This is a genomic window from Ancylobacter polymorphus, from assembly GCF_022836935.1.
Classification (GTDB): domain Bacteria; phylum Pseudomonadota; class Alphaproteobacteria; order Rhizobiales; family Xanthobacteraceae; genus Ancylobacter; species Ancylobacter polymorphus_A.
Genome location: NZ_CP083239.1, coordinates 3647676 through 4391718, shown reverse-complemented (window position 1 = coordinate 4391718; position 744043 = coordinate 3647676). Strand labels below are relative to the sequence as shown.

Annotated in this window: 694 protein-coding genes, 9 tRNA genes, 4 pseudogenes and 1 riboswitch (1 of these 708 running past the window's edge); of the genes and pseudogenes, 428 read left to right on the top strand and 279 right to left on the bottom strand. The window is 67.6% G+C overall.

The annotated features are described in order from the left end of the window. Positions 1–1012: 1012 nt before the first annotated feature. The 6 genes from rpsT to K9D25_RS20995 form a co-directional block, all read right to left on the bottom strand. On the bottom strand, positions 1013–1279 hold the full coding sequence (rpsT, locus tag K9D25_RS21020) for a 30S ribosomal protein S20 (protein WP_244378045.1): 267 nt from the start codon (positions 1277–1279) through the stop codon (positions 1013–1015). Positions 1280–1452: 173 nt separating this feature from the next. Next, positions 1453–2226: an enoyl-CoA hydratase gene (locus tag K9D25_RS21015; protein ID WP_244378042.1), complete on the bottom strand. Its 774-nt coding sequence runs from the start codon at positions 2224–2226 to the stop codon at positions 1453–1455. A 9-nt stretch (positions 2227–2235) separates the two neighbouring features. Then, entirely contained in the window at positions 2236–3150 is a 915-nt protein-coding gene (gene mutM / locus K9D25_RS21010) for a bifunctional DNA-formamidopyrimidine glycosylase/DNA-(apurinic or apyrimidinic site) lyase (protein WP_244378039.1), read from the bottom strand. 6 nt (positions 3151–3156) lie between these two features. After that, positions 3157–4119 (bottom strand): class I SAM-dependent methyltransferase, encoded by a 963-nt coding sequence (locus tag K9D25_RS21005; RefSeq protein ID WP_244378037.1) that lies wholly within the window; start codon positions 4117–4119, stop codon positions 3157–3159. After that, positions 4119–4760 (bottom strand): HAD family hydrolase, encoded by a 642-nt coding sequence (locus K9D25_RS21000; RefSeq protein WP_244378036.1) that lies wholly within the window; start codon positions 4758–4760, stop codon positions 4119–4121. The genes K9D25_RS21005 and K9D25_RS21000 overlap by 1 nt, the downstream gene beginning before the upstream one ends. Positions 4761–4771: 11 nt before the next feature. Continuing rightward, positions 4772–5293: an invasion associated locus B family protein gene (locus K9D25_RS20995; protein WP_244378035.1), complete on the bottom strand. Its 522-nt coding sequence runs from the start codon at positions 5291–5293 to the stop codon at positions 4772–4774. Positions 5294–5605: 312 nt separating this feature from the next. On the opposite strand from K9D25_RS20995, the gene coxB reads away from it, so the two are divergent. The 15 genes from coxB to K9D25_RS20920 all read left to right on the top strand — a co-directional run bounded on the left by coxB (position 5606) and on the right by K9D25_RS20920 (position 19975). Further along, positions 5606–6493: a cytochrome c oxidase subunit II gene (coxB, locus tag K9D25_RS20990; protein WP_244378033.1), complete on the top strand. Its 888-nt coding sequence runs from the start codon at positions 5606–5608 to the stop codon at positions 6491–6493. 65 nt (positions 6494–6558) lie between these two features. Continuing rightward, complete coding sequence (gene ctaD, locus K9D25_RS20985; RefSeq protein WP_244378032.1) at positions 6559–8151, top strand: cytochrome c oxidase subunit I; 1593 nt, start codon at positions 6559–6561, stop codon at positions 8149–8151. A gap of 123 nt (positions 8152–8274) precedes the next feature. Then, entirely contained in the window at positions 8275–9228 is a 954-nt protein-coding gene (locus K9D25_RS20980; protein WP_244378030.1) for a heme o synthase, read from the top strand. A gap of 22 nt (positions 9229–9250) precedes the next feature. Then, positions 9251–9433, top strand: a complete 183-nt coding sequence (locus K9D25_RS20975) for a hypothetical protein (RefSeq protein WP_244378028.1) — start codon at positions 9251–9253, stop codon at positions 9431–9433. 7 nt (positions 9434–9440) lie between these two features. After that, positions 9441–10058, top strand: a complete 618-nt coding sequence (locus tag K9D25_RS20970) for a cytochrome c oxidase assembly protein (RefSeq protein WP_244378026.1) — start codon at positions 9441–9443, stop codon at positions 10056–10058. 183 nt (positions 10059–10241) lie between these two features. Next, on the top strand, positions 10242–11078 hold the full coding sequence (locus K9D25_RS20965) for a cytochrome c oxidase subunit 3 (RefSeq protein WP_244378023.1): 837 nt from the start codon (positions 10242–10244) through the stop codon (positions 11076–11078). A 105-nt stretch (positions 11079–11183) separates the two neighbouring features. Further along, on the top strand, positions 11184–11570 hold the full coding sequence (locus K9D25_RS20960) for a DUF983 domain-containing protein (protein ID WP_244378021.1): 387 nt from the start codon (positions 11184–11186) through the stop codon (positions 11568–11570). After that, positions 11567–12313, top strand: a complete 747-nt coding sequence (locus K9D25_RS20955; protein ID WP_244378019.1) for an SURF1 family protein — start codon at positions 11567–11569, stop codon at positions 12311–12313. The genes K9D25_RS20960 and K9D25_RS20955 overlap by 4 nt, the downstream gene beginning before the upstream one ends. Before the next feature lie 78 nt (positions 12314–12391). Continuing rightward, positions 12392–13801 carry a threonine synthase gene (gene thrC / locus K9D25_RS20950; RefSeq protein WP_244378017.1) on the top strand — a complete coding sequence of 470 codons (1410 nt, stop codon included), beginning with the start codon at positions 12392–12394 and terminating at the stop codon, positions 13799–13801. Continuing rightward, positions 13798–15084, top strand: a complete 1287-nt coding sequence (locus tag K9D25_RS20945) for a M16 family metallopeptidase (RefSeq protein ID WP_279613764.1) — start codon at positions 13798–13800, stop codon at positions 15082–15084. Before thrC ends, K9D25_RS20945 begins: the two co-directional genes overlap by 4 nt. An 18-nt stretch (positions 15085–15102) precedes the next feature. Then, complete coding sequence (locus tag K9D25_RS20940) at positions 15103–15759, top strand: GNAT family N-acetyltransferase (protein ID WP_244378015.1); 657 nt, start codon at positions 15103–15105, stop codon at positions 15757–15759. A gap of 166 nt (positions 15760–15925) precedes the next feature. Continuing rightward, on the top strand, positions 15926–16321 hold the full coding sequence (locus K9D25_RS20935) for a (2Fe-2S)-binding protein (RefSeq protein WP_244378013.1): 396 nt from the start codon (positions 15926–15928) through the stop codon (positions 16319–16321). Between the two features lie 103 nt (positions 16322–16424). Further along, on the top strand, positions 16425–16901 hold the full coding sequence (gene bfr / locus K9D25_RS20930) for a bacterioferritin (RefSeq protein WP_244378011.1): 477 nt from the start codon (positions 16425–16427) through the stop codon (positions 16899–16901). A 279-nt stretch (positions 16902–17180) separates the two neighbouring features. Then, positions 17181–18221 carry a Fe(3+) ABC transporter substrate-binding protein gene (locus K9D25_RS20925; protein ID WP_244378008.1) on the top strand — a complete coding sequence of 347 codons (1041 nt, stop codon included), beginning with the start codon at positions 17181–17183 and terminating at the stop codon, positions 18219–18221. An 89-nt stretch (positions 18222–18310) separates the two neighbouring features. Further along, positions 18311–19975, top strand: a complete 1665-nt coding sequence (locus K9D25_RS20920) for an ABC transporter permease (protein ID WP_244378005.1) — start codon at positions 18311–18313, stop codon at positions 19973–19975. 446 nt (positions 19976–20421) lie between these two features. Here the strand turns inward: K9D25_RS20920 and groL are convergent, their stop codons facing one another. The 4 genes from groL to K9D25_RS20900 all read right to left on the bottom strand — a co-directional run bounded on the left by groL (position 20422) and on the right by K9D25_RS20900 (position 23823). Next, the gene (gene groL / locus K9D25_RS20915) at positions 20422–22062 is read right to left on the bottom strand and encodes a chaperonin GroEL (RefSeq protein WP_244378003.1); all 1641 of its coding nucleotides are present in this window, start codon (positions 22060–22062) and stop codon (positions 20422–20424) included. Positions 22063–22135: 73 nt separating this feature from the next. Continuing rightward, complete coding sequence (locus tag K9D25_RS20910) at positions 22136–22423, bottom strand: co-chaperone GroES (protein WP_026221330.1); 288 nt, start codon at positions 22421–22423, stop codon at positions 22136–22138. Positions 22424–22684: 261 nt separating this feature from the next. Then, on the bottom strand, positions 22685–23209 hold the full coding sequence (locus tag K9D25_RS20905) for a phasin (RefSeq protein ID WP_244377998.1): 525 nt from the start codon (positions 23207–23209) through the stop codon (positions 22685–22687). 239 nt (positions 23210–23448) lie between these two features. Next, positions 23449–23823, bottom strand: coding sequence for a phasin family protein (locus tag K9D25_RS20900; protein WP_244377996.1), 375 nt, complete (start codon positions 23821–23823; stop codon positions 23449–23451). 319 nt (positions 23824–24142) lie between these two features. On the opposite strand from K9D25_RS20900, the gene K9D25_RS20895 reads away from it, so the two are divergent. Next, positions 24143–26758 (top strand): histidine kinase dimerization/phospho-acceptor domain-containing protein, encoded by a 2616-nt coding sequence (locus K9D25_RS20895; RefSeq protein WP_244377994.1) that lies wholly within the window; start codon positions 24143–24145, stop codon positions 26756–26758. Between the two features lie 5 nt (positions 26759–26763). Here the strand turns inward: K9D25_RS20895 and K9D25_RS20890 are convergent, their stop codons facing one another. Then, positions 26764–28755 carry an AsmA family protein gene (locus K9D25_RS20890; RefSeq protein ID WP_244377992.1) on the bottom strand — a complete coding sequence of 664 codons (1992 nt, stop codon included), beginning with the start codon at positions 28753–28755 and terminating at the stop codon, positions 26764–26766. Positions 28756–28978: 223 nt separating this feature from the next. Here K9D25_RS20890 and K9D25_RS20885 point away from each other — a divergent pair, with 223 nt between their 5' ends. After that, entirely contained in the window at positions 28979–30976 is a 1998-nt protein-coding gene (locus K9D25_RS20885; protein ID WP_432207900.1) for an acetoacetate--CoA ligase, read from the top strand. Positions 30977–31027: 51 nt separating this feature from the next. Here the strand turns inward: K9D25_RS20885 and K9D25_RS20880 are convergent, their stop codons facing one another. Then, positions 31028–31651, bottom strand: coding sequence for a MarC family protein (locus tag K9D25_RS20880; RefSeq protein WP_244377990.1), 624 nt, complete (start codon positions 31649–31651; stop codon positions 31028–31030). Positions 31652–31782: 131 nt separating this feature from the next. Between K9D25_RS20880 and K9D25_RS20875 the strand changes: the two genes are divergently transcribed. Beyond that, positions 31783–32418 carry a ribonuclease HII gene (locus K9D25_RS20875; protein WP_244377988.1) on the top strand — a complete coding sequence of 212 codons (636 nt, stop codon included), beginning with the start codon at positions 31783–31785 and terminating at the stop codon, positions 32416–32418. 202 nt (positions 32419–32620) lie between these two features. Here K9D25_RS20875 and cydB read toward each other — a convergent pair whose 3' ends face one another. The 3 genes from cydB to K9D25_RS20860 all read right to left on the bottom strand — a co-directional run bounded on the left by cydB (position 32621) and on the right by K9D25_RS20860 (position 36089). Beyond that, on the bottom strand, positions 32621–33646 hold the full coding sequence (cydB, locus tag K9D25_RS20870; protein WP_244377986.1) for a cytochrome d ubiquinol oxidase subunit II: 1026 nt from the start codon (positions 33644–33646) through the stop codon (positions 32621–32623). After that, positions 33643–35052 carry a cytochrome ubiquinol oxidase subunit I gene (locus K9D25_RS20865; RefSeq protein WP_244377984.1) on the bottom strand — a complete coding sequence of 470 codons (1410 nt, stop codon included), beginning with the start codon at positions 35050–35052 and terminating at the stop codon, positions 33643–33645. The genes cydB and K9D25_RS20865 overlap by 4 nt, the downstream gene beginning before the upstream one ends. Positions 35053–35186: 134 nt before the next feature. After that, positions 35187–36089, bottom strand: a complete 903-nt coding sequence (locus K9D25_RS20860; RefSeq protein WP_244377981.1) for a uracil-DNA glycosylase — start codon at positions 36087–36089, stop codon at positions 35187–35189. A 114-nt stretch (positions 36090–36203) separates the two neighbouring features. On the opposite strand from K9D25_RS20860, the gene K9D25_RS20855 reads away from it, so the two are divergent. Beyond that, entirely contained in the window at positions 36204–37862 is a 1659-nt protein-coding gene (locus tag K9D25_RS20855; RefSeq protein ID WP_244377978.1) for an electron transfer flavoprotein-ubiquinone oxidoreductase, read from the top strand. A 9-nt stretch (positions 37863–37871) separates the two neighbouring features. Continuing rightward, entirely contained in the window at positions 37872–38903 is a 1032-nt protein-coding gene (locus K9D25_RS20850) for a hypothetical protein (protein ID WP_244377976.1), read from the top strand. 77 nt (positions 38904–38980) lie between these two features. Here K9D25_RS20850 and K9D25_RS20845 read toward each other — a convergent pair whose 3' ends face one another. After that, positions 38981–39442 carry a hypothetical protein gene (locus tag K9D25_RS20845; protein ID WP_244377974.1) on the bottom strand — a complete coding sequence of 154 codons (462 nt, stop codon included), beginning with the start codon at positions 39440–39442 and terminating at the stop codon, positions 38981–38983. A gap of 101 nt (positions 39443–39543) precedes the next feature. Further along, on the bottom strand, positions 39544–40962 hold the full coding sequence (locus K9D25_RS20840) for a DUF1254 domain-containing protein (RefSeq protein ID WP_244377972.1): 1419 nt from the start codon (positions 40960–40962) through the stop codon (positions 39544–39546). Positions 40963–41156: 194 nt separating this feature from the next. Between K9D25_RS20840 and phnC the strand changes: the two genes are divergently transcribed. The 4 genes from phnC to K9D25_RS20820 all read left to right on the top strand — a co-directional run bounded on the left by phnC (position 41157) and on the right by K9D25_RS20820 (position 46045). Beyond that, positions 41157–41999 (top strand): phosphonate ABC transporter ATP-binding protein, encoded by an 843-nt coding sequence (gene phnC, locus K9D25_RS20835; RefSeq protein ID WP_244377970.1) that lies wholly within the window; start codon positions 41157–41159, stop codon positions 41997–41999. A gap of 14 nt (positions 42000–42013) precedes the next feature. Beyond that, positions 42014–43018 carry a phosphonate ABC transporter substrate-binding protein gene (phnD, locus tag K9D25_RS20830; RefSeq protein WP_244377968.1) on the top strand — a complete coding sequence of 335 codons (1005 nt, stop codon included), beginning with the start codon at positions 42014–42016 and terminating at the stop codon, positions 43016–43018. Positions 43019–43155: 137 nt separating this feature from the next. Continuing rightward, positions 43156–43980, top strand: a complete 825-nt coding sequence (gene phnE, locus K9D25_RS20825) for a phosphonate ABC transporter, permease protein PhnE (protein WP_244377966.1) — start codon at positions 43156–43158, stop codon at positions 43978–43980. 310 nt (positions 43981–44290) lie between these two features. Continuing rightward, positions 44291–46045, top strand: a complete 1755-nt coding sequence (locus K9D25_RS20820) for an ABC transporter ATP-binding protein/permease (protein WP_244377964.1) — start codon at positions 44291–44293, stop codon at positions 46043–46045. A 4-nt stretch (positions 46046–46049) separates the two neighbouring features. Here K9D25_RS20820 and clcA read toward each other — a convergent pair whose 3' ends face one another. The 3 genes from clcA to K9D25_RS20805 form a co-directional block, all read right to left on the bottom strand. Beyond that, a complete protein-coding gene (clcA, locus tag K9D25_RS20815; protein WP_244377962.1) occupies positions 46050–47351 on the bottom strand; it encodes a H(+)/Cl(-) exchange transporter ClcA in 1302 nt (433 codons plus the stop codon). A gap of 122 nt (positions 47352–47473) precedes the next feature. Then, entirely contained in the window at positions 47474–48424 is a 951-nt protein-coding gene (locus tag K9D25_RS20810; protein ID WP_244377960.1) for an ABC transporter substrate-binding protein, read from the bottom strand. Between the two features lie 74 nt (positions 48425–48498). Beyond that, positions 48499–48615: riboswitch (TPP riboswitch) on the bottom strand. 224 nt (positions 48616–48839) lie between these two features. After that, the gene (locus tag K9D25_RS20805; RefSeq protein ID WP_244377958.1) at positions 48840–50042 is read right to left on the bottom strand and encodes a winged helix-turn-helix domain-containing protein; all 1203 of its coding nucleotides are present in this window, start codon (positions 50040–50042) and stop codon (positions 48840–48842) included. A 280-nt stretch (positions 50043–50322) separates the two neighbouring features. Here K9D25_RS20805 and K9D25_RS20800 point away from each other — a divergent pair, with 280 nt between their 5' ends. After that, positions 50323–51093 (top strand): siderophore-interacting protein, encoded by a 771-nt coding sequence (locus K9D25_RS20800; RefSeq protein ID WP_244377956.1) that lies wholly within the window; start codon positions 50323–50325, stop codon positions 51091–51093. 26 nt (positions 51094–51119) lie between these two features. Here the strand turns inward: K9D25_RS20800 and K9D25_RS20795 are convergent, their stop codons facing one another. Next, positions 51120–51884 (bottom strand): ABC transporter permease, encoded by a 765-nt coding sequence (locus K9D25_RS20795; protein WP_244377954.1) that lies wholly within the window; start codon positions 51882–51884, stop codon positions 51120–51122. Positions 51885–52064: 180 nt separating this feature from the next. Between K9D25_RS20795 and K9D25_RS20790 the strand changes: the two genes are divergently transcribed. The 3 genes from K9D25_RS20790 to K9D25_RS20780 all read left to right on the top strand — a co-directional run bounded on the left by K9D25_RS20790 (position 52065) and on the right by K9D25_RS20780 (position 54451). Further along, complete coding sequence (locus tag K9D25_RS20790; protein WP_244377952.1) at positions 52065–52910, top strand: universal stress protein; 846 nt, start codon at positions 52065–52067, stop codon at positions 52908–52910. Positions 52911–53071: 161 nt separating this feature from the next. Next, complete coding sequence (locus K9D25_RS20785) at positions 53072–54172, top strand: choloylglycine hydrolase family protein (protein ID WP_244377950.1); 1101 nt, start codon at positions 53072–53074, stop codon at positions 54170–54172. A gap of 75 nt (positions 54173–54247) precedes the next feature. Then, positions 54248–54451: a hypothetical protein gene (locus K9D25_RS20780; protein WP_244377948.1), complete on the top strand. Its 204-nt coding sequence runs from the start codon at positions 54248–54250 to the stop codon at positions 54449–54451. Between the two features lie 25 nt (positions 54452–54476). On the opposite strand, the gene K9D25_RS20775 is transcribed toward K9D25_RS20780, so the two are convergent. Together K9D25_RS20775 and K9D25_RS20770 are read right to left on the bottom strand one after the other, a co-directional pair. Continuing rightward, entirely contained in the window at positions 54477–54842 is a 366-nt protein-coding gene (locus K9D25_RS20775) for an A1S_2505 family phage non-structural protein (protein ID WP_244377946.1), read from the bottom strand. Between the two features lie 98 nt (positions 54843–54940). Next, positions 54941–55017: transfer RNA gene (locus K9D25_RS20770), tRNA-His, on the bottom strand. Positions 55018–55193: 176 nt separating this feature from the next. On the opposite strand from K9D25_RS20770, the gene K9D25_RS20765 reads away from it, so the two are divergent. Beyond that, positions 55194–55397 carry a DUF4089 domain-containing protein gene (locus K9D25_RS20765; RefSeq protein WP_244377944.1) on the top strand — a complete coding sequence of 68 codons (204 nt, stop codon included), beginning with the start codon at positions 55194–55196 and terminating at the stop codon, positions 55395–55397. Next, positions 55394–56809: an AtzE family amidohydrolase gene (locus K9D25_RS20760; RefSeq protein ID WP_244377942.1), complete on the top strand. Its 1416-nt coding sequence runs from the start codon at positions 55394–55396 to the stop codon at positions 56807–56809. The genes K9D25_RS20765 and K9D25_RS20760 overlap by 4 nt, the downstream gene beginning before the upstream one ends. 3 nt (positions 56810–56812) lie before the next feature. On the opposite strand, the gene K9D25_RS20755 is transcribed toward K9D25_RS20760, so the two are convergent. Both K9D25_RS20755 and K9D25_RS20750 read right to left on the bottom strand, forming a co-directional pair. Beyond that, positions 56813–57580 carry a TIGR02186 family protein gene (locus K9D25_RS20755; protein ID WP_244377940.1) on the bottom strand — a complete coding sequence of 256 codons (768 nt, stop codon included), beginning with the start codon at positions 57578–57580 and terminating at the stop codon, positions 56813–56815. Continuing rightward, complete coding sequence (locus K9D25_RS20750; protein WP_244377939.1) at positions 57577–58503, bottom strand: sulfite exporter TauE/SafE family protein; 927 nt, start codon at positions 58501–58503, stop codon at positions 57577–57579. The genes K9D25_RS20755 and K9D25_RS20750 overlap by 4 nt, the downstream gene beginning before the upstream one ends. A gap of 333 nt (positions 58504–58836) precedes the next feature. Between K9D25_RS20750 and K9D25_RS20745 the strand changes: the two genes are divergently transcribed. Together K9D25_RS20745 and K9D25_RS20740 are read left to right on the top strand one after the other, a co-directional pair. Beyond that, positions 58837–60117, top strand: coding sequence for a PQQ-dependent sugar dehydrogenase (locus tag K9D25_RS20745; RefSeq protein WP_244377938.1), 1281 nt, complete (start codon positions 58837–58839; stop codon positions 60115–60117). A gap of 65 nt (positions 60118–60182) precedes the next feature. Continuing rightward, on the top strand, positions 60183–60515 hold the full coding sequence (locus K9D25_RS20740) for a c-type cytochrome (RefSeq protein WP_432207899.1): 333 nt from the start codon (positions 60183–60185) through the stop codon (positions 60513–60515). A gap of 166 nt (positions 60516–60681) precedes the next feature. On the opposite strand, the gene K9D25_RS20735 is transcribed toward K9D25_RS20740, so the two are convergent. The 6 genes from K9D25_RS20735 to K9D25_RS20710 all read right to left on the bottom strand — a co-directional run bounded on the left by K9D25_RS20735 (position 60682) and on the right by K9D25_RS20710 (position 66742). Next, positions 60682–61332 carry a peptidase C15 gene (locus K9D25_RS20735; RefSeq protein WP_244377937.1) on the bottom strand — a complete coding sequence of 217 codons (651 nt, stop codon included), beginning with the start codon at positions 61330–61332 and terminating at the stop codon, positions 60682–60684. Continuing rightward, positions 61332–61718 (bottom strand): response regulator, encoded by a 387-nt coding sequence (locus K9D25_RS20730; protein ID WP_244377936.1) that lies wholly within the window; start codon positions 61716–61718, stop codon positions 61332–61334. The genes K9D25_RS20735 and K9D25_RS20730 overlap by 1 nt, the downstream gene beginning before the upstream one ends. A gap of 107 nt (positions 61719–61825) precedes the next feature. Further along, a complete protein-coding gene (gene meaB / locus K9D25_RS20725; RefSeq protein WP_244377935.1) occupies positions 61826–62827 on the bottom strand; it encodes a methylmalonyl Co-A mutase-associated GTPase MeaB in 1002 nt (333 codons plus the stop codon). A gap of 1 nt (position 62828) precedes the next feature. Next, on the bottom strand, positions 62829–63689 hold the full coding sequence (locus tag K9D25_RS20720) for a branched-chain amino acid aminotransferase (RefSeq protein ID WP_244377934.1): 861 nt from the start codon (positions 63687–63689) through the stop codon (positions 62829–62831). Positions 63690–63694: 5 nt separating this feature from the next. Beyond that, on the bottom strand, positions 63695–65092 hold the full coding sequence (locus tag K9D25_RS20715) for a dipeptidase (protein WP_244377933.1): 1398 nt from the start codon (positions 65090–65092) through the stop codon (positions 63695–63697). 135 nt (positions 65093–65227) lie between these two features. Then, positions 65228–66742 carry a helicase HerA-like domain-containing protein gene (locus tag K9D25_RS20710; RefSeq protein WP_244377931.1) on the bottom strand — a complete coding sequence of 505 codons (1515 nt, stop codon included), beginning with the start codon at positions 66740–66742 and terminating at the stop codon, positions 65228–65230. 171 nt (positions 66743–66913) lie between these two features. Here K9D25_RS20710 and folP point away from each other — a divergent pair, with 171 nt between their 5' ends. Together folP and folK are read left to right on the top strand one after the other, a co-directional pair. Beyond that, positions 66914–67756, top strand: a complete 843-nt coding sequence (gene folP / locus K9D25_RS20705; protein WP_244377930.1) for a dihydropteroate synthase — start codon at positions 66914–66916, stop codon at positions 67754–67756. Further along, the gene (gene folK / locus K9D25_RS20700) at positions 67746–68297 is read left to right on the top strand and encodes a 2-amino-4-hydroxy-6-hydroxymethyldihydropteridine diphosphokinase (RefSeq protein WP_244377928.1); all 552 of its coding nucleotides are present in this window, start codon (positions 67746–67748) and stop codon (positions 68295–68297) included. Before folP ends, folK begins: the two co-directional genes overlap by 11 nt. A gap of 86 nt (positions 68298–68383) precedes the next feature. Here the strand turns inward: folK and K9D25_RS20695 are convergent, their stop codons facing one another. Further along, positions 68384–68776 (bottom strand): hypothetical protein, encoded by a 393-nt coding sequence (locus K9D25_RS20695; protein ID WP_244377927.1) that lies wholly within the window; start codon positions 68774–68776, stop codon positions 68384–68386. 169 nt (positions 68777–68945) lie between these two features. Here K9D25_RS20695 and K9D25_RS20690 point away from each other — a divergent pair, with 169 nt between their 5' ends. Beyond that, a complete protein-coding gene (locus K9D25_RS20690) occupies positions 68946–69935 on the top strand; it encodes a zinc transporter ZntB (protein ID WP_244377926.1) in 990 nt (329 codons plus the stop codon). Between the two features lie 77 nt (positions 69936–70012). Continuing rightward, positions 70013–70387 (top strand): hypothetical protein, encoded by a 375-nt coding sequence (locus K9D25_RS20685; RefSeq protein WP_244377925.1) that lies wholly within the window; start codon positions 70013–70015, stop codon positions 70385–70387. A 68-nt stretch (positions 70388–70455) separates the two neighbouring features. Here the strand turns inward: K9D25_RS20685 and K9D25_RS20680 are convergent, their stop codons facing one another. Beyond that, positions 70456–71052, bottom strand: a complete 597-nt coding sequence (locus K9D25_RS20680; RefSeq protein ID WP_244377923.1) for a superoxide dismutase — start codon at positions 71050–71052, stop codon at positions 70456–70458. A 272-nt stretch (positions 71053–71324) separates the two neighbouring features. Here K9D25_RS20680 and K9D25_RS20675 point away from each other — a divergent pair, with 272 nt between their 5' ends. After that, positions 71325–72488 (top strand): hypothetical protein, encoded by a 1164-nt coding sequence (locus K9D25_RS20675; RefSeq protein WP_244377922.1) that lies wholly within the window; start codon positions 71325–71327, stop codon positions 72486–72488. 72 nt (positions 72489–72560) lie between these two features. Here the strand turns inward: K9D25_RS20675 and K9D25_RS20670 are convergent, their stop codons facing one another. Together K9D25_RS20670 and msrB are read right to left on the bottom strand one after the other, a co-directional pair. Further along, entirely contained in the window at positions 72561–74663 is a 2103-nt protein-coding gene (locus tag K9D25_RS20670; RefSeq protein ID WP_244377921.1) for a S9 family peptidase, read from the bottom strand. Continuing rightward, positions 74660–75097 carry a peptide-methionine (R)-S-oxide reductase MsrB gene (gene msrB, locus K9D25_RS20665; protein WP_244377919.1) on the bottom strand — a complete coding sequence of 146 codons (438 nt, stop codon included), beginning with the start codon at positions 75095–75097 and terminating at the stop codon, positions 74660–74662. The genes K9D25_RS20670 and msrB overlap by 4 nt, the downstream gene beginning before the upstream one ends. A gap of 366 nt (positions 75098–75463) precedes the next feature. On the opposite strand from msrB, the gene K9D25_RS20660 reads away from it, so the two are divergent. Next, positions 75464–75886 (top strand): MucR family transcriptional regulator, encoded by a 423-nt coding sequence (locus tag K9D25_RS20660; RefSeq protein WP_244377917.1) that lies wholly within the window; start codon positions 75464–75466, stop codon positions 75884–75886. A gap of 37 nt (positions 75887–75923) precedes the next feature. Here K9D25_RS20660 and K9D25_RS20655 read toward each other — a convergent pair whose 3' ends face one another. Then, on the bottom strand, positions 75924–76241 hold the full coding sequence (locus K9D25_RS20655; RefSeq protein ID WP_244377916.1) for a hypothetical protein: 318 nt from the start codon (positions 76239–76241) through the stop codon (positions 75924–75926). 193 nt (positions 76242–76434) lie between these two features. On the opposite strand from K9D25_RS20655, the gene K9D25_RS20650 reads away from it, so the two are divergent. Both K9D25_RS20650 and K9D25_RS20645 read left to right on the top strand, forming a co-directional pair. Beyond that, the gene (locus tag K9D25_RS20650; protein ID WP_244377915.1) at positions 76435–76812 is read left to right on the top strand and encodes a helix-turn-helix domain-containing protein; all 378 of its coding nucleotides are present in this window, start codon (positions 76435–76437) and stop codon (positions 76810–76812) included. Then, positions 76805–77350: a DUF6456 domain-containing protein gene (locus K9D25_RS20645; RefSeq protein ID WP_244377914.1), complete on the top strand. Its 546-nt coding sequence runs from the start codon at positions 76805–76807 to the stop codon at positions 77348–77350. The genes K9D25_RS20650 and K9D25_RS20645 overlap by 8 nt, the downstream gene beginning before the upstream one ends. On the opposite strand, the gene K9D25_RS20640 is transcribed toward K9D25_RS20645, so the two are convergent. Together K9D25_RS20640 and K9D25_RS20635 are read right to left on the bottom strand one after the other, a co-directional pair. Then, complete coding sequence (locus K9D25_RS20640) at positions 77347–77781, bottom strand: SufE family protein (RefSeq protein ID WP_244377912.1); 435 nt, start codon at positions 77779–77781, stop codon at positions 77347–77349. The two genes, K9D25_RS20645 and K9D25_RS20640, sit on opposite strands and share 4 nt — an antisense overlap. Before the next feature lie 71 nt (positions 77782–77852). Next, complete coding sequence (locus K9D25_RS20635) at positions 77853–78407, bottom strand: DUF5330 domain-containing protein (protein ID WP_244377910.1); 555 nt, start codon at positions 78405–78407, stop codon at positions 77853–77855. A 201-nt stretch (positions 78408–78608) separates the two neighbouring features. Between K9D25_RS20635 and K9D25_RS20630 the strand changes: the two genes are divergently transcribed. Both K9D25_RS20630 and K9D25_RS20625 read left to right on the top strand, forming a co-directional pair. Further along, positions 78609–79280, top strand: coding sequence for a peptidoglycan-binding domain-containing protein (locus K9D25_RS20630; protein WP_244377908.1), 672 nt, complete (start codon positions 78609–78611; stop codon positions 79278–79280). 6 nt (positions 79281–79286) lie between these two features. Next, positions 79287–79634, top strand: coding sequence for a DUF1491 family protein (locus tag K9D25_RS20625; protein WP_244377906.1), 348 nt, complete (start codon positions 79287–79289; stop codon positions 79632–79634). Positions 79635–79639: 5 nt separating this feature from the next. Here K9D25_RS20625 and K9D25_RS20620 read toward each other — a convergent pair whose 3' ends face one another. Next, positions 79640–80740 (bottom strand): DUF2336 domain-containing protein, encoded by a 1101-nt coding sequence (locus K9D25_RS20620; protein ID WP_244377904.1) that lies wholly within the window; start codon positions 80738–80740, stop codon positions 79640–79642. 143 nt (positions 80741–80883) lie between these two features. Here K9D25_RS20620 and K9D25_RS20615 point away from each other — a divergent pair, with 143 nt between their 5' ends. Further along, positions 80884–81045 carry a hypothetical protein gene (locus K9D25_RS20615; RefSeq protein WP_244377903.1) on the top strand — a complete coding sequence of 54 codons (162 nt, stop codon included), beginning with the start codon at positions 80884–80886 and terminating at the stop codon, positions 81043–81045. 11 nt (positions 81046–81056) lie between these two features. On the opposite strand, the gene K9D25_RS20610 is transcribed toward K9D25_RS20615, so the two are convergent. The 3 genes from K9D25_RS20610 to K9D25_RS20600 all read right to left on the bottom strand — a co-directional run bounded on the left by K9D25_RS20610 (position 81057) and on the right by K9D25_RS20600 (position 84498). Next, a complete protein-coding gene (locus K9D25_RS20610; protein ID WP_244377902.1) occupies positions 81057–81602 on the bottom strand; it encodes a DUF1254 domain-containing protein in 546 nt (181 codons plus the stop codon). Positions 81603–81612: 10 nt separating this feature from the next. Then, positions 81613–82203 carry a DUF1214 domain-containing protein gene (locus tag K9D25_RS20605; protein WP_244377901.1) on the bottom strand — a complete coding sequence of 197 codons (591 nt, stop codon included), beginning with the start codon at positions 82201–82203 and terminating at the stop codon, positions 81613–81615. Positions 82204–82275: 72 nt separating this feature from the next. Further along, positions 82276–84498 carry a transglycosylase domain-containing protein gene (locus tag K9D25_RS20600; RefSeq protein ID WP_244377899.1) on the bottom strand — a complete coding sequence of 741 codons (2223 nt, stop codon included), beginning with the start codon at positions 84496–84498 and terminating at the stop codon, positions 82276–82278. A 170-nt stretch (positions 84499–84668) separates the two neighbouring features. Here K9D25_RS20600 and K9D25_RS20595 point away from each other — a divergent pair, with 170 nt between their 5' ends. Beyond that, positions 84669–85175, top strand: a complete 507-nt coding sequence (locus K9D25_RS20595; protein WP_244377897.1) for a YcgN family cysteine cluster protein — start codon at positions 84669–84671, stop codon at positions 85173–85175. Between the two features lie 30 nt (positions 85176–85205). On the opposite strand, the gene K9D25_RS20590 is transcribed toward K9D25_RS20595, so the two are convergent. Together K9D25_RS20590 and K9D25_RS20585 are read right to left on the bottom strand one after the other, a co-directional pair. Then, a complete protein-coding gene (locus K9D25_RS20590) occupies positions 85206–86342 on the bottom strand; it encodes an alpha-hydroxy acid oxidase (protein ID WP_244377895.1) in 1137 nt (378 codons plus the stop codon). A 66-nt stretch (positions 86343–86408) separates the two neighbouring features. Continuing rightward, the gene (locus K9D25_RS20585; RefSeq protein ID WP_244377893.1) at positions 86409–88094 is read right to left on the bottom strand and encodes an L-lactate permease; all 1686 of its coding nucleotides are present in this window, start codon (positions 88092–88094) and stop codon (positions 86409–86411) included. Between the two features lie 220 nt (positions 88095–88314). On the opposite strand from K9D25_RS20585, the gene K9D25_RS20580 reads away from it, so the two are divergent. The 3 genes from K9D25_RS20580 (at position 88315) to K9D25_RS24970 (ending at position 98669) form a co-directional block, all read left to right on the top strand. Beyond that, positions 88315–89076 (top strand): FCD domain-containing protein, encoded by a 762-nt coding sequence (locus K9D25_RS20580; protein WP_244377891.1) that lies wholly within the window; start codon positions 88315–88317, stop codon positions 89074–89076. Positions 89077–89237: 161 nt separating this feature from the next. Further along, entirely contained in the window at positions 89238–89330 is a 93-nt protein-coding gene (locus K9D25_RS20575) for a superoxide dismutase family protein (protein ID WP_432207963.1), read from the top strand. A gap of 261 nt (positions 89331–89591) precedes the next feature. Next, positions 89592–98669: an autotransporter-associated beta strand repeat-containing protein gene (locus tag K9D25_RS24970; RefSeq protein WP_279613763.1), complete on the top strand. Its 9078-nt coding sequence runs from the start codon at positions 89592–89594 to the stop codon at positions 98667–98669. A gap of 24 nt (positions 98670–98693) precedes the next feature. Here the strand turns inward: K9D25_RS24970 and K9D25_RS20555 are convergent, their stop codons facing one another. Further along, positions 98694–99593 (bottom strand): DMT family transporter, encoded by a 900-nt coding sequence (locus tag K9D25_RS20555; protein ID WP_244377889.1) that lies wholly within the window; start codon positions 99591–99593, stop codon positions 98694–98696. A gap of 112 nt (positions 99594–99705) precedes the next feature. On the opposite strand from K9D25_RS20555, the gene K9D25_RS20550 reads away from it, so the two are divergent. Continuing rightward, on the top strand, positions 99706–100086 hold the full coding sequence (locus tag K9D25_RS20550; RefSeq protein WP_244377887.1) for a DUF6481 family protein: 381 nt from the start codon (positions 99706–99708) through the stop codon (positions 100084–100086). Between the two features lie 6 nt (positions 100087–100092). Here K9D25_RS20550 and dcd read toward each other — a convergent pair whose 3' ends face one another. Further along, positions 100093–100650 (bottom strand): dCTP deaminase, encoded by a 558-nt coding sequence (gene dcd / locus K9D25_RS20545; RefSeq protein WP_244377886.1) that lies wholly within the window; start codon positions 100648–100650, stop codon positions 100093–100095. 255 nt (positions 100651–100905) lie between these two features. Between dcd and K9D25_RS20540 the strand changes: the two genes are divergently transcribed. Then, the gene (locus K9D25_RS20540; protein WP_244377884.1) at positions 100906–101475 is read left to right on the top strand and encodes an NADPH-dependent FMN reductase; all 570 of its coding nucleotides are present in this window, start codon (positions 100906–100908) and stop codon (positions 101473–101475) included. A 576-nt stretch (positions 101476–102051) separates the two neighbouring features. On the opposite strand, the gene K9D25_RS20535 is transcribed toward K9D25_RS20540, so the two are convergent. Then, entirely contained in the window at positions 102052–102261 is a 210-nt protein-coding gene (locus K9D25_RS20535; RefSeq protein WP_244377882.1) for a TOBE domain-containing protein, read from the bottom strand. Beyond that, positions 102258–102788 carry a hypothetical protein gene (locus tag K9D25_RS20530; RefSeq protein ID WP_244377880.1) on the bottom strand — a complete coding sequence of 177 codons (531 nt, stop codon included), beginning with the start codon at positions 102786–102788 and terminating at the stop codon, positions 102258–102260. Before K9D25_RS20530 ends, K9D25_RS20535 begins: the two co-directional genes overlap by 4 nt. A 760-nt stretch (positions 102789–103548) precedes the next feature. Here K9D25_RS20530 and K9D25_RS20525 point away from each other — a divergent pair. The 7 genes from K9D25_RS20525 (at position 103549) to K9D25_RS20495 (ending at position 109650) form a co-directional block, all read left to right on the top strand. Then, positions 103549–104163, top strand: coding sequence for a hypothetical protein (locus tag K9D25_RS20525; protein ID WP_244377879.1), 615 nt, complete (start codon positions 103549–103551; stop codon positions 104161–104163). After that, positions 104129–105439, top strand: a complete 1311-nt coding sequence (locus K9D25_RS20520) for a DNA-packaging protein (protein ID WP_432207962.1) — start codon at positions 104129–104131, stop codon at positions 105437–105439. The genes K9D25_RS20525 and K9D25_RS20520 overlap by 35 nt, the downstream gene beginning before the upstream one ends. A 58-nt stretch (positions 105440–105497) precedes the next feature. Further along, positions 105498–106658 (top strand): phage portal protein, encoded by a 1161-nt coding sequence (locus K9D25_RS20515; RefSeq protein ID WP_244377876.1) that lies wholly within the window; start codon positions 105498–105500, stop codon positions 106656–106658. Positions 106659–106908: 250 nt separating this feature from the next. Then, positions 106909–107097, top strand: coding sequence for a hypothetical protein (locus K9D25_RS20510; protein ID WP_244377874.1), 189 nt, complete (start codon positions 106909–106911; stop codon positions 107095–107097). Continuing rightward, positions 107094–107276: a hypothetical protein gene (locus tag K9D25_RS20505; RefSeq protein WP_244377872.1), complete on the top strand. Its 183-nt coding sequence runs from the start codon at positions 107094–107096 to the stop codon at positions 107274–107276. Before K9D25_RS20510 ends, K9D25_RS20505 begins: the two co-directional genes overlap by 4 nt. Continuing rightward, positions 107273–107854 (top strand): HK97 family phage prohead protease, encoded by a 582-nt coding sequence (locus K9D25_RS20500; RefSeq protein WP_244377870.1) that lies wholly within the window; start codon positions 107273–107275, stop codon positions 107852–107854. Before K9D25_RS20505 ends, K9D25_RS20500 begins: the two co-directional genes overlap by 4 nt. A 551-nt stretch (positions 107855–108405) precedes the next feature. Beyond that, positions 108406–109650 (top strand): phage major capsid protein, encoded by a 1245-nt coding sequence (locus K9D25_RS20495; RefSeq protein ID WP_244377868.1) that lies wholly within the window; start codon positions 108406–108408, stop codon positions 109648–109650. A gap of 98 nt (positions 109651–109748) precedes the next feature. Here the strand turns inward: K9D25_RS20495 and K9D25_RS20490 are convergent, their stop codons facing one another. Together K9D25_RS20490 and K9D25_RS20485 are read right to left on the bottom strand one after the other, a co-directional pair. Then, positions 109749–109976: a hypothetical protein gene (locus tag K9D25_RS20490; RefSeq protein ID WP_244377866.1), complete on the bottom strand. Its 228-nt coding sequence runs from the start codon at positions 109974–109976 to the stop codon at positions 109749–109751. A 71-nt stretch (positions 109977–110047) separates the two neighbouring features. Next, positions 110048–110272 carry a hypothetical protein gene (locus K9D25_RS20485; RefSeq protein WP_244377865.1) on the bottom strand — a complete coding sequence of 75 codons (225 nt, stop codon included), beginning with the start codon at positions 110270–110272 and terminating at the stop codon, positions 110048–110050. A gap of 297 nt (positions 110273–110569) precedes the next feature. On the opposite strand from K9D25_RS20485, the gene K9D25_RS20480 reads away from it, so the two are divergent. Continuing rightward, positions 110570–110893 (top strand): low molecular weight protein tyrosine phosphatase family protein, encoded by a 324-nt coding sequence (locus K9D25_RS20480; RefSeq protein ID WP_244377864.1) that lies wholly within the window; start codon positions 110570–110572, stop codon positions 110891–110893. A 111-nt stretch (positions 110894–111004) separates the two neighbouring features. Here K9D25_RS20480 and K9D25_RS20475 read toward each other — a convergent pair whose 3' ends face one another. Next, positions 111005–111724 carry a S1 family peptidase gene (locus K9D25_RS20475; RefSeq protein ID WP_244377863.1) on the bottom strand — a complete coding sequence of 240 codons (720 nt, stop codon included), beginning with the start codon at positions 111722–111724 and terminating at the stop codon, positions 111005–111007. Between the two features lie 84 nt (positions 111725–111808). Here K9D25_RS20475 and K9D25_RS20470 point away from each other — a divergent pair, with 84 nt between their 5' ends. The 15 genes from K9D25_RS20470 (at position 111809) to K9D25_RS20400 (ending at position 123833) form a co-directional block, all read left to right on the top strand. Beyond that, complete coding sequence (locus K9D25_RS20470) at positions 111809–112375, top strand: head-tail connector protein (protein WP_244377862.1); 567 nt, start codon at positions 111809–111811, stop codon at positions 112373–112375. Beyond that, positions 112372–112692, top strand: a complete 321-nt coding sequence (locus tag K9D25_RS20465; protein WP_244377860.1) for a head-tail adaptor protein — start codon at positions 112372–112374, stop codon at positions 112690–112692. The genes K9D25_RS20470 and K9D25_RS20465 overlap by 4 nt, the downstream gene beginning before the upstream one ends. 85 nt (positions 112693–112777) lie before the next feature. Beyond that, on the top strand, positions 112778–113194 hold the full coding sequence (locus K9D25_RS20460; protein WP_244377858.1) for a DUF3168 domain-containing protein: 417 nt from the start codon (positions 112778–112780) through the stop codon (positions 113192–113194). Between the two features lie 357 nt (positions 113195–113551). Then, the gene (locus K9D25_RS20455) at positions 113552–113959 is read left to right on the top strand and encodes a phage major tail protein, TP901-1 family (protein WP_244377856.1); all 408 of its coding nucleotides are present in this window, start codon (positions 113552–113554) and stop codon (positions 113957–113959) included. Between the two features lie 334 nt (positions 113960–114293). Next, positions 114294–114659 (top strand): gene transfer agent family protein, encoded by a 366-nt coding sequence (locus K9D25_RS20450; RefSeq protein ID WP_244377854.1) that lies wholly within the window; start codon positions 114294–114296, stop codon positions 114657–114659. Further along, positions 114656–114898 carry a rcc01693 family protein gene (locus K9D25_RS20445; protein WP_279613820.1) on the top strand — a complete coding sequence of 81 codons (243 nt, stop codon included), beginning with the start codon at positions 114656–114658 and terminating at the stop codon, positions 114896–114898. Before K9D25_RS20450 ends, K9D25_RS20445 begins: the two co-directional genes overlap by 4 nt. Positions 114899–115014: 116 nt before the next feature. Further along, on the top strand, positions 115015–115614 hold the full coding sequence (locus K9D25_RS20440) for a phage tail tape measure protein (RefSeq protein WP_244377850.1): 600 nt from the start codon (positions 115015–115017) through the stop codon (positions 115612–115614). Beyond that, on the top strand, positions 115615–116256 hold the full coding sequence (locus tag K9D25_RS20435; RefSeq protein ID WP_244377848.1) for a DUF2460 domain-containing protein: 642 nt from the start codon (positions 115615–115617) through the stop codon (positions 116254–116256). Then, positions 116253–117119, top strand: a complete 867-nt coding sequence (locus K9D25_RS20430) for a DUF2163 domain-containing protein (protein ID WP_244377846.1) — start codon at positions 116253–116255, stop codon at positions 117117–117119. The genes K9D25_RS20435 and K9D25_RS20430 overlap by 4 nt, the downstream gene beginning before the upstream one ends. After that, positions 117119–117556: an NlpC/P60 family protein gene (locus K9D25_RS20425; RefSeq protein WP_244377844.1), complete on the top strand. Its 438-nt coding sequence runs from the start codon at positions 117119–117121 to the stop codon at positions 117554–117556. Before K9D25_RS20430 ends, K9D25_RS20425 begins: the two co-directional genes overlap by 1 nt. Positions 117557–117737: 181 nt before the next feature. Further along, positions 117738–121637, top strand: coding sequence for a baseplate multidomain protein megatron (locus K9D25_RS20420; RefSeq protein ID WP_244377843.1), 3900 nt, complete (start codon positions 117738–117740; stop codon positions 121635–121637). A gap of 26 nt (positions 121638–121663) precedes the next feature. Continuing rightward, the gene (locus tag K9D25_RS20415; protein WP_244377841.1) at positions 121664–122353 is read left to right on the top strand and encodes a DUF2793 domain-containing protein; all 690 of its coding nucleotides are present in this window, start codon (positions 121664–121666) and stop codon (positions 122351–122353) included. Positions 122354–122369: 16 nt separating this feature from the next. Further along, positions 122370–122675 (top strand): spike base protein, RCAP_Rcc01079 family, encoded by a 306-nt coding sequence (locus K9D25_RS20410; RefSeq protein ID WP_244377839.1) that lies wholly within the window; start codon positions 122370–122372, stop codon positions 122673–122675. A 1-nt stretch (position 122676) separates the two neighbouring features. Continuing rightward, entirely contained in the window at positions 122677–123561 is an 885-nt protein-coding gene (locus K9D25_RS20405) for an arabinofuranosidase catalytic domain-containing protein (RefSeq protein ID WP_244377838.1), read from the top strand. Then, on the top strand, positions 123558–123833 hold the full coding sequence (locus K9D25_RS20400) for a hypothetical protein (protein WP_244377837.1): 276 nt from the start codon (positions 123558–123560) through the stop codon (positions 123831–123833). Before K9D25_RS20405 ends, K9D25_RS20400 begins: the two co-directional genes overlap by 4 nt. A 3-nt stretch (positions 123834–123836) precedes the next feature. Here the strand turns inward: K9D25_RS20400 and K9D25_RS20395 are convergent, their stop codons facing one another. Continuing rightward, positions 123837–124310 (bottom strand): hypothetical protein, encoded by a 474-nt coding sequence (locus K9D25_RS20395; protein WP_244377836.1) that lies wholly within the window; start codon positions 124308–124310, stop codon positions 123837–123839. Between the two features lie 148 nt (positions 124311–124458). On the opposite strand from K9D25_RS20395, the gene K9D25_RS20390 reads away from it, so the two are divergent. The 13 genes from K9D25_RS20390 (at position 124459) to K9D25_RS20330 (ending at position 139901) form a co-directional block, all read left to right on the top strand. Further along, positions 124459–125250 (top strand): glycoside hydrolase family 108 protein, encoded by a 792-nt coding sequence (locus K9D25_RS20390; RefSeq protein WP_244377834.1) that lies wholly within the window; start codon positions 124459–124461, stop codon positions 125248–125250. Then, a complete protein-coding gene (locus tag K9D25_RS20385; protein ID WP_244377832.1) occupies positions 125247–125546 on the top strand; it encodes a hypothetical protein in 300 nt (99 codons plus the stop codon). Before K9D25_RS20390 ends, K9D25_RS20385 begins: the two co-directional genes overlap by 4 nt. A gap of 158 nt (positions 125547–125704) precedes the next feature. Then, on the top strand, positions 125705–126388 hold the full coding sequence (locus tag K9D25_RS20380; RefSeq protein ID WP_244377831.1) for a response regulator transcription factor: 684 nt from the start codon (positions 125705–125707) through the stop codon (positions 126386–126388). Further along, a complete protein-coding gene (locus K9D25_RS20375; RefSeq protein ID WP_244377830.1) occupies positions 126388–127767 on the top strand; it encodes an ATP-binding protein in 1380 nt (459 codons plus the stop codon). The genes K9D25_RS20380 and K9D25_RS20375 overlap by 1 nt, the downstream gene beginning before the upstream one ends. Before the next feature lie 93 nt (positions 127768–127860). Continuing rightward, on the top strand, positions 127861–128328 hold the full coding sequence (locus K9D25_RS20370) for a YMGG-like glycine zipper-containing protein (protein WP_244377829.1): 468 nt from the start codon (positions 127861–127863) through the stop codon (positions 128326–128328). A gap of 177 nt (positions 128329–128505) precedes the next feature. Then, positions 128506–129633 carry a c-type cytochrome biogenesis protein CcmI gene (gene ccmI / locus K9D25_RS20365; RefSeq protein ID WP_244377828.1) on the top strand — a complete coding sequence of 376 codons (1128 nt, stop codon included), beginning with the start codon at positions 128506–128508 and terminating at the stop codon, positions 129631–129633. Between the two features lie 4 nt (positions 129634–129637). Next, on the top strand, positions 129638–130084 hold the full coding sequence (ccmE, locus tag K9D25_RS20360) for a cytochrome c maturation protein CcmE (protein ID WP_244377827.1): 447 nt from the start codon (positions 129638–129640) through the stop codon (positions 130082–130084). 160 nt (positions 130085–130244) lie between these two features. Next, complete coding sequence (locus tag K9D25_RS20355; protein ID WP_244377826.1) at positions 130245–132245, top strand: heme lyase CcmF/NrfE family subunit; 2001 nt, start codon at positions 130245–130247, stop codon at positions 132243–132245. Positions 132246–132373: 128 nt separating this feature from the next. Further along, on the top strand, positions 132374–132874 hold the full coding sequence (locus K9D25_RS20350) for a cytochrome c-type biogenesis protein (protein ID WP_244450936.1): 501 nt from the start codon (positions 132374–132376) through the stop codon (positions 132872–132874). Positions 132875–132966: 92 nt separating this feature from the next. Further along, positions 132967–134529: a Do family serine endopeptidase gene (locus K9D25_RS20345; protein WP_244377825.1), complete on the top strand. Its 1563-nt coding sequence runs from the start codon at positions 132967–132969 to the stop codon at positions 134527–134529. Positions 134530–134797: 268 nt separating this feature from the next. Further along, entirely contained in the window at positions 134798–135478 is a 681-nt protein-coding gene (locus tag K9D25_RS20340; RefSeq protein WP_244377824.1) for a response regulator transcription factor, read from the top strand. Continuing rightward, the gene (locus K9D25_RS20335) at positions 135462–136871 is read left to right on the top strand and encodes a sensor histidine kinase (RefSeq protein ID WP_244377822.1); all 1410 of its coding nucleotides are present in this window, start codon (positions 135462–135464) and stop codon (positions 136869–136871) included. Before K9D25_RS20340 ends, K9D25_RS20335 begins: the two co-directional genes overlap by 17 nt. A 48-nt stretch (positions 136872–136919) precedes the next feature. Further along, a complete protein-coding gene (locus K9D25_RS20330; protein WP_432207898.1) occupies positions 136920–139901 on the top strand; it encodes a bifunctional [glutamine synthetase] adenylyltransferase/[glutamine synthetase]-adenylyl-L-tyrosine phosphorylase in 2982 nt (993 codons plus the stop codon). Here the strand turns inward: K9D25_RS20330 and K9D25_RS20325 are convergent. Then, positions 139898–141013, bottom strand: a complete 1116-nt coding sequence (locus K9D25_RS20325; protein WP_244377820.1) for an NAD(P)/FAD-dependent oxidoreductase — start codon at positions 141011–141013, stop codon at positions 139898–139900. The genes K9D25_RS20330 and K9D25_RS20325 overlap by 4 nt on opposite strands. 6 nt (positions 141014–141019) lie before the next feature. Beyond that, positions 141020–143224, bottom strand: coding sequence for a PAS domain-containing sensor histidine kinase (locus K9D25_RS20320; RefSeq protein ID WP_244377819.1), 2205 nt, complete (start codon positions 143222–143224; stop codon positions 141020–141022). A gap of 405 nt (positions 143225–143629) precedes the next feature. Between K9D25_RS20320 and fae (K9D25_RS20315) the strand changes: the two genes are divergently transcribed. Beyond that, positions 143630–144169, top strand: a complete 540-nt coding sequence (gene fae, locus K9D25_RS20315) for a formaldehyde-activating enzyme (RefSeq protein ID WP_244377817.1) — start codon at positions 143630–143632, stop codon at positions 144167–144169. Between the two features lie 57 nt (positions 144170–144226). On the opposite strand, the gene pepN is transcribed toward fae (K9D25_RS20315), so the two are convergent. Beyond that, positions 144227–146050: an aminopeptidase N gene (gene pepN / locus K9D25_RS20310; protein WP_244377815.1), complete on the bottom strand. Its 1824-nt coding sequence runs from the start codon at positions 146048–146050 to the stop codon at positions 144227–144229. A 93-nt stretch (positions 146051–146143) separates the two neighbouring features. Between pepN and K9D25_RS20305 the strand changes: the two genes are divergently transcribed. The 16 genes and pseudogenes from K9D25_RS20305 to K9D25_RS20230 all read left to right on the top strand — a co-directional run. After that, entirely contained in the window at positions 146144–147499 is a 1356-nt protein-coding gene (locus K9D25_RS20305; RefSeq protein WP_244375073.1) for an IS1380-like element ISPme1 family transposase, read from the top strand. Between the two features lie 409 nt (positions 147500–147908). Then, positions 147909–149396 (top strand): aromatic/alkene/methane monooxygenase hydroxylase/oxygenase subunit alpha, encoded by a 1488-nt coding sequence (locus K9D25_RS20300; RefSeq protein WP_244377812.1) that lies wholly within the window; start codon positions 147909–147911, stop codon positions 149394–149396. 96 nt (positions 149397–149492) lie between these two features. After that, on the top strand, positions 149493–149741 hold the full coding sequence (locus tag K9D25_RS20295; protein WP_244377810.1) for a toluene-4-monooxygenase system B family protein: 249 nt from the start codon (positions 149493–149495) through the stop codon (positions 149739–149741). Beyond that, positions 149731–150111, top strand: a complete 381-nt coding sequence (locus tag K9D25_RS20290) for a Rieske 2Fe-2S domain-containing protein (protein WP_244377808.1) — start codon at positions 149731–149733, stop codon at positions 150109–150111. Before K9D25_RS20295 ends, K9D25_RS20290 begins: the two co-directional genes overlap by 11 nt. Before the next feature lie 12 nt (positions 150112–150123). Continuing rightward, on the top strand, positions 150124–150420 hold the full coding sequence (locus K9D25_RS20285; protein ID WP_244377806.1) for an MmoB/DmpM family protein: 297 nt from the start codon (positions 150124–150126) through the stop codon (positions 150418–150420). A gap of 24 nt (positions 150421–150444) precedes the next feature. Continuing rightward, positions 150445–151467: a toluene hydroxylase gene (locus K9D25_RS20280; protein ID WP_244377804.1), complete on the top strand. Its 1023-nt coding sequence runs from the start codon at positions 150445–150447 to the stop codon at positions 151465–151467. 70 nt (positions 151468–151537) lie between these two features. Then, complete coding sequence (locus K9D25_RS20275) at positions 151538–152527, top strand: 2Fe-2S iron-sulfur cluster-binding protein (protein ID WP_203195508.1); 990 nt, start codon at positions 151538–151540, stop codon at positions 152525–152527. A 130-nt stretch (positions 152528–152657) separates the two neighbouring features. Further along, positions 152658–153059, top strand: a complete 402-nt coding sequence (locus K9D25_RS20270) for a hypothetical protein (RefSeq protein WP_203197009.1) — start codon at positions 152658–152660, stop codon at positions 153057–153059. Between the two features lie 29 nt (positions 153060–153088). Beyond that, positions 153089–154150 (top strand): alcohol dehydrogenase catalytic domain-containing protein, encoded by a 1062-nt coding sequence (locus K9D25_RS20265; protein WP_203195506.1) that lies wholly within the window; start codon positions 153089–153091, stop codon positions 154148–154150. Continuing rightward, entirely contained in the window at positions 154147–154551 is a 405-nt protein-coding gene (locus K9D25_RS20260) for a 2Fe-2S iron-sulfur cluster binding domain-containing protein (RefSeq protein ID WP_203195505.1), read from the top strand. The genes K9D25_RS20265 and K9D25_RS20260 overlap by 4 nt, the downstream gene beginning before the upstream one ends. A gap of 126 nt (positions 154552–154677) precedes the next feature. Then, positions 154678–155289 (top strand): OmpW/AlkL family protein, encoded by a 612-nt coding sequence (locus tag K9D25_RS20255; protein ID WP_347881459.1) that lies wholly within the window; start codon positions 154678–154680, stop codon positions 155287–155289. Between the two features lie 215 nt (positions 155290–155504). Next, a complete protein-coding gene (locus K9D25_RS20250; protein ID WP_203197006.1) occupies positions 155505–155906 on the top strand; it encodes a hypothetical protein in 402 nt (133 codons plus the stop codon). Continuing rightward, entirely contained in the window at positions 155903–156436 is a 534-nt protein-coding gene (locus tag K9D25_RS20245; protein ID WP_279613760.1) for an alpha/beta fold hydrolase, read from the top strand. The genes K9D25_RS20250 and K9D25_RS20245 overlap by 4 nt, the downstream gene beginning before the upstream one ends. Beyond that, positions 156435–157691: pseudogene (locus K9D25_RS20240) on the top strand (CoA-acylating methylmalonate-semialdehyde dehydrogenase); the annotation flags it as partial. The gene K9D25_RS20245 and the pseudogene K9D25_RS20240, both read left to right, overlap by 2 nt. 106 nt (positions 157692–157797) lie before the next feature. Next, positions 157798–158082 (top strand): annotated as a pseudogene (locus K9D25_RS20235) (acyl-CoA dehydrogenase family protein); the annotation flags it as partial. Between the two features lie 26 nt (positions 158083–158108). Beyond that, positions 158109–158369, top strand: a pseudogene (locus tag K9D25_RS20230) (aldehyde dehydrogenase family protein); the annotation flags it as partial. Here K9D25_RS20230 and K9D25_RS20225 read toward each other — a convergent pair. From K9D25_RS20225 to K9D25_RS20210, 4 genes and pseudogenes are all read right to left on the bottom strand, one after another. Beyond that, a pseudogene (locus tag K9D25_RS20225) lies at positions 158368–159198 on the bottom strand (M1 family aminopeptidase); the annotation flags it as partial. The pseudogenes K9D25_RS20230 and K9D25_RS20225 overlap by 2 nt on opposite strands. 84 nt (positions 159199–159282) lie before the next feature. Further along, positions 159283–159645, bottom strand: coding sequence for a dihydroneopterin aldolase (folB, locus tag K9D25_RS20220; protein ID WP_244377800.1), 363 nt, complete (start codon positions 159643–159645; stop codon positions 159283–159285). 30 nt (positions 159646–159675) lie between these two features. Next, positions 159676–160725: a hydantoinase/oxoprolinase family protein gene (locus K9D25_RS20215; RefSeq protein WP_347881458.1), complete on the bottom strand. Its 1050-nt coding sequence runs from the start codon at positions 160723–160725 to the stop codon at positions 159676–159678. Continuing rightward, positions 160722–161690 carry an ATP-grasp domain-containing protein gene (locus tag K9D25_RS20210; protein ID WP_244377796.1) on the bottom strand — a complete coding sequence of 323 codons (969 nt, stop codon included), beginning with the start codon at positions 161688–161690 and terminating at the stop codon, positions 160722–160724. Before K9D25_RS20210 ends, K9D25_RS20215 begins: the two co-directional genes overlap by 4 nt. A 30-nt stretch (positions 161691–161720) precedes the next feature. Between K9D25_RS20210 and K9D25_RS20205 the strand changes: the two genes are divergently transcribed. Continuing rightward, positions 161721–162419 (top strand): HisA/HisF-related TIM barrel protein, encoded by a 699-nt coding sequence (locus K9D25_RS20205; protein WP_244377794.1) that lies wholly within the window; start codon positions 161721–161723, stop codon positions 162417–162419. Here the strand turns inward: K9D25_RS20205 and K9D25_RS20200 are convergent. From K9D25_RS20200 to K9D25_RS20175, 6 genes are all read right to left on the bottom strand, one after another. Further along, complete coding sequence (locus K9D25_RS20200; protein ID WP_244377792.1) at positions 162409–163233, bottom strand: triphosphoribosyl-dephospho-CoA synthase; 825 nt, start codon at positions 163231–163233, stop codon at positions 162409–162411. The two genes, K9D25_RS20205 and K9D25_RS20200, sit on opposite strands and share 11 nt — an antisense overlap. After that, positions 163230–164138, bottom strand: coding sequence for an ATP-grasp domain-containing protein (locus K9D25_RS20195; protein ID WP_244377789.1), 909 nt, complete (start codon positions 164136–164138; stop codon positions 163230–163232). The genes K9D25_RS20200 and K9D25_RS20195 overlap by 4 nt, the downstream gene beginning before the upstream one ends. Continuing rightward, entirely contained in the window at positions 164135–165106 is a 972-nt protein-coding gene (mch, locus tag K9D25_RS20190) for a methenyltetrahydromethanopterin cyclohydrolase (protein ID WP_244377787.1), read from the bottom strand. The genes K9D25_RS20195 and mch overlap by 4 nt, the downstream gene beginning before the upstream one ends. 7 nt (positions 165107–165113) lie before the next feature. Beyond that, positions 165114–166274, bottom strand: coding sequence for an ATP-grasp domain-containing protein (locus tag K9D25_RS20185; RefSeq protein ID WP_244450934.1), 1161 nt, complete (start codon positions 166272–166274; stop codon positions 165114–165116). Further along, positions 166240–167136 (bottom strand): NAD(P)-dependent methylenetetrahydromethanopterin dehydrogenase, encoded by an 897-nt coding sequence (locus tag K9D25_RS20180; RefSeq protein WP_244377785.1) that lies wholly within the window; start codon positions 167134–167136, stop codon positions 166240–166242. The genes K9D25_RS20185 and K9D25_RS20180 overlap by 35 nt, the downstream gene beginning before the upstream one ends. Before the next feature lie 89 nt (positions 167137–167225). Next, a complete protein-coding gene (locus tag K9D25_RS20175) occupies positions 167226–168245 on the bottom strand; it encodes a beta-ribofuranosylaminobenzene 5'-phosphate synthase family protein (protein WP_244377783.1) in 1020 nt (339 codons plus the stop codon). 156 nt (positions 168246–168401) lie between these two features. On the opposite strand from K9D25_RS20175, the gene K9D25_RS20170 reads away from it, so the two are divergent. From K9D25_RS20170 to K9D25_RS20150, 5 genes are all read left to right on the top strand, one after another. Then, positions 168402–168782 carry a 4a-hydroxytetrahydrobiopterin dehydratase gene (locus K9D25_RS20170; protein WP_244377781.1) on the top strand — a complete coding sequence of 127 codons (381 nt, stop codon included), beginning with the start codon at positions 168402–168404 and terminating at the stop codon, positions 168780–168782. Between the two features lie 18 nt (positions 168783–168800). After that, entirely contained in the window at positions 168801–170036 is a 1236-nt protein-coding gene (locus K9D25_RS20165; protein ID WP_244377779.1) for a formylmethanofuran dehydrogenase, read from the top strand. Continuing rightward, entirely contained in the window at positions 170037–171704 is a 1668-nt protein-coding gene (locus K9D25_RS20160; RefSeq protein WP_244377777.1) for a formylmethanofuran dehydrogenase subunit A, read from the top strand. It abuts the gene before it with no gap. 184 nt (positions 171705–171888) lie between these two features. Next, positions 171889–172803 (top strand): formylmethanofuran--tetrahydromethanopterin N-formyltransferase, encoded by a 915-nt coding sequence (fhcD, locus tag K9D25_RS20155; RefSeq protein ID WP_244377775.1) that lies wholly within the window; start codon positions 171889–171891, stop codon positions 172801–172803. Continuing rightward, complete coding sequence (locus K9D25_RS20150) at positions 172800–173600, top strand: formylmethanofuran dehydrogenase subunit C (protein ID WP_244377773.1); 801 nt, start codon at positions 172800–172802, stop codon at positions 173598–173600. Before fhcD ends, K9D25_RS20150 begins: the two co-directional genes overlap by 4 nt. Before the next feature lie 112 nt (positions 173601–173712). Here the strand turns inward: K9D25_RS20150 and mgtE (K9D25_RS20145) are convergent, their stop codons facing one another. Further along, complete coding sequence (gene mgtE, locus K9D25_RS20145; RefSeq protein WP_244377771.1) at positions 173713–175092, bottom strand: magnesium transporter; 1380 nt, start codon at positions 175090–175092, stop codon at positions 173713–173715. Positions 175093–175550: 458 nt separating this feature from the next. On the opposite strand from mgtE (K9D25_RS20145), the gene K9D25_RS20140 reads away from it, so the two are divergent. After that, a tRNA-Phe gene (locus K9D25_RS20140) sits at positions 175551–175638 on the top strand. Between the two features lie 138 nt (positions 175639–175776). Here K9D25_RS20140 and K9D25_RS20135 read toward each other — a convergent pair. The 9 genes from K9D25_RS20135 to K9D25_RS20095 form a co-directional block, all read right to left on the bottom strand. After that, complete coding sequence (locus tag K9D25_RS20135) at positions 175777–176499, bottom strand: (5-formylfuran-3-yl)methyl phosphate synthase (protein ID WP_244377769.1); 723 nt, start codon at positions 176497–176499, stop codon at positions 175777–175779. Then, positions 176496–177062 carry a DUF447 domain-containing protein gene (locus K9D25_RS20130; protein ID WP_244377767.1) on the bottom strand — a complete coding sequence of 189 codons (567 nt, stop codon included), beginning with the start codon at positions 177060–177062 and terminating at the stop codon, positions 176496–176498. The genes K9D25_RS20135 and K9D25_RS20130 overlap by 4 nt, the downstream gene beginning before the upstream one ends. Next, positions 177059–178522: a DUF6513 domain-containing protein gene (locus K9D25_RS20125; RefSeq protein ID WP_244377765.1), complete on the bottom strand. Its 1464-nt coding sequence runs from the start codon at positions 178520–178522 to the stop codon at positions 177059–177061. Before K9D25_RS20125 ends, K9D25_RS20130 begins: the two co-directional genes overlap by 4 nt. 1 nt (position 178523) lies before the next feature. Continuing rightward, the gene (locus tag K9D25_RS20120; RefSeq protein ID WP_244377763.1) at positions 178524–179081 is read right to left on the bottom strand and encodes a flavoprotein; all 558 of its coding nucleotides are present in this window, start codon (positions 179079–179081) and stop codon (positions 178524–178526) included. Continuing rightward, positions 179078–179686 (bottom strand): aspartate kinase, encoded by a 609-nt coding sequence (locus K9D25_RS20115; RefSeq protein ID WP_244377761.1) that lies wholly within the window; start codon positions 179684–179686, stop codon positions 179078–179080. The genes K9D25_RS20120 and K9D25_RS20115 overlap by 4 nt, the downstream gene beginning before the upstream one ends. A 393-nt stretch (positions 179687–180079) precedes the next feature. After that, complete coding sequence (locus K9D25_RS20110) at positions 180080–180883, bottom strand: TrmH family RNA methyltransferase (RefSeq protein WP_244377759.1); 804 nt, start codon at positions 180881–180883, stop codon at positions 180080–180082. Positions 180884–181063: 180 nt separating this feature from the next. Continuing rightward, positions 181064–182878 (bottom strand): ABC-F family ATP-binding cassette domain-containing protein, encoded by a 1815-nt coding sequence (locus K9D25_RS20105; protein ID WP_244377757.1) that lies wholly within the window; start codon positions 182876–182878, stop codon positions 181064–181066. A 45-nt stretch (positions 182879–182923) separates the two neighbouring features. Continuing rightward, positions 182924–183229 carry a type II toxin-antitoxin system RelE/ParE family toxin gene (locus K9D25_RS20100; RefSeq protein WP_244377755.1) on the bottom strand — a complete coding sequence of 102 codons (306 nt, stop codon included), beginning with the start codon at positions 183227–183229 and terminating at the stop codon, positions 182924–182926. Beyond that, positions 183219–183503, bottom strand: a complete 285-nt coding sequence (locus K9D25_RS20095) for a type II toxin-antitoxin system ParD family antitoxin (RefSeq protein WP_244377753.1) — start codon at positions 183501–183503, stop codon at positions 183219–183221. Before K9D25_RS20095 ends, K9D25_RS20100 begins: the two co-directional genes overlap by 11 nt. 54 nt (positions 183504–183557) lie before the next feature. Here K9D25_RS20095 and K9D25_RS20090 point away from each other — a divergent pair, with 54 nt between their 5' ends. The 4 genes from K9D25_RS20090 (at position 183558) to K9D25_RS20075 (ending at position 187736) form a co-directional block, all read left to right on the top strand. Continuing rightward, positions 183558–184994 carry an FAD-binding oxidoreductase gene (locus K9D25_RS20090; RefSeq protein ID WP_244377751.1) on the top strand — a complete coding sequence of 479 codons (1437 nt, stop codon included), beginning with the start codon at positions 183558–183560 and terminating at the stop codon, positions 184992–184994. Positions 184995–185193: 199 nt separating this feature from the next. Further along, a complete protein-coding gene (exbB, locus tag K9D25_RS20085) occupies positions 185194–186297 on the top strand; it encodes a tonB-system energizer ExbB (RefSeq protein ID WP_244377749.1) in 1104 nt (367 codons plus the stop codon). Positions 186298–186303: 6 nt separating this feature from the next. After that, positions 186304–186867, top strand: a complete 564-nt coding sequence (gene exbD / locus K9D25_RS20080; RefSeq protein ID WP_244377748.1) for a TonB system transport protein ExbD — start codon at positions 186304–186306, stop codon at positions 186865–186867. Beyond that, positions 186864–187736, top strand: coding sequence for an energy transducer TonB family protein (locus K9D25_RS20075; protein ID WP_244377747.1), 873 nt, complete (start codon positions 186864–186866; stop codon positions 187734–187736). Before exbD ends, K9D25_RS20075 begins: the two co-directional genes overlap by 4 nt. Here K9D25_RS20075 and K9D25_RS20070 read toward each other — a convergent pair. The 5 genes from K9D25_RS20070 to K9D25_RS20050 form a co-directional block, all read right to left on the bottom strand. Next, positions 187729–188754, bottom strand: a complete 1026-nt coding sequence (locus K9D25_RS20070) for a dipeptide ABC transporter ATP-binding protein (protein WP_244377746.1) — start codon at positions 188752–188754, stop codon at positions 187729–187731. The genes K9D25_RS20075 and K9D25_RS20070 overlap by 8 nt on opposite strands. After that, positions 188751–189740 (bottom strand): ABC transporter ATP-binding protein, encoded by a 990-nt coding sequence (locus tag K9D25_RS20065; protein ID WP_244377745.1) that lies wholly within the window; start codon positions 189738–189740, stop codon positions 188751–188753. The genes K9D25_RS20070 and K9D25_RS20065 overlap by 4 nt, the downstream gene beginning before the upstream one ends. Further along, complete coding sequence (locus K9D25_RS20060; protein ID WP_244377743.1) at positions 189740–190720, bottom strand: ABC transporter permease subunit; 981 nt, start codon at positions 190718–190720, stop codon at positions 189740–189742. The genes K9D25_RS20065 and K9D25_RS20060 overlap by 1 nt, the downstream gene beginning before the upstream one ends. Beyond that, complete coding sequence (locus K9D25_RS20055; RefSeq protein WP_244377741.1) at positions 190713–191723, bottom strand: ABC transporter permease subunit; 1011 nt, start codon at positions 191721–191723, stop codon at positions 190713–190715. Before K9D25_RS20055 ends, K9D25_RS20060 begins: the two co-directional genes overlap by 8 nt. Before the next feature lie 181 nt (positions 191724–191904). Continuing rightward, positions 191905–193503 carry an ABC transporter substrate-binding protein gene (locus tag K9D25_RS20050; RefSeq protein WP_279613759.1) on the bottom strand — a complete coding sequence of 533 codons (1599 nt, stop codon included), beginning with the start codon at positions 193501–193503 and terminating at the stop codon, positions 191905–191907. Positions 193504–193763: 260 nt separating this feature from the next. On the opposite strand from K9D25_RS20050, the gene K9D25_RS20045 reads away from it, so the two are divergent. Beyond that, a complete protein-coding gene (locus K9D25_RS20045; RefSeq protein WP_244377739.1) occupies positions 193764–194963 on the top strand; it encodes an acyl-CoA dehydrogenase in 1200 nt (399 codons plus the stop codon). A gap of 174 nt (positions 194964–195137) precedes the next feature. Here K9D25_RS20045 and K9D25_RS20040 read toward each other — a convergent pair whose 3' ends face one another. The 8 genes from K9D25_RS20040 to K9D25_RS20005 form a co-directional block, all read right to left on the bottom strand. After that, the gene (locus K9D25_RS20040; RefSeq protein WP_244377737.1) at positions 195138–195587 is read right to left on the bottom strand and encodes an RrF2 family transcriptional regulator; all 450 of its coding nucleotides are present in this window, start codon (positions 195585–195587) and stop codon (positions 195138–195140) included. 119 nt (positions 195588–195706) lie between these two features. Next, entirely contained in the window at positions 195707–195865 is a 159-nt protein-coding gene (locus tag K9D25_RS20035) for a hypothetical protein (protein ID WP_244377736.1), read from the bottom strand. A 54-nt stretch (positions 195866–195919) separates the two neighbouring features. Further along, positions 195920–197266 (bottom strand): ATP-dependent DNA helicase, encoded by a 1347-nt coding sequence (locus tag K9D25_RS20030; RefSeq protein ID WP_244377735.1) that lies wholly within the window; start codon positions 197264–197266, stop codon positions 195920–195922. A 62-nt stretch (positions 197267–197328) separates the two neighbouring features. Further along, positions 197329–198171 (bottom strand): EamA family transporter, encoded by an 843-nt coding sequence (locus K9D25_RS20025; RefSeq protein ID WP_244377734.1) that lies wholly within the window; start codon positions 198169–198171, stop codon positions 197329–197331. Between the two features lie 454 nt (positions 198172–198625). Next, positions 198626–199462 (bottom strand): DMT family transporter, encoded by an 837-nt coding sequence (locus K9D25_RS20020; protein ID WP_244377732.1) that lies wholly within the window; start codon positions 199460–199462, stop codon positions 198626–198628. Positions 199463–199525: 63 nt separating this feature from the next. Next, entirely contained in the window at positions 199526–200986 is a 1461-nt protein-coding gene (locus tag K9D25_RS20015) for an NAD-dependent succinate-semialdehyde dehydrogenase (RefSeq protein ID WP_244377730.1), read from the bottom strand. A gap of 254 nt (positions 200987–201240) precedes the next feature. Further along, entirely contained in the window at positions 201241–204195 is a 2955-nt protein-coding gene (locus K9D25_RS20010) for a DNA translocase FtsK (RefSeq protein ID WP_244377728.1), read from the bottom strand. A 179-nt stretch (positions 204196–204374) separates the two neighbouring features. Next, positions 204375–204695, bottom strand: a complete 321-nt coding sequence (locus K9D25_RS20005) for a GNAT family N-acetyltransferase (RefSeq protein WP_244377726.1) — start codon at positions 204693–204695, stop codon at positions 204375–204377. A gap of 177 nt (positions 204696–204872) precedes the next feature. Here K9D25_RS20005 and K9D25_RS20000 point away from each other — a divergent pair, with 177 nt between their 5' ends. Then, entirely contained in the window at positions 204873–205487 is a 615-nt protein-coding gene (locus tag K9D25_RS20000) for a nitroreductase family protein (RefSeq protein WP_244377724.1), read from the top strand. Positions 205488–205564: 77 nt separating this feature from the next. Here K9D25_RS20000 and K9D25_RS19995 read toward each other — a convergent pair whose 3' ends face one another. The 3 genes from K9D25_RS19995 to K9D25_RS19985 all read right to left on the bottom strand — a co-directional run bounded on the left by K9D25_RS19995 (position 205565) and on the right by K9D25_RS19985 (position 209873). Further along, positions 205565–207751 carry a malate synthase G gene (locus K9D25_RS19995; protein WP_244377722.1) on the bottom strand — a complete coding sequence of 729 codons (2187 nt, stop codon included), beginning with the start codon at positions 207749–207751 and terminating at the stop codon, positions 205565–205567. 393 nt (positions 207752–208144) lie between these two features. Beyond that, complete coding sequence (gene aceA / locus K9D25_RS19990; protein WP_244377720.1) at positions 208145–209443, bottom strand: isocitrate lyase; 1299 nt, start codon at positions 209441–209443, stop codon at positions 208145–208147. Between the two features lie 178 nt (positions 209444–209621). Further along, entirely contained in the window at positions 209622–209873 is a 252-nt protein-coding gene (locus tag K9D25_RS19985; RefSeq protein WP_244377719.1) for a hypothetical protein, read from the bottom strand. Between the two features lie 142 nt (positions 209874–210015). Between K9D25_RS19985 and K9D25_RS19980 the strand changes: the two genes are divergently transcribed. Then, complete coding sequence (locus K9D25_RS19980; protein ID WP_244377717.1) at positions 210016–211437, top strand: helix-turn-helix domain-containing protein; 1422 nt, start codon at positions 210016–210018, stop codon at positions 211435–211437. Positions 211438–211440: 3 nt separating this feature from the next. Here K9D25_RS19980 and K9D25_RS19975 read toward each other — a convergent pair whose 3' ends face one another. Further along, the gene (locus K9D25_RS19975; protein ID WP_244377715.1) at positions 211441–213204 is read right to left on the bottom strand and encodes a chloride channel protein; all 1764 of its coding nucleotides are present in this window, start codon (positions 213202–213204) and stop codon (positions 211441–211443) included. A gap of 193 nt (positions 213205–213397) precedes the next feature. Between K9D25_RS19975 and yghU the strand changes: the two genes are divergently transcribed. After that, positions 213398–214264: a glutathione-dependent disulfide-bond oxidoreductase gene (gene yghU, locus K9D25_RS19970; protein WP_244377713.1), complete on the top strand. Its 867-nt coding sequence runs from the start codon at positions 213398–213400 to the stop codon at positions 214262–214264. 63 nt (positions 214265–214327) lie between these two features. Here yghU and K9D25_RS19965 read toward each other — a convergent pair whose 3' ends face one another. Both K9D25_RS19965 and K9D25_RS19960 read right to left on the bottom strand, forming a co-directional pair. Further along, on the bottom strand, positions 214328–215755 hold the full coding sequence (locus K9D25_RS19965) for an MmgE/PrpD family protein (RefSeq protein ID WP_244377711.1): 1428 nt from the start codon (positions 215753–215755) through the stop codon (positions 214328–214330). Between the two features lie 26 nt (positions 215756–215781). Beyond that, positions 215782–216867 carry a tartrate dehydrogenase gene (locus tag K9D25_RS19960; RefSeq protein ID WP_244377709.1) on the bottom strand — a complete coding sequence of 362 codons (1086 nt, stop codon included), beginning with the start codon at positions 216865–216867 and terminating at the stop codon, positions 215782–215784. 308 nt (positions 216868–217175) lie between these two features. Between K9D25_RS19960 and K9D25_RS19955 the strand changes: the two genes are divergently transcribed. Together K9D25_RS19955 and K9D25_RS19950 are read left to right on the top strand one after the other, a co-directional pair. Next, on the top strand, positions 217176–217913 hold the full coding sequence (locus K9D25_RS19955) for an FCD domain-containing protein (RefSeq protein WP_244377707.1): 738 nt from the start codon (positions 217176–217178) through the stop codon (positions 217911–217913). A gap of 4 nt (positions 217914–217917) precedes the next feature. Continuing rightward, on the top strand, positions 217918–218946 hold the full coding sequence (locus K9D25_RS19950) for a PdxA family dehydrogenase (RefSeq protein ID WP_244377705.1): 1029 nt from the start codon (positions 217918–217920) through the stop codon (positions 218944–218946). Positions 218947–219143: 197 nt separating this feature from the next. Here the strand turns inward: K9D25_RS19950 and K9D25_RS19945 are convergent, their stop codons facing one another. From K9D25_RS19945 to K9D25_RS19920, 6 genes are read right to left on the bottom strand one after another with little or no spacing between them, the layout of a single operon-like run. Then, positions 219144–219845 (bottom strand): FCD domain-containing protein, encoded by a 702-nt coding sequence (locus tag K9D25_RS19945; RefSeq protein ID WP_244377703.1) that lies wholly within the window; start codon positions 219843–219845, stop codon positions 219144–219146. Between the two features lie 42 nt (positions 219846–219887). Then, a complete protein-coding gene (locus tag K9D25_RS19940) occupies positions 219888–220994 on the bottom strand; it encodes a tartrate dehydrogenase (protein ID WP_244377701.1) in 1107 nt (368 codons plus the stop codon). Further along, complete coding sequence (locus K9D25_RS19935) at positions 220981–222078, bottom strand: isocitrate/isopropylmalate dehydrogenase family protein (protein WP_244377699.1); 1098 nt, start codon at positions 222076–222078, stop codon at positions 220981–220983. Before K9D25_RS19935 ends, K9D25_RS19940 begins: the two co-directional genes overlap by 14 nt. Before the next feature lie 5 nt (positions 222079–222083). Beyond that, positions 222084–223451, bottom strand: coding sequence for an MmgE/PrpD family protein (locus K9D25_RS19930; RefSeq protein ID WP_244377697.1), 1368 nt, complete (start codon positions 223449–223451; stop codon positions 222084–222086). An 11-nt stretch (positions 223452–223462) separates the two neighbouring features. Next, positions 223463–224257 (bottom strand): SDR family oxidoreductase, encoded by a 795-nt coding sequence (locus tag K9D25_RS19925; protein ID WP_244377695.1) that lies wholly within the window; start codon positions 224255–224257, stop codon positions 223463–223465. After that, on the bottom strand, positions 224241–225341 hold the full coding sequence (locus K9D25_RS19920; protein WP_244377693.1) for an AbrB family transcriptional regulator: 1101 nt from the start codon (positions 225339–225341) through the stop codon (positions 224241–224243). The genes K9D25_RS19925 and K9D25_RS19920 overlap by 17 nt, the downstream gene beginning before the upstream one ends. Positions 225342–225821: 480 nt before the next feature. Between K9D25_RS19920 and K9D25_RS24965 the strand changes: the two genes are divergently transcribed. The 4 genes from K9D25_RS24965 to K9D25_RS19905 all read left to right on the top strand — a co-directional run bounded on the left by K9D25_RS24965 (position 225822) and on the right by K9D25_RS19905 (position 228976). Beyond that, positions 225822–226214, top strand: coding sequence for a tripartite tricarboxylate transporter substrate-binding protein (locus K9D25_RS24965; RefSeq protein ID WP_279613758.1), 393 nt, complete (start codon positions 225822–225824; stop codon positions 226212–226214). Continuing rightward, on the top strand, positions 226102–226812 hold the full coding sequence (locus K9D25_RS19915) for a tripartite tricarboxylate transporter substrate-binding protein (protein WP_279613756.1): 711 nt from the start codon (positions 226102–226104) through the stop codon (positions 226810–226812). The genes K9D25_RS24965 and K9D25_RS19915 overlap by 113 nt, the downstream gene beginning before the upstream one ends. Before the next feature lie 78 nt (positions 226813–226890). After that, a complete protein-coding gene (locus tag K9D25_RS19910) occupies positions 226891–227391 on the top strand; it encodes a tripartite tricarboxylate transporter TctB family protein (protein ID WP_244377691.1) in 501 nt (166 codons plus the stop codon). Positions 227392–227401: 10 nt separating this feature from the next. Continuing rightward, positions 227402–228976, top strand: coding sequence for a tripartite tricarboxylate transporter permease (locus K9D25_RS19905; RefSeq protein WP_244377689.1), 1575 nt, complete (start codon positions 227402–227404; stop codon positions 228974–228976). A gap of 180 nt (positions 228977–229156) precedes the next feature. Here K9D25_RS19905 and K9D25_RS19900 read toward each other — a convergent pair whose 3' ends face one another. Both K9D25_RS19900 and K9D25_RS19895 read right to left on the bottom strand, forming a co-directional pair. Then, the gene (locus K9D25_RS19900) at positions 229157–230746 is read right to left on the bottom strand and encodes a rhodanese-like domain-containing protein (RefSeq protein ID WP_244377687.1); all 1590 of its coding nucleotides are present in this window, start codon (positions 230744–230746) and stop codon (positions 229157–229159) included. Then, the gene (locus K9D25_RS19895; protein ID WP_244377685.1) at positions 230743–231672 is read right to left on the bottom strand and encodes an alpha/beta fold hydrolase; all 930 of its coding nucleotides are present in this window, start codon (positions 231670–231672) and stop codon (positions 230743–230745) included. The genes K9D25_RS19900 and K9D25_RS19895 overlap by 4 nt, the downstream gene beginning before the upstream one ends. Positions 231673–232073: 401 nt before the next feature. Here K9D25_RS19895 and K9D25_RS19890 point away from each other — a divergent pair, with 401 nt between their 5' ends. The 18 genes from K9D25_RS19890 to K9D25_RS19805 all read left to right on the top strand — a co-directional run bounded on the left by K9D25_RS19890 (position 232074) and on the right by K9D25_RS19805 (position 246128). Then, on the top strand, positions 232074–232277 hold the full coding sequence (locus K9D25_RS19890; protein WP_244377682.1) for a YgaP family membrane protein: 204 nt from the start codon (positions 232074–232076) through the stop codon (positions 232275–232277). Positions 232278–232313: 36 nt separating this feature from the next. Then, the gene (locus K9D25_RS19885) at positions 232314–233195 is read left to right on the top strand and encodes an MBL fold metallo-hydrolase (RefSeq protein WP_244377680.1); all 882 of its coding nucleotides are present in this window, start codon (positions 232314–232316) and stop codon (positions 233193–233195) included. 20 nt (positions 233196–233215) lie between these two features. Continuing rightward, a complete protein-coding gene (locus K9D25_RS19880; RefSeq protein WP_244377678.1) occupies positions 233216–233566 on the top strand; it encodes an ArsR/SmtB family transcription factor in 351 nt (116 codons plus the stop codon). Beyond that, complete coding sequence (locus tag K9D25_RS19875) at positions 233563–233991, top strand: YeeE/YedE family protein (protein WP_244377676.1); 429 nt, start codon at positions 233563–233565, stop codon at positions 233989–233991. Before K9D25_RS19880 ends, K9D25_RS19875 begins: the two co-directional genes overlap by 4 nt. A 4-nt stretch (positions 233992–233995) precedes the next feature. Next, entirely contained in the window at positions 233996–234412 is a 417-nt protein-coding gene (locus K9D25_RS19870; RefSeq protein WP_244377674.1) for a DUF6691 family protein, read from the top strand. A gap of 31 nt (positions 234413–234443) precedes the next feature. After that, a complete protein-coding gene (gene tehA / locus K9D25_RS19865; RefSeq protein WP_244377672.1) occupies positions 234444–235406 on the top strand; it encodes a dicarboxylate transporter/tellurite-resistance protein TehA in 963 nt (320 codons plus the stop codon). 55 nt (positions 235407–235461) lie between these two features. After that, a complete protein-coding gene (locus tag K9D25_RS19860) occupies positions 235462–236160 on the top strand; it encodes an HAD-IA family hydrolase (protein ID WP_244377670.1) in 699 nt (232 codons plus the stop codon). Then, on the top strand, positions 236157–237110 hold the full coding sequence (locus K9D25_RS19855) for a sugar-binding transcriptional regulator (protein ID WP_244377668.1): 954 nt from the start codon (positions 236157–236159) through the stop codon (positions 237108–237110). Before K9D25_RS19860 ends, K9D25_RS19855 begins: the two co-directional genes overlap by 4 nt. Positions 237111–237365: 255 nt before the next feature. Next, on the top strand, positions 237366–238682 hold the full coding sequence (locus K9D25_RS19850) for an ABC transporter substrate-binding protein (RefSeq protein WP_432207961.1): 1317 nt from the start codon (positions 237366–237368) through the stop codon (positions 238680–238682). Positions 238683–238941: 259 nt separating this feature from the next. Next, complete coding sequence (locus tag K9D25_RS19845) at positions 238942–239814, top strand: carbohydrate ABC transporter permease (protein WP_244377664.1); 873 nt, start codon at positions 238942–238944, stop codon at positions 239812–239814. Position 239815: 1 nt separating this feature from the next. Beyond that, positions 239816–240646, top strand: a complete 831-nt coding sequence (locus K9D25_RS19840) for a carbohydrate ABC transporter permease (RefSeq protein ID WP_244377662.1) — start codon at positions 239816–239818, stop codon at positions 240644–240646. Between the two features lie 10 nt (positions 240647–240656). Then, a complete protein-coding gene (locus K9D25_RS19835) occupies positions 240657–241664 on the top strand; it encodes an ABC transporter ATP-binding protein (RefSeq protein WP_244377660.1) in 1008 nt (335 codons plus the stop codon). Between the two features lie 94 nt (positions 241665–241758). Then, positions 241759–243207: a mannitol dehydrogenase family protein gene (locus K9D25_RS19830; protein WP_244377658.1), complete on the top strand. Its 1449-nt coding sequence runs from the start codon at positions 241759–241761 to the stop codon at positions 243205–243207. A 24-nt stretch (positions 243208–243231) separates the two neighbouring features. Next, the gene (locus tag K9D25_RS19825; RefSeq protein WP_244377656.1) at positions 243232–244200 is read left to right on the top strand and encodes a carbohydrate kinase family protein; all 969 of its coding nucleotides are present in this window, start codon (positions 243232–243234) and stop codon (positions 244198–244200) included. 72 nt (positions 244201–244272) lie between these two features. Continuing rightward, positions 244273–244722, top strand: coding sequence for a hypothetical protein (locus tag K9D25_RS19820; protein WP_244377654.1), 450 nt, complete (start codon positions 244273–244275; stop codon positions 244720–244722). A 148-nt stretch (positions 244723–244870) separates the two neighbouring features. Then, a complete protein-coding gene (locus tag K9D25_RS19815; protein WP_244377652.1) occupies positions 244871–245377 on the top strand; it encodes a ferritin-like domain-containing protein in 507 nt (168 codons plus the stop codon). A 48-nt stretch (positions 245378–245425) separates the two neighbouring features. Next, positions 245426–245605, top strand: coding sequence for a DUF3008 family protein (locus K9D25_RS19810; RefSeq protein WP_244377650.1), 180 nt, complete (start codon positions 245426–245428; stop codon positions 245603–245605). A gap of 91 nt (positions 245606–245696) precedes the next feature. Then, a complete protein-coding gene (locus tag K9D25_RS19805) occupies positions 245697–246128 on the top strand; it encodes a low affinity iron permease family protein (RefSeq protein WP_244377648.1) in 432 nt (143 codons plus the stop codon). Positions 246129–246139: 11 nt separating this feature from the next. On the opposite strand, the gene K9D25_RS19800 is transcribed toward K9D25_RS19805, so the two are convergent. The 12 genes from K9D25_RS19800 to K9D25_RS19745 all read right to left on the bottom strand — a co-directional run bounded on the left by K9D25_RS19800 (position 246140) and on the right by K9D25_RS19745 (position 258442). After that, a complete protein-coding gene (locus K9D25_RS19800) occupies positions 246140–247249 on the bottom strand; it encodes an ROK family protein (RefSeq protein WP_244377646.1) in 1110 nt (369 codons plus the stop codon). 91 nt (positions 247250–247340) lie between these two features. Then, on the bottom strand, positions 247341–247718 hold the full coding sequence (locus tag K9D25_RS19795; RefSeq protein ID WP_244377644.1) for a DUF2934 domain-containing protein: 378 nt from the start codon (positions 247716–247718) through the stop codon (positions 247341–247343). A gap of 149 nt (positions 247719–247867) precedes the next feature. Then, complete coding sequence (locus tag K9D25_RS19790; RefSeq protein WP_244377642.1) at positions 247868–249472, bottom strand: FGGY-family carbohydrate kinase; 1605 nt, start codon at positions 249470–249472, stop codon at positions 247868–247870. A 3-nt stretch (positions 249473–249475) separates the two neighbouring features. After that, positions 249476–250204 carry an SDR family oxidoreductase gene (locus K9D25_RS19785; RefSeq protein ID WP_244377640.1) on the bottom strand — a complete coding sequence of 243 codons (729 nt, stop codon included), beginning with the start codon at positions 250202–250204 and terminating at the stop codon, positions 249476–249478. 165 nt (positions 250205–250369) lie between these two features. Further along, positions 250370–251404: an NAD(P)-dependent alcohol dehydrogenase gene (locus K9D25_RS19780; protein ID WP_244450932.1), complete on the bottom strand. Its 1035-nt coding sequence runs from the start codon at positions 251402–251404 to the stop codon at positions 250370–250372. A 41-nt stretch (positions 251405–251445) separates the two neighbouring features. Continuing rightward, the gene (locus K9D25_RS19775) at positions 251446–252528 is read right to left on the bottom strand and encodes an ABC transporter ATP-binding protein (RefSeq protein ID WP_244377638.1); all 1083 of its coding nucleotides are present in this window, start codon (positions 252526–252528) and stop codon (positions 251446–251448) included. Positions 252529–252575: 47 nt separating this feature from the next. After that, positions 252576–253550 carry a sugar-binding transcriptional regulator gene (locus tag K9D25_RS19770; RefSeq protein WP_244377636.1) on the bottom strand — a complete coding sequence of 325 codons (975 nt, stop codon included), beginning with the start codon at positions 253548–253550 and terminating at the stop codon, positions 252576–252578. 10 nt (positions 253551–253560) lie between these two features. After that, the gene (locus K9D25_RS19765) at positions 253561–254475 is read right to left on the bottom strand and encodes a sugar phosphate isomerase/epimerase family protein (RefSeq protein WP_244377634.1); all 915 of its coding nucleotides are present in this window, start codon (positions 254473–254475) and stop codon (positions 253561–253563) included. Further along, positions 254472–255290 (bottom strand): carbohydrate ABC transporter permease, encoded by an 819-nt coding sequence (locus K9D25_RS19760; RefSeq protein ID WP_244377632.1) that lies wholly within the window; start codon positions 255288–255290, stop codon positions 254472–254474. The genes K9D25_RS19765 and K9D25_RS19760 overlap by 4 nt, the downstream gene beginning before the upstream one ends. Further along, positions 255290–256207 carry a carbohydrate ABC transporter permease gene (locus K9D25_RS19755; protein ID WP_244377630.1) on the bottom strand — a complete coding sequence of 306 codons (918 nt, stop codon included), beginning with the start codon at positions 256205–256207 and terminating at the stop codon, positions 255290–255292. The genes K9D25_RS19760 and K9D25_RS19755 overlap by 1 nt, the downstream gene beginning before the upstream one ends. Before the next feature lie 43 nt (positions 256208–256250). Further along, positions 256251–256805, bottom strand: coding sequence for an SIS domain-containing protein (locus K9D25_RS19750; protein WP_244377628.1), 555 nt, complete (start codon positions 256803–256805; stop codon positions 256251–256253). Between the two features lie 287 nt (positions 256806–257092). After that, a complete protein-coding gene (locus K9D25_RS19745) occupies positions 257093–258442 on the bottom strand; it encodes an ABC transporter substrate-binding protein (protein WP_244377626.1) in 1350 nt (449 codons plus the stop codon). A gap of 323 nt (positions 258443–258765) precedes the next feature. Here K9D25_RS19745 and K9D25_RS19740 point away from each other — a divergent pair, with 323 nt between their 5' ends. Together K9D25_RS19740 and choX are read left to right on the top strand one after the other, a co-directional pair. After that, positions 258766–259542, top strand: a complete 777-nt coding sequence (locus K9D25_RS19740) for an inositol monophosphatase family protein (protein WP_432207960.1) — start codon at positions 258766–258768, stop codon at positions 259540–259542. 133 nt (positions 259543–259675) lie between these two features. Further along, on the top strand, positions 259676–260620 hold the full coding sequence (gene choX, locus K9D25_RS19735) for a choline ABC transporter substrate-binding protein (RefSeq protein ID WP_244377622.1): 945 nt from the start codon (positions 259676–259678) through the stop codon (positions 260618–260620). Here choX and K9D25_RS19730 read toward each other — a convergent pair whose 3' ends face one another. Beyond that, positions 260621–261586 (bottom strand): GlxA family transcriptional regulator, encoded by a 966-nt coding sequence (locus tag K9D25_RS19730; RefSeq protein WP_244377620.1) that lies wholly within the window; start codon positions 261584–261586, stop codon positions 260621–260623. It lies immediately after the preceding gene. 93 nt (positions 261587–261679) lie between these two features. On the opposite strand from K9D25_RS19730, the gene K9D25_RS19725 reads away from it, so the two are divergent. The 3 genes from K9D25_RS19725 (at position 261680) to K9D25_RS19715 (ending at position 264465) form a co-directional block, all read left to right on the top strand. Next, positions 261680–262582, top strand: a complete 903-nt coding sequence (locus K9D25_RS19725; RefSeq protein ID WP_244377618.1) for a 3-keto-5-aminohexanoate cleavage protein — start codon at positions 261680–261682, stop codon at positions 262580–262582. 10 nt (positions 262583–262592) lie between these two features. Beyond that, positions 262593–264110: a carnitine 3-dehydrogenase gene (locus K9D25_RS19720; RefSeq protein WP_244377616.1), complete on the top strand. Its 1518-nt coding sequence runs from the start codon at positions 262593–262595 to the stop codon at positions 264108–264110. Between the two features lie 103 nt (positions 264111–264213). Beyond that, a complete protein-coding gene (locus K9D25_RS19715; protein ID WP_244377614.1) occupies positions 264214–264465 on the top strand; it encodes a GlsB/YeaQ/YmgE family stress response membrane protein in 252 nt (83 codons plus the stop codon). A 59-nt stretch (positions 264466–264524) separates the two neighbouring features. Here the strand turns inward: K9D25_RS19715 and nikR are convergent, their stop codons facing one another. Next, the gene (nikR, locus tag K9D25_RS19710) at positions 264525–264998 is read right to left on the bottom strand and encodes a nickel-responsive transcriptional regulator NikR (RefSeq protein ID WP_244377612.1); all 474 of its coding nucleotides are present in this window, start codon (positions 264996–264998) and stop codon (positions 264525–264527) included. A 199-nt stretch (positions 264999–265197) separates the two neighbouring features. On the opposite strand from nikR, the gene K9D25_RS19705 reads away from it, so the two are divergent. The 8 genes from K9D25_RS19705 (at position 265198) to K9D25_RS19670 (ending at position 271085) form a co-directional block, all read left to right on the top strand. After that, a complete protein-coding gene (locus tag K9D25_RS19705; protein WP_244450931.1) occupies positions 265198–265923 on the top strand; it encodes a DUF4198 domain-containing protein in 726 nt (241 codons plus the stop codon). Positions 265924–265927: 4 nt separating this feature from the next. Beyond that, complete coding sequence (cbiM, locus tag K9D25_RS19700; RefSeq protein ID WP_244377610.1) at positions 265928–266542, top strand: cobalt transporter CbiM; 615 nt, start codon at positions 265928–265930, stop codon at positions 266540–266542. Continuing rightward, on the top strand, positions 266539–267090 hold the full coding sequence (locus tag K9D25_RS19695; protein WP_244377608.1) for a cobalamin biosynthesis protein CbiL: 552 nt from the start codon (positions 266539–266541) through the stop codon (positions 267088–267090). Before cbiM ends, K9D25_RS19695 begins: the two co-directional genes overlap by 4 nt. Next, the gene (cbiQ, locus tag K9D25_RS19690) at positions 267087–267812 is read left to right on the top strand and encodes a cobalt ECF transporter T component CbiQ (RefSeq protein ID WP_244377606.1); all 726 of its coding nucleotides are present in this window, start codon (positions 267087–267089) and stop codon (positions 267810–267812) included. The genes K9D25_RS19695 and cbiQ overlap by 4 nt, the downstream gene beginning before the upstream one ends. Next, a complete protein-coding gene (locus K9D25_RS19685; protein ID WP_244377603.1) occupies positions 267809–268525 on the top strand; it encodes an energy-coupling factor ABC transporter ATP-binding protein in 717 nt (238 codons plus the stop codon). The genes cbiQ and K9D25_RS19685 overlap by 4 nt, the downstream gene beginning before the upstream one ends. A 210-nt stretch (positions 268526–268735) precedes the next feature. Next, entirely contained in the window at positions 268736–270163 is a 1428-nt protein-coding gene (gene hydA, locus K9D25_RS19680) for a dihydropyrimidinase (protein WP_244377601.1), read from the top strand. 59 nt (positions 270164–270222) lie between these two features. Continuing rightward, positions 270223–270747 (top strand): ureidoglycolate lyase, encoded by a 525-nt coding sequence (locus K9D25_RS19675; protein ID WP_244377599.1) that lies wholly within the window; start codon positions 270223–270225, stop codon positions 270745–270747. 71 nt (positions 270748–270818) lie between these two features. Then, positions 270819–271085 carry a hypothetical protein gene (locus K9D25_RS19670; RefSeq protein ID WP_244377597.1) on the top strand — a complete coding sequence of 89 codons (267 nt, stop codon included), beginning with the start codon at positions 270819–270821 and terminating at the stop codon, positions 271083–271085. Positions 271086–271163: 78 nt separating this feature from the next. Here K9D25_RS19670 and K9D25_RS19665 read toward each other — a convergent pair whose 3' ends face one another. Next, complete coding sequence (locus K9D25_RS19665) at positions 271164–271718, bottom strand: AAA family ATPase (RefSeq protein WP_244377595.1); 555 nt, start codon at positions 271716–271718, stop codon at positions 271164–271166. Positions 271719–271732: 14 nt separating this feature from the next. After that, entirely contained in the window at positions 271733–273016 is a 1284-nt protein-coding gene (locus K9D25_RS25005; RefSeq protein ID WP_347881457.1) for a PAS domain S-box protein, read from the bottom strand. A gap of 69 nt (positions 273017–273085) precedes the next feature. Between K9D25_RS25005 and K9D25_RS19650 the strand changes: the two genes are divergently transcribed. From K9D25_RS19650 to K9D25_RS19640, 3 genes are all read left to right on the top strand, one after another. Then, positions 273086–273535 carry an RrF2 family transcriptional regulator gene (locus K9D25_RS19650; RefSeq protein WP_244377593.1) on the top strand — a complete coding sequence of 150 codons (450 nt, stop codon included), beginning with the start codon at positions 273086–273088 and terminating at the stop codon, positions 273533–273535. 119 nt (positions 273536–273654) lie between these two features. Then, a complete protein-coding gene (locus K9D25_RS19645) occupies positions 273655–274695 on the top strand; it encodes an HPP family protein (RefSeq protein ID WP_244377591.1) in 1041 nt (346 codons plus the stop codon). A 168-nt stretch (positions 274696–274863) separates the two neighbouring features. After that, a complete protein-coding gene (locus K9D25_RS19640; RefSeq protein WP_244377589.1) occupies positions 274864–276033 on the top strand; it encodes a zinc-dependent alcohol dehydrogenase in 1170 nt (389 codons plus the stop codon). A 130-nt stretch (positions 276034–276163) separates the two neighbouring features. On the opposite strand, the gene K9D25_RS19635 is transcribed toward K9D25_RS19640, so the two are convergent. Continuing rightward, positions 276164–276706 carry a DUF4142 domain-containing protein gene (locus tag K9D25_RS19635; protein ID WP_244377587.1) on the bottom strand — a complete coding sequence of 181 codons (543 nt, stop codon included), beginning with the start codon at positions 276704–276706 and terminating at the stop codon, positions 276164–276166. Between the two features lie 285 nt (positions 276707–276991). Continuing rightward, a complete protein-coding gene (locus K9D25_RS19630) occupies positions 276992–278086 on the bottom strand; it encodes a DNA topoisomerase IB (RefSeq protein WP_244377585.1) in 1095 nt (364 codons plus the stop codon). Between the two features lie 114 nt (positions 278087–278200). On the opposite strand from K9D25_RS19630, the gene K9D25_RS19625 reads away from it, so the two are divergent. Further along, the gene (locus tag K9D25_RS19625; RefSeq protein WP_244377583.1) at positions 278201–278527 is read left to right on the top strand and encodes a DUF2934 domain-containing protein; all 327 of its coding nucleotides are present in this window, start codon (positions 278201–278203) and stop codon (positions 278525–278527) included. Positions 278528–278660: 133 nt separating this feature from the next. Here the strand turns inward: K9D25_RS19625 and K9D25_RS19620 are convergent, their stop codons facing one another. The 8 genes from K9D25_RS19620 to bluB all read right to left on the bottom strand — a co-directional run bounded on the left by K9D25_RS19620 (position 278661) and on the right by bluB (position 288097). Then, positions 278661–279467, bottom strand: a complete 807-nt coding sequence (locus K9D25_RS19620; RefSeq protein ID WP_244377581.1) for a DeoR/GlpR family DNA-binding transcription regulator — start codon at positions 279465–279467, stop codon at positions 278661–278663. A 137-nt stretch (positions 279468–279604) separates the two neighbouring features. Next, on the bottom strand, positions 279605–283003 hold the full coding sequence (locus K9D25_RS19615; RefSeq protein WP_244377579.1) for an autotransporter domain-containing protein: 3399 nt from the start codon (positions 283001–283003) through the stop codon (positions 279605–279607). Between the two features lie 635 nt (positions 283004–283638). Beyond that, positions 283639–284475: a sulfite exporter TauE/SafE family protein gene (locus K9D25_RS19610; RefSeq protein WP_244377577.1), complete on the bottom strand. Its 837-nt coding sequence runs from the start codon at positions 284473–284475 to the stop codon at positions 283639–283641. 49 nt (positions 284476–284524) lie between these two features. Continuing rightward, positions 284525–285526, bottom strand: coding sequence for a tRNA dihydrouridine(20/20a) synthase DusA (gene dusA, locus K9D25_RS19605; RefSeq protein ID WP_279613755.1), 1002 nt, complete (start codon positions 285524–285526; stop codon positions 284525–284527). 109 nt (positions 285527–285635) lie between these two features. Further along, positions 285636–286358 carry a TIGR02281 family clan AA aspartic protease gene (locus tag K9D25_RS19600; RefSeq protein WP_244377573.1) on the bottom strand — a complete coding sequence of 241 codons (723 nt, stop codon included), beginning with the start codon at positions 286356–286358 and terminating at the stop codon, positions 285636–285638. Beyond that, the gene (locus K9D25_RS19595) at positions 286355–286534 is read right to left on the bottom strand and encodes a DUF1289 domain-containing protein (RefSeq protein ID WP_244377571.1); all 180 of its coding nucleotides are present in this window, start codon (positions 286532–286534) and stop codon (positions 286355–286357) included. Before K9D25_RS19595 ends, K9D25_RS19600 begins: the two co-directional genes overlap by 4 nt. A 77-nt stretch (positions 286535–286611) precedes the next feature. Next, positions 286612–287394, bottom strand: a complete 783-nt coding sequence (gene cobS, locus K9D25_RS19590; protein WP_244377569.1) for an adenosylcobinamide-GDP ribazoletransferase — start codon at positions 287392–287394, stop codon at positions 286612–286614. Positions 287395–287407: 13 nt separating this feature from the next. Then, positions 287408–288097 carry a 5,6-dimethylbenzimidazole synthase gene (gene bluB / locus K9D25_RS19585; RefSeq protein ID WP_244377567.1) on the bottom strand — a complete coding sequence of 230 codons (690 nt, stop codon included), beginning with the start codon at positions 288095–288097 and terminating at the stop codon, positions 287408–287410. A 183-nt stretch (positions 288098–288280) separates the two neighbouring features. On the opposite strand from bluB, the gene cobT reads away from it, so the two are divergent. The 3 genes from cobT (at position 288281) to K9D25_RS19570 (ending at position 290796) form a co-directional block, all read left to right on the top strand. Next, entirely contained in the window at positions 288281–289303 is a 1023-nt protein-coding gene (gene cobT / locus K9D25_RS19580; RefSeq protein ID WP_244377565.1) for a nicotinate-nucleotide--dimethylbenzimidazole phosphoribosyltransferase, read from the top strand. 195 nt (positions 289304–289498) lie between these two features. Beyond that, the gene (locus K9D25_RS19575; protein ID WP_244377563.1) at positions 289499–290056 is read left to right on the top strand and encodes a thermonuclease family protein; all 558 of its coding nucleotides are present in this window, start codon (positions 289499–289501) and stop codon (positions 290054–290056) included. 104 nt (positions 290057–290160) lie between these two features. Then, on the top strand, positions 290161–290796 hold the full coding sequence (locus K9D25_RS19570; RefSeq protein ID WP_244377561.1) for a uracil-DNA glycosylase family protein: 636 nt from the start codon (positions 290161–290163) through the stop codon (positions 290794–290796). Between the two features lie 163 nt (positions 290797–290959). Here the strand turns inward: K9D25_RS19570 and K9D25_RS19565 are convergent, their stop codons facing one another. The 3 genes from K9D25_RS19565 to K9D25_RS19555 form a co-directional block, all read right to left on the bottom strand. Further along, a complete protein-coding gene (locus K9D25_RS19565; protein ID WP_244377559.1) occupies positions 290960–291709 on the bottom strand; it encodes an ABC transporter permease in 750 nt (249 codons plus the stop codon). Then, positions 291709–292431: an ABC transporter permease gene (locus K9D25_RS19560; protein WP_244377557.1), complete on the bottom strand. Its 723-nt coding sequence runs from the start codon at positions 292429–292431 to the stop codon at positions 291709–291711. The genes K9D25_RS19565 and K9D25_RS19560 overlap by 1 nt, the downstream gene beginning before the upstream one ends. A gap of 74 nt (positions 292432–292505) precedes the next feature. Continuing rightward, positions 292506–293282, bottom strand: a complete 777-nt coding sequence (locus K9D25_RS19555; RefSeq protein WP_244377555.1) for an ABC transporter substrate-binding protein — start codon at positions 293280–293282, stop codon at positions 292506–292508. Positions 293283–293530: 248 nt separating this feature from the next. On the opposite strand from K9D25_RS19555, the gene K9D25_RS19550 reads away from it, so the two are divergent. After that, positions 293531–294745, top strand: a complete 1215-nt coding sequence (locus tag K9D25_RS19550) for an Mrp/NBP35 family ATP-binding protein (RefSeq protein ID WP_244377553.1) — start codon at positions 293531–293533, stop codon at positions 294743–294745. 48 nt (positions 294746–294793) lie between these two features. Here the strand turns inward: K9D25_RS19550 and K9D25_RS19545 are convergent, their stop codons facing one another. Beyond that, positions 294794–295624, bottom strand: a complete 831-nt coding sequence (locus K9D25_RS19545) for an isocitrate lyase/PEP mutase family protein (RefSeq protein ID WP_244377551.1) — start codon at positions 295622–295624, stop codon at positions 294794–294796. A gap of 156 nt (positions 295625–295780) precedes the next feature. Between K9D25_RS19545 and K9D25_RS19540 the strand changes: the two genes are divergently transcribed. Continuing rightward, on the top strand, positions 295781–296869 hold the full coding sequence (locus K9D25_RS19540) for a TRAP transporter substrate-binding protein (protein ID WP_244377549.1): 1089 nt from the start codon (positions 295781–295783) through the stop codon (positions 296867–296869). A 137-nt stretch (positions 296870–297006) separates the two neighbouring features. Then, positions 297007–298113 carry a TRAP transporter substrate-binding protein gene (locus K9D25_RS19535; RefSeq protein WP_244377547.1) on the top strand — a complete coding sequence of 369 codons (1107 nt, stop codon included), beginning with the start codon at positions 297007–297009 and terminating at the stop codon, positions 298111–298113. 3 nt (positions 298114–298116) lie between these two features. On the opposite strand, the gene K9D25_RS19530 is transcribed toward K9D25_RS19535, so the two are convergent. The 3 genes from K9D25_RS19530 to moaA form a co-directional block, all read right to left on the bottom strand. Beyond that, entirely contained in the window at positions 298117–299046 is a 930-nt protein-coding gene (locus K9D25_RS19530; RefSeq protein WP_244377545.1) for a DMT family transporter, read from the bottom strand. A gap of 115 nt (positions 299047–299161) precedes the next feature. Continuing rightward, on the bottom strand, positions 299162–300361 hold the full coding sequence (locus K9D25_RS19525; protein WP_244377543.1) for an MFS transporter: 1200 nt from the start codon (positions 300359–300361) through the stop codon (positions 299162–299164). A gap of 141 nt (positions 300362–300502) precedes the next feature. Next, positions 300503–301549, bottom strand: coding sequence for a GTP 3',8-cyclase MoaA (gene moaA, locus K9D25_RS19520; protein ID WP_244377541.1), 1047 nt, complete (start codon positions 301547–301549; stop codon positions 300503–300505). Positions 301550–301758: 209 nt separating this feature from the next. Here moaA and K9D25_RS19515 point away from each other — a divergent pair, with 209 nt between their 5' ends. Continuing rightward, complete coding sequence (locus K9D25_RS19515) at positions 301759–302145, top strand: gamma-butyrobetaine hydroxylase-like domain-containing protein (RefSeq protein WP_244377539.1); 387 nt, start codon at positions 301759–301761, stop codon at positions 302143–302145. Positions 302146–302217: 72 nt separating this feature from the next. Here K9D25_RS19515 and K9D25_RS19510 read toward each other — a convergent pair whose 3' ends face one another. The 6 genes from K9D25_RS19510 to K9D25_RS19485 all read right to left on the bottom strand — a co-directional run bounded on the left by K9D25_RS19510 (position 302218) and on the right by K9D25_RS19485 (position 309684). Further along, positions 302218–302823 carry a L,D-transpeptidase gene (locus K9D25_RS19510; protein WP_244377537.1) on the bottom strand — a complete coding sequence of 202 codons (606 nt, stop codon included), beginning with the start codon at positions 302821–302823 and terminating at the stop codon, positions 302218–302220. A gap of 168 nt (positions 302824–302991) precedes the next feature. Then, complete coding sequence (locus K9D25_RS19505; protein ID WP_244377535.1) at positions 302992–304872, bottom strand: acyltransferase family protein; 1881 nt, start codon at positions 304870–304872, stop codon at positions 302992–302994. Positions 304873–305032: 160 nt separating this feature from the next. Then, positions 305033–306946, bottom strand: coding sequence for an acyltransferase family protein (locus tag K9D25_RS19500; RefSeq protein WP_244377533.1), 1914 nt, complete (start codon positions 306944–306946; stop codon positions 305033–305035). A 1064-nt stretch (positions 306947–308010) separates the two neighbouring features. Further along, entirely contained in the window at positions 308011–308769 is a 759-nt protein-coding gene (locus tag K9D25_RS19495) for an SOS response-associated peptidase (RefSeq protein ID WP_244377531.1), read from the bottom strand. Positions 308770–308839: 70 nt separating this feature from the next. After that, positions 308840–308914 (bottom strand) — tRNA-Val (locus tag K9D25_RS19490). An 86-nt stretch (positions 308915–309000) separates the two neighbouring features. Beyond that, on the bottom strand, positions 309001–309684 hold the full coding sequence (locus tag K9D25_RS19485) for an HAD-IA family hydrolase (protein WP_244377529.1): 684 nt from the start codon (positions 309682–309684) through the stop codon (positions 309001–309003). A gap of 175 nt (positions 309685–309859) precedes the next feature. Between K9D25_RS19485 and K9D25_RS19480 the strand changes: the two genes are divergently transcribed. From K9D25_RS19480 to K9D25_RS19470, 3 genes are all read left to right on the top strand, one after another. Continuing rightward, positions 309860–310330, top strand: coding sequence for a hypothetical protein (locus tag K9D25_RS19480; RefSeq protein WP_244377527.1), 471 nt, complete (start codon positions 309860–309862; stop codon positions 310328–310330). A gap of 102 nt (positions 310331–310432) precedes the next feature. Then, complete coding sequence (rpiA, locus tag K9D25_RS19475; RefSeq protein WP_244377525.1) at positions 310433–311134, top strand: ribose-5-phosphate isomerase RpiA; 702 nt, start codon at positions 310433–310435, stop codon at positions 311132–311134. Between the two features lie 21 nt (positions 311135–311155). After that, complete coding sequence (locus K9D25_RS19470; RefSeq protein WP_244377523.1) at positions 311156–311743, top strand: DUF2059 domain-containing protein; 588 nt, start codon at positions 311156–311158, stop codon at positions 311741–311743. A 71-nt stretch (positions 311744–311814) separates the two neighbouring features. On the opposite strand, the gene K9D25_RS19465 is transcribed toward K9D25_RS19470, so the two are convergent. From K9D25_RS19465 to K9D25_RS19455, 3 genes are all read right to left on the bottom strand, one after another. Further along, complete coding sequence (locus K9D25_RS19465; protein ID WP_244377521.1) at positions 311815–313326, bottom strand: tripartite tricarboxylate transporter permease; 1512 nt, start codon at positions 313324–313326, stop codon at positions 311815–311817. A gap of 10 nt (positions 313327–313336) precedes the next feature. Continuing rightward, a complete protein-coding gene (locus tag K9D25_RS19460) occupies positions 313337–313822 on the bottom strand; it encodes a tripartite tricarboxylate transporter TctB family protein (protein ID WP_244377519.1) in 486 nt (161 codons plus the stop codon). Between the two features lie 87 nt (positions 313823–313909). Next, positions 313910–314875 (bottom strand): Bug family tripartite tricarboxylate transporter substrate binding protein, encoded by a 966-nt coding sequence (locus tag K9D25_RS19455; protein WP_244377517.1) that lies wholly within the window; start codon positions 314873–314875, stop codon positions 313910–313912. A gap of 215 nt (positions 314876–315090) precedes the next feature. Between K9D25_RS19455 and gor the strand changes: the two genes are divergently transcribed. From gor to K9D25_RS19430, 5 genes are all read left to right on the top strand, one after another. Continuing rightward, positions 315091–316497, top strand: a complete 1407-nt coding sequence (gene gor, locus K9D25_RS19450; protein ID WP_244377515.1) for a glutathione-disulfide reductase — start codon at positions 315091–315093, stop codon at positions 316495–316497. 288 nt (positions 316498–316785) lie between these two features. Further along, entirely contained in the window at positions 316786–318171 is a 1386-nt protein-coding gene (locus tag K9D25_RS19445) for a class II 3-deoxy-7-phosphoheptulonate synthase (protein WP_244377513.1), read from the top strand. Positions 318172–318249: 78 nt separating this feature from the next. Then, a complete protein-coding gene (locus tag K9D25_RS19440) occupies positions 318250–319035 on the top strand; it encodes an alpha/beta hydrolase (RefSeq protein WP_244377511.1) in 786 nt (261 codons plus the stop codon). A 131-nt stretch (positions 319036–319166) separates the two neighbouring features. Further along, entirely contained in the window at positions 319167–319985 is an 819-nt protein-coding gene (locus K9D25_RS19435; protein ID WP_244377509.1) for an alpha/beta hydrolase, read from the top strand. A gap of 10 nt (positions 319986–319995) precedes the next feature. Beyond that, positions 319996–320826 carry an alpha/beta hydrolase gene (locus K9D25_RS19430; RefSeq protein ID WP_244377507.1) on the top strand — a complete coding sequence of 277 codons (831 nt, stop codon included), beginning with the start codon at positions 319996–319998 and terminating at the stop codon, positions 320824–320826. Positions 320827–320829: 3 nt separating this feature from the next. On the opposite strand, the gene K9D25_RS19425 is transcribed toward K9D25_RS19430, so the two are convergent. Then, the gene (locus tag K9D25_RS19425) at positions 320830–321843 is read right to left on the bottom strand and encodes a zinc-binding alcohol dehydrogenase family protein (protein ID WP_244377505.1); all 1014 of its coding nucleotides are present in this window, start codon (positions 321841–321843) and stop codon (positions 320830–320832) included. A gap of 205 nt (positions 321844–322048) precedes the next feature. Here K9D25_RS19425 and K9D25_RS19420 point away from each other — a divergent pair, with 205 nt between their 5' ends. From K9D25_RS19420 to K9D25_RS19410, 3 genes are all read left to right on the top strand, one after another. Then, a complete protein-coding gene (locus K9D25_RS19420; protein WP_244377503.1) occupies positions 322049–322411 on the top strand; it encodes a winged helix-turn-helix transcriptional regulator in 363 nt (120 codons plus the stop codon). A gap of 131 nt (positions 322412–322542) precedes the next feature. Further along, positions 322543–324540 (top strand): rhamnan synthesis F family protein, encoded by a 1998-nt coding sequence (locus K9D25_RS19415; protein WP_244377501.1) that lies wholly within the window; start codon positions 322543–322545, stop codon positions 324538–324540. A 66-nt stretch (positions 324541–324606) separates the two neighbouring features. After that, the gene (locus K9D25_RS19410) at positions 324607–325980 is read left to right on the top strand and encodes a nitrilase-related carbon-nitrogen hydrolase (protein ID WP_244377499.1); all 1374 of its coding nucleotides are present in this window, start codon (positions 324607–324609) and stop codon (positions 325978–325980) included. 15 nt (positions 325981–325995) lie between these two features. Here the strand turns inward: K9D25_RS19410 and K9D25_RS19405 are convergent, their stop codons facing one another. Then, positions 325996–326916 carry an AEC family transporter gene (locus K9D25_RS19405; protein ID WP_244377497.1) on the bottom strand — a complete coding sequence of 307 codons (921 nt, stop codon included), beginning with the start codon at positions 326914–326916 and terminating at the stop codon, positions 325996–325998. Between the two features lie 148 nt (positions 326917–327064). Between K9D25_RS19405 and K9D25_RS19400 the strand changes: the two genes are divergently transcribed. Continuing rightward, complete coding sequence (locus K9D25_RS19400) at positions 327065–328426, top strand: glutamate--tRNA ligase (RefSeq protein WP_244377495.1); 1362 nt, start codon at positions 327065–327067, stop codon at positions 328424–328426. A gap of 30 nt (positions 328427–328456) precedes the next feature. Here the strand turns inward: K9D25_RS19400 and K9D25_RS19395 are convergent, their stop codons facing one another. Further along, a complete protein-coding gene (locus K9D25_RS19395) occupies positions 328457–329485 on the bottom strand; it encodes a DUF2865 domain-containing protein (RefSeq protein ID WP_244377493.1) in 1029 nt (342 codons plus the stop codon). A 201-nt stretch (positions 329486–329686) separates the two neighbouring features. Here K9D25_RS19395 and K9D25_RS19390 point away from each other — a divergent pair, with 201 nt between their 5' ends. Further along, positions 329687–330223 carry a CreA family protein gene (locus K9D25_RS19390; protein WP_244377491.1) on the top strand — a complete coding sequence of 179 codons (537 nt, stop codon included), beginning with the start codon at positions 329687–329689 and terminating at the stop codon, positions 330221–330223. Positions 330224–330262: 39 nt separating this feature from the next. On the opposite strand, the gene K9D25_RS19385 is transcribed toward K9D25_RS19390, so the two are convergent. Next, positions 330263–330595, bottom strand: coding sequence for a hypothetical protein (locus tag K9D25_RS19385; protein WP_244377489.1), 333 nt, complete (start codon positions 330593–330595; stop codon positions 330263–330265). Between the two features lie 282 nt (positions 330596–330877). Here K9D25_RS19385 and cysS point away from each other — a divergent pair, with 282 nt between their 5' ends. Together cysS and K9D25_RS19375 are read left to right on the top strand one after the other, a co-directional pair. After that, complete coding sequence (gene cysS / locus K9D25_RS19380; protein ID WP_244377487.1) at positions 330878–332266, top strand: cysteine--tRNA ligase; 1389 nt, start codon at positions 330878–330880, stop codon at positions 332264–332266. Then, positions 332248–332775 (top strand): GNAT family N-acetyltransferase, encoded by a 528-nt coding sequence (locus K9D25_RS19375; protein ID WP_432207959.1) that lies wholly within the window; start codon positions 332248–332250, stop codon positions 332773–332775. Before cysS ends, K9D25_RS19375 begins: the two co-directional genes overlap by 19 nt. A gap of 31 nt (positions 332776–332806) precedes the next feature. Here the strand turns inward: K9D25_RS19375 and K9D25_RS19370 are convergent, their stop codons facing one another. Next, entirely contained in the window at positions 332807–333427 is a 621-nt protein-coding gene (locus K9D25_RS19370; RefSeq protein ID WP_244450929.1) for a TIGR00730 family Rossman fold protein, read from the bottom strand. A 160-nt stretch (positions 333428–333587) separates the two neighbouring features. On the opposite strand from K9D25_RS19370, the gene K9D25_RS19365 reads away from it, so the two are divergent. From K9D25_RS19365 to pssA, 4 genes are all read left to right on the top strand, one after another. Next, positions 333588–333977 (top strand): ArsR/SmtB family transcription factor, encoded by a 390-nt coding sequence (locus K9D25_RS19365; RefSeq protein WP_244377483.1) that lies wholly within the window; start codon positions 333588–333590, stop codon positions 333975–333977. A 79-nt stretch (positions 333978–334056) separates the two neighbouring features. Further along, complete coding sequence (locus K9D25_RS19360; RefSeq protein ID WP_244377481.1) at positions 334057–335973, top strand: ABCB family ABC transporter ATP-binding protein/permease; 1917 nt, start codon at positions 334057–334059, stop codon at positions 335971–335973. A gap of 136 nt (positions 335974–336109) precedes the next feature. Further along, complete coding sequence (locus K9D25_RS19355) at positions 336110–336808, top strand: phosphatidylserine decarboxylase (RefSeq protein WP_244377479.1); 699 nt, start codon at positions 336110–336112, stop codon at positions 336806–336808. A 23-nt stretch (positions 336809–336831) separates the two neighbouring features. Next, positions 336832–337713, top strand: a complete 882-nt coding sequence (gene pssA, locus K9D25_RS19350; RefSeq protein WP_244377477.1) for a CDP-diacylglycerol--serine O-phosphatidyltransferase — start codon at positions 336832–336834, stop codon at positions 337711–337713. Between the two features lie 19 nt (positions 337714–337732). Here pssA and K9D25_RS19345 read toward each other — a convergent pair whose 3' ends face one another. Both K9D25_RS19345 and K9D25_RS19340 read right to left on the bottom strand, forming a co-directional pair. Next, complete coding sequence (locus tag K9D25_RS19345) at positions 337733–337969, bottom strand: transferase (protein WP_244377475.1); 237 nt, start codon at positions 337967–337969, stop codon at positions 337733–337735. Between the two features lie 263 nt (positions 337970–338232). Further along, positions 338233–338895, bottom strand: a complete 663-nt coding sequence (locus K9D25_RS19340) for a protease inhibitor Inh/omp19 family protein (RefSeq protein WP_244377473.1) — start codon at positions 338893–338895, stop codon at positions 338233–338235. 267 nt (positions 338896–339162) lie between these two features. Between K9D25_RS19340 and K9D25_RS19335 the strand changes: the two genes are divergently transcribed. Continuing rightward, entirely contained in the window at positions 339163–339933 is a 771-nt protein-coding gene (locus tag K9D25_RS19335; protein ID WP_244377471.1) for an SDR family NAD(P)-dependent oxidoreductase, read from the top strand. 44 nt (positions 339934–339977) lie between these two features. Here K9D25_RS19335 and chrA read toward each other — a convergent pair whose 3' ends face one another. Together chrA and K9D25_RS19325 are read right to left on the bottom strand one after the other, a co-directional pair. After that, positions 339978–341189, bottom strand: a complete 1212-nt coding sequence (gene chrA, locus K9D25_RS19330) for a chromate efflux transporter (RefSeq protein ID WP_244377469.1) — start codon at positions 341187–341189, stop codon at positions 339978–339980. Positions 341190–341265: 76 nt separating this feature from the next. After that, a complete protein-coding gene (locus K9D25_RS19325; protein ID WP_244377467.1) occupies positions 341266–342132 on the bottom strand; it encodes a LysR substrate-binding domain-containing protein in 867 nt (288 codons plus the stop codon). A 227-nt stretch (positions 342133–342359) separates the two neighbouring features. Between K9D25_RS19325 and K9D25_RS19320 the strand changes: the two genes are divergently transcribed. The 3 genes from K9D25_RS19320 to K9D25_RS19310 all read left to right on the top strand — a co-directional run bounded on the left by K9D25_RS19320 (position 342360) and on the right by K9D25_RS19310 (position 344915). Then, a complete protein-coding gene (locus K9D25_RS19320; RefSeq protein ID WP_244377465.1) occupies positions 342360–343367 on the top strand; it encodes a DMT family transporter in 1008 nt (335 codons plus the stop codon). A gap of 76 nt (positions 343368–343443) precedes the next feature. Continuing rightward, positions 343444–343782 carry a rhodanese-like domain-containing protein gene (locus K9D25_RS19315; protein WP_244377463.1) on the top strand — a complete coding sequence of 113 codons (339 nt, stop codon included), beginning with the start codon at positions 343444–343446 and terminating at the stop codon, positions 343780–343782. Between the two features lie 197 nt (positions 343783–343979). Beyond that, on the top strand, positions 343980–344915 hold the full coding sequence (locus K9D25_RS19310; RefSeq protein ID WP_244377461.1) for a hypothetical protein: 936 nt from the start codon (positions 343980–343982) through the stop codon (positions 344913–344915). Here K9D25_RS19310 and K9D25_RS19305 read toward each other — a convergent pair. Then, entirely contained in the window at positions 344912–346291 is a 1380-nt protein-coding gene (locus tag K9D25_RS19305) for a transaminase (RefSeq protein ID WP_244377459.1), read from the bottom strand. The two genes, K9D25_RS19310 and K9D25_RS19305, sit on opposite strands and share 4 nt — an antisense overlap. A 77-nt stretch (positions 346292–346368) precedes the next feature. Further along, the gene (locus K9D25_RS19300; protein ID WP_244377457.1) at positions 346369–347748 is read right to left on the bottom strand and encodes an aspartate aminotransferase family protein; all 1380 of its coding nucleotides are present in this window, start codon (positions 347746–347748) and stop codon (positions 346369–346371) included. Positions 347749–347943: 195 nt separating this feature from the next. On the opposite strand from K9D25_RS19300, the gene K9D25_RS19295 reads away from it, so the two are divergent. Further along, positions 347944–349353, top strand: coding sequence for a glutamine synthetase family protein (locus tag K9D25_RS19295; RefSeq protein ID WP_244377455.1), 1410 nt, complete (start codon positions 347944–347946; stop codon positions 349351–349353). 113 nt (positions 349354–349466) lie between these two features. Then, complete coding sequence (locus tag K9D25_RS19290) at positions 349467–350576, top strand: polyamine ABC transporter substrate-binding protein (protein ID WP_244377453.1); 1110 nt, start codon at positions 349467–349469, stop codon at positions 350574–350576. Between the two features lie 243 nt (positions 350577–350819). Here K9D25_RS19290 and K9D25_RS19285 read toward each other — a convergent pair whose 3' ends face one another. The 7 genes from K9D25_RS19285 to K9D25_RS19255 form a co-directional block, all read right to left on the bottom strand. Beyond that, positions 350820–351725 carry a lipid A biosynthesis lauroyl acyltransferase gene (locus K9D25_RS19285; protein ID WP_244377451.1) on the bottom strand — a complete coding sequence of 302 codons (906 nt, stop codon included), beginning with the start codon at positions 351723–351725 and terminating at the stop codon, positions 350820–350822. A gap of 28 nt (positions 351726–351753) precedes the next feature. Beyond that, entirely contained in the window at positions 351754–352776 is a 1023-nt protein-coding gene (locus tag K9D25_RS19280) for a zinc-binding dehydrogenase (RefSeq protein ID WP_244377449.1), read from the bottom strand. Positions 352777–352885: 109 nt separating this feature from the next. Further along, on the bottom strand, positions 352886–353665 hold the full coding sequence (locus K9D25_RS19275) for an SDR family oxidoreductase (RefSeq protein ID WP_244377447.1): 780 nt from the start codon (positions 353663–353665) through the stop codon (positions 352886–352888). Continuing rightward, on the bottom strand, positions 353635–354915 hold the full coding sequence (locus tag K9D25_RS19270; RefSeq protein WP_244377445.1) for a beta-ketoacyl-ACP synthase: 1281 nt from the start codon (positions 354913–354915) through the stop codon (positions 353635–353637). Before K9D25_RS19270 ends, K9D25_RS19275 begins: the two co-directional genes overlap by 31 nt. Positions 354916–354954: 39 nt before the next feature. Next, complete coding sequence (locus tag K9D25_RS19265) at positions 354955–356139, bottom strand: beta-ketoacyl-ACP synthase (protein ID WP_244377443.1); 1185 nt, start codon at positions 356137–356139, stop codon at positions 354955–354957. Continuing rightward, positions 356132–356638, bottom strand: a complete 507-nt coding sequence (locus K9D25_RS19260) for a 3-hydroxyacyl-ACP dehydratase FabZ family protein (RefSeq protein WP_244377441.1) — start codon at positions 356636–356638, stop codon at positions 356132–356134. The genes K9D25_RS19265 and K9D25_RS19260 overlap by 8 nt, the downstream gene beginning before the upstream one ends. A gap of 35 nt (positions 356639–356673) precedes the next feature. Beyond that, positions 356674–356955, bottom strand: coding sequence for an acyl carrier protein (locus tag K9D25_RS19255; protein WP_018390121.1), 282 nt, complete (start codon positions 356953–356955; stop codon positions 356674–356676). A gap of 278 nt (positions 356956–357233) precedes the next feature. On the opposite strand from K9D25_RS19255, the gene K9D25_RS19250 reads away from it, so the two are divergent. Both K9D25_RS19250 and pbpC read left to right on the top strand, forming a co-directional pair. Further along, positions 357234–362606, top strand: a complete 5373-nt coding sequence (locus K9D25_RS19250; RefSeq protein WP_244377439.1) for an alpha-2-macroglobulin family protein — start codon at positions 357234–357236, stop codon at positions 362604–362606. A 72-nt stretch (positions 362607–362678) separates the two neighbouring features. Further along, on the top strand, positions 362679–364754 hold the full coding sequence (gene pbpC, locus K9D25_RS19245; RefSeq protein ID WP_432207958.1) for a penicillin-binding protein 1C: 2076 nt from the start codon (positions 362679–362681) through the stop codon (positions 364752–364754). Here pbpC and K9D25_RS19240 read toward each other — a convergent pair. Then, positions 364741–364944, bottom strand: a complete 204-nt coding sequence (locus tag K9D25_RS19240) for a DUF1127 domain-containing protein (RefSeq protein WP_244377435.1) — start codon at positions 364942–364944, stop codon at positions 364741–364743. The two genes, pbpC and K9D25_RS19240, sit on opposite strands and share 14 nt — an antisense overlap. A 547-nt stretch (positions 364945–365491) precedes the next feature. On the opposite strand from K9D25_RS19240, the gene K9D25_RS19235 reads away from it, so the two are divergent. Both K9D25_RS19235 and K9D25_RS19230 read left to right on the top strand, forming a co-directional pair. Then, positions 365492–365565: transfer RNA gene (locus K9D25_RS19235), tRNA-Gln, on the top strand. Positions 365566–365786: 221 nt separating this feature from the next. After that, the gene (locus K9D25_RS19230) at positions 365787–366038 is read left to right on the top strand and encodes a hypothetical protein (protein ID WP_244377433.1); all 252 of its coding nucleotides are present in this window, start codon (positions 365787–365789) and stop codon (positions 366036–366038) included. 103 nt (positions 366039–366141) lie between these two features. Here the strand turns inward: K9D25_RS19230 and K9D25_RS19225 are convergent, their stop codons facing one another. After that, positions 366142–367101 carry a DUF2806 domain-containing protein gene (locus K9D25_RS19225; protein WP_244377431.1) on the bottom strand — a complete coding sequence of 320 codons (960 nt, stop codon included), beginning with the start codon at positions 367099–367101 and terminating at the stop codon, positions 366142–366144. A gap of 28 nt (positions 367102–367129) precedes the next feature. Here K9D25_RS19225 and K9D25_RS19220 point away from each other — a divergent pair, with 28 nt between their 5' ends. Further along, positions 367130–367612: a BRO-N domain-containing protein gene (locus tag K9D25_RS19220; RefSeq protein WP_244377429.1), complete on the top strand. Its 483-nt coding sequence runs from the start codon at positions 367130–367132 to the stop codon at positions 367610–367612. A 51-nt stretch (positions 367613–367663) separates the two neighbouring features. Here K9D25_RS19220 and K9D25_RS19215 read toward each other — a convergent pair whose 3' ends face one another. Beyond that, positions 367664–368026, bottom strand: a complete 363-nt coding sequence (locus K9D25_RS19215) for a hypothetical protein (protein ID WP_244377427.1) — start codon at positions 368024–368026, stop codon at positions 367664–367666. 220 nt (positions 368027–368246) lie between these two features. Here K9D25_RS19215 and K9D25_RS19210 point away from each other — a divergent pair, with 220 nt between their 5' ends. The 3 genes from K9D25_RS19210 to istB all read left to right on the top strand — a co-directional run bounded on the left by K9D25_RS19210 (position 368247) and on the right by istB (position 371615). Then, positions 368247–368966, top strand: a complete 720-nt coding sequence (locus K9D25_RS19210; RefSeq protein WP_244377425.1) for an LEM-3-like GIY-YIG domain-containing protein — start codon at positions 368247–368249, stop codon at positions 368964–368966. Between the two features lie 335 nt (positions 368967–369301). Further along, positions 369302–370831: an IS21 family transposase gene (gene istA, locus K9D25_RS19205; RefSeq protein ID WP_244450770.1), complete on the top strand. Its 1530-nt coding sequence runs from the start codon at positions 369302–369304 to the stop codon at positions 370829–370831. Continuing rightward, positions 370821–371615: an IS21-like element helper ATPase IstB gene (gene istB / locus K9D25_RS19200; RefSeq protein WP_244376040.1), complete on the top strand. Its 795-nt coding sequence runs from the start codon at positions 370821–370823 to the stop codon at positions 371613–371615. Before istA ends, istB begins: the two co-directional genes overlap by 11 nt. 545 nt (positions 371616–372160) lie before the next feature. On the opposite strand, the gene K9D25_RS19195 is transcribed toward istB, so the two are convergent. Continuing rightward, positions 372161–372574, bottom strand: a complete 414-nt coding sequence (locus K9D25_RS19195; protein ID WP_244377423.1) for a hypothetical protein — start codon at positions 372572–372574, stop codon at positions 372161–372163. Between the two features lie 16 nt (positions 372575–372590). Beyond that, entirely contained in the window at positions 372591–373937 is a 1347-nt protein-coding gene (locus tag K9D25_RS19190; protein WP_244377421.1) for a DUF6538 domain-containing protein, read from the bottom strand. Positions 373938–374172: 235 nt separating this feature from the next. Between K9D25_RS19190 and K9D25_RS19185 the strand changes: the two genes are divergently transcribed. Then, complete coding sequence (locus tag K9D25_RS19185) at positions 374173–374721, top strand: adenylate kinase (RefSeq protein WP_244377419.1); 549 nt, start codon at positions 374173–374175, stop codon at positions 374719–374721. A gap of 64 nt (positions 374722–374785) precedes the next feature. On the opposite strand, the gene K9D25_RS19180 is transcribed toward K9D25_RS19185, so the two are convergent. Beyond that, positions 374786–375463 carry a recombinase family protein gene (locus K9D25_RS19180; RefSeq protein ID WP_244377417.1) on the bottom strand — a complete coding sequence of 226 codons (678 nt, stop codon included), beginning with the start codon at positions 375461–375463 and terminating at the stop codon, positions 374786–374788. A gap of 440 nt (positions 375464–375903) precedes the next feature. Between K9D25_RS19180 and K9D25_RS19175 the strand changes: the two genes are divergently transcribed. From K9D25_RS19175 to K9D25_RS19160, 4 genes are all read left to right on the top strand, one after another. After that, positions 375904–381825, top strand: coding sequence for an autotransporter outer membrane beta-barrel domain-containing protein (locus K9D25_RS19175; protein ID WP_244377415.1), 5922 nt, complete (start codon positions 375904–375906; stop codon positions 381823–381825). Positions 381826–382060: 235 nt separating this feature from the next. Beyond that, positions 382061–382600 (top strand): invasion associated locus B family protein, encoded by a 540-nt coding sequence (locus K9D25_RS19170; RefSeq protein ID WP_244377413.1) that lies wholly within the window; start codon positions 382061–382063, stop codon positions 382598–382600. A gap of 281 nt (positions 382601–382881) precedes the next feature. Then, complete coding sequence (locus tag K9D25_RS19165) at positions 382882–384024, top strand: Ppx/GppA phosphatase family protein (protein WP_244377411.1); 1143 nt, start codon at positions 382882–382884, stop codon at positions 384022–384024. Beyond that, a complete protein-coding gene (locus tag K9D25_RS19160; RefSeq protein WP_244377409.1) occupies positions 384021–384743 on the top strand; it encodes an RlmE family RNA methyltransferase in 723 nt (240 codons plus the stop codon). The genes K9D25_RS19165 and K9D25_RS19160 overlap by 4 nt, the downstream gene beginning before the upstream one ends. Before the next feature lie 98 nt (positions 384744–384841). On the opposite strand, the gene K9D25_RS19155 is transcribed toward K9D25_RS19160, so the two are convergent. Beyond that, the gene (locus K9D25_RS19155) at positions 384842–386275 is read right to left on the bottom strand and encodes an MFS transporter (protein ID WP_244377407.1); all 1434 of its coding nucleotides are present in this window, start codon (positions 386273–386275) and stop codon (positions 384842–384844) included. 312 nt (positions 386276–386587) lie between these two features. On the opposite strand from K9D25_RS19155, the gene guaB reads away from it, so the two are divergent. The 4 genes from guaB to guaA are packed head-to-tail and all read left to right on the top strand — an operon-like array spanning position 386588 to position 391534. Beyond that, positions 386588–388078, top strand: coding sequence for an IMP dehydrogenase (gene guaB, locus K9D25_RS19150; protein WP_244377405.1), 1491 nt, complete (start codon positions 386588–386590; stop codon positions 388076–388078). A gap of 45 nt (positions 388079–388123) precedes the next feature. Next, positions 388124–388555: an MAPEG family protein gene (locus K9D25_RS19145; protein ID WP_244377403.1), complete on the top strand. Its 432-nt coding sequence runs from the start codon at positions 388124–388126 to the stop codon at positions 388553–388555. Positions 388556–388576: 21 nt separating this feature from the next. Continuing rightward, positions 388577–389899 (top strand): RsmB/NOP family class I SAM-dependent RNA methyltransferase, encoded by a 1323-nt coding sequence (locus tag K9D25_RS19140; RefSeq protein WP_244377401.1) that lies wholly within the window; start codon positions 388577–388579, stop codon positions 389897–389899. A gap of 54 nt (positions 389900–389953) precedes the next feature. Then, positions 389954–391534 (top strand): glutamine-hydrolyzing GMP synthase, encoded by a 1581-nt coding sequence (guaA, locus tag K9D25_RS19135; protein ID WP_244450928.1) that lies wholly within the window; start codon positions 389954–389956, stop codon positions 391532–391534. Here guaA and K9D25_RS19130 read toward each other — a convergent pair. Continuing rightward, on the bottom strand, positions 391489–393972 hold the full coding sequence (locus tag K9D25_RS19130) for a YbcC family protein (protein ID WP_244450927.1): 2484 nt from the start codon (positions 393970–393972) through the stop codon (positions 391489–391491). The two genes, guaA and K9D25_RS19130, sit on opposite strands and share 46 nt — an antisense overlap. A gap of 30 nt (positions 393973–394002) precedes the next feature. Continuing rightward, positions 394003–395574, bottom strand: a complete 1572-nt coding sequence (locus K9D25_RS19125; protein WP_244377399.1) for a proton-conducting transporter membrane subunit — start codon at positions 395572–395574, stop codon at positions 394003–394005. 105 nt (positions 395575–395679) lie between these two features. Between K9D25_RS19125 and K9D25_RS19120 the strand changes: the two genes are divergently transcribed. From K9D25_RS19120 to K9D25_RS19105, 4 genes are all read left to right on the top strand, one after another. Continuing rightward, positions 395680–396576, top strand: a complete 897-nt coding sequence (locus tag K9D25_RS19120; protein WP_244450926.1) for a LysR family transcriptional regulator — start codon at positions 395680–395682, stop codon at positions 396574–396576. A gap of 144 nt (positions 396577–396720) precedes the next feature. After that, positions 396721–400386, top strand: coding sequence for a PAS domain S-box protein (locus K9D25_RS19115; protein WP_432207897.1), 3666 nt, complete (start codon positions 396721–396723; stop codon positions 400384–400386). 212 nt (positions 400387–400598) lie between these two features. Beyond that, positions 400599–401777 carry an extracellular catalytic domain type 1 short-chain-length polyhydroxyalkanoate depolymerase gene (locus tag K9D25_RS19110; protein ID WP_432207896.1) on the top strand — a complete coding sequence of 393 codons (1179 nt, stop codon included), beginning with the start codon at positions 400599–400601 and terminating at the stop codon, positions 401775–401777. Positions 401778–401886: 109 nt separating this feature from the next. Beyond that, positions 401887–402192 (top strand): antibiotic biosynthesis monooxygenase family protein, encoded by a 306-nt coding sequence (locus K9D25_RS19105; RefSeq protein WP_244377395.1) that lies wholly within the window; start codon positions 401887–401889, stop codon positions 402190–402192. Between the two features lie 66 nt (positions 402193–402258). Here the strand turns inward: K9D25_RS19105 and K9D25_RS19100 are convergent, their stop codons facing one another. Continuing rightward, complete coding sequence (locus K9D25_RS19100) at positions 402259–402978, bottom strand: carbonic anhydrase (RefSeq protein WP_244377393.1); 720 nt, start codon at positions 402976–402978, stop codon at positions 402259–402261. Between the two features lie 152 nt (positions 402979–403130). On the opposite strand from K9D25_RS19100, the gene K9D25_RS19095 reads away from it, so the two are divergent. The 8 genes from K9D25_RS19095 to K9D25_RS19060 all read left to right on the top strand — a co-directional run bounded on the left by K9D25_RS19095 (position 403131) and on the right by K9D25_RS19060 (position 411805). Next, positions 403131–404066, top strand: coding sequence for a hypothetical protein (locus K9D25_RS19095; RefSeq protein ID WP_244377391.1), 936 nt, complete (start codon positions 403131–403133; stop codon positions 404064–404066). Between the two features lie 71 nt (positions 404067–404137). Next, entirely contained in the window at positions 404138–405766 is a 1629-nt protein-coding gene (locus K9D25_RS19090) for a carboxylesterase/lipase family protein (protein WP_244377389.1), read from the top strand. Between the two features lie 157 nt (positions 405767–405923). Beyond that, complete coding sequence (locus tag K9D25_RS19085) at positions 405924–406328, top strand: c-type cytochrome (RefSeq protein ID WP_244377387.1); 405 nt, start codon at positions 405924–405926, stop codon at positions 406326–406328. Positions 406329–406369: 41 nt separating this feature from the next. Continuing rightward, positions 406370–407335 (top strand): quinoprotein relay system zinc metallohydrolase 2, encoded by a 966-nt coding sequence (locus K9D25_RS19080; protein ID WP_244377385.1) that lies wholly within the window; start codon positions 406370–406372, stop codon positions 407333–407335. Positions 407336–407708: 373 nt separating this feature from the next. Further along, entirely contained in the window at positions 407709–409514 is a 1806-nt protein-coding gene (gene xoxF5 / locus K9D25_RS19075; RefSeq protein WP_244377383.1) for a lanthanide-dependent methanol dehydrogenase XoxF5, read from the top strand. A 209-nt stretch (positions 409515–409723) separates the two neighbouring features. After that, on the top strand, positions 409724–410314 hold the full coding sequence (locus tag K9D25_RS19070) for a c-type cytochrome, methanol metabolism-related (RefSeq protein ID WP_244377381.1): 591 nt from the start codon (positions 409724–409726) through the stop codon (positions 410312–410314). Positions 410315–410318: 4 nt separating this feature from the next. Further along, complete coding sequence (locus K9D25_RS19065) at positions 410319–411197, top strand: substrate-binding domain-containing protein (RefSeq protein ID WP_244377379.1); 879 nt, start codon at positions 410319–410321, stop codon at positions 411195–411197. Between the two features lie 17 nt (positions 411198–411214). Further along, a complete protein-coding gene (locus K9D25_RS19060; RefSeq protein WP_244377377.1) occupies positions 411215–411805 on the top strand; it encodes a PQQ-dependent catabolism-associated CXXCW motif protein in 591 nt (196 codons plus the stop codon). Positions 411806–411882: 77 nt separating this feature from the next. On the opposite strand, the gene K9D25_RS19055 is transcribed toward K9D25_RS19060, so the two are convergent. From K9D25_RS19055 to K9D25_RS19030, 6 genes are all read right to left on the bottom strand, one after another. Further along, positions 411883–412512, bottom strand: a complete 630-nt coding sequence (locus K9D25_RS19055) for a hypothetical protein (protein WP_244377375.1) — start codon at positions 412510–412512, stop codon at positions 411883–411885. 70 nt (positions 412513–412582) lie between these two features. Beyond that, complete coding sequence (locus tag K9D25_RS19050) at positions 412583–413419, bottom strand: ABC transporter permease (protein WP_244377373.1); 837 nt, start codon at positions 413417–413419, stop codon at positions 412583–412585. Continuing rightward, complete coding sequence (locus K9D25_RS19045; protein WP_244377371.1) at positions 413416–414207, bottom strand: ABC transporter ATP-binding protein; 792 nt, start codon at positions 414205–414207, stop codon at positions 413416–413418. The genes K9D25_RS19050 and K9D25_RS19045 overlap by 4 nt, the downstream gene beginning before the upstream one ends. Positions 414208–414290: 83 nt before the next feature. Beyond that, positions 414291–414728 carry a copper-binding protein gene (locus K9D25_RS19040; protein WP_244377369.1) on the bottom strand — a complete coding sequence of 146 codons (438 nt, stop codon included), beginning with the start codon at positions 414726–414728 and terminating at the stop codon, positions 414291–414293. A 47-nt stretch (positions 414729–414775) separates the two neighbouring features. Then, entirely contained in the window at positions 414776–415762 is a 987-nt protein-coding gene (locus K9D25_RS19035; RefSeq protein WP_244377367.1) for a PQQ-dependent catabolism-associated beta-propeller protein, read from the bottom strand. Positions 415763–415788: 26 nt separating this feature from the next. Continuing rightward, positions 415789–417033, bottom strand: coding sequence for an ABC transporter substrate-binding protein (locus K9D25_RS19030; protein WP_244377365.1), 1245 nt, complete (start codon positions 417031–417033; stop codon positions 415789–415791). Between the two features lie 224 nt (positions 417034–417257). On the opposite strand from K9D25_RS19030, the gene K9D25_RS19025 reads away from it, so the two are divergent. Genes K9D25_RS19025 through K9D25_RS19010 form a run of 4 tightly spaced genes read left to right on the top strand, consistent with a single transcriptional unit; the run spans position 417258 to position 420325 of the window. Continuing rightward, positions 417258–417857, top strand: coding sequence for a DUF3280 domain-containing protein (locus K9D25_RS19025; protein ID WP_244377363.1), 600 nt, complete (start codon positions 417258–417260; stop codon positions 417855–417857). Beyond that, on the top strand, positions 417854–418861 hold the full coding sequence (locus tag K9D25_RS19020; RefSeq protein ID WP_244377361.1) for an ABC transporter substrate-binding protein: 1008 nt from the start codon (positions 417854–417856) through the stop codon (positions 418859–418861). Before K9D25_RS19025 ends, K9D25_RS19020 begins: the two co-directional genes overlap by 4 nt. Positions 418862–418865: 4 nt before the next feature. Continuing rightward, positions 418866–419615, top strand: coding sequence for an ABC transporter permease (locus K9D25_RS19015; RefSeq protein WP_244377359.1), 750 nt, complete (start codon positions 418866–418868; stop codon positions 419613–419615). Beyond that, entirely contained in the window at positions 419612–420325 is a 714-nt protein-coding gene (locus tag K9D25_RS19010) for an ABC transporter ATP-binding protein (protein WP_244377357.1), read from the top strand. The genes K9D25_RS19015 and K9D25_RS19010 overlap by 4 nt, the downstream gene beginning before the upstream one ends. 399 nt (positions 420326–420724) lie before the next feature. On the opposite strand, the gene fae (K9D25_RS19005) is transcribed toward K9D25_RS19010, so the two are convergent. Then, positions 420725–421231, bottom strand: a complete 507-nt coding sequence (fae, locus tag K9D25_RS19005) for a formaldehyde-activating enzyme (RefSeq protein WP_244377355.1) — start codon at positions 421229–421231, stop codon at positions 420725–420727. 470 nt (positions 421232–421701) lie between these two features. Between fae (K9D25_RS19005) and K9D25_RS19000 the strand changes: the two genes are divergently transcribed. The 10 genes from K9D25_RS19000 (at position 421702) to K9D25_RS18955 (ending at position 428944) form a co-directional block, all read left to right on the top strand. Further along, positions 421702–421911 (top strand): hypothetical protein, encoded by a 210-nt coding sequence (locus tag K9D25_RS19000; RefSeq protein WP_244377353.1) that lies wholly within the window; start codon positions 421702–421704, stop codon positions 421909–421911. Between the two features lie 157 nt (positions 421912–422068). Continuing rightward, on the top strand, positions 422069–423664 hold the full coding sequence (locus K9D25_RS18995) for a sensor histidine kinase (RefSeq protein ID WP_244377351.1): 1596 nt from the start codon (positions 422069–422071) through the stop codon (positions 423662–423664). After that, positions 423661–424350, top strand: a complete 690-nt coding sequence (locus K9D25_RS18990; protein WP_244377349.1) for a response regulator transcription factor — start codon at positions 423661–423663, stop codon at positions 424348–424350. The genes K9D25_RS18995 and K9D25_RS18990 overlap by 4 nt, the downstream gene beginning before the upstream one ends. 186 nt (positions 424351–424536) lie before the next feature. Next, the gene (pqqA, locus tag K9D25_RS18985) at positions 424537–424614 is read left to right on the top strand and encodes a pyrroloquinoline quinone precursor peptide PqqA (protein ID WP_081620376.1); all 78 of its coding nucleotides are present in this window, start codon (positions 424537–424539) and stop codon (positions 424612–424614) included. Between the two features lie 38 nt (positions 424615–424652). After that, on the top strand, positions 424653–425591 hold the full coding sequence (gene pqqB / locus K9D25_RS18980; RefSeq protein WP_244377347.1) for a pyrroloquinoline quinone biosynthesis protein PqqB: 939 nt from the start codon (positions 424653–424655) through the stop codon (positions 425589–425591). Beyond that, positions 425588–426322, top strand: a complete 735-nt coding sequence (gene pqqC / locus K9D25_RS18975; protein ID WP_244377345.1) for a pyrroloquinoline-quinone synthase PqqC — start codon at positions 425588–425590, stop codon at positions 426320–426322. The genes pqqB and pqqC overlap by 4 nt, the downstream gene beginning before the upstream one ends. After that, positions 426322–426633: a pyrroloquinoline quinone biosynthesis peptide chaperone PqqD gene (pqqD, locus tag K9D25_RS18970; protein ID WP_244377343.1), complete on the top strand. Its 312-nt coding sequence runs from the start codon at positions 426322–426324 to the stop codon at positions 426631–426633. The genes pqqC and pqqD overlap by 1 nt, the downstream gene beginning before the upstream one ends. Next, positions 426630–427775, top strand: coding sequence for a pyrroloquinoline quinone biosynthesis protein PqqE (gene pqqE, locus K9D25_RS18965; RefSeq protein WP_279613754.1), 1146 nt, complete (start codon positions 426630–426632; stop codon positions 427773–427775). Before pqqD ends, pqqE begins: the two co-directional genes overlap by 4 nt. Before the next feature lie 12 nt (positions 427776–427787). Further along, on the top strand, positions 427788–428474 hold the full coding sequence (locus K9D25_RS18960; protein WP_244377341.1) for a hypothetical protein: 687 nt from the start codon (positions 427788–427790) through the stop codon (positions 428472–428474). An 83-nt stretch (positions 428475–428557) separates the two neighbouring features. Next, positions 428558–428944 (top strand): hypothetical protein, encoded by a 387-nt coding sequence (locus K9D25_RS18955; RefSeq protein ID WP_432207957.1) that lies wholly within the window; start codon positions 428558–428560, stop codon positions 428942–428944. Between the two features lie 61 nt (positions 428945–429005). Here the strand turns inward: K9D25_RS18955 and K9D25_RS18950 are convergent, their stop codons facing one another. After that, a complete protein-coding gene (locus tag K9D25_RS18950) occupies positions 429006–429836 on the bottom strand; it encodes a quinoprotein dehydrogenase-associated SoxYZ-like carrier (protein WP_244377337.1) in 831 nt (276 codons plus the stop codon). Positions 429837–430042: 206 nt separating this feature from the next. On the opposite strand from K9D25_RS18950, the gene K9D25_RS25105 reads away from it, so the two are divergent. From K9D25_RS25105 to K9D25_RS18930, 4 genes are all read left to right on the top strand, one after another. Beyond that, the gene (locus K9D25_RS25105; protein ID WP_244450923.1) at positions 430043–430366 is read left to right on the top strand and encodes a hypothetical protein; all 324 of its coding nucleotides are present in this window, start codon (positions 430043–430045) and stop codon (positions 430364–430366) included. 107 nt (positions 430367–430473) lie between these two features. Further along, on the top strand, positions 430474–430695 hold the full coding sequence (locus K9D25_RS18940) for a YMGG-like glycine zipper-containing protein (protein ID WP_244377335.1): 222 nt from the start codon (positions 430474–430476) through the stop codon (positions 430693–430695). Between the two features lie 72 nt (positions 430696–430767). After that, complete coding sequence (locus K9D25_RS18935; protein ID WP_244377333.1) at positions 430768–431115, top strand: ArsC family reductase; 348 nt, start codon at positions 430768–430770, stop codon at positions 431113–431115. 73 nt (positions 431116–431188) lie between these two features. After that, the gene (locus K9D25_RS18930; protein WP_244377331.1) at positions 431189–432796 is read left to right on the top strand and encodes a peptide chain release factor 3; all 1608 of its coding nucleotides are present in this window, start codon (positions 431189–431191) and stop codon (positions 432794–432796) included. Between the two features lie 24 nt (positions 432797–432820). Here the strand turns inward: K9D25_RS18930 and K9D25_RS25000 are convergent, their stop codons facing one another. After that, positions 432821–433471 (bottom strand): L,D-transpeptidase, encoded by a 651-nt coding sequence (locus K9D25_RS25000; protein ID WP_347881456.1) that lies wholly within the window; start codon positions 433469–433471, stop codon positions 432821–432823. Between the two features lie 195 nt (positions 433472–433666). Here K9D25_RS25000 and K9D25_RS18920 point away from each other — a divergent pair, with 195 nt between their 5' ends. From K9D25_RS18920 to der, 5 genes are all read left to right on the top strand, one after another. Next, complete coding sequence (locus K9D25_RS18920; RefSeq protein ID WP_244377329.1) at positions 433667–434236, top strand: NnrU family protein; 570 nt, start codon at positions 433667–433669, stop codon at positions 434234–434236. 36 nt (positions 434237–434272) lie between these two features. Further along, positions 434273–435094 carry a 3-methyl-2-oxobutanoate hydroxymethyltransferase gene (gene panB / locus K9D25_RS18915; protein WP_244377327.1) on the top strand — a complete coding sequence of 274 codons (822 nt, stop codon included), beginning with the start codon at positions 434273–434275 and terminating at the stop codon, positions 435092–435094. Between the two features lie 149 nt (positions 435095–435243). Next, complete coding sequence (locus K9D25_RS18910) at positions 435244–436008, top strand: tetratricopeptide repeat protein (protein WP_244377325.1); 765 nt, start codon at positions 435244–435246, stop codon at positions 436006–436008. 10 nt (positions 436009–436018) lie between these two features. Then, positions 436019–436309 carry a hypothetical protein gene (locus tag K9D25_RS18905; protein ID WP_244377323.1) on the top strand — a complete coding sequence of 97 codons (291 nt, stop codon included), beginning with the start codon at positions 436019–436021 and terminating at the stop codon, positions 436307–436309. A 30-nt stretch (positions 436310–436339) separates the two neighbouring features. Next, positions 436340–437686 (top strand): ribosome biogenesis GTPase Der, encoded by a 1347-nt coding sequence (gene der, locus K9D25_RS18900; protein WP_244377321.1) that lies wholly within the window; start codon positions 436340–436342, stop codon positions 437684–437686. Here the strand turns inward: der and K9D25_RS18895 are convergent. The 13 genes from K9D25_RS18895 to rpsF form a co-directional block, all read right to left on the bottom strand. After that, positions 437668–438834 (bottom strand): hypothetical protein, encoded by a 1167-nt coding sequence (locus K9D25_RS18895; protein WP_244377319.1) that lies wholly within the window; start codon positions 438832–438834, stop codon positions 437668–437670. The genes der and K9D25_RS18895 overlap by 19 nt on opposite strands. Positions 438835–438862: 28 nt before the next feature. Then, complete coding sequence (locus K9D25_RS18890; RefSeq protein WP_244377317.1) at positions 438863–439633, bottom strand: SDR family NAD(P)-dependent oxidoreductase; 771 nt, start codon at positions 439631–439633, stop codon at positions 438863–438865. Between the two features lie 17 nt (positions 439634–439650). Next, the gene (locus tag K9D25_RS18885; protein ID WP_244377315.1) at positions 439651–440067 is read right to left on the bottom strand and encodes a VOC family protein; all 417 of its coding nucleotides are present in this window, start codon (positions 440065–440067) and stop codon (positions 439651–439653) included. A 5-nt stretch (positions 440068–440072) separates the two neighbouring features. Further along, positions 440073–441572 carry an amidophosphoribosyltransferase gene (gene purF, locus K9D25_RS18880; RefSeq protein WP_432207895.1) on the bottom strand — a complete coding sequence of 500 codons (1500 nt, stop codon included), beginning with the start codon at positions 441570–441572 and terminating at the stop codon, positions 440073–440075. Positions 441573–441669: 97 nt separating this feature from the next. Beyond that, the gene (locus K9D25_RS18875; protein WP_432207894.1) at positions 441670–442269 is read right to left on the bottom strand and encodes a CvpA family protein; all 600 of its coding nucleotides are present in this window, start codon (positions 442267–442269) and stop codon (positions 441670–441672) included. Positions 442270–442377: 108 nt separating this feature from the next. After that, positions 442378–443799 (bottom strand): DNA repair protein RadA, encoded by a 1422-nt coding sequence (gene radA / locus K9D25_RS18870; protein ID WP_244377313.1) that lies wholly within the window; start codon positions 443797–443799, stop codon positions 442378–442380. Between the two features lie 58 nt (positions 443800–443857). Beyond that, on the bottom strand, positions 443858–444991 hold the full coding sequence (gene alr, locus K9D25_RS18865; RefSeq protein ID WP_244377311.1) for an alanine racemase: 1134 nt from the start codon (positions 444989–444991) through the stop codon (positions 443858–443860). Between the two features lie 9 nt (positions 444992–445000). Beyond that, entirely contained in the window at positions 445001–446485 is a 1485-nt protein-coding gene (locus K9D25_RS18860; RefSeq protein WP_244377309.1) for a replicative DNA helicase, read from the bottom strand. A 166-nt stretch (positions 446486–446651) separates the two neighbouring features. Next, entirely contained in the window at positions 446652–447911 is a 1260-nt protein-coding gene (locus tag K9D25_RS18855) for an SAM-dependent methyltransferase (RefSeq protein WP_244377307.1), read from the bottom strand. A gap of 221 nt (positions 447912–448132) precedes the next feature. Further along, on the bottom strand, positions 448133–448702 hold the full coding sequence (rplI, locus tag K9D25_RS18850; protein WP_244377305.1) for a 50S ribosomal protein L9: 570 nt from the start codon (positions 448700–448702) through the stop codon (positions 448133–448135). Between the two features lie 43 nt (positions 448703–448745). After that, positions 448746–449702 (bottom strand): DUF2232 domain-containing protein, encoded by a 957-nt coding sequence (locus tag K9D25_RS18845; RefSeq protein ID WP_244377303.1) that lies wholly within the window; start codon positions 449700–449702, stop codon positions 448746–448748. 139 nt (positions 449703–449841) lie between these two features. Then, positions 449842–450111: a 30S ribosomal protein S18 gene (gene rpsR / locus K9D25_RS18840; protein WP_244377301.1), complete on the bottom strand. Its 270-nt coding sequence runs from the start codon at positions 450109–450111 to the stop codon at positions 449842–449844. Further along, positions 450111–450587 carry a 30S ribosomal protein S6 gene (gene rpsF / locus K9D25_RS18835; RefSeq protein ID WP_244450919.1) on the bottom strand — a complete coding sequence of 159 codons (477 nt, stop codon included), beginning with the start codon at positions 450585–450587 and terminating at the stop codon, positions 450111–450113. Before rpsF ends, rpsR begins: the two co-directional genes overlap by 1 nt. A 479-nt stretch (positions 450588–451066) precedes the next feature. Here rpsF and fabD point away from each other — a divergent pair, with 479 nt between their 5' ends. The 7 genes from fabD (at position 451067) to gmk (ending at position 457506) form a co-directional block, all read left to right on the top strand. After that, positions 451067–452017 (top strand): ACP S-malonyltransferase, encoded by a 951-nt coding sequence (fabD, locus tag K9D25_RS18830; protein WP_244377299.1) that lies wholly within the window; start codon positions 451067–451069, stop codon positions 452015–452017. Between the two features lie 22 nt (positions 452018–452039). After that, entirely contained in the window at positions 452040–452777 is a 738-nt protein-coding gene (gene fabG / locus K9D25_RS18825; RefSeq protein WP_244377297.1) for a 3-oxoacyl-[acyl-carrier-protein] reductase, read from the top strand. Positions 452778–453003: 226 nt separating this feature from the next. Continuing rightward, the gene (locus K9D25_RS18820) at positions 453004–453240 is read left to right on the top strand and encodes an acyl carrier protein (protein ID WP_244377295.1); all 237 of its coding nucleotides are present in this window, start codon (positions 453004–453006) and stop codon (positions 453238–453240) included. A 72-nt stretch (positions 453241–453312) separates the two neighbouring features. After that, a complete protein-coding gene (gene fabF, locus K9D25_RS18815; RefSeq protein ID WP_244377293.1) occupies positions 453313–454575 on the top strand; it encodes a beta-ketoacyl-ACP synthase II in 1263 nt (420 codons plus the stop codon). 120 nt (positions 454576–454695) lie between these two features. Continuing rightward, positions 454696–455838: an endolytic transglycosylase MltG gene (gene mltG, locus K9D25_RS18810; RefSeq protein WP_244377290.1), complete on the top strand. Its 1143-nt coding sequence runs from the start codon at positions 454696–454698 to the stop codon at positions 455836–455838. 88 nt (positions 455839–455926) lie between these two features. Further along, the gene (locus K9D25_RS18805) at positions 455927–456814 is read left to right on the top strand and encodes a YicC/YloC family endoribonuclease (protein WP_244377288.1); all 888 of its coding nucleotides are present in this window, start codon (positions 455927–455929) and stop codon (positions 456812–456814) included. 71 nt (positions 456815–456885) lie between these two features. Beyond that, on the top strand, positions 456886–457506 hold the full coding sequence (gmk, locus tag K9D25_RS18800) for a guanylate kinase (RefSeq protein ID WP_244450918.1): 621 nt from the start codon (positions 456886–456888) through the stop codon (positions 457504–457506). 26 nt (positions 457507–457532) lie between these two features. On the opposite strand, the gene rsmA is transcribed toward gmk, so the two are convergent. The 6 genes from rsmA to lptF all read right to left on the bottom strand — a co-directional run bounded on the left by rsmA (position 457533) and on the right by lptF (position 465320). After that, a complete protein-coding gene (rsmA, locus tag K9D25_RS18795; protein WP_244377286.1) occupies positions 457533–458393 on the bottom strand; it encodes a 16S rRNA (adenine(1518)-N(6)/adenine(1519)-N(6))-dimethyltransferase RsmA in 861 nt (286 codons plus the stop codon). A gap of 9 nt (positions 458394–458402) precedes the next feature. Then, the gene (gene pdxA / locus K9D25_RS18790; protein ID WP_244377284.1) at positions 458403–459419 is read right to left on the bottom strand and encodes a 4-hydroxythreonine-4-phosphate dehydrogenase PdxA; all 1017 of its coding nucleotides are present in this window, start codon (positions 459417–459419) and stop codon (positions 458403–458405) included. Positions 459420–459426: 7 nt separating this feature from the next. After that, positions 459427–460260, bottom strand: a complete 834-nt coding sequence (locus tag K9D25_RS18785) for a SurA N-terminal domain-containing protein (RefSeq protein ID WP_244377282.1) — start codon at positions 460258–460260, stop codon at positions 459427–459429. 246 nt (positions 460261–460506) lie between these two features. Next, positions 460507–463092 (bottom strand): LPS-assembly protein LptD, encoded by a 2586-nt coding sequence (locus tag K9D25_RS18780; protein ID WP_244377280.1) that lies wholly within the window; start codon positions 463090–463092, stop codon positions 460507–460509. After that, on the bottom strand, positions 463026–464111 hold the full coding sequence (gene lptG, locus K9D25_RS18775) for an LPS export ABC transporter permease LptG (protein WP_244377278.1): 1086 nt from the start codon (positions 464109–464111) through the stop codon (positions 463026–463028). The genes K9D25_RS18780 and lptG overlap by 67 nt, the downstream gene beginning before the upstream one ends. Before the next feature lie 48 nt (positions 464112–464159). Further along, positions 464160–465320 carry an LPS export ABC transporter permease LptF gene (gene lptF, locus K9D25_RS18770; RefSeq protein WP_244377276.1) on the bottom strand — a complete coding sequence of 387 codons (1161 nt, stop codon included), beginning with the start codon at positions 465318–465320 and terminating at the stop codon, positions 464160–464162. A gap of 200 nt (positions 465321–465520) precedes the next feature. Between lptF and K9D25_RS18765 the strand changes: the two genes are divergently transcribed. The 3 genes from K9D25_RS18765 to K9D25_RS18755 all read left to right on the top strand — a co-directional run bounded on the left by K9D25_RS18765 (position 465521) and on the right by K9D25_RS18755 (position 469146). After that, entirely contained in the window at positions 465521–467029 is a 1509-nt protein-coding gene (locus K9D25_RS18765) for a leucyl aminopeptidase (RefSeq protein WP_244377274.1), read from the top strand. Positions 467030–467072: 43 nt separating this feature from the next. After that, the gene (locus K9D25_RS18760) at positions 467073–467519 is read left to right on the top strand and encodes a DNA polymerase III subunit chi (RefSeq protein WP_244377272.1); all 447 of its coding nucleotides are present in this window, start codon (positions 467073–467075) and stop codon (positions 467517–467519) included. Positions 467520–467829: 310 nt separating this feature from the next. Then, positions 467830–469146 carry a porin gene (locus tag K9D25_RS18755; protein WP_244377270.1) on the top strand — a complete coding sequence of 439 codons (1317 nt, stop codon included), beginning with the start codon at positions 467830–467832 and terminating at the stop codon, positions 469144–469146. 325 nt (positions 469147–469471) lie between these two features. Here K9D25_RS18755 and K9D25_RS18750 read toward each other — a convergent pair whose 3' ends face one another. From K9D25_RS18750 to K9D25_RS18735, 4 genes are all read right to left on the bottom strand, one after another. Next, on the bottom strand, positions 469472–471343 hold the full coding sequence (locus K9D25_RS18750) for an ABC-F family ATP-binding cassette domain-containing protein (protein ID WP_244377268.1): 1872 nt from the start codon (positions 471341–471343) through the stop codon (positions 469472–469474). A gap of 54 nt (positions 471344–471397) precedes the next feature. Continuing rightward, the gene (locus tag K9D25_RS18745) at positions 471398–471925 is read right to left on the bottom strand and encodes a DinB family protein (protein ID WP_244450917.1); all 528 of its coding nucleotides are present in this window, start codon (positions 471923–471925) and stop codon (positions 471398–471400) included. A gap of 522 nt (positions 471926–472447) precedes the next feature. After that, entirely contained in the window at positions 472448–472666 is a 219-nt protein-coding gene (locus K9D25_RS18740) for a hypothetical protein (protein ID WP_244377266.1), read from the bottom strand. Between the two features lie 251 nt (positions 472667–472917). Continuing rightward, positions 472918–473124: a hypothetical protein gene (locus K9D25_RS18735; protein ID WP_244377264.1), complete on the bottom strand. Its 207-nt coding sequence runs from the start codon at positions 473122–473124 to the stop codon at positions 472918–472920. Positions 473125–473347: 223 nt separating this feature from the next. On the opposite strand from K9D25_RS18735, the gene ndk reads away from it, so the two are divergent. The 4 genes from ndk to K9D25_RS18715 all read left to right on the top strand — a co-directional run bounded on the left by ndk (position 473348) and on the right by K9D25_RS18715 (position 477918). After that, the gene (ndk, locus tag K9D25_RS18730) at positions 473348–473770 is read left to right on the top strand and encodes a nucleoside-diphosphate kinase (protein ID WP_244377262.1); all 423 of its coding nucleotides are present in this window, start codon (positions 473348–473350) and stop codon (positions 473768–473770) included. A gap of 376 nt (positions 473771–474146) precedes the next feature. Then, entirely contained in the window at positions 474147–474851 is a 705-nt protein-coding gene (locus tag K9D25_RS18725) for a TerC family protein (RefSeq protein ID WP_244377260.1), read from the top strand. Positions 474852–475013: 162 nt separating this feature from the next. Next, complete coding sequence (locus K9D25_RS18720; protein ID WP_244450916.1) at positions 475014–475757, top strand: TerC family protein; 744 nt, start codon at positions 475014–475016, stop codon at positions 475755–475757. A 76-nt stretch (positions 475758–475833) separates the two neighbouring features. Then, positions 475834–477918 carry a molybdopterin-containing oxidoreductase family protein gene (locus tag K9D25_RS18715; protein WP_244377258.1) on the top strand — a complete coding sequence of 695 codons (2085 nt, stop codon included), beginning with the start codon at positions 475834–475836 and terminating at the stop codon, positions 477916–477918. Between the two features lie 122 nt (positions 477919–478040). On the opposite strand, the gene K9D25_RS18710 is transcribed toward K9D25_RS18715, so the two are convergent. Beyond that, entirely contained in the window at positions 478041–478706 is a 666-nt protein-coding gene (locus K9D25_RS18710) for a hypothetical protein (protein ID WP_244377256.1), read from the bottom strand. A 377-nt stretch (positions 478707–479083) separates the two neighbouring features. On the opposite strand from K9D25_RS18710, the gene K9D25_RS18705 reads away from it, so the two are divergent. Further along, entirely contained in the window at positions 479084–479911 is an 828-nt protein-coding gene (locus K9D25_RS18705) for a transglutaminase-like domain-containing protein (protein ID WP_244377254.1), read from the top strand. 40 nt (positions 479912–479951) lie between these two features. Here K9D25_RS18705 and K9D25_RS18700 read toward each other — a convergent pair whose 3' ends face one another. Genes K9D25_RS18700 through K9D25_RS18685 form a run of 4 tightly spaced genes read right to left on the bottom strand, consistent with a single transcriptional unit; the run spans position 479952 to position 486100 of the window. Then, on the bottom strand, positions 479952–481490 hold the full coding sequence (locus K9D25_RS18700; protein ID WP_244377252.1) for a hypothetical protein: 1539 nt from the start codon (positions 481488–481490) through the stop codon (positions 479952–479954). Continuing rightward, positions 481490–483985 (bottom strand): glycosyltransferase, encoded by a 2496-nt coding sequence (locus K9D25_RS18695; protein WP_244377250.1) that lies wholly within the window; start codon positions 483983–483985, stop codon positions 481490–481492. Before K9D25_RS18695 ends, K9D25_RS18700 begins: the two co-directional genes overlap by 1 nt. Next, the gene (locus tag K9D25_RS18690; protein ID WP_244377248.1) at positions 483978–485159 is read right to left on the bottom strand and encodes a glycosyltransferase; all 1182 of its coding nucleotides are present in this window, start codon (positions 485157–485159) and stop codon (positions 483978–483980) included. Before K9D25_RS18690 ends, K9D25_RS18695 begins: the two co-directional genes overlap by 8 nt. After that, positions 485156–486100, bottom strand: coding sequence for a glycosyltransferase (locus K9D25_RS18685; RefSeq protein ID WP_244377246.1), 945 nt, complete (start codon positions 486098–486100; stop codon positions 485156–485158). The genes K9D25_RS18690 and K9D25_RS18685 overlap by 4 nt, the downstream gene beginning before the upstream one ends. Positions 486101–486592: 492 nt before the next feature. Here K9D25_RS18685 and K9D25_RS18680 point away from each other — a divergent pair, with 492 nt between their 5' ends. Next, positions 486593–487906 (top strand): hypothetical protein, encoded by a 1314-nt coding sequence (locus K9D25_RS18680; protein WP_244377244.1) that lies wholly within the window; start codon positions 486593–486595, stop codon positions 487904–487906. Between the two features lie 58 nt (positions 487907–487964). On the opposite strand, the gene K9D25_RS18675 is transcribed toward K9D25_RS18680, so the two are convergent. From K9D25_RS18675 to K9D25_RS18665, 3 genes are read right to left on the bottom strand one after another with little or no spacing between them, the layout of a single operon-like run. Next, complete coding sequence (locus K9D25_RS18675) at positions 487965–489026, bottom strand: aldo/keto reductase (protein WP_244377241.1); 1062 nt, start codon at positions 489024–489026, stop codon at positions 487965–487967. Between the two features lie 29 nt (positions 489027–489055). Further along, complete coding sequence (locus K9D25_RS18670; RefSeq protein WP_244377239.1) at positions 489056–489712, bottom strand: aspartate/glutamate racemase family protein; 657 nt, start codon at positions 489710–489712, stop codon at positions 489056–489058. 11 nt (positions 489713–489723) lie between these two features. Then, positions 489724–490812 carry a LacI family DNA-binding transcriptional regulator gene (locus K9D25_RS18665; protein ID WP_244377237.1) on the bottom strand — a complete coding sequence of 363 codons (1089 nt, stop codon included), beginning with the start codon at positions 490810–490812 and terminating at the stop codon, positions 489724–489726. 480 nt (positions 490813–491292) lie between these two features. Between K9D25_RS18665 and K9D25_RS18660 the strand changes: the two genes are divergently transcribed. The 6 genes from K9D25_RS18660 (at position 491293) to K9D25_RS18635 (ending at position 497762) form a co-directional block, all read left to right on the top strand. Then, on the top strand, positions 491293–492288 hold the full coding sequence (locus K9D25_RS18660; RefSeq protein WP_244377235.1) for an ABC transporter permease: 996 nt from the start codon (positions 491293–491295) through the stop codon (positions 492286–492288). A gap of 59 nt (positions 492289–492347) precedes the next feature. Beyond that, positions 492348–493358: a substrate-binding domain-containing protein gene (locus tag K9D25_RS18655; protein WP_244377233.1), complete on the top strand. Its 1011-nt coding sequence runs from the start codon at positions 492348–492350 to the stop codon at positions 493356–493358. A 98-nt stretch (positions 493359–493456) separates the two neighbouring features. Continuing rightward, positions 493457–495049, top strand: coding sequence for a sugar ABC transporter ATP-binding protein (locus tag K9D25_RS18650; protein ID WP_244377231.1), 1593 nt, complete (start codon positions 493457–493459; stop codon positions 495047–495049). Continuing rightward, complete coding sequence (locus K9D25_RS18645; protein ID WP_244377229.1) at positions 495046–496077, top strand: ABC transporter permease; 1032 nt, start codon at positions 495046–495048, stop codon at positions 496075–496077. Before K9D25_RS18650 ends, K9D25_RS18645 begins: the two co-directional genes overlap by 4 nt. A gap of 35 nt (positions 496078–496112) precedes the next feature. Next, on the top strand, positions 496113–497114 hold the full coding sequence (locus K9D25_RS18640) for a dihydroxyacetone kinase subunit DhaK (RefSeq protein WP_244377227.1): 1002 nt from the start codon (positions 496113–496115) through the stop codon (positions 497112–497114). 9 nt (positions 497115–497123) lie between these two features. Beyond that, complete coding sequence (locus K9D25_RS18635) at positions 497124–497762, top strand: dihydroxyacetone kinase family protein (RefSeq protein WP_244377225.1); 639 nt, start codon at positions 497124–497126, stop codon at positions 497760–497762. Positions 497763–497784: 22 nt separating this feature from the next. Here K9D25_RS18635 and purN read toward each other — a convergent pair whose 3' ends face one another. The 4 genes from purN to K9D25_RS18615 all read right to left on the bottom strand — a co-directional run bounded on the left by purN (position 497785) and on the right by K9D25_RS18615 (position 501679). Beyond that, positions 497785–498438, bottom strand: coding sequence for a phosphoribosylglycinamide formyltransferase (gene purN, locus K9D25_RS18630; protein WP_244377223.1), 654 nt, complete (start codon positions 498436–498438; stop codon positions 497785–497787). Between the two features lie 123 nt (positions 498439–498561). After that, positions 498562–499641, bottom strand: coding sequence for a phosphoribosylformylglycinamidine cyclo-ligase (purM, locus tag K9D25_RS18625; protein ID WP_244377221.1), 1080 nt, complete (start codon positions 499639–499641; stop codon positions 498562–498564). 74 nt (positions 499642–499715) lie between these two features. After that, positions 499716–500864: a benzoate/H(+) symporter BenE family transporter gene (locus K9D25_RS18620; protein ID WP_244377219.1), complete on the bottom strand. Its 1149-nt coding sequence runs from the start codon at positions 500862–500864 to the stop codon at positions 499716–499718. Positions 500865–500932: 68 nt separating this feature from the next. Further along, positions 500933–501679 carry a class I SAM-dependent methyltransferase gene (locus K9D25_RS18615; protein WP_244377217.1) on the bottom strand — a complete coding sequence of 249 codons (747 nt, stop codon included), beginning with the start codon at positions 501677–501679 and terminating at the stop codon, positions 500933–500935. 200 nt (positions 501680–501879) lie between these two features. Between K9D25_RS18615 and K9D25_RS18610 the strand changes: the two genes are divergently transcribed. The 5 genes from K9D25_RS18610 (at position 501880) to K9D25_RS18590 (ending at position 508910) form a co-directional block, all read left to right on the top strand. After that, on the top strand, positions 501880–503007 hold the full coding sequence (locus K9D25_RS18610; RefSeq protein WP_244377215.1) for an AI-2E family transporter: 1128 nt from the start codon (positions 501880–501882) through the stop codon (positions 503005–503007). Between the two features lie 2 nt (positions 503008–503009). Further along, positions 503010–503747 carry a DnaA/Hda family protein gene (locus tag K9D25_RS18605; RefSeq protein WP_244377213.1) on the top strand — a complete coding sequence of 246 codons (738 nt, stop codon included), beginning with the start codon at positions 503010–503012 and terminating at the stop codon, positions 503745–503747. 136 nt (positions 503748–503883) lie between these two features. Continuing rightward, a complete protein-coding gene (locus tag K9D25_RS18600; RefSeq protein WP_244450915.1) occupies positions 503884–506055 on the top strand; it encodes an RNA degradosome polyphosphate kinase in 2172 nt (723 codons plus the stop codon). 4 nt (positions 506056–506059) lie between these two features. Next, positions 506060–507577, top strand: coding sequence for a Ppx/GppA phosphatase family protein (locus tag K9D25_RS18595; protein WP_244377211.1), 1518 nt, complete (start codon positions 506060–506062; stop codon positions 507575–507577). 91 nt (positions 507578–507668) lie between these two features. Continuing rightward, positions 507669–508910 (top strand): hypothetical protein, encoded by a 1242-nt coding sequence (locus K9D25_RS18590; protein WP_244377209.1) that lies wholly within the window; start codon positions 507669–507671, stop codon positions 508908–508910. Positions 508911–508917: 7 nt separating this feature from the next. Here K9D25_RS18590 and rnd read toward each other — a convergent pair whose 3' ends face one another. After that, a complete protein-coding gene (rnd, locus tag K9D25_RS18585) occupies positions 508918–510096 on the bottom strand; it encodes a ribonuclease D (protein ID WP_244377207.1) in 1179 nt (392 codons plus the stop codon). A 138-nt stretch (positions 510097–510234) separates the two neighbouring features. On the opposite strand from rnd, the gene K9D25_RS18580 reads away from it, so the two are divergent. Both K9D25_RS18580 and aspS read left to right on the top strand, forming a co-directional pair. After that, positions 510235–510705: a DUF992 domain-containing protein gene (locus K9D25_RS18580; RefSeq protein ID WP_244377205.1), complete on the top strand. Its 471-nt coding sequence runs from the start codon at positions 510235–510237 to the stop codon at positions 510703–510705. A 141-nt stretch (positions 510706–510846) separates the two neighbouring features. Next, positions 510847–512619, top strand: a complete 1773-nt coding sequence (gene aspS, locus K9D25_RS18575; protein ID WP_244377203.1) for an aspartate--tRNA ligase — start codon at positions 510847–510849, stop codon at positions 512617–512619. 236 nt (positions 512620–512855) lie between these two features. Here the strand turns inward: aspS and K9D25_RS18570 are convergent, their stop codons facing one another. Continuing rightward, positions 512856–514850 carry a hypothetical protein gene (locus tag K9D25_RS18570; protein WP_244377201.1) on the bottom strand — a complete coding sequence of 665 codons (1995 nt, stop codon included), beginning with the start codon at positions 514848–514850 and terminating at the stop codon, positions 512856–512858. A 172-nt stretch (positions 514851–515022) separates the two neighbouring features. Between K9D25_RS18570 and K9D25_RS18565 the strand changes: the two genes are divergently transcribed. The 5 genes from K9D25_RS18565 (at position 515023) to K9D25_RS18545 (ending at position 519839) form a co-directional block, all read left to right on the top strand. Next, on the top strand, positions 515023–517302 hold the full coding sequence (locus K9D25_RS18565) for an NADP-dependent malic enzyme (protein ID WP_244377199.1): 2280 nt from the start codon (positions 515023–515025) through the stop codon (positions 517300–517302). 167 nt (positions 517303–517469) lie between these two features. Beyond that, positions 517470–517790 carry a glycine zipper domain-containing protein gene (locus K9D25_RS18560; RefSeq protein WP_244377197.1) on the top strand — a complete coding sequence of 107 codons (321 nt, stop codon included), beginning with the start codon at positions 517470–517472 and terminating at the stop codon, positions 517788–517790. Positions 517791–517951: 161 nt separating this feature from the next. After that, positions 517952–518872, top strand: a complete 921-nt coding sequence (locus K9D25_RS18555; protein ID WP_244377195.1) for a PhzF family phenazine biosynthesis protein — start codon at positions 517952–517954, stop codon at positions 518870–518872. 264 nt (positions 518873–519136) lie between these two features. Further along, positions 519137–519349, top strand: a complete 213-nt coding sequence (locus K9D25_RS18550) for a cold-shock protein (protein ID WP_244377193.1) — start codon at positions 519137–519139, stop codon at positions 519347–519349. A gap of 274 nt (positions 519350–519623) precedes the next feature. Continuing rightward, positions 519624–519839 (top strand): cold-shock protein, encoded by a 216-nt coding sequence (locus K9D25_RS18545; RefSeq protein WP_013165949.1) that lies wholly within the window; start codon positions 519624–519626, stop codon positions 519837–519839. Positions 519840–520067: 228 nt separating this feature from the next. Here the strand turns inward: K9D25_RS18545 and K9D25_RS18540 are convergent, their stop codons facing one another. Genes K9D25_RS18540 through K9D25_RS18530 form a run of 3 tightly spaced genes read right to left on the bottom strand, consistent with a single transcriptional unit; the run spans position 520068 to position 523644 of the window. Then, positions 520068–520895, bottom strand: a complete 828-nt coding sequence (locus tag K9D25_RS18540; protein ID WP_244377191.1) for an alpha/beta hydrolase — start codon at positions 520893–520895, stop codon at positions 520068–520070. 14 nt (positions 520896–520909) lie between these two features. Continuing rightward, positions 520910–522397 carry an NAD-dependent succinate-semialdehyde dehydrogenase gene (locus K9D25_RS18535; protein WP_244377189.1) on the bottom strand — a complete coding sequence of 496 codons (1488 nt, stop codon included), beginning with the start codon at positions 522395–522397 and terminating at the stop codon, positions 520910–520912. Continuing rightward, positions 522394–523644, bottom strand: coding sequence for an iron-containing alcohol dehydrogenase (locus K9D25_RS18530; RefSeq protein ID WP_244450914.1), 1251 nt, complete (start codon positions 523642–523644; stop codon positions 522394–522396). The genes K9D25_RS18535 and K9D25_RS18530 overlap by 4 nt, the downstream gene beginning before the upstream one ends. 195 nt (positions 523645–523839) lie before the next feature. Between K9D25_RS18530 and K9D25_RS18525 the strand changes: the two genes are divergently transcribed. From K9D25_RS18525 to K9D25_RS18505, 5 genes are all read left to right on the top strand, one after another. Next, positions 523840–524490 carry a GntR family transcriptional regulator gene (locus K9D25_RS18525; RefSeq protein WP_279613819.1) on the top strand — a complete coding sequence of 217 codons (651 nt, stop codon included), beginning with the start codon at positions 523840–523842 and terminating at the stop codon, positions 524488–524490. Continuing rightward, positions 524487–526058, top strand: a complete 1572-nt coding sequence (locus tag K9D25_RS18520; protein WP_244377187.1) for a sugar ABC transporter ATP-binding protein — start codon at positions 524487–524489, stop codon at positions 526056–526058. The genes K9D25_RS18525 and K9D25_RS18520 overlap by 4 nt, the downstream gene beginning before the upstream one ends. Beyond that, positions 526059–527051, top strand: a complete 993-nt coding sequence (locus K9D25_RS18515) for an ABC transporter permease (protein WP_244377185.1) — start codon at positions 526059–526061, stop codon at positions 527049–527051. A gap of 79 nt (positions 527052–527130) precedes the next feature. Continuing rightward, positions 527131–528081: a substrate-binding domain-containing protein gene (locus K9D25_RS18510; protein WP_244377183.1), complete on the top strand. Its 951-nt coding sequence runs from the start codon at positions 527131–527133 to the stop codon at positions 528079–528081. Positions 528082–528135: 54 nt separating this feature from the next. Further along, positions 528136–528753, top strand: a complete 618-nt coding sequence (locus K9D25_RS18505) for a DJ-1/PfpI family protein (RefSeq protein ID WP_244377181.1) — start codon at positions 528136–528138, stop codon at positions 528751–528753. Between the two features lie 96 nt (positions 528754–528849). Here the strand turns inward: K9D25_RS18505 and K9D25_RS18500 are convergent, their stop codons facing one another. The 3 genes from K9D25_RS18500 to puuE are packed head-to-tail and all read right to left on the bottom strand — an operon-like array spanning position 528850 to position 532275. Further along, complete coding sequence (locus K9D25_RS18500; RefSeq protein ID WP_244377179.1) at positions 528850–530088, bottom strand: M20/M25/M40 family metallo-hydrolase; 1239 nt, start codon at positions 530086–530088, stop codon at positions 528850–528852. A 10-nt stretch (positions 530089–530098) separates the two neighbouring features. After that, on the bottom strand, positions 530099–531358 hold the full coding sequence (locus K9D25_RS18495; RefSeq protein WP_244377177.1) for an allantoate amidohydrolase: 1260 nt from the start codon (positions 531356–531358) through the stop codon (positions 530099–530101). Then, complete coding sequence (gene puuE / locus K9D25_RS18490; RefSeq protein WP_244377175.1) at positions 531355–532275, bottom strand: allantoinase PuuE; 921 nt, start codon at positions 532273–532275, stop codon at positions 531355–531357. Before puuE ends, K9D25_RS18495 begins: the two co-directional genes overlap by 4 nt. 234 nt (positions 532276–532509) lie before the next feature. Here puuE and K9D25_RS18485 point away from each other — a divergent pair, with 234 nt between their 5' ends. From K9D25_RS18485 to speB, 15 genes are all read left to right on the top strand, one after another. Next, complete coding sequence (locus K9D25_RS18485; RefSeq protein WP_244377173.1) at positions 532510–533706, top strand: ABC transporter substrate-binding protein; 1197 nt, start codon at positions 532510–532512, stop codon at positions 533704–533706. A gap of 68 nt (positions 533707–533774) precedes the next feature. After that, positions 533775–534641 (top strand): branched-chain amino acid ABC transporter permease, encoded by an 867-nt coding sequence (locus K9D25_RS18480; protein WP_244377171.1) that lies wholly within the window; start codon positions 533775–533777, stop codon positions 534639–534641. 4 nt (positions 534642–534645) lie between these two features. After that, complete coding sequence (locus K9D25_RS18475; protein WP_244377169.1) at positions 534646–535620, top strand: branched-chain amino acid ABC transporter permease; 975 nt, start codon at positions 534646–534648, stop codon at positions 535618–535620. 2 nt (positions 535621–535622) lie between these two features. Next, positions 535623–536402 (top strand): ABC transporter ATP-binding protein, encoded by a 780-nt coding sequence (locus tag K9D25_RS18470; RefSeq protein ID WP_244377167.1) that lies wholly within the window; start codon positions 535623–535625, stop codon positions 536400–536402. Between the two features lie 2 nt (positions 536403–536404). Beyond that, entirely contained in the window at positions 536405–537127 is a 723-nt protein-coding gene (locus K9D25_RS18465) for an ABC transporter ATP-binding protein (protein ID WP_244377165.1), read from the top strand. 9 nt (positions 537128–537136) lie between these two features. Next, positions 537137–537868 (top strand): aspartate/glutamate racemase family protein, encoded by a 732-nt coding sequence (locus tag K9D25_RS18460; RefSeq protein ID WP_244377163.1) that lies wholly within the window; start codon positions 537137–537139, stop codon positions 537866–537868. 90 nt (positions 537869–537958) lie between these two features. Next, complete coding sequence (locus tag K9D25_RS18455; protein WP_244377161.1) at positions 537959–538657, top strand: GntR family transcriptional regulator; 699 nt, start codon at positions 537959–537961, stop codon at positions 538655–538657. Positions 538658–538838: 181 nt separating this feature from the next. Beyond that, positions 538839–539510, top strand: coding sequence for a GntR family transcriptional regulator (locus K9D25_RS18450; RefSeq protein WP_244377159.1), 672 nt, complete (start codon positions 538839–538841; stop codon positions 539508–539510). A 50-nt stretch (positions 539511–539560) separates the two neighbouring features. Then, entirely contained in the window at positions 539561–540406 is an 846-nt protein-coding gene (locus K9D25_RS18445; protein WP_244377157.1) for a transporter substrate-binding domain-containing protein, read from the top strand. Between the two features lie 54 nt (positions 540407–540460). Further along, on the top strand, positions 540461–541180 hold the full coding sequence (locus K9D25_RS18440; protein WP_244377155.1) for an ABC transporter permease: 720 nt from the start codon (positions 540461–540463) through the stop codon (positions 541178–541180). Beyond that, entirely contained in the window at positions 541177–541908 is a 732-nt protein-coding gene (locus K9D25_RS18435; protein WP_279613818.1) for an ABC transporter permease, read from the top strand. The genes K9D25_RS18440 and K9D25_RS18435 overlap by 4 nt, the downstream gene beginning before the upstream one ends. Continuing rightward, positions 541905–542747 carry an ABC transporter ATP-binding protein gene (locus K9D25_RS18430; RefSeq protein ID WP_244377151.1) on the top strand — a complete coding sequence of 281 codons (843 nt, stop codon included), beginning with the start codon at positions 541905–541907 and terminating at the stop codon, positions 542745–542747. The genes K9D25_RS18435 and K9D25_RS18430 overlap by 4 nt, the downstream gene beginning before the upstream one ends. Positions 542748–542790: 43 nt before the next feature. Beyond that, positions 542791–544170 carry an aspartate aminotransferase family protein gene (locus K9D25_RS18425; protein ID WP_244377149.1) on the top strand — a complete coding sequence of 460 codons (1380 nt, stop codon included), beginning with the start codon at positions 542791–542793 and terminating at the stop codon, positions 544168–544170. A gap of 14 nt (positions 544171–544184) precedes the next feature. Next, positions 544185–545774 carry a gamma-glutamyltransferase gene (gene ggt, locus K9D25_RS18420; RefSeq protein ID WP_244377147.1) on the top strand — a complete coding sequence of 530 codons (1590 nt, stop codon included), beginning with the start codon at positions 544185–544187 and terminating at the stop codon, positions 545772–545774. A 16-nt stretch (positions 545775–545790) separates the two neighbouring features. Beyond that, the gene (gene speB, locus K9D25_RS18415) at positions 545791–546822 is read left to right on the top strand and encodes an agmatinase (RefSeq protein ID WP_244377145.1); all 1032 of its coding nucleotides are present in this window, start codon (positions 545791–545793) and stop codon (positions 546820–546822) included. A gap of 106 nt (positions 546823–546928) precedes the next feature. On the opposite strand, the gene K9D25_RS18410 is transcribed toward speB, so the two are convergent. From K9D25_RS18410 to K9D25_RS18390, 5 genes are read right to left on the bottom strand one after another with little or no spacing between them, the layout of a single operon-like run. Then, the gene (locus K9D25_RS18410) at positions 546929–548455 is read right to left on the bottom strand and encodes a cryptochrome/photolyase family protein (protein ID WP_244377143.1); all 1527 of its coding nucleotides are present in this window, start codon (positions 548453–548455) and stop codon (positions 546929–546931) included. Further along, entirely contained in the window at positions 548452–548622 is a 171-nt protein-coding gene (locus K9D25_RS18405; protein ID WP_244377141.1) for a DUF2256 domain-containing protein, read from the bottom strand. Before K9D25_RS18405 ends, K9D25_RS18410 begins: the two co-directional genes overlap by 4 nt. A 47-nt stretch (positions 548623–548669) precedes the next feature. Next, a complete protein-coding gene (locus K9D25_RS18400; RefSeq protein WP_244377139.1) occupies positions 548670–549353 on the bottom strand; it encodes an SDR family NAD(P)-dependent oxidoreductase in 684 nt (227 codons plus the stop codon). Beyond that, the gene (locus K9D25_RS18395) at positions 549350–549733 is read right to left on the bottom strand and encodes a thiol-disulfide oxidoreductase DCC family protein (RefSeq protein WP_244377137.1); all 384 of its coding nucleotides are present in this window, start codon (positions 549731–549733) and stop codon (positions 549350–549352) included. The genes K9D25_RS18400 and K9D25_RS18395 overlap by 4 nt, the downstream gene beginning before the upstream one ends. Beyond that, positions 549730–550179: a DUF3429 domain-containing protein gene (locus K9D25_RS18390; RefSeq protein ID WP_244377135.1), complete on the bottom strand. Its 450-nt coding sequence runs from the start codon at positions 550177–550179 to the stop codon at positions 549730–549732. The genes K9D25_RS18395 and K9D25_RS18390 overlap by 4 nt, the downstream gene beginning before the upstream one ends. A 491-nt stretch (positions 550180–550670) precedes the next feature. On the opposite strand from K9D25_RS18390, the gene K9D25_RS18385 reads away from it, so the two are divergent. Beyond that, positions 550671–554309, top strand: coding sequence for an autotransporter domain-containing protein (locus tag K9D25_RS18385; RefSeq protein ID WP_279613753.1), 3639 nt, complete (start codon positions 550671–550673; stop codon positions 554307–554309). A 32-nt stretch (positions 554310–554341) separates the two neighbouring features. Here K9D25_RS18385 and K9D25_RS18380 read toward each other — a convergent pair whose 3' ends face one another. After that, on the bottom strand, positions 554342–555619 hold the full coding sequence (locus K9D25_RS18380) for a DUF763 domain-containing protein (RefSeq protein WP_244377131.1): 1278 nt from the start codon (positions 555617–555619) through the stop codon (positions 554342–554344). A 61-nt stretch (positions 555620–555680) separates the two neighbouring features. Continuing rightward, complete coding sequence (gene htpG / locus K9D25_RS18375) at positions 555681–557573, bottom strand: molecular chaperone HtpG (RefSeq protein WP_244377129.1); 1893 nt, start codon at positions 557571–557573, stop codon at positions 555681–555683. Between the two features lie 230 nt (positions 557574–557803). Between htpG and K9D25_RS18370 the strand changes: the two genes are divergently transcribed. The 10 genes from K9D25_RS18370 (at position 557804) to K9D25_RS18325 (ending at position 567330) form a co-directional block, all read left to right on the top strand. Continuing rightward, the gene (locus tag K9D25_RS18370; RefSeq protein WP_244377127.1) at positions 557804–559270 is read left to right on the top strand and encodes a methyl-accepting chemotaxis protein; all 1467 of its coding nucleotides are present in this window, start codon (positions 557804–557806) and stop codon (positions 559268–559270) included. 226 nt (positions 559271–559496) lie between these two features. Continuing rightward, on the top strand, positions 559497–560132 hold the full coding sequence (locus K9D25_RS18365; RefSeq protein ID WP_244450912.1) for a response regulator: 636 nt from the start codon (positions 559497–559499) through the stop codon (positions 560130–560132). Next, positions 560132–561454: a histidine kinase gene (locus K9D25_RS18360; RefSeq protein ID WP_244377125.1), complete on the top strand. Its 1323-nt coding sequence runs from the start codon at positions 560132–560134 to the stop codon at positions 561452–561454. Before K9D25_RS18365 ends, K9D25_RS18360 begins: the two co-directional genes overlap by 1 nt. Positions 561455–561571: 117 nt before the next feature. After that, complete coding sequence (locus tag K9D25_RS18355; protein ID WP_244377123.1) at positions 561572–562522, top strand: AAA family ATPase; 951 nt, start codon at positions 561572–561574, stop codon at positions 562520–562522. Then, on the top strand, positions 562516–563355 hold the full coding sequence (locus tag K9D25_RS18350; RefSeq protein WP_244377121.1) for a DUF58 domain-containing protein: 840 nt from the start codon (positions 562516–562518) through the stop codon (positions 563353–563355). The genes K9D25_RS18355 and K9D25_RS18350 overlap by 7 nt, the downstream gene beginning before the upstream one ends. Beyond that, positions 563342–563683 (top strand): hypothetical protein, encoded by a 342-nt coding sequence (locus tag K9D25_RS18345; protein ID WP_244377119.1) that lies wholly within the window; start codon positions 563342–563344, stop codon positions 563681–563683. The genes K9D25_RS18350 and K9D25_RS18345 overlap by 14 nt, the downstream gene beginning before the upstream one ends. Further along, positions 563680–564633, top strand: coding sequence for a VWA domain-containing protein (locus K9D25_RS18340; protein ID WP_244377117.1), 954 nt, complete (start codon positions 563680–563682; stop codon positions 564631–564633). The genes K9D25_RS18345 and K9D25_RS18340 overlap by 4 nt, the downstream gene beginning before the upstream one ends. Next, on the top strand, positions 564630–565514 hold the full coding sequence (locus K9D25_RS18335) for a vWA domain-containing protein (RefSeq protein ID WP_244377115.1): 885 nt from the start codon (positions 564630–564632) through the stop codon (positions 565512–565514). Before K9D25_RS18340 ends, K9D25_RS18335 begins: the two co-directional genes overlap by 4 nt. Further along, on the top strand, positions 565511–566143 hold the full coding sequence (locus K9D25_RS18330; protein WP_244377113.1) for a hypothetical protein: 633 nt from the start codon (positions 565511–565513) through the stop codon (positions 566141–566143). The genes K9D25_RS18335 and K9D25_RS18330 overlap by 4 nt, the downstream gene beginning before the upstream one ends. Continuing rightward, complete coding sequence (locus K9D25_RS18325; protein WP_244377111.1) at positions 566137–567330, top strand: hypothetical protein; 1194 nt, start codon at positions 566137–566139, stop codon at positions 567328–567330. Before K9D25_RS18330 ends, K9D25_RS18325 begins: the two co-directional genes overlap by 7 nt. Before the next feature lie 41 nt (positions 567331–567371). On the opposite strand, the gene K9D25_RS18320 is transcribed toward K9D25_RS18325, so the two are convergent. Further along, on the bottom strand, positions 567372–568667 hold the full coding sequence (locus tag K9D25_RS18320; RefSeq protein WP_347881477.1) for a D-amino acid dehydrogenase: 1296 nt from the start codon (positions 568665–568667) through the stop codon (positions 567372–567374). Next, entirely contained in the window at positions 568664–569785 is a 1122-nt protein-coding gene (gene alr / locus K9D25_RS18315; RefSeq protein ID WP_244377107.1) for an alanine racemase, read from the bottom strand. Before alr (K9D25_RS18315) ends, K9D25_RS18320 begins: the two co-directional genes overlap by 4 nt. A 136-nt stretch (positions 569786–569921) precedes the next feature. On the opposite strand from alr (K9D25_RS18315), the gene K9D25_RS18310 reads away from it, so the two are divergent. Continuing rightward, positions 569922–570383, top strand: a complete 462-nt coding sequence (locus K9D25_RS18310) for an Lrp/AsnC family transcriptional regulator (RefSeq protein ID WP_244377105.1) — start codon at positions 569922–569924, stop codon at positions 570381–570383. 6 nt (positions 570384–570389) lie between these two features. Here K9D25_RS18310 and K9D25_RS18305 read toward each other — a convergent pair whose 3' ends face one another. Both K9D25_RS18305 and K9D25_RS18300 read right to left on the bottom strand, forming a co-directional pair. After that, a complete protein-coding gene (locus K9D25_RS18305; protein ID WP_244377103.1) occupies positions 570390–570941 on the bottom strand; it encodes a GNAT family N-acetyltransferase in 552 nt (183 codons plus the stop codon). A gap of 75 nt (positions 570942–571016) precedes the next feature. Next, entirely contained in the window at positions 571017–574733 is a 3717-nt protein-coding gene (locus K9D25_RS18300; RefSeq protein WP_244377101.1) for a vitamin B12-dependent ribonucleotide reductase, read from the bottom strand. A 583-nt stretch (positions 574734–575316) separates the two neighbouring features. On the opposite strand from K9D25_RS18300, the gene K9D25_RS18295 reads away from it, so the two are divergent. The 3 genes from K9D25_RS18295 (at position 575317) to K9D25_RS25100 (ending at position 577802) form a co-directional block, all read left to right on the top strand. After that, positions 575317–576507, top strand: a complete 1191-nt coding sequence (locus K9D25_RS18295) for an MFS transporter (RefSeq protein ID WP_244450911.1) — start codon at positions 575317–575319, stop codon at positions 576505–576507. Between the two features lie 96 nt (positions 576508–576603). After that, complete coding sequence (locus tag K9D25_RS18290) at positions 576604–577011, top strand: NADH:ubiquinone oxidoreductase subunit NDUFA12 (RefSeq protein WP_425104714.1); 408 nt, start codon at positions 576604–576606, stop codon at positions 577009–577011. A gap of 131 nt (positions 577012–577142) precedes the next feature. After that, positions 577143–577802 (top strand): DUF2155 domain-containing protein, encoded by a 660-nt coding sequence (locus K9D25_RS25100; RefSeq protein WP_432207893.1) that lies wholly within the window; start codon positions 577143–577145, stop codon positions 577800–577802. Here K9D25_RS25100 and aat read toward each other — a convergent pair. The 6 genes from aat to K9D25_RS18255 all read right to left on the bottom strand — a co-directional run bounded on the left by aat (position 577733) and on the right by K9D25_RS18255 (position 583337). Next, the gene (aat, locus tag K9D25_RS18280) at positions 577733–578413 is read right to left on the bottom strand and encodes a leucyl/phenylalanyl-tRNA--protein transferase (protein ID WP_244377099.1); all 681 of its coding nucleotides are present in this window, start codon (positions 578411–578413) and stop codon (positions 577733–577735) included. The two genes, K9D25_RS25100 and aat, sit on opposite strands and share 70 nt — an antisense overlap. Before the next feature lie 126 nt (positions 578414–578539). After that, positions 578540–579892, bottom strand: coding sequence for an acetyl-CoA carboxylase biotin carboxylase subunit (gene accC / locus K9D25_RS18275; protein WP_244377097.1), 1353 nt, complete (start codon positions 579890–579892; stop codon positions 578540–578542). Between the two features lie 10 nt (positions 579893–579902). Continuing rightward, positions 579903–580382 (bottom strand): acetyl-CoA carboxylase biotin carboxyl carrier protein, encoded by a 480-nt coding sequence (accB, locus tag K9D25_RS18270; RefSeq protein ID WP_432207892.1) that lies wholly within the window; start codon positions 580380–580382, stop codon positions 579903–579905. 33 nt (positions 580383–580415) lie between these two features. Further along, complete coding sequence (gene aroQ / locus K9D25_RS18265; RefSeq protein ID WP_244377093.1) at positions 580416–580859, bottom strand: type II 3-dehydroquinate dehydratase; 444 nt, start codon at positions 580857–580859, stop codon at positions 580416–580418. A gap of 190 nt (positions 580860–581049) precedes the next feature. Next, positions 581050–581835 carry a DsbA family protein gene (locus tag K9D25_RS18260; protein ID WP_244377091.1) on the bottom strand — a complete coding sequence of 262 codons (786 nt, stop codon included), beginning with the start codon at positions 581833–581835 and terminating at the stop codon, positions 581050–581052. A 35-nt stretch (positions 581836–581870) separates the two neighbouring features. Next, the gene (locus K9D25_RS18255) at positions 581871–583337 is read right to left on the bottom strand and encodes a M48 family metalloprotease (protein WP_244377089.1); all 1467 of its coding nucleotides are present in this window, start codon (positions 583335–583337) and stop codon (positions 581871–581873) included. A gap of 145 nt (positions 583338–583482) precedes the next feature. Between K9D25_RS18255 and K9D25_RS18250 the strand changes: the two genes are divergently transcribed. Next, positions 583483–584685 carry a pyridoxal phosphate-dependent aminotransferase gene (locus K9D25_RS18250; protein ID WP_244377087.1) on the top strand — a complete coding sequence of 401 codons (1203 nt, stop codon included), beginning with the start codon at positions 583483–583485 and terminating at the stop codon, positions 584683–584685. A gap of 102 nt (positions 584686–584787) precedes the next feature. Here the strand turns inward: K9D25_RS18250 and K9D25_RS18245 are convergent, their stop codons facing one another. After that, positions 584788–585159: a winged helix-turn-helix transcriptional regulator gene (locus K9D25_RS18245; RefSeq protein ID WP_244377085.1), complete on the bottom strand. Its 372-nt coding sequence runs from the start codon at positions 585157–585159 to the stop codon at positions 584788–584790. Positions 585160–585303: 144 nt separating this feature from the next. Between K9D25_RS18245 and K9D25_RS18240 the strand changes: the two genes are divergently transcribed. Beyond that, positions 585304–586146 (top strand): SDR family oxidoreductase, encoded by an 843-nt coding sequence (locus K9D25_RS18240; protein WP_244377084.1) that lies wholly within the window; start codon positions 585304–585306, stop codon positions 586144–586146. Between the two features lie 25 nt (positions 586147–586171). Here K9D25_RS18240 and K9D25_RS18235 read toward each other — a convergent pair whose 3' ends face one another. Beyond that, complete coding sequence (locus tag K9D25_RS18235) at positions 586172–586999, bottom strand: transglutaminase-like domain-containing protein (RefSeq protein ID WP_244377082.1); 828 nt, start codon at positions 586997–586999, stop codon at positions 586172–586174. A gap of 167 nt (positions 587000–587166) precedes the next feature. Continuing rightward, on the bottom strand, positions 587167–589962 hold the full coding sequence (locus K9D25_RS18230; RefSeq protein WP_244377081.1) for an Rne/Rng family ribonuclease: 2796 nt from the start codon (positions 589960–589962) through the stop codon (positions 587167–587169). A gap of 753 nt (positions 589963–590715) precedes the next feature. Between K9D25_RS18230 and K9D25_RS18225 the strand changes: the two genes are divergently transcribed. Together K9D25_RS18225 and K9D25_RS18220 are read left to right on the top strand one after the other, a co-directional pair. Beyond that, entirely contained in the window at positions 590716–592005 is a 1290-nt protein-coding gene (locus K9D25_RS18225) for an N-acetylmuramoyl-L-alanine amidase (protein WP_244377079.1), read from the top strand. A gap of 117 nt (positions 592006–592122) precedes the next feature. After that, positions 592123–594561, top strand: a complete 2439-nt coding sequence (locus K9D25_RS18220) for a penicillin-binding protein 1A (RefSeq protein WP_244377077.1) — start codon at positions 592123–592125, stop codon at positions 594559–594561. 18 nt (positions 594562–594579) lie between these two features. Here the strand turns inward: K9D25_RS18220 and K9D25_RS18215 are convergent, their stop codons facing one another. Beyond that, on the bottom strand, positions 594580–595197 hold the full coding sequence (locus K9D25_RS18215) for a glutathione S-transferase family protein (protein WP_244377075.1): 618 nt from the start codon (positions 595195–595197) through the stop codon (positions 594580–594582). 176 nt (positions 595198–595373) lie between these two features. Here K9D25_RS18215 and prfB point away from each other — a divergent pair, with 176 nt between their 5' ends. After that, positions 595374–596504, top strand: a complete 1131-nt coding sequence (gene prfB / locus K9D25_RS18210) for a peptide chain release factor 2 (RefSeq protein WP_244377073.1) — start codon at positions 595374–595376, stop codon at positions 596502–596504. Positions 596505–596541: 37 nt separating this feature from the next. Here the strand turns inward: prfB and K9D25_RS18205 are convergent, their stop codons facing one another. Next, positions 596542–597009 carry a peroxiredoxin gene (locus K9D25_RS18205; RefSeq protein WP_244377071.1) on the bottom strand — a complete coding sequence of 156 codons (468 nt, stop codon included), beginning with the start codon at positions 597007–597009 and terminating at the stop codon, positions 596542–596544. A 186-nt stretch (positions 597010–597195) separates the two neighbouring features. On the opposite strand from K9D25_RS18205, the gene K9D25_RS18200 reads away from it, so the two are divergent. Continuing rightward, positions 597196–600771 (top strand): AsmA-like C-terminal region-containing protein, encoded by a 3576-nt coding sequence (locus K9D25_RS18200; protein ID WP_244377069.1) that lies wholly within the window; start codon positions 597196–597198, stop codon positions 600769–600771. Between the two features lie 133 nt (positions 600772–600904). On the opposite strand, the gene tyrS is transcribed toward K9D25_RS18200, so the two are convergent. Continuing rightward, positions 600905–602164 carry a tyrosine--tRNA ligase gene (gene tyrS, locus K9D25_RS18195; RefSeq protein ID WP_244377067.1) on the bottom strand — a complete coding sequence of 420 codons (1260 nt, stop codon included), beginning with the start codon at positions 602162–602164 and terminating at the stop codon, positions 600905–600907. 107 nt (positions 602165–602271) lie between these two features. Here tyrS and K9D25_RS18190 point away from each other — a divergent pair, with 107 nt between their 5' ends. Next, complete coding sequence (locus tag K9D25_RS18190; RefSeq protein WP_244377065.1) at positions 602272–603435, top strand: anhydro-N-acetylmuramic acid kinase; 1164 nt, start codon at positions 602272–602274, stop codon at positions 603433–603435. A gap of 169 nt (positions 603436–603604) precedes the next feature. Further along, positions 603605–603973, top strand: a complete 369-nt coding sequence (locus tag K9D25_RS18185; RefSeq protein ID WP_244377063.1) for a hypothetical protein — start codon at positions 603605–603607, stop codon at positions 603971–603973. An 80-nt stretch (positions 603974–604053) separates the two neighbouring features. Here the strand turns inward: K9D25_RS18185 and K9D25_RS18180 are convergent, their stop codons facing one another. Next, positions 604054–604719: an alpha/beta hydrolase gene (locus K9D25_RS18180; protein ID WP_244377061.1), complete on the bottom strand. Its 666-nt coding sequence runs from the start codon at positions 604717–604719 to the stop codon at positions 604054–604056. A gap of 337 nt (positions 604720–605056) precedes the next feature. Here K9D25_RS18180 and K9D25_RS18175 point away from each other — a divergent pair, with 337 nt between their 5' ends. The 10 genes from K9D25_RS18175 (at position 605057) to K9D25_RS18130 (ending at position 614203) form a co-directional block, all read left to right on the top strand. Beyond that, positions 605057–606226, top strand: coding sequence for a cysteine desulfurase family protein (locus K9D25_RS18175; RefSeq protein WP_244377059.1), 1170 nt, complete (start codon positions 605057–605059; stop codon positions 606224–606226). Between the two features lie 114 nt (positions 606227–606340). Further along, on the top strand, positions 606341–607813 hold the full coding sequence (gene sufB, locus K9D25_RS18170; RefSeq protein WP_244377057.1) for a Fe-S cluster assembly protein SufB: 1473 nt from the start codon (positions 606341–606343) through the stop codon (positions 607811–607813). A gap of 122 nt (positions 607814–607935) precedes the next feature. Continuing rightward, a complete protein-coding gene (gene sufC / locus K9D25_RS18165) occupies positions 607936–608700 on the top strand; it encodes a Fe-S cluster assembly ATPase SufC (protein WP_244377055.1) in 765 nt (254 codons plus the stop codon). 10 nt (positions 608701–608710) lie between these two features. Beyond that, positions 608711–610024, top strand: coding sequence for a Fe-S cluster assembly protein SufD (gene sufD / locus K9D25_RS18160; RefSeq protein ID WP_244377053.1), 1314 nt, complete (start codon positions 608711–608713; stop codon positions 610022–610024). A gap of 150 nt (positions 610025–610174) precedes the next feature. Then, a complete protein-coding gene (locus K9D25_RS18155; protein ID WP_244377051.1) occupies positions 610175–611419 on the top strand; it encodes a cysteine desulfurase in 1245 nt (414 codons plus the stop codon). Next, entirely contained in the window at positions 611416–611790 is a 375-nt protein-coding gene (locus K9D25_RS18150) for an SUF system Fe-S cluster assembly protein (RefSeq protein WP_244377049.1), read from the top strand. The genes K9D25_RS18155 and K9D25_RS18150 overlap by 4 nt, the downstream gene beginning before the upstream one ends. After that, a complete protein-coding gene (locus K9D25_RS18145) occupies positions 611787–612218 on the top strand; it encodes a VOC family protein (RefSeq protein WP_244377047.1) in 432 nt (143 codons plus the stop codon). Before K9D25_RS18150 ends, K9D25_RS18145 begins: the two co-directional genes overlap by 4 nt. A 214-nt stretch (positions 612219–612432) precedes the next feature. After that, positions 612433–612819 (top strand): HesB/IscA family protein, encoded by a 387-nt coding sequence (locus tag K9D25_RS18140; protein WP_244377045.1) that lies wholly within the window; start codon positions 612433–612435, stop codon positions 612817–612819. Positions 612820–612835: 16 nt separating this feature from the next. After that, positions 612836–613186 carry a TfoX/Sxy family protein gene (locus K9D25_RS18135; RefSeq protein ID WP_244377043.1) on the top strand — a complete coding sequence of 117 codons (351 nt, stop codon included), beginning with the start codon at positions 612836–612838 and terminating at the stop codon, positions 613184–613186. A 93-nt stretch (positions 613187–613279) separates the two neighbouring features. Beyond that, complete coding sequence (locus K9D25_RS18130) at positions 613280–614203, top strand: mechanosensitive ion channel family protein (protein WP_244377041.1); 924 nt, start codon at positions 613280–613282, stop codon at positions 614201–614203. On the opposite strand, the gene K9D25_RS18125 is transcribed toward K9D25_RS18130, so the two are convergent. Beyond that, positions 614190–615797 carry a DEAD/DEAH box helicase gene (locus tag K9D25_RS18125; protein ID WP_244377039.1) on the bottom strand — a complete coding sequence of 536 codons (1608 nt, stop codon included), beginning with the start codon at positions 615795–615797 and terminating at the stop codon, positions 614190–614192. The two genes, K9D25_RS18130 and K9D25_RS18125, sit on opposite strands and share 14 nt — an antisense overlap. A 219-nt stretch (positions 615798–616016) precedes the next feature. Between K9D25_RS18125 and K9D25_RS18120 the strand changes: the two genes are divergently transcribed. Together K9D25_RS18120 and K9D25_RS18115 are read left to right on the top strand one after the other, a co-directional pair. Next, a complete protein-coding gene (locus K9D25_RS18120) occupies positions 616017–616499 on the top strand; it encodes a GreA/GreB family elongation factor (protein WP_244377037.1) in 483 nt (160 codons plus the stop codon). A 5-nt stretch (positions 616500–616504) separates the two neighbouring features. Next, entirely contained in the window at positions 616505–617134 is a 630-nt protein-coding gene (locus tag K9D25_RS18115) for a LysE family translocator (protein WP_244377035.1), read from the top strand. A 12-nt stretch (positions 617135–617146) separates the two neighbouring features. Here K9D25_RS18115 and parE read toward each other — a convergent pair whose 3' ends face one another. Both parE and K9D25_RS18105 read right to left on the bottom strand, forming a co-directional pair. Next, positions 617147–619180 (bottom strand): DNA topoisomerase IV subunit B, encoded by a 2034-nt coding sequence (gene parE, locus K9D25_RS18110; RefSeq protein ID WP_244377033.1) that lies wholly within the window; start codon positions 619178–619180, stop codon positions 617147–617149. 114 nt (positions 619181–619294) lie between these two features. Continuing rightward, a complete protein-coding gene (locus K9D25_RS18105; protein ID WP_244377031.1) occupies positions 619295–619579 on the bottom strand; it encodes a hypothetical protein in 285 nt (94 codons plus the stop codon). 202 nt (positions 619580–619781) lie between these two features. Between K9D25_RS18105 and argC the strand changes: the two genes are divergently transcribed. Further along, positions 619782–620837 (top strand): N-acetyl-gamma-glutamyl-phosphate reductase, encoded by a 1056-nt coding sequence (argC, locus tag K9D25_RS18100; protein ID WP_244377029.1) that lies wholly within the window; start codon positions 619782–619784, stop codon positions 620835–620837. Positions 620838–620948: 111 nt separating this feature from the next. Here argC and phaC read toward each other — a convergent pair whose 3' ends face one another. Then, entirely contained in the window at positions 620949–623126 is a 2178-nt protein-coding gene (phaC, locus tag K9D25_RS18095; RefSeq protein ID WP_432207891.1) for a class I poly(R)-hydroxyalkanoic acid synthase, read from the bottom strand. 256 nt (positions 623127–623382) lie between these two features. Here phaC and K9D25_RS18090 point away from each other — a divergent pair, with 256 nt between their 5' ends. From K9D25_RS18090 to K9D25_RS18070, 5 genes are all read left to right on the top strand, one after another. After that, positions 623383–623778: a hypothetical protein gene (locus K9D25_RS18090; RefSeq protein ID WP_244377027.1), complete on the top strand. Its 396-nt coding sequence runs from the start codon at positions 623383–623385 to the stop codon at positions 623776–623778. Positions 623779–623915: 137 nt separating this feature from the next. Further along, the gene (locus K9D25_RS18085) at positions 623916–625133 is read left to right on the top strand and encodes an LL-diaminopimelate aminotransferase (RefSeq protein ID WP_244377025.1); all 1218 of its coding nucleotides are present in this window, start codon (positions 623916–623918) and stop codon (positions 625131–625133) included. 58 nt (positions 625134–625191) lie between these two features. After that, a complete protein-coding gene (locus K9D25_RS18080; protein ID WP_244377023.1) occupies positions 625192–626511 on the top strand; it encodes a homoserine dehydrogenase in 1320 nt (439 codons plus the stop codon). A gap of 13 nt (positions 626512–626524) precedes the next feature. Next, a complete protein-coding gene (gene glpX, locus K9D25_RS18075) occupies positions 626525–627520 on the top strand; it encodes a class II fructose-bisphosphatase (protein ID WP_244377021.1) in 996 nt (331 codons plus the stop codon). A gap of 207 nt (positions 627521–627727) precedes the next feature. Then, the gene (locus K9D25_RS18070) at positions 627728–628069 is read left to right on the top strand and encodes a hypothetical protein (RefSeq protein ID WP_244377019.1); all 342 of its coding nucleotides are present in this window, start codon (positions 627728–627730) and stop codon (positions 628067–628069) included. Positions 628070–628331: 262 nt separating this feature from the next. Here K9D25_RS18070 and K9D25_RS18065 read toward each other — a convergent pair whose 3' ends face one another. Next, positions 628332–629027, bottom strand: coding sequence for an alpha/beta hydrolase (locus K9D25_RS18065; RefSeq protein WP_244377017.1), 696 nt, complete (start codon positions 629025–629027; stop codon positions 628332–628334). Positions 629028–629221: 194 nt separating this feature from the next. Here K9D25_RS18065 and K9D25_RS18060 point away from each other — a divergent pair, with 194 nt between their 5' ends. After that, positions 629222–630097 carry a DMT family transporter gene (locus K9D25_RS18060; RefSeq protein ID WP_244377015.1) on the top strand — a complete coding sequence of 292 codons (876 nt, stop codon included), beginning with the start codon at positions 629222–629224 and terminating at the stop codon, positions 630095–630097. Positions 630098–630148: 51 nt separating this feature from the next. Here K9D25_RS18060 and K9D25_RS18055 read toward each other — a convergent pair whose 3' ends face one another. Further along, positions 630149–631507 carry an esterase-like activity of phytase family protein gene (locus tag K9D25_RS18055; protein WP_244377013.1) on the bottom strand — a complete coding sequence of 453 codons (1359 nt, stop codon included), beginning with the start codon at positions 631505–631507 and terminating at the stop codon, positions 630149–630151. A 168-nt stretch (positions 631508–631675) separates the two neighbouring features. Here K9D25_RS18055 and recJ point away from each other — a divergent pair, with 168 nt between their 5' ends. From recJ to K9D25_RS17935, 24 genes are all read left to right on the top strand, one after another. Further along, entirely contained in the window at positions 631676–633496 is a 1821-nt protein-coding gene (gene recJ / locus K9D25_RS18050; protein WP_244450908.1) for a single-stranded-DNA-specific exonuclease RecJ, read from the top strand. A gap of 86 nt (positions 633497–633582) precedes the next feature. Next, positions 633583–634893, top strand: a complete 1311-nt coding sequence (locus K9D25_RS18045; RefSeq protein WP_244377011.1) for a TIGR03862 family flavoprotein — start codon at positions 633583–633585, stop codon at positions 634891–634893. Between the two features lie 315 nt (positions 634894–635208). Beyond that, positions 635209–635514 carry a hypothetical protein gene (locus tag K9D25_RS18040; RefSeq protein WP_244377009.1) on the top strand — a complete coding sequence of 102 codons (306 nt, stop codon included), beginning with the start codon at positions 635209–635211 and terminating at the stop codon, positions 635512–635514. A 154-nt stretch (positions 635515–635668) separates the two neighbouring features. Then, on the top strand, positions 635669–636961 hold the full coding sequence (locus tag K9D25_RS18035) for an imelysin family protein (RefSeq protein WP_244377007.1): 1293 nt from the start codon (positions 635669–635671) through the stop codon (positions 636959–636961). Positions 636962–636968: 7 nt separating this feature from the next. Further along, positions 636969–638438, top strand: coding sequence for a multicopper oxidase family protein (locus tag K9D25_RS18030; RefSeq protein ID WP_244377005.1), 1470 nt, complete (start codon positions 636969–636971; stop codon positions 638436–638438). Between the two features lie 224 nt (positions 638439–638662). Further along, positions 638663–639943: a di-heme oxidoredictase family protein gene (locus tag K9D25_RS18025; protein WP_244377003.1), complete on the top strand. Its 1281-nt coding sequence runs from the start codon at positions 638663–638665 to the stop codon at positions 639941–639943. Between the two features lie 15 nt (positions 639944–639958). Then, positions 639959–641083, top strand: a complete 1125-nt coding sequence (locus K9D25_RS18020; protein ID WP_244377001.1) for an imelysin family protein — start codon at positions 639959–639961, stop codon at positions 641081–641083. Between the two features lie 11 nt (positions 641084–641094). Further along, positions 641095–642207 carry a DUF1513 domain-containing protein gene (locus K9D25_RS18015; RefSeq protein WP_244377000.1) on the top strand — a complete coding sequence of 371 codons (1113 nt, stop codon included), beginning with the start codon at positions 641095–641097 and terminating at the stop codon, positions 642205–642207. A 93-nt stretch (positions 642208–642300) separates the two neighbouring features. Beyond that, complete coding sequence (locus K9D25_RS18010; RefSeq protein ID WP_244376998.1) at positions 642301–643452, top strand: aminotransferase; 1152 nt, start codon at positions 642301–642303, stop codon at positions 643450–643452. 220 nt (positions 643453–643672) lie between these two features. After that, a protein-coding gene (locus tag K9D25_RS18005) for an IS5 family transposase (RefSeq protein ID WP_244376945.1) occupies positions 643673–644427 on the top strand; the annotation gives its coding sequence in 2 pieces (ribosomal slippage) (positions 643673–644006 and positions 644006–644427; 756 coding nt in all). A 29-nt stretch (positions 644428–644456) separates the two neighbouring features. Then, positions 644457–644606 (top strand): hypothetical protein, encoded by a 150-nt coding sequence (locus tag K9D25_RS18000; protein ID WP_244376996.1) that lies wholly within the window; start codon positions 644457–644459, stop codon positions 644604–644606. Continuing rightward, on the top strand, positions 644607–645272 hold the full coding sequence (locus K9D25_RS17995; protein WP_244376994.1) for an outer membrane protein: 666 nt from the start codon (positions 644607–644609) through the stop codon (positions 645270–645272). A 479-nt stretch (positions 645273–645751) separates the two neighbouring features. Continuing rightward, a complete protein-coding gene (gene urtA, locus K9D25_RS17990; RefSeq protein ID WP_421697429.1) occupies positions 645752–647059 on the top strand; it encodes an urea ABC transporter substrate-binding protein in 1308 nt (435 codons plus the stop codon). 190 nt (positions 647060–647249) lie between these two features. Further along, complete coding sequence (gene urtB, locus K9D25_RS17985) at positions 647250–648884, top strand: urea ABC transporter permease subunit UrtB (protein WP_244376992.1); 1635 nt, start codon at positions 647250–647252, stop codon at positions 648882–648884. A 17-nt stretch (positions 648885–648901) separates the two neighbouring features. Beyond that, positions 648902–650044 (top strand): urea ABC transporter permease subunit UrtC, encoded by a 1143-nt coding sequence (gene urtC / locus K9D25_RS17980; RefSeq protein WP_244376990.1) that lies wholly within the window; start codon positions 648902–648904, stop codon positions 650042–650044. An 11-nt stretch (positions 650045–650055) separates the two neighbouring features. Beyond that, entirely contained in the window at positions 650056–650862 is an 807-nt protein-coding gene (urtD, locus tag K9D25_RS17975; protein WP_244376988.1) for an urea ABC transporter ATP-binding protein UrtD, read from the top strand. Between the two features lie 5 nt (positions 650863–650867). After that, positions 650868–651563: an urea ABC transporter ATP-binding subunit UrtE gene (gene urtE, locus K9D25_RS17970; RefSeq protein WP_244376986.1), complete on the top strand. Its 696-nt coding sequence runs from the start codon at positions 650868–650870 to the stop codon at positions 651561–651563. Continuing rightward, positions 651538–652428: an urease accessory protein UreD gene (locus K9D25_RS17965; protein WP_244376984.1), complete on the top strand. Its 891-nt coding sequence runs from the start codon at positions 651538–651540 to the stop codon at positions 652426–652428. Before urtE ends, K9D25_RS17965 begins: the two co-directional genes overlap by 26 nt. A 58-nt stretch (positions 652429–652486) precedes the next feature. Next, positions 652487–653107, top strand: coding sequence for an urease subunit gamma (locus K9D25_RS17960; RefSeq protein ID WP_244376982.1), 621 nt, complete (start codon positions 652487–652489; stop codon positions 653105–653107). A gap of 61 nt (positions 653108–653168) precedes the next feature. Beyond that, a complete protein-coding gene (gene ureC / locus K9D25_RS17955; RefSeq protein WP_244376980.1) occupies positions 653169–654881 on the top strand; it encodes an urease subunit alpha in 1713 nt (570 codons plus the stop codon). Positions 654882–654932: 51 nt separating this feature from the next. Then, the gene (locus K9D25_RS17950; RefSeq protein ID WP_347881454.1) at positions 654933–655742 is read left to right on the top strand and encodes an urease accessory protein UreE; all 810 of its coding nucleotides are present in this window, start codon (positions 654933–654935) and stop codon (positions 655740–655742) included. Between the two features lie 9 nt (positions 655743–655751). Next, complete coding sequence (locus K9D25_RS17945) at positions 655752–656459, top strand: urease accessory protein UreF (RefSeq protein ID WP_244376978.1); 708 nt, start codon at positions 655752–655754, stop codon at positions 656457–656459. Positions 656460–656475: 16 nt separating this feature from the next. Then, a complete protein-coding gene (gene ureG, locus K9D25_RS17940; protein ID WP_244376976.1) occupies positions 656476–657129 on the top strand; it encodes an urease accessory protein UreG in 654 nt (217 codons plus the stop codon). Positions 657130–657223: 94 nt separating this feature from the next. Continuing rightward, a complete protein-coding gene (locus K9D25_RS17935; RefSeq protein ID WP_244376974.1) occupies positions 657224–658996 on the top strand; it encodes a glycosyl transferase in 1773 nt (590 codons plus the stop codon). A 36-nt stretch (positions 658997–659032) separates the two neighbouring features. On the opposite strand, the gene metC is transcribed toward K9D25_RS17935, so the two are convergent. After that, complete coding sequence (gene metC / locus K9D25_RS17930; RefSeq protein WP_244376972.1) at positions 659033–660223, bottom strand: cystathionine beta-lyase; 1191 nt, start codon at positions 660221–660223, stop codon at positions 659033–659035. A 284-nt stretch (positions 660224–660507) separates the two neighbouring features. Here metC and K9D25_RS17925 point away from each other — a divergent pair, with 284 nt between their 5' ends. From K9D25_RS17925 to K9D25_RS17910, 4 genes are all read left to right on the top strand, one after another. Then, a complete protein-coding gene (locus K9D25_RS17925; protein ID WP_244376970.1) occupies positions 660508–661530 on the top strand; it encodes an amino acid ABC transporter substrate-binding protein in 1023 nt (340 codons plus the stop codon). Positions 661531–661640: 110 nt separating this feature from the next. Continuing rightward, positions 661641–662831 carry an amino acid ABC transporter permease gene (locus tag K9D25_RS17920; protein WP_244376968.1) on the top strand — a complete coding sequence of 397 codons (1191 nt, stop codon included), beginning with the start codon at positions 661641–661643 and terminating at the stop codon, positions 662829–662831. 7 nt (positions 662832–662838) lie between these two features. Further along, positions 662839–664215, top strand: a complete 1377-nt coding sequence (locus K9D25_RS17915; protein ID WP_244376966.1) for an amino acid ABC transporter permease — start codon at positions 662839–662841, stop codon at positions 664213–664215. Between the two features lie 17 nt (positions 664216–664232). Continuing rightward, a complete protein-coding gene (locus tag K9D25_RS17910; protein ID WP_244376964.1) occupies positions 664233–665030 on the top strand; it encodes an amino acid ABC transporter ATP-binding protein in 798 nt (265 codons plus the stop codon). Between the two features lie 86 nt (positions 665031–665116). On the opposite strand, the gene sseA is transcribed toward K9D25_RS17910, so the two are convergent. The 4 genes from sseA to K9D25_RS17890 all read right to left on the bottom strand — a co-directional run bounded on the left by sseA (position 665117) and on the right by K9D25_RS17890 (position 669276). Next, the gene (gene sseA, locus K9D25_RS17905; RefSeq protein ID WP_244376962.1) at positions 665117–665980 is read right to left on the bottom strand and encodes a 3-mercaptopyruvate sulfurtransferase; all 864 of its coding nucleotides are present in this window, start codon (positions 665978–665980) and stop codon (positions 665117–665119) included. A 27-nt stretch (positions 665981–666007) separates the two neighbouring features. Continuing rightward, positions 666008–666721 carry an alanyl-tRNA editing protein gene (locus K9D25_RS17900; RefSeq protein WP_244376960.1) on the bottom strand — a complete coding sequence of 238 codons (714 nt, stop codon included), beginning with the start codon at positions 666719–666721 and terminating at the stop codon, positions 666008–666010. Further along, positions 666721–667752: a cysteine synthase A gene (locus K9D25_RS17895; protein ID WP_244376959.1), complete on the bottom strand. Its 1032-nt coding sequence runs from the start codon at positions 667750–667752 to the stop codon at positions 666721–666723. Before K9D25_RS17895 ends, K9D25_RS17900 begins: the two co-directional genes overlap by 1 nt. A 75-nt stretch (positions 667753–667827) precedes the next feature. After that, positions 667828–669276 (bottom strand): cryptochrome/photolyase family protein, encoded by a 1449-nt coding sequence (locus tag K9D25_RS17890; RefSeq protein WP_244450906.1) that lies wholly within the window; start codon positions 669274–669276, stop codon positions 667828–667830. A gap of 142 nt (positions 669277–669418) precedes the next feature. Between K9D25_RS17890 and K9D25_RS17885 the strand changes: the two genes are divergently transcribed. Beyond that, positions 669419–670228, top strand: a complete 810-nt coding sequence (locus K9D25_RS17885) for an SDR family NAD(P)-dependent oxidoreductase (RefSeq protein WP_244376958.1) — start codon at positions 669419–669421, stop codon at positions 670226–670228. Between the two features lie 4 nt (positions 670229–670232). On the opposite strand, the gene K9D25_RS17880 is transcribed toward K9D25_RS17885, so the two are convergent. The 4 genes from K9D25_RS17880 to K9D25_RS17865 form a co-directional block, all read right to left on the bottom strand. Further along, entirely contained in the window at positions 670233–674495 is a 4263-nt protein-coding gene (locus tag K9D25_RS17880) for a translocation/assembly module TamB domain-containing protein (RefSeq protein WP_244376957.1), read from the bottom strand. Beyond that, entirely contained in the window at positions 674495–676495 is a 2001-nt protein-coding gene (locus K9D25_RS17875; RefSeq protein ID WP_244376956.1) for an autotransporter assembly complex protein TamA, read from the bottom strand. Before K9D25_RS17875 ends, K9D25_RS17880 begins: the two co-directional genes overlap by 1 nt. Before the next feature lie 1540 nt (positions 676496–678035). Further along, positions 678036–678692 (bottom strand): ParA family partition ATPase, encoded by a 657-nt coding sequence (gene parA, locus K9D25_RS17870; protein ID WP_244376955.1) that lies wholly within the window; start codon positions 678690–678692, stop codon positions 678036–678038. Positions 678693–678825: 133 nt separating this feature from the next. Beyond that, a complete protein-coding gene (locus K9D25_RS17865; RefSeq protein WP_244376954.1) occupies positions 678826–679524 on the bottom strand; it encodes a L,D-transpeptidase in 699 nt (232 codons plus the stop codon). A gap of 924 nt (positions 679525–680448) precedes the next feature. Between K9D25_RS17865 and K9D25_RS25095 the strand changes: the two genes are divergently transcribed. Further along, a complete protein-coding gene (locus tag K9D25_RS25095) occupies positions 680449–680982 on the top strand; it encodes a DUF7662 domain-containing protein (protein WP_432207890.1) in 534 nt (177 codons plus the stop codon). A gap of 2 nt (positions 680983–680984) precedes the next feature. Then, positions 680985–681401, top strand: coding sequence for a type II toxin-antitoxin system VapC family toxin (locus K9D25_RS17860; RefSeq protein ID WP_244376953.1), 417 nt, complete (start codon positions 680985–680987; stop codon positions 681399–681401). Between the two features lie 74 nt (positions 681402–681475). Here the strand turns inward: K9D25_RS17860 and K9D25_RS17855 are convergent, their stop codons facing one another. Both K9D25_RS17855 and K9D25_RS17850 read right to left on the bottom strand, forming a co-directional pair. Next, a complete protein-coding gene (locus K9D25_RS17855) occupies positions 681476–682075 on the bottom strand; it encodes a flavin reductase family protein (RefSeq protein ID WP_244376952.1) in 600 nt (199 codons plus the stop codon). Positions 682076–682078: 3 nt separating this feature from the next. Next, positions 682079–682651, bottom strand: coding sequence for a nitroreductase family protein (locus K9D25_RS17850; protein WP_244376951.1), 573 nt, complete (start codon positions 682649–682651; stop codon positions 682079–682081). A gap of 1806 nt (positions 682652–684457) precedes the next feature. Here K9D25_RS17850 and K9D25_RS17845 point away from each other — a divergent pair. Both K9D25_RS17845 and K9D25_RS17840 read left to right on the top strand, forming a co-directional pair. Next, positions 684458–685249, top strand: a complete 792-nt coding sequence (locus K9D25_RS17845; protein ID WP_244376950.1) for a hypothetical protein — start codon at positions 684458–684460, stop codon at positions 685247–685249. A 91-nt stretch (positions 685250–685340) separates the two neighbouring features. Next, on the top strand, positions 685341–686471 hold the full coding sequence (locus K9D25_RS17840) for a DUF2336 domain-containing protein (protein WP_244376949.1): 1131 nt from the start codon (positions 685341–685343) through the stop codon (positions 686469–686471). A 7-nt stretch (positions 686472–686478) separates the two neighbouring features. On the opposite strand, the gene K9D25_RS17835 is transcribed toward K9D25_RS17840, so the two are convergent. The 8 genes from K9D25_RS17835 to K9D25_RS17800 form a co-directional block, all read right to left on the bottom strand. Next, entirely contained in the window at positions 686479–687297 is an 819-nt protein-coding gene (locus K9D25_RS17835; RefSeq protein WP_244376948.1) for an NAD kinase, read from the bottom strand. Positions 687298–687388: 91 nt separating this feature from the next. Continuing rightward, positions 687389–687634 (bottom strand): DUF3297 family protein, encoded by a 246-nt coding sequence (locus tag K9D25_RS17830; RefSeq protein WP_244376947.1) that lies wholly within the window; start codon positions 687632–687634, stop codon positions 687389–687391. A gap of 82 nt (positions 687635–687716) precedes the next feature. Continuing rightward, the gene (locus K9D25_RS17825; protein WP_244376946.1) at positions 687717–688706 is read right to left on the bottom strand and encodes an MBL fold metallo-hydrolase; all 990 of its coding nucleotides are present in this window, start codon (positions 688704–688706) and stop codon (positions 687717–687719) included. Positions 688707–688870: 164 nt separating this feature from the next. Beyond that, positions 688871–689625 (bottom strand): IS5 family transposase gene (locus tag K9D25_RS17820; RefSeq protein ID WP_244376945.1). Its coding sequence is split into 2 segments (ribosomal slippage): positions 688871–689292 and positions 689292–689625, totalling 756 coding nucleotides; the frame shifts between segments, so codons are not numbered across the junction. Between the two features lie 60 nt (positions 689626–689685). Then, positions 689686–690483, bottom strand: coding sequence for an ABC transporter permease (locus tag K9D25_RS17815; protein ID WP_244376944.1), 798 nt, complete (start codon positions 690481–690483; stop codon positions 689686–689688). After that, on the bottom strand, positions 690480–691517 hold the full coding sequence (locus K9D25_RS17810; protein WP_244376943.1) for an ABC transporter permease: 1038 nt from the start codon (positions 691515–691517) through the stop codon (positions 690480–690482). The genes K9D25_RS17815 and K9D25_RS17810 overlap by 4 nt, the downstream gene beginning before the upstream one ends. Further along, on the bottom strand, positions 691510–692604 hold the full coding sequence (locus K9D25_RS17805) for an ABC transporter ATP-binding protein (protein WP_244376942.1): 1095 nt from the start codon (positions 692602–692604) through the stop codon (positions 691510–691512). Before K9D25_RS17805 ends, K9D25_RS17810 begins: the two co-directional genes overlap by 8 nt. Before the next feature lie 120 nt (positions 692605–692724). After that, a complete protein-coding gene (locus K9D25_RS17800) occupies positions 692725–693852 on the bottom strand; it encodes an extracellular solute-binding protein (RefSeq protein ID WP_244376941.1) in 1128 nt (375 codons plus the stop codon). A 446-nt stretch (positions 693853–694298) separates the two neighbouring features. Here K9D25_RS17800 and K9D25_RS17795 point away from each other — a divergent pair, with 446 nt between their 5' ends. Continuing rightward, complete coding sequence (locus tag K9D25_RS17795; RefSeq protein WP_244376940.1) at positions 694299–695111, top strand: TerC family protein; 813 nt, start codon at positions 694299–694301, stop codon at positions 695109–695111. 87 nt (positions 695112–695198) lie between these two features. After that, the gene (locus tag K9D25_RS17790) at positions 695199–695897 is read left to right on the top strand and encodes a sulfite oxidase-like oxidoreductase (RefSeq protein ID WP_244376939.1); all 699 of its coding nucleotides are present in this window, start codon (positions 695199–695201) and stop codon (positions 695895–695897) included. A 36-nt stretch (positions 695898–695933) separates the two neighbouring features. Here the strand turns inward: K9D25_RS17790 and K9D25_RS17785 are convergent. Both K9D25_RS17785 and K9D25_RS17780 read right to left on the bottom strand, forming a co-directional pair. Beyond that, positions 695934–696008: transfer RNA gene (locus tag K9D25_RS17785), tRNA-Thr, on the bottom strand. Between the two features lie 153 nt (positions 696009–696161). Beyond that, positions 696162–696677, bottom strand: a complete 516-nt coding sequence (locus K9D25_RS17780) for a hypothetical protein (RefSeq protein WP_244376938.1) — start codon at positions 696675–696677, stop codon at positions 696162–696164. A gap of 322 nt (positions 696678–696999) precedes the next feature. On the opposite strand from K9D25_RS17780, the gene K9D25_RS17775 reads away from it, so the two are divergent. The 3 genes from K9D25_RS17775 (at position 697000) to K9D25_RS17765 (ending at position 698534) form a co-directional block, all read left to right on the top strand. Next, a complete protein-coding gene (locus tag K9D25_RS17775) occupies positions 697000–697422 on the top strand; it encodes a cysteine rich repeat-containing protein (RefSeq protein ID WP_244376937.1) in 423 nt (140 codons plus the stop codon). Between the two features lie 34 nt (positions 697423–697456). Next, positions 697457–698086, top strand: a complete 630-nt coding sequence (locus K9D25_RS17770; protein WP_244376936.1) for an OmpA family protein — start codon at positions 697457–697459, stop codon at positions 698084–698086. 106 nt (positions 698087–698192) lie between these two features. Then, positions 698193–698534, top strand: coding sequence for a RidA family protein (locus tag K9D25_RS17765; RefSeq protein ID WP_244376935.1), 342 nt, complete (start codon positions 698193–698195; stop codon positions 698532–698534). Positions 698535–698650: 116 nt separating this feature from the next. On the opposite strand, the gene K9D25_RS17760 is transcribed toward K9D25_RS17765, so the two are convergent. Together K9D25_RS17760 and K9D25_RS17755 are read right to left on the bottom strand one after the other, a co-directional pair. After that, a complete protein-coding gene (locus K9D25_RS17760; protein WP_244376934.1) occupies positions 698651–700282 on the bottom strand; it encodes an MFS transporter in 1632 nt (543 codons plus the stop codon). 401 nt (positions 700283–700683) lie between these two features. Next, positions 700684–701505: a TrmH family RNA methyltransferase gene (locus K9D25_RS17755; protein ID WP_244376933.1), complete on the bottom strand. Its 822-nt coding sequence runs from the start codon at positions 701503–701505 to the stop codon at positions 700684–700686. A gap of 267 nt (positions 701506–701772) precedes the next feature. Here K9D25_RS17755 and K9D25_RS17750 point away from each other — a divergent pair. The 50 genes from K9D25_RS17750 (at position 701773) to K9D25_RS17505 (ending at position 741731) form a co-directional block, all read left to right on the top strand. Further along, positions 701773–701857: transfer RNA gene (locus K9D25_RS17750), tRNA-Tyr, on the top strand. Between the two features lie 30 nt (positions 701858–701887). Next, positions 701888–701961, top strand: a tRNA-Gly gene (locus K9D25_RS17745). Between the two features lie 178 nt (positions 701962–702139). Beyond that, entirely contained in the window at positions 702140–703330 is a 1191-nt protein-coding gene (tuf, locus tag K9D25_RS17740) for an elongation factor Tu (protein ID WP_244376921.1), read from the top strand. A 176-nt stretch (positions 703331–703506) separates the two neighbouring features. Further along, positions 703507–703583 (top strand) — tRNA-Trp (locus tag K9D25_RS17735). 199 nt (positions 703584–703782) lie between these two features. Continuing rightward, a complete protein-coding gene (gene secE / locus K9D25_RS17730; RefSeq protein WP_144344629.1) occupies positions 703783–703980 on the top strand; it encodes a preprotein translocase subunit SecE in 198 nt (65 codons plus the stop codon). Positions 703981–703991: 11 nt separating this feature from the next. Continuing rightward, positions 703992–704522 (top strand): transcription termination/antitermination protein NusG, encoded by a 531-nt coding sequence (gene nusG, locus K9D25_RS17725; protein WP_244376932.1) that lies wholly within the window; start codon positions 703992–703994, stop codon positions 704520–704522. Positions 704523–704694: 172 nt separating this feature from the next. After that, positions 704695–705309 carry a DJ-1/PfpI family protein gene (locus K9D25_RS17720; protein WP_244376931.1) on the top strand — a complete coding sequence of 205 codons (615 nt, stop codon included), beginning with the start codon at positions 704695–704697 and terminating at the stop codon, positions 705307–705309. Positions 705310–705401: 92 nt separating this feature from the next. After that, positions 705402–705773 (top strand): ribbon-helix-helix domain-containing protein, encoded by a 372-nt coding sequence (locus K9D25_RS17715; RefSeq protein WP_244376930.1) that lies wholly within the window; start codon positions 705402–705404, stop codon positions 705771–705773. 253 nt (positions 705774–706026) lie between these two features. After that, positions 706027–706476, top strand: coding sequence for a 50S ribosomal protein L11 (gene rplK, locus K9D25_RS17710; RefSeq protein WP_244376929.1), 450 nt, complete (start codon positions 706027–706029; stop codon positions 706474–706476). 4 nt (positions 706477–706480) lie between these two features. Next, the gene (rplA, locus tag K9D25_RS17705; RefSeq protein WP_244376928.1) at positions 706481–707182 is read left to right on the top strand and encodes a 50S ribosomal protein L1; all 702 of its coding nucleotides are present in this window, start codon (positions 706481–706483) and stop codon (positions 707180–707182) included. A gap of 470 nt (positions 707183–707652) precedes the next feature. Further along, on the top strand, positions 707653–708171 hold the full coding sequence (gene rplJ, locus K9D25_RS17700; protein ID WP_244376927.1) for a 50S ribosomal protein L10: 519 nt from the start codon (positions 707653–707655) through the stop codon (positions 708169–708171). Positions 708172–708220: 49 nt separating this feature from the next. Further along, positions 708221–708595 (top strand): 50S ribosomal protein L7/L12, encoded by a 375-nt coding sequence (gene rplL / locus K9D25_RS17695; protein WP_244376926.1) that lies wholly within the window; start codon positions 708221–708223, stop codon positions 708593–708595. Positions 708596–708862: 267 nt separating this feature from the next. Further along, entirely contained in the window at positions 708863–712993 is a 4131-nt protein-coding gene (gene rpoB, locus K9D25_RS17690; protein WP_244376925.1) for a DNA-directed RNA polymerase subunit beta, read from the top strand. A 125-nt stretch (positions 712994–713118) separates the two neighbouring features. After that, on the top strand, positions 713119–717309 hold the full coding sequence (gene rpoC, locus K9D25_RS17685) for a DNA-directed RNA polymerase subunit beta' (RefSeq protein WP_244376924.1): 4191 nt from the start codon (positions 713119–713121) through the stop codon (positions 717307–717309). Positions 717310–717905: 596 nt separating this feature from the next. Beyond that, the gene (gene rpsL / locus K9D25_RS17680; RefSeq protein ID WP_018390597.1) at positions 717906–718277 is read left to right on the top strand and encodes a 30S ribosomal protein S12; all 372 of its coding nucleotides are present in this window, start codon (positions 717906–717908) and stop codon (positions 718275–718277) included. Positions 718278–718288: 11 nt separating this feature from the next. After that, entirely contained in the window at positions 718289–718759 is a 471-nt protein-coding gene (gene rpsG / locus K9D25_RS17675) for a 30S ribosomal protein S7 (protein WP_244376923.1), read from the top strand. 27 nt (positions 718760–718786) lie between these two features. Next, on the top strand, positions 718787–720862 hold the full coding sequence (fusA, locus tag K9D25_RS17670; protein WP_244376922.1) for an elongation factor G: 2076 nt from the start codon (positions 718787–718789) through the stop codon (positions 720860–720862). Positions 720863–720924: 62 nt separating this feature from the next. Next, positions 720925–722115, top strand: coding sequence for an elongation factor Tu (tuf, locus tag K9D25_RS17665; protein WP_244376921.1), 1191 nt, complete (start codon positions 720925–720927; stop codon positions 722113–722115). Positions 722116–722212: 97 nt separating this feature from the next. Further along, on the top strand, positions 722213–722521 hold the full coding sequence (gene rpsJ / locus K9D25_RS17660) for a 30S ribosomal protein S10 (RefSeq protein ID WP_013166261.1): 309 nt from the start codon (positions 722213–722215) through the stop codon (positions 722519–722521). 22 nt (positions 722522–722543) lie between these two features. Next, positions 722544–723293, top strand: coding sequence for a 50S ribosomal protein L3 (rplC, locus tag K9D25_RS17655; protein WP_244376920.1), 750 nt, complete (start codon positions 722544–722546; stop codon positions 723291–723293). After that, the gene (gene rplD, locus K9D25_RS17650) at positions 723293–723913 is read left to right on the top strand and encodes a 50S ribosomal protein L4 (RefSeq protein ID WP_244376919.1); all 621 of its coding nucleotides are present in this window, start codon (positions 723293–723295) and stop codon (positions 723911–723913) included. Before rplC ends, rplD begins: the two co-directional genes overlap by 1 nt. Then, positions 723910–724206 (top strand): 50S ribosomal protein L23, encoded by a 297-nt coding sequence (locus K9D25_RS17645; protein ID WP_244376918.1) that lies wholly within the window; start codon positions 723910–723912, stop codon positions 724204–724206. Before rplD ends, K9D25_RS17645 begins: the two co-directional genes overlap by 4 nt. 23 nt (positions 724207–724229) lie before the next feature. Further along, the gene (gene rplB, locus K9D25_RS17640; protein ID WP_244376917.1) at positions 724230–725063 is read left to right on the top strand and encodes a 50S ribosomal protein L2; all 834 of its coding nucleotides are present in this window, start codon (positions 724230–724232) and stop codon (positions 725061–725063) included. Positions 725064–725080: 17 nt separating this feature from the next. Next, the gene (gene rpsS / locus K9D25_RS17635) at positions 725081–725359 is read left to right on the top strand and encodes a 30S ribosomal protein S19 (RefSeq protein ID WP_131835104.1); all 279 of its coding nucleotides are present in this window, start codon (positions 725081–725083) and stop codon (positions 725357–725359) included. 10 nt (positions 725360–725369) lie between these two features. After that, positions 725370–725750 carry a 50S ribosomal protein L22 gene (gene rplV, locus K9D25_RS17630; RefSeq protein ID WP_018390605.1) on the top strand — a complete coding sequence of 127 codons (381 nt, stop codon included), beginning with the start codon at positions 725370–725372 and terminating at the stop codon, positions 725748–725750. Further along, a complete protein-coding gene (rpsC, locus tag K9D25_RS17625) occupies positions 725750–726457 on the top strand; it encodes a 30S ribosomal protein S3 (RefSeq protein ID WP_244376916.1) in 708 nt (235 codons plus the stop codon). Before rplV ends, rpsC begins: the two co-directional genes overlap by 1 nt. Positions 726458–726487: 30 nt before the next feature. Continuing rightward, positions 726488–726901: a 50S ribosomal protein L16 gene (gene rplP / locus K9D25_RS17620; protein WP_244376915.1), complete on the top strand. Its 414-nt coding sequence runs from the start codon at positions 726488–726490 to the stop codon at positions 726899–726901. Positions 726902–726912: 11 nt separating this feature from the next. Continuing rightward, entirely contained in the window at positions 726913–727122 is a 210-nt protein-coding gene (gene rpmC / locus K9D25_RS17615; RefSeq protein WP_244376914.1) for a 50S ribosomal protein L29, read from the top strand. A 10-nt stretch (positions 727123–727132) separates the two neighbouring features. Continuing rightward, entirely contained in the window at positions 727133–727381 is a 249-nt protein-coding gene (gene rpsQ / locus K9D25_RS17610; RefSeq protein ID WP_244376913.1) for a 30S ribosomal protein S17, read from the top strand. A gap of 73 nt (positions 727382–727454) precedes the next feature. Beyond that, complete coding sequence (rplN, locus tag K9D25_RS17605) at positions 727455–727823, top strand: 50S ribosomal protein L14 (protein ID WP_018390610.1); 369 nt, start codon at positions 727455–727457, stop codon at positions 727821–727823. Next, positions 727823–728140, top strand: coding sequence for a 50S ribosomal protein L24 (rplX, locus tag K9D25_RS17600; RefSeq protein ID WP_244376912.1), 318 nt, complete (start codon positions 727823–727825; stop codon positions 728138–728140). The genes rplN and rplX overlap by 1 nt, the downstream gene beginning before the upstream one ends. Then, entirely contained in the window at positions 728133–728690 is a 558-nt protein-coding gene (gene rplE, locus K9D25_RS17595) for a 50S ribosomal protein L5 (RefSeq protein ID WP_279613749.1), read from the top strand. The genes rplX and rplE overlap by 8 nt, the downstream gene beginning before the upstream one ends. 58 nt (positions 728691–728748) lie before the next feature. Continuing rightward, entirely contained in the window at positions 728749–729054 is a 306-nt protein-coding gene (gene rpsN / locus K9D25_RS17590; RefSeq protein ID WP_244376911.1) for a 30S ribosomal protein S14, read from the top strand. Positions 729055–729067: 13 nt separating this feature from the next. Continuing rightward, positions 729068–729466 carry a 30S ribosomal protein S8 gene (gene rpsH, locus K9D25_RS17585; RefSeq protein ID WP_244376910.1) on the top strand — a complete coding sequence of 133 codons (399 nt, stop codon included), beginning with the start codon at positions 729068–729070 and terminating at the stop codon, positions 729464–729466. A gap of 20 nt (positions 729467–729486) precedes the next feature. Continuing rightward, positions 729487–730020, top strand: coding sequence for a 50S ribosomal protein L6 (gene rplF / locus K9D25_RS17580; RefSeq protein ID WP_244376909.1), 534 nt, complete (start codon positions 729487–729489; stop codon positions 730018–730020). A 12-nt stretch (positions 730021–730032) separates the two neighbouring features. Continuing rightward, positions 730033–730395, top strand: a complete 363-nt coding sequence (rplR, locus tag K9D25_RS17575; RefSeq protein ID WP_244376908.1) for a 50S ribosomal protein L18 — start codon at positions 730033–730035, stop codon at positions 730393–730395. A gap of 40 nt (positions 730396–730435) precedes the next feature. Next, positions 730436–730987 (top strand): 30S ribosomal protein S5, encoded by a 552-nt coding sequence (rpsE, locus tag K9D25_RS17570; protein WP_013166279.1) that lies wholly within the window; start codon positions 730436–730438, stop codon positions 730985–730987. A gap of 25 nt (positions 730988–731012) precedes the next feature. Continuing rightward, a complete protein-coding gene (gene rpmD / locus K9D25_RS17565; RefSeq protein ID WP_018390618.1) occupies positions 731013–731204 on the top strand; it encodes a 50S ribosomal protein L30 in 192 nt (63 codons plus the stop codon). 21 nt (positions 731205–731225) lie between these two features. After that, the gene (gene rplO, locus K9D25_RS17560; RefSeq protein WP_244376907.1) at positions 731226–731717 is read left to right on the top strand and encodes a 50S ribosomal protein L15; all 492 of its coding nucleotides are present in this window, start codon (positions 731226–731228) and stop codon (positions 731715–731717) included. A 55-nt stretch (positions 731718–731772) separates the two neighbouring features. Next, positions 731773–733104: a preprotein translocase subunit SecY gene (gene secY / locus K9D25_RS17555; protein WP_244376906.1), complete on the top strand. Its 1332-nt coding sequence runs from the start codon at positions 731773–731775 to the stop codon at positions 733102–733104. Further along, positions 733101–733685 (top strand): adenylate kinase, encoded by a 585-nt coding sequence (locus K9D25_RS17550; RefSeq protein ID WP_244376905.1) that lies wholly within the window; start codon positions 733101–733103, stop codon positions 733683–733685. Before secY ends, K9D25_RS17550 begins: the two co-directional genes overlap by 4 nt. Positions 733686–733872: 187 nt before the next feature. Then, positions 733873–734241: a 30S ribosomal protein S13 gene (gene rpsM / locus K9D25_RS17545; protein ID WP_244376904.1), complete on the top strand. Its 369-nt coding sequence runs from the start codon at positions 733873–733875 to the stop codon at positions 734239–734241. 117 nt (positions 734242–734358) lie between these two features. Further along, the gene (gene rpsK, locus K9D25_RS17540) at positions 734359–734748 is read left to right on the top strand and encodes a 30S ribosomal protein S11 (protein WP_018390623.1); all 390 of its coding nucleotides are present in this window, start codon (positions 734359–734361) and stop codon (positions 734746–734748) included. Positions 734749–734871: 123 nt separating this feature from the next. Further along, positions 734872–735888 carry a DNA-directed RNA polymerase subunit alpha gene (locus K9D25_RS17535; protein ID WP_244376903.1) on the top strand — a complete coding sequence of 339 codons (1017 nt, stop codon included), beginning with the start codon at positions 734872–734874 and terminating at the stop codon, positions 735886–735888. A gap of 72 nt (positions 735889–735960) precedes the next feature. Further along, positions 735961–736389: a 50S ribosomal protein L17 gene (rplQ, locus tag K9D25_RS17530; protein ID WP_244376902.1), complete on the top strand. Its 429-nt coding sequence runs from the start codon at positions 735961–735963 to the stop codon at positions 736387–736389. A 129-nt stretch (positions 736390–736518) separates the two neighbouring features. Further along, positions 736519–737946 carry a DegQ family serine endoprotease gene (locus K9D25_RS17525; RefSeq protein ID WP_244376901.1) on the top strand — a complete coding sequence of 476 codons (1428 nt, stop codon included), beginning with the start codon at positions 736519–736521 and terminating at the stop codon, positions 737944–737946. A gap of 7 nt (positions 737947–737953) precedes the next feature. After that, complete coding sequence (locus K9D25_RS17520; protein ID WP_244376900.1) at positions 737954–739273, top strand: replication-associated recombination protein A; 1320 nt, start codon at positions 737954–737956, stop codon at positions 739271–739273. 24 nt (positions 739274–739297) lie between these two features. Beyond that, the gene (gene crcB / locus K9D25_RS17515; RefSeq protein ID WP_244376899.1) at positions 739298–739681 is read left to right on the top strand and encodes a fluoride efflux transporter CrcB; all 384 of its coding nucleotides are present in this window, start codon (positions 739298–739300) and stop codon (positions 739679–739681) included. 48 nt (positions 739682–739729) lie between these two features. After that, the gene (locus K9D25_RS17510; RefSeq protein WP_244376898.1) at positions 739730–740824 is read left to right on the top strand and encodes an RluA family pseudouridine synthase; all 1095 of its coding nucleotides are present in this window, start codon (positions 739730–739732) and stop codon (positions 740822–740824) included. Between the two features lie 133 nt (positions 740825–740957). Continuing rightward, positions 740958–741731 (top strand): polysaccharide deacetylase family protein, encoded by a 774-nt coding sequence (locus K9D25_RS17505; protein WP_244376897.1) that lies wholly within the window; start codon positions 740958–740960, stop codon positions 741729–741731. A gap of 103 nt (positions 741732–741834) precedes the next feature. Here K9D25_RS17505 and K9D25_RS17500 read toward each other — a convergent pair. Then, positions 741835–741919, bottom strand: a tRNA-Leu gene (locus K9D25_RS17500). A 172-nt stretch (positions 741920–742091) separates the two neighbouring features. Between K9D25_RS17500 and lipB the strand changes: the two genes are divergently transcribed. Continuing rightward, positions 742092–742826, top strand: coding sequence for a lipoyl(octanoyl) transferase LipB (lipB, locus tag K9D25_RS17495; protein ID WP_432207956.1), 735 nt, complete (start codon positions 742092–742094; stop codon positions 742824–742826). On the opposite strand, the gene K9D25_RS17490 is transcribed toward lipB, so the two are convergent. After that, the gene (locus K9D25_RS17490) at positions 742823–743131 is read right to left on the bottom strand and encodes an acylphosphatase (RefSeq protein ID WP_244376895.1); all 309 of its coding nucleotides are present in this window, start codon (positions 743129–743131) and stop codon (positions 742823–742825) included. The two genes, lipB and K9D25_RS17490, sit on opposite strands and share 4 nt — an antisense overlap. Positions 743132–743276: 145 nt before the next feature. On the opposite strand from K9D25_RS17490, the gene mgtE (K9D25_RS17485) reads away from it, so the two are divergent. Then, a protein-coding gene (gene mgtE, locus K9D25_RS17485) for a magnesium transporter (protein WP_244376894.1) crosses the window boundary here: on the top strand, positions 743277–744043 show its 5' portion. Its footprint extends 628 nt past the window's final position; only the first 767 of its 1395 coding nucleotides appear in the window; the start codon lies at positions 743277–743279; the stop codon falls past the right edge of the window.

Here is a 744043-nt window from a genome sequence, read left to right as displayed (position 1 = left end):
GAATGAAGTGATCGACGTGGCCTCTCGGCCGTCGGGCGGGGGATGTCTTTAGACGACCCGCATCAGCGCCTCAACAGGCCAAAAGGCCAAGGCATGAGGCTCATGCAGAACGCACCTTATCCGAGGGATGGATATATCGTCGTCGCAGACGCCTTCCGCCGTGGAAGCGGCGGGGCGAACGGAACACGCACCCTCTTGTGCGTTCTTTCGCGTAGTCATAGCAGCCCCTTCACGGCAAGATCATTGCCGTCGTCAAATGTTAAATTGTTATGATTCAACTAAAATCGCCAACACTACGCATTACGCGGACAAGATCTTCCCTCTTGGAAGACCTGTCGATCAACGCCGGGCGACAACATTGTTGTGTAGGCAGGGTCATGAATACAGCACACGCCACCCTCCCCACGTCGCAAAGGACCGCTCCAAAACTCAACATTTCGCTGAGGTGCCCGGCCCAACCGGATGAAGACAACATACACAGCCCCCCCCTGCGGTGCAACGCCGTCAGTGCCGCAGGGGCTGTATCGGGGTGCCGCAGGGCGGTGATTCGAGCGCCCAAAAAAGAGCCATCAGTCGGCAAATCTCTGAGTCACTTGCAAGATTCAATGGGGGTCATTGGCGGGTCTTTCCGCAGCTAAATTTGTGCCGCGAGGGGTGTGGAGGGGGCATGAAGTGCCGATTCGGGGGGTGATGGTCGGCGTGGGTCATAAATAATTGAAATAACAGACAAATCTCTGCGCGGCGACGTCTCTTTTTGCTGTCGCTTTGGCAGGTTTTGCCGCTGCTTGGGAGTGGCGGCAGAGTCAAGAAACAACTGGTTCGTCGGAGCCTGATTTCAGCTGGCGCGTCCTTCCGTGACACTTTTGCAACGCGGTCCTGATGGCCACGGGGAACGGGTGCGGGACGGGGCGGAGCTCTGGCGAGGCCGCGCTCGCAAACGCAAAAAGCCCGGCGCGAGGCCGGGCTTTTACGTTGTTTTGTCTTTGGCGATCTGGTCGATCGTGCCGCCTGTTCAGGCGCCGAGCTTGGCCAGACGCTGCGCCAGACGCGAAACCTTGCGCGAGGCGGTGTTCTTGGGCAGGACGCCCTTCTGGGCGGCGCGCATGATCTCCGGCTCGGCGGACTTGAAGGCGGCGCCAGCCGCGTCCTTGTCGCCCGAGGCCAGCGCCTCTTCGACCTTGCGCACGAAAGTGCGCATCCGGGAACGGCGGTTCCGGTTGACTTCAGTCCGGCGCTCAATCTTGCGAGCCGCCTTTTTGGCGGAGGGCGTATTGGCCATCGGCCATCCTCTTCATCGTCGCAAGGACGCCACGTACCGCGCCTTGCCGAAATGTCGGTTGCAAATGTTGAAGCAGAGCCAACCCCGAAGGAGCTCCGCGCGAGTGGCGGGCTTATAGTCGGCGGGCGCCGCCGCGTCAACATCCATGGCACGGGCGCCCGCCCGCACAATGGTTAATTGTTGGTGAATGAGGCGCCGCGCTTGGCCGCGAAGGCGGCCATGCCTTCCTTCTGATCGGCCGTCGCAAACAGCGCCTGGAAGAGGCGGCGTTCGAATCGGATGCCTTCGGCCAGTGAGGATTCGAAGGCGCGATTCACGCTCTCCTTGGTCATCATCACGGAGGCCAGCGACAGGCCGGCGATGGTGTCGGCGACCTTCATCGCCTCCTCCTTCAGCGACGCCAGCGGCACCACCCGCGACACCAGCCCGTAGCGGTCGGCCTCCTCCGCCGTGAGGGTGCGGCCGGTGAGGCACATCTCCATCGCCTTCGCCTTGCCGACCGCGCGGGTCAGCCGCTGCGATCCGCCGGCGCCCGGCATGATGCCGAGCTGGATCTCCGGCTGGCCGAAACGGGCATTGTCGGCGGCTAGGATGATGTCGCACATCATGGCGATCTCGCAGCCGCCGCCGAGCGCGTAGCCGGCCACCGCCGCGACCACCGGCTTGCGGCAGCGCGAGAGCCGCTCCCAGGAGGTGATGAAGTCGTCGACATAGGTGGCGGGGAAGTTAAGTGCCTGCATCTCCTTGATATCCGCCCCCGCCGCGAAGGCGCGCTCGGAGCCGGTGAGGACGATGCAGCCAATGCCGGGGTCGCTCTCGAACCCGTCCAGCGCCTGGCTGAGCTCGTCGATCAGCGCGGCGTTGAGGGCGTTTAGGGCTTGGGGACGGTTCAGGGTGATGACGCCGACGCGTCCATTGGTTTCGACGAGGATGGTCTCGTAGGACATGCGCGTCTCCTATCGCTGGCAGGCGGCACAGTAGAAGGTGGAGCGCCCGCTTTGCACAAGCCGGGCGATGGTGCCGCGGCAGCCAAGTGTCTGGCAGGGCTCGCCTTCGCGATCATAGACGCGGAAGGTGTGCTGGAAATAACCCAGCGTGCCGTCGACCTTAGCATGGTCGCGCAGGGTCGAGCCGCCCGCCGCGATGGCCTCCTGCAGCACCTCGCGGATGGTCTCGACCAGGCGGACGGTGAGTTCGATGGGACCGCCAGTGAGACCGGCGAGCGTGAAGGCGCCGCGTTCCGGCGACAGGCCGGCGCGGTGCAGGGCCTCGCACACATAGATATTGCCGAGCCCGGCGACGACCTTCTGGTCGAGCAGCGCCGCCTTCAGCGGGGTGCGCCGCCCGGCGAGCGCGCGGGCCAGAGCCTCCGGGGTGAAGTCCTCCCCCAGCGGCTCCGGGCCGATGGCATTGAACAGCGGGTGCGTCGCCAGCTCCGCGCGCGGCAGCAGCAGCATGAAGCCGAAGCGGCGCGGGTCGTTATAGACCACCTCCGCCGCGCCCGTCGTCCCGTCGCCTTCCATCCGCAGCACGACATGATCGTGCGCGGCGAGGCGCGAGCGCGGCAGGTGGAAATCGCCGGGCATTTCCGGCGGGCCGGCGTCGGGCTCGATGCGGAAGGAGCCGGACATGCCGAGATGCATCACCAGCACCTCGTCCCTGCCGTCGGCGTCGGGGCCCATATCGGCCATGAGGTATTTCGCCCGCCGCTCCAGCCGGCGCAGCGTGCGCCCGGTCAGCCGCTCGGCGAAGCGCTCGGGCAGCGGCCAGCGCAGATCCGGCCGGCGGGCGACGGCGGCGAGGATGCGCCGGCCCTCCATGACCGGCGCGAGGCCGCGCCTTACGGTTTCGACTTCCGGCAGTTCGGGCATGAGGGCTTATTCCGAGGGGCGACGGCCGCCACCCGCCCACAGGGGCAGAAGCGACTTTCGCGCGGCGGCGAGCTCGCGGTCGAGCGACTGGGCCCAGGCGGTGCGGCTCGCCGCCATATCCGCGAAGAAAAACCAGCCAAGGCCCGACTGGGCCAGCAGGCTCGGGACAGAGGCGACGGCTTCGCCGCCGGAGAGAAAGCTGAGGTTCTCCGGCAGCGGATGATAGATGCGGTGCTCAAACGCCATGGAACGCGGCGCCTTCTCGACAAGGAACGCCCAGCTGCGGCCGGGCAGGGGCGAGGCCGTGAGCCCGACCGGCGCGGCAAGCCGCGCCATCGCCTCGACGGTCCAGATGGTGATGTGGCCGCGCCCCAGCGGGTCCAGATAGGCCGGGTCCTCGTTTTCCACGAAGGGCGTGAGGCCGGTGTTGAACAGGAAGCAACTGCCCTCGCTCGCCACCGAGGCGAGCGCCCGCAGCAGAGTCGCGACCATGCGCGGCGTCAGGTGCTCGATCACTTCCATGCACAGGCCGGCCTCGAACGTCATCGGGGCAAGGGAATCGAGCGTGCCGATATGGTAGTTGGGCGAGGTCGTCCGCCAGCGCTCCGGCGGCGGGAAAAGCTCCACGCCGTGAAGGGCGGGGGCGGCATGGGGCATCAGCCGCGCCATGTGATCGAGCAGCACGCCGGGGCCGGTGCCGATGTCCAGCACGGCGCGCACCGGGGTGGAGGCGAGAAAGATCGCCTCGCACAGCCGGGCCATGCCGGGCCCGGCCGCCCTTTGCCCGGCGGCGTGCATTTCCGCGTCCCAATACTCCACCTCATAGGTGCGGAGCGGTTTGCCGGCGTCGATGTCGCGCAGAATGTCGGGCGGCAAATGCAGGATGCCGCAGCCCGAGCACTTGAAATAGGCGAATCCCTCGACCACCCGGAAGGGAGCGGAAGCGGCCTCGCAGACGGGACACAGCATCAGAGGGTCTCCCCCAGCCCGGCCTCCGCCAGAAACGCCGCGAGAGCGCCCGCGCGGGTGAAACAATGGGCGCGCAGGCCGGCCTCTCTGGCGCCGGCGACGTTGACCGGCTTGTCGTCGATCATCACCGCCTCCTGCGGGGCGACGCCGTAGCGGGCCGCCACACCTTTATATACGGAGGGTGTCGGCTTCTTGGCGCCGAACTCGCAGGCGACATGCATGGCCGGGCCGAACAGGGCCCGCAATTCCGGCACCAGCGCGTCGAAATGCTCGCGCATGATGTGGCCGTTATTGGTGAGCAGGGCGATGGGAACGCGGGCGCTGACCTGAGGCACCAGCGCCAGCATGTCCGGGTCCAGCGTCATGGCGAGCGCGCGGGTGCGCAGCCATTCCGGCCGGCCGAACGGCGTGCCGAGCGCTTCAGCCACCGCGGCGAGATAGGCGTCTGGGGTCAGATGGCCGAGATCGGAGGCGTCCTCGATGCCGCTGTGCCAGACGCGGCGCTCGACCTCGGCGGCGGAAAGGCCGGCGGGGGCGCCCATGGCGGCGCGGCGGGCCTCGACATCATAGCGCAGCAGCACGTCATCCATATCGAAGATGACGAGGCGGGGAGGGGGGGCGACGGGGGTGGGGGGGCTCACGGTCCGCGCCTTCAGGGAAGCGCGTCGTAGCCCTGGCCGAACCCGTTGAGATTGAGCGGGATGCCGATGCCCTCATCCGGCTCGGGCGTCTCGCGAATGACGAAGATGGCCTTCTTGCCGTTGCGCAGCTTGTCCATCAGCGTCGCGTCCATCTCCACCTCGGCGACGCAGCCATTGGGCACGCAGCGGACGAAGCCGACGCTGCCAATCGGCTGGTCGTCGATGATGAGGCCGAGGCCGGAGGGCAGCAGCACGCCGAGCGGGGCCAGCACGCGCAGCAGGGTCTTGCCGTTGTCGCGCATCTTCAGCACGATTGCGGTGAGGCCGACATTGGGGCGGTCGTCGGCCTGCACGCTCTGCAGCAGCACGCATTGCTCGGATTGCGCCCCGGGCGGGGTGTCGCACCGGATCTGCCATTCGCCATGGACCGAGCGCACGACGCCCTGCGCCGAGGCCCCCCCGAGGGAGGCGAGCAGCGCCGCGCCGGCAAGCGCCGCGACTATGGCTGAACGGAGGGCCGCGAAGCCGGGCATGGCTGTCTCCCGAAAAGTGTCGTTCGCTATGTCTTCTAAAGAATCGGCGGCGGGGGACAAGGCGAATCGTGCGGCGTCCCCTTTTCGGCCGCTCCCCAGTGCAGGATGCGGTAGAAGCCCGAGGGTGATGTCAAGAATGCGGCAATCCATCGCTGCATGGAGATAGAACGCTTCCAGGCACCCGACGTCATGTCGCAGGAGCGGGATGCCCCAGGCGCGTTGCCCGCGTGTCCTTTTTGTGTTTGATGAAGATCAAATGCCGCTGTCCCGGAGAGCGATCATTATCGCTTGGGCTGGGCCGTGGGGAAGCTGATGGGAGTGACGTTCGCGATGAAATCGTGGATCCGCAATGCTGCGCGCACGGTCGCGGGCCTGGCCGGCGGGATGTTCGGCATGCTGGCGCTGGCTGGGGCCGCCCTGGCGGGGACCGGGCAGCCTTCGCCCTGGCAGATCAATCTTCAGGGGGCGGCTTCTCCGGTCATGGAGAGCATGCACTCCTTCCACTTCTTCCTTCTGGTGATCATCGTCGCCGTGGTGCTGCTGGTGCTGGCGCTGCTGGTCGTGGTGATGGTGAAGTTCAACGAGAAGGCCAATCCGGTCCCCTCGCGCACCACGCATCACACGATGATCGAGGTGGTGTGGACCGTGGTTCCGGTCCTCATCCTGGTGGCGATCGCCATTCCCTCCTTCCGCCTGCTGTTCCACCAGCTGGACCTGCCGCAGGCCGACCTCACCGTGAAGGTGACGGGGCACCAGTGGTACTGGTCCTATGAATACCCGGACAATGGCGCGTTCAGCTTCGACAGCCTGATGGTGCCGGAAGCCGACCTGAAGCCCGGCCAGCCCCGCCTGCTGGCGGTGGACAACGACGTGGTCGTGCCGGTGAACAAGATCGTCCGTATCCAGGTGACGGCGGCGGACGTGATCCATTCCTTCGCTCTTCCGTCCTTCGGCGTGAAGATCGACGCCCTGCCGGGCCGCCTGAACGAGAGCTGGTTCCAGGCGACCAAGGAAGGCATCTATTACGGCCAGTGCTCCGAGCTGTGCGGCAAGGACCACGCCTTCATGCCGATCGCCATCCGGGTGGTGAGCGAGCAGGAATTCGCGGCGTGGGTCGAGAAGGCCAAGCAGGAATTCGCGGCGGCCCCGGCGCCGGCGCGTGTCGCGCAGGGCGAAGTGGCGGGCGTCGCCGCCCGCTGAGAGTGCCGGTTCGGCGCATTGAAGTTTCTAAGTGCCCCTAAAGGGCGCGCATGAGGGACGGTTCCATGGCATACGCAGCCGGTCACGCGGGCGATCCGACGGGTTGGAAGCGCTGGGTCTATTCGACCAACAACAAGGACATCGGGCTGATGTACCTGATCTTCGCGATCGTCGCGGGGATCGTGGGCGGCGCCCTCTCCATCGGCATCCGCATGGAGCTGCAGGAGCCGGGGATGCAGATCTTCTCCGATCCGCAGACCTTCAACGTGTTCACCACCGGCCACGGCCTCATCATGATCTTCTTCATGGTGATGCCGGCGATGATCGGCGGCTATGGCAACTATTTCGTGCCGCTGATGATCGGCGCGCCCGACACCGCCTTCCCGCGCATCAACAACGTCGCCTTCTGGCTGCTGCCGCCCGCCTTCGCGCTGGCGCTGCTGTCGCTGTTCGTGGAAGGCGCGCCGGGCACCAACGGCTTCGGCGGCGGCTGGACCATCTATCCCCCGCTCTCCTCCAAGCTCGGCCATCCCGGCCCGGCGATGGACCTGCTGATCCTCTCGCTGCACATTGCGGGCGCTTCGTCGATCCTCGGCGCGATCAACCTGATCACGACGATCCTCAACATGCGCGCCCCGGGCATGACGCTGCACAAGATGCCGCTGTTCGCCTGGTCGCAGCTGGTGACCGCGTTCCTGCTGCTGCTGTCGCTGCCGGTGCTCGCCGGCGCCATCACCATGCTGCTGACGGACCGCAATTTCGGCACCACCTTCTTCGATCCCTCGGGCGGCGGTGACCCGATCCTGTTCCAGCACCTGTTCTGGTTCTTCGGCCACCCCGAAGTGTACATCCTGATCCTGCCGGGCTTCGGCATCATCTCGCACATCGTCTCCACCTTCTCGCGCAAGCCCGTGTTCGGCTATCTCGGCATGGCCTATGCGATGGTGGCGATCGGCGTGGTCGGCTTCGTGGTGTGGGCGCACCACATGTACACGGTCGGCCTGTCCTCCTCGACCCAGGCCTATTTCGTCGCCGCGACCATGATCATCGCGGTGCCGACGGGCGTGAAGATCTTCTCCTGGATCGCCACCATGTGGGGCGGTTCGATCTCCATGCGCGTGCCGATGCTGTGGGCGATCGGGTTCATCTTCCTGTTCACCGTCGGCGGCGTCACCGGCGTCGTGCTCTCCAATGCCGGCATCGACCGCGCGCTGCACGACACCTATTACGTGGTGGCCCACTTCCACTACGTGCTGTCGCTGGGCGCCGTGTTCGCCATCTTCGCCGGCTGGTACTACTGGGCCCCGAAGATGTTCGGCTACATGTACAGCGAAGGCATCGCCAAGGTGCACTTCTGGCTGACCTTCATCGGCGTCAACCTGGTGTTCTTTCCGCAGCACTTCCTCGGCCTCGCCGGCATGCCGCGCCGCTACGCGGACTATCCAGACGCGTTCGCCGGCTGGAACTTCGTCTCCTCGATCGGTTCCTACATCTCCGGCTTCGCGGTGCTGGTGTTCCTGTTCGGCATCTACCGGATGTTCGCCGCCAAGGTGCCGGCCGGCGCCAACCCCTGGGGCGAAGGCGCCACCACGCTGGAATGGACGCTGAGCTCGCCGCCGCCCTACCACCACTTCGACGTTCTGCCGAAGATCAAGTGAGCGGCCCGGCCGTTTGAGAGACGACCCGGCGCGGTTCTCCGCGCCGGTTCCACAAGAGGGGCGGCGCCCTGCGCGGCCCGACCCGAAGACAAGCGCCGCCCCCGGGCGCGCCGGAGTGAAGTGATGAGCGACGTCGCCTCGCGCGAATACGACCTGACCCCGAGCGAGCCCCGCGCGCTCGACATGCCGTCGCCCGCCTCGGTGGCCGACTATGTCGCGCTGCTGAAGCCCCGTGTCATGTCGCTGGTGATCTTCACCGCGCTGGTCGGCCTCGTGCGCGCGCCGGGCGAGGTCCACCCGGTGATCGCCTTCACCGCGCTGCTGTGCATCGCGATCGGTGCCGGCGCCTCCGGTGCGCTCAACATGTGGTGGGACGCCGACATCGACGCGGTGATGAGCCGCACCCGCCGCCGGCCCATTCCCGCCGGCCGCGTCACCCCGGGCGAGGCGCTCGCCTTCGGCATGACGCTCTCGGTCGGCTCGGTGATCGTGCTCGGCCTTCTCGTGAACATGGTCGCGGCGGCGCTGCTCGCCTTCACCATCTTCTTCTATGTCGTCATCTACACGATGTGGCTGAAGCGCTGGACGCCGCAGAACATCGTCATCGGCGGCGCTGCCGGCGCCTTCCCGCCCATGGTCGGCTGGGCGGCGGCCTCCGGCGGCATCGGGCTGGAAAGCCTGCTGCTGTTCCTCATCATCTTCTTCTGGACCCCGCCTCATTTCTGGGCGCTGGCGCTGTACAAGTCGGGTGACTATGCCCGCGCCGGCGTGCCGATGCTGCCCGTGGTCGCCGGACCGTCCGAGACCCGCCGCCAGATCCTGCTCTACACGCTGCTGCTGGTTCCGCTCGCCATGTCGCCCTTCTTCCTCGGCATGGCCGGCCTCGCCTATGGCGTCGTTTCCGGCGTCACCGGGGCGCTGATGCTGCTGCTGGCGGTGCAGGTCTATCGCCGGCGCGAGGGCGCCCCGGCGGAGATCGCGGCGCGGCGCCTGTTCGGCTTCTCGATCCTGTATCTTTTCCTGCTCTTCGCGGTCCTCCTCGTCGAGGCGGTCGCGCCGGCCGGTTTCGGGCTGTGAGCGCATGGCGGCGAGGGCTGGAATGAGCAACGACACGAAGCGACCCGGCGGCGAGCCCGAAGGCGTGGTGCTGACCGAGGAGCAGAAGCGGCGCCGGCGCGCCCGTTCCATCGCCATCGCGGCGGTGCTCGCGGCGCTCTGCGTGCTGTTCTATGTGGTGACCATCGTCAAGCTCGGCCCGGCCGTGCTGATCCGTCCGCTGTGAGGGTGCCATGGCATCAGACCGCGAAGACAACACTGCCACCGCCCCGGCCGCCCCGCGCCGGAAGGTGAGTCATCGCGGCGTGGCGCTGAGCTGCGTCGCTTTCGTCGTCGCCATGACCGGTGCCGCCTATGCCGCTGTGCCGCTCTACCAGATGTTCTGCCAGGTCACCGGCTTTGGCGGGGCCACCCGTGTCGCCGCCTCGGCACCGGGCGCGGCGCTGGAGCGGGTGGTGGAAGTGCGCTTCGACGCCAACACCGCGCCGGGCCTCGACTGGGAATTCGCTCCCGAGCAGCGCTCGGTGCAGGTGCGGGTGGGCGAGACCAAGCTCGCCTATTACCGGGTGAAGAACCGCAGCGACAAGCCGGTGACCGCCGCCGCGACCTATAATGTGACGCCGGCCCAGTCCGGTTACCACTTCGCCAAGATGCAGTGCTTCTGCTTCACCGACCAGACGCTGCAGCCGGGCGAGAGCCTCGACATGCCCGTGGTCTTCTTCGTCGATCCCGCCTTTGCCGAGGATCCGGAGATGCGCGGCGTCAAGACCATCACCCTTTCCTACACCTTCTTCCCCAAGGCGACGCCGCTGGCGGCCGGGGCGACGAAGGACGGAAAGGCGCCGCTCTAACAGGGCGGCAGGGAAAGTTGCGGCCGCACCTGCGGCATGCCCGTGCCTTTTCCGCGAGGGTCGAACGACCCTGGCGTCGAGAGGGGCGGGCGCAGTGAATACGGTGCCGTTTCCCGTCGCTTCGGTGGTTCCACCGGCGCGGAAAGGGCTCTAGAGAAGCAGACGGAACGGAGAGCGCGACCCATGGCCGAGGCCCACGCCAAACATCACGACTACCACCTCGTTGACCCGAGCCCGTGGCCGTTCGTCATTTCCATCTTCGCCTTCATCATGGCCGTGGGCGCGGTGTTCTGGATGCACGGCCAGCTGACCTCGCTGGTGTTCATCGCCGGCCTGCTCGGCGTGATCTACACCATGGTGGTGTGGTGGCGGGACGTGATCCGCGAAGGCGAGCACGAGCACGCCCACACGCCGGTGGTGCAGCTTCACCTGCGCTACGGCATGATCCTGTTCATCGCCTCCGAGGTGATGTTCTTCGTCGCCTGGTTCTGGGCCTTCTTCGACGCCTCGCTCTTCGTCGGCGAGGAGATCAACTATGCCCGCGCCACCGCGACCGGCGGCGTCTGGCCGCCGACGGGCATCGAGACCTTCGATCCCTGGCACCTGCCGCTGCTCAACACGCTGATCCTGCTGACCTCCGGCACCACGCTGACCTGGGCGCACCATGCGCTGGTGCATGGCGACCGCCAGAGCGCCAAATGGGGCCTCTGGCTCACCGTCGGCCTCGGCTTCATCTTCTCGCTGCTGCAGGGCTTCGAATACAGCCACGCCGAATTCGCCTTCTCCGGCAACATTTACGGCGCCACCTTCTTCATGGCGACCGGCTTCCACGGCTTCCACGTCATCGTCGGCACCATCTTCCTCGCCGTGTGCCTCGGGCGTATCTATGCTGGCCATTTCACCCCGACCCATCATTTCGGGTTCGAGGCGGCGGCCTGGTACTGGCACTTCGTCGACGTGGTGTGGCTGTTCCTCTTCACCTTCATCTATGTCTGGGGCAGCGCGGGCGCACCGCACTGAACCGGCGACAGCTTTCGGCAAGGGGCGGCTTCGGGCCGCCCCTTTTTCGTTTATGTGGCGAAATGCCCGTGCCACCCCGGCCCGGAATGGGAGTAGAAACCGGCCATGGACCTGCAACCTTACGATAGCGGGGTCTCGCCCTATACGGCCGGCCTCACCTGCCGCTGCCCGCGCTGCGGCCGTGGCAAGCTGTTCAACGGCTTCCTCACCGTGGCGCCGTCCTGCACAGCCTGCGGGCTCGACTACAGCTTCGACGATTCCGGCGACGGGCCGGTCGTGTTCATCATCCTCGCCGCTGGCGCGCTGGTGGTGGGGCTGGCGCTGTGGGTGGAACTCACCTGGCAGCCGCCCTTCTGGGTGCATGCGCTGCTGTGGACCCCGCTGGTGCTGATCGCCACGCTCGGCCTGTTGCGGCCGCTCAAAGCGACACTGATCGCCCTGCAATATGCCAAGCGCGCGCAGGAAGGCCGTCTCGACAAGGGGGATAAGTGAGCGCTCCGGCCGCCTCGCGGCACCGGCTGCTGCCGGTCGCGGCCGCCGCGCTGCTGGCCTTCGCCGTGCTGGTGGGGCTCGGCCTGTGGCAGTTGCAGCGGCTTGCCTGGAAGGAAACGCTGATCGCCCAGGTGGAGGCCCGCATCCATGAGGCGCCGGTGCCGCTGCCGCCGGAAGCTGAGTGGGGCAAGATCGACTTCGCCAATGACGAGTATCGCCGCGTCACCGTGCAGGGGCGCTTCCTCAACGATCTCGAAGTGCAGGTCTATGCGCTGATCGACCAGGCGCCGGATGGCTCCGGCGGGCCGGGCTATTGGGTGGTGACGCCGCTCAACCTGCCCGATGGTGCCGTCGTTCTGGTCAATCGCGGCTTCGTGCCGCTGGCGCAGAAGGCGCCGGCGACGCGGGCCGAGGGGCAGGTGGAAGGCCCGGTCACGGTCACCGGCCTGCTGCGCCTGCCGGAAGAGGCCGGGCCGTTCACCCCCGCCAACGACGCCGCCAAGGACCGCTGGTATGTGCGCGACCCCGAGGCGATCGCCAGCGCCAAGGGGCTGGTGCGGGTGGCGCCCTTCCTCATCGACGCGGATGCGACGGCGAACCCCGGCGGCCTGCCGCGCGGCGGGCTGACGCGGATCGTGTTCCCGAACCGGCATCTCGAATATGCGCTGACCTGGTTCGGCCTCGCCGCCTCGCTGCTCGGCGTGTTCGTCGCCTATGTCTGGAGCCGCCGGCGGCGGGTGTGAGCGCGGGAGGTGAGCGTTTGCTTGCCTCATCGGCTCCCCGCCACTAGGTTGCGGCCACTTTCTCCAGCGGAGGCGCGCGTGCGCTACATCTCGACCCGCGGCGAGGCTCCCGTGCTCGCCTTCTCCGACGCCCTGCTCGCCGGCCTTGCGCGCGACGGCGGGCTGTATGTGCCCGAGGTCTTCCCCGCGCTGGCCCCACCGGCGATTTCCAGCCTCGCCGGCCATTCCTATGCCGAGGTCGCCGGGCGGGTGATCGCGCCCTTCGTCGACTCCGCCTTCACGCCCGAGGTGCTGCGGCCGATGCTGGAGGAGGCCTATGCCAGCTTCCGGCATCCCGCCACAACGCCGCTGGTGCAGATCGCCCCCAACCGCTTCGTGCTGGAGCTGTTCCACGGCCCGACGCTCGCCTTCAAGGATGTGGCGATGCAGCTTCTCGGCCGGATGATGGACCATGTGCTGAGCGCGCGCGACCAGCACGCCACCATTGTCGGCGCCACCTCGGGTGACACGGGCAGCGCGGCGATCGAGGCGTTTCGCGGCTCCAAGCGCACCGATGTGTTCATCCTCTACCCCGCCGGCCGCGTCTCCGAGGTGCAGCGCCGGCAGATGACCACGGTGCCGGACGCCAATGTCCACGCCATCGCCATCGAGGGCACGTTCGACGACTGCCAGGCGCATGTGAAGGCGATGTTCAACCATCACGCCTTCCGCGACCGCCAGCGCCTCGCCGGGGTGAACTCGATCAACTGGGCGCGCATCGTCGCGCAGGTGGTGTATTATTTCGTCGCCGGCGTCGCGCTGGGGGCGCCGCAGCGCAAGACCTCCTTCGTGGTGCCGACCGGCAATTTCGGCGACGTGCTCGCCGGCTATGTCGCCAAGCGCATGGGCCTGCCGATCGAGCGGCTGGTGGTGGCGACCAATGTCAACGACATCCTCGCCCGCACGCTGGCGACCGGGCGCTATGAGGTGACCGGCGTGCACCCGTCCTCCTCGCCGTCGATGGACATCGAGGTGTCGTCGAATTTCGAGCGCGTGCTGTTCGAGGCGATGGACCGCGACGCCGGCGCGCTGCGCGGGCTGATGGCCTCGCTGGCGCAGTCCGGCGCCTTCGCGCCCTCCAGCGCCGCCATGGCGGCGCTACGCGCCGATTTCGACGCCGGCCGGGCGGACGAGGCGCAGACGCTGGACACCATCGCCCGGGTGCGGGCGGAGACGGGCTATCTGCTCGACCCGCACACGGCGGTAGCGGTGTCGGTGGCCGAGCGCGTGGCGCAGGATCCGCATGTGCCGCAGGTGGTGCTCGCCACCGCGCATCCCGCCAAATTCCCCGACGCGGTGGAGCGGGCCTGCGGCGAGCGCCCGGCGCTGCCGCCGCATCTCGCCGACCTCTTGGAGCGGCCCGAGCGCACGCCGACCCTGCCCAATGATGTCGCGGCGATCGAAGCCTATATCACCCGCCATGCGCGGGCCTCGGAGACCGCCGCGTGAGCAACCCCACCGCCCCGGGCCCCCGCATCACCACGCTCGCCAACGGTGTCACCGTCGTTTCCGAATCCATGCCGCATCTGGCCACGACTTCGCTCGGCATCTGGGTCGGGGCCGGGGCGCGCGACGAGGAGGCGGACGAGCACGGCATCTCGCATCTGCTCGAACATATGGCGTTCAAAGGCACCCGCCGCCGCTCCGCGCGCGGCATCGCCGAGGAGATCGAGGCGGTCGGCGGCGACATCAACGCCGCCACCAGCGTCGAGCACACCTCCTACAATGCGCGGGTGCTGGCCGAGGACATGCCGCTGGCGCTCGACGTGCTCTCCGACATTCTCGCCGAGCCGGCCTTCGACCCGGAGGAACTGGCGCGCGAGCACAATGTGATCGAGCAGGAGATCGGCGCGGCGCTGGATACGCCGGACGATCTGGTGTTCGACCTGTTCCAGGAGCGGGCCTTTCCCGGCCAACCCATCGGCCGCTCCATCCTCGGCACGCCGGACAGCGTGCGCTCCTTCGGGCCGGAAAAGCTGCGCACCTATCTCGGTCGCACCTACCGCGCGCCGAAGATGATCGTCTCCGCCGCCGGCGCGGTGTCGCATGAGGCGCTGGTGGCGGAAGCGGAAAAGCGCGTGGCGGGCTTTGCCGGCGCCGACAAGCCGGCGGTCGTTCCCGCCCGCTATGAGGGTGGGGTGGAGATCGGCGGCGGGCGCGAGCTGGAGCAGGCGCATCTCTTGATCGGCCTGCCCGGCCTTTCCTACCGCGACCCCGGCATCCATGCGCTGCAGGTGTTCACCAATGTGCTCGGCGGGGGCATGTCCTCGCGCCTGTTCCAGGAAGTGCGCGAGGCGCGCGGCCTGTGCTACGCGGTCTATTCCTTCCACTGGGGCTATGCCGATACCGGGCTGTTCGGCGTCTATGCCGGCACGGATGGCGGCGATGTCGGCGAATTGGTCGATGTGGCCGTCGACCAGATCCTCGCCACCATCGACAGCATGACCGAGGCGGAGCTGGCGCGTTCCAAGGCGCAGGCCAAGGTGGGGCTGCTGGCGGCGCTGGAGAGTTCCGGCGCGCGGGCGGACCAGCTGGCGCGGCAGATGCTGGCCTTCGGCCGGCCGATCCCGCTGGAAGAGATCGTCGCCAAGGTGGAAGCGGTGACGCTGGACGACGCCCGCGCCGCCGGCAAGGCGCTGATCGGGCGCGGCCGGCCGACCTTCACCGCGCTGGGGCCGGGAAAATCGCTTGAATCGGCGGCGCGCATCGCGGAACGTCTTAGCGCAGCATAACGCCCGCCGGCAGCGCACATGGCCCTGTTTCGCACCGTGTCCTGGTCTGAGCCCCCGATGCTCGTCGAGGGGGCGAGCGTGCTGCTGCGCCTGCCGAACATGTCGGACTTCGCCGCCTGGGCGGCCCTGCGCGAGCAGAGCCGGGAGTTCCTTTCCCCGTGGGAGCCGACCTGGCCGGCCTATGACCTCACGCGCGGCTCGTTCCGGCGACGCATGCGCCGCTATGCCCGCGATGTGCGCGAGGACGCGGCCTATCCCTTCCTGGTGATCCGCCGCGCCGACCGTGTGCTGCTGGGCGGGCTCTCGCTGTCCAATGTGCGGCGGGGCGTGACCCAGACCGCCAGCCTCGGCTACTGGATGGGCGCCCCTTTCGCCGGGCAGGGCTATATGAGCGCGGCGGTGCGCACCCTGCTGCCCTTCGCCCATGGCACGCTGGGCCTGCGCCGGATTGAGGCCGCCTGTCTGCCCAGCAACACCCCCTCCATGCGGCTGCTGGAGGGTGCCGGCTTCCGGCGTGAGGGCTATGGGCGCGAATATCTCTGCATCGACGGCCGGTGGCAGGACCATGTGCTCTATGCCCGGCTGGCCGGCGACCCGATCGCGCGCGTGCCGGGGTTCGAGGGCGCCAGTTTGGTGCCATTCAAAAGTGCAGATGAGTTGAGCTCCGACGCTTAATCTGGAACTTCTAAAATCTAAGCCTGCGAAGACTAGTCGATCACCTCACATGATCGGCAGATTGGCATTTGCCGATTGACGCTTGGCCGGAATAGCGCGAAAAGAGAAGAGAAAGGCGATATTTAGAATAATTCTAAACGCCTGAAAACTTCGGTTTCGCGTCGCGATGATCGTGTGTTCCTGCAATGTGCTTTCCGATCGTCAGATCCGCAGTGCGGTGTCGGAGACGACGGCGCCCGTGCGAACGGTGGGGCAGGTGTATCGCTGCCTCGGCTGCAGCGCGCAGTGCGGCCGCTGTGCCCGCACCATCCGCAAGCTGCTCGACGATGTGAACGCCAGCGCCTGTTCGGTGTGCCCGCGCGAGTGCCCGGCCGCTCTGCAGGGGGAGGGGGCGCCCGCCCCGCACGCGCACCCCGCGGCGCCGCACTACCACGCGCCCCATGGCCATGCGGCTCACACGCATGCGCCTCACGCACATGATCACAGCCATGCCCACGGCCATTCTCACGGCCACGCGCATCACGAGCCTGCGCTGGCTCTGCCGGCCATCGCGGCCGAGTGAAGCGCCGCGCGGACTCTCGCGCGTGACCTGTGGAAGAGTGGTTGCCTTCTCCTTAGAAGTTTTCTAAAAAGATGCCGCTACTCGCAACAGGAGAGGCGGCGCCATGAAGGGCGATTCAAAGGTCATCGAATATCTCAACCGCGGCGTCCGCTCGGAGCTTACCGCGATCAACCAATACTGGCTGCATTACCGCATGCTGGACAATTGGGGGTTCAAGAAGCTCGCCGCCAAGTGGCGCGCCGAGTCGATCGAGGAGATGCAGCACGCGGATCGCTTCATCGACCGCATCCTGTTCCTCGAAGGTCTGCCGAACCTGCAGGTGCTGGACCCGCTGCGCATCGGCCAGGACATCAAGGAAGTGATCGAGTGCGATCTCGCCGCCGAGATCGAGGCGCGCGCGCTCTACCAGGAAGCCGCGACCTATTGCGAGAGCGTGCAGGACTACCCCAGCCGCGATCTGTTCAAGGCGCTGATGACGGACGAGGAAGGCCATATCGACTTCCTCGAAACCCAGCTCGACCTGATCAAGACCCTGGGCCTGCAACTCTACGCCCAGCACCATATCGGCGAGCTGGAGTGAGCGTTTCGCCGCTCGTGCCAGAGGTTTAGCGGAGGGCCGGTCGCGAGACCGGCCCTTTTCGTTGGGCGTGGCCGCTGCAACCGGCGCGACCTCCGCCGGCTCCGCGCCGGCCCCGGAGGGCCGGCTTCCGCGCGTTCCTTTTGATTAGACTTATTCTAAGCTATTGACTTCACTTTGCTTTTCGTTGACCGGCGGGGCCACGTCGGCTACCGCCTCGGACAGACGTACCGTCCACCATGCAACCGCCCCTTGACGGTGGTGCGCACACAGGAGACGCCCATGCCTGCCCGCAGCTCGCTTTCCCGCTACGCGCTTTCCGGCTTCATTGCCGCGACGCTCGCCCTCGCGCCCTTCGCCGCTTCGGCGGAAGAGGTGGTGAACATCTACACCACCCGCGAGCCGGGTCTCGCCAAGCCGCTGTTCGACGCCTTCAGCGAGAAGACCGGGATCAAGGTCAACAGCGTGTTCGTCAAGGAAGGCCTCGCCGAGCGCGTGAAGGCCGAGGGCGACGCCTCCCCCGCCGACGTGCTGATGACGGTGGATGTCGGCGCGCTGCTCGACCTGGTGGATCAGGGCGTGACCCAGAAGGTCAGCTCCGACACGCTGGAAAAGGCCATTCCCGCGAACCTCCGCGGCAAGGAAGGCGAGTGGTTCGCCCTTTCCGCCCGCGCCCGCGTTGCCTACACCGCCAAGGACCGGGTGAAGGACACGGCCATCACCTATGAGAGCTTCGCCGACCCGAAGTGGAAGGGCGAGGTCTGCATCCGTTCGGGCAAGCACCCCTACAACACTGCGCTGATCGCCGCCTACATCGTCCATCACGGCGAGGCGAAGGCCGAGGAGTGGCTCAAGGGCGTGAAGGCGAACCTGGCCCGCAAGGCCGCCGGCGGCGACCGTGAAGTGGCGCGCGACATTCTCGGCGACATCTGCGACATCGGCCTCGCCAATTCCTACTATGTGGGCCTGATGCGCTCCGGCAAGGGCGGCCCCGAGCAGGAGGAATGGGGCAAGGCGATCAATGTCGTGCTGCCCACCTTCGAGAATGGCGGCACCCATGTGAACATTTCCGGCGCCAGCGTCGCCAAGAACGCCCCGAACAAGGGCAATGCGGTCAAGCTGCTGGAATATCTCGTCTCGCCGGAGGCGCAGGAAATCTACGCCAAGGCGAATTTCGAATATCCCGTGGTGCCCGGCGTGCCGGCGGACCCGATCATCGCCGCCTTCGGCCCGCTGAAGGTCGACAATATCGATCTCGTCCAGGTCGCCAAGGCGCGCAAGGCGGCGACCGATCTCGCCGACAAGGTCGGCTTCGACAACTGAACCGACCCGGCGGCGCCACCCGCGCCGCCCTTTTCCTCCTGACATGAACGGGTCCCGGGGTGGTTCGCCGCTCCGGGACATTTGCCGAGATGAGCCTGGTCCTCTCCCCCAGCCCGCGCCGCGCCCCCTTGACCGGCTCCCGCCTCGTGCGGGCGGCGGCGGGGGCGGTCGTGCTTCTGGTGCTGCTGCCGCTGCTGGCGCTGGCCTGGACCGCGCTGCAGGGCGCGCCCGATCTGTGGCCGCACCTCATCGCCAATGTGATTCCGCACGCGCTGTATGAGACCACGGTGCTGGTGCTCGGCGTCGGCCTGTTCGTCGCCATTATCGGCACCGGCACCGCCTGGCTGGTGGCGGTGTGCCGCTTTCCCGGGCGCGGCGTGTTCGAATGGGCGCTGCTGCTGCCGCTCGCCATCCCGACCTATATCCAGGCCTTCGTCTATGTCGACGCGGTGCACCCGCTGGGGCCGATCCCGACGCTGATCCGCACCAGCTTCGGCCTGCGGCCGCGCGATCTGTGGCTGCCGGAGGTGCGCACCCTGCCGGGCTGCATCATCCTGCTCGGGCTGGTGCTCTACCCCTATGTCTATCTCTCCGCCCGCGCCGCCTTCCTCGTCCAGACCGCTTCCGTGCTCGATGCCGCCCGCACGCTGGGGGCGGGAGCGGGGGAGGCGTTCTTCCGCATCGCCCTGCCGCTCGCCCGCCCGGCGATCGCGGTGGGGGTGACGCTGGCGCTGATGGAGACGGTGAACGACATCGGCGCCTCGGAATTCCTCGGCGTGCAGACGCTGACGCTCTCCATCTATTCCACCTGGCTCAACCGCTCCAGCCTGCCGGGCGCGGCGCAGATCGCGCTGTGCATGCTGGCGCTGATGTTCGCGCTGGTGCTGCTGGAGCGCTGGGGCCGGCGCCACCAGCGGACCGGCAGCATCGGCGACCGCGCCCGTCCGCCGGCGCGGCGCACGCTCTCCCCGGGGGCGTCGGTGCTCGCCTTCCTCGCCTGCCTCATTCCCATCCTGCTGGGCTTCGTGCTGCCGGCGGGGCATCTGGCGCTGGCGGCGTGGAAGCGCGTGGCGTTCCATGGCGTTTCGGAGACCATCCTGCACGAGGCGGCCAATACCGCGCTGTTCGCCGCGCTCGGCACCGCGCTGGCTCTGCTGCTCGGCTTTGCCGTGGTGGTGGCGCTGCGTACCGGGGCGCTGCGCTCCGGGCTGGCGCTGCGGCTCGCGAGTCTGGGCTATGCCGTGCCGGGCACGGTGCTGGCGGTGGGGCTTCTGGTGCCGCTGGCCGGCTTCGACAATCTGGTCTCGCACATGTCCGAGCGCCTGACCGGCGTTTCCACCGGCCTGCTGCTGTCGGGCTCCGGCGCGGCGCTGATCATCGCCTATGTCATCCGCTTTCTCGCCATCCCCATCGGCGGGGTGGAGGCGGGCTATGGCAAGGTGGGCGTCACGCTCGACATGGCGGCGCGCAGCCTCGGCGAGAAGCCCGGCGGCGTGGTGCGGCTGATCCATCTGCCGATGCTGCGGCCGGCGCTGGCCACCGCCGCGCTGCTGGTGTTCGTCGACTGCATGAAGGAACTGCCGGCGACGCTGATGCTGCGCCCGCTGAACTTCGAGACGCTGGCGAGCCATGTCTATTCCGAGGCGGCGCGTGGCACCTATGAGGACGGCGCGCTGGCGGCGCTGCTCATCGTGCTGGTCGGGCTGGTGCCGGTGATCCTGCTGGCGCGGCTCTCCCGCCCCCGGCAGGGTTGAGGGCACCGTCTCCTTAACCGATCCGAAGACGGCAGGGTTTCCGAAAACGGAATGCGGCGGCGGACCTTTCGTCCTTCGAGGCCCGGCTTTGCCGGTCACCTCGGGATGACCGGCGTTGCCGGTCACCTCAGTGTGACGACGGATGAGCTTTGCACCGACCCACCCGTGTGGCCGCGGTCCATACGGGCGCTAAGATATTCCGGGTCCCGTCCCAGCGGAGGAGCAGGGGGAGGCCGCGCCGGGACCCAGCGCAAAACGCGTCTTGGCCTTGCTGCGCGCGAATGGACCCGGCGCGCCCGGTCCCCCTAGGCCCCGGATCGGCGCCGCGCAGGCGCGGCTTGTCCGGGGAACGGCGCTCGGCTCTTGACCTCAATGGGTAGAGAACCAGCAAAAAGGGCGCTGCTCGCGCCGCGCCCTTCATGCATATCAGGAGCGTTCGGACTTCCTCAGAAGTCCATACCGCCCATGCCGCCGCCGCCCGGCATGGCGGGCGCGGCGGCGGCCGGCTTCGGCGCGTCGGCGATCATGGCTTCGGTGGTGATGAGCAGGCCGGCGACCGAGCCGGCGTCCTGCAGCGCGGTGCGCACGACCTTGGCCGGGTCGACGATGCCGGAGGCGATCATGTCGACGAACTGCTCGGTCTGGGCGTTGAAGCCGAAGTTCTGGTCCTTCGTTTCCAGCACCTTGCCGACCACGATCGAGCCTTCCACGCCAGCATTCTCGGCGATCTGGCGGATCGGGGCTTCAAGCGCGCGCAGCACGATCTTGATGCCGGCCTGGATGTCCGGGTTGTCGGAGGAGAGCTTCTCGACCGCCTTCTTGGCGCGCAGCAGGGCGATGCCGCCGCCGGGGACGATGCCTTCCTGCACCGCGGCGCGGGTGGCGTTCAGCGCGTCGTCGATGCGGTCCTTCTTTTCCTTCACTTCCACTTCGGTCGCGCCGCCGACGCGGATCACCGCGACGCCGCCGGCGAGCTTGGCCAGGCGCTCCTGCAGCTTCTCGCGGTCGTAGTCCGAGGTGGTTTCCTCGATCTGCGCCTTGATCTGCGCGACGCGGCCCTCGATGTCCTTCTTCTTGCCGACGCCGTCGACAATCGTGGTCTTTTCCTTCTCGATCACCACCTTCTTGGCGCGGCCGAGCATGGAGAGGTTGACGCTCTCAAGCTTGATGCCGAGCTCTTCGGAGATGACCTGGCCGCCGGTGAGGACGGCGATGTCTTCCAGCATGGCCTTGCGGCGGTCGCCGAAGCCGGGGGCCTTCACCGCCGCGACCTTGAGGCCGCCGCGCAGCTTGTTGACCACCAGCGTGGCCAGCGCCTCGCCTTCCACGTCCTCGGCGATGATGAGCAGCGGCTTGCCCGACTGCACCACGGCTTCGAGCACGGGCAGGATCGCCTGCAGGCCGGAGAGCTTCTTGTCGAAGATGAGCATGTAGGGATCTTCGAGATCCACCGTCATCTTCTCGGCATTGGTGATGAAATAGGGGGAGAGATAGCCACGGTCGAACTGCATGCCTTCGACCACGTCGAGCTCGGTCTCGGCGGTCTTGGCTTCCTCGACGGTGATGACACCCTCATTGCCCACGCGCTGCATGGCGCCGGCGATCATCTCGCCGATGGAGGCATCGCCATTGGCGGAGATGGTGCCGACCTGAGCGACTTCGTCGCTGTTCTTCACCTTCTTGGCGCGCTTCTCGATGTCCTTGATCGCCTCGGCGACGGCGATGTCGACGCCGCGCTTGAGGTCCATCGGGTTCATGCCGGCGGCGACGAACTTGGCGCCTTCGCGGACGATGGCCTGGGCGAGCACGGTGGCGGTGGTGGTGCCGTCGCCGGCGAGGTCGTTGGTCTTGGAGGCGACCTCACGCACCAGCTGGGCGCCGAGATTCTCGAACTTGTCTTCGAGCTCGATCTCCTTGGCGACGGTGACGCCGTCCTTGGTGATGCGCGGAGCGCCGAAGCTCTTCTCGATGACGACATTGCGGCCCTTGGGGCCGAGCGTGACCTTCACCGCATTGGCGAGGATGTCGACGCCGCGCAGCATCCGCTCGCGGGCATCGCCGGCAAATTTAACGTCCTTGGCAGCCATCTGGCCTACTCCTGAAAATCAGTGTGTCCGGGGAGCGAAAGTCGGCTCAGCCGACATTGCTCATCGCGTCGGCTCAGCCGACGATGCCCATCACGTCGGATTCCTTCATGATCAGGAGGTCCTGACCGTCGATCTTGACCTCGGTGCCCGACCACTTGCCGAACAGCACCTTGTCGCCCGCCTTCACGTCGAGCGGGACGAGCTTGCCGGCTTCGTCGCGGGCGCCCGGGCCCACGGAGAGGACTTCGCCCTGCGAGGGCTTTTCCTTGGCGCTGTCGGGGATGATGATGCCGCCCGCCGTCTTCTCTTCGGCGTCGAGGCGCTTCACCACGATGCGGTCATGCAGGGGGCGGAACTTCAGCTGGGCCATCGGTAGATCCTCGGTCTTCCTGTCGCGCGCCGGTGCGGCGCTGGTGAGAAGCGTATTAGCACTCTTCATAAGTGAGTGCCAAACCGTCGCCGAGATAGGAATGGTACCGGATTGAGTCAAGCGCGCGGCAAGGGCCGGCGCTGTCATAAATCGTCATGCGCGGGTGGCGGGGACGTGATGGCGCGCCAGACATGAAAAAACCCGGCCCGCGCGGGGCGCGGACCGGGTTTGATTTCTAAGGCGAAGCGACGATCAGGACGCCTTCTTGATCGTCTTCTCGACCGAGGCCTTGATCGGCTCGGCGGTGTCGGCGGCGACCTTCTGCGCCAGGGTGGAGAGTTCCTTGGCCTGGCTGGAAAGCACGTCGAACTGCTTGCGCAGATGGCCGGTGGAGAGTTCCACCGCTTCCGACACGCTCTTGGCGCCGAACAGCGCGCCCATATAGTCGAAGGCGGCGTTCACATTGGTGCGCAGGGATTCCAGCGCCGCCGTATTGTACTCGGCAAGGCCGCGCGACGCGGTGGAATAGGTGTCTTCCAGCAGGTCGGTTGTCTCTTCGGCGTTGGCCTTGAACTTCTCATAGGTCTCGCGCGCGTTCTGCACGCTCTTCTCGGCCATCTCGCGCACCACGGCGGGCACTTCGACGGCGGAAGCGACATCGAACTTCGGGACTTCGAACTTCGGCATCTCGAACTTCGGCATGGCAGACTCGAAAGCGGCAGTGGCCGCCTTGGCGGTCTTCTTCGGGGTGGGGGTGACGGGGGCAGCGTCGACCATGGGGGTTCTCCTCGCAGTCGCGGTGGATTGGGAACTGGCGACAACCGCTCCGCGCCTGCGGCCGCGCCCTGACCGGCAAAGGCCTGTCCGAGTGAAACCCGACCCTCTGCCTTGTCTTGTCCCCTAATATTGTGCAATGCAGCATCATATTGCAATGCACAATTTGCCCTGACGAGCGATTTTTTTGACTTTTTTCAGCCGGCGGGGCTCTGCCGTCGCGATTGGCGCGGCGGGAAGGCCTATTTGTCGGCCTTGCCGAAGGGCGAGGCGGCGCTGGCGTGCTGGCCGAGCGCCTTGGCCTGCTCGGCGAGGCGGGCGGCCTGTTCCTTCACATATTCGGCGTGCAGGCGCGCCCATTCGTCCACCGTGGTGGCGCTGGCGAGGCGGGAGGCAAAATCGAAGCCGGCGGCAATGTTGGCCTCGACGAAATCCAGCGTGGTGCGGCCGAACTCGCGGGCATTGCCCTGCGCCGTGTCGACATGGCGGCTGGCGTCGTCGAGCGCCTTGTGCGCGGCGCCCAGCAGGCCATCAATGGCCGCGCGCGCCTGCCCCACGCCCTGCTCGGCAATGGCGCGCAGTTCGGGGGGAACGTCGAGTTTCGGATTGTCGGCCATGGCGAAAACTCCTCCGGATGACGATGTGGGAGTGTAGACGCAACGTAAGGCACTGCTATCCGGCCGGATGCCTACATCTAAAGTAGTAGGGTGCAAGCAAAAGGCAATCGAATTCGCGCCGCTGCGGGCCGGCCGGTTGCACTTGGTTAACCGGGATCGGTGGCAACCAATTAACCGGAAAAGGTGAAGCTGGCGCGACAGGGCAGGCGGCGCATGGCAAGCGGCGCCGGCCCGCATTATTGTTGGATGCGGCGGCAGGTCCTTGCGGGGCCTCCGTTTGCGGCATCCGGTTCTCACCGGCGGGATCATTCGGGCGCACATGACCACCGACGACATCGGCACATTGGCGACGCAGGCCCTGCGTGCTCAGGCGGCGACCGCGCTCGCCGGGGCGGCGCCGGCGGTGCTCGCCCTCGCCGATGGCCGCGTGCTCGACGCCAATGACGCCGGCCGTGCCCTGCTCGACCCCGCGACGCTGGCCACGCTGGCGCCGCGCCTTGCCCCCACGCTGCGCCCGTCGCGTCCGGCGCGGCTGGAACGGCTGCGCGTGCCGGGCACGCTCACCCCCGTCACCTTCGCCTGCTCGCTCATTGCGGCCGGCGGTGTCCGCGCGCTGCTCCTCGTCGGGCTCGACGCCAAGCCCGCCCGTGCCCCGGCCGCGCCCGCCCCGGCAGGCGCATCGCCCGAAGCGCCGGCCGTGGCGGCGCCCGCCCGCTTCACCTGGAGCACCGGCCCGGATGCGCGGCTGAACCGTATCGACCCGCGCCTCGCCGCCGCATTGGAGCGCGCGCCGGACGAGCTCGCCGGCCGCGACTGGCGCGCGCTCGGTGCGCCGGACGCCCACCGCGCGGTGCTGGAGGGGCGCAGCTTCACCCATTTGTCGCTGCTTCTGCCGACGGCGCGCGGCGAGGGGCTCGCCATCGAGCTTGGCGGCGCCCCCATTCGCGGCGACGGCATGCGCGGCTTTGGCGTGATAAAGGGCCGCCGGAAGCTGGACGCGCGGGCCGAGATGCCCGCCCGCCCGGACCTTTCCCCGCCGGTGAGCCCGCCGGCGCCGCGCGTCCCCGAAATTGCGCCCCCGGCGCCCGAGCCCACCCCGCCGGTGCGGGTGACGCTGAGCCTGGTGCCGTCGCCGGCCAATGTCGTGCCGCTGCGCGCCGGGAGCGAACCCGGCCGTGACGCCGCCCGCTCCTCCTGGGAGGGGCTGTCGACCGGCGAGCGCAACGCGTTCCGCGATATCGCCCGCGCCCTCGGTGCGCGGCTGGAAGGCGTCGACGACCTTGGCGAGGCGCCCGCCGACCCCGTCATTGAGCCGCCCGCGCCGCCCCGCGCGACGCCGCCCGAAGCCCCGCGCCCTGTCGAGCCCGCTGCCGCCGAGGCGTCCCCGGAAAGCACCGGCCTGCGCCGCGTGCTCGCCGAGGGCGAGCGCCCGGTGCTGGACCGCCTGCCGCTCGGCCTGCTCGCCTTTCGCGGCGACCGGCTGCTCTATGCCAATCGCGCGCTGCTCGACTGGACCGGCCATGAAGACCTCGCCGCGCTGGAAGCGGCCGGCGGTCTCTCCGGCCTGTTCGACACCGCCCCGGCGGCGGGCGGCGGCGACGTGCCGCTGACCATCGTCGGCGCCGAGGGCGAGCCGATCCGAGTCGAGGCGCGGCTGATGTCCTCTCCCTGGGAGGGCGGGCCGGCGATGCTCTATGTGCTGCACCGCGCCACCGCGCCCGTTGCCGCGCCGGCCGACACCTCCGCCGAAACGGCGGCGGCCGAGGCGCTGGCCGATGAGCGCCTGCGCCAGGCCGAACTCGCGCTGCGCGAGGCGGAGCGTTCCAGCCGCGAATTGCGCGCCATTCTCGACACCGCCACCGATGGCGTGGTGCTGATCGACGCCGCCGGCACCATCCTGTCGATGAACCACCCGGCGGAGGCGCTGTTCGGCTTCCCGGCCGGCGAGGTGAAGGGCGAATCCTTCACCCTGCTGCTGGCGCCGGAAAGCCATCGCGCGGCGGTCGACTATCTCGACGGCCTCGCCGCCAATGGCGTCGCCAGCGTGCTCAATGACGGGCGCGAGGTCATCGGCCGCGTGCGCGAGGGCGGGCTGATCCCGCTGTTCATGACGGTCGGCCGGGTCGGCGACGACCCGACCAAGTTCTGCGCCGTGCTGCGCGACATCACCCAGTGGAAGCGCGCCGAGGAGGAACTGATCGAGGCCAAGCGGCTCGCCGAGCGCGCCAACCTCGCCAAATCCGACTTCCTCGCCAAGATCAGCCACGAGATCCGCACCCCGCTCAACGCCATTATCGGCTTCTCCGAAGTCATGATGGAGGAGCGTTTCGGGCAGGTGGAGAACCAGCGCTACCGCGACTATCTGCGCGATATCCACGCCTCCGGCGAGCACCTCGTCTCGCTGATCAACGATCTGCTCGATCTCTCCAAGATCGAGGCCGGCAAGCTCGACCTCGCCTTCACCAGCGTGTCGCTGAACGAGGTGGTGCAGCAGTGCATGGGCATCATGCAGCCGCAGGCCAATCGTGAGCGCATCATCATTCGCTCCTCGCTCGCCACCGACCTGCCGCCCGTGGTGGCCGATACGCGCTCCATCCGCCAGATCGTGCTCAACCTCGTGTCCAACTCGATCAAGTTCACCCAGCCAGGCGGGCAGGTGATCCTGTCGACGACGCTGACCGAGGAGGGCGAGGTGGTGCTGCGGGTGCGCGACACCGGGGTCGGCATGTCGGAATCCGACGTGATGGTGGCGATGGAACCGTTCCGCCAGATCACCACCTCGGCCCGCGCCGGTTCCGGTGGCACCGGCCTCGGCCTGCCGCTGACCAAGGCGCTGGCGGAAGCCAACCGCGCGTCGTTCAACATCCGCAGCGCGGTGGATGTGGGCACCATCGTCGAGATCATCTTCCCCTCGACAAGGGTGCTGGCGGAGTAGAGCCTTCAGGGCGCGGGGGCGGAGACTTCGAGCTTTTCCGAGGGGGCGAGCAACGCGCGGCCGGCGCCGGAGCGGCGGATCAGCGCCTGCGGGTCGGGCAGAAGGATCGGCCTCACCCAGTCGCCGCGCACGATGAAGGGTAGCTCGAACGCCACCGTGACCGCCGGCGCCGCAGCGCTCGCGGGGAGGGTCGACGTGTCGGCGGCGAGGCTCGCCGCCACGCCGGCCACGGGAGGGGGGGCGCTTTCCGCATTTGCCACGCTCGCGGCGGGCACGGGGCCCGACGCCGGCGCGGCATTCGGCACCGGCGCCGGATCTGGCGCGGGCGCTGCGGCCTTGGCCAGCTTGCCGGCCGGGGTGGCACGCACCAGCTGGGCGACGCCGGAAAGATCGAGGCCGCGCGAGGCGACCGCACTCTCGCCGGTGAGCGCCACATGCAGCGTGCTGCTCGACAGATCGAGCCGGTCGAGCTTGACGATGCCGTCGGCGATGCGGGCATCGACCACGATATCGGTGAAGGGCGTGCGCCCGCCGCGCAGATCGCCGCCGGACAGCGGCCGCTTTTCCAGACGGGTCAGGATGCGGCCGACATCGAGGCCCACCAGCGCGCCCTCGCTGCCGCTGAGGGTGAAGGCACCGCCGAGCCCCTCGGCGATCTCCATGATGCTGGCGCCGCCGCCAATGGCCGAGAGCCGGAACGAGCCGGTGCCCTCCAGACGCTGGACGCGGAACAGGTCGCTCAGCGCTGGGCCCAGCGCCACTTCGTCGGCGGAAAGATCGAGGCGCACATTCATTCCCGGACCCGACGGGCGAGGGGAAAGCTGGACGGCGGCGCGGAACAGGCCGCCCCAGGCCTCGGCCTCGCCGATGGTGAGCGACAGCCGCCCACCCTTGGCGGTGGCCGCGGCCGCCATGCGCTGGAAACGGGCGCCGCCGAGGTGCACCTGACCGGCGGAAAGCCGCAATTCCACGTCCAGTCCCCGGGCGGGGCCGAGATCGAGCGCCTCGCGGCTCCAGCTACCCTCATGCGGGTTGGACAGGCTGAGTTCGCCATAGGGCGAGAGGTCCATCGTCTCGCAGGCCAGCGAGCCCTGCAGCATCGGCCGGGGACCGTCGATGCGCAGATTGAAGGCGCCGATGCCGGTATTGCCGTCGAGATCGAGCTTGGCCTGGCTGAGCTGGACGCCCTGCGCCGAGAGCAGCGCCATGCCGCGCAGCGCGAACGGGCCGAAGCCGCGTTCGGTCGGCGCATCCATGCCGAGCCAGGCCAGCGCCTCACGCAGCTCTCCGGCGCCGATCTTGAGATCGCCCGACACCACCGGCCCGCCCGCCAGCCGGGCGCCGCCGGTGAAACTGGCCGTGGCCAGCGGCGCGGCGAGCGACAGGTTGAGCCCGCCGACCTCGCCCGCCGCCAGCGCGCGCAGATTGCTGAGCTTGCCGTCGATCGCCACCCGCTCGCCGCGCCAGACGGCGTTGCCGGCCACCGTGACATTCGCCCCGCCGCGCCAGCCAATGGCGAGGTTCGCGTCGGGAACCAGCATGTCCGTGCCGTCGCCACGGGCGAGGGCGACGCTGCCATTGGTGACAATGAGATCACCGCGCGAATCGGCCGTGCCGAGCGAGGCGATGAAACCGCCAAGCGCCGCCAGCCCATCGCCGGGATCGGCGAGAACCAGCCGGGCCTCGGGGAGTTCGATGGAATCGGCCCGCACATGGCCGGCAAGCAGCGGCAGCAGGTCCAGCACCACCCGCACGGCGGGGGCGTCGAGCCGGGCGCGGGGATCGTCAAGGCTCACCCGGTCAAGGGTGAAGGCGGGGCGGGGCAGGACGGTGAAGGAAACCGGGCCATCGATTCGCGGCGCGACGCCGGTGGCGGCGGCGATCATCGCTGCCGCCTGCGCCCGCAGCGTTTCCTCGGAGGCGAGCTTGGGCGCGAACAGGCCCGCCACCATCGCCAGTGCCACTGGCACGAGCAGGAATGGAATGTATTTCTTCATTGCGTCGTCAGGCTCCACGCCCTCGCTACCCCATCGCAGCCAGGCCGCGCAAGCAAGGGCGGCGCTCGGAGAGGTACGGGTCGCGCGCAGTGGCGTACCGAAAGTTGCCGCACCATGTCGGCGCTCTGTGTCTGTTTGATGGCCTGACAGGCGGCGTGGCCGGCGCTATGAGTGTTGCAGTGCAAAACGCCGAGCAAACGGCGCCTGAAACGGGAGGAAGGCCATGGGGGCAGACGGCAACGCAGGCATGGTGCAGGACGGGGTGGGGAGCGCGCCCTTGTGGACGCCGAGCCCGGAACGGGTGGCGCGCACGCAGATCGCCGCCTTCCTCGCGCGGGTGAATGCCCGTCACGGTACCGCGCTCACCTGTTATCGCGGGCTGCACGCCTGGTCGATCGCCCATCCCGCCGCCTTCTGGGAAGAAATCTGGGACCTCGGCGGGGTGATCGGCAGCCGCAGCGGGCCGTCGCTGGTCGATGGCGACCGCATGCCCGGCGCCCGCTTCTTTCCCGAGGCGCGGCTGAACTATGCTGAGAACCTCCTGCGCCCGCGCGCCCGCGACAGCATTGCGCTGGTGTTTCGCGGCGAGGACAAGGTGGAGCGCCACATCAGCTTCGGCGAACTCTCCGACCTCGTCTCGCGCCTGCAGCAGGCGCTGCGCGCGGCCGGGGTCGGCGTCGGCGACCGGGTGGCGGCAACGCTGCCGAACCTGCCGGAGACGATCGCGGTGATGCTGGCCGCGTCCTCGCTCGGCGCGGTGTTCTCCTCCTGCTCGCCGGATTTCGGCGAGCGCGGCATTCTCGACCGCTTCGGCCAGATCGAGCCGAAGGTCTATGTCGCCTGCGACGGCTATTGGTACAATGGTAAGCCGGTCTCCATCGCCGAGAAACTGAAAGCCGCGGTGCCGCAACTGCCGAGCGTGGTGGCGACAGTGATCGTGCCCTATCTCGGCCAGGCCGAGGAGGTGGCGGGCGCGCTGCCGAACGGGGTGACGCTCGACGCCTTCATCGCCCCCTTTGCGCCGGCGCCGCTGAGCTTCGAGCGGCTGCCCTTCAACCACCCGCTGTTCATCCTGTTCTCCTCCGGCACGACCGGCGCGCCGAAATGCATCGTGCACGGCGCCGGCGGCACGCTGCTCCAGCACATAAAGGAGCACCGGCTGCAGTGTGATCTCGCGCCGGGCGACCGGCTGTTCTACTTCACCACCTGCGGCTGGATGATGTGGAACTGGCTGGTGAGCGGCCTCGCCAGCGATCTCACCCTGTGCCTGTATGATGGCTCGCCCTTCGCGCCGAATGCTGCGGTGCTGTGGGACTATGCGGCACAGGAGCGTTTCGCCCTGTTCGGCACCTCGGCCAAATATATCGACCAGCTACGCAAGGAAGGCGTGCGGCCGGGCGCGACCCATGACCTCTCCGCGCTGAAGGCGGTGACCTCCACCGGCTCGCCGCTGGCGCCGGAAAGCTTCGCCTTCGTCTATGAGGCGATCAAGCCGGACTTGCACCTCGCCTCGATTTCCGGTGGCACCGACATCGTCTCCTGCTTCGTGCTCGGCGATCCCACCGCGCCGGTCTACCGGGGCGAAATACAGGCGCCCGGCCTCGGCATGGCGATCGAGGTGTGGTCGGACGAGGGGCGCCCCGTCACCGGCGAACGCGGCGAACTGGTCTGCGTGAAGCCCTTCCCCTGCATGCCGGTCATGTTCTGGAACGACCCGGAGGGCGCGAAGTACCACGCCGCCTATTTCGAGCGTTTCCCCAATGTGTGGTGCCATGGCGACTTCGCGGAATGGACGGCGCATGGCGGGCTGATCATCCATGGCCGCTCCGACGCGACGCTGAACCCGCAGGGCGTGCGCATCGGCACGGCGGAAATCTACGCCCAGGCCGAGCAGATCCCGGAAATCGTCGAGGCCATCGCCATCGGCCAGGAATGGGACAATGATGTGCGCGTGGTGCTGTTCGTGCGGCTGCGCGAGGGGGCGGTGCTCGACGCCGAACTCGACAAGCGCATCCGCACCCAGATCCGCACCGGCGCCAGCCCGCGCCATGTGCCGGCCCGCATTCTCGCGGTGGCGGACATTCCGCGCACCCGTTCCGGCAAGATCACCGAGCTGGCGGTGCGCGACGTGGTGCATGGCCGGCCGGTGAAGAACACCGAGGCGCTCGCCAATCCGGAATCGCTGGAACTGTTCCGCGACCGGCCCGAACTGGCGCAATAGGCCGGTGTAAAGGCGTGCGGCTCCCGGGGCGCGGCCCCGGGGGCGGCTTCGTCAGATCGGCGGCAGGTTCAGCCACTTCGCCGCCGCGCTGAGGATGAGGTCCACCGCCATCGCCGCGAGGATCATGCCCATCACCCGGCTGATGATGGAGGCGCCGCCACGGCCGATGAGGTTCACCAGCCGGCCCGCCGCCAGCATGATGCCGAGCGTCGCCAGCAGCACGAGGCTGAAGGTGGCGATGGTCATCATCCGGTCGGGGAAGTCGTGCCGGGCATTGTCGGAAAGCACCACGGCGGCCAGCATGGCCCCGGGGCTGGCGATGGAGGGGATGGCGAGCGGATAGACCGCGATCTCCATCGGGTTCAATTCCGCCGGCGCGTGCGGGTCGCCATGCGCCTTGCCCTGAATCATGGTGAGGGCGAACAGGAACAGCACGATGCCGCCGGCGATCTGGAAGGAGTCGATCGACACATCCATCGCCCGCAGCAGCCAGCTTCCGGCCAAGGCGAAGAACACCAGCACGCCGAAGGAGATGAGGGTCGCGAGGACCGCCGCCTTCTTGCGCTGGGCGGCGCTGAAGCCGGTGGTGACGGCGAGGAAGACGGGCAGCGTGCCCAGCGGATCGATCACCACCCACAGGGTGACGAACTCCTGAATGCGTTCCGCCCAATTCATGATCCGCCCACCCGTTCGCCGCCGCCTTATAGCGGGATCTGCGACGGCGCCAAGTTGCATCGCGGTCGGGCCGTGGGCATGGTGCCGGCCGGCGCGCCGGCGCCGACGAATCGTATGAGAGACCCTGCATCATGGCGGAGCCGCGACAGAAACCAGACTTTTCGCGGGAGCTCGACGCCCATCGCGCCGGCGAGGTGCCGGTGGCCGGTGTCGACGAAGTGGGACGCGGTCCCTGGGCCGGGCCGGTGGTGGCCTGCGCCGTCGTGCTCGATCCCGCGCGGGTGCCGGTGGGCCTCGACGATTCCAAGCGGCTGTCGGCGGGCCAGCGCGAGAAGCTGTTCGAGGAAATCTGCGCCACCGCCGATGTGTCGCTGGCCTTCGCGCCGCCGACGCGGATCGACGGCCACAATATCCGCCAGGCGACGCTGTGGGCGCTGGCCCGCGCGGTGGCCGGCCTTGCCTGCACCCCGCGCCTCGTGCTGGTGGACGGCAACGACCTGCCGCCCGTGCCCTGCGCCGCGCGCACCATCATCGGCGGCGACGGGCTGGTGGCGTCCATCGCCGCCGCCTCCATCGTCGCCAAGGTAACGCGCGACCGGCTGATGGGGGCGCTCGGCGCCGCCCATCCCGGCTATGGGTTCGAGCGGCATATGGGCTATGGCACGCCGGAGCATCAGCAGGCGCTGGCGGCGCTCGGCGTGTGCCGCCACCACCGCACCTCCTTCGCGCCGATCCGCCTGCGCCTCGGCGAAACCCCGGCGGCCTGAGCCGCGCGGCAAGAGGCGTCGGGGAGGGACTGCGGGCAAGGGCGTCGGGGCGGGCGGCGGGCCGGACCAGCCGCCCGCCGCGCGGGCGTTGGAGTGCGATCCGATCAGATTGAACCAATCTGATCGGTAAATCGCCCTCTAACTCTAAGATAGAGAACGCGTTATCCGATCAGCTTGCGATGCAAGCTGATCGGCGCGTGCTTTAGTGGTAACCCTCGCCCTCGCGCACCTTGCCGCGGAACAGCCAGTAGACGAAGGCGATGTAGCCGAGGATCACCGGCAGCATGAAGATGGTGCCGATGAGCATGAACACCTGGCTCGCCGGGGCGGCGGCGGTTTCCCACACGGTGAGCGAGGGCGGCACCAGATAGGGGAAGATCGACACGCCGATGCCGACATAGCCAAGAAGGAACAGGCCGATGACGCCGAAGAAGGGCAGATTGTCATGGCCCTTCTCCAGCCAGCGCCACACCGCATAGGCCAGCACCAGCGTGAGCAGCGGCACCGGTGCGAGGTAGAACAGGTTCGGCGTTGTGAACCAGCGCTCGGCGATGCGCGGGAAGGCGAGCGGCGTCCACAGGCTGACAATGCCCATGAAGACGAGCACCGCCGGCAGCAGCAGCTTGGCCCGGGCGCGCGCGCGGGCCGCGGCGGCGCCGTCGGTCTTCATGACCAGCCACACGCAGCCGATCAGCGCATAGCCGGCCACCACGCCGACGCCGCAGAGCAGGGCGAAGGGGGTGAGCCAGTCCAGCGGCCCGCCGGCGAAGGCGTTGTTCTCCACCTTGATGCCCTGCACGAAGCCGCCCAGCAGCACCCCCTGGAAGAAGGCGGCGAGCGTCGAGCCGCCGGCGAAGGCGATGTTCCAGAGGAAGCGGCTGGTGTCCGCGACATGGCGGAACTCGAAGGCGACGCCGCGAAACACCAGCGCCAGCAGCATGAAGATGACCGGCAGATACAGCGCCGGCATGACGATGGAATAGGCGAGGGGGAAGGCGACAAGCAGGCCGCCGCCGCCGAGGATGAGCCAGGTCTCGTTGCCGTCCCAGAACGGGGCGACGGAGCTCATCATCTGGTCCTTCTCGGTCTCGCTGGCCGCGAAGGGGAAGAGAATGCCCATGCCGAGGTCGAAGCCATCAAGCACCACATACATGGCGATGGCGACGGCCAGCAGCAGCGACCAGATCACGGGCAGATACCATTCCATACCAACGCCGGTCATGTTCATTCCCCCGGATGGTTGATGGCGGCGCGCGTCGCCTTGTGCGCCGAGGTGAGCGGACGGCTCGGCACGCCCTCGGGCGTCTCGACGGCGGAACCCTGCGGGCCGCGGGCGATCAGGCGGTTGATGTAGTAGATGCCGCCGGAGAACACGATGCCGTAGACGAAGACGAACAGCGCCAGCGTGGTGGCCACCGCCCAGCCCTCGACCGGCGAGATCGCGTCCGCCGTGCGCAGGATGCCATAGGCGACCCAGGGCTGGCGGCCGACCTCGGTGACGAACCAGCCGGACAGGATGGTGACGAAGCCGATGGGCCAGATGTGCTGCAGCGGGGCGAGATACCAGTCGGTTTCGAACAGCCGGTGCCGCCAGAGCAGGAACACGCCGAGCCAGCCGACGAGGATCATGACGATGCCGAGCCCGACCATGACGCGGAAGGCGAAGAACGGCACGGCGACCGGCGGGCGCTCGTCGCGCGGGTATTCCTTCAGCCCCTTGAAGGTGTCGTCCCAGCTATGGGTGAGGATGAGGCTGCCCAGATGCGGGATGGCGATCTGGTAGTCGTTGCGCTCTTCCGCCTCATTGGGCCAGGCGAACAGCACCAGCGGCACGCCGCTGGCGCCGGGCTCGTTCTGCCAGTGCGCCTCGATGGCGGCGATCTTGGCCGGCTGGTGCTTCAGCGTGTTCAGCCCGTGCGCATCGCCGATGAAGGCCTGCAGCGGCGCGAGAATGGCGATGAGGCCGAGCGCCATGCGCATCATGGTGCGCCCGTCCTCGGGGTAGCGGCCGGAATAGACATAGCGCGCGCCCACCGCCAGCACCACGAAGGCGGTGGTGAGGTAGCAGGCCGTGACCATATGGGCGAGGCGGTAGGGGAAGCTCGGGTTGAAGATCACCGCCAGCCAGTCCACGGGATGGGCGACGCCGTCGATGATCTCGTGCCCGGCCGGGGTCTGCATCCAGCTATTGGCGGAGAGAATCCAGAAGGCGGAAAGCGTGGTACCGACCGCCACCATGACGCAGGAGAACACGTGCAGGCCGCGCGGCACCCGGTTCCAGCCGAACAGCATGATGCCGAGGAAGGTCGCCTCCAGGAAGAAGGCGGTCAGCACCTCATAGCCGATGAGCGGGCCGATGACATTGCCGACCACGCGGGAGAAATGGCTCCAATTCGTGCCGAACTGGTAGGACAGCACGATGCCGGACACCACGCCCATGGCGAAGGAGACGGCGAAGATCTTGGTGAAGAAGCGGGCGATGCGGTGATAGCGCTCATGCCCGGTGCCGATCCACAGCAGCTCCAGCGTCGCGATATAGGCGGCGAGGCCGATGGTGAAGCTGGGAAAGATGATGTGGAAGGAGACAGTGAAGGCGAACTGAATGCGCGCCAACATTGTGGGATCTAGTTCCATCGCTCACACTCCGCCGTCACCACCAGCGAGGGTGACGGCGGCAGGGTAAGCCCCCGGGCGCGTCAATGGAATGACTCAAATCAGCCGCACTGTGGTCAAATTGTCTGGGGTGCACGCCCGAGCGGCCGCGAAACCTATGGTGCGCCTGGCTTTTCCGCCAGCTTCGCCTCGATGGCGAGCAGGTCGCGCCAGGCCATGCGCTTGCCCAGCGGCGTGCGCAGGAGATAGGCGGGGTGGAAGGTGGCGAGCGCGGGGATGACCCGGCTGCCGGTGTCGTACTCCATCCAGCGCCCCCGCGCCTTGGTGATTCCTTCGCGTATGCCGAGCAGGGTCTGCGCCGACGGGCCGCCGAGACAGACGAGGATGTCCGGCTTCGCCAGCTCGATCTGCCGGCGGATGAAGGGCAGGCAGATGGCGGTTTCCTGCGGGGTCGGCGTGCGGTTGCCCGGCGGGCGCCAGGGCACGACATTGGCGATATAGGCGCTCGTCCGGTCGATGCCGATCGCCGCCAGCATGCGGTCGAGCAGCTTGCCGGAGCGGCCGACAAAGGGCTTGCCCTCGATATCCTCCTCGCGCCCCGGCGCCTCACCCACCAGCATCAGCCGCGCCGCCGGGTTGCCATCGGCGAAGACGAGGCGGGTGGCGGTGTGCTTGAGCGGGCAGCCGTCGAAGCGCTCCAGCAGCGCCCGCAGCGCGTCGAGGTCCGGGGCGGAGGCGGCGGCTTCGCGGGCTTCCAGCGCGGCGACATCCGGCGGCGGCGGGGCGGCAGGGCTGAGCAAAGCAGGGGTGGGCGCGGCGGGGCGGCGCGCGGCCGGCTCGCCCACCGGGGGGGAGGCGGGCGCGCGGGCCAGCGCCGGGCGCGCGGCCTCGCGTGCCGGGGCGGTGGATGGGGCGGCGCGGCTCGCCTCGCTCTCGGCGAAGCGGTTCACCGGCTCTTCGCCCAGCGCGACATCGACCCCCGCCTCCAGATGGAAGGCGAGAATGTCGGCGAGGGCGTCGCGGTCGCCCGCCCAGTCGTCGCTAAGTGTCGAACTCATCAGGTGCATTCTATCCCGTCGGAAGGGTGATCCTATCCGTCGCGGGGAGAGTTGTCAGGCCGGGGCAAGCGTGGAAGAAGTCCAATCAGCACCCGGCGGGAGCGGAGAGACGGAATGAATGCGGCGGAACTGCCCGAACGCGAGGCGATGGAGTTCGACGTGGTGGTCGTCGGCGCGGGGCCGGCGGGGCTCGCGGCGGCGATCCGGCTCAAGCAGCTGGACGAAAACCTCTCGGTGGTGGTGGTCGAGAAGGGCTCGGAGGTCGGCGCGCACATCCTCTCCGGCGCGGTGGTGGATCCTTCCGGTCTCGACATGCTGTTCCCGCACTGGCGCGACGAGGCCGACGCGCCGCTGAAGACGCCGGTCACGGATGACCGCTTCTATTTCCTCGGCCCCGCCGGATCGCTGCGCCTGCCCAATGCGCTGATGCCGCCGCTGATGAACAATCACGGCGCCTATATCGGCTCGCTCGGCAATGTCTGCCGCTGGCTTGCGGCCAAGGCGGAGGGGCTGGGCGTCGAGATCTATCCCGGCTTCGCCGCCGCCGAGGTGCTTTATGAGGATGGCGCGGTCGTCGGCATCGCCACCGGCGACATGGGAATCGGCCGCGACGGCGCGATCACCGACCGCTTCACCCGCGGCATGGAGCTGCGGGCGAAATACACGCTGTTCGCGGAAGGCGCGCGCGGCCAGCTCTCCAAGCAGCTCATCGCCCATTACGGGCTCGATGCCGGGCGCGAGCCGCAGAAATACGGCATCGGCCTCAAGGAATTGTGGACCGTGCCGGCGGACAAGCACCGGCCGGGGCTGGTGCAGCATTCCTTCGGCTGGCCGCTCGACAACGCCACCGGCGGCGGCTCCTTCCTCTACCATATGGAGGACCGGCAGGTGATGGTGGGCTTCGTCGTCCACCTCAACTACGCCAACCCTTATCTGTCGCCCTTCGAGGAGTTCCAGCGCTTCAAGACGCATCCGCTGGTGCGCGAGACGCTGGAGGGCGGCAAGCGGATTTCCTATGGCGCCCGCGCCATCACCGAGGGCGGCTATCAGTCGGTGCCGAAGCTGGTGTTTCCCGGCGGGGCGCTGATCGGCTGCGCCGCCGGTTTCGTCAATGTGCCGCGCATCAAGGGCAGCCACAACGCGGTGCATTCCGGCATGCTCGCCGCCGCCGAGGTGGCGAAGGCGCTCGACGAGGGGCGCCAGCATGACGAACTCGCGGGCTATGAGGCCGGCTGGCGCCAATCCGCCATCGGGCGCGATCTGTGGAAGGTGCGCAACGCCAAGCCGCTGTGGTCGAAGCTCGGCACCGCCATCGGCATCGCGCTGGGCGGGGTCGATATGTGGCTGAACACGCTGCTGGGCGTCTCGCCCTTCGGCACGCTCGGCCATGGCAAGCCGGATTCGGCGACGCTGGTGCCGGCCGCGCAGGCCAAGCGGATCGACTACCCCAAGCCGGACGGCGTGGTTTCCTTCGACCGGCTGTCCTCGGTGTTCCTGTCCAACACCAATCATGAGGAAGACCAGCCGATCCACCTCAAAGTCGCCGACATGGCGGTGCAGAAGGCCTCCGAGCACGATGTCTATGCCGGGCCGTCGGCGCGCTACTGCCCGGCGGGCGTCTATGAATGGGTGGAGGAGGGCGCGGGGGCGCGCTACGTCATCAACGCGCAGAACTGCGTCCACTGCAAGACCTGCGATATCAAGGACCCGAACCGCAACATCACCTGGGTGGCGCCGGAAGGCGGTGGCGGGCCGAACTATCCCAATATGTGAGGAACGACCATGCGGAGCCGTGTTCTCGCCGCCCTGGCGATCGGGGCCAGCCTGTTGATGGGGGCCGGCCTGCCGGCGCGGGCGCAGGAGAAGCCCGACTACGCGCCCTACCGCGAAGGGCTGTTCCTGCGTTACCTCAACGCCGAGCCGGGCGAGATCGACGGTGTGCCGCGCATCGGCCTCTCCTTCGGCGGGCGGCCGCTGCGGGCGGTGATCGATTCCGGCTCCACCGGCATCGTGGTGGCGGCCGAATTCGTGCCCGGCTTCGAGACCATGCCCTCGCTGGGGCCGGCCAAGCTCACCTATTCCAGCTCCGGCCGGGTGATGCTGGGCCAGTGGGTGGTGATGCCGGTCACGCTTTCCGGCCGCGAGGGGGCGAGCGTCACCACCGATCCGCTACCGGTGCTCGTCGTCACCGAGGTGCAGTGCCTCGACTATGCCCGGGTCTGCCAGCCCACCACCTCGCCGCGCAACATCGCCATGGTCGGCGTCGGCTTCGCGCGCGAGGGCGACAGCCAGAGTCAGAGCACGCCGGACAAGAACCCGCTGCTGCATGTGACCGGGGCTGAGCGGCGGCAGGGCTATATTCTCTCGCCCGAGGGCGTGCATGTGGGGCTCACCGCCGCCAATACGCGCGGCGCCTTCCGCTATGTGAAGCTCGCCCGCCGGCCCGATGGCACGGACTGGGCGCCGCTGCCCGCCTGCATCTCGCTGAACGGCACCACGCCGCCGGCCTGCGGCACGGTGCTGGTCGATACCGGCGTCTCGGTGATGTACATGACCGTGCCGGAAGCGCAGGCGCAGGGCGCGCAAGGCACGCTGCCCCCGGGCACGCAGGTCGCCATCAGCATCGGCACGGAAGAGAGCGCCTTCCCGCTCTACAGCTTCAGCGCTGGCGATGGCGGGCCGGTGACGCCGAGCGCCATCCATCTGCGGGTGGCGGCGGACCGCACCTTCGTCAACACCAGCTACCACCTCCTGAACGGCTTCGACGTGCTGTTCGACGGCGAGGGCGGCTATGTCGGGTTCCGGCCGCGCTGAGGCGCGGCCTTTGTTGGCTTTTCCCGCGCTGAGGCGCGGCCTTGGTTCGCTCTTGCCGCGCGCAGGCGCGGCCTGCTTCAAAACAGGCTGAACAGGAACACGGCGAGCAGGATGGCGGCGGCCCAGAGGTCGGTCACCATGGCGACGTTCTCGTGCATGGTGCGGTGCGGGCGCATCAGGTGATTGATGCCGGCGAGGCCGAGGAACAGCCCGCCGATGAAGGCCACCGGCAGCGCCCAGATCGAGAACAGGATCGACAGCAGACCGGCGAGACCGAGCGAGACATTGGCGAAGCCGAGTTCCTGCACCACCACATGCGCGGCCGGCGCGTCGACGCCGAGAATGCCCTTGAGGGTGAAGCCGGGCTTGAGAATCTGCGACAGGCCCGCCAGCAGCAGCCGCACGCCCACCGCCCAGAAGGCGAACCATTTGGTGGCGATGACGATGAAGGCGCCGAGCCCGGTGATGTTGGGGTACTCGGCCGCGATGCTCATCAGCGGCGCCACAACCATCGTCACCGCGACCAACACGTAATACATGCGCCCATTCCCCCGTGCGGCGGAAGAGCCTTCTCCCGCATCCCCGTTCCCCGGCGGCAGTTGGAGCCGGGGAACGGGGCGCTGTCAATCGCGGGCGGCGTTCACGGCGTGCCGAGCGGCAGCACCGCGCCGGCGCGCGTGACGGCGGGCGGATTCCAGCGCCCGGTCAGCGCGTCGGTGCGCGGGGCGTAGAGGCGCATGGTGAGGTTGAACGGGCCCTTCGGCGCCGGCAGCCAGTTCGATTCGCGGTCCGCACCGGGGCTGTCGGGCTGGATGTAGAGCACCAGCGTGCCATCCGGCTCGGTCTTCAGCGGCATCCAGCTCGACAGGGCGAAACGGTCGAGCGGGTTGGCGACCTGATAGCCGGCCGCGTCATAGAGCGTGACCGACCAGAACGCATCCGCCGGCGGCTGCTGGCCGGGCGGGAAGCGCAGCGTGTAGCGGTGCGTTCCGTCGAGCGGGTGCCCGCCGGCATCGACGAAGTTGAGGGGATAGATGGCGTCTTCCGGCAGATTCGCGCCGAGGCCCTGCTGCGCGACGATGGCGCGCTTGAGGTAGTAATTGCCATACACGCCCATCGTGTCGACATTCATGCTCCAGCCGTTCACCACATCGGCGAGCGTCGGCACTTTCCACGCCATCAGTTCCTGCGCGCGGGCAGGGGCGGCGTCGATGGCGGCCTTCACCGAAGGCGACTGCGCACTCGCGTCGAAGGACGCGCCGGGCACGAGGCCGAGACGCCTCATCTGGGCGACGATCGGCTCATCGGTGAGGTGCGGCGGGTGCAGCTTCAAGAGTTCGGCCGCCTTGGCGAAGAAGACGGGGCCGCTCATGCCGTCCACCTGCAGCTTCGGCGGGGTCTTCACATCGATGGCGGGGTCGATCTTCTGCACCGGCGGCGGCTCCGGCGCGCGGCCCCAGGCGGCGAGCGGGGTGACGCGAAAGCCGGCCTGCACCTTGTGAACGGCGGCGTAGTCGGCCGGCCCGTCGGTCTTGGTGCGGCCGATGATCCAGACAATGGGCGTCGGCGCGGCGATGCGGGTGAGGCCGGCGGGCACGTTGCCGGTCCAGCCGGGCGGGGTGACGAGATAATCGGCCGCCGCCGTGCCGGTGGTGCGCCAGCCCGGCGAGGCAAACACGTCGGTCCACATGTCCAGCATCGGCAGCAGGTAATAGCGGCCCTGCGTGTCGGGGGCGGAGATCACCAGCGGCCCGGCGGAGAGGTCGAGCCAGGCGGAGGAATAGAGCGTGTCGAAATTCGGCCGCACCACCGTCTTCATCTCGGCGGTGGGAAAGCCCGGCACATTGACGAACACGTTCATCGGCCCGCCGAGGCCGGAGGACGGCGGCAGGTTGATGAGCTGCTGGCGCGTCACTTCCATGGTGACGAGGGGATAGAGATAGATATAGGCGTCGCGCGCTATCGTCGCTTCATCCGGGCCCTCGCTGGCGCGGGCCGGGGTGCCGGCCGCCAGAGCCACCGCCATCAGGGCGGCGGCGAGCCTTCCAATCGCTTTCATGCCTTCCTCCTCGCAGCGCCTTGCCGGCGCTTGGCGGCCTCATTGTACCGCAGAGGCTGCCCCTCGTTTTGAGGCGGCGCAAGGCCCTGCCGCAACGGGATGGGGGCTGTCATGAAACTGTAACCCCGGCTTCATCCACCCGTCACCGGGGGCGACTACCCCAAGCCGGTCTTCAACAGGCCGGCGGAGCTCCGATGGCGGCAGCCCTTCAACTCGACCGAGTGAGCAAGACCTACGGGCAGATGCGTGCGGTGGAGAATGTCTCGCTCACCATTCAGCCCGGCGAGCGCGTCGCCCTCATCGGCGCCTCGGGCTCCGGTAAGTCGACGCTGATCCGTCTCGCGTCCGGCCTCATCCTGGCCGACCGCAACGGCGCCGGTTCCGGTGCCGTGCACTCCTTCGGCGTCAAGGTGCAGGAAGGCGGCAAGCTCAGCAGCGAGGTGCGCAGCGCCCGCCGTCATATCGGCCTCGTCTTCCAGCAATTCGCGCTGTCCGGCCGGCTTTCCGTGCTGACCAATGTTCTGGTCGGCGCGCTCGGGCGGATGAGCGCGCTGCGCGGCACGCTCGGCCTGTTCAATGCCGATGAGCGCCGCACCGCCTATGCCGCGCTCGCCGAGGTTGGCATCGCCCAGCACGCCGCCAAGCGGGCCCGCGAGCTTTCCGGCGGCCAGCAGCAGCGCGTCGCCATCGCCCGCGCGCTGGTGCAGGGCGCCAGGCTGGTGCTCGCCGACGAGCCCATCGCCTCGCTCGACCCCAAGAGCGCCAAGCGGGTGATGGACACGCTGGTGACCATGAGCCGCGACCACGGCATCGCGCTGGTCGTCTCGCTGCATCAGGTGGATTACGCCACCGCCTATTTCGACCGCGTCGTGGCGATGAACGCCGGCAAGGTCGTGTTCGATGGGCCCGCCTCGCAGATCAACGCGGCCTTTTTGACCGAGCTCTACGGCGCCAGCGCCGAGGAGCTGATCCTGCCCAGCCAGTTCGTGGTGCCGGCGCCCGCCGACGCCGCCCCCCAAACCCAGACCGTTTCCTGACAGGAGCACCCCCCATGAAACGTCTCATCGCCGCCGGCCTCGCGCTGGCCGCTCTCGCGAGCACCCCGGTTCGCGCCGAAGAGATCAAGGAGCTGAACTTCGGCTTCATCTCCACCGAGTCCTCGGCCAACCTTGCCAAGAGCTTCGAGCCCCTGCTCAAGGACATGGAAAAGGCCATCGGCATTCCGGTGAAGCCCTTCTTCGTCGGTGACTATGCCGGCGTGATCGAGGGCATGCGCTTCAAGAAGGTGGATATCGGCTGGTTCGGCAACAAGTCGGCGATGGAAGCGGTGGACCGCGCCAATGGCGAAGTGTTCGTCAAGACCGCCAAGCCGGACGGTTCCTCGGGCTACTACTCGCTGATCGTCACCAATGTCGACCGCAACGACATCAACGATCTGAAGGACGTGATCGACTGCTCGAAGGGCTTCAACTTCGGCAATGGCGACCCGAACTCCACCTCGGGCTTCCTGGTCCCCAGCTACTACGTCTTCGCGCTCAACAATATCGACCCGAACAAGTGCTACAAGCGCGTCGTCGCCTCGAACCATGAGGGCAACCTGCTGGCGGTCGCCAACAAGCAGGTCGACTTCGCCACCAACAACACCGAAAACGTCTCGCGCCTGCAGCAGACCCGCCCGGCCGAAGCCGCCAAGATCAAGGAAATCTGGCGCTCGCCGCTGATCGCCGGCGACCCGATCGTGTGGCGCAAGGACCTGCCGGCCGATCTCAAGGCGAAGATCTACTACTTCTTCATGAGCTATGGCCGCCTCGGCACCGACGAGGAAGTCGCCCACGCCCGCGAAGTCCTCGCCAAGACCTCCGACGGCTGGGGCCCGTTCCTCGCCTCCTCCGACGCCCAGCTGCTGCCGATCCGCCAGCTTGAGCTGTTCAAGGCCAAGGTGAAGCTGCAGAACGACGACAAGCTCTCGGCCGACGAGAAGGCGAAGAAGATCAGCGAGATCGACGCCAAGCTCGCCGCGCTGGTGGAAGAGCAGAAGAAGTTCCCCGCCATGTGAGACGTGCGGGGCCGCTCGTCCGGTCCCGCCTTCTTGCCACGCATGCACGTATCCCGGACGGCCGAAAGGCCGATCCGGGATCGCTGTGACAGAGCCCGCCGATAATGCAGGCCGCACGACGTTCACGGGGATAGCCAATGTTTGCCGCCGCCGACGCCGCCCACCGCACCGCCACGCGCACCATGCCCGCCCCGCCGGTGACCCCGCTGGCCACCCGCCTGTTCCGTCTCGCGGTCGCGGCGCTCACCATCGTGGTGCTGGTCGCCGCCTGGTATGAGGCGGAGATGAACCCGGCGCAGCTCGTCCGCGACGCCGGCAACATGGCGACGCTCGGCGCCGACTTCCTGCGCCCCGATTTCACCGACTGGGATGTCTACGCCAACGCCATGCTGGAAACGCTGGCGATCGCCATCTGGGGCACGCTGCTCGCCGTCATCGCCGGCATTCCGCTCGGCATTCTCTCGGCGGAGAATGTCGCCCCGCACTGGCTGGCCTTCGTCATCCGCCGGCTGATGGACGCCTGCCGCGCCATCAACGAACTCGTCTTCGCGCTGATCTTCATCGCCGCCGTCGGCCTCGGCCCCTTCGCCGGCGTGCTGGCGCTGTTCATCCACACCACGGGCGTCGTCGCCAAGCTGTTCTCCGAGGCGGTGGAGGCCATCGACCCCGCGCCGGTGGAGGGCATTCGCGGCACGGGCGGCACCTGGCTGCAGGAGATCATCTATGGCGTGCTGCCGCAGGTGCTGCCGCTGTGGATTTCCTATGCGCTGTACCGCTTCGAATCCAATGTCCGCTCCGCCACCGTGCTCGGCATTGTCGGCGGCGGCGGCATCGGCATGACCTTCAACGAGACCATGCGCGGCTTTCTCTATTCGCAGGCCTCGGCGATCCTGATCATCGTCATCATCACCGTGACGGTGCTCGACATGGTGAGCCAGCGCATCCGCAAGAAATTCATCTGACCCCGCGCCTCCCGGTACTGGCACCCATCAGAAGCGCGGGCGCCCGGCGTCCGCGCTTTTGCCGTTTCGCACGCGAGAGTGCGATCCGATCAGACTGAATCGATCTGCTCGGTAAATCGCCCTCTAACTCCAAGATAGAGCACGCGTTATCCGATCAGCTTGCGATGCAAGCTGATCGGCGCGTGCTCTAGGGGCGGCGGTACCCCTGCATGGTGCGCAAGCTCTCCAATCGGTAATGTGGCGGACACGGTCCCGCCAGCTTCGCCCGGCGTAGATGAGCGGATCGCGACCTCTGCCCGGAGTAGCCCCCTTGCACGCCCTTCGTTCCCTGCTCGCCGATGTCTGGCGGCTGTCCATTCCCTATTTCCGCGGTGAGGATCGCTGGCGCGGCGGCGCGCTGCTGGCGGCGATCATCGCGCTGGAGGTCGGCTGGGTCTATGTGATCGTGCTGATCAACGAGTGGAACGCGGTGTTCTACAACGCGATCCAGGAAAAAAACTACCCCGCCTTCGTCCACCAGCTCTGGATCTTCGCGCTCTATGCGGCGGTGGCCATCGCGGTGGCGGTGTACCAGATCTATCTGCGCCAGTGGCTGCAAATACGCTGGCGTACCTGGATGACGGAGAAATACCTCACCGCCTGGCTGGCGGACGAGACCCATTACCGCATGCGGCTGAAGGGCGACGAGGCGGACAACCCCGACCAGCGTATCGCCGAAGACATCAGCTCCTATGTCACCCAGACGCTCAGCCTGTTCCTCGGCGTGCTGAACGCGGTGATGACGCTCGCCTCCTTCGCCGTCATCCTGTGGGGGCTGTCGGGCGATTTCAGCTTCAACCTGTTCGGCACCGACTGGAGAATCCCCGGCTATCTCGTCTGGGCCGCCTTTGCCTATGCGGCGCTCGGCACCTATCTCACCCATCTCATCGGCCGGGTGCTGATCAAGCTGAACTACGACCAGCAGCGTTTCGAGGCGAATTACCGTGTCGATCTGGTGCGGGTGCGCGAGAATGGCGAGCAGATCGCGCTGATGCAGGGCGGCCCGGTGGAGCGCACCCGCCTGCTCTCGCGCTTCGGCCATGTCGTGCACAATTATTGGGGCATCATGATCGCGCAGAAGCGGCTGACCTGGTTCACGGCCGGCTATGGCCAACTCTCGGTCATCTTCCCCTTCATCGTCGTCGCCCCGGCCTATTTCACCGGCGCGATCCAGCTCGGCCAGCTGATGCAGACCTCCTCGGCCTTCGGCCAGGTGCAGGGCGCGTTCTCCTTCTTCATCAACGCCTATACGACGCTGGCGGAGTGGAAATCGGTGGTCGACCGTCTGGTCGGCTTCGAGCGCTCGGTGCAGGAGACGCAGGCCGAGGCGCTGCGCAGCGAGTTCCGCCGCGTGCCGGCGCACGGGCCGGCGCCGCTGTCGGCACATTCCATGGAGGTGCGGCTGCCGGATGGGCGGGCGCTTTTGGAAGTGGCGGCGCTGGATCTCGCGCGTGGCGAGCGTGTGCTGCTCACCGGCCCTTCGGGCAGCGGCAAGAGCACGCTCTTGCGCGCCATCGCCGGCATCTGGCCGCATGGCCATGGCGAGGTGGGGATAGCGCCCGGCGCGCGGGTGCTGACCCTGCCGCAGCGGCCCTATCTGCCCTTCGGCACGCTGCGCGGCGCGCTCGCCTATCCCGACCCGCTGGAGAACTATGACGACGAGCGCCTGCGCGAGGCGCTGGAAGCGGTGGGCCTGCCGGCACTCGCCGCGCGGCTGGACGAGAGCGGGCCGTGGGCCTCCATCCTCTCCGGCGGCGAACAGCAGCGCCTCGCCGTGGCGCGCGCGCTGCTGGTGGAACCCGATGTGCTGCTGCTCGACGAGGCGACCTCCGCGCTCGACGAAGCAAGCGAGGCGGCGCTCTACCGCCTGCTGCGCGCACGGCTGCCGCAGACCGCGCTGCTCTCCATCGGCCATCGCTCGACGCTGATCGAGCAGCATGAGCGCCAGCTGGTGCTGACCCGCGAGGGCGAGGGGCCGGCGCGGCTGACCGATCTGCCGCCGGCGCCAGCGCCGGCGGCAGCGTGAGCGATCAGCGCGAGGCGGCGGCGCGGGCCTCCGCCTCGATGGCCAGCGTCCGCTCCAGCAGGATCTCGTAGATCGGCCGCCCGCCCAGTGACAGAAACACCATATGGGCGAAGATGGCGGTGATCATGACCGGCACCAGCACCGCATAGGCGCTGGTGAGTTCCAGCACAAGCACCATGCCGACCAGCGGCGCGCCGATGGTGGCGGCGAACAGCCCGCCCATGGCGGCGATAGCGAAGGTGGTGTGCGCGAGGTCCGGCAGGGTGAAAAACAGGTCCAGCGTGGTGCCGTAGCACAGGCCGATCGTGGTCGCGAGCGCGAGGATCGGCGCGAAGATGCCGCCGGCGACGCCGGTGGAATAGCTCGCCATGGTCATGACGAAGCGCAGCAGCACCACGAACACCAGCATGGCCAACGGCAGGTTCTCGCGCGTCAGCTGCACCGCCAGCAGCTCGCCGCCCTGCGTCGCCTCCGGCCGCACAAACATCAGCACGCCGACGGTGAGGCCGACAAAGGCCGGAAAGATGTAGAAGGAGCTGCGCTGGCCGAACCGGCGCACATGGTCGAGCGACCACACCAGCGTACGGTTGAACACGAAGCCGGCGCCGCCGAGGATCACGCCCAAGACGGCGAAGGCCGGTAGCCAGACATAGGGAATGGTGGCGGCTTCCAGCAGCATATAGGGCCGGCTGCCGGTGAGATATTCGGTGACGATGGCGCTGGCGATGGATGCCAGCACCACGGCGATATAGGTGCGCGAGGAATAGGGGAACTGCCGGCGCGTTTCCTCGATGACGAACAGCACGGCGGCGAGCGGGGCGTTGAAGGCGGCGGCAAGGCCAGCCGCGCCGCCGGCGGCGAGCAGGCCGCGCATGTCCTCGCCCGACCATTTCATTAGGTCGGAGGCCGCCTTGGCCACGGAGGCGCCGATATGGATGGTCGGTCCCTCGCGCCCCAGCACCATGCCGGAAGAAAGCGAGAGCAGGCCGGCGACGAACTTCACCGGCAGCACGCGATGCCAGCGCACCTCGCGCAGCCCCTCCATCGCGCCTTCGATCTCCGGCACGCCGGAGCCGCTGGCTTCCGGCGCGAAGGTGCGCACCAGCCAGAGCGAGACCAGCGTCATGGCGGCGGCGACCAGCGCGGCGGCGGCGTAGAGCGGGAGCCCGTCCAACCCCAGCCCGGTGTCGAGATAGGCCGGCCAGGCGGCGGTGAGTTTTTCGACGCCGACATGAAAGGCCGAGCCGAGAACGCCGACGACGGCGCCCACGCCGACCGCCACGAGGTGATACGCCAGATTGCCCATGCCTGCCCTTCCGCGTCCCAACGGCCCCCGCATCGGTTAGCACCCTCGGGCAGGGATCGGAAGGCATGATGCGACCGTCATGGCCGTGGCGCGCCCGGCCATGACGGCGTGACGCCTCCGGCTCAGGGCAGGGCGGGCGTATAGACGCTGGCCGGCTCGACCGTGTCGATCAGGCCATGGCTCTTCATGAATTCGCCGAAGCGGACATAGCGGCCCTCGTCCCGCGCCGCCGGAGCATGGGCGAAGCGGCGCAGCGTGTCGGTCCAGGCGGTGCGGTTCAGTTCGTCGTCGAGCTTCGGGTTGGCCTTGACGAACACGCCCCAGGCCTCCTCGGGGTGGTTGAGGATGTAGATCGTCGCTTCTTCCACGGCCGCCAGGAAGCGCGTGAGGCGCGGATCGGCGAGCTTGTCCTTGTGGGTGACATAGATCAGCTCGTCGAAGACCGGCACGCCGTGCTCCTCGGGGAAGAAGGCGACGCCTTCCTTGCCTTCCAGCCGGATCTGGGTGAGTTCGAAATTGCGGTAGGCGCCGATCACCGCGTCGACCTTGCCGGCGACCAGTGCGGGGGAGAGGGCGAAATTGACGTTGATCATGGTCACGTCGGTCGGCTTCAGCCCGGCGCTCGCCAGCATGGTGCCGAGCAGCGCGTCTTCCAGCCCGGCGACGGAATAGCCGACCGTCTTGCCCTTGAGATCGGCGAGCGACTTCACCGGGCCGTCCTTCAGCGCCACCAGCGCGGTGAGCGGGGTGGAGATGAGCGTGCCGAAGCGCACCAGCGGCAGGCCTTCCTTCACCTGCAGATAAAGGCTCGGCTGGTAGCTCACCGCGATATCCGCCTGACCGGCGGCGACGAGGCGCGGCGGGGCGGCGGGATCGGCCGGGGCGACCAGCTCGACATCGAGATCATGGGCTTTGAACAGCCCCTTTTCCTGCGCGATGATCAGCGGCGCATGGTCGGGGTTCACATACCAGTCGAGCAGCACGGTGAGCTTGTCCGCCGCCGCGGCCGGGGCCAGCGAGAGCGACAGGGCGAGGATGAGGCCGCCGGTGCGGGCGGCGAGGTTCTTGAACATGGATCTCCTCCCAGTTGGAGACCCGGCGCGAGCTTTCGGGGGAAATCCGGCGCGGGAGTCACGCGCCGCGTGAGGCCCCGCCGTCGCTCCGTCCCTTCGCCGGCATGACCCGGATCAGGTTCAAAGGGTCTGGCTTCTGCCATCTCAGCCCCTTGATCGGTGAGGATCGCGGGACACCCCTCGGACGCGCGCAGGCTAACAGAGCCGCCGGGCAGGGGCAAATGGGGGCTCTAACCGCGATCGTGTGTGGCCTTGGTATCAAACGCACACCGTCATCCTGAGGTGCCCGGCCGCAGGCCGGGCCTCGAAGGATGCCCATTGCGTGGGGGCATAACGAACCATCCTTCGAGGCTCGCTGCGCTCGCACCTCAGGATGACGGTGCGCTTGATTGTGTCCGGGAAAGAGGAGGGCTCCTCACTCCCCCCGCCAGCCCTCGGCATAGACGATGCGTTCCACCCCGGCGAAGCGGGCGTGGCGGGTGAGCTCGGTGTCGAGCGCGTCGAGCCGCCCCTTGGTGGCGCGCACGCCGGGCTCCAGCCACAGCCGGCGCACATCCAGCGTGCCGGCCTTGCGGTCCGCCTTCATGTCGAGGCGCCCGACCATGCGGTCGCCTTCCAGGATCGGGAAAACGTAATAGCCATAGACGCGCTTTTCCGCCGGCACGAACACCTCGATGCGGTAGGAGAAGCCGAACAGCCGCTCCGCCCGGGCGCGGTCGCGCAGCAGCGGGTCGAACGGGCTCAGCACCCGCAGTCGCGCCGGCGGGGCGGGCAGCGCGGCGAACAGGGCGGCGCTACCGGCGAAGGCGTGCGAGGCGCGGGGCTTTCCACTTTGTCCCTTGCCGTCCACCCCCTCGATCAGCACCGGCTCCAGCCGGTCGCGGTTGGCCTCCACCCATTCTTTCGCCTCGGTCGGGGTGACGAGGTCCCAGAAGGCGGCGATCTCGCCATGAGTGGCGAAGCCGAGCCGCTGCAGCGCCGACGCGCAGGCCCAGTCGATGAAGGCGGCCTCATCGACCTCGGCGTCGCGATGCCGGGCGGGAATGACCCGCTCGGTGAGGTCATAGACCTTCTGGAAGCCCTCGCGGCCGGCGATCGCCAGCGCGCCGGTGCGCCAGTGATATTCCAGCGCGGTCTTTTCCGGGTGCCAGTTCCACCAGCCGCCGGGCGGGCGCTTCTCGGCCTCGAAGTGCCGCGCCATCAGCGGCCCTTCGCGGCGCACCCGTTCCAGCACATGGTCGACATAGGTTTCGAAGCCGTTCTCGTGCCAGGAGCGCCAGCGTTCGGCGAGCGTTGCTTTCGCGCGGGCGAAGCGGTGCTTCCAATAGGGGAAGAAGGTCGAGGGGATGATCGCCGCGTCATGCGTCCAGTGCTCGAACAGCGCGTGGTCCTTTTCCAGCAGCGCAGTAAGATGCTCGCGCCTGTAGCTCGGGTTGCGGGCGAACAGGATGTGGTGATGCGCCCGCTCCACCGTGGCGATGCTGTCCACCTGCACGAAGCCGATGGCCTCGATCAGTTCCAGCAGCCCGGCCTTGCTCAGCGCCCCGCGCGGGCGGCTGAGCCCCTGGGTGGCGAGGAAGACGCGGCGGGCGTCGCTATTGGAGAGGCGAATCGTCATGGCCCGATCTTAGGACGCGGCGGGCGACGGGAACAGATGGAGTACGAAACGCGCGACCTCGTGAGCCGGCGGCCGTTGCGGGAGGCGGAGAAGGAAACTAGAAAGAAGGCACTGCACGCGGAGCGCGGTGCAGGCCGGGAGTGCCGACGGGCATCTCCGGTGAACCGCGCGCGTGCACGTAAGCGTTAACGTCACTCAACGCGCATGATCGAACGGCCTTCGGGACGTGATCGGCGCGGCTTTGTCCTACCGGTGCGTTCATGGCCGGAGAGGACCCGAAATGAACGTTGCCAGCCCTGTTTTTCCCGCCGCCCCCGCGCTGAACCGCCTGCGCTTCGAGCCGAAGCGGCGCCGCCTCACCGTGCTCTCGACCGAGCATGTCACACCCTCCATGCTGCGCCTTGTGCTCGGCGGCGAGGACCTCGCCGATTTCGTCAGCGCCGCGCCGGACGACCATGTGAAACTCGCCATCACCCGGCCGGATGGGACGGAGGAGCGGCGCGACTACACACCCCGGCGCTTCGATGCGGCGCGGCGCGCGCTCACCCTCGATTTCGCGCTGCACGAGGCCGGGCCCGCCACCCTCTGGGCGATGGCGGCCCGGCCGGGCGACCGGCTCGACGTGCTCGGCCCGCGCGGCTCTGCCGTGATCGAGGACGCCACGGTGGCGCACTGGCTCCTCATCGGCGATGAGACGGCGCTGCCGGCCATTGGCCGGCGCATCGAGGAGGCAGCTGCGGGCACGCGCCTCACCAGCCTTGTCGCGGTGACGGGCGCCGGCGAGGAGCAGCGTTTCGCCACGGCGGCGACGCTCGACTCGCGCTGGATCCATCGCCCGGCCAGCGCGCTCACCGAGGCCGCACCGTTCATCGCCGCACTTGAGACGATGGAACTGGCGCCGGCCACCTATGTCTGGCTCGCGGCCGAGGCGGCCGTGGCGCGGGCGGTGCGGGCCTATCTGACCGAGCGGCGCGGCGTCCCGCTCGGCTGGATCAAGGCCGCCGGCTACTGGGTGCTGGGCCAGGCCGACGCGCATGAGAAGATGGGGTGAAGTCGAAGGTGCGGGGAGGCGCCCGCTCAGGCGGGCGCGTTCGCCCCGGTGGTCTCCGGCGCCCAGGGCAGCAGTCGCGTGAGCCCGCGATCCACCAGCGTGAACAGGATCAGCGCCATGGCGAGCAGCACGGCGAGCGCAGCGAACACCATGTCGGTCTGCATGCGGGCATTGGAATAGATCATGAGATAGCCGAGCCCGGCGGAGGCGCCGACCCATTCGCCCACCACCGCGCCGATGGGGGCGACGGCGGTGGCGACCTTCAGCCCGGAGGCCAGCGCCGGCAGCGCGGCGGGAATGCGGATGAAGCGCAGCGTGGTGAGGATGCCGGCGCCGTTCAGCCGGGCGAGATCGACCAGCCCCGCCTCGGTTCGGGCCAGCCCGTCGTGAAAGGCCGAGGCGACGGGAAAGAAGATGATGAGGCTTGCCATCACGATCTTGGAGGCAAGGCCGAAGCCGAACCAGATGACCAGCAGCGGGGCGATGGCGAAGACCGGCAGCGCCTGCGCCACCAAGAGAACCGGGCGCATGGCGCGGCGGGCGAGCGGCGAGGCCGCCATGGCGAGCGCGCAGGCGATGCCGAGCAGCGAGCCGCAAATCAGGCCGAGCAGCATCTCGCCCAGCGTGATGCCGGCATTATGGGCGAGGATGCCGGCATTTTCCCACGCCGTCATGCCGATGCGAAGCGGGCCGGGCAGGATATAGGCGGGCACCGCGAGAAGACGCACCGCACCTTCCCACAGGCCCAGCAGAACGAGAGTGACGGCGAGCGCGCGCCCGATGGCGGCCATGAGGCAATTTCCTGCATTCGTTGCAGCCCTTATAGCCGCCGACGGCCAAATGCGCGACGTTTGCGCTTGCGGGGAGAACGCAAGCAGCGCCGGCCGGCGCGGAAAGACTTGACGGCCGTCAATGCGACGTCACTTCTTTGAATGCAAAAAAGTCATCACCGAAAGCGTGGAGGAAAGCAGATGATCAAGGATATTCTCGTCAGCCTGCGGGTGGCCGACGTTGGGGAAGATGTCGCCGGCGATTATGCGGTGTCTGCCGCCGCCGCGCTCGATGCCCATCTGACGGGCGTGGCCGTGAGCTACGAGATCGACGTGCCGCCGGTCTATACGGAAGCCTTCTCCACCGATTTCATCGAAGCGCAGCGGGCGGAAGCCCAGCGTCTGGCGCGCACCTCCGTGGAACGCTTCGGCGAGGCGGCGCGCTCGCTCGGCCTCACCGGCGAGGTCCGGCTGGTCGACGGCACGCCCGGCGGCGCGGCCGAGCAGATCGGCGTCATGGCGCGCCTCTATGACCTCACCATCGTCAATCAGGCCGACCCGGATAAGCTCGGCCCGGAAGACGTGGTGACCGAGGCGGTGCTGTTCGATTCCGGTCGGCCGGTGCTGGTGGTGCCGCGCAAGCAGCAGAAGCCGTTCTCGGCCAAGCGCATCATGGTCGCCTGGGACGGCAGCCGCACCTCGGCGCGCGCCGTGGCGGAGGCGAGGGCGCTGCTCGGCCATGCCCATCTGGTCGAGGCGGTGGTGGTCGATACCGGCAAGCCGCTGCGCAAGAAGGGCGTCGACCTGCCCGGCGCCGACCTCGCCCGCCATCTCGCGCGCCACGACAAGACGGTGGAACTGCGCACGCTGGTACCGAGCGGGGATGAGAGCATCGCCGACGTGCTGCTCAAGGAAGTGGCGGCGCGCGACATCGACATCGTGGTCATGGGTGGCTATGGCCATTCGCGGCTGCGCGAATTCGTGCTCGGCGGCGTCACCCGCGACATGCTGGAACGGATGACGGTGCCGCTGTTCCTCGCCCATTGAGGCCGGCTAGCGCCCCCGCGACATCAAGGCCCGGCGTCCGCGCCGGGCTTTTTGTTTCAGGGCCGTTCGCATGCCGTTTTCAACATGTGAAGGGACACGCCTGACGGATGACGTTACCTGTGCGCCATGGGGCCGACGAAACAGAGCCCGGAGGAAACACCATGAAAAGGCTGCTCGCGACCACGCTGGCATTGCTCGCCACTGTCAACCTGTCTCTCGCCTGCACGGCGGTCGATATCGTCGCCAAGGACGGCACGGTCATTGCCGGGCGCACCATGGAATGGGCGTTCGACATGAAATGGCAGCTGGTGAGCCAGCCCAAGGGCACCGAACTGACGCTGGTCGCCCCCGCCGCGCTCAATCTGCCCGCCCACAAGGTCGCGACCAAATATGCGGTGGTCGGGGTGAATGCCGGCATCATCCCTGGCGGGGCGCTGCTCGACGGGCAGAATTCGGAAGGCCTGTCGATGAGCGGCAATTTCCTGCCGGGCTTCACCCAGTACCAGACGGTGACGAAGGACGACACGCAGTACCAGACCGTGTTGACCTTCGGCTCCTGGGCGCTGGGCAGCTTCGCCAAGGTCGCCGAACTGCGCGCGGCGCTGCCGCAGATGAAGGTGTGGGCCGACGACACGCTGCCGAGCGGCCCGACGCCCCCGACCATCCATTTCGTCTTTGTCGACCGCAGCGGCGCGGGCATGGTGGTGGAATATGTCGGCGGCGAGCTGCGCATCCACGACAATGTCGCGCATGTGCTGACCAATGCGCCGACCTATGACTGGCACCTGACCAATGTCCGCAACTATCTCAACCTCTCGACCGTCGGCGTGCCGAGCCGGATGATCGGCAACGTCAACGTGACCGAAATCGGCCAGGGCGGCGGTCTGATCGGCCTTCCCGGCGACTACACCCCGCCCTCGCGTTTTGTCCGCGCCGCTCTGCTGCGCCACGGCGTGGTGCCGCCGCAGGATGCCGGCGAGGCGGCGCAGGCGGTCGCCCATATTCTCAACAATGTCGATATCCCGATCGGCATCGCCCAGTCCCGGCTTCCGGACGGGTCGACGGTCTCCGACTACACCCAGTGGGTGGTGGTGAAGGACCTGACCCATAACCGGCTGATGATCGCCGATTACGCCAACCGGCTGAACTATCTCACCATCGACCTCGCGCCGCTGTTCGCGCAGACGACGCCGGCGGCGCGGCTGGTGACCGAACTGCCCTATCCGAAGACGAGCGCCGGCGCCGAGGTGCTGACGCCCTGAGACCGGGGCGGCCGGTTCCCGCCCGGCTGGCCGGCGGCTTGCATGGCGCTTGTCCCCCGTGAGGAGACTGCGCCGATGCTCTCCATGCCGCCGCCCACGCCGTCGCGCCCGATTCCGTCGCCCCAGCCGCTGACCGCCGAGCGGGTGCGCGCTGCCGAAGCGTTCGCCCTCGCCTATGCCCGCAAAAGGGGCGGGCGGGTGCGGGTGCGCCCCGATGTGTGGCTGGAATTGCGGGCGGCCGGGGCGGACATGTCGCTCTATATCTGCGACACGCGCTGAACCGCCGGCGGGCGGCGCGCGCCGTTCAGCTGCGCCCGAGCGCGGCCTTGAACTCGTCCGGCAGAAGCACGTTTTCGGACGCCTGCGCAAACATCGGCGCGATGTCGGCCGGGGTGTAGCCGGCATGGCCGCAGCCGATGGGCGTAAGCTGAAAGCTGAGATCCGGCCGCGCGGCGGCGAATTTCAGAAAGCGGCGGACATATTTCTGGATGTCGGCCAGCGGCAGCGTCTCGATGTCCCAGTCCTTGGTGGGAATGGCAAAGGCGGTGCCGGTGAGCCCGAAGCCGACGCCCCATTCCGCGCCCCGGTTGTCATGCGCCCAGCGCGCCGCCCCGCCCGCATGGATGCCAGCGAGATTCGAGCCGAAGACGAAGATCGGGTTGCGCTCCATGAAGCCCTTCCTTGCCCTTGCCGCTGCTGCCGAGCGCAGGCCCGGCGCGCCAGGGCACCGGCGATAAGCGACGAAAATGACCGGGGCAAGGATGATTCTGGTACAGCTGGGTGGGCTCGAACCACCGACCTCCGGTTCCACAGACCGGCGCTCTAACCAACTGAGCTACAGCTGCGTGCCAGAACGGCGCGGAACCTACTTTGGTGGCCGGCGCTTTGCAAGGCCGCCGCGCATGCTTCCGCAAAGGAGGTGGACAACCTTTTTGCACCGCCCTTCCGCGACGCGCGCCAAAGGCCGTCGCGTGGCACGCTTCCTGTATCATCGGCGGCAGAAAACAGCGTGGAGGCAACGATGCGGACAGAGGCGGACGGTGAGGGCGGGACAGCCTGCGGGGCGCTGCTCGATGCGGGGCTCGCCGTGGCGCGCCTGCCGCTGGAGCCGGAATTGCGGCCGCGCGTGCTGATGCATCTGGAAACCGCCACGGCGATGGCGGCGCTGGTGATGGATTTCGCCCTGCCTGATGAGGCCGAGCCCGCGCCGGTGTACCGGCCATGAGCGCGTCCGTGACCGCCGACGCCACGACGCTTCTCGCCGGCCCCGCCACCGACCTCGCCGCCGCCGTGCGCGAGGGGCGGGTGAGCGCGCGCGCCGTCACCGAGGCGGCGCTGGCGCGGATCGACGCGGTCGATCCCGTGCTGAACGCCTTCACCGATGTGACGCGCGAGCGCGCGCTTGCCGAGGCCGACGCGCTCGACGCGGCTCGTGCCGCCGGGCAGGCGCTGGGGCCACTCGCCGGCGTGCCGTTCGCGGCGAAGAATCTGTTCGATCTCAAGGGCCTGCCGACGCGGGCGGGGGCGAAGATCAACCGCGACCGGGAGCCCGCCGCGCGCGACGCGACGCTGGTGGAGCGGATGAACGCCGCCGGGGCGGTGTGCCTCGGCGGGCTCAATATGGGCGAATATGCCTATGACTTCACCGGCGAGAATGTGCATGACGGGCGCTCCGCCAACCCGCACGACCCGGCGCATATGTCCGGCGGCTCCTCCGGCGGCTCGGGTTCGGCGGTGGGCGGCAAGCTGGTGCCGCTGGCGCTCGGCTCCGACACCAACGGCTCGATCCGGGTGCCGTCCTCCTTCTGCGGCATTTTCGGACTGAAGCCGACCTATGGGCGGCTGTCGCGGGCGCGCAGCTTTCCCTTTGTCGCCAGCCTCGACCATCTCGGCCCCTTCGCCCGCCATGTCGGCGATCTCGCCGCGACCTATGACGCGCTGCAGGGCCCGGATGCCGATGATCCAGCGCTGGCCGACGCGCCCGTCGCGCCGACGCTTGCCGCCCTCGATTCGCCCGGCGATCTCAAGGTGGCGGTGCTCGGGGGCTGGTTCGCCCGGCAGGGAACGCCGCAGGCCTATGCGGCGGTGGCCCGCGCGGCGAAGGCGCTGGGCGCGACGCGGACGGTGGAACTGCCGGAGGTGGAGCGGGCGCGGGCGGCGGCCTATCTCATCTCCATGGCGGAAGGGGCGGCGCTGCATGAGGGGCGGCTGCGCGAACGACCACTGGATTTCGACCCGGCCGTGCGCGAGCGCCTGCTGGCCGGGGCGGTGCTGCCGGCGATATGGATCGCCCGGGCGCAGATCTTCCGCCGCTGGTTCCGCGAGCGGGCGCTGGAACTGTTCGCCGATTGCGACGTGCTGATCGCGCCCTCGACCCCTGTGCCCGCGCCGCGCGGGGGGCAGACGACCTTCGTGCTCGACGGGCGGGAAATGCTGGTGCGGCCGAATATCGGCATCTACACCCAGCCCATCTCCTTCATCGGCCTGCCGGTGGCCGCCGCGCCGATCCCGACCGACGACCCGCTTCCCATCGGCGTGCAGCTCATCGCCGCCCCCTGGCGGGAGGACAAGGCGCTGAAGGCGGCGCGGGTGCTGGAGCGGGCGGGCGTCGCCGTCGCCCCGGAGCCGGTGCTGTGAAGCTCAATCCCGGCGGAAGGCGATATTGGCGATGAAGCCGACGGTGAGCGCCATCAGCGCGGTGGCGAGGCCGTAGAGCCAGGGATGATCCTGCGCGGTGGTGGCCACGGTCTGCTCGAAATCGACCTTCGCCACCTCCAGCGGCAGCGTCCCCTGACCAGTGAGGGCACCGCCGCTGAACGTCTTCACCACCACCTCATAGGCGCCGATGGGGGCGGTGCCGGGAATGGGGATGGTGGCGCGAAACACGTTCGGGGCGATGAACTCCACCCCGGCCGGGCGCTCGAAATACAGGCCCTGCGCCTGTTTCACCCGCAGAAACGCCTGCCGAAACGGGTCCTGCGGCACGACATCGGCATAGTCCGAACCGATGCGCTGCAGCAGCCGGTTATTGTCCAGCCCCGCCTGTTCCCAGCGCAGCGTCTCCGCATCGGCCATGTCCGCCGGCGGGCGGCTGGCGAGCACGGCGAGATAGGAAGGTGCGGCGAGGAAGCTGCGGCCGTCCACATTCACCCACAGGCCGAAGCGGCGCTCCTTGCGCCAGGTGGTGAAGCTCTCGCGGGGGCCGCGCACGGTGACGACGACATCGGGCGAAGCGGACGGCGCCACCGTGCCGGGGTCGATGACGCCGAACAGCACCAGCGTGTCGCCGGTGAAGTTCGAGGTGATGGTGACGCGGGCTTTCGACAGCGACAGCACCAGCTCCGCCCGCGCCGGCGTGCCGGCGACGAGCAGGAGGAGGGCGAGAAGCGCTGCGGCCACCCCCCTCATCGCGCCGCCTCGTCGATGGAGACGGCGTAGAGGTCCGCCGGGGTGACGATCTGGTCCACCGCCACGCGCAGGCCGACGGCGAGCACCAGCAGGCCGAGCAGCAGGCGCAGCTTTTCCGCCCGCATCGCCTGCCCGGCGCGGGCGCCGAACTGCGCGCCGATGGTGCCGCCGACCATCAGCACCAGCCCCAGCACCGCATCGACCGTCTGGTTCAGCACGGCGTGCATGAGGATGGCGGCGGTCATCGTCACCAGCGTCAGCATCAGCGCGGTGGCGATGGAGGTTAGCGTCGGCACGCGCAGGAGATAGATCAGCGCCGGCACGAGCAGGAAGCCGCCGCCAATGCCCATCAGCGCGCCGAGAAAGCCGATGGCGAAGCCGATCGTCACCACGGGAATGACCGAGACATAGATGCGCGACTGGCGGAAGCGCATTTTCAGCGGCATGCGCAAAAACCAGGGATGCGCCCCCGGCCGCTTCACCTGCGCCTTCTCGCCCCGCCATTCGCGCAGCAAGGCGCGCAGGCTTTCCGCCACCATGAGCGAGCCGATGGTGCCGAGCAGGACGATATAGGTGACGGCGATGACGAGATCGAGCTGGCCGAGCCGGCGCAGCAGCATGAAGCTGACGACGCCGGCGAGCGTGCCGGTGAGGCCGCCGGCCAGCAGCACAAGCCCCAGGCGGACATCCACCAGCCCCCGTCGCAAATAGGTGAGCGTGCCGGAAAAGGACGAGGCGGCCATGTGGGTGGACACGCTCGCCACCGCCACGGCCGGCGGCACGCCGAGGAAGATGAGCAGCGGCGTCATCAGGAAGCCGCCGCCGACGCCGAACATGCCGGAGATGAAGCCGACCGCGATCCCCAGCGCCAGAAGCGTGAAGATGTTCACCGGCAGTTCCGCTATCGGCAGATAGATCGTCACGGGCAGATCCGGCAGCGTCGGGGGCTCACCGAGCCCATGGACAGCCCATAGCAGGATTCGGCCGGCAAGGGTTTAACGCCCGTGCAAATCGGGCGGGCGGTCATGGGGGCGGGCGGGCGGCTCTGTAATACATTATGCGCGATAATGCTGGGTTTATTCTTGACGCAACTGTAGTAGCGGGCTGTTGAACTGGCTTGCTTGGTAAAAATTTTTGGCCGCGAAGTTCATTTCAGGCCAGATGAGCCAGTATTGCTGACTTAACGTTCAGGGAGGTCGTGCTAGCGTGCCGTCGCAACGGACCCGAACGAGGTCCGGCATCCTAGGAGGAACCCCATGTCTCTTTTCCGGCGCGGTTCGCGGACCGCGGCGCTGCTCGCCACCACCATGTTCGCGGGCGCGGTGATGCTGTCGGCTTCGGCTCAGGCCCAGTCGACCGACAACATGCAGAAGCTCTCGAATTTCCAGCAGACCGGCGCCTCCATGGAAATGGAGACGGTGCCGCAGACCGGCCCGCGCGTCGATGCGTTCAACAAGACGCTGGCCGGCATCAAGCTGCCGGACGGCTTCAAGATCGCGCTTTACGCCATCGTGCCGGACGCGCGCGAAATGGCGGTGGGGCCGACCACCGGCGCCGTCTTCGTCGGCACCCGCAAATCGAAAGTATGGGCGGTGACCGACCGCGACAAGGACCGTGTCGCCGACGAGGTGAAGGTCTTCGCGCCCTCCATCCAGTTCAAGTTGCCGAACGGCGTGTGCTTCTCCAAGGACGGCTTCCTGTTCGTCGCCGAGCAGAACCGCGTGCTGCTCTTCCCCGCCGCCGAGTTCTTCTATGAGGGGCCGGATGTCGCCGCCTTCGAGGTGGTGAAGCAGGGCGACCTCATTCCGGCCGCCGAGGAATCCTACAACCACACCGCCCGCGTCTGCCGCATCGGGCCGGACGACAAGCTGTACATCACGCTCGGCCAGCCCTTCAACGTCTTCGCGCCGGAGAAATACGACCTGTACAAGAAGACGGGCATTGGCGGCATCGTGCGGATGGACCGCGACGGCAAGAACCGTGAAGTCTATGCGTGGGGTATCCGCAATTCGGTGGGCATGGACTTCAACCCGAAGGACAAGACCCTCTGGTTCACCGACAACCAGGTCGACGGCATGGGTGATACCATTCCGCCGGGCGAACTGAACCGCGCCACCAAGCCCGGGCAGACCTTCGGCTTCCCCTATTTCGGCGGCGGCAGTGTCCGCACCGTCGAATATAAGGACCAGACGCCGCCGGCCGATTCCGTGCCGCCCCAAGTCGAGATGGAAGCGCATGCCGCCGATCTCGGCATGACCTTCTACACCGGCAAGCAGTTCCCGGCGAAGTACAGGGGCGGAATCTTCTCGGTGCAGCACGGCTCGTGGAACCGCACCGATCCGGTCGGTGCGCGGGTGATGTTCACCACGCTGAACGACGACGGCACCGCCGCCAAGACCGAGCCCTTCGCCGAGGGCTGGCTGGTCGATGGCGAATATCTCGGCCGTCCGGCCTCCGTGGCTCAGCTGAATGACGGCTCGCTGCTGGTGGCGGACGATACGTCGGGGGCGATCTACCGCATCTCCTACGAGAAGTAAGCGAGCCGCAGCCTCGCCCCTGCGCCTTCGGGCGCGGGGGCCCTTTCTCTTGCCGGGAATCGTCAATGAAACGCATGTTCTACGTGCCGCTGCTGATGGCGGCGGCACTCGGCGTCACCCCCACCTTCGCGCAGGACGCCAAAGCGGGGCGCGCCAAGGCTTCGGCCCAATGCGCCGTCTGCCACGGCACCGACGGCATTGCCCAATTGCCGACGGCGGCCAATCTGGCCGGCCAGCAGGAAGTCTATCTCGCCAAGGCGCTGGAGGATTTCCGCGCCGGCCGCCGCGTCAACGAGATGATGACGGTGGTGTCCAAGGACCTGACCGACGCCGACATCGCCAATCTCGCGGCGTGGTACGCCTCGATCAAGATCACCGTGCAGGTGCCGGCACGCTGAGCGCCGGGGTCGACCCGAGGGCGGATGCCGCGCGGGAGCGTTTTCGAGCGAAGTGGATACCGGTTCGCGTGAAGAAAACGCGAAGAACAAGAAATTCGATCATCTCACTGTTCCCGTGAAACAGTGAGATGATCTGAGCGGTGTCCGCCCTTTCTTTGCCCGTCGCTCAGGCGCGCAGCCGGCTCTGCCGGAACTGCGCCAGCAGCGCGGCCAGCAGTGCTTCCAGCCCTCGGGCCAGCTGCGGCAGAGCGAGCCGGCCGGGACGCGGCAGCGGCACATGTACCAACACCGCAAGCCGCGGTCCGCCATCGGTGCGACGGCCGGCGCGCGCCCAGCCATAGGCGCGGAAGGCCAGCGCGTTGCAGACATAGCGGCCGGCATGGCGGGAGAGATGGGCGGGGACACCGGCGGCGCGCAGCGCCGCCAGCAGCGGCGCCGGGCGGGCAGCCAGCGCCCGCTGCGCCGGTGCGCCGGGCTCCAGCACGCCCGAGGCCGGACGGTAGCCGGCGGCATCGGGAAACGCGCCGGTCGCATTGCGGCCGACGATTTCGATCGAGACACGCCGGCGCCGGGCGGCGACGCCCAGCATCAGCACGATGTCCGGCTGGGTTTGCGCGAGCAAAGCGGGGAAGCCGGCGGCCTCGTCCCAGCGCGTGGCGAGCAGGCGCTCTTCGGTCCGTGCGCCCCCGGCCGGGCGGCGGCGCGCGAGCTGGCGGGCAAGCTGGGCGGACGGATTGGCCGGCATACCGGGAAAATGGCCGAAGCCCGTGATGAGCAGGCGCGGCAGAGCCGATGCCTTTGCCGGCCCGGCGCGCATCAGGCCGCGCGCGCCTCCAGCGCCCGCGCCAGAGCGCCCTCGAGATCGGCCAGCTGAAACGGCTTGTTCAGCACCGGGCAGGTGCGCCAGGCCGCGTCGATGGCGCTGTCATTATAGCCGGTGGAGAAAACGATCGGGATGCCGTGACGGGCGATCGCCTCGGCGATGTCGTAGCTGTGGCGCGTGCCGAGATTGAGGTCGAGCATGGCGACATCGATCTCCTCATGACGGGTGGCGACGAAGTTCAGCGCGTCGTCGAAGCGCGATTCATTGCCGACGACGGTGGCGCCCAGTTCCTCAAGCATGCCCTCGATCATCATCGCGACGAGCGTCTCGTCCTCGACCACGAAGACGCGCTGGCCCGACAGCGTGGGCTGATCCTGCATGATGATGTGTCGCTCCCTCTGGTCGGGCTTGCCTGTCCGGTGCCGACCAGCAACCGTCGCCAATTTGGATATTCTTCCCTCATTTCGGCTTTTTTGCGAGTCCGGCCTCACAAATCTGGCCAGCCGAACAGATTGGCGATCTTCGCGGCGCCGAGCGTGGGGGAAAGCGCGCCCGCCGCCACCGCCTGCTCGATCGCCGGCAGTTGCGCCCGCAGCGCCGGGGCGCGGCGCAGCGCATCGCGCACCCGCTCGTCGAACAGGGTCCACATCCATTTCACCTGCTGGCCGCTGCGGCGCGCAGAAAAGGCCCCCGCCTGCGTCGCGCGGTCGCGATGCGACACCGCCGTCGCCCACAGGGCATCGATCCCCTCGCCGGTCAGGCCGGAATAGGTGAGCACCGGCACCGACCAGAATGGCTCGCGCCCGCCGAGCACATGCAGCGCGGCGCGGTACTCCCCCGCCGCCGCCTTGGCACGGGCGAGATTGGCGCCGTCCGCCTTGTTCACCGCGACGATGTCGGCCAGCTCGATGATGCCCTTCTTGATGCCCTGCAACTCGTCGCCGGCGCCGGGCAGCATGAGCACGAGGAAGGTGTCGGTCATGTCCGCCACCGCGGTTTCCGACTGGCCGACGCCGACCGTCTCCACCAGCACCACGTCATAACCCGCCGCCTCGCACAGCAGCAGGGTCTCGCGGGTACGCGCCGCGACCCCGCCAAGCGTGCCGCCGGCCGGGGAGGGGCGGATGAAAGCGCGCTCCTCCAGCGACAGGCGGGCCATGCGCGTCTTGTCGCCGAGAATCGAGCCGCCGGTGCGGGTGGAGGAGGGGTCGACCGCCAGCACCGCCACCCGGTGCCCCTGGGCGATGAGGTGGCTACCGAGCGCGTCGATGGTGGTCGACTTGCCCACTCCCGGCACGCCGGTGATGCCGAGGCGCAAGGCGCGCCCGGTCTGCGGCAGCAGCGCCTGCAATAGCTCGCCCGCCAGCGCGCGATGCGCCAGCTTGCGCGATTCCACAAGCGTGATCGCCCGGGCGAGCGTGGCGCGGTGGCCGGAGCGGACACCCTCGATGAGCGCGTCGAGGGCGGGCAGCGGGGCGGCGTGCGTCACTTCAGGAATGGGCGAACTCCCAGTAGAGGTCGCGCGCGCGGCGATAGACCGGGCCGGGCTGGAGATCGCGCTCTTCGATGCGCGTCACCGGCGTGACCTTGGAGTAATTGCCGGTGGAGAAGATCTCGTCCGCCTCCAGGAAGTCGCGCCAGGTGAGCGCACCCTCCACCACCTCGATGCCGGCCTCCCGCAGCAGGTTTGCCGTGCGGGTGCGGGTGATGCCGGCGAGGAAGGTGCCGTTCGGCGCCGGGGTGAAGGCGACGCCGTCCTTGGCGAGGAAGACATTGGCGGTGGCGAGCTCGGCGACATTGCCCAGCATGTCGCACAGCACCGCATTGTCGAAGCCGCGCGCATGCGCCTCGACGAGCGCCCGGGCGTTGTTGGGGTAGAGGCAGCCGGCCTTGGCGTCGGTGACGGCGCATTCGATCGTCGGCCGGCGGTAGCGCGACAGGGTGATCGCCGTGCCGTGGTCCGGGCTCGGCATGCCGGCCTCGTAGAGGCTGAGGCACCAGCGGGTGGATTCCGGGTCGGCGTCCACCGTGCGCGCGCCGGGATATTCCGCCCAGTACATCGGCCGGATATAGAGCGCAGCGCCGGGCGCGAAGCGCTTCACGCCCTGATGCGCCAGCTCTACCCATTTCTCCACCGAGACCAGCGGCTTCAGCCCCATTGCCAGCGCCGAGCGGTTCACCCGCGCGCAGTGCAGGTCGAGGTCCGGCGTCACCCCCTCAAAGGCGCGGGCGCCGTCGAACACCGAGGTGCCGAGCCAGGTGGCATGGCTGCGCACGCCGAGGATCGGGATGTTGCCCTCCTGCCAACTGCCGTTGAAGAAGGTCCAGGTCTGCGTCCAGTGATGCGACATGACAGCTACTCCGCCAGAGCCGCGAGGATGCGGACCCAGCTGCGAATGCCCTTGTGGAAGGAGGTGAGGTCGTATTTCTCGTTGGGCGAATGGATGCGGTCATCGTCCAGCGCGAAGCCGACCAGCAGCGTGTCCTGTCCCAGCACCTTCTTGAACTGGCCGACCACGGGGATGGAGCCGCCCTCGCCATAGGTGACGGCCGGCGCGCCCCATTCCTCGCTGAGCGCGCTCGCGGCCTTGGCGAGCAGCGGGTTGTCATGGGCGACGGCGACCGCGCGGTTGCCCTCGCCACCGAGGAATTCCACCGTGCAGTCCGCCGGCAGCTTGGAGCGGATATAAGCGCGCACGCAGTCGCGCACATGGACCGGGTCCTGGTCCGCCACCAGCCGGCAGGTAATCTTGGCCGTGGCGATGGAGGGGATGACGGTCTTGCCGCCCTCGCCGGTATAGCCGCCCCAGAGCCCGTTGACCTCGAAGGTCGGGCGGGTCGAGACCATCTCGATCAGCAGCCGGTCCTTCTCGCCGATGGGATGGGAGAGGCCGATGGGGCCGAGGAAATTCTCCGTCGTCAGGTCGAGCTTCGACCAAGCCTCGCGCATGTGCTCGGAGGGCTCGACCACGCCGTTATAGAAGCCGGGAATCGTGATGCGCCCGTCCTCGCCATGCACGCCGCCGATGATCTTTGCGATGACATGCAGCGGGTTGGCGGCGGCGCCGCCATAATAGCCGGAATGCAGGTCGCGATCGGCGGCGCGGACGACGAACTCGTCATGCATCAGCCCGCGCAGCGAGAGGATGATGGCGGGGGTGTTCGCATCCCACATGCCGGTGTCGCAGACGAGGGCAAGGTCGGCTTTCAGCTCGCTCTTATGCGCTTCCAGGAACGGGCCGATATTGGCCGAGCCGCTCTCCTCCTCGCCCTCGACCACGATGGCCACATCGACCGGCAGGCGGCCGATGGTGCTGACATAGGCGCGGCAGGCCTCGACGAAGGTCATCACCTGGCCCTTGTCGTCGGACGAACCACGGGCGACGATCCGCTTCACCCCGTCCGCCGCTTCGACGATGCGCGGCTCGAAGGGCGGGCTATCCCACAGTTCCAGCGGATCGACCGGCTGCACATCGTAATGGCCGTAGAACAGCACCCGACGTTCCGCACCCCCGGCCGAGGTGCCGGTGACGATGGGATGGCCGGGCGTGTCGTTCAGCTTGGCCGTGAGGCCGAGCGTGGCGAGGTCGTCCGCCAGCCACTGGCCGGCGCGGCGGCAATCGGCGGCATAGGCGCGGTCGGTGGAAATGGAGGGGATGCGCAGGAAGTCGAACAGACGCGCGAGCGATGCATCGAGATCGGCATCGACGGCCGCGAGCACGCGGTCGAGGTCTGTCCTGGAATGAGCGGCCATGGCCGGGAGTCCTTGTCGTTTCAAAGAGGCCTTTCCGCCTCATCTCCGGGCTTGACCCGGGGACCCAGACACCTTGCGCCTCCGTCAAGGACTGGGTGGCCGGGTCAAGCCCGGCCATGAGGGTCTCATTGCTGTCTACCGCCGGCGGGCGCCGCCGAGCACGTTGCGCAGAATGGCCTTGGTCACTTCATTGGTGACCTGCCGCGTCACCTGGTTGACCACCCGCTCGCCCATGCTCATGCCGCCGCGCGGGCCGCGCCGGAACAGGCCGCCAAGCGTGTCCGCCAGCCAGCCGCCGCTCTGCGCCTCCGCCTCGGCCGGCGTGGCTTCGGGCGCGGTGGCCTGCTCGGCGCGCTTGGCGAGGATTTCATAGGCGGATTCACGGTCGAGCGTTTCGTCATAGGCGTGGCGCACCGGGCTTTGCGCCATCGCGACCTTGCGAAGTTCCGGGGTGATGGGCCCGACGCGGGCGGCGGGCGGGGCGATGAGCGTGCGCTCGACCATGGACGGGGTGCCATTGCCCTCCAGCATCGAGACCAGCGCCTCGCCCTTGCCAAGCTGGGTGATGACCTCGGCGGTGTTCAGCGTCGGGTTGGGGCGAAAGGTGTCGGCCGCCGCCTTCACCGCCTTCTGGTCGCGCGGGGTGAAGGCGCGCAGCGCGTGCTGCACCCGGTTGCCGAGCTGGGCGAGCACGCTGTCGGGGATGTCGAGCGGGTTCTGGGTGACGAAATACACGCCCACCCCCTTGGAGCGGATGAGCCGCACCACCTGCTCCACCTTCTGCAGCAGCGCCTTGGGCGCTCCGTCGAACAGAAGATGCGCTTCATCGAAGAAGAACACCACGCGCGGCTTTTCGGGATCGCCGATCTCGGGCAGCTCCTCGAACAGTTCGGACAGCAGCCACAAAAGGAAGGAGGCGTAGAGCCGGGGCGAGGCCATCAGCTTGTCGGCGGCGAGCAGCGAGATGGTGCCGTAGCCCGAGCGCGGCTCGACCCGCATCAGATCGGTGATCTTCAGCGCCGGCTCGCCGAAGAATTTGTCGGCGCCCTGATTTTCCAGCACCAGCAGCGCCCGCTGGATGGCGCCGACGGTGGCGGGCGAGACATTGCCATAGGTGGTGGTGAGCTTGCCCGCATTCTCCGCGACGAAGGCCAGCATCGCCCGCAGATCCTTGAGGTCGAGCAGCAGCAGGCCCTGCTCGTCAGCGATGCGGAACACGACGTTCAGCACGCCTTCCTGCACCTCGTTGAGGTCCAGCAGCCGCGCCAGCAGCAGCGGCCCCATTTCCGAGACCGTGGCGCGGACCGGGTGGCCCTGCTCGCCGAACAGGTCCCAGAAGAGGACGGGAAATTCGTCCGGCACATAGTCGATGCCGATTTCGGCGCAGCGCTTGACGATCCAGTCCTGCCCCTCGCCGGGCATGCCGATGCCGGAGAGGTCGCCCTTGATGTCGGCGGCGAAGACCGGGACGCCGGCGCGGGAAAAGCCCTCCGCCAGCGTCTGCAGCGTTACCGTCTTGCCGGTGCCGGTGGCGCCGGTGGCGAGGCCGTGGCGGTTGGCGAGCTTCAGCGCGAGATATTCGGCCTTGCGGCCCGTTCCGCCGGTCGAGCTTCGCCCGACGAAGATCTGGCCCTCGGTGTCACCGGACATGGCTGCCTCCTGCGCACGCTCGCGTCCCCTCCTTTAGAGCGCAGCCGGGGGCGGTTCGGCAAGCCGGGCGAAAGCTCGGCGCGCGCGAATGAGGCGACCCTGCCGCGTCGGCGCTTGCCTTCGCGGCCCGCTCGCGCGATGTGAAAGCCAAACGCCAACCCTTGGGATGCCATGGCCGCTCTTGTTCCGCCCACCCAACGCCTGCTCGATGCGCGCGGCCGCCGGCTGGACTATGCCGGCCGCACGCTGGTGATGGGTATCCTCAATGTGACCCCCGATTCCTTCTCCGATGGCGGGCGCAGCGCGGCGCTCGACGACGCGGTGGCCAATGCCCGCCGGCTGGTGGCGGAGGGAGCGGATATTCTCGACATTGGCGGGGAATCGACCCGTCCCGGCCATACGCCGGTGCAGGCGGAGGAAGAGCTGCGCCGCGTGCTGCCGGCGGTTGAGGCGCTGGCCGGCCTGCCGGTGCCGCTCTCCATCGACACGCAGAAGGCGGCGGTCGCCGAAGCGGCGCTGAAGGCCGGCGCCAGCCTTCTCAACGACATTTGGGGACTGATGGGCGACCCGGACATGGCCCGTGTCGCCGCCGCCTATGATGCCGGCGTGGTGGCGATGCACAACCGCGCCACTGTCGACCCGGAAGTCGACATCGTCGCCGACATTCTCGGCTTTTTCGAACAGGCGCTGGAGCGGGCGGCACGCGCCGGCATCCGCCCGGACCGCATCGCCCTCGATCCCGGCATCGGCTTCGGCAAGACCTTCGAGCAGAACCTGAAGGCGCTCGCCTCGCTGGAGACGTTCGGCCGGCTCGGCTTTCCGCTGCTGCTCGGCACCTCGCGCAAGTCGCTGATCGGCAAGGTGATCGAAACCACGCCGGCCGAGCGCCTGCCGGGGACCATCGCCTCCAATGTGCTTGGCATCCGCGCTGGCTGCGCCATCATCCGCGTGCATGACGTGGCCGCGCATGTGCAGGCGGCGCGGGTGACGGAGGCGATCCTCCATGCCCGCTAAACCGACGCCCGATTTTTTCGTCCGCCGGCCGCGCAAGGTGGAGAAGGCGGTTGCCTATCTCTGCCTCGGCTCCAATCTCGGCGACCGCGCCGGCACCATGGCGAAGGCGGTCGGGCTCATCGCCCGCGCGGGGTTGAAGATCATCGCCCGCTCCTCGCTCTACGAGACCCCGCCCTGGGGGCCGGTGCCGCAGGGGCCTTATCTCAACATGGTGGTGGCGGTGGAGACAGAGCTTTCCGCGCGCGAGCTGCTCAACCTGCTGCTCGGTGTCGAGCACGCCTTCGGGCGCGACCGCACGCGCGAGGTGCGCTTCGGCCCGCGCAAGATCGACATCGACATCTTGCTCTATGGCGACGAGGTGATCGCCGAGCCCGACCTCGAAATTCCGCATCCGCGCATGATGGAGCGGGCCTTCGCGCTGATCCCGCTCAGCGAACTGGCGCCGGAGCTGAAGGTCGGCGGCGCGTCGGTGGCTGCGGCGCTTGCCGGGCTCGACCGCAGCGGCATCGTCAAGGTCGAGCCGCAGCCGGCGAGCGACTGACTGACCGCAGGGCCAGAACACGCGAAAGGCGGCGGATCGCTCCGCCGCCCGCTCGTCCGTCGCGCCTTGGGAAGAGAGGGCGCCGCTCAGCGGCAGACCTCGACATCGCGGTAATAGGGCTGGCCCCAGCTGTTGTAGAGCGTGCGGGTCTCGGTCCAGCAGCTCGGGCGGTAATAGTTGTTGGCGGCGCCGGCCGCGATGGCGCCGACGGCAAGGCCACCGATGATGCCGGCGGCAATGGCGGCACCGTTATTGTTGCGGCGCGGGCCATAGTAATAGCCGGGCGCACCCCAGCCGGGACCGCGCCAGCCGGGACCCGGACGGCCCCAGCCATGGCCGCCATGGCCGTGGCCACCCCAGCCCGGGCCGCGCCAGCCATCGGCGGCGGCGGGAACGGTGGCGAGGAGGGTGGTGCCGGCGAGGGCGAGGGCAACGAGCTTGCTTGTCTTGGTGATGCCAGTCTTGGTGATGCCGGTCATGGCGGTATCCTCGGGTGCTCAGCGGGCCGGTTCGGCCCTTGATGAACACACCCTAGCCAGTGTCGGCCGAACCCAAGCTGAACCCGCTGTTGCAATAGGTTCATCAAACTGAACGCATTCCACTGCGGGCGTTCATCTGCCATTCATTCGGGAAACGCAGGAGCCAGCATTGCCCGATTACGACAAGGAAGGCCTCGTTTCCGCCTGGACCTTCGACGGCAATGGCGGCGCGCGGCGCATCGGCTGGGAGGAGATCGCGCAGGGCGTTCCGTCCGGCGAACGCTTCCAGTGGATCAATCTCCAGCTTCTGGAGCATCGCCACGGCCGCAGCACCTGGCTCGACCTGCACAGCGGCGTCGATCCCTCCATCGTCGAATCCCTGGTGGCGGCGGAAACGCGGCCGCGCTGCGCCCTGTTCGACAATGGCGCCTTCCTCAACCTGCGCGGCATCAACCTGATGCCCTACTCACTGCCGGATGAGATGCACTCGATCCGCTTCTGGGTGGAGCCTCACCGCATCGTCTCGGTGCGGCGGCGGGCGCTGTCGGCGGTGGGCGATTTCGAGGACGCCATCCAGCGCGGGCGGGCTCCGCGCACCCCGGGCGAGTTCGTCGCCGATCTCTCCATGCGCCTCGTCGACCGCATGGACACGGTGATCACCGCGCTGGCCGAGCAGGCGGACGAGCTGGAAGAGCAGGTGCTGAGCGCGACGCTCTCCAATCTCAGCCCCAAGGTCTCCGAGGTGCGGCGCGTCGCCATCATCCTGCGCCGCTACATCGCCCCGCAACGCGAGGCGCTGAACCATTTCTCGCTGGAAGACGCCGAATGGCTCTCGCCGCGCGACCGCAACCGGCTGCGCGAGGCCGCCGACCGGGTGACGCGCTTCGCCGAGGAGCTGGATTCGGTGCGCGACCGTGCCGCCGTCATCTACGACCAGATGGTGGAACGGCGGGCCGAGCAGATGAACCGTTCCATGCTGGTGCTGGCGGCGGTGACGGTGATCTTCGCGCCGCTGACGCTGATCACCGGCCTGATGGGCATGAATGTGGAAGGCATTCCCGGCGCGCAGGACCCCAACGGCTTCTGGGCCGTGACCGTGCTGGCCGCCGGCCTCGGCGTCGGTCTGGTGGCGTGGCTGCGCACGATCCGCTGGCTGTAGCCCCTTCCCGTGGACCGGCGGGGGCATAGAATGATGAGAAGCGGGCCGCGATCGTCTGCGGCCGGGAGGAAAGTGCCATGAGCGGGAAATGGATTGCCTCGGTCGCGGTCGTCGCCGGGCTGACGTTGGGGGCGGCCGGCGGGCCGGCGGCGGCCTATGAATTCACCGGGACCTTTCCCGGCGGCGACTGCCGCAAGATGGCGGCCTCGACCCCCGCGGCGCAGCTCTGGTACGGCCATTTCACCGGCCGTCGGCAGGCGCCGTGGAATTTCGACTTCATCGAGGGCCGCACGGTCGATGGCTGCTTCCGCACCAAGGCGGAATGCGACAACTGGCTGTACCAGTGGCGTTCGGCCTGGCAGTTCAATTTCTGGAACGACTATTGCGTGAAGGGCTGGCCGCCCAAGGCGCGTCCGGCGGGCCCACGCACGGAAATTCCCTTCGGCCAGTGAGCGGCGCCAAGCCATGAAAAAGGGCGCCGTCGACCCGCGACGGCGCCCGATTTCGAGGTGAGGACCGCTCAGACGGCCTTGGAATACAGCTCGGCGACGTAGTCCCAGTTCACCAGGTTCTCGACGAACGCCTTGAGATAGTCGGGGCGGCGGTTGCGATAGTCGATGTAGTAGGAGTGCTCCCACACGTCGCAGCCGAGGATCGGGGTGGCGCCGTGGACCAGCGGGCTCTCGCCATTGGCGGTCTTCATCACGACGATCTTGCCGTCCTTGACCGCCAGCCAGTTCCAGCCCGAGCCGAACTGGGTCACGCCGGCCTGGATGAAGTCTTCCTTCATCTTGTCGACCGAACCGAGGTCCTCGACGATCTTCTTCTCAAGCTCGCCGGGGATCGCGCCGCCGCCATTCGGCTTCATCCAGTTCCAGAAGTGCAAGTGGTTGAAGTGCTGGCCGGCATTGTTGAACAGGCCGGCATTCTTGCCGAAGGAGCCCTTGACGATCTCTTCCAGCGACTTGCCTTCCCACTCGGTGCCCTTCAGCAGGTTGTTGCCGTTGTTCACATAGGCGAGGTGGTGCTTGTCGTGGTGATATTCGAGCGTCTCGCGCGACATATAGGGGGCGAGGGCGTCGTAGGAGTAGGGAAGCTCGGGAAGCGTGAAGGACATGGAATCTGTCTCCGCAGAAATGAAATCCGGCCGCGCCGCCTCGGCGCCCCTTGCGGGTGCGCAGGCACCGTGAAAGATCGGCACCGACTAGATAGGGCGCCGCAGGGCGGGCGACAACCAAAAGCATCGCGCGCGGCCGAATTCTTCCCCGTCGAAGCACCGCGACGCCGTAGCGGCGGACAAGTGTGCTCCCGGCTTTCGTTAAAGCTGTACTGGACGTAAGGTCTCGTACAAGAAGGGCCGACGGCGAATCGGTCCGGCGGAGTTTCTTCATGGGTGCAGCAGTCATCGGAATCGGCGCGGCTCTGTCCGTGCTCGGCCTCGTCTTCGGCCTAATCGGGTTCGGTTCGGCAGAGACGACTTCCGGCGCGGGCCTGATGATGGTCGGCAGCTCGGTTTTTGTCGGCGGTCTTCTGATGGTCGCCCTCGGCTTCATTCTGCGGATCTTGATCGACATCGCCAACAAGCTGGAAGGGGCGGTGCATTTCGAGGCGCTCGAAGACGAGCACCCGGCCGTCGCGGTCGAGACGGCGGCCGTCGCATTCGCCGCGGAGGCAATCGCCCCGCCCGCGCCGGCCTTTGATGAGGTGACGCCCGTGCGGGCGCCGGAGGATCTCGCGCCGCTCGACGAGACCCCCGCGCCGCCGGCCTGGTTCGGCCGCAAGCGTCCGACCGCACCACCGCGCGCGGAAGAGCCGGCGTTCGTGCCGGAGCCGGATTATGCGCCCGAGCCGGCCCTGGCGCCGCCGCGCGAGCCGGAATTCGAGCGCGAGGCCGAGCCCCTGCCGCCCTTCCGCTCGCCGCTGACCGCCGCCGCACGTCCGGAACCCTTCCATGCCGAGCCGGTTCGCCATGAACCTGCCCGCCACGAGCCTCCCCGCCACGAGCCGGCCGCGCATGAGCCGGTTCGGGTCGAGACGCCACGCGTCGAGGCTGCGCGTTCCACGCCGGTTCGCCCGGAGCCCCTGCGGACCGAGCCGCGCATCGAGCCCGTTCGGGCGGAGCTTCACCGTTCCGAACCTCATCGGTCCGAGCCTCACCGTTCCGAGCCGGAAGCGCCGGAGTCTGCGCCGGCGGAACCGCGCCGCGAACTTCCGGGCTTCCTGCGCGGCTCGGCCGGCGCGGCGCCGGTACCGGAGCGTCCGTCGCCCGCTCCCGCCATCGAGGAGCCCTTGCCCGCACCCGCGCCTGAGGCTTTCCCCGCCGAGCCGGCAGCGGCGCCGCCTGCCTTCCTCAGCGACACGGATCTGCTCACCGAGGAGCCCGCGCCGACGGAGCCTTCCGTCACCGTGCTGAAATCCGGCACGATCGGCGGCATGAGCTACACGCTTTATTCCGACGGTTCGATCGAGGCGGACCTGCCGGATGGCGTGCTGCGTTTCGCCTCGCTGCAGGATCTGCGCGACCACGTGTCCGGCAGCATCGCCCGCGAGTAAGCCGCCGCAGCGTCTTGAATGCGCAAAGGGCGCCCGCGGGCGCCCTTTCTATTTCCGCTATCGAGGACCGCGTCAGCGCCCGGCGGTAGCCAGGGCGAAGGCGTAGATCATCGCCGTTTCCTCCAGCCGGTCGAAGCGGCCGGCGGCGCCGCCATGGCCGGCTTCCATATTGGTGCGCAGCAGCAGCGGGCGCCGGTCGGTCTTGGTCGCCCGCAGCTTCGCCACCCATTTCGCCGGTTCCCAATAGGTCACGCGCGGGTCGGTGAGGCCGGCCAGGGCGAACAGGGCGGGGTAGTCCTGCGCCGTCACATTGTCATAGGGCGAATAGGCGCGGATGGTGGCGAAAGCCTCGGCATCCGTGATCGGGTTGCCCCATTCCGGCCATTCCGGCGGGGTGAGCGGCAGGGTGTCGTCGAGCATGGTGTTGAGCACGTCGACGAAAGGCACCTCGGCCACGATGCCGGCGAACAGGTCCGGCCGCCTATTCGCCACCGCCCCCATCAGCATGCCGCCGGCCGAGCCGCCATGGGCGACGATGCGGTCGGGCGCCACGATCTTCTCGGCGACCAGGTGTTCGCCGGCGGCGATGAAATCGGTGAAGCTGTTGGTCTTCTTCGCCAGCTTGCCCTCGCGGTACCAGCGCCAGCCCTTCTCCGTGCCGCCCCGTATATGGGCGATGGCGAAGACGAAGCCGCGATCCACCAGCGACAGCCGCGAGACGGAGAAGCTGGCGGGCATGGAGACGCCGTAAGCGCCATAGCCATAGAGCAGGCACGGGGCGCTGCCGTCGAGCGGCGTGTCGGCGGCGTAGAGCAGCGACACCGGCACAAGCTCGCCATCCGCCGCCGGCGCCATCAGCCGCCTTGTGACATAGCGCTTGGGATCGTGGCCGGAGGGCACCTCCTGGCGCTTGCGCAGCAAGCGGGCGTGGGTCGCCACATCGTAATCCCACACCTCGGAAGGGGTGGTCATGGAGGAATAGGTGAAGCGGATTTCGGTCTTGTCGAAGCCGAAGCCGGGATCGAAGCCGAGCGAATAGGCCTCCTCGGCGAAGGCGACGGCATGTTCGGCGCCGTCCGCCAGCGCGCGGATGACGAGGCGCGGCAGCCCGTCCTCCCGCTCCAGCCGGATGAGATGGCCGCGCAGCACGCACACCGACAGCAGCAGGCGGCCGGGCTTGTGCGGCACCAGATCGCGCCAGTGGGCGCGGCCGGGCGTGCCGAGCGGCGCGGCGACGATCTTGAAATCCTCGGCGCCGTCGGCATTGGTCTCGATGATCAGGCTCTCGACCCCATCGAGCGCGGGATGGTGCTCGACCCCATAGCGCAGGCCGGCTTCGCGCGGCTCGACAAGGACGGGGGCCTCAAGCGGGGCGTCGAGGTCGAGGAGCCAGACTTCGCTGGTGTCGTGGTCGCCGCAGGAAATGAGGCCGAAGCGGCGCGACTGGGTGTGGCCGAGCGAGACGAAGAAGCCCTTGTCCGGTTCCTCATAGACCAGCACGTCTTCGGCAGGGTCGGTGCCGAGCCGGTGGCGGTAGACGAAGCTCGGGCGATGCTCGGCGTCGCGGCGGATATAGAAGAGATAGGCGCCATCCGCGCTCCACAGCACGTCGCCGGTGGTCTCGGCGACAAGATCGGGCAGGTCGGTGCCGGCGTCGATGTCGCGGATGCGCAGCGTGTAATATTCCGAGCCCGCCTCGTCGGCGGTCCAGGCATAGAGGCGGTGGTCGGGCGACTGGCGCGCATCACCAAACTGGAAATAGGCCTTGCCTTCCGCCAGCGCGTCGCCGTCGAGCAGCACGGTTTCCCCGGCAATGGCGCCGGCCGGGCGGCGGCAGATGAGCGGATGCTGGCCGCCCTCGCGGAAGCGGGTGAAATAGGCGAAGGGACCATCGGTGGACGGCACCGAGGCGTCGTCCTCCTTGATGCGGCCGCGCATTTCCGCCACCAGCTGGCGCCGCAGCTCGGCATGGGGTGCGAGCCACGCCTCGGCGGCGGCGTTCTCGGCCTCCAGCCACTCGCGAATGTCGGGGGCGAGCAGAGCGGGGTCGCGCATCACCTCGCGCCAGTTCTCGGCCCGGAGCCAGGCATAGGGATCGCTCAGCGTCTGCCCGTGGAAGGAGCGGACCAGCGGCGCGTGGGTGGAAGCGGGCCGTGCGGCGGTGTCGGTGTTCACGCCTGCGTTCCCTCGCTCGCCGTGTCGTCGGCCTCGAAGGCAAGGGCGACACCGTTGATGCAGAAGCGCTGGCGGGTCGGGGGTGGGCCGTCGGGGAACACGTGGCCGAGATGGGCGTCGCAGCTGGCGCAGCGCACCTCGACCCGGTGCATGCCATAGGAATGGTCGTGATAGGCGCTGACCGCTTCGGCATCGACCGGCTGGAAGAAGCTCGGCCAGCCCGTGTCCGATTCGAACTTGGCGTTGGAGCGGAACAGTGGCGCCTCGCAGCACACGCAGCGGTAGAGGCCCGGCTCCTTCTGGGAGAGGTGCGGGCCGCTGAAAGCGCACTCGGTGCCGTGGCCGCGCGTGACGCGATACTGCTCCGGCGTGAGCTGGGCACGCCACTCCGCGTCCGACTTCACCACGCGGGGACGGCGAGAGATCTGGTCCATGGGAAAATCCTTGAGGTTTTCCGATGAGATAATCGCTGTGGCGAGCAGCGGCAAGTGTTCTCGCCGTTCACGAAGTTTTGCCCGCCCGAACGCCGGCGGGGTGGGCGCGTCGCCACGCGCTTACGCTTTGGCTGAGCTTGCGACAGGCGGGTGACAGCCTCCGTGGTGTTCCTTATTGCACGCGGCATTGCGCCCCGGCTGCTCGAAAAACCTTGTCGGCGAGCGTTTTCAAGTTTATCTGTGTCCTTGTGGTTGCCTTTCGCGCGAATACGTCAAAAAATGACGTATTTTGACGTACAACTATCGTCGGTGCGCTGCGATCGGGGACTGCACGAGAATTCTGCAACTTGTATTGAAGAATGTATCATGAGCGATATCAACGACGCCGACAGCTATATCGAACTCGCCGCCGATATCGTCTCGGCGTATGTGAGCAATAATGCGGTCTCGGCCAATGAACTTGTCACCCTCCTTGCGGAAGTGCACGGCGCTCTGCAGCGCGTGAACAAGGGCGAGGTGGAGACGGTGGTTGAGCCGCTGAAGCCCGCCGTGCCGCCGAAGAAGTCCGTGATGCCCGATTACATCGTGTGTCTGGAGGACGGCAAGAAGTTCAAGTCGCTCAAGCGGCATCTGCGCACGCAGTACAACCTCACCCCCGAGGCGTATCGCGAGAAGTGGGGCCTGCCGGCCGACTACCCCATGGTTGCACCCAATTACGCCGCCGCCCGTTCGGCGCTGGCGAAGGAAATGGGCCTCGGCCAGCAGCGCCGGCGTAGCACGGCGGGCTGACCCCCGCCGTCCGAGTCCGAATCGAAGCGAAAGGCCGTCACTCCGGGTGGCGGCCTTTTTCGTTGCGGGCGACGGCGGTGGGGCGGGGCGGCGTCTCCAGCTCCGCGAGCAACCGCGCCAAGGCGGCGTGGCGGGCGGCATCATAGCCGAGGCCCGAGCCAGCGGCGCGGCGCTCGGCGCGCAGCAGGCGCCGCAGCACCGTGCGGCATTCCTCGGTGGCACGCCCGATAAAGGGCCCCAGCGCGGCAGCCCGGCGGGCGATGACGACGTCGCGCTCCTCGCTGCGCACGGCGCGGATGCGGCGGCCAGCGGCGGGGCGGTTCGATTCAAGGGGCTGGGACGGTTGCGATCGCATGGTGAACCTCGCTCTACCAGGGCGAGTATGGCCGGCGGCGGAAGAGTGCGGATAAGAATCCTATTACCTTCCGCCGGGATCATGCGTGCATAACCGAGGTTTCACGGCGTGTCGCTGTCGCTGTGTTCATCTTTTGTTCTTGTCAGGCAGCGAGTCCGATAATAGGCTTTAATTCCTTTATCGGAGATGAACCATGCCTGTGCCCCCTGCCTCCCCGCCATCCCTGCGGCCGACCGCCGAGCCGTGCCTGCTCGCGGCCCGGCTCGCTGCGGATGCCACCGCCATTCCGCTGCCGCTCGTGCTGCATCCGCGCCGGCTGGATCGTCGCTGCGCCTCCGCTCGCGCGCTGGCCATGTATCTCGCCCATGTCGGGCTCGGCCTGTCGATGAGTCGCGTGGCGTCCGGCTTCGGCCGGCACCGCTCCACCGTCGCCCATGCCTGCCGCCGCATCGAGGAGCGGCGCGAGAGCGCCGGCTGGGACCGCTGGGTCGCAGCGCTGGAAGAGGATGCGCGCCGCCTGTCGTCCCCGGCCAGCGCCGGCGCGCAACCGGCGGGAGGCGCCCATGGCTGAGCGTCATATCGACCATATCGAGGTGGAGATTGAGGGCGTACGCCGCGCCGTCGCCGTCGATCTCGACGAAAGCCCGCTCGGCTGGCTGGCGCGGCGGCGCGGGCGCGACGGCCGCAGCTTCATCGCGCCGGTCCAGCTCATTGCCGGGGAGCGGCTGCGCGCCGACTTCACCCGTGCCGGCATGGCGCCGCGCCTCACCGCCAATTGGGACGCGGTGACGCGCACTGACCGCGCCGGCGGTGGCGCCGGGCTCAACGCCTCCGAGGCCATGCTCGCCGCCCGCCAGCGCGTGGGACGGGCGATGGAGGCGGTGGGGCCGGAATTCGCCGGCCTGCTGGTCGATGTCTGCTGCTTCCTGAAAGGTCTGGAACAGGTGGAACAAGAACGCCTATGGCCGGCGCGGACCGCCAAAGTGGTGCTGGCGCTGGGGCTCGACCGGCTGGCCCGGCACTATGGGCTCAGCGCGGCGGCGCAGGGGCCGGCGCGCGCCCGCACCCGCGCCTGGAAGGCACCGGAGCCACCGGCCGGCAAGGATTAGGCGACCGCGCCTTCCAGCGCCGCGCGGGCGTCGGCGCGGATTCGTTCGACCATGGAGCGCAGCCCGTTGGAGCGCTGGGGCGTCAGATGCTCCTTGAGGCCGATGCGCGCGAACACGGCACCGGGGTCCGCCGCGAGAATGTCGCGGGCCGTGCGGTCCGAATAGAAGGCGAGCAGGATGGCGACGAGGCCGCGCACGATATGGGCATCGGAATCGCCGTGAAAGGCGAGGCGGAGATCGTCCGCGCCGCCGGCGGGCTCGCTCACCAGCCACACCTGGCTGGCACAGCCCTGAACCTTGAACGTGTCGCTGCGCTGTTCCTCCGGAAAGGGCGGCAGAGCGCGCCCCAGCTCGATGAGGTAGCGGTAGCGGTCGTCCCAATTATCGAGGAGCTCGAAGTCCTCGATGATGCTGTCGATCTTGGATGTCATCACGCGCCTCTCCGGCCGCATATAGGAGCGCGGGGCGGCCGAGCGCAATGCGCACGGGACCTCTTTGCCGCTCAGGCGGGGCGTTTCGGCGGCAGCGGCACCCCGCCGGATGTCCCGCCAGATGCCGCAGGGGCGGCGGGGGCCGCGCTCGGCGGGGGCGCCCCTGGGGCCGGGCTGGCGGCGCCGGTCCGCTCCGCCGGGGCCATGCCGGCCGGGGGACGCGGGCCCTGCCAGGCGGGGCTGAGATCGTGGGTTGTCAGCGTATCGCCGGCCCGTCCGCCATTGGCGCGGGCCGCCGCCTTGCGCTTCTCCTCCACGATCTGGTCGGACAGATAGCTCAGGGCAAAGCGGGCGCCGGCCTCGGCCCGCTCGCCGATCAGCTCGATCAGGCTGGCGCCGATGGCGCAGGCCTGCGGCTGGCGGGCGCAGAAGCCGCCGGCATCCGCCGCCGCCGCGCTGGCCGCCGAGAGCGCGTCGAAGGCGTTGACCTTCGGGTCACCCGTGGTCGCCGCGCCACTTGCCGCCGGTCCATTGGCCGGCGTGTGCGAGGACGGCCCGCCGACCACGGCGGGCAGCAGCAGGAAAACGACGGTGAGCCAGAAACCGATGCGCAGCAGAAAAAACATGGGCGGTCTCGCGGGAGTCTCGTGCGGGAGGATAAAGGCTCCGGGTTGCCCAAGCTGTGTCGAAAAACCGCGAAATTGCGGCTTCGTGGAAAGCCGATGTTAAGCACGTGGCGGGCTTTTAGGGTTCGCTTAAGCCCCGCATGGCACTGTCTGCCGACAGCGCCGCGTGTCCTTCGATTCGGTTCTCACGATCACGGTTCCATGCCCCGTTCCTATGCCAGCGATCTTCTGGTGGACGATATCGACCTCCACGGCGAGCGCGTCGCGGGGCGCCCCTACCGGCAGGGGCGGCGGCGTTCCGACCTGTTCATGCTCGTTCTTGCCGCCGGTGCCAGTGCCGCCGTGCTGTTCAACGCGCTGGCGCTGCAGCAGGGCCGGCCGGGCACGGCCGCGCGAAGCGCCGCGCCCGCCGCGCCCGATATCCGACAGGTCAACACGCCGCGCGCGACCTCGACCTCGCCGGCCGTGACACCGGCCGCGCCGCCCGCCACCTCCGTCGCCGCTCCCGCCACGCCGTTGCCGCTTGACGCCGCGTCCGCCCCGGTGGCGACGCCGGTGCCTCCGGCCAAGCCGGCCGCCCCGCGCGCCGCACCGGCCGCCGCCCCCGCGGCGCCGGTGGCGGAGAAGGCAGCCGCATCCCCCGCCGACCTGCTGCCGCCGGGCGACGTGCCGGTATCGCCGCGCGTGATGGACATTCAGAAGGCGCTGGCGCGTCTTGGCTACGGCCCGATCCGCATTGACGGCATTTTCGGCGCCGCCACCGAGGAGGCGATCCAGCGCTTCGAGCGCGATCGCCGCCTGCCGGTGACGGGCCAGATGTCCGACCGGGTGATCCGCGAACTGACCGCCGTCTCCGGCTTCACCATCCGGTAAGGCGCCATGCGGCTGAAAAGCGGGATCTTCGTGTCCGCCCTGCTGCGCCGGGCCAATGGGGCCGGCGCCTTCGCCGCCGTGCGCCGGCGCGGGGCGGAAGAGGCGGGCGCTGTTTTCGTCATCGTCGCGACGCAGGACGGCAAGGCCGCGCTCTACGGCCCGGCGCTGCCCTCGCTCGACGCCGCGCCGTCCGAGGAGGGCGTGCGGCTTTTCACCCCGCTCGTGCCGCCCGGCAGCCCCGAGAGCGAGGCCGAGGCGCGGATGGCGCGCGAGGCGCGCTATGATTCGGATTTATGGCTGGTGGAGATCGAGGACCGCGCCGGGCGCTGCTTCCTCGATCTGGCTGCTGACTGAGCCGTTCAACTCTTGCGCTGGCGGCTTTCGGTCGAGGCGGTGGCCGCCGCCACGGCGTAAGGCGCGTTGAAGCTGCGCATGGACGGCGCCTCTTCCGACCTCTCGCGTAGCGGGCGCCTGCCGGGGCGCCAGGAGGCGACGAGATGCTGGGCGCTGGCGAGAGGCAGCTCGTCGAACATTTCCGCTAGCCGCGCCATCTCGCCGGCCGAGCGGCCGGCCACCGGGTGCAGCCGGAACAGCACGCGCGAGAGGATGGCGAAGGACAGGCCGAGAGCGCGCGCCACTACCGCCAGCGCCTGCCCGGTCTCGTCGGCGATGATGCGCGCGGCATTCTCCGGCGTGACATGGAGCGCGCGCTCCATGAGCGACGCGAGGGCGCGCGCATCCTTGGCCTTGGCAGCGTCGAGCAACTCGTCGATGAAGCCGGCCGCCGCCGGCGCCGGCCGTTCGGACAGGGCCAGCGGCGGCAGGGTGACGAGACGGGCGATGAGGCTGGCGCGCTCCTCCGGCCCGGCGAGGAAGAACTCCGGCACCGGCAGCGGGGCCGGCTCCGTGGCGGGCGCTTCCGCCGGCGCGGCCTGTGGGGGCATAGCGGGGCGTTCCTCGGCCAAGGGGGTGGGCATTTCCGCCGCCGCGGCTTCGGGGGCGCCCTCAGAACCGGAGACGTGGCTGCGGCGATGGGTCAGCTCGGCGAGGCGCTTGGCGAGGGCCGGCGTCACTTCGCGCCGCGCGGCCATGGCGGCGAGATGGGCGGGGCCGAGCTGCTCGGCCAGTTCGCTGAGGTCCTTTTCCCCCAGCACCGGCGACAGGCGCAGGATCGGCCCGGCCAGCGACAGCGGCCCGGCCGCGAGGTGGCGGGCGAGCGCGCGCGGCAGCGCGGGATGGGCAGCGAGTTCGCGCAAATGGCGCGCCGCCACCGCGAGATCGACGCCGTCGATCAGGCGGATGGCGAGGGTGGTGAAGCGGGCTTCCGCCGCTTCGCCGGGCACGGGCTGCCGCAGGAATTCGCGCACCAGCAGCCGCAACATCGCCGGCCGCGTGTCCTGGAACGGGCGGCGCGCCGTGTCGTGCGCAGGTGTGGGGCCGGAACCGGAAGGAGAGGGCATGGCAGGCGGACAGCTCGTATGTGGCACGTCGCGCCGCCCGAACGGCGGCGCGAAACCAAATTAGCCCGCGAACGTTAGAAAGCCGTTAACCATGCTTGTTCCGTACTGGGCCCATGCCGTTTGGCGGGACAGGGGAGGGCGCGATGGGTGCCTTAGTGCCGTTTCCGACAGTGCAGGCGCAGGGCGGACCGGTGGGGGCGAGACCGCCTTCCGACACCCCGGCCAAGGTGATCATTCTTCCCGTGGTGCAATATGTCCGGCCGCCCGCGCAGACGGCCGTCACCGCCGCCGGCGAGAAGCGCTGAAGCCACCCGCTTCAGGCCGCTGGCGCGCAATTGGCCAGCTGCATGCGCGCGCGCACCTCATCGCGGGCGCTGCGCTCGCGCACCATTGCCCGGATCAGCACGATGCCCTCTTCGCTCGGCGATTCGACGATCAGCCGGTCGGCGGCGGTCACTTCGTCGTCTTCCGGCAGCGCCGCGCGCTGCTTGGCGTTCATCAGATTCAGCTCGATGATGGAACGGCCCGCCGAGCGGTCATTGATGGCGTAAAAGGGCAGGCCGTGGCGGGTGTAGAACGACACCGAGGTGTAGTCCTCCGTGGTCGGCACCTGTACTTTCAGCGGTCCCCCGGCGAGATCATAAAGGCAGACCGCCGAGATGAAGGCGGGGTCGGTGGATGGCAGCACCGCGCCGAGATCGGAGGGATCCTCGATCGGCACCACCTCATTCGGCCCCGCGATCGCCGCCAGCCGGGCATAGGCGTCGCGCTCGGCGAGATAGGGCAGCACCAGCACGGCGCCGAGATGCACGATGAGGCCGAGCACGAGGCCGGCCAGGGCGGCGAGAATGAAACGGCTCATCGGCGCGGGCTCATGAGCTGCGCTCCCAGGGGCAGTGCTCGGTGACGATGCGGGGCATTTCGGGAGCGTCGCTGGTGCGGTTGGCGAGGCCCACCGCTGTGTCGTAGAGGCGGAAGGCGAGGGTGACGCGGTCGCGGGCGCCGGTGGGAAGCCAGTTGCCGGCGCGCGCCCGTGGCCCGAGCACCACATCGAGCGTGCCGTCGCGGTTCCACACCACTTCCGCGCTGGTGAAGCCGCTGCGCTCGGCGGCATTGTCGATCAGCCTTCCCTGCGCGTCGGTGAGCGTGAGAGTCCAGAACCGCGCCTGCGGCAGGCTGCCCGAGATGCGGATATCGCAGCGCCCGTCGAGCGCGCGGCCAGCGGAATCGGTGGCGGCGACAAAGGCGATGCCGTCCGCCAGTTCCAGCGGCAACTCGCCGGCGCGGGCGAGGGCGGCGCGGGCGTAGGGGTCGGCGGTCTCGGTGCCGGCGCGCGGCCAGGTCTCCCAGGGGCCCGAGCGCACCAGCCCCGGCCCATAGCCATTGACCGTGGTAACCCAGGTCAGGCCGAGCCCGACGACGGCACCGATGGCCAGGATCAGGAGGAACAGCAGGGAGCGCACAGGCGGAAGCTCTCCGGTGGAGCGGGGCGCCCATGGATGGGCGTTTGCGGCGGGAAGGTCAATCGCGACGGGTCAGTTGCTTCCCACCAGGCTGGTGCCGGGCGCGACGGCGGCGCTCGGCCGGGGCGGGGGCGCGGCCGCCGCCTCGCCGAGACGGGCCGAGAGGTCCATCAGCCGCGCCGCCGAGGCGGGCGACAGCGTCACCGGACGCTGCACGCCGTCGATCTGCAGCGCGGAGGCCTGCGCCGCGGCGCCATCGAGCACCGGCGCCGGCTGGTTGCCGAGGCCGGGCGTCGGTTTGAGCTCGATACCCTGATGGGCGAAGGCCATCACCTTCTGCCAGGTCATCGCCGGGAGCGAGCCGCCGGTCATTTTGCGGGTGGACTGATAGTCGTCATTGCCGAACCAGATGGCGCCGACATAATTGCCGGTGAAACCGACGAACCAGGCGTCGCGATAGGCATTGGTGGTGCCGGTCTTGCCCGAGACCTTGGTGCCGGGGATCATGGCGCGCCGGCCGGTGCCGTTCTCCACCACGCTGTTCAGCATCGGGTTGATCATGGCGATGATCTCCGGCGGGATCAGTTCCTTCGGCGCGGGGCCGTTCTGGGCGAAGCTCCAGACCGGATCGCCATTGGGCGTGCGCATCTCGACCACGGCATGGGCGTCGACGGAATAGCCGCCATTGGCGAAGACGGAATAGGCGGTCGCCATGTCCACCACCGTCACCTCGGCGGCGCCGAGCGGCAGGGCGCGCGTGACCTTGAGTTCGGTCTTGAGGCCCATGGAATGGGCGAGATCGACGATGCGCCCGCGGCCGATATTTTCGGCGAGCTTCACCGCCACCGTGTTCAGCGAGCGGGTGAGCGCGTTGATGAGGGTAATGGAGCCGGCATAGGAACGGCCGTAATTCTGCGGGCACCAATTGCCGATGCAGATCGGCCCGTCGACGACGATGGTGCTGGGCTTGTACTTCCCCGTCATCAGCGCCGCCGTGTAGACGAAGGGCTTGAAGGACGAACCGGGCTGGCGCAGCGCGTCGGTGGCGCGGTTGAACTGGCTTTCGCCATAGTCCCGCCCGCCGACCATCGCCCGCACCGCCCCGTTCGGCTCCATCACCACCATGGCCGACTGCTTGGCGCCATAGTCCTTGCCGAACTGGCGCAGGCTGTCGCGGATGGCGGTGTCGGCCGCCTTCTGGATGTTGGGATCGAGTGCCGTGCGGACGATGAAGGAGCGCTCGGCATAGGTCTTGGGCAGAGTCTCGACGATCTGCTTCACCTGGTCGAAGGCGTAGTCGAGGTAATATTCCGGCAGGTCGTCCTGCTTGCGGTCGACGGGCGTCGCCGGGTTGCGGCGGGCGCCGAACACCTGGCCCTCGGTCATGAAGCCGGCATCGACAAGATTGTCCAGCACCACGCTGGCGCGCCCGCGCGCCGCCGGCAGATTGATGTGGGGGGCGAATTTCGACGGCGCCTTGAACAGGCCGGCGAGCATCGCCGCCTCGGCCAAGTTCACGTCGCGCGCCGATTTGCCGAAGTAATACTGCGCCGCCGCGTCCACGCCGAAGGCGCCGCCGCCCATATAGGCGCGGTCGAGATAGAGCTTGAGGATCTGGTTCTTGGTGAGGTGGAACTCCAGCCACAGCGCCAGGAAGGCTTCCTTGATCTTGCGCTCCAGCGTGCGCTCGTTCGACAGGAACAGGTTCTTGGCCAGCTGCTGGGTCAGCGAGGAGCCGCCCTGCACCACGCCGCCGGCGCGCGCATTGGAGAGCACGGCGCGGAACGTGCCGGGAATGTCGATGCCGAAATGCTCGTAGAAGCGCCGGTCCTCGGTGGCGAGCACCGCCTTGATGAGGTGATCGGGGAATTCTTCCAGCGGCACCGTGTCGTTGTGGCGGATGCCGCGCTCGCCGATCGTGTTGCCGTAGCGGTCGAGGAAGGTGACGGACAGCTCGGCGCGCTTGAGCCAGTCGTCCGAGGTTTCCTGGAAGGCCGGCACCGCCAGCGCCAGCATCAGCACCGCGCCCACCGCGCCCCAGGTCATCGCCTCGGAGCCGAGCGAGATGGCGTAGCGGGCTGGGCCCTGCACATTGAAGCGTTCGGTGAAGGCGACAAAGCTGTCCCAGCCAGAGCGCAGATTCACGCCGCCGGAATAGATCGACGAATCGATCCAGGAATCGATGGCCAGCAGCACATGGCGCAACCGCCGGCGGAACGCCGAGGGCGGGCGCTGGCCGGAGGCGGGCGCCCGGGGCGTTTCCTGCGGGGGATGGTCGGACGGCGTGTCGTTCAAGCCCATGCTCCAGGGGGCCTGCGAGCCCCGCCTGCTCTTATAACCGACCCCATGCCGCGCGACGAGGGCAGCATCAAGGCTCGCCACGGCGCGGCCGCGAGGATATCTAAGGAGTGATTGCCGGTTCGTGAAGTGTGCCGGCGCCCGAGGCTGCGGGACCTTTCCGACCGATGCACGACGATCCGACCACCCTCGCGGCGGCCCCGTTCTGGCGCCGCAAGACCCTTGAGGAAATGACCGCCGAGGAGTGGGAAAGCCTGTGCGACGGCTGCGGCCGCTGCTGCCTCGTCAAGCTGCAGGACGAGGATACCGAGGCGATCGCCTATACCGATATTGGCTGCCAGCTCCTCGACGACTTCAACTGCCGCTGCCGCAATTATCCGGAGCGGCAGCAGCATGTGCCCGACTGCGTGCGGCTGACGCCGGAGACGGTGCGCGCGCTCGACTGGCTGCCGCCTTCCTGCGGCTATCGGCTGGTGGAGGAGGGGCGCGATCTCTACTGGTGGCACCATCTCGTTTCCGGCGACCGCGAGACGGTGCATGCGGCGGGTGTCTCCGTGCGCGGCAAGGTGGCGGCGCTGGAGGACGAATTGCCGCTGGAAGACTATGTCGACCACATGGTGCGCTGGCCGCTGCGCCTGCCGCGTGGCGCCGTGCGGCGCAAGGCGAAGGGGTAGGGCGCCCGGCAAGGCGCCCTCTCGCTTCCCTCACAGAGCGAGCACGCTCCGGTCGACCTGCTCGATGTCCTTGACGCCGGTGAGCGCCATCGACACGTCGAGTTCCTTGCGGATGATCTCGATCGCCTTGGCGACGCCCGCCTGGCCGCCGGCCGCCAGCGACCACAGGAAGGCCTTGCCCATCATGCAGCCCTGCGCGCCGAGCGCCCGGGCCTTGAGAATGTCCTGGCCAGACTGCACGCCGCCGTCGAACCAGATTTCGCTCCGGCCGCCGCCAATGGCGTCGACGATCTTCGGCAGCGCCTTGATCGAGGAGACGGCGCCGTCGAGCTGGCGCCCGCCATGGTTCGACACCACGATGGCGTCGGCCCCCGTGGCGGCGGCGATCTTTGCGTCCTCGACATCCAGCACGCCCTTGAGGATGAGCTTGCCCGGCCAGATGGAGCGCACCCATTCCACATCCTTCCACGACAGGGAGGGGTCGAACTGGCCGGCGATCCACTGCGAGAGGGTGGAAAGGCTGTCGCTTTCCTGCCGCACGGCGAGATTGCCGAAGGAATGGCGCTTGCCCATCAGCACGCTGGCGATCCAGCGCGGCTTGGTGGCGATGTCGAGCGCATTGGCCAGCGTCAGCTTCGGGGGAACGGCGAGGCCGTTCTTGATATCCATATGGCGCTGGCCCTGAATCTGCAGATCGAGGGTCAGCACCAGCGCCGAGCACTTCGCCGCCTTGGCGCGCTCGATCAGCGATTCCGAGAATTTGCGGTCGCGCATCACATAGAGCTGGAACCAGAATGGCTTGTCGACCGCGCCCGCCACATCCTCGATCGAGCAGATCGACATGGTGGAGAGAGTGAAGGGAATGCCCGCCGCCTGCGCCGCGCGGCAGCCATGGATTTCGCCGTCGCCATGGAACAGGCCGGTGAGGCCCGTGGGCGCGATGGCCAGCGGCAGCGCCACCTTCTCGCCGATCATGGTGGTGGCGGTGGAGCGGTCGGACACGTCGATCATCACCCGCTGGCGCAGCGGGATGGCGGCGAGGTCTGCCTTGTTGGCGCGCAGCGTCGTCTCGTCATAGGAGCCGCGGTCGGCATAGTGGAAGATGGCGCGGGGCACCTTGCGCATCGCGATGGCGCGCAGATCCTGGATGTTGGTCACGGTCGCCATGCGCGCGCTCCTTCTGCCCTTAGGTCATGATGTGAGGGGAGGCTGATACGCCTCCCCCCGCCGGCGTCAATGGTGAATGACGAGGTTGCTGAACGGCCAGACATAGGCCTGCAACGTCACCAGCATGCCGACCAGCACCGCCAGCGCGATGGAATGGAAGAACACATAGCGCAGGATCACGCCTTCCTTGTTCACCCAGCCGGTGGCGGTGGAGGCGACGACGATGGACTGCGCGTCGATCATCTTGCCCATGACGCCGCCCGAGGAATTCGCCGCCGCCATCAGGGTCGGCGACAGGCCGAGCTGCTCGGAGGTGATCTTCTGCAGGCCGCCGAACAGCACATTCGAGGCGGTGTCCGACCCCGTCAGCGCGACGCCCAGCCAGCCGAGCAGCGTGCCGAACAGCGGGTAGAACGGCCCGGTCGTGGCGAAGGCGAGGCCGAGCGTGGCGTCGAGGCCGGAGTAGCGGGTGAGGAAGCCCAGCGCCAGCATGATGGCGATGGTGGCGAGCGAGAAGCGCACCTTCCACAGCGTGCGGCCATAGATGCGCACCAGCCCCAGCGGCGAGAAGCCCATCAGCAGCCCGGCGATCACCGCCGACACGAAGATGCCGGAGCCGGTCATCGACAGGATGTTGAAGGTGAACACCGCCGCTTCGGGATGCGCGGTCGCCACCACCGGCGGCACCTTGAAGACGAGGTTGTGCAGGCCCTCGAACGGAATCTTCTGGATGAACATCCCGTCGAGCCAGCCCTTCATCTGCGGGACGCCCCAGGCGAAGACGAACACGGTGAGGATGGCCCAGGGCAGCCACGCCTTGACGAGATCGCCGGTCGAGGGGCGCTGGCTAAGGGTGGGGTCGATCTTGGCCTTGGCCGCCACCTCGTCCGAACCGTCATTGCCCTGCCGGCCCTTCAGCGCGGTCGAGGTCCAGATCGTCTTCGGCCGCCAGACACGCAGGAACAGCACGAGACTCACCATGGAGACGATGGCGGCGACCACGTCCACCAGCCACGGGCCGTGGAAGTTCGAGACCAGGAACTGCGGCACGGCGAAGGTGATGCCGCACACCAGGATCGCCGGCCATATTTCCAGCATGCCGCGCCAGCCCGCGAACGCCCAGATGAGCCAGAACGGCACGATGAGCGAGAAGAAGGGCAACTGGCGACCGATCATCGCCGAGAGATCGAGCAGGTCGAGCCCCGTCACCGCCGCCAGCGCGATGACCGGCGTGCCCAGCGCGCCATAGGCGACCGGCGCGGTGTTGGCGATGAGGGAGAGGCCGGAAGCGGCGAGCGGCGAGAAGCCGAGCCCGATCAGCAGCGCCGCCGTCACCGCCACCGGCGTGCCGAAGCCTGCCGCGCCCTCGAAAAAGGCGCCGAAGGAAAAGGCGATGAGCAGCAGCTGCAGGCGACGGTCGCCGGTGATGCCGGCAATGGAATGCTGCAGCGTGGTGAAGGAGCCATTGGCTTCGGTCAGCTGGTGCAGGAAGATGATGTTGAGCACGATCCAGCCGATCGGCATCAGCCCATAGGCTGCGCCGTAACCGGCGGCGAGCCCCGCCTTTTCGGCGGGCATGCCGAAGAAGAACACGGCGATGACGAAGGCGGCAACCAGCCCGGCAAAGGCAGCGACATGCGCCTTCATATGCAGGAAGCCGAGGCCGACGAGCATGACGACGATAGGCACAGCGGCGAACAGCGTCGACAGCGCCATGCTGCCGAACGGGTCGTAGACTTGATTCCAGGTCACGGGCGTTTCTCCGGGGATACGAGTGTGCGGTTTGGTCCGCTTTTTCCCGATTGGGCCCGGTCTTTGCCGTGCCGCCCTCCTTTGGTAAGGAGATTATCATGAAGTGTTGTTTGGTAAGTTTTATTTACCGAGCAAGTCAATTGGACAACGATTCGACTTTCGTGGCATTTACCGAAGGTCAAGCCGAAAGATCGTCGGCGACATGAGGGGGGACGCGCGCGTGGAGCGCCTGCACACACCGAAGCTGGCGGAGGCGATTGCCGAGCATATCGAGCGGCTGATCCTCGAAGGCGTGCTGCGCCCCGGCGAGAAGCTGGCCAGCGAGCGCGACCTCGCCGAGCGGCTGGAAGTCTCCCGTCCGTCCTTGCGGGACGCCCTCGCCCTGCTGGAACAGCGTGGCCTGCTGGCCACCAGCCGCGAGGGCACGCGCGTCACCGAGTTTCTTTCCGGCCTAACCGATCCGCTGGCGGGGTTGCTGCAATCCAACGAGCAGGTGACGGCGGATTACTTTGAATACCGCACGGCGGTGGAGCGCATGGCGGCCGGGCTGGCGGCGGTGCGTGCCACCGCGCCCGAGCGGCAGGCGATCCGCGAGTGCCTGGCCGAAATGCAGGCCGCGCACGCCGCCGGCGATCCCGACCGCGAGGCGGAGGCGGATATCGTGCTGCACCGGCTGATCTATGCCGCCTCGCACAATCTCGTCATCCTGCACGTCATGCGCGCCTTCTCGGAGATGCTGCGCCGGGACATTTTCTTCAACCGCACGAGCCTGTTCGCCGAAGCCACCTTCCGCGAGGCGCTGCTCGCCCAGCACAAGGCGATCGGCGAGGCGGTGGTGGCCGCCGACCCGGAGGCGGCGGAGAAGGCGATCCACCACCATCTCACCTTCACCGGCGATGCGGTTGCCCGCACACGGCGCGACGCGGCGCGGGTCGACCTCGCGGTCCGTCGGCTCAATCGGTCGACGCTGCTGTCGGGCTGAGCGCGGGGAAAGCGCGGGAAGGGCGGAACGGCCCGGTTGCCGTAACGTTAGTCTCCGACAAGGGGCGACGGCGCGCGGCCGCGGGCTGAAAGGCCGGGTGCGATGGCAAGCCGGCCCGGGCGCTCGTGCCGAAGTGATATTCTAACCCGCACGGTTCGGCACTGATGATCCATTCCGGCCCGGACGACTATTCGAGCCAGCCCGGCGGCAAGGCCGGCGACCGCGTCGCCTGCGGAGTGATCGAGCGTCCCTGACGCCGGCCCGGGGACGGTGGAGATCTCCAGACGGCGCCGCGTGGCGGGCCGGTCACGGTGCGGCACAAGATGGGGCCGAACGGTACGTCCGTGTTGATCGGTTTCCCTGTGTGTCTATGGTGTTTCCAAACTGCGCCGACGCGGAGTGGCCGGCCTTCGGAAGCTGCCGCGCCGCGCAGGAGTGTTCTGCCGGACCTCACGGGCTCAGCGTGGCGCATCCGGCAGGGCAGGATGTTGTTTGTGACCCTGCGGGCGAGTTGCATGACGGTTCGGGTTTCGCGTTCCCCGCGTTCGGTAGTGTCGCTCCGTGCCGCCCTGATGGCCTCCGCCGCCCTCCTCGTCGCCTCGCCGGCGCTCGGTCAATCCATGAATGGCGCCACCAACCCCACGGGTCCTGGCGGCAACGGCACGCCCTATCTCGAAGTGCCGCCCGGCGGCGGCGGCGGTGGCGGCGGTGGTGGTGTGACCGGCGGTTTTGGCGCGGCGGGCAATTCACCCGAATTCGTTGCCATCAATGGCGATGCCGGGATCGGCGGGTTCATTCCGGGCATGCCGGGTACCGATGGCGGCGAGGGTGATCTCGGCGGCAGCGGTGGCGGTGGCGGTGGCGGGGCGCACGGCTATTTCGGTACCGAGGCGCCGAGTGGGGACGCGATCGGCGGCCAAGGCGGCGACGGCGGCGAGGGCGGCGAGTTCAACGCCAAAGATATCCAGGGTATCGCCGGCGGTGGCGGCGGCCCGGGTGCTGGCGGTTATGGCGCCTCAATTCAAATCCAAGGGACCGGAACGACGCTGAACCTGCCGAACGCGATGATGGGCGGCGACGGCGGCGACGGTGGCAGCGGCGCTTCCATCATTTGGGAAAATGACGGTATTTTCTATCCGCTCCAGGGCGGCGCCGGGAATGGCGGCGATGGCGGCACCGGCCTTTACCTCTATGGCTCCGGCGGCGGCGCCGGCATTCTCGGTGAAGCCAAGGGCGGCGACGGCGGCATTGGCGGGCATGGACATCTCCCGACCTTCGGGGGCATCGGCGGCAGCGGGCTCGAAGTTGCCGGCACGGCCGCCAATGTGATCATCGAGGCCGGTGCGCAGGTCACCGGTGGTGATGGCGGCATCTCGCTGTCCGGTACCGGCGGGTCCGGCGGGGCCGGTATCCTCATTTCCGGCGATAACAACGTCGTCACACTCGCCGGCAGCGCCACCGGCGGCACGCAGGGCGGCAATCCTTCCGGCCAGGCGCTGGCGGTCTACATCACCGGGCAGGGCAACTGGCTCGTCCTCACCTCGACCTACAACCAGAGCGGCGGTATTTACGCCCAGGGTGGCGGCGCGCTGGCGCTTGGCGGCTCCTCGCCGGGAATCTTCGACGTCAGCGCGATCGGCTCTGCGATCACCAATTTCTCCTTCTACACCGTCATCGATGGGGCCTCCTGGACGCTGCTCAATGAGCCGGAAAGCCTGGTCAGCTGGGACATCCAGGACGGCGCCCTGTCGATCGCCGACCCGCTGTCGCTTGGCGGCTATGGCACGCTGACCATCAGCAATTCCGGCCAACTGACCACGACCGCCTCCATGTCGATAAACCAGCCGATCCAGTTGAGCGGCGGCAGCGGCCCGGGCGCGACCTTCGACGTCGAAAATGGCACGGTGCTCATCCTCGGCGGGGAAATCCAGGGGCCCGGCAATCTGATCCTCACCGGCGGCGGCATGCTCGCCCTGGGCGCCAGCAACACATACACGGGGACCACCACGGTCCAGCAGGGCACGCTCTCTGTCGGTGGCACCTTCCCATTGGGTGTGGTGCCGGGCACGCTGAACCTCGAAGATGGCACCACGCTCGAATTCGCTGTTGACGGGGATGGGCCGCCAACAAATCTCACGGGCGCTGTCACCCTCGCGGGCAGTGTGACCATTTTCTCCCCTTATGGCGTGAGCGGCACGATCAGCGGCAACATCAGCGATGGCAGCAGCAGCGGTGGTCTCACCCTTGCCGGGCCGGGCGCGGTGCTGTTGAGCGGCGCCAACAGCTTCACCGGCCCGGTGACGATCGCCGCCGGCACGCTGATCGCCGGTTCCGCCACGGCGCTGGGCTCCAACGGGACGGTGACGGTCCAGGAGGGCGCGACCCTCCAGATCAACACCTCCATTACGACCGGGAGCCTCGCGGGCACGGGCGCCATCATTATCGGCACCAATACGCTCACGGTCGGCGCTAACAACGCCTCGTCCACCTTCTACGGGAGTTTCGCCGGCACGGGCAACCTCACCAAGACCGGCTCGGGCACCTTGACCCTGCAAGGTGTCAATGCGGATGTGAGCGCGCTGACGATCGAGGGCGGCACGCTGGTGCTCGATTCCCAGTCGGTGCTTGGTTCGGGCACCATCGTCGCCTTCTCCGGCGGTGCGGGCTCCACCCTGCAACTCGGTTCGAACCAGACCGTGGCGGGCCTCAGCGGCGACGGCAGTCTGGTCCTCGGCAGTGCGTCCTTCACTGTCAACTCGTCTAGTGACTTCACCTTTTCCGGCGGTATTTCCGGCGTCGGTGGCAGCCTGGTGAAGGCGGGAACCGGCACGCTGACGCTCTCTGGTAGCAACAGCTTCACCGGGCCGACCTTCGTTACCGGGGGCGCGTTGGTTCTGGCCGGCGGCGCGGCGCTCAGCGATCAGACGGAGGTGACGGTGGCCGGCGGCGCGCAACTGCAGCTGCAGGCCAGCGAGACCATTGGCGGATTGGCGGGCAGCGGCGTGGTCTTGCTCGCGGGCAGCACGCTCAGCTTCGGTGGCAACGGCGCCAATACGGGCTTTGGCGGCTCGATCAGCAATGGCAGCCTCGTCAAGCAGGGCGCGGGCACGACGGTTCTCACCGGCAGCTACAACCTCTCGGCCCTTACCATCGCCGCCGGGACGCTGCAGATCGGCGACGGCGCCTCCGCCACCAGCTTCCAGGCCGCGCCCATCGAGAATAACGGCACGCTTGTTCTGAAGCCGGAGCAAGACCTCTTAATGTCGGAGGTGATCTCCGGCACGGGCGGGGTGACGGTCAATGCCGGCAACGCGCCGGTCACCTTCACCGCCGCCAACACCTATACCGGCGGCACCACCATCACGGCGGGCACGCTGAACCTCGGCAGCGGGGTTCTTGTGGGCTCGGTGGCCGGCGATGTGTTCAATAATGGCACGCTCGCCTTCAATGCCAGCACGTCGCAGAGCTTCGGCGGAGCGATCTCGGGCACGGGCGGCGTGAGCGCCGTGGGCGGCGCCACGGTGACCCTGTCCGGCGCCAACACCTATGCCGGCGGCACCGCGATCAGCAATGGCTCGATGGTGTCGGTCGGCAGCGACGGCAATCTCGGCGCGGCGAGTGGCGGCATCAGCCTCGCGAACGGCACGCTGGCCGTCACCGGCTCCTTCAGCAGTGTGCGCCAGGTCGTGCTCGCCGGAGCCGGCGGCATTGCGGTCTCGGCCGGCCAGACGCTGACCCTGACGGGCGCCATCAGCGAAAGTTCGCCCTCGCAACTGGTCAAGTCCGGCGATGGTGTGCTCGTTCTGGGCGGCGCCAACAGTTACACCGGCGGCACGCTTGTGTCCGCCGGCACGCTGCTGGTGTCGGCCGACAGCAATCTCGGCGCAGCCATCGGCGGGGTGACGCTCGACGGCGGCACGCTGGCGATTACGGCCAGCTTCACCTCCGCGCGGAATGTGACGCTGGGGGCCGGCAACGGCACGGTCGATGTCGCCACCGGCAGCGTGCTGACGCTGCAAGGCGTCATCGGCGGCAGCGGCAACCTGACCAAAAGCGGCGACGGCGAACTCGCCCTGTCGGGCGCCAGCAGCTTCGCCGGCAGCACGTCGGTGGCGGCCGGCACGCTGGGGCTCTATGGCGCCACTTTGGCGACCGGTTCGGTTAGTGTCGCCGATGGCGCGACGCTGCAAGGCTTCGGCACCATTGCCGGCACCGTGTCGGTTCTGGCCGGCGGCACGCTGGCCGGCGGGGTGATGGGACAACCCAACCCGCAGCATATCGCGCTCGTCACGGGCTCGCTCACCCTTGCCAACACGGCCAATGTGGCGCTGGCGCTGGGCGTTGGCGGGAATACCGGCGTGGCCGAGGTGAGCGGCGATCTCGCGCTTGGCGGCACGCTGAGCGTGTCCGGCGAGGCGGTGCATGGCGCCGGCATCTACCGCGTCTTCACCTATACCGGCAGCACTAGCGGCAGCTTCGCTTCGGTCGATCTCTCGGGTCTTGTCGATTCCGGTTCCTATACCGGCACGATCGAGACCGGCAATCCCGGCCATGTTAACCTGCTGCTGCGCGATACCAGCCCCCTGCAGATCTGGACCACGGACGGTGGAACCAGCTTCGGCGGCTCCGGCACCTGGTCGTCGACAGGGGACACCTGGTATCTCGCCTCGTCCGGCCAGACCATTCCGTGGGGTGGAGAGACCGGCATCTTCACCGGCACCGCCGGCACCGTCACCGTGCGTGGCGAACAGACCTTCCAGAAGCTGGAATTCGTTAGCGACGGCTATGTTCTGCAAGCCGATGGCACGGAGCCGACATCGAGCCTGCATGTGAATGGCGGCGGCGTGCTGTGGGTGGAGGGGCATGATGTCACCGCGACGATCAGCGCGCCCATCACCGGCACGGGCGGCATCGAGAAGGTCGGCACCGGCACGCTCGTCCTTACGGGCAGCAACAGCTATGTCGGCGGCACCAGGATTTCCGGCGGCTTTATCAGCGTCGCCAGCGCGGCGTCCCTCGGCGACGCCGGCAATGTACTGACCCTCTCCAGCGGCGGGTTGGAAACGACCGGCTCCTTCACCCTTGGCAGCGCGGTGGTAATCGAGGGCTTCGGCAGCCTGAAGCCGGGGGCGGGCGAAACGCTCGGTCTTTCCGGCACCGTCAGCGGCACGGGTGGCCTGCGCAAGGAAGGGCTCGGCACGCTGGTGCTGAGCGGCACCAACACCTATGCCGGGGAGACGGTAATCGCCGAGGGCACGCTGCAAGTGCAGGGTGGCGCCGCGATCTCCGACACATCCGCCGTGCGCATCGAGGCGGCCGGCACGCTGCAGCTGGGCGCCAATGAGGGCATCGGCTCGCTCGCGGGCAGCGGCACGGTCGACCTGCAGAACTACACGCTGCAACTGAACTACAGCGCCGCCAGCACCGTGTTTTCCGGAACCATCAGCGGAGCCGGTGGCGTGGTGATGCAGGGTCTGGGCACGCTGGTCCTCACCGGCGCCAACAGCTATTCCGGTGGCACCACTCTTTCCGGTGGCGGGCTCATCATCGGCAATGGCGGCACCTCGGGGAGCCTTGCCGGCAATGTCGTCAATAACGGCTTGCTCGCCTTCCATCGCTCGGACGCCATCACCTTTTCCGGCACCATCAGCGGCGCGGGCGGGGTCACGCAGATCGGCAGCGGCACGCTGACGCTCACCGGTACCAACAGCTATGCCGGCGGCACGCTGGTCTCGGCCGGCACGGTGCAGGTGAGCGCCGATGCCAATCTGGGCCAGGTCGACGGGGCGGTGACGCTGGAGGCGGGCACGCTCTCCACCACGGGCAGCTTCACCACCGCGCGCAGCCTTCTTGTGGTCGGCGGCGGCACGCTGCAGGTGGCCACCGGCACCACGCTGGCGCTCACCTCGGCGGTCGCCGGCACCGGCGGGCTGACGAAGCAGGGCGACGGCACGCTGATTCTCGCCGCCGACAACAGCTATACCGGCACGACGACCATCCGCGCCGGCGTGCTGCAGCTCGGCAATGGTGGCACCACGGGCTCGGTCGGCGGTGCCATCGTCAATGACGCGACGCTGGCCTTCAACCGCAGCGACAGCTTCATCTTCGCCAACAACGTCTCCGGCCAGGGCACCGTGGTGCAGGCCGGCACCGGCGCGCTGATCGTCACCGGCGACATTGACAGCCTGGGCGGCCTGCAAATCCAGCAGGGCGCGGTGCAGATCGGCAATGGCGGGACCACGGGGCAGGTGGCCGGTCCCATCGTCAATAACGGCATACTTGCCTTTGCACGCTCGGATCAGACGGTGGTCGCAAACACGATTTCCGGCAGCGGTGCCGTCGTGCAGATCGGCGCCGGCGACCTGTTCCTGACTGGAAGCAACAGCTATTCCGGCGGCACCGGCATCGGTCCCGGCAGCACGCTGCATGTAACCGCCGACGCGGCACTCGGCGCATCGACGGGCGGGCTCATCTTCGGCGGCGGTACGCTCTCCGCCGATCTCGGCTTCGCCAGCGCGCGCACGGTGACATTGATCGGCGGCGGCACGATCAGCGTCGCCAATGCGGCGGTGCTCACCTTGTCCGGTGCGATCAACGGCGCGGGGAGCTTCACCAAGAGCGGCCTTGGCACGCTGGTGCTGACGGGCAACAACAGCTACGCCGGCAACACAGTGGTGGAAGCCGGCACGTTGCAGATCGGCGACGGCGGCACCTCGGGAACGCTCGCCGGCAATGTCGCGACCGCCGGCACGCTGGCCTTCAACCGCTCCGACAACATCCTCTATGTCGGTGCCATTTCCGGAACCGGAGAACTCGTGCAGGCGGGTACGGGTGCGCTGGTGCTGACCGGCACCGGCAGTTACACCGGCGGCACGCGCATCACCGCCGGCACGCTGGTGCTCGGCAATGGCGGCACCTCAGGCGCCATCGCGGGCAATGTCGCCAATGACGGAACGCTTGTCTTTAACCGCAGCGACGCCGTGACCTTTGCCGGCGTCATCTCCGGCAGCGGCGCGGTGACGCAAATTGGTGCCGGCACGCTCGCCCTCGCCGGCGCCAATAGCTATGCCGGCGGCACGACCATCGGCGCCGGCGCCAGCTTGCAGGTCGCTTCCGACGCCAATCTCGGCGCGGCTGCCGGTTCGCTGACGCTGAGCGGCGGTATTCTGGCGCCGACCGCCTCCTTCACGAGCGCGCGTACGGTGACGCTCAACGCCAGCGGCGGGTTCAGCGTCGGCACGGGCGTCACGCTGACGCTCACCGGCACGGTCGGGGGCAATGGCGCGCTCTACGTCGCCGGTGGCGGAGCGCTCGAACTGGCCGGGATCAACAGCTATGCCGGCGGCACCTCCGTCTCCGGCGCGACCCTGGCGGTGCACGCGGATCACAGCCTTGGCAAGGCGGGCAGCGCGTTGGCGCTGAATGGTGCCACGCTCCAGGTGCTGCACAGCTTCTCCTCCGAGCGCGACGTGACCTTGAGCAGCGCGGGTGCGTCGATCGACGTGGGCGCGGACCTCTTCCTCAGCCTTTCCGGCACCGTCTCGGGACCGGGCGTGCTGGCCAAGACCGGCGCCGGCCGCCTGACCCTGACCGGCGACAACAGCTATGGCGCACTGGCCATTCTCGGCGGGACGGTGGTGGGCAATACCGCTTCGCTTAAGGGCAACATCCTCAACAATGGCGCCCTCGTTTTCGATCAGGCATCCACCGGCACCTTCGCCAATATCATCGGCGGCACGGGCACTTTGACGGTCAAGGGCGAGGGAACGCTGGTTCTGACCGGCAGCGCCGCGCCGGGGGGCGGCACCACCATCGATGGCGGCACGTTGCAGATCGGCGATGGCGGTACGGCTGGCTGGCTCAGTGGCCCCATCGTCAACAAGGGCACGCTGATCTACGATCTTGCCGGGCGCTACACCTTCCCGGTCGCGCTCAGCGGCACCGGCCGGGTCAAACTGGAAGGCGGCGGCACGGTCGATTTCACCGGTTCGGATTACAAGGGCGTCGTCGAGACCGACGATGCGCGTGTGCTGGTGCGGCGCGGAACCGACTCGCAGGTGAGCTTCCGCGTCGGCGCGCACGGCGTTCTCGGCGGCGTCGGCACGATCGGCTCGGTGGATGTGCTCGACGGCGGTGTCATCTCGCCCGGCTTCTCACCGGGCACTCTCAACATCAATGGCACGCTGACGCTGGCGGCAGGCACCACCTATCGGGTGGATATCTCGCCGGGTCGGGGCAGCGACCTGCTCGCCGTCACCGGCGCCGTCGGCATCAATCTCGACAGCACCCTGGAGCTGCATGCCGAGCGTGGCACCTATGCCAACTACAAGACCTATACCGTGCTGACCGGCAGCGACGGCGTGCATGGCCTCTTCGGAACGGTGACGAGCAATTTCGCCTTCCTCGACCCCCTGCTGTCCTACACCGACACGGAGGTGATCCTGAACCTCGTGCGGCGGGACATTCCGTTCTGGCGTGAGGCACACACGTGGAACCAGGTCGCCACCGCCAATGGCGTCGAGTCGCTCGGCGCGGGCAACGAGATTTACGACGCGGTCGCCTCGCAGCTTAAGTCCGAGGCCTACATCGCCTTCGATGCCCTCTCCGGCGAGATCTACGCCTCCACCGCATCGGTGATCCAGCAGCAATCCGTGTTCACCCGCGACGCGGTGGGCGCGCGGCTGCGGCAGGCCTCTTTCGAGGGCGCCGGTGCGCCGCTGGCCTATGCCGGCGACGGGCCGCAGACGGCGCGGCTCGGGGCCGATGGCGCGACGGTCATGTGGATGCAGGGCTTCGGCGCGCAGGGCTCCATCGGCTCCGACGGCAATGCGGCAGCGGTTGCCGATTCGATCGGCGGCTTTGTCGGCGGCTTCGACGCGGCCTTTGCCGCCGACTGGCGGCTCGGCGCCTATGGCAGCTATAGCCGCTCCTGGCTCGACGTGTCGGGCCGTGCCTCCTCCGGCTCCATGGACAATTACGAACTCGGCCTCTACGGCGCGACCCAGCAGGGCCCGTGGGCCCTGCGGCTCGGTGGCGGCTATGCCTGGCACGACATGTCGTTCTCCCGCAGCGTGGCCTTCCCTGGCTATCAGGCGTCCAACAGCAGCGACGCCAATACCGGCTCGGCCCAGCTCTTCGGCGAACTCGGCTATGACCTGCCGCTGGGGCCGGTCGATCTGGAGCCTTTCCTCGGCCTCGCCTATCTGCATGTCGAGGGCTGGAACACGGTCGAGCGCGGTTCCAACTCGGCGCTGAGTGTGAATGCCGGCGCCATGGACACGTTCTATTCGACCCTTGGCCTGCGCGGCGGGCAGGAGATCGACGTGAACGGTGTGCCGATCACCGCCAGCTTCACGCTGGGCTGGCAGCATGCCTTCGGCGACACCGTGCCGGCGGCGGTAATGAGCTTCGCCACCGGCTCGGCGCCGTTCAGCATCGAAGGAGCGCCCATCGCCACGGATACGTTCATCTTCGGCGGCGGGCTGGCCTATGAGCTGAACCCGAACACGCGGCTCAGCCTGCGCTATGACGGGCAGATCGCCACCAGCGCCCAGCAGAACGCCGTGAGCGGCGCGCTGCAGATCCGCTTCTGAGCGGGGCTGCAATGCGACCGACGCTCAGGCGCCGGGATGTTCCACCACCGCCTCGGCCCGGCCGAGGCGGATGACGCCGAGCACCAGCGCGCAGCCGATGCCGATCACCACGCCGCCGGCGACCTGCGGCAGGGTGAGCGGTTCGTCGAGCAGCAGCGTGCCGATGGTCACGGCGACGCCGGTGACGCCGAATTCCACGCTGATGGCTCGGGTGGGGCCGATGGAGGCGATCAGCCGGTAGAAGATCACATAGGTGATGGCGCTCATCAGCACGCCGGCGACCAGCAGGGAGGCGATATCCAGCAGCCCCGGCACGCCCGGCAGCGGCACGAAGGCGATCAGCGGCAGGATGAGCACGCCGCCGAAGAAGAACGCGCCGATGGTGATCTCCCATGAGCCGGTCTTCGCCAGTCGCCGCCCGGCATAGACACTGCCGAAGGCGGCGGAGAGGGTGGAGCCGAGCGTCGCGGCGCAGCCGATGATGAAGGATGGCGTCACCGGCTGGGCCGGAAAGCCCACCAGCAGCACAATTCCCGCCGCGCCGAGCCCGATGCCGACCAGCCCGCTGAGCCGGAAACGCTCGACCCCCCACGCCGCCGCGATCAGCATGGTGAAGAGCGGGATGGTGGCGACGAGGATCGCCGACATGGCGGTGCCGATGCGTGGCAGGCCATACGATATCAGCCCGAGCTGCAGGGCGACGGTGGCGAGACCGACCACGAACAGCGGAAACGCGCCGCAGGAGAAATCCAGCTTCCGCCCGGAGGCGCGGGCGGCGAGGTAGAGTGTTCCGGCCGCGAAGAAGGAGCGGAACGCCACCGAGCCAGCCCAGCCGAAGGCGTGAATATTGTGGTCCATGACCACGAAGGACGATCCCCAGACGAGCGCCAGGAACAGGTAGGAGGCCAGGTCTCTGGAACTCATCACGCGCACACCGCCCGCCAAGCGAGGCGGCTCGCATGGCCGGATCGCGCGCGGAAACTAGTTGCTCGCAGGCGGCTGTCAATTGGCGCAAAAAAGAGATAAGGGAAGCGGCATGAAATCAGTCGATTCCTTCAAAGACCGCCAGAAGAATGCCGCCGAAGCCCGCGCCCGGCTGGTGTCCCGCCTTGCCGAACGCCCGAGCCCGGACGACCCGGCGATGATCGCCCGCGCGGCCGAGCGCAAGGCGGCGGCTGAGGCGCGGCAGGCGGCGCAGGCGGCGAAGGCCGCCGAGAAGGCCGCCCGCAAGGAGGCCGAGGCCGAAGCCGCGCGGCTCGCCGCCGAAGCCGCGGCTGCCGAGGCTGCCGCCGCTGCGGAAGCCGAGATCGCGGCCAAGGCGGCCGCCATCGAGGAAGCCGCCGCCGCTGCCGCCGCCGCCAAGGCCCGTCGCGACGAGCGCTACGCCGCCCGCAAGCAGCGCGTCGGCCGCCGCTGAAGCCGTTCAGCCGGCCGCACGCTGGCCGGCGAACTGCCCGCCATAGCCGCGCTGGGGCACACCCAGCGTCTGCTCCAGGATCAGCTGGCACACCTTCATCCCCGCCCGCAGCCGGATGGGGCGCGGCCCGAGATTGATGATCTCGAGCTGGATCTGACCCGTCGATCCCGCGTGGATGGTGGGTGCGGTGAGGTGGACGATGAGGCCGATGCGGGCGAGCGAGCTCTTGCCCTCCACCCGCGCCGCCAGCCGCGCCCCCGGGCGCAGGTCGACCCGCTCCAGCGTCCAGCCCAGCACCAGTCGGCCGGGATCGAGCACGAAACCCTCCGTGCCGATGTCGATGTCGTCCGCCATGCGGGTGATCGCCTCGCGGAAGCTGTAGCCCGGCCCGGCGGGGTCGATGACCGGGTCTTCGCCCGGCGCGGGGTCGCGATACAGGGTGAGCCTTGCGTCGAGCCGCAGGTCGACGCCGTTGGGCGCGTAGAATTCCGGCGGCGGCGGCGGCTCGATCAGCACCGAGCCTTCGGCCATGGCGTCGAGAATGTCGCGGTCGGTCAGGATCACGGGCAAAGCTCTCGAAAGGGGGCCCTCACAAGGAGGTCCTGGAAGACGGGCGGTCTCCCGCACTGCGGGAGTGCTAACATGGCCTCACCCACCGGCAAATGCCATGCCTGATGCGGCTTCCCCGGCACCCTCACCACGGATTGCGCGGCGGCAGGACGGGTTTTGCACCGCATCGCAATAAAGAGCTTGAGCGCGGGCGCGCGCCGCCACAAGTTGGGCGCCCCGACCCAACCCTTCCCGTGGAGTTCCCCTGCAATGACCGACCGTCCGAAGCTTCTCGGCATTTCCGGCAGCCTGCGCTCCGGCGCCTATTCCACCGCCGTGCTGGAAGCGCTGAAAGCCGCGCTCGCCCCGACGGCGGACCTCACCGTGCTGACGCTGAACGACGTGCCGCTCTACAATCAGGACGAGGACGGCGCCACCCAGCCGGCGGGCGCGGCGGCGCTGCGCGCGGCGATCGCGGCGGCGGACGGGGTGATCTTCGCCTCGCCGGAATATAATTACGGCCCCTCGGGCGCGATGAAGAACGCGGTGGACTGGGGTTCGCGCCCCTATGCCAAGGGTTCGCTGCTCGGCAAGCCGGTGCTGGTGCTCACCTCCTCGCCCGGCTCCACCGGTGGCATCCGCGCCCAGGCCTCGCTGCGCGAATCGCTGAGCGCGGCGGGCGCGCGGGTGGTGGCCTATCCGCACCTCGCCATTCCCAATGTCGGCGACAAGCTCAAGGACGGCGCCTTCACCGACGAGAAGACGGTGAAGTTCCTGACCGGCGGCGTCGAGGCGCTGGTGAAGGAAATCCACCTGCTGGCGGCCCACGCCAAGGGCTGAGGCGGCTGACGCGACCTGCGGGCTCCCGGGTGGCCGGGCTTGACCCGGCCACCCAGGCTTTCCGCCATGTGCCGTTGGGAAGGCTGGATCCCCGGGTCAAGCCCGGGGATGAGGGGAGCATGGAGCCGGGCTTCGGCCGAAGAGCATCTCCTCGGTGCCGGATCGGCGCGGCGCTGTCCGCCGATCCGGGACACCGCCGCCGCTCGCGCGCCCTCATGGCCGGGCTTGACCCGGCCACCCAGGCTTTCCGCCATGTGCCGTTGCAAAGGCTGGGTCCCCGGGTCAAGCCCGGGGATGAGGGGGGGGAGGTTTCGACTGAAGAGTCTCCCTCGCGTTCCGATCGGCGCGGCGCGGTGCGCCGATCCGGGACACCGCCGCCGCTTGCACGCCCTCATGGCCGGGCTTGACCCGGCCACCCAGACGTTCCCCCATGTGCCGTTGCAAAGGCTGGGTCCCCGGGTCACGCCCGGGGATGAGGGGGGCGTGGGGGCGGTTGGACTGGCGTTAGACCGAAGACTCCCCCGTACGTCGCAGCCGGCGCGGCGCTGTCCGCCGCTGGTCCGGGACATCAGGAGTTCAATCCACCGCGATCATCACGTCGGAGGCCTTGACCACGGCATAGGCCTTGCCGCCCTCCTTCAGGCCCAGCTCGTCCACCGCCTCATTGGTGATGGAGGAGGTGAGCACCTGCCCGCCGCCAATATCGATGCGCACATGCGAGGTGGTGGCGCCCTTGGTGACCTTGACCACGGTGCCGGGGACGACGTTGCGCGCGCTGAGCTTCATGGGGTGTTCTCCTGTGTCGAAGCGGGTGGGGAAGGGGGCGCGTCGAGCACGCGGACCTCGATCCGCGCGACATCGAACATCTGCCGCGCGCCGCGCCGGTCTCCCGGCACCACGAGGCGCGGCGCACGGGCGGTGGCGAGCGGCTCGCCCTCACGCGTATGGGCGAGAAGAATGGGCGCATCGCCGAGATCGGGCGCCAGATCCGCCGCCGCCAGCACCAGCCTGTAGCCATCCCCCGCCGTGACGACGATGACGCTACGCAGCAGGGCGCGGTGGGGATCGGTGTCGACCAGGCCCCGCGCGACGAGCAGGTCCCACAGGCGCGGACCGGTGAAGCGCGCCCGCTCCGGCCCCTTGGCGGTGGCGTAGGTGACGGTGAGCGTTTCCGCCGGCAGCGCGCGCAGGGCCGCGACCGACAGCGCCTCCTCCTTGCCCGCGCCAGCCAGCGTCACCGGATCGGCCGCGTTGGCGGGCGAGGCACCGAGCAGCAGCAGAACAAGGCCGAGACGCAGAGGGCGTGGGAGCATGGGGAGAACCGGTGTGATATATTCTTATGGATATAGCACGGCTCCGCCCGGCGCAATCGCGGGCGGGCCTGAGCCCGCCACCCAGACGTTCCCCCATGTGCCGTTGGAAATGCTGGTCCCCGGGTCAAGCCCGGGGATGAGGGGGTGTGGAGCCGGGTCGGCCGAAGAGCTTCCCTCTCGTCCCGGATCGGCGCAAGCGCCGGCACCTCAGCATGACGGGGCCTTGGTGATGATGAGCCACGTCATCCTGAGGTGCGAGCACAGCGAGCCTCGAAGGATGTTGAGCCCGGGGGCGCGCTATCGTGCGGCCGGATGTGGCCGAAGAGCTTCCACTGGGTCCCGGATCGGCGCGGCAGGCTGTGCCGCTGGTCTGGGACACCGCTGCCGCTCGCGCGTCCTCAGGACCAGGCGTGACCCGGCCACCCAGACGTTCCCCGAAGTGCCGTTGGAAAGGCTGGGTCCCGGGGTCAAGCACGGGGATGAGGGGGCGTGGGGGCGGGTTTCGGCCGAAGAGCTGCCCCTTTTCCAGGATCGGCGGGGCACGCTGTGCCGCTGGTCCTGGACACGATCATTGGTCTCATAATTCCTAAACTAGGAAATTAATCCTTGACAGCGTCGCGCTGGCGGGGTAGCTTTCGCTCATGCTCCACAACTGCGTCGGAAGCGGCGGGGGTGAAACCCCAAGCCCCCGTGCGGTGTGCCTTTTCAGCCGGCCTTCGGGCCGGCTTTTTCGTTTCCGTGCTCAAGCGGCGGAGGTGGCATGTCGGTTCCCGGGCGGTCGGTTTCGCCGGAAGCGCTGGAAGAGGCGCGACGGCTCTATGAACGCACGAATGTGCCGGTGCAGCAGGTGGCGGACCTGCTCGGCATTTCCAAATCCACCTTCAATCTCCGCCGGCAGCGCTGGGGCTGGACGCCGCGCATGGCGCGCATTCCCGGCGCGCCCGCGCTGCTTGCCGACACGACCCCGCAAGACCCGACCTCGCAAGACCTTCTCACCGACGACCCGCCGGTCGCCGGCCCGCCTCCCGTCCCCGGGACTTTGGGCGCTGCGGCGCCGGCGGAAGCCGCGCCGGCCTCGCGCAGCGAGCTCATCAACCGGCTGGTGCGGCGCATCGAGCGCGAGATCGCCGCGCTGGAGCGGCTGGTCGCGCTGGCCGGTCTCGCCGTCGCGGCGCGGCCGGAGGCGAGCCAGGCCGACAGCGAACGCGCCGCGCGCACGCTGGCCATTCTCGTGCGCGCGCTGCGCGAACTCGCGGCACTGGACAGAGAACAGCCCGACGGGAGCGACGATGACGCCGACCGCGACGCCGACGCCTTCCGACGCGAGCTTGGCCGCACGCTTGAGCGCGTGCTGGCGGGCGGGCAGGCTGCCTGAGGCGCTGGAAGCGCTCGACGCGCCGACCCTCGACTGGCTGCGCCATCACTGGCCGCTGATCGGCCGGGCCTCGCAGCGCCCGCCCGACCGTGCGCAGGGCGGCGGCGACTGGCTGACCTGGCTGATGCTGGGCGGGCGCGGCGCCGGCAAGACACGGGCGGGGGCGGAATGGGTGCGCGCCCTCGTGCACGGCGGCGCCGGGCCGAAGGCCGGGCGGCTCGCTCTGGTGGCGGAAAGCCATGCCGATCTGCGCGATGTGATGGTGGAGGGTGTCTCCGGCCTGCTCGCTATCCATCCGCGCCATGAGCGCCCGAGCTGGGAGCCGACGCGCCGCCGGCTCGTCTGGCCGAACGGGGCGGTGGCGCAGGGCTTTTCCGCCGACGACCCCGAGAGTTTGCGCGGGCCGCAATTCGACGCCGCCTGGTGCGACGAGCTGGCGAAATGGCGCTACGCCCAAGCCGCTTTCGACATGCTGCAATTCGGCCTGCGGCTGGGGGAGCGGCCGCGCCAGATGGTGACAACCACGCCGCGCCCGACCGCGCTGATCCGCGCCCTGCTCGCCGACCCGCGCACGGCGGTGACGCGCATGGGGACAGCGGAGAACGCCGCGCATCTGGCGCCGGGCTTTCTCGACACCGTGGTTGGCCGCTATGCCGGCACGCGGCTCGGCCGGCAGGAACTCGGCGGCGAGCTGATCGAGGACCGGCCGGACGCGCTGTGGAACCGCGCAGGCCTGGAGGCGGGGCGGCTGGAGGCGGCACCGGCGCTGGCCCGTATCGTGGTGGCGGTCGACCCGCCGGCCTCGTCGGGCAGGCGGGCCGATGCCTGCGGCATTCTCGCGGCGGGGATCGACGCGGCGGGTGTCGTGCATGTGCTGGCGGATGAGAGCGCGCAGGGCCTCTCGCCGAATGGCTGGGGCGGGCGCGCCATCGGCCTGTTCCAGAAGCTGGAGGCCGACCGGGTGGTGGTGGAGGTCAACCAGGGCGGGGAGATGGTGCGGACCATCCTCGCCGGCATCGACCCCACCGTGCCGGTGAGCGAAGTGCGCGCCACGCGCGGAAAATGGCTGCGCGCCGAGCCGGTGGCCGCGCTCTACGAGCAGGGACGGGTGCGCCATGTCGGCCCGTTTCCGGCGCTGGAAGACGAGATGTGTGATTTCGGCCCGGACGGCCTCTCGAACGGCCGTTCGCCCGACCGGCTCGACGCGCTGGTCTGGGCGATCACCGCGCTGGCGCTCGGCCCCCGCGCGACGGAGCCCCGGGTGCGGCGGGTGTGAGGGGCCGGACCTGCGTGCCGGACCTGCGCGAAACTGAACCGATGACCGGAGCCCTTCGATGAAGCTCTTTCCCTTTTCCCTCGGCCGCCGGGCGGTGCCGCCCGAGGCGAAAGCCTCGCGCACCCAGGCGCTGGTGGCGCTGCTCGCCGGCCACCGGCCGCAATGGACGCCGCGCGACTATGGCGCGCTCGCCCGCGAGGGCTATCAGCGCAACGCCATCGCCTATCGCTGCGTGCGGCTGATCGCGCAGGGAATGGGCGAATTGCGCCCGCTGCTGAGCGAGGACGGGCGCGAGAGCGCGAGCCATCCGCTGCTCGACCTGCTGGCGCAGCCGAATGCGCGCCTTGCCGGGCCGGGGCTGATGGAGGCGCTCGCCGCGCATCTGCTGCTGGCCGGCAATGCCTATGTCGAGGCGGTGAGCCTCGGCGGCGCGCCGCGCGAACTCCATGTGCTGCGCCCGGACCGCATGCGCGTCGTGCCCGGTCCGGATGGCTGGGCGCAGGCCTATGACTACACGGCGGGCGGGCGCTCCGTGCGCTTCGTACAGGAGGGGGTGCCGCCGCCCATCCTGCATGTGGCGCTGTTCAACCCGCTCGACGACCATTATGGCGCCCCGCCGCTGGAGGCGGCGCAGATGGCGCTCGACCTGCACAACGCCGCCGGCGCCTGGAACAAGGCGCTGCTCGACAATGCCGCGCGCCCTTCCGGCGCGCTGATCTATGGCGGGGCGGGCAATCTCTCCGACGAGCAGTTCGACCGGCTGAAGGAGGAGCTGGAGGCGAATTTCGCCGGCAGCGGCAATGCCGGAAGGCCGCTGCTGCTGGAAGGCGGGCTCGACTGGCGCCCGCTCTCGCTCTCGCCGCACGACATGGATTTCCTGGAGGCGAAGAACGCCGCCGCGCGCGAGATCGCGCTCGCCTTCGGCGTGCCGCCGATGCTGCTCGGCATTCCCGGCGACGCCACCTATGCCAATTACGCCGAGGCCAGCCGGTTGCTGTGGCGCCAGACCATCCTGCCGCTCGGCCGCCGGCTGCTGCACGAGATCAGCCTCTGGCTCGGCCCCGCCTATGGGCCGGGCCGGCTGGTGCTGGAGCCCGACCTCGACGCCATCGAGGTGCTGCATGGCGAGCGCGAGGCGCTGTGGCGCCGGGTGAACGAGGCCACTTTCCTCACCGACGACGAAAAGCGCCAGGCGGTGGGCTACGGGGTGCGGGAGTGAGGGCCTCACCCTCTGCCCGCCACACCGCCCTCATGGCCGGGCTTGATCCGGCCACCCAGACTTTGGCCGCGCACCAGCGGAAGGGCTGGGTCCCCGGGTCAAGCCCGGGGATGAGGGGGCGCGCGGGGCGATCTTCGATGGCGCGCCTGCTGTGGCGCGCGATCCCGGCTCTGCGCTTCGCTTCGGCCGGGATGACGGCGCTCGGGCCGCATGACCGCGCTGGGCGCCAACGTGCCGAGGAGGACACCCCATGCAGCCGCTCATCACAGCTTTCGCTGCCAAGGCCGACATCGCCCATCTCGCCTTGCTGATGTGGGCGCTGGGAGCCTCGGCGCTGGCTGCCGTCGCGCTGCGCGAATTGGGCCGCGCGGTGCGCCGGTTCGATGATTTCGTGCGCGAGATCGCGCGCTTCAACGCCCAGTTCGGAGACGAGACATGAGTTCGACCCCGCGCATCCGGGCCTTCCTGCCCGGCCGCTTCAACGGGCTCGGCCCGCTTCTGCCAGCGCCGGACCGGGCCGGGCAGGCGCCGCAGGTGTTTCGCCAGTTCGGCCGCACGCTCGGCCGGCTGGAACGCGCAGCTGCCACCCGCCGGCCGGGCACGGGGGAGGCGGCATGAGCCTCGACGCCCGCGCCTTCCCCCGGCGCGAGACCAAGGCCGGGGCCGCGCCCTTTGCCGGCGCGCTCGCCCGCATCGCGCCCGATGGCCGCTTCGAGGGCTATGCGGCGCTGTTCGGCCGCGTCGATCTCGGCCGCGACCTGATCCTGCCCGGCGCCTTCGCCCACTCGCTGGCCGAGCGTGGCGCCGGCGGGGTGCGGCTGCTGTTCCAGCACGATCCGGCCGAGCCGATCGGTACCTGGCTCGGTCTCCACGAGGATTCCCTTGGGCTTTATGTGAAAGGCCAGCTCACCCTCGATGTCGCCCGCGCCCGCGAGGTGCTGGCGCTGATGCGCGCCGGGGCGATTGACGGGCTGTCCATCGGCTTTCGCGCGGTGGAAGGCCGCACCGACCCGCGCACACGGGTCCGCCGGCTCTCGCGCATCGATCTGTGGGAGGTGTCGGTCGTCACCTTTCCGATGCAGCCGGATGCGCGCATCGCGGCGGTGAAGCGGGCCGGCGACACGCTGGCCGGCGCGATCCGCCGCGGCGCCCGCCGCCTGCGCGCCTTGCCGGGGCGGCGGCCGGTTCTCGCCTGAGGGGCTGCGTGGCTCAATACCGGCGCGTGGCGCCGGCACCTCAGCATGACGGCAATCCCCCTTGGGCCCTCATGGCCGGGCTTGACCCGGCCACCCAGACTTTCGGCCGACAACTGGCGGAAAGACTGGGTCCCCGGGTCAAGCCCGGGGATGAGGAAGGGGGAGGGGCCCCGGATCGGCGCCGCCTGCGCGCTCTGCCGGGGCTGCGGCCGGTGCTGTGAGGGCCCACGTGGCTCAATGCCGGCGCGTGGCGCCGGCACCTCAGCATGACTGCAATCCCCTTGGGCTCTCATGGCCGGGCTTGACCCGGCCACCCAGACTTTGGCCGGCAGCTGGCGGAAGGGCTGGGTCCCCGGGTCAAGCCCGGGGATGAGGGGCGCGCGCCCGTGCCCCGGCCAGGCGACGCCGCCGCGCAGCGTTTTTCCTTCGCCGTCATCCCGGACGGTCCGCCCCACCGGTCCGGCATCGCGCATTCCGTCTCACTATCCCGGCTCTCCGGCGGCGCCGGCCGCCGGGATGACCTCACTTCTTGCAAACAGGACATCAACTCCATGCAGCCGAGCTCCATCGCCCCCGAATGCAAATCCGCCGGCCCGGAAGTCTCGGCCGCCTTCGAGGAGTTCATGAGCGCCTTCGAGGCGTTCAAGGACGCCAATGACCAGCGGCTCGGCGCGCTGGAGCGGCGCGGCGGCGATGTCGTCGCCGACGACAAGGTGACGCGGATCAATGCCGCGCTCGACGCGCAGAAGGCGCTGATCGACGAGCTGGTGCTGAAAGCCCGCCGGCCCCTGCTTGGCGGCGGCGATGCCGTCAGCGACCTCGCCGCGCGCGAGCACAAGGCGGCGTTCGACGCCTATGTCCGCACCGGCGAGGCGGCGGGCCTCAAGCGGCTGGAGGCCAAGGCGCTTTCGGCCGGGGTGGGCGCGGATGGCGGCTATACCGTGCCGAACGAGACCGAGCGCGAGATCGGCCGCCGGCTCACGGCGCTGTCGCCGATCCGCGCCCTCGCCGATGTCAGGGTGATCTCGGCCGGCACCTATAAGAAGCCGTTCATGACCTCCGGCCCGGCGGTCGGCTGGGTGGCGGAAACCGGCGCGCGCGGCCAGACCGCCAGCCCGGTGCTGGATGAGATCGCCTTTCCGGCGATGGAACTCTACGCCATGCCGGCGGCGACGCAGACGCTGCTGGACGATTCGGCGGTGAATATCGACGAATGGCTCGCCATCGAGGTGGAAGCCGCCTTCGCGAGCCAGGAAGGCACGGCGTTCGTCACCGGCGACGGGGTGGGCAAGCCCAAGGGCTTCCTCGCCTATGACACGGTGGCGGAAAGCGCCTGGGCGTGGGGCAAGCTCGGCTTCCTCGCCACTGGCGCCGCCGGCGATTTCCCCGCCGCCAGCCCCTCCGACCCGCTGGTCGACCTCGTCTACGCCGTGAAGGCCGGCTACCGGCAGAATGGCAGCTTCCTGATGAGCCGGCGCACGCAGGGCGCGGTGCGCAAGCTCAAAGACGAGAACGGCCAGTATCTGTGGGCGCCGCCCAGCGCGCCGGGCACGCCGCCGAGCCTGATGGGCTTTCCCGTGCATGAGGCGGAGGAGATGCCGGGCATCGCCGCGAACAGCCTCTCCATCGCCTTTGGCGATTTCCGCCGCGGCTATCTCGTGGTCGACCGCGCCGGGGTGCGGGTGCTGCGCGACCCCTATTCCGCCAAGCCCTATGTGCTGTTCTACACCACCAAGCGCGTCGGCGGCGGGGTGCAGGATTTCGACGCCATCAAGCTGCTGAAATTCGCCGCCTGAGGCGTCGGCCTCGCGAAAAAAATGGGGCGCCCGGTAAGGGGCGCCCCAGAAGACGGTCAGGTCTCGAAAGGTCCGTTCGGCTCAGTTGGCCGAGCGGGTCACTTGGTCGAGCGGGCATTCGCCTCGACGGCCTGGTTGATATAGGCGTCGGAGGTGCCGGGCACGGTCACGGTGGCGTTGCGGCCTTCCACGACCGGCTGCGCGGTCTGGCTCTGCACCTGCGGGGCCGGGTGGGTGCCATAGACGGTGGTGTCACGGCCGGCGGCCTGGGCGCCCACGGCGCCGAGGGTGGCGAAAGCGACAGCGGCGATGAGGATCTTGTTCATGGTCGATACTCCTTGAAAAGCGGCCGGCGCGCGCTCACCTGGGGGCGCCGGCCTTGGGGGGAAGTGGGAGATCAGTTGGTCGAGCGGGCGTTCGCCTCGACCGCCTGCTTGATGTAGGCGTCGGAGGTGGCGGGCACCGCGACCGCGGCGTTGCGGCCCTCGACGACGGGGGCGGCAGCTTCCGCCTGCACCGAAGCGGCGCGCTCATAGGTGCTGGCGTCGCGGCCATCGGCAGCCTGGGCGGCAACCGAACCGAAGGTGGCGAGGGCGACGGCGGCGATGAGGATCTTGTTCATTTTGATCTTCTCCGAAGAGTGGGTGGGCGGCCCGTGTCGGCCGCGCCGTTCATGAGGAGAAGCTAGTTCCGGCACCGGCGCATGGCCAGTTGCGAAATGGCGCCGATAGGATTGCGTAAATGCAATAACAACTGCGTGTTTGGCTCTGGCGCAGGCGCGTGGGCGTGCCTAAGGGCGTAAGCGATAAGGTCGTGCACGCTTTAAAATCGGGCCGAGACCGGCACTGCACCCGCGCAGGTGACGATTGCACGCGCCGCTTCTGGCCGCTACAGGGCAGGACCACTTGCGGAGCCGCCTTTGACACGTCTTCTGTTCGTGTGCAGCCGCAACAGGCTGCGCAGCCCGACTGCCGAGCAGGTCTTCGCCGGGCGGGAGGGGCTTGAGGTCGCGTCCGCCGGCACCAATCGCGATGCCGACACCCCCGTGACGGCCGACCTCGTGGCCTGGGCCGACATCATCTTCGTGATGGAGAAGGCGCAGCGGGAAAAGCTGCAGGCGCGCTACCGCGCCGCGCTCAAGGACAAGCGGCTGGTGTGCCTCGACATACCGGACCGCTTCGCCTTCATGGACCCGGCGCTGGTGGCGCTGCTGGAGCGCAAGGTGAGGCCGTTCCTGCGCTGAGGCTTCGCTCCAGAGCGTTTTCGAGCGAAGTGGATACCGGTTCGCGTGAAGAAAACGCGACAAAACAAAGAGTTAGATCATTTCTCTGTTTCTGTGAAACAGTGAAATGATCTAACGCCCGATCCCCCGCAGGGTGGCGTCGATCCAGGCGCGCTGCGGGCCGATGAGCGTGGCGCCGGTGACGCCGCCGCAGCCGCGCGCCCCGCCCGCCGCCGTCGACCAGCCGATGATGCCGGCGACCACGCCGTCGATCAGCACCGGGCCGCCGCTGTCGCCGGTGCAGCCGCCCTTGGCGGCGCCGTCGGACAGGCGGACCATGATGCCGCCCGTCGTGCCGATGCTGGGCAGGGTGACGGCACGCAGCGTGCCGGCGCTTTTGCCATCGCCGTCCTTGGTCACGCCATAGCCGGCGACGGTGAAGGCGGTGCGCTTGGGCGGCAGCGCCACCTCGCGGGTGAGCGCGGCGGGGCGGAAGCTGGCGGGCAGCGGCTCGCTGAGCCGCACGAGCGCCAGATCCGGCGTCGGGCGGCGCGTTTCGAACGAGTTCGGGTCGAAGGACGGATGCACCGCCTTCCGGTCGATCGGGATCAGCCGGGGCGTGCCCGCGTCGAACACCACCACCGCATAGTCCGCCGCCGGCTCGACGCAATGGGCGGCGGTGAGCAGCACGTTTGGCCCCAGCACCACGCCGGTGCAGGTGGCGCCGCGCGTCGACACGATCATCGTCGTCTCCGCCGCCAGCTCCGGCGCCGCCGGCCCTCCGCCGACAATGGCGCGGGCGGGAGTGGCGAGCGCGAGGGTGGTGAGGACGGCGGAGAGGAGGAGGCGCATCGGCTCGTTCCAGACAAGGGCGCGCCGTTGTGGCCGCGCCCGGCCGCAAGGTCAATCGCGAACCCCTTCACACAGAGAGGCACCATGCCCGCGATCCTTCTCGCCGGGCCTCTAGTCGAGCCGCTGACGCTCGCCGAGGCCAAGACCTATCTGCGCGTCGATCACGGCGCCGAGGACGCGCTGATCGCCTCGCTTATCACCGCCGCGCGGGCAACCGTGGAGGCGCTGACGCGCCGCGTGCTGATCGAGCAGAGCTGGCGGCTCGTGCGCGATGCCTGGCCCGCTTCCGGCCTGATCGCGGTGCCGGCGAACCCGCTGAAAGCGCTCACCGCCGCCCGCCTCATCGCCGCCGATGGCACGGAAACCGCGCTGCCGCTCGACGCCTTCACGCTCGACACGGCGCGGCTGCCGGGGCTGATCCGGGTTGCGCGGGGCGCCGTGCCCAACCCGACGCGCCCGCTCGCCGGCATCGCGCTCGACATCACCGCCGGCCATGGGCCGAACGCCGACCATGTGCCCTCGCCGCTGGTGGAGGCGGTGCGGGTGGTTCTTGCCCATTTCTACGAGCACCGCGATGTCGCCGGGGCCGGTGCGGCCTTCCCCGCCCGGCTCGACGCGCTGGTGGCGCCGTTCCGGGTGGCGCGGCTATGAGCGGCATCGGGGCCTTGAGGCACCGGCTGGTGCAGGAAACGCCGGTGGAGATGCCGGACGGCATGGGCGGCGTCACCCGCAGCTTCCTCGCCGTCGACAGCCTGTGGGGGGCGATCGCGACGCGCGGCGCGGCGGGGGACATCGCCGACCGGCCCGGCGCGGTGCTCGCCCACACCATCACGCTGCGCGCGCCCGCCACGGTGCAGCCGGGCGACCGGCTGCGGCTCGGCACCCGGCGCTTCCTCGTCGAGGCGGTGAGCGACCCGGACGGGCGCGGGCGCTTTCTCATCTGCGATTGCCGGGAGGAGACGCCATGAAATTCGCAACTCGTCTGCGCGGGCTGGAGGCGCTGCGTCGCCGGCTGGCGCAGCTGATGCCCGCCGCTGCGGTCGGGAGGCGGCGATGAGCGCCGCGACCGCGCCGGCGGTGGCGCTGCGCCGGGCAATCCACGCCGCACTCTCTACCGACGCGGCGCTGACCGCCGCGCTCGGCGAAGGCCGCATCCACGACCTGCCACCGATGAGCCCGGCCTTTCCCTATGTGACGCTGGGCGAGGCGCAGGTGAACGACTGGTCCACCGCCACCGAGGCGGGGGCCGAGCACCGGCTGAGCCTCGCCTGCTGGTCGCGCCAGGGCGGGCATGCCGAGGCGCACCAGCTGGCGCATCTGGTGCAGCAGGCGCTGCACGACGCGCCGCTTGCCCTCGACAGCCATCGGCTCATCAATCTGCGCTTCACCTCGGCGGAGATCCGCCGCGAGCCGGGCGGGCGCACCTATCGCGCCCTGCTGCGCTTCCGCGCGGTGACCGAGCCGGCGTGACGGCGCGCCGGCAGCATTTGTATGCAAGTGATTCTGCCGACTCAGGAATCTGCGCGGAGTTGAATCGGGATGTGAGCGGGCGTGCGGCATGGGCGCCGTCCCGGCCGCGCCCGGCGGGCAAAGCGGATTGTGGTTTTGGCAAAACCGCGAAGAAAGCCGCGCAAGCGATTCAGGCGACTCACGAATCCGCCTGAAGTTGATTCAGAACATGAAGTCACTTGGCGGCGTTTGCGGACTCGGAATGTGAAGTCGTCACGACTTCATCCGCTGTCCTGCGTGGGAGTGATTGTAATTCCCAAGGGTTAACCATCTCTGAATACCGTCAAAGACATATAATCGCAAGCAAAGGAGCGGCCGATGGCGGCGCAGAAGGGCAAGGACCTTCTCCTGAAGATCCATGACGGCACGGCCTTCGTCACCGTGGCGGGGCTGCGGTCGCGGCAGATCGCCTTCAATGCCGAGGCGGTGGACGTGACCCATGCCGAGAGCGCCGGGCGCTGGCGCGAGCTGCTCGCCGGCGCCGGGGTGAAGCGGGCCTCGGTGGTGGGCTCCGGCGTGTTCAAGGATGGCGCGTCGGATGCGCTGATCCGCCAGAGCTTCTTCGACGGCACGCTGCGCAACGCCCAGATCGTGGTGCCGGATTTCGGCACGCTGGCCGGGCCGTTCCAGATCACGAGCCTGGAATTCGCCGGCGAGCACGACCGCGAGGTGACGTTCGACATTGCGCTGGAAAGCGCAGGCGAGATCACCTTTGCCGCGCTGTGAGGGGGCGCGGTGCGGGGACGCCGGGTGAGGAACATGCCCCCAGGACCGGGCGTGACCCGGCCACCCCGTACATCGCCGGGCCAGCGGTGGGGAGGCTGGGTCCCCGGGTCAAGCCCGGGGATGAGGGGTTGCAGGTGGTACGAGCCGCGCTCCTGCACCAGCAAACCATCCATTCCTCCCTCATGCCCGGGCTTGACCCGGGCACCCAGAGACGGCTCCGCGTGCCAAGCCCTCGACCAAGCCATGCGGATGCGGAAGGCTGGGTCCCCGGGTCAAGCCCGGGGATGAGGGGCGGGTATTCGCGTCAGCTTCAGCCCTCGGGAAGGAACACATCATGGCCAACCGCCATCGCGGCGAGATTTCCGCCGAACTCGACGGGCGCCGGCGCACGCTGGTGCTCACCCTCGGCGCGCTGGCGGAGCTTGAGGACGCGTTCGGCGCCGAGGATCTGGTGGCGCTCACCGGGCGCTTCGCCCAGGGGCGGCTCGCGGCGCGCGACGCCATCCGCCTCATCGCCGCCGGGCTGCGCGGGGCGGGGGAGAGCGTCACCGAGGCGGAGGTGGCGCGCATGACCACGCCGGGCGGGGCGGCCGGTTTCGCGCGGATCGTCGGCGCGCTGATCGCCGCCACGTTTGGCGGGGAAGAGGCGGGCGAGGGCGCGGCCCGCCCTTTGCCCGATCCTCCGGAGGCGGCGGGATAGGCGGGCCGGCGCAGCTTGGCGGGGAGGGCGTTCCGCCCTTTCCCGGGGAGGGCGCTCCGCCCTTCCCCTGGCAGGCGGCGATGGCGTTCGGCTTCGGCCGGCTGCGCCTGTCGTCGCCTGCCTTCTGGCGGATGACGCCGCGCGAACTCGCCGCCGCGCTGCGCGCCTTTGCCGGGCCGGCGCGGGCGCCGCTCGACCGCGCCGGCCTCGCCGCGCTGATGGCGCGGTTCCCGGACTGAGGGAGCGCCGTCTCGCCCGCGCGTGCCTCATCCCCGGGCGTGACCCGGGGACCCAGCGCCGCCGCCTGCGCCTCCGCTGGGCCGGAACGCGGAACCAATTCAATCAGGAGAGCACGATGGCTGCGGACGACACGGATGCGTTCGACGAGGGGCTGACGGTCGATATCCGCGCCGACACCAGCGCTTTCCAGCGCGAGATCGCGGAAGCGGAGCGGCTGGCGCGCGGCTTCGGCCGGGCGGTGGGCGATGCGCTCACCGGGGCGACGCTGAAGGGCCGCGAGGCGGACGACGTGCTGCGCAGCCTGGCGGGCCGGCTGTCCTCGCTGGCGCTCGACATCGCCTTCAAGCCGCTGGAGCAGGGCGTTTCCGGCCTACTCCAGGGCGCCTTGGGCGGGCTCTCCGGCTTCGCCAAAGGCGGGGCGTTCGAGCACGGCCGCGTCACCCCCTTCGCGCGCGGCGGGGTGGTGGCGGCGCCGACCTATTTCCCCATGGCAGGGGCGCAACTCGGCCTGATGGGCGAGCGCGGGGCGGAGGCGATCCTGCCGCTGGCGCGCGGGGCCGATGGCCGGCTCGGCGTTGCCGCACAGGGCGGGGGACGCGCCACGCAGGTGACGGTGAATGTCGCCACCCCCGATCCGGGCGCCTTCCGCCGCTCCGACGCCTATCTCGCCGGCCTCATCGCCCGCGCCGTGGCGCGCGGGGAAAGGAGCCTGTAGATGCCCGGCTTTCACGAAGCGCTGTTTCCGCTCGACATCGCGCTCGGCGCGGCGGGCGGGCCGGAGCGGGCGACGGAGATCGTCACCACACTCACCGGCCGTGAGGAGCGCAACACGCGGCTCGCCCATTCGCGCCGGCGCTGGGATGCCGGCTATGGCGTCACCTCGCTGGCGCAGCTCTCCAGCGTCGTCGCCTTTTTCGAGGAGCGGCGCGGGCGGCTGTTCGGCTTTCGCTGGCGCGACCGGCTCGACCACGCCTCCGGCGCGCCGGGGGTGGCGGTGACGCCGCTCGACCAGGTGCTGGGCAGCGGCACCGGGGCGCGGGCACAATTTCCGCTGGTGAAGACCTATGGCGGCGCGCACGCGCCCTATTCTCGCCCCATCGCCAAGCCGGTCGCCGGCTCGGTGCGGGTGGCGGTGAACGGGGCGGAGCGGGTGGCGGGCACGCATTTCACCCTCGACGCGGCGACCGGGCTCATCACCTTCATGCCCGGCCATGTGCCGGCGCTGGGGGCCAGTGTCACCGCCGGCTTCCTGTTCGACGTGCCGGTGCGCTTCGACACCGACTTTCTCGAAGTGAACCTCTCCGCCTTCGAGGCGGGGGCGATCCCGCGCATTCCCATTGTGGAGATACGGCCGTGAGGGAACTGCCCGAAGGCCTCGCCGCGTCGCTCGCGGGCGGGGTGACGACCCTGGCGCGCTGCTGGCGGATCACCCGCCGCGACGGTGTGGTGATCGCGCTCACCGAACATGACGAGGACCTTGCCGTGGACGGCACGCTGTTCCGCGCCGCCGCCGGCGTTTCCGGCAGCGAGGACGCGGCGGCGCAGGGTTTCGCGGTCGGCGGCGGCGAGATGGCGGCGGCGCTGACCTCGGAGCTGATCGACGACGGCGATCTCGATGCCGGGCGCTATGACGGGGCGGGGATCGAGCTGATCCTCGCCGACTGGTCGGCGCCGGCGAACTTCGTGCTGCTGCGGCGGGCGACGCTCGGCGAGGTGCGGCGCAGCGAGGGTAGCTTCACCGCCGAACTGCGCGGCCTCTCATCCGCGCTGAATGTGGTGCGCGGGCGGCTGTTCACCGCCGGCTGCGATGCCGATCTCGGCGATGGCCGCTGCGGGATCGCGCTGGCCGCGCCGGCCTTCACCGGCCATGGCACGGTGGGCGCGGCGGAGGCGCCGGGGCTGATCGTGGCGGAAGGGCTCGGCGCCTATGCGGCGGGCTGGTTCACGCAGGGGCGGCTCGTCGTCACCAGCGGCGTCAATGAAGGCTTCGCTACCGAGGTGAAGGCGCACAGCGTGAGCGCCGGCACGGTGCGGCTGGAACTGTGGCAGCGGCCGCCGGCCGCGCTGGCGCCCGGGGATGCGTTCACCGTCACCGCCGGCTGCGACAAGAGCTTCGCCACCTGCCGCGACCGCTTTACCAACACGCTGAATTTTCGCGGCTTTCCGCACATGCCGGGCAATGACGCGGTGCTGCGGGTGGCGACGCCGGGGAGGCCGTGATGGGCGAGCGGGATCTGCGCGCGCAGGCGATCGCCGAGGCGCGGGAATGGATCGGCACGCCTTATCTCCACCGCGCCTCGCTGAAAGGCGAGGGCGCGGACTGCCTCGGCCTCATCCGTGGGGTGTGGCGGGCGGTTGTGGGGCCGGAGCCGCAGGACCTGCCGGCCTATGCGCCGGACTGGGCCGAGGCGACCAAGGCCGAACAGATGGCGCAGGCGGCGGGGCGCCACATGCGCGCCGTGGAAGTGGAGGCCATCGCCCCCGGCGATGTGCTGCTGTTCCGCTGGCGCGAGGGCTTTCCCGCCAAGCACGCGGCGCTGCTGGTGACGCCCGACCGCATGGTGCACGCCCATGACGGCGCGGCGGTGGCGGAAGTGTTCCTCGCCCCCTGGTGGCGCCGCCGCCTCGCCTTCGCCTTCGCCTTTCCCGGCGCGTGAGGGGCGAGCGATTAAGCGCTTCGTGTCCCGGCCCAGTGACGCCGCAGGCGGAGCGCCGCGCCGGGACCCAGCACAAAGCGCTTCGGCCGAAAAGTCTCCCCTGGGCCCCGGATCGGCGCCGCGCGGCGCGCGGCTGGTCCGGGGAGCAGGCCTTCCCCATGGCAGATGACGAGCGAAAAACATGGCCACACTCATTCTCGGCGCGCTGGGTGGGACGATTGGCGGGGCGCTGTTCGGGCCGGTGGGCGCGCTGGCCGGGCGGGCGCTGGGCGCGCTCGGCGGCTCGGCCATCGACAGCCTGGTGCTGAACCCCGGCCAGCGCACGGAAGGGCCGCGCCTCGCCGAGTTCGGCACCATGACCTCCACCGAGGGCGCGGCGCTGCCCCGGCTCTATGGGCGGGCGCGGCTTTCCGGCCAGGTGATCTGGGCGGCGCCGGTGCAGGAGGTGGTGTCCACCCAGACGCAGGCTTCCGGCGGCAAGGGGGGAATGGCCGGCGGCGCCAGCACCACGACCTACAGCTATTTCGGCAGCTTCGCCGTCGGCCTGTGCGAAGGCCCGGTGACGCGGATCGGCCGCATCTGGGCCGATGGAAGGCTGCTCGACACCCGCGCGCTGAATGTGCGGCTGCATCGCGGCGGCGAGGACCAGCTGCCCGATCCGCTGATCGAGGCGCGCGTGCCGGGGGCGCCGGCCTATCGCGGCCTCGCCTATCTGGTCTTCGAGCGCCTGCCGCTCGCCCGCTTCGGCAACCGGCTGCCGCAGATTTCCGTCGAGGTCGAGCGGGCGGTGGGGGCGCTGGAGAAGGCAGTGCGGGCGGTGACGCTGATCCCCGGCGCCACCGAGTTCGGCTATGAGCCGCGCGAGGTGCTGCGGGTGGACCGGCCGGGCGTCTACCAGCTGGAAAACCGGCATGTGAGCACCCATGCCAGCGATTTTGCCGCGAGCCTCGACCAGCTGCTTGCCGCCTGCCCGAATCTCGAACGGGTGGCGCTGGTCGTCACCTGGTTCGGCACCGATCTGCGCGCCGGTTCGTGCCAGATCCGCCCGGCGGTGGAGCGGCGCAGCAAGCCGACGCAGATCGGCGTCTTTCCCGTAAGCTGGCAGGTGGCGGGGCAGACCCGCAGCACGGCGGCGCTGGTGAGCCAGTTTGACGGCAAGCCCGCCTATGGCGGCACGCCTTCCGATTCCAGCGTGATCGCCGCGCTTCAGGCGCTAAAGGCGCGCGGGCTCAAGGTCACGCTGAACCCGTTCGTGATGATGGACATTCCCGCCGGCAACACGCTGCCGGACCCCTATGCGCCGGGGGCGATGCAGAAGGCGCATCCCTGGCGCGGGCGCATCACCTGCCATCCCGCCCCCGGTGTCGCCGGCTCGCCCGACGGCACGGCGGCGGCGGGGGCGCAGGTGGCGGCGCTGTTCGGCACCGCCACCGCCGCGCAGTTCGGCGCCGCCTCCGGCCAGGTCACCTATGCCGGCCCGGCCGAGTGGACGCTGCGCCGCATGGTGCTGCACTACGCCAAGCTGGCGCAGATCGCCGGCGGGGTGGAGGCGATCCTCATCGGTTCGGAAATGGCGGCGCTGACCCGCGTGCGCGCCGCGCCGGGCGTCTACCCCGCCGCTGGCGCCTTCGCCGCGCTGGCGGGCGAGGTGCGGGCGATGCTGGGGCCCGGCACGCAGATCGGCTATGCCGCCGACTGGACGGAATATGGCGCGCATGTGCGCGACGGCGGGGCGGAGGTGCGTTTTCCGCTCGACCCGCTCTGGGCCTCGTCGGCACTCGATTTCATCGGCATCGACTGGTACCCGCCGCTCGCCGACTGGCGCGAGGGCGACGCGCATCTCGACGCGGACGCGTATGAGAGTGGGCATGACCGCGCCTATCTCGCCGGCAACCTCACGGGCGGCGAAGCCTTCGACTGGTATTACCCGGATGAGGCCGCCCGTGCGGCGCAGATGCGGGCGCCGATCACCGATGGCGCCTATGGCGAGCCGTGGGTGTTTCGCCAGAAGGACCTCGCCGGCTGGTGGAGCCACGCGCATCACGAGCGCGTCGGCGGCGTGCGGCAGGCGAGCGCGACGGCCTGGGTGCCGGGTTCGAAGCCCGTGCGGCTGATGGAAATCGGCTGCCCGGCGGTGGACAAGGGCGCCAACCGGCCGAGCGCCTTTCCCGACCCGAAATCGACCGAGGGCGGGCTGCCGCCCTTTTCCTCCGGCGCGCGTGATGACCTGATCCAGCGCCGGCATCTGGAGGTGAGCCTCGCCGGCTTTTCCGGCTCCACCGCGCTGAACCCGCCGGCCCCGGCGCTGCCGGGCGGGCGGATGATCGACCCGGCGGCGATCCATCTCTGGACCTGGGACGCGCGGCCCTTCCCGGTGTTTCCTAACGCCACCCATGTGTGGGCGGACGGGGCCAACTGGCAGACCGGGCACTGGCTCACCGGCCGGCTCGGCGCCGCGCCGCTGGCCGAGCTGACGCAGGCGCTGGCGGCGGATTTCGGCGTGCCGGACCTTGCGACCGGCGAGCTGCGCGGCATCATCGACGGCTATGTCGTCGACCGGCCGATGACGGCGCGGGCGGCGCTGGAACCGCTGGCCCGGGCCTTCGCCTTCGACCTTGTCGAGCGCGGCGGCGCGCTCACCCTCGCCCCGCGCGGCGGGCGGGTGCGCGTGGTGCTGACCGATGATGACATCGCCACCGGCGAGGGTATCGCCGCCCCGTCGCTGGTGCGGGCGGCGGAAGGCGAATTGCCGCTCTCGGCCACGCTCGGTTTCATCGACGGCACGACGGACTACCGCCGCGCCACCGCCGCCTCGCGCCGGCTGGCGGGCGCGGCGCGGGCGGAAACCGGCATGGACACCGCCATGGTGGCGGATCCCGGTCTTGCCGCCGGCCTCGCCGACCAATGGCTGCAGGATGCGTGGGCCGGGCGCGACACTTTGAGCCTGACGCTGCCGCCCTCTCACCTCGCGCTGGAGCCGGGCGATTTGGTGCGGCTGGAGCGCGACGGACGGGCGCGGCTGATGGAGATCGTCTCCATCGAGGAGCGCGGCACCCGCCGTGTCGAGGCGCGCAGCATCGACCCGGCCGTGTTCGCCCTCGCGCTGCGCGAGGGGCGGGCGGGCGAGGTCGAACTGCCGGGCGGCGAGGGGCCGGCGCTGGTGCATCTCCTCAGCGTGCCGCTGGCGGGCAGCGAGGGCGCGCCGGTGCTGGCCTGGCTCGGTGCCTTCGTCACGCCGTGGCCGGGCAGCCTCACCGTCTGGCGGGCGGTGGACGGCGGCAGCTTCGAGCCGGTGGCGACACTTTCGGCGGCGGCGGTGACGGGGGAGACGCTGGAAGCGCTGCCCGCCGGCCCGCTCTGGCGCTGGCAGCGGGCGAGCCTTGAGGTCGAACTCGATGGCGGGCTGCTCGCCGGGGCCAGCGCGGAGGCGGTGCTCGGCGGGGCCAATGCGCTGGCGCTGATCGACCCCTCGGGCGCCGTCGAGGTGATCCAGTTCACCGAGGCCGAACTGATCGGCGCCACCCGCTGGCGGCTCTCCGGCCTGCTGCGCGGCCAGCTCGGCACCGAGGCGCGGGCGGCGCAGGACTGGCCGGCGGGAACGCGGTTGATGAAGATCGACGCCAATTTGGTGCCGGTAGCGAGCGGGCTCGACATGATCGGCCGCGCCGTCACCTACCGCATCGGCGGCGCTGACCGCGACCATGGCGACGACGCCGTGACCGAGATCGCCGCCACGCTCGGGCCGCAGGCGCTGCGCCCCTTCGCGCCGGTGCATGCCCGCGCCCGGCGCGGCCCCGCCGGGGTGACACTGAGCTGGACGCGACGCACGCGGGCGGGCGGCGATTCTTGGGATCTGGTCGAGGTGCCGCTCGGCGAGACCAGCGAGGCCTATGCGGTGGAGATTCTGAGCGGCGACGCCGTGAAGCGCCGCTTCACCGTTTCCGTGCCGGCCGTCCTCTATGCCAGCGCCGACGAGATCGCCGATTTCGGCGCCGCCCAGCCCTTTCTCGATGTCCGCATCGCCCAGCTCTCGGCCGAGGTCGGCGCGGGCGCGGCGCTGACCGCGCGGCTGCGCAGCTGATTTCGTTCTCCCGACAGGAGCCCTTCATGAGCGAGACGACGCCGCTCCTCGCGCTGCCGCTGCTGGCGGCGGCGCAGGCGCAGAAGCATGTGACCCATAACGAGGCGCTGATGCTGCTCGACGCGGCGACGCAGCTCGCCGTGCTCGACCGCACCCGCACCGCCCCGCCCGCCAGCCCGCTGCCGGGCGACCGGCATCTGGTGGCGCCCGGTGCCAGCGGCGCTTTCGCCGGCCATGAGGGCGAGATCGCGCTCTACGATTCCGGCTGGCGCTTCCTCGCCCCGCGTGCGGGCTGGCGCGCCTATGTGGTGGGCGAGGCGCGCAGCCTGCTGTTCGACGGCACCGCCTGGCGCGAGGCGCTGGCCTTCACCGTTTCCGGCGCCACCGCCACCCTGCGCATGGCGGAAGAGGAGGTGACGCTCGCTGGCGCTTTCGTTGCCTCCACCCTCCTCATTCACAGCCGGACGATCGTCCTTGCCGTGGCCAGCCGCACCGTGGCGGCGGTGACGGGAGCGACCGCCTATGAGGTCGGCGTCGCCGGCGAAACCGCGAAATTCGGCGGGCTGCTCGGCATCGCCGCCGGTGCCGGCAATATCGGCGTAATCGGCCCGCAGGCCTTCTATGCCGACACGCCGCTGCGCATCACCGCGCTGGGCGGCAGCTTTACCGGCGGGCGGGTGCGCCTCGTCCTCTCCTATCTCGCCTTCACCCTCTGATCTCCGGGAGCGACCCATGCCCTATGATTCCGCCAGGGACCCCTGGCACCGCCGCGCCCTCTCCCCCGCCGCGCTCGGCCGTGCCGGCGCGCTGGTGACGCCCAATGACGCCACCGACCTGTCGCGCTATGGGCGGCTGCGTGTGTTCGTGCCGGCGACGCTGGCGAGCGCGGACATCCGCATCCTGCCGGTCGATGCGGCGGATGATGCGCCGCTGACCCTGCCGCTGTCGCCGGGCCAGGTGAGCGTGCTGGAGTTTCTGGTGCGCCGCGTGCTGGCCTCCGGCACCACGGCCGGCCTCGTCATTCACCGGGTGGATTGAGATGGGGAGCCTTGGACTTGGCCTCGATCTGCGGCGGCGCGTGCTCGGCCGCGCGGCAGGCGCGCCGCTGGACCCGTTCGCCGGATCGCTCTACGCGGCTTTCGGGCTGTCCCGGCTGCTGCGGACCTATGCCGGCCCCTGCCTGCGGGTGCGGCGCAGCAGCGACGGTGGCGAGGCGGATATCGGCCTCACCCCCGCCGGTGGGCTCGATATGGCGGCGCTGCTGGGTTTTACCGGCACCAGCAGCGCCTATGCCACGCGGTGGTACGACCAGACTGGCAATGGTCGCCACGCGGCGCAGGCCACAGGTGCCGCGCAGCCACGGCTGGTGAATGCCGGCGCGCCGGACCTCGGGCCCACCGGACGACCGATGATGGTGTTCTCCGGCGCCCAATATCTCGACGTGCAGAATTCGCTCGGTTTTCTGCGCAATGCGGAGGCGGTGACGCTGGCCTCCCTCGCGCGATCGTCATCGAACGCGGTGCAGGTCGTCACCCAGCCCGCGCTGCCGGTGTCGCCGGTCGTGCATACGGTGCTGTACTACCCGAACGCGACGGCGCTAAGCATGCAGGCGCGTGGGAGCGCGAGCAATCCGGTCAATACAACCGCCACGGTCACCATCGCCGCAGGAGCCTGGGTGAGACATATCGGGCGGGCCCGGTTCCTCGCCGGGGCCGTCGATGTTTCCGCCAATGGTGTGACCGCAACCACGGCAATGACGCCGGCGCAGAACACGCCGGATATCGACGCGACGACCCTGCTCCGTTTCGGCACCAATTCCACCCTGTCGAGCTTCCTGACGGGGGTGGCGGGCGGCTTCGTCTGCGCCCGCGCGGCGCTCGACATCGCGTCGCTCGACACCGCGCTCGCACAGGTGATGCCATGAGCTATCTGGTCTTTCCCAGCGCCGCCGACGCGCAGGCGCGCAGCGCGGCGGCGTGGCAGGCGCTGGCCTATCCCACGGGAGCGACCACGTATTTGTGGGCATGGCAGCTTCACCCGACCGACGGGCGGGCAGCGCTGCGGATTCCACCGACGCCGCAGGACGCGCAGATCGACGTGCCGCAGGCGGAGTATGAGCGCTTGCTCACGGCGGAGGAGCACGCGGCAAAGGTCGAGACGCTGCCCGGCGAGGGCTGGCCTGCCGCGGAACTCTGAACGCTATTCGGCCGCCGGCGTGAAGCGATGGCCCAGCGCTTTCGGCGTGGCCGCCGGGGCGGGGGCCGGTGGGCCGAAGGGCACGCCCGCGGGGACGGGGCCGGCCTCGCCCAGGGCCGAAGCGCCGGCGGCGGCCTTCACCGCGGCGGTCGCGGTCGGCTTGGTGACGATGGTCGGCCGCGCGGTGATTCGGCGCTTGGCGCTCTCGACCACGCCGGCGATCTTCTCGAATCGCTTCAGCCGGTCGATCTCGGCATTGAGTCGGTCGAGCTCGTCGCCAATGGCGCGGCAGATGGCGCGGTAGCTCTCGGGGGTCAGCCGGTCGCGCATATAGGCGACGCCGCGCTCGGAATCGCTGGCCTTCAGCACCACCGGCGCGACCGCCAGCAACGCTTCCGCCTGCACCTGACCGGAGCTCCGGCGGGCTTCATCGAAAATGCCCCGCAGGTCTTCAACGAGTCGATCTTCTGTTGCCATGCCGTGCGGTGCCCCTTGCCGGTAGCCAGCCATTCTCAAAAAGGGTCTTGGAATCCGGGTATTTTTGCAACCGTGCTCCGGTAGTGAGATCGTTAACATAACGTTAATCCCCAGAAATCACCCCTAAAATTTTGCAGTGGAGTCATGCATGACCGCGTCGGGCTTCGACGGGGCGCTGAAACGCGTGCTCGTTCATGAGGATGGCTACGCCGACCACCCCGCCGATCCCGGCGGGGCGACCATGCAGGGCATCACCCAGCGCGTCTATGATGGCTGGCGTCGTCGCCATCAGCAGCCCGTGCGCCCTGTGCGGCGCATCGCGCCGGACGAGGTGGCGGCGATCTACCGGCGCCAGTACTGGGACGCGGTGCGCGCCGACGACCTGCCGGCCGGGCTCGACTATGCGCTGTTCGACGCGGCGGTGAATTCCGGGCCGGCGCAGGCGGCAAAATGGCTGCAGCGCACGCTCGGTGTCACGGCGGACGGTCAGGTGGGCGAGGCGACGCTGGCGGCGCTGGACGGCCGGCCACCCGCCCCGCTGATCGACGCGCTGTGCGACCGGCGGCTCGCCATGCTGCGCGGCCTGCGCACCTTCCCGACCTTCGGCGCTGGCTGGACCCGCCGCGTTGCCGAGGTGCGGGCGGCGGCCAAGGCGCTGGCCGGCGCGGCGACACCGAAGCCGGCGCGCGAGACCGGCGGCGCCGCCCGCGCCCGCCCCACCGATACGCGGCTCGCGCGCACCGCCGATGGCGCCGGCGGGCTCATCAGCGGTGCCGGCGTGCTCGGCGCCGTGGTGGCGGAGCAGGCGGACCGCCTCGCCCCGCTGGCTAGCTTCGCCGAACCGCTGAAATGGCTGTTCGCGGCACTGATGCTGGCCGGGGTGGCGCTGACGCTGCGTGGGGCGCTCACGCGCATCCGCGCCGGCGAGGTGACGCCGTGACGGCGCTCATCGGCCTGCTGGCGAGCCCGCTCGGGCGCGGCGCCGCGCTGCTGTTGGCCGCGCTCGCGCTGGCGGGCGCAATCTATCTCAAGGGCCACCGGGAAGGCCGGGCGGCCTGTCTCGCGCAAGGAGAACGGGATGTGCTGGAGACGATCGCGCGCGCGAATGGCGCGCGGGCTGCTGCTGATCGCCGCAACGCTGACGACGGCCGGCTGCGCGACGACGACACCTTCCGCCGCGACGAGGGGCGCGTGCGGGGCCTTCCGGCCGATCAGCTGGGCGATGGAGGACACTGACCCCACCCTCCGCCAGGTGAAGGCGCATAATGCGGTGGGCCGGGAACGGTGCGGCTGGCGGGGGAAGGGGTGACGCAACCCCACCCCTGACATCCGCCCCGCACGGTGGCATGCTCAGGCCGCCGCGTGCCCCCGCGCGGTGTGCGTGAGGAAATGCCGTGCGCCTGCTTGTCGTCGAGGACGATCCCGATCTGAACCGCCAGATGCATGAGGCGCTGGTCGAGGCCGGCTATGCCGTCGACCGTGCCTTTGACGGCGAGGAAGGCCATTTCCTTGGCGATACCGAGCCTTATGACGCCGTGGTGCTCGATATCGGCCTGCCGAAGATGGACGGGCTCTCGGTGCTGGAAGCCTGGCGGCGGGCGGGGCGGAAAATGCCGGTGCTGATTCTCACCGCGCGCGACCGCTGGAGCGACAAGGTGCAGGGCTTCGATGCCGGCGCCGACGATTACGTCGCCAAGCCCTTCCACATGGAGGAGGTGCTGGCACGCATCCGCGCGCTTCTGCGCCGTTCCGCCGGCCATGCCGCTAGCGAACTCACCTGCGGGCCGGTCATGCTCGACACGCGCTCCGGCCGCGTGACGGTGAATGGCCGTCAGGTGAAGCTGACCTCGCATGAGCACCGGCTGCTCGCCTATCTCATGCACCATACCGGTCGCGTCGTGTCGCGCACCGAACTGGTGGAGCATCTCTACGACCAGGATTTCGACCGTGATTCCAACACGATCGAGGTCTTCGTCGGCCGCCTGCGCAAGAAGCTGGAGGTGGATGTGATCCAGACCGTGCGCGGGCTCGGCTATCTCCTCGTCGCGCCCGAGGCCATGCGCGAGGCGCCGCGCTGATGCGCACCGGCTCGCTGGCACTGCGCCTGTTCGTTTCGGCGACGGTGATCAGCGCCGCCGTGCTGGCCGTCACCGGCTTCGCGCTGCATCAGGTCTACCGCGCGGCGGTGGAACGCTCCTTCGATCAGCGGCTCGATGTCTATCTCAAGACCATCGTCGCCGACGTCGCCAATTCGCCCTCCGGCACCATGCCGGAGCCGACGACATTGGGCGACCCGCTGTTCAACTTCCCCATTTCCGGCTGGTACTGGCAGATCACCCGCACCGACGGGCCGGCGGCGCAGGTGAAGACCTCGCGCTCGCTGCCTGAGGGCAAGCTGCCGCTGCTGTTCCAGCGCGAAGGCGAGACCGATGTCTCCGGCATGCGCGAGGCCTATGCCGACGGGCCTTCCGGCCAGAGGCTGCGCATTGTCGAGCGCGTGGTCGATCTCGGCGAGGATGGGCGCTATGCGGTGGCAGTGGCGGCGGATGCCGGCGAGATCGAGGAGGAGGTCGCCGCCTTCGACCAGGCGCTGGCGGCGACGCTGGCGATTCTCGGGGGCGCCTTCCTGCTGACGCTGGTGTTTCAGGTGCTGTTCGGCCTGCGCCCGCTCAAGCGCATGCTGGGCGCGCTGCACGAGGTGCGCACCGGCCGCGCCGACCGCATCGAGGGCGACTACCCCATCGAGATCGCCCCCCTGGCGGCGGAGGTCAACGCGCTGATCGACACCAATCGCGAGATTGTCGAGCGCGCCCGCACCCATGTCGGCAATCTCGCCCATGCGCTGAAGACGCCGATTTCCGTGCTGCAGAACGAGGCGGCGCGCGGTTCTGGCGCGGAGGCCGGGCTCGCCGCCAAGGTGACCGAACAGGCGCAGATCATGAAGGACCAGGTGGCGCACCATCTGGAACGCGCCCGCATGGCGGCGCGCGCCTCCGTCGTCACCACGGTGGAGGAGGTCGAGCCCATTGTCGCGCGCATCGCCGCGACGCTGGCCAAGGTCTACCGCGCCAAGGGCGTGGCGGTGGAGGCCGAGGTGGCGGACGGGCTGCGCTTTCGCGGCGAACGGCAGGACCTTGAGGAGATCCTCGGCAATCTCGTGGACAATGGCTGCAAATGGGCGCGCACGCTGGTGGAGATCGCGGTGGCGGCGGTGCCGGGCGCGGCAGGTGAGCGGGACTATTTCGACATCACCATCGACGATGACGGGCCCGGCCTGACGCCGGAGCAGCAGACCGAGGCGCTCAAACGCGGCAAGCGGCTTGACGAGACGCAGCCCGGTTCCGGGCTCGGCCTGTCCATCGTCGCCGAGCTTGTCGGGCTCTATGGCGGGCGGCTCACGCTCGGCCGTTCGCCTTTCGGGGGTCTGCGCTGCGTGGTGCGGCTGCCGGCGGCGTGACGGGGCGAAAGGGGTGACGGGGCCGCGCTTTCGCCCTATTCCTCTCATCCTTGGTGCGACAGGCGCCGTGCCGAAGCTGGAGGATGTAATTTCATGCGCGCATACCAATTCGTCGCCGTGGGCCTTGTCGCCGGCGCCCTCGCGGGCTGCAGCACCGCGCAGGAAAACCCGAACACCGTGGGCGGCGCGGCCGTTGGCGCGGTGGCGGGCGGCATTATCGGCCAGGTGGTCGGCCACAGCACCGCCAGCACGCTGGTCGGCGCGGCGGTGGGTGGCCTGATCGGCGGCTCGATCGGCAATGCGCTCGACCAGGCGGACCGGCAGCGGGCGCAGCAGGCGGAAATGCAGGCACTGGAATATGGCAATCCCGGCGCGCCGGTGAGCTGGCGCGGCGACAGCGGCGCCTATGGCACCATCGTGCCCGGCCCCGCCTATGCGCGCGGCGGCTCGCCCAAGTGCCGCGAGTTCACCCACACCATCTATATCAACGGCCAGCCGCAGACCGCGCGCGGCACCGCCTGCCGCAACCCGGACGGCACCTGGTCGCCCGTGGCGGGCTGATCCGCGCGGCGGGGTGACGCAGGCGGGGGCCTCGGGGGTCCGCATCCTCGCGGCCAAAGCGGGCCCGCACAGGCCCGCACCCTCGCGGGACTGTGAGCCTGCGGCGATCCGACTGAGGGTGTTACGGATTGGCGCCGGGCGTCGGGTCGGCTACCTCAGCGCATTAGAGGAACGCTAATGTTGCTGTGGATCGCCTTTTCGCTGATGACCGGCGCCGCCATTCTGGCGGTGCTGTGGCCGTTGCGCACGGGCGCGGCGGGGCCCGCCGCCAGCACGGCCGAGGCCGATCTCGCGGTCTATCGCGACCAGTTGGCGGAAATCGAGCGCGACCGCGCCGCCGGCCTCATCGCCCCCGCCGAGGGCGAGGCCGCCCGCACCGAAGTCGCCCGGCGCATTCTGCGCGCCACCGCCGAGCGGGCGAGCGAGGGGGAAGCCTCGGGCGAAGGCCGCCGCCGGCGCGTCGTCGCCGTGGTGGCACTGCTCGGCGTGCCGCTGCTGGCCGGCGGGCTGTATCTTTCCCTGGGCTCGCCGCTCTACCCGCCGCAGCCGCTGGCGCAGCGGCTGGAGGCGCAGCCCAACCCTTCCGACATCGCCATTCTCATCCGCAAGGTGGAAAGCCATCTCGAAGCCAACCCGAATGACGGGCGCGGCTATGAGGTGGTGGCGCCGATCTATGCCCGCATCGGCCGGCTCGACGATGCCGCCCGCGCCTGGGCCAATGCCATCCGTCTGCTCGGTCCCAGCGCCCAGCGCGAGACCGGCCTCGGCGAGGCGCTGACCGCGCAGGCCGGCGGGGTGGTGACCGCCGAGGCCAAGGCGGCGTTCGAGGCGGCGCTGGCGGCCGATCCGCAAGACCCCAAGGCACAGTATTTCCTCGGCCTCGCCGCCGAGCAGGACGGGCAGAAAGAGCAGGCGGCGGCGCGCTGGAGCGCGCTGGTCGCCCAGTCCCCGCCCGATGCGCCGTGGCTCGGCCTGCTGCGCGAGGCGCTGGCCCGCATCGGCGCGCCGGTCCCGGTCGCCGCCGGCCCCGGCCCCGGTGCCGCCGATGTGGCGGCGGCGGAAAGCCTGACGCCGGAGCAGCGCGAGGCCATGGTGCGCGGCATGGTCGAGCGGTTGGAGGCCCGGCTGGCGCAGCAGGGCGACGATATCGAGGGCTGGCTGCGGCTGATGCGCGCCTGGACCGTGCTCGGCCAGCAGGACAAGGCGAAGACTGCCGCCGGCCAGGCCCGCACCCATTTCGCCAGCGACACGGCGGCGCTTGGCCGCATCGACGCGCTGGCGCGCGAACTGGGGCTGGAGAGCTGACGCCATGACCCGCAAGAAACGCCGCCTCCTGGTCATTTCCGGCGCCGCCGCCGTGCTTGCCTTGTCCGCCGGGCTGGTGCTGTTCGCGCTCAACGACACCATCGTGTTCTTCCGTACCCCGAGCGAGATCGCCGCCGAGGGCACGCAGCCCGGCACGCGGCTGCGGCTCGGCGGGCTGGTGAAGGATGGCAGCGTGCAGCATACGGACGGCACGCATGTGCGCTTCGTCATCACCGACCATGGCGCGGATATGAGCGTCGCCTATGTCGGCCTGCTGCCCGATCTTTTTCGCGAGGGGCAGGGGGTGATCGCCGAGGGCGTCATCGCGCCCGATGGCAGCTTTGCCGCCGACAGCGTGCTGGCCAAGCATGACGAGACCTATATGCCGAAGGAAGTCGCCGACGCGCTGAAGAAGCAGGGCGTGTGGAAGGAAGGGGAGGCGACGCAGTGAGCGAGGGCCCCCGCCGCTTCGCGATAACCATCCTTCGAGACGCGGGCCTTGCCCGAGCACCTCAGGATGACGTGGTTCTCTCTCGTTTTCGTTCTCGGTGCGCCGTCATCCTGAGGTGCCGCGACGCGGCCTCGAAGGATGCTTGTTGGGACAACCGCCCATGAACCCGGAAATCGGCCATTACGCGCTGGTGCTCTCGCTCGCCGTCGCCATCCTGATGACGGCGATCCCGATCTGGGGCGCGCGTACCGGTGACGCGGCGCTGATGCGGGTCGGTTCGACCCTCGCGCTGGTGCTGGCCGGCTTTGTCGGCCTGTCCTTCGCCACGCTTGTCGTGGCCTATGTGCAGTCCGATTTCTCGGTGCTCAACGTGGTCGAGAACTCGCACTCGGCCAAGCCGCTGCTCTACCGCATCACCGGCACATGGGGGAACCATGAGGGCTCGATGCTGCTCTGGGTGCTGGTGCTGGCGCTGTTCGCGGCGCTGGTGGCGCTGTTCGGCGGCAATCTGCCGGCGCGGCTGAAGGCCAATGTGCTGGGCGTGCAGGGCGCGGTGGCGGTGGCGTTCCTGCTGTTCATCCTGCTCACCTCCAACCCGTTCATAAGGGTGGTGCCCCCGCCGGCGGAGGGGCAGGACCTCAACCCGATCCTGCAGGATATCGGCCTCGCCATCCATCCGCCGCTGCTTTATCTCGGCTATGTCGGTTTCTCCATCACCTTCGCCTTCGCCGTCGCCGCGCTGATCGAGGGGCGGATCGACGCCGCCTGGGCGCGCTGGGTGCGGCCCTGGGCGCTGACCGCTTGGGCCTTCCTGACGCTCGGCATCGCCATGGGGTCCTACTGGGCCTATTACGAGCTCGGCTGGGGCGGCTGGTGGTTCTGGGACCCGGTGGAGAACGCCTCGCTGATGCCGTGGTTCGCCGGCACGGCGCTGATCCATTCCGCCGTGGTGATGGAAAAGCGCGACGCGCTGAAAGTGTGGACGGTGCTGCTCGCCATCCTCGCCTTCTCGCTGTCGCTGCTCGGCACCTTCCTCGTGCGCTCGGGCGTGCTGACCTCGGTGCATGCCTTCGCCACCGATCCCTCGCGCGGCGTGTTCATCCTCGCCATCCTCGTCTTCTTCATCGGCGGCTCTTTGGCGCTCTATGCGCTGCGCGCACCGATGCTGCGGCAGGGCGGGCTGTTCGCGCCGGTGTCGCGCGAGGGCGCGCTGGTGCTCAACAATCTTCTGCTCACCGCCGCTGCCGCCGCGGTGCTGGTCGGCACGCTCTACCCGCTGGCGCTGGAGGCCTATAATGGCGCCAAGATCACGGTGGGTCCGCCCTATTTCAACCTCACCGTCGGCGCGCTCATGCTCCCCGTCGCCTTCGCCATGCCGTTCGGGCCGCTGCTGGCCTGGAAGCGCGGCGATCTCGCCGGCGCCGCCCAGCGGCTGATGGCGGCGTTCGGCGCGGCCATCGTCATCGCCGCGCTGGCGGCCTATGCGCAGGGCGGCGGCCCGCTGCTGGCGCCCTTCGGCATGGGGCTCGCCGCCTTCGTGGTGATCGGCGCGGTGGCGGAAGTGACCGAGCGCGCCGGCTTCGGCCGGGTGCCGCGGGCGACCGCCTTCGCCCGGCTGCGCGGCCTGCCGCGTTCGGTGTTCGGCGCGGCGCTGGCCCATGCCGGCGTCGGCGTCTGCCTGTTCGGCATCATCGCCGAAACCAGCTGGAACGCCGAGCGCATCACCGGGGTGAAGGTCGGCGGGCGGTTCGATGTCGGCGGCTATGAGCTGACCCTCGACCGGCTGGAGCCGCGCAACGGGCCGAATTACCGCGATCTCGTGGGCGTGTTCACCATCCGCCGTGGCGGGGTCGATATCGGCACCATCGAATCCTCGAAGCGCCTGTTCACCGCCCGCAACATGCCGACGACGGAATCGGGCATCCGCACCTTCGGCTTCAGCCAGCTCTATGTCAGCCTCGGGGATGAACTGCCCGGCGGCGGGGTGGGCGTGCGCGCCTATTGGAAGCCCTATGTGACGCTGATCTGGATCGGCTCCATCATCATGGCGCTGGGCGGCGCGCTCTCGCTCAGTGACCGGCGCCTGCGCGTCGGGGCGCCGAAGCCGGCGAAGAAACCGAAGCCCAAGGCGGACGGCGCGTCGCCGGTGCCGGCGGAGTGAGGGCGATGCGTGCACGCCTTTTCGGTCCCTCATCCCCGGGCCTGACCCGGGGATCCAGCCGCGTGGTGCCGGGCCTTCTGGGTGCCCGGGTCAAGCCCGGGCATGAGGGAAGCGCGCGCTGGCGGGCGATGCTCGCCGCCGCGCTGCTCTGCCTCGCCCTCGTTACCCCCGCCGCCGCCGTGCAGCCCGACGAGGTGCTGCCCGATCCGGCGCAGGAGGCGCGGGCGCGCGAGCTCTCCAAGGAGCTGCGCTGCATGGTGTGCCAGAACCAGTCGATCGACGATTCCGACGCGCCGCTGGCGCGCGACCTGCGCCTGCTCGTGCGCGAGCGCATCGCCCAGGGCGAGAGCAACCAGCAGGTTCTCGACTATCTCGTCGCCCGCTATGGCGAGTTCGTGCTGCTGCGCCCGACCTGGCACGGGGCGAATGTGATCCTCTGGCTGGCGCCCTTCGCGGTGCTGGTGTTCGGCGGGCTCGGTCTCATTGTCGCCTATCGCCGCCGCGCGGCGCAGGCGGGGGCGAGCGAGGCGCCGGCCACGGTGCCGCTGTCGGCTGAGGAGGAGGCGCGGCTGCGCGCCGCGCTGGCGGAAGCGCCCGACGACGCCGCACGCGACGTTACGAAAGTTTAACCCGCTCGCCAGACTGCGTTAAGGCGACGGTCTCTAGGTTCTCGTTCAACGCTCCCGGTGGGGAGAGTGATTTGTCGAACGAGGAACGACACATGTCGCGCACCGCGCCCAACACGACCCGCACCCCTGCCTCCACGCTGCGCAAGAGCCGTTCCCGGCTGCTCGCCGGCGTCTTCACCCTGGCTCTGGCCGGCGGCACCGTCGGCGCCTTCGTGCTGCCCGAGATCATCACCCCCGCCCAGGCGCAGCTGACCACCAACCAGCCCGCCGGCACCTTCTCCTTCGCCGACATCGTCGAGAAGGTCTCCCCCGCTGTCGTCAGCGTGAAGGTGAAGAAGGACGAGGACAAGCTCGCTTCCAATGACGAAGAGGGCATGGGCGGCCAGAACATTCCGCCGCAGATCGAGCGCTTCATGCGCCGCTTCGGCTTCGGTCCGGGTGGCCCCGGCGGCCCGGATATGGGTCCGCGTCGCGGCCCCGGCCATCGCGGCGTCGTCGGCCAGGGTTCCGGCTTCTTCATCTCCGCCGACGGCTATGCCGTGACCAACAACCATGTCGTCGACGGCGCCTCCGAGGTCGACATCACCACCACCGACGGCAAGACCTACACCGCCAAGGTGATCGGCACCGATCCCCGCACCGACGTCGCGCTGCTCAAGGTGGACGGCAAGTCCGACTTCCCCTGGGTGAAGCTCGCCGGCAAGGCGCCGCGCGTCGGCGACTGGGTGGTCGCGGTCGGCAACCCGTTCGGCCTCGGCGGCACGGTCACGGCGGGCATCGTCTCGGCGCGCGGCCGCGATATCGGCTCGGGCCCGTATGACGACTTCATCCAGATCGACGCCCCGATCAACCGCGGCAACTCCGGCGGCCCGACCTTCGGCCTCGACGGCGAGGTGATCGGCGTCAACACCGCCATCGTCTCCCCCTCGGGCGGCAATGTCGGCATCGCCTTCGCCATTCCGTCCGAGACCGTCTCCGAAGTGGTGGAGGCGCTGAAGGAAGGCGGCCAGGTGGCGCGCGGCTATGTCGGCGTGCAGATCCAGCCGGTCAGCGACGAGGTCGCCGAGGCGCTGAACCTCAAGGAAGCCGAGGGCGCCCTCATCGCCCAGGTTCAGCCCGGCACACCCGGCGAGAAGGCCGGCCTCAAGCCCGGCGACGTGGTGACCGCCATCGACGGCCAGACCGTGAAGGACTCCCGCGAAATGTCGCGCGAGATCGCCCGCAAGAAGCCGGGCGTGACCGTGAAGCTGAGCGTGCTGCGCGACGGCAAGTCGATGACCATCCCGGTCACGCTGGAGCAGCTGCCGACCGATGTCGCCTCGGCTGACAAGGGCAAGGCCGAGCAGGGCGAAGAGGACGGCAAGGGCATTCCGCGCCTCGGCCTGTCGCTCGCCCCGGCCAAGGGTGTCGCCGGCGCCGGTGACATCGGCGTGGTGGTGACCGACGTGGACCCGAACGGCCCGGCGGCCGAGCGCGGCATCAAGGCGGGCGACGTCATTCTCGATGTCGGCGGCAAGCCGGTGATGACCCCCGCCGAAGTTCGCGACGGTCTCGCCACCGCCAAGAAAGACAACCGCAAGGCCGTGCTGATGCGCGTCAAGTCCGAGCAGGGCACGCGGTTCGTGGCCATCTCTCTGGGCGACCAGAAGGGCTGAGCCTAAAGGTTCCGGTTGCGGCTCGTTCCGTCGCCCCTTGGGCTGCGGCCGGTTCGGTGGCGCGGGGAGTCCGGGAGGATTCCCCGCGTCATCTTTTTCAGGGGCCCCCCGGCGGGATGCCACGATAGGCGCGAGGCGCGAAATGACGTACATGGAGATGAATTCGAATCGTACCGTTGCCTCCGATTCCGCGCGGGGCCGAGAGGGCCCGTTCATCGAGCTCGCGGAGTTCCGGAGAGCCGCCCGCAAGAACGCCGACGAGTCCCCCATGCGCCTGCTTATCGTCGAGGACGACCGCGACGCCGCCGACTACCTGCGCAAGGCATTCCGCGAGGCCGGCCATGTCGTGGACCTCGCCGCCGACGGTGAAGAGGGGCTCATTCTCGCCCGCGACGGTGGCTATGACGTGCTCATCGTCGACCGCATGCTGCCCCGGCGCGACGGGCTCTCGGTGATCGCCGATCTGCGCGGGCGCGGCGACAAGACGCCGGCGCTCATCCTTTCCGCCCTCGGTCAGGTGGATGACCGTGTGACCGGCCTGCGCGCCGGCGGCGACGACTATCTGCCCAAGCCCTACGCCTTCACCGAACTGCTGGCCCGCGTCGAGGCGCTGGCCCGGCGCGGCGGGCCGCAGGCCGCCGACACCGTGTACCGCGTCGCCGATCTCGAACTCGATCGGCTGGCGCATCGCTGCACACGCTCCGGCCAGGAGATCGTGCTGCAGCCGCGTGAATTCCGCCTGCTGGAATATCTCATGCGCCACGCCGGGCAGGTGGTGACCCGCACCATGCTGCTGGAAAACGTGTGGGACTATCATTTCGACCCGCAGACCAACGTGATCGACGTTCACGTCTCGCGGCTGCGCGCGAAGATCGACAAGGGGTTCGATCCGCCGCTGCTCCACACGGTTCGCGGCGCGGGGTACATTATTCGTGACGGCGCTCGGTAAGCTCATCCGCACCACCGCGTTCAAGCTGCTCGCGGCCTATCTCTTCATCTTCGCGCTGTTCGCCGGATCGGTGATCGCCTATCTCGGCTGGCACACCCAGCGCCTCGTTACCCGCCAGGCGGTGGAGGCGATCGAGAACGACACCCGCTTCATGCAGGCGCAGTTCGAGCGCGGCGGCATCAACCGGCTGGTGAATCTCGTCAATCGCCGCGCCGGCGCGCCCGATGCCGGGCTGCTGCTGGTGACCAGCTTCAACGGCGACCCGCTCGCCGGCAACATGATGAATCTGCCGCTCAGTTTCCTGGACAAGCAGGGCTGGCGGGAAATCGATTATGTCCGCACCGATGATTCCGCCGCCCCGCCGAGCCGGGCGCTGGTGCATGTCATTTTCCTGCCCGGCGAGTACCGGCTGCTGATCGGCCGCGACGTGGTCGAGCGCGAGGAACTGCGCCAGATCATCATCGGCCCCGCCGTGTGGGGACTGGCGCTGCTGGTCGTGCTCGGCATGGCGGGCGGGCTTTTCATCACACGGCGCGTGCTCAAGCGCATCGACCAGATGACGGCGATCTCCGACGGCATCATGGCCGGCGATCTCTCGGGGCGGCTCGCCGTTTCCGGCACGGGCGACGAGTTCGACCGCCTGGCGCTGAGCCTCAACGCCATGCTCGACCGCATCGAGGCGCTGATGGCCGGGCTGAAGCAGGTGTCGGACAACATCGCCCATGACCTCAAGACGCCGCTGACCCGGCTGCGCAATCGCGCCGAAGACGCGCTGCGCACCGCCGCCTCCGACGACGAATGGCGCCTCGCCACCGAGCGCACCATCGAGGAATCGGACGGGCTGATCCGCACCTTCGATGCGCTGCTGATGATCGCCCGCGCCGAGGCGGGGCAGGCGAGCGCCAAGATGCTGCGCTTCGACCTCGCCGAGACGGCGGCGGGAGTGGCCGAGCTGTACGAGCCGGTGGCGGATGAGAGCGGGCTGGAGCTGAAGGTCGACATCGCCGGACCGCTGCCGATGCATGGCGTGCGCGAACTGTTCGGCCAGGCGCTCGCCAACCTTCTCGACAACGCCATCAAATACAGCGCGCCGGAAACGCCGGGGGAGCGCCGCGAGCTCGACCTCAGCGCCAGCCGCGTCGGCGACCGTCTGCGCCTCGTGGTTGCCGATCGCGGGCCGGGCATTGCGGAGGCGGATCGCCCGCGCGTGCTGGAGCGTTTCGTGCGGCTGGAAGCGAGCCGGACGCGGCCCGGCTTCGGTCTGGGCTTGTCTCTGGTGGCAGCGGTGGTACGGCTGCACGGCGGCACACTGTCGCTGGAGGGCAACGATCCGGGGCTGCGGGTCGTTATCGACCTGCCGCTCGATCTCAGCGATGAGGCGGAGGCGGCGTAGGACGGCCCGGGAGCGGACGGGCACACAGGCAAAGGGGGCGAAGACGGCATGGCGGCAGGACAGAGCGGAACGCAGACGGCCCCGGCCGGGAGCCTCATAGCGGGGCTGCGGCGTGCGGAGGGCTTTCCTGTTCCGAAGGGGATGCCACCAGCGCTTGTCGATGCGATCACTGAAGCGCCCAAGCCTGTCCTTGCCCGGCTCGACGCTCTTCTCGCCGCCCATGACGAGGCCCGTGCCGTTCTGGCGGCGGTGGTGGAGCGTTCGCCCTTCCTGACCGATCTCATCCGCGTCGATACCGCCCGGCTGCTCGCCTTGCTGGAGGCGGAGCCGGTCGCCGCGCTGGCGCAGGCCCGCGCCGCCACGCAGGCGGCGGTGGAGGCCTCCTCCGACGAGGCGGAGGTAATGGGGGCGCTGCGGCGGCTGCGGGCGCTGACCGCGCTTACCGTCGCGCTGGCGGATATTGGCGGGGTGTTCGACCTCACCACCGTCACCGCCGAACTGACCGCGACCGCCGATGCCGCCATCGCCATGGCGGTGGCGTATCTGGTGCGCGAAGGGGTCGGGAGCCGCAAGCTGCGCAAGACCGGGGTCGAGGGCCTCGGCTACACCGTGCTCGCCATGGGCAAGCATGGCGCCCGCGAGCTGAACTATTCCAGCGATGTCGACCTGATCGTGCTCTACGATCCCGAAGTCGCGCCGCTGGCGAAAGATGTGGAAGCCGGGCCGTTCTTCGTGCGGATGACCCAGCGGCTGGTGCGGCTGATCCAGGAACGGACCAGCGAGGGTTACGTCGCCCGCGTCGACCTGCGCCTGCGCCCTGACCCCGCCTCGACCCCCGCCGCTTTGTCGCTGGACGCCGCGCTTGACTATTACGAGCGCGAAGGCGCCACCTGGGAGCGTGCGGCCTATATCAAGGCGCGGCCCATCGCCGGGGATATCGCGCTTGGCCACGAGTTCCTGCGCCAGCTTGCGCCCTTCGTCTGGCGCCGGGCGCTGGACTATGCGGCGATTTCCGATGTCCACGCGATGAAGCAGGACATTCACGCCTTTCGCGGCCATGAGGCAATCGCGGTCGAGGGCCACAACGTCAAGCTGGGGCGCGGAGGCATTCGCGAGATCGAGTTCTTCGCGCAGACCCAGCAACTCATTGCCGGCGGCCGCGACCCGCGCCTGCGCACCCCCCGCACGCTGGAAGCGCTCGCCGTGCTGGCGCAGACCGGCTGGATCGGCGAGGGCGCGCGCGAAGAGCTGGACGAGGCCTATCACTTCCTGCGCCGGGTGGAGCACCGGCTGCAGATGGTGGGCGATGCGCAGACCCACAGCCTGCCGGAGAACGAGGAGGCGCTGGCCGGCTTCGCCCGCTTCATGGGCTATGCCGACCGCGAGGGCTTCGCCCAGGCGCTGACCCAGCGCCTCACCCGCGTGCAGCACCATTATTCCAAGCTGTTCGAGGATGCCCCGCCGCGCGCGGCGGTAGAGGGGCGGCTCGACTTCCCGGAAGGCGCCGACGACCGCGAGACGCTGGCGACGCTGCACCGGCTCGGCTATGCCGACCCCAAGGCCGCCAGCGCCACGGTGCGCGGCTGGCTGGCGGGCGAGCCCCGTGCCCTGCGGGTGGAGGGCGTGCGCGAGGAACTGGAAGCCATCGTGCCGCTGCTGGTCGACGCGCTGGCGCGCGGCGGCGCCCCCGATGCCGGGCTGAACGCCGCCGACCGCTTCTTCCGCGAAATGCCGACCGCGCAGCGGCTGCTGGCGGCGCTGCGCCACAATCCCGATCTCGTGCGCCTGCTCGCCACCATTCTCGGCACCGCGCCGCGCCTCGGCGAGATGCTGGCGCACCGGCCCTCGCTGCTCGACGCGCTGCTCGACCCGGCCTTTTTCGGCGCGCTGCCGGACGAGCCGGAACTCGCCGCCCGGCTCGCCGCCGATCTCGCCCAGGCCGAGAACGAGGAGGACCGGCTCGACCGTGCCCGCCGCTTCCGGCAGGAGCACCATGTGCTGATCAGCGTGCGCATCCTCTCCGGCACGCTGCCCGCCGCCCGCGCCGGGGAGGCCTTCGCCCGCCTCGCCGATGTGCTGATCCGTTCGCTGGAAGAGGACGTGATCGCCCGCTTCCGCGCCGCGCATGGCACGTTGCCGCAGGCGGAGGTGGCGGTGCTCGCCATGGGCAAGCTCGGCGGGCGCGAGATGACCGCGGGTTCCGACCTCGACCTCATCGTGCTCTATGATTTCGATGAGGAGCACCCCGACAGTGACGGGCCGCGCCCGCTCTATGGCGGTCAGTACTTCGCCCGTCTCACCCAACGCATCGTCAACGCGCTGACCACCCCGACCAATGCCGGCCAACTCTATGAGGTCGATCTGCGGCTGCGCCCGTCCGGCCGTTCCGGCCCGGTGGCGACCAGCCTGACGCGTTTCGAGCTTTATCAGGCCGAGGAGGCCTGGACCTGGGAGCATATGGCGCTGACCCGCGCCCGCGTGGTGGCGGCCTCGCCCGCCTTCCGTGCCCGGGTGGAGGCGGCGATCGGCGATGTGCTGGCGCGCGAGCGCGACCCGGCCCGGCTCGCCGCCGATATCCTCGACATGCGCGGCGCCATCGCCGACGAGAAGGGCGAGGACGAGCCCTGGGACCTCAAATATGCGCGCGGCGGGCTGGTCGATATCGAGTTCATCGCCCAGTATCTCGTGCTCGCCCATGCCGCGCATGAGCCGCGCATCATCGACACCTCGACGCTGCGGGTGATCGAGACCGCGCAGCGGGTCGGTCTCATCGACGTGCAGGACGGGCAGGTGCTGGCCGATGCCTGCCGGCTGCTGCACGATCTGACGCAGGTGCTGCGGCTCGCCATCACCGAGCCGTTCAAGCCTGCGGAAGCGAGCCCGGCACTGCGCCGCCTGCTGGCGCGGGCCGGGGCGATGCCGGACTTTTCCACGCTGGAAGCGCATCTGTTCGAGACCCAGCGGGCCGTGCGCGCCACCTTCGAACGGCTGCTGCGCGCCGAGCCCAAAAGGCGGCGCAAGCGGGCCTAACCTAGCTTTTCCGCCACCAGATCGGCGATGGCGAGGCTGGCGGTGAGGCCGGGGGATTCGATGCCGAACAGTTGCACCAGCCCAGCAACGCCGTGCGCCTCCGGCCCGTCGATGCGGAAATCCGCCGCCGGGGCGCCGGCGGGCACGATCTTCGGGCGGATGCCGGCATAGCCGGGGTTCAGGGCCCCGTCCGGCAGCGCCGGCCAGTAGCGGCGGATGGCGGCATAGAACCCCGCGCCGCGCGCGGGATCGACCGTGTAGTCCGGCGCGTCGATCCATTCGGTGTCCGGGCCGAAACGCGCCTGCCCGCCGAGATCGAGGGTGAGATGCACGCCGAGCCCGGCCTGCTCCGGCACGGGATAGATCAGCCGGGTGAACGGCGCGCGGCCGGAAAGAGTGAAATAGGAGCCCTTGCAGAAATAGGCCGGCGGGATCGCTTCGACGGGAAGGCCGGCGAGCGCGCGGGCGAGCGGCACCGCGCCATGGCCGGCGGCATTGATGAAGCGGGCACAGGAGAGGCGCATCGGCTCGTCGCCGCCAACATCGAGGCTTATCCCCTGCGCCGTAATTTCGCCGGCGAGGATCGGCGCGTTGAAGGCGATCATGCCGCCGGCGTCTTCGAGGTCGCCGCGCAAGGCCAGCATCAGCGCATGGCTGTCGATGATGCCGGTGGAGGGCGAGAGCAGGGCCGCCTCCGCCCTCAGTGCCGGTTCCAGCGCCCGCGCCTCGGAACCCGTCAGCGGCTGGAGATCCGTAACGCCGCAGGCGCGGGCATGAGCGTCGATGGCGGCGAGCTTGTCGAGTTCCGCCGCGCTGCTGGCGACGATGAGCTTGCCGGCGCGCCGGTGCGGCAGGCCGCGCGCCTCGCAATAGGCGTAGAGCGCCGCGCGCCCCTCGACGCAGAGCCGGGCCTTGAGCGTGCCGGGCGCGTAGTAGATGCCGGCATGGATCACCTCGCTGTTGCGCGCGGAGGTGTCGGAGCCGACGAGACCGGTCGCCTCCAGCACCAGGACCTCATGACCCTTCAGGGCAAGCGCGCGGGCGATGGCGAGGCCGACCACGCCGGCGCCGGCGACGACGCAGTCGACGACATGTTCCTCAGGACTGTGCATGCAAGGCTACTCGGCGACGGAAGGGCGGCCGGTACGGTATTGCAGCGCCGGGCGGCCATTCAAGGGCAGGCGGATCACCACCGTGGTGCCGACGCCCTCGGAGGAGCGGATGCGCATCGAGCCGCCATGCAGTTCCACCAGCGACTTGGCGATGGCGAGGCCGAGGCCCGAGCCCTTGTGCGTTTTGGTGAACTGGCTTTCCACCTGCTCGAAGGGGCGGCCGATCTTGGCCAGCGCGCTCTTGGCGATGCCGATGCCGCTGTCCTCGATGACCAGCAGCGCCGCATGCTTGGAGCGCCGCGTGCGCAGGCTGATGCGGCCCTGCTCGGGGGTGAACTTGATGGCGTTGGAGAGCAGGTTGAGCGTGATCTGCTTCAGCGCCCGCTTGTCGGCCTCCACCGTCACAGCCGTATCGGACTCATCGACAATGGTGAGCTGCTTCTCGCCCGCCCGCACCGACATGACGCGGATGGCGTCGGTGACCACCTCGTCGAGCTGCACGGATTGCAGGTTGAGCTGCACGCGCCCGGCCTCGATGCGCGACATGTCGAGAATGTCGTTGATCACGTCGAGCAGGTAGCGGCCGGAATCGCGGATGTCGCGGCAATATTCGTTGTACTTGTCATTGCCGAGCGGGCCGAACAAGCCGCTTTCCATCAGCTCGGAGAAGCCGATGATGGCGTTGAGCGGCGTGCGCAGCTCATGGCTCATATTGGCGAGGAATTCCGACTTGGCGCGGTTGGCGTCCTCGGCCTTGGTCTTCTCGTCGGCATAGTTCTGCGCCAGCTCGGCGAGCTGGAGCGCCTGGAGTTCCAGCGTCTGCTGCGATTTGCGCAGATCCGCGACCAGCGCCATCAGCCGCTTCTCGCTTTCCATCAGGCGCTCTTCATGGCGCTTGAGGGCGGTGATGTCGGTGCCGACGGAGACGTAGCCGCCATCCTTGGTGCGCCGCTCGGCGACCTTGAGCCAGCGTCCGCCTTCCAGCTGCGCCTCGAAGGCGCGGGCGCCTTCCTCCGGCCGGTCTTCGGTGCGCAGCGGAATGCGTACCACGGGCTGGCGGGCGAGCGAGGCGATGGTCTCGAACTCGGTGCCCTGCGTCACATGCGCGTCGCCAATGCCGTAAAGCGACTGGAAGCGCGAATTGCACAGCACCAGCCGGTTCGCCGCGTCCCACAGCACGAAGGATTCGGAAATGCTCTCGATGGCGTCGCGCAGGCGCATGTCGGCGGTGGCGGTGCGCTCGGCGAGGCGGCGCTCCTCGGTCACGTCCACGGCGATGCCGACGAGATGGGGCGGCTCGCCATTATGCTGCGGAACGACTTCAGCACGGGCGCGCAGCCACACCCAATGGCCGTCGGCATGCTTCATGCGGAACACCCGGTCGATGGTGCGGCCGGGCTTGTCGGCGATCTCGTGGGCGATGTCGTAGAGATTGGTGTCGTCGGGATGCACGAGGCTGGTGACCTCGCCGAAGGAGATCAGGTCCTCGCGCGGCTCGTGGCCGAGCATCTCGAACATCGATTCCGACCAGAACATGCGGCCCCGGCCCATATCCCAGTCCCACAGGCCGCAGCGGCCGCGCGAGAGGGCGGTGTCGATGCGCGCACGCACCGTTTCATAGATGCCGTCGGCCTCGCGGGCCCGGGTCGCCTGCCAGTGGAAGGCGAAGCCGAGGATCAGCAGCACCGCGCCTGTTGTGGAGAGCAGGGTGACGGTGAGGACGGTGTCGGAACGCCAGGTGGACAGCGCGCCGTCGAGCGGCTGCACCACCACGAGCTGGAGTGCCCCGCCCGGCAGGTTGCGCACCGTGGCGAGCGCGGCGCTGCCGTCGGGCATCACCACATCGAGCACGCCGGCATTCTCGGCGAAGATGGTCAGCGCCTGGGTGTTGGCGAGCAGCTGGGTGATCTGGTCGGCGGCGGTGGCGGTCTCGTCATGGGTGGCGAGGATCTTGCCGTTGCCGTCGATCAGGCCGTAGCGGCGGCCATCCTCGGCGGCGCGCGGCGGCAGGCTGTTTTTCAGCAGCGTGTCGGGGGTCGTGGCGCCGGGAGGCTGGCGGCTGGCCTCGCTGGAAATGGCGGCGGCGAACAGCGCCAGCTCATCCTTGGCATTGGCGATCGCGTCGGCGCGGTAGGCGTGAATCTGCACGATCGCAGCAATGGCGACCGAGGCGATGAACGCCACGATCAACGCCGGGACCGCCTTGCGCATGAAAGGCTCGGCGTCGACCAATCGCTGATAAGCAGGTCGCGCCACGCTGCGTGCAAGCCCTCGCATGGCTTGTACGCGCACGGACGCGCCTGCAGCGTTGGCGCGCGCCATCGCCGGCCTCCCCCGAAGTCCCAAAACCCGTTCCCATCACGACAGGAGCGATGTGCCGCATCTCTCCGAATCACTCCGATTTGAATCGAACCGACCCCTCCCTGTCCAGAGTCCCGGAGAGTCAAGTTAACGATTCAGCAACCTCCGGCGGTGCCAAGGGTGCCGGGGTGTGTGGCGCTGCAGGACAAGGAGGGTGACGCCTGCCGACAACCACGCCGCATGGACGGCGCGCGGGGCCTGATGCTATGCGCTTTTGCCCGGTTGGCGGGTGGCGGCAGAAATAAAGAGGTTCACATGAGCGACATCTGGTTCCGCACCGGCGAGGCGACCGTACTCGCGGCCGACGGTCAGTTCACCGACGCGATGCCCGAGGTTCTGATCGGCTCGGTGCGCGGTCCTGCCGGGCAGGCCTTCGCCTCGATGATGGGGCAGGTGCAGGGGCACACCCGCATGTTCGTGGTGCGCGACCTGAACCAGCAGGTGCGCCCGGCGACGATGATGACCACCAAGGCCACCATCCACACGCTGGAATATGTCGACCTGCTCGGCGGCGTGGTGCAGGGCGCCATTGGCGACGCCATCGTCGACGCGCTGGCCGAAGGCATCCTGCCCAAGGACCAGGCGGACGAGCTGTGCATGATCGTGATGGTGTGGCTCGACCCGCGCTGCGCCGAGGACCCGAACCTCGACAAGGCGGATCTCTACCGCACCAATTACGAGGCGATGAAGCTGGCGCTGGAACGCGCCATGACCGGCAAGCCGACGGTCGACGAACTGATCGCCAACCGCAAGACCGTCAAGCACTACGCGCTCGACGGCGTCGTCGAGTACTGAGCCTTACCTGCCCCGCGCCGCCCCGGGGACCGGGAGCGCGCGGGGCGTCCCTGCGCCTCACTCCAGCGAGCGGCCGACGATGTCGCTCGCATCGGGCGACAGGCCCGGCCTGGCGGCGACGCGCCGCAGCGCCGCCTCGGCGGAGGCCCGCCGCACCGGCTCCAGCGAGCGCCAGCTCTTGAAGGCGGCGAGCAGCCGGGCGGCGAGCTGCGGGTTGCGCCCGTCAATGTCGATCACCGCCTCGGCGAGCAGCGCGTGTCCGGCGCCGTCCGCACGGTGGAACTGCGTCGGGTTGAGCCCGGCGAAGCTGCCGATCAGCGCGCGCACACGGTTGGGGTTGGTCCAGGCAAAGGCGGGATGGCGGGTGAGGCCGCGCACCCGTTCCAGCGCCTCCGGCTCGGCGATCTGCGCCTGCAGCGCCAGCCATTTGTCGACCACCAGAGGATCGTCGCGGAACCGCTCGTGAAACGCCGCCAGCGCCGGCTCCCGCGCCTGCGGGGCCGTATGGGCCAGCACGGCGAGGGCGAAGAAGCGGTCGGTCATGTTGTCGGCCGTGTCGAAATGCGCCTGCGCCCGTGCCAGCGCGTCGGGCGTGCCGCCGGCGGCGAGAAGATCGAGGCAGCTGTTGCGCAGCGCGCGCCGACCCGCCGAGGCGGCATCCGGGGAATAGGTGCCGACGGGCGCATGGCGGTCATAGGTCGCCGCCAGTTGCGGGGCGAGTGCCGCGCTCACCGCCCGGCGCAGCCGGGTGCGGGCGAGATGGATGGCGTCGGGATCGACATCCACCCCGATCTCGCGGGCGACATCCGCTTCGGACGGGATGGAGAGCGCCTGCGCCACGAAGGCGGGGTCCAGCGCGCCGTCCGCCAGCGTCGCTCCCAGCGCTTCGACCAGTGCGTCCGGCACCGGCACATCGCCGCCGGCGCGGGCGGCGGCGCTCGCCGCCACGAGATGGCCGAGGGCGATGGTCTGGGCGGCGTCAAAGCGGTTGAACGGGTCGCTGTCATGGCGGGCGAGGAACAGCAGGTCGGCGGTGGAGAGATCGCTGGAGAGCTTCACCGGCGCGGAGAAGCCGCGATTGAGCGAGGGCACCGGCCGCTCGGCGATGTCGCGGAAGACGAAGCTCTGGCGCGGCTGGGTGACCAGCAGCACACCCCGCTCCGCGTTGCTGCCATCGTCGAGGGTGAGCGGCAGGTCGCGCCCATCCGGCCCGACCAGCCCGAGGGCGAGCGGGATGACCATGGGCTGCTTGTGGTCCTGCCCGGGTGTGGCGGGAAGGCTCTGCGCCACGTCGAGCCGGTAGCGGTGTGTCGCCGCGTCCCATGTGCCGCTGACGGCGAGCTGCGGCGTGCCGGACTGCGCGTACCACAGGGCGAACTGGGTGAGGTCGACGCCATTGGCATCGGCGAAGCAGGCGAGGAACTGCTCCACCGTCGCGGCATCGCCATCATGGCGGTCGAGATAGAGGTCCATGCCGGCGCGGAAACCCTCCTCGCCCAACAGGGTCTTCAGCATCCGCACCACTTCCGCGCCCTTCTCATAGACGGTGGCGGTGTAGAAGTTGTTGATCTCGCGATAGGTGGATGGGCGCACCGGGTGCGCCAACGGGCCGGCATCTTCCGGGAACTGGTGCGACTTCAGCAGCCGGACATCGCTGATGCGCTTGACCGGGCGCGAGCGCGCATCGGAGGAGAATTCCTGGTCGCGGAAGACGGTGAGGCCCTCCTTGAGGCACAGCTGGAACCAGTCGCGGCAGGTGATGCGGTTGCCGGTCCAGTTGTGGAAATACTCGTGGGCGATGATGGTCTCGATATTGGCATAGTCGGCATCGGTGGCGGTCTGCGGGCTGGCCAGAACATATTTGTCGTTGAAGATATTCACCCACATTCTCCAAGTAAGTCGCTGATTTCGCTGTCGTAATCGTGATATTTCGCATATAAATCATGGCGTTGACGGCTGCGAGGGGCGCGTTTCATGGATCACCTGGAGGGTGCGGGCTTGGCGCGGGGAGATCGGGTTGATTTCGACCGCCGTGTGCGTCTGGAGTTCCGTGGTGCGCAGATCAGTTCAGACGGTGGCCTGCTGGTGATGCGCGAGCTTGATGACGTGCTCGGCCTGTCCAATCTGGCGTCGGAGGCGCTGCGAGACAGCCGCACCGGGAAGAACACGCTCCATCGGCTTGACGGATTGTTCCGGCAATCGGTGTTCGGACGACTGGCCGGATACGAGGATGTGAACGATGCCGACCGCTTGGCCCTCGATCCCGTGATGCGTCAGGTCGTTGGCGGCAGGGCCGTCGAGGCGCAAGCTGCTTCGGCATCGCAGATGGGACGGTTCGAGACCGAGACGCTGGCTCTGGCCGCGAACCGGGCGGCGCTGGCCGATCTGAACGGCCAATGGATCGACCGGTTTCATGACCGCAACGGGTTGAAATACATCGTGCTGGACATGGACAGCTCGGTCAGCCCCACCCACGGCGATCAGGAAGGTGCTGCCTGGAACGGGCATTTCGACTGCACCTGCTATCACCCCATCTTCTTGTTCAACCAGTTTGGCATGCTGGAGCGCTGCGCCCTGCGTAACGGCAATGCCCACAGCGCCGATGGCTGGCGGGATGTCCTTGATCCCGTCATTGCCCGATATGCTGGCCGCGACCTTGGTGGACGCTTCTTCCGGGCCGACGCTGCCTACGCGATCCCCGCGATCTATATGCGGCTGGAAGAAGCCAGGTTCTTCTACGCCATCCGTCTGCCCGCCAACGCCGTCTTGCGCGAGAAGATCGCGCATCGGCTGACACGGCCCGTGGGACGGCCTTCGCTGACCAAGGTCAAACGGTTCTTCGAGGACTTCGAGTATCAGGCGGCGTCCTGGGACAAGCCGCGCCGCGTCATCGCCAAGATCGAATGGCATCCGGGCGAGCTGTTCCCCAAAGTCGGCTTCATCGTCACCAACCTGCCGATGGAGCCAGACTGGGTGGTGAGGTTCTACAACCAGCGCGGCACCGCAGAGCAGCACATCAAGGAAGGCAAATATGCCTTTCGCTGGACGCGGCTGTCATGCCGGAAGTTCCGGCACAACGAGGTGCGGCTGCAACTGCACGCGCTGGCCTACAACCTGGCAACCTTCCTGCGCTGCATCGAACTGCCCGAGGCCATGGCGGACTGGTCGTTGACCAGCCTGCAACTCAAGCTGATCAAGATCGGCGCCCGCGTCGTCCGCCACGCCCGCGCCATTACCTTCCAGTTGGCCGAGGTCGCCGTCACCGGCCCGATGGTGCGGGCCGTCCTTGCCGCCATCCGCCGTCTTCGAACGCCTCCGTCATGCGCATGACCACGATCCATGCCCAAGCTGAACGAAAGCGGCAGGACAGGTCCGTCTGCCGCGCGGAAAAGCGGCTCTGCCGGGCCAGAATGCTGCGGGTTCGAGGCTTGATCCACCCGACTTCGGCCGTTTGCGCGACGACAGACACCGCTCGGGGCGAAAAACGCTTGCCCAGCGAGCAAAATCAGGCGATCTTGAAGTCAAGCGGCAGGCCACTTGGGGAATGTCGGTGCATGAGCGAGTACGATCTCAAGGGTTGGACCAAGTCCGACCTGATCAATCCTTGGGATGTGAACGTTCTCAAGGCCGTCGCCAAGATGTGAGGTTAACCGCTTCTGCAGGCGCCGCCACGATCCTGCGGTAATAGCCACTCATGGATGTAATGCGGGAGTAATTCCCGACTAGGGAGGAGATTAGAATGCCCAAACTCCAAAGGCAGGACTACTACGATACAGCCAGAGACATGAACTGGGACTTAAGATATGTCACCGAGGAGGAAGCGTTCCCCGAGGTGCTTTCTAAGAGCTTTGGGACGACTAATCGCGATTGGTGGGGCTGGGATGAACCCTACAAGCTGACGTTCCGCGAATATGTCCACAACCAGGCTGGCAAGGACGCCGGAATCTACTCCATCCGTTCGACCATCGCGCGCTCGGACATGTACGAAAAGCTCGATCCGGGCTGGAAATCTGCGGTGAAGGCGCACTACGGTGCAATTCCGGTCCCTGAATACCTGGCCTCGATCGGCGAGGCACGTATGGCGCGTTTCGGTCGCGCAGCAGCTTGGCGCAACATGGCAACGTTCGGCACGCTGGATGAAGCCCGCCACGGGCAAGCCCAGATCTTCTTCCCGTACTGTCTGCTCGACAAAGACCCGCAGATGGATTGGGCACACAAGGCGGCGCATACCAAAGGATGGGTTGCGATTGCCGGGGGAAGCTTGTTTGACGACATGTTCACCGCCAACGACGCGGTGTCCACGGCGATCCAGCTGACCTTCACCTTCGAAACCGGCTTCACCAATCTGCAGTTTCTCGGCATGTCGGCCGACGCACTGCATGTGGGCGACATCGAATTCGGAGCATTGATCTCTTCCATCCAGACCGACGAGGCCCGTCACTCGCAGCAGGGCGAGCCGACGCTGAAGATCCTGCGTAACGCCGGTAAGGGTCCGGAAGCACAGAAATTGGTTGACCAGATGTTCTGGCGGGCGTGGAAGATCTTTGCTCTGCTCACCGGCTTGTCGATGGACTACTACACGCCTCTCGAAAACAGGACCATGAGCTTCAAGGAGTTTATGCAGGACTGGATCTGCCGCCAGTTCATGGACCAGTTCAAGGACCTGGGCATGGATCTTCCTTGGTACTGGGAAGAGCATTTCCTGCCGGAGCTGGAATGGTTTCACCACGCGATCCATCTCGGCGTGTGGTTTTGGCGGCCCACCGTCTGGTGGAACCCGGATGCCGGCATCTCGATGCAGGAGCGGGACTGGCTCGAGCAAAAATATCCCGGCTGGAACGACAGGTTTGGCAAATACTGGGATGTCATCGTGGACAACGTGCGCGAAGGCCGGATGGAAAAAACCTATCCCGAAACGCTGCCCGTCGTTTGCAACTGCTGCCAACTCCCGATCTGTTCCCCCACGGTGGACAAAGCCCCGAGGTTGACCACGCACAAGGGGCGCAAGCTCACGTTCTGTTCGGATATCTGCCAATGGGTCTGGCAGAGCCAGCCTGAGCGCTACGACACTCATCTGTCGATCGTCGATCGCTTCCTAGCCGGTCACATTCAGCCACCCAACCTGGAAGGCGCCCTGAAATACATGGGCATCACCCCCGACGTGGCCGGTAACGATGCCGATGGCTACGCCTGGGCAAAGCAACAGATGCCGCTGGCGGCTGAGTAAGCGCCACCCACACGAAGGAAGCGTCGATCCACGCCGACACTGTCGGCGTGGGCGGAGAGGAACTTGCCTACGGCTTGGGCGAAAGGGAGGAAATTCATGGCCATGATACCGCTTCAGACCAGCTTCCGCGGCGACTTCGTCGTTCAGCTGGTCCCCGTCGAAGACACTGACGACATGAACACCGTGGCGGAAAAGATCGCGCATCACGCGGTTGGACTGCGGGTGGCGGTCCGTGACGCGCCGAAGCGTGTCTACTTCAATGGCAGGGAACTGCCGCCCGAGATGACGGTCGCCGACAGCGGCATTGGGGTAATGGACTACGTCGAGGCAGGATATGTCGGATGATCCAGGCGTGAAATGGGTCAAGGCGGCCACGCTCGATGACCTCTGGGAAGGCGATGTGCTGGACGCCCAGGTCGAAGGTGAAGAGGTGATCCTGATCCATCGCGAAGGCGGACGGATCGTCTGCTTTCAGGGCATGTGCCCGCATCAGGAAATCCTCCTCGCAGACGGCGATATCGATTTCGAGAACGGCACGATCACCTGTTCCGCCCATGAATGGGAGTTCGACATGGAAGATGGCAGCGGGCGCAATCCGCTTGGCTGCAAGCTCTTCCAGTACGAGGTCAAGCTGGAGGGCGAGGACATCATGGTCGGCGTGCCCACCGATGGGCGCCTACGCCGCCTGCGCCACAGCGTCGAGGAACAAGCCTAGGGAGGACGAAAGGTGACAACAACAGAAGTCAAGCTGGTCGGTCCGGTGATCCGGGGGGTCGATGAAGACATTATAAATGCGGTAATCGACGCCGCTGAACAGGACAATCCTGACCGCGAGATCATCGTCGAAGATCGGGGAGGATATGTTCGCATCCAGGCGGATCACGAATTCCACCTGACCGAAAAGAGCATGGTTCAGATGCTCGGCCGTCCTTTCAGACTGACCGAGATCGAGCCGAGCCTCGTTTCCTTTGCCGGACGCCTCAGCTCGACCGACAAGGCCTGGACCTGGACGATCCACAACTAGCGAGCATTTTGGGAGGAAAGAAAAATGGCAGTCAAATCAGCCGGCCGCAAACGTAAAACGACATGGAGTCTGTGGGAAGAGCGTCGCGTTCCCTCGGAATACGAGGCCGTCACCTACAAGTTTCACAATCATTTTCGGGCAGAGCCAGCACCTTTTGAATTGTCCGAGAACTGGTCTCTCAACGTTTTCTACAAGCAGAACCGCGAGGGCTCGCCCTTTGTCTCCTCGGTGGACGATTGGGAGGGTTTCCGGGACACCCGCGCCTTCACTTATCGTCGCTACATCGAGATGCAGAAGGATCGCGAGGTCTACCTCGACAACCTCATCGACGAATTCGAGAGCCGCGACCATTATCGCTCGCTCCCGACCGCGTGGCTCGATTTCCTGCGCAACAATTACCTGCCCGTGCGCTTTCCCGGCCACGGCATGCAGATGAGCGCTGCCTATGTGGCGCAGATGGCTCCGTCGGCCTTCGTCACCAACACGTTCTATTTCCAGCTCGGGAATGAAATGCGGCGTGTGCAGCGTCAAGCCTATGTGGCGCAAGTTCTCGCGATGGATAATGAGCGCCCCGATCTGGCTGACAGTGACGCGACCCGTACGAGGTGGACCGATGGACCGCAATGGCAGGGCCTGCGTGAGCTGATCGAGAAGCAGCTCATCGCGTATGATTTCGGCGAAGCCTTCGCCTCGCGCAATCTGGTGGTGCGACCGATCTTCGACCACATCTTCAACAGCGAGATCGCGACGCTGGCTGCCGCCAACGGTGATGATCTCCTGCAGCTGATGCACGATGACTTCCGCAATCACGACCAGGTCTATGCCGAGGAAAATACCAAGGCGCTGGTCGACTACGCCGTCGGCAAGGCAGCCTCCAACGAGGAATTCTTGCGCAAGCAAACTGCCAAATGGCTGCCTCTTGGAGAGAAGGCGGCGCGCGGCTTGGCCGAGGCCTTGGCAACCGCACCTGGTGCCGAAAGTGCCGCTTCGATTCTGGATCGCACCTTGGCCGCACAGCGCCGTCTCATGGGCGAATGCGGCCTTTAAGCCGCTTCAGCACCGGGGTCGATTTCGTGGCCCCGGTCATCGCGTCGAGCCAAATGAGATCGTGCCACCAATGTCACACAAGATCCAAATCGCACCTGATGGCCCGATATTCGAGGCACGGCCCGATGAAACCATCCTTCAGGCTGCACGGCGCAACGGCCAGATCCTGCCCTATGAATGCGGCTGGGGGAGTTGCGGGACATGCAAAGTGGGGCTTGTCGAAGGTTCTGTCGACCTGATCTTCCAGGACGCCCCTGCCGTAAGTCCACGCGATGCGCGGCGCGGACGTGTTCTGGCCTGCCAGTCTCGCCCGACAAGTGACATCATCATCACTCCTCCCCCGGGACACTGGGAAGGACTGCCCTTGCCCTGCCAGGAATGCACCGGCGAACTGATCGCTGTCGAGGAACTTGCACCTGAAATCCGCCGTTTCACCTTTCGCGTTGAGGGCGGAGCCGAGTTTCTTCCTGGCCAGTACGCGATTCTTCACCTGCCGGGTGGCATCCGGCGAAGCTATTCCATGTGCAATCTGCCATGTGGCGACACGCTTCAATTCATCGCCAAACGTTACGACGGCGGAGCAGGGTCAAACGCCCTGGCCGATCTTGCTGTAGGCACCTGCATCACCATCGAAGCGCCTTTTGGCGTGTGCACCCTGCGCAAGAAGGCGGGACGCAAGGTGTTCGTGGCCGGCGGCACCGGCATCTCGCCGATCCTTTCGATGATCCGGCAGGCAGCCGAAGAGGCGGTCGATTTCAATGCGCCTGTCGATGTGATCTATGGCGCCCGCAGCGCTGTCGATCTTGCGGCGGGGAATGAGCTTGCAGCAGCGGCGGCGCGGGTCCGCCATGCACGCTATACGCCGGTCGTGGAGATGCCGCCGGAAGGCTGGGGCTACCAGCAAGGCTTTGTGACCAATGCAATCACGGCGCTAATCAACGCACCGACAGAGGCTGAATTCTACGTCGCCGGCCCGCCAGTCATGGTGAACAGTGTCAAAGCTCAGCTCAAAGAAGCTGGAGTACCGATAACACAGGTGCACTATGACAGCTTCGGCTAAGAATCTGTCGGAGATTCAGGTCTGGGAGCTGGCACCCTCACTGCGCAGTTTGCAAAAGAGGGTTGGCGCCCCCCCGCACCTAGATGCGAAATGGCCCTGTTTACAGGATGAAGATCGGGCAAGTCCCGCATTGCTGGCCGCAATCGCGGCCTTTGCGGGCACCTTGCCCGGCAGCACCTCCTGCGAGGCGCCATTCCAAACGCCCGGACATGGCTTCGCCCTTGACGAAGAACTCGCGCGGGGCCAGCCCGAGGCCTTTGTCAGCGACCCTGTCTGGCTAATCCTGCGCGCCGACGGCGCGATGCATCTCGGCTTGCGCCCGGAATGGGCACAACGGATTCTGACGCTTGGCTGGGGAACCGTTCATCCCTTCGCCCGCTACATGGCCGGTGCGGTGCCGCCGCAAAGCCTGATCGTCTTTGCCCCAAGGGACGAAGAAGAGCTGATCGCCGCGCGTTCGATCATAGAGGCTGCCTACGGATATGCTGTTGGCAGGATCGGCGACGTCATCCTGCCGGACACGCGTTGGTAGAGAACAAGGAAACAGGGAGGAAACCGCACATGAAAGCCGCTGTCTATTTCGGCCCCAAGGATATCCGCACCATCAATGTGGACGATCCGAAAATCACCGAGCCGCACCAGATTCTGGTGAAGGTGCGCGCCACCTCGATCTGCGGGTCGGATCTGCACATCTGGCGCGGCACCCTGGATCAAGCGATGGGAAAGGGTCATTCCACGCTGGGCCATGAACTCTCGGGCGAGGTGATCGAAACCGGTGCCGAGGTCGGCAGGTTTTCTAAGGGCGACCGGGTTTCGATGGGCTATTCGGCCTCGTGCGGTGACTGCTACCAGTGCCGGCATCACAACACGGCACACTGCCAAGTTACGAAATCCGCAGTCTACGGATTCGGTGTCGGCTTCGGCGATCTCAATGGGACGCAGGCGGAGTACATGTCGATCCCCCATGCCGATGCCCATACGATCAAGATCGACGATGCGCTGACGGACGCGCAGGCGCTGACGCTCTCATGCAACCTGCCCACCGCGATCCTGGCCAATAAGCTGGTGGACGTCCAGATCGGCGAAAGTCTAGCGATCGTTGGCCTTGGACCTACCGGAATGATGGCCCTCGATCTGGCGACCAAACGCGGTCCGGGCAAAGTCTTTGCCTTCGATCCGGTCGCGCACCGGCGCGAGGCCGCCAAGATGCGCTATGGCATCGAGGTCTTCGAGCCCGGTGAAGCGGGGGTAGAAGCCGTTAAGGCAGCCACCGGCGGACGGGGTGTCGACAAGGTGATCGAGATGGTAGGCACCGGCGAAAGCCTCGATCTGTCATTCTCGCTGATCCGCGCTGGTGGCACGATGGCGGGCCTCGGCATGTTCACAGACATGGCGCATCCTGTGAACCTCCTCGATGTGTTCTTCCGCGACATCACGTTGCATATGCGCGGTTTCGCAAGCGTCTGGCCGGAGATGTGGAACGCTCAGCGTCTCATCACGGAGGGCAAGATCACGTTGACTGAGATGTTCACCCACAACTTCTCGCTCGACCAAGCCGGCGAGGCCTATCGCGTGTTCGGCGAGCGGCTCGACAACGTGGAGAAGGTGCTCATCCGGCCATGAGCTGGGCATTCAGGGTCACACTGGAACGGCCGGACGGTGTCTGGTCGTTCGAGGCGCCGGACAACGAGTATCTGCTCTACTCGCTTATCGATGCGGGGTTGGAGAGCCCGATGATTTGCGAGCAGGGCTGGTGCTTGGCTTGCGCCGCGCGGCTGATCGAAGGCGAAGTCGATACCTCGGGCGCACTCACCCACTATCCGGAGGATGATGCGGCTGGCTTTGTCCTGATCTGCTCTGCGCTGCCGCGGTCGGACCTTGTGCTGCGGCAGCATGAAACGGAGACCCGCCGCGAAATGACCCAGATGCGCATCGCCCACAACCTCCTGGCCCGTGCCTTTCCCTCCGGAAAGCGATCGGGGCATCGGCGCGGTCGGGCACAGGGAGTTCAGAACGCGGAATGACGAAGCTAACATGCTTCGATATCGCCTGATGGGCGAAGATTGGCGATCGGGAGGCCATTGTGGCGACGATCCACACACACGGGGGGAATGAAGAAAATGAAGAAGATCTTATGAGCTCTTGCGATATTGACCATGTCTTCGACCGCACAAGCACAAGACGCATCGAAGGAGGGTTGGTTCGTTCGTACCGGCCCACTTGGCGTCCTGTTTGACTCGAAGGCAGACATCTCGGTTGGCGGCGGTGTCATCCCCGGGGCGAGTGCTGACACTAAGGACAATCTCACACTGGGGTTTGACGTGGGATATCGCTTCGACAACAACGTGAGCCTGATGTTGACGGGAGGCATTCCGCCCAAGACGACGCTGACAGGTACGGGTCCGCTCGGCGGCGTGACACTTGGGAAGACGTACTACGCACCCGCCGTCCTCGCAGCGCAGTACCATTTCACCAACTTCGGTCCGAGATTTCAGCCCTATGTCGGCGCAGGGGTGAACTATACACTCTTCTTCGGCACCTCCGATGGCGCCGTCGCCGATCTCAAAGTCAACAACGCCTTCGCTCCGGTTCTTCAGGCGGGCTTCGAATATGATATCGACAGCAAATGGGGGGTTTACATGGACGTGAAGAAGATCTTCCTTTCCACCACGGCGACTGGCACCGTCGGCGGAAATCCAGCTCGGGCAGAAGTGACAGCCAACCCAACTCTGTTGAGCGCCGGCATCGTCTACAGATTCTGAAGATTCTGACAGGACTAATCGGCGGGGGGCGATGTGCGCTCCGCTGGCTTCACGGATGGGCCTGCAGTCGGCGTTTTGCAGTTTGGTCTCCACCTCTGGAATCCAAGAAACGGTGCTGACAATTCCCAAAGGTATCGACGGATACCCGAAACGTCATTGAATGGCTACCGGCGCCATCACATTGGCGAACAATCAACTGACGCCAAGGATGCCAAATGATCAGCCCGAAGATCCAAACTAAATTCAAGGCAATGCAGGCCGCACATAACTCCCGCACGCACCTTCTGCGTCTGGGAGCTCTCTTCAGTGAAACAGTGCTGATCGAGGTAGATGGGGAAGAAACCTATCTGCATTTCGAAAAAGGCCGTCTCATCCAGGTTCAATCCGGCCCCAGCCGCAAGACACCCTGGCGGTTTGGACTGCGCTGTGATCGCGATGCGCTCGAGCGCTTCTGGCAGCCTCTGCCGTCACCCGGTTTCCACGACATTTTCGGTCTGGTGAAGATCGGCCGCGGCCGTATCGATGGCGATATCCTCACACTGGTGAAGAACTTGCGCTTCTTCAAGGAATTTATGGCGCTCGGACGCGGGGCGCTCAAGGCGGAGGAAGCAGCATGAGCATCGAACCGATCACCGGTCGCTATGTTGCCATCGAGCAGGGCGGCGAGAGATACCGGATCTATTTCGAGGAAGCAGGCCAGGGGCGCCCCGTGCTGTGCCTGCATACCGCTGGTGCCGATACCCGGCAATGGCGCCATGTGATGAACGACCGGCGCTTCATCGCCCACAATCGGTTCGTCGCCTTTGACATGCCCTGGCACGGCAAGTCGCTGCCACCGGAAGGGTTCGAGACCCGCGAATACCTGCTGACCACCGAGGCCTATGTAGAAACCATCCTGGCGCTCATGGTGGCGCTGGGTCTCGACCGGCCGGTACTGGCCGGCTGCTCAATGGGCGGGCGCATCGCGCTGCAATTGGCCGCGCTGCATCCCGATCGGTTCGCCGGTTTCATTGCCATCGAGGCCAGCGACTACCAGCCCGCCTGGTACGACATCGACTGGTTCCACCGTCCCGATGCCCATGGCGGGGAAATGGGCGCAGCGCTGGTTTCGGCCAATATCAGCCCTCATGCGCCCAATGCCGAATGACGCCCTCGCCGAGCTGCTCGCCCGCGAGCACGGCAAGACGGTCCCCGACGCCCGCGGCGACATCCAGCGCGGCCTCGAGGTGATCGAGTTCGCCATCGGCATCCCGCACCTCTTGAAGGGCGAGTATACCGACGGCGCCGGCCCGGGCATCGACATCTATTCCATGCGCCAGCCGCTCGGCGTCGTGGCCGGCATCACGCCGTTCAACTTCCCGGCCATGATCCCCATGTGGAAGTTCGGCCCGGCCATCGCCTGCGGCAACGCCTTCATCCTGAAGCCGTCCGAGCGTGATCCCGGCGTGCCGATGCACCTCGCCGAACTGATGCTCGAGGCGGGCCTGCCCCCCGGCATCCTCAATGTGGTCAACGGCGACAAGGAGGCGGTGGACGCCATCCTGGACGACCCGGACATCCATGCGGTTGGCTTCGTGGGCTCGTCCAACATCGCCCAGTACATCTATGCCCGCGGCACCGCCAACGGAAAGCGCATCCAGGGCTTCGGCGGCGCCAAGAACCACATGATCATCATGCCCGACGCGGACATGGACCAGGCCGTGGATGCCCTGATCGGCGCCGGCTACGGCTCCGCCGGCGAGCGCTGCATGGCGATCTCGGTGGCGGTGCCCGTGGGCGAGGACGCCGCCGACCGGCTCATGGAGAAGCTGGTCCCGCGCGTCGAGAGCCTGAAGATCGGCCCGTCCACGGACGTCACCGCCGATTTCGGCCCCCTCGTCACCCGCGAGGCGCTGGAGCGCGTGAGGAATTACGTGGACATCGGCGTCGCCGAGGGCGCGAAGCTGGTCGTGGACGGCCGCGGCTTCAAGATGCAGGGCTACGAGAACGGCTTCTACATGGGCGGCTGCCTGTTCGACAACGTGACCGCCGACATGCGCATCTACAAGGAGGAAATCTTCGGACCCGTCCTCTCCGTGGTGCGCGCGCCCGACTACAAGGAGGCCCTGCGCCTTCCCACCGAGCACGAGTACGGCAACGGCGTCGCCATCTTCACCCGCGACGGCGACGCGGCCCGCGACTTCGCCTCCAAGGTGAACGTGGGCATGGTGGGCATCAACGTGCCAATCCCGGTGCCGCTCGCCTACCACACCTTCGGCGGCTGGAAGCGCTCCGGCTTCGGCGACCTGAACCAGCACGGCCCGGACGGCGTGCGCTTCTACACCAAGACCAAGACCGTCACCTCCCGCTGGCCCTCGGGCATCAAGGACGGCGCGGACTTCGTCATCCCGACCATGGGCTGACCCGGCTCGGTTGCGCCATCCTTGAGGTGGCGCAGCCCCGGCTTTCGCATGTCCGCCACGGCCCGGCCGTGGTGGAGTGATGACGGCTCGCACGAGGGCGCCCGGCATGTTCACGCTCACCGAGGACCAGCAGGCCATCCGCGAGATGGCGCGCGATTTCGCCAATGTCGAGATCGCGCCCTATGCCGCAGAGTGGGACGAGAAGAAGCACTTCCCGAAGGACCAGCTGCGCGCCGCAGCGGCGCTCGGCATGGGCGGCATCTATGTGAAGGAGGACGTGGGCGGCTCCGGTCTCTCGCGGCTCGACGCGGCGCTCATCTTCGAGCAGCTCGCCACCGCCTGCCCCGGCACCTCGGCCTATCTCTCCATCCACAACATGGCGACCTGGATGAGAAGCGAGTGTGACCGAAGCCCAGAGAAACTGTGCGGGCGGCCCAGATATTCGACTTCTTTGCCGGGGAGGCGTTGCGCCTCACGGGCGAGATCCTGCCGTCGATCCGCCCCAGCTTCACCGTCGAGATAACACGCGAGCCGGTCGGCGTCGTCGGCATTATCACGCCGTGGAATTTCCCGATCGCCATTCCAGCATGGAAGATCGCGCCTGCGATTTGCTATGGCAACACGGTCGTCTTCAAGCCCGCGGACCTGGTCCCCGGTTCGGCTTGGGCGATTGCCGATTCAGCCCCTTGTTCTCCATCGCCCCCATGTTGAAATCGGCCACGGCGACGATGTTGAACACGTCGAGGTCGTATTCGCAGCCGAACACTTCCTCGTCCCAGCGCATGGAGCGCTTGAGCGCGTCCATGGCGTAGCCCGCGCGCTCGGTTTTGCCGGGCTCGACATAGATGGCGAGTTCGACCTTCTTGCCGGTGGCGGTGACGAAGTCGTCGGCGATGCGGTCGAGCCGCCCGCCGACCAGCGCGAAGAGGTAGCAGGGCTTCGGCCAGGGATCATGCCACACCGCGTAGTGCCGGCTTGTGCCCTCCACCGGCCCGCTTTCCACCGGATTGCCATTGCCGAGCAGAACCGGCGCCTCCTCGCGCTCGGCCTCGATGCGGGTGGTGTAGACGGCGAGAACGTCCGGCCGGTCCGGGAAATAGGTGATGCGGCGGAAGCCCTCCGCCTCGCACTGGGTGCAATAGGTGCCGCTGGAGCGGTAGAGGCCCATCAGCTTGGTGTTGGCGGTGGGGTTCACCACCGTCTCGATCTCCAGCGTCAGCGCGCGCTGGGGCGGGGCAAGCAGGGTCAGCGCCGTCGGGGTGACGACATAGGCGGTGCCGGCGAGCGGCACGCCGTCCAGCGTGAGCGATTTCAGGCTGAGCTCGTCGCCGTCGAGAACGATGGGCGAACCCTCGCGCCCTTCAGGATTCGGGCGCAGCGCCAGCCGGGCGCGGATTCGCGCGGCGGTCGGGTGCAGATGCACATCGAGATGCACCGTGTCGACGAGCCAGTCCGGCGGCCGGTAGTCGCCGAGACGGACAGGCGGGGGCACAGCATCGCGCGACATGGTCGACTCCGGGAAAGCGTCTGAACGTCAAGAGGTAGTCAATTCCGGCGCACGCCGGAAGCCTGAAGCGGTGGCGCCAGGGGTTCAGCGATGGCGGGTGATCTCGACCCCGGCGTCGCGGAAGATGCCGGCGATCGGCGCGGAAGGCTTGTGCAGTTCCACCCGCACCTTCTCCACCCGGGGATAACGGGTGAGCACCGCCTCGGCGATGGCCTGGGCGAAGGCTTCGAGAATGTGGAAGCGGTGGCTGGAGGACACTTCGTGGATGACCTCGAACACTTTCTCATAGCCGACGGTCTCGGCGTAATTGTCGTGGGCGGCGGCGTCGCCGGCGTCGAGCCACCAGTCGATATCGACGATGAAACGCTGGCCAAGCCGCGCCTCCTCCTCATGCAGGCCGTGCCAGGCGTGCAGTTCGACGCCCCGGAGGAAGATGCGGTCGGACATGAGCGGAATTCCCGTGGGTTCTTCGGTGGGTCAGGCGGCGTCGAGCGCGGCGGCGAGCAGGCCGACCGCCACGGCCGGGGCGCAGTCCGCCGCCTGGCGTGAGAGGGCGGGGTCGTCGGTCAGCACGTCGGCAAGGTCGAGATAGGTCAGGTCGCACCGTTCGGCGAGCCGCGCCGCCATGAAACGGCCGACGCCGGCGCCGACCAGCATCTCCGGCGCGTTCTCCTGCGCCGAGGCGACACAGTCGAAGGCGCGGCCGATGCGGGTGATCTGTGCCTCCGCGAGGTGGCGCGCCAGCGCCTTCGCCTTGGGCAGGAGCGGCGGCGTGAGATCCTGTCCGATCATCCGCAGCAGGCGGCGGGCGCTGGCCTCTGCCGTCTTCGGCCCGCCATCGGCGCTCGGGTAGAGATCCGCCTCCTCGGTCAGGTCGCCGGTAAGGCGGTGAATATCCGCCGTGGTAGCGAACAGCTCAGCCATCAACGGCAGCCAGCGGCCCGCGAATGGCGCCTCGGCCGCCAGCGCCATCACCGGCGTGCGGGCGGCGCCTGTGTAAACCAGCTCATTGCTGGCGAGGCGTTCGGCATCTGAGAAGCCGCGCGCCGTCACCCGCCCGGCTTCGAAGGGAATGAGGTCGGCCGTGGTCGAGCCGATATCGACGAGAATGCCGCCGGGCAGGAGATGCGCCAGAACGGCGGCGGTGGCGTACCAATTGGCCGAGGCGATGGCCTCGGCATGCTCGGCCGCGCGCTCGGGCGGCACGAAGCCTTCCGGCCCGGCGAACAGCGCCAGCGGCGCGCCGGCCAGCGCCTGCATCAGCAGACCCACGGTGCCGACCACGCCGGCGTGGCGGTCCGGCCAGAGATCGGCGCCCTCGGCGGTCATGGTGACGGCAGAGGGCACGCCGGGCTCGAACTCGGCGCGCAGGTCGCGCAGCGTGGCGGCAAGCGCCTCCTCGCCCTTCCACACCGGGCAGGGGGCGATGCGCACGGCCTTGAGCCGTCCATCCTGCCCGAAGGCGGCGAGCTTCACATGGGCGCCGCCGACATCCCATCCCAGGCGGGCAATTCTCTTCACGGTCATTCCTCAGGCACGATGTCGACGGGAAGGGCAGGCGGCAGGTGCGGCAGGTCCGGCACCGCGCCGTCGCGGATGAATTCGCTCATGAAGGCCAGCGGGTTGACCGCCAGCGACCGGCGCAGGCCCGCATAGGAGGTGGTGAGGCGCGGATTGACCTCCACCGCTACCGGACCGTCCGCTGTCGCGATGTAGTCGACCCCGACGAGACCGTGCAGACCCGGCAGCGCCGCGCCGATGCTCTCGCCGAAAGACCGCAGCGCCTCGTCAACCGGGAACGCGCCGACGGTGACGCCGGTGAAGCGCAACCTGCCATCGTCGCGTGCGATGTGCTGACGGTTGGCGGTCAGAACATGGGTCCGCCCGTTCTGGCACAGCAAAGTGAGGCTCGCCGCCTCGCCCGCGACCAAGGGCTGGATGACATGGCCCGGCGGATAGGGTGGCGTCGGGCGCTGGTCGATGACGCGCAGCCCGACCCCGCCGGCGCCGTCATCCGGTTTGACCACGAAGGGGCCGGGGACCTCCGCCGGCAGTGCGTCGAGCGGCCAGGTGGGAATGACGGCCACGCCGGCGGCCGCCAGTGCTTGCGCCGTGCGCCGCTTGCTGGCGCAGAGCGCGATGGTTTCCGCCTCCGGCGCCACCACCCGCCGGCACTGGGCGCGCAGGTCGAAGACGAGGCGTTCGAGCACGCCCGCGCTTTCCGGCGCGATCGGCCAGCAGCAATCGGCCTCCCGCGCCATGAGCCGCCACACCGAGGCGGGGTCGTCGCCGAGGCGCAGCGCCGTGCTGGTGCCGCGCGGCGGGGCGGGGAAGCGCGCATCATGGGTGGTGACCACCCGGACGCCGGGAAGATCCTCCAGGTCGCCGATCAGCGTGTCGCGCATCAGCGCGCCTTCGGCTATCAGCGAGGCCGGAAGTTCCGCACCGAGGGCGCCACCCCCGGTGACCGTTTCAACGACAAAGACCAGCATCTACCCGCGTACCAGAGAGGAAGGCCGAAGGTGGAACTTATACCGGTGATCGACCTGATGGGAGGTGCGGTGGTCCACGCACGCCGCGGCGCCCGCGAGGCCTACCGGCCGATCGAGACGCCGCTGTCCACCAGCGCCGCCCCGCTGGACGTGGCTGACGGGCTGCTGGCGCTCGGCCGCTTCCGCACGCTCTACATCGCCGATCTCGACGCCATTGCCAGGCGCGGGGGGCATGACGCCGTGCTGATCACGTTGGCCGCGCGTCATCCCGGGCTCACCCTGTGGGTCGATGCGGGGGAGAGCGCCCCCGAAGCGCTCGCCCGCCGTGTCGCCTACGGTCCCGGCCGGCCGGTGATTGGCAGTGAAAGCCTTGCCGGCCTTGCCGAAGCCGAGGCGGCGCTGGCCGCCGGTGCCGGGCTGCTCTCGCTCGACTACGGACCGGAAGGCCCGCGCGGGCCGGAAGGCCTGCACGGCAACGCCGCCCTCTGGCCGGAAGCGGTGATCGTGATGACGCTGGCGCGGGTCGGTGCCGGGCAGGGGCCGGATCTTGACCGTCTCGCCGCCATCCTCGCACAGGCGGAGGGCCGGCGCGTCTATGCGGCGGGCGGGGTGCGGGATGTGGACGACCTTCATCGTCTGGCCGAACTCGGCGTCGCTGGCGTGCTGCTCGCCAGCGCGCTGCATGACGGGCGGCTGTCGCGTGCGGATATCGCGGCGTTCATGGGCTGAGCAGCGCCTGCGCGAACAGCGTCGCCACGGTGAGATCGGCGCTCGTGCCGGGGTTGAGGCCGCGCGCCTTCAGGCTTGCGTCGAAGGCGAGCAGCGGCGCGCGGCGGGTGGTGGCCGGGGCGCGGAAATCGACGGCTTCTGCGACTAAAGTCGCCTCGCGGCGCACCTGTTCGGCGGTGGCCTCGCCGAATTTGCGGGCGATGTGGCTGTCCGGGAACGCGGCCATGAAGGCGAGATGCACCGCCTCGGTGCGCGCTTCCGGCTCGGCATCGGCGAGGGCGGCGAGACGGGGGAGGCCGATCTCGAACAGATCGGCGAATCCAGTGACATATTGCCGGGCGATGCGGTCGCGCCCCGCCGCTTCCGCCATGGCTTCAACGAGGCCGATGCGAGCCGGCGCGGCGACATCATGTTCCCCGTGCCGGCCGAGCCCGCCCGGATTGGCCGCAGCGATGGCGCGGAAGGCGGCCTGCGCATCCGCGATGTCGAGGCCGGCGAGCACGGCATCGAGTGAGGCCCGCAGCGGGCCGGACTTCTCCGCCGCCGCCGCCAGCGGTGCGCAGAGGAGGAGGATGCCGAGATTGGTGTTGAGGCCCGTCGCCGCCAGCGAGGCCGCCACCGCGCTCTCGATCCGCTCGCCCACACGGGCGCCCGGCGCGGCGAGCAAAGGCGCTGCCGCCTGCGCCGCCCGCTCGAAATGCGCCACCTCCATGCCGTGGCCGGCGCTGAAGCGGTGGACATTGCCGGCTTTCAGCGCGTCGAGTTCGGCATGGCAGGCGGCGCGGAACGCGGCCGCGATGGCGTTGGCGTTCATGCCGCCACCGTCACCGCCAGCGTCGCGGCGAGATGGCGGGCCAGTGCGCTCGCGATGTCGAGGCCCGTCGCCTGCTGCAATCCCTTCCAGGCCGGCATGGAATTGACCTCCAGCACCTGAAACTGCCCCTGCGCGTCCTCGATCAGGTCCACCCCGGCATAGTCGGCGCCCACCGCCGCCGTGGCGCGGATGGCGAGTTCATGCGCGCGGGCATCGAACGGTGCTGGCACGCCGACGGCGCCCTGGTGGATATTGGTGATCCACACCGGCGAGCGGCGGAGCATGGCGCCCGTCACCGTGCCGCCAATGACGAAGACCCGCCAGTCCTGGTAGCTTTCGGCGGAGGGTGCAGCGACGAAATCCTGCAGATAGTAAAGCCCGCCGACCTTCTCGGGCTCGGGCAGCAGGGCGCGCGGCGCCAGCCGGCGTATGCCGCGCCCCTGCGCGCCGAACAGCGGCTTGAGCACCATGTCGCCCGGCGCGGCGTCGAGCAGCGCCTGCATGGCCGCCCGGTCCTCGCCGACGAAGCTGCGCGGGGTCGGCAGGCCGGCCTGGGCGATAAGGAAGCTGGTCATGGATTTATCGACGCAGCGCTCGATGGCGCGGGCGTCGTTCATCACCTTCACCCCCAGCGCAGAGAGTGCGTGCAGCAGCCCGAGCCGCGCGGTGATCTGCTCGGTCGAGCCCTTGGCGATGAGGCGGACAAAGGCGGCGGCCGGCAGGGCGTCACCCAGCCCCGGCAGCAACAGCCCGTGGGCGGTGCCGCCAATGGCGAAGCCGCAATCATTCAGGGAGAGCACGAGAACGGGAAAGCCCTCGCGCGCGATCGCCGCCTTCAGCCGGCGCGTGTGCCAGTCGGCATCCTCGGTGAAGATGACGACCGTGTCGGAGCGTTCCACGCTCATGCGAAGGAGCGCTCCAGAATGTCGTCATGGAACGCGCCGAAGGTGAAGCTGCGGCCGGTTTCCAGCGCTGTCACGGTGACGCGGGCAGGGCTGAACAGCATCGGGTCCATGGCGTAGAAATCGCCCTTATAGGCGGTGAAGATCTCTGCGAAGGTGCGGCCATGGTCGCGCGAGGAGGAACTTGGCAGTCCTTCCGCCAGAGCGCGGGCCTCGTCCTCCGGCCCGGTGACGAAGAGCTGCACATCGCCGCCATAGAGCGTCGCGTCATTGGTGCGGCCCATGGCGGCGACGAAGTCCGGCGCCGGCGGCGGCAGGGGCGAGGCGCCGATACCGTCCACCACCCGGTCCAGCGGGAAATGCAGCGCGTGCGTCTTGTGCAGCGCCACTTCCAGCACACGGGCGACGATCTGCACCGTGCCGGCGAGGCTGGAGGTGGGCGTGAGGATGAGAGTGAGCTTTTCCGGCGCGATGCCGCATTCTTCGGCGATGCGGGCGACCAGAACGTCCGGCGGCAGCTTGTCGACTTCCAGCACCAGGCAGGCATGGTCGGCGCGGTCGCGGTAGCCGAGTTCCTGAAACAGCGCCTCCTTACCCCACAAGGCGCGGGCGGGGCCGGAGCCAAGGGCGAAGAAGTCGCCTTCCGCGAGGCTCCAGCCGGCATATTGGCTGCCGAGGCAGGCGAGGACCGGGTCGGCGGTGGTCACCGTCACCATCGTGCCCCAGCGCGGAAAACGCCCGCTGGTGGAGAGGCTGACCGAGCCCAGGCCGCCGAGGCAGATTTCGGCGATGCGCCGGCCCGCTTCCAGCCCGCCGCGGGCGGCGATGCCGGCATCGACAAGGCGGGCGCCGCAGGGGCTTTTGCTGATGCCAAGCCGCAGCGTGGTGGCGTTGGCCAAGAGATCCTCGACGAGCGGCGCCGACAGGGCGGCCACGCTCAGTTCCGGCGTGTTGTGAAGGGGAGACGACATGGGAGAGTTACTCCGCAGCAGCGCGGCCGGCTGTGCCGAGCGCGCGCGAAAGGTGATTCATGCGCCGCGCCAGAACGGCGCAGGCCTCGGCAAGGTCGCGACCGGTCGCCTGCACCGTACAGACGGGCTCTCCCGCCGCGATGCGCGTGCCGGGGGCGGGACGGTCGGCTGCCCAGTGGGGCAGGGCGTCCCTCACCTCGATGGGGGCGGGTGCGTAAAATACGCCGGCGGCCCGGACTTCCACGCCCGCGCCGGCGACAAGGAGCGGGAGGTCCGGCAGTTCGCCCGCACAGGCGTCGAGGTGAAGGCGCAGCAGCGGCGGCAGCGGCGGCGCGTCGAAGATATCGAGGGTTGCCCCGGGCCGCGCGTTGACCTCGATGAGATGCCACGTCCCAGCGCCGAGGATGAGATCGGCGCTCGCCAGCCCCGTGAGGCCGACGCTGGCGGTGAGGCGGGACAGCGCGGAGTCGATTTCGGCGACAAGGGCGGGTTCCGGCGCGAGCGGGCCCGCGCAGCCGCCATAGCGGAACGGCGCCCCTTCGGCCGGCGCGCACCATTGCTCGGAAAAGGCGAGAAGCCGGGCTGCCCTTCCATTGCCGAGGAACAGGGCCGAGACGGCGCGCCCGTCCACCCGTTCCTGCAGATACCAGCCTGGCCCGCGCGCCTGTGGCGATGGGCGGACATGCCCCCCGCCGGAACCGCCGACGCGCTTTTCCAGGGTCGGTACGCCGTTCGGGGCCGGGCCGGAAAACACCCGGGGATGCGGGATGCCGAGCGTGGCCAGGCCCTCGGCGAAATCGAAGGGCTGTTTGACCGCGGCGATGGCTTCCGCCCCGCTGCCGGCGAGGCGATAGCGCGCGCCAAGCCGGGCAACGAGGTCGGGCGAGTCCTCGAAGCCGGCGCCGAGCACGAGCGGCGTATCCCGCCCGGCATGGCGGCCGAGCTGGGCGAACAGGTCGTCCGGGTCGAGCGCGAGCCCGTCCCGGCGAGCCAACTGGACGCTGCGTGCGGCCAGCGCGCGCGTGTCCTCGTCCGCGAACAGGTCGAGGACAAGTGGCTTGAGGCCGGCGCGACGGGCGCTCGCCGCCAGCCCGCGCGCGGCGATGCCGACAAGGACGACATCGAACGCGTCCTCAGGCCGTGAGCGATCGCGCGAGCAGGAAGGCATCTTCAAACCCGATCGTCATCGCCGCCGGGGCGACGCGCATGCGCTGCAGAAGTTCATGCTGCACGCGGTATTTGAGATGGCCGATGGTGAGGGCGCCGATGCCGAGCGCGCCATGGGCGAGCGGCGTGCCATTGGCGTGGGCGTCGATGCCGGCAATGCCCGAGGGCGGCACGGCGTTGACATCGGCGGCGACCTTAAGATGGGGCGCGCCCGCCAGGACGTCGGCGGAGAGGATTTCCACGCCGGCGCGGCCGCAGGCCAGCACCACCTCGGCCTCCGCCACCAAAGCGCGCTTGTCGTCCTCGCTCTTGCCGGTGGCGCTGGCGAGGTCGACACCGAAGCGCTGCTTGAAATCGCGCGCCTTGGCTTCCACCGCTTCGATCTCGCGGTGGCTGACCAGCGTCACCTGCGCACCCGCCTGGGCGGCGATGACCCCGGCGATGCCGCCGACGACGCCGGTGGCGCCATAGACCTGCACCTTCACGCCCTTGAGCCCTTCCGGCCGGGCCGGGCGCAGCTTCAGCTCCACCTCCGCCACCATGGCGGCGGCAGTGGTGAAGGAGCCGGCGGGGTCGACGAAGACGGAAATCTCGAAGGGCGGGAACAGGACGCTCTTCGCCTTGTTCGCCATGTCGAGCGCGAGGCCCGCATCCTTGCCGCCGATGAACAGGCCGGTGCGCGGGGCGGCGTCGGGATGGCGCGAGAACATCATGTCCTGCGTGAGGTCGCCGACCTCGTCGAGCGTGACGCCCGAATAGGGGAGGATGGTGGTGTAGCCGGCATCGACCGCCATGTTGACGTCGAACGGGCTGACGTGGCGAAGCGGCGAGATGATGTGGAGGATGGGGGCGATATCCGCCATGGCGTGCGTTCCCTAGGTCAGAATCGGGCCTTGCGGCCTCTCATGCGGAAGAGGAAGGGAGCGACGCGGGCGTTACGCCAAAACCGTCGCTAGCACTGCTCGACGCAGGCAAGCCATTCGATCCGCGCCCCGGCATTGCTGCCGCGCGCACAGTCGAAAGCCAGAGCGGGCCGGTCGCCGAAGCGGACCCGGGCCTCGCTGAGAAGCTGGTCGGCCTCCTCGGGGCTGCCGACAATGGCGAAACCCGTGGGACCCCAGGAACTCTGGCCGAGGCCGCGCAGACCGCGCGCCTCCAGCCACTCCATCACCTCGGCGACGGATGAACTTGTATAGCGGCCACCTTGGGCGCTCGCATAGTGGTCTCCGAGCAGTCGCTGCATTTCCCCGATGGCAGCGGCGAAGTAATCCACATCGCCTTCCGCCAGCGCCGGCAGCGCCACCATGACCGCGAGCCGCGCCATGTGCCCGGCCAGCGTGTCGGCGAAGGGTGGCAGCCCTTCCATCGCCTGCACTTCCTCGGGTCCGCTAAGTCCCTGATGGCCGTGGTCATATACCAGCAGGATGCGCCAGTTCTCGGGAAAAGGCAGGCGCGAGAGAATGGGCGGCGGGGCGTCCGAGCCGCGCTTCTTGCCGCCGTCGAGGATCACCCCGCCCTCGGTGAAGGCGCCGATGCCGATGGCCGAGCGCGCGCCGCGACCCAAAGCCGCGCCGACCTCGCGCGGGGAAAGGTCCAGCCCGTTGATGAGGCAGAGGCCGGTCGCGACGGCGAGGCCGAGCTGGGTGCCGGAGCCGAGGCCGGAATGCGGCGGCAGCGCCGCTTCCACCGTCACTTCCACCCGCGTATCGAGGCCGAAACGGGCCGCCGCTTTTTCAACGGCGCCAAGGGCGCGGCCGGAATCGGGGCCGGTGGCGGAAAGTGTGGCCGCGCGGCGCAGGCGCACGACGGTCGAGGGGCGGTCCAGCGTGATGCCGAGGCTGCCGAAACGCCGGCCGAGCGTGCCCGCGAGATCGAGGAATCCCAGATGCAGCCGCCCCGGCGCGGTGATGCGCACCGTTGCCCGGTCCTGGGGCTCGTTTGCCGAGCGCAATTGGCGTGTCGTGGTGTTCACCAGCGTTTCCTCGTCCACCATCGTAAGGCCCGGACGCCGTCGGGGACAAGCGCGGTGATGATTTCGGGGTTTGCCGGAGGCGGCGCTTGCGTGCTACCGAATCGTTAACCGACGCCCGCAACAGAACGGGCACATGCCGCCAGGAGGACGCCAGGGATGGCGCTGGATCCCAAAAAGACCTTCACCGACAAGGAGGTGGAGGAACGCCTTGCCGCCTGCCTTCCGCAGTGGAAGCTGCAGGAGGGCTGGATTCGGCGTACCTATCGCACCTCCAGCTGGAAGGGCACGCTGATGGTGATCAACGCCGTCGGCCATCTGGCGGAGGCCGCCTGGCACCATCCCGATATCACCGCTTCCTATGCCTGGGTCGAGGTGCGGCTGATGTCGCACGACGCTAAGGGCATTACCGAGCGGGACTTTCAACTGGCGAAGAAAATCGAGGATGTTGTCGGCTGGCAGCCGGGGACCGAGGCCGACAGCGCGCTGGAAGGCACGCCGCGCGGCGACCTGCGTTTCGCCTACATCAAATACGACTGACGTTTCAGGTAATTAGCAATGGCCGATGTTCAGACGATCGAGAATGTGGCCTGCGGCTTTTGCGGGCTCGGCTGCGACGACCTGACCGTCGAGGTCGAGGGCCGGCAGGTGCGGGCCAAGGCCCCGATCTGCCCCGAGGCGGCGCGGCTTTTGCGGCGTCTGGATACCGCTGATCCGGTGGCGCGTGTGGCCGGTGAGACCGCCAGTGAGACCGAAGCGACCGACGCGGCCCGCCAGATTCTCGCCTCGGCTCGCGCGCCGCTGATCGGCGGGCTGGGCGTCGACATGGCCGGTGCCGGGGCGGCGGTCGATCTCGCCATCCGCTTCGGCGGGGTGCTGGACCACTACGCCTCCGAGGGGCTGTTCCGGAACTACGCCGCCGCCCAGCGCACCGGCTGGCTGTCCACCACGCTGGCGGAGGTGCGCAACCGCTGCGACCTGCTGCTCGTCGTCGGCGATGACCCCAGCGGGACCTGGGGCCAGCTGTTCGAGCGCTTCTTTCCCGCGACGCCGCTCTTCGCCGGCGCCAACCGCCGCGTGGTCTTCCTCGGCGCCGCGCCGGGGGAGAAGGCGCGCGGGCAGCTTGCCAGCGCGCAGGTCGTCCACCACGCCGCCGAGGACCCGGTGGCGGCGCTGGAAGCGCTCGGCACGCTGGTGGCCGGTCGCCGCCCGCCGGGGGATAGCTTCGGCGGCATTGGCGCTGAGGCGCTCGCCGCGCTGGCCGAGGATCTGCGCAACGCCCATTACGCGGTCGTGACCTGGAACGCGGCGGAACGTGCCGATGGCGATCTCGTCGCCACGCGCGCCACCGCGCTGGTCGACCGGCTGAACGTCACCACACGGGCCGGCGTGTTCCCGCTCGGCGGGCGCGACAACCTCATCGGCGTCAACCAGCTGCTGCTGTGGCGGCTCGGCTATCCCCTGCGTACCGCCGTGCGCGGGCAGGCGAGCACGCATGACGGCACGCTGTTCGCCACCGAGGCGGCGCTCGCCGATGCCGATGTGCTGGTGTGGATTTCCGCCTTCCGGCCGGAGCCGCCGCCGGCCTTCGCGGGCAAGATCATCGCTCTTGCCCATCCCGAGACAATATTCGACAAAGAACCGGATGTTCTGATCCCCGTGGGCACTCCCGGCGTCGACCACGCCGGCACGGTGTTCCGCATGGATTCCATCGTAAGCCTGCCGCTCGGCGCCTTGCGCGTCGCGACGCTTCCCAGCGTCGCCGAGGCTGTGCGTCGCATAGCGGAGGGGTAAATGAGACTGCGGCTCAAGGGCGGGCGTGTGCTCGACCCGGCCAATGGCGAAAACGGCGTCGCCAGCGGTGCCGTGCGCGATATCGAGATCGAGGACGGGCGCATCGTCGCCGCCACCGATCTCAAGGCCGATGCGGAATACGACCTTGGCGGCGCCGTCGTCATGGCCGGCGGCATCGATCTGCACAGCCATATCGCCGGCGGCAAGATGAACCTCGCCCGCCTGCTGATGCAGGAAGACCGGCGGGCCTTTCCGGAAATGCCCGGCAATTTCTGCGGCTGCGGCGGCGGCCGGGCGGTGCCCACCGCGCACGCCACCGGCTGCCGCTACGCCGAACTCGGCTACACCACCGTGTTCGAGCCGGCCATGGTCGGCGCCAATGCGCGCGGTGCGCATCTGGAAATGGCCGACATTCCCAATCTCGACACCGGCGCCTATCTGGTGCTGGGCAATGACGATTATTTCCAGCGCCTGCTGGCCGCCGGGGCCGGGCAGGAGCAGGTGAACGCCTATGTCGGCTGGATGATCGAGGCGACGCAGGCCTTCGCCATCAAGATCGTCAATCCCGGCGGCATCAACGCCTTCAAGTTCAACGCCCGCAAGATGGACCTCGACGAGGCCAACCCGCATTACGGGGTGACGCCGCGCAAGGTGCTGACCACGCTGATCCGGGCGGTGACGGAACTCGGCATTCCGCACCCGATCCATCTGCATGGCTGCAATCTCGGCGTGCCCGGCAATGACGACACGACGCTCGCCACCATGCTCGCCACCGAGGGGCGGCGGCTGCATCTGACGCATCTGCAGTTCCACTCCTACGGCACGGAGGGCGACCGCCGCTTCTCCTCCTCGGCGGCGCGCATCGCGGAAATGGTCAACGCCAACCCGAACATCTCCGTCGATGTCGGGCAGGTGATGTTCGGCCAGACCATCACGGCCTCCGCCGACTACATGTCGCAATACCGCAATCGCGGTCTCGCCAGCCCGAAGAAGTCCATCGGCATGGATATCGAGCTGGACGCCGCCTGCGGCGTGGTGCCGTTCGAGTACAAGGACAAATCCTTCGTCAACGCGCTGCAATGGGCGATCGGGCTGGAACTGTTCCTGCTGGTGGAAGACCCGTGGCGGATCTTCCTCACGACAGACCATCCCAATGGCGGGCCGTTCACCACCTATCCGCACCTCATCCGCCTGCTGATGGACCGCGATTTCCGCAACGCCCAATTGGCGACGCTGAACAAGGCGGCGCAGGCGCACACGCTGCTGGGGCAGATCACCCGCGAATATACGCTGGAGGAGATCGCCATCCTCACCCGCGCCGCGCCGGCCCGTATTCTCGGGCTGACCGACAAGGGCCATCTCGGCCCCGGCGCGGTGGCGGACATTGCCGTGCACACCGAGGACGCCGACCGCGAGGCGATGTTCTCGACCACCCGCATGGTGTTCAAGAACGGCCGGCTGATCGTGAAGGACGGCGTGGTGGTGGAACTGGCGCAGGGCACCACCCATGTCGCCCGCCCGGAATTCGACCGTTCGGTCGAGAAGGACATGCAGCGCTGGTTCGACGAGGCGGTGGGGCTGAAGGCCCAGCATTTCCGCATCAGCGACGGCGAGCTGCGCAACGGCGCCGGCCCGACCATCCTGAAATGCGAAGGGGGGGCGTCGTGAGGGGCATCGACGGACTTCTCACCTCTCCCCGTGGGGGAGAGGTCGGCGCGCAGCGCCGGGTGAGGGGGCACGCGCTCCGTACGTCCGGGCGTCCCGGCCCCTCACCCCACCCCTCTCCCCGTCGGGGAGAGGGAGCAGGGCGGAATGAGTGCCGCGTGCTGTCGACGTTGCAGGAGGGCGCCCGATGATCCTCAATGGCGTCGAGATCCGCGACACCTTCGCGGAAGCCTTTCCGATGGTGGGCACGCGGCTCATCGTCACCGCCGACACGCCGGAATGGGCGCTGATCGCCGGGCGCACCACCACGGGTTTCGCCACTTCCGTCATCGGCTGCGGCTGCGAGGCGGGGATCGAGCGCACGCTCAGCCCTGAGGAGACGCCGGACGGGCGGCCGGGCGTGTCCCTGCTCATTTTCGCGATGGATTTCGGCTCGCTGAAGAAGGTGGTGCCGCTGCGGCTCGGCCAATGCGTGCTGACCTGCCCGACCACGGCCTGCTATGCCGGCATCGAGGGCGGCAAGCGCGTGCCGCTGGCGAAAACCATCCGCTATTTCGGCGATGGGCACCAGATTTCCAAGAAGATCGGCGATAAGCGCTTCTGGCGCGTGCCGGTCATGGAAGGTGAGTTCGTCTGCGACGAGGACACCGGCTCGGTGGAAGGCGTCGGCGGCGGCAATTTCCTCATCCTCGCCCGCTCGCGCGGCGAAGCGCTCAAGGCGGCCGAGGCGGCGGTGGCGGCCATGGTGCAGGTGCCGGGCATCATCCTGCCGTTCCCCGGCGGGGTGGTGCGCTCCGGCTCCAAGGTCGGCTCGAAATATAAGGGCCTGTTCGCCTCCTCCAACGACGCCTATTGCCCGACGCTGCGCGGCACGGTGCCGAGCCAGCTTCCCCCTGAGGTCGGCTCGGTGCTGGAAATCGTCATTGACGGGGTGAGCTTCGAAGCGGTGGCGGAAGCGACCAGGGTGGGCATCACCGCCGTCTGCGCGCTGGGCGCGGAAGCGGGGGTGGTGGCGATCGACGCCGGCAATTATGGCGGCAATCTCGGGCCGTTCCATTTCAAGCTGCGTGAGATCATGCAGGGCGCGGGAGAGACGGCATGAGCGGGGTTTCTCTCAAGCCGCGCGCGCCCTTCGAGGCCCGCGTCGACCTCTCGGGCCTGACGCCGGAAGTCACTTGCCCGCTGCCGCTGCGCGAACTGGAGCACCTTGAGGTGCCGTGTGGCGGGCGCAGCGTGAAGCTGGCGGAGCTGTTCTTCATCGAGGGCGCGCCCGACGGCGTGCTGCTGATCGAGATCGGCGATGTCAGGCTCGACGGCGTCGGCGCCGGCATGACCAAGGGCGAACTGATCGTCGACGGGCGGGTCGGCGCCTTTGCCGGGCGGGGCATGAGCGGCGGCGTGCTGCGGATTGGCGGCGATGCCGGGGATTTCCTCGGCAGCGAGATGTCCGGCGGGCGGATCGAACTCGCCGGGAGTGCGGGGTCGCATGCCGGCGCGGCCGGATCGGGTTCGCGGCGCGGGCTTTCCGGCGGGGTGCTGGCGATCGGCGGCGATGCCGGCCCGCGCGCGGCCGAGCGCCAGCGCGGCGGGCTGATCACCATCGCCGGCCAGGCCGGGGAGGGGCTCGCCACCGACATGATCGCCGGCACGGTGAGTGTCGGCGGCGCCATCGGCCCGTTGATGGGGCGCGGCATGAAGCGCGGCACCCTCTTCGTCGACGCCGTGCCGGACCTGCCGGCCGGCTTCGTCGACACCGGCACGCATGAACTCGTGGCGCTACGCCTCATCGCCCGGCGCGTCCCGGAGCTTTCCGCCCGGCTGGAGGGTTGGACCCATGCCCGCCGCCTCGTCGGCGACACGCTGATCGGCGGGCACGGCGAGGTGCTGGCGCGGGGGTGACGGGGCCGTTGGTTGTCATCCCGGACGGCCGAGAGGCCGATCCGGGATCGTGTTCCGCAAGGTAGGACGATCCCGGCTCTCGCTGCGCTCGGCCGGGATGACGTTGCGCGCCTTACAGCAGCGTGCCCTTGAGGATGACCAGCGCGACGGTGAAATAGATCACCAGGCCGGTCACATCGACGAAGGTGGCGACAAAGGGCGCCGAAGCGCTGGCGGGGTCGAAGCCGAGCCGGCGCAGCACGAAGGGCAGCATCGAGCCGATCAGCGAGCCGAAGGTGACGATGGCGATCAGCGCCGCGCCCACCGTCGCCGCCACCAGTACCCAGTGCTCGCCATAATCGTGGAAGCCGGCGAGCTGCCAGACGGTGATGCGGGTGACGCCGAGCACAGCCAGCATGGAGCCGAGCACGAGGCCGGAGGGCAGCTCGCGCAGGGCGACGCGCCACCAGTCCTTCAGCTTGATCTCGCCCAGCGCCAGCGCGCGGATGATGAGCGAGGTCGCCTGCGAGCCGGAATTGCCGCCGGAGCTCATGATCAGCGGGATGAACAGGGTGAGCACGATGGCGCGCTCCAGCTCGTCCTCGAAATGCTGCATGGCGTTGGCGGTGAGCATTTCGCCGAGGAACAGGATGGAGAGCCAGCCGCCGCGCTTCTTCAGCATGTCGAAGAAGCCGATTTCCATATAGGGCTCGTCCAGCGCTTCCATGCCGCCGAATTTCTGCGCGTCCTCGGTGCCTTCCTCGATGATGGCGTCGATCATGTCGTCCACGGTGACGATGCCGAGCACATGCTCGTTCTCGTCCACCACGGGGACGGCGAGCAGGTCGTATTTGGTGATCAGCCGCGCCACGTCTTCGCGGTCCATCAGCGGGTCGGCGGTGATCGGGTCGTGCTTGGGCGCCACGGAGAGGATGGACGCTTCCGGCTCGCCGGTGATCAGGCGGCGCAGCGTCACCGCCTTGAGCAGCTTCTGCGTCGCGGGGTCGAGCACATAGATGGCGTAGATGGTCTCGCGCGTGCGTTCGATCTCGCGCAGATGGTGCAGGGTCTCGCCCACCGTCCAGCTCGCCGGGACGGTGACGAATTCCGTGGTCATCAGCCCGCCGGCGCTGTGCTCGGGCCAGGCCAGCAGCTTGTTCAGCTCGACCTGCGTCTCGTGCGGCAGGCGGGCGAACAGATGCGAGCGGGCCGGCTCGTCCATCCAGCGGAACAGGTCCGCCGCGCGGTCGGCCGACATGTCGGAGACGAGGCGCACCGCCTCCTCGACCGGCAGGGCCTCGATCAGCTCGCTGGTGAGATCGACATCGGGGCCGTCCAGCACCTCCACCTGCTGCTCGCGCGGCAGGCTGGCGAGCACGGCGGAGGCGGTTTCCGGCTCGTGCTCGTCCAGCGCTTCGGCGATATCGGCGGGGTGTTCTTCGGCAAGCTCGGCCGCGAGGGCTGCGGCATTTACAAGCGTGTCGTCGCGGCGGTCTTCCGTCCGTTCGTCCATTTCGGCTCTCTTTCCGCTGTCCGGCCCGTGGCGGGCGGCGCGGGGAGCCGAAACCGGGTCAGGCCCGATGCCGGATCACAGCGCCGGCCGCGGCCGGCCGGACAATCGACTGGTACTGTCGCTGGGCATGGTTAGGGGATTCCAATTGCGCCGCGGTGACACGCGGCGGGCGGGGGAATGAACCTGCACGATGGTAAAGTCAAGGCGGCACGCATGCAGCACGCATCCGGGCTTCGCCGTCATCCCGGACGGTCCGTCAGGACCGATCCGGGATCGTCTCCACGCCCGCGCCCAGCACGTGATCCCGGCTCTATGCTGCGCTACGGCCGGGATGACGTGTGGAGGCGCTGGTTATCGTTAGGCTCGGGCAAGCTCTATACTATGGCTGTTGCGCCGCCAATTGCATGCTGGATTCCACTGTGCGATATAAGAAGTCCGCTGCAGCAACGTTGCGGATTGGAAGGTTGGCCGAGTGGCTGAAGGCACCTGATTGAAACTCAGGCAGACGGGAAACTGTCTCGCGGGTTCGAATCCCGCACCTTATTATGGCGCCGCTCCGGCAGATTGCCGTTGAGCGGCGCCATTTATTCACTTCAGTAAAGAATTTTGCTCCGAGGACGGTTCGTGAGCGTTCAAACTTACAAAAAAGTTACCGACTCTAAACGAGGGTGATCATTCGCCACCCTAATGGTCGCTCGGCTCGCGCAGGCGGGTATGGACCTGGCCGAGGCGCGCGGGGTCGAGCGTGCCGGTGCGGCCGCCCTCGCACAGCGCGCCGCGAAAGCCGAGATAATCGGCGCCGACGCCGACCAGCGCCCGGATATCCTCCAGCCGCAGCGAGCCGGCGAGGCCGGTCATCAGCCCGTGCCGGCGCGCCTCGGCGACGAACTGGCCCAGAGTGAGCGGGTCGAGATGCGCGGTCAGCGGGCCCGCCTTCTTGTCGGCGGTGTCGATCATCACCCCGGCGAAGCCGGCGCGGCCGAGCGCGGCAAGCACGGCGAAATCCGGCGCTTCGTCGGCGAAAAGCACGCCGATCAGCCGCACCCGGCTGGCGAGCGGGGCCAGCGCCTCGATGCACTCATGGGCATGGGGGGAGACGAAAAGGCCGACCTTGACCAGCGGCACGCCGGTGCCGGCTACACGCTCGGCGGCGGCGCGGATGAGGCCGGGCACCATGGGCTGGTCGCCCACCGTGGCGCTGAGCGCCGGGCGCCCGGCCGCGCCGAGCTGCTCGCCCCAGGCGCTCCACAGCATGACGGCGGCGGTGAGGGCTTGCGTGCTCCAGGCTCCCAGCGCGCCGAAAGCCGGCTGCTTGAGATCGACGATATCGGCGCCGCCGGCCCGCGCCAGCTCCATTTCGTGCAGATCGGTGACGCTGGCCAGCAGGCCGGGCGCGGCCGGGCTCACGAGGCGCGCCGGCGGCGGTGTTCCGCCACGGCCTCCAGCATCCAGCCCCAGGCTTCCAGCTCGTCCGGCCCGGCGGTCTTCTCCACCGCGATGGCGAGATAGGCCATTTCCTGATCGACCTTCTCGTCCGGCAGCATGTTCAGCCGGCTCACCAGCACGGCGGCTTCCAGCACCGCCGCCTTGGCGCGGTTCATGCCGTCGAAGCGGGTGTGGCCTTCGGAATGATAGGTCTTGCAGAAGAATTTCGGCCGCTGCGGGTCGTCCTCCGCGCGCTCCACCGTCACCTCGTCATGCGAGAGCGCATCGGCAAGGCGGGGGCAGTCGATATAGGTCGCCTTCTTCACATCCACATTCAGCCGGCGGCCGACGACGCAGCTGGCGAAAATGCGCACGTCGTCGGTGAAATTGACCACGGCGATGCGGGTGGCGGCGAGGTTCTCCAGCGTGCGCGAGGGGCGGAAGGGCATGAGCAGATAGCCGCCCTCGATCACCGTCGCGCCCATCGGGGCGATGTGCGGCTCGCCATTGAGCGAGCGGGTGGTGACGATGGCTTCACGGATCACGGCGTCTCTCCGGCTTTCGGCGCGGCCTTGGTGCTGGCTTTGGCCTGCAAGGTCGTGCCGGCCTCCTTGAATGTCAAACGGTGGGCTTCCTCCGGGCTGCCGGCGATCTCGCCCGCCGCGCCCCATTTCAGCCCCTCATCCTGGGCGTAGCGCTTGCCGAGCTTATAGGCGATTTCCGCCCGCGCGGTCTCGACGCCGAGATAGAAGGCATGCGCGCCGTCCGCCTCGACGCCGAGATGGGGAAACAGCGCGAAGGGCTCGCTGGCCACATGGTGGCCGTCGCGATTGTAGATGTGGATGCCGGCCTCGGTGACATCGATGCGGAAATTGCGGTCGCGCACCTCACCCGCCAGCCGGGCGATTTCCTCGGGCGAGGCGGCATAGGGCTTGCGGTCGCGCAGCGCCATCAGCCCGCCGCCGAAGCCTTGCGGCAGCGCGCCGGCCTGGCGGGCGGCGAAATATTCCCGCCGCGCCCGGTCGAATTCGCGCACCGCCGTGCGGCAATGCGGGCTCACCTGCACCGCCAGCACCGCCTGAATGCGCAGCTCCGAGATCATGCCCATGAGTATGGCGTTGATGCCGGTGGTGTCCGCATCCGTCAGCTCGGTGACATTGCCGATGCCCATGAGGATGGGAATGTCGGGGTAGCGCCGGCGCAGCTCGGCATAGCGCACCACGGAGGCGGTGTAGCCGTAATGGATCGGGTCGAGGATCGGGTCGGCATAGAAGCGCTGGCCGGAGGCGAGGCAGGTATCCACCGCCCGGCAGAGCGAAGCGAGGTCGCCCTGCGTCGCCGGCACGAGAATGGGGACGGCGGGGCCTTCCTTCGCCACGTCGAGCGTGTTCTCGTTCAGGCTGAGCAGATAATCCGCGCCGGCGCGGGTGGCGCGGGTGAGCTCGGTGAGATCGAAGGAATCGACGCTGACCTTCAGCCCCTGCTCGTGCAGGGCGGCGATGGCTTCTTCCAGATGCGTAAACGGCGTGTCCGGCAGGCAGCCGAGGTCGATCACATCGGCGCCCTCGCCCTTGAAGAACAGGGCGCGGGCGATGAGCGCGTCGATATCGAGCACGGTGGCGTCGACGATCTCGGCGAAGATGGTGACATCGTGCTGTGACAGGTCCGCCGCCCGGCGCTTCTGGCCGAAATAATCCGGCAAATCGGCCATCTCGTCGGGGCCACGGGTGAAGGGCACGCCGAAGAAGCGCTGCAGCCGGTCGAGATCGCCGCGGAAGCGGCCGGGCATCAGCACGCGGTCGGTGCCCTCGGGCAGCTTCAGCCGGCGCTCGACGATCTCCGCCGTCATCAGCGCCGCGACCTTGACCCCGACATTGACGACGACAGGGGCGAGGCTGGCATCGGCGATCTCGCCGGCGATTTTGGTCAGGCGCGGCTCGGCCAGCGAGCCGGTGACGAGGGCGACTTTTTCCGGCCGGCCGGGCGGGGCGGGGTTCTCCGCCATGTCAGGTGGCGGCCTTGTCCGCGAGGTGGAGGCGCCGCGCGGCGATGGCGGCTTCGAGATCGCCGATGGATTCGACCACCACCGTGTCGTCGAACTCCTTCAGCTTCGCGGTGTTCTCAAGGTCGATGCGGCGCGGATAGACCGGGACCGGGCCCTTGGGCGCCATGGTGATCATCTCGGGCGCGGTGTCGCAGGCGAAGACGATGGCGTGGACACGGCACTTGCCGGCCTGGGCGAAGCAATTGGTCACCAGCGTGTCGGAAATGCCGAACACCGCCTTCGCCACCGTGTTGGAGGAGGCGGGGGAGACGATGAGCGTGTGGTACAGGCCCTCATAGAACCGGCCGACCGGGGCGGAACTGGCCGTCGTCTCCTTGAAGATGCGGGTGTCCTTGGGCAGGTCCTGCTTGTACATGCGCAGCACCTCGTCCGCCGCCTTCGAGACGAACAGGTCCACCGCGTCCAGCGCTTTGATCAGGGCGATGGATTCGGTGAAGTAATGGCCGGAGCCGGTGAGCGCCCAGGCCCAGCGCGGATAAAGTCCCTTGGTCGCGCTCATGCGGCAATGTCCTTCTGGGCGGAGGCGGCGAGGAGCGCCGCCGGCAGGGTCACCTCGACCGGGCCGGCGAGGCGGGCGGCGAAGGCGGGAAACAGCGGGTCGACGAGCCCCGCTGCCGCCCAGTCCGCCGGGCCGCTGCCGGTGGGGGCGGGGGCCGACTTCACCAGCGTCAGGCGCGTGGCACTGAGGGCGTGGGCGAGCCAGGCGGCGAGGCTGTCGGAGGTCAGCTCCCAGCTTTCCGGCAGGTCGCGGGCGGCGAGCGCCATTGCGGCGGGCAGCCACAGCGCGGCGCGGCCCTCTGCGTGCGCCGCCGCGATCTCCGCCGGCGTGGCGGCAAGGGCGAGGCCGGGTGCGAGATCGGCCAAGGCGTGGGCGGTCTGCTCCATGGCGAGGATCGCCATGCGGTGACAGGCGGCATCGGACAGGCCGAGGCGCGGCTGCAGCGCCCGCACGCCATCGGCCAGCGGGCCGCCGCCGGCGACGAGAACGAGCGGCGCGCCGCGCCGCGCCAGGGTCGCCAGCAGCGGCGTCAGGGCGGGGTCGCCGACAAGGCTCCCGCCGAGCTTGACGACGGCAGGGCGGGGAGGGGGGAGGTGGTCCGGCATCTTTCAGCTTCCGTTCGGGCCGTCGAGCCGGCCGCGTCGCTCAGGCTCCCCAGCCTAGAGCCTGATCCGATCAGGTTGAAACAACCTGATCGGTGAATCAGTCTCTAAGTGATGCATAGAGAACGTTTTACCGATCTGATTGCGATGCAATCAGATCGGAACGTGCTCTAAGCGGTTCCGCCGTCCGGCCAAAGGGCGCGCCGCGCACCTGCCGCCATACCAGCAAAAGTGCCGCGTCCAAAGCGGGCGGGGCCAAGAAAAAAGGCCCGAGGACATGCCTCGGGCCTTTGGAAGTTGACGATCAATCAGACGGCGTGCCGCCTGTAGAAGTGCATCTGAGGATGCGCCTCGGGGGTCGGATTGTCGAGCGTTGATTCGCATCTCACGCGTGGTTTACCGGCCACGGGCAAGCGCGTGTAGTGCGATACCGCTGGTTGTCGCGACATTGAGCGAGTCGAAGCCGCCGCGCATGGGAATGCGGATCGTGCGCGTGCGGGCGAGGATGGAATCGGGCAGGCCCGGCCCTTCCGCGCCCAGCAGCAGCGCGGTGCGCCGGGCCGGCCGCACCTCGTCCAGCGTCGCCGCCCCGGCGGGGCTGAGCGCCAGAAGCTCGAAGCCGACGGCGGTGAGCAGGTCGAGCAGCGCCTCGGCCGAGCCTTCGCGGGCGAAGGGTACGATCAGGCTGCCGCCGACGGAGACGCGGATCGCCTTGCGGTACAAGGGATCGCAGGAGGCGAAGTCGAACAGCGCCGCATCCGCCCCGAAGGCGGCGGCGTTGCGCATGATGCCGCCGACATTGTCGTGATTGGTGATGCCGAGCGGCACCACGACCAGCGCGTCCTCCGGCAGGGCGGCGATGGTGGCCGCCATGGACGGCATCTCGCCGCGCAACCCGACGCCGAGCAGCCCGCGATGGATGTGGAAGCCGGTGATGCCGTCGAGGATCGCCTGGCTGGCGGTGTAGACCGGCAGGTCCTGCGGCGCCTGCGCCAGCAGGGGGGCGAGCGCCTCGATCCTGCTTTCCGCCAGCAGCAGTGATTCCAGCGCGAACCGGTTGCGGGGCGAGAGCGCGACATCCAGCACGGTGCGCCCCTCGACGATGAAGCGCCCGCCGCGCCCGACCAGATCGCGCTCCTTGATGACGCGGTAGGCGTCGATGCGCGGGTCGTCGGGGGAGGTGAGGGGGATGAGCATCATGATGGCACTCTCATCTCTCCCTCATCCCCGGGCTTGACCCGGGGACCCAGGTTTCCATTGGCTCACGGCAGCAAGGCTGGGTCCCCGGGTCAAGCCCGGGGATGAGGACAGTTCAAGATCGGATGATGGATCTGATGATGGAGCCGCGCCGCGTCTCGAAGCACGCAGGCCGCCCCCGCCTCACCCCTCAAGCTCTTCGCGCCGCATTTCCAGCTCCAGCCATTCCTCCTCGGCCTTGGCGAGTTCGGCCTGGGCCTTGGTCAGCTCGGCGGTGGCCTTCTGGAAGCCGGCGGGGTCGCGGGTGTAGAAATTCGGCGTGTGCAGCGTGTTGTTGAGGCGGGCGATGTCCGATTCCAGCTGCGCCATGCGCTTGGGAAGCTGGTCTAGCGCGTGCTTCTCCTTGAAGGAGAGCTTGCGCTTGGCGCCGGAGGCCGGGGCAGCCTCCGTCGCCTTGGCGGGCGCGGCTTTCGCGCTCGCCGCCGCGGCCGCCGCCTTCGCCTTCACGCCATGGCCGCGCTGGGCCACCATGTCGGAATAGCCGCCGGCATAGACTTCCCAATGGCCGTCGCCCTCATAGGCGATGGTGGCGGTGACGGTGCGGTCGAGGAAGTCGCGGTCATGGCTCACCAGCAGCACTGTGCCGGCATAGTCGTCGATCATCTCTTCCAAGAGGTCGAGCGTCTCCAGATCGAGGTCGTTGGTCGGCTCGTCCAGCACCATGAGGTTGGAGGCCTGCGCCAGCGCGCAGGCCAGCAGCAGCCGCCCGCGCTCGCCGCCCGAGAGCTTGGAGACGGCGGTGCCGGCCTGTTCCGGCGTGAACAGGAAGTCCTTCATATAGCCGATGACATGGCGCGGATTGCCGCCGACAAACACCTGGTCGCCGCGCCCGTCGGTGAGCGTGTCGCGCACCGAGCGGTTGGGGTCGAGCGCGGCGCGGCGCTGGTCCAGCGTCGCCATCTCGATATTGGTGCCCATCTTGGCCTTGCCGCTGTCCGGGGCGAGTTCGCCGGTCAGCATCTTCAGGAGCGTCGTCTTGCCCGCGCCATTGGGCCCGACAATGCCGATGCGGTCGCCGCGCTGGATCCGGATGGAAAGATCGCGCACGATGACGCGATCGCCATAGGCCTTGGAGATGTGCTCGGCTTCCATCACCAGCTTGCCGGAGACTTCCGCCTCGGTGGCGGTGACGGAAATGGTGCCGACGGCGCCGCGATGCTCGCGATATTGCGCGCGCAGGGCGGCGAGCTCGCCGACGCGGCGCACGTTCCGCTTGCGCCGCGCGGTGACGCCGTAGCGCATCCAGTGCTCTTCCGCGACGATCTTGCGGGCGAGCTTCTGCTGGTCGCGCTCTTCCTCTTCAAGCACCTGGTCGCGCCATTCCTCGAAGAAGGCGAAGCCGCGCTCCATGCGCCGCGTGCGGCCCCGGTCGAGCCAGACGGTGGCGCGGGTGAGGTCCTGCAGGAAGCGGCGGTCATGGCTGATGAGCACGAGGGCGGAGCGCAGCGAGGCGATTTCCGCTTCCAGCCATTCGATGGCCGGCAGGTCGAGATGGTTGGTCGGCTCGTCCAGCAGCAGAATGTCCGGCTCCGGCGCCAGCACGCGGGCAAGCGCGGCGCGGCGGGCCTCGCCGCCGGAGAGATTGGCCGGGTGCTCCGTGCCGGTGAGGCCGAGTTCGCCGAGCAGATATTGCGCGCGGTATTCCGCATCGCCCGGGCCCATGCCGGCCTCGACATAGGCGAGCGTGGTTTCGAAGCCGGAGAGGTCCGGCTCCTGCGGCAGATAGCGCACCGTGGCGCCGGGCTGCACGAAGCGCGCGCCGCTATCGGCCGAAACGAGGCCGGCGGCGATTTTCAAAAGCGTGGATTTGCCCGAGCCGTTGCGACCGACAAGGCCGACGCGCTCGCCGGCGGAAACGGAAAGCTCCGCCCCCTCCAGCAGCGGCGTGCCGCCGAAGGTGAGCTTGGTGTCTTGAAGCAGAAGGAGAGGAGGCGCCATGGCGCGGGGATAGGGGGAAAGACGCGCGGGGGCAAGGGGGCGTGGTCAGTCGTCGTCGCCGAGCCGTTCGAGTGAGCGCCCTCCATACAGGACGCGGTCGAATACCACGCGCTCGCGTTCGATATGGAAGGCAATCGTCACGCGCCGCTCGAAGCCGACGATGCGCAGGCCGGGGACTATATCGTCACGGCAGGTGCCGCGTACGGGGAAATCCGTGAAGGAACAGCAGTATGCTTCGATCCGCTCGACATAGCTGAGCGCGGTGTCTTTTCCCGAGCGCTCCGCGACAAACCTGAAAAGGCTGATCAGGTCGCTCCGAGCCTCGGGCGAGATGATGATCTTATACGCCACGACGCTGGATGCGCTGGCTGTGAAGGGCGCGGATTTCGTTGAAGACATCTTCCGCTGGGATGCCCCTTTCGGGGTGCGCCTGCATTTCGGCTATCACCGGCGCCACGTCCTCGCGCAGCCAGCGTTCGACGGCCGCGTCGCGTTCCTGAAGCGCGCGCAGGCCGGCGCGGATCACTTCGCTGGCGCTGCCATAGGTGCCCGAGTCCACCAGCCGGTCTATGAATTCCGCCTGCTCACGTGGCAGACTGAAGGTGCGCTTCTCGGCATTCGCCATCCGGCCCTCCCTCGTTAGTATGAATTCATCATACCGCTTGCCCCTGAGAGTTCAATGACGCTCGCAGCCTCGTCCCCCCTCTCCCCCCTGCTCGCCACCCTCGCCCAGCGCCTCGGCGCCGCGCATGTGCTCACCGATCCGGCCGACATGGCGCCGTACCTGCACGAGGAGCGCGGGCTCTATAAGGGCGAGGCGCCGGCGGTGCTGCGGCCGGGCTCCACCGAGGAGGTGGCGTTCGTGGTCGAGACCTGCGCGCGGGCGGGGGTACCGCTGGTGCCGCAGGGCGGCAATACCGGGCTGGTGGGCGGGCAGATGCCGTTCGGCCAGATGCTGCTTTCGCTCTCCCGGCTGGACCGCATCCGCGCCTTCGATCCCGTCGACATGACGATGACGGTGGAAGCCGGCTGCATTCTCGACAAGGTGCACGCGGCAGCGGAGGAGGCGGGCTGCCTGTTCCCCCTGCACATCGCCTCGCAGGGCTCCTGCCGCATCGGCGGCAACTTGTCGTCGAACGCCGGCGGCACCGCCGTGCTGCGCTATGGCAATGCGCGCGAGCTCGCGCTGGGGCTGGAAGTCGTGTTGGCCGACGGGCGGGTGTGGAACGGGCTGAAGCGGCTGCGCAAGAACAATGCGGGCTACGACCTCAAGCAGCTTTTCCTCGGCAGCGAGGGCACGCTCGGCATCATCACCGCCGCCGTGCTGAAGCTGTTCCCGCAGCCGGCGCAGCGCGCCACCGCCTTCCTCGCCGTGCCGGACCCTTCCGCCGCGCTCGCCCTGTTGAAGCGGCTGCGCGGGGAGGCGGGCGACGCGCTCACCACCTTCGAGCTGATGGCCGCCTTCGGCGTGGAGACGGTGCTCAAGCACATGCCCGGCACGGTGCGCCCGCTGCGCGAGACCTATGACTGGTACGTGCTGGCCGAGCTTTCCTCGCCCACCCGCGCCTTCGACCTCGCCGCGCTGATGGAGGAGGGGCTCGGCGCCGCGATGGAGGCGGGCGAGGTGCTCGATGCCGCCATCGCCACCAGCGAGGCGCAGGCGGCCAATATGTGGCGGCTGCGCGAGGACATGTCGGAAGCGCAGAAGCATGAGGGCGGCTCGATCAAGCACGATGTCTCGGTGCCTGTCTCACGCGTGCCGGAATTTCTGGAGCGCGCGCTGCCCGCCTGCATGGCGGCGCTGCCGGGGCTGCGCCCGTGCCCGTTCGGCCATGTCGGCGACGGCAATATCCATTTCAACCTCAGCCAGCCCGTGGGCATGGAAAAGGCCGCCTTCCTCGCGCTGTGGGAGCGGTTCAACCGCATCGTCCACGACATTGTCGACGACATGGACGGCTCCATCGCCGCCGAGCACGGCATCGGCCTTTTGAAGCGCGAGGAACTGGCCCATTACGCCGACCCGGTGGCGCTTGACCTGATGCACCGGCTCAAAGGCGCGCTCGACCCCGCCGGCACGCTCAACCCCGGCAAGGTGATCGGTGTCTCGGTGGGCTGAAGTCTTAGTCTAGAATAATGTAAAATTGTACGATCCTGCCTAAATCCAGTTTTGAAGGGTTCTACATTTGTATTTGTGAAGGATTTTGTGTTGTCGACCTAGTCATCGCAGGTTTATGGAAGCCGGGACTGAGGACGTCCCCGTGGACATCTCCGCCTGTGGGCTGGAGCGCCGGGGAAGACCGGAGCTTCGCGAAGCCATGCCGACGACACCCAAGACCACCGCCCTGCGCCGCGCGCTGAACCTCGTTCTGGCGCTGGCGCTGCTGGTCGCCGGCCCGGTGGGGGCGTGGGCGCAGGAAACGGCGCAGGAAACGGCACCGGCGTCGCCCGCCCTCTCCGCGCCGCCGGCGGCGACCGCGCCTGCCGCCCCCACATTTGATCCGCTGGTGCCGCCGGCTTCCGGCACTACGGCCCCGACCACGGGCGGCGCCGCTGCGCCGTCCCCGGCCGGCGAGGCCGCGCCGGTTGCCGTCGATCCCCAGGTCGCCGCTCCCTCGGCCGCCGCTCCCCCTGTCGCTGCTCCTGCCACCGGGGATGCGGCCGCCGACCCGGCGGCCGGCCTTCCGCTTGAGGCGGGCGAGGATTCGAGCGTCGCCGCCCAACTCCCGCATGACCTGTCCCCCTGGGGCATGTTCATGGCGGCGGACTGGGTGGTGAAGGCGGTCATGATCGGCCTCGCCTTCGCCTCGGTGGTGACCTGGACGGTGTGGCTGGCCAAGACGATGGAACTCGCCGTCGCCAAGGGCCGGCTGCGGCGCGCGCTGAAGGGCTATCTCGCCAGCGCCACGCTGGAGGAGGCGCGCCGCGTCGATCCGCGCGGCCCGGCAGGCGCCATGCTGCGCGCCACCGATCTGGAACTCAAGCGCTCCGGCCCCTTGCCGGCCGACGGCATCAAGGAGCGCGTGTCGATCTCGCTCACCCGCATCGAGGTGGCGGCCGGGCGGGCGATCACGCGCGGCACCGGCCTGCTCGCCACCATCGGCGCCACCGCGCCCTTCGTCGGCCTGTTCGGCACGGTGTGGGGCATCATGAACTCGTTCATCGGCATCTCGAAGGCGCAGACCACCAATCTCGCCGTGGTGGCGCCCGGCATCGCCGAGGCACTGCTCGCCACCGCCATCGGCCTCGTCGCCGCCATTCCGGCTGTCGTGATCTACAACCATTTCTCGCGCCAGGTGTCGGGCTATCGCGTGCTGATGGGCGATGCCTCGGCCGAGGTGCTGCGGCTGCTTTCGCGCGATCTCGACCGCCGCGACGCCGCCCGCGCCGCCCCGCAGCGCGTGCGCGCGGCGGCGGAGTGAGCCGCCATGGGCGCGAAGCTGCAGAGCACCGACACGGACGATCTCGTCGAGAACCACGAGATCAACGTCACCCCGTTCATCGACGTGATCCTGGTGCTGCTGATCATCTTCATGGTGGCGGCGCCGCTTTCCACCGTCGATGTGGCGGTGGATTTGCCGGCCTCGAACGCGCAGGTGCAGCCGCGCCCGGACAAGCCGGTCTATCTCACCGTCAAGAGCGATCTGGTGCTCGCCATCGGCAATGACGATGTGGCGCGCGAGACGCTGGGGGCGACGCTCGACCGCACGACGGAGGGCAAGCGCGACACCCGCATCTTCCTGCGCGCCGACAAGACCGTCGACTATGGCGCGCTGATGGAGGTGATGAACCTGTTGCGCGCCGCCGGCTACCTCAAGATCGCGCTGGTCGGCATCGAGATGACCGGCCAGCCGGCCGCCGCCACGCCGGGTTCTGCCGCGCCCGCCACCGGGAGCGCGCCCGCCTCTGCCGCGCCGGCTTCCGCGCCTCTGCCGGCCCCGGCCGCACCCGCAGCGCCCGCTCCTGCCGCCCCCGGAGCGCCGGCGCCATGAGCCTGCTGCTGGTCCGTGGCAGCGGCGGGCATCGCCTGCGCGAGGCCGGGCTGTGGCTCGGCTGCGGCGCCGTGGTGCTGGCCGTCCATGGCGGCGCGCTCGGCTATATGCTGACCGATCCCCCGGTCGTCATGACCGAGGAGCCGGCGGCGATCATGATCGAACTGGCGGAAATGCCGGTGGCGCCGGCGGCCGAGCCGACCGAGCTGCCGCCCGGCCCGCAAATGGTCGAGGCGCAGGAGAAGGTGGAAGAAGAGACCCCGCCGGACCCGCTGGCCGAGGAGGTGGAGGACACCCCGCCGCCCGAGCCGCTGCCGCCGGAAGAGCCGATACCCGAGGTCGCGGAAAGCCCGGCTAGGGATATCGAGGTGCCGCTGCCGCCGCCCCCGCCGCTGGTGCAGGAAATTCCCCCGCCGGAGGAAAAGCCGGAGCCGCCCAAGGAGCAGCCAAAGCCCAAGCCGAAGCCGAAGAAGGAAAAGAAGAGCGACCTTCCCCCCGCGCCGCGCACCTCGGCCGCGCCGGCGATCGACGCGCAGAATGCCGAGCGCATCGCCGCTCCGACGTCGGGCGCGGCGACCTCCAACAGCCGGGTGCCGGCCAATTGGCGTTCGCGGCTGATGGCGCATCTCAATCGCCACAAGCGCTATCCCGGCGGGGAGAGCGCCAGCGGCAAGGCGCGCGTGGCGTTTTCGATCAACCGGGCGGGGCAAGTACTCTCGGCGCGGCTGGCGGGCTCGTCGGGCAATCCGCGCTTCGACGAGGAGGCGGTCGCCATGGTGCGCCGCGCCTCCCCCGTGCCGCCCCCGCCGCCGGAAGTCGCTGGCAGCACCATCACCTTCACCGTCCCGGTGCTGTTCAGCCTCAGGTGAGCGCTTGGCCGGCCGCCGGGGCATCGGCGCCGGTGACCCAGCAGGCGACGCGCTGCGCGCCCTTCGTGGCCAGCGGCGGCATCTCCACCCGGCAGCGCTCCACCACCAGCGGGCAGCGCGGGTTGAAGGGGCAGCCGCGTGGCGGGTTGAAGGGCGAGGGCAGTTCGCCCTCCAGCACGATGCGCTCCTTCTTCGCTTCCGGGTCGGCGACCGGCGTTGCCGAGAGCAGCGCGCGCGTATAGGGGTGCAGCGGCGTGTCGAAAATGGCGTCGCGCGGGCCGTGCTCGACGGCGCGGCCGAGATACATCACCAGCACCTCGTCCGCCATGTGCCGCACCACGCCGAGATCGTGGGAGACGAAGACATAGGCGACGCCGAGCTGCTGCTGCAGTTCCACCAGCAGGTTCAGCACCTGCGCCCGCACCGACACGTCGAGCGCCGAGACCGGCTCGTCCAGCACCAGGATTTTCGGCCGCAGCACCAGCGCGCGGGCGATGGCGATGCGCTGGCGCTGGCCGCCGGAAAACATATGCGGGTAGCGGCCGTGATGTTCGGGCCGCAGCCCGACGCGGCTCATCATGTCCAGCGCCCGCGCGCGGCGCTCGGCGGCGGAAAGCAAAGTGTTGACCAGCAGCGGCTCCTCGATCGCCTTGCCGATGGTCTGGCGCGGGTTGAGCGAGCCGAACGGGTTCTGAAACACCATCTGCACCTCGCCGCGATAGCGCCGCAGCGTGCGGGCATCCGCCTCCGCGACATCGACATCGTCGAGCCGGAGCGAGCCGGCGCCCGGCCGCTCGATCAGCGTGAGCATGCGGGCCAGCGTCGATTTGCCGGAGCCGGATTCGCCCACCACCGCTAGGGTCGAGCGCGGGGCGAGGCGGAAGCTGATGCCGGCCACCGCCTTTACCGTGGCCGATTTCGCGAACACGCCGCGCGAGACCTCGTAGCTCTGGGCGAGGTCGATGGCTTCCATCACCGCTTCGGCCGGCGGGGTGGCGTGGGGCAGGGGAGCGTTCATGCCGCGAACTCCCGGCGCTGGGGCACACCGGCAAGGAGCGGCGTGTGGCAGAGGGCGAGTCCGAGTTCCGCCCCCGCGCGCGGCGGCGGCACGGTGCGGCAGGTCTCGGTGGCGAAGCGGCAGCGCGGCGAGAACAGGCAGCCCGCCGGCCGGTCCGCCAGCCCCGGCACGATGCCCGGAATGGAAGGCAGCAGCCGGCCCTGCGCCCGCTCCGGCAGCGCCGCCAGCAGCGCGGCGGTGTAGGGGTGGTGCGGGTCGCGGAACAGGCCGCGCGTGTCCTGCATCTCCACCTGCTGGCCGGCATAATGCACGCACACGCGCTGCGCCGTTTCCGCCACCACGCCCATGTCATGGGTGATGAGCACGAGGCCGACGCCGCTCTCCTTCTGCAGCTTCAGCAGCAGATCGAGAATCTGCGCCTGGATGGTGACATCGAGGGCGGTGGTCGGCTCGTCGGCGATGATGAGCTTGGGGTTGCAGGCGAGCGCCATGGCGATCATCACCCGCTGGCTCATGCCGCCGGAGAGCTGGTGCGGAAACGCCTTCAGCCGCCGCTCCGGCTCGGGAATGCCGACGAGCTCCAGCAATTCCACCGCGCGCGCCTGGCGCTGGGCGCGGGAGAGATCGAGATGCGTGGCCATGGCCTCGCGGATCTGGAAGCCGACGGTGAAGCAGGGGTTGAGGCTCGACATCGGCTCCTGGAAGATCATGGCGAGGTCGCGCCCGATGATCTTGCGCCGTTCGCGGGCGGAGAGGGCGAGCAGGTCGCGCCCGTCGAACATCATCCGGTCTGCGGTAACGGTGGCGATCCAGGGCAGCAGGCCCATCACCGCCAGCATCGCCACCGATTTCCCGGAACCGGATTCGCCGACAATGGCGACGAGTTCGCCCGGGGCGACATCGAGATCCACCTTGTCCACGGCGCGGAACGGCCCGCGCCCGGTGGCGAAGGTGACGGAGAGATTGCGGATGGAGAGCAGGGACATCAGCTCCGCCTCAGCTTCGGGTCGAGCGCGTCGCGCAGGCCGTCGCCCATCAGGTTGATGGCGACCACGGTGACGAGAATGGCGAGGCCGGGCAGGGTGACGATCCACGGGGCGGAGCGGATGAATTCGCGCGCATCGGCCAGCATGGCGCCCCATTCCGGCGTCGGCGGCTGCGCGCCGAGGCCGAGAAAGCCGAGCGCCGCCGCTTCCAGGATCGCGTCGGAAATGCCGAGCGCGGCCTGCACGATGAGCGGGGCGAGGCAGTTCGGCAGCACGGTGACGAACATCAGCCGCAGCCGGCCGACGCCGGCGACCTGCGCGGCGACGACATATTCCTTCGACAGTTCCGCCAGCGCCGCGGCGCGCACCAGGCGCACATAGCGCGGCAGATACACCACCGTCACCGCCACGATGGTGTTGGTGAGGCTGGGGCCGAGCACGGCGACGATGAGGATGGCGAGCACCAGGCTCGGGATCGCCACGACCATGTCCATGACGCGCATGATCACCACCTCGACGATGCCGCGCAGGAAGGCGCTCGCGAGGCCGAGCACGATGCCGAGAGCCACCGAGACGACCATCACCGACAGGCCGATGCCGAGCGAGATGCGCGCGCCGTAGATCAGGCGGGAGAGCACGTCGCGCCCCACCGCGTCCGTGCCGAAGGGGAAGGTCCAGTTGCCGCCGGCCCAGACCGGGGGCAGCAGCACGCTCTGGCGGAACTGCTCGATCGGCGAATGCGGGGCGACGAAGGGCGCGAACAGCGCCAGCAGGGTGATGAACACGACGACGGCGAGGCCGAGCACGGCGCCGCGATTCTCGCTGAAGGCGGACCAGAAGGCCCGCAGCGGCGAGGGCTCCGCGCCCACCGGCTCCACCTCGGCCACGGCGGCGGCACTGAGGCTGAGGCCGGAATCGCTGACCAGCAGCCGCTCGGGCGTGGTCGGCATCGGATCGTCGATGGCGTTTTCCTCAGCCATGCCGGATCCTCGGGTTGATCGCGACATAGAGCATGTCGACGATGAGATTGACGAGGATGACGATGGCGGAGATCAGCATGATGCCGCCCTGCAGCGCGGGATAGTCGCGGCGCGAGATCGATTCGATCAGCCATTTGCCCACGCCCGGCCAGGCGAAGATGGTCTCGGTCAGCACCGCGCCGGCGAGCAGCGTGCCGGTCTGCAGGCCGACCACGGTGACCACGGGGATCAGCGCGTTGCGCAGCGCGTGCAGCCCGACCACCCGCAGCGGCGAGAGGCCCTTGGCGCGGGCGGTGCGCACATAATCCTCGCCCAGCACCTCCAGCATGGAGGAGCGCGTCATCCGCGCGATCACCGCCAGCGGAATGGTGCCGAGCACGATGGTGGGCAGGATGAGATGCGCCACCGCCGCGCTGAAGGCACCGTCCTCGCCCGAGAGCAGGCTGTCGATCAGCATGAAGCCGGTCACGGGCTCGAAATAGTAGTTGATGAGGTCCATGCGGCCGGAAACCGGGGTCAGGCCCAGATATTCCGACATGAACATGATGAGCAGCAGGCCCCACCAGAAGATGGGCATGGAATAGCCCGCCAGCGCCACGGCCATGACGGAATGGTCCAGCACCGAGCCACGCCGTACCGCCGCCAGCACGCCGGCGGGCACGCCGAGCACCACCGCGAAGACGAGGGCGCAGAGCGCGAGTTCCAGCGTCGCCGGGAACAGGATGAGGAATTCGTGCAGCACCGGCGTCTTGGTGACGATGGAGACGCCGAAATCGCCGTGCAGCAGGGCGTAGACGTAGTCGAGGAACTGCTTCCACACCGGCTGGTCGAGGCCAAGCTCGTGGCGCAGCGCCGCCAGCCGTTCGGGGTCGATGCCGCGCTCGCCGGTGCGCGCCTCGATGGGGTCGCCGGGCACGAGGCGCACGGCGACGAAGGTGACGAACATCAGCGCCACGAAGGTGGGCAGCGTCAGCGCGACACGGCGGAAGATGAGTTTCAGCATGTGCGGGTGCTACCCATGGGGCGGGCCTTCTGCCGGCAAGTCGCCGTCGTCCCGGAAGCCGGCAGGCGGCCTTCCGGGAGCACAAGACGGCGCGGCGCCTCAGCCGAGGGGCGATCCCGGAACGCGGCGGGCCGCGTCCGGGAGGCGGGGCGTGCCGGGGCTTGCGGCCCCGGCCGGCCGGTCACTTCAGGTCGACGCCGTAGAATTCGTGGCGGCCGAGCGGGCTGACCTTGTAGTCCACCACTTCCTTGCGGGTCGGCTCGTACACCACCGAATGGGCGATGGTGAACCAGGGCGCCTCTTCCTTCACGATCACCTGCGCCTGCTCATAGAGCTTGGTGCGCTCGGCGGTGTCCGAAATGGTCTTCGCCTTGTTGATCAGCGCGTCGAAGTCCTTGTTGCACCACTTGGACAGGTTCTGGCCGCCCGGGCGGGCCGCGGCGCAGCCGAGCAGGAAGAAGAAGTTGTCCGGGTCGCCATTGTCGCCGGTCCAGCCGAGCTGGCCGGTCATGTGCTCGCCCTGCTGCAGCCGCTTGCGGTATTCACCCCATTCATAAGAGACGAGCTTGGCGTTGACGCCGATCTTGGCGAGGTCCGCCTGCATGATCTCGGCGATGCGCTTGGCGTTCGGGTTGTAGGGGCGCTGCACCGGCATCCACCACAGGTCGATGTCGAGCGGCGTCTTCACGCCCGCATCGGCCAGCATCTTCTTCGCCTTCTCGGGATCGTAGGGGTAGTCCTTGATCGCGGTGTTGTAGGACCAGATGGTCGGCGGGATCGGGTTGATCGCCGCCTGGCCGGCGCCCTGATACACGTCCTTGATGATGGCGGCCTTGTCGATCGCCATGTTGAAGGCCTGCCGGACCTCCTTCTTGTCGAAGGGCGGCTTCTGCGTGTTGAAGGAGAGATAGCCGATGTTGAGGCCCGGCTGGGAGATCAGGTTGACCACCGGATCGGTCTTCATGCCGGCGATGTCGGCCGGGTTCGGCGCGATCATCACATGGCACTCGCCCTTCTTCAGCTTGGCGTAGCGCGCGGTCGGGTCTGGGGTGATGGCGTAGACGAGGTTATCCAGCGCCGGCTTACCGGCGAAATAGGCCGGGTTGGCCTTGTAACGGATCACCGCGTCCTTCTGGTAGTTGACGAAGGAGAACGGGCCGGTGCCGACCGGGATCTGGTCATACTGCTCGGGCGTGCCCTTCTTCAGCAGGAAGTCGGCATATTCCTTCGAGGTGATGGTGCCGAAATCCATGGCGAGGTTCGCCAGCATCGGCGAATTCGGCTCGGTGAGCACGAATTTGACGGTGTAGTCGTCCACCTTGTCGATCGACTTGAGCAGGTCGGGCATGCTCATGTCGTTGAAGTAGTCATACGCGCCGCCGGTGACCTTGTGGTACGGGTTTTCCGGCTTCCATTGGCGCTCGAACGAGAACAGCACGTCGTCCGCGTTGAAATCGCGGGTCGGGGTGAAGCCGTTCACGCCGGAATGAAACTTCACGCCCTTGCGCAGCTTGAAGGTGATTTCCTTGCCGTCCTCGCTCACCGTCCAGCTCTCGGCGAGGGAGGGCACCACCTTGGTCGTGCCGCGCTCGAACTCGACGAGCTGATTGTATACCGGGCGGGCGGCGTCGAAGCTGGTGCCGGTCGTGTTCAGGGCGGGGGTGAAGTTCTCCGGGCTCCCTTCGGAGCAGTAAACCAGCGTCTTGGCGGCGTAGGACGGCGCGCACAACGCCACGAGCATTGCAGCCGCAAGGGCGGCCTTGGCAGGAAAAGCCGGCATCTCTGAATTCCCCTCTCATGAACCGCGCGAGCCGTGCCCATTGTTTGGGCCGGCCTATTGCGTCATCGCGACGGTCCGATTTCACAACTGAAACACGTGTCTCAGTATTGCGCAATCATACCCCACCCCCCGACCTAAGTCGTATTCCGCTGCGTCAATTGCGGCGGCGCGGGCTCCGTCGAAGGGCGGATGCACAGCGCCGCGCGACGTTGTAAGAGAGGCGGCCGGCCTCGGGTGCCGGTACGTCCGGGAGAAGTCGCATGAGTGCCGCGCCGTCCGCCAAGGTTTCCTTCGACTGGGCCGATCCGGTCGATTTCGATGCGCAGCTGACCGAGGAAGAACGGCTGGTGCGCGACACGGCGCGTGACTATGCGCAGGAAAAGCTGCTGCCGCGCGTGACCGCCGCCTATATGGACGAGCACTTCGATCGCGAGATCATGAACGAGATGGGCGCGCTCGGCCTGCTCGGCCCCACCATCCCCGAGGAATATGGCGGGGCGGGCCTCGGCTATGTCTCCTACGGGCTGGTGGCGCGCGAGGTGGAGCGGGTCGATTCGGGCTATCGCTCGGCGATGAGCGTGCAGTCCTCGCTGGTGATGCACCCGATCAACGCCTATGGCAGCGAGGCGCAGAAGCGCAAATTCCTGCCGAAGCTCGCCACGGGCGAGATCGTCGGCTGCTTCGGCCTGACCGAGCCGGATGCCGGCTCCGACCCCGCCGGCATGCGCACCCGCGCCGAGAAGATCGATGGCGGCTACCGCCTCTCCGGCGCCAAGATGTGGATCACCAATTCGCCGATCGCTGATGTCGCGGTGGTGTGGGCGAAGTCCGCCGCCCATGGCGACGAGATTCGCGGCTTCCTGGTGGAGCGCGGCATGAAGGGCTTCACCACCCCGAAGATCGAGCACAAGCTCTCGCTGCGCGCCTCCATCACCGGCGAGATCGTGCTGGACGGGGTCGAGCTGCCGGAAGAGAACCTGCTGCCGAATGTCTCCGGCCTGAAGGGCCCCTTCGGCTGCCTCAACCGTGCCCGCTTCGGCATTGGCTGGGGCACGATGGGGGCGGCGGAAGCCTGCTACGCCGCCGCGCGCCAGTACACGCTCGACCGCAAGCAGTTCGGCAAGCCGCTGGCGGCGACGCAGCTGATCCAGAAAAAGCTCGCCGACATGGCGACCGAGATCACGCTCGGCCTGCAGCTCGCCCTGCGCGCGGGCCGGCTGTTCGACGCCGGCCAGTTGCCGGTGGAGACCATCTCCATGCTCAAGCGCAATAATTGCGGCAAGGCGCTCGACATCGCCCGCGCCGCCCGCGACATGCATGGCGGCAACGGCATTTCCGGCGAGTTCCCGGTCATGCGCCACATGGTGAACCTGGAGACGGTGAACACCTATGAGGGCACGCACGATATCCACGCGCTGATCCTCGGCCGGGCCATCACCGGGCATCAGGCGTTTTTCTGAGAGGATTTGCCGAAGGGTTTATCCGGGGTCCCGGCGCGGCGCTCCGGCTGCGCCGTCGCTGGGCCGGGAAAAGGCGGTTCTGCCATCGTGTCCCGGACAAGGCGCAGGCGCGCCGCCGATCCGGGAACCAGCAGAGGCTCTTCAGCCGGAACCCGTCCACTGCCGCCCGTCGTCTCAGATGCTGTACATCAGGTCGGCATTGGGGGCGTGGGAGAAGATGACCATGTCCTGCAGCGACATGCCGTCGAGAATGTCAGACATGGCGTCGCGCACCTTGCTCATGGTGATGCGCACCGAGCAGGTGGCCAGATCCTCGCAGTCGTCGCAGGGCACATAGGCACTCTTGCTGGCGCAACTGAGCGGGGCCAGCGGGCCGTCGAGCACGCGGATGATGTGGCCGATGCGGATCTCGCGCGGGGTCTTCGCCAGCGCATAGCCGCCGCCCGGCCCCTTCTTGGAGCGCAGCATGCCGGCGTTGCGCAGTTCCAGCAGAATGGCGTCGAGGAATTTCTTCGGAATGTGGTTGGCGGTGGCGATTTCCTGCCCCATCGCGCTCGCGCCCGGTTCGAGCCGGGCGAGATAGAGCATCGCCTTGAGGCCGTATTTGCCCTTGTTGGTCAGCATGTCCGTTTCGTCATCTCGCCACCCCCCGGGCCGGTGGAACGGACGGGCGGAGCCCGGCACCACCAGCCTTCCGGCAAAATGCGCGACCGGCGCCGATTCGGCCAGTGCCGGGCCGGCAATCAGCGCGCAGCGGCGCCCGCCTCGACATTGGCGGCGAGCTTGCCGGCGTCGCGCGCGTCCGGCACGGGATGCAGGAACAGCACGGCGGCGATGACAGCGCCGTAGGCCAAGGCGAAAAGCAGCTTGTCGCGGGTACGGCGCAGGCCGGTCTGACTCATGGTCATTCTCCAATTGGAGAGTAATCTATCGACCATGTAGGAATATGTAAAGGGTCAGTCGTCGTCGAGCCCGCGCGCGGCGGTCATCAGGTTGCCATTGCCCTCGAAAGCGGCGGTGAAGGCGGCGACGCGGCGGTCGATGCGGATGTCGGAGGCGCGCAGCGGCCGGGCCAGCGACAGCCCTTCCAGCGAGCGGGCGCGCGAAAGCGCGACATAGGCCTGACCGGCGGCGAAGGCGCCGGCGTCGAAGTCGATCCGCACATCCTCCAGCGTCAGCCCCTGCGCCTTGTGGACCGTCACCGCCCAGGCGGGGACGAGGGGAAGCTGGGTATAGGTGCCGACCACCTTGGCCGCGACCTTGCCGGTGGCCTCGTCCCAGTCATAGCGGATGCGCTCCCAGCTGGTACGCTCGATCTCGACAATGCCGCCGCCATCGAGCCGGACATAGGCGCGGTCCGGGGCGAGGCCGGTAACGGTGCCGACCGAGCCATTGACCCATTGCCGCTCGGGATGGTTGCGCACCGTCATCACCCGGGCGCCGACCTTCAGCGCCAGCGTTTCCGGCACGGGGAGCCGGTCATTGGCGAGGTCGAACTCGCCCTCGCTCTTGCCCTCGAACAGCCGGCCGTCATCATAGAGCGCTTCCATGCCGCGCCGGTTATAGGCGTCCACCCGCGCATTGGTCGGGGCCAGCACGACCGGGATGCGCCCGGGCCGGTGATCGCGATGCGAGGCGGCATTGATGGCGGCGATGGCGTCGCCGACAAAGCGGCCGGTGCGCAGTTCCGCCAGATGCTGGACGAAGGTGTCGTCGGTCTGGCGGTAGACCTGCATGAAGGGCAGCCGCGCCGGCTCCACCTCGCGCAGCACGCGGGCATCGAAGGCGAAGGGGCCCTCATAGCCGAGATGGCCGAGGATTTCCCGTTCGGCCTGCGGCACGACCGGCGGCAATTGCAGGAAATCGCCGACCAGCACCACCTGCACCCCGCCGAACGGCTCGGGATTGCCGCGCGCGATCCGCAGGCTGCGGTCGACCGCGTCGAGCACATCGGCGCGGACCATGGAAATCTCGTCGATGACGAGGCGTTCCAGCTTCTTCATCAGGGTGCGCTTGGGGCTGCGCGGGCGCACCTGGTCGGGGTCCATCAGCCGGGGCGGCAGGCCGAAGAAGGAATGGATGGTCTGCCCGCCCAGTTGCAGCGCCGCGACGCCGGTGGGGGCGAGAAACGCCTGCTTGCCGCCGCCATGCTTGCGCAGCGCGTGCAGAAACGTCGTCTTCCCCGTGCCCGCGCCGCCCAGCACCATGATGAGCGGCGCGCCGGAACCGACCAGCGCCAGCGGCCCGGCAAAGGCGTCGGCGGGAAGGGAAGGGCGAATCGGCAGGGCGGCTTTCTCGTTCATCGGCGCAATGGAGCACAGGAGGCCCGGCGGGGCGACTGGGCGCGCGCCGTCCTCCCTTGCCGTCAATGCAGCTTGATCAGCACCAGCCCGGCGACGATGAGCGCGGCGGCGATCAGGCGTTCGCGGCGCAGGGGCTCGTGCAGCACCACGACCGCGATCACCGCGCCGAACAGCACGCTCGATTCCCGCACCGCCGCGACGAGGCCAATCGGCGCCTTGGTCATCGCCCAGATGGAAATCCAGTAGGCGGCGAGCGACATCGCCCCGCCGGCAAGGCCGGGGCCGAGGAAGGAGAGGGTGGGCGCCAGCGCGCGCGGCCCCTTCCAGGCGAGGCCGAACAGGGTGATGACCAGGCTGTCCACCACGAACAGCCAGGAGGTGTAGACATGCGCCGAGCTGGCGCTGCGGGCGCCGAGCCCGTCCACCAGCGTATAGGCGCTGATCGACACCCCGCACATCAGCGCGAGGCGCAGCGCGGTGCGGTCGATGGCGGCGATGCCGGCGCGCGGCCAGGCAAGCGACAGGATGCCGAGCGCCAGCAGCCCGACCCCGAGAAAGCCCTGCGCATCCACCGCCTCGCCTACCAGCGTCACCGAGAGGAGTGTGGTGAGCAGCGGCGCGCTGCCGCGCGCCAGCGGATAAACCTGCCCCATATCGGCGCGGCGATAGGCGCCGGCCAGCGTGAGGTAATAGACGAGGTGGATGGCGACCGAGGCGGCGATCCACGGCCACACATGCGCCGCCGGCGGACCGAGATGCAGCGCCACCGGCAAGGCGAGCACGCCGCAGGCGGCATTGACCAGCACGACCGCGAGAAACGGGTCGAGCCGGATCTTCAGTACCGCGTTCCAGCCGGCATGCATCGCGGCGGCGGCGATGACGGCGAGGAAGACGGAAAGGTCCATGGGGCGGCCAGCCAGCGGAGGGAGGCCGGGCTCTACCCGATTCCGTCCGTCCTGCCGAGAATTATCGCGCCCATGCCGCTTGATGAGCGTCCCGCCGGCGACGATGAGGCGGCACGCTGTGCGATCCCGTCAGGGGTTCGGCTCCGGCAAGCGGCGCAGGGCCTTCGGGCGCTCGAACGCCGCATCGGATGACTTCGGGCGCAGTCCCGGTGGCGCTTCGAGTTACGTAGATTCACCACTTATCGACGATCGGCTCGACGGCTACTTCCGATGTAATGACGCAGCGTAACAGTCGCTTGCGTCGGGCGTGAAGGAGCGTGTCGTGCCGGAAGTTATGTGGAGTGAAAAATTCTATTATGCAGTCTTGGTGATTATCGCCATTGTCGTCTATTTTATATTCATTGCATGATGGTTTGAATATATGGTGCTAATTATTCGAAGCGATATTGAACACTCAATGCAGCTTGATCAGCGTCACCCCGGCCACCACCAGCAGGGCGGCGAGGAGGCGTTCGGGGCGCAGCTTTTCGTGCAGCACCCACAGGGCGAAGCCGGCACTGAACAGCACGCTCGACTCGCGCACCGCTGCCACCAGGCTGATCGGCGCCCGTGTCATCGCCCACACGCACAGATAATAGCTGACGAACAGCATGGCGCCGCCGACCAGCGCCAGAGCCCAATGCCGCCGCACGGGCCCGAAAAAGCCGGTGCCCTTCCACAGCAGCAGGCCCAGAGCCACCACCAGCGCATCGGCGACGAACAGCCACGCCGTATAGACCGAAGGTGAGCCGAGCCGCCCCGCCGTACCGTCGATGAGCGAAAAGGCGGTGACCGCCGCCCCCGAGCCGAGCGCCAGCACCAGTGCGGCGGCCTGCGTGGCCTCCCCCCGGCTGCGCCAGCCGGTGATCAGCACGCTGGCGGAAAGCAGCGCGATTCCGGCGACGCCGATCGGGCGCACCGGCTCGTGCAGCAGCAGAATGGCGATGGCGGCGGTCATCAGCAGCGCGCCGCCGCGCGCGACGGGATAGACGAGGCCGAGATCGGCCCGCGCATAGGCGCCGACGAGGCAGCCATAAAAGGCGAGATGCGCGCTCATCGAGCCCGCCATCCACGGCCACAGCACCGGTTCCGGCGGGCCGAGCCACAGCGCGACAGGCAGAGCCACCGCGCCGCCGCCGAGCACGACCAGCATCAGCGCCGAGAGCGGATCGAGCCGCAGCTTCAGCAGCACGTTCCAGCCGGTCTGAAGCAGGGCCGACAGCAGCACGACGAGAAGAACAGCAAGGTCCATGACAGGGCCGCGATGAGGGACAGTACTTCGTTACCCCACATCGCGGCTGCTGGCGAGGGCGCGTCAGACCCCGAGCTGGGTGACGAACTTGGTGTTCACATAGGCTTCCATCGCCTCGGTGCCGCCTTCCGAGCCATAGCCGGAATCCTTGATGCCGCCGAACGGCACTTCCGGCAAAGCGAGGCCGTGATGGTTGATCGACACCATTCCGCTTTCCACCCGGCGGGCGAACTCATCGGCGCGGGCGGAGGAGGTGGTGTAGGCATAGGCCGCCAGGCCATAGGGCAGGCGGTTGGCCTCGGCGATGACCGCCTCGGTGGAGGTGAAGGGCATGATCGGCACGACCGGGCCGAACGGCTCCTCATTGAGGATGCGCGCATCCGGGGAAAGGCCGGTGAGCACGGTCGGCGCGAAGAAATAGCCCTTATTGCCGATGCGCGAGCCGCCCGCGTGCAGGGTGGCGCCCTTGGCGAGGGCGTCGGCGGTCAGCGCTTCCATCGCCTCGACCCGGCGCGGATTGGCCAGCGGGCCCATGCGCACGCCGTCCTCAAGCCCATTGCCCACCTTCATGCCCTGCACCGCCTCGGTGAAACCGTCGACGAAACGGGAATACAGGTCTTCATGCACGAGGAAGCGGGTGGGCGAGACGCAGACCTGGCCGGCATTGCGGAACTTGGCGCCGGAGAGCAGCTTGATCGCCACCTCCACATCCGCATCCTCGAACACCACGGCCGGGGCGTGGCCGCCGAGTTCCATGGTGACGCGCTTCATATGCGCGCCGGCCAGCGCCGCGAGCTGCTTGCCGACCACCGTGGAGCCGGTGAAGGAGATTTTCTTCACCACCGGGTGCGGGATGAGGTACTGCGAAATCTCCGCCGGCACGCCGAAGACGAGATTGACCACGCCTGCCGGCACGCCGGCATCGGCATAGGCGCGCACCAGCTCGGCGCAGCTCGCCGGGGTCTCTTCCGGGCCCTTGAGGATCACCGCGCAGCCGGCGGCCAGAGCGGCCGAGACCTTGCGCACCGCCTGGTTGATCGGGAAGTTCCACGGGGTGAAGGCGGCGACCACGCCCACCGGCTCACGGTGCACCACCTGCTGCACGCCGGCGGCGCGGGCGGGAATGAGCCGGCCATATTGCCGGCGCCCTTCCTCGGCGAACCAGTCTATGATGTCGGCCGAGGCGAGCGTTTCCATCCGCGCCTCGGGCAGGGGCTTGCCCTGTTCCATCGTCATCAGCGTGGCGATGGCCTCGGCGCGCTCGCGCAGCAGTTCCGCCGCCTTACGCATGATCTTGTAGCGCTCATGCGCCGGCGTGTGGCGCCATACCGCGAAACCCTTCTCGGCGGCGGCGAGCGCGGCGTCGAGATCGGCGCGGCTGGCATGGGCAAGCGTGCCGAGCACCTCTTCGGTCGCCGGGTTGATGACGTTCTCGCTGGCGGGCGCGCCGCCATGGTCGCTGCCCCCGCGCCACTGGCCGTCAATAAAGAGCTGAACCTCGGGGTAGGACACGGAATGGGGCATGGCCGAACCTTTCGCGACAGGATGCTGGCCGCATACCTAATGCTCGCGACGCCGGACGGGAAGGGGGCGCGAGGGGCTGCCGCAGGGGCATGCGGCCGGGCAACGGGGCTCAGCGCAGCCAGGCGCTGAGGCGAGCGGCGCGGCGGGGACGGGCGAGCGAGCGTGCTCTTGCCGACAGGCGCAGGAGACGGAACCGGCATGCGCCCGTTCCGTCGCGGGGGTGCCCGGCCGATGCGGGGCCGGGCGAGGAAGGTTCAGCGCGTGTCGCGCAGGATGTCGCGCTTGCCGGCATGGTTAGCCGGGCCGACAATCCCTTCGTTCTCCATCCGCTCCATCAGCGAGGCGGCGCGGTTATAGCCAATCTGCAGCCGGCGCTGGATGTAGGAGGTGGACGCCTTCTTGTCGCGCAGCACGGTGGCGACCGCCTGGTCGTAGAGATCGCCGCTGTCCTCGGCACCCATGGCCGACTTGTCGAACACGGCGGCGTCCTCGACCACCGGCTCCTCATCCTCGTCGGCGGTGACCTCTTCCAGATATTCCGGCCGGGCCTGGCTCTTGAGGTGCTCGACCACGCGCTCCACCTCCTGGTCGGAGACGAAGGGTCCGTGAACGCGGGAAATGCGCCCGCCGCCGGCCATGTAGAGCATGTCGCCCTGGCCGAGCAGTTGCTCCGCGCCCATCTCGCCGAGAATGGTGCGAGAGTCGATCTTGCTCGTCACCTGGAAGGAGATGCGGGTCGGGAAGTTCGCCTTGATGGTGCCGGTGATCACGTCGACGCTCGGGCGCTGGGTGGCCATGATGAGATGGATGCCGGCGGCGCGGGCCATCTGGGCGAGGCGCTGGATGGCGCCTTCGATCTCCTTGCCCGCCACCATCATCAGGTCGGCCATTTCGTCGACCACGATGACGATGAAGGGCAGGGGAGCGAGATCCATGATCTCCTCTTCCTCGATCAGCTCGCCGGTTTCCTTGTCGAACCCCTTCTGCACCGTGCGGGTGATGATCTCACCCTTGGCGTTCGCCTCGGCGACGCGCGCGTTGAAGCCGTCAATGTTGCGCACGCCGAGGCGGCTCATCTTCTTGTAGCGGTCTTCCATCTCCCGCACCGCCCATTTCAGGGCGACGATGGCCTTCTTCGGGTCGGTGACCACAGGGGTCAGCAGATGCGGGATGCCCTCATAGACCGAGAGTTCCAGCATCTTCGGGTCGATCATGATCAGCCGGCACTGGTCCGGGCGGTGCCGGTAGAGCAGCGAGAGGATCATGGTGTTGATGGCGACGGACTTGCCCGAGCCGGTGGTTCCGGCCACGAGCAGATGCGGCATGCGGGCGAGGTCGACGATGACCGGCTCGCCGCCAATGGTCTTGCCGAGGCCAATGCCGAGCTTGGCGCGGGCGGCCTCGAATTCGTGGCTCGCCAGCATTTCGCGCAGCCACACGGTCTCGCGGCGCTGGTTGGGCAGTTCGATGCCGATGACGTTGCGCCCTTCCACCACGGCGACGCGGGCGGAAATCGCGCTCATCGAGCGGGCGATGTCGGCGGACAGGCCGATGACGCGGCTGGACTTGATGCCGGGCGCCGGTTCCAGCTCATAGAGCGTGACCACCGGGCCGGGATTGGCGTCGATGATCTCGCCGCGCACGCCGAAATCATGCAGCACCTGCTGCAGCTTCACCGAATTGCGGTCGAGGAATTCTTCCGACAGCTCATAGTCCGGCTCGCTGTGCGGCGGCTCGGTGAGCAGCTCCAGCGGCGGCAGTTCGTAGCCGTCGCTCGCCTCGGTCTCCGTGCGGGGGGCGGGACGGGCCGCGCGCGGCGCCGGCGCCACGGGGGTGACGGCGGGCGCCGCCGTGACGGGTGCCGGAGCCGGAGCGGCCGGAGCAACGGGCGCGACGGGGGGCTGGGCCTGCGGGGCGGTGGAGACCGCCACCATGCCGAACATCGGCCAGGAGAAGGAGAGGTCGGCCGGCGTGGCGCTGTAGCCGGAGAAGCCGCCCAGCGTCACGGCAGGCGTGATGCTCGCCTCGCTCAACGCCTCTTCCGCGGGATGATCCTCGGCGGGGGCTTCTACGTCGGCGGCCCAGAGGGCCGCAACGGCCGCATCGTTCTCAGACGCGTCGTCCTCGAAGGCGTCTTCGTCGGCGGTATCGTCCTCGGCTTCGTCGGAGAAGTCCTCGTCCGTCTCCTCGGCGAAATCCTCGTCCTCGAAGCCGTCATCCTCGGACGCGACACCATCCGTCTCATCCTGCGCGACGAAAGTCGGCGCGGCGAAGACGGGGGTGTCTTCGGCGAGGGTGTCCTCAACGGTCGGAGCTTCAGCAGGGAGCGGCGCATTCTCGGCCGTGGGCGCGGCCGGCCCGCGCAGGGCGCCATAGCGCGCGGCGAGCAGGCGCTCCTCCTCGGGGAATTCATCCTCATAGGCGCCGTCTTCCAGCGGGATGAGGTCGTAGACATCCGCGACATCATTGGCGGCGGTAAACGGGGCTTCCGGCACCCAGGCGGCGGCGGGCGTGACGGCGGCCGGGATCACCGGCGGGGTGTCGTAGCCGAACTGGATCATGGAGGCGACCGGGGCGGCCACCGGCTTCGGCGCGGGGGCGGCGGAAGGCGGTGCGGCGGGCGGCGGGGCCGCGTTCGTCGTCACGCTGCTGGTCACGTTCGTCGTCGCACCCTGCGCGCCGATTTTCGCGGCGGGCCCTGCGGAAGGCGGGACGGGCCCTGCCTTCGCGATGGGCGCGGCGGGCACCACTTCGGGCTGGGCCGAGAGCGCGCGGCGGGCATGAGCCACGATCAGCGGCTTCGGCGCGGCGCCGAGCGGCGGCTTGCGCGGCGGCACGCGCAGCACCGGCGTCTGCGAGGGGCGCGGCGGGGCGACGATGGCGGTCGCGGTCGCCGGCGCTTCCGGCTGCGGGGCCGCCACCGGCTGGCGCATCAGATAATCCGGCGTGCGGGTGAAGCGGGTGTTGGGCGGCATGGTGAAGGGCTGCAGCCAGCTCGGCACCATCTCGTGCTGCGGCGCGACGACGGGCGCCTTGGCCACCGGAGGCGCCTTCGCCACGGGGGAGGCCGACGGCTTCGGCGCCTTGGGCGGCGGCGGGGCGTAGGTCACCTGCGGGTTGGCGCGGGAAAACACATGAGTCTGGGCGCTCGCCTTCGACTCGGAAGCCTTGTCCGCATTCGGATCGGAGGGACGCGCCGGATTACGCATGGGACGCTGAAACCTTTGCCGCTACTGCCGTTGAGCCTGCCGCGCCCGGCGCGCGAGGCGCCGTCGAGGCCGTGCCATATGGTTAGGCGAACAGCGTTAACGAACGGTATGAGGCGGCAGATTTCCCGGCGGCAATGTGGCGGCTCCCCCGGCGCTGTGCCCACCGGGGGAGCGGGGCGTCAGGACGGCAGGCCGAGCGTGGCGCGGATTTCCGCCGGCATCAGGTCGTGCGTCTCGGGGTGCTTCATCATGTAGCGGCCGAACACCGAGCAGCGCGGCACCACGGCGAGGCCACGCTGGCGGGCGCTGGCAAGACCGGCCTCGACCAGCCGGGTGGCGAGGCCGCGCCCGCCGAGTTCCGGCGGCACTTCGGTGTGGGTGAAGATGATGTGGTCATGCGCGAGAATGTACTGCGCGATGGCGGTCTGGCCGTCCTGCTCGATTTCGAACCGGTCGGCGGCGCGGTTGTCGCGCACCGGGATTTCGCCGTTGATGCTCATGCTGGTCTCCTTGGGGACGCCCGGTTCGGGTTCGTGAGCGGATGCCGTGATTGGGCGGGCGCCGTGGGATATTGTCGACCAAAACGAACGCAGCGTCGCCCCCGTTTCGGCCTTCGGGGTGAAATTATCGGCTGGGTCCGATATAGCGCAGGCTCCTCCGCAGGGAAGAGAGTGCCCATGATCGCGCCGACCCGCCGCCCGCCCTCACCGGAGGCGCTCACGCTGCTGGAGACCCGCCGCTCGGTCGGCGCCGCCGGGCTGCAGGCGCCGGGGCCGGATGCGGACCAGACGCAGCGGCTGCTCGCCATCGCCGCCCGGGTGCCCGATCACGGCATGCTGGCGCCGTGGCGCTTCATTCTCGTCGAAGGCGCGGCGCGGGCCGAGATCGGCGCGCGGCTGTCACAGGCCTATCGCGAGAACAACGCCCATATGCCGGAGGAGAAGCGGGAAAAGTTCGCTGCCATCATGGGCCGGCTGTTTCCCGCCCCGCTGGCGGTGGTGGTGGTGAGCCGCCCGGTGGAGGGCAGCGCCATTCCCGCCTTCGAGCAGGAACTGTCCGCCGGTGCCGTGTGCATGAACCTGCTCACCGGCGCGGCGGCGATGGGGTTCGACGGCATCTGGGTGACGGGCTGGGCGGCGACGCACAAGGCGGCGCTGGCGATCCTCGGTGTGGGGGAGGGCGAGCGGGTGGCCGGCATTCTTCATATCGGCACCGCCAAGGAGGCCCCTGCCGACCGCCCGCGCCCGGATGTGGCGGCGCTCACAACGCACTGGTTGGCGCCTGAGTCATGAAAAAGGCCGCCCCGGTGCACCGGGACGGCCTCTTCTTCAGGCGCTTGGCGTTTTTTGGCGCTTCCTCGAACGGTGGATCAGGCGGCGGCCTGAGCCTGTGCCTGCGCGCGCTTGGCCTCGCGGCGGCGGCGGGTGAGCACGAATTCGGTGTAGCCGTTGGGCTGGGCACGGCCTTCGAAGATTAGGTCGCGGGCGGCGCGGAAGGCGAAGCCGTCATAGGACGGGGCCATCGGCACATAGGCGGGGTCGCCCGCATTCTGGCCGTCCACTACCTTGGCCATGCGGCGCAGCGTCTCCTCGACCTGCTCGGCCGTGACCACGCCGTGCATCAGCCAGTTGGCGACGTGCTGGGAGGAGATGCGCAGCGTGGCGCGATCTTCCATCAGCCCGACATCGTGAATGTCCGGCACCTTGGAGCAGCCGACGCCCTGGTCCACCCAGCGCACGACATAGCCGAGAATACCCTGGATGTTGTTGTCCAGTTCCTCCTGCACCGCCGCCGGCTCCCAATTGCCGCGATCGACCACGGGGATGGTGAGCAGGTCGCGGCGCGAGGCACGCTTGCGGTGGCGCAGTTCCGCCTGCCGCTGGAACACGTCCACCTTGTGGTAGTGCAGCGCGTGCAGCGTGGCGGCGGTGGGCGAGGGCACCCAGGCGGTGTTGGCGCCGGCGAGCGGATGGGCGACCTTCTGCGCGATCATGTCGGCCATGCGGTCGGGCATCGCCCACATGCCCTTGCCGATCTGGCCATGGCCGTCGAGATGTGCCTCGAGGCCCGCATCGACATTGTTGTCCTCATAGGCCTTGATCCAGGCCTGCGCCTTCATCTCGTTCTTGCGCACCATCGGGCCCGCTTCCATCGAGGTGTGGATCTCGTCGCCGGTGCGGTCGAGGAAGCCGGTATTGATGAACACCACGCGCTCGCGGGCGGCGCGGATGGAGGCGGAAAGGTTGGCGCTGGTGCGGCGCTCCTCATCCATGATGCCGATCTTCAGCGTGTTGAGGTCGAGCCCCAGCGCCTGCTCGACACGGGCGAACAGGTCCACCGCGAAGGCGACCTCTTCCGGGCCGTGCATCTTCGGCTTGACGATGTAGACGGAGCCGGCGCGGCTGTTGCGCAATTCGCCTTCGCCCTTGAGGTCGTGCAGCGCGATCAGCGAGGTGACGGCGGCATCGAGAATGGCCTCGGGAATCTCCCGGCCCTGCGCGTCCAGCACCGCGTCCGTCATCATGTGCTGGCCGACATTGCGCACCAGCATCAGGCTGCGCCCGTGCAGGGTGAGTTCCTCGCCGTTGGGCGCGGTGTAGCGGCGATCGGCGGCGAGGCTGCGCTCCACCGTCTCGCGGCCCTTGGCGAAGCTGGCGCTGAGCGTGCCCTTCATCAGGCCGAGCCAGTTGCGATAGACCAGCACCTTGTCCTGCGCGTCCACCGCCGCGACGCTGTCCTCGCAATCGACGATGGTGGTCACTGCCGCCTCGATGACGATGTCGGCGATGCCGGCGGCGTCGGTGGCGCCGATGCGGTGGGCGCGGTCGATGACGATATCGATGTGCAGGCCGTGATTGACCAGCAGCACGGACGTCGGCGCTTCGGCCGCGCCATCGAAGCCGGCGAATTGCGCGGCGTCCTTCAGCCCGGTGCGGGTGCCGGAGGCGAGCTCGACCTCCAGCGCGCCCTCGGTGACGCGGTAAGCCACGGCATCGGCATGGCTGCCGCCGGCCAGCGGCACGCTCTCGTCGAGGAAGGCGCGGGCGCTCTCGATGACGCGCCGGGCACGGACCGCGTTGAACCCGTTGGAGCGGGTGGCGCCGCCGTCCTCGGGCAGCGCATCGGTACCGTAGAGCGCGTCATAGAGGCTGCCCCAGCGCGCATTGGCGGCGTTCAGCGCATAACGGGCATTGGTGACCGGCACCACCAGCTGCGGGCCGGGGATGCGGGCGAGTTCCTCGTCCACCTTGTCGGTGACGACCTCGAAGGCGTCCGGCTCCGGCAGCAGATAGCCGATCTCCGCCAGGAACACCTCATAGGCGACGGGGTCGATCGGCTTGTTGCGGTGGGCGCGGTGCCAGGCGTCGATCTGCGCCTGCAATTCGTCGCGGCGGGCGAGCAGCTCCGCGTTGCGGGGGGCAAGGTCGCGCACGATGCCGGCAAAGCTCTCCCAGAAGGCGGCCTTGTCCACCCCGGTGCCGGGAATGGCTTCATTATTGATGAAATCGACAAGGGCGGAATCGACCTTCAGGCCGGCGACGTCGGTATGAGTCATAACGGGTCCCTTCACGCGAGCGGATGGCCGGTTGCCGCGAGCCGCCGGCACAGCTGTGCATTCACATAAACAAAAGTGCGGGTGCGGCGCAACATCGCAGATAGTCGGATGCGGCCGCGATGCACGGGGCAATCCTTGTCCGACAACGCCTCTCGCTGCGTTTGCGTTGCAGCGAAGGGTGAAGCTCACCCTGGGTTGACCAAGCGTCATTTGGGGCGAGGTGGCCCGGAACAACGAAAACGTCACCCCGAGGGATGACAAAGATGTCACCCAGGGGATGACGAAAACGTCACCCCGGGGATGTCCGGCTCGCGCCGGACCCGGTGGCGGTTTTCCCCGAACCGCCACCGGGCGCGCGGCATGCGCCGCCCCGGGGTGACAAGGTGGTCCGCCTCAGAACTGGGCGGTCTCGGTCGAGTCCTGCATCGCCGTGGTGGCGCTCAGGCCTTCGCTCAGCACGGTGGCGATGGCGTCGAAATAGCTGGTGCCCACTTCGCGCTGGTGGCGCGTGGCGGTGAAGCCCTGCGCCTCGGCGGCGAATTCGCGCTGCTGCAGCTCGGAATAGGCGGCCATGCCGTCCTCGCGGTAGCGCCGCGCCAGCTCGAAGGTGGTGAAGCACTGGTTGTGGAAGCCGGCGAGCGTGATGAACTGGTACTTGTAGCCCATGGCCCCCAGTTCGGCCTGGAAGGTCTTCATCTGCGCCTTGTCCATATGCTTGGCCCAGTTGAAGGACGGCGAGCAGTTATAGGCGAGCATCTTCCCCGGATGCACACGGTGCACGCCTTCGGCGAAGCGGCGGGCGTCGTCGAGGCTCGGGGTCGAGGTCTCGCACCACAGCAAATCGGCATAGGGCGCATAGGCGATGGCGCGGGCGATGCCGGCTTCGAAGCCGCCATTGTAGCGGTAGAAGCCTTCCTGCGTGCGCTCGCCTGATATGAACGGCCGGTCCAGCTCGTCCACATCGGAGGTGATGAGACGGGCCGATTCCGCATCGGTGCGCGCCATGATGACGGTCGGCACGCCGAGCACGTCGGCGGCGAGGCGGGCGGCGTTCAGCGTGCGGACGAACTGGCGGGTGGGCACCAGCACCTTGCCGCCGAGATGGCCGCACTTCTTCTCCGAGGCCAGCTGGTCCTCGAAATGCACCGCCGCCGCGCCGGCTTCGATCAGCGCCTTGGTCAGTTCATAGGCGTTGAGCTGGCCGCCGAAGCCGGCTTCGGCGTCGGCGATGATCGGCACGAAGAAATCGTGCTGCGGGCCCTTGGCGCCGTCGGCGCGCTCCATGGTCTGGATCTGGTCGGCGCGCATTAGCGCCTTGTTGATGCGCCGGACCACGGCGGGAACGCTGTCGACGGGATAGAGGCTCTGGTCCGGATACATGTCGCCGGCGGAATTGCCGTCGGCCGCGACCTGCCAGCCGGAGAGATAGATCGCCTCCAGCCCGGCCTTCACCTGCTGCACCGCCTGGATGCCGGTATAGGTGCCCATGGTGGGCACGAAAGCCTGGGTCTGCAGCAGGTCCCAGAGACGGCGGGCGCCGTTGGCGGCGAGCGTGTGCTCGATGCGCAGCGAGCCGGCGAGACGGGCGACGTCAGCGGGAGTGTAGCTGCGATGAATGCCGCGCCAGCGGTCGGGCGCCCAGGTCGGGGCGGGGAAGCTGTCGGGCGAGTGGGGGCGAGTCTGGTCCAGCATGGTCGTTTCCTGAAGCAAGATCGGAAGAAGAGAGAGACGCGGGGGCCGAGGAGGGGGCGGCTCCCGCGCCGGCCACGCCGCGTCGCGCGTCCTCGACGCGGGCGGGCCTGAAGTCGCGCGGCGCGAGGTCGAGCGGGGCGAAGCGGGGCGGGCGGAAGCGGGGGCGTGCGGCCATCGCCTAGCGCGCGCGGCGGGTGTAGGTCGCCGCCACCAGCCGGCCGCCGAGCAGGGCGCCGACGAGGGCGTTCATGTCGTCCTGGCCGGGGGCCATGGCGATGCGGTGCCGGCCGATGCGGTGGACGATGGTGAAATCCTTCGCCGCCAGCCCCTGGTCGCGGAAGACCTGGCCGATCTCTTCGGCATCGCCGCCGATGATGGTGATGAATTCCTCTTCACCCATATTGGTGCGGGTGTCCGTGCTCGCGCTCATGTCAATTCCTCCCTGCGGGTGTGATGTAAAGATTTAACACTCGACTTCGAAAGGCAAGAAAGATAATGATTTGAGCGTGTTAAGTTGATAAGGCTTGTAAAGTTTACAGGTCGTTTTTGTAAAGCCAGCAAAGGGCCGGGCCATGCTCGCCACCAGTGAACCGCGTATCGGCAGCCGGGTGCAGAGGCTGCGCCGCGCCAGGCGCATCTCGCAGGCGGACCTTGCCGGCGCGCTCGGCATTTCCGCGAGCTATCTCAACCTCATCGAGCATAATCGCCGCCGAATCACCGTGCCGCTGCTGATGAAGCTGGCGGGCTATTTCGGCATCGAGCCGGGCGAGCTGGTGGAGAATGACGAGACCCGCCTTGTCGGCGACCTGATGGAGCTGTTCAGCGACGAACTCTTCGCAGAGAACGCGCTGACCAATCAGGACATACGCGACCTCGCCTCTTCAAATCCCGCCATCGGCCGGGCGGTGGTGCGGCTCTACGACCAGTTCAAGACGCTGCGCGAGGCGCACCGCACCGGCGCCACGGGGGCGATCGACGGCGAGGGCGGCTATCACTCCTCCACCGATGCCGTTTCCGATTTCATCCAGGAGAACGCCAACTACTTCCCCACGCTGGAAGCGGAAGCCGAGCGCATCCGCCACGACATCGACTTCGCCTCGGATTCCTTCGAGCACGGGCTGAAGACCTATCTTGCCAATGTCTTCGGCCTCAACTGGCGCTCCGCCTCGCTGCCGGCCGGCATCGCCCGGCGCTATGACGCCGGGGCGCATGAACTCATCACCGCCGAGGTTCTGCCGCCGGAATCGGCGCTGTTCGTCGTTGCCCACCAGCTCGGCCTGCTCGCGGCGTCGCGGCAGATCGACGAGCTGATCGCCGCCGCCAACCTGCCGGACGACGCGCCCATCGTCACCCGCAACGCGCTGGCGAGCTATTTCGCCTCGGCGTTGGTCATGCCCTATGAGCCGTTCCTCGCCGCCTGCCAGGAGACGCGCTACGATATCGAGCGCGTCCAGCGCCGTTTCCGCACCAGCTTCGAGCAGGTGTGCCACCGCATGACCACGCTGCAGCGGCCGGGGCGCAGCGGCATCCCGCTGCATCTCGTGCGCACCGACATTGCCGGCAACATCTCCAAGCGCTTCTCGCTTTCGGGCATCCATATTTCCCGCCACTCCGGCGCCTGCCCGCGCTGGAATGTCTATGCCGCCTTCTTCCACCCGGAGCGGATCAATGTGCAGCTGAGCCAGATGCCGGAGGGCCAGCGCTATTTCTGCATCGCCAAGTCGATCACCAAGGGCGGGCACCGGCACAATGCGCCGCGCCGGCATCTTTCCATCGGGCTGGGCTGCCATATCAGCCACGCGCATCAGATGGTCTATTCCGACGGCATGAACCTTTCCGACCCCTCGCAGACCGTGCCCATCGGCGTCGGCTGCCGCATCTGCCCGCGGCTCGACTGCGAGCAGCGCGCCCAGCCGCCGACCGACCACCGCTTCACCCTGAACGAGATCGACATGTCGGAGAGCTTCTATGCCCCGGCGCGCAGGGGGCTGTGAGGTTCAGTCGAATTTCTCGCCCGTGACCTCACTGAGCCGCCGGCGCATCTCGTCGCTGTAGCGCTTCACCGCCTGCGCCTCGCTGAGCACGCCGGCCACCGTGCCGTCGGGCAGGGTGACGGCCAGCGCGTCGGCCTCGCTGCGCTCGAACAGGTCCAGCGCCTCGCGCAGCGTGGCGGTCGGGCGCAGCGCGGTGTCGGTATGGCGCAGCAGGGGGCGCAGGCTCGCGGGCGCGTCGTCCTCCACCGGCTCGAACAGCGCGGCGGGCGCGATCATGCCGGCATAGCGGCCATTCGCGGTGGCGACGAGAGCGGCGGCGGCGCCGGGCGGGTAGCGCCGGCGGGCTTCCATCAGCGGGGTGTCGACCTCGATGAGCGGCACCTCCCGGCGCATCAGCGTGGCGACGGTAAGCTCGCGCAACCAGCCGACATCATGCGCGCCGCGAATATTCTCGCCGCGCAGATGGAAGCGCCATGTGGCGAAGGAGAAGCCGAACAGCAGCCGCGTCGCCAGCGAGGCGGTGCCGGCCGCCGCCAGCACCGACAGGGTCAATTGCAGATTGCCGGTCATTTCCAGCGCCAGCAGCGTCATGGTCATCGGCCCGCCGACCACGGCGACGGCGAGCGCGCTCATGCCGATCAGCGCGTAGAAGGCGTGGGCGGTGACGACATCGGGCAGGATCAGGCTCATGCCGCCGGCGAACACGCGTCCCGCCATCACCCCCATCAGCAGCGAGGCGAAGAACAGGCCGCCGCGAAAGCCGGCGCCGATGGAGACGGAGGAGGCCGTGACCTTCGCCACCAAGAGCAGCGCCGCCAAGGTGAGCCCGGTGTCGGTGGCGAGGAAATGATAGACCGCGCCATGCCCGGCCGAGAGCACCGCCGGGTTCCACAAAGCGAGCGCGCCGACGAGGAGCCCACTCACCGCCGGACGCAGCCAGGCGGGCAAAGCGGAGCGGCGAAAGCCCGCTTCCACCAGCGTCGCCCCGCGCATGACCGCGATGCCGACCAGCGCGCAGAAGAAGCCGAGCAGCAGCACCGACGGCAGATCGGACAAGTGCGGGGCGGTCAGTGTGGGCAGCGGCGTGTGGTGCGGCGGCGCGAGCAGCTGCTGGGTGAGGGAGGCGGCGAAGGTCGCCGTCATCATCGGCACGAAGGCGGGGATGGCATAGGTGCCGAGCACCAGCTCGAAGCCATAGAACGCACCCATCAGCGGCGCGTCGAAGGCCGCACCGATGGCCGCGCCGGCGCCGCAGCCGACAAGCAGCCGCAGATCCCCGCGCCGGACATGAAACACCCGGCCGAACCAGGAGGCGAGCCCGGCCGCCGCCTGGGTATAGCCGGCCTCCAGCCCCACGGAGGCGCCGACCCCGCTGGAGAACAGCGTCTGCAGCGCGACAATGAGGCTGTCGCCCGGCGACATGCGCCCGCCATGCAGGGCATTGGCTTCGATGGGATCGACCGGCGGGCTGGCGCGCGTGCGCAGAAGGGCCCGCACGCACAGGCCGAAGGCGAGACCGCCGAGCGTGGGCACGAGCAGCAGCAGGAGGGCGGGGACGCCGGCCGTGGTCGAGAGATGGGTGGCGGTGGGGATGCGGAACAGCAGTTCGTGCAATCCCTGCAAGGCCATGTTCATGGCGATGACGACCAGCCCGGCGGCGACGCCGACCAGCGCAGCGAGCGCAACGATGCCGAGTTCGCTCGCCCGCACCAGCCGGCGCAGGCCCCGGGGCATTCCGTCCTCGCTGGAGGTGTTGTCGGAGGTCAAGTCCCGCTCGCCCAAATCCCTGATGCCTGACTAGGCAAGGACGCGGCCACGCGCAACGCCTGACCTTGGGTCGCGTCGCCGCGATGTGATGGCTGTGGGGATGACCGCGCCGCCGGGCGGGCTAAAGTCACGCCCGATGTCCCACGGATTCGGCGCCGCCTGCGGGCCGGCCGCCGCGCATGGAGAACCCCGTATGTCCGACACTTACACGCCGCCCAAGGTCTGGGTCTGGAACAAGGCCAGTGGCGGCGCCTTCGCCAACATCAACCGCCCGATCGCCGGGGCGACGCATGAGAAGGCGCTGCCGGTGGGCACGCACCCGTTCCAGCTCTATTCGCTCGCCACGCCGAACGGGCAGAAGGTGACGATCCTGTTCGAGGAACTGCTCGCCGCCGGCCACACCGGGGCGGAATACGACGCCTGGCTGATCAAGATCGGCGAGGGCGAGCAGTTCGGTTCCGGCTTTGTCGAGGTCAACCCGAACTCGAAAATCCCCGCGCTGATGGACCGCTCGGGCGAGACACCGATCCGGGTGTTCGAATCCGGCGCCATCCTGCTGCACCTCGCGGAGAAGTTCGGGGCCTTCCTGCCGACCGAGCCGGCCAAGCGTGCCGAATGCCTGTCCTGGCTGTTCTGGCAGATGGGCAGCGCGCCGTTTCTCGGCGGCGGCTTCGGCCATTTCTACGCCTATGCGCCGGTGAAGATCGAATACGCCATCGACCGCTACGCCATGGAAGCCAAGCGCCAGCTCGACGTGCTGGACCGGCGGCTGGCCGAGACCCGCTATCTCGCCGGCGACGACTACACCATCGCCGATATGGCGGTGCTGCCCTGGTATGGCGCACTGGTGAAGGGCTGGACCTATGGCGATGCCGGCACCTTCCTCTCCGGGCACGAATACACCAACGTCCTGCGCTGGGCGGATGAGCTGTTCGCCCGGCAGGCGGTGAAGCGCGGGCGCATGGTCAACCGCATGACCGGCGAACCGCACGAACAGCTGCGCGAGCGCCACGACGCCGGCGATTTCGACACGCGGACGCAGGACAAGCTGGAGGGCTGACGGCGCGGGCATGAAAAAGGGCGCCCCGGGGCAGGGGGCGCCCTTCCTCGCGACGGGGCGGCGTCAGGCGCAGAGGCGCGTGAGCTCGCGGATATCGCGCAGCTGCTCCAGCCGGCGCACCGTCTCGACGATGGATTCGGTCTTCGCCTTGTCCCATTTGGCGAATTCGGCGCAGCCGCGGAACTTGTCGGCGGCTTCGTCATAGGTCATCGGGTTGGCCGGGCTGCCTTTGCCGAAATCGGACCGGCCGGAGATGGTGCGCCCGTCCTTCAGGTGGATGTCGATGATGGTGGTCATCTTGTCGTAGCCGGCGGCTTCCGCCTCCGGGTGGACATGGAAGTTCACCCGCTCGATCATCGCCTTCACATCCTCGCGCTCCACCGTCTCGTCGGTGAATTCGGGCAGGCTGCCGCGCCCGTCGAGCAGCAGGATGGCCATGCAGAATTCCATGGAGAACTTGGCCTGAAGCTCGTTCTTCGGGCGGTGATGGATCAGCGCGTTCGGCATGTTCTGGTTGGTGCCGACATCCACGCGCTCCACATCCTCGGCCTTGATGGAATGGGTGCGGATCAGCTCCAGCATCTTGGTCATGCCGGGATGGGTGAGCGAGCCCGACGGATGCGGCTTGATGGAGACGCCGGGCGAGGCGAAGGTCCAGGGCTGGCCGAGCTTGCCGACGATGGCGCTGGGGTCGAAGCCGCCGCCCGCCGCCTGGAAGAAGCCGCGCGGCGCTTCCAGGATCTTGTCAGTGGTGGTCCAGCCCAGCGCGGCGAAATCGGCCGCCACCACGCCGCTCTCCGAGGAACGGCCGGCGTGGAACGGCTTCATCATGGTGCCGAAATTCTCCCGCAGCCCGGCCGACTGGCTTCCGGCGCAGCCGAAGGCGCGCACCATCTGCTCGACATTCAGCCCCTTCAGCTTGCCGGCGGCGGCGGCGGCGGCATAGGTGCCGCACGTCGCGGTGGCGTGGAAGCCGTGCTGGTAATGGCGCGGGTTGATCGCCTCGGCGATCTTGCACTCCACCTCGACGCCGAGGTGATAGGCCAGCATCATCTCCGTGCCGGAGGTGCCGGCGGCTTCCGCCACAGCGAGCGCGGCCGGCAGGGCCGGCGCGGTCGGGTGGGTGAGCAGGCCATAGACCCGGTCCTTGGCGACGGCGAGCTGGGTGTCGTCATAATCATCGGCATGGATGCCGACGCCATTGGCGAAGGCAGCGAAGCGCGGCGGCACCTTGAGCGAGGTGCCGATGACGGTTGCCGGCCCTTCCTGGATGCCGAGGCCCTTGAGATAGGCCTGAATGTGCTCGCCGCTTTTCGCCACCGAGCCGGAGAGGGCGAGGCCGATGCCATCAAGGATCGACTTCTTGCCGAGTTCGACCACCTCGGCCGGCAGATCGGCATAGGAGGTGCCGACGACGAATTCGGCCACGTCCTGGGTCAGGCCCTCGACGATGGGCTGGGCCTGGGCGGGGTTGGTCTGGTGCAGCGTCATGGGGCGTTTCCTCTTTATGTCGAGCGTCAGGCGGCCGGGGCACGGGCGGCGACGGAAGGCAGGGCACCGATGATGGCGTCGGTGAGTTCGCGCGTGCCGGCGGTGCCGCCGAGGTCGCGGGTGAGGCTGTCGCGGCGGGCGAGCACATCCTCGATCGCCTTTTCGATGGCGGCGGCGGTGGCTTCCTCGCCGAGATGGCGCAGCATCATGGCTCCCGACCAAATCTGGCCGATGGGGTTGGCCACGCCCTTGCCGGCGATATCCGGCGCCGAGCCGTGCACCGGCTCGAACATGGAGGGGTAGTCCTTCTCGGGATTGATGTTGCCGCCGGGCGCGATGCCGATGGAGCCCACCACCGCCGGGCCGAGATCGGACAGGATGTCGCCGAACAGGTTGGAGGCGACCACTACGTCGAACCAGTCCGGATTGCGGACGAAATGCGCGGTGAGAATGTCGATGTGGAACTGGTCGGTGGTGAAGCCGGGATATTCCTTCGAGATCGCGGCGAAGCGCTCGTCCCAATACGGCATGGTGTGGCTTATGCCGTTCGACTTGGTGGCCGAGGTGACGTGCTGCTTGCGGCCCTTGGCCAGCTCGAAGGCGTAGCGCATCACCCGGTCGCAGCCACGGCGGGTGAAGATGGACTGCTGCATCACCAGCTCGTCCTCCAGCCCCTCATAGAGCCGGCCGCCAATGGAGGAATACTCGCCCTCATTGTTCTCGCGCACGACATAGAAGTCGATCGAGCCGGCCTCGCGGCCCTTCAGCGGGCTTTCGACGCCGGCGAGCAGCTTCACCGGCCGCAGATTCACATATTGGTGGAAGCTGCGGCGGATCGGGATCAGCAGGCCCCAGAGCGAGACATGATCCGGCACGCCGGGAAAGCCGACGGCGCCGAGGAAGATCGCGTCCTTGTGGCGGATTTGCTGCAAGCCATCGGCGGGCATCATCGCCCCGGTCTTGGCGAAGCGCTCGCAGCTCCAGTCGTAATGGGTCCAGTCGAAGGAGAAGCCGCCAATGCGGCTCGCCGCCTCCAGAACGCGCTGCGCCTCCGGCACCACCTCATTGCCGATCCCGTCGCCGGGAATGACCGCTATGGAATAGGTCGTCATGGAAACTCCTTGGAGATCAGGCGGGATTTCGGCGGCGGCACCGCGACGTGTGCGGCAGGACAGTGTTCAACGGACCGACAACTGTCAACAATTTTTCCGGCGCGCCCGATTGTCTCCTGGCGGCGATCTGGGAGGCGCGTGGTTGCCAGTTTCAAAGAAAATAAAATTATAACAGATACTTAAGTGTAAAATGTCCGACTGATTTACGCTTCCCCTGCGGCAAGACGCGGGGCGCCATCTGTCGGGCTATCCCTGTCATTTCAATCATCATTGTTGACAATCAGCGATTTTGGCGACGAAATGGCGCCATGCTCCGCCCGGTCGCTCCTCCCCCGCGCACGCCCCGCACCGCCTCCTTCGTGCCGCTGATCCAGCGCGAGATCGAGCGGATGATCGGCACTGGCGAACTCACCGGCGGCACGCGCATCAATGAAAGCACGCTGGCGCTGCGGCTCGGCATCAGCCGGGGTCCGGTGCGCGAGGCGTGCCGGGCGCTGGAGCAGATCGGCCTGCTGCGCAGCGAACTCAATCGCGGCTTCTTCGTGCGCGAGGTCTCCACCAAGGAGGCACTCGACCTCTACGACATCCGCGCCGGCCTGTTCGGCACGGCCGGGCGGTTGGCGGCCGCCATCATCACCACGGTGCAGCTGCGTGAGATGGCGGAGCTGATCGCGCAGATGGACGCGGCGATCGAGGCACCCGACATCGCCACCTTCTACACGCTGAACAACGAGTTCCACCGCCAGGTCGTGCTCGCTTCCGACAATGACAAGCTGATCGAGCTCTACCCGCTGCTGGAAGCGGAACTGCATCTGTTCCGCCGGCGCGGGCTGGTGCTGCCCGGCTCAATGCGCACCTCCAATGACGAGCACAAAGCCATTTTCGAGGCGCTGCGCCAGAGCGACGGCACCGGCGCGGCCCGGCTGCTGGAGCGGCACATCCTCGCCGGCAAGGCGCGCTTCCTGCGCACGCTGGAAGACGACAGCGCCACCGAGGCGCGACCCGGCCCGCTCGATCCCCGACAGTCACGCCCCAAGGACAGGTAGTTCCATGACCGCGCACCCGCTTCCCATTCTCGCCCTCACCCCCGGCGATTGCACCGGCATCGGCCCGGAACAGACCGCGCGCCTGCTGAGCGAGGGCGGCTTCGACGATGTGGCGCGGATCGTCGTGGTGGGCGATGCGCGTGTGCTGGACATGGGCGCGCGCCATGCCGGGGTCAGCCTTGACCTGGTGCGCTACGCCTCGCCCGGCGCGGTGGACTGGAGCGCGCCCGGCATTCCCATGGTCGATCTCGGCAATACCGACCCCGACCTGTTCCCGCTCGGCATCGCCAACCCCGAGTCCGGCCGGCTGACCGGCGACACGCTGTCCCGCGCCATCGACTTCGCCAAGGCCGGCGAGGTCGATGGCGTCTGCTTCGCCCCGCTGAACAAGCAGGCCATGTTCAAAGGCGGCTGGCGCTTCCCGGACGAACACAAGATGTTCGCGCATCTGCTCGACCATAAGGGCCCGTTCAGCGAGATGAACGTGCTGGAAGGGCAGTGGATGACCCGCGTCACCTCGCATGTCTCGCTGCGCACGGCGCTGGACCAGGTGACCTATGACAGCATCTGCGGCGCGCTGCGACTGGCGGACGAGACCATGCGCAAGGCCGGCATTGCCCGCCCGCGCATCGCGGTGGCCGCGCTCAACCCGCATGGCGGCGAGGGCGGTCTGTTCGGCACCGAGGAAATCGACTTCATCCGCCCGGCGGTGGAGGCGATGGCGAAGGAGGGCATCGCCTGCGAGGGGCCGTTCCCGTCCGACACGGTTTATCTCAAGGCTTTTGCCGGCGCCTATGACAGCGTGCTGGCGATGTATCACGATCAGGGCCAGATCGCGACCAAGCTGAAGGGCTTCAACAAGGGCGTGACCATCACCGCCGGGCTGGAGGTGGTGTTCACCACCCCGGCGCATGGCACGGCCTTCGACATTGTCGGCAAGGGCGTCGCCGATATCGGCGCGTTCCAGTCCGCCGTCCGCCTCGCCGCCCGGGTAGCCGCGCGCAAGATCGAGGCCCGCGCCGCCGCTGCGTGAGGGCGCGACGGACATGGGGCGACCTCGCCCAGTGCGACGTCATCCTGAGGTGCTCGGGCGCAGCCCGAGCCTCGAAGGATGCTCATCGGGCGGGCTGCTTCAACATCCTTCGAGGCCCGGCGAAACGCCGGGCACCTCAGGATGACGTTGTTCCGGAAGTGGGTCGCGTTGAGGACTCGGCGCTCGAAAAAGCCGACTCAGTCGTGCCGCGCCGGGCCGTCGACGGCGGCGATGAGCCGGCGCTTGGCCAGCGCCACATGCCGCCAATGCGTCATCTGCGCCCGGTCGCCATCGCCGGAGGCCAGCGCTTCCAGCATCGCCCGGTGCTCGCGATTGGAAACGGCGAGGCCGCCGCCCTGCACCAGCGCGCGGGCGCGGAACAGGTGCAGCTTGTTGACGAAGCGGTGGTACTCCGCCTGCAGCGTGCGGTTGCCGCAGGAGCCGACGATGAGATTGTGAAAGCCGAGATTGAGCGGGTAGTAGTCGTCGAAGCTGCCGCGCTCGGCGACCGCGTCCATCTCGTCGACCATACGGGTCAGCTCGGCCAGCAGTCCGTCGGTCATGCGCTCGGCCAAGAGCCGCCCGGCCTGGCCGAACAGCGCGGCACGCACATCGTAGATTTCCACCGCATCCTCGACGGAGAGGCGCCGGACGAAGACACCGCGATTGCGGACGACTTCGACCAAGCCCTTGGCCTCCAGGCTGCGGGTGGCCTCGCGGATCGGGCCGCGGCTGGTGCCGAAGCGGTTCGAAAGGTGGATCTCGTTGATCCGAACCCCCGGCTCCAGCTCGCCCGTGAGAATGAGGCGCTCGAGTTCCTTCTCGAGCGCGCTCGTGAGCGAGACGCTCTTCACAACTGACAGATCGCTGAGGGGCGCGGAATCGCTGATGATGCTCATCCGTCGATTGTAAACAATTCGGCGCTGGAACGCTTCCAGATTTTACGCCACGCTCCGGGTTGTGCCGGCTTCTGCGACACTTTGACGTTGAAGGCTAGTGATCACCGCCGCCGTCACTTGGGCCGTGCCCGCCGTTCCGCCGAGATCGTGTGTCAGCGTGGTGCCCTCCGCCGTCACGGTCTCGATCGCCGCCATCAGCCGCGCGGCGGCGGCGGTCTCGCCGAGATGTTCCAGCATCATCACCGCGCTCCAGAAGGAGCCGATCGGGTTGGCGATGCCCTTGCCGATCAGGTCGAAGCCGGAGCCGTGGATCGGCTCGAACATGGAAGGGGTGGAACGGTCCGGCGCGAGGTTCGCGGTGGCGCCGATGCCGAGGCTGCCGCTCAGCGCCGAGGCGAGGTCGGAGAGCACATCGGCATGCAGATTGGTGGCGAGCACCGTGTCCACCGTGCCCGGCCGCAGAACGAGGCGCATGGTCATGGCGTCGACCAGCATCCAGTCGACATCGAGTTCGGGGAAGTCCTTGATGACGCCCTTGCACACCTCGTCCCACAGCACCATGCCGTGACGCTGGGCATTGGACTTGGTGACGATGGTGAGCTTTTTGCGCGGGCGCGACATGGCGAGCTCGCAGGCAAAGCGGCAGACGCGCTCGATGCCGGTGCGGGTGAACACCGACACATCGATGCCGACCTCGATCGGCAGGCCGCGATGCGCCCGACCCCCCGCGCCGGCATATTCGCCCTCGCTGTTCTCGCGCACGATTACCCAGTCGATGTCCTTGCCGAGTTCCGGCCGCAGCGGGCCGGTGATGTTCGGCAGGAGGCGCGAGGGGCGGACATTGGCGTATTGGTCGAGCCCCTGGCAGATGGCGAGGCGCAGTTCCCACAGGGTGATGTGGTCGGGAATCTTCGGGTCGCCGACCGCGCCGAAATAGATGGCGTCGAAGCCGCGCAGCGTGTCGACGCCGTCTTCCGGCATCATCGTGCCGGTGCGGCGGTAGCGGTCGGAGCCCCAGTCGAAGCTCTCGAAATCGAAGCCGAAGCCGCCATCGCTGGCGGCCAGCGCGTCCAGCACCTCGCGGCCGGCGTTGATGACGTCGGAGCCGATGCCGTCTCCGGGAATGAGCGCGATTTTATGCCGGCGCATGGGTGCGGGTCTCCAGATGGGAAAGAATGGCGCGGGTCATGTCGGCCTGGGTGCCGGTGCCGCGAATGTCGGGGGTGCGGGTGGCGGGATCGGCGAGCGCGGCCTCGATCGCCGCCTTCATCCGCGCGCTGGCCTCGGCGGCGGCGGGAATGCCGCGCCGGCGGCCGAGCCATTCGATGAGCATGCGGGTGGATTCGATCATTGCATAGGGGTTGGCCAGCCCCTTGCCGGCGATATCGGGCGCCGAGCCGTGGGTGGCCTGCGCCATGGCGATCTCGCCGCGCCCGATACACAGGCCCGGCGCCATGCCGAGCCCGCCGACGAGGCCGGCCGCCTCGTCGGTGAGGATGTCACCGAACATGTTTGTCGTGACGACGACGTCGAAGCGCTGCGGCTCGCGCACCAGCTTCATGGCGAAGGTGTCGACGATGACTTCCTCGATGGCGACATCGGGGAATTCCTTGCCGGCCTCGTAGCACTCTTCCACGAACATGCCGCAGCCGAGCTTGAACACCGTGTTCTTGTGCACCACGGTGAGCCGCTTCTTGCGGGCGCGGGCGATCTCGAAGGCGGCGCGGGCGACCTTGCGGCTGCCCTCGCGGGTGATGACGCGCACCGAGATGGTGGTGTCGTGCGTCGGGCGGAACTCGCCCGAGCCGGCCACCACGTTGCGGTCCGGCTGGAAGCCCTCATTGTTCTCGCGCACGATGACGAGGTCGATGTCGTCATAGAGGCAGCCGAGCCCGGGATAGGAGCGGGTGGGGCGCACATTGGCGAACAGATCGAAGCTCTTGCGCAGGATCGGGTGCGGGTTGATCGCCTCCGGCACCTTGGGATAGGCCTGATGTCCGATGGGCCCGAGGATGAAGCCGTCGAGCGTGCCGAGCGTCTCCAGCGTGCCCGGCGGCATGGTGTGGCCCAGCTCGTCCAGCGCCTTGCGGCCGAGCGGCATGGGGCGCCAGTCAATGGCGAGGCCGCTCGCCCGCGCCGCCGCATCGGCGATGGCGTGGGCGGCGGGGACGATCTCATGGCCGATATCGTCGCCATTGAGAACGCCGATGCGCAGAGGGGCGTGTGTCGTCACCGCGCTCACTCCGCCGCGTCGCGCAGGCCGGCCGGCACCGAGGCGCGGGCGATCTCGCCGGCATCGGTCAGCTCCGGCAGGCGCCAGCACAGCGCCATGAGCCGTTCCGTCACCTCGTCGCCGACGACCAGCGCCGACTGGTGGGCGAATTTGCGCGCGAGGTGCTCGTTGCTCAGCGGCTTGTCGTGGCTGCCGATGGCGCGGTCGATGGTCTTCTCGATCGTGCGGCCGTCATTGAACTCCACCTCGATCACCACGGAGGCCTCGTGGATGGCGGTGTCGGAGGTGGCGTCCACCTTGTCGCGCAGGGCGATGATATCCGGCGCGTTGGCCGCCTCGTCGGTGAAGGCGGTGGGCGAACCATCGCCGCGCAGCAGGGCGCAGGCGGCGGCGTGGAAGACACTGAACTTGGTCTCCAGCCCGGTCTTCGGCGTGCGCTTGCCGGTGAGTTCCAGCACCAGCGGATGGGTGCGCAGGCGCACGGCGGCGATCTGGTTCACTGCGTCGCCCAGCTCCTCGCGCAGCTGCTGGCAGCCGTCGATGGTGGGGTGGATGACGATGCCGCAGGCGAAGGGCTTGTAGGAGTTGAGGCCCGCTTCCCAGGTCTCGCCCAGCCCGCCGAGGATCTCGTTATAATCCTGCTTGGTGGAGAGCACATTGGCGAAGCCGCGCGGCGCCTCGATCGCCTGCAGCGAACTGTCGAAGCCGGCCTTGGCGAGGAAGGCGGCGAGCGCGCCGTTGCGGGCGGCTGCGCCGGGATGCAAGCTCTTGCACATGGTGCCGAACATTTCGCGCAGTCCCGAGGCCTGCGTCGCGGCGATGCCGAGCGCCCAGGTCATCTGGGTGGCGTCGAGCTTCAGCATGTGGCCGACGGCGGCGGCGGCGCCGAACACGCCGGTCGTGCCGGTGATGTGCCAGCCGCGATCGTAATGGGCGGGATAGACGCTGTTGCCGATCCGGCACTCCACTTCCACGCCGACGATCAGCGCGTTGAGGAAGTCCGCGCCGGTCATTGGGTGATATTCCGCCGCCGCCAGCAAAGCGGAGGCGACCGGGCCGGCGGGGTGGATGATGGTCTTCAGATGGGTGTCGTCATAGTCGAGCACATGCGAGGAGATGCCGTTGATCAGCGCCGCGTTCGGCACGTCCAGCCGCTCGCCGCGCCCGATCACGGTCGCCTGCGGCTTGCCGGCGAAGGGCGAGATTCCGGCGAGCGCGCGGTCCACCGTCTCGTGGCGGGCGCCGCCGACGGCGCAGCCCATCCAGTTGAAGAAGGTGCGCACGCCCTCGGCCTGAACCGAGGCGGGAATGTCGGCGAGCTTGCAGCCGACGATCCAGGCGGCGAGCTGGCGGGTGACGTCTTTGTGGGACATTCTGTTCTCCTTTAAACGAGGCCGCGCGCGATGCCGCCGTCGACATTGATGGATTGGCCGGTGATGTAGCTGGCGAGCGGGCTGGCGAGCCACGCGACCATGACCGCGATCTCGTCCGGCTCGGCGAAGCGTTTCAGCGGGATTTCTTCCGCGAATTCCGCGTAGATCTCGTCCACCGGCACGCCGCGCTCGGCAGCCATTTTGGTGGCGCGGTTGATCCACAGCGCGGTTTTGGTGCGGCCCGGCCCGACCGCGTTGATGCGGATGCCCTTCTCGCCGAGTTCGAGCGCCAGCGTCTTCACGAGGCCGAGCAGCCCGGCCTTGTGGACATTGGTCATGATCTGGTGGGCATAGGGCATCTTCGCCGCCGCCGCGCCCAGCGTCACCACGGCCGGCGCGTCGCCCGCGATGAGCAGGGGGAGAGCGGCGCGCACAGAGCGGACAGTGGAGAGCACGTTGAATTCGTAGCTGGCGAGCCAGTCGGCATCGCTCAGCGTGTCGAAATCTGCCCGCACGCTGCCGCCGACCGCGCTGACGAGGATATCGAGCGCGCCCCAGCGGCGGCGCGCCTCGGCCATCAGCGCCTCGGCGGCGGCACCGTCCTTCACCACATCGGCGACGAACACGTCGGGCGCGCGGCCGGTGGCGGTCTCCAGCCGGGCGCGGGCGGCGTCGAGATTGTCGCGGCTGCGCGAGGCGATGATCACCTGCGCTCCCTCGCGCAGCAGGATCGCGGCGGTGGCCTCGCCAATGCCGTAGCTGCCGCCGACGATGACGGCGCGGCGGCCGTCAAACCCCAGATTCATAATGGCTCCTCAGCACGAAGCGGTAGATGCGGAAGACGATCAGGATGGTCGACGAGATCACCGCGATGCGGACGATGTGAAAGGCGGTCACCAGCTCGGCATCGGCGTGCATCGCCTTGGCGGTGAGCACCATTTCGGTGATCGCCGCCGGGGCGAGGGCGAGGAAGCTGGTGGTGAGCGGCAGGCCGGTGGCCAGTGACAGCGCTTCTGCCCCGACGGCGGCGGCGGCGATCAGCAGCACGCCGATCAGCAGGCCGGAGGCGGCGACGCGCGGCAGGCGCACGAACAGGTCGCGCCGGAAGCGCATGCTCAGCCACACCCCGATCATGATCTGCGCGGCGATGATGAGGATGCCGGGCACCGCGACATTGAGCAGGCCGGAGGCGCCCAGCGCCGCGCTCGGCAGCAGCGAGCCAAGCAGCCACGGATTCGGGATGACCGTTGGGCGCAGCGCCTGCGCGCCGAGATAGGCGATGACAAGCGCGAGGCCGAGCAACAGTAGATCGTGCGAGGCAGCGGGATCGGCCGTGTTGACGTTGCCGGCCTCGCCGAAGGCGAACACCATGAACGGCACGATGCTGACCACCGTGGTCACCCGCAGCGCGTGGACGATGGAGACGGCGTTGGTGTCGCCGCCCCGCGCCGCCGCCACCACCGCCATGTCGGCCATGCCGCCGGCGGCGGTGGCGAAGAAGGCGGTGGTGGCGTCGATGCGCGCCAGCGGCCGCATGATGAGCGCGCCGATGAAGGTGGCGAGGATGATGTAGAGCGTCGCCACCAGCATCGCGGGCAGCAGCTCCAGCGACACCAGCAGCAGATGCGGGGTGAAGCGCATGCCGATGGCGAGGCCGACAATGACCTGCCCGATCTCGCGCAGATGCCACCCGGCCTGCAAGGGCACGCCGGAGACGTTCAGCAGGCCGCAGACGAAGAGCGGGCCGAGCATCCAGGGCAGGGGGATGTGAAGGAGCGAGGCGGCATAGCCCGCCGCGGCGGCGAGCGCATAGGTGCCGATCAGCCGTAGCCCGGCGACGTGCCACGGGGCACGAGGGCTCGGCGCGGGTGCTTTGGAATCGGCTGCCATCAGCTGCGCCCGGCGGGCCGCGTGCAGCCGGTCGGGATGATTCGGGCGAGGGGGGAGGCCGCCTTCCGGCTCTGGCGCGGGCATTCGGACATGGCGGCCTCCCAGTTAGGCGCGGCGGTTATTGACGCCTGTCTCGCAGCGGCGCGGGCCGTCGGCAGGGCATGGGCCGATAGAGACACTGAGAATGAAAACTGTCAACAGATGTGCCTCACGGTCTCCCATCGCAATGGGGCGGCGATGACAACGCCCAGGCTGCGCTCCCCAGCGTTTTCAAGGGTACAGGGGCGCCATGCTACCGTAGAACGCCGGCCCGTGCCGAAGTGCGCGCCCCTCGTGGCCAGGCAGGGAAAGGAAAGTTCACTGCAAATCTGTTGACAGTTGACGGGAGGCGGGACAGTCTTCCCCCGCCTAATCCACACGGGTCGGCCCGCTCATGGCTCGCCGGCCGAACGCATCCAGATGGAACGGCGGGAGGAAAACATGACCCATTTCACACGCAGAGACCTGATCAAGATTTCGGCCGGCGGTGTTGCCGTCGCCTCCGGCATGGTCGCCATGCCGTCCATCCTGCGCGCCGCGACCTATCCCTCGCGTCCGATCAACGTGATCGTGCCCTTCGCCACCGGCGGCTATAATGACCGCCTGTCCCGCGCCTTCATGCCCTATCTGGAGCAGGAACTCGGCCAGCCGCTCGTCATCGTCAACAAGCCCGGCGCCGGCACGCAGCTTGGCAATTCCTATGCGCTGAACCAGCCGGCCGATGGCTACCATCCTGTGCACCTCGGCCGCGCCCTATATTCCGCTGACCGTGCTGCTGCAGAACGCGCCGTACAAGGTGGAAGACTTCACCATGATCAACCTGCCGTCGCGTGACTACACGCTGGCGGCGACCTCCTCCGGCGGGCCGGTGAAGACTTTCGCCGAGGTGATCGAGAAACTGAAGAAGGACCCGTCCAGCCTCAGCATCGGCGTGCAGCCCGCCTCGGCGGACTATGCCAACATGGTGCTGGCCTTCCAGGCGGCGGGTATCGACCCCTCCAAGCTGCGCATCGTCACCTATGATGGCGGCGGCCCCGCCCGCAATGCCACCGCGGGCGCGCAGGTCGATGTCGGCTTCGTCGGCGGCGAGGGCTTCCTGCCGCTGAAATCGAAGATCCGTCCGCTCGCCATCTTCGCCGCCGAGAAGGTGGACTGGTTCCCCGATGCGCCGCTGATCGGCGCGACGCTGAAGACCGACTTCGTCGAAGGCTCGCAGCGCGGCTGGGCCGTCTCCACCAAGCTGACGAAGGAACAGCCGGAGATCTTCAAGATCCTCGTGGCAGCGACCGAGAAGGCGAGCAAGAACCCGAAGGCGATCGAGACGCTGAAGCTGCAGGAACTGGCCACCACCTGGTATGGCCCCGAGGCCTCCAACAAGGCCTATCTCGACAACGCCGCCAAGATGGCGAAATACGTCGACCTGCTGAAGTAGGCCGCCGCACCGCATGGGGCGGGCGGAAGAGCATTCCGGCCCGCCCCGCTCCCACTCCTCTGACGAAGGGAGAGTAAGATGCGTATCGGTCGGCAGACTTACGCCATCGACTACGGCCATCTGGCACTCATCACGCTGATCGCGGCGGCGGTCTTCTGGTATCTTCTCGACGCGCGCAGCGTCTCGCTCAGCATCAACAATCTTCTGCTCGTGCAGCCGGTGGCGATCTTCGCACTGGCGCTGTACCTGTTCATCCTCCCGCAATGCTTCCACAAGGTGGAGGCGCGCGCGGCGGAGAAGCCGGTGGACGAGGCGGATCCCTTCGCGGTCAAGCTCTCCACGGACCGCGCGGATGTGATCCGCATGGCCGCGCTCGGCCTGTCGCTGGGTCTGATGGTCTTCCTGCTGGACGTGATCGGCTACGACATCGCGATCTTCCTGTTCGCGGCTGCGGCGATGGCGATCTGCGGCGAGCGGCGCCCGCTGCATCTGCTGGGTTTCTCGCTCGTGGTGACGCTGGTCACGATCTACGGCTTCCGCGCCCTGATCTCCTATCCCATGCCGACCACCCTGCTGTGAGGCGCGCGCGATGATCGACTTTTCCGCCTTCAATGATGCGCTCGGCATCATGTTCACATCGGCCGGGTCCTGGGGGTGGATCGTCCCCGGGCTGGTCGTCGGCCTCGTCTTCAGCGCCATTCCCGGCATTTCGATCACCATGGCCATGGCGATCGTGCTGCCCATGTCGCTCTACATGGATTTCTTCTCGGCCATCGTCTTCCTCACCTCGGTCTATACCGGGGCGGGGTTCGGCGGGTCGGTGCCGGCGATCCTGATGAACATACCGGGCTCCCCATCGTCCTTCGCCACCACCTTCGACGGCTATGCCATGTCGCAGAAGGGCGAGCACAATGAGGCGCTGGGCTACGCGCTGTTCGCCTCCACTTTGTGCGGCATCGCCGGCTATGTGCTGCTGCTGCTCGTCATCGAGCCGCTGGCGGATATCGTCTTGCGCATCGGGCCGGTGGAAATGTTCGCGGTGGCGATCTGGGGCATGATGCTGCTGGGCTCGCTCGGCTCGGCCTATATCAGCCGCGGCCTGTTCGCCGCCGCGCTTGGCATCCTGCTCGGCACGGTGGGCATGAACACCGCCGGCTTCACCCGTGGCACCATGGGCCTGCCGGTGCTGCTCGACGGCATCGCGCCGATCCCGGCGATGATCGGCCTGCTGGCGGCGAGCCAACTGCTGAGCCTCGCCAGCCGCGATTACATCATCGAGGCGGAGGGCTCGCGCGAGGTCAGCCTGCGCAAGATCCTCAAGGGCTGCTGGGGCACGATGAAGTATCCCGGCGTGCTGCTGCGCGGCTCGATCATCGGCATCATCATCGGCGCCGTGCCGGGGGTCGGCTCGTCCATCGGCAATCTCATCGCCTATGCCGAGACCAAGCGCACCGCCAAGGACAGCGCGACCTTCGGCAAGGGCAACCCCAAGGGCGTGATCGCGGCGGAATCGGCGGTGGCGAGCGGCGAGGGCGGCTCCATGGCCACCATGCTGGCGCTCGGCATTCCCGGCGGCGGCGCGACGGCGATCCTGATCGCGGCCTTCATGATGCACAACATCGTGCCCGGCCCGAGCTTCATCGAGACGCAGAAGCCGATGGTCTACGCCATCATCCTGAACAACATCGTCCAGGCGGTGGTGCTGCTGGCAGTGGGCATCGGCTTCATCTATGTCGCCTCCAACATCATGAAGGTGCGCACCCGCTACGTGCTGCCGGCGATCCTCGTCATCGCCACGCTCGGCACCTTCGCGGTGACGGGCGAGGCGGCCGGCCCGATCACGCTGTTCGTCTTCGCCCTGCTCGGCTATGCGCTCAACCGCTACCAATACCCGGTCTCGGCGGTGGTGGTCGGCATTCTGCTCGGGCGCATGCTGGAGACGGAGTTCCTGCGCTCCTACCAGCTCTCCGGCGGCAATCCGCTCTATATTCTGGAGCGGCCCGGGGCGATGGCGATCTTCGCTGTGATGTTCGCCTCTCTCGCCATGACCGCCTGGGGCAAGCGCAAGCAGAACCGGGCGGAAGCGGCGGAGGCGCTGGCCATGGAGAAGCTGCGCGACGAGGCGGCCGCCCACGCCGCGCACACGACGCCAAGCAAGGGCTGAGATCCCCTCTTTTCCAGAACGACCGAAAGGGCGGGTGCGAACCCGCCCTTTTTCGTTGTGTGGGGACGGGCGTTTCCGACGCGGCGTGCCATCCGGGCCGGCGCGAAAAAGCCCCGCCATCGAGGATGGCGGGGCTGAGAGGAGTGGGCCAATGGCGGCAAAGAAGCGGGCGGCGAAGGCTCAGGGCGGCGCGCCGATGGGCACCCAGCCGAAGGCGGCGCGTTCGGCCTCGTCGAGTTGGTGTACGAGGCCCATCTCCCAAGCCAGATACTGCAGCGAGGCCTCCCGGTTGCCGTCATGCCGGTCATGCACGAACCAGACGCGGTCGCGCGCGTCCTCGCGGCTCATGCGCCGGCGCACGCGGTCCACTGGCCAGCCGGCCTGCGCGCAGGCTTCCGCATCGGCCGGCAGCCAGGCGGCGGCGATACCCGCCTCCCGCAGATCGACAGACGCCGCCGCGACGGCGACGGCATCGCCGAGCAGGATCGCTCGGCGCACGCCCTTGGCCAGCGCGCCGGTAAGATCGTCGCGCAGCACCCAGCGCGCCGCGTCGAGCCGCCACGTCTCCCACTCGGCGGAGGCGCGCAGATCGAACACCGGCACACCGCTCTGGGCGAGGTTCCATGCCGCGCGCGCCTCGACCACCGGCGGCGGGGCCGGTGCGCGAAGCGCGGGGGGCGGAACGTGCGGGAGGGCGGCGTCCGGCGCCTCGTCGAGCGCCAGCACCAGCACCTCGAAGCCGAGGGCACGCAGGAAAAGGCCGGCGAGCGCGGCGCGCAGTCCTGTATCGTCCATCAGGATAAGGCGCGCGTGGCGCACGCCGACATACTGGTCGGTGGCCTGAATGAGCTGGCCGGCAAGCACCGGCACCGCCCCGGGCGCCGGCCGCGCCGCCCGCTCCTCGGCGCTGCGCAAATCGAACAGGAAAGGGGTGCGCCCCGGCTCGGCCAGAAGCCGTTCCGCCTCCGCCACGGTGATGCGCGGAAGCTGTGCGGCGCGGGCGACGTGGCGGGCGCGGTCACGGCTGGCCTGCGCCTGCGCCTCGTCAAGCGCCGGGAGCGGGTCGGCCGAGGCCCCCCGGTCGAGTGGCAGGCCGGCGAGGGCCCAGCCCTGCGTGCCGTTCTCCAGCGCATAGACGGGATTGGAAACGCCGATGGCGCGCAGCGTCAGCGCCCCGACGATTCCGCGCGTGCGGCCAGCGCAGGTGATGACGATCGGCGTCGTCGCGTCCGCCACGGCCGCACCGAGGCGGTGGGCGAGTTCGCCATTCGGCAGGCAGCGCGCGCCCTCGATCCGCATCTTGGCGTATTCCGCCGGTGGGCGGGCATCGAAGAAGGCGTGCGGGCGTCCCTCTTGGCGCCAAGCAGCAAGCGTGGCAGCGTCGATCATCGCCGGGCGGTGGTCGTGCTCCAGCAATTCGCCCAGCGTCTTGCTCGGCACATTGACCCCGGCAAAGACGCCGAACCCCGCCGCTGCCCAGGCGGGTAGCCCGCCCGCGACATAGGAGAGGTCGGAGTAGCCGCAGGCGGTGAGCCGCCGCGCGGCTGTCTCGGCGGTGCCGTCGCCATCGTCGATCAGCAGGATCGGACAGTCGGCGCGCGGGATCAGCGCGAGGGCGGAGGCCTCCAGCCGGCTGAACGGGCAGGGAACGGCGAAGAGCGGATGCCCTTCGCCGAACGCCGCCGCCTCTCGAATATCGAGAAAGGCAATCTCCCCGCCTTCATGCAGGCGCGCTTTTGCCGCCGCCGGCGCTAACGCTGCCACGCTCATGTCACGGGCTCACCGCGGAAGAAGCGGTAGAAGGCGGCATAGATGAGGTCCGGCCGATGCTCGGCGGGGTAATGGCCGGTGGGAACGGGAAGCCCGACGAGATCGTCCGCCCATTCCGACCATGCCTCGACCGGCTTGAAATGGCGCCCGCAATGGCTGTTGGTGCCCCAGATGACCATGGTCGGGCAGGCGATCTTGCGCTTGCCATAGTCCGCCGTGTCCATGTCGAGGTCGACGGTGATGGTGGCGCGGTAATCCTCGCACACGGCGTGGATCTGCTCCTTGGTGGCGCAGCGTATATATTCCGCCATCGCCTCGGGGGTGAAGATTTCCAGCCCCACGCCCTTCTTGTTGAGCTTGTAGCGCATGTAATAGTCGAGGTCGGCGCCGAGAAGGTTCTCCGGGAAGGGCGCCTTCTGCGCCATGAAGAACCAGTGATAGCTCTCGCGCGCCCAGCCGAGCGTGATGTTGTTCAGCACATGGTGGGTCGGCACGATGTCGAGCGCGGCATAGCGTGTGATGCGCTCCGGCCGGTCGAGCGCCATGCGGAAGCCGACGCGGGCGCCGCGATCATGGCCGGCGACGGCGAAGCGCTCAAAGCCGAGCGCGTCCATCACCTCGAACGCATCCTCGCCGATGGCGCGGAAGGAATAGCCGGAATGGTCCTCGCCGCCATCCGGCTTGGAGCTGTCGCCATAGCCGCGCATGTCGATGGCGACGACGGTGAAGTCACGGGCCAGCGAGGGCGCCACCTTGTGCCAGCTGACCAAGGTGAGCGGGTTGCCATGGATGAGCAGCAGCGGCGGTCCCTCGCCGGCGGTGGCGACATTGATCTCGGCGCCGCGCGTCTTGATGCGCTGGAAGGTGAATCCCTCCATCAGCCGCGTGGTGGGAACGAGTTCTGGAATGGCTTCGGCGACTTCCATTGGGCGCTTCCTCGCAGGGGATCGGACTTCGCTGTCCGCATTGTGCCAACTGTCAACAATTTGGCGTACAAAGGCAAGAGTGTCGCGTCAGTTTCCCGGCTTTCTCTCAGAACTGCCGGCAAGTCTTGGATTGTCGACCACGCGCTCCTCTGACCCGCCCTGGCGCGCCAGAGTGGCGCGGGAGAAGCCCCTTCAACGCCCGCGTCGCCTTCCTGAAGGCGCTGACCGACCAACGCCTGGAGCCGCCGCTGGAGCCCTCTGCCGCCGCCCGCTGAAGAGAGAGGCGGCAGCGAGAGTGGAGGCTTACGCATTTATACTTGCGATATAACGATTGCAATTTAATGCAATTGTTATATCTAGGGGGAGGCAGGAACGGACCTGCCGCGCTGAGGAAACCCGCCATGACCCGCAACATCGGACCCGTCGACAAGGCCGTTCGCATCGTCCTCGGTCTCGTCCTGCTCTCGCTGATTTTCGTGCTGGAAGGCGATCTGCGCTGGGTCGGCCTTATCGGCGTCGTTCCGCTGCTGACCGCGCTGATGGGCAATTGCCCGCTTTATTCCGTGTTCGGCTTTTCCACCTGTCCGCTCGCCGGGCGCAAGTGAGGCCGGCCGATGCCGATTGACGTGAAGGAGCCCGCCATGACGAAAAATCCCGAAGTGACCGGGTTCTTCGATCCGCGCACCTGGTCGATCCAGTATGTCGTCGCCGATCCGGCGACGAAGAAGTGCGCGATTGTCGACCCGGTCTATGATTTCGACGAGAAGTCGGGCCAGACCTCCTCTCTCAATGCCGACCGCATTCTCGCTTTCGTGCGCGAACGTGGCTACGCGGTGGAGTGGATTCTCGACACTCACCCCCATGCCGACCATTTCTCCGCCGCGCACTATCTCAAGACGAAGACCGGCGCGCCGACGGCGATCGGCGAACGGGTGAAGGACGTGCAGAGGCTCTGGAAGGGCTTCTACAACTGGCCGGACTTTCCCGCCGACGGCTCGCAATGGGACCGGCTGTTCGCCGAGGGCGACACGTTCAAGGTCGGTGACGTCGACGCCCGGGTGATGTTCTCGCCCGGCCATACGCTGGCCTCCATCACCTATGTCATCGGCGATGCCGCTTTCGTCCACGACACGCTGTTCATGCCCGACAGCGGCACCGCGCGGGCGGATTTCCCCGGCGGCAGCGCTCGGGTGCTGTGGAAGTCGATCCAGGCCATTCTGGCGCTGCCGGACGAGACCCGCCTGTTCACCGGGCATGACTACCAGCCGGGCGGGCGCGAACCCTTGTGGGAATCCACTGTCGCCGAACAGAAGGCGGGTAACATCCACATGGCGCGCTGCCGGAACGAGGACGCCTTTGTCGCCATCCGCGAGGCGCGCGACCGCGGCCTCGCCATGCCGAAGCTGATCCTGCAGTCGCTGCAGATCAACACCAATGGTGGTCGGCTGCCAGTGCCGGAATCGAACGGGGTGCGTTATCTCAAGATCCCGCTCGACCTGCTCAAGGGCGCGGTGTGGGACTGATGCCATCCAGGGAAGACACGATGCTCAACACGCCCGCCGGCGAGATCGCCGACATGAAGGCCAGGGTGGGGGAGGCTTCGGCCTTTCTCAAGACCCTGTCCAACCCTGACCGGTTGATGGTCGCCTGCGCGCTGGTGCAGGGCGAGCGCTCGGTGCGCGAATTGGAGGATCTGCTCGGCATCCGCCAGCCCGGCCTGTCGCAGCAGATCGCCGGGCTGCGGGAAGCGGGGCTGATCGTCGGGCGCAAGGAGGGCAAGCAGGTCTTCTATCGCCTCGCCGACCCACGGGTGGAGACCTTCATCGCCACCATGCACGCCCTGTTCTGCGCCGCCCCCACAACGCCCGCGCACGACGTCGGGAGAGAGCCATGACTACGTTCACACCGCTGGCCTCCTTCATCGGCGGCGTCCTGATCGGGCTCAGCGCCGTGCTGCTGCTGCTGACGGAGGGGCGGATCGCCGGCATCAGCGGCATCGCCAGCCGGCTGTTTCCGCCCTATGGCGACAGGCTGTGGGCCGGGCGCCTCGCCTTCATTGTCGGTCTGGTCGCCGCGCCTCTGCTCTATGCCGCCGTGACCGGCGAAGGCGTGGTGCAGACCGTGTCGTCCAATCTCGTGCTGATGGCGGTGGCTGGCCTGCTGGTCGGCTTCGGCTCGGTATGGGGTTCGGGCTGCACGTCCGGCCATGGCGTGTGCGGGCTGGCGCGGCTGTCGCCGCGCTCCCTCATGGCCACAGGGGTGTTCATGGCGGCGGGCTTCGCCACCGTCTATGTCGCGCGCCATGTGATTGGAGGCTGAGGCGATGTCGATCCTCGTCAATCTCGCCCTCGGCCTGCTCTTCGGCGTCGGGCTCATCGTGTCCGGCATGAGCAACCCGGCCAAGGTGCTGAACTTCCTCGACCTCGCCGGCACGTTCGATCCCTCGCTCGCCTTCGTCATGGGTGGGGCGGTGCTGGTCGCCTTCATCGGCTTCCGGCTGGTGCTGGCGCGCGAGAGGCCGTTGCTGGCCCCGCGCTTCCAGCTGCCGACCCGTACCGATATCGACGCAAGGCTGATCGTCGGGCCGGCACTGTTCGGCATAGGATGGGGGCTGGGTGGTTTCTGCCCGGGCCCGGCCTTCACGGCGCTCAGCCTCGCGGCGCCGGGCACGCTGGCTTTCGTGCCCGCCATGCTTGCGGGCATGTGGGCGGCGCGGCTTCTCGCCGAGCGCAAGGTCTGACGAGCGTTTACCAGTGCCGGGGGAGTGCGCCATGCGGGAGAGCCGCGTTTTGCCGATTGTGCCGGTTTCCTTCTTCGGCATGGTGCTCGGCCTGTGCGGGCTGGGCGGAAGCTGGCGCGCGGCGCATCACATCTGGGGCGTGCCATCCTTCATCGGCGAGGCGGTCATGGCGACGGGCGCCCTCGTCTGGGCGGTGCTGCTGCTGCTCTATGTGCTGAAATGGGGGCTCGCCCGCCCGGCGGCGATTGCCGAACTCGGCCATCCCGTCCAGTCCGGCTTCGTCGGGCTCGCCGGCGTGGCGACACTGCTGGTCAGCATCGGCGCGGCGCCTTATGCGCGGGACGTAGCCGTCGTGCTCCTCCTGGCCGGTGCCGCCTTTACCGTAGGCTTCGGCATCTGGCGGACGGGCGATCTGTGGCGCGGCGAGCGCGATCCGGCGGCGGCGACGCCGGTGATGTATCTGCCGCTTGTGGCGGGCAGCTTTGTCACCGGTACCGCCTGCGGCGTGCTCGGCTTCCGCGACTGGGGGCAACTCGCCTTCGGCGCCGGCCTGTTCTCCTGGCTGGCGATGGAATCCGTTCTGCTGAACCGTTTCCAGCACGGAGCGGCGCTGGCGCCGGCGCAGCGGCCGACACTTGGCATCCAACTCGCCCCGCCCGTGGTTGGCGCTGTCACCAATCTCAGCCTGACCAATGGCGGACCGGATATGTTCGCCCGGGCGCTGCTTGGCTACGGGCTGCTGCAATTGCTGCTCATCGCCCGGCTGCTGCCGTGGATCCTGCGCCAGCCGCTATCGCCGGCTTATTGGGCTTTCACCTTCGGCCTTACCGCGCTGGCCACGGCGACGCTGCAATTGGTGGGACGCGGCGAGACGGGCGCCCTGGCGCTGCTGGCGCCCTTCCTGCTCGCCCTCGCCACTGGCGTGGTCACGCTCGCCTCCGCGCACAGCTTCTGGCAGCTATTGCGCGGCCGGCTGCTGCCCAAGCCCGCCTGAGCCCGCACATAAGCCGCCGCTGGACGGCGGGCGGGCAGAGGGCTAGACCGCTCGCATGCGGCCCGCGCTCCTCATCTTCGATTGCGACGGCGTTCTGATCGACAGCGAGGTGCTCGCTGCCCGCGCGCTGATCGACGCGCTCGCCTGTCACGGCATCGCCGTCGACCTGGCCTTCGTGGCGCGTCATTTCATCGGCCGTGCCCATACCGTCATCCGCGCCGAGGTGAGGGCGCGCTTCGGCACGGAGCTTGCCGCCTCCTTCGAGGATGACTACCGCCACCGCCTGCTGGCGTCCTTCGAGGCCGGGTTGCTGCCGATGCCGGGGGCGGTGGAGGCGCTGGCAGTGCTCAACGTCCCGTTCTGTCTTGCCACCTCGTCGAGCCCGCCGCGCCTTGCTGCCTCGCTGCGCCTCGTCGGCCTCGACGGGGTGTTCGCCGGCCGGGCCTTCACCGCCTCCGAGGTCGCGCGCGGCAAGCCAGCGCCGGACCTGTTTCTGCACGCCGCTGCGCGGATGGGCGCCGACCCCGCCGCCTGCGTGGTGGTGGAGGACAGCGCGGCCGGGGTGGCGGCCGGACTTGCCGCCGGCATGGAGGTTTGGCATTTCGTCGGCGGCGGCCATTTCGCCGCGATGGACATGCCGCTTCCCGACGGGGTAATTCCGCACCGACGTTTCGACAGCTTCGCGTCCCTCCGGGTGGCGAGGGCCGACCTTTTCCACGCGCCGGCCGGCGCGGCAGACGCGAACCGAGCATGACGAGCGACCTCGATGCACCGATTGACGACCAGGCCGCTCGTGCCGCCTGGCTCTATTATGTCGGCGGCCTGACTCAGGACCAGATCGCCGCCGAGATGGGGCTGTCGCGCCAGCGCGCGCAGCGCCTTGTCAGCCGGGCGGTCGGGGCGGGGCTCATCCATGTGCGGCTCAACCATCATCTCGCCCGTTGCGTCGAGTTGGAAGCGGCGCTGCGCGAACGTTTCGGCCTCGTGCGCTGCCGGGTGATGCCTGGCCTCGGCCCGTCGCGCGATCCCGTCCGCTCTATCGCCCCGGCGGCAGCGGAGGAGATGGAGCGCGTGCTGGCGGAGAGCGGTTCGCGCGTCATTGCGCTGGGCACGGGGCGGGCGCTGCGCGGCATGGTGGACGCGCTCGGCGCGGTGGAGGCGCCGCAGCACCGGCTCGTCTCGCTGCTCGGCAACATCGCGCTCGACGGCTCGGCCTCCTATTTTGAGGTCATCATGCGCCTCGCCGAGAAGGTGCGGGCGCCGCACTACCCGATGCCGGTGCCGGTGCTGGTCGATTCGGTTGAGGAGAACCGCACGCTCCAGTCGCTCGGCGCGGTGCGCAAGGTGCGGGAACTGGCGCAGGCGGCGGACGTGACCTTTGTCGGCGTCGGCCAGATGAGCGAGGACGCGCCGCTGATGACCGACGGCTTCCTCACCGCCGACGAACTGCACGAGATCCAGAACGCCGGTGCCGCCGGCGAGGTCGCCGGGTGGATCTATGATCGCCAGGGGCGCTATCTCGACCTCGCGCTCAATGCCCGTCTCACCGGCGTGCGGGTCGAGATCGCGACGCCGTCGCGGCCGGTGATCGGCATCGCCGCCGGCGCCGCCAAGATCGTCGCCCTGCGGGCGGCGCTGACCTCCGGCATCATCAACGGCCTCGTGACCGACGAGCCGACCGCTGCCGGGATTCTGGCCGGCTGAGCGGCGGGGCGTCCGCCGCGCATGTGCGCCACCTTCCGCATCGGCCGTGCGCCGAAGCGGCGGCGGGAACGCGCGCTAAGCAGCGTAAACTCCTGATATAATACCAGAATTTGCTAAGCTTCCGAAGGAAGGCGAACCGCCTTCTTCGCGGTTGCAGCATCGAAAACGCTTGACGCTCGCCGGGGTGCGCGTGAGTATTTGCCCATACGGCGATTATTTGCTCATAGAACGCCGAACGGGAGGACAGCCATGACCGTGACATTCCGCCCCCTCGCGGGCGCCTCGCTTTTGCTGGCCCTGATGGGTTCGGCCTCGGCGCAGACCACCATCACCGTCGCCACCGTGAACAATGGCGACATGATCCGCATGCAGCGCCTCACCCCCGAATTCAACGCCCTTCACCCCGACATCAAGGTCAATTGGGTGACGCTGGAAGAGAACGTGCTGCGCCAGCGCGTGACCACCGACATCGCCTCCAAGGGCGGCCAGTACGACGTGCTGACCATCGGCAATTACGAAGTGCCGATCTGGGCCAAGCAGGGCTGGCTCATGCCGCTGGAAAACCTCGGCGCCGATTATGATCAGGCGGACCTGTTGCCGCCGGTGGCCCAGGGCCTCACCGTCGACGGCAAGCTGCACGCTGTGCCCTTCTACGCCGAAAGCTCCATGCTGATGTACCGCACCGACCTTCTGGCGAAGGCGGGGCTGAAAATGCCGGAGAATCCCGATTGGGACTTCATCGCGGAGGCCGCCCAGAAGATGACCGACAAGAGCGCCGGCATCTATGGCATCTGCCTGCGCGGTAAGGCCGGCTGGGGCGAGAACATGGCGTTCCTCACCTCCATGAACAATTCCATGGGCGGCGCCTGGTTCGACATGGAGTGGAAGCCGCAGTTCAACGGCCCCGAGTGGAAGAAGACGCTCGACACCTATCTCAGCCTGATGAAGCAGTACGGCCCTCCCGGCGCTTCCTCCAACGGCTTCAACGAGAATCTCGCGCTGTTCCAGACCGGCAAGTGCGGCATGTGGATCGACGCCACGGTGGCGGCGTCCTTCATCTCCGACCCCAAGGAATCGCAGGTCGCCGACAAGGTGGGCTTCGCGCCCTCGCCGGTGCGCAAGGGTGGGTCCAACCACGGCAACTGGCTGTGGTCATGGAACCTCGCTGTTCCCGCGACCACGTCCAAGGCGGAAGCTGCCAAGACCTTCGTCGCCTGGGCGACCTCGCCGGCCTATATGAAGCTGGTGGCGGAGAAGGACGGCATCGCCAATGTGCCGCCGGGCACGCGCACCTCACTTTACAAGAACCCTGACTATCTCAAGGTCGCGCCCTTCGCGCAGATGACGCTGACCGCTATCGAGGCCGCCAACACCCAGAAGCCGTCCGACAAGCCGGTGCCCTATACGGGCGGTCAGTTTGTCGCCATTCCGGAGTTCCAGGCGATCGGCACGGCGGTGGGCCAGCAGTTCTCGGCCGCGCTTGCCGGCACCGCCACCGCCGACCAGGCGCTGGCCGCCGCGCAGGCGCTCACCAGCCGTGAGATGACCCGCGCCGGCTACCCCAAGAAGTAGACGCTCCCCGGGGCAGCCGCGCAGGCGGCGCCCCCGAAGGCCCGCCCGGCGCCCGCCCGCGCCGGGCTGTTTCCCGGCACGGCGCAGGTGTCTCCCGCTCCGGCGCCGTGTCGGGACCTCCCCCCGCAAGGGAGTTTTGCCCGGGCGCAAGCCTGAAGGGCACGGCGTCGGCGCGACAGGCGCCGCCCTCATCATTCGTTCCGCTTTCGAGCCCCCGGCGCGCGGCGCCGATGGCCGGCTCCGTCAAGGGAGGCCCCAGATGGCGACGCAAGCCTCGCGCATGGCCGGCCGGCTGATGCTGACCCCGGCGGTGCTGCTGCTGCTCCTGTGGATGATCGTGCCGTTGGGCATGACCATCTATTTCTCTTTCCTGCGCTTCAACCTGTTGATGCCGGGGACGGAAGAATTCACCGGCTTCGAAAACTATCATTACTTCTTCACCGACCCCGCGTTCTGGCCGGCGCTGGTGAACACGCTCACCCTCGTCCTCGGCGTGCTGGTCATCACCGTCGTCGGCGGCATCGCGCTAGCGGTGCTGCTCGACCAGCCGATGTGGGGGCAGGGGATCGTGCGCATCCTCGTCATCGCCCCGTTCTTCGTTATGCCGAGCGTTTCCGCGCTGGTGTGGAAGAACATGCTGATGAACCCAGTGAACGGGCTCTTTGCCGCGCTGGCCCGCGCGCTCGGCCTGCAACCCATCGACTTCTTCGCCACGGCGCCGCTCGCCTCCATCACCGCCATCGTCGCCTGGCAGTGGCTGCCTTTCGCGACGCTGATCCTGTTCACCGCGCTGCAGAGCCTCGACCGCGAGCAGATGGAAGCGGCCGAGATGGACGGGGCCGGCCCGGTCTGGCGCTTCGTCCACCTCACCTTGCCGCATCTGATGCGGGCGATGACGGTGGTGGTGCTGATCCAGACCATCTTCCTCCTGTCGGTCTTCGCCGAAATTCTCGTCACCACCAATGGCGGGCCGGGCACGGCGTCCACCACGCTGACCTTCCTCGTCTACATGCAGTCCATGCTGCAATTCGATGTCGGCCTCGGCTCGGCCGGCGGCATCGTCGCGGTTCTTCTCGCCAACATCGTCGCGATCTTCCTGATGCGGATGATCGGCAAGAATCTGGAGGCATGAGATGGCACGCGAGGTCTCGAAAGGCCGCAAGGCCGCCGTCACCCTTCTCGCCTGGGGCGTGGCGCTGCTGATCTTCTTCCCCATCCTGTGGACCTTCCTCACCTCGTTCAAGACCGAGGGCGAGGCGATCAATTCCCACCCGTCCTTCCTGTTCTTCGACTGGACGCTGGAAAACTACGAGACGGTGAACCAGCGCTCGGATTACCTCGCGCATTTCTGGAACTCGGTGGTGATCTCGCTCGGCTCGACCGTGCTCGGCCTCGTCATCGCCGTGCCGGCGGCGTGGTCCATGGCCTTCGTGCCGGGCAAGCGCACCAAGGACCTCTTGATGTGGATGCTGTCCACCAAGATGCTGCCGGCGGTGGGCGTGCTGGTGCCGCTCTATCTGCTCGCACGCGACACCGGGCTGCTGGACACCAAGACCGGCCTCGTCATCGTGCTCACCCTGGTGAACCTGCCGATCATCGTCTGGATGCTCTACACCTACTTCAAGGAAATCCCCGGCGAGATACTGGAAGCGGCGCGTATGGACGGGGCCACCCTGTCCTCGGAAATCCTCTATGTGCTGACGCCCATGGCGGTGCCGGGCATCGCCTCGACGCTGCTGCTCAACGTCATCCTCGCCTGGAATGAGAGCTTCTGGACGCTGAACCTGACGGCGGCCAATGCCGCGCCGCTCACCGCTTTCATCGCCAGCTATTCGAGCCCCGAGGGGCTGTTCTACGCCAAGCTGTCCGCGGCCAGCACCATGGCCATCGCGCCCATCATGATCCTGGGCTGGTTCAGCCAGAAGCAGCTCGTGCGCGGGCTAACCTTCGGCGCCGTGAAATAGGGAGAGACTTATGGGCGAGATCGTTCTTTCCGAGGTCCGCAAGTCCTTTGGCGGCGTCTCCATCATCCAGGGGATCGACCTCGTTATCCCCGATGGCGAGTTCGTGGTGTTCGTCGGCCCCTCGGGCTGCGGCAAGTCCACCTTGCTGCGCCTGATCGCCGGGTTGGAGGACACGTCGTCCGGCACCATTTCCATCGATGGCAAGGACGCAACCAAGCTGCCGCCGGCGCGGCGCGGCCTTGCCATGGTGTTCCAGAGCTACGCGCTCTATCCGCATATGAGCGTGCGCAAGAACATCGCCTTCCCGCTGCGCATGGCCGGGGTTTCCGCCGAGGAGCAGGAACGCAAGGTGCAGGCGGCGGCGAAGGTGCTGAACCTCACCCCCTATCTCGACCGCAAGCCGAGCCAGCTTTCCGGCGGCCAGCGCCAGCGCGTCGCCATCGGCCGCGCCATCGTGCGCGAGCCGGCGGCGTTCCTGTTCGACGAGCCACTGTCCAATCTCGACGCGGCGTTGCGTGTCTCGATGCGGCAGGAAATCTCCGAACTGCACCACACACTCAAGACCACGATGATCTACGTCACCCACGACCAGGTGGAGGCCATGACCATGGCCGATCGCATCGTGGTGCTGAATGCCGGCCGCATCGAGCAGGTCGGCAGCCCGCTCGAACTCTACCGTTCCCCCGCCAACCTGTTCGTCGCCGGCTTCATCGGCAGCCCGAAGATGAACCTGATCGAGGGAGCCGAGGCGCAGAAGCATGGCGCGCACACGCTCGGCATCCGCCCCGAGCACATCGACCTCGCCGGGGACGGGCCGTGGAAGGGCACGGTCGGCCTGTGCGAGCATCTCGGCTCCGACACTTTCCTGAAAGTCGAGGTCGAAGGCGTCGGCCAGATCAATGTCCGCGTGGGCGGCGACGTGCCGCTGCGCCATGGCGCGCGGGTGAGCCTCGCCCCGCAGGCCGACAAGCTCCACCGCTTCGATACGGCGGGCAAGGCGCTGGTGCCGGCCGGCTGACCCCCGCCGCCTGCGTCCCGAGATTACGGCCGTTCACCGGCCGCGCCTTCAACGTCGCCTGCCTGAGCGGTGCGACAACCGGAAGACCTGAGACATGACGACCCCTGCCCATCCGTCCGCCCCCGCGCTCCCCGCCTATGACCGCACCCGCCTGACGCCGGGCATCGTCCATATCGGCCTCGGCAATTTCCACCGCGCCCATCAGGCGGTCTATCTCGACGATCTTTTCGCCCTCGGCGAGGGGCATGATTGGGCGATCATCGGCGCCGGGGTGCGCCCGGCGGATGCGGCGATGCGCGACGCGCTGAAGGCGCAGGACTGCCTGTCCACGGTGATCGAACTCGATCCCACCGGGCGGCGGGCCCGGCGCATTGGTGCGATGATCGATTTTCTGCCCGTGGAGCGTGGCAATGGGGCGCTCATCGCCGCCATGGCGCGGCCGGAAATCCGCATCGTCAGCCTCACCGTGACCGAGGGCGGCTATTTCATGGATTCCGCCGGCCGGCTCGACACCGGCGCGCCGGATATCCAGGCCGACGCCGCCAGCCCCGACGCGCCGGAGACGGCGTTCGGCGCCATTCTCGCTGCCTTGAAGCGGCGCCGCGCGGCCGGCGTGCCGCCCTTCACCGTGATGTCCTGCGACAACCTTCCCGGCAACGGCCATGTGACGCAGCAGGTGGTGGTGGGGCTGGCGCGGCTGTCCGACCCCGACTTCGCCACCTGGGTCGAGGCCAATGTCGCCTTTCCCAATGGCATGGTGGATCGTATCACCCCCGCCACCGGCGCGCGCGAGCGGGCCATGGCGGCGGCCTTTGGGCTCGACGATCCGGTGCCTGTCACCTGCGAGCCGTTCCGGCAATGGGTGCTGGAAGACCATTTCCCCGCCGGTCGCCCGGCACTGGAAAAGGTCGGTGTGGTCTTCACCGAGCAGGTGCACGCCTATGAGGCGATGAAGATCCGTATCCTCAATGGCGGCCACGCCATCATCGCCTATCCCGGCGGGCTGATGGATGTCGATCTCGTGCATGAGGCGATGGAAGAGCCGCTCATCTCCGCCTTCCTCGACAAGGTCGAGCGCGAGGAGATCATCCCCATCGTTCCCCCGGTGCCGGACACCGATCTCCACGACTATTACGCCGTCATCCGCGAGCGCTTCGCCAACCCGGAAGTGGCGGACACGGTGCGCCGCCTCTGCCTCGATGGCTCCAACCGCCAGCCCAAATTCATCGTCCCCTCGATCCGCGACAATCGCGCCGCCGGACGGCTGCCGCTGGGGTTGATTCTCGAATCCGCCCTGTGGTGCCGCTACTGCGCCGGGACGAGCGACGCCGGCACGGCGATCGCGCCGAACGATCCCAACTGGGGCGAACTGACGGTTCGCGCGCAACTGGCCAAGGATGATCCGGCGGTCTGGCTCGCCATGAGCGAGGTCTATGGCGATCTCGGCAGCGACCCGGAGGTCGTGGTGGCTTTCGCGCAGGCGCTGCGCGCGCTATGGGCGAAGGGCGCCCGCGCGGTCCTCACCGACTATCTCGCGGGCTGAGGCCGAACGTTCGAGAGGTTACCCATGTCCGCGCCCCTTCTGCCCGCCGCGCCGGTTCTGCTTTGCGCCGGCGAGGCGCTGATCGACATGGTGCCGCGCCCGACACCGGAGGGGCAGGCCTTCCTGCCGCTGCCGGGCGGGGCGGTGTTCAACACCGCCATCGCGGCGGCCCGGCTCGGGGTGCCGACCCGGTTCTGGTACGGGCTGTCCAGCGACATGTTCGGGCAGCAGCTGCGCGCCGCCCTTGCCGATGCCGGCGCCGATGCCAGCCTGTGCCCGCCGATCGACCGGCCCTCGACGCTTGCCTTCGTGACGCTGGTGGAAGGGCAGGCGCGCTATCTCTTTCTCGATGAGAACACGGCCGGCCGCCTGCTCACCCCGGCCGACCTTCCCGATCTGCCGGACGAGGTCGGCCTGCTGTTCTTCGGCGGCATCAGCCTGGTGAACGAGCCGGTCGGTTCGGCCATGGAGGCGCTGGCGGCGCGCACGGCGGGCGACGGGCAGGGGCGGCTGATCATGCTCGACCCCAATATCCGCCCCGGTTTCATCCGCGACGAGGTGGCCTATCGCGCCCGCCTGTTCCGCCTCATCGCGCTCAGTCATGTGGTGAAGCTGTCCGACGAAGACCTGTTCTGGCTGACCGGGCCGGGCGAGATCGCGACCCAGGCCGAACGCATCCGCGCCATGGGGCCGCGCCTCGTGCTCATCACGCTGGGGGCGAAGGGCGCCCGCGGCTTTGCCGAAGGGATCGATATAGCCGTGCCGGGTGAAACGGTGACGGTGGCCGACACGGTGGGAGCCGGCGACACCTTCAACGCCGCCTTCCTCTGCGCGCTGGTCGAGCGCGGGCGGGCGGCGCCGCCGGCGCTGGCTGACCTCTCCGCCGAGGTGCTGGAGGAGGCGCTGGGCTTTGCGGTGAAGGCGGCCGCGCTTTCGGTGACGCGCGTCGGCGCCAACCCGCCCTGGCGCCAAGAGGTTGTCGAGGAGCGCTGAACGGCCGGAACTCTCCGGAACCCCCAGCCGCGGGCCGCGTTGGCCCGGACAGGCAAATGGGAGGAGAGTTCCATGACCCCCAGCCAGACCCCTATCGGCCAAGCGAATTTCGCCGTCATCGATCCCAATACGCCCGGCACGCCGGGCGTTCCGCCGATGCCGGACGTTCAGCCGGTTCCGGACGTGAACCCGACCCCCGATCCGGCGCCGATCCACGATCCCGTGCAGCCGCCGGTGCACGACCCCGACGTTCCCGGCATTCGCGATCCGATCCCCCCTGACGTGAGCGACCCGTGGCCGGCGCCACCCCCGCCGCGCCGCGCTGGCGCTTCCAGCATCGTCATCGCCGCCACACCGCCGCGCGAGCCGCCGTCGGATCGGCCCGAACCCGGCATTGACGAGCCGACACTGCCGCCCGACCAGGACCCCGACATCACCCCGGAGGTGGAGGAGCCGCTCGACGAGCCGAGTGCTCCGCCTATGGACCTGCCGCCACGCGACCCGGTGCCGGCGCCGATGTGATGGCAGCGGGTCCTGCCGTTCTGGCGAGCGGCGGGAACGACATTCCGGGCGGCGTGTTGGTTAAGTAGAGCACGCCCGGAACGGGCTGCCCGCGGGTTACCGTTACCATAGGTTGCCCATTTTACCTTTCCGCAAGGAGGAAATGACCATGGGTCTGTTTTCGAAGGACATCAAAACGATGGACGATCTCTTCGTCCACACCCTGCGCGATATCTATTATGCGGAGAAGAAGATCGCGTCGTCTCTGCCCAACATGATCGAGAAGGCGACCGATCCGCAGCTCAAGGCCGGCTTCAAGCAGCATCTGTCGGAAACCGAGGGGCACATCCTGCGTGTCGAGGAAGTGTTCAAGATGCACGGCGTGGAAGCCAAGGCGGTCACCTGCCCGGCCATCGACGGCATCATTGATGAGGCCGAGGAGGTCTCGGGCGAAGTGGCGGACAAGCAGGTTCTGGACGCCGCGCTGATCGCGGCGGCGCAGGCGGTGGAGCACTATGAAATGACCCGCTACGGCACGCTCATTGCCTGGGCCAAGCTGCTGGGGCGGCCGGACTGCGCCAGCGTGCTCGCGAAGAATCTCGACGAGGAAAAGAGCACCGATGCCAAGCTGACCAAGCTGGCAGAGGCCCGCGTCAATCTTCACGCCGCCGAGTAGCCGGCGCTCCCGCCTAGCTGGTGGGGGACCGAACGGAGGAGGTATGTCATGCCTGCCAAATCCAAAGCACAGCAGAAGGCCGCCGGCGCGGCGCTCTCCGCCAAGCGCGGCGAGACGAAGAAGAGCGACCTGAAAGGTGCGTCGAAGTCGATGGAGAAATCCATGACCGAGAAGCAGCTCGACGAACTCGCCAGCACCAAGCGCAAGGGCAAGCCCGAACACGCTTGACGCCGGAGCGAGAACACGGATGGCGGCGGGGGGGAACCTCGCCGCCATCGGTGCGTTTCATCGCCGCTTGAAGCGAAAGATGGGTGCCCCTATGCGTTCGACGGGCGGAAAGCCGAAGCGTTCGTTTTTCACCCGTTTCTCGCAATGGGTCGCGGCCCAGGCCGGAAAGCCGGCGGTGTTCGCGGCGGCGGCCGGGCTGATTGTACTATGGGGCCTTACGGGCCCGCTCGTCGGCTTCGGCGACACCTGGCAGCTGATCATCAACACATCGACCACCATCATCACCTTCCTGATGGTCTTCGTGATCCAGAACAGCCAGAACCGCGACACGGCGGCGCTTCACATCAAGATCGACGAGTTGATCGCCCGCACCAAGGGCGCGCGTCATGTGTTGCTTGACCTCGAGGAGCTGGACGACACCACCCTAGAGAAAATCCGCGCCGATTACGAGGAACTGGCCCGCCGCGCCCGCGAAGAGGGGGAAAGCGAGCGCGGGGACGCTTCCGCGCCCCCGGCCGCGTAGCGGGCGCCGACTCAGCCCTTGCTCTCTTTCTTGGCTGCGCGCGGGCGATTGGTGAAGCGCGCATTGCCAAGCCCCGTGCCGATGGTCAGCACGCCCCAATGCGTCACGTCCTGCATGAACGGCACTTCGCTCAATCCCTGCACCACGGCGTCATTATGCATCACCACGGTGGTCTCATTGCCGCCGATGGCGGGGATCGCCTCCCACAGCGCCGCAGGCAGGTTAAAGCGCGAACTCTGCCAATTGCCGGGCAGGTTCTGGGCGCCGTTCTCGATCGACCCATCGCCGTCGATGGAGCCGGGACATCCAACGCCGATGAAGGGGGCGAGCTTCAGCTCGTGCTTCTCGGCGTCGGCGATGAGCGTCTCCAGCATGGAGACCAGCTTTCCCACCGCTTCCTCGCGACCGGGATCTTCATCGCCATGGCGCCAGAGCTCGAAGCCGCGCACCCGCGCTTTCGACAGATCGTCATGCTTGTCGAGGTTCAGCTTGACGATGCCGCAGCGTATATTGGTGCCGCCGATGTCGACGGCGAGAATATGGTCGAAGCTGGCGAACATCCAGCTAGGCGCGAGATGAGCCGCCCCGAGAAGCCCTGCCTCGTCGGGATCGTTGCGGATGGGGCGCATCTCGATCGTCAGGCCGGCTTCACGCGCCAGCAATTCGGTCCGCGCCACCGCGATTTCGGCGAAGCGCCCCGCCTTGAGCCCACCGCCGATAACGATCCGCTGCGTGTCGCGCCATTCCTTGGTGCGCATGAAGCGCCGCACCACGGCGAAAAGCTGCTGCGCATATTCCTCGATGGCGCTGTGGATGATCGCCTGCTCGTGCGGCTTGCCTTCGCGCAGCGCCTCATCGATCGCCGATTTCGACAATTCAGCCGTCGGCGTTTCGCCGAGCACCGACAGCTTCCTGTCACCGAGGTCGCGCCAACGGTCGAATATCTCGAAAAAGGCGGCCCGCCGCGCGCGGTCGCCGACAAAGCCGTCGTCGTCGCGCAGCTGGGCGTTGAAGGCGTCGACGGTTACGCCGGTGAGCGTCGCGGCGCCGTGCACCGCGACATTGGGCGGAACCTGCGGCGGGGTCTCCGCCGTCGCCTTGCGTGCTGCCGATTTGGCCATGGATATCGCTCCCCGTCTGTCCCGTCCTGTTCGGACGAGAACGGCGGACGGGGAGGGGACGTTCCATCGCGACACGCGGAAAGCGCGCCGGTCAGCTCCGCTTGCGGCGGCCAGCGGGCGCCGGGGCGGCCGGGGCCGGCTTCGGCGCGACCGGCGCGGGCGTTTCGGCCGGCTTTGTCTTGGTGGCCTTGGCGCGGGCGGGCTTCGGTGCCGCCGTCACGGCTGCCGGCGCCGGGGCGCTCGCCTTGGCCTTGGCGCGGCTCGGCTTCGGCGCCGCTTCGAGATCGGCCGCAGCGGCCTCCACCTCGGGCTCCGCCCGGATTTCGACGCTGGCCACGGGCGCGGCGTCCTCCTGAAGGACGATTTCAACCGCCCGGAACCAGTGTTCGCCGTCCCGCCCGTGCGGATAGCCGTCTTGTTCCCACAGCCGGTAGGCCCACTCCCGGATACGCTGTTCTCGATCGTTCATGTCGTCTCCCGCGTCAGACTGGTGTCAGCGTGAACCCTCAGCGCCTGCTTCGCTATCGCAAAGGTGTCGCAGGGGTATGAAAAGCGGAAGACGGAAGATGACGTAGGCGCTTCACGTTGCGGCGACGCGGCCGACCGCGCCGCCCTTTCTCAGTCGCGCAGGCTGCGATAGGCGCCCTGCAGCCTCTCAAAGGCATGGAAGCGGCGTTCGTGCCAGTCGCGCGTCGCCGGGCTGGGGGAATAGACTACCTCGATCTCGGACATGGCCGACATCGCCCCGGCAAAGCTGTCATAGCGACCGGCGGCGACGGCGCCGAGAATCGCCGAGCCGAGCAGCACCGGCTCCGGCGCCACTGTGGCGGCGATGTCCACCTGCGCCGCATCCGCCAGCACCTGGCGCACCAGCGCGCTCTGGCCGGCCCCGCCGGAGATGACGACCATCTGCGTGCGCGCGCCCTTGGCGGCCTGCGCGTCGAGGATCTGCCGCAGCCCGTATCCGATGCCGGCGAGTCCCGCCATATAGAGGCCGACGAGGCTCTCCAGCCCCTCATCCATGCCGAGCCCGGCAACCATTCCGCGCGCCAGATGGTCGGCGAAGGGGGCGCGATTGCCGAGGAATTCCGGCACCACATGCAGCGTGCCGACGAGCGGGGCAATGGCGCCGGCCCCTCCCGCCGCCTCGGCACGCCGGGCCAGCCAAACGTTGAGGCTCTGCCCCGCCGCCCGCGCCAGCTCGGCGGCCTGCGGCGCGGCGGGATGCAGGCGCACCAGCCGGTCGATGGCGGCGCCGGCGGCGGACTGTCCGCCCTCATTGAGCCAGAAATCCGGCACCATGGCGGAGTAATACGGTCCCCACACGCCCGGCACGAAGGCCGGCTCGCGCGTGGTCAGCAGGGTGCAGGCGGAGGTGCCGAAGACATAGGCCATGCGGCTGAGCACGTCGCCGCTGCCGCCGCGCGCACCCACTGTGCCGATGCCGCCGGCATGAGCGTCGATCAGCCCCGCCGCCACGGCGGTGCCCGGTGCGAGGCCGAGTTCGTTTGCCGCCTCAACCGTCAGCCCGGCACCGAGCGGCGTACCGGCGGCGACGATCTCGGTCCCGATCCGGGCAAATCCTTCATCGGCCAGCGCACCAAGGCCGATCTTGCGGAAATAGCTCTCGTCCCAGCGCTGTTCGTGGGCGAGATAGGTCCATTTGCAGGTGACCGTGCAGACCGAGCGGGCAAGGCTGCCGGTGGCCTTCCAGGTGAGGAAATCGGCGAGGTCGAGGAACTGCCAGGCGCCGGCGAAGGTGGCGGGGAGTTCCTCGCTCAGCCACAGCAGCTTGGGCGTCTCCATTTCCGGCGAAATGGTGCCGCCGACATAATCCAGCACCGGGCTGCCGAGCGCGTTGATGCGGTCGGCCTGGCCGGTGGCGCGGTGGTCCATCCAGACGATGATGTTGCGGGCGGGATCGCCATGCTTGCCCACGGGCAGGAGGCGCCCCTCCGGACCCAGCACCACCAGCGAGCAGGTGGCGTCGAAGCCGATGCCGGCAATATCTCCCCGCGCAAGCCCGGCGGCCTCGCGCGCTTCCCGGACGCAGGCGCAGACACAGGCCCAGATATCGTCGCTCGACTGCTCGACGATATCACCCGTGTCCTTCCACATGCGGATGTCGCGCTTTGCAACGGCAAGCTGCCGCCCGTCCGCATCGAAAATGCCGGCGCGCACGCTGCCCGTGCCGACATCGATTCCCGCGAAGCATCCGCCCATGGCCTAGAGGTCCGTTCCGTTCGGCACGATCACCAGATCGCGTATGGTCACATTACGCGGGCGTGTCAGCATGAAGATGACGCAGTCCGCCACTTCCTTTGCTTCCATCAGCGCCCCGGAGGCAAGGGCCTCGTCGAGCTTGGCCTGTGGCCAGTCCTTGATGAGGGCGGTGACGACGGGCCCGGGAAGAACCGCGCCGACGCGGATGCCGTGCTTGGCCACCTGCCGGCGCGTGGTGTGGACGAAGGCCTGCACGGCGAATTTCGAGGCGGTGTAGATCGGCTCCCACACCACGGGCACGACGCCGGCGATGGAAGAAGTGAACAGCACGTCGCCGCTCCCACGCTCCACCATATGTGGCAGCACCGCCTGCACGGTGCGGAAGGCGGCATTGATGTTGAGGTTCAGCACCCGGTCCCACACGTCGGGGTCGCCTTCCACCACATCGCCGCCGATATAGGCGCCGGCATTGGCGTGGAAGATGTCGAGCCGGCCGCATTTTTCCAGGATCTGCGGCAGCATGGTGGCGACGCTCGCGGGATCGAGCAGGTCGACCACGACCGGCACCGCCTTCGGGCCGAGCTCAGCGCACAGCGCGGTGAGCGTGTCGGCGGCGCGGTCGACAAGGGCGACGGTGGCGCCCTCGCCGAGCATGGCGCGGGCGCATTCGAGGCCGATGCCCGACGCCGCGCCGGTTATGGCGGCCACCTTGCCTTCAAGCCGGTTTGCCATGGGGAAACTCCGATGGGTTGTTATTAGCCACTCGCGGCACCGTCATCCTGAGGTGCCCGGCCATCTGCCGGGCCTCGAAGGATGGTTGTGGGGTGCGCCTAGAGGGTCATCCTTCGAGGCCCGCTGCGCGGGCGCCTCAGGATGACGATATTGCCCTGATGCGATTTAAGGCATCACGATCTGAAGCTTCACGTCGGTCGGCAGGCCCTTGGCGGCCCGGTCGAACGCTTCGATGCTGCGGGCGAAGTCGAAGGTCTCGGAGATCAGCGGGTTGAGGTCGACCTTGCCGGAGGCGATGAGGTTGACCGCGCGGTCGAAATTATTGGCGTAGCGGAACACGGTCTCGATCCGCGCTTCCTTGATGATCGCCGCCGCAACATCGAACTTCGTCGTCTCCACCGGCATGCCGATCAACACCAGTGTGCCGCCGGGGCGGACGATATCGAAGATGCCCTCATAGGCGCGCGGCGAGCCGCTGGCCTCGAACACCACATCCGCGCCCCAGCCCTCGGTTTCCGCCGCGACCACCTCGGCCAGCGGCCGCTCGGTGATGTTGACGGGATGGACCCCCGGATACTGGCCGGCAATGGCGAGCTTCGGCGCGGAGAGGTCGGAGATATAGACGCGCGAGCAGCCCCCAGCCAGCGCGGCCAGCGCTGTCATGATGCCGATCGGGCCGCAGCCGATCACGACCGCCACGTCGCCGGGGGTGATGCGGGCGCGGGTCGCCGCCTGCAATCCAACGGCGAAGGGTTCCACCATGGCGCCCTCGGCGAAGGAGACATTCGCCGGCAGCTTGTAGGTGAAGGCGGCGGGGTGGACCACCTCGGGGGTCAGCACGCCATGGATCGGCGGCGTCGCCCAGAAGCGCACATCGGGATCGACATTGTAGATGCCGAGCTTGGTGGCGCGCGAATTCATGTTCGGCACGCCCGGCTCCATGCAGACCCGGTCGCCGACCTTGAGGTTCTTCACATGGGCGCCGACCGCCGTGACCGTGCCGGCCGCCTCATGCCCGAGCACCATGGGTTCGCGCACCACGAACGAGCCGATGGCGCCGTGGGTGTAGTAATGCACGTCGCTGCCGCAGACGCCCACCGTGTGGATGGCGATCTTGACGTCGTCCGGGCCGACCTCCAGCGGGAGGTCGATGTCGCGAAGGGAAAGCTCGCCCTTCTTTTCGAGAACCAGTGCCTGCACCATGGGGCGTGTCCTGCTGGAGTGTGCCGTCGCCGGGGCGCTCAGAGCGCGAGGCCGGCGGCGTCGAAGAGATAGATGTGTGAGGGGTCGATGCCGAGGGTGAGCGCATCGCCCGGCTTGAGGTTGGGCCGGCCGGCGGTGAGCGCGATGATCGGTTCGCCTTCCGAGCGGGCGTAGAGCTGGGTGGAGCCGCCGAGGCTCTCGGCGAAATCGAGGGTGAGCGCCAGCACCGGGTTGGCGGCCCCCACGGTGAGATGTTCCGGCCGCAGCCCCACCGTCACCGCCGCCCCGGCCTTGGTGCGCGCAGCGGCGGGCGTGTCGAGCGTCAGCGTGCCGCCGGCGAAGGTCGGGTGCGCCAAGGCGAGCGTGTTCCCCGCGATGGAGGCCACCTTGGCGTTGATGAAGTTCATCTTCGGCGAGCCGATGAAGCCGGCGACGAAGGTGTTGGCGGGGGTGTCGTAGAGCTCGGTCGGCGAGCCGATCTGCTCGACGAGGCCGGCGCGCAGCACGACGATACGGTCGGCCAGCGTCATCGCTTCCACCTGATCATGCGTCACATAGACCATGGTGGCGCCGAGCGAGCGGTGCAGCTTGGCGATCTCCACCCGCATCTGCGAGCGCAGCTCGGCGTCGAGATTCGAGAGCGGCTCGTCGAACAGGAACAGCTTGGGGTGGCGGACGATGGAGCGGCCGATGGCCACGCGCTGGCGCTGGCCGCCGGAGAGCGCGCGCGGCTTGCGCTCCAGCAGCGCTTCCAGCTGCAGGATGCGGGCGGCCTCCAGCACCTGCGCCTTGATTTCCGCCTCCGGCTTTTTCGCCATGCGCAGGCCGAACGCCATGTTCTCGAACACGCTCATATGCGGGTAGAGCGCATAGGACTGGAACACCATGGACACCTCGCGCTTGGCGGGTTCCTCATAGGTCACGTCGCGGCCGTCGATATAGAGTTCGCCCGAGCTGACATCCTCCAGACCCGCGATCATGCGCAGCAAAGTGGACTTGCCGCAGCCGGAGGGACCGACGAACACCACGAACTCTCCCTTCTCGGCCGCGAAGCTGACGCCCTTGATGACGGCGGCGTCGCCATAGCTCTTCTTGATGTTGTCCAGTCGCAGGAAGGTCATCGTGCAGTCTCCAGAGTGGCCGGCCGCGAGGGTCCGGCGGCCGTCCATCAGTTCGTGAGCAGCGCCGCGGCGCAGCTTTCGTCCGTCACCAGTCGTTTCACATAGCCTGCGCGCAGGATGGCCCGCACGATCGGCACCTTGTAGAGCCCGCCGGAGGCCAGGATCGAGTGGCGCACCGGCTTCACCTCATGCGGGGCCAGCGAGAGCACGCGCTCGTTCAGCGGATGGTCTACCGGGCGCCCGTCGGCGTCGAGGAACATGCCGAGCAGATCGCCCACCGCCCCAGCCGCCCGCAGGCTGTCGATGTTCTCGGAGACAGTCTGGGTCTGCACCAGCAGGGAGCGGGTCGTCATGTCGCCGCAGGAGAGCAGCGCCACGTCGACGGCGCGCGCCCGGCGCATGGTCTCGCTGATGCCGTGATGCGAGAGCAGCATGCCGCGGCTCTCGGGTGTCGGGAAATAAAGCGGCGCGGCGAGATAGTAGCACTCGGCGGAGATGGCGCGGGCATAGCCGGTGGCGACCTCGAAGGTGCTGGAACCCGATCCGCGCGTGAGCCCGCCCATGATCGAGGTCACCCAGCTCTCCGCCATCGGCCGGGCGGTGACGCGCTTCAGCCCGGCGGCCAGCGTCTTGCCCCAGCCGACACCGAGGCCCATGCCGTTCTCCAGCAGCGTGTCGAGCACGCCGCCGGCGGCTTCGCCGATGACACGCTGCTGCTCGGCCTCGTCGGGCAGGGAAGGAACGACGGTGACGTGTTCCAGCCCGTACGCGGCCTTCAGTTTCTGCTCGGCCTCGATGCAGTCGGCCATGGGCAGGCGGATATCGATGAACACCGATCCGTCGGAGCGCACCTGGCCGAGGATCTTGTTGGTGCGCAGGCGCGTGAGACCGAGCTGGTCGGCGATCTCCTGCTGCGTCAGGCCGCCGATGAAATAGAGCCAGGCGACCCGCGCACGGATCTGCGCCGCCTCCATCTCCTGCGTGCCCACCGGCCTGCCGCGCTCGCGCCCCCCCCCGTTCATCGCCGGTGCCTTATGCTAGAGCGTGCTTGAGGCGCGCGCAGCTGGTCTCCAGCGCGGCGAGGATGGTGCGGCTGTCCTCTTCGAAGGGATAGAACACTTCGAGGAACACCGGGCAGGTGTCGGTGCCGGTGCGCCGAAGCAGCGCCGCAGCCTCCACTGGATCGACCTTGCCGGGCACGGTGAAGTCCCAGTGGCGGTCGAAAGCGAAATCGGTCTGCTGGATGTGAACGGCGGTGGTGACGTCGGCGAGGTCCCGCAGCCAGGTTTCCATGCCGTCGGTCACGTCGCCATAGAGCGGCGCGAAGGTGGCATGGCCCCAATCGATGCACAGCCGCCACGGCACCGCGCTGTCCGCCACGTCGTTCATCATCTGCCGGGCCTGGGCGATGGTCCATGGCCATTCGCGGCGCAGGGGGGTCGGCTCGACATAGAGTTCGCTCAGCCCCTCGGCGGCGGCGCGTTCGCCCAGCCGGTGCATGCGGGTGACGAGTTCGGCATAGTCGGCCGGGTCGAGCGCCTCTGCCTCGCTGCCGTCCAGCCGTGCGGCGAGCGCGCCGAGCGGGCCGCCGACGCGGGGAATGCCGGCGAGCGCGGCGAAGCGATAGGCGCGGCCGAGCCAGTATTCCGCGTAGTTGCGCACCGCCGGATCGGGGTGCAGCAGCTGGTTGAAGCTGTAATGGGCGAGGCCGATGAAGGCGCTGTGGATGGTGATGCCCGCCGCCTCGGCCGCGCGCCGCACCTCGGCGGCGTGGCGGTCGACGATGGCGTCCGGCCACATCGGGTCGACCAGATCGAAGGAGAACTGGACGAGGTCGAGGCCGAGCCGCTCGCGCACAACGCCCGTCCACAGCTCGGGCGTCACCCAGCGCTTGGTGCAGAAGCCGAGATTGATGCCGAAGCGGATCGGCGCCGGGGTCCCGCTCACTTGGTCGCTCCCATGGTCAGGCCGCGCACCATGTGCCGCGAGACGATCAGCGCGAAAATGGTGACGGGCAGGACGATGACGGTGCCGGTGGCCATGATCTTGCCCCAGGGCAGCTCATAGCCGGACATGAAGCTGGTGGCGACGACCGGCGCGGTCTGCACGGCGCGGCGGGTCAGCACCAGCGCATAGAGCAGCTCGTTCCAGGAGAAGATGAAGGAGAAGATCGCCGACACCGCGATGCCCGGCGCGCCGAGCGGCAGATAGATCTTGCGGAAGATGGTGAACTGGCTCGCGCCGTCGAGCCGCGCGGCCTGTTCGAGGTCCGCCGGGATCGACTTGAACTGATCGGTGACGATCCACACCACGATGGGCAGCTGGAAGGTGAGATAGATGAGGATCAGCACGAGATGCGTGTCGAGCAGCCCGGTCTGGATCGCCAGCAGATAGACCGGCAGTGCGAGCACGATCGGGCTGATCATGCGGTTGGAGATGAACCAGAACCACAGATCCGACTTTCCGCGGAACTCGTAGCGGGCGAGCGCGAAGGCCGCCGGCGCGCCGAGGATCACGGCGAGCAGGGTGGAGCAGGTCGCCACGATCAGCGAATTGATGATCGCGCCGCTGACTTTGGTGTCGGCGAAGATCTCCGCATAGTTCTGCAGCGTCGGGGTGAAGAACCACACCGGCGGCGAGGACAGGATGTCGGCCTGCGTCTTGAAGCTCGCCGACACCATCCAGTAGAACGGAAACAGCGTGAAGATGACCACGGCGGTCAGGCCGAGGGCGTGAAGCAGCTTGCCGGACGAGATACGCATCAGTGAACCTCGCGATAGAGCAGGCGGATATAGAGCCGGCTGATGATGATGGTGAGGATCAGCAAAAGGATCGCCTGCGCCGAAGCGGTGCCCAGATCGAAGATGCGGAAGCCCACGCGCTGGATGTAGATGGAGATGAGGTCAGTGGCCGAGCCGGGGCCGCCGCGCGTCATCACGAACACCATGTCGAACAGCTTGAGCACGTCGGCCGAGCGCAGGATCATCACCGCCGTGAGGCCGGGCAGCAGATAGGGCAGTTGCACATGGCGCAGCAAAGCGAGCTTTGACGAGGTTTCCAGCCGCGCCGCCTCCTCGATCTCGCCGGGAACCATGGAGAGGCCGGCGAGGAAGATGAGGGCGCAGAACGGCGTCCACTGCCACACATCCATGATGACGATGGCGGCGAAGGCGCCATTCTGTGTCGACAGCCAGTCGATTGGGGCAAAGCCGAACACGCTCAGGGCCTGGTTGGCCACGCCGAAATCTCTGTTGAAAATCAAGCGCCCGACGAGGCCGACCACGGCATAGGTCGTGGCCAGTGGGACGACCAGTGTGACCCGCGCGAGCGATTTGAGCAGGCCCATGCCCGGCTTGTGCAGCAGCAGGGCGATGGCGAGGCCGAGCGCCACCTGGATCGGCAGCACGGTGACGTAGAACTTGGCGGTGAGGAACAGCGAGGACCAGAAGGTGCTGTCGGTCAGCACGTTCACATAGTTCTCGAAGCCGATGAAGGGAAAGCCCTCGCGCGGCCGGGTGATGTTGTAGCGCCGGAACGAGGTCACCAGCGCAAAGATCGTCGGGTAGATGCCGATCACGAACAGCGTCAGCACGGCCGGCGCCAGAAACCAGAGCGGCGTCCAGCGTCCATAGCCCCGGTTGGGCCGGCGTTGTGCGGGGGATGTCGCGGTGTCGCTCATGGCGTCTTCCTGTGGTGCCTGCCGGGTGAGAAGGGACCCAAGGTCACTCCAGATTCGTATGGTTGGCGCGCATCTGCGCCGGGGTCACGCCCAGCCGGTCGCGCAGGCCGAGGATCAGGATCTCGAACAGCACATAGAGCGCGCCCTCATAGAGCGAGCCCATCGGCAGAACCGAGGTCGCGGCGGCGCCCTGGTCGCTGGCCATGGTCTGCGCGGGAACGGTGAGCACCCGGTCGGCGCGGGCGGCGGCGGCCCCGCCCGCCTCGGCGGTGACAACGAGGGTGCGCGCACCGGCCGCGCGCGCCTCGCCCATCAGTGCGGCGACGGTGGAGAAGTCGCCCGGCCCGGCGGACACCACCAGCACGTCGCCGGCGCCGACGGGCGGCGTGGTCATGTCGCCCACTACGGCCGCCTTAAGGCCGAGATGGAACAGGCGCATGGCGAGGCCCTTGATCTGCAGGCCCTCGCGGCCGACGCCGTAGAGTGCGATGCGGTTGGCGCCGGCCAGTTCAGCTATGGCACCATCCAGCTCGTCGGCGCGGACCTGATCGAGGCAGGCGCGGATTTCATCCAGGGCGCGGGCGTGAAGCGTGGTCATGACATTGGCTTTCGCAAGGCTTGGGAGCCCAAAATTCTTCCGAGCAACGTCATCCTGAGGTGCCCGGCGGCAGCCGGGCCTCGAAGGATAGTCATCCCGGTGCGCCAGAAGGACCATCCTTCGAGGCTCGCTACGCTCGCGCCTCAGGATGACGGCGCTTTCCGGCCAGACGCTTGGGGTGGTGGCGCTCGGGGGTCATAGAGGGGGGGGCGGATGCCGCTTCGCGGGTTGCAGCATCCGCCCGGAGGCCGGCGGCGCGGGAGAGAGGCCCCGCCGCCGGCTTCAACTCACTGCAGCAGCTTCTTCTTGCCGTCGTAATAGCCGTCCTTGCCGAGGATGGCTTCCATGCGGGTGCCGATCTCCTTGGAACCGCCCTCGACGGTGACTTCACCCAGCATCATCTTGGAGCCCCACTCGGCGACGATCTCGGAGATCGCCGGCCAGGCCGGGAAGCGAGGACGATACTCGGGAACGCCGGCCTGCCAGGAGGCGACCATCGGCTCGACGAACGTGTACTTCGCCTTGATCTCCGGGTCGTTATAGACCGCCATGCGGCCCGACACGCCGCCGGCCTCGACATAGGCCTTGGCGATGGCTTCGGAGGTCGCCCACTGGATGAACAGCCAGGTGGCCTTCTGCTGCTCGGGGGTGGCCTGCGAAGCGACGGCGAGCGAGAAGCCGCCCAGCGCGGGCAGGCGGCCGGCCGGGCCGGCGGGCTCCGGCGCCACGGCGAGGCAGTCGCCGAGCTTGGAGGTCGCGGGGTCGGCGAGCGTGGAATAGAAGGCCGACCACTCGGTGATCATCGCCACCTGGCCCTGCGCCAGCGCGTTCACGGCCTCGGCATGGTCGAAGGAGACGACGCCCGGCGGCATGTACTTCATCAGGTCCTGACGGAAGTTGAGGCCGGTCTGGCTTTCCTTGCTCATCAGGTTCGACTTGAACTCCTTGTTCAGGAGCGAGCCGCCGAAGGGCCAGAGGAAGCGCATGAAGCTGTCCGCCGACTGGGTCTCGCCGCGGCGCGACTGCAGGGCGTAGGCGTACTGGTTCTTCGACTTGTCGGTGAGCTTGGGACCGTAGACGGTCATCACCTCTTCCCAGGTCGCCGGCGGCTTGTCGAAGCCCGCTTCCTTGAGCTTGCAGGAATTATAGAACAGCAGGCCGGAATAATTGTCGAAGGGCAGGCCATAGACCGTGCCGCCCCAGGAGCCGAAGGCTTCCAGCAGCAGCGGGAAGAAGCCGTCGAGCTTCAGGTTCGGGTCGGTGATCGCCTTGTCCTTGGCGAGCTCCTCGACCGGCACCAGCCAGCCATTTTCGGCGAATTCGCCGATCCACACGAGATCGACCAGCGCCATGGTGAGATCGCCGCGCGAGGTGAAGTTCAGCACTTCCTTCTCGCGGGTGTTCTCATAGGGGACGATTTCGTAATTGACCTTGATGCCGGTCTTCTTCTCGAACTCGGGCAGCAGCTTGATGATGGCGCGATAGCCCGGGCGGTCGAGGAAGATGCCGTTGACTTCGGTGCCCTTCAGAGGCTTGGCCGCCTCTTCGAGCCAATCGGCCATCGCCGCGACGGGCATGGCCGCCGTTGCCGCCGCGAGGGCGACGACGCTGGCGCAGATTCTCAATGCACGCTTCATGGTTTCCTCCTGAAATGGCGCAGCGCCACGGTTTAGGGCGAGGCGGCATGCGGGACGGTTCAACCGTCTCTCGTCTTGGCGGCGGGGCGGGCCGTTTCCGGCACTGCCTTCCTCCGCGGAAATGCCGGACGGGCCGGCCTCAACCTTGCACCGGCGCTTATCGTGAAGCCCGGCGACGGCGACGGGGGTAAAGCCATCGACGACGAAAGCGATACATTTGTAATCTGGAATATGCAATAGCATCGAGATCGGGCAAGGTGGCCGATGCGTGGCAGTCAACAAGCGTGGAGACGTGCAGAATGGCAGCGGAGCATGACGACGGAATGGACCCGCTCCACGCCCGGCACGCCCTTGCCGAGGCCTTGGCACGCAAGGCAGGCACGCGGGCGCGCGGCTTCTTCCTGCAGCGCGACACGCTGCATCCAGAGCTGAAATCCGCCTCGCAGGACCTCGTCAGCGAGGCCGACCGCAGCATCGAGGCGTGGCTGCGCAAGGCGATTCGCCGACGCTTCCCTGAGGACGGCATCGTTGGCGAGGAGGAGGCGGCGAGCGCGGGCACATCCGGCTTCGTCTGGGTCATCGACCCGATCGACGGCACCATGCCCTTCCTGGTCGGCCAGCCGAACTGGACGGTGTCCATCGGGCTCGCCCGCGACGGCGAGGCGGTGGCCGGGGTGATCTATGCGCCGATGCTGCGCGAGTTGTACTCGGCCGTTCTCGGCGGCGGCGCCCGGCTCAACGGGCGGGTGCTGACGATGAACCCGGATTGGACGGTCGCCTCCACCACCACCGGCTTCGGCGCCACGCAGAAGGCCCCGGCGGCGGAGGTGGGCGCCTTTGTCGAGGCGCTGTACCGCGCCGGCGGCGTGCTGTTCCGCGTCGGCTCGGGGGCGCTGATGCTGGCCTATGTGGCGGCGAACCGGCTGGCGGGCTATTACGACCCGACGCTGCATTGCTGGGACTGCTGGGCCGGTATGGTGCTGGTGCGCGAGGCCGGCGGGCTCGTGACCTTCGCGGGCGATTTCACCCAGCCGGGCGCGCTTTGGGCGGGCAATGAGACGGTGCATGCGGAACTGAGGCAGCTGAGCGGGCGCGACTAGCCGTCGGGGAGGGGCCTAGGCTGCGCATTCGGTCATCTCAGCTTCGAGCACGGTCAATCAGCCGGCGGCTCCGGCGATAGGCTTTCCCCTGCGGTGCCGGTCCTGCGGCAGATCGCCAACAGAGGGAACAGCCATGATTTCACGCCTGCTCGTGACATGCGTCGCCTTGTCCGCCACGCTCATCTCCTCCTCCGCCTTCGCTGCCGACCCCGCTTCCTGCGCCAAGCCGCGCTTCTCCGATGTCGGCTGGACCGACATCACCGCCACCACGGCAGTCGCCAACGAATTGCTCACCCATCTCGGCTATCAGCCGAATGTCGCGGTGCTCTCCGTCGCCATCACCTTCAAGGCGCTGGAGAATGGCGACCGCGACATCTTCCTCGGCAACTGGATGCCGCTGCAGGAGCCGACGCAGGTGCCGCTGGTGAAGGCCGGCAAGGTCGAGGTGGCGGCGACCAATCTCGAAGGCGCGCGCATCGGCTTCGCCACCTCCAAGGCCGCCTATGATGCCGGGCTGAAGACCTATGCCGACATCGCCAAGTTTAGGGACAAGCTGCAGGGCAAGATCTACGGCATCGAGGCCGGCAGCGGCGCCAATGCCACCATCTCCAAGATGATCGCCGACAACAGCTTCGGGCTGAAGGGCTTCGATCTCGTGGAATCCAGCGAGCAGGCGATGCTCACCCAGGTCGGCCATCGCATCAAGCAGGGCGAGCCGGTGGTGTTCTTCGGCTGGCGCCCGCACCCGATGAACGTCAACCTGCCGATCGAATATCTCACCGATGGCAAGGACGTGTTCGGTCCCAATGACGGCGGCGCCACCGTGCTGACGCTTACCCGCCCGGGCTATTCCAAGGACTGCCCGAATGTCGGCAAGCTGCTCACGAACCTCGTCTTCGACGTGGCGATGGAAGACCGTCTGATGAGCGACATTCTCGACAAGGGGATGCAGCCCGACGCGGCGGTGAAGGCGTGGATGAAGCAGAACCCGGCGGCAGTCGACAAATGGCTCGCCGGCGTCACCACGCTCGACGGCAAGCCCGGCCTGCCGGCGGTGAAGAGCGGCCTCGGCCTCTGATTACAAACGCTTCTGGCGCGCCACCGAGGGTGGCGCGCCGAACTGCCGCCGGAACGCCCGCGACAGTGAGGCGATGGCGGAGAAGCCCGTGCGCTCGGCAATGTCGGCGATGGGCAGATTGGTGTCGAGCACCAGCCGCCGCGCCGCCTTCAGCCGGAGCGTGACGTAATAGGCGCCGGGCGACACATCCACCGTCTTCACGAAAAGCGTTTCCAGCCCCCGCGTCGACACCCCCACCCGCCGGGCGATGGCCGCGACGGTGAGCGGGCGGTCGATATGGGTCTCCATCAGCCGGATCGCCTCGGCCACGCGCGGCTCGTGCTGGCGGATGCGGCCGAGCGAGACAATGGGCTGCACGTCCGAGCCGGTGCGCACCTCCTCATAGATATACAGGCTCGCCACATCGAGCGCGGTGGAATAGCCGTGCCGGGCGCGGATCAGCGCCAGCATGCAGTCGAGCGCCGGCGTTGCGCCACCGGTGGTGAACACCGGTTCGTCGATGACGAAGCGGTCCGGCTGCACGTCCGTCTCCGGGAAGCGGGCGGCGAAATCCTCCAGATCCTCCCAATGGGTGGTGGCGCGGCGCCCGTCGAGCAGCCCGGCGAAGCCCATCAGCCACGAACCGGACTCGATGCCCCCCGTCGCCGCCGCGCGCTTGGCCCCGGCGCGGATCGCCTTGAGGATGGGCGGCGTGGCGAAGCGCGACGCTTCGAACGCGGCGACCAGCAACAGCACGTCCTGCCGCGCGCCGGCATCGAACGCGCCATCCACCGGGATCGGCAGGCCGCAGCTCGCGGTGGGCATCGCCCCGTCCATCGACACCAGCTTCCAGCGGAAGGCGGGCCGCCCCAGCACGCGGTTGGCGCCGCGCATCGGGTCCAGTGTGGCCGCCAGTGAGAGCAGCGACAGGCCGGGAAACAGCAGCAGGGTCACGTCGAGCGGGTCGTCGGCGGGGGCAAAGATCATCGCTGCGCAGAATGAAAAACGGGTTGCGCAAATAGTTGCGTCACGACTTCGCTTTGCCGTCAAGCTCCCTGCACGAGTTCAGGAGCCCTTCCGATGCCCTTGTCGATGAATCGCGATGTCTTCATCACCTGCGCCGTCACCGGCGCCGGCGACACCACCGGCCGCTCTTCGCATGTGCCGGTGACCCCGCAGGAGATCGCTTCGAGCGCGATCGACGCGGCCAAGGCCGGCGCGGCGGTGGTGCATTGCCATGTGCGCGATCCCGAGACCGGCGCGGCCTCCCGCCGGCGCGACCTCTATCGCGAGGTCACCGACCGCATCCGCGCGGCGGAAGTCGACGTGGTGCTGAACCTCACCGCCGGCATGGGCGGCGACCTCGTCTTCGGCCATGTCGAGGCGCCGTTTCCGCTGAACGAGAAGGCCACCGACATGGCCGGCGCCACCGAGCGCGTCGCCCATGTCGCCGATTGCCTGCCGGAAATCTGCACGCTCGATTGCGGCACGATGAACTTCAATCTCGGCGATTATGTCATGACCAACACGCCCTCCATGCTGCGCGAGATGGCGCGGCAGATGACGGCGCTGGGCGTGCGCCCGGAGATCGAGGCCTTCGACACCGGCCACCTCTGGTTCGCCAAGCAACTCGCCGAGGAAGGGCTGATCGAGGACCCGGTGCTGATCCAGCTGTGCATGGGCATCCCCTGGGGCGCGCCGGACGACCTCAACACGTATCTGGCGATGGTCAACAATGTGCCCGCCGGCTGGACCTTCTCCGCCTTCTCCATCGGCCGCAACGCCATGGCCTATCCCGCCGCCGCCGTGCTCGCGGGCGGCAATGTCCGTGTCGGGCTGGAAGACAATCTCTATGTCGGCAAGGGCCAGCTCGCCACCAATGCGCAGCTGGTGGAAAAGGCCGCGAATGTGGTGACGAATATGGGCGCGCGGATCATCGGCCCGGCCGAGGTGCGCGAGAAGCTCAAGCTGGTGAAGCGCTGAGGAAATGCCGATGTTCGCCCTTTCTCCCATCTCCCGCGCCGCCTGCATCGGCGGCGGCGTCATCGGCGGCGGCTGGATCGCCCGCTTCCTGCTCGCCGGCATCGATGTGAAGGTGTTCGATCCGCACCCGGAGGCGGAGCGCATCGTCGCCGAGGTGCTGGCCAATGCCGAGCGCGCCTATGGCCGGCTCACCGGCGCGCCGCTGCCCAAGCGTGGCACGCTCACCTTCTGCGCCAGCCTCGCCGAGGCGGTGGCGGGGGCGGAATGGGTGCAGGAGAGCGTGCCCGAGCGGCTCGATCTCAAGCGTCGCGTGCTGGCGGAAATCGACGCCGCCGCGCCCGCCGGCGCGCTCATCGGCTCCTCCACTTCCGGCCTCAAGCCAAGCGAGCTTCAGGCGGGGCTGTCCCATCCCGAACGGCTCTTCGTCGCCCACCCCTACAACCCGGTCTATCTGCTGCCGCTGGTGGAGATCGTCGGCGGCGTGGACACCGCGCCGGAAACGATCGAGCGGGCGAAGGCCGTTCTCGACGCCATCGGCATGAAGGGCGTGGTGATCGCCCGCGAGATCGAGGCCTTTGTCGGCGACCGGCTGCTAGAGGCGCTGTGGCGCGAGGCGCTGTGGCTGATCAAGGACGACATCTGCGATGTCGAGACGCTGGATGATGTAATCCGCTATTCCTTCGGCCTGCGCTGGGCGCAGATGGGCCTGTTCCAGACCTACCGCATCGCCGGCGGCGAGGCCGGCATGCGCCATTTCCTCGCCCAGTTCGGCCCCTGCCTGCAATGGCCGTGGACCAAGCTGACCGATGTGGTCGATCTCGACGAGGCGCTGGTCGAGAAGATCGGCGCGCAGTCCGACGCGCAGGCGGGCGGCCTCTCCATTCGCGAGCTGGAGCGCATCCGCGACGAGAACCTTGTCGGCATCGTGCAGGCGCTGAAGGCCAGCCGGGGCGGGGAGGGCTGGGGTGCGGGGCAACTGCTGAAGGACTTTGAGCAACGTCTATGGGCGCAGGCGGGCACGCCGCCCGTTGCCGTCGACAGTGCCGCACCGCTCGAACTGCTGGAGACCCGCGTTTCGCCGGCCTGGCTCGATTATAATGGCCACATGACCGAGTTCCGCTATCTCCACGTCTTCGGCGACACGACGGACGCGTTGCTGCGGCTGATCGGCGTCGATCTCGCCTATGTCGAGGGCGGGCACAGCTACTACACGGTGGAAACCCATCTGCGGCATCTCGACGAGGCGAAGCTGGGCGAGGCGCTTTTGTGCACGACGCAGATCCTCGGCGCCGACGAGAAGCGCCTGCATGTCTTCCACCGGCTGTTCGCCGGCCCGGAGCGCCGCGAAGTCGCCACCGGCGAACACATGCTGCTGCATGTCGACAGCAAGGCCGGCCGCGCCTGCCCGGCGCCAGCGTCAATCCTCACCAAGCTGAACGCGCTCGCCACCGCCCATGCCGGGCTGCCCCGGCCCGCCGAGGCCGGCCGCGCGGTCGGCGCCAAGGCGCGGGCCGCGGCCGCGGAGTGACGCCTGCGCTAAAAATACCGGCGCCGGCCGCGCCACGCCGGGAACGGCCCGCCGGCCCAGGCGTTTTCTCAGCGTTTCCAACCGGGGTTCTGGGAGAAATCGCATGGAAGACGCACAGATTGGCTGGATCGCCGCCATCATCATCGGCGGTCTGGCGGGGTGGATTGCTTCCGCCATCATGAAGACCGGCACTGGTATCTTCATGAACATCGTGCTCGGCATCATCGGCGCGGCGGTGGCGAGCTTCCTGTTCGGCCTGATCGGCGTCGGCTTCGGCGGCTGGATCGGCTATCTCGTCGCCGGCGTGCTCGGGGCGTGCATCCTGATCGGGCTGGTCCGCGCGATACGAAACTGACGCGACGGCCCGTTATCGTCCGTGGAAGGCGCGCTCGCGAGGGCGCGCCTTTCTCACATCTAGAACCCGCTTTTCACCCGCACATGGGTGTGGGCGTGCGGGGAGCCGTGGTTGTGGACATGGTGGGACTCGTCCTGCGCCACCGGGATGAGGCTGAGCGCGCCATGCATCACGCCCCTTTCCAGAAACAGCGCCTGCGCATAGGCCGCGATGTCGCCGACCTCGCCGCGCATGACCGTGACATCCACCGAGGTGGTGTGGTCGAGCGGCACGGAAAGGGCGGCCACCGTCTGGTCGTGCCGCTCCAGCCGCCCCTGCGGCACGCGCGCGGCGAGGTTGCGCACCGACTGGTCGATGGTGCAACTGATGACGCCGAAACAGGCGGCGCCGTCCGGCCCGTCCGGCCGGGCGGAAAGGCCGCGCCGTACCATGTCGCGTATGGCCTCCGAGCGGCTTGCCGCGCCGCTCCGCTCGATGAACGCATCCAGCTGCGCGGCCAGATCGTCGTCGATGGCGATGGTGATCCGCTGCATGGAAGCGCCCCTCCCGGTGGGATGGAAACTAGGTTATCACCTTGATTTCCGCAAGACTTTTTAGCTTTTGCCTACTTTTTGTGCTTGTCGCGCATCGTTACGGATGTATGATTTTTTATCCCGTTATTCATACAGGAGGTGCCGCGTGTCCGCCCCCCACCGTTCCGGCCTCATTGCCGCTGTGTTCGCCCTGCCGTTGATGGCGGTGCCGGCGTTGGCGCATTTCCAGGAGATCATCCCCTCTGCCGACGTGCTGCCCGAGGGCGGCGCGGTGAGCGTGGAGATGGTGTTTACCCATCCGGTCGAGGGTGCGCCGGTCATGGAGATGAAGAAGCCGGCAAAGATGGGTGTGCTGGCCGGCGGCAAGGCGACCGATCTTCTCGGGCGGATCACCGAGAAACCGGTGGACGGCAAGAGCGCCTGGACGCTGAGCTACGACATGAAGGAGCCCGGCGCGGCGATCTTCTATGTCGAGCCGCAGCCCTATTGGGAGCCTTCCGAGGGCAAGTACATCGTCCATTACGCCAAGGTGACGGTGGATTCCTATGCCTCCGGCGAGGGCTGGGACGCGTTGGTGGGCCTGCCGGTGGAAATCCAGCCGCTGACCCGACCGACCGGGTTGTGGACCGGCAATGTCTTCACCGGCGTGGTGCTGAAGGGCGGCAAGCCGGTGCCCTTCGCCGAAGTCGAGGTCGAGTTCATCAATGACGGCACGGTGACGCCGCCCAACGACGCCTTCGTGACGCAGGTGATCAAGGCCGACGCCAATGGCACCTTCACCTATGCCATGCCGCGCGCGGGCTGGTGGGGCTTCGCCGCGCTTCTGGAAGGCGACACGCCGATGACCTCGCCCGAGGGCAAGGAGGTTCCGGTGGAAGAGGGCGCGCTGATCTGGGTGAAGGCGACCGATATGGTCAGAAAGTAGCCGTATGGCCCACATTCCCGACGGCCTGCTTTCCGCGCCCGTGCTCATCGGCGGCGGTCTCCTCGCCGCCGGCGGCGTGGCGCTGGGGCTGCGGTGGCTCGATGAGCGGATGATCCCGCGCACCGCGCTTCTGGCCGCCGCGTTCTTTGCGGGCTCGCTGGTCGCGGTGCCGGTGGGGCCGTCGAGCGTGCATCTGCTGCTGGCTGGGCTGATGGGGGTGATGCTGGGGCCCGCCACCTTTCTCGCCGTGCTGGTGGCCCTGTTGTTGCAGACGCTGCTGTTCGGCTTCGGGGGGCTGACCACGCTGGGGGTGAACACGGTGAACATCGCGCTGCCGGGCGTGCTGTGCGGCATGGCGCTGGGGCCGGTGATCCGTTCCACGCCGCGCCCCTCACTGCGTTTCGCCGCCGGGGCGGCGGCGGGGGCGCTGGCGGTGCTCGGCACGGGGGCCATGGTGGCGCTGGCGCTGTGGCTGTCGTCGAGCGATTTCGCCCCGGCGTCGCGCGTGGTCATCGCCACCTATCTGCCGCTCGCACTTGTGGAAGCCTTCGTCACCGGCGCGGTGGTGTCCTTCCTCGCCCGCGTGCAGCCCGAGGCCTTGAGGCCCGTCACGTCATGATCCGGCTGCTGCTGCCGCTCCTGCTGGCACTGGCCTTCGCCGGCCCGGCGCAGGCGCACAAGCTGAAGGTCTTCGCCACGGTGGAAGGCGCGGAGGTGACGGGCTACGCCTTCTTCATCGGCGGCGGCCGCGCGGCCGGGGCGGTGTGGACGGCGAAGGACCCCGCCGGGACCGCGCTCGACTCCGGGACGACGGACGGGGAGGGGCGCTTCGCCTTCCCCGTGCCGCAGCCGCCCGTTGATGCCACGGTGACGGTCGACACGCGCGAGGGCCATGTCGCGGCCGCGACGCTGCCGGCGTCGCGTTTCGGTGGCGCGGCCGCCCTGCTGCCCCCGCTTGCGGACGGTGCTGCACCGGCGGTGGAAGCGCCGGGCGACGCGCGGCTGGCCGCGCTGGTCGAAGCGGCGGTGCAGCGGCAGGTGACGCCGCTGATGGAGCGGATCGAGCAGATGGACGACCGCCTGCGCCTCGCCGATGTGATGTCCGGCATCTTCCTCATCCTCGGCCTCGCCGGCATGGCGCTGTGGGCGAAGGGGCGGCGCACATGAAGACCGACGCCGCCGCGACCGGCGATCTGCGCCTGCGCCTCGTCGGCGCCTTCGTCCTCATTGCCTGCCTGTCGCAATTGCACCGGCTTCCCGTCGCGCTGGCGGCGCTGGGCTGTGTCGCGCTGGCGGTGGCCTTTTCCCGGCCGGAGGCGAAGCTGTGGCGGCGCCTGCTGCATGTGGAGGGCTTCCTGCTGCTGCTCTTCGCCACCTTGCCGTTCACCCTGCCGGGACAGCCGCTGTTTGCGCTCGGCCCGCTCACCGCGAGCGTTGAGGGCGTGGCGCGGGCGGCGCTGATCGCCGCCAAGGTGTCGGCCTCGGTGCTTGTCCTTGTCGGCCTGCTCGGCGCGGTGGAGCCGGCCGGGCTGGGCGGCGCGCTGCGCGGGCTCCATGTGCCGGAGACGCTGGTGCGGCTGTTCGTGCTCACGGCGCGCTATCTCGCGCTCATCCGCGACGAGGCGCGACGGCTGCTGGAAGCGATGCGGGTGCGCGGCTTCCGCCCGGGCTCGAACCGCCACAGCTGGCGCAGCTATGGCCATCTCGTCGGCATGCTGCTGGTGCGGGCGCTGGCGCGGGCGCAGCGCGTGGAGGAGGCGATGCTGTGCCGGGGCTATGAGGGCCGCTTTCCGCGCCTCGCCTTGCCGCCGCCGACACGCCGCGACTGGGCCGGGATGACGGCGGCGCTGGCTTTCGGGCTCGCCCTTACCCTGGCGGACCGGCTATGAGCGTTCTGCTTGCGCTTGAAGAGATCACCGTCGTCCGCGACGGCGCCGCTGTGCTCAGCCGGGTGAACCTCTCCCTTGTGGCCGGGGAGCGGCTCGCCATTGTCGGGCCGAACGGGGCGGGCAAGACCACGCTGCTGCGCACGCTGGTGGGGTTGGAGCGTCCGAGTGCCGGGCAGGTCCGTCTGTTCGGCACGGCCTGCCATCGCGAGCGCGACTTTCGCGCCCTGCGCCCGCGCCTCGGCTATCTCTTTCAGGACAGCGACGACCAGCTGTTCTGCCCGAGCGTGATCGAGGATGTCGCCTTCGGCCCGCTCAATCTCGGCTGCACCCAGACGGAGGCCTTGCGCCGCGCCGAGGAGGTGCTGGCGATGCTGGGGATCGCCGCGCTGGCGCCGCGCATCAGCCATCGGCTTTCCGGCGGCGAGAAACGTCTCGTCTGCCTCGCCGGGCTGCTGGCGATGAAGCCGGACGTGCTGCTGCTCGACGAGCCCACCAACGGGGTCGACGCCGCGAACGGAAAGCGCCTGCGGGCGGCCTTGCACGCCTTTCCCGGCGCCATGCTGCTGGTGTCGCATGATGACGGCTTCATCGCCGAGCTGGCAACGCGGGCGATGGCGATCGAGGGCGGGCGGCTCATCTCGGCCGCGCTGCACAGCCACCCGCACAGCCATACCCATTCGCATCCGCACATCCATCCCGTGGCCGAGAGCTAGGGGCGGGCGGGGGGGGCTGTCGTACCCCTGCCTAACCGGGAGGCGGTGGCTGACCCCAAACGGGCGGAAGCCGCGCCCTCCGGACGCTGCGCGGCTGCGGCGCGTGCGAGGGATCGCGGTGCGCCCTTAGCCGCTGCAGGGTGGTGCGCGACTTGCAGGCGGGCGCGTGCCGGCGGAGCCGCGTCCCCCAACCCAGCCAGCGAGGCACCCATGCACGAATTCGATACGGTCATACGCGGAGGCACGGTGGTCACCGCCTCGGACACGGTGCGCGCCGATGTCGGCATCCGCGACGGGCGCATCGTGGCGGTGGCGGAGAGCCTTGCCGGCGGCGCGAAGGTGATCGACGCCTCGGGATTGCTGGTCATGCCCGGTGGCATCGACAGCCATGTCCACCTCGCCCAGCCGGCCTTTGGCGGCCCGGCCATGGCGGATGATTTCGAGAGCGGCACGCGCTCGGCCATTGCCGGCGGCAACACCACGGTGCTGCCCTTCGCGCTGCAGCCGCGCGGGGCGAGCCTGCGCCAGAGCGTGATGGACTATCACAAGGAGGCCGAGGGCAAATGCTATTGCGACTATGGCTTCCACCTCATCATCTCCGACCCTTCGCCGAGCGTGCTGGGGCAGGAACTGCCGGCGCTGGTGGGCGATGGCTACACCTCGTTCAAGGTGTTCATGACCTATGACGATCTGGTGCTGAACGACCGCCAGCTTCTCGACGTGTTCGACTGCGCGCGCGGCTGCGGTGCCCTCGTCATGGTCCATTGCGAGGGCTATGACGCCATCCGCTTCATGACGCAGAAGCTGGAGGCGGCGGGCAAGACCGCACCCTATTATCATGGCACTTCCCGTCCGCAGTCGGTGGAACGCGAGGCCACCCACCGCGCCATCAGCCATGCGGAACTGACCGATGTGCCGATCATGGTCGTGCACGTTTCCGGGCGCGAGCCGATGGAGCAAATCCGCTGGGCGCAGCAGAAGGGGCTGAAGGTCTATGGCGAGACCTGCCCGCAATATGTGGCGCTCACCGCCGAGGACATGAAGGGCCTCAACATGGATGAGAGCGGCGGCAAATATGTCTGCTCGCCGCCGCCGCGCGACCACGCCAGCTGGGACGCCATCTGGGAGGGCATCCGCACCGGCGTGTTCCAGACCTTCTCCTCCGACCACTGCGCCTTTTTCTACGCGGGCGAGATGGGCAAGCTGAATCCGAAGGCCCGCACCTCGTTCCGCTGGGTGCCGAACGGCATTCCCGGTGTCGAGACGCGGCTGCAGATCCTGTTCTCCAAAGGCGTGGTGGAAGGGCGGATCACGCTGAACGAGTTCGTCGCGCTCACCTCCACCAACCACGCGAAGATGTACGGCCTCTACCCGAAGAAGGGCTCCATCGCCCCCGGCTTCGACGCCGACATCGTGCTGTGGGACCCCAACCGCAAGGAGACGATCCGGCAGGAGCTGATGCACCACGGCGCCGACTACACACCTTACGAGGGCATGGCGGTGACCGGCTGGCCGGTCATGACCCTGCTGCGCGGGAAGGTGATGGTCGAGGACGGCCGCATCGTTGGGGAGGCCGGCGATGGCGGCTTCCTCAAGCGGGAGCTCTCGCCCTATGCCGTGCCGGCTGGGGGAGCCTGAGCGGAGCGGGCGCGGAGAGGTGAGCCGGGCAGGGCAGGGGTGCGGCGTGTGAGGCAGGCGTGAACGAACACAGCGAGAAGGAGCCGTGGCGGACGCTGAGGGCGCTCCCGGCGACGCCGGCTCTTTTCCGGCCCTATGGCCATCTGGTCGCGCCCGGCAGCGACGCTCCGATGCCGGCGAATGCCGGCACGGCGTGGCGCCACGACATCACGGCGTTCGAGACCGACACACGGCCGGGGAGCCGGCAGATCGCCTCGCTGTTCGAAACGGCGCCGCAGGCGCTGCCGCTCACCGTGCGGCTGTTGGAACGCCATGCGTTTTCGCAGCAGGCCATCATCGCCATGCAGGGGGAGAGTTTCATCCTCGCCGTCGCACTGGATGACGGGGAGGGCCGCCCCGACCTCGGCACGCTGCGGGCCTTCGCCTTTGCCGGCGGCGGGGTGGTCTATGGGCGAGGGGTTTGGCACACGCCGATCATCGGGCTTGGCGGGGCGGGGCGCTTCTTCGTGCAGTCCTGGCAGGCCGGTACCACGGAGGATTGCGAGGAGCGGATCGTCGCTCCCTTTGTCATCAGCGCGGGGTGAAGACCGCGCGGTGGGAACGCTCCTCGGGGGGCGGCGTTGTTCCGGCAGTTCATGTCAGCAGGAGCATTCCCATGGCCGACGCCAACAAGATCAACGAGAATCTTCCTTCCAGCGCCGACGCGCTGGTGCGCGAGACGGGTCGCAACATGTCCTCAGCCGGCGAAGCGGTACGGGAAGGCATGCATGAGGCGGCCGATCGCGCTTCTGGCCTCTATGCTGCGGGGAACGCGGCGGTCGCCAACCGCATCGACGTGCTGCCGGGCATGGTGACGGCTGCGCTCGCCGGCGTGGTCGTGGGCTATTTCATTGGCCGTGATCGCCACACCAGCCGCTGGTGAGCGCGGCTGCGGCCGTAATAGGCAGTCTAGGGAGGGGGCAGGCGGTGCGCGCCTGCCCCTTTTGCGTCGTTGGGGGCGTCACGGCGGCGGATCGGAGGCATCGGTGGCGCCCAGCGTGGCGAGGAGGAAATCCGCACGCGCCGCGACTGACAACTTTGGGAGCAGCGTGACCTCATAACCCAGGTCCGGATAGACACGGAGCAGGCGCTCATACTCGGCCATCGCGGCGGTGAGGTCGTGTCGGCGCGCGTCATCGCCGGCAAAGATTTCCGGCCAGGGCGGCGTCAGGAACACCCGCCTGTTGGAGCGATGTGCGGCGCAGAGCGCGGCGTCCAAGGGTTCTCCCGTCGCGAAGGCCAGGGCGGCGGCGGCGTCGACCAGCCCGCGATCGAAGAACACCCAGCCGCTCCGGTTTTGCGCCGCCACCCGGTCCTGCTGCGCGAGGCTGACGGCGCGGCGGGCAAAGCCGGCGAGGTCGACCCACGGCAGGTCCGTCCCGCCCGCGCTTAGCTGCTCGGCAACGATGCGACGCCCGGGCTCCTCGACCGTCGCGAAGCCACGCCGCGCGAGTTCGGCCAGCAGCGTCGACTTGCCCCCGCCCGAGCAGCCGGAAATGACGACGAAACGATCCATGGAGCCTCCCAGCGTCAGGGCGCGGACTGAAGCTCCGCCACCTTTTTCTTAAGCGCCTTCATCTCCTCGAAGCGGGGGGTGATGTCCCGCAGCACGGCGGCCATGCCGGTGACCTTGCCGGCCGGATCCTTGATGAGGGCGATGGTGAATTCCAGCGAGATGCGCCGTCCGTCGCTCGTGAGCCCCGGCACGGCGAGCATGTCGCCGGCGCCGTAGCGGCTCTGGCCGGAGGCGACGGTCTCGCGATAGCCCTCCCAATGCCGGGCGCGGAACGGCTCGGGAATGATGATGTCGAGCGAGCGGCCCAGCGCCTCCTCCTCGGTGAAGCCGAAAATCCGCTCGGCGCCGGGGTTCCACAGCACGATATCCCCCTCGGCATCGCTGACCACGACGGCATCGGCCGCGCTGTCGAGCAGCGCGTCGCTGATCGCCGCGCGGGTGATGTTGCCGACGGTGCGCGAGTGGCGCTCCGTCACGGTGGAGGGTGGGGAGGACGGGGCGGTGCCAGCCGGCGGCGGCTCGTCGAACAGGTCTTCCACGGCGCCGAAGAACTCGTAATGCAGCCTTTCCGGCGGAACCCCCGCCTTGGCGAGGGCGGGCACGAAGAGCCTGAGAAAGCGGGTGGGGCCGCAGACAAAATACTCCGCCTCGGCGACGGCGGAATGGGCCAGCAGCCAGTCGGGCGTCAGGTGCCCGGCGACGACATCATCGTCGACCTCGCCATCTTTCGCCCGCGTATGGAAGACGGCCGTCTCGACGCCCAGCGCGGCGGCGAGGGAGCGCAGTTGGGCGCCGAAGGCCTGGGTGGCGCGGCTCTGGGTGCAATGGATGAACTGCAGCCGCGGCGTGCGATGATCGGCGGCCAGCGCTTCCAGCATCGCCACCATCGGCGTCAGCCCGACGCCGGCGCTGAGCATGACCAGCGGGCGCGCATCGTCCGCCGGCAGCACGAAGCTGCCGGACGGCGCGGCTATGTCCAGCACTGTTTCCTCGCGCGCCACGTCATGCAGCCATTTCGACACCAGCCCTTCCGGCTCGCGCTTCACCGAGATGCGGTAGGTCTCGCCATTGGGCGCGGTGGAGATGGTGTAGTTGCGCTTCTGCCGTCCCGCGCCGGGAATGTCGACGAACAGCGTCAGGTGCTGGCCGGCAATATGCGGCGCGGGCGGGCGCCCGTCGCGGGGGCGCAGCACGAAAGAGGTGATGACATCGCTCTCCCGCTCGCGGCGCTCGATCACAAAGGGCCGCACGCCCGACTCTGAATCCTTCATCCGCGTTTGGCCGCTGCTGTCGGTCATCCCTTGCCTCCCCTGAAATCATGTATACGCTATACATGTATTTTCCGACTGGAAAGCCTCCAGACAGCCATGCAGCTGACGCGCTATTCCGATTACGCCTTGCGCGTGCTGATCTACCTCGCAGCGCGGGGCGACCGGCTCTGCGCGATTTCGGAAATGGCGGCAGCCTATTCGATTTCGCAGAACCATCTGATGAAGGTGCTGCACGACCTCGGCAAAGCGGGCTATGTCGCCAGCGTGCGTGGGCGCGCCGGCGGTTACCGGCTGGGCCGGCCCGCCGGGACGATCCGCGTGGGCGAGTTGCTGCGTCATACCGAGGGCGATGACTGCCTGGTCGGCTGCGAGGGCTGCGCGCTGGCCGGCGGCTGCGGCGTCCTGCCCGTGCTCAACGAGGCCATGGACGCCTTCTTCGCGGTGCTGGACAGCTATACCGTGGCCGATCTCGTGGAGCGAAAACCGGGCTTTCAGCGCCTCATTCTCTCCCTCGGCATCGCGGCGCCGGGCGCCGGAGCCGCCTGATGAGGGCCAGAACGTTCCTCACCCCACGCCGCCGCTCGCCGCGTGACATACAGCCGACCCTCGGCGCGCCGCTCCGCATCTAAGCCGCGCCAGAGCATGCCGTTTTCTTGGAGGCCGCCTTGTCTGTCAGTTCCCGCCTAAGACTGTTCCGTCCCATCCTCGCTGGCGCGAGCCTGCGTGATCGGCTGCTCGCCTGCGCCGGGGCGCTGGTCGGCATCGCGCTCACCGGCCTGATCTGCGCCTTTGCGGCGACGGATCCGCAGCATCTGCTCTGGCTGGTGCCGCCCATGGGAGCCTCAGCCGTGTTGCTGTTCGCGGTGCCGTCGAGCCCGATGGCGCAGCCCTGGCCGGCCATTGGCGGCAACACGCTTTCTGCGCTGGTCGGCGTTCTGGTGGCGCATCTCATGCCGCTGTCGCCGCTCTCCGCCGGCATCGCCGTCGGCGGCGCCATCGCGGTCATGTCGCTGCTGCGCTGCCTGCACCCGCCGGGTGGCGCCGCTGCGCTGGTGGGCCTGTTCGCGGGCGCCACCTCCGGCTTCGTCTTCCCCTTCCTGCCCGTCGGCGCGAATGCGGTGGTGCTGGTGGCTTCCGCCTGGGTCTATCATCGCTTTTCCGGCCATGTGTATCCGCATGTCCCCGCCCCACCCGCGAAGCCGGCGAAGGAGATGCCGTGGACGTTCAGCAAGGCGGACCTTGCCGCCGCTCTGGAGCGCACGGGCGAGACCTTCGACATTGACGTGAACGATCTTGAGCGGCTGCTGCGCGACATGGAGCAGGGGGCACTGGCGCGTTCCTACCGCGATCTCTCCTGCGCCGATGTCATGCATGCGGGCATCATCGCGGCGCAGCTTTCCATGACGGTGGAGGAGGTGCGCGCGCTCCTTGTCCAACACGATGTGCGCCGTCTGCCCGTCCTCGACGATGCGGGACGGATCGTCGGCGCCGTGGGCCTGCGTGAGTTGGTCTCGCCGGCCACAACCTTGGTGGAGGCGATGACGCCGGCCAGCACGGCCGCGCCGGATACACCGGCCATTGCCCTGCTCGACCGCTTCGCCAAGGATCGCGTCCATGCGGTCTTCATCATCGATGCCGCCGGGCGCCCTCTGGGAGTGGTGACGGAGGCCGACTGGCTCGCCATCCTCCGGCGCGGACTCGCCTGAGTATCTGTCGCGCGCAACCCGGTTTCTTCGCATGGGTTTGGTAGGGTTTTGCCGGGAAATGGGTGCGGGGTACCGCGCCGGGATTTGACCCCGTCTCCGGCCTCGCCAGGCCGGAACGTCTCGCAGATTTGGGGATTAGCCCTCGCAATCAGAGGACGAGGAGCCCCCATGAAAGCGCTGACCTGGCACGGCAAGGGCGACATACGCTGCGAGAGCGTGCCCGATCCCACCATCGAGGACGCCCGCGACGCCATCATCAAGGTCACGGCCTGTGCGATTTGCGGGTCGGACCTGCATATCTATGGCGGCATCATTCCCGGCATGCAGCATGGCGACGTGATCGGCCATGAAACCATGGGCGAGGTGGTCGAGGTCGGCGCCGGCAACAGCAAGCTCAAGGTCGGCGACCGGGTGGTGGTGCCGTTCACCATTTCCTGCGGCGAGTGCTTCTTCTGCAAGCGCGGCTATTTCTCCGGCTGCGAGCGCACCAATCCCGACCGTGCCAAGGCGATGAAGCTGTGGGGCAATTCGCCCGGCGGCCTGTTCGGCTATTCGCATCTTCTGGGCGGCTATGCCGGCGGGCAGGCGGAATATCTGCGCGTGCCCTATGCCGATGTCGGCCCGATCAAGGTGCCGGACACGCTCACCGACGAGCAGGCGCTGTTCCTCTCCGACATCTTCCCCACCGGCTACATGGCGGCGGAATTCTGCGACATCCAGCCAGGCGACACCATCGCCATCTGGGGCTGCGGCCCGGTGGGGCAGATGGCGATCCGCTCCGCCTTTCTGCTCGGCGCCGAGCGGGTCATCGCCATCGACACCGTTCCCGAGCGGCTCGCCATGGCGCGCGCCGGCGGGGCGGTGACGCTCGATTTCCATGAGGAGGATATCTATGACCGCCTGATGGAACTGACCCAGGGGCGCGGGGCGGATGCCTGCATCGACGCCGTCGGCACCGAGGCCGACGCGACCGCGAGCGCCGATTCCGTGGTCGACCGGGTAAAGACCGCGCTGTTCATGGGCACCGACCGTCCGCATGTGCTGCGTCAGGCGATCCATTGCTGCCGCAATTTCGGAACGGTTTCGATTGTCGGCGTCTATGGCGGCTTCCTCGACAAGGTGCCGATGGGCTCGGCGATCAATCGCGGCCTTCGTTTCCGCATGGCCCAGACGCCGGTGCAGCATTATCTCGCCCCGCTGATGGAGCGCATCGAAAAGGGTGAGATCGACCCCTCCTTCGTCATCACCCACCGCGCCTCGCTGGAAGACGGCCCCGACCTCTACACGACCTTCCGCGACAAGCAGGATGGCTGCATCAAGGTCGTGCTCAAGCCCTGAAACGGCAGTGCGGCCGACGGGCCGCTTCGAGGAGACCGCGCAGGAGCTGCGCGGTCTCCTCGACTTAACTACCGCCGGGCGATCGGACCTCGCCCTGCGCGACGTGGGACATCTTCGAGGCGCGGACGGCTCACTTGTCGAGCTTCTTGGCCATGTCGAGATGGTGCTTGAGTTCGGGAAGCATCTTCGCCGCCCAGGCCTTCAGCGTGGCATTGTCGCCGCCTTCGGCATAGCGCTCGAACAGCGAGACGGCATCTTCATGCGCGTCGACCTGCTCGTCGATATATTCCTCGTTGAATTCGGCCCCCTGCAGCTTGCGCAGATCGTCCATCGTCTCCTGATGCGCGCTGTCGAGCGTCGCCGGCAGGGTGACGTTGATGTTGGCGCTCGTCACCAATCCCTTCAGCTCCTCGGAGGCCTTGCGGTGCGCGGTGATCATCTGCTGCGCGAAGGCCTTGGTGGCGGCGTCGCCGCGCTCAAGCGCCAGTTCGCTCGACTGGATCTCGAACATGCCGCTGACCGCCGCCTGGGTGACGAAATCGGTGGTGGAAGGGCTGACGCCGAGTACCGCATTCACGCCGGTCTTCTCGCCGACCGACTGCGCGGCGGCCGGAAGCACGGAAAGCGGGGCAGCAGTGATGAGTGCCACGGTGAGCAGCTTGAGGGTTTTCATTGTCGTCTCCATTTCCTGGACGCGCGGCGTGTGGCGCTGCGGCGCCAGATCGCGCTCTACCCCTCGCTAAGTGGCAGTAACCGGGAAGGTTCCTTTCCGTGTCGCCAGCGTTTCAGGGTCCATATGCAAATACTTGTCGCGATGTATCATGTAACCACCGCATCTTGGTTTGAATAAATCGGCTTCAGTTGCTATTGCGCTACCATTTGTGCGCAAGCACCCGCCATGCGCGGTGGCACCAGCACCGCCCGCCGACAGATACCCTTCGGTCTTGCTCGCGGGCGCCTAGGGCGCTGTCGCCTCGGCCGCTCCCGCCATCCGGCGGCGGGCAACGCTCTTTGCAGCGCAGGCCGGGCGGCAGCCTTTGCTGCGCAGCAGTTCGGACAGCAATTGCATCCGCGCGAGCGGCGAGCGGGCTTCCGGGCCGGATTTTGCCAGCGTGCCGGCCTCGAAAGCGGAGATTACGCTGTCATGCACATAGCTGGTGCGGCAGACCGTGAGCGTGTTGGCGAGTTCGTCGGCGAGGGGGGCGATGGCCTGACGGATCTGCTGCCGGCGGCCGCGCTCGCTCCCCGCCGGCTCCAGCCGGCCCAGCCGGTCGAGCACGCCCAGCGACGCCGTCAGGGTGCGGAAGTCCTTCAGCGATATGGCCTGCCCGCTGACGGCTTTCAGAAAGGCGTTCACGTCGGAGCCACGCACCGCGTGGACGCCGCCATCCTCGCCCCGGTATTTGAACAGGCGCGCGCCGGGAATCTCCTTCAGCTGGGCCAGCGCGCGGGCGAGATCGGCGTCGCGGCACTGCTTGCGGATGGCCTTGCCGCCCTTGCCCTTGAAGGCCAGCGCCACCTCGTCGTCCTTCAGCCGCAGATGCGATTTGAGCAGGGTCGTCGCCCCGCGCGTGCCATGCTCCAGCGCATATTCCTCGCTGCCGGCACGGATCGCGGTGAGCGCGACGAGCTGCACCACGGCCGCAAGGGCGAAACGGCGGGGGGAGGAGGGCTGGCGCAATTCGCGGCGCACGCTGCGCAGGATACGGGGCAGCGCTTGCGCGAGGCCGGAGAGCCGGTCGGCCTTCAGCGTCTCGCGCACCAGCGTCCAATCCGGGTGATAGCGGTATTGCAGCCGCCCGGCCGCATCCTCGCCGACGGCCTGGAGATGGGCGCGCGGATCGGCGGCGAAGCACACATTGCGGTAGGCCGGCGGCACGGCGAGCCGCCGCAGCCTTGCCAGTTCCTCCGCGTCCTTCAGCGCGGTGCCGTCGGCGGTCTCGTAGCTGAAGCCACGCCCGCGCCGCTTGCGGCGGATGGTGAGGCTGGTGGGTGAGACGATCTTGAGATCGAAGCGGCGCGCCAGGCGCCTTATGGTGGTTTTTTCGGCCATGTCGATGAACGCGCCTCCGGGGCAGTGACGCTCAACGTGCCGGGCTGACGCGGGTTCCGGCCGGAACGGTCCTCGCACCCGGCGCGTTCTGGCTCGACAAGCGGGAGGAACCCCATGGACGACCGAGAAGACACCATACGCGCGCGGGCTCACCAATTGTGGGAGCAGGAAGGCCGCCCGGACGGCCGGGCCGAGGATCATTGGGTGCAGGCGAAGGAGATTGTGGCGATCGAGGAAGGGCGCCCGGAGACCTTGCTGTCGGTAGAGGAAACCGCGTCGCCGCCGGTCGAGCCGATCGAGGCGCTGACCAATGCTGGTGAGTTTCCGACCCTCACCGATCAGGGCGAGATGCAGATTCCGCACCGCCCGGACGCGGCGACCGCGCCGGCGGAAACCGGGGCACCCGAGCGGGGTTCCGGCCGCAAGAAGCCGCGTGTGTGAGCAACAAGACGGCGATGGAAAACGGGGCGGCCATGGACCGCCCCGTTTTTCCAGGCGATGCTGACCGGCGTGACGGCGTTCGGCCGCGTGTGTGCCTGGCGCGATCAAGACGGGGGCGTTCGGCAAGGCGCGCTCAGGCCGGCTCCATCCGCGCGAGGTGGAGTTTGACCCCGCTCTTCTCGGCGACGCTGGCGAGGTCGCCGACCGGGGCGGCCTCGGTGACCAGCAGGTCGATGTCGCGCAGCGATCCCAGCCGTACCAGCCCGCGCCGGCCGAACTTGCTGCTGTCGATGGCGAGGATGACCCGCCCCGCCTGCATCATCGCGGCGCGCACGGCGGCGACTTCGGCATAGTCGTCATCGCCGATATCGCCATCCTCGTCGATGCCGCTGACCGAGATGACGACGAAGTCGAATTTGAACGCCTGGATGAACTCGGCCGAGGTCTGGCTGAACACGCCGCCATCCACCTGCCGGACGAAGCCGCCGGGCACGGCGATGGTGAAATCGGTGCGGTCGCTCAGCGTCGAAGCGACGCGCAGGCTGTAGGTGACAACGCGCAGCGCCGTGTGGTCGATGAGCGCGCGGGCCACCGCCTCGCAGGTCGTGCCGGTGTCGAGGAAGACCGAGGCATTGTCGGGCACGAGCCGGGCGACGGCGGCGCCGATGGCCTCCTTGGCCTGCGCATTGGCGATGCGGCGCTGCCGGTAGACGGTGGGGTCGATCGGGGTCGAGGCCACGGCGCCGCCATGCAGCCGGCGCACCTTACCCTCCAGCTCCAGCGCGACGATGTCGCGCCGCGCGGTCTGGGTCGTCACCGAAAAGCGGCTCGCGATCTCCTCGATCGAGATGTAGCGGTTCTGGTCGAGATACTGCACCAGAAAGGCGCGGCGGCGCGCCTTCTTGCCCTCGTCGTCCCGCTCGTCGTCGCGCATCAGCATGTCGGCTCTCGAAAGCACAGCGTCAGAATAGTCAGCGACCCATGCGGCGTCCATCAGGTGCCGCATGGGTCGAGACGGCTCGGCGCCGGCCGGATACGTGTTCCGGCCGGCGGAGTTAGAGGCGGAAGCGCCGTGCGTCAGAACTTGACGCTCAGCGTCCCCGTGAGGCCGTTGTCGCTCTGGCCGGAGCCGAACTGCCCGTCATAGCCGATGCTGACGGTAGCATGTTCCGTGGCGGCGAATTCGATCCGCGCGCCGAGCACCGCGACATTTTCCGCGATCGGCGCGCCGGCGACCGAGAACACGTCGCCGCCGATGAAGGCGAGCGAGGCTTCGGGCGTGATGTCGCCCGAAGCATGCTGCCAGCCGACCGTGCCGCGCAGCGTGGCCTGCATTCCCCCGACGTTGAAGCGCGTGGAGGCGCGCAGCCCCAGCGTGGTGAAGAAGGTGTCGAGGCTGTCGCTCTGCCCGCCCAGCGCGGTGACGCCGCCCTGCTCGGCGAAGGCGTCATTGCTGAAGTGGACATAGGCGAGATTGACGAAGGGTTCGAACACCGCCGTGCCGTTCTCGAAGCGGTAGCCGAGTTCGCCGAAGACCTGCGAGGTCGCGGCATCGTAATCGGCGGTGAGCCGCTCGCTGATGGTCGGGATGTTGACCTGACGCAGGCTGTCGATGGTGTGCCAGGTATAGGCGGCGCCGAGGCGCACCCCGACCGGACCAGCCTGCGTGCCGGCATAGAGGCCGAGATGGACGTTGTCGCTGTCCGCGCTGGCGGCGAGGTCGTCGAGGCTGACCGAGGTCTGGCTGTAGCCGGCCAGCATGCCCACGCGCCAATTGCCCGGCAGCCCGGCATCGAGGCCGCCGAGGACACCGCCGGTGTTGCTGGTGAGACCGTCGGCGTTGTTGTCGCCGTCGACCGTGTTCCAGCTGCCGAAGCCGCGCATCCACATGGCGACACCCTTGGTGTCCGCCGCCACCGGGCGGGGCGCCTTGGTGTCGAGGCTGGCCACGGCCATATCGGAAATCAGAGTCTCGCCCGCTGAGGCACGCAGCCGGTCGTCCATCGCGTCGCGGACGAAGCGGCTGGTGCTGACCAGCACGCCGGACGTGGAAGCGTGCACCTCGCCACCGATCTGGCTGAAGATGCCCCGCGCCGTCGCCGCGTCCTGCATGACGATGGCGTTGTAGAGCGCATTGCCATAGCCGAGGCTTTCGGCCCCGCGCGCCGCCGCCTGCTGGTTGCGGGTGTAGCCCACCTTGTCGAAGGCGGTGTCGTTGCGCGCCATGGTGAGCCGGATGTCGGTCGCGCCATAGGCCAGCGTCGGGTCGAGGAAGGCGAGGTTGGAGGTCACATCAGCGAACGCCCCGTCGATGCCGCCGGCCGAGGTAAGGATGGTGTAGGCGGTTTCCGGCAGATAGTTGCCGCCGGCCGCGATGCCGATCACGCTGCCACCTTCGATGGTGGTAGCGCCGGTGACGGCAACGAGGTCGCTCTTGCCCTCGGCGTTCAGTTCCACCTGATAGAGGGAACCGGCGGCGAAGGTCAGGTTGCCCGCCACATTGAGCGTGCCGATGGACTGGCCGGGCGCGAGCGTGCCGCCGGAGGCGACGCGCAGATGGCCCACCGTGCCGGTGCCGGCCAGGGCGGCGCCGTCGAAGACGGTGGTGAGAGACGAGGTGGCGATCGACCCGTTGACCACCAGCAGGCCCGCTTCGACCTTGGTCTCGCCGCTATAGGTATTCTGGCCGAACAGGCCCAGCGCACCCTCGCCCAGTTTGGTCAGGCTGCCGGTGCCGGAAATCACCCGGCCGATCGCCACGGCATTGTCCGCCGCGGCGACCTCGATGCCGCCGCCGCCGGCTTCCAGCACGACGGCGCGGTCGAGCAGCGTCATGGCCGTGCCGGCAATGCGCAGCGTGCCATTGTCGAGATGCAGGCTGGCCGCCGAGGTGCCGAGCGCGGCGTCCTCGTCGACGATGAGCGTGCCGCCATCGGTCACCAGCGTCTGGCCGATGAAGCTGTGGTCGTCGATGCAGTAGTCGCGGATCGCCTGCTGGAAGCGCGGGTCGGTGCTCGTGCAGTCCAGCAGCGTCTTCTTCTCTTCCAGCGTCAGGCCGGTAAGGATCGGATTGCCGTTCTCGTCGGAGATCTGTCCGAGATAGACATCGGTGCGCATATTGTTGCGCGTGAGGTAGAACTCCTTGTTCTTCTCCTCGAACACGGTGGCGTCGGAACCCCAGACGAGGCGGGTTTTCTCCACGTCCTTGCTGTCCACCGTCTCGGTATAGGTCTCCAGCGCCGGGCCGATCCATTTCAGCGTGTGGGCGACGGGCTCATGGTCGGCCAGCGGGGCGCTGCCGTCATTGATGAAGCCGACATCGTCGAGCACGCCGGTATAGGCGTCCTTGGGATCGTCGACGATGGTGTACCACTTGCCGAACGGGCGGGAGACCATGAAATGGTCGATCGTCACCCGGTCCCAGCTGGTCCAGGTGTTGGTGGCATCCTCGCCGGCCGAGGGCCAGGTGGTGGTGCCGTCCTTCAGCTCGTGCGGGGCGAAGGGCTCGCGCTCCGCCGCAGTGGTCAGCAGCATGTACTGTTTCTTCAGCACGTTCATCGTCACCGGCGTGTTCGAGGCCACCGGATAGGTCTCGTCCTCGAAGGTGATGCCGTTCTGCGCCATGTCCTTGGCGATGATCTGCTCCCACTGACGCCAGCTGAGCTGCGAGATGCTGGTCTTGCCGGGGAACTCGTTGCGGTTGGCGTCGAAATAGGCCTGGATCACGTTGCGGTAATGCACCGTGCCATTGCCGTCCACCACCTGCATCGAGGCGGCGTAGGCCTCATACTGGCTCGCCTTGCCTTCCGGAGTGTATTCCTTGGCCAGTTGCTTCCACAGCGCCGAGGAGCCGCTGTCGACGATGGTGCGGGCGAAGAGATAGGACTGCTGATCGGCATTGTGCAGGCCGCGCTCGGACACGTCGCCGGCGTTGAAGTCGCCGACGAGGATGATCGGCGTGTCGGAACTGGCCGCCCAGCTATTGAGACCCTTGACCTCGTTGAGCCGGACATTGGGCTCGTCGTAATAGTTGAGATGCACCGAGCCGATGATGGTCTGCGGCACGCCGTTCTGCGCATCGATCTTCTGGTAGGCGACGGCATCGCCGAGCGTGCTGGAGCCGAAGCTGCCGGACAGCCGGCTGAGCACGCTGACATCGCTGATCTGCGTGCCGGCATAGGTGCCGAGGCCGGCGTCGCCGAGCATCTGCGTCAGGCCGGGAATGTACTTGGTATTGGTGCGCGATTCCTGCAGGGCGATGATGTCGTAATTGCCGTTGATGAAAAAGTCCGAGGTGACGCCGAGATTATTGGCGTACTGGTCGCCCCAGGTGTTCAGCGTCAGGATACGGAGCGTTCCGTCCTCCGCCTGGGCGGCAACAGTGCCGAGCACCGTCATCGCCGCCCCGCACAGGAGGCGGGAGCTGAGTGTGGCGAGGCTGAAGTCACGTCGGTGGCGGGTTTTCCCAAGAGTCATCATGCAGTCCCCATGCGCCCGGAGTGCCGCGCCCGGCCCGGAAAGCGACACTGGCTTCCGGATTTCGGTCGGCGTTGATCGAGGACTGTCGATTTGGCAGATCAGTATGTAACTTAGATTACATTTTTGAGGGGGTCCGACAGGCCTGTGGTGCTCAAGCACCTTTGCAGTCGGGCTGCGAGCTTTGTGTGGCTTTTTGCCAACAGAAGGGCCGCCGAGGTGACGCCGCCAAGGGGGCGTGTTGCAGGCGAGCGGGGTCGGGCGCCTTGAGATAGAGGGATAAGCGTCTGATATATTTCCATTTTATCGCGGCTTCGACCGGCCGTGCGCCAGCGGTCGCCGCCTGTTCCGTCAGGATTTCGGCCTCGGTGCGCATGGCCCGGGGCCCATGATGACATTGCGCGAACCCCGGTCACGTCGCCGGCGGCAGGGGGAGGTGTCCTCGCTGCGCGCTATGGTTATGAGCGTTATCTGGCTTTAAATGTTACTAAAACAACATTTTGATCGCGACATGATCTCGGCAGGTGGAGCTGTTCGCCAGCGTCTTGCTTCTGTCCGCGGATTCGGCGGCCGGCCACCCAGGCCGGCACGGGGCCTCTGACCGGGCACGTCGGCAAAGGCCGGGCCGGGCGGCGTCACCGCGCGACCAGCGCCACCACGAAGCGCAGGCCGACGATGAGCAGATAGAGGCCGAACCCGACCTCAAGCTGGCGCTTGGTGAAGCCGTGCGCCAGCCGCGCGCCCAGCGGCGCCGCTAGCGTGGCGATGCCGCCCACCAGCACCAGCCCTGGCAGCGAGACATAGCCGAGCGAGAAGGGCGGCAGATCGTCGAGATGCGGGATGCCGCTGATGATGTAGCCGAGCGTACCCGGCACCGCGATCAGAGCCCCGAGCCCGGCCGAGGTGGCGATGGCGGTGTGGATCGGCACCCGGTAGAGGGTCAGCACCACGGTGGCGATGCCGCCGCCGGAAATGCCGATGAGCGGCGCCGAGGCGCCGATGCCGAAGCCGTAGAGCGTCATCGGCAGCCGGCCCGGCAGCGTCTCCGCCAGCACCCAGTGATCCCGGCCGAACAGCAGCTTCGACGACATCAGGGCCGCGAACAGCACGAAGGCGATCTTCAGCACCACATCCGGCGACACCGCCGCCAGCGCGGTGCCCGCCACCACGCCGGCAATCAGCGGGGCCGCCCATTGCCGCATGATGGAATTGTCGATCTTGGTGCGGCGCCGATGGGCGAAATAGGAACGCAGCGCGGTCGGCACGATGATGGCGAGCGCGGTGCCGACCGAGAGATGCATGCGCTCGGAATCGTCAACCCCCACCGCGCCGAACACCTCGTACAGCACCGGCACGACGATGGCGCCGCCGCCAATGCCGAACAGGCCGGCGAGAATGCCGGTGGCCAGCCCCGCCACCAGCAGCACGCCGGACAGCCACACCAGATGTTCGAGAGGAATCGCCTGTACCATCACGCCACCACGTCACGCCGTTCCATCGGCCTGCCGTGATGGCACGGATTCACGCCACAAGCGACCGGCGTTCTTCGGCCCGGCGGACCTCATTGACGGCATTTCGCAGCACATCGAGCCCCGCTTCCGGCTTGACACCCTCAATGGCGAGGTGGCGGCGGAAGGCGCGCGCGCCGGGACGGCCGGGAAACAGGCCGAGCATGTGGCGGGTGATGTCGTGCAACCGCCCGCCCGTGGCGAGATGGGCGGCGATGTAGGGTTCGAACGCTTCCACCGCCGCGAAGGCGTCGGCGTGCCCGTCCGCCTCGCCGAAGAACAGGCTGTCGACCCGCAGCAGCAGTTCCGGCTGCTGATAGGCGGCGCGGCCCAGCATCACGCCATGGACATGAGCAAGCTGCGCCTGCGCCGTCTCGAGCGTGGTGAGCCCGCCATTCAGGCTGATGGGCACGCCGGGCAGGCGGGCCTTGAGGCGATACACCCGGTCGTAGTCGAGCGGGGGAATGTCGCGGTTCTCCTTCGGGGAGAGCCCTTGCAGCCAGGCCTTGCGGGCATGGACGATGAGCCCGTCCGCGCCGGCCGCGAGCACGGCGTCGGCGAGGGCGTCGAGCGCCTCTTCCGGGTCTTGCTCGTCGACGCCCAAGCGGCATTTCACCGTGACCGGGATCGCCACCTCCGCCTTCATCGCCGCGACGCAGGCGGCCACCAGCGCGGGATCGCGCATCAGGCAGGCGCCGAAATTGCCGCCCTGCACGCGGTCCGAGGGGCAGCCGACATTGAGGTTGATCTCGTCATAGCCCCAATCGGCGCAGATCGCCGCCGCCTTGGCCAGCGCTTCCGGGTCCGATCCGCCGAGTTGCACGGCGATGGGGTGCTCCTGCGGGGAATAGCCGAGCAGCCGGTCGCGATCGCCGAAGATCACCGCATTCGCCGTCACCATCTCCGTGTACAGCAGCGCGCGCGCCGAAAGCACCCGGTGGAACGCCCGGCAGTGCCGGTCGGTCCAGTCCATCATAGGGGCCACGGAGAAGGTAAGCGGCGGATTTTTCGACATAAATCGTTGTTTCAAGCGGTTTCGCCGGCCCTGAGGCGGGGGTATTCGGACCATCTTACGTCACTGGCGGCGGTTTTTCGACGCCGGCGCGCCGACGGATCGCCTGAACCTAGTCCACCACCTTCGCCCGCATTACCAGCTTTTCCCCGCGGATTTCGAAACTGCCGAGGCGGGAGAGGAAGGTCATGCCGAGCAGGCTGTGCTTGAGGGTGCCGGGGCTGGCGACGAGGGCGGGCACGTCGCGCTCGTCGATCGAGCCGGCGATGCCGATGCGCTGAAGCACCACCGCCGCCGCGCGGCCACGGCCGTTGGCGGTATCTATGGGTATGTCATAGCTGAGGAATTCCAGCGGCAGGCCCACCGCCACCGCATCCTCCGGCGTCAGCACCACACTGGACGCGCCGGTGTCCACCAGCATGGGGATCCGCGTGCCGTTGATCTCGACGCGCACGTTGAAATCGCCGTCGCGGGCGCGGGCGACTTCGACGGCGGGGCCGTCGCTGGCCAGTGGGACCGCGTAGCCCGGGGCGAGTTCGGCCAGCACACGGTAGGCGACGGCGTGCAGTTCGATGCGATAGGTGTAACCCACGGCCAGAACAGCGAAAATCGCCAGCCACAGCCCGGCCGCGCGCAGCGCTTCGCCCAGCCTGCCGGTGAAGGTGGCGAACACGCTGGCGCCGACGACGAGCAGAAGCGAGCCGTAAAACACAAGCTGCGCCAAGTCGTTAGCGCCGAGGCCCGCGACATCGCCATAGCGTGACGCGAAAAACACCAGGCCGATGCCGGCGGCGAGGCCGATGACGACGATCCACATCAGGCGATCGGCGTTCATTGCGAGGCTCCTGCCGGCCGGGCGGACAGGCGGGCCATGATGGCGCGCCGCTCGGTTTCGCTGAGCGCTGGCCACGCGCCGATCTCCTCCAGAGTGCGGCCGCAGCCGAGGCAGGTCCGCCCGGCGGCATCCAGCGTGCAGACGGAAACGCAAGGTGTGGAAAGGGTTTGCGGCATGATTCGGTACGCTAAGGGACGGCTCATCCTGACGCATTTTCCTGTCCATCCGGTTAAGCCCCGGCGGGCGGAAAGGGTCAATGCGCGACGATAAGCAGGCCGAGGAGGAAGGCGATTTCGACGAGAAGCGTCGCGGCGCCCGCGACATCGCCGGTCTGTCCGCCGAATTGGGCGCGCGCAAGGCGCACCACGCCAAGGAAGATCACGACCGCGAAAGCGCTGGCGACCAGAAGACCGATGAGGCCGATGGGGTGGACGATGAGACCGAAGGCGACGAGGAGGCCGACCCCGAGCGCCCGCCACCGGCTCGTCGCGCTTGGCACCCCGGCGCTGCGGGCGAGACCGTCCGTCCGGGCGAAGGGGAGGGCGGCCAGCATCCACAATCCGGCGAGGCGGGAGACGCTGACCGCCGCGACGAGCCCCGCCGCCGCCACCGCCGGGCCGACGGCGAGCAGGCCCGCCAGCACGCCGATCCGCAGCGCGAAGGCGAGGATGAGCGCGCAGACCCCGAAGGCGCCGACGCGGCTGTCCTTCATGATCGCCAGCCGCCGCTCCACGGTCCAGCCGCCGAGCGCGTCGGCGACATCCGACAGCCCGTCCTCATGCAGCGCGCCCGTGATCGCCACCAGCACGGTGACCGCCAGTGTCGCGGCAAGAAAATCCCCCAGTCCCACCGCATGGGCGAGCAGCAGCACCGCGGCGGCGATCAGCCCCAGCACCGCGCCGGCCAGCGGAAGAGCGGGGCCGAGCCGGTCGAGGTCCGGCGGGCCGTCCTCACGGGGTTCGGAGGGGAGCCGCACCGGCAGGCGCGAGAGAAAGCGCAGCGCGGCGGGCACATCGGAGAGCAGGGGCACGGGCATGCGCGTTCGTCCCTCAGCGCTCGACCAGAAGCGCGGCCAGCGGCTGGCGGCGCTCCCACCCCGCGCGCTCCAGCTCCGGCACGGGGGAGGCTTCGGCGGCGTAGCCGAGGCAGAGATAGCCGACCAATTGCCAGTGCGCCGGCACGTCCAGCGCCGCGCCCACCGCCTGCGGGTCGAGGATCGACACCCAGCCGACGCCGATGCCGCGCGCCGCTGCCGCCAGCCACAGCGTATGGATGGCGAGCACGGCGGAATAGGCGACGGTTTCCGGCATGGTGGCGCGGCCGAGGCCATGGCCGGTGGCGGGATCAGGCTCGACGAAGACGGCGAGATGTTCGGGCGCATCGTCCAGCCCGGCGAGCTTCAGCCGTGCATAGAGGCTTGCGCGCTCCTCCGGTTGCTGCGCCAGCGCCTGCGCATTGGCGGTCTCGAACAGGGCGCGGATGGCGGCGCGGCGCCCGCAATCGCGCACCCGCACCAGCCGCCAGGGCTGGCTGTAGCCGACGCTCGGCGCGCGGCAGGCGGTGGCGAGCAGGGCGCGCACCGTTTCCTCGTCCAGCGGGTCGGTGCGGAAGCAGCGCACGTCGCGCCGCCAGGCGAACAGCGTGTCGAGAAGGTCGCGAAAGGCGGCATCGAAGTCCGGCGGCGTGGCGGCAGAGGCGTTGAGAGGCGTGGCCAAGGGGGCCTCCTTACGGGCTTCCATCCGTGATCCCCTTCTTGCTCGTCCGCGCGCTGCCATGCGCCTTTCCGAGGAGGCGGCTGCGATGCTGAGGGTTGCGCGTCCCTCGGCGAGGGTCTACCCCGCCTTGGCGCCCGAGGCGACACTTCTTCGTCCGGTTTGGCGTGTTCCGTCCCGCCGCCGCCCGTCCTGCTGCTGAGGCTTCCCATGCTGCGCTCCGCCACCGGCCTGCCCTTCGACGACATCCGCAATCTCGTGGCCCAGATGCCGGGCCCGGACGCGGCCGCCCGCACTGCGGCGAGCGCCCGGCAGGGGCAATTGGTCAAACCGCCCGGCGCGCTGGGGCGGCTGGAGGAGATCGCGGTCTTCATCGCCGGCTGGCAGGGGCGGGAGATTCCGCAGGTGAACCGGCCGACCGTCGCCGTGTTCGCCGCCACCCATGGCGTGGCGGGGCGCGGCGTCTCGCCTTACCCCTCGGAGGTGACCAAGCAGATGGTCGCCACCTTCGCGGCGGGGAAGGCGGCGGTGAACCAGATTTGCGGCGTGTTCGGCGCCGGGCTCAGGGTATTCGACCTCGCGCTCGATTTGCCGACGCCGGATATCGTCGATGAGGACGCGCTCACGGAAGCCGAATGCGCCGGCACCATGGCCTTCGGCATGGAGGCGCTGGCGGGCGAACCGGACCTGCTGTGCCTCGGCGAAATGGGCATCGGCAACACCACCGTGGCCGCCGCCATCTTCCACGGGCTTTATGGCGGGGATGCCGCCGATTGGGTCGGCCCCGGCACGGGCGCGACGGGCGAGGTGCTGGAGCGCAAGATTGCGGCGGTGCGGGCGGCGGTGGTGCGCGCGCGTGGCCATCTCGACGACCCGCTGGAAGTGCTGCGCAAGCTCGGCGGGCGGGAAGTGGCGGCGATGGCCGGCGCCATTCTCGCCGCGCGGCTGCAGCGCGTGCCCGTGGTGCTCGACGGCTATGTCGTCACCGCGGCCGCCGCCGTGCTGAAGGCGCTGGACCCGCGCGCGCTCGACCATTGCCTCGCCGGCCATGTCTCGGCCGAGCCGGCGCATCGGCGGGTGCTGGAGCGGCTCGGCCTGCGCCCGCTGCTCGATCTCGATATGCGGCTGGGGGAAGGCTCCGGCGCGGCGCTGTCCATCGGCGTCATCAAATCCGCGCTGGCCTGCCATGGCGGAATGGCGACCTTCGCTGAAGCCGGCGTGGCGGGGGCGTGAGGGGACGGGCGTGCGGCGAGGCGGGGCGGGTGATCCACCGTCCCTCATCCCCGGGCTTGACCCGGGGATCCAGAACTTGACAGCGGGTGCGCGGGAGAAGCCTGGGTGGCCGGGTCAAGCCCGGCCATGGGGGGAAAAGGGATGGAGCCGGCGAGCGATCCCGGCTCTGCGCTTCGCTTCGGCCGGGATGACGCCATGCGGTTCGACAAGCTGACCTATCGACGACGACATCGCCCCCCGCGCAGCGGGCGACCACGCGGCTGGCGGCCGCAGACCTGGCGCGGAATCCTCCTCGCGGCCGCCCTTGTCGTGCTGGCGCTGGTGGTGGAGCGCCTCATTCCCCCGCTCACCGGGCAGGTGCGGGTGGCGGATGGCGACAGCCTGGAAGTGGCGGGCGAGCGGGTGCGGCTTGACGGGCTCGACGCGCCGGAACTGCACCAGAGCTGCGGGGAGGGCGCGCAAAGCTGGCCCTGCGGGATGAAGGCGCGGGCGGCGCTGGAAGCGCTGGTGGCGCAGGGCGAGGTGACCTGCCGCCCGGTGGACGAGGACCGCTATGGCCGCGCCGTCGCCCGCTGCGCGGTGAACGGTGCCGATATCGGCGCCGCGCTGGTGCGCACGGGTTGGGCGGTGGCAACGAGCCTCGCCTATCGCGGCGAGGAGCGATCGGCCCGGGCGGCCGGTGCCGGCATCTGGGCCGGCCCGTTCGAGATGCCCGCCGACTGGCGGGCGCGGCACCCACGGCCGGCGGAGTGAGGCCCCTGCACGACATCCTTCGAGGCTGGCCTGTGGCCAGCACCTCAGGATGACGGTGATCTGGGCGGGATGACGGATGGTCCTGCCGCGCCTATCTAACCGCCATGCCCGCCGACGACCTCGACACCCTTCTCGCCGCCATCCATGCCTGCCGCTTCTGCGTGGAGAGCCCGCGCGGAAAGCCGCTGCCGCATGCGCCGCGGCCGGTGCTGCATGTCGGGGCCCGCGCGCGCATCCTCATCGCCGGGCAGGCGCCGGGCACCAAGGTCCACGCCTCCGGCCGCTCCTTCACCGATGCCTCCGGCGACCGGCTGCGCGACTGGCTCGGGGTGACGCCGGAGACGTTTTACGACCCCGACCGCATCGCGGTGGCGGCGATGGGCTTCTGCTTTCCCGGGCAGGACGCCAAGGGCGGCGACCTGCCGCCGCGCCGGGAATGCGCCAGCCTCTGGCACGACCGGCTGTTCGCGGCGCGGGCGCCGTTCGATCTCGTCGTCGCGGTGGGGGCGGCGGCGCAGGACTATCACCTCAAGCGGCTCGGGCTGGTGCGCTTCGCCGGCGGCGGGCTGAGCGAACGGGTGGAACGCTGGCGGGAGATCTGGGACGCGCGGCAGGCGCCGCGCCTGCTGCCGCTGCCGCACCCTTCCTGGCGCAATACCGGCTGGCTGAAGCGCCACCCCTGGTTCGAGGCCGAGCTGGTGCCGGTGCTGCGGGACGAGGTGGCGCGGCTGGTGGGGTGAGCCACCCTCATTGGGGGCATCCTCATGCCCGGGCTTGACCCGGGCACCCAGCGACCGGGCGGGCCGGCGTGGCCTGGGTCCGCGGGTCAAGCCCGCGGATGAGGGGTGGTGAGGAAGGAGGTGCGATCCCGGATCGCCTGCGGCGTCCGGGCTGACGCCCTGTTCAGCGCGACACTGCGAGATGCCGGTTCAGCCGACGCTCCAGCACGTTCCAAACCCGGCGGATGATCTCCACCATCAGCAGATACAGCACCGCCGCCCAGAGATAGACCTCCATGTCGTAGGAGCGGGAGAAGGCGAGGCGGGTGACGCCCATCAGATCATAGACGGTGATGACCGAGGCGATGGCGCTGGCCTTGATCATCAGCACCAGCTCATTGCCGAGCGGGCGCAGGCCGATGGCGAGCGCCTGCGGCAGGATGATCTTGCGATAGGCCAGCACGCGGGAGAGGCCGAGCGCCTGCGCCGCCTCCATCTGCCCGGCCGGCAGGCTCTGTATGCCGCCGCGCAGGATTTCCGACTGATAGGCGGCGGTGTTGAGCGTGAAGGTGAACACCGCGCAGTTGAAGGCGTCGCGGAAGAACCACCACAGGCCGATATCGGTGAGCTGTTCGCGGAACTGGCCGGCGCCGTAATAGACGAGGAAGGTCTGCGCCAAGAGCGGCGTGCCGCGGAAGAAATAGGAATAGGTCCAGGCGGCGCGGGACAGCGCCTTGCCGCCTTCCACCCGCGCCAGCGCCAGCGGCACGGCGAGCAGCACGCCGAGGAAGACGGACAGCCCGACAAGCTGCAGCGTCACCCACACGCCGTCGAGAAAGCGCAGGCCGTAGCGGGCCATGAGGTCGGTGTTGAGCCCGATCAGGCCCATCAGCCACAGGAAGCCGTCGGCGAGGGCGGCGAGGATCGTTTCCATCAATGACCTCCCACCCGCTTGAAGCCGCGCGAGGCCCGGTTTTCCAGCGCGGTGAAGACGAGGCTGGAGAGGCCGGAGAACACCAGATAGATCAGGCAGGCGACGAGATAGAAGAAGAAGGGCTGCTTGGTCACGCCCACCGCGATCGAGGTCTGGCGCATCAGGTCGCTGATGGCGATGACCGAGACCAGCGAGGTGTCCTTCAACAGCACCATCCAGTTGTTGGACAGGCCCGGCAGGGCGACGCGCCAGAGCTGGGGGAAGGTGATGAGCCGGAAGGTGCGCCAGCCCGACAGGCCGAGCGCGTGGGCGGCTTCCTTCTGGCCCTTGGGCACGGCACGGATGGCTGCGAGCAGCACCTCGCTGGAAAAGGCGCCGAGCACGAGGCCGAGCGCCACCACGCCGGCGACGAACTGGTTCACCTCGATATGCGCGCCCTCGACCAGATAGCCGGCGAGGCGGGTGAGCAGCATCTGCCCGCCATAATAGACGATGAACAGGGTGAGCAGTTCCGGCAGGCCACGAAACACCGTGGTGTAGAGATCGCCCACCGCGCGCAGCACGCGCGAGGACGAATCCTTTGCCAGAGCCACGGCGAGGCCGATGGCGATGCCGACGGGGAGGGTGACGAGGGCGAGCTCGATGGTGAGCAGTGCGCCCTGCAAAATCTCGTCGCCCCAGCCATTGGGACCGAAGGAGAGCAGCTCAAGCAGACTCAGCATGACGGACGGCAGGTCCCCCGGTCAGCGGACGAGAAGGCGCCGTCCCCAAAAGGGGGCGGCGCCGGGGCGGGGCGTCAGTAGACGCTGAAGGGGAAGTACTTGTCGTTGATGGTCTTGTAGGTGCCGTCGGCGACGATCTCGTCGATCGCCTTGTTGAACATGGCGACCAGTTCCGGGTCGCCCTTGCGGATGCCGACACCGACGCCCTCGCCGAAATATTTCGGGTCGGTGTGTTCGGCGCCGGTGAACTTGCAGCACTTGCCTTCATTGGTGCCGAGCCATTCCAGCAGCACCACCTTGTCGGCGAGCACCGCGTCGAGGCGGCCATTGGCGAGGTCGAGATTGGCCTCGTCCTGCTTGCCGTAGAGCTTCACCTCGGCGCCGGCCTTGGCGTACACGTCTTCGAGATAGTTGGAATGGATGGTGGAGCCCTGCGCGCCCAGCACCTTGCCCTTCAGCGCCTGCGGCGAGGTCTCGGTGATGGCGGAGCCGGTCGGCACGACGAAGGTGGCGGGGGTCTTGTAGTATTTCTTCGAGAAGGCGATCTGCTGCTTGCGCTCCTCGGTGATCGACATCGAGGCGACGATGGCGTCGTACTTATTGGCGAGCAACGCCGGGATGATGCCGTCCCAATCCTGCGCGGTGAAGGTGCATTCCACCTTCATCTTGGCGCAGAGCGCCTTGGCGATGTCGATGTCGAAGCCTTTCAGCTCGCCATTCTCGACATAGTTAAAGGGCGGGTAGGCGCCTTCGGTGCCGATGCGGACGGTCTTCCATTCCTTGGCGGAGGCGCCGCCGGCCATGGCAGCCGCGAGGATGGCCACCGCCGCGAGGCGGGTGACAAGGCTCATGATGTTCCCCTCTGAAAGAGTGCGCTGCGCCGGTGCGTTGTGGTTTTTCCGGCAACCCATGCTGGCACTATTTCCAAATATTGCGCAACTGGGGTGCCGCATCCCTAGTCACAAAGTCGTACTGATCCATTTGTGTGCAATGCAACGCCATAGCGGGCGCCGATCACCCGACGGCGCGGCACGGGTTGACGCTTCGCGCGCGCTGGTGTGTCTCAGCTTGAAACAGCTCTATTGAGGAGAAGCGCGCAATGGCGACGGCAGACGATGTGAAGGCGCGGCTGGCGCAGGTTTCCGCCCCCGATGGCCGTCCCGTGACCGAGGCCGGCGTGCTCTCGGAGGTGCTGGTCTCGGACGGCAAGGTCTATCTCTCGCTCACCGTCGATGCCACTGAAGCCCGCGCCTGGGAGCCGGTGCGCGCCGCCGTGGAGCGCACCGTGCGCGGCACGCCGGGCGTGACCTCGGCGCTGGTGGCACTGACCGCCGAGCGCAAGGCGGGCCTGCCGCCCATCGCCTCGCACACGCCGGCGTCCGCGCGCGCCCCGGCTGCCGGCGGTCATTCGCATGCCGGTCATTCGCATGCCGGACATTCCCATGCCGGACATAGCCACGCGGGCCATTCGCATGCGCAGCCGCCGGCCGATCCGCAGAAGGAAACGCCGGGCCTGCCGGGCGTCGGCGCCATCATCGCAGTGGCCTCCGGCAAGGGCGGGGTGGGCAAGTCGACGCTGGCGGCCAATCTCGCGCTTGGCCTTGCCGCCTCCGGCCTCAAGGTCGGCCTGCTCGACGCCGACATTTACGGCCCTTCCGTGCCGCGTCTGATGGGGCTGAAAGGCCGGCCGGAGGTGAACGGGCGGATGATCACGCCGATGCAGGCCTTCGGCCTCAAGGTGATGTCCATCGGCTTCCTCGTGGAGGAAGAGACGCCGATGATCTGGCGCGGGCCGATGGTGATGTCGGCGATCAGCCAGATGCTGAAGGAAGTGAACTGGGCGCCGCTCGACATTCTCGTGGTCGACATGCCGCCCGGCACCGGCGACGCGCAGCTGACCATGGCGCAGCAGGTGCCGCTGGCCGGCGCGGTTATCGTCTCCACCCCGCAGGACCTCGCGCTGATCGACGCGCGGCGCGGCGTCGCCATGTTCCAGAAGGTGAATGTGCCGGTGCTCGGCGTGGTCGAGAATATGAGCTATTTCATGTGCCCGCATTGCGGCACCCGTTCCGACGTGTTCGGCCATGGCGGGGCGCGGCACGAGGCGCAGCGGCTCGGCGTGCCCTTCCTCGGCGAGGTGCCGCTGCAAATGTCGATCCGCGAGACCTCTGACGCCGGCCTGCCGGTGGTGGCGACCCGGCCGGACAGCGCCGAGGCCGGCATCTACCGCGCCATCGCCAATTCGGTGCGCGAGGCGCTGGCCGGCCGGCGCAGTGCGGCGCGCCCGGCGCCCCGCATCGTGATGGAAGGCTGACGCTAACCGGCGAGGGGAGGCGGCCCGTGCCGCCTCACCCTTCCGCGCTCAACGCGGCTGCGCCGCGAAGGCGGTGAAGAACGCCTCGATCTCGGCAAAGCCCATGGCGCCGTCGACAAAGTCGAAACGCCCCTCGTCGCGCATGGTTTGCGCGGCGCGGGTCACAGCGCCATAGGCGAGGCGGGCGAGGCTGGAGCCGATGCTGATGCGCCGCACGCCGGCCGCGCTCAGCTCCTCGCGGGTGAAGCGCGTCTTGCCGATGCCGACCACCACATTGACCGGCCGCGTCACCGACGCGCAGACCGTGCGCACCGCCTCGATATCCGGCAGGCCGGGGGCGTAAAGCACATCCGCGCCCGCCGCCTCGAAGGCCTGGAGCCGGCGGATGGTGTCGTCGAGATCCGGGCGCCCCCACAGGAAATTCTCCGCCCGCGCGGTGAGCACGAAATCGCCGCTCAATGCATTGCGGGCCTCGGCCGCCGCCGCGATGCGCTCGACCGCGAGGGTGAAATCGTAGATCGGCGCGTCCGGCCGGCCGGTGTGGTCCTCCAGCGATCCGCCGGCCAGCCCGAGCGCGGCGGCGGCGCGGATGGTCTCGCCCGCGCTTTCCGGGCTGTCGCCAAGCCCCATTTCCAGATCGGCCGACACGGGCAGGGGCGTCGCGGCGACGATGCTGGCGCAGTGGGCGAGAAGGTCCGCGCGCGAGGTGGTGCCCTCCGCGACGCCGCGGGAAAAATCCATTCCGGCGCTGGTGGTGGCGAGGGCGGGAAAGCCCAGCGCGGCGAAAATGCGCGCCGTACCGGCATCCCACGGGTTGGGCAGGATGAAGGCGCCGGGCCCTTCATGCAGGGCGCGGAAGCGGGCGGCCTTGTCGTCCATGGCGATCATCTCCGGATGCGGGCCAGACGCTAACCGGCGTGTGTGAACATATTAAGAACATTTCAGCGGCGAGGCAACAGCCGGTTGCCCTACGGGCCGGGCTGCTGCAAACATCCGCCGCCCCCTCGGAGCCAGCCCCCGGAGCTCTGCCTGCCCATGAAGCGCCGCGATTTTCTCCGCACCGCCGCTCTTGCCGCCCCCGCCGCCACGCTCGCCGCCCCCGCTTTGGCGCAGGACGCGCCGCAGGTGCGCTGGCGGCTCACCTCGTCCGTGCCGAAGGTGCTGGATGCCATTTTCGGCGCCAATGAGCTGGTGTCAAAATATGTAAGCGAGGTGACGGAGGGCCGTTTCGTCATCCAGAACTTCGCCGCCGGCGAGATCGTGCCGGGGCTTCAGGCGCTCGACGCGGTGCAGAACGGCACGGTCGAGGTGGCGCAGACGCCGCTCTATTACTACACCGGCAAGGACCCGGCCTTCGCCTGCTTCACCACCATGCCGTTCGGACTGAACGCGCGGATGCAGAACGCCTGGTTCTACCATGGCGGCGGGCGCGAATTGCAGGACGAGTTCCTCGCCAAATACAATCTTGTCGGCTTTCTTGGCGGCAATACCGGCACCCAGATGGGCGGCTGGTTCCGCAAGGAGGTGAAGGACCTTGCCGACTTCCGTGGCCTGAAATTCCGCATCGGCGGCATTGCCGGGCAGGTGGTGGCCAAGCTCGGCGTGGTGCCGCAGCAGATCGCCCCCGGCGACATCTATGCCGCGCTGGAAAAGGGCACGATCGACGCCTGCGAATGGGTGGGACCCTATGATGACGAGAAGCTCGGCTTCGTGCGGGTGGCGCCCTATTACTACTATCCCGGCTGGTGGGATGGCGGGCCGACGATGAATGTCGTGGTCAACCGCGACAAGTGGAACGCCCTGCCCAAAGCCTATCAGGCGGCGTTCGAGGCGGCGGTGGCCTATGCCAATAGCGACATGCTGGCGAAATACGACGCCTTCAACCCGGCGGCGCTGCGCCGGCTGGTGGCGGCGGGCGCGCAGCTGCGCACCTTCCCGCAGAGCTTCCTCGACGCCTCGTGGAAGGCCTCGAACGAGCTGATCGCCGAGATCAGCGCCAAGAATGCCGGGTTCAAGAAAATCATGGACGCGCAGATCGCCTTCCGCAACGAGGAGTATCTGTGGTGGCAGGTTGGCGAATACCCCTATGACGGCTACATGATCCGCGCCCGCACGCGGGGGTGAGGCTTCTCCCTCTCCCCATCGGGGAGAGGGTTGGGGTGAGGGGCCTTGTCTTCCGCCTCGCCCCCTCACCGACCCGCTTCGCGGGCCACCTCTCCCCAACGGGGAGAGGGAATAAAGAAACACCAGAGGAAACGCCGATGCCGCATTCGCCTTCCCGCCGGGGCCTCATCACGGGCGCCGGCCTCGCCACTGCCGCCGCCGCCTCCACGCTCGCCGCGCCCGCCCTGGCGCAGAGCCTGCCGACGCTGCGCTGGCGGCTGACCTCCAGCTACCCGAAATCGCTCGACACCATCTATGGCGCGGCGACCCTGCTGTCGAAATATGTCGGCGAGGCCACGGATGGGCGCTTCACCATCGACGTGTTCGCCCCCGCCGAGATCGTGCCCGGCCTGCAGGCCTTCGACGCGGTGCAGAACCGCACGGTCGAGGTGTGCCAGACGGCGCTGTATTATTACATCGGCAAGGACCCGTCCTTCGCCCCCTTCACCACGCTGCCCTTCGGGCTCAATGCCCGCATGCAGACGGCGTGGCTCTACCATGGCGGCGGCAATGAGCTGCAGGCGGCGTTCCTGGCGAAATATGGCGTGGTGGGCTTTGCCGGCGGCAATACCGGCGCGCAGATGGGCGGCTGGTTCCGCAAGGAGATCAAGTCGGTCGGCGATCTCAAGGGCCTGAAGATGCGCATTCCCGGCATTGCCGGGCAGGTGCTGGCGCGCCTCGGCCTGGTGCCGCAGAACTTCGCCGGCGGCGACATCTATCCCGCGCTGGAAAAGGGCACGATCGACGCCGCCGAATTCGTCGGCCCGGTGGATGACGAGAAGCTCGGCTTCGTGCGGGTGGCGCCCTATTACTACTATCCCGGCTGGTGGGAAGGCGGGCCGACCATCCATTTCATCGCCAATGGCAAGGCGTGGGAGGAACTGCCCAAGGCCTACCAGGCCGCGTTCGAGGCGGCCTCCGCCTATGCCAATGCCGACATGCTGGCGAAATACGACGCCCGCAACCCGGCGGCGCTGCGCCGGCTGGTGGCCGGCGGGGCGCAGCTGCGCCCGTTCCCGCCGGAGGTGATGGACGCGGCGTACAAGGAGAACATCGCGCTGATGGCGGAGATTTCCGCCAAGAACGCCGATTTCAAGAAGATCTACGACTCGATGCTCGCCTTCCGCAACGAGGAGTATCTGTGGTGGCAGGTCGGCGAATATCCTTACGACGGCTACATGATCCGCGCCCGCCAGAAGGGGTGAGGCTCAGCCGCCGGCGCCGGGGCCCTCGCAGGCGGTGGCCTCCCGCGGCGTCGGGCGGGCGGCGGTGAGGGCGCGGGCGCTCATATGGTGGTGCATGGTGTAGAGCCCCGCCGCCATGATGAGCGCCATGCCGCCGATGGAGACGAGATCGGGCATGTCGTGGAAAACCACGGCGGACAGGCCGACGGCGCAGACCACGGCGGCATAGCGGAACGGCGCCACCAGGGAGATGTCGGCGGTGCGCATCGCCGCGATGGTCAGCAACTGGCCGATGACCAGCGAGATGCTGCCGCCGACGAGATAGGCCAGCGTCCGCGCATCGACCGCCTGCCAGGGCTCCACCGAACTGCCGGCGAAGCCGAAGCCCATGCCGACCACCGCCGTGGTGAAGGTGACGACCAGCGTCGGCACATGTGCGCCGATGCGGCCGGTGATGAAATCGCGGAGCGCCATCAGCAGCGCCGCGCCGAGCGGCAGCAGCGCCATGGTGTCGAAGGCGGAGCTGCCGGGCTTGACGATCAGCGTCACGCCGAGAAAGCCGATGCCGACCGCCACCCATTGCCGCCAGCCGATATGCGCGCCGAACAGCAGCACCGCCGCCGCCATGGTGGCGAGCGGGGTGACCTGCAGGATGGCGGTCGAATCGGCGATCGACATTACCGAGATCGAGGTGATGAACAGCATCGCCACCCCGGCCTCGGTCAGCGCCCGCAGCAGCACGCGCCGGTCCATCATGTGCCGCAGCGCCGGTAGCTGACCCATCCAGCCCAGCACCGCGAGCAGCAGCAGCGCGGCGAGCACGCCGCGCATGGCGAGGATCTGCGAGGTCGGGATATGCGCCAGCGCCAGCTTGGAGAGGGCGTCATTGGTGGAGAAGATCGACGAGCCCGCGATCATCAGAAGGATGCCGCGCTTGGCGCTTTGGGCGTGCATGAGGAGTGTCCGGAGGCGAGAAAGCCCTTAAGCCATGCAAAGGCGGCGCAATCGCGGCTTTGGCGACGGCGCCGTAAGGAAACCGCCCCCGGGGAGGGGGCGACTCAGGGCCGGTTCAGCACTCCTCGCAGGCGACATCGCCGGCGAGCTCGTCCGCTTCCACCAGCCCGCCGGTGCGGCGTTCCAGCGCCTGCGAGGCGACGCACAGGCCGAGCGCGCCCACCGCCAGCCCGGCGCCGACCCAGGGCAGGTCCGCATAGCTGATGCCGAAGGTGATCGCCGCCCCGCCGATCCAGGCACCGGCGGCATTGCCGAGATTGAACGCGCCCTGATTGAGCGTCGAGGCGAGGTTGGGCGCGCCTTCCGCGGCGTCCACCACCCGCATCTGGATCGGCGGCACCACGGCGAACACCAGAATGCCCCAGACGAAGACGGTGGCGACCGTGGCGGCGGCAAAGCCGCTGAGGAAGACGAAGGCCACCAGCACGGCGGCCAGCCCGATGAAGCTCGCCATCAGCGAAGGCATCAGCCGCCAGTCCGCCAGCTTGCCGCCGAGCAGATTGCCGATGGTAATGCCGACCCCGAACAGCAGCAGCACATAGGTGACGGCGTGCGGGGTGAAGCCGGTCACGTCGCGCAGCAGCGGCGCGATATAGGTGAACACCGAGAACAGGCTGGCGGAGGCCAGCACGCTCATCAGCATGGTGAGGATCACCTGCGGGCGCTTCAGCACCGCGAATTCGCGCAGGATATTGCCCGAGGCATGGGGAATGTCGCGCGGCACCCACAAAGCGATGGCGCTGACCGCGAGAATGCCGATGAGCACCACCGCCCAGAAGGTGGAGCGCCAGCCGGCGGCCTGGCCGAGCGCGGTGCCGAGCGGCACGCCGAGCACATTGGCCAGCGTCAGCCCGGCGAACATCAGCGCGATGGCGCTGGCCCGCTGATTCGGCGGCACCAGATTGGCCGCCACCACCGCGCCGATGCCGAAAAACGCGCCGTGGCAGAAGGCGGTGACCACCCGCGCGCCCATGAGGAACCAGTAGTCCGGCGCGATGGCGCAGAGGAAATTGCCGAGCACGAACATGCTGGCAAGGCCGATCAGCGTGCCCTTGCGCGGCAGGGAATTGGTGATGATGGCGACGATGGGCGCGCCCACCACGACGCCGAGCGCATAGCCGGTGACCAGCAGGCCGGCGGCGGGGATGCTGACCGAGAGATCGGCGGCGACCTCCGGCAGGAGGCCCATGATGACGAATTCGGTCGTGCCAATGCCGAAAGAGGCCATTGCGAGGGCCAACAGCGGAAGCTGCATCGCGAAACGCTCTATGTCGAAAAAGGGTGTGTTCGCTGCCCTTTAGCAGCGCGATTCCGGCAATCCTATGCACGTTGTATTGCAACGCAGCAACATGACCGCGCGCGCGGCAGCCATGCGTAACGCTGGAAGGGGCCGGGTTCAGCCGCCGGTAAGGCTCATATGCCGGCGCACCGCCGGGGCCTGGCCGGGGCGGTCGATCACGAAATCGTGCCCCTTGGGCTTGCGGAAGATCGCCTCGTCCAGCGCGGCGTGCAGCGTCTCGTCGCTCTCGGAGGCACGCAAGGGCGCGCGCAGATCGGCGGCGTCGTCCTGGCCGAGGCACATATAGAGCGTGCCGGTGCAGGTGACGCGGACGCGGTTGCAGCCCTCGCAGAAATTATGCGTCAGCGGGGTGATGAAGCCGAGCCGGCCGCCGGTCTCCTTGATGCGGACATAGCGCGCGGGCCCGCCGGTGCGGAAGGCAATGTCCTCCAGCGTCCAGCGCTCGGCGAGACGCGCGCGCACGGTGGAAAGGGGGAGATACTGGTCGATGCGCTCGGCGCCGGTTTCGCCCAGCGGCATCACCTCGATGAGCGACAGGTCCATGCCGCGCCCATGCGCCCATTCGACCAGCGCGGGGATCTCGTCCTCATTCTCGCCGGCCAGCGCCACGGCGTTCAGCTTCACATGCAGCCCGGCCTGCTGCGCGGCGTCGATGCCGGCGAGCACCTTGTTGAGGTCGCCCCAGCGGGTCAGCGCCCGGAAACGGTCGGGGTCCAGCGTGTCGAGCGAGACATTGATGCGCTTCACCCCGCAATCGGCGAGTTCGCGGGCGAAGCGGGCGAGCTGCGAGCCATTGGTGGTCAGCGTCAGTTCTTCCAGCGCGCCGGAATCGAGGTGGCGGCCGAGCGAGCGGAACAGGGTCATCACATCGCGGCGCACCAGCGGCTCGCCGCCGGTGAGGCGCAGCTTCTTCACGCCGCGCGCGACGAAGGCGGAGCACAGGCGGTCCAGCTCCTCAAGCGTCAGCAATTCGGGCTTCGGCAGGAAGGTCATGTGCTCGGCCATGCAGTACACGCAGCGGAAATCGCAGCGGTCGGTGACCGAGACGCGCAGATAGGTGACGGCGCGGCCGAAATTGTCGATCAGCGGCGCACGCGGGGTTTCGCGCTGAAAACGGTCGATGACGGCTTCGCTGGTGCTCACGCAGTCGCTCCCGCGCCGAAGGGCGCTGTTTCTTGCGTCCATTTCTAAAGGCCGGGGGCGGACCTGCCAAGCCGCGCAACCCTATCGGCCGATAGCCTAACCCATTCGTGAAACGGGCTTTGCGCAAACGCCGCCGCGTTGTTCAGGGGGATTGGCGAAGCCGCGCGCTCTGTCTATGTGGGGAGGAACGCGAGAAGAGGAAGACGCCCGTGACCGACGCCGCCCATTGGCCGACCGAGATCAAGGTGCACAAGGACCGCCGTGTGCTCACCATCGCCTTCGAGGGGGGGACGAGCTACGCGCTGCCGGCCGAGCTGCTGCGGGTGGAAAGCCCTTCCGCCGAGGTGCAGGGCCATTCGCCGGCCGACCGCCAGCTGGTGGCGGGCAAGCGCGAGGTGCGGATCGAGGAAGCGATCCCGGTGGGGAATTACGCCGTGCGGCTGATCTTCGACGACGGGCATTCCACCGGCATCTACACTTGGGACTGGCTGTACGAGCTCGGCCGCGACCAGGAGACGCGCTTCAAGCGCTATCTGCAGGAGCTGGCGGCGAAGAACCTGTCGCGCGATGCCCCCGGCGCCGTGCGCCGGCACTAAAGACCGCGCCGTGCGCCGGCACTGAAGGAACGCGCGGTGCGCGGGCGGCCTTCCGGCCGCCCGGCGAGCCGCTCAGTTGAGCACGACGACCGTGGTGCCGACCTTTACGCGATCATAGAGATCGGTCACGTCGTCATTGGTCATGCGGAAGCATCCGGACGACACCGCCTGGCCGATCGTCTCCGGCTCGTTGGAGCCGTGGATGCGGTAGAGCGTCGAGCCGAGATACATGGCGCGGGCGCCGAGCGGGTTGTCGATGCCGCCGGGCATGTAGCGCGGCAGGTCCGGGCGGCGCTGCAGCATCTGCGGCGGGGGGGTCCAGCCCGGCCATTCGGCCTTGCGGGTTATGGTCTTGATGCCGCCCCAGCGGAAGCCGTCGCGGCCGACGCCTATGCCGTATTTCAGCGCCGTGCCATTGTCCTGCACCAGATAGAGTCGGCGCTCGGCGGTGTTCACCACGATGGTGCCGGGCTTGTAGGGGCCATTATAGGCCACGGTCTGGCGCCGGATCGAGGAGGTGCCCTTTACCGGCCCATTGCCGAAATTCGACGGGCGCGGGAAGAAGCTGAAAAAGGAAGGCGTGCTCGCGCTCTGCGCCATGGCGGGCGCGCTGCCCGCGATGAGCGCGGCGCCCAGCACCAGGGCGGCCATTGTCTTCAGTCGCATCGTAAGCCTCATCTTATGCCCCGTTCGTCGGCCCGCCGCGGAGGGGGACCTCCGCCCGGCCGGCATTCGGGACGCCGGCGGCCGCCGGTGCAGTATGCGGCGAAAATCCGGCGGGCGCCTTGGCCTAAGGCGCATTGCCGCCGCATTTGCGCCGGCCTATGGCGCGGAAGCCACAGCGGGCTATTTCGCCGGGCTGCCGAAGATGAGTTCGCTCACCGGCCGGCCGAAGAAGCGGGCCCCGGCCATGGTGAAATGCGAGCTGTCATGCTGCAGCGGTTCGCCCTCCACCATCAGCGGACAGTCGGCGTTGCCGCAGGCGGCGTCGAACACCGAGATATAGGTGACGCCCGGCATGGTGGCGAAATGCGCGGCGAGCGTCTTGTCGGATGTGCGGGCGCCGGGGAGGGCATCGCTGCCGGCGTCGGTCGAGGGGTCGCCGGCCTCGATGCGGCGGGCGAGCAGCTTCGGCACCGCGTCGCGATACAGCGGCACGGGCCCCACCACCACGACCCTGATGCCTAAGCGCACGAACTCCGCGATCGCCTCGTCGAGATCGGGCGTCGCCACGCTGAGGCCGCCAAGCACCAGAATATCCGGCTTGTTTTCCTCCACCCATTTGCGCGCGAACAGGTTCATCTCGCGGCAATAGGGCACGACGCGGGCATAGCGCTCGCTCACCGGCGGGCAGGCGGCGCCGGTGATCTGGCCGACATCATAGCCGCGCGCTTCGCCCGCCGCGAGGATGGCGGTGATGAAATGGGCGATATGGCTGCTGCCCCAGACCATGACCGAGGGATGGCGGGTGGGCAGGCATTCCGGCTTCGCCTTGTACTCGGCGAGGAAGAAGGGGGTGAAGCACACGCCCTGCCGAAAAACCGGGTCGCCATTATAGAAGGCATAGGCGGCGAGGCGCTGGGCCTCGGGCGAGAGCCGCTGCGGCAGGCCGCGCGTGGCGATGGCGATTTGGGCGAAGACGGCGAGCACCAGTGTGCCGGCGAGCGTGGTGCCGACGAGGACCTTCGGCGTGAACAGACGCCGGTTGAGGCGCACCGGCTGTTCGACGAAGCGCCAGGACAGGAAGCCGAGCAGCAGCGACAGCGCCACGCCGCCGACGAGGAAGGGCAGCGGCGCCACCGGCCCCAGCCACTCCTTGACCAGCGCGACGATGGGCCAGTGCGCGAGATAGAGCGAATAGGAGATCTTGCCGACGAAGACCATCGGCCGGCTGCCGAGCGCGCGGGTGCCCAGCGTGGCCACGCCTTCCCCGCCCCAGATCACCAGCGCCGCGCCGACGCAGGGCGTGAGCGCGCGCAGGCCCGGGAAGGGGGAGGAGGCTTTGAGCATCAGCATCGTGCCGAGGATCATCGCGCAGCCGCCGAGCACCGCGGCGGCGCATTCCGCCGGCTTCTGCGAGAAGCGTACGCCCGGCAGCGCCAGCGCCGCGCCGATCAGCATTTCGAAGGCGCGGAAGGGCAGCAGGAAATAGGCGGCGGCGGGATCGCGCGTCAGCATCAACTGGCTGGCGGCCAGCGAGGCGACGAACAGAACCAGCACGCCGATGACGAGGGCGCGGCGGCCGAAGCGGTTCAGCAGCAGCACGACGGCGGGAAACAGGAAATAGAACTGCTCCTCCACCGCCAGCGACCAATAATGCAGCAGCGGCATTTCCTGCGCCGCCGGGGCGAAATAGTCGGTGCGCTGGTAGAAGAAGATGTTGCCGACGGCGAACACCGACCACAGCACCGAGCGGCCGAAGATCAGCATCTGGTACGGCAGCAGGATCAGCGCGGCGGCGATGGCAGTGACCGCCGTGACCGCGAGGAAGGCCGGTGCGATGCGGCGGATGCGCCGCTCATAGAAGGCGAGCAGCGAGAAGCGGCCCTCGGCCACGTCGGCATAGATCGACTTGCAGATCAGATAGCCTGAGATGACGAAGAACACGTCGACGCCGACGAAGCCGCCCGGCAGCCATTTCGCACCGAAATGATAGAGCACGACGCCGAGAACGGCGATGGCGCGCAGGCCGTCAATATGGGCGCGGTAGCGAAGGGAGTGGTGCACGAGACATCATCGACGGCTGGGGGGAGGCGGAACGGCAGGGGCCGGGCCGCGCCATTAGTGGGAGTAACGACCTAGCACCGACCTTGGCCGAAGTAACGCCCGAGCGCGGTGCTGACGGTTGATCGGGGCGCGGATGTGGCGGTCGTGCCATGGCGCTGCGTCAGGGCGCGGCGGGAGGCGCGGGCGCGCCCGCCGAGGTGTCGCCGAAGATCAGCGCGCCGAGCCGGCTGCCGTAATAGGCGACGCCCTCGCGGGTGAAATGGCTTGGGTCCAACTGCAATGGCGCTCCGTCGACCATCATCGGGCAGTTCCCGTCCGGGCACATGCTGTTGAGGATGGACACGAAGGTGACATTGGGATTGCCGGCGAAATGCGCGGCCATCAGCCGGTCGGCGCGGCGTGTGCCCTCGGTCAGGTCGTCATCGGCCAGGCGGCTCGGCTCGTTGCGGTACATGCGTTCGGCGAGGATTTCCGGCGCGGGTCGGCCGAACTGCGGCACCGGGCCGAGCAGGATGACGCGGATGCCGGCGGCGTGCAGCTGCGCGAGCTGGGCGTCGAGCAGGCGGAAATGGTCCTCGGAGACTAGCGTGTCGCCGCCGATCACCAGGATGTTCGGCTTGTGCGCCAGCAGCCAGTCAAAGGCGAAGCGGTTCAGCTTGTCGCACATCGGGCTGGAGGGCGCTTCGACCAGCGGCAGGCAGGCGGCGCCGGTCATCTGGCCGACGGCATAGCCATGCGCCTTGCCGATGGGTTCCAGCGCGCCGATGAACTGGGCGACATGGCTGCTGCCCCAGAGCACGAGGCTGGGATGCGTCTGCGGCAGGCATTCCGGGGCCGGTGCCTCGCGCGGGCGGTTGCCGTTGATGAAACAGGTGCCGTCGCGCACCACCTCGCGGAAGGGGTAGCGCGTATAGGTCAGCACGCGCTGGATCTCCGGTGACAGCCGGCCGGGAAAGCCGCGCGTGTCGGACGCGGCCGTGCCGAAGGCGATGAGCAGCGCCCCGCCCACCGCCGTTCCGCTGAAGACCCACCGGCGGGAGAACCGCGCCGTGTTCTGCCGCGCCGGCTGTTCCACGAAGCGCCAGGACAGCCAGCCGAGCAGGGTGGAGAGCGCGACCCCGCCGAGGAGGAAGGCTGGCGCCGGCAGGTCCGGCAGCAGCGGGCGGGCAAAGACCACGATCGGCCAGTGGACGAGATAGAGCGAATAGGAGATGGCGCCGAAGAAGACGAGCGGGGGCAGCCCCATGAGACGCGCCGGCAGGCTCGTGACCCGCTCGCCGCCCCAGATGGCGAGCGCCGCGCCAAGGCAGGGCACCAGCGCCAGCGCGCCGGGGAAGGGCGCGCGTTCGGTGATGAGCAGCATGCCGGCGAGAATGAGGGCAAGCCCCGCTGCCATCGCCGCGCCGCCGGCCTTCGCGCTCACGGGAAAGCGCACGCCCGGCAGGGCAAGAGCGGCGCCGATCAGCAGCTCGAAGGCGCGGAAGGGCAGCAGATAGAACGCCGCCGCCGGGTTGAACGGGCGCACGATCTCGCAGGCGATGAGCGAGGCCGCGAGCAGGCCGAGCACCAGCTTCGCCCGCGCCTTCGGTGCAAAGCGGGCGATGAGCAGCAGGAGGCCGGGGAACAGGAAATAGAACTGCTCCTCCACCCCCAGCGACCAGTAATGCAGCAGCGGGGTCTCTTCCGCCGAGGGGCCGAAATAGTCGGTCCGCAGGTAGAAATAGACATTGCCGAAGGCCAGCACCGCCCAGATGAGCGAGCGGCCATAGGTCATCAGCGGATTGGGGAAGAAGATCAGAAAGGCACACAGGCTGGTGACCGCCGTGACCGCGAAGAAGGCCGGCGCGATGCGCCGCATCCGCCGCTCATAGAAGCCGAGGATGGAGAAGCTGCCGGCATCCACATCGGCATAAAGCGACTTGGCGATGAGGAAGCCGGAAATGACGAAGAACACATCGACGCCGATGAAGCCGCCCGGCAGCCAGTGCGCGCCGAAATGGAACAGCACCACGCCGAGCACGGCGATGGCGCGCAAGCCGTCGATATGGGCGCGATAGCGCAGGGAGCGATGCACGGGGGACTGATGACCTTGTAGCGGACGGAACGGTGGCGCCGGAGCAGCCCCGTTTACGCCAAGCGCAGGCCGGCTGGCCATATGGATTGTGCGGGGCGGCGCCGGGGTGGCTGCCCGTCCCTCATGCTGCTACGGTGTCTGGGTGTTGACGATTTTCCTGAAGGGGCCGATTGAAGGGTGCAAAGCCTAGCCATGCTGAAGCCGGGGCCGGGACCCCGACTGGTCCTCACGCACATTCCCAAATCGGCGGGGACGGCGCTGCGCTATTCGCTGATCGCCGCCACCCAGGCGGAGCACGTGGTGGCCGGCTTCGACCGCTGCCTGTTCGGTGGCTTCAGGAATTTCGACGCGTTCGAACCGCAGGTGCGGGCGATCGTTGCCCTCGCGCCCGAGGAACTGCCGGCCGCGCCGGATCTCGTTTGCGGCCATTACGCGGCGAGCACGACCCGCGCGCGCTACCCCGGGGCGCCGCACATCACCGTTCTGCGCGAGGCGCGCGCGCCTGCTCTCACACTGGACCTATTGGCGCTGCGCCGCCCCCGGCCACGCTCCGGGCTGGGGTGGATGGGAGAGCTATGTGGCCAAGGCCACCGGCACTCTGGTGGATTTCCTGACGGATCCCCTGCTCGCCGGGCCGGTCGACAATGTCGGGCTGCGCATGCTGCTGTGGCCGCATCCGCTGATTCGGGACGAAGCGTTCATCGCCGAAAGCGACGATGCCGAACTGCTCGCTCTGGCGATCAAGGTGCTCGATGGCTTCGATTTCGTCGATGTCATCGAGAATCGGCAGTTCGAGCCACGCCTGGCGAAATGGATGGGTGTCGATTTGCGTCTGGAGCGGCTGAACGAGACCGCGCCGGTCCCAGCCGAGCTGTGCGCGCCGCTGGAGCGCATGCTCACGCCCGAGGCGATGACGGCGCTGGCGCAGCGTTCGCGGCTCGATGATGCGCTGTGGCGCTATGTGGTCGGCAAGCATCTGGCACCGGCGGCCGTCGAGGCCTTGCGCGAGGCGGCCTTCGCCGCCGCCATCGCCCGGCATGCGCGGCTGATGCAGGGCCCCGCCCTCACAGAAGCGAAAGCTGCGCCGCCGGAGCCTGCCCCTCAGCCTCAGCCTCAGCCTGAGCCTGAGCCTGCCTCCCCGCCGCCCCCGCCGCGCCGGTCGCTGCTGGCGGGTCTTCCTTGGCCGTTCCGCGCGCGACGATGACGAGGAGGTCGTCGGCGAGCGGGCGCTGCAGCGCCTTCGCCTCGCTCCAGGGCGCGCGCAGCCAGGTCTCCCGCTCCTCGGCGGTGGTGAGAATCACCGGCATCGCCTTGGGGTGAATGGGGGCGACGACCCCGTTCGGCTCGCAGGTGAGGAAACCGAACAGCTCGTGCTGCCCTTCCACCGGCGCGGCCTTGGTGCCGCGCGTGCCGGTCCAGCGCGTCCACAGCCCGGCGAAGAAGGCGAGGGGGCGGCTCTCCTCCCGCGCGAACCACACCACATCCTTGCGGCCGGTGGCGGGGTTGGGCACCGGCGCATATTCGGAAAAGCTGGTGAAGGGCACGAGGCAGCGATGCGCCGGCCCGCTCCACGCCCGCCAGTGCGGCGAGGCGAGATTGCGGATATTGGTCACCGGCGGCCCGGCGACGGAGGGTGGCGAGGGCATGCCCCAGCGCGCCAGCGCCAATTCGCGCACCCCGTCTTCACCGGTGCGGACGATGGGGGCGGGATAATCCGGGAAGATGCCGCTCTGCGGCGGCAGATTGCCGGCGAGATTGCGCAGCGTGCCGACGAGATCGGCGATGGCGTGGAGATTGGAGTGGTGGCTGTAGAGGTTGCACATGGCGGCCCCGCTGGCCGGCTTCCGGCCTGCCGCGTTCCCGAGAGGAGCGGCGAGAGAAGGGAAGCGACGATGGTGGGCGATGCAGGGATTGAACCTGCGACCCCTCCCGTGTGAAGGGAGTGCTCTCCCGCTGAGCTAATCGCCCGTCGGCCCCGTGAAAGTCGTCGGGGCCAGCGCCATCGCGGCGGGGTTTAGTGTGTCCACGCCCCGGGTGTCAAGCGCCGCGCGCAGCTACCCACGGGAGAGTAGCTGCTCCACCGTCTCCACCAGCCGGTCGTAATGGTCGATGAACACGTCGCCGCCCAGTTCCTCCGCCGGAATCTCGGTGTAGCCGAAGGGCACGACGATGGAGGGAATCCGGGCGTTCTTGGCGGTGAGCACGTCGGTCATGCTGTCGCCGACCATGATGGCGCGGGTGGCGACGCCGCCGGCGCGCTCGATGGTGCCGAGCAGATGGCCGGCATCGGGCTTGTAGACGGGGAACGTATCGGACCCGGCGATGACGGCGAAGCGGTCGGAGAGTTCCAGCCGGTCGAGCAGCAGGCGGGAGAGATATTCCAGCTTGTTGGTGCACACCGCCAGCACATGGCCGCGCGCCGCCAGTTCGTCCAGCGCCGCGACGAGCCCGGGAAAGGGCGTCGACGAATCGGCGATGTGGGCGGCGTAATGGTCGAGGAAGCGCGCATAGAGCGCGTCGAATTCCGGCGGGGTGACGGTGAGGCCGGCGGCGGTGAGGCCGCGATTGACCAGCGCCTTGGCGCCGGCGCCGATCATCTTGCGGGTGTCCTCGCGCGGCAGGCGGGCGGCGCCGGCCTCGTCGAGCACGATGTCGAGCGTGTCGAGCAGGTCCGGGGCGGTGTCGACGAGCGTGCCGTCGAGGTCGAAGGCGATCACGGCAGGGGGCGTGGAGGGCATGGCGATTTCCGTGGAGGGTGACGGGAAAAGGGCGGCGACCCGCCGCCGCGAGACGGGCGTGCCGCTCTAGGCCTACAATCCTGCCGCTTTTGCTGTCCAGCCTTCCGCGTCCATCGGGCGCACGCGGGCGAGGCTGCGGCGGCCGTGGACGAGAAAGACGCAGGATGATCCGGCTATGAGGATGACGATGCAGAACGGGCACAGGGCAATCGTGGCGGCCGTCTTCGGGCTGGCCGTGCTGGCGGCCGGCGGCGCGCTGGCGCAGGAGGGCAAGCCGGAGGGCGGGGCCGACCCCGCTGGCGCGCCCACCGAGGGGGTCGGCTATGTCTTCGCGTCTCCCCCGGCGGCGCAGGCCAACCGGCTCTATTCCGTGAATGTGCGCACCGGAGAGGTGAATGCCTGCCAGTTCGAGCGCCCCGAGGGGAGCCTCGTCGGCGTTACCCGCTGTTTCCACCGCGATGCCAGCGCCCAGGGCACCACGCCGGGGCGCTATGACATCATGTCCACGCGCTATTCCGGCGAGACCGGCATCTTCCGGGTCAATGCGATGACCGGGCAGATGAGCGTCTGCTATGTCCGCGACATGCCCAAGGACGGCGGTGGCGTCGAGCCGGCCGTGGTGTGTACGCCGCCTTCCAGCCAATGATCGCCGGGGAGGCGCGGCCGGCGGGCTTGTCGGCGCGCGCCAACGGCGCTACGCACGAGCTGACGATCGAGAAGTCCTAAAAACAGGGGCCCCGGGACGATCATGTCCGACGCAGAGACGCTGAAGAGACAGGCTGCCGCGCAGGCGCTGGAATATGTGCGCTCGGGCATGAAGCTCGGCCTCGGCACTGGCTCGACCGCCCGGCATCTGGTCGATCTGCTCGCGCTGCGGGTGAAGGAAGGGCTGGAAGTGGTCGGCGTGCCGACCTCCGAGGCCACCCGCGCCCAGGCGGAGGAACTCGGCGTTCCCCTCGGCACGCTGGACGAGCACCCGGTGCTCGATCTGTGCATCGACGGCGCCGACGAGATCGGCCCGGACCTGACGCTGATCAAGGGCGGCGGCGGCGCGCTGCTGCGCGAGAAGATCGTCGCCTCGGCCGCCAAGCAGATGATCGTCATCGCCGACGCCTCGAAGAAGGTGGAGGTGCTCGGCACCTTCCCGCTGCCGATCGAAGTGGTGGATTTCGGCGTCGCCGCCATCCGCCGTGGCATCGACCGCGCCGCCCGCGCGGCGGGCTGTCATGGCCTGCTGACGCTGCGTCGCCGCGCCGATGGCCATGTTTTCGTCACCGATCAGGGACACCTGATCCTCGATGCGGCCTATGGCAGCATCACCAACCCGGCCGCGCTTGCCGCCGAGCTCGCCAATGTGCCGGGCGTGGTCGAGCACGGCCTCTTCATCAATCTGGCGAGCCGCGTCATTCTCGCGGGCGCCGGCGGCGTGACGGTCATCGACCGCGCGTGAGCAGTTCGTCAGGAGACTTTCATGCAGCTTGATATTGCCGCACCGCGTGTCGCCCGGCGTGCCACGCCGCTGGCCGCCGCCGCAATGGGCCTCGCCCTGTTCGTCGCCGGCACCCCGGCGCTGGCGCAGGACACCGCCCCGTTCCAGCTCGCCCAGGCGGCGACCGCGCCGGCCGCCAAGCCGCCGCAGCCCAGCGCCGAGCAGCTGAAGCTCGCCAATGAGCTGCTGGTCGCGAATGGCGAGGCCAGCAGCTTCGATGCCGTGATCCCCAATGTGGTGGAGCAGACGGCGGCCGGCTTCGTGCAGTCCAACCCGGACCTGATTCGCGATCTGCGCGAGGTCGCCAAGCAGCTCTCGGCGCAGTATGAGAGCCGGCGCAACGAGATCGTGCAGATCCTCGCCACCATCTACGCCACCGAGTTCACCACCCAGGAGCTGCGCGAGCTGCTCACCTTCTACCGCTCGGAGGCCGGCAAGAAGCTGGTGACCAAGCGCGAGGAACTGCTCAAGGTCGGCTTCAGCAGCATCCAGGCCTGGAGCGCCCAGTTCGCCCGCGAGATGGAAGTCCGCGTGCGCGAGGAGATGAAGAAGCGCGGCTTCACCATCTGAGGCCATCCGCTCCCCCGAAATGAAAATGCCCGGCTCGCGCCGGGCATTTTTGTGTCTGGAGGTCGGCGCGCTCAGTCCTCGTCGCCGCCGACCGGCGCCTTGCGGCCGGTGATGACGTAGAACAGCAGCGGCCCGAACAGAGCGAGGGCGGACAGCGCATAGAGCGTGAGCGCCACCGGGCTCTGGAACAGCACCACGGGATCGCCGACGCTGATAGCGAGCGCCCGGCGCAGCTGCTGCTCGGCGAGCGGGCCGAGGATGAGCCCCACCACGACCGGGGCGATGGGATAGTCGTAGCGCCGCAGCACATAGCCCAGCAGACCGAAAACCAGCAGCATGCCTAGTTCGACAAGCGAGGGGTTCGCCCCCAGCGTGCCGAGCGTGGCGAACACCAGAATGCCGCCATAGAGCCACGGGCGCGGAATGGCGAGCAGGCGCACCCACAGGCCGACCAGCGGCAGGTTCAGCACGAGGAGCATGCCATTGGCGATGAACAGGCTGGCGATGAGCCCCCAGACGAGGTCCGGGTTGGTGGCGAACAGCAGTGGGCCGGGGTTCATGCCGTATTGCTGGAAGCCGGCGAGCATGATCGCCGCCGTCGCCGAGGTCGGCAGGCCGAGGGTGAGGAGGGGCACCAGCACGCCGGCCGCTGCCGCATTATTGGCCGCCTCCGGCCCGGCGACGCCCTCGATGGCGCCGTTGCCAAACTCGTCCGGCTTGCGGCACAGCCGCTTTTCCAGCGCATAGGACAGGAAGGTGGGGATTTCCGCTCCGCCCGCCGGCATGGCGCCGATGGGGAAGCCCAGAAACGTGCCGCGCAGCCACGGCTTCCAGGAGCGCTTCCAGTCCTCCTTGTTCATGAACACCGACCCCTTCACCGGCTCGATGACCTCGTCTGCCCGCGCGCCCGCCGCCACCACGGACAGCGTCTCGCCGATGGCGAACAGGGCGACGGCCAGCGTCGTCACCTCGACGCCGTCGAGCAGGTCCGGCACGCTGAACGACAGCCGCGCCTGCCCGCTCTGCAGGTCGATGCCGATGAGGCCGAGGGCGAGGCCGATGAACAGGCTGGTGAGGCCGCGCGTGACCGAGGAGCCGAAGGCCGCCGACACGGTGGTGAAGGCCAGCACCATCAGCGCGAAATAGTCTTCCGGGCCGAAGGAGATGGCGAGATCGACCACGGTCGGCGCCACCAGCGCCAGCCCGATGGTGGCGATGGTGCCGGCGACGAAGGAGCCGATGGCGGCGGTGGCGAGCGCCGGCCCGCCGCGCCCGGCGCGGGCCATCTTGTTGCCTTCCAGCGCGGTGACGATGGAGGAGCTTTCCCCCGGCGTGTTCAGCAGGATGGAGGCGGTGGAGCCGCCATACATGCCGCCATAATAGATGCCGGCGAACATGATGAGCGAGCCGGCCGGGTCGAGCTTGAAGGTGATGGGCAGCAGCAGCGCGACGGTGAGCGCCGGGCCGATGCCGGGCAGCACGCCGACCGCGGTGCCGAGCATGACGCCGACAAAGGCGAATAGCAGGTTCATCGGCTGCAGGGCGACCATCAGGCCCTGGCTGAGAGCGGCGAACGTATCCATGGCGGCGCCCTCAGATCAGCCGTTCGAGCGGGCCGGCCGGCAGGGCCAGCTGCAGCCCCTTGGCGAACACCACATAGATGAGGAAGCACATCGCCGCCCCGGCGAGGAAATGGCCCCAGAGCGGGCCCTTGCCGAAGCCCTTGGCGGTGGCGGCGAACAGCCAGCCGGTGGCGAGGGCGAAGCCGGCGCCGAAGGCCAGCAGCGCGATCTGGCCGATCAGCCCGGCCAGCACCCAGGCCATGGGGCCGATCTCGTCGCGCGGGCGGTCCTGCGCGCCCTCGCGCACCGCTTCGACCGCGTTGGCCAGCGCCAGCAGAGCGAGGCCGGCGGAAATGATGGCGGGGAACACTTCCGGGCCGACGGCCGAATAGGAGTTTATCCCGGAGAGCCGCCACGCATCCCAGCCGATCACGAGGGACAGCACGGCGAGGGCGAAGGCGATGACGAAGCGGGCCTTGTCGGGGCCGTGGGTGGAGGAGGGGCGGGGATCGCTCATCGGCGAGGCTCCGGGGTGGGGCGGAAAGCAAAGGCTCCCCCGCGGCATGCCGCGAGGGAGCGGGGACAGGTGCAGACGGCGCGCGCCTTACTGGGCGAGGCCGATGTCCTTCAGGATGGTCTGGGTGGCGGCGATGTCCTTGGCGAGCTGGGCGTCGAAGGCCTCACCCGAGAGATAGGTGTTGGCCCAGCCCTTCTGCGCCAGCATGTCGGTCCACGCCTTGGACTTCACCATCTTGTCGATGGTGGCGCTCAGCGCCTGCTTCTGCTCCGCCGTGATGCCCGGGGCGGCGGCGATCATGCGCCAGTTCTGGATTTCCACGTCGACGCCCGACTCCTTGAAGGTCGGCACATCGGGGGCGTCCGGCAGGCGGGCGGCGCTGGAGACGCCGAGGATGCGCAGCTTGCCGGCCTTGGCCTGCGCGTCGAACTCCGACAGGCTGGAAATGCCGACCGTGACCTTGCCGCCGAGGATGGAGGCGAGCGATTCGCCGCCGCCGGAGAAGGCGATGTAGTTCACCTTGCGCGGATCGACGCCGATCGCCTTGGTGAACAGCCCGGCGGTGATGTGGTCGGTGCCGCCGGCCGAGCCGCCGGCCCAGGACACTTTCTGCGGGTCCGCCTTCAGCGCCGCGACGAGATCGGCCAGCGACTTCAGCGGCGAATTCGCCGGCACAGCGATGGCCTCATACTCGCCGGTGAGGCGGGCGATCGGGGTGACCATGGACAGGTTCACCGGCGACTTGTTGGTAATGATGGCGCCGACCATGACATAGCCGCCGACGATCATCACATTGGGATCGCCCTTGCTGCCATTGACGAACTGGGCGAGGCCGATGGTGCCGCCGGCGCCGGGCACGTTCAGCACCTGGACGTTCTGCACCAGCTTGTCGGTCTGCAGCACATGCTGGATGGAGCGGGCCGTCTGGTCCCAGCCGCCGCCGGGCGCGGCGGGGGCGATGATCTTCAGCTCGTTGATCTCGGCATAGGCCGCACTGAAAGGCGCGGCAGCGACGGCGGCGGCGAGCAGCGCCCCGCGAAACAGATGCTTCATGGTTTCCTCCGAGGACTGGGCGACGGCGCATTGGACGCTGGCCGCCGCTTTGGACGCACTAAGGGAAGCTAAGGCCGCCGGGGCCTCGCTGTCGAGTTCCCCGCAAGTATGAGTTGCCCGCGCCCCCACGAATTCGCACAGGAGCCATGCCGATGCTTGACGGGGGCGGCGCGCGGGGCGACATGCGAGAGACAGCGCAGCGCGGAGAGCCACACATGGACCAGTTCGACGTCGACCTCTTCGTCATCGGCGGTGGCTCCGGCGGCGTGCGCGCTGCCCGCATCGCGGCAGGCCACGGGGCCAAGGTGATGCTGGCGGAGGAATACCGGCTCGGCGGCACCTGCGTCATCCGTGGCTGCGTGCCCAAGAAGCTGTTCGTCTATGCCGCCCGCTTCGCCCATGAATTCGAGGACGCCGCCGGCTTCGGCTGGAGCGTCGAAGGGGCCCGCTTCGACTGGCCGACGCTGATCGCCAACAAGGACAAGGAGATCGCCCGGCTGGAAGGCGCCTATACCGCCAACCTCACCCGTTCCGGCGTCGAGATCGTGCGCCAGCGGGCGAGCCTGGCCGGCCCGCACAAAGTGCGCCTTGCCGACGGAACCGAGCTGCGGGCGCGCACCATCCTCATCGCCACCGGCGGGCGGCCCAATCGCGGGCTGGATTTCCCCGGCTGCGAGCTGGGCATCTCCTCCAACGAGATCTTCCATCTCGAACGCTTCCCGGAACGCATCGTCATTCAGGGCGCGGGCTATATCGCGCTGGAATTCGCCAGCCTCCTCGCCGGGCTCGGCGCCAAGGTCACGGTCATCCATCGCGGCGACAAGCTGCTGCGCGGCTTCGACGGCGACATTCGCGACCGCATCGTCGACGAGATGGCGCAGACCGGGGTGGAGTTCGCCTTCAACGTCACCATCGAGGGCATTTATGCCGAGGGCGGCGAGAAGCGCGTGCGGCTGAATGACGGGCGCGACCTCTATGCCGACGAGGTGATGCTGGCCATCGGCCGGGTGCCGAACACGATCGGCCTCGGCCTCGATGCGGCCGAAGTGCATCTCGACGAGGCCGGCGCCATCGCGGTGGATGCGCAGTCCCGCACCAACATCCCCTCCATCTACGCGGTGGGCGATGTCACCAACCGGGTGAATCTCACCCCGGTCGCCATCCGCGAGGGCCACGCCTTCGCCGACACGGTGTTCGGCCAACGGCCCTGGCAGGTGAGCTATGACAACATCCCGACCGCCGTGTTCACCGAGCCGGAGATCGGCACGGTAGGGCTGACAGAGGAGGAGGCGCGGGCGCAGGGCCGGCGGCTCGACATCTACAAGACCGATTTCCGCCCGCTCAAGGCGACGCTGTCGGGCCGCACCTCGCGCGTGTTCATGAAGATCGTCGTCGACCAGGCCGATGACCGCGTGCTCGGCCTGCACCTCATCGGCGAGGGTTCGGGCGAGATGGTGCAGATGGCGGCGATCGCGATGAATATCGGCGCCACCAAGGCCGATTTCGACCGCACCATGGCGCTGCATCCCTCCAGCGCGGAAGAGCTGGTGACGCTGCGTTCCAAGCACGCCAGCAGCGACCCGCTGCCCGAAGCCTCCGCCGAGGCGACGCCGGCGCTATAGCGCGCGGGGCTCCTGTACCACACGACCCCTCATCCCCGGGCTTGACCCGGGGACCCAGCCACGATGCCGGGTGGCGCGACGCCTGGGTGGCCGGGTCAAGCCCGGCCATGAGGGAAGGGGGGCTTCGGTGGCCGCGATGCGAGGGTACGGGGAGGGGCATGCGCAAGGGCGCGCGGGGGCATGCCGGACCTTGCGGCGGCGCACTGGCGCGGCGGCGAGGCTTGGGTGTATAAGGCCCCCCTTTCCGCCGGGAAGAGCCCGGTGTGTGTGGAGCTTGTGGAGGCCGTCATGTCTGATCGCTGGACGCCGGATAGCTGGAGGGCACTGCCCGTTCAGCAGGTGCCGGAATATCCGGACGCCGCCGCTTTGGCGGCGGTGGAGCGTCAGCTGGCCTCGTTTCCGCCGCTGGTGTTTGCCGGTGAGGCGCGGCGCCTGAAGCGCGAGCTGGCGAAGGTCGCCAATGGCGAGGCCTTCCTGCTGCAGGGCGGCGACTGCGCCGAAAGCTTCGCCGAGCATTCGGCCGACAATATCCGCGATTTCTTCCGCGTCTTCCTGCAGATGGCGGTGGTGCTGACCTATGCCGGCGCCTCCCCCGTGGTGAAGGTGGGGCGCATCGCCGGCCAGTTCGCCAAGCCGCGCTCGGCGCCGATGGAAACCGTGAACGGGGTGGAACTGCCCTCCTATCGCGGCGACATCGTCAACGACATCGAGTTCACGCCGGAAGCGCGCATCCCCGATCCGCGCCGCCAGCTTGAGGCGTACCGCCAGTCGGCGGCGACACTGAACCTTTTGCGCGCCTTCGCCAATGGCGGCTATGCCAGCCTCGGCAACGCGCATCAGTGGATGCTCGGCTTCATCAAGGATAGCCCGCAGTCCGGCCGCTATCAGGCGCTCGCCGACCGCATCACCGAGGCGCTCGACTTCATGCGCGCCATCGGCATCGATCCCGAGCACCATCCGGAGATGCGCTCCACCGAGTTCTTCACCTCGCATGAGGCGCTGCTGCTCGGCTTCGAGGAAGCGCTGACGCGGGTGGATTCGACCACGGGCGACTGGTACGCCACCTCCGGGCACATGATCTGGATCGGCGACCGCACCCGCCAGGCCGACCACGCGCATATGGAATATTGCCGTGGCGTGAAGAACCCGCTCGGGCTGAAATGCGGCCCGTCGCTGAAGCCGGATGACCTGATCCGCCTCATCGACACGCTGAACCCGCAGAACGAGGCCGGCCGCCTCACGCTGATCGCCCGCTTCGGCGCCGACAAGGTGGGCGACCACCTGCCGGCTCTGGTGCGCGCGGTGAAGCGCGAGGGCCGCACGGTGGTGTGGTCCTGCGACCCGATGCACGGCAACACCATCAAGGCGGCGTCGGGCTACAAGACCCGGCCCTTCGACCAGATCCTCAAGGAGGTGAAGGACTTCTTCGCCGTCCACGCGGCCGAAGGCACTTTCGCCGGCGGCGTGCATCTGGAAATGACCGGCAAGAACGTCACCGAATGCACCGGCGGCGCACGCGCGATCTCGGATGCGGACCTCAAGGACCGCTACCACACCTATTGCGACCCGCGCCTCAATGCCGAGCAGGCCATCGAGATGGCCTTCCTCGTCGCCGAGCTGCTGAAGCAGGAGCGCTCGAACCGGGTGCGCCCGGTGATCGAGGCCGCCGAGTAGGTCCCGCGCCTATCGGTGCGCCAGGGAAACGCAGAGCACCGCGGCCTCCGGGCCGCGGTGTTTTCGTGAGGAGGATGCGTGTCGCAGCCTGAGACCGCACGGCATGTCCTGCTTGAAACCGCGAATGTGCGTGTCGTCCGCACCGGCGGCACCCGCAGCGATGTGGTGTTCGTCACCTTCGAGCCGCATGTGCTCGACAAGAATCCCGAGCGCCAGGCCTTCGGCGAGAAGTTCCTGCGCGACAATGGCTTTCCTGCCTACCATTTCTTCGCCAACGACAATTTCTGGTTCCAGTACCCGGAAATGGAAGAGGTGCTGGCGAAGGTGCGGGCCGATATCGCCCCCGGCACCGACATCGTCGCCTATGCCGTGAGCATGGGCGCCTATGCCGCCATCCGCTTCGCCGGGCGGCTCGGGGTGACGCGTATCCTCGCCTTCTCGCCGCAATACAGCATCGATCCGAAAAAGGTGCCGTGGGACAGCCGCTGGGACCGGCTGTTCGACCGCCCGCGCCAGATCCTGTGGGAGCATCTGATGGCCCCGCGCGGCGTGCCGATCTATCTGTTCTACGACCCGCACAATCGCGACCGCCGGCATGTGCGGCTCTATGCGCGCGAGGCCGATGTGGTGCCGGTGCGGGTGCCCTATGTCGGCCATGGCTCGATCACCGCCGTGATGCAGAGCGGCCTGCTCGCCGAGGCGGTGCTCGCTGTCGGCGAGAATCGCTTCGATGCGGCCGGCTTCCAGCGCAAGCTCGCCTCGCAGCTCGACCGCTCGCCGCTCTACCGCGAGAAGCGGGCGCTGAAGCGCCGGCGGTTCCACCGCCGTCTCATCGCCGACATCATCGACCGCTTCGGCCTCTGACGCCGCGCCGGGGCGACGGGACTCAGCCATAATCGCGCAACCTTCGGAAATTGTGATTGTCCGCAGGTGACGCCTCTGGCTAGTTTGCCCTCGCATGAAGGGGCCCCTGCTGGCGGCCCAGCGAGGCAGGCGTGCGTGAGCTCATCTTCGAGAGCGAGAACCTAACGGTCGTCAAGGTTCCCGGCGAACAGGACGACACGGTCTTCGTCACCTTCGAATCGATGCGGGCGGACTGGCCCAAGGGCCGCAAAGGCTTCGGCGAGGACTTCTTCGCCAAGCGGGGGCGCACCGCCTATCTGTTCCTGCCCTCCGGAAACTGCTGGTATCAATATCCGGAAATGTCCGAGGCGCTGGCGCGGGTGCGGGCCGATGTTCCGCCGGGCACGCGCCTCATCGCCTATGGCATGAGCATGGGCGGCTATGCCGCCTACCGCTTCTCCGGGCCGCTCGGCGCCGATGTGGTGATCGCCTTCTCGCCGCAATACAGCATCGACCGCTGGCGCGTGTGGTGGGAGCGGCGCTGGCGCTCGCAGAGCCGCTCCGTCATCTGGGACCGGCAGATGCCGCGCGCCGAGGCGGTGAAGTACGTCTTCTACGACCCGCTGAACCAGGACCGGCGCCACATCCGCGCCCTGCGGCGGGAGGCGCCGCTGGAACTGGTGCGCATCTATTTCAGCGGCCATGCCTCCATCGCCTATGTCAATGAATGCGGCCTTTTGGAATCGGTGGTGATGGACATCGCCGAGGGTCGCTTCGACGCGGCCGGCTTCGAACGGCGCATCTGGCAGCGGCGACAGGTGTCGGAAACCTACGCCAAGATCCGCCAGCGCAAGCGCACCGGCCTGTTCCGGCGCCTGCGCTATCTCGTCATCGAGCATCTGCTCGAACGCCGGCTCGGCATGGGAGGCGGTTCCGATGCGGCGGGGCTGACCCCCGACCGCGCGCGCTGAGGGCGGCGCGGTGCGGCAGGCCCTGTTCCGGTCCGACAATGTCGAGGTGGTGAAGGTGCCGGGGCGCGGCGAGGGCCCGGTCTTCGTCACCTTCGAACCGATGCTGGAGGCGCGCGCGCCGGACCGGCGCGGCTTTGGCGAAGCCTTCTTCGCCAAGCGCGGCATCACCGCCTATCACGTGCTGTGCCGGGGCAATGACTGGTACCAGTACCCGGAGATGCAGCAGGCACTCGCGGCGCTGCGGGCGGACATCGCGCCGGGGGCGCGGGTCATTCTCTATGGCTCCAGCATGGGGGGCTATGCCGCGCTGCGCTTTTCCGGCTGGCTCGCGCCCGACACCATCATCGCCTTCGCCCCGCAGGCGAGCGTCGATCCGGCGCGGGCGGGGTGGGAGAAGCGTTGGGCACCGCAGACGCCGGACCTGATGTGGGACCGGCTGGCGCCGCACACGCGCGCCACCTGCTACGTCGTCTACGATCCCTTCAACATGGATCGGCGCCATGTGGCGCTGCTGGGCCGCGAGGTGACGCTGGTGCCGCTGCACAGCCATTTCAGTGACCATCACGTCACCGAATATGTGCTGGAGAGCGGCCTGCTGGAATCGCTGCTGCTGGGCATCGCGCAGGGGACGTTCGATGCCTGCGCCTGGCAGGCCGAACTCTGGCGGCGGCGCGGCGCGATCTCCTATTACCGCGCGCTGCGCCCGCGCAAATGCCGGGGCCTGCTGCGCCGCTGGCGCTATGGCCTCATCGAGCGCTGGCTCGATGTGCGCTATCGCCGCGGCGTCGGCGACCGCCCCCGGCCGGGTGTGCCGGCAGGGGCGGTGCCGCGCGGAGACTGAACGTCAGTCCCAGCCTTCCAGCACGATCTTGCCGATGGTCGTTCCGCTCTCGATGGCGGCATGGGCGCGCTTGAGATTTTCCGCATTGATCGTGCCGAACGCGGCGCCGGCCGTGGCGATCAGCGTGCCGGCATCGACGAGGCGCGACACCTCGGCAAGGATCTCGTGCTGGCGGATCATGTCGGGGGTGGCGAACAGCGAGCGGGTGAACATCAGTTCCCAGTGCAGCGACAGGCTCTTCGCCTTGAGCGGCAGGGCGTCGAGGCTGACCGGGTCGTCGATGAGAGCGATGCGGCCCTGCGGACGCGCGGCCTTGACGATCTCGCTCCAGTGCCGGTCGGTCTGGGTCAGCGAATAGGTGTAGTCGATCGGCCCCAGCCCGGCGGCCGCGATCTCCTCGCTGAGCGGGCGGGAATGGTCGATCACCGCATGGGCGCCGAGCCGCTCCACCCAGGCGCGGCTTTCCGGCCGCGACGCCGTGCCGATGACGGTGAGGCGGGAAAGCTGGCGGGCGAGCTGCACCACCATGGAGCCGACGCCGCCGGCGGCGCCGACGACGAGCAGGCTGGCGCCCTCTCCCCCGTCCATCGGCACCTGAAGCCGGTCGAACAGCCCTTCCCACGCCGTGAGCGCGGTGAGCGGCAGGGCGGCGGCCTCGGCGAAGCCGAGCGAGGCGGGCTTCGGCCCGACGAGGCGCTCATCGACGAGGTGAAGCTCGGCATTGGTGCCGGGGCGGTTGAGGTCGCCGGCGTAGAACACCGCGTCGCCAGCCTTGAACAGTGTGACCTCGCTGCCGACGGCCTCGACGATGCCGGCGGCGTCCCAGCCGAGGATGACCGGCGCCTCCGCGCTGCCCGCCCGGCGCCTCCGCACCTTGGTGTCGACGGGATTCACCGAAACCGCCTTCACCCGCACCAGCAGGTCGCGCGGGCCGGGCGTCGGGGCGGCGGTCTCGCAATCGAACAGGGCCTGCGCCTCGGTGATGGGAAGCGAGGTGGTGTAGCCGATGGCCTTCATCAGAATTCTCCTGCGTCGCGCCGCCAAGGGGCACGTGGTGTGGCACGTGGTGTGGCGCGTGGGGTGACGATCTGTCCCCAGATGTCGCGATGCGCGCGCCGGGCGCAAGAACGCACGAGAATGTCGGCTGCTATCGAAAAGGATACGCCCTTTCCCCCGCGCGCTCGTAATCCTAGATTTGGCGCGCCCGGAGCGGAGACGGACGATGGCGAAGCGGCATCAGGATTATGCGTGCGGCGAGGGCTGCCCGGTGGAGGCGGCGCTGGAGATCATCGGCGCCAAATGGAAGGGCGGCATCGTCTATCATCTGCTGTCCGGCGAGGTGCGGTTCGCCGAACTCGGCCGGCGCATGCCCAATGTCACGCCGCGCATCCTCGCCAAGGCCTTGCGCGAGCTGGAGGCGGACGGGGTAATCGCCCGTACGGTCTATCCCACCGTTCCGCCGCAGGTCGGCTATCGCCTCACCGAGGCGGGGGAGGGCCTGCGTCCCGCCATTCTGGCGCTGCACCGCTGGGGCAGCCGGCGGCGCGGGGCCATGGGCGGCACGCTGGCGGTCGCCGCCGAGTGAGTTTGGTGCCAAGGGTCTGGCCTTCGCCGGCCGCGCTCTTTAGAAACCGGCAAGCGCCGGGCGGCGTCGGGTTTCCTGCCGGGAAAATCCACCGCCCTCTTCGCCTCGTCGCATCTGCCCGCCGGAGTGTCATGACCCGTCCCGAGTCTTCCCTGCCGGAACAGGCCCTGCCGGCGACCGATGGTCCTTCCAAAGACCGTCCGGCCAAGCGCGCGCGCTACTACATGCCCAAGCAGCGAAGCCCGCTGCGGCGCGCGATCACCGCGCACACCCAGAAGACCGGCCGGTGGCTCGGCCAACTGCTGTTCGACGCCGAGGGGCGCCCGCGCGCCTTCCTGCGCGCCCTGCTGTTCGATGCCTATCAGCGCCCGCGCCCCGGGCTGGAAGGCGTGATCTTCAAGGAGCCCGGCCGGCCGCGCCGCCCCTTCGCCGGCTGGCTGACCCAGGCCGATGCGACGCTGGCCCCGCTCGCCGCCGGTTTCGCCTTTCCCCCGCCCGTCGCCGGGCGACGCACCGTGCTGGTGGTGGTCGAGAGCAGCGCCACCCCCGCCGCGCCGCTGCTGCGCGCGCTGGCGCGGGATTACGCCGTCGTGGTCGCCGTGCTGGATGGCGGCGGGGACAGCGGCGACAGCGGGGTGGTCGAGGTGCCGGTGGCGATTGCCCGCTCCCGCGTGCCGCGCGCGGTGACGCTCGACGCGCTGGCCTACCGCGCCCGCGCCGAGCGACCGCTCTTCGCGGTCACCGTGGGGCTTTCCACCATCGACGCCGCCGACGCGCTGGAACAGCGCAACATTCCGGTCGTCGCGGTGATCGGCGCTGCCGAGAGCGAGACGGCCGGGCCGCTCGCGCAGGACCTCGTGCTCGATCCCGCGCTCGGCCCGGCTCTGGAACTGGCGCTGGACCGGGCGAGCGCGCTGGTGTTTCCCGCGCCGGCCGCGCGCGAGGCGGCGCTGGCGGCGATGCCGCGCTTCGCCGCAAGGCGGCGGCTGGTGGCGGCCGAAGACCCGCTGGGAACCGGCGCTGCCGAGGTCGTCGCCATCGGCCGCGAGATCGGCGAGGAGCTGGACCGGGAAGTGGCGCTGGTGCTGGCGGCCGAGCCGGAGCGGCTGGAAGTGCTCGACATTCCGCGCGAGAATGACCCGCCGGGCGATTTCACCGTGGTGGAGAAGCTGGAAGCGCGGATCGCCGACTGGCGGCGCAAGGCGCTGTTGAAGCGTCACCCCAATCGCCCGCCGCTGCGCCGGCCCTATTCCGGCTTCCACCCGCTGATCTATGCCGAGCATCACCCGGTCGCCTGCTTCGACCAGCGGCGCTACCCGCTCGCGCACTGGATCGAGCGCGGGCGCCCGCCGGGGCCGTGGGCGATTCCCGTCTTCGGGCCGCTGCCGGCACCGCGCGCGAGCGGGCTGAGAAGCGCGCTGCATGGGCATTTCTTCTATCCCGACCTGCTGCCGGAACTGCTGGAGCGCATCGCGGTGAATGCCGCGCGTCCCGACCTGTTCCTCACGACAGACACGCCGGCCAAGGCGGCGGAGCTGAGGGCGCTGACGGCCATCTATCCCGGGCCGGTGCGGATCGACGTGGTGCCCAATCTCGGGCGCGATGTCGGGCCATTCCTCACCGCCCTGCGCGATGCGCTGGCGGGCGGCGGCTATGATGTGTTCCTGCATGTCCATGGCAAGAAGACCAAGGGCCGTCGCCGGGCCATCGGCGACCCGTGGCGGAACTTCCTGTGGGAGAACCTGATCGGCGGCGCGCACCCGATGCTCGACGCCGTGCTCGCCCATATGGAAGCGCAGCCGAGGGTCGGCCTCGTCTATCCCGAGGACACGCATCTGCTCGACTGGGCGCGCAATGGCCGCATCGCCGAGGAACTGCGCGCGGATCTGGGGCTCACCGAGCCGCCCGGCACCTATGTCGATTTTCCCGTCGGCAACATGTTCGCCATCCGCCCGGCGGCGCTGGCGCCCTATCTCGCGCTCGGCCTCGACTGGGCGGACTATCCCGCCGAGCCGATTCCCGATGACGGCACGCTGATGCACGGGCTGGAGCGGCTGCTGCCCATGGCCGTGCGCAAGGCCGGCTACACCACGGCTGCGGTGCGGGTGCCGGGTACGGACTGGGACTGACGCGCGGAAACGCGGCGCGGCTGGCGGCAATTGCCGCCGTCGCAGGGGAAGGCTACATCACGCCGCATGTCCAGCACGCTCTCCTCCGCGCCCGCCGACCAGTTGCTCATTGCGATTGCCCAGCTCAACCCCGTGGCCGGCGATATCGCCGGCAATGTGCGGCGCGTGCGCGAGGCGCGGGCCTTAGCGGGCGGGCAGGGGGCCGAGTTGCTGGTGTTCCCCGAACTGTTCCTTTCCGGCGGCCTGCCCAGGGACCGCGCGCCGGACCTCATCGCCGCCTGCCGGCGCGCGGTGGAGGAACTGGCCCGCGAGACCGGCGAGGACGGGCCGGCGCTGCTGATCGGCGCGCCGTGGGACGAGGGCGGCCGGCTGTACAATGCCGCTCTGCTGCTCGAAGGCGGCGCGGTGGCGGCGAGCCGCTTCAAGGTGGAACTGCCTGAGGGCGGCGCTGAACGGTGCGTGTTCACCCCCGGCCCGATGCCGGGGCCGATGGCGTTTCGCGGCGTGCGGCTCGGCGTGCCGGTGGGCGACGACATCGCCGCACCCGACGTGGCCGAATGCCTGATGGAGACGGGCGCGGAAATCCTGCTGGTGCCGAGCGCCTCAGCTTATCAACGCGACGCGCAGGACGCGCGGCTGAACCGCGTCGTGGCGCGGGTGGTGGAAAGCGGGCTGCCGCTGGCCTTCGTCAATGGGCTGGGCGGGCAGGGTGAGGTCGTGTTCGACGGCAGCTCCTTCGTGCTCAATGCCGACCGCGCGCTGGCGGTGCAACTGCCGAACTTCCAGGAGCGGGTGCGCATCACCCGCTGGGAGCGCTGGGCCGATGGCTGGCGCTGCGAGGAGGGCGCGCGGGCCCCGCTGCTGGCCGGCGACGAGGCGGATTATGCCGCCGGCGTGCTGAGCCTTCGCGACCGCGTGGAAAAGAGCGGCGTGCGCGGGGCGGTGCTGGCCCTGTCCGCCGATCTCGCTTCCGCGCTGGCGCTGGTGACGGCGGTGGACGCGCTGGGGCCGGAGCGGGTGCGCGCGGTGGCGCTGTCGTCTGACGCCCCCTCGGCGGAAGCCTTCACGGACGCGGCGGCCCTCGCCGGGGCGCTGGGCGTACGCGTCGACCGCGTGCCGCTCGACCCGGCGGTGGCAGCGCTGGAGGCGTTGCTGACGCCGCTCGTCGGCCCCGCCGAGGCGGATGCGGCCGCCGCGCTGGCGTCCGGCGTGGGCGGCGCGCTGCTCACCGCTCTGGCGGACCGGCTCGGCGCGCGCGTGGTGACGCACGGCGGCGCCCTGAGCCAGTTTGACGCCACCCGGCGGCATGCCCTTGCGGCGCTGCGCAACCGCTGGAAGCCGGCCGGGGCGCTCGGCCCGGAGGGGCCGGTTATTCCGGCGCGGCTGCTTGCCGCGACCGACGCGGAACCGGCGGGGGCGGACGGCCCGCCCTCGGCCTGATCGCGCGGACCCCGCTCACCCCGCGAAATGGCGCGCCAGCGCGGTCCATAGCGGCGCGGCGACGGCGAAGCCGATCACGCTGACGATCAGCGTCGAGGATGCGAGGCCGACATAGGTCTGCTCGCGCCCGGCGATGACGATGCCGGAGAAGGCCGGCGGCAGCGCGGCCAGCAGCACCACCTGTTCGAGATGGGTGGGGCTGACACCCGTCATCACCGCAAGGGCCAGCATCGAGGCCGGCATCAGCCCGACCTTGACCAGCGAATTCCACAGCACTTCCGTATTGAGCTGGAACTTGTGCGCCGACAGCACCAGCCCGGCGGCAAAGACGGCGACGCCTGAGGTGGCGTGGCCGATCAGCGCCAGCGGCGCCTGGAAGAACTCGGGCATGCGTACGCCGGCCAGCACCAGCGCTACGGCGATCATCGGCGCCAGCACCACCGGCTCCTTCGCCGCCTTGATCAATGCCGCCGCCGGCTTGGTGCCCTTGGGCGCGACGAAGAACATGCCGAGCGGCACGAGAATAACGTTCACCACCAGCGCGACGATGGCGACGCTGAGCGCCGCCGTGCCGCCGAACAGCGGCGAGAGCACCGCCATGCCGAGAAAGCCGACGGTCGGTGCGCCGGCACTGAGGCCGGCGATGCCCGCTTCGCGCCGGTCATGACCGAAAACGAGCAGCGCCCCGGCAAAGGCGACGAAGTACCAGAACAGCAGCACGATTACGGAGATCGACAGCAGCCGCGTGTCGGAGAACAGCGCCCCGCGCGAGGAATTGGCGATGGAGACGAAGAGCAGCGCGGGCAGGCAGTAGGTGAGTACCAGATGATTGAAGCCGGACGCCTGGGCCTGATCGAAGCTGGAGCGTTTTCCCGCGACATATCCAAGAGCGAGAACGAAGAAGATGGAGAAGATATCCTGGATGATCGGGGTCACGCGAAACTCCACTAATCCGCGCCGCAGCGCCTCATGCATATTGTCGACCACCGTATCTCTCATTTGCGGCAGCTGAGGTAAAGCTGTGGGGCGCTGCGCGCCGGCCCGAGTGCTTGCTCCGGGGGGCCGTCCTCGGCGATAAGACGCCATGTCCCAGACCGCTCCCCACACCCCGCCCGTCCTGCGCTTCGCGCCTTCGCCCACCGGCCTGCTGCATGTCGGCAACGCCCGGACGGCGCTGTACAACGCCCTCTATGCGCGGCAATGGGGCGGGACCTTCATCCTGCGCTATGACGATACCGATACCGCCCGTTCGACGGCGGAATTCGCCGAGGCGATCGCGCAGGATGTCGCCTGGCTAGGTCTTTCCCCGGACCGGGTGGAGCACCAGTCGCGGCGGCTCGCGCGCTATGACGAGGCGGTGGCGCGGCTGAAGGCGCAGGGCCGGCTCTACCCCGCCTATGAGAGCGAGGAAGAACTGGAGGCGATGCGCCAGTCGCGGCGCCGGCGCGGGCTGCCGCCGGTCTATGACCGCGCGGCGCTGAAGCTCACCGACGCCGACCGCGCCGCGCGCGAGGCCGAGGGCCGCCGCCCGCATTGGCGCTTCCGCCTCGATGGCCGGCAGGTGGTGTGGGACGATCTGGTGCGCGGGCGGCAGGGCGTCGACACCGCCACCCTTTCCGACCCCGTGCTGGTGCGCGAGGACGGGTCCTATCTCTACACGCTGACCTCGGTGGTCGACGATATCGACATGGGCGTGACCCATGTGGTGCGCGGCGAGGACCACGTGACCAATACCGGTGTGCAGATCGAGATCATCGAGGCGCTGGGCGGGTTTGTGCCGCGCTTCGGTCACCACAATCTGCTCGTCCTGCCGAGCGGGGAGGGGCTTTCCAAGCGGCTGGGCCATCTCTCGCTGCGGGCGCTGCGCGAGGAGGGCGAGGAGGCCCTCGCCGTGGCGAGCCTCGCCGTGCTCACCGGCACCTCGCTGGCGGTGGAGCCGGTGGCCTCGCTGGAGGCGCTGGCGGGCAAGATCGACTTCGCCAAGATTTCCCGCGCTCCGGCGCGCTTCGACCCGACCGAGCTTTCCGCGCTCACCGCCGCGACGTTGCACCATCTGCCGTTCGAGGCCGTGGCCGACCGGCTGGCGGCACTCGGCGTCGGCGGCGGCGAGGCCTTCTGGCGGGCGGTGCGCGGCAATCTCGCCCGCCTCGCGGAGGCCGCCGACTGGTGGCGCGTGGTCGAGGGGCCGCTGGCGCCGGTGACAGCCCCGGAGGATGCCGATTTCCTCATTCAGGCGGCGGCGCTGCTGCCGGAGGAATGGGGCGGAGATGTCTATCCGCGCTGGATCGCGGCGCTGAAGCCGGCGAGCGGGCGCACGGGGCGGGCGCTGTTCCACCCGCTGCGCCTCGCCCTCACCGGGCGCGAGAGCGGGCCGGAAATGAAGGCGCTGCTGCCGCTGATCGGCCGCGACAAGGCGGCGGCGCGGCTGCGGGGCGAGAGCGCCTAGGCCGGTACACCGGGGGGCGGTGGCCGGCTATCAGGGCTTCTTGGTCGCGGGCGGGGCGGCCGGGCGCGGCTGGGACATTTCGCGCGAGGCATCCTCGGTCACGACGATGTCGCCCTTGCGCAAGGTCGGATCGTCCGCGCCGGACAGCGCCTGCGCCCAGCTCATCCCGGCGGGGCGGCAGGAGCAGGCGGCGACATATTCCTTCTTGAACAGCAGCGCGGTGGGCAGCGACATATAGGGCTGGCCGTTGATGCCGACCGCCTGGTTGATGTCCTCGCCGGGGTTGCGATAGGCGAACAGCCGCGCCTCGGTGCCGGGGCACTGGCGCTGGCACTGCGCCTCGTCCGAGCCGAACTTGGCCGGGGTGGCGGCAAAGGATATCGGGAAGAAGAAGCCGTCGCAGGTCCGCACGCACACGGTGCGGTAGGTCGAGACCTTCGGCATTTCCAGCGGTTGCACGTCGAGCGGGCCGGTTTCTTCCGCCGGCACGCCGAACAGCTGCTCGATGAAATTGCGCGGGCGGCGATTGGCGTTGCCGTAGTTTCCACCGCCGCCGCCACCCTGGCCGAGCGCGGCCTGATATTGCGGGCCGCAATTGTTCTGGGCGAGGGCGTAGATGAGCTGGCGGCGCTGCTCGTCATTGCCGCTCTGCTGGCCGCGCGCCTGCATCATGGTGCGGTCGAGCGTCGAGCGGGCCTGGGTGAGGCGCCGGTTGAGCGATTCGCACTGGGGCGGCAGCTGCGGCTGGAAAATGAGGAAGCCGCGCTTGTCGCAGCCGAGCTGGCGGACCTGCGCGGACAGGTTGGCGATGTCCTGCTGCTGCTGGGCGATGGCGGCGCCGTAATCGGGCTGGCCGCCACCCTGGCCGCGATCGAGCCCGGCGAGCTGGCCTTCCAGCCGGATGCAGGTCGAGCGGTCGCCGCCATCATAGCCACCGCCGCCGTCATAGCCCCCGCCGACGCTGCCGGGCGGATAGTTCTGCGCGACCGCGAGGCCGGCCGGAGCCATGAGGGCCGCGGCGACGAGGAGGCGGACGGCGAAGCGGGGACGGCGGAACATCATCAAGGGGACTGCAATCGCGATGGCGGACGGGAGAGGGTGTGCCGGAATCGGGCGAAGGGTGCAATGAGCATGGCAAGCTTGTCGAAAGTTTGAACCCGTTTTGCCGCAGGCGGCCACGCTGGCCGCGCCGGGGAGAGCCGTTGCGCGCGGGCCGGGCCTCCCCATATGCGGGGCGTTCCGACCGGAGTTCACATCCGCATGATCCGCGCCCCCCGCCTTTCCGTCTTCCGCAGCGCTGCCCTTGCCGCCCTGGCGCTGGCCGCCGGCCTCGCCGTCGCGCCCGTACAGGCGCAGGAGCCGGACCTGATCTTCCGCAAGTCGACCGTGTGGAAGTTCCTCACCCCCGACGACAAGCTCGCGACCTATGGCATCGACGATCCCGTGGTCGATGGCGTCGCCTGCCACTACACCGTGCCCGAGCGCGGCGGGGTGAAGGGCATGCTCGGGGTGGCAGAGGAGGTGTCGGACATTTCCATCGCCTGCCGGCAGATCGGCCCGATCAGCTTCAAGCGCAAGTTCGAGCAGGGCGATGTGGTCTATCGCGAGAGCCGCTCGCTGATCTTCAAGAAGATGCAGATCGTGCGCGGCTGCGACACCAAGCGCAATGTGCTGGTCTATCTCGTCTATTCCGACAAGCTGATCGAGGGCAGCCCTAAGAACTCGACCTCGACCGTCCCCATCATGCCGTGGGGCGCGACCAATGAGGCGCCCAGATGCGCGGATTTTCTCAGCTGAGATAAGGAGGGCGCGCCCGCTGCGGCACGCCCGGCGGCGTCAGCGCGCGCAGGTGATGGCGACGGCGCCCTGGCAGGCGCTGCCTTCGCAGGCGGCGGTGCGCACGGGCGCGGCGACCTCGCCGAGGCTGGCCTGCACGTCCGAGCGGGCCACGCCGAAGCTGGTGGCGCGGGTGAAGCCGTGCACCCGGCACCACGCATCCGCCATCGCCTGGCCGCAGCTCGCGCCCGAGGCGATGCAGGTGTCGATGCCATAGCCGTCGGAAAGATCGACGCTGAAGATTCCGGTGTTCTCGTCCGCCTGGGCGAGGCCGGGGGCCAGCATCAGAGAGAGGGCGAGCAGGGACAGGCGCAGGCGCGGCATCGCGTTCATGGCAGGTGCGTTCACTGGTGGCGACAAGGTGGCGGTCCGACAACGTGAATGTGGCGAAAAGGTTTGAACCGACCCTTAAAATTTCGCACCGCCATCGTCGTGGCCGGGGGATAACCCCGCCTTCTCGCTGCGTCAACAGCGGCCGGGCGACCGCAGCGCACGTTGCGGAAAACCGCGCCACGGGGGGCGTCGTCGCCGGCTCGGCTTGACGCGGCGGGCCAAACGGACGACAGACGCCACGCCGCGCCTTACCTCGCGCGGCAGGATCGAGAAGGCACACTCATGTCGGGCATACAGGCGCTTCCCGAGCTGAAGCTCTACAACACGCTCTCGCGGACCAAGGAGGTTTTCACGCCTCTCGATCCCGCCAAGGTGCGCATGTATGTCTGTGGTCCGACGGTCTACGACTTCGCCCATATCGGCAATGCGCGCCCGGTGATCGTGTTCGATCTGCTCTACCGGCTGCTGCGCCACCTCTATGGCGCCGACCACGTCAAATATGTGCGCAACATCACCGACGTGGACGACAAGATCAACGCGCGCGCGGCGGCGGAACATCCCGGGCTCGACCTCAATGAGGCGATCGCCAAGGTAACGTTCACCACCGAGGCGCAGTTCCATGACGACCTCGAAGCGCTCGGCGTGCTGCACCCCGATGTAGAGCCGCGCGCGACCGAGCACATCGCCGAGATGCGCCAGCTGATCGAGAGGCTGGTGGCCTCCGGCCATGCCTATGTCGCCGAGGACCATGTGCTGTTCTCGGTGCCGTCCATGCCCGATTACGGCAAGCTCTCCAACCGGCCGCTGGACGACATGCTCGCCGGCGCGCGGGTGGATGTAGCGCCCTATAAGCAGGACGCGATGGACTTCGTGCTGTGGAAGCCTTCCAAGCCGGGCGAACCGGGCTGGCCCTCGCCGGCGGGCATTTCGGTCCCCGGCCGGCCGGGCTGGCACATCGAGTGCTCGGCCATGAGCTGGAAGCATCTCGGCGAGACCTTCGACATTCATGGCGGCGGCATCGATCTCGTCTTCCCGCACCATGAGAACGAGGTGGCGCAGTCGCGCTGCGCCTTCCATTCCGGGCTGATGGCCAAGGTGTGGATGCATAACGGCTTCCTGCAGGTGGAAGGCGAGAAGATGTCGAAATCGCTCGGCAACTTCATCACCATCCGACAGCTGCTCGCCGATTGGCCCGGCCCGGTGCTGCGGCTCAACATGCTGAAGACCCATTACCGCCAGCCGATCGACTGGACGGTGAAGGGGCTGGAGGAGAGCGCCAAGACGCTGGAGCAGTGGTTCGACGCCGCCGCGCCCGACGCCTATCCGCGCCCGGCGCCTGCGGTGCTGGAGGCGCTGGCGGACGATCTCAACACGCCCAAGGCGATCGCCGAGATGCACGCGCTGCGCGACCATGCCGGCAAGAAGGCGCTGGCGGGCACGCTGGCCTTTCTCGGCTTCGAGCCCGGCCCGTTGGAAGCGTGGGCGGCGGCCCGCGTGCCGGCGCTGGCCATTGCGCCGGAAGAGGTGGAAGCGCGCATCGCCGAGCGCATCGTCGCCCGGCAGAACCGCGACTGGGCGGCGTCCGACCGCATCCGCGACGAGCTTCTGGCGCTCGGCGTGGCGCTGAAGGACAACAAGGACGGCACCACGAGCTGGGAGCCGAAGCGGTGAGCGGCGCCAACCGGCCCCCCGCCGCCGCGCTTCGCCCGGCGCTGCCGGGCGACCTGCCGGTGCTCGCCGCCATCGCCGAGGCGGCGATCCTCGAACTGACGGGCGAGGATTACGACAGCGACCAGCAGGAAGCCTGGGCGGCGGCGGCGTCCGACGTGGAGGCGCTGGCGGCGCGGCTGAAGGACCACCTCACCCTCGTCGCCACCCGCGACGGCGAGCCGGTGGGCTTCATCGCGCTGGCCGACAACAAGCTCGTCGACATGCTCTATGTCCGGCCTGATGTGGCGGGGGAGGGCGTCGGCGCGCTGCTCTATGACGCCATCGAGCGGCTGGCCGGCGCGCGCGGGGCGAAAAGCCTCACGGTCGACGCCAGCGACACCGCGCTCGACTTCTTCAGCAAGCGCGGCTTCCAGCCCAAACAGCGCAATACGCTCTCGCTCGGCGGGGTGTGGCTGGCCAATACGACGATGGAAAAGCTGCTGGCGGCGCCGGAAGGCCCGGTGCACTGAGGGGGGCGGGCAAGCCCGCCGCCCCGCCCGCTCACATCCGGTCGAGCACGCGCTCCTCGGCCGCGCCGTGCAGCTCGCCCTCGCCGAGATGGGCGACGGCGCCGTGCAGCTTCGGCAGCACCGCGCGCACATTATGCGCCACCAGCAGCTTGACCGGCCGGGCGACATTGACGAAGCCGGTGGCCTGCATGTGGTCGAGCAGGGTGAGCAGCGGGTCCCAGAAATTGGCGACGTTCAGCACCATCACCGGCTTGGCGTGGCGGTTGAGCTGCACCCAGGTGAGCTGTTCGATCAGCTCTTCCAGCGTGCCGATGCCGCCGGGCAGGGCGATGAAGGCGTCCGCCCGCTCGAACATCAGCCGCTTGCGCTCATGCATGTCCTTGGTGACGATCAGTTCGTGGGCATGGTCGAAGGCCTGCTCCTTGCCGATCAGGAAATCCGGGATGATGCCGGTCACCCGCCCGCCGGCTTCCGCGCAGGCGCGGGCGGTGGCGCCCATCAGGCCGACGCCGCCCCCGCCATAGACGAGGCGGATGCCCTCGGCGGCAAGCAGGCGCCCGAGGGCGATCGCGGTGTCGAGATAGACGGCATCGGCCCCGGTGGCCGCGCCGCAATAGACGCAAATGCTCTTAATCTTTGTCATAGCCACCATGGTGCACTGCAGCACGAGCGGGTTCAAGCGGTCTTGTCTTCCTCACATGGCATTGCCAGCCGCCCGGTGCAAATGGCAAGGCCGTCAGCGCTTGCTCTCTTGGGCGCAGCGTCTCTTCCGACAGGGTTGTCTTGAAATCATCGTCAATCGACGATAGACGATGGCCATGAACATTCATGAGGTGCCGACCGAGGCGGACGAGGTGCTGGCGCTGCGCCTGCGCGCGCTGGCGCATCCGGCGCGGCTGGCCATCGTCCGGGCGCTGGCGCAGACCGGGCGCTGCCAGTGCGGGCAGATCGTGCGCGGGCTCACTTTGGCCCAATCCACCGTCTCCCAGCATCTCAAGGTGCTGAAGGAGGCCGGGCTGATCACCGGCACCATCGAAGGGCCGCGCTCCTGCTACTGCCTCGACCGCGCCACGGTGCAGGCGCTGGCCGACGATCTGCTGCCGCTGCTGGCGCGGCTCGCGGCCCCGGCGGAAGCGACCACGGCATTCGGCGAGACCGACGCGCCCGGCAACCCTGATCCGCGCGACGGCGCTCTGGCCTGAGCGCGCCGCGTCACCATCTGGACGACGACTGACCCGCACGGGCCGCCGCCGCCCGCGCTTGAGAAGAACGGAATTCCGCATGTCCGCTGCCCAGGGCGTCCCCGCCGTCGCCCGCCCGTCCAAAGCCTCCGAGATCCATCCGCGCGGCAGCCTGCTGATCGCGCTCAAGGGGCTGTGGCCCTATCTCTGGCCCGCCGACCGCGCCGATCTGCGCGCCCGCGTCGTCTGGGGCCTGTTGCTGCTGGTGCTCGCCAAGATCGCCACCCTGTCCACGCCCTTCTTCTTCAAATGGGCGACGGACGCGGTGGCGGAGGGCGAGGGCGCGCGCATCTCCACCGACGCCATCGCCTGGCTGGTCGCCGGGCCGCTGATGCTGACGCTGGCCTATGGCTTCTCGCGCATCGTCATGGCCGGGCTCACCCAGTGGCGCGACGGCTTGTTCGCTAAAGTGGCAATCCACGCGGTGCGGCGGCTGGCGCTGGAGACCTTCCAGCACATGCACGCACTGTCCCTGCGCTTCCATCTGGAGCGCAAGACCGGCGGCCTGACCCGCGTGCTGGAGCGCTCGCGCGAGGGCATTGAGACCATTGTGCGCATGCTGGTGCTGCATCTCGGCCCCACCATTCTCGAATTCGCGATGGTGATCGGCGTGCTGTTCTGGCAGTTCGACTGGCGCTATGTGGCGGCGACCCTCGGCATGATCGTCGGCTACACCGTCTTCACCTTCGTGATGACGGAGTACCGCATGGGCATCCGCGCGGCGATGAACGAGAGCGACACCGAGGCCAACGCCAAGGCGGTGGACAGCCTGCTCAATTACGAGACGGTGAAGTATTTCGGCGCGGAGAAATGGGAATCCGAGCGCTATGACCGCTCCATGGCCCGCTATGAGCGCGCCACCGTTTCCACCCACACCTCGCTGGCCTGGCTGAATGCCGGGCAGGCGGCGATCTTCACCCTCGGCCTCACCGCCGTGATGGTGCTGTGCGTGCTCGACATCCGCGCCGGGCGGCAGTCGGTCGGGTCCTTCGTCATGGTCAACGCCATGATGATCCAGCTCTACCAGCCGCTGAACTTTCTCGGCATGATCTATCGCGAGATCAAGCAGTCGCTGATCGACATCGAGGCGATGTTCGCCATCCTCGCCCGCTCGCCGGAAATCCGCGACCGGCCCGGCGCGCCGGCGCTGGCGCTGGCCGGCGGCACGGTGCGGTTCGAGGAGGTGCGCTTCTCCTACGATCCCGACCGGGAAATCCTCAAGGGCGTGAGCTTCGAGGTGCCGGCCGGGCGCACCGTGGCCATTGTCGGGCCGTCGGGCGCGGGCAAGTCGACCATCTCCCGCCTGCTGTACCGCTTCTACGACGTGAATGGCGGCCGCATCCTCATCGATGGGCAGGACATTCGCGAGGTGTCGCAGCAGACGCTGCGCGCCGCCATCGGCATGGTGCCGCAGGACACGGTGCTGTTCAACGACACGCTCGGCTACAATATCCGCTATGGCCGCGCCGGTGCCTCGGAAGAGGAGGTGGTGCGCGCGGCGGAACTGGCGCAGATCGACGGCTTCGTGCGCCGCACGCCCAAGGGCTATGCGACGGAAGTGGGCGAGCGCGGGCTGAAGCTCTCCGGCGGCGAGAAGCAACGCGTCGCCATCGCCCGCACCATCCTGAAGGACCCGCCGATCCTCATTCTCGACGAGGCCACCTCGGCGCTCGACAGCCACACCGAGCGCGAGATCCAGGACGCGCTGGAGCGGGTCTCGCGCGGGCGCACCACGCTCGTCATCGCGCACCGCCTCTCCACCGTGGTCGGGGCGGACGAGATCATCGTGCTGGAACATGGCCGCATCGCCGAGCGCGGCACCCATGGCGAACTGATGGACCGGGGCGGGCTCTACCATTCCATGTGGGAGCGCCAGCGCGAGGCCGAGCGCGCCCGCGAGACGCTGAAAGAGGCCGAGGCGGAGGAGGTGGACGCGCCGGACACGGCGCTCGCCTGAGCCGGGGCGCCGGCCGGAGGGTGCCGATGCGGAACCATGTCGCGCATCCGGCATTTGACGGCCGGGCCGGCTGGCCCTACCTCTCGCCGCAGGACCCGGCGCAGGCCCCAGGGGCGCCGGGCAGAAAGGCCAGTTGATGTCCGTCCTCGATTCGATCCGCAGCGGTCTCGCCCCCGTCCACCGCGAGGGCTACCCCTTCATCCTCATCGGCGCCGCCGTGGCGTTGCTGTTCCTGTGGCTGTTCCCGCCGCTGGGCTGGATCTGCGTGCTGATCACCGCCTGGATCTGCTATTTCTTCCGCGATCCCGAGCGGGTGACGCCGGTGCGCGAGGGGCTGGTCGTCTCCCCGGCTGATGGCCGCGTCTGCCTCGTCGGCCCGGCCGTGCCGCCGGCCGAGCTCGGCCTTGGCGATATGCCGCTGCCGCGCGTGTGCATCTTCATGAACGTGTTCGACGTGCATGTGAACCGCGCCCCGCTGGCCGGCCGCATCACCCGCATCGCCTATCGCCCGGGCAAGTTCCTCAACGCCGATCTCGACAAGGCGAGCGAGGACAATGAGCGCAGCGGCATGGTGCTCGACACCGCCATCGGGCCGGTGGGCGTGGTGCAGATCGCCGGGCTGGTGGCGCGCCGCATCGTCAGCTTCGTGCGCGAGGGCGACCTGCTGGCGCCGGGCGAGCGCTTCGGGCTGATCCGCTTCGGCTCGCGCGTCGATGTCTATCTGCCGCTCGGCACCCGTCCCGCCGTGGCCGAAGGCCAGCGCGCCATTGCCGGCGAGACCGTGCTGGCAGACCGCGCGGCGCTCGGTGCCGAGCCGACCTTCCGCGTCGACTGAGTTCCTCTAGCCGCGAGCGTGCGATGGCCGATCCTTTTGCGCCTTTTGAGCCGAATGCCCCCGAGCCGCCGCGCCGCCGTTTCCAGGCGGTGCCGCTGCGCGTGCTGCTGCCCAATCTGGTGACGCTGCTGGCGCTGTGCGCCGGCCTCACCGGCATCCGCATGGCGATCGAGGGACGGCTGGAGCTGGCGCTCGGCGCCATCGTGCTGGCGGCGGTGCTGGACGGACTCGACGGAAGGCTGGCGCGCCTGCTGCAGGGCACGTCGCGCTTCGGCGCGGAGCTGGACAGCCTCTCCGACTTCGTCTGCTTCGGCGTGGCGCCGGGGCTGGTACTGTATATGTGGGGGCTGGAGACGCTGGGCTCGGTCGGCTGGATCGCCGCGCTGGCCTTCGCCATCTGCGCCGCGCTCCGTCTCGCCCGCTTCAACGTGATGCTGGAAGACCCCAACAAGCCGGCCTTCGCCGGGGACTTCTTCACCGGCATTCCCGCGCCGGCGGGGGCGATCTGCGTGCTGCTGCCGGTCTATCTCGAACTGATCGGCCTGCCGCGCCTCGTCGCCTCGCCGGCGGTGGCGGCGTTCTACTGCCTGGTGATGGCGCTGCTGATGGTCTCGAAGCTGCCGGCCTATTCCGGCAAGCGGCTGGGCGCACGCATTCCCCGCGACAAGGTGCTGCCGCTGTTCGTCTGCGTGGTGCTGTTCGTCGCGGTGCTGGTGACCTGGCCCTGGGCGGTGCTCTCGGTGATCTGCGTTGCCTATCTCGCGGCGCTGCCCTTCTCGGTCATGCGCTACAACAAGCTGGCGCGCGAGTATGAGCAGCATCGGTCCCGTGACAACGCCGCTGCGCTGCATGCTGCGCCGCTGGCAGGCGGGGCGCATGAAGACCGGCCGGGGCCGCTGAACTAGATGATTGAGCGCCCGCCGCTCAGCGGGCGCGGGCCTTCATCGCCTCGACGCGGGCCGAGAGCGGCACGGCGGGAAAGGCCTGCCGCAGCAGCCGCAGCGCTTCGGCGTCCGAGTCTGGGCGGGCGAGGTCGAGATGCTGGGACATCATCTGCGCCGCGCTTGCGGCGTCGGGCCGGCCATAGGCAAGGCGGGGCTCGGCCGCGCGGAGCGGGGCGGGGGTCGGAGCCGTCACTGTCACGCGCGCTGACTGCAGCATCACAACTTCCTCCGATCGCCGTCACGAATCAATCGGCTTTGCTCATGTTTAAGATGAGCGCGCCAGACGCCAAACGCACGAACTAAATCCGCGTTCCCTGTGATGTGAGCGGGAGTGTGATCACCCTCTCACACCGTGAGCCTGCCCGCCATACGAGACAGTACGAAGACGCGGGTCAGCCTATCCCCGCCTTGCGGCGGGGCTTTCCGGTTCGAACGTCGAGGGAGGCGGTACGCCGAGCCGCCCTTTCAGGGCGCGGGCGATCAGACGCGGCTCATTGTAACCTTGGCGCCGTCGCCGGTGGCGACACCGTCATACTGGCCGGCGCCGGCGGGCTGCAGCCGGGCGGTGACCTTGCCGACATGGTTCTGCAGCACGATCTCGCTGCCCCACACGTCCCAGCCCTTGGTCATGAAGATATCGTTGGGGCAGTCGACATCCGCGGTGGCGGCGAAGCCGGACATGCCGCGATCGGTCGAGAGCGTGACCTTGCAGTGCTTCTGGCCGCCGTCCCAGCTGTAATTCCAGGTGCCGGCGAGCTGGGTGCGGGCCGCGCCCGGCTCGGCATAGGCGACGCCGCCCGGTGCGGTGGCCGCCGGCGGGGCAAGCGCGACCGGCGTCGCGGAGCTCTGGCTGGTGGGGGTGACGGCGGCGGCGGCGGTGGCCGCCGAGGCGCCATAGCCGGTGGGGGCCGCGACGGGCGAACTTTCTACCGAGCCGGACGGGGCGGGGGTTATCTGGCTGGTTTCGACGGGACTGGGCGCCTTGTCGCCGAACCCGTCGAGCACGGTGCTGCACCCGCCCAGAAGCAGGGCGGTGGCGGACGTGAGGACGAGGGCGCTGCACTTCATCAACTCGTACTCCTCGCCCGGCACGGTGGCCGGGCGTCTTCTGCAACTTACACGCGGCAGGGTCGGGCGCGACATGCGCATTATCCCTGCTGCCGGCCCCGTCTCCACTTAGAAACAGGATGGCCCTGTTTCGGTGGGGAAGATGGCATCAGCGTGACCCTAACGCCCCGCAACCGGGGCAGGGTTTCGTCCGAGCGCCATTTGGCGCGGTTATGCTCAAGGAAGGCTTAACGCGGCGCACGGTCAAGGCAATAAGATACCGCACGGGTGTTCCGGCCTTCAGCGCCGTTCAGTTTTGCCTCGAACTGGTCTATGTGCGTTGCAGCGAAGAGGAGCTGCGCCATGTATGAGATGCTGGATCCCGCCACACTGCGTGTCCTTGTCACCGGAGCGACCTCCGGCATCGGCGCCGCCACGGCCCGGCGTTTCGCGCTGGCGGGCGCGCGCGTCGTCGGCACTGGCCGCCGCGCCGACCGGCTGATCGCCCTGCGCGACGAACTTGGCAGCCATTTCCACCCGCTGGAAGTCGACGTGCGCGACAATGACGCGCTGGTCGCGGCGCTGGCCGGCGTGCCGGAAGCCTTCGCCCCGTTCAATGTCGTGTTCGCCAATGCCGGTCTGGCGCTGGGGCTGGAGCCGGCCCATGCCGCCAGCCTGAAGGACTGGGACGACATGGTGGAGACCAATATCAAGGGTATGCTCTACACCGTCCGCGCCACTCTGCCGGCCATGGTGGAGGCGAAGGAGGGGCATGTGCTGTTCACCGGCTCGGTGGCCGGCGATTATCCCTATCCCGGCGGCAACGCCTATGGCGCTAGCAAGGCCTTCGTGAAGCAGTTCGCGCTCAACCTGATTTCCGATGTCGCCGGCACCGGCGTGCGCGTCACCAATATCGAGCCCGGCATGGTGGAGACGGAGTTTTCGCTGGTGCGCTTCCATGGCGATGCCGCCAAGTCGGAGAGCGTCTATGCCGGCACCGAGGCGATGACGGCCGAGGACATCGCCGAGCAGGTGTTCTTCGCCGCCACCCTGCCGCGCCGGGTCAACATCAACCGTATCCAGGCCTTCGCCACCTGCCAGAGCTTCGCCCCGTTCAAAGTCTCGCGCGGCTGACGCCTTTGCAGCAGGACGGCGCCGCCAAGGGCGGCCGGTTCTTTTTAGAGAAGGATGGCGCCGCCAAGGGCGGCGCCGGCGACCACCGCCCAGGCCGGCACCCGCCACAGCGCCAGGGCGAGATAGGCGAGGAGGGCCAGCGCGAAGGCGCGGCCCGAGGTGACGCTGGAGGTGAACACCGGGTCCCACAGCGCCGCGCCGAGCAGCCCGACCACCGCCGCATTGATGCCGGCAAGGGCGTCGCGCACGCGCCGGTCGGTCGACAGGCGGGTCCAGAAGCGCAGTGCGCCATATACCAGCAAAGCGGAGGGAAGGAACACCGCCACCAGCGCCAGCAGCCCCCCGGCGATGCCGTTGGGTGGCACCGGCATGACGGCGCCGACATAGGCGGCGAAGGAGAACAGCGGTCCCGGCACCGCCTGCGCCGCGCCATAGCCGGCGAGAAAGACCTCCCGCGTCAGCCCGCCGGGCTTCACCAGTTCCGCCTCGATCAGCGGCAGCACCACATGGCCGCCGCCGAACACCAGCGCCCCGGCGCGGTAGAGCGTGTCGAACAGGGAGATTCCCGCATTGCCCGTCGCTTGCGCGAGGAGGGGAAGGCCGACGAGCAGCAGCGCGAACAGCGCGAAGGCGGCGAGCGAGGCCATGCGGCCCGGCAGATGGTGCCGCGCCGGCTCGGTCACGGCGACCCCATCGAGCCGGATGACGGCGAGGCCGATAAGTGCGCCGCCGGCGATGATGCCGATCTGGCCGAGCGCCCCCGGCACCAGCGCCGCCGCGGCCGCCGCCACGAGGGCGAGGCTGCGGCGGGTGCGGTCGGGGCACAGGTTCTTCGCCATGCCCAGCACCGCGTCGGCGACGATGGCCACCGCCGCCACCTTCAGCCCGGCGAGCCAGCCGCCCGCGAGGCCGGCCTTGTCGGCATGCGTGACCCCATAGGCGAAGGCGAGCATCAGCAGGGCCGAGGGCAGGGTGAACGCCACCCACGCCGCCGCCATGCCCAGCGGCCCCGCGCGCATCAACCCCACCGCCATGCCGACCTGGCTGGAGGCCGGGCCCGGCAGGAACTGGCAGAGCGCGACGAGGCTGGCATAGCTCTCCTCGCTCAGCCAGCGGCGCCGCTTCACCAGATCCTCGCGGAAGAAGCCGAGATGCGCCACCGGCCCGCCGAAGGAGGTGAGGCCGAGGCGCAGAAAGGCGAGGAACACCTCGCGCGGCGTTCCTTCATGGGGGGTAGAGGCAGGTGTCTCGCTCATGGCGCGGCTTTACCGCGCCCGCGCGCCCGCCGCATGTGAATTTTTGACGACGCCGGTGGTCCGCAGGGCGGCGGCGTCAGGCGGCTTCCACCACCGGCATGGCCATCGCCGCGCGCAGCATGTCGGCAAGGCGGCGGGCGGCGGCGGAGGCGGCGGGGGCGAGGAACAGCGCCACCTCGATGTCGGGCAGCGGCGGCAGCCCATCCGCCGGGCCGAGCCGGCGCCAGTCCGCCGGCGCGGCGCATTCCGGCAGGGCGGTGATGCACAGCCCGGTTTCGATCGCCGCGTGGATGCCGCCCTGCGAGGACGAGGTGCAGGCCACCCGCCAGCTTAAGCCAGCCTTGTCGAGGCTGGAGGCGATGTGCGGGCGGGCGCGGCAGCCGGTGGGAAACAGCGCCAGCGGCAGAGGCGAGCTGCGCTCCGGGCGGTAGCCGCGCGCGGCCAGCCAGAGCAGCTTTTCGCGCTTGATCAGTTCGCCGGTCGGCCGGGTGCTGTCACGGGTGAGCAGCGCCACGTCGATATGCCCGCGATCGACTTCCGGCTCGATATGTTTGGAGAGATCGGCGCGGATGGAAATCTCGACGCGCGGATAGGCGGCGGCGAAGCGAGCGATGGTGGGGGTGAAATAGGCGTCGACATAATCGTCGGGCATGCCGACGCGCACGCTGCCTTCCGGCGTGCCGCCCTTGAGATCCGCCAGCGCCTCGCTCTCATAGGCGAGAAGGCGGCGGGCATGGGCGACGAGCCGCTCGCCGGTCTCGGTGAGCGAGATGCCGCGCCGCGAGCGCTCCAGCAGCCGCACGCCGAGATTGTCCTCCAGCTGGGCGATGCGGGCCGAGACCGCGGACTGGGTGCGCCCGACGCGCTCGGCTGCCGCCGTGAACCCGCCCGTGTCGACAATGGCGATCAGCATGCCCAGCGATTCGGTGTCGAGATGTCGCATCGCGCTCCCCGGTCCGCCGGATGAGTATGGTCCGCGCCCAGACCGGCGCGCGGGACTTATATCAGAAACCATGATGGAATGACAAAATAAACTCGCTTTGGCGATTTCAGCCGGCGGGTTAGACATTCTGCCATGGGCCTGCCGACATAGGCCCGCCCCGGCCGCCGCGCCGGTGCGGCCACGGTCGGGTGCAGGCCACGTCACCTGTGCACCTGTCGAGTTCGGCAATGTCTCCGCCCCCCGCCGCCACCATCGAGCCTTCGCTCGGGGGGCTCCCCCTCGCGACCCCTTCCGTGCTGCGCGAGACGCAGCTGCGCCGGCAGGCTTTCTTCGCCGTGGTCATGGCCGCGATCTGCATCGGGTTTTCGGCGCCGCTGGTGCGCCTCGCCGATGCCGGACCGGCGGCGATCGGCTTCTGGCGCCTGTTCTTCGCGCTCGGACCGGCCATTGTGTGGGCCTATGCCGAGCATCGCGCGCGCGTGCGCTGGGCTCGCCTCACCGGCGCGACGGCGCTGCGCCCCTCGGCGCGGCAGATTCTGCTCGCCATGCTGGCGGGCGTGTTCTTTGGCGCCGACCTCATCGTGTTCCACAAGGGGCTGGCGCTCACCAGCACGGCCAATGCGCTGCTGCTCGGCAATCTCGCCGTGGTGTTCGTCTTCGTCTTCGGCTGGCTGATCCTGCGCGAGCGGCCGACGCGCGGGCTGCTGATCGCGCTGGTGCTGGCGCTCACCGGCACGTTCATCATCATCGGCTCCAGCGCGCTGGGCGGCGGTCATGCCGGCGGCCGTCCGGTGAGCGTGGCCGGCGACCTGCTCTGCGTCGGCGCCGCTCTCGCCTATGCCGGCTACATGCTGGTGACGCGCGCCGTGCGCCGCGCCGGGCGCGGGGATGCGGTGCCGCTCGGCGGGGGCATGGTGTCGCTAGTGGCGAGCGCCACCGGCGCCGTGGTCTGCCTCGCCTGGGCGGTGGCGAGCGGGGAAGTGCTGGTGCCGCAGTCCTTGCAGGGTCTGCTGGCGGTGATCGGGCTCGGGCTGATCGCCCATGCCACGGGCCAGGGGCTGGCCACTTTCGCGCTCGGCCGGCTGCCGGCGGGCGTGATCTCGGTGGTGCTGCTGCTGCAGATCGTCGTCGGTACGGCGCTGGCGGCGCTGCTGTTCGGCGAAGTGCCCTCGCTCATCGTGCTGGCCGGCGGGCTGCTGGTGGTCGCCGGCGTCACCACGGCGCGACCGAATTGACCGGCTCCTGACGGCAACGGACTTGCGCGCTTCGGCTCAGGGCACTACGTCGTCCCCGGAGCCAAGGAGCACGACGATGCAGCCCAACCCGTTCGGTGGCGTGATCGAGAATCTGACGGTCGAGCAGGTGAAGGCCGGTCTTGAGGACGGCACCATCTTGCTCGTCGATGTGCGCGAGCCGAACGAACTGGCCGCCGAGCGCATTCCCGGCGCGGTCGATTTTCCCCTGTCCACTTTCGACGCCGCCGCCCTGCCGGACCCCGGCGCGAAGACCCTGGTGTTCTCCTGCCGCTCCGGCCAGCGCTCGCAGAAGGCCGCCGCCGCCGCGCAGGCCGCCGGGCTCGATCTGCACCGCCATATGGCGGGCGGCATTCTCGCCTGGAAAGCCGCCGGCTTCGAGACGACGCAGGGCTGATGAGGGGTCCGCGCGCCCTTCGCTTACCCAGGAGATGGCGCGACGCGCTGGCCAGAAGGCGCGCGATGGCGCGTGCCGCGCGCGCGCCGGAGCCGCGCCCCCGTCGCCTGCTGCTGCATGTCGGCGGCCCCAAATGCGGCAGCTCGGCGATACAGGCGGCGCTCGCGGCCAATAGCGCGGCACTGGCGGCGCGGGGCGTGTTGCTGGCCTCCGACCGCTTGGACGCGGAGGGGGGCTTCATCCATGGTCAGGTCGGCTATTTCGACGAATTGAAAGGCCGGTCGGACAGCGCCGCGGAACTCGCGGGACGCTTCAGGCAACTGGCCGTCGCCATGGACGAGTGCGCCGCCGACACACTGGTGATCAGTGCGGAAAACCTGCTGCTGCAGACCGGCGCCGCCGACATGCTGATTCCGCCGGCGCGGGCGGCCGGGTTCACGCCCGAAGTCGTCGCCTATGTGCGCCGGTGGGACGACTTCCTGATCGCGGCCTGGCAGCAATGGGGCATCAAGACCCATGACTCGCCCGAGGCCTATTGGCAGGATCACGGCTTCCCCAGCTGGTTTGCAGGCCTGCAGGCGTGGGAACACCAGGCCGGGCGGCCGGCGCTGAAGGTCTTTCCGTTCCGGCGCGATCTCTTCCCCGAGGGCGACGTCGCGGCGCATTTCTTCGACGTTACCGGTCTGTCCTTTCCCGACATGCTGCGCCCCAGGCCGGTCAATCCCAGCACCAGCGAGCCTCTGTCCGATCTGATGAACCGCGCGCGCGACCTGTTCGCGGATGAGAACGACAATGACGTGCTCGGCATTCTGGCGCCGCTGATCGGGCCGGCGGCCTATAAATCGGGCTCGGCGTCCTATCTCCTCACCTTGGACCAGCGCCGTGCCCTGCTGGAGCAGGCGCAGGCGGACGATGAGGCGCTGAAGGCGCGTTATTTGCCGCAGTTCGGTGCCGCGCCGCTGTTTCCGCCACTGCGGCCGGAGCAGGTGACGGAATGTTCGGACATCGACAAGCTGCGCGCCGAGAACGCGCTGCTGCTGCGTGCGGTCCATACGCTGGGCCAGCGCCTTTCGGCGCTTGAAACCCGCACGGCCAAAGCCGCGCAGCGGCGGCGCTGGCGTATCAGGCTCTAGCCGGCCAGCCGCTCCACCACATTGCGCGTGGCGGCGACGAGATTGTCGACCTGCGCCTCCGACGTGGCGGGCGAGGCCAGCATCATGTCGTGGAAGGGCGAGATGAGCACCCCGCGCACCAGCAGTGCGAGGTGGATGGTCGCTTCCAGCGCCGGGAAATGCGCGCCCTTGGCCTGGCGCCCGTCGGTGAGGGGGGCAGGTGCGCGCACCACTTCCACCCGCGCGCCGCAGCGGGCGACGTGCCAGGGCATGCGGGCCTCGCTCAGCACCTGCGCCAGCCCCGCCTCCATGCGGTCGGCCAGCCGGTTCATATGCGCATAGGCCGCGTCGGTGGCGACCTCTTCGAGATTGGCGCGCAGGGCGGCGAGCTGCAGCGGGCTGCCGGACAGGGTGGTGCCCATGCCGGAATGGCCGTCGGGCCGGTTGATGCGGGCGGTACGGAAGCGTTCCGCCACCTCCGCATTCATGCCCCAGACGGCGGCGGGAATGCCGCCGGCCACCGCCTTGCCGGCGACGAACATGTCCGGCTCCAGCCCGTGCGCGCGCGTATAGCCGCCCGGCCCGGTGGAGAGGGTGTGGGTCTCGTCGATCAGCAGCAGCGTGCCATGGCGGCGGGTGATCTCGCGCAGCCCCTCATGGAAGCCGGGGCGCGGCAGCACCATGGCGCAGTTGGTCATTACCGGCTCGGTGATGACGCAGGCGACGGTGCGGTCGGCCAGCGCCGCTTCCAGCGCGTCGAGATCGTTGAACGGCACGACGCGGGTGAGCTGGGCGAGGTCGCGCGGTTCGCCCATCAGCGCCGGGCGGTTGGCGGCGCGCCCGTCCGGGCCGATTTCGACGAAGGTTTCGTCCACCGCGCCATGATAGGCGCCGTCGAAGACGAGAATGCGCGGGCGTCCGGTGGCGGCGCGGGCGGCGCGCAGGGCGAAGCGGTTGGCGTCGGTGGCGGTGGTGGCGATCTGCCAATAGGGCAGGCCGAAGCGCGCGCTCAGCAGGTCGCCGACGATGGCCGCATCCGGGCTCGGCAGCATGGTGGCAAGGCCGCGCTGTCCCTGCCGCGCCAGCGCCTCCGCCACCGGTGCGGGCCCGTGGCCAAACAGCGAGGCGGTGTCGCCGAGGCAGAAATCGTCATAGCCATGGCCGTCGACATCCAGCAGACGGGCGCCGGACGCCTCGGCGATGACCAGCGGCACCGGGGTCGACCAGTCGACCATCCAGTGCATGGGCACGCCGTCGAGCAGATGCGCGGCGGCGCCGGCGGCGGCGCGGGTCTTCGGGCGGGTGCCGAGATAGAGCGCTTCCGCCTCCGCGCGCAGGGCGGCGGTGCGGGCCGGGCTGACGCCCGGTCCTTCGGCGAAGGAGGTCACGGCATTCATGTCCGGGCTCGTGCGTTGTCTCTGCGCCAGGCGCCCCGTGGGGCGTATTTAAGCACGTTTCGCGGCGGGGCGGGTGCCTAGCGCACCCAACCCCAGCGCTTCAGCTCGGCGAAAGTGTCGTCCAGCGTCTTGCGGACTCGGGCGATCAGCTCGTCGCATTCCTCATGCGAGATGACGAGCGGCGGGGCGATGATCAACCGGTCGCGCACGGCGCGCATGACGAGGTTGTTCTTGAACGAGAAATCGCGCGCCAGCGTGCCGACCTTGCCGACATCGGGGAATTTGGTGCGGCCCAGCTTGTCCGGCGTCAGTTCCAGCGCGCCGACGAGACCGAGCATCGGCGCCTCGCCGACCAGCGGGTGTTCGGCCAGCGCGTTCCAGCGCGCCTGGAGATAGGGGCCGACATCGTTGGCGACGCGGCCGACGAGGTCCTCGCGCTGCATGATGGCGAGATTGGCCAGCGCCGCGGCGCAGGCCGCGGGATGGCCGGAATAGGTGTAGCCATGGTTGAAGTCGCCGCCCTCGTGCAGCACGTCCGCCACCCGGTCCGCCACCATGACGCCGCCGAGCGGCATGTAGCCCGAGGTGATGCCCTTGGCCATGACGAGAATGTCCGGCTCCGTGCCGAAGGTCTCGCAGCCGAACCAGCTGCCCGTGCGGCCAAAGCCGCAGATCACTTCGTCGGACACGAACAGGATGTCGCGCTCGCGGCAGATGCGGGCGATCTCCGGCCAGTAGCTGGCGGGCGGAATGATGACGCCGCCGGCGCCCTGCACCGGCTCGGCGATGAAGGCGGCGATGCGGTCCTCGCCCATGGCGTCGATGGTGGCTTCCAGCGCCCGCGCGGTGCGCAGGCCGAACTCTTCCGGCGTCTCGCCCTGGCGCGCTTCACCCCAGAAATAGGGCTGGGCGATGTGCAGGATATCCGGAATCACCGCGCTCTGGCCGTGCATCGGCGCCATGCCGCCAAGGCTGCCGGCGGCGACGGTGGAGCCGTGATAGGCATTGCGGCGGGAGATGATGATCTTCTTCTCCGGCTTTTCCTTGATCTGGAAATAGCGGCGGACGAGCTTGATCACCGTGTCGTTGGATTCCGAGCCGGAGCCGGTGAAGAACACCTTGTTGAACTGCGGCGGCGTCAGCTCGGCGAGCTTGGCCGACAGCTCGATGGCCGGGCGGTGAGTGGTCTTGAAGAAGGTGTTGTAATAGGGCAGCTCGCGCAGCTGCGCCGCCACCGCCTCGACGATCTCCTCGCGGCCATAGCCGACATTCACGCACCACAGGCCGGACATGCCGTCGAGGATGCGGTTGCCGTCGGAATCGGTCAGCCAGACGCCTTCCGCCTTCACCACGATGCGGGAGCCTTCGGCGTTCAGGGACTTCATGTCGCTGAACGGGTGGAGGTGATGGGCGGCATCGAGCGCACGCAGCTCGGCGGTGGTTTTCGGCAGGGTCATGACGCGCACTCGCGAGAGTTATGAAGCTGACCGGCACAATGTGATCACATTTTGCGTGCGTCAAGCCTTGCCGCGTGTCACAAGTGCGCTCGGCGGGTCGGGGGCCGGCCGGGCCCCGGCGCGCAAGCGGGGGTGCTTGACCGAGGCCCCCGCGCCGTGACCAGAATTGACGTGTCGACTTATACCAGGTGGATCATGCCATTGCCCGAAGCCGTGGGAGACGCCACGGCGGCTGCCCGCGAAACCGTTCCGCAGATCGACGAATTCGGCGCCTATGTCGCCGCGCATGGCGCGCCGGAGATCGTCGAGGTGCTGTTGCCCGACACCCATGGGGTGCTTCGCGGCAAATGGATTCCCGGCGGGGCAGGGGGCAAGATCTGGGGCGACGGCGTCGCCATTCCGCTCTCCATCTTCGGGCTGGACATCTGGGGCCGCGAGGTCGAGGAGACCGGCATCCATATCGAGACCGGCGACCGCGACGGCATTTGCCGCCCGGTGCCGGGCACGCTGAAGCCGGTGCCGTGGTCGCCGCGTCCGGCGGCGCAGGTGATGCTCACCATGAACGAGCCGGATGGGCGCGGCGGCGAGCGGCCCTGGGACCTCGACCCGCGCCACAAGCTGGAGGCGCAGGTGCAGCGCCTCGCCGCGCTGGGGCTGACCCCCTGCGTCGCCTTCGAGCTGGAATTCTACCTGCTCAAGCCGGCGCCGGGGCCGAATGGCGTGCCGGAGCCGGTGTTTCCCGCCTCCTCCGGCGGGCCGGCGCGGCAGAACATGTATTCCATGTCCGATCTCGACGCCTATGCGCCGCTGCTGCACGACATTCGCGAGGCCGCGCGCATTCAGGGCCTGCCGGCCGACACGGTGATCTCGGAAGCCGCGCCCGGCCAGTATGAAGTGAATCTCTATCACCGCCGCGACCCGATGGCGGCGGCGGACGATGCCATCCTGCTGCGCCGGCTGATCGACGGCGTTGCCCGCAAGCATGGGGTGCGGGCGAGCTTCATGGCCAAGCCCTTTCTCGATTTCGCCGGCTCCGGCATGCATGTGCATGTGAGCCTGACCGACGCCGCCGGCCACAACGCCTTCGGCGCCGGTGAGGCGGGCGACCGGCTGCTGCGCCATTGCGCGGCCGGGCTGCTCACCACCATGGCCGACACCGCCGTGCTCTATGTGCCGAGCTATAACGGCTTCCGCCGGCTGGTGCCGGGCAGCTACGCCCCCACCAGCGTCTCCTGGGGCTATGACAACCGCGCCGTGGCGGTGCGGGTGCCGAACGGCCCGCCCAAGGCGCGCCGGTTGGAGCACCGCATCGCCGGCGCCGACGCCCATCCCCATCTCGTGCTCGCGGCGATCCTCGCCGGCATGCTGGAAGGCATTGAGCGCGGCGAGGAGCCGCCGGCGCCGCTGACCGGCAATGCCTATGAGCAGGGCGCGCCGGGCCTTTCCTACGACATGGGCGAGGCGATCCGGCTGTTCGGCGCCTCCGACTTCGTCGGGCGCGCCTTCGGCACCGAATATCAGCGCGTGTTCGCCATCATGAAGGAAGCGGAGCTGTTCGCCTTCGAGCGGCGCATCAACCCGCTGGAATACGAGACCTATTTGTAAGCACGGCCAAGGGATGAGCAAACTGCGGGTTGAGCAAAGCCCGTCGACGCTCTAGCCTTGGTATGATGAGGCTGCGAACCTCAGCCGAACAACGCTTTCCCGAGGAGAATAGGATGTCCCGCCTCCTGACCACCATCGCGGCCGGCCTGCTGACCGCGCTGGCCATCGCGCCGGCTGCGGCGCAGGAAAAGGTCGTGAACGTCTACAACTGGTCCGACTACATCGACGAATCGGTGTTGGAGGAGTTCACCAAGGAAACCGGCATCAAGGTCCGGTACGACGTCTTCGACTCGAACGAGGTGCTGGAGACCAAGCTCCTCGGCGGGAAGACCGGCTATGACGTGGTGGTGCCCACCGGCTCCTTCCTGCAGCGCCAGATCCAGGCCGGCGTGTTCCTCAAGCTCGACAAGGCCAAGCTGCCCAATCTGCAGTATCAGTGGCCGCTGATCTCCGAGCGCCTCGCCGTCTATGATCCCGGCAACGAATATGCCGTGAACTATATGTGGGGCACGACCGGCATCGGCATGAATGTCGACAAGGTGAAGGAGCGCCTCGGCGACACCCCGCTCAACAGCTGGGACATCATCTTCAAGCCGGAGCTGCTGGCCAAGCTGAAGGATTGCGGCGTCTACATCCTCGACGGGCCGGAAGAGGTGATCCCGACCGCGCTGCGCTATCTCGGCAAGGACCCGAACTCGAAGGATCCGAAGGACATCGAGGAAGCCGGAAAGCTGCTGGCGCCGATCCGCAAATATGTGAAGAAGTTCGATTCCTCGGGCTATATCAACGCGCTCGCCGGCGGCGACATCTGCATCGCGCTCGGTTGGTCCGGCGACGTGTTCCAGGCCAAGGCCCGCGCCGAGGAAGCCGCGGAGAAGACCGGCAAGAAGCCGATCAACATCGAGTACGTCATCCCCAAGGAAGGCGCGCTGATGTGGTTCGACAACTTCGCCATCCCCAAGGATGCCCCGCATCCGGAGGAAGCGCTGGCCTTCATCAACTACATGATGAAGCCGGAAGTGGCGGCGAAGAACGCCAACTTCATCTCCTATGCCAGCGGCAATCTCGGCGCGCAGCAGTTCATCGACAAGGCGATCATCGACAACCCCGCGATCTACCCGGACAAGGAGACGCAGGCGAAGCTGTTCACCGTCACCACCTACCCGCAGAAGGTCCAGCGCGTGGTCACCCGCACCTGGAACGACTTCAAGCGCGGCAAGTGAGCGTGCGGTGAACAACGTTCTCCGCTGATGCGAAAGGCCGGGCCCAGCGCCCGGCCTTTTTGTTTGTGGGCGGGGCGAAGGGGCAACGTCATCCTGAGGTGCCCGCACAGCGGGCCTCGAAGGATGCCCGGGCAGGAGAGGGACCTGCGTGCTTCGAGGCCGGGCTGTGCCCGGCGCCTCAGCATGACGGGCCTCGCATTCAGGACGGCTTGTCCAGGGAGCCGGAGAGGCGCCCAGCGCGCCCTACATCCGCCAGCGCTTGTAGAACCAGGTCCACTGCTCGGGATATTCGCGCACCCAGCCTTCGACGACGGAGGTGATCATCTGCATCGCCCCGTCCACGTCGATGCGCCCGCTGGCGTCGCGCGGAAGGTTGAGCGCCGGGGTGCACTGGATGCGGAAGCGGCCTTCCGGCAGACGGATCACCCGCACGCCATGCACCGGGCACTCATAGAGCCGGGCGAGGCGGGCGATAGTGGGGTTGGCGGAGCAGGGCTGGCCGAAGAACTGCACGGTCGGCCCGCCACGGCGCGCCTGATCCACGAGGATGCCGAGATGCTTGCCCTGGTCGAGCACGGCGGCGAGCTCGAACACCGCCACATGCGAGGCGGCGACCAGATTGCCCATCACTCGGCTGCGGGCCTCGAACAGGAGGTCGGCGAAGAAGGAATTGTCCGGCGCGCGGAACAGCACGGCGCTGTCCAGCCCCTGCGCGGCGGCGGCGATGGCCGGCAGTTCCCAATTGGCGAGATGCGCGGTGAACACCAGCGCCGGCTTGCCGTCCACCCGCATGGCGACGAAATTCGACACGCCCGTGGTCTCGATCCGGCTCTTGGCCGGCTCCCACATATTGTACTGCCAGATGCGGTCGAGATGGACGAACTCGCCGGCCATGCGGCCGAGATTGTCCCACATGCCGCGCGCGATCGCCTCGCGCTCGGCCTCCGTCTTCTCGGGGTAGGCGCGGCGCAGATTGCTCAGCGTCACCCGGTGGATCGAGGTGTAGGGCCCGATTCTGCGGGCCCAGAAGCCGCCATTCCATGAGGCGAAGCGCGGCGGCTGCAGCCGCATGACGCGCATCAGCGTCCACACGCCCGCCGACAGCGCGGCATCGCGCAGGCGCGTGGTCCAGGGGCGGGAAGGGGTCATCGCGTTACGGCCCGAACCTCGCCGGCGTTCAGAAGGTGATGACGACCTTGCCGAACACGCGGCGGGTTTCCAGCCGTTCCAGCCCGGCGCCGAACTGCTCCAGCGGGAATTCGGAATCGATCACCGGCTTCACCCCGCGCTCCATCCGCTTCAGCCCGTCGGCAATGGCGCGGATCGGCGCGCCGAAGGAGCCGATGATGCGGTACTGGCGCTGGAACAGCTGCATCAGGTTCATGTTGACGGACACGCCCGACGTCGAGCCGCAGGTGACGAGACGCGCGCCCGGCTTCATCGACAGCAGCGAGCCGTTCCAGGTCTCGGCGCCGACATGCTCGAACACCACGTCGACACCCTTCTTCTTGGTGATCTTGCGCACCTCGTGCTCGAAGCGGTCGGTCTTGTAGTTGATGACGTGATCGGCGCCGAGGGCCTTCGCCTTGGCGCATTTCTCGTCGTCGCCCGCCGTGGTGATGACGGTGCAGCCGATCTCCTTGGCCATGCGGATCGCCACCGTGCCGATGCCGGAGCCGGCCGCGTGGACGAGAATCGTCTCGCCCGGCTCAAGCTTGGCATTGTCGAACAGCATGTGCTCGACGGTGGAGAAGGTGACGGGCGCGGTGGCGGCGTCGGTCCAGGAAATGCCGTCCGGGATCGGCACGCACAGGCGTTCCTTGATGTTGAGCTGGTCGCGGGCGAACCCATCGACATGGAAGCCCATCACGCCGGCGACTTCCTCGCAGAGATTGTCGCGGCCCTGCCGGCACATCTTGCACTGGCCGCAGGTGAGCGCGCCATACATCGCGACCTTGGAGCCCGGCCGGAAGCGGGTGACGCCCTCGCCAATGGCGGTGACTTCGCCCACGGCCTCGGCACCCACCACCAGCGGCATCTTGCGCTTGGCGAAGGCCATGCCGCGCCAGCCCCACACGTCGATATGGTTCAGCGCCAGCGCCTTGATGCTGACCTGCACCTCGCCCGGTTCCGGCGCGCCGGGGGCGGGCAGGTCGGTGAGGATGAGTTCGCGGTCGGAGACCAGCTGAAGCGCGCGCATGAACAACTCCGGACAGACGGCGGCGGCAGGACGCGCCCCGCGACCCGTCGATACGGGAAAGGGGCACGCGTGGATGCCGTCCGCGAAAGGACGAGGGTGGATAACGAAATCAGCGCTGTATGGCTAGTGCGGCGGTGAGGCCGCCATCCACCGGCAGGGTTGCGCCGGTGACATAGGCGGCGCCGGGCGAGAGCAGGAACGACACCACGCCCGCCACATCCTCCGGCGCGGCGAAGCGGCCGGCGGGGATCTGCTTCTCGACATTGGCGCGGTAGGCGGCATAGGGCGCCAGCATCGCCGTATCGACGAAGCCGGGAGCGACGACATTCACCGTCACCCCGCGCCGGGCGCTCTCGATCGCCAGTGTGCGGCAATAGCCGGCCAGCGCGGCCTTGGAGCCGGCATAGATGGCGTTGCCGGCATTGGCGACATCCGCCGCGATGGAGCCAATGGCAATGATGCGCCCGGCCCGCGCCCGCGTCATCGGCCGCACGAGTGCGCCGACCAGCTTGACGAAGGACCAGTAATTCACCTGCATCAGCTGCTCGGCACGGTGCTGGTCGACCAGCGCCGCGAGCGTGTCGTAGCTCATGCCGGCATTGTGGACGAAGCCGAAATAGGTCGGCTCCTCCGCGAGCACGCCGGCGAAGGCTTCCACCGCGGCTTTGTCGGCGAGGTCGAGCGCGCGGGCCTCGACTTGGGCGTCCGGCTTCTCGGCCGTGATGGCGGCGATCAGCGCCTGCGCTTCGGCCTCGGCCGTGCGCACGGTGAAGACGACCTCGAACCCCGCGAGCGCGAGGGCGCGCACGATGGCGGCGCCGACGCCGCGCCCGCCGCCGGTGACGAGGACGCGCTGGCTCACGCGGGTTCGCCCGTGAGGATCAGGCACACATTCTGCCCGCCGAAGCCGAACGAGTTCGACATCACCCGCGTGACCTTGGCGTCGCGGGCGACGTTGGGCACCACGTCGAGCGGAATGGCCGGGTCGGGCAGCTCGTAATTGATGGTCGGCGGAATGCGGCCATTGGCGATGGTCATCAGCGAGACCACGGCCTCGATGGCGCCGGCGGCGGTGAGCGTATGGCCGATCATCGACTTGTTGGACGAGATCGGGATGCCCGCCAGCCGCTCGCCGAACACGGCGCTCATGCCGGTGAACTCCATGCGGTCATTCTCTGGCGTCGAGGTGCCGTGGGCGTTGATGTAGTCGATGGCGTCGGGATCGACGCCGGCATCGGCCAGCGCGTTGCGCATGCAGCCGATCACCGGCTTGGCGTCCGGCGAGGAGCGGGTGCGGTGGAAGCTGTCGGCCATCTCGCCGACGCCCTCGACCACGCCGAGGATCTTCGCCCCACGCGCCAGCGCGTGCTCCAGGCTCTCCAGCACCAGCGCGCCCGCACCCTCGGCGATGATGAAGCCGTCGCGGTTCTTGGCGAAGGGGCGGGAAGCGGCTTCCGGAACGTCGTTGTTGGTCGACAGCGCCGAGAGCAGCGAGAAGCGGATCAGCGCTTCCGCCGTCACCGAGCCGTCGGTGGCGATGGACAGTGCCGCCTCGCAATCGCCGCGCCGGATCGCCTCGACGCCGAGCTGGATCGAGGTGTTGCCGGAAGCGCAGGCGGTGGACAGCGAGATCGGCTGGCCCTTGGTGCCGAAGCGGTCGGCGAGATGGTCGGCGATCGAGCCATAGAGGAAGCGCTCGTGCCAGGCATCGTGGCCATGGGCCTCGGCGGCGCGCAGCAGGTCGTCATAGGAGACGGGGGCGTTGGGGGCGGCTTCCTGGGCGAGGATGCGGCGCTGCGGCCATTCCAGCTCGATCGGCGGCACGGCGCAGAACAGCGGGCCGGGGAAGGCGCCCTTGCCGCCAATACCGGATTCGGCGATCGCCTCTTCCGCCGCCAGCGTCGCCAGTTCCTCGGAGAGGTCGGGCGCGGTGCTCTTGCTTTTCGGCAGGTAGTCCACCGTGCCGGCGATGGTGGTGCGCATCGCGTCGATGGGGAAGCGGGTGATGCGGTGAATGCCGGACGTGCCGGAGGTCAGCTTCGCCCAGTTATCCTGCTTGCCCTGGCCGAGCGAGGTGACGAGCCCCATGCCGGTGACGACGACAATCGGCCGGCCGGCCTTGTCGGTATAGGAAGCCATGATCTGCTCCTCGGAAGCGATATGCTCCCGGCTGGTGGGTCAGTCGGCGCGCTCGACCAGCGCGACGCCTTCCCCACGCCAATGCCCCACTGCGGTCACGATGGCACGGGAAAGCGGGCCATCGAAAGGCTTTTCAAGCGTCTCGCCGTCGAGCGGCGGGAACAGCTTGCCCTCGGCGACGCAGAGCGCGGCCAGCGCCAGCGCCACCGGCATCTGCGCTTCCAGCCCATGGCCGACACGGTCGGTGACGGAACGCACCGGCAGGCCGGAGCGGGCGAGCACGGCGGCTTCCGCGTGCGTCGGCTCGGGCGCGCCGCTGGCGGCGGAAAACAGCGCGGTCGCTTCCGCGTCCGTGGCGCCGGCGGTCTTCAGCAATTCGTCCAGCACCGCCTCGACCGCGCCGGGCTCATTGCGGCGGGCGCGCTCGGACCACACGCCGGAAAGCTTGGCGATGGGCTTGGCGCCGCGCGCCGTCGCGTGCTCGGGCGATTCCAACACCAGGAAAGCGCCGGCCGAGCCGGTCGGCACGCCCTTCGGCTCCGCCAGCACCGGCGCCCAGGGCGCATGCATGGCGAGGCGCTTGAGGGCGAAGAGCAGCAGCATGTCGCGCCGCTCGGCATTATAGGCGCCGCCCACAAGGGCGATCTCGCTGGTGCCGGCGGCGATGCGCGACCAGCCGATGCGCACCGCGTCCGTGCCGGAGCTTTCCTCGCCCATGAAGGTGCGCGAGGAACCGGTGACGCCATGAACGATGGAGATGTTGCCGGCGAGCAGGTTGGAGAGCTGCGCCAGGAACAGCGTCGGACGCAGATTCGACTGCAGCTGCTCGTTGAGGAACACCTCGGGGTTCGGCTGCTTCTCGATGTCGCTGAGAATGGCACCGTCGACCGCCTGGTCGCGCTCGCCGCCGCCCGCCGCCACCACCATGTCGGTGGTGGAGAGAATGTCCTTGTTGCCCTTGATGCCGGCCGAATCCAGCGCGAGGCCGGCGGCATAGGTGCCGATGCGCTGCCACGGCTCCATCTGCCGCTGGTCGCCCTTCTTGGGGATCTGCGCGTCGAAGCTGATCGGGGCGAGCGGATGCACGACGTAGGGCGCGAAGCCCGATTCGTCGATCACCGGGCGGGCGCCGGAGGACAGCGCCTGCCAATGGGCTTCAGGCCCTTCACCGAGCGAGGAAACAAGCCCGATGCCGGTGATCCAGACGTCGCGACGATTAGACATGCGTGAGATTTCCTGCGGCTTCCGCCGTGTCGAACACGGCCTCGCCCATCGGCATGCCGATGCGTTCGGCGGTGGAAAGCAGATAGCCGCGCAGTTCCGGGGCCGGGAAGGGCATGGTCTTGAGCGTCACGTCGGCATTGCAGACGAGCTTGCCGTCGACGCGCCCCTCGGCCTTCAGCCGGGCGAAGCCGGAGCCGTCATGGTCGAGGCGTGCGAACACCTCGATCACCTGGCCCGGCGTCACGAAGGTGCGCAGCTTGCCCTTGTCGACCGAGGCGAGGAACGCCATGCGGTCGTAATTGTGCAGCCGCAGCAGCAGCATGCCGCAGCTCTGCGCCATGATCTCGAACAGCAGCACGCCCGGCAGCAGCGGGTGCCCGGGGAAATGGCCTTCAAAGATCGGGCTTTCGCACGGGACGGTGTTGGCGGTCCGCAAGGTGCGAGCCTCAAGGTCGAGCTCAACCACCTTGTCGATCATCTGAAAATATTCGAGGCGCATTACCCGTCCCGCTTCTACGTCGCCCTTCCGCCGGATCAGGCGGACTTGGCCGCAATCAGCTCGTCGATGCGCGCGCAGAGATTCTTGAGCACGAAATACTGCTCGGTCGTCGCCTTGCCTTCATTGACTTCCTGCGTCCAGCTTTCAAGCGGCAGCTTGATGCCGAACGCCTTGTCGATGGCGAAGGCGATGTCGAGGAAGTCCAGGCTGTCGATGCCGAGATCGTCGATGGCGTGGCTCTCGGGCGTGATGTTCTCGCGCGGAATGTCGCACGTTTCGGCAATGATGTTGGCGACGGTCTCGAACGTGGTCGACATGAAAGGCCTCTGATCTCGCAGCCGCGTCCGGCCACAGTTGAATGGGTTCGCCCGGCGCTCCCGCGTCGCAGGCCCCCGAATGGATGTCGGCCCGTATACCTAAGCGCGACCGGCGATTCAATGGCGCCGGCACGGCAATCCTCGGCAGTGTGACATCCCTGCCGTCGCGCTTTGGCCGGCCCGGCATCCACATGGGTTGCGCGGCGTCATGGCGAGGTGATCGATTTCGTCCTATCGTCCCCCGCGTCGGTCGGCAGTCACGTTGCGGAGCAGGTGTCATGAACCCTTTTAGTTCGGCCTTTTCATGGCTCGGAAAGGGGGCGGCGCTTTCGCTCCTCGCGCTCTCGCTGGCGACAGCCGTTCACGCGCAGGCACCGAAGCCGGCGGCGACCAAGCCGGGCGCGGCTGCTGCTGGGGCGGCTGCGGCGGCCGCTGCCACCGCCGCGAAGCCGGCTGCCGCCACGCCGACCGCCGCCACCCCGGCGAAACCGGCGCCGGATGCGCTGCCGAAGACCTATGCCCCGCAGGAACTGGTGGAAGCCGCGCGCCGGCTTCAAGCCCTGCTGCAGCGCGAGCGCGGCCCGCTGCCCAAGCCCGCCGCCCAGCTGCGCAAGGATGCCGACGCCGCGCTGGCCGCCGGGGATGCGCGCACCGCCGCCGATCTCTATGGCAAGCTGGCGCAGGCGAGCCCCGGCGATGCCGGGCTGTGGCAGCGCCTCTCGCGCGCCCTCTCGCGCATCAAGCCGAACGACGATGAGAGCGCCGACACCTTCCTGGAGCGGGCGCAGGCCGCCGCCTTCCTCGCCTATCGCGCCGCGACGACCAAGGCGCAGCAAGCCGACGCGCTGTTCGCCATCGGCCGTCTCTACGACCAGCGCTCGCTCTGGCGCCCGGCGCTCGACACGCTCGCCACCGGCCTCACCTATGTCGACGTGCCGGAGCAGCGCGCCTTCTACAACAAGCTGCGCGAAGAGCGCGGCTTCCGCATTCTCGACTACAGCGTCGATTCGGACGCTTCCAACCCGCGCATCTGCGTGCAGTTCTCCGAACCGCTGGTGAAGGGCGGCAAGGACTATTCCGCCTATGTGACGCTGCGCGGGCCGCAAGGCCCGGTGGACAAGCCGGCGGTGACGGCGGAGGAGAGCCAGCTCTGCGTCGAAGGGCTCAAGCATGGCGAGAGCTATGACGTGACGCTGCGCGCCGGGCTGCCGTCCTCGATTGCCGCCGAGCCGCTCGCCGCCGCTTCCGAACTCACCATCTATGTGCGCGACCGCAAGCCGGGCGTGCGTTTCACCGGCCGCAATTATGTGCTGCCGCGCACCGGCCCGCGCGGCATTCCGGTCGTCTCGGTCAACACCGCCAAGGTGGCGGTCGATCTCTACCGCATCGGCGACCGCAGTCTGATTCCGACCGCCATTGACGGCGAGTTCCGCCGCGATCTCGGCGGCTATGACCTGCAACAGCTCAAGGATGGCAAGGCCGAACTCGTCTTCAAGGGCGAGCTGGAGACTGCCTCGCCGCTCAATGAGGATGTGACCACCTCTTTCCCCGTCGATGAGGCGGTGAAGACGCTGGCGCCCGGCGTCTATGTGCTCGCCGCCCGTCCGGGAGGCGATGCCGCCGACCCGAATGACGAGTGGCAGTCGCGCGCCACCCAGTGGTTCGTCGTCTCCGATCTCGGCCTCACCGCGCTCTCCGGCAGCAACGGACTGACCGTGCTGGTGCGCGCGCTCGGCACCGCGCAGCCGCTGGAAGGGGTGGAACTGCGCCTGCTCGCCAAATCCAACGACGTGCTCGCCACCGCCCGCACTGACGCCAGCGGCAGCGCCGCCTTCGATGCCGGGCTGATGCGCGGCAAGGAGGGCTTCGCCCCGGCGGTGATCGTCGCCCAGGCGAAGGAGGGCGACTATGCCTTCCTCTCGCTGGCCGACCAGGCCTTCGACCTTACCGATCGCGGCGTGGGCGGGCGCGCGGCGCCGGAGCGTTATGACGCCTTCGTCACCACGGAGCGGGGCGTCTACCGCTCCGGTGAGCAGGTCCACGTCACCGCGCTGCTGCGCAGCCCGCGGGTGAGCGCGGCGGCGGGCGTGCCGCTCACCGTCATCTTCAAGCGCCCCGACGGCGTGGAGGAGCGCCGTGAGCTGCTTGCCGACCAGGGCGCGGGCGGTCGGACGGTCACCTATCCCCTGATGGGCGACGCCATGACCGGCACCTGGCGGGTCGAGGCCTATGTCGATCCGCGCGGCGCGCCGGTGGGTTCCACGACCTTCCTGCTTGAGGACTATGTGCCCGAGCGGCTCGCGCTCGACCTCTCCACCACCGCGACCACGATCGCGCCGAACGCGCCCGTGACGGTGGCGGCGGATGGGCGCTGGCTGTTCGGCCCGCCGGCGGCCGGGCTCGATATCGACGCGGAGATCGAGGTGCGCGTCGCCGATTCCCGCCCCGGCCTGCCGGGCTGGCGTTTCGGCCGCACTGACGACGGCTTCACCCCCGTGCGCCAGCCGCTAGCCGACGCGCCGGTGACGGATGCGCAGGGCAAGGCGAGCCTTTCCGTGCTGCTGCCCACCCTGCCGCCGACCGCGCGGCCGCTGGAGGCGGAGATCTTCGTCGGGCTGAACGAGGGCGCGGGCCGCGCGGTGCGCCGCTCACTGGTGCTGCCGGTGCAGCCCTCGGGCAATGGCATCGGCGTCAAGCCGCTATTCGACAAGGCGGGGCCCGGCGAGAACGGCAATGCCGGCTTCGAGGTGCAGGGTTTTGACGCCGCCGGCCAGCCGGTGGCGCTGAAGGGCGCGCAATGGGCGCTCTACCGCATCGAGACCCGCTATCAATGGTACCGCCTCGGCGGCAGCTGGGATTTCGAGCCGGTCGAATCGGTGGCGAAGGTCGCCGACGGCACGCTCGACCTCACCGGCGGCGCCCCGGCGCGGCTGAGCGTTCCCGTCGCCTGGGGCCGCTACCGGCTGGAAGTGACGGACGGCACCCGCGCCACCGCCGTGCCGTTCAATGCCGGCTGGGGCGGCGGCGCCACCGCCGACGCGCCGGACCGGCTGGAAGTGGGCCTCGACAAGGCGCAATACGCCGCCGGCGACGCGCTGAAAGTCAACCTCACCAGCCGCTATGCCGGCTCGGCCACCGTGCTGATCGTCGGCGACGGCGTGCTGGCGGCGAAGACGCTTGACGTGAAGGCGGGCGACAACGCGGTCGAGTTCAAGGTCGCCGCCGGCTGGGCGCCGGGCGCCTATGCGCTCGCCTTCCTGCACCGCCCGCTCGACGTGGCGGCGGGCCGCAATCCCGGCCGCGCCATCGGCCTCGCCTGGTTCGGGGTCGACCGCGCCGAGCGGGTGCTGGCGGTGAAGCTGGGCGCGCCCGCGCTCGCCCGGCCGGAGACGACGCTGTCCGTGCCGGTCGAAGTGGCGGGCAACGGTCAAGGCGAGGCCTATGTGACGCTCGCGCTGGTCGATGTCGGCATTCTCAACCTCACCGGCTTCAAGGCGCCGGACCCGGACGGCTTTTATCTCGGCCAGCGCGCGCTGGGCACGCAGGTGCGCGACTTCTATGGCCAACTCATCGACGGCATGCTCGGCAATCGCGGGCGCCTGCGCGCCGGCGGCGACGCCATGGATATGGGGCTGCAGGCCGAGCCGCCGACGCAGCCGCCGCTCGCCCTGTTCTCCGGCCTCGTGAAACTGGACGCGCAGGGCCGGGGCACCGTCGACTTCACCCTGCCGCCCTTCGACGGCACCGGCCGGCTGATGGCGGTGGCGTGGTCCGGCGCGGCGGTGGGTCATGCTGAGGCCGATGTGGTGATCCGCGACCCCGTGGTCATCACCGCCACCCTGCCGCGCTTCCTCGCTACCGGCGACCGCTCGACGCTGAACCTTGCCCTCGACAATGTGGATGGCGAGGCGGGCGACTATGCGCTGGAGATCGTCACCGACGGCCCGGTCGCGGTGTCGACCGCGCCGAAGACGGTGCCGCTCGCCAAGGGCGCGCGCCAGTCCTTCGCCGTGCAGCTGAACGGCACCGGAATCGGCGAGGCGAAGGTCTCGGTGCGGCTGTCGGGCCCCGGCGGGCTCGCCATCGTCCGCGACTACGCGCTCAATGTCCGCCCGGCCTATCCCGCCATCTCCCGCCGCAGCGTCGAGACGCTGGCGCCGGGCGCGGCACTGACGCTGAGCGCCGATCTCGTGGCGGACCTCGTGCCGGGACGGGGCGGGGTGAGCGTTTCCGCCGGGCTCGACCCGGCCTTCGACGTGCCGGCGCTGATCGGCGCGCTCGACCGCTACCCCTTCGCCTGTTCCGAACAGCTCACCAGCCGGGCGCTGCCGCTGCTCTATCTCAGCGATTTCGGCCCACCCAACCGCTTCCGCCTGACCAAGGACCCGGCGGACACGATCCGCAACGCCATCGCCCGGCTCATTGCCCGGCAGGGATCGGACGGCTCCTTCGGCCTGTGGGATGCGGGCGGCAATGATCTGTGGCTCGACGCCTATGTGAGCGACTTCCTCACCCGCGCCCGCGAGCGCGGCCACGCCGTGCCCGAGCAGCCCTTCACCCTCGCGCTCGACCGGCTGCGCAATTCGCTCGCCTATGCCGGCGACGGCGCCACCGATGACGGCACGGCCTATGCCATCTATGTGCTGGCGCGCAACGGCCGGGCGCCGCTGGGCGACCTGCGCTACGTCGCCGACGCCAAGCTCGACGCGGTGACCAGCGCCATGGCGCGTGGCCAACTCGCGGCGGCGCTCGCCATGCTCGGCGACAAGGGGCGGGCGGAAAAGGTGTTCAACGCGGCGCTGGAGATTCTCCCCGACGCCTCGGAGACGCTGACCACCGGCCGGCCGGATTTCGGCTCGATCCTGCGCGACGCCGCCGGCGTGGCGACACTCGCCTCGGAAGCCGGCTTCACCGCCACCGCCCGCACCGCGCGCCAGCGCGTCGCCACCGCCTTTGTCGAGGCGGGTCCGACCTCGACGCAGGAAGACGCCTGGCTGCTGCTCGCCGCCCGCGCGCTGCGCGAGGGCAAGGGCATCGCGCTCGACATCGACGGCCGGGCGCATACCGGCCTCTATGAGCGCAGCCTGACGCCGCAGGAACTCACTAAGCCGATCATCCTCACCAATCGCGGCATCGCCCCGTTGGATGTCGCGGTGTCCATCGACGGCCCGCCGGTGGCGCCGGAGCCGGCGGCGGCGGACGGTTTCACCCTGACCCGCAGCTATTACACGCTGGCCGGCGTGCCGGCCGATCCCGCCAAGGTGGCGCAGAACCAGCGCCTCGTCGTGGTGCTGGAGGCGACGGAGGAGGAGGCCGGGCCCAGCCATGTGCTGCTGGTCGATTATCTCCCCGCCGGCTTCGAGATCGACAATCCGGCGCTGGCGGTGGGCGCCGACACCGGCGCTCTGGCCTGGCTCGGCGATACCTCGCAGCCCGACCATGCGGAGTTCCGCGACGCCTTCTTCGCCGCCGCCTTCGATCGCACGCAGGGTGGCGAGGAACCGGGCCTGCTGCGCGTCGCCTATATCGTCCGCGCGGTCTCGCCCGGCCGCTACGCCCATCCCCCGGCCATTGTCGAGGACATGTACCGCCCGGGCCGCTTCGCCCGCACCAGCGCCGACCAGACCGAAGTGACGGGGCCGGCACGATGAGGGGGCGGTTGTGAGGGGCGCCCGGTGAGGCGCGGGCTGCAGCGTGTCGCGGCCGGGGGCCTCCTCGGCGCGATGCTGCTGGGCGGGGGCTCATACGCCTGGCTCGCCGGCGTGCGCGCCAGCGCGCCGCCGCCACCTCGTCTCGCGCTCTCGGTGGAGGTGCGCGACCGCGAGGGCCGGCTGCTGCGTCCCTTCGCTCTGCCGGACGGCCGCTGGCGGCTGCCGGCGCAGACGCGCGACATCGACCGGCGCTTCCGCGACATGCTGATCGCCTATGAGGACCGGCGCTTCTACGCCCATGCCGGCGTCGATCCGCTGGCGCTGCTGCGGGCGGCCGGGCAGATGCTGCGCCATGGCCGCATCGTCTCCGGCGGCTCCACCCTCACCATGCAGGTGGCGCGGCTGCTGGAACCGCGCGAGGGCAGCGGGCTCAAAGCCAAGCTCGGCGCCAAGCTGGCCGAGATGCGCCGCGCCATCCAGCTGGAAGCGCGGCTGAGCAAGGACGAGATCCTCGCGCTCTATCTCACCCTCGCGCCCTATGGCGGCAATATCGAGGGCGTGCGCGCGGCGAGTCTCGCCTGGTTCGGCAAGGAGCCACGCCGGCTCTCGCTCGCCGAGGCGGCGCTCTTGGTGGCGCTGCCGCAGGCGCCCGAATCGCGCCGGCCCGACCGTTTCCCGGAGCGGGCAGCGCGGGCGCGGGAGAAGGTGCTCACCCGGCTCGGCGAAGCCGGGCTGTTCGGCCCGGCGGAGGTGGAGTACGCCCTGCGCGCGCCCGCACCGGGCGGCCGGCTCGACCTGCCCCGGCTCGCTCCGCATGCGGCGGAGGAGGCGCGGCGCCAGCAGCCGGCCCTGCAGCGTCACGACCTCGCCATCGACGGCTCGGCACAGGCGCGGCTGGAAGAACTGGCGGCAGAGCGGGTGCGCGAACTCGGCACCGGCGTCTCGCTGGCGCTGGTCATGGTGGACAATGCCAGCGGCGAGGTGCTGGCCCGGGTGAGCGGCGCCGACCCGCTGGACGCCACCCGCGCCGGAGCGGTGGACCTGACGCGCGCCATACGCTCGCCCGGCTCGACACTGAAGCCCTTCATCTACGGCCTCGCCTTCGAGGATGGCATCGCCCACCCCGAAACGCTGATCGAGGACCGGCCGGCGCGCTTCGGCGCCTATCGGCCGCGCAATTTCGACCGCGACTATCAGGGCACGGTATCGGTGCGCCAGGCGCTGCAATTGTCGCTGAATGTGCCGGCCGTGGTGCTGCTGCAGGCGGTGGGGCCGCAGCGCCTCGCCAGCCGGCTCGGCCAGTCCGGCTTCGCGCTGAAGCTGCCGCCGGGCGAGGTGCCGGGGCTGGCGGTGGGGCTCGGCGGTGTCGGCATGAGTCTCGATGCGCTCGCCGGGCTTTATGCCGGCATCGCCAATGGCGGGCGGGCGCAAGCGCTGCGCGATCGAATGGATGGCGCCGCCTCCGGCCCCGACGGGGTGCGCGAATTGATGAGCCCGGTGGCGGCGGCCTATCTCGCCCAGTCGCTCGCCGGCACGCCGGCGCCGCGCAATGAGCGCGCCGGGCGCATCGCCTTCAAGACCGGCACGTCCTTCGGCTATCGCGACGCCTGGGCGGTGGGGTTCGACGGGCGGCGGACCATCGCCGTGTGGGTGGGTCGGCCGGACGGCCAGCCCGTGCCGGGCATGATCGGGCGCGAGGCGGCGGCGCCGATCCTGTTCGAGGCCTTCGCCCGGCTGGTAACGCGGCCGGCGCCCTTCGCGCCGGCGCCGCGCGAGGCCATCGAGGCGAAAAACGCGCAATTGCCGCCGCCGCTCCGGTTTTTCGGGCGGGCGTCGGGGCAGGGCGGTACGGAAAATGGGCCGAAAATCGCGTTTCCGCCCGATGGGGCGAATCTGGAGCGCGAGGGCGACGAGCCAATGGCGCTCAAGGTGAGCGGCGGAACGGGCCCGCTGACCGTGTTTGTCGACGGCGTGCCGGCCAGCCAGCCCGCCGGGGCCGCCACATTGTTCTGGCGGCCGGCGGGCGCGGGCTTCGTACGTCTGACCGTCATGGACGCTGCGGGATCAACCGACAGCGTCACCTTGCGTATTCGCGGAGCGGCCGATGAGGGAGCGGCCACTCAGAGCGGACGTCTCAGCGGCCGTTGACGGCGGCGCGGGCGATGTCCTGGCGGGTCAGGCCACGCTTGGCGAGGGCGGCGTCGGACAGGCGGGACAGGGCCTCATAGCGCTGGGCGATGCGGCGGCCTTCACCGATGGCTTCGAAGAAGCTGGTGACGTTCTCGACGAAACGCGAGAAGAAATCGGACGAGGTGTGGTTCAGGGTTGTGGTGGTCATCTCTGGCTCCTGTATTCTGTATGCCAGCGAATATAGAGATTTCACCGCAGCGCAAAAGACGGAATGCTGCATGGCAGCACTGAAGAGCGTGCATGCCTGCTTCTGCCTGTTAAGCCGGCATTAACGGTGGTGGGGTGGCATAGATCAACCAAAATGGTTGGAAGTGTTCCAGGATCGGCAAATTGTCCGCCCATATCTTCGCCTTTTGGCGAAGAAGCTATGCCAAAACTGCTGGTCGGTATGCCTGCTCTTCCTTTGCGGCATGGCTGGGCGTGGCGGGCCGCAGGCGGCGCAACGTCGTGCAGGGCTCGGCTCGGTCGCTGCGGATGATCGCGCACGGCGATGGGGTCACGGGGCCTCGGGTGGCGGATTGCGTCTTCGCGGGCCGCGGCGGTGCCCATCTGGGGAGGACGGTGGAAACTGCGCGAGAGGGGGTAGACCGGGCCAGCGGGAGCGTCTATAGAGCGCGCCACTGCCGCTGCCCCGCGCCCCGACACTGCAAGAGTCGACGCGGAAAGCCCTGGAAGCGTCGTTTGCGGCGCTCTGGTGGGGGATAGTTTAACGGTAGAACTGCGGACTCTGACTCCGTTAGTCCAGGTTCGAATCCTGGTCCCCCAGCCACTCCAGATAAGTCTTTGAAATCAAAGACTTTAATCTGCGGCTACACCCGCCAAATACACCCACGAATACACCCATTATCAGCATCAGCGATGCGCTAGCGCGCAAATTCAGGCGGCCTCCGCGCTCCCTGAGTGGGGCCTTCGCCCTCTATCCGTTTTCCACGTCGCCGCTTGTTCTCTTTTCGTTCTCATGCTTCGATCCGGGCACGAGGAGAGACCGCCATGCAGACGAAACCCGAAACCACCCCCGAAGAGCAGCCTGACGCCCCCGAGGCGCCCGCTTTCGACATCACCGAGGCGGACATAGACGAGGTGATAGTGACCTGCTCAGGGGACCCTAGGGCGGCCATACGCGCCCTTCTGATAGGTCAGCAGTTCCTAGAGGCGGCGCTTGAAGAGGCTCGTAAGGAGGCGTCTTGGGGCTATGTGAGGGGGCGGCCTTCGCGGTGGACGAAGGATGCGCCGGAAGGGTGAAGTCACCGCGAGCATGATCCTGCGGGATCATCCGTGGCGCGTGGTGTTCCCCGACGGGGGGGGGTGAACCACGACCACATGCGGGGCGCGGGGCGCCGTTAGCTCAAGACGCGCTTCTCTCCCAAATCACCTCAGGCAGCATGCCCCGTCTATGGAGTTCAATTCTGCTTAGCCCAACCGTCCGTATCCTCTGCGCTGCGCGTCGCATGTTTTCGACATAATCCGGACGCGGCAGCAGCGCCCCAAGCTGCTTTCCAACCCTAGTAAACTCTAGATGCGGCCAGTTCGTTGTGGATGATTGAGTAAAATGGACAAGAATCCAAGCATCTTCAACGCACATCGGCGACCAAAGCGAGTTGTCTCCAAGATGCGGCTGGTACGGTGGGAGATATTGTGTGATGGAGGTTGGAGCTATGAGGCCCGCTTCGCTGAGGCGCTTCCATCGTGTAAAGCCCTCACCCCGCTGAAGTTCAGGGTCGTAGTCTAAGCACCCGTCGATAGATTTTTCCCATGCCCAACTGAAATCCTTGGCAATTGATTGGTCCAATTCGCTGACGGCTCGAAGGGTAGCCATGCTGAAGGAGCCGGGACGAAAAATTTCTCCCGCCAGTATTCGGCCAAATAGGTCCTGAATCCGCTCTGATGAGGCATCTTCCGCAAAGCGCATAAAGCGGTTCATCCAGTCATCGTCCGGCGGCGCGGCCTGCGTGCTGTCATTCGCTTCCTCTGCGGCATACTCCACCGCGCGCAGCCCTACTGCAATACGGTTCGCTGTTCTTTGGATGCTCGGCGGAAGGTACAACTCAGTGGCCGCCTCCATTAACAAGGGGTCCTTGATAGCTTTTTCGGCTACGGCCTTAGCAAGGATGGCCGTTACTGTAGAACGTGCGAGAGTGGTATCTTCGACTGCCTGCGCGGGGCGTTTAATCCATGCAGCCGGTATCGCGACAATCCCTCCGAAAATATTGCTGAGGGCCTTTATCAGAGATGTCTGAACCGGAGCTGGCAGCGTGCTTGCTAATTCCGCGAGCGGGACCAGATCGGTGCCTTCAGGGGTAGTCATCCGCATCCTCCCTCACTGTCGCTGTAAGATGTTAATCTCCCAAAGGCTCGCTCGGAAGGGCCTTGCCATCACCCGCAACGGCAACGCAACTACCACCTATCGCATTCGCGTGGTGCCTCTGGAGGGGAACCCGTGGTTTGTGGCGACCGACGTTTGCCGGGCCCTTGGCCTCACCCTCGATGGTGGCTCTACCCGCCACCTGAGGAACCTCAATCAGATTGATGTTCGCCGTGGGAGGGTGACTACCGGCCCGCAGGGTGGTCGCCCTAATGCGCTCATCTCCGAGGCCGGCCTCTACGAATTGATCGCGCGCAGCAACAAGGCCGAGGCGCGCGCCTTCAAGGATTGGGTGTTCGGGGAAGTCCTTCCCACCATCAGGAAGACAGGCGGTTACGTCCTTCAGGGCGCCGCCGGGCGGCCGTGGGCGAGGGCACGGCAGCCGGCTTATGCTTCCTGTAGATGGAGGGCCGTTCCAAAGAGGGGACACGCGCCGCTTACGGGTCCTGCATAGGGAGTGAAGGTTCCCACATCAGGCGCGGCCGACCACGAGCGCCCGTCTGAATCAGGGCTTCAGCTCGGCAACCGGCACTGACTTGTTGACATGGAATACCTCACGGGACTGCTGATTGCCGGCCCATTTGAGTCCTGTGCCTGTCCCATCCGAGATGAAGTAGACGATGCTGCGGACATCCCCATCGTTGTCAGCAACGGGCTCGCGGTCGATCCGCGTGATAGTCCCGCCGAAGTACGAGGGCTTACTCTTCACCTCGTGGAAGCAGATCGGGCGGCCGATCAGGCCGGGAATATGCCCCGCATGGAACCTCCACGACACCGACTGATACTGCCCCTTCTCAATCTGCGTCACCCCCTGCGGAGTAATGCCCTTCATGCGGCAAAGGACGTGCAGGGATATCGACTCATCCAAGTGTGTTCTCCATCAACCAATGCCGGCAACTCTGTCCTGTCGCGGCGGTCGCGCCCGTAGCTGCCAACGAGACGAAACATTCTGGCAATCCACCAAGGGCAGCGCTACTCCTGAGACGGTGCAAATATGCCTTCTGGAGTGAAAGCCTGTGTCAGTAGGCTTGCGGTCAGATCAGCCCTCGTTCTTTCCCGATGAGGTTCAATGGCGGCTTGGCAAGTACGTGTACCGGCTGGTCGATCCACGCACGAACGAGACCTTCTATGTGGGTAAGGGGACCGGGAACCGGGTCTTTGAGCACGCTCGCGGTGAGATAGAGCCTCACCCGGAGGAGCTTCTGCCGCCCAAGCTCGACACCATCCACCAGATCAAGGCGGCGGGACTTGATGTCGTACATGTCATCCACCGCCACGGCCTCACCGACACTGAAGCATTCCTTGTGGAGGCGTCGCTCATAGACGCCTATCCAAACCTCACCAATGCCGTTGTCGGCCATGGTTCGGGTGAATACGGCCTCATGACGGCCAAGGAGGTCATGATCAAGTACGCCCTTCCCGAACTGCCGATGAACCCGCCACACCGTCTCGTGCTGATCAACATCCGAAAGCTGACCGACCGCGAGAGTACCGAGGACATCTATCGGCTGGTACGTTACTGCTGGCGGATCAACAAGGCTCGTGCGGAGCGTGCGGAGTATGTGCTCGCGGTCCTCCGGGGTGTCGTGCTCGGTGCTTACAAGGCCACCGAGTGGCTCCCTGCCACGCGCGAGAATTTCCAATCTGAAATCTCATATGCGGATGGCTCCGAGGCGCATCGGTTCGGGTTCAAGGGGGAGAAAGCCCCAGCGGACGTTTGGGACTTGTATGTCGGCCAGTATGGAAAGCGGATCACCCAGCCGGAGTTGAGGCACGATCAGTACCCCATCCGCTACTGGCGTTGCTGAGAAGGCGACACTGCGACTGGCGCAGCATCCCTCATCACGACCACCTTCAAGGGCACCGAAATCCGCGCCGTGGATCACCCCGAGAAGGGGATGGTGCTGATGGCTGTAGATGTGCTCCGCACGGCAGGCTACGCAATTGGAAAGGCCGGTGCGCATCCGCTTCTCAAGTATGCCGGGGTCTCTGAAACGGAGCGGATACATCTACTTGGAAGCACCCTAGTGTGTTGATTTCCACTGAGATCTGACCCTGCAGGAGCGGATTTTTCCATCGAGAAGTGACCCATGTTTTCACCACGTCTCACGCGGCACACGCGGGGGACAGCGGAGTGATCGACATGGAGTTATTGAGCGTCATCCGACGCTGGCATCATAGGGATCGTAGCTCGATCCGGGAGATATCCCGCCGCACCGGGCTCTCACGGAACACCGTGCGTAAGTACCTGCGAGCGGACAGCGTCGAACCCCGGTTTCACGTTCCGGACCGGCCGAGCAAGCTCGATCCCTATGCCGACAAGCTCGCGGCGATGCTGCGGGTGGAGAGCGGCAAGTCGCGCAAGCACAAGCGCACCGTCAAGCAGTTGCACGCCGATCTCGTGACGTTGGGCTATGAGGGCTCCTACAATCGGGTGGCGGCCTTTGCCCGCGACTGGAAGGCCGCCCGGTTGCGCGAGCAGCAGACCAGCGGCCGCGGCACCTTCGTGCCGCTGGCCTTTGTGCCCGGAGAGGCGTTCCAGTTCGACTGGTCTGAGGACTGGGCGATCATCGCCGGCGAGCGCACCAAGCTGCAGGTCGCTCACGTCAAGCTGTCCTACAGCCGCGCCTTCACTCTGCGAGCCTACCCGCAGCAGACCCACGAGATGCTGTTCGACGCCCATAACCACGCCTTCCGGGTACTGGGCGGCGTGCCGCGGCGGGGGATTTACGACAACATGCGAACGGCCGTCGACAAGGTCGGCCGGGGCAAGGAGCGCCAGGTCAACATCCGCTTCTCGGCCATGGTCAGCCACTTCCTGTTCGAGGCGGAGTTCTGCAACCCGGCCTCCGGCTGGGAGAAGGGGCAGATCGAGAAGAACGTACAGGATGCCCGTCATCGGCTCTGGCAACCCATACCGAACGTCCCCTCGCTGGAGGCCTTGAACGAGTGGCTCGAGACCCGGTGCCGGGAGCTGTGGTCGCAGGCCGGGCACGGCTCGCAACCCGGCTCGATCGCCGATGTGTGGGCTGAGGAGATCCGCCACCTGATGCCGATGCCGCGGCCGTTCGACGGCTTCGTCGAACACGCCAAGCGCGTTTCCCCGACCTGCCTCGTCCACCTCGAGCGCAATCGCTACAGCGTGCCGGCCTCCTTCGCCAACCGCCCGGTGAGCTTGCGTGTCTATCCCGACCGGATCGTTGTGGTCGCTGAGGGACAGGCCATCTGTGAGCATGGTCGGGTGTTCGCTCGCTCCCATGATCGCCAGAGCCGGACCGTCTATGACTGGCGGCATTATCTGGCCGTGGTCCAGCGCAAGCCCGGCGCATTGCGCAACGGCGCACCGTTCGCCGAGATGCCGCCGGCGTTCCGATCCTTGCAGCAGCATCTGCTCAAGCGGCCGGGCGGTGACCGCGAGATGGTGGAGATCCTGTCCCTGGTCCTCCAGCATGACGAGCAGGTCGTGCTCACGGCCGTCGAACTCGCGCTGCAAGCAGGCGTGCCGACCAAGACCCACATCCTCAATCTGCTGCACCGCCTGATCGACGGTACACCGCTGAGCACGCCGACGATCCCAGCTCCTGGCGCCCTTACGCTGACCACCGAGCCTCAAGCCAATGTCGAACGCTATGACGCCCTCCGCAGGGCCAGGGAGGCGCGCCATGCGTCATGATCCGGCCAGCGGAGCCCTCGTCATTATGCTGAGAAGCCTCAAGATGCACGGCATGGCGCAAGCCGCTGCCGAACTCATCGAACAGGGGTCTCCCGCCTTCGAGACCGCCATGCCGATCCTCTCACAGCTCCTGAAGGCAGAGACCGCCGAGCGGGAGGTGCGCTCGACCGCCTATCAGCTCAAGGCCGCCCGCTTCCCGGCCTATCGCGACCTCGCCGGCTTCGACTTCACCAGCAGCGAGGTCAATGAGGCGCTCGTGCGCCAACTCCATCGCTGCGAGTTCCTCGACGACGCGCACAACGTCGTCCTGATCGGTGGTCCCGGTACCGGCAAGACCCACATCGCCACGGCTCTCGGCGTCCACGCCGTCGAGCATCATCACAGGCGGGTCCGCTTCTTCTCTACCGTCGAGCTCGTCAACGCTCTCGAACAGGAGAAGGCCCAAGGCAAAGCGGGTCAGATCGCCGGTCGGCTCCTCCATGCCGACCTCGTCATCCTCGACGAGCTCGGCTACCTGCCGTTCAGCACCTCGGGCGGCGCCTTGCTGTTCCACCTGCTGAGCAAGCTCTATGAGCGCACCAGCGTGATCATCACCACCAATCTCAGCTTCTCCGAATGGGCTGCCGTCTTCGGCGATGCCAAGATGACCACGGCCCTGCTCGACCGGCTCACCCATCACTGCCATATCCTCGAGACCGGCAATGACAGCTTCCGCTTCAAGAGCAGCTCGGCAAAGCCACCCAAACCCACCAGGGAGAAGCCGCGAAACTTGACCGCAACCTAACCCCAAGACCACCATCAGCCCGGGTCACTTCTCACTGGAAATCCAGGGTCACTTCTCAACGGAAATCAACAGGTGCCGCGCCCTTCGATGTCATCAGCCCGGCAGGGCAGGCATGGCTCCGTGTGCGGTGGGCTGATGCCCTCGCGAAGCTGAACCACCGGGGAGGGCGGGGACCCGTTGCGGTGGCCGGGGCGGCCCTCAGGGAGTTTCAGGTTTCCCGTGGTCGGGAGAACATGCCGGTGCAGGAGGCCGTGTGCTGGTTGTCCGACCATTTCCCGAGGCTCTCGCAGGAGGACATGGCCGTCATCCTTGATGTCACCCGGCAGCTCGTGAGCCGGTATCAGGGCGTTCAGGCGAAGCAGCGGAAGGAGGCTCGGGAGTGGGTGGAGGCGACGAGATGAGGGTGGTGTCTCAGGGATGAACCCGGAGGATAGCTTCATGGGCTCGTGTTGTGGCAGCTTGCGTTTGGCGAGGTATATTACCCATGAGCGCAACACGCTGGAAAATGGGGAACAGCTCGTCCCACGCAAGCGCCGATACCGGACTCATTTACCCTCCAGCCCCCGGCGCTCTTGAGGGTCGTCAATGAGAGCAAGCAGAGCTGCCTGCGCCTGTCTAGCCGCCGCTACGACTTCCGCCCATCTCGCGTCTGACAGGATGGCCGCGTGGTCGTCATCATCCGTGGGGCTTTCATAGCTTGCGGCTAGCCGGTGAAAGTGCGCTACGGCCGCGACCTCACGGGTGCTCACAAGCCCCTCGCGCAGCAGTCCCTCATAGCCTTCGTCTGCTAATCCCGTATCGTCGAAGTATGAGCAGAGGCATTCGGCGAATGAGAAGCGCGGATTGCGGTTCGACATGTCGAGCCAAAGCCGCTGTTGGGTTTCATCATCGGCAAATGCCCGGATGCTGGAGAGCCAGCTCACTCTCCAGTGACGCCGCAATTCCATGTCCCTGTTCATCGTGCTCCTCCCACGGCTACGAGGCGCTCTCACTCTCGGCAGGGGCAGCACCCTCCGGCCGCTTCGGCTTCTCCTTCGGGAACTGCACGGCCTCCACGCAGGCCCGCAACTGGTCCACGCTAGGGCCGCCTGAATAGGTCCCCAGCGTCATCCCCTGCCGCACGTGGCCGACCACGCTGGAGATAATGTGCGGGGGTTGCCCGGCCATCTCAGCCTTCGTGATGAACCAGCGGCGGAAGGAGTGGAAGTCGATATTGCTCTGTCTCGCTCCGGGCGCTTTCTCGTCCACCTTAAGGGTCGTCCGCAGGCGGCCGAAGTGCTTCGTGATGGCCTGTCCGGGTTCCATAGAGCTGCCCTCTTTGACGGCCGGAAGCTCGCTGAAGAGGCGGTCTTCGGGTGATTTTCCGTTCGTCCGCGCGACTACGAGGGGGGCCACAAGGGGGTGGATGGGCACGACCCGGTTTCCGGCCTTGGTCTTCGCGTTCAGCACGTGGAAAAGGCCGTCACGCACGTCCTTCACCCGCAGCTTGGCAATCTCGGACACGCGCATTCCCGAGAGTGCCGCGATGCGGATGGCGTCCCCCAGCATCGTCGCAGGTTCCGTGCCCTTGATGAGGGTCGTTATCTCGTCGTCGGTGAAGGGGCGTTTGGTGGTCGCCACCACCTCTAGGTCTCGGTCGTTTACCCCCTGTCCGCGCCAAGGATTGTCGCCCTCGACATACCCGCGCTTCTCCAGCCATCGCCAAAAGGAGGACAGGCAGGACACATCCTTGTTGATCGTCTTCGGATGAATGCCCTTCTGAATAAAGTGCTCCGTGACGTACTGCCCCGCCTTGCGCCGGGTCACGTCCTCAATCGCGGAGCAGAAGGACGCGAACTTGGTGATGGCGCGCCGGTAGTCGTGCTTCTGCCGGGGCTTCATGCTGATCCGCTCATCAAGCCACGGATCAATCAGCGGCAGGAAAGGCGTGGCGGCACCCGTCGCGACAGAAGCGAACTCGACAGCGGCGGCCTCTCCCTCGCTCGCTTCAATCGCCTCCGCGCGCTGATAAATGAGGTCCCGCAGGAGGCCCTCACGTTCCTCCTCGGGTACACCCCCAAGCACCTCAGCGGTTTTCCAGCGGAGAGCCTCCTGCAAGCGGCTATCCCGAGCCTTCACACTTCTGCCCCTCGCTTCCTCGAAGGTCTGCCTGATTTCAGCGATGACCGCGTGTTTCAGTCGGGCGGCTTCGGACAGACTCTCCGTGCCCAAGGAGACCACAATATGAGGCTTGCCGATGGTCGCTCGGATGTCCTTGGGCACTGCGATACGGACGCGCCATTGCCGCCGATGCTGCTCAAGATGCGTTCGATCATAGCGCATGGAGGGGTCCGATTGGGTGGCTGGGGAACGAAAATACACCCGTCCAATACACCCACCAGCTACACCAGTGCAATGATTTCGTTATAGAATATGGGTTTGAAGGGCCGAATCGGAGTGTCCTGGTCCCCCAGCCATCTCCGATAGGGCCTGGAATCACGGGCGGATGCCCCGGCGGCCACTGCCACGCAACGGCCTCAGCCCATCGAGCGGATGAAAGACCCTCCCGGGATTGGCAATGACAGTGAAGCCGCGACTCTATGTGTTGGGTGCCTCCTGTTCCGGCGTGTCCACACTGGGCCGGGCTCTCGCCGCGCGGTTCGATGTCCCACCTCTCGACGTCGACGACTTCTACTGGATGCCGACGGATCCTCCCTTCAGCGTCAAGCGTGCGCCGGAGGACCGGGTGCGCCTGATCGCGCAGCAGCAGCGGGAAGCCGAGGGCTGGGTGCTTTGCGGCTCCTTCATGGGCTGGGGTGAGGCGCTGGTTCAGGCCGTCGACCTCATTGTCTTCCTCATCACGCCGACACTGGTGCGGCTGCAGCGCCTCGACGCGCGGGAGGAGGCGCGGCACGGCGGGCGCATTCGGCCCGGCGGCGACATGCACGAGGCCAGCCGCGCGTTCCGCGAATGGGCGTCGCGTTATGACGATCCATCCTTCGACGGCCGCAACCGGGCCCAGCATGAGCGCTGGCTGGCCGGGCAGGGCGCTCCGGTGCTGCGCCTCGACGGCGAGCGCCCTGTCGAGGAGCTGGTGCTGTCCGTGGCCGCAGCGCTCTCCCGCTGATCGGAGCGCTTGCGGGGGAAGGCATTTTATCCCCCCGCTACGCTCATTGGTGCTGCTGGAAGCCTCAGTTGCCGCCGTCGTCGGCATGCCCGGCCTTTTGTGGGCGGCGCGGGAAGATGCGGTAGACCGTGGCCGGGGAGACGCCAAGCGCGCGGGCGACATCGGGCACCGCATTGCCGCTCGCCAGCAGGCGATGGGCTTTGGCGATATCCTTGTTGGACAGCGATTGCGGCCGCCCCCGGCGGCGCGGGCCTCCGCTCGTGGTCGCCGGGGTGGGGGCCGGCTCGCTGAGCTGGGCGAGCGCGCGGCAGGCGAAGGCGAGGGCTTCGCCGGTGGGGATCATCATGTCCATCGGCATATGGCCGAGCTGGATGGTCACGCCCTTCCGGCTGAGCGAGGCGACGATGCGCACCACGGCTTCCACATCCACGCCGAGATGATTGAGCGCCGGCACAACAAGCACATCGCCCACCCGCGCGAAATCGAGCGCCGACCGCAGGCCGGGGCGGTCGATCCGCCGGTCGTCGTCAATATCGCTGAACACATGCTCGCAGCCCAGCGCCCGCAGCGCGGCGGCTTCGGCGGGCTCTGATCCAGCAGTCGGCGGCAGCGCGTCGCGACGGGCAGGAAATGTGGATTCGGTGACGGGACGGGGGGGTACCCCCGCTTCGGATTCGACCAGACAATAACCGATGAGCATCATTCCCCACAGGCTGGGTGCGCCTCCCGCAACGGCGCGCATGACCGGAACCGTTCCGGTTTTCTCGCCAGCCTTCCCCTCATAGATGCAAAAATAGCACGGTCGCGAAAAACTGCTATGCCGACGTGCGGTTGTAAGCGAATGCGATCATTCATCGTGATTTTTGAGAGCGGCGGACCACACTCGGGTGTGGTTACGAAATGGTTGAGATTCCATCCATTTTGGAAAGGAAAAAGAGAGTCGCCATCCAGAATGGAGGTTTCTTACCTAAAATTACGCGAGCCTTTATGAAATAAGGGTCTGTTGCAGTCCCTCAGATTCTTGAACTAGTTTGCATCCGAATCGTGGCGTGCCTGCCGTGCGGGTACCGGCGCTGTCGCGGATCGGGCGGGAGTACCGCCTGCAAATTGGGGAATCGGGGGAATTTCATGGCGAGAAAAATTGCCAGGGTGCGTGGTGCTGCGTGCGCTATGAGCGGGTTCGTGCGTCGCAACGACACCCATGCATCTGCGCCGGTCATTGTCGATCATCGCAGGGCAGTGCTGTTCGGCTCGGTGTCCGGCGTTGCCGTGGCGGCGATGCTGGCGGCTGCCGTCATGCTGTCCCCGTCCGGGGCTGACGCCGAACCGGCGGCTCCGGCTAGCTGCACAGAGACCCCGAGTGCGGGGAGCTGGTTCTGCGACAACAGCCCGGTCCCTACCGACGGGGACATTAACGGCAACGAAAATGCGAACACGATAACCATCATCGGTGGCAATTACTCCTGGTATGACACGGCCACCGGCTTCAGCAACATCAACGGGCAGGGCGAAGATGACGTGATCACCGTCGCGCCCGATGCCACGTTGCCTGATCACAGCTCGATTTACATCAAGGGCTCGATCAATGGCGACGACGGCGACGACACCATCAATTTCGGCGGGGGCACGCTCTCCTCGGACACCGGCACCGTCTCGCTCTTCCAGGGCAATATCGATGGCGGCGACGGGGATGATGTCATCAATGTGACCGCCTCTGACCAGGTTGGTACAACGATCGAGCGGGGCGGCATTCCGGGCACGGCCAACATCTATGGCGGCTCCGGCAATGACGAGATCAGAATCTTCAATTCGTCCTCGCAGGACATTCTGATTGAGGGCTCGGTCGACGGCGGCTCTGGCCGCGACGAGATCTCGGTTTTCGCAACGGATGGCGGCGATATCTACATCGGCGGTGATGTCGAGGGCGGGCGCGGCGACGACAGAATTCTGCTCGGCGCCTTCGGCTTCCGCAGCGATGTGCGGGCCGACGACGTCGAGGGCGGCTCCGGAGACGATTTCATTGGCGTGTTCAGCGGCTTCGGCGGCGAGACGCGGGTGGACGACATTGACGGCGGTCGCGGCGACGACTTCATTCTGGTCGGCAATGTGTTTGGCGGCGAAACCCGCGTCGACGACATCGACGGCGGCTCCGGCAACGACTTCATCGGCGTGGTCAGTGTCCTCGGCGGTGAAACGCGCGTCGACGATATCGACGGCGGCTGGGGTAATGATGCCATTGTCCTGGCGGCGATCGGCCCCGGCGCGGATGTGCGTGCGGACGACATCGATGGCGGCTGGGGCAATGACCTCATTCTGGTCGGCAACGCGCTGGGCGGCGAGACCCGCGTCGACGATATCGACGGCGGCGCCGGCAACGACTTCATCGGCGTGGTCAGCGTCCTCGGCGGTGAAACGCGCGTCGACGATATCGACGGCGGCTGGGGTAATGATGCCATTGTCCTGGCGGCGATCGGCCCCGGCGCGGATGTGCGTGCGGACGACATCGATGGCGGCTGGGGCAATGACCTCATTCTGGTCGGCAACGCGCTGGGCGGCGAGACCCGCGTCGACGATATCGACGGCGGCGCCGGCAACGACTTCATCGGCGTGGTCAGCGTCCTCGGCGGTGAAACGCGCGTCGACGATATCGACGGCGGCTGGGGTAATGACGCCATTGTCCTGGCGGCGATCGGCCCCGGCGCGGATGTGCGTGCGGACGACATCGATGGCGGCTGGGGCAATGACCTCATTCTGGTCGGCAACGCGCTGGGCGGCGAGACCCGCGTCGACGATATCGACGGTGGCGCCGGCAACGACTTCATCGGCGTGGTCAGCGTCCTCGGCGGTGAAACGCGCGTCGATGATATCGACGGCGGCTGGGGTAATGACGCCATTGTCCTGGCGGCGATCGGCCCCGGCGCGGATGTGCGTGCGGACGATATCAGCGGCGGTGACGGCAATGATCTGATCGTCCTCGGCGCGGCGTTCGGCGGCGATGTCCGTGTGGACGACGTTTCCGGCGGCGACGGCAACGATGCGATCGTTCTGGCGTCGGCCGGGCGGTGGAGCGATGTCAGCACCGACGACATTTCCGGCGGCGACGGCGACGATCTGATCGTGCTGAGCGCGTCGGAGGGCGGCGAGATCCGCTTCGACGACATTTCTGGCGACAGCGAGGATCGCCGCGGCGGCGACGACCGGCGCTACCGGGCGAGCAATGACGATGTGATCGTGCTCTCGGCGACCGAAGACGGCGAGATTTCCGGCAATGACATTGACGGCAATCGCGGCGATGACTTCATCGGTCTGTTCGCTTCCGAAGGCGGCGACATCCGGGTTGAGGACATTTCCGGCGGCGACGGTGACGATATCCTGGTGCTGGCGGCCACCGGCCGCCGCAGCGACATCGAGGCCGAGGACATTTCCGGCGGCGATGGCGACGACTTCATCGGCCTGCTCGCCTCGCAGGGCGCTGAGATTCGCGTCGACGACATCTCCGGCGGCGACGGCGACGATATCATCGGTCTGCTGGCCACCCGTGGCGGCGAGATCCGTGCCGACGACATCTCCGGCGGCGATGGTGACGATTTCATCGGCCTGATCGCCAGCGAGGGCGGCGAGATCCGGGTTGACGACATTTCCGGCGGCGACGGCGACGATCTGATCGTGCTGAGCGCGTCGGACGGCGGCGAGATCCGCTTCGACGACATTTCCGGCGACAGCGAGGATCGCCGCGGCGGCGACGACCGGCGCTACCGGGCGAGCAATGACGATGTGATCGTGCTCTCGGCGACCGAAGGCGGCGAGATCCGTGGCAACGACATTGACGGTGGTCGCGGCGACGACTTCATCGGCCTGTTCGCTTCCGAGGGCGGCGACATCCGGGTCGAGGACATCGACGGCGGCCGTGGCGACGACACCATCATCCTCGCGGCCACCGACCGTCGCAGCGACATCCGCGCCGACGACATCGATGGCGGCTCGGGCGACGACTTCATCGGCCTGTTCGCGTCCGAGCGGGCGGAAGTGCGCTTCGACAGCATCTCCGGCGGCTTCGGCGACGACGTCATCGGCCTGCTGGCGACCAAGGGTGGCGAGATTTCCGGCGGCGACATCTCCGGCGGCTTCGGTGACGACGCCATCGGCCTGATCGCCACCAAGGGCGGCGAGATCCGCGTCGATGACATTTCCGGCGGCGATGGCGACGACACGATCGCCCTGCTGGCCTCGAAGGGCGGCGAAATCCGCTTCGACGACATCTCCGGCGATGGCGGCTGGTTCTCCAGCGGCGACGACCGCATCGTTCTGGCGGCGTCGGAAGGCGGCGAAATCCGTGGCAACGACATTGACGGTGATCGCGGCGACGACTTCATCGGCCTGTTCGCTTCCGAGGGCGGCGACATCCGTGTCGACGACATCGACGGCGGCCGTGGCGACGACACCATCATCCTGGCGGCCACCGACCGTCGCAGCGACATCCGCGCCGACGACATCGATGGCGGCTCGGGCGACGACTTCATCGGCCTGTTCGCGTCCGAGCGGGCGGAAGTGCGCTTCGACAGCATCTCCGGCGGCTTCGGCGACGACGTCATCGGCCTGCTGGCGACCAAGGGTGGCGAGATTTCCGGAGGTGACATCTCCGGCGGCTTCGGTGACGACGCCATCGGCCTGATCGCCACCAAGGGCGGCGAGATCCGCGTCGATGACATTTCCGGCGGCGATGGCGACGACACGATCGCCCTGCTGGCCTCGAAGGGCGGCGAAATCCGCTTCGACGACATCTCCGGCGATGGCGGCTGGTTCTCCAGCGGCGACGACCGCATCGTTCTGGCGGCGTCGGAAGGCGGCGAAATCCGTGGCAACGACATTGACGGTGGTCGCGGCGACGACTTCATCGTGCTGTTCGCTTCCGAGGGCGGCGACATCCGTGTCGACGACATCGACGGCGGCCGTGGCGACGACACCATCATCCTCGCGGCCACCGACCGTCGCAGCGACATCCGCGCCGACGACATCGATGGCGGCTCGGGCGATGACCGCATTGCCCTCTACGCCGATGGCGGCGACATCCGCATCGACGATATCGACGGCGGTTCGGGCGACGACGACATCCTCATCGCCGCCACGGATGCGGAGGGCAGCTGGATCTCCCTCGACAATATTCGCGGTGGCTCGGGTGACGATCTCGTCGTGCTGTCGGGTCTCGACAACATGAACTCCAATTTCTTCATCGGCGGGGAGATTGACGGTGGTCGCGGCTTCGACACGCTCCTCGTCACCAATGGCAGCACGCTGTCGCTGGATGAGGTCGAGCGCTTCCAGCAACTCGGCGTGTCCGATGGCTCCTATCTCCAGCTCACCCAGCGCTGGGTGAACTTCAACGGCAATAGCGGCACCGACGGGCTGGTGGCGGTCGACTCGACCTCCTATCTGCGCCTCTCGAACGCCAATGCCGACCTCGACACGGGCACCTTCGTTCTCGAAGGTTCGCAGGAGGGGGAACTGGGCTACCGCACGATCAATACCGGGGTGGCCGCGGGCGACCTCGCCGTGACCGGCGGCGTGCTCGACGTGGCCGGTGACTCGGTCGGCGGTGTCCATGACACCCGGATCGAACTCTACCACGCCACGGACAACCTGGTGCTGGAGGATCTCCCGGCCGCGACCTTCATCAACCAGGGCACCATTGCGCTGCATAATGGCATTGATGACGTGGCCGGCGACCGCCTGACCATCAATGGCAACTATGTCGGCGGCGGTAACCTGCTGATCGACACCTATCTCTACGACGCGGCCAGCGCGACCGACATTCTCGTCATCAACGGCAATGTCGCCGCCGAGAGCACGACGACCATCTACGTCAACAACACCAACCCCGGCGAAGGCATCTACACCGGCACGAGCTTCGGCCAGGGCATCAAGGTGGTGGACGTGTCGGAAGGCAGCGCCTCGCCCGACGACGCCTTCCAACTGGCGCGCAACAGCGTCAGCGGCGAGCGCGAAGTGATGGGGGGCGCCTTCTCCTACCGCCTGTTCCAGGATGCTTCCAGCGGCGGTCTCGCCGATGGCGGCAGTGGCGGCGACTGGTATCTGCGCGCGGGCTACACCGCGCAGGCCACCGGCTACGCGACCGCGCCGTCGGCCATGCAGCGCCACTTCTACGCCGGCATGGACACGCTCTATAAGCGCCTCGGCGAGATGCGCCAGCAGGAGCAGCTCGAAGGCCGCAACGCCGATCTGGCGCAGTCGGTGAATAAGGCCCCGGCCTATCAGCCGGTGCCGGCGCCGAAGTTCCAGATGTGGGGCCGCGGTGGCGGCGCCGATCTCAGCTACGACGTGAGCGGCGGCTGGGATTTCTCGCAGCAGAGCTGGGGCCTGCAGGCCGGCGGTGACTACACCTTCGACTATAATGCCTGGCGCATCACCCTCGGCGCGTTCGGTGGCTATGGCTGGTCGGATGTCGATGTGGATGGCGACTGGACGTCCTGGGGCGGCAGCTCCACCATGGACATCAATGGCTGGAATGCCGGCATCTACGCCTCGTTCCGCCAGGTCGGCCTGGCGCCGGGCGCCGGCTTCTACACCGACGTGGTCGGCAAGGTCGACGTGCTCGATCTCGACATCGCTTCCACCAGCAACGTGACGGCGAACACCGACGCCACGGTGTGGGGCGGCTCGATCGAGATGGGCTACGGCTTCGAGGTCGCGAGCGGTTGGGTGATCCAGCCGCAGGCCCAGCTCGCCTATGCCAGCGCCAATCAGGATGCCTATGTCGACTCGATCGGCACCTATGTGACGCCGGGTGATGCGGACTCGCTGATCGGGCGCCTCGGCCTGCAGGTTCAGTCGACCTTCGTCATGGCCACCGGCCAGACGCTTACGCCCTACGCCACCTTCAACGTGCTGTCGGAGTTCCTGGGCGACAACAAGACCAATGTCGCGGGCACCGTGCTCACCAGCGACATCAACGGCACCTGGTACAATGCCGGCCTCGGCTTCACCGCCGACCTCAACGGCACCGTCGCCCTGTTCGCCAACGGCGAATACAATTTCGGCGATGTGCAGGGCTGGGCTGGTACGGGCGGCGTGAAGGTCCGCTGGTAAGCGCCGGCACAGGGTCCGCGGCTGCGGCCGCGGGCCGGAAGACAAGCCTGGGCCGGCCCTTGTGGTCGGCCCATTGCTTTTCTGTCCGCTCTATCGACAGGCGCCATCGCCGATCCGCTGCATCTCGCTTTGCGGCGCGATCAATGGCAAAGACTGACCGTGATTTTCACCCCGTGGCGTGCCATGACGGTGTCGAAATCCTCGCCACACGCCCGGGATTGTTCCGGAGGACCCCATGCATCACTTCACTCGTCGTGCCGCTGCCCTGCTGCTGGCTCCCTGCCTTCTCGCCGGCGCGTCCGCCGCCCATGCGCAGACCGCGCCGGCTGAGGCCAAGGCGCCGGTCCGCACGGAAACCACCGCTTTCGACAATTGGGTGGTGACCTGCCGCGCCAGCATCGAGAAGGGCGCGAAGAAGACCTGCGTCGCCTCGCTCAAAGTGACCGAATCGAAGTCGAAAAAGACCGTGCTGCTCTGGCAGATTGGCCAGGACAAGGCCGGCGCCCCGACCTATCTCGTGCGCACCCCGCTCGGCGTCCGGCTGAAGGACGGCGTGCAGATCATCATTGCCAAGGGCAAGCCGCGCAAGGTCGACTACGCCTCCTGTGGCCGGGGCGGCTGCGAGGCCATCGGTCCGTTCGAGGACGCCTTCGGCAAGGAACTTCTCACCGCCAAGGAAGTCGTCGCGAGCTTCGTCCTCGCCAATGGCCAGACGGTCAATGTGAACCTGCCCATGGCGGGGATCGCCCAGGCGCTGCCGGCGCTGAAGGGCTGAGCGCGGGCCCCTCGGCCGCGCATTGAGGGCCGGCGGCGAATCGCCGATCGGCGCGAGCGCCGGGCGGCCTCTGTCATCCAAATGACCGGCAGGACGGGCCGATGCGCCCTTGCCCTGCCGGGCTTTGCGTCGTGGCGAGCCCCGCCTCCCGCGCCGGGCTGCCATGAAGTCGATTGCGCCAGCGCTGGCGAATGTTACATTTCATTCGAGATGTTGAACAATGCGAGCCTGGAACCGCACTTCGCGCGGCCGGCTCGACGGCTTCGGCCGGGGAAGTTGAAATGGTCGACGAGACCCAGATATGGGCCGGGGAGCGGGTGACGGAAACGTCCGCCGGCGACGAGCGGCCCTCTGTGCGTGTGCGTCCGAACGCGCCGCCCTATGGCGGTGCGGCGGGCCGTGACCCGCGCTCGGGTCCGCGCCCGCGCAACAACGACCCCTGCTATGCCGCGCTCGATCTCGGCACCAATAATTGCCGGCTGCTCGTCGCCCGCCCCACCGGCAGCGGCTTCCGCGTCGTCGATGCCTTCTCGCGCATCGTCCGGCTGGGGGAGGGGCTGATCTGCTCCGGCCGTCTCGGCGCGGCGGCGATGGACCGGGCGGTCGAGGCGCTGAAGGTCTGCGCCGCCAAGATCGAGGCGCGCCACATCGTCGATCGCCGGCTGATCGCCACCGAGGCCTGCCGCTCCGCTGTCAATGGCGCCGAATTCATCGACCGTGTGACGCGCGAGACCGGGCTCGAACTGGAGATCGTCGACCGCGAAACCGAGGCGCGCCTCGCCGCTTCCGGCTGCACGCCGCTGGTCGATCCCACTTCAGACGGGGCGGTGCTGTTCGATATTGGCGGCGGTTCGACCGAAGTGGTGTGGCTCGACCGGGTGGAAACGCGCGATGGCGGCCCGCCGGCGGCGGTGATCCGCGCCTGGGTATCGGTGCCGCTCGGCGTCGTTACCGTGGCCGAACGCCATGGCGGGGTGAAGGTGACCCGCGACGATTTCGAAGCGATGGTCAATGAGTTCACGCCGCATCTCGCCGGCTTCGTGCAGGCGGTGGGCCCGCATAATTGCGGCCGGCTGCATCTGCTCGGCACCTCAGGCACGGTGACGACCATTGCCGGCGTGCATCTCGACCTGCCGCGCTATGACCGTTCGCAGGTCGATGGCACCTGGCTCGGGGCCGAGCAGGTGCGGGTGGTGGTGGACAGGCTGCTGGCCATGCCCTTTGCCGAGCGCGCGGCCAATCCGTGCATCGGGGTGGAGCGGGCCGACCTTGTTCTGGCGGGCTGTGCGATCCTCGAATCGGTACGCCGGGCGTTTCCCTGCGACCGCCTGCGCGTGGCCGATCGTGGCCTCAGGGAAGGAATTCTGGTGGAACTGATGCGTGCCGATGGTGTGTGGCGTCCGAGGGGCGGAGCCTCGACGTGATTGACAAGCCCCAGCCCGGCAAGGGCGGCGAGGCGCGGCCGCTGAAGGTGCGGCTGAAGAAGGCCCGCTCGCTCAGTTCCTCCTCGCAGAAATGGCTCCAGCGCCAGCTTAACGATCCCTATGTCGCCCGCGCCAAGCGCGAGGGCTGGCGCTCGCGCGCCGCTTTCAAGCTGATCGAGATCGACGACAAGCTGAAAATCCTCAAGCCTGGCCTGCGGGTGGTCGATCTCGGCGCGGCTCCCGGCGGCTGGAGCCAGGTGGCAGCGAAGAAGCTAAAGGTGGACGAAGGCCGCGGCAAGATCGTCGCCATCGATCTTCTGGAGATCGACCCCATCCCCGGCGTCGATTTCGCCCAGATGGACTTCCTCAAGGACGAGGCGCCCGAGCAGCTCAAGGCCATGCTCGGCGGCGAGGCCGATATCGTCATGTCCGACATGGCCGCCAATACGACGGGCCACAGGGCGACCGACCATCTGCGCATTGTCGGGCTGGTGGAACTCGCCATCGATTTCGCCCGCCAGGTGCTGGCGCCCGGCGGCTGCTTCATCGCCAAGGTCTTTCAGGGCGGCACGGAAGGCACGTTGTTGGCGGACCTGAAGCGCGATTTCAGCGCCGTGCGCCATATCAAGCCGCAGGCGAGCCGGGCGGATTCAGCGGAGCTCTATGTGGTGGCGACGGGCTTCCGCGGCCGGCAGCGGGCGGCGCCGGAAGCCGATTAGAGCGTTTTCGAGCGAAGTGGATTCCGGTTCGCGTGAAGAAAACGCGACAAAACAAAGAATGAGATCATTTCACCGTTTCCATGAAACAGTGAAATGATCTAGCCCGCACTCCCCATCTCGCCCGGCGGCTCGGGTACCTGCGCGGGCTTCACCCGCCTCTGGGCGAGTTCCGCGCCGGCATTGGGCGGCAGGCGCAGGAAGAAGAACACCGAGCACACCGCGATCCCCGCCACGACCAGGAAGGCGACGCTGAAATCGCTGAGGGCGATGGTGCCGTCGCCGCGCCAGCTGCGCAGCCCGTCGAGCACCAGCGCCGCCACCGCGACGCCGGTGGAGATCGATACCTGCTGCGCCACGCTGGCGAAGCTCGTCGCCCGGCTCATCGCCTCCGACGAGACATCGGCATAGGAGAGGGCATTGGTGCTGGTGAATTGCAGCGAGCGGAAGAACCCGCCCAGCAGCAGCGCCCCGACCAGCACGAGATAGGGCATGCCCGGCCGGAACAGCGCCCCCACCGCGATGAAGGCGGCGGCGATGACGCAGTTCACCACCAGCACGCGGCGGAAGCCGAAAGCGCGGATGATGGGGGCGGCGGTGAATTTCATCGTCATCGCCCCCGCCGCCGAGGCGAAGGTAATCATGCCCGAGGCGAAGGGGCTGAGGCCGAAGCCGAGCTGCAGCAGCAGCGGCAGCAGAAAGGGCAGGGCGCCGATGCCGACGCGGAACAGCGAGGCGCCGACCACGCCGGCGAAAAAGGTCGGGATCTTCAACAGTGCCAGATCAAGGATCGGTTTCACCGTGCGCCGGGCGTGGCGCACATAGAAGCCCATCGACACCGCGCCGACGACGATGACGGCGAGCGCGAGCGAGGGCGCCACCGCGTGCTGGCCGAGCAGGGCGAAGCCGAAGACGAGGCCGGCAAGGCCGAGCCCGGACAGGCACATGCCCTTGAGATCGAAGGGCGGCACGTCCGGTTCGCGGATATCGGGAATGAACCGGCTCACCAGCAGGAAGCCGAGCACGCCGATGGGCAAATTGAGGAAGAAGATGTAGCGCCAGTCGAAATAGGTGGTGATGAAGCCGCCCAGCGGCGGGCCGATCACCGGCCCCAGCAGAGCGGGAATGGTGAGCCAGGCGAGCGCGGAAACCAGCTCCTCCTTCGGCACGGTGCGAAGAATGACCAGCCGCCCCACCGGCACCATCATCGCCCCGCCCATGCCCTGAAGGATGCGATAGGCGACGAAGTCCGGCAGCGAATGGGCGAGCCCGCACAGCAGCGAGCCGGCGGTGAAGATGGCGATGGCGGCGCGGAACACGGTGCGCGAGCCGAAGCGGTCGGCAAACCAGCCGCTCGCCGGAATGAACACGGCGAGGCTCAGCAGATAGGAGGTCAGCGCCAGCTTGAGCGAGATCGGGTCTTCGTGCAGATCGGCGGCGATGGCCGGCAGCGAGGTGGCGATCACGGTCGAATCGAGCTGCTCCATGAACAGCGCGCAGGCGACGATGAGCGGGACGAGACGTTCGGAGCGCACGGGCCGGTCCGGGATGGCGGGCGGGGGGAGACGAGCAGCTTTCCGGCTATAACGCCGCAATCGCGCCCCTGCGACCACAATCGCACGCACAAATCTGTCATCCACGCCGGTTACGCAGGGGCTTCCTGGCGCGTATCGGCATTGCGTTCTGCACAGAGATAGACGCCTAGGAAAGCGTACAAGGCCATGGTATGAGCCCTCGCCAACTCGAAGCGCGCGGGCGCTGTCACAAAGGCCCGGTTCGCTTCGTTTCATCCATCCATCGGGCGGGTCGGGAGTTGTATTCCCCTTGCCCCTAATCGGGAGTTGGCGATGTCGGTCTATGACGGCCTCGCGCGGGAAGCGCTCACCTTCGACGACGTGCTGCTGAAGCCCGGTCTGTCCGACGTCATGCCGGGCGAAGTCGATATTCGCTCGCGGGTGACGCGGAACATCTCGCTCAACATCCCGATCCTTTCCTCGGCCATGGACACCGTCACCGAATGGCGGCTCGCCATCGCCATGGCGCAGGCCGGCGGCCTCGGCGTCATTCACCGCAACCTCGATCCCGAGGTGCAGGCGGAGCATGTGCGCCTCGTCAAGAAGTTCGAGAGCGGCATGGTGGTGAACCCCGTCACCATTCATCCCGACCAGCCGCTGGCCGATGCGCTGGCGCTGATGAAGAACCACGGCATTTCCGGCATCCCGGTGGTCGAGCGCGGCCCGAACGGGCGCGGCGGCAAGCTGGTGGGCATTCTCACCAACCGCGACGTGCGTTTCGCCACCAATCCGGCGCAGCCCATTTCCGAGCTGATGACCAAGGAACGGCTGATCACCGTGCGCGAAGGCGTCGATCAGGCCGAGGCCAAGCGCCTGCTGCACAGCTATCGCATCGAGAAGTTGCTGGTGGTGGACGATGAAGGCCGCTGCGTCGGCCTGATCACCGTCAAGGACATGGAAAAGGCCGTCACCAACCCCAACGCGGCCAAGGACGAGCAGGGCCGCCTGCGTGTCGGCGCCGCCACCACGGTGGGCGAGGACGGCTATCGCCGCGCCGAACTGCTGATCGAGGCCGGTGTCGATCTCGTCGTGGTCGACACCGCGCACGGCCATTCCCGCAAGGTGCTGGACCAGGTGAGCCGCATCAAGACGCTGTCCAACAGCGTGCAGATCCTCGCCGGCAATGTCGCCACCGCCGAGGCGACGCAGGCGCTGATCGACGCCGGCGCCGACGCGATCAAGGTCGGCATCGGGCCGGGCTCGATCTGCACCACCCGCATCGTCGCCGGTGTCGGCGTGCCCCAGCTCACTGCCATTCTCGACGCGGTGGACGCGGCGAAGAAGAGCGATGTGCCCGTGATCGCCGATGGCGGCATCAAGTTCTCCGGCGATCTCGCCAAGGCGCTCGCCGCCGGCGCGGACTGCGCGATGATCGGCTCGCTGCTGGCCGGCACGGATGAGAGCCCGGGCGAGGTCTATCTCTACCAGGGCCGCTCCTATAAGTCGTATCGCGGCATGGGCTCGGTGGGGGCGATGGCGCGCGGCTCGGCCGACCGCTATTTCCAGGCCGAGGTGAAGGACACGCTGAAGCTGGTGCCGGAAGGCATCGAGGGTCAGGTGGCCTATAAGGGACCGGTGGGCGGCGTTCTGCACCAGCTTGCCGGTGGCCTGCGCGCCGCCATGGGCTATGTCGGTGGCGCCACGCTGCGGGATTTCCGCGAGAAGGCGCAGTTCGTGCGCATCTCCGGCGCCTCGCTGCGCGAGAGCCATGTGCACGACGTGACCATCACCCGCGAGAGCCCGAACTATCCGGGGGCCGTCTGAGCGTCGGCTTTGGCCGGCGCCGCACCGAGGAAGGAGGGCTGATCCATGTACGTCACTGCCACGCTGTTGCCCGTGTTCGTGCAGGTCGCCCTTACCTTCGCCGTGCTGTTCCGGCTGGGGGCGGTGCGTCTCAAGGCCATCCGCGCCGGCGGGCTGGTGCGCGAGGAGGTGGTGCTGGGCGACACGGGCTGGCCGCCGATCGTGCGGCAGGCCAGCAACTGCTTCCGCAACCAGTTCGAACTGCCGGTGCTGTTCTATGTGCTGGTGGTGCTGGCACTGCTGACGCGCCAGACCAGCGTCCTGTTCCAGGTGCTGGCCTGGCTGTTCGTCTTAAGCCGCATCGTCCACGCCATCGTCCACACCACCCACAATGATGTGGGCTGGCGCTTCGGCGCCTTCGCCTTTGGCGCGCTGGTTCTGCTGGCGATGTGGGTGCTGTTCGCGCTCGCGATCCTGCTGGCGCCGGCGCTGCCGTAAACCTTTGGTATTGGAGTTGAAATGACGCCGGCTGCCAGGCTTTCCGCCGCCATCGAGGTGATCGGCACGATCCTCGCCGAACGCCGTCCGGCCGCCGACGTGCTGAAGGATTGGGGCCGCAGCCACCGCTTCGCCGGTTCGGGCGACCGGGCGGCGCTGGCCTCACTGGTCTATGACACGCTGCGCCGCCGCGCCTCCGCCGCCTGGATCATGGGCGAGCGGGTCGGCGAGGAGACACCGCGCGGGCTGGTTCTCGGCATGCTGAAGGTGGCACGCGGCCTCGATGTCGACGCCATCGCCGCCTTGTGCGACGGCGGGCGCTTCGCCCCCGCGCCGCTGAGCGACAATGAGCGCCAGCATCTTTCTCAGGCAAACCTCGACGACGCGCCTGCGCCGGTGCGCGGCGACTACCCGGAATGGCTCGACGCCCCGCTCGCCGCCGTGTTCGGCGACGCGCGTGCGGAGGAGGGTGCGGCGCTGGCCGAGCGCGCGCCGCTCGACCTCCGGGTCAATTCGCTGAAAGGCGATGTGGAGAAGGTCGGCGAACTCATCGCCCATCTCGCGCCGACTCCCGGCGCCTGGTCGCCGCTCGCTTTGCGCATCGCGCTGGAAGCCGACGGCAAGGCGCCGCCGCTCACCTCCGAGCCGGCCTATCTCAAGGGGCTGGTGGAGATCCAGGACGAAGGCTCGCAGATCGCCGCCATCCTTGCCGCCCCGCCGCGCGGCGGGCAGGTGCTGGATTTGTGTGCCGGCGGTGGCGGCAAGACGCTGGAACTCGCCGCCCTGATGGATGGTGCCGGCCAGCTCTACGCCTATGACGACGATCTGCGCCGCCTCGCGCCGATCCATGAGCGGGTGCAGCGCGCCGGCGCCCATAATGTTCAGGTCCGCTCGCCGCGCGGCAAGGCGGATGTGCTGGAAGACCTTCCCGGCCGTATGGATCTCGTTCTGGTCGATGCGCCCTGCACCGGCACCGGCACCTGGCGCCGCAACCCGGATGCGAAATGGCGCATGCGCCCGGGCGCGCTCGCCGAGCGAGTGAAGGAGCAGGCCTCCATCCTCGACGCCGCCGCCCATTATGTGAAGCTTGGGGGGCGGCTGGCCTATGTCACCTGCTCGCTGCTGGACGAAGAGAATGTCGACCAGGTGCGAGGCTTCCTCGCCCGCCATCCCGGCTTCCACCTCGTGCCGCCGGCGGAAGCCGCGCTGGCGCTCGGCGAGCGCGGCATCACGCTGCGCGCCGCCGCGCTGGAGCGGCCCGAGGGCCTGCTGCTGACCCCGCGCCGCACCGGCACGGACGGCTTCTTCATCAGCCTGATGGTGCGTGCCGACCAAGCCGGATAAATGAACGCCACCGAGACCGCCCGCGCCGCCGAGAGCCACGAGACAGAGCCCGCCATGACCCAGTTTGAACCGACCGCCGCCACCGCCGAGCACGACACGATCCTCATCATCGACTTCGGCTCGCAGGTCACGCAGCTCATCGCCCGCCGCGTGCGCGAGGAGGGGGTCTATTCCGAGATCGTGCCGTTCCAGAGCGCGGCGGAAGCTGTGCGGCGGCTCAATCCGGTCGGCATCATCTTCTCCGGCGGCCCGGCTTCGGTGATGGACGAAGGCAGCCCGCGCGCGCCGCAGGAGGCGTTCGACCTCGGCGTGCCGATCTTCGCCATCTGCTACGGCCAGCAGACCTGCGCGCTGCAGCTCGGCGGCGAGGTGGAGGGCGGCCACGCCGCCGAATTCGGCCGCGCCGAGGTGACGGTGCACAAGCCCAGCGCGCTTTATGACGGCGTGTGGGAGGTGGGCGAGCGCTATCCCGTGTGGATGAGCCATGGCGACCGCGTGACCCGCCTGCCGCAGGGCTTCGAGGTGGTAGCCACCTCCGAGAACGCGCCCTTCGCCGTGGCGGTGAATGAAGAGCGGCGCATCTACACCACCATGTTCCATCCGGAAGTGGTGCACACGCCGCATGGCGCGGCGCTGATCCGCAATTTCGTCCGCAAGATCGCCGGCGCCCGCGGCGACTGGGGCATGCGGGCCTATCGCGAGGAATCCATCCGCCGCATCCGCGAGCAGGTGGGGTCGGAGAGGGTGATCTGCGGCCTTTCCGGCGGCGTCGATTCCTCTGTCGCGGCGGTGCTGATCCATGAGGCGATCGGCGACCAGCTCACCTGTGTCTTCGTCGATCACGGGCTGCTGCGACTCGGCGAGGCGCAGAAGGTGGTGACGCTGTTCCGCGACGCCTACAACATCCCGCTGGTGCATGTGGATGCCTCCGAGATGTTCCTCAGCGCGCTGGAAGGGGTCACCGACCCCGAGGTGAAGCGCAAGACCATCGGCAAGCTGTTCATCGACGTGTTCGAGGCGGAAGCCAAGAAGGTCGGCGGCGCCGCCTTCCTCGCCCAGGGCACGCTCTATCCCGATGTGATCGAGTCCGTCTCCTTCACCGGCGGCCCCTCGGTGACGATCAAGAGCCACCACAATGTCGGCGGCCTGCCCGCGCGCATGAACATGAAGCTGGTGGAGCCGCTGCGCGAACTGTTCAAGGACGAGGTGCGGGCGCTCGGTCGCGAACTCGGCCTGCCGGACGTGTTCGTCGGCCGCCACCCCTTCCCCGGGCCGGGTCTCGCCATCCGCTGCCCCGGAGAGATCACCCGCGAGAAGCTCGACATCCTGCGCCTCGCCGATGAAATCTACCTCGAAGAGATCCGCCGCCACGGGCTTTACGAGGAAATCTGGCAGGCCTTCGCCGTCATTCTGCCGGTGAAGACCGTGGGCGTGATGGGCGATTTCCGCACCTATGACTATGTGGTCGGCCTGCGCGCCGTGACCTCGGTTGACGGCATGACGGCGGATTTCTACCCGTTCGACATGGCCTTCCTCGGCCGGGTCGCCACCCGCATCGTCAACGAGGTCAAGGGCGTCAACCGCGTGGTCTACGACGTGACCTCCAAGCCGCCCGGGACCATCGAGTGGGAGTGACGCGGGACAACATCCGCGGCGGGCTCAGGTTCGATCTTGCCGGCCGTCTCGCTCAGACATATCTCCCAGCCGAGGTCGCCGGCGTAGCGCCATGCCATGCGGCCTTCGTGGTCTAGGGTGAACAGGTGCAGCCAGCGATTGTCGAACAGCGCGCGGACCTCCGGGTGACGTTCCAATATGCCGGCCACCGCCTCACGCGGGGCCTCGATCAGCACGGAAAGGCGCAGGGGTTCATGCGTCAGCCGCTCGCCATCATGCACGGATTGCCACGGCAAACCCGCGCGTAGCAGGCCGCCATTTCCTTCCACGACGCCAATGCCGCCAGTCACATTGTGCAGCAGCTTGTTGCCTGCTCCGAACACGTCGGGTGCGACGGTCGAGCCGTAATATTGCAGGCTGATCCAGCTGGCGACGACGACAGGTGCGGTCAGGATCAGCTCGAGCACGCCAAAGCCGTCGTCGAGCCGCCAGTCATAGTCGTGGAGAAAGGCTCTCCCGGCGAGATCCCGCCCGGCCGTGCGCGACCGAGGCGCGGCGATGAAGGCCTGGCACCCGGCCAGTGCCCATTCGGGGCGCAGCTCGGCCCAATTGCGGGCCCGATGCAGGATGTCGCCAGAGCGCTGTGCGCGCGGCAAGCGCAGGGCCCGTTCTCCCCGCGCGAGCACGCCGGCGGATGCCAGCCAGCGCTCCGCCCGACGGATATCCTCGGCATGGGCCGGGGAAGGATGGTCGGCGGTGTAGATGGTTACATCGTCGGTCGTCGTGTCGTGCAGGGCGGCCAGGAACAGCGTGTCGTCGGGGATGACGACGCCCCGCTCGACAAGACCGGCCCTTACCTCCGGGTCGTTGAGCAGCGAGGCCAGCAGCCGCGCATTCACCTCACCCGAATAGCCCCCGCACGCGCCGCAATTCAGCGCGCTGGCATGGGGATTGTTGACGACGCTGGCGCCGTGGCCGGCGAGGAGAACAAGCCGTGCAAAGCCTGTTGTGAGCGACATCGCCTGAAGCACGCGCATGGCCATCGTCAGCCGTGTGGGAAGGTCGAGCCCCTGCGCCGGGCGCGGCGCAGGTTCGTCTGGCGCGCTATGGCCGGTCAGTCCGAGTCCATCCCGCAGCAGCTTGGCGACATAGATCGGGCCGGTGGCCTCGACGAAAGCGAAGGAGGAAATGGCGGCCAGCTTGAAGCGCCCCCACGCGCGATGGGCGCGGGCGGTGATGCGGACGGCCAGGTCTGCCTTCGCGACGGCCGGCGTCGCGTCGCCCGCGCAGGTGAATACGCCCGGAGACAGCAGCACCGGCAGACGCGCCTCAACAATGTCCGAAGCGAAGCGGCGATGGCCGATGCCCAGGCCGAAGAACCCGGCAAAGCCAAGGGTTCGGATGCCGGGATCGAGGCTCTCGAGCGCGCGGCGGAACACTTCCGAGCGCACGTCGATGCAGAACGCCATTTGCAGCGTCGGACGCACGGGCGTTGCGGCAAGAGGCGCGCTTCCCGCCAACAGCGCATCGAGCCGCCTCTGCGCCGCGCGCTCGCTCGCTTCCTGCAACAGGGCGTCGATAATGTCCTCCGGGGAGGCGGAAACCGGCTCGGCATAGGCCGCGCGCGTGGCCTGCCACTGCGGCGCGAGCGGAGCGCCGAAATGGCGCAGAAGAGCCACCTCCCAGATCAGGCGGATGGCGAGGAGGTCGGTGACCGACGCGTCGGTGTCGCCGCCCAGCTCCGCCTGCCAGAGCCGATAGCGGGCGAGCTGACTCCAGCCGCCGAGCGACGCCAGCAGCCGGTGGAAATAGCTGTCCAGTGCCGCCCTGGGGAGGCCAAGGCGGGCGACACAGTCGATGATCGCATCTTCGGCCTTGGGGGGCGCCTCCGCCACTTGCCGTGCGAAGCCGGTGAGGCCGGCGATTTCGGGCGTCAGATCGCGGCTGGCGACGACCCGCCAGGCGGCATAGGTGCCGTCTGTCCGCGCAGTGGCCCAGAGGGCCTGACCCTGATCGAAGTGGCTGGCGGCCCAGTGGCCGATGCGCTCAGTGACCACGCCCGGCCAGTCGATCGCCGCAGCATCGCGCGCCAGATCGGCGACGGTCGGGAGCGCGTGAGGGGCGGGGCGTTCTGCCTTTAGGGCCTCCTTGAACGCGGCGAAGGTTGCCGGCCGGCGGGCCTCTGGCACGCTGTGGAAGGCCGCGTGCAGATCGTCCTCGGTCATCTCGCCGGAACGCAGCCGCGCCGCGTACCAGCTCCGTGGCATGGTCAGCGCGCTGCCCGCCGCGCGCCGCAGACGGGCGGTGGCCGTTGCGAGGGGCTCGCCGGTCTGGCCCAGGAAGGGATTGACCGCAACGCTGGAGGCGAGGGGCCAGAGCGGGGGAATAGCGCGCGCCGCCCGGTGGGCCGCCTCAAGCACGGCCTCGGGTGACAGCAGCGACGGAGTGATCGGGATCATCAGCATGGACTTGTCCTGGAACTTCTTCGGTCACGACGCTCTGGAGACGGACCAGCCGCCGAGGATGCGATCGAGGATCGTGTTGACATAAAGGCCGTTGGAGAGATGGACGCGCAGGCCGGCGGCGGCGGGATGCGAGGCCCAGAGCGGGAACAGCGCCTGCGCGACGGCCACCAGCCCAAAGCTCAGCACGGCAAGCGCCATCAGCGTCCATTCCAGCCGTCCTGGCGCCGGCGTCGTCGGGAGAAGCCCCCGCGTCAGCCATTCGGCCGCAGTCTGCAGCGCGAAGTAGCCGATGGCAGCGGCACCGGCGAAGAGTGCGGTCTTGCGTGTCAGCGGTCGCGGCGCGGCGTCCGCCAGGCCCTGCGCCAGCAAATAGGCGACACCGAAGATCAGGATGGCGCCGAGCGCGAGCGCCTGGGGCGACTTATGCTCGAAACCGAAGGCGGTGCCGAACGCCGCGCCGATCGCGGCATAGATGCCGAGCGCGATCAGGAAGGCGCGGCCGACCGCCAGCCCGTCCGGAACGGCGACCGGCCCCGGGCGTCGAAGGGCGGCCACCTGCTCCACCGCTCCGCCTGAGGCCAGGAACGCATGCGCCTTGTAGAGCGAATGGGCGACAATATGGAGCAGGGCGAGCGGAAACAGCGCCAAGCCGCACTGCAGCATCATGAAGCCCATTTGCGCCACCGTGGACCAGGCGAGCGAGGTCTTCACCGCCGGCTGCGTCAGCATCACGAGCGCGCCGAAAAGCGCGGTGAAACCGCCGATCATGGCGAGCACGGCGAGCACGCCGGGCGCGGCGAGCATCACATCGGCGAAACGGATCAGCAGGAAGCCTCCCGCATTGATCACCCCGGCATGGAGGAGGGCCGAGACCGGGGTCGGGGCTTCCATCACCTCCGTGAGCCAGCCATGGGTCGGGAACTGCGCCGATTTCAGCAGGGCGGCGAGCGCGAGCAGGGCGGCCGCCGTAACCACCAGCCAGGAGCCGTCGCTGTTGCGCGCCAGCGCGTTGATGGTGGCGATCTCGCTCGTGCCGGCATTCATCCATAGGAGAGCGCCGGCGATCACCAGCGCGGTGGCGCCGATCGCGGAGAACAGGCGCTTCTTGCGGGCGGCGCGCTGCGCCGCCGGGCGCTCGGGATAGAACAGAAGCAGGCGATGCAGCGCGGCGCTGGTGGCGATCCATGCCAGAACCAGCTGGATGACATTGCCCGCAAGGACAAGAGCCAGGACCGCCGCGAGCGTCGCGCAGAGCCAGCCGAGGAACAGGCCCTGCCGCGCCTCGCCATCGAGATAGGTGCGCGCGTATCGCACCACGATCCAACCGATGAAGGTGACAAGCAGGAGCATGGTCGCGCTGACCGCGTCGAGCCGGATCGACAGGCCGATGCCCGACCAGCCGACCAGCGCGCTGTCGCCGGGGCCGCGCAGGATCAGAGCCGCGAGCGACGCGAGCGCGATCAGCAGCGCGCCGAGGGCCGCGCCCTCCGCGATCGCGGGCACAAAGGGCGGGCGACGGCCTTGCCGCGCGAACCCGGCGAGGGCGGCGAACAGCAGCAGGAGCGGAGCGATGAGCGGGAGCAGATAGAGCGACAAGGCGGGTCCCCTGCACGAATGGCGGTTGGCGGCCTTGGTTATCGATGCGCGGCATCGAATAAAAATTCATTGTCGGCGCTAAATCGTTCGCTAAAATCGAACGTCATGTCGTCGCTGAATTACAACCATCTGCGCTATTTCTGGGCGGTCGCGCATGACGGCCATCTGACCCGCACCGCCGAGCGGCTCAATCTCACCCAGTCGGCGCTCTCGGTGCAGATCCGCAAACTTGAGGAACGGTTGGGCCATGCGCTGTTCGAGCGTCGTGGGCGGCAGTTGCATCTGACGGAGGCCGGCAAGATCGTCCTCGACCATGCCGACGCGATTTTCGCGACGGGCGATGAACTACTGGGGACGCTGCGGCAGACAGGAGCGGCGCGGCAGGCGCTGCGGGTCGGTTCGCTCGCAACGCTGTCGCGCAATTTCCAGATGGAATTCCTGCGCCCGGTGCTTGGCCGCACGGATATCGACCTCGTTTTGCGATCAGGCAGCGCGGGCGAATTGCTGCGGGCGCTGGAGGCGCTCAATCTCGATGTCGTTCTGCTGAATCAGGCGCCGGCCGGTGATGCTCTCACGCCCTTCGTCACCCATCGTCTGGCGGAGCGTCCGGTGAGCCTTGTCGGAACCCCGGACCGGCTGGGCCATGCCGCAAGCTTCGCCGAACGGCTTCGGCGCCATCCCATCATCCTGCCGACGGTGGAAAGCCCTGTGCGCATCGGATTCGACGCCTTCGCCGATCGCCTCGGCGTCCGGCCGCAAATCGTGGCGGAAGTCGAGGATATGGCGATGATGCGCCTTCTCGCTCGCGAGGACATCGGGCTGGCCGTTCTTCCGCCAATCGTCGTCAAGGACGAGATCGCGGCGGGCGTGCTGGTGGAAGGCGATCAATTGCCGGGCATCGTTGAGACGTTCCACGCCGTCACCATGGCGCGACGTTTCCCAAATCCCCTGGTGCGGCTTCTGCTCCAGCCGGCGCACATGCCGGCCCCCGCCGAAATCTAGACGATTGCCCGGAAGCTGCGGCCGATACGGGCGCCGTTGTGCGACCGAACGAAATTACCCCTGCGGGGCGGAACTCGCCTGCATCAGGCGCGTTTAGGCACGTCGAGGTCCCTTCCGGCGGGAGGCAGGGCCCACTCTTGGGTCATGGGGTGTGAAGTGCGGCTGGACGAGAGCGTCGTAAACACCGATCGCGCATTCATTGCCGGCGGTGGCCCCCTTGCGCGACGCATTGCGGCGTTTGACTGGTCCGCCACGCCGATTGGTCCGCTGGAAGGCTGGCCGGCCAGCCTTCGCCACACTGTCAGCCTGATGCTCGCGAGCCCGGTGCCGCTCGTCCTGCTGTGGGGCGAGCACGGGGTGATGATCTACAACGACGCCTATTCGGTCTTTGCCGGCGGGCGTGACAGCCGCCTGCTGGGCTCCAATGTCCGGGAAGGCTGGCCGGAAGTCGCCGATTTCAACGACAATGTCATGCGGGTCGGCTTGGCGGGTGGCACGCTGTCCTATCGCGACCTGCCGCTGACCCTGCACCGCGACGGTCATCCCGAACAGGTTTGGCTCAACCTCGATTACTCGCCCGTGGCCGGTGACGACGGGGCGCCCGCCGGCGTCATCGCCGTGGTGGTAGAGGTCACGGAGGCGCATCACACGCGGGTGGCGCTGGAAGAGAGCGAGACACGGCTGCGCTTCCTTGACGATCTCGGCCGCGCCGTGGCCGGCTCGCATGATGCGGCCGACATTCTCGCCATCACCACGCGAATGACCGCCGAGCACCTCCACGTCTCTATCTGCGCCTATGCCGATATGGACGAGGATGAGGACGGCTTCACCATTCGCGGTGATTGGCACGCGCCCGGCTCACCCTCCATTCTCGGCCGCTACCGGTTGAGCGATTTCGGCAGTCATGTCAGCCATTACCTGCGGGGCGGGCGTCCGCTGATCTTGCGCGACACGAATGTCGAACTGGCCGCGCAGGAAGCGAGGGCCTTCGCCACTCTCGGGATCGCGGCGACGATTTGCATGCCGTTGGTCAAGGATGGTCGCCTCATCGCGCTGATGGCCATCCACGACAAGCGTCCCCATGACTGGTCGGACTATGAGCTGAGCGTCATCCGCGAGGTCACGGAGCGATCATGGGCTCATATACAACGTGCCGCCGTGGAGGGGGTGCTGCGCGAGCGCGAGGCCCATCACCGCCAGATACTCGATAGTGCGATCGACTACGGCATCGTCTCCACCGATCTCGACGGTCTGTGCACGCTCTGGAACCGGGGAGCCGCCGAGATGCTTGGCTGGAGCGAGGAGGAGATGCTCGGCCAGCCCATGGACACCTTCTTCACCGCCGAGGACCGGGCGGCGGGCCGGCCGGCGGCGAAACGGCGGGAGGCACTGGAGTCCGGCCGGGCGCATGACGCGCGCTGGCATCTGCGCAAGAATGGCGAGCTCTTCTGGGGCCTCAGCGAGATGATGCCGCTGCGTGACGAGAACGGCCGGCCGATCGGCTTCGTCAAGCTCATCCGCGACCGAACGGCCGAGTATGAGGCGCAGGAGGCGCTGCGCCAGAGCGAGGAGCGGCTGCGTCGCGCCCAGGCGGCGGGCGGCGTCGGCCTGTTCTCCATCGATCTGCGCACCAATCTCATCAGCGCGACTCCCGAATTCTGTCGCCTGTTTGGCTTCGCGCCTACCCCGGAGATGCCGGCCGAGAGGATTGAGGCGCTGGTGATCCCCGAAGATGCCGGCATCGTCTCCAACGCTGCGAGCCGGGCCGCCGGGGTAGCGCTTCTCGATGTCGAGTACCGCATCCGCCGCCACGACACCGGCGAGGAGCGGATCATGGCCCGCAAGGCTGGATATGACCGCGACGAGGCGGGCGTGCCGCTGCGGCTGGTCGGCGCCGTGCTCGATGTCACCGAGCGGCGCCGCACCCAGATGGCGCTGGAAAAGAGCGAGGCGCAGTTCAGCGCGCTGGCGCAGAACATGCCCAACCAGGTGTGGACGGCGCGGGCCGATGGTGGGCTCGATTGGTTCAACGACCAGATCTACGCCTATTCCGGGACGGAGCGCGGCAGCCTCGACGGCGATGGCTGGACGCAACTGGTGCACCCCGACGACCTTTCCGGTGCCCGCGAGCGGTGGGCCCAGGCGCTTGCCTCGGGCGACACCTATGAGGCCGAGTTCCGCCTGCGCGCCGCCGATGGCGTCTATCGCTGGCATTTGGCCCGCGCCGTGCCGCTTATCGATGCGCGTGGTGCCATCACCGCCTGGGTGGGCACCAATACCGACATCGAGGCGCAGAAGCGTGCGGAGGAAGCCTTTGCCCAGGATCGCGACCGGCTCTGGCGGATCAGCCAGGACCTGATGCTCGTCTGCGATTTCGAGGGCGTCATCACGGCTGTCAACCCTTCGGCCGAGCGGCTTCTGGGGTGGGACGAGGCCGAGATGGTGGGCCGTAAGATTGGGGAGTTCCTGCATCCCGAGGACCTGGAAGCAACCACGCTCGAACTGCAGAAGTGCTCGGACGGGCGAACCACCGTCGCCTTCGAGAACCGCTATCGCACCAAGGCGGATGAGTACCGCCTGCTCGCTTGGAGCGCGGTCCCCGGGAATGGACGAATCCATGCCGTGGGGCGCGATATCACCGAACAGCGCTCGGTGGAGGAAGCGCTGCGCCAGAGCCAGAAGATGGAGGCGGTCGGCCAGCTCACCGGCGGCATCGCCCATGATTTCAACAATCTGCTGCAAGGCATTACCGGCAGCCTCGACATTCTCGGCAACCGCATCGCGCAGGGACGTACGGATGATCTCGCGCGCTGGGTGGGTGGGGCGAAGACCTGTGCCGACCGCGCCGCCTCGCTCACCCACCGGCTGCTCGCCTTCTCGCGCCGCCAGCCGCTCGACCCGCGCCCCGTGCGGGCCAACCCGCTGATCGCCTCGCTGGAGGACATGCTGCGGCGCACATTAGGCGAGCGTATCGAACTGGAGCTGGTGCTCGGCGGGGGCCTGTGGCTGACGCGCTGCGACCCCAATCAGCTAGAGAGCGCCATTCTCAACCTCGCCATCAATGCGCGCGATGCGATGCCGGAAGGCGGCAAGCTGACCATCGAGACCTGCAACGCTCATCTCGACAGCCACTTCGCCGCCCGCCAGCGCGAGGTGAAGCCTGGCCAGTATGTCTGCATCTGTGTCACCGACACCGGCACCGGCATGAGCCGGGAGACCATTTCCCGCGCCTTCGAGCCCTTCTTCACCACCAAGCCGATCGGGCAGGGGACCGGGCTCGGCCTTTCCATGGTCTACGGTTTCACCCGCCAGTCCGAAGGCTATGCCCGCATCTACTCCGAACTGGGGCAGGGCACGACGATCAAACTCTATCTGCCGCGCTATCGTGGCCAGGAGGAGATCGAGGAAGGCGGGAGCAGCCTCAGCGAGGCCCCGGGTTCGGAGGATGGAGAGGTGGTCCTGGTGGTCGAGGACGAGCCCGTTGTGCGCGGCCTGATCGTCGAAGTGCTGGGCGAACTCGGCTATCGCGCCATCGAGGCGGGGGACGGGCCCAAGGGGCTGGAAATCCTCCAGTCCCGCCAGCGCATCGACCTCCTCATCACCGATGTCGGTCTGCCCGGCCTCAATGGGCGGCAGGTCGCCGATGGCGGGCGGGTCTCCCGGCCGCACCTCAAGGTGCTGTTCATGACCGGCTATGCCGAGAACGCGGCGCTGGCATCCGGCTTCCTCGAACCGGGCATGGCGATGATCACCAAGCCCTTCGCGATGGACGTACTGGCAACCCGCATTCGCGAGATTATCGAGAAATAGCCGTACCTTGAGCCGAGAGAGGCTGTAGGCCGCGGGGCGCCATAACCGGCCGACATGTTGCGCAGCATCGGTGCAGCGAGCTTATCGATATGCATTTCCCGCTCATGGCCATGCGACACCCCTTGTTTTTGTGCAGTGCAGCAACGATCTGGGGGAAGGGGCGTTAGCCTTTCGCCGTCCAGATACTGGGCGCCGCAACCAGGAGACTTCCCTTGCGGACAATGTCGGACACCATGGCCCAGTTCGCCGCCTTTGGCGCGCGCCAGGGCTCGCTTCACATGCCGGGCTCGTCGCCCAGCCGGCTCGAATCTCTTGCCGATTTCGGCTCCAATCCCGGCCGGCTGCGGGCGCATGGCTACTGCCCGGCGGACCTTGCCAAAAAAGCGCCGCTCGTCGTCGTGCTGCACGGCTGCAAACAGAATGCCGGCGATTATGACCACCGCTCCGGCTGGTCGCAGCTCGCCGATCGGGCCGGCTTCGCGCTGCTCTATCCCGAGCAGCACCCCGGCAACAATCCGAACCTGTGCTTCAACTGGTTCCGCCCCGGCGATACGCGGCGGGATTCCGGCGAGGCGCTGTCCATCCGCCAGATGATCGACACGATGATCGCGGCCCACGACCTCGATCGCGACCGCGTTTTCGTCACCGGCCTTTCCGCCGGCGGGGCGATGGCGAATGTGATGCTGGCGACCTATCCGGAAGTGTTCGCCGGCGGCGCGATCATCGCTGGCCTTGCCTATGGCTGTGCGTCGAGCGTGCCGGAAGCCTTCGACTGCATGCGCGGGCAGGCGCCGGCGTCGGATGAGGAGCTGTGGGCCCGTCTGCGGCAGGCCTCGCGCCACGCCGGACCGTGGCCGCGGGTGGCGATCTGGCAAGGCATGGCCGATCATACCGTGGCGCCGTCCAATGCCGAGGACATCGCCGCGCAATGGCGCACGGCGCATCGGCTCGATGACGCGCCGACGCAGGAGGAAATCTCCGGCGGCCGGGTGCGGCGCATCTGGAGCAACCGGACCGGCGAAGCGGTGATCGAGATGAACACCGTCGCCGCCATGGGCCACGGCACGCCGCTGGCCAGCGATCTCGGTGCGCCCGGGCCCTACATGCTCGATGTCGGTATTTCCTCGACGCGGGAAATCGCCGCTTTCTGGGGTATCGCGGAGGACGCGACCCGAACCGGTTCGGCCCACAATGCGCAGCCGAAGACGGTTTCCCCTAAGCCCTCTCCCCGGAACGGCCCAGTCGTGAACACCCCCTTGGCCGCGCCGCCTCCGCGCACGTCCGGCACCACCGTGAAGGCTGATCCAGCCTCGCCCACGAGGCCAGCGGCCGTTTCCCGCATCAAGGACGTCATCGAGCAGGCGTTGCGCGCGGCGGGTTTGATGAAATAGGGCAGGTGCGCCCGGCTTCAGCAGAGGTGCCGCCTTGTTGCGGCGCCGGGTTCGTGCTTGTGATCCATCGGGCGCCGCCGCGCGCCACGTACAAGGGTTGGGGAAACGCATGATCATCGAGATTGCCGAACTACGGATCAAGCCGGGCGAGGAAGCCGCCTTCGAGGCGGGCGTCACTAAGGCCGTGCCGCTGTTCCTGCGCGCCAAGGGCTGTCACGGCGTCGCCCTGCACCAGGTGATCGAGACGCCGAATGTTTACCGGCTCGTCGTGCGCTGGGAGACGCTCGACAACCACATGGTGGATTTCCGCAACTCGGAGGATTTCCAGTCCTGGCGGGGCCTCGTCGGCCCCACTTTCGAGGCGCCGCCGGTGGTGACGCATGAGCGCATCGTCGATCTCGGGCCGGCCATCTGAGATCTTGCCCGGCGACCGGGCGCGTGAGAGAGGGCAGCCCGATCTACCGGGCTGCCCTTCGAGCCGCTACAGAAGGCTGACCTTGCCCGTAGCAAGATCATAGATGCCGCCGACGACCTTCAGCTTCCCGCTCGCGATGTAGTCGGTGATGATCGGCGTCGCCTCGGACAGTTCTTTCACATTATAGCGTACATTTTCCATGATCGCCGCGTTGAGCGGGTCTTGCGGGTTGGATTTCAACGCGATCTCGACGGCGGGCTTGATGCTGTCGATGAGATCATCAAGATGCCCCGGCAGGCTGATGTTCTCCTTTACCACCTTGATCGCCGCGTCGACGGCGCCGCAATTGGTGTGGCCGAGCACCATGATGAGCGGCACACCCAGAAACTTCACGCCATATTCGAGGCTGGCGAGGCCGTCGTCATTGACGAAGTTGCCCGCCACGCGGACCACGAACAATTCGCCCGGTCCCTGGTCGAAGGCGAGCTCCGGGGCAACGCGGGAATCGGCGCAGCTCACCAGCCCGGCGAAGGGGTACTGCGCCTTGGCCCGCGCGGCGCGTCCCGCCGAGAAGTCGCGGTTGTTGAGAGCGTTCGAGGTGTAGCGGCCATTGCCGTCCATCAGTCGCTTCAGCGCCTCGTCGGGGCTGATGGCGTTCGGCGGCGCTTCCTGCGCGAAGGCGCCGACCGGCAGCGCGAGGCCACCGAGAAAGGCCGCCGAGGCGAGCCCCATGCCGGCGCCGAGCATCATGCGGCGCGATGGGACGAAGGTGTGATCGTTGCACATGGGCGGTTCTCCCGGGGGCGTGTCGTGGGTGATGGCGACGGCGTGCCGTTGCCAACGAAGGCGCCCGGCCCAGGCTACCTCCGCTCTCAGGGAGGTTCCAAGTATTTCTAAGTCGATCGGACGGACCAGCCCAAACTTTGCAGGTATCACTTGTGGCGCGGCGCACGCTGGAGCAGGGAACACGCGGCCCCACCGGCCGGCCAGCGGGACTTCCCGCCGAACTTTCCGCGCGCGCGGACGATCTGCTGCGCCATCCCGGCCTGCCGCTCGCGCTGGCTGAGTATTGCGCCGGGATGGCGGCGGGCTCGCCAGTGCGCTGGCCCTATTACAAAATGTTCGATCAGCTGGGGCGCTATCTCGTCTGCTACATGCTGATCCATAATTACTACCAGTGGCGCCACCGCGCCGGGCCACCGCCGACGCTCTCCGCCCTGCAGAAGGTGGCGGGGGTGAGCCCGCGCCAGACCGCCGGCTTCGTTGCGGCGCTCAGGGCCGGGCGGCTGGTGACGGTGGAGGCCGACCCCGCCGACCGCCGCGTCACCTTGCTGCGCCCTTCTCCGGTGGTGGTCGCCGAAATCGGTCGCTCGCTGCGCCTGTTCGTCGAGGCCCTCGACCGGCTCGATCCGCCCTCCGAGCGTGCGCGACCGCTCCGCGCTGCGCCTCTCGGCGATCCGGACGCCCTCGGCGATCTCATCGCCCGTTCGGCAGCCTATGTGCTTGCGCATGGCACGCTGCTGCACCCTTTTCCACGGGTGCTGTCCTTCGCTCAGCGCGATTGCGGCTATCTGTTGCTGACCGTCGTGATCGGCAACCATTACGCGCAGAGCGTCCAGGGCGCCGCCCTGAATCTACCGTTGCGGCGGCGCGATCTCGCCGACCGGCTTCAAGTGTCGACGGCCCATATCGGTAGCCTCCTCGCCGATGCGGAGGCGAAAGGCTGGTTCAGCGTCGGCCCCGGCGGTCATCTCGCCGCTCTCGATGCCGGGTTTCTCGCCGAGTTCGAGCGCTGGTCGGTCTGGCAGATGGTCCATTTCGAGTGGCTGGGGGAGGCGGAGGCCGTGAAGGGGCTGCAACTTGAAGTATCATAGCGTCATCATTCGATGGTATCCTGTAGCTTGCCGTGGCAAGCTCGGCACCGGCGAATTCACGAGGTGGCGTCATGAAGCTTCTCTCCCTCCCATGGCAGGGCGCGCTGTTGCTCTGCGCCGCTCTCGGACTGGCGGGTTATGCCAAGGCGCAGACGCCGGCGGGGGCCGATCCCGCCCTGGTCATGACACAGCAGGGCGCAGTACGCGGCGTCGTCGCGGAGGGGGTGAGGGCGTTCAAGGGCATTCCCTATGCGCTACCGCCGACCGGCGAGCGCCGTTTCGCCCCACCAGAGCCGGCGGCGCCCTGGAGCGGCGTGCGCGACGCCAGCCGCTATGGCAGCGCCTGCCCGCAGCTCGAACGCTATGGCATCCCGGAATCGAGCCGCGATGAGGACTGCCTGTTCGTCAATGTCACCGTTCCTTTCCGTCCTGGAGAAGCCGCCGCCGCGCCGCGCCCGGTGCTGGTATGGATCCATGGCGGGGCGTTTGTCGGCGGCTCCAGCGGCCTCTACCCGCTCGATGCGCTGGCGAAGGACGGCGATCTCGTCGTCATGTCGTTCAATTACCGGCTCGGCGCCTTCGGCTTTGTCGCCCATCCCTCCTTTGCCGCTGATTACAATGGCGGCTATGGCTTGCTGGATCAGCGCGCGGCGCTCGCCTGGGTCAAACGCAACATCGCGGCCTTCGGCGGTGATCCTGGCAATGTGACAGTGGCGGGTGAATCGGCGGGCGCCGGTTCCGTCTGCATGCACCTGCTGGCGCCGGATGAGACCACGGGCCTGTTTGAGCGCGCCATCGTGGTGAGCGCGGGTTGTGCCAGCGCGCTTCCGAGCGTTGCCGAGGGCGAGAAGGTCGGCCTGGCCATGGCCGCCAAGGTTGGCTGCGGTGATCCCGCGAGCGCGCTGGCCTGCCTGCGGGCAAAGCCGGTGGACGAACTGCTGAAGGCAGCGGCCGACATTGCTGGCGCCAACATCCTCACCTTCACGCCGCTGATCGGCGCCAAGACCGTGCCGTTGCCGGGCGCGGAGGCGTTTCCGGCCGGCAAATTCGTCAAAGTGCCCGTCATGAATGGCGGCACAAGGGACGAGCAGCGGCTCTATGTCGGCTATGCCGCCCTCGAAGGCGAGGTGGTCACGGCGGCGAATTATCCCGACGAAATCCGCAAGGTCTATGGCGACAAGGCCAAGGCGGTGCTGGAAAAATACCCGCCGACCTACGCTTCTTCGCCGCCGGCAACACTCGGCTCCGTCTGGTCGGATTTCCGCCGGGATGTCGGGATCAACAACTGCGCCTATCTGGAAGCGGCCAAGCTGATGGGGGCGTTCGTGCCGGTCTATGAATTCGTCTTCGCCGATTCGGACGCGCCGCCAGTCACCCCCTCCGATCCCGGTTTTGAGATGGGGGCGGTGCATTCGTCCGAGCTGCCTTACCTCTTTCCCCATTTCGACAACACGATGAAGCGCGCCGGACCCGATCTGACGCCGGCGTCGCAGCAGCTTGCGGCGATCATGACCGCCTACTGGTCGAGCTTCGCCCGCACCGGCGCGCCTTCCGCACCGGCGGCACCCGCATGGAAGCCCTTCCGGTCCGATGACGACGTGATGAATCTGGAGCCGGGCAAGCTCGGGCTTTTCAATGCCTCGGTGGCGCATAACTGCGCCTTCTGGAAGTCGCTCTATCCCGACGATCTCACACGCTGAAGCGGCTGCCGCGACGAAATGCGCCGGGCGTTTCGCGGATCGCGGGCTGGACCTTTCGCCCTCTAGGATCATTCTAAAGGTGGCGCTATCATCCGCGCCCACTCGCAAGCGCCTCGCATAAGGGCGCCATTCAATGATCACCGCCTGGAAGGACGCCATGAATCGCTTCGTCACCACTGCCGCCCTGCTCGTTCTCGGTACCACTGCCGCACTGGCCCAGAGCCCGGCCGGCGATGCCGAAAAGGGTGCCAACGTCTTCAAGAAGTGCATGGCTTGCCACGCCGTCGGCGAGGGCGCCAAGAACAAGGTCGGCCCGGAACTCAACGGCATTATCGGCCGCAAGATGGGTTCGGTCGAAGGCTTCGCCTATTCCGATACGCTGAAGGAGCACAATGCCAAGGGCGATGTGTGGACCGCGGAAGTGCTGAGCGCCTATCTGGAAAACCCGAAGGGCTACATGCCGGGTGTCAAGATGGTGTTCGCCGGCCTGCCGAAGGAAAGCGACCGTCTGAACCTTGAGGCCTATCTCGCCCAGTTCAACGCCGACGGCACCAAGAAGTAGTCGGCGCGCCTCCTCAAGGAGGCTTCGCGTGAGGTGCGGCGATGGTAAACCTGCCGCGACTGCATAGGCGTCATCTGCTCACCCTCGGTGCGGCCCTGGCACTCGGGAGCGGGCGATGCGCTTGGGCACAGGCCGAGCCGGCGAGTGCCGGTCATGCCCTCGCCCTCGAAACCGTGGCGCCCGGGGTGCATGTGTTCCGCGCGCCCTATGAGTTGATCGCTCCGTCCAATGACGGGGCGATCGCCAATATGACGCTGATCGTCGGCGATGACGCCGCCGCGGTGATCGACACCGGTAACAGCTACCGTGCCGGTGCATTCATGCGCGATGCCATGCGCGTGGTGACGGACAAGCCGCTGCGCTACGTCATCAATACCCACATGCACCCCGACCACACGCTGGGTAATGCCGCCTTCGCGGCGGACGGCGTTCGCTTCGTCGCGCATCACAAGATGCCGCGGGCTCTTTCGCTGCGCGCCGAGACCTATCTCGCCCAGGTCGAGCGCCTGCTCGGGCCTGCGGGGGAGGGGACGCGGATCGTGCTGCCGGACCTGCTGGTGGAGGACCGACTGACGCTCGATCTCGGCGGCCGTCCGCTGGAACTGCGCGCCCATCCTACAGCGCACACGGACAACGACCTCACCATCTTCGATTCGACGACCGGCACCTGGGTCATGGGCGATCTGCTGTTCGTCGGTCACATCCCGACTCTCGATGGCAGCCTCAACGGCTGGCTGACGCTGCTCGACCGACTGGCGCAGGATTCGGTTGCCCGCGCCGTTCCCGGCCACGGACCCGCCAGCGTCGCCTGGCCGCAGGGAGCGGAGGCTGAGCGACGTTACCTCGCCGCGCTGCGTCGCGACATTCGCCAGCTTCTCGACGCAGGCCGACCGATGAGCGAGGCGCCCGCACACGCGGTTGTGTCCGAGCGCGACGACTGGGCGCTTTTCGCCGAGTTCAACGCGCGTAACGCGATCGCGGCCTATCACGAGCTGGAATGGGAATAGCGTGCTGCATTGCAGCAGGTCACGGAGGTAAAGCTGCCCGGAAACTAGTGCTTGCTTGTGGTATTTTGTATATCTTTTCGCTCTTGCAGCAAAAATATAATAAGAGCGGTTTCTCATAAGAGTTCTTATTGCCAGTCCGAGGGATTCGGATTAGCGTAACCTCGTCTTCGGCTTCAACGGCAATCGGGAAGAAGTTCCCGGGTCCGGTTCGTAGGCCAGCTTGGGGCAGGAGCCCCCGTGAGATCCGGCTGTTTCTCCCTCCAGCCGGTCGTGACACGCTGTCGAAGACAAAAAGGTCAGACGGCAAACAAGCCGCGGCGGGTCGTCCGTGCATTCGGTCGGTCCCGGAGGATCGTTCACGAGGAGAATAAGCATGCGCAAGTTTCTTGCGACAGCACTGTTGGGTGCTGCGGCGCTCTATGCTTGGCCCGCATCGGCCAATGACGGGCTGGTCAGCATCATCAAGGACCCCAAGCAATGGGGTATCCAGACCGGCGACTACGCCAATACCCGCTATTCCAAGCTCGACCAGATCAACGCCAACAATGTCGGCAAGATCCAGGTGGCCTGGACCTTCTCGACGGGCGTCCTCCGTGGTCATGAGGGCGGTCCGCTCATCATCGGCGATGTGATGTATGTCCACACGCCGTTCCCCAACATCGTCTACGCCCTCGACCTTAACAATGAGGGTCGTATTCTTTGGAAATACGAGCCGAAGCAGGATCCGAACGTCATCCCGGTGATGTGCTGCGACACCGTCAACCGCGGCCTTGCCTATTCCGACGGCACGATCTTCCTGCATCAGGCCGACACCACCCTCGTCGCGCTCGACGCCAAGACCGGTGCCAAGAAGTGGTCGGTGGTCAACGGCGACCCGAAGAAGGGCGAAACCAACACCGCCACCGTTCTCCCGGTGAAGGACAAGGTCATCGTAGGTATCTCCGGCGGCGAGTTCGGCGTGCGTTGCCATGTGACGGCCTATGACACCAAGACCGGCAAGCAGGTGTGGCGCGGCTATTCCATGGGCCCGGACAATGAGATGCTCATTGACCCGGAGAAGACCACGGCGCTCGGCAAGCCGGTCGGCAAGGATTCCTCGCTGAAGAGCTGGGAAGGCGACCAGTGGAAGATCGGCGGCGGGTGCACCTGGGGCTGGTATTCCTATGACCCCGAAACCAACCTCGTCTATTACGGCTCGGGCAACCCCTCGACCTGGAACCCGGCTCAGCGTCCTGGCGACAACAAGTGGTCGATGACCATCTGGGCTCGCGACGCGGATACGGGCGTGGCCAAGTGGGTCTACCAGATGACCCCCCATGACGAATGGGACTTTGACGGCGTCAACGAAATGATCCTTACGGATCAGCAGTTCGACGGCAAGCCGCGCAAGCTGCTCACCCATTTCGACCGTAACGGCTTCGGCTACACCCTCGACCGCGTAACCGGTGAGCTGCTCGTCGCCGAGAAGTTCGATCCGGTGGTGAACTGGGCCACCAAGGTCGACATGGACAAGAACAGCCCGACCTATGGTCGTCCGCTGGTCGTGGCCAAGTATTCGACCGCCCAGAACGGTGAAGACGTGAACACCAAGGGCATCTGCCCGGCGGCGCTCGGCACCAAGGACCAGCAGCCGGCGGCGTTCTCGCCCAAGACCAACCTGTTCTACGTGCCCACCAACCACGTCTGCATGGACTACGAGCCGTTCCGCGTCAGCTACACTGCGGGCCAGCCCTATGTCGGTGCCACCCTGTCGATGTATCCCGCGCCGAACAGCCATGGCGGCATGGGCAACTTCATCGCCTGGGACAACACCAAGGGTAAGATCGTCTGGTCGCTGCCGGAGCCCTTCTCGGTGTGGTCGGGTGCGCTCGCCACCGCTGGCGACGTGGTCTTCTACGGCACGCTCGAAGGTTACCTGAAGGCGGTTGACGCCAAGACGGGTAAGGAACTCTACAAGTTCAAGACCCCGTCGGGCATCATCGGCAACGTCACCACCTATGAGCACAAGGGCAAGCAGTACATCGCCATCCTGTCGGGTGTCGGTGGCTGGGCGGGCATCGGCCTGGCGGCTGGACTCACCGACCCGAATGCCGGCCTCGGTGCGGTGGGTGGTTATGCCGCCCTGTCCAACTATACCAATCTCGGCGGCCAGCTGACCGTGTTCGCTCTGCCGAACTGAGCCAAGGAATGGCGGGCGTCTTAGAGCGCCCGCCAGTTCGAGACGAAAAGGGGCCTGGCCGCCGGCTTGTCCGGTGCGCCGGGCCCTCACGTCTCGCAGCCCCGGCGTTTATGAGACTCTTAGAAAAATTCCAAGCCGTGGAGCGGCGTCCCGCGTGACGCTGCCCGGACGCCAGAATGGCCCCTGCGGCGCCTTGAGGAGACTGCTTCATGACGAAACCTGTTCGCGGATGGTTTGTTTCCGGCATGCTGCCGGCATCCGCCGGCGCTGCGGCGCTCATCCTGGCGGCCGCCCTGTCCCTTCCCGCTCCGGTCCTCGCGCAGGAACAGGCCCCGGCCGCCGCCGCCCCGGCGCCGGTCGAGAAGGAGAAGGACGAGCTCGGCAAGTACACGCTGCCAGACGGCGATCCGACCTATAACATCCAGCCCGACGGCACGATGGACTGGTACACCTATTCCGGCTATCGCCGCTACCATGCCGAGTGCCATGTCTGCCACGGCCCGGACGGCATGGGCTCCAGCTACGCGCCGGCGCTCGCCAACTCGCTGAAGACCATGACCTATGCGCAGTTCATGGAAATCGTCGTCAACGGCAAGCAGAATGTCGGTGTCGGCACGGCGGACCAGGTCATGCCCGCCTTCGGCGAGAACAAGAACGTCATGTGCTACCTCGACGACATCTACGTCTATCTCAAGGCCCGCGCTGACGGCGCGCTCGGCCGCGAGCGTCCCAGCAAGCGCGAGGACAAGACCAAGGCGTATACAGCAAATGAAAACCAGTGCTTCGGACGGCCGAGCTGAGCCCATGGCGGACAGGGCGCAGCCGGGACCTTGCCATCGCTCGGCGCGCCGTAAGGGGAGGGGTGTCGCGGTCTGCGTGACGCTCCTCGCCCTCGCCGCCTTTCCCCACGCGGCCTCGGCCCAGGTGGCCGATCTGGTCGACCGCTCGACATTGCGGGTCTGCGCCGATCCCGCCAACATGCCTTTCACCAATGAGGAAGGGCAGGGCTTCGAGAACAAAATTGCGGAGCTCATGGCCGAGAAGCTCGGCCTCGCCCTCGATTACACCTGGTTTCCGCAGGCGACCGGCTTCTATCGCATGACGCTCGGCGCCAAGCGCTGCGATGTGGTCATGGGTTATGTCGCCGCCGGCGACCCGATCCTCAACACCAATCCCTATTACCGCTCGGCTTGGGTGCTGATCACCAAGAAGGACGGGGAACTCGCCAGCGTCGACACGCTGGAAGACCCGCGGCTGAAGGGCAAGCGGATCGGCGTCATTGCGGGTACCCCGCCGGGCGACTTGCTGACACGGAACGGCCTGATGCCGCTGGCACGGCCCTACGCGCTGATGGTGGATCGCCGCTTCGACAGCCCGGCCGAGGCGATGATCGCGGATCTCGACGAGGGCGAGATTGATGCCGGCATCCTGTGGGGCCCGATCGGCGGCTACTACGCCAAGAAGTCGGCTGTCCCGCTCTCGGTGGTTCCACTGGTGAAGGAGAAGGGCGATCCCTCGCTCATCTACCGCATCACCTTCGGCATCCGCCCCGGCGAGCTGAACTGGAAGCACCAGCTGAACGGCTTCATCCAGAAGGAGCAGGGCGCGATCAACCGCATCCTGCTCGACTATGGCGTGCCCCTTCTCGACAATCAGGACCGCCCCATCGAAGCGGCGCCTTAGATGTGCAGGAGGCGGCGGTGAAACACTATCGGCCCGACCCCACCCTCCACCGGCTGGCCTGGCTGGGCATCGCCGGGCTCGCCGCTGTGCTCTATGTCTTCGCTCCGACCGTTGGCCGGGGCGAAGAGGTCGTGCCCGAGCCGACGGCCTACCGTATGGAGGCTTACCGGGCCCCGACCCCGGCCACCCTCAAGGGCGCCCAGGTAATCGACACGGCGCAGGCCGAGAAGCTCTGGCGCGCTAAAGCCGCGATCTTCGTTGACGTGATGCCGCGGGATGTGAAGCCGGCCAATCTCCCTCCGGGCACGCTGTGGCGCGACAAGAGGCGCGATCACTTGCCCGGCAGCGTCTGGCTACCCAATGTCGGCTATGGTGCGCTTTCGGCCGAGACTGACGCCTATTTCCGCACCCGCCTTGACGCTCTGGCCGGCGGCGATCGCGCGGCACCGCTGGTGCTTTACTGCCAGACCGATTGTTGGATGAGTTGGAACGCCGCCAAGCGTGCGATTACCGAATATGGCTACACCAACATCGCCTGGTATCCCGCCGGCAGCGATGGCTGGGCCAGGGCCGGGCTGCCGCTGGAGCAAGGTCAGCCGACGCCCTGAACGTCATCTTTATCTCTCGCGCGAAACCGTGCGCCGGGTTGAGAGACGCCCCGGCCATTGAGGCCGGGGCCGCCTCTTCATGGAAGCTTTTCCTGAATGGCGCGGGCGAGGGCGAAGACGCGCTGTTCCAGCAGCACCGGGCTCTCGCACACTGCCGTCATCGATTGCTGGCGCGCATCATAAACGCGCGTGTCCCACAGCAACTGCTTTTCGAGTTCCTGCGCCTTGGTCTTTTCCTCATCCGTGGTCGCGGCCTTCTTGGCCTTGGCGAGAGCAAGGCTCTGCTCCTTGATGCGTTTGGAAAGTTCGATCTGGTGTTCGGAATAGCGCTCAATGCCGCTCATGATGCGACTGCGCCGAGCATTGATTTGCTCGAACACGCCGGCGAACAGCAGGGTGAGGCGCTGCTTGTCGTTCGGCCCGAGCGTGCCGGCGAAGGCGTCGATCTGCTTCGTCGCTTCCTCGATAGGCGTGCGCTGGGCGGCCAGCACCGGCACAAGATCGGCGACTTGCCGGTCGTCCTGCCATTGCAGGTTTTCGATCGGAGGACCGGACCACATTTGACCGACCGCAAGCTCAGGCACTTTGCGCTGAATGCAGGGCCAGAGTCCGCCGCTGGGGGCGGCGGCGAGGGCGGGGGCGACGCCCACGAGCAGGAGAGGCACGGCGAGGCTTAGGCGACGCAAGGCAGGGTGAAATGTGGGCATGGGCTTTTCCTCGAGATATTGCCCGGAAGCTCTGCGGCTTCCGTTTCGACAGGGCCGTGCAGGGGCCGGCTCATTTGGCCGTTTCCGGTCCGCCGCGACGGGCCATGACGCCAGCGGAAGGATCATAGGCCAAGATCGCGGCGGCGAGGAACAGCGCCGCGCACCCCCCGACCACCAGCGCGGCAAAAGGCGCGAATTGGCCGTAAAGCGCGAAGCGGATCAGCTCCACGGCATAGGTGAAGGGGTTGAAGGTGCAGATCCACCAGAGGGCGAGGCTGCTCTCCTGCACCCGCCAGAGCGGGTAGAGCGCCGAGGAGGCGAAGAACATCGGAAAGATGACGAAGTTCATCACGCTGGCAAAGTTCTCCATCTGCCGGAACACCGAGGACATGAGCAGCCCCATGGCGCCGAGCATAAGGCCGGAGAGGAGGAGCGCGGGGATCACGGTGACATAGCCGATGGGCGGCAGTTCCACCTCCCAGAACCAGGCGACGGCGAGGAAGGCATAGACCTGCAGCAGCGACACGCCGATGCCGGCGATGAGCTTGCACACCAGCAAGTACCAGCGCGGATAGGGGCTCACCAGAAGGATACGCATGGCGCCGACTTCGCGGTCGTGGACCATGGAGAGCGAGGATTGCAAACCGTTGAACAGCTGAATCATCGCCACTAGCCCCGGGGTCACATAGACCTCGTAGAGCACATAGGTCTCATAAGGCGGGATGATCGAGACGCCGAGCACCGAACGGAAGCCGGCGGCGAAGATGAACAGCCACACCAGTGGGCGCACCAGGGCGGAGAGAAAGCGGCCGCGCTGGTTGAGGAAGCGCAGCGCCTCGCGCCAGCAAATGCCGGTGAGGACGATGACATAGCCGGTCAGCGGCAGGCGGAATCGCGCCGGGGTCATGCCGCTGCCTCACCCGTCTCGTTGACCAGCTGCAGGAAGGCCGTGGACAGGTCCTCGCCGCCGGCGCGGGCGCGCATCTCTTCATAGGAACCGCTGGCACGGATCTGTCCGCGGTGCAGCACCACGACGCGGTCGCCGGGGCCGATCTCCTCGATGATGTGGGTCGCCCACAGCACGCCGATCCCTTCGTGCGTCACCAGCGCGCGGACAAGGGCCACCACGGCCGCGCGCGAGGCGATGTCGAGGCCGACGGTCGGCTCGTCGAGCAGCAGCAGGCGCGGGCGGTGCATGAGCGCACGCACGATCTCCACCCGGCGCATCTGCCCGCCGGAGAGGTTGCGAACCTTGTCGCGCGCGCGTTCGGCTAGGCCATCCTGCGCCAGCAGCTCCATCGCCCGGCGGCGTCCGGCGCCGAAGCCGATGCCGTGCAGCGTGGCGTGGTAGAGCAGATTGTCGAGGACGGAGAGTTCGAGGTCGAGCGTCCGCGCCTGGAACACGACGCCGAGCCGGCTGAGCGCTTCGGCGGGCCGGCGCCGCACATCGGCCCCGAGCACATGGATCGCGCCGCTGCGGTTGTCATAGAGCCGGGTGACCAGCGAGAACAACGTCGTCTTGCCGGCGCCGTTGGGGCCCAGGAGGGCGGTGAAGCTGCCGGCGGGCACGGTGAGGCTGACATCGTCCAGCGCCTTGCGCGCACCAAAAGCATGGCTGACCGCGCGGATATCGAGCGCCGGCACCCCATCGGCCAGGCCGGAGACGTGGGGCGTGGAGCTGGTCGGTTCCGTCATGGCATCTCCCGTACCGAGAGAAGAAAGTCCCCGGCGGGGCCGGGGACAAGGGTCACGAGGATCGAAATACAGGCCTGGACGGATTACTTGACGATGAACTCGCCCTTCATGCCCCGCTCCTCCATGCCCTTGCAGTACCAGGCGAAGGTGCCGGGCTTGATGGGCACGAAGAACAGTTCGGCCTCGCCTTCCTTTTCGAACTCGATCTCGGTCAGGGCGACGGCCTTCACCTCGACCTCCTCTACCTCCACCTTACGCAGGAAGATGCTTTTGAAGAACTCCGGCGCCTGCCAGGCGCATTCCTTCTTGCCGGTGGAGCTGAGTTCGAGGCTGTAGGCCTTGCCGGTTTCCAGATTGTACTTGGTCTCCGAGACACCATAGCCGGCATTGCCCAGCCCGAGTTCGAGCGGCTTCAGTTCGGTGGGCTTCAGCGTCAGGTCGCCGGCCGCGATGGCGGCGCCGGAAGTGGCGAGAAGGGCGGCGAAGGTGAAGGAAAGAGCGGCTTTGCGGCGAAGGGTCATGAGGGGTTCCTCCCGATATTGCTTAGTTTTCTGGTGAAGAATGTCAGTCACGGCACCACGACCACGCCCCAGGGCAGGCGGCCGACCGTGACGGATTTGGTGACCTTCTCATCGGCGACGTCGATCACCGAGATGTCGTTGGAATTGCCGTTGGTCGAGAGCAGGAACTTCTCGTCCGGCGTGAAGCCGAGTTGCCAGACGCGCTGGCCGACCAGCAGATATTTCTCGACTTCCAGCGTCTTGGCATTGACGACCGCCACCCGGTTGGCCGGGCCGAGCGCGACGAAGGCCTTCGAACCGTCCTTGGTGATGCGCACGCCTACGGGCTGGATGGCGTCGTCCGCCACGCCGGGGATCTTGAAGGAGATCTTCTTGACGATCTTCCAGGTCGCGGGGTCGATCACCGACACCGTGCCGCCGACCTCCGACGACACCCAGAGCTGCTTGCCGTCCTTGCTGAACTCGGCGATGCGCGGGCGGGAATCGACGAGGATGTTCTCGATGATCTCGTTGTTCGAGGTATCGACCACATGCGCCATGTTGGTCGTCTCGGACGTGTTGACCATGTATTTGCCGTCGGGGCTGATGCCCATGCCTTCCGGCTCGACGCCGACCGGGATCTCGGCGATCAGGTCGTTGTTCTCGACATTCACCACCGTGACCATGTTGTCGTCTTCGTTGGCGATGTAGAGCGGGTTGCCCGAGGGGTGGAGCACGAACAGCTCCGGGTCGGGGCCCGAACGCAGCGTCTTGACCAGCTTCAGGGTCGCCGCGTCATAGACCTCGACGCGGTTGTCGTCGGAGGCGCAGACATAGATCAGCTTGCCGTCAGGGCTGGCGATGATGCCGCGCGGGCGACGCCCGGTCTTGATGGTGTTCGTGACCTGCAGCGTCGACATGTCGACGACGCTCATCGTGTGGTCGCGCTCATTGGTCACGAAGGCGCGCGGAGACGCCTCGGCCGGCAGGGCATCCGCCAGCATCAGCCCCACAAGGGTGGCCAGGCCGGTGGACAGCAGCATCTGTCGTTTCATCGTTTCCTCCAGGCAATCGTTTGATTTTATTGGAATTTGCAGAGCGTTTCGGGGCGGTCGAAGCCCAGCGTGTCAAGCGGAGAGGTCTGGTGCAGGAAGCCGGCCTGCGGCGAGAGCGTCACCGTATTGGTGGCGTGGGTCAGCAGGATCGGCTGGCGCAGCTGGTGGTCCCAACTGCGGAATGACGCGGCGACACCCTTGAACACCGGCAAGTCGTAGTCCGGCGAGAGCATCTGCGCCTCGATCTTCGCCGGGTCGCTGTTGCGCGTCTTCAGGCTGGCCGAGCCGACGGCGAACACGCCCTGCCACATCTGGAAATCCAGCGGCTGCATCATCCGCTTGGACTGCTTGAAGAACCGGCTCTGCAATTGCGAGGCGCCCCAATTTTCCATGGTCGGATGCCAGGAAAGCGCCATCAGCCCCTGGGTGCCGGCGATCGGGCGGGGCAGCCAGGTGTTGTAGGGCAGGATGTCGCCGAGCTCACCGAGCTCGTCGGCGACGATCAACATGTCGTACTCGCCGACCTGCGTGCCGCGCGGCACTTCCGACTGGGCGGTGGCGCGCGCGTCGGGTCCGTAGTCCCAGGTCTTTTCGGCGACAATCTTGGCGCCGAACTTTTTGGCCGAGCGCTTCACCGCCTCGCCATAGAGCTTGTCATTGTCGGTGCGCCCGACCATCAGGAACCAGTTCTGCCAGCGCTTGGTGACGAGGAACTGGGCCAGTGCGTCGGTGAGCATCGAGCGGCTGGGGGCAATGTGGAACACATTGGCCCGGCAGTCCTTCTGCCGCAGCCGGTCATCGGTGGCGCCGACATTGATGAAGACGATGTCGCGGTCCTTGTAGCTGTCGGCGATTTTCAGCAGCGCATCCGGCGGCACGTCGAGCAGTATGAAGCGGTTGCCAGCCTCAACCAGCTTCGCCACCGCCGGCAGCGGATCGCCATCCGTGGGCACGATCTCGCTCGACAGCTTGTAGTCCAGCTTCAGGAAGCGGCCGCTGGTGAGGTTGTCGCGAATACCGAGCTCGGCGCCGGCGATGCCGAGATCATCGGGAGGCATTTGCAGGGGGGCGATCCAAGGCGGCGGCTCCGGCAGCTGGCGCACCACGCCGATGAGAAACGTCTGTTCCGGACCGATCACCGCCGCCGGCTTGGCGGCCAAAGGCGGGGAGGCGGGGGGAGCGGCGGGTGCCGCAGCGTCCTGCGCCACGGCGGGGGCAGAGGCGTAAACCATCGCCATAAGCGTCGCGCCGACGGCGCTTGCCATCCTCATCATCGGCTTTCCATCCCGCGGCTTGCGTTCTCGAGGAGGTGGTCCTCGGAACTTTTCTCGTGCGCCTTGGGGAAAACTCTACGCAAACAAAATCAGGCATTCAATAAAATTGAGTACATAAGAAACTAATAAGAGAATGTAACGCTCCTATTGTCGCAAGCATAGTTGAAATATTTCAATCGGGAACTTTTTCCCGCTGGGTTGCAGGAGGAGTTCTTGTCGATATGATTGCGCGAGCCGGGAAGAAATCGCCAAGCGAGGAGGCAAGCCGGATGAGATTTCCAGTTCGTACCGGACGGCTCCTTGGTTTGGCTCTCGCCTTGTCGACGTCGCTGGGGACCGGCCTTGGAGCGGTGAGCACCGCGCAGGCCGCGACGCGAGTTGCGGTGTTCGAATTCGAACTGCTCGACACCAGCAGCGAAGTCGACATTCGCGGCCCGAAGCCGGAGGAGATCCACAGGCTCGACCTCATCACCGACGAGGTTCGGCGTCGGCTGAAGGAGGCGGGCTATGACGTGCTGGACCTTTCGCCACAGCAAGCGCAGATCGTGGAAGCAACGCCGTTTCGCAACTGCAATGGTTGTGAATTGCCGATCGCCCAGGCCCTCGGTGCGCAGATCGAGGTCATCGGATTGGTGCAGAAGGTGTCGAACCTCATCCTCAACATCAATTTCCAGCTGCGCGATGTCGCCACCGGCGAGGTGCTGCGTGCTGACAGCGCCGATATCCGCAACAACACCGATGAATCCTGGCTGCGCGGTGTCTCCTATCTCGTGCGCAACCGTCTGCTCGATCCTCCGCTTACCGGGAAGGCCGCCCCATGACCCGTGTCACGCTCACGAAGCTCTCGCGACGGGCCTTGCTCGCGGCGGCGGCGGGCCTCGTTGCCACGCCCACGCTGCTGCGCGCCCAAGGCGGGCCGGCGTTGGCGCTGCGTGTCGGGACGCTGAAATTCGGCACGCTCAACTGGCTGGTGGAGACCATCCGTGCCGAGGGGCTTGATCAGCGCGAAGGGCTGGCGCTGGAAAGCGTCGATTTCGCCAGCGGGCAGGCGACGACGGTGGCGCTGCAGGCGGGTGACATCGATCTCATCGTCAGCGACTGGCTCTGGGCCATGCGGCACACGACCGATGGTGAGCGCATGCGTTTCGCGCCGTTTTCCAACGCGCTGGGCGCGGTGATGGTGGCGGCGAAGGGGCCGGTGAGAACACTGGAGGATCTGCGCGGCCGGCGCATCGGCGTTGCCGGCGGCGCGCTCGACAAGAGCTGGCTGCTGCTTCGCGCCTATGGAAAGGTGAAGCTCGGCGTCGATCTCGCCAGCGCCGCCGAGCCGGTCTATGGCGCCCCGCCGCTGGTGAGCGAGCAATTACCGCTCGGCCGCGTCGATGCGGTGCTGACCTTCTGGCCCTATGCCGCGCGGCTCGATGCCCGCGGCTTCACTCGGCTGCTGGATGTCAGCGAGATGGTGCGAGGGCTCGGCATCGATCCGGTGCCGCCGTTGGTTGGCTTCGTCTGGCGCAACGCCGTCATGGCGGAACGCGGCGCGGCGATCGCGGCCTTCCTGCGTGCGGCGGCGGCGGCCAATCGCGTGCTGGCCACCGACGATTCGGCCTGGACCCGTCTTCGCCCGCTGATGCAAGCGGCGGACGATGCTGAGTTCGTCCGCCTGCGCGACTATTACCGCGCCGGTATTCCCGGCGCGTTCGGCGAGGCGGAGCGGGTTTCCTGCGCCAAGCTGTTCGAGGTGCTTGCGCAGATCGGCGGAGAGGAATTGGTGGGACCCGATCCCCGTTTCGACCGTTCGCTGTTCGGCCCTATCGGCGAGTGAAACCGTGTCCACGTCCCGGCGTCTGCTGCTGACGGCCGCTTCCTTGTTGGCGCTGCTGCTGTTCTGGCAGGTCGCCGCGCTGTGGGCGCAATCGCGCCTGCTGCCCGGACCGCTTGAGGTGTTCGCGGCCATGTTACGCGCCACGCGCACCGGGGTGCTGCCGGAAAGCGTCGCCATCACGCTCGCCCGCGTCGCCGCCAGCTTCCTCATCGCCATGACGCTGGGTTCGGCGATCGGCATCGTGCTGGGCCGCTCGGTGGCGCTGAATGAACTGTTCGGGCCGTGGCTGGTGGTGTTGCTCAACCTGCCGGCGCTGGTCGTCATCATTCTCTGCTATGTCTGGTTCGGTCTCACCGAGGTGGCGGCGATCACGGCGGTCGCGATCAACAAGATCCCCAATGTCGCGGTGACGATGCGCGAGGGCGCGGCGGCGCTGTCGCGCGATCTCGACGAGATGGCGCAGGTCTACCGGGTGCCGCGCCTGCGGACATTGCGCGAGGTCGTCCTGCCGCAGCTGGTGCCGTTCTTCGCCGCCAGTGCCCGCTCCGGCCTGGCGCTCACCTGGAAAATCGTGCTCGTTGTGGAACTGCTCGGCCGGTCCAACGGCGTCGGCTTCGAGTTGCAGACCGCATTCCAGCTGTTCGATGTCGCCGGCATCCTCGCTTATGCGCTCGCCTTCACGGCGGTGGTCCAACTCATTGAAATCGGTATCCTCCAGCCTTGGGAGCGCCGCGCCAACAGGTGGCGGCGATGAGCACGATCACGATCGCGATCGACGAGAAGCGCTATCCCGCGCAGGCGGGAGAGGCGGGCCGCGCGGTCTTTCGGGACTTCCATCTCGATATCGCGGAAGGCGCCTTCGTGGCGCTGCTGGGTGAATCGGGCATCGGCAAGACCACGCTGCTCAACATCGTGGCCGGGCTGGACCGCGATTTTCGTGGCGCGATCCGCTTCGGCACCGCGACCCCGCGCCTCGCTTATGCGTTCCAGAACCCCCGGCTGCTGCCATGGCGCACTGTGCTTCAGAACGTCGCCCTGCCGCTGCCGGCGGGGGAAGTGGGGCGCCGGGCGGCGGAGGCGATGCTCCAGGAGGTCGGATTGGCCGACCTCGCGGGGGCCTATCCCGAGCGCCTGTCGCTCGGCCAGCAGCGGCGCGTGGCGCTGGCTCGCGCTTTCGCCATTGCGCCCGACGTGCTGTTGATGGACGAGCCCTTCGTCTCGCTGGACGAGGCGGGCGCGGCGCGGCTGCGCGATCTACTGCGCCGCCTGCTCGCCCAGCGGCCGGCCACCGTGCTGTTCGTCACGCATGACCGGCGTGAGGCGGTGGAACTGGCGAGCCGTATCGTCGTGCTGGACGGCGCGCCGGTGCGGGTCGTCCGCGATATGCCGATCAACCTCACGCCGGAGGAGCGGGCGACGCCCGCGTGTCTCGACGCGGTGCGCCATAGCCTGGATGCGGCCTAGGGTGCGATCCGATCAGATTGAACCAATCTGATCGGTAAATCGCCCTCTAACTCTCAGATGGAGAACGCGTTATCCGATCAGCTTGCGATGCAAGCTGATCGGCGCGTGCTCTGGCCGAACGGAACGTATCTGTTCTCTGGTGGTCTGACGGATCGGCAGCGCTGTTCGGCCACAAGCGCGCCTCCCGCACGTCCCGAATGAAAAAGGCCCGGAGCGGTGAAGCCCCGGGCCAAAATGATCTGCGTCGGCGTGAGAGGGCGGAAACCGCCGCCTCCGTGGCGCAAGCAAGGGCGTGTGCGGCCCTCACTTGTTCAGGAAGATCGCCGCCAACCGCTGGAGCAGGCCCTTCGGGTATTGGGCCGCGGGCGGAGCTGTTGTCTGCCCAGGGTTGCTTCCGATCTAAGCGGCGAAGGGGTGCTTGGCCGAAGCGGCCTGAGCAAGAACTTCCTTGATCGTCGGCTGGCCTTCCACGGCGCGCTTGATCGCTTCCTTGGTGGCCTCATAGTTGAACTGCTGGATCTTGGCGTCGTCCGCCGCTTCCCAGTGGATGAACACGCCGACCGAGATGAACAGGTCGTCGGCTTCGTCTTCCGGGATCACGCCTTCAGCGACGCTGTCGACGACAGCCTTCGCGACCGCGTACTGGGCCGGGCCGAACATCTGGACGGCCTGGCGGGCGTCCTTGATGGTCACTTTGTTGAAGAGGATGGTGTTCGGCTTGGCCAGCAGGTTCGGAGTCACGACCGCGAGCAGCGAGGTGAAGCCGTCCTTGTTGTTGGTCAGCGCATTCAGGAAGGCGCTTTCGGCCGCGGAGCCGCGCGGTCCGATGATGAGGTCGATATGGGCGACCTCGTTGCCGTCGCCCACCAGCGACTCGCCGATGAGTACCTTGTTGATCTTGGCCATCTATTCCTCCCAGAACGGGGTTGCATGACAAGGGACGGGAATTGTCCCCCGATGTCCCGGCTATCTTTGTTGCAGCGTTTGGAACACCAAACCGGTTGGCCCGATAGCGCGACCAGACACGTTACGGCGAGAGACTAGGCCCGCTTCGCCTTTATCTGCAAGGGATTCTTCATTCGTATGACGCCGGCAGGCGCGCTTGCCCCACGGAATAATGTCGCGCATGGCTAATGGTCGCGCCTTGAGGAAACTGGCGGCACGACCAAAAATGCGGCATAGTTCGCCGGCTGTGGTCGCGGGCTGCTCACAAGCGCTCGGAACGCGCGGCAGCGGCCAGGCCGGATGTAACTGGCAAGGTTCTTGCTGCGTCGCAGCATTGATGAGTGATCCAACTGCCGCGTGCGGCGTAGAGATCAAAGCCGGCCTTCGGGGGAACGCTCGGACGGCGTTGCACTCACGCCACGAGGACCAACATGGAGCTCATACTTTCCATCTGCCTCATTGCCAGCCCCGGCACGTGCCGCGAGGAGGCGGTCTCTGTCGGGCTGGAAGCGCCGCCGGCGCCCATGCAGTGCATGATCGGCGCCATGCCGGTGATTGCCGAATGGACCGAGACCCACCCTAAATGGAAGGTGCTTAAATGGCGCTGCGCTTCTCCCGGCGCGGGCGGGCGCGAGATTTGATAGCGGCCTAGCGCGCCGCTGTCGCACGCGCGTCCTGTTGCATCGCAGCGTGCGCAAGGGTCGCGTCCGTGAAATCATTGGGGCGCCATCGCATGGGGATGGCGTCATCCGGTGAGGCGGGATGGGGCGCGGCTTGTTCTCATCGCTCAGAGCGCGCATGGCGCTTTTGCTGTCGGTTGCCGTCTTCGTGACGGCGGCTTCGACTTTGGCGCTTGTCCTCGCGCTGGGGGCCGTCAGCAGCCAGTTGGATCGGCTGGTTTCGGCGCAGACCCGGCTGGAACTGCTCTCCACGATTTCGGGGCGCATCGGCGATTACGCACTTCTGGCGTTGCAGGCCGGGCATGAGCCGCCCCACGCCGAGCGTACCCCGGCCCGCGCCGGCCGCGTTCTCGCCGCCGAGCGGACGCGTGAAGCCTTCGCGCGGCTGGAGGAGGCGCTCTCGTCCTATGTGGGCCGGCTGGTCGGCGAGGAGCAGCGGACATTGATGGCGGCCCGCAGCCGCACCATCGCCCGGCTGCGGGCGCAGTTCGATGTGCTGGACCGGCAGGTCGATCTCGCGCTGCAGGCGGAGGAGCCCGCGACGGCCGCCCGCGTCGCGCTGGACGTGTTCGCCGCGGGCTTCGGTGCGCCGCTCAGCCAGGCCATGGAGGAGGAGCGCACCACCGCCCTCGACGCCTATAATCAGGTCCGGGAACTGCGTGAGCGCACCATCCGCTGGGGGCTGGCCGGCGTGGCGCTCGCCTTCCTGTTGGCGGTCGCTCTCTACCATCTCCTCGGCCGCACGCTGGTGAACCGCGTGGCCGATGTCGCGGCGGCGGCGGCGGCGATCGCGCGCGGACGGTCGGACACACGTGTCAACGTGACGGGGCATGACGAACTCAGCCTCGCCATGGCGCGGTTCAATCGCATGGCGGCGCATCTCGCCCGCCGCGAAGTCCGGCTGGTGGCCGATCAGAAGCAGTTGCAGCAGATCGTCGAGGCCCGCACGGCCGAATTGCGCGCTGCCAATACCCGACTTGAGAATGTCGACATGGCGCGCCGGCGCTTCTTCACCGATGTCAGCCACGAATTGCGCACGCCGCTGACGGTGATTCTCGGCGAGGTGGAGATCACGCTGCGCCCGCAGAAACCGCGCGAGGAGGATCTGCGCGCGGCATTGCTGGTGATCCAGTCGCGCGCCCGCCGTCTACATCGCCGGGTGGAGGATCTCCTGCGAATCGCGCGGTCCGAAAGCGGCCAGATCGAACTCGACCGCTCACTGTTCCTGGTGTCGGACCTGTTGAGCGACGTGTGCGAAGGCATGGCGCCGCTGGCGCGGGCGAGCGGGCTCGTGCTGGAGGCAGAAGAGGGGGCGGAGGGGCTCGCCGTCGATGCCGACCGCGAATGGCTGCGCCAAACCTTCGACGGGCTCGTCGCCAATGCGGTGCGTCACTCGCCTCCCGGCGAGAGCGTGCGGCTCGGCGCGCGCCGGGAGGGCGAAGAGGTGGTGATCGAGGTGCGCGACCATGGCACCGGCATTCCGCCCGACGAATTGCCGCATGTGTTCGAGCGCTTCTGGCGCGGCTCGGCGGGCACGCGCGAAGGGACAGGTTTCGGTATAGGTCTCGCCCTCGCAAAGTGGATCGTCGACCGCCATGGGGGTCGAATCGCCATTGAAAGCAGTACGGGAGAGACCGGGGGGCGGCGCGGCACCTGCGTCGCAGTGCGCCTGCCGCTGCCGCTACCGGACATCACACTGGAGGCCGCCCAATGAACATTCTGGTCGTGGAGGACGATCCCGATATCGGCTCGCTGCTGCGGCGGGGCTTTTCCTCCGAGAGTTACGACGTGGAACTGGTCGGTGACGGCGAGGCGGCGCTGCGGGTTGCCACGGGCAAGCCGTGGGGGGCGATCATTCTCGACGTCATGCTGCCGGGGCGTTCGGGCATCGAAGTGTGCAAGGCGCTGCGGGCCGGCGGACAGACCGCGCCAATTCTCATGCTCTCTGCCCGTTCCAGCGTGAATGAGCGCACGGAGGGGTTGATGGCGGGGGCGGACGACTACATCGTCAAGCCCTTCGCATTCGAGGAACTGTTGGCGCGGGTGAAGGTGCAGGCCCTGCGCCGCAGCAGTGCCGGGAGTGAGCCCCGCACACTGGAGGTCGGGGCGCTCTCGCTCGATCTCGACACCCGGCAGGCTCAGTTCGGCGGCGTTCGTGTGCGGCTGACCGAACGTGAGGTGGAACTCCTGGCGTTGCTCATGCGTCATCCCGGCGAGCCCCTGTCGCGCGCGGATATCTTCGCCGCGCTTTGGGCGGGGCATGGCGGCGCCTCTCTGAACGTCGTGGATGTGTATGTCGGCTATCTCCGCCACAAGCTGGCGGAGGCCCTGCCGGAAGGGGCGCACCTCATCGTCACGGTGCGCGGCCGCGGCTTCATGCTGGATGCGGACGGGAATTGAGATGTACCGCCCGCGATCACATCGCTGTGGTATAATGTGTGCCTGAGGGAAAGATGGTCAGGTCTTCTTGACGGATGACCAAAGGATCATCACATTATTGAAGCGGTGAAATATCCGCAAAGCAACTCAATCTCTTATAATCTTCTTATGAAGTAAAGAGGGATTGGACAACATCAGGAGGACGATATGGCCTGGACTGCTCCTCGCATTGTTGAAGTCTGCGTCGGCATGGAAGTCAACGCCTACTACCCGGCTGACTTCTGAGCCTTCTGGGGACGGGATGGCATGAAGTCGCTTTGCCGATGACCACGCCCCCGTCCCACTTCAAGCTTGTGATCCTCGGATCAGCCGCGGGCGGTGGGTTCCCTCAGTGGAACTGCCGCTGCGCGGTCTGTTCGCTTGCATGGGCGAACGATCCCCGCGTCAAGCGGCGAACGCAGGCGTCGATCGCTGTGACATCTAATGGTCGCGACTGGGCGCTGGTGAACTGCGCGCCCGAAATTCTCGCGCAATTGCAGGCAACCCCTGCCTTGCATCCCCGAGAGGGGCTGCGGCATTCGCCGCTCAAATCCGTACTGTTGACCAATGCCGATATCGACCATGTCGCCGGCCTGCTCAGCCTGCGCGAGGCGCAGCCTTTCGCGCTGATGGCGACGCCGGGTGTGCACGGAGTGCTCGCGGGCAGCAGCGCCTTCGATGTGCTGGCCCCCGATGTCGTGGCGCGCCGCCCGGTGCAGCTGGGCGCGTCGTTTGAACTGGTCTCAGGCGTGCACGCGACGATTTTTCCGGTGCCGGGCAAGATCGCCCTCTATCTTGAAGCGCGCGAGCAGGCCGAGCAGGGGTCGCTCACCACCGATCGCGAGGGTGAGCAAACCATCGGTGTCGAACTCGCTGCCGGCGGCCGGCGCGTTCTGTATATTCCCGGCTGTGCGGCCATGACGGACACCTTGCGCGCACGGCTGGACGGCGCGGACGCTGTGCTGTTCGACGGCACGCTCTGGCAGGATGACGAGATGGTGCTCGCCGGTGTCGGCACCAAGACCGGGGCGCGGATGGGGCATATGTCGATGTCCGGTCCGCGCGGTTCGATCGAGGCTTTGCGCGAGGTCAACGTCGGGCGGAAAATCTATGTTCACATCAACAACACCAATCCGGTGCTGGTTGATGGCTCAGATGAGCGGATCACGGCGAATAAAGCCGGATGGGAAATCGCTCACGATGGGATGGAGATTGCCCTATGACCACGCTTCTTTCGCCGGAAGAACTTGAGGCGCGCCTGCGCGATGTGGGTACGCGCCGCTATCACAGCCTGCATCCCTTTCACAAGTTGCTGCATAATGGTCAGCTAACCTTTGGTCAGGTTCAGGCCTGGGCGCTCAATCGCTATTACTACCAGGCGATGATCCCGGTGAAGGATTCCGCCATTCTCGCCCGCATGGAGGAGCCGGAACTGCGCCGCGTCTGGCGCCAGCGCATCGTCGATCACGATGGCGACCATGAGGGGGAGGGCGGCATCGCCCGCTGGCTGGTGCTGACTGACAGCCTCGGGCTCGACCGCCATACCGTCACCTCGCTGCGCGGTCTGCTGCCGGCGACCAAGTTCGCAGTCGACGCCTATGTGCATTTCGTCCGCGAGAAGACGCTGCTTGAGGCCATCGCCTCCTCGCTCACGGAGATGTTCTCGCCCGGCATCATCGGCGAGCGTGTCGCCGGCATGCTGAAGAACTATGATTTCGTCTCCAAGGAGACTCTTGCCTATTTCGACAAGCGCCTGACCCAGGCGCCGCGCGATGCGGACTTCGCGCTCGACTATGTAAAGCAGCACGCCCGCACGCCGGAGCAGCAGGAACAGGCGATCCGGGCGCTGGAATTCAAGTGCGACGTGCTGTGGGTGCAACTCGACGCGCTCTATTTCGCCTATATCGACCCGAGAATGGCCTATCCGGGAGCCTTCGTCCCGAAGGAGGGGTGATGACAGCGACTCTTGCGGCGAACAGCGTTCCCAGGCTGGCGCGCGGTGTGCGACTCCGGCATGACGAGGCGCGGGGCCAGTGGGTGCTGCTGGCGCCCGAACGGGTGCTCAATCCCGATCCTGTCGCGGTCGAGATCCTGAAAAAGGTGGACGGTGCGCGCTCCATCGGCCTCATCGTCGATGAACTCGCGACCGCCTTCACGGTGGAGCGTCAGACGATCGCCACAGATGTCGATGCCTTCCTCGCCGGGCTCGCCGAGAAGGGGCTGATCGAGGTCACCTCGCCCTTGGTCGGGGATGCCGCATCATGAGCCTCATTGATGAGCCTCGTCACCAGCTGGAGGTGCCGGCACGCCCGGCGCCTCCCATCCCCTATGGCATGCTGGCGGAGCTGACGCATCGCTGCCCGCTGCAATGCCCCTATTGCTCCAACCCGGTCGAGCTCGACCGGCGCAATGTCGAACTCGACACCGAGACCTGGCTGCGGGTGTTCTCCGAGGCGGCCAAGCTCGGCGTGCTGCAGGTCCATCTCTCCGGCGGCGAGCCCACGGCGCGGCGCGATCTCGAACAGATGATCCGCCACTGTGTCGAGGTGGGGCTCTACACCAATCTGATCACCGCCGGCGTGGGCGTGACGGCGGAGCGGCTGCAGTCCATTTCCGATGCCGGCATCGACCATGTTCAGCTGTCCTTCCAGGGCGCGACGGCTGACATGACCGACAAGGTCTCGAATTTCCGCGGTGCGCATGAGAGGAAGCTTGCGGTTGCCCATGAGGTCCGGCGGCTCGGCCTGCCGCTCACCATCAATTCCGTGGTGCACCGGGCCAACATCCACCAGATCCCGGACTTCATCGAGCTCGCCTTGTCCCTCGGTGCCAAACGCATCGAGATCGCCCATTCGCAATATTATGGCTGGGCGCTGCGCAATCGCGGCGCGTTGATGCCGACCCGCGACCAGGTGTTCTGGGCGCTCGACGTGGTGGAGGAGGCGCGCACGCGGCTCAAGGGCATCCTTACCATCGACGCCGTCGTGCCGGACTATTACGCCAAGTACCCCAAGCCCTGCATGAATGGCTGGGGCCGTCAGTCGCTCAATGTCACGCCCTCCGGCAAGGTGCTGCCCTGCCATGCGGCGGAGACGATTCCGAACCTCGATTTCTGGAATGTGCGAGACCATTCGCTCAGCGATGTCTGGGTGAATTCACCGGCCTTCAACGCCTTTCGCGGCACGGACTGGATGCCGCCGCTGTGCAAGAGCTGCGACCGCAAGGAAATCGACTGGGGTGGCTGCCGCTGCCAGGCCATGGCCATTGCCGGCGATGCCGCCGCCACCGATCCCGCCTGCCATTTGTCGCCGCTGCACGCCGACCTGCTGGCGCTGGCCGAAGCCGATGCCGACGGCTCCGAGATCTATGACTACCGACGCTATTTCCAGCCCGACCGCGCCGGCTGACGGAGACGTTCCATGTTGCGTATTGCCCGCACCCTTGCCGCCGCGGCCTCGCTGGCGACCCTTGTCGCGTCCGCCGCGTTTGCCGCGCCAACGGCCGCCGAGCTGTTCTTCGAGCGTCCCTATCTCGCCCAGGTGCAGCCGGGCACGACTCTGATCTATGCCTATAAGCATGTGACTTCCGAGGCCAAGCTCGGCGACGGCTTTGAGGAAACGCTGGACATGAAGGTCGAGGCGCCGGCCGACGATCCCGCCAAACGGGTCGCGGATGTCATCATTCACCGTGGCAGTCAGGAGGGCGAGGCCGGGCCTTTCCCGACCATGAACGGCAATCCGATCGCGCTCATCCTGCTGGAGCGTGACGTAAAGGAAATCGCGCAGCTGACCAAGGGCAGCCCGTTTTATTTGCGCAACCGGGTGCGTGAGCATCTTTCCACCGGCACCGTGACGCCAGCGCGCTTTTCCTTTGATGGACGTGAGGTCGAGGGCTGGAAGCTCACCATGCTGCCCTTCGCCGAGGACCCGAACAAGGACAAGCTGCTGGAACTGGTGGGGCGGCGCTACGAATTCCTGTTCGCCGACGCGGTGCCCGGCGGGCTCTATTCCATCGATGTCGTCACGCCCAAGGCGGATGGCAGCTCCAACATGATCGAGACCAGCCTTACGCTGACCGGCGTGACCCACACGCCAGCAGTGAAATAGGCGGCCGCCCCAGGAGAGGAATGACCATGGCGAACACACGGTCCGTGCGGACGGCGAAGGCGGGGCATCTCGCCGCCGTCCTGATGTTCACGCTGCTGGGGGCCGGCGGCGTGCTGGCGCAGGAGACGCTGTCTCCCGGCCTCACCGCCGGCGCGCGCAAGCCGGTGCCCAAGGCGCCGACTTCCGGCCTGATCAACGATTACCCCACGGCGGCGCGGGCCGACTATGTGTTCGCCTGCATGATCGTGAACGGCCAGACGCGGCAGGCGCTTGAAAAGTGCTCCTGCTCGATCGACACCATCGCGACCATCATGCCCTATGAGCGCTATGAGGAAGCCGAAACCATCATGAGCGTCAGCCAGGTGGCGGGGCAGCAGGCCGAGCTGTTCCGCAATACGGGCCTGTTCCGCGACATCGTGGCCGATCTGCATCGGGCGCAGGCGGAAGCGGAAGTCACCTGTTTCTATTGATCGAAGGCGGGAGGGCGGGAGCGGCGCGATCCGTGGCTCCCGCTTGTTGCTGGCCCGGCGGTCAACTCGCCGGCTTCAGCTCGCCCTCGAACTTGCGTCCGTCCGTATCGCCGGCGTCGACATGGACTTCCTTGCCATCCGGGTCGTAGGAGACGCGGATCGCAGGATCCTCGCTGAGCGAGATGCCGCCGACCATGGAGAAGATCAGCTCGTCGCCCTGGGTCACGCGGATATTGTCGACGAACTTGGCGGGGATATAGGCCCGCGTCAGCGGGTCCATCTGCAGGCCGGAATAGTTGGGGTGACGGATCATCAGCTGCAGCTGCGAGACGCGGCTCGCCTGGCTGGCGTCATCCATCCCGTCCGCCTTCACCGATTTCAGCTTGAGCTGGCCGAGATTTTTCAGCTGCGCTTCTTCGTCCTTCATTGCCGGGGCGGAGCAGCCGCCCGAGGCCTTTACATAGCGCTCGGCCATGTGCAGGCCGCCGTCGCTGGTCTCCGCGATGGCGCGCACATAGGAATAGGAGTTCACCCGCAGCCGGGTGCCGAGCGCCACATCGCGGCGATTGCCACCGAAGGTGAATGTGGCCGCAAGCGGGGCGGGGTTCTCGTCGACGATCAGCGTCAGCTTGGATACGGTGCGCGGATCGCCCTCGGGCAACACGATTTCCACGTCGATCGGCACCATGGCGGCGTCCTCCGCCCGTTTGGGGGCGGTGAGGCGAACAAGCGGACTCGCCTCCTCAATGGGACGCTCGCCGAAGATATCCGGCCGCAGCGACTTCCAGGTGGCATCGGCTCCCGGCTCCTGCGCGGCGGCGGCGCTGACGGCGAGGGCAGAAAACAGCGTGACGGCGAGGAAAAGGCGTAGACGGCGTTGATAGCGGTGCATGGCGACCTCCCGGCCTGCCGGATCGTTGCCCGTCCGGCGGTTGGCACCATCATACACCTTTTCGACGTTGAATCTCAGGCCACGATACCGCGAGCCCGCGACGATTGCGTGGGCAGCGCGCGGCGGTCATCATCCAGCTTTGTGACGTCCACGCCCTGCTGAGGGCTTGGCTGTCGCCGCGCCTCTTTCAAGCTGGAGTGAGCCTGATGCTCTCGCGTCGATCCCTTCTCAAGGTCGCTGCCGCCCTTCTCTCCGCGCCGCTCGGTATCGCCGCGCATCAGACGGCACAGGCGCAGTCCGCGCCGACGAGCCCTCCGCCGGCTCCCCGACGCGAGCCTCGCCCGGCGCCACGCCGGGGTTACGCTTGGGTGCCGGGACATTGGGCCTGGTGGCCGGGGCGGGGATGGGTCTGGTCAGCCGGCCACTGGGAAGAAAACCGCCGCGGCTTTGAATATGTCGGCCCGCGCTGGGTGCTGCGTCGAGGTCAATGGGTCTACGAACCCGGCCGTTGGGTGAGAAGCTGGCGCTGAGGGGCTTCGCTTCTGGGTTGCTCTCCGTGCTTATGCTTAATCGATCGCGATTGTGAGGCGGGCAGGTGGGAGGTAGTTTCAGCCATCGAATCCTGGGGAGAACGCCAATGTCCAAAGCCATCGCCACGAAGCTCACTGTCATCGCCGTCGCCGCTCTCCTCGTCGCCGGCTGCACCACGACCCAGCGCCGGGCGGGCACGGGCGCGGTGATCGGCGCAGGTACTGGCGCGGTGATCGGCGGCATCGCCGGCGGCGGCACCGGCGCTGCCTGGGGCGCGGGCATTGGCGCGGTTGCCGGTGGTGCCATCGGTGCCGCGACCGCCAAGTAGATCGCGGCCTGCGGTCTTCAAACGCCGTGCCGTCCCCGTTATCACGGGGGCGGTATTGCGGAGGAGACGAGCATGAGCGTCACGATCTACGGCATCAAGAACTGCGACACGATGAAGAAGGCGCGCGCCTGGCTTGACGGGCGGGGCGTCGTCTATGTGTTCCACGATTACAAAGCTGCCGGCATCGACGCGGCACGGCTGCAGAACTGGGCCGGCAAGATCGGCTGGGAAGTCCTGCTCAACCGTGCCGGCACCACGTTTCGTAATCTGCCCGATGCCGAGAAGGTCGATATCGATGAGGCGAAGGCGGTGGCGCTGATGCAGGCCCAGCCATCCCTCATCAAGCGGCCGGTGCTCGACGTCGATGGCACGCTGCTGGTGGGCTTCAAGCCGGAACTCTACGAGAAGCAGTTCGGCTGAGGGCGGCCTTCCCGTATCACGGAAAGCCGCTCACCCCTTGATCCGGCGCGGCTTCCCTGCCACATCGGCTCGCATGAACGCACTCTCCAATTCCGCAGCCTCACCCATCGCCACCGAGGTTGCGCGCCGCCGCACCTTCGCGATCATCTCGCATCCCGATGCGGGTAAGACCACGCTGACCGAAAAGCTGCTGCTGTTCGGTGGCGCGATCCAGCTTGCCGGGCAGGTGCGGGCGAAGAAGGACCGCCGCTCCACGCGCTCGGACTGGATGGCGATCGAGCGCGAGCGTGGCATTTCGGTCGCGACCTCGGTGATGACCTTCGAGTTCGACGGCCATGTGTTCAACCTGCTGGACACGCCGGGCCATGAGGATTTCTCGGAAGACACCTACCGCACGCTGACGGCGGTTGACGCGGCGGTGATGGTGATCGACGCCGCCAAGGGCATCGAAGCGCGCACCCGCAAGCTGCTGGAAGTGTGCCGCCTGCGCGACATTCCCATCATCACCTTCATCAACAAGATGGACCGCGAGAGCCGCGATCCGTTCGAGATTCTCGACGAGATCGAGAAGACGCTGGCGCTCGACACCACGCCGATGACCTGGCCGGTGGGCCAGGGGCGTGATTTCGTCGGCACCATGGATGTCGCCACTGGCGGCATGCGTCTGCTCGATGGCGACGAGGGGAAGACCGGCCCGCTGCGGCAGATGAGCATGGCGCAGATCGCCGCGCTCAATGTCACGCTGGATGAGGAGAATCTGGCGGAGGAACTCGGCCTCGTGCGCGAGGTCGGCAACTCCTTCGACATCCAGGCCTTCCTCGAGGGGCATCTTACGCCGGTCTATTTCGGCTCGGCGCTGCGCAATTTCGGTGTCGGCGACCTCCTGGAAGGACTCGGCCGCTACGCCCCGCCGCCGCGCGCGCAGCAGGCGGACAAGCGTAAGGTGGAGGCCGAGGAAGCGCGGATGACCGCGTTCGTGTTCAAGATCCAGGCGAACATGGACCCGAACCATCGCGACCGCATCGCCTTTGCCCGCCTGTGCTCGGGCAAGCTTCAGCGCGGCATGAAGGCGAAGCTGGTGCGCACCGGCAAGCCGATGAGTCTTGCGACGCCGCAGTTCTTCTTCGCTCAGGACCGCCAGCTGGCCGAGGAGGCCTATGCCGGCGATGTAGTGGGCATTCCCAACCACGGCAATCTGCGCATCGGCGACACGCTCACCGAGGGCGAGGACATCAATTTCGTCGGCGTGCCGTCCTTCGCGCCGGAGATTCTGCGCCGGGTGAAGCTGCCCGACGCGATGAAGGCCAAGAAGCTGAAGCAGGCGCTGCAGGAAATGGCCGAGGAAGGTGTCGTTCAGGTGTTCCGCCCCACGGACGGCTCGCCCGCGCTGGTCGGCGTTGTTGGCCCGTTGCAGCTCGACGTGCTGAAGAACCGGCTGGAGGCCGAATACGGGCTGGAGGTCGGCTTCGATATGTCGGAATTCCAGCTCGCCCGCTGGGTGTCGTCGGAAGACCCCAAGAAGCTCGCGGATTTCGCCGCCGGCAACCGGCTGTCGACGGCGGAAGACCTTGATGGCGATCTGGTCTTCCTCAGCCCCTCGGCCTTCATGATCGGCTACACCGGCGATCGCTGGCCGGGCATCGTCTTCACCGATGTGAAGGATGTGAAGAAGGCGGCGTGACCTGCGCCGCCTTCCGGACCGCTCTCAGCGGCTGACCGTGATCTGCGTGTTGGCGCGACCATGTTCGCTTACCAGGGCGAAGAGCGCGCGGGCATTGTTCGGGTGCAGGCGCACGCAGCCATGCGAGGCGGGGCGGCCGAGCCGGCCGATGGCGTTCGTGCCGTGGATCGCCCAGCCCCGGTGGAAGAAGATCGCGTAGGGCATCGGCGCATTGTCGTATTTCCGCGAGAAATAGCGCTTGTGCATGCGTTCCGGCCGGTAGGTGCCGAGCGGGGTCCGGTAGCCCTTGCGGGCGGTTGAGACGGGCCAGGCGTAACGTTCCTTGCCGGCGACCGACACCACCATGCGCTGCTTGGAAACGCTGATCATCACTTGCACGTCGGGCGGTGGCGGCGCTGCGGCTTCGAGCGGGGTGGGAAGGGGGCCGGCCGATGCTGCCTCGATCGGTGACGAAGCAGCCGACGGCGCGGTCACGGGGAGAGAGCTGTCCGGCGTGGTGGAGACGGCGGGTGCGGAGAGCGCGGCCGGGGTTGCCGTGGAGGGCGGGCTCATCTCCGGCGGCGCTGCGACCGTTGCCGGCGGCGCGTCGACGGCCGCCATCCGCATGGACTGGGCCGAAGCCGGCTGTACGAGAGCCGACGCAAGACCCAGCGCAAGAAACGCCAGCACTTTCATTCCCGCTCCTCCCACCAATGGTGTCATCATTGTGGCATGCGCGCGTCGCCGGTGGGAGAGCAGACGCGCCCTATGGTTTACGCATCCCCACGGCCCCCAGCATCGGCGGGGCGGGACAAAAAGTCGGCCCTTGCCCGGATGGCGCGGGGGTTGGAAACGCTCTAGCGTGCGCGCCGTCACACGGGGAGGATGATCATGATCCTGATGCTGGCGGGGCTCGCCCTGTTCGTTGCCATTCACATCATTGCCGCGCGCCGCAAGATGGCCGCAGCGGCCACGGCGCAGCTGGGGGCCACCACCTATCGCATCGTGCATGGCATCCTCGCCATCGCCGGCGTGCTGATGATCGCCTATGGCTTCGGCCAGTGGCGGGCGGAAGGGCCGGCGCAGCTCTATGATCCGCCGGTGGGTCTGCGCCATCTCGCTCTGTTGCTCATGCTGTTCTCGTCCATCTTCGCCGTGGCGGCGCTGGTGCCGAGCCATATCAAGGCGTGGCTGAAGTTTCCCTTCCTCGTCGCCATCAAGACCTGGGCGCTGGCGCATCTTCTCGCCAATGGCGACGCCGCGACGGTGACGCTCGCTGTCGTCATCCTCGCCTGGGCAGTGGTGCTGCGGATCATGGCCAAGCGCCGGAAGGCGCCGCTCCCCGTCGCGCCGACCCACTGGTGGGGTGATCTCATTGCGGTGGGCTTGGGTGTCGTGCTTTATGCCTTCCTCTCTTTCTGGTTCCACCCCTACATCGTCGGGGTGCCGGTCATGGGCTGAGCAAGCCCATGCAGGAAAACGAGGAAATCGCCTGACATGTCCGTTCAGTCCGCTGTCCGCCGCCTTACCGCTCCGGACATCCGCGCGAAGAAGGGCGGCGAGCCCATCGTCTCGCTGACCGCCTACCACGCCCATACCGCCCGCCTGATCGACCCGCATGTCGACTTCATGCTGGTGGGCGATTCGCTCGGCATGGTGATGCACGGCATGGAGACCACCGTGCCGGTGACCGTGGACATGATGATCCTGCAAGGGCAGGCGGTGATGCGCGGCTCGGCGCGGGCGCTGGTGGTGGTGGACCTGCCCTTCGGCTCCTATGAGGGGTCGCCGCAGCAGGCCTTCGCCACCGCCGCACGGGTGCTGAAGGAAAGCGGCGCCGGCGCCGTGAAGCTGGAAGGCGGGCGCCGCATGGCGGAGACGGTGCGCTTTCTCGCCGATCGCGGTGTGCCGGTCATGGGTCATGTTGGCCTGACTCCGCAGGCCATCAACACGCTCGGCTCGTTCAAGGCGCTGGGGCGCGATGAGGCGAGCGCGGCGCTGATTCTCGACGACGCCCGCTCCATCGCCGATGCCGGCGCCTTCTCCATCGTGCTTGAGGCGATTTCCGAGCCGCTGGCCCGCCAGATCACGCAAGAGGTCGCGCCTCCCACGATCGGCATCGGCGGCTCGCCGGCCTGCGACGGCCAGATTCTCGTGCTGGAAGACATGCTCGGCCTGTCCGACCGCGTGCCCCGTTTCGTCAAGAAGTTCGCCGAAATCGGGCCCGCCATCGGCGCCGCTGTGGAGGCCTATGCCAGCGAGGTGCGTGCGCGCAGCTTCCCCGGTCCGGAGCACGTCTACGCCCCGAAGAAGGGCTAGGCGGCGTCTTTCCGGGGCAAAGCGCGGCGCCGCCCCGTCCGCCGCGCGATTTGCCTTGTTCAAGCCGCATCGGTAGTTTACGCGGCCCTTTATCAGTACCGGCCCCGCCTTGCTGCGGCGGCCCGCGGCGAGTTGCTCACGGACGTTTCATGGCTGACATCTTCAACGAGATCGACGAGGACCTGCGCCGCGAGCGTTTCGGCCGCCTATGGACCCGCTATGGCGGCTTTGTCATTGGCCTGGCCGTGCTCATCGTCGTCGCCGTCGCCGGCTGGCGCGGTTATGAATGGTGGAAGCTGAAGCAGGATCAGGCAGCCGGTGCGCAATTCGAGGCGGCCCAGAAGCTCGCTTCCGAGGGCAAGACGGCGGAAGCCGAAGCCGCTTTCGTCGCGCTGGAGAAGGACGGCACCAGCGGTTACCGGCTTCTCGCGCGTTTCCGAGCGGCCGACGAACTTGCCAAGACCAATGCCCCCGCCGCCGTCGCGGATTACGACGCGCTGGCGAAGGACCCGTCGGTCAGCGCGTTGATGCAGAATGTTGCCCAGGTTCGCGCGGCGCTGCTGCTGGTGGATACGGCTTCGCTCGCCGACATCGAAGGCCGGATGAAGCCGCTCGACACGCCCGAGGGGGCGTTCCGCCATTCTGCCCGCGAGATTATCGGCCTCGCCCAGTACAAGGCGGGCGACTATAAAGCGGCGACGGAGACCTTCACCGCGATCCTCAACGATGGGCAGACGCCGCCCGGTCTGCGCCGTCGCGCCGAGTTGATGCGCACGCTCGCGGCCTCTTCGATGCCGGTTCCGGCGGCTGCCGTGCCTGCGGCGACCGCTCCCGCCGGGACGCCCACCGCCACGCCGGCCCCTGCCGAGCCCGCTCCGGCCACGCCGCCGGCTTCCGCTCCCCCCGCGCCGTGAGGAGGTGCTGATGCGCCGTGACACGTCCTCCACTCGTTCCCGCCTGCGCCGCGCCCTGTTTCTGCTGCCGGTTCTCGGTCTCACGCTGGCTGCCGCCGGCTGCGAGACGCTCGATGCGCTCAATCCGTTCAATGAACGCGAGAAGCCGCTTCCCGGCGCGCGCCAGCCGGTTTTCCCCGAAGGTGTTCCGGGGGTCGACTATAATCAGGCCCCGCCGCAGCCGGCGAACTCGGCCTACAATCCCTACCAGAACGAGCCGCCGGCGGCCGGAGCGGCGAGCGCTACTGCGCCGGCCCGGTAAAGCTGACGGGCGCGGAGGCCCCTTTTTCCCATGACGATGACCGTCGCGATTGTCGGCCGGCCGAATGTCGGCAAGTCGACGCTGTTCAATCGTCTGGTCGGCAAGCGCCTTGCGCTCGTCGATGATCGCCCGGGCGTGACCCGCGACCGGCGCGAGGGGGATGCGCGGCTCGGCCATCTCTCCTTCCGTGTCATCGACACGGCGGGGCTGGAGGAGGCCAAGGCGGAATCGCTTGAAGGCCGTATGCGCGCCCAGACCGAAGCCGCCATCGCCGATGCCGATGTGCTGCTGTTCCTGATCGACGCCAAGGCCGGTGTCACACCGAGCGACCGCGCCTTTGGCGAATTGGCGCGGCGCTCCGGCAAGCACACCATCCTCGTGGCCAACAAGGCTGAAGCCAAGGGATCTGAAAGCGGCACGCTCGACGCTTACGCGCTCGGACTCGGCGAGCCGGTGGAGCTTTCCGCCGAGCATGGCGATGGCATGGCTGACCTGCTTCGTGCGCTGGCGCTTTGCCTGCCGGACGAAGATGATGAAGACGAAGGGATAGACCCGGAAGCCGGGCGACGCATCCGGGTCGCCGTTCTCGGGCGGCCGAATGCGGGCAAATCGACCCTGATCAACGCCCTGCTGGGGGAGGACCGGCTGCTGACCGGGCCTGAAGCCGGCATCACACGCGATTCCATCGCCGTGGATGTGGAGCGCCACGGTGTGGAGCTGCGCGTCTTCGATACGGCCGGCATGCGCAAGCGCGCGCGCATTGACGACAAGCTGGAAAAGCTGTCCGTCGCCGACGGGTTGCGCGCCGCGCGCTTCGCCGAAGTCGTCATCGTGCTGATGGACGCCACCCATCCCTTCGAGGAGCAGGATGTGCGCATCGCCGACCTCGTCGAGCGCGAGGGGCGGGCGGTGGTGCTGGCGATCTCGAAATCCGATCTGGTGAAGGATCAGCAGGGCTTCGTCACCCGCATGCGCCAGGAGGCCGACGACCGGCTGCCGCAGGTGAAGGGCGCGCCGGTGGTGCTGGTCTCGGCCCTCACCGGAGAGGGGCTCGACCGCCTGGTGCGGGCGGTGCAGCAGGCGCATGAGGTGTGGAACCGCCGCGTCTCCACCAATCCGCTGAACCGCTGGCTGATCGAGACCACTGACCAACATCCGCCACCGGCCGTGTCGGGCCGTCGCATCAAGCTGCGCTACATCACCCAGCCCAAGGCGCGCCCGCCGAGCTTCGTGCTGTTCTGCTCGCGCGCCGATGCGCTGCCCGAGAGCTATGTGCGCTATCTCGTCAACAATCTGCGCACCACTTTCAACCTTCCCGGCGTTCCGATCCGCCTGACGCTGCGAGAGAAGGACAATCCCTACGCCGAGAAGGACTGAGGCAGTTTGCCCAGTTCATGCAGCCCTTTGCGGGCGGCGTGGCGTGTCCAGCGGCGGCCGGCGGCAAGCCAGCGGCGCACGGAGTGTCTCAACCTTAGTCCCTGCCGCTGCTGGTTTTGCGCGTTGCGCCAGTGCTGGCGCAGATCGGCGGCCAGAAGTCGCTCCTGCGCGATCATGGGGTCGCGCGCCAGCTGTTCCGCACGTGCGGCGTTGTGGGAAGGCGGCACGGCGAGCATGGCGTCGAGATGGGGCTCCAGCCGGTAACGCTCGAGCACTGAATCGCCCAGTGTCCGGGCGAATGCATCCGCGGTTGCATAGCCTGCGGTGATCTCGCGGGCGATTTCACCCGGGTCCAGCCGCCGCTCGCAGCAGCGGCCGGTAAAGTTGAATCGCGCTGTCAGGGCGAAGTTGTCGGCCGTGAGATAGCCCGGACCACCGAAATGGTCGTAGACATAGACAGGCACACGCGCGGCAAGCGCATAGGGGATGGTCTTGCCGATGCTGATGACGAGGTCGGAACGGCCGATCAGGTCGGGGCTCACCAGCCTTTGGCGAAACTGAAGCCCGATCCGCTCAATCTGGATGTCGAGTGACAGTTGGTCCAGTGCGGCGGCCAGAGCAGGATCGAGGTGGTTGGTGATGACGGTGATCCTCCCCAGCTTTCGCGCGGCTTCGGGAGGGTGCCGGAAATAGGCCGACGGGGCAGCGTTGTAGAAAACGGAAACGGGCGCGGTAACTTCAAGCTCGTTGAGCCTGCGCGCGGTTTCCACGGAATTTGCGAAATAGGCGTCGGCCAGCAGGCGATCAAACCGCCAGCCGCCGCTTTCCATGAAGGTCCGGCGCCCCAGTTTGCCGAACACAAAGGCCGTGCGCTCCCGCGAAGCGGAGTCCAGACGGTAGTCGAACAGCCCGGCAACATGATGCTGGAGATACACGACATCATAGGAAAAAGGCGCGATCGCGCGTGGGTCGGTGACGATGCCCAGCCCGAGCAGCGACTTGAACATGCCCGCCATCGGGTCCGACGCGACATTGGTGAACAGCGTGACGCGATGTCCCAAGCTGCGGAAATAACGGGCCAGTTCCAGACATATCAGCTCGGAACCGGCCATCAGCGCCAGATGGTTGGTGCCGATCAAAATCTCCAAAATGCCAAACCCTCAACCTATGGCCTGTTCAGGCAGGTATCGGGAAACCCTTAAAGCCGCGTGTCGGAAAATCATAGAGCTGACCCGTTTCCACGACACTCGGCAGGCACAGCGCGAGGATGGCCTGCGCCAGCTCTTCCGGGCTCGGCAGCGTGTTCGGGTCTTCGCTCGGGAAGGCCTTGGCACGCATGCGGGTGCGGATGGGGCCGGGATTGATGAGGTTCACCCTGAGGCTGGAAATATTCTCCACCTCGGCTGCCCAGGTGCGTGCGAGCACTTCCACAGCCGCCTTGGTGACGGCGTAGGCGCCCCAGAACGGGCGGGCCTTGTGAGCGGCGCCGGAGGACACGAGGACCGCGCGCCCGGCGGTGGAGAGCCGCAGCAGTGGATCGAGCGAGCGAATGAGCCGCCAGTTTGCGGTGAGGTTCACCGCCAGCGTATCATTCCACTCCTTGGGCTCGATCTGCGCCAGCGGGGTCATCGGGCCCAGCACGCCGGCATTGCCCACGAAAATGTCGAGCCGACCGAACCGCTCGTAAAGCGCACCGCCAAGCCGGTCGAGACCCTCGCCGTCCTTGATGTCGAGCGGCACCAGCGTCGCTGTCGAGCGCGCGGCGATGATCGCGTCGTCGAGCTCCTCCAGCGCGCCGCTGGTACGCCCCACCGCCACGACATGCGCACCGGCGGCGGCAAGAGCGAGGGCGGTCGCCCGACCGATGCCACGTGTGGCGCCGGTGACGAGGGCGATGCGGCCATCGAGCGGGCGCAGGGCAGCTTCGGCCGCAGGAAGGTCGGACATGGCGTTTCCTTGAAGGTTCAGTTGTCGTCGGTCATGACCACGGACGGCGCGGAGCGCCGGGCCGGGCCGTGGAAGACCGCTTCGATGTTGTTGCCTTCGGGATCGAGCACGAAGGCGGCGTAATAGCCGGGGTGATAGTCGCGCAGCCCCGGCGGTCCATTGTCCCGGCCGCCATGGGCGAGGGCGGCGGCGTGGAAGCGGCGCACCGTCTCCTCGTCCCCTGCCTGGAAGGCGATATGCGCGCGCCCGGTTGTCGGCACGCCGGGCGAGACGAAGAGCTCGTCGGCGAAGAAATAGCCATCGCCCTCCACGAGGGGCACATCAAGCACGGCAAGCACCGCCGCATAGAAGCGGCGGCAGGCCTCGTAATCGGCGACGACCAGTGAGATATGGTCAATCAGCCGGCCGCGATGCCACTCGCGCAGCTCGACCATACCGCTCAGCTCGCCTCAGCCAGCAACGAGAGCTGGCGCGGCGACACTTCGCCGTCGCGATCCGACAGCGGGGTGGGGTATTCGCCGGTGAAGCAATGGTCGGTGAATTGCGGGCGGAGCGGGTCGCGGCCCTCATAGCCCATCGACTTGTAGATGCCGTCGATGGAAAGGAAGGCGAGGCTGTCGGCGCCGATATAGCGGCGCATGCCTTCGAGGTCGTGTGTCGCCGCCAGCAGCTTGTCGCGATCCGGCGTGTCGATGCCGTAATAGTCGGGATGGGTGATGGGCGGCGAGGAGATGCGGAAATGCACCTCGCGGGCCCCGGCTTCGCGCATCATGCGGACAATCTTTACCGACGTGGTGCCGCGCACCAGACTGTCGTCGATCAGCACGATACGCTTGCCCTCGACGACGGCCCGATTGGCCGAGTGCTTCATCCGCACGCCCTGGTCGCGTACCGACTGGGTCGGCTGGATGAAGGTGCGGCCGACATAGTGGTTGCGGATGATGCCGAGCTCGTAGGGCAGGCCCGACGCCTGGGAATAGCCGATCGCCGCCGGCACGCCGGAATCCGGCACTGGCACCACGAGATCCGCGTCGGCCGGCGCTTCCGCCGCGAGCTGCATGCCCATGGTCTTGCGCACCTGATAGACCGAGCGACCGCCAACCACGGAGTCCGGGCGGGCGAAATAGATGTACTCGAAGATGCAGGGGCGCGGCGGCACGCTGCCGAAGGGGCGCAGCGTTTCCACCTTGTCGGAGGAGAAGACGATCACTTCGCCGGGCTCGATGTCCCGCACGTGACGCGCACCAATTATGTCGAGGGCGCAGGTCTCGGAGGTCAGGATCGGGTGGCCGTCGAGCTCGCCGAGCACCAGCGGGCGGATGCCGAGCGGGTCGCGGGCGCCGACCAGCTTCTTGTTGGTGAGGCCGACAAAGGCATAGGCGCCTTCGAGCGAACGCAGCGCATCGATGAAACGCTCGGTGAAGCGCGCACGCTTGGAGCGGGCGACGAGGTGGAGCATCACCTCGGTATCGGAGGTCGACTGGCAGATCGCGCCGTCGCGGATGAGCTGGCGGCGCAGGGTGAGGCCGTTGGTCAGATTGCCATTATGGGCAATGGCGAAGCCGCCGCCATCGAGCTCGGCGAAGAGCGGCTGAACGTTGCGGAGGATGGTTTCGCCCGTGGTCGAATAGCGCACATGGCCGACCGCGATATGACCCGGCAGACGCTTGATCGCCTCGCCGTCGGAGAAGGCATCGCTCACCAGGCCTAGACGCCGTTCGGAGTGAAAACGCCTTCCGTCGTAAGTGGTTATGCCAGCCGCCTCCTGGCCGCGATGCTGCAGAGCATGCAGGCCGAGGGCGGTGATCGCCGCGGCATCGGGGTGGCCGTAAATGCCGAACACGCCGCACTCCTCGCGCAGCGTGTCCCCGTAGTCGTCGTAGAAATCATCCGACTGCGCCGATTTCGACGCCACATGATCACCCATTAGATCGGCCATAGGGTCTTCGCTCCTCGGCGCAGGTCAAGGCTGCGCCCGCTCCACTCTGCTCAAAAGCAACTGTGCCCGGGACGCTTGGCGCACGGGCGCGGTCGAATTAAGGCGCCGACGGCGTCACCGGGCTCGGCGTGGCCGGCGCGCTGCCCGGTGCGACGGGCTCGGGCGGCGGCTCGGTCGGCTCGGCGTCCTTCGAGCTGCGCATCTCACGGATGAGGCTCTCAGGGTCTTCCGGCAGGATGGAGATGAGCCAGTCACCCGCACTTTGCAAGACCAGCTTGGTCCGCGCGTCGCGAATCCACTCGGGCTGACCCTGCTCGTTCTGGACCAGCCAGTTGAAGAACAGGAAGGCCACAACCATGATGAGGAAGCCGCGGGCCAGGCCGAACAGGAAACCGAGGGTGCGGTCGAGCGCCCCGATGCGGCTGTCGAGCACGAGGTCGGAAATCCGCACCGTGATGATCGAGACGATCAGCAGAGTGATGATGAACAGCGAACCGACAGTCGCCGCCATCGCGAAGGTGTCGTTGCTGATGTACTGCTTGGCGAAGGGCAAAGCGTGCGGATAGGCATAGAGCGTGACCAGCGCCGCCGCCACCCACGAGACGATGGCGAAGACCTCGCGCACAAAGCCGCGCACCATAGCAAGCAGGCCGGATACGACCATCACGGCGATCAGGATGATGTCGAGGAGCGTCAAGACGATCTCACCGTGGTGGGGCTGGGCTTCACGCGAAAGCGCAGCGAATCTGGACTGATCCGGCCCCGCAGCGGGCCGCGCGAGGTATAGCGCGGTGAGGCCCGCGCGTCATCCCTCTTGCGCCTTGTCGCTGCCGCGGCGCGATCCCTTGGCGGCGATGGTGGCGACGATATCCCCAAGAGAGCTGATGGCATCGACCGCCAGTGGCGCCTCGCCGGCGTCGCGTGCGTTGGCTGCCGTTCCCTTGGCCGCCGGCGCCACCGCGCGAGTGAAACCGAGCTTCGCCGCCTCTTTGAGCCGCGCGACCGCATGCGGCACGGCGCGCACCGCGCCGGTGAGGCTGACCTCGCCGAAATAGACGCTGTCGGGGGGCAGTACCGCGCCGGAAAGCGACGAGATGAGCGCCGCCGCCACCGCCACATCCGCCGCCGGCTCGCTGATGCGGAAGCCGCCGGCGACGTTGAGATGCACATCATGCGCGCCGAGCTTGATGCCGCAGCGCGCTTCCAGCACGGCGAGCACCATGGACAGGCGGCTGGGGTCCCAGCCGACCACGGCCCGGCGCGGCGTGCCGAGGCTGGTCGGCACGACAAGCGCCTGGATTTCCACCAGCACCGGCCGCGTGCCCTCCATACCCGCATAGACGGCCGTGCCGGGCGCTCCGCTGTCGCGGTTCGACAGGAATAGGGCGGACGGGTTGGCCACTTCCGCAAGGCCGAGGCCGGTCATTTCGAACACGCCGATCTCGTCGGTCGGCCCGAAGCGGTTCTTCTGCGCACGGAGAATGCGGAAATGATGGGCGCCGTCGCCCTCGAAGGAGAGCACGGCGTCGACCATGTGCTCGACCACGCGCGGGCCGGCGATCTGGCCGTCCTTGGTCACATGGCCAACCAGAATGACGGCGGCGCCGGCGCGCTTGGCGTAGCGGATGAGGATCTGCGCCGAAGAGCGCACCTGTGTCACCGTGCCGGGCGCGGACTCCACCGTGTCGGTCCACATGGTCTGGATCGAATCGATCACCACCAGTGCCGGCCGGCGGCCTTCCGAGAGGGTAGCGACGATATCCTCGACATTGGTTTCGGCGGCGAGTTCCACCGGTGCGCCGGAGAGGCCGAGCCGTTCCGCGCGCAGGCGCACCTGGGCGACGGCTTCTTCACCGGAGACATAGATGATGCGATGCCCGGCGCTCGCGAGCTTCGCCGAGGCCTGGATCAGCAGGGTTGACTTGCCGATGCCGGGATCGCCGCCGATCAGCAGCACCGAGCCGGGCACGATGCCGCCGCCGGCGACGCGGTCGAGTTCGGAAATGCCGACCTGCACGCGGGGCGCGTCTTCCGAGGTGCCGGTGAGGCTTTCCAGCGCAATCAGCCGGCCGCGCCGTCCGCCGCGCAGCGTGGCGGGCATGGTATCGGCCGCCGTGGTTTCCTCGGCGATCGAGTTCCACGCGCCGCAGGCGTCGCACCGGCCCTGCCAGCGCGCATGCACGGCGCCACAAATCTGGCAGAGAAAGCTGGTGCTGCGTTTGGCCATGGAGAACGGGTCCCGTACTGAGAAGTTCCCGCGCTTCTAGCGCGAGAACAAACCGGGATCAAATCTCTTGCGCCGCCGGCAGGATGCGCCTGTGATAGCGGCGGCCGAGCGAGGTGAGGATTTCGTAGTCGATGGTCTGGGAGTGGCGGGCGAGATTGTCGAGCGTCAGCCCGTCACCGAGCAGGGTCGCGAAGTCGCCGAGCTGGACCGCATCTTCGGGCAGTTCGGTGATGTCGACGGCAAGCAGGTCCATCGAGATGCGGCCGATCAAGGGGCAGCGATGGCCCGCCACCACGGCCTCCGCTCCGGGGCGCAGGTCGGAGGCGCCCGCGAGACGCGGGATGCCGTCGGCATAGCCGGCGGAGAGGATAGCGACGCGCGAAGGGCGGATGGCGGTGTGGGCGCCGCCATAACCGACCGTTTCACCCTCATGCACGTGGCGGATGCGGGCGATACGCAGTTCGAGCCGCACCACCGGCCGCAGCGGCGCGACATCCGCCCGCGGGCGCCCGCCATAAACGGCGATACCGGGGCGGACCAGATCGAAATGATAGGCGGCGTCACCGAGCGCCCCGGCGGAGTTGGACAGCGAGGCACGCACATCCGGGAACAGCGCGGCGATGGCGCGGAAATCCTCCAATTGGCGCGCATTGAGCGGGTGGTCCGGCTCGTCGGCACAGGCAAGGTGGCTCATCAGCAGGGCGAGCGGAAAGCCGAGTTCGTCCCGGCCCTCCGCCACGTTCACCGCCTCGGCCGGGGTCAGCCCTAGCCGGTTCATGCCAGTGTCGACATGGATGGCGGCGGGCAGTGCCTGGCCGATACGGTCGCAGAAATCGCGCCAGTTTGCGATCTCGTCCGTGCTGCCGAGCACCGGCCGCAGCCCGTTTTCCTGATAGGCAGCTTCGGTGCCGGGGAACAGGCCGTTGAGAACGAAGATTTCAGCGTCGGGGAGAAGGGCGCGCAGGCGCCGGGCTTCGCTCAGCAGGGCGACGAAGAAGCTGCGGGCGCCGGCGTGCCAGAGCGTGGTGGCGGCCGCCGCGAGGCCGATGCCGTAGCCGTCGCCCTTGACCACGGCGGCGCAGGCGGCCGGCGCGACGCGACGCGCCAGTTCCTGATAATTCGCCGCCAGGGCCGAGAGGTCCAGGGTGAGAAGACCGCCGGCCTCGGCGAGCGGGAGGGGATCAGAACTCACAATGGGCGCTCACGGCTCAGGCAGCCGGTCCGACTGCACCAGATTGGAGAAGCGGGTGAACTGCGGCTCGAATGAGACTTTCACCGTGCCGGTCGGTCCGTGGCGCTGCTTGCCGATAATGACCTCGGCGATGCCTTGCGCGGCCTTCATGTCCTGGTCCCACTTGAACCATTCCTCGGTGCCTTCCTTCGGCTCGCGGCCCTTGAGGTAGTACTCCTCACGGAACACGAACATCACCACGTCGGCATCCTGCTCGATCGAGCCGGATTCGCGAAGATCGGACAATTGCGGACGCTTGTCATCGCGGGCCTCGACCTGACGCGAGAGCTGCGAGAGCGCCATGATCGGCACGCCGAGTTCCTTCGCCAGTGCCTTCAAGCCGGTGGTGATCTCGGTGATCTCCTGCACGCGGCCCTGCGAGGAGCTCTTGGACGAGCCGGTGAGCAGCTGGAGATAGTCCACCACCATGAAATCGAGACCGCGCTGGCGCTTCAGCCGCCGGGCGCGGGCGCGCAGCTGGGCGATGGAGATGCCGCCGGTGTCGTCGATATAGAGCGGGATCGTCTGCATCATCTGGGCGCAGCTGGCGAGCTTGTCGAATTCGTGCTCGGAGATGTCGCCGCGTCGGATCTTGTAGGAGGCGATCTCGGCCTGCTCGGCGAGAATACGGGTGGCGAGCTGCTCCGCCGACATTTCCAGCGAGAAGAAGCCGACCACGCCGCCATCCACCGCGCGGATCGACCCGTCGGGCAGTGTTTCCGATGTGTACGCCGCCGCGACGTTGAAGGCGATGTTGGTGGCCAGCGAGGTCTTACCCATCGCCGGACGGCCGGCGAGGATGATGAGGTCCGAAGGCTGCAGCCCGCCCATCATCTGGTCGAGGTCGTCGAGGCCGGAGGCGGTGCCGGAGAGGTGGCCGTCGCGCTGGAAGGCGCGGCTCGCCATGTCGACGGCTTCCTTCAGCGCGTCGTTGAAGCGCATGAAACCGCCATCGTAGCGGCCGGTTTCGGCCAGCTCGTAGAGCCGCTTCTCCGCTTCCTCGATCTGCTCCTGCGGTGTGGCGTCGATCGGGGCCTCATAGGCCTCGTTGACGATCTCCTCGCCGATCTGGATGAGATCGCGCCGTACCGAGAGGTCGTAAATGGTGCGCCCGTAATCCTCGGCATTGATGATCGTCGTCGCTTCCGCCGCGAGGCGGGCGAGATATTGCGGCGCCGTCAGCCCGCCGGCGTCGAAATCGGCCGGCAGAAAAGTCTTCAGCGTGACGGGCGTCGCGACCTTGCCGGCACGGATCAACGCGGCCGCCGTCTCGAAGATGGCGACATGGATCGGCTCGAAGAAGTGCCGCGGCTCCAGAAAGTCGGATACGCGGTAGAAGGCCTCGTTGTTGACGAGGATCGCCCCCAGCAGCGCCTGCTCGGCCTCGATATTGTGCGGGGCGGTGCGATAGGACGCATCGGTCTCCGCCGGTGGGCGGTTCGGAGAATCGAGCATGGCTGTTCCGGGTGCAGGTGGGTCGACGCCACAGCTAACGCCGCACCGGGCAGATGTCCGGGGCGAATCGCGCGCGGCCTATTTTGTCCTGTGGAGCGCCTGTGGAAAGCCGAATCTGGCTTGACGGGAATCCGCCACCACCGGCCCGGCGCCCAGAGGTTGCCGGCTACTCACCCGCCAATCGCAGGCCGGGCCGGTTCTGGTTCTCCATGCCCCGCAGCGCCGCTTCGCCCTGCGCAATATAGCTGCGGGTCATCGGCACCACGCCCTCCCGTTTGGCCAGCTGCACCTGGAACACCATCATGCCCTGATGGCGGAAGGCCATCTCGGACGAGGCGAGGTAGAACTCGAACATCCGCACGAAACGCGCATCGTAGAGCCGCTCCACCTCCTCGCGATGGGCGAGGAAACGCTCCCGCCAAGCTTTCAGCGTCTCGGCATAATGCAGGCGCAGGATCTCTATATCGGTGACAAGCAGCCCCGCCTTCTCGATCGCCGGCAGCACCTCGGAGAGGGCGGGGATATAGCCGCCGGGGAAGATGTATTTGGCGATCCAGGGATTGGTGATGCCGGGACCTTCCGAGCGGCCGATGGAGTGGATGAGCGCGACGCCGTCCTCCTTCATGAGCGCCGCCACCTTGGCGAAGTACTCCTCGTAATGACCGACGCCGACATGCTCGAACATGCCGACCGAGACGATGCGGTCGAACGGGCCTTCCACGTCGCGATAATCCTGCAGGCGGAAATCGGCTCGCCCGGCGAGGCCCCGCTCCTCGGCGCGGCACCTCGCCACGCCATGCTGCTCCTGCGACAGCGTCACTCCGGTGACTTTCGCTCCCGCATGAGCGGCGAGGTAAAGTCCCATCCCGCCCCAGCCGCAGCCAATGTCGAGCGCGGACAGGCCCGGCCGATCAAACAGCAGCTTGGCCGCGATATGCCGCTTCTTGGCCAGTTGGGCGTCATCCAGTGACTGGTCGGGTGTCTCGAAATATGCGCAGGAATATTGCCGGTCGGCGTCGAGGAACAGCGAGTAGAGCCGTCCATCGAGATCGTAATGATGGGCGACGTTCTTCTGCGAACGCTCCGGCGGGTTGAATTGCGCCAAGCGTCGGAACAGAAAGCGCAGCCTTAGGAAGAACTGCGCGCTGGCGCTGGGCACCTCGAGGCCGACCTGCGCCATCAGCAGCGCGAGCACCTCGGCGATGTCGCCCTGCTCCACCACCATGCCGCCTTCCATATAGGCCTCGCCGAAGCTCAGTTCGGGATCGAGGACGATCTGGCGCTGCCAGGCATGAGAGGTGAAGCGCACAGTGAGGGGTGGTCCACTGCCATCCCCGAACACGGCGCGATCGCCGGAGGCGAAGACCACGGACAGGGAGCCACGGCGCACAATGCGCGCGAGGACCTTGGCGAGCAACCGTTCCATCGGCCAATCCCAAAGTACGGGGCAGCCGGCGAAGACAACGCGAATAGGCCCGTCTCCGCACGAAGACTGCCTGCCCATGCGCTGGGCATGTGGTTTATCTGCCGATCATTGCATCACAAGCTTCCAAGCCTCGCAACCTCCCGAACAGCCGCATCTATGCAAAAAAGCCCGGCCATCGCTGGCCGGGCTTCGACTTTGCGCCGATAACGCAAGGTAAACTATCAGGCTTGCTCGGCTTCGGCGTCGTCGCCGTCTTCGGCAGCGGCCTCTTCCAGGAACTCTTCTTCGTCCTCGTCATCGCGCACGACGCTGAGATCCTCACCGCGCGACTGGCGCTGCGCTTCCTCGGGGCTACGGGCGACATTGGCGCGAACCGTAACCTCGACCTCCGGGTGGAGGGTGACCGGCACCTCATGCACGCCGATGGTCTTGATCGGGTGGTTCAGGACAATCTGGCGGCGCTCGACGGAGAAGCCGGCCGCGGTCAGCGCGTCGGCGATGTCGCGGGTCGACACCGAGCCGTAGAGATAACCCGTCTCGCCAGCCTGGCGGACGAGAACGACCTCGGTGCCCTGGAGGCTTTCGCCCACCTTCGCCGCCTCGGACTTCAGTTCGAGGTTGCGGGCTTCGAGCTGAGCCTTCATCGACTCGAAGCGGCCCTTGTTCTCCTTGGTGGCGCGCAGCGCCTTGCCCGAGGGCAGAAGGAAATTACGGGCATAGCCGTCGCGGACGCGGACGACTTCGCCCATCTGGCCGAGCTTGGCGACACGCTCAAGCAGAATGACTTCCATTTCAGTTCTCCATTCAATGCGTCGATGCGGGAAGGTGGGAATCTCAGATGTCATTGGCGGCCGGCGGGCGCCCGGGCGGCCCGCCCCGGCGGAACCGGTAGCGCACGCCGAACAGCGTTTCCGCGAGGCCGAGCAGGGCGAGGATGGCGAAGGGCCAGCCGAGGGCCAGTGCCGCGATCCAGACCGTGGCGATCACCAGGGCGCGGCCGGCAGCACCCCGCGTGATCCAGTGGATGACGGCCAGCCCGATGAAGGCGAACACCATGACCAGGGTGGAGGCGAGCAACTGCGACAGCAGGCCGACGAAACCGCCTGCCAGATTGGCGGCGATGAACGCGCCCACGAGCACGACGGCGACCGGACGCGGCACCGAGATAGCCGCGAGATCGGGCCAGGGGCGCATAAGCCGGCCGGAGAGACGAGCGGCGTGGGCGGCCAGCCACAGATTGCCGATCTGCGTCACCATGGTGACGACAGCGGCGGCTGGCGGCATGATGAGGACCAGAAGGTCGATCATCCGTTCCACATCTGCCCCGCCGGCACCGGGCGTCTCCTCGAACATCGCCTGGAAAAGCGCGCGCAGGGCGGCCTGATAGCCTTCGACACTGCCGGCCACGAGCGGGATCAGCGCCGCCACGGCGAGGCAGCCAAGAATGCCGGAGGCAAGAACGATGCGGCCGACCGGGAACCATTCCAGCGGTGCGCCCGGCTGCGGCTCGCGGGCCATCAGCGCGAGATAGGCCAGCACATAGGCCGGCAGACCGACGCCCGCGACATAGGCGGTCAGCAGTTCGAGGCCGAAGAAAACGCCGATGGCGACGGCCGCCGCCGATGCGGCGACCAGCGCGGAAACGTGCGTCCAGCCGAGGCCGACAATGAGGACGGGCAGGGGGGCGAGATAGAACAGGGGGAGCGCAAGCGGGCTGCCCGTGGAAACAGTCGCCACGAGAAGAGCGGACGCCGCGCCGGCGCCGAGCGCTATGAGCCAGTTCTGTATCATCGACGCGCTGTCCCGCCTTTAGCGGTTAGGGGCGGATCATCGTCCGTCCCAGCCAAGGTCCCCGGAAGGCCGGAAACCTGTCGGAAATGGGGTTCAGAAAATGTCCCCGGCCGTGGCCGGGGACAGAAATTTCACGCGATCAGCGGATCACGAAGGGCAGCAGGCCGAGGAAGCGCGCGCGCTTGATCGCCTGGGCCAGTTCGCGCTGCTTCTTGGCCGACACGGCCGTGATGCGCGAGGGAACGATCTTGCCGCGCTCGGAAATGTAGCGCTGCAGCAGACGCACGTCCTTGTAGTCGATCTTCGGCGCATTGGCGCCGGAGAACGGGCAGGTCTTGCGACGGCGGAAGAAGGGGCGACGGGCGCCCGAGGAGTTCGCGGCTGCGCCGCCGGTGCCACCGAAAGCCATCACTCAGTCTCCACGTTGGCCGGAGCTTCTTCACGGTCACGGCGCGGGCCGCGGTCGCCACGATCGCCGCCGAAGCCGCGCCCGCCGCCACCAAAGCCGCGATCGCCGCCGAAGCCGCGGTCACCGAAACCGCGGTCGCCGCGGTCATCACGGTCGCGCTTCTGCAGCATGACCGACTGGCCTTCCTCAAGCTCCTCGACCCGGACGGTGAGGTAGCGGAGGATGTCCTCGTCGATGCGCATCTGGCGCTCCATCTCGGCCACGGCGGCCGGAGGGGCGTCGATGTTCATCAGCGAGAAATGCGCCTTGCGGTTCTTGCGGACGCGGTAGGTGAGCGTCTTCACGCCCCAGTATTCGGTCTTGGAGACCGTGCCGCCATTCGCCTCGATCACGCCCTTGAAGCGTGTCGTGAGTTCCTCGACCTGCTGCGCCGTCACATCCTGGCGCGCGAGGAACACGTGCTCGTAAAGAGCCATGTTCATGCCTTTCCTATGTTCCGCACTATTGCGGCCATCATCCCGACGCCGAGCCCTTCGAGCCCGGAAAGGCTCGAATATTCTCGAAGGCGGGGACACGGGACGACGCGAATCCGCGGATTCGCTGCTGCGCGGAGTCAAAAAGCCAAGCGCAACCGTCCGTTCAGCCCCCGGCCGGGACTGACAGTGCGCGGGCTTATACGCGAAAAACGCGGGAAATCAAGGCGCGGGGAGAGGAGAGGCGGGCTTTGCCGCGCTGCGCTCACCATCCCTGCGACCCCGCCACACTCTATATACGCGAGGTGTGGCGGCATCGCGTCCCTTCGGACATCGCCGCCGCCGCCCGTACAGAATAGCGTGCAGTCGAGCCGCAGGAATCGCGCGTCTGCCCACAGGGCCGCGCCGCTGCAACTTGACATGTAACGCAGGGCGTTGTTCCTGCGCCCGCCAATTCTCAGCGTATAGGTTCTTCCAACGTCATGAGCATCGCGTTCGTTTTCCCCGGTCAGGGCAGCCAGGCCGTCGGCATGGGCAAGGCCCTGGCCGACCAGTTCCCGGTTGCGCGCGCCGTGTTCGAGGAAGTGGACGCCGCGCTTGGCGAGAAACTTTCCGCCGTGATGTGGGACGGCCCCATCGAGACGCTGACGCTGACCGCAAACACCCAGCCCGCGCTGATGGCCGCTTCTCTCGCCGCGCTCCGCGTTCTCGAAGCCGAGGCGGGGCTGGACCTCGCCCGCGACGCGGCCTTCGTCGCCGGCCACTCGCTGGGCGAATACTCGGCGCTTGCCGCCGCCGGTTCGCTCTCCATTGCCGATACGGCGCGCCTGCTGCGCCTGCGCGGCACCGCAATGCAGGCCGCGACGCCGGTTGGCACGGGTGCGATGGCGGCGATCCTGGGTCTCGACTTCGATAAGGTGGCTGCTGTTGCCGCCGAAGCGGCGCAGGGCGAGGTGTGCGACATCGCCAATGACAACGCGCCCGGTCAGGTGGTTGTCTCCGGCAACGCGGCCGCGGTCGAGCGCGCCTGCGAGATCGCCAAGCGCGAGGGCGCCTCGCGCGCGATTCCGCTCACGGTTTCCGCCCCGTTCCACTGCCGTCTCATTGCTTCCGCCGCCGACGCCATGCGCGAGGCGCTGGCAGGCGTCGAGGTGCGGGCGCCGAAGGTGCCTCTGGTCGCCAATGTCACCGCCGCGCCGGTCAACGCGCCGGATGAGATTCGCGCTCTGCTGGTGCAGCAGGTGACGAGCACGGTGCGCTGGCGCGAATCCGTTGCGTTTATGGCGGAGCAGGGCGTGAGCCGGCTGGTCGAGGTGGGGACTGGCAAGGTGCTTTCCGGCCTCACCAAGCGTATCGCCCGCCAGGTGGCCGCGGCAAGCGTTGGCACGCCCGAGGATGTCGCCGCCTACGCCGCTTCCGCAGACCAGGCTTGAGACAGCAATTCAGGAGTTTCCCATGTTCGATCTGACCGGGAAGACGGCGCTCGTCACCGGCGCCACGGGCGGGATCGGTGGCGCCATCGCCAAGGCGCTGCACGCGCAGGGCGCGACGGTGGCGCTGTCGGGCACGCGGCGCGAGGTGCTGGAGGCGCTGGCCGCCGAGATGGGCGAGCGCACCCATGTGCTGCCCTGCGACCTCTCGAACATCGAGCAGGTCGAGCAGTTGGTGCCGCAGGCCGAGGAGGCCATGGGCGAGCTGGACATTCTCGTCAACAATGCCGGCATCACCCGCGATGGCCTGTTCGTGCGCCTCACCGACGAGATGTGGGACACGGTGATCGCGGTGAACCTCACCGCCGGGTTTCGCCTCACCCGCGCCGCGGCGCGCTCGATGATGCGCCGGCGCACCGGCCGCATCATCGGCATCACCTCGGTGGTCGGAGTGACCGGCAATGCCGGCCAGGGCAATTATGCCGCCGCCAAGGCTGGCATGATCGGCATGTCCAAGGCGCTCGCCAAGGAAGTGGCGGCGCGCGGTGTGACGGTGAACTGCATCGCGCCGGGTTTCATCGCCACGCCGATGACCGACGTGCTGAACGACAAGCAGAAGCAGGCGATTCTCTCCGCCGTCCCGGCCGCGCGGCTGGGTTCGCCCGAGGATATCGCCGCTGCCGCCGTCTATCTCGCATCCGCCGAGGCCGGATATGTCACCGGCCAGACGCTGCATGTGAATGGCGGGATGGCCATGATCTGACGAGGCCCGCCCGAGCGCCATTAACAGGACTTTAACGGTGCTGGTTTTGGCGTTTGAAGTGTGCTAACAGCCGCCTCGGCTCACAGGGTCGAACACCGCATGTCCATTGCGGAATCGTTCGGGACATCCTGTAATCGGGGCAAAAAAGCAGGCCGCCAAAGCCGCGTTCGCGCGGGGGCCAAATGGTACAACGTAGCAACCTCCGGATACGGACGAGGGTGAACCGATGAGCGATATTGCCGAGCGCGTGAAGAAGATTGTAGCCGAGCATCTGGGCGTCGAGCCCGAGAAGGTTACCGAGAATGCGAGCTTCATCGACGACCTCGGCGCTGACAGCCTCGACACCGTCGAGCTGGTCATGGCCTTTGAAGAAGCCTTCAACTGCGAAATTCCCGACGACGCCGCCGAGACGATCCTGACCGTCGGTGACGCGATCAGCTTCCTGGAAAAGAACGCGGCCTGAGTGCTGCTCTCGCGCGCTGCGGCGGCTCGTCCGTCGCGGCGCCTACTGGTGTGACGTTTCCGGAGATATCGGATGAGGCGCGTCGTCGTTACCGGCCTCGGCATGGTGACGCCGCTCGGATGCGGTGTCGAGATCACCTGGCAGCGGCTGCTTGCCGGACAGAGCGGGGCCCGTCGCGTCGAGAGCTTCGATGTCTCCGACCTCCCGGCCAAGATCGCCTGTCAGCTACCCCGCGGCGATGGCTCCGATGGCACGTTCAATCCCGATCAGTGGATGGAGCCGAAAGAGCAGCGCAAGGTCGATGATTTCATCGTCTATGCGATGGCGGCGGCGCGTCAGGCGCTTGATGATGCCGACTGGCATCCCTCTTCCTATGACGACCAGTGCGCCACCGGCGTGATGATTGGCTCCGGCATCGGTGGGCTTCAGGGCATCGCCGAGACTGCGCTGCTGATGCAGGAGCGTGGCCCGCGCCGCGTTTCCCCCTTCTTCATTCCCGGCCGCCTGATCAATCTCGCCGGGGGCTATGTCTCCATCGAGCATGGCCTCAAGGGCCCGAATCACGCGGTCGTCACTGCCTGCTCCACCGGCGCGCATGCCATTGGCGATGCGTCCCGCCTGGTTGCTTTCGGCGATGCCGATGTGATGGTGGCGGGCGGCACCGAATCCTCGATCAATCGCCTCGGCCTGGCCGGCTTCGCCGCCTGTCGTGCGCTGTCGACCAGTTATAACGACACGCCCGAGAAGGCCTCGCGCCCCTATGACAAGGACCGCGACGGCTTCGTCATGGGGGAGGGTGCCGGCGTCGTTGTGGTCGAGGCCCTCGACCACGCGCTGGCGCGCGGCGCCAAGATTTACGGCGAAATCGTCGGCTACGGCCTGTCGGGCGACGCCTACCACATCACCGCGCCGTCCGAGGACGGCGACGGGGCCTTCCGCTGCATGACCGCGGCGCTGAAGCGGGCGGGGATCACCGCCGCTGAGATCGACTACATCAACGCCCATGGCACCTCGACCATGGCGGACGAGATCGAACTCGGCGCCGTGCAACGCCTTCTTGGCAACAATGCCGCCAAGGTGTCGATGTCGTCGACCAAGTCGGCCATCGGTCATCTGCTCGGCGCGGCAGGCGCGGTGGAGGCGATTTTCTCGCTGCTTGCCATCCGCGACCAGATCGCCCCGGCGACGATCAACCTCGACAATCCCTCGATCGACACGCCGATCGACCTTGTGCCGCACACGCCGCGCAAGCGTGAGATCGAGTATGCGCTGTCGAACTCTTTCGGCTTCGGCGGCACCAACGCGTCCGTCGTGTTCAAGCGCTACGCGAACTGAGCGAGACCGGCAAACGGCGGGAGGGCGGCGCCCTGGGGCGGTCGCTTTCCCGCTTTCGCCATTTTTCCGGGTAGTCTGCCAGTGCGTTGCGCTGCCCGCGAACGCGAGGCGAGGCATCCGATGACCGATCCGACTTCTCTAACGCCTAACGGCGCTGCCGCTCCCACGCCCCCCGGCAAGGAGCGCGATCCGCACCGGGCGTCGCGCCGCGCAAATCACCCGCTCGTCGTCGCCGGCAGCATGGTGTTCACCCTGCTCATCGTCGCCATCGTCCTTGGCGGCGGCGCGCTGTGGATCGGCAAGACGCGCTATTACGCGCCCGGTCCGCTGGCCCAGGAGAAGGCGGTCATCATCCCCAATGACTATGGCGTGATGGACATTGCCGATCTCCTGCTCAAGCAGGGGGTGATCGACGACAAGTGGGTGTTCGTCGGTGCGGCCGCGGGCACGCGCGCCTCCGGCAAGCTCAAGGCCGGCGAATATGCCTTCGCTGCCGGCTCTTCCATCCAGCAGGTGCTGAACACCATCGTTTCGGGCAAGGTGATCGAATATGTCGTCACCATCCCTGAAGGCCTGACCAGCGACCAGATCGTGGAGCGGGTGCTGGCGGTCGAGGAACTGTCGGGGAATGTACGTCAGGTGCCGCGCGAGGGGAGCCTGATGCCGGACACCTACAAGATCACGCGCGGCACGTCCCGCGAGGACCTGCTGCGCCGCATGGCGCGCACGCAGGATGCCGCACTGAAGGAAATCTGGGACACGCGCGACCCCGATCTTCCGCTGAAATCGCCGCAGGAACTGGTGATCCTCGCCTCCATCGTCGAGAAGGAAACCGGCGTTCCCGAGGAGCGGGCGCAGGTGGCGTCGGTCTTCATCAATCGGCTGAACAAGAAGATGCGGCTGCAGTCGGACCCGACGATCATCTATGGTCTGGTGCGCGGCAAAGGCCGGCTGGAGCGGCCGCTCACCCGTACCGACATAACGACGCCGACGCCGTTCAACACCTATACGATTCCCGCCCTGCCTCCGGGGCCCATCGGCAATCCCGGGCGTGCCTCGCTGGAGGCCACCGCCCGTCCGGCCAAGAGCGACAATCTCTATTTCGTCGCCGACGGCACCGGCGGGCACGCCTTCGCCCCGACGCTCGACCAGCACAACAAGAACGTCGCGCGCTGGCGGCAGATCGAGCGTGAGCGCAAGGTTGACCCCGCAGCGCAGCCGGCGGGAACGTCGGGCACGACGGGAGCCACTCCCGTCGACTGATGCCTGTGACGTGCCGTTGCCGGCTTGAGGCTGGAGGCGCCCGCCGGTATGGTCCGCCCGCCGTCCAGGGACGGGGCAGGGGGAAGGCATGACGCTGGCCAGCATGACGGGATTCGCGCGCGCGCAGGGCACCAGCGGTGCCTGGAGCTGGGCCTGGGAGCTCAAATCCGTCAATGGCAAGGGCCTCGACGTTCGGTTGCGGCTTCCTGGCGGCTGGGAGGGGCTGGAGAACGGCCTGCGGCAGAGCGCGGCGCGCGTCCTCGCGCGCGGGAACGTCAATGCCAATCTCTCGCTCACGCGCACCGACCCCGAGGTCAGCGTGCGCGTCAATGAGGCCGTGTTGCGCAGCATCGCACAGTCGGTGCGGCGCGTGGCCGAGGATCTCGGCGCGCCCCCGGTTCAACTGGAAAGCCTCATCAGTTTGAAGGGCGTGCTTGAAATCAGCGAGGCACAGGAAAGCGACGACGCGCGGGCGGCGCTGGAGACGGCCATCATTGCCGGCTTCGAGCAGGCGCTGGCGGATCTTGCCGCCATGCGGGTGCAGGAAGGTGCCGCGTTGGCGATCGTGCTGGGCGATCGTCTCGACGCGATCGCCCGGCTCACGGCCGCCGCCGAGGCGAATCCCGCTCGGCGGCCGGAGGCCATCCGTGCGAAGCTGGCCGACCAGATCCGCGTGCTGATGGATACGGGCGCCAATTTCGACCCTGACCGCCTGCACCAGGAGGCGCTGATGATCGCCTCCAAGGTGGATGTGCGCGAGGAACTGGACCGGTTGGTGACCCATGTGGCGGCGGCGCGTGCCATGCTGGGAGAAGGTGGCGCCATCGGTCGCCGTCTCGATTTCCTCGCGCAGGAATTCAACCGCGAAACCAATACGCTCTGCTCCAAGGCCAATGACGTCTCGTTGACGGCTATCGGGCTGGAGCTGAAAGGCGTGGTCGAACAGTTCCGCGAACAGGTTCAGAACATCGAGTGAGGGACAGGGTGAGCGACACCAACGAAAATGCCGCGACCCCAGGCGCCGCCATTGGCGGGCGGCGGGGGCTGATGCTGATCCTTTCCTCGCCCTCCGGGGCGGGAAAGTCGACGCTGGCCCGCCTGCTTCTGGAGCAGAATCCCGATATCTACCTCTCCGTGTCGGTGACGACGCGGGGGCGGCGGCCGAGCGAGGTCGAGGGTGTGCATTACCACTTCCTCACGCGCGAGCGCTTCGAGCGGCTGCGCGACGCCGGCGACCTCCTGGAATGGGCAGAGGTGCACGGCAATTTCTACGGCACGCCGCGCGAACCGGTGGAAGCCGCGCTGTCCGCCGGGCGGGACGTGCTGTTCGACATAGACTATCAGGGGGCCGAGCAGCTCTATGAGAAGATGCGCCAGGACATTGTCGGCGTGTTCATCCTGCCTCCTTCGGCGGCTGAGCTGAAGACGCGGCTTGAGCGGCGCGCCGAGGATGCCTCCGGCGTGATCGAGAAACGGCTGCGCAACGCACGCACCGAGATCGCGCATTGGCGCGATTACAATTATGTGCTGGTCAATGCCGACCTGAATTCGACCTTCGCCAATCTGCGCAACATCCTGCTCGCCGAGCGTCTGCGGCGCGAACGTCAGCCGGGTCTTGAGCCCGTGATCGAACGGCTGGACCGCGAACTCGCCGAGCTGGTGGAATAGCGGCGAAGGAGCGCGGGCCGCCGCGCTCAGTCCCTTCCAGCTTGCCGCATCGCCACCCAGGCATTGGCCAGGGCGACAAAACCCTCCACCGTCACCCGCTCGGCGCGTTCCGTCGGGGCGATGCCGGCGGTCTCCAGTAGAGCGCCCGTGTCCACGCCCAGACCCTTGAGGCTCTGCCGCAGCATCTTGCGACGCTGGCCGAAGCCGGCCTCGGTGACGCGCTCCAGCGCGTTCAGCGCACAGGGCAGGGGGGCCTTGCGCGGCACGATATGAACCACGGAGGAGGTGACCTTCGGCGGCGGTACAAAGGCCGAAGGCGGCACGTCGAAGGCGATATGCGCCTGTGCCCGCCAACCGGTCAGCACGGCGAGGCGGCCATAATGATCGTCGCCCGGTGCGGCAACGATGCGCTCGGCGACCTCGCGCTGGAACATCAGCGTCAGGCTCTCATACCAGGGTGGCCAGGGATCGGCCGACAGCCAGCCGACGAGCAGCGGCGTGCCAACATTATAGGGCAGGTTGGCGATGATGACGGCGCGTTCCCCCGGGGTGAGGAGGGCGCGATAGTCGGTCTCCAGCGCGTCGCCTTCAATAACTTCCAGCCGGCCGGGATAATGCGCGGCGACCGCGCCCAGTGCCGCCACGCAACGTGTATCGCGCTCGATGGCGATCACGCGCCGCGCGCCCAATGCCAGGATCGCCCGGGTCAGGCCGCCCGGACCGGGGCCGACCTCGATCACGGTCAGATCGTCGAGGCGGCCGGCGGTGCGGGCGATCTTCGAAGTGAGATTGAGATCGAGCAGAAAGTTCTGCCCGAGCGACTTCAGCGCCGAGAGCCCGTGCTCCCGGATGACGTCACGCAGCGGCGGCAGGTTGTCGATGCTCATCGCCTCGCCTCAGCGCTCCGTCCGAGCCGCGTCGCGCGCGCTGAGCCGGTGCGCTAGACGCAGGGCCTCGATCAAGCTGGACGGGTCGGCGCGCCCCGTCCCGGCAAGCGCGAAGGCTGTACCATGGTCGGGCGAAGTGCGTACGAAGGGCAGGCCCAGGGTCACATTGACCGCGCGGTCGAAGGCCAGCGCCTTGGCCGGCGCCAGCACCTGGTCGTGATAGGCTCCAATGGCGGCGTCATAGGTGGCGCGGGCGGCCGCATGGAACAGCGTGTCTGCCGGAAGCGGTCCGCGCGCGTCGATGCCCTCCTGCCGCAACGCTTCGACGGCCGGACGAGTGATCTCCTCATCCTCGCGCCCCAGCGTGCCCTCTTCGCCCGCATGTGGGTTCAGTCCGCAAATGGCGAGGCGAGGCGCCTCGATGCCGAAGCGGTGCCGGAGATCATAGGCGGTGATGCGGGCGGTCTCGACGATCAATTCGCGCGTCAGCAGGCGCGGCACCTCGGCGAGCGGCACGTGGATCGTGGCGGGGATAACGGCGAGTTCCGGCGACCAGATCATCATGACCGGGCGCGGGGCGGGCGTGCCGGCGAGATGCGCGAGATATTCGGTGTGGCCGGGAAAGGCGAAGCCGTCGGCGTAGAGTACCGCCTTCGAGATTGGATTGGTCACCACCGCGCTTGCACGTCCGGCTTTCACCAAGGCGACGGCGCCATCAATCGCCGCGCGGGCAGAGGGCGCGCTGGTCTCATCCGGATGGCCCGGCGCAGCGGTGACGGCCGGCCCCGCGCTGACGATCGGAAGCGCATCTGGAAAGAGGGTGGCAGCCTCTTCCGGTTCGCATTCGCGCACCGGCACGTCGAGGCCGAGCGCAGCCGCCCGACGGCGAAGCACCGCCGCATCGCCGACGGCGAAAAAGGCTGGCAGGCTGCGTTGCTGGCGGATCAGCCAGGCCGCGAGCGTGATGTCAGGGCCAATGCCGGCCGGCTCGCCCAAAGTGAGCGCCAGAGCGGGCGGGGGTGCCATGCGCCGCTCAGCGGTACTGGATCATGGCGGATTTGCGCGCCTCGTCGAGGAGCTTGCGCGACACCGCTTCGAACTGCTTGTTCTCCAGTTCCGCGCGGATCTCGCGCTTCTGGGCGCTTTCCCCGACCACTTCGCGTCGGTTGCAGATGGCGATCATCTCGATGCCGGCGCGGGTGACCTCCGGGGCGGTCAACTGGCCGACCGGCGTGTCATCCATGATCTTGCGCACCGGCGCGCTCATATCGGCCGAGGTGCGGATGACGGGATCGCGGACGACGGTCTCGCGCATGCCGCGCGCCGTCTGGACGCCGGCCTCGCAATCGGTGAACTGCTTGCGCAGGGTGTTGGCTTCCGCCATGCGCTGCGAACGCTCGCCAGGGTTGGCGGTACGCCCGACCACGAGCACGATCTGGCGCACGGTGTATTCCGTGGTGCGCTGGGCGCGGGTGAGATCCTCACCCTTCGACTGAAGCGCCGCGAAGACGTCCGAGTCCCGAATGGTGGCGACCGATGAGAAGCGGCCGCGCACATAGTTGTTCCAGACATAGTCGGCGCGCATCTTGGTCTTGAGCATACCGGCGTCGAGGCCGGACTGCGCCAGGGCCTGGGTCAGCTGCTCGGGCGTACGTCCGCTACGGCTGCCCATGCGGGCAAACATCTTGTCGACTTCGTCCTTGTCCGCCGTGACGCCGAAGCGCTCGGCGGTGACGATCTTGAGGCGCTCGTCGATCAGGTCCTCAAGCGCCTGCTTCTGCGTCAGCGTCTGTCGCTCGGTGAGCTGGGCGAGTTTGATGCGCTGGGCGACATCGAAGCTGGTGATGGGCTGGCCCTGGACGAGCACAAGTATCTGCTGGGCCTGGGCGGGAGCCGGCAGAAGCGGCGAGCAGGCGACGAGCGCGCAGCCGAAGAGGAGCGCGCGAACGAACGGGCCGACGACCCGATGACGACTGGCTGGCCAGCCATCCCGTCTCAAAGACCCTGCCCGCATTTTCTCTCCATCCTGGCGATCACAGCGGCGTTCCGTACATCCACCGAGCGCTGCCCCGCTGTTCTTGTCGGCGGATGTGGCGTCAATACGACCCCGCCGTCAATTGCTGCTGCTGTTCGAACCGACATTGGTCGAGAAGCCCGCTTCACCCAGCGTTTTCAACGTGAAGGTGAGAAGCACCGTGTCCACGCGCTGCCGGTTTCCGCTCTCGGTGTAGTCCGAGCGATAGCTGAGCGCGATGCCGAAGCACTCATCGATATAGGAGATGCCAAACAGGGTGAAGTCGATCTCGTCGAGGTTGAGATTGTAGCGGGCGGCCGCTTGCAGGCTCCAGTTATCGTTGAGCTTCAGTGTGCCCGTGCCGAGAATGCCCTCGCGTTCCTCGTAATAACCGAGCAGCGGCTGGGCCGTGTAGAGGCCGTAAAGGGCAGAAACCGTCAGCTTCTTGTTGATGACGGCCCGTCCTTCGACTTCGTAACGTTCGACCGACCAGTCGGTATTGTCGAAGCGGAACCGGTTGACGAGCGAGAAATTATCCGTCGGCTGGTAATAGAGCCGCGCCACATAGTCGGAGGCGTCATCCTCAAGGCCGGATTCGGCACCCGTGTTGGCCATATCGTAATTGGCGTAGGAGTTGGTGCCGAACAGCTGGTAGGACTGCCCGAACAGAGCATTGATCTGGCCGCCGTCGTTGAAATTGGCGGTGTACTGGATGCCGACGTTGGCGCGGCCGCCGCCTTCGACGCGGTCATAGCCGGAATATTTGTTGATCTCGAACAGGTTGGTGTCGTCGAAGATCAAGCTCTGGGCGTCTTCGTTCGGCAGCTGGCCGATATGGGTCTCGTCCGGGCGGACGATGACCTGAGCGATCGGCTGGATCGTTTGCGTTCCCCAGCTCTGCACCGCGATGAAGGGGTAGCGGTACTCGAGACCGACGGCGGGCATGGCGCGCACGAGCTGCGTGTCGCCGCCGGTGCCGAGCCAAGGCTCGTCTTCCGTCTGGGCCTGCACCGAGGCAACGTCGAGCTGCATGTTGAAGAACGGCGTCCAGGTCTGGCCGGCCTGGTCGATGAACGTGCGGCGCCAGTCGACCACGCCCGACAGGCGGCTGTAGCTGCCGACCATGCCGCGCATCAGGCACGCATCGCGCAGGTTTGCGCCAGCCGCGGCAACACGGGTGAGGTCGCACTGGTTGGTCGGCCCGTCATAAAGCTCGGGCACGAGCGGCGCATAGGCAGCGGAGGTCGCGCGCAGGTCGATCTCGTCGCGCGTCAGGCTCGTGAAGTTCACGTCATAGCTGAGCTGGCCGCCGAATACGGAATCGCCCAGCGTCTTGCTGTAGTCCAGCACCGGGTGGATGACCGGCTGCTGAGCCTCGACGTCATAGGAGGTCAGGCCGGTGAAATACATCGCCCGGAGGTCGAAATAGGAGCGGTCGCCCTGGCCGACGAGGTAGATCTGCGAGGTGACCTCGCGCGTCGTCGCGCTGATCAGATTGTAGTCCTGGAGGAAGGTCTGGTCTGACATCAGCCAGCCGTCCCAGCCCCAGTACCAATTCTCGTTGATATTGAAGCGGCCATGCGTCTCGAGCACACCGCGCTGGTCGCGATCGCCGGGCTGACCATTGAACGCGTCCCTGTCCATCTGGTCGATGCCAGCGGCGCGGATGCTGTAGGTGCCGGTCTCCAGCCTGTGCCGGAATTCGGCGTCCATCAGAACGCCCTGCTTGGAGACGATGAGCGGCGAGAACGTCACGTCCATATTGGGCGCGATGTTCCAGAAATACGGAATGGTGGCGCCGAAGCCGATCTCCGACGTGTTCACGAATTGCGGAATTAGGAAGCCGGACTTGCGCTTCACCGTCGGATCGGGCGCTTCGAGATAAGGAGCCCACGCGATCGGGATGCCCAGGAACTCAAGCCGGGCGTCCTCGAAATAGATCGTCTGCTCTTTTTCCTTATGAATGATCTTCGCCGCCTTCACCTGCCACATGGGCGGCTTTTGCGGGTTCTCCTTACAGGGTTCGCACGGCGTGTAGGCGCCGCTCGTCAGGATCGTGGTGTCGCCATTCTCGCGGTCAGCGCGGGAGGCCACGAAATGCATGTCCTGCGGCGAATCAATGCGCAGGGAATTGACGAACCCGTTGCTGAAGTCCTGTGACAGATCGAGATTGTCGGCGGCGATGACCGTGCCGTCCTTGTCCTTCAGGCGGACGCCGCCTTCCGCACGCAGTCGGTTGGCGTTGCGGTCATACACGACGCGTCGCGCCTCAAGCACGGCGCCATCGTAATAAATCTGGACGTTGCCGTCAGCGATCACCTCGTTGCGGGTGTTGTCGTAGACAAGCTGGTCGGCGGTCACCAGCATCTTGGCGTTGGGATCGGTCTGGCGTGTGACCAGGCCGCCCGCAAGGCCGGCCGGCTGGGCGGCGGACGGCTGGGGCGAGGTTTGGGCTGCCGTGGGCTGGGCAGCCGTCATCTGGGCAAGCGCAGGCGACGTCGGGCCGAGGGCGACCAACGCAACGGAGCTGAACACAAACGCGCAGGCAGACTGACGCAGGCGACGTTTCAGTCGCGGGATCGCCGAATCTGCCTGGCCGGCTAGCACAGTGCCGACCTTCATCCGTCCTCCCGGTGAAGCAGGATGAGAATACCCATCAATGCCCCTACGACCGCTGGAAACCACGCTGCGATAATGGGATGCACAATCCCGGCCTCACCGAGGTCCTCGGCGAGCTTGGTGAAAACATAAAGCAGAAAGCCGGCGGCGACGCCACCGAGAATCGTCTGGCCGATGCCGCCGAACCGGAACACGCGCAGGCTGACCGAAGCCGCGATGAGCACCATCGCCAGCAACAGCGCGGGTCTGGCGAGGAGGCTTTGGTACTGCAGCCGGTAGCGTTCAGCGCCAAATCCCACCCGCGTTGCCGCGTCGATGGCGGCCGGGAGATCCCAAAACGGGACGGTCTCGCTCTGAAGCGATTCCTGAACCTGGTTCGGGGTGAGATTGGTGGCCAGCATGTAGACGTCGTACTCCTGCAAACCTATTGCTGGAGTTAATACGTGTGCATTTTCCAGCCGCCAGGCGCCGGGATCAAGGATGGCGCGACGGGCTTCGATGCGCTCCAGGAGCTTGTCCTTGTCGTCAAACAGGAACACGTTGACGCTGGTCAGTTCGCGCCCGCCATCGCTGGTCGCGGCCGCCTGGATGATCGCCTGCCCGTCGACGCTCTGCTGGCGCAGCCAGAAGCCGCTGCGGCCGGCCGAGAAGAGACCGGTCTGGCGGTTGAAGATTTCCGCCTCCAGACGGCTCGCGCGCTCCTTGAAGACGGCGGACATCGGATTGTAGACCGTTGTGGAAAACGTGCCGAGCGCCACCGCGATCAGTGCCGCCGGGGCGATGAACTGCCAGGCGGAAATGCCGGCCGCGCGCGCCACGACCAGTTCCAGCCGTCGCGACAGCGTGAGGAATGTGCCGATGGCGCCGAACAGCACGGCGAAGGGCAGCAGCTGCTCCGTGAAGAACGGCATGCGGTAGAACACTAGCAGCAGCAGCGTGCCGAAATCGACATCGCGCTCGCCCACGCGGCGGGAGAGTTCGAGCAGGTCGATGAGCATGATGAGGCTGGCGCAGCCGAGGAAGATGCCCATCACCGCCGAGATGAACCGGCGTCCGAAATAGAATCCCAGCGTGGGGCCGATCATGCCGCCGCTCCGCTGCCGGTGGTGTTTTTGCGATGACGCATCGGCGGCTCAGTTCACGGTAGCGCGTGCGACACGCTGGGCAAGGCGGTCGATCCGGATGCGAATCGCTTCCGGCATCCGCGGCTTGAAACGCCCGCTCAGCGAGGCCATCGCTCCAAGGATGAACAAGATAGGCACGAGGTAGACGACCGGAATCAGGGCCGGCTCGGTGCGTACCTGGTTGATCAATCCGAAGCTCGTTACCTGCAGGAAGATGATGAAGGGCGCGGTGCCCGCCAGGGCGAGGCCGCGTCCCTCGCGCGTCGTGCGCGGTTCAGCAAGGGCAGCGCAGGCAATGGCGAAGAAGGCAAGCACGTAAAACGGCAGCGAGAGCCTGCGGTGCAGTTCCTCGGTGAAGCGGCCCGTGCCTTCGAGCCGCACGACGATGTCCTTGGGGTCCGGGCTCCAGAGATCGGCGAACGGTCTCTCCGGCGCCCGATAGACGGTGGTCTCGCCGCTCGTGGTGAAAGGGGAGAGATCGAAGGCATAGCGCTGGAACTCGACGACATTGCTGTCGGCCTTGCCGGGCGTGCGCCGGTGAATGGCACCGTCTTCGAGCACGAGGAACGTGCCTTCAGCCGAGTCGATCACCTGTCCGCGTTCGGCGAGATAGGTGTTCACCTGCTTGGGATCACGCGCGTCATTGATGAAGATGCCACCCAGCACGCCGTTGGCGTTGCGCTCGCGCACATGGAACACCATGCCTTGGGACAGGGTGGTGAAACGGCCGGGCTGAGCGATGAAGGCGACCACATCCGCGCGCACGCGGGTGATCTCGTAGCGGAACTGGCGCATCGCCGCCGGTACGAGTTCCATCGACAGCGCGGCGCAGCCCGCCGCCACCAGCAGCGCCAGAATCACCAGAGGACGCAGGAAGCGCCAGGTCGAGATGCCGGCCGCGCTCGCCACCACGATTTCGGAATCGCTGTTCATGCGGAAGAGCGTCTGCGCCACCGCCATGAACAGAGCCGCCGGCGCTAGGCCGAGAATAAGGGCGGGGAGAGCGAGGGCCGTGATGAGGACGAAGGCGAGGATCGTCTGGCCCTGCGTCGTCATGATGTCGAGTTCACGCAGGGCCTGCGTCACCCAGATCATGGCGGTCAGCACGAGCAGCGTCCCGAGAAACGCGGTCACGGCCGATCGGAACACATAGCGATCCAGGCGGTTCATCCAGCGGCTATCCTGATCCCTGTCGACGACTGCCCGCTGCCCCGGCGTGGCCATGCTTGTGCACGATGCATAATTGCCTGGGCCTTCCGGCGCAAATCGGGCGGAGCCGCGTCCCCCACACGACCCGTTTGAGGCTCGTGCCCTGTCGCTCATTCGGCTAAAGAGAAACGAACCGAGCCGCGACAACTCAAGGTGCCCCGATGCCCGACCATGTGAAGATCAGTTTTGCCAAGCTCCCGGCCCGCCTGGAGGGGCTCGTCGTCGTTCTCGCCGCCGAGCCGGTGGAAGGGGACGCGCCAGCCTTCGCGGGGCCGGTCGAAGCGCTGCTTGCTCCCTCCTCCGCTCAGTTGACGAGCGCGATGCAGGCCGAGCGCTTCACCGGGAAGTCCGGCAAGGGGATTGATCTTCTGGCGCCGGTGGGGCTCGACGCTTCCCGCCTTCTCGTCATGGGCGTTGGCAAGCCCGCCGACCTCAAGGCGTTCGATTGGCTGAAGCTGGGCGGAGCCATCATGGGCCGCCTGCCGGCTGGGACAAAGGATGTCAGCGTCGTTCTCGCGCTGCCGGGTAGCGAAGTGCCGGGCGATGCCGCGGCCGAATTGGCGCTTGGCCTGCGCCTGCGCGCCTATGCCTTCGACCGCTACAAGACGAAGAAGAAGCCGGACGAGGCGACCGCGAAGCCGAAAGTGACTCTTTATATAGCGGACGATTCCGCCGCGAAGCGCGCCTGGAAGAAGCGCGAGGGCATTGGCGAGGGTGTGGTGATCGCCCGCGATCTCGTGAACGAGCCGGCCAATGTGCTCACCCCGACCGAATTCGCCAAGCGCGCGGGCGACCTCGCCAAGGTGGGCGTGGATGTCGAGGTGCTGGGCGAGAAGGACCTGAAGAAGCTCGGCATGGGCGCGCTGCTCGGCGTCGGTCAGGGGTCGGGCGAGGAGAGCCGCGTCGTGGTGATGCGGTGGAACGGTGGCAAGGCGGACGAGGCGCCGGTGGCCTTCGTCGGCAAGGGCGTGGTCTTCGACACCGGTGGCATTTCCATCAAGCAGGCCGCCGGCATGGAGGACATGAAGGGCGATATGGCGGGTGCCGCCTGCGTCGTCGGGTTGATGCATGCGCTGGCCAGCCGCAAGGCCAAGGCCAATGTGGTCGGTCTCATCGGCCTCGTCGAGAACATGCCCGACGGCAAGGCGCAGCGCCCCGGCGACATCGTCACCTCCATGTCGGGCCAGACCATCGAGATCATCAATACCGATGCCGAAGGCCGGCTCGTGCTCGGCGACGTGCTCTGGTACGCCAAGGAGCGGTTCAAGCCGCAATTCATGGTGGACCTTGCCACGCTCACCGGCGCCATCATCGTCGCGCTCGGCACCGAGCATGCGGGCCTGTTCTCCAACAACGACACGCTGGCCGAACGACTCACGGATTCGGGGCTGACAACGGGCGAGAAGGTGTGGCGCCTGCCGCTTTCCGCCGACTACGACAAGCTGATCGATTCGAAGTTCGCCGACATGAAGAACACGGGCGGGCGGTTCGGCGGCTCGATCACCGCCGCTCAGTTCATCCAGCGTTTTGTCGGCGATGTGCCGTGGGCACATCTCGACATCGCCGGCACGGCCATGTCCTCGCCCGCCACCGAGTTCAACCGCAGCTGGGGCTCGGGCTGGGGCGTGCGTCTGCTCGACGATCTGGTGGCCCGTCACTACGAATCGTGATCCGCGTTGAGAAAACGCGGCCGGATCAACGGGGGAGGGGACATTGAGCGACGTGTTCTTCTATCACCTGCAGAACCGGCCGCTCGACGCTGCCTTGCCTCAGCTTCTGGAGAAGTGCCTGGAGCGGGGCTGGCGCTGCGCGGTGCAGGCGACCTCCACCGAGCGCATCGAGGCGCTGGACGCGCTGCTGTGGACCTATGACGACGCAGCCTTCCTGCCGCATGGCACCGACCGCCAGGGCGAGCCGGCCCGACAGCCCATCCTGCTCACCACGGAAGAATCGAATCTCAACGGCGCCGTGGTGCGCTTTCTCATTGATGGCGCAGTGATTCCCGATACGGGCATCTACCAGCGGGTGATCCATCTCTTTGACGGCAACGATTCCGAAGCCGTCGAACCTGTCCGCCAGGCGTGGCGCGCGGCGAAGGCCGAAGGTCACGACGTGACCTACTGGCAGCAGGACGAGAACGGGCGCTGGCAGCGCCGCTGATTGCGGCCCACGCGTGGCACTGGTCGCCACATTCTGCAGCGCCCAGCGGCGAAGAATTCGGGCGCGTGCCCGTTAACCCCTGATTTACCAAGGCTTTTGACGGGGTTTCCGCCAGTCCGGCGGTCGGCACGTGCGGTGTGAGAATTGTGTCTCGACAGCAACACATCGTGGCGGAATGGGCGCTGAGGGCCCTTTGGCGCCACTTTGGCTTTGCGCCGTCCGGTGGTTTCGAACAGTATCGCTGTGGGTGCCGCGCCGTGCGGCGGGTCCTGACAATCGAAAACCCAACATTGGTCCAATTTGGGGGAGAATGAAATTGAAGACGGTCATTAAGAATGTGCTGCTCGGCTCGGTCGCCGGGCTTGCGATGGTCGGGACTGCTGCGGCGGCCGATCTGCCTGTGAAGGCGAAGGCTGCGGAATATGTGAAGATCTGCTCCACCTACGGCGCGGGCTTCTACTACATCCCGGGCACCGATACCTGCCTGAAGGTCGGCGGCTACGTGACGGCCGACACCTACTACACCAAGGTCGAGCGCACTGTTAGCGCCTACGAAGTTGGCGAAGGCTTCTTCCGTTACACCGGTAAGCCGGATGGTCAGTTCGACTTCTACAGCCGCGCCGCTGTTCAGCTCGACGCTCGCACCCAGACCGAATACGGCACCCTGCGTTCCTACATCGAAGCTCGCTTCGAGCAGGGGCAGAACTACGGCTACGGTCTGACCGACGACGGCACCACCTCGGCGGTCTTCTCGGACACCACGCGTAACCGCGCTGTCCTGAAGTACGGCTATATCCAGTTCGCGGGCTTCACCTTCGGTCAGGCCACTTCGGCCTTCGACTTCTGGGCTGGTGACGGCTGGTACGGCATCCGTCCGGGTAACTTCTACTCGGATCAGTCGCTCAACGTGATCCAGTACACCGCTGACTTCGGCAATGGCTTCTCGGCGACCATCGCCCTCGAAGACGGTCAGGCTCGCGAAGACGACTACGGCTTCGGCGATTTCACGCCGTTCGGTGGTTCGTTCACGACCCAGGGCCAGCAGGTTCCGGATATCGTCGCGAACATTGCCTATGAAGGCACCTGGGGTGCGTTCAAGATCTCCGGTGCTTACCACAACATCGGCGATGTTTACTATGTAGGCCTCGGTGGCACGGGCTTCATCTCGAGCGCCGACGACTCCGGCTGGGCCGCTCTCGCTGGTGTGCGCTTCGACTTCGCTGAGACCACCACCCTGTACGTCGAAGGCGCTTACTCCAAGGGCGCTCCGGGCTATCTCGGCCTCGCCGGCGCTCTCCCGGTTGTCGACTACTACGGTGACGGCGTCGCCGGCTGGTACGTCGGTGGTTCGCTGACCCACTACTGGACGCCCGCCGTCTTCACCACCCTCGTGGGTAGCTACACCGCTTCCGACGATTACGCGGTTGACAACATCAATAGCATCGACTTCACCGGCTACAACGTCGGCGTGAACATCGGTTGGAAGCCGGTCAAGGGCTTGACCCTCGTCCTGCAGTACGACTACCTGTCGGCCGAATACAGCGGTGGCAATTCCTACTTCGGCACCTCTGTGACCGACACCACCGAGCAGAACCGCGTCACCTTCTCGGCGAAGCGTTCTTTCTGATCCCTTCTAGGATCGGTTCTACGGAAAGCCCCGGCCTTGTGCCGGGGCTTTTTGCTTTTGGGCATCGTGCGATGCGGTTTTCACCGCAATCGGTCGGCGGGCGATCCTGTCACGCGTATGCGACATCGCGCCATGCGAGAAGCCTCGCACGGCGTCTACCTATTTCTCAGAAAATGAAAGTCCACTTCAGCCCGGTATTCCGGCTTTGTGCGCGGCGTTGCGGCTAGAGCGTTGTCGAGTGAAGTGGATACCGGTTCACGTGAAGAAAACGCGACAAAACAAAGAATTAGATCATTTCACTGTTTCCGTGAAACAGTGAAATGCTCTAGGAGGCCATGGCCTCGTCAAGCGCGGCCGAGGCGTCGAGCCAGTCTTCCTCTGCCTTCGCCAGCGCATCCGCCGCCGCGCTGCGCTCACGCGCCAGACGCTGCGCCTCCAGCGGCGCCCGCGTATACAGCGTGTCGTCGGCGAGCTTGGCGTCGAGCGTGCTGAGGCTGCGTTCCAGCTTGGCAATCGTCGCCTCGAGATCCTTGATCCGCTTGCGCAGCGGCGCCGTCTCGCTGCGCCGATCCGCCGCCTGCCGCCGTTCATCGGCGCGGGTGCCTGACGCCTCCTTGCGCGACGCAGAGGCGGTGCGACCGACGACGAGGCGCTGATATTCGTCGAGATCCCCGTCATAGGGGCGCACCGTCCCCTCCGCCACCAGCCACAAACGCTCGGCGGAGGCGTCGAGGAGGGTGCGGTCGTGACTGATGAGGATGACGGCGCCGGGAAAATCGTTGATCGCCTCAATCAGCGCCTGCCGCGCCGCGATGTCGAGATGGTTGGTCGGTTCGTCCAAAATCAACAGATGCGGACCATGAAAAGCGGCGAGGCCGAGCAGCAGCCGCGCCTTCTCGCCGCCCGACAGCGCCGCGATGATCGTATTGGCCGTCGCGCCGGAAAAGCCCATTTCCGCCGCGCGCGAGCGCACCTTGGCTTCCGGTGCCTCCGGCATCAGCCGGCGCACATGGTCGTAAACGGTCTCATTGGCGACCAACTCGTCGAGTTGGTGCTGGGCGAGATAGGCGATGTCGAGCCCGGCCGCACGCACGATGCTGCCGCCCAGAGGGGCAAGCCGGCCGGAAATCAGCTTGGCAAACGTGGACTTGCCGTTTCCGTTCGGCCCGAGCAGGGCGATGCGGTCGTCATGGTCGATGCGCAGCGTGAGGTTGCGCAGCACCGGCTTGCCGGGCGTATAGCCGGCCGAAACGCCGTCCAGGGTCAGGATCGGCGGCGAGGGAATGCGCTCGGGATGGCGGATGGAGATCGCCGCCGCCTGTTCGCTCGCGGCTTCCGCGATCGGCGCCATGCGGGCCAGCGCCTTCAGCCGCGATTGCGCCTGCTTCGCCTTGGTCGCCTTGGCGCGGAAGCGCTCGACAAAGGCTTCCATATGCTTGCGCTTGGCTTCCTGCTTCGCCCGCGCCTTCTGGTCGACCACCTGCTTCTCGGCGCGCTGGCGCTCGAAGGAATCATACCCGCCGCGCCAAAGGGTTAGCTTGCCCTGGTCGAGATGCAGGATGAAGCCAACCGACTGGTTGAGCAGTTCGCGGTCATGGCTGACGATGAGCACGGTGCGGGGGTAGCGGGACAGGAAGTCCTGCAGCCACAGCGTGCCTTCAAGGTCGAGATAGTTGGTCGGTTCGTCCAGCAGCAGCAGGTCCGGCTCGGCAAAGAGCAGGGCAGCCAGCGCCACGCGCATGCGCCAGCCGCCGGAAAACTCCGAACAGGCGCGCTGCTGGGCGGCATCATCGAAGCCGAGGCCGGCGAGAATGCGGGCAGCGCGTGCGGGCGCAGCGTGCGCGTCGATGTCGACCAGACGCAGCTCGATCTCGGCGATGCGCGCGGGATCGGTGGCTTTCTCGCGTTCCTTCAAAAGCTTGGCGCGTTCCGTGTCCGCCGCCAGCACCACGTCGATCAGCTTCTCCGGTCCGGCTGGCGCCTCCTGCGCCACCTGGCCGATGCGCGCAGCGGCGGGGATGCGGATATCTCCGCTTTCCAGCTCCAATTCGCCTGTAATGGCGCGAAAAAGCGTGGTTTTGCCGGTGCCGTTGCGGCCGACGAGGCCGATCCGCGCGCCTTCCGGCAGCGCCACCGAGGCGTGGTCGATCAGAAGCCGACCGGCGATGCGGAGCGAGATATCGTCGAGAATGATCATGCCCGTCTTGTGCCGCGCCGGCGGTCCGTCGGCAAGAGTAACGGCGCGCGGCGCCTAGCCTTGGCGGGAGAAGCCGCTCGCGCGCTGGAAAGCGACGAGATCGAGCGAAGGCGCGGCGTCATTACCGAGCAAGCCACTGATAAGACAGTGAACCTGGCCGCGGTGATGGGTCTGGTGATTGAACACATGGTCGAGAATGGTCGCCAGAACCTGGGTGAAGCGGGTGCCGTTGACGGTGACATAGCTGTGCTCGGCCACCAGTGTCGCTGCGTCGAGCCCATCGACATAGGCGGCGATTCGAGCATCCTCGGCCGTGCGGGCCGGCGCCAATTCCGTCAGCGTTTCGAACAGGATAGCGTCGAGACCCGCCGGTTCCATGCCGGTGCCGGTGAGCCGGCGCATCCACAATCGGTCGCCCACGAGGAGATGGTTCAGCGTGCCATGCACCGAGCCGAAAAACGCGCCGCGCGCGGCCCGGTACTGCGCGTCGCTGAGCTGGGACGCGGCCGCCAAAAGCCGTTGATTGGCCCATGCATTATAGGCGGCGAAGGTGCGGTAGCGGTGCGTGACCAGCTGTTCCAACGTCTCGGGCAGCGGCGAGGTCGGGATGAGGGCACTCCCGGTGAAGGCCGGCGCATGGGCGCGCCGAAAAGGGCCGGCAGTGTGCAACAGCTTGGCGGTGCTGACTAATTCGGAAGGATGATGGTTTCTATCAGCTTCGCCGAAGCGGGCATGGAGGAGGGGAGAAACGCCCCGGCCTCGCGCAGCGCGGCCGGGGCGTTCAGCCTTCAGCCTCCGCCGGGTCGGCGGGAACGGCGGCTGCCATTGGCTGTTTCCGTTTCCGGAATACGCCTATCCTGCACGGAGCGGCGCAACGCAGGCTGAACGCGCCGTTGGCTGTTGTTCATCCGGCCGCCGGAGCGGCGGACAAAAAAGTGCCCCGGCTCCTTGGGGGAGAAGCCGGGGCTGATGGGCTCGCGTTGGGGCTTGGGGGAGTGGGGATGCCGCGAGCCTAACCTGTGAAACGAGTGGATGATGAGTGCAGTGAGGTGGAGTGTGTGTCCGAAGGGACCGATCAACCCCGCCTTAGCGCACCGCTATGCCTCAGTAGCAGACGGGCCGCTCGACCTCGACCATGCGGCCGGCATCGGTGACCCAGCGGGACTGCATCACGCAGTCGCCGGCCACCTGCTCGACGGGGATCTCGACCGTTGCGACGGGAAGCTGGCGCTTGAAATAGCCGGTCGCGTCGGCCGCGCCGATGAAGAGCGCGGTGAAACCCATGACGGCGGCAACAGCACTGATGGCAATGGCCTTGTACATCGCGGCACCTCATCCACCTGCCGGTGGGGATGCCACCGGGCTTCATTGCGTCCTTAACGCGCTCATCACTTCAACACGAAACTGCAGGCGCAAACCTTCTCTTTCTGCGCCGCCCGTTCTGGCGGCGGCAGCGGAACGATACGTTTCAGGTACGTTCATTCGTCTGCGTCTCGTTTCGTCCGTTAACACCGACTTAACGTGCGTACTCCCGGAAGAGTTCCAAGAGGTAATCATGAAGTCGTGAACAGCGATTATTCCGCGAATACGCAACGCGGCGCCTTCACCCAACGCGGGGCACCCTCGGTGAACACGGCGCGCCGTTCCAGATAGCAGGTCTTGTAGCCCGCGGGCTCCCGCGCCGGGTCGGTCGTCGCGTCGGCGACGGGAAGGAACGGCACGGCGAGAAAGCCCACAAGCACGGCCACCATCCCCGCGATGGCCAGAACACATTTCTTCATCGGTAACATCCCTGCGCCACGGCACTCCGGCCGCTCTGTTGCCTAAACAGATGAGCGCCGCCGGGTTCCGCCGCAAGCGGGTTATTTCGTGTACGAACGATTCGGCCGGGGGTGTTGCCAAGGCGTGTCGAAAACGCCGCCCGGGCTTCTCTTGTCCGCGGGCGGAGGCGCCGCTATAAGCCGCTGCGAACTTTTCGCCCCCACATTTCCAGGGAAACAGACCATGGCGCTCGAGCGCACTTTTTCCATCATCAAGCCCGACGCCACCCGTCGCAATCTCACCGGCGCCGTCAACGCGCTGATCGAGAAGGCGGGCCTGCGCATCGTCGCGCAGAAGCGCATTCAGCTGACCCGCGCCCAGGCCGAGACCTTCTACGGCGTCCACAAGGAGCGCCCCTTCTTCGGCGAGCTCGTGGACTTCATGATCTCCGAGCCGATCGTCGTGCAGGTGCTCGAAGGCGAGAACGCCGTCGCCAAGTACCGTGAAGTGATGGGCGCCACCAACCCGGCCAACGCGGCCGAGGGCACCATCCGCAAGGAATTCGCCCTGTCCGTCGGCGAGAACTCGGCCCATGGCTCCGACAGCCTGGAGAACGCGCAGATCGAAATCGCGCAGTTCTTCTCCGGCAACGAAATCGTCGGCTGATCGCACGATCTGCCGCCCGTAAGGGTGGCAAGGCGTTGAAATCGCACCCCGTCCGGGCCTCCGGACGGGGTGTTTCTTTTTGCGAAGCAGCGTAGACTAAGCTCTCGCAGCATCATTTGCTGAGAAAAATGCGGTATTCGGGCTTGGCCACCGCATGGATTATTATGTATGTTCCCCAAATGGGCGCTGCGGGGGTCCGGCCATGGAGAAGTGGCCCGCAGCGGGGATGCCGTTAATGGCGCGCCAAGAGCGCCCGGGAGTGGGCCCGCCGGAGCCACCTCCTCTTGCCTCACCTCAAATCATGGCGCGCCAACGCCGACACAACTGACTTGGAGTCCCGTCCGCATCCGGACGGGAAGGTGAGGGAACGACCGCAATGAGCTACCTTGAGCCGCTATTCTGGCTGGCACTTCTCAAAATCATCTGGATCAACGTCCTGCTTTCGGGCGACAACGCCGTGGTCATCGCCATGGCCTGCCGCTCGCTGCCCGACAAGATGCGCCGCACCGGCATGATCCTGGGCGCCGGCGTCGCCGTCGGCATGCGCATCGTGTTCACCGCCATCATCGCCGTGCTGCTCGGCCTGCCCTGGCTGCGCATCGTCGGTTCGCTGGCGCTCATGTACATCGCCGTTGATCTCGTGCTGCCGGAAGAGGGCGAGGAAGGTGGCGTCGCCGCGCATGACAATCTGTGGCGCGCCGTCGGCACCATCGCCGTTGCCGACCTGGTGATGAGCCTCGACAATGTCGTCGCCATCGCCGCCGTGGCGGATGGCAACTGGACGCTCATCATCATCGGTCTCGTCATTTCCATCCCGATGATCATCGCCGGCGCGGCGCTGATCATGGGCCTGCTGGCCCGCTTCCCCTTCCTGGTGTGGGCCGGCGCGGCGCTGCTGGGCTGGGTGGCCGGCGAGATGTTCGTCTCCGACGTGAAGGTGCTGGACTATTTCGGCGAGGCCGTCGTCCACCACTATGAATATGCCGCCGCCGCCGCCGGCGCGGTGATCGTGCTGGCCACCGGCTGGGCGATCTCCCGCTTCAAGGGCGGGGCCCACGCGGCGGGCCCGCACGGCTCCTGACCTGAACGGGGCTTCCCTCCCCCTCGGCGCCCGCGACTCGGCAAGAGCGCGGGCGTCGGGCGTTTCAGGGGTGCTTTCTGGCGCAAATTATAATGTATGCCAGAAAGGGGGCGGGTATTCCCTCTGACATCTGAACAAGACCCGACTCTCAGAGAGGACATGATGGATTTCTCAAGCCCGATCTTCTGGGTGGCCTTGCTCCAGATCATCTGGATCGACCTGCTGCTCTCCGGCGACAACGCGGTGGTGATCGCGCTCGCCTGCCGTTCGCTGCCGGAAAAGCAGCGCAAATGGGGCATTCTGCTCGGCGCCGGTGCGGCGGTGGGCCTGCGCATCATCTTCGCCCTCGTGGTGTCGTATATGCTCGGCGTGCCGTTCCTGAAGGTGGTGGGCGGCCTGCTGCTGTTCTGGATCGCCATCAAGCTGGTGCTCGACGAGGGCGGCGAGGGGCACCATGTGGAGGGCGCCGACAGCCTGTGGAAGGCGGTACGCACCATCGCTATCGCCGACGCGGTGATGAGCCTCGACAATGTGGTGGCGATCGCCGCCGCCGCGCGCGGCCATGCCGAACTGTTCATCTTCGGCCTTCTGCTCACCATCCCGCTGATCATCTTCGGCTCGCAGCTGATCCTGAAGCTGATCTCCCGCTTCCCCATCCTCATCTGGTTCGGCGCCGCGCTGCTCGGCTGGATCGCCGGCGAGATGCTGGTGGGCGACAAGGTGGTGCTGCAGGCGATGCAGGGCTGGGCGCCGTGGCTGGTCGAGGTGATCGCCGATCCCGAGGACCCGGTCGGCCTGAAGGCCTCCGCCGTGCCGCATTATCTCGCGGCCGTGGTCGGCGCGGTGTTCGTTGTCTCCTTCGGCTGGATCGTCAAGAGCCGCCGCCGCGAGGCGACCGCGCACTGAGCCTGATCGCAGCACCGATCGGACAGGTGTAAAAACCGAAGGCGCTCCGCTAGGATAAAAGCGGAGCGCCTTTTTCATGAATCAGCACATCTCGCCGACCCGTACTGGTTATTCCGCCTGTCCGCATGACTGCCCCTCCACCTGCGCGCTGGAGATCGAGGTGGCGGACGGCCGCATCGGCCGCGTGCGCGGCTCGCGCGACAACAGCTTCACCGCCGGCGTCATCTGCGCCAAGGTCGCGCGCTATGCCGAGCGAGCCAATCACCCGGACCGACTGACCCATCCTCTGCGCCGCATCGGGCCCAAGGGGGAGGGACGCTTCGCTCCGATCTCCTGGGACGAGGCGCTGGACGAGATCGCCCACCGCTTCCGCGCGGCGGAACAGGCCCACGGGCCGGAGACGGTGTGGCCCTATTACTATGCCGGCACGATGGGGCTGGTGATGCGCGACGGCATCAACCGGCTGACCCGCGCCAAGGGCTATTCGCGCTTCTTCTCCTCGATCTGCGTCAACCCGGCCTGGAGCGGCTTCCTCGCCGGCACCGGCAAGCTCGCCGGGCCGGACCCGCGCGAAATGGCGAAGAGCGATTTCGTGGTGATCTGGGGCACCAATCCGGTGTCCACCCAGATCAATGTGATGACCCACGCCATCCGCGCCCGCAAGGAACGCGGGGCGAAGATCGCCGTGGTGGATGTCTATCGCTCGCCCACCATGGAGCAGGCGGATATCCCGATCCTCATCCGCCCCGGCACGGACGGCGCGCTCGCCTGCGCGGTGATGCATGTGCTTTTTCGCGACGGGATGGCCGACCGCGCCTATCTCGCCGCCTTCGCCGACGATCCGGCCGGGCTGGAAGCGCATCTCGCCACCCGCACGCCGGAATGGGCGGCCGACCTCACCGGCCTGCCGGCGGCGGAGATCGTCGCCTTCGCCCACGCCATCGGCCGCACCAAGAAAACCTTCATCCGCGCCGGCTACGGCTTCACCCGCTCGCGCAATGGCGCGGTGGCGATGCATGCGGTGAGCTGCATCCCCACCGTCACCGGCGCCTGGCAGCATGAGGGCGGCGGCGCCTTCCATTCCAACAGCGCCATCTATGGCTGGAACAAGCGCATGGTGGAGGGGCTCGACATCCCCACCACGGCGCGTGAGCTCGACCAGTCGCGCATCGGCGCCATCCTCACCGGCGATGCCGAGGCACTGCTCGGCGGGCCGCCGGTGACCGCCATGCTGATCCAGAACACCAATCCGGTCTCCATCGCGCCGGATCAGGAGACGGTGCGGCGCGGCTTTGCCCGCGACGACCTGTTCGTCGCCGTGCATGAGCAGTTCATGACCGAGACGGCGGCCATGGCCGACATCGTGCTGCCGGCCACCATGTTCACCGAGCATGACGACCTCTATCAGGGCGGCGGCAATCAATATGTCATCCTCGGCCCCAAGCTGGTGGAGCCGCCGGGCGAGTGCCGGACCAACCACGAGGTGATCGTGGCCCTCGCCGAGCGGCTCGGCGCGTCGCATCCCGGTTTCGAGATGAGCCCGCGCGCGCATGTCGACTGGCTCTTGCAGGCCAAGGGGCGCGGCACGGTGGAGGAACTGGAGGCGAACCGCTTCCTCGACGTGCAGCCGGATTTCGACACCGCGCATTATGTGAAAGGCTTCAACTGGCCGGACGGCAAGTTCCGGCTGAAGCCGGACTGGGCGCATTCGCGTTACGCCTCGCCGGGCAAGTTCGGCCCCTATCGCGACATGCCGGAATGGCCCGACCATTGGGCGGTGACCGAGGAGGCGAATGCGGAATACCCGTTCCGCCTCGTCACCGCGCCGGCCCGCTCCTTCCTCAACTCCACCTTCACCGAGACCGAGGGGTCGCTTGCCCGCGAGAAGCGGCCGGAACTGCTGATCCACCCCGAGGACGCGGCCGGCCTCGGCATCGGGGAGGGCGACCTGCTCGATGTCGCCAGCGCGCGCGGCGCGGTGCTTCTGCACGCGCGGCTGTTCGACGGGCTGCGGCGCGGCGTGGTGGTGGCGGAATCGATCTGGCCGAACCGCGCGCATGAGGGCGGGCGCGGCATTAACAGCCTCACCGGCGCCGACCCCGTCGCCCCCGTCGGCGGCGCGGCGCTGCACGACAACAGGGTGCGGATCGGCAGGGTGTGAGGCCCTTTCCGCCGACCCTCCGGGTGCGCGTCATCCCGGCCGCAGCCGCAGGCGGAGAGCCGGGATCCCCCGCCCGGATCGGAGCGCGATCCCGGACAGCGGCGGTCGCCGGCTGAGATCGTTTACCGGATCGCCTGGACGGTCCACGTGCCGTCCGGGTTCAGCGAGACATTCATGGTGGAGTAGCCGCCCGTGAAGTCGCACAGGGCCGCGGTGACGCTCGACGTGGTGAAGTTGATCACAGAGCCGGCCATGTAGCTGCCTGTCTGCACATAGTAGCGCAGGATCGGCTGACAATCGGTGGTGCTCGCCGGGTTGGCGACGACGAAGTTCGAGAGCAGGAGGCTCCCATTCGCCTGCACCGCCGAGCCGATGTTGTACAGGACGGGTGGCTGGTAGGTCGGCATGATGATGCGGAACGCGCCCGGCTCAACATTCGGACCCACCGTGGCGGGTGACAGGCCGAGGGGGCTCACCGACGCGGTGGTGCAGTCATTGGCCGTGCCGGACGCTGGTGCAAGCTCGATTGCGCGGTAGGCAGAGGCGAAGCCCGAGGACTGGCCGACCTGCGGCTGCTGGTGCGCCTGCTGAATGCCGGCGTAGGGCTGGAGGCTGACCTGGAACGTCAGCACGCTGCCGGTAGAGGCGTAATTGCCGAGCGCCTGGCTATAGAGAGAGTTGCTGTAGACCCTCGATCCGCCTGTATACATGGATGGGTGCTGGAAGAAATAGAAGGTCTGCGTTGCCGATATATGGTTCGTTACGTTGATCGTCAGGAGGGTGGACATGATGATGTCTCCAACGATGGAATTTCATACGTAACGGCGATGATGATCGCCGGGCTTTCCGGTGGGGTGAAGCCGGATTTCAACCTATAGTATGTAAAGTATCGATACGAGCAACCGAAAGATGCGCTTCGGCGCTCAGGTGTCGCCGATTCTGCCGCGTTCAGCGCCGATACCGGTCTGATCTCAGCCCGTCCATGCGTCCGCCCAAGGGCGAGCGGATGAGTTGGCCTGGGCGGCCACGATCCCGGACAGGGCGTGTGGTCCTGCCGGGATGACGCCGGCCTCAAGCAGGGCCCGCGCGAATCCTGCGGTATCCCGGGGAACCGAACCGCGCGGCGCGCGTCATAGGGGCACGTCCTCCCACCGGAACCACCCCCATGAAATTCAACGTCGCCTCCCGGCTCGCCTATGAGGTGCGTGAGACCACCGTCTTTCTCCTCAACATCGAGGCGGCGGCGCTGCGCAACCAGAAGATCCTCAGCGAGCGGCTGAACCTCACCCCCACGGTGGCCGCCGACCGGCACGAACTCGACGGCGGCACGCGGCTGGTGCGGGTGGTGGTCGAACCCGGCACGTTCGAGGTCGACTATGCCGCCACCGTCGATCTCTCCATGTATGACGCCGACCCCGCCAGCCTCAGCGAAACGCCGGTGGCGGAGCTGCCGCTTGAGGTGACGCCCTTCCTCAACCCCAGCCGCTACTGCCAGTCCGACCGGCTGGCCCGCTTCGCGCTGCGGGAATTCGGCGCCCTGCCGCCGGGGCACCAGCGTGTGACGGCGATCTGCAACTGGATCTACGACCATGTCGATTATCTCAGCGGCAGCTCGACCTCCGAGACCTCGGCCTATGACACGATGGTGCAGCGCGCCGGCGTGTGCCGCGACTTCGCCCATCTCGGCATCGCCTTCTGCCGCGCGCTCTCCATTCCGGCGCGCTTCGCCAGCTCCTATGCCTGGCAGCTCGACCCGCCGGATTTCCACGCGGTGTTCGAATGCTATCTCGACGGCGCCTGGTATCTGTTCGATCCCACCCGCAAGGCGGCCTTGCAGGGGCTGGTGCGCATCGGCGTCGGGCGCGACGCGGCGGATGCCGCCTTCGCCACCATCTTCGGCAACGCCGTCATGACAGATATGGCGGTGTCGATCAGCCCGGTGGAGGAGGTGGAGGACGAAGAGCCGACCGTGCGCGCGGTGGGCATCGCGTAGAGCCGACAGCGGGCGCCGGCGGGGCCCGATGGCGGCCCCGTCAGCGCCCGTCCACCGGTGGACGGGCGGCGCCTTCCAGCCGGTCGGCGATCTTCGCCAGCAGGCGGAACTGGCTGCCATCGATCATCGGGTTCAGCCACTCATTGCTGAGGAAACGGCTTCCCGTCGGGTCCCAGAGCGTGGACGACACATGGTCGGCATGGCCGACCAGCGGCGGAAACACCGTCCAGCAGCGCAGGTCCAGCGTTTCGAGATAGCGGTCGATTGTGGCCTTCATCACGTCATCGCCTGCCATCCGGTAGCCGGCGAGCGCGTTCAGGGCCTTGGGGCCGTAGACGCCGAACACCATGCCGATGACAGTGTCGAGCTCGATGAGCAGGTTCGCGCCATCGGCATGCACCGCCTTCACCTCGCCCTGCGGCGAGAGATCGGTGATCAGGCCGGAAAAAACGTCCCAGTCCCCGGCCTGTGCTTCCAGCCGCGCGAGCAGAGCGGGAAGGCGGGTGTCGAAATCGGCGGGCAGCCGCGCATCGTCCTCCCAGATCACCAGCCGCTCGCGCCCCGCCGCCAGCGCGCGGCGCGCGAGATAGCGGTAGCTGAGCGCGGTGCCCTTCCAGCCCTCGACATGACGCAGGCCGGGAAACAGCAGGGCGCCGTGGCGCTGGCTCTCGCGGGCGAGGGCGAAGCGCTCCGGCGCCTCCGGCAGGCAGAGCACGAGCGCCGGCGCGTCGAGCCGGGTCTCGGCGGTGGCGGCCTCGAAGCAGGCCTCATCCACCACGCCGCAACCATGCAGCGCGCGCGCCAGCATATGCGGCAGGCCGAGCGGCGAGCGGTCCGGCCGCACCGGGTTGGGCGCGGTGAACGGCGTCAGCGGCACATGGAAAATCTGGTGCTGCACCAGCCCGTGCGCCTGCAGCTCGGCGATGCGCGGCAGCACCGCCTCGAACACGGCGAGCGAGCCGGCGAGCCGGGCGTGAAGCGAGGCGTTCCATTCCCCCGCCAGTTCGCCGGATTCCACCAGCCACAGAATGCGCCGGTCCGGCGGCGGCAGCTCGGCGAAAGCGCGCGGGCTGATCACGAGATAGAGGTCTTCGGTGAAGGCGGCGGGCATGGTGCTGTGCACCGTGCAGCGCAATCCCATCGCCGCGATGAGCTGCGCTGCCGCCGTCGCCGCGCGGTGCAGGCTTTCCGGGGCGACCAGCGCCACGCTGCGCGTGCGCGCCAGCTGGCCGGAGGCACGCAGGGCGCGCACGCGCACACGATAGTCCGGTGCGCCCTCCGCCCCGGTGGCGACGTTCATGCGGGCGAGCGTCTCGCGCCAACGGCGCGGCAGCAGGCCGCGCAGCGCGCGGGCGAGGTGGCGCAGCGCGAGCGTGTCGGACAGGCGCGACCGCGCACCCGGCTGGCGTTGCAGAGCCTCGCGGCACTGCGCCAGCTCGGCCGCCTGCTTCTTGATCTGGCGCTGAAGCCGGGCGAATTGCGCCTCCTGCGCCTGCAGCCGGTCCTGAAAATGGCGCAGCGCGGCCCGCAGCGCCTGCGGCTCCAGCGGGGGCGGCATCTGGGGCGAGGGGGCGTTCATTATCGGGCCAGGTCGGCGGCTTGAAGGAGCGCCCGGGGCAGAAGCTCCGCAGGCGCGGGGGCGTAGTGCACGGCTTTCGCGCGCAACTGCGCCAGATATGTGTCGTCAAGGCACAGGCGGGTGACCGCCGCGCGCCAGGCCGGCAGATCGCCGGGATCGAGCGTCGGCATCAGCCCGGCCGAGGCTTCGATCAGCGCGGGGTGTGCGGAGATCAGCACTGGCGTGCCGAGGGCGAGGCTTTCCGCCACCGGCAGGCCGAACCCCTCGGTGAAGGAGGGGAAGACGGTGAAGCGGGCATGGCGGTAGAGCCAGCGCAATTGTTCATCGCGCAGGGCCGGCACCACCCGCACATGCGGCGCCAGCCGCCAGTTGCGCTCCACCGCCAGCCGCACCGCGTCCACGCCCCAGCCCCAGCGGCCGGCCAGGACCAGCACCGGCAGGCGCTCCGGCGGCAGGGTCTCGCGCAGCTCTTCCCACAGATTCAGCAGCAGGATGTGATTCTTGCGAATCTCGATGGTCGAGCAATAGAGGACGAAGGGCCGGTCCTTCGGCAGCCCCGGCGGCGGCCCGCCGGCGAGGGCGCCCGCCGTGTCGAGGCCGCCGGGTGCGGCGACGCGCAGAGGTGGAACCGCGCAGCCCTGTTCCGCCAGCGCCCGCTCCACCTGCCGCGCCGTGTGCTGGGAGACGGCGACGAGCGCGTCCGCCTGCGCCAGCGTGCCGAGCATGTCGGCGCTGTAGCGGCGCGGGTCGCGGCCGGCGGTCCATTGCGGCGTCTCCCACACCATCAGATCGTGCACGGCGAGCACCAGCCGCACGCCCTGCGCCCGCAGCGCGGTGAAGACGGCGGGGGCCAGATAGTCCCACGGGTTGGAAACGCTCAGCAGCACATCGCCCGCCGCCGGTGTGAGGGGCGGGGTGGGCCGCGGCGCGCGGCGCAGCCGCGCCGTCACGCGGCGCTCCAGCTTGCGCATCAGCCGGCGCGCAAGTCGATGCGCTATCAGCCGGCGCAGGCGCGGGTCAGTGAGTTGAAGCGAGGCGAGCGCGCGCGTCACCGGCCCGGGCGGCCGGGGGCGGGGGGGCGGCGGCAGAGCGCCCTCGGCCCGCTCGGCAGCGGCGAGCTCGGCATCGGCGATCCGCCCCAGGCCGTCCGGCGTGCCGGCGAGAAATTCCAACTCCTGCCCGGTGAGCCGGCGGTAGCCGCCCTGTTCCGGGCTGCGCCGCACCAGCTGCACCCGCACCGGCTGCGCCGCGATGTGGTCCGCCGTGTGCCGTTCCACCCGCGACATGCCGACCGGGGAGTGCCAGCCGTTTTCCAGCGTCAGCGAGACATCCAGCAGCAGCGCGCGGCGGCTTTGCCCCGCGCCAGCGGGCGGGGCGAGGCGGCGCACGCACCAGCGCCCGTCGAGCACCGCCGTCCATTGGGCCAGAATCTGCGGCGTGGCGAAGTCGCGCGCGGCGCGTTCAAAGCCGTTGCGGCCGAGACGGTCGGCAAGGGCGGGATCGCGGTGCAGCCGCTCGATGGCCTCCGCCAGCCCCGCGACATCGCCTTCATCGACCAGCAGGCCGTCGACCTCGTGCCGGATGAGCTGCGCCGGCGCGCCGCAGGCGAAGGCGATGACCGGGCGCCCCTGCGCCCACGCCTCGATGATGGCGCGGCTGAAGGTCTCCGGGCCGCCATGCTCGGAAATGGAGGTGACGAGCACCGCGCGGGCCTGGCGCAGCAGCGCCGACGGGTCGGGCACATGGTCCTGCAGTTCCAGCGTGCCGGCACTGTCGACCGCCGCCATCTGTTCCATGAGCTCGCGCTCCAGCGCGGGAATCGGCCGATGCCCGGCCGAGACGATGCGCAGGCCGGAGCCGCGCGCCTTCAGCACAGCGGCGGCCGCGACCAGCGCCGCGTGGCCCTTGAAGCCGTTCAGCGTCGCGAGGTGCAGGAAGGGCGCGTCCTCGCCCGGCTCGGCCGCCGGCGCTTCGGGGATGTCGACCGGGTTGGGGATCACCACGGCCCGCATCGGGCCGTGCGGCCAGACATGGCTCGCGAGATAATCCGGCCTTTCCAGCACCGAACGGTCCGGCACCACCAGCGTTGCGCGGGGCACATGCGGCAGCAGCGCCGCATGGTCGAACCAGAGGAAATCATGCGCGGCGACGCAGGCGAGGGCGTCGAGCCCCGGCAGCCATTTCGTCGCCAGCGCGAGGATGCGCAGCGAATCGAGCGTGTTGGTCAGCAGGGCGCCCGGGCGCAGCGCCAGCACGCGCTTCACCAGACGGCGGGCGGCGGTGGCGGCGAAGTCGCCCTGCGTCGTATCCACCGCATGGATGACCAGCCCCGGATGCGAGAGGCGCTGAAGCCGCTCCAGATGCAGCGGATGGCTGGCGAACACCTCGACGCAGCGCTGCGCGAAGAGCGGCGGCAGCAGCGTCTCGATGGTGCGCTCGGCGCCGCCATAACCTGTGGCGACCGACACGATGATGAGGGGGGCGGATTCAGGCACGGGGCTTTTCACCTCCGCGCAGCAAGGAGAGGGGCGCGAGGCTGTACTGCGCGCGCAGGAGTTGTTCGCCCTCGGCGATGAGGCGGGCGGCGAGCGCCGGGTCGGTCAGCAGCGCCGCGCAATGGCGGGCGAAGGTCTCGGCATCATCGGCCACCAGCGCGTGCCGCCCGGCCTCGATCGGCATCCCGCGCATCGCATGCGCGGTGGCGACCAGAGGGCGCCGATAATGCCACGCTTCCAGCACTTTCAGCTTGGTGCCGCCGCCGCCACGCACCGGGGCGATGACGGCGCTGGCCTGCGCATAGAGCGGGCGCAGATCGACGGGCGCATGGGCATAGGTGAGGCCATGCGCCGCCAGCTTGCGGCGGAGCGAGGGCCCGGCCGTGCCGGCGACGACGATTTCGACCTCCGGCACCAGGCGGCGCAGGCGCGGCAGCACGGCGCGGGCGAACCAGAGCACCGCGTCCTCATTGGGCGCGTAGAACAGCGCGCCGACGAACAGCAGGGTGCGCCCGCCCTCGGGCGGCGGCGGCAGGGTCGACGGTGCATCGACCACGAGGCAATTGGGCGTGGCGCGCACCTCGCTTATGCCCGGCCAGCGTCTGACGCGGGCGGCATCCTCGGCGGCGGCGAGGTGGACGACGCGGTAGCTTGGCAGGAACCGCCGCTCCAGCCGGCGATAGCGCCAGGCCTGCCACAGCCGCTTCACGGCGCGGTGCAGCCGCCGCCGCCGCAGCGCCAGCCCGGCGAGGCTGAGCCGCGTCGCCGATTCCCAATCGTCGCAGTCCATCTCCGCAACGGCGCGCCAGGCGGGGGGCAGATGCGCGGCCATGTCGTGCAGATAGAAGCGGAAGACGACGATCCGCGCCGGCACCGGGCCGGGAAGACCCGCCAGCGCGGCGGCGATTGTGGCGTCCGGTTCGAACCAGTCCGCCAGGTGGCGGCGGCGCAGCGCCGGACCGCTGCCGCGCAGCACATGCAGCCGGCCCGGCAGCGGCACCGGCGGCAGCGGCGGATCGGCCTCGCGGGGCACCACCACAATGTCGAGATCATGCGCCGCCGCCAGCTCGCAGGCCCAGCGCCAGGCCCGCCGCACCAGCCCGACTCCCTGGGGCGAAGGCACCACATGGGTGAGCAGCACCGCCCGGCTTTTCGAGGGAGGCGCGGCGCTCACGACCGCTTCATCCGCAACAGCCGCCGCAGCGCATAAACGGGTGCGGGGGAGGCAAGGCCGGGCGGCAGGTGCCGGCGCGCCAGCCGGGCATAGGTGGTGCGGGCATGGGCGACATAATCGGGCGTCAGCCGCTTATGGCTGAAATCCGACATGTCGCGCCGTTCCTCATCCCACCACAGATGCGCCCACAGATGCAGGCTGGACGCCTCCGGCGGCAGGCGGCGATTCTCGCGGAACAGGCCGGCAATGCCGTCGCGAGTCCAGTCGAGGGCGAAGAAACGGCTTTCCGGCTCGATATGGATGGTGTCGGGAAATTCGCGGGCGAGCCGATAGGGCAGGAAGGTGGAGTGGTTGCTCCAGCTGCCATCGAAGGCGGCCGGCATGCGCTCGATCCAGAGCCGGATGAAGGGCGCGCCGGGCTCGGCCATGATGAGCGCGTTGCACAGCGAGCCTTCGGGGGCGGAGGGGGCGCTGCGGTCCACCCGCTCATGCCCCATGACGCAGGACTGCGCGAACAGGGCAGCGGGCGGCGGCGCCAGGAACAGTGTGTCCATATCGGCATAGACGCCGCCCTGTTCTTCCAGCACGCGCAGGCGGATGAAATCGGACCGATGCGCATAGGCGAAGCGGGCCATGGCCTCGTCCCGGTAATCCATGGCCAGGCGGTTTTCGCCCGCGCGGATCGGCTCCACCTTTAGGCGCGGGCGGATAAGCTCCCAGAGCGGGCCGAAGGGCTCGTTGAGCAGATGCACGACCACGCGCTCCGGCCGGTTCACCTCCAGACAGGAGGCGAGGCAGAGATAGTGCATGAGGTGAAACGGCTCCGTCTGCGGCAGGAGACCGAAGACGAAGTGGTAAATATTGGGGATGCGCGCCCCGCCGGGTGAGGGCCCGGCCGGCGAGGGAAAGTCTGTCACAGCGGCCGCGCGAGGGTTGATCATTCGATGCCGTACAAGCGTTGAGACGTAGGCCTGGAGAGACGCCGTCCATAAAGCAACGCGCCACTAAGCTTTTTGGGGTGCAAGAGCTCGGTACCACTTAAGATACTTCGGCCGTTGACCGATGCAGGCCCGCGTGATCTTCGCGCTTATCCCCTTAAATCTCATCGTCCGAAATATTACACGATCTTACTCATCCACGCATGGTCGTTCACGCCGGGCCGCAGAGCGATATACAGAGGGCCCGGCGGTTTCAATTCGTAATGCGGAGGGTGTGGCGACTTTTTGGTTAAGCGGTCGATGGTACGGGTGCTGACATACAGGGAGGGCAAGGAAGCGGTAACATAAGGCGCACGGCCTTGCCTTCGCCTTGCCGGGGTGGCACCTACGCGGCGCGTCGTGCACGGGGGCGACACTCCGCCATGCCACGCCATCCAGGAGAGCCGTTCAACCCATGCGTCGCCTTTTCTCGCCCCGCCAAAGCGGGGGCTGCGCATGAACGTGCCGTCCCCCGTCTCGCCTACCTCGCTGCGCTATATCGGCCTCGGCGATGTGAGCGGCTATGCCGTGGCGGCGGCGGCTCTGGTGCGCGCGCTGGACGCGGCCGGTGTCCGGGTCGCCTGGGAACCGCTGCTGCCCGGCGGCGGGCTCGGCCTCGGCTATGCGCCGGCCCGCGCAAAGGACGCGGGGCCGGAGGATCTGCGCGCCCTGCGCGATGACGCGGCGGCGTGCGACGTGGCGATCCTGCATCTCGTGCCGGAATACTACCCACATTTCATCGCCCGCGAGCGCGGCCGGGGCACGCGCGTCGTGGTCGGCCACACCGTGTGGGAGACGGATCGTTTGCCGGCTCATTGGCCGGCGCTGATCAACCGGCTCGACGCGGTGATCGTGCCCACGGAGTGGAACCGGCAGGTGTTCCGCGACAGCGGCGTGGTGATCCCGATCCTTGTCGTGCCGCATCTCCCCCGGCCGGCGCGAGACGTGACCGCGGCGGACCGCGAGCGTCTGCGCCGACGCCTGCCGCCGCTCGCGGGACGGCGGGTGTTCTACACAATCTCGACCTGGCTGGAGCGCAAATCCATCGGCCCGCTGGTGGCAGCCTTCACGGGTGCTTTCAGCGCCGAGGACGAGGTGGCGCTGGTCATCAAGACCACGGCGCATGATCTGGAGCGCGTGCGGCGCGATCCCGGACATGAGGGCGAGGCGGTGCCGGTGCGGCCGCAATTCGAGGCGATGATCGGCCGCGCCGTGCTGCGGCATGGCCGGCTGCCGCCGCCGATCTGCCTGGTGACCGACGATCTGCCGGACGGCGAGATCGAGGCGCTGCACGAGCTGGGCGATTGCTATGTCTCGCTTTGCCGCGCCGAGGGCTGGGGCCTCGGCGCCTTCGAGGCTGCCTGCGCCGGCCGCCCGGTGATCATCACCGGCTGGGGCGGGCCGCTGGCCTTTCTGCGGCCCGCGGACGCCTATCTCGTCGACTGGGCGATGGTGCCGGTGCAGCCGGGCGAGGCCAATGCCAGCTACACGCCGGACCAACACTGGGCCGAGCCGGACCATGCCGGCGCCGTGGCGGCGCTACGGGCGGTGGCGGCCGACCCCGCCGAAGCGGCGCGGCGGGGCGCGCGGGCGGCGCGGCATATCGAGGAGAGCATCGTGCCTGCCGCCGTGGCGCGCAATCTGCTCGCGCACCTCGCCACCCTGCCGGGCCTGCCGGCGGCTGCACGTCCCGCCGGCCCGCTCCGCTGCGCACTGAACGCCGCCCGGCAGGCGCGCCGGAAGCTATTTGCCGGCAAACGTCTCCGCTGAGGCCGAGCCGTCCGGAGGCCGGTCCAAGCTGGACGTGGCCGCGTCGTACGTGTCCCCGTCAGACGTGGCCGAGGTCCTCATAGCTGCCATGCAGCGCCCAATCGCCGTCGCTGAAGCGGTCGCGGGCGAAATTGTGCTGGTGCCAATAGGGGTAGAGATAGGGCGGGCGGCTGACGAGGTTCAGCCGTTCCAGCTCCTCGGCCGTGAGCGTGATGTCGACGGCGGCGATGTTGTCGCGGAAATGCGCTTCCTCCGTGCCGCCGACCACCAGCGAGGCGATGCCGGGGCGCGAGAGCGTCCAGGCGATGGAAATCTGCGCCGCCGTCACTCCGCGCGCGCCGGCGATGTCGTTCAGCACGTCGACGATGCGCCACAGGCGTTCGCTGTCGCGGATCGGCGGCTCGCTCCAGCCGGCCGCCTGACGCGAATCGGCGGGGAACTTGTCGCGGCCGAAGCGGCCGGAGAGCAGGCCGGCGGCGAGCGGGCTCCACACCATGACGCCGACACCCTGATCCACCGCGATGGGCAGCAGTTCGTACTCGGCTTCGCGCGCTTCCAGCGTGTAGTGAATCTGCTGGGTGACGAAGCGCGGCAGGCCCTTGGCCTCGGCGATGCCGAGCGCCTTCATGATGTGCCAGCCGGAATAGTTGGAGCAGCCGATATAGCGGATCTTGCCCTGACGCATCAGCGCGTCGAGCGCCGAGAGCATCTCGTCGAGCGGGGTCAGCCCGTCCCATTCGTGCAGGAAATAGATGTCGATATGGTCGGTGCGCAGGCGCTTGAGGCTGCGTTCGCATTCGCGGATGAGGTGATAGCGCGACACGCCCTCGTCATTGGGCCCGTCGCCGATGCGCATGCGTGCCTTGGAGGAGATGAGCACGCGATCCCGGCGCCCTTCCAGCACCTCGCCGACGATCTCCTCGGAGCGGCCGAGCGAATACATGTTGGCGGTGTCGATGACGTTGATGCCGCCATCGAGGCAGGTATCGACCAGACGGCGGGCCTCGGGGACACCGTGATTGGCGACCATGGCGAAGGCGCCGACCCCGCCAAAGGAGAAGGTGCCCATGCTGAGGGCGGAGACCTTGAGGCCGGAACGGCCGAGCGTGCGGTATTTCATTAGGGCTCTCTCCCGGAAAGCACGGTCGCTCAGGTGCGACCTGTCAATGTGGCCGCGACAGCGGCGATGCCGAGTTCGGGACTGGTGAGGACGGTGCCGCCCGCACGGGCGGTGGCCGGCAGCGCATCCGCCATCGACGCCTGCGCCAGCACGACAAGATCGACCTGCGGCGCCACCTCCTCGAAGGCCTCGCGCACCCGCCGGTCATGCGTCGCCCGGTCGCCGGCGGCGAGATGGGCGAAGGCGCCCTCGCACAATTGAGCCAGCAGGGTGACCTCGCGCCCCGTGGCGGCGGCGGTGGCCTCGATGAGGCGGCCGGTCGGTTCCAGCGTGGTGGACAGCGTCGCCAGCACGCCGATGCGCCGGGCGCGGCGCACCGCCTCCTCCACCATGCCGCGATCAATGCGGAACAGCGGCACCGGCGTGGACGGGCGCAGCGCGTCCACCGCCTCGCCCAGGGTCGAGCAGGTGACGAGCACCGCGTCGGCGTCGGCGGCGGCATCGCGCACACGGGCGGCAAGCCGCTCCCGCGTCGCCTCGGTGAGGGTGCCGGCGCGGATGGTCTCGGAAAGCAGGCTTTCATCGACCGTGTGCGCGAAGCTCCACCCCGGCATCGCCTGCGCGGCCAACGGTTCCAGCCGCGCGGGCAGGGCGGGCACGGTGTGAATCATCGCCAGAATCGGCATGGGTTCTCTCCTCACGCGGTCTGGGCCACGCCGCGCCGGCGCACGGCGCGCGGGGCGGGGCGGGGATCGGCCGGCCCGCGGTCGCTGGCGCGGGTGACGAGGCTGGCGCCGACGAGGATCTTCACCGGCCGCTGCGGTTCGGCGGCGTTGATGAGATCGTCGAGAATGGTCACGGCGAGATTGCCGATCTTGCGCTTCGACACGTCGATGGTGGTGAGCGCCGGCTCCATAGTGGCGCTGAGCGGCAGATTGTCGAAGCCGATCACCCCGACATCCTCGGGGATGCGGATGCCGAATTCGCGCAGCGCCTTGATGAAGCCATAGGCGATCACGTCATTGGTGCAGAAATAGGCGTCCGCCAGTTCCAGCCCCTCGCTCAGCGCCTTCACCGTGTCGGTATGGGCGCCGTCGAAGGTGGATTCGACCGAGATTATATGGGCGGGGTCGATGATCAGCTCCAGCCGCGCGGCGTTGCGGTGGAACGCCTGATGGCGGAGCTGGAAATTCGTGGTCTCGACATGGCTCGCAACGAAGCCGATGCGCGAAAAGCCCTGCTGGCGCAGCCGGGCCATGACCTGATGCACCGCGTCCTCATTGTTCATATTGACGAAATTGGCTTCGACCACGTCGTAGAAGGTGTCGATGAACACGATGGGGCGGCCGACGCCCTGCAGCACGCGGATGTCCGATTCCGACATTTCCGTGCCGAGCGCAATGATGCCGCTGACCGGGGCGACGGCGATCATGTCGGCCACCGCCGTCATGCCCTGGCCCTCATGGCTCACCACCTCAAGCGAATAGCCGCGCCGTGTCGCTTCCGCCGACATGCCGTCGATATAGTCGGAGACGAACACGCTGTGGTCGCGGTTCACGGTGTGGCCGTGCTTGGCGATCTTGAGGAAGCGGATGGTGCCGGTGGCGTCGGGGCGCGGCTTGGCGAGGCGCGGGACATAATTGAGCCGGGCGGCGGCTTCCAGCACCCGGGCGCGGGTGAGGCCGGAGATTTCCCCCTTGCCGTTCAGCACCAGCGAGACCGTGGCCGGCGAGACGCCCGCCGCCCCGGCAATGTCCCGAATGGTGAAAGACGTTTTGGCTTTCATGTCCGGCTGCACGTCCCGATGGAACCCGATGAGGTTCGCGGCGAAATTTGTTTAGTAAACATTCGGGTCTCTTTTTGAGCGTTAAGCCAAATATCCCGGCCTTGCAACTGTCTTGCAAGAACGGTGCGTCCGGCCCGGCGCCCGACCGCAGCCGATGCCTGCGATTTGCGCAGGCGGCGCCCGCCGTCCAGCGACGCAACTGGCTGTCGGCCGCAGCGGGAAGGGCGCGAAGATGGGTCAGAGAGACTGTCCCATAAGGCTTTGGCATACGAAATCCCACAGGGCGGGTTGCCGGACTCCGCAGTGGCGCCGTGCTGATTTTTTCATCCCGATGCGGTTTGCGGCAGAGGCCGAGCCGTCGCGAAAACGGTGTCGCAGGGGCGCCGCAGCCCGCTTGCGTCGCGCAAAAGCCTTTGCTACGAATTTAGTGAAGCCGGCCAGAGTTTACTAAATAGGTCGGTGCGACTCCGGGAGGAGACCATGCGAGCCACCGGCGGACAGCTGGTCATGCTCATCGCCATCAATGTGGCGGTGCTGGCGTTGGGAGCGGCCATTTCAGGCGGCGCCTTCTTGTCGCCGTTCAATCTCCAGTCCATGGCCGGGCAACTGCCCGAAATCGGCTTCCTCGCCATCGGCGTCATGCTGGCTATGTGCGCCGGCAATGGCGGCATCGACCTCTCCGGCATTGCGCTGGCCAATCTCTCCGGCGTGCTCTCGGCGGTGGTCGTCGGCTCCTTCCTGTCGAGCGCCGACCAGCCGGCGGCCTATTCGGTGGCCTTCATCGCCGGCGCGCTGGTGATCGGGCTCATCGGCGGCACCTTCAACGGGCTGCTCATCAGCCGGATGAACATCACGCCGATCCTGTGCACGCTCGGCACGCAGATGTTGTTCACCGGGCTGGCGGTCGTCGCCTCGGATGGGCGCGCGGTGGCGGTGGGCACGCCGGACCTGTTGTCGGAGATCGGCAACGGCCTGTTTCTAGGCGTGCCGATCAGCTTCCTCATCTTCATCGGCGTCGCCGCCTTCATCGCCGCGCTGCTGAAGTTCACGCCGTTCGGGCTGTGGCTGATGCTGATGGGGACCAACCCCAAGGCCGCGCTTTATGCCGGCTTCCCCAAGACGCGGGTGCTGATCGCCACCTATGCGACGAGCGGCGTGCTCTCCGGCCTTGCCGGCATCATCATCGCGTCGCGCAACGTCAACGTGAAGTGGGATTACGGCACGTCTTACCTGCTTATCGCCATCCTCATCGCGGTCATGGCCGGCGTGCGGCCCGAGGGCGGCTATGGCCGCGTGATCTGCGTGGTGCTGGCGACCATCGCCCTGCAGCTGATGTCCAGCATGCTGAATTTCGGCGGCCTGTCGAACTTCGTGCGCGACTTCGCCTGGGGCGCGCTGCTTCTGACCTTCCTGGCGGTCGGCCGCTACGACGTGGCCGGCTTCCTGATGCCCAACAAGAGCAAACGGCTCGTGTGATGCGCCCCCCTCACGCATCGGAACTCGACATGAGGGAAGCAACAACAATGGAGGAAACGATGGGAGCTCTTTCCAAGAAGCTGCTGCTGGGCTCGGCCATGGCCGTGGCGCTCGTGGCGGGTTCGGCCGGCGCGCTGATGGCGCAGAACAAGCCGGTCATCGCCACCGTGGTGAAGATCAGCGGCATTCCGTGGTTCGACCGCATGGAAACCGGCGTGAAGCTGTTCCAGAAGGAAAACCCGGACGTGGTCGCCACCCAGTACGGCCCGGCCACCGCCGACGCCGCCCAGCAGCTGCAGATCGTCACCGATCTCGTCGCCAAGGGCGTGAACGGCCTCGCCGTGGTGCCGATGGACCCGTCCGTGCTGGAAGGCACGCTCAAGCGCGCCATGGACCGCGGCATCATCGTCGTGACCCATGAGGCCGACAACCAGAAGAACACCCATGCCGATGTCGAGGCCTTCGACAATGCCGATTACGGCAAGGCGCTGAACGAGCGCCTGGCGCAGTGCATGGGCGGCAAGGGCAAGTGGACCACCTTCGTCGGTTCGCTCGGCAGCCGCACGCATATGCAGTGGGTCGGCGCCGGCGAGGCCAATGCCAAGAACCACCCGGACATGGTGCTGGTCGACGCGAACAATGAATCGTTCGACGATGCCAACGCCACCTATGAGAAGGCCAAGGAAATCCTGCGCAAGCACCCTGACATCAAGGGCTTCCAGACCTCGGCCGGCAATGACGTGCTCGGCGTCGGCCGCGCCATCGACGAGGCCGGCCTGTCGGGCAAGGTGTGCCTGGTCGGCACCGGCCTGCCGAACCCCTCGGCGGACCTGCTGGAATCCGGCGCCATCACCGCCATCGGCTTCTGGGACCCGCAGAAGGCCGGCATGGCGATGAACTCGGTCGCCAAGAGCCTGATCGCCGGCAAGAAGATCGAGGACGGCGCCAATCTCGGCGTGCCGGGCTATGAGAAGGTGAAGGTCACCAAGGGCCCGGGCGAAGGCGTGCTGATCATCGGCAACGGCATGGTTCTGGCCGACAAGAACAACTACAAGGAATACCTCTTCTGATCCCCTGACCAACCGGACTTCCGCAGGCGCCGCGCGCGCCTGCGGAAGGCTCTCCCACGCGCATCCCGCCGCGCCGCCCATCGACGAAGGGGTCCCCCGTGTCCCACGGTTCCGTGTCCAACGCTCCGGTCTCCCGGGACACCGCTCCCCGCGCGTTCCTGGAACTGCGCGGCATTCACAAGCGCTTCGGCGGCGTGCATGCGCTGCGCGGCGTCGGCTTTTCCATCGTGCCGGGCGAGGCCTACCACCTCCTTGGCGAGAATGGCTGCGGCAAGAGCACTGTCATCAAGATCATGTCCGGCGCCCATGCCCCGGATGAGGGCGAGATCGTGCTGGAAGGGCGCAGCTTCCGCGCGCTCAACCCCATCCAGTCGCTCGCCGCCGGCATCGAGACCGTCTATCAGGACCTCTCCCTGCTGCCGAACCTGACCGTCGCCGAGAATGTGGCGCTGAACGAGCAGCTCGTCGCCCATGGCGGCCGGCTCGCGCGGCTGTTCGACCGCGGCCGTCTGCGGCGCACCGCCGAGGCGGCGCTTGAGGTGGTCGGGCTGCCGACGGCGCCGGCCTATCTCTCCGCCATCGTTTCCGACCTGCCGCTCGCGCAGCGCCAGCTCGTCGCCATCGCCCGCGCCATCGCCACCAAGGCGAAGATGGTGATCATGGACGAGCCGACCACCTCGCTCACCCGCCGCGAGGTCGACAATCTCATCGCCGTGGTCGAGCGGCTGCGTTCGGAAGGCGTGGCGGTGCTGTTCGTCACCCACAAGCTGGACGAATGCTACCGCATCGGCGGCCATGCCATCGTGTTCCGCGACGGGCAATGCGTTGGGCAGGGGCCGCTGGCCAACTACACCAAGCACCAGCTCACCGAGATGATGACCGGCCGCCACATTGACGGCGCGCGCTACCGCACCGGCGCCCCGCTGGCCGAAGAGCTGTTCGCGGCGGAAGGGCTGTCGCTGCCGCCGAGCCTCGGCCGGGTGAGCTTCAGCCTGCGGCGGGGCGAAATCCTCGGCATTACCGGCCTCGCCGATTCCGGCCGCAACGAACTCGCCACCGCCATTGCCGGCGTCACCCCGGCGGCGGAAGGCGCCATCCGCATCGACGGCAAGGTCCAGCGGATCGCCCATCCCGCGCAGGCCATCCGCCTCGGCATCGGCTATGTCCCGGAGGATCGGCTGGGCGAGGGGCTGTTCCTCGACAAGTCGATCTTCGAGAACGAGATCGCCCTTGTCGTGCAGGACCTCGCCAATGCGGTGGGCGTCGTCGACCGGGCGAAGGGCCGGGCGCTGGCGGACAAGATCTCCAGGGATATGCGCCTCAACACCGGCAATATCGACCTGCCGGTCGGCGCGCTCTCCGGCGGCAACCAGCAGCGCGTGCTGATCGGCCGCTGGCTCTCCATCCTGCCGAAACTCCTGGTCCTGCACGGGCCGACGGTCGGCGTCGACGTCGGCTCCAAGGACACGATCTACAAGGTGATCCAGCAACTCGCCGAGGCCGGCATGGGCCTCGTCATCGTCAGCGACGACCTGCCCGAGCTGCTGCAGAACTGCGACCGCATCCTCGTGATGAGCAATGGCCGCATCGTCGCGGAATGCGACGCCGCCAGCGCCACCGAGGAACAGCTCTATCAGGCCATGCTGGCGTCGCGGCCGCAGCCTGCCGCCGCGCCGGAGACGCTTTCATGAGCAGCACGACCCCCACCGATGTCGCGGCACTGCCCGTCGCCCCGCGCCGCCCGCTGCTGGAACTGGTGCGCCGGCGGCCGGAGGTCATAACCTTCGTGCTGCTGGTGGCGATCTGCGTGGCGGTGGCCATCGCCAATCCGGCCTTCCTGCAACCCTCCTCGCTGATCGATATCGGCCGCGCCAGCGTGGTGATGGGCCTGTTCGCGCTCGGCGTGTTCATCATCCTGGCGGCGGGGGGCATCGACGTGTCCTTCACTGCCATCGCCGCCTTCACCATGTATTCGCTCACCCTTCTGGTGAAGAACCACTTTCCCGACGCGCCGATGGCGCTGATCGTGCTCGCGGCGGTGCTGGGCGGCGCGGGGCTCGGCGTGATCAACGGCCTGCTGGTGCATTATCTGCGGGTGCCGTCACTGATCGTCACCATCGGCACGCAATATCTGTTTCGTGGCATCCTGCTCGCCTTCATCGGCACGGTGTGGATCATGTCGCTGCCGCCGCAAATGGGCGCGTTCGGCCGCATGCCGCTGCTGCAGTTCGACGCCGCCGACGGGCGCACCATCACCCTGCCGTTCTATTTCCTCGTTCTGCCCATCGCCGCGCTGATCACCTGGTGGATGCTCAACCGCACGCTGATGGGCCGCGCCATCTTCGCGGTGGGCGGCAATGCCAGCGTGGCGGAGCGGCTCGGCTATAATCTGCGGACCATCCACATCTTCCTGTTCGCCTATGCCGGCGGCCTCGCGGGCCTCGCCGGCATCATCCACACCTGCGCCAACCGGCAGGCCAATCCGTTCGATCTCGTCGGCAGCGAGATCAACGTCATCGCCGCCGTGGTGCTGGGCGGCGCGCGCATCACCGGCGGCACCGGCAGCGTGCTCGGCACGCTGCTGGGCGTGCTGCTGGTGGTGGTGGTGAACAGCGTGCTGGTCATGGTCGGCATTCCCTCCACCTGGCAGCGCGTGGTGGTGGGCGGCTTCATCCTGCTCGCCGCCGCCTTCTTCGTGTTCAGCCAGAAGAAGACCTGAAACAGACGCCAAATAATGAGCTCACGAGGACCGACATGAAGAAGTTTCTCAACGATCCCGCGCATTTCGTCGACGAGATGCTGGACGGCATCTACCGGGCTCATCCCCAGGTGACCTATGTGAACGACGACAAGCGCTGCCTCGTCGTCGCCAAGCCGAAGGCCGGCAAGGTGGGCATCGCCACCGGCGGCGGCTCCGGCCATCTGCCGCTGTTCCTCGGCTATGTCGGCGACAACATGCTCGACGGCTGCGCCGTGGGCGGCGTGTTCCAGTCGCCCAGCGCCGACCAGATGCACGAGGTGACCAAGTACATCGATCAGGGCGCCGGCGTGCTCTACATCTATGGCAACTACACCGGCGACATCATTAATTTCGACATGGCTGCCGAGCTGGCCGACATTGACGGCATCACGGTGAAGCAGGTGATCGGCAATGACGATGTCGCCTCCTCCGTCGTCGGCGAGGAGCATAAGCGGCGCGGCGTCGCCGGCATCTTCTTCGTCTACAAGGTGGCGGGCGCGGCGGCCGCCAACATGCTCTCGCTCGACGAGGTGACGCGGCTCGCCGACAAGGCGCGGGCGAATGTGCGCACCATCGGCGTCGCGCTGTCGAGCTGCGTGGTGCCGGAAGTCGGCCACGCCACCTTCTCCGTCGGCGAGGACGAGATGGAAATCGGCATGGGCATCCATGGCGAGCCGGGCATCGGCCGCACCAAGCTGGCCCCGGCCGATGCGGTGGTGGACGAGATGATGCAGCGCATCTTCGCCGAGCTGCCCGCCGGCAATGGCGACGAGTTCGCGGTGCTGGTGAACGGCCTTGGCGGCACGCCGAAGGAAGAGCTCTACATCCTGTTCCGCCGGGTGTCGCAGCTGTTCGAGGAACGCGGCTCCAAGGTGAAGCATGTGTGGATCGGCGAGTTCGCCACGGCGATGGAAATGGCCGGTGCCTCCATTTCGGTGCTGAAGCTCGACGCCGAGCTCGACCCGCTGGTCGCCGCCCCGGTCCACACGCCGTTCTTCTCCCACATTAAGGCCTGAGGTTTGCGCATGGACGCGCTCCGCGCCGATGATCTGATCGGCCTTTTCCAGCGCTGGCGCGACATGTTCGCCGCGCAGCGCGAATTCCTGATCGCGCTCGACGGCAAGGTCGGCGACAGCGATCTCGGCATCACCATGGCGAAGTCCTTCGCCGCCGCCGCCGACACGGTGACGGCGGAAGGGGCGGCGGCGGGGCTCACCAAGCTGCTGCGCTCCGCCGGCGCGATCATGGCCAAGACCGCGCCGTCCACCATGGGCACGCTCACCGCCACCGGCTTCCTGCGCGGCGCCAAGGCGCTGGAGGGGGCGGAGGCCATGGGCACGGCTGAGGCGGCCGCGTTCTGGCGCGCCTTCGCCACCGGCATCGCCGAGCGCGGCAAGGCCAAGCTCGGCGACAAGACCATTCTCGACGTGCTGGACCCGGTGGCCGGCGCGCTGGAACAGGCGGCGGCTTCCGGCCTCGCTTTGGCGCCGGCGCTGAAGCAAGCCGCCGACGCCGCCGAGGCGGCGCTGGAGCGCACCAAGACCATGGTGGCCCAGCACGGCAAGGCGGCGGCGTTCCAAGAAAAGACGGTGGGGCTGCAGGATGCCGGCGCCACGGTCGGCGTGCTGCTGGTGGGAACGATGAGCGATTTCGTGGCCGGATAGGCTAAAGCTCCCGGCCGGTCTGTCAGCCGACCGGGGGCACCACCAGCGCCGGCGGGGTGAGCACGAATTCGTCCAGCACCACCCGCCCGCCTTCCAGCCGGGCGCGGCCATCGGCGACCATGCGCAGCGCGGCGGGGTAGATCACATGCTCCTGCGCCAGCACGCGGGCGCCGAGCGTCTCCGGCGTATCCGCATCCAGCACCGGCACGGCGGCCTGCATGAGAATGGGGCCGACATCCATTTCCGGCGTGACGAAATGCACCGTGCAGCCATGGATGCGCACGCCCTCCGCCAGCGCCCGCTCATGGGTGTGCAGGCCCTTGAAGCTCGGCAGCAGCGCGGGGTGGATGTTGATCATCCGCCCGGCCCATTTCTCGACGAAGGGCGCGGTGAGCAGCCGCATGAAGCCGGCGAGGCAGACGAGGTCCGCCTGTTCCTCCACCAGCACCGCGTCGAGCGCGGCATCAAAAGCGGCGCGGTCGGCATGCGCCTTGTGGTCGACGGTGCGGGTGGGGATGTTGCAGGCCTGCGCGCGGGCAAGGCCGTGCGCGTCCGGGCGGTTGGAAATCACCACCGCGATCTCGGCCGGGAAGTCCGGCGCCGCCGCCGCCTCGATCAGCGACATCATGTTGGAGCCGCGCCCGGAGATGAGGACGGCCACGCGGGGTTTGGTCATCACGGGCGTCCTCTGCTTCAGCATCCTTCGAGGCTCGCTTTGCTCGCACCTCAGGATGACGGGGATTTCTAAAACAACGTCATCCTGAGGCGCCCGGCGTCGCCGGGCTTCGAAGGAGGGTTGTCAGAGCGGCGTGTCGAGGGCGAGCGTGCCGTCATAGACGGTGTGGGCCGCGCCGTCGCCCGGCTCGATGACGCCGAGATGCACCACCTGCTCGCCGGCATTGGCGAAGGCGTCCGCCACCGTCTCGGCGTCTTCCGGCGCGCAGACCACCACCATGCCGATGCCGCAATTGAAGGCGCGCAGCATCTCTTCCGGCGCCACCTTGCCGATTTGTGCCAGCCAGCGGAACACCGGCGGCACGGGCAGGCCGTCGAGGTCGATACGCCCGACCGTGTTCTTCGGCAGCACGCGCGGCAGGTTCTCGGTGAGGCCGCCGCCGGTGATGTGGGCGAGCGCCTTGACCTTGCCGGTGGAGCGGATGGCGGCCAGCGCCGATTTCACATAAAGCCGCGTCGGGGTGAGCAGCGCTTCGCCCAGCGCCTTTTCCGGCGCGAAGGGGGCAGGCGCGTCCCAGGCGAGGCCCGAGACCTCGACAATGCGGCGCACCAGCGAATAACCGTTGGAATGCACGCCGGAGGAGGCGAGGCCGAGCAGCACGTCGCCGGGGCGTACAGTCGGGGAGGGCAGCAATTCGCCGCGTTCCACCGCGCCGACCGAGAAGCCGGCGAGGTCGTAATCGCCTTCGGCATACATGCCCGGCATTTCCGCCGTCTCGCCGCCGATCAGCGCGCAGCCCGATTCCTGGCAGCCCCGGGCGATGCCGGCAACGATGGTGGCGCCGACCTCGGGGGCCAGCTTGCCGGTGGCGAAATAGTCGAGGAAGAACAGCGGCTCGGCGCCCTGCACCACGAGATCGTTGACGCACATGGCGACAAGATCGATGCCGATGGTTTCGTGCCGGCCTGTCTCGATGGCGATCTTCAGCTTGGTACCGACGCCATCGGTGGTGGCGACGATGAGCGGGTCCTTGAAGCCGGCGGCCTTGGGATCGAACACGCCGCCGAAGCCGCCAATGTCCGCGTCCGCGCCCGGCCGGCGGGTCGCCTTGACCAGCGGCTTGATGAGATCGACCAGCCGGTTGCCGGCGTCGATGTCGACGCCCGCATCGCGATAGCTGAGTCCCTTGTCCGTACCGGTCATCGCATGCCCTCTAGGAATGGTGGCGGATTAGCCGCTTATGCCGCGGCGGGCAAGCTCGCGCGCGGTTTTCCCCCTCACGCCCGCCGTCCGGCATGGTCGATGCCGAGCGCGATGAGGCCGGCGGCCAGCCCCCAGAAGGCGGAGCCGAGCCCGAACAGCGACAGGCCGGAGGCGGTGACCGCCAGCGTCAGCACGGCGGGGAAGCGCTTGGCCGCGTCGCCCATGGAGGAGGACAGCGCATTGACCAGCGGGCCGAGCAGAGCGAGGCCGGCGAAGGTCGCCACCAATTCGCGCGGCAGGGCGGCAATCAGCGCCACCGCCCCGGCGCCGCAGGCGGCGAGCACGAGATAGGTCAGCGCATAGAACGGCGTCGCCAGCCAGCGCTTTGCCGGGTCGGGGTGGGTGTCCGGCCCGGTGCAGATGGAGGCGGTAATAGCCGCGAGGTTGCTGGTGAGCGAGCCGATGGGCGCCGTTATCAGCGAGGCGAGGGCGGTGGAGGCGAGGATGGAGGGCGCCGGCGGCTTGTAGCCCGCCGCCTGCAGCACCGCGAAGCCCGGCAGGTTCTGCGACGCCATGGTGACGATGTAGAGCGGGATGCCGACGCCGATCACCGATTGCAGGTCGAAATGCGGCACGATCAATTCGACGCTCGGCCACGGCACGCCGTCCGGCAGCGGGCCGACGCGACCGAGAATGAACGCCAGCGCGATGCCCAGCACCAGCACCGCCAGCACCGCGCCGAAGGGGGAGATGCGCCGCGCCACCAGGAACAGCAGCACCAGCGGCAGCACCAGCAGCGGGTCGGCCTGCCCGGCGGTGAACACGCCGGTGCCGAAGCGGAACAGCACGCCCGCCAGCATCGCGGCGGCGATCGCCACCGGCAGGCGCTGCACCAGCGCGCCGAGCGGCTTCACCGCGGCGGTGACGAGAATGAGCACGCCGGCGACCAGGAAGGCGCCCACGGCGGGCTCGATGGTGAGGCCGTGCGAGGCGGCGATCAGCGCCGCGCCGGGCGTGGTCCAGGCGGTGATGATCGGCATGCGGTGGCGCCAGCCGAGCCAGGCGGAGGTGAACGCCATGGACAGGCACAGGCCGATGACGCCTGACGTGATCTGCCCCGGCGTCGCCCCCAGCGCCTGCGCCGCCGCGACGATGAGGGTGAGCGTGCCGCCGAAGCCGACAAGCGCGGCGACGATGCCAGAGGTGACGAGCGAGGAACGCATGGGACCATCCGAACGCTGCGCCGGGCCGGCGCGACGCCGCCTTTTGACATGCGCGGCCGGCGCCGTCATCAGGGCGCGGACGCCGGCGAAAGCTGCCCCAGCGGAATGAACTCGGGGGATTGCGCACCGTCTGGGCCCCCCTGCCAGTCGCCAAACCAGCGTTCCACCGACAGCCCGGCCTCCGCGATCCGCTCCTCAAGCGCGGCGCGCGGCGTGAAGCGGATGCGGCTCTGCGCGGAGAGGGTGCGGCCGTCGGCGAGGCGGTACCAGGTGCCATAGGTGACGATGCCGGTCGCCTCGTCGCACATGGCGCTGTTCCACGCCTCCACCCTGCCATGGGCGGGGTGATCGACCCACCGGTGCGAATTGTGCGGCTGCCATTCCTCCCATTCCCGCGACGCAGGGTTGCGGGCGTCGAACACGAAGCGCCCGCCCGGCGCCAGATGGGCGGCGAGGGTGGCGAGCGCGGCGCGCTGGTCGTCATCGGTGAGGAACACCTGAAAGGCATGCCCGGTCAGCATCACCAGATCGAAGCGACGGCCGAGGCGCAGCGTGCGGGCGTCCGCCTCGATCCATTCGGCGCCTTCCGCCCCGGGGCGGGTACGGGCCACGTCCAGCATCGCGCCCGCCGGATCGACGCCGACGCGCACGGGGTTGGAAAGCCCCGCCAGAAGCGCGCCGGTGCCGCAGCCGAGATCGAGCACGGAACCCACCCCGGCGGCGAGGCCGGCGCAGAAAGCGTGGTCGGCGCCGCCGTCATTCTCGGCATCGTAGAAGGCGACCAGCGACGGATCGGTATAGAGCGGGTCTTCCATCCTGCGCCTCCTCTAGCGGACCTCCGCCTTGTGCCATGGCGGAACGGGCTGGGCCATGCCGGCGTTGGAGCCGTGCTGTGAATGGCGGGGGCAGCGGCGGCCCTCACGCCGCTTGTGCATCGCACGCGCGTCGTTTTTCTGTATTTATATGCGCGAAGCACCGCCGCGAGGCGCGGGTCGGGCGAGAGGCGGTTTGACGTATGGCGTGGCACAAGCAGGTGACGTTCTGGCTGACCATGCTCGGCCTGTTCATCGCGGCCGCGTGGCTGCTGTCCAGCGTGCTCTTGCCCTTCGTCGCCGGCCTCGCTCTGGCCTATTTCCTCAACCCGGTGACGACCTGGCTGCAACGGCGCGGCGTGAACCGTCTGGTGGCCTCGCTGGCGACGATCACGCTCACCCTGCTGCTCGGCATTTTGCTCATGCTGCTGGTGCTGCCGATCTTCGGCTCGCAGCTCGCCGCCTTCATCCAGCGCCTGCCGGAATATATCGGCAAGCTGCAGAACCTGTTGACCGGCGAGGGAGAGAGCGCGGCGTGGCTGCGCGATTTCGTCGGCGACCGGTTGCCCAGCATCCAGTCCGGGGTGAACGAACTGGTGTCGCAGGGCGCCGCCTATATGCTGACCCTGATCCAGGGACTGTGGACCGGCGGGCAGGCGCTGATCTCGGTGTTCTCGCTGCTGGTCATCACCCCGGTCGTGGCGTTCTACATTCTCAATGACTGGTACAGCATGGTCCACAAGGTGGATTCATGGCTGCCCGTGCGGCACCGCGCCACTATTCGCGACATTGCCCGGCAGATGGACGGCGCCATTGCCGGCTTCGTGCGCGGCCAGTCGCTGGTGTGCCTGATCCTCGGCAGCTTCTACGCCATCAGCCTGACCATGACCGGGCTGAATTTCGGCTTTGTCATCGGCTTCGTCTCGGGGATCATCACCTTCATCCCCTATGTCGGCTCGCTCACCGGGCTGGTGCTCGCCGGCGGCGTCGCCATTGTGCAGTTCTTCCCGGATTATTCGATGATCGCCATCGTCATCGGCATCTTCGTGTTCGGCCAGTTCGTCGAGGGCTACATCCTCTCGCCCAAGCTGGTGGGCGACAGTGTCGGCCTGCACCCGGTGTGGCTGATGTTCGCGCTGCTGGCCTTCGGCTATCTGCTCGGTTTCCTCGGCCTGCTGCTCGCCGTGCCGCTGGCGGCGGCGGTGGGCGTGCTGGTGCGCTTTGCCATCAACCAGTATCTGGAAAGCCCGCTCTATACCGGGGAGGGGGAGGACGAACGGCTCGGCGCCCCCGCGCCCGTGCCCTATCTCCCCGACAACCGGGTGCGCTGAGCATGGGCAGCCGCCAGCTCGCGCTCGACCTGCCGCATGCCGACAGCCGGTCGCGCGACGATTTCCTGCCCGGCCTCGCCAATGAGGCGGCGCTGGCGCTGATCGATTCCTGGCCGGACTGGCCGGCCCGCTCGGTGGCGCTGGTCGGGCCGGCGGGGTCGGGCAAGTCGCATCTCGCCGCGATCTTCGCCGAAGCCTCCGGCGCGCCGATCCTCCCCGCTTCCGCGCTCGACATCGCCGCCGTGCCGGGCCTTCTCGCCGGTGGTGCTTTGGTGCTGGAGGATCTCGGCACCGGGCCGGTGCCGGAGGCGGCGCTGTTCCATCTGCTCAACCTGGTGGGCGAGCAGAAGGCGAACCTGCTCATCACCTCCGCGCGGCTGCCCTCGGCGCTGTCGGAGGGCCTCGCCACCGCCGACCTCGCCTCGCGGCTCAGGGCGCTGCCGGTGGTGCGGCTCGGCGCGCCGGACGAGGAATTGCTGGCGGCGGTGGCGGTGAAGCTGTTCGCTGACCGGCAGATCCTGCCCGACGAGGCGCTGCTCGCCTATCTGCTGCCGCGCGTCGAGCGCTCCATCGCCGGGCTGCGCGACGTGGTGGCCGAACTCGACCGCGAGGCGCTGGCGCGCAAGCGCCCGCTGACCCGCGCGCTGGTGGCCACGCTTCTGCGCGAGCGGGCCGGTGCCGCGGGCGAGGCCGGGCCGGACGCGCGCGACATCCCTTTCACCGACTTGACCACGGGTTAATACCGACATGTCATCCAGCCGTCACGAAGCCCGGCGACCTTCGCGCCGGCCGAAGCGGGCCCCCCGCAAAGAGGATGGAGTGCCGACGGTGAGCGAGACGGAAACACCGGTGGAACAGCTTGTCGAACTGACCGAAATGGCCATCCAGCCGACGGTACCCCCGCGGCCGCTGGAGGACGAGCTGATGAAGTCGCCCGAGCGCTTCATCAACCGCGAACTGTCCTGGCTCGAATTCAACCGCCGGGTGCTGGAGGAGGCCGCCAACACCGAGCACCCGATGCTCGAACAGCTGCGCTTCCTTTCCATCTCGGCCAATAATCTCGACGAATTCTTCATGGTCCGCGTCGCCGGCCTGAAGGAGCAGGTGCGCGAGGGCTACACGGTGCGCAGCCCGGACGGGCTGAACCCGGTGGAACAGCTCGCCCGCATCGGCGCGGCGGCGGCCGAACTCGCCGAGGACCAGCAGGCCCGCTGGCGCGACCTGCGCCAATCGCTGATCGGCTGCGGCATCGTGCTGGTGGACGGCGCCGATGTGGAGAAGGCCGACCGGGCGGTGCTGGACGATTTCTTCCTCGCCCATGTGTTCCCGGTGCTCACCCCGCTCGCCATCGACCCGGCGCATCCGTTCCCGTTCATTCCGAATCTCGGCTTCTCGCTGGCGCTGCAGCTGGCGCGTATCCATGACGGGCGGGCGATGAACGCGCTCATCCGTGTGCCGGCCAAGATCGACCGCTTCATCCGCCTGCCGGACGGCGAGGGCGGGGTGCAGCGCTTCATCACCCTCGAACAGATGATCGGCCTGTTCATCGGCCGCCTGTTCCCGGGCTATCAGGTGAAGGGGCAGGGCGGCTTCCGCGTCATCCGCGACAGCGACCTCGAAGTCGAGGAAGAGGCCGAGGACCTGATGCGCCAGTTCGAGACGGCGCTGAAGCGTCGGCGGCTGGGGCAGGTGATCCGGCTGGAGGTGGACGCCTCAATGCCCGAGGAACTGCGCGTCTTCGTCGCCCGCGAACTCGGCGTGGCCGGGGACGAGGTGTTCCTGGTCGACGGCGTGCTGGCGCTGAACGAGTTCAGCCAGCTCGTCGGCATCGACCGGCCGGACCTGAAGTTCAAGCCGTACAACCCGCGCTTTCCCGAGCGCATCCGCGACCATGCCGGCGACTGCTTCGCCGCCATCCGCGAGAAGGACCTGGTGGTCCATCACCCCTATGAGTCGTTCGACGTGGTGGTGCAGTTCCTGCGCCAGGCGGCGCGCGACCCCAACGTCGTCGCCATCAAGCAGACGCTCTACCGCACCTCTTCCGACAGCCCCATCGTCAAGGCGCTGGCCGAGGCGGCGGAGGCCGGCAAGTCGGTGACGGCGCTGGTGGAGCTGAAGGCGCGCTTCGACGAGGAAGCCAACATCCGCTGGGCGCGCGATCTGGAGCGGGCCGGCGTGCAGGTGGTGTTCGGCTTCCTGGAGCTGAAGACCCACGCCAAGCTCTCGCTGGTGGTGCGCCGCGAGGGTGGCGCGCTGGCGAGCTACTGCCATGTCGGCACGGGCAATTATCACCCCATCACCGCCCGCATCTATACCGACCTGTCCTTCTTCACCGCCGACCCGGCGATCGGGCGCGATGTGGCGCGCATCTTCAACTTCATCACCGGCTATGCCGAGCCGGTGGAGCTGGAAGCGCTGGCCATCGCCCCGCTGACGCTGAAGAAGCGCATCCTCGACCATATCCATGGCGAGGTGGAATTCGCCAAGGCCGGCAAGCCGGCGGCGATCTGGCTGAAGATGAACTCGCTGGTCGACCCGATGATCATCGACGCGCTCTACCGCGCCAGCCAGGCGGGCGTGCCGATCGACATCGTGGTGCGCGGCATCTGCTGCCTGCGGCCGGGCGTGCCGGGCCTGTCGGAGAATATCCGCGTCAAGTCCATCGTTGGCCGCTTCCTGGAACATGAGCGCATCTATTGCTTCGGCAATGGCCACGGCCTGCCGCATGCGGACTCCGCCGTCTACATCTCCTCGGCCGACCTGATGCCGCGCAATCTCGACCGCCGCGTCGAATCGCTGTGCCCGGTCACCAACCCGACGGTGCACATGCAGATTCTCGACCAGATCATGGTCGCGAACCTGCAGGACAACCAGCAGAGCTGGCGCGTGTTGCCCGATGGCTCGTCGCAGCGCATAGTGCCCGGCGAGGGCGAGGAAAAATTCAACGCCCAGCAATATTTCATGACCAATCCGAGCCTGTCGGGACGTGGTAAGTCGCTCAAGGAATCCTCGCCCCGAAACCTCCTGCGCCGTCGCGAACGGACGTGAGCGCATGAGCGAAGCCTTGCGTGATGCCGGACACGGCCTGTTGTCCGGCATGTCGATCGCCGTCATCGATATCGGTTCCAACTCCGTCCGCCTCGTCGTCTATGAGCGCCTGTCGCGCTCGCCGACGCCGATCTTCAACGAGAAGGCCTCCTGCGGGCTCGGCCGGGAGGTGCTGACCACCGGCCGCCTGAACCCGGACGCGGTGGAAAAGGCGCTCGCCGCCCTGCGCCGCTTCCGGGTGCTGTGCGACCGCATGGGGGTGGGCACGCTCTATGTGCTCGCCACCGCGGCGGCGCGCGATGCCTCCAACGGGCCGGATTTCGTCAATGCCTGCCGCGACATCTGCCGCACCGAGGTGGAGGTGCTCTCCGGCAAGCGCGAGGCGCAGCTTTCCGCGCTCGGCATCCTTTCCGGCGTGCATCACGCCAATGGCGTGGTCGGCGATCTCGGCGGCGGCTCGCTGGAACTGGCCGACCTTCATGGCCAGCGCATCGGCTCCGGCGTCACCTTCCCGCTCGGCGGCCTCGCCTTGCAGGATACGTCCGGCCGCTCGCTGAAAAAGGCCGACAAGATCGTCAAGGACCTGCTGGCCAAGGACCCGCATCTCGAACATCTCAAGGGCCGCACCTTCTACGCCGTGGGCGGCACCTGGCGCGCGCTGGCGCGGCTGCACATGTTCCAGCGCGGCTATCCCCTGCATGTGATGCACGGCTACATCATCCCCGCGCGCGAGGCGCTGGAATTCTGCCGGCTGGTGCGGCAGGTGCCGATCGACACGCTCTCGCGCATCGACACCGTGTCCGATGTGCGCCGGCCGCTGCTGCCCTATGGCGCGCTGGTGCTGGAACATGTGATCCGCATCGGCAAGCCGGCCAATGTCTTCATCTCGGCGCAGGGCGTGCGCGAGGGGTTGCTCTATGAGCTTCTCAGCGAGGAAGACCGCAGCCTCGATCCGCTGATCTCCGCCGCCGCCGAGCTGAACGAGGTCCGCGCCCGCTCCCCCGCCCATGGCTGGGAACTCATCGACTGGACCGACCAGTTCATGAAATCCAGCCACATCGACGAAAGCGTGGAGGAGAAGCGGCTGCGCCATGCCGCCTGTCTGCTCTCCGACATCAGCTGGCGGGCGCATCCCGATTATCGCGGCGAGCAGAGCCTGAATCTCATCGCCCATGCCTCCTTCATCGGCGTCGACCATCCCGGCCGCGCCTTCCTGGCCCTCGCCATCTATTACCGGCATGTCGGGCTGGTGGACGAAGACCTGTCGCCGCGCATCCGCGAATTGGTCTCGGCCCGGCTGCTGGACCGGGCGCGCATTCTCGGCGCGGCGATGCGGGTGGGCTATATCCTCTCCGCCGCCATGCCGGGCACGCTGCCGCTGACGCCGCTGACCGTGGAACGCGGCAAGCTCTCGCTGCAGCTGCGTGGCGACCTCGCCCCGCTCAGCGGCGACCGCATCGCCAGCCGCCTGCGCACGCTCGGCCGGCTGATCGGACGCGACTCGGTGGTGGTCGCCGGCTAGTCTCGGCGACGGGCGGCAGGGGCTGGATTTGTCCCGCCCACCCCGCTAGAAGCCCGCCGGATGCGCAGTCTGCGCCGGCGGGGGCCGTTCCGTGCTTTTTCCTGATGACCACGCCACGGCTCGGCCGGCCGGCGGGCGCCCGCCCGCGCGGGTGCTGCTGGTCGCCCTGGAGGCGCGGCACATTTCCAGCTGCCGGCTGCCGGCCGCCTTCGCGGCGGCGGGGGCCGAACTGGCGGCGCTGGCGGCGCCGGACAGCCTAATGTTCCGCTCCCCCCACATCGCCACGCGCTTTCCGCTTGAGGCGACGCTGAACGCCCGCCGCCTGCGGGCAGGGCTGGAGCGCGCGGTCGCCGCCTTCGCGCCTGACCTTCTCGTGCCATGCGACGAGCGCACGCTGTGGCTGCTGGATCATCTCAGCACCCAGGCCGGCCGCCCCGGCCTGGCGGCGCTCTCGCCGGGGCTGGCGGCCTGCCTCGCCCGCTCGCTCGGCCGGCTCGACACGCTGTCCGACCGCATCCTCAAGCCGCTGACCCAGCGCCTCGCGCGGGACATCGGCGTGCGGGCGCCGGAGGACATCCGGGCGGCGACGCTGGAGGAGGCGCGGGCGGCGGCGCAGCGGCTGGGCTATCCCGTCGTCGTCAAACGGCCGCGTAGCTGCGGCGGTAGCGGCGTCGCCATCTGCCGCACGCCGGAGGAACTCGACGCCATCGGCGCGCGCTGGATGCGGCGGAAATCGCGCTGGCCGCGCCTGAAAGCGCGGCTGCTGGCGCGGGACTGGATCGCCCCGCCGAGCGAGGTGAGCGTGCAGCCTTACATCGAGGGGCGGCTGGCGGTGAGCTGCGCGGCGGCGATGGAGGGGCGCACGCTCGGCGTGCTGACCGCCGTGGCGGAGCGGCGGTCGCGCGACATCCTGCCGGCCGATGTGCTGCGCTATGTTGCCCGGCCCGATCTCGTCGCCGCCTCGGCGGCGCTGGTGGCGGCGTTCGGCGCCTCGGGCTTCGTCTCGTTCGATTTCCTCATCGATGCGGAGGACCGGGCGTGGCTGCTCGAATGCAATGCCCGCCCGACGCCCGTGCTGCCTTTCGGTGCCCGCGCCGGGCTGGATCTCACCGCGCTGCTGCTTGCCCATCTCCACGCTTCGCCGGAGGAGGGGGAGGCCGCGCCGCGCACCGTGGGCGAGGAGACGCGCGTGGCGCTGTTTCCGCAGGCGGTGATGCAAGGCCCGCCCGATGCCGAATTGCGGGCGGTCTGGCAGGCCGTGCCCTGGGACGAGCCGGAACTTTTGCGCGCGCTGCTGGTGGAACTGCGGCGCGCCCGGCAGAGCGAGGGGTGAGGCGGGCTCAGTCCGCCGCACCCGCCTTGTCCAGTGCGGTCCGCTCGATGGCGATGACCCGCCCGCGCTGCATGGCGAGCGCCAGCCGGCCGGATTTCAGCGCCATGGCGCGATCGCCGAACAATTCGCCGCGCCAGCCGCGCAGCGCCCCTACATCGGGCGCGTCCTCTGAGGCGATGCGCTCCAGATCGTCCACCGTGGCGATGACCTTGGCGGCGACGCCGTGCTGCTCGGAGGTCATGCGCAGCAGAACCTTCAGCAGTTCCACCGTCGCCGAGGCGCCGTTGGACAGCGGCCGGTCGCGCTCGATGCGCGGCAGGGTCTTGGGGTCGCGGGCCAGGCCGGCCTTCACCGCCTCGACGATCATCTCGCCGGCGCGGGAGCGCTCGAAACCCTTGGGGATCGCGCGCAATTGGCCCAGCTTCTCGATGGTGGTCGGGTGCTGCGAGGCGATCTCGCCGATCACGTCGTCCTTGAGAATGCGCGAGCGCGGCGTGTCGCGCGACTGCGCCTCGCGCTCGCGCCAGGCGGCGACTTCCATCAGCACGGCGAGGTCCTTGGGCTTGCGGGCGCGCGAGCGCAGCCGCTCCCAAGCGCGCTCGGGCTCCTGCCGGTAGGTGTCGGGCGAGGTGAGCACGGCCATCTCTTCGCCCACCCAGTCGGCGCGGCCGCGCTTCTTCAGGTCAGCGTCGAGCTTGAGGAACACATCGCGCAGATGGGTGACATCGGCTTCGGCATAGGCGACCTGCGCCGCCGAGAGCGGGCGGCGCGACCAGTCGGTGAAGCGCAGCGACTTGTCGAGCACTTCGCCGGTGAGGCGCTGCACCAGCTGGTCATAGGAGATGGAATCGCCATGGCCGAGCACCATGGCCGCGACCTGGGTGTCGAAGACCGGGGTCGGGATGATGCCGGCGAGGTGCCAGACGATTTCGATGTCCTGCCGGCCGGCGTGGAACACCTTCAGCACGTCCGGATTCGACATCAGCGCGAAGAACGGCGCGAGGTCGAGCCCCTCGGCCAGCGCGTCGACCACCAGCGCCTCGTCCACGCTGGCCAGCTGCACGACGCAGAGCTTGGGCCAGAAGGTGGTTTCGCGCAGGAATTCCGTGTCGATGGTGATGAACGGATGGCGGGCGAGGCGTTCGCAGGCCGCGGCGAGGTCGTCGGTGGTTGTGATCATGTTCATGTCAATTTTTACATATCGGACTCGCGGCGCCGTTTCGACCCCGAAATCATGCCGTAATCTACGCCGAGGATGATCGACGGCCGGCGACGAGTCGCCAAGCCTTTACGGCGGCAATGCCGCCATCTCCGGGGGATATCCATGAAGAAGACCGTCTTCGCTCTCGCCACCGCCGCTCTGGCGCTTTCCTTTGTGCCGGCCTCCGCCGCCGAGCGGGTGAATGCGGGCGTGCTGGTGTGCAATGCCGGCGCCAGCATCGGCATGCTGATCGAGTCCAAGCAGGAACTGACCTGCACCTTCACGCCGGCCGACAACGGTCCCGAGCAGCGCTATGCCGGCACCATCAAGAATATCGGCGTCGAACTCGGCGTCACCGGCGGCGGCGTGCTCACCTGGGGCGTGCTGGCGCTGACCAAGTCGGTCGCTCCCGGCGCGCTGGCCGGCCCCTATGGCGGCGTGACCGGCGACGTGGCGCTGGGCGTCGGCGTCGGCGCCAATGTGCTGGTCGGTTCCGACCGGTCGATCGCGCTCAACCCGGTCTCGGTCGAAGGCAATGTCGGCGCCTCGCTGGCGCTGGGCGTGGGCGGGCTGAACCTGCGCTACGTGCCCTGAGAGCCGGCCGCCCTCCTTTAGCGGGCGGCCGTCTCGTCTTGACAAATCCAAGCCTCGCAGGCACCCCTCCGCGCGCCCCGCGTGAGGGGTGTTCTGCTATGTTCCGCCCTCTTGCGGCGGCACCAACTCCGGGAAGACGCCATGCACCGCTATCGCTCGCACACCTGTGGCGCCCTTCGCGCCGGCGATGTCGGCACCACCGCGCGGCTGTCCGGCTGGTGTCACCGCATCCGCGACCATGGCGGCGTGCTGTTCATCGACCTGCGCGACCATTACGGCCTCACCCAGGTGGTGGTCGATCCCGACAGCCCGGCGTTCAAGCTGGCCGAGACGGTGCGGGCGGAATGGGTGATCCGGGTCGATGGCCGGGTGCGCCTGCGCCCCGCCGGCACCGAGAACCCCGAACTGCCGACCGGCCAGGTGGAGATGTACGCCACCGAGATCGAGGTGCTCGGCCCTGCCGCCGAGCTGCCGCTCCCCGTCTTCGGCGATGTCGAGTACCCCGAGGAGACGCGGCTGCGCTACCGCTTCCTCGACCTGCGCCGCGAGAAGCTGCACAAGAACATCATGACCCGCGGCGCCATCGTCGACGCCATGCGCGCGAAGATGAAGGCGCAGGGCTTCTTCGAATTCCAGACGCCGATCCTCACCGCTTCCTCGCCGGAAGGCGCGCGCGACTTCCTGGTGCCCTCGCGCCTGCACCCCGGCAAGTTCTACGCCCTGCCGCAGGCGCCGCAGCAGTACAAGCAGCTGATCATGATGAGCGGCTTCGACCGCTACTTCCAGATCGCACCGTGCTTCCGCGACGAGGACCCGCGCGCCGACCGCCTGCCGGGCGAGTTCTATCAGCTCGATCTGGAGATGAGCTTCGTCGAGCAGGAAGACATTTTCGCCGCCGTCGAGCCTGTGATCACCGGCGTGTTCGAGGCCTTCGCCGACGGCAAGCCGGTGACGAAGAACTGGCCGCGCATTCCCTACGCGGTGTCGATGCAGAAATACGGCACCGACAAGCCGGATCTGCGCAACCCGATCGAGATGCAGGACGTGTCCGAGCATTTCCGCGGTTCCGGCTTCAAGGTCTTCGCGCGCATGCTGGAAGACCCGAAAAACCGCGTGTGGGCGATCCCCGGCACCGGCGGCGGCTCCCGCGCCTTCTGCGACCGCATGAACTCGTGGGCGCAGGGCGAGGGGCAGCCGGGCCTCGGCTACATCATGTGGCGCGAGGGCGGGGAGGGCGCCGGTCCGCTCGCCAACAATATCGGCCCGGAGCGCACCGAGGCCATCCGCGCGCAGCTCGGCCTCAAGGAGGGCGATGCCGCCTTCTTCGTCGCCGGCAACCCGGAGAAGTTCGTGAAGTTCGCCGGCGCCGCCCGCACCAAGGTGGGCGAGGAGCTGAAGCTGGTCGACCATGACCGCTTCGAGCTGGCCTGGATCGTCGACTTCCCGTTCTATGAGTGGTCGGAAGAGGACAAGAAGGTCGACTTCTCGCACAACCCCTTCTCCATGCCGCAGGGCGGGCTTGAGGCGCTGAACAACCAGGACCCGCTGACCATCAAGGCGTTCCAGTACGATATCGCCTGCAATGGCTATGAGATCGCGTCCGGCGGCATCCGCAACCACCGTCCCGAGGCGATGGTGAAGGCGTTCGAGATCGCCGGCTATGACGAGGCGACGGTGCAGGAGCGCTTCGGCGGCCTCTACCGCGCCTTCCAGTATGGCGCGCCCCCGCATGGCGGCATGGCGGCGGGTGTGGACCGCATCGTGATGCTGCTGTGCGGCACCACGAATCTGCGCGAAATCTCCATCTTCCCGATGAACCAGCAGGCGCAGGACATCCTCATGGGCGCGCCCAATGAGGCGAGCCCGAAGCAGCTGCGCGAACTGCACATCCGCACCAACCTGCCGGAGAAGTGAGGCCTAGATCATTTCACTGTTTCACGGAAACAGTGAAATGATCTAATTCGTTGTTCTATCGCGTTTTCTTCACGCGAACCGGTATCCACTTCGCTCGAAAACGCTCTAGCGGCCCCCCACGCACACCCTCATGGCCGGGCTTGACCCGGCCACCCAGAGGAATGCCGCAGGGGCAGGCGGCTGGATCCCCGGGTCAAGCCCGGGGATGAGGGAGGGTCAGGGTCGCGTCGCCGCGTTCAGGGCGCGGCGGGGGTGGTGACGTTGAGTTCGTCCACCAGCGACAGCGGGTCCTCGCTGTTCAGCGCCTCGACGATGAGCAGCATGGGCAGCGGCGGGTTGCGCGGGGTGACGCGCAGCGACAGCGTGCCCATCGGCTTCTGCACGAAGCGGATGAAGGCATCCACCGCCGGCCCGAGTTCCGGCCGGTCCGCCACCGCCTGGCCGAGCAGGAGATCGGCGAAGCCGGCGAAGAGCTGGCGGATTTCCTCCGGCTTCAGCCCCTGTTCCTTCGCCGCCTCTTCCAGCTTCTGATCGTACAGGCCGGCATCGGTCAGCGTGAGGTCGAGCGCGTCGAGATTGACCTCGCCCGCCCCCGCCAGCGCCTCGTCCGGCTCGGTGGAGAACACGGAATCGTCGACGCCGCTGAGGCTGAGCCGGAGATTCAGCGAGAAGGCGTCGGAGATTTCGACATAGGCCGGCTCCACCACCACCGTATTGGCGGCCTCGTTCCAGGCGGCGCCGAAATCGACGGCGATGCTCGCCCGGTTCAACTGCCCCGGCACCAGCGCGAAGGCGGACTTGCCGCTGTTGACCAGCGCGGTCGGCCCGCTCATCCGCAGCGTGGCGGAGATGCGGGTCGGCAGCGCATCCGGCTCGGCGGTCCAGGTGAGGGCAAAGCGGTCGATGTCGAGCGGCGAGCCTTGCTCGGTGGGGGCTTCCAGCTTGTCGATGGAAAGGGATTCGAGCGTGTTGAAGAACGGCGCCGGCCAGCGGCCGACCTGCGCCGGATGTTCGGCCGTGTCCGCCAGCAGCGTCATCAGCGTGCCGGCTCGCAGGCCGCCAAGGGCGAAGCGCCCCATCTTGAAGCTCTCGCCCGCCGGCCCGGTGCCGGCGAGCTTGTCCAGCGTCAGGCTGTCGATCCGTCCGCCTTCCACGGCGCCCAGAGTGAACGCCCCGAGGCTGAAGGCGATGCCGCCCGGGGCGGTGGCGTCCAGCGTGTCGAGGGACATGCCGCCAATGCGGATGCCCTCGTCGTAAATGCTGGCGATCAGGCGGAACAGCTCGGCGGCTTCCTCCGGCGGGGCTTCGCGGCCGGCGGCGGCGAGCTTTTCCAGCTGTCCGCGCATGGCGAGGATTTCCTCGACCGGAATGGCGGAGGGACGGATCGCCACCTCCTTCATCGTCATGTTCTTGATACGCTGCGACACGCCGCCATCGAGCGTCAGCTCATAGTCGGCCATGGCGATGGAATCATGGACGGTGATGAACGCATCGCTGGCCTCGCGCAGTTCCGAATCCAAGAGAATCAGAACCGCCGCCACGTCGAACCCCGTGATCTCGACCCGTCCGACCGAGCCCTTGCCGCTGCTGCCGGTGGGGCCGCTGAGGGTGAAGCGCGAGGGCTCGGCGGTCACGCGGGCGAAACGACCCTTGGCGAGCGCATCGAGGCGGATGGCGCCGTTGGTCTCCTCGCTGACGATCCGCGTGTCGCCGGTGCCGCTGCTGCCGGTGTTGGTGGAGACCGGGATATCGACGCGCTCGGCCGTGACCTGGCGCAGAAAGCTGAGCGCGATCTGCGGCGGGGTGCCGTCCACCGGAGCGCGCATCGGGAATTCCAGCCCGGTAATCGCGGCGCGCGGGGCGCGGTATTCCGAGGTGTCGATGCCGCCAAGGCCGAGCGGCGGGCTGAGCGCCACGTCGGTAAGGGCGACATCGCGCGCGAACACCCGCTCATTGCCGCGCCGCTCGACGCCGCTGGCGACCAGCGTGCCGATCTTCAGCGCGCCCTGTCCGGGACCGGCCAGCGAGAGGCCGCGCATCTCGAAGCGGCCGGCGAACAGGTCGTAGCGCACATCCTCGACGCTCGCGGTCGCGCCGCCGGCCCGAAGCGTGCCGAGGGCCGAATCGACCTCGCTGCGCGCCACGTGGTTGACGTAGAGCCCGATGCCGAAATAGCCGCCAATTCCAAGGATGAGGAGGGCGACGAGAGCGATGATAAACGGCTTGCGCATGCGAGGCTGACCTGGGGGCGGAGCGGGGACGGACGGGATTCGCCGCAGCGTGCCGGCGGCGGATTCACCTTAAACCAACCGTCCAAAGTACAGCACCAGAAAATCGGAAAGCCGTTGTGCGGCGGAACAGAATGCCTATGCTCCCCCGCCACGCTCCGGGGAAGGAAAAACGATGGCCTCTTACATCTCCGACGATCTGCGCTCTGGCGCGCTGTTCTATCACCGCAATCCGCGGCCCGGTAAGCTTGAGATCCAGGCCACCAAGCCGCTGGCGAACCAGCGCGACCTCGCTTTGGCCTATACGCCCGGCGTCGCCGCCGTGTGCGAGGCGATCGCCGCTGAAAAGGAGCTGGTGGCGGAGCTGACGGCCCGGCAGAACCTCGTCGCCGTGGTGTCCAACGGTACCGCCGTGCTCGGCCTCGGCAATATCGGCCCGGAAGCCTCCAAGCCGGTCATGGAAGGCAAGGCGGTCCTGTTCAAGAAATTCGCCGGCATCGACGTGTTCGATATCGAGATCAACGCGCTCGAACCCGACCATGTGGTGAGCGTGGTGGCGGCGCTGGAGCCGACCTTCGGCGGCATCAACCTTGAAGACATCAAGGCGCCGGAGTGCTTCGAGATCGAGACGCGCCTGCGCGAGAAGATGGCGATCCCGGTCTTCCATGACGACCAGCACGGCACCGCCATCATCGTGGTGGCGGCCATCGTCAATGCGCTGCACATCGGCGGCAAGAAGCTGGAAGATGTGAAGATCGTCACGTCAGGCGCCGGCGCCGCCGCCATCGCCACGCTGAACCTGCTGCGCTCCATGGGCGCCCGGCGCGAGAACATCTGGGTCACCGACATCGAGGGCGTGGTCTATGAGGGCCGCGAAAAGCTGATGGACCCCTATAAGGGGGTGTTCGCGCAGAAGACCGACAAGCGCACGCTGGCCGAGGTGATCGAGGGTGCCGACATCTTCATCGGCCTCTCCGCCGGCGGCGTGCTCAAGCCGGAAATGCTGAAGACCATGGCCGACCGCCCGCTGATCATGGCGCTGGCCAACCCGACGCCGGAGATCATGCCCGATCTCGCCCGCGACGCGCGCCCCGACGCGATGATCTGCACCGGCCGTTCGGACTTCCCCAACCAGGTCAACAACGTCCTGTGCTTCCCCTTCATCTTCCGCGGCGCGCTCGATGCGGGGGCGACGACGATCAATGAGGAGATGAAGGTGGCGGCGGTCAACGCCATCGCCGAGCTGGCGCGCGAGACGCCCTCCGACGTGGTCGCCCGCGCCTATGGCGGCGAGACCCCGGTGTTCGGTCCGGCCTCGCTCATTCCCTCGCCCTTCGACCCGCGCCTCATCCTGCGCATCGCCCCGGCGGTGGCACGGGCGGCGATGGAGAGCGGCGTCGCCAAGCGGCCGATCGCCGATTTCGACGCCTATCAGGAACAGCTCGACCGCTTTGTGTTCCGCTCCGGCCTGGTGATGAAGCCGATCTTCGCCCTCGCCAAGCAGGCGCCCAAGCGGGTGATCTACGCCGAGGGCGAGGATGAGCGCATCCTGCGCGCGGCGCAGGTGGTGGTGGAGGAGGGCATCGCCCGCCCGATCCTGATCGGCCGTCCCTCTGTCGTGGAAACCCGGCTGCAGCGCTTCGGCCTTTCGATCCGCCCCGGTCGGGAGTTCGACCTCATCAACCCCGAGGACGATCCGCGCTACCGCGACTATGTCACCACCTATGTCGATCTGGCCGGCCGGCGCGGCGTGACACCCGAACTCGCCCGCACGCTGGTGCGCACCACGCCCACCGTGATCGCCGCGCTTGCCGTGGTGCGCGGGGATGCCGACACCATGCTGTGCGGGGTGGAAGGCCGGTTCATCCGCCATCTGCGCCATATCCGCACCATTATCGGCCTGGCGCCGGGGGTGCGCGACGTGGCGGCGCTGTCCATGCTGCTGACGCAGAAGGGTGCGTTCTTCCTGTGCGACACCCAGGTGCAGACCGATCCGACGGCCGAGGACCTCGCAGACATGGCGCAACTCGCCGCCGCGCATGTGCGGCGCTTCGGCATCGAGCCGAAAGTGGCGCTGCTCTCGCATTCCGACTTTGGCAGCCGCGACGATGAGAGCGCGAAGAAGATGCGCCGCACGCTCGACCTCGTGCTGCAGCGCGCGCCGGACCTGATGGTCGATGGCGAGATGGAAGGCGACAGCGCGCTGGTGCCGGAAATGCGCGAGCGCGTGCTGCCGGGCTCGCGGCTGCAGGGCGTGGCCAACATCCTGGTCATGCCCAATCTCGACGCCGCCAATATCGGCTACCAGATGGTGAAGGTGTTCGGCGACGCGCTGCCTGTCGGCCCGATCCTGCTGGGCCCGGCCAAGCCCGCCCACATCCTCACCCCCTCGGTCACCGCGCGCGGCATCGTCAACATGACCGCCATCGCCGTGGTCGAGGCGCAGCACGGCTGAGCCGGCGGGGGACGAATGCGACGGGGCGCGCCGCACGGCGCGCTTCGCTCCGCTGCGGCTTCATGATACCTTACCTTGGGATCGGTCGGGCAGGGCTTTGCCGCGAATCGCCGGTCCCGATCTCAGCGGGCCCGGCAGGCGCGCCCGCGCCAGCGGAGGGTTTCATCATGCGCCTTGGTTATTCATGTGCGGTCGCGGCGCTGGCCGGCGGTCTTCTCGCCGTCGCCCCTGGCATGGCGCGGGCCAATGACACCGCCGCCGGGGCGCTGATCGGCGGCGCGGCCGGCGCCATCATCGGCGGTGCTGCCACCGGCAAGGCCGGCGGCGCGGTCGCCGGCGCGGTGATCGGCGGCGCGACCGGCGCGATCATCGGCAACCAGAGCGACAAGAACAAGAAGAAGTCCTATTACTACTGGTCGAACGGCAAGTGCCTGTACCACTACCCCAATGGGCAGGTGGTGAAGGTCAGCAAGAATTACTGCTACTGAGCGCCCTGCGATCCGGCGAAAGCGCCGGTTCGATAGGAATCGGCGCGCCCTCCAGCGACCGGCGCCGCTTGGTTGCGTGAAGCCGGCCGGCTTTCGCCTGAGGGCAAGGTGGTCCGGCTTCGGGCAGCGGGCGTGGCCGGCGCGCCAACCCTGTGATGCTGATGGCCATGACGACCGCGACGGCGCGGCGGGAGACACTCGTGCGGTTGCGCTTTCACACGGTCGACGTGTTCACCCAGACCCGCTTCGGCGGCAATCCGCTCGCCGTCGTGCTGGATGCGGATGAGCTGACAACCGCGCAGATGCAGGCGATCGCGCGGGAGTTCAATTATTCCGAGAGCAGCTTCGTGCTCCGCCCGTCCGATCCCGCCCATACCGCCCGGGTGCGGATCTTCACCCCGACGGTGGAAGTGCCGTTCGCCGGGCATCCCAATGTGGGCACCGCGTTTGTGCTGGCGAGCGCCGGCGGCGGCGTCCTGGGCGAGACGTTCATCTTCGAGGAAGCGGCCGGTCTGGTGCGGGGGCACATCCGACGCGACGGCGACCGCATCGCGCAGATATGTTTGAGCGCCCCACAGCCGCTCCGCCTCGGCCAGGCCTTGCCGGCGGACGCCATTGCCGACTGCCTGTCGCTGAGCACGGCGGATATAAGCTGCGACCGGCACCCGCCGCGTGTCGCCTCGGTGGGCCTCGCCTTCGTCGTGGTCGAAATCGCCAGCCGCGCCGCCCTGTCGCGCGCCAAGGCGAACCTGCCCGCCTTCGCCGCGCTGCTCCCCTGCGACGGGGCGGATGCGATCTATCTCTATTGCCGGGAACTCGGCGCGGCTGACGGCGCCGTCGACGTCACCGCCCGCATGTTCTCCCCCTTCGACAATCTGCCGGAAGACCCCGCGACCGGCAGCGCGACGGCGGCGGCCTGCGCCTGGTTCGCCGCGCTCGAAGGCGGGGTGCCGCGTCGGTTCGAGGTCGCGCAGGGCGTCGATATGGGCCGCCCGAGCCGGATCGCCATCGAGGTGACGCCGGATGCCGTGGTGATCGGCGGTGCCTGCGTGCCGGTCATGTCCGGCGAAGTCTCCGTCTAACGCGCGCCGTTCTGGCATCGCCGGACGAGCGCCCAGCGGTATGGGGCTGACGTAACGGAATTTTCTCGCCCTCTGGTTGCTTTATGGCTCGAATATGGCGGCTTATGCCGTGGAAATGACATATTTTTGCCCAAGCTACCCCCAGCCCGAATTCGCCGTACGCCGGTTGCCGCAAGGCGCCGCCGGGCGGCGGGGGGGCGGCGCAGTTCGGCGGGTCCGGGTGAGGATTCGCCGGTGTCTCACTGGTCTCGAAGGTTGTGTCTGATGGCGGATACCGGCACGGTTAAGTGGTTCAACGAGCAGAAGGGCTACGGCTTCATCCAGCCCGATAATGGCGGCAAGGACGTGTTCGTCCACATCAGCGCGGTGCAGCGCTCGGGCCTGCAGGGGCTGCGCGACGGGGAGAAGGTGTCTTTCGAGCTGCAGACCGACCAGCGCTCGGGCAAGACCTCGGCGGTCAATCTGCGTCCGGCCTGAGCCGACAGGGCTCTGCATCGGTCGGTCGCGTCCGATGAGAATAAATACAATGTCGTCGCTTTTCGGGGCGGCGACATTTCGCTGCGGAAGTCTTGCTTCTGCCGCGCGCGCCTCTTGCAAACACAGCTATTCGCGCTAGTCTCTCGCGCAGACTTTGGCTGGACTCTGGGCCGTTTCACCTGCGGGTGCACGTTCAGCTTTTCTTCCAAATTCGACCCAGCGGCTTGGCCCCGGCCACGCCGGATGTGCAACCTCGATACGTGAGACTATCCTAATGTCTACCCAGACCGGCACCGTGAAGTGGTTCAACGATCAGAAGGGCTACGGCTTCATTCAGCCCGATGGCGCTGGCAAGGACGTTTTCGTCCACATCAGCGCGGTTCAGCGTTCGGGCCTCCAGGGCCTGCGTGACGGCGAGAAGGTGTCCTTCGAGCTGCAGACCGACCAGCGTTCGGGCAAGACCTCCGCGGTCAACCTGCGCGTCGGCTGAGCCAGCCCTCCGGGGCCGGCGGCTGCCGCCGGCTTCTGCGTAAACAAGGGAGAGCCGTCGGCCCCGCCGGGCCGGCGGCTCTTTCCTTTTGGCCGCCGCCGCCCGGCCGAAAGGTGGCGGCCCCCGGGTCATGAGTGTTGGCGCTTCAGCGCGAACCGAAGCGGCGGGCGTTCGGGTGTCGGCCCGTCACGCCCAACTCCGGCAGCGCGTGGCGCGCGGGCCTGATTCTCACGGCGCGGGGGCGAGCAGGCGGGCGAGCTTGAGCGCGGTCTCCGTGCCGCGGGTGCCGAGATCGGCGACCAGGCTCATATGGTCCGCCCCCGCGACGGTGGTGGCCTCCACATCGACGCCGGCCTGCGTGAGATGCCGGGCGAAGGCGGCGGACTGGGCGCGGAACGGCGCGGTCTCACGCTCCCCCACCAGCAACGACACCCGCCCGCCTGGGCCATAGGCGTGGCGCAGCGGGCTGTAATGCGCGACCTCTTCATCGGTGAGGGCGATCAGCTCCTTGAGAAAGGAGCCTTGCAGCGGCGCGAGATCGTAGAGCCCGCTGAGCAGCAGGGCGCCGTTGATCGCACCCGCGAAGGCAGGATCGGCGAGCATCAGCGCGCCGAGATGGCCCCCCGCCGAATGGCCGGACAGGGTCAGGCGCGCGGGATCGCCGCCAAATTCGCCGATATGGCCGATCACCCAGCCGCAGGCCCGCCGCAGCTGGGCAATGAGGGTCTCCATCCGCACCGCCGGCATCAGCGCATAATCGACGATGACGGCGATCGCCCCCGCCTGCGTGACGGTATCGGCGACGAAGGAGAAATCCTCCTTGGCGAACATCCGCCAATAGCCGCCATGGATGAAGATGTGCACCGCGCCCGTCGCGGCGCCGGGTGGCGGGAAGAACAGGTCGAGCCGTTCCGCTGGCGTCGGCCCATAGGCGATGCCGGCGCGCATCGGCAGGCGGGCGCGGGTGGCGGCGCTGCGGGCGGCGTAATCCGCCACGTGCCGGTCGAAATCCGGCACATGGTCGCGGGTGCGGAACGGATCGGGCGTGTCGACCATCAGCGCGGCCGGGCTCACAGCCCGGTGGCGATGTATTTCGCCTCCAGAAACTCCATCACGCCGTGATGCCCGCCCTCGCGGCCGAGGCCGGACTGCTTGGTGCCGCCGAAGGGCGCGGCGGGATCGGAGACGAGGCCGCGATTGAGCCCGACCATGCCGGTCTCGATCCGCCGCGACACGCGCAGGCCGCGCGCGAGATCGCGGGTGAAGACATAGGCGGCGAGGCCGTATTCCGTGGCATTGGCCAGCGCCACCGCCTCGTCCTCGGTCTCGAAGCGGCTCAGCGCGGCGACGGGGCCGAAAATCTCCTCGCAGCCCATGGCCGCGTCGGCGGGCACATCGACGAGAACGGTCGGCGGGTAGAAATGCCCCGGCCCCTGCGGGCGCGCGCCGCCGCACAGAAGCCGCGCCCCACGGGCGAGCGCGTCTTCCACCAGCCGCTCGATCTTGTCCACCGCCTTGCCGGTGATCATCGGCCCGCATTCGGTGGCGGTATCCACGCCGGGGCCGACCTTGAGCGCGGCCATGCGGCGGGTGAGTTCTTCGGCGAAGCGGTCATAAAGCCCGGCCTGCACATAGATGCGATTGGCGGCGGTGCAGGCTTCGCCCGCATTGCGCATCTTGGCGAGCATCGCGCCTTCCAGAGCCACATCGAGATCGGCATCGTCGAACACCAGCAGCGGGGCATTGCCGCCCAGCTCCATCGAGCAGCTGATGACGTTATTCGCCGCCTCGGCCAGCAGCGCGCGGCCCACCGGGGTGGAGCCGGTGAAGGAGAGCTTGCGCACACGCGGGTCGCCGAGCATCGCGGCGGTGACCGGGCCGGGCGTGGAGGTGGTGAGCACATTGACCACGCCGGTCGGCACGCCGGCTTCCTCATAGAGCGCGGCGAGGGCGTAGGCGGTGAGCGGGGTCTCGCTCGCCGGCTTCAGCACCACCGTGCAGCCCGCCGCCAGCGCCGGGGCGATCTTGCGTGTCGCCATGGCGGCGGGGAAGTTCCACGGGGTGATGAGCACGCAGATGCCGATCGGCTCATATTCGACGATGATGTGGTTGCCGCCGGCGGGGGAGAGCGCGAAATCGCCGCTGATGCGCACGGCCTCCTCGGCGTTCCAGCGGAAGAATTCGGCGGCATAGGCGAGCTCGCCGCGCGCATCGCGCAGCGCCTTGCCGTTTTCCAGCGAAATCAGCCGGGCGAGATCCTCGGCCCGGGCGGTCATCAGCTCGAAGCAGCGGCGCAGGATTTCCGAGCGGCGGCGCGGCGGGGTCGCGCGCCAGGCGGGGGCGGCGGCCGCGGCGGCGTCGACCGCCGCCATCGCCTCGGGGACGCCGGCATCCGGCACCTCGGCGAGCACCCCACCGTTCGAGGGATCGATGACAGGGATGCGCGCGCAAGCCTCCGGCCACGACCAGTGCCCGCCAATATAGAGCCCGCGCGCGCCATCGGCCGGCGCGATATGAGGGGCAGCGCCGGCGGCGAGCGGGGCGGTGGCGATGTTCATGGCAGGACTTCCTGTTCGAGGGCGACGGCCGCGGCCGCGAGGTCGCCGGCATAGGCGGCGTCCAGCAGGCGGGCCATCTCCGGGGCGGCGATGGTGCGGGGATTGTTGCGGATCAGCCGCTCGATGGCGAGCGCCTGCTCGCCGGTCCAGGCGAGCTGGTCGCGGGTGAGGCCGAGACCGGCGAGATCAGGGCAGATGCCGATGGCGGCGAGGAGGCGCGCCACCTCGTCGATGGCCGCCTGCGCCAGCGCGGCACGGGAGCGCCCCTCGGCGGAGAGGCCCAGCGCGAGGGCGATGTCCGCCAGCTCGCCCTCGGCAGCGTCGCGGTTGAAGCGCATCACATAGGGCAGCAGCGTGGCGACGCCGAGCCCGTGCGCGGTGTGGGTGAGGGCGCCGACCGGGTACTGGATGGCGTGGGCGGCGGCGGTGCCGGCGGTGCCGAAAGCGCAACCGGCGGCGAGCGCGGCCAGCATCACATCGGCCCGTGCCTCCTCATCCGCGCCGTCGCGGCACGCGCGTTCCAGGCTGCGGCCGAGCAGGCTTATGGCGAAGAGGGCGAAGTGATCGGTGAGCGCGCTCTTGCCGATGAACACATGGCGCTGCGCGAGTTCCGGCGATGGTGTCCGGCGCCCGGCGGTGAACGCCTCGATGGCGTGGGTGAGCGCATCCGCCCCGGCAATGGCGGTGAGGGCGGGCGGGCAGGTGAGGGTGAGGTCGGGATCGCAGATCGCCACGCGCGGCAGGAGGTGCGGGCTGGAAATGCCGACCTTCAGCGTGCGGTCGGGATCGGAGATCACCGCCACCGGCGTCGCCTCCGAGCCGGTGCCGGCGGTGGTCGGCACCGCGATGATCGGCAGCACCGGGCCGGGAACCTTGAACTCCCCGTAATAGTCCGGCAGCCGCCCGCCATGACTGAGGAGCAGCGCGGCGCATTTGGCCATGTCGAGGCAACTCCCGCCGCCAATGCCGATCACCAGATCGGGCGCGAAGGCCCGCGCGGCCTCGGCGCATTCCGCCGCGCTGTCGCGCGGCACGTCCGGCAGCACGCGGTCATCGACCCGCACCGTCAGCCCGGCCTGTTCCAGCCCGGCGATCATCTGCGCGAGTTCGGGGGAGGCGGACAGGCGCTCATCGGTGCAGATCAGCGCCCGGGTGCCGAGGCGGCGGGCGACGGCGGGCAAAGCGTGGCGCTGGCCCTTGCCGAACAGGATTTCGCTTGGGAGCCGAAGGGCGGCGAAGGAGGTCACGGCTTTATCCATCTGAAAAGGCTCGGCATTTCAGCCTGCCGGTGCGCACTACACGAAATCGTATAGGATATCGTATTGAATGCGGCAGAGGATCATGCTAGCTCTGGATCATTGTCAAGGGGCAAAACCGTGCGCAGTCCGAAAGCTCTCGCCACTTCCGCTCTCTCCGCCGCGCCGCGTGACGGTTCGCAGGCCATCCAGCGCAATGCCGGTCTTGCCGAGGAGGTCTATGAGGCCATTCTCGCCCGGCTGATGGCGTTGAAGATCCCGCCGGGCTCGCGCATCACGGTCGATAATCTGGTGCGCGAGCTCGCCGTGTCGCAGACGCCGATCCGCGAGGCGCTCGGCCGGCTGGAAGGCGAGGGGCTGGTGGTGAAAACCCACCTCGTCGGCTACAGCGCCGCGCCGCAGATCACCCGCACCCGCTTCAACGAGCTGTACGAACTGCGTCTGCTGCTGGAGCCGGACGCCGCCAGCCGCGCGGCGGCGGTCATGACCGAGGAGGCGCTGGCGGAACTGACGGAGGCCGCCGGGGTGATGTCGCGCGAGGGCGGCGCCGACGATCGGGCGCGCTATTCGCAATTCGCCCGGCAGGACGCGCTGTTCCATGACCGCATTCTGGAGGTCGCCGGCAACGCGCTGATCCGCGAGACGCTGGCCCACCAGCACACCCACTTCCACATCTTCCGCCTGATGTTCCACGCCCGCGTCACCGAGGAGGCGCTGGATGAGCACGCGGCGATCCTCGCGGCCTTCGCGGCGCGCGATCCCGAGGCTGCCCGGCAGGCGATGCGCCTGCATATCGAGCGCTCGCGCGACCGGCTGCTGCCGGCGTTCGACCTATGACCGCCGCGCCGCTCACCCTCGCGCCGGCCGAGACGGCGGCGGCGCCGGTGCTGCGCGCCGAACACCTCGCCAAGGAATTCAGCGGGGTGCGGGTGCTCTCCGATGTCTCGCTCGACCTGCGCGCCGGCGAGATTCACGCCGTCATCGGCGAGAACGGCGCCGGCAAGTCGACGCTGATGCGGCTGCTCTCCGGCTATCTGAAGCCCAGCGAGGGGACGCTGTTCCTCGACGGCGCGCCGGTCGCCTTCCACGCGCCGAAGGAAGCGCAGGCCGCCGGCATCGCGCTGGTGCATCAGGAAATTCTGCTCGCCGACGCGCTCACCGTCACCGAGAACATCTTCATCGGCCGCGAGATCGCCCGTTTCGGCCGGCTGGACGAGCGCGCCATGCGTGCGACGGCGGCGGCGCAGCTGGCGGAGATCGGCTGCAAGGTGTCGCCGACCGCTCTGGTGCGCGACATCTCGCTCGCCAACCGGCAATTGGTGCAGATCGCCAAGGCTCTGCTCGGCACCCAGCGCGTCGTCATCTTCGACGAGCCGACCGCCGTGCTGACCCATGACGAGGTCGATCCGCTGCTCGACATCATTGCCGAGCTGCGGGCGCGCGGCGTCGCCATTCTCTATATCAGCCACCGGCTGGACGAGGTGGAGCGGCTCGCCGACCGGGTGACGGTGCTGCGCGACGGCCGCATGGTCGGCACCTATGACGCGCAGGGCCTGACGCCGCAGCGCATGGCGAGCCTGATGGTCGGGCGCGAGTTTTCCAGCCTCTATCCCGCGCGGCAGGACCCGGCACGGCTCGCCGCTGCGGACGCCGCGCCCGCGCTGGAGATCGAGAACGCCCATGTCCCCGGCTTCGTGGCGGATGTGTCGCTGAGCCTGCGCGAGGGGGAAATCCTCGGCCTTGCCGGCATGATCGGCGCTGGCCGTACCGAATTGTTCGAGGGCCTGCTCGGCCTGCGGCCCGCGACCTTCAGCGCCGTGCGGCTGCATGGCGAGCCGGTGCACTTCCATTCACCGGCCCAGGCGGCGGCGCGGGGCGTCGGCTATCTCACCGAGGATCGCAAGGGCAAGGGCCTGCTGCTGGACGAGAAGCTGGCGCCGAACCTCACCCTCGCCGCGCTCGACCGGGTGCACCCGGCCGCCGGGCTCGACCTTGCCGGCGAAGCCCGGCTGCTCGACCGCGCGGTGACGGGTTACGACATCCGCCTGCGCAGCCGCGAGGCGAAGGCCGGCCAGCTCTCCGGCGGCAACCAGCAGAAGCTCTTGCTCGCCAAGGTGATGCTCAACGAGCCGACGGTGCTGATCATCGACGAGCCGACGCGCGGCATCGACATCGCCAATAAGAGCCAGATCTACGCCTTCATCCAGTCGCTGGTGCGCGAGGGGCGCTCCTGCATCGTCATCTCCTCGGAAATGCAGGAGCTGATCGGGCTGTGCGACCGCATCCTCGTGATGCGCGCCGGCCGGATCAATGGCGAACTCGCCGGCGAGGCCATGACCGAAAGCAATGTCGCGCTCTGCGCCACCAGCAGCGCGGCCAATGAACAATATCTGGGAGGAACATAGATGGCTGACCTGGCCGCCGCGCCCCCGCGCGCCTCGCATGGCTGGTCGATCGGCTGGGGCGATGCGGGCCCCTTCCTGGCGCTGGCCGCGCTGGTGCTGATCGGATTCCTCATCAATCCCGACTTCCTGTCGGCCAACAACATTGCCAATGTCGTCACCCGCAGCGCCTTCATCGCCATCATCGCCATCGGCGCCACCTTCGTCATCGCCTCGGGCGGGCTCGACCTTTCCGTCGGCTCGATGGCGGCCTTCATCACCGGGGTGATGATCCTGTTCATGAACTGGGCGGCACCGAGCGTCGGCACGGCGGCGATCCCGCTCGGCATGGCGGTGGCGCTGGTGACGGGGCTGGCCTGCGGCCTGCTCAACGGCACCATCGTCACGCTTGGCCGCATCGAGCCCTTCATCGCCACGCTCGGCACGATGGGCATTTTCCGCGCGCTCATCACCTATATGACCGATGGCGGCACGGTGGCGATCGACCGCAGCCTGCGCGAGGCCTATCGGCCGGTCTATTTCGGCGATGTGCTCGGCGTGCCGATCCCGATCCTGGTCTCGCTCGCCGTGGCGCTCATCGCCGCCTATGTGCTCTACCGCACCCGCTACGGCCGGCGCTGCGTCGCCGTCGGGGCGAATGAGGACGTGGCGCGCTATTCCGGTATCTCGGTGGCGCGGGTGCGCACGATGGCCTTCGTCATTCAGGGCGCCTGCGTCGCCATCGCCGCCATCTGCTACGTGCCGCGCCTCGGGGCGGCGACGCCGACCACCGGCGTGCTGTGGGAATTGCAGGTCATCACCGCCGTCGTCATTGGCGGCACCGCGCTGCGCGGCGGGCGCGGGCGGGTGTGGGGCACGGTCGCCGGTGCGGTGATCCTCGAATTCATCGCCAATCTGATGGTCCTGTCCGACTTCGTCTCCGAGTACCTCGTCGCCGCCGTGCAGGGGGTGATCATCATCATCGCCATGCTGATCCAGCGCATGTCGAAGAGGTAGCGGACCCGAAAAACCGCCCCGCGCGAGGCAGCCGCGACGGGCCGCGATCAATCAAGACTGCCGCACCATGGAGGAAACAATGCTGAAAAATGCCCTGATCGCCGCCGGCGTGACGACGGCGCTGCTGGCCGCCGGCCCCGCCCTCGCCGCCGAGAAGAAGACCATCGCCGTCTCCATTCCCGCCGCCGACCATGGCTGGACCGCCGGCGTCGTCTACCACGCGAATGCCGCCGCCAAGGAAATCAACAAGGCCTTCCCGGGCATCGAGGTGATCGTGAAGACCTCGCCCTCGGCCAGCGCGCAGGTGAGCGCCATCGAGGACCTGTCGGCGACGCGCAAGCTCGACGCGCTGGTCATCCTGCCGCACACGTCGGAGGAACTGACCACGCCGGTGAAGGCGATCAAGGACAAGGGCAGCTTCATCACCGTGGTCGATCGCGGGCTGAACGATCCGAAGATCCAGGATCTCTATGTCGCCGGCGACAACATCGCGGTCGGCTACAACACCGCGAAGTTCCTGGTGGAGAAGATGGGCGGCAAGGGCAACCTCGTCGTGCTGCGCGGCATCCCGACCGTGATCGACGACGAGCGCATCAAGGGCTTCCAGGACGGCATCGCCGGCACGCAGATGAAGATCCTCGACATCCAATACGCCAACTGGAACAGCGACGAGGCGTTCAAGCTGATGCAGGACTACCTCGCCAAATACCCGCAGATCGACGCGGTGTGGGCCAATGACGACGACATGCTGCTCGGCGTGCTGGAGGCGATCAAGCAGTCCGGCCGCAAGGAGATCAAATTCGCGCTCGGCGGCAACGGCATGAAGGAGATCATCGAGAAGGTGAAGGCGGGCGATGCGGTGACGCCGGTGGAGACGCCCTATCCGCCGTCCATGATCAAGACCGCGATCTACCTGACCGCCGCGCATTTCGCCGGCCACGCCCCGGTGCGCGGATCGCTGAAGCTCGATGCGCCGCTGATCACCAAGGAGAACGCGGACGAGTATTATTTCCCGGACTCGCCTTTCTGAGGCGCAGGGCTACGTCAGATTCATAAAACCACAACAACAGCTGAGGAAACGACCATGGCGGGTAAGAAAATCCTGATGCTCACCGGCGAGTTCACCGAGGAATACGAGATTTTCGTGTTCCAGCAGGGAATGGAAGCCGTCGGCCACACCGTTCACGTCGTCTGCCCGGACAAGAAGGCCGGCGACAAGATCCAGACTTCGCTGCACGATTTCGAGGGCCACCAGACCTATATCGAGCGCTACGGCCACCTCGCCGACATCAACAAGACCTTCTCCGAGGTGAAGCTGGAGGAGTATGACGCCGTCTACTGCGCCGGCGGGCGCGGGCCGGAATATATCCGCACCGACAAGCGCATCCAGGCCATGGTCCGCCACTTCCACGAGACCGGAAAGCCGATCTTCACCATCTGCCACGGCGTGCAGATCCTCATCGCCGTGGACGGGGTGGTGACGGGCAAGCGGGTCGGCGCGCTCGGCGCCTGCGAGCCGGAAGTGCGCCTAGCCGGCGGCACCTATGTCGATCTCTCCCCGACCGAGGCGCTGGTCGATGGCAATATGGTTTCGGCCAAGGGGTGGACGGCGCTCGCTGCCTTCATGCGCGAATGCCTGAAGGTGCTGGGCACCGAAATCCGCCACGCCGACACCGTGCCCGCCGCCAGCCGCGCGGCCTGACGCGCCCTGTCGCGTGAAGCTCTCCCGGCCTGTCCGGCCGGGAGACGGCGCGCCGGGCCGCCTTGGGGGCGGGTGAGGGCGGACCGGCGCGTCTGCTTAGCTGAGGTCGCCGCCGAGCACATCCGCCAGCGTCCGCGCGACGACCTTGGTGGCGCGCGTCAGATCGGCCAGCGGCAGGCGCTCATCGGCGCGGTGGGCGTTGGCCTCCTCGATGGAGCGCGGGCCGGCGCCATAGAGCACGGTCGGCACGCCGGCCGCCGCATAGAGCCGGGCGTCGGTGTAGAGCGGTACGCCGACGGCCTTGATCGTCTCCCCCATCACCACGCTGGCATGGCGGCACAGCATCTCGCTCAGCCGCTCGGACGCCGGGGTGGGGGTGAGCGGGGTGGCGAGCAGGATGCGGCGCACCTCGACGCGCGCCTCGGGAAAGTCCTGCGCCGCCGCCGCGATCACCGCGCGCAGTTCCGCCTCCACTTCCACCGGGTTCTCTTCCGGGATCATCCGCCGGTCGAGGCGGAAGGTGATGCGGTCGGGCACGACATTGGTGTTGATGCCGCCACGGATCAGCCCCACCGTCATTTGCGGGCTGCCAATGCCGGTAATGGCCGAGACGCGCGCGGCCAGCCCCTTGCGCCAGGCATACAGCGCGCTCAGCACATGATTGGCCGCTTCCAGCGCGTCGATGCCGGTGAAGGGCTTGGCGGCATGGGCCGAGCGGCCATTCACTTCGACTTCCAGATGCAGGCAGCCATTATGGGCGTTGACCACGCCATAGGAGAAGCCGGCGGAAAGGGCGTAGTCCGGCCGGCTCAGCCCCTCGCGCAGCAGCCAGCCCGGCCCGATCTCGCCGCCGGCTTCCTCGTCATAGGTGAAGTGCAGTTCCACCGTGCCGCCCAGCGCCGCGCCGCTCTGTTTCAGCGCGATCAGCGCCCAGAGATAGGTGGCGAAGTCGGATTTCGAGACGGCGACGCCGCGCCCATACATCCAGCCATCGACGATCTCGGCGCCATAGGGGTCATGGGTCCAGCCCTCGCCGGGCGGCACCACATCGCCATGGGCGTTCAGCGCCACCACCGGGCCATCGCCGAAGCGGTGCCGCACGATCAGATTGGTCGCCGACACCATGCCATTGGCGCGCACGAGCTCCTCCGGCACCGCGTGGCGCTCGACGGTGAAGCCAAGCGCCTCGATCAGCCGGGCGGTGGCCTCGGCATGCGGCGCGCAGTCGCCGGCCGGATTGTCCGAGGGCATGCGGACGATCGCGGCGAGAAAGTCGATCTGGCGGTCGCGTTCCTGGTCGATGATGTCGGTGAGGCGTTCGGCAAGCGTGGACATGGGGTACCCGTCAGGAGGCTGTGCGCCGGGGCGGCGCGTAATCGCGGAGAAAATCGAGAAGCACGGCGACCGCCGTCCCGGCATCCTCGACGGTTATCGATTCAGCGGGGCTGTGGCTCACGCCGCCGGCGCAGCGCACGAACAGCATGCCCACGGGGCAGAGCGCGGCCATGGCGAGCCCGTCATGGCCGGCGCCGCTCGGCAGGTGACGAGGCGGGATGTTCTGCCGCTCCACCGCTCGCTGCAGCTGGGCCTGCAGCCCGTCGTCGCAGGCCACCGCCGGCGCCTCATAAAAGCAGGCCATTTTGAGCGCGACGCCGCGCCGGGCGGCAATCGCGTCGAAGCGGCGGGACAGTTGCTCGATGGCGGCGCGGCACACCGCATCCAGCGGGCTGCGAATGTCGAGGGTGAGGCGCGCGCCGGCGGCGATCACATTCACCGCGCCGGGCAGGGCGGTGAAGCACCCGACCGTGGCGACGAGATCGGGCGTGCGCAGCGCCAGTTCCTCCACCGCGAGCACGATTTCCGCCGCCGCCGCCACCGCATCATGGCGCAGGTTCATCGGCACAGTGCCGGCATGACCGGCCTCGCCGTCAATGTCGATGGTGAAGCGGCTGGCGCCGCTGATGGCGGTGACGACGCCGACGGCGAGGTCCTCGCTCTCCAGCACCGGGCCCTGCTCGATATGGATTTCGACATAACCCGCGACAGTGCTGGGGTCATGTCGGGCACTGGCGAGGGCGTCGGGGCGGCCACCGAAGGCGAGCAGCGCGTCGCCGAGCCGGACTCCGTCGGCGTCGACGGCGTCCAGCACCGAGGGATCGAGCGTGCCGGCGACGGCGCGGGAGCCGGAGAGGGTGACGGGAAAGCGCACGCCTTCCTCATCGCCGAAGGCGAGGACCTCAAGGGCGACGGGCAGGCGTTCGCCGCGCGCGTTGAGTTCGCCGACCGCCTGGATGGCGGCGAGCACGCCGAGATTGCCGTCATATTTGCCGGCGTCGCGCACCGTGTCGATATGCGAGCCCAGCAGCAGCGTCGGCGCGTCCGCGCTCTGGCCGGCATAGCGGCCGACGACATTGCCGACGGCGTCCATATGCACGCTCATCCCGGCCTCTTGCATCCAGCCGGCAACGAGCCGCGCCGCGCTGTGATGGGCGGGCGAGAGATAGAGCCGGGTCAGGCGGCCCGGCTCGTCGGAATGGCGGGCGAGCGCGTCGAGGCGCGCCATCAGCGCGGCGCCGCGCGGCAGGGTGGAGGGGGCGTCGTTCATGCCGCCACCGGCGCGTGCTCGCGGTGCCAGTGCTCGGCGATGTCGATGCGGCGGGGCACCCACACCCGGTCATGGCGCGCGAGATGGTCGAGGAACCGCACCAGCCCGCGGGCGCGGCCGGGGCGGCCGGCGAGGCGGCAATGCAGGCCGACCGTCATCATGCGCGGGGCGTCGGCGCCCTCCTCATAGAGCTGGTCGAAGCTGTCACGCAGATAGACGAAGAAGTCCTCGCCATGGGCGAAGCCCTGCGCATTGGTGAAACGCATGTCGTTGGCGTCGAGCGTGTAGGGAATGACGAGATGCGGCCCGCCGCGCCCGGTCAGCCAATAGGGCAGGTCGTCGGCGTAGGAATCGGAGGAATAGCGGAAGCCGCCTTCCTCCATCACCAGACGCTGCGTGTTTTCCGAGGTGCGGCCGAGATACATGCCGAGCGGGCGCTCGCCCGTCACCTCGCGGTGAAGGCGGATGGCCTCGCGCAGATGCGCGCGCTCTTCCGTCTCGGGAATGTTGCGGTAGTCGATCCATTTGAGGCCGTGGCTGGCGATTTCCCAGCCATCTTCCTTCATCGCCGCCACCTGCTCCGGCGAGCGCATCAGCGCGGTGGCGACGCCATAGACCGTCACCGGCAGGTCGCGTTCGCGGAAAATCCGCCGCAGCCGCCAAAAGCCGGCGCGCGCGCCATATTCATACATGCTCTCCACATTCATGTGCCGCTGGCCCGGCCAGGGCTGGGCGCCCAGCACGTCGGAGAGAAAGGCCTCGGAGGCGGCGTCGCCGTGCAGGAGGCAGTTCTCGCCACCTTCCTCGTAATTGACAACGAACTGCACCGCGACCCGGGCCCCGCCCGGCCAGCGCGGATCGGGCGCCGCGCGGCCATAGCCGAGAAGATCGCGAGGGTAGGGCGGGGGGTGGGCCATGCTCTGTCACCGGCGCTGCAAGATCATGGAAAATCGCGGCAATTGCGGGGCCTGGCAAGGGGCGCGTAGGCCGTCCGTTTCATTCCCGTTTTCTTCGCATACGATATTGTATCCAAAAATCTCCGTCAATGTTGACAATCCTGCGGGGGTGTCCTCTCATGCCCGCAGAACGCGGGAGAACAGAGCGCCGAGCAAGGTCGCCGCCCGCGTCAAGTTCACAGAGGAAACACCCCGATGACCACGCGCCGCTCTGTCCTGATGGGCACTGCCCTCGCCGCCGTTTCCGGCCTCGCCCTTTCGGCCGGCCTCGCCCCCGCCACCGCCGCCGAAAAGGAGCTGAAGATCGGCTTCGTCGGCGTCACCAGCGGCCCCGCCGCCGCCTGGGGCACCTCGAATGTGCGCTCCATGCAGGTGCGCGCCGACTGGCTCAACGAGCTGGGCGGGGTGAAGATTGGCGACGACACCTACAAGATCAACATCGTCACCTTCGACGACCAGAAGGACCCCAAGCGCGCCATCGCCGGCATGGAGAAGATGGCGCAGGAGGGCATCCATTATGTCGTGGGGCCGAATGTCAATGACGGCGCCGCCGCCGTGCGGCCGGTCGCGGAATCCAAGGGGATCATCTATTTTCCCTATGCCTTCCCCAAGGAGCTTTACACCAAGCCGGCCTCCAACGCCGTGCTGGGCATGATCGCCAACTATCAGTCCGCGCCGGCGATCTACAAATACCTCAAGGAAAACAAGGGCGTGAAGAAGGTGGCGTTCATCGCCGCCAATGAGTCCGACCCGCTGAGCCAGCGCGATGGCGGCGTGGCGGCGGCCAAGGCGCTGGGCCTTGAGGTGGTGGCGCAGAACGACACCTATCCCAACGACACCCGCGACTTCACCCCGGTGCTGACGCCGATCATCCGGCTGAAGCCTGATCTGCTGGTGCTCTCCGGTGTCTCGCCGGGCAACGCGCCGCTGCTGATCCGCGCCGCGCGCGAACTCGGCTATACCGGCCTCATCTCCACCGAGACCGCGCATGACGCGGCGGTGCTGAAGGAAGGCGCGGGCGAACTGGCCGACGGCTTCATTTCGGTCGGCGGCGCCTCGACGCCGGCGATCCGCTCCAAGACGATGGACGAATTCATCGCCCGCTATACCAAGAAGTTCGGCGAGTATAACGACGAGTCCAACACCAAGGTCTATGCGCTCGACTATATCATCGAGACACTCAAGGCCAATCCGAAGGCGATCAACGATGTCGCCGAGTTCAAGAAGACCGTGGACACGTTCAGCGCGCCCAATCCCTATGTGAAGGAAGGCACGCTGAAATATGTCGGCACCACCTCCTTTGGCCAGAAGCGCCAGCTTTCCGTGCCGATGGTGGTGACACAGTACAAGGACGGCGCGTTCGAGACCCTGTTCGTCGGCGAAGTCGACTGAGGCTCCTTCACCCCCGTTGAGGCCGGTGCGCGCCTGCGTGCCGGCCTCTCACCGATGGAGATCCTCGGATGGAACAGGTTATCGCCAACGGGCTGTATCTCGGCGCGCAATATGCGCTGATCGCGCTCGGACTGACCCTCATCTTCGCGCTGATGAACGTACTCAACTTCGCCCATGGGCAGATGTACGTTCTCGGCGGCTTCGTCACCTACACGATCTATGGCCAGCTCGGCCTGCCCTTCGTGCTCGCGCTGGCCTGTTCGGCGCTGACCCTCGCCATTGTCGGCGCGCTGGTGGAGAAATTCCTCTTCCGCCCGGTGATCCGGCGAAGTTCGCGCGAGGAGAGCACCATGCTGCTCGCCGCGGCGATCGCCTTCCTGATGGACGCCATCGTCCTCATCCTGTTCGGCGAGAAGCAGCGCGGCGTTCCGAAGATCATTAACGGCGTGTTCGTCTCCGACAGCCTGGTCATGCCCTATGACCGCATCCTCGTCGGGGTGATCGCCATCGCCATGATCGCCTCCTTCATGGCCTATATGCAGTACAGCCGCACCGGCCGCGCCATGCGGGCGCTGGCGCAGGACCGCGTGGCGGCGCAGCTGATGGGCGTGAATGTCGACCGCTACTCGATGATCGGCTTCGCGCTCGGCGCGCTGCTCGCCGGTGTCGTCGGCGGCCTGCTCGTCACCATTACCGGCGTCAATTCCGGCATTGGCGGGCCGATCTCCATCAAGGCGTTCCTCATGGTGATGATCGGCGGCGCGGGTGTCGTCGGTGGCGCCATCGCCGGCGGGTTCATCCTCGGCATGATGGAATCGGTCGGCCTCAACGTGCTGCGCGAATTCGGCGACGTGACCTACCTCGTCATCTTCGTGCTGCTGATGGTGTTCCTGAGCCTTCGCCCGAACGGGCTGATGGGCAAGCCGTGGGGCTGAACCGGTGAACAACGCAACCAAGCTTCTCCTCGCCGCCGCCTTCGTCCTGTTCCTGCTGGCCGGCGTGCCGGCCCTCATCACGGCCACGGGCCGCAACGATCTCTACTACACCCTCACCTCCGTCGCCCTGCTCTCCATCATCAGCGGCGGCGTGTGGCTCACCTTCTATATCGGCCGGATCAATATCGGGCAGGGCGCCTTCGCTCTGCTCGGCGGTTATGTCTCGGCGGTGCTGGTCACGGCCTATGGCGTGTCCTTCTGGCTCACCCTGCCGCTGGCGGGGCTCGTCTGCGCGCTGGCCAGCGTGCTGATCGGCCTGCCGATCCTGCGGCTGCGCGGCGTGTATTTCGCCATGGTGACGCTGACGCTGACCGAGGTGATGCGGCTTCTCGCGCTCGCCGTGCCGATCACCAATGGCGCCAAGGGTATCGTCTCCATCCCACTGCCGGGCGGGGTGAGCCTGTTCGGCCTGACGCTGATCCCGGATTTCGCCACGCTGGAAAATCCGCGCCTCGCCTTCTACCTCGCCTCCGTGCTGCTGCTGGTGCTGTGCTTCGGCGCGCTGTACCGGCTGGTGCATTCGCGCATCGGCCACATCTGCCTGTCGCTGCAGCAGAATGAGGAACTGGCCTCCTCCATCGGGGTCAATATCGCCTCCATTCGCGTGCTCGCCTATGCCATCTCGTCCTTCCTCGGCGGGCTGGGCGGGGCGATGTTCGCGGCGATCTCGCAGTCGATCTATCCGTCGAGCTTCACGGTCGCGGATTCCGTCAACTTCATGCTGAACTGCTTCCTCGGCGGCTTGCACTACGTGCTGGGGCCGATCCTTGGCACCTTCGCGCTGTATTTCGGCTGGGACCTGCTGTTCCAGACCGGCGTCTACCAGCTTCTCATCTTCTCCAGCGCGCTCATCGTGCTGATGCTCGTGCTGCCCAACGGGCTGCTCAGCCTGCGGCTGCCGCGCAAGAAGGGGGCCTGAGCATGGACTACATTCTCGAAGTCTCCAATCTGACCAAGCGCTATGGCGGGCTGATCGCCAATAGCGGCATCTCCTTCGGGGTGAAGGAGCACGAGATCCTCTCGGTGATCGGGCCGAACGGGGCGGGCAAGTCGACGCTGTTCAAGCAGATCGCCTCCTTCGTCACCCCCACCGAGGGCGAGGTGCGCTTCCGGGGGGAGCGCATTTCCGGCCTGTCGCCCCACAAGGTGGCGCGGCTCGGCGTGGTGCGGACCTTCCAGGAAACCACCATCTTCAAGACGATGAGCGTGCGCGACAACATCATCATCGCGCACCAGCTGCGCGCGCGCACCGGCCTCGCCGGCTTCTTCTTCGGCACGCGGACCGCGCGCGAGGACGAGGCGGCCTTCGCCCGCTCGGCCGACGAGATCATCGATTTTCTCGGCCTCGGCCACCAGCGCAACGAGATCGCCAGCAACCTGCCGCACGGCCATCTGCGTGCGCTCGGCATCGCCATCGGCCTCGCCACCAACCCGGCGGTGCTGCTGCTCGACGAGCCCTTCGCCGGCATGAACCATGACGAGACGCGGCGCGCGGTGGAGATCGTGCGGGCGGTGCGCGCGCGCGGGGTCACCATCCTGCTCGTCGAGCACGACATGCCGGCGGTCATGAACATTTCCGACCGCATCGTGGTGCTCAACTTCGGCCAGAAGATCGCCGAGGGCACGCCGAAGGACATCCAGGAAAACCAGAACGTCATCGACGCCTATCTCGGGGTCGAGGACGAGTCGATCGGAATGTAGCGATGACAAGCCTTCTCTCATTCGACGACGTTCATCTCTATTACGATCACGTCTATGCGCTGAAGGGCGTGTCGCTCGCGGTAAATGAGGGGGAAACGGTGGCGCTGATCGGCGCCAACGGCGCCGGCAAGTCCTCGATCCTGCGGGCCATCACCGGCCTGCGCAAAATCCGCTCCGGGCAGATCACCTTCGATGGCCGGCGGCTCGACGGCATGGCTTCCGACGACATCGTGCGCGCCGGCATCTCCATGGTGCCGGAGGGGAGGCGGGTGTTCCCGTTGATGTCGGTGCGCGACAATCTGCTGATGGGCGCCTTCACCCGCTCCTCCAAGGGCGAGATCCAGCAATCGCTGGACATGGTGCTGACGCGCTTCCCCCGGCTGAAGGAGCGTTACTCCCAGGCGGCGGGCACGATGAGCGGGGGCGAGCAGCAGATGCTGGTGATCGGCCGCGCGCTCATGGCCCGCCCGCGCCTGCTGCTGCTGGACGAGCCCTCGCTCGGCGTGGCGCCGAAGCTGGTGCAGGACATTGCCCGCTCCATCGTCGCCATCAACCGCGACGACAAGGTGAGCGTGCTGCTGGTGGAGCAGAACTCGCGCATGGCGCTGCGCATTTCGCAGAGGGCCTATGCGTTGACCATTGGTTCCATTGCGCTGAGCGGCGATTCCGCCGACATGCTGAACGATGACCGCGTGAAGAAGCTCTATCTCGGTGGCGAGATCTAGGATCAATCGATGCGTATTCTTGTCGTCAATCCCAACACCACCGCGTCGATGACCGCGAAGATCGGCGCCGCCGCGCAGGGCGCCGCCGCGCCGGGCACGCAGGTGCTCGCCGTCAACCCGCCGGACGGGCCGGTGAGCATCGAGGGCTATTATGACGAGGTGTTCTCGATCCCCGGCCTGATCGGCGAGATCCGCAAGCAGCCGGATATGGACGCGTACATCGTCGCCTGCTTCGACGATACCGGGCTCGACGCCGCCCGCTGTGCCACCTCGGCGCCGGTGATCGGCATCGGCGAGGCGGCGTTCCACATGGCGAGCCTTGTGGCCGGCCGTTTCGGCGTGGTGACGACGCTGGCGCGCTCGGTGCCGGCCATCGAGCATAATCTGAAGCGCTACGGGCTGATGGAACGCTGCGCCCGGGTGCGCTCGTCCGAAGTGGCGGTGCTGGAGCTTGAGGAGCCGGGCTCGAACGCCTCCGCGCGCATCTTGGAGGAAATCTGCCGTTCGCTGGCCGAGGACCGGGCCGAGGCCATCGTGCTCGGCTGCGCCGGCATGGCGGACCTCGCCGAGCGCCTCTCGCAAGAGGTCGGCGTGCCGGTGCTCGACGGTGTCGTCTGCGCGGTGAAGCTCGCCGAGGCGCTGGTGCAGCTCGGGCTGCGCACCTCCAAGGTCGGCGGCTACGCGCCGCCGCGCCCTAAGAGCTATACGGGGATTTTTTCCCATCTGGCCCCCGGCGCTTGACGACGTGACGGGCGGCACTCGATATTACGGCTGATCGGGGGACCGGGATTCACGTTACGTGCCAACGCCGGAACGGCAAGAGCGAAGAAGATGCTTGTGACCGTTCCCGAAACTGAAAAGCCCGCCGCCCGCTGGCAAGGCGTCTATGCCGCGCTGCGCGAGGCTATTATCGGGCGCAAGCTCGCCCCGGGCACCAAACTGCCGGAAGACGCGCTCGCCGCGATCTATGCGGTGAGCCGCACCGTGGTGCGCGCCGCCCTGCAGGCGCTCTCGCATGACCGGCTGGTGCGGCTGGAGCCCAATCGCGGCGCCTTCGTCGCCAGCCCCTCCACCAAGGAGGCGCGGGAGGTGTTCGAAGCGCGCGGGCTGATCGAGCCGCAGCTCGCCGCGCTGGCGGCGCGGACGGCGACGCCCGCCGACATCGCCCATTTGCGGGCGCATCTCGCCCGCGAACGCGAGGCGCTGGCGACCGACGCCAATGCCGCCGAGGCCATCGCGCTCTCCGCGCATTTCCATGTCGAGATCGCCGAGATCGCCGGCCATTCGATCTATACCGGGTTCGTGCGCGACCTCGTCTCGCATTCCTCGCTGATCATTGCGCTATACTGGACGCAGCGCGAAACCACCTGCAAATGCGAGGCGCACCGGGAACTGGTGGACGCGATCGCGGAGGGCGAGCCGCTCAAGGCGGCGGCGATCATGCGCGAGCATATCACCGAGCTGCTGCTGGGGCTCGACCTGGCGCGCAAGGACAGCCCGCCGACCAGCCTGCAGGACCTGCTGAAGTAGCGTCCGCCTGGCAAGGCTGGTGCCGGCGCGCGGCGCGTCTGCCTGCTACTTCCGGCCTGTGCTCGCCGCGAGCGGCCTTCTCCCACATAAAATCGGTACTCGTGCCGGCTGACCCGTTGACGAACCCGCGCGGTCCGATCAACACTGGATAAGTGGATACACTCATCCAATCGAGCGCGGAATGACCGGCTTTTCCTCCATGGCGACGACAAGCACCGCTGAAGGCGAAGCCTATCGCTTCATCCTCGCCGGCATTCGCACCGCCCGCTTCAAGGCGGGTGAGCGGCTGATTCCCGAGGAGATCGCCACCGAGATCGGCATGAGCCGCATGCCGGTGCGCGAGGCCTTCCGCCGGCTGGCGACGGAGGGGCTGGTGCTGATCCGCCCCAATCGCGGCTGCGTCGTCGCCGGGCTGACGGTGGAGGAGATCTTCGAGGTCTTCGAGATGCGCTCGGTGCTGGAAGGGCTGGCGGTGCGCCTCGCCGTGCCGCGTCTCGATGCCGACGCCTTCGCCGAACTCGACCGGCTGCTCGATCGCATGGAGCGCTCCGGCGATGGCGGGCAGGACTGGGTCGCCCGCCACCGCGAGTTTCACGAATATATCTGCTCCTTCGCCAACCGGCCGAAGCTGCTGCGCCAGATCGCCTCGCTGCATGTGACCATCGAGCCCTATCTGCGCATCTGGTTTCATCACGCCGCCAAGCCGCTGACCGCGCGCGAGGAGCATCAGGCCATCATCGACAGCCTGCGCGCCGGCGATGCCGCCGCCGCCGAGGCGCTGATGAGCGAACACATTCTGACAACAGCCCCGACCCTGACCGGCTTCGCGCTCGAAACGCGCGGGGGCGGCTGAAACGGGGCGATCCTTTCCAGCACATCGCAAAACCTGACAGAGGGAAGATCATGCGACACATCTTCAAATGGCTGGCCGCTTCCGCGCTCAGCCTCGCGGCGGTCACCGGCGCGCAGGCGCAGACCGCGCCCAAGGCGATCACCATCGCCACGGAAGGCGCCTATGCGCCGTGGAACTTCACCGGTCCCGACGGCAAGGCGGCGGGCTTCGAGGTCGATCTCGCCAAGGATCTGTGCGCGCGGATGAAGATCGAGTGCACTATCGTCATCCAGGACTGGGACGGGCTGATCCCCGCGCTGACGGTGGGCAAGTTCGACGTGATCATGGCGTCCATGTTCATCACCGACAAACGCCTCGAAGTGATCGACTTCTCCCGCCCCTACGCCATCGATCCCTCCAGCTTCGCCGTCGCCAAGACCAGCGCGCTGGCCAAGGCCGGCCTCGGCGGCAAGTTCGACCTGAACAAGGAAGGCGAGGCGCAGGCCAGCATCGACAAGATCAAGCCGCTGGTGAAGGGCCAGACCATCGGCGTGCAGGCCGCCACCACCAACCAGCAGTTCCTGAAGAAGTATTTCGACGGCGTGGTCGACATCCGCGAGTACAAGACTACCGAGCAGCACGACCTCGACCTCGCGGCCGGGCGCGTCGACGGCCTGTTCGCCCAGCAGACCTCGCTGGCCGCGACCCTCGCCAAGCCGGAATATGCTGAATTCGAGATCGCCGGGCCCGGCTTCCTCGGCGGCGTGTTCGGCCGTGGCACCGGCGCGGGCTTCCGCAAGACCGACACCGCGCTGCGCGACCAGTTCAACACCGCCATCGGCGAGGCGATCGCCGACGGCACCATCAAGCGGCTGTCGGAGCAGTGGCTGAAGTCCGACGTCACCCCTCCCCAGTGACGAGGCGCGGCCCCCGCCGCTGAGGCGGGGGCCGTCCGGCTTTCGGAGCACCCGATGGACCTGCCCGCTTTCGTCTCCCTGCTCGGCTTCAGTGAAAAGGGCTGGGGACCCGCGCTGCTGACCGCCGCCGGCATGACCGTGCTGCTCTCGGCCTCCGGAGTCGTGCTCGGTGCGCTGTTCGGCGGCCTTGCCGCCTTTGCCCGCCTCAAGGGCGGCCGGCTCGCGCGCGGCACCGCCGATGCCTATTGCACGCTGTTTCGCGGCGTGCCGGACCTGTTGACGATCTACCTGCTGTATTTCGGCGGCAGTTCGCTGCTGACGGCGGTCGGGCATTTCTTCGGCGCGCAGGGCTTTGTCGGCCTTCCCACCTTCGCCACCGGCGTGCTGGCGCTCGCCATCATCTCCGGCGCCTATCAGGCCGAGGTCTATCGCGGCGCCTTCCTCGCCATTCCCGCCGGGCAGATCGAGGCCGCGCGCGCGCTCGCCATGCCCGGGCCGCTGATGCTGCGCCGGATCATCCTGCCGCAGCTGCTGCGCTACGCCATTCCGGGGCTCGGCAATGTCTGGCAGCTGATCCTGAAGGATTCCGCGCTGCTCTCGGTGATCGGGCTGGTGGAACTGATGCGCCAGTCGCAGATCGGCGCCGGCTCCACCCGCCAGCCCTTCGTGTTCTACATCGCCGCCGCCGTGCTCTATCTCGTCATCACCTTCATCAGCGGCGCCCTCATCCGCCGCGCCGAAAAGCGCAGCCTGCGTGGCGTGAGGAGGGCCTGATGGACATCGCCTTCTTTCAGGAAGTGTTCCTCCGGCTGCTCGGCGGTGTGCCGCTGACCCTGCAACTCGCCGGCATCTCGCTGTCCATCGGCTTCGTTCTCGCGGTAGTGCTGGCCATTGCGCTGCACAACGCTTCGCCCCTCGTCGTGCTGCCGCTACGCGGCTATGTCGCGCTGTTTCGCGGCACGCCGCTGCTGGTGCAGATTTTCCTCATCTATTACGGCCTCGGCCAGTTCCGGCCCTCGCTGCAGGCGATGGGTGTGTGGTGGCTGTTTCGCGAGCCCTATTGGTGCGTGATCCTCGCGCTCACCCTCAACACCGCGGCCTATGGCGCGGAAATCCTGCGCGGCGGACTGCAATCCGTGCCGGCCGGGCAGATCGAGGCGGCGCTGGCCTGCGGCATGTCGCGCGGGCTGCTCTACCGGCGCATCGTGCTGCCGCTCGCCTTCCGGCAGGCTCTGCCGGCCTATGGCAATGAGATCATTCTGATGGTGAAGGGCACCTCGCTCGCCTCCATCGTCACGCTGCTGGAAGTCACCGGCATCGCCCATCAGATCATCTCGCAGACCTACCGCGCCATCGAGGTCTTCATCTGCGCCGGAGCGATCTACCTCATCCTCAACTTCGCCATCACCCGCGCCCTGGCGTGGCTCGAACACCGCCTGTCGCCGCATCTGCGCCCGCCGCCGGCCGCGCGTTCCGCGACGCTGAAGGGAGAAGCGGCATGACCGCCCCGCAATCCTCCGCCCCGCAATCCTCCGCCCCGCAATCCTCCACGCCGGGCGCCGCCGTCGCGTCCGCCCGGCCGGACGCCATCGCCGTCCATGATCTGCACAAGAGCTTCGGCAGCCTGGAAGTGCTCAAGGGCATTTCGCTGACGGCGCGCGAGGGCGACGTGGTGTCGATCCTCGGCTCGTCCGGTTCCGGCAAGTCGACCCTGCTGCGCTGCCTCAACCTGCTGGAAACACCCGATGCCGGCACGCTCAGCGCTGCCGGGGAGACGCTGCGCTTCGGGCGCGACGCGAGCGGCCGGCCGGCGAAGATCGACCCCCGCCGGGTGGAGCGGCTGCGGCGCTCGGTCGGCATGGTGTTCCAGAACTTCAATCTCTGGTCGCACATGACGGTGCTGGAGAACATCATCGAGGCGCCCGTCCATGTGCTGGGGCGTCCGCGCGCCGACTGCATCGCCGAGGCGGAAGCGCTGCTCGCCAAGGTCGGCATCGCCGAGCGCCGGCATTATTACCCCGCCCATCTCTCCGGCGGGCAGCAGCAGCGCGCGGCGATCGCGCGGGCGCTGGCGATGAACCCGCAGGTGCTGCTGTTCGACGAGCCGACCTCGGCGCTAGATCCCGAACTGGTGGGCGAGGTTCTGCGGGTGATGCGGGCGCTGGCCGACGAGGGCCGCACCATGCTCGTCGTCACCCATGAAATGGGCTTTGCGCGCGATGTGTCTTCCCGCGTGCTGTTCCTGCATCAGGGCGCGGTGGAGGAAGACGGCGCGCCGGCCGAGGTCTTCGCCGCCCCGCGCTCCGAGCGCTTCCGTCAGTTCATTTCCGCCCAGCGTTAAGACCGGCGCTCCGCCGGCCCGTGCCCCGACCCAAGAGGTTGCCGTGACCATTCGTCCGAATTCGCTCGAAGCGCGTGATATCGCCTATCACCTCCACCCCTACACCAACGCCGCCAAGCACCAGACCGAGGGGCCGCTGGTGCTGACCGGCGGGGAGGGCGTCTATGTCACCGACGCCAGCGGGCAGCGTTATATCGAGGGACTGGCCGGGCTGTTCAGCGCCGCGCTCGGCTTCAGCGAGCACCGGCTGGCCGAGGCGGCCTACCGCCAGATGAAGACGATGCCGTTCTACCATGCGTTCGGCCACAAGGCGACGGAGCCGGGCATAGCGCTCGCCGAGCGGCTGATCGCCATGGCGCCGGTGCCGATGTCCAAGGTGTTCTTCGCCAATTCCGGCTCGGAGGCCAACGACACCGCCGTCAAGCTGATCTGGTACTACAACAACGCGCTCGGCCGGCCGCAGAAGAAGAAGATCATTTCGCGGCTGCGCGGCTATCACGGCGTTACCGTTGCGTCCGGCAGCCTCACCGGGCTGCCCTATGCGCATCGCGATTTCGACCTGCCCCTGCCGGGCATCCTGCACACCCTATGCCCGCATTACCGCCGCCATGCCGAGCCGGGCGAGAGCGAGGAGGCCTTCGCCACGCGCTGCGCGGACGAGCTCGAAGCGCTGATCCTGCGCGAGGGGCCGGAGACGGTCGCCGCCTTCTTCGCCGAGCCGGTGATGGTGTCGGGCGGCGTGGTGGTGCCGCCGAAGACCTATTTCGAGAAGATCCAGGCGGTGCTGAAGAAATATGACGTGCTGCTGGTGGCCGATGAGGTGATCTGCGGTTTCGCCCGCACCGGCAACATGTTCGGCACCGAGACCTATGGTCTCAAGCCCGACATGATCACGCTGGCCAAGCAGCTTTCCGCCTCCTACCTGCCGATCTCGGCGCTGATGATCAGCGAGAAGATTTACGCCGCCATCGTCGCGGAAAGCGAGAAGATCGGCACGTTCGGCCACGGCTACACCTATTCCGGCCACCCGGTCGCGGCCGCCGTGGCGCTGGAGGCGTTGCGCATCTACGAGGACGACAACATTCTCGACCATGTGCGCGCGGTTGCGCCGCGCTTCCAGGCGCATGTGGCGCGGCTCGGCAACCATCCGCTGGTCAGCGAGGCGCGCGGCGTCGGGCTGGTGGCGGGGCTGGAACTCTCGCCGGACAAGAAGACCGCCTTCGACCCCAGCCTGCTCGTCGCCAGCCAGGCGGCGCGCTTCGCCCAGAACCATGGCGTCATCACCCGCGGCATGAACGATACGCTCAGCCTCTGCCCGCCGCTGATCATCAGCGAGGCCGAGATTGACGAATTGATGCAGCGCATCGAGCGGGCGCTGGACGACACGCGCGACTGGGCGCGCAACGCCGGCCTGATGGCGTGAGGGAGACGAGGACCATGCGTGATTTCCAGAAGCCCGGCCGCTCCACCGTCTATGCCCGCGAGGCCATGGCGGCGACCTCCCATCCCGCGGCGACGCTGGCGGCGACCGATATCCTCAAGGCCGGCGGCAACGCGCTGGACGCGGCTATCGCCGCCTGCGCCGTGCAATGTGTGGTCGAGCCCGGCTCGACCGGCATTGGCGGCGACTGCTTCGCCCTGCTCGCTGGCGAGGACGGCAAGGTCCACGCCTATAATGGCTCGGGCCGGGCGCCTGCTGCGCTCACCGCCGCCTTTCTGCGCGACAAGGGGCTGACCCAGATTCCCCGCCAGTCGCCGCACGCCGTCACCGTGCCCGGGGCAGTGGATGCCTGGACCCGGCTGCATGCCGACCATGGGCGGCTGCCTTTCGCCGAGCTGATGGCCCCCGCCATCCACCTCGCCCGGCATGGCTACGCCGTGGCGCCGCGCGTGAGCTATGACTGGGGGCGCGAGGCCGCGCTGCTGGCGGGTGACGCCAATGCCGCGCGGGTGTTCCTCCCCGAGGGCCGCGCGCCGGTCGCCGGCGAGGTCCACCGCCAGCCGGAACTCGCCGACACGCTGGAGACCCTCGCCCGCGAGGGGCGGGACGGTTTCTACAAGGGTGCGGTGGCGGCGGATATCGTCGCCTATCTCAACGGCCTCGGCGGGCTGCACACGCTGGACGACTTCGCCACGGCGGCGGGCGAATATGTTGAGCCGATCCATGCGCGTTTCCGTGGCCATGACGTGTATGAGTGCCCGCCCAACGGGCAGGGCATCATCGCGCTGATGATTCTCAACATCCTCTCCCGCTTCCCCGCCGAGGGCGACCCGCTGGCGGCGGACCGGCTGCATGTGGAGATCGAGGCGACGCGCCTTGCCTATGCCGCCCGCGACCGCTTCCTCGCCGACCCGGCGCAGGCCGGCGTGCCGGTGGCCTATCTGCTCTCCGACGCGCTGGCGGACGAGCTTGCCGGGCTGATCCGGCTCGACCGCGCGCTCACCGACATGCCCGCCTTCCCCGGCGGCGAGCACCGCGACACGGTATATATCTGCGTGGTCGACAAGGACCGGAACTGCGCCAGCTTCATCAACTCGATCTTCCACCCCTATGGCGCCGGCCTGCTGGCGCCGCGCTCGGGTGTGCTGCTGCACAATCGCGGCCAGAGCTTCGTGCTGGAAGCCGGGCACCCCAATGAGCTGGCCCCGCGCAAGCGGCCGATGCACACCATCATCCCCGGTATGGTGCTGAAGGACGGCAAGCCGTTCATGCCCTTCGGCGTGATGGGCGGCCATTACCAGGCGATGGGCCACGCGCATTTCCTCAGCAAGGTGCTGGATTTCGGGCTCGACCTGCAGGCAGCCATCGATCTGCCGCGCCTGTTCCCCATCCCCGGCACCAACGACATCGAGGTCGAAGACAGCTTCGCCGCCGAGACCCTCGCCGAACTGCGCCGGCGCGGCTTCAGCCTCGTGCCGTCGGGACGCCCGGTCGGCGGGGCGCAGGCGATCCGCATCGACCGCGCGAATGGCACGCTGGCCGGCGCCTCCGACCCGCGCAAGGACGGCTGCGCGCTCGGCATCTGAGGGGAGGGACCGGACCATGACCATTCTCGATCTCGACGCGCTGCGCGCACGTTACGCCTCCGCCTCGGGCGCCGACATCTTCGACCCTGCCTTCCGCGCCGTGGCGGAGGGCGTGTTCAAGGACGGCGACAAGCGGCCGGCGCCCTATTGCGGCGTGCCCACGCTGCTGAAGGCGCCGTATCGGCCGGAGGCGCTGGCGAATCTGGCCGAGCTCGACGTGGCGCTGCTCGGCATCCCGATGGATCTCGGCGTCACCAACCGATCCGGCGCGCGGCTCGGCCCGCGCGCGGTGCGCAATGTCGAGCGCGTCGGGCCCTATGAGCATGTGCTCAAAGCGGTGCCGACGGCGCGGCTGCGCGTGGCCGATATCGGCGACGTGCCGTTCCGCAGCCGCTTCGATCTCGCGACCTGCCACGAGGATATTGAGCGCTTCGTCGCGCATCTCGTCGCGGCGGGGGTGGTGCCGCTGTCGGTCGGCGGCGATCATTCCATCGGCCTGCCGCTGCTGCGCGCTGTCGGGCGGGAACGGCCGGTGGGCATGATCCATATCGACGCCCATTGCGACACGGGCGGCTCGTTCGAGGGCTGCAAGTTCCACCATGGTGGGCCGTTCCGGCAGGCGGTGCTGGACGGGGTTCTCGACCCCCGCCGCACCATCCAGATCGGCATTCGCGGCAATTCCGAATATCTGTGGGAGTTCTCTTTCGCTTCGGGGATGACCGTCATCCATGCCGAGGAGGTGGACGATCTCGGCATAAGGGCGGTGATCGCCAAGGCGCGCGAGGTGGTGGGCGACGGCCCGACCTATATCAGCTTCGACGTGGACGCGCTGGACCCCGCCTTCGCGCCCGGCACCGGCACGCCGGAGGTCGGCGGGCTGACCTCGGCGCAGGCGCTGGGCATTCTGCGCGGCCTGTCCGGCGTTCAGGTGGTGGGCGGCGATGTCGTGGAGGTGGCGCCGCAATATGACCCCACCAGCAACACCGCGCAGATCGCCGCACAGGTTCTATTCGAGATCTTGTGCCTGACGGCCGCGGCGCGGGTGTGAGGCCGCGCATGCCGCCGGGCTCGACGTTCAGCTCGGCGCCGTCGCCGTTTTCGACGCCACCTATCTGCACCTCGACGACTGACGCCGCAGGCACCGCCGCGCCGGTTCACGGCAGCCCGGCGAGAAAGGCTGTGGCATCGGCGACGATCTCGGTGCGCTGCGCCGCCGGCATGCGGGCGAGCGTGCGGTAGGGCATGGCAAGGCGCGGATTAGCCGAGAGCACCGTCTCGTTTTCAATGAGGAAATTCCAGTAGAGATAGTTGAACGGGCAGGCGCCCGGCCCGCGCTTGATCTTCGGGTCGAAGGCGCAGCCTTTGCAGTAATCCGACATGCGGTCGATATAGGCACCGGAGGCAGCGTAGGGCTTGGAGCCCAGCCGCCCGCCATCGGCATGCATCACCATGCCATGGACATTGGGCAATTCCACCCACTCAAAGGCATCGGCATAGACGGCGAGATACCATTCCTCGATCTGCGCCGGCGCCACCCCGGCGAGCAGCGCGAAATTGCCGGTCACCATCAGCCGCTGGATATGGTGGGCATAGGCATGGCGGCGGGTGGCGCCGATGCATTCGGCCATGCAGCGCATCGGTGTCTCCCCGGTCCAGTACATCACCGGCAGATCGCGGGTGGCGCCCAGATGGTTGCTGCCGGCATAGGCCGGCATCTCCGCCCAATAGAGGCCGCGCACGAATTCGCGCCAGCCGAGAATCTGGCGGATGAAGCCTTCCACCGCGTTGATCGGTGCCGCGCCGCTGCGAAAAGCCTCCTCCGCGCGGGCACAGACCTCGCGGGCGGTGAGCAGGCCGCAATTGAGATAGGGCGAGATCAGGCTGTGGAACAGGAAGTCTTCCCCTGCCTTCATCGCATCCTGATAGTCGCCGAAGCCGGGCAGGGTGTCCTCGATGAAATGGTCGAGCGCCCGCAGCGCATCCGCCCGCGTCACCGCCCAGCCGAAAGGTTCGAGATCGCCGAAATGCCCGCCGAAACGCGCGGCGACGAGGTCGATCACCTCGCGCGTGAGTGCGTCCGGGGCAAAGCGTCGGCGCGGCGGCACGCGGAGGCTGCGCGGCAGCGCCCGGCGGTTCTCCGGGTCGAAGTTCCACTGGCCGCCTTCCGGAGCGTCGCCCCGCATGAGAAGGCCGGTGCGCCGACGCATCTCGCGATAGAAGAACTCCATCCGCCCGGTCTTGCGCGCCCGGCCCAGCGCGGCGAATTCGGCGTGCGAGCAGAAGAAGCGGTCATCCTCGCGGATGTGGACCGGCACGGGCAGGGTCTCGGCCCAGTCCGCCATCATCTCCCGCACCCGCCATTCGCCGGGCTCGGTAACGATCACCGAGGCGGGCGCGTGGCGCGCGACCGCGCGGGCGAGTTCGCCGGTGAAGCTCTGTGTGTTGCCGGCGTCATCGAGCCGGACATAGTCGACCCGTATGCCCTCCGCGCGCAGGGCCTGCGCGAAATGGCGCATGGCGGCCAGCAGGAAGGCGATCTTCTGCTTGTGATGCGGGACATAGCGGGCTTCGGCCTCGACCTCGACCATCAGCACGATGTCGCGGGCGGGGTCGAGATCGGCGAGCGAGGAGACCTCACGAGTCAGCTGGTCGCCAAGCACGAAGCGCAGATGCCCGTTCATGACGCGCTCTCCTTCGCGCCGCTGGTGGCCCCAGTGGCGCGGCAGCGGTCGGAGCAATAGAGCACCCGCTCCCAGTCGCGCGCCCATTTGCGCCGCCAGGCGAAGGGCCGGCCGCAGGCGCGGCAGAGTTTGGTGGGCAGATCGGCCTTCTTGCGCATGCGCGCCATGGCGTCGTCGTCTCCTGCGGTACCGCGCCGCGCGTGGGCCGGGGGGCTTAGAAGGGAAGGGGCGCGCCGTGGCGGTCGAAGAAGCCGCCGCTATCGGCCGGTCCCAGCCGTGCCAACCCGGCGAGCATCTCCCGCGCCGCCGTCTCGGGCGTCAGCGGCTGCAGCCCCACTTTGGCGAAGGGGCGCGACAGCGGCGTCTCCACCGTTCCCGGATGAAGGGCGACACACACCGCCTGCCGATGGGTGCGCGCCAGCTCGATTGCGGCGGTGCGCACCAGCTGGTTCAGTGCTGCCTTGGAGGCGCGGTAGCTGTACCAGCCGCCGAGCCGGTTATCGCCGATGCTGCCGACCTTGGCCGACAGCGTCGCGAACACGGCGGGCGCGTCGCGCGGCAGCAGCGGCAGGAAGTGCTTCATCAGCAGCGCCGGCCCGATGGCGTTGATGGCGAAGGCGCGCGCCATCGCCGCCGGGTCGAGCGCCTTCAGCGCCTTTTCCGGTTGCAGTGTCGCGTCGGACAGCAGGCCGGTGGCGTCGATGATGAGCGTGGGGGCCCCGAGCGCGGCCACCTGCGCGGCAGCTTGGGCGATGGAGGCCTCTTCGCACAGGTCGAGCGCAGGGCTGGAACGGCGCGACAGGCCGATGACCGCGTCGAACGCCACCTGTTCCCGCAACGCCTGCACCAGCGCCGAACCGATGCCGCCGGAAGCGCCGATCACCACCGCGCGGCTCACCGGGGCGCGCCTTCCAGCCGCCGGGCGAGGCTTTGCAGCCTTGGGCGAAGCCGCAGGAAGCCGAGATAGGCGCGTTCCAGCACGGCGAGCACCCAGGGATGCCGCGCCGCGAGGCCGAGCGGCCGCAGCAGCGGAATCTGCCGCCACATGGCGGCGAAGGCGGCGGCGCCGGAACGCATTTCCCCGTCTTCGCGGGCATGCAGCCGCGCCAGCATCGTCGCGCGATCGGTGGGGCAGGTTGTGGCGGTGCCGAGATCAATGAAGGTGATGCGCCCGCGCCGGTCGAGCCGCCGCATCAGGGCGATCTCGCGCCGGCACAGCGGGCAGGCGGAATCGTACCAGACGGTGACGGCGGGACTGGGCGTGACGTGCGCGCTCATGCCACCGCCCCGATGACCAGACAGGCGGCGACCACCACGGCGGTGATGGCAACCCGCAGGCGCCAGAACCACAACGGCGAGAGCCCCGCCCGCCACAGCTGACGGTCGACCAGCAGGAGAACGGCGAAGAGGGCCGCGACCAGCAGGAAGCCCGGCCCGGCCGGCAGCAGCACCGCCGCCCAGCCGAGCAAAGCGGCGATGTTGCCGATGAGGAACAGCCGCAGCGCCAGCGCCTCGGCGGCGAACAGCGCCGCGCCCCAGTGAATGCCGCAGACGAAGGAGGCGATGACGGCGCCATAGATCTGCACCGCGCCGAGCCATTCCCCGTTGCGCAAAAAGACATCGGCCGCGCCGGCGAGAAAGGGCAGGGTGCCGGCCCCGGCCAGCAGCCAGGCCGCGAGGAGGGCGGTTCGTTGCGTGGGGGACAGGGTGCGTGCGTCGGACATGGCAGGCTTTACGCCGGACGGTGGGGGCTGGATCAGCGAGACACCCCATAGGGTGCGGAGCCGAATCGGCGGCTGGCGGGAAAGTCGGGCATCCGCCGCGCGTGAGGACGGGGTGAAGCGCCGTGCCGTTGTCTGCCGCGCCCGCAGACGCGCCGCTCTTTGCCGGCCGCAGGATGCAGGCGCGTGGCGGAAATGACACGCCATGCCTGCTTACAATCGGCAACGATCTTCCATCGCCGGGTGCGCGTTGCTGCGGACTCCTGGATATGAATTCATACGTGAATACCGCTGGCGAACTGCCGTGGCGACGGTTGGGGAACTCATGCTTCGGTCCGTTCCGGCAGGCGTGACACGGGGCTCATCCCTCCGGGGGACGCCGCCTTTACGCGCCGGCGGAGATGTTCCTGCAAAGGCCACGCTCGCCGATCCATCGCCCTGAGATCGCCTTTCGTATTATGATACCTCAAAATCCATTTGTCCGAAGAGGATTCATGTTTCTCGCTTCGCTCACTCTGACCCGGCGCTCGCTGCGGTGCCTGCTGCTGGCCTCCGCCGCCGTGATGATCGCTGAGGCTGCCCAGGCGCAGACTATCACTATGCCCGGCACGGGCGGTGCCGGTGGTGGCGGTGCCAAGGGCGGTGCGTCCGCCATCGCAGGATCAGGCGAAGCCGGTCAAGACGGCACGGGGACTCCGGCCGGTGCCGGTGGCGGCGGGGGTAGCGGTTCGACCGGCGGCAATGGCGGGTCGGTGCCGAGCACGCCCTCCGTAGCAGGCGGAGCTGGCGGTGTCCCAAATGCCACCGGAGGCAAGGCGGGCGCGAGCGGAGGTGTCTCCGGCGGCGGCGGCGGCGGCGGCGCCCATGGCTTTGCCGGCTATGGTTCGAGCTTCGTCTCGGGCTTCTATATGGGCGGTAACGGTGGTGCTGGCGGAAACGGAATTGCCTATGGCGGTGGCGGTGGAGGTGCCGGCTATGGCGCTGCCATAGTCGTTCAAGGCACGGGCGAGACGACACTCGGCGGTCAATTCTATGGTGGTACGGCCAGTGCAGGCGGAACTGGCGCAGCCGCGGGCGGCGATGGCGGCGCGGGCGGCGCAGGTCTTGGTATAGTTGACAGTGATGGTGGGACCATCGTGATGTCCAGCACCGCTTCCGCGTTCGGCGGCGCTGGTGGCGCCGGCGGCCGCGGCGGCGGCGGCGACGGCGGCAGTGGCGGCGCCGGGTTGATCGTGGTCAACGGGCAGAATGCGACCACGCTGACATTGGATGGTACGCTGTATGGCGGCATTGGCGGTTCGGGGGCCGACGGCGCGCTTGGCGGCGCGGGGGGCAGCGGCCTTGTCATTGCAACTTCCGGCGCAAGTGGCAGTATCACCGTCAATATCAATGGTGAGGTAAAAGCTGGTCCGGCCGGTAACTCCAGCGGCGGCTTCTCTCCGATAGGGGGCGATGGCGGGTTCGGCATTTACGCCGGCAATCCCACCGGCACTGCCGGCGTCAGCGTCCTCAACATCAACGCCAATGTCACCGGGGGCGTGGGCGGCTCGGTGTCAAGTGCCAGCAGTGGCACATCGGGCGCCGGTGGGGCCGGTATTTTCGCTGACACGTCGACGATCACCGTCGCCAACGGCGCCACCGTTTCCGGCGGCGCTGGTGCAGCCGTGAGCACCCCTTTCACCAATGGAGCGGGCGGTGTCGGCATCACGGCCACCAATTCCAAGATCATCCTCGACGGCGAGGTCGAGGTGACGGGTGGGCTTGGCGGTGATTCCCTGACCCGCGCCGCCGCCATCTCTTTTGGCACCGGCACCAATTCGCTCGAACTGCGCGGCGATGCTGACGGGGACCTTGCTTACCTTCTCGGCGGCATCACCCATGCCGGCAATACCGACACGCTCATTCTTGGCGGCACCAACAATGTCACCATTGACGGCACGGCGCTGGGGAGCTTCGCTAGCGGTTTCGGCTCTGTGGAGAAGACCGGCACCTCGACCTGGACCTTGACCGGTTACAACGGCAGCTACGCCGGCTCTCTCACCATCAGCGCCGGCACGCTGGCGCTGAGTGGTTCGAGCAACCTCAGCGCCGCCAGCAGCGTGACGATCGGCAAGGGCACGCTGGATATCTCCGCCACCACGTCGGGCACGACGATCAAGGATTTGTCGAGTTCCGACAGCGAGGCCCGCGTGGTGCTGGGAAGCCAGACGCTGTCCGTGACCACGGGCAGCCAGGCGACCTTTGCCGGCGTCATCAGTGGCAGCGGCGGGCCCACGGTGTCCGGCACATTGCCCAATGGGCTGATCCTGACGGGTGACAACACCTATCTCGGCACCACGACCGTGAATGGCGCGCTGGTGATCGGCCTCAACTCGGCGTCCGGGTCGGTTGCCGGCGACATTGTCGTGAACGCGGGCGGGAATTTGGGCTTTGCGCGCAACGACACCTACACGATCCAGAACAGCATCACCGCCGCCGCCGGCTCGACGATCGGCTTTGTCTATGGGACCTATTCCTATGCGGGGAGCGGCGTCATCAGCGGCGCCGTGTTCGTGCAGGGCGGCGAACTGCATCTGATCGCGAACGAGTTCGCCAACGCCAGCTCCCTGACCCTTGACAGCGGGGGCACGCTTTCCGGCAATGGCACGGTCGCGAATCTCGTGGTGAAAAATGGCGGCATCGTCGCGCCGGGCAACTCGCCCGGAACCATCGCGGTGAACGGCACAGTGGAGTTGAAGGCTGGCTCCACCTACCGCGTCGACGTGACGCCGACGGGCGCGCATGATCTCATCATCGCCAGCGGTGCCGCGACCATCGAGTCGACCGCCATGGTCCAGCTCGTCGCCGAAGCGGGGCGCTACAAGCCCACCGAGACCTACGCCATTCTCACCGCGACGGGCGGCGTCACCGGCACCTTCGCCAGCGTCGAGGAGGACTACGCCTTCCTGGACGGCGCGCTGAGCTATGATGCCAACAATGTCTATCTGACGCTGACCTCCAACAGCGCCAGCTTCACCGACTATGCCCGCACGCCGAACCAGCTCGGCACCGCCGTGGCGGCGCAGGCGCTGGGCGGCGGCAACGCGGTCTATGACGCGTTATTGTTGCTCTCGGAAAACGCCGTGCCCGCCGCCTTCGACGCGCTGTCCGGCGAGGCCTATGCCTCGGTGAGCAGCGTGCTGCAGCAGCAGTCGATCTATGTCCGCGACGCGGTGAGCGGGCGGCTGCGCCAGGCGCTGACCGCGCCGGGTGTCTCCCCGCTCGCCTATGGCCCCGGCCCGGTGAAGGCGCAACTGGCGGAGGGCTACGCCCCGACCCTGTGGGCGCAGGGTTATGGCGGCTGGGGCAACACCTACGGCAATGGCAACGCCGCCAGCATTTCCAACACCATTGGCGGCTTCCTCATGGGCGCGGATGTGTCGGTGGCGGAGAATGCCCGCGCCGGCCTGTTCGGCGGCTATAGCCGCTCGACCTTCGATGTCGACGGGCGGTCCTCCTCCGGCTCGGCGAGTAATTACGATCTCGGCCTCTATGCCGGGGCGCAGTTCGGCGCCGTGGCGCTGCGCGGCGGCGCCGCCTACACCTGGCATGACCTCTCTATGTCGCGCAGCGTGGTGTTCCCGGGCTTCGCGGAATCGCTCAAGGGCAACGACACCACGGGCACGGCGCAGGTCTTCGGCGAGATCGGCTATGATGTGGAAGTGGGCGCCATCGCCTTCGAGCCCTTCCTCGGCCTCGCCTATGTCAATGTCTCGGGCGCCTCGCTGGGTGAGCAGGGCGGGGCGGCGGCGCTGTCCGTCTCGACCGACGACATGAGCACGTTCTACTCGACGCTCGGCGTTCGGCTTGCCACGACGGTGGAGGTCGGCGGGCGCACGCTGACCCCCTATGCGACGCTGGGCTGGCAGCATGCCTTCGGCGATGTGACGCCGAATTCGACCATGCAGTTCGCCGGCGGGCTGACGCCGTTCAGCGTGTCCGGCGTGCCGGTGGCGGAGGATGCGCTGCTGGTGGAGGCGGGGCTGAGCTACGCGCTCTCGCCCACCGCGCAGATCGGCGCCACCTATGCCGGCCAACTCGCCGGCGACGCCTCGCAAAACGCCTTCACCGCCCAGTTCTCGCTGAAGTTCTGAGGCGGGAGGCGCCAGGCGCGGCCGGAAGAACGTCAGCGCGTGGCCGCGCCCTGGCTTACCACAGCCTCGGCGCGGAGTTCGTCCTCCGCGCCGAACACGCTGCGCCCGCCATAGCGCGGCGATGACCGCAGTTCGTCCGCGACGATGGCGTCCCAGTCGCGCCCACCGGCGACGCGCTCGATCTGGCGCGCCTGCTCGTCCAGCCGGCGGATCGCGGCAAGCTCCTCCGATTGGCCGAGCTTGGCCTTGCGCACCGCCGCCTTCATCACCGCGATGGTGTGGTCATAGACCTTCAGCGGCACCGGAAAGGGATGCCGGTCCTTGCCGCCATGGGCATAGGAAAAGCGCGCGGGATCGGAGAAGCGGCACGGCGCGCCGTGCACCACTTCCGCCACCAGGGCGAGCGCTTCCACGGTGCGGGCACCGACGCCGGGCACCAGCAGCAAATCGGTGAAATCCTCGGGCCCGCGATCCGCCGCCGCCACGAGCGCCGCCTGCAGGCGTGGCAGCACCACGTCCTTGGCGCGCACCTCGTGATGGGTCGGAAGCACAAGGTGCGGTAGCTCCAGCTGGGGGCTGGCGGGCGCAGGCGGCGCCGTCCCGCCATCGAGACCGGCAAAGGCGCGGGCGATGCCGTCAGGTCCGAGGCTTTCCAGCAGGTCGAGCTGGCCGCTGCGCGAGCGTGCGGCGCGGGCATCGGCGAGGTTGACGATCTCGCCCTGCGGCGGGCCGTCGACGGCGGCATGCGGGTCGTCGAGAAAACTTTGCAGCCCCTCCGAGAGCCAGTGATAGCGCCGCGCCTGCCGGGACGCGTCGTTCATCCCCTGCTGCACCACCACCCAATGCCCGTCATCGGTGACGATGAACCCGTGCAGATAGAGGTCGAAGCCGTCCTGCACGGCGGCGCTGTCGATTTTGGCGACGAGGCGGCTCGCTTTTCCCAGCGCCTCGCCGTCGCAGCCGGTGCGTTCGCCGACGACCATCAGCTCCTGCGGCGTCTTGCGCGAATGCCGGCCGCGCCCGCCACAGACATGGATGCCGAGCTCGCCGGCGAGCGGCTGCAGGCCGCGCTTGAGCGCGCCGATGACGCTGGTGGTGATGCCGGAGGAGTGCCAGTCCATGCCCATGACGGCACCGAAGGACTGGAACCAGAACGGGTGTGCGAGCCGGCGCAGCAGCTCGTCGCGGCCATAGTGATGGACGATCGCCTCGCTGATGACCGCGCCGAGAACGGTCATCCGCTCCGCCAGCCAGGGCGGAACCCGGCCGGCGTGAAGGGGAAGGTCGGCGCTTCCGGTGCGGCGGGACATGGCTCTCTCGATTCGATGTCCCAGCCTAACCGGAAGCGACGACCAGGGGCAGGGAAGCCCGTTAGACGGTGCCGAGGCCGCGCGCCATCAGCCGGAACAGCCTTTCCGAGAAGGCGGCGGCATCGCCCGGCCGTTCGCCATCGAGCACACGCGCGGTGTCGAGCAGCAGATGCGCGGCATCCGTCCGCGTGGCGGCGTCCGTGCTGCCGGCAAGGCTGACGATCATGGGATGGCGCGGGTTGATTTCCAGGATCGGCTTGGCCGCGCTGCCGAGGCGCCCGGAGGCGGCAAGGAAGCGCTCAAATTGCCGGTCGGGACCGCTCTCCGAGGCGACGAGGCACACGGCGCTGTCGGTGAGGCGGTCGGAGGGACGCACATCGGCGACCTCCTCGCCCAGCTCCGCCTTCAGCGCGGCGATGAGGGCCGTCACCTCCTCGCTTGCCGTGTCGGCCGGCGGGGCCTCGGTATCGAGGAGAGGAATCAGCCCGAGATCGGCGGCGCCCTGCGTGATCGACTTGAACGGCTTGCCATCATAGTCGAGCCCGTTCGCCACCCAGAACGCATCGACGGCATCGGCCAGCAGCAGCACCTCGATGCCGCGCGCGCGAAAGCCTTCCAGATGCGGCGTGTGGGCGATGCGCGCCGCATCGTCGCCGGCGATGTAATAGATCGCGGTCTGGTTCTCCTTCAGACCGGCGGCATACTCCTTCAGGCTGCGCGTGCCCTCGCCGGAGGCGGTGGTCTTGAAACGGGCGAGGTTCAGCAGCTGCTCGCGACGCTCGAAGTCCTCATAGAGTCCCTCCTTGATCACCGCGCCGAAATTCTCCCACACCTTGCCGAACGCCTCGGCATCGGTGTCGGCGAGCTTGGCGAGTTCCGAGATCACCCGGTTGGTCACGCCCTTCTTGATGGCGCCCAGCAGCGGGCTGTCCTGGATCATCTCGCGCGAGACGTTGAGCGGCAGGTCGGCGCTGTCGACCACGCCGCGCACGAAGCGCAGATAGCGCGGCAGCAGCTCGGCATCGTCGGTGATGAAGACCCGCTTCACATAGAGCTTGATGCGGCCCTTGCGGTCGGCGTCGAACAGGTCGAAGGGTCGCGCGCCGGGCACGAACACCAGCGCCGTATATTCGTGCCGGCCCTCGGCACGGAAATGCACAGTCAGCGCGGGCTCGTCATACTGGCCGGCGACGCTGCGGTAGAAATCGGTGTAGTCCTGCGCCGAAATCTCGGAACGGGGGCGCGTCCACAGCGCCGCGCCGTCGGAAAGCGCGGCCGCCTCCGCGCCGGGCTTCTCGATAAAGCGGATCGGTACCGGCACATGGCCGGACTGCTCCTTGACGATGCGCTCCAGCGTCCAGCGCTCGGCATAGGTCTTGGCGTCATCGGTGAGATGGAGCGTCACCGTCGTGCCACGCGCCGGGGCCTCGTCCAGCGCAACGGGGGCGACGGTGAAGGCGCCCTTGCCGTCGGAGGACCATAGCCAGGCTTCCGCGCTGCCGGCGCGGCGGCTGACCACGTCCACCTTCGCCGCGACCATGAAGGCGGAATAGAAGCCGACGCCGAACTGGCCGATCAGCTGGGTGCCTTCCTTGGCGTCCCCCTGGCCTTCGGCCTCGGCGATGCGATCCATGAAGCTGCGCGTGCCGGAGCGGGCGATGGTGCCGAGCGCCTCGATCAGCTCGTCGCGGCTCATGCCGATGCCGTTATCGGCGATGGTGAGAATGCCGGCCTCCGGATCGGCCGAGAGGGTGATGGCGAGGGCGGGATCGGCGCCGAGCAGCTCCGGTTGGGTGATCGCCTCGTAGCGCAGCTTCTCGCAGGCATCGGCGGCGTTGGAGATCAGCTCCCGCACGAACACGTCGCGGTCGGAATAGACCGAGTGCACCATCATGTGCAGCAGACGGGAAACATCGGCCTCGAAAGGGCGGCTCTCAAAGGTCTCGGTGGTCATGGCGAACCGTCACATGGATGAACGAGGCGCCTGAGATGGCAAGACCGGCGCCAGAGATCAAGACGTGCGGGCACTCCGGCAACACTGCTTCACGATGTGGCTCGCGGCTGGGCGATGGCGGAACCTCCGCAACGAAAGCTCCAAAATGGAAGCAGTTGTAATGGATGATGTTCGTATAAGCACGTATCGGTGGGAGCAAAGGATCGCAAGTTCAATAAACGGACCATGCAATGCTCGCTGCGGCCAGCAAACGCATGCTCGACGCCATCGGTCGGACGCAGGCTCTCATTGAATTCGATACGAACGGCATTATCCGCGACGCCAATGCCAATTTTCTCGCTCTCATGGGCTATCGCAAAGCCGAGATCATCGGCAAGCACCATCGGATGTTCGTCCTTCCTGACGAGCAAGAGAGCGACGTCTATCAGGACTTCTGGCGGTCGCTGCGCGCGGGAGAGGCCCAGGCGCGTCAGTTCGTGCGGGTGACCAAGGACGGACGGGAGGTCTGGATCCAGGCGGCCTACAACCCGGTTCTGGACAGATCCGGCGGTGTTGCCTTCATCATGAAGGTCGCCACCGACATCACCGAGAAGAAGAAGGCCGAGGCCGAGCTCCAGAGCATGGCCAATGCGGTGAACCGCGTGCAGGCGGTCATCGAGTTCGATCTCAACGGCAATGTCCTCGCCGCCAATGAGAATTTCCTGGCGGTGATGGGCTATGGTTTCACAGAAATCCAAGGGCGCCATCACAGCCTGTTCGTTCGGCCGGAGGAGCGGGAATCCTCCGCGTACCGGCAGTTCTGGGACGATCTGCGTCAGGGCAGATACGTCGCCGGCGAGTTCCATCGGCTGGCGAAAAGCGGCCGAGATGTGTGGATCATGGCGTCGTATAACCCTGTCTTCGACCCGAAGGGCAGGGTGTACAAGATCGTCAAATTCGCCACCGACGTCACGCGCGAGGTCGAAGACCGCAACCGCCGCAACCGGCGCCGCCAGATCGGGGCCGAGATCAAGGAGATCGCTGACGCGCTGGCGGTAACCAGCCAGCAGGCCGTCGGGGCCTTCGCGGCCTCGACGCAGGCATCGAGCAGCGTCGAGAGCATCGCGGCGGCGGTGGAGGAGATGGCGAGTTCGATCGGCGAGATCACCCAGCAGGCGTCGCGCTCGGTCACCATCGCTCGGGAGGCCTCCACCGAGGCGGAGCGCACCAGCGCCGTGATCGCAGGGCTGACGGCGGCGGCGCAGAAGATCGGCACCGTGGTCGAACTCATCAACCAGATCGCCGGCCAGACCAATCTGCTCGCCCTCAACGCGACCATTGAGGCCGCGCGGGCTGGCGAATCCGGCCGTGGGTTCGCCGTGGTCGCCACGGAGGTGAAGACCCTCGCCGCGCAGACCTCGCACGCAACCGGAGAGATTTCGGCGCAGATTTCGGCCGTCCGCGACTCCACGCTCAGCGCTGTTGCGGCGATCACACGAATCGCAAGCACCATCTCCACCATCAACGACGTGTCCGCGAGCAGCGCCGGCGCCGTGACCGAGCAGGCCGCCGTCACCGGCGAGATTTCGCGCAGCATGCACGGCGCCGCCAGCGGCGTGCGCGAGGTGGCCAGCCGGCTGCAGTCGATCTCCAATTCGACCCAGCAGATCGAGGCGGCAAACCGCAAGGTGCGGGAAGCGCAGATCGAAGCCGCGTGATCCCCCACATCCGCCAAGGTGTGAGGGCAGCACCATTCCGGCCGCGGAAGTCGGGTGCGTGATGCTGTGCCGATACGCGCCGCCGGGCCTGGCCGAAGGTGGGCAATGAGGCGGGCGTCGGCGCGGCCTCTCAGGACGCCGGAGTGACAGGGCAGGAGACCTTGCGACGCCGCGTGTCAGGAGCGCAGCTCTTGGTGCCGTGCGCCCCCCGCGCTATCGTCTGACCATGGACCCGATCCGCATTCTCCTCGTCGACGATCATCCGATTGTGCGCGAGGGCTATCGCCGCCTGCTCGGGCGCCAGCCGGGGCTTTCCGTCGTCGCCGAGGCCGGCGATGGCGAAGCGGCGCGGGCGGCTTTCGCCGAGCACCGGCCCGACATCGTGCTGATGGACCTCTCCATGCCCGGCGGCGGAGGCTTTCCGGCGGTGGAGGCGATCCTCGCCGACGATCCCCGGGCGCGCATTCTCATCGTCTCGATGCATCAGGGGGCCGTGTTCGCGCAGAAGGCGATGGCGGCCGGGGCGCGCGGCTTCGTCTCCAAGTCCAGCCCGCCGGACGAACTCGTCCGCGCCATCGCGACGGTGATGGGCGGGCGGCGCGCCCTGTCCTCCGATGTGGCGCAGGACTTCGCGCGCAGCGTGGTCGAGGACGACCCGACCGCCGGCCTCACCCCGCGCGAGCGGGACATTCTCCTCATGCTGATGCGGGGCATGAACGGGCGGGCCATTGCCCGCGACCTCCAGCTCTCGTCCAAGACCGTTCAGAACAACCTGTCGCAGATCCGGGCCAAGCTGGGAGCGTCGGGCGATGCCGACCTCGTGCTCAAAGCCCAGCGCGCCGGCCTCGTGCCTGTGCCCTGATGCGCGGCCTTGTTCCGCAGCTCGTCGTGCGGGTGTTGGTCGCCGGGCTGCTCACCCTCGTCGTCGCGGCGGGATGGGTGCTGTGGGACACGGCGCATGCGGCGCGCCGCGACGCGCAGACGACGGCCACGCTCGTCTCCGACGCCATCGCCGCCCGCCCAAGTTTCGAGGGGCTGGCCTTCGGCGGTGTGGCGCCGACGCCGGTGTTTCGTGACTGGCAGCAATTTCCGGCCTGGAGCCTCATCGCGCCGGGCATATGTGTCGAGCTCGGGCCTCGTGACCAGCCGGTACAGCGCCGCTGCGGGCCCTATCTGGCGGCGGCCACGCCGCCGGACTGGTTCGTCTGGTTGGCCAACCGGCTCGGCCTGGTGCCGGCGCCGGTGGCCGTGCCGGTGCGCACCCGCTACGTCACCGACGCCTATGTGACAGCGATCGCCGATCCCGGCGTCATCGTTACCCGCGCCTGGGCCCGCACCGGCGACCTTATGCGGGTGGCGGTGGGCATGGCCATTGGCGGCGCGTTGCTGACCGGGCTGCTCATGATCCGGCTACTGGCGCCGTTCGCCATCGTGGTGCGCGGGATCGAGCGCTTGCAGCATGGCGACTTCGCCGCCCGCCTGCCGCGGCTGCGGGTAACGGAATTCGACCGGTTGAGCCGCGCGGTGAATGAGACGGCGGTGGCGTTGCAGGAAGCGCAGGCGGTGCGGGCCGAGCTGACGCGCCGGCTCTTCTCGGTGCAGGAGAACGAGCGGCGGGCGCTGGCGCGCGAGCTGCACGACGAGTTCGGTCAGTGCCTCACCGCCACCCGGGCCATGGCGGCGGCAATCGCGCAGTCGGGCGAAAGCACGGCGCAGGACGGGGCGCGCATCGCCGACATCTCCGGCCAGATGATGGACAGCCTGCGGGCCGAGCTGGCACGGCTGCGGCCGCCGGACCTCGATGATCTGGGCCTGCGCCCGGCCGTCGAGCGTATGATCGCCAACTGGCGCGCGCGCGTGCCGGCGGTCCGGTTCGATCTGACGCTCGCCGGCCCCATTGACGCCGTGCCCGACGCTCTGGCGCTCAGCCTCTACCGCATCGCCCAGGAATGCGTGACCAACGCCGTTCGGCACGGCACGCCGACGCATATTTCGCTGCACATCCAGGTTGGCGACGCCATCACCCTGACCACCGCCGATGACGGTTCGCCCCGCCATGTCGGCACGATCGACGATGGCTACGGCCTGCTCGGCATCCGCGAGCGGGTCGATGCGCTTGGCGGCAGCTTTGAGCTGTCCCCAGTCGAAAACGGCATGCGCGCGGTCGCCCGTCTGCCGCTCTGACCCGGGTGATCTTCCCGGATCGGGCGGGAGGCTGTCTCTGGCGGCTTCGGCTGGGTCCTCCATGCTGGCGCCGGTGTCTGCCAGGGGAAGCCGCCGCATGCCAGGGGAAGCCGCCGCATGAACGAGATGAGCCATCCGGTCGCGCAGCTCGGCGCCGCCGTCGCCGCCGGTTTGATAGGCCATGAGGAGCTGGTCGAGCGGCTGCTGATCGCCCTTCTCGCCGGTGGCCATGTGCTGATCGAAGGGCCGCCGGGCATCGCCAAGACGCGCGCGGTCAAGCGGCTCGCCGCGCACCTTCCCGGCAGCCATGCGCGCATCCAGTGCACGCCGGACCTGTTGCCCTCGGACCTCACGGGCACGCAGGTGTTCCTCCCCGAGAGCGGCGGCTTCGATTTCGTGCCCGGCCCGCTGTTCCACGCGCTGGTGCTGGTGGACGAGATCAACCGCGCCCCGCCCAAGGTGCAGTCGGCGTTGCTGGAGGCCATGGCCGAGGGTCAGGTGACGACCGCCGGCGTCAGTCGGGCACTGCCCGAGCCCTTCATGGTCGTGGCGACGCAGAACCCGATCGAGCACGAGGGCACCTTTCCTCTGCCGGAGGCGCAGCTGGACCGGTTCCTGCTACATCTTTCGCTCGGTCTTCCGCAGGCCGAACAGGAGCGCGCGATTCTCGATCTGGTCTCCGCCGAGCGCATCGACACCCCCGCCTTCCTCGCCCTCACACTCGACGCGGATGCGCTTAGGACCGCGAAGGACGAAGTGGCGCGGGTGCATCTGGCGCCGGCGCTGAAGGACTTCATCGTCCGCCTGGTCATGGCGTCGCGGCCCGGCGGCGTGGTCGCGCAATGGGTGGAGCATCCGGTCTCGCCGCGCGGCACGCTGGCGCTGGCGGTGTCAGCGCAGGCGCGTGCTTGGCTCCGGGCGCGCGACTATGTGCTGCCGGAAGATGTCATCGCCCTCGCGCCCGATGCGCTCGCCCACCGGCTGGTTCCGAGCTGGTCGGCGATCGGTGAGGGACGCAGCGGGCGAACGCTGGTCGCCGACATCCTGCGCCTGGTCGAGCCATGGTGAGCCCCGCGTTGGCGGCGCCGGGCCTTCGGCTCGACGCCCGCGAATTGCTGGCGCTGCGGGAGGAAGCTCTCAGGACCGAGCGCGCCCTGCCGGCGTCCCGCCGGCCCGGCGCCGTTCCCGCCGGGGCGCCGGGCGCGGGCATGGATCTGCGCGAGATCCGCGCCTTCGCCGAGGGCGATGACGCCCGCCGCATCGACCCTTCGGCCACGGCTCGCACCGGTATGCCGCATATCCGCAGCTTTCACGAGGACCGGGACGATACGCTGCTGCTCATCGTCGATTTCCGCCGGCCCATGCTGTGGGGCACGGGCGCCTCGCTGCGCTCGGTGCGCGCGGCCCGGCTGGCGGCGCGGCGCGGGTGGCAGGCGGTGGCGCGAGGGGCGTCGCTGGCGGCGATCGGCGTCAGCGCCGAGGGCGTGGCCGCCATACCGCTAGCCGGCGGCGTCCCGCAGATGGTCCGCGTCTGCCACATGCTCGCCAGTTGTCACGACCGGGCGCTCGCGGGTGGCGGCGTAGTGCCGTCGCTGGAAGAGGCGTTCATCCGCGCCATGCGGCTGTGCCCACCCGGTGGCGAGGTGCTTGTCGCCACGGGGCCGGACGGCCTGGCGCCGGAGGACGAGCCGGCCCTGGCACGCCTCGCCCGCCGCCGTCTGGTCCGGGTGCTGTTGCCACTCGACAGGATCGAGACCGCGCCTCCCGCCTTCGCGTTGCCGCTCAGGGCCGGCGGGCGTGCCCGCCTCGCCCAGCTGCGCCCGTTCGACCACGGCGCGCTGGCGCAGCGTCTGCGCGTCCTGAATGTCGGCCTCGAGGTGGTGGCCGATGACGCAGGCTGAACTCATCGCCGCCCTGCCGGAAGGGCGCCTGCCGCCGGCACTCATGCAGATGAGCGCCGCCGACCTGCTGCTGCTGTTCGGCGCCGGGCTGCTAGCCGCGGCGCTGCTCGCGCTTCTGGCGGCCCCCTTCGTCGAGCGGCGTCCGTCGCGGCGCGCGCTCATCCGCGCTACACGGGGAATGCCGCCGCAGGAGCGGGTGCTGGCGATCGGCCGTCTGCTCGGCCATTTGCCGGAGGAACTGCGCGCCATGGCCTATGGCAGTGCGCCGCCGCTGTCGCCGGAAGCGGTCGAGCGCATCGCGCTCAAGGCACGGCGGGCGCGGCGATGATCGGCTCTGTCTCTCTCGCCTTTCCGCTGGCCCTGCTGCTGCTTCCCCTGCCGCTCCTTGCGCGCCTGCTTCCGACGGCCCGGGCACCGGTGGAAGCCGCGCTGACTGTGGCGCCCGCCACCCTCGCCGCGGCGCTGCCGGCGCGGCGCGGTGCGGATCGGGCCGGGCAAGCGGTTCTCCTCGCGGCCTGGAGCGCGCTGGTGCTGGCGCTCGCCGGCCCGCAGGTCGCCGCGACGCGGGATGTGGTGACGGCGTCGGGCCGGGAGATCCTGCTGGCCCTCGACCTCTCCGGCAGCATGCTGAAGGAGGATTTCGTTCTCGATGGCGCCCCGCTCTCGCGGCTGGAGGCGGTCAAGCGCGTCGCCGCGCGTTTCGTAGCGGCACGCCAGGGCGACCGCATCGGGTTGGTGATCTTCGGCGACAGGGCCTATGTCGCGCAGCCGCCGACCTTCGATGTCGCGTCCGTCGCCCGCGCCATCGAGGTCGCCCAGATCGGCATTTCTGGCCGCTCCACCGCCATTTCAGACGGGCTGGGGCTGGCGACGCGCCGGATCATGGGCAGCGACGCCACCACCAAGGTCGTGGTCCTACTCTCGGACGGGGTGGACACATCCGGCAAGGTTCTGGCGTCGGATGTCGCGCGGCTGGCGTCCGGCCATGGGGTGCGGGTGCATACCATCGCGCTCGGCCCCGAGGATCTCGAAGATCAGCCGGCCTCGCGCGATGCCGTGGACGCCGTCGCCTTGCGGGAGATCGCCGAGGCCGGCGGGGGCACCAGCTTCCGCGTGCGCAGCATGGCGGATCTCGAAGCGATGGCGGCGACGCTGGATGAACTTGAGCCGAACCCGATGAAGCGCCCGCCGCTACGCTACTGGCGCCCGCTGTGGATGTGGCCGGGTGGCGCGGCGCTGGCGCTGATGGTGCTTCTGGCGGCGTGGAGGCGCCGATGAGCGATCTCGTTCTCCTGCGTCCCTCGTGGCTCCTCGCCCTGCCTCTGCTCGCCGCCCTCGCGCTGTGGCACTGGCGGCAAGGGCCCGCCGCCGGCGGCTGGGAGCGGGTGATGCCGCCGGCGATGTTCGAGGCGATGCGGACGCTGGGGCATTTGGGGGGAGGGGCCCGCCGCCGGGGCGTCGCCTTGTTCGCCGCAGCGCTCTTGCTGAGCCTCGGCCTGTGCGGTCCCGCCGTGCCGCGCGCGGATGCGCCGGTGCTCGCGGGCAGCGGAGCGGTTCTCATCGCCCTCGACATGTCGCCATCGGTCGCGGAAGGTCCGGCCCTTGCCGACGCGCAGGCCGCCGCCGCCGCTCTTCTGACGGCCGTGTCCGGACGGCCGGTCGGCATGCTGCTCTATTCCGGCGAGGCGTATGAAGTGGCGGCGCCCACGGCCGACCCCGCGACGCTGGAAAGCCAGATCGCCGTGCTCGCCCGCGACACGATGCCGGATGGTGGCAGCCGCCCGGCGAGTGCGCTGGCGCTGGCGCGGCAGATGCTGCGGGCAAGCCGGGACGCCGATCTTGTGCTGATTTCCGATGGCGGCGGTGTCGACGGTGCCGCCCAGGCGGAGGCCGAGCGTCTCGCCGGCGATGGCGTCCGGCTTTCCGTGCTGACCTTGACCGGATCGGCCGGCGGTGTGAGCGATCCCGCGGCGCTTGAAGCGCTGGGAAGCCTCGCCGCGCCCGCTCGCGCCCCTTCCCCCGTTCTGGCCCGGCTGGCGCAGCGGGGCGGTCTGGAACGCGATCCGGCGCTTTCGACGCTGGCCTATCTCGATCTCGGCCCCTGTCTCGCGGCGCTGGCGGGGCTGCCGCTGCTGGGCCTGTTCCGGAGGCGGGCATGAAGGCCGGCCGGCGTCCGCGTCTTGCTCTCGTCGCCGTGCTGGGGCTCGCCTGCGTGCTTGCCGCCGGCCCTGCCGCCTGGGGCCGCCTTCTGCTGAGGCTCGGCGCGCCGGGCACGGCCGCGCGCGTGCTGGACGATCCGGCGGCGCGGGGGCTCGCCCTGTACCGGGCGGGCGACTACACCGGCGCCGATGCCGCCTTCGCCGAGGCGGGACGCAGCCAGACCTTCAATCGGTCGCTGACGCTCGCCGCCACTGGACGGCACGCGCTGTCTGTCGCCTATGTCGACGCGGTGCTCTTCGCCAACCCGTCCGACGACGAGGCACGCCGGCTCCACGATCTGGTCGACGCGATGGTGCCGAAGACCACGGGCGAGACCACCGTGCCAGGTCGGCTGCCGGGCGCGGGCGGCCTCGCCCCCGGCGACCCGATCGAGGCGCCGATCATCGCCAGCACGCCTGATCCCACCTGGAAAAAGCCGATCGAGGCGCGGGGCTTCGCGGCCTCGGAGGCGTGGCTTGCGACGCTGGCTGACGATCCCGGCGAATTCCTGCGCCTGCGTCTGCGCAAGGAATATGAGCGGCGGGCCGGGCTCGGCCTGTTGCGGCCCGCGGAGGCCGACGAATGGTGAAGTGGGTCGGCCTGTTGCTGCTTCTGATCGCTGGCGACGCCTATGGCGACGGCCTGCGCCTCTCGCTGCCGGACGGCGCGCGGCCGGTTGTCGGCGAGATGATCCCGGTGACGCTGAGAGGCGAATACACCAGCCGCATCGCGCTGGAGACGCTGACCTTCCCCAGTTCGGAGGATTATGACTGGGTGCAGCTGGCGCGCGACCAGTGGCGCGACGAGGAGATTGAAGGGCGCACCGTCCGGGTGTTCGAACGGCGCCTCGCCGTCTTCCCCCGCCATGCCGGAACGCTGACGCTCGGCCCGGTGACGCACCATCTCACCGTGGTCGATGAGAAGAACCTGCGGGCCCCGCTCGACGTCGTGGCAGCGCCCGTCAGCCTCGCGGTCGCGCCGTATCCCGGCGAGGGCGCACCGTTGTCGGCCCGCCAGCTGACGGTCGAGGACACGCTGTCGGCCGCGCCGGGCGGGCTGCGCGACGGCGAGACGCTGGTGCGCCGCGTCACGCTGACGGCGGCGGGCACACTGCCGCATAGGCTGCCGCCGCGCCCCGCCCTGCGCGCGCCATGGCTGATCAGCTTCGCTGTGCCGGAACAGCGCGACATGCGCCCGACCCCCGCCGGCCCGGTGACGACGGTTGTGTGGGAGTGGCATCTGCGGCCCACGACCGGGGAGCCCGGCGTGCTGCCACCCGTCCCCATTCCCTGGTTCGACACGGCAAGCCGGGAAATGCGGACCGCGGAAATCCCGGCGCTCCCCTTCGGCTATGCCAGCTTCCACGACAACCGAAGCGGCACCGGCCGGCTGCCGGCCGGGCCCACGGCGGCCGGTGTGGCGGCTGGGATCGCGGGTGCGCTGGCCGGGCTCGGCCTGTGCCTTGTCGGGATGTCGCCGCGCCCGCGGGCGCCGCTGCTGCACGCGCTGCGACGGCTCTCGCCCCTCGATCCGACGCGGCAACACGTGAAGCGCGCGGCCCGCTCCGGAGACCCCTTTGCCCTTCGCCGGGCGTGCGACGCCTATCTGCGCCGCCGCCGCGACCTCGGACTGAAGGTGAGCGGCTGCGAGACCGCCGCCCTCGATGCCGCGCTCTATGGGCGCACTGCCGGGGAAGGCGCATTCGACCGGCAGGCGGCCGTGAGGGCTGTTCTTTCGCCGGAAGCGGGGGAACAGAGTGGCCGCGCGCACCCCTAAAGGGCGGCGCGGCCCTGTGCCCCCGCCGCTGCCCGCCTGCCTCAGGCCGCGTAGCGGGCCAGCGCCAGATCTTCCGCGTCGATGTCGGGCGTGCGGTCGCTGATGAGGTCGGCCAGCACACGCGAGGAGCCGCAGGACATGGTCCAGCCCAGCGTGCCGTGGCCGGCGTTGAGGAACAAATTCGGGTAGCGCGTCCGGCCGATGATCGGCGTGCCATCCGGCGTCATCGGCCGCAGGCCCGACCAGAACGACGCCCGGCTCTGATCACCCGCGCCGCCGAACAGGCTCTCCACCGATTGCACCAGCGTCGCCTGGCGGGAGGGCGGCAGGCTGGTGGAGAAGCCGGCGATTTCCGCCATGCCGCCGACGCGGATGCGATCGCCGAGGCGGGTGATGGCGACCTTGTAGGTCTCGTCCATCACCGTCGAAACCGGCGCCAGCCTCTCTTCCACGATCGGCACGGTGATCGAATAGCCCTTCACCGGATAGATCGGCAGGTCGAGCCCGAGCGGGGCGAGAAGCTGCGGCGTGAAGCTGCCGAGCGCGGCGACGAAGCGGTCAGCATGAACCTCGCCCGCCGCTGTGTCCACGGCGACGACACGCCCGGCCGCGGTTTTGATCCCGCGAATATCGACCCCGTAGCGGAAGCTCACCCCCAGCGCCTCGGCCCGGGCGGCCAGGGCGGTGGTGAATTTGAAGCAGTCGCCGGTTTCGTCGCCGGGCAGGCGCAGGCCGCCAACGATCTTCTCGGCCGCGCGCGCGAGTCCGGGCTCGGCGGCAACGCAGCCGGCACGGTCCAGCACCTCGAAGGGGACACCGTCGGCCCGCAGTACCTCGATGTCCTTGCCGATGCCGTCGAGCTGCTTCTGGATCCGGAACACCTGAAGCGTGCCCTGCATTCGCTCATCATAGGCGATGCCGGTTTCCGCGCGCAGCTCGGCCAGGCAATCGCGGCTATATTCGGCGAGGCGGACCATGCGGCCCTTGTTCACCGCATAGCGCGCGGCGGTGCAATTGCGCAGCATCGCCAGCATCCAGCGCCAGGTCGCGACATCGAAACGCGGCTGGATGATCAAGGGCGCGTGCTTCATGAAAAGCCATTTGAGCGCCTTCATCGGGATGCCCGGCGCGGCCCAGGGCGAGGCATAGCCCGGCGACACTTCGCCGGCATTGGCATAGCTGGTTTCTAGCGCCGGGCCCGGCTGCCGGTCGAGCACCGTCACCTCATGGCCGGCCTTGGCGAGGTAATAGGCGGAAGTGACGCCGATCACACCGGCGCCGAGTATGACGATCTTCATCGGAAGGTGCCTCTGGTCTGTTCCTGCCCGCGCGCTCAGCGATAGAGGCGATGGTAGCGCCTGCCGAGCGCGGTGAGGATTTCATAGGGAATGGTGCCGGCGTCGCGCGCCACGTCTTCCAGGGTCTGGTGCGGGCCGATGATCTCGACCAGCGTGCCGAGCGTGAGCGTGCCGGGGGCAAGCGCGGTGGCGTCGACCGTCAGACTGTCCATGGACACGCGGCCGACGATCGGCAGCCGGACATCACCCTGATAGACCGCGCCGCGATCGCTCAGCGCGCGCGGCAGCCCGTCGGCATAGCCGACCGAGATCGTGGCGAGCCGGCGCTCGGCGGAGGTGACATGCACGCCGCCATAACCGACCCGGGCGCCTGCCGGCACAAGCCGGGTCTGCACCACGCGCGCGTCGAGCCGCACCACCGGCTGCATCGGGTTCGCCACGCCGGCGGTCGGCGCGCCGCCATAGAGCGCGATGCCGGGGCGCACGAGCGTGCCGTGATAGTCCACCCCGAGAAAGATGCCGCCGGAATTGGCAAAGCAGGGCTCGATGCCGGGAAACGCCGCCGCGAAACGGCGCATCACGGCCAGCTGCTCGGCGTTCTGCGGGCTGTTCGGCTCGTCGGCGCTGGCGAGGTGGCTCATCACATGCAGCAGGCGCACGCCCTCCAGCCGCGACGGTTCCTGAAGCAGGATGTCGACGTCGTCCGGCGGCAGTCCGAGGCGCGACATGCCGGTGTCGAATTGCAACAGCGCCGGCAGCTCCGTTCCACGGGCGCGGGCACAGCGGGACCAGTTGGCGAGCTGATCGAGGCTGTTGAGCACGGGAATGATCCCCGCCTCCGCGCAGGCGCGCTCGGCGCCGGGCTGCAGGCCGTTGAGCACATAGAGCCGCGCGTCGCGGCCGAGCGTGCGAACGATGGCCTGCGCCTCGCTGAACTGGGCGACGAAGAAGTCGCGGCATCCCGCGGCATAGAGCGCCGGGACGACGCGCGCCGCGCCGAGGCCATAGGCATCCGCCTTGACCACCCCGGCCACGCGCGCGGCCCCGACCCGCTGCTTGAGCTGCCGGTAATTGGCGGCAAGCGCCCCGAGATCGATGGTCAGAATCCCCGGCGCGGTGTCGATCGCCGTCTGGTCATTGGAGATGTCGCCGAACATCGCCCGCCTCATCCTCGCTTACCCCGCGAGGATGCAGTATAGCGGAGCAATCATGCACATTTTCCGCGATCTGTGCATAATTGCCGCATGAATGCGCCATTTTGCACGTATCAGCGAATTTTTCGAAGGAATCGCCGTGAGCGCTCTGGATTCGATCGACCGCAACATTTTGCGCCTGTTGCGCCTCGATGCGCGCATGCCGAGCGCGCAGATCGCCGCCGAGGTCGGGCTTTCCCCCTCCAGCTGCCAGCGGCGCATCAAGGCGATGGAGCACAGCGGCGTCATTCGCGGCTACACCGTGCTGGTCGACCATTCCGCGCGCGATGCCGCCATTGCCGTGATCATCAACATCACGCTGGAACGGCAGACGGAGGATTACCTCAACCGTTTCGAAGCGGCGGTGCGCCGGCACCCGGAAATTCGCGAGTGCTTCCTCATGACCGGCGGTTCGGACTATCTGCTGCGCGTCGAAGTCGAGACACCGGCGGAGTTCGAACGCATCCACACGGAGATTCTGTCGACCCTTCCGGGCCTCTCGCGCATCCATTCGAGCTTCTCGATCCGCAACGTGCTTGCCAATGGACGCCGCGCGCGCTGATCCGGCTCAGGCCGATGGCGCGGATGTGTTCGCCGCCGCGCGCCGCTCCAGCAGCACCACCGGCTTCCCGCCATAGAGGCCTTGGGCGAAACGGGTGAAGCCGAGCTTGCCGGCGACGTGGAGCGAGGCCGCGTGGTCGGGCTCGATCATGCAGGTGAAGCGGGCGCCGTGGCGATGCGCCTCGCCCCAGGCGAGCACCGCGCGCATCGCCTCCTCCGCCAGCCCTTTGCCCTGCGCTTCTGTCCGCAACGCCCAGCCGGCTTCCATTGTGCCCTCGATGGAAGGTTCGAGCGTGCGCTTCATGTCGTGGAAGCCGGCCTCGCCGAGCAGGGCGCCGCTGGCGCGGTCCTCGATGACGAAGAAGCCGAAGCCGAGATGATGCCAGAGCCCTGCCTGGCGCAGAAAGCGCACCCAGGCCGCCTCGCGGCTCAATGGCTGCCCGCCGATGAAGCGCACCACCGCCGGCTCCGCCCACATGGCGGCATAGGCCTCGAAATCCTCCATCCGGTGCGGCCGCAGCAGGAGGCGCGGGGTGGTGAGGGTGGGGGGCGTCATCATCCAGATCCGAATAGGGCCCAATGCAAAACGGCCGGGCGAGCCCGGCCGTTCGGCGAACCTTATCCGATCAGGCGCTCACGAGCACCCCGTCGTGCTTCCGCAGGTCTCGCACTTCAGGCAGGTGCCGTTGCGCACCATGGTGAAGTTCTGGCACTCGGGGCAGGCTTCGCCCTCATAGCCCTTGGCGCGGGCGATGGCGCGGGCTTCCGCCTTGGTCGGGCCGCTCGCCGCCGGGGCCGGGGTGGGGGCGGACCAGGGCAGGGCGTCGGTGCTGCCCAGCTCCAGTTCCTCCTCGTCCATCGGCTCCGCCTTCAGCGCCGTGGCACCCTGGATGCCGCCGCGCAGCGCGGTGACATTGGAGGCCGCGCCGGCGGGCGCCGTCGGGGTGCCGGCCGGCACCACCATCAGGCTCACATTCTTGCCGCGCATCAGCCCCTTGGAGACCATGCGCGAGGCGGCCGAGGTCGGCGAGGCCTTGCCCTCTTCCACGCCCTTGCCCAGCGCGTCGAAATGCGACTCGCCCGGCTCGACATGGCCGAGCTCGTGGCGGCCGAGATAGGACACGGCGAGCTCGCGGAAGATGTAGTCGAGGATCGAGGTCGCGTATTTGATCGTGTCGTTGCCCTGCACCGGGCCGGCGGGCTCGAAGCGGGTGAAGGTGAAGGCGTCGACATATTCGTCCAGCGGCACGCCATATTGCAGGCCCAGCGACACCGAGATGGCGAAGTTGTTGATGAAGGAGCGCAACGCCGCGCCTTCCTTGTGCATGTCGATGAAGATCTCGCCGAGGCGGCCATCATCATATTCGCCGGTGCGCAGATAGACCTTGTGCCCGCCGACCACCGCCTTCTGGGTGTAGCCCTTGCGGCGGTCCGGCATTTTCTCGCGGTCGCGCAGGGCGACGACGCGCTCGACGATTTTCTCCACCACCTTCTCGGTGATCTGGGTGGCGCGGGCGGCGGCCGGCTTTTCCAGCAGCGCCTCGACCGTGTCCTCCTCGTCGTCCTCGTCGGCGATGAGCTGCGAGTTCAGCGGCTGGGACAGCTTGGAGCCGTCGCGGTAGAGCGCGTTGGCCTTCAGCGCGAGGCGCCAGGAGAGCAGATAGGCCTCCTTGCAGTCCTCCACCGTCGCCTCGTTGGGCATGTTGATGGTCTTGGAGATGGCGCCGGAGAGGAAGGGCTGCGCCGCCGCCATCATCAGAATGTGGCTGGTGACGGAGAGGTAGCGCTTGCCGATGCGTCCGCACGGATTGGCGCAGTCGAACACCGGATAGTGCTCGGTCTTCAGGAAGGGCGCGCCTTCAAGCGTCATCGCGCCGCAGACATGAATGTTGGCGGCCTCGATGTCCTTCTTGGAGAAGCCGAGGAAGGGCAGCAGTTCGAAGGTCGGGTCGGCCAGCTTGTCGGCCGGCACGCCGAGCTTGGCCAGCGCCTCGTCGCCGAGCGTCCAGCGGTTGAACACGAACTTGATGTCGAAGGCCGCCTTCACGCTGGCGTCGATCTTCGCCAGCATGGCGTCGTCGAAGCCCTTGCTGCGCAGCGTCGAGTGGTTGATCGCCGGCGCCTGGGTGATGGAGCCGTGGCCGACCGCATAGGCCTCGATCTCGGCGATCTGGCTCTCGGAATAGCCGAGCGTGCGCAGCGCTTCCGGCACGGCGCGGTTGATGATCTTGAAGTAGCCGCCGCCGGCCAGCTTCTTGAACTTCACCAGCGCGAAGTCGGGCTCGATGCCGGTCGTGTCGCAATCCATGACCAGGCCGATCGTGCCGGTGGGCGCGAGCAGGGTGGTCTGGGCGTTGCGGTAGCCATGCGCCTCGCCGAGCGAGAGGGCGAGGTCCCAGGTGGCCTTGGCGCGCTCGACCAGCAGCTTCTCGGGCACCTTGGCATGGTCGAGCGGCACCGGGTTGGTGCTCAGCCCCTCATAGCCGGCCTTCTCGCCATAGGCGGCGCGGCGGTGGTTGCGCATCACCCGCAGCATGTGGGGCGCGTTCGGCGTGTATTCCGGGAACGGGCCCAGCTCCTTGGCCATTTCGGCCGAGGTGGCGTAGGCGACGCCGGTCATGATCGCGGTGAGCGCGCCGCAATAGGCGCGGCCTTCCTCGGAATCATAGGGGATGCCGGAGGTCATCAGCAGGCCGCCGATGTTGGCGTAGCCGAGGCCGAGCGTGCGGTAGTCATAGGAGAGCTGGGCGATTTCCTTCGAGGGGAACTGCGCCATCAGGATCGAGATTTCGAGCACCACGGTCCACAGCCGGCAGGCATGCTCATAGCTCTCCACGTCGAACGTGCCGTCCGCCTTGCGGAACTGCAGCAGGTTCAGCGAGGCGAGGTTGCACGCCGTGTCGTCGAGGAACATGTATTCCGAGCACGGGTTGGAGGCGCGGATCGGGCCCCCGGCCGGGCTGGTGTGCCAGTCATTGATGGTGGTGTGGAACTGGATGCCGGGGTCGGCGCAGGCCCAGGCGGCGTGGCCGATCTTCTCCCACAGCTCCTGCGCCTTCAGCGTCTTCGTCACCTTGCCAGTGATGCGGGAGGTGAGGTTCCAGTCCGCATCCGCCTCGACCGCCTTCAGGAACGCGTCATCGACGCGCACCGAATTGTTCGAGTTCTGGCCGGAGACGGTGAGATAGGCCTCCGAATCCCAATCGGTGTCGTAGACCGGGAATTCGATCTCCGTGTAGCCCTGCTTCGCGAACTGGACGACGCGGCGGATATAGTTCTCCGGCACCTGCGCCTTCTTGGCGGCGCGGATTTCGCGCTTCAGGGCGGGGTTCTTTTCCGGGTCGTAGCAATCGTCACCCTCGCCCTCGCAGTTCACGCAGGCCTTCATCACGGCCTTCATGTGCTTGGCGACGGTCTTGGAGCCGGTGACGAGAGCGGCGACCTTCTGCTCCTCCTTCACCTTCCAGTCGACATAGGTCTCGATATCGGGGTGATCGACATCGACCACCACCATCTTGGCCGCGCGGCGCGTGGTGCCGCCGGACTTGATCGCGCCGGCCGCACGGTCGCCGATCTTGAGGAAGGACATGAGGCCGGAGGAACGGCCGCCGCCGGAGAGCTTCTCGCCCTCGCCGCGCAGCGCGGAGAAGTTGGAGCCGGTGCCGGAGCCGTACTTGAACAGGCGCGCCTCGCGCACCCACAGGTCCATGATGCCGCCTTCGTTCACCAGGTCGTCGCCGACGGACTGGATGAAGCAGGCATGCGGCTGCGGGTGCTCATAGGACGACTTGGAGCGGGTCAGCTCGCCGGTGACATAGTCGACATAGAAGTGGCCCTGGCTCGGGCCGTCGATGCCATAGGCCCAGTGCAGGCCGGTGTTGAACCATTGCGGCGAGTTGGGCGCGGCCATCTGCATGGCCAGCATGTAGCGGTGCTCGTCGAAGAAGGCCTGAGCGTCCTCCTCCGAATCGAAATAGCCGCCCTTCCAGCCCCAATAGGTCCAGGTTCCGGCCAGCCGGTCGAATACCTGGCGGGAATCGGTCTCGCCGACATAACGCTCCTTTTCGGGGAGGGCACTGAGCGCCTTCTCGTCGGCCACGCCGCGCCAGAGGAAGGAGGGGACGGTCTCCTCCTCGGCCTTCTTCAGCCGCGCCGGCACGCCCGCCTTGCGGAAGTACTTCTGCGCGATGATGTCGGTGGCGACCTGCGAAAAATGCTCGGGCACGTCGATGGATTCGAGGCGGAACACCACCGATCCGTCAGGATTGCGAATCTCGCTCGTCGCCTTGCGGAACGCGATGTCCGCATAGGGTGAACGGCCGGCCTGCGTATAACGGCGCTGGATGCGCATTCTCGTCGTCCCCGGTTCGTGGCAGGCCCGTCCTCCGGCCCGCGCAGCGATTTTTCAAAAGCCTCGGACCTGCGTCCGCATACCCCGTCATCCGAAATCGAACGGCCATCGTGCCGCTGCGTTCCGGTGTGTTGTTGGTACGCACGTGGAACGCATAAACGCCCCGCCGGAAGGTGGTACCGGCGATGGAGCCCGCTTCAATCTGGATGAGCCGGCCCGCCAAAATCACGCTGCGACCGACGGCGCCAAACTGTCCGACTCCCTCGTGCGCGTCAACCTTGCGTCACAAACTCTAGTGTGGAGTGTGTGAAAAAATCGCTAAATCTAGATGGTGACACCACACGTCGCCCGCCAGGGGCGAACCCCAATCGAGAGGGGATTCGGCCGCTGAGTCCAGCGCCAATCCGCGTCCTTCGAAACAGCCGGTGAACAGTGGGGATGACGGGCATCACCGCACTTTGCGCTTTTGCCATTTTCGCTTCGCACGCCGGCAAGGGGGCACTGACCCATCGGCATCTGGACAGCGGCGGCCCCGGGTCCCCAAATGACCGGCAACACCGTTCTTCCAACCTGGCATGCCCCGATGACCTCGATCCCCGACGCGCGCCCCGCCGCCGGCGCCCCGACCTTTTTCCTGCTTGCGCTCGCGGCGGGACTTGGCGCCGCCAATCTCTATTACGCCCAGCCGCTGATCGCGCTGATCGCCGACGATATCGGCCTCGACGAGACACTAGCTAGCCTCGTCGTCACCGTCGGCCAGCTCGGCTACATCGCCGGCCTGCTGCTGCTGGTGCCTCTGGGCGACATCGTCGAGAACCGGCGCCTCATCTCCGCGATCCTGCTGTGCGCCGCCGCCGGTCTGGGGCTCGCCTTCCTCGCGAATGCGCCGGCCGTGTTCCTTCTGGCGGCGCTGGTGTTCGGCATCGGCTCGGTGGTGGCGCAGGTCGCCGTGCCCTTCGCGGCCCATCTGGCCCGGCCGGAAGAGCGCGGCCGCAAGGTCGGCAGCGTGGTGAGCGGGCTGATGACCGGCATCCTGCTGGCACGGCCGGTGTCCTCTCTGCTCGCCCACTGGTTCGGCTGGCGGTCGGTGTTCCTCATCGCCGCGCTGGCGATGCTGGCGCTGGCGGTCGGCCTGCGTCTCGCCTTGCCGCCTCGCCATCCCGGCGGCCGTACCAGCTATGCCCGCCTCGTCGGCTCGCTCTTGCCCCTGCTGCGGGCGCAGCCGGTGCTGCGCCGCCGCGCGCTCTATCAGGCGGCCATGTTCGCCGTTTTCACCCTGTTCTGGACGGCGGTGCCGCTCGAACTCGCCGGGCCGGAGTTCCGGCTCGGCCAGCAGGGGATCGCGCTCTTCGCTCTGGCGGGGGCTGCCAGCGTTGTCATCTCGCCGGTCGCGGGCTGGCTCGCCGACCGGGGATGGTCGAGAATCGCGACGGGCGCGGCGCTGGCGCTGGCGCTCGCCGGCCTCCTCTTGACCGAACTCGGCAGCGGCACGTCCTCGCTGATCGTGCTGGCGATCGGTGCCATCGTGCTCGACTGCGCAGTGACGGCCAATCTGGTGTTCGGCCAGCGCGCCATCTTCATGCTGGCACCGGAAATCCGGGCGCGGTTGAACGCGCTCTATATCGCGACCTTCTTCTTCGGTGGCGCTGTGGGCTCCGCCGTGGCGAGCCCGCTCTATGAGCTCGGCGGCTGGGGAGCGGTGACGGTGGCGGGCGGCGCCGTGCTGCTGTTGGCGCTCGCCTATTATGCCACGGAGTTCCGCAGCCGTGGTTAAGCGCCGCGCCGGGCCGCGCGCGGCTGGACTTCGCGCGGAGCGGGTGGCATGTTCCGCGCGAGATCGACGGCCGGCGCAGGGACGAATTCCGTGAAGATTTCCGACTTCATCACCGAGACCTTCACCTGGTGGAACGCCCAGACCATGGGCACGCGCTTCCACACCTGGCGGCATGGAGAGTTTGTCGGCACGGACGAGTTCGGCAACCGCTACTACCGGACCAAGGGCCGCAAGATCGACCCCTCGCTCGGCTTCGAGCGCCGCTGGGTGATCTATAACGGCTATGCCGAAGCCACCGCCATTCCGCCCGGCTGGCACGCCTGGATGCACCAGCGCTCCGACGTGCCGCCGAGCGAGGAAACCTATGTCGCCCGCGAGTGGGAGCAGCCGCACCGGCCGAACCCCACCGGCACCGTCAATGCCTATCACCCGCCCGGCTCGGCCATCGGCTTCGGTCATCGCCCCGCCGTGACGGGCGACTACAAGGCCTGGACGCCCGAGTGACGCCCGCCGCGCCGGCGGGGCAGGTGGGGCCACGCGCGGGATTTTCGCGCCCGCCCCGACATCGCCGCATTGCCCGGCATCTTGGCCCCCTGCGCGCGCCGGAGGGGCAGTGCGCTTCGCGAGGCTTTCCGGTGCACGGCATTTCCGCTTTCCGACCGTTCCTGCGCTCCGCGCTTCTCGCCGGGGTGATGCTGGCAGGCTTTGCCGCCGCGCCTCTCGCCGCCCAGGGCTGGCAGGGTGGGGTGGAATCGCAGCCGCTGGCGCCGCCGCCGCAGATGGAAGGGCCGGTCGAGGACCCCGATTCGCCGCCGGGTGGGGCGGGTGTGCCCTCCATCATGGAAGACCCCGACGCCGGTACGCCGCGCGCGCCCGCGCCCGCGCCGGCGGAAGTGCCGGGGCAGGCGACCGTCGGCCCAAGCGGCGACATCGAGGTGATCCAGCCGCCGGAGCAGAAGATCGAGAACCGCACCGCCGAGTTCGCCGGCCTCGACAAGATCACCGGCCGCATCACCAGCTTCGACGTGGCGATCAACGAAACCGTGCAGTTCGGTGCGCTGCGGATCACGCCGCGCGCCTGCTATACACGGCCGGAGAGCGAGCAGCAGAACACCACGGGCTTCGTCGAGATTCAGGAAATCGCACTCGACGGCAAGGTGCAGCCGCTGTTCGGTGGCTGGATGTTCGCCTCCAGCCCCGGCCTGCACGGGGTCGAGCACCCGATCTATGATGTGTGGCTGACCGACTGCAAGCAGACCGCGCCGGTGATCGCCTCGCCCGGCGGCCAGCAGTAGAAATCCCCTTCGCCCGCTTCCAGCGCCTGTCCCAGCAGCCGGCTGTACTGACGCTTGGGTACTTCGATCGCGCCGAAGCTGCGCAGGTGATCGGTGACGAACTGGGTGTCGAGCAGCACGAAACCACCTTTCTTCAGCCGGGCCACCAGATGCACCAGCGCCACCTTGGAGGCGTCGCGGGCGATGTGGAACATACTCTCGCCGAAAAAGGCCCGCCCCAGCCGGACGCCATAGAGCCCGCCCACCAGTGCTCCATCCTGCCAGGCCTCGACGGAGTGGCAGTAGCCGCGTGCGTGCAGGTCGCAATAGAGCTTGCGGATGCGCCGGTTGATCCAGGTCGAGCCGCGCCCGTCGGCGGGGGCGGCGCAGCCATCGATCACCGCCTCGAAGTCGTGGTCGATGCGGATTTCGAAACGGTCGGCCCGCACCGTGCGGGCGAGGCGGCTCGTAAGGGTGAAGTCGTCCAGCGGAATGATGCCGCGCCGCTCCGGCTCGATCCAGTAGAGGCCGGGGTCGTCGGCGCTCTCGGCCATCGGGAAGATGCCGCAGGCATAGGCCTTCAGCAGCACGTCCGGGGTGATTTCGACCTGATGTTCGCGCGGGTGTGACATGCGGCCAGCATGACCGAGATGCGCGGCGCTGTGAAGGTGGAGGCGCCGTACGGCGCCGGGGACATGAAAATGGCCGGGACGCGTCCCGGCCATGATGTCGTTTGATCACTGATGCTGAAGGGAGCTTCAGGCGCCCGGCTCGCCCTCGGCGAGGAAATGCTCCAGCCAGTGGATGTCGTAGGCGCCGCGCTTGATGTCGTCATTCTCGACCAGCTCGCGGAACAGCGGCAGCGTGGTTTCGATGCCTTCCACCACGAACTCGTTCAGCGCCCGCTTGAGGCGCGCGATGCACTCCTCGCGGGTGGCGGCGTGGACAATGAGCTTGCCGATCATGCTGTCGTAATAGGGCGGGATCGAGTAGCCCTGATAGACGGCCGAATCGATGCGCACGCCAAGGCCGCCCGGCACATGCCAGTAGCCGATCTTGCCCGGCGACGGCCGGAAGGTGCGCGGGTGCTCCGCATTCACGCGGCACTCGATAGCGTGGCCGCGCAGAACCACATCGCTCTGGCCGAAGCTCAGCGTCTCGCCGGCGGCGACGCGGATCTGCTCGCGGATCAGGTCAATGCCGGTGATCGCTTCCGTCACCGGATGCTCCACCTGGATGCGGGTGTTCATTTCGATGAAGTAGAACTCGCCATTCTCGTACAGGAACTCGATGGTTCCCGCGCCGAGATACTTCATGTCGCGCATCGCCTTGGCGCAGGTCTCGCCGATCCGGGCCCGCTGTTCGGCGGTAATGGTCGGGGAGGGGGCCTCCTCCAGCACCTTCTGGTGGCGGCGCTGCAGCGAGCAGTCGCGCTCACCCAGATGAACCGCATTGCCCTTGCCGTCGCCGAACACCTGAATTTCGATGTGGCGCGGGGTGCCGAGATATTTCTCGATATAGACCGCGTCGTCGCCGAAGGCGGCACGGGCCTCCGAGCGGGCGGTCGAAAGGGCGGAGGACAGCTCGTCTTCCGAGCGCGCCACCTTCATGCCGCGTCCGCCACCGCCGGCGGCAGCCTTGATCAGCACGGGATAGCCGATGTCGCGGGCGACCTTGGTCGCTTCGTCGTCGGAGGAGATTCCGCCCTCGGAACCCGGCACGCACGGAATACCCAGCGCCTTGGCGGTGCGCTTGGCCTCGATCTTGTCGCCCATCACCCGGATATGCTCGGGCTTGGGCCCGATGAAGGCGACACCGTGATCGATCAGGATCTCGGCGAAGCGCGCATTCTCGGACAGGAAGCCATAGCCCGGATGCACCGCTTCCGCGCCGGTGATCTCGCAGGCGGCGAGCAGAGCGGGTATGTTGAGATAGCTGTCCTTGGCGGCCGGCGGGCCGATGCACACGCTCTCGTCGGCCAGCTTCACATGCATGGCGTTGGCGTCGGCGGTGGAATGAACCGCCACGGTGGCGATGCCCATTTCCTTGCAGGCGCGCAGCACGCGCAGGGCGATCTCGCCGCGATTGGCAATCAGGATCTTGCCGAACATCAGGCGCGCCTCACTCGATGATCAGGAGTGGCTCGCCATATTCGACCGGCTGCGCATTCTCCACGATGATACGGGTCACGGTGCCGGCGCGGGGCGCGGGAATCGCGTTCATGGTCTTCATCGCCTCGACGATGAGCAGCGTCTGGCCTTCCTTCACCACCGAGCCGACCTCGACGAAGTACTTCGCGCCGGGCTCGGGGCCGAGATAGGCGGTGCCCACCATCGGCGAGGTGACGAGACCGGGATGCTTCGACAGGTCGGCCACGGGAGCGGCAGACGCCGGCGCGGCGGCGGCCGGTGCCGGGGCGGCGGCGGCCACGGGGGCCGGCGCGACCGCGACCGGGGCGGCATAGACGGTGGGCGCGGCGCGGACGACGCGGATGCGCAGATCCTCGTGCTGCACCTCGATCTCGGTGAGGTCGCTTTCGGACAGCAGGTTGGCGATCTCGCGCACGAGCGCGGGGTCGATGTTCGGCTTGTTGGTTTTCATCATGATCCCGTGACGGTCGCTCGCCCGTCTCCCTCAGCTGATCTTGCCACCGGCGGTGGCGAGCGCGTCGATGGCGAGCCGGTAGCCGTCGATCCCCAGACCGCAGATCACCCCACGGGCGACCGGCGAAATATAGGAATGATGGCGGAAGGCTTCGCGCGCGAAGACGTTGGACAGGTGGACTTCGACGACAATGAGGCCGGCCGCCTTGATGGCGTCGGCGATGGCGACGGATGTGTGGGTATAGGCCGCCGCGTTCAGCACCACGCCCCGCGAGCCGCGCGCTTCCTGAAGGAAGGTGACGAGCTCGCCTTCATGGTTGGTCTGGCGGAAGACGAGGTCGAGGCCATGACGCTCGCAGGCGGCGCGGCAGGCGGCCTCCACATCGGCGATGGTCGCACGGCCGTAAATCTCCGGCTCGCGCGTACCGAGCAGGTTCAGATTCGGTCCGTTGAGAACATGCACCGTGTCGGGCATCGCGCCTCGTTGAGCCAGCCGCCGGCGGCCCCATGCCGGGACGGCCGCGGGTTTATAGGCAATGGCTGGCCCCGCGCCAAGCCCTGCCGTGCTTTCCGGGGGATTATCCCCGGCCGGCGGACCTTGCGGCGGGGCCGCGTGCGGCGCGGTCCGTGGGGGCGGTCCGCGCCGCAGCTTCAGCCATGGACGGTCAGCACTGGGTCTTGCCGCACTTGCGCACGGAGGCGATGGCGTCCTTCAGCTGGTCATGACCGACCGCGCCGACCACCACCTGGTCGCCCAGCACATAGCTTGGCGTGCCATCGATGCCGAGCGCCTCGGCCAGTTGCAGGTCGTCCTGCAGCGTGGCGTTGACTTCCGGATTGTCGAGCGCCTTCTCCAGCGCCGCCTTGTCGACGCCGGCCGCGACGGCGGCCTCGATCGCCTTGTCCTTGTTGGCCTGGCCGCGTTCGCCGAGCAGCTTCTTGTGGAAGTCGAAATACTTGTCCGGCGCGGTCAGGCGCACGGCGACCGCCACGCGCGCCGCTTCCACCGAACCCGGTCCGAGCACCGGGAATTCCTTGAGGATCACCTTGAGCTTGGGGTCGCCCTTGATGAGGTCGACCATGTCGCCCAGCGCGCGCTTGCAGTAGCCGCAATTGTAATCGAAGAACTCGACCAGGGTGACGTCGCCCTGCGGGTTGCCGACTACGACGCCGCGCGTGGTGTCGTAGATGCGGGGCTTGAGTTCGGCCACCGCCGTCTCGCGCTGCTTGGCCGCAGCCGCGGCCTGGCGCTGCTGCAGCACCATGATCGCTTCCTGGATCACCTCGGGATTGTTCACGAGATAGTCGCGGATCACGCTCTCGAATTCCTTGCGCTGGGCATCGTCGAGTGCGGAGGCCGGTGTGTGCGCCGCGCCGAGCAGCAGGCCGGCGGCAAGGCCGAGCGCGAGGGTCGCGCGGCCGGCGCGGCGGAGGAGGCGAAGGGGCAGCATGGGAGTCTCCAGCGGGAAAGAGGCGGTACCGGCCGTCACTGGCCGGCCTGCTTGCGGCGGGCGTTCGGGTCCACCGGCGGCTTGTAGTTGACGATGTCGTCCGCCTTCAGCCAGCCCGGCGAGCCGAGCTTGAAGCCGTTGCGGGCGCGGGTGGCAAGCTCGCGCGACAGGCGGAAATCGCCGCTCATATAGGCGGCCTGCGCCGAGGCGAGGTCGGCATTGGGAATGTCACCCTTGCGGCCATAGGCCATGGCGAGGTAGCGCCAGCCGGCGGGCGAGGTCGGCTCGCGCTGCAGACTGAAGTTGAGTTCGCGTACCGCTTCTTCCATCGACGCCTTGTCGTCGCTGGCGACCAGCGCCTGGCCGAGCAGCATGCGGATCAGCGGGTTGCCATCGGACAGCGCGACGGCGCGGCGCAGAGGTGGCACCGCCTCCCGCGCCCGACCGGCCTCCAGCAGCGCCTGGCCCTTCAGCTCGTAGAAATAGGGATTATTCGGCTGGTCGGCGATCAGCGAATCGATCTGGTTCAGCGCGTCGGAGATGCTGCCGAAGCGGTAGCCGGAAATCGCCCGCGCATAGCGCGCCGGCAGCGAAGTGTCGGAACGCGGATAGGTACGGTTCACCGTGTCCGGCGGCTGGGTGAAGCCGACCAGCTTGGCCCGCATCATGTCGTGCCGCGCCTGCAGGGCGGGCGGGTCCTTGGCGTCGAAATAGGGGCTCTTATGCGCCATCTCCGACAGAAGCGCGATGCGCTCCGTCGCCATCGGGTGGCTCAGCACATAGGGGTCGACGCGCTGGCTGAGGAAGATCTGGTCGTTCTGGAAGCGCTCGAAGGTCGTCAGCATGCCCTTGGCGGACTGCTTGGTGGCCGTGAGGTACTTCACCGCCGCCTGGTCGGCTGAGGCTTCCTGTCCGCGCTGATAGGAGAGCAGCGTGCGGCGAACGACTTCCTGCGGCGCCATGATGGCGCCCGCCGCCGCGCCGCCCATATTGGCGCCGCTCGCCGCGCCTGCCGCCACCCCGCCGGCGGCGAGCAGCATGCCGACAATGGCGGCGGTCTGCGCCGACTCCAGCTGCTGGCGCATATTGGCGAGGTGGCCGCCGGCGATATGGCCGGTCTCGTGCGCGAGCACGCCGATGATTTCGTTCGGCGTCTTCGACTGCTGCAGCGCGCCGGTATTGATGAAGATGCGCCTTCCGTCGGCGACGAAGGCATTGAAACTGTCGCTGCCGACAAGCACGACCTGGATGTTCTGCTGTTGCAGGCCGGCCACCTTGAAGATCGGGCGCGTGTAATCGCGCATCAGCGTCTCGATCTCGGCGTCGCGGATGATGCCGGGCTGGCGGCTCTGCGCCTGTGCCGGGGCGGACGGGGCGAGCAGCGCGGCGGCGGCCACGAAGGCGGCGCCGCGCGTGAGCCCGGCGCGTAGGCGCGCGACAAGGCGACCGCTCGGGCGGCGGGTGGCGCGGGAGGGGTTGTCAAGCAGCAGCGAAGGCATCATCCATCGACACGAATTGTTTCCGGGGCGAACTGACGCTGTCGTGACGGCAGGGTCAAGCCTACCCGTTATCATCTTCTATTGAACGTCCGCCGACACGCGCGAAACAATGCGGCACGCGTGCGGCGCGTGGGCAAGGTTCGGCATCATGGATACATCGTTCCCGTCAGATCGCCTCGCAGCCGCCGCGCGGCTTGCCGGCGCCTCTCGCCGCAGCGAGATCGCCCCCTTCATCGTCATGGACGTGATGGAGCGGGCCGCGCGCATCGAGGCGGAGGGCGGCCATGTCATCCATATGGAGGTCGGCCAGCCGGCGGCGCCGGCCCCCTCCACCGCGCGCGAGGCGGCGCGGCGCGCCCTCGACCATGGCCGCATCGGCTACACCACCGCGCTCGGCATCCCCTCGCTGCGCGCCCGCATCGCCCGGCATTATGGCGAGACCTACGGGCTCGACCTCGATCCCGGACGTGTGGTGGTGACGACCGGCTCCTCCTCCGGCTTCCTGCTCACCTTCCTCGCCCAGTTCGAGCCCGGCGACCGGGTGGCGATCGCCAATCCCGGCTACCCTCCCTACCGCCACATCCTCACCGCCCTCGGCTGCGAACCGGTGCTGATCGAGACCGACGCCGCCTCGCGCTGGGTCATCACCCCCGAGGCGCTGCTCGACGCCCACCGCCGCGCCCCGCTCAAGGGCGTGCTGGTGGCGAGCCCGGCCAACCCCACCGGCACGATGATGCGCCCTGAAGCGCTGGCGGAGCTGATCCGCACGGCGGAAGAGGCGGGCATCCGCTTCATCTCCGACGAGATCTATCACGGGCTCGACTACGCCTTCCCCGCCTCGACGGCGGCGGCGGTGAGCCCGGAGGCCACCATCATCCATTCCTTCTCGAAATATTTCTGCATGACCGGCTGGCGGGTCGGCTGGATGGTGATGCCCACGGGGCTCGTGCGCGCCGTGGAGCGGCTGCAGCAGAACCTGATGATCTCGGTGCCCACCCTCTCGCAGATCGCCGCCGAGGCGGCCTTTGACGGCGCGGGCGAGATGGAGGCGGTCAAGCACGGCTATGAGGAGAACCGGCTGATCCTGACGCAGGGCCTGCCCGCCGCCGGCCTGCCGGAATTCCTGCCCGTCGACGGCGCGTTCTATCTCTATGCCGATGTGGCGCGCTTCACCGACGATTCCGCCGCCTTCGCCCGGCGGCTCCTCGACGAGGCGCATGTTGCGGCGACGCCAGGGGTCGATTTCGACCCGCATCGCGGTCACCATTATCTGCGCCTCTCCTATGCCGGCGCGCCGGGCGAGATGCGCGAGGCGGTGCGGCGGATCGGCGATTTCCTGCGCAAGGGATGAGGGCAGGGCACCTCGGCCCTGTGTCCTTTTCACAACGGCCGTCATGCTGAGGTGCCGGCCGTAAAGCCGGCCTCGAAGCATGCAGGCGGCGTCCGACAGCCCTTACCGTTCCACCAGCGCCGCGTCGTAGGCGGCCTGGGCAGCGAGGATGGCGTCCATATTGTGCTCGGCCCAATGGGTGAGGGCGGCGGCGGTCTCGCCCAGCGCGCGACCGAGCGGGGTGAGGGCATATTCCACCGTGACCGGCACCGTGGGATAAACCGTGCGCGTCACCAGCCCGTCGCGCTCCAGCTTTTTCAGCGTCTGCGACAGCACCTTCTGCGAGATACCCTTGATGTCGCGGCGCAGATGGTTGAAGCGCACCGGCCCGTCTTCCAGCCGGTCGAGGATCAGCAGCGCCCATTTGTCGGCGAGCCGGTCCAGCACCAGCCGCGTCGGGCAGCGGTCTTCATAGACATTATAGGCGTAGCGCATCGCGGTCTCCCTCGTGGCTGACACCGGCGGGCCGGTTTCCTCGACGCCACCATGTGAGCGCAAAGTGCTCTCTTGCGGACATGGGGGACGGGCGTAGGTTGTCATTCGAAACATGGTTTCCGTTAGATACTAAGGAGACGGACGATGGCAGGCAAGATTCTGGTTCTCGGCGCGAGCGGTCATGTGGGACGGCCGCTGGTGAAGGAGTTGCTGGAGCGCGGTGAGACGGTAAAGGCTGCCTCGCGCAGCGGCGCGGCGATCGAGGGCGCGGACGGCGTGGCCTTCGCCTTCGACCGGCCGGAGACCTATGCAGCGGCGTTCGAGGGTGTCGACCGCGCCTATGTGCTGCTGCCGGGCGGCGTCACCACGCCGCGCGAATGGCTGATTCCGGTCATCGAGGCCGCCGCTGCGCGCAAGGTGAAGGTGGTGCTGCAGACCGCGCTCGGCGTCGATGCCGACGATTCCATCCCCTATCGCCAGGTCGAACTGGCGCTCATCGCCTCCGGCACGCCCTATGTGATCCTGCGGCCGAACTGGTTCACCGACAATTTTCTCAATTTCTGGAAGCCGGGCATCGACCATGCCGGCGCCATCGCCGTGCCGGCGGGCGAAGGCAAGTCGAGCTTCATCGACGGGCGCGACATTGCCGCCAGCGCCGCGAGCGCGCTCACCACCGACGCCTTCGACAACAAGGCGTTCAACCTCACCGGTCCGGAGGCGCTGAGCTACGCCGAGGCGGCGGCGATCCTTGCGCAGGTGATCGGCAAGCCGGTCGCCTATGCCCCGGTCGATGACGACACCTTCGTCGGCATTCTCACCGGCGCTGGCGTTGGCGAAGACTATGCCCGCTTCCTCGCCAGCATCTTCTATCCCGTGCGCGAGGGATGGACGGCCGGCGTGACCGACGCGGTGAAGACGCTGACCGGCAAGGAGCCGCGCAGCGTGGCGCAGTGGGCGCAGGACCACGCCGCGGCGCTGCGGTCCTGACGCCGGGCATTTCCGGGCGCGGGCGTCAGGCCGCGATCTCTTCGGTGATCACCTCGAAGCGCTGCAGAATATGCGGGCCGAAGGTGTGGAGCATCGGGATATCGGCGGCATCGCGCCCGCGCGCCACCAGCACCCGGCCGATGCGCGGCACGTTGTGGCGGGCGTCGAAGGTGTGCCAATGGCCGCCAATATAGGCCTCGAACCACGCATTATAGTCCATCGGCGCCGGGTTGGGCGGCACGCCGACATCGCCGAGAAAGCCGTTGCAGTACCGGGCGGGAATGTTCATCGCCCGGGTGAGCGCCACGGCGAGATGGGTGAAGTCGCGGCAGACGCCGACCCTCTCGTTGAGCGCCTGCGCGGCGGTGCGGGTGCTGCGTGCGCACTGATAATCGAAGCGGATTTGCGCGTGGACGAAATTGCAGATCTGCTGCACCCGGTTCCAGCCGGGGGCGTAGCTGCCGAACAGGCCCCACGCCGTATTGGACAGTTCGTCCACCTCACAATACCGGCTCGGCAGCAGGAACTGCAGCACCCCGGGCGGCAGATCGGCCGGGTTGTGCTCGATGGCGTTGAGGTCGAACACATCAAGCGTGCCGGGATCGGCGACATTGATGCGGCTCTCGAAGCGCGCGCCGCCCGGCGGGATGACCAGCCGCCGGCAGATATTGCCGAAACCGTCTTCATAGGTCTCGCAGGGAACCGGGCTGCCATCGCCGAGCGCGCTGACGGCCAGAATATCGACATGCAGAATGTCCACCGCCCGTTCCGGGTGCGGGTCGAGAAGAGTGATGGCCGCCGTCGGCCGGTCGCACACGACCTCGATGCGGTATCCGCAGTTTAGGGTGATCATAGTGCGTGCGCCCCGTCCTCGACGCAGGGCAACCCGGTGCGGCAACGCTGGTTCCCGCCGGCCGAAACGAAAGGTGAAAAGAAAACGGCGCCGTGCGGCGCCGTCTTCGCTTTCAGGGCCGGAGAAGCGCAGATGCGCCTCGCCTCACCACCATCAGGTATCGGCGATCACTCGCCGAATATCTTGCGCTGCCACCAGCCGGTGCGGCGCGGGCGGTCGGGCTCCGGGGCCGGAGCAGCAGGAGCGGGTGCCTCCTCAGCCGGCGGCGCCTCCACCGGCGCCGGCTCGGCGGCAACGGCCGGTTCCGGCGCGCTTTCCGCGACCGGGGCTTCCGGCGCCGCCGCTTCCACGGGCGCCGCGCTCACGCTTTCGCTCACCGTATCGCCTTCCACCGCGACCGGCGCCTTCTCGCGCACCGTCGAACGGCGGCGGCGGGGCTTGGGCTTCGCCTCGGCAGCTTCCGCCGCCTCGGCCGTCGGCGCTTCCGCTGCAGGGGCTTCTGCGACAGGAGCTTCGGTGGCCGGCACGGCCTCCGTGCTGGCCTCGGCTGCCGCCGCCTTGGTACGGCGTCCGCCGCCGCGACGGCCGCGACGCGGCTTCTCGTCCTCGACGGGCGCGGCGGCCGCAGCGGCCTCGGTCACGACTTCAGGGGCCGGTTCCGCCGCAGCAATGTCCTGCGCCTCGGCCGGCGTGATCGCCGCGTCCGCGGGCAGAGCCTCGGCCGGCGCGTCGGTCGCCGGCACGTCGGTTGCCGGGACCTGGGCGACAGTCTCGGCCGTCACCTCGTCCGCGACCACGGTGGTCTCGGCGGGCTCATCGCCCTCGCCGTCCTCGCCTTCATCCTCGAACTCGACGCCGGACATGTCCGAACCGGTCTCGCCCTCGGCATGGCGCTCGCCATTCTCGCCATTGCCGCCACCGCCGCGCCGACGCCGGCGCCGACGGCGCCGACGGCGCCCGCCTTCGCCGGACGTGTCGCCGGAGGCCGTGGGTGCCGCGTCGCGGCTCTCGCCGGCCTCGGGCTCGGCGGCGGCTTCAACCGGCGCCTCGGTCTCGATCTCGTCCTCGCTCTCCTCGCCGACGATCTCGTCCTCCGGCTCGAACACCAGCTCGGGCGGACGCGGCAGCGGGATCGGGTTCGGCACCGCGTCGCCCTTGTCGATGGCGAAGGGGGTGAGCCCGGTCAGCGACGGGTCGGCCGCGATGGTGATCAGCACGCCGAAGCGCTCTTCCAGCTCGTGCAGATGCGCGCGCTTGTGGTTGAGCACATAGAGCGCGTTTTCCGCGCGGGTGCGGATGATCAGGTTATGCGTGTTGGAGCGCTGGAGAATGTCCTCGGCGCCGCGCAGCATCTGCAGCGCGACCGACGCGGACGAGCGCACATGGCCGGTGCCGCCGCAATGCGGGCACACCTCGGTGGAGGATTCGAGCACGCCGGTGCGGATGCGCTGGCGGCTCATCTCCATCAGGCCGAAATGCGAGATGCGGCCGAGCTGGATGCGGGCGCGGTCGTTCTTCAGGCAGTCCTTGAGCTTGCGCTCCACCGCCCGGTTGTTGCGCTTCTCGTCCATGTCGATGAAGTCGATCACGACAAGGCCGGCAAGGTCGCGCAGGCGCAGCTGGCGGGCCACCTCCTCGGCGGCCTCCAGATTGGTCTTCAGCGCCGTGTCCTCGATATTGTGCTCACGGGTCGAGCGCCCGGAGTTCACGTCGATGGAGACCAGCGCTTCGGTCGGGTTGATGACGAGATAGCCGCCAGACTTCAGCTGCACCTGCGGCAGGAACATCGCGTCGAGCTGGCTCTCCACCCCAAAGCGGGTGAACACCGGTTGCAGATCCTTGTAGATCTTCACGTTCTTCGCATGGCTCGGCATGAGCATGCGCATGAAGTCTTTGGCCTCGCGGTAGCCGTCCTCGCCGGCGACGAGAACCTCGTCGATGTCCTTGTTGTAGAGATCGCGGATGGAGCGCTTGATCAGCGAGCCTTCCTCATAGACCAGCGACGGTGCGGTGGAGCCCAGAGTAAGCTCGCGCACATTCTCCCACAGGCGCAGGAGATATTCGAAGTCGCGCTTGATCTCCGGCTTGGTGCGGTTGGCGCCGGCGGTACGCAGGATGACGCCCATGCCCTCCGGCACTTCGAGGTCGGAGGCGACCTCCTTGAGCCGCTTGCGGTCCTCGGCCGAGGTGATCTTGCGGGAGATGCCGCCGCCGCGCGCCGTGTTGGGCATCAGCACCGAATAGCGGCCGGCGAGCGAGAGATAGGTGGTGAGCGCCGCGCCCTTGTTGCCGCGCTCTTCCTTGACCACCTGCACCAGCATCACCTGCCGGCGCTTGATCACTTCCTGGATCTTGTAGGTGCGGGCCCGGCCGCGCGGCGGGGCGCGCTCCGGCATTTCTTCCATGGCGTCGTCGGAGCCGACCTCGTCGACGATCTCTTCCTCGTCGGCGATCTCCTCGACCTCGCCGCCCTCGCCACCGCCTTCTTCATCGGACGAGCGGCGACGGCGCGAACGCCGCGCCGGGGCGGCGTCGCCCTCGGTCTCGCCGGCGGTTTCGGTCGTGGCTTCCTCGGAAACGCTCTCGTCGCCCTCGGCGGACTTGGCGGCGCCGCGCGGCCGGCGGGGACGGCCCTTGGGCTTGTCCTCGTTCTCGGCTTCGGCGTCGCGCCGCTGCTGGCGCTCTTCCTCAGCCAGCAGGGCCTGCCGGTCGGCGACCGGGATCTGGTAATAATCGGGATGGATCTCGCTGAAGGCGAGGAATCCATGCCGGTTGCCGCCATATTCGACGAAGGCGGCCTGGAGGGAAGGTTCTACCCGCGTGACCTTGGCGAGGTAGATGTTGCCGCGCAGCGGCTTGCGATTGGCGGCTTCGAAGTCGAATTCCTCGACTCGGTTGCCGCGCACCACCACCACCCGAGTCTCCTCGGGATGGGTGGCGTCGATGAGCATCTTGTTGGCCATTGAACTCTCATATGGGGCAGCGGCCGCGTCGACGTCGCCAGCGACGCCGGACGGCTCGGACCGTGCCAGTAAGCGGAAACTGAAAGCGCGAAGGGGATGCGGCGGGCAGGACGGGGAGCCTCGCAGGCGGGGCGCCGACGCGGTGCGCAGGTCGCGGGCCTGCGGGCAGGTGCGTAGCGGTGAACCGCCTTGCGCACGAGACCCACACTTGCCGGCTGACGCATCATCGTTGGTTGCCGTCCTTACACGACCGAACAGGGCGAGCCGCGACCGCACGCGGTCCGGCTCACGTCAGATGGCCGCGAAAACCGTGGGACACGACACGGCGAAAAGCACCGCGCGCAAGCCCCACGTCCAATCGTCCGTGAATGACGAAACCGGACCGCGTTCCCCGGGCGCGCAGTCATGACGACCGCCGAGGCACGGCTACGGGTCCTGAACGGAAATCGCGCCTTGTGCCGGGCCCACCATCGCTGGATAGCCCTTCGCCGCAGGGGCCGCGAAAGCCGGACGTCGACGAGCGACCGGAATGCGAACCATATGCATGCTCTTAATAGCGGCACGCATGGCGATTTGGCAAGGATCGCGTCCGACATGCCGCGCGCTGGGCGTTGCCCGCCGGCCACGCCCGCCCGGCGAAACGGGGCCGGGCGCAAGGGCCGGTTAACCCTTCCTGCGTAATTCGCTAGAAAGGCGGGGCACGCGCTCCACCTTCGTGGCGGACAACCGGGACATGAGGAGACACGGGCAGCCATGGCGTGGCCAAGGGGTATGCGGACGATCTGGCTGGCGGTGGCGCTCACGCTGCTGTCGGCGTGGTTCTCCACGTCCCATGCCGCCGGTGCCAGCGAGCCGGTGGTGGCGAGTGATGCGCGCCTCGCTGGCGACGACCAGCGCACAAGGCTGGTGATCGACCTCTCGCGCTCGGTGCCGCTCGGCGCCTTCACCCTCGCCGATCCCTATCGCGTCGTCATCGACATTCCCGATGTCATCTTCGCCCTGCCAGCCTCGGCAGGGCAGGAGGGGCGGGGCCTCGTCTCGGCCTATCGCTTCGGCCTGTTCGCGCCGGGCAAGGCGCGCATCGTGCTCGACGCGACGGCACCGGTGAAGGTCGACAAGGCCTTCGTGCTCGATCCCATGGACGACCAGCCGGCACGGCTCGTGATCGATCTCGTCAAGACCGACCGCGCCAGCTTCTTGCAGGCGGCGGCCGCCCCCCAGCGCGCTACGGACCAGCCGGACATGCCGCAGGCCGAGGCCGCCGTTGCCGGCGATACGCGTCCGGTCATCGTGCTCGACCCCGGCCATGGCGGCATTGACGCTGGCGCGGTGAACGCCAAGTTCGGCGTCAATGAGAAGCAACTGGTCCTTGTCATCGCCCGCCAGCTGCAGCGGCGGCTTGACGACACCGGCCGCTACCGCGTGCTGATGACCCGCACCAAGGACACCTATGTCTCGCTCGGCCAGCGCGTGCGCTTCGCCCGGGAAAACGGCGCCCGGCTGTTCATCTCGCTGCACGCCGATTCGCTCGGCTCGAAGGACGGCGATGTGCGAGGGGCGACGATCTACACCATCTCCGACCGCGCCTCCGATGCCGAATCGCAGCGCCTCGCGGATTCGGAAAACAAGGCCGATCTCATCGCGGGAATTGACCTTTCCGAGGAGCCGGCGGATGTCGCCGGCATCCTGTTCGACCTCGCCCAGCGTGAAACGCGCAACTTTTCCTCGCTTTTTGCCCGCAGCCTGGCGGGGAGCGTCAGCGGCGTGGCGCGGATGCATAAATCGCCGTTGAAATCGGCTGGCTTCAAGGTGTTGAAGGCGCCGGACGTGCCCTCCGTTCTGTTCGAACTCGGCTATCTCTCCAGCGCCAAGGACCTCGAACTCATGACATCGGCCGCGTGGCAGGCTAGTGTCACCGAGGCTATGGTCGTGGCGATCGATGCCTATTTCGCCGCTCAGGGACCCGTCGAGGGTTCCCCCGTGGCTCTGCCGGTCAGCGCGGGCCGGACAGGCGGCGACCCCCTGGCCGCGACCGTGCCTTGAACGGTCGCGATTAGGCCATAGTTGCCGCGCACACGCTGCCCTTAGGGCGACGACGGACACTGGACTCGCATCGTGCTGGCGCGCGGTGGCGTCCTCAGCTTATGGGGGCCTGGCCGCATGCGGCTGCTTCTGCGGTTTCTGGGTTTCATGTTCGCGCTGGGCACGATCGTCTTCGTGGTCGGCGGCGCGGCGGCCGGCTATTTTGCGTGGAAGTTCTCGCAGGACCTGCCGGACTACAGCCAGCTGCAGAATTACGAGCCGCCGGTCATGACCCGCGTTCACGCGGCGGACGGCTCGCTGCTGGCCGAATATGCCCGCGAGCGCCGGCTCTATCTGCCGATCCAGAACATTCCGCCGCTGGTGAAGGAAGCCTTCATCTCCGCCGAGGACAAGAACTTCTATTCCCATGGCGGCATCGATCTCACCGGCATCGGTCGCGCGGTCTATGCCTTCGTGCAAAATTACGGCTCCGGCCGCCGCCCGCAGGGCGCCTCCACCATCACCCAGCAGGTAGCGAAGAACTTCCTTCTCACCAACGAGGTCTCCATCGACCGTAAGGTGAAGGAGGCGCTGCTGGCGCTGCGCATGGAGCGCGCGTATTCCAAGGACAAGATCCTCGAACTCTATCTGAACGAGATCTATCTCGGCATTGGCTCCTATGGCGTCGCCGCCGCCTCGCTGCTCTATTTCGACAAGTCGGTTTCCGAGCTGACCATCGCCGAGGCTGCCTATCTCGCCGCCCTGCCCAAAGGACCGAACAATTATCACCCGTTCCGCCGCCACGACGCCGCCGTCGAGCGCCGCAACTGGGTGATCGACCGCATGGCCGAGAACGGCTACATCACCGAGCAGCAGGCCGAGGAGGCGAAGAAGACCGACCTCGCCGTCACCGTGCGTCCAACGGGCGCCCACATCTTCTCCGCCGAATACTTCGCCGAGGAAGTGCGCCGCGAGATCTTCGAGCGCTATGGCGAGGACAAGCTCTATGGCGGCGGCCTGTCGGTGCGCACCACGCTCAACCCCAAGCTCCAGCAATATGCCAAGCAGGCGCTGCTCGATGGTCTGACCCGCTACGACGAACAGCGCGGCTTCCGTGGCCCGGTGACCCGCATCGAGACCACGGGCGACTGGGGCGCGCGCCTTGCGGATGTGCGCACCTTCACGGACATTCCCTGGCGCCTCGCCGTGGTGCTCGATTCCGACGCCAAGGGAGCGCGCATCGGCCTACAGCCGCAGCGCGACCGTTCCGGCGTGCTGAGTTCCCAGCGCGATGTCGGCATGATCACCGCCGACGGCGCCAAATGGGCGGTCCGTAACGCCAAGGGCGGCGTGGCGGGCGTGCTCAAGCCCGGCGATGTCGTCTATGTCGAGCCGGTCGACGGCAAGCCCGACCAGTGGCGCCTGCGCCAGCAGCCGCAGATCGAGGGCGCACTGGTGGCTATGGACCCCTCCACCGGCCGCGTGCTCGCCATGGCGGGCGGATTCTCCTTCGACGAAAGCCAGTTCAACCGCGCCACCCAGGCGATGCGCCAGCCCGGCTCGTCCTTCAAGCCCTATGTCTATGCGGCCGCGATCGACAATGGCTACACGCCGTCCAGCGTGATCATGGACGCGCCGTTCGAACTCGCCCAGCAGGGGCAGGCGACGTGGCGGCCGGAGAATTATTCCGGCAAGTTCTACGGGCCGCAGACCCTGCGCTTCGGCATTGAGCAGTCGCGTAACGTGATGACGGTGCGGCTCGCCAATGATCTCGGCATGCCGCTGATCGTGGAATACGCCAAGCGCTTCGGCGTCTCCGACAATCTGCTCCCCGTGCTCTCCATGTCGCTCGGCGCCGGCGAGACCACGGCGCTGCGCATGGCCGGCGGCTATTCCATGTTCGCCAATGGCGGCAAGCGCATCAAGCCGACGCTGATCGACCGCGTGCAGGACCGCTACGGCAAGACCATCTACCGTCACGACGAGCGCGAATGCCGCGGCTGCGACGCTGCCGGCTGGCAGGGCCAGAGCGAGCCGGTGCTGGTCGACCGCCGCGAGCAGGTGCTCGACCCGATGACCGCCTACCAGATCACCTCGATGCTGGAAGGCGTGGTCCAGCGCGGCACCGGCACGGCGCTGAAGGTGCTCGGCAAGCCGATCGCCGGCAAGACCGGTACCACCAACGAGGAAAAGGACGCCTGGTTCGTCGGCTACACGCCGGAACTCGTCGTTGCGGTCTATCTCGGCTTCGACACGCCCAAGCCCATGGGCAAGGGCTCGACCGGCGGCCTGATCGCCGCCCCGGTCGTGCGCGACTTCATGAAGCTGGCTCTGGCCGACCGTCCGGCGGTGCCGTTCCGCGTGCCGCCCGGCATCAAGCTGATCCGCATCAACCCGAAGACCGGTCTGCGCGCCGGGCCGGGCGAAGCGTCCATCCTTGAAGCCTTCAAGCCCGGCACCGCGCCGCCGGACAGCTATTCGATCATCGGCGCCACCGATGCGGCGGGTAATCCGATCGGCATCAACCCGGATGCCGACCGCGCGGTCGGTGCCAGTGGCACGGGCGGGCTCTACTGAGCCGCGCCCGTCGGCGCCTCAGCCATCATAGGGCCAGGCTTTGAACGCCTCCTGCGCCTCGGCGCGGGCGGCGAGCCGGGCCACGGCCGGGAAGGCGTCGGCCGGCATCACCTCGGGGATCATCCGTGTGGTGAAGGTCCAGGCGATGGCGGCGGTGATGTCGGCCTGAAGCGGGCTCGCCCCGAACAGCCAGCCTTCTGTGGTGCCGATCTCGTCTTCCAGCAGGCGATAGGCGGCGAAGAGCTGTTCCTTCACCCGGTCGAGCCAGGGCTGGTGCAGCTTCTCTGCTGGGCGCAGCTGATGCTCATAGACGATCTGCACGCTCTTCTCGCAGGCGGCGAGCGCCAGCCCGATGATGCGCTGCGCGCGGGCATGGTCGGCGAGATCGGTCGGCGCGAGCGAGCGGCCGGGCGCCGCCAGCTTCTCGGCATGTTCGAGGATGAGGGTCGAGTCCATCAGCACCACGCCGGCATCGGTCACCAGGGACGGGGCCTTCACCACCGGGTTGATCTCCTGGAACCGGGGGTAATGACGGAACACCGACACGGATTCATGGGTGAAAGGCAGGCCGAGAGTGGTGAGCGACACCGCCACGCGGCGCACATAGGGCGAATCGAGCATGCCGACGAGGTGCATCGGACGTTCCTTCTTGCAGTGAGGGCCGCATCCTAGAACCGCTGTGGTCCCCCGCAAGCCACCCGCAACGCATTGGCACCGCACCTCGCGCCGCCAAGCGGGCACCGGGGCGTTTACACCATGGGGCAACGCCTCTATTTTCCGCCGCCTTCAACGTCCTATCGAGAGTAGCCATTATGCGCGCCGAGCTCGCCGCGAGCGTCGACGAAATCCGGGAAGCCGCAAAGTTGCTGCGGCAGCACATCGATTTCGACCGTTCCAAGGCCCGCCTTGCCGAGCTGAACGCGCTCGCCGAGGACCCGAATCTGTGGAACGATCCCGAGCGCGCGCAGAAGCTGATGCAGGAGCGCGGCACGCTGGAGGACGGTCTCGGCGCGCTGGAGCGCATCGAGCGCGAACTGGCCGACAATGTCGAGCTGATCGAGATGGGCGAGGCCGAGGGCGACGCCTCCATCGTCGATGAGGCCGCTGCGGCTCTGGTCAAGCTGAAGGCCGAGGTGGCGCGCCGACAGCTCGAAGCGCTGCTGTCGGGCGAAGCGGATGCCAATGACAGCTATCTCGAAGTCCATGCCGGTGCCGGCGGCACCGATAGCCAGGACTGGGCGCTGATGCTGCTGCGCATGTACACGCGCTGGGCGGAAGGGCGCGGCTTCAAGGTGGAACTGGTGGACGAGCAGGCGGGCGAGACTGCCGGGCTCAAATCCGCGACCATTCTGGTGAAGGGCCACAATGCCTATGGCTGGATGAAGACCGAGGCCGGGGTGCACCGGCTGGTGCGCATCTCGCCCTTTGATTCCAACGCCCGCCGCCAAACCTCTTTCGCCAGCGTCGACGTGTATCCCGTCATCGACGACCGCATCGTCGTCGACATCAAGGAAAGCGACCTGCGCATCGACACGATGCGCTCCGGCGGCGCGGGCGGCCAGCACGTCAACAAGACCGAATCCGCGGTGCGCTTCACCCATATTCCCACCGGCATCGCCGTGGTGGCGCAGGGCGACCGTTCCCAGCACAAGAACCGCGCCACGGCGTGGGAGATGCTGCGTGCTAAGCTCTACGAGATCGAGCTGAAGAAGCGCGAGGCGCAGGCCGCCGCCGACCAGGCCGCCAAGACCGATATCGGCTGGGGCCACCAGATCCGCTCCTATGTGCTCCAGCCCTATCAGCTGGTGAAGGACCTGCGCACCGGTGTCACCTCGGGCACCCCGCAGGAGGTGCTCGACGGCGATCTCGATCCGTTCATGGAAGCGGCGCTGGCGCAGCGCGCCTATGGCGGCGGGCCGGCCAGCGTCGAGGATGTGGACTGAGGGCAGAGGCGGGGCGCGCGCTGCGCCCCGCCGCGCCTCACAGTGCCTGCGCCGCCGCCAGAACCTCTTCGGCATGGCCGGCGACCTTCACCTTTGGCCAGACCCGCGCGACCTTGCCCTCGGCGTCGATCAGCACGGTGGTGCGCTCCACGCCCATATACTTCTTGCCGTACATGGATTTCTCCGCCCACACGCCATAGGCTTCGAGCATGGCGTGGTCCTCATTGCCGGCGAGCGGGAAGGTCAGTCCCTCCTTGGCGCGAAACTTGGCGAGCGCCTTGTCCGGATCGGGCGAGACGCCGACCACGAGCGTGCCGGCCGCGTCGAAATCCGCCTTCAGCCGGTTGAAATCATGCGCTTCCACCGTGCAGCCGGAGGTGCCGGCCTTGGGGTAGAAATAAAGCACCAGCTTTCGGCCCCGGCAGCCGGCGAGCGACAGCACCTCGCCCGAATCGGTGGTCAGAGTGAAGTCAGGTGCAGGGGCGCCTACGGCAATCTCGGTCATGTGCCTTCCTTTCGGCGTGTTTGGGGGTGATCGGCAGGGGGAACGGTGCTGAGGGGGAGGCCCATGACGCGCCGGCCGCCAATTGTGCCGGGCGAACAGCACGATGTCAGCATGGGCGTGGATAAGCTGTCGCCGCCCGCCGCGCACACGGGCATTATGCCTCGAAGTCAAGGATTCGTGCCGTAGATGAGAGAACAGACGACGCACAGGTCGCCAACGGCCGGCAAGCGCCAGGTGAAGCGCCTTCGCGTCAAGCGGCCGCCCAGGGCCTGCGCGGCGCCCGCGCGCCGACGGCGCTGGTTGCGGCTGTGCGCCTGGTCGGGCGGCTCGGTCTTCCTCATCGCTGCGGCGACCATTGCCGGCGTCTATCTGCTGTTCAGCGCCGGCATTCTCACCGTCGACATGGCGCGGCCCTATGTCGAGCGCACGCTGGAGGCGCGTCTCGGCGCCGGGCGCACGGTGCAAATCGGCGCCATCATCGCCGAGCGGGCGAAAAGCGGCGGCATTGTGCTTCACGCCAACGACATCACCGTGCGCGACGACGATGGCGACCTCATTGCCACCGCGCCGCAGGCCGAAGTCGCGCTGCAGGACAGCTGGCTTCCTTGGCTGATGCAGCCGGAACGGGTCGATCTGGTCGGCGTGCGGCTGAACGTGTTCATCGACGCGGAGGGCCAGCTCGCCATCTCCACCGAGGCCAACGCCCCGGACGGCGCCCGCGCGCAGCCCAAACTCCTCGCCACCGTGCCGACGGCCGAGCCCGCCGCGGCGGCGCCCGCCGAGGCGACGGCTCCGACCGATCCCGGCGAACCCGTCACGCCCGGCGAACCCGCCACGGTGCCGGACGCACCAGTGGCGACGCCGTTCGGGCCGCTGCGCATCGCCAGCCTTGCTGCGCTCGCCCGTCAGTTCGACCAAGGCGGGCTTGATGGCGGCACGCTGAGCGAAATCGGCCTCAAGGAAGGCATCGTCGTCATCCGCAACGAGGTCAGCGGGCGCGAATGGACCTTCGACGATATCGACCTGTCGCTGTCGCGGCCGGCGGCGGGGGGTGTCACCTTCGATATCAAAGCCGGCGGCATGGACGGGCCCTGGTCGGCGCGCGCCACGCTCGGCGCGCTGGTGGAGGGCCGGCGCGATCTCGAATTGCAGGTGCGGGACCTCGCGCCGCGCGATCTCCTGATCGCCGCCGGCAAGGCGGGGGGCGATATTCTCGCCACCTCGCCGCTGTCCGCGGACCTTTCCGCCACCATCGATGCGCGCGGCGTGGTGCTCGCCACCAGGGGCCGGCTGGCCGCCGGTGCCGGCGAATTGCAGCTCGGCTCCGACGCGGAAGGGCGGATGCTGATCGACGAGGCGGTGGTCGCCTTCACCCTCGATCCGGCGGCGCGGCGGATCAACCTCACCTCGGTGACAGCGCAGGCCGGTCCCTTCGCCATGGACCTTGCCGGAACGGTGGACATTCCCGCCGATCGTGCCGGTCTGTGGCGGCTGCACACCCAGGCGGCGCGCGCCAGTTTCCTTGGTGGCGGGCCGCATCAGAACGAGGTGCCCCCCTTCGTGCTGGACGACATCGTGATCGATCTCTCCTTCGATCCGGTGGCGCAGCGCGCCAGCATCGACCGTGGCGACCTCAAGGGGCCGCAGGGCGGGATCACCCTCGGCGGGGCGCTGGAACTTGCCGGGCCGACACCCTCGCTGTCCATGAACGTCAATGCGACGCCGATGACAGCTACGTCGCTGATCCGGCTGTGGCCGGCCGTGGCAGCCCCGGCGCCGCGCAAATGGGTCTATGATCATCTGATCTCCGGCGATGTCAGCCAGGCCAGCATCTTCTTCAACGCGCCGCTGGACTCGATCGGCAAGAAGGACAACCCGCTCGCCGATGACGGGCTGAACATTGCCATCACCGGCACCAGGGGACGCTTCGTCCCGGTGCCCGGCCTGCCGCCGGTCATCGATGCCGATGTGGTGGTCAAGATCACCGGCCGCACGGCGCATGTGTCGGTGGCGAAGGCGGCGATGGAGACGCCTGGCCAACGCCGGCTGGAGATCGCTGAAAGCATCTTCGACATTTCCGACACCGCTCCGCCCAAGCCGGAGGCGAAGGTTCAGGTCAAGGTGAGCGGTCCGGCGGCCGCGGCCATCGAACTGGCGGGCATCCCGCCGCTGCGCGGGCCGACCTATGTGCCGATCGACCCGCAGGCCGTCTCCGGTACGGTCGACGGTACGGCGCAGATCAGCGTGAAGCTGTCCGACAACATCCAGCCTTCCGATATCGACTATGCGTTCGACGCCACGCTGGAGGACTTCGCCGCCGCCAAGATGGTGTTCAACCAAAATCTCACCGACGCCACGGTGCGGGCCTTCGTGACCCAGGCGGCGACGGTGGCGCGCGGCGAGGGCAAGTTCGGCGGTGCCCCGGCGAGCTTCGAGTACAACCGCCCCGCTACGGGGGATGTCACCTTCGCCGTTGCCGCCTCGCTCGACGATTCCGCGCGGCAGAAGCTCGGCTTCGAACTGCCGGGCATGGCGGGCCCGCTCGGCGTCAAGCTCGCCGGCGTGGTCGGTGCCAAAGTGAAAACGGTGGATGTCGAACTCGACCTCACCAAGACCAAGCTGGTCGACCTTGTGCCGGGTTGGACCAAGCCCGCCGGCAAGGCGGCCAAGATGACCGCCAAGGCCCACATCACCGATAAGGTCACCCGGCTCGACGATCTCGTGGTCAGCGGGCAGGGGGTCGACATACGCGGCACGGTGGACCTCGATCCCAAGGGAGGCGTGCTGAGCGCCAACCTGCCGACCTTCAAGCTCGCCGATGGTGACAAGGCAAATCTGAAGCTGGAGAATGTCGACGGTACCTACAAGGTGACGGTGCGCGGCGACGTGATCGAAGCCCGCGCCTTCCTCAAGCAGCTCACCGACACGCCGCCCAGCGGGCCCGGCACGGCGCGGCCGCCCGATGTCGATCTCGACGTGAAGCTCGGCGTGGTCGCCGGCAATAATGGCGAGACGATGCGCGACCTCGTGCTGGTGCTCTCGCGCCGCGGGGGCGAGCTGCGCAGCTTTTCACTTGGCGCGCTCGTCGGCCGTTCCGGCGGCGTGACCGGCGAGCTGAGAACGCAGGGCAATGGCCGCCCGCAGCTGCGCGTGGCCACCAGCGATGCGGGGGCGCTGCTGCGCTTCATCGATCTCTATCCGAAGATCCAGGGCGGCGACCTCTGGGTCGATGTCGACGCCCCCGGTGGCGGCCGGCCGCAGAGCGGCGTGATCAATGTGCGCGATTTCGTCATCCGTGGCGAAGCGGGCCTCGACCGGCTGATCGCCGCCGCGCCGCAGACGGTGCGCGACGGACGCCCGCAGCCGGGATCGGCCATCGCCTTCCGCAAATTGCAGGTCAATTTCCAGCGCTCGGCGCAGCAGATCACCCTGCGCGATGGCGCCATCTGGGGGCCGTCCATCGGCTCGACCTTCGACGGCACGCTCGATCTCGCCAATGACCGCGTGTCGGTGCGTGGCACCTATGTGCCGGCCTATGGGCTGAACAATCTGTTCAGCCGGCTGCCGGTCGTCGGCTTCTTCCTCGGCGGCGGGCCGAATGAGGGGCTGGTCGGCGTGACCTATGAAATCGTCGGCCCGGTGTCGGGCCCGACGTTGCGGGTCAACCCGATCTCGGCGGTGGCGCCGGGCTTCCTGCGCAAGATCTTCGAATTCCGCCAGGCGCCGGACCCGACCCCGCCGGCGGTGGTTCCGACGCGGTAGGCCATTCAGGGCGTCATCCCGGCCGCAGCGCAGCGAAGAGCCGGGATCGCTCCCCGCTATTGGCATGCGATCCCGGATCGGCCTCCGGCCGTCCGGGATGACAGGCGATGGCGGGCGCGGTCCGCCTTGCCACCTAAACCGGCTTCAGCAGCACATGCTTCTTCTTGCCAAGCGAGAGCTTGATGACGCCCTCCGGGGTGAGGTCGCGCTCGCTCAGCACCGCCTTGTCGTCGGTGACGGTGGCGTCGTTCACCTTCAGCCCGCCGCCCTTCACCTGGCGCCTCGCCTCGCCATTGGAGGCGACGAGACCGGTTTTCTCGGCGAAGGCGGCGAGCACGCCGATGCCGCCCGCCAGTTCCGCCGCCGGCACTTCCACGGTCGGCAGGTCGGCGGCGATGCCGCCTTCCTCGAAGGTTTTGCGCGCGGTTTCGGCGGCAGCGTCCGCCGCCGCGCGCCCGTGCAGCAGGGCGGTAATCTCGGTGGCGAGCAGCTTCTTCACCTCGTTGATCGCCGAGCCCTTTGCCTCCTGCGCCAGACGGGCGATCTCGCCCATCGGCAGGGTGGTGTAGAGCTTGAGGAAGCGCTCGACATCCGCGTCTTCGGTGTTGCGCCAGTACTGCCAGAACTCGTAAGGGCCGAGCATGTCGGCGTTCAGCCACACCGCGCCATTGACCGACTTGCCCATCTTGGCGCCGGAAGCGGTGGTAAGCAGCGGCGAGGTCAGCGCGTAGAGCTGCTTGGTGCCCATGCGGTGGCCGAGGTCGATGCCGTTGACGATGTTGCCCCACTGATCCGAGCCGCCCATCTGCAGCCGCACATCGTAGCGCTTGGCCAGTTCGACGAAGTCATAGGCCTGCAGGATCATGTAGTTAAATTCGAGGAAGGACAGCGACTGCTCGCGGTCGAGCCGCGTCTTCACGCTGTCGAAGGACAGCATGCGGTTGACCGAGAAATGACGGCCGACATCGCGCAGGAATTCGAGATAGTTGAGATCGCGCAGCCAATCGGCATTGTTGATCATCAGCGCGTCGGTCGGGCCCTCGCCATAGGTGAGGTAGTTGGAGAACACGCGCTTGATCGAGGCGATGTTGGCCTCGATCGTCTCAACCGTCATCAGCTGACGGGCATCGTCCTTGAAGGACGGATCGCCCACCATGCCGGTGCCGCCGCCCATCAGCGAGACGGCGCGGTGGCCGGTTTTCTGCAGCCAGTGCAGCATCATGATCTGGATGAGCCCGCCCGCATGCAGGCTCGGCGCGGTGGGATCGAAGCCGATATAGGCCGTCACCGTTTCCTTGGCGAAGAGAGCGTCGAGCCCCTGTTCATCGGAGATCTGATGAATGAAGCCGCGCTCGCTGAGGGTGCGGAGGAAATCGGATTTGAAGCTGCTCATCTCGGCCCTGCGGACATCAACGCCATGTTAGGATTGGCCGGTCATGTATCAGCTTCCCGCCGCGAACGCACCCCGGACGGTGGGCGCAGGACGCGGGAGGACGCGCGGTGAAGGCGATCGGGCTGATGAGCGGCACCTCGCTCGATGGGGTCGACGTGGCCCTGATCGACACCGATGGCGAGGCGGTCGCCGCCTTCGGTCCCGCGTCGACCTATCCCTACAGCGCGCAAGACCGCGCCCTGTTCGTTGCTGCGCTGGAGCAAGCGCGCACGCTGACCGACCGTGACGCCCGCCCGGGTGTCCTCGCCGAGGCGGAAGCGCTCCTCACCACACGGCACGCGCAGGCGCTGGACGCCTTTTTTGCGGCGCATAAGCAGCATCGGGACGTGGCCGCCATCGGCTTTCACGGCCAGACGGTGCTGCACCGGCCGGAGATCGGGCTCACGGTTCAGATCGGCGACGGGCCGGCGCTGGCGCGGGCCGTGCGCGCAATGACCGGCGCGCCGGGGCCGACGCTGGTCTACGACCTGCGCGCCGCCGATGTCGCGGCCGGCGGGCAGGGGGCGCCGCTGGTGCCGGTCTATCACCGCGCGCTGGCGCGGGGGCTGGCGGAGAAAGGCCCTCTGCTGGTGCTCAATCTCGGCGGCGTCGCCAACATCACCTATCTCGACGGGGATGCCGATCCGATCGCCTGCGACACCGGCCCAGCCAATGCGCTGCTCGATGATTTCATGCAGGCGCGCACCGGCGCGCCGCTCGACCGCGACGGCGCCATGGCCGCCGCCGGCACGGTGGACGAGGCCGCGTTGGCCCAGCTGCTCGACCATCCCTTCTTCGCGCAGCGTCCGCCGAAATCGCTCGACCGCAATGATTTCCGCGTCTGGGTGGCGGAGCGGGGCGGGCTTGCGGCGATGAGCACCGCCGATGGTGCCGCGACGCTGACGGCGCTAAGCGCCGCCTGTGTCGCCGCCGTGCTGCCGCATCTGCCGCGCCGGCCGGAGCTCCTGATCGCGGCGGGGGGAGGGGCGCATAACCCGACGCTGCTGCGCATGCTCGGCAAGCGCCTCGGGTTGCGCGTGCTGACCGCGGAGGCCGTCGGCTGGTCCACCGATGCGCTGGAAGCGCAGGCCTTCGGCTTTCTCGCCGTGCGGGCGCTGCGCGGCCTGCCACTGAGCTTTCCCACCACAACAGGCGTGCCGGCGCCTCTGACCGGCGGCCGGGCGATCGCGGCGGCGTCAAGAGAAGCTGAAGGCGTCATTCAGAAAAATTGAATACGCGACACAGAATGTCGCAGTATGCCTGAAATGCAATGGTGCGATGCGCAATCTGATGATGCGGTGCACAATATTCCATGTAGTTTGAGGGCTCCCGGAAGTCCGGCTCGCCAGGCAGGCAGCTTCCTCTTCAACACGCCTGGACAGAAACTTTGGAGCCTTCGACATGCGCAGCCTCAGCCGCGATATCCTGCCGCTTGCCGTCGCCGGCGGCCTCATCGCCGTCGCCGTCATCGCCCCCGTCCGTGCCGCCGACAAGGTTGCCGGCCTGAAGCCGGCCACCGCCCAGACGATCAATATCGGCTATGTGAATGGCGTTGCGTATTACACCCCGCAGAATGACGGCTATCACGTCGTCGCCACGCTGAGCGTCGCCGGTGGCGCCCCCGTCCGCGTTGCCGCCACGCTAAAGCCCGATCAGGCGGTCAGCGTCTCCGTGCCCGGTGCCGTCGACACGGCGGCGAGCATCGTCGAGATCGCCCGCGAGGGCGACGTGATCACGGTCACCAACCCGCCGCGTCTCGTGCTGAACTGATCCCCCGCCGTCTTCCGCAAAAGCAAAAGCCCGGCGCGTGCTGCGCCGGGCTTTTTCGTGTCTGGGCCGAGACTGACGCCTCAGGCGGCGCTGGTCTTCTTGGCGGTATCGGGCAGGCGCTTGTCGAGATAGGCGCCGACGACTTCCATCAGCTCCTCGGTCTTGCCGTCGAAGAAGTGGTTCGCGCCCGGCACGGTCTGTTGATCGATGACGATGCCCTTCTGCGTCTTCAGCTTCTCCACGAGGCCGGTGACGGCGGAGAACGGCACCACCGCATCCTTGTCGCCATGCACGAACAGGCCGGAGGACGGGCAGGGGGCGAGGAAGGAGAAGTCGTAGAGATTCGCCGGCGCGGCGATGGAGATGAAGCCTTCCACCTCCGGGCGACGCATCAGCAGCTGCATGCCGATCCAGGCGCCGAAGGAGAAGCCGGCGATCCAGCAGGCGCGCGCATCCGGGTTGATCGACTGCGCCCAGTCCAGCGCTGCGGCGGCATCCGCCAGCTCGCCCTGACCGTGGTCGAACGCGCCCTGGGAGCGGCCGACGCCACGGAAGTTGAAGCGCAGCGTCGAGAAGCCCCGGTTCACGAACTGGTAGTAGAGATTATAGACGACCGGGTTGTTCATCGTGCCGCCGAACTGGGGGTGCGGGTGCAGGATGATGGCGATGGGCGCGTGGCGCTGCTTGGCCGGCTGGTAGCGGCCTTCCAGCCGCCCCTTCTCGCCGGTGAAGATGACCTCAGGCATGAAGTTCGAGACCTTGACTGCGGCGGGGCAAGGCGAATGTGGTCCGGTGGGCCGCTGAACCCGTACCGGATTGCGTCCCGAAAGACCGCCTTACCGCATGCGCCTTGACGACCTGGGGCGGGAGCCCTAACTTATTAGAATAATTCTAAACATCAACGTCAAGTTGCGGTTGCGTCGCAGTCAACCAGCGCGCGACCGAAAGCCCAACGAAGAAGACGGGACGGTCAGCTATGACGGACGGCGCCTGAATTTGCAAGCATTAGCCGAAGGGAAGGGGCAGACGCCGCCGCGCCTTCCTATATAGGAGACGGAAAAGGAACTGCGAGCCTCCGGACCCATGAACGCACGCACCTATCTCGATCATAACGCGACCTCGCATGTGCGCCCGGAAGCGCGGGAGGCGTTGCTGGCGGCACTCGACGCCACTGGCAACGGCTCTTCCGTGCATGCTGAAGGGCGTGCCGCGCGCGGCACGATGGATGCGGCGCGGGCACGGGTGGCGGCTCTGGTGGGCGCGAATTCGTCGGGCGTGGTTTTCACCTCCAGCGGCACGGAGGCGGACGCACTGGCGCTGACGCCCGACTACCGGCGCGGTGACACGCCTCTCATCTTCGACGCGCTGCTGGTGAGCGCGGTGGAGCACGCGGCCGTTCTGCGCGGTCATCGCTTCGCGCCGGAGCAGGTCGAGGTTCTGCCCGTGGATGCGCGTGGAAGGCTGCGGCTCGACGGGCTCGACGCGGCGCTGGCGCGCCACGCCGCCGCCGGGCGTCGGGTGCTGCTGTCGCTCATGGTGGCGAATAATGAGACGGGCGTGTTGCAGCCGGTGGCGGAAGCCGCCCGCCGCGCCCATGAGCAGGGCGCCCTGGTCCACACCGATGCCGTGCAGGCGGCGGGGCGCATTCCGCTCTCCATGTCGGCACTCGGCGTCGATCTGATGTCGGTGTCCGCGCACAAGCTTGGCGGCGCGCCGGGGGCGGGGGCGCTCATCCTCGCCGACCCGGATCTGCGCCCCGCCCCGCTGATCGGCGGCGGTGTGCAGGAGCGTGGCCGGCGGGCGGGCAGCGAGAACGTGCCCGCCATCGCCGCCTTCGGCGCGGCGGCCGAGCGCGCGGGCGCTTCTGTGGACGCCGACGGCGTGCGCATCAATGGCTTGCGCGAGCGGCTTGAAGACGCTCTAAGGAGCGAGTTTCCCGAGCTTGTCCTGCTCGTGGGCGATGTCGACCGGCTGCCGAACACCTCCTGTTTCGCGCTGCCGGGCGTTCCGGCCGAGACCACTGTGATCGCCCTCGATCTCGCGGGCCTCGCGGTGAGCGCCGGCGCCGCCTGCTCGTCAGGCAAGGTCGCGGCCTCGCATGTGCTGGGGGCGATGGGCGTGCCCGAGCGTATTGCGCGTTCCGCGTTCCGCCTGTCCTTCGGCTGGTCGAGCGGGGAAGAGGATGTCGACCGGGCGCTCGGCGTGTTTCGCCGGGTGTTGCCCGGTCTTTTGCGTCGCCGCGCGGCGGCGTGAAGCAAGGCGCCGCCGGTGGGCGGCGAGACGGCGCGGGAGCGGCTTCGGCAGCGCCTGCGGAATGGTTGACCTGACCCGCGGGCCTTGACCCCGCGTGGGAGAGGAGATGAGACGATGCCGGCCGTACAGGAGACAGTGGACCAGGTCCGCTCCCTTGATGTCGATCAGTACAAGTACGGGTTCTTTACCGAGATCGAGTCCGAAAAGGCCCCCAAGGGCCTGACCGAGGATACGGTCCGCTTCATCTCGGCGAAGAAGAACGAGCCCGAATGGCTGCTGGAATGGCGGCTCGACGCCTTCCGTCGCTGGCAGACCATGCGCGAGCCGGACTGGGCGCGGGTGAGCTACCCGCCCATCGATTATCAGGACCTCTATTACTATTCCGCGCCCAAGGCGAAGGAAGCGCTGTCGATCGACGATATCGACCCGGAGATTCTCGCCACCTACGAGAAGCTCGGTATCCCGCTGCGCGAGCGCGATGCGCTGCTCGGCATCGAGAGCGGCGCCACCAAGGTGGCGGTCGACGCGGTGTTCGATTCGGTCTCGGTGGCGACCACCTTCAAGGAGGAACTGGCCCGGGCCGGCGTCATCTTCATGCCGATCTCGGAGGCGGTGCGTGAGCATCCCGAGCTGGTGAAGAAGTATCTCGGCTCGGTCGTTCCGGTGACCGACAACTATTTCGCCACGCTGAATTCGGCGGTGTTCTCCGACGGGTCGTTCGTCTATGTGCCCAAGGGCGTGCGCTGCCCGATGGAGCTCTCGACCTATTTCCGCATCAATGAGCGCAACACCGGCCAGTTCGAGCGCACGCTCATCATCGCCGATGAAGGCGCCTATGTGAGCTATCTCGAAGGCTGCACCGCGCCGATGCGCGACGAGAACCAGCTGCACGCCGCCGTGGTCGAGCTGGTGGCGCTGGACGACGCCGAGATCAAATACTCGACGGTGCAGAACTGGTATCCCGGCGACAAGGACGGCAAGGGCGGCATCTTCAACTTCGTCACCAAGCGCGGCGACTGCCGCGGCGACCGCTCGAAGATCTCGTGGACGCAGGTGGAAACCGGCTCGGCCATCACCTGGAAGTACCCGAGCTGCATCCTGCGCGGCGACAATTCCCAGGGCGAGTTCTACTCCATCGCCATTTCCAACGGGCGCCAGCAGGTCGATAGCGGCACCAAGATGATCCATCTCGGCAAGAACACGTCGAGCCGCATCATCTCCAAGGGCATCGCCGCGGGCTATTCCGACAACACCTATCGCGGCCTCGTCACCGCCCACCGCAAGGCCACCGGCGCGCGCAACTTCACCAATTGCGACAGCCTGCTCATCGGCGACAAGTGCGGCGCGCACACCGTGCCCTATATCGAGTCGAAGAACTCTTCCGCCCAGTTCGAGCACGAGGCCACCACCTCGAAGATCTCCGACGACCAGCTGTTCTACTGCCGCCAGCGCGGGCTCGATCCGGAAGAAGCGACGGCGCTGATCGTCAACGGCTTCGTCAAGGACGTGCTGCAGCAGCTGCCGATGGAATTCGCGGTGGAAGCGCAGAAGCTGATCGCGGTGAGCCTCGAAGGCTCGGTAGGCTAAGAGCCCCGTACTCGTCATCCCGGACGCGGCGCCGCCGCGCTCCGGGATCGCTCGCAGATTTCAGCGCGCTCCCGGCTCACCTCTGCCGCCGGTCGACGCGCCCCAGACACGGAACAGATGACATGGCTATGCTCGACATCGACAATCTCCACGCCAAGATCGACGGCGAACACGGCAAGGAGATCCTCAAGGGCCTCTCGCTGAAGGTGAACCCGGGCGAGGTCCACGCCATTATGGGGCCGAACGGCTCCGGCAAGTCGACCCTCTCCTATATCCTCGCCGGCAAGGAGGATTATGAGGTCACGGACGGTTCGGTCACCCTCGACGGCGAGGACCTGCTGGCGATGGAAATCGACGAGCGCGCCGCCAAGGGCGTGTTCCTCGCCTTCCAGTATCCGGTGGAAGTGCCCGGCGTCGCCACCATGACCTTCCTGCGCGCCTCGCTGAACGCGCAGCGCAAGAAGCGCGGCGAGGCCGAGGTCTCCACGCCCGATTTCCTGCGTCTGGTAAAGGACAAGGCCGCTCATCTCGGCATCAATCAGGACATGCTGAAGCGCGGCGTCAATGTCGGCTTCTCCGGCGGCGAGAAGAAGCGCGCCGAGATCCTGCAGATGGCGATCCTGGAGCCGAAGATCTGCGTGCTCGACGAGACCGATTCCGGCCTCGACATCGACGCGCTTAAAGTCGTCTCCGACGGCGTCAACGCCCTGCGCTCGCCCGACCGGGCGATGATCGTCATCACCCACTATCAGCGCCTGCTCAACCACATCGTGCCCGATTTCGTGCATGTGATGAACAAGGGCCGCATCGTGCGCTCCGGCGGCAAGGAGCTGGCGCTGGAACTCGAAGCCAATGGCTATGCCGAGTACCAGCAGGACGCGGCGTGAGGTGGCTGACATGAACGCTGACATCCGTCCGATCCGCACGCCGGCCGAACAGGCGATCCTCGCCTCGCTCGGCACCGTGCCGGAAGGCGGCGACCGTCTGGCCGATCTGCGCCGCGCCGCCGCCCGCGCCTTCGAGGAGAACGGCCTGCCGCACCGGCGGGTCGAGGAATGGAAATACACCGACCTTCGCAGCCTGATGCGCGAGGCGGTGCCGGTGGCCGGCGCGGCCGCCGTGGCCGAGGCGGATGCGCGCGCGCGCCTGCTGCGCGGCGTCGAAGCCCGCCGCATCGTCGTCGCCAATGGCGCCGTGGTGCCGGAACTGTCCGACCTCGCCGATCTGGAGTCCGGGCTCACCGTTACCACCCTGTCCGCCGCCATTGCGGCGGGTGACGAGGTGCTGAGCCGTCTCGGCGGTATCCAGCCGGGCCGCTACGACGCGGCGCTGGCGCTCAACACCGCGCTCGCCAAGGACGGTGTGGTGGTCACCGTCGCGCCGGGGGCGAAAATCGAACGTCCGCTGCATGTGGCGCATGTGTTCGCCGGCGCCACGGCTGCGGCGAGCTATGCCCGTTCGCTGGTCGTCGTCGGGGAGGGCGCCGCCTTCACCTATGCCGAGAGCTTCGAGGGGCCGGACGGGCTTGCCTATCAGGCAAACGCCGCCACCGAGTTCGTGGTCGGCGACGAGGCGCATCTCGATGTGGTGCGGCTGCAGGAGGATGGCGAGGGCGCCTTCCACCTCGCGACGATGCTGTTCGCGGTCGGCCGGGAATCGAAGGTTCACACCTTCAGCTTCTCGCTCGGCGCCGCAGTGGCGCGGACCTCGCTCTACGCCACGCTGTCGGGCGAGAACAGCCATGTCGGCTTCAACGGCGCCTCGCTGCTGAAGAACCGTCAGCATGCCGACACCACGCTCTATGTCGACCATCAGGTGCCGGGCTGCGAGAGCCGGGAACTGTTCAAGCATGTGCTCGACGATTCCTCCCGTGGCGTGTTCCAGGGCAAGATCGTCGTCCGTCAGGCGGCGCAGAAGACCGACGGGCGGATGATGAGCCGCGCGCTGGTGCTCGGCGACGACGCAGAGATGGACAACAAGCCGGAACTGGAGATCTTCGCCGACGATGTGCAGTGCGGCCATGGCGCCACCTGCGGCGCCATCGACGACGAACTTCTGTTCTATCTGCGCGCTCGCGGCATCCCGATGAAGGAGGCGCAGAGCCTTCTGGTGCAGGCTTTTGTCGGCGAGGCGGTGGAGACCGTCGAGCATGACGGCCTGCGCGAGGCGCTGGTCGAACGCGCGGAAGCCTGGCTCGCGGCGCGGGCCTGAGGCGCGGTTGCGCATTGATCGAAGCCGTCATCCCGGACGCGGCATGGCCGCGATCCGGGATCGTCCGCCGAACTGGGCCATTGCTCGGCCCGCGATCCCGGCTCTGCGCTTCGCTGCGGCCGGGATGACGCCTTAACGAAAGGCCGGAAGATGACCCTCCATCCCGCCGTCACCGACGGCACCTACGACGTCGCCCGCGTGCGGCAGGATTTCCCCATCCTGTCCAAGCAGGTCTACGGCAAGCCGCTGGTCTATCTCGACAATGCCGCCTCGGCGCAGAAGCCGGTGCAGGTGCTGGACCGGATGCGCTTTGCCTATGAGAACGAATATTCCAACGTCCATCGCGGCCTGCACTTCCTCGCCAATGCGATGACCGAGGCCTATGAGGAAGCCCGCGAGCGCTGCCGCGCCTTCCTCAACGCCCCGACGCTGGACGAGGTGATCTTCACCCGCTCCGCCACCGGCGCGCTCAACCTCGTGGCCTCCTCGCTCGGCCAGTCGATCGGCGAAGGCGACGAGATCGTGCTCTCGATCATGGAGCACCATTCCAACATCGTGCCATGGAACTATCTGCGCGAGCGCAAGGGCGCCGTGATTAAATGGGCGCCGGTGACCGAGGACGGTGCCTTCGACCTCGACGCCTTCAAGGCGCTGCTCACCGAGCGGACCAGGATCGTCGCCATCACCCATATGTCGAACGTGCTCGGCACGGTGACGCCGATCAAGGAGATCGCCCGCCTCGCCCATGAGGCCGGCGCTTTGGTGGTGGTCGACGGCTCGCAGGCCGCCGTGCACATGCCGGTGGACGTGGTCGACCTCGATGTCGATTTCTACGCCGTCACCGGCCACAAGCTCTACGGGCCGACCGGCATCGGCCTGCTCTATGGCAAGCGGGCGCTGCTGGAGAAGATGCCGCCTTATGAGGGCGGCGGCGAGATGATCCGCACCGTCACCGAAGAGGGCGTCACCTATGGCGAGCCCCCGCACCGCTTCGAGGCCGGGACGCCGCCCATCGTGCAGGCGATCGGGCTCGGCGCGGCGCTGGCCTATATGGAAAGCCTCGGCCGCGAGCGCATCGCCGCGCATGAGGCCTCGCTCGGCGCCTATGCCCGCGAGCGGCTGGCGCAGATCAATTCCGTGCAGGTCTATGGCGACGCGCCGGGCAAGGGCGCGATCTTCGCCTTCGACGTGAAGGGCGCGCATGCGCATGACATCGCCACCGTGATCGACCGCGCCGGCGTGGCGGTGCGTGCCGGCACCCATTGCGCGATGCCGCTTCTGGGGCGATATGGTGTGACGGCGACGTGCCGGGCGTCGTTCGCGCTCTACAACACGCATGAGGAAGTCGACATTCTCGCCGACGCCCTCATCAAGGCTCAGGATCTTTTCGCATGAGCGAAGCCCAGACCTCCGACACGCCGAACACCCCGGCTGTGAACGCCGCCATTCCGGAGGCGGAGCTTGAGCGCCTGACCGACGACATCGTCGCGGCGCTCAAGACCGTCTATGACCCGGAAATCCCGGTCGACATCTACGAGCTCGGCCTCATCTACAAGGTCGACATCGCCGACGACCGTCAGGTCGCGGTGGAAATGACGTTGACCACGCCCAACTGCCCCTCGGCGGCCGAACTGCCCGGCATGGTGGAGGGCGCGGTAGCCAGCGTCGGCGGTGTCGCCGGTGCTACCGTCAACCTCACCTTCGATCCGCCGTGGGATCAGGGTCGGATGTCCGAGGAAGCGCGGCTGGCGCTGAATCTGTGGTGAGTGAGACCCCCGTCGCGCCGCCGCTGTCCGGCGTGCTGGAAACGGGGCTCTATGTTGACGACATGGCCCGGGCCCGCGCCTTCTATGAGCGCGTGCTGGGGTTGGAGCCGATGGTCGCCGATGACCGCTTCTGCGCCTATCGCGCCGGGCCGGGCAGCGTGCTTCTGCTGTTCCTGCGCGGCGCGACGCTGGAGCCGGTGGTGATGGCGGAAGGCACCATCCCGCCGCATGACGGCAGCGGCGCGCTGCATTACGCGCTGGCGATCCCGGAAAGTTCTCTGGCGCATTGGGAGCAGCATCTCGCCGCCCATCGCGTGAAGCTGGAAGGCCGGGTGAACTGGAAGGGGGGCGGGGTCAGCCTGTATTTCCGCGATCCGGACCATCACATGGTCGAACTGGCCACGCCCGGGCTTTGGCCGAATTACTGAGGGCTGGGACGTGTCCGCTGTCGTCATCCCGGACGGCCGTAGGCCGATCCGGGATCGCGCCGAACGAAGAGCGGTCCCGGCTCTCGCTGCCCTCGGCCGGGATGACGCTGGCGCTACCCGCCGCCTTCGCCCTTGCCGGCGCCCCACGCATCCCCCACATTAGGCGGGACCGATCCGCCGGCCTTGAACCGGCGTCGATGTGGAGACAGTGAACATGACCCAGCCCCGCCCCCGCCCCAAGGTGATGACCTTGACCGACGCTGCCGCCGACCGCGTGCGGCAGGTGATCGCGCGTTCGGAAAAGCCGGTCGCCGGGCTTCGTATCGGCGTCAAGAATGGCGGCTGCGCCGGCATGGAATACACGATGGAATTCGCCGAAGAGGCGGGCAAGTTCGACGAGGTGGTCGAGGACAAGGGCGTGAAGGTGCTGATCGACCCCAAGGCGATCCTGTATCTTCTCGGCACCGAGATGGACTTCAAGGCGGACAAGTTCGCTGCCCAGTTCGTGTTCAACAACCCCAACCAGACCTCGGCCTGCGGCTGCGGCGAATCCGTCGCCATCACCCCCGTACGGCCCGAGGCCACCGGCGCCAGCGCCTGATCCCTCGCGGTGCGCGATGGATGAGGCCGACATCGCCGATCTCTTCGCCGCCTTCGGGCCCGTGCGCACCCGCCGCCTGTTCGGCGGGCAGGGGCTGTACGCAGACGGCGTGATGTTCGGGCTCGTCATCGACGGGCGCCTCTATCTCAAGACCGACGCGGCCTTCGCCGCCGATCTCGCCTCTGCGGGCGCCGAGCCCTTCACCTATGCGCGCAAGGATGGAAGGCGGGTGAGCGTCGGCTACTGGTCACTACCGGAGCCGGCGCTCGACGATGGCGAACTCGCCGCCGCGCTCGCCCATCGCGCCCTCGCCATCGCCCGCGCGGCCGGCGCTGCCGCCATCCCTCGTCGCTCGCGCCGACGCTGAAACATGCGTCCCGCGGGAACCCGCCCGCGTCGCACGTGTTTGCCGAAGGTCCCGGCGGTGCCGGGCTCCCGGACGCGCACGGAGCGACAAGCGATGGATCTCGACAGCTATGGCGGCCTGAATGGGCTTGGCGACCTCATCGTCCTTTACGGGCTGAACATTCTCTATGCTCTGGCGCTGCTGATTATCGGCTGGTGGCTGGCGAGCGTGGTGGATCGGCTGGTGACCCGGGCGCTGAACGCCACGCACCGGGTCGACCCGACCATTGTCGGCTTCCTCTCAAGCCTCGCCCGCTACACCGTGCTGGTGTTCGTCGGGCTCGCCGTGCTGCAACGCTTCGGCATTCAGACCACCAGCCTGATCGCGGTGCTCGGCGCCACCTCTCTGGCGGTGGGGCTCGCCTTGCAGGGCACGCTGTCCAATGTCGCCGCCGGGTTGATGCTGCTGCTGTTCCGCCCGTTCAAGGTCGGCGATTCCGTCGAGGTCGGCGGGCAGAGCGGCACGGTGAAGGCCATTACCCTGTTCACCACCGAACTCGCCGCGGGCGACAATGTGCAGGTGCTGATGCCGAACGGCCGGGTGTGGGGGGCGCCGATCATCAACCGCTCGGTCTATGGCGCCCGCAGCTTCAGCTTCGCGCTGGAACTGAAGCCGGATGCCGACATCGAGGGGTTGATGGAGAAGGGCTTGGCTTTCCTGAAAAACGACCCGCGCGTGTCCGCCACCCCGGGTCCGTCCGCCTCCATCGCAAAGATGGCGCTGGACCGGGTCGAGATCGGTTTTTCCGGCTGGGCGTCTTCGGGCGATGCAGGCGGGGTGCGTGGCGACCTGATCAAGCGCCTGCGCGAAGTCATCCGCACGCCGTCCACGCCGACTGATCAGCCAGTCGCAGCTTCGCCAGCCGCGTCATCGCCGCGCCGCCCGCGCGCGGCGAAGCCGGTGGTGGCTGCAGATCAGGTGGAAGCCGGTTCCGCCCTGCCGCAGCCCAAGGCGGGCGAGCCGTTCAGCCGGCCTTGATCTTCACCGGCCGCAGCAGGAAGGCCGGCAGGTGCGAGGTGTCCGCCGGCTCGTCCATCGGCGCCCGGTCGGGGCGGCGATGGGTGAGCGGGGTGACCGGCGCCCGCGCCGGGGCGGGGGCGGCCTTCTCGCGGCCACGCCCGCGCGGCGCGTTCGCCGGAGCCGAGGCGGCCACGGGCGGAGCGGCAGGCGCGACGGCGGTCGGGGCGGCGTCCGCCTCGGCCGCGCGAGAGCGGCGCCGTGCCGGCTTGGCCGGAGCCTCAGCCGCGACCTTCGTCTCCACAGCCTCGACCGGCGCGCTGGCCGGCTCGGCCTCGCGGCGGCGGGCAGGACGGGCGCCACGGCTCTCGCCGCCATCCTCGCGCTCGCGGTTGCGACCGCCACGGCCCTTTTCGCGCGCGGTCCTGTCACCCGACGCCTTCTCGCGGCCTGGACGTGCGCGCGTCTCCACCGCCGGCACCGTGTCTAGACCGGCGCCGTCCTTCCAGTCGATCGGACGGCCGATCAGCTTCTCGATGGCCGCCAGCGACTTGGAATCGGCGGAGGTGACGATGGTGAAGGCGGCGCCCGCACGTCCGGCGCGGCCGGTGCGGCCGATGCGGTGCACGTAGTCTTCCGCGTGATGCGGCGTGTCGTAGTTGAACACATGGCTCACGGCGGGAATGTCGAGCCCGCGTGCGGCAACGTCGGACGCCACCAGCAGCGTGGCCTCGCCGGTGCGGAACTGGTCGAGCGCCTGCATGCGCGAGCGCTGGTCCATGTCGCCATGCAGGCACACGGCCTTATAGCCATGGCGCAGCAGCGACTTGTGAACGATGGCGACTTCGCTCTTGCGGTTGCAGAAGATGATGCCGTTCTGCAGGTTCTCGGCGCTGTCGATCAGCCCGCGCAGCACTTCGCGCTTGGCGAAATCCTCTTTGGGTGAGGCGACCAGCAACTGGGTGATGGTCGAGGCGGTGGAGGAGGGGCGCGACGCCTCGATCTGTACCGGGTTCGACAGGAACTGCGCGACGAGGCGCTGGATTTCCGGCGGCATGGTCGCGGAGAAGAACAGCGTCTGGCGGGTGAACGGCACCAGCTTGCACACGCGTTCAATGTCCGGGATGAAGCCCATGTCGAGCATGCGGTCTGCTTCGTCGATGACGAGGATCTCGATGCCCGAGAGCAGCAGTCGGCCACGCTCCACATGGTCGAGCAGCCGGCCCGGCGTGGCGATGAGGATGTCGACGCCGCGCAGCAGCTTCGCATCCTGGTCGCCGAAGGAGACGCCGCCGATCAGCAGGGCAACGTTCAGCTTGTGGTTCTTGCCGTAGCGCGTGAAGTTCTCTTCGACCTGTGCCGCGAGTTCGCGCGTGGGTTCGAGGATCAGCGTGCGGGGCATGCGGGCCCGGGCGCGCCCCTGCTCCAGCAATGTCAGCATCGGCAGGGTGAAGGCGGCGGTCTTGCCGGTGCCCGTCTGCGCGAGGCCCAGCACGTCGCGGCGCGCGAGCACATGCGGAATGGCCTGCGCCTGGATCGGCGTCGGCTCGGTGTAGCCGGTATCGGCAACGGCCGCGAGCACCTTGTCGCTCAGGCCCAGTTCGTTAAAAGGCATCTGGATCAATTCTGCGGCTGCGCACCGCACACCGAACCCCCGAGCCGTAACCGGGGATGGTTGCATCGTCGTCGCGCGGAGCGCCTCAGTCGGATATGGTATGACGACGCGTTGCACCATAGGCATAACGCTCGGAAAGTCAACGTATTCGGCCGCTGTCAAGGGCTTTTCGGCATGGTCCGGCCCGGCGCGGCCCCGCAGGGGAAGGCAGGTCGCGCGATGAGCCGCGCTTTCGTGAAAGAAGACAGCGGCGCGGATACGCTGCCCGAACGGCCCGTCAGCCCGAATCGCAACCTCGTCACCCGCCGGGGCCTCGCACAGATCGACGCCGAAATCGCCCGCCAGCGCGAGGCGCTGTCTGCCGCCGGCGCCAAGGGCGAGCGCGACGCCGTCGCCGCCGCCTCGCGGGAACTACGCTATTGGTCGGCGCGCCGTGCCAATGCCGAGCCGGTGGACCCGCCCCAGGAGGGTGAAGCCATCACCTTCGGCATGGCGGTGACGCTGGAGGATGAAAAGGGCGGTCGCCGCACCTTTCGCATTGTTGGCGAAGATGAAGCCGATCCGGCGCAGGGCCGCATCGGCTGGGTGTCGCCGGTCGCCCGCGCGCTGACCGGCAAATGGATCGGCGACGAGGTGACGCTGCCGGGCGGGGTCATGGACATCGTTGCCGTCGATCCGCGTCCCGAGGCGGCGGAGGGGTGAGCGCCATGCCGGTTTCGCTGGAAACGCTGCTGCTCTTCGTGCCGGCGGCGCTGGCGCTGAACCTCACCCCCGGCAACGACATGCTGTTCTGCCTCGGCCAGGGGATGAAGTCCGGCCCCCGCGCCGGCATCGCCGCCAGCTTCGGCATTGCCGCCGGCGGCTTCATCCATGTGTTCGCCGCCGCGCTTGGCCTTGCGGCGCTGCTTGCCGCGCATCCCGGCGCGTTCGAGCTGCTGCGCTGGGCCGGTGTCGCCTATCTCGTCTGGCTGGCGGTGCAGGCGCTGCGCAGCCCGGGTCTGGTGCTGGAACCGGGGCTGGGCCGCCGGCACACGCCCTGGCGCGCCTTTCGCGAGGCGGTGCTGGTGAATGTGCTAAACCCGAAGGTGGCGGTGTTCATCCTCGCCTTCCTGCCGCAATTCGTCGATCCCACGCGCGGATCGGGCTTTCTCCAATTCCTGCTGCTGGGCACGGTGTTCAATGCTGGCGGCACGGTGGTGAACGCTCTGGTCGGCGGCTTCGCCGGCCGGCTCAGTGGCTGGCTGCGGACGCGCGAGCACCTCGCCCGTGGCTTTCAGCGTCTCACGGGCCTGATTTTTCTCGGTCTCGCCGCGCGGCTCGCTTTTGACCGACGCTAGAGCCCGCTCCGCTCAGATATCCAGCAGTTCCTCGCTGGCGAAGGCGGCGCGCTCGGAGATGAAGGTGAAGCGGCTTTCCGGCTTGTTGCCCATCAGCCGCTCGACGATGTCGGCGGTGGCCGCGCGTTCGGCTTCTTCCACGGTGACGCGCAGCAGCGTGCGCGTCTTGCGGCTCATGGTGGTTTCCTTCAGCTGCGCCGGCATCATTTCGCCAAGGCCCTTGAAGCGGCCGATCTCGACCTTGCCGCGCCCGGAAAACTCCGTGCGCAGCAATTCGTCGCGATGCGCCTCGTCGCGGGCATAGAGCGTCTTGGCACCCTGGCTGATGCGGTAGAGCGGCGGCACCGCAAGGAAGAGATGGCCGTTCTCGATCAGCTTCGGCATCTGCCGGTAGAAGAAGGTGACGAGCAGCGAGGCGATATGCGCGCCGTCGACATCGGCGTCGGTCATGATGATGACCCGCTCATAGCGCAGATCTTCCTCGCGATACTGCGCACCGGTGCCGGCGCCCAGCGCCTGCACGAGGTCGCCGAGTTGCTGGTTCGCCGCCAGCTTGTCGCGCCCGGCGCTGGCGACGTTGAGGATCTTGCCGCGCAGCGGCAGCACCGCCTGGGTCTGGCGTTCGCGCGCCTGCTTGGCCGAGCCGCCGGCCGAATCGCCTTCGACGATGAAAAGCTCGGACCCCGCCGCCGAATTGTTGGAGCAGTCCGCCAGCTTGCCCGGCAGACGCAGCTTGCGCACCGCGGTCTTGCGGGAGATTTCCTTTTCCTGCCGGCGGCGCAGCCTTTCCTCGGCGCGCTCCACCACCCAGTCGAGCAGGCGGTTGGCCTGTGCCGGGTTGCCGCCGAGCCAATGGTCGAACGGGTCGCGCAGCGCCGCCTCGACGATGCGGGTGGCCTCGGCGGTGGCCAGCTTCTCCTTGGTCTGGCCCTGGAATTCCGGCTCACGCACGAACACCGAGAGCATGGCGGCGCAGCCGGCCATCACGTCGTCGGCGGTGACGATGGCGGCGCGCTTGGCGGCGCCGGTGCGCTCGGCATGGTCGCGCAGGCCCTTGAGCAGCACGGCGCGCAGGCCGGTCTCATGCGTGCCGCCCTCGGCGGTCGGGATGGTGTTGCAATAGGAGGAGATGCTGCCATCGGCATCGCCCAGCCAGGCCACCGCCCACTCGGCCGAGCCATGGCCACCCGGGCGCTGGGTCTTGCCGGAGAAGATGTCGGGGTGGACCAGCGTGTGGCCCTCGATATCGGCGGCGAGATAGTCGCGCAGGCCGCCGGGGAAGCGGAACACCGCCTTCTCCGGGATGTCGGTGCCGGCGACGAGCGAGGCGTCGCAGCTCCAGCGGATCTCCACCCCACCGAACAGATAGGCCTTGGAGCGGGCCATCTTGAACACGCGGGCCGGCTTGAAGCGGGCATTCTCGCCGAAGATCTGCGCGTCGGGATGGAAGCTCACCCGCGTGCCGCGCCGGTTGAGGATGCGCCCGACTTCCTGGATAGCGCCCTGCGGCACACCGCGCGAATAGGTCTGGCGGTACAGCGTCTGCCCGCGCGCGACCTCCACCACCAGGACGTCCGACAGCGCGTTGACCACGGAGACGCCGACGCCGTGCAAGCCGCCGGAGGTCTCGTAGACCTTGCTGTCGAACTTGCCGCCCGCGTGCAGCGTGGTGAGGATGACCTCCAGCGCCGACTTGCCGGGATATTTCGGGTGTTCCTCGATCGGGATGCCGCGGCCATTGTCGGTGACGGTGAGGAAGCCGTCCTCGGTCAGTTCCACCTCGATGAAGCTGGCATGGCCGGCCACGGCCTCGTCCATCGAATTGTCGACCACTTCGGCGAAGAGGTGGTGCAGCGCCTTCTCGTCCGTGCCGCCAATATACATGCCCGGCCGGCGCCGCACCGGCTCCAGCCCTTCCAGCACCTCGATATCGGCGGCGGTGTAGCCGGCCTCACCCGGCGTGCCCTCGCGCGGCGCGGCGGGGCGTGCGCTCGCACGCGGACGCGGGGCGGGAACAGCGGCGAAGAGGTCGTCAGAATTCGACATGGGCGCGGGCGGTCTCGTCAGGGTCAGGAACCGATTCGGTTTCCTTAGCACTATGACAGCGCCAGCGCGAAACCGGAACGCTCCGTGAACATGGGCGCCATGCGCGCCGGCGGCTCAGCGCTTCAGCCGCTTGCGATTGGCGCGCACCTTGGCGCCGTACAGCGCGACGATCTCCGGCCCGACCGTACCCAGCCGGCCGGCCGCCGCGGCCTTCCACAGCCGGGCATTGACCTCGCCCAGCGCCAGCGTCTTCTCCGTGACCATCCGTATCGCCTCGACGCCGGCGGCGGCGTCGCCGCGCGCGAGGCGGGTGAGCCGCTCGGTGATCACCACCTGCATGTCCATGCCCAGCCGCGTCATGGCGAGCCCGGTCTCAAACCAGGCGAGGGGATCGTTCATGGCGGGGGCTCCGGCTATGCGTGAAGAGGCCGGAGGAGAAGCGGCGGCGGCTCCATCCGGTTCCCGCCCGGCGCGCGCAGCCGCCATGCGTCCGCCGGGGCCGCTCTTGTCTTTCGTCGGACATGCGAAAGGTGTAAGGGCGCAGCTCCATGTGCGTCCCCGGCTCGTCACGGCGGGCGCGCCAGCAGGAAGGGTCGCCACCATGACGGACAGCAAGGCGCGGATCGCCATCCTCGGGGCCTCGGGCTACACCGGCTCGGAACTGCTGCGCCTGCTGCTGCGCCATCCCCGCGTCGAGATCGTCGCGCTGACCGCCGACCGCAAGGCGGGGCAGGCGGTGGCGGATGTGTTCCCGCAATTCGCGCCGTTCAAGCTGCCGGACCTCATCACCATCGAACAGGTGGCGTGGAAGGACGTTGATCTCGTCTTCTGCGCCCTGCCGCACGGCACCACGCAGCTTGTCATCAAGAACGTGTTCGAGACCGCGCCGCATGTGAAAGTGGTCGATCTCTCCGCCGATTTCCGGCTGCGCGACGATGGCGCTTATGAGCGCTGGTACGGCCATCCGCACCAGGCGCTGGAGCTGCAGCAGGAGGCCGTCTACGGCGTCGTCGAGCTCTATCGCGACGACATCCGCAAGGCGCGGCTGGTCGCCAATCCCGGTTGCTACACCACGACCGCCATCCTCCCCGTGGTGCCGCTCATCGAGGCCGGCGCCATCGAGCCCGAGCACATCGTCATCGACGCCAAGAGTGGGGTCACCGGGGCGGGCCGTTCGGCGAAGGAGAACCTGCTGTTCACCGAGGTGACGGAGGGCATGCACGCCTATGGCGTCGGCAGCCACCGCCACATGGCCGAATTGGACCAGGAATTCTCCAAGGCCGCCGGCCGCAGCGTGGCGCCGAGCTTCACCCCGCACCTCGTGCCGATGACGCGCGGCATCTATGCCACCATCTACCTCAAGACCGGCGCCGGCGTCGGGGCGGAGGGCGTGCACCGCGTGCTGGCGGATTTCTACAAGAACGAGCCCTTCGTGCATGTGCTGCCGCTCGGCCAGGTGCCGCAGTCGCGCTTCGTCAAGGGCTCGAACATGGCCTTTATCGGCGTGGTGAAGGACCGCGCGCCGGACCGGGTGATCGTGATCTCCACGACAGACAATCTGGTGAAGGGCGCGTCCGGTCAGGCGGTGCAGAACATGAACCTCGTTCTCGGCTATCCCGAGACGCTGGGCCTGGAGCAGATCGCGCTGTTCCCGTAAGCGGCGGGCGAGGGCCGGCCCCGCGTTCAGCCGGGCGGCGCGACGGAGACCGGACGGTTGGGTTCCCAGACAGGGATGACCGGCCGAATACCGGTCACCACGTCGCTTGCATCATGACCGCACCTTCACATAGCTCCCCGGTGCGTCCTCGATCGCCTTATAGGGACCCTCGCCCGGGATGCGGGTGCTGGCGGGCACGCGGGCGCTGCTGCGTTCCTCGATCCAGCCGCGCCAGTCCGGCCACCAGGAGCCAGGGTGCACTTCGGCCTTGGCGATCCAGTCCTCCAGCGTCCCCGCCGCCGGTCCGCCGGTCCAGTACTGGTACTTGCCGCGTGCCGGCGGGTTGATGACGCCGGCGATATGGCCGGAGCCGGCCAGCACGAAGCGGCCGGGGGTGCGGTATTTCTGCAGGCCGAGAAACACCGAGGCGGCGGGGGCGATGTGGTCCTCGCGCGTCGCCACACTGTACATCGGCACGTCGATCGCAGTGAGGTCGAGCGTCTTGCCAGCGAGCATCAGCCGACCCTGCGCCAGCTTGTTGTCGAGATAGCAGTTGCGCAGATAGAAGGAATGGTTGGCGGCCGGCAGCCGGGTCGAATCCGAATTCCAGTAGAGAATGTCGAACGGGAACGGCGCCTGACCCTTGAGATAATTGTTCACCACATAGGGCCAGATGAGATCATTGGCGCGCAGCATGTTGAAGGCATTGGCCATCTTGCTGCCTTCCATCACCCCCGCTTCCAGCATCTTGCGTTCGAGGCTGGCGACCTGCTCCTCGTCGATGAACACTTTGAGGTCGCCGGCATAGGTGAAGTCGACCTGCGTGGTGAGGAAGGTGGCGCTGGCAAGGCCCGGCTTCTGGCCGGAGGCCGCCAGCCAGGCCAGCGTCATCGCCAGCATGGTGCCGCCGACGCAATAACCCACCGCGTGGAAGTCCTTGGCGCCTGTCGCCTTCTTCGCGACGTCGAAGGCGGTGAGCACACCGTCCTTCATATAGTCCTCGAAGCCCTTGGCGGCGAGTTCCGGGCCGGGATTGACCCAGGACACCATGAACACGGTGAGCCCGCTTTCCACCGCCCAGCGTACGAAGGATTTCTCCGCCGTCAGGTCGAGCACGTAGAACTTGTTGATCCAGGGCGGGATGATCACCACCGGCGTCGCCAGCACGCTTTCGGTCTGTGGCGCGTACTGGATGAGCTGCATCAGCTCGTTCTGGAAAATCACCTTGCCGGGCGTGACCGCGAGATTCTCGCCCACCCGGAACTTGGAATCGTCGGTCTGGCGGATCTTCAGGTCGCCGCCGCCGGCCTCGATGTCCTCGGCCAGCATCTTCATGCCGCGCACGAGGTTCTCGCCATTCGAGGCGAGGGTGGTGCGCAGCAGTTCCGGATTGGTCAGCACGAAATTGGAGGGTGAGACCGCGCCGGCGATCTGGCGCACATAGAACTCCGCCTTGTGCTTGGTGCGGGCGTCGATCTCGGCTTCCTCGACCATGTCCGCCGCCCAGTTGGCGGTGAGGAGATAGGCCTGCTTGAGCGCATCAAAGAACGGATTCGAGTTCCACTCCGGGTCGGCGAAGCGCGAATCGCGGGTGGCTGGCTCCACCACCGGCCGGGTCTTCTCGCCGCCGAGCCGCTTCAGCGCCGTGGTCCACAGGTCGAGATAGCCGCCGATGAGCCGCGACTGCGCCTCCACCGTGCGCTGCGGATCGGCAAGCCAGTATTCCGCGACATTGCCGATGGTCTTGGCGACCTCGGTCAGTTCTTCCGCCACATCGTCGCGAATGCGCCCTTCCTCGCGCGGGCGCAGATAGGCGGCCATGGCCCGCCCACCTTCCTCCATCATCCGCGCCAGATTGGCGGCGAAGGCTTCGAGATCGATCGCGCCGGGGCGCGGCGTCTCCGGCGCGGCGGCTTCCGGGGCCGGTTTGGATGGCGCGGGCTTTGACGCAGAAGGCTTGGCCTCGGAGGGCGGGGGCACCGCTTCCGGCGCATTGGGTGCCGGGGGCGGCTCAGCAGAAACTGGCTTCGGCGCGGCGCCGCCAGGCTTCAACGCTCGCGTGCGGGGCGCTGTGGTCGGCGCGGACGGTTCGGCGGCGATGGCGGCGACCGGCTTCTTGCCTGCGGACTTGCGCGCCGGAGCTGCTGTCTCCGGCTTTTCGACCGCCACCTTAGGCTGCGCCGGTTTCTTCGCCGCCGGTTTCTTCGACACCACGTCCGGGGTCGACGCCTTTGGCGCCTCCGCCGGTGCGGATACGGTCGGCGGAGCTGCCGCGACCGTTTTGGTCACACGCTTGCGCGCCGCGGGCTTCGGCGGAGCCGCCGGCGCCTCGGCGGGCGCCGTGCGCTGCGCCTTGGTCACTTGCGCCGGCGTGGATTTTGCCGGGGCGGACGGTATCGATCTGCTGCGTCGGCTGCTCACCGCTTGTCCCCGCGGGTTGGTACGTTCATAGGTGGCCATAATAGACGCGCCATCCGGTGCTAGCGAGTGCGTAACGGCCGGTTCCGCGCGGCAGCGGGGGATGGCCGACGCCTGAGGGGAGGGCATGGTGGATCACTGGCAGGACAGGCAGGGCGGCGCGTCCGTCGCGCGGACATTTCTTCTCGCTGGCGCCGCGCTGGCCGCGCTGGCGCTCGCCGGTTGCGCTTCGCTGGAAAGGTCCACCAGTGGCTCCGGCGCGGCAGCCACCTCCGGTTCGGCCGAATCGGGTGAGACCTCGGCGGATTCCTCGCGGGCCGCGCCGGCTCCCGTCGGTCGCCAGAAGCCGCCGGAGCCGGCCTATCCCACCTTCGGCGCGCCGGCGCAGATCGGCGACCGGCCGGTGATGACCCCGCAGCAGCAGCAGGCGATGCAGAAGAACCTCGAAAATCTCGCCAGCCAGCGCGAGAAGGAGATGCTGCGCCAGATCGAGGACGGCCAGGACGGGCAGGCCGGCCAGTAGGCGCGACGCAGGGCGCGCGATTACCATCCTTCTGCCCCTTTAGTCTGACATCCCTCGCTGTGCGGGCGCGCGAGAGGTGATATGAAGCGCGCGTGACGCCGTCTCCTAGGAACGGGGCGGCCTGGAGCTTGAGACCCATGACCGATTTCCATCGCATTCGCCGGCTGCCGCCTTACGTGTTCGAGCAGGTCAACCGCGTGAAGGCTACCGCCCGCAATGGCGGCGCTGACATCGTCGATCTCGGCATGGGCAATCCGGACCTCGATGCCCCGGACCATGTGGTGGAAAAGCTCAAGGAGACGATCGGTCGCCCGCGCACCGACCGTTATTCCGCCTCCAAGGGCATCCCCGGCCTGCGCCGCGCCCAGGCGGCCTATTACGAGCGCCGTTTCGGCGTGAAGCTGAACCCCGACACCCAGGTGGTGGCGACGCTCGGCTCCAAGGAAGGCTTCGCCAATATGGCGCAGGCCATCACTGCCCCCGGCGACGTGATCCTGGTGCCGAACCCCAGCTACCCCATCCACGCCTTCGGCTTCCTGATGGCCGGCGCCGCGATCCGCTCCGTGCCCTGCGAGCCCGGCCCGGAATTCTTCCACGCGCTGGAGCGCGCGGTGGCGCATTCGATTCCCTCGCCGCTGGCGCTGGTGCTCTGCTATCCCTCGAACCCCACCGCTCAGGTGGCGGACCTCGATTTCTACCGCGACGTGGTCGCCTTCGCGAAGAAGCACGATCTGATCGTGCTCTCCGACCTCGCCTATTCCGAGGTCTATTTCGACGACAACCCGCCCCCGTCGGTGCTGCAGGTGCCGGGCGCGATGGATGTGACGGTGGAATTCACCTCCATGTCCAAGACCTTCTCCATGGCCGGCTGGCGCATGGGCTTCGCGGTCGGCAATGACCGGCTGATCGCGGCGCTGGCGCGGGTGAAGTCCTATCTCGATTATGGCGCCTATACCCCGATCCAGGTGGCGGCCACCGCGGCGCTGAACGGCCCGCAGGACTGCATCGCCGAGATGCGCAGCGTCTATAAGAAGCGCCGCGACGCGCTGGTCGACAGTTTCGGCAAGGCGGGTTGGGACATTCCCGTGCCCACCGCCTCCATGTTCGCCTGGGCGCCGATTCCGCCGAAGTTCCGTCATCTTGGCAGCCTCGAATTCTCCAAGCTGCTGATTGAGAAGGCGGATGTCGCCGTCGCGCCGGGTGTCGGCTTCGGCGAGCATGGCGACGAATATGTGCGCATCGCCCTTGTGGAGAATGAGCAGCGCATCCGCCAGGCCGCCCGCAACATCCGCCGCTTCCTTGAAACCGGCGCGGAAACATTGCACAACGTCGTCCCTCTCGCCGCGGCGCGCTAAAGCCCCGGCCCTTTCGGGCGGCGCCGCATTCGGAACGTTTGTTGAGTTCGGACACATTATGGCGCCGCCGCTGAAAATTGGCATCGCCGGCCTCGGTACGGTCGGCGCGGGTGTGGTGCGCATGCTGACCCGCCGCGCGGAAGCGATCGCCGCGCGGGTGGGACGGCCGGTCGAAGTGGTGGCTGTCAGCGCCCGCGACCGTTCGCGCAACCGGGACTGCGACCTCTCCGGCCTTCGCTGGTACGACGACGCGGTCGAACTGGCGCGCGACCCCGACATCGACGTGTTCGTCGAGCTGATCGGCGGTCCGGACGGCATCGCCAAGACGGCGGTGGAGGCGGCCATTGCCGCCGGCCATTCCATCGTCACCGCCAACAAGGCGCTGCTCGCCCATCACGGCGTGGAACTCGCCCGCGCGGCGGAAGCCGCGGGCGTCGCCATCCATTTCGAAGCGGCGGTCGCCGGTGGCATTCCCGTCATCAAGACCCTGCGCGAGGCACTGCTCGGCAACGAGATCGCCCGCGTCTCCGGCATTCTCAACGGCACCTGCAACTACATCCTCACCCGGATGCAGGAAGAGGGGCTGTCCTTCGACACCTGTCTCGATCAGGCGCAGAAGCTCGGCTATGCCGAGGCCGATCCGACCTTCGATGTCGACGGCTTCGACACCGCCCACAAGCTCGCTCTGCTCGCCTCGCTGGCCTTCGGCGTGAAGCCGGACCCGGAGGCGATCCATATCGAGGGTATCCGCTCCATCACGCTCGCCGACATCGAGGCGGCGGACGAGCTCGGCTATCGCATCAAGCTGCTCGGCGTTGCGGCTCGCATCGGCACCGAGGTGGAACTGCGCGTGCACCCGACCATGGTGCCGAAGCACTGGCCAATCGCGCAGGTCTCCGGCGTCACCAATGCGGTGGCGATCGACGGCGACGCCGTCGCGCTCACCCTGGTCGGGCCGGGTGCCGGCGGCGACGCCACCGCCTCGGCGGTGGTGGCGGATCTCTGCGACGCCGCTGCCGGCAAGGCCGGCGCGCCCTTCGGCTGGACGGCCGAGAGCCTGCAGCCGGCGGAAAAGGCCGCCATCCGGCGTCATGAAGGCGGCTATTACATCCGCCTCGCCGCGGTCGACCGCCCGGGAACGGCCGCCGCCATTGCCCGCCATATGGCCGAGCAGAACATCTCGCTCGAGTCCATAATGCAGCACCGTCGCGGCCGTCCCCATGGGGGCGACCGGGCGGAGAGCGCGGAGGATCCGGCACCGGTGGTGCTGATCACCTACGCCACCAATGAGGACGCGGTGCGCCGTGCGATTTCCGCCATCGAGATCGATGGCGTCATCGCCTCGCCGCCGCAGGTGATACGGATCGAGAAGGACTGAGGGGGCAGGGACGATGTCGGGGATCACGGTCAAAGAAGACCAGGTGCTGGAGCGCATTCTGACGCTCGAACTGGTGCGGGTCACCGAGCGGGCGGCGGTGGCGTCGGCCAGCCTTCGCGGCCGGGGCGACGAGAAGGCGGCGGACAAGGCGGCGGTGGACGCCATGCGCCGCGAACTGAACCGCCTGCCCATCGCTGGCCGCATCGTCATCGGCGAGGGCGAACGCGACGAGGCGCCGATGCTGTTCATCGGCGAGGAGGTCGGCACCGGCAAGGGCCCGGCGGTGGACATCGCCGTCGACCCGCTGGAAGGCACCACGCTCTGCGCCAAGAACATGCCGGGCTCCATTGCCGTGATGGCGATGGCCGAGGGCGGCACCATGCTCTATGCGCCCGACGTCTACATGGACAAGATCGCCATCGGCCCCGGCTACCCCAAGGGCACCATCGACATCGACGCCAGCCCCGAGGACAACATCCAGTCGCTGGCCAAGGCGAAGGGCGTGAAGCCTTCGGAGATCAGCGCGCTGATTCTCGACCGTCCGCGCCATGCCGCCATCATCGAGGCGGTGCGCCGCACCGGCGCCGCCGTGCAGCTGATCACCGATGGTGACGTGGCCGGCGTGATCCACACCACCAACCCGGACGAGACCGGCGTCGACATCTATCTCGGCACCGGCGGCGCCCCCGAGGGCGTGCTGGCGGCGGCGGCGCTGCGCTGCATCGGTGGCGAGATGTACACGCGCCTCATCCTCGACAGCGAAGCCAAGCGCGAGCGCGCCAAGAAGATGGGCGTCACCGACCCGAAGAAGATCTACACCATCACCGACATGGTGCGCGGCGACTGCCTGATCGCGGCCACGGGCGTGACCACCGGCAATCTGCTCAAGGGTGTGAAGTATGAGAAGGGCGTGGTGAAGACCCACACCGTCGTCATGCGCTCCGCCACTGGCACGGTGCGCTGGATCGAGGCCGAGCATCGCGACCTCTCCAAGTTCCATCTCGGCTGAGCGTTCGCGACGCGGATGACACATGGACGGGGCGATCAGGCGCCCCGTTTTCGTTTTGCCCGGCGCGCGCGAGGCTGTGCCCGCAGGCGTCAACTGGGCGCTTTGGCGTCGGCCCGGTGTGCTGTATACCAGAGCCGTGCGCAGGCGCGCCCGTCAGGGGCGCCCCGCACCCGAACGCCAAGCCAATTGCCAAGGGAACGACCCATCATGACCGCTCCGCATTCGCTGCTTCCGCCCCTGCTGTCGCAGATCGACGCGCTGATCGCCGCCGAGAAGTACCAGGAGGTCGCCGAGGCCTATACGGCTTTCGTGAAGGAGCACCCGACCACCAATTATCTCGCTTCCGAGCCGATCCCGTTCAAGCTGAACGTGGCGTTCTCGAAGAAGTACGGCTCCTCGGCCACCAACACCTTCACCCTGCGCAACACCACCTGGGCGTCGGACGTGAAGGCCGCGCTGAAGGCAGGCCCGGCCGAGTTCGCCGCCAAGGTCGCGACCTATGAAGGCGAAGTCGCCGAGATCGCCAAGACCGCGAAGAAGGTGGCGTGAGCCACGAGAGCACGCGCCGATCCGCTTGCATCGCAAGCTGATCGGATCGCACGCTCAGGCTGTGCATGTTTTGCGGAAAGGCCGGCATCTCGCCGGCCTTTTTCGTCAGGACAGGGCCGCTTCCGGCGTCGCGGCGGACGGTCCTCATTACCACCTGGCGTCATCCCGGCCGAAGCACAGCGGGGAGCCAGGATCGCCCGAGACCGGCTTGCGATGACGGATCGGCGGTAGGCCGTCCGGGATGACGCGGGAGCGTGGCCGCTCACCCCGCCTTTGCCGCATCCTTCAGGAAATAATCGACACCGAGCTGCACCATGTCCGGCTGCGAGGCGTGCGGGCCGGGGTGCTCGATATAGGTCAGCTCATAGCCCGCCGGGCGCAGCTTGGCGGCGTGTGAGCGGCCGGCGGTCGCGATCGGCGTCTGGGTGTCGTTCTGGCCGTGGGCGATGAACACTTTCGGCGCGCCCTCCTGCGCCAGCACGGTCATGAAGCCGGCGGAGAAGGCGAGGATATGGGTGACGATCCGCCCATTGCTCAGCCCGGTGGAGAGCGAGTAGCTGCCGCCATCGGAATGGCCGGCAAAGGCGAAATGGGTAGGGTCGAGCGCAAAGCGCGCCGCCACCTCGGCCAGTGCCGTGTCGAGCCGCTCCAGATCCGGCCCGTTGCCGGCGATGACAATGTCCCAGGTCGGCAGTAGCGATTGCGGTACCAGCAGCAGGAAGCCGCGTGCCTCGGCATGGCGGCGCAGCATGGGCAGTATTTTCTCGGCGCTGCCGCCGCCGCCGTGAAACAGCGTCACCAGCGGCGTCGGGCGGGCGGGGTCGAGGCCCTCCGGCACGATCAGCACGGCATCGCGAGTCTCGAACAGGCCGAGATCGTGACGGCCGGGCGGCAGCGCGGGCTTCGACGGCGCGGCATGGGAAAAGGAGAGGCGACCGAGCAGGGACAGGTTCAGCATGGCGCGCACCATAATGGGCCGGCGCGCCGGTGCAAGCGTGTGGCGGGCGGCGTCATGAGAGCGGCGCAGGGCAGGCATGGCCGGCCGGGACTTTGCAGCGTCGCGGCCGTGGCCTATCAGCGAAAGGGCCGGCGACTCGCTGGCGCCTCCTGCCCGTTTCCGGGTCGTCTCTCCGCTCCTGCCGTCCCGGTCCCATGCCGTTCAAGCACAAGCTGCTCGCGCTCACCGTCATTTGCGTGTGGGCTCTCAACATGATCGTCATCAAGCAAGGCATCGTGGAGATTCCGCCGATGCTGATGAGCGCGCTGCGCTTCACCCTGGTGGCGGTGCTGCTGTGCCCGGTGCTGCATCTGCGCCGCGACCAGGTGCCGGGCGTGCTGCTGGTGTCCTTCACCTTCGGCACCGTGCATTTCGGCCTGCTCTTCGCCGCGCTCGCCGATTCGGAGGCCGGCACCAGTGCCGTCATCATTCAGCTTGGCGCGCCGATCGCCACGCTGCTCGCCTGTCTCGTGCTGAAGGAGCCGCTCGGCCGGGTGCGCCTCGCCGGGCTGGCGGTGTCGGTCGCCGGCATCTTCGTGCTCGCGCTCGGCCCCACCCTGCCGCCGCCGCTGGCGCTGTTTCTGCTCGTGGTGAGCGCCACCGGCTGGGCGGTGACCAATCTCATCATCAAGCAGCTCAAGGACATCACGCCGATGACCATCATGGGCTGGTCGTCGCTGTTCGCGATTCCGCAGATCCTGCTGATGTCGTGGTTCTTCGAGGGTGACCGCTGGGGCATGGTGGCGAGCGCAGGCTGGCATGGCTGGTTCTGCGTCGCCTACAGCGCCATCGCCTCGTCGATCCTCGCCTATGGCATCTGGTACTGGCTGCTGCAGCGCCATTCCATCAACGCCGTCGTGCCCTATTCGATGCTCAACCCGCTGCTCACCGTCGCCTTCGGCATCCTGCTGATCGGCGACGATCCTTCGCCGCTGAAGGTCATAGGCGGTCTCATCATGGTGGCGGGCGTCGCGCTCATCCTGCGCCGGCCGCGCAACCTGCCGGACCCGACCTTGCCCGATACCGCGTGAGCGAGGCCCGGCCGGAGCGTCGCCGCCCCGACCGGTCTTTCGGCGCGCGGCTCACTTCGCCTTCAGGAACTCGCCCACTTCGAGCAGGATCAGCTCATTGTCGTCCGCCTTCGCGGGATCGCGCGAGGAGGAGAAGGGCAGGTTGTTGTCGTTGCCGACCACGATGTGGGTGGCGTCGACCACGTCGACATTCTCGATGGTGAAGAAGGGGAAGGTCAGCACACCGTCATTCAGCGGCTTGCGTGCCTTCTTGTCCGGGTCGGCGATCTTCATCAGGTCGATATGGCCGATCTTGCGCACGCTCTGGCCGGCATTGGCGTCGGTCAGCTCGATCTTGTAGATGCGCTTGAACGTGGCGAGGTCGTGGAAGCAGTCCGGCCCCTTGGTCCCTGCGGCGCAGGCCTTGTCGGCCGTGCCCTCGCCATTGTCGCGCTCGATGATCAGGCCGGTGGTGCCGTCGATCATGTTGAAGTCGCCGATGGCATTGCCGTTCTGCTCCAGAACGTAGTGCCACATGCGGCCGGTCCATTTCTGGTTCGCGACGTCGAATTCGAGGATCGGCAGGAACTCCTTGCCGTCCGCGGTCTTCTGCCAGTCCTTCTTGTCGGCGTCCCACAGCGGGCCTTCGAGCAGGGCGTAGAGATATTTGCCATCCTTGGAGGCGGCCATGCCCTCATAGCCCTTGGAGCGGCGGGCGTTGAAGGCGGCCGGCGCGTTCGGCGCGGCGGGGGAGGCGACGGCGTAATGGTCGGGCGAGCGCACCGGCGTCTCGCCGGCAACGGTCTCGAACAGGCCGAGCACCTTGCCGGTCTTGTCGGCCTTGATGAGATAGGGGCCGAATTCCTCGCCGATCCAGATGTGGTCGCCGATGATCTGGAAGCTCTCAATGTCGAAATCGGCGCCGGTGAGATAGCGCTTTTCCGTCCCCTCATGGACGATGCGGAACGGCACCTTCTTGTCGGGATCGGTGAGGAACACCGTCTCGATCGGCTGGAACGTGCCGGTGGCCCAGTCCACCTTGTAGTGGCGCAGGAACAGCGCCGCGTCCGGGCTGTTGGCCTTGGAGCCGAAGCCGTTGTCGGTGATGATCCAGAAGCTGCCGTCCGGCATCACCTTGATGCCGGAATGGCCCTGCACCGGCTGACCCTTGAAGGGCAGCTTCACGCCCGTCGGGCGGCCGGCCGACTTGCCTTCCACCGTGCCGACGGCATCGACGCGCGTGCCGGTGGTGAACTTGCCGGACACTTTGAGGTCCTCCGGCGCGTCGTCCGGCATGGCGATGAAGGTTTCCGCCGGCAGCACGGCATGGCCGGCGAGGGTGGCGGGAAAGGTCTGGTCGGCGCGCGCACCGGTGGCGGCGAGCGCGAGCGCGGCGCCGGCGAGCAGGGACAGGCGGAGGCGGCGATTCATGGGGGGCTCCTTGTCAGCAGCATGCGGCGCGAGGCCGGAGCCCGCCTTCTGCCTGTCGCCCATGTCCCTCGCGTTACGGCAGCGTGACGGCGCGATGACGCCACCGCTCCCGTCTTTGCGGGCGAAGCACTCGACGCGGGCGCGTTGTTCGGGCTTATCCTGCGCGCCATGAGTCTCGTCCTTCCCACCGCTGCCCCGCCGCCGCGTCCCTTTCTCGGTGTGACCCGTTCGGCTACTGGCCGCTTCTGGCGCGAGCGCCTGGACGTGCGCGGCGCCCAGACCACGCTCGCCATCGTCCAGCGCCACGGCGTGCCGGAAATCCTCGCCCGCGTTCTCGCCGGGCGCGGCGTCGCCATTGACGAGGTCGAGGCGTGGCTCGACCCGACGGTGAAACGTCTGCTGCCCGATCCCGACACGCTGACCGACATGCCGGCCTGCGTCGCCCGCCTCGCCGACGCGGTGATGCGCGGGGAGAAGGTGGCGGTGTTCGGCGACTACGATGTCGACGGCGCCACCGCCACCGCCCTGCTGGTGGACGTGCTGCGCGCCGGTGGGCTGGACCCTGCCTTCCACATCCCCGACCGCATCTTCGAGGGCTACGGGCCCAACATCCCCGCCATCGAGGCGCTGGCCGAGCGCGGCGCCACGCTGCTGGTGACGGTCGATTGCGGCACGATGAGCTTCGAGCCCTTCGCCCGTGCGCGCGCCATCGGGCTGGACGTGCTGGTCATCGACCATCATCAGGCCGGCGAGGCGCTGCCCGAGGTGGCGGCGCTGGTGAACCCCAACCGCGCCGACGATCTCTCCGGCCTCGGTCATCTCTGTGCCGTCGGGCTGGTCTTCGTCGTCGCCGTCGGCCTGCTGCGCGAACTGCGCAATCGCGGCTGGTGGACCAAGGAACGCCCGGCGCCGGACCTGCTCGCCAGCCTCGATCTCGTCGCGCTCGGCACGGTGGCGGATGTGGTGCCGCTGCTGGGGCTCAACCGCGCCTATGTCACCAAGGGGCTGATCCAGCTGCGCAAGCGCGAGCGGCCGGGGCTCACCGCGCTGATGGACGCGGCGCGACTCTCCGGTCCGCCCAAGGCATGGCATCTCGGCTTTCTGCTCGGCCCGCGCATCAATGCCGGCGGGCGCATCGGCAATGCGACGCTCGGCACCAAGCTGCTGCTGACCCGCGATCCCATCGAGGCGCAGGCGATTGCCGCCGAGCTCGACCGCCTCAACACCGAGCGCCAGCAGGTGGAGCGCGCCATCGTCGCCGAGGCCGAGGCGGAGGCCGACGCCGCGCTCGGTCATGCCGGGGCGGGGGCGGTGGTGCTCTCCAGCGGGCAGGGCTGGCATCCCGGCGTGGTCGGGCTGGTGGCGGCGCGGCTGAAGGAGAAGTTCGGCCGCCCCGCCTTCGCCATCGCCTTCACTGGCGAGACCGGCGCCGGCTCGGCCCGCTCCATCCCCGGCGTCGATGTCGGGCGGGCGGTGCGCGGCGCGGTGGAGGCCGGCATATTGGTAAAGGGAGGCGGCCATGCCATGGCGGCCGGCCTCACCGTGGCACGCGAGCGGCTGGGCGAATTGCGCGCCTATCTCGAACAGGCGCTGGCGGCGACGGTGGAAGAGGCGCGTGCAGTGGATGAGCTGCTGATCGACGGCGCGCTGGCCGCCGCTGGGGCGACGCCGGAACTGGTGGAGCTGGTGGAGCGCGCCGGGCCGTTCGGCGCCGGAAACCCGCAGCCCATCTTCGCCTTCCCCGCCCATCGCGTCGTCTATGCCGAACCCGGCAGCGCCGGCCAGATGCGGGTGCGGCTGCGCGGCAGCGATGGCACTGTCATCTCCGCCGTGGCCTTCCGTGCGGTGGATACGCCGCTCGGCGCGACGCTGCTGGAGTCGCGTGGGCAGTTGCTGCACGTCGCCGGAACGCTCGACCTCGATTCCTGGCAGGGCCGCACCCAGGTGAGCTTGCGCATCACCGATGCCTGCGCGCCGGAAATCGGGTGAAGGATCATGAGGTTGGCGAGCCTTTCGGAGTCGGATCGTGAGTGGGGCGGTGCAGCTCAGCCCGCGCTGAATCGGATTGTCAGCCGGTGATCGCAGAACCCTGCTGTGACTCGGTAATTCCCCATGTCGCCATCATCGGCGCCGGCCCTTCCGCGCTGATCGCCGCCGAGGTCCTGGCGGGCGCCGGCTGCCGCGTCTCGCTGTTCGAGCGCATGGCCTCGCCGGCCCGCAAATTCCTCATCGCCGGACGTGGCGGGCTCAACCTCACGCACTCTGAGGTGCGCGCGCCTTTCCTCGCCCGGTATGGCGAGGCCGCCGACTGGCTGGCGCCGATGCTCGATGCTTTTCCCCCCGCCCGGCTGCGCGACTGGGCGGAAGGGCTGGGCGAGCCGACCTTTGTCGGCTCCTCCGGCCGCGTCTTCCCGCGCAGCTTCAAGGCTTCGCCGCTGCTGCGCGCGTGGCTGGCGCGGCTCGACGGGCTCGGCGTCACGTTGAACCGTAATCATCTTTGGCACGGCTGGAGCGACGCCGGCGCGCTGCGTTTCGCCACGCCGACGGGCGAGCTGGAGGTGGCGGCCGACGCCGTGCTGCTCGCGCTCGGCGGCGCCAGTTGGCCGCGTCTCGGCAGCGATGGTGGCTGGGTGGAGATTCTGCACGGGCAGGGCGTGGAGATCGCCCCACTGCGCCCGGCCAATAGCGGCGCCCGCGTCGGCTGGTCGGAGCCCTTCCGCACCCGCTTCGCAGGAGTGCCGCTCAAGCGCATCGCGCTGTCCCTCGGCCCGCGCCGTGTGCGGGGCGAGGCGATGATCGACACCGCCGGGCTGGAGGGCGGCGCGGTCTATGCGCTCTCCGCCGCGTTGCGCGACGCGATCGCTGTTGCGGGCCGTGCGACTCTTCTTGTCGACCTGCGCCCGGATATGAGGGAGGCCGCGCTTGCCGCGCGCCTGGCCGCCACCCGCAAGGGCGAGACGTTGGCCAATCGTTTGCGCAAGGCCGCCGGTCTCTCGCCCGTCGCCGCCGGCCTGCTGCGTGAGGCCGGGCCTCTGCCGGGAGAGCCCGCCGCGCTGGCCGCGCGGATCAAGGCCGTGCCGCTCAACGTCACGGAAATGGCCGGTCTGGAACGGGCGATTTCCACGGCTGGCGGCATCACCCGTGCCATGGTCGACGACCGGCTGATGCTGCGCGCCCGCCCGGGCGTGTTCGTCGCCGGCGAGATGCTGGATTGGGAGGCACCGACCGGCGGTTATCTGCTGCAGGCCTCGTTCGCTACCGGCCATGCGGCGGCGTGGGGCGTGCTCGCCCATCTCGGAATGCCGCTACCCGCGCCCTGGGCAGGGAAATGGGAGGCGGGGGAGACGGCGGCTCCCGCCGCGGAGGAGACGCGGGACGACGGCTGAGGGAGCGCGTGCCGTCGTCCCGCGTGGTTCACGAGACCTGCCGGGAAGTGGCCTCGCGAAATCGTCACCGCAACATCCCGACACGTGATGTATTCGCGTCTCGTCTGCGGTGTTGTGAGTGTGGATACTCTCGTTTCTGAGTGCTCACAACACCTATCTTCCGGTATTGTTACAGTTCTAAACTAGAGTGCGTGTCTTTTACTTACGATCTGCGCCGAGCCCTCCGTGCCGCTTGCGCCGCTGCGGATGGGGGCTTAACTGCTTTGGCGCGGGGGGGCGGCAGGGCGCGAGCTGCCGGAGCGGCAGGGAGTGACAATGGCACGTCTGTTTTTTCGCCGGGGCGCCAGCGCGGAAGCCGCGCCCGATGCCGCCCGGGAACTCGCCGCCAAGGCGCGGCAGATTCTTGGCGTGGATGAGGACACCACCATTTCCATCAGCGAGATCGCCTGTGGCGACCCCGCCTGCGGTGGTGCGGAGACCGTGGTGCTGGTGATGCGCCCCGGCCGACGCACCGAAGCTGCCAAGCTGATGAAGCCGCTGGCCACCGTCACCGACGCCGAACTCGCCGACGCCTTGCAGCCGCTTCATGACGTTGCGTCATCCGCGGTGGGTGGAAAATAAGTATTCTTCCGCGCGCCTGCGTCGGGTGATGAGATTTGGATTGTTGTTTCAAAGTGAAACAATTCCAATCTGCGACCGAACACTTGCGGGTGATTTCGGCCGTGGCGTAGGAGTCTCCCGCTGAGGCGCCCTGGGGCGCGGGAGGAGACCGACCATGCGAGTCAGATCACTGTTCGCCACGCCGCTCGTCGCGGCCATCGCGCTGGGAGCGGCTTTCGCCGTCGGTCCCGCCGCTGCCGACACCCCGGCGCCGAAGGTGCGCGACATCGTCGCCACCTATGCCGACATCGCCGAGGCGATGTATACGGACAGCCTGACCACCGCCAAGGCGCTGCAGAGCGCGGTGAACACTCTCATTGCCACGCCGACCGAGGCCAATCTCGACGCCGCCAAGGCCGCCTGGAAGGCCGCCCGCGTGCCCTACCAGCAGACCGAAGGCTTTCGCTTCGGCAATCCCATCGTCGATGAATGGGAAGGCCGCGTGAATGCCTGGCCGCTGGATGAAGGCCTGATCGACTATGTCGACAAGAGCTATGGCGACACCTCGGACGAGAACCCGCTCTATACGGCCAATGTGATCGCCAACACCAAGATCCGCGTTGGCAAGAAGACCATCGACGCCACCACCATCACGCCGAAGCTGCTCGACAGCCTGCAGGAGGCCGGCGGCGTCGAGTCCAACGTCGCCATCGGCTATCACGCCATCGAATTCCTGCTCTGGGGTCAGGATCTCAACGGCACCGGCCCCGGTGCCGGCAAGCGCCCGGCGACCGATTACGACACCAAGAACTGCAGCAACGGCCATTGCGAGCGCCGCGCTGCCTATCTCAAGGCCGCCACCGACCTTCTGGTGAGCGACCTCTCGGACATGGCGAAGTGGTGGGGCAAGAAGGGCAAGGCCCGCGCCGCTGTGGTGAAGCAGAAGGACAAGACCGCGCTCGCCACCATCCTCACCGGCCTCGGCTCGCTGTCCTATGGCGAACTGGCGGGCGAGCGGATGAAGCTCGGCCTCATCCTGCACGACCCGGAAGAGGAGCATGACTGCTTCTCCGACAACACCCACAATTCGCACTATTACGACGAGGTCGGCATCGCCTCGATCTATCGGGCCAAGTACACCCGCGTCGACGGCTCGGTGGTCGAGGGTGCTTCCATCGCCGCCTATGCGAGCGCCAAGGCGCCGAAGGCCGCCGAGGAGGCCGAGGCCAAGATCGACGCCGCGCTCGCCGCGCTCAAGGCGATCAAGGACGAGGCCGACAGCGGCAAGCAGGCCTATGACCAGATGATCGGCGAGGGTAATGCCGAGGGCAACGCGCTGGTGCAGAAGGGCGTGGACTCGCTCGTCGCCCAGACCCGCGCCATTGAGGGCGTGGTGGCCGCGCTCAAGCTGAAGATCAAGGTCGAGGGCTCCGACAGCCTCGACGACCCCTCCAAGGTCGGCGAGTGAGACGGCCATGACCATGGGCGGCGCGGGTCTCTCGCGCCGCGCCTTTCTGGGCGCGGGCGTGGCGTTCGGCGGCATGGCGCTTCTCGCGCCGAGCCGTACCGGCGCCGCGCGCGCGCCTTTCGACGTTTCGGCCTTCAAGCCGACGCAGGAAGTGACGCTGACCGCCGGCGAGATGGAGCTGAAGCTCCTCGGCCCGCAGGGGCCCGCGACCCGCATCCTCGCCTATGATGGCACGCCCTTCCGCACCCTGCGCATGCCGCGCGGCACGCGGCTGAAGGCCACCTTCGTCAACGGCATCGATGAGGGCTCGACCCTGCATTTCCACGGCATCCGCATGCCGAATGAATTTGACGGCGTGCCCACCCTGACCCAGCCGCTGGTGCAGCCGGGCGGGCGCTTCGTGCATCTGCTGCCGCTGGACGATCCCGGCACCTTCTTCTTCCATCCGCATTGCGACGAGACCGGGCAGGCCGGCAAAGGCCTCGCCGGCGTGCTGATCGTCGAGGATTCGCGCGATCCCGTCTTCGATGCCGAGCATGTGCTGTGCCTGAAGGACTGGCGGTTGAAGGAGGACGGCAGCTACCTGCCGCTCTCCGAGCCCGACGGCGCTTCCAAGGCCGGCACCTTCGGCGCGACCCGCACGGTGAACGGCGCGGCCTCGGTTGAGCTGAAAGCGCCGGCGGGCGGCCATGTGCGGCTGCGTATCCTCAACATCGATTCCACCCGCATCATGGATATCGGCGTGGAAGGCGGCGAAGCCTGGCTTATCGCCGTCGATGGCCATGCTTTGCCCCCGGTCCGGCTCGACGATCTGCCGGATGGCATCTGGCGCATGGGCCCGGCCCAGCGCATCGACCTCGACATCCGCATGCCGGCCGACGGATCCCCGGTGACGCTGGGCGATTATCGCGCCGCTGACATTTACGAGTTCGCGACGCTCATTGCCGCCGGCAAGGTGGGCAAGCCGCGCAAGGGGCCGCTCGCTTTGCCCAAGGCGGAGCTGCCGAAGCCGGCGCTGAAGCAGTCGACGCGGCTTTCCTTCACCCTGCAGCAGGCCACCGACCAGGCGGTGAAGGACATTGCTCTGCCGCCGGACGATCCGCTGGCCAAGGCGCTGATCGACAGCCTGTGCGTCGGCTCCACCACCTATTGGGGCATCCAGTCGGAATCCTGGCCCACCGGTACACGCCGCAACCTGCCGCCGCCGCTGGCGCGGATGGAGGAGGGCGCCTCCTATGTGGTGGAGATCAAGAACGAGACGCGCTTTCCCCACCCGGTGCATCTGCACGGCCACGCTTTCGAGGTGATGTCTTCCAGCCTCGGCCGCCTGCCGCGCCATTTCGCCGATACGGTGCTGGTGCAGCCGGGCGAGGCGGTGGAGACCGCCTTCGTCGCCGCACGCGGCGACTGGGTGTTTCACTGCCACATCCTGGAGCATATGGAGACCGGGATGATGGGCTGGTTCCGGGTGGTGTGATGGAAGACCAGCGCCATCTCATGTCAGTGACGCCCACGCGGGCCTGTAGGCAGGGGCCGGAAGCGTCAGTGGGCCGTCATCCCGGCCGCCGGCGCAACCGGAGAGCCGGGATCGCGTCCCGTCTTCTGCTTTCGATCGCGGATCGCCCGCCGGGCGTCCGGGATGACGGATCGACCGTTTCCGGACACGCCGCGCGGCGCGCGGCTTGTCCGGGAAACGCCTCCGTGTCCCGGACAAGCGGAGGCGCAGCCGAAGCGCCGATCCGGGACCCAGCGAAGACTCTGCGTAGCGGCCTCATTGGCAGCGTCCTCCTCCACTTCTCCGCCGTGCTCATTGCCACCTGCACCCCCGCCATGGCCGACGACGCCCGGCTCGACGCCGCCATCGGCAAGGCGCTGTTCGAGCGGCCCTGGGTGCCGGCGCCGAGTTCCACCCGCGCCAATGACGGTCTTGGTCCGCTGTTCGATGCGCGCTCCTGCTCGGCCTGCCACCCCGCCGGAGGCGGTGCCGGAGCGACAGCGCTGGACGCCGCCGGCCGGCCGCAGGGGCTGGGGCTGGTGCTCGCCCTGTTCCGCACCGATGGGGGGGGCGATCCTGTTTACGGCCATCGGCTGGAGACCATGACGCTGCCCGGCGTGCCGGCGGAGGGCACCTTCGCGGTGACGGTCGAGAACGGCCGGCGCTTTCCGCACGTGGAGTCGCCGGGTTACGGGCCGCTCGACCCCGCCACCCACATGTCGCTGCGCGCCGCGCCGAATCTGCGCGGGCGCGGCAAGCTGGAGCTGGTGGACGACGCCGCGATCCTGGCGCTGGAAGACCCGCAGGATCGCGACGGCGACGGCGTGCGCGGCCGGGCCCGGCGGTTCGAGACGCCCGAGGGCGGCTCGTCCATCGGCCGTTTCGGCTGGAAGGCCAGCCACCCGACACTGGCCGGGCAGGCGTCGGAAGCCTTTTCGCTCGATCTCGGCCTGTCGACGCCGCTGCGCCCCGAACCCTGGGGGGACTGCACTGAGGCGCAGACCGCCTGCCGCAACGCGCCGCATGGACGCGAGGGCGAAGGCGAGCCGGAAATTTCGCAGGCCATTGTCGGGCGTCTCGTCACCTATCTCAGGGCGTTGAAGGTGCCGGGGCATGAGCCGGATGCCGCCGGGGCGCGGTTGTTTGCCGCCACCGGCTGTGCCGCCTGCCATCGCCCGTCGCTGCCGAGCCGCGACGGCGGCGCGGTGGCGCTGTTCACCGATGTGCTGCTGCACGATATGGGCGACGGGCTCGCCGACCCCGCCGGCGTGCCGGGCGCGGCGGCTGGCGAATGGCGCACCGCCCCGCTGGCTGGTGTTTCCGCCATGCTGGAGCGGGGCGTCGGCCTGCTGCATGACGGTCGCGCCGCGACGATCGCCGAGGCGGTCCACTGGCATGGCGGTGAAGCGTCCGGCGCCCGCGCGCGTTTCAACGTGCTGGAGCCGGCCGAACGGGCCCGGCTGATCGACTATGTCTCTTCTCTCTAAAACGAGGCCCTGCCCATGAGCCGATCCCCCTTCGCCGTGGCCCTGGCACTGGCGACCCAGATCGCGCAGGCGGCGCAAGGCATGCCGGCGGTCGCCGCTGCCGGCTCCCTGCTCACCACCCTGTTCGTCGGTCGCGCTCATGCCGCGCCGGTTTCCGCCCCTGATGTCGTGGAGAGCTGGCTACTGCCGCGCTACGATACGCTGCTCGCGGCTGCCAAGGCGCAGCAGGCGGCATGGGACGGTTTCTGCGCCGCGCCATCGGATGCGGGCGTGGCCGAACTGAAGGCGCGTTTCGTCGCCGCTTCCGAGGCCTGGTCGGCGGTGGAGTTCGTCACCTTCGGCCCGATCATCCTGTCGCTGCGGCCGGACCGCTTCAACCTGTTTCCGGAGCGTCGTAACGCCGTCGGGCGCTCCGTCGCCGAACTGATCGCCGATCCCACGGATGAGCGGTTGCAGCCGCAGCGCTTTTTCCGTCTCAGCGCCGCCGCGCAGGGCCTGCCGGCGCTGGAGCGCATCCTTTACGACGAGGGGGCGGAGGCCGCGCTGGTGGCGGGGCCGGAAGCGGCGCGGCGCTGCGCGCTTGGCCGCGCCGTCGCGCTCAACCTCGCCACCATCGCCGGTGAACTCCGCGCCGGATGGGGCAGTCGCAGCGAAGGGCTGCTGGCGCAACTCATCGCCGGCAAGGCCGATCCGGTCTATTTCCCCGATCCCAAGGCGTTGCTCAGCCAGATCGTCACCGATCTCGCCGGGGCCTATCAGCGCGTGGTCGATCAGCGCCTGCTGGTGGTGCTCGGCAAGAGCGCCGACGAGGCCAAGCCGCTGCTCTCCGACCGCCGGCGCAGCGGGCTTTCCAAGGAGACCATCGTCGCCATCGTGACCAGTGCCAGCGCGCTCGGCGAAGCGCTCAGTGCTGGCCTCGATGCCAAGGACCGCGCCAGCTTCCAGGCGACGCTGCAGGCGGCGCAGGCGACGGCGCAGGGCCTGCCGGAGGATATCGGCGCGGCGGCGACAACGCCCGAAGGCCGCAAGGCGCTGCAGGCGGCGGTGACGGTGTTCAAGGCGGCGCAGGCGGGTGTCGCCCGGCCGCTGGCCGCCGGCCTCGGCGTGCCGATCGGCTTCAACGCGCTCGACGGCGACTGAGGGAGGGGCGGATGGGCCTCATCGATCTGACCCGACGCTCGCTGGTCGGGGCGCTGGGGGCCCTCGCGGCCGGCCCGCGCGTGCTGTTCGCCAGCGGTGCCGCGCATGCGCGCGATCATCTGCTGGAGGCGGAATGGCTCGCCACCGCCGGCGTGGAAGGCGGCTTTGCGCCCGTCGTCGTCGCCCCGGACTTTGCCGCCACGCCGGTCGGTTCCGGCGCGCAGCGCCTGCACTGGGTGGAGCCGAGCCCGGACGGGCGCACCGCCATCGCCGTGGCGCGCCGGCCCGGCACCACGGCCGTGCTGTTCGACCGCCGGGCTGGCACCGTGCTGGCGACGTTCGAGCCGGGCGAGGGCCGGGTGTTCTCCGGCCATGGCCGCTTTATCGACGGCGGGCGGCGTTTCCTTGCCGTGGAGATCGCGCGGGCGGACGGGCAGGGCGTCGTCACCCGCCGCGTGGTGGAGGCGGGCTTCGCGGTGGAGGCGGAATGGGCCTCCGCCGGCATCGGCCCGCACGACATGCTGCCTGCCGGGGGCGCGCTCGTCGTCGCCAATGGCGGTATCGAGCCACACACGCCGGAAGCGCTCGGCGCCGAGGTGGCGGGCGCGAGTATCGCCCTGCTCGACCCCGCCAGCGGCGCGGTGCGCTCGGTCGCGGAATTGAGCGAGGACCTCGCCTCGCTGTCGCTGCGCCACCTCACTTCAGGTGCGGACGGCTTCACCGTGGTGGCGGCGCAGGATCTGCTCGCCGATGGCGTCGCCCGGCCGCTGCTCTACGCGGTGGAGGGGGAGGGGCTGCGGGCCTTCGATGCGCCGGACGAGGCGTGGCGCGGGCTGCGTACCTATATCGGCTCGGTGGCGCTGGATACCTCGGGCGCCTATGTCGCCGCCGCCAGCCCGCGCGGCAACCGGGTGGCGCTGTGGCGCCGCGACGGGCGCTATATCGGGTCGCTGCCGCTGGTCGATGGCTGCGGCCTCGCCCCGACGCGGGAGGCGGGCCAGTTCCTCGCCACCAGCGGCCTCGGCGAGACGGTGCTTCTCGCCACCGATGGCGAAGGCGTCGGCGTCGTCGCCCGCCGCTCCGGCGGCCCGCGCTACGACAACCACGCCGTGCTGGTGGGGTGAGCGCGGGGCAGGAGGCGCTTTTCTTTTCGCCTGCGGCGGATAAAACAGGGCTGACGCGTTCGACTGCCCTCTATCCCGCTCCGGTTCCGTGAAATGAATTCGCTTTTCGCCGCCCTGCCGACCACCGTGTTCGAAACCATGTCGGCGCTGGCCCGCCAGCATGAGGCGGTCAATCTCGGCCAGGGTTTCCCGGACGATCCCGGCCCGCGCGACGTGCGCGAGAAAGCGGCGGAGGCGGTGCTCGACGGCTGGAACCAGTACCCGCCGATGATGGGGACCCTCGACCTGCGCCGCGCCGTCGCCGCCCATTACCGCGACTGGCAGCGGCTCGACCTCGACCCCGAGCGCGAGGTGATGGTCACGTCAGGCGCCACCGAGGCCATTGCCGGCGCGCTGCTCGCTTTGATCGAGCCGGGCGACGAGGTGGTGCTGTTCCAGCCGCTCTATGACGCCTATCTGCCGCTGGTGAAGCGCGCCGGTGGCGTGCCGCGCCTCGTTCGGCTGGTGCCGCCGCACTGGCGGCTTACCGAGGAGGCGCTCGCGGCCGCGTTTACGCCGCGCACCAAGCTCGTGCTGTTCAACAACCCGCACAACCCGACGGGACGAGTATTCGACGCGGAAGAACTCGCGCTGCTTGCCCATTTCTGCACCCGCTCCGGCGCCGTGCTGGTGAGCGATGAGGTGTGGGAACACGTCATCTTCGACGGCCTTGCGCATCAGTCCGTTCTCGCCCTGCCGGGAATGCGCGAGCGCGCGGTGAAGATCGGTTCGGCCGGCAAGATCTTCGGCATGACCGGCTGGAAGGTCGGCTTCGTCTGTGCCGCGCCGGAGCTGATGCGCGTGCTGTCCAAGGCGCATCAGTTTCTCACCTTCACCACGCCGCCCGCGCTTCAGCACGCCGTCGCCTATGGGCTGGGCAAGGAGCGGGAGTGGTTTCATGCCATGCGCGCCGGGCTCCAGCGCTCGCGCGACCGGCTGGCGGAAGGGCTGACGCGAATCGGGCTGAGCGTGCTGCCCTCCGCCGGCACTTACTTTCTCAATGTGGATCTCGCCGCGCTGTCGCCGCAACTGCGCGATGAGCCGTTCTGCCTGTCGCTGGTGGCGCGCGAGGGCGTGGCGGCGATCCCGGTCTCGGCCTTCTATGCGCAAGACCCGGTCGAGAGCGTGGTGCGGCTGTGCTTTGCCAAGACCGACAATACGTTGGACCTTGCGCTGGAGCGGCTGAGCGGGCTGATGGCCGGCTAACAGGTTGATGTTGCTGCCTCAGCTGGTGACCTATGGTTGGCGAAATATGAACAAAATTCGACGTTGAGGGCGGTATCCTCGTCCCTATCCTCCGCGCATTCACCACGGGGGTTGGACTCATCAACTACCGCATCTTTGGCTTTGCACTGTGCCTCTCTAGGCTCAGGACCTATTAATTGCGTTCTGGATGTGATTCACAGTCTCCATTGAGGAGGCTGTGATGGGTGATTTGTTCTTGCTGAGCGAGCGGCAGATGGCTCGGATCTCGCCGTTCTTTCCGCTGGCCCATGGGGTGCCGCGCGTCGATGACCGCCGGGTGGTGAGCGGCATTGTCTATGTGATCCGCAACGGGTTGCAGTGGAAAGATGCGCCGAAGGACTACGGCCCGCACAAGACGCTGTACAACCGCTTCATCCGCTGGAGCCGGCTCGGGGTCTTCGACCGTATCTTCTCCAGCCTCGCCGGCGAAGGGCCCAAACCCGAACGGGTGATGATCGATGCCACGCATCTGAAGGCCCACCGCACGGCGGCGAGCCTGCTCAAAAAGGGGCTGTTCCCCGTCGTATCGGGCGCACCAAAGGCGGATTGAACTCCAAGCTCCACACCGTCTGCGACGGCGCGGGCCGTCCGATCATCATGCTGCTGACGGAAGGCCAGATGAGCGACCACAAGGGCGCCCGCCTCGTCCTCAACGCGTTGCCGCCGGCCAAGACCCTGATCGCCGACCGGGGTTATGACAGCGCCTGGTTCCGGGAGGCGCTCGCCGACAAGGGGATCACGCCCTGCATTCCTTCATCGCGGAGCCGCAAGCGGCCTTATCCCTACGACAAAACCCTCTACCGCCAGCGTCACAAGGTCGAGAACCTGTTCGCAAAGCTCAAGGACTGGCGCCGTATCGCCACACGCTATGACCGATGCGCACACACCTTCTTCTCGGCCATATGCATCGCAGCCACCGTCATCTTCTGGCTTTGAAATCAATGAGTCCTGAGCCTAGCCTGCCTTTGGCGGCGCAGGCGCAGGAGGCGTCGCAGCCGCTTATGCCGGCAAACGGCGTCTTCATCGGTGCCGGCGCGGCTCTGAACCGGGCTGATTTCGGCAATCAAGACATTTTCGGCTTCGGCGTCAGCGATGTCTACGCGCTTGGCTTCTAGGTGGCGAATGGGCAGGCGGCGGGATCGACCTATCCCGATCTCGGGAGCGAAACCGGTGCCTCGTTCGTGCTGCAGGGCGGCTTCTACCGCACGATCAATGACACGCCCTGGGTGTGGGGCGCGAAGTTCAGCTATAACAGCCTTGGGCTCACCGGCTCACGCGACAATATCCTCATCCCGCAGACCGGCAGCTATTCCGGCGAAATCTCCGGTACGTTCAACGGCAATTACCTGCTGCAGAACTACAAGGTGGAAATCGAACATCAGTTCGCGCTGGTGCCGCTGATCGGTTATTCCTTCGGTCGCGGTTTCGTCTATGGCGGCGCCGGCCCGACGCTCTCGCGCGTCAATTCCAACATGAACGGCCTGATCGGCTTCGCCGAACTCGACCATCGCTACGATGTGTCCGGGACACCCGGCTATTTCTCGTCGTCCGACTGGGTGTGGGGCGGCACGGCGACCGTCGGCGTGACCTATTTCCTCACGCGCAACTGGTTCCTGGATCTGAATTATTCCTATACGGCCTCGTCCACCGTCACCAACAAGTTCCTCAACCAGTTCGATACGGTCTACCCGACGGTTGAATTCTCCGGCACCTCGGGCGGCAACTATTCCGCGACCGCGAATAATCAGGCGGTCGCGCTCACCATCAACTACGTGTTCTGACCGAAGGCAGGGCGTGCTGGTCGGCGAACAGGCGCGCCCCGCCCGTTACCACGGGAGACGCCGCGCTGCTCGCGCCGTCCCCCGCTCGGCCGCCTCAAGGGCAGGCTTGTCCCAGAGGCCATCTCGGCGCCAGGCGCACGCCTCCTCGGTCCGGGCCCTCCGACGTCGCCGCAATCTGTATCCTGCCACCCCGTTTATCGGTCTCGCTCGTCACGTTGCGGCGCCAGCAAGGTGCCCGCGGACGGGAAAAGCTGCGCAAAAATCAGGCGATCTCGACATGAGGCGGCAGTGCTGTGCAATTCGCTGCAATTTTGATTAAAAAATAGGCTGATTGTTTCGCTGCTCCGGCGTCCGCCGGAACCAAAAGCGGGGCCGATCCCCGTCCCCCGCCGCAATGCCGCGCTTGGCACGCGGGTTGCAAACAATCCCTTCGGCACGCGGACGGGGGTCCTGCGTGTGTACTCCAGAAGGGAATAAAGATGCTGAACATGTTCACGCATGCCCGGCGCATGGCCGGTCGCGCGCTTGTGGGTGCGGCTGCGCTGGCGCTGGCCGGAGGCGGCGTCGCGAGCGCCCAGGAGACGATCAAGGTCGGCGTGCTGCACTCTCTGTCCGGCACCATGGCGATCAGCGAGACCACGCTGAAGGACACCGTGCTGTTCATGGTGCAGGAGCAGAACGCGGCCGGCGGCGTGCTCGGCAAGAAGCTGGAAGCCGTGGTGGTCGATCCCGCCTCGAACTGGCCGCTCTTCGCCGAAAAGGCGCGCGAACTCATCGCCAAGGAGAAGGTCGCGGTCGTGTTCGGCTGCTGGACCTCGGTGTCGCGCAAGTCCGTGCTCCCGGTGTTCAAGGAGCTCAACAGCATTCTGTTCTACCCGGTCCAGTATGAGGGCGAGGAGAGCGAGCGCAACGTGTTCTACACCGGCGCCGCCCCGAACCAGCAGGCCATTCCGGCGGTCGATTACCTCATGGAGAATGAGGGCGTGCAGCGCTGGGTGCTCGCTGGCACCGACTATGTCTATCCGCGCACGACCAACAAGATCCTTGAAGCCTATCTGAAGTCCAAGGGCGTCAAGGCCGAAGACATCATGATCAACTACACGCCGTTCGGTCATTCCGACTGGCAGACTATCGTCGCCGACATCAAGAAGTTCGGCTCGGCGGGCAAGAAGACGGCGGTGGTGTCCACCATCAATGGCGATGCCAACGTGCCGTTCTACAAGGAACTCGGCAACCAGGGCATCAAGGCCACCGACATTCCGGTCGTCGCCTTCTCGGTCGGTGAAGAGGAACTCGCCGGCATCGACACCAAGCCGCTGGTCGGTCACCTCGCCGCCTGGAACTACTTCCAGTCGGTCGACGTGCCGGAGAACGCCGCCTTCATCAAGAAGTGGCAGGCCTTCACCAAGAACGACAAGCGCGTGACCAACGACCCGATGGAAGCCACCGTCATCGGCTTCAACATGTGGGTGAAGGCGGTCGAGAAGGCCGGCACCACCGATGCCGACAAGGTCATCGACGCGCTCATCGGCGTGACCGTGCCGAACCTCTCCGGCGGCTTCTCGGCCATGATGCCGAACCACCACATCACCAAGCCGGTGCTCATCGGCGAGATCAAGGAAGACGGCCAGTTCGACATCGTCGAGCAGACCCCCGGCCTGATCGTCGCCGAGGAATGGTCCCCCTACCTCGAAGGCTCCAAGGACCTGATCGCCGATTGGCGCAAGCCGCTCTCCTGCGGCAACTTCAACGTCAAGACCGGCAAGTGCGGCGGCGCCGGCCAGTGAGGCCGCGCCGCGGGCGGGGGCATCCCCTCCCGCCTGCTTCGCCTGATATCTCCGGCCGCCCTCGTGGCGGCCGGAACCGGCCCGGGCCCGATAGGGCTCCAGGTCGTCGGGGAACACCTCCCGCTTCGCGTACCGCCGTCGCCGCCGGAGTCCGCTCCGGTCTTCCGCAGCGCCACATCGACGGACGATGATGACCTCACGCGCTCGCCTTTTCCGCTTCGCCCGCCTGCTCTGTGCGCTCGCCCTGCTGTGTGCCGCCGCCCCGCTCGGGCGCGCCGCCGCGCAGGACGCCGGCACCCCGGACATCAGCGCACCGCTGGCCCAGCTCACCACCAACAAATATGACGACACCGAAGCCGCGCTCGGCGCGCTGGCGCTGAGCGGCAGCCCGGCCGCCGCTGGCATCGTCACGGCGCTGGCCGAGGGCAAGCTCCTCTTCGGCGGCACGCCGCCGCGCCTGTTCATCCAGGGCGAGGGGGGAGCGCTGCTCGACCCGCTGACCCTGCAGCCGGTCGCCGAGGCGCCCGCCGTCAAGCCGGTGCGCGTCAACAACCGCGTCCGCCGCGCTATCGATGCGGCCAACGGCGCCCTTTCGCTGGTGAGCCCGGATGCCGGCAAGCGGCGCGAGGCCGCGCTGGCGGTGGGCCGCTCGCGTGACGAAGCCGCCCTGCCGGCGCTGGACGCCGCGCTCGCCAAGGAGAGCGACCCGAAGGTGAAGTCGGCGATGAACCTCGCCCGCGCCTCGATCCTGATCGGCAAGGAAGGCATCACCCCGGCCGAGCGCATCGCCGCCGTCGAGCTGGTGGGGGCCGAGGGCAATCAGGACGCGCTCGCCATCCTGCGCTCGGTGCCGGAAAGCGCGGCGCCGGAGGTGAAGCAGGCTGCCGCCGACGCGATCGCCGGCATCGAGCGCAACCTCGCTTTGTGGGGCATGGCGCAGAATGTCTGGTACGGCCTCTCGCTCGGCTCGGTGCTGCTGCTGGCCGCCATCGGCCTCGCCATCACCTTCGGCGTGATGGGCGTCATCAACATGGCGCATGGCGAAATGGTCATGCTCGGCGCCTACACCACCTTCGTCGTGCAGGAGGTGATCCGCACCTCCTATCCCGGCCTGTTCGACGTGTCGCTGCTGATCGCGATCCCGCTCGCTTTCGTCTTCACCGGTCTCATCGGCGTCCTCATCGAACGCACGGTCATCCGCTTTCTCTACGGCCGGGCACTGGAGACACTCCTTGCGACATGGGGCATTTCGCTGATCCTGCAGCAGGCGATCCGCACCATTTTCGGCCCCACCAACCGCGAAGTCGGCGCCCCAAGCTGGATGTCCGGCAGTTTCGAGATCGGCCAGCTGGCGATCACCTCGGGGCGACTTTGGATTATCGTCTTCTCATTGCTGGTGTTTTTCGCGCTGCTCGCAACGCTTCGGCTGACCCGTATCGGCCTTGAGATGCGGGCGGTGACGCAGAATCGCCGGATGGCCGCCTCCATGGGCATCCGCACCAACTGGGTCGACGCGATGACCTTCGGCCTCGGTTCCGGCATCGCCGGTATGGCCGGGGTGGCTCTGAGCCAGATCGACAATGTGTCGCCCAATCTCGGCCAGAGCTACATCATCGACAGCTTCCTGGTCGTGGTGTTCGGCGGCGTCGGCAACCTCTGGGGCACGCTGGTCGGTGCGATGACACTCGGCGTCGCCAACAAGCTGCTCGAACCCTATGCCGGCGCCGTGCTCGGCAAGATCGCGCTGCTGGTCATCGTCATCCTGTTCATCCAGAAGCGCCCAAGAGGCCTCTTCGCCCTCAAGGGAAGGTCGATCGAGGCATGAGTGCGCCCGTGACAAACATGACCCGTCAGCCCGCGCTGCTCGGCACCAGCGGCATCGTCTTTCTCATCATCCTCGCCGTCGTCGCGGTGCTGGTGCCCATCCTCAACCTTGCCGTATCGCCGAATTCGGCGGTGCATGTTCCGACCTATGTGGTCTCGCTGCTAGGCAAGTACTTGACCTATGCGCTGCTCGCACTCTCGGTGGATCTCATCTGGGGCTATGTCGGGATCCTCTCGCTTGGGCAGGGCGCGTTCTTCGCGCTCGGCGGCTATGCGATGGGCATGTACCTGATGCGCCAGATCGGCACGCGCGGCGTCTATGGCGACCCGGTGCTGCCGGATTTCATGGTGTTCCTAAATTGGAAGGAACTGCCCTGGTTCTGGTACGGCTTCGACATGTTCCCCTTTGCCGCGCTGATGGTGCTGCTGGCACCGGGGCTTCTTGCGCTGGTGTTCGGCTGGTTCGCCTTCCGCTCGCGCGTCACCGGCGTGTACCTGTCCATCATCACCCAGGCGATGACCTTCGCCCTGCTGCTGGCCTTCTTCCGCAACGATATGGGTTTCGGCGGCAATAACGGCCTCACCGACTTCAAGGACATTCTCGGCTTCAACATCCAGGCGGACGGCACGCGGCTGGTGCTGTTCGTCCTGTCGGCGGTGGCGCTGGGACTCGGCTATGTTCTGTGCCGCTTCCTCGTGCGCTCGCATTTCGGCAAGGTGCTGGTCGCCATCCGCGATGCGGAGACGCGGGTGCGCTTCACCGGCTACCGGGCGGAGAACTACAAGCTGGTCGCCTTCGTCGTTTCCGCCATGCTCGCGGGTATTGCCGGCGCGCTCTATGTGCCGCAGGTCGGCATCATCAACCCCTCGGAGTTCTCGCCGGCCAATTCCATCGAGATCATCGTCTGGGTGGCGGTCGGCGGGCGCGGCACGCTGGTCGGCGCGGCGCTGGGGGCGGTGCTGGTGAACTACGCCAAGACCTATTTCACCTCAGGCATCCTCGCCCCGTACTGGCTGTTCATGCTCGGCGGCCTGTTCGTCGCCGTCACCCTGTTCCTGCCGAAGGGCATTGTCGGCACCTATTACGACTGGCGCGAAAAGCGCCGGCCGCATGATGACATACCGGCCGCGCCCGTAGCCGCGCCCGGCCCGGCCGAGTGAGGGAGAGCGACATGACCGACACCGCGACGCTCGAACCCATTGCCGAGGCGGCACCTGCCGCGAAGAAGGAACTGACCGAGGCGCTGCTCTATCTCGACGCCGTCACCGTCACCTTCGATGGCTTCCGCGCGCTCAACGCGCTGTCCTTCACCGTCGATCCCGGCGAGATGCGGGCCGTGATCGGCCCCAATGGCGCCGGCAAAACGACGATGATGGATGTCATCACCGGCAAGACCCGTCCCGATCGGGGCGACGTGTTCTTCAATGGTGGCACCACCGACCTGACCAAGCTGGACGAGACGCAAATCGCTACGCTGGGCATCGGTCGCAAGTTCCAGAAGCCGACCGTGTTCGAGAGCCACACGGTGCTCGACAATCTCCGCCTCGCGCTGAAGGGCCAGCGGCGGGCATTGCCGAACATCTTCCGGCGCGAAAGCGCGGCGGAGCGCGAGCGCATCGACGAGATTTTCGAGACCATCCGTCTCACCGAGCATCGCGACCGCCTCGGCGGGGCGTTGTCGCACGGGCAGAAGCAGTGGCTGGAGATCGGCATGCTGCTGGCGCAGGACCCCAAGCTCCTGCTGGTCGACGAGCCGGTGGCCGGTATGACCGACGCGGAGACCGCCCAGACTGCCGAGCTGCTGCGGGCGATCAACGCCAACGGACATTCGGTCGTTGTGGTCGAGCACGACATGACCTTCGTGCGCGACCTCGGCGTGCGGGTCATGTGCCTGCATGAAGGCTCTGTGCTGGCCGAGGGGACGCTCGATCAGGTGAGCGCCAATGAGCGCGTCATCGAAGTCTATCTGGGGCGCTAGGGCTCATGCTGGAAGTTCAGGACATCAACCTCTTCTACGGCGCGGCGCAGGCCTTGCGCGGCGTCTCGCTCACCGCCGAGCCCGGCAAGGTCACGTGCGTGCTCGGCCGCAATGGCGTCGGCAAGACCAGCCTCATGCGGGCCATTGTCGGGCAGGCGCCCGTCGCCAAGGGCGCAATCCGGTTCAATGGCGAGGACATCACCGCGATGGTGCCGTCCGAGCGGGCGCGGCGGGGCATCGCCTTCGTGCCGCAGGGGCGCGAGATCTTCCCGCTGCTCACCGTGGCGGAAAATCTGCAGACCGGATTCGCGCCCCTGAAGCGTGCCGACCGCTTCATCCCCGATGATGTTTTCTCGCTGTTCCCGGTGCTCGATTCGATGATGCGCCGGCGCGGCGGCGACCTCTCCGGCGGCCAGCAGCAGCAACTGGCCATCGGCCGGGCGCTGACCATGCGGCCCAAGGTGCTGGTGCTGGACGAGCCGACGGAGGGCATCCAGCCCTCGATCATCAAGGATATCGGCAACGCCATCCGCTATCTGCGGTCCAAGGGCGACATGGCCATTGTACTGGTCGAGCAGTATTTCGACTTCGCCAAGGAACTCGCCGACCATTTCATCGTCATGGAGCGTGGCGCTGTGGTGATGTCCGGCGATGGTGCCGCTCTTGAGGATCCCGATGTTCGCAACCGCATTGCCGTCTGACGCCGCCGCCACCATCCCGGTCGAGCGGCGTGGGCAGGGGCGGTTATTGGTCGAAGCGCGGGCGCTGGATGGGCGCACGGTGCGCGGGCGGATCGAGGAGGAGGGTTTCGCGCGCGTGCGTTTTCCGCGCTCCGGCCGGCGCGGTCTTGCCCTGGAAGCGGTGATGATCAATACCGGCGGCGGGCTCGCGGGGGGCGATGCCTCGCAAAGCTGCCTTCATGCTGGGCGAAATGCCCAATTGGTAGTCACCACTCAGGCGGCCGAGAAGATCTACCGCTCCGACGGGGCGACCTCCCACATCGACGTCGAACTCATCGCGGAGACGGGTGCCAGCCTGCATTGGATGCCGCAGGCGACCATCGTGTTCGATGGGGCGCGGGTGGAGCGCTCCATCGCCGCCGAGGTGGCGCCGGATGCGCGCCTGCTGCTGGTCGAGCCGGTCATTCTCGGTCGCACCGCCCGCGGTGAGCGCCTCTCCTATGGCAGCCTGCGGGACCGCTGGCGTATCCGCCGCAGCGGCCGGCTGATTTATGCTGACGGGCTACAGCTGGACGGCGACATCGCCGCCACGCTCGACCGCCGCGCCACCGCCGGCGGCTGGGCCGCTTTCGCCACGCTGCTGCTGGTCGCGCCGGATGCCGAAGCCCGGCTCGATGCCGTGCGCGGCGCGCTCGGCCTTGCTGCGGGAGAGGACGAATTCCTGCCCGCCGAACTGCCCGACGGGCTCGACGCCGGGGCCAGCGCCTGGGACGGCATGCTCTCCGTTCGGCTGCTCGCCCGGGATGGCGCGCCGCTGGAAAGTGCCATACGCCGTGTGCTCGCCGTGCTCGGCGTCGGCGAGGTGCCGCGCATTTGGCATTCCTGATGCAAGTAAGGCGGACTTTTGCCGCGACCATCGCCTTTGCAGAGCCGGAGACGCTTCAATGAACCTCAGCCCGCGCGAGAAGGACAAGCTGCTCGTCGCCATGGCCGCCCTGGTGGCCCGCCGTCGCTTGGAGCGGGGCGTGAAGCTGAACTATCCCGAAGCGGTGGCCCTCATAACCGATGTGGTGGTGGAGGGCGCACGCGACGGCAAGACGGTTGCGGAACTGATGACGCTCGGCACCACGGTGCTGACGGCCGAACAGGTGATGCCGGGCGTCGCCGAAATGATCGTCGAAATCCAGGTCGAAGCGACCTTTCCGGACGGGACCAAGCTTGTCACCGTGCATGAGCCGATTGCCTCCGCCCATGCTGCGGGGGCGCCGGGCGAGATGCTGCTGGATGAGGGCGAGATCGAATTGCTCGCCGGGCGTGACTTCGTCTCCGTCACCGTCGCCAATACGGGCGACCGGCCGATCCAGGTCGGCAGCCACTACCACTTCTTCGAGACCAACCCCGCCCTCGCTTTCGAGCGGGAGAAGGCGCGCGGCATGCGCCTCGCCATCCCCTCCGGCACGGCGGTGCGCTTCGAGCCCGGGCAGAGCCGGGAGGTGACGCTGGTCGCGCTCGCCGGCAAGCGCGAGGTCTACGGCTTCCGCCAGGACGTGATGGGCAAGCTCTGAACCCCGCCCCACGAGATCGCCGCCGCTCGTCTTATCTGACCGCCTGAAACGGATTGCCGCCATGTCCCTGAAGATGTCCCGCGCCTCCTATGCCGAGATGTTCGGCCCGACCACGGGCGACCGGGTGCGCCTCGCCGACACCGCCCTCGTCATCGAGGTGGAGAAGGACCTTACCGTCTATGGCGAGGAGGTGAAGTTCGGCGGCGGCAAGACCATCCGCGACGGCATGGGCCAGTCGCAGGTGATGCGGGCGGAAGGGGCGGTGGACACCGTCATCACCAACGCGCTGATCCTCGACCACTGGGGCATCGTCAAGGCGGATATCGGCATCCGCGACGGCCGGATCTGCGGCATCGGCAAGGCCGGCAACCCGGATATCCAGCCCGGCGTCACCATCGTCATCGGCGCCTCCACCGAGATCATCGCCGGCGAAGGCAAGATCATCACCGCCGGCGGTTTCGATTGTCACATCCACTTCATCTGCCCGCAGCAGATCGAGCACGCGCTGATGAGCGGCGTCACCACCATGCTCGGCGGCGGGACCGGGCCGGCGGCGGGCACCAACGCCACCACCTGCACGCCCGGTCCGTGGCATATCGAAATGATGCTGCGGGCGTTCGACAGCTTCCCGGTCAACCTCGCTTTGTCGGGCAAGGGCAATGCCTCGCTGCCGGGTCCGCTGGTCGAGCAGATTGAGGCCGGCGCCTGTTCGCTGAAACTGCATGAGGACTGGGGCACGACACCGGCGACGATCGACAATTGCCTGTCGGTGGCCGACGACTACGACATCCAGGTGATGATCCACACCGACACGCTCAATGAGAGTGGCTTCGTCGAGGACACCATCGCCGCCTTCAAGGGGCGCACCATCCACGCCTTCCACACTGAGGGCGCCGGCGGTGGCCATGCCCCTGACATCATGAAGGTGGCCGGCCTGCCCAACGTGCTGCCGTCCTCCACCAACCCGACGCGGCCCTTCACCATCAACACGCTCGACGAGCATCTCGACATGCTGATGGTGTGTCACCACCTCGACCCGCTGATCGCCGAGGACCTCGCCTTCGCCGAAAGCCGCATCCGCAAGGAGACCATCGCGGCGGAGGACATCCTGCACGATCTCGGTGCGATCTCGATGATCTCCTCCGACAGCCAGGCCATGGGCCGGCTGGGCGAGGTGATCACCCGCACCTGGCAGACCGCGCACAAGATGAAGCTGCAGCGCGGCCTGCTGCCGGGCGACAGCGAGCGCAATGACAATGAACGCGCCAAGCGCTACATCGCCAAATACACGATCAACCCTGCCATCGCCCACGGCGTCTCGCGCCATATCGGCTCGGTTGAGACTGGCAAGCTGGCCGATCTCGTGGTGTGGACGCCGGCCTTCTTCGGCACCAAGCCGGACATGGTGATCAAGGGCGGCACCATCGTCGCGGCCGTCATGGGCGACCCCAACGCCTCCATCCCCACCCCGCAGCCGGTGCATTACCGGCCGATGTGGGGCGCTTATGGCAAGGCCCGCACCGCGACCTCGCTCACCTTTGTCTCGCAGGCGGCGATGGATTTGAACGTCGCGCATAAGCTTGGCCTGGAGAAGCGGACGGTGGCGGTAGAGAATGTGCGCGGCGGTATTTCCAAGGCGTCGATGATCCACAATTCCGCGACACCGCATCTGGAGATCGACCCGGAAACCTATGAGGTGCGGGCGGATGGCGAATTGCTGACCTGCGCGCCTGCCACCGAGCTGCCCATGGCGCAGCGCTATTTCCTGTTCTAAGGGTTGGGGAAGGACGCCGAGATTGCGCGTCGCCCCCACCGGAGTTGTCCCATGATCCGTGCCCGCACTGTGCTTCCCGCCGGCAGCTGGGATGCCGCCACCGCCGCTGACCGTGTGGTGCTGCCGCATGACGGGCGCTACCGCCGCCGTATCGCCATGCGCGGCGAGGGTGACGTGACCTTCCTGCTCGACCTTGTCGAGGCGACGCGGCTGAAAGACGGAGACGGCCTCTCGCTCGAAGACGGGCGCATCGTGGCGGTGGTCGCGGCCGAGGAGCCGGTGGCGGAGATCGTGGCGCAGGATGCGCATCATCTGGCGCGGCTTGCCTGGCATCTGGGCAACCGCCATGTGCCGGCGGAGCTTCTTGCCGATCGCATCCGCATCGCCCGCGACAGCGTGCTGGAGGAGATGGCGCGTGGCCTTGGCGCGACCGTCGCGGTGGTCGACGCGGCGTTCGAGCCGGAGGGCGGTGCCTATGAAGCCGCCGAGGCGCACGGGCACCACGCCCACGGCCATGACCACCATCACGACCACGCCCATGGCGAGGCCTGCGGCTGCGGCCATGACCATCACGATCATGATCATCACGCTCATGACCACCACGATCATGCGCACCATGATCACGGGCATGCGCATCATGACCACCATGGCCATGATCACCATGGTCATGAGCACGCCCATCACGCGCCCGCTCGAGAGCGCGATGTGCTGCACGTTCAGGACGGCAAGCCGGCCGCGCACGAGCACGGTCCCGATTGCGGTTGCGGCCACGACCATGCGCATGAGCACGGCCATGACCACAAGCATGGCCATGACCATGAACATCATGGCCATGCGCACGGCCACAAGCACGGGCACTAGGGCGCGGGCATGAGCGAGGCACCTGTGGCGCTCTCTGGCGCCTCGCCCGATCTCCTGGCCCTGTTCGTCTGGCTGTCGCCGGCCTATCCCGTGGGGGCATTCGCCTATTCGCACGGGCTCGAATGGGCGGTGGAGACGCAGGAAGTCTCCGATCTCGCCTCACTCACCGGCTGGGTGGACGATCTTCTGCGCCACGGCGGTCCGTTCGCCGATGCTGTTCTGCTGGCGCACGCCTTTGAAGCGGCGCGGGAGAGCAACGATGCGCGGCTGCGCGATGTCCTGGAACTCGCTGCCGCCTTCGCGCCCTCGCGCGAGCGGCAGATGGAAACGCTGAATCAGGGCGAGGCCTTCCTCGCCGCCACCCGCGCCGCGTGGCCGGCGCCGCTGCTGGAGCGGCTGCCGGACCTCTGGGACGGACGCGTCGCCTATCCCACGGCCGTGGGCATCGCTGCGGCAGCGCATGGCCTGCCGCTGGCGGCCACGGTTTCCGCCTTCCTCAGCGCCGTCGCGGCGAATCTCATCTCTGCCGCCGTTAGGCTCGTGCCGCTCGGCCAGACCGACGGCAACCGGGCGCTGGCTGCGACCCTGGCCATCGTCCGCGAGGTTGCCCCGCATGCGGCCGAGATGCCGCTGGATCGCCTCGGCGGGGCGGCGCTCAAATCCGATATCGCGTCGATGCGTCACGAGACGCAGTACACGCGGCTGTTCCGCAGCTGAAGGCGAGGAGACAATCATGGCGAGCGACACGAGCGGCCCGCTCCGGGTCGGCATTGGCGGGCCGGTCGGTTCGGGCAAGACGGCGCTGATGGAGGCGCTATGCCGGACTTTTCGCGAGCGCTACGACCTCGCTGCCATCACCAACGACATCTACACCAAGGAGGACGCGGAAATCCTCACCCGCGCCGGCGCGCTTCCGGCCGAGCGCATCATGGGCGTGGAGACGGGCGGCTGTCCGCACACGGCGATTCGAGAGGATGCTTCCGCCAACCTCGCCGCTATCGCCGAGATGCGCGCACGCTTCCCTCGGCTTGACCTGATCCTCATTGAGTCCGGTGGTGACAACCTCGCCGCAACCTTTTCGCCGGAGCTGGCGGACCTGACGATCTATGTCATCGATGTTTCCGCCGGTGAGAAGATCCCGCGCAAGGGCGGACCCGGCATCACCCGCTCCGATCTCCTCGTCATCAACAAAATGGATCTCGCCCCGCTGGTGGGCGCCTCGCTCGACGTGATGGACCGGGATTCGCGCCGCATGCGGGGGCGCCGCCCCTTCGTGTTCGCCAATGTGCGGGCAGGCGATGGTGTTGCCGAGGTGGCGCGCTTTATCGAGGAAGCGGGTGGGCTCACGGCGACGGCGGGTGCGGGCGGAGAGAAAGTGCCGGCCTGACCTGACCGCACGGTGGCGGACCGGCGGCACTCCCGGATGCGGGGTGGCCGGTCGGTCTGCTAAGGTTTCATCGAGCCGGGAGGGATTCCATTCGATGAAGTCATTTGCTTCGGGCCGCAAGGCACGTTCCGCCCCGCTTTATTCCGCGCGGGGCCCGCGCCTTCCGGATCGCATCGTCGCGTTGTTCGAGGCGTGCTGCCATACCGACCGCCGGGCCTGCCTGTTCCTCGTCGGCCTGTGTCTGGTGGCGCTGCTGCCCGGCCTCTTCTCGATTCCCCCCGTGGACAGGGACGGCGCGCGTTATGCCTTGATCAGCCGCCATATGGCGGAAACGGGTGCGCTGACGGAAACGAGGCTCGGCTGGGAGCCCAAGCGCACGCAGGCGCTTGGGCTGCACTGGATGCAGGCCGGGATGGTCAAGGCTGCGGAGGTTGTCGGCGTTCCCGATGCGCCGACCCGCGTTTGGCTTTATCGCCTGCCGTCTCTGGCGGGGGCCATCGCCGCCGTGCTGCTGACCTTCTGGGCGGCACTGGCCTTCACGCACCGCCGTGGTGCGCTACTGGCCGGCAGCCTGCTGGCCAGCAGCGTTGCCCTTGGTGTCGCCGGGCGGCTCGCTGTGCCGGAAGTGTTCCTGATCGCGGCGGTCGCGGCGATGCTCGGAGCGATGGGCCGGCTCTATCTGGCCGAGCGCCAGCGCGGAGCGGCAGGTGCCTGGCACCAGTCCGCTTATGAGTCGCGCGTCGCGCTGGTCTTCTGGACGGCTCTGGCATTCGGGCTGTTCACCAAGGGGCTGATGACCCCCCTCTACGTTGTGCTGCCGCTGGTGGCGCTGGTAGCGGTGGACCGCTCGGCACTCTTCCTGCGGCGTGCGCGCTCGTATGCCGGGCTGGCTCTCCTCCTGCTGGTCGTCATCGGCTGGGTCGTGTTGCGTCGCTATGGGCCGGCGGAGACACAGCCGGAATTGCTCGCGCGCACGCTGCTGGGGCCGGTGGCGCGGGAGTACCAGGGCTTTACCGGTCTCCCGGGCGTGTATCTGCTGTTGTTCTTCGCCCTGTTCTGGCCGGCGGCGCCGCTGGCTCCCCTCGCGATCCCCATTCTTTGGAAAGCCCGACGCATTGGCACCGTGCGCTTTTTGCTCGCCTGGGTCGTGCCGGTCTGGGTTCTTTTCGAAATCCTGCCGACCAAGGTCCCTGCCTATGTGGCGCCCACGCTGCCGGCTATTGCGATATTGATCGCTCTGGCGGTCGAGCGGGGAGCGCTCGCGATCGGCAATACGCGGCTCACGCGGGTGCTCTGGCTGTGGCCGCTGATCGGAGCGGTGATCGCGGTGGGAGCGCTGCTGGGCATGGCCGTGTTCGATCGCACGACCAGCGTGCTCGCGTGGCCGCTGCTGCTGATGGGCTTCTTCGCGTTGGTGATCGCGGCCGCTTCCGTCCGCGACTATGGCGTGGAGAAAGCCGCGCTGGTCGCCATTGCTGGCATGCTCGTGTCCGGCTTGGGCGTGATGCAGTTGGTGCTTCCGAACATTGAGAGCTTCTGGATGGCGCCGCGCGTGGTGGCCGCGACCGCGCGCGAATCCTGCGGGGCCGATGCAGGCCCGATCGAGGTGGCCATAGCCGGCTATAACGAGCCGAGCTTCGCGCTGCTCCTACCCAATGCGCCGCGCTTTCTTGACGGGGCGGCGGCCGCGGACTTCCTCAAGGCCGGCGGCACCTGCCGGGTCGCCTTCGTGGAAAAGCGGCAGGAGCCGCGCTTTGCCCGCCGGGCGGAGGCCATCGGTTTGCGCATCCAGCGTGGGGCGGATCTGCGCGGCTTCGACTATAACGGGCTGCGCGAGGTGCGGCTGGCGCCTTATCGTCCGGGCTGACGGCAAGTCGCCGCCCGCCCGGACGTGTCGGTGCGTTCAGAGCGCCGCCGCGAGGGCCGCGAAGCCGGAATCGAGGTCGGCGATGAGATCGGCGGGGTCTTCAAGGCCGATCTGCAGGCGGATCGCCGGGCCGCCCGGATTCCAGCGGGTCGCGCTACGATAGGCGCTGCAGTCGAACGGTATGGCGAGGCTCTCATAGCCGCCCCAGCTGTAGCCGAGGCCAAAAAGCGCCAGGCTGTCGAGGAAGGCGTCGACGGCCGGCTTCGGCACCGGTTCGAGGATGATGCTGAACAGACCCGACGCGCCCTTGAAGTCGCGCTTCCACAAGGCGTGGCCGGGGTGCTCAGGCAGACCCGGATGCAGAACCCGTCGCACTTCCGGCCGCGACGAGAGCCAGCGTGCCACCGCGAGCGCTGATTGCTGGTGGCGTTCGAGCCGTATCGCCATGGTGCGCAGGCCGCGCGACGCGAGGAAGGCATCCTCCGGCGCGACGGTGATGCCGAGGTCGCCATGGGTCGCGAGGATGCGGCGGAAGGTGCGCCCATTGGCCGAAATGGTGCCGATATTCAGGTCGGAATGGCCGCTGAGATATTTCGTGCCGGCCTGAATGGACACATCCACGCCGAAATCATGCGGGCGGAAAAACAGCGGCGTTGCCCACGTATTGTCCATCAGCGTCGTGATATCGCGCGCGGAGGCGGCAGCGACGATGGCGGGTATGTCCTGGATCTCGAAGGATTGTGAGCCGGGGGATTCGAGGAAGATGGCGCGGGTGTGGGGGCGGATAAGGCTGGCGATGTCGTCGGCGATCAGCGGGTCATAATAGGTGGTTTCCATCCCGTAGCGCGTCAGCACCTCATCGCAGATGCGGCGGGTCGGCTGATAGGCGCTGTCGACCATCAGCAGATGGTCCCCCGCCTTCAGGACTGACAGAAGGGCGATGCTGACGGCGGAAAGGCCGGACGGCGTCAGCACCACGCCGGCGCCGCCTTCGAGGCGAGTCAGGGCGGATTCCAGGCTCTCGACCGTGGGGTTACCGCGCCGGCCATAGGTATAGCGGCCAGTATGGCCCTCAAGGTCCGCGACGCTGGGCGAGAGAACGGTCGAGCCTCGGACGATGGGGGTGTTCACGAAGCCGTCATGGCGAAACGGATCGCGTCCGGCGAGGACGAGTTCGGTCTCCACGGAGAGATTGCCGGGGAGTGTGGTTTTTGCCTTGTTCGCCATGGTTGTAGCCTGCTGAAGCGAGAATATCGAAGGTCGCATAGGGAAGGGAGGGGTGGTGCGCCGTCAAGCGCTTGACCGGGCCTGATTGCGGCGCTCTGATGACGCTGCGTTCGCTGCAATGGTGCCCGAGGGGGTCTTCTGGGCACTATAAGACGAAGGACGCAGGCATGACACGTTGCCGGAAGTCCTCCGCGGCATGCGAATTGCCTTTTCTGTCGCCCGTTCCGTTCCGCAGCGTTGCGGCGGAAACGTCAGCTCCAATCCGAATGAAGAAGGCTGCCATCATGAAACGCCTCCTCTCCACATTCGCCCTTGCGGGTGCCATGGGCCTTTGCGCCTTCGGTGCGCAGGCGGCCACCAAGCTTGAGCAGGTGAAGTCGAAGGGCTTTGTCCAGTGCGGCGTCAGCCAGGGCCTGCCCGGCTTCTCCAACCCCAATGACAAGGGTGAGTGGAGCGGCCTCGATGTGGAATTCTGCCGTGCGGTTGCGGCTGCCATCTTCGGCGACGCCACCAAGGTGAAGTTCACGCCGCTCTCGGCCAAGGACCGCTTTACCGCACTGCAGTCCGGCGACATCGACATCCTGTCGCGCAACACGACCTGGACCATCACCCGCGACACGTCGCTGGGCCTGAACTTCACCGGCGTCACCTATTATGACGGCCAGGGCTTCATGATCCGTAAGGACAAGAAGGTGAATTCGGCGCTCGAACTCTCCGGCGCCTCGGTCTGCACGCAGACCGGCACCACGACCGAGCAGAACCTCGCCGACTATTTCCGCGCCAACAACATGACCTATGAGGTCATCGCCTTCGCCACCAATGACGAAGTGGTCAAGGCCTACGACGCCGGGCGCTGCGACGTGCTCACCACCGACCGTTCGGGTCTGGCCGGTGAACGCCTCAAGCTGACGAATCCCGACGACCACGTGGTGCTGCCCGAGATCATCTCCAAGGAGCCGCTCGGTCCGGTGGTCGCTCATGGCGATGACCAGTGGTTCGATATCGTGAAGTGGGTGCTGTTCGCCCAGCTCAACGCCGAAGAACTCGGCGTCAACTCCAAGAACGTCGACGACCAGCTCAAGAACGCCACCAACCCGGAGATCAAGCGTCTGCTCGGCACCGAGGGCAAGTATGGCGAGGGCATGGGCATCGGCAATGATTGGGGCTACCTGATCATTAAGAATGTCGGCAACTACGCCGAGATGTATGACCGCACCGTCGGTCCCGACACGCCCCTGAAGCTCACTCGCGGCCTCAATGCGCTGTGGAACAAGGGTGGCATCCAGTACGCCCCGCCGATCCGCTGACACATCGACATAAGGAGGCTCCCGCGCGTCGGGAGCCTCCCCGCTCCGGAGAAGCTGGCAAAAGTCCGGCACCGGAACATTTCGGGCCTCGATCCGAGGCGAGGGGGACTATGACGGATTTGGCTGGGCCCGCCGGCGGGCACGAGAAGACTTCATTCATCAACGACCCGAAGGTCCGCAGCATCGGCCTTCAGCTTGTGGCCCTGATCGTGGTCATTTTTCTCGGCTGGAGCTTCGCCGAGAACGCGCGCGACAACCTCGCGGCGCAGAAGATCGCCACCGGATTTGGCTTTCTGGACAACACGGCCGGCTTCGGCATCAACCAGACGCTGATCCCCTATTCCGAAACATCGACCTATGGCCGCGCCTTCATTGTCGGCCTGCTGAACACCATTCTGGTCGCGGTGGTCGGCATTTTCCTCGCTACGATTATCGGCTTTCTGGTCGGCATAGGCCGCCTGTCGAAGAACTTCATGGTGCGCACGATTTCGACCGTCTATGTCGAGGTGCTGCGCAACCTGCCGCCGTTGTTCCAAATTCTGTTCTGGTACCTGGCCGTTCTGAGCGCGATGCCCGGGCCGCGCAACAGCATCAGCGTCTTTGGCGAAGTCTTCATATCAAATCGTGGCATCATCATTCCGCGCCCGCTGTTCGGTGAGGGCGCTGGCATCGTCGTCTGGGCGATCGGCCTCGCCATCCTCGGCGTCATCCTGTTTCGCCACTGGGCTACGAGCCGGCAGGAGGAGACGGGGCGCCGGCTGCCTGTGTTGTGGGTCTCGCTAGGCCTGCTCATCGGTCTGCCGCTGGTTGCGATGATCGCGACCGGTTTCCCCATCAGCTTCGAGGTGCCCGAACTCAAGGGATTCAATTTCGTCGGCGGCGTGCGGGTGATTCCGGAATTCGTCGCCCTCACGCTCGCGCTGGCCACCTATACGGCGGCCTTTATTGCCGAGAATGTGCGCGCCGGTATCCAGTCGGTGAGCCATGGGCAGACGGAGGCGGCGCATTCGCTCGGCCTGCGCCATGGACAGACGCTGCGTCTGGTGGTCATTCCCCAGGCCATGCGGGTGATCATTCCCCCGCTGACCAGCCAGTATTTGAACCTCACCAAGAACTCGTCGCTTGCCGTCGGCATCGGCTATCCCGATCTCGTTGCGGTATTCGCCGGCACGTCGCTCAACCAGACGGGTCAGGCGATCGAGATCATCGCCATAACCATGGGCGTCTATCTCCTGCTCTCGATCATCACTGCGATCATCATGAACGCCTACAACAAGCGCGTCGCGCTGGTGGAACGGTGAGCCGGCCATGAGCATGACCTTCGACGACGGAACTTTCATCCGCAACGAGATGGCGCCGGTCCTTCCGCCGCCCAAGCTGCGCATCGGCCCGGTGGCCTGGATGCGGGAGAACCTGTTCTCCGGCATCTTCAATACTCTGCTGACCCTTCTCGGCATCCTGCTGGTGATTGCGGTGGTGCCGCCCTTTGTCCGCTTCATGTTCATCGACGCGGTGTGGACCGGCGAGAACCGCGAGGCCTGCCTCGGCCCCGATGTCGGGGCCTGCTGGCCGTTCATCCACGCCAAGTTCGGCCAGCTGATCTACGGTTTCTACCCGATCGACGAGCGCTGGCGTGTGGACATCGTCTTCGCCCTCGGCGCGGTGCTGCTGGTGCCTCTTCTCGTGCCGAGCTTCCCGTTCAAGCGGACGGGCTCGTTCCTCTTCTTCGTTGTCTATCCCGTGGTGGCCTTCGTGCTGTTGACCGGCGGCAACATCAACGCTTCGGCTTTCCTGCTGGAGCGCTTCGGCCTGATCCGCCCGTTTGTCGGTGACGCGCAACTGGGGGGCATCAACCTCGCCTTCTGGGTCGACTTCTTGCTGACGACCCTGCTGTTTATGGCGGCCATCGGCGGGTTTATCGCACTGTTGGGGGGGGATGGCCGTTCCGCCGCGCGCACCACCCTGTTCGTGTTTCTGGCGCTCGGCGCGGTCATCTTCTGCTGGGATGTCGATGTCGGGCTTAGCTATGTCGAGACGCGGCAGTGGGGCGGGCTGCTGGTGACGCTGGTGATCGCGGTCACCGGGATTGTCGCCTCCCTGCCGCTCGGCATTCTGCTCGCGCTTGGCAGGCGCTCGCAAATGCCGGTGGTTCGACTGCTCTCGGTGATCTTCATCGAGTTCTGGCGCGGCGTGCCGCTGATCACGGTGCTGTTCTTCGCCACCTACATGCTGCCGCTGTTCCTGCCCCAGGGCACGAACCCGGACGCCTTGCTGCGGGCGCTCGTCGGCGTCGCTCTGTTCTCGGCTGCCTATATGGCGGAGGTGGTGCGCGGCGGCCTGCAGGCCATCCCCAAGGGCCAGTATGAGGGAGCGATGGCGGTCGGGCTGACCTGGAGCCAGATGATGCGCCTCATCATCCTGCCGCAGGCGCTGACCCTGGTCATTCCCGGCATCGTGAACAGCTTCATCAGCCTGTTCAAGGACACGACGCTGGTGCTGATCGTCTCGATCTTCGACTTCCTTGGCCAGCTGCGTGCCGCCTTCACCGACCCCAACTGGGCGACGCCGGTGACGCTCTATACGGGCTTCGCCTTTGCCGGCGTGGTCTATTTCTTCTTCTGCTTCGGCATGTCACGCTACTCGCTCTTCGTGGAGCGGCGGCTCAACACCTCCCACCGGCATTGAGAAACGGAGAAACCAATATGAGTGAACTTCATTCGACCGTTTCCCCTGACCAACTCCCCGCCGTCCATACGCGCCCGGGACGGGAGGTCGCCGTCGATCTCGTCGGCGTGCATAAATGGTATGGCGAGTTCCATGTGCTGAAGGACATCAATCTCAGGGTGCATCGCGGCGAGCGCATCGTCATTTGCGGGCCGTCGGGCTCGGGCAAGTCCACCATGATCCGCTGCATCAACCGGCTGGAGGAGCACCAGCAGGGCTCGATCATCGTCGATGGCATCGAACTGACCAACGACCTCAAGCGCATCGACGAGATCCGCCGCGAGGTCGGCATGTGCTTCCAGCACTTCAACCTGTTCCCGCATCTCACCATTCTGGAAAACCTGACGCTGGCGCCGATCTGGGTCCGCAAGATGCCCAAGAAGGATGCCGACGAACTGGCGATGCACTTCCTGCGCAAGGTCAAAATCCCGGAGCAGGCGAACAAATATCCCGGCCAGCTTTCCGGCGGCCAGCAGCAGCGCGTCGCCATCGCCCGTGCGCTGTGCATGAAGCCCAAGATCATGCTGTTCGACGAGCCGACCTCGGCGCTCGACCCGGAAATGGTCAAGGAAGTGCTGGAGACCATGGTGAGCCTCGCCGAAGAGGGCATGACCATGCTGTGCGTGACCCACGAGATGGGCTTCGCCCGCCAGGTGGCCAACCGGGTGATCTTCATGGATGCCGGGCAGATCATCGAGATGAACGAGCCGGAAGCGTTCTTCTCCAACCCGCAGCATGAGCGCACCAAGCTGTTCCTCAGCCAGATCCTGCACTGAACGAGCGGGCGAAACAGAAACGGCCGGAGCGCTCGGGCGCTCCGGCCGTTTTTCATTGGGGCAAAGCTACAGCTGCCGGTGCCTGCTCAGTCCGCCGGTCCTGTCGCCACCGGTTTGTCGGAGGCGCCCCACTCGGTCCACGAGCCGTCATATAGCGCGACCGGTGGTGTTCCGATCGTGTCCAGTGCCAGCCACAATATGGCGGCGGTGACGCCGGAGCCGCAGCTGGTGATGACGGGCTGGGAGAGGTCGATGCCTGCTTCCTTCACCGCCTGGCGGATGGTAGCGGCATCGACAAGCCGGCCATCCTTCACCACCTCGGACACGGGCAGGTTGCGCGCGCCGGGAATGTGCCCCGGACGGACACCGGCGCGCGGTTCCGGCGCCTCGCCGCGGAAGCGTTCCGCCGCGCGCGCATCGAGCACCTGTGCACTGCGGTCAGCAAGCCGGGCGGCGACATCGTCGAGCGAGGCTACCCAGTTCGTGTCCAGCTTCGCGTCGAAACGGGCGGGAAGATAAGGGGCCTCGCCTGCCTCGGTCGGGCGGCCTTCGGTCAGCCATTTGGGGAAGCCGCCATCGAGAATGGCCACATCAACCGCGCCGAAGGCCCGCAGGGTCCACCAGACGCGCGGCGCCGAGAACAGGCCCTGCGTGTCATAGACGACGATCTTCATCTGCCGGCCGATGCCGAGCGATTCCATCGCCGCCCGGAACAAAGTCTCGGAGGGCAACATGTGCGGCAGCGGGCTCGTCAGGTCCGAAATGCCGTCAATGTCGAAGAACACCGCGCCCGGAATATGCGCCTTGAGATATTCCTCGCGTGCCTTCCGGCCGCTCGCCGGCATGTGCCAGGAGCCATCCACCACGACCAGGTTGGGCGCCCCTAGATGGGCGGCGAGCCATTCCGTGGAAACGAAGCGGCTGACATCAGGCAGATCGGATTCGGGCATAGGGTACTCCGGAACCGCGCGCGGACATCAAGCCCAGGCCAGCCGCACGCGGCGGTTCTGCTGGCCCTTCTTTTCGATCTTGGTCACCTGCACGGCGCCGATCTCGTTGAGGCTGCGAACATGTGTGCCGCCGCAAGGCTGCAGGTCGATCCCCTCGATCTCGACCAGGCGGACCTTGCCGCTTCCCAGGGGCGGCTTGACCGACATGGTCTTCACCAGCCCGGGATTGGCGAGCAATTCGTCGTCCGAGATCCAGCGTTCGGTCACTCTGGCGCCGGTGGCGATCATTTCCGCCAGCTTGGCGGTGATGGCGTCCTTGTCGAGGCCGGCATCGGGAATGTCGAAATCGAGGCGGCTCTCTTCCTCACCGATCGACCCGCCGGTGACGGGAAAGGGCAGGGCGACGGAGAGCAGATGCAGCGCGGTGTGCATGCGCATCCGCTTGTGGCGGGTCGGCCAATCCAGCCGCAACGTCACGGCCTCGCCCAGTTCGGGCAATTCGGCTGCGGGGGCCGGGACATGGATCACGTCGACCTTGGAAGGGCCGTAGACCGCCGTCTCAATGCAAATCTCGCTGCCATCCGCGCGGATTAGGGCGCCGCGATCCCCCGGCTGGCCGCCGGCACTGGCGTAGAACACCGTACGGTCTACTACGATGCCTCCCTCCGGCGTCAGCGCGGTGACGACGGCGGAGGTTTCGGTCTGGTAGGCGTCGTCGCGAAAGAGCAGAAGCGTTGCCATCACACCAGTACATTGGGAACGTCGACGCTGCGCTCGAGCCAGCCCGGCACGGGCAGGCCCTTCTCGCGCAGGAAGTCGGGATTGAAGAGCTTCGACTGATAACGGGTGCCGAAGTCGCAAAGAATGGTGACGATGGTGTGGCCCGGCCCGAGCTCCTTCGCCAGCCGGATCGCGCCGGCGATGTTGATGCCGGAGGAGCCGCCAAGGCAAAGACCCTCATGCTCCAGCAGGTCGAACACGATCTCAACCGCCTCCGCGTCGCCGATCTGATAGGCGCAGTCGATCGGCGCACCCTCCAGATTGGCGGTGATGCGGCCCTGGCCTATGCCTTCGGTGATCGACGAACCTTCGGCCTTCAATTCTCCTGTGGTGTAATAGCTGTAGAGCGCTGCGCCGAAGGGATCGGCAAGGCCGATCCGGATCGCCGGGTTGCGCGCCTTGAGCGCGATGCCGGTGCCCGCCAGCGTGCCGCCGGTGCCGACGGCGCAGACGAAACCGTCGACCTTGCCATTGGTCTGCGCCCAGATTTCCGGTCCCGTGGTTTCGATATGGGCGAGGCGGTTCGCGACATTGTCGAACTGGTTGGCCCAGACCGCGCCATTCGGCTCGGTTGCCGCCAGCGCCTCAGCGAGCCGGCCGGACACTTTCACATAGTTGTTCGGGTTGGCGTAGGCGACGGCCGGCACTTCCACGAGCGTGGCGCCGGCGAGGCGGAGCATGTCCTTCTTTTCCTGGCTCTGCGTCTCGGGAATGACGATCACTGAGCGGAAGCCAAGCGCGTTGCCCACGAGCGCGAGGCCGATGCCGGTATTGCCCGCCGTGCCTTCGACAATGACACCGCCGGGGCGAAGCTGGCCGCGCGCCACGGCGTCCTGAATGATGAACAGGGCCGCGCGGTCCTTCACCGATTGACCGGGATTGAGGAACTCGGCTTTCCCGAGGATGGTGCAGCCGGTGGCCTCGGAAGCGCGCTTGAGCTTGATGAGCGGCGTGTTGCCGATCGCCTCGACGAGACCGTTGCGGATTTCCATGGACCTGTTTCTTCTTCCGAATTGACGGTCCACGAAGTTAGTGATGCATGCCCGTCTCGGCAACCGGGCGCCGGCCTAATCCCCGCGAATGGCCTGAAAGCGTTCGAGTGCGCGGTCGCGGGCGGCGGCATGGTCGACGATGGGGCGGGGATAGGTTTCTCCAAGTCGCACGCCTGCTCGGCGCAGCACGTCGGGTGATGCTTCCCAAGGCCGGTGGATGGCATTCGAGGGCAGCGCCGTCAGTTCCGGCACGTAGTGGCGGACATAGTCGCCATCGGGATCGAACTTCTCCCCCTGGGCGACGGGATTGAAGATGCGGAAATAGGGGGCTGCGTCGGCCCCGGACCCGGCGACCCATTGCCAGCTCGCGGGATTATTGGCGGGGTCGGCATCCACCAGCGTGTCCCAGAACCACGCCTCGCCTTGGCGCCAGTCTGTCAGACAATGTTTGATCAGGAACGAGGCGGCCACCATACGCACGCGATTATGCATCCAGCCGGTCTGCCAGAGTTGGCGCATGCCGGCATCGACGATGGGATAGCCCGTCATTCCACGCCGCCAAGCGCGGAGCAGCGCAGGCGCGTTCTGCCACGCGAAGGCATCGAAACGGTCGTTGAAGTTGGCGGTGCCGATATCCGGATAATGGAACAGCAGGTGATAGCTGAATTCGCGCCAATAGAGCTCGCTGACGAATTTCTCCACGTCGCGCGCAGCTGCGCTTCCATCCGCTTCCGCGTGCCGCACGGCGGCAAGGATCCGGTGCGGAGACATCTCGCCGAAACGCAGGTGTGGGGAGAGGCGGGAGGTCGACGGCCGGTCCGGCCGATCGCGCTCCTCCGCGTATCCCGCGATGCCGCCATCCAGGAAACGGGTGAGCGCGTCACGCGCGCCTTCCTCGCCCGGCGTCCACGTCTCACGCAGCCCGCCCGCCCAGTCCGGCCGAGAGGGCTCCAGTGCCCAGTTCTCCAATCGCTCGGCCTCTGGGTAGGGCGCGAAGCGCCAGGGCAGGCGGTTCTGAGGCGGCGTGCGCGGCGCTTGCATCCTCGCGCGGCGATAGAAGGGGGTGAAGACACGGAAGGGACCGCCTGACTGCGTTGTCACCGTCCAGGGCTCGTGGAGGAGGTTGCCGCCGAAGCTCTCGACCGCGACGCCGGCCGCGGCAAGGGCGGACTTCACCGCCGTATCGACGGTGATCTCGGCCGCGCCATAGCGCCGATTCCAATAGACCGCCTGCGCGTTCACGTCTCCGGCGAGGCGGATCAGCTCGACGCGCGCCGCGCCGCGCCGCAGCAGCAATCGCCCGCCCTTGGCCTCAATGGTGGCCGCCAGGGCCTTGAGCGAGCGGCCCAGCCACCAGCGCGCGGCCCCACCGAGCGGGCGCAGGCCGGGGCTTTCCTCGTCGAGGAGGAAGACAAGCAGCAGCGGGCGCCCGCTCGCCCGCGCCGCGTCGAGTGCGGGATTGTCGTCGAGACGGAGATCGTCGCGAAGCCAGACAAGGGCGGGGCGTTCAGTGGAGGAGGGCATGAGCGTTCCGGACATTGTGTGACTTTTACGAAACCGCACGCAGAACCGATCAGCCTCTCTGGCGCAAGCGTGCGCAATTTATTAATGATGGTGGTCATGAAAGAGGCCCGATGCGGGCCGCGACAGACAGGAGACCTCCACCATGACCTCCTCCCTAAACACCGCACTGGTGACAGGCGCTTCCAGCGGCATTGGCAGGGTCTATGCCGAGAAGCTCGCCCGACGCGGTCATGACGTTGTGCTGGTTGCCCGCGATGGAGCCCGGCTGGAATCGCTCGCGGCAGCCATTGCCGGTGAGACTGGCCGGCGGGCGGAGGTGCTGGTGGCCGATCTTTCGCGGAGCGAAGGCATCGAGACCGTTGCCGCCCGGCTCGCCTCGGATCAGGGGATCACCGTGCTGGTGAACAATGCAGGCATGGGCACGGAGGGGCCGATCCTGGGCGCTGCGGCGGAGAAGACCGATGCCATGGTGCAGCTCAACGTTGCCGCGCTGACGCGGCTCTCGCTGGCCGCTGTCACGGCCTTTGCCCAGCGTGGCGAAGGAGCGCTGGTCAACATCGCGTCCGTCGTTGCCCTGGTGCCGGAGCATTTCCCTGGCGCCTATGCGGCCACCAAGGCCTATGTGCTGGCCTTCACGCAATCGCTTCAGAGTGAACTGAGGGGCGGGCCGGTGCGCGTGCAGGCGGTGCTGCCGGGCTATACGCGCACGGAATTTTTCGACCGTGCAGGCATCGACGCGACGGCACTTCCGCCTGAATTGGTGATGTCTGCCGACGATCTGGTCGAAGCCGCGCTGCGCGGGCTCGAGGCGGGGGAGGCGATCACCATTCCTTCCTTGCCCGACATGGCCGCCTGGCAGGTGCTGGTGGATGACCGGATGCGGATGATGCCCGGCCTATCGCTCAGCCGGCCGGCCGCCCGCTACGGGCTGGCTGCAGCGGTTCCGGCCTGAGCGATCAATAATCCCACTGGGCGCCGATGCCGACTTCGGCGGCGCCGTCGGCGCCGGTGGCGCCCTGCAGGCGAATGTTCCGGGTCACGTCGACATCGACGGTGACCCGGCTGGATCCCGCCGACGTGCCCTGGCGGACGCCGAGATAGATGTTGTCATTGAGCCGTCGTCCAAGGCCGACCTGTCCGCCGGTGCCAGCGGCATCGGTGCCGAGTTCGAGGCTGTCGACGCCGAGCGAGCGGCGCACATTCTCCAGTACGCCGGCGCCACCGGAGAATTGAGCGGCGGCCTGGGCCAGTTGCAGCGCCTGGCCGCCATTGAGCGAGCCGGCGGAGCGGCCGAACAGCAGACGCGAGATCACCTCGTCCTGCGGCAGGGTGGGGGTCGACGAGAAGCTTACTACGGGGCGGGAGGCCGGCCCGGACACCAAAACCCGGGCGGTGATATCCGTCGTGGTCGTCTCGGCGATGAAATCGAGCTCAGGATCGGTGTTGCCGGTGAAGGTGATGGTGCCGCGCGTGAAGGTGAGACGGCGTCCACCGAAATCGAACGAGCCGCGCCGCAGCTGGAAGGCGCCGAGGGTTACCGGCGCGCGTGTCGTGCCGGTGAGCTTCAGTTCGCCGCCGAGTTGCGCCTCGATGCCGAGGCCGCGGACAAACACATTGTTGTTCGGTGCCGACAGCACGAGATCCAGCGCCACGCCGTTGCGCGCGGGCGGCGCGGGGCCCTGTTGGCGTTGGACGGTCGGGCTCTTGCGCTTGAACTCCGCGCTGGCATTGACGTGGCGGACATTGAGGTCTTGCACGCCACCGGGGAAGCGGTCCGGCACGTTGATGTCCAGCGCGCGCAGCACCAGCCGTCCGGTCAGACGCGGTCCATTGAGAAATGCGCCTTCAACGCCGAGGCGACCTTCCGCCACCAGCCGCATGAGGTCGCTGTTCACCAGCGCGGCGTTGACGAGATCAAGGTCAATGCGGCCGGGATAGCCGGCAGCGGGATCGAGCGCGACATTGCCACGGCCGGTGATGCTCCCGCCATTGGTGGTTGCGGCGCGGAAGCTGGTGATCGTGACCGAGCGATCGGTACCGGTGAGCACGGCGTCGATATTGCTGAGCGCCACGCCGTTGACGGAATCGTCGAAGCGCCCGCCGCTTACCCGCACCGTGCCGCCCGCGCGAGGCGCGGCGGCAGTGCCGCGCAGCGTGGCGTCGACATTAGCGATGCCGGTGATGCGCGCGCCGGTGGCGGCGAGCATCGGATTGGCGATGGCGAGATTGATCGCGCCGCGCAAGGCGAGGTCGAGATCGCCCGCCCCGAGCGGAACCGAGCCGCTGACGGTGAAATTCTGCAGGTTGGTGCCCGCAATGGTCGCCCTGAGCTGCGCTCTGCCATTGCCGAGCGTGCCATTGGCCGCAATGTCGAACGGCCCGGCGCCGGAACTGGCGAGGTCGGGCCGGCTCAGGCGGGTGATGCGCAGGTCAAACGGTCCCGTCGGGGCCGAGGCGGTGCCGCCGATGCGTGCGGTGCCGGCCAGCGTGCCGGACAGGTTTGTTTCCGGCGCAACGATATTGAGCAGCGAGAGCGGCAGAGCGCGGAGGTCTACTGCGAGGTCGAGCCGCTCCCCGACGGTTCCCGAGACCGTGGCGGTGCCGCCGCCGGCGGCGAGCGCGAAACGGTCGATGGCGACGGTGCCGCCCGTGAGAGTAAGGGTGGCCGGCGCGCTTAGGGCCGCATTAAGCCCGGGGCGGGTGGCGGTGAGCCGGTCGAGCCGGAGGTGGGCGCCGTCCGGCCGTGGCTCCAGCCGGCCGCCGGCACGCAGATTGGTGCCCTGGGTGAGCGCCTCCACCGTCAGGTCGGTGCCGGTGGCGTTACCGGTAGCCCGAAGGGTTGCAGTGTCGACGGCAACGTCCGCTACCGAGACGGCGCGCAAGGCCGCCGTGCCATCCAGCATAGGCACGCCGCGCAGATCGAGAACGCGGCCATTGATCTCGGCGGAGCCGACGCTCTGGTCGAACGCCCGCAGCTGCTGGGCGCTCGCGCGTATATCGGCGTTCTGGCGGCCCTGCGCGACGCTCAGCGTGACATCGGCGTTCAGCGCGCCCGCCATCTCCGTGAGGGTGAGCGCGGCAATGTCGGCGAGGTCGCCCGCAACGATCGCGAGCCTCCCTGAGGCCAAACCGGCGGGGCTCAGCGCCAGGTCGCCACGGGCCGTGACTGAACCGATGGCGAGATCGAGGCCTGACAGCTGGCGGGTTCCGTCCGGCTGCGTCCGCAGCGCGGCGATGCCGCGCGCCGGCTTGCCGCCAATCTCACCGGCCAGGGTGAAGGCGCCAGCGAGTTGCCTGGTAATGTCTGTTGCGCTGATGTCGATTGTGAGATCGCGCAGCGGCCGGCCTTCCGCCATGCCATTCGGCACGTGCAACGTCGCCGTCACGCCGAGGGCCTCGAGCGTCCCGGAGAAGGCGGCGTTGGCCTCGGCTCCGCCGGCCAGGCGCGGATCGAGCCGCGCCAGATCGTCCAGGGTAAGCGCGGCGGTCAGGTTGGCGACATCCGTGGCGAGGCGGCCATTGACGGTCGCAGAGATGCCATCGGTATCGATCTTCAGATTGTCCACGGCCAGCGCGTTGGCGCCGTCGCGGGCGAGGGCGCCGTCGATGCGGACGCTGCGGCCCAACAGTGCGTCGAGCCGCTCGATACCCGTCTCGAGCCGCTCCGCGCGGCCTTTTACGACGGCGCTGGCGCGGCTGAAATCGGTGGAGGCGGAAAGCCGGGCGTCGACCACGGCTGAACCGGCGAGGGGACGGCCGGCAAGCGGTGAGAAGGCGGCAAGGTTGAGCCGGCTGACATTAAGATCACCGTCGATGGCGCGCGAGTCGGCATGCCCGGCAAAGCGTGCGGTTATCGCCGCGAGATCGGCGGAAGCGGCCTCAAGCACCGCGGCGCCGTTGGCGGGGAGAGTTCCCGAGGCAGAAAAGCGTGCCTCGGTGCCAAGCGCTGCGGCAGCGTCCGGGTCCGGCGCCGACAGCCCATTCGCCGTTCCCTCAATGGCGAAAGCGAGGGCGCCTCCCGCATCCGGCAACGTCCGGACCGTGGCGGCTGCGGCCGCGGCGCGGTAGTCTTTTCCTGCCAGCTGAGCGGCGGTGATTCGCGCCTCGACGGTTGGCCGGAGCACCGCACCTTTGAGCGTGCCTGACAGGGCGAGTTCCTGCCAGTCTATGCCCGGCGCGAGCTCAGCATAGCGCGCGGCGTCGCCCAATTGGGCCTCGAAGGCGAGATCGGCGGACTGATCGGCCATCAGCGAGCCGCTCAGGCGAGCCTGGAAGCCTGCGGTGTGGGCCGTAAAACTCTCAATGGCCAGATTCAGCCCGGAATCCACTGTTCCTGAGCCGGCTAACTCACTGCGACCTTCAAAGAGCGGCGATATATTTGCCGGCAAAATACGCGCCAGATCCGCGTCAAGGGCAAGGTTGATCTTGTGCCCGGTGGCGACCGCGCGAACCCCCGCGGCGCCGCTGGCTTCCGCTAGATCGCCCACGCGCAGGCGCAAATGTCCGTCCCAGGCATCCAGCGGCCCGGCGCCTTTCACGTCGGCTGAAATCTCGGGCAAGCCGTCGAAACCGGCGGCGCGCGCCATCAAACCGCCAGCCGGTTCGCGCGCGGTGATGTCCAGGTTGAGGAAGCCGGCCTCCGGTGCGTAGCCGGCAGAACCCTTTAGCGAGCCCGGTGCATCAAGCCGCTCGAACGCGAAGGTCGCCGACAGGCCTTGTGTCAGCGAGGCGAGGTCGGCAGAGCCACTGAAGGACAGTCGCGCCGCATGGTCGAGCACAGGCTCGGCGAGGGTGATGTCGGCGATCGCAAGCGACTGGATCTGCACGGGGAAGGCGAAGCTTGATCCCCCATTGGCATTTGCGGGCGAGGACGGCAGCACCGGGCGGCGGTTCAGGCTGACGCGTGCCGCGGACAGTGACGTGACCTCCACACGCCCGGAGAGCAGCGCCAGGGGGCGCCATTCGAGCCGGGTGTCCTCAATGCGGGCGAACGGCCCTTCGGCATCGGCGAGGTCAATGGCCTCCACGCTCATATCGAACGGCACGAATCCCCTGAGGCCGCGTACGGAAACGATAAGTCCCGGAGAGGAGGCCAGCGACGAGGCGATGTTGGCGAGCAGCGCTTTGCCCGGCGGCGTTTGCAGCGCGCCGAAGGCGCCGACCAGCACCAGCAGCAGCGCGAGCAGGACCATTCCAAGCATTTTGAGCGCGCGCGTCATCAGAAGGCCTGCCCCAGGCTGACATAGACTCCGAAATCACCATCCTCGGGCCCGGGATTGAGCGGGAAGGCGAGGTCCACCCGCAGAGGACCGATCGCGGTGTAATAACGCAGGCCGATGCCCGCCGAGTACTTGATGCTATCGAAGTCCGGCCATTCGGAGGCGAAGGCCGAACCCATGTCGAAGAACGGCACGATGCCGATGGTGTCGGTGACGCGCAGGCGGGCCTCTACCGACGCTTCGAAGAAGCTGCGCCCGCCGATGATGATGCCGTCCTCATTGCGCGGGCTGGCGGACTGGTAGTCATAGCCGCGTAGCGAACCGCCGCCGCCGACATAGAAGCGCCGCTGCGGCGGCACGTCGTAGAGTCCCGCGCCGATGATGCTGCCGGCGGCCATGCGGCCGGCGAGGATGAAGCGCTTGTTCTCGTCGAAGGCGTGATAGGTCGACACGGAGCCGCGGAACAGCGTGGGACCGGCGCCGGCATCGCCGAGATAGGCGAAAGGCTCCACCGTCGCCGTGGCGCGCCAGCCGCGCGACGGGTCGAGCTTGCTGTCGGTGCTGTCGTAGGTGAGTTCGATCGGCACGCCAACAATGCCGTAATCATTGGTGCCGGTACTGTCCTCCACCTGCGACTGTTCAAGGTCCAGGCTCACCTGAAGCGTGAGGTCGTCGCTGTAACGGTGACGAATGCCGGCGAGCAGAGTTACCGCCTCGCGAACATAGGCGTTTGTCACCTCGCGCAGCACGGCGGCGTTGGCGACGAGATCATCCTGCGCGGTGTAGATGCCGGGCTTCACGAACGTGGCGGCCAGCTTGTAGCCGAACGGATCGGCGTTTGGCACAGCTTCAGATTTCTCACCAAACCACGATACCTGCGCGTCGAGCCGCAGAGTCTCACCGCCGCCAAACAGGTTGCGGTGTCCCCAATAGGCGTTGATGGCCGAACCGTCCGTTGAGGAATAGGTGGCGCTGAAGCCGACATAGCGCGGCAGTCGCGCCGAGACCTCGATGGTGATCGGCAGGCTACCATCGGGCGCCAGCCTGTCCGCCTCGTTGATGCGCACGCTGGCGATGGCTTCATATTCCAGCAGGCGCCGGCGCAGACGGTCCAGCACTTCGGGCGAATAGGGCGTGCCCGGAGTGATCTCGATACGCTCTTCGATGAAGCCCGGCGTGAGGAAATCGGCGCCGACGACAGTGAAATGGCCGAACGTAGCCACTGGGCCGGGAGCGATAAGGAAGGTGACATCCACCTTATTCGTTTTGTGATCAGCCACGACCTCCTTATCCGCCACGCGCGCGAAGGGATGCGCCATGCGTCGCCAGTGGTCGATGATTGCGCCTTCGGCACGGACGATGGACGTCGCGAGGGCTGGCTCACCCGGCTCCAGCCGCAGCCGCGTCAGTGACGGCGCTTCCGCCAGCGGGCGCCGGTTCGCGGCGTCGAGCAGTTCCACGCGCCCGAACTGGAACAGCGGTCCGGCCTGCACGTCGATCTCCACGGGCACCGGACCGCTCGCCCGCGCCGCCTCGACGCGCTGGAAGATGTCCGGCGCGTCCGGCGCGATGCCGGCGAGGCGGATGCGGATGATGCCGCCATAATGGCCCGCCGCGTACAGAGCGGCGTTGATGTCACGATGATCGGCCAGCGCCCTGCGCACCAGGCCGGCCGCGCCCGATGGCGGACGCTCGCTGAGCCGTTCAAGCACGGAGGCCGCCTCAATGCGGTCCCTCAGCGCGCTGTCGCCGCCAGTAACCGTGAGCGACACAGTATAAGGTGTTGCGTCCGGCGCCGGGGGGCCTGACGCCAGCGGTTTGGGGCTGAACAGATTGACGATCGGTCCGAAGAAGCCACCGGCGGCGCCGTTCTCGTTCGTTTCATCCTGCGGGCCGCCGAACAACTGGGCAAAGGCCGGAACGGGGAAGGCAGACAGAACCAGCGCCGCGCAAAAGGCGAGCACAAGCCAGAGCCCCTTCGTCCGCCTTTCAAACGCCAAGCCGTTTCCTCCCCCTTACTGTTTCCGAGCCCGGGCCGCGGGCACGGTCTTCTGCCGGCGAGACCTTAACGCAGCGACAATGAACGCCGGCTTTCCATAGGAGAGCCTTCCCCTTGATTGCCGTGTCTGAAGGGCAAGCGTCAACCTTGTGAGCCGAAGAATGCAAATTTCCGCGCGCAAGCCGGGCCGATTTCCGGCATGAGCCAAAGGCTTGCCGCTTCCCTTCCGGCCTCGCAATGCCCACACGGAAGGCTGCCCCCGCTGAGGTCCTTCCCACCCGCCATGACAGCTGAGGCGACCAAAAGTTCCATCGTCGCCGCCAGCCGGAAGCGTGTGCGGTCGCAAGGCCAAAGAGACGCTCCCGGGCCGCTTTGGGCAAATGACGGAAGCGTGCAAAACGGGGGGCTCTGTTAGACGTCGGGCATGACAGCGCTGCCGCCACACCGGCGTGGTGGCACGCCTCCGGAGCCGCCTTCGACCTTGGCACTGATGTCGCTGCCTCATTGTGCCGCTGACACCCGCCGACGCGCGGGATTGCCCCTCCGGCGATGTGAGGCCGGAAGCTGCACGGTGCTGAATGGGCGCGGAAGGGCCGCCGCCGGCGCCCTGCCCGTAGCGCGCCGCTCGGGCTGTCGACATCTGCGCCATGGCTGGCCGTTTATCCAGCCCAAGCTGCTTGGACGCACGCCTGCGTCGCGCTGGACAAGAGGCGCATGTCGCGAACTCCCTCCAAGGCGTCGCTGGCCGGATCGCCGCAGCGGTTCGGCACCGGCAGAAGGTGCCGATCCGCCCTTTTTGCTGACGTCTTGTTACGCGCGCGGCGCAAATGCTGGGCGAGTTCGCGTGCCGTCCGCCCCATTCGCTACCCGTTACGGTCCGGGCCTCGGTCGCGCCTCGGGCGACTTTCTCTACGGGCGCATAAGGTGGGGCAACAGCGAGACAACGCTCGCCTTGCCGCAGTGGCTCGGAGCGCGGTTGGCTGTGCCCCGGCGGGTCGGCTGGGTCCGTCGGCGCAGGAAGGGCCTTGCGACGGCTCTTGATGATGGCACCGCTGCCTGTCCATCAATGCTCGCGAGCGCATTCTAAGCGTGGTCGCCTGAGCATGGTCGGACTATCTCCTCACCGTTGCCAAGCCTGCCGCTACCAGGGCGACGCTGGTTGAAACGGTGGTCGCGCCGCCCAGCCTTCGCCCCGCACTGGGCTCGCCCGCGCCGCGTGGATACCGCCGAGCGCCGACTCGCCAAGCGGCTGCCTTCGCAGGCGTGCGCGCGACGAGGCCTTCATCGCAGAGCGGCGGTCGCGCGACCCTTGCCGGATATTTGGCCTAGCGGCGCGTTCCAAAACGCAGCCGTCAAACACGGCATGCCGTACATCTGCGAGAGGCTGACTCGGCAAAGGCAACGATTCAATCGGCCGCATCCGCAGAGGCGGAGGGGGCGCCGGACGGGAGCGCTTCTGCGCCGTTCTGCGCGGCTCGGGGAGCTGGGCATCGCAGCGAGCCGTAAAATTACCGCCACCACTGGCTTCCGGGCGAATGCGCCTAACGGCGGAGCAGAGCCATGAACTCTGCTGCCAGCGCCTCCACTTCCAAAGCGCCCTTGGAGCCTGGCTCCGTCTCAAGCAGCGTCAAGCCTTGTCCCATGCTGGCGGCGAAGCCAACGCGATTGCCGAGCCGTGCGTGAGCCGCGGGATGGGCCAGGGCTTCGATGGCGGAGGCGATCTCCTTGGTCAAGGCGGCGCGGGGTTGGGCCCGATTGATGACCAGAAGGCAGGAGGCTCCCTCCTTGTTGATCATCTCCAGTGTCGGCCGAGTGGCCCATAAATCGACAGGAGTTGGCTGGACAGGCACCCCCACCAGATCGGCCACTTCGATAGCCGGACGCGACTCCACATCCGACTTCGGGGGCGTGTCGATAATGATGAAATGGTGATCGCGGGCGAGGCTGCGTGCCTCACGTCGGGCGCCCCAGCCTGACGCGGTGCGGAATGAGAGGCCGGTCGCTTCGTCTCCGAGAGTTCTTTCGCGAACCTCGAACCACTCGCCCAGGCTCCCCTGAGGGTCGCAGTCGAGGAGTGCCACGCGGGTCGGCTCTCCTTCCAAAGGGCGTTGTGAAAGAGCCACAGCAAGGTGGGCAGCCAGCGTTGTCTTGCCGGATCCACCCTTCTGCTGCGCGATAGTGATGATTCTGCCACTCATCTGACCGCCTCGAGGATTGGCTGAGCCGTTAGCGTGTCGCTCAAATACCACAAACGAGTCCCTGCACGGCTCACGGAAAGGCTAATCTACCACACGCGCGAAGATTGCAGCGGCAGATACCAGCTGCGCGGCTTTAGCTGGCGGGCTTTGACCCAAGCACGACGACCTTCGTACCCACCCCCACGCGCCCGTAGAGATCAATAGCATCCTGATTGATCATCCGGATGCAGCCCGAAGAGACATTTGTGCCGATCGTCTCGGGCTCCAACGTACCATGGATACGATAGAGTGTGTCTTTTCCGTCCTGCCAGAGATACATCGCCCTGGCACCTAGCGGGTTGGACAAGCCTCCCGGCACTCCGTCGCCACCCTGCAGCTTAGTGAGTTGCGCCTGAATGTCCGGGCGTCGCTGGATCATTTCCTTTGGGGGATACCAATCCGGCCACTCCTGCTTCGAGTTTATCGTGGCGGCGCCGGACCAGCCGAAACCTTCCTTGCCCACACCGACACCGTAGCGCATCGCGGTGCCACCTGGCTGGATCAGGTAAAGGAAGTGCGCAGCCGGATCGATCACAACCGTCCCCACCGGATAGGGCGATTGATAGACAACCTCGCGGCGCAGATAGGTTGGATTCATCTGCGAGATATCGACGGCCGAAATAGGAAATTTATCCGCCACGGCACCATAACGACCCGAGAGCATAGCGGTCGGGTTTGCACTGGCCGACGATAGAGTGGTGCCGGTAGTAGGGGCTCGTTTGCACCCTCCCAAGGCGACTGCCGCACTGGCTACACACAGCCCAATAACAGCACGACGATGAAGCTCAGGCATATGGCAACCCCTTCGGTCTCATTTCGGGAATCTTAACACAGTTTTGGTAAACAACTGGTTGCCGCACGGCAGGTGGTGGTTGTCTCTGCCGCAGGATGTCCGGCGACCTGCAGTCAAAGTTCCAGGCTCAGATCAGTGCCTATCTCTGACTTCAAGCGCATAGCAATATGTCGTCTGATGGAACAGTGTGTGTCCGTTGCGTATGTATAAACGCCACACCCATTGCGGGCGGTCAGATACGCATCGTCGGGAGGGGAGCGTTGAGAACGATGATAAGAGATATTATACAAATAGATATCAAAAAAATTGCAACTAAAATATGAAATCAATGAATCCCCCAGTGCATATAGGCCAACAGTAAGGTGTTAGAGCGGAAGCCGTCGGGTTTTTGTGTGCCTGGGCCTGCCAGGGAGCCTAATCGCATGGGGTGGGCTGCTCTTGGTTGGGGCGGGTCATATGCATGTGACGTGCGCTGCTCGGATACTCTAACCGCTCCTTGTTCGTCTGGCGCTCAACCAGGAGGGGCGTTCGGTGTGCAAGGCATTCGCAACCCCGGAGTTAGTTAATATAATGTATGCACTATAAAGTTAGTATGGGGCCAAAGTCGGTGGAGGGTCGATGGCTTGTCCATTCTGAAAACTCATATAAAGCCAATAGAAACAAGATTTTAGTGAGAGAATCAAACAAACTGATCGCGCTAATCGGGAGGTCAAGGTGTGTGGTGTTTTTGTGTGTGTGTTTTAATGTAGATGAGGCGTTTTGCGACATTTCCGTCGAAGGCGGCTTGGCTGCGGCACGAGTACGAAGGGGTCGCATCGAGGGGGAGTCGCGTATCTCTGGGTGGTGCGCCGCCTTTTGAGCATATTGAGAAAAGGTAGTAAATTAGTTATAAGGCCCACATACGGCGATTGAAGGGGTCTCACTATGTCTAAATACAGTTCCCTGACGACGTTCTTGGCGAGTCGCACGCAGCCAAGAATATCAATGTCATTTGAGGATATAGAGCGGATTGTTGGATCAAAACTTCCACAATCGGCGTTCAATCATCGAGCATGGTGGAGCAACAACCCAACCAACAGTGTGATGACCAAGGCATGGCTGGCTGCCGGGTTTCGATCTGAGGACGTAGACATGACAGCGCGCAGGCTGGTGTTCGCGCGTAGCGTTCCGCAGCTCCCGACAGGCGATGCGAGTCGGGTTGCGCCAGCGTCGACGGGGTCTCCCTTAGCTGGGTTGTTCGGGGGGTTGAAAGGGACGGTTCATATCGAACCTGGAACTGATCTGACGTTGCCCAGCACGGCTCCTATCTATCTCTACGACGGGGTGGGTGAAGCAGCATCGATGCATCCGGTCCAGCCGTCAGACGGCGCCTGGCAGACGGAGCGCCTATCGTCGTCGGAAGAGTTATCGAAGGAATATAGTCCGTTGGATGGACGTGAGTGGACGGAGGAGAACTAGTCATGAGCATGCCGCTTCTTCTCGATACCTGCGCCGCACTTTGGGTAGCGCAGGGGGCACCGATCTCTGACGAGGCTAGGGGTACGTTGATCGAAGCTCGGCTACGCGGGGCGCCAATTTCGATTTCACCGATGTCCGCTTGGGAACTCGGTCGTCTGGTAGAGCAGGGCCGCGTAAGGCTGGCGATGGAGCCGGCGAAGTGGTTTGCAGCGCTCGCCGGCTTGCCTGGCATGAGCATCGCGCTCATGAATCCAGAGACGTTGATCGCCTCATCCTTCCTGCCGGGCTTGCCGCCTCTCGACCCTGTTGACCGTGTGCTGATCGCGACAGCACGTGACCAGGGCTACCGGTTGATGACCCGCGATCGGGTGATGCTCGATTACGCCGCTACCGGCTATGTGCAGGCGGTTGCCTGCTAGGCACGTCACGCAAGCTATGGCGAAGGGGTGAGCGGGGAGGCGCGCGTCGGTCGCGGCGTACGCCGGATGGGCCGTTAACGGGGGCGTGGCACGGATGTGACGGTGTCGATCCACGCGTAGTCGAAGTAGCCGGCACGGGAGAGAGGCTGCAATTTTTCGGTGCAGACACGTCCCTCCTCAATGAATCGATCATCGATATGGACTCCGATGATCTCGCCATAGGTCACATGATATCCGGCCCGCCGGCCGCTGCGATCGATCATTTCGACTGTGTCAATCCAGACACATTCGAGAGCGCAGGGGGACATTGCGACGCGTGGCGGGCGGATGAGGCGGCAGGGCGCCTGGGCCAGTCCCGCCAGGTCGAACTCGCTTTCACCAGACGGCAGTGGAGTCGAGGTGATGTTCACCTGATCCATCAAATCGCGCGTGGCGAGATTGCAGACAAACTCCCCGGTCGCCATCGCGTTGCGCACAGTGTCCTTCAGCCCCGCGCTGGAGAACATCACGATATCCGGGTTCTCGCTGACGATGTTGAAGAAGGAGTAGGGAGCGAGATTGGGCGTCCCGTCCGGAGACAATGTCGAAATCCAACCGATCGGTCGCGGCGCCACGAGCGCCTTCAGCGGGTTGTGCGGCAGGCCATGATTGCCGAGAGCGGGTTCGTAAAACATGGATCAGTACCGCGTGACGAGTTCGGCGAGGGCCGGTCGAGGGCGATCCTCCTGCGGGCGGGCGAGCGTGCCTATGTAGAGAAATCCGATGAAGCGCTCCGCGTCCGACAGGCCCAGCGTGGCGCGTATGCGTGGGTCGTAGCTGTACCATTCCGTCAGCCAGGTGGCGGCATAGCCATGCGCGTGTGCGGCGAGCAGCAGGAGTGTGGAGGCCGCCGCGCCTGACAGGGTCTGCTCCCATTCCGGAATCTTGGCGTGCGGCGCCGCTCGTGAAACGACGGCGATCACGAGTGGAGCCCGGCAGAGCCGGTTGCGTTCAAGGGTGATCCGCTCCGGCTCCGCTTCGGGGTTGTCGATGGCGAAGACGGCGGCGATGGCATCGCCGGCGCGCGCCCGTGCCTCGCCCTCGAACACGATGAAACGCCACGGCGCAAGTTTGCCGTGATCCGGTACGCGCGTCGCTATGGCCAACATGGAATCGAGCTCGATCTCATTCGGGCCCGGGAAAGTGAGGTCGAACACCTTGGGGCTCTTGCGTGTCCGGAGCAGGTCGAGGGTGGAGCCGTCGGCAGTCATTGGCAAAAGTCCACTGTAAGCGCGCTGGAAGAGCGACGAGGTAGCGAGGTGAGCCGCCGGGGAGGGGCGGGGCCGGCCGTTCACGGGCGCGGGAATGCGGCTCGAAGAATCACAACGCGATAATAATAGGGCTTGGTCACATTCTCCCGAAGACGGGACCATCCGCTGATCCGAGAGGCGTCCGGCCGGCGGGGGCGGAGGGACGAGCGTGAAGCTCTGCGCGCGAGCCGACTCTTGAAGTTCGAGGATGTGACTTCTCGCCAGGTTGTTCCTGGGAAGAGCGAACTGCGTCCTTCGGGCGAGGCCAGGCCGTGGCCTCTCGCGTTAGGCGGGCAATCCCTCTTGGCAGGTTCGCGGCCCTTCGATGGACGGATCGGAACGGGTATGAAAGGCCATTTCACAGCAGGAAGCGGATGAAGTGCTCGGCTGCGCCGTTGGTCTTCGCGTGTAGGGCCCAGTGCGGATATGTTGGATCCCAGCATCCGACGCATCGCGGAACAGTCTGGCGCTATCTCTGGCTCATGGTCGGTAGCCACTTGCGGGATACAGGCGCTGCGTGCCCAGATTCGGGGCCAGCGTGGTAGAAAAAGGCACGCCGTCGCACAGCGTTGCTCATCGGGTGGCATTTGCACACAGGCGAGAGGGGGCGGTCGTCGGTAGTCAACGTGCAGGACGTGATAGCCGACGCCCTTGCCGGTTTCCCACGGTTTGCCGGTGATGCGATGACCGACGCCTTTTAAAGGTGGGCGAGCATCTTTTCGATGTCGAGATGCAGGGGGCATCCGGCCGTTTGCGCTGATAGCGCCGCGAGGGTTCCTGCGGCGCTAGCGCGGTGAGCTTGCAGCGCGTCCGCATCCCGCCACCGTAAAGCGGGCGAAGCCCAGCCGCAATGCGGGCTCCTCGCCGCTCCGCTGATGATCCCGTCGAAGGCGAGGCGCGACCTCCCGCCGGAATTGGTGACGGCGGCGCAGCGGGGCATGCGGTAGCTCCGATATGGAAGTCGACGCTTTGCGAGGCTTCTTTGCGGAGGGCTCTGTTCATGTCCACTCGGAACGCGATTGCCAGCCAGTTCCGGTGAAACAGCGGAGTGCTCGCCGGGAGCGCTTCAGTCTCAGGCGGGGGCGGGCGCCGCTTCGTCGTGCCTTCGCGGTTCTGATTTCGGTGGCGCCAAGCGCGACACGGACCGCTGGAGCGCGTCGCGCAATACGTGGCGTCGGCTGTGGGCGCCACGCGGTCTATTCCACCCGAGAAGCCGCGTCCCGTCGGGGCGCAGCAGCGTGAGCCTCGTTCTTTTCAGCATTCCCGGATGGGCGCGAAGCAGGGGGCGTCGGGCGGCGGTCATCCGGCATCCCGATGACTTGAATTCGCCTCCGTTTGAAGGCACCTACAGCGCCTATGTCGCAACATGTCGTTCCCCTCGTGCTACGGTTCCTTGGCCCCACCCGGCGAGCGCTTACGCTTGGTTCCGGCGCATTCGTTCGTCGATGCGCGGAGGTTTTGAGCATTGCCGCCATCGTCCTTTCCGGCGGCGGTGCCCTGGCGCAGGTGACGCCCTCGTCGCCGACGGGGAACATTGCGCAACTCGCCCCCTTCCAGGCGCCGTCCCCAGGGCAATCAGCTCAGCCTTTCAGTCCGGCGCCGTTTCAGCCCTCCCGCGCCATGCCTTTTGTCGGCGCCCCGGCGCCGTCTCCGGCGCCTTCAGGCGCGGCGGGGCCGGCGGCGCGCATACCCGCCACCGGACGCGCCGAAGGGGGCGACCCGCACACGATCCTGCCGCAGCCGCCGGCGGGAAAGGTGGCGATCGGCATGAGTGCCCGGTTCGGCGACAAGGACGGGTTGATTCCGCGCGGTCTCGTCTGGCGCGTCTTCGCCGACCGCCCGGAAGCGTCCGGTGCCTATCCGCTGGTGGCAGAAGCTGCCGATCCCGCGCCGGTGTTCTTCCTTTCGCCCGGTGGTTATGTTGTGCATGTCGCCTATGGCCTCGCCAGCGTCGCGCGGCGCATCGTGGTCGGCGAGGAGTCGCGGCGCGAGCAACTCGTCGTCCCGGCGGGTGCGGTGACACTGCACAGTGATGTCGGCGAAAAGCCGGTGCCGGCGGACAAGGTCACCTATGATCTGTTCGAGGGCAGCTTCCTGCAGGGACGGGCGTCGAGCCGTCCCTATTACCGCGGCGCAAATCCGGGAGATCTCATTATCCTGCCGGCCGGCGACTATTATGTCGTCTCCACCTATGGCGACGGCAATGCGGTGATCCAGGCGGATCTCGCGGTGGCGGCGGGCAAGGTGACGGATGCGACGCTGCACCACCGCGCGGGCGAGGTGACGCTGCGCTTGGTGAAAGTGGCCGGAGGCGATCCTATGCCGGAGACGCAATGGTCGATCGGCACGCCGGGTGGCGACAGCGTCAAGGAATCGATCAGTCCCGAGCCGACCTTCGTGCTGGCCGAAGGCGAATACACCGCGGTCGCTCGTTATCAGGGCAAGACCTACTCGAAGGTGTTCACCGTCGAGACGGGCAAGAACGAGTCGGTCGAGGTACGCGTCGGCGATCAGGTGACGCCGGATGCGCTGGAGGGGCAGGACGGCAGCGGCGACTGAGAGCCGGCCGTCCCGTCTTCTATGGTCAACGCTTTCTTAAGTTGCCGCGGTGCAGGCTCGTTGTCGTGATGAACCGGGCCGGGAGTGCGCGATGATCGTGCGGCAGTTTCTGGATTGGACGCAGACCGCTCCGGAGGAGGCGCGAGCCAGGGCGGTCGCGGCTCTGGCCCGCGCCTATGTGCGGCCCGAGCTGGGCGCGACCGAGCGCGCCGAGATCGATGAGGCCCTCCCGGCGCTGGTGGCCGACCCTTCGCCGATGGTCCAGTTTCAGCTCGCTTCAGCCCTGTGCCGCTACCCTCTCGTGCCAGCCGATGTGGCGCTTCAGCTTGCGCGGCTCCCAGGGGCGGCGGGCGAGACGATGCTGGAACATTCAGCCGTACTTAATGTGCGTGAACTCATTGCCCTTTGCGCGGATGGCGAGGCCGACAAACAGCAGGCGATTGCGCGGCGGGCGAGCCTGCCGGCGCCCGTCGCCGCCTTGCTGGCGGAGGTCGGCGGTGTCGAGGCCGTGCTGGCGCTGGTGAGCAACCCGACGGCGGACGTGCCGGGCTTCGCCCTCGGTCATATCGTGTCGCGTTTTGGACGGGTGCCGGAAGTACGCGAGGCGCTGCTTTGCCGGCCGGACCTGCCGGCGGCGGCGCATCAGGCGTTGATCCGTGTGGTGGCCGGAGCGTTGTCGGCCTTTGTCGAGGAGCGCCAGTGGCTTTCCCCTCAGCAAGCCGCGAGGCTGGCGCGCGAGGCTGCCGACCAGGCCACGGTGACCCAGATCGCGGCCACGGATTTCACGCAGACCCGCGCTCTGGTTCAGGACCTGCAGGCCAGGGGTGAATTGACCTCGGCGCTGGTGCTGCGTTCGCTGCTGTCGGGCCAGATGCGGCTTTTCCTTGAGGCGGTCTCCGTCCTCTCCGGTATCGGCGTCAACCACGTTTCGGCTCTCGCGGCGGACCGTTCGGGCGAGGCCTTCCGCGTGCTCTATGACCGGCTGGGAATGCCGCGCGGGGCGTTCATTGCCTTCCGCACCGCGCTCTGCGTCGTTCAGTCCGAAGCCTATGTCGATGATCTCGATGAGGAGCCGCGGCTACGCCTGCGCATTCTCGACGAAGTGCTCGCGGCTTATGAAGAGGCCGGTGAGAGCGCGCAGGGCAACCGCATCGTCGGCATGCTGCACCGCTGGCAGAGCGAGGCGCGCGAGCGCTCGGAACGGCAGACCCTCGCGGCCTAAGCGCCGTTCAGCCGAATTGTTCGGCCAGGATGCGTTCCTCGATCGAGTGATCGCGATCGACCAGCATGGTCATCGAGGAATTGGCATCGAGCCGTGCGCGCACCGCCACCACGTCGCGCACCTCGAAATGATCGGCCGTTGCATTCACCGGACGCTTCTCGAACTCCATCACGGCAATGTCGACGCGGGCGCGGTCAGGCACGAGCGCCCCGCGCCAGCGGCGCGGCCGGAAGGCGGAAATGGGGGTGACCGCCAAAAGTGGTGTGCCGATGGGAAGGATCGGGCCCTGAGCGGAGAGGTTATAGGCCGTTGATCCTGCCGGCGTTGCTACGAGAACGCCATCGCAGATCAACTCCTCCATCCGCACCTTGCCGTCGATGGCGATGCGCAGCTTCGCCGCCTGATAGGATTGGCGGATGAGCGACACTTCATTGATCGCCCAGGCGCGGTGCTGGCGCCCTTTTATGTCGGTCGCTTCCATCATCAACGGATGGATAACCACCCGCTGCGATGCGGTGATACGCGCGGGCAGGTCCTCCTCGCGAAAACTGTTCATGAGGAAGCCGACCGAACCGCGATTCATACCGTAGATCGGCGTGCCGCTGTCGCGGAAGCGGTGCAGCGTCTGCAGCATGAAACCGTCGCCACCAAGTGCGACCACGACATCGGCGTCTTCCGCCGGCACGGTGCCATAGCGTGCCGTGAGCAGTCCTTGGGCCTGAAGCGCGTCCGGCGCTTCACTTGCTACGAAGGCGATGCGGCTCAAGGCGGTTGACGCGTCAACCGCGGCATGGCTCGGACCGGCGGGGCGGGCGACTTCATTCATGCGGACTGCCCGATAGCTGAGGCGTCAAGGCCGGAAGGCGGCGACGTCGGCGTGCTGGTCTACACGCTTGCGCAGGGTGCCGTCGAGACGCTCACTCGTCCGGCGTGCGTAGATAAGGTTCGACCGGCCCGACCAGTTTCACCGTCATCGGGTTCCCGGCGCGGTCCTTGGCCTTGCCGACTGAGACGCGAATCCAGCCTTCACTTACGCAGTACTCCTCGACATTGGTCTTTTCCACGCCCTTGAAGCGGATGCCGACTCCGCGCTCCAGCAGTTCTGCATTGTGGAACGGGCTGTTCGGGTCGCTCGACAGGCGGTCGGGAAGAGTGTCGGACATGGACGGTCCTCGATTCCGAAAAGGTGGGGCGAGACATAGCCTCGCCCCGCCGGTCTTGCCAAGTCACGACCCTCGCCGGGCGTCAAAGCACCGGGCGCCAGAGTGCTGGCACAACGGCGTAACCCTCCCCCTCTTTGCGGATGAATCCGGTGGCGGGGAAGGGGTAGTGGTAGCCGGTGAGTTGAAGCCGCTCCGCCGCCACCATGTCGTAGATACGGCGGCGGGTCTGCACGGCCCTCGGTCCGTCCATGTCGAACTGCACCTGCCATTCCGGATGGGGAGCGAACAGAATCGGTGTGTTGGTGGTGTCGGACTGGATGAACAGGCGCTCATTGCCTGAGGCAAAGATGAAGGCGGTGTGGCCGGGCGTATGGCCAGCAGCGTCGACACTCGTCAGTCCAGGGACGATCTCCTTGTCCCAGCCATAGCGCGCAACTTTGCTCTCGATATCCTTGAAAACGCGGCGGACATTGGTGAAGTTGCCCTTCAGTGCTTCTGGCGCGCGGCTCATCTCGCCCTCGTCCATCCAGAATGCCCATTCCGCTTCCGGTACCAGGATTTCCGCGTTGGGGAAGGCGAGCCCGCCATCGGCAGTGCGCAGCCCATTGATATGGTCGCCGTGGAAATGGGAAATGACCACTGTTTCGATGTCCGACGGCTTGACGCCTGCCCAAGCCAAATTGGCCTGCAACCGCCCGACCGGCGCATTGCCGGACTGGGGACCATTGCCGGTGTCGATGAGAATGAGCTTGCCGCCATTATTGATGAGCAGCGGATTGAACGGGATCGACATCGTGTCCTTCGGCTGGAATGCAACTTCCAGCGCGGCATTGATCTCCTGGCGGGAGGCGTTACGCACGAAGCCGTCGGCAAGCGGGAAGGTTCGCATGCCGTCATTCACCGCGGTCATCTCGGCCGTGCCGACACGGTAGCGATAAAGCCCCGGCACCTGCTGGCCTGTGGCGGTTTGCGCTGTGGCTGGGGAGACGCTTGCAAGCAGAGGCAGGGCGGCAGGCATCGCGGCGAGGCCTGCGGCACCGGCAAGCGCATGGCGGCGGGACATCTGGCTCATCGCTGGCTCCGTTATGTTGGCGTATGGTCGCTGGGATGCGGCGCAGGCTAGTGCCGCAGCGTGAGCACGTCACGGCGCGAGCCATCACGTTCGGGTGATGATAGCCGGCTCAGTATCTTGAATCGGAGGGTCGGGAGCGAAGCTAGGCTCAGGACTCATTGATTTCAAAGCCAGAAGATGACGGTGGCTGCGATGCATATGGCCGAGAAGAAGGTGTGTGCGCATCGGTCATAGCGTGTGGCGATACGGCGCCAGTCCTTGAGCTTTGCGAACAGGTTCTCGACCTTGTGACGCTGGCGGTAGAGGGTTTTGTCGTAGGGATAAGGCCGCTTGCGGCTCCGCGATGAAGGAATGCAGGGCGTGATCCCCTTGTCGGCGAGCGCCTCCCGGAACCAGGCGCTGTCATAACCCCGGTCGGCGATCAGGGTCTTGGCCGGCGGCAACGCGTTGAGGACGAGGCGGGCGCCCTTGTGGTCGCTCATCTGGCCTTCCGTCAGCAGCATGATGATCGGACGGCCCGCGCCGTCGCAGACGGTGTGGAGCTTGGAGTTCAATCCGCCTTTGGTGCGCCCGATACGACGGGGAACAGCCCCTTTTTGAGCAGGCTCGCCGCCGTGCGGTGGGCCTTCAGATGCGTGGCATCGATCATCACCCGTTCGGGTTTGGGCCCTTCGCCGGCGAGGCTGGAGAAGATACGGTCGAAGACCCCGAGCCGGCTCCAGCGGATGAAGCGGTTGTACAGCGTCTTGTGCGGGCCGTAGTCCTTCGGCGCATCTTTCCACTGCAACCCGTTGCGGATCACATAGACAATGCCGCTCACCACCCGGCGGTCATCGACGCGCGGCACCCCATGGGCCAGCGGAAAGAACGGCGAGATCCGAGCCATCTGCCGCTCGCTCAGCAAGAACAAATCACCCATCACAGCCTCCTCAATGGAGACTGTGAATCACATCCAGAACGCAATTAATAGGTCCTGAGCCTAGGCCTTCGGCTTCTTTTGCAGCACTACATAGGCAATAGCGGCGACAAGCGTTAGCGCCACGAAGATCACACCGACCACGTTGATCACGGGGGACAGGCCGAAGCGCAGGCGCGAGGCGATTTCGGTCACCAGGGTCCATTCACCGCCGATGGCAAAAACCGTCGTGTTGTAGTTCTCGAAGGACTGTAGGAAGGCGACCACGGCGGCGGTGAAGCAGGTCGGTGCCAGGAAGGGCAGGGTGATGCGGCGGAACACGAGGGTGTGACTGGCGCCGAGATCGAGCGCCGCTTCCTCCAGCGTACGATCCTGCCGTTGCAGTCGGGCGAGGAAAAGCAGCATCGCGTAGGAGGCAATGAAGCTCGACTGCGCCATGACGGCGACGAACAGCCCGCCCGGTACGCCGAATTCCCGCCAGAAGATGAGGCTGGAAATGCCGAGGATGATTCCCGGCGTCAGCACGGGGGAGACGAGCACGGAATAGAGAACCGTCCCGGAACGCTGTCCAAGCCGGGTGAGGATCAGCGCCCCCGACAGGCCGGCGGGTATCGACACAGCGATTACCCCGAGCGCGACCAGCACCGAGTTGACGAGCCCCTGCAGAAGGCGCTGGTCATGGGCGAGGGCGACGAACCATTTGAGTGTAAAGCCCTGCCATTGTGTCACCGAGGGGTAGTCGAAGGAATTGAACGCCGCCGCCGACATCACCGCCAGAGGCAGGAAAAGGTAGAGGACGAAAAGCGCGATATAGATGTTCAGCACCAGCCGCGCGCCGGCACTCTCCGTGGCGGTGCTCATTTCGCGATGTCCCTCAGCCCGACGCCGAACAAGCGCATCATCAGGAGGATGAAGGCGGTGCAGACCACGAGCAGCGACACGGCATAGGCCGAACCCATGTTCCAGTTGTTCGCCTCATAGAACTGCCGGTACACGAGCTGGCTGAACCAGTCGCCGCCCTGGCCGCGCGTCATGATCGCCGGCACGGAATAGGAGCCGGCCGACAGCATGAAGGTCATGATGCAGCCCACCGCGATGCCCGGCTTGGCGTGCGGGATGATGACCCGGCGGTGGATGCGCAGCGTCGAGGCGCCGAGGTCGCGCGCGGCTTCGATCTGGTTGCGGTCCAGTGTCTCCAGCGTGTTCACCATCGGGAACACCATGAACAGGACGTAGGTGTAGATCATCGCCAGGAAGACGGCGGAGGGATTCTCCAGGAACGGGATCCACTCGCGCGCATCGAGATTGATGAACCCCATCCATTGCAGCACGCCGTTGATGACGCCGCGATAGTCCAGGATCATGAGCCAGGCATAGACGCGCAGTAATTCGTTGATGGCATAGGGGACGATCAGCGCGACCATCAGGATGATCGCCTTGCGCGGGCCACTCGCCAGCGCCACGACATAGGCGACGGGGTAGCAGACGACGAGCGCCAGTGCCGTCACCAACAAAGCGTAGAAGATGGTGCGCACGAAGATGTAGAAATGCAGGCCGCTCATGCGGGTGAAGTTGGCGATGCCGTAGCTCTTCGGCGGGTTCTTCTCCTGCGCTTCCAGCGTGGCGATCTCGGCCTGCTTTTCCGAGACGCTCTGGTCGAGGCTCGCCTTCTTCGCCGGGTCGGTTTCGCTTTGCCGGTCGAGCTCCATCAGCGAGATGTCATTGTAGAGCCGGTCAATGGTGAGCGACACGTCGCCCTTCGATTCCCGCCACCACAGCGACTGCTCCACCATCGCCCCCAGGGGGACAAGAATCAGCACCAGCACCCAGGCGATGGCGATGCCGACGATAACGGTGGCCAGCGGCCGGCCATAAGCGCGCGAGAGACTACCCATGGGCCACCGGCCCCAGCGGGTAGACGAGCGCGTCGTCGATGCCGAAAGAGAGCGTCAGTTCATCCGGCAGTTCGCGTACCGCCGGGCCGTTCGGCACGGTAACGGTAAGCGTCTGTCCGGCCGCGGCGCATTGTAGATGCACCGAGGCGCCTTCGAGGCTGCGGGCGGCGAGGCGGACGGGGACGGCATTGGCACCGTCGCCACCGAGCGCGATGCGTTCCGGCCGCACCAGCAGCAGCGCTTCGTCGCGCACACGCAACGGGCCTTTCACCCGCCCCTCGACGCGGCCGATAGGTGTATCCAGCACGGCCTGAGTGTCGGCCACGCTGGTAACCGTGCCGCGGAGCACATTTTGCTCGCCGACGAACGTCGCGACGAAGGGCGTCGCCGGGTCGGCATAAAGCGTGTCGGCGTCCGCGACCTGTTCGAGCTTGCCGCGGCTCATCACAGCCACCCGGTCGGACATGGCGAGCGCTTCGCCCTGGTCGTGGGTAATGTAGATGAAGGTGATTCCCACCCGCTTCTGGATGGCGCGCAGTTCGCTGCGCATGTGCTGACGCAGCTTGAGGTCGAGTGCCGACAACGGTTCGTCCAGCAAGAGCACCGCCGGCTCGACCGCGAGCGCCCGGGCGATGGCCACCCGCTGGCGCTGGCCACCTGAGAGGTCCGCCGGCTTCTTGTCGCCATAACCGCCAAGCGCCACGAGTTCGAGAAGTTCCTGCGCGCGCTTCAGCCGCTCGGCCTTGCGCACGCCGCGTGCCTCCAGCCCGAAGGCGACGTTCTCGGCCACGCTCATCAAGGGGAAGAGTGCGAGATTCTGAAAGATCAACGCGGTCGGCCGCTCATTCGGGCCCTTGCCCGCCATATCCTCGCCGCCGATCAGCACCCGGCCAGCGGTGGGCTCGATGAAGCCGGAAATGGTGCGCAGCAAGGTGGTCTTGCCGCAGCCGGAGGGGCCGAGAATCGAGAAGAACTCGCCCGCGTGAATGGAAAGATCGGTCGGCTGCACGGCGGTGGAATCGCCGAAGCGGATCGACACCTTGTCGAGACGCACGTCTTTGCCGCGTAGCGGGGTCGCATCAGCCATGGTGGGGTCCGTCCTGGCCGGTCCGCCCGGCCGTCCACGTCATCGAGGCATTCCGCCGGGGGCGGCGGGCATCCCCGGGTGCGGCCCGGAGATGCCATGGTGTCGTGTGAGAGCGCCGTATCAGCTGTTGGTCAGCTTCTCGACATACTCGCCGCGCAGCTTGGCGTAGAAGTCGGTCTGCATCGGCCACCAGAAGAGATTGTCGATGGTGCCAGCCGGATAGGCCGCATCGAAGGCCGCGCGGGCTTCCTCGGAGAGGAACTGCTGGGCGCCGGCGGCGCAGCTGTTGTAGCCAGTGGTGTTGGCGAAGCGAGCGCCGACTTCCGGTTGGTAGATGAAGTTGGCAAAGGCATAGGCCTGCTCGACATTCGCGGCGCCCGAGGGGATGCCGAGCGTGTCAGTCCAGGCGAGGCCGCCTTCCTTCGGCATGCCGTAGCTCCACTTCTTGTCAGTGTTGCGGTGGAGCAGGATGCCAGTCGTATCCCAGGTCTGGCCAATGGTGCAGCCGGCGTCGGTGAAGGCGGCGGTCGCCTCGGTGGCGTTGTTCCAGTAGGCGCCGATATTGCCCTTATGGGCGAGGATATACTTGAGCACGCCTTCGAAGACGCGGCGCGAATCGGCCTCGGACTTGTAGAGGTCCATGCCGCGGTCCGACTTCAGCTCGCCGGTGGCGTCGAGATAGAGCGCGACGCCGTTGAACACCGACTTCTGGCGGATGGCGGTCTGCTTGGGGTGGTCGGCGAGCCACATGTCGCCATAGGAAATCTCGCCGGACTTCTTGCCGGGAAACTTGGTGGAGTCCCAGGTGATGCCCTCGGTGCCCCAGTCGAACGGCACGAGGTAGCGCTTGCCGCGATAGGCCGCGCCGAGCTTGAGCGAGTTGCGATAGATCGAGGGGATGATCAGCGAGGACTGGAACTTCGACTCGTCGATCGGCTGGAGCAGATTGTCCTTGTAGTAGTTGGGGCCGGTGTCGACAGACGGGAAGATGATATCGAAGCCCTTGCCGCCGGCGGCGCGCAGCTTGTTCTCGCATTCTTCGTTGGAGCCGTAGGTCGACAGATTCACCTTGACGCCGGTGGCATTGGTGAAGTCGGCCAGCAGGGTGTTCTTGTCGAAATAGTCGCCCCAGGCATAGACGTTGAGCGAGCCGGAGGTCGCGAGCGCGTCGTGGGCGCGGAGCACGGCGGGCGCGGCGATCGCGAAGGCGCCGGCCTTCATCAGGTCGCGACGAGAAAAGCGGGTCATCAGTACCTCCCTTTGCCCCCGGAGGGCGAAACGGTGTTCGCTCTAGTTCGGGGCGATGAACGGACGATGACACGGTAAATTCGCGCGTGGAAGCCATTGTCGCAAATAACCAATGCGAGGTAGTGGCTGCTCAGTTTAGGCAAGCAAAAGTTGCATTTGGGATCCCATCAACTTGTCGAGGGTGCGACAATCTGTCATGCAAAGGACGGGTGGCTTTGATGCGCGCCTGCCTTACTTTCTCACGACCCGTTGATCCGGGCCCCTCTGACGCGAGCCGCCGGCGTTCGCGTGATGTCGGATCGCTTTCCGACGTCGCGCCGGCAGGATTGTGTCGCAGATGATTATTTTACCCCCCTCTCGATCCGAACCGCCCGTTGGTGCGTTAATGCGCCGCGCGGCCATGGCTGCGCCGACCCGTCTCTTGGCGATCTCTGGGGAGTGATCCGGTGGAATATTTGATGGAACTTGCCGCCAGCCCGGCGGCCTGGGCGGCGCTTGTTACGCTTGTCGCCATGGAAGTCGTGCTCGGCATCGACAACCTGCTGTTCATTTCGATCCTGACCAACAAGCTGCCTGAAGATATCCGGCCTCGCGCCCGGCGGATCGGCATCGGTCTGGCGCTGGTCATGCGTCTCGGCCTGCTCAGCACCATCGCCATCATCGTTACCCTGGTCGAGCCGGTGTTCTCCGTTTTCGGCCATCCCTTCTCCTGGCGCGACATCATCCTGATCGCCGGCGGCCTGTTCCTGGTGTGGAAGGCGACCAAGGAGATTCATCACAGCATGGCGCCGCATGACGAGCAGGAGGCGTCCCTCGGGGGCACCCTGCAGGTCAGCTTCAGCGCGGCCATTGTGCAGATCCTGATCCTTGACCTCGTCTTCTCGGTGGACAGCATCATCACGGCGGTCGGCATGACCGAGCACATTCCGATCATGGTCATCGCCGTCGTCTTTGCGGTGCTCACCATGCTGTTCGCGGCCGGCCCGCTGGCTAATTTCATCAACCGCAACCCGTCCATCGTGATGCTCGCTCTCGGCTTCCTGCTGCTCATCGGCACGACGCTGATCGCGGAAGGTTTCGGCGCCCATGTTTCTAAGGGCTATATCTACACCGCCATGGCCTTCTCGGCGGGGGTCGAAGCCCTGAACATGCTTCAGCGCAAGCGCCGCCCGACAGCGGCGGGGCAGGCCGTCGCGGGGCATCATCACAGCCCAGCGCCGGACGCGCCGCCTGCCGAACACAGCCGCGTGAATGCCTGAATGTGAAGCGGCGGCGTGGGAAAGGAAAAGCCCGCGCCGCCGGACACTGCTAGGATCGGGCGTCCCTCCAGAGAAGGAGCCCGGTCCATGGCGGACACATCCGAGCCGCATCTCCCCGCTGACGAGAGCGGGGACCTCCCCCCCGACAGCAAGCTTACCCGCACCAAACGTGCCTGGGCCCGGGCCGGCAAATTCCTCACCGGCCGTGTCGCCCGCCCGGAAGAGGACCGGTTGCCGCCCGGCCAGCATCTCGTGCGCGACTGGCCGGTGCTCGACCTTGGTATGCAGCCGCGTATCGCCCTTGATCGCTGGCGGCTCGACGTGACGGGCGAAGTGGAAACCCCCGTCTCCTGGGACTGGGCGACCTTCCGCGCGCAGAAGCAGACCCGCGAGACGACGGACATTCACTGCGTTACCACGTGGTCGCGCTATGACAATCACTGGGAGGGCCTCGCCACCCGCGACCTGCTCGACGTGGTGATGCCGCGTGAAACCGCGCGCTTCGTGCTTCTCCACTCCTATGACGGCTACATCACGAATTTGGCGCTGGAGGACTTCGCGGCGGAGGACGCTCTCATCGTCCACAGCTGGGAGGACAAACCGCTCACCATCGAGCATGGCGGTCCGGCGCGGCTGGTGGTGCCGCATCTCTACTTCTGGAAAAGCGCCAAATGGCTCAAGAAGATCGAGTTTGTCGTTGCCGACAAACGTGGCTTCTGGGAGGAGAACGGCTATCACAACCACGCCGATCCGTGGAAGGAAGAGCGCTATTCCGATGAGGAGTGAGCGCGTTCTGGCGCACCCCTGCGGAGGGGCGGGAAATGGTGCCGGCTGAGGGGATCGAACCCCCGACCTTCGGTTTACAAAACCGCTGCACTACCGCTGTGCTAAGCCGGCACCGGCTTGGCTTCGACTTGTTCCATCCAAGCGACGGAAACACGGCCGATGACCGAGGATGCGCCGGCAATTAGGCCGCCGGCGACTGTTTCTCTTCGCCGATGGTCGGCGCCCGGTCAAGTCGTCGGTGTGACCGACATGGACAGGCGCGATTTACTTGGGCCCGCTGAAGCTCGTCATCCTGCCACCGCGGAACCGGCATTCGACATTCCAGAACCCCAGTTGGCCACGGGCCTTGATGACGTTGAAGGAGAGCGTCACCACCTTCTCTCGACCGGGCAGCACCGCCTTCGCGGCGAGCTTCACGATCGGGTAGGCTGGCGCCGTCCGGGCAGCCTTCTCGCAGTAATTGAGGGCATCCCGGTCTGAAATCTCCACAGGACCCGGTTGCGGCCCCGGGCCCCACGGGCCCGGCGGATTCGGATAGGGCGGCGGCGGGGGCGGCCGGTTCCGGTCAAGCGTAATGCGGCAGTCGGAGTAGGCCCGCGTGCCCGGTACAAGGCCCCAGGAGCGGCATTTGGCATCGTCAGCCTGGTCGGGCGTAGGGTAGGGGGGTGGATAGGACGGCGCGTAAGGCGGGGGATAGGGCGCGGGCGGCGGATAATATTGGGCGAGGGCGGGAGCGCAGGTGATCAGCACCGCCGTCACGGCTGAAAGCAGCTGTTTCAAGATTCGTGGTCCCCCGTGAACTGACCTTTGCCTGCGGCGGCCCGGCGGAGCTGTCAAGGCGCGTGGCCCGGTGCTGCGACACCCTTAGTTCGGCTGAGCGCGCTCATAGCGCCGGTAGGATGGTCCATCGCAACTGGTAAAGGGATGCGAAGGCGCATCCGCCCCTCAAATACCGACGATCTGCCGAAAACCGGCAAAATACGCCATTGCGCCAAGCGCGACCTTCTGCGAGACGAATCCGTGGGAAATCGTTCGCACCGGCGCGTGCCGAATCCCCCCGGGGTGACGACCACCGCGGGCACGCCATTTGGGAGGCTGGACTATGAAGCGATTTTTGTTCGGACTGGCGGCGATGCTGCTGGCCGGCATGGCCGGCAGCGCGTCGGCCCAGACGATGAGCTATGCGGAAGCTGGGGCGCTGATCGCCAAGAGCTGCGGCCCCTCCATCGAGAAATTCTGTGCCAAGGACAATCTCGGCACGGGTGAGGTTCGTAACTGCCTGATGGCGCATCAGGACCAGGTGCCGCAGCAGTGCTTCGACGATTATGCCGCCGCGCGGGCCTCTATCGCCAAGCGCATTGCGGCGCAGGGCGACGCCTGGAACGTGTGCAACGCGAACATCCGCCAGGCCTGCGCCGGCGTTCAGCCGGGCGACGCCAACATTCTCAACTGCCTGATTGACGCCAGCAAGGTGATCCGGCCGGCCTGCAAGTCCATTCTGGTCGATGCCGGCTGGTGGCAGTGACGGAACGGCGAAACGCTAGGGAAAGAGACAGATCATGACCCGTATCACCCGTTTCGTCGGCGGGCTCGCCCTCGCCGCTGCGCTCGCCGCGCCGCTGGCCGGCACCGCGACCGCGCAGACTGCCGATTCCGACTCGCAGATCATGCAGGGCCTCTCGCAGGCCACCATGTTCGACCCGTCGCTCACCGCCCAGGTGCTGCGCCAGATGGCGCAGGACGCCGTCACCCAGAACCAGCCGCTGACGCTCGACAAGTCCGAAATCGCCAAGCGGCTCGACAAGCTGGCGCAGATCACTGTGCAGATCCAGTTCGCGCTGGGGTCTGACATTATCCGTCCCGAGTCCTACCGGACGCTCGGCTCGATCGCCGACGCCATGCATCACCCGATCCTGGCGAACTACAAGTTCATTGTCGTCGGCAACACCGACACGACCGGCACCCGCGCCTTCAACCTGAAGCTCAGCCAGGAGCGCGCCAACGCCATCGTGCAGGCGCTGGTCGTGGTGTTTGGCATCTCGCCGGATCGCCTCGAGGCCGTCGGCCTCGGCCAGGAGGCGCTGCAGGTGCCCTCAAAGCCGCAGGACCCGATCAATCGCCGCGTGCAGATCTTCACCATCGGCACGGTTGGGCCGATGGGCAAGCCGGTCCCCACCAGCGCTCCCTGAGCGGGACGCTCGCATCTTCATGTGATAGGAAGCCGGCCGGTGCCCCGCGCACCGGCCGGCTTTGTTTTGGCCGCCCCGTTTTCCGTCACATCCAGAGTTTCAGCAGATGAGCATCACCAGAATCGAAGTCGGCCCGCGCATGAGCGAGGCCGTGGTCCACGGGTCCGTCGTGTATCTCGCCGGCCAGGTGGCCAAGGGCGACAGCGTGACCGCGCAGACTGAGGCCGTGCTCGGCCAGATCGACGCGCTGCTTGCGAAGGCGGGCACCGACAAGACCAAGCTGCTGACCGCCACCATCTACCTCGCCGACATTTCCACCTTCGCGGAAATGAACGCGGTTTGGGATAAGTGGGTGTCGGCCGGCAACACGCCGGCGCGCGCCACGGTCGAAGCGGCGCTGGCGACGCCGGAGTACAAGGTGGAAATCGTCGTCGCGGCCGCGATCTGAGGGGGCGCCGGCAATCACCGCCGGCGATCTAACTAAGTACAAAAAAGGCCCCGTCGCAGGACGGGGCCTTTCGTTTTCTGGGGCTCTCCGAGCGGAAGCGGGAGCCTGACTCTGGCTCAGTGCCAGTTTTCGAGGTCGCGCTTATTGGTCTCCGGCGCCAGAACCAGGCCGATGACGAAGGTCGCCAGGGCAACGATGATCGGGTACCAGAGGCCGTAATAGATGTCGCCGGTGGCTGCCACCATGGCGAAGGCGGTGGTCGGCAGGAAGCCGCCGAACCAGCCATTGCCGATGTGATAGGGCAGCGACATCGCGGTGTAGCGGATGCGTGTCGGGAACAACTCAACCAGCCAGGCCGCGATCGGGCCGTACACCATGGTGACGAACAGCACCAGGATGGTCAGCAGCGCCACCACCATGGGCGTGTTGATCGCGGCCGGGTCGGCCTTCGCCGGGTAACCGGCGGCGCGGATGGCCTCGGTCATGCTGGCGTTGAAGGCGTCGCTCTGGGTCTTCATCGCCGCCGCGTCGAGACCGACGCCGCTGAAGGACGGGATGACTTTGTCGCCCACCTTGACGCTCGCCACGGTGCCGGCCGGTGCCGCCTCATTGGAGTAGTTCACCGAGTTGCGCGCCAGGAAGGACTTGGCGATGTCGCAGGAGGTGACGAACTTGGCCGTGCCGACCGGGTTGAACTGGAACGAGCACTCAGCCGGATTGGCGACGACGGTGACCGGCGAAGCGGCCTGCGCCTTCTCAAGTGCCGGGTTGGCGTAGTGGGTGATCGCCGCGAAGATCGGGAAATAGGTCAGCGCCGCGATAAGGCAGCCGCCGAGAATGATCGGCTTGCGGCCGATCTTGTCGGACAGCCAGCCGAACACGATGAAGAACGGCGTGCCGATCAGCAGCGAGATGGCGATCAGGACGTTGGCGGTCCAGCCATCGACCTTCAACGTTTGGGTGAGGAAGAACAGGGCATAGAACTGGCCCGTGTACCAGACAACGGCCTGGCCGGCGGTGCCGCCGAACAGCGCAATGAGGCCGACCTTGGCGTTCTCCCAACGGCCGAACGCCTCGGTGAGCGGCGCCTTGGAGGTCTTGCCCTCTTCCTTCATCTTCTTGAAAACGGGCGATTCGTTCAGGGTGAGACGAATCCAGACCGACACCGCGAGCAGAAGGATCGACACCAGGAACGGAATGCGCCAGCCCCACTCCGCGAACGCCGCCTCGCCGAGATAGGTGCGGGTGCCGAGAATGACGAGCAGGGAGAGGAACAGGCCCAGCGTCGCCGTGGTTTGAATCCACGACGTGTAGAACCCGCGCCGGCCATTCGGCGCATGCTCGGCGACATAGGTGGCGGCGCCACCATACTCACCGCCCAGCGCGAGGCCTTGGAACAGGCGCAGAATGATGAGGATCACCGGCGCGGCAATGCCCCAGCTGGCGTAGTTGGGCAGGATGCCGACGACGAAGGTCGAGGCGCCCATCAGCAGAATGGTGATGAGGAAGGTGTATTTGCGGCCGACGAGATCGCCGAGCCGGCCGAACACGATGGCGCCGAACGGACGCACCGCGAAGCCGGCGGCGAAGGCCATGAGGGCGAAGATGAACGCGGCGGTCGGATTGACGCCCGAGAAGAACTGCGCCGCGATGATCGCCGAGAGCGAGCCGTAGAGATAGAAATCGTACCATTCAAAGACGGTGCCGAGCGAAGAAGCGAAGATGACCTTCTTTTCCTCGCGGGTCATGGGAGCCGCCTTCCCGGCGGGCCCCGCAGTGGTTACGCTCATGTGTTTCCCTTCCCCAAAGTAAGTCGCGCCAATGCAGTGGCGTGCGAGATCGATCGCACGCACGATGAAGCCAGCTCGCGAGAGCCGCGTTTGTGATGGCCGAGTTTGGGAGTCCCTGCGGGGAACGCCGTAGGCTCGGGCTGTCTCCTCCCGGAGGCGGCCCGCCACGATGGGCATGATGCCTTTCCCCGGTGTCCTGGCGCGCGGAATTCTCCGATTCCGTCGCTTGCCTCAGGGGAGAGTGGCGAAAGCGGGGCGTTTTGACGATTGGCAATTGGTCGTAAACTGCTGCTTATGTTGCAATGCAGCAGAAGATCCGACTTTTCCCAAGTAAAGCCGGAGCGACACCATTCCGTGGCTCAGTTGGGGGCGCCGATCGCTCGCCGGGCGATATAGAGCGCGAGCACGGCGGCGTTCGACACGTTCAAGCTGACGATGGCGCCGGGAAGATCGATGCGCGCCAGCGTATCGCAGGTTTGGCGCGTCAGCTGCCGCAGCCCCTTTCCTTCGGCGCCCAGCACGAGCGCGACGGGAGAGGCGAGGGGGGTGTCGACCAGATCAGCCGGCCCCTCACTGTCGAGCCCGACGACCTGCACGCCGTTTTGCTTCAGTTCGTCGAGCGCGCGCGCCAGATTGCCCACAAAACAGAAGGGCACGTGTTCCAGCCCACCGCTTGCGCTCTTGGCGAGCACGCCGGTCGCGGCCGGGCTATGGCGCGCCGTGGTGACGATGGCGCCAACCTTCAGCGCCGCCGCCGAGCGCACGATGGCGCCGACATTATGCGGATCGGTGATCTGGTCGAGCACCAGCAGAAGATCGCACTCCGCCGCCTTGGCAAGGCTGAGCGAAGGCAGAGGATCGCACTCGGCCAGCATGCCCTGGTGCACCGCGTCGGGGTCGAGCAGACGGTCGATCTCACCGGGCCGGACGATTTCCGGGTCCAGCCGGTGCGGGATTCCTTCTTCCTGCAGACGACGCGCGGCGTTCTCGGTCAGCATTAGCCGGCGCAGCTTGCGCCGCGGATTGCGCAGCGCTTCGACCACGCTGTGCCAGCCATACAGAATCGCCACATCGTCCGGCCACGCGCCAAAAGGCCGGCCTGCGGGACGCGGGCGGGGCTGGCGAGGACGAGAGGCGGAAGGCTTGGGACGGCCGGACGGGCGGCTGGGGCGATCGTTCATGCGCGCGTTCTGTCACGGCGCGCGCCGCTTGGCAATTTGCCTTGTCGCAGCCACTTGCCCTGTCCGCCATGCGCGACTTTCATTCACCCGGTCTCGCGCGAAATCGCCGCGTGATCCACAGCTTTGGGAGCGGACCAACGCAGCGGGGTTGACAGGGCAGGGGCACCTCACCATAAAGCCGGCCGCACGGGAAACGCATCGCGTCGGTTCCCGGTCAGGTCGACAAGCCGATGCATTTCGACGCATCGCAGATCGGCCGACGTGCGAGGGGGAGTGTCCCGAGCGGCAAAGGGGGCGGACTGTAAATCCGCTGGCTATGCCTTCGTAGGTTCGAGTCCTACCTCCCCCACCACGTCGCCTTCCGCTAATCTATGCAGACCTCGCGGGTGTAGCTCAATGGTAGAGCAACAGCCTTCCAAGCTGATGACGAGGGTTCGATTCCCTTCACCCGCTCCACTTTTCTCCCAAGCCCCTATATGAGGCGACGGCGCGTTCATGCGCCGAACCAGCCCGAGGGCGATGCGATTATCCCCACCGCAGCTGCGGCGCAACGCGGCACTTGCGGAAAGCCGGGAAACCGCCTATCCCACGGCCCGATTTTTCGCGGCCCGTATGCCGCTGAAGGAAACGAGTTATGGCCAAAGAGAAGTTCAACCGTTCGAAGCCTCACTGCAACATCGGGACGATTGGCCATGTTGACCATGGCAAGACGTCTCTGACGGCAGCGATCACGAAGGTTCTTGCGGAGACGGGCGGCGCGACGTTCACGGCGTACGACCAGATCGACAAGGCGCCGGAAGAGAAGGCGCGCGGCATCACGATCTCGACCGCTCACGTTGAGTACGAGACGACGAACCGCCACTACGCCCACGTCGACTGCCCCGGCCACGCCGACTATGTGAAGAACATGATCACGGGCGCGGCGCAGATGGACGGCGCGATCCTGGTTGTGTCGGCGGCGGACGGCCCGATGCCGCAGACCCGCGAGCACATCCTTCTGGCGCGTCAGGTCGGCGTTCCGGCTCTGGTGGTGTTCCTCAACAAGTGCGACATGGTCGACGACGAGGAACTGCTTGAGCTGGTGGAGCTCGAGGTTCGCGAGCTTCTGTCGAAGTACGACTTCCCCGGCGACGACATCCCGATCATCCGTGGCTCGGCGCTGGTGGCGCTGGAGAACGGCGATGCCAAGCTCGGCCGCGACGCCATCCTGAAGCTGATGGAATCGGTTGACGCCTACATCCCGCAGCCGGAGCGTCCGGTTGACCTGCCGTTCCTGATGCCGATCGAAGACGTGTTCTCGATTTCGGGCCGCGGCACGGTGGTGACCGGCCGCGTCGAGCGCGGCGTGATCAAGGTCGGCGAGGAAGTCGAGATCGTCGGCATCCGCCCGACGGTGAAGACGACGGTGACGGGCGTGGAAATGTTCCGCAAGCTGCTCGACCAGGGCCAGGCCGGCGACAACGTCGGTATCCTTGTTCGCGGCACGAAGCGCGAGGACGTGGAGCGCGGTCAGGTCGTGTGCAAGCCGGGTTCGGTGAAGCCGCACACGAAGTTCAAGGCCGAAGCCTACATCCTGACGAAGGAAGAGGGCGGCCGCCACACGCCGTTCTTCACTAACTACCGTCCGCAGTTCTATTTCCGCACGACGGACGTGACGGGCATCGTGACCCTGCCGGAAGGCACGGAAATGGTGATGCCGGGCGACAACATCACGGTTGACGTGGCGCTGATCGTTCCGATCGCGATGGAAGAGAAGCTGCGCTTCGCCATCCGCGAAGGCGGCCGCACCGTCGGCGCCGGCGTCGTCGCTTCCATCATCGAGTGACATCGAGACGAAGGGGTGCGCGGGTCGCATCCCTTTCCGGCGACAAAGTTTTTCACGCTTTGCTGTCGAACTGTTGAAACCGGGCCTCGCGCCCCTCGACGTAGGCGCGCGGCCGGTTATAGTGCCTCGCGATTCGAGAGTCGGACGATATGGGCATCGCCCCGTCCGACTCTTCTAGGAGTGTAGCTCAACTGGTTAGAGCACCGGTCTCCAAAACCGGGGGTTGGGGGTTCGAGTCCCTCCACTCCTGCCACTTCCCCTGGAGGTGGCAGGCAAGAGCGCCAAAGGTTCTTTGACGCGAGGCGGCTTTGCGGGCTATACGCCCGCTTCGTGCATTTTTGGAGGGTCGTGTTGCCGGGGCGCCGGAAGGCGTGCAAGGCGGGACCCGCAGGCGGCGCGCCGCGATCAGCCGATACCGGCGCGGGCCGCATCAGAGGCGTTTCGAGACGAGCATGGCGAAGACGAACCCGGTCGAGTTCTTTCAGCAGGTCCGCGCGGAAGCCCGCAAGGTCACCTGGCCGACCCGTCGCGAGACGCTCATCACTACCGCGATGGTGTTCGTCATGGTGGTGCTGGCCTCGCTGTTCTTCCTGGTCGCCGACCAGATTCTGAGCTTCGCGATCGCTCAGATCCTGCAAATCGGCCGTTGAGGAGAGACGCGATGCCGATGCGCTGGTACATCGTTCACGCCTATTCCAACTTCGAGAAGAAGGTCGCGGACTCCATCAAGGAGCAGGCTGCGCAGCGCGGCCTTACCGACCTGTTCGAGCAGGTGCTCGTGCCGACCGAGAAGGTCGTCGAGGTGCGCCGCGGCCGCAAGGTCGACGCCGAGCGCAAGTTCTTCCCCGGCTACGTTCTGGTGAAGATGGACCTGACCGACGAGGCCTTCCACCTCATCAAGAACACGCCGAAGGTCACCGGTTTCCTCGGCGCGGACAACAAGCCGATGCCGATCGCCGAGAAGGAAGCCATGCGCATCCTTCAGCAAGTGCAGGAAGGCATTGAGCGTCCCAAGCCCTCGATCACCTTCGAGGTTGGTGAGACGGTCAAGGTGTCGGACGGCCCGTTCGCGTCGTTCAACGGCGTCGTCGAAGAGGTCGACGAGGGACGTTCGCGTCTCAAAGTGGCTGTGTCGATCTTCGGCCGCGCCACGCCCGTCGAACTGGAATTCGGGCAGGTCGAGAAGGTCTGACGGTCGGTTCGCTTTCGACCGGGATTTTGCAAGGGCGCGGCTTCGGCGGCGCCCTTTTGCTTTGGTCCGCGCGTTAACGGGTTAACACCCTTCGGTGCGCCGGCTGTTCTAGTCTCTGCCCAAGACCTGCCGCCGCCCGACTGCGGACGGCGGCGCAATCTGGGAGGTGAGAATGGCAGGCAAACGCATTCTGATGATCATCGGCGATTTTGTCGAAGACTACGAGACCATGGTGCCGTTCCAGGCGCTGCTGGCCGTCGGGCACACGGTGCATGCGGTCTGCCCGGACAAGAAGGCCGGCGATAGTGTCGCGACCGCGATCCATGATTTCGAGGGGCAGCAGACCTATTCGGAAAAGCGCGGCCACAATTTCGCGCTCAACGCGACCTTCGCCGAGGTCGATCCCGCCCGCTACGACGCACTGGTGATTCCCGGTGGCCGGGCGCCGGAATATCTGCGGATGAACGCCCGTGCGTTGGAGATCGTCCGTCACTTTTTCGCGGCCGACAAGCCGGTCGCCGCCATCTGCCATGGGGCGCAGCTGCTCGCCGGCGCCCGCGTTCTCGAAGGGCGGACCTGTTCGGCCTATCCTGCCTGTCGCGCTGAGGTGGAGCTTGCGGGCGGCACTTATGCCGACATCGCCATCGACGCGGCGGTGACGGATGGCAACCTGGTATCCGCGCCGGCCTGGCCGGCGCACCCGGCGTGGATCGCCCAGTTTCTTGCTGTCCTCGGCACGACCATCGCCCATGGCGAGGTGACGACCGGGGCGCGCGAGGCGGCCTGACTGACGCTGCCAGCCCCGATCTTCGCCTCTCCGGGGTTCGGGGCTATGATGCGTGTGGCGGGGAGGGTGCCCCGCCGCCGAGGAGGCGCTCCATGTGCAAGCTCTTCATCGAGGCTGATCCGAGCCTGTGGCAGACGCGGCTCAAATCGCTGCGGCTCAACGGCTTCTCCACCAGCGTGCGGCTGGAGAACCTGTATTGGCAGGTGCTGGAGGAGATTGCCCTGCGCGACGGCATGAGCCTCTCGCAGCTGCTCGCCAGGTTGCATGAGGAACTGACCTTCGCCCATGGCGGCGTGGAGAACTTCGCGTCCTTCCTGCGGGTGTGCTGCGGGCGCTATCTCGCGCTCCAAATGGAAGGCGACGTGCCGCGCGATCTCAGCCAGCCCATTCGCAGCCTTGATGCGGACGCGATCCTCGCTCGCGAAGCCCATCGCCGCCGGCGGACGCTGTCGTCGGCGGCGTAAGCCGGCTGAAGTGAGGTCGGCGGAAATGACGGCCGGGTTGCGTTCCGCGGGTTGATCCTGTATGGCAGGCCCCGCAAGCAGGAGGCTTCGGTCTCCGGCATGCATTCATGCGCGGGAGGCACGGCCGGTTCGCCAGCCAGCATTGTGAACGTGCCGCTACCGCGATCCTCCATTTACGCCGCACGCGATGAAGCCGTCGCGACGGCGTGCTTTGGCGTTTGCGACTGGCTGTCGCGCCGCCGAGGAGTTCACTATGGCGAAGAAGATCACCGGCTACATCAAGTTGCAGGTGCCCGCCGGCTCGGCCAACCCGGCCCCGCCGATCGGCCCGGCGCTCGGTCAGCGCGGCCTCAACATCATGGAATTCTGCAAGGCGTTCAACGCCCAGACCGGCCAGCTCGAAAAGGGCATGCCGATCCCGGTCGTGATCACCGCCTACCAGGATCGTTCCTTCACCTTCGAGCTGAAGACCCCCCCGGTTTCCTACTTCCTGAAAAAGGCCGCGGGCCTTGAGACCAAGAAGAAGCCCGGCTCCGGTTCCAAGACCCCGGGCAAGGGTGGCTTCGTCGGCAAGATCTCGCAGAACCAGATGCGCGAGATCGCCGAGAAGAAGATGAAGGACCTCAACTGCGATACCGTCGACGCGGCGGTGCGCATGATCGAGGGCTCCGCCCGTTCCATGGGCCTCGAAGTGGTGGGTTGAGCTGATGGCCAAGATTTCCAAGCGTGTTCGCGCCGTCCGCGAGGGCATTGATCCCGCCAAGCTGTATGGTCTCGATGAGGCGATCCAGCTGCTGAAGGATCGCGCCAACGCCAAGTTCGATGAGACCATCGAAGTGGCGATGAATCTCGGCGTCGATCCCCGCCATGCCGACCAGATGGTCCGTGGCGTGTGCAACCTGCCGAACGGCTCGGGCCGTACCGTGCGCGTCGCCGTGTTCGCCCGCGGCGCCAAGGCCGATGAGGCTAAGGCAGCCGGTGCCGACATCGTCGGTGCCGAGGATCTGCTCGAGACCATTCAGGGCGGCACGATCGATTTCGATCGCTGCATCGCCACCCCGGACCTGATGCCGCTCGTCGGCCGTCTCGGTAAGGTGCTCGGCCCGCGCGGCCTGATGCCGAACCCGAAGGTTGGCACCGTCACCATGGACGTGAAGGGCGCGGTCGAAGCCGCCAAGGGCGGCGCGGTCGAGTTCCGTGTCGAGAAGGCCGGCATTATCCATGCGGGCATCGGCAAGGCCTCGTTCCCGGTCGACAAGCTCGCCGAGAACATTCGCGCCTTCGCCGACGCCGTGGTCAAGGCCAAGCCGACCGGCGCCAAGGGCACCTATGTCCAGCGCGTCGCCGTCTCCTCGACCATGGGCCCCGGCCTGAAGGTCGAGCCGGCTTCGGTGCTGGTTGCGGGCTGATTGCTCCTGCGCGCGCATCACGGGGCCGGTCGCGGTCCCGTGATTGCGACGGTGTGGATTTGTCAAGCCCTCGGTGCTATCAGGGGTGACAAATCCCACGCGACTCACTATATGGGCGGTTTCGTTGCCGACATTGTCGGCCGCGTGCCGATGAAATTTCAGCTTTCGCCCGCTTAAAATCGGGCGGAGAGGCCGGCAGGGTTCGCCTTGCCGGCTTTATGTCCTGTCCGAGACTGCCGGTGCCCCTCGCTTGAGGTGGCTTAATCCCGCTTCGGGGCCAGCATAGACGGGGTTACGACCGATGCACGGTTCCGGTTCGCCGGGTCCTGGCTTTCGGCTCGAACCAGCGCCTTGGCCGGTTTTCCGGTCCCAGGGGACAGGATACCACCGCCACCGCTCCGCAAGGAGGGGTGGCAAGGCGCAAACCCGGCGGGGAAGTCACCCTTCCTCGCCACCGGAGAGCAAGTGAAGTGGATCGAGCACAAAAAGAAGAGCTCGTCACGTCGCTCACCGAGGTGTTCAACACCACCTCGGTTGTCGTCGTGGCCCACTATTCCGGCCTCACCGTCGCCCAGCTGCAGACCTTGCGTCGGCAGATGAAGGCGAATGGTGCGACCGTGAAGGTGGCGAAGAACCGCCTCGCCAAGATCGCTCTCGAAGGTTCGGACGTCGCACATGTCGGTTCCCTGCTGAAGGGTCCGACCATCATCGCTTATTCCAGCGATCCTGTTGCGGCTCCGAAGGTTGCCGTCGACTTCGCCAAGACGAACGACAAGTTCGTCATCCTCGGCGGAGCGTTCGGCACCACGGCCCTGAATGTGGATGGTGTGAAGGCTCTGGCCACCATGCCGTCCCTTGATGAACTGCGTGCGAAGCTGGTCGGCCTCATCCAGGCCCCGGCGACCAAGATCGCGCAGCTCAGCACCGCGCCGGCGGCCAAGCTCGCCCGCGTGTTTGCGGCCTATGCCAAAGAGAACGAAGCCGCGTGAGGCTTCCCGGTAATACTGGTTCGAACCGAAATCCAAGGACTTAAGTAAAATGGCTGATCTGTCGAAGCTCGTTGACGAGCTGTCCGCCCTGACCGTTCTCGAGGCCGCCGAGCTCGCGAAGCTCCTCGAAGAGAAGTGGGGCGTTTCCGCTGCCGCCGCCGTGGCGGTTGCTGCCGCTCCCGCTGGCGCCGCTGCGGCCCCGGTTGAAGAGCAGACCGAGTTCACCGTTGTCCTGGCCGCGGCCGGCGACAAGAAGATCGAGGTCATCAAGGAAGTCCGCGCCATCACCGGCCTGGGCCTCAAGGAAGCCAAGGACCTCGTCGAAGGCGCGCCCAAGCCGATCAAGGAAGGCGTGACCAAGGAAGAGGCCGAGAAGATCAAGGCCCAGGTCGAGAAGGCCGGCGCCAAGGTCGAGCTCAAGTGATCTTCTGATCATTTCGGGGCCGCCGGTTCGCCGGCGGCCTCTGCCTTCCCTGTGGAGGCGTGTCTATGGAAGCCCGACGGCTTCCCCGACGATCCGGAGCGGGTCGTCTGGCGAGCCGTCGGTTACGGAACGGCCGGAGGCAGGCACGCTGAGTGCCTCAACCTTGTCGGATTGTTTTGTGATCTTAAGCCTCCACGCAAGGCCACCGGCCCTCCCGCCGGGTTCGTGGATGGCGCTGACGGATACTCGGACGGAGCGAGGAGCGACATGGCGCAGACGTTCACCGGTCGTAAGCGGGTCCGCAAGTTTTTCGGCAAGATCCAGGAAGTGGCGGAGATGCCGAACCTCATCGAGGTTCAGAAGGCATCCTACGACCAGTTCCTGCAGATCGTTGAGCCGAAGGGCGGTCGCGCCGACGACGGCATTCAGGCGGTTTTCAAGTCGGTTTTCCCGATTTCGGACTTTTCGGGCGCTGCCATGCTCGAATTCGTCCGCTACGAATTCGAGCCGCCGAAGTACGACGTTGATGAGTGCCGCCAGCGCGGCATGACCTTCGCTGCGCCCCTGAAGGTGACGCTCCGCCTGATCGTTTTCGATGTCGATCCCGACACCGGCTCCAAGTCCGTCAAGGACATCAAGGAGCAGGACGTCTATATGGGCGACATCCCGCTGATGACGATGAACGGCACGTTCATCGTCAACGGGACCGAGCGCGTCATCGTCTCGCAGATGCACCGTTCGCCGGGCGTGTTCTTCGACCACGACAAGGGCAAGACGCACTCCAGCGGCAAGCTGCTGTTCGCTGCGCGCATCATCCCCTATCGCGGTTCCTGGCTCGACATCGAGTTCGACGCCAAGGACATCGTCTATGCGCGTATCGACCGCCGCCGCAAGATTCCGGTGACGAGCCTCCTCTTCGCCCTCGGTCTCGACGGCGAGGAGATCCTCAACACCTTCTATGAGACCATCACCTTCGCCCGCACGAAGGATGGCTGGCGCATGCCTTTCGATCCCAAGCGGATGAAGGGCTACAAGGCCGTGGCCGATCTCGTCGACGCCGATACCGGCGAAGTCGTCATCGAGGCCGGCAAGAAGGTGACGGTCCGTCAGGCCCGCCAGCTCGCCGAGAAGGGCCTCAAGGCGCTCAAGATCTCCGACGAAGAGATGGTTGGCCAGTATGTGGCCGAGGACATTGTCAACCCGACCTCGGGCGAGATCTATGTCGAAGCCGGTGAGGAAGTCACCGAGAAGATGCTGAAGCAGCTTGTCGAGCTTGGCTACGACGAGGTGCCGATCCTCGACATCGACCACGTCAATGTGGGCGCCTATATCCGCAACACGCTCGCCGTCGACAAGAACGTGACCCGCGAGGACGCGCTGTTCGACATCTACCGCGTGATGCGTCCCGGCGAGCCGCCGACGCTCGATTCCGCGCAGGCGATGTTCCACTCGCTGTTCTTCGACGCCGAGCGCTACGACCTGTCCGCGGTCGGCCGCGTGAAGATGAACATGCGCCTCGACCTCGACGCCGAGGACACGGTGCGCGTGCTGCGCCGCGAGGACATTCTCGCGGTCATCAAGACGCTGGTCGAACTGCGCGATGGCAAGGGCGAGATCGACGACATCGATCACCTCGGCAATCGCCGCGTCCGCTCGGTCGGCGAGCTGATGGAGAATCAGTACCGCGTCGGCCTGCTGCGCATGGAACGCGCCATCAAGGAGCGCATGTCGTCCGTCGACATCGACACCGTGATGCCGCAGGACCTGATCAACGCCAAGCCCGTGGCGGCGGCGGTGCGCGAGTTCTTCGGCTCGTCGCAGCTCTCGCAGTTCATGGACCAGACCAATCCCCTGTCCGAGATTACCCACAAGCGCCGTCTCTCGGCGCTTGGCCCGGGCGGTCTGACGCGCGAGCGTGCCGGCTTCGAGGTGCGCGACGTGCACCCGACGCATTACGGCCGCATCTGCCCGATCGAGACGCCGGAAGGCCCGAACATCGGCCTTATCAACTCGCTGGCCACGTTTGCCCGCGTGAACAAGTACGGCTTCATCGAGGCGCCCTATCGCCGCGTGAAGGACAGCCAGGTTCAGGATGAGGTGGTCTATCTCTCCGCCATGGAGGAGGGGAAGTACTACGTCGCGCAGGCGAACATTCCGCTCGACGCGGAAGGCCGCTTCACCGAAGACCTGATCGTCTGCCGCCATGCCGGTGACGTTCTTCTGGTCACGCCCGACCGCGTCGACTTCATGGACGTGTCGCCCAAGCAGCTCGTCTCGGTCGCCGCCGCGCTCATCCCCTTCCTTGAGAACGACGACGCTAACCGCGCGCTCATGGGCTCGAACATGCAGCGCCAGGCGGTGCCGCTTGTTCGCGCCGACGCCCCCTTCGTTGGCACGGGCATGGAGTCTGTGGTCGCCCGCGACTCCGGTGCCGCCATTGGCGCGCGCCGCACGGGTATCGTCGACCAGGTGGACGCGACCCGTATCGTCATCCGCGCGACGGAAGAGAACGATCCGTCGAAGTCGGGCGTCGACATCTACCGGCTGCAGAAGTTCCAGCGTTCGAACCAGTCGACCTGCATCAACCAGCGTCCGCTGGTGCGGGTGGGCGACCGCGTGCGCAAGGGCGACATCATCGCTGACGGTCCTTCGACCGATCTCGGCGATCTCGCTCTCGGCCGGAACATCCTCGTCGCGTTCATGCCGTGGAACGGCTACAACTTCGAAGACTCGATCCTGCTGTCGGAGAACATCTCCAAGGGTGACATCTTCTCCTCGATCCACATCGAGGAATTCGAAGTGATGGCCCGTGACACCAAGCTCGGCCCGGAGGAAATCACGCGCGACATTCCGAACGTGTCGGAAGAGGCGCTGAAGAATCTGGACGAAGCCGGCATCGTCTATATCGGCGCGGAAGTGCAGGCGGGCGACATCCTCTGCGGCAAGATCACGCCGAAGGGCGAGAGCCCGATGACGCCGGAAGAGAAGCTGCTTCGCGCCATCTTTGGCGAGAAGGCGGCGGATGTGCGCGACACGTCGCTGCGCGTTCCTCCGGGTGTCACCGGTACGGTCGTCGAAGTGCGCGTGTTCAATCGCCATGGCGTGGACAAGGACGAGCGCGCCCAGGCGATCGAGCGCGAGGAAATCGAACGCCTCGCCAAGGACCGCGACGACGAGCAGGCGATCCTTGACCGTAACGTCTTCGGCCGCCTGGCCGAGATGCTCGACGGCAAGACCGGCATTGCCGGCCCCAAGAGCTTCAAGAAGGACACGGTGCTCACCCGGTCGGTGCTGACCGAGTTCCCGCGCAGCCAGTGGTGGCAGTTCGCCGTTGCCGACGATCAGCTGATGAGCGAGCTGGAGGCGATCCGCAACCAGTACGACGAGTCCAAGAAGCGTCTTGAGCAGCGGTTCCTCGACAAGGTCGAGAAGCTGCAGCGCGGGGACGAGCTTCCGCCCGGCGTGATGAAGATGGTCAAGGTCTTCATCGCGGTGAAGCGCAAGATCCAGCCGGGCGACAAGATGGCCGGCCGGCACGGCAACAAGGGAGTGGTCTCGCGCATCGTCCCGGTCGAGGACATGCCGTTCCTTGAGGACGGCACCCCGGTCGACATGGTGCTCAATCCGCTCGGTGTGCCCTCGCGCATGAATGTCGGGCAGATCCTCGAGACCCATCTCGGTTGGGCCTGCGCCGGCCTCGGCCGGGTGATCGACCGTGCCATCGAAGGCTACCGGCAGACGCAGGACATCGCTCCGCTCAAGGACGCGTTCGGCAAGATCTACGGCAAGGACGAGACCATCGCGTCGCTCGACGAGGAAGGTCTGGTCGAGCTGGGATCGAACCTGCGTCGCGGCGTTCCGATCGCCACGCCGGTGTTCGACGGTGCCCGCGAGGCAGATATCGAGCACATGCTGGAGCTGGCCGGCCTCGACAAGTCGGCCCAGTCGACGCTGTTCGATGGCCGCACCGGCGAGCAGTTCGACCGTAAGGTGACGGTCGGCTACATCTACATGCTGAAGCTGCATCACCTTGTCGACGACAAGATCCATGCACGCTCGATCGGCCCGTACTCGCTCGTCACCCAGCAGCCGCTGGGCGGCAAGGCGCAGTTCGGTGGTCAGCGCTTCGGCGAAATGGAGGTGTGGGCTCTCGAAGCCTATGGCGCCGCCTATACGCTGCAGGAGATGCTGACCGTGAAGTCGGACGACGTCGCGGGCCGCACCAAAGTCTACGAGGCCATCGTGCGCGGCGACGACACCTTCGAGGCAGGCATTCCCGAGAGCTTCAACGTTCTCGTGAAGGAGATGCGTTCGCTCGGCCTCAACGTCGAGCTGATGAACTCCAAGACGCTCTCGGCGGTGCCGACCCCGGGCGAGAGCCTGCCAGCGGCCGAATGACCGACTGAGACCAAGGGCGGGCGCGCAGATTGCGTCCGCCTTTTCGATCGCGCGACAGACCAGACTTTTCCGTGACCCCAGCAAGCCGCGGCGGCGGAGGCGGGGTCCAGCCGAAGGAGACGGCGATGAATCAAGAGGTCATGAATCTCTTCAACCCGGCGGCGCCGGCGCCGACTTTCGATCAGATCAAGATCTCGATCGCGAGTCCGGAGAAGATCCTGTCGTGGTCCTTCGGCGAGATCAAGAAGCCCGAAACCATCAACTACCGCACGTTCAAGCCTGAGCGTGACGGCTTGTTCTGCGCGCGCATCTTCGGTCCGATCAAGGACTATGAGTGCCTGTGCGGCAAGTACAAGCGCATGAAGTACAAGGGGATCATCTGCGAGAAGTGCGGCGTGGAAGTCACGCTGTCGCGCGTGCGCCGTGAGCGCATGGGCCACATCGAGCTTGCCGCCCCCGTCGCGCATATCTGGTTCCTGAAGTCGCTGCCGAGCCGCATCGGCCTTCTGCTCGATATGACGCTGAAGGACCTCGAGCGCATCCTTTACTTCGAGTACTACTGCGTCATCGAGCCGGGCCTCACCCCGCTGAAGGAGCGTCAGCTCCTCTCGGAAGAGGACTATCTGCGCGCGCAGGAAGAGTATGGCGACGACTCGTTCACCGCGCTGATCGGCGCGGAGGCGATCCGCGAGATTCTGCGTGGCATGGATCTGGAGAAGATCGCCGGCAATCTGCGCAAGGAGATCGCCGAGGCCACCACCGAGCTGAAGCCGAAGAAGCTGGCCAAGCGCCTTAAGATCGTCGAAGCCTTCCAGGAATCCGGCAACAAGCCGGAGTGGATGATCCTGACGCATGTGCCGGTCATCCCGCCGGACCTGCGCCCGCTCGTCCCGCTGGACGGTGGCCGCTTCGCGACCTCCGACCTTAACGACCTCTACCGCCGCGTCATCAACCGCAACAACCGTCTCAAGCGGCTGATCGAGCTGAAGGCTCCGGACATCATCATCCGCAACGAGAAGCGCATGCTTCAGGAAGCGGTCGATGCGCTGTTCGATAACGGCCGTCGCGGCCGCGTCATCACCGGTGCCAATAAGCGCCCGCTGAAGTCGCTCGCCGACATGCTGAAGGGCAAGCAGGGCCGGTTCCGCCAGAACCTGCTCGGCAAGCGCGTCGACTATTCCGGCCGTTCGGTGATCGTCGTCGGCCCCGAGCTGAAGCTGCACCAGTGCGGCCTGCCGAAGAAGATGGCGCTGGAGCTGTTCAAGCCCTTCATCTATTCGCGTCTCGACGCCAAGGGCCTGTCCGCGACCGTGAAGCAAGCGAAGAAGCTGGTCGAGAAGGAGCGTCCCGAGGTGTGGGACATCCTCGACGAGGTGATCCGCGAGCATCCCGTGATGCTGAACCGCGCGCCGACGCTGCATCGCCTGGGCATCCAGGCGTTTGAGCCGGTGCTGATCGAAGGCAAGGCGATCCAGCTGCACCCGCTGGTCTGCTCGGCCTTCAACGCGGACTTCGACGGCGACCAGATGGCGGTGCACGTGCCCCTGTCCATCGAGGCGCAGCTGGAAGCGCGCGTGCTGATGATGTCGACCAACAACATCCTGCACCCCGCCAACGGCGCGCCGATCATCGTGCCGTCGCAGGACATCGTTCTCGGCCTCTATTATCTCACCATGATGCGCGAGGGTGAGCCCGGCGAGGGCATGGCCTTCGCCAACATGGGCGAGATCGACCACGCGCTGGCTGCCAAGGCCATCACCCTGCACACCAAGGTGCGCGGGCGGTATATCGGCGTCGACGAGGACGGCAATCCGGCCCCGAAGATCTATGAGACCACCCCGGGTCGCATGAAGCTCGGCGAACTCCTGCCGAAGAACCCGAAGACCCCCTTCGACGTCGTCAACAAGCTGATGACCAAGAAGGAAATCTCGAACATGATCGACACCGTCTACCGCCACTGCGGTCAGAAGGAGACGGTCATTTTCTGCGACCGCATCATGACGCTCGGCTTCTCCAACGCCTTCCGCGCCGGCATTTCGTTCGGCAAGGACGACATGGTGGTGCCGTCCAAGAAGTGGGACATGGTCGAAGAGACCCGTGCGCTCACCAAGGAATATGAGCAGCAGTACAATGACGGCCTGATCACCCAGGGCGAAAAGTACAACAAGGTCGTCGATGCGTGGGGCAAGTGCTCCGCCCGCCTCGCCGACGAGATGATGGCCGAAATCTCGGCGGTGAAGAAGGACCCGGTGACGGGTCGCGAGAAGCAGATCAACTCGATCTACATGATGGCGCATTCCGGCGCGCGTGGTTCGCGTGAGCAGATGCGTCAGCTGGCCGCCATGCGCGGCCTGATGGCGAAGCCGTCGGGTGAGATCATCGAGACGCCGATCATCTCGAACTTCAAGGAAGGCCTCTCCGTGCTCGAGTACTTCAACTCGACCCACGGTGCCCGTAAGGGTCTGGCTGACACCGCGCTGAAGACCGCCAACTCGGGCTACCTGACCCGTCGTCTTGTTGACGTGGCTCAGGACAGCATCATCACCCTGCGTGATTGCGGTACCACCAACGGTATCGCGATGCGCGCCATTATCGATGCGGGCAACATCGTTGCCACGCTCGGCTCGCGCGTTCTGGGCCGCACGGCGGCGGAGGACGTGATCGAGGGCGCGACCGGCAATGTTATCGTGCCGGCCGGCCATATGATGGACGAGGCGGATGTCGAGCGCATCGCCAAGGCCGGCGTGCAGGAGATCAAGATCCGCTCCGTGCTCACCTGTGAGGCCAAGAACGGCGTCTGCGGAACCTGCTACGGCCGTGACCTGGCGCGCGGCACGCCTGTCAACATGGGCGAGGCGGTCGGCGTGATCGCGGCGCAGTCCATCGGCGAGCCGGGCACGCAGCTCACCATGCGCACCTTCCACATCGGCGGCGCGGCGCAGCTGTCCGAACAGTCCTTCATCGAGGCTTCCTTCGAGGGCACGGTGAAGATCCGCAACCGCAACGTGGTGCGGAACTCGGATGGCGAGCTGATTGCGATGAGCCGTAACCTCTCGGTGCTCATCGTCGATCACGACGGCACGGAGAAGGCCTCGCATCGCATCCAGTTCGGCGCCAAGCTGAAGGTGGACGAAGGCGATGCCATCAAGCGTGGCCAGCGCATCGCCGAGTGGGATCCCTATACCCGCCCGATCCTCACCGAGGTCGAGGGTATCGTGGGTTACGAGGATCTGGTCGAAGGTGCCTCGCTCAGCGAGACGGTCGACGAATCGACCGGTATCGCCAAGCGCGTCGTCACCGACTGGCGCACCGGCCGCGGTTCGGAACTGCGTCCTTCGCTGGTGGTGAAGGGTGCGGATGGCAAGGTGCTGAAGCTGCAGCGCGGCGGCGATGCCCGCTACACGCTGCCTGTGGATGCGATCCTTTCCGCCGACCCCGGCTCGACCATCAAGGCGGGCGACGTGCTGGCGCGCGTGCCGATGGAATCGGCCAAGACCCGCGACATCACGGGCGGTCTGCCGCGCGTGGCGGAGCTGTTCGAGGCCCGTCGTCCGAAGGATGCGGCGATCATCGCCGAAATCTCCGGCACGATCCGTTTCGGCAAGGACTACAAGAACAAGCGCCGTGTGAGCATTGAGCCGCAGGACTCGAACGACGAGACGGCGGAGTACCTGATCCCGAAGGGCAAGCACATCCACCTGCAGGATGGCGACCTCGTCGAGAAGGGTGACTTCATCGTCGACGGCAACCCGGCGCCGCACGACATTCTGGCGATCAAGGGCGTCGAAGAACTCGCCGCCTATCTCGTAAACGAGATCCAGGAAGTCTACCGGCTGCAGGGCGTGCTCATCAACGACAAGCACATCGAGGTGATCGTTCGCCAGATGCTGCAGAAGGTCGAGATCGACGACGCCGGCGAGAGCGATCTGCTCACCAACGAGCAGATCGACGCTTCGGAGCTGAACGAGATCAATGAGCGGCTGATCGCCGAGGGCAAGAAGCCCGCGTCCGGTCACCCGGTCCTGCTCGGCATCACCAAGGCGAGCCTGCAGACACGCTCCTTCATCTCGGCCGCCTCCTTCCAGGAGACTACCCGCGTGCTCACCGAGGCGGCGGTCAACGGCAAGTCGGACGACCTCGCCGGTCTCAAGGAGAACGTCATCGTCGGCCGCCTTATCCCGGCGGGCACCGGCGCGCAGATGGCGAAGCTCCGTGTGACGGCGACCACCCGCGACGATCTGATCGCCGCGCAGAACGAGCAGGACAGCGTCGCCTCCAATGCTCCGCGCCTCGAAGGTCCCGCCGCCGCCGAGTGACCGGTGCGGTAAGACCTGGCAGAATCGAAAGGCCGCCCCTCGCAGGGCGGCCTTTTTTTGTGGAATCGGGAATCGCCAGCGCCGCGCGCGAGTCGCCCGTATGGCGACGCGAAACCTCATAAGGCGATGGATGCCAGAGACGTGAATCCGAGCATCTTTGTTGCGTGGCGGGCGTCATGGATGAAATCTAACGACGGCAACGCCTCGCACGGGGCTGTGAGCGTCCAAACGCGCGGTTAAGGGTTGACGAACGGCGAGTCGCCGCGTAGAAGGCGCGTACTTTCACGGCAGGCGGTTGATGTTGCCGCGTTCGGACACCCTGTCTGGACACAGAACGTCAAGACGCTGCCGGAACGCACGCACGACCAAATCCGGCGCATGACCGCGCAACTGGCAGCCTTAAAGGCTGTCGCGTGGTCCTCTGAACGTACAGCGCCCTCGGCCAGATCCTGGCCGGCGGCGCTTCTTTCGTTCGCAGATAGCTCGGTATGTGCTGACTGTTCCGAACCGTCGAGAGAAGAATGCGGTTGTGGCCGCGGAAATTGGGTTAGCGCGGGACATTCCTGTTCCAGCGCAGCGAGACGAAGGCGAGACACGTGCCGACGATCAACCAGCTGATCCGCAAGCCGCGGGAAGCCCAGAAGGCCCGGAACAAGGTTCCGGCGCTGCAGGCCAGCCCGCAGAAGCGCGGCGTTTGCACCCGCGTCTATACGACGACCCCGAAGAAGCCGAACTCGGCGCTTCGTAAGGTCGCGAAGGTTCGTTTGACCAATGGCTATGAAGTCATCGGTTACATCCCCGGCGAGGGGCATAACCTGCAGGAACACTCCGTGGTGATGATCCGCGGCGGCCGCGTCAAGGATCTTCCCGGCGTGCGCTATCACATCCTGCGCGGCGTGCTCGATACGCAGGGCGTCAAGAACCGCAAGCAGCGCCGGTCGAAGTACGGCGCCAAGCGGCCGAAGTGAGGATTTGAGCGATGTCCCGTCGTCATCGTGCAGAGCGCCGTGAAGTCACTCCCGATCCGAAGTTCGGGTCGGAAGTGCTGAGCCGCTTCATGAACGCCGTCATGTATGACGGCAAGAAGTCGGTCGCCGAGGCGATCGTTTACGGCGCGCTCGACCTCGTCGAGACCCGTGCCAAGTCCGAGCCGCTGGGTGTGTTCACCCAGGCGCTCGACAATGTGAGCCCGGCCATCGAGGTGCGTTCCCGCCGTGTCGGCGGCGCCACCTACCAGGTGCCGGTCGAAGTGCGCCCCGAGCGTCGTCAGGCTCTTGCGATCCGCTGGCTGATCACTGCCGCCCGCGCCCGCAACGAGAAGACGATGGTGGAGCGCCTGTCGGGCGAACTGCTCGACGCTTCGAACAATCGCGGCACTGCCGTGAAGAAACGTGAAGACACGCACCGCATGGCGGAGGCCAACCGGGCCTTCTCTCACTATCGCTGGTGATGACGAGAGCCGGTACGAGGATCTGATATGTCGCGCACGCACGCTATCGAAGACTACCGCAACTTCGGCATCATGGCCCACATTGATGCCGGCAAGACCACGACCACGGAACGGATCCTCTATTACACCGGCAAGAGCCACAAGATCGGCGAAGTCCATGATGGCGCTGCCACCATGGACTGGATGACGCAGGAGCAGGAGCGCGGCATCACGATCACGTCGGCCGCGACGACCGCTTTCTGGCAGGGCAAGCGCCTGAACATCATCGACACTCCCGGCCACGTCGACTTCACCATTGAAGTCGAGCGTTCGCTGCGCGTGCTCGACGGTGCGGTGTGCGTGCTCGACGGTAACCAAGGCGTTGAGCCCCAGACGGAAACCGTGTGGCGTCAGGCGGACAAGTACAACGTCCCGCGCATCGTGTTCGTCAACAAGATGGACAAGACCGGCGCCGACTTCTTCCGTTGCGTCGAGATGATCGTCGACCGCGTGGACGGCAAGCCCGTGTGCTGCCAGCTGCCGATCGGCTCCGAGAACAATTTCAAGGGCATCATCGACCTCGTCCGCATGAAGGCGGTCGTGTGGGACAATGAAGAGCTCGGCGCGAAGTATCACGACGAAGAGATCCCGGCCGAGCTGCTCGACCAGGCGGTCGAGTATCGCGGCAAGCTGCTCGAAGCGGCTGTCGAACTCGACGACGACGTGCTGTCTGCCTATCTCGACGGTGTCGAGCCGGACGAGGCGACCCTCAAGGGTCTGATCCGCAAGGCGGTCATCGGTCGCGTGTTCAACCCGGTGTTCTGCGGCTCGGCGTTCAAGAACAAGGGCGTGCAGCCCCTGCTCGATGCGGTCGTGGACTTCCTGCCGTCGCCGATCGACCGTGGCGCGATCAAGGGCATCGACTTCAACACCGAAGAAGAGACCGATCGCAAGCCGTCGGACAGCGATCCTCTCTCCGTGCTCGCGTTCAAGATCATGGACGACCCCTTCGTCGGCACCATCACCTTCTGCCGCGTCTATTCGGGTAAGCTGGAGACCGGCATGGGTCTTCTGAACTCGACCCGCGACAAGAAGGAGCGCGTCGGTCGCATGCTGCTCATGCATGCAAACAACCGTGAGGACATCAAGGAGGCCTATGCGGGCGACATCGTCGCTCTCGCCGGCCTCAAGGAAGTCCGCACCGGCGACACGCTGTGCGACCCGGCCAAGCCCGTCATCCTCGAGAAGATGGAATTCCCCGAGCCGGTCATCGAGATCGCGATCGAGCCGAAGTCCAAGGCCGACCAGGAGAAGCTGGGCCTCGCTCTTGCGAAGCTCGCCGCTGAGGATCCGTCCTTCCGCGTGTCGACCGACTTCGAGAGCGGCCAGACCATCCTCAAGGGGATGGGCGAACTGCACTTGGACATCAAGGTCGATATCCTCAAGCGCACCTATAAGGTCGACGCCAACATCGGCGCTCCGCAGGTCGCTTATCGCGAGACGATCACCCGCAAGACCGAAGTGGACTACACCCATAAGAAGCAGACCGGCGGTACCGGTCAGTTTGCCCGGGTGAAGTTCGTGGTCGAGCCGAACGAAGTCGGCAAGGGTTTCGCCTTCGAGAGCAAGATCATCGGTGGCGCCGTGCCGAAGGAATACATCCCCGGTGTGACCAAGGGTCTGGAAAGCGTGCTCGGTTCGGGCGTGCTCGCCGGCTTCCCGGTGGTGGACGTCAAGGTCGACCTGATCGACGGCGCCTATCACGAAGTCGACTCGTCGGCCCTGGCCTTCGAAATCGCCTCGCGTGCCGCTTTCCGTGAAGCCCTTCAGAAGGGCGGCGCGGTGCTGCTGGAGCCGATCATGAAGGTCGAGGTCGTGACCCCGGAAGACTACACCGGTTCGGTCATCGGTGACCTCAACTCGCGTCGCGGCCAGATCCAGGGCCAGGACATGCGTGGCAATGCGAACGTCGTTAACGCGATGGTGCCGCTGGCCAACATGTTCGGCTACGTCAACACGCTCCGGTCCTTCTCGCAGGGCCGCGCTACTTTCACCATGCAGTTCGACCACTACGAGCAGGTGCCGTCGAACGTCGCTCAGGAGGTTCAGGCCAAGTACGCGTGAGCGTCGGCCTGAGTTTCTGAAGCGATTTCGTATCAACATCGATAAGACCGACGGAGAGCCCCGTGGCCAAAGAGAAGTTCAACCGTTCGAAGCCTCACTGCAACATCGGGACGATTGGCCATGTTGACCATGGCAAGACGTCTCTGACGGCAGCGATCACGAAGGTTCTTGCGGAGACGGGCGGCGCGACGTTCACGGCGTACGACCAGATCGACAAGGCGCCGGAAGAGAAGGCGCGCGGCATCACGATCTCGACCGCTCACGTTGAGTACGAGACGACGAACCGCCACTACGCGCATGTCGACTGCCCCGGCCACGCCGACTATGTGAAGAACATGATCACGGGCGCGGCGCAGATGGACGGCGCGATCCTGGTTGTGTCGGCGGCGGACGGCCCGATGCCGCAGACCCGCGAGCACATCCTTCTGGCGCGTCAGGTCGGCGTCCCGGCTCTGGTGGTGTTCCTCAACAAGTGCGACATGGTCGACGACGAGGAACTGCTTGAGCTGGTGGAGCTCGAGGTTCGCGAGCTTCTGTCGAAGTACGACTTCCCCGGCGACGACATCCCGATCATCCGTGGCTCGGCGCTGGTGGCGCTGGAGAACGGCGATGCCAAGCTCGGCCGCGACGCCATCCTGAAGCTGATGGAATCGGTTGACGCCTACATCCCGCAGCCGGAGCGTCCGGTTGACCTGCCGTTCCTGATGCCGATCGAAGACGTGTTCTCGATTTCGGGCCGCGGCACGGTGGTGACCGGCCGCGTCGAGCGCGGCGTGATCAAGGTCGGCGAGGAAGTCGAGATCGTCGGCATCCGCCCGACGGTGAAGACGACGGTGACGGGCGTGGAAATGTTCCGCAAGCTGCTCGACCAGGGCCAGGCCGGCGACAACGTCGGTATCCTTGTTCGCGGCACGAAGCGCGAGGACGTGGAGCGCGGTCAGGTCGTGTGCAAGCCGGGTTCGGTGAAGCCGCACACGAAGTTCAAGGCCGAAGCCTACATCCTGACGAAGGAAGAGGGCGGGCGCCACACGCCGTTCTTCACGAACTACCGTCCGCAGTTCTATTTCCGCACGACGGACGTGACGGGCATCGTGACCCTGCCGGAAGGCACGGAAATGGTGATGCCGGGCGACAACATCACGGTTGACGTGGCGCTGATCGTTCCGATCGCGATGGAAGAGAAGCTGCGCTTCGCCATCCGCGAAGGCGGCCGCACCGTCGGCGCCGGCGTCGTCGCTTCCATCATCGAGTGACGTCGACAATCCCGAGGGGCGCGGGAACGCCTGCGCCCCTTTTTCGTGGAGCTCGTTACTGAGCCCGACTGACGAGCCCTCTGGGAGCCTGAAGTCAATGAACGGCCAAAATATTCGGATCCGCCTCAAGGCGTTCGATCACCGCATCCTGGATGCCTCGACGCGCGAAATCGTTTCGACGGCCAAGCGCACGGGCGCCCAGGTTCGCGGGCCTATTCCGCTTCCGACGCGGATCGAGAAGTTCACGGTCAATCGTTCTCCCCACGTGGACAAGAAGTCCCGTGAGCAGTTCGAAATGCGGACGCACAAGCGTCTGCTGGACATAGTCGACCCGACCCCCCAGACGGTGGACGCGCTGATGAAGCTCGACCTCGCCGCGGGTGTCGACGTCGAGATCAAGCTCTGAGAGAAGGCGAAGGGACACGGCCATGCGGTCAGGCGTCATCGCCCAGAAGGTCGGCATGACCCGCATCTTTAACGATGCAGGTGAACATGTTCCGGTCACTGTGCTGAAAGTCGATAATTGCCAGGTGGTTGCCCACCGTACGCTCGAGAAGAACGGCTACACGGCCGTGCAGCTCGGCGTCGGCCAGGCGAAGCCGCAGAACACCACCCGCGCTCTGCGCGGCCACTTCGCCGTGGCGAAGGTTGAGCCGAAGCGCAAGATGGCGGAATTCCGCGTCGAGGAAACCGACCTTATTCCGGTCGGCGCTGAACTGACCGTCGATCACTTCGTGGTCGGCCAGTTCGTCGACGTGACGGGCACCTCCATCGGCAAGGGCTTTGCCGGTGGTATGAAGCGCCACAATTTCGGTGGTCTTCGCGCCACGCACGGCGTGTCGGTTTCGCATCGTTCGATCGGTTCGACTGGTGGTCGTCAGGACCCCGGCAAGACCTTCAAGAACAAGAAGATGCCGGGCCACATGGGCCACGAGACGGTGACGACCCAGAACCTCAAGGTGGTGCTCACCGATGTTGAGCGCGGCCTGATCGCGGTCGAGGGTGCGGTTCCCGGCAACAAGGGTGGCTGGATCATCGTCGCTGACGCGGTGAAGAAGAAGCTGCCCGACGCCGCGCCGAAGCCGGGCAAGTTCCGTCTCCCGGGCGGGGAAGCGTCGAGCGAGCCGGCGGCTGACGTTGCGCCCGCGACCGAGGCTGCGGCCGAGGAGAACGTGTGATGGAACTCGCCGTCAAGACTCTCGAAGGGGCCGAGGCCGGCTCTGTGACCCTGTCGGACGAGATTTTCGGTCTCGAGCCGCGCCAGGACATCCTGCACCGCTGCGTGGTGTGGCAGCTGTCGCGCCGTCAGGCCGGCACCCATCAGACGCTGTCGCGTGCCGACGTCAACCGCACCAAGCGGAAGATGTACAAGCAGAAGGGCACCGGCGGCGCTCGCCACGGTGCGGCTTCCGCCCCGCAGTTCCGCGGCGGCGCCAAGGCGTTCGGTCCGGTCTCGCGCAGCCATGCGAGCGACCTGCCGAAGAAGGTGCGTGCGCTCGCTCTGCGGCACGCTCTGTCGTCGAAGGCCAAGGATCAGCAGATCGTCGTCCTCGATGACGCGGTGCTGTCCGAGCCGAAGACCAAGCTGCTCAAGGAGCGGCTGGCGGGCCTCGGCCTGTCGAGCGCGCTGGTCGTGTCCGGCGCCGAGGTGGATGCCAATTTTGGCCTCGCCTCGCGCAATGTCACCCATCTCGACGTGCTGCCCGTCCAGGGCATCAACGTCTATGACATCCTGCGCCGTCAGACCCTGGTGCTGACGAAGGCGGCTGTCGACGCTCTGGAGGCGCGCTTCAAATGAGTCTCGATCCGCGCCACTACGACGTGATCGTGTCCCCGGTGATCACCGAGAAGGCCACGATGGCGTCCGAGCACAACAAGGTCGTCTTCAAGGTTGCTCTGACGGCTACCAAGCCGCAGATCAAGGAAGCGGTCGAGAAGCTCTTCGACGTGAAGGTCGAGAGTGTCAACACGCTGGTCCGCAAGGGGAAGACGAAGTTCTTCAAGGGCCGCAAGGGCGTGCAGAGCGACGTGAAGAAGGCGGTCGTGACCCTCGCCGAGGGGCACTCCATCGACATCACGACGGGTCTGTGAGCCGGAATTAAGGGACCAGAGACATGGCGCTCAAAACCTTCAAGCCGGTAACGCCGAGCCTCCGCCAGCTGGTCATCGTCGACCGCTCCGCCCTGTACAAGGGCAAGCCGGTCAAGACGCTGACCGAGGGCAAGTCGGAGGCGGGCGGCCGCAACAACACCGGCCGGGTGACCGTGCGCTTCCGTGGCGGCGGGCACAAGCAGGCCTATCGCCTCGTCGACTTCAAGCGCACCAAGCGCGATGTGGCGGCGACGGTGGAGCGGATCGAGTACGATCCCAACCGCACGGCCTTCATCGCCCTCATCAAGTATGAGGACGGTGAGCTTAACTACATCCTGGCGCCGCAGCGCCTCGCGGTCGGCGATCAGGTGATCGCCTCCAAGAGCGTCGACGTGAAGCCGGGCAACGCGGCGCCGCTCGGCAACCTGCCGGTGGGCACGATCGTGCACAATATCGAGCTGAAGATCGGCAAGGGCGGCCAGATCGCCCGTTCCGCCGGCTCCTATGCGCAGATCGTCGGTCGCGATCAGGGCTACGTCATCGTTCGCCTCAATTCGGGCGAGCAGCGGCTGGTCCATGGCGAGTGCATGGGGACGGTCGGCGCCGTGTCGAACCCGGACCACATGAACACCAATCTCGGCAAGGCTGGCCGCAAGCGTTGGCTGGGCCGTCGTCCGCACAACCGCGGTGTCACCATGAACCCGGTCGATCACCCGCATGGCGGCGGCGAAGGCCGCACCTCGGGTGGACGTCATCCGGTCACGCCCTGGGGTTTCCCCACCAAGGGCAAGAAGACCCGGAAGAACAAGTCGACCACCAAGTTCATCGTGTCCAGCCGGCACGCGCGCAAGAAGTGAGCGAGGGAAACTGAACTATGTCTCGATCGGTCTGGAAAGGTCCGTTCGTCGACGGCTACCTCCTCAAGAAGGCGGATGCCGCGCGCACGTCGGGTCGTCACGACGTCATCAAGATTTGGAGCCGCCGCTCCACGATCCTCCCGCAGTTCGTGGGGATCACGTTCGGCGTCTATAACGGCAACAAGCATGTCCCGGTTTCGGTTTCCGAGGACATGGTGGGCCACAAGTTCGGCGAGTTCGCCCCGACCCGTACCTATTACGGGCATGCGGCGGACAAGAAAGCCAAGCGGAAGTAGAGGCAGGGTCATGGGAAAGGCAGCTCGTCCGCGCACGCTCGCGGATACGGAAGCCAAGGCGGTTGCGCGTAACCTTCGCGTCAGCCCCCAGAAGCTCAACCTCGTCGCCGGTCTCATCCGGGGCAAGAAGGTCGCGACCGCTCTCGCCGACCTTCAGTTCTCGCGCAAGCGGATCGCCGGCGACGTGAAGAAGTGCCTGGAGTCGGCCATTGCCAATGCCGAGAACAATCATGAGCTTGATGTCGACGATCTGATCGTCGCCGAAGCCCATGTCGGCAAGGGCCTGGTCATGAAGCGCTTCGCGGCCCGCGCCCGTGGCCGTGCGAGCCGGATCGAGAAGCCGTTCTCGCATATCACCATCGTGGTGCGTGAAGTCGAGGAGAAGGCCTGATGGGTCAGAAGGTCAACCCGGTCGGGCTCCGGCTCGGCATCAACCGCACCTGGGACTCGCGCTGGTTCGCGGGCAAGGGCGAGTACGGCCAGCTGCTTCACGAGGACATCAAGATCCGTGAAGCGCTGCAGAAGCTTCTGAAGCAGGCCGCGGTCTCCAAGATCGTGATCGAACGTCCGCACAAGAAATGCCGCGTCACCATTCACTCGGCTCGCCCGGGTGTCGTGATCGGCAAGAAGGGCGCGGACATCGACAAGCTGCGCAAGAAGGTCGCCGAGATGACGAACTCGGAGGTCTTCATCAACATCGTTGAGATTCGGAAGCCGGAAATCGACGCGCGCCTCGTCGCTGAGTCGATTGCGCAGCAGCTTGAGCGCCGTGTGGCATTCCGCCGCGCCATGAAGCGCGCCGTCCAGTCAGCGATGCGTCTGGGCGCGGAAGGCATTCGTATCAACTGCTCCGGCCGCCTGGGCGGCGCGGAGATCGCGCGCCTCGAATGGTATCGTGAAGGGCGTGTGCCGCTTCACACCTTGCGCGCGGACGTGGATTACGGTACGGCCACCGCCTTCACGACCTACGGCACCTGCGGTGTCAAGGTCTGGATCTTCAAGGGCGAGATCCTGGAGCACGATCCGATGGCGCAGGACAAGCGCCAGGCGGAAGGTGATTCCTCGGGTGGTCGCCCGTCGCGTCGCGACGCGGCGTGAGCAGATTGATAAAGGAATAAGAGGCGCGACATGCTGCAACCAAAGCGCACGAAGTTCCGCAAGCAGTTCAAAGGCCGTATTCACGGCGTTGCGAAGGGCGGGACTGACCTCAATTTCGGCCAGTTCGGGCTGAAGGCCATGGAGCCGGAACGCGTTACCGCCCGTCAGATCGAAGCCGCGCGTCGCGCGCTCACCCGTCACATGAAGCGTGCGGGCCGGGTGTGGATTCGCGTGTTCCCTGACGTGCCGGTGTCTTCGAAGCCGACCGAAGTCCGCATGGGTAAGGGTAAGGGCGCGCCCGACTATTGGGCCGCCAAGATCAAGCCCGGCCGCATCATGTTCGAGATCGATGGCGTGAGCCAGGATATCGCTCGTGAAGCGCTTCGGCTGGCCGCTGCGAAGCTGCCGATCAAGACGCGTTTCGTCGAGCGCATCGCTGAGTGACGGAGGAACAGATGACGAAGGCTTCCGACATTCGGACGAAGACCGCCGACGAGCTGCAGGACCAGCTGCTGGGCCTCAAGAAGGAGCAGTTCAACCTGCGCTTCCAGAAGGCGACCGGCCAGCTCGAAAACACGGCGCGGGTGCGTCAGATCCGTCGCGACATTGCGCGGGTCAAGACGATCCAGGCGCAGAAGGCCGCATCCGCGGCCAAGGCTAAGTGAGGAGAGGGCGATGCCGAAGCGTTTGCTGCAGGGCGTCGTGGTGAGCGACAAGCAGGACAAGACCGTCGTGGTCCGGGTCGAGCGCCGTTTCACCCATCCGCTGCTGAAGAAGACCGTCCGCCGTTCCAAGAAGTACCACGCCCATGACGAGGCGAACGCTTGGAAGGAAGGCGACACCGTCTGGATCGAGGAGCACCGCCCCTTGTCCAAGCTCAAGAACTGGATCGTGGTCCAGGGCGAGAAGCGGGCTGAAGTCTGAGCGCCCGGAAACGGGATTGAGGGGCGCGCGCCGGTGACGGCTGCGCGCGGTTTTTGCGAGAAATAGGTGCGTCATGATCCAGATGCAGACCAATCTCGACGTGGCGGACAATTCCGGTGCGCGTCGCGTCATGTGCATCAAGGTGCTTGGCGGTTCGAAGCGCAAGTATGCCCATGTCGGTGACATCATCGTGGTGTCGGTGAAGGAAGCTATCCCGCGCGGCCGCGTGAAGAAGGGCGACGTGATGAAGGCGGTTGTGGTTCGCACCGCCAAGGACATCCGTCGCGTGGACGGTTCGGTGATCCGTTTCGACCGCAATGCGGCCGTGCTGATCAACAACAACAAGGAGCCGGTCGGCACCCGCATCTTCGGGCCGGTTCCGCGCGAGCTTCGCGCCAAGAACCACATGAAGATCATCTCGCTGGCGCCGGAGGTGCTTTGATGGCCGCTAAGATCAAGAAGGGCGACAAGGTCGTCGTTCTCACCGGCCGCGACAAGGGTCGCACGGGCGAGGTTTTCGAGGTGCTGCCGAAGGAAGGCACTGCGCGCGTGCGCGGCGTCAACCTCGTGAAGCGGCACCAGCGGCAGAGCGCGAACCAGGAAGGCGGGATCATCTCCAAGGAGGCCCCGCTCAACCTGTCAAACATCGCGCTGGCCGATCCGAAGGATGGCAAGCCGACCCGCGTCGGTTTCCTTGTGCAGGCGGACGGCACCAAGGTGCGCGTCGCCAAGCGCTCGGGGGAGAAGATCGATGGCTGAGACCAGCTACAGCCCGCGGATGAAGGCCTTCTATGAGGCTGTCGTCCGCCAGAAGATGATCGAGCAGTTCGGCTACAAGAACCCCATGGAAGTGCCGACGATCGAGAAGATCGTCATCAACATGGGCGTGGGTGAAGCCACTGCCGACACCAAGAAGGTGCAGACCGCCGCCGCGGATCTCGCGCTGATCGCCGGCCAGAAGCCGGTCGTCACCCGCGCCCGCAAGGCGATTTCGAACTTCAAGCTGCGCGAGAACCAGCCGGTCGGCGCGAAGGTCACCCTTCGCAAGACTCGGATGTTCGAGTTCGTCGATCGCCTGGTGAATATCGCCCTGCCGCGCGTTCGCGACTTCCGTGGACTGAACCCGAAGAGCTTCGACGGTCGTGGCAACTATGCCATGGGCATCAAGGAGCACATCGTGTTCCCCGAGATCAACTACGACAAGGTTGATCAGATGTGGGGCATGGACATCATCGTCTGCACGACGGCGAAGACGGACGAAGAGGCACGCGCGCTTCTGAAGGCCTTCAACTTCCCGTTCCGTCAGTAAGCATCCCCTTCCGGCTGTGGGGCGGAGCCCCAAACGCGGAGACTAGGAGCAAGATCATATGGCCAAGAAGAGCTCGGTCGAAAAGAACGAACACCGCCGCAAGCTCGTGAAGAGCTATGCCGGCCGGCGTTCGCGTCTGAAGGCCCTGGTGAGCAACAAGGAACTGCCGATCGAGGAGCGCTTCGCCGCGGTTCTCAAGTTGGCGGAACTGCCGCGCAATTCGGCAAAGGTGCGCATTCGCAATCGTTGCGAAGTTACCGGCCGCCCGCGCGCCTATTATCGCAAGCTGAAGATGAGCCGTATCGCCCTGCGCGAGCTCGGTTCCCAGGGCCAGATTCCTGGCCTCGTCAAGTCGAGCTGGTGAGGAGGGTCGATCCATGTCCACGACTGATCCGATCGGCGATCTGATTACCCGCATCCGCAACGCGCAGATGCGCCGCAAGGAGAAGATCTCCACGCCGGGTTCGCGCCTGCGCGCCAGCGTGCTCGAGGTTCTTGCGGCCGAAGGCTACATCCGCGGCTATTCGGCTTCCGAGCCGGTCAATGGCCGTACCGAGTTCGAGATCGAACTCAAGTACTTCGATGGCGAGCCGGTGATCCGCGAGATTTCGCGTGTCTCCAAGCCGGGTCGGCGGGTTTATTCCTCCGTCAAGACCCTTCCCCGCGTCGCCAACGGCCTTGGCGTCGCTGTCGTCTCCACGCCGCAGGGCGTGATGGCGGACCACGAAGCCCGCGAGAAGAACGTGGGCGGCGAGGTCCTCTTCACGGTCTTCTGATCGGGGAGGAGAGAGAGCACATGTCCAAGATCGGTAAAGCCCCCATCACCATTCCGGCCGGCGTCACGGCGTCGATCGATGGCCAGACGGTGAAGGTCAAGGGTCCCAAGGGGACGCTGGAGACCACCGTCGTCGACGAGATCTCGGTCAAGATGGAGGACGGGGCCATCCTGTTCGCCCTCAACGGCGAGACCAACCGCCACAAGGCGATGTGGGGTCTGTCCCGCACGCTGGTGGCCAATCTGGTCGAAGGCGTGACCAAGGGCTTCGAGAAGAAGCTCGAAATCAGCGGCGTCGGTTATCGTGCGGCCGTCCAGGGCAAGAGCCTGAGCCTGGCGCTCGGCTTCAGCCATGACGTCAACTATCCGATCCCGGAAGGGATCCAGATCGTGACGCCGAAGCCGACCGAGATCGTCATCAGCGGTATCGACCGTCAGCAGGTCGGTCAGGTCGCTGCCGAGATTCGCGACTATCGCGGTCCCGAGCCCTATAAGGGCAAGGGCGTGAAGTACGCGGGTGAGTTCATCTTCCGCAAGGAAGGCAAGAAGAAGTAACGGACCCGAACCATGGCACAGTACAAGGACGCTACCGAGCGCCGCAAGGCGCGTGTCCGTCGTGCTCTCCGCACGACGGCGAACGGGCGGCCGCGCCTCTCGGTGCATCGCTCGTCGAAGCACATCTATGCGCAGATCATCGACGATGCGCGTGGCGTGACGCTTGCGTCCGCCTCCACGCTCGAGAAGACCCTGCGGGAAAGCCTCAAGACCGGCGCGGATATCGCGGCGGCCCAGGCGATCGGCAAGCTCGTGGCGGAACGCGCCGTCGCAGCCGGTGTGAAGGACGTGGTCTTCGACCGCGGCGCCTTCATCTATCACGGCCGCGTCAAGGCGCTCGCCGAGTCCGCCCGGGAGGGCGGTCTCAACTTCTGAGATCACGAGCGGGATCCCCCGCAGAACGAAGGATATGATCATGGCTCGTGAACGTGAGCGTGAACGCGAGGATCGCGACAACACGTTCGTGGACAAGCTGGTCCACATCAACCGTGTCGCGAAGGTTGTGAAGGGTGGCCGTCGTTTCGGCTTTGCCGCTCTTGTGGTTGTCGGTGACCAGAAGGGTCGCGTCGGTTTCGGTCACGGCAAGGCTCGTGAAGTGCCGGAAGCGATCCGCAAGGCGACGGAAGCTGCCAAGCGCGCGCTGATCCGCGTGCCGCTGCGCGAAGGCCGTACGCTGCATCATGACGTGCATGGCCATCATGGCGCCGGCAAGGTGATCCTGCGTGCGGCTCCGGCCGGTACCGGCATCATCGCCGGCGGCCCGATGCGCGCGGTGTTCGAGACGCTTGGCATGCAGGACGTGGTGGCTAAGTCGTTTGGCTCGTCCAACCCGTACAACATGGTCCGTGCGACCTTCGAGGCCCTGAAGAACCAGGACAGCCCGCGTCTCGTCGCGGCGCGTCGCAGCCTCAAGGTTTCGCAGCTTCAGTCGCGCCGTCGCGTTGACGACGCCGAAGCGACCGACTGACGCCTGAGAGGTAGGGAAGCTAATCATGGCGAACAGCACCAATACGGTCACGGTCGAACAGACCGGCAGCCCGATCCGCCGCCCCGAGGCTCAGCGCGCGACGCTGATCGGTCTCGGCCTCAACAAGCTCGGGCGTCGCTCGACGCTTGAAGACACCCCGGCCGTGCGTGGCATGATCTACAAGGTCCGCCACCTTGTCCGCGTCGTCGAAGCGTGACGGCGCTGTAGGAGACTGGCGATGAGCAGCCTTAACGAGATCAAGGACAATTCCGGCGCGCGCAAGAAGCGCATGCGCGTCGGCCGCGGCATCGGTTCGGGCAAGGGCAAGACCGCGGGTCGCGGCGTGAAGGGTCAGACCTCGCGCACCGGCGTCGCGATCAAGGGCTTCGAGGGCGGCCAGATGCCGATCCATCGTCGTCTGCCCAAGCGCGGCTTCACTAACATCTTCGCGCTGGACTGGAACGAGGTTTCTCTCGGCCGCATCCAGACGGCGATTGACGCCGGCAAGCTGGACGGCAAGGCGACCATCACTCAGGCGTCGCTTGTCGAAGCCGGCGTTCTGCGCCGCGCCAAGGACGGCGTGCGCGTGCTGGGTTCCGGCGAACTGACCGCCAAGGTCACGCTGGAAGTTGCCCACGCCACCAAGTCTGCGGTCGAAGCGATCGAGAAGGCCGGCGGCCAGGTGACGCTGCTCGCGTCCAAGGCCGAGGCTGGCGAGACGGCGGCCTGACGCTTAAGTCAGGCCGTACTAAACTTACAGGGCACAGACGAGGAGCGGAGCCACCATGGCCTCGGCAGCAGAACAGCTCGCGGCAAACCTCAACTTCGGTGCTCTGGCAAAAGCCGACGAACTGAAGAAGCGCATCTGGTTCACCCTGGGTGCGCTTCTCGTTTATCGGCTGGGCACCTACATTCCGATGCCGGGGATCAATCCCGACGCGCTCGCCGACGTGTTTCGCACGGCGCAGCAGGGCATCATCGGCCTCTTCAACATGTTCTCGGGCGGCGCGGTCTCGCGCATGGCGATTTTCGCCCTGAACATCATGCCGTACATCTCCGCCTCCATCATCATTCAGCTCCTGACCACCGTCTCGCCGACGCTGGAAGCGCTGAAGAAGGAGGGCGAGTCCGGCCGCAAGCAGATCAACCAGTACACGCGCTACCTCACGGTCGTGCTGGCTGTGTTCCAGTCTTACGGCATCGCCGTGGGGCTTGAAGGCTCCGGCGCTGTCGTTTCGGATCCCGGCTGGTTCTTCCGCATCTCGACGGTGATCACGCTCACCGGCGGCACCATGTTTCTGATGTGGCTCGGCGAGCAGATCACCTCGCGCGGCATCGGCAATGGCATTTCGCTGATCATCTTTGCCGGTATCGTGGCGGAGCTGCCGTCGGCGATCGCCAACACGCTCGAACTGGGTCGCCAGGGTGCGCTGTCCACCGGCATCATTCTCGCGGTGATCCTGATGGCCGTCGGCATCATCATGTTCATCGTGTTCATGGAGCGGGCGCAGCGCCGGCTGCTGATCCAGTACCCGAAGCGTCAGGTCGGCAATAAGGTGTATGAGGGTCAGTCCTCGCACCTGCCGCTGAAGCTGAACACCTCGGGCGTGATTCCCCCGATTTTCGCCTCGTCGCTACTTCTGATTCCGACCACGGTTGCGAGCTTCATGCAGAACTCGGGCCCGGCCTGGCTGACGACGGTGACGACGTTGATCGGACATGGGCAGCCGCTGTTCATGCTGCTCTATGTGCTGCTGATCGTGTTCTTCTGCTTCTTCTACACCGCCATCGTGTTCAACCCGACCGAGACCGCGGACAATCTGAAGAAGCATGGCGGCTTCATTCCGGGCATCCGCCCGGGCGAGCGGACTGCCGAGTATATCGACTATGTGCTGACTCGCATCACGGTCATCGGTGCGGCTTACCTTGCGATTGTGTGCCTCTTCCCGGAGATTCTCATCTCCTATGCCGCGGTCCCGTTCTACTTCGGCGGAACCTCGCTGCTGATCGTGGTCAGCGTGACCATGGATACGGTGGCGCAGGTTCAGGGTCATTTGTTGGCGCATCAATATGAGGGGCTGGTCAAGAAGGCCAAGCTCAGGGGGAAGCGCCGATGAGGCTTATACTGCTCGGACCTCCGGGCGCGGGGAAGGGCACCCAAGCGCAGCGACTGGTGGCGCGGCACGGCATCGTGCAGCTTTCGACCGGCGACATGCTGCGCGAGGCGGTTCGTAATGAGACGCCGATCGGCCTTAAGGCTAAGGCGGTGATGGACGCCGGGAACCTGGTCTCGGACGAGATCGTGATCGGCATCATTTCTGATCGGATCGATCAGGCGGATTGCGCCAAGGGGTTCATCCTCGACGGCTTTCCGCGCACTGTCGCGCAGGCTGAGGCTCTCGACCGCATTCTGGCGGAGAAGGGCCTTAAGCTCGACGCGGTGATCGAACTGAAGGTCGACCAGACCAAGCTAGTCGACCGGATCGTCCAGCGCGCCAAGGAGACGGCGGCGCGTGGCGAGCCGGTTCGTAAGGACGACGATCCGGAGGTCTTCAAGACTCGGCTCGAGGCCTTCAACCGCGATACCGCGGTCGTCGCTCCCTATTATGCCGAGCGCGGCATGTTGGCGACCATCGACGGGATGAAGCCGATCGATGAGGTCACCAAGGCGATTGCCGACGTCCTCGAATTGGCGTGACCTTTCCGGCGCGGCTTGACATCGGAGCTGAATCGCTCTATGTGCCGCGCTTCACTCAAGCGGGTGCCGCCGATCGACATCACGTCGCGGATGTCGGGCGGCCTCGTGCGTATCTCCGCAAGGGCCGGCCTCCACCGGCGCGGAGCGTTGTCATCACCGGTTCGCCGGTCCACATGGAGAGAGCGACGTGGCTCGTATTGCAGGCGTTAACATCCCGACCAACAAGCGCGTCATCATTGCGCTTCAGTACATTCACGGCATTGGCGCCAAGAACGCTGCCGATATCGTTGAGAAGGTCGGCATTCCTCTCGACCGTCGCGTCAACCAGCTCACCGACCAGGAAGTGCTGCAGATCCGCGAGACGATCGATCGCGATTATCTCGTCGAGGGTGATCTGCGCCGCGAAGTGTCGATGAACATCAAGCGTCTGATGGACTTGGGCTGCTATCGCGGCCTGCGTCATCGGCGTGGCCTGCCGGTGCGCGGTCAGCGGACCCACACCAATGCCCGCACCCGCAAGGGTCCGGCCAAGGCGATCGCCGGCAAGAAGAAGTGAGGGGAGCGGGCGTGAGTCCGCTGTTCCGCGCCGGCGCCGCGTGCGGCCGGCGCATTTCGTTCTTAACAATGTCCCGAGCGCCTGGAATGACGGGCGCGCCCGAAGGATCCAAAGTCTATGGCTAAAGAAGCTGCCCGCATTAAGCGCCGTGAGCGCAAGAACATTGCCTCCGGCGTTGCGCATGTGAATGCGTCGTTCAACAACACCATGATCACCATCACCGACGCGCAGGGCAACACCATTGCCTGGTCCTCGGCGGGCGCCATGGGCTTCAAGGGTTCGCGCAAGTCCACGCCGTATGCGGCGCAGGTTGCGGCCGAGGATTGCGCCCGCAAGGCGGCCGATCACGGCATGCGCACCATCGAGGTCGAAGTTTCCGGTCCCGGTTCGGGGCGCGAGTCGGCGCTGCGGGCTTTCCAGGCGGCGGGTTTCACCGTGACGTCGATCCGCGACGTGACGCCGATCCCGCACAATGGCTGCCGTCCGCGCAAGCGTCGGCGCGTCTGACGCCTAATCATCCAGCGGCGCCTCGGGCGCCGCAGGGGCCGCTGCTTCGGGTCTTCCCTTCGCCGCTGAGGGGATGTTGCCGGGCAGGGAGTCCGGGGCACCGTCGAAACCAAGGGTGACGTCGTGATTCAAAAGAACTGGCAAGAGCTGATCAAGCCCGAGAAGCTTGAAGTCTCGCTCGGCAGCGACCCGAAGCGCCTGGCGACCGTCGTCGCCGAGCCGCTTGAGCGCGGCTTCGGGCAGACGCTCGGCAATGCGCTGCGCCGCATCCTGCTGTCGTCGCTCCAGGGCGCTGCGGTGACGTCCGTGCATATTGATGGGGTACTGCACGAGTTCTCGTCGATCCCGGGCGTGCGTGAGGATGTGACGGACATCGTCCTGAACATCAAGGACATCGCCATCAAGATGGCGGGCGATGGCCCCAAGCGCATGGTCGTGAAGAAGCAGGGCCCGGGCATCGTCACCGCTGGCGACATCCAGACCGTGGGCGACGTGCAGGTGCTGAACCCCGAGCTCGTGCTGTGCACGCTCGACGACGGCGCTGAAATCCGCATGGAATTCACCGTCGACACCGGCAAGGGCTATGTGGCGGCTGACCGCAACCGTCCCGAAGACGCGCCGATCGGCCTCATTCCTGTCGATAGCCTCTATTCGCCGGTCAAGAAGGTCTCCTACAAGGTTGAGAACACCCGCGAGGGTCAGATTCTCGACTATGACAAGCTGACCCTCACCATCGAGACCAACGGTTCGGTCGGTCCGGAAGATGCGCTCGCCTATGCCGCGCGCATCCTTCAGGACCAGCTGGAAATCTTCGTCAACTTCGAAGAGCCCAAGCGCGAGACGGAAAGCCCTGTCATGCAGGAGCTTCCCTTCAACCCGGCGCTGCTCAAGAAGGTGGACGAGCTGGAACTTTCGGTGCGTTCGGCGAACTGCCTGAAGAACGACAACATCGTCTATATCGGCGACCTGATCCAGAAGACCGAGGCGGAGATGCTCCGTACCCCGAACTTCGGCCGCAAGTCGCTGAACGAGATCAAGGAAGTGCTCGCCAGCATGGGCCTGCATCTCGGCATGGAAGTGCCGGGCTGGCCGCCGGAGAACATCGAGGATCTCGCCAAGCGGTTCGAAGATCATTATTGAGCATTGAGCGCGGCGTTCGAGCCGTCATCCGTATCTCCCGGCTCGAAAGCCGCCGCATGTAGGAATTTTGCCATGAACCACGGCAAGACGTATCGCAAGTTCAACCGCACCGCCGAGCACCGCAAGGCGATGTTCGCCAATATGGCGCAGGCGCTCATCACCCATGAGCAGATCGTCACCACTCTGCCGAAGGCCAAGGATCTTCGCCCGGTGGTGGAAAAGCTGATCACCCTCGGCAAGCGGGGTGGCCTGCACGCCCGTCGCCAGGCGATCGCCGAAGTGCGTGATGTCGCCGTCGTGCGCAAGCTGTTCGACGTGATCGGCCCGCGCTACAAGGAGCGCAATGGTGGCTACACCCGCATCATCAAGGCGGGCTTCCGCCATGGTGATTCGGCCGCGATCGCCGTGATCGAGCTGGTCGATCGCGACGAGTCGGCCAAGGGTGCCGCGGACCTCGCCCGTCACGAGGCGGCCAAGGCTGCGGAAGCCGCCGCTGCCTGAGCGTGAAGCGTCGACATTGAATGCGGAAAGGGGCGGCTTGACCGCCCCTTTTCTTTTTGGCGATGCGCGGTAATAGCCAAGGCGCCGCTGCCCTTTCTCCGCCGCAGGGCGAGGGTTATATCTGGCGCCATGAAACGGATCGCTCTCCTCGTCGCTTCCACTCTCCTCGTCACCCCCGTCTTGGCCCAGGTGCCAGCCGGCGGCGGTCCGCGCGTGCCGGCGTCCCGCGCGGAGATTGGCCTGAGCTTTGCGCCCGTCGTGGCGCGCACCGCTCCTGCTATCGTCAATGTCTATGCGCAGAAGACGGCGCCGCGGAACAACCCGCTGCTCGACGACCCCTTCTTCCGCCGCTTCTTCGGCGATCGGGGAGCGCCGGACGTACCAGGCTTGGACCGGCGCCGCGAGCGTGTTGAGCAGTCGCTCGGCTCCGGCGTCGTGGTGGATCGGTCGGGAATCGTCGTCACCAACAACCATGTCATCGACGGCGCCGACGAAATTCGCATCGCCCTTTCGGACAAGCGCGAGTTCGACGCTGAAGTCGTGCTGCGCGATGCTCGCACCGATATCGCCATTCTGCGGATCAAGGGTGGCAAGGGCGATTTCCCGTCGGCGACGCTCGGCTCCTCGGACGACCTTCAGGTGGGCGACATCGTGCTCGCGATCGGCAATCCGTTCGGGGTGGGGCAGACGGTGACGCAGGGCATCGTCTCCGCGCTCGCCCGCACGCAGCGCGGCATCACCGATTATGGCTTCTTCATCCAAACCGATGCGGCGATCAATCCGGGTAACTCCGGCGGCGCGCTGGTTGACGGCGCAGGCCGTGTGGTCGGCATCAATACGGCGATCTTCTCGCGTTCGGGTGGGTCGCAGGGCATCGGTTTCGCGATTCCCGCCGATATGGTGCGGGTCGTGCTGCAGTCGGCGCTCTCGGGTAGCAAGGTGGTGCGCCGGCCATGGCTGGGAGCGGATCTGCAGCAGGTCACGCCCGAAATCGCCGAAGGGCTCGATGTGACACGGCCAACGGGCGCGCTGGTGCAGAGCATTTTCCCCGGCAGTCCGGCAGAGAAGGCAGGGCTGCGCGCGGGCGATCTTATCGTTGCCGTTGCCGGGCAGGAGGTCGATGATCCCGACGCCTTCGGCTTCCGGTTCGCCACCCGCCCGCTTGGCGGATCGGTTGATCTTGGCATCATCCGCCAGGGTAAGCCGGCGACGCTGAAAGTGGCGCTGGAAACCGCGCCGGAGACGGTGCCGCGCGACGAGATCACGCTCACAGGCCGCTCGCCGCTCGCAGGAGCGACGGTCGTCAATGTCTCGCCGGCGGTGATCGAGGAAATGCGGACGCTTGACGCCACCAAGGGGGTCGTCATCGTGGGGGTCGAGGAGGGATCGCCGGCCGAGCGAACCAGTTTCCGCGTCGGCGATGTCATCATGGACATCAACGGCACCGCCATCGCGACCACCGGCGATTTGCAGCGCATCACCCGGACGCCGGTTCGCGCGTGGCGCGTGACTCTTCAACGCGGCGGGCGGGTCATTTCCGCCCTCCTGCCGGGCTGAGGCGATTTTGGCTGACCTCTTTGCTTCCGCCGGGCTCGACAGCGCCGCTCCCCGCCCGCTGGCCGATCGGCTGCGGCCGCAGAAACTCGGCGAGGTCGTCGGGCAGGAGCATCTGACCGGGGAGGGCGGAGCGCTCACCCGTATGATCGCCAACCGCTCGCTTGGCTCGCTCATCTTCTGGGGCCCACCGGGCACCGGCAAGACGACGGTGGCGCGGCTGCTGGCGCGGGAGACCGACCTGCATTTCGAGCAGGTTTCCGCCATCTTCACCGGCGTCGCCGAGCTCAAGAAGGTGTTCGAGGCGGCGCGGGGACGACGGGCGATCGGGCAGGGCACACTGCTCTTCGTCGACGAAATTCATCGCTTCAACCGCGCCCAGCAGGACGGCTTCCTCCCCGTCATGGAAGACGGCACGATCACGCTGATCGGCGCCACGACGGAGAACCCGTCCTTCGAGCTGAACGCGGCGCTACTCTCTCGGGCGCGCGTCTTGGTGTTCAAGGCGCTCGACGCCGCGGCGATCGAACGTCTGCTCCAGCGGGCGGAGACTCTCGAGGGCCGCCGTCTGCCGCTGGATGCGGAGGCGCGCGCGGCGCTGGCCGGCATGGCCGATGGCGACGGGCGCTATCTTCTCGGCCTCGCCGAGGAACTGCTCTCTCTCCCGCAGGGGCCGGACCTCGACGTGAAGGCGCTCGCCGCGACGATGCAGAAGCGCGCACCGATCTACGACAAGGGGCAGGACGAGCATTACAACCTGCTCAGCTGCTTTCATAAGAGCCTGCGCGGTTCAGATGTGAACGGTGCCATGTACTGGGCCGCGCGGATGCTGACAGGTGGCGAGGACCCCGGTACCGTGTTCCGCCGACTGTGCTGTGCGGCGTCGGAGGATGTGGGCATGGCCGACCCGCAGGCCATGCCGCAGGTGGTGGCGGCCTGGACGGCCTTCGAGCGTGTGGGCTGGCCGGAGGGGCGCCTGTTCCTGGCCCAGGCCATCGCCTATGTCGCCACGGCGCCGAAATCCAATGCCGCCTATTCCGCCTTCAACGCCGCCCTCGCTTTGGCGCAGAAGACCGGTTCGCTGGCGCCGCCCAAGCACATCCTCAATGCCCCGACCAAGCTGATGAAGGAGCTCGGTTACCACGCCGGCTACCAATACGATCACGATTACCCTGATGCGTTCGCCGGGCAGTCGTTCTTTCCCGAAGAGCTGGCCGGCGATGCACGTATAGATTTCTACGCGCCGAACGAACGCGGCTTCGAGCGCGAGGTGAAGAAGCGCCTGGAGTACTGGGCGCGGCTGCGCCAGGAGCGGCAGGGCGGCGGCTAGAAAGAAGCAAGCGGGGCAAGCGGCGTGCAGGGTATTCTTCTCATCTTCATCGGCGCCGGAATCGGGGGCGTGCTGCGCAACGCCGTCGGCATGACGGCCATGCGTCTGTTCGGCATGGGCTTTCCCTACGGCACCCTGGCCATCAACGTGATCGGCAGTTTCACCATCGGTCTCGTGGCGGGGTGGCTGACCTTCCTGGCAAGCGGCGGCTGGACCATGCATGCCCGCGCCTTCATTATCACCGGCATTCTCGGCGGCTTTACCACCTTTTCCACTTTCTCCCTGGACACGGCGCTGCTGGTACAGCGGGGCGAGATCGGGCTGGCGGCGCTCTATGTGGCCGGCTCCGTCGCTCTTGCGCTGGTTGGCGTGTTCGCAGGACTGGCGATCATGCGCGCTCTCGCGTGACGTAGCGCCTCGTCTCGGCTATGTGCAGGGGTAAGGAGTACCCACATCATGGCCGTTGAGACACGCCGCGTCGACGCGGATGAAGAGGGCATGCGGCTCGACCGCTGGTTCAAGACCCATTATCCCGACCTTTCCTTCGGCCATCTGCAGAAGCTGCTGCGCAGCGGGCAGGTGCGGGTTGAAGGCGGACGGGTGAAAACCAATACCCGGCTCTCCGCCGGTCAGGCCATCCGCATCCCGCCGCTGGAGGAGAAGCCGCAACTTTCCGCTGCGGATCATCTGGAAGCGGAGGAGGCCATCGCACGCGGCGAGGTGCCGCCCGCCCGCGCTCCCCGCGTTGCTCATCCGGCCGAAGGTGAGGAGCTTTCCGCCCCGGCGGTGCGGCGCGCCAGCTCCGACGACAAGGATGCCCGCGCGCTCAAGGACATGACCCTGTTCGAAGATCGCGACGTGCTGGTGCTGAACAAGCCGTTTGGCCTCGCCGTTCAGGGCGGGTCCGGCACTTATCGCCATGTCGACGGCATGCTGGAAGCGCTGCGTGGTACGGACGGGCAGAAGCCGCGTCTGGTTCACCGCATCGATAAGGACACGTCCGGCATCCTTCTGGTGGCAAAGACCCGCCTTGCGGCCTCGACACTCGCCAAGACCTTCCGCTCGCGCTCCGCCCGCAAGGTCTACTGGGCGCTGGTCCCCGGCGTGCCGCGGCCGGCGCAGGGGCGCATCTCCACCTATCTGGCCAAGGACGAGGCGGCGGAGAAGATGCGCGTCGCCCGCCACGGTGACGACGAGGCGAGCCACGCCATCTCCTATTACGCCGTTGTCGACCATGCCGCGCAGAAGCTGGCGTGGCTGTCGATGAAGCCGGTGACCGGGCGCACCCATCAGCTGCGCGCCCATGCCGCCCATATCGGCCACCCCATCGTCGGCGACCCGAAATATTTCAACGTCGAGAACTGGCCGCTGCCCGGCGGTCTGCAGAACCGGCTTCACCTCTTGGCGCGGCGTCTGGTGATTCCGCATCCGCGCGGCGACCGTCTGATCGACGTTTCCGCTCCGCTGCCGCCGCATATGCAGCAGAGCTGGAACGTGCTCGGCTTCGACGCGTCGCAATACGACCCGATCGTTGACGCGCCGGAGAGCTGAGCTTCCGCGTAGGCCGCTGCGTCAATCATGCGGCGGGCGGAGAGCAGGGGAGCGTGGCACGCGCGCCTCGCCGGATGGCGCCGTCACCCGTGATCCGCTAGGCAGGGGCCGCTTTCTCACGCGGGGTTTTGCCATGCTCAGTGTCGTCCGACTGGCGCTTGTTCTGACGGTGTTTGCGGGGGCAACAGCCGCCCGGGCCGACGATTGCACCGGCAAGCTGGGCACATCACGGGTCCTCGTGGTTGATCCCGTGGGGCTGCAGGTCGGCACCAAGCACTTCCCACAGACGCTCGACCTCGCCGACCGCGAGGTGGTGCTCACCTTCGACGACGGCCCGCTGCCAGCCACCACGCCGTCGGTGCTGAAGACGCTGGCGCGTGAATGCGTGCGCGCCACGTTTTTCGTCATCGGCCGCAACGCCGCCGCGCATCCCGATCTTGTGCGTCGTGAGATCGCTGAGGGGCACACGGTGGCCCATCACAGCATGACGCATCCGATGACTCTGGCCGATATCCCCTATGACAAGGCTGTGGCCGACATCGAGAAGGGCTTTAAGTCCGATGACCGGGCGGCCTACGGCGCCAGCGGCGGCAATCCCCGCGTTCCCTTCTTCCGCTTTCCGGGTTTTGGCGCCTCGCCCGAACTCTTGGACTATCTCAAGCAGCGCGGTGTCGGCGTGTTCGGTGCGGATCTGTGGGCGTCAGACTGGAATCCGATGACACCCGAGGAGCAGTTGACCCTTATCATGACCCGGCTCGACCATGCGGGCCGGGGGATCATCCTTTTTCACGATACGCGCGGTCAGACCGCGAAGATGCTGCCCGCCTTTCTCGCCGCGCTGAAGGAAAAGGGATACCGCGTGGTGCACATCGTGCCCGCGCCGTCGCGCACGGCTGTGGTTCAGTAGCGCTCATGGGTCGGCGCATCGCCGGTCGCCGGCCTTGATCGGCGAGCCGCTGAAACGACAACGGCGACCCGAAGGTCGCCGTGTGTTCCGAAACCGGAAAATCTGGTGCGGTCGAGAGGACTCGAACCTCCACGGTGTTACCCACTGCCACCTCAAGGCAGCGCGTCTACCAATTCCGCCACGACCGCATCGCCAGCGCCATCTGCTTCGTGAGAGGCAAGCGCGAGCGGGGCATCGTCTAGCAGATGGAATAGGGGTCTACAAGTGCCGGCACGGATCGGGCCGGGCCTGTGGACAGTTCCGCCGCAGGGTGGAGGCGACAGGAAGGGTGGCAGCCATTATGTATCTGCCATGAACGAGATGCGCCCTTCTTCGCCGGTTCCCATCGCCCGCGATGCGCTGAGCCCACTCCTGCCGCCGCAGCCGGGCGCAGCACCTGTCCGCTGGCGCGTGTCCTCATCGCCCGTCACCTATCCCGACGCATTGGCGGAGATGGACCGGGTGGCGGGAGCCATCGCTTCCGGGGAGGCGGACGAGTTGGTGTGGCTGCTGGAGCACCCGCCACTTTACACAGCGGGCACGAGCGCCCGTCCGGAAGACCTCGTCGATGCCGGGCGGTTCCCGATCTTCCAGACCGGGCGGGGAGGGCAGTTCACCTATCATGGCCCCGGCCAGCGGGTCGCCTATGTCATGCTGGACCTCAAGCGGCGTGAGCCGGATGTCCGCCGCTATGTCGCTGCCCTGGAGGAGTGGCTGATTCGTGCGCTCGAGTCGTTCAATGTGCGCGGCGAGCGGCGGGAGGACCGCGTTGGCGTGTGGGTCCGTCGCCCGGAAAAGGCCGGCTCCGGCGAAGACAAGATCGCCGCGATCGGCATAAGAGTGCGCCGCTGGGTGACGTTGCACGGCATCTCGCTGAATGTGGAGCCCGATCTCTCACATTTCGGCGGCATCGTTCCCTGCGGCGTGCGGGAGCATGGGGTGACCAGTCTGGTCGATCTTGGCCTTCCCGTGACGATGGAGGATGCTGATCTGGCCCTACGGCGGACGTTTGAGACCGTCTTCGGGCCGACGGTGACCGAAGACGGTCCGTCCTAGACGGTGGGGCGCACGGTGAAGCCGTTTTCGGCGTCGCTCGCGGGTATCGTCTCGTCTTGGGTGTCTATGTCGGTGACATGCGCCGCCGTCGGCCCGATCCGGCAGAGGGCGATGAAAGCCGCAAGCGTAGCCGAGGGAGCAAGGATAAGCGCTTCGACGCAGCCGTCCTTGCGATTGCGGACCCAACCAGAGAGGTCCTGCCTTCCGGCTTCGCGCGCGAGCCAGGCCCGGTAGCCGACCCCCTGGACGCGTCCGCGTATGAAGAGGCGAGTTACGGTAACGGTCGACATGATGAAATCCAGCAACAAAGTTTCGGTAGTTCGAAACCGCACAGGCCTTAAGGAATTGTCCCTCGGCCGACTCTTCATTAACACCGGCTTGTCAGCGAACGCGCCTCGTTTCCGCTAGGGTCGAGCCGTTTCCCCTCACCACCCCGGTCCGGAGCAGGGCATGCGCGAAGAGGCCGAGTTCGCCACCCCCTTGCGCGGGCCGGAGCATGACAGCGACCCGACCGAGGCCCCGGGCTTCGTCGAAGCCGTGGTCGGCGCGATCGACGCCGGCGACGTCGATGCGCTTCGGGCCATTCTTCGTGACCTGCACGAAACCGACGTCGCGCGGCTGCTGGAAGCGCTGCCCGCGCCTGATCGGCCGAAGCTGATCGAACTGCTAGGCAGCGACTTCGACTTCACTGCCCTCACCGAACTGGACGAGACGGCGCGCGTCCAGATTCTGGAGGCGTTGCCGACGCAGACCGTCGTCGAGGGCATGCGGGACCTTGATTCCGACGACGCGGTCTACATTCTCGAAGACCTTGATGATGCCGACAAGCAGGAGATCCTTTCCAACTTTTCCATCCCGGAGCGCGCGGCGCTGCAGCGCAGCCTCGACTATCCCGAGGAAAGCGCCGGCCGGCGCATGCAGACGGAGTTCATCGCGCTGCCGCCCTTTTGGACGGTGGGCCAGACGCTGGACTATATCGGCGAGACGGAGGGGTTGCCGGAAACCTTCTTCGAGGTCTTCGTCGTCGATGCCACCTATCGCCTCGACGGTTCAGTGCCGCTTGACCGGTTGCTCCGCACGCGTCGCGGCGCCAAGCTCGGCGATGTGGTCACGCCGGACCGCCATGTCGTCAACGCGACCGACGACCAGGAGGACGTGGCGCGGGTGTTCGAGCGCTACAATCTCATCTCCGCTCCCGTCGTGGACAAGGCCGGCCG

Coding starts and splice junctions, on each gene's coding strand:
- rpsT (WP_244378045.1), bottom strand. CDS start 1,279: ATGGCCAATACGCCCTCCGCCAAAAAGGCGGCTCGCAAGATTGAGCGC.
- K9D25_RS21015 (WP_244378042.1), bottom strand. CDS start 2,226: ATGTCCTACGAGACCATCCTCGTCGAAACCAATGGACGCGTCGGCGTC.
- mutM (WP_244378039.1), bottom strand. CDS start 3,150: ATGCCCGAACTGCCGGAAGTCGAAACCGTAAGGCGCGGCCTCGCGCCG.
- K9D25_RS21005 (WP_244378037.1), bottom strand. CDS start 4,119: ATGCTGTGTCCCGTCTGCGAGGCCGCTTCCGCTCCCTTCCGGGTGGTC.
- K9D25_RS20995 (WP_244378035.1), bottom strand. CDS start 5,293: ATGCCCGGCTTCGCGGCCCTCCGTTCAGCCATAGTCGCGGCGCTTGCC.
- coxB (WP_244378033.1), top strand. CDS start 5,606: ATGGGAGTGACGTTCGCGATGAAATCGTGGATCCGCAATGCTGCGCGC.
- ctaD (WP_244378032.1), top strand. CDS start 6,559: ATGGCATACGCAGCCGGTCACGCGGGCGATCCGACGGGTTGGAAGCGC.
- K9D25_RS20980 (WP_244378030.1), top strand. CDS start 8,275: ATGAGCGACGTCGCCTCGCGCGAATACGACCTGACCCCGAGCGAGCCC.
- K9D25_RS20975 (WP_244378028.1), top strand. CDS start 9,251: ATGAGCAACGACACGAAGCGACCCGGCGGCGAGCCCGAAGGCGTGGTG.
- K9D25_RS20970 (WP_244378026.1), top strand. CDS start 9,441: ATGGCATCAGACCGCGAAGACAACACTGCCACCGCCCCGGCCGCCCCG.
- K9D25_RS20965 (WP_244378023.1), top strand. CDS start 10,242: ATGGCCGAGGCCCACGCCAAACATCACGACTACCACCTCGTTGACCCG.
- K9D25_RS20960 (WP_244378021.1), top strand. CDS start 11,184: ATGGACCTGCAACCTTACGATAGCGGGGTCTCGCCCTATACGGCCGGC.
- K9D25_RS20940 (WP_244378015.1), top strand. CDS start 15,103: ATGGCCCTGTTTCGCACCGTGTCCTGGTCTGAGCCCCCGATGCTCGTC.
- K9D25_RS20935 (WP_244378013.1), top strand. CDS start 15,926: ATGATCGTGTGTTCCTGCAATGTGCTTTCCGATCGTCAGATCCGCAGT.
- bfr (WP_244378011.1), top strand. CDS start 16,425: ATGAAGGGCGATTCAAAGGTCATCGAATATCTCAACCGCGGCGTCCGC.
- K9D25_RS20925 (WP_244378008.1), top strand. CDS start 17,181: ATGCCTGCCCGCAGCTCGCTTTCCCGCTACGCGCTTTCCGGCTTCATT.
- K9D25_RS20920 (WP_244378005.1), top strand. CDS start 18,311: ATGAGCCTGGTCCTCTCCCCCAGCCCGCGCCGCGCCCCCTTGACCGGC.
- groL (WP_244378003.1), bottom strand. CDS start 22,062: ATGGCTGCCAAGGACGTTAAATTTGCCGGCGATGCCCGCGAGCGGATG.
- K9D25_RS20905 (WP_244377998.1), bottom strand. CDS start 23,209: ATGGTCGACGCTGCCCCCGTCACCCCCACCCCGAAGAAGACCGCCAAG.
- K9D25_RS20900 (WP_244377996.1), bottom strand. CDS start 23,823: ATGGCCGACAATCCGAAACTCGACGTTCCCCCCGAACTGCGCGCCATT.
- K9D25_RS20895 (WP_244377994.1), top strand. CDS start 24,143: ATGACCACCGACGACATCGGCACATTGGCGACGCAGGCCCTGCGTGCT.
- K9D25_RS20890 (WP_244377992.1), bottom strand. CDS start 28,755: ATGAAGAAATACATTCCATTCCTGCTCGTGCCAGTGGCACTGGCGATG.
- K9D25_RS20885 (WP_432207900.1), top strand. CDS start 28,979: ATGGGGGCAGACGGCAACGCAGGCATGGTGCAGGACGGGGTGGGGAGC.
- K9D25_RS20880 (WP_244377990.1), bottom strand. CDS start 31,651: ATGAATTGGGCGGAACGCATTCAGGAGTTCGTCACCCTGTGGGTGGTG.
- K9D25_RS20875 (WP_244377988.1), top strand. CDS start 31,783: ATGGCGGAGCCGCGACAGAAACCAGACTTTTCGCGGGAGCTCGACGCC.
- cydB (WP_244377986.1), bottom strand. CDS start 33,646: ATGAACATGACCGGCGTTGGTATGGAATGGTATCTGCCCGTGATCTGG.
- K9D25_RS20865 (WP_244377984.1), bottom strand. CDS start 35,052: ATGGAACTAGATCCCACAATGTTGGCGCGCATTCAGTTCGCCTTCACT.
- K9D25_RS20860 (WP_244377981.1), bottom strand. CDS start 36,089: ATGAGTTCGACACTTAGCGACGACTGGGCGGGCGACCGCGACGCCCTC.
- K9D25_RS20855 (WP_244377978.1), top strand. CDS start 36,204: ATGAATGCGGCGGAACTGCCCGAACGCGAGGCGATGGAGTTCGACGTG.
- K9D25_RS20850 (WP_244377976.1), top strand. CDS start 37,872: ATGCGGAGCCGTGTTCTCGCCGCCCTGGCGATCGGGGCCAGCCTGTTG.
- K9D25_RS20845 (WP_244377974.1), bottom strand. CDS start 39,442: ATGTATTACGTGTTGGTCGCGGTGACGATGGTTGTGGCGCCGCTGATG.
- K9D25_RS20840 (WP_244377972.1), bottom strand. CDS start 40,962: ATGAAAGCGATTGGAAGGCTCGCCGCCGCCCTGATGGCGGTGGCTCTG.
- phnC (WP_244377970.1), top strand. CDS start 41,157: ATGGCGGCAGCCCTTCAACTCGACCGAGTGAGCAAGACCTACGGGCAG.
- phnD (WP_244377968.1), top strand. CDS start 42,014: ATGAAACGTCTCATCGCCGCCGGCCTCGCGCTGGCCGCTCTCGCGAGC.
- phnE (WP_244377966.1), top strand. CDS start 43,156: ATGTTTGCCGCCGCCGACGCCGCCCACCGCACCGCCACGCGCACCATG.
- clcA (WP_244377962.1), bottom strand. CDS start 47,351: ATGGGCAATCTGGCGTATCACCTCGTGGCGGTCGGCGTGGGCGCCGTC.
- K9D25_RS20810 (WP_244377960.1), bottom strand. CDS start 48,424: ATGTTCAAGAACCTCGCCGCCCGCACCGGCGGCCTCATCCTCGCCCTG.
- K9D25_RS20805 (WP_244377958.1), bottom strand. CDS start 50,042: ATGACGATTCGCCTCTCCAATAGCGACGCCCGCCGCGTCTTCCTCGCC.
- K9D25_RS20800 (WP_244377956.1), top strand. CDS start 50,323: ATGAACGTTGCCAGCCCTGTTTTTCCCGCCGCCCCCGCGCTGAACCGC.
- K9D25_RS20795 (WP_244377954.1), bottom strand. CDS start 51,884: ATGGCCGCCATCGGGCGCGCGCTCGCCGTCACTCTCGTTCTGCTGGGC.
- K9D25_RS20790 (WP_244377952.1), top strand. CDS start 52,065: ATGATCAAGGATATTCTCGTCAGCCTGCGGGTGGCCGACGTTGGGGAA.
- K9D25_RS20785 (WP_244377950.1), top strand. CDS start 53,072: ATGAAAAGGCTGCTCGCGACCACGCTGGCATTGCTCGCCACTGTCAAC.
- K9D25_RS20780 (WP_244377948.1), top strand. CDS start 54,248: ATGCTCTCCATGCCGCCGCCCACGCCGTCGCGCCCGATTCCGTCGCCC.
- K9D25_RS20775 (WP_244377946.1), bottom strand. CDS start 54,842: ATGGAGCGCAACCCGATCTTCGTCTTCGGCTCGAATCTCGCTGGCATC.
- K9D25_RS20765 (WP_244377944.1), top strand. CDS start 55,194: ATGCGGACAGAGGCGGACGGTGAGGGCGGGACAGCCTGCGGGGCGCTG.
- K9D25_RS20760 (WP_244377942.1), top strand. CDS start 55,394: ATGAGCGCGTCCGTGACCGCCGACGCCACGACGCTTCTCGCCGGCCCC.
- K9D25_RS20755 (WP_244377940.1), bottom strand. CDS start 57,580: ATGAGGGGGGTGGCCGCAGCGCTTCTCGCCCTCCTCCTGCTCGTCGCC.
- K9D25_RS20745 (WP_244377938.1), top strand. CDS start 58,837: ATGTCTCTTTTCCGGCGCGGTTCGCGGACCGCGGCGCTGCTCGCCACC.
- K9D25_RS20740 (WP_432207899.1), top strand. CDS start 60,183: ATGAAACGCATGTTCTACGTGCCGCTGCTGATGGCGGCGGCACTCGGC.
- K9D25_RS20735 (WP_244377937.1), bottom strand. CDS start 61,332: ATGCGCGCCGGGCCGGCAAAGGCATCGGCTCTGCCGCGCCTGCTCATC.
- K9D25_RS20730 (WP_244377936.1), bottom strand. CDS start 61,718: ATGCAGGATCAGCCCACGCTGTCGGGCCAGCGCGTCTTCGTGGTCGAG.
- K9D25_RS20720 (WP_244377934.1), bottom strand. CDS start 63,689: ATGTCGCATCACTGGACGCAGACCTGGACCTTCTTCAACGGCAGTTGG.
- K9D25_RS20715 (WP_244377933.1), bottom strand. CDS start 65,092: ATGGCCGCTCATTCCAGGACAGACCTCGACCGCGTGCTCGCGGCCGTC.
- K9D25_RS20710 (WP_244377931.1), bottom strand. CDS start 66,742: ATGTCCGGTGACACCGAGGGCCAGATCTTCGTCGGGCGAAGCTCGACC.
- folP (WP_244377930.1), top strand. CDS start 66,914: ATGGCCGCTCTTGTTCCGCCCACCCAACGCCTGCTCGATGCGCGCGGC.
- folK (WP_244377928.1), top strand. CDS start 67,746: ATGCCCGCTAAACCGACGCCCGATTTTTTCGTCCGCCGGCCGCGCAAG.
- K9D25_RS20695 (WP_244377927.1), bottom strand. CDS start 68,776: ATGACCGGCATCACCAAGACTGGCATCACCAAGACAAGCAAGCTCGTT.
- K9D25_RS20685 (WP_244377925.1), top strand. CDS start 70,013: ATGAGCGGGAAATGGATTGCCTCGGTCGCGGTCGTCGCCGGGCTGACG.
- K9D25_RS20680 (WP_244377923.1), bottom strand. CDS start 71,052: ATGTCCTTCACGCTTCCCGAGCTTCCCTACTCCTACGACGCCCTCGCC.
- K9D25_RS20675 (WP_244377922.1), top strand. CDS start 71,325: ATGGGTGCAGCAGTCATCGGAATCGGCGCGGCTCTGTCCGTGCTCGGC.
- msrB (WP_244377919.1), bottom strand. CDS start 75,097: ATGGACCAGATCTCTCGCCGTCCCCGCGTGGTGAAGTCGGACGCGGAG.
- K9D25_RS20660 (WP_244377917.1), top strand. CDS start 75,464: ATGAGCGATATCAACGACGCCGACAGCTATATCGAACTCGCCGCCGAT.
- K9D25_RS20655 (WP_244377916.1), bottom strand. CDS start 76,241: ATGCGATCGCAACCGTCCCAGCCCCTTGAATCGAACCGCCCCGCCGCT.
- K9D25_RS20650 (WP_244377915.1), top strand. CDS start 76,435: ATGCCTGTGCCCCCTGCCTCCCCGCCATCCCTGCGGCCGACCGCCGAG.
- K9D25_RS20645 (WP_244377914.1), top strand. CDS start 76,805: ATGGCTGAGCGTCATATCGACCATATCGAGGTGGAGATTGAGGGCGTA.
- K9D25_RS20640 (WP_244377912.1), bottom strand. CDS start 77,781: ATGACATCCAAGATCGACAGCATCATCGAGGACTTCGAGCTCCTCGAT.
- K9D25_RS20635 (WP_244377910.1), bottom strand. CDS start 78,407: ATGTTTTTTCTGCTGCGCATCGGTTTCTGGCTCACCGTCGTTTTCCTG.
- K9D25_RS20630 (WP_244377908.1), top strand. CDS start 78,609: ATGCCCCGTTCCTATGCCAGCGATCTTCTGGTGGACGATATCGACCTC.
- K9D25_RS20625 (WP_244377906.1), top strand. CDS start 79,287: ATGCGGCTGAAAAGCGGGATCTTCGTGTCCGCCCTGCTGCGCCGGGCC.
- K9D25_RS20620 (WP_244377904.1), bottom strand. CDS start 80,740: ATGCCCTCTCCTTCCGGTTCCGGCCCCACACCTGCGCACGACACGGCG.
- K9D25_RS20615 (WP_244377903.1), top strand. CDS start 80,884: ATGGGTGCCTTAGTGCCGTTTCCGACAGTGCAGGCGCAGGGCGGACCG.
- K9D25_RS20610 (WP_244377902.1), bottom strand. CDS start 81,602: ATGAGCCGTTTCATTCTCGCCGCCCTGGCCGGCCTCGTGCTCGGCCTC.
- K9D25_RS20595 (WP_244377897.1), top strand. CDS start 84,669: ATGCACGACGATCCGACCACCCTCGCGGCGGCCCCGTTCTGGCGCCGC.
- K9D25_RS20590 (WP_244377895.1), bottom strand. CDS start 86,342: ATGGCGACCGTGACCAACATCCAGGATCTGCGCGCCATCGCGATGCGC.
- K9D25_RS24970 (WP_279613763.1), top strand. CDS start 89,592: ATGACGGTTCGGGTTTCGCGTTCCCCGCGTTCGGTAGTGTCGCTCCGT.
- K9D25_RS20555 (WP_244377889.1), bottom strand. CDS start 99,593: ATGAGTTCCAGAGACCTGGCCTCCTACCTGTTCCTGGCGCTCGTCTGG.
- K9D25_RS20550 (WP_244377887.1), top strand. CDS start 99,706: ATGAAATCAGTCGATTCCTTCAAAGACCGCCAGAAGAATGCCGCCGAA.
- K9D25_RS20540 (WP_244377884.1), top strand. CDS start 100,906: ATGACCGACCGTCCGAAGCTTCTCGGCATTTCCGGCAGCCTGCGCTCC.
- K9D25_RS20535 (WP_244377882.1), bottom strand. CDS start 102,261: ATGAAGCTCAGCGCGCGCAACGTCGTCCCCGGCACCGTGGTCAAGGTC.
- K9D25_RS20530 (WP_244377880.1), bottom strand. CDS start 102,788: ATGCTCCCACGCCCTCTGCGTCTCGGCCTTGTTCTGCTGCTGCTCGGT.
- K9D25_RS20525 (WP_244377879.1), top strand. CDS start 103,549: ATGTCGGTTCCCGGGCGGTCGGTTTCGCCGGAAGCGCTGGAAGAGGCG.
- K9D25_RS20515 (WP_244377876.1), top strand. CDS start 105,498: ATGAAGCTCTTTCCCTTTTCCCTCGGCCGCCGGGCGGTGCCGCCCGAG.
- K9D25_RS20510 (WP_244377874.1), top strand. CDS start 106,909: ATGCAGCCGCTCATCACAGCTTTCGCTGCCAAGGCCGACATCGCCCAT.
- K9D25_RS20505 (WP_244377872.1), top strand. CDS start 107,094: ATGAGTTCGACCCCGCGCATCCGGGCCTTCCTGCCCGGCCGCTTCAAC.
- K9D25_RS20500 (WP_244377870.1), top strand. CDS start 107,273: ATGAGCCTCGACGCCCGCGCCTTCCCCCGGCGCGAGACCAAGGCCGGG.
- K9D25_RS20495 (WP_244377868.1), top strand. CDS start 108,406: ATGCAGCCGAGCTCCATCGCCCCCGAATGCAAATCCGCCGGCCCGGAA.
- K9D25_RS20490 (WP_244377866.1), bottom strand. CDS start 109,976: ATGAACAAGATCCTCATCGCCGCTGTCGCTTTCGCCACCCTCGGCGCC.
- K9D25_RS20485 (WP_244377865.1), bottom strand. CDS start 110,272: ATGAACAAGATCCTCATCGCCGCCGTCGCCCTCGCCACCTTCGGTTCG.
- K9D25_RS20475 (WP_244377863.1), bottom strand. CDS start 111,724: ATGCGCCTCCTCCTCTCCGCCGTCCTCACCACCCTCGCGCTCGCCACT.
- K9D25_RS20470 (WP_244377862.1), top strand. CDS start 111,809: ATGCCCGCGATCCTTCTCGCCGGGCCTCTAGTCGAGCCGCTGACGCTC.
- K9D25_RS20465 (WP_244377860.1), top strand. CDS start 112,372: ATGAGCGGCATCGGGGCCTTGAGGCACCGGCTGGTGCAGGAAACGCCG.
- K9D25_RS20460 (WP_244377858.1), top strand. CDS start 112,778: ATGAGCGCCGCGACCGCGCCGGCGGTGGCGCTGCGCCGGGCAATCCAC.
- K9D25_RS20455 (WP_244377856.1), top strand. CDS start 113,552: ATGGCGGCGCAGAAGGGCAAGGACCTTCTCCTGAAGATCCATGACGGC.
- K9D25_RS20450 (WP_244377854.1), top strand. CDS start 114,294: ATGGCCAACCGCCATCGCGGCGAGATTTCCGCCGAACTCGACGGGCGC.
- K9D25_RS20440 (WP_244377850.1), top strand. CDS start 115,015: ATGGCTGCGGACGACACGGATGCGTTCGACGAGGGGCTGACGGTCGAT.
- K9D25_RS20435 (WP_244377848.1), top strand. CDS start 115,615: ATGCCCGGCTTTCACGAAGCGCTGTTTCCGCTCGACATCGCGCTCGGC.
- K9D25_RS20425 (WP_244377844.1), top strand. CDS start 117,119: ATGGGCGAGCGGGATCTGCGCGCGCAGGCGATCGCCGAGGCGCGGGAA.
- K9D25_RS20420 (WP_244377843.1), top strand. CDS start 117,738: ATGGCCACACTCATTCTCGGCGCGCTGGGTGGGACGATTGGCGGGGCG.
- K9D25_RS20415 (WP_244377841.1), top strand. CDS start 121,664: ATGAGCGAGACGACGCCGCTCCTCGCGCTGCCGCTGCTGGCGGCGGCG.
- K9D25_RS20410 (WP_244377839.1), top strand. CDS start 122,370: ATGCCCTATGATTCCGCCAGGGACCCCTGGCACCGCCGCGCCCTCTCC.
- K9D25_RS20405 (WP_244377838.1), top strand. CDS start 122,677: ATGGGGAGCCTTGGACTTGGCCTCGATCTGCGGCGGCGCGTGCTCGGC.
- K9D25_RS20400 (WP_244377837.1), top strand. CDS start 123,558: ATGAGCTATCTGGTCTTTCCCAGCGCCGCCGACGCGCAGGCGCGCAGC.
- K9D25_RS20395 (WP_244377836.1), bottom strand. CDS start 124,310: ATGGCAACAGAAGATCGACTCGTTGAAGACCTGCGGGGCATTTTCGAT.
- K9D25_RS20390 (WP_244377834.1), top strand. CDS start 124,459: ATGACCGCGTCGGGCTTCGACGGGGCGCTGAAACGCGTGCTCGTTCAT.
- K9D25_RS20375 (WP_244377830.1), top strand. CDS start 126,388: ATGCGCACCGGCTCGCTGGCACTGCGCCTGTTCGTTTCGGCGACGGTG.
- K9D25_RS20370 (WP_244377829.1), top strand. CDS start 127,861: ATGCGCGCATACCAATTCGTCGCCGTGGGCCTTGTCGCCGGCGCCCTC.
- ccmI (WP_244377828.1), top strand. CDS start 128,506: ATGTTGCTGTGGATCGCCTTTTCGCTGATGACCGGCGCCGCCATTCTG.
- ccmE (WP_244377827.1), top strand. CDS start 129,638: ATGACCCGCAAGAAACGCCGCCTCCTGGTCATTTCCGGCGCCGCCGCC.
- K9D25_RS20355 (WP_244377826.1), top strand. CDS start 130,245: ATGAACCCGGAAATCGGCCATTACGCGCTGGTGCTCTCGCTCGCCGTC.
- K9D25_RS20350 (WP_244450936.1), top strand. CDS start 132,374: ATGCTCGCCGCCGCGCTGCTCTGCCTCGCCCTCGTTACCCCCGCCGCC.
- K9D25_RS20345 (WP_244377825.1), top strand. CDS start 132,967: ATGTCGCGCACCGCGCCCAACACGACCCGCACCCCTGCCTCCACGCTG.
- K9D25_RS20340 (WP_244377824.1), top strand. CDS start 134,798: ATGCGCCTGCTTATCGTCGAGGACGACCGCGACGCCGCCGACTACCTG.
- K9D25_RS20330 (WP_432207898.1), top strand. CDS start 136,920: ATGGCGGCAGGACAGAGCGGAACGCAGACGGCCCCGGCCGGGAGCCTC.
- K9D25_RS20325 (WP_244377820.1), bottom strand. CDS start 141,013: ATGCACAGTCCTGAGGAACATGTCGTCGACTGCGTCGTCGCCGGCGCC.
- K9D25_RS20320 (WP_244377819.1), bottom strand. CDS start 143,224: ATGCGCAAGGCGGTCCCGGCGTTGATCGTGGCGTTCATCGCCTCGGTC.
- fae (WP_244377817.1), top strand. CDS start 143,630: ATGAGCGACATCTGGTTCCGCACCGGCGAGGCGACCGTACTCGCGGCC.
- K9D25_RS20305 (WP_244375073.1), top strand. CDS start 146,144: ATGGATCACCTGGAGGGTGCGGGCTTGGCGCGGGGAGATCGGGTTGAT.
- K9D25_RS20300 (WP_244377812.1), top strand. CDS start 147,909: ATGCCCAAACTCCAAAGGCAGGACTACTACGATACAGCCAGAGACATG.
- K9D25_RS20295 (WP_244377810.1), top strand. CDS start 149,493: ATGGCCATGATACCGCTTCAGACCAGCTTCCGCGGCGACTTCGTCGTT.
- K9D25_RS20290 (WP_244377808.1), top strand. CDS start 149,731: ATGTCGGATGATCCAGGCGTGAAATGGGTCAAGGCGGCCACGCTCGAT.
- K9D25_RS20280 (WP_244377804.1), top strand. CDS start 150,445: ATGGCAGTCAAATCAGCCGGCCGCAAACGTAAAACGACATGGAGTCTG.
- K9D25_RS20275 (WP_203195508.1), top strand. CDS start 151,538: ATGTCACACAAGATCCAAATCGCACCTGATGGCCCGATATTCGAGGCA.
- K9D25_RS20265 (WP_203195506.1), top strand. CDS start 153,089: ATGAAAGCCGCTGTCTATTTCGGCCCCAAGGATATCCGCACCATCAAT.
- K9D25_RS20260 (WP_203195505.1), top strand. CDS start 154,147: ATGAGCTGGGCATTCAGGGTCACACTGGAACGGCCGGACGGTGTCTGG.
- K9D25_RS20250 (WP_203197006.1), top strand. CDS start 155,505: ATGATCAGCCCGAAGATCCAAACTAAATTCAAGGCAATGCAGGCCGCA.
- K9D25_RS20245 (WP_279613760.1), top strand. CDS start 155,903: ATGAGCATCGAACCGATCACCGGTCGCTATGTTGCCATCGAGCAGGGC.
- folB (WP_244377800.1), bottom strand. CDS start 159,645: ATGTCCGACCGCATCTTCCTCCGGGGCGTCGAACTGCACGCCTGGCAC.
- K9D25_RS20215 (WP_347881458.1), bottom strand. CDS start 160,725: ATGACCGTGAAGAGAATTGCCCGCCTGGGATGGGATGTCGGCGGCGCC.
- K9D25_RS20210 (WP_244377796.1), bottom strand. CDS start 161,690: ATGCTGGTCTTTGTCGTTGAAACGGTCACCGGGGGTGGCGCCCTCGGT.
- K9D25_RS20200 (WP_244377792.1), bottom strand. CDS start 163,233: ATGAACGCCAACGCCATCGCGGCCGCGTTCCGCGCCGCCTGCCATGCC.
- K9D25_RS20195 (WP_244377789.1), bottom strand. CDS start 164,138: ATGAGCGTGGAACGCTCCGACACGGTCGTCATCTTCACCGAGGATGCC.
- mch (WP_244377787.1), bottom strand. CDS start 165,106: ATGTCGTCTCCCCTTCACAACACGCCGGAACTGAGCGTGGCCGCCCTG.
- K9D25_RS20185 (WP_244450934.1), bottom strand. CDS start 166,274: ATGCCTTCCTGCTCGCGCGATCGCTCACGGCCTGAGGACGCGTTCGAT.
- K9D25_RS20180 (WP_244377785.1), bottom strand. CDS start 167,136: ATGGCGGATATCGCCCCCATCCTCCACATCATCTCGCCGCTTCGCCAC.
- K9D25_RS20170 (WP_244377781.1), top strand. CDS start 168,402: ATGGCGCTGGATCCCAAAAAGACCTTCACCGACAAGGAGGTGGAGGAA.
- K9D25_RS20165 (WP_244377779.1), top strand. CDS start 168,801: ATGGCCGATGTTCAGACGATCGAGAATGTGGCCTGCGGCTTTTGCGGG.
- K9D25_RS20160 (WP_244377777.1), top strand. CDS start 170,037: ATGAGACTGCGGCTCAAGGGCGGGCGTGTGCTCGACCCGGCCAATGGC.
- fhcD (WP_244377775.1), top strand. CDS start 171,889: ATGATCCTCAATGGCGTCGAGATCCGCGACACCTTCGCGGAAGCCTTT.
- K9D25_RS20150 (WP_244377773.1), top strand. CDS start 172,800: ATGAGCGGGGTTTCTCTCAAGCCGCGCGCGCCCTTCGAGGCCCGCGTC.
- mgtE (WP_244377771.1), bottom strand. CDS start 175,092: ATGGACGAACGGACGGAAGACCGCCGCGACGACACGCTTGTAAATGCC.
- K9D25_RS20125 (WP_244377765.1), bottom strand. CDS start 178,522: ATGGCGGAGAACCCCGCCCCGCCCGGCCGGCCGGAAAAAGTCGCCCTC.
- K9D25_RS20120 (WP_244377763.1), bottom strand. CDS start 179,081: ATGAGCGCGACCAAGGGACTTTATCCGCGCTGGGCCTGGGCGCTCACC.
- K9D25_RS20115 (WP_244377761.1), bottom strand. CDS start 179,686: ATGCCGGACCACCTCCCCCCTCCCCGCCCTGCCGTCGTCAAGCTCGGC.
- K9D25_RS20110 (WP_244377759.1), bottom strand. CDS start 180,883: ATGATGCTCATCCCCCTCACCTCCCCCGACGACCCGCGCATCGACGCC.
- K9D25_RS20105 (WP_244377757.1), bottom strand. CDS start 182,878: ATGGCGCCTCCTCTCCTTCTGCTTCAAGACACCAAGCTCACCTTCGGC.
- K9D25_RS20095 (WP_244377753.1), bottom strand. CDS start 183,503: ATGGCGAATGCCGAGAAGCGCACCTTCAGTCTGCCACGTGAGCAGGCG.
- K9D25_RS20090 (WP_244377751.1), top strand. CDS start 183,558: ATGACGCTCGCAGCCTCGTCCCCCCTCTCCCCCCTGCTCGCCACCCTC.
- exbB (WP_244377749.1), top strand. CDS start 185,194: ATGCCGACGACACCCAAGACCACCGCCCTGCGCCGCGCGCTGAACCTC.
- exbD (WP_244377748.1), top strand. CDS start 186,304: ATGGGCGCGAAGCTGCAGAGCACCGACACGGACGATCTCGTCGAGAAC.
- K9D25_RS20075 (WP_244377747.1), top strand. CDS start 186,864: ATGAGCCTGCTGCTGGTCCGTGGCAGCGGCGGGCATCGCCTGCGCGAG.
- K9D25_RS20070 (WP_244377746.1), bottom strand. CDS start 188,754: ATGAACGCTCCCCTGCCCCACGCCACCCCGCCGGCCGAAGCGGTGATG.
- K9D25_RS20065 (WP_244377745.1), bottom strand. CDS start 189,740: ATGTCCCTGCTCTCCATCCGCAATCTCTCCGTCACCTTCGCCACCGGG.
- K9D25_RS20060 (WP_244377743.1), bottom strand. CDS start 190,720: ATGGCTGAGGAAAACGCCATCGACGATCCGATGCCGACCACGCCCGAG.
- K9D25_RS20055 (WP_244377741.1), bottom strand. CDS start 191,723: ATGCTGAAACTCATCTTCCGCCGTGTCGCGCTGACGCTGCCCACCTTC.
- K9D25_RS20050 (WP_279613759.1), bottom strand. CDS start 193,503: ATGCCGGCTTTTCCTGCCAAGGCCGCCCTTGCGGCTGCAATGCTCGTG.
- K9D25_RS20045 (WP_244377739.1), top strand. CDS start 193,764: ATGAGTGCCGCGCCGTCCGCCAAGGTTTCCTTCGACTGGGCCGATCCG.
- K9D25_RS20040 (WP_244377737.1), bottom strand. CDS start 195,587: ATGCTGACCAACAAGGGCAAATACGGCCTCAAGGCGATGCTCTATCTC.
- K9D25_RS20035 (WP_244377736.1), bottom strand. CDS start 195,865: ATGAGTCAGACCGGCCTGCGCCGTACCCGCGACAAGCTGCTTTTCGCC.
- K9D25_RS20030 (WP_244377735.1), bottom strand. CDS start 197,266: ATGAACGAGAAAGCCGCCCTGCCGATTCGCCCTTCCCTTCCCGCCGAC.
- K9D25_RS20025 (WP_244377734.1), bottom strand. CDS start 198,171: ATGGACCTTTCCGTCTTCCTCGCCGTCATCGCCGCCGCCGCGATGCAT.
- K9D25_RS20020 (WP_244377732.1), bottom strand. CDS start 199,462: ATGGACCTTGCTGTTCTTCTCGTCGTGCTGCTGTCGGCCCTGCTTCAG.
- K9D25_RS20015 (WP_244377730.1), bottom strand. CDS start 200,986: ATGCCCCATTCCGTGTCCTACCCCGAGGTTCAGCTCTTTATTGACGGC.
- K9D25_RS20010 (WP_244377728.1), bottom strand. CDS start 204,195: ATGCGTAATCCGGCGCGTCCCTCCGATCCGAATGCGGACAAGGCTTCC.
- K9D25_RS20005 (WP_244377726.1), bottom strand. CDS start 204,695: ATGAGCATCAACGGCGAAATCCCGGTGCGCGACAACCGCGCCGCCGAC.
- K9D25_RS20000 (WP_244377724.1), top strand. CDS start 204,873: ATGATCGCGCCGACCCGCCGCCCGCCCTCACCGGAGGCGCTCACGCTG.
- K9D25_RS19995 (WP_244377722.1), bottom strand. CDS start 207,751: ATGACTCATACCGACGTCGCCGGCCTGAAGGTCGATTCCGCCCTTGTC.
- aceA (WP_244377720.1), bottom strand. CDS start 209,443: ATGCTGGACCAGACTCGCCCCCACTCGCCCGACAGCTTCCCCGCCCCG.
- K9D25_RS19985 (WP_244377719.1), bottom strand. CDS start 209,873: ATGAGCGCGAGCACGGACACCCGCACCAATATGGGTGAAGAGGAATTC.
- K9D25_RS19980 (WP_244377717.1), top strand. CDS start 210,016: ATGCTCGCCACCAGTGAACCGCGTATCGGCAGCCGGGTGCAGAGGCTG.
- yghU (WP_244377713.1), top strand. CDS start 213,398: ATGTCCGACACTTACACGCCGCCCAAGGTCTGGGTCTGGAACAAGGCC.
- K9D25_RS19965 (WP_244377711.1), bottom strand. CDS start 215,755: ATGACGCTGCACCAGACCAACCCCGCCCAGGCCCAGCCCATCGTCGAG.
- K9D25_RS19960 (WP_244377709.1), bottom strand. CDS start 216,867: ATGACGACCTATTCCATAGCGGTCATTCCCGGCGACGGGATCGGCAAT.
- K9D25_RS19955 (WP_244377707.1), top strand. CDS start 217,176: ATGCTCCGCCCGGTCGCTCCTCCCCCGCGCACGCCCCGCACCGCCTCC.
- K9D25_RS19950 (WP_244377705.1), top strand. CDS start 217,918: ATGACCGCGCACCCGCTTCCCATTCTCGCCCTCACCCCCGGCGATTGC.
- K9D25_RS19945 (WP_244377703.1), bottom strand. CDS start 219,845: ATGAGCATCATCAGCGATTCCGCGCCCCTCAGCGATCTGTCAGTTGTG.
- K9D25_RS19940 (WP_244377701.1), bottom strand. CDS start 220,994: ATGCGCCGGCATAAAATCGCGCTCATTCCCGGAGACGGCATCGGCTCC.
- K9D25_RS19930 (WP_244377697.1), bottom strand. CDS start 223,451: ATGTCCCACAAAGACGTCACCCGCCAGCTCGCCGCCTGGATCGTCGGC.
- K9D25_RS19925 (WP_244377695.1), bottom strand. CDS start 224,257: ATGAATCTGGGGTTTGACGGCCGCCGCGCCGTCATCGTCGGCGGCAGC.
- K9D25_RS19920 (WP_244377693.1), bottom strand. CDS start 225,341: ATGGCAGCCGATTCCAAAGCACCCGCGCCGAGCCCTCGTGCCCCGTGG.
- K9D25_RS24965 (WP_279613758.1), top strand. CDS start 225,822: ATGACCCATTTCACACGCAGAGACCTGATCAAGATTTCGGCCGGCGGT.
- K9D25_RS19915 (WP_279613756.1), top strand. CDS start 226,102: ATGGCTACCATCCTGTGCACCTCGGCCGCGCCCTATATTCCGCTGACC.
- K9D25_RS19910 (WP_244377691.1), top strand. CDS start 226,891: ATGCGTATCGGTCGGCAGACTTACGCCATCGACTACGGCCATCTGGCA.
- K9D25_RS19905 (WP_244377689.1), top strand. CDS start 227,402: ATGATCGACTTTTCCGCCTTCAATGATGCGCTCGGCATCATGTTCACA.
- K9D25_RS19900 (WP_244377687.1), bottom strand. CDS start 230,746: ATGAGCGTGGCAGCGTTAGCGCCGGCGGCGGCAAAAGCGCGCCTGCAT.
- K9D25_RS19895 (WP_244377685.1), bottom strand. CDS start 231,672: ATGGAAGTCGCCGAAGCCATTCCAGAACTCGTTCCCACCACGCGGCTG.
- K9D25_RS19890 (WP_244377682.1), top strand. CDS start 232,074: ATGACCCGCAACATCGGACCCGTCGACAAGGCCGTTCGCATCGTCCTC.
- K9D25_RS19885 (WP_244377680.1), top strand. CDS start 232,314: ATGACGAAAAATCCCGAAGTGACCGGGTTCTTCGATCCGCGCACCTGG.
- K9D25_RS19880 (WP_244377678.1), top strand. CDS start 233,216: ATGCTCAACACGCCCGCCGGCGAGATCGCCGACATGAAGGCCAGGGTG.
- K9D25_RS19875 (WP_244377676.1), top strand. CDS start 233,563: ATGACTACGTTCACACCGCTGGCCTCCTTCATCGGCGGCGTCCTGATC.
- K9D25_RS19870 (WP_244377674.1), top strand. CDS start 233,996: ATGTCGATCCTCGTCAATCTCGCCCTCGGCCTGCTCTTCGGCGTCGGG.
- tehA (WP_244377672.1), top strand. CDS start 234,444: ATGCGGGAGAGCCGCGTTTTGCCGATTGTGCCGGTTTCCTTCTTCGGC.
- K9D25_RS19860 (WP_244377670.1), top strand. CDS start 235,462: ATGCGGCCCGCGCTCCTCATCTTCGATTGCGACGGCGTTCTGATCGAC.
- K9D25_RS19855 (WP_244377668.1), top strand. CDS start 236,157: ATGACGAGCGACCTCGATGCACCGATTGACGACCAGGCCGCTCGTGCC.
- K9D25_RS19845 (WP_244377664.1), top strand. CDS start 238,942: ATGGCGACGCAAGCCTCGCGCATGGCCGGCCGGCTGATGCTGACCCCG.
- K9D25_RS19840 (WP_244377662.1), top strand. CDS start 239,816: ATGGCACGCGAGGTCTCGAAAGGCCGCAAGGCCGCCGTCACCCTTCTC.
- K9D25_RS19835 (WP_244377660.1), top strand. CDS start 240,657: ATGGGCGAGATCGTTCTTTCCGAGGTCCGCAAGTCCTTTGGCGGCGTC.
- K9D25_RS19830 (WP_244377658.1), top strand. CDS start 241,759: ATGACGACCCCTGCCCATCCGTCCGCCCCCGCGCTCCCCGCCTATGAC.
- K9D25_RS19825 (WP_244377656.1), top strand. CDS start 243,232: ATGTCCGCGCCCCTTCTGCCCGCCGCGCCGGTTCTGCTTTGCGCCGGC.
- K9D25_RS19820 (WP_244377654.1), top strand. CDS start 244,273: ATGACCCCCAGCCAGACCCCTATCGGCCAAGCGAATTTCGCCGTCATC.
- K9D25_RS19815 (WP_244377652.1), top strand. CDS start 244,871: ATGGGTCTGTTTTCGAAGGACATCAAAACGATGGACGATCTCTTCGTC.
- K9D25_RS19810 (WP_244377650.1), top strand. CDS start 245,426: ATGCCTGCCAAATCCAAAGCACAGCAGAAGGCCGCCGGCGCGGCGCTC.
- K9D25_RS19805 (WP_244377648.1), top strand. CDS start 245,697: ATGCGTTCGACGGGCGGAAAGCCGAAGCGTTCGTTTTTCACCCGTTTC.
- K9D25_RS19800 (WP_244377646.1), bottom strand. CDS start 247,249: ATGGCCAAATCGGCAGCACGCAAGGCGACGGCGGAGACCCCGCCGCAG.
- K9D25_RS19795 (WP_244377644.1), bottom strand. CDS start 247,718: ATGAACGATCGAGAACAGCGTATCCGGGAGTGGGCCTACCGGCTGTGG.
- K9D25_RS19790 (WP_244377642.1), bottom strand. CDS start 249,472: ATGGGCGGATGCTTCGCGGGAATCGATGTCGGCACGGGCAGCGTGCGC.
- K9D25_RS19785 (WP_244377640.1), bottom strand. CDS start 250,204: ATGGCAAACCGGCTTGAAGGCAAGGTGGCCGCCATAACCGGCGCGGCG.
- K9D25_RS19775 (WP_244377638.1), bottom strand. CDS start 252,528: ATGACCTTCCTGCGACTGGACAACATCAAGAAGAGCTATGGCGACGCC.
- K9D25_RS19770 (WP_244377636.1), bottom strand. CDS start 253,550: ATGAACGGGGGGGGGCGCGAGCGCGGCAGGCCGGTGGGCACGCAGGAG.
- K9D25_RS19760 (WP_244377632.1), bottom strand. CDS start 255,290: ATGCGTATCTCGTCCGGCAAGCTGCTTCACGCCCTCGGCCTGACCGCC.
- K9D25_RS19755 (WP_244377630.1), bottom strand. CDS start 256,207: ATGAGCGACACCGCGACATCCCCCGCACAACGCCGGCCCAACCGGGGC.
- K9D25_RS19750 (WP_244377628.1), bottom strand. CDS start 256,805: ATGACCACGCTTCACGCCCGCGCCCTGGATGAAATCCGCGCCTGCCTC.
- K9D25_RS19745 (WP_244377626.1), bottom strand. CDS start 258,442: ATGAAGCGTGCATTGAGAATCTGCGCCAGCGTCGTCGCCCTCGCGGCG.
- K9D25_RS19740 (WP_432207960.1), top strand. CDS start 258,766: ATGGACCCGCTCCACGCCCGGCACGCCCTTGCCGAGGCCTTGGCACGC.
- choX (WP_244377622.1), top strand. CDS start 259,676: ATGATTTCACGCCTGCTCGTGACATGCGTCGCCTTGTCCGCCACGCTC.
- K9D25_RS19730 (WP_244377620.1), bottom strand. CDS start 261,586: ATGATCTTTGCCCCCGCCGACGACCCGCTCGACGTGACCCTGCTGCTG.
- K9D25_RS19725 (WP_244377618.1), top strand. CDS start 261,680: ATGCCCTTGTCGATGAATCGCGATGTCTTCATCACCTGCGCCGTCACC.
- K9D25_RS19720 (WP_244377616.1), top strand. CDS start 262,593: ATGTTCGCCCTTTCTCCCATCTCCCGCGCCGCCTGCATCGGCGGCGGC.
- K9D25_RS19715 (WP_244377614.1), top strand. CDS start 264,214: ATGGAAGACGCACAGATTGGCTGGATCGCCGCCATCATCATCGGCGGT.
- nikR (WP_244377612.1), bottom strand. CDS start 264,998: ATGCAGCGGATCACCATCGCCATCGACGACGATCTGGCCGCGCAGCTG.
- K9D25_RS19705 (WP_244450931.1), top strand. CDS start 265,198: ATGGCGGTGCCGGCGTTGGCGCATTTCCAGGAGATCATCCCCTCTGCC.
- cbiM (WP_244377610.1), top strand. CDS start 265,928: ATGGCCCACATTCCCGACGGCCTGCTTTCCGCGCCCGTGCTCATCGGC.
- K9D25_RS19695 (WP_244377608.1), top strand. CDS start 266,539: ATGATCCGGCTGCTGCTGCCGCTCCTGCTGGCACTGGCCTTCGCCGGC.
- cbiQ (WP_244377606.1), top strand. CDS start 267,087: ATGAAGACCGACGCCGCCGCGACCGGCGATCTGCGCCTGCGCCTCGTC.
- K9D25_RS19685 (WP_244377603.1), top strand. CDS start 267,809: ATGAGCGTTCTGCTTGCGCTTGAAGAGATCACCGTCGTCCGCGACGGC.
- hydA (WP_244377601.1), top strand. CDS start 268,736: ATGCACGAATTCGATACGGTCATACGCGGAGGCACGGTGGTCACCGCC.
- K9D25_RS19670 (WP_244377597.1), top strand. CDS start 270,819: ATGGCCGACGCCAACAAGATCAACGAGAATCTTCCTTCCAGCGCCGAC.
- K9D25_RS19665 (WP_244377595.1), bottom strand. CDS start 271,718: ATGGATCGTTTCGTCGTCATTTCCGGCTGCTCGGGCGGGGGCAAGTCG.
- K9D25_RS25005 (WP_347881457.1), bottom strand. CDS start 273,016: ATGACCGACAGCAGCGGCCAAACGCGGATGAAGGATTCAGAGTCGGGC.
- K9D25_RS19650 (WP_244377593.1), top strand. CDS start 273,086: ATGCAGCTGACGCGCTATTCCGATTACGCCTTGCGCGTGCTGATCTAC.
- K9D25_RS19640 (WP_244377589.1), top strand. CDS start 274,864: ATGAAAGCGCTGACCTGGCACGGCAAGGGCGACATACGCTGCGAGAGC.
- K9D25_RS19635 (WP_244377587.1), bottom strand. CDS start 276,706: ATGAAAACCCTCAAGCTGCTCACCGTGGCACTCATCACTGCTGCCCCG.
- K9D25_RS19630 (WP_244377585.1), bottom strand. CDS start 278,086: ATGGCCGAAAAAACCACCATAAGGCGCCTGGCGCGCCGCTTCGATCTC.
- K9D25_RS19625 (WP_244377583.1), top strand. CDS start 278,201: ATGGACGACCGAGAAGACACCATACGCGCGCGGGCTCACCAATTGTGG.
- K9D25_RS19620 (WP_244377581.1), bottom strand. CDS start 279,467: ATGCTGATGCGCGACGACGAGCGGGACGACGAGGGCAAGAAGGCGCGC.
- K9D25_RS19615 (WP_244377579.1), bottom strand. CDS start 283,003: ATGACTCTTGGGAAAACCCGCCACCGACGTGACTTCAGCCTCGCCACA.
- K9D25_RS19610 (WP_244377577.1), bottom strand. CDS start 284,475: ATGGTACAGGCGATTCCTCTCGAACATCTGGTGTGGCTGTCCGGCGTG.
- dusA (WP_279613755.1), bottom strand. CDS start 285,526: ATGTCGAAAAATCCGCCGCTTACCTTCTCCGTGGCCCCTATGATGGAC.
- K9D25_RS19600 (WP_244377573.1), bottom strand. CDS start 286,358: ATGAACGCCGATCGCCTGATGTGGATCGTCGTCATCGGCCTCGCCGCC.
- K9D25_RS19595 (WP_244377571.1), bottom strand. CDS start 286,534: ATGCCGCAAACCCTTTCCACACCTTGCGTTTCCGTCTGCACGCTGGAT.
- cobS (WP_244377569.1), bottom strand. CDS start 287,394: ATGCCCGTGCCCCTGCTCTCCGATGTGCCCGCCGCGCTGCGCTTTCTC.
- bluB (WP_244377567.1), bottom strand. CDS start 288,097: ATGGAAGCCCGTAAGGAGGCCCCCTTGGCCACGCCTCTCAACGCCTCT.
- cobT (WP_244377565.1), top strand. CDS start 288,281: ATGCTGCGCTCCGCCACCGGCCTGCCCTTCGACGACATCCGCAATCTC.
- K9D25_RS19575 (WP_244377563.1), top strand. CDS start 289,499: ATGCGGTTCGACAAGCTGACCTATCGACGACGACATCGCCCCCCGCGC.
- K9D25_RS19570 (WP_244377561.1), top strand. CDS start 290,161: ATGCCCGCCGACGACCTCGACACCCTTCTCGCCGCCATCCATGCCTGC.
- K9D25_RS19565 (WP_244377559.1), bottom strand. CDS start 291,709: ATGGAAACGATCCTCGCCGCCCTCGCCGACGGCTTCCTGTGGCTGATG.
- K9D25_RS19560 (WP_244377557.1), bottom strand. CDS start 292,431: ATGCTGAGTCTGCTTGAGCTGCTCTCCTTCGGTCCCAATGGCTGGGGC.
- K9D25_RS19555 (WP_244377555.1), bottom strand. CDS start 293,282: ATGAGCCTTGTCACCCGCCTCGCGGCGGTGGCCATCCTCGCGGCTGCC.
- K9D25_RS19550 (WP_244377553.1), top strand. CDS start 293,531: ATGGCGACGGCAGACGATGTGAAGGCGCGGCTGGCGCAGGTTTCCGCC.
- K9D25_RS19545 (WP_244377551.1), bottom strand. CDS start 295,624: ATGGACGACAAGGCCGCCCGCTTCCGCGCCCTGCATGAAGGGCCCGGC.
- K9D25_RS19540 (WP_244377549.1), top strand. CDS start 295,781: ATGAAGCGCCGCGATTTTCTCCGCACCGCCGCTCTTGCCGCCCCCGCC.
- K9D25_RS19535 (WP_244377547.1), top strand. CDS start 297,007: ATGCCGCATTCGCCTTCCCGCCGGGGCCTCATCACGGGCGCCGGCCTC.
- K9D25_RS19530 (WP_244377545.1), bottom strand. CDS start 299,046: ATGCACGCCCAAAGCGCCAAGCGCGGCATCCTTCTGATGATCGCGGGC.
- K9D25_RS19525 (WP_244377543.1), bottom strand. CDS start 300,361: ATGCAGCTTCCGCTGTTGGCCCTCGCAATGGCCTCTTTCGGCATTGGC.
- K9D25_RS19510 (WP_244377537.1), bottom strand. CDS start 302,823: ATGAGGCTTACGATGCGACTGAAGACAATGGCCGCCCTGGTGCTGGGC.
- K9D25_RS19495 (WP_244377531.1), bottom strand. CDS start 308,769: ATGTGCAACCTCTACAGCCACCACTCCAATCTCCACGCCATCGCCGAT.
- K9D25_RS19485 (WP_244377529.1), bottom strand. CDS start 309,684: ATGCCCTCCACGCCCCCTGCCGTGATCGCCTTCGACCTCGACGGCACG.
- K9D25_RS19480 (WP_244377527.1), top strand. CDS start 309,860: ATGAGGATGACGATGCAGAACGGGCACAGGGCAATCGTGGCGGCCGTC.
- rpiA (WP_244377525.1), top strand. CDS start 310,433: ATGTCCGACGCAGAGACGCTGAAGAGACAGGCTGCCGCGCAGGCGCTG.
- K9D25_RS19470 (WP_244377523.1), top strand. CDS start 311,156: ATGCAGCTTGATATTGCCGCACCGCGTGTCGCCCGGCGTGCCACGCCG.
- K9D25_RS19465 (WP_244377521.1), bottom strand. CDS start 313,326: ATGGATACGTTCGCCGCTCTCAGCCAGGGCCTGATGGTCGCCCTGCAG.
- K9D25_RS19460 (WP_244377519.1), bottom strand. CDS start 313,822: ATGAGCGATCCCCGCCCCTCCTCCACCCACGGCCCCGACAAGGCCCGC.
- K9D25_RS19455 (WP_244377517.1), bottom strand. CDS start 314,875: ATGAAGCATCTGTTTCGCGGGGCGCTGCTCGCCGCCGCCGTCGCTGCC.
- gor (WP_244377515.1), top strand. CDS start 315,091: ATGGACCAGTTCGACGTCGACCTCTTCGTCATCGGCGGTGGCTCCGGC.
- K9D25_RS19445 (WP_244377513.1), top strand. CDS start 316,786: ATGTCTGATCGCTGGACGCCGGATAGCTGGAGGGCACTGCCCGTTCAG.
- K9D25_RS19425 (WP_244377505.1), bottom strand. CDS start 321,843: ATGAAGGCCATCGGCTACACCACCTCGCTTCCCATCACCGAGGCGCAG.
- K9D25_RS19420 (WP_244377503.1), top strand. CDS start 322,049: ATGGCGAAGCGGCATCAGGATTATGCGTGCGGCGAGGGCTGCCCGGTG.
- K9D25_RS19415 (WP_244377501.1), top strand. CDS start 322,543: ATGACCCGTCCCGAGTCTTCCCTGCCGGAACAGGCCCTGCCGGCGACC.
- K9D25_RS19410 (WP_244377499.1), top strand. CDS start 324,607: ATGTCCAGCACGCTCTCCTCCGCGCCCGCCGACCAGTTGCTCATTGCG.
- K9D25_RS19400 (WP_244377495.1), top strand. CDS start 327,065: ATGTCCCAGACCGCTCCCCACACCCCGCCCGTCCTGCGCTTCGCGCCT.
- K9D25_RS19395 (WP_244377493.1), bottom strand. CDS start 329,485: ATGTTCCGCCGTCCCCGCTTCGCCGTCCGCCTCCTCGTCGCCGCGGCC.
- K9D25_RS19390 (WP_244377491.1), top strand. CDS start 329,687: ATGATCCGCGCCCCCCGCCTTTCCGTCTTCCGCAGCGCTGCCCTTGCC.
- K9D25_RS19385 (WP_244377489.1), bottom strand. CDS start 330,595: ATGAACGCGATGCCGCGCCTGCGCCTGTCCCTGCTCGCCCTCTCTCTG.
- cysS (WP_244377487.1), top strand. CDS start 330,878: ATGTCGGGCATACAGGCGCTTCCCGAGCTGAAGCTCTACAACACGCTC.
- K9D25_RS19370 (WP_244450929.1), bottom strand. CDS start 333,427: ATGGTGGCTATGACAAAGATTAAGAGCATTTGCGTCTATTGCGGCGCG.
- K9D25_RS19365 (WP_244377483.1), top strand. CDS start 333,588: ATGGCCATGAACATTCATGAGGTGCCGACCGAGGCGGACGAGGTGCTG.
- K9D25_RS19360 (WP_244377481.1), top strand. CDS start 334,057: ATGTCCGCTGCCCAGGGCGTCCCCGCCGTCGCCCGCCCGTCCAAAGCC.
- K9D25_RS19355 (WP_244377479.1), top strand. CDS start 336,110: ATGTCCGTCCTCGATTCGATCCGCAGCGGTCTCGCCCCCGTCCACCGC.
- pssA (WP_244377477.1), top strand. CDS start 336,832: ATGGCCGATCCTTTTGCGCCTTTTGAGCCGAATGCCCCCGAGCCGCCG.
- K9D25_RS19345 (WP_244377475.1), bottom strand. CDS start 337,969: ATGCTGCAGTCAGCGCGCGTGACAGTGACGGCTCCGACCCCCGCCCCG.
- K9D25_RS19340 (WP_244377473.1), bottom strand. CDS start 338,895: ATGTCGCGCCCGACCCTGCCGCGTGTAAGTTGCAGAAGACGCCCGGCC.
- K9D25_RS19335 (WP_244377471.1), top strand. CDS start 339,163: ATGTATGAGATGCTGGATCCCGCCACACTGCGTGTCCTTGTCACCGGA.
- chrA (WP_244377469.1), bottom strand. CDS start 341,189: ATGAGCGAGACACCTGCCTCTACCCCCCATGAAGGAACGCCGCGCGAG.
- K9D25_RS19325 (WP_244377467.1), bottom strand. CDS start 342,132: ATGCGACATCTCGACACCGAATCGCTGGGCATGCTGATCGCCATTGTC.
- K9D25_RS19320 (WP_244377465.1), top strand. CDS start 342,360: ATGTCTCCGCCCCCCGCCGCCACCATCGAGCCTTCGCTCGGGGGGCTC.
- K9D25_RS19315 (WP_244377463.1), top strand. CDS start 343,444: ATGCAGCCCAACCCGTTCGGTGGCGTGATCGAGAATCTGACGGTCGAG.
- K9D25_RS19305 (WP_244377459.1), bottom strand. CDS start 346,291: ATGAATGCCGTGACCTCCTTCGCCGAAGGACCGGGCGTCAGCCCGGCC.
- K9D25_RS19300 (WP_244377457.1), bottom strand. CDS start 347,748: ATGACCCTGCCGAAAACCACCGCCGAGCTGCGTGCGCTCGATGCCGCC.
- K9D25_RS19295 (WP_244377455.1), top strand. CDS start 347,944: ATGCCATTGCCCGAAGCCGTGGGAGACGCCACGGCGGCTGCCCGCGAA.
- K9D25_RS19290 (WP_244377453.1), top strand. CDS start 349,467: ATGTCCCGCCTCCTGACCACCATCGCGGCCGGCCTGCTGACCGCGCTG.
- K9D25_RS19285 (WP_244377451.1), bottom strand. CDS start 351,725: ATGACCCCTTCCCGCCCCTGGACCACGCGCCTGCGCGATGCCGCGCTG.
- K9D25_RS19280 (WP_244377449.1), bottom strand. CDS start 352,776: ATGCGCGCGCTTCAGCTGGTCTCCGACCGCGAACTCATCCTCACCGAC.
- K9D25_RS19270 (WP_244377445.1), bottom strand. CDS start 354,915: ATGGCTTCCTATACCGACAAGGCCGGCCGGCCGATTGTCGTCGTCACC.
- K9D25_RS19265 (WP_244377443.1), bottom strand. CDS start 356,139: ATGTCTAATCGTCGCGACGTCTGGATCACCGGCATCGGGCTTGTTTCC.
- K9D25_RS19260 (WP_244377441.1), bottom strand. CDS start 356,638: ATGCGCCTCGAATATTTTCAGATGATCGACAAGGTGGTTGAGCTCGAC.
- K9D25_RS19255 (WP_018390121.1), bottom strand. CDS start 356,955: ATGTCGACCACGTTCGAGACCGTCGCCAACATCATTGCCGAAACGTGC.
- K9D25_RS19250 (WP_244377439.1), top strand. CDS start 357,234: ATGAACCCTTTTAGTTCGGCCTTTTCATGGCTCGGAAAGGGGGCGGCG.
- pbpC (WP_432207958.1), top strand. CDS start 362,679: ATGCTGCTGGGCGGGGGCTCATACGCCTGGCTCGCCGGCGTGCGCGCC.
- K9D25_RS19240 (WP_244377435.1), bottom strand. CDS start 364,944: ATGACCACCACAACCCTGAACCACACCTCGTCCGATTTCTTCTCGCGT.
- K9D25_RS19230 (WP_244377433.1), top strand. CDS start 365,787: ATGCAGACGAAACCCGAAACCACCCCCGAAGAGCAGCCTGACGCCCCC.
- K9D25_RS19225 (WP_244377431.1), bottom strand. CDS start 367,101: ATGACTACCCCTGAAGGCACCGATCTGGTCCCGCTCGCGGAATTAGCA.
- K9D25_RS19220 (WP_244377429.1), top strand. CDS start 367,130: ATGTTAATCTCCCAAAGGCTCGCTCGGAAGGGCCTTGCCATCACCCGC.
- istA (WP_244450770.1), top strand. CDS start 369,302: ATGGAGTTATTGAGCGTCATCCGACGCTGGCATCATAGGGATCGTAGC.
- istB (WP_244376040.1), top strand. CDS start 370,821: ATGCGTCATGATCCGGCCAGCGGAGCCCTCGTCATTATGCTGAGAAGC.
- K9D25_RS19195 (WP_244377423.1), bottom strand. CDS start 372,574: ATGAACAGGGACATGGAATTGCGGCGTCACTGGAGAGTGAGCTGGCTC.
- K9D25_RS19190 (WP_244377421.1), bottom strand. CDS start 373,937: ATGCGCTATGATCGAACGCATCTTGAGCAGCATCGGCGGCAATGGCGC.
- K9D25_RS19185 (WP_244377419.1), top strand. CDS start 374,173: ATGACAGTGAAGCCGCGACTCTATGTGTTGGGTGCCTCCTGTTCCGGC.
- K9D25_RS19180 (WP_244377417.1), bottom strand. CDS start 375,463: ATGCGCGCCGTTGCGGGAGGCGCACCCAGCCTGTGGGGAATGATGCTC.
- K9D25_RS19170 (WP_244377413.1), top strand. CDS start 382,061: ATGCATCACTTCACTCGTCGTGCCGCTGCCCTGCTGCTGGCTCCCTGC.
- K9D25_RS19165 (WP_244377411.1), top strand. CDS start 382,882: ATGGTCGACGAGACCCAGATATGGGCCGGGGAGCGGGTGACGGAAACG.
- guaB (WP_244377405.1), top strand. CDS start 386,588: ATGTCGGTCTATGACGGCCTCGCGCGGGAAGCGCTCACCTTCGACGAC.
- K9D25_RS19145 (WP_244377403.1), top strand. CDS start 388,124: ATGTACGTCACTGCCACGCTGTTGCCCGTGTTCGTGCAGGTCGCCCTT.
- K9D25_RS19140 (WP_244377401.1), top strand. CDS start 388,577: ATGACGCCGGCTGCCAGGCTTTCCGCCGCCATCGAGGTGATCGGCACG.
- guaA (WP_244450928.1), top strand. CDS start 389,954: ATGACCCAGTTTGAACCGACCGCCGCCACCGCCGAGCACGACACGATC.
- K9D25_RS19130 (WP_244450927.1), bottom strand. CDS start 393,972: ATGATCCCGATCACTCCGTCGCTGCTGTCACCCGAGGCCGTGCTTGAG.
- K9D25_RS19120 (WP_244450926.1), top strand. CDS start 395,680: ATGTCGTCGCTGAATTACAACCATCTGCGCTATTTCTGGGCGGTCGCG.
- K9D25_RS19115 (WP_432207897.1), top strand. CDS start 396,721: ATGGGGTGTGAAGTGCGGCTGGACGAGAGCGTCGTAAACACCGATCGC.
- K9D25_RS19105 (WP_244377395.1), top strand. CDS start 401,887: ATGATCATCGAGATTGCCGAACTACGGATCAAGCCGGGCGAGGAAGCC.
- K9D25_RS19100 (WP_244377393.1), bottom strand. CDS start 402,978: ATGTGCAACGATCACACCTTCGTCCCATCGCGCCGCATGATGCTCGGC.
- K9D25_RS19090 (WP_244377389.1), top strand. CDS start 404,138: ATGAAGCTTCTCTCCCTCCCATGGCAGGGCGCGCTGTTGCTCTGCGCC.
- K9D25_RS19085 (WP_244377387.1), top strand. CDS start 405,924: ATGAATCGCTTCGTCACCACTGCCGCCCTGCTCGTTCTCGGTACCACT.
- K9D25_RS19080 (WP_244377385.1), top strand. CDS start 406,370: ATGGTAAACCTGCCGCGACTGCATAGGCGTCATCTGCTCACCCTCGGT.
- xoxF5 (WP_244377383.1), top strand. CDS start 407,709: ATGCGCAAGTTTCTTGCGACAGCACTGTTGGGTGCTGCGGCGCTCTAT.
- K9D25_RS19070 (WP_244377381.1), top strand. CDS start 409,724: ATGACGAAACCTGTTCGCGGATGGTTTGTTTCCGGCATGCTGCCGGCA.
- K9D25_RS19065 (WP_244377379.1), top strand. CDS start 410,319: ATGGCGGACAGGGCGCAGCCGGGACCTTGCCATCGCTCGGCGCGCCGT.
- K9D25_RS19055 (WP_244377375.1), bottom strand. CDS start 412,512: ATGCCCACATTTCACCCTGCCTTGCGTCGCCTAAGCCTCGCCGTGCCT.
- K9D25_RS19050 (WP_244377373.1), bottom strand. CDS start 413,419: ATGACCCCGGCGCGATTCCGCCTGCCGCTGACCGGCTATGTCATCGTC.
- K9D25_RS19045 (WP_244377371.1), bottom strand. CDS start 414,207: ATGACGGAACCGACCAGCTCCACGCCCCACGTCTCCGGCCTGGCCGAT.
- K9D25_RS19040 (WP_244377369.1), bottom strand. CDS start 414,728: ATGACCCTTCGCCGCAAAGCCGCTCTTTCCTTCACCTTCGCCGCCCTT.
- K9D25_RS19035 (WP_244377367.1), bottom strand. CDS start 415,762: ATGAAACGACAGATGCTGCTGTCCACCGGCCTGGCCACCCTTGTGGGG.
- K9D25_RS19030 (WP_244377365.1), bottom strand. CDS start 417,033: ATGAGGATGGCAAGCGCCGTCGGCGCGACGCTTATGGCGATGGTTTAC.
- K9D25_RS19025 (WP_244377363.1), top strand. CDS start 417,258: ATGATTGCGCGAGCCGGGAAGAAATCGCCAAGCGAGGAGGCAAGCCGG.
- K9D25_RS19020 (WP_244377361.1), top strand. CDS start 417,854: ATGACCCGTGTCACGCTCACGAAGCTCTCGCGACGGGCCTTGCTCGCG.
- K9D25_RS19010 (WP_244377357.1), top strand. CDS start 419,612: ATGAGCACGATCACGATCGCGATCGACGAGAAGCGCTATCCCGCGCAG.
- fae (WP_244377355.1), bottom strand. CDS start 421,231: ATGGCCAAGATCAACAAGGTACTCATCGGCGAGTCGCTGGTGGGCGAC.
- K9D25_RS19000 (WP_244377353.1), top strand. CDS start 421,702: ATGGAGCTCATACTTTCCATCTGCCTCATTGCCAGCCCCGGCACGTGC.
- K9D25_RS18995 (WP_244377351.1), top strand. CDS start 422,069: ATGGCGCTTTTGCTGTCGGTTGCCGTCTTCGTGACGGCGGCTTCGACT.
- K9D25_RS18990 (WP_244377349.1), top strand. CDS start 423,661: ATGAACATTCTGGTCGTGGAGGACGATCCCGATATCGGCTCGCTGCTG.
- pqqA (WP_081620376.1), top strand. CDS start 424,537: ATGGCCTGGACTGCTCCTCGCATTGTTGAAGTCTGCGTCGGCATGGAA.
- pqqB (WP_244377347.1), top strand. CDS start 424,653: ATGACCACGCCCCCGTCCCACTTCAAGCTTGTGATCCTCGGATCAGCC.
- pqqC (WP_244377345.1), top strand. CDS start 425,588: ATGACCACGCTTCTTTCGCCGGAAGAACTTGAGGCGCGCCTGCGCGAT.
- pqqD (WP_244377343.1), top strand. CDS start 426,322: ATGACAGCGACTCTTGCGGCGAACAGCGTTCCCAGGCTGGCGCGCGGT.
- pqqE (WP_279613754.1), top strand. CDS start 426,630: ATGAGCCTCATTGATGAGCCTCGTCACCAGCTGGAGGTGCCGGCACGC.
- K9D25_RS18960 (WP_244377341.1), top strand. CDS start 427,788: ATGTTGCGTATTGCCCGCACCCTTGCCGCCGCGGCCTCGCTGGCGACC.
- K9D25_RS18955 (WP_432207957.1), top strand. CDS start 428,558: ATGTTCACGCTGCTGGGGGCCGGCGGCGTGCTGGCGCAGGAGACGCTG.
- K9D25_RS18950 (WP_244377337.1), bottom strand. CDS start 429,836: ATGCACCGCTATCAACGCCGTCTACGCCTTTTCCTCGCCGTCACGCTG.
- K9D25_RS25105 (WP_244450923.1), top strand. CDS start 430,043: ATGCTCTCGCGTCGATCCCTTCTCAAGGTCGCTGCCGCCCTTCTCTCC.
- K9D25_RS18940 (WP_244377335.1), top strand. CDS start 430,474: ATGTCCAAAGCCATCGCCACGAAGCTCACTGTCATCGCCGTCGCCGCT.
- K9D25_RS18935 (WP_244377333.1), top strand. CDS start 430,768: ATGAGCGTCACGATCTACGGCATCAAGAACTGCGACACGATGAAGAAG.
- K9D25_RS18930 (WP_244377331.1), top strand. CDS start 431,189: ATGAACGCACTCTCCAATTCCGCAGCCTCACCCATCGCCACCGAGGTT.
- K9D25_RS25000 (WP_347881456.1), bottom strand. CDS start 433,471: ATGAAAGTGCTGGCGTTTCTTGCGCTGGGTCTTGCGTCGGCTCTCGTA.
- K9D25_RS18920 (WP_244377329.1), top strand. CDS start 433,667: ATGATCCTGATGCTGGCGGGGCTCGCCCTGTTCGTTGCCATTCACATC.
- panB (WP_244377327.1), top strand. CDS start 434,273: ATGTCCGTTCAGTCCGCTGTCCGCCGCCTTACCGCTCCGGACATCCGC.
- K9D25_RS18910 (WP_244377325.1), top strand. CDS start 435,244: ATGGCTGACATCTTCAACGAGATCGACGAGGACCTGCGCCGCGAGCGT.
- K9D25_RS18905 (WP_244377323.1), top strand. CDS start 436,019: ATGCGCCGTGACACGTCCTCCACTCGTTCCCGCCTGCGCCGCGCCCTG.
- der (WP_244377321.1), top strand. CDS start 436,340: ATGACGATGACCGTCGCGATTGTCGGCCGGCCGAATGTCGGCAAGTCG.
- K9D25_RS18890 (WP_244377317.1), bottom strand. CDS start 439,633: ATGTCCGACCTTCCTGCGGCCGAAGCTGCCCTGCGCCCGCTCGATGGC.
- K9D25_RS18885 (WP_244377315.1), bottom strand. CDS start 440,067: ATGGTCGAGCTGCGCGAGTGGCATCGCGGCCGGCTGATTGACCATATC.
- purF (WP_432207895.1), bottom strand. CDS start 441,572: ATGGCCGATCTAATGGGTGATCATGTGGCGTCGAAATCGGCGCAGTCG.
- radA (WP_244377313.1), bottom strand. CDS start 443,799: ATGGCCAAACGCAGCACCAGCTTTCTCTGCCAGATTTGTGGCGCCGTG.
- K9D25_RS18860 (WP_244377309.1), bottom strand. CDS start 446,485: ATGCTCGATTCTCCGAACCGCCCACCGGCGGAGACCGATGCGTCCTAT.
- K9D25_RS18855 (WP_244377307.1), bottom strand. CDS start 447,911: ATGGAACGGTTGCTCGCCAAGGTCCTCGCGCGCATTGTGCGCCGTGGC.
- rplI (WP_244377305.1), bottom strand. CDS start 448,702: ATGGAAGTCATTCTGCTTGAGCGTGTCGCCAAGCTCGGCCAGATGGGC.
- K9D25_RS18845 (WP_244377303.1), bottom strand. CDS start 449,702: ATGATACAGAACTGGCTCATAGCGCTCGGCGCCGGCGCGGCGTCCGCT.
- rpsR (WP_244377301.1), bottom strand. CDS start 450,111: ATGGCTTTCGGTGGCACCGGCGGCGCAGCCGCGAACTCCTCGGGCGCC.
- rpsF (WP_244450919.1), bottom strand. CDS start 450,587: ATGGCTCTTTACGAGCACGTGTTCCTCGCGCGCCAGGATGTGACGGCG.
- fabD (WP_244377299.1), top strand. CDS start 451,067: ATGAGCATCGCGTTCGTTTTCCCCGGTCAGGGCAGCCAGGCCGTCGGC.
- fabG (WP_244377297.1), top strand. CDS start 452,040: ATGTTCGATCTGACCGGGAAGACGGCGCTCGTCACCGGCGCCACGGGC.
- K9D25_RS18820 (WP_244377295.1), top strand. CDS start 453,004: ATGAGCGATATTGCCGAGCGCGTGAAGAAGATTGTAGCCGAGCATCTG.
- fabF (WP_244377293.1), top strand. CDS start 453,313: ATGAGGCGCGTCGTCGTTACCGGCCTCGGCATGGTGACGCCGCTCGGA.
- mltG (WP_244377290.1), top strand. CDS start 454,696: ATGACCGATCCGACTTCTCTAACGCCTAACGGCGCTGCCGCTCCCACG.
- K9D25_RS18805 (WP_244377288.1), top strand. CDS start 455,927: ATGACGCTGGCCAGCATGACGGGATTCGCGCGCGCGCAGGGCACCAGC.
- gmk (WP_244450918.1), top strand. CDS start 456,886: ATGCTGATCCTTTCCTCGCCCTCCGGGGCGGGAAAGTCGACGCTGGCC.
- rsmA (WP_244377286.1), bottom strand. CDS start 458,393: ATGAGCATCGACAACCTGCCGCCGCTGCGTGACGTCATCCGGGAGCAC.
- pdxA (WP_244377284.1), bottom strand. CDS start 459,419: ATGGCACCCCCGCCCGCTCTGGCGCTCACTTTGGGCGAGCCGGCCGGC.
- lptG (WP_244377278.1), bottom strand. CDS start 464,111: ATGATCGGCCCCACGCTGGGATTCTATTTCGGACGCCGGTTCATCTCG.
- lptF (WP_244377276.1), bottom strand. CDS start 465,320: ATGAACCGCCTGGATCGCTATGTGTTCCGATCGGCCGTGACCGCGTTT.
- K9D25_RS18765 (WP_244377274.1), top strand. CDS start 465,521: ATGCCCGACCATGTGAAGATCAGTTTTGCCAAGCTCCCGGCCCGCCTG.
- K9D25_RS18755 (WP_244377270.1), top strand. CDS start 467,830: ATGAAATTGAAGACGGTCATTAAGAATGTGCTGCTCGGCTCGGTCGCC.
- K9D25_RS18750 (WP_244377268.1), bottom strand. CDS start 471,343: ATGATCATTCTCGACGATATCTCGCTCCGCATCGCCGGTCGGCTTCTG.
- K9D25_RS18740 (WP_244377266.1), bottom strand. CDS start 472,666: ATGTACAAGGCCATTGCCATCAGTGCTGTTGCCGCCGTCATGGGTTTC.
- K9D25_RS18735 (WP_244377264.1), bottom strand. CDS start 473,124: ATGAAGAAATGTGTTCTGGCCATCGCGGGGATGGTGGCCGTGCTTGTG.
- ndk (WP_244377262.1), top strand. CDS start 473,348: ATGGCGCTCGAGCGCACTTTTTCCATCATCAAGCCCGACGCCACCCGT.
- K9D25_RS18725 (WP_244377260.1), top strand. CDS start 474,147: ATGAGCTACCTTGAGCCGCTATTCTGGCTGGCACTTCTCAAAATCATC.
- K9D25_RS18720 (WP_244450916.1), top strand. CDS start 475,014: ATGGATTTCTCAAGCCCGATCTTCTGGGTGGCCTTGCTCCAGATCATC.
- K9D25_RS18715 (WP_244377258.1), top strand. CDS start 475,834: ATGAATCAGCACATCTCGCCGACCCGTACTGGTTATTCCGCCTGTCCG.
- K9D25_RS18710 (WP_244377256.1), bottom strand. CDS start 478,706: ATGTCCACCCTCCTGACGATCAACGTAACGAACCATATATCGGCAACG.
- K9D25_RS18705 (WP_244377254.1), top strand. CDS start 479,084: ATGAAATTCAACGTCGCCTCCCGGCTCGCCTATGAGGTGCGTGAGACC.
- K9D25_RS18700 (WP_244377252.1), bottom strand. CDS start 481,490: ATGAACGCCCCCTCGCCCCAGATGCCGCCCCCGCTGGAGCCGCAGGCG.
- K9D25_RS18685 (WP_244377246.1), bottom strand. CDS start 486,100: ATGATCAACCCTCGCGCGGCCGCTGTGACAGACTTTCCCTCGCCGGCC.
- K9D25_RS18680 (WP_244377244.1), top strand. CDS start 486,593: ATGAACGTGCCGTCCCCCGTCTCGCCTACCTCGCTGCGCTATATCGGC.
- K9D25_RS18675 (WP_244377241.1), bottom strand. CDS start 489,026: ATGAAATACCGCACGCTCGGCCGTTCCGGCCTCAAGGTCTCCGCCCTC.
- K9D25_RS18670 (WP_244377239.1), bottom strand. CDS start 489,712: ATGCCGATTCTGGCGATGATTCACACCGTGCCCGCCCTGCCCGCGCGG.
- K9D25_RS18665 (WP_244377237.1), bottom strand. CDS start 490,812: ATGAAAGCCAAAACGTCTTTCACCATTCGGGACATTGCCGGGGCGGCG.
- K9D25_RS18660 (WP_244377235.1), top strand. CDS start 491,293: ATGCGAGCCACCGGCGGACAGCTGGTCATGCTCATCGCCATCAATGTG.
- K9D25_RS18655 (WP_244377233.1), top strand. CDS start 492,348: ATGGGAGCTCTTTCCAAGAAGCTGCTGCTGGGCTCGGCCATGGCCGTG.
- K9D25_RS18645 (WP_244377229.1), top strand. CDS start 495,046: ATGAGCAGCACGACCCCCACCGATGTCGCGGCACTGCCCGTCGCCCCG.
- K9D25_RS18640 (WP_244377227.1), top strand. CDS start 496,113: ATGAAGAAGTTTCTCAACGATCCCGCGCATTTCGTCGACGAGATGCTG.
- K9D25_RS18635 (WP_244377225.1), top strand. CDS start 497,124: ATGGACGCGCTCCGCGCCGATGATCTGATCGGCCTTTTCCAGCGCTGG.
- purN (WP_244377223.1), bottom strand. CDS start 498,438: ATGACCAAACCCCGCGTGGCCGTCCTCATCTCCGGGCGCGGCTCCAAC.
- purM (WP_244377221.1), bottom strand. CDS start 499,641: ATGACCGGTACGGACAAGGGACTCAGCTATCGCGATGCGGGCGTCGAC.
- K9D25_RS18620 (WP_244377219.1), bottom strand. CDS start 500,864: ATGCGTTCCTCGCTCGTCACCTCTGGCATCGTCGCCGCGCTTGTCGGC.
- K9D25_RS18615 (WP_244377217.1), bottom strand. CDS start 501,679: ATGGAAGACCCGCTCTATACCGATCCGTCGCTGGTCGCCTTCTACGAT.
- K9D25_RS18610 (WP_244377215.1), top strand. CDS start 501,880: ATGGCGTGGCACAAGCAGGTGACGTTCTGGCTGACCATGCTCGGCCTG.
- K9D25_RS18605 (WP_244377213.1), top strand. CDS start 503,010: ATGGGCAGCCGCCAGCTCGCGCTCGACCTGCCGCATGCCGACAGCCGG.
- K9D25_RS18600 (WP_244450915.1), top strand. CDS start 503,884: ATGGCCATCCAGCCGACGGTACCCCCGCGGCCGCTGGAGGACGAGCTG.
- K9D25_RS18595 (WP_244377211.1), top strand. CDS start 506,060: ATGAGCGAAGCCTTGCGTGATGCCGGACACGGCCTGTTGTCCGGCATG.
- rnd (WP_244377207.1), bottom strand. CDS start 510,096: ATGAACATGATCACAACCACCGACGACCTCGCCGCGGCCTGCGAACGC.
- K9D25_RS18580 (WP_244377205.1), top strand. CDS start 510,235: ATGAAGAAGACCGTCTTCGCTCTCGCCACCGCCGCTCTGGCGCTTTCC.
- aspS (WP_244377203.1), top strand. CDS start 510,847: ATGCACCGCTATCGCTCGCACACCTGTGGCGCCCTTCGCGCCGGCGAT.
- K9D25_RS18570 (WP_244377201.1), bottom strand. CDS start 514,850: ATGCGCAAGCCGTTTATCATCGCTCTCGTCGCCCTCCTCATCCTTGGA.
- K9D25_RS18565 (WP_244377199.1), top strand. CDS start 515,023: ATGGCCTCTTACATCTCCGACGATCTGCGCTCTGGCGCGCTGTTCTAT.
- K9D25_RS18560 (WP_244377197.1), top strand. CDS start 517,470: ATGCGCCTTGGTTATTCATGTGCGGTCGCGGCGCTGGCCGGCGGTCTT.
- K9D25_RS18555 (WP_244377195.1), top strand. CDS start 517,952: ATGGCCATGACGACCGCGACGGCGCGGCGGGAGACACTCGTGCGGTTG.
- K9D25_RS18550 (WP_244377193.1), top strand. CDS start 519,137: ATGGCGGATACCGGCACGGTTAAGTGGTTCAACGAGCAGAAGGGCTAC.
- K9D25_RS18545 (WP_013165949.1), top strand. CDS start 519,624: ATGTCTACCCAGACCGGCACCGTGAAGTGGTTCAACGATCAGAAGGGC.
- K9D25_RS18540 (WP_244377191.1), bottom strand. CDS start 520,895: ATGGTCGACACGCCCGATCCGTTCCGCACCCGCGACCATGTGCCGGAT.
- K9D25_RS18535 (WP_244377189.1), bottom strand. CDS start 522,397: ATGAACATCGCCACCGCCCCGCTCGCCGCCGGCGCTGCCCCTCATATC.
- K9D25_RS18520 (WP_244377187.1), top strand. CDS start 524,487: ATGACCGCCGCGCCGCTCACCCTCGCGCCGGCCGAGACGGCGGCGGCG.
- K9D25_RS18515 (WP_244377185.1), top strand. CDS start 526,059: ATGGCTGACCTGGCCGCCGCGCCCCCGCGCGCCTCGCATGGCTGGTCG.
- K9D25_RS18510 (WP_244377183.1), top strand. CDS start 527,131: ATGCTGAAAAATGCCCTGATCGCCGCCGGCGTGACGACGGCGCTGCTG.
- K9D25_RS18505 (WP_244377181.1), top strand. CDS start 528,136: ATGGCGGGTAAGAAAATCCTGATGCTCACCGGCGAGTTCACCGAGGAA.
- K9D25_RS18500 (WP_244377179.1), bottom strand. CDS start 530,088: ATGTCCACGCTTGCCGAACGCCTCACCGACATCATCGACCAGGAACGC.
- K9D25_RS18495 (WP_244377177.1), bottom strand. CDS start 531,358: ATGAACGACGCCCCCTCCACCCTGCCGCGCGGCGCCGCGCTGATGGCG.
- puuE (WP_244377175.1), bottom strand. CDS start 532,275: ATGGCCCACCCCCCGCCCTACCCTCGCGATCTTCTCGGCTATGGCCGC.
- K9D25_RS18485 (WP_244377173.1), top strand. CDS start 532,510: ATGACCACGCGCCGCTCTGTCCTGATGGGCACTGCCCTCGCCGCCGTT.
- K9D25_RS18480 (WP_244377171.1), top strand. CDS start 533,775: ATGGAACAGGTTATCGCCAACGGGCTGTATCTCGGCGCGCAATATGCG.
- K9D25_RS18470 (WP_244377167.1), top strand. CDS start 535,623: ATGGACTACATTCTCGAAGTCTCCAATCTGACCAAGCGCTATGGCGGG.
- K9D25_RS18465 (WP_244377165.1), top strand. CDS start 536,405: ATGACAAGCCTTCTCTCATTCGACGACGTTCATCTCTATTACGATCAC.
- K9D25_RS18460 (WP_244377163.1), top strand. CDS start 537,137: ATGCGTATTCTTGTCGTCAATCCCAACACCACCGCGTCGATGACCGCG.
- K9D25_RS18455 (WP_244377161.1), top strand. CDS start 537,959: ATGCTTGTGACCGTTCCCGAAACTGAAAAGCCCGCCGCCCGCTGGCAA.
- K9D25_RS18450 (WP_244377159.1), top strand. CDS start 538,839: ATGACCGGCTTTTCCTCCATGGCGACGACAAGCACCGCTGAAGGCGAA.
- K9D25_RS18445 (WP_244377157.1), top strand. CDS start 539,561: ATGCGACACATCTTCAAATGGCTGGCCGCTTCCGCGCTCAGCCTCGCG.
- K9D25_RS18440 (WP_244377155.1), top strand. CDS start 540,461: ATGGACCTGCCCGCTTTCGTCTCCCTGCTCGGCTTCAGTGAAAAGGGC.
- K9D25_RS18430 (WP_244377151.1), top strand. CDS start 541,905: ATGACCGCCCCGCAATCCTCCGCCCCGCAATCCTCCGCCCCGCAATCC.
- ggt (WP_244377147.1), top strand. CDS start 544,185: ATGCGTGATTTCCAGAAGCCCGGCCGCTCCACCGTCTATGCCCGCGAG.
- speB (WP_244377145.1), top strand. CDS start 545,791: ATGACCATTCTCGATCTCGACGCGCTGCGCGCACGTTACGCCTCCGCC.
- K9D25_RS18410 (WP_244377143.1), bottom strand. CDS start 548,455: ATGAACGGGCATCTGCGCTTCGTGCTTGGCGACCAGCTGACTCGTGAG.
- K9D25_RS18405 (WP_244377141.1), bottom strand. CDS start 548,622: ATGGCGCGCATGCGCAAGAAGGCCGATCTGCCCACCAAACTCTGCCGC.
- K9D25_RS18395 (WP_244377137.1), bottom strand. CDS start 549,733: ATGAGCGCGCACGTCACGCCCAGTCCCGCCGTCACCGTCTGGTACGAT.
- K9D25_RS18390 (WP_244377135.1), bottom strand. CDS start 550,179: ATGTCCGACGCACGCACCCTGTCCCCCACGCAACGAACCGCCCTCCTC.
- K9D25_RS18385 (WP_279613753.1), top strand. CDS start 550,671: ATGTTTCTCGCTTCGCTCACTCTGACCCGGCGCTCGCTGCGGTGCCTG.
- K9D25_RS18380 (WP_244377131.1), bottom strand. CDS start 555,619: ATGTCCCGCCGCACCGGAAGCGCCGACCTTCCCCTTCACGCCGGCCGG.
- htpG (WP_244377129.1), bottom strand. CDS start 557,573: ATGACCACCGAGACCTTTGAGAGCCGCCCTTTCGAGGCCGATGTTTCC.
- K9D25_RS18370 (WP_244377127.1), top strand. CDS start 557,804: ATGCTCGCTGCGGCCAGCAAACGCATGCTCGACGCCATCGGTCGGACG.
- K9D25_RS18365 (WP_244450912.1), top strand. CDS start 559,497: ATGGACCCGATCCGCATTCTCCTCGTCGACGATCATCCGATTGTGCGC.
- K9D25_RS18360 (WP_244377125.1), top strand. CDS start 560,132: ATGCGCGGCCTTGTTCCGCAGCTCGTCGTGCGGGTGTTGGTCGCCGGG.
- K9D25_RS18355 (WP_244377123.1), top strand. CDS start 561,572: ATGAACGAGATGAGCCATCCGGTCGCGCAGCTCGGCGCCGCCGTCGCC.
- K9D25_RS18350 (WP_244377121.1), top strand. CDS start 562,516: ATGGTGAGCCCCGCGTTGGCGGCGCCGGGCCTTCGGCTCGACGCCCGC.
- K9D25_RS18345 (WP_244377119.1), top strand. CDS start 563,342: ATGACGCAGGCTGAACTCATCGCCGCCCTGCCGGAAGGGCGCCTGCCG.
- K9D25_RS18340 (WP_244377117.1), top strand. CDS start 563,680: ATGATCGGCTCTGTCTCTCTCGCCTTTCCGCTGGCCCTGCTGCTGCTT.
- K9D25_RS18335 (WP_244377115.1), top strand. CDS start 564,630: ATGAGCGATCTCGTTCTCCTGCGTCCCTCGTGGCTCCTCGCCCTGCCT.
- K9D25_RS18330 (WP_244377113.1), top strand. CDS start 565,511: ATGAAGGCCGGCCGGCGTCCGCGTCTTGCTCTCGTCGCCGTGCTGGGG.
- K9D25_RS18325 (WP_244377111.1), top strand. CDS start 566,137: ATGGTGAAGTGGGTCGGCCTGTTGCTGCTTCTGATCGCTGGCGACGCC.
- alr (WP_244377107.1), bottom strand. CDS start 569,785: ATGTTCGGCGACATCTCCAATGACCAGACGGCGATCGACACCGCGCCG.
- K9D25_RS18305 (WP_244377103.1), bottom strand. CDS start 570,941: ATGATGACGCCCCCCACCCTCACCACCCCGCGCCTCCTGCTGCGGCCG.
- K9D25_RS18300 (WP_244377101.1), bottom strand. CDS start 574,733: ATGCGCATCCAGCGCCGTTATACGCAGGCCGGCCGTTCACCCTATGCG.
- K9D25_RS18295 (WP_244450911.1), top strand. CDS start 575,317: ATGACCTCGATCCCCGACGCGCGCCCCGCCGCCGGCGCCCCGACCTTT.
- aat (WP_244377099.1), bottom strand. CDS start 578,413: ATGTCACACCCGCGCGAACATCAGGTCGAAATCACCCCGGACGTGCTG.
- accC (WP_244377097.1), bottom strand. CDS start 579,892: ATGTTCGGCAAGATCCTGATTGCCAATCGCGGCGAGATCGCCCTGCGC.
- accB (WP_432207892.1), bottom strand. CDS start 580,382: ATGAAAACCAACAAGCCGAACATCGACCCCGCGCTCGTGCGCGAGATC.
- aroQ (WP_244377093.1), bottom strand. CDS start 580,859: ATGCCCGACACGGTGCATGTTCTCAACGGACCGAATCTGAACCTGCTC.
- K9D25_RS18260 (WP_244377091.1), bottom strand. CDS start 581,835: ATGCTGCCCCTTCGCCTCCTCCGCCGCGCCGGCCGCGCGACCCTCGCG.
- K9D25_RS18255 (WP_244377089.1), bottom strand. CDS start 583,337: ATGATGCCTTCGCTGCTGCTTGACAACCCCTCCCGCGCCACCCGCCGC.
- K9D25_RS18250 (WP_244377087.1), top strand. CDS start 583,483: ATGGATACATCGTTCCCGTCAGATCGCCTCGCAGCCGCCGCGCGGCTT.
- K9D25_RS18245 (WP_244377085.1), bottom strand. CDS start 585,159: ATGCGCTACGCCTATAATGTCTATGAAGACCGCTGCCCGACGCGGCTG.
- K9D25_RS18240 (WP_244377084.1), top strand. CDS start 585,304: ATGGCAGGCAAGATTCTGGTTCTCGGCGCGAGCGGTCATGTGGGACGG.
- K9D25_RS18235 (WP_244377082.1), bottom strand. CDS start 586,999: ATGATCACCCTAAACTGCGGATACCGCATCGAGGTCGTGTGCGACCGG.
- K9D25_RS18230 (WP_244377081.1), bottom strand. CDS start 589,962: ATGGCCAACAAGATGCTCATCGACGCCACCCATCCCGAGGAGACTCGG.
- K9D25_RS18225 (WP_244377079.1), top strand. CDS start 590,716: ATGGCGTGGCCAAGGGGTATGCGGACGATCTGGCTGGCGGTGGCGCTC.
- K9D25_RS18220 (WP_244377077.1), top strand. CDS start 592,123: ATGCGGCTGCTTCTGCGGTTTCTGGGTTTCATGTTCGCGCTGGGCACG.
- K9D25_RS18215 (WP_244377075.1), bottom strand. CDS start 595,197: ATGCACCTCGTCGGCATGCTCGATTCGCCCTATGTGCGCCGCGTGGCG.
- prfB (WP_244377073.1), top strand. CDS start 595,374: ATGCGCGCCGAGCTCGCCGCGAGCGTCGACGAAATCCGGGAAGCCGCA.
- K9D25_RS18205 (WP_244377071.1), bottom strand. CDS start 597,009: ATGACCGAGATTGCCGTAGGCGCCCCTGCACCTGACTTCACTCTGACC.
- K9D25_RS18200 (WP_244377069.1), top strand. CDS start 597,196: ATGAGAGAACAGACGACGCACAGGTCGCCAACGGCCGGCAAGCGCCAG.
- tyrS (WP_244377067.1), bottom strand. CDS start 602,164: ATGAGCAGCTTCAAATCCGATTTCCTCCGCACCCTCAGCGAGCGCGGC.
- K9D25_RS18185 (WP_244377063.1), top strand. CDS start 603,605: ATGCGCAGCCTCAGCCGCGATATCCTGCCGCTTGCCGTCGCCGGCGGC.
- K9D25_RS18180 (WP_244377061.1), bottom strand. CDS start 604,719: ATGCCTGAGGTCATCTTCACCGGCGAGAAGGGGCGGCTGGAAGGCCGC.
- K9D25_RS18175 (WP_244377059.1), top strand. CDS start 605,057: ATGAACGCACGCACCTATCTCGATCATAACGCGACCTCGCATGTGCGC.
- sufB (WP_244377057.1), top strand. CDS start 606,341: ATGCCGGCCGTACAGGAGACAGTGGACCAGGTCCGCTCCCTTGATGTC.
- sufC (WP_244377055.1), top strand. CDS start 607,936: ATGGCTATGCTCGACATCGACAATCTCCACGCCAAGATCGACGGCGAA.
- sufD (WP_244377053.1), top strand. CDS start 608,711: ATGAACGCTGACATCCGTCCGATCCGCACGCCGGCCGAACAGGCGATC.
- K9D25_RS18155 (WP_244377051.1), top strand. CDS start 610,175: ATGACCCTCCATCCCGCCGTCACCGACGGCACCTACGACGTCGCCCGC.
- K9D25_RS18150 (WP_244377049.1), top strand. CDS start 611,416: ATGAGCGAAGCCCAGACCTCCGACACGCCGAACACCCCGGCTGTGAAC.
- K9D25_RS18140 (WP_244377045.1), top strand. CDS start 612,433: ATGACCCAGCCCCGCCCCCGCCCCAAGGTGATGACCTTGACCGACGCT.
- K9D25_RS18135 (WP_244377043.1), top strand. CDS start 612,836: ATGGATGAGGCCGACATCGCCGATCTCTTCGCCGCCTTCGGGCCCGTG.
- K9D25_RS18130 (WP_244377041.1), top strand. CDS start 613,280: ATGGATCTCGACAGCTATGGCGGCCTGAATGGGCTTGGCGACCTCATC.
- K9D25_RS18125 (WP_244377039.1), bottom strand. CDS start 615,797: ATGCCTTTTAACGAACTGGGCCTGAGCGACAAGGTGCTCGCGGCCGTT.
- K9D25_RS18120 (WP_244377037.1), top strand. CDS start 616,017: ATGAGCCGCGCTTTCGTGAAAGAAGACAGCGGCGCGGATACGCTGCCC.
- K9D25_RS18115 (WP_244377035.1), top strand. CDS start 616,505: ATGCCGGTTTCGCTGGAAACGCTGCTGCTCTTCGTGCCGGCGGCGCTG.
- parE (WP_244377033.1), bottom strand. CDS start 619,180: ATGTCGAATTCTGACGACCTCTTCGCCGCTGTTCCCGCCCCGCGTCCG.
- K9D25_RS18105 (WP_244377031.1), bottom strand. CDS start 619,579: ATGAACGATCCCCTCGCCTGGTTTGAGACCGGGCTCGCCATGACGCGG.
- argC (WP_244377029.1), top strand. CDS start 619,782: ATGACGGACAGCAAGGCGCGGATCGCCATCCTCGGGGCCTCGGGCTAC.
- K9D25_RS18090 (WP_244377027.1), top strand. CDS start 623,383: ATGGTGGATCACTGGCAGGACAGGCAGGGCGGCGCGTCCGTCGCGCGG.
- K9D25_RS18085 (WP_244377025.1), top strand. CDS start 623,916: ATGACCGATTTCCATCGCATTCGCCGGCTGCCGCCTTACGTGTTCGAG.
- K9D25_RS18080 (WP_244377023.1), top strand. CDS start 625,192: ATGGCGCCGCCGCTGAAAATTGGCATCGCCGGCCTCGGTACGGTCGGC.
- glpX (WP_244377021.1), top strand. CDS start 626,525: ATGTCGGGGATCACGGTCAAAGAAGACCAGGTGCTGGAGCGCATTCTG.
- K9D25_RS18070 (WP_244377019.1), top strand. CDS start 627,728: ATGACCGCTCCGCATTCGCTGCTTCCGCCCCTGCTGTCGCAGATCGAC.
- K9D25_RS18065 (WP_244377017.1), bottom strand. CDS start 629,027: ATGCTGAACCTGTCCCTGCTCGGTCGCCTCTCCTTTTCCCATGCCGCG.
- K9D25_RS18060 (WP_244377015.1), top strand. CDS start 629,222: ATGCCGTTCAAGCACAAGCTGCTCGCGCTCACCGTCATTTGCGTGTGG.
- K9D25_RS18055 (WP_244377013.1), bottom strand. CDS start 631,507: ATGAATCGCCGCCTCCGCCTGTCCCTGCTCGCCGGCGCCGCGCTCGCG.
- recJ (WP_244450908.1), top strand. CDS start 631,676: ATGAGTCTCGTCCTTCCCACCGCTGCCCCGCCGCCGCGTCCCTTTCTC.
- K9D25_RS18040 (WP_244377009.1), top strand. CDS start 635,209: ATGGCACGTCTGTTTTTTCGCCGGGGCGCCAGCGCGGAAGCCGCGCCC.
- K9D25_RS18035 (WP_244377007.1), top strand. CDS start 635,669: ATGCGAGTCAGATCACTGTTCGCCACGCCGCTCGTCGCGGCCATCGCG.
- K9D25_RS18030 (WP_244377005.1), top strand. CDS start 636,969: ATGACCATGGGCGGCGCGGGTCTCTCGCGCCGCGCCTTTCTGGGCGCG.
- K9D25_RS18020 (WP_244377001.1), top strand. CDS start 639,959: ATGAGCCGATCCCCCTTCGCCGTGGCCCTGGCACTGGCGACCCAGATC.
- K9D25_RS18015 (WP_244377000.1), top strand. CDS start 641,095: ATGGGCCTCATCGATCTGACCCGACGCTCGCTGGTCGGGGCGCTGGGG.
- K9D25_RS18010 (WP_244376998.1), top strand. CDS start 642,301: ATGAATTCGCTTTTCGCCGCCCTGCCGACCACCGTGTTCGAAACCATG.
- urtA (WP_421697429.1), top strand. CDS start 645,752: ATGCTGAACATGTTCACGCATGCCCGGCGCATGGCCGGTCGCGCGCTT.
- urtB (WP_244376992.1), top strand. CDS start 647,250: ATGACCTCACGCGCTCGCCTTTTCCGCTTCGCCCGCCTGCTCTGTGCG.
- urtC (WP_244376990.1), top strand. CDS start 648,902: ATGACCCGTCAGCCCGCGCTGCTCGGCACCAGCGGCATCGTCTTTCTC.
- urtD (WP_244376988.1), top strand. CDS start 650,056: ATGACCGACACCGCGACGCTCGAACCCATTGCCGAGGCGGCACCTGCC.
- urtE (WP_244376986.1), top strand. CDS start 650,868: ATGCTGGAAGTTCAGGACATCAACCTCTTCTACGGCGCGGCGCAGGCC.
- K9D25_RS17965 (WP_244376984.1), top strand. CDS start 651,538: ATGTTCGCAACCGCATTGCCGTCTGACGCCGCCGCCACCATCCCGGTC.
- K9D25_RS17960 (WP_244376982.1), top strand. CDS start 652,487: ATGAACCTCAGCCCGCGCGAGAAGGACAAGCTGCTCGTCGCCATGGCC.
- ureC (WP_244376980.1), top strand. CDS start 653,169: ATGTCCCTGAAGATGTCCCGCGCCTCCTATGCCGAGATGTTCGGCCCG.
- K9D25_RS17950 (WP_347881454.1), top strand. CDS start 654,933: ATGATCCGTGCCCGCACTGTGCTTCCCGCCGGCAGCTGGGATGCCGCC.
- K9D25_RS17945 (WP_244376978.1), top strand. CDS start 655,752: ATGAGCGAGGCACCTGTGGCGCTCTCTGGCGCCTCGCCCGATCTCCTG.
- ureG (WP_244376976.1), top strand. CDS start 656,476: ATGGCGAGCGACACGAGCGGCCCGCTCCGGGTCGGCATTGGCGGGCCG.
- K9D25_RS17935 (WP_244376974.1), top strand. CDS start 657,224: ATGAAGTCATTTGCTTCGGGCCGCAAGGCACGTTCCGCCCCGCTTTAT.
- metC (WP_244376972.1), bottom strand. CDS start 660,223: ATGGCGAACAAGGCAAAAACCACACTCCCCGGCAATCTCTCCGTGGAG.
- K9D25_RS17925 (WP_244376970.1), top strand. CDS start 660,508: ATGAAACGCCTCCTCTCCACATTCGCCCTTGCGGGTGCCATGGGCCTT.
- K9D25_RS17920 (WP_244376968.1), top strand. CDS start 661,641: ATGACGGATTTGGCTGGGCCCGCCGGCGGGCACGAGAAGACTTCATTC.
- K9D25_RS17915 (WP_244376966.1), top strand. CDS start 662,839: ATGAGCATGACCTTCGACGACGGAACTTTCATCCGCAACGAGATGGCG.
- K9D25_RS17910 (WP_244376964.1), top strand. CDS start 664,233: ATGAGTGAACTTCATTCGACCGTTTCCCCTGACCAACTCCCCGCCGTC.
- sseA (WP_244376962.1), bottom strand. CDS start 665,980: ATGCCCGAATCCGATCTGCCTGATGTCAGCCGCTTCGTTTCCACGGAA.
- K9D25_RS17900 (WP_244376960.1), bottom strand. CDS start 666,721: ATGGCAACGCTTCTGCTCTTTCGCGACGACGCCTACCAGACCGAAACC.
- K9D25_RS17895 (WP_244376959.1), bottom strand. CDS start 667,752: ATGGAAATCCGCAACGGTCTCGTCGAGGCGATCGGCAACACGCCGCTC.
- K9D25_RS17890 (WP_244450906.1), bottom strand. CDS start 669,276: ATGCCCTCCTCCACTGAACGCCCCGCCCTTGTCTGGCTTCGCGACGAT.
- K9D25_RS17885 (WP_244376958.1), top strand. CDS start 669,419: ATGACCTCCTCCCTAAACACCGCACTGGTGACAGGCGCTTCCAGCGGC.
- K9D25_RS17880 (WP_244376957.1), bottom strand. CDS start 674,495: ATGACGCGCGCGCTCAAAATGCTTGGAATGGTCCTGCTCGCGCTGCTG.
- parA (WP_244376955.1), bottom strand. CDS start 678,692: ATGAGTGGCAGAATCATCACTATCGCGCAGCAGAAGGGTGGATCCGGC.
- K9D25_RS17865 (WP_244376954.1), bottom strand. CDS start 679,524: ATGCCTGAGCTTCATCGTCGTGCTGTTATTGGGCTGTGTGTAGCCAGT.
- K9D25_RS25095 (WP_432207890.1), top strand. CDS start 680,449: ATGTCTAAATACAGTTCCCTGACGACGTTCTTGGCGAGTCGCACGCAG.
- K9D25_RS17860 (WP_244376953.1), top strand. CDS start 680,985: ATGAGCATGCCGCTTCTTCTCGATACCTGCGCCGCACTTTGGGTAGCG.
- K9D25_RS17855 (WP_244376952.1), bottom strand. CDS start 682,075: ATGTTTTACGAACCCGCTCTCGGCAATCATGGCCTGCCGCACAACCCG.
- K9D25_RS17850 (WP_244376951.1), bottom strand. CDS start 682,651: ATGACTGCCGACGGCTCCACCCTCGACCTGCTCCGGACACGCAAGAGC.
- K9D25_RS17845 (WP_244376950.1), top strand. CDS start 684,458: ATGAGTGCCCGGTTCGGCGACAAGGACGGGTTGATTCCGCGCGGTCTC.
- K9D25_RS17840 (WP_244376949.1), top strand. CDS start 685,341: ATGATCGTGCGGCAGTTTCTGGATTGGACGCAGACCGCTCCGGAGGAG.
- K9D25_RS17835 (WP_244376948.1), bottom strand. CDS start 687,297: ATGAATGAAGTCGCCCGCCCCGCCGGTCCGAGCCATGCCGCGGTTGAC.
- K9D25_RS17830 (WP_244376947.1), bottom strand. CDS start 687,634: ATGTCCGACACTCTTCCCGACCGCCTGTCGAGCGACCCGAACAGCCCG.
- K9D25_RS17825 (WP_244376946.1), bottom strand. CDS start 688,706: ATGAGCCAGATGTCCCGCCGCCATGCGCTTGCCGGTGCCGCAGGCCTC.
- K9D25_RS17815 (WP_244376944.1), bottom strand. CDS start 690,483: ATGAGCACCGCCACGGAGAGTGCCGGCGCGCGGCTGGTGCTGAACATC.
- K9D25_RS17810 (WP_244376943.1), bottom strand. CDS start 691,517: ATGGGTAGTCTCTCGCGCGCTTATGGCCGGCCGCTGGCCACCGTTATC.
- K9D25_RS17805 (WP_244376942.1), bottom strand. CDS start 692,604: ATGGCTGATGCGACCCCGCTACGCGGCAAAGACGTGCGTCTCGACAAG.
- K9D25_RS17800 (WP_244376941.1), bottom strand. CDS start 693,852: ATGACCCGCTTTTCTCGTCGCGACCTGATGAAGGCCGGCGCCTTCGCG.
- K9D25_RS17790 (WP_244376939.1), top strand. CDS start 695,199: ATGGCGGACACATCCGAGCCGCATCTCCCCGCTGACGAGAGCGGGGAC.
- K9D25_RS17775 (WP_244376937.1), top strand. CDS start 697,000: ATGAAGCGATTTTTGTTCGGACTGGCGGCGATGCTGCTGGCCGGCATG.
- K9D25_RS17770 (WP_244376936.1), top strand. CDS start 697,457: ATGACCCGTATCACCCGTTTCGTCGGCGGGCTCGCCCTCGCCGCTGCG.
- K9D25_RS17765 (WP_244376935.1), top strand. CDS start 698,193: ATGAGCATCACCAGAATCGAAGTCGGCCCGCGCATGAGCGAGGCCGTG.
- K9D25_RS17760 (WP_244376934.1), bottom strand. CDS start 700,282: ATGACCCGCGAGGAAAAGAAGGTCATCTTCGCTTCTTCGCTCGGCACC.
- K9D25_RS17755 (WP_244376933.1), bottom strand. CDS start 701,505: ATGAACGATCGCCCCAGCCGCCCGTCCGGCCGTCCCAAGCCTTCCGCC.
- tuf (WP_244376921.1), top strand. CDS start 702,140: ATGGCCAAAGAGAAGTTCAACCGTTCGAAGCCTCACTGCAACATCGGG.
- secE (WP_144344629.1), top strand. CDS start 703,783: ATGGCGAAGACGAACCCGGTCGAGTTCTTTCAGCAGGTCCGCGCGGAA.
- nusG (WP_244376932.1), top strand. CDS start 703,992: ATGCCGATGCGCTGGTACATCGTTCACGCCTATTCCAACTTCGAGAAG.
- K9D25_RS17720 (WP_244376931.1), top strand. CDS start 704,695: ATGGCAGGCAAACGCATTCTGATGATCATCGGCGATTTTGTCGAAGAC.
- K9D25_RS17715 (WP_244376930.1), top strand. CDS start 705,402: ATGTGCAAGCTCTTCATCGAGGCTGATCCGAGCCTGTGGCAGACGCGG.
- rplK (WP_244376929.1), top strand. CDS start 706,027: ATGGCGAAGAAGATCACCGGCTACATCAAGTTGCAGGTGCCCGCCGGC.
- rplA (WP_244376928.1), top strand. CDS start 706,481: ATGGCCAAGATTTCCAAGCGTGTTCGCGCCGTCCGCGAGGGCATTGAT.
- rplL (WP_244376926.1), top strand. CDS start 708,221: ATGGCTGATCTGTCGAAGCTCGTTGACGAGCTGTCCGCCCTGACCGTT.
- rpoB (WP_244376925.1), top strand. CDS start 708,863: ATGGCGCAGACGTTCACCGGTCGTAAGCGGGTCCGCAAGTTTTTCGGC.
- rpoC (WP_244376924.1), top strand. CDS start 713,119: ATGAATCAAGAGGTCATGAATCTCTTCAACCCGGCGGCGCCGGCGCCG.
- rpsG (WP_244376923.1), top strand. CDS start 718,289: ATGTCCCGTCGTCATCGTGCAGAGCGCCGTGAAGTCACTCCCGATCCG.
- fusA (WP_244376922.1), top strand. CDS start 718,787: ATGTCGCGCACGCACGCTATCGAAGACTACCGCAACTTCGGCATCATG.
- rpsJ (WP_013166261.1), top strand. CDS start 722,213: ATGAACGGCCAAAATATTCGGATCCGCCTCAAGGCGTTCGATCACCGC.
- rplC (WP_244376920.1), top strand. CDS start 722,544: ATGCGGTCAGGCGTCATCGCCCAGAAGGTCGGCATGACCCGCATCTTT.
- rplD (WP_244376919.1), top strand. CDS start 723,293: ATGGAACTCGCCGTCAAGACTCTCGAAGGGGCCGAGGCCGGCTCTGTG.
- K9D25_RS17645 (WP_244376918.1), top strand. CDS start 723,910: ATGAGTCTCGATCCGCGCCACTACGACGTGATCGTGTCCCCGGTGATC.
- rplB (WP_244376917.1), top strand. CDS start 724,230: ATGGCGCTCAAAACCTTCAAGCCGGTAACGCCGAGCCTCCGCCAGCTG.
- rpsS (WP_131835104.1), top strand. CDS start 725,081: ATGTCTCGATCGGTCTGGAAAGGTCCGTTCGTCGACGGCTACCTCCTC.
- rplV (WP_018390605.1), top strand. CDS start 725,370: ATGGGAAAGGCAGCTCGTCCGCGCACGCTCGCGGATACGGAAGCCAAG.
- rpsC (WP_244376916.1), top strand. CDS start 725,750: ATGGGTCAGAAGGTCAACCCGGTCGGGCTCCGGCTCGGCATCAACCGC.
- rplP (WP_244376915.1), top strand. CDS start 726,488: ATGCTGCAACCAAAGCGCACGAAGTTCCGCAAGCAGTTCAAAGGCCGT.
- rpmC (WP_244376914.1), top strand. CDS start 726,913: ATGACGAAGGCTTCCGACATTCGGACGAAGACCGCCGACGAGCTGCAG.
- rpsQ (WP_244376913.1), top strand. CDS start 727,133: ATGCCGAAGCGTTTGCTGCAGGGCGTCGTGGTGAGCGACAAGCAGGAC.
- rplN (WP_018390610.1), top strand. CDS start 727,455: ATGATCCAGATGCAGACCAATCTCGACGTGGCGGACAATTCCGGTGCG.
- rplX (WP_244376912.1), top strand. CDS start 727,823: ATGGCCGCTAAGATCAAGAAGGGCGACAAGGTCGTCGTTCTCACCGGC.
- rplE (WP_279613749.1), top strand. CDS start 728,133: ATGGCTGAGACCAGCTACAGCCCGCGGATGAAGGCCTTCTATGAGGCT.
- rpsN (WP_244376911.1), top strand. CDS start 728,749: ATGGCCAAGAAGAGCTCGGTCGAAAAGAACGAACACCGCCGCAAGCTC.
- rpsH (WP_244376910.1), top strand. CDS start 729,068: ATGTCCACGACTGATCCGATCGGCGATCTGATTACCCGCATCCGCAAC.
- rplF (WP_244376909.1), top strand. CDS start 729,487: ATGTCCAAGATCGGTAAAGCCCCCATCACCATTCCGGCCGGCGTCACG.
- rplR (WP_244376908.1), top strand. CDS start 730,033: ATGGCACAGTACAAGGACGCTACCGAGCGCCGCAAGGCGCGTGTCCGT.
- rpsE (WP_013166279.1), top strand. CDS start 730,436: ATGGCTCGTGAACGTGAGCGTGAACGCGAGGATCGCGACAACACGTTC.
- rpmD (WP_018390618.1), top strand. CDS start 731,013: ATGGCGAACAGCACCAATACGGTCACGGTCGAACAGACCGGCAGCCCG.
- rplO (WP_244376907.1), top strand. CDS start 731,226: ATGAGCAGCCTTAACGAGATCAAGGACAATTCCGGCGCGCGCAAGAAG.
- secY (WP_244376906.1), top strand. CDS start 731,773: ATGGCCTCGGCAGCAGAACAGCTCGCGGCAAACCTCAACTTCGGTGCT.
- K9D25_RS17550 (WP_244376905.1), top strand. CDS start 733,101: ATGAGGCTTATACTGCTCGGACCTCCGGGCGCGGGGAAGGGCACCCAA.
- rpsK (WP_018390623.1), top strand. CDS start 734,359: ATGGCTAAAGAAGCTGCCCGCATTAAGCGCCGTGAGCGCAAGAACATT.
- rplQ (WP_244376902.1), top strand. CDS start 735,961: ATGAACCACGGCAAGACGTATCGCAAGTTCAACCGCACCGCCGAGCAC.
- K9D25_RS17525 (WP_244376901.1), top strand. CDS start 736,519: ATGAAACGGATCGCTCTCCTCGTCGCTTCCACTCTCCTCGTCACCCCC.
- K9D25_RS17510 (WP_244376898.1), top strand. CDS start 739,730: ATGGCCGTTGAGACACGCCGCGTCGACGCGGATGAAGAGGGCATGCGG.
- K9D25_RS17505 (WP_244376897.1), top strand. CDS start 740,958: ATGCTCAGTGTCGTCCGACTGGCGCTTGTTCTGACGGTGTTTGCGGGG.
- lipB (WP_432207956.1), top strand. CDS start 742,092: ATGCGCCCTTCTTCGCCGGTTCCCATCGCCCGCGATGCGCTGAGCCCA.